Source organism: Phyllobacterium sp. CCNWLW109 (genome assembly GCF_037203905.1).
GTDB lineage: Bacteria > Pseudomonadota > Alphaproteobacteria > Rhizobiales > Rhizobiaceae > Phyllobacterium > Phyllobacterium ifriqiyense.
The window spans coordinates 229572-1083153 of record NZ_JBBCBK010000001.1 but is presented as its reverse complement, the minus strand read 5'-3'; the positions used below and the strand labels follow the sequence as shown (position 1 = coordinate 1083153).

The 853582-nt window shown below is 54.3% G+C and carries 802 protein-coding genes, 34 pseudogenes and 1 riboswitch (1 of these 837 running past the window's edge); of the genes and pseudogenes, 357 read left to right on the top strand and 479 right to left on the bottom strand.

Annotated features, from left to right (window positions below; all coding sequences use genetic code 11):
- Nucleotides 1–261: 261 nt before the first annotated feature.
- The 3 genes from mmsB to chvE form a co-directional block, all read right to left on the bottom strand.
- On the bottom strand, nt 262–1449 hold the full coding sequence (gene mmsB, locus V9K92_RS05285) for a multiple monosaccharide ABC transporter permease (protein WP_337353466.1): 1188 nt from the start codon (nt 1447–1449) through the stop codon (nt 262–264).
- A 2-nt stretch (nt 1450–1451) separates the two neighbouring features.
- Nucleotides 1452–2975 carry a multiple monosaccharide ABC transporter ATP-binding protein gene (mmsA, locus tag V9K92_RS05280; RefSeq protein WP_337353465.1) on the bottom strand — a complete coding sequence of 508 codons (1524 nt, stop codon included), beginning with the start codon at nt 2973–2975 and terminating at the stop codon, nt 1452–1454.
- A gap of 77 nt (nt 2976–3052) precedes the next feature.
- Complete coding sequence (gene chvE, locus V9K92_RS05275) at nt 3053–4066, bottom strand: multiple monosaccharide ABC transporter substrate-binding protein (RefSeq protein WP_115055132.1); 1014 nt, start codon at nt 4064–4066, stop codon at nt 3053–3055.
- 345 nt (nt 4067–4411) lie between these two features.
- Between chvE and araD1 the strand changes: the two genes are divergently transcribed.
- Complete coding sequence (gene araD1, locus V9K92_RS05270; RefSeq protein WP_115055099.1) at nt 4412–5404, top strand: AraD1 family protein; 993 nt, start codon at nt 4412–4414, stop codon at nt 5402–5404.
- A 97-nt stretch (nt 5405–5501) separates the two neighbouring features.
- On the opposite strand, the gene V9K92_RS05265 is transcribed toward araD1, so the two are convergent.
- From V9K92_RS05265 to tam, 3 genes are all read right to left on the bottom strand, one after another.
- Nucleotides 5502–6251: a FadR/GntR family transcriptional regulator gene (locus V9K92_RS05265; RefSeq protein ID WP_336441522.1), complete on the bottom strand. Its 750-nt coding sequence runs from the start codon at nt 6249–6251 to the stop codon at nt 5502–5504.
- A 223-nt stretch (nt 6252–6474) separates the two neighbouring features.
- Entirely contained in the window at nt 6475–7767 is a 1293-nt protein-coding gene (locus tag V9K92_RS05260; RefSeq protein WP_337353464.1) for an NCS2 family permease, read from the bottom strand.
- A gap of 28 nt (nt 7768–7795) precedes the next feature.
- Nucleotides 7796–8632, bottom strand: a complete 837-nt coding sequence (gene tam, locus V9K92_RS05255) for a trans-aconitate 2-methyltransferase (protein ID WP_337353463.1) — start codon at nt 8630–8632, stop codon at nt 7796–7798.
- A gap of 35 nt (nt 8633–8667) precedes the next feature.
- Between tam and V9K92_RS05250 the strand changes: the two genes are divergently transcribed.
- The 4 genes from V9K92_RS05250 to V9K92_RS05235 all read left to right on the top strand — a co-directional run bounded on the left by V9K92_RS05250 (nt 8668) and on the right by V9K92_RS05235 (nt 11311).
- Nucleotides 8668–9042 carry a YciI family protein gene (locus V9K92_RS05250; RefSeq protein WP_307277582.1) on the top strand — a complete coding sequence of 125 codons (375 nt, stop codon included), beginning with the start codon at nt 8668–8670 and terminating at the stop codon, nt 9040–9042.
- Nucleotides 9039–10280 (top strand): RNA polymerase sigma factor, encoded by a 1242-nt coding sequence (locus tag V9K92_RS05245; RefSeq protein WP_337353462.1) that lies wholly within the window; start codon nt 9039–9041, stop codon nt 10278–10280. The genes V9K92_RS05250 and V9K92_RS05245 overlap by 4 nt, the downstream gene beginning before the upstream one ends.
- A gap of 84 nt (nt 10281–10364) precedes the next feature.
- Nucleotides 10365–10835 carry an SRPBCC family protein gene (locus tag V9K92_RS05240; protein ID WP_337353461.1) on the top strand — a complete coding sequence of 157 codons (471 nt, stop codon included), beginning with the start codon at nt 10365–10367 and terminating at the stop codon, nt 10833–10835.
- A gap of 53 nt (nt 10836–10888) precedes the next feature.
- Nucleotides 10889–11311 (top strand): nuclear transport factor 2 family protein, encoded by a 423-nt coding sequence (locus V9K92_RS05235; RefSeq protein WP_443094443.1) that lies wholly within the window; start codon nt 10889–10891, stop codon nt 11309–11311.
- A gap of 3 nt (nt 11312–11314) precedes the next feature.
- Here V9K92_RS05235 and V9K92_RS05230 read toward each other — a convergent pair whose 3' ends face one another.
- Entirely contained in the window at nt 11315–12943 is a 1629-nt protein-coding gene (locus V9K92_RS05230) for an MFS transporter (RefSeq protein WP_337353459.1), read from the bottom strand.
- Nucleotides 12944–13645: 702 nt separating this feature from the next.
- Nucleotides 13646–14749: a (5-formylfuran-3-yl)methyl phosphate synthase gene (locus V9K92_RS05225; RefSeq protein ID WP_337353458.1), complete on the bottom strand. Its 1104-nt coding sequence runs from the start codon at nt 14747–14749 to the stop codon at nt 13646–13648.
- 222 nt (nt 14750–14971) lie between these two features.
- Between V9K92_RS05225 and V9K92_RS05220 the strand changes: the two genes are divergently transcribed.
- The 3 genes from V9K92_RS05220 to V9K92_RS05210 all read left to right on the top strand — a co-directional run bounded on the left by V9K92_RS05220 (nt 14972) and on the right by V9K92_RS05210 (nt 16226).
- Nucleotides 14972–15325, top strand: a complete 354-nt coding sequence (locus V9K92_RS05220) for a DUF1428 family protein (protein ID WP_115055091.1) — start codon at nt 14972–14974, stop codon at nt 15323–15325.
- A 150-nt stretch (nt 15326–15475) separates the two neighbouring features.
- Entirely contained in the window at nt 15476–15808 is a 333-nt protein-coding gene (locus tag V9K92_RS05215; RefSeq protein WP_115055129.1) for an ArsR/SmtB family transcription factor, read from the top strand.
- The gene (locus V9K92_RS05210) at nt 15801–16226 is read left to right on the top strand and encodes an SRPBCC family protein (protein ID WP_115055090.1); all 426 of its coding nucleotides are present in this window, start codon (nt 15801–15803) and stop codon (nt 16224–16226) included. The genes V9K92_RS05215 and V9K92_RS05210 overlap by 8 nt, the downstream gene beginning before the upstream one ends.
- A 210-nt stretch (nt 16227–16436) precedes the next feature.
- On the opposite strand, the gene V9K92_RS05205 is transcribed toward V9K92_RS05210, so the two are convergent.
- A complete protein-coding gene (locus tag V9K92_RS05205; RefSeq protein WP_440809795.1) occupies nt 16437–17030 on the bottom strand; it encodes a transglycosylase SLT domain-containing protein in 594 nt (197 codons plus the stop codon).
- 166 nt (nt 17031–17196) lie between these two features.
- Nucleotides 17197–17328, bottom strand: a complete 132-nt coding sequence (locus tag V9K92_RS05200) for a hypothetical protein (RefSeq protein WP_337353457.1) — start codon at nt 17326–17328, stop codon at nt 17197–17199.
- A gap of 380 nt (nt 17329–17708) precedes the next feature.
- Between V9K92_RS05200 and V9K92_RS05195 the strand changes: the two genes are divergently transcribed.
- A complete protein-coding gene (locus tag V9K92_RS05195; protein ID WP_115055088.1) occupies nt 17709–18269 on the top strand; it encodes a winged helix DNA-binding protein in 561 nt (186 codons plus the stop codon).
- 56 nt (nt 18270–18325) lie between these two features.
- Here V9K92_RS05195 and V9K92_RS05190 read toward each other — a convergent pair whose 3' ends face one another.
- Genes V9K92_RS05190 through V9K92_RS05180 form a run of 3 tightly spaced genes read right to left on the bottom strand, consistent with a single transcriptional unit; the run spans nt 18326 to nt 20368 of the window.
- A complete protein-coding gene (locus tag V9K92_RS05190; protein ID WP_337353456.1) occupies nt 18326–19042 on the bottom strand; it encodes a Bax inhibitor-1/YccA family protein in 717 nt (238 codons plus the stop codon).
- A gap of 23 nt (nt 19043–19065) precedes the next feature.
- Nucleotides 19066–19839 carry an anti-sigma factor gene (locus tag V9K92_RS05185; protein WP_115055086.1) on the bottom strand — a complete coding sequence of 258 codons (774 nt, stop codon included), beginning with the start codon at nt 19837–19839 and terminating at the stop codon, nt 19066–19068.
- On the bottom strand, nt 19832–20368 hold the full coding sequence (locus V9K92_RS05180) for a sigma-70 family RNA polymerase sigma factor (protein WP_115055085.1): 537 nt from the start codon (nt 20366–20368) through the stop codon (nt 19832–19834). Before V9K92_RS05180 ends, V9K92_RS05185 begins: the two co-directional genes overlap by 8 nt.
- 151 nt (nt 20369–20519) lie before the next feature.
- Between V9K92_RS05180 and V9K92_RS05175 the strand changes: the two genes are divergently transcribed.
- From V9K92_RS05175 to V9K92_RS05165, 3 genes are read left to right on the top strand one after another with little or no spacing between them, the layout of a single operon-like run.
- Nucleotides 20520–21233, top strand: coding sequence for a TetR/AcrR family transcriptional regulator (locus V9K92_RS05175; protein ID WP_337353455.1), 714 nt, complete (start codon nt 20520–20522; stop codon nt 21231–21233).
- A gap of 21 nt (nt 21234–21254) precedes the next feature.
- Nucleotides 21255–22472, top strand: coding sequence for an efflux RND transporter periplasmic adaptor subunit (locus V9K92_RS05170; RefSeq protein WP_337353454.1), 1218 nt, complete (start codon nt 21255–21257; stop codon nt 22470–22472).
- Nucleotides 22469–25618 carry an efflux RND transporter permease subunit gene (locus V9K92_RS05165; protein ID WP_337353453.1) on the top strand — a complete coding sequence of 1050 codons (3150 nt, stop codon included), beginning with the start codon at nt 22469–22471 and terminating at the stop codon, nt 25616–25618. The genes V9K92_RS05170 and V9K92_RS05165 overlap by 4 nt, the downstream gene beginning before the upstream one ends.
- A 47-nt stretch (nt 25619–25665) precedes the next feature.
- Here V9K92_RS05165 and V9K92_RS05160 read toward each other — a convergent pair whose 3' ends face one another.
- From V9K92_RS05160 to V9K92_RS05150, 3 genes are all read right to left on the bottom strand, one after another.
- Nucleotides 25666–26262: a general stress protein gene (locus V9K92_RS05160; protein ID WP_115055081.1), complete on the bottom strand. Its 597-nt coding sequence runs from the start codon at nt 26260–26262 to the stop codon at nt 25666–25668.
- A gap of 29 nt (nt 26263–26291) precedes the next feature.
- Nucleotides 26292–26612: a PepSY domain-containing protein gene (locus V9K92_RS05155; protein WP_307277539.1), complete on the bottom strand. Its 321-nt coding sequence runs from the start codon at nt 26610–26612 to the stop codon at nt 26292–26294.
- Nucleotides 26613–26790: 178 nt separating this feature from the next.
- On the bottom strand, nt 26791–27531 hold the full coding sequence (locus tag V9K92_RS05150; RefSeq protein ID WP_337353452.1) for a hypothetical protein: 741 nt from the start codon (nt 27529–27531) through the stop codon (nt 26791–26793).
- Between the two features lie 225 nt (nt 27532–27756).
- Here V9K92_RS05150 and V9K92_RS05145 point away from each other — a divergent pair, with 225 nt between their 5' ends.
- On the top strand, nt 27757–28854 hold the full coding sequence (locus tag V9K92_RS05145) for an HPP family protein (RefSeq protein ID WP_336441511.1): 1098 nt from the start codon (nt 27757–27759) through the stop codon (nt 28852–28854).
- A 116-nt stretch (nt 28855–28970) separates the two neighbouring features.
- Nucleotides 28971–29321 (top strand): DMT family protein, encoded by a 351-nt coding sequence (locus tag V9K92_RS05140; RefSeq protein ID WP_115055076.1) that lies wholly within the window; start codon nt 28971–28973, stop codon nt 29319–29321.
- Nucleotides 29322–29533: 212 nt separating this feature from the next.
- Here the strand turns inward: V9K92_RS05140 and V9K92_RS05135 are convergent, their stop codons facing one another.
- Nucleotides 29534–29704, bottom strand: coding sequence for a hypothetical protein (locus tag V9K92_RS05135; RefSeq protein ID WP_162802623.1), 171 nt, complete (start codon nt 29702–29704; stop codon nt 29534–29536).
- 250 nt (nt 29705–29954) lie between these two features.
- On the opposite strand from V9K92_RS05135, the gene V9K92_RS05130 reads away from it, so the two are divergent.
- From V9K92_RS05130 to V9K92_RS05080, 11 genes are all read left to right on the top strand, one after another.
- Nucleotides 29955–30227, top strand: a complete 273-nt coding sequence (locus V9K92_RS05130) for a hypothetical protein (RefSeq protein ID WP_115055075.1) — start codon at nt 29955–29957, stop codon at nt 30225–30227.
- A gap of 465 nt (nt 30228–30692) precedes the next feature.
- On the top strand, nt 30693–31682 hold the full coding sequence (locus V9K92_RS05125) for a helix-turn-helix domain-containing protein (RefSeq protein ID WP_115055074.1): 990 nt from the start codon (nt 30693–30695) through the stop codon (nt 31680–31682).
- A gap of 87 nt (nt 31683–31769) precedes the next feature.
- The gene (locus tag V9K92_RS05120) at nt 31770–32915 is read left to right on the top strand and encodes a polysaccharide biosynthesis/export family protein (RefSeq protein WP_337353451.1); all 1146 of its coding nucleotides are present in this window, start codon (nt 31770–31772) and stop codon (nt 32913–32915) included.
- Nucleotides 32916–32957: 42 nt separating this feature from the next.
- On the top strand, nt 32958–33824 hold the full coding sequence (locus V9K92_RS05115; RefSeq protein ID WP_337353450.1) for an FkbM family methyltransferase: 867 nt from the start codon (nt 32958–32960) through the stop codon (nt 33822–33824).
- Nucleotides 33825–33867: 43 nt separating this feature from the next.
- Nucleotides 33868–35190: a glycosyltransferase family 4 protein gene (locus V9K92_RS05110; protein WP_337353511.1), complete on the top strand. Its 1323-nt coding sequence runs from the start codon at nt 33868–33870 to the stop codon at nt 35188–35190.
- A gap of 7 nt (nt 35191–35197) precedes the next feature.
- Nucleotides 35198–36364 (top strand): hypothetical protein, encoded by a 1167-nt coding sequence (locus tag V9K92_RS05105; RefSeq protein WP_337353449.1) that lies wholly within the window; start codon nt 35198–35200, stop codon nt 36362–36364.
- Nucleotides 36365–36509: 145 nt separating this feature from the next.
- Nucleotides 36510–37211, top strand: a complete 702-nt coding sequence (locus V9K92_RS05100; RefSeq protein ID WP_337353448.1) for an outer membrane protein — start codon at nt 36510–36512, stop codon at nt 37209–37211.
- A gap of 57 nt (nt 37212–37268) precedes the next feature.
- A complete protein-coding gene (locus tag V9K92_RS05095; protein WP_337353447.1) occupies nt 37269–38453 on the top strand; it encodes a Hint domain-containing protein in 1185 nt (394 codons plus the stop codon).
- Between the two features lie 155 nt (nt 38454–38608).
- A complete protein-coding gene (locus V9K92_RS05090) occupies nt 38609–40927 on the top strand; it encodes a glycosyltransferase family 4 protein (RefSeq protein WP_337353446.1) in 2319 nt (772 codons plus the stop codon).
- A complete protein-coding gene (locus V9K92_RS05085; protein WP_337353445.1) occupies nt 40905–41903 on the top strand; it encodes a hypothetical protein in 999 nt (332 codons plus the stop codon). The genes V9K92_RS05090 and V9K92_RS05085 overlap by 23 nt, the downstream gene beginning before the upstream one ends.
- Nucleotides 41900–42745 carry a tetratricopeptide repeat protein gene (locus tag V9K92_RS05080; RefSeq protein WP_337353444.1) on the top strand — a complete coding sequence of 282 codons (846 nt, stop codon included), beginning with the start codon at nt 41900–41902 and terminating at the stop codon, nt 42743–42745. Before V9K92_RS05085 ends, V9K92_RS05080 begins: the two co-directional genes overlap by 4 nt.
- Before the next feature lie 16 nt (nt 42746–42761).
- On the opposite strand, the gene V9K92_RS05075 is transcribed toward V9K92_RS05080, so the two are convergent.
- Nucleotides 42762–43841, bottom strand: a complete 1080-nt coding sequence (locus V9K92_RS05075) for a capsule biosynthesis protein (protein ID WP_307277498.1) — start codon at nt 43839–43841, stop codon at nt 42762–42764.
- A 244-nt stretch (nt 43842–44085) separates the two neighbouring features.
- On the opposite strand from V9K92_RS05075, the gene V9K92_RS05070 reads away from it, so the two are divergent.
- Nucleotides 44086–44895, top strand: coding sequence for an ABC transporter permease (locus tag V9K92_RS05070; protein WP_115055065.1), 810 nt, complete (start codon nt 44086–44088; stop codon nt 44893–44895).
- A 44-nt stretch (nt 44896–44939) separates the two neighbouring features.
- On the opposite strand, the gene V9K92_RS05065 is transcribed toward V9K92_RS05070, so the two are convergent.
- Both V9K92_RS05065 and V9K92_RS05060 read right to left on the bottom strand, forming a co-directional pair.
- On the bottom strand, nt 44940–45674 hold the full coding sequence (locus V9K92_RS05065) for an ATP-binding cassette domain-containing protein (protein ID WP_115055064.1): 735 nt from the start codon (nt 45672–45674) through the stop codon (nt 44940–44942).
- Nucleotides 45671–46870, bottom strand: coding sequence for a capsule biosynthesis protein (locus V9K92_RS05060; protein ID WP_115055063.1), 1200 nt, complete (start codon nt 46868–46870; stop codon nt 45671–45673). Before V9K92_RS05060 ends, V9K92_RS05065 begins: the two co-directional genes overlap by 4 nt.
- A gap of 350 nt (nt 46871–47220) precedes the next feature.
- Between V9K92_RS05060 and V9K92_RS05055 the strand changes: the two genes are divergently transcribed.
- The 4 genes from V9K92_RS05055 to V9K92_RS05040 are packed head-to-tail and all read left to right on the top strand — an operon-like array spanning nt 47221 to nt 53090.
- Entirely contained in the window at nt 47221–48651 is a 1431-nt protein-coding gene (locus V9K92_RS05055; RefSeq protein WP_336441495.1) for a capsular biosynthesis protein, read from the top strand.
- A gap of 4 nt (nt 48652–48655) precedes the next feature.
- Entirely contained in the window at nt 48656–50770 is a 2115-nt protein-coding gene (locus V9K92_RS05050) for a capsular polysaccharide biosynthesis protein (RefSeq protein WP_337353443.1), read from the top strand.
- Nucleotides 50767–52071 (top strand): glycosyltransferase family 4 protein, encoded by a 1305-nt coding sequence (locus V9K92_RS05045; protein WP_307277483.1) that lies wholly within the window; start codon nt 50767–50769, stop codon nt 52069–52071. Before V9K92_RS05050 ends, V9K92_RS05045 begins: the two co-directional genes overlap by 4 nt.
- 11 nt (nt 52072–52082) lie before the next feature.
- Nucleotides 52083–53090 carry an FkbM family methyltransferase gene (locus tag V9K92_RS05040; RefSeq protein ID WP_337353442.1) on the top strand — a complete coding sequence of 336 codons (1008 nt, stop codon included), beginning with the start codon at nt 52083–52085 and terminating at the stop codon, nt 53088–53090.
- A 34-nt stretch (nt 53091–53124) separates the two neighbouring features.
- Here V9K92_RS05040 and V9K92_RS05035 read toward each other — a convergent pair whose 3' ends face one another.
- From V9K92_RS05035 to V9K92_RS04980, 12 genes are all read right to left on the bottom strand, one after another.
- Nucleotides 53125–56640: a hypothetical protein gene (locus V9K92_RS05035; protein ID WP_337353441.1), complete on the bottom strand. Its 3516-nt coding sequence runs from the start codon at nt 56638–56640 to the stop codon at nt 53125–53127.
- 63 nt (nt 56641–56703) lie between these two features.
- The gene (locus V9K92_RS05030; protein WP_336441491.1) at nt 56704–57507 is read right to left on the bottom strand and encodes a hypothetical protein; all 804 of its coding nucleotides are present in this window, start codon (nt 57505–57507) and stop codon (nt 56704–56706) included.
- Nucleotides 57508–57519: 12 nt separating this feature from the next.
- On the bottom strand, nt 57520–58188 hold the full coding sequence (locus tag V9K92_RS05025) for a L,D-transpeptidase (RefSeq protein WP_337353440.1): 669 nt from the start codon (nt 58186–58188) through the stop codon (nt 57520–57522).
- Nucleotides 58189–58247: 59 nt separating this feature from the next.
- Nucleotides 58248–59288 carry an EscU/YscU/HrcU family type III secretion system export apparatus switch protein gene (locus V9K92_RS05020; RefSeq protein ID WP_307277472.1) on the bottom strand — a complete coding sequence of 347 codons (1041 nt, stop codon included), beginning with the start codon at nt 59286–59288 and terminating at the stop codon, nt 58248–58250.
- A gap of 15 nt (nt 59289–59303) precedes the next feature.
- A complete protein-coding gene (locus V9K92_RS05015; protein WP_337353439.1) occupies nt 59304–60116 on the bottom strand; it encodes a tetratricopeptide repeat protein in 813 nt (270 codons plus the stop codon).
- A gap of 40 nt (nt 60117–60156) precedes the next feature.
- Nucleotides 60157–60600, bottom strand: coding sequence for a hypothetical protein (locus V9K92_RS05010; protein ID WP_337353438.1), 444 nt, complete (start codon nt 60598–60600; stop codon nt 60157–60159).
- A complete protein-coding gene (locus tag V9K92_RS05005; protein WP_337353437.1) occupies nt 60590–61999 on the bottom strand; it encodes a type II and III secretion system protein family protein in 1410 nt (469 codons plus the stop codon). Before V9K92_RS05005 ends, V9K92_RS05010 begins: the two co-directional genes overlap by 11 nt.
- Nucleotides 61992–64127 (bottom strand): type III secretion system export apparatus subunit SctV, encoded by a 2136-nt coding sequence (gene sctV / locus V9K92_RS05000; protein ID WP_337353436.1) that lies wholly within the window; start codon nt 64125–64127, stop codon nt 61992–61994. Before sctV ends, V9K92_RS05005 begins: the two co-directional genes overlap by 8 nt.
- Entirely contained in the window at nt 64124–64459 is a 336-nt protein-coding gene (locus tag V9K92_RS04995) for a type III secretion protein (protein WP_336441485.1), read from the bottom strand. Before V9K92_RS04995 ends, sctV begins: the two co-directional genes overlap by 4 nt.
- On the bottom strand, nt 64456–64848 hold the full coding sequence (locus V9K92_RS04990; RefSeq protein WP_307277453.1) for a hypothetical protein: 393 nt from the start codon (nt 64846–64848) through the stop codon (nt 64456–64458). The genes V9K92_RS04995 and V9K92_RS04990 overlap by 4 nt, the downstream gene beginning before the upstream one ends.
- A 123-nt stretch (nt 64849–64971) precedes the next feature.
- Nucleotides 64972–65883 (bottom strand): SctD/MshK family protein, encoded by a 912-nt coding sequence (locus V9K92_RS04985; protein WP_337353435.1) that lies wholly within the window; start codon nt 65881–65883, stop codon nt 64972–64974.
- Nucleotides 65884–66019: 136 nt separating this feature from the next.
- Nucleotides 66020–66181 (bottom strand): hypothetical protein, encoded by a 162-nt coding sequence (locus tag V9K92_RS04980; protein ID WP_307277448.1) that lies wholly within the window; start codon nt 66179–66181, stop codon nt 66020–66022.
- A gap of 377 nt (nt 66182–66558) precedes the next feature.
- Here V9K92_RS04980 and V9K92_RS04975 point away from each other — a divergent pair, with 377 nt between their 5' ends.
- From V9K92_RS04975 to sctT, 12 genes are read left to right on the top strand one after another with little or no spacing between them, the layout of a single operon-like run.
- The gene (locus V9K92_RS04975) at nt 66559–67251 is read left to right on the top strand and encodes a type III secretion protein (RefSeq protein ID WP_115055049.1); all 693 of its coding nucleotides are present in this window, start codon (nt 66559–66561) and stop codon (nt 67249–67251) included.
- Nucleotides 67251–67439: a hypothetical protein gene (locus V9K92_RS04970; RefSeq protein WP_115055048.1), complete on the top strand. Its 189-nt coding sequence runs from the start codon at nt 67251–67253 to the stop codon at nt 67437–67439. The genes V9K92_RS04975 and V9K92_RS04970 overlap by 1 nt, the downstream gene beginning before the upstream one ends.
- Nucleotides 67440–67479: 40 nt before the next feature.
- Entirely contained in the window at nt 67480–67893 is a 414-nt protein-coding gene (locus tag V9K92_RS04965) for a hypothetical protein (protein WP_115055047.1), read from the top strand.
- A complete protein-coding gene (sctJ, locus tag V9K92_RS04960) occupies nt 67877–68683 on the top strand; it encodes a type III secretion system inner membrane ring lipoprotein SctJ (protein ID WP_337353434.1) in 807 nt (268 codons plus the stop codon). The genes V9K92_RS04965 and sctJ overlap by 17 nt, the downstream gene beginning before the upstream one ends.
- Nucleotides 68680–69357, top strand: a complete 678-nt coding sequence (locus V9K92_RS04955) for a type III secretion protein (RefSeq protein ID WP_337353433.1) — start codon at nt 68680–68682, stop codon at nt 69355–69357. The genes sctJ and V9K92_RS04955 overlap by 4 nt, the downstream gene beginning before the upstream one ends.
- Nucleotides 69357–69959 (top strand): FliH/SctL family protein, encoded by a 603-nt coding sequence (locus V9K92_RS04950; protein WP_115055044.1) that lies wholly within the window; start codon nt 69357–69359, stop codon nt 69957–69959. Before V9K92_RS04955 ends, V9K92_RS04950 begins: the two co-directional genes overlap by 1 nt.
- Nucleotides 69956–71302 carry a FliI/YscN family ATPase gene (locus V9K92_RS04945; RefSeq protein WP_115055043.1) on the top strand — a complete coding sequence of 449 codons (1347 nt, stop codon included), beginning with the start codon at nt 69956–69958 and terminating at the stop codon, nt 71300–71302. Before V9K92_RS04950 ends, V9K92_RS04945 begins: the two co-directional genes overlap by 4 nt.
- Entirely contained in the window at nt 71299–71790 is a 492-nt protein-coding gene (sctO, locus tag V9K92_RS04940) for a type III secretion system stalk subunit SctO (protein ID WP_336441480.1), read from the top strand. Before V9K92_RS04945 ends, sctO begins: the two co-directional genes overlap by 4 nt.
- 2 nt (nt 71791–71792) lie before the next feature.
- A complete protein-coding gene (gene sctQ, locus V9K92_RS04935) occupies nt 71793–72851 on the top strand; it encodes a type III secretion system cytoplasmic ring protein SctQ (RefSeq protein WP_337353432.1) in 1059 nt (352 codons plus the stop codon).
- Complete coding sequence (sctR, locus tag V9K92_RS04930) at nt 72844–73503, top strand: type III secretion system export apparatus subunit SctR (RefSeq protein WP_115055040.1); 660 nt, start codon at nt 72844–72846, stop codon at nt 73501–73503. Before sctQ ends, sctR begins: the two co-directional genes overlap by 8 nt.
- 2 nt (nt 73504–73505) lie before the next feature.
- Nucleotides 73506–73775, top strand: a complete 270-nt coding sequence (locus V9K92_RS04925; protein ID WP_115055039.1) for an EscS/YscS/HrcS family type III secretion system export apparatus protein — start codon at nt 73506–73508, stop codon at nt 73773–73775.
- Between the two features lie 6 nt (nt 73776–73781).
- The gene (gene sctT, locus V9K92_RS04920; RefSeq protein ID WP_115055038.1) at nt 73782–74612 is read left to right on the top strand and encodes a type III secretion system export apparatus subunit SctT; all 831 of its coding nucleotides are present in this window, start codon (nt 73782–73784) and stop codon (nt 74610–74612) included.
- Between the two features lie 11 nt (nt 74613–74623).
- Here the strand turns inward: sctT and V9K92_RS04915 are convergent, their stop codons facing one another.
- Nucleotides 74624–77743 (bottom strand): LysM peptidoglycan-binding domain-containing protein, encoded by a 3120-nt coding sequence (locus tag V9K92_RS04915; protein WP_337353431.1) that lies wholly within the window; start codon nt 77741–77743, stop codon nt 74624–74626.
- Nucleotides 77744–77977: 234 nt separating this feature from the next.
- Here V9K92_RS04915 and V9K92_RS04910 point away from each other — a divergent pair, with 234 nt between their 5' ends.
- Nucleotides 77978–78361 (top strand): hypothetical protein, encoded by a 384-nt coding sequence (locus V9K92_RS04910; RefSeq protein WP_337353430.1) that lies wholly within the window; start codon nt 77978–77980, stop codon nt 78359–78361.
- Between the two features lie 10 nt (nt 78362–78371).
- Here the strand turns inward: V9K92_RS04910 and V9K92_RS04905 are convergent, their stop codons facing one another.
- The 8 genes from V9K92_RS04905 to V9K92_RS04870 all read right to left on the bottom strand — a co-directional run bounded on the left by V9K92_RS04905 (nt 78372) and on the right by V9K92_RS04870 (nt 87098).
- Entirely contained in the window at nt 78372–79124 is a 753-nt protein-coding gene (locus tag V9K92_RS04905) for an amino acid ABC transporter ATP-binding protein (protein ID WP_337353429.1), read from the bottom strand.
- Between the two features lie 23 nt (nt 79125–79147).
- A complete protein-coding gene (locus V9K92_RS04900; protein ID WP_115055035.1) occupies nt 79148–80119 on the bottom strand; it encodes an ABC transporter permease subunit in 972 nt (323 codons plus the stop codon).
- A gap of 30 nt (nt 80120–80149) precedes the next feature.
- The gene (locus V9K92_RS04895; protein WP_337353428.1) at nt 80150–81430 is read right to left on the bottom strand and encodes an NAD(P)/FAD-dependent oxidoreductase; all 1281 of its coding nucleotides are present in this window, start codon (nt 81428–81430) and stop codon (nt 80150–80152) included.
- A 68-nt stretch (nt 81431–81498) separates the two neighbouring features.
- Nucleotides 81499–82305 (bottom strand): transporter substrate-binding domain-containing protein, encoded by an 807-nt coding sequence (locus tag V9K92_RS04890; RefSeq protein ID WP_115055033.1) that lies wholly within the window; start codon nt 82303–82305, stop codon nt 81499–81501.
- 189 nt (nt 82306–82494) lie between these two features.
- Nucleotides 82495–83367: a PCC domain-containing protein gene (locus V9K92_RS04885; protein WP_337353427.1), complete on the bottom strand. Its 873-nt coding sequence runs from the start codon at nt 83365–83367 to the stop codon at nt 82495–82497.
- Complete coding sequence (locus tag V9K92_RS04880) at nt 83360–84163, bottom strand: SDR family NAD(P)-dependent oxidoreductase (protein ID WP_307277404.1); 804 nt, start codon at nt 84161–84163, stop codon at nt 83360–83362. Before V9K92_RS04880 ends, V9K92_RS04885 begins: the two co-directional genes overlap by 8 nt.
- On the bottom strand, nt 84163–86064 hold the full coding sequence (locus tag V9K92_RS04875) for a TRAP transporter large permease subunit (RefSeq protein ID WP_115055030.1): 1902 nt from the start codon (nt 86062–86064) through the stop codon (nt 84163–84165). Before V9K92_RS04875 ends, V9K92_RS04880 begins: the two co-directional genes overlap by 1 nt.
- 17 nt (nt 86065–86081) lie before the next feature.
- On the bottom strand, nt 86082–87098 hold the full coding sequence (locus tag V9K92_RS04870; protein WP_337353426.1) for a TRAP transporter substrate-binding protein: 1017 nt from the start codon (nt 87096–87098) through the stop codon (nt 86082–86084).
- Nucleotides 87099–87314: 216 nt separating this feature from the next.
- Here V9K92_RS04870 and V9K92_RS04865 point away from each other — a divergent pair, with 216 nt between their 5' ends.
- The 3 genes from V9K92_RS04865 to V9K92_RS04855 are packed head-to-tail and all read left to right on the top strand — an operon-like array spanning nt 87315 to nt 91020.
- A complete protein-coding gene (locus tag V9K92_RS04865) occupies nt 87315–88178 on the top strand; it encodes an IclR family transcriptional regulator (RefSeq protein ID WP_337353425.1) in 864 nt (287 codons plus the stop codon).
- Nucleotides 88178–89785, top strand: coding sequence for an acyl-CoA synthetase (locus V9K92_RS04860; RefSeq protein WP_337353424.1), 1608 nt, complete (start codon nt 88178–88180; stop codon nt 89783–89785). The genes V9K92_RS04865 and V9K92_RS04860 overlap by 1 nt, the downstream gene beginning before the upstream one ends.
- A gap of 26 nt (nt 89786–89811) precedes the next feature.
- Complete coding sequence (locus V9K92_RS04855) at nt 89812–91020, top strand: TIGR03862 family flavoprotein (RefSeq protein WP_337353423.1); 1209 nt, start codon at nt 89812–89814, stop codon at nt 91018–91020.
- Here the strand turns inward: V9K92_RS04855 and V9K92_RS04850 are convergent.
- The 4 genes from V9K92_RS04850 to V9K92_RS04835 form a co-directional block, all read right to left on the bottom strand.
- Nucleotides 91009–92589 carry an ABC-F family ATP-binding cassette domain-containing protein gene (locus V9K92_RS04850; RefSeq protein ID WP_337353422.1) on the bottom strand — a complete coding sequence of 527 codons (1581 nt, stop codon included), beginning with the start codon at nt 92587–92589 and terminating at the stop codon, nt 91009–91011. The genes V9K92_RS04855 and V9K92_RS04850 overlap by 12 nt on opposite strands.
- Nucleotides 92590–92725: 136 nt before the next feature.
- Nucleotides 92726–94444, bottom strand: a complete 1719-nt coding sequence (locus tag V9K92_RS04845; RefSeq protein ID WP_307277395.1) for a cation:proton antiporter domain-containing protein — start codon at nt 94442–94444, stop codon at nt 92726–92728.
- A 178-nt stretch (nt 94445–94622) separates the two neighbouring features.
- The gene (locus V9K92_RS04840; protein ID WP_115055024.1) at nt 94623–95558 is read right to left on the bottom strand and encodes a dimethylarginine dimethylaminohydrolase family protein; all 936 of its coding nucleotides are present in this window, start codon (nt 95556–95558) and stop codon (nt 94623–94625) included.
- A 13-nt stretch (nt 95559–95571) separates the two neighbouring features.
- Nucleotides 95572–97158: an amidohydrolase gene (locus V9K92_RS04835; RefSeq protein ID WP_443094429.1), complete on the bottom strand. Its 1587-nt coding sequence runs from the start codon at nt 97156–97158 to the stop codon at nt 95572–95574.
- Nucleotides 97159–97264: 106 nt separating this feature from the next.
- Between V9K92_RS04835 and V9K92_RS04830 the strand changes: the two genes are divergently transcribed.
- The 6 genes from V9K92_RS04830 to V9K92_RS04805 all read left to right on the top strand — a co-directional run bounded on the left by V9K92_RS04830 (nt 97265) and on the right by V9K92_RS04805 (nt 103626).
- Nucleotides 97265–98155 (top strand): LysR substrate-binding domain-containing protein, encoded by an 891-nt coding sequence (locus V9K92_RS04830; RefSeq protein ID WP_115055122.1) that lies wholly within the window; start codon nt 97265–97267, stop codon nt 98153–98155.
- Between the two features lie 128 nt (nt 98156–98283).
- On the top strand, nt 98284–99390 hold the full coding sequence (locus V9K92_RS04825) for an ABC transporter ATP-binding protein (RefSeq protein WP_115055022.1): 1107 nt from the start codon (nt 98284–98286) through the stop codon (nt 99388–99390).
- 44 nt (nt 99391–99434) lie between these two features.
- Nucleotides 99435–100550 (top strand): ABC transporter substrate-binding protein, encoded by a 1116-nt coding sequence (locus V9K92_RS04820; protein ID WP_115055021.1) that lies wholly within the window; start codon nt 99435–99437, stop codon nt 100548–100550.
- Nucleotides 100551–100614: 64 nt separating this feature from the next.
- Nucleotides 100615–101442 carry an ABC transporter permease gene (locus V9K92_RS04815; RefSeq protein WP_115055020.1) on the top strand — a complete coding sequence of 276 codons (828 nt, stop codon included), beginning with the start codon at nt 100615–100617 and terminating at the stop codon, nt 101440–101442.
- 4 nt (nt 101443–101446) lie between these two features.
- Nucleotides 101447–102259 carry an ABC transporter permease gene (locus V9K92_RS04810; RefSeq protein WP_337353421.1) on the top strand — a complete coding sequence of 271 codons (813 nt, stop codon included), beginning with the start codon at nt 101447–101449 and terminating at the stop codon, nt 102257–102259.
- Entirely contained in the window at nt 102256–103626 is a 1371-nt protein-coding gene (locus V9K92_RS04805) for an FAD-binding oxidoreductase (RefSeq protein WP_337353420.1), read from the top strand. Before V9K92_RS04810 ends, V9K92_RS04805 begins: the two co-directional genes overlap by 4 nt.
- Nucleotides 103627–103826: 200 nt before the next feature.
- On the opposite strand, the gene nrdF is transcribed toward V9K92_RS04805, so the two are convergent.
- The 5 genes from nrdF to V9K92_RS04780 form a co-directional block, all read right to left on the bottom strand.
- Nucleotides 103827–104816 (bottom strand): class 1b ribonucleoside-diphosphate reductase subunit beta, encoded by a 990-nt coding sequence (nrdF, locus tag V9K92_RS04800; protein ID WP_115055017.1) that lies wholly within the window; start codon nt 104814–104816, stop codon nt 103827–103829.
- A 14-nt stretch (nt 104817–104830) separates the two neighbouring features.
- On the bottom strand, nt 104831–106984 hold the full coding sequence (gene nrdE, locus V9K92_RS04795; RefSeq protein ID WP_337353419.1) for a class 1b ribonucleoside-diphosphate reductase subunit alpha: 2154 nt from the start codon (nt 106982–106984) through the stop codon (nt 104831–104833).
- Complete coding sequence (gene nrdI, locus V9K92_RS04790; RefSeq protein WP_337353418.1) at nt 106954–107367, bottom strand: class Ib ribonucleoside-diphosphate reductase assembly flavoprotein NrdI; 414 nt, start codon at nt 107365–107367, stop codon at nt 106954–106956. Before nrdI ends, nrdE begins: the two co-directional genes overlap by 31 nt.
- A 14-nt stretch (nt 107368–107381) precedes the next feature.
- Nucleotides 107382–107603: a glutaredoxin-like protein NrdH gene (gene nrdH / locus V9K92_RS04785; RefSeq protein ID WP_307277369.1), complete on the bottom strand. Its 222-nt coding sequence runs from the start codon at nt 107601–107603 to the stop codon at nt 107382–107384.
- 244 nt (nt 107604–107847) lie between these two features.
- Nucleotides 107848–108070, bottom strand: a riboswitch (cobalamin riboswitch).
- Between the two features lie 109 nt (nt 108071–108179).
- The gene (locus V9K92_RS04780; protein ID WP_337353417.1) at nt 108180–109511 is read right to left on the bottom strand and encodes an MFS transporter; all 1332 of its coding nucleotides are present in this window, start codon (nt 109509–109511) and stop codon (nt 108180–108182) included.
- A gap of 186 nt (nt 109512–109697) precedes the next feature.
- Between V9K92_RS04780 and cyoA the strand changes: the two genes are divergently transcribed.
- From cyoA to V9K92_RS04735, 9 genes are all read left to right on the top strand, one after another.
- Nucleotides 109698–110849 (top strand): ubiquinol oxidase subunit II, encoded by a 1152-nt coding sequence (gene cyoA / locus V9K92_RS04775; RefSeq protein WP_337353416.1) that lies wholly within the window; start codon nt 109698–109700, stop codon nt 110847–110849.
- Between the two features lie 16 nt (nt 110850–110865).
- Nucleotides 110866–112875 carry a cytochrome o ubiquinol oxidase subunit I gene (gene cyoB / locus V9K92_RS04770; protein ID WP_337353415.1) on the top strand — a complete coding sequence of 670 codons (2010 nt, stop codon included), beginning with the start codon at nt 110866–110868 and terminating at the stop codon, nt 112873–112875.
- Nucleotides 112872–113501: a cytochrome o ubiquinol oxidase subunit III gene (cyoC, locus tag V9K92_RS04765; protein ID WP_115055011.1), complete on the top strand. Its 630-nt coding sequence runs from the start codon at nt 112872–112874 to the stop codon at nt 113499–113501. The genes cyoB and cyoC overlap by 4 nt, the downstream gene beginning before the upstream one ends.
- Nucleotides 113498–113875: a cytochrome o ubiquinol oxidase subunit IV gene (gene cyoD, locus V9K92_RS04760; RefSeq protein WP_307277354.1), complete on the top strand. Its 378-nt coding sequence runs from the start codon at nt 113498–113500 to the stop codon at nt 113873–113875. Before cyoC ends, cyoD begins: the two co-directional genes overlap by 4 nt.
- Nucleotides 113872–114690, top strand: a complete 819-nt coding sequence (locus V9K92_RS04755; protein ID WP_337353414.1) for an SURF1 family protein — start codon at nt 113872–113874, stop codon at nt 114688–114690. The genes cyoD and V9K92_RS04755 overlap by 4 nt, the downstream gene beginning before the upstream one ends.
- Nucleotides 114691–114694: 4 nt before the next feature.
- A complete protein-coding gene (locus tag V9K92_RS04750) occupies nt 114695–116047 on the top strand; it encodes an ATP-binding protein (RefSeq protein WP_337353413.1) in 1353 nt (450 codons plus the stop codon).
- Entirely contained in the window at nt 116037–116570 is a 534-nt protein-coding gene (locus V9K92_RS04745) for a response regulator transcription factor (protein ID WP_307277347.1), read from the top strand. Before V9K92_RS04750 ends, V9K92_RS04745 begins: the two co-directional genes overlap by 11 nt.
- 116 nt (nt 116571–116686) lie before the next feature.
- The gene (locus V9K92_RS04740) at nt 116687–117052 is read left to right on the top strand and encodes a YciI family protein (RefSeq protein ID WP_307277344.1); all 366 of its coding nucleotides are present in this window, start codon (nt 116687–116689) and stop codon (nt 117050–117052) included.
- Nucleotides 117049–118287, top strand: coding sequence for an RNA polymerase sigma factor (locus V9K92_RS04735; RefSeq protein ID WP_337353412.1), 1239 nt, complete (start codon nt 117049–117051; stop codon nt 118285–118287). The genes V9K92_RS04740 and V9K92_RS04735 overlap by 4 nt, the downstream gene beginning before the upstream one ends.
- A 4-nt stretch (nt 118288–118291) precedes the next feature.
- On the opposite strand, the gene V9K92_RS04730 is transcribed toward V9K92_RS04735, so the two are convergent.
- The 3 genes from V9K92_RS04730 to V9K92_RS04720 form a co-directional block, all read right to left on the bottom strand.
- Nucleotides 118292–118855: a methylated-DNA--[protein]-cysteine S-methyltransferase gene (locus tag V9K92_RS04730; RefSeq protein ID WP_337353411.1), complete on the bottom strand. Its 564-nt coding sequence runs from the start codon at nt 118853–118855 to the stop codon at nt 118292–118294.
- A 92-nt stretch (nt 118856–118947) separates the two neighbouring features.
- A complete protein-coding gene (locus V9K92_RS04725) occupies nt 118948–119403 on the bottom strand; it encodes a hypothetical protein (RefSeq protein ID WP_443094428.1) in 456 nt (151 codons plus the stop codon).
- Nucleotides 119404–119545: 142 nt separating this feature from the next.
- On the bottom strand, nt 119546–120253 hold the full coding sequence (locus V9K92_RS04720) for a glutathione binding-like protein (RefSeq protein WP_115055119.1): 708 nt from the start codon (nt 120251–120253) through the stop codon (nt 119546–119548).
- A 124-nt stretch (nt 120254–120377) separates the two neighbouring features.
- Here V9K92_RS04720 and V9K92_RS04715 point away from each other — a divergent pair, with 124 nt between their 5' ends.
- Together V9K92_RS04715 and V9K92_RS04710 are read left to right on the top strand one after the other, a co-directional pair.
- Nucleotides 120378–121280 carry a LysR substrate-binding domain-containing protein gene (locus V9K92_RS04715; RefSeq protein ID WP_337353410.1) on the top strand — a complete coding sequence of 301 codons (903 nt, stop codon included), beginning with the start codon at nt 120378–120380 and terminating at the stop codon, nt 121278–121280.
- Nucleotides 121281–121419: 139 nt separating this feature from the next.
- Nucleotides 121420–121755, top strand: a complete 336-nt coding sequence (locus V9K92_RS04710; protein ID WP_115055003.1) for a PilZ domain-containing protein — start codon at nt 121420–121422, stop codon at nt 121753–121755.
- A gap of 7 nt (nt 121756–121762) precedes the next feature.
- Here V9K92_RS04710 and V9K92_RS04705 read toward each other — a convergent pair whose 3' ends face one another.
- From V9K92_RS04705 to V9K92_RS04540, 34 genes are all read right to left on the bottom strand, one after another.
- A complete protein-coding gene (locus tag V9K92_RS04705; protein ID WP_336441454.1) occupies nt 121763–122233 on the bottom strand; it encodes a hypothetical protein in 471 nt (156 codons plus the stop codon).
- A complete protein-coding gene (locus tag V9K92_RS04700; protein ID WP_337353409.1) occupies nt 122230–122637 on the bottom strand; it encodes a flagellar protein FlgN in 408 nt (135 codons plus the stop codon). Before V9K92_RS04700 ends, V9K92_RS04705 begins: the two co-directional genes overlap by 4 nt.
- A 56-nt stretch (nt 122638–122693) precedes the next feature.
- Complete coding sequence (locus tag V9K92_RS04695) at nt 122694–123167, bottom strand: rod-binding protein (protein ID WP_115055000.1); 474 nt, start codon at nt 123165–123167, stop codon at nt 122694–122696.
- An 85-nt stretch (nt 123168–123252) separates the two neighbouring features.
- Nucleotides 123253–123651, bottom strand: coding sequence for a hypothetical protein (locus V9K92_RS04690; protein ID WP_336441452.1), 399 nt, complete (start codon nt 123649–123651; stop codon nt 123253–123255).
- Nucleotides 123651–124400, bottom strand: a complete 750-nt coding sequence (gene fliR / locus V9K92_RS04685) for a flagellar biosynthetic protein FliR (protein WP_307277319.1) — start codon at nt 124398–124400, stop codon at nt 123651–123653. The genes V9K92_RS04690 and fliR overlap by 1 nt, the downstream gene beginning before the upstream one ends.
- Nucleotides 124401–124406: 6 nt before the next feature.
- Entirely contained in the window at nt 124407–126497 is a 2091-nt protein-coding gene (gene flhA, locus V9K92_RS04680; RefSeq protein ID WP_115054997.1) for a flagellar biosynthesis protein FlhA, read from the bottom strand.
- 71 nt (nt 126498–126568) lie between these two features.
- Nucleotides 126569–126835, bottom strand: coding sequence for a flagellar biosynthetic protein FliQ (locus tag V9K92_RS04675; protein ID WP_115054996.1), 267 nt, complete (start codon nt 126833–126835; stop codon nt 126569–126571).
- A 2-nt stretch (nt 126836–126837) separates the two neighbouring features.
- Complete coding sequence (gene flgD / locus V9K92_RS04670) at nt 126838–127233, bottom strand: flagellar hook assembly protein FlgD (RefSeq protein WP_337353408.1); 396 nt, start codon at nt 127231–127233, stop codon at nt 126838–126840.
- Complete coding sequence (flbT, locus tag V9K92_RS04665) at nt 127230–127667, bottom strand: flagellar biosynthesis repressor FlbT (RefSeq protein WP_115054994.1); 438 nt, start codon at nt 127665–127667, stop codon at nt 127230–127232. Before flbT ends, flgD begins: the two co-directional genes overlap by 4 nt.
- A gap of 5 nt (nt 127668–127672) precedes the next feature.
- Complete coding sequence (gene flaF / locus V9K92_RS04660) at nt 127673–128017, bottom strand: flagellar biosynthesis regulator FlaF (RefSeq protein ID WP_337353407.1); 345 nt, start codon at nt 128015–128017, stop codon at nt 127673–127675.
- A 47-nt stretch (nt 128018–128064) separates the two neighbouring features.
- On the bottom strand, nt 128065–129114 hold the full coding sequence (locus tag V9K92_RS04655) for a flagellar hook-associated family protein (RefSeq protein ID WP_115054992.1): 1050 nt from the start codon (nt 129112–129114) through the stop codon (nt 128065–128067).
- 2 nt (nt 129115–129116) lie between these two features.
- Complete coding sequence (gene flgK / locus V9K92_RS04650) at nt 129117–130571, bottom strand: flagellar hook-associated protein FlgK (RefSeq protein WP_337353406.1); 1455 nt, start codon at nt 130569–130571, stop codon at nt 129117–129119.
- 31 nt (nt 130572–130602) lie between these two features.
- On the bottom strand, nt 130603–131865 hold the full coding sequence (locus V9K92_RS04645) for a flagellar hook protein FlgE (protein WP_115054990.1): 1263 nt from the start codon (nt 131863–131865) through the stop codon (nt 130603–130605).
- A 130-nt stretch (nt 131866–131995) separates the two neighbouring features.
- Nucleotides 131996–132667, bottom strand: coding sequence for a flagellar transcriptional regulator FtcR (ftcR, locus tag V9K92_RS04640; protein ID WP_115054989.1), 672 nt, complete (start codon nt 132665–132667; stop codon nt 131996–131998).
- Nucleotides 132668–133126: 459 nt separating this feature from the next.
- Nucleotides 133127–134404, bottom strand: coding sequence for a flagellar hook-length control protein FliK (fliK, locus tag V9K92_RS04635; protein ID WP_337353405.1), 1278 nt, complete (start codon nt 134402–134404; stop codon nt 133127–133129).
- The gene (locus V9K92_RS04630; RefSeq protein WP_337353404.1) at nt 134401–135606 is read right to left on the bottom strand and encodes a chemotaxis protein MotC; all 1206 of its coding nucleotides are present in this window, start codon (nt 135604–135606) and stop codon (nt 134401–134403) included. The genes fliK and V9K92_RS04630 overlap by 4 nt, the downstream gene beginning before the upstream one ends.
- Nucleotides 135603–136838 carry a MotB family protein gene (locus V9K92_RS04625; RefSeq protein WP_115054987.1) on the bottom strand — a complete coding sequence of 412 codons (1236 nt, stop codon included), beginning with the start codon at nt 136836–136838 and terminating at the stop codon, nt 135603–135605. The genes V9K92_RS04630 and V9K92_RS04625 overlap by 4 nt, the downstream gene beginning before the upstream one ends.
- Nucleotides 136835–137500: a hypothetical protein gene (locus tag V9K92_RS04620; RefSeq protein ID WP_337353403.1), complete on the bottom strand. Its 666-nt coding sequence runs from the start codon at nt 137498–137500 to the stop codon at nt 136835–136837. The genes V9K92_RS04625 and V9K92_RS04620 overlap by 4 nt, the downstream gene beginning before the upstream one ends.
- Nucleotides 137497–139143 (bottom strand): flagellar basal-body MS-ring/collar protein FliF, encoded by a 1647-nt coding sequence (fliF, locus tag V9K92_RS04615; protein ID WP_336441445.1) that lies wholly within the window; start codon nt 139141–139143, stop codon nt 137497–137499. Before fliF ends, V9K92_RS04620 begins: the two co-directional genes overlap by 4 nt.
- Nucleotides 139144–139285: 142 nt before the next feature.
- The gene (locus tag V9K92_RS04610) at nt 139286–140068 is read right to left on the bottom strand and encodes a flagellin N-terminal helical domain-containing protein (RefSeq protein ID WP_115055116.1); all 783 of its coding nucleotides are present in this window, start codon (nt 140066–140068) and stop codon (nt 139286–139288) included.
- A 183-nt stretch (nt 140069–140251) separates the two neighbouring features.
- Nucleotides 140252–141001: a flagellar type III secretion system pore protein FliP gene (gene fliP / locus V9K92_RS04605; protein ID WP_115054984.1), complete on the bottom strand. Its 750-nt coding sequence runs from the start codon at nt 140999–141001 to the stop codon at nt 140252–140254.
- Nucleotides 140998–141483: a flagellar basal body-associated FliL family protein gene (locus V9K92_RS04600; RefSeq protein WP_337353402.1), complete on the bottom strand. Its 486-nt coding sequence runs from the start codon at nt 141481–141483 to the stop codon at nt 140998–141000. Before V9K92_RS04600 ends, fliP begins: the two co-directional genes overlap by 4 nt.
- Nucleotides 141484–141492: 9 nt before the next feature.
- Nucleotides 141493–142206 (bottom strand): flagellar basal body L-ring protein FlgH, encoded by a 714-nt coding sequence (gene flgH, locus V9K92_RS04595; RefSeq protein ID WP_115054982.1) that lies wholly within the window; start codon nt 142204–142206, stop codon nt 141493–141495.
- Nucleotides 142203–142727 (bottom strand): MotE family protein, encoded by a 525-nt coding sequence (locus V9K92_RS04590; RefSeq protein WP_307277272.1) that lies wholly within the window; start codon nt 142725–142727, stop codon nt 142203–142205. The genes flgH and V9K92_RS04590 overlap by 4 nt, the downstream gene beginning before the upstream one ends.
- Nucleotides 142724–143950, bottom strand: a complete 1227-nt coding sequence (locus V9K92_RS04585) for a flagellar basal body P-ring protein FlgI (protein WP_337353401.1) — start codon at nt 143948–143950, stop codon at nt 142724–142726. Before V9K92_RS04585 ends, V9K92_RS04590 begins: the two co-directional genes overlap by 4 nt.
- Complete coding sequence (gene flgA, locus V9K92_RS04580) at nt 143947–144423, bottom strand: flagellar basal body P-ring formation chaperone FlgA (RefSeq protein ID WP_336441442.1); 477 nt, start codon at nt 144421–144423, stop codon at nt 143947–143949. Before flgA ends, V9K92_RS04585 begins: the two co-directional genes overlap by 4 nt.
- Before the next feature lie 8 nt (nt 144424–144431).
- Nucleotides 144432–145220: a flagellar basal-body rod protein FlgG gene (gene flgG / locus V9K92_RS04575; protein ID WP_115054979.1), complete on the bottom strand. Its 789-nt coding sequence runs from the start codon at nt 145218–145220 to the stop codon at nt 144432–144434.
- A 17-nt stretch (nt 145221–145237) separates the two neighbouring features.
- On the bottom strand, nt 145238–145564 hold the full coding sequence (locus tag V9K92_RS04570) for a flagellar hook-basal body complex protein FliE (RefSeq protein ID WP_115054978.1): 327 nt from the start codon (nt 145562–145564) through the stop codon (nt 145238–145240).
- A complete protein-coding gene (flgC, locus tag V9K92_RS04565; protein WP_115054977.1) occupies nt 145564–145983 on the bottom strand; it encodes a flagellar basal body rod protein FlgC in 420 nt (139 codons plus the stop codon). The genes V9K92_RS04570 and flgC overlap by 1 nt, the downstream gene beginning before the upstream one ends.
- A 4-nt stretch (nt 145984–145987) precedes the next feature.
- Nucleotides 145988–146368, bottom strand: a complete 381-nt coding sequence (flgB, locus tag V9K92_RS04560) for a flagellar basal body rod protein FlgB (RefSeq protein ID WP_115054976.1) — start codon at nt 146366–146368, stop codon at nt 145988–145990.
- A gap of 94 nt (nt 146369–146462) precedes the next feature.
- Nucleotides 146463–147038 carry a hypothetical protein gene (locus tag V9K92_RS04555; RefSeq protein ID WP_307277253.1) on the bottom strand — a complete coding sequence of 192 codons (576 nt, stop codon included), beginning with the start codon at nt 147036–147038 and terminating at the stop codon, nt 146463–146465.
- Nucleotides 147035–148411, bottom strand: a complete 1377-nt coding sequence (fliI, locus tag V9K92_RS04550; protein ID WP_337353400.1) for a flagellar protein export ATPase FliI — start codon at nt 148409–148411, stop codon at nt 147035–147037. The genes V9K92_RS04555 and fliI overlap by 4 nt, the downstream gene beginning before the upstream one ends.
- 13 nt (nt 148412–148424) lie before the next feature.
- Nucleotides 148425–149150, bottom strand: a complete 726-nt coding sequence (flgF, locus tag V9K92_RS04545; RefSeq protein WP_336441536.1) for a flagellar basal-body rod protein FlgF — start codon at nt 149148–149150, stop codon at nt 148425–148427.
- Nucleotides 149147–149929: a DUF1217 domain-containing protein gene (locus tag V9K92_RS04540; RefSeq protein WP_307277246.1), complete on the bottom strand. Its 783-nt coding sequence runs from the start codon at nt 149927–149929 to the stop codon at nt 149147–149149. The genes flgF and V9K92_RS04540 overlap by 4 nt, the downstream gene beginning before the upstream one ends.
- 378 nt (nt 149930–150307) lie before the next feature.
- On the opposite strand from V9K92_RS04540, the gene motA reads away from it, so the two are divergent.
- From motA to V9K92_RS04505, 7 genes are read left to right on the top strand one after another with little or no spacing between them, the layout of a single operon-like run.
- Nucleotides 150308–151180 (top strand): flagellar motor stator protein MotA, encoded by an 873-nt coding sequence (gene motA / locus V9K92_RS04535; RefSeq protein WP_115055114.1) that lies wholly within the window; start codon nt 150308–150310, stop codon nt 151178–151180.
- Between the two features lie 9 nt (nt 151181–151189).
- Entirely contained in the window at nt 151190–152125 is a 936-nt protein-coding gene (locus V9K92_RS04530; protein ID WP_337353508.1) for a FliM/FliN family flagellar motor switch protein, read from the top strand.
- Nucleotides 152106–152618: a BAB2_0123 family type IV secretion system effector gene (locus tag V9K92_RS04525; protein WP_307277239.1), complete on the top strand. Its 513-nt coding sequence runs from the start codon at nt 152106–152108 to the stop codon at nt 152616–152618. Before V9K92_RS04530 ends, V9K92_RS04525 begins: the two co-directional genes overlap by 20 nt.
- A gap of 30 nt (nt 152619–152648) precedes the next feature.
- Nucleotides 152649–153002 carry a flagellar motor switch protein FliN gene (fliN, locus tag V9K92_RS04520; protein ID WP_337353399.1) on the top strand — a complete coding sequence of 118 codons (354 nt, stop codon included), beginning with the start codon at nt 152649–152651 and terminating at the stop codon, nt 153000–153002.
- Nucleotides 153003–153012: 10 nt separating this feature from the next.
- Entirely contained in the window at nt 153013–154041 is a 1029-nt protein-coding gene (locus V9K92_RS04515) for a flagellar motor switch protein FliG (protein ID WP_115054969.1), read from the top strand.
- Nucleotides 154042–154058: 17 nt separating this feature from the next.
- Nucleotides 154059–155123 (top strand): flagellar biosynthesis protein FlhB, encoded by a 1065-nt coding sequence (gene flhB / locus V9K92_RS04510; protein WP_336441435.1) that lies wholly within the window; start codon nt 154059–154061, stop codon nt 155121–155123.
- Between the two features lie 27 nt (nt 155124–155150).
- Complete coding sequence (locus V9K92_RS04505; RefSeq protein ID WP_115054967.1) at nt 155151–155591, top strand: hypothetical protein; 441 nt, start codon at nt 155151–155153, stop codon at nt 155589–155591.
- Here V9K92_RS04505 and V9K92_RS04500 read toward each other — a convergent pair.
- Nucleotides 155588–156379, bottom strand: a complete 792-nt coding sequence (locus tag V9K92_RS04500) for a helix-turn-helix transcriptional regulator (RefSeq protein WP_337353398.1) — start codon at nt 156377–156379, stop codon at nt 155588–155590. The two genes, V9K92_RS04505 and V9K92_RS04500, sit on opposite strands and share 4 nt — an antisense overlap.
- A 253-nt stretch (nt 156380–156632) precedes the next feature.
- Here V9K92_RS04500 and V9K92_RS04495 point away from each other — a divergent pair, with 253 nt between their 5' ends.
- On the top strand, nt 156633–157787 hold the full coding sequence (locus tag V9K92_RS04495) for a DUF3095 domain-containing protein (protein WP_337353397.1): 1155 nt from the start codon (nt 156633–156635) through the stop codon (nt 157785–157787).
- A 36-nt stretch (nt 157788–157823) separates the two neighbouring features.
- Here the strand turns inward: V9K92_RS04495 and V9K92_RS04490 are convergent, their stop codons facing one another.
- Complete coding sequence (locus tag V9K92_RS04490) at nt 157824–159161, bottom strand: nucleotide sugar dehydrogenase (protein ID WP_115054964.1); 1338 nt, start codon at nt 159159–159161, stop codon at nt 157824–157826.
- Nucleotides 159162–159527: 366 nt separating this feature from the next.
- Between V9K92_RS04490 and V9K92_RS04485 the strand changes: the two genes are divergently transcribed.
- The 11 genes from V9K92_RS04485 to V9K92_RS04435 all read left to right on the top strand — a co-directional run bounded on the left by V9K92_RS04485 (nt 159528) and on the right by V9K92_RS04435 (nt 174983).
- Nucleotides 159528–160874: an adenylate/guanylate cyclase domain-containing protein gene (locus V9K92_RS04485; protein ID WP_115054963.1), complete on the top strand. Its 1347-nt coding sequence runs from the start codon at nt 159528–159530 to the stop codon at nt 160872–160874.
- Nucleotides 160871–161830, top strand: coding sequence for a polysaccharide lyase (locus V9K92_RS04480; protein WP_435530243.1), 960 nt, complete (start codon nt 160871–160873; stop codon nt 161828–161830). Before V9K92_RS04485 ends, V9K92_RS04480 begins: the two co-directional genes overlap by 4 nt.
- Nucleotides 161831–161954: 124 nt before the next feature.
- Nucleotides 161955–163841, top strand: a complete 1887-nt coding sequence (locus tag V9K92_RS04475; protein ID WP_337353396.1) for an ABC transporter ATP-binding protein — start codon at nt 161955–161957, stop codon at nt 163839–163841.
- A 26-nt stretch (nt 163842–163867) separates the two neighbouring features.
- On the top strand, nt 163868–165763 hold the full coding sequence (locus tag V9K92_RS04470; protein ID WP_443094442.1) for an ABC transporter substrate-binding protein: 1896 nt from the start codon (nt 163868–163870) through the stop codon (nt 165761–165763).
- Between the two features lie 2 nt (nt 165764–165765).
- Nucleotides 165766–166764 carry an ABC transporter permease gene (locus tag V9K92_RS04465; protein ID WP_115054959.1) on the top strand — a complete coding sequence of 333 codons (999 nt, stop codon included), beginning with the start codon at nt 165766–165768 and terminating at the stop codon, nt 166762–166764.
- Entirely contained in the window at nt 166761–167936 is a 1176-nt protein-coding gene (locus V9K92_RS04460; protein ID WP_337353395.1) for an ABC transporter permease, read from the top strand. The genes V9K92_RS04465 and V9K92_RS04460 overlap by 4 nt, the downstream gene beginning before the upstream one ends.
- A gap of 77 nt (nt 167937–168013) precedes the next feature.
- Nucleotides 168014–169228 carry a glycosyltransferase family protein gene (locus V9K92_RS04455; RefSeq protein WP_337353394.1) on the top strand — a complete coding sequence of 405 codons (1215 nt, stop codon included), beginning with the start codon at nt 168014–168016 and terminating at the stop codon, nt 169226–169228.
- A gap of 11 nt (nt 169229–169239) precedes the next feature.
- Complete coding sequence (locus V9K92_RS04450; protein WP_337353393.1) at nt 169240–170484, top strand: glycosyltransferase family 4 protein; 1245 nt, start codon at nt 169240–169242, stop codon at nt 170482–170484.
- Nucleotides 170481–171611, top strand: coding sequence for a glycosyltransferase family protein (locus V9K92_RS04445; protein WP_336441430.1), 1131 nt, complete (start codon nt 170481–170483; stop codon nt 171609–171611). The genes V9K92_RS04450 and V9K92_RS04445 overlap by 4 nt, the downstream gene beginning before the upstream one ends.
- Nucleotides 171612–171767: 156 nt before the next feature.
- Nucleotides 171768–174482 (top strand): ABC transporter ATP-binding protein, encoded by a 2715-nt coding sequence (locus V9K92_RS04440; protein ID WP_337353392.1) that lies wholly within the window; start codon nt 171768–171770, stop codon nt 174480–174482.
- A gap of 33 nt (nt 174483–174515) precedes the next feature.
- Entirely contained in the window at nt 174516–174983 is a 468-nt protein-coding gene (locus V9K92_RS04435; protein ID WP_115055113.1) for a cyclic nucleotide-binding domain-containing protein, read from the top strand.
- Nucleotides 174984–174992: 9 nt separating this feature from the next.
- On the opposite strand, the gene V9K92_RS04430 is transcribed toward V9K92_RS04435, so the two are convergent.
- The gene (locus V9K92_RS04430) at nt 174993–176729 is read right to left on the bottom strand and encodes a metallophosphoesterase family protein (RefSeq protein ID WP_337353391.1); all 1737 of its coding nucleotides are present in this window, start codon (nt 176727–176729) and stop codon (nt 174993–174995) included.
- Between the two features lie 205 nt (nt 176730–176934).
- On the opposite strand from V9K92_RS04430, the gene V9K92_RS04425 reads away from it, so the two are divergent.
- A complete protein-coding gene (locus V9K92_RS04425; protein WP_307277192.1) occupies nt 176935–177765 on the top strand; it encodes an MBL fold metallo-hydrolase in 831 nt (276 codons plus the stop codon).
- A 27-nt stretch (nt 177766–177792) separates the two neighbouring features.
- Here V9K92_RS04425 and V9K92_RS04420 read toward each other — a convergent pair whose 3' ends face one another.
- Complete coding sequence (locus tag V9K92_RS04420) at nt 177793–178542, bottom strand: polysaccharide deacetylase family protein (RefSeq protein WP_337353390.1); 750 nt, start codon at nt 178540–178542, stop codon at nt 177793–177795.
- Nucleotides 178539–179633, bottom strand: coding sequence for a glycosyltransferase family 4 protein (locus V9K92_RS04415; RefSeq protein ID WP_337353389.1), 1095 nt, complete (start codon nt 179631–179633; stop codon nt 178539–178541). Before V9K92_RS04415 ends, V9K92_RS04420 begins: the two co-directional genes overlap by 4 nt.
- A 226-nt stretch (nt 179634–179859) precedes the next feature.
- Between V9K92_RS04415 and V9K92_RS04410 the strand changes: the two genes are divergently transcribed.
- Both V9K92_RS04410 and V9K92_RS04405 read left to right on the top strand, forming a co-directional pair.
- Entirely contained in the window at nt 179860–181566 is a 1707-nt protein-coding gene (locus V9K92_RS04410) for an adenylate/guanylate cyclase domain-containing protein (RefSeq protein ID WP_337353388.1), read from the top strand.
- Complete coding sequence (locus V9K92_RS04405; protein ID WP_336441424.1) at nt 181563–182429, top strand: FkbM family methyltransferase; 867 nt, start codon at nt 181563–181565, stop codon at nt 182427–182429. The genes V9K92_RS04410 and V9K92_RS04405 overlap by 4 nt, the downstream gene beginning before the upstream one ends.
- Here V9K92_RS04405 and V9K92_RS04400 read toward each other — a convergent pair.
- The 18 genes from V9K92_RS04400 to urtA all read right to left on the bottom strand — a co-directional run bounded on the left by V9K92_RS04400 (nt 182409) and on the right by urtA (nt 198471).
- Nucleotides 182409–182891, bottom strand: a complete 483-nt coding sequence (locus V9K92_RS04400; RefSeq protein ID WP_115054948.1) for a class I SAM-dependent methyltransferase — start codon at nt 182889–182891, stop codon at nt 182409–182411. The two genes, V9K92_RS04405 and V9K92_RS04400, sit on opposite strands and share 21 nt — an antisense overlap.
- Before the next feature lie 95 nt (nt 182892–182986).
- Complete coding sequence (repC, locus tag V9K92_RS04395; RefSeq protein WP_337353387.1) at nt 182987–184243, bottom strand: plasmid replication protein RepC; 1257 nt, start codon at nt 184241–184243, stop codon at nt 182987–182989.
- Nucleotides 184244–184414: 171 nt separating this feature from the next.
- The gene (gene repB / locus V9K92_RS04390; RefSeq protein WP_337353386.1) at nt 184415–185419 is read right to left on the bottom strand and encodes a plasmid partitioning protein RepB; all 1005 of its coding nucleotides are present in this window, start codon (nt 185417–185419) and stop codon (nt 184415–184417) included.
- Nucleotides 185416–186639 (bottom strand): plasmid partitioning protein RepA, encoded by a 1224-nt coding sequence (repA, locus tag V9K92_RS04385; RefSeq protein WP_115054945.1) that lies wholly within the window; start codon nt 186637–186639, stop codon nt 185416–185418. The genes repB and repA overlap by 4 nt, the downstream gene beginning before the upstream one ends.
- Nucleotides 186640–186775: 136 nt before the next feature.
- Nucleotides 186776–187396, bottom strand: a complete 621-nt coding sequence (ureG, locus tag V9K92_RS04380; RefSeq protein ID WP_115054944.1) for an urease accessory protein UreG — start codon at nt 187394–187396, stop codon at nt 186776–186778.
- Nucleotides 187393–188055 carry an urease accessory UreF family protein gene (locus V9K92_RS04375; protein ID WP_115054943.1) on the bottom strand — a complete coding sequence of 221 codons (663 nt, stop codon included), beginning with the start codon at nt 188053–188055 and terminating at the stop codon, nt 187393–187395. The genes ureG and V9K92_RS04375 overlap by 4 nt, the downstream gene beginning before the upstream one ends.
- Nucleotides 188048–188527, bottom strand: a complete 480-nt coding sequence (gene ureE, locus V9K92_RS04370; RefSeq protein WP_337353385.1) for an urease accessory protein UreE — start codon at nt 188525–188527, stop codon at nt 188048–188050. The genes V9K92_RS04375 and ureE overlap by 8 nt, the downstream gene beginning before the upstream one ends.
- Nucleotides 188524–189036: a DinB family protein gene (locus tag V9K92_RS04365; RefSeq protein ID WP_337353384.1), complete on the bottom strand. Its 513-nt coding sequence runs from the start codon at nt 189034–189036 to the stop codon at nt 188524–188526. Before V9K92_RS04365 ends, ureE begins: the two co-directional genes overlap by 4 nt.
- Before the next feature lie 8 nt (nt 189037–189044).
- Nucleotides 189045–190757, bottom strand: a complete 1713-nt coding sequence (gene ureC / locus V9K92_RS04360) for an urease subunit alpha (protein ID WP_115054940.1) — start codon at nt 190755–190757, stop codon at nt 189045–189047.
- Between the two features lies 1 nt (nt 190758).
- Nucleotides 190759–191064, bottom strand: coding sequence for an urease subunit beta (locus V9K92_RS04355; RefSeq protein WP_115054939.1), 306 nt, complete (start codon nt 191062–191064; stop codon nt 190759–190761).
- 2 nt (nt 191065–191066) lie between these two features.
- Nucleotides 191067–191645, bottom strand: coding sequence for a HupE/UreJ family protein (locus V9K92_RS04350; RefSeq protein WP_337353383.1), 579 nt, complete (start codon nt 191643–191645; stop codon nt 191067–191069).
- A gap of 21 nt (nt 191646–191666) precedes the next feature.
- A complete protein-coding gene (locus V9K92_RS04345) occupies nt 191667–191969 on the bottom strand; it encodes an urease subunit gamma (protein WP_008121015.1) in 303 nt (100 codons plus the stop codon).
- Nucleotides 191970–191984: 15 nt separating this feature from the next.
- Nucleotides 191985–192644: an urease accessory protein UreD gene (locus V9K92_RS04340; protein ID WP_337353382.1), complete on the bottom strand. Its 660-nt coding sequence runs from the start codon at nt 192642–192644 to the stop codon at nt 191985–191987.
- A gap of 192 nt (nt 192645–192836) precedes the next feature.
- Nucleotides 192837–193532 (bottom strand): urea ABC transporter ATP-binding subunit UrtE, encoded by a 696-nt coding sequence (gene urtE, locus V9K92_RS04335; protein ID WP_337353381.1) that lies wholly within the window; start codon nt 193530–193532, stop codon nt 192837–192839.
- Nucleotides 193533–193535: 3 nt separating this feature from the next.
- On the bottom strand, nt 193536–194291 hold the full coding sequence (gene urtD / locus V9K92_RS04330; RefSeq protein ID WP_337353506.1) for an urea ABC transporter ATP-binding protein UrtD: 756 nt from the start codon (nt 194289–194291) through the stop codon (nt 193536–193538).
- Nucleotides 194292–195479: an urea ABC transporter permease subunit UrtC gene (gene urtC / locus V9K92_RS04325; RefSeq protein ID WP_337353380.1), complete on the bottom strand. Its 1188-nt coding sequence runs from the start codon at nt 195477–195479 to the stop codon at nt 194292–194294.
- Nucleotides 195476–197092, bottom strand: coding sequence for an urea ABC transporter permease subunit UrtB (gene urtB, locus V9K92_RS04320; protein WP_337353379.1), 1617 nt, complete (start codon nt 197090–197092; stop codon nt 195476–195478). The genes urtC and urtB overlap by 4 nt, the downstream gene beginning before the upstream one ends.
- Nucleotides 197093–197178: 86 nt before the next feature.
- Nucleotides 197179–198471: an urea ABC transporter substrate-binding protein gene (gene urtA, locus V9K92_RS04315; protein WP_307278912.1), complete on the bottom strand. Its 1293-nt coding sequence runs from the start codon at nt 198469–198471 to the stop codon at nt 197179–197181.
- Between the two features lie 255 nt (nt 198472–198726).
- Here urtA and V9K92_RS04310 point away from each other — a divergent pair, with 255 nt between their 5' ends.
- From V9K92_RS04310 to V9K92_RS04295, 5 genes are all read left to right on the top strand, one after another.
- Nucleotides 198727–202110, top strand: coding sequence for a hybrid sensor histidine kinase/response regulator (locus V9K92_RS04310; protein ID WP_337353378.1), 3384 nt, complete (start codon nt 198727–198729; stop codon nt 202108–202110).
- Nucleotides 202103–203020: a response regulator gene (locus V9K92_RS04305; RefSeq protein ID WP_115054930.1), complete on the top strand. Its 918-nt coding sequence runs from the start codon at nt 202103–202105 to the stop codon at nt 203018–203020. The genes V9K92_RS04310 and V9K92_RS04305 overlap by 8 nt, the downstream gene beginning before the upstream one ends.
- Nucleotides 203021–203140: 120 nt before the next feature.
- The gene (locus V9K92_RS04300) at nt 203141–203431 is read left to right on the top strand and encodes a DUF1236 domain-containing protein (RefSeq protein ID WP_337353377.1); all 291 of its coding nucleotides are present in this window, start codon (nt 203141–203143) and stop codon (nt 203429–203431) included.
- A 71-nt stretch (nt 203432–203502) separates the two neighbouring features.
- Nucleotides 203503–203826 (top strand): GFA family protein, encoded by a 324-nt coding sequence (locus V9K92_RS22835; protein ID WP_443094441.1) that lies wholly within the window; start codon nt 203503–203505, stop codon nt 203824–203826.
- Nucleotides 203827–204007: 181 nt separating this feature from the next.
- Nucleotides 204008–204316, top strand: a complete 309-nt coding sequence (locus V9K92_RS04295) for a hypothetical protein (protein ID WP_337353376.1) — start codon at nt 204008–204010, stop codon at nt 204314–204316.
- A 5-nt stretch (nt 204317–204321) separates the two neighbouring features.
- Here V9K92_RS04295 and V9K92_RS04290 read toward each other — a convergent pair whose 3' ends face one another.
- The gene (locus V9K92_RS04290) at nt 204322–205386 is read right to left on the bottom strand and encodes an ROK family protein (RefSeq protein WP_337353375.1); all 1065 of its coding nucleotides are present in this window, start codon (nt 205384–205386) and stop codon (nt 204322–204324) included.
- 158 nt (nt 205387–205544) lie between these two features.
- On the bottom strand, nt 205545–206201 hold the full coding sequence (locus V9K92_RS04285; protein ID WP_337353374.1) for a protein-L-isoaspartate(D-aspartate) O-methyltransferase: 657 nt from the start codon (nt 206199–206201) through the stop codon (nt 205545–205547).
- 830 nt (nt 206202–207031) lie between these two features.
- On the opposite strand from V9K92_RS04285, the gene V9K92_RS04280 reads away from it, so the two are divergent.
- The 4 genes from V9K92_RS04280 (at nt 207032) to V9K92_RS04265 (ending at nt 213245) form a co-directional block, all read left to right on the top strand.
- The gene (locus V9K92_RS04280; protein ID WP_337353373.1) at nt 207032–207874 is read left to right on the top strand and encodes a MipA/OmpV family protein; all 843 of its coding nucleotides are present in this window, start codon (nt 207032–207034) and stop codon (nt 207872–207874) included.
- A 166-nt stretch (nt 207875–208040) separates the two neighbouring features.
- On the top strand, nt 208041–208781 hold the full coding sequence (locus V9K92_RS04275) for a response regulator (protein ID WP_115054922.1): 741 nt from the start codon (nt 208041–208043) through the stop codon (nt 208779–208781).
- Nucleotides 208778–210178, top strand: a complete 1401-nt coding sequence (locus V9K92_RS04270) for an ATP-binding protein (RefSeq protein ID WP_337353372.1) — start codon at nt 208778–208780, stop codon at nt 210176–210178. Before V9K92_RS04275 ends, V9K92_RS04270 begins: the two co-directional genes overlap by 4 nt.
- Nucleotides 210179–210617: 439 nt before the next feature.
- Nucleotides 210618–213245 (top strand): glycosyltransferase family 39 protein, encoded by a 2628-nt coding sequence (locus V9K92_RS04265; protein WP_337353371.1) that lies wholly within the window; start codon nt 210618–210620, stop codon nt 213243–213245.
- 21 nt (nt 213246–213266) lie between these two features.
- On the opposite strand, the gene V9K92_RS04260 is transcribed toward V9K92_RS04265, so the two are convergent.
- From V9K92_RS04260 to msuE, 3 genes are all read right to left on the bottom strand, one after another.
- On the bottom strand, nt 213267–214127 hold the full coding sequence (locus V9K92_RS04260; protein ID WP_337353370.1) for an NmrA family NAD(P)-binding protein: 861 nt from the start codon (nt 214125–214127) through the stop codon (nt 213267–213269).
- A 326-nt stretch (nt 214128–214453) separates the two neighbouring features.
- Complete coding sequence (locus V9K92_RS04255; protein WP_307277094.1) at nt 214454–214810, bottom strand: hypothetical protein; 357 nt, start codon at nt 214808–214810, stop codon at nt 214454–214456.
- A 235-nt stretch (nt 214811–215045) separates the two neighbouring features.
- Nucleotides 215046–215612: an FMN reductase gene (gene msuE / locus V9K92_RS04250; RefSeq protein ID WP_337353369.1), complete on the bottom strand. Its 567-nt coding sequence runs from the start codon at nt 215610–215612 to the stop codon at nt 215046–215048.
- 380 nt (nt 215613–215992) lie between these two features.
- On the opposite strand from msuE, the gene V9K92_RS04245 reads away from it, so the two are divergent.
- The 3 genes from V9K92_RS04245 to V9K92_RS04235 are packed head-to-tail and all read left to right on the top strand — an operon-like array spanning nt 215993 to nt 217606.
- Entirely contained in the window at nt 215993–216421 is a 429-nt protein-coding gene (locus V9K92_RS04245; protein WP_337353368.1) for a MerR family transcriptional regulator, read from the top strand.
- Entirely contained in the window at nt 216357–216776 is a 420-nt protein-coding gene (locus tag V9K92_RS04240; RefSeq protein ID WP_337353367.1) for a carboxymuconolactone decarboxylase family protein, read from the top strand. The genes V9K92_RS04245 and V9K92_RS04240 overlap by 65 nt, the downstream gene beginning before the upstream one ends.
- The gene (locus V9K92_RS04235; protein ID WP_337353366.1) at nt 216773–217606 is read left to right on the top strand and encodes an NHL repeat-containing protein; all 834 of its coding nucleotides are present in this window, start codon (nt 216773–216775) and stop codon (nt 217604–217606) included. The genes V9K92_RS04240 and V9K92_RS04235 overlap by 4 nt, the downstream gene beginning before the upstream one ends.
- Nucleotides 217607–217780: 174 nt before the next feature.
- Here the strand turns inward: V9K92_RS04235 and V9K92_RS04230 are convergent, their stop codons facing one another.
- The 5 genes from V9K92_RS04230 to V9K92_RS04210 all read right to left on the bottom strand — a co-directional run bounded on the left by V9K92_RS04230 (nt 217781) and on the right by V9K92_RS04210 (nt 223162).
- Entirely contained in the window at nt 217781–218695 is a 915-nt protein-coding gene (locus tag V9K92_RS04230) for an SMP-30/gluconolactonase/LRE family protein (RefSeq protein WP_337353365.1), read from the bottom strand.
- Nucleotides 218696–218711: 16 nt separating this feature from the next.
- On the bottom strand, nt 218712–219662 hold the full coding sequence (locus V9K92_RS04225) for an ABC transporter permease (protein WP_337353364.1): 951 nt from the start codon (nt 219660–219662) through the stop codon (nt 218712–218714).
- Nucleotides 219659–220606, bottom strand: a complete 948-nt coding sequence (locus V9K92_RS04220; RefSeq protein WP_337353363.1) for an ABC transporter permease — start codon at nt 220604–220606, stop codon at nt 219659–219661. Before V9K92_RS04220 ends, V9K92_RS04225 begins: the two co-directional genes overlap by 4 nt.
- Complete coding sequence (locus V9K92_RS04215) at nt 220603–222066, bottom strand: sugar ABC transporter ATP-binding protein (RefSeq protein WP_337353362.1); 1464 nt, start codon at nt 222064–222066, stop codon at nt 220603–220605. Before V9K92_RS04215 ends, V9K92_RS04220 begins: the two co-directional genes overlap by 4 nt.
- Before the next feature lie 79 nt (nt 222067–222145).
- Nucleotides 222146–223162: a substrate-binding domain-containing protein gene (locus V9K92_RS04210; RefSeq protein WP_115054912.1), complete on the bottom strand. Its 1017-nt coding sequence runs from the start codon at nt 223160–223162 to the stop codon at nt 222146–222148.
- Between the two features lie 283 nt (nt 223163–223445).
- On the opposite strand from V9K92_RS04210, the gene V9K92_RS04205 reads away from it, so the two are divergent.
- On the top strand, nt 223446–224675 hold the full coding sequence (locus tag V9K92_RS04205) for a GAF domain-containing sensor histidine kinase (protein WP_337353361.1): 1230 nt from the start codon (nt 223446–223448) through the stop codon (nt 224673–224675).
- A 10-nt stretch (nt 224676–224685) separates the two neighbouring features.
- Complete coding sequence (locus V9K92_RS04200; RefSeq protein WP_337353360.1) at nt 224686–225405, top strand: response regulator transcription factor; 720 nt, start codon at nt 224686–224688, stop codon at nt 225403–225405.
- A 27-nt stretch (nt 225406–225432) separates the two neighbouring features.
- Here V9K92_RS04200 and V9K92_RS04195 read toward each other — a convergent pair whose 3' ends face one another.
- The 15 genes from V9K92_RS04195 to V9K92_RS04125 form a co-directional block, all read right to left on the bottom strand.
- Complete coding sequence (locus V9K92_RS04195) at nt 225433–225900, bottom strand: DUF4189 domain-containing protein (protein WP_337353359.1); 468 nt, start codon at nt 225898–225900, stop codon at nt 225433–225435.
- Nucleotides 225897–226583, bottom strand: a complete 687-nt coding sequence (locus V9K92_RS04190; protein ID WP_337353358.1) for a hypothetical protein — start codon at nt 226581–226583, stop codon at nt 225897–225899. Before V9K92_RS04190 ends, V9K92_RS04195 begins: the two co-directional genes overlap by 4 nt.
- Nucleotides 226584–226596: 13 nt before the next feature.
- Entirely contained in the window at nt 226597–227169 is a 573-nt protein-coding gene (locus V9K92_RS04185; protein ID WP_337353505.1) for an invasion associated locus B family protein, read from the bottom strand.
- A 7-nt stretch (nt 227170–227176) separates the two neighbouring features.
- Nucleotides 227177–231628, bottom strand: coding sequence for a YadA-like family protein (locus V9K92_RS04180; protein WP_443094427.1), 4452 nt, complete (start codon nt 231626–231628; stop codon nt 227177–227179).
- 101 nt (nt 231629–231729) lie between these two features.
- Nucleotides 231730–232143, bottom strand: coding sequence for a hypothetical protein (locus V9K92_RS04175; RefSeq protein WP_337353357.1), 414 nt, complete (start codon nt 232141–232143; stop codon nt 231730–231732).
- A 231-nt stretch (nt 232144–232374) separates the two neighbouring features.
- Nucleotides 232375–233127, bottom strand: coding sequence for an AraC family transcriptional regulator (locus V9K92_RS04170; RefSeq protein ID WP_337353356.1), 753 nt, complete (start codon nt 233125–233127; stop codon nt 232375–232377).
- Between the two features lie 646 nt (nt 233128–233773).
- A complete protein-coding gene (locus tag V9K92_RS04165) occupies nt 233774–234211 on the bottom strand; it encodes a hypothetical protein (RefSeq protein WP_337353355.1) in 438 nt (145 codons plus the stop codon).
- Between the two features lie 577 nt (nt 234212–234788).
- Nucleotides 234789–236786 (bottom strand): Fe(3+)-hydroxamate ABC transporter permease FhuB, encoded by a 1998-nt coding sequence (fhuB, locus tag V9K92_RS04160; RefSeq protein WP_337353354.1) that lies wholly within the window; start codon nt 236784–236786, stop codon nt 234789–234791.
- 5 nt (nt 236787–236791) lie between these two features.
- The gene (locus V9K92_RS04155) at nt 236792–237610 is read right to left on the bottom strand and encodes an ABC transporter substrate-binding protein (RefSeq protein ID WP_337353353.1); all 819 of its coding nucleotides are present in this window, start codon (nt 237608–237610) and stop codon (nt 236792–236794) included.
- Between the two features lie 80 nt (nt 237611–237690).
- Nucleotides 237691–239928 (bottom strand): TonB-dependent siderophore receptor, encoded by a 2238-nt coding sequence (locus V9K92_RS04150; RefSeq protein WP_337353352.1) that lies wholly within the window; start codon nt 239926–239928, stop codon nt 237691–237693.
- Between the two features lie 654 nt (nt 239929–240582).
- Nucleotides 240583–241647 carry an ABC transporter ATP-binding protein gene (locus V9K92_RS04145; protein ID WP_337353351.1) on the bottom strand — a complete coding sequence of 355 codons (1065 nt, stop codon included), beginning with the start codon at nt 241645–241647 and terminating at the stop codon, nt 240583–240585.
- Nucleotides 241647–242693, bottom strand: a complete 1047-nt coding sequence (locus V9K92_RS04140; protein WP_337353350.1) for an NAD(P)-dependent alcohol dehydrogenase — start codon at nt 242691–242693, stop codon at nt 241647–241649. The genes V9K92_RS04145 and V9K92_RS04140 overlap by 1 nt, the downstream gene beginning before the upstream one ends.
- 5 nt (nt 242694–242698) lie before the next feature.
- Nucleotides 242699–243517: a carbohydrate ABC transporter permease gene (locus V9K92_RS04135; protein ID WP_337353349.1), complete on the bottom strand. Its 819-nt coding sequence runs from the start codon at nt 243515–243517 to the stop codon at nt 242699–242701.
- The gene (locus V9K92_RS04130) at nt 243514–244377 is read right to left on the bottom strand and encodes a carbohydrate ABC transporter permease (RefSeq protein ID WP_115054904.1); all 864 of its coding nucleotides are present in this window, start codon (nt 244375–244377) and stop codon (nt 243514–243516) included. The genes V9K92_RS04135 and V9K92_RS04130 overlap by 4 nt, the downstream gene beginning before the upstream one ends.
- Nucleotides 244378–244447: 70 nt before the next feature.
- Nucleotides 244448–245698 (bottom strand): ABC transporter substrate-binding protein, encoded by a 1251-nt coding sequence (locus tag V9K92_RS04125; protein WP_307277029.1) that lies wholly within the window; start codon nt 245696–245698, stop codon nt 244448–244450.
- A 139-nt stretch (nt 245699–245837) separates the two neighbouring features.
- Between V9K92_RS04125 and V9K92_RS04120 the strand changes: the two genes are divergently transcribed.
- Nucleotides 245838–246761 (top strand): AraC family transcriptional regulator, encoded by a 924-nt coding sequence (locus tag V9K92_RS04120; RefSeq protein ID WP_337353348.1) that lies wholly within the window; start codon nt 245838–245840, stop codon nt 246759–246761.
- Nucleotides 246762–246878: 117 nt separating this feature from the next.
- Here the strand turns inward: V9K92_RS04120 and V9K92_RS04115 are convergent.
- The 5 genes and pseudogenes from V9K92_RS04115 to V9K92_RS04095 all read right to left on the bottom strand — a co-directional run bounded on the left by V9K92_RS04115 (nt 246879) and on the right by V9K92_RS04095 (nt 252301).
- Nucleotides 246879–247360, bottom strand: a pseudogene (locus V9K92_RS04115) (inositol monophosphatase family protein).
- A gap of 147 nt (nt 247361–247507) precedes the next feature.
- Nucleotides 247508–248554: an aldose epimerase family protein gene (locus tag V9K92_RS04110; RefSeq protein WP_337353347.1), complete on the bottom strand. Its 1047-nt coding sequence runs from the start codon at nt 248552–248554 to the stop codon at nt 247508–247510.
- Between the two features lie 69 nt (nt 248555–248623).
- Nucleotides 248624–248839: a hypothetical protein gene (locus tag V9K92_RS04105; RefSeq protein WP_337353346.1), complete on the bottom strand. Its 216-nt coding sequence runs from the start codon at nt 248837–248839 to the stop codon at nt 248624–248626.
- A 112-nt stretch (nt 248840–248951) separates the two neighbouring features.
- Entirely contained in the window at nt 248952–250388 is a 1437-nt protein-coding gene (locus V9K92_RS04100) for an L-fucose/L-arabinose isomerase family protein (protein ID WP_337353345.1), read from the bottom strand.
- Nucleotides 250389–251275: 887 nt separating this feature from the next.
- The gene (locus V9K92_RS04095) at nt 251276–252301 is read right to left on the bottom strand and encodes a substrate-binding domain-containing protein (protein WP_115054898.1); all 1026 of its coding nucleotides are present in this window, start codon (nt 252299–252301) and stop codon (nt 251276–251278) included.
- Between the two features lie 320 nt (nt 252302–252621).
- Between V9K92_RS04095 and V9K92_RS04090 the strand changes: the two genes are divergently transcribed.
- From V9K92_RS04090 to V9K92_RS04080, 3 genes are all read left to right on the top strand, one after another.
- The gene (locus V9K92_RS04090) at nt 252622–253503 is read left to right on the top strand and encodes an alpha/beta fold hydrolase (protein WP_337353344.1); all 882 of its coding nucleotides are present in this window, start codon (nt 252622–252624) and stop codon (nt 253501–253503) included.
- Between the two features lie 110 nt (nt 253504–253613).
- On the top strand, nt 253614–254603 hold the full coding sequence (locus tag V9K92_RS04085) for an AraC family transcriptional regulator (protein ID WP_337353343.1): 990 nt from the start codon (nt 253614–253616) through the stop codon (nt 254601–254603).
- A 59-nt stretch (nt 254604–254662) separates the two neighbouring features.
- Nucleotides 254663–255871 carry an MFS transporter gene (locus V9K92_RS04080; RefSeq protein ID WP_337353342.1) on the top strand — a complete coding sequence of 403 codons (1209 nt, stop codon included), beginning with the start codon at nt 254663–254665 and terminating at the stop codon, nt 255869–255871.
- Nucleotides 255872–256019: 148 nt separating this feature from the next.
- Here the strand turns inward: V9K92_RS04080 and V9K92_RS04075 are convergent, their stop codons facing one another.
- Nucleotides 256020–256454, bottom strand: coding sequence for a winged helix-turn-helix transcriptional regulator (locus V9K92_RS04075; RefSeq protein ID WP_337353341.1), 435 nt, complete (start codon nt 256452–256454; stop codon nt 256020–256022).
- A gap of 89 nt (nt 256455–256543) precedes the next feature.
- Between V9K92_RS04075 and V9K92_RS04070 the strand changes: the two genes are divergently transcribed.
- From V9K92_RS04070 to V9K92_RS04040, 7 genes are all read left to right on the top strand, one after another.
- Nucleotides 256544–257359, top strand: a complete 816-nt coding sequence (locus V9K92_RS04070; RefSeq protein ID WP_337353340.1) for an oxidoreductase — start codon at nt 256544–256546, stop codon at nt 257357–257359.
- A gap of 31 nt (nt 257360–257390) precedes the next feature.
- Nucleotides 257391–258392, top strand: a complete 1002-nt coding sequence (locus tag V9K92_RS04065) for an NADP-dependent oxidoreductase (RefSeq protein ID WP_337353339.1) — start codon at nt 257391–257393, stop codon at nt 258390–258392.
- Nucleotides 258393–258682: 290 nt separating this feature from the next.
- The gene (locus V9K92_RS04060; protein WP_337353338.1) at nt 258683–259723 is read left to right on the top strand and encodes an ABC transporter substrate-binding protein; all 1041 of its coding nucleotides are present in this window, start codon (nt 258683–258685) and stop codon (nt 259721–259723) included.
- 78 nt (nt 259724–259801) lie between these two features.
- Complete coding sequence (locus V9K92_RS04055; protein ID WP_115054890.1) at nt 259802–260632, top strand: ATP-binding cassette domain-containing protein; 831 nt, start codon at nt 259802–259804, stop codon at nt 260630–260632.
- Entirely contained in the window at nt 260625–261527 is a 903-nt protein-coding gene (locus V9K92_RS04050) for an ABC transporter permease (RefSeq protein WP_337353503.1), read from the top strand. Before V9K92_RS04055 ends, V9K92_RS04050 begins: the two co-directional genes overlap by 8 nt.
- Before the next feature lie 15 nt (nt 261528–261542).
- Nucleotides 261543–262553: a C-terminal binding protein gene (locus tag V9K92_RS04045; RefSeq protein WP_337353337.1), complete on the top strand. Its 1011-nt coding sequence runs from the start codon at nt 261543–261545 to the stop codon at nt 262551–262553.
- Complete coding sequence (locus tag V9K92_RS04040) at nt 262550–263620, top strand: LLM class flavin-dependent oxidoreductase (protein WP_337353336.1); 1071 nt, start codon at nt 262550–262552, stop codon at nt 263618–263620. Before V9K92_RS04045 ends, V9K92_RS04040 begins: the two co-directional genes overlap by 4 nt.
- A 157-nt stretch (nt 263621–263777) precedes the next feature.
- Here the strand turns inward: V9K92_RS04040 and V9K92_RS04035 are convergent, their stop codons facing one another.
- The 8 genes from V9K92_RS04035 to V9K92_RS04000 form a co-directional block, all read right to left on the bottom strand.
- Nucleotides 263778–264713 carry a transporter substrate-binding domain-containing protein gene (locus V9K92_RS04035; protein WP_115054886.1) on the bottom strand — a complete coding sequence of 312 codons (936 nt, stop codon included), beginning with the start codon at nt 264711–264713 and terminating at the stop codon, nt 263778–263780.
- Entirely contained in the window at nt 264710–265771 is a 1062-nt protein-coding gene (locus V9K92_RS04030) for an LLM class flavin-dependent oxidoreductase (RefSeq protein ID WP_337353335.1), read from the bottom strand. The genes V9K92_RS04035 and V9K92_RS04030 overlap by 4 nt, the downstream gene beginning before the upstream one ends.
- A gap of 20 nt (nt 265772–265791) precedes the next feature.
- Nucleotides 265792–266724: an ABC transporter substrate-binding protein gene (locus tag V9K92_RS04025; protein WP_337353334.1), complete on the bottom strand. Its 933-nt coding sequence runs from the start codon at nt 266722–266724 to the stop codon at nt 265792–265794.
- A 14-nt stretch (nt 266725–266738) separates the two neighbouring features.
- Nucleotides 266739–268538 carry an amino acid ABC transporter permease/ATP-binding protein gene (locus V9K92_RS04020; protein ID WP_337353333.1) on the bottom strand — a complete coding sequence of 600 codons (1800 nt, stop codon included), beginning with the start codon at nt 268536–268538 and terminating at the stop codon, nt 266739–266741.
- Between the two features lie 228 nt (nt 268539–268766).
- Nucleotides 268767–269309, bottom strand: coding sequence for a GNAT family N-acetyltransferase (locus tag V9K92_RS04015; protein WP_115054882.1), 543 nt, complete (start codon nt 269307–269309; stop codon nt 268767–268769).
- Between the two features lie 19 nt (nt 269310–269328).
- A complete protein-coding gene (locus V9K92_RS04010) occupies nt 269329–270510 on the bottom strand; it encodes a M20 aminoacylase family protein (protein WP_337353332.1) in 1182 nt (393 codons plus the stop codon).
- Nucleotides 270511–271866, bottom strand: a complete 1356-nt coding sequence (locus V9K92_RS04005; protein WP_337353331.1) for an LLM class flavin-dependent oxidoreductase — start codon at nt 271864–271866, stop codon at nt 270511–270513. It lies immediately after the preceding gene.
- A gap of 15 nt (nt 271867–271881) precedes the next feature.
- On the bottom strand, nt 271882–272886 hold the full coding sequence (locus V9K92_RS04000; RefSeq protein WP_336441373.1) for an LLM class flavin-dependent oxidoreductase: 1005 nt from the start codon (nt 272884–272886) through the stop codon (nt 271882–271884).
- Nucleotides 272887–273398: 512 nt separating this feature from the next.
- Between V9K92_RS04000 and V9K92_RS03995 the strand changes: the two genes are divergently transcribed.
- From V9K92_RS03995 to V9K92_RS03985, 3 genes are read left to right on the top strand one after another with little or no spacing between them, the layout of a single operon-like run.
- Nucleotides 273399–274775, top strand: coding sequence for a hypothetical protein (locus V9K92_RS03995; RefSeq protein WP_337353330.1), 1377 nt, complete (start codon nt 273399–273401; stop codon nt 274773–274775).
- On the top strand, nt 274772–276043 hold the full coding sequence (locus V9K92_RS03990) for a glycosyltransferase (RefSeq protein WP_337353329.1): 1272 nt from the start codon (nt 274772–274774) through the stop codon (nt 276041–276043). Before V9K92_RS03995 ends, V9K92_RS03990 begins: the two co-directional genes overlap by 4 nt.
- 9 nt (nt 276044–276052) lie before the next feature.
- A complete protein-coding gene (locus V9K92_RS03985) occupies nt 276053–277063 on the top strand; it encodes an HlyD family secretion protein (RefSeq protein WP_337353328.1) in 1011 nt (336 codons plus the stop codon).
- Nucleotides 277064–277216: 153 nt separating this feature from the next.
- Here the strand turns inward: V9K92_RS03985 and V9K92_RS03980 are convergent, their stop codons facing one another.
- Both V9K92_RS03980 and V9K92_RS03975 read right to left on the bottom strand, forming a co-directional pair.
- On the bottom strand, nt 277217–277468 hold the full coding sequence (locus V9K92_RS03980) for a DUF982 domain-containing protein (protein WP_115054876.1): 252 nt from the start codon (nt 277466–277468) through the stop codon (nt 277217–277219).
- A gap of 147 nt (nt 277469–277615) precedes the next feature.
- Nucleotides 277616–278440: an alpha/beta fold hydrolase gene (locus tag V9K92_RS03975; RefSeq protein WP_337353327.1), complete on the bottom strand. Its 825-nt coding sequence runs from the start codon at nt 278438–278440 to the stop codon at nt 277616–277618.
- A gap of 205 nt (nt 278441–278645) precedes the next feature.
- Here V9K92_RS03975 and V9K92_RS03970 point away from each other — a divergent pair, with 205 nt between their 5' ends.
- A complete protein-coding gene (locus V9K92_RS03970; RefSeq protein ID WP_337353326.1) occupies nt 278646–278960 on the top strand; it encodes a hypothetical protein in 315 nt (104 codons plus the stop codon).
- Between the two features lie 95 nt (nt 278961–279055).
- On the opposite strand, the gene V9K92_RS03965 is transcribed toward V9K92_RS03970, so the two are convergent.
- From V9K92_RS03965 to V9K92_RS03935, 7 genes are all read right to left on the bottom strand, one after another.
- Nucleotides 279056–279571 carry a DUF995 domain-containing protein gene (locus V9K92_RS03965; RefSeq protein ID WP_115054874.1) on the bottom strand — a complete coding sequence of 172 codons (516 nt, stop codon included), beginning with the start codon at nt 279569–279571 and terminating at the stop codon, nt 279056–279058.
- 131 nt (nt 279572–279702) lie between these two features.
- Entirely contained in the window at nt 279703–280647 is a 945-nt protein-coding gene (locus V9K92_RS03960; RefSeq protein ID WP_307276944.1) for a glycoside hydrolase family 26 protein, read from the bottom strand.
- A 15-nt stretch (nt 280648–280662) separates the two neighbouring features.
- Entirely contained in the window at nt 280663–281202 is a 540-nt protein-coding gene (locus V9K92_RS03955; RefSeq protein ID WP_115054872.1) for a DUF995 domain-containing protein, read from the bottom strand.
- Nucleotides 281189–282598 carry a UDP-glucose dehydrogenase family protein gene (locus tag V9K92_RS03950; protein ID WP_337353325.1) on the bottom strand — a complete coding sequence of 470 codons (1410 nt, stop codon included), beginning with the start codon at nt 282596–282598 and terminating at the stop codon, nt 281189–281191. The genes V9K92_RS03955 and V9K92_RS03950 overlap by 14 nt, the downstream gene beginning before the upstream one ends.
- A gap of 13 nt (nt 282599–282611) precedes the next feature.
- Nucleotides 282612–284459: a glycosyltransferase family 2 protein gene (locus V9K92_RS03945; RefSeq protein WP_337353324.1), complete on the bottom strand. Its 1848-nt coding sequence runs from the start codon at nt 284457–284459 to the stop codon at nt 282612–282614.
- Complete coding sequence (gene galE / locus V9K92_RS03940; RefSeq protein WP_337353502.1) at nt 284456–285442, bottom strand: UDP-glucose 4-epimerase GalE; 987 nt, start codon at nt 285440–285442, stop codon at nt 284456–284458. The genes V9K92_RS03945 and galE overlap by 4 nt, the downstream gene beginning before the upstream one ends.
- Nucleotides 285442–286455 (bottom strand): NAD-dependent epimerase/dehydratase family protein, encoded by a 1014-nt coding sequence (locus V9K92_RS03935; RefSeq protein WP_115054869.1) that lies wholly within the window; start codon nt 286453–286455, stop codon nt 285442–285444. Before V9K92_RS03935 ends, galE begins: the two co-directional genes overlap by 1 nt.
- A gap of 559 nt (nt 286456–287014) precedes the next feature.
- On the opposite strand from V9K92_RS03935, the gene V9K92_RS03930 reads away from it, so the two are divergent.
- The 4 genes from V9K92_RS03930 to V9K92_RS03915 all read left to right on the top strand — a co-directional run bounded on the left by V9K92_RS03930 (nt 287015) and on the right by V9K92_RS03915 (nt 289683).
- The gene (locus V9K92_RS03930) at nt 287015–288151 is read left to right on the top strand and encodes a helix-turn-helix domain-containing protein (RefSeq protein ID WP_337353323.1); all 1137 of its coding nucleotides are present in this window, start codon (nt 287015–287017) and stop codon (nt 288149–288151) included.
- 148 nt (nt 288152–288299) lie between these two features.
- Nucleotides 288300–288599: a hypothetical protein gene (locus V9K92_RS03925; protein ID WP_337353322.1), complete on the top strand. Its 300-nt coding sequence runs from the start codon at nt 288300–288302 to the stop codon at nt 288597–288599.
- 16 nt (nt 288600–288615) lie between these two features.
- Entirely contained in the window at nt 288616–288957 is a 342-nt protein-coding gene (locus V9K92_RS03920) for a hypothetical protein (protein WP_337353321.1), read from the top strand.
- A gap of 36 nt (nt 288958–288993) precedes the next feature.
- Nucleotides 288994–289683 (top strand): hypothetical protein, encoded by a 690-nt coding sequence (locus tag V9K92_RS03915; protein WP_337353320.1) that lies wholly within the window; start codon nt 288994–288996, stop codon nt 289681–289683.
- A gap of 57 nt (nt 289684–289740) precedes the next feature.
- Here the strand turns inward: V9K92_RS03915 and V9K92_RS03910 are convergent, their stop codons facing one another.
- A complete protein-coding gene (locus tag V9K92_RS03910; protein ID WP_337353319.1) occupies nt 289741–290562 on the bottom strand; it encodes a class I SAM-dependent methyltransferase in 822 nt (273 codons plus the stop codon).
- Nucleotides 290563–290671: 109 nt separating this feature from the next.
- Between V9K92_RS03910 and V9K92_RS03905 the strand changes: the two genes are divergently transcribed.
- From V9K92_RS03905 to V9K92_RS03895, 3 genes are read left to right on the top strand one after another with little or no spacing between them, the layout of a single operon-like run.
- Nucleotides 290672–291805 carry an ABC transporter substrate-binding protein gene (locus V9K92_RS03905; RefSeq protein ID WP_337353318.1) on the top strand — a complete coding sequence of 378 codons (1134 nt, stop codon included), beginning with the start codon at nt 290672–290674 and terminating at the stop codon, nt 291803–291805.
- A 5-nt stretch (nt 291806–291810) separates the two neighbouring features.
- On the top strand, nt 291811–292878 hold the full coding sequence (locus tag V9K92_RS03900; RefSeq protein ID WP_115054864.1) for an iron chelate uptake ABC transporter family permease subunit: 1068 nt from the start codon (nt 291811–291813) through the stop codon (nt 292876–292878).
- Nucleotides 292872–293627, top strand: a complete 756-nt coding sequence (locus V9K92_RS03895; RefSeq protein WP_336441356.1) for an ABC transporter ATP-binding protein — start codon at nt 292872–292874, stop codon at nt 293625–293627. Before V9K92_RS03900 ends, V9K92_RS03895 begins: the two co-directional genes overlap by 7 nt.
- An 83-nt stretch (nt 293628–293710) precedes the next feature.
- Here V9K92_RS03895 and V9K92_RS03890 read toward each other — a convergent pair whose 3' ends face one another.
- The 8 genes from V9K92_RS03890 to V9K92_RS03855 form a co-directional block, all read right to left on the bottom strand.
- Entirely contained in the window at nt 293711–294601 is an 891-nt protein-coding gene (locus V9K92_RS03890; RefSeq protein ID WP_115055104.1) for a LysR substrate-binding domain-containing protein, read from the bottom strand.
- 124 nt (nt 294602–294725) lie between these two features.
- On the bottom strand, nt 294726–296810 hold the full coding sequence (locus tag V9K92_RS03885; RefSeq protein WP_337353317.1) for a 2Fe-2S iron-sulfur cluster-binding protein: 2085 nt from the start codon (nt 296808–296810) through the stop codon (nt 294726–294728).
- Nucleotides 296811–296827: 17 nt separating this feature from the next.
- A complete protein-coding gene (locus tag V9K92_RS03880; protein WP_337353316.1) occupies nt 296828–297439 on the bottom strand; it encodes a glutathione S-transferase family protein in 612 nt (203 codons plus the stop codon).
- Between the two features lie 295 nt (nt 297440–297734).
- Nucleotides 297735–298349 carry a DJ-1/PfpI family protein gene (locus tag V9K92_RS03875; protein ID WP_115054859.1) on the bottom strand — a complete coding sequence of 205 codons (615 nt, stop codon included), beginning with the start codon at nt 298347–298349 and terminating at the stop codon, nt 297735–297737.
- A gap of 61 nt (nt 298350–298410) precedes the next feature.
- Nucleotides 298411–299361 (bottom strand): substrate-binding domain-containing protein, encoded by a 951-nt coding sequence (locus tag V9K92_RS03870; protein WP_115054858.1) that lies wholly within the window; start codon nt 299359–299361, stop codon nt 298411–298413.
- A gap of 55 nt (nt 299362–299416) precedes the next feature.
- Nucleotides 299417–300409, bottom strand: coding sequence for an ABC transporter permease (locus tag V9K92_RS03865; protein WP_336441352.1), 993 nt, complete (start codon nt 300407–300409; stop codon nt 299417–299419).
- A 1-nt stretch (nt 300410) separates the two neighbouring features.
- Complete coding sequence (locus V9K92_RS03860; RefSeq protein ID WP_337353501.1) at nt 300411–301892, bottom strand: sugar ABC transporter ATP-binding protein; 1482 nt, start codon at nt 301890–301892, stop codon at nt 300411–300413.
- Nucleotides 301893–301985: 93 nt separating this feature from the next.
- A complete protein-coding gene (locus tag V9K92_RS03855; RefSeq protein WP_162802627.1) occupies nt 301986–302669 on the bottom strand; it encodes an FCD domain-containing protein in 684 nt (227 codons plus the stop codon).
- 129 nt (nt 302670–302798) lie between these two features.
- Between V9K92_RS03855 and V9K92_RS03850 the strand changes: the two genes are divergently transcribed.
- From V9K92_RS03850 to V9K92_RS03840, 3 genes are read left to right on the top strand one after another with little or no spacing between them, the layout of a single operon-like run.
- Nucleotides 302799–304022, top strand: coding sequence for an iron-containing alcohol dehydrogenase (locus V9K92_RS03850; RefSeq protein ID WP_336441351.1), 1224 nt, complete (start codon nt 302799–302801; stop codon nt 304020–304022).
- 17 nt (nt 304023–304039) lie between these two features.
- Nucleotides 304040–305527: an NAD-dependent succinate-semialdehyde dehydrogenase gene (locus V9K92_RS03845; RefSeq protein ID WP_337353315.1), complete on the top strand. Its 1488-nt coding sequence runs from the start codon at nt 304040–304042 to the stop codon at nt 305525–305527.
- 15 nt (nt 305528–305542) lie between these two features.
- Nucleotides 305543–306364 (top strand): alpha/beta hydrolase, encoded by an 822-nt coding sequence (locus V9K92_RS03840; RefSeq protein WP_336441349.1) that lies wholly within the window; start codon nt 305543–305545, stop codon nt 306362–306364.
- 165 nt (nt 306365–306529) lie between these two features.
- Here the strand turns inward: V9K92_RS03840 and V9K92_RS03835 are convergent, their stop codons facing one another.
- The 3 genes from V9K92_RS03835 to V9K92_RS03825 are packed head-to-tail and all read right to left on the bottom strand — an operon-like array spanning nt 306530 to nt 307563.
- Nucleotides 306530–306763, bottom strand: a complete 234-nt coding sequence (locus V9K92_RS03835) for a hypothetical protein (protein WP_115054851.1) — start codon at nt 306761–306763, stop codon at nt 306530–306532.
- Between the two features lie 54 nt (nt 306764–306817).
- Nucleotides 306818–307228, bottom strand: a complete 411-nt coding sequence (locus V9K92_RS03830; RefSeq protein WP_307276880.1) for an SRPBCC family protein — start codon at nt 307226–307228, stop codon at nt 306818–306820.
- A complete protein-coding gene (locus V9K92_RS03825; RefSeq protein ID WP_307278875.1) occupies nt 307228–307563 on the bottom strand; it encodes an ArsR/SmtB family transcription factor in 336 nt (111 codons plus the stop codon). The genes V9K92_RS03830 and V9K92_RS03825 overlap by 1 nt, the downstream gene beginning before the upstream one ends.
- Nucleotides 307564–307739: 176 nt before the next feature.
- On the opposite strand from V9K92_RS03825, the gene V9K92_RS03820 reads away from it, so the two are divergent.
- A complete protein-coding gene (locus V9K92_RS03820) occupies nt 307740–308537 on the top strand; it encodes a MerR family transcriptional regulator (protein ID WP_337353314.1) in 798 nt (265 codons plus the stop codon).
- A gap of 15 nt (nt 308538–308552) precedes the next feature.
- The gene (locus V9K92_RS03815; RefSeq protein ID WP_336441347.1) at nt 308553–309467 is read left to right on the top strand and encodes a hypothetical protein; all 915 of its coding nucleotides are present in this window, start codon (nt 308553–308555) and stop codon (nt 309465–309467) included.
- A gap of 86 nt (nt 309468–309553) precedes the next feature.
- Here the strand turns inward: V9K92_RS03815 and V9K92_RS03810 are convergent, their stop codons facing one another.
- The 3 genes from V9K92_RS03810 to V9K92_RS03800 form a co-directional block, all read right to left on the bottom strand.
- On the bottom strand, nt 309554–310417 hold the full coding sequence (locus V9K92_RS03810; RefSeq protein WP_337353500.1) for an alpha/beta fold hydrolase: 864 nt from the start codon (nt 310415–310417) through the stop codon (nt 309554–309556).
- A 774-nt stretch (nt 310418–311191) separates the two neighbouring features.
- Nucleotides 311192–312247 carry a sensor histidine kinase gene (locus V9K92_RS03805; RefSeq protein ID WP_337353313.1) on the bottom strand — a complete coding sequence of 352 codons (1056 nt, stop codon included), beginning with the start codon at nt 312245–312247 and terminating at the stop codon, nt 311192–311194.
- On the bottom strand, nt 312247–313689 hold the full coding sequence (locus tag V9K92_RS03800; RefSeq protein WP_336441345.1) for an ATPase domain-containing protein: 1443 nt from the start codon (nt 313687–313689) through the stop codon (nt 312247–312249). Before V9K92_RS03800 ends, V9K92_RS03805 begins: the two co-directional genes overlap by 1 nt.
- 521 nt (nt 313690–314210) lie before the next feature.
- Between V9K92_RS03800 and V9K92_RS03795 the strand changes: the two genes are divergently transcribed.
- The 3 genes and pseudogenes from V9K92_RS03795 to V9K92_RS03785 all read left to right on the top strand — a co-directional run bounded on the left by V9K92_RS03795 (nt 314211) and on the right by V9K92_RS03785 (nt 316597).
- The gene (locus V9K92_RS03795) at nt 314211–314354 is read left to right on the top strand and encodes a hypothetical protein (RefSeq protein WP_336441344.1); all 144 of its coding nucleotides are present in this window, start codon (nt 314211–314213) and stop codon (nt 314352–314354) included.
- A pseudogene (locus V9K92_RS22830) lies at nt 314354–314704 on the top strand (PAS domain-containing protein); the annotation flags it as partial. The gene V9K92_RS03795 and the pseudogene V9K92_RS22830, both read left to right, overlap by 1 nt.
- Before the next feature lie 99 nt (nt 314705–314803).
- Nucleotides 314804–316597 (top strand): putative bifunctional diguanylate cyclase/phosphodiesterase, encoded by a 1794-nt coding sequence (locus tag V9K92_RS03785; protein ID WP_337353311.1) that lies wholly within the window; start codon nt 314804–314806, stop codon nt 316595–316597.
- Between the two features lie 197 nt (nt 316598–316794).
- Here V9K92_RS03785 and V9K92_RS03780 read toward each other — a convergent pair whose 3' ends face one another.
- Nucleotides 316795–317052, bottom strand: coding sequence for a DUF6894 family protein (locus V9K92_RS03780; RefSeq protein WP_337353310.1), 258 nt, complete (start codon nt 317050–317052; stop codon nt 316795–316797).
- Nucleotides 317053–317145: 93 nt separating this feature from the next.
- Here V9K92_RS03780 and V9K92_RS03775 point away from each other — a divergent pair, with 93 nt between their 5' ends.
- Nucleotides 317146–317865: a Crp/Fnr family transcriptional regulator gene (locus V9K92_RS03775; protein ID WP_336441342.1), complete on the top strand. Its 720-nt coding sequence runs from the start codon at nt 317146–317148 to the stop codon at nt 317863–317865.
- 142 nt (nt 317866–318007) lie between these two features.
- On the opposite strand, the gene V9K92_RS03770 is transcribed toward V9K92_RS03775, so the two are convergent.
- Together V9K92_RS03770 and V9K92_RS03765 are read right to left on the bottom strand one after the other, a co-directional pair.
- Nucleotides 318008–318466, bottom strand: a complete 459-nt coding sequence (locus tag V9K92_RS03770; protein WP_336441341.1) for a hypothetical protein — start codon at nt 318464–318466, stop codon at nt 318008–318010.
- 64 nt (nt 318467–318530) lie between these two features.
- Complete coding sequence (locus V9K92_RS03765) at nt 318531–319025, bottom strand: Lrp/AsnC family transcriptional regulator (RefSeq protein WP_336441526.1); 495 nt, start codon at nt 319023–319025, stop codon at nt 318531–318533.
- A 108-nt stretch (nt 319026–319133) separates the two neighbouring features.
- On the opposite strand from V9K92_RS03765, the gene V9K92_RS03760 reads away from it, so the two are divergent.
- Complete coding sequence (locus V9K92_RS03760) at nt 319134–320324, top strand: MFS transporter (protein ID WP_337353309.1); 1191 nt, start codon at nt 319134–319136, stop codon at nt 320322–320324.
- A gap of 112 nt (nt 320325–320436) precedes the next feature.
- Nucleotides 320437–322506, top strand: coding sequence for an ATP-dependent helicase (locus V9K92_RS03755; protein ID WP_337353308.1), 2070 nt, complete (start codon nt 320437–320439; stop codon nt 322504–322506).
- A gap of 36 nt (nt 322507–322542) precedes the next feature.
- Here V9K92_RS03755 and V9K92_RS03750 read toward each other — a convergent pair whose 3' ends face one another.
- The 6 genes from V9K92_RS03750 to V9K92_RS03725 form a co-directional block, all read right to left on the bottom strand.
- On the bottom strand, nt 322543–323442 hold the full coding sequence (locus tag V9K92_RS03750) for a sugar phosphate isomerase/epimerase family protein (protein WP_307276843.1): 900 nt from the start codon (nt 323440–323442) through the stop codon (nt 322543–322545).
- Between the two features lie 79 nt (nt 323443–323521).
- Nucleotides 323522–324460, bottom strand: coding sequence for an ABC transporter substrate-binding protein (locus tag V9K92_RS03745; protein WP_337353307.1), 939 nt, complete (start codon nt 324458–324460; stop codon nt 323522–323524).
- A gap of 67 nt (nt 324461–324527) precedes the next feature.
- Nucleotides 324528–325508, bottom strand: a complete 981-nt coding sequence (locus tag V9K92_RS03740; protein ID WP_336441337.1) for an ABC transporter permease subunit — start codon at nt 325506–325508, stop codon at nt 324528–324530.
- 30 nt (nt 325509–325538) lie between these two features.
- Nucleotides 325539–327083: a sugar ABC transporter ATP-binding protein gene (locus V9K92_RS03735; protein ID WP_337353306.1), complete on the bottom strand. Its 1545-nt coding sequence runs from the start codon at nt 327081–327083 to the stop codon at nt 325539–325541.
- The gene (locus V9K92_RS03730) at nt 327080–328489 is read right to left on the bottom strand and encodes an FGGY-family carbohydrate kinase (RefSeq protein ID WP_337353305.1); all 1410 of its coding nucleotides are present in this window, start codon (nt 328487–328489) and stop codon (nt 327080–327082) included. Before V9K92_RS03730 ends, V9K92_RS03735 begins: the two co-directional genes overlap by 4 nt.
- Nucleotides 328486–329265, bottom strand: a complete 780-nt coding sequence (locus V9K92_RS03725; RefSeq protein ID WP_336441334.1) for a DeoR/GlpR family DNA-binding transcription regulator — start codon at nt 329263–329265, stop codon at nt 328486–328488. The genes V9K92_RS03730 and V9K92_RS03725 overlap by 4 nt, the downstream gene beginning before the upstream one ends.
- Before the next feature lie 195 nt (nt 329266–329460).
- Here V9K92_RS03725 and V9K92_RS03720 point away from each other — a divergent pair, with 195 nt between their 5' ends.
- Nucleotides 329461–330552, top strand: coding sequence for a class II aldolase/adducin family protein (locus tag V9K92_RS03720; RefSeq protein WP_337353304.1), 1092 nt, complete (start codon nt 329461–329463; stop codon nt 330550–330552).
- A 115-nt stretch (nt 330553–330667) separates the two neighbouring features.
- Here the strand turns inward: V9K92_RS03720 and groL are convergent, their stop codons facing one another.
- Both groL and V9K92_RS03710 read right to left on the bottom strand, forming a co-directional pair.
- A complete protein-coding gene (gene groL, locus V9K92_RS03715) occupies nt 330668–332296 on the bottom strand; it encodes a chaperonin GroEL (protein ID WP_337353303.1) in 1629 nt (542 codons plus the stop codon).
- A gap of 47 nt (nt 332297–332343) precedes the next feature.
- A complete protein-coding gene (locus V9K92_RS03710; RefSeq protein WP_337353302.1) occupies nt 332344–332658 on the bottom strand; it encodes a co-chaperone GroES in 315 nt (104 codons plus the stop codon).
- A 279-nt stretch (nt 332659–332937) separates the two neighbouring features.
- Here V9K92_RS03710 and V9K92_RS03705 point away from each other — a divergent pair, with 279 nt between their 5' ends.
- Nucleotides 332938–333210 carry an usg protein gene (locus V9K92_RS03705; protein WP_336441330.1) on the top strand — a complete coding sequence of 91 codons (273 nt, stop codon included), beginning with the start codon at nt 332938–332940 and terminating at the stop codon, nt 333208–333210.
- A gap of 447 nt (nt 333211–333657) precedes the next feature.
- Here V9K92_RS03705 and V9K92_RS03700 read toward each other — a convergent pair whose 3' ends face one another.
- On the bottom strand, nt 333658–334362 hold the full coding sequence (locus tag V9K92_RS03700; protein WP_336441525.1) for a transcriptional regulator NanR: 705 nt from the start codon (nt 334360–334362) through the stop codon (nt 333658–333660).
- Nucleotides 334363–334540: 178 nt separating this feature from the next.
- On the opposite strand from V9K92_RS03700, the gene oiaX reads away from it, so the two are divergent.
- The 11 genes from oiaX to apnL all read left to right on the top strand — a co-directional run bounded on the left by oiaX (nt 334541) and on the right by apnL (nt 346601).
- Nucleotides 334541–335800 carry a 3-oxo-isoapionate-4-phosphate decarboxylase OiaX gene (gene oiaX / locus V9K92_RS03695; RefSeq protein ID WP_337353301.1) on the top strand — a complete coding sequence of 420 codons (1260 nt, stop codon included), beginning with the start codon at nt 334541–334543 and terminating at the stop codon, nt 335798–335800.
- 10 nt (nt 335801–335810) lie between these two features.
- Nucleotides 335811–337142 (top strand): four-carbon acid sugar kinase family protein, encoded by a 1332-nt coding sequence (locus V9K92_RS03690; protein WP_337353499.1) that lies wholly within the window; start codon nt 335811–335813, stop codon nt 337140–337142.
- Nucleotides 337143–337145: 3 nt separating this feature from the next.
- Complete coding sequence (locus tag V9K92_RS03685; RefSeq protein WP_337353300.1) at nt 337146–337943, top strand: triose-phosphate isomerase; 798 nt, start codon at nt 337146–337148, stop codon at nt 337941–337943.
- Nucleotides 337944–337969: 26 nt separating this feature from the next.
- Entirely contained in the window at nt 337970–338407 is a 438-nt protein-coding gene (derI, locus tag V9K92_RS03680; protein ID WP_337353299.1) for a D-erythrulose-4-phosphate isomerase, read from the top strand.
- Nucleotides 338408–338486: 79 nt separating this feature from the next.
- Complete coding sequence (locus V9K92_RS03675) at nt 338487–339314, top strand: phosphogluconate dehydrogenase C-terminal domain-containing protein (RefSeq protein WP_307276802.1); 828 nt, start codon at nt 338487–338489, stop codon at nt 339312–339314.
- An 80-nt stretch (nt 339315–339394) separates the two neighbouring features.
- Nucleotides 339395–340333, top strand: a complete 939-nt coding sequence (locus V9K92_RS03670; RefSeq protein WP_115055601.1) for a D-ribose ABC transporter substrate-binding protein — start codon at nt 339395–339397, stop codon at nt 340331–340333.
- 73 nt (nt 340334–340406) lie between these two features.
- A complete protein-coding gene (locus V9K92_RS03665) occupies nt 340407–341051 on the top strand; it encodes a DUF2291 family protein (protein WP_307276798.1) in 645 nt (214 codons plus the stop codon).
- Nucleotide 341052: 1 nt separating this feature from the next.
- Nucleotides 341053–342612, top strand: coding sequence for a sugar ABC transporter ATP-binding protein (locus V9K92_RS03660; RefSeq protein ID WP_307276795.1), 1560 nt, complete (start codon nt 341053–341055; stop codon nt 342610–342612).
- Nucleotides 342612–343676 carry an ABC transporter permease gene (locus V9K92_RS03655; RefSeq protein WP_337353298.1) on the top strand — a complete coding sequence of 355 codons (1065 nt, stop codon included), beginning with the start codon at nt 342612–342614 and terminating at the stop codon, nt 343674–343676. The genes V9K92_RS03660 and V9K92_RS03655 overlap by 1 nt, the downstream gene beginning before the upstream one ends.
- Nucleotides 343677–343680: 4 nt before the next feature.
- Entirely contained in the window at nt 343681–344715 is a 1035-nt protein-coding gene (locus V9K92_RS03650; protein ID WP_337353297.1) for a Gfo/Idh/MocA family protein, read from the top strand.
- Nucleotides 344712–346601 (top strand): D-apionate lactonase, encoded by a 1890-nt coding sequence (apnL, locus tag V9K92_RS03645; RefSeq protein ID WP_337353296.1) that lies wholly within the window; start codon nt 344712–344714, stop codon nt 346599–346601. The genes V9K92_RS03650 and apnL overlap by 4 nt, the downstream gene beginning before the upstream one ends.
- A gap of 198 nt (nt 346602–346799) precedes the next feature.
- Here apnL and V9K92_RS03640 read toward each other — a convergent pair whose 3' ends face one another.
- Nucleotides 346800–348695 (bottom strand): tetratricopeptide repeat protein, encoded by a 1896-nt coding sequence (locus V9K92_RS03640; RefSeq protein ID WP_337353295.1) that lies wholly within the window; start codon nt 348693–348695, stop codon nt 346800–346802.
- Between the two features lie 404 nt (nt 348696–349099).
- On the opposite strand from V9K92_RS03640, the gene V9K92_RS03635 reads away from it, so the two are divergent.
- A complete protein-coding gene (locus tag V9K92_RS03635) occupies nt 349100–349396 on the top strand; it encodes a hypothetical protein (RefSeq protein WP_336441794.1) in 297 nt (98 codons plus the stop codon).
- Between the two features lie 217 nt (nt 349397–349613).
- Here the strand turns inward: V9K92_RS03635 and V9K92_RS03630 are convergent, their stop codons facing one another.
- The 14 genes from V9K92_RS03630 to V9K92_RS03565 form a co-directional block, all read right to left on the bottom strand.
- Entirely contained in the window at nt 349614–351083 is a 1470-nt protein-coding gene (locus V9K92_RS03630; protein ID WP_337353294.1) for an HAL/PAL/TAL family ammonia-lyase, read from the bottom strand.
- Nucleotides 351080–352081, bottom strand: coding sequence for an ornithine cyclodeaminase family protein (locus V9K92_RS03625; RefSeq protein ID WP_337353498.1), 1002 nt, complete (start codon nt 352079–352081; stop codon nt 351080–351082). Before V9K92_RS03625 ends, V9K92_RS03630 begins: the two co-directional genes overlap by 4 nt.
- Nucleotides 352082–352095: 14 nt before the next feature.
- Complete coding sequence (locus V9K92_RS03620; protein ID WP_337353293.1) at nt 352096–353421, bottom strand: LLM class flavin-dependent oxidoreductase; 1326 nt, start codon at nt 353419–353421, stop codon at nt 352096–352098.
- The gene (locus V9K92_RS03615; RefSeq protein WP_336441791.1) at nt 353418–354491 is read right to left on the bottom strand and encodes an LLM class flavin-dependent oxidoreductase; all 1074 of its coding nucleotides are present in this window, start codon (nt 354489–354491) and stop codon (nt 353418–353420) included. The genes V9K92_RS03620 and V9K92_RS03615 overlap by 4 nt, the downstream gene beginning before the upstream one ends.
- 19 nt (nt 354492–354510) lie before the next feature.
- Nucleotides 354511–355443 (bottom strand): ABC transporter ATP-binding protein, encoded by a 933-nt coding sequence (locus tag V9K92_RS03610; protein WP_115055621.1) that lies wholly within the window; start codon nt 355441–355443, stop codon nt 354511–354513.
- Nucleotides 355440–356081, bottom strand: a complete 642-nt coding sequence (locus V9K92_RS03605) for an ABC transporter permease (protein ID WP_307276764.1) — start codon at nt 356079–356081, stop codon at nt 355440–355442. Before V9K92_RS03605 ends, V9K92_RS03610 begins: the two co-directional genes overlap by 4 nt.
- A gap of 4 nt (nt 356082–356085) precedes the next feature.
- Entirely contained in the window at nt 356086–356703 is a 618-nt protein-coding gene (locus V9K92_RS03600; RefSeq protein ID WP_115055778.1) for an ABC transporter permease subunit, read from the bottom strand.
- A gap of 106 nt (nt 356704–356809) precedes the next feature.
- Nucleotides 356810–357691 carry a glycine betaine ABC transporter substrate-binding protein gene (locus V9K92_RS03595; RefSeq protein ID WP_337353292.1) on the bottom strand — a complete coding sequence of 294 codons (882 nt, stop codon included), beginning with the start codon at nt 357689–357691 and terminating at the stop codon, nt 356810–356812.
- A 207-nt stretch (nt 357692–357898) separates the two neighbouring features.
- The gene (locus tag V9K92_RS03590; RefSeq protein ID WP_336441788.1) at nt 357899–358765 is read right to left on the bottom strand and encodes a carbohydrate ABC transporter permease; all 867 of its coding nucleotides are present in this window, start codon (nt 358763–358765) and stop codon (nt 357899–357901) included.
- Nucleotides 358766–358768: 3 nt separating this feature from the next.
- The gene (locus V9K92_RS03585; RefSeq protein ID WP_337353291.1) at nt 358769–359644 is read right to left on the bottom strand and encodes a carbohydrate ABC transporter permease; all 876 of its coding nucleotides are present in this window, start codon (nt 359642–359644) and stop codon (nt 358769–358771) included.
- Entirely contained in the window at nt 359641–360744 is a 1104-nt protein-coding gene (locus V9K92_RS03580; protein WP_337353290.1) for an ABC transporter ATP-binding protein, read from the bottom strand. The genes V9K92_RS03585 and V9K92_RS03580 overlap by 4 nt, the downstream gene beginning before the upstream one ends.
- Before the next feature lie 92 nt (nt 360745–360836).
- On the bottom strand, nt 360837–362099 hold the full coding sequence (locus V9K92_RS03575; protein ID WP_337353289.1) for an ABC transporter substrate-binding protein: 1263 nt from the start codon (nt 362097–362099) through the stop codon (nt 360837–360839).
- A gap of 35 nt (nt 362100–362134) precedes the next feature.
- A complete protein-coding gene (locus tag V9K92_RS03570) occupies nt 362135–363061 on the bottom strand; it encodes a carbohydrate kinase family protein (RefSeq protein ID WP_337353288.1) in 927 nt (308 codons plus the stop codon).
- Entirely contained in the window at nt 363058–364443 is a 1386-nt protein-coding gene (locus tag V9K92_RS03565; protein WP_337353287.1) for a family 4 glycosyl hydrolase, read from the bottom strand. Before V9K92_RS03565 ends, V9K92_RS03570 begins: the two co-directional genes overlap by 4 nt.
- Nucleotides 364444–364592: 149 nt before the next feature.
- Between V9K92_RS03565 and V9K92_RS03560 the strand changes: the two genes are divergently transcribed.
- Nucleotides 364593–365366, top strand: a complete 774-nt coding sequence (locus V9K92_RS03560; protein WP_337353286.1) for a GntR family transcriptional regulator — start codon at nt 364593–364595, stop codon at nt 365364–365366.
- Between the two features lie 34 nt (nt 365367–365400).
- A complete protein-coding gene (locus tag V9K92_RS03555; protein WP_337353285.1) occupies nt 365401–365937 on the top strand; it encodes an SIS domain-containing protein in 537 nt (178 codons plus the stop codon).
- Between the two features lie 392 nt (nt 365938–366329).
- Here the strand turns inward: V9K92_RS03555 and V9K92_RS03545 are convergent, their stop codons facing one another.
- Together V9K92_RS03545 and V9K92_RS03540 are read right to left on the bottom strand one after the other, a co-directional pair.
- A complete protein-coding gene (locus V9K92_RS03545; protein WP_337353284.1) occupies nt 366330–369416 on the bottom strand; it encodes an efflux RND transporter permease subunit in 3087 nt (1028 codons plus the stop codon).
- Nucleotides 369413–370528 (bottom strand): efflux RND transporter periplasmic adaptor subunit, encoded by a 1116-nt coding sequence (locus V9K92_RS03540; protein WP_337353283.1) that lies wholly within the window; start codon nt 370526–370528, stop codon nt 369413–369415. The genes V9K92_RS03545 and V9K92_RS03540 overlap by 4 nt, the downstream gene beginning before the upstream one ends.
- Nucleotides 370529–370626: 98 nt before the next feature.
- Between V9K92_RS03540 and V9K92_RS03535 the strand changes: the two genes are divergently transcribed.
- Nucleotides 370627–371214, top strand: a complete 588-nt coding sequence (locus V9K92_RS03535) for a TetR/AcrR family transcriptional regulator (protein ID WP_307276696.1) — start codon at nt 370627–370629, stop codon at nt 371212–371214.
- A gap of 133 nt (nt 371215–371347) precedes the next feature.
- Here the strand turns inward: V9K92_RS03535 and V9K92_RS03530 are convergent, their stop codons facing one another.
- Nucleotides 371348–371551 (bottom strand): KTSC domain-containing protein, encoded by a 204-nt coding sequence (locus tag V9K92_RS03530; protein WP_307276693.1) that lies wholly within the window; start codon nt 371549–371551, stop codon nt 371348–371350.
- Nucleotides 371552–371898: 347 nt separating this feature from the next.
- Complete coding sequence (locus V9K92_RS03525) at nt 371899–372558, bottom strand: hydrolase (RefSeq protein ID WP_115055651.1); 660 nt, start codon at nt 372556–372558, stop codon at nt 371899–371901.
- A gap of 148 nt (nt 372559–372706) precedes the next feature.
- Here V9K92_RS03525 and V9K92_RS03520 point away from each other — a divergent pair, with 148 nt between their 5' ends.
- From V9K92_RS03520 to V9K92_RS03505, 4 genes are all read left to right on the top strand, one after another.
- On the top strand, nt 372707–373612 hold the full coding sequence (locus V9K92_RS03520; protein ID WP_307276686.1) for a LysR family transcriptional regulator: 906 nt from the start codon (nt 372707–372709) through the stop codon (nt 373610–373612).
- A gap of 75 nt (nt 373613–373687) precedes the next feature.
- Complete coding sequence (locus V9K92_RS03515; RefSeq protein ID WP_307276683.1) at nt 373688–373840, top strand: helix-turn-helix domain-containing protein; 153 nt, start codon at nt 373688–373690, stop codon at nt 373838–373840.
- A 142-nt stretch (nt 373841–373982) separates the two neighbouring features.
- Complete coding sequence (locus tag V9K92_RS03510) at nt 373983–374276, top strand: LysR substrate-binding domain-containing protein (protein ID WP_307276679.1); 294 nt, start codon at nt 373983–373985, stop codon at nt 374274–374276.
- On the top strand, nt 374273–374590 hold the full coding sequence (locus V9K92_RS03505) for a LysR substrate-binding domain-containing protein (RefSeq protein ID WP_337353497.1): 318 nt from the start codon (nt 374273–374275) through the stop codon (nt 374588–374590). Before V9K92_RS03510 ends, V9K92_RS03505 begins: the two co-directional genes overlap by 4 nt.
- 348 nt (nt 374591–374938) lie before the next feature.
- On the opposite strand, the gene V9K92_RS03500 is transcribed toward V9K92_RS03505, so the two are convergent.
- The 6 genes from V9K92_RS03500 to V9K92_RS03475 all read right to left on the bottom strand — a co-directional run bounded on the left by V9K92_RS03500 (nt 374939) and on the right by V9K92_RS03475 (nt 381709).
- Nucleotides 374939–375769 carry a carbohydrate ABC transporter permease gene (locus V9K92_RS03500; RefSeq protein WP_307276673.1) on the bottom strand — a complete coding sequence of 277 codons (831 nt, stop codon included), beginning with the start codon at nt 375767–375769 and terminating at the stop codon, nt 374939–374941.
- The gene (locus V9K92_RS03495; protein ID WP_307278857.1) at nt 375766–376644 is read right to left on the bottom strand and encodes a carbohydrate ABC transporter permease; all 879 of its coding nucleotides are present in this window, start codon (nt 376642–376644) and stop codon (nt 375766–375768) included. Before V9K92_RS03495 ends, V9K92_RS03500 begins: the two co-directional genes overlap by 4 nt.
- Before the next feature lie 67 nt (nt 376645–376711).
- Nucleotides 376712–377980 carry an extracellular solute-binding protein gene (locus V9K92_RS03490; protein ID WP_307276670.1) on the bottom strand — a complete coding sequence of 423 codons (1269 nt, stop codon included), beginning with the start codon at nt 377978–377980 and terminating at the stop codon, nt 376712–376714.
- Nucleotides 377981–378048: 68 nt separating this feature from the next.
- Nucleotides 378049–379119 (bottom strand): ABC transporter ATP-binding protein, encoded by a 1071-nt coding sequence (locus tag V9K92_RS03485; RefSeq protein ID WP_307276667.1) that lies wholly within the window; start codon nt 379117–379119, stop codon nt 378049–378051.
- Between the two features lie 9 nt (nt 379120–379128).
- Complete coding sequence (arfA, locus tag V9K92_RS03480; protein WP_307276664.1) at nt 379129–380640, bottom strand: arabinosylfuranosidase ArfA; 1512 nt, start codon at nt 380638–380640, stop codon at nt 379129–379131.
- A 139-nt stretch (nt 380641–380779) separates the two neighbouring features.
- Entirely contained in the window at nt 380780–381709 is a 930-nt protein-coding gene (locus V9K92_RS03475; protein ID WP_307276661.1) for an ArsR/SmtB family transcription factor, read from the bottom strand.
- Between the two features lie 505 nt (nt 381710–382214).
- On the opposite strand from V9K92_RS03475, the gene V9K92_RS03470 reads away from it, so the two are divergent.
- From V9K92_RS03470 to V9K92_RS03460, 3 genes are all read left to right on the top strand, one after another.
- Nucleotides 382215–382841, top strand: a complete 627-nt coding sequence (locus V9K92_RS03470; protein ID WP_307276656.1) for a hypothetical protein — start codon at nt 382215–382217, stop codon at nt 382839–382841.
- 552 nt (nt 382842–383393) lie between these two features.
- Nucleotides 383394–383705, top strand: a complete 312-nt coding sequence (locus V9K92_RS03465; protein WP_337353282.1) for a SemiSWEET family sugar transporter — start codon at nt 383394–383396, stop codon at nt 383703–383705.
- Between the two features lie 241 nt (nt 383706–383946).
- The gene (locus V9K92_RS03460) at nt 383947–384240 is read left to right on the top strand and encodes a hypothetical protein (protein ID WP_307276649.1); all 294 of its coding nucleotides are present in this window, start codon (nt 383947–383949) and stop codon (nt 384238–384240) included.
- Nucleotides 384241–385335: 1095 nt separating this feature from the next.
- Here V9K92_RS03460 and V9K92_RS03455 read toward each other — a convergent pair.
- The 3 genes from V9K92_RS03455 to V9K92_RS03445 all read right to left on the bottom strand — a co-directional run bounded on the left by V9K92_RS03455 (nt 385336) and on the right by V9K92_RS03445 (nt 388988).
- Nucleotides 385336–386460, bottom strand: a complete 1125-nt coding sequence (locus V9K92_RS03455; protein WP_307276646.1) for an NAD(P)/FAD-dependent oxidoreductase — start codon at nt 386458–386460, stop codon at nt 385336–385338.
- A 56-nt stretch (nt 386461–386516) separates the two neighbouring features.
- Nucleotides 386517–388067, bottom strand: a complete 1551-nt coding sequence (locus V9K92_RS03450; RefSeq protein ID WP_337353281.1) for an amino acid ABC transporter permease/ATP-binding protein — start codon at nt 388065–388067, stop codon at nt 386517–386519.
- A gap of 78 nt (nt 388068–388145) precedes the next feature.
- Nucleotides 388146–388988: an ABC transporter substrate-binding protein gene (locus tag V9K92_RS03445; RefSeq protein ID WP_443094426.1), complete on the bottom strand. Its 843-nt coding sequence runs from the start codon at nt 388986–388988 to the stop codon at nt 388146–388148.
- A 209-nt stretch (nt 388989–389197) separates the two neighbouring features.
- On the opposite strand from V9K92_RS03445, the gene V9K92_RS03440 reads away from it, so the two are divergent.
- The 3 genes from V9K92_RS03440 (at nt 389198) to catE (ending at nt 393430) form a co-directional block, all read left to right on the top strand.
- Nucleotides 389198–390286: a LacI family DNA-binding transcriptional regulator gene (locus V9K92_RS03440; protein WP_337353279.1), complete on the top strand. Its 1089-nt coding sequence runs from the start codon at nt 389198–389200 to the stop codon at nt 390284–390286.
- A gap of 390 nt (nt 390287–390676) precedes the next feature.
- Nucleotides 390677–391171 (top strand): YciE/YciF ferroxidase family protein, encoded by a 495-nt coding sequence (locus V9K92_RS03435; protein ID WP_337353278.1) that lies wholly within the window; start codon nt 390677–390679, stop codon nt 391169–391171.
- Nucleotides 391172–391240: 69 nt separating this feature from the next.
- Entirely contained in the window at nt 391241–393430 is a 2190-nt protein-coding gene (gene catE / locus V9K92_RS03430) for a catalase C (protein ID WP_337353277.1), read from the top strand.
- A gap of 348 nt (nt 393431–393778) precedes the next feature.
- On the opposite strand, the gene V9K92_RS03425 is transcribed toward catE, so the two are convergent.
- Nucleotides 393779–398191, bottom strand: a complete 4413-nt coding sequence (locus V9K92_RS03425) for a putative Ig domain-containing protein (protein WP_337353276.1) — start codon at nt 398189–398191, stop codon at nt 393779–393781.
- 598 nt (nt 398192–398789) lie between these two features.
- Between V9K92_RS03425 and V9K92_RS03420 the strand changes: the two are divergent.
- Nucleotides 398790–399089 (top strand): annotated as a pseudogene (locus V9K92_RS03420) (hypothetical protein).
- 146 nt (nt 399090–399235) lie between these two features.
- On the opposite strand, the gene V9K92_RS03415 reads toward V9K92_RS03420, so the two are convergent.
- The 6 genes from V9K92_RS03415 to V9K92_RS03390 all read right to left on the bottom strand — a co-directional run bounded on the left by V9K92_RS03415 (nt 399236) and on the right by V9K92_RS03390 (nt 404480).
- On the bottom strand, nt 399236–399592 hold the full coding sequence (locus V9K92_RS03415) for a hypothetical protein (protein WP_337353275.1): 357 nt from the start codon (nt 399590–399592) through the stop codon (nt 399236–399238).
- Between the two features lie 678 nt (nt 399593–400270).
- Nucleotides 400271–400882 (bottom strand): LysE family translocator, encoded by a 612-nt coding sequence (locus V9K92_RS03410; protein ID WP_337353274.1) that lies wholly within the window; start codon nt 400880–400882, stop codon nt 400271–400273.
- Between the two features lie 167 nt (nt 400883–401049).
- Nucleotides 401050–401472 (bottom strand): prolyl oligopeptidase family serine peptidase, encoded by a 423-nt coding sequence (locus V9K92_RS03405; RefSeq protein WP_337353273.1) that lies wholly within the window; start codon nt 401470–401472, stop codon nt 401050–401052.
- Nucleotides 401473–401487: 15 nt separating this feature from the next.
- Nucleotides 401488–402129 (bottom strand): ThuA domain-containing protein, encoded by a 642-nt coding sequence (locus tag V9K92_RS03400; protein WP_307276545.1) that lies wholly within the window; start codon nt 402127–402129, stop codon nt 401488–401490.
- Between the two features lie 16 nt (nt 402130–402145).
- Nucleotides 402146–403246: a Gfo/Idh/MocA family protein gene (locus tag V9K92_RS03395; protein WP_337353272.1), complete on the bottom strand. Its 1101-nt coding sequence runs from the start codon at nt 403244–403246 to the stop codon at nt 402146–402148.
- 34 nt (nt 403247–403280) lie between these two features.
- On the bottom strand, nt 403281–404480 hold the full coding sequence (locus V9K92_RS03390) for an ROK family transcriptional regulator (protein WP_336441673.1): 1200 nt from the start codon (nt 404478–404480) through the stop codon (nt 403281–403283).
- 211 nt (nt 404481–404691) lie between these two features.
- Between V9K92_RS03390 and V9K92_RS03385 the strand changes: the two genes are divergently transcribed.
- From V9K92_RS03385 to V9K92_RS03370, 4 genes are all read left to right on the top strand, one after another.
- Nucleotides 404692–405993: an ABC transporter substrate-binding protein gene (locus V9K92_RS03385; protein WP_307276536.1), complete on the top strand. Its 1302-nt coding sequence runs from the start codon at nt 404692–404694 to the stop codon at nt 405991–405993.
- A gap of 82 nt (nt 405994–406075) precedes the next feature.
- A complete protein-coding gene (locus V9K92_RS03380; RefSeq protein ID WP_307276532.1) occupies nt 406076–407017 on the top strand; it encodes a carbohydrate ABC transporter permease in 942 nt (313 codons plus the stop codon).
- Nucleotides 407010–407858 (top strand): carbohydrate ABC transporter permease, encoded by an 849-nt coding sequence (locus V9K92_RS03375; RefSeq protein WP_307276529.1) that lies wholly within the window; start codon nt 407010–407012, stop codon nt 407856–407858. The genes V9K92_RS03380 and V9K92_RS03375 overlap by 8 nt, the downstream gene beginning before the upstream one ends.
- 15 nt (nt 407859–407873) lie before the next feature.
- Complete coding sequence (locus V9K92_RS03370) at nt 407874–408947, top strand: ABC transporter ATP-binding protein (protein ID WP_337353271.1); 1074 nt, start codon at nt 407874–407876, stop codon at nt 408945–408947.
- A 158-nt stretch (nt 408948–409105) separates the two neighbouring features.
- Here the strand turns inward: V9K92_RS03370 and V9K92_RS03365 are convergent, their stop codons facing one another.
- Together V9K92_RS03365 and V9K92_RS03360 are read right to left on the bottom strand one after the other, a co-directional pair.
- The gene (locus V9K92_RS03365; RefSeq protein ID WP_337353496.1) at nt 409106–409339 is read right to left on the bottom strand and encodes a type II toxin-antitoxin system RelE/ParE family toxin; all 234 of its coding nucleotides are present in this window, start codon (nt 409337–409339) and stop codon (nt 409106–409108) included.
- A 59-nt stretch (nt 409340–409398) separates the two neighbouring features.
- Nucleotides 409399–409653: a type II toxin-antitoxin system ParD family antitoxin gene (locus V9K92_RS03360; protein WP_337353270.1), complete on the bottom strand. Its 255-nt coding sequence runs from the start codon at nt 409651–409653 to the stop codon at nt 409399–409401.
- 320 nt (nt 409654–409973) lie between these two features.
- Here V9K92_RS03360 and V9K92_RS03355 point away from each other — a divergent pair, with 320 nt between their 5' ends.
- Nucleotides 409974–411473: a phospholipase D-like domain-containing protein gene (locus V9K92_RS03355; RefSeq protein WP_337353269.1), complete on the top strand. Its 1500-nt coding sequence runs from the start codon at nt 409974–409976 to the stop codon at nt 411471–411473.
- Here V9K92_RS03355 and V9K92_RS03350 read toward each other — a convergent pair.
- On the bottom strand, nt 411424–412386 hold the full coding sequence (locus tag V9K92_RS03350) for a lysylphosphatidylglycerol synthase domain-containing protein (protein WP_337353268.1): 963 nt from the start codon (nt 412384–412386) through the stop codon (nt 411424–411426). The two genes, V9K92_RS03355 and V9K92_RS03350, sit on opposite strands and share 50 nt — an antisense overlap.
- Nucleotides 412387–412424: 38 nt before the next feature.
- On the opposite strand from V9K92_RS03350, the gene V9K92_RS03345 reads away from it, so the two are divergent.
- Nucleotides 412425–413192 (top strand): endonuclease/exonuclease/phosphatase family protein, encoded by a 768-nt coding sequence (locus V9K92_RS03345; protein ID WP_337353267.1) that lies wholly within the window; start codon nt 412425–412427, stop codon nt 413190–413192.
- Between the two features lie 366 nt (nt 413193–413558).
- On the opposite strand, the gene V9K92_RS03340 is transcribed toward V9K92_RS03345, so the two are convergent.
- Nucleotides 413559–413819 carry a hypothetical protein gene (locus tag V9K92_RS03340; RefSeq protein WP_307276515.1) on the bottom strand — a complete coding sequence of 87 codons (261 nt, stop codon included), beginning with the start codon at nt 413817–413819 and terminating at the stop codon, nt 413559–413561.
- A gap of 210 nt (nt 413820–414029) precedes the next feature.
- On the opposite strand from V9K92_RS03340, the gene V9K92_RS03335 reads away from it, so the two are divergent.
- From V9K92_RS03335 to V9K92_RS03325, 3 genes are read left to right on the top strand one after another with little or no spacing between them, the layout of a single operon-like run.
- Nucleotides 414030–414887, top strand: coding sequence for an SDR family oxidoreductase (locus tag V9K92_RS03335; RefSeq protein ID WP_337353266.1), 858 nt, complete (start codon nt 414030–414032; stop codon nt 414885–414887).
- A gap of 12 nt (nt 414888–414899) precedes the next feature.
- Nucleotides 414900–416531 carry an alpha-amylase family protein gene (locus tag V9K92_RS03330; RefSeq protein WP_337353265.1) on the top strand — a complete coding sequence of 544 codons (1632 nt, stop codon included), beginning with the start codon at nt 414900–414902 and terminating at the stop codon, nt 416529–416531.
- Nucleotides 416531–417499, top strand: a complete 969-nt coding sequence (locus V9K92_RS03325) for a TIGR03885 family FMN-dependent LLM class oxidoreductase (protein ID WP_337353264.1) — start codon at nt 416531–416533, stop codon at nt 417497–417499. The genes V9K92_RS03330 and V9K92_RS03325 overlap by 1 nt, the downstream gene beginning before the upstream one ends.
- A gap of 47 nt (nt 417500–417546) precedes the next feature.
- Here the strand turns inward: V9K92_RS03325 and V9K92_RS03320 are convergent, their stop codons facing one another.
- On the bottom strand, nt 417547–417786 hold the full coding sequence (locus V9K92_RS03320) for a DUF982 domain-containing protein (protein WP_307276500.1): 240 nt from the start codon (nt 417784–417786) through the stop codon (nt 417547–417549).
- Between the two features lie 220 nt (nt 417787–418006).
- Between V9K92_RS03320 and V9K92_RS03315 the strand changes: the two genes are divergently transcribed.
- The 4 genes from V9K92_RS03315 to V9K92_RS03300 all read left to right on the top strand — a co-directional run bounded on the left by V9K92_RS03315 (nt 418007) and on the right by V9K92_RS03300 (nt 422291).
- The gene (locus V9K92_RS03315; protein ID WP_307276497.1) at nt 418007–418324 is read left to right on the top strand and encodes a hypothetical protein; all 318 of its coding nucleotides are present in this window, start codon (nt 418007–418009) and stop codon (nt 418322–418324) included.
- A gap of 172 nt (nt 418325–418496) precedes the next feature.
- Nucleotides 418497–418640: a hypothetical protein gene (locus V9K92_RS03310; RefSeq protein WP_337353263.1), complete on the top strand. Its 144-nt coding sequence runs from the start codon at nt 418497–418499 to the stop codon at nt 418638–418640.
- A 281-nt stretch (nt 418641–418921) separates the two neighbouring features.
- On the top strand, nt 418922–420712 hold the full coding sequence (locus V9K92_RS03305; protein ID WP_337353262.1) for a YbhB/YbcL family Raf kinase inhibitor-like protein: 1791 nt from the start codon (nt 418922–418924) through the stop codon (nt 420710–420712).
- Between the two features lie 613 nt (nt 420713–421325).
- A complete protein-coding gene (locus tag V9K92_RS03300; RefSeq protein ID WP_337353261.1) occupies nt 421326–422291 on the top strand; it encodes a magnesium and cobalt transport protein CorA in 966 nt (321 codons plus the stop codon).
- A 6-nt stretch (nt 422292–422297) separates the two neighbouring features.
- Here V9K92_RS03300 and V9K92_RS03295 read toward each other — a convergent pair whose 3' ends face one another.
- From V9K92_RS03295 to pstS, 3 genes are all read right to left on the bottom strand, one after another.
- Complete coding sequence (locus tag V9K92_RS03295; RefSeq protein WP_337353260.1) at nt 422298–423320, bottom strand: DUF808 domain-containing protein; 1023 nt, start codon at nt 423318–423320, stop codon at nt 422298–422300.
- Nucleotides 423321–423434: 114 nt separating this feature from the next.
- Nucleotides 423435–425162 (bottom strand): Na/Pi cotransporter family protein, encoded by a 1728-nt coding sequence (locus V9K92_RS03290; protein WP_307276399.1) that lies wholly within the window; start codon nt 425160–425162, stop codon nt 423435–423437.
- Between the two features lie 74 nt (nt 425163–425236).
- Nucleotides 425237–426316: a phosphate ABC transporter substrate-binding protein PstS gene (gene pstS / locus V9K92_RS03285; protein WP_337353259.1), complete on the bottom strand. Its 1080-nt coding sequence runs from the start codon at nt 426314–426316 to the stop codon at nt 425237–425239.
- Nucleotides 426317–426596: 280 nt separating this feature from the next.
- On the opposite strand from pstS, the gene V9K92_RS03280 reads away from it, so the two are divergent.
- The 7 genes from V9K92_RS03280 to V9K92_RS03250 all read left to right on the top strand — a co-directional run bounded on the left by V9K92_RS03280 (nt 426597) and on the right by V9K92_RS03250 (nt 434470).
- On the top strand, nt 426597–427403 hold the full coding sequence (locus V9K92_RS03280) for a 3-hydroxybutyrate dehydrogenase (protein WP_337353258.1): 807 nt from the start codon (nt 426597–426599) through the stop codon (nt 427401–427403).
- A 35-nt stretch (nt 427404–427438) separates the two neighbouring features.
- Entirely contained in the window at nt 427439–428182 is a 744-nt protein-coding gene (locus V9K92_RS03275; RefSeq protein WP_307276395.1) for an acetoacetate decarboxylase, read from the top strand.
- A gap of 29 nt (nt 428183–428211) precedes the next feature.
- Nucleotides 428212–429375, top strand: a complete 1164-nt coding sequence (locus tag V9K92_RS03270; RefSeq protein ID WP_337353257.1) for a patatin-like phospholipase family protein — start codon at nt 428212–428214, stop codon at nt 429373–429375.
- A gap of 828 nt (nt 429376–430203) precedes the next feature.
- Entirely contained in the window at nt 430204–430722 is a 519-nt protein-coding gene (locus V9K92_RS03265) for a hypothetical protein (RefSeq protein WP_337353256.1), read from the top strand.
- A 467-nt stretch (nt 430723–431189) separates the two neighbouring features.
- Nucleotides 431190–431648, top strand: coding sequence for a (2Fe-2S)-binding protein (locus V9K92_RS03260; RefSeq protein ID WP_307276386.1), 459 nt, complete (start codon nt 431190–431192; stop codon nt 431646–431648).
- 3 nt (nt 431649–431651) lie between these two features.
- The gene (locus V9K92_RS03255) at nt 431652–433808 is read left to right on the top strand and encodes a xanthine dehydrogenase family protein molybdopterin-binding subunit (RefSeq protein WP_337353255.1); all 2157 of its coding nucleotides are present in this window, start codon (nt 431652–431654) and stop codon (nt 433806–433808) included.
- A gap of 11 nt (nt 433809–433819) precedes the next feature.
- Nucleotides 433820–434470: an Isoquinoline 1-oxidoreductase subunit gene (locus V9K92_RS03250; RefSeq protein WP_337353254.1), complete on the top strand. Its 651-nt coding sequence runs from the start codon at nt 433820–433822 to the stop codon at nt 434468–434470.
- 309 nt (nt 434471–434779) lie between these two features.
- Here the strand turns inward: V9K92_RS03250 and V9K92_RS03245 are convergent, their stop codons facing one another.
- The 7 genes and pseudogenes from V9K92_RS03245 to V9K92_RS03215 form a co-directional block, all read right to left on the bottom strand.
- Complete coding sequence (locus tag V9K92_RS03245; protein WP_337353253.1) at nt 434780–435418, bottom strand: nucleotidyltransferase family protein; 639 nt, start codon at nt 435416–435418, stop codon at nt 434780–434782.
- A 545-nt stretch (nt 435419–435963) separates the two neighbouring features.
- Nucleotides 435964–436212: a hypothetical protein gene (locus tag V9K92_RS03240; protein ID WP_307276375.1), complete on the bottom strand. Its 249-nt coding sequence runs from the start codon at nt 436210–436212 to the stop codon at nt 435964–435966.
- A gap of 27 nt (nt 436213–436239) precedes the next feature.
- Nucleotides 436240–437055 (bottom strand): formylmethanofuran dehydrogenase subunit C, encoded by an 816-nt coding sequence (locus V9K92_RS03235; protein ID WP_115053884.1) that lies wholly within the window; start codon nt 437053–437055, stop codon nt 436240–436242.
- Nucleotides 437052–437961 (bottom strand): annotated as a pseudogene (gene fhcD, locus V9K92_RS03230) (formylmethanofuran--tetrahydromethanopterin N-formyltransferase). Before fhcD ends, V9K92_RS03235 begins: the two are co-directional and overlap by 4 nt.
- Complete coding sequence (locus V9K92_RS03225) at nt 437949–439583, bottom strand: formylmethanofuran dehydrogenase subunit A (RefSeq protein ID WP_337353252.1); 1635 nt, start codon at nt 439581–439583, stop codon at nt 437949–437951. Before V9K92_RS03225 ends, fhcD begins: the two are co-directional and overlap by 13 nt.
- Nucleotides 439577–440665 carry a tungsten formylmethanofuran dehydrogenase gene (locus tag V9K92_RS03220; RefSeq protein ID WP_337353251.1) on the bottom strand — a complete coding sequence of 363 codons (1089 nt, stop codon included), beginning with the start codon at nt 440663–440665 and terminating at the stop codon, nt 439577–439579. The genes V9K92_RS03225 and V9K92_RS03220 overlap by 7 nt, the downstream gene beginning before the upstream one ends.
- 83 nt (nt 440666–440748) lie before the next feature.
- Nucleotides 440749–441144 carry a 4a-hydroxytetrahydrobiopterin dehydratase gene (locus tag V9K92_RS03215; RefSeq protein ID WP_115053888.1) on the bottom strand — a complete coding sequence of 132 codons (396 nt, stop codon included), beginning with the start codon at nt 441142–441144 and terminating at the stop codon, nt 440749–440751.
- Nucleotides 441145–441245: 101 nt separating this feature from the next.
- On the opposite strand from V9K92_RS03215, the gene V9K92_RS03210 reads away from it, so the two are divergent.
- From V9K92_RS03210 to fae, 7 genes are all read left to right on the top strand, one after another.
- Nucleotides 441246–442208 carry a beta-ribofuranosylaminobenzene 5'-phosphate synthase family protein gene (locus V9K92_RS03210; protein WP_337353250.1) on the top strand — a complete coding sequence of 321 codons (963 nt, stop codon included), beginning with the start codon at nt 441246–441248 and terminating at the stop codon, nt 442206–442208.
- Nucleotides 442209–442260: 52 nt separating this feature from the next.
- Nucleotides 442261–443157 (top strand): NAD(P)-dependent methylenetetrahydromethanopterin dehydrogenase, encoded by an 897-nt coding sequence (locus V9K92_RS03205; RefSeq protein WP_336441658.1) that lies wholly within the window; start codon nt 442261–442263, stop codon nt 443155–443157.
- The gene (locus tag V9K92_RS03200) at nt 443123–444256 is read left to right on the top strand and encodes an ATP-grasp domain-containing protein (RefSeq protein ID WP_336441657.1); all 1134 of its coding nucleotides are present in this window, start codon (nt 443123–443125) and stop codon (nt 444254–444256) included. Before V9K92_RS03205 ends, V9K92_RS03200 begins: the two co-directional genes overlap by 35 nt.
- Nucleotides 444253–445206, top strand: a complete 954-nt coding sequence (gene mch, locus V9K92_RS03195) for a methenyltetrahydromethanopterin cyclohydrolase (protein ID WP_337353249.1) — start codon at nt 444253–444255, stop codon at nt 445204–445206. The genes V9K92_RS03200 and mch overlap by 4 nt, the downstream gene beginning before the upstream one ends.
- A gap of 11 nt (nt 445207–445217) precedes the next feature.
- Nucleotides 445218–446132 carry an ATP-grasp domain-containing protein gene (locus tag V9K92_RS03190; protein WP_336441655.1) on the top strand — a complete coding sequence of 305 codons (915 nt, stop codon included), beginning with the start codon at nt 445218–445220 and terminating at the stop codon, nt 446130–446132.
- The gene (locus V9K92_RS03185) at nt 446129–446992 is read left to right on the top strand and encodes a triphosphoribosyl-dephospho-CoA synthase (RefSeq protein ID WP_336441654.1); all 864 of its coding nucleotides are present in this window, start codon (nt 446129–446131) and stop codon (nt 446990–446992) included. Before V9K92_RS03190 ends, V9K92_RS03185 begins: the two co-directional genes overlap by 4 nt.
- A 153-nt stretch (nt 446993–447145) precedes the next feature.
- On the top strand, nt 447146–447652 hold the full coding sequence (gene fae, locus V9K92_RS03180; protein WP_115054086.1) for a formaldehyde-activating enzyme: 507 nt from the start codon (nt 447146–447148) through the stop codon (nt 447650–447652).
- Between the two features lie 137 nt (nt 447653–447789).
- Here fae and V9K92_RS03175 read toward each other — a convergent pair whose 3' ends face one another.
- On the bottom strand, nt 447790–448488 hold the full coding sequence (locus V9K92_RS03175) for a HisA/HisF-related TIM barrel protein (protein WP_336441653.1): 699 nt from the start codon (nt 448486–448488) through the stop codon (nt 447790–447792).
- A gap of 27 nt (nt 448489–448515) precedes the next feature.
- Between V9K92_RS03175 and V9K92_RS03170 the strand changes: the two genes are divergently transcribed.
- Nucleotides 448516–449580, top strand: a complete 1065-nt coding sequence (locus V9K92_RS03170) for a hydantoinase/oxoprolinase family protein (protein WP_336441652.1) — start codon at nt 448516–448518, stop codon at nt 449578–449580.
- Between the two features lie 13 nt (nt 449581–449593).
- Here V9K92_RS03170 and V9K92_RS03165 read toward each other — a convergent pair whose 3' ends face one another.
- The 5 genes from V9K92_RS03165 to V9K92_RS03145 are packed head-to-tail and all read right to left on the bottom strand — an operon-like array spanning nt 449594 to nt 453899.
- Complete coding sequence (locus V9K92_RS03165) at nt 449594–450157, bottom strand: DUF447 domain-containing protein (protein WP_336441651.1); 564 nt, start codon at nt 450155–450157, stop codon at nt 449594–449596.
- Complete coding sequence (locus tag V9K92_RS03160) at nt 450154–451554, bottom strand: DUF6513 domain-containing protein (RefSeq protein ID WP_337353248.1); 1401 nt, start codon at nt 451552–451554, stop codon at nt 450154–450156. The genes V9K92_RS03165 and V9K92_RS03160 overlap by 4 nt, the downstream gene beginning before the upstream one ends.
- On the bottom strand, nt 451547–452098 hold the full coding sequence (locus V9K92_RS03155) for a flavoprotein (protein ID WP_336441649.1): 552 nt from the start codon (nt 452096–452098) through the stop codon (nt 451547–451549). Before V9K92_RS03155 ends, V9K92_RS03160 begins: the two co-directional genes overlap by 8 nt.
- Nucleotides 452095–452730, bottom strand: a complete 636-nt coding sequence (locus tag V9K92_RS03150) for an amino acid kinase family protein (RefSeq protein WP_337353247.1) — start codon at nt 452728–452730, stop codon at nt 452095–452097. The genes V9K92_RS03155 and V9K92_RS03150 overlap by 4 nt, the downstream gene beginning before the upstream one ends.
- The gene (locus V9K92_RS03145) at nt 452727–453899 is read right to left on the bottom strand and encodes a (5-formylfuran-3-yl)methyl phosphate synthase (RefSeq protein WP_337353246.1); all 1173 of its coding nucleotides are present in this window, start codon (nt 453897–453899) and stop codon (nt 452727–452729) included. The genes V9K92_RS03150 and V9K92_RS03145 overlap by 4 nt, the downstream gene beginning before the upstream one ends.
- Nucleotides 453900–454058: 159 nt before the next feature.
- Here V9K92_RS03145 and V9K92_RS03140 point away from each other — a divergent pair, with 159 nt between their 5' ends.
- From V9K92_RS03140 to V9K92_RS03115, 6 genes are read left to right on the top strand one after another with little or no spacing between them, the layout of a single operon-like run.
- On the top strand, nt 454059–455288 hold the full coding sequence (locus tag V9K92_RS03140) for an ABC transporter substrate-binding protein (RefSeq protein WP_442958588.1): 1230 nt from the start codon (nt 454059–454061) through the stop codon (nt 455286–455288).
- A gap of 29 nt (nt 455289–455317) precedes the next feature.
- Nucleotides 455318–456295 carry a YVTN family beta-propeller repeat protein gene (locus V9K92_RS03135; protein WP_442958583.1) on the top strand — a complete coding sequence of 326 codons (978 nt, stop codon included), beginning with the start codon at nt 455318–455320 and terminating at the stop codon, nt 456293–456295.
- A 27-nt stretch (nt 456296–456322) separates the two neighbouring features.
- Nucleotides 456323–456820 carry a hypothetical protein gene (locus V9K92_RS03130; protein WP_115053901.1) on the top strand — a complete coding sequence of 166 codons (498 nt, stop codon included), beginning with the start codon at nt 456323–456325 and terminating at the stop codon, nt 456818–456820.
- A 41-nt stretch (nt 456821–456861) separates the two neighbouring features.
- Entirely contained in the window at nt 456862–457668 is an 807-nt protein-coding gene (locus tag V9K92_RS03125) for an ABC transporter ATP-binding protein (RefSeq protein WP_336441646.1), read from the top strand.
- Nucleotides 457665–458516, top strand: coding sequence for an ABC transporter permease (locus V9K92_RS03120; RefSeq protein ID WP_336441645.1), 852 nt, complete (start codon nt 457665–457667; stop codon nt 458514–458516). The genes V9K92_RS03125 and V9K92_RS03120 overlap by 4 nt, the downstream gene beginning before the upstream one ends.
- A complete protein-coding gene (locus V9K92_RS03115) occupies nt 458513–459142 on the top strand; it encodes a hypothetical protein (protein WP_336441644.1) in 630 nt (209 codons plus the stop codon). Before V9K92_RS03120 ends, V9K92_RS03115 begins: the two co-directional genes overlap by 4 nt.
- Here V9K92_RS03115 and pqqE read toward each other — a convergent pair.
- From pqqE to xoxF5, 9 genes are all read right to left on the bottom strand, one after another.
- A complete protein-coding gene (gene pqqE, locus V9K92_RS03110; RefSeq protein ID WP_336441643.1) occupies nt 459132–460244 on the bottom strand; it encodes a pyrroloquinoline quinone biosynthesis protein PqqE in 1113 nt (370 codons plus the stop codon). The genes V9K92_RS03115 and pqqE overlap by 11 nt on opposite strands.
- A complete protein-coding gene (gene pqqD, locus V9K92_RS03105) occupies nt 460244–460540 on the bottom strand; it encodes a pyrroloquinoline quinone biosynthesis peptide chaperone PqqD (RefSeq protein ID WP_336441642.1) in 297 nt (98 codons plus the stop codon). The genes pqqE and pqqD overlap by 1 nt, the downstream gene beginning before the upstream one ends.
- Nucleotides 460537–461292 (bottom strand): pyrroloquinoline-quinone synthase PqqC, encoded by a 756-nt coding sequence (pqqC, locus tag V9K92_RS03100; protein WP_337353245.1) that lies wholly within the window; start codon nt 461290–461292, stop codon nt 460537–460539. Before pqqC ends, pqqD begins: the two co-directional genes overlap by 4 nt.
- A complete protein-coding gene (gene pqqB / locus V9K92_RS03095; RefSeq protein WP_336441640.1) occupies nt 461289–462224 on the bottom strand; it encodes a pyrroloquinoline quinone biosynthesis protein PqqB in 936 nt (311 codons plus the stop codon). Before pqqB ends, pqqC begins: the two co-directional genes overlap by 4 nt.
- Before the next feature lie 95 nt (nt 462225–462319).
- On the bottom strand, nt 462320–462415 hold the full coding sequence (locus V9K92_RS03090) for a pyrroloquinoline quinone precursor peptide PqqA (protein WP_115053909.1): 96 nt from the start codon (nt 462413–462415) through the stop codon (nt 462320–462322).
- 76 nt (nt 462416–462491) lie between these two features.
- Entirely contained in the window at nt 462492–463001 is a 510-nt protein-coding gene (locus V9K92_RS03085) for a PQQ-dependent catabolism-associated CXXCW motif protein (RefSeq protein ID WP_336441639.1), read from the bottom strand.
- 61 nt (nt 463002–463062) lie between these two features.
- Nucleotides 463063–463926 carry a quinoprotein dehydrogenase-associated putative ABC transporter substrate-binding protein gene (locus tag V9K92_RS03080; RefSeq protein WP_442958582.1) on the bottom strand — a complete coding sequence of 288 codons (864 nt, stop codon included), beginning with the start codon at nt 463924–463926 and terminating at the stop codon, nt 463063–463065.
- A gap of 1 nt (nt 463927) precedes the next feature.
- On the bottom strand, nt 463928–464467 hold the full coding sequence (locus V9K92_RS03075; RefSeq protein WP_162802555.1) for a c-type cytochrome, methanol metabolism-related: 540 nt from the start codon (nt 464465–464467) through the stop codon (nt 463928–463930).
- Nucleotides 464468–464614: 147 nt separating this feature from the next.
- Entirely contained in the window at nt 464615–466396 is a 1782-nt protein-coding gene (xoxF5, locus tag V9K92_RS03070; protein WP_162802572.1) for a lanthanide-dependent methanol dehydrogenase XoxF5, read from the bottom strand.
- Nucleotides 466397–466891: 495 nt separating this feature from the next.
- Here xoxF5 and V9K92_RS03065 point away from each other — a divergent pair, with 495 nt between their 5' ends.
- On the top strand, nt 466892–467248 hold the full coding sequence (locus tag V9K92_RS03065; RefSeq protein WP_115053912.1) for a hypothetical protein: 357 nt from the start codon (nt 466892–466894) through the stop codon (nt 467246–467248).
- Between the two features lie 10 nt (nt 467249–467258).
- On the opposite strand, the gene V9K92_RS03060 is transcribed toward V9K92_RS03065, so the two are convergent.
- The 5 genes from V9K92_RS03060 to V9K92_RS03040 form a co-directional block, all read right to left on the bottom strand.
- Nucleotides 467259–468110, bottom strand: a complete 852-nt coding sequence (locus V9K92_RS03060; RefSeq protein ID WP_337353244.1) for a quinoprotein dehydrogenase-associated SoxYZ-like carrier — start codon at nt 468108–468110, stop codon at nt 467259–467261.
- An 88-nt stretch (nt 468111–468198) separates the two neighbouring features.
- Nucleotides 468199–469158, bottom strand: coding sequence for a quinoprotein relay system zinc metallohydrolase 2 (locus V9K92_RS03055; RefSeq protein ID WP_336441637.1), 960 nt, complete (start codon nt 469156–469158; stop codon nt 468199–468201).
- Nucleotide 469159: 1 nt separating this feature from the next.
- A complete protein-coding gene (locus V9K92_RS03050; RefSeq protein ID WP_337353243.1) occupies nt 469160–469912 on the bottom strand; it encodes an ABC transporter ATP-binding protein in 753 nt (250 codons plus the stop codon).
- Nucleotides 469872–470606, bottom strand: a complete 735-nt coding sequence (locus V9K92_RS03045; RefSeq protein ID WP_336441811.1) for an ABC transporter permease — start codon at nt 470604–470606, stop codon at nt 469872–469874. Before V9K92_RS03045 ends, V9K92_RS03050 begins: the two co-directional genes overlap by 41 nt.
- 74 nt (nt 470607–470680) lie before the next feature.
- Nucleotides 470681–471661: an ABC transporter substrate-binding protein gene (locus V9K92_RS03040; protein ID WP_336441635.1), complete on the bottom strand. Its 981-nt coding sequence runs from the start codon at nt 471659–471661 to the stop codon at nt 470681–470683.
- Nucleotides 471662–472246: 585 nt separating this feature from the next.
- On the opposite strand from V9K92_RS03040, the gene V9K92_RS03035 reads away from it, so the two are divergent.
- Complete coding sequence (locus tag V9K92_RS03035) at nt 472247–472633, top strand: c-type cytochrome (protein ID WP_337353242.1); 387 nt, start codon at nt 472247–472249, stop codon at nt 472631–472633.
- An 81-nt stretch (nt 472634–472714) separates the two neighbouring features.
- On the opposite strand, the gene V9K92_RS03030 is transcribed toward V9K92_RS03035, so the two are convergent.
- The 9 genes from V9K92_RS03030 to V9K92_RS02990 are packed head-to-tail and all read right to left on the bottom strand — an operon-like array spanning nt 472715 to nt 481869.
- Entirely contained in the window at nt 472715–473269 is a 555-nt protein-coding gene (locus tag V9K92_RS03030) for a thioredoxin family protein (protein WP_337353241.1), read from the bottom strand.
- Nucleotides 473270–473281: 12 nt separating this feature from the next.
- Nucleotides 473282–473971, bottom strand: a complete 690-nt coding sequence (gene rpe / locus V9K92_RS03025; RefSeq protein ID WP_115053921.1) for a ribulose-phosphate 3-epimerase — start codon at nt 473969–473971, stop codon at nt 473282–473284.
- Nucleotides 473968–474891, bottom strand: coding sequence for a CbbX protein (cbbX, locus tag V9K92_RS03020; protein WP_442958587.1), 924 nt, complete (start codon nt 474889–474891; stop codon nt 473968–473970). Before cbbX ends, rpe begins: the two co-directional genes overlap by 4 nt.
- Nucleotides 474892–474898: 7 nt before the next feature.
- On the bottom strand, nt 474899–475318 hold the full coding sequence (locus V9K92_RS03015) for a ribulose bisphosphate carboxylase small subunit (protein WP_115053922.1): 420 nt from the start codon (nt 475316–475318) through the stop codon (nt 474899–474901).
- A gap of 10 nt (nt 475319–475328) precedes the next feature.
- Nucleotides 475329–476789, bottom strand: coding sequence for a form I ribulose bisphosphate carboxylase large subunit (locus V9K92_RS03010; protein ID WP_115053923.1), 1461 nt, complete (start codon nt 476787–476789; stop codon nt 475329–475331).
- Nucleotides 476790–476819: 30 nt separating this feature from the next.
- Nucleotides 476820–477899, bottom strand: a complete 1080-nt coding sequence (gene fba, locus V9K92_RS03005; RefSeq protein WP_336441632.1) for a class II fructose-bisphosphate aldolase — start codon at nt 477897–477899, stop codon at nt 476820–476822.
- A 14-nt stretch (nt 477900–477913) separates the two neighbouring features.
- Nucleotides 477914–479926: a transketolase gene (gene tkt, locus V9K92_RS03000; protein WP_337353240.1), complete on the bottom strand. Its 2013-nt coding sequence runs from the start codon at nt 479924–479926 to the stop codon at nt 477914–477916.
- Between the two features lie 11 nt (nt 479927–479937).
- Nucleotides 479938–480810, bottom strand: coding sequence for a phosphoribulokinase (locus V9K92_RS02995; RefSeq protein ID WP_307276253.1), 873 nt, complete (start codon nt 480808–480810; stop codon nt 479938–479940).
- A 9-nt stretch (nt 480811–480819) separates the two neighbouring features.
- Complete coding sequence (locus V9K92_RS02990; protein ID WP_307278827.1) at nt 480820–481869, bottom strand: class 1 fructose-bisphosphatase; 1050 nt, start codon at nt 481867–481869, stop codon at nt 480820–480822.
- 114 nt (nt 481870–481983) lie between these two features.
- On the opposite strand from V9K92_RS02990, the gene V9K92_RS02985 reads away from it, so the two are divergent.
- Entirely contained in the window at nt 481984–482940 is a 957-nt protein-coding gene (locus V9K92_RS02985; RefSeq protein ID WP_307276252.1) for a LysR family transcriptional regulator, read from the top strand.
- Between the two features lie 375 nt (nt 482941–483315).
- Here V9K92_RS02985 and V9K92_RS02980 read toward each other — a convergent pair whose 3' ends face one another.
- The 8 genes and pseudogenes from V9K92_RS02980 to V9K92_RS02945 all read right to left on the bottom strand — a co-directional run bounded on the left by V9K92_RS02980 (nt 483316) and on the right by V9K92_RS02945 (nt 492092).
- Entirely contained in the window at nt 483316–484185 is an 870-nt protein-coding gene (locus V9K92_RS02980; protein WP_337353239.1) for an NADPH-dependent oxidoreductase, read from the bottom strand.
- 34 nt (nt 484186–484219) lie between these two features.
- Nucleotides 484220–484723, bottom strand: a pseudogene (locus V9K92_RS02975) (ABC transporter permease); the annotation flags it as partial.
- A 61-nt stretch (nt 484724–484784) separates the two neighbouring features.
- Entirely contained in the window at nt 484785–485633 is an 849-nt protein-coding gene (locus V9K92_RS02970; protein WP_337353238.1) for an ABC transporter permease, read from the bottom strand.
- Nucleotides 485634–485660: 27 nt separating this feature from the next.
- Nucleotides 485661–486737, bottom strand: coding sequence for an ABC transporter substrate-binding protein (locus V9K92_RS02965; protein WP_337353237.1), 1077 nt, complete (start codon nt 486735–486737; stop codon nt 485661–485663).
- Nucleotide 486738: 1 nt separating this feature from the next.
- Nucleotides 486739–487629 (bottom strand): ABC transporter ATP-binding protein, encoded by an 891-nt coding sequence (locus V9K92_RS02960; protein ID WP_337353236.1) that lies wholly within the window; start codon nt 487627–487629, stop codon nt 486739–486741.
- Nucleotides 487630–487647: 18 nt separating this feature from the next.
- Nucleotides 487648–489001: pseudogene (locus V9K92_RS02955) on the bottom strand (LLM class flavin-dependent oxidoreductase).
- Nucleotides 489002–489494: 493 nt separating this feature from the next.
- Nucleotides 489495–491102 carry a GMC family oxidoreductase gene (locus V9K92_RS02950; RefSeq protein ID WP_337353235.1) on the bottom strand — a complete coding sequence of 536 codons (1608 nt, stop codon included), beginning with the start codon at nt 491100–491102 and terminating at the stop codon, nt 489495–489497.
- Nucleotides 491103–491294: 192 nt separating this feature from the next.
- Nucleotides 491295–492092 carry an alpha/beta fold hydrolase gene (locus V9K92_RS02945; protein ID WP_337353234.1) on the bottom strand — a complete coding sequence of 266 codons (798 nt, stop codon included), beginning with the start codon at nt 492090–492092 and terminating at the stop codon, nt 491295–491297.
- A gap of 144 nt (nt 492093–492236) precedes the next feature.
- On the opposite strand from V9K92_RS02945, the gene V9K92_RS02940 reads away from it, so the two are divergent.
- Complete coding sequence (locus tag V9K92_RS02940) at nt 492237–492704, top strand: MarR family winged helix-turn-helix transcriptional regulator (RefSeq protein WP_307276228.1); 468 nt, start codon at nt 492237–492239, stop codon at nt 492702–492704.
- A 28-nt stretch (nt 492705–492732) separates the two neighbouring features.
- On the opposite strand, the gene V9K92_RS02935 is transcribed toward V9K92_RS02940, so the two are convergent.
- Both V9K92_RS02935 and V9K92_RS02930 read right to left on the bottom strand, forming a co-directional pair.
- Entirely contained in the window at nt 492733–493512 is a 780-nt protein-coding gene (locus V9K92_RS02935; RefSeq protein ID WP_337353233.1) for an SDR family oxidoreductase, read from the bottom strand.
- Nucleotides 493509–493838, bottom strand: coding sequence for a nuclear transport factor 2 family protein (locus V9K92_RS02930; RefSeq protein ID WP_337353232.1), 330 nt, complete (start codon nt 493836–493838; stop codon nt 493509–493511). The genes V9K92_RS02935 and V9K92_RS02930 overlap by 4 nt, the downstream gene beginning before the upstream one ends.
- Before the next feature lie 139 nt (nt 493839–493977).
- Here V9K92_RS02930 and V9K92_RS02925 point away from each other — a divergent pair, with 139 nt between their 5' ends.
- The 3 genes and pseudogenes from V9K92_RS02925 to V9K92_RS02915 form a co-directional block, all read left to right on the top strand.
- The gene (locus V9K92_RS02925) at nt 493978–494778 is read left to right on the top strand and encodes a LysR family transcriptional regulator (protein WP_337353231.1); all 801 of its coding nucleotides are present in this window, start codon (nt 493978–493980) and stop codon (nt 494776–494778) included.
- A 45-nt stretch (nt 494779–494823) separates the two neighbouring features.
- Nucleotides 494824–495587 (top strand): IS5 family transposase gene (locus V9K92_RS02920; RefSeq protein ID WP_337353230.1). Its coding sequence is split into 2 segments (ribosomal slippage): nt 494824–495145 and nt 495145–495587, totalling 765 coding nucleotides; the frame shifts between segments, so codons are not numbered across the junction.
- A gap of 9 nt (nt 495588–495596) precedes the next feature.
- A pseudogene (locus V9K92_RS02915) lies at nt 495597–495725 on the top strand (LysR family transcriptional regulator); the annotation flags it as partial.
- Between the two features lie 844 nt (nt 495726–496569).
- Here V9K92_RS02915 and V9K92_RS02910 read toward each other — a convergent pair.
- From V9K92_RS02910 to V9K92_RS02885, 6 genes are read right to left on the bottom strand one after another with little or no spacing between them, the layout of a single operon-like run.
- Nucleotides 496570–497043 (bottom strand): DUF2721 domain-containing protein, encoded by a 474-nt coding sequence (locus tag V9K92_RS02910; RefSeq protein WP_337353229.1) that lies wholly within the window; start codon nt 497041–497043, stop codon nt 496570–496572.
- Entirely contained in the window at nt 497036–498091 is a 1056-nt protein-coding gene (locus V9K92_RS02905; protein WP_337353228.1) for a DUF2955 domain-containing protein, read from the bottom strand. Before V9K92_RS02905 ends, V9K92_RS02910 begins: the two co-directional genes overlap by 8 nt.
- Nucleotides 498081–499181, bottom strand: a complete 1101-nt coding sequence (locus tag V9K92_RS02900; RefSeq protein WP_337353227.1) for an HlyD family secretion protein — start codon at nt 499179–499181, stop codon at nt 498081–498083. The genes V9K92_RS02905 and V9K92_RS02900 overlap by 11 nt, the downstream gene beginning before the upstream one ends.
- 50 nt (nt 499182–499231) lie before the next feature.
- Entirely contained in the window at nt 499232–499753 is a 522-nt protein-coding gene (locus V9K92_RS02895) for a transporter suffix domain-containing protein (protein ID WP_337353226.1), read from the bottom strand.
- Nucleotides 499754–499771: 18 nt separating this feature from the next.
- The gene (locus tag V9K92_RS02890) at nt 499772–500152 is read right to left on the bottom strand and encodes a hypothetical protein (protein ID WP_337353225.1); all 381 of its coding nucleotides are present in this window, start codon (nt 500150–500152) and stop codon (nt 499772–499774) included.
- Nucleotides 500139–501449 carry an alpha/beta hydrolase gene (locus V9K92_RS02885; RefSeq protein WP_337353224.1) on the bottom strand — a complete coding sequence of 437 codons (1311 nt, stop codon included), beginning with the start codon at nt 501447–501449 and terminating at the stop codon, nt 500139–500141. Before V9K92_RS02885 ends, V9K92_RS02890 begins: the two co-directional genes overlap by 14 nt.
- Nucleotides 501450–501779: 330 nt before the next feature.
- Between V9K92_RS02885 and V9K92_RS02880 the strand changes: the two genes are divergently transcribed.
- Both V9K92_RS02880 and V9K92_RS02875 read left to right on the top strand, forming a co-directional pair.
- Complete coding sequence (locus tag V9K92_RS02880) at nt 501780–503909, top strand: mechanosensitive ion channel family protein (protein WP_337353223.1); 2130 nt, start codon at nt 501780–501782, stop codon at nt 503907–503909.
- Nucleotides 503909–504247, top strand: coding sequence for a hypothetical protein (locus V9K92_RS02875; RefSeq protein WP_337353222.1), 339 nt, complete (start codon nt 503909–503911; stop codon nt 504245–504247). Before V9K92_RS02880 ends, V9K92_RS02875 begins: the two co-directional genes overlap by 1 nt.
- Nucleotides 504248–505196: 949 nt before the next feature.
- Here the strand turns inward: V9K92_RS02875 and V9K92_RS02870 are convergent.
- The 5 genes from V9K92_RS02870 to V9K92_RS02850 all read right to left on the bottom strand — a co-directional run bounded on the left by V9K92_RS02870 (nt 505197) and on the right by V9K92_RS02850 (nt 508940).
- Nucleotides 505197–506264: a Fic family protein gene (locus V9K92_RS02870; RefSeq protein ID WP_337353221.1), complete on the bottom strand. Its 1068-nt coding sequence runs from the start codon at nt 506262–506264 to the stop codon at nt 505197–505199.
- Nucleotides 506265–506638: 374 nt separating this feature from the next.
- Nucleotides 506639–507367 carry a 3-keto-5-aminohexanoate cleavage protein gene (locus tag V9K92_RS02865; protein WP_337353220.1) on the bottom strand — a complete coding sequence of 243 codons (729 nt, stop codon included), beginning with the start codon at nt 507365–507367 and terminating at the stop codon, nt 506639–506641.
- A gap of 108 nt (nt 507368–507475) precedes the next feature.
- Nucleotides 507476–507880 (bottom strand): periplasmic heavy metal sensor, encoded by a 405-nt coding sequence (locus tag V9K92_RS02860; RefSeq protein WP_337353219.1) that lies wholly within the window; start codon nt 507878–507880, stop codon nt 507476–507478.
- Nucleotides 507877–508323, bottom strand: a complete 447-nt coding sequence (locus V9K92_RS02855; RefSeq protein WP_337353218.1) for a hypothetical protein — start codon at nt 508321–508323, stop codon at nt 507877–507879. Before V9K92_RS02855 ends, V9K92_RS02860 begins: the two co-directional genes overlap by 4 nt.
- A complete protein-coding gene (locus V9K92_RS02850) occupies nt 508320–508940 on the bottom strand; it encodes an RNA polymerase sigma factor (RefSeq protein ID WP_337353217.1) in 621 nt (206 codons plus the stop codon). Before V9K92_RS02850 ends, V9K92_RS02855 begins: the two co-directional genes overlap by 4 nt.
- Nucleotides 508941–509181: 241 nt before the next feature.
- On the opposite strand from V9K92_RS02850, the gene V9K92_RS02845 reads away from it, so the two are divergent.
- A complete protein-coding gene (locus V9K92_RS02845) occupies nt 509182–509385 on the top strand; it encodes a hypothetical protein (protein WP_337353216.1) in 204 nt (67 codons plus the stop codon).
- On the opposite strand, the gene V9K92_RS22825 is transcribed toward V9K92_RS02845, so the two are convergent.
- The gene (locus V9K92_RS22825; protein WP_443094425.1) at nt 509375–510502 is read right to left on the bottom strand and encodes an EF-hand domain-containing protein; all 1128 of its coding nucleotides are present in this window, start codon (nt 510500–510502) and stop codon (nt 509375–509377) included. The genes V9K92_RS02845 and V9K92_RS22825 overlap by 11 nt on opposite strands.
- A 136-nt stretch (nt 510503–510638) precedes the next feature.
- Between V9K92_RS22825 and V9K92_RS02830 the strand changes: the two genes are divergently transcribed.
- A complete protein-coding gene (locus V9K92_RS02830) occupies nt 510639–511544 on the top strand; it encodes a rhomboid family intramembrane serine protease (protein ID WP_337353214.1) in 906 nt (301 codons plus the stop codon).
- Nucleotides 511545–512172: 628 nt separating this feature from the next.
- Here the strand turns inward: V9K92_RS02830 and V9K92_RS02825 are convergent.
- Together V9K92_RS02825 and V9K92_RS02820 are read right to left on the bottom strand one after the other, a co-directional pair.
- Nucleotides 512173–512574 (bottom strand): SH3 domain-containing protein, encoded by a 402-nt coding sequence (locus V9K92_RS02825; RefSeq protein ID WP_337353213.1) that lies wholly within the window; start codon nt 512572–512574, stop codon nt 512173–512175.
- A 314-nt stretch (nt 512575–512888) separates the two neighbouring features.
- Nucleotides 512889–513527 (bottom strand): annotated as a pseudogene (locus tag V9K92_RS02820) (branched-chain amino acid ABC transporter substrate-binding protein); the annotation flags it as partial.
- Between the two features lie 103 nt (nt 513528–513630).
- Between V9K92_RS02820 and V9K92_RS02815 the strand changes: the two are divergent.
- Nucleotides 513631–513879, top strand: coding sequence for a hypothetical protein (locus V9K92_RS02815; protein ID WP_337353212.1), 249 nt, complete (start codon nt 513631–513633; stop codon nt 513877–513879).
- A 118-nt stretch (nt 513880–513997) separates the two neighbouring features.
- Here the strand turns inward: V9K92_RS02815 and V9K92_RS02810 are convergent, their stop codons facing one another.
- Nucleotides 513998–514414, bottom strand: a complete 417-nt coding sequence (locus V9K92_RS02810) for a hypothetical protein (RefSeq protein ID WP_337353211.1) — start codon at nt 514412–514414, stop codon at nt 513998–514000.
- Between the two features lie 681 nt (nt 514415–515095).
- Here V9K92_RS02810 and V9K92_RS02805 point away from each other — a divergent pair.
- From V9K92_RS02805 to V9K92_RS02785, 5 genes are all read left to right on the top strand, one after another.
- The gene (locus tag V9K92_RS02805; RefSeq protein ID WP_337353210.1) at nt 515096–516067 is read left to right on the top strand and encodes an alpha/beta fold hydrolase; all 972 of its coding nucleotides are present in this window, start codon (nt 515096–515098) and stop codon (nt 516065–516067) included.
- Nucleotides 516068–516131: 64 nt separating this feature from the next.
- Nucleotides 516132–516878, top strand: coding sequence for an alpha/beta hydrolase (locus V9K92_RS02800; RefSeq protein WP_337353209.1), 747 nt, complete (start codon nt 516132–516134; stop codon nt 516876–516878).
- 165 nt (nt 516879–517043) lie between these two features.
- On the top strand, nt 517044–517748 hold the full coding sequence (locus V9K92_RS02795) for an alpha/beta fold hydrolase (RefSeq protein WP_337353208.1): 705 nt from the start codon (nt 517044–517046) through the stop codon (nt 517746–517748).
- 26 nt (nt 517749–517774) lie between these two features.
- Entirely contained in the window at nt 517775–518452 is a 678-nt protein-coding gene (locus V9K92_RS02790; RefSeq protein ID WP_307276191.1) for an isochorismatase family protein, read from the top strand.
- A gap of 53 nt (nt 518453–518505) precedes the next feature.
- Nucleotides 518506–519135: a pyridoxamine 5'-phosphate oxidase family protein gene (locus tag V9K92_RS02785; protein ID WP_307276188.1), complete on the top strand. Its 630-nt coding sequence runs from the start codon at nt 518506–518508 to the stop codon at nt 519133–519135.
- 28 nt (nt 519136–519163) lie between these two features.
- On the opposite strand, the gene V9K92_RS02780 is transcribed toward V9K92_RS02785, so the two are convergent.
- A complete protein-coding gene (locus V9K92_RS02780; RefSeq protein WP_337353207.1) occupies nt 519164–521902 on the bottom strand; it encodes an ATP-binding protein in 2739 nt (912 codons plus the stop codon).
- 309 nt (nt 521903–522211) lie between these two features.
- Here V9K92_RS02780 and V9K92_RS02775 point away from each other — a divergent pair, with 309 nt between their 5' ends.
- On the top strand, nt 522212–523018 hold the full coding sequence (locus tag V9K92_RS02775; RefSeq protein WP_337353206.1) for a GNAT family N-acetyltransferase: 807 nt from the start codon (nt 522212–522214) through the stop codon (nt 523016–523018).
- Between the two features lie 400 nt (nt 523019–523418).
- Here V9K92_RS02775 and V9K92_RS02770 read toward each other — a convergent pair whose 3' ends face one another.
- Nucleotides 523419–524183 carry an SDR family oxidoreductase gene (locus V9K92_RS02770; RefSeq protein WP_337353205.1) on the bottom strand — a complete coding sequence of 255 codons (765 nt, stop codon included), beginning with the start codon at nt 524181–524183 and terminating at the stop codon, nt 523419–523421.
- A gap of 216 nt (nt 524184–524399) precedes the next feature.
- Nucleotides 524400–524609 (bottom strand): WYL domain-containing protein, encoded by a 210-nt coding sequence (locus V9K92_RS02765; RefSeq protein WP_337353494.1) that lies wholly within the window; start codon nt 524607–524609, stop codon nt 524400–524402.
- Between the two features lie 212 nt (nt 524610–524821).
- Here V9K92_RS02765 and V9K92_RS02760 point away from each other — a divergent pair.
- A pseudogene (locus V9K92_RS02760) lies at nt 524822–525343 on the top strand (cupin domain-containing protein).
- Nucleotides 525344–525717: 374 nt separating this feature from the next.
- Here V9K92_RS02760 and V9K92_RS02755 read toward each other — a convergent pair.
- Genes V9K92_RS02755 through V9K92_RS02745 form a run of 3 tightly spaced genes read right to left on the bottom strand, consistent with a single transcriptional unit; the run spans nt 525718 to nt 528411 of the window.
- Nucleotides 525718–526620, bottom strand: coding sequence for an NAD-dependent epimerase/dehydratase family protein (locus V9K92_RS02755; protein ID WP_337353204.1), 903 nt, complete (start codon nt 526618–526620; stop codon nt 525718–525720).
- A 12-nt stretch (nt 526621–526632) separates the two neighbouring features.
- Complete coding sequence (locus V9K92_RS02750) at nt 526633–527631, bottom strand: ABC transporter permease (RefSeq protein WP_307276169.1); 999 nt, start codon at nt 527629–527631, stop codon at nt 526633–526635.
- Between the two features lie 36 nt (nt 527632–527667).
- Nucleotides 527668–528411, bottom strand: coding sequence for an ATP-binding cassette domain-containing protein (locus tag V9K92_RS02745; protein ID WP_337353203.1), 744 nt, complete (start codon nt 528409–528411; stop codon nt 527668–527670).
- Between the two features lie 424 nt (nt 528412–528835).
- On the opposite strand from V9K92_RS02745, the gene V9K92_RS02740 reads away from it, so the two are divergent.
- On the top strand, nt 528836–529825 hold the full coding sequence (locus V9K92_RS02740; protein ID WP_307276163.1) for a substrate-binding domain-containing protein: 990 nt from the start codon (nt 528836–528838) through the stop codon (nt 529823–529825).
- Nucleotides 529826–530103: 278 nt separating this feature from the next.
- On the opposite strand, the pseudogene V9K92_RS02735 reads toward V9K92_RS02740, so the two are convergent.
- The 7 genes and pseudogenes from V9K92_RS02735 to V9K92_RS02705 all read right to left on the bottom strand — a co-directional run.
- Nucleotides 530104–530172: pseudogene (locus tag V9K92_RS02735) on the bottom strand (type II toxin-antitoxin system ParD family antitoxin); the annotation flags it as partial.
- A 198-nt stretch (nt 530173–530370) separates the two neighbouring features.
- Complete coding sequence (locus V9K92_RS02730; protein WP_337353202.1) at nt 530371–530889, bottom strand: hypothetical protein; 519 nt, start codon at nt 530887–530889, stop codon at nt 530371–530373.
- A 137-nt stretch (nt 530890–531026) separates the two neighbouring features.
- Complete coding sequence (fhuB, locus tag V9K92_RS02725) at nt 531027–532994, bottom strand: Fe(3+)-hydroxamate ABC transporter permease FhuB (RefSeq protein WP_337353201.1); 1968 nt, start codon at nt 532992–532994, stop codon at nt 531027–531029.
- Nucleotides 532991–533902, bottom strand: a complete 912-nt coding sequence (locus tag V9K92_RS02720) for an ABC transporter substrate-binding protein (RefSeq protein WP_337353200.1) — start codon at nt 533900–533902, stop codon at nt 532991–532993. The genes fhuB (V9K92_RS02725) and V9K92_RS02720 overlap by 4 nt, the downstream gene beginning before the upstream one ends.
- A gap of 6 nt (nt 533903–533908) precedes the next feature.
- Nucleotides 533909–536107, bottom strand: coding sequence for a TonB-dependent siderophore receptor (locus tag V9K92_RS02715; protein ID WP_337353199.1), 2199 nt, complete (start codon nt 536105–536107; stop codon nt 533909–533911).
- A 370-nt stretch (nt 536108–536477) separates the two neighbouring features.
- Nucleotides 536478–537413, bottom strand: coding sequence for a FecR family protein (locus V9K92_RS02710; RefSeq protein WP_337353198.1), 936 nt, complete (start codon nt 537411–537413; stop codon nt 536478–536480).
- A 12-nt stretch (nt 537414–537425) separates the two neighbouring features.
- On the bottom strand, nt 537426–537923 hold the full coding sequence (locus tag V9K92_RS02705; RefSeq protein ID WP_337353197.1) for an RNA polymerase sigma factor: 498 nt from the start codon (nt 537921–537923) through the stop codon (nt 537426–537428).
- 389 nt (nt 537924–538312) lie between these two features.
- Between V9K92_RS02705 and V9K92_RS02700 the strand changes: the two genes are divergently transcribed.
- Both V9K92_RS02700 and V9K92_RS02695 read left to right on the top strand, forming a co-directional pair.
- Nucleotides 538313–538477 carry a hypothetical protein gene (locus tag V9K92_RS02700; protein ID WP_337353196.1) on the top strand — a complete coding sequence of 55 codons (165 nt, stop codon included), beginning with the start codon at nt 538313–538315 and terminating at the stop codon, nt 538475–538477.
- 170 nt (nt 538478–538647) lie between these two features.
- Nucleotides 538648–539822 (top strand): annotated as a pseudogene (locus V9K92_RS02695) (ISL3 family transposase); the annotation flags it as partial.
- Nucleotides 539823–540452: 630 nt separating this feature from the next.
- On the opposite strand, the gene chrA reads toward V9K92_RS02695, so the two are convergent.
- The 7 genes and pseudogenes from chrA to V9K92_RS02660 form a co-directional block, all read right to left on the bottom strand.
- A complete protein-coding gene (gene chrA, locus V9K92_RS02690; protein WP_337353195.1) occupies nt 540453–541862 on the bottom strand; it encodes a chromate efflux transporter in 1410 nt (469 codons plus the stop codon).
- A gap of 1 nt (nt 541863) precedes the next feature.
- Nucleotides 541864–542682 carry a sulfurtransferase/chromate resistance protein gene (locus V9K92_RS02685; RefSeq protein ID WP_337353194.1) on the bottom strand — a complete coding sequence of 273 codons (819 nt, stop codon included), beginning with the start codon at nt 542680–542682 and terminating at the stop codon, nt 541864–541866.
- Nucleotides 542683–542873: 191 nt separating this feature from the next.
- On the bottom strand, nt 542874–543593 hold the full coding sequence (locus V9K92_RS02680; RefSeq protein WP_337353193.1) for a nickel/cobalt transporter: 720 nt from the start codon (nt 543591–543593) through the stop codon (nt 542874–542876).
- Complete coding sequence (locus V9K92_RS02675) at nt 543590–544036, bottom strand: YqaA family protein (protein ID WP_337353192.1); 447 nt, start codon at nt 544034–544036, stop codon at nt 543590–543592. The genes V9K92_RS02680 and V9K92_RS02675 overlap by 4 nt, the downstream gene beginning before the upstream one ends.
- A gap of 242 nt (nt 544037–544278) precedes the next feature.
- Nucleotides 544279–545070 (bottom strand): annotated as a pseudogene (locus tag V9K92_RS02670) (protein-L-isoaspartate(D-aspartate) O-methyltransferase); the annotation flags it as partial.
- Between the two features lie 2 nt (nt 545071–545072).
- The gene (locus V9K92_RS02665; RefSeq protein WP_337353191.1) at nt 545073–545318 is read right to left on the bottom strand and encodes a hypothetical protein; all 246 of its coding nucleotides are present in this window, start codon (nt 545316–545318) and stop codon (nt 545073–545075) included.
- A 12-nt stretch (nt 545319–545330) separates the two neighbouring features.
- The gene (locus V9K92_RS02660) at nt 545331–545546 is read right to left on the bottom strand and encodes a hypothetical protein (RefSeq protein WP_003555073.1); all 216 of its coding nucleotides are present in this window, start codon (nt 545544–545546) and stop codon (nt 545331–545333) included.
- A 326-nt stretch (nt 545547–545872) separates the two neighbouring features.
- On the opposite strand from V9K92_RS02660, the gene V9K92_RS02655 reads away from it, so the two are divergent.
- The 3 genes and pseudogenes from V9K92_RS02655 to V9K92_RS02645 form a co-directional block, all read left to right on the top strand.
- The gene (locus V9K92_RS02655; protein ID WP_337353190.1) at nt 545873–546082 is read left to right on the top strand and encodes a hypothetical protein; all 210 of its coding nucleotides are present in this window, start codon (nt 545873–545875) and stop codon (nt 546080–546082) included.
- A 12-nt stretch (nt 546083–546094) separates the two neighbouring features.
- Entirely contained in the window at nt 546095–546427 is a 333-nt protein-coding gene (locus tag V9K92_RS02650; protein WP_337353189.1) for a four-helix bundle copper-binding protein, read from the top strand.
- 471 nt (nt 546428–546898) lie between these two features.
- Nucleotides 546899–547015: pseudogene (locus V9K92_RS02645) on the top strand (IS6 family transposase); the annotation flags it as partial.
- An 87-nt stretch (nt 547016–547102) separates the two neighbouring features.
- Here V9K92_RS02645 and V9K92_RS22820 read toward each other — a convergent pair.
- From V9K92_RS22820 to V9K92_RS02605, 7 genes and pseudogenes are all read right to left on the bottom strand, one after another.
- Nucleotides 547103–548973, bottom strand: a pseudogene (locus V9K92_RS22820) (ABC transporter ATP-binding protein).
- 248 nt (nt 548974–549221) lie between these two features.
- A complete protein-coding gene (locus V9K92_RS02630) occupies nt 549222–550157 on the bottom strand; it encodes a LysR family transcriptional regulator (RefSeq protein WP_337353493.1) in 936 nt (311 codons plus the stop codon).
- Nucleotides 550156–550332 (bottom strand): annotated as a pseudogene (locus V9K92_RS02625) (GNAT family N-acetyltransferase); the annotation flags it as partial. The gene V9K92_RS02630 and the pseudogene V9K92_RS02625, both read right to left, overlap by 2 nt.
- A 103-nt stretch (nt 550333–550435) precedes the next feature.
- A complete protein-coding gene (locus V9K92_RS02620; RefSeq protein WP_337353186.1) occupies nt 550436–550591 on the bottom strand; it encodes a hypothetical protein in 156 nt (51 codons plus the stop codon).
- A gap of 170 nt (nt 550592–550761) precedes the next feature.
- Nucleotides 550762–551925 (bottom strand): patatin-like phospholipase family protein, encoded by a 1164-nt coding sequence (locus tag V9K92_RS02615; protein WP_443094440.1) that lies wholly within the window; start codon nt 551923–551925, stop codon nt 550762–550764.
- A 193-nt stretch (nt 551926–552118) separates the two neighbouring features.
- Nucleotides 552119–553390 carry an MFS transporter gene (locus V9K92_RS02610; protein WP_337353184.1) on the bottom strand — a complete coding sequence of 424 codons (1272 nt, stop codon included), beginning with the start codon at nt 553388–553390 and terminating at the stop codon, nt 552119–552121.
- Nucleotides 553391–553898: 508 nt separating this feature from the next.
- Nucleotides 553899–554411, bottom strand: coding sequence for a MarR family winged helix-turn-helix transcriptional regulator (locus tag V9K92_RS02605; protein ID WP_337353183.1), 513 nt, complete (start codon nt 554409–554411; stop codon nt 553899–553901).
- A 20-nt stretch (nt 554412–554431) separates the two neighbouring features.
- Here V9K92_RS02605 and V9K92_RS02600 point away from each other — a divergent pair, with 20 nt between their 5' ends.
- Nucleotides 554432–555946 carry an FAD-dependent oxidoreductase gene (locus V9K92_RS02600; protein ID WP_337353182.1) on the top strand — a complete coding sequence of 505 codons (1515 nt, stop codon included), beginning with the start codon at nt 554432–554434 and terminating at the stop codon, nt 555944–555946.
- A gap of 116 nt (nt 555947–556062) precedes the next feature.
- Here the strand turns inward: V9K92_RS02600 and V9K92_RS02595 are convergent, their stop codons facing one another.
- The 4 genes from V9K92_RS02595 to V9K92_RS02580 all read right to left on the bottom strand — a co-directional run bounded on the left by V9K92_RS02595 (nt 556063) and on the right by V9K92_RS02580 (nt 560092).
- A complete protein-coding gene (locus V9K92_RS02595; protein WP_337353181.1) occupies nt 556063–556998 on the bottom strand; it encodes a LysR family transcriptional regulator in 936 nt (311 codons plus the stop codon).
- A 273-nt stretch (nt 556999–557271) separates the two neighbouring features.
- The gene (locus V9K92_RS02590; RefSeq protein ID WP_337353180.1) at nt 557272–558264 is read right to left on the bottom strand and encodes an alpha/beta hydrolase; all 993 of its coding nucleotides are present in this window, start codon (nt 558262–558264) and stop codon (nt 557272–557274) included.
- 12 nt (nt 558265–558276) lie between these two features.
- On the bottom strand, nt 558277–559170 hold the full coding sequence (locus tag V9K92_RS02585; protein WP_337353179.1) for an MBL fold metallo-hydrolase: 894 nt from the start codon (nt 559168–559170) through the stop codon (nt 558277–558279).
- A 478-nt stretch (nt 559171–559648) separates the two neighbouring features.
- Nucleotides 559649–560092, bottom strand: a complete 444-nt coding sequence (locus V9K92_RS02580) for an Lrp/AsnC family transcriptional regulator (RefSeq protein WP_337353492.1) — start codon at nt 560090–560092, stop codon at nt 559649–559651.
- 141 nt (nt 560093–560233) lie between these two features.
- Between V9K92_RS02580 and V9K92_RS02575 the strand changes: the two genes are divergently transcribed.
- Nucleotides 560234–561262: a Leu/Phe/Val dehydrogenase gene (locus V9K92_RS02575; RefSeq protein ID WP_337353178.1), complete on the top strand. Its 1029-nt coding sequence runs from the start codon at nt 560234–560236 to the stop codon at nt 561260–561262.
- Between the two features lie 688 nt (nt 561263–561950).
- Here the strand turns inward: V9K92_RS02575 and V9K92_RS02570 are convergent.
- A complete protein-coding gene (locus V9K92_RS02570; RefSeq protein ID WP_337353177.1) occupies nt 561951–562868 on the bottom strand; it encodes an NmrA/HSCARG family protein in 918 nt (305 codons plus the stop codon).
- Between the two features lie 102 nt (nt 562869–562970).
- Here V9K92_RS02570 and V9K92_RS02565 point away from each other — a divergent pair, with 102 nt between their 5' ends.
- Nucleotides 562971–563381, top strand: coding sequence for a winged helix-turn-helix transcriptional regulator (locus tag V9K92_RS02565; RefSeq protein ID WP_307278812.1), 411 nt, complete (start codon nt 562971–562973; stop codon nt 563379–563381).
- A 767-nt stretch (nt 563382–564148) separates the two neighbouring features.
- On the opposite strand, the gene V9K92_RS02560 is transcribed toward V9K92_RS02565, so the two are convergent.
- Nucleotides 564149–565084, bottom strand: a complete 936-nt coding sequence (locus V9K92_RS02560) for an NmrA family NAD(P)-binding protein (RefSeq protein ID WP_337353176.1) — start codon at nt 565082–565084, stop codon at nt 564149–564151.
- A gap of 73 nt (nt 565085–565157) precedes the next feature.
- On the opposite strand from V9K92_RS02560, the gene V9K92_RS02555 reads away from it, so the two are divergent.
- A complete protein-coding gene (locus V9K92_RS02555; protein ID WP_337353175.1) occupies nt 565158–565982 on the top strand; it encodes an AraC family transcriptional regulator in 825 nt (274 codons plus the stop codon).
- 710 nt (nt 565983–566692) lie between these two features.
- Here V9K92_RS02555 and V9K92_RS02550 read toward each other — a convergent pair.
- A complete protein-coding gene (locus tag V9K92_RS02550) occupies nt 566693–567613 on the bottom strand; it encodes an NADP-dependent oxidoreductase (protein ID WP_337353174.1) in 921 nt (306 codons plus the stop codon).
- Nucleotides 567613–568074: an ester cyclase gene (locus tag V9K92_RS02545; RefSeq protein ID WP_337353173.1), complete on the bottom strand. Its 462-nt coding sequence runs from the start codon at nt 568072–568074 to the stop codon at nt 567613–567615. Before V9K92_RS02545 ends, V9K92_RS02550 begins: the two co-directional genes overlap by 1 nt.
- A 95-nt stretch (nt 568075–568169) precedes the next feature.
- On the opposite strand from V9K92_RS02545, the gene V9K92_RS02540 reads away from it, so the two are divergent.
- Complete coding sequence (locus V9K92_RS02540) at nt 568170–569075, top strand: LysR family transcriptional regulator (protein WP_337353172.1); 906 nt, start codon at nt 568170–568172, stop codon at nt 569073–569075.
- A gap of 529 nt (nt 569076–569604) precedes the next feature.
- Nucleotides 569605–570432: an MBL fold metallo-hydrolase gene (locus V9K92_RS02535; RefSeq protein ID WP_337353171.1), complete on the top strand. Its 828-nt coding sequence runs from the start codon at nt 569605–569607 to the stop codon at nt 570430–570432.
- Between the two features lie 382 nt (nt 570433–570814).
- Here the strand turns inward: V9K92_RS02535 and V9K92_RS02530 are convergent, their stop codons facing one another.
- From V9K92_RS02530 to V9K92_RS02500, 7 genes are all read right to left on the bottom strand, one after another.
- Nucleotides 570815–571159 (bottom strand): cupin domain-containing protein, encoded by a 345-nt coding sequence (locus V9K92_RS02530; protein WP_307278794.1) that lies wholly within the window; start codon nt 571157–571159, stop codon nt 570815–570817.
- The gene (locus V9K92_RS02525; protein ID WP_337353170.1) at nt 571152–571274 is read right to left on the bottom strand and encodes a hypothetical protein; all 123 of its coding nucleotides are present in this window, start codon (nt 571272–571274) and stop codon (nt 571152–571154) included. Before V9K92_RS02525 ends, V9K92_RS02530 begins: the two co-directional genes overlap by 8 nt.
- A complete protein-coding gene (gene kduI / locus V9K92_RS02520) occupies nt 571271–572113 on the bottom strand; it encodes a 5-dehydro-4-deoxy-D-glucuronate isomerase (protein ID WP_337353169.1) in 843 nt (280 codons plus the stop codon). The genes V9K92_RS02525 and kduI overlap by 4 nt, the downstream gene beginning before the upstream one ends.
- 29 nt (nt 572114–572142) lie before the next feature.
- Nucleotides 572143–572880, bottom strand: a complete 738-nt coding sequence (locus V9K92_RS02515) for an ATP-binding cassette domain-containing protein (protein WP_337353491.1) — start codon at nt 572878–572880, stop codon at nt 572143–572145.
- Nucleotides 572880–573887, bottom strand: a complete 1008-nt coding sequence (locus tag V9K92_RS02510; RefSeq protein ID WP_443094439.1) for an ABC transporter permease — start codon at nt 573885–573887, stop codon at nt 572880–572882. Before V9K92_RS02510 ends, V9K92_RS02515 begins: the two co-directional genes overlap by 1 nt.
- 83 nt (nt 573888–573970) lie before the next feature.
- Nucleotides 573971–574921 carry a sugar ABC transporter substrate-binding protein gene (locus V9K92_RS02505; protein ID WP_337353167.1) on the bottom strand — a complete coding sequence of 317 codons (951 nt, stop codon included), beginning with the start codon at nt 574919–574921 and terminating at the stop codon, nt 573971–573973.
- A 120-nt stretch (nt 574922–575041) separates the two neighbouring features.
- Nucleotides 575042–576562, bottom strand: a complete 1521-nt coding sequence (locus V9K92_RS02500) for an aldehyde dehydrogenase family protein (RefSeq protein ID WP_337353166.1) — start codon at nt 576560–576562, stop codon at nt 575042–575044.
- Between the two features lie 134 nt (nt 576563–576696).
- Here V9K92_RS02500 and V9K92_RS02495 point away from each other — a divergent pair, with 134 nt between their 5' ends.
- Nucleotides 576697–577380: a GntR family transcriptional regulator gene (locus V9K92_RS02495; protein ID WP_307278778.1), complete on the top strand. Its 684-nt coding sequence runs from the start codon at nt 576697–576699 to the stop codon at nt 577378–577380.
- Nucleotides 577381–577896: 516 nt separating this feature from the next.
- Here the strand turns inward: V9K92_RS02495 and V9K92_RS02490 are convergent.
- Nucleotides 577897–578661 (bottom strand): FadR/GntR family transcriptional regulator, encoded by a 765-nt coding sequence (locus tag V9K92_RS02490; protein ID WP_336441067.1) that lies wholly within the window; start codon nt 578659–578661, stop codon nt 577897–577899.
- A 35-nt stretch (nt 578662–578696) separates the two neighbouring features.
- On the bottom strand, nt 578697–579467 hold the full coding sequence (locus V9K92_RS02485; RefSeq protein WP_337353165.1) for an SDR family oxidoreductase: 771 nt from the start codon (nt 579465–579467) through the stop codon (nt 578697–578699).
- Nucleotides 579468–579712: 245 nt separating this feature from the next.
- Here V9K92_RS02485 and V9K92_RS02480 point away from each other — a divergent pair, with 245 nt between their 5' ends.
- From V9K92_RS02480 to V9K92_RS02455, 6 genes are read left to right on the top strand one after another with little or no spacing between them, the layout of a single operon-like run.
- Nucleotides 579713–580693, top strand: coding sequence for a substrate-binding domain-containing protein (locus V9K92_RS02480; protein ID WP_337353164.1), 981 nt, complete (start codon nt 579713–579715; stop codon nt 580691–580693).
- 45 nt (nt 580694–580738) lie between these two features.
- Nucleotides 580739–582268, top strand: a complete 1530-nt coding sequence (locus V9K92_RS02475; protein ID WP_337353163.1) for a sugar ABC transporter ATP-binding protein — start codon at nt 580739–580741, stop codon at nt 582266–582268.
- An 11-nt stretch (nt 582269–582279) separates the two neighbouring features.
- The gene (locus V9K92_RS02470; RefSeq protein ID WP_337353162.1) at nt 582280–583269 is read left to right on the top strand and encodes an ABC transporter permease; all 990 of its coding nucleotides are present in this window, start codon (nt 582280–582282) and stop codon (nt 583267–583269) included.
- Between the two features lie 10 nt (nt 583270–583279).
- Nucleotides 583280–584173 (top strand): aldose 1-epimerase, encoded by an 894-nt coding sequence (locus V9K92_RS02465; RefSeq protein WP_337353161.1) that lies wholly within the window; start codon nt 583280–583282, stop codon nt 584171–584173.
- A 16-nt stretch (nt 584174–584189) separates the two neighbouring features.
- Complete coding sequence (gene dgoD, locus V9K92_RS02460; RefSeq protein WP_307278759.1) at nt 584190–585416, top strand: galactonate dehydratase; 1227 nt, start codon at nt 584190–584192, stop codon at nt 585414–585416.
- 25 nt (nt 585417–585441) lie between these two features.
- On the top strand, nt 585442–587067 hold the full coding sequence (locus V9K92_RS02455) for a GMC family oxidoreductase (RefSeq protein WP_337353160.1): 1626 nt from the start codon (nt 585442–585444) through the stop codon (nt 587065–587067).
- Nucleotides 587068–587629: 562 nt separating this feature from the next.
- Here the strand turns inward: V9K92_RS02455 and V9K92_RS02450 are convergent.
- The 7 genes from V9K92_RS02450 to V9K92_RS02420 all read right to left on the bottom strand — a co-directional run bounded on the left by V9K92_RS02450 (nt 587630) and on the right by V9K92_RS02420 (nt 596231).
- On the bottom strand, nt 587630–589108 hold the full coding sequence (locus tag V9K92_RS02450; RefSeq protein WP_337353159.1) for an aspartate ammonia-lyase: 1479 nt from the start codon (nt 589106–589108) through the stop codon (nt 587630–587632).
- Nucleotides 589109–589110: 2 nt separating this feature from the next.
- The gene (locus tag V9K92_RS02445) at nt 589111–590508 is read right to left on the bottom strand and encodes a M20/M25/M40 family metallo-hydrolase (RefSeq protein ID WP_337353158.1); all 1398 of its coding nucleotides are present in this window, start codon (nt 590506–590508) and stop codon (nt 589111–589113) included.
- Between the two features lie 40 nt (nt 590509–590548).
- On the bottom strand, nt 590549–591763 hold the full coding sequence (locus V9K92_RS02440) for a trans-sulfuration enzyme family protein (protein WP_337353157.1): 1215 nt from the start codon (nt 591761–591763) through the stop codon (nt 590549–590551).
- Between the two features lie 157 nt (nt 591764–591920).
- The gene (locus V9K92_RS02435) at nt 591921–592697 is read right to left on the bottom strand and encodes an amino acid ABC transporter ATP-binding protein (protein WP_337353156.1); all 777 of its coding nucleotides are present in this window, start codon (nt 592695–592697) and stop codon (nt 591921–591923) included.
- Nucleotides 592698–592700: 3 nt separating this feature from the next.
- Complete coding sequence (locus V9K92_RS02430) at nt 592701–593612, bottom strand: amino acid ABC transporter permease (protein ID WP_307278742.1); 912 nt, start codon at nt 593610–593612, stop codon at nt 592701–592703.
- A gap of 4 nt (nt 593613–593616) precedes the next feature.
- Nucleotides 593617–594513, bottom strand: a complete 897-nt coding sequence (locus V9K92_RS02425) for an ABC transporter substrate-binding protein (RefSeq protein WP_337353155.1) — start codon at nt 594511–594513, stop codon at nt 593617–593619.
- A gap of 842 nt (nt 594514–595355) precedes the next feature.
- The gene (locus V9K92_RS02420; RefSeq protein WP_337353154.1) at nt 595356–596231 is read right to left on the bottom strand and encodes a LysR substrate-binding domain-containing protein; all 876 of its coding nucleotides are present in this window, start codon (nt 596229–596231) and stop codon (nt 595356–595358) included.
- Nucleotides 596232–596496: 265 nt separating this feature from the next.
- Between V9K92_RS02420 and V9K92_RS02415 the strand changes: the two genes are divergently transcribed.
- Nucleotides 596497–597474 carry an asparaginase gene (locus tag V9K92_RS02415; RefSeq protein WP_337353153.1) on the top strand — a complete coding sequence of 326 codons (978 nt, stop codon included), beginning with the start codon at nt 596497–596499 and terminating at the stop codon, nt 597472–597474.
- A gap of 292 nt (nt 597475–597766) precedes the next feature.
- Here the strand turns inward: V9K92_RS02415 and V9K92_RS02410 are convergent, their stop codons facing one another.
- The 5 genes from V9K92_RS02410 to V9K92_RS02390 all read right to left on the bottom strand — a co-directional run bounded on the left by V9K92_RS02410 (nt 597767) and on the right by V9K92_RS02390 (nt 602354).
- Nucleotides 597767–598030: a hypothetical protein gene (locus tag V9K92_RS02410; protein WP_337353152.1), complete on the bottom strand. Its 264-nt coding sequence runs from the start codon at nt 598028–598030 to the stop codon at nt 597767–597769.
- A 54-nt stretch (nt 598031–598084) separates the two neighbouring features.
- On the bottom strand, nt 598085–599122 hold the full coding sequence (locus V9K92_RS02405; protein WP_337353151.1) for an SMP-30/gluconolactonase/LRE family protein: 1038 nt from the start codon (nt 599120–599122) through the stop codon (nt 598085–598087).
- Between the two features lie 36 nt (nt 599123–599158).
- Complete coding sequence (locus V9K92_RS02400; protein WP_337353150.1) at nt 599159–600541, bottom strand: tripartite tricarboxylate transporter permease; 1383 nt, start codon at nt 600539–600541, stop codon at nt 599159–599161.
- Nucleotide 600542: 1 nt separating this feature from the next.
- A complete protein-coding gene (locus tag V9K92_RS02395) occupies nt 600543–601001 on the bottom strand; it encodes a hypothetical protein (protein WP_337353149.1) in 459 nt (152 codons plus the stop codon).
- Nucleotides 601002–601064: 63 nt separating this feature from the next.
- Nucleotides 601065–602354, bottom strand: a complete 1290-nt coding sequence (locus V9K92_RS02390; RefSeq protein ID WP_443094438.1) for a hydroxymethylglutaryl-CoA reductase, degradative — start codon at nt 602352–602354, stop codon at nt 601065–601067.
- A 134-nt stretch (nt 602355–602488) separates the two neighbouring features.
- Here V9K92_RS02390 and V9K92_RS02385 point away from each other — a divergent pair, with 134 nt between their 5' ends.
- Together V9K92_RS02385 and V9K92_RS02380 are read left to right on the top strand one after the other, a co-directional pair.
- Nucleotides 602489–603886: an aminotransferase-like domain-containing protein gene (locus V9K92_RS02385; RefSeq protein WP_337353147.1), complete on the top strand. Its 1398-nt coding sequence runs from the start codon at nt 602489–602491 to the stop codon at nt 603884–603886.
- A complete protein-coding gene (locus V9K92_RS02380; protein WP_337353146.1) occupies nt 603879–604787 on the top strand; it encodes a hydroxymethylglutaryl-CoA lyase in 909 nt (302 codons plus the stop codon). The genes V9K92_RS02385 and V9K92_RS02380 overlap by 8 nt, the downstream gene beginning before the upstream one ends.
- A 64-nt stretch (nt 604788–604851) precedes the next feature.
- On the opposite strand, the gene V9K92_RS02375 is transcribed toward V9K92_RS02380, so the two are convergent.
- Nucleotides 604852–605094, bottom strand: coding sequence for a transposase (locus tag V9K92_RS02375; protein WP_337353145.1), 243 nt, complete (start codon nt 605092–605094; stop codon nt 604852–604854).
- 747 nt (nt 605095–605841) lie between these two features.
- Here V9K92_RS02375 and V9K92_RS02370 point away from each other — a divergent pair.
- The gene (locus V9K92_RS02370) at nt 605842–606786 is read left to right on the top strand and encodes an aromatic alcohol reductase (protein WP_337353144.1); all 945 of its coding nucleotides are present in this window, start codon (nt 605842–605844) and stop codon (nt 606784–606786) included.
- A 125-nt stretch (nt 606787–606911) separates the two neighbouring features.
- Here V9K92_RS02370 and V9K92_RS02365 read toward each other — a convergent pair whose 3' ends face one another.
- The 6 genes from V9K92_RS02365 to V9K92_RS02335 all read right to left on the bottom strand — a co-directional run bounded on the left by V9K92_RS02365 (nt 606912) and on the right by V9K92_RS02335 (nt 611514).
- Nucleotides 606912–607346: a winged helix-turn-helix transcriptional regulator gene (locus V9K92_RS02365; protein ID WP_095445346.1), complete on the bottom strand. Its 435-nt coding sequence runs from the start codon at nt 607344–607346 to the stop codon at nt 606912–606914.
- 69 nt (nt 607347–607415) lie between these two features.
- Nucleotides 607416–608954 (bottom strand): IS66 family transposase, encoded by a 1539-nt coding sequence (gene tnpC, locus V9K92_RS02360; protein ID WP_337353143.1) that lies wholly within the window; start codon nt 608952–608954, stop codon nt 607416–607418.
- Nucleotides 608955–609025: 71 nt separating this feature from the next.
- Entirely contained in the window at nt 609026–609376 is a 351-nt protein-coding gene (tnpB, locus tag V9K92_RS02355) for an IS66 family insertion sequence element accessory protein TnpB (protein ID WP_148094265.1), read from the bottom strand.
- Nucleotides 609373–609504, bottom strand: a complete 132-nt coding sequence (locus tag V9K92_RS02350) for a hypothetical protein (protein ID WP_337353142.1) — start codon at nt 609502–609504, stop codon at nt 609373–609375. The genes tnpB and V9K92_RS02350 overlap by 4 nt, the downstream gene beginning before the upstream one ends.
- A complete protein-coding gene (locus tag V9K92_RS02345) occupies nt 609501–609755 on the bottom strand; it encodes a transposase (RefSeq protein ID WP_337353141.1) in 255 nt (84 codons plus the stop codon). The genes V9K92_RS02350 and V9K92_RS02345 overlap by 4 nt, the downstream gene beginning before the upstream one ends.
- An 847-nt stretch (nt 609756–610602) precedes the next feature.
- The gene (locus V9K92_RS02335; protein WP_337353140.1) at nt 610603–611514 is read right to left on the bottom strand and encodes a LysR family transcriptional regulator; all 912 of its coding nucleotides are present in this window, start codon (nt 611512–611514) and stop codon (nt 610603–610605) included.
- A gap of 148 nt (nt 611515–611662) precedes the next feature.
- Here V9K92_RS02335 and V9K92_RS02330 point away from each other — a divergent pair, with 148 nt between their 5' ends.
- The 4 genes from V9K92_RS02330 to V9K92_RS02315 all read left to right on the top strand — a co-directional run bounded on the left by V9K92_RS02330 (nt 611663) and on the right by V9K92_RS02315 (nt 614079).
- Nucleotides 611663–612445 (top strand): SDR family oxidoreductase, encoded by a 783-nt coding sequence (locus tag V9K92_RS02330; RefSeq protein ID WP_443094424.1) that lies wholly within the window; start codon nt 611663–611665, stop codon nt 612443–612445.
- Nucleotides 612446–612498: 53 nt separating this feature from the next.
- A complete protein-coding gene (locus V9K92_RS02325; RefSeq protein WP_337353138.1) occupies nt 612499–612996 on the top strand; it encodes a lipocalin-like domain-containing protein in 498 nt (165 codons plus the stop codon).
- A 71-nt stretch (nt 612997–613067) separates the two neighbouring features.
- Nucleotides 613068–613208, top strand: coding sequence for a hypothetical protein (locus V9K92_RS02320; protein ID WP_337353137.1), 141 nt, complete (start codon nt 613068–613070; stop codon nt 613206–613208).
- Nucleotides 613209–613464: 256 nt separating this feature from the next.
- The gene (locus tag V9K92_RS02315; protein ID WP_337353490.1) at nt 613465–614079 is read left to right on the top strand and encodes an MBL fold metallo-hydrolase; all 615 of its coding nucleotides are present in this window, start codon (nt 613465–613467) and stop codon (nt 614077–614079) included.
- Between the two features lie 522 nt (nt 614080–614601).
- On the opposite strand, the gene V9K92_RS02305 is transcribed toward V9K92_RS02315, so the two are convergent.
- Both V9K92_RS02305 and V9K92_RS02300 read right to left on the bottom strand, forming a co-directional pair.
- Nucleotides 614602–615330, bottom strand: coding sequence for a glycosyltransferase family 25 protein (locus tag V9K92_RS02305; protein WP_337353136.1), 729 nt, complete (start codon nt 615328–615330; stop codon nt 614602–614604).
- Between the two features lie 179 nt (nt 615331–615509).
- On the bottom strand, nt 615510–615980 hold the full coding sequence (locus V9K92_RS02300; protein WP_337353135.1) for a DUF2147 domain-containing protein: 471 nt from the start codon (nt 615978–615980) through the stop codon (nt 615510–615512).
- Between the two features lie 405 nt (nt 615981–616385).
- Here V9K92_RS02300 and V9K92_RS02295 point away from each other — a divergent pair, with 405 nt between their 5' ends.
- Nucleotides 616386–616847, top strand: a complete 462-nt coding sequence (locus V9K92_RS02295) for a MarR family winged helix-turn-helix transcriptional regulator (protein WP_337353134.1) — start codon at nt 616386–616388, stop codon at nt 616845–616847.
- Nucleotides 616844–617659, top strand: coding sequence for an NAD-dependent epimerase/dehydratase family protein (locus V9K92_RS02290; protein WP_337353133.1), 816 nt, complete (start codon nt 616844–616846; stop codon nt 617657–617659). The genes V9K92_RS02295 and V9K92_RS02290 overlap by 4 nt, the downstream gene beginning before the upstream one ends.
- A 126-nt stretch (nt 617660–617785) precedes the next feature.
- Here the strand turns inward: V9K92_RS02290 and V9K92_RS02285 are convergent, their stop codons facing one another.
- Nucleotides 617786–618709, bottom strand: a complete 924-nt coding sequence (locus tag V9K92_RS02285) for an AraC family transcriptional regulator (RefSeq protein ID WP_337353489.1) — start codon at nt 618707–618709, stop codon at nt 617786–617788.
- Nucleotides 618710–618873: 164 nt separating this feature from the next.
- Between V9K92_RS02285 and V9K92_RS02280 the strand changes: the two genes are divergently transcribed.
- From V9K92_RS02280 to V9K92_RS02270, 3 genes and pseudogenes are all read left to right on the top strand, one after another.
- Nucleotides 618874–620199, top strand: coding sequence for an MFS transporter (locus V9K92_RS02280; RefSeq protein ID WP_337353132.1), 1326 nt, complete (start codon nt 618874–618876; stop codon nt 620197–620199).
- 30 nt (nt 620200–620229) lie between these two features.
- Nucleotides 620230–621339, top strand: a pseudogene (locus tag V9K92_RS02275) (SDR family oxidoreductase); the annotation flags it as partial.
- A gap of 209 nt (nt 621340–621548) precedes the next feature.
- Nucleotides 621549–622088, top strand: coding sequence for a DedA family protein (locus V9K92_RS02270; RefSeq protein WP_337353131.1), 540 nt, complete (start codon nt 621549–621551; stop codon nt 622086–622088).
- Nucleotides 622089–622301: 213 nt separating this feature from the next.
- Here V9K92_RS02270 and V9K92_RS02265 read toward each other — a convergent pair whose 3' ends face one another.
- A complete protein-coding gene (locus V9K92_RS02265) occupies nt 622302–622637 on the bottom strand; it encodes an EthD domain-containing protein (RefSeq protein ID WP_337353130.1) in 336 nt (111 codons plus the stop codon).
- An 83-nt stretch (nt 622638–622720) separates the two neighbouring features.
- Between V9K92_RS02265 and V9K92_RS02260 the strand changes: the two genes are divergently transcribed.
- Together V9K92_RS02260 and V9K92_RS02255 are read left to right on the top strand one after the other, a co-directional pair.
- Entirely contained in the window at nt 622721–623068 is a 348-nt protein-coding gene (locus V9K92_RS02260; RefSeq protein ID WP_337353129.1) for a cupin domain-containing protein, read from the top strand.
- Complete coding sequence (locus tag V9K92_RS02255; protein WP_443094423.1) at nt 623065–623625, top strand: AraC family transcriptional regulator; 561 nt, start codon at nt 623065–623067, stop codon at nt 623623–623625. The genes V9K92_RS02260 and V9K92_RS02255 overlap by 4 nt, the downstream gene beginning before the upstream one ends.
- A gap of 248 nt (nt 623626–623873) precedes the next feature.
- Here the strand turns inward: V9K92_RS02255 and V9K92_RS02250 are convergent.
- From V9K92_RS02250 to V9K92_RS02235, 4 genes and pseudogenes are all read right to left on the bottom strand, one after another.
- Nucleotides 623874–624029, bottom strand: a pseudogene (locus V9K92_RS02250) (SDR family oxidoreductase); the annotation flags it as partial.
- A 256-nt stretch (nt 624030–624285) separates the two neighbouring features.
- Complete coding sequence (locus V9K92_RS02245; RefSeq protein WP_337353128.1) at nt 624286–625233, bottom strand: oxidoreductase; 948 nt, start codon at nt 625231–625233, stop codon at nt 624286–624288.
- Nucleotides 625234–625708: 475 nt separating this feature from the next.
- Nucleotides 625709–626179, bottom strand: coding sequence for a DUF2147 domain-containing protein (locus tag V9K92_RS02240; RefSeq protein ID WP_337353127.1), 471 nt, complete (start codon nt 626177–626179; stop codon nt 625709–625711).
- Nucleotides 626180–626325: 146 nt separating this feature from the next.
- On the bottom strand, nt 626326–626517 hold the full coding sequence (locus V9K92_RS02235) for a hypothetical protein (protein WP_337353126.1): 192 nt from the start codon (nt 626515–626517) through the stop codon (nt 626326–626328).
- Between the two features lie 110 nt (nt 626518–626627).
- On the opposite strand from V9K92_RS02235, the gene V9K92_RS02230 reads away from it, so the two are divergent.
- A complete protein-coding gene (locus tag V9K92_RS02230) occupies nt 626628–626978 on the top strand; it encodes an NAD-dependent epimerase/dehydratase family protein (RefSeq protein ID WP_337353125.1) in 351 nt (116 codons plus the stop codon).
- Between the two features lie 536 nt (nt 626979–627514).
- Nucleotides 627515–628132 (top strand): class I SAM-dependent methyltransferase, encoded by a 618-nt coding sequence (locus V9K92_RS02225; protein ID WP_337353124.1) that lies wholly within the window; start codon nt 627515–627517, stop codon nt 628130–628132.
- 106 nt (nt 628133–628238) lie between these two features.
- Here the strand turns inward: V9K92_RS02225 and V9K92_RS02220 are convergent, their stop codons facing one another.
- Both V9K92_RS02220 and V9K92_RS02215 read right to left on the bottom strand, forming a co-directional pair.
- Nucleotides 628239–628460 carry a hypothetical protein gene (locus V9K92_RS02220; RefSeq protein WP_337353123.1) on the bottom strand — a complete coding sequence of 74 codons (222 nt, stop codon included), beginning with the start codon at nt 628458–628460 and terminating at the stop codon, nt 628239–628241.
- Between the two features lie 223 nt (nt 628461–628683).
- Nucleotides 628684–629586, bottom strand: coding sequence for a LysR family transcriptional regulator (locus tag V9K92_RS02215; RefSeq protein ID WP_337353122.1), 903 nt, complete (start codon nt 629584–629586; stop codon nt 628684–628686).
- A 112-nt stretch (nt 629587–629698) separates the two neighbouring features.
- On the opposite strand from V9K92_RS02215, the gene V9K92_RS02210 reads away from it, so the two are divergent.
- Genes V9K92_RS02210 through V9K92_RS02195 form a run of 4 tightly spaced genes read left to right on the top strand, consistent with a single transcriptional unit; the run spans nt 629699 to nt 632195 of the window.
- A complete protein-coding gene (locus tag V9K92_RS02210; protein WP_337353121.1) occupies nt 629699–630436 on the top strand; it encodes an SDR family oxidoreductase in 738 nt (245 codons plus the stop codon).
- Nucleotides 630437–630488: 52 nt separating this feature from the next.
- Nucleotides 630489–631019 carry a DUF1097 domain-containing protein gene (locus tag V9K92_RS02205; RefSeq protein WP_337353120.1) on the top strand — a complete coding sequence of 177 codons (531 nt, stop codon included), beginning with the start codon at nt 630489–630491 and terminating at the stop codon, nt 631017–631019.
- Between the two features lie 38 nt (nt 631020–631057).
- On the top strand, nt 631058–631969 hold the full coding sequence (locus V9K92_RS02200) for an SDR family oxidoreductase (protein WP_337353119.1): 912 nt from the start codon (nt 631058–631060) through the stop codon (nt 631967–631969).
- 4 nt (nt 631970–631973) lie between these two features.
- On the top strand, nt 631974–632195 hold the full coding sequence (locus V9K92_RS02195) for a nuclear transport factor 2 family protein (RefSeq protein WP_337353118.1): 222 nt from the start codon (nt 631974–631976) through the stop codon (nt 632193–632195).
- A gap of 372 nt (nt 632196–632567) precedes the next feature.
- Here the strand turns inward: V9K92_RS02195 and V9K92_RS02190 are convergent.
- The 12 genes and pseudogenes from V9K92_RS02190 to V9K92_RS02140 form a co-directional block, all read right to left on the bottom strand.
- A pseudogene (locus V9K92_RS02190) lies at nt 632568–632933 on the bottom strand (NTP transferase domain-containing protein); the annotation flags it as partial.
- 55 nt (nt 632934–632988) lie between these two features.
- Nucleotides 632989–633219: pseudogene (locus tag V9K92_RS22815) on the bottom strand (NTP transferase domain-containing protein); the annotation flags it as partial.
- Nucleotides 633174–634070, bottom strand: coding sequence for an XdhC family protein (locus V9K92_RS02185; protein ID WP_337353487.1), 897 nt, complete (start codon nt 634068–634070; stop codon nt 633174–633176). The pseudogene V9K92_RS22815 and the gene V9K92_RS02185, both read right to left, overlap by 46 nt.
- Before the next feature lie 44 nt (nt 634071–634114).
- Complete coding sequence (locus V9K92_RS02180; protein ID WP_337353117.1) at nt 634115–634336, bottom strand: hypothetical protein; 222 nt, start codon at nt 634334–634336, stop codon at nt 634115–634117.
- Nucleotides 634333–634806: a hypothetical protein gene (locus V9K92_RS02175; protein WP_337353116.1), complete on the bottom strand. Its 474-nt coding sequence runs from the start codon at nt 634804–634806 to the stop codon at nt 634333–634335. Before V9K92_RS02175 ends, V9K92_RS02180 begins: the two co-directional genes overlap by 4 nt.
- Nucleotides 634797–635267 (bottom strand): hypothetical protein, encoded by a 471-nt coding sequence (locus V9K92_RS02170; RefSeq protein ID WP_337353115.1) that lies wholly within the window; start codon nt 635265–635267, stop codon nt 634797–634799. The genes V9K92_RS02175 and V9K92_RS02170 overlap by 10 nt, the downstream gene beginning before the upstream one ends.
- 678 nt (nt 635268–635945) lie before the next feature.
- Entirely contained in the window at nt 635946–636083 is a 138-nt protein-coding gene (locus tag V9K92_RS02165; RefSeq protein WP_307278392.1) for a hypothetical protein, read from the bottom strand.
- Between the two features lie 329 nt (nt 636084–636412).
- Nucleotides 636413–637912 (bottom strand): ATP-binding protein, encoded by a 1500-nt coding sequence (locus V9K92_RS02160; protein ID WP_337353114.1) that lies wholly within the window; start codon nt 637910–637912, stop codon nt 636413–636415.
- An 11-nt stretch (nt 637913–637923) separates the two neighbouring features.
- Nucleotides 637924–638643 (bottom strand): response regulator, encoded by a 720-nt coding sequence (locus V9K92_RS02155; RefSeq protein ID WP_337353113.1) that lies wholly within the window; start codon nt 638641–638643, stop codon nt 637924–637926.
- A gap of 146 nt (nt 638644–638789) precedes the next feature.
- Nucleotides 638790–641936, bottom strand: coding sequence for an efflux RND transporter permease subunit (locus V9K92_RS02150; RefSeq protein ID WP_337353112.1), 3147 nt, complete (start codon nt 641934–641936; stop codon nt 638790–638792).
- Between the two features lie 12 nt (nt 641937–641948).
- Nucleotides 641949–643202 (bottom strand): efflux RND transporter periplasmic adaptor subunit, encoded by a 1254-nt coding sequence (locus tag V9K92_RS02145; protein ID WP_337353111.1) that lies wholly within the window; start codon nt 643200–643202, stop codon nt 641949–641951.
- A gap of 135 nt (nt 643203–643337) precedes the next feature.
- Nucleotides 643338–643595 (bottom strand): hypothetical protein, encoded by a 258-nt coding sequence (locus tag V9K92_RS02140; protein WP_337353110.1) that lies wholly within the window; start codon nt 643593–643595, stop codon nt 643338–643340.
- Between the two features lie 478 nt (nt 643596–644073).
- On the opposite strand from V9K92_RS02140, the gene V9K92_RS02135 reads away from it, so the two are divergent.
- The 6 genes from V9K92_RS02135 (at nt 644074) to V9K92_RS02110 (ending at nt 651059) form a co-directional block, all read left to right on the top strand.
- Nucleotides 644074–644505 carry a c-type cytochrome gene (locus tag V9K92_RS02135; protein WP_337353109.1) on the top strand — a complete coding sequence of 144 codons (432 nt, stop codon included), beginning with the start codon at nt 644074–644076 and terminating at the stop codon, nt 644503–644505.
- Between the two features lie 12 nt (nt 644506–644517).
- Nucleotides 644518–644970, top strand: a complete 453-nt coding sequence (locus tag V9K92_RS02130) for a (2Fe-2S)-binding protein (RefSeq protein ID WP_307278375.1) — start codon at nt 644518–644520, stop codon at nt 644968–644970.
- Nucleotides 644971–644973: 3 nt separating this feature from the next.
- Nucleotides 644974–647193: a xanthine dehydrogenase family protein molybdopterin-binding subunit gene (locus tag V9K92_RS02125; RefSeq protein ID WP_337353108.1), complete on the top strand. Its 2220-nt coding sequence runs from the start codon at nt 644974–644976 to the stop codon at nt 647191–647193.
- 479 nt (nt 647194–647672) lie between these two features.
- A complete protein-coding gene (locus V9K92_RS02120; RefSeq protein ID WP_337353107.1) occupies nt 647673–648140 on the top strand; it encodes a (2Fe-2S)-binding protein in 468 nt (155 codons plus the stop codon).
- Entirely contained in the window at nt 648137–648829 is a 693-nt protein-coding gene (locus V9K92_RS02115; RefSeq protein WP_337353106.1) for an Isoquinoline 1-oxidoreductase subunit, read from the top strand. Before V9K92_RS02120 ends, V9K92_RS02115 begins: the two co-directional genes overlap by 4 nt.
- A 28-nt stretch (nt 648830–648857) precedes the next feature.
- Complete coding sequence (locus V9K92_RS02110; RefSeq protein ID WP_337353105.1) at nt 648858–651059, top strand: xanthine dehydrogenase family protein molybdopterin-binding subunit; 2202 nt, start codon at nt 648858–648860, stop codon at nt 651057–651059.
- A gap of 274 nt (nt 651060–651333) precedes the next feature.
- Here V9K92_RS02110 and V9K92_RS02105 read toward each other — a convergent pair whose 3' ends face one another.
- The 6 genes from V9K92_RS02105 to V9K92_RS02080 all read right to left on the bottom strand — a co-directional run bounded on the left by V9K92_RS02105 (nt 651334) and on the right by V9K92_RS02080 (nt 658709).
- Nucleotides 651334–652752, bottom strand: coding sequence for an HlyD family type I secretion periplasmic adaptor subunit (locus tag V9K92_RS02105; RefSeq protein WP_337353104.1), 1419 nt, complete (start codon nt 652750–652752; stop codon nt 651334–651336).
- Nucleotides 652753–652836: 84 nt separating this feature from the next.
- Nucleotides 652837–653475 (bottom strand): DedA family protein, encoded by a 639-nt coding sequence (locus V9K92_RS02100; RefSeq protein ID WP_337353103.1) that lies wholly within the window; start codon nt 653473–653475, stop codon nt 652837–652839.
- 2 nt (nt 653476–653477) lie between these two features.
- Complete coding sequence (locus tag V9K92_RS02095; RefSeq protein WP_337353102.1) at nt 653478–653744, bottom strand: hypothetical protein; 267 nt, start codon at nt 653742–653744, stop codon at nt 653478–653480.
- A gap of 453 nt (nt 653745–654197) precedes the next feature.
- Nucleotides 654198–655271, bottom strand: a complete 1074-nt coding sequence (locus V9K92_RS02090) for a porin (protein ID WP_337353101.1) — start codon at nt 655269–655271, stop codon at nt 654198–654200.
- A 629-nt stretch (nt 655272–655900) separates the two neighbouring features.
- Complete coding sequence (locus tag V9K92_RS02085) at nt 655901–657508, bottom strand: class I SAM-dependent methyltransferase (protein WP_337353100.1); 1608 nt, start codon at nt 657506–657508, stop codon at nt 655901–655903.
- Nucleotides 657509–657788: 280 nt separating this feature from the next.
- Entirely contained in the window at nt 657789–658709 is a 921-nt protein-coding gene (locus tag V9K92_RS02080; protein WP_337353099.1) for an SDR family oxidoreductase, read from the bottom strand.
- A 249-nt stretch (nt 658710–658958) separates the two neighbouring features.
- Between V9K92_RS02080 and V9K92_RS02075 the strand changes: the two genes are divergently transcribed.
- Nucleotides 658959–659246 (top strand): hypothetical protein, encoded by a 288-nt coding sequence (locus tag V9K92_RS02075; protein WP_337353098.1) that lies wholly within the window; start codon nt 658959–658961, stop codon nt 659244–659246.
- Between the two features lie 306 nt (nt 659247–659552).
- Here the strand turns inward: V9K92_RS02075 and V9K92_RS02070 are convergent, their stop codons facing one another.
- The gene (locus V9K92_RS02070) at nt 659553–660476 is read right to left on the bottom strand and encodes an AraC family transcriptional regulator (RefSeq protein WP_337353097.1); all 924 of its coding nucleotides are present in this window, start codon (nt 660474–660476) and stop codon (nt 659553–659555) included.
- A 402-nt stretch (nt 660477–660878) separates the two neighbouring features.
- Here V9K92_RS02070 and V9K92_RS22810 point away from each other — a divergent pair.
- Nucleotides 660879–661733, top strand: a pseudogene (locus V9K92_RS22810) (SDR family oxidoreductase).
- A 20-nt stretch (nt 661734–661753) separates the two neighbouring features.
- On the opposite strand, the pseudogene V9K92_RS02050 reads toward V9K92_RS22810, so the two are convergent.
- Together V9K92_RS02050 and V9K92_RS02045 are read right to left on the bottom strand one after the other, a co-directional pair.
- Nucleotides 661754–662106, bottom strand: a pseudogene (locus V9K92_RS02050) (IS6 family transposase); the annotation flags it as partial.
- 131 nt (nt 662107–662237) lie between these two features.
- Nucleotides 662238–663272 carry an AraC family transcriptional regulator gene (locus tag V9K92_RS02045; RefSeq protein ID WP_337353094.1) on the bottom strand — a complete coding sequence of 345 codons (1035 nt, stop codon included), beginning with the start codon at nt 663270–663272 and terminating at the stop codon, nt 662238–662240.
- Nucleotides 663273–663428: 156 nt separating this feature from the next.
- Here V9K92_RS02045 and V9K92_RS02040 point away from each other — a divergent pair, with 156 nt between their 5' ends.
- Nucleotides 663429–664313 carry an NmrA family NAD(P)-binding protein gene (locus tag V9K92_RS02040; RefSeq protein ID WP_337353093.1) on the top strand — a complete coding sequence of 295 codons (885 nt, stop codon included), beginning with the start codon at nt 663429–663431 and terminating at the stop codon, nt 664311–664313.
- Nucleotides 664314–664773: 460 nt separating this feature from the next.
- Here the strand turns inward: V9K92_RS02040 and V9K92_RS02035 are convergent, their stop codons facing one another.
- On the bottom strand, nt 664774–665871 hold the full coding sequence (locus V9K92_RS02035; RefSeq protein ID WP_337353092.1) for an aldo/keto reductase: 1098 nt from the start codon (nt 665869–665871) through the stop codon (nt 664774–664776).
- An 82-nt stretch (nt 665872–665953) separates the two neighbouring features.
- Between V9K92_RS02035 and V9K92_RS02030 the strand changes: the two genes are divergently transcribed.
- Nucleotides 665954–666247 (top strand): hypothetical protein, encoded by a 294-nt coding sequence (locus tag V9K92_RS02030; protein WP_337353091.1) that lies wholly within the window; start codon nt 665954–665956, stop codon nt 666245–666247.
- Between the two features lies 1 nt (nt 666248).
- Here V9K92_RS02030 and V9K92_RS02025 read toward each other — a convergent pair whose 3' ends face one another.
- On the bottom strand, nt 666249–666833 hold the full coding sequence (locus V9K92_RS02025) for a dioxygenase family protein (protein ID WP_337353090.1): 585 nt from the start codon (nt 666831–666833) through the stop codon (nt 666249–666251).
- A 25-nt stretch (nt 666834–666858) separates the two neighbouring features.
- The gene (locus V9K92_RS02020) at nt 666859–667821 is read right to left on the bottom strand and encodes an MBL fold metallo-hydrolase (protein WP_337353486.1); all 963 of its coding nucleotides are present in this window, start codon (nt 667819–667821) and stop codon (nt 666859–666861) included.
- Nucleotides 667822–667942: 121 nt separating this feature from the next.
- On the opposite strand from V9K92_RS02020, the gene V9K92_RS02015 reads away from it, so the two are divergent.
- Nucleotides 667943–668917: a LysR family transcriptional regulator gene (locus tag V9K92_RS02015; protein ID WP_337353089.1), complete on the top strand. Its 975-nt coding sequence runs from the start codon at nt 667943–667945 to the stop codon at nt 668915–668917.
- 259 nt (nt 668918–669176) lie between these two features.
- Nucleotides 669177–669328: pseudogene (locus tag V9K92_RS22805) on the top strand (GMC oxidoreductase); the annotation flags it as partial.
- Between the two features lie 166 nt (nt 669329–669494).
- Here the strand turns inward: V9K92_RS22805 and V9K92_RS02010 are convergent.
- Both V9K92_RS02010 and V9K92_RS02005 read right to left on the bottom strand, forming a co-directional pair.
- Nucleotides 669495–669701, bottom strand: coding sequence for a hypothetical protein (locus V9K92_RS02010; protein WP_337353088.1), 207 nt, complete (start codon nt 669699–669701; stop codon nt 669495–669497).
- A 712-nt stretch (nt 669702–670413) separates the two neighbouring features.
- Entirely contained in the window at nt 670414–671145 is a 732-nt protein-coding gene (locus V9K92_RS02005; RefSeq protein WP_337353087.1) for an SDR family NAD(P)-dependent oxidoreductase, read from the bottom strand.
- Nucleotides 671146–671226: 81 nt separating this feature from the next.
- Here V9K92_RS02005 and V9K92_RS02000 point away from each other — a divergent pair, with 81 nt between their 5' ends.
- The 3 genes and pseudogenes from V9K92_RS02000 (at nt 671227) to V9K92_RS01995 (ending at nt 671895) form a co-directional block, all read left to right on the top strand.
- Entirely contained in the window at nt 671227–671619 is a 393-nt protein-coding gene (locus V9K92_RS02000; RefSeq protein ID WP_337353086.1) for a winged helix-turn-helix transcriptional regulator, read from the top strand.
- 37 nt (nt 671620–671656) lie between these two features.
- Nucleotides 671657–671773 (top strand): annotated as a pseudogene (locus V9K92_RS22800) (class D beta-lactamase); the annotation flags it as partial.
- Nucleotides 671761–671895, top strand: coding sequence for a hypothetical protein (locus V9K92_RS01995; RefSeq protein ID WP_307278320.1), 135 nt, complete (start codon nt 671761–671763; stop codon nt 671893–671895). The pseudogene V9K92_RS22800 and the gene V9K92_RS01995, both read left to right, overlap by 13 nt.
- Before the next feature lie 428 nt (nt 671896–672323).
- Here V9K92_RS01995 and V9K92_RS22795 read toward each other — a convergent pair whose 3' ends face one another.
- From V9K92_RS22795 to V9K92_RS01925, 16 genes and pseudogenes are all read right to left on the bottom strand, one after another.
- Nucleotides 672324–672428 carry a lipase family protein gene (locus V9K92_RS22795; protein ID WP_443094437.1) on the bottom strand — a complete coding sequence of 35 codons (105 nt, stop codon included), beginning with the start codon at nt 672426–672428 and terminating at the stop codon, nt 672324–672326.
- Nucleotides 672408–672541 (bottom strand): annotated as a pseudogene (locus V9K92_RS22790) (IS6 family transposase); the annotation flags it as partial. The pseudogene V9K92_RS22790 and the gene V9K92_RS22795, both read right to left, overlap by 21 nt.
- Before the next feature lie 74 nt (nt 672542–672615).
- Nucleotides 672616–673905: a hypothetical protein gene (locus V9K92_RS01990; protein ID WP_337353085.1), complete on the bottom strand. Its 1290-nt coding sequence runs from the start codon at nt 673903–673905 to the stop codon at nt 672616–672618.
- Nucleotides 673899–674741 (bottom strand): hypothetical protein, encoded by an 843-nt coding sequence (locus V9K92_RS01985; protein WP_337353084.1) that lies wholly within the window; start codon nt 674739–674741, stop codon nt 673899–673901. Before V9K92_RS01985 ends, V9K92_RS01990 begins: the two co-directional genes overlap by 7 nt.
- Complete coding sequence (locus V9K92_RS01980) at nt 674738–675667, bottom strand: VWA domain-containing protein (RefSeq protein ID WP_337353083.1); 930 nt, start codon at nt 675665–675667, stop codon at nt 674738–674740. The genes V9K92_RS01985 and V9K92_RS01980 overlap by 4 nt, the downstream gene beginning before the upstream one ends.
- On the bottom strand, nt 675664–676641 hold the full coding sequence (locus V9K92_RS01975; RefSeq protein ID WP_337353082.1) for a VWA domain-containing protein: 978 nt from the start codon (nt 676639–676641) through the stop codon (nt 675664–675666). Before V9K92_RS01975 ends, V9K92_RS01980 begins: the two co-directional genes overlap by 4 nt.
- Nucleotides 676638–677102: a DUF4381 family protein gene (locus tag V9K92_RS01970; protein ID WP_337353081.1), complete on the bottom strand. Its 465-nt coding sequence runs from the start codon at nt 677100–677102 to the stop codon at nt 676638–676640. The genes V9K92_RS01975 and V9K92_RS01970 overlap by 4 nt, the downstream gene beginning before the upstream one ends.
- A complete protein-coding gene (locus V9K92_RS01965; RefSeq protein ID WP_337353080.1) occupies nt 677086–677988 on the bottom strand; it encodes a DUF58 domain-containing protein in 903 nt (300 codons plus the stop codon). Before V9K92_RS01965 ends, V9K92_RS01970 begins: the two co-directional genes overlap by 17 nt.
- A gap of 13 nt (nt 677989–678001) precedes the next feature.
- On the bottom strand, nt 678002–678970 hold the full coding sequence (locus tag V9K92_RS01960) for an AAA family ATPase (protein WP_337353485.1): 969 nt from the start codon (nt 678968–678970) through the stop codon (nt 678002–678004).
- A gap of 475 nt (nt 678971–679445) precedes the next feature.
- Nucleotides 679446–680513 (bottom strand): Fic family protein, encoded by a 1068-nt coding sequence (locus V9K92_RS01955; RefSeq protein WP_337353079.1) that lies wholly within the window; start codon nt 680511–680513, stop codon nt 679446–679448.
- A gap of 689 nt (nt 680514–681202) precedes the next feature.
- On the bottom strand, nt 681203–681436 hold the full coding sequence (locus V9K92_RS01950) for a hypothetical protein (protein WP_337353078.1): 234 nt from the start codon (nt 681434–681436) through the stop codon (nt 681203–681205).
- A 504-nt stretch (nt 681437–681940) separates the two neighbouring features.
- Nucleotides 681941–683019 (bottom strand): annotated as a pseudogene (locus V9K92_RS01945) (ABC transporter ATP-binding protein).
- 14 nt (nt 683020–683033) lie between these two features.
- Complete coding sequence (locus V9K92_RS01940) at nt 683034–683879, bottom strand: carbohydrate ABC transporter permease (protein WP_337353077.1); 846 nt, start codon at nt 683877–683879, stop codon at nt 683034–683036.
- Nucleotides 683880–684017: 138 nt separating this feature from the next.
- Nucleotides 684018–684734 carry a carbohydrate ABC transporter permease gene (locus V9K92_RS01935; protein WP_337353076.1) on the bottom strand — a complete coding sequence of 239 codons (717 nt, stop codon included), beginning with the start codon at nt 684732–684734 and terminating at the stop codon, nt 684018–684020.
- 135 nt (nt 684735–684869) lie between these two features.
- A complete protein-coding gene (locus tag V9K92_RS01930) occupies nt 684870–686108 on the bottom strand; it encodes an ABC transporter substrate-binding protein (protein WP_337353075.1) in 1239 nt (412 codons plus the stop codon).
- A gap of 111 nt (nt 686109–686219) precedes the next feature.
- Nucleotides 686220–686918, bottom strand: a complete 699-nt coding sequence (locus V9K92_RS01925; RefSeq protein ID WP_337353074.1) for a GntR family transcriptional regulator — start codon at nt 686916–686918, stop codon at nt 686220–686222.
- A 63-nt stretch (nt 686919–686981) separates the two neighbouring features.
- Here V9K92_RS01925 and V9K92_RS01920 point away from each other — a divergent pair, with 63 nt between their 5' ends.
- Complete coding sequence (locus V9K92_RS01920) at nt 686982–688130, top strand: mandelate racemase/muconate lactonizing enzyme family protein (protein WP_337353073.1); 1149 nt, start codon at nt 686982–686984, stop codon at nt 688128–688130.
- 162 nt (nt 688131–688292) lie between these two features.
- Here V9K92_RS01920 and V9K92_RS01915 read toward each other — a convergent pair.
- From V9K92_RS01915 to V9K92_RS22785, 3 genes and pseudogenes are all read right to left on the bottom strand, one after another.
- Nucleotides 688293–688779 (bottom strand): annotated as a pseudogene (locus V9K92_RS01915) (ABC transporter ATP-binding protein); the annotation flags it as partial.
- A gap of 309 nt (nt 688780–689088) precedes the next feature.
- A complete protein-coding gene (locus V9K92_RS01910; protein WP_337353072.1) occupies nt 689089–689448 on the bottom strand; it encodes a VOC family protein in 360 nt (119 codons plus the stop codon).
- A 417-nt stretch (nt 689449–689865) separates the two neighbouring features.
- Nucleotides 689866–689978, bottom strand: a pseudogene (locus V9K92_RS22785) (GMC oxidoreductase); the annotation flags it as partial.
- On the opposite strand from V9K92_RS22785, the gene V9K92_RS01905 reads away from it, so the two are divergent.
- Nucleotides 689969–690250, top strand: a complete 282-nt coding sequence (locus tag V9K92_RS01905) for a hypothetical protein (protein ID WP_337353071.1) — start codon at nt 689969–689971, stop codon at nt 690248–690250. The pseudogene V9K92_RS22785 and the gene V9K92_RS01905 overlap by 10 nt on opposite strands.
- 428 nt (nt 690251–690678) lie before the next feature.
- Here the strand turns inward: V9K92_RS01905 and V9K92_RS01900 are convergent, their stop codons facing one another.
- Entirely contained in the window at nt 690679–691446 is a 768-nt protein-coding gene (locus V9K92_RS01900; RefSeq protein WP_337353070.1) for an alpha/beta fold hydrolase, read from the bottom strand.
- Between the two features lie 359 nt (nt 691447–691805).
- Here V9K92_RS01900 and V9K92_RS01895 point away from each other — a divergent pair, with 359 nt between their 5' ends.
- From V9K92_RS01895 to V9K92_RS01855, 9 genes and pseudogenes are all read left to right on the top strand, one after another.
- A complete protein-coding gene (locus V9K92_RS01895) occupies nt 691806–693566 on the top strand; it encodes a monovalent cation:proton antiporter-2 (CPA2) family protein (protein WP_337353069.1) in 1761 nt (586 codons plus the stop codon).
- 29 nt (nt 693567–693595) lie between these two features.
- Entirely contained in the window at nt 693596–694642 is a 1047-nt protein-coding gene (locus tag V9K92_RS01890) for a homoserine dehydrogenase (RefSeq protein WP_337353068.1), read from the top strand.
- Between the two features lie 358 nt (nt 694643–695000).
- Entirely contained in the window at nt 695001–695432 is a 432-nt protein-coding gene (locus V9K92_RS01885; RefSeq protein ID WP_337353067.1) for a hypothetical protein, read from the top strand.
- A gap of 188 nt (nt 695433–695620) precedes the next feature.
- Nucleotides 695621–696670, top strand: a complete 1050-nt coding sequence (locus V9K92_RS01880) for an LLM class flavin-dependent oxidoreductase (protein WP_337353484.1) — start codon at nt 695621–695623, stop codon at nt 696668–696670.
- 21 nt (nt 696671–696691) lie between these two features.
- Nucleotides 696692–697561, top strand: a pseudogene (locus tag V9K92_RS01875) (LysR family transcriptional regulator); the annotation flags it as partial.
- A 181-nt stretch (nt 697562–697742) separates the two neighbouring features.
- Entirely contained in the window at nt 697743–698678 is a 936-nt protein-coding gene (locus V9K92_RS01870) for a pirin family protein (protein WP_337353065.1), read from the top strand.
- A gap of 97 nt (nt 698679–698775) precedes the next feature.
- Complete coding sequence (locus tag V9K92_RS01865; protein WP_337353064.1) at nt 698776–699207, top strand: DUF5996 family protein; 432 nt, start codon at nt 698776–698778, stop codon at nt 699205–699207.
- Nucleotides 699207–699317, top strand: coding sequence for a DUF5996 family protein (locus V9K92_RS01860; protein WP_337353063.1), 111 nt, complete (start codon nt 699207–699209; stop codon nt 699315–699317). Before V9K92_RS01865 ends, V9K92_RS01860 begins: the two co-directional genes overlap by 1 nt.
- Nucleotides 699265–699567, top strand: coding sequence for an amidohydrolase family protein (locus tag V9K92_RS01855; RefSeq protein ID WP_443094422.1), 303 nt, complete (start codon nt 699265–699267; stop codon nt 699565–699567). Before V9K92_RS01860 ends, V9K92_RS01855 begins: the two co-directional genes overlap by 53 nt.
- Here V9K92_RS01855 and V9K92_RS01850 read toward each other — a convergent pair.
- Nucleotides 699524–700258, bottom strand: a complete 735-nt coding sequence (locus V9K92_RS01850; protein ID WP_337353062.1) for a nuclear transport factor 2 family protein — start codon at nt 700256–700258, stop codon at nt 699524–699526. The two genes, V9K92_RS01855 and V9K92_RS01850, sit on opposite strands and share 44 nt — an antisense overlap.
- A gap of 100 nt (nt 700259–700358) precedes the next feature.
- Nucleotides 700359–701009, bottom strand: a complete 651-nt coding sequence (locus V9K92_RS01845; RefSeq protein WP_337353061.1) for a hydrolase — start codon at nt 701007–701009, stop codon at nt 700359–700361.
- A gap of 155 nt (nt 701010–701164) precedes the next feature.
- Between V9K92_RS01845 and V9K92_RS01840 the strand changes: the two genes are divergently transcribed.
- Entirely contained in the window at nt 701165–702049 is an 885-nt protein-coding gene (locus V9K92_RS01840; RefSeq protein ID WP_337353060.1) for a LysR family transcriptional regulator, read from the top strand.
- Between the two features lie 266 nt (nt 702050–702315).
- Here V9K92_RS01840 and V9K92_RS01835 read toward each other — a convergent pair whose 3' ends face one another.
- A complete protein-coding gene (locus tag V9K92_RS01835; RefSeq protein WP_337353059.1) occupies nt 702316–702657 on the bottom strand; it encodes a nuclear transport factor 2 family protein in 342 nt (113 codons plus the stop codon).
- A gap of 515 nt (nt 702658–703172) precedes the next feature.
- Between V9K92_RS01835 and V9K92_RS01830 the strand changes: the two genes are divergently transcribed.
- A complete protein-coding gene (locus V9K92_RS01830) occupies nt 703173–704363 on the top strand; it encodes an amino acid ABC transporter substrate-binding protein (RefSeq protein ID WP_337353058.1) in 1191 nt (396 codons plus the stop codon).
- Between the two features lie 270 nt (nt 704364–704633).
- Here the strand turns inward: V9K92_RS01830 and V9K92_RS01825 are convergent, their stop codons facing one another.
- The gene (locus V9K92_RS01825; protein WP_337353057.1) at nt 704634–705545 is read right to left on the bottom strand and encodes a LysR family transcriptional regulator; all 912 of its coding nucleotides are present in this window, start codon (nt 705543–705545) and stop codon (nt 704634–704636) included.
- A 181-nt stretch (nt 705546–705726) separates the two neighbouring features.
- On the opposite strand from V9K92_RS01825, the gene V9K92_RS01820 reads away from it, so the two are divergent.
- The 3 genes from V9K92_RS01820 to V9K92_RS01810 are packed head-to-tail and all read left to right on the top strand — an operon-like array spanning nt 705727 to nt 708074.
- Complete coding sequence (locus V9K92_RS01820; protein ID WP_337353056.1) at nt 705727–705999, top strand: hypothetical protein; 273 nt, start codon at nt 705727–705729, stop codon at nt 705997–705999.
- 47 nt (nt 706000–706046) lie between these two features.
- Nucleotides 706047–707525, top strand: coding sequence for an aldehyde dehydrogenase family protein (locus tag V9K92_RS01815; RefSeq protein WP_337353055.1), 1479 nt, complete (start codon nt 706047–706049; stop codon nt 707523–707525).
- 39 nt (nt 707526–707564) lie between these two features.
- A complete protein-coding gene (locus V9K92_RS01810; RefSeq protein WP_337353054.1) occupies nt 707565–708074 on the top strand; it encodes a nuclear transport factor 2 family protein in 510 nt (169 codons plus the stop codon).
- Between the two features lie 131 nt (nt 708075–708205).
- Here the strand turns inward: V9K92_RS01810 and V9K92_RS01805 are convergent, their stop codons facing one another.
- Nucleotides 708206–708766 (bottom strand): TetR/AcrR family transcriptional regulator, encoded by a 561-nt coding sequence (locus V9K92_RS01805; RefSeq protein ID WP_307278508.1) that lies wholly within the window; start codon nt 708764–708766, stop codon nt 708206–708208.
- A 132-nt stretch (nt 708767–708898) separates the two neighbouring features.
- Between V9K92_RS01805 and V9K92_RS01800 the strand changes: the two genes are divergently transcribed.
- From V9K92_RS01800 to V9K92_RS01770, 7 genes are all read left to right on the top strand, one after another.
- Nucleotides 708899–709756 (top strand): alpha/beta fold hydrolase, encoded by an 858-nt coding sequence (locus V9K92_RS01800; protein WP_337353053.1) that lies wholly within the window; start codon nt 708899–708901, stop codon nt 709754–709756.
- A gap of 258 nt (nt 709757–710014) precedes the next feature.
- On the top strand, nt 710015–710755 hold the full coding sequence (locus V9K92_RS01795; RefSeq protein ID WP_337353052.1) for an SDR family NAD(P)-dependent oxidoreductase: 741 nt from the start codon (nt 710015–710017) through the stop codon (nt 710753–710755).
- 117 nt (nt 710756–710872) lie between these two features.
- The gene (locus V9K92_RS01790) at nt 710873–711274 is read left to right on the top strand and encodes a RidA family protein (protein WP_337353051.1); all 402 of its coding nucleotides are present in this window, start codon (nt 710873–710875) and stop codon (nt 711272–711274) included.
- 123 nt (nt 711275–711397) lie between these two features.
- Entirely contained in the window at nt 711398–711742 is a 345-nt protein-coding gene (locus V9K92_RS01785) for a hypothetical protein (protein ID WP_307278497.1), read from the top strand.
- Nucleotides 711743–712147: 405 nt separating this feature from the next.
- Entirely contained in the window at nt 712148–713104 is a 957-nt protein-coding gene (locus V9K92_RS01780; RefSeq protein WP_337353050.1) for a quinone oxidoreductase family protein, read from the top strand.
- Between the two features lie 161 nt (nt 713105–713265).
- A complete protein-coding gene (locus V9K92_RS01775; RefSeq protein WP_337353049.1) occupies nt 713266–713430 on the top strand; it encodes a hypothetical protein in 165 nt (54 codons plus the stop codon).
- 30 nt (nt 713431–713460) lie between these two features.
- Nucleotides 713461–714087 (top strand): alpha/beta hydrolase, encoded by a 627-nt coding sequence (locus V9K92_RS01770; RefSeq protein WP_337353048.1) that lies wholly within the window; start codon nt 713461–713463, stop codon nt 714085–714087.
- 276 nt (nt 714088–714363) lie between these two features.
- Here the strand turns inward: V9K92_RS01770 and V9K92_RS01765 are convergent, their stop codons facing one another.
- Entirely contained in the window at nt 714364–714786 is a 423-nt protein-coding gene (locus V9K92_RS01765; protein ID WP_307278486.1) for a winged helix-turn-helix transcriptional regulator, read from the bottom strand.
- A 132-nt stretch (nt 714787–714918) separates the two neighbouring features.
- On the opposite strand from V9K92_RS01765, the gene V9K92_RS01760 reads away from it, so the two are divergent.
- Together V9K92_RS01760 and V9K92_RS01755 are read left to right on the top strand one after the other, a co-directional pair.
- Complete coding sequence (locus V9K92_RS01760) at nt 714919–715872, top strand: NmrA/HSCARG family protein (RefSeq protein WP_337353047.1); 954 nt, start codon at nt 714919–714921, stop codon at nt 715870–715872.
- Nucleotides 715873–716012: 140 nt separating this feature from the next.
- The gene (locus V9K92_RS01755) at nt 716013–716411 is read left to right on the top strand and encodes a nuclear transport factor 2 family protein (RefSeq protein WP_337353046.1); all 399 of its coding nucleotides are present in this window, start codon (nt 716013–716015) and stop codon (nt 716409–716411) included.
- Nucleotides 716412–716808: 397 nt separating this feature from the next.
- On the opposite strand, the gene V9K92_RS01750 is transcribed toward V9K92_RS01755, so the two are convergent.
- The 7 genes from V9K92_RS01750 to V9K92_RS01720 form a co-directional block, all read right to left on the bottom strand.
- The gene (locus V9K92_RS01750; protein ID WP_337353045.1) at nt 716809–717489 is read right to left on the bottom strand and encodes a DUF2161 domain-containing phosphodiesterase; all 681 of its coding nucleotides are present in this window, start codon (nt 717487–717489) and stop codon (nt 716809–716811) included.
- A 499-nt stretch (nt 717490–717988) separates the two neighbouring features.
- Nucleotides 717989–718615, bottom strand: coding sequence for a class I SAM-dependent DNA methyltransferase (locus tag V9K92_RS01745; protein WP_336441119.1), 627 nt, complete (start codon nt 718613–718615; stop codon nt 717989–717991).
- A gap of 331 nt (nt 718616–718946) precedes the next feature.
- Entirely contained in the window at nt 718947–719417 is a 471-nt protein-coding gene (locus V9K92_RS01740) for a nuclear transport factor 2 family protein (RefSeq protein WP_336441120.1), read from the bottom strand.
- 106 nt (nt 719418–719523) lie between these two features.
- A complete protein-coding gene (locus tag V9K92_RS01735; protein WP_336441121.1) occupies nt 719524–719850 on the bottom strand; it encodes a nuclear transport factor 2 family protein in 327 nt (108 codons plus the stop codon).
- An 8-nt stretch (nt 719851–719858) separates the two neighbouring features.
- Nucleotides 719859–720842, bottom strand: a complete 984-nt coding sequence (locus V9K92_RS01730; RefSeq protein WP_336441122.1) for a saccharopine dehydrogenase family protein — start codon at nt 720840–720842, stop codon at nt 719859–719861.
- Nucleotide 720843: 1 nt separating this feature from the next.
- On the bottom strand, nt 720844–721239 hold the full coding sequence (locus V9K92_RS01725) for a VOC family protein (protein WP_337353044.1): 396 nt from the start codon (nt 721237–721239) through the stop codon (nt 720844–720846).
- A gap of 15 nt (nt 721240–721254) precedes the next feature.
- Entirely contained in the window at nt 721255–721998 is a 744-nt protein-coding gene (locus V9K92_RS01720; protein ID WP_337353043.1) for an SDR family NAD(P)-dependent oxidoreductase, read from the bottom strand.
- Nucleotides 721999–722133: 135 nt separating this feature from the next.
- Between V9K92_RS01720 and V9K92_RS01715 the strand changes: the two genes are divergently transcribed.
- Complete coding sequence (locus V9K92_RS01715; protein WP_337353042.1) at nt 722134–723015, top strand: AraC family transcriptional regulator; 882 nt, start codon at nt 722134–722136, stop codon at nt 723013–723015.
- A gap of 27 nt (nt 723016–723042) precedes the next feature.
- On the opposite strand, the gene V9K92_RS01710 is transcribed toward V9K92_RS01715, so the two are convergent.
- From V9K92_RS01710 to V9K92_RS01605, 22 genes and pseudogenes are all read right to left on the bottom strand, one after another.
- Nucleotides 723043–723810, bottom strand: coding sequence for a class I SAM-dependent methyltransferase (locus tag V9K92_RS01710; protein WP_337353041.1), 768 nt, complete (start codon nt 723808–723810; stop codon nt 723043–723045).
- A 112-nt stretch (nt 723811–723922) separates the two neighbouring features.
- Nucleotides 723923–724063: a hypothetical protein gene (locus V9K92_RS01705; protein ID WP_337353040.1), complete on the bottom strand. Its 141-nt coding sequence runs from the start codon at nt 724061–724063 to the stop codon at nt 723923–723925.
- A pseudogene (locus tag V9K92_RS01700) lies at nt 724064–724462 on the bottom strand (cupin domain-containing protein); the annotation flags it as partial.
- A gap of 33 nt (nt 724463–724495) precedes the next feature.
- Nucleotides 724496–724729: pseudogene (locus V9K92_RS01695) on the bottom strand (aldehyde dehydrogenase family protein); the annotation flags it as partial.
- A gap of 598 nt (nt 724730–725327) precedes the next feature.
- On the bottom strand, nt 725328–730871 hold the full coding sequence (locus tag V9K92_RS01690; protein ID WP_337353039.1) for an autotransporter domain-containing protein: 5544 nt from the start codon (nt 730869–730871) through the stop codon (nt 725328–725330).
- A 21-nt stretch (nt 730872–730892) separates the two neighbouring features.
- Nucleotides 730893–731510 carry an outer membrane protein gene (locus V9K92_RS01685; protein WP_443094421.1) on the bottom strand — a complete coding sequence of 206 codons (618 nt, stop codon included), beginning with the start codon at nt 731508–731510 and terminating at the stop codon, nt 730893–730895.
- Nucleotides 731511–731712: 202 nt separating this feature from the next.
- Entirely contained in the window at nt 731713–732753 is a 1041-nt protein-coding gene (locus V9K92_RS01680) for a helix-turn-helix domain-containing protein (protein WP_337353038.1), read from the bottom strand.
- A gap of 518 nt (nt 732754–733271) precedes the next feature.
- A complete protein-coding gene (locus tag V9K92_RS01675) occupies nt 733272–734288 on the bottom strand; it encodes a LacI family DNA-binding transcriptional regulator (RefSeq protein ID WP_337353037.1) in 1017 nt (338 codons plus the stop codon).
- A 103-nt stretch (nt 734289–734391) separates the two neighbouring features.
- Entirely contained in the window at nt 734392–735672 is a 1281-nt protein-coding gene (locus V9K92_RS01670; protein ID WP_337353036.1) for a D-tagatose-bisphosphate aldolase, class II, non-catalytic subunit, read from the bottom strand.
- A gap of 1 nt (nt 735673) precedes the next feature.
- The gene (locus tag V9K92_RS01665; protein WP_337353035.1) at nt 735674–736618 is read right to left on the bottom strand and encodes a tagatose kinase; all 945 of its coding nucleotides are present in this window, start codon (nt 736616–736618) and stop codon (nt 735674–735676) included.
- 21 nt (nt 736619–736639) lie between these two features.
- Entirely contained in the window at nt 736640–737602 is a 963-nt protein-coding gene (locus tag V9K92_RS01660) for an ABC transporter permease (protein ID WP_337353034.1), read from the bottom strand.
- A complete protein-coding gene (locus V9K92_RS01655) occupies nt 737599–739116 on the bottom strand; it encodes a sugar ABC transporter ATP-binding protein (protein ID WP_337353033.1) in 1518 nt (505 codons plus the stop codon). The genes V9K92_RS01660 and V9K92_RS01655 overlap by 4 nt, the downstream gene beginning before the upstream one ends.
- 111 nt (nt 739117–739227) lie before the next feature.
- A complete protein-coding gene (locus V9K92_RS01650; protein WP_443094436.1) occupies nt 739228–740112 on the bottom strand; it encodes a substrate-binding domain-containing protein in 885 nt (294 codons plus the stop codon).
- A gap of 175 nt (nt 740113–740287) precedes the next feature.
- The gene (locus V9K92_RS01645; RefSeq protein ID WP_337353031.1) at nt 740288–741358 is read right to left on the bottom strand and encodes an ABC transporter ATP-binding protein; all 1071 of its coding nucleotides are present in this window, start codon (nt 741356–741358) and stop codon (nt 740288–740290) included.
- A gap of 56 nt (nt 741359–741414) precedes the next feature.
- Nucleotides 741415–742713, bottom strand: a complete 1299-nt coding sequence (locus V9K92_RS01640) for a D-tagatose-bisphosphate aldolase, class II, non-catalytic subunit (protein ID WP_337353030.1) — start codon at nt 742711–742713, stop codon at nt 741415–741417.
- The gene (locus V9K92_RS01635) at nt 742710–743663 is read right to left on the bottom strand and encodes an SIS domain-containing protein (RefSeq protein WP_337353029.1); all 954 of its coding nucleotides are present in this window, start codon (nt 743661–743663) and stop codon (nt 742710–742712) included. The genes V9K92_RS01640 and V9K92_RS01635 overlap by 4 nt, the downstream gene beginning before the upstream one ends.
- 11 nt (nt 743664–743674) lie before the next feature.
- Nucleotides 743675–744508 (bottom strand): carbohydrate ABC transporter permease, encoded by an 834-nt coding sequence (locus tag V9K92_RS01630; RefSeq protein WP_443094435.1) that lies wholly within the window; start codon nt 744506–744508, stop codon nt 743675–743677.
- 23 nt (nt 744509–744531) lie between these two features.
- Nucleotides 744532–745449 carry a carbohydrate ABC transporter permease gene (locus V9K92_RS01625; RefSeq protein ID WP_337353027.1) on the bottom strand — a complete coding sequence of 306 codons (918 nt, stop codon included), beginning with the start codon at nt 745447–745449 and terminating at the stop codon, nt 744532–744534.
- Nucleotides 745446–746702, bottom strand: coding sequence for an ABC transporter substrate-binding protein (locus V9K92_RS01620; protein WP_337353026.1), 1257 nt, complete (start codon nt 746700–746702; stop codon nt 745446–745448). The genes V9K92_RS01625 and V9K92_RS01620 overlap by 4 nt, the downstream gene beginning before the upstream one ends.
- Nucleotides 746703–746729: 27 nt before the next feature.
- Nucleotides 746730–747692 carry an N-acetylglucosamine kinase gene (locus tag V9K92_RS01615; RefSeq protein ID WP_337353025.1) on the bottom strand — a complete coding sequence of 321 codons (963 nt, stop codon included), beginning with the start codon at nt 747690–747692 and terminating at the stop codon, nt 746730–746732.
- Entirely contained in the window at nt 747689–748483 is a 795-nt protein-coding gene (locus tag V9K92_RS01610; RefSeq protein WP_337353024.1) for a DeoR/GlpR family DNA-binding transcription regulator, read from the bottom strand. The genes V9K92_RS01615 and V9K92_RS01610 overlap by 4 nt, the downstream gene beginning before the upstream one ends.
- 185 nt (nt 748484–748668) lie before the next feature.
- Entirely contained in the window at nt 748669–749985 is a 1317-nt protein-coding gene (locus tag V9K92_RS01605; RefSeq protein WP_337353023.1) for an alpha-glucosidase/alpha-galactosidase, read from the bottom strand.
- Nucleotides 749986–750083: 98 nt separating this feature from the next.
- Here V9K92_RS01605 and V9K92_RS01600 point away from each other — a divergent pair, with 98 nt between their 5' ends.
- From V9K92_RS01600 to V9K92_RS01590, 3 genes and pseudogenes are all read left to right on the top strand, one after another.
- Nucleotides 750084–750953, top strand: coding sequence for a helix-turn-helix domain-containing protein (locus tag V9K92_RS01600; protein ID WP_337353022.1), 870 nt, complete (start codon nt 750084–750086; stop codon nt 750951–750953).
- A gap of 731 nt (nt 750954–751684) precedes the next feature.
- Complete coding sequence (locus V9K92_RS01595) at nt 751685–752050, top strand: hypothetical protein (protein ID WP_337353021.1); 366 nt, start codon at nt 751685–751687, stop codon at nt 752048–752050.
- Nucleotides 752047–752989: pseudogene (locus V9K92_RS01590) on the top strand (alpha/beta hydrolase family protein). The gene V9K92_RS01595 and the pseudogene V9K92_RS01590 overlap by 4 nt, the downstream one beginning before the upstream one ends.
- Before the next feature lie 47 nt (nt 752990–753036).
- Here the strand turns inward: V9K92_RS01590 and V9K92_RS01585 are convergent.
- The 8 genes from V9K92_RS01585 to V9K92_RS01550 form a co-directional block, all read right to left on the bottom strand.
- A complete protein-coding gene (locus V9K92_RS01585) occupies nt 753037–753273 on the bottom strand; it encodes a zinc-binding dehydrogenase (RefSeq protein ID WP_337353020.1) in 237 nt (78 codons plus the stop codon).
- Between the two features lie 68 nt (nt 753274–753341).
- Entirely contained in the window at nt 753342–754460 is a 1119-nt protein-coding gene (locus V9K92_RS01580) for a branched-chain amino acid ABC transporter substrate-binding protein (protein WP_337353019.1), read from the bottom strand.
- A gap of 113 nt (nt 754461–754573) precedes the next feature.
- A complete protein-coding gene (locus V9K92_RS01575; RefSeq protein ID WP_337353018.1) occupies nt 754574–756208 on the bottom strand; it encodes an AMP-binding protein in 1635 nt (544 codons plus the stop codon).
- Nucleotides 756209–756210: 2 nt separating this feature from the next.
- Nucleotides 756211–756960 carry an enoyl-CoA hydratase/isomerase family protein gene (locus V9K92_RS01570; protein ID WP_337353017.1) on the bottom strand — a complete coding sequence of 250 codons (750 nt, stop codon included), beginning with the start codon at nt 756958–756960 and terminating at the stop codon, nt 756211–756213.
- 10 nt (nt 756961–756970) lie between these two features.
- Nucleotides 756971–758662, bottom strand: a complete 1692-nt coding sequence (locus tag V9K92_RS01565; protein WP_443094434.1) for a methylmalonyl-CoA mutase family protein — start codon at nt 758660–758662, stop codon at nt 756971–756973.
- A gap of 5 nt (nt 758663–758667) precedes the next feature.
- Nucleotides 758668–759657 (bottom strand): methylmalonyl Co-A mutase-associated GTPase MeaB, encoded by a 990-nt coding sequence (gene meaB / locus V9K92_RS01560; protein ID WP_337353015.1) that lies wholly within the window; start codon nt 759655–759657, stop codon nt 758668–758670.
- A complete protein-coding gene (locus V9K92_RS01555; RefSeq protein WP_337353014.1) occupies nt 759654–760115 on the bottom strand; it encodes a cobalamin B12-binding domain-containing protein in 462 nt (153 codons plus the stop codon). Before V9K92_RS01555 ends, meaB begins: the two co-directional genes overlap by 4 nt.
- A gap of 16 nt (nt 760116–760131) precedes the next feature.
- The gene (locus V9K92_RS01550) at nt 760132–761469 is read right to left on the bottom strand and encodes an aspartate aminotransferase family protein (protein WP_337353013.1); all 1338 of its coding nucleotides are present in this window, start codon (nt 761467–761469) and stop codon (nt 760132–760134) included.
- Between the two features lie 93 nt (nt 761470–761562).
- On the opposite strand from V9K92_RS01550, the gene V9K92_RS01545 reads away from it, so the two are divergent.
- From V9K92_RS01545 to V9K92_RS01520, 6 genes are all read left to right on the top strand, one after another.
- Nucleotides 761563–762420 carry a LysR family transcriptional regulator gene (locus V9K92_RS01545; protein WP_337353012.1) on the top strand — a complete coding sequence of 286 codons (858 nt, stop codon included), beginning with the start codon at nt 761563–761565 and terminating at the stop codon, nt 762418–762420.
- Nucleotides 762421–763155: 735 nt separating this feature from the next.
- Nucleotides 763156–763440: a YMGG-like glycine zipper-containing protein gene (locus V9K92_RS01540; RefSeq protein ID WP_337353011.1), complete on the top strand. Its 285-nt coding sequence runs from the start codon at nt 763156–763158 to the stop codon at nt 763438–763440.
- Between the two features lie 197 nt (nt 763441–763637).
- Entirely contained in the window at nt 763638–764312 is a 675-nt protein-coding gene (locus tag V9K92_RS01535; RefSeq protein ID WP_337353010.1) for a response regulator transcription factor, read from the top strand.
- A gap of 1 nt (nt 764313) precedes the next feature.
- On the top strand, nt 764314–765633 hold the full coding sequence (locus tag V9K92_RS01530) for a sensor histidine kinase (RefSeq protein ID WP_337353009.1): 1320 nt from the start codon (nt 764314–764316) through the stop codon (nt 765631–765633).
- 333 nt (nt 765634–765966) lie between these two features.
- Complete coding sequence (locus V9K92_RS01525) at nt 765967–767160, top strand: efflux RND transporter periplasmic adaptor subunit (protein ID WP_337353008.1); 1194 nt, start codon at nt 765967–765969, stop codon at nt 767158–767160.
- A gap of 8 nt (nt 767161–767168) precedes the next feature.
- Nucleotides 767169–769118, top strand: coding sequence for a MacB family efflux pump subunit (locus tag V9K92_RS01520; protein WP_337353007.1), 1950 nt, complete (start codon nt 767169–767171; stop codon nt 769116–769118).
- Nucleotides 769119–769606: 488 nt separating this feature from the next.
- Here the strand turns inward: V9K92_RS01520 and V9K92_RS01515 are convergent, their stop codons facing one another.
- Nucleotides 769607–770497 (bottom strand): NmrA/HSCARG family protein, encoded by an 891-nt coding sequence (locus tag V9K92_RS01515; protein ID WP_337353006.1) that lies wholly within the window; start codon nt 770495–770497, stop codon nt 769607–769609.
- Nucleotides 770498–770586: 89 nt separating this feature from the next.
- Between V9K92_RS01515 and V9K92_RS01510 the strand changes: the two genes are divergently transcribed.
- A complete protein-coding gene (locus tag V9K92_RS01510; protein ID WP_337353005.1) occupies nt 770587–771000 on the top strand; it encodes a winged helix-turn-helix transcriptional regulator in 414 nt (137 codons plus the stop codon).
- A gap of 33 nt (nt 771001–771033) precedes the next feature.
- Nucleotides 771034–771303, top strand: coding sequence for a hypothetical protein (locus tag V9K92_RS01505; RefSeq protein ID WP_337353004.1), 270 nt, complete (start codon nt 771034–771036; stop codon nt 771301–771303).
- Nucleotides 771304–771866: 563 nt separating this feature from the next.
- On the opposite strand, the gene V9K92_RS01500 is transcribed toward V9K92_RS01505, so the two are convergent.
- A complete protein-coding gene (locus V9K92_RS01500) occupies nt 771867–772442 on the bottom strand; it encodes an NADPH-dependent FMN reductase (RefSeq protein ID WP_337353003.1) in 576 nt (191 codons plus the stop codon).
- A gap of 259 nt (nt 772443–772701) precedes the next feature.
- On the opposite strand from V9K92_RS01500, the gene V9K92_RS01495 reads away from it, so the two are divergent.
- The 3 genes and pseudogenes from V9K92_RS01495 to V9K92_RS01480 all read left to right on the top strand — a co-directional run bounded on the left by V9K92_RS01495 (nt 772702) and on the right by V9K92_RS01480 (nt 774670).
- Nucleotides 772702–773139 (top strand): hypothetical protein, encoded by a 438-nt coding sequence (locus tag V9K92_RS01495; RefSeq protein WP_337353002.1) that lies wholly within the window; start codon nt 772702–772704, stop codon nt 773137–773139.
- Nucleotides 773140–773369: 230 nt separating this feature from the next.
- Nucleotides 773370–773735, top strand: a pseudogene (locus V9K92_RS01490) (aminoacyl--tRNA ligase-related protein); the annotation flags it as partial.
- Nucleotides 773736–773893: 158 nt separating this feature from the next.
- Nucleotides 773894–774670 carry a dienelactone hydrolase family protein gene (locus V9K92_RS01480; protein ID WP_337353001.1) on the top strand — a complete coding sequence of 259 codons (777 nt, stop codon included), beginning with the start codon at nt 773894–773896 and terminating at the stop codon, nt 774668–774670.
- Nucleotides 774671–774724: 54 nt separating this feature from the next.
- Here the strand turns inward: V9K92_RS01480 and V9K92_RS01475 are convergent.
- Nucleotides 774725–774886, bottom strand: a pseudogene (locus tag V9K92_RS01475) (4-hydroxybenzoate octaprenyltransferase); the annotation flags it as partial.
- Between the two features lie 189 nt (nt 774887–775075).
- Here V9K92_RS01475 and blaOXA point away from each other — a divergent pair.
- The 6 genes and pseudogenes from blaOXA to V9K92_RS01445 all read left to right on the top strand — a co-directional run bounded on the left by blaOXA (nt 775076) and on the right by V9K92_RS01445 (nt 780007).
- Complete coding sequence (blaOXA, locus tag V9K92_RS01470) at nt 775076–775873, top strand: class D beta-lactamase (RefSeq protein ID WP_337353000.1); 798 nt, start codon at nt 775076–775078, stop codon at nt 775871–775873.
- A 435-nt stretch (nt 775874–776308) separates the two neighbouring features.
- A complete protein-coding gene (locus V9K92_RS01465) occupies nt 776309–776599 on the top strand; it encodes a DUF1236 domain-containing protein (RefSeq protein ID WP_337352999.1) in 291 nt (96 codons plus the stop codon).
- A gap of 104 nt (nt 776600–776703) precedes the next feature.
- Nucleotides 776704–776872 (top strand): annotated as a pseudogene (locus V9K92_RS01460) (alpha/beta fold hydrolase); the annotation flags it as partial.
- 510 nt (nt 776873–777382) lie between these two features.
- Nucleotides 777383–778828, top strand: a complete 1446-nt coding sequence (locus tag V9K92_RS01455) for an amidase family protein (protein ID WP_337352998.1) — start codon at nt 777383–777385, stop codon at nt 778826–778828.
- A 55-nt stretch (nt 778829–778883) separates the two neighbouring features.
- The gene (locus V9K92_RS01450) at nt 778884–779369 is read left to right on the top strand and encodes a DUF302 domain-containing protein (RefSeq protein WP_337352997.1); all 486 of its coding nucleotides are present in this window, start codon (nt 778884–778886) and stop codon (nt 779367–779369) included.
- 65 nt (nt 779370–779434) lie between these two features.
- Nucleotides 779435–780007: a TetR/AcrR family transcriptional regulator gene (locus V9K92_RS01445; RefSeq protein WP_337352996.1), complete on the top strand. Its 573-nt coding sequence runs from the start codon at nt 779435–779437 to the stop codon at nt 780005–780007.
- A 616-nt stretch (nt 780008–780623) separates the two neighbouring features.
- Here the strand turns inward: V9K92_RS01445 and V9K92_RS01440 are convergent.
- On the bottom strand, nt 780624–781520 hold the full coding sequence (locus V9K92_RS01440) for an AraC family transcriptional regulator (protein ID WP_337352995.1): 897 nt from the start codon (nt 781518–781520) through the stop codon (nt 780624–780626).
- A 95-nt stretch (nt 781521–781615) separates the two neighbouring features.
- Between V9K92_RS01440 and V9K92_RS01435 the strand changes: the two genes are divergently transcribed.
- A complete protein-coding gene (locus V9K92_RS01435; RefSeq protein WP_337352994.1) occupies nt 781616–782389 on the top strand; it encodes an SDR family oxidoreductase in 774 nt (257 codons plus the stop codon).
- Nucleotides 782390–782815: 426 nt separating this feature from the next.
- Here the strand turns inward: V9K92_RS01435 and V9K92_RS01430 are convergent, their stop codons facing one another.
- On the bottom strand, nt 782816–783604 hold the full coding sequence (locus tag V9K92_RS01430) for a DeoR/GlpR family DNA-binding transcription regulator (RefSeq protein WP_337352993.1): 789 nt from the start codon (nt 783602–783604) through the stop codon (nt 782816–782818).
- Nucleotides 783605–783773: 169 nt separating this feature from the next.
- On the opposite strand from V9K92_RS01430, the gene V9K92_RS01425 reads away from it, so the two are divergent.
- Complete coding sequence (locus V9K92_RS01425) at nt 783774–787775, top strand: autotransporter domain-containing protein (RefSeq protein WP_337352992.1); 4002 nt, start codon at nt 783774–783776, stop codon at nt 787773–787775.
- 44 nt (nt 787776–787819) lie between these two features.
- Here the strand turns inward: V9K92_RS01425 and V9K92_RS01420 are convergent, their stop codons facing one another.
- Nucleotides 787820–788254 (bottom strand): winged helix-turn-helix transcriptional regulator, encoded by a 435-nt coding sequence (locus V9K92_RS01420; protein WP_337352991.1) that lies wholly within the window; start codon nt 788252–788254, stop codon nt 787820–787822.
- A gap of 118 nt (nt 788255–788372) precedes the next feature.
- Between V9K92_RS01420 and V9K92_RS01415 the strand changes: the two genes are divergently transcribed.
- From V9K92_RS01415 to V9K92_RS01405, 3 genes are read left to right on the top strand one after another with little or no spacing between them, the layout of a single operon-like run.
- A complete protein-coding gene (locus tag V9K92_RS01415) occupies nt 788373–788999 on the top strand; it encodes a glutathione S-transferase C-terminal domain-containing protein (RefSeq protein ID WP_337352990.1) in 627 nt (208 codons plus the stop codon).
- Entirely contained in the window at nt 788999–789376 is a 378-nt protein-coding gene (locus tag V9K92_RS01410) for a nuclear transport factor 2 family protein (protein ID WP_337352989.1), read from the top strand. The genes V9K92_RS01415 and V9K92_RS01410 overlap by 1 nt, the downstream gene beginning before the upstream one ends.
- 15 nt (nt 789377–789391) lie before the next feature.
- The gene (locus V9K92_RS01405; RefSeq protein WP_337352988.1) at nt 789392–789604 is read left to right on the top strand and encodes a tautomerase family protein; all 213 of its coding nucleotides are present in this window, start codon (nt 789392–789394) and stop codon (nt 789602–789604) included.
- Nucleotides 789605–790007: 403 nt separating this feature from the next.
- On the opposite strand, the gene V9K92_RS01400 is transcribed toward V9K92_RS01405, so the two are convergent.
- A complete protein-coding gene (locus V9K92_RS01400; RefSeq protein WP_337352987.1) occupies nt 790008–790943 on the bottom strand; it encodes an AraC family transcriptional regulator in 936 nt (311 codons plus the stop codon).
- Nucleotides 790944–791046: 103 nt separating this feature from the next.
- Complete coding sequence (locus tag V9K92_RS01395) at nt 791047–791475, bottom strand: hypothetical protein (RefSeq protein WP_337352986.1); 429 nt, start codon at nt 791473–791475, stop codon at nt 791047–791049.
- 638 nt (nt 791476–792113) lie between these two features.
- Here V9K92_RS01395 and V9K92_RS22780 point away from each other — a divergent pair.
- The 3 genes from V9K92_RS22780 to V9K92_RS01385 all read left to right on the top strand — a co-directional run bounded on the left by V9K92_RS22780 (nt 792114) and on the right by V9K92_RS01385 (nt 793719).
- Nucleotides 792114–792422 carry an alpha/beta fold hydrolase gene (locus tag V9K92_RS22780; protein ID WP_443094420.1) on the top strand — a complete coding sequence of 103 codons (309 nt, stop codon included), beginning with the start codon at nt 792114–792116 and terminating at the stop codon, nt 792420–792422.
- 12 nt (nt 792423–792434) lie between these two features.
- Nucleotides 792435–792851: an alpha/beta fold hydrolase gene (locus tag V9K92_RS01390; RefSeq protein WP_337352985.1), complete on the top strand. Its 417-nt coding sequence runs from the start codon at nt 792435–792437 to the stop codon at nt 792849–792851.
- A gap of 187 nt (nt 792852–793038) precedes the next feature.
- The gene (locus V9K92_RS01385; protein ID WP_337352984.1) at nt 793039–793719 is read left to right on the top strand and encodes a DJ-1/PfpI family protein; all 681 of its coding nucleotides are present in this window, start codon (nt 793039–793041) and stop codon (nt 793717–793719) included.
- A 74-nt stretch (nt 793720–793793) separates the two neighbouring features.
- Here V9K92_RS01385 and V9K92_RS01380 read toward each other — a convergent pair whose 3' ends face one another.
- Nucleotides 793794–795488: a thiamine pyrophosphate-binding protein gene (locus V9K92_RS01380; protein WP_337352983.1), complete on the bottom strand. Its 1695-nt coding sequence runs from the start codon at nt 795486–795488 to the stop codon at nt 793794–793796.
- 103 nt (nt 795489–795591) lie between these two features.
- Here V9K92_RS01380 and V9K92_RS01375 point away from each other — a divergent pair, with 103 nt between their 5' ends.
- Complete coding sequence (locus V9K92_RS01375) at nt 795592–796056, top strand: Lrp/AsnC family transcriptional regulator (protein ID WP_337352982.1); 465 nt, start codon at nt 795592–795594, stop codon at nt 796054–796056.
- Between the two features lie 52 nt (nt 796057–796108).
- Here V9K92_RS01375 and V9K92_RS01370 read toward each other — a convergent pair whose 3' ends face one another.
- Nucleotides 796109–797077: an AraC family transcriptional regulator gene (locus V9K92_RS01370; protein WP_337352981.1), complete on the bottom strand. Its 969-nt coding sequence runs from the start codon at nt 797075–797077 to the stop codon at nt 796109–796111.
- Between the two features lie 88 nt (nt 797078–797165).
- On the opposite strand from V9K92_RS01370, the gene V9K92_RS01365 reads away from it, so the two are divergent.
- The 3 genes from V9K92_RS01365 to V9K92_RS01355 all read left to right on the top strand — a co-directional run bounded on the left by V9K92_RS01365 (nt 797166) and on the right by V9K92_RS01355 (nt 798854).
- Nucleotides 797166–797519: a DUF1330 domain-containing protein gene (locus tag V9K92_RS01365; protein WP_337352980.1), complete on the top strand. Its 354-nt coding sequence runs from the start codon at nt 797166–797168 to the stop codon at nt 797517–797519.
- A gap of 194 nt (nt 797520–797713) precedes the next feature.
- A complete protein-coding gene (locus V9K92_RS01360) occupies nt 797714–798439 on the top strand; it encodes an alpha/beta fold hydrolase (protein ID WP_337353482.1) in 726 nt (241 codons plus the stop codon).
- 88 nt (nt 798440–798527) lie between these two features.
- Complete coding sequence (locus tag V9K92_RS01355) at nt 798528–798854, top strand: putative quinol monooxygenase (RefSeq protein WP_337352979.1); 327 nt, start codon at nt 798528–798530, stop codon at nt 798852–798854.
- Nucleotides 798855–799017: 163 nt separating this feature from the next.
- Here V9K92_RS01355 and V9K92_RS01350 read toward each other — a convergent pair whose 3' ends face one another.
- Nucleotides 799018–799374: a winged helix-turn-helix transcriptional regulator gene (locus tag V9K92_RS01350; RefSeq protein ID WP_337352978.1), complete on the bottom strand. Its 357-nt coding sequence runs from the start codon at nt 799372–799374 to the stop codon at nt 799018–799020.
- A gap of 198 nt (nt 799375–799572) precedes the next feature.
- On the opposite strand from V9K92_RS01350, the gene V9K92_RS01345 reads away from it, so the two are divergent.
- Nucleotides 799573–800538 (top strand): SDR family NAD(P)-dependent oxidoreductase, encoded by a 966-nt coding sequence (locus V9K92_RS01345; RefSeq protein ID WP_337352977.1) that lies wholly within the window; start codon nt 799573–799575, stop codon nt 800536–800538.
- A 114-nt stretch (nt 800539–800652) separates the two neighbouring features.
- Here V9K92_RS01345 and V9K92_RS01340 read toward each other — a convergent pair whose 3' ends face one another.
- Nucleotides 800653–801549 (bottom strand): AraC family transcriptional regulator, encoded by an 897-nt coding sequence (locus V9K92_RS01340; protein ID WP_337352976.1) that lies wholly within the window; start codon nt 801547–801549, stop codon nt 800653–800655.
- A 181-nt stretch (nt 801550–801730) separates the two neighbouring features.
- On the opposite strand from V9K92_RS01340, the gene V9K92_RS01335 reads away from it, so the two are divergent.
- The 7 genes from V9K92_RS01335 to V9K92_RS01305 all read left to right on the top strand — a co-directional run bounded on the left by V9K92_RS01335 (nt 801731) and on the right by V9K92_RS01305 (nt 808040).
- Nucleotides 801731–802288, top strand: coding sequence for a type 1 glutamine amidotransferase domain-containing protein (locus V9K92_RS01335; protein WP_337352975.1), 558 nt, complete (start codon nt 801731–801733; stop codon nt 802286–802288).
- 45 nt (nt 802289–802333) lie between these two features.
- A complete protein-coding gene (locus V9K92_RS01330; protein ID WP_337352974.1) occupies nt 802334–803761 on the top strand; it encodes an NAD-dependent succinate-semialdehyde dehydrogenase in 1428 nt (475 codons plus the stop codon).
- A 62-nt stretch (nt 803762–803823) separates the two neighbouring features.
- Nucleotides 803824–804327, top strand: a complete 504-nt coding sequence (locus V9K92_RS01325) for a DUF2721 domain-containing protein (RefSeq protein ID WP_337352973.1) — start codon at nt 803824–803826, stop codon at nt 804325–804327.
- Nucleotides 804324–805685: a class-II fumarase/aspartase family protein gene (locus V9K92_RS01320; protein ID WP_337352972.1), complete on the top strand. Its 1362-nt coding sequence runs from the start codon at nt 804324–804326 to the stop codon at nt 805683–805685. Before V9K92_RS01325 ends, V9K92_RS01320 begins: the two co-directional genes overlap by 4 nt.
- 96 nt (nt 805686–805781) lie before the next feature.
- Entirely contained in the window at nt 805782–806537 is a 756-nt protein-coding gene (locus V9K92_RS01315; RefSeq protein WP_337352971.1) for an SDR family NAD(P)-dependent oxidoreductase, read from the top strand.
- 141 nt (nt 806538–806678) lie between these two features.
- On the top strand, nt 806679–807107 hold the full coding sequence (locus V9K92_RS01310) for a tautomerase family protein (protein WP_337352970.1): 429 nt from the start codon (nt 806679–806681) through the stop codon (nt 807105–807107).
- A gap of 48 nt (nt 807108–807155) precedes the next feature.
- On the top strand, nt 807156–808040 hold the full coding sequence (locus V9K92_RS01305; protein WP_337352969.1) for an NAD(P)-dependent oxidoreductase: 885 nt from the start codon (nt 807156–807158) through the stop codon (nt 808038–808040).
- 96 nt (nt 808041–808136) lie between these two features.
- Here V9K92_RS01305 and V9K92_RS01300 read toward each other — a convergent pair whose 3' ends face one another.
- The 3 genes from V9K92_RS01300 to V9K92_RS01290 all read right to left on the bottom strand — a co-directional run bounded on the left by V9K92_RS01300 (nt 808137) and on the right by V9K92_RS01290 (nt 811593).
- The gene (locus V9K92_RS01300) at nt 808137–809051 is read right to left on the bottom strand and encodes an AraC family transcriptional regulator (protein WP_337352968.1); all 915 of its coding nucleotides are present in this window, start codon (nt 809049–809051) and stop codon (nt 808137–808139) included.
- A 197-nt stretch (nt 809052–809248) separates the two neighbouring features.
- On the bottom strand, nt 809249–810169 hold the full coding sequence (locus V9K92_RS01295) for an MBL fold metallo-hydrolase (protein ID WP_337352967.1): 921 nt from the start codon (nt 810167–810169) through the stop codon (nt 809249–809251).
- A gap of 536 nt (nt 810170–810705) precedes the next feature.
- Nucleotides 810706–811593: a LysR family transcriptional regulator gene (locus V9K92_RS01290; protein ID WP_337352966.1), complete on the bottom strand. Its 888-nt coding sequence runs from the start codon at nt 811591–811593 to the stop codon at nt 810706–810708.
- 157 nt (nt 811594–811750) lie between these two features.
- Between V9K92_RS01290 and V9K92_RS01285 the strand changes: the two genes are divergently transcribed.
- Complete coding sequence (locus tag V9K92_RS01285; protein ID WP_337352965.1) at nt 811751–812647, top strand: DMT family transporter; 897 nt, start codon at nt 811751–811753, stop codon at nt 812645–812647.
- Nucleotides 812648–812985: 338 nt separating this feature from the next.
- Here V9K92_RS01285 and V9K92_RS01280 read toward each other — a convergent pair whose 3' ends face one another.
- A complete protein-coding gene (locus V9K92_RS01280) occupies nt 812986–813360 on the bottom strand; it encodes a hypothetical protein (protein WP_337352964.1) in 375 nt (124 codons plus the stop codon).
- Between the two features lie 147 nt (nt 813361–813507).
- On the opposite strand from V9K92_RS01280, the gene V9K92_RS01275 reads away from it, so the two are divergent.
- The 3 genes from V9K92_RS01275 (at nt 813508) to V9K92_RS01270 (ending at nt 815006) form a co-directional block, all read left to right on the top strand.
- Entirely contained in the window at nt 813508–814152 is a 645-nt protein-coding gene (locus V9K92_RS01275; RefSeq protein ID WP_337352963.1) for a hypothetical protein, read from the top strand.
- The gene (locus V9K92_RS22775) at nt 814047–814460 is read left to right on the top strand and encodes an HNH endonuclease family protein (protein WP_443094419.1); all 414 of its coding nucleotides are present in this window, start codon (nt 814047–814049) and stop codon (nt 814458–814460) included. The genes V9K92_RS01275 and V9K92_RS22775 overlap by 106 nt, the downstream gene beginning before the upstream one ends.
- Before the next feature lie 420 nt (nt 814461–814880).
- Nucleotides 814881–815006: a transposase gene (locus tag V9K92_RS01270; RefSeq protein WP_443094433.1), complete on the top strand. Its 126-nt coding sequence runs from the start codon at nt 814881–814883 to the stop codon at nt 815004–815006.
- On the opposite strand, the gene V9K92_RS01265 is transcribed toward V9K92_RS01270, so the two are convergent.
- The 4 genes from V9K92_RS01265 to V9K92_RS01250 all read right to left on the bottom strand — a co-directional run bounded on the left by V9K92_RS01265 (nt 815003) and on the right by V9K92_RS01250 (nt 816794).
- Nucleotides 815003–815311 carry a hypothetical protein gene (locus tag V9K92_RS01265; protein ID WP_337352961.1) on the bottom strand — a complete coding sequence of 103 codons (309 nt, stop codon included), beginning with the start codon at nt 815309–815311 and terminating at the stop codon, nt 815003–815005. The genes V9K92_RS01270 and V9K92_RS01265 overlap by 4 nt on opposite strands.
- 31 nt (nt 815312–815342) lie before the next feature.
- Nucleotides 815343–815483, bottom strand: coding sequence for a hypothetical protein (locus tag V9K92_RS01260; protein ID WP_337352960.1), 141 nt, complete (start codon nt 815481–815483; stop codon nt 815343–815345).
- Between the two features lie 78 nt (nt 815484–815561).
- Nucleotides 815562–816203, bottom strand: a complete 642-nt coding sequence (locus V9K92_RS01255; protein ID WP_337352959.1) for a hydrolase — start codon at nt 816201–816203, stop codon at nt 815562–815564.
- 180 nt (nt 816204–816383) lie between these two features.
- Nucleotides 816384–816794: a hypothetical protein gene (locus V9K92_RS01250; RefSeq protein ID WP_337352958.1), complete on the bottom strand. Its 411-nt coding sequence runs from the start codon at nt 816792–816794 to the stop codon at nt 816384–816386.
- A 273-nt stretch (nt 816795–817067) separates the two neighbouring features.
- Between V9K92_RS01250 and V9K92_RS01245 the strand changes: the two genes are divergently transcribed.
- Nucleotides 817068–818036 carry a LysR family transcriptional regulator gene (locus tag V9K92_RS01245; protein WP_337352957.1) on the top strand — a complete coding sequence of 323 codons (969 nt, stop codon included), beginning with the start codon at nt 817068–817070 and terminating at the stop codon, nt 818034–818036.
- A 135-nt stretch (nt 818037–818171) separates the two neighbouring features.
- Here V9K92_RS01245 and V9K92_RS01240 read toward each other — a convergent pair whose 3' ends face one another.
- Entirely contained in the window at nt 818172–818579 is a 408-nt protein-coding gene (locus V9K92_RS01240) for a glutathione binding-like protein (RefSeq protein WP_337352956.1), read from the bottom strand.
- Between the two features lie 1695 nt (nt 818580–820274).
- On the opposite strand from V9K92_RS01240, the gene V9K92_RS01235 reads away from it, so the two are divergent.
- The 5 genes from V9K92_RS01235 to V9K92_RS01215 all read left to right on the top strand — a co-directional run bounded on the left by V9K92_RS01235 (nt 820275) and on the right by V9K92_RS01215 (nt 825536).
- The gene (locus V9K92_RS01235; RefSeq protein ID WP_337352955.1) at nt 820275–820445 is read left to right on the top strand and encodes a hypothetical protein; all 171 of its coding nucleotides are present in this window, start codon (nt 820275–820277) and stop codon (nt 820443–820445) included.
- Between the two features lie 39 nt (nt 820446–820484).
- A complete protein-coding gene (locus V9K92_RS01230; protein WP_337352954.1) occupies nt 820485–821009 on the top strand; it encodes a hypothetical protein in 525 nt (174 codons plus the stop codon).
- Between the two features lie 539 nt (nt 821010–821548).
- The gene (locus tag V9K92_RS01225) at nt 821549–822496 is read left to right on the top strand and encodes a HamA C-terminal domain-containing protein (protein ID WP_337352953.1); all 948 of its coding nucleotides are present in this window, start codon (nt 821549–821551) and stop codon (nt 822494–822496) included.
- Nucleotides 822493–825129 carry a DEAD/DEAH box helicase gene (locus V9K92_RS01220; protein ID WP_337352952.1) on the top strand — a complete coding sequence of 879 codons (2637 nt, stop codon included), beginning with the start codon at nt 822493–822495 and terminating at the stop codon, nt 825127–825129. Before V9K92_RS01225 ends, V9K92_RS01220 begins: the two co-directional genes overlap by 4 nt.
- Nucleotides 825130–825212: 83 nt before the next feature.
- Nucleotides 825213–825536, top strand: coding sequence for a DCL family protein (locus V9K92_RS01215; protein ID WP_337352951.1), 324 nt, complete (start codon nt 825213–825215; stop codon nt 825534–825536).
- 319 nt (nt 825537–825855) lie between these two features.
- Here V9K92_RS01215 and mauJ read toward each other — a convergent pair whose 3' ends face one another.
- Nucleotides 825856–827295, bottom strand: a complete 1440-nt coding sequence (gene mauJ, locus V9K92_RS01210; RefSeq protein ID WP_337352950.1) for a methylamine utilization protein MauJ — start codon at nt 827293–827295, stop codon at nt 825856–825858.
- Nucleotides 827296–827451: 156 nt separating this feature from the next.
- Nucleotides 827452–828561, bottom strand: coding sequence for an AlbA family DNA-binding domain-containing protein (locus V9K92_RS01205; protein ID WP_337352949.1), 1110 nt, complete (start codon nt 828559–828561; stop codon nt 827452–827454).
- A 381-nt stretch (nt 828562–828942) separates the two neighbouring features.
- Between V9K92_RS01205 and V9K92_RS01200 the strand changes: the two genes are divergently transcribed.
- Both V9K92_RS01200 and V9K92_RS01195 read left to right on the top strand, forming a co-directional pair.
- The gene (locus V9K92_RS01200; RefSeq protein WP_337352948.1) at nt 828943–830211 is read left to right on the top strand and encodes a metallophosphoesterase family protein; all 1269 of its coding nucleotides are present in this window, start codon (nt 828943–828945) and stop codon (nt 830209–830211) included.
- Nucleotides 830211–833699, top strand: a complete 3489-nt coding sequence (locus tag V9K92_RS01195; RefSeq protein WP_337353481.1) for an ATP-binding protein — start codon at nt 830211–830213, stop codon at nt 833697–833699. Before V9K92_RS01200 ends, V9K92_RS01195 begins: the two co-directional genes overlap by 1 nt.
- A gap of 35 nt (nt 833700–833734) precedes the next feature.
- On the opposite strand, the gene V9K92_RS01190 is transcribed toward V9K92_RS01195, so the two are convergent.
- Nucleotides 833735–834622 carry a LysR family transcriptional regulator gene (locus V9K92_RS01190; protein ID WP_337352947.1) on the bottom strand — a complete coding sequence of 296 codons (888 nt, stop codon included), beginning with the start codon at nt 834620–834622 and terminating at the stop codon, nt 833735–833737.
- A gap of 126 nt (nt 834623–834748) precedes the next feature.
- On the opposite strand from V9K92_RS01190, the gene V9K92_RS01185 reads away from it, so the two are divergent.
- Entirely contained in the window at nt 834749–835105 is a 357-nt protein-coding gene (locus V9K92_RS01185) for an antibiotic biosynthesis monooxygenase (RefSeq protein ID WP_337352946.1), read from the top strand.
- A gap of 5 nt (nt 835106–835110) precedes the next feature.
- Nucleotides 835111–836322 (top strand): MFS transporter, encoded by a 1212-nt coding sequence (locus tag V9K92_RS01180; protein ID WP_337352945.1) that lies wholly within the window; start codon nt 835111–835113, stop codon nt 836320–836322.
- A 168-nt stretch (nt 836323–836490) separates the two neighbouring features.
- Here V9K92_RS01180 and V9K92_RS01175 read toward each other — a convergent pair whose 3' ends face one another.
- From V9K92_RS01175 to V9K92_RS01160, 4 genes are all read right to left on the bottom strand, one after another.
- The gene (locus tag V9K92_RS01175) at nt 836491–837609 is read right to left on the bottom strand and encodes an SEL1-like repeat protein (RefSeq protein ID WP_337352944.1); all 1119 of its coding nucleotides are present in this window, start codon (nt 837607–837609) and stop codon (nt 836491–836493) included.
- 784 nt (nt 837610–838393) lie between these two features.
- Nucleotides 838394–839275: a hypothetical protein gene (locus tag V9K92_RS01170; RefSeq protein WP_337352943.1), complete on the bottom strand. Its 882-nt coding sequence runs from the start codon at nt 839273–839275 to the stop codon at nt 838394–838396.
- A 252-nt stretch (nt 839276–839527) separates the two neighbouring features.
- A complete protein-coding gene (locus V9K92_RS01165; protein WP_337352942.1) occupies nt 839528–841780 on the bottom strand; it encodes an Hsp70 family protein in 2253 nt (750 codons plus the stop codon).
- Nucleotides 841781–842196: 416 nt separating this feature from the next.
- A complete protein-coding gene (locus V9K92_RS01160; RefSeq protein ID WP_337352941.1) occupies nt 842197–842559 on the bottom strand; it encodes an HTH domain-containing protein in 363 nt (120 codons plus the stop codon).
- Between the two features lie 394 nt (nt 842560–842953).
- Here V9K92_RS01160 and V9K92_RS01155 point away from each other — a divergent pair, with 394 nt between their 5' ends.
- The 9 genes from V9K92_RS01155 to V9K92_RS01115 form a co-directional block, all read left to right on the top strand.
- Complete coding sequence (locus tag V9K92_RS01155; protein ID WP_337352940.1) at nt 842954–844057, top strand: PP2C family protein-serine/threonine phosphatase; 1104 nt, start codon at nt 842954–842956, stop codon at nt 844055–844057.
- A 50-nt stretch (nt 844058–844107) separates the two neighbouring features.
- Nucleotides 844108–845121 (top strand): protein kinase domain-containing protein, encoded by a 1014-nt coding sequence (locus tag V9K92_RS01150; protein WP_337352939.1) that lies wholly within the window; start codon nt 844108–844110, stop codon nt 845119–845121.
- Entirely contained in the window at nt 845118–846215 is a 1098-nt protein-coding gene (locus tag V9K92_RS01145; protein WP_337352938.1) for a serine/threonine-protein kinase, read from the top strand. Before V9K92_RS01150 ends, V9K92_RS01145 begins: the two co-directional genes overlap by 4 nt.
- Nucleotides 846216–846374: 159 nt before the next feature.
- The gene (locus V9K92_RS01140; RefSeq protein ID WP_337352937.1) at nt 846375–847544 is read left to right on the top strand and encodes an ABC-three component system protein; all 1170 of its coding nucleotides are present in this window, start codon (nt 846375–846377) and stop codon (nt 847542–847544) included.
- Complete coding sequence (locus V9K92_RS01135) at nt 847544–848035, top strand: three component ABC system middle component (protein WP_337352936.1); 492 nt, start codon at nt 847544–847546, stop codon at nt 848033–848035. The genes V9K92_RS01140 and V9K92_RS01135 overlap by 1 nt, the downstream gene beginning before the upstream one ends.
- A gap of 1 nt (nt 848036) precedes the next feature.
- A complete protein-coding gene (locus V9K92_RS01130) occupies nt 848037–850037 on the top strand; it encodes a DUF3732 domain-containing protein (RefSeq protein WP_337352935.1) in 2001 nt (666 codons plus the stop codon).
- A gap of 839 nt (nt 850038–850876) precedes the next feature.
- Nucleotides 850877–851386, top strand: a complete 510-nt coding sequence (locus V9K92_RS01125; protein ID WP_337352934.1) for a hypothetical protein — start codon at nt 850877–850879, stop codon at nt 851384–851386.
- A 416-nt stretch (nt 851387–851802) separates the two neighbouring features.
- Nucleotides 851803–852324, top strand: a complete 522-nt coding sequence (locus tag V9K92_RS01120; protein WP_337352933.1) for a hypothetical protein — start codon at nt 851803–851805, stop codon at nt 852322–852324.
- On the top strand, nt 852314–853582 hold the 5' portion of the coding sequence (locus V9K92_RS01115; protein WP_337352932.1) for a hypothetical protein. Its footprint extends 78 nt past the window's final position; 1269 of the gene's 1347 nt are visible here — the first part of the coding sequence; the start codon lies at nt 852314–852316; its stop codon lies off the right edge, out of view. Before V9K92_RS01120 ends, V9K92_RS01115 begins: the two co-directional genes overlap by 11 nt.

Here is an 853582-nt window from a genome sequence, read left to right as displayed (position 1 = left end):
GCATTCGGCAACCGCCAGCGGCGCCCCGCCCTCGTTGTGTCGGTATATAGACCCCACTCCACAAAACTGTCAACAACACTTTCTCAAAAAAATCCCCAAAATCTAACTTTTATAAAACAAATCCCAATCCCTGGGGATAACTCAACAAAATGTAGATTTTTCTTTCGTCGATTTACGATTTCTTCACAAAAAAACCGGGGCTGCCATCATGGCCAGCCCCGGTTTTTGAATGACGAGAGAACAAGCTGTCAGCTGAACGGCTCAAGCCTTGTTCTTATTGTAAACGTCAAAGACCACTGCAGCCAGAAGCACCAGCCCCTTGATCACCTGTTGCCAATCAATATTAACGCCCATAATCGACATGCCATTATTCATGACGCCCATGATGAAGGCGCCAATAACTGCGCCCATCACCTGGCCGACGCCCCCCATTGCCGATGCGCCGCCAATAAACACAGCCGCAATGACGTCAAGCTCAAAGCCAAGACCGGCTTTCGGCGTTGCCGTGTTCAATCGCGCAGCGAAAATCAATCCAGCAAGCGCGGCCAATACACCCATGTTGACGAAGGTGAAGAAGGTTAGCCGCTCGGTCTTTATGCCAGAGAGCTTTGCCGCTTTTTCATTACCGCCCATGGCGTAAATACGTCGGCCAATTGTCATGCGCTTGGTCACGAAGACGAAAAGCGCAATCAGCAGTGACATGACGACGAGAACGTTGGGCAGCCCCTTATAAGAAGACAGCAGGTAAACAAGGAATAGAATAATACCGCCGATGATAAGGTTCTTGGCTACAAAGAGCGCAAAGGGCTCACCGTGATAGCCATGCTTCTCGCGCTTTGCCCGGCCACGGACACTTGAATAGATCATTAAGGCAACCAGAACGACACCGATCAGCATGGAAGTTACGTTGAAGCCAACGACGCCAAAGAAATCAGGAATGAAACCAGAGCTCAAAAGCTGGAACTGAGGCGGGAACGGGCCAACCGATTGTCCACCGAGCAACCAAAGGGCCAGCCCTTTGAAAACCAGCATGCCAGCCAGCGTGACAATAAAGGATGGTATTTTGTGGTAGGCGACCCAATAGCCCTGTGCCGCGCCGATTACACCACCCATTATGAGGCAGAGTATCGTTGCCGGCACATAGTGAATTTGCCATTTCACCATCATGACAGCAGCCAATCCGCCCACAAAGCCCGACACCGAACCGACAGACAGATCGATATGTCCGGCAACAATGACCAGAAGCATGCCGAGAGCCATGATAATAATGTAACTGTTCTGCAAAACGAGATTGGTGAGGTTCACCGGGCGGAACAGCGTGCCATTGGTGGTGAACTGAAAGAACAGCATGATCAGAATCAGCGCCGCAACCAGCCCGTATTCACGCAAATTGCCTTTTGTCGCCGAACCGTCGGTCTGAATTTTTGCCGGTGCAGTTTCAATACTCATGATTATTTCCCTTCAGCGCGGATAATGGCGCGCATGATCTTTTCTTGGCTGGCTTCGCTGGCAGCCATTTCGCCAACGAGCTTGCCCTGATTCATAACGTAAATCCGGTCGCATATGCCGAGAAGTTCCGGCATTTCCGACGAGATCACCAAAACGCTTTTACCCATAGCCACAAGCTGATTGATGATCGAATAGATTTCATATTTGGCACCGACATCAATGCCACGCGTTGGCTCATCCAGAATCAATAAGTCCGGATTGGCAAAAAGCCACTTCGAAAGAACGACCTTCTGCTGATTGCCGCCGGAAAGATTTCCGGTTTTCTGATAGATGCTGGATGAACGGATATTGGTTTTGGTGCGATATTCATTCGCAACCTTCAATTCGGTCATATCATCTAGAACGCCATTACTGGAAACACCTTCCAGATTAACGATCGTGGTATTGTGCTTGATGTGATCAATCAGATTGAGGCCATAGGTCTTGCGGTCCTCCGTGACATAGGCAATGCCATTATCGATGGCCCGTCCAATGGTTGAAACATCGGCCTTCTTGCCCTTGATGAAAACTTCGCCGCTGATCTTGCTGCCATAGGCCTTGCCAAAGACACTCATGGCGAATTCAGTTCGTCCGGCCCCCATCAGCCCTGCGATGCCAACGACTTCGCCCTTGCGGACATTCATGCCGATCCCGTTGACCACGGTGCGGTCGCTATGGAGATGATGGTGGACCACCCAGTCCTTCACCTCGAAGACAACTTCGCCAATATTTGGCACACGCTGCGGATAGCGGTCTGCCAATTGGCGGCCGACCATCAAAGTTACGATCTTGTCTTCCGAAATATCCTGCTTATCCAGCGTCTCGATGGTTGCACCATCGCGCAAGACTGTAATGCGATCCGCGACTTTACCGACTTCATTGAGCTTGTGGGAGATCAGGATCGACGAGATACCCTGTGCCTTGAATTCCAGCAGCAATTCAAGCAAGGCATCGCTATCCTTTTCATTAAGACTGGCCGTGGGCTCGTCAAGAATGAGAAGTTCAACTTCCTTGGATAAGGCTTTGGCAATTTCCACCAATTGCTGCTTGCCCACACCCAGATTGGTCACGAGCGTCAGCGGGTCTTCTTTCAAACCAACCTTGGCAAGCAATTCGCGCGTGCGGGTTTCCGCTACGTGCCAATCAATAATGCCAAACTTTGCAGGTTCATTACCAAGAAAGATGTTTTCAGCAATTGACAGCAGCGGCACCAAAGCCAGCTCCTGATGTATAATAATAATGCCTTTTTTCTCACTGTCGCTAATATCGCGGAAGCGTTGCTCCTCGCCCTTGTAGAAAATTTCTCCCTCATAACTGCCATGCGGATAAACTCCGCTTAGCACCTTCATCAGGGTTGACTTTCCGGCACCATTCTCGCCCACCAGAGCGTGAATTTCACCTTTGCGAACATTAAGATTGACATTATTCAGCGCTTTGACACCAGGAAAGGTCTTGGTGATATTGCGCATTTCGAGGATTGTATCCATCGAGATCCTCATCGACGTCACTGCAATAGGAAAAGAACCCTGCATCGCAAGACGCAGGGTTCATGCGATCTGTCAGCTTATTTCAGCTGATCTTCGGTGTAGTAGCCACCACCAATCAGAATCTCTTTCCAGTTGGTCTTGTCGACTTCAACAGGCTTGAGAAGATAGGCTGGAACAACTTTCACACCATTATTATAGGTCTTTGTGTCGTTGATTTCCGGCTCTTCGCCTTTCAGCACCTTGTCGATAAGGTTGGCCGTAACCTTGGCCAGTTCGCGTGTATCCTTGTAGACCGTTGAATACTGCTCGCCTGCGATAATGGATTTGACGGAAGGCACTTCAGCATCCTGTCCGGAAACGAACGGGAATGGCTGATCTTTCGTGCCATAGCCTACGCCACGTAGCGACGAGAGGATGCCAATGGACAGACCATCATATGGCGACAGCACTGCGTCCACCTTCTTGTCTGTGTAGTAGGCTGAAAGGAGATTATCCATGCGGGCTTGAGCAACAGCTCCGTCCCAGCGCAGTGTTCCGACCTTATCCATGCCTGTCTGGCCGGACTGGACAACAAGTTTGCCGCTATCGATCAAAGGCTGAAGCACCGACATTGCGCCATCATAGAAGAAAAAGGCGTTATTGTCGTCTGGTGAGCCGCCGAATAGCTCGATGTTGAACGGGCCCTTCGCATCAGGAAGTCCAAGCGCCTTGACCAGCGAACTCGCCTGTAGAACGCCAACCTGGAAGTTGTCGAATGTTGTATAATAGTCAACATTACCGGAATCACGGATGAGGCGATCATAGGCGATAACCTTGATACCGGCATCATGTGCCTGCTGCAACACATTCGAAAGCGTGGTGCCGTCGATGGCACCAATCACAAGAACCTTGACGCCCTTGGTGACCATGTTCTCGATCTGGGCCAGCTGGTTGGGAATGTCATCTTCCGCATATTGCAGATCGGTACCATAGCCACGTTCTTTCAACGCCTTGACCATGTTATCGCCGTCAGCAATCCAGCGGGCGGAGGCTTTGGTAGGCATGGAAATGCCAACGGTGCCTTTGTCTTGTGCAAAAGTTTGCGTGCTCATCGCGCCCAGCGCGATCAGTCCCGCAGCAACCAAATTAAGTATTTTCACGTCTATCCTCCCAATTTCCAATCAAATTACGCGCTTTTGTTGACCGCAGCCAGCTTTGCCAAGATTGAACCAGTCCTCCCAAGGCAGGGCCCGTCTGCACATTTATCTGAAAAGTATGACTTTTGGAATAGGCCTTCTTTCACGATTGTGAAATTCCGCTGCACAAGCATTTTCAGTTGCGCATCAGGCTACCCAACGCTGGCTTAATGCCATATAATCCTATTATAATATTTTTTGGAAGACATATCCGTCGATCCCCTTATATAAATATTTGCAAATGAACACCGGGAGGAAATTGTGAATCTGGTTCAACTACTCAATACCAAGGGCAAGCGTCAGGTTGCTGCACGTATCGGCGAAGAGTTTCGTCTGGTAAAACGGACCCGTTCTGTATTGGAACTGGCCCATGCGGCAATCGAAGCTGGGACTGGTATTGCTGCAATTATTGAAATTCGCGGACTTGGAAAGACCGTCGATATCGCTGCTGCCTATAGTGAAGGCAGACTGCTGCCGCCCATCGATACCCATGATCCAGCTCATATCCATCTGACAGGAACCGGGCTGACACATCTTGGATCTGCTGCAACTCGCGATGCCATGCACCGCAAGATTGGCGATGCCAAAGAAGAAACACTCACCGATTCTATGAAAATGTTCCGTATGGGTCTTGAAGACGGCAAACCCAAAAAGGGAAAGACCGGAGTTCAACCGGAATGGTTCTACAAAGGCAACGGATCAATGCTGACTGGCCCAGGCCAAGCCCTGCTTTCTCCAGCTTTTGCCGATGATGCAGGGGAAGAACCAGAAATCGCTGGCATTTACGTGATAGGCCCGGATGGATCACCTTTCCGGCTGGGCTTCGCGCTGGCCAACGAATTCTCCGATCATGTCATGGAGCGCGTAAACTATCTTTATCTTGCTCATTCCAAGCTTCGCCCCTGCTCGGTCGGCCCAGAATTGATCCTTGGCGATTTGCCAGCAGATATTCGCGGCACATCCCGCATTACGCGAAAAAACAAGACTATATGGGAAAAGCCATTTCTTTCCGGCGAAGATAACATGTCCCATACGATTGAAAATCTGGAATATCATCACTTCAAATATTCGGTTTTCCGCCAGCCAGGTGACATTCATATTCACATGTTCGGAACAGCAACATTGTCATTTGCGGATGGTATAAAGCCCGAGAATGGCGACGTATTCGAAATCGAGGCACCAGCTTTCGGCCTTCCCTTGCGCAACCCGCTCAAGGTGGAAAAGCCTTCCAAAGTGAAGATCACAGCACTTTAAGTATCTTCTATATGACCAAAGCGTGTTCTTCCGTTATCGGTATTGACGGAAGAACAGCCTCGACATGTGATAATACCGGCTGGTTATAGTGCGAGTTCTATGACGATGCGCGCCCTGCGACCAGGACACGCTCGGCGCCTTCGGCAATGACAACGCGCATCGCAGCCTTGGCAGCCTCCACATCTCCGTCACGAATTGCCGCAGCAATTGCTGCATGGCGGGCTACTGAACGGATATGACTTTCTGAATTAGGAATCGGCGAGCTGATGGTAAATGTCGTCACCAGAGCTACCTCTATCAGTGCACTGATAGAGCGCATGAAGGGATTCCCGGAAGCCTCTGCAACGGCAATATGGAACTGCAAATCGCTGTAGACAAAGTCCGTTGCGGACTCTTTTGCCTCTCCCATCCGCTCGACCCAGCGAAACAATGTTTCCAATTGTTTGTCCGTACGTCGCAATGCTGCAAGACCCGCCGCCTCAGGCTCCAATGCCAGACGCATCTCGACAATACTCGCCAGAAAATCGGCTGTTGCGCCGGCTTCGAAATGCCAAACCAATATATCAGGATCGAACAGGTTCCAATGCGATCGTTCCAAGACCCTTGTGCCGATCTTGGCTTTCGGTTGGATCAGACCTTTCGCCGCCAGCGTTTTCAGCGCTTCGCGCAAAACGGTTCGCGATACTCCAAAACGTTGCAGAAGTTCGGTATCTCCTGGAAGTATGCTTTTTTCAGGATAGGCGCCGCTGATGATCTTCAGACCAAGATCACGCATAACATGACCATGATGCGTTCGCGACTGGCCCGTCGTGCGAAAGTCGTAATCGGTGAGTTCCCTGCCTGCCAAGTGCTTGCCTGTAAATTCATGGGGTGACTTTACACAGGAGATTGCAAAACATGCCACGCAACGGTTTCTGAACCGTGCAGCCTCTGCCTCCCTCTCTCCCTGATACCTATTTATAATATTATAATATCATTCACAATCGGCAATATTGCTATTCCGCAGGTCCCCTCCTCCTATGGAGCGCGAACAGCGCGAATAGAGCACATTCGCGCTGTTCGCCGGTCAATTAATGCGGAAAAAACGCAAACCGGATCACGAATAAAGCCGCCACAAGCAATGTTGCCAAATGAATATCTCTGAATTTTCCGGTTACCGCCTTCAAAATTACATAGCTGATGAACCCGAAGGCAAGACCGTTTGCAATTGAATAAGTGAACGGCATTACCAATGCAGTCAATGCAGCTGGCGTGGCCTCCGTAATGTCATCCCATTCGATTTCCACCAGTTCATGCATCATCAGACCCGCGACATAAAGCAATGCAGGCGCGGTCGCATAGCTGGGAACCGACGCAGCCAATGGCGCTATGAACAAAGCTGCAAGAAACAACAGCGCAACAACCAGAGCCGTCAAACCAGTGCGTCCGCCTGCCTGCACTCCTGATGCACTTTCAACATAGGCCGTGGTGCTGCTGGTTCCTAGAACCGACCCGGCTACAATGGCGGTGCTGTCGGCAAAAAGCGCACGGCCCAAGCGATTGGGCTTACCTTCCTCGATAAGGCCCGCACGTTTGCTGACACCGATGAGGGTGCCGGTGGCATCAAATACCTCAACCAGTACAAACACCAAAATGACTTGCAGAAAACCGGTATGCAACGCTCCCGCTATATCGAGCTGAAAGAATGTTGGGGCCAAGCTTGGAGGCATTGAAAAGACGCCTTTGAACTCGCTGACACCAAGAGCCATCGACAGCACAGTCACAACAAGTATTCCAATGAGAATCGCGCCGCGAATCTTGAGTGCATCGAGAGCTGCAATGACAAAGAAACCCAATATAGCAAGCAGAACGCCGGTATCGCCAAGATTTCCAAGCCCAACCAGCGTCGCGGGATTGTCCACGACAATGCCCGACGTCTTCAATGCGATCAGCGCAAGGAAGAGACCAATACCGGCGGCGATAGCGCTGCGAATGGATTTTGGGATGCCTGAAACAAGCCAGCTTCGGATGCCTGTTACCGTAAGCAACAGGAATATACAGCCTGAAATGAAGACTGCGCCGAGCGCTTGCTGCCAGGTAAAACCAAGTGCCGCAACCACTGTAAAGGCAAAGAACGCGTTCAATCCCATGCCGGGGGCCATGCCGATTGGCCAATTGGCGACAAGGGCCATGATGGCCGAACCCAGCGCCGCTGCGAGACAAGTCGCAACAAAGACAGCGTTGCGGTCCATACCAGTCGAAGACAAGATGTCTGGATTGACAAATATAATGTACGACATGGTCAGGAATGTTGTCAGGCCCGCCAAAACCTCCGTCCTTACGGATGTCTGGTGGTCGCTAAGCTTGAAAAGCTTTTCGAACATGATGGTCCCCCTAAGCTAAGACGAATATTCAGATTGTTGCTATGATGAACAGACGCGGAAATGGCAAGAGCACAATGCCATTGTCCATTGGCTTATATGATTGAGCGAGTAATTCCTGATATTTTTCAATAAATTGCGGCTTCTGTTCTTCGCTCAACGCAGCAAGATACGGCCTTAACGCGGAGCCCAGAAACCACTGAACAATACCCTCGAGCCCTTTTAGCGGATGATGGTAGATGGTGCGCCAGATATCCACACGCCGAGCGTGAGGTTTAAGTAAATCATAGTAAAATGAAGCCTCGCCTAAACTGCTTCTGGCTGCATTGGCTCCGGAAAGCTTTTCGGCCCAACGTTTGTCGGCCGCAACCTCCCGCATGGCAATATGGGTCGGCTGCTCCAGATTGTCCGGCATCTGCACTGCCAAGGAACCATTAATATTGAGAAACTGCGTGAGTTGCGGAAACAGTGTGTCGTGCCCAGACAGCCATTGCATTGAAGCATTGGCGTAAAGGAGGTCAGCTTTCTTTTCCGGACGCCAAGTATCGAGATTCCCCTGTTCAAACCTGCAATTCGGCACTCTTTCACGAGCCTGCGCAATCATCTCTGCAGATGAGTCTATTCCCAGAATCTCTGCTGAGATATAGCGTTTGAGCAAGAGTTCTGTAGAATTTCCCGGGCCGCAGCCGAGATCTACTGCAAATTCTACTTCCGCCGTCGGCACCGCCGATAAAAGATCGTTGGCTGGGCGCGTGCGCTCGTCCTCGAACTTCAGATATTGTTCCGGTGACCAACCTGTTTTTCTCACGATGATACCTTTCAGATACGAATCGCAATAAATTTTTGACCCGTTGTCGGCATAAGTCATACTGGTTCGTCATCCTATGAAGAAGAGGAAATAAAATGCTCTACGCCATTCTTTGCTACAATTCCGAAGACATCGTTGGTGCCTGGTCCAAAGACGAGGACGATGCTGTCATGGCGCGGCTCGCAATTGTTCAGGAACGACTGACCAAGGAAGGAAAGCTCGGTCCGGTAGCACGGCTGCTGCCGACGACAGCTGCAACAACCTTACGCAAGAGCGGCAATGATCCCGTCATTATTGATGGTCCCTTTGCCGAAACCAAGGAACAGTTCCTCGGCTTCTATGTCGTCGATTGCGCCTCTTTGGACGAAGCACTTGATATTGCCAAGGAACTTTCGATCGCTAATCCCGGAACGGGATCCTACGAAATTCGGCCTATTTCAATATTCAGACCCGGACAAACCAAACCATGACAGATGCACGTTGGATCGATGCGGCACTTATAGCGGCCCGCCCGCAGGCTGTAGGCGCGCTGCTGCGTTACTTTCGCAATCTTGATGTAGCGGAAGAAGCGTTTCAGGAGGCCTGCGTCAAAGCGCTGAAAAACTGGACCAAGAACGGTCCGCCACGCGATCCAACGGCCTGGCTGATTTTCGTCGGGCGCAACAGCGCAATTGATGTGGTTCGCCGTCAGGCAAAGCAGCAGCCATTGCCGCCTGAAGAAGTGCTGTCTGATCTGGAGGATAATGAAACGACGATTGCAGAGAACATCGACGGAGCGGATTATCGTGATGATATCCTTCGTCTTTTGTTCATCTGCTGCCATCCTGACCTTCCGGCAACGCAACAAATTCCATTGGCGTTGAGAATCGTTTCGGGCCTTTCGGTAAAACAAATTGCCAAAGCCTTTCTGGTCGGCGAAAGCGCCATGGAACAGCGCATAACACGTGCAAAAAGCCGGATTGGCGCAGGCGAAATCCCGTTTGAAACGCCCGATCCCATCGAACGTGCTGAGCGGCTAGCGGCGGTCGCGGCAATGATCTATCTGATTTTCAACGAAGGATATTCCGCTGCCGCCAGCGAACAAAAAGCCCGCATTCCGCTGTGCGACGAAGCAATCCGTCTGGTCAGGCTTCTATTGCGCATGTATCCGACCGAACCCGAAATAATGGGCCTGGCGGCATTATTGTTACTACAGAATGCGCGATCGGCTGCACGTTTCGATGCAAATGGCGAAGTCATTCTTTTGGAGGAACAGGACCGCAAACTCTGGAACCGTGAAATGATCAATGAGGGCCTGGCCCTGATCGATAAAGCGATGCGGCACAGGCAGCCTGGTCCCTACCAAATTCAGTCGGCAATAGCAGCGCTGCATGCGCGCGCGCCCACCGCAGAAGAGACTGATTGGAACGAAATTGACGTGCTTTATCGCGCGCTGGAGCGCATGATGCCCTCACCTGTGATCACGCTTAACCGCGCAGTTGCCGTCGCCAAAGTGCGCGGGCCCGCAGCGGCACTGACGCTCATCGAACCATTGGAAGAGCGGCTCTCAGGTTATTTTCACTATTTCGGGGTCAAGGGCGGATTGCTGATGAAAATCGGCCGGAATGGAGAAGCGCGCGAAGCATTCAACCGCGCAATCGCTCTTGCCAATACTGCCGCTGAAGCAGCCCATATCCGCACCCACCTTGATAGTCTCTCAAAAAAATAAACGTCAATTTTTTTCGCGGTAAATGTCGGATTTCACGCGTGCCGTTCGTCCTTAGTTCAGACCATCGAAACAAGGAGAACTGCAATGGATACAATGGCAAATACAGATCGTGATCTGGTTCTGACACGCCTCATCAAGGCCCCCAGGGAAAAGGTTTTTAAAGCCTGGACCAATGCGGAATTATTGAAACAATGGTTCGCGCCCCTGCCCTATACAACACCGCATGCGGAACTGGATGTGCGCGTTGGCGGATCCAACTTCATCACCATGCGCGGACCGGACGGGAATGAATTCCCCAATCGAGGTGTGTATCTTGAAGTCATTGAGAATGAGCGGATTGTGGTCACTGATGCTTTCACCAGTGCTTGGGTTCCATCAGAAAAACCTTTCATGACACTGATTCTTACTTTCGAGGAGCAGGAAGGCAAAACGAAATACACGGCGCTTGTCCGTCACTGGTCCGTGGCTGATCGCGAAGCACATGAGAAGATGGGATTTCATGAAGGTTGGGGTCAATGCACCGATCAACTTGAGGCGCTCGTCGCAAAACTTTGAAACTCGCTTCACACTCCGCAATTAACACTGGAAGGGAAGTAAAAGTGACAAGTATTAATCAAAATACCGCCATTGAGGACACCCTCAAGAACTGGTCGGATGCAATTTCCAACAAGAATGCGCAGAGCACGCTTTCTTATCTGACGGAAGACATTGTCGAGTTCAGTCTTGCCCCACCATTACAGTATCGTGGCAAGGATGCCGAAGGCATTCAAAGCTGGTTCGATAGCTGGACCGGGCCTATCGGAAATGAGTCGCAGGAGTTGGATATTACGGCAAGCGACGACGTTGCTTTTGCGCGCTGTCTGGTCAGAATGACCGGCACGAAAACCACGGGTGATAAGGCCGACCTGTGGTTTCGGCAGACGCTGGGTCTAATCAAACAGGGCGGCATCTGGAAAATCGCTCATGTGCATGCTTCTGTTCCATTTTATATGGATGGAAGCTTTCAAGCAGCAATAGACTTAAAGCCTTGATAATCAAGACATATCTATGGGCATTTTATGAGCGGCAATATCGTGAGGCAGCGTCGTCTGCCGCTCGATCATGCGGTGGACACGCGGCTCAGTATCGCCCTTGTGAAGGGCTCTGATCCGCGTTCCGACAATGGCATCGGCCTTTGTGCGGCGTTGATTATGGCGCACATATTCCACCCAGGTCGGCGTATGGTAGCTTTCCGTCCAAATCTCCGGGTTCTCCAGATCGCGCATCAGGGCCCAATGGCCTGCACCATCGCGAATTCGGATGCGCCGCCGCGCCGCCATTACCTGAAGAAAGTCGTTCACGTCCTCTTCCTTGATGACATAATCAATCATGATAACAATGGGCCCGCTGCGCGGTTTAAGATCAAGCGCCAGCAATGGTTCACTGAAATGATTGAGCGGATCCAGATTGAGTGTTTTGAATTCCGGCAAAGCATAACGAAGACCAATCGCGCCGCCTATAAGCATTACCACGCTCGATGCAAGCAACGCCATTTCCGCACCATGTTCTGCAGCGGCCTGACCCCATATCCAGCTTCCTCCGGCTATGCCACCAAAAGTTGTCGTTTGGTAGAGCGACAGCGCCCTGCCCACAACCCAGCGTGGTGTCGATAGCTGTACGGTGACGTTGAACAGCGACAGGGCCAGCACCCAACACGCGCCGGATACAAGAAGCGCAGCACTGGTCAGCCAGGTATTGGTGCTGACAGCAGTTACGACAGCACTAAGCGCGAACCCGATAAACGCTGATTTTACAATGGCTTCACTTGACATGAACTCCCGCACGCGGGCACTTAAAAGCGCTCCGCCAATGGCCCCTATGCCAAAGGCGCCAAGCAGGATGCCGTAAACCAGCGGGCCACCTTTCACCAGATCGCGTGCAACCAATGGCAGCAAAGCGAGAACAGCACTGGCAGAAAGCCCAAAAACAAAACTGCGGAATATGACTTTTGCAATGTTCGGAGACATCGCAACATAACGCAAACCTGCAGAAATGGCTCTCCCGAGAGTTTCTCTCGGCAAAGGATTAGCATCATATTTTGGTTGCCAGCGAAACAAGGCAAGTATCAAGGGCAAGTAACTAAGAGTATTGACTGCAAATGCAGCTGCGGCTCCCGCGAAAGCAACAATAGCGCCACCAATAGCGGGGCCGACACTGCGCGTTATATTAAAACCCATACTGTTGAGCGCCACAGCACCCGGAAGGTCATCGCGCGGAACCATGTCGCCTACAGAAGCTTGCCATGACGGGTTGTTCAATGCCGTCCCGCATCCCAGCAGAAAGGTAAAGGTGAGAAGCAACCAAGGCGTAATGAGCCCGAAATAGGCAAATGCCGACAAAGAAACGGACACAGCCAACATAAAACTTTGCGCCACAAGCATCACCCGGCGGCGATTGAAATTATCCGCGAGCGCGCCAGACACCAATGAAAACAACATGATAGGCAATGCGGTCGAGGCCTGAACCAAGGCCACCATGCCCACAGAACTGGAAATGGTCGTCATCATCCAGGCTGCGCCAACGGACTGGATCAAAGATCCAAAATTCGAGGATAGACTTGCAATCCAGATGTTACGGAACGTGTCGTTTTTGAACGGCGCCAAGGGCGATTTTCGGTCTGTCACCGCATCAACTTTCTTGTTCGGGCAAGGTTGTTTCGGGCTCACATCTTACAGGCAATAATTCCGGCAATGCCAGTCGCGGACGGCATTTATCGCAACGAAACATGCGCTTCGCACAACTTTAGACAACTAAAATGCACTTAAAAGTTGGATTTTTTCGGGAAAATTTGGCGATTCTTCGGGAAGTTTTCCGCAAATGTGCAGCGAGGTTGTGCGATTTTCAGCGCAGCGTGTTTATAAAGCCTGTTTTTAGCCTCCAAATATTGCCGATTTCTGGAAATCCGGTCGAAATTAATTGAACGATCGTTTCTTTAGTTTCGACCCGGGAATTTTGTGTTCTGTCGCGCAGCTAATTTCAATCTCGGCTGGTGGAATGACAGGTCTTCAATCTTGCCTTTCAGACATCATATTTTACGAAGGCATAACGCGGGTCATCCTGCGGCGTTCCCTCTAGCGGGCCCTCTTCTTTGCCGGGCTGCCACTGCTCAACCTTCTCGATCATTGCAGCGAGCGCGAAATCCTTATCGCTGATGCCCGGGAACCAATAGTGCGTGGTTCGACAAGCTCACCATGAGTAATGTGGATTGATTGCAGTTCATCGCAGTATTGCAGGAAGGTTTCCGCAAATAACAACCTCCCTCATGGTCAGCTCCTGAGCGTGTCAAAGGACGAACCACGCACCAAAAACCGCACGGCCAGACAAACCTAGTGAAAAGCGCCCCAGCCTCCGGTTTCACCGCGGCGGCGCTCAATCTCAACGCCGACGCCGCCCGGCCCCAATTCCAGCTTCTCGGCCCTGACCACAACTTTCAGCACACGCGGATTTTCCAGAATGAAAGCCGCAATCTGCTCGGCCAATGTTTCAGACAGCTCGACATGGCCCCGGGCGATAATGGCTCTTATGCCGTCCATGATGAGATCATAGGAAACAACATGACGCAATTGTTCTGCATTGCGGGCAACGCGAACAACTTCGGCAGTAACATCGAAGCGCATCTTCTGGGTCTTGCCATGCTCGAAACTATAGGCACCGATCTCGACCGGCAAAACAAAATCGCGCACGAAAATCTTGTCCGTACCCAACCCTGGTTCGCTGCCGTCCGCCAATGGTGCAACGGACCGCACTGCGCCTTTCGGAATCAGCCCTCTTATCTTTGCTGCCCCAGGACCATCCATTGGCGCCGCCCAATAAAGGTCAGTGCGCAATGCGGCGCAAAAACCAAGCATATCCGGCCTGTAGGAAAGCAGTCGTGGAATATCGGGCGCTTCGAGCGAACCGGCGGCACCCGCCAGCAAGCCTTTCGACTGAACGAGCTTGAAGAACTGACCGATCTGGTCAGGCGACAAATGGTTGAGCAAGCGTTCGCCAAGCGTGTTTTCCGTGTCAATCATGGCGGCGTGAAAACCGGCCGCAACCAGGTCATCTAAAAATGATTTGGGATATCGGCTCTGTTCTTCAGCAAACATGACGGCGACAAGCTTCACTTTGGAGGTGAACGGCTTGATCGCCTCGATCACTGCCAGCAGGTTCTCGCCCGGACGCAAGCCCACCCGTATATATTCCACACCCGCAGCGACAAACTCTCCAACCTTGCGGCGCATCACATCTGCCTGCATCGGCAAATGGCTGGCATCGGCACAAACGGGCCTGCGGCCAGCCACGAAATTGATGATTTCCGGCAAAGGCCCGGATTCGACCGAGCCTGACATGGCTATGGCCGGACCGCCGACATCAATAATGTCCGCACCATTTTCGAAGACGATTTCCGCCTCAGGCAGATTCTGTACGCTGGCAAGCAGTTTTGTCATTCCTGAGCGAACCCATGTTGGATGAAGCGGCAAATAAAGATGATATAGCTCGTAACGATCGCCCGCCCAACATGTTGGCACAGTTATTCCGATATTTCTGCTCAACCCACGACACGTTCGGGCACATATTGCTCAAACCTCGCCGGCAAAAACTTAACAGCGATGTAGGATTTGGATTTCCTCAAACGTTCCTTTGGGAGTGAACCATGAGAGGAAATCAAAATGACCTATGTTGATGGCTTTATACTTGCAGTTCCGAAGGACAAGATCGACGCTTATAGGGCGCTTGCCCAACTGGGAGGCGAGGTTTGGATGGAGCATGGCGCGCTAAGCTATGTTGAATGCACGGGCGATGATGTGCCCTTTGGCGAACTGACGTCGTTTCCCCGCTCCGTACAGGCAAAGGACGACGAGATCGTGATTTTTTCCTGGATCACCTACGAATCCCGTGAGCAACGCGACAAGATAAACAAGCTGGTCATGGACGACCCGCGACTATCAAAGCAGATGGACCAAATGCCATTTGACGGAAAGCGCATGATCTATGGCGGGTTCAACGTCCTGCTGCAAATGTAGAGCCCTCGCCCATAGGCAGCAGAATCAACGGGACATTGTTTCCGGTTTTTCTGTGCGAAACCGGACATTCAGATTGCACGGGAAATAATATTCACCCATATGGTTGACTAATATGCGCAGATGCGATATTCAACCATATGGATGAATGAAATGGACGACGATGCCCTGTCACGAATTCTGAAGGCCGCTGGCGATACGACACGGCGACAGATTTTGACGCTCCTTGTTCAGGAGGGTGCGTTGAGGGTGACCTCGCTTGCTGCCCATTTCGACATGTCCCTGAATTCCGTTTCCAAACACATCAAGGTGCTGGAGGAAGCAGGACTTGTCACCCGGCAGACTTCGGGCCGCGAGCACTTTATCGCTGCCGAGCTTGCCCCGCTCAGACTTACCGAAGATTGGTTCGGTCAGTTGAAGTCGATTTGGGAATTGCGCCTGACAGCGCTTGAGAACATGCTTTTGGAGGATGACGAAAATGAGTGAGCTAGAACTGACGATCAACCGCACAATCGCCGCACCACGCGAGAAGGTTTTCAATGCCTGGATCAGCCCTAACGCCATGGCAAAATTTATGCGTCCGCCGGGTTGCATCGCGGACTCCAAGGTGAAGAATGACCCGACCAAAGGCGGCCGCTTCGAGATCATCATGGTGACGAGCGAACGGGAAATCCCGCATTATGGGACTTATCTTGAAATCGATCCGCATTCGCGGCTCTCTTTCACATGGGGTTCTCCGCACTCACTCGATGACAGCGTGGTCACGATTGATTTTGTGGAAGCGGGTCAGGGCAAGACGGATGTTACCCTGCGGCATGTGAAATTCCGCAATGAAGAATCGCGCGATGGCCATAACAAAGGCTGGACAGCAATCCTTGATTCCATGGATGAGGCTCTCGCCTGAAGGGCGTGGCAACAGCGTTATGCAGGGTTCGACGAGGCTCACCATGAGGAAGGTTAAAGTGCTGCAATGACAGTTGCCAGCGTTGCAAATCCTGACTCCCTGCAACCGCCAGCTTTCCTCACGGTGAGCCTCGTCGAACCACGCAAGATATTGGTGCGGCAAACTGAAACTCGAGCAGAATTCGCGCCGACAATGACAAGTCCAACAGAGTTATTGATTGCAGTTTCGCATTTGCGCGGCGTAATCCTCGGCCATCTTGGTGGTGGCGCGGGCGACCTGCTGCATGCTGGCATTGCTTTTCCACTCACCCCGTGAAAAAGCGCCGTGACCGAAATAATAGGCCAGATAGAGATGATAGGCATCATTCAACTCGATGCCGTTCGTCTTGTTGCTCTTGGAGTGATACCAGCCAACGAAATGGACCGCATCGGCAAACTTGCTGCGGCTTGCGCCATAGCGCCCGGTTTCGCGCTGATATTGTTTCCACGTTCCATCCAGCGCTTGCGAAAAACCATAGGCGGAGGATGGCCGCTTCCATGGAATGAAGCCAAGCAGCTTTGTACGCGGCGGCTTTACACGGGGACTGAACCCGGATTCCTTGCGGATGGTCGCCATGAGAATTGGTACTGGTACGCCATATTCGCGTTCGGTCTGTTTGGCAGCAACATACCAATTATCAAACCAACCATCGCGTTGCTCGAAAACAGCGCAGACATTATTAATCCGGCTGGGCGCAGATGCGCACCCGCCCAGAGCCAGAATGACGGCGATTACTGCCATTTTCAGAGACAATTTTCGTAACATTGTTCCTGATATAGACAGGAAAAGTTAATAGTTTTTTGCCATGCGATTCGCCGGTTTTCAACAATTGTTGCGGCGAGTCATCCTCCGCAGCCTCTTCCCTGCGGAGATGCGGCCCCGGTACTTGGCAAGAGGATTGGAATGAACAGGGCGTTTGTGTCAGCAATTGCTATCGAGCCGAGTTGCCGGCGGGCATATCGGCAACGCCCTTGTTCATTTCGTCGAGAATATTAGGATTTCCGTAATACCTCTGCCAACCGGCTACCCGTGTCGCCACGTCTGCCACAGTTTTCTTGTGCACTTTTATAGGCCTCGAATGAACGCGTGAAACCTTTGCCCTGCAGGGTCAATTGTTGCTTCGCAGGCGTCAGCAAGAATAACTGCCTAATATTTATCCATCATCAGATATAAGCTTACGCATTGTGCATATTATTTAATATATGTCGGCATAATAACGGAATATGGCGCTGCTTGGCACTTTTTGTCCCAATCTGCGCCAAGAGAAGCCATCGTGAAAAAAAGCAGCACGATCGTAAATGAATGCTTTTCTCTAATACTTTATGCTTATATACCGATGGCTTCTGATTGATTGTCTTGTTAATTGCTTTGATGTGCGGCGCACCATTAAGCGCTGGTAAGTTTTCTCGTAAACTGGCGGTGGGCACCGTTACGGAGACTTCGATGGTACCGAATTATCTGCAACATATGATTGATAACGAAGCGGCACCGGATGACGTGTCGAAGCCATTTGGTGGCCGCAAGCCCGCCAATATTCCGGCACCGAACATCACACATTTTGAACTTGCGCGCACGCTGGAGCGGGTGAACAGACGATTTGCAGCCTTTATGCAATCGGAAATGACCCGTCGCGGCGTTGAAGAAATCGGCCACGCCCATCTGATGCTGCTTCTGGCAATTGGCGATGACGAAATTTCTGTCACGCAGTTGATGGAACGCGGTCCCTATGCGGGCACCAACCTTTCCTACTACCTCAAGCAGCTGGGTGAGTCCGGTTATATTGAGCGTAACGCCCTGCAGCGTGATCGCCGCGCAGCGCGAATCAAGCTTTCGGAAAAGGGCAAGGAGCTTTGCGCCGACATGACGGCCATCGCCGCCAACTGCCATAAAATCGTTGCCGACAGCCCCGACAATATTCGTAACCTCGAAATCACTTTCAAAACGCTTGATCGTATTGAGCAGACTTGGGCAAGCGCAGCCATTTTCGGCCCCCGCGGCGAATAATAACCAACAAAAAAGGCCGGATTTCTCCGGCCCTTTCGTCAACTCTTCAGGCGTTGCTATTCGCGCTCGCCTGTAAAGTTCAGCAGAAGCTGAAAAATATTGATGAAGTTGAGATAGAGCGAGAACGCACCGAATACGGCCATTTTCTGCTGTGTCTCTGAATCAATATTCTCGCCATACTGTTCCTTGATCGTCTGTGTGTCCCAGGCGGTCAAACCGACGAAGACGAGAATGCCGGCAACTGACACCACAAACTGGATCATTGTCGAACCAAGGAAGATGTTGACCACGCTGGCAACGACAACACCGATCAGACCCATGATCAGGAACGAGCCGAACTGCGAAAGGTCACGCTTGGTGGTGTAGCCGTAAAGACTGGTTGCACCGAACATTGTTGCGGCAATGAAGAATGTGCGCGCAATGCTGTTGCCGGTAAAGACCAGGAAGATGGAAGCCATGGACAGGCCCATGACGGCGCAGAACGCCCAGAACAGCATTTGAGCGGAAGCTGCCGACATTGTCTGCATCTTGAACGAGAAGAACATCACGAAAGCCAGCGGCGCCAGCATCACCACCCATTTAAGCGGTGTCGAGAAGATTGGTACATAAAGTGCTGGCGTTGAAGCGACGACGAAAGCGACAACACCGGTGAGAACAAGGCCAAGGCCCATATAGTTGTAGATGCGCAGCATATGCTGGCGCAGGCCCTCGTCGAACGCAGCGGCTGTCTGGCCGCCTGCCCGGTCGATGCCATAACGAAGTGGTGTATTCATCAGAACGTTCCTTCTGTTGTTGATCAGTAAAGTGTGTTGGCAAGTTGTGTAGCGGCTTTGCCCAGCTCATCGGAACCACCATCGGCAACGAGCGCATAGGCGACGTCGCCTATCTGGAAATAGGCTGCTTTCATGTCTTCAATCTCGACAATGCGTGGTTTAACGACATCAAAGGACCCGGGGCGAACCGCAAAAAGAGACAAGGCACCCGTGACAGACGATCCGATCTCAAGTTCAATGCTTGGTCCGAATGTGGACGGGAACAATTGCACGTCCTTCACTTTCCATTCGGTTGGAAGCTTGGGCATAATGATTGCCGTGGCGGCACGTATTTCAGCCGGGTCATAATTTCGGGTGCCGGGCTGCGATGTCATTGCAGCGCGGACCAGCGACGTGCGATGTGCCATCACCGCATCCTGGACATAGGCAGGAGCCGGCTGTGAAGCGACAACCTCCGAGACGATCAACGGACCAAAACCGGCATGGGCCATCCAACCGAGGCCAACAAGCAATGCCACCGCCGCAACGCGTTGCAGCCGATTGAAAATCTGCCTGCGTCCAAGGCTGCGCTGGAGCCGCTCGGCAGCCTGTGCAGAAGCAAGGCCGGAAACCGAAGCGGGCGCTGAAAGCGCGAGACGCAATTCATCACGGCCACGCAGATCTGCCATGACGCGGGCAGCATCTTCGGGATGCTCGGAAAGATATCCAGCCACCTCGATACGGCGCGCGCCATCCAGTTGGTCGTCCACATAGGCATCAAAATCGGCCTGCACGATAGGGTCTCTTGTCTTAATCATCACGACCTCCGACAATTCGCAGTTGGGCAGCGCGGGAAGAAGGCTCTTCGCCTTCGCTGGCGCGCATGAAAGCCCGTGCCCGGCTGACCCTCGACATCAATGTGCCGATAGGTATGTCCAGAATTCCGGCAGCTTCCTCATAGGAAAGCCCCTCAATAGCCACCAGATGCAGCGCGCTTCGCTGCTCTTCGGGCAAGGTTTCAAACATCTGGCGTATCTGTTCCAGCCGCACTGCATGTTCCTGCGATGGCTGCTGGACGGTTTCCGCCGTCTCTGCCGTCTGGGCTATTCTGCGCGCATCAGCCTGGCGCGAGCGGAAGCCATCAATGAACGTGTTGTGCAACACGGAAAACAGCCATGTCCGCAAATTACCGTTCGGGCGAAAACTCGCCTGCTTTTCATAGGCCCGCACCAGCGCATCATGCACGAGATCCTCGGCATCCTGCTCATTACGAGCCAGCGAGCGCGCATAACGGCGCAGCGATCCAAGCTGGCCAATCACGTCGAAGCGGGTTTTTTCATTGCTCATGACCGATATACGTAGCCTATCGCGGGTTTATTCCCATGCAGTACGGATTTTTTTGTCAGCAGTAAAAACAAGAATGATCATTCTCATATTGACGCTATTGTGCAGCTGATATAAATGAGAGAGAACGTTCTCTCTTTTTTAATGGTGACTGATGACCGATCAAGCAATGCCGAGACAGACACCCGCCGCATCAAGTGATGATACGGAGGAATCGTGCTGTTTTGTCACCAAGCTGTTCGGCAAGCGGGCGCGCAATCGCGAGGCGCAGGAAGAGCGCATCCTTGCCGCTGCAACCACCTGTTTCATCCGCTCCGGCTTTCGCGGAGCCTCCATGAATGACATTTGTTCCGAGGCTGGCATGAGCCCCGGCGCGCTTTATCGTTATTTCTCCTCAAAAGAGGCGATCATTGAACATATTTGTGCGCAACATCGGCGTGAAAGCGCAGAGATCCTTGATCGCATGTCCAGTAGCAATGACATTATTGAGGCCGTTGTCAAAGTGGGCATAGAGCATGTGCGCCACATGTCGATGGATATGAGCAATAATGGCCCAGCCGATGCCAGTGCACGCCTTTTCATTGAAGTACGCGCCGAGGCGACACGCAATGATGCGGTTGCTGCCATTTGCGAACTGCATGAAGGCATGATGCGTGAAAGGCTGATTGCTGCATTTACCGCAGCAAAAGAGGCCGGCCTTATCGACCCGGTGGTCGAACTTGAGCTTGCCGTCGCCACGCTCGCAGCCATGGGCGAAGGCATTATCCTTCGCAATTTTCCCGCACAAGGCGTGCCGCTGGAAGCATTGGAACCCGTGTTCCGTGCGCTGGCAACCGCCGTTTTGCGACCAACGAACAAGCAACTATAGCTCTCACCCCCAGGCTCCAAGATGAACCGCCACCCTCACCGCAATCTTAGAAAAGTTCTCTTCTCCTCCATTGTGGCGATTGGTTTCGCCTTGTCCTTGCCCGGAATTGCCGCGGCCGAAGACACACCAGCGGTTGCAGGCGAACCCAAGGCTCCCTCGATCAATGTGGTCGCTGCCGGAAAGCAGGAAATGGTGGCGACACTGACCGTAACGGGAACCATTGTTCCCCGGCAGGAGGTTGCCGTCGGCACGGATGTTGCCGGACTGCTTGTACTCGAGCTCAATGCTGATCAGGGCGATGTTGTCAAGGAAGGCGACATCCTGGCAAGGCTCGACAAGTCTTCGCTTGAAATCCAGCTTGCGCAAATCGAAGCGCAAGGGGCTCAGGCCGCCGCGTCCATCGCACAGTCCGAAGCACAGATTGTCGATGCTCAGATTGCCGTGCGGCAAGCATTGGAAGCGCTGGAGCGTGCCCGCTCCTTGAGTGCCAAGGGCTTCACTTCCAAAGCTGAATTTGACAATGCAACCAATGCCCATGACAGCGCCAATGCCAAGTTGAACACGGCTCGTCACGCGCTGGTGGCAACGCAAACGCAGTTGCAACTTGTCGCCGCCCAAAAACGCGATGTCATGCTGCGTCTGGAGAAAGCCGATGTAAGAGCACCGGCAAGCGGCGTTATTTTGAGCCGCGACGCACTTCTTGGCGCGATCGTCTCCGCCAATGCGGGACCATTGTTCCGCATTGCCCGCGATAATGATTTTGAGCTCGCAGGCAATATTCCGGAAGTCGATTTGCCGCTGTTAAAGGCGGGCATGCCGGTCTCTGTCCGCGTTTCGGGCATGGAAGAACCGGTCGCAGGCAAAATCCGCCTGATCTCTCCGGAGATTTCAGCAAGCTCGCGTCTGGGCGCGGTAAAAGTGTCGCTTGAGAAGAACCCTTCAATCCGCCCGGGCAATTTTGCCCGCGCTGTCATTGAACTTGCCCGTCGTGGCGGCATTAGCGTTCCACTTTCCTCTATTGTCTATAATGGGCCGGCGACGCTCATTCAGGTCGTCAAGAACGGTGTTGTCGAAAGCCGCAAGGTGAAAGTCGGCATTCGCAACGGCCATTCCGCCGAAGTGCTTGAGGGTCTTGCCGAGGGCGAAGAAATCGTCGCCCGCGCCGGAACATTCGTAGCCGATGGCGACCGCGTTACCCCGGTTCGTGTCTCAGCCGAGCAGACCGGAGCGGTCAAATGAACTGGAACATCAGCGCCTGGTCCATCCGCAACCCGGTTCCGGCAATTCTCCTCTTTGTCGTTTTGACCGTGCTGGGGCTGATGGCCTTTTCCAAACTGCCCATCACCCGCTTCCCCAATATCGACGTGCCGTTGATATCGGTCTCGATTACCGATCCGGGCGTTGCGCCGACAGAGCTGGAAACCCAGATTGCCAAGCGGGTTGAGGATTCTGTCGCCAATATTACCGGCGTCAAGAATGTCATCAGCAATCTGACTGAAGGCAATTCGACAACGCTTGTCGAGTTCCGGCTGGAGGTTGATACGCAAAAAGCGCTGAACGACGTCAAGGATGCCGTATCGCGCATCCGCGATGATCTTCCAGCGACCATCAAGGAACCGCTGATCAATTCGGTGGATGTCGAAGGTTCGGCAATTCTGACCTACGGCATTTCCGCTCCGGCAATGACGGCGGAACAGCTTTCCTGGTTTGTCGATGACACGATCATCCGCGACATTCAGGGGCTCAAGGGCGTTGGCAAGGTAGAGCGGTATGGCGGGGTGAAGCGCGAAATCCGTGTCTCGCTCGACCCCGATCGATTGACCGCACTCGGGGTTACCGCTGCCGATGTCAATCGTGCCCTGAAATCCATGAGCGCCGACTTGACCGGCGGACGCGGCGATCTGGGCGATACGCAACAGACGATCCGAACCTTGGGCGGCTCCCGTTCATTGGAAGATTTGCGTGCCGTGGAAATTCCGCTCGCCGGTGGACGCTCTGTCCGGCTCGATGCAATCGGAACTGTCAGCGACGCTTTTGAAGAGCCAAAATCCTTTGCGCGTGTCGATAATCAGACGGTTGTTTCGCTGGGTGTGTTCCGCGCAAAGGGAGCCAGCGATACAGAAGTCTTTGCGGCCGTGCAGGCGCGCATCGATCAGTTGCAGCAGAAATACCCCGATACACGCTTCAGCATGATCGATAATTCGGTCAATTATACCTATGGCAATTACGAATCCGCGATGAGTTCGCTGATTGAAGGTGCCGTGCTTTCCATCATTGTCGTGTTCCTGTTCCTGCGCAATATGCGGGCGACATTGATCGCGGCTGTTGCCCTGCCCTTGTCGGCGATCCCTACTTTCTGGGCCATCGACATGCTGGGTTTCTCGCTCAATCTGATCAGTCTGCTTGGTATTACTCTGGTGACCGGTATTCTGGTCGATGATGCTATCGTCGAAATCGAAAACATTGTCCGGCATATGCGATCCGGCAAATCACCCTATCGGGCTTCACTGGAAGCTGCCGACGAAATCGGGCTTGCTGTTATCGCCATCTCGGCCACAATCATTGCCGTGTTCGCACCGGTCAGCTTCATGAGCGGCATTGCCGGTCAATATTTCAAGCAATTCGGTCTGACGGTTGCGGTCGCGGTCTTTTTCTCGCTGCTTGTTGCACGGCTTATTACGCCGATGATGACCGCCTATCTGTTGCGCGACGGAAAAAGCCTGCACCACGGCTCGGAAGAAACCGGCTGGATCAAGGCCTATACCCGCTTCCTGACCGTCACTTTGCGTTTCCGCTGGCTGACGCTGGGCAGCGGCGTGGCTCTTTTTGCTGTTGCAATCTGGGCCATGGGCTTTCTGCCATCGGGCTTTGTCCCGCCACAGGATGAAGCCCGGGTTGTCGTGAGCCTTGAACTGCCTCCTGGTGCACCTATCGAGGAAACACGCCGCGTTAGTGACGAGGCGGCATCACTTGTTCGCCAGATACCAGAAGTCAAGCAGACCTATGTGACGGGCGGTGCGTCGCCAACGGGTTCGCTGGATACAAGGCGCGCAACGATGGTCGTTAAGCTCAGCCATAAATCCGAAAGGGACCGCACCCAGAAACAGGTGGAGACCGACATTTTCAACAAATTGTCCGAGGTTTCCGATCTGCGCGCCAATTTCGTCAATGATCGCGGCGAACGCGAATTTGCTGTTGGCGTCATCGGCAATGATGGTGAGAAAGTAACCCAGCAGGCAAGACAATTGCAAAGCGCCATGACTGCAACCGGCGACTTTCAGGCTGTGTCATCCACGGCGGCGCTTGATCGCCCCGAGATCATCGTGACACCGCGCATGGATAAGCTGGCGGAGCTGGGCCTGTCGACATCAGCGCTGTCGGAGGCTTTGCGTGTTGCGACCTTGGGTGATCTTGATGCCAATCTGGCAAAATATACGGTTGATGGAAGGCAGGTCCCGATCCGCGTTCAATTGACCGAGGATTCGCGCCGTGACCTTTCTGTGCTCCAGACCCTGACCGTAACAACACCTGCCGGTGTAGTCGTTCCGTTGGAATCAATTGCGCAGATCAGCTTTGGACAGGGTCCCTCCTCCATTGAGCGCTTCAACCGCGAACGCCGGGTCGTCGTTGGCGCAAACATGGCCAAGGGCAAGGAAATTGGCGAGGGCCTCTCCATTGTCAAAAACCTGCCGCAGACCAAATCCATGCCGGAAGGCGTCAGGATTCAGGAAACCGGCGATGCCGAGGTGATGGGTGAAGTCTTTACCGGATTCCGCGATGCAATGATCATGGGCCTGATGCTGGTCTTCGTGGTGCTGATCCTGCTCTTTGGCAGTGTGTTCCACGCCTTCACCATCCTCATGTCACTGCCTCTTTCGATTGCAGGTGTCGCGGTGGCTCTGCTTTTGACCAATAATTCCGTCTCCATGGCCGTGGTCATCGGTATTTTGATGCTGATGGGCATTGTCACCAAGAATGCGATCATGCTTGTCGATTTTGCCATAGAAGAAGTGAAGCATGGGATACCGCGCAATGAGGCAATTATTGATGCCGGGCGCAAACGCATCCGGCCAATCGTGATGACGACGATTGCCATGTCGGCAGGCATGCTGCCCGCAGCAATGGCTTTTGGCGATGGCGGTGAATTCCGGGCCCCGATGGCGATTGCGGTGATTGGCGGTCTGCTGGTTTCAACAGTTCTGTCGCTGGTGTTTGTACCATCCTTCTACACAATCATGGATGATGTGAGCCATTGGATGGGCAGAATATTCCATTGGTCCATGCGTCCGAACAAACCGGATGAACCGCATACGGAGCAGGTCTATGCCAGCAGTCCGGTGCCACTCATCCACCCGGCGCGGGTCATGACCGAAGCGGCTGAATAAACGCAAAAGAGCGCCCAAGGGCGCTCTTTCTGTTTCTGCTGCTGCTATTATAGCGGATGATAATTGCGAACCCTGTCCCGTTCCCGCGCGAGCTCTTCTTCGGTAAATGCCGGGCTTGACTCATCAAAGCGATCCCAGCCTTCTTCACGATACATGGATCGCCTCGTGTCGAGATCTACCGGCGTATTATTGTTGATGATCGAGCGGGCAATATCGGCCTGGTCATCGCTGACCCTGGCAGATACGAGCGTGCTGCCGCGGCGGACGCCCTCCGCATAGACATGCGCATCATCTTCATCAACGCCGGAACTCGTAAGCCCGCCAATCAATCCGCCAGCGGCGCCGCCAGCCACTGCACCGGCCGCCGCACCAGCAGCTGTAGCTGCGAGCCAGCCTGCCGCCACGACAGGGCCGACACCAGGAATTGCCAGCATGCCAAGACCGGCAAGCAGCCCGCCCGTACCACCGACAACAGCGCCAATACCGGCGCCGGCAGCAGCCCCCTCGCCCGCATAGGTTTCGCCGCTATCGCCATCGCGTCCCGCGATTGTGATATCGGAAGAGGAAACCCCGGCGTCTTCGAGCTGCTCGACCACCTGTCTTGCATCGCGGTGATTGTCATATAGTCCTGTTACGGTTTGCATATCTGATCTCCTTAAGCTGGTTTACGCCCTTATTTTGCGGTCTCTGTTATGTTGCCCTGATAGTCGAGCTTGACCTCGAAAGACTTGCCGTCCTTGGTGCCCGTACCCGTCCAGATGCCGTCTTCGCCTTTTACAAGGCCCGTTACGGCAGTGTAGCCTTTGGCTTCAATGCGCTCTTGGGCCTGGGCTTCTGTAAAGCTATTTTCTCCGGCGACAGGCGCAGCAGGATTGGTAGAATCCGGCGTTGTCACTGCCGGTGTTTCAGACTCTGTAGTCGGCTTAGGAGCCTCCTGTGCATAAGCCAGTGAGGCAATCGAAAGCGCGCCAAGTGCGAGTGCAATTCGTCTCATATGAACCTCCATCTTTCGCGACCATTTTGTCAGCCGCCTGAGAGACTAACCCGCATAGGCAGATGAGGTTCCTGATTTTCAGATGATGGAGAGCAGGTTTATTTTTTCTAATTGACGGAACTTCCTGGAAGGAGCGTCATGACAAAAACCAAAAACAATCGCGAGGAACGGCGCGGGCTTATTGCGCACCCACCGGCCGCGGAGGATAGACTGCCTGTGCAGGTGCACGGTATATTGCGCCGGTTGTCATGCTTGATATGTTGGGAGCCTGCCTTCCCTTTATCAACATGTCCTCATGCACCCAGCCAATCATGCCAGTTGTCGGCACTGCAATATGATGCCATTTGCCCGCTTTGCTGTAGGAGCGCATTTCACGCCCTTTTTCGACAGAGCCTATCGAGGCGGAAGCTTGCGATGCGCTACGCCGTAATACCAGCCTGTCACGAGCATAGACTACCGATGGCGCCATGCCCGGCACATTGGTGCCGCGCGGTGGCTCGCCAATTGCTTTGCCAATGGGCCCCTGCGGACGCTGCAATGATGCTTGCTGCGTCGGCTTGGTTGCAGCAGGATTTTGTTGCGGCACGCCCACGGGAACGGAGGGTCGCGGCACAGGCGCTCGTGCTATCTCTGTCCGTACGCTATCCTCGCGAAGCGCTGTTTTTGCCGGCGACCTCACCTCTTTCTCGGGTCTGGGCACCGCAGACGGCGCTCTGGAAGCTGTAGCCACGGGGGATCTGGTATTTGTTGCAGATGGGTTTTTCGCCTGTTCCTTTGTCCAGAATGCCAACAACCCGACACCACCCAATACCGCCACTGCAAGCAGCAACCCGACGGGAGACCAACGCTGCGACGACCGCGAGGACGATCGCTTCGGAGAGCGCGAAGTTGAACGAGTGCGGCGCTTTTTCTGAGCCATTGAGTCCTGCCGTTTTCAGTCCATCATGGGGTGACTGGATAAAAGTCGGAAATATCGAGTCGCGATATTCCTAATTTGACAGGGCTTCCTTGGTATTTCGTTACCATGGCAAAGGGAAAAAGTTTTTACGGATAATCGCCGATTTAGAGAATTATTTCCCTTTTCATTGGCTCCCGTCCGCCGTAGATGCGGGTATTATATCGAAAGTCGCCCGGAATTTTCCAAATGCGCCAGTTTTTCTATTCAAAAGGCCCGGATGGGACGGAGCGGTTTCGTCTCTTCGTGCCGATCCTCGCCGGGGCGACATTGCGCGAGAGAATTATCGGCTGCATTGGGGCATTGATCGGCATTGGCCTGACCGGTTGGATTTGCGGCATCATGTTCGGTGCTGGCCCCGCCGTGCCGCTCATCGTCGCGCCTGTTGGCGCATCTGCGGTCCTGCTGTTTGCCGTTCCGGCCAGCCCTCTGGCACAGCCTTGGCCAATCATCGGCGGCAATACAATTTCCGCCTTGGTCGGCGTGACAGTGGCTCATTTCGTACATCAGCCGGAACTGGCTGTTGCTCTGGCTGTTGCATGTGCAATCGCAGTGATGTCGGTGGCACGGTGTCTGCATCCGCCAGGTGGCGCTGCCGCTTTGACAGCTGTTATCGGCGGGCCAGCGGTTCTTTCGGCGGGTTTTCTCTTCCCATTCGTGCCGGTTGCGCTGAATTCCGTGCTGCTCGTTGTGCTGGGTATCCTGTTTCACAGGCTGGCTGGCAGAACCTATCCACACAAGGCAGCCGCGCCTGTTGCCAATATACATGGGACGCAGGACCCGCCAGCCCCATTGCGTTCGGGCTTTCAAAGCGAAGATGTCGATAACGCGCTGGAAGCACTTGATGAGACATTCGATATTGAACGAAGCGATATCGATATTCTGCTGCGGGAAGTGCAGGTTCAGGCCGCTATACGGCGGCACCGGGCACTGCTGTGCAGCGATATCATGTCACGTGACGTGATCAAGGTTTCTGAGGATGCCAGTGCGGATACCGCGCGGACCCTGCTGCTTGAACACAATGTGCGTGCCCTGCCCGTTCTTGACCTTTCAGGATGCCTGCTTGGCACGATCGGCTTGCGCGAATTGGCAAATGCCGGGGCGGCAATCAAAGGGTCAATCACCGCTGCTGTCACTGCCAAGCCTGACGACCATGCCATGAAGCTTTTGCCCATGCTGACTGACGGCAAGACCCATGCGGTGATCATCATTGACGATTCCCGCCATGTTCTCGGGCTGGTCACCCAGACCGATCTGCTCGGCGTCGCCTTCAATTCCTATCTCTGATCCGTTGCGCAAAAGATGCAGTGCCGGAAAAACCGGGAGCGGGCGCTTATCGCCCGTCGTCCGGCGACCCGTACTCTGATATCACCGTTAAATCCCGCAAACCAAAGAGACCCTCCATGCCGTCTTTCGATTATATCCGTCCTATCCTCCTGCTCCTCGGATCAAATGTATTCATGACATTCGCGTGGTACGGGCATCTCAAATTTGGCAATAAATCCTTGATGCTGGTCATTCTTGTCAGCTGGATGATCGCCTTCTTCGAATATTGCCTTGCCGTTCCGGCCAATCGCTACGGGCATGAGGTTTATTCCGCAGCCCAGCTGAAAACGATCCAGGAAGTCATCACGCTTCTGGTCTTCGCGGGCTTTTCGGTGGCTTATCTCGGCGAAAAAATCACAATCAACCACGCTGTCGGTTTTGCCATGATTTGTGGCGGCGCATTCTTCGTATTCAAAGGGCCACTATAATTGAATTTCGGAATTTGTCCTGAACTGTCGCAAATCTGCGACAGTTCATCCTTCTATTTTTCAAATCGGGGATGACAGACCGCAAAAATGCGGGCTAACTTTGTACAATTGATTTGTGCGTGAATACTTCAGAAAAGCAGATAAGAACAATAAATGGGGAGAGCGCTTTCATTGCCCAATACTGTAAAGCTTGGCGCGCCAGATTGCTGGACTCATGCCTTTTTCATGGCCGGCGTCTCGTCGGCAACCACATCGCGCCAGAAGCACATTAAGGCACCGCATTCGGAACAATGCACGGGCGCCTCGTCCTCTTCTTCAATCGGAACCGTCATATGACTGGTTTTGCACTCGTGACATATAATCTCTTGGCCGAGCTTCTGCATAATTGCACTCCACAAGGAGTAAGCTTTAAATGAATAAAGAATGCAGGCATCGCTCGTGGAAGAACGTCTTGAAGCGACACCATCTAAACCAGTCAACAATAACCATATTATGCGTTAATTGGCAAAGACAAGCTTGCCTATATTGAAAATAGATAAACGATTCCCACTATAATTAATCGATTGCGGACTAAATTAATCTGAGGAGTGACCATTTCGGTGGTGGGGTATGGTCGAAAATGAGAATTGAACCATGACGGGACACGAAAAACTTATTGAAGCAGTAGCCCAGGCTATTCATGCTTACCGCAGCACCGGTAGCCAGGAGTGGGACAAAATCCCCGACTTCATCCGTCAAACCTATCGTGATTATGCCAATGTTGCGCTCCCCATCGTCTATGATGTTCTTCGTAACCCGACGAATGAAATGATCGATGCGGCTAACCGTGCGCGCCCCTCTGTGACCTCGCGAACGATACAGGCGGCGATAGAGGCCTCCCCTCTCAATCCTGAGAATCAGGCGTGAAGGCGTAAAACCGTTTTTCTGACGAGACATCCCACTCAGGACAGATTGCGTCGGACGTAAAGCGCCGAAGCAATATAGGCTGCGATTCTTTTGGCCAATATCCGCCCGAAGTTTCAAACTTGAATATTACATTCTTATATCCACGCGGTTTTTGACCGGATCACAAACATACATTTTGCGACAATAAAGTATTATAAGCGCCAAAAAGTAATGTCTCGTCAAACATCTTGGATTAAAATCACTTTGTCTGCGTATTATTCAAAAAAAAATATTGCCATATGTAAGGCGATGAAGCAGTGTCTAAGAGAGAAAGTTGTAAATCGGATTGTTTACGAGTTTTGAATAAAGCTATTCTTATATAGCTTTATAATATTGTTAAAATTGCAAATAAATCCTTTTAATTCGATAACTGAACATTGGTTTCATATGAAACTGGTTAACACGGTTTAGGTAATTGGGGGACACATGTACGACAATTCTCTAGGTAAATCTGATTACAGGTCTTTGACCGTAGCAGATGATACTGATCGGGATGCAGAGGCTCCGGATGAGAAGTGGCGTTGGTCTTCTTATAGCGATGATAAGGGCAATATTGGCTACAGTCGCAACCTTTATAAACTGCAACAAACCACGATTATGTACGGCGATACCCATGGCCGACTAGAAATGATCTCCAAAGGAGCTTCATCCACTCTCAGTTTTCTCTTTGTCATCAAGGGAACTATTGACCTGGTCGACATGAAAAAGAGAAAAATACAGACATTGGTAGCCGGCAATGCAACCAGCATCATCGACCGGGCAGATGTGAAAGCCAAAATCCACCCCGGGAGCTCTTGGGTAGCCTATCGGGTGCCGGTCACCACGCTGCGGGAATATTTCGAACGCCTGATGCACCGGCCCTATTTTCAGGAGCAGGCTTTCGCGCCTCTCCATGATTTTCGCTCCGGTAGTGCGGCAGCTCTGTATCAAACGCTGTGTTACGTCAGTGAAGATCTCGCCAATGCGACCAATTCGACACGAGACGTTCTGACCAACGTCTATGAACGCTTACTGCTGGCGAAACTGTTCATGACAAAACCTGACAATGTAAACACGCTCAACAATTTGGCAGGTCGCCGGATATCGCCGCGCTATCTGCAGCGCGCCGAGGCATTCATGCGCGAAAATATCCATAATGCTGTGACACTCGATAACATAGCAGATGCAGCAGGGTGCAGTGCGCGGGCGCTGCAGAGAATGTTCAAGGAATATCGGGATACAAGCCCGATGCATGTTTTGTGCGAGTACAGATTATCTGCGGCACATGAGGCTATCCTGAGTGGCAGTGCTCGCAATGTCACGGATCTTGCCATCCACCTGCAATTTTCCAATCCCGGACGCTTCTCGTCACTGTACCGCAATGCCTATGGAATGAGCCCGTCGGCAATGATGCGCTTTCATGAAAAGAATACCTGACACATGTTGCGAATGCCAGTTTGTACCTTGCGTAGCCTGCCTTCCTCAAAACCACTCACCCTGGCCAGGATAAGCGTTTTACCACTTATGCTGGCAATAGCGGTTTCGGTTTCCGGTTGCCTTCCCCGCTCGGGGCCAACAACGGGTGACGTTCTCAATCAGCGGAAGACGTCAACCAACCTGAATTACGCGCTCGTCGACATAGGCAAGGATATATTGACCTATGCCGGGACCCGTCCGCGGGCAAGCCTTGCCGCCAAATTTGGCGCCGGGCCGCGTTCCAGTGATCTGCGCATCGCTGTGGGTGATGTTGTGGCCGTCAACATTTGGGAAGCGCCTCCCGGCAGTCTCTTTGGCGGAAACATCACCATGGCCGGGTTTCAGCAGCCAACAGGAAGCTCAGCCACCATTCCGCCCCAGACGGTTTCCGGCAACGGAACGATCGCCGTACCCTATGCGGGCCGCATAAAGGTCATTGGCAATACGCCGACACAGGTGGAACAACAGATAACCAAGGCGCTTGAAGGCAAGGCAGTTCAGCCGCAGGCACTGGTCACCATCCAGCGCAGCACGGCCAATGCAGTGACCGTAACCGGCGAAGTGGCTGCAGGCGCCAGAGTATCGCTGACAGGTGCCGGCGAACGGGTCCTTGATGCCATCGCAAGCGCTGGCGGCCTTCGTGCGACAGCAAGCGACAGCATAGTTGGGCTAACGCGCAACGGCGTCGTCGCACGCGTACCCTTCGACGTCATGCTGGAAAACCCAGAAGAAAATGTCCGTTTGCGCTCCGGTGATCTGATAACAGTGGTGCGCGAACCACGTACATTTCTGGTATTCGGCGCCACTGGCCGCAATGCAGAAGTTCCATTCGACGCGTCCCGCATAACAATGGCTGATGCCTTGGCAAAATCCGCAGGTCTGAATGACCAGCGGGCGGATGCGAGCGGCGTATTCGTTTTGCGATACGAACTGGCGTCTATCGCGCGACACTTCATTCCGGCAGGCAGTCCACTCCTCAGCAGAGGCGAATACATTCCCGTGGTTTATCGCTTCAATATGCGTGACACGAATGTGATGCTTTCCATGCAGCGTTTCGAAATCCAACCGCGCGACGTGATTTATGTTGCCAATGCGGCGGGTGCAGATCTGCAGAAAGTCATGGCAATTTTCCAAGGTGTAAGTTCCCCTGCAATGAGTGCAACCTCGCTTGGTCTTAGTGCCAGCCGTCTGTGAAACTGTTTTTGTCTGCTACCGGGTACTGGAATGAGATAGCGCATGCCATCATTGCTTCACTTGCACGAAATAGCGAAATTGAAGCGGCTTGATCTTGAGGCTGCGATATTGGCACTCGCAAACAGTGCCTATTTGGGAGACCACACTGCGATTGCCCGCGTACTTGGCCGATACAAGCTCTATATCGACACACGCGATCGCGGCTTCGGCTCGCATATTCTGCTCGATGGTTTTTGGGAGATTTGGCTGACACAGTTTTGCGCCCGAAATGTCCGGGCCGGCATGACAGCCATCGATGTCGGTGCCAATTTCGGCTATTATTCAGTACTACTTGCCGAACTCGTTGGGGAGAAAGGAAAGCTGATCGCTGTCGAGCCCAATCCGCACGCGGCAGACTTCCTCAAAAGAAGCCTCGACCTGAACGGGTTTACTCCGCGCAGCCAGGTTATAGAAAAGGTGCTTGGCGGCACAGGATCCAGTAGCGCGAAGCTGTTCGTCCGCGATCACGAACCGAAAAATGCGACTGTTGTGCCTGCCGCTTTCAATGCCGAAAATGCCCGGCAACATGGCGGTTACCTTATCGAAATTTCGGCCGCTACCATGGATGCATTATGCATGCCGCTTGAACGCGTGGATTTCATCAAGATCGATGCAGAAGGAGCAGAAGAGGATATTTTTTCTGCCATGGGCGAGACGATAGAACGTCACCGGCCAATGATTGTTGTCGAGTTCAACGCTGCCCGTTCGGAGAACAGCGCTCAGTTCGTCGAAAAGCTCACGAAAATTTACGGAAAGATCCGGCGTCTTGATTTTGAAGGCTTTGCCCGGCCCGTTACGGCCAGTGATTTGATGACGCAGAATTATGGCCAGGACTGGCTGCTTGTGCTTTCGGATAACGAACCTGCATGAGGTCATAGGGCCTTGAAATATCGCTTGAAAGGATGCCGCCTTGGTGAAAACCATCCTCTACGATGGACTTAATCTATCCCTGCAAAAGGGGACCGGCGTTGCCACTTATACACGCGGTTTGATTCAGACAGTGCGGAGCCTTGGTTATCAGACAGGAATTGTACACAGTGTCCAAAGCAAGTTGCCCCGCAATCCGGCTTTGCGTGAAGTGGTGCTCTTTGACGATAATTCGAACAGGAAGCTGGGGCCCCTAGCTCTGGGTAAACGCTGGGCGCGGCGGCGCGTTGGGGCACCATTCGGCCTAACACCAACCCATGTTGAACTGACCGGGACAGTTATCCTGAAATCACTGCAGGGCAACGTTTTGGACTCGGATTATCTTTACGCAAACAACGATCTGTTTGCCACGGCACGGCATCACTTCAAGAATTTCGGCAAGAGCCTGCCGCTTTCATTTGCGCACAAGCCCGATCTTCTCCATTGCACCTATCCCATACCGATGCGAGCCAGAAAAGCACTGAATGTATGCACCATTCACGATCTGGTGCCGCTACGCCTGCCCTACCTTACCGAGGACAACAAACGCTACCACTACAAGATGCTAAAGCATCTGGTTAAATCCGTTGACCATATCGTCACGGTGTCCGAAACATCGCGGCAGGACATTATCCGGTTTCTCGGCGTCGAAGAAAGCCGGGTAACCAATACCTATCAGGCTGTTCACGTGCCGCTGGAGCTGCGCGAAAAAACGCAAGATGTTGCTGCCGACGAAATTGCCGGAATATTCAATCTGGACTGGAAAAAATACTTTCTCTTTTTCGGCGCATTTGAACCCAAAAAGAACCTCTCCCGTCTGGTTGAAGCCTACCTTTCGGCCAAGGTCGATTACCCATTGATCATCGTTGGCGCGCCGGGGTGGAAGGGCGATCAGACGCAGCTTTTGATTGAAGACGACCGCTTTCGCTTCTTCCTTCAGCAGGATAATCGCATCACCCCCGGCAGGCGTATCCACCGGTTCGATTTTGTCTCTTATAATCTGCTTGTCAGTCTGATCCGCGGAGCTCGCTCTGTCCTGTTTCCCTCGCTTTACGAAGGATTCGGCCTGCCTGTTCTGGAATCGATGCAACTCGGTACGCCGGTGCTGACATCCACTGAAGGCTCCGTTCCGGAAATTGCGGGCGACGCTGCCCTCTTGATTGATCCTTACAACACTGAATCCCTGCGTAATGCGGTGCGCGCACTTGCCAATGATCAAGACCTTTGCGACCATCTTGCGGAACTTGGCCCGGCTCAGGCCGCTAAATTCTCGCCTGAGCGCTATCAGCAAAAGATCGCCACACTGTATGACGATCTGTTGGGGAGCTAAGAGGTAGATGACACTCTTCGTCGCCTTTGGATTGCCCGGCACGATGTTTTCTTGGGGCATTGCTGCGCTCAAGGCCATTGCCGGTGAAGTCTATGGCGATTGCAACACTGTGAAAGTAGAGACCCTGCCGCAATTGCAGGATGCCTGGCGAAACCGCACCAGCGAAGCAATGATTATTACCTCCCATTATCCGGATCAGGAGCTCTGCGCTTTCCTTATGCGGTCAAAAGCGCCCTATCTCGTATTCACCGAAAACGTGATGGACGCTTTAAACTGGTTGGCCAAAACGACGGGTACAACTGATATCCCGCTGGTACGGGCCATGTCGGCGAGTCTTGCCTGCATCTCTCAAATACGCACGCATCCATCGATCCTTGCCGTGCAGCGGCAGAAAATGGGCCCGGTGCAAATACATAGAATACTTGGCCATTTTTGCCGGACACTTGGAATTAATCTCTCCAAGGAAGGGATTATCCGTTGTCTTGAAAAACTTGGCACCGACTTTTCAGGACCAGCGCCGGACCTTTCGCGTATTCCCACATTCGAAGCATCCGCCAAAAAGCTTGACCCTCATTATTTGACGCCCGGCACCGAGCTCAAAGCTATTTCGCCTGAGATACGCGCCATCGCACTTGATGTACTCAAACCGCTGGACGGTTCGATCATGCGAACCCCCATTACCAACGTGACCTGGCCATTGCAGACCTTTTTGCTCGCCGATAAGGCAGGGGCCAATATTGTCAGCGAAATTGAGTTGGTGGGGCGGGCACGCTGTGTCGTTTATGGTCCCTATTTTCACCTGCCTCCGGGGGAATGGACTGCTCGTTTTTCCATGCGCATCGACAATGAAATCTACGGCCAGATATTCACCATCGAAATTCACAATTCAGAGCTGCTGAGTAAAATCAGAATCCGCCCCTCGCAAACCGGATCATTTGTTGCTCAAGCTCAATTTCAGATCGAACGGGCCAAGGAACCGATAGAGGTGCGCCTGTTTACAGAAAGCGGTGCCATAGAAGGTTCAATCGCCCACTGGTCGGTTGAATTGATTCCAGAAGAATCTCTCCCGGCACAACGCTTTGGCGATACGGGAAATTACTCTGAAAACGAGCGAGCATTGCCGCCATCAGAACGTTCCAAATCAAAAGAAAATCAGCCCGCGAACGCTCATTAGCCCAACGCAGTTCTGTTCAATACAAATTACGTCAATTAAGCACATTTAACGAATATCTTTAGCATTACTGGCCTAACTATATTGTATTCCCACGGTTTATTCTGTGCAAGTATAAGTTGAAGTTGCACATTCAAAGGTGAATCTCATGCGGAAATCCAACGTTATCGGTCTATTCTTGTCAGCATTGGTTGTTTCGGGGGGCGCGCATGCCGCCGATGCTGTCATTGAAGCTGCTCCCGAAGCTGTGATGGCTGATCCGGGCTTTGTCTGGACAGGTTTTTATGCGGGTGTGAATGCCGGTTACGGCTTTGGTGGCGATGACCGCGTTGGCGTCCGGGTCGGCGATACTTTTCTTGGAAATATCGGTAAGATCGAGCAGAATGGTTTCATTGGCGGTGCCCAGATCGGCTATAACTACCAGATGAACAATTTTGTTCTCGGTATTGAAGCCGACTTCCAGGGGGCTGGCCTTGATGACTCTACATCAGGAACACTATCGGGCGTTGATTTCCATGCCAAATCCAGCATCGACTGGTACGGTACATTGCGTCCCCGTCTCGGCTATGCCTGGGATCGCACGATGGTTTACGGCACGGGCGGTTTGGCCTATGGCCGCATCAATTACAAGATGTCTGTCGATGGTGATCAGTTCATGGACGAGGACAAGACCCGCGCGGGCTGGGTTGCCGGTGCAGGTGTTGAACATGCGTTCACAGACCATTTAACCGCCAAACTCGAATATCAATATGTCAGCTTCGGCGATTATACTGTCGAAAGCGAAGGTATTTCGACACGGGCATCACCTGACTTTCATAGCATTCGTGTGGGTCTGAACTACAAGTTCTGATCCGAATTAGACAGCATTACTATGATAAATTAACTCTTAACAGGAGCGGGGATAACTATGGCTGTTATTAACCTCAATCTGATCAGTAACTCCACGCAGACAATTGATGCCGGCAGTGGTGCACAGGACGGCGATACACTTGAACTGGGTCTGGTCTCGAATGGTACGCTGATCATCGATGGAGTCGATCTTACATTGACCAACCTCATCGGCGGCGGCGTTCTTACAAGCACCACCATCATCTTGCAAAATGGTGCTGATCTTGTTGTCGACACGGCTCTGGCCGGTGTGACGGCAGGCTCGACATTCCACTATATGATCGGTGACGGCACAAGTCTGGAAATACAGGCCGCGGCCATCAATGCTTCCATACTTGACGGCACAACCGTTGACTTCCTGAATGCCAATGGCAATGGACAATTCATCTTTGATCCTGGAGCTGTGAATCTTAATCTGAGCAGCCCGCCAGACATTGTGAACGTGGACAATGGCGACGAAGTTACAGTGATCGGATCGGCCAGTGTTCAGCAAACGGGCAATACCGTTACCTTTTTCGGCGGCTTGGGGGGGCTTATCCCGCTCGCTGCCTATGACATTCCTGCTGGCGCCACCTATACTTACAACAACGCCACAGACACGCTGACCTTCCTTACACCTTGCTTCGTTCGCGGCACATTGATCGCTACTCCGGATGGCGAAATCGCGGTTGAACGCCTTAAGGCAGGGACCATCATCTCCAGCCTGAACAATGGCGCGGTTGCCGTGAAATGGGTTGGCAATCGATCCATTGATCCAAAGACACTGGACAAGCCACGCAATGATCTGCCAATCCGCATCCTTGCCGGTGCGATTGCGGAAGACATGCCCTCGCGCGATCTCTATGTCTCGCCGGACCATTGCATGTTCGTCAATGGATCTCTTGTGCCGGCAAAACTATTGATCAACGGGACAACCATCAGCCAGCCGATCACACTCAATCCAGTCGATTACTATCATATCGAACTTGAGCAGCATGACGTGATCTGGGCAAACGGTGCCATGGCTGAGACCTATCTTGATCTCGGCAACCGTCATGTATTCCTCGAGCCAGGTGTACTGCAATTCACCTCGCCCAAGGCATATGACGCGAAAGCATGCTACCCGCTTGCCTATTCGGGTCCGGCTGTGGATGCAGCGCGCGCAATTATTACCGAGCGCGAAGTAGAGCTTGGCTACGAAACCGACGAAGCCAAGGTTTCCTGATAATTGTGGGGCGCGTTTACTCCAGTCAACGCGCCTCACATACTTCTTTAATCTAGAATCGACCTTTACTGTGCAAGGTAGAGGTCGATTTACGCATTAGAAGTTTTTCACATTCAGTATGACATCTGGCCAGCAGATGTTCTGGAGAAAAGTGTATGCGCAGTGCGCCAATCGTGTCGCCTTATACTATTGATCTTGATGATAAAAATTTGAAGTTCGCACGCGAGGCATTTGCCGGTAAGCGTGTTTTCTTCGACGGTGTGTTCAAAGGCGATTACAGCCTTGCCATCGTTAATCGGCTTCTGGCAAAAGCGCTTGTTGAGGCCGGTATCGATCTTCACTGTTATACGCCCGAATCCGATTGGCAGAGCGATGCAAGGCTCAACGCCGCTCCCGAGGTGAAACGCCTGCTGCTGCCCGGCTATCCGACCGAGAAATACGACATCCATTTGCGTAACACATGGCCGCCAGCCACGCATGACATGATTGGGCGCTTCAACGCCTATGTGAACTTCGCCTGGGAAGAACTGGAAGTTCCCCAATATATGATCGAGCGTTTTAACCGCGACCTTGATCTGGTCATGGTAACGGCCAATTTTGTGAAACAGGCTTTCGTGCAATCCGGCCTGACGGTCCCTGTTGAAGTTGTCGGCAATGGCACGGACCATGTTGCGCTTGATGCGGGCCTCAACACGCCCTCGCCCCTGCCCGCCACCGGCAAGAAACGCATTCTGCATGTCTCATCCTGTTTTCCGCGCAAGGGAATTGATGTGCTTGTGGATGCCTTTACACAGACATTCAAGCAAAACGAACAGGTTGAACTTGTCATCAAGACCTTTTCAAACCCGGATAATATTCTGTCCTCGGTCATGGAAAAGTTCAGTGATCGGCTCGCCACTGCTGCACCGATAACAATCATCAATGATCTTTACACTTCCGAGCAGCTGCTGGCGCTTTATCGCACAGCCTCGCTTGTTGCCGCGCCAAGCAGAGGCGAAGGTTTTGGCCTGCCTCTGGCTGAGGCGATGCGCCTTGATATACCGGTTGTCACCACGGCCTATAGCGGGCAGGTGGATTTTTGTACGCCCGAGACCGCATGGATGGTGGACTATCAAATGGCCCCCTCACAAACCCATGTTTCCGGGCCTTTGAGCATTTGGGCTGATCCTTCTGTTGAACATCTTGGCGCGCAGATGCGGGCGGCCCTGACGAACCACGAAGACGCTCGCTTGCGAAGTAAAAACGCCCAAAGACTTCTGGCCGATCACCTGAGCTGGGGTGCTGTAGCAGGGCGCGTGCTTGCATCAATCGCCAAGGTCAAGAAAAGCGCAGCCACAGCGCGCAAACCCTGGAGCCTGGACCTGGTTTCGTCCTGGCATCAGCAATGCGGCATCGCTACCTATTCGGAACATCTCTATTCCACCCCGGCATTTGCCGACAGATTTTCGCACATCTATGCAAGACGCCTGCTCAATGATGAGTTGCCGCCTTCCGCACAGGCAAAACATGCTCCCGCGCAGGATCTCGTTTCCCGCTCCTGGGGATATGATCTGACATCACTGACAAGATTCATTTCGGAAATCGAAAATGCCCGGGGAGACGTGCTGTGGATACAGCATCATCCGGGACATTTCTCGACACCCGATATGGAACTTGTCAACAATACGCTGGCAAATACCCGGCATAAATTGCGCGCTATTACGATGCACAGTGTGAAGGAAGTTCTTCGTCACGGTCATCTCGAATGGACGAAGTTGTTCGACATTGTGTTCGTGCATTCTGCCGAAGATGCGGGCCTTTTGGCAAAGGCCGGGCATCCCAATCCCGTTGTCATGCCTCATGGCGTCATTCCGATACCGGAAGACGATATCCGCCCCGATCCATCGGTTTTCACCATAGGATCATTCGGATTTCTGACGCGGCACAAGAATATCGACCTTCTGGTGCAGGCCTTTGCACGGGCGCGGGTCTTTGAACCACGTTTGCGCTTGAAGCTTCTCAATTGCATGCTTCCCAATGATGAATCGCGGGAAGTCAGGGTTGTCATTGAAAACCTGTTCTCCCATTTCAATCTGCACGATGTAGCCTCTGCACGATTTGATTTCGTGGAACAGGATGAACTTGCCCGCGAACTGGCACAGTCCGATCTTCTGGCCTTTCTCTATGGTCCCTCGAACGAAACGGCGACGGGAGCGGCTCGCATCGCAATGAGTGCCGACCGACCGCTTCTGTGCTCACGCTCAACCGTCCTGCGCGACATGTGGCCGATCAGCCATGTGGTTCGTTCCGTGGATATAGATTGCGTTGCCGAAGCCATAATCAGTCTTGCACAAAATCCTGTCCTGCTTGGGCTGCGAGATCCCGACCGGCGTCAGGCGGTGCAATGGAATTCCTATCCGCGCGTCGCTGCAAGACATGCCGCCCTTATCGAACAGATGCTGGATCAAAAACATGACAATCGCCGAGCTGCATAAAATCCCGCTTCAAGCTGTGCCCAAGGATGTTTTTTCCCTGTCCGGTGAGGCCTTTGTGGATGCCTGGGCCAATGCTTTCAATTTGTCTGCTGATGAGCTCAACGATGAAGAAAGGCAAAATCTCGTGAAAGCCATCCGCAACGGTACGAACCGCCTCAAGATCATTGACGCCTTGCGCGCCATATCGTCCGACGGCGGCGAGAAACCAGTCGACTATGAGGCACAGGTGTTGCGTCGTACTCCGGATCAATATGCCATTATCGAGAGTTTCACACGTTTTGCACCGGATAATAATGTCGCCTTTCTGCGTTACACATTTGACAAGATTTGTGGCCGCGACCCCACTGAAAAAGAACGCCTCACCATGGAGTTCGACCTGCGGCGGAATGTGACCACGCGTGAAGATATAGTCAAACGCGTCGTCTCTATTGCACGCCGCGACGGTCAAATTTCGCTCTGGGATACGTTGGAACAACCGGTGACCCAGCACTCGGGTAACAAGCCGGTTGATCCCAGTTCCGCCCGCACCCTGCCGGCAGGCCTTTCCTATGATATTGATGGCAACCAGACACTGATTTTTGTTCGCGAAGTGCCAGGCGAAGGCTGGATGATCGGCCCGGATCTGCTGCACCAGCCGGTCAATGTTGTCGATGGCGGATGGAGTGTTTCGCCTGGCTGGTTGATTACCGGACCAAAACGCAGTCTGGAAGCCGGCACGTGGATGGTCCGGCTGGATCTCGTGCAGGATCCGGCAGCCAGAATTGCCGTACAGGTCAGCGCCAATTCCGGACTCGACACCTTGCAGGAATTGATCATTGCCGGTTCGTTCGTCGGAAGCCTGTGCGTGAATATCCGCAATGAGCATAGATTTGTGGAACTCCGGCTTAAAATACTCGAAACGCCCGACACAACGCCCTGGATCAAACTGCGCGATGTCTCCATGATCCGGAGCAAGCAGGGGCTGGAAAACTCATGATCAAACTGCCTTTCTCGGACCGGACGCGGCGTATTGCAGTGCAGCTTGCTGCGGTGGCCGACAGCTCGGCCAGCCCCAGAAACCTTTCCCAGCAGGCCGATGCCGCTCGCGACAAAGGCAATTGGGAAGAGGCCGCAGCGCTCTACACCAAGGCTATTGCCGCCGATCCTGCACGCACGGGTTTGCTTGTGCAGCTGGGTCACGCGGAAAAGGAACTCGGCAATTATGATCGGGCCGAAACGGCATATCGGAAGTTTGTCGGTATGAACCCTGAGAATGCGGATGTGTATCTACAGCTGGGACACCTCTTCAGCCGGGCGGGTGAGTCACAAAAAGCCCTTGAATGGTACGAGAAGGGTTTAAAACTGGCGCCTGCGGACGAGGAATTGATCCGCCACACAAATATCGCACGCAGCCGGTCCGGCAAACCCGGTGTTCAGCTCAAGCGCCTCGAAGCAATGAAATATGTCGAGGAGCAGGACTGGTCTCGCGCACGCCAACTGCTGCGCGAACTTGTTACTGAGGATAATGAGCGGGACATGATTGCCGTCTACGCCAATATAACCAAAGAAGACGGGGATTTTGACGAAGCGAAGAAGCTTTATGGCGAGTACCGCGCCTATGCGGAAGCTTTTGACCAAAACAGTCTGGAAGACGTAGAGGTCCAGCTTGGGCATTTACACAAATTGACCGGCGACTATAAAACAGCACTGTCGCACTATATTCTGGCGCGCAATGTGAGAGCGCAACGATCCGGATATATTGACCAGGCAGGTTCTATAGAGAACGAAATTCAAGCGTGCATCAGCGAGATTTACACCTGTTTTGCACCACCCGCCTGAGCGCTCCTGTCTAAACTCAACTGTCGTGATCGCGGATCGCGGTAAGCAGTAGCCAGCCAAGCAGATATCCGATCGATGTGACCAGAAATACGATCGCAATATTCTTCAAGGCCAGAGGAAGTTCGGCCTGGTCTGGCAAATTGGGCGAGACGACCACTTCCAGATAAAGCTGCTGCCGGCGTGCATCGGCGCGCGCCGTTTTCAGCGAGTCCAATGCCGACAGGAGCGCCTTGTTGGAAAATTCCCTTTGCAGCATCAAGGCTTCATAGTCTGCTATTCGCGGCGCAATCGAACCGTCCTCTCCCGCGACTTTGCTCCGCTCCATGACCAATTGCTTTTCGAGTGCATCAATGCGGCTCGTCATAAAGGGGATCGAGCTTGAATCGGGAGCCGTGGATCTGGTTTCTGCAAGATTTGCGCGGGAAACAGCCAGCTCCGAACTGATCCGGCTCATGAGTTCGACCATGGACACGGAGTTGAGCTTGGGATCGATCATAAGCTCCTTGTTGCGAAAGAGCGTTATGTTCTTCTGCGCTTCGATCATCCGTTGCTCCGCACTTTCAACTTCCGCAGTAGCAAAACGTACCGCATCCCCCCTCGCCCGTTCATTCATCTTGATCAGACGCGCATTGCCGATATCCAGAAGTGTCTTGTTCAGGGCCAGAGCGTCCTGCGGCAGAAATGCCGAGGTCCGCAGGAGGGTTATGCCTGTCGTGTCATTATGCACAATCTGGACACGCTTGCCGTAATAGCGGAACAACTCCTCGAAAAGCCCGCTTTCCCACGGAGCTGGAAACCGTGCCAGCACATCTCCATGGCTGCTATCAAAATAGGTTCGCAGGGGCAGAGTATCCTGCACAACAGTCAGAGCATCCCGGGAACGTATATATTCCTGAACGGAAAAAGTGTCGTCCTGCGATCTCGTGATGCCGCTGTTCTGCAACATGGAGCCAAGGTTTGATGAGGATGGCGGCGTGGCCATTCGCACGACAAAGGCCGACTCCGACACAAACATGGGTGATGCAATGAAAATATAATAGAGGCTCACCAGCAAAGTCGGCAGGCCAATGAACAGGATAGCTAGCAGGCGCGGCACAAATTTTGCGCGTGCATATATGGGCCGAGGCGCGGGTGCCGGTGTAAACAGACCTGGAGCAAGACTATTAATGGCAATTCCCCTTTATACACATGTAGAAGCGCAGTAAATATACTGAGCATCATTACCTATTTAAACTTTATCTATTTAACATAGGCAAAGTTTATTCTTATTTCTATTGCAGAATACTACTGTATGTATATATTCGTCAATGAACTCCTCTTGTTAATACCAAGGCGATAGAATGGAAGCTGCTCCGGCAAAACCCACATTGAAAACGACGATGCTCACGGGCATACGTACCCAGCTGCGCGTCCTTGGTGCGCTTGTCATGCGTGAGATGATCACACGCTATGGTCGCGAGAATGTCGGGTTTCTGTGGCTCATTCTTGAACCCATGATCCTGACGCTTGGCGTCATGGCTATGTGGACTTTGTTGAAACACGAGTCGCATGGCCTTGGCATTATTGCGTTTGTGTTGAGCGGGTATATGCCACTGACCCTTTGGCGCCACGTCTCGTCCCAGCTGGTTTCCTGCCTGAAGCACAATCTGCCCCTGATGTATCATCGCCAAATCCGTATGGCGGATACGCTGATGGCACGTGCCTTGCTGGAGGTTGGCGGCACCACACTTGCTCTGATTATTGTTTACACCGGGACACGTCTGGCTGGTCTCATGGAGCCCTATCACGATCTTGGACTGGTGATGGCCGGCTGGTTCTTCATGGCCTGGTTTGCCTTCGGGGTCGGCATGATATTGGCGGCTCTGGCGGAGTTCTTCGAATTTGTCGAGAAACTCATTGCGCCATTGCAATATCTGACCTTGCCCATCTCGGGCATGTTCTTCATGGTTTCGTGGCTGCCTTCCGACATTCAGAAACTGGCGCTTTATGTGCCGCTCGTACACTGCTTCGAAATGTTTAGGTCCGGAACATTCGGCGATACAATCGTCGCCCATTACGACATCTCGTATATTTTCTCCTGCTGCCTGATCACCACCGCCATAGGCTTTTTCCTGATCGAACGGGTGCGCGATCACATCAAGTTCGAGTAGTGGTGCCTGATGAGGCTTTGGGGCTTTGCTTTGCATGGCCCCTCCTACAGCGACGCGTAGATGTCGAAGGCAAATTTTACATCATTGAACACCTTGCCCCGCCCATTCTTGAGCACAAGCGCTGATGAACAATGTTCGGCGATGACATCCAGGCTGTGACCGACAATGATCATTGCCCGATCGCGTCGCTTCACAAACAGTTCTTCAAAAGATTTACGCTGGAACCGTTGATCGCCAACCGCAACGACCTCATCGATCAGATAGCAATCGAAATCAATCGCAAGGGAAAGTCCGAACGCCAGTCGCGCACGCATGCCCGAGGAATAGGTTTTGATCGGCATGCGCAGATATTTGCCAAGGTCACTGAACGTCTCCACACAATCGCGGATTTCGTCGACAGGCCTGTTATAAACGCGCGACAGAAACCGCATGCAGTCTATGCCGGTCATCGACCCGCCAAACCCGCCGCTCAATGCAATGGGCCAGGATAGCGACATGGTTCTGGTAATCTCACCCGAGGTCGGCGGCTCCATCCCCGCAATAAGCCTGACAAGCGTTGATTTACCCGCACCATTGTGACCAAGAACAGCAATTTTCTCGCCGGCCTTCACCTCAAAACTTATGTCATCAAGCACACGGCGTGTGCCCCCATTCATGGGATATTCCTTGATGATATTGCGAACAGAAACGGCACCGGTCTTGGCGGGTCGGCTAGCGGCCAACGAGGGCGGGAGACCGTCCTTGCCACCATGGAACGTGATTGTGCCTTCTGTGCTCATGTCTCTGAATGATCGTAAATCTGGTTGCGGAAAAAGCGAACAATCCAGAAAGCGGCAAAGCACAGGGCCAATACCATGAGAATGGATTTTATACGCTTTGGGTACATGGCGTAATCGGGGCGATTGGGACTAACGATGCGCTCGAGATAAAGCTGCTGCCTCTGCGCCTCCAGTTTGGCATTCTCAAGCGATGTCGCCGACGATTCCAGCATCCGCATGCCAAGCTCGCGCTGAAGCAGCAATTGCTCGTACTCGGCGATCAGCGGCGCCATTGAAGCGTCATCGCCAACGATCCTGGCACGCTCTTCGATAATCTGTTGTTCCTTGGCATCAATGGAGCTGCGCATCGCCTGTATCTGAGGGCTTTGCGGTGTCTGCTGCATCAGGGAAGCGAGCTGTGCCTTGCTTTGCGCAACGTCATCCGACAATTTTGCAATCATCTCAAACATGGCGGTGGATTGCTTGCTCGGATCAATCATCGCAACCTTGTTGCGGAAATCCGTCAGGGATTTCTGCAGGTCACCGAGCCGTTTTTCGCTGTCTGTAACCTCAATACGCGCAAAGCGAACCGCATCCTGACGCGCGCGATCATTAAGCCGATTAATAAGCATTTCAGCGCGATCCAACAGTGCTTGCGCCAGCATTTGCGCATCTTCCGGACGGAACGCACGCACCCGCAATGTAGTAACCCCGCCCCCGGAATCGGTCTCGATTGTCACAAAATCAAGATAGTGCTCAAACAGCGCCTCTTCGGTGGGCTTACTCCAGAGCGAGGGGAAGCGGGCAAGAAAGTCTGCCTCCGGACGGGACAATACTTCGCGCAAATTGCTGTGTTCCGCCAGATCGCCTGAGGCTGCACGCGATTCGATAAATTCCATGACGACATAGCTGTCGTCCTGAGCCCGGACAAAGCCTGTGCTTTGAAGGAAACCGCTGAGCAGCCCGGCGGCGTTTCTATTGGGACTGCGCACGACGAACCGCGTTTCGGAAACATACTGGTCCGATGCGATTGCAATATAATAAATGGTGGCCAGGCTGGTCGGCAATGCAACCATGATCAAGACGAGAATGTGGTTTCGAATCCAGGAAAGCGCCCGATCAGTGACAGATTTCGTTTCGGGAGGGACATCTCCGGCATGAATATCCACCAACGTCAGATAGTCGGTAAACTCATCATTTGTACTAACGCGCGTCATGCTGCGTAGAACCGGTGTCTAGAGGATATCCAAGCCAAATTACGCTCCAATATGTGCACTAAAAACGTGCGTTATCGGCACTAATTAAAGTGAAGCATATAATGAAAAAACATTAGTCGCAATTATAAACCACTGTAAACATTTATATAAACGCAACTAAGTAAATAGATTTTAGAATAGAAACCATAATAGATAATTTTAATGGGTAATTGGCGTTTTTTTACTTGTTCTGGCGTAATTAGTATGGCGCCCAATGGTTGCGGATGAAATAACTCTCTGAAAAGCATCAATTTTATGCTCTGAGTAGAGTTTTGACCCAGAGTAAGCGTTGTAAAGGGGCTTGAAGACCTGTGGGGCATAAAATCGGACGCCATGAATCCGACCAATTGGGCCTGATCGTTTCATTTCCGGAGCGTACAGGCCATACGCAGCCCACACAAAAACCTCTCATTCTTCTCCTGCAAGGTCCTGTCGGTCCGTTTTTCCGTGTTCTATCCGCAGAACTCGAAGCCGAGGGCTATGACGTTCTCAAAGTCAATTTCAACGGCGGAGACTGGTCCTATTTTCGCGGATCGAAAACGTTGCATTTTTCCGGAACGACAGAGGCATGGAGCGATTGGCTGAGCGATTTTATCCGCGGCCGCAAACCGGAGACCATTGTTCTTTTCGGCGACAGCCGGCCCTATCACCGCCAGGCCATTCGAGTGGCGCAGCAGGCCGGTATTCCTGTCGCTTCATTCGAAGAGGGCTATGTTCGGCCAAACTTCATTACGCTCGAATGGGGTGGCAATAATGCCATGTCTCCCTTGCGCACACACACGCCGCGTCTTGTTGCCCGTGGCCCCGCTTTGCCTCCGGAACAGGTAAAAGGCAATCTCTTCCGCGCCATGACCTTCCTTGCCATCCGTTATTATCTGGCAAAAACGGCGGGGACCGTGTTCTTTCGCGGCAATGCGCATCATCGCAGCCGCGGCATCATTTCCGAATCCATTCTATGGACGCGCAACTTCTACCGGAAGCTTCGCTATTATCCGGCAAATAATGAACTGATGCTCAATCTGATCGAGAATCTCGAGGGTCAGTATTTTGTCGTCGCGCTTCAGGTGCATGATGACCAGCAATTGCTTCGCCACGGTCGTGGGTGGACGATGGAGAGGTTGATCACCGAAAGCCTGCGCTCATTCGAACGGCATGCGGCGAGCAATCATCACCTTGTCATCAAGATTCATCCAATGGACCGCGGCCACAAGAGCTACCGTCCCTTTGCCATGGCATTGGCCCGCATTGCCGGCTGCGAAGACCGGGTTCACATTGTTGATGACGGCTCAATCGGCCTGCTGATCCGCCATTCGCTTGGGCTGGTGACAGTCAACAGCACATCGGGCCTGCTGGCGCTAAACCACGGCAAACCGCTATTGGCATTGGGGGATGCCTTGTATAGCGGTCAGGGACTGTCGTTTGCACACGACCCTCAAAAAGGTGCTGTTGCCAGCAATATGGATGCATTCTGGGCCTCGCCGGAGGCACCGGATAAAACGGCGGTAAATGCATTCAACGCAAGAATGCACGACGAAAGCCTCGTCAATGGCAGTTTCTATCTTCGAAATCTGCTCGAGGCGACTGCCAAAAGAGTCGTGAAACGAATTCAGCTGGAGCTGAAGATTGTCCCGATTGATGAAGCTTCGTCTTTGGTGACAATGCCTTCCGCACAAGACAAAACCACCGCGACAACAGAAGCAGCAACCGTCGGTGCTTCTGTTTCAGCAGATGCGGTGAATTGATGCCATGAGCGTAATCCCGCCACCTCCCATTGCACATTCTGCTCCGGTGGTTCTGGATGATTTTCGAGTGCGTGAAGCAGCGCCGAACTGGCTGCCAGAGAAGAATGCGCGGCTATTGGCTTTCACGCCAACGCGCCTGCGGTTTCCTTTGATCGGGGCTGCCTTGAATACATCGCGCATATGCAGTGCCGAATTGGCGGCCAGACCGGCAGACGGCATTGTCGGCTGGGGCGAAAAACCGCTGGCACGCATGGCCCGCCGGTTGGCAAAGTTGCGCGGGCTACCCTACTGGGCATTGGAAGACGGTTTCCTGCGGTCTGTTGGACTTGGCAAAGCTGGCGCGCCGGGGGTTGCAATCGTTGCCGACGACACCGGCATTTACTTCAACGCAGCAAAACCATCCCGGCTGGAGCTTCTTGTACAAGGCGGCTTTGGCGAGCAGGATCTTTGCAGAAGCCGCGCCCTGCAGCAGCAAATCATTGAACACAGACTGACCAAATATAACCATCTGCCGGACTATCCATTTTCTCTCGCGCCAACCTCCGGCCGCAGGATTCTTTTGATCGACCAGGTCATGGGGGACTATTCGGTCAGCGGTGCGGGTGCCAATGAGCACAGTTTCCACCAGATGTTGCAGGAAGCACAGGCTGTGCCGGGCGCCACTGTTCTCGTTAAAAGCCACCCGGATATTGTTGCAGGATTTGCCAGGGGCTATCTCACACACCTTGCCGGTGAGGCCAATCTTCACGTTATAAGCGATAATGTTTCTCCCCACGCCTTGCTTGATGTCGTGGACGAGGTGTGGACTGTTTCAAGTCAGTTCGGCTTCGATGCTTTGATCCGGTCTGTGCCCGTCAAGACATTTGGCGTCCCGTTTTATGCAGGCTGGGGGCTTACCACTGATTGGGCTGACGGTCCGGTTGCACGCGCTGCCTTTTCGCGCCGGACTAGCCGACCGGACCTGGATAGTTTTGTTGCAGCCGCATTGCTGCATTATTCCCGCTATGTCGACCCGGTCAGCGGGAAAGCAATCACAGCCGAGAAGGCAATCGAACGCCTCATTGCCTGGCGGCATCATGCGTTGGCGCGGCGCGGTAATTATCTGTGCATCGGCTTTTCCAAGCACAAGCACCGCAGCGTCAAACGCTTTCTTTCCGGTCCATGGTCGACGGTCCGGTTCATCAATTCCAAGCCAGATGCCAAAGCGCTTGCACAGGCAGATTATCTCGTCCGCTGGGGTCGGCAGGAAGAGGCTGCCGTCACTGACAGGAGTGCCCGTTCCGTCCCCACCCTGCGAATGGAAGATGGTTTTATTCGCTCGGTCGGGCTTGGCTCACATCTGGTTCCGGCTTCATCGCTTTGCCTTGACCGGGATGGCATATATTTCGATGCGACACGCGAGAGCGATCTTGAACGATTGCTGCTCAATACCAACTTCACGCCTGCTTTGCTGAGCCGTGCTGCCCGCCTGCGCCAGAACATAGTCCAGCACAACATTACCAAATATAATCTTCAGGGCGCGATCACTCCAGACTACCGTCATCTGGCAGCTGGAAAACCTGTCATCCTTGTTGCGGGACAGGTGCCGGGCGATGCATCGCTACGGTTTGGCTTGACCAACAGCGTTTCAAACATGGATCTGCTGAAAGCTGTCCGCGCGCAACGTCCGCAAGCCTTCATCATATTCAAGGAACATCCCGACATGCTTGCGGCAAAGCGCGGCATGGCTTCAGACCCAGCCCAGCTTGCGCAGTTTGCGGATCTGGTCGTCGGCAATGTGTCGGTAGACAGCTTGCTGCGCGCCTGTGACGAGATCCACGTTGCGACATCCCTGATCGGGTTCGAAGCATTGATGCGGGGCCGTCCAGTCTGGTGTCACGGCCTACCCTTCTATGCAGGCTGGGGGCTGACGCATGATTGTGTATCCCCGCTGCGCCCACGCAAATATCTGACACTGGATGCTTTGGTTGCCGGAGCGCTGATCCTTTACCCGCTCTATTTTTCCGCCCGCACAAACCTTCTTTGCGAGGTGGAAGACGTGATCGAAGAACTGCATGGTGAGACGCCAGCAGAGCCATCCTTATTGAAGACGGCTCTGCGCATGATGGGATGGTCATGATGAATGCAATTGCGATGGATATTTCCCGGCTGATTGACAGGTCGCATTTCTCGACACCCACCGGGATTGATCGCTTCGAGCTTCAATATGCCAATTGGGCAAAGGCGCGCAGCTCCTATTTCATTGAAATGGGACGGACAAAGCCAATCGAGATAAACCGTGGCCGCGCCAATGGATTGATCAGTGAATTGGAACAGAGATGGTCGACGGCTGCTTTGACCCAATCGCAATCGACAGAACTGGAACAGATCTATGCGGCAATAGACGGCCGTCTCTCCTGGTCACAGTTAAAGAGCATCGTGCCGACGAAGAATAAATCCAAGCTTCAACAATGGGGCATGAATGCCGGCAAGGTGCTGCGCACCATATTACCAATGAGCCGCTTGGCCACCAGCGCACCCTTTGTGCATGTGTCACACACCAATCTGCATCGTCCTGCCGCCTTTTCCTGGCTGGATGCTCAACGCAGCAACGGCATATTCTACGTTCACGACCTCATCCCGCTCACCCATCCGGAGTTTGTCCGCAAGAACGAGCCGCAGCGACACCTACAACGCATGGAAACCGTGCTGAAACATGCCGGGCTGGTTCTTTGCAACTCGCAAACCACCGCTCGTTCATTTGAAACCTTTGCCGAAGAGCAAGGCCGTGCGGTTCCCCCAATTGCCGTTCTCCCGCCCGGCGTCGAACATAGTTTCAACGTTGCCAGCAGAGCCGCGCGCCGTTCAAAGCGACCCTATTTCTTGATGGTCGGAACCATTGAGCCGCGCAAAAACCATGCGATGATCCTACAACTTTGGCGCGCATTGGTTGACGAGCACGGTAAGGATACACCGCGCCTCGTCATCGCCGGAAAGCGCGGCTGGGAGAACGCGCAGGTCTTTGCCACCCTCGAACGTTGCCCTCAATTGCGCGATATTGTCATCGAAGCTCCAGATCTTGGAGATGCAGCACTCGCCGATCTCATGGCAGGCGCGACCGCCCTGCTCGCCCCCTCATTTGCAGAAGGCTATGGCATGCCCTTGGCCGAGGCCATGGCAACCGGCACGACCATTATTGCTTCCAATATTCCCTCGCATAAGGAAATAGCCGGAGAGCATGCAATCTTTCTTGATCCGCTCGATGGTCTTGGATGGCGCGAAGCAATCGAAACCCACGCCGCGGAGCATCGCCGTCGCGCGCCCCTGACACTGCAAAAGTGGGAAAAGCACTTTGATCAACTCGACGAGTTGCTGGACGCGGCAGCACGTCAAAAAAGCAATGCAGACAGACAAACCAGTGCCAACCATTCCGGGAAATGAGTGAAAGCGTAATGACGAGCTATAACGACATTCTCAATTCGTATAAGTACATCCTCGGGCGTGATGTGAACGTTGAAGAAACCCGTATCATTTCCGAGAACCTGTTCAGCATTTCAGAATTGCCCCTGACGGAGCATCGAAGAAGGTTCATGAGTTCGGTCGAATTTCACCAGAGGCACGCCGAACTGCTGTTCAATAATTTCGTGCCCAAGAGCATTGAAGTCATGTACGAAACCAAGGACGGGTTCAAAATCTATCTCGACCTGCGCCAATATCACATGACCTTCGGCATTTTTAGCGGCGGCTATGAGAAGTTCGACATTGATATTATCAAGGCGATCACACCGGACAATGGGACCTTCTTCGATGTCGGCGGCAATGTGGGCTATTATTCGCTTTCAGTTGCCACAAAGCCCGGTTTTTCAGGCAAGGTGGTGGCCTTCGAGCCTCTCCCCCATTTATGGACGCTTTTCAGCAAGTCGATCAAAGAAAACAAGCTTTCAAAAACAATCACGGTTCATCAGATCGCTCTTGCAGATGTTCCAGGCACCATGGAACTCAACAGAGCGGACGAAACCGTCAATGCCGGTGCGACCAGTCTCGTTGCTGGTTCGCAAAACCGCCATTCAGATCGCAGTGTAAGAGTCGAAACGCTCGATGCCATCGCCAAACGCATCAGTCCGGATACGATCAAAGTGGATATTGAGGGCGCCGAAGGCATGTTCTTCATGGGCGCTGCCCATACGATCCAATCATCGCATCCAACCATGCTCGTCGAGATAAACCGGGATGTGCTGTGGAACCTGTCCCGCGTGACGCCGGGTAAAATTTGCGACATTCTGACAAGCTGGGGATATGGGGTATGGGAGGTCGATATCGATTCAATCGCACCTCTTAAAAACGCCGCGGAAGTCGATGCTGCGTTTCCATCAGGCAGGGTTGCCAATATTCTGGCGGTTCATCCGGATCGCAAGAAAGACGTGCAGAAAAGATTGAGCACGCTCGGCCTCTCACTCTAGAAAAAAGCCGGCGCTGAGCGCCGGCCTTTTGTGATCAATCAAGATAGCCTTTGTTTTTCAACCAGGCCTTGAGCCCTTCCGTGCTGTCGGGTTTAACCTCACGGGCGAAGCCATCATTACGCATTGTGTGGCCCGCTGCAGGATCGTACCATAATATGTGGTACGTCATCGGAGCGTTGGGATCGACCTTCTTCGGAGGAGCCCACCATTTGTTTCCGTCCCAATACATGGAAGTCTGCGAGTCTTCGTACCGTTTTTCCTGAGCGTCATATTTGATATTCGGATACTTAGCCAAATCTGCCTTGGCCGGATCGAAAGGCAATTGCAGATATTGAAGATCGTCCTGCGTATCCTTCAGCTTGTGGTCGTCATTGGTTGTCATGTTGCGAATTGTCTCGGACACTTCCTTGGCCTCTTCCGGTGTCCAACTGTTGAAAAGCTTGCCGAGCCGCGCCCGATTGTAATCAAGATCGGCATAGGTGCCGGTCAGAACATTATTTGCACTGCGCGTGCCTTCATCGCCGCCCATCAGATACTTATCACCCGGAAGCACGGTCTGGAGTATGCCCATAAGACCCTCATCCAGAAGATCATTATGTTCGGCAAGCATTTCCGCAGTCTTGCGATCATTGACACCATACAGAACCTGGATGGCATCAGCATCCGCCTTGTCATAGGTATGAGCAGCGTTATAAGCGCCTCGGCCGCCAACGATACCGGCACCGGCGACTTGCAGTACTGCTGCAACGCCTGTGACCCTGAGAAATCCAAGGCGCGTCATTAATCTAGCCGCTCCGCTTTCTTTGACCAAAGCAGCCTCTGCGGCACCTGTCGTTACCTTCCCCGTTGAGGCGGCAACCGCAAACATCGCATCGCTAACCGTAGCAATGCCATAGCCCCAGGCCTTGACTGTATCCTGCTTGACGGAGTCAGTCCCCACTGTATTCAAAATCATGTTTGTCATGTCGGCGGCGACATAAAGAGTATCGACGCCACCCGCCCTCGTGAGCATATGAGAGGTCTTGTTCCACCTCTCCTTTTGTTTTGAATCAAGCGTCGGATCGTTGTTAACATGCCCATTGATCTCGGCCACGTCAGGCGGATTTCCGGTAGCAGACGGAGTCGACAAGATTGACTTGGCATTGGGATTCAAAGCCGTCTGTGCCGCGGTCAACATCATGATCGTATGCGGCACGTAGTATACCAAATCGTCTGGAGTACCCGTCAGGCCGTCTATGTTCTTGCCAAACAGGCCTGCACTTAACCCGGAGGAGAAGCGTGTAACTCTGCCAAATCCGTGATCCAGGCGCTGTACGCTCGCAATTTGCCTGCGCTCCTCATCAGTGGGAACGACTTTTCCGGACACGATATCATGGACCTTCGACTCGCCCAGGATTGATTTAACATCCTTCAAGAAGGCAGCATCGGCAGGCCTCAGCTTGTCAGCTTTGAGAATTGCCTGCGCTTCGGCCATTGTGGGCAGGGTGTTTCCTTTCAATATCTCCTGGAAACGATTCTCTCCCATTGCAGCAGTGATATCTCCGACTCGGCCTTTAAGGGTTTGGGTGATGGCTTCTGTCGCCAAAGCACGGGTCGCACGTTGCACCCAGACGGTGCCTGGGGTTTTTTGTTCGGTGGTGGTCATTTCCTTCGGACGCTCCGGCAGGTCCGCCAGTGCTTCCTTGGTCGACTTGGATTTGGTCATCATGATGCCGGTACCGAACAACATCGGGATGGGCGCTTCTGTATCCTGTCCATCGACCTTCTTGTTGTCATTGCTGTACAATTTGACACCAAGCTCGATACTGTCCTGAATCTCCCATTGCTTCTGTTTGGTTTCACCCAGATCAACCAGCTCCTCGGACTTCTTCTTGTTCTCCGGCGACATATTGTCGATTGCCTTCATATCCTCGGCAAGCTGGGCTTCCGGAGGAATCCCGTTATCGGCTTTGACATTGGAACCCCAGCCAGAGAGCCCGTGATAAAGCTCGTTGTACTTGGTGTTTATTTCCTCATTGAGCGATTTGGCCGCCGAGCCGAAGTTTTCGATGCTGCGACGGGTCGCCCATTGCGCATTGGAATTGATCCCCTGAAAGCTATTATCGTAGTCTTCGAGTGATATAGTCTTATCCTTCTGCTTGTCAGCTTCAACTGCGGTATAGGCCGAAGTCGCCGAAAGCAGGGATGTGCCACGCCCCTGCAAATCCTCGCGGCTGGCAATGCTGAAGAACTTATTCTGGCTGAAGACATTCAGATGATCGCCCGGTAACTCCGTGCGCATCTTGTCGATCACATATTTCGCAACATGATCAACGAAGTCCTTGCCCTTGCCGGGTTTGTCGCCATCATTGTAAAGAATGTTCTGGCTGGCCTCGGCCAGATCGACAACCGCCTGGGTTTTCGCTTTCATGTCACCATCACGCGGGCCGGCACCGGCGATCGCATCAATTGACTTATCGAGCATTGACATGACCCGGGGATCCGAAGCCAGAAGCGAGCCGCTTCCCGGAAGCGTGTCCTTCGTACCGGTTTGCTCGCGCAGTTTGGCCATGAATGCCTGAGCACCACCAAGATCGCCCTTGCCAAAGGCGTTGGTCAGTTCCCCAACCTTACGGTCAACGCGAATTTCCTTGATCGCCTGTTCAGCACCGGTTTGAAGCGCTGCCTGATATTTTTCAGGATCGCCTGCACTGAAGTTCATGTAAATATCGGCGCGGTTGCTCAACGCTGTTATCTGCTGGGCCTCGGTGGGGCCCGCTGCGAGTGCGAGGTCAACCAATTGCTTCTTGGTTTCGCTGGTTACCTTGTCATAATCCTTGGCGTCGCCTGCCTTGGCAATCACACCAATCTGATCGTCCGTGCGGCCATCGGCCTTCCACGCGGATTCTTTCAGTTCTTTCGCCTGATTGAAGGCATCAACAAACACAGGATCATTTGGCGCGCGTTCAAGGATGGGCTTTGTAACATCGCTTGCTTCATTGACGTCGACTTTCTTGTCGCCATTCTTGTCAGTGCCAAGCTTCGGCACGCCCTGTCCTACCGTGGCCAATTCAATCTCATTGCCGATGGCGACAATCAGATCGTCTTTTGCCCTGTCTCTTTCAACTTGGGTCTTTGAGCTATCACTTACCGTCGCCAATGCGGTGCGCTGTTCTTCAAGCAATGCAAGTCGCTCAGGACTGAGAACATTGATCGTATCGCAGTTCTCCAAAGCCTTGTCGGCATCCGCTGGCGCAGCTGGCCTATTGCCAAAGGCTTTGGGATCCAGTTGCGGCGTGGCAACGAGCTGATCGTGCAATGCCTTATTATCCGTCGGGTCTATTCCCGCCTTGTCATAGATGCGGAAAGGCCAAAGACCGGGTTCCGTGCGGTGCTGTGAAATACCGGCAGGGCCTTCATTCCACCCGTGCGGTGCCACAGGCGGTTTTGGCGGGGTCGCCGGTGGCGGTGCTGCCTTGGCACTTTGCGTGAGGGCAGTATCGAATTTATTGTCTACATTCGCAGGCTGGGCCCGCCAGCGCTGAAAGATATTATTTGCACCAAAAGACATCTTATTTCCTTCCGAAATCGGACATCGCAGTCCGTTGTTTCAAAGAAAAGCCAGGGCCAGACCTCAGCGATTCCACTTCACCGGATCACAATCGATATTGTATTTGTTCTTGGCGTGCTCGCCGATCAGCTTGTCCATGCTCTTGTCGTCAAATCTCTTCGAAACCCAATTGTGTTCCAGCAGGCTGTCAAAGACGTTTTTCTTGGCGTCATTGTCCTTGGATGGCTCCACGAGAACATCCAGGATCTCCTGACGTTTGGCCGTCCTCACTTTTTCTTCGCCATAATCCTGATTGGGATCCAGCAGCTCAATCGCCGCCTTGGTACGGTCCTCTACGCTGCCACTATGCCCATCGAGATAGGTCGCAATGGCAGTCTTGCGCTGTTCTGAGGTAGCACTGGGATTCTTCAGCGTATCGATCGCACTCTGCTTCTTGACACCATCCGTTTGCCCCGTTGGCTCGTCTGATGAGGGAACTGGTCCATCCGGGTTTTTATTTGAAATGGGCTTATCCGCCTCGGGCTGTACCGGAACCGTAACAAAATCAGGATTGAGATCGCCCTCATGATAGGTATGGATCAGATCAGGATTGGCAAATTGCACATTGCCCTCCACCATCGCCTGCGCCCCTTCGGGCCCTATTCCAAACTGATCGGCGATCTTATACTGGGAGTCACCGGCGTTTGGCACCGTCACCACAAAGGTGTCGAGCAACTCGGTTGTACTTTTAAAGCCCTGCATCTTGGCCTGCTTTTCCAGCGCCGCTTGCCAGGATTGCGATTGTGCAGGGCTGACATTGTAGGTCTGAGCGCCATCTGCACTCTTCAGACTGAAGCTTTTTCCATCAAATTTCACGACAAATGCCATTGTATTGCCTCCTTACAAAACAACTACTTTTGTTCCGATTTTTACGCGGCGATAGAGATCGACGACGTCTTCGTTCGTCATGCGAAAACATCCTGATGAGGATGATTGCCCCACGCTTTCAGGCTCGTTCGAGCCGTGAATCCTGTAAAGTGTGTCTCCCAGATAAAGCGCGCGTGCACCAAGCGGATTTTCCGGTCCGCCAGCCATGCGTTGTGGCAGGTCAGGCCGCCGGGCAAGCATGTCGGAGGGAGGCCGCCAATCGGGCCACTCCTTCTTGCTCGACACACGCTCGGTCCCACGCCAGCCATAGCCTTCCCGGCCGACACCAACAGGGTAACGCAGTGCACGGCCATTGCCCTGCACGAGATAAAGCGAGCGGTTTTCCGTCTCTATAATGATCGTGCCCGGCTTTTCATGGGTCTCGTAGCTCACGACGCTGCGCGGGGCGACAGGCTGGAGCCTGTCCACTGCCACAGCGCCATGACGCGCATGGCGAGGCGGATAGCTTTCCGGCTCCATCAGGAAATCGAGATAGCCTTGCTGAATCCAGACCTTGTGGTTCTTTTGGTCGAGGATGGGCGGTGATGGCTCGGTCGGGAGCACTTTCTCACCCGCGCCGACGCTGCCAAGACAAGCCAGAATAATCGTCAATGCTCCGAAGCCGGACTTCAGGGTCATCATGAAAAATATACCTCCATTGAGAGCATTGCGTGCTTTGGCCGTGCAAAATCCTGAAACATTCAAATCAACCCCGCTGCGACAAGAGCATTTGCGACGGGCTGGAAGGCGCGTTCGGGAACCGGATTGCCTATGCTGGCAGTCTTGGCGATCTGACGGGCAAGGTCGCCATCCAATGATACGGGAATCCCGAGATCGCCCGCCTGCCGGCTCATCTGCATGGCACCGGCACCGGACGAGCGGCAAACGACGATGGGAACCGGCGTTTCACCGCGCACGTAGCGGATTCCGACAATTGTATCGGCTGGGTCGCCAATGATTAGAACTGCACTTTTCAGCCCGGTCTTGCCACCGGTCATGGCCTGACGCTGGCGATTGCGTTCCTGCTTGATCAGCGGGTCACCCTCCATATCCTTGTGCTCGCGCTTGCTCTCCGTCTTCGTCATTCGCATTTCGCGCAGGAACAGCCAGCGTTGCAGGAAAATGTCGCAAAAACCGAGGATCAGGAATGCGCCGACGGCTATCGCAGCCAATGGCTTCAACATGGCAAAGAATGTCGCCTGCATGCACAGCCCGCCACAGGATGGCGACTCGAACAGGGCCTTCAGCCCGGCCTGAAAGACGAAGACAAAAGCGGTTGTCACGGCAATGATCTTGAACAGGGCCTTGCAGAACTCAACGACGCTTTTGAGCGAGAATATGCGCTTCAACCCCGTCGCCGGATTAATACGGTCAAAGTCGGGCTCAATGGGCTTGGCGGAAAAGACAAAGCCGCGCGTCACCGCGACGTTGGTAATCAGAATTGCGAAGATGGTGATAAGGAGTATGGGTATGGTGGCCGTGAGCAGGCTCTGGACCGAAATTGTGATCAACCGGTACCAGACTTCGGCAAAAGGACGGTCGTAAATATGCGAAGCTTCCTCAAGCAAAGCACCAACTTTCACACGCAGAACCGGAGCGATGTAGATGAGGAACATGGTGCAGGAGAGAATGATCACGCCGGAAACCATGTCAGGGCTATGCAGCACCTGACCCTTCTTGCGTGCGTCCTCGATCTTCTTGTCTGACGCTGGAAGTGTTTTTTCTTCGCTGGTCTGGCTCACATCTTTCGTCCTTGATTACGCCGAAGCGAGCAGGCCAATGGCCTGTGCCCGCTTCGCCGGATCCTGAATCGAGCGTAATTTTGCAGCTTTCGCCAAAATCTGATTCTTCTGGTTCACCGCCATGTCAGGCACGTCGATTGCACGTGCTCCTGCCGAATCTCCCGACATGCTGAGAATGATCATGTAATTGATGAAATGACGCTTCTCGGCGAGTGGCGATGTCACGACACTGTTCATGCTTGTCGATGCGTCGGGCAGTTTGTTCGACAGGGCCTGCGCCAATGCCAGATTGGTTTTGGTATCAAGATTTCCCGGTTGCAGCGCAAGCGCCTTGGCAAAGGCTCCTTCCGCTCCCGCGCCATCGCCGCTCAGAACCATGGCGGTTCCCAGTTTGTTATAGGCCGATACGGTGTTTACCGCTGGCGCAGCCGACGCCAGAATTCGGGCGGCAGCGCTCGCATCGCCGCGCTGCAACTGCACTGTTCCAAGCCCAAGCATGGCATTGGCGTCTTGCGGATTGATCTGCAATGCAGAACGGTAGGCCTGTTCCGCCCCGTCCGGATCACCGTCTTTAATCCTGGCATTTCCAAGCCTGACATGGACGGTCGAATCATTTTCGGACATTTCGGCAGCGCGTTCATATAGCGCCAAAGCTGTGCCGCTCTCGCCCTTTGCATCAATATCCCTGGCAATCTTCATCAATCTGGATTGCTCGCTGACAGGCTTCTTGGCTGCTGTTTGCTCCGCTGTGCCGGACATGCAGCCCGTTACTGCCAGCCCCAAGGTCAGGACGGGCAAGATACCGCCAACAAGATGTTTCATGATCATATTGATGCTCCCCGATATAATTTGATCATGCCGATAATCCTCATTGGGTTGACCGGTTTGCCTCATCCGCCGGAAGGCGGCGGCGTCTGGTTTCAGGGTCGGTTCCTTCAATGTAATTCTGTGCGGCGCGGGCGACAGGCGCAGCCATAGCTGGCCCCATCTCCCGGCCACGCATCAAGTCCTGCTTCTTGGCCGCCATGTGCTGCAAATTGAGATTGTTTGCGCAGCCCGACGGCAGATACATCGGGTATTCACCCGTATCGGGCGTGATACAGGCATCGGGAACGAGCATGGCGGCCCGTTCACTGTCATACCCTTTTCTGACCACGCCCGGCCGCGAAGTGCCGCCAGCGTCGATATAGCTGTAGTTTGGCGAATAGGGCTGGATCTTGGTACCCATGCAGCCGGAAAGAGCCACCACACCGGTCAGAACCAACAGTTTGAGGCCAAAGCAATTGGGGGACATTGGTCGATTATTCAACATAGAAACCATACCCCTGATTGACGACCTTCCTGGACTTTTTGCGCGGCGACGAGATTGCACCCGACGGGCTGTCCAGCGGTGTTTTTAGATTGCGGGAGGATGTGGGCTCGACGAGATAGGGCGTGATCAAAATGACCAACTCCGTCTCGTTGCGCTGGAAACGCTTCGACTTGAACAATTCTCCGAGGATCGGCACATCACCGACGACCGGTGTCTTGTTGATCGATTGCGTTTCCTGGCGCTGGAACAGACCGGCAATGGCAAATGTCTGGCCGCTTCCGACTTCCACGGTGGTATCGGCACGCCTGATGCGCAGGGATGGCACAACCAGTCCGCCGATGGACACCACGCTATCCTGCGAAACGCTGCTGACTTCCGGCCTCACCTGCAAGGCAATGCGATCATTTGGCAGAAGTGTCGGTGTGAATTGCAAGGACACGCCGAACTGCTTGTACTCGATGCCGATCTGGTCGTTTCCTACCGGAATCGGAACCGGGATTTCACCACCGGCAAGAAAGCTTGCCGTTTGTCCCGTGACGGCGGTGATATTGGGTTCTGCAAGGATCGTCAGGACGCCATTGTCCTTCAATGCATCCAGAAGGACGCCGACATTGACGTTGCGGCTATTCACACCAATTGCAGTTGCACCATCCCGGCTGGCAACATTACCGCTTCTGACAAGACCAAAGGAGAACGAGCCGCTATTGACGACCGCACTCCAATCGACACCGTAGCGCGCAAGCTCATTGCGTGCCACTTCGGCAAACCGCACGCGGATATTGACCTGATTTGGACCCGAAATTGTTGTATTGTTGAGCGCGGGCTTGTCAGGTTTGGAATAGCTTTGAAGCACATTGTCCGTGTCCAGCGCCTCGCCCACATTGTTCGTCTGGCCTTTGCCGACATATTGCTCACCGAACAGGGTAATATCCACCGTGGAGGTCGGTTGCAGCACCTTGGCCGACTGCTGCGCTTCTTTTGGATTGCCGACAACACGTATCTGGACAGTCCCGCGCGTGCCCTGATCGGGGCTGAGCGCGATCAGATTGGTGTTGCCGATTTTCGTTCCATAAATATAGACCGCTCCAGGCGAGACGACCCGAACATCGGCAATGGTCGTATCGGCCAGAAATACCGATTCAACCGGCTGGTCGAAACGCAATATCTGTCCCTGTCCCATGCTGAGCTTGAGCACCTGTCCCGCAGTGGCATCCACTTTGACCTGAGCGGAAGCTGGATGCAGACAGGCAAGAAACGAAAAGAGCACAGCGAGCATAAATATGGGCGCTGGCAAACGTGCCGGCCGGATCCTTTTAAAGGAATTCAGTATGAGCATAGGGTAATTGTCCACCACATTCTGATGTTGCTGGTTACGGAAACTGACTGAACGCTTACTCATTTGCCCCTGCCCCGATCTGCCGCATCTGGCCGGAGGCCGGTAGCGAGATATAGCCAAGAGACTGCACACTGAATTCCGGCGAGATTTCCTGGTAGGAAAGAACCGGCAGATTGATATCGTTTCGTATCAGGAGATTTCTGATAGGACGGCGAATATCCATTGTTGTCAGCACTGTTCTGACGATATCCGTATCCCTGCCATTGAACCGGCTTTTCAGCTGCTCGATGATGGGACGGGATATATCTTCGGGAATATTGATCGAAGGGTTGCCCGGCCCCTGATTCACGCTGGCACGGACTGCATCTTCGGTTTCCCGCGTCAGCAGATAGGCAGAAACGATCCGGTTCATTTCCGAATGCCGGTGGCAAATCTGCCTTGCCAATCCGATACGCGCATACTCGGCCAGCACATAGGGGCTTTGGATCTGCGGCCCCCATTCGACGATGGCCTGCAGAATAACACGCAGATTGGTGATCGGGATATCCTCTTCAACCAGCCTGCGAAGAACCTCGGAGATTTTCTGCAGAGATGAAACGCCTACGGCTTCCTTGACCAGATCGCCGTAATCCTCCTCAACCTGCGACAGGAGAAAACGAACCTCCTGCACATCAATGAAGTCGGATGCATAACGGCGCACAGAGCGGGTCAGAACCTCCATCAAAACCGCAACGGGCTCATGGAATGTTATGCCGGCATCTTCCAATGTCTGCCTGTGGTTTTGCATAACCCATACGGAATCGTTCCGTCCAATAAGAACGGGGCGCACCTGATAGGGGATGGACATGAGTTCGAGATGAACTGTTTCATCCGTCACCAGAATCTGATCGATAAAGATTATTCCGTCCGTCACCGGAACGCCTTCAAGATCGATGCGGAACTGGTCAGGTTCCAGCGTCGGATCGGTGCGAATGCCGATCTGCGGAACACGCACACCGATATCGGTAAGGACGTTGGCGCGGACCTGTTCAATGTTCTCTTGCAATACCGGAAGCGCCGCAGTCTCCGCCAGATGCGAACCAAGGCAAAGGACCAGGCGCTGCGAACCGGGCAGAAGTCCTGTTTGCCCGTCTGCCAGTGTCAGTAGCGGCCTGGTTATATTGCCGATCTGAACGACATTGCCGGCATTGTCGTCATCGCTATCCTGGCCGCCAGCCCTCTTGTGCACGACATAGGCAAGTCCGCCTGCCAGTGCCGAGAGTGTCCAGAACACGAAGGTCGGGAACCCCGGAACGACGCCAAAGCCGAAAAGAATAACCGCCGCCAGGGCAAGAGCACGATGGTTTGCACCCAGCTGGCCAATGATCTCGCTGCCCAGATCCTCGTCCCGGTCAGAGGTTACCCGGGTCACCACCATGCCTGCGGCGACCGCCATCATCAGCGCCGGTATTTGCGAAATCAAACCATCGCCGACAGTCAGCAGCGAATAGGTATGCGCTGCCTCGCCGAACGGCAGGCCATGTTGCAATGTACCGATGGCAAGGCCGCCGATGAGATTGATCGCAATGATGATCAACCCGGCAACTGCGTCGCCTTTGACGAATTTCATGGCGCCGTCCATGGAGCCATAGAACTGGCTCTCGCGCTCGAGACCCTGACGCCTGCGCTTTGCCTCGGCCTGATCTATATCGCCGCTGCGCGCCTCGCTATCAATGCTCATCTGTTTGCCGGGCATGGCATCAAGAGCAAAGCGCGCACCGACTTCGGCCACGCGCTCGGCGCCTTTTGTAATCACGACAAACTGGGCAATGGTGATGATCAGGAAGACAACAAGACCGATCACGACCTCGCCGCCCACAACGAAATCACCAAAGGCGGCAACGATCTGGCCGGCATCGGCCTGAAGCAGAATCAAACGCGTCGTGGTAATCGAAAGCGAAAGACGAAAAAGCGTGCCAAGCAGGATAATTGACGGCAAAGCCGAAAACTGCACGGGCTTCGAGATATAGAAGGCCACAACAAAGATAAGCAGGCTGAAAGCGATGTTCATACCAATCAACATGTCGACAAGAAATGTCGGCAGCGGAATGATCATCATGATGATGGCAATCAGCATGAAAGCCGCAATGACAATGTCCGAGCGCCTGGAGGCCACCCGCGCAAAGCGATTGAGCGAGGCGAGAATATTCATGCCGACCGCCTTCGTTCTACATAATCCTGAAACGTCTCGCGGGCCCGGTCATGTTCGCCGCGAAGCCACTGCGCCCTGCTTTTGAGAAGGGAAAGACCAGGGGCAACTGTACCTTCAATATCTTCGATTCGATCAATGGCAGTCAGCGCGCGCGTGGCGGATTCGGTTTCGACAAAGACCGCCGCCAGGGATTTGAGGATTGACGTTTCATGCGGGGCAATCTTTGCGGCCAGCAGCAGAAACACCAATCCGCGTTCGGGCTGCCCCGCCCTGCAATAGAGATAACCGAGCCCATGAAGAAATTCGACACTGTCCCGGCGCTGCTGAGTCACTGGCCCAATGCCTGATTTTGCGCAAGACTGAGCCGTTCCTGCAATTCACGCCTGCTCTCTATCTCTTCCGTCAGCATTGATGCGGTGATGGCAGCGATTTCCTCGTCAATATCCAGCTCCGGCAGCAGATCATTGATGAGATAGTCCAGAATCTCCTGCGATCGCGCCAGATCGAACACGCCGGGATTTGCCAGTTTCGGCTTTCGCAGCCGTCCTATCTGGCCGATGAATGGTTCTTTGGCGCGCCGCGCTGCCTGCTCGGAGCGAGCCAGGGATGCGTCGAATGCTTTGGATTGTGCCTGCTCGACCCTCGTGGCATCGGGACGTGCGGAAACTGACCCGAGCTGCGCCCGAATCCGATCTTCCTGCCGACGAACGTCAAGTGCCATTCGCATCCCCCATCACTGCGTTTTGTCTCCACATACAAAAGACGCAGCAATTATTTATCCGGCGCATAAGTCCTTCCAAAAATCATTTACAATTCCTGGGGTTATGCGCATTCAGGCAGAACTCTAGAACGTCAGGACAAACTCTTCGCCCTGACGGGCCGCGGTCAGGCGTCCGTCACGAATGTCCTTGATGATCCAGCCATCTTCGAGCGCAGCTCCCTTATAGAGCCGCGTTCCATCTGAACTGATGGCGTAGGGCGCATCCCCGAACCACACAGCCTGCAAATTGAATTTGGGTTGCACTTTGGGCGCCATAGCCCCGACCATGCTGGTCAGCACATAGGTTCCGCCGTAGGTGCGATCGAACCAGTTCTGGATATTGGCCCAGGCCTTGTTCTCGTCTGCGGTCAACTCGCCCGACACTGTCAAACGCGTCCCGTCCGCATCAACTTTGAGACCGGAAAGGCCATTTTCTGCAAGTCTGGTCTTGAGCGACGCCGCCACCGGCTCATCAGCAGCAGGAGCATGAACGCTCTCGATAACTTGACCATGTTTGGCCGAAAGATGGGCAACAGCAGCATTGTTCGAACCAAGGAAATCACCGACCCCTGCCTGGACGGCAGCAATCGTCAAAAGCGTCAGCGCGCCGCCGCCAATGGCGATCCAGCTGGCTCTTGGCATTTTCCGCAATGCATCGCCTTCAGGCACGGGTGAGGACAGTTCGATCGTTGCGCCACCGATCTGAAATTCGAAAGGCAAGGGAGAACGCACGCCATGGCCAGCCGGCACAAGCGTGTCATCATCAATGACGACATCGCCGTCAATGGCCTCGATCAGTACATTCGAACCTTGAAGCTGGAGCGTCATGTGATGAGCACCGACATCGCGGTCGCTAAGCGTCAGGTCACAATCTGCCGCTGATCCCAGGCGATAGGCATTGCCTTCCAGCGGGAGCAGTACGCCATCATGAACACCCGCCGTTACCCGGAGTAACAATGCTGGTTTTGGTTCTTGAAATCGAACAATGGAGCCCATGACGTTTGCCTCGTTTGTAAAGTATTTGAAGTATTCGCATGCGTCTTTACATCGGGCTCAAACTGGCAAAAGGCGCCCGACCGGCAATAGAAATTTGCGCAGATGACACATTTGCCACCTGCGCAAATTTTAAAAATCAGTTGTTTGGACGCTGCTTGGCAGCATCAAGTGCGACCTTCTTTTCAGTCGTGATTTCGGTGATTTTTGCGGACTTTTCGATCGCCTTGTCAAAAGCTGCTTCCATCTTTCCGATTGAAGCATCCGAGCCCGTCGCTCCACCAACACCTTGAACAGCCATGCTATTTCTCCTTGAGATTGACACTCATCTATAGAAATCCAAACCGAATTATACTGTCTCGGCGCCAGCCGGGGCATAAGACTAAGCGAACTGGCTAGTAATCGGTGATAGTATGAAAAAATAGAGAAGGCAATTTAACAAAGTTCAGTTCATATTACAAAACGTAACGATAGTTGATCTCGGAATCGTATCAGTACAATTTTTTGCACCGCAAGATCAAAACTAATTCAAAATTTGAACTATTTGCAATACATGGTGTTACTACTGACAAAAAATGTCAGTAGGGTCAAACTACATTTAGTTTATAGTTGCGTTGCATCTGATTCATTGCTGTTATAGAGGTAAATGTGACACTTCGCATTAGAGGGTGCTTTCGCATGACTTTTCCGATGACCGTTGGGCATATGCGAAGGCTCGTTGTGTCGATTGCCACAGCAGGCCTCGTTTTTACGTCCTGCGGTTTGGCATTTGCAGCGGCACCCGAATGGTTCGGCAAGCGATATTCCTATGTACTGATCAATCAGGATATTCGCGACGCGCTGAAAGAATTTGGCCGCAACCTCGGTGTTCCCGTTGCGCTTTCGGACAAGATACGCGGTCAGGTGCGAGGTGAAGTGCGCGCCGATACAGCCGGCGCTTTCCTGACACGCCTGGCCGAAGCAAACGGATTGATCTGGTACTATGACGGATCAATACTTCACATGAATTCCAACGAAGAATTCGCCACCCAGATTATCGACCTTGGCCGGGCAAATGGCGGGATGGTTGTTGATGAGGTTCAGCGTCTTGATCTCATGGATGATCGCTTCTCCATCAAGTCCACCCCGAACGCCCCGGCGCTGCGCGTTTCCGGCCCTCCCGCTTTTATCGCCATGGTTCAGCAGGTCGTTTCGACAGTTCAGCCACCACCCCAAGCCACAGCGGACGATCCTCGCGTACGCGTGTTCCGCGGCGGACAGAAAAACGAAGTCGTAGAAGAAGTTGCCCAATCCGAACCGCGAAATACAGGACAGAACAGCGCGCGCCGACAAATATCAGCGGGTGCCGAACAGCAGACAGGAGAGCAGTAATGGCTACCCCACAGATTTCCAATGTTACGCAGCAGCCAGCCAATCAGCCGACACCTTCGGAACAACAGCAGCAATTTGAAGAAGCGCTGAATCAAGCTGTGATGAGTGGCGGCACCTCGCTGATCGGCCAGGAAATGATGAAAATCGCCAATGAAATGTTGAATGAAGCCATGTCCGAGGACGAATGAGCCCTATCGCTGAAAGTCCGGATCAGATGGAGAATTTGTTATGACAGCAGTCTCGGCAGCCGTAGCCGCAACAGTGCCGGCAGATGCGACAGCGACCCAATCTGTCGCTTCGCAAAATCTTTTCGAGCATATGTCCCGCAATATCCAGACGCTGCCACAGGGTGCAAGTCCGGCCGACCTCGGGCGCTCACTGGTTGAGGACCTGAAAGGGTTTGTCGAGCGCAGCGGGAAATTCGTCAATCGCACAAATGAAACGGATAAGGGCACCTCGCTGCAATCCTTCACCAGCACGGGAAGCAATGGCGAAAAATCCGCCAAGGTGGAAGGCGATGCCATTGCCCGTGTCGTACAGGAATTGGGCACTGTGTTCGATCATTCGATTGAAACACAGATGGTCGTGCGTGGAACAACGCAAATAACAGGCGCAGCAAATACACTTGTCAAAGGTCAGTAAGCTTCGCATGGAGATTAGCCCGGTACAACGATGCCTGATCGTGGCGATGACTTGTCTCGCCCTGCAGGCATGTAAAGAGGATCTTTATACCAATCTCGAAGAGCGGGAGGCTAATGCCATGGTTGCCGCCCTGCTCCAGAAGGGCATCCCCGCAGGCCGCGTTCTGCAAAAGAATGGCAAGCTTTCTGTGACGGTCGATGAAGACCAGTTCGCGCAGGCAGTTTCAGTTCTCAACGAGGCCGGTCTCCCCAAAACGCAATTTGCGACGATGGGCAGCGTCTTTAAACAGGAAGGACTCGTCGCCTCTCCTGTCCAGGAAAGAGCGCAGATGATCTTTGCGCTGAGCGAGGAACTATCCCGCACTGTGTCGGAGATTGATGGAGTTGTTTCCGCCCGGGTCCATGTGGTTCTGCCGGATAATGATCCGCTGCAACGCAATGCAGTTCCCGCTTCAGCCTCGGTTTTTATCCGGCACGAACCCAATCTGGATATCAATACGCTGATACCGCAGATCAAAACCCTTGTGGCAAATGGTATTGCCGGACTTACCTATGAAAAAGTGTCCGTCATACCTGTGGTCGCAATGACAAGTCCCACTATAGGCACCAATACTGAACTCACATCATTCCTCGGCATATGGATGCTCCCGGCCAGCGCCGCGAAAGCCAAATGGCTTTTCGGTCTCTTGCTCATCGCGGTCCTCGGTCTTGGCGGAGCGCTCGGCTACCTGTTCTGGCAAAAGAAGCGCAGACGGGTCTATCCGCTTGTACCTGTGGGACCCGCCAAGTGAGCGAGGGTCTGGGTTCGGCCAACGAAGCAGCAAGCGCTCCATCCGGACAGCCGGATTGGAACAGTCTTATTTCAACTCCCGCGAAGCTCGTCCACCCAGAGCGTATTGTCGCCTGCTATGACGGTGTGATTTCATCAGACGTAGCGGCGCAACTTCAGGCATCGAGAAGGGTACAGAGGCAGCTGACATCACTGCTGATGGATCGTTTCGCATTGCCGGAATTGCCAGCGCCGATGAGCATTGACCCGGCTGACGTTCATCTGATTTCTATCCGGGCCGATCAAATTGCGGCTTTGATCCCTCTTGCCGGTGCAGTCTTATGGGCACAATTTCTGGCCAGCGAAATCCGCACCAATGAGGTAACCGAGATAAAGCGGCGCATCGGTGAGGTCGCGTTTCAGGCAGCGCTTGCCAACCGCGATCTGGCAGGCAACCTGCCTTCCCCGGACAGCCTCGATGCTTTGGAAGCCAATCTTGAGGCCGATGGTTATCGATGCCTTGCGAGCTGGCATGCAGCACTGCCGGCGGCGATCGGCGCATGGGCCCGCCTGAAACATGCCAATGACCGTTCTCTCATCCCATTTCCGGACGCAAAACAGCGTGCCCTTGGCGCAGCGATCATGCGAAGGCTTGCGGTAAATCCAGACTCTTCACCCGCACAAGAGGCAGTGTGATGAGCCAGTTGCCGACGATGCCCGGATCAAAGATTATTCGCGAGCAGGATGTTAAGCACTGGATCGACGGCTTTGCTTTTGTCGAAGCGACCAGAGCCGAAGCTATTGCCCAGATGGAAAAGATCCATGGGATTCAAGAGACAAGCCGCAAGGAGGGTTATCAGGCGGGATTCCAGCAAGGGGCGCTTGAGGCTTCGGCCTTGCTGACGACAACAACTGCCCGCGTCAATGATTATGTTGCCGGGCTTGACCGGCAGCTTGTTGACCTCAGCCTTTCCATCATCTCAAGGATTTTCGGCAAGTTCGACGATGCGGAACTGGTTGCAAAACTTGCACAACATGCATTGCAGGGATTTCAACGTGAGCGGGACATCACGATAACTGTCGCTCCGGACATTGCCGAAGACGTAGCCCGGCGGATCGCCTCTGACTATGTCAATCCTTCGCTGAACATCACGGTTCTTCCCGACCCCCGTTTGAGCGGCACCAAATGTGTGCTTTCAAATGCGATAGCAGTTGTTGATGCGGGACTGGAAACGCAACTTGCCGCCATTCGTGAGGCCCTTGTCGCACCCCGGCGACAGGAGGGAGCGGCGGAATGAAACGAGAGTTCAATCCGCCCGATCTCAGCCAACTCATGGGCCGGCTGCAGGACAGCGCGGCCAAGGCTGATACGCGCCCTGTCCGGGGCCGTATTCGCAAGATTACCGGCATTATCGTGCATGCAACGGTTTCGATGGTGCGCATTGGTGAATATTGCCATCTGCGTGACCCCGTGTCGGGAAAAATCGTCCCCGCCGAAGTGGTTGGCTTTCATGACGAGGAGGCCGTTCTCACGCCAATCGGCGATCTCGACGGCATGTCGACACGGGCGGAGGTGATACCCACCGGCCATACATTGCAGATTCCGGTAGGACCGGAATTGCTGGGCTGCGTTCTCAATCCGCTTGGTGAAGTTCTCAGCCGCACGGGCCTGCCCACAGCCCTGCATACCGGCACTTATTATCCCACGCACAATGTTCCTCTCCAGCCATTGCAACGCGACCTAATCCAATATCCGCTGCAGCTGGGTGTGAAGGCTATTGATGGTCTTCTTACAGTGGCACGCGGGCAGCGCATCGGCATATTCGGTGAAGCTGGCGTCGGTAAATCATCGCTGCTTTCCAGCATTGTACGCGGCACACAGGCAGACGTTATCGTGATCGCGCTGATCGGCGAACGCGGACGCGAGGTGCGGGAATTTATCGATATTCAGCTCGGCGAAGAAGGCCGGAAACGTTCCGTTGTTGTTGTTGCAACCTCTGATCGTCCTGCCATCGAGCGGGTCAAAGCAGCCTATGGCGCCACGGCAATCGCTGAATATTTCAGAGATCAGGGCCAGCATGTGTTGCTGCTGATGGACAGCGTGACCCGCTTTGCCCGTGCGCAGCGCGAGATCGGCCTTGCGGCAGGCGAGCCACCGACGCGGCGAGGTTTTCCGCCTTCCCTGTTTGCAGCATTACCGCGCTTGCTTGAGCGCGCCGGGCCGGGCCTTGGTGGATCCATTACCGGCCTTTATACGGTGCTCACCGAAGGCGACGGAACACTTGATCCTGTGGCCGAAGAAACAAAGGCTATTCTTGACGGACATATTGTTCTGAGCAGTGAACTTGCCCAACGCAATCATTTTCCTGCCATTGATGTTTTGCGAAGCCGCAGCCGCCTGATGGATGCGGTTGCCAGTAAAACCCACCGTGCCAACGCAGCACAAGTCCGCGATCTCATGGCGCGCTATGAAGATATAGAACTGCTGTTGCGCGTCGGGGAATATAAGCGCGGAGCAGACCCGCGCTCGGACGCAGCGCTGGACCGCCATGCGCAGATCGAGCAATTTCTCCGGCAAGGCAGCGACGAACATTTCGGACTTGCCGAGACTGAACTGCAATTGCAGGGACTTCTCGCATGAGCCAGGAAAAGAACCTGAAAAAGCTCATGGAGCTGCGCAAATTGCGCACAAGACTTGCCGAAGAGGCCTCCATTCGTCAGCAAAATGCCGAGAGAACTGCATCAATGGCCGTGGACGCGGCAGCAGAGCGCATCATCCAGAATGATGAAAGTCGCCTCAGCCGCGAAACGGCAATGTATGACCAAATGTCCGGCGGTTTGCTCGGCCGTCAGGCACTTGATGATTATCAGGACGCTCTGTCCGCATTGACCTATCAGGCTGCCCATCTCCAGCAGATGGAGGCGCAGGCAAAGGTCAAACTGGTTGAAGAAGCAGATAAAGCCCGCGAAAAAGCCGCCGAACATCTTTCCAGGCTCCGGCAGCATGACAAGCTCGAGCTTCTTCTCGAGAAACAGGGCGTCAAAAAGGACAAACGGGCCGGTTTGATGACGGAACTGGAGGATGAGGACCAGCAGAGGCCCGCATCATCAGTTCACAAGGGACTTTGAGGATGAACATGCTCGCAGAGACGCAAACATTCTCAAAAACCCGGCCCCTGGACGCAAAGGAGCCCCTTGACTGGCTACCTTCAGTCAACCCGGATCATATTGCCATTTTGAATATGTTTCCGAGGAAGCCCATTTCCGTACAGTTGACCAGGAGCGGGCCTGAAATCGGCATGTATCTGGCCGACAATGCTTCGCTCCTTCTCAATCCAGTTACGGTGCCGGTCGCCATAGGGCCATGGGCCTGTAAACTGGTATTGTCGGCAGGCACGCTTGAGCGTCTTGTTCAGGGATTCGGCATCACCAAAATGATCGCCGGTCTTGAGCCACGCCAGCGTACCATCCTGATCGAACATGTTCTTTCGGAACAATTGGACCGGCTTGAGGAGATTATCGGATATCCCATTCGTTTCGGCGATCAGGAGGAGGTCGCGGATTACGACATCATCTTGCCGTGGGTTCTCGATTTCGACGATTACCCGCGTAATGCTGAATTGCACCTGACGCGTGATTCCGCAAAGCTTCTTGGCAGTGCGATCAAGCAAACTCATGCTCCCGAGGCGACGGAACTGCTGTCGCGTATCGAATTTCCGGTGCAGCTTTGCGCCGGAACGCAGGTCCTGACGATGGCAGAATTGCGCGGTCTTAAAGCCGGTGATGTGATCCTGCGCAGGGAATCATCGGAGGCCGATCCCATCGCCATTCTTTCGGGACGGTTCACTGCTTCAATTACACCGGACGGACAGACACACAGACTTACCAGCGGGTGGAGCCTGCCCGCAAAGAATGGGGAGACTTCCACCATGTCGCAATCTTATACCAACCCTTCCGGATCGGCAGGATTCGAACAAGTTGACGACCTCCCGGTAGAGCTGGCCTTTGAAATCGGTCGCTGCGAACTGCCTTTGAGTGAAATTCGCAAGCTCGGTGAAGGCAGTGTCCTGCCCGCTGCCGCCAGCACTTCAAATGCCGTGAACATATTGGCCAATGGCCGTCTGGTTGGCAGCGGCGAACTGGTGAAGATCGGCGCTGGACTGGGCGTAAGGGTCGTCCGGCTTGGGTGAGTATCAGACCAATCTCATACCGATCATCATTGTTGTCTCGGTTATCGGGCTGATCCCGCTTGCCGTGGTGACAATGACGGGGTTTCTCAAGATCTCCATCGTGCTGTTTCTCATTCGCAACGCCTTGGGTATCCAGCAATCGCCACCCAATCTGGTCCTGTACGGCATTGCGCTGATCCTGACCGTATATGTAACGACGCCGCTCGTGGGCGAGATGTATCGCATTCTGGAAGCCCAGCAGGTCGACACGCAATCAATGGATAGTATGAGGGCCGCCGCAGAAGCCCTGCGACCGCCCTTGCAAGCTCATCTTTCCAAGTTCACCAATGAAAACGAGCGTCAGTTCTTCCTGCAGGCAACCGAGAATGTGTGGTCGCCTGAAGCGCGCGCTGACCTCAAGCCGGACAGTCTGCTTGTGCTCATTCCGGCGTTCGTAAGCTCGGAACTCACTCGCGCATTCGAGATCGGCTTCCTGCTTTATCTGCCGTTTCTGGTCATCGATCTGATCGTCTCGAACGTGTTGATGGCGATGGGCATGATGATGGTGTCGCCGACCCTGATCTCGATACCTTTGAAGATCTTTCTCTTTGTGGCAGTCGATGGCTGGTCCCGCCTGATGCATGGTCTCATACTAAGTTATGGAGGCACGTAGCTGTGGGTCAGACCGCTTTTCTTGCACAGATGCAGAATGCGCTTTTGACGGTTCTGCTTGCTTCGGCACCAGCATTGGGGATCGCCATTATCATTGGCATCAGTGTGGGCCTGATACAGGCGCTGACACAGATTCAGGATCAGACATTGCCACAGGCGGTGAAACTTGTTGCCGTCATGCTTACCCTCATTGTGCTTGGGCCGACACTTGCCGTGCAGGTCGCCAATCTGGCAAGTCATGTGCTTGACAGTTTTCCGGCAATGACGCGTTAGCGGAATATGGACGCTATCTCCAGCACATCGTCCTTCCTTGCCCTCGCCTATCCCTTGCTCGTTGCAATGGCCATAAGCGTTGCCCGCGCGCTGGGCATGATCATGGTCACGCCCGCCTTCATCCGGCTGGGACTGACTGGAATGATCCGCTCCAGCGTTGCGGTGGCGATCTGTATTCCGGCTGTCCCCGGGGTGCTGAATGGAATTCTTGCCGAAGGGCAGCTCGGCAGCCTGCTTATTACCGGTCTGCTCGTTAAAGAACTGATTGTCGGCATGATCATCGGCATCGCCTTCGGCATCCCGTTCTGGGGCGCAGAGGTTGCAGGCGATCTGGTCGATTTGCAACGTGGCTCGACATCGGCACAGTTGATCGACCCTTTGCAAGTGAGCGAAACCAGCATTGCCGGAACCCTTCTTGTCTTTGCCCTGCTCGCGCTGTTCTTTATGTCAGGCGGGTTTCTGCTGCTCGTCGATGGCTTCTATAAAAGCTATGAATTGTGGCCCGCGGTCAAATTCGCCCCGGTGATCAACGTGAATGCCATTCCCGCCCTGCTCGGGGTTCTGGACCGCATCATGCAAATCGCTGTCATTTTGATTGCACCTATCGTTCTTGCCCTGCTCTTGACTGATTTGATGCTGGCCTATCTTTCGCGCATGTCGCCGCAGCTGCATGTTTTCGATCTGTCGCTTGCCATCAAGAACCTGCTTTTTGCCGTGCTGATGGTGCTCTACATTTCCTATCTGGTGCCCTACATGATGTCAGAGTTAAAGGACCTCCGGGGAACCTCGGACATCATGCGTTCGCTCGTGGATGGCGTACCCCAAAAAGCACCCTGAGGCTCATAGCCTCAGGCCACGGATATGCCAAGCTGCCGGAGGGTGGCATCAATCTGCGCTACGGATTGAGGGCTCGCATCACCGTCATTGATCTTGTCGGCAAGACTTGGAAGCGTCACCGCTGCTTTGCCTGAGGCGCTTTGTGTGCGGTGATTGAGCTTTTGCGGATCAGTGTAGTTTGCATCCCCTTCCGCGGTGGCGGGAAAGCGGGAAACGTCCCCATTCAGACCATCAAGCGTATGATGCAGATTATCACGCAGTGTAGCGAGCTTGTCTTGCGGTATGGCATTGAGCCAGTTGACGAAGCTTTGAAGGTCTGCGGGCTGATCAAGCTTGTAGCCCTTCAGCTCTGCATATTTCACAAGCAATGGAACAGGACTGAACCCTTCGCCGCTCTGATCAACCAGTGTCTTCGCGGTTTCTTGCGATAATTGGGCGTGCTGCAAAAACCGCATGGAGGTGTCTGTCATATAGATATTCGACTGGCGGGTATTCGTAAGAAGCATCTGGCCAATGACCGCAGCTCCTACAATGACCAGACCAACCGGGCCTGCCATAGATCCAGTCCCGAAAGCGGCGAGTATACCACCTGCACCAGCAGCGGCCTGCAGCGTACCCATCTGCCAGTCACCACCCATATAGGAGCGCGTCGCCAGCACCAGATCGAAGCTTGCACCAACCGACCCCAACCACTTTGCGGCGGTCGTGCTGCTGCTGCCGAAATGCTTCACGGCCATTGAATCCGGGTTGATCTGCTGAAAGCCATTGAGCAATTCGATCGTGCGCTGCCCCACACCGGCAGCATCGATGAAGACCTTGAACTTCATCAATGGGTCCTCACCCGTTCGACTCAATGTCGAGGCCAACCCCACGCCCACGGCGGCCAGTCCAATCAAGCGCAACATCTGGCCGGGAACTGTCGTATTCTTGAACGACTTCATGCCATCATTTGTGTCAGTCAACCTGGCGTCGAGGTTTTTCAACTTCTGGACCATTTGGGCTTCAGTATCACCCGCTGCCGGAAGTGCTTCCTCGACTGCGCTCAGTGCTTTCTTGAATTCATCGTCGGGTATGCCAAGCAATTTAGCAGCAGGAGAATTGTGCAAAGAGGCTATGCCAGCCTTGGCTCGCTCAATGCTGGCAGGGTCGTTCGGATTGAGATTCCCGAATGACGGCAAGACCGTCCGGCGCACGATCTGCGTCATTGCTTCTTCTGCAAGTTTCCGGCCACGATCCGTCAAGCGTGCCTGATGGGATAACAGGGAAACAACAGCAGGTTTATCCAGTAGCGCCGGATCATTCTTCAGCGCGACCTGCATAGCCATGACTGATTTGTCGTCGGAAAGGATTTCCTTGATTTTTTCATCGGCAGCGCCCTGTTGAGCAGACAGCTCCGGCGGCAGATTTCCCAATTGGCTTATCTGATTGAGAAGTTGATTGCCCTTTGCGGCAACATCATTTTCCAGCGCCAGCTTCTGATCTGTCCAGCGCTGACCCTTCTCCGCTTCATAATCCGTAATAGCTTTCTCAAGCTGTTCCGGCGTCATTATGGCGCCGTGATTTGCGATCAGCCATTGGAGCTCCTGCATATGGGCGGAGTATTTGTCGACACTGCCATTCACAGAACCTTTGGAGAATTCAACGACACTCGGGAGGATCGTGTTCTCCAGATAGGCACTTGAGGGAGACGTCGCAGCTCGTTCAATCGGAAAATCAAGGCCTGAGCCTGAAATGATCGCCATACGCATCGATGTGGGGTTTCCAACATCCATGTCTATAAAGTGGTCGATGACGATCTGGCCTTTTGGCGTGTCACCGATTCGACCAAGAATCATATTGAGATTTTGCTGCCCCTCCAGGCCAATGAGGTCACCACCAATCTTCTCCTGCTTGCGTGCGTTTGCAGCCTCTATCGTCGGCAAAGCATCAAGCATCAATTGCGCTGCCAGCTGTGGATCCGCATTTTTGGTCAAGGCTTCCAGTTTGCGCATGGATTCCGCGCTATCGCCTTGATCGCTGATCGCCTTTTCAGGATCATAATCCTTGAGCCTCTCTGTCGCCCAAGTCGCAGCATTGCTTATGAGCCCTTTGGCATCGGCATTGCCGTCAATTGCAGCCTGCACTTCTGCCGGCGCTTTGCCATAGGCGGCATTTAACGCATTGAACGCTTCATCCGGTTTGCCCGCAGCCTTCGCATCGTCAATAATCCGCCGTGCCTGGGACTCGATTTCGGGTCCATTATGGGTCGAAGGACGCAGTGTTATGCCAAGCTCTTTGGCCGTGTTTTCCAGCGCGACTTGCGACGGTCCCGCATCGGTCCAGTCGTGATCGTAAAGCGCCTGAAGGGATTTGGTGCGCTCGCCTTCCGGAATGTCTTGAAGATAGTCCTTTACATCCGCTGCAATATTTGCGGTTCCGGCCTTATAGTCAGTGTTTGGATTATCGGAATATTGCAGCTTGTTGCCTGTCGCATAGATTTCCTTTGCAAAGGCTTCCTGAGGATCGGCGATCAACTGCCTCTCTGTGGCAGCGGCTTCTATCGCGCTCAGCGCCGGACTTGCATCCTGCCAATCGCTTTTGTTTCCAATGAGCCTGGAAACGGCGGCCTGCCGTTCAGCTGCCGGAAGCCCATCGAGATAGGCCCCTACATCCTGCTGTATGCCTTTGGTTTCACCAGGAAAATCGGTCTTGGATGGATCATCTGCATATTGAAGATTATTTCCGCGCTCATAAAGCTCGTTCTTGAAAGCAGCCTCGCCCGCCGGTACGCCCTTGCTGTCCTTGACAGTGTCCGCAGCCAGATCCGGCGCAATATGAGGAATAATGATGATGTCATTCGGATTGACCAAATCGACTTGATTGTCGTGAAGTCCCTTGTTTGCCTCAACTACGTCGCCAAACCGCACATTGTTATCCTTGGCGATTTCCCAAAGACTATCACCCGGCTGAACCACGATCAGCTTTTCTTTATCGGGGTCGAATGAGCTTGGCCCGCCTGCCTGCGCACGTTCGCGCACAGCCTGCCTGATTTGCTCCACGAAGAGTTGCTGTTGTTGCGTAGAGGTCAGCGGTATCTTGTTGCCATTGGCATCAAAGCGGTTCTTACCATCTACATCTATACGAAAAGACATCGCGTTCTCCTGCCTGATCGGGAAATCGGAATGTTGCTGCTACGCGAAAGAACGCGTGGGACTCACCGGCAACGGCAGGAGAAACATGGAAGATGTGCCTCACAGTTTTATGACATAGGGCAAATTAGAATTGACGGCCTGACAAAATATATTTGCCAATCAGACAGGTTCTCGTCATCATTCCAACAGCAGAGGTAAGACGTTCAGCCATAACTATCCAGAAAGGACGGTTTCTTGGTTCAGTCCATCAACAATGCGGGATCGCAGCAGGCGCTCGAAAGCAATTGGAATGATGAAAATGCCATGCGAAAATTCGAACGCGCGGCGGACGGTGCCACACGCCAACGCAAACACGAAATTCTCGACGACAAGCAAAGGCCAAATTCGGTAGAGCTGGGTGCCAGTTCGAAATCAATCGATCAGAAACCTCTTGCCGCTCCACCCCAGACTTCGTTGCGGCCTGACAAATCTTCATCGGTGGACATCCGTTCCAACATAGCACCCGCCATACAGAACGCGGAAGCCAAACCGGCCCCATCCGCCAAGTCGCGATACGTCGCAGCGGCCGTCTTAACGGCGCTCATTGCCATCATCGCCTGCGTGATTTATCTCGCGTAAGAATTCGACCTCAATGCAATATCTGGCTCAAGAATAATTTGCTTCGCTCGTTTTGAGGATTGTCGAAGAATTCGAGCGGTTTGCCCTCTTCAACGATCCGTCCGCGATCCATGAATATGACACGGTCTGCGACCTGTTTGGCAAATCCCATCTCATGGGTGACGCAGACCATCGTCATTCCTTCTTTTGCAAGAGAGACCATTGTATCGAGCACTTCCTTGACCATCTCCGGATCGAGCGCCGATGTTGGCTCGTCGAAGAGCATGACCTTCGGCGTCATGCAGAGCGCGCGGGCAATCGCAACTCGCTGCTGTTGTCCACCTGAAAGCTGTGCCGGAAACTTGCCTGCCTGTTCAGGGATACGCACCCGATCCAGAAAATGCATCGCGGTTTCGATGGCCTGTTTCTTTGGAATTTTACGCACCCACATGGGAGCAAGGATGCAGTTTTGCAGGATCGTCAAATGCGGGAAAAGATTGAAATGCTGGAAGACCATGCCGACTTCGCGGCGGACTTCGTCAATCTGGTCCTCATCTTCAGTCAGCTCTATTCCGCCAACAACAATCTTTCCTTGCTCATGCGATTCAAGACGGTTGATGCAGCGGATAAGCGTCGACTTGCCTGAGCCGGAAGGGCCGCAGATCACGACTTTCTCCTGTGGCGCTATGACGAGATTTATATCGTCCAGCGCATGGAAACTGCCGAACCATTTGTGGACGCCATTCAGTTCAATTTCACCGGCGGAAACTATGGGTGGTGTCATGGCATTTCCTTCAAAAGAGGACATCAGCGTTTCAGTGACCTGCCGAAGCGCTCTTCGATACGGGCTTGGATAATCTCCAGGCCAATGGACAGGAGCCAATAGATCATCGACGCTGTGATCAGCATCTCAATGTGACGGAACTCTTTCTGACCCATTGTGCGAGCGAGATACATGATCTCCCAAACACCGACGACCGATACAAGCGAGGAGTCTTTCAACATTGCGATAAACTGGTTGCCCGTTGGTGGAATGATTACGCGCATGGCTTGCGGTAGAATGACCAGAAACATCGTGTGGTTGGGTCGCAGTCCGAGCGCTGTTGCGCCTTCGCTTTGTCCGCGTGGGATACTCTCGATACCGGCGCGGAAAATCTCTGTCATATAGGCACCATAACACAGCGACAACGCCAGAATGCCCGCCGGAATAGCGCCGATGACATAGCCGACCTGGGGCAGACCCAGATAGATAATGTAAATCTGCATCAACAGCGGCAAACCGCGAAACAGAGAGGTGTAGAAACTGGCAAGGCCATAGACGACGCCGTTTTTCGAAAGTTTGGCGATCGCTCCGATAAGTGCAATCACGGTGGCGATGAATATTGAAATGACCGAGATATAGAGCGTCGTCACGACACCTTGCGTGATGAGAAAGCCGATCTTTTTGGCAATGAAAGAGAAACTCAGATTAAAGGAGTAGAAAAATAAAAGCAGCAAACAAAACAACTCTGCCCAAACGGCACCGATTTGATAGGTGCGCGGCAAAAGTCCAAGGAGCTTCCAGTTAACGGCTATCAGCAACGCGAAAATGATTGCGGCAACGGCACGCGTGGTTTGGGGTGACGCTTCCATGCCCGGAAGAAGCGAGGGGAATATGCTGCCAACCCAAGCTCCACCGACGCCCATCCAGTAGAGCAGCACGGCAACCACCAGAATGGCGAGGGCAGCGCCGACACGTTTCACGGCTTTCGGGTGTGACAGGATGAGCGTGGCAATCATATCAATTCCCCCAATTCAAAAACAGTAATTTTACGCGTGACGTTCCCGCCACCAATCCTGTGCCTGCAGTTTCCAATAGGTCAGCTGCGCAACGGAAAGCCCTGCCAGTCCACCGGCCCAAACAAGGCCAAATGGCTGGAAAAGCCTGTAACGCTCCGATTGTCCAAGCACTGCTTCCGCAATCACCTTGCCGCCCATGGCAGTGGTATTCAGCCCATGGCCGCCAAAGGCGGTGCAGTACCAGACGCCCTGTTGCAACTGACCGATCTGGGGCATCAAATGACGTGCATATGACATCAGGCCCGACCAGGATATTTCGGTTTTCAGTTCGGCAAGTTGCGGATAGGTGCCGACCATTTCCCTACGGAGCTCCGCAGCAACGGCGGCAGAGGATGCCGCTCTGGTCGTGATGCGCCCACCCCAGAGCAGGCGTTTGCCGCCTTCGACAACGCGGTAATAGTCCCCTGCTCTGCGATTATCGCCAACTGCATCTGTCGTCTGGATAGCTGTCCGGATCAGGTCCGGTGCCTCTTCGGACAGCATGACATAGGTAGCAATGGGAAGATAACTGCGCTTGAGCTTGCCGATCAGCCCGGATGTATAGCCGCCGGTCGTGATGACGACATTTCGCGCTTTAACCTTACCCATATCAGTGCTGACAACCTTCTCCGGCTTGGAAAATTCAGTTGAGCTTGCAGTACTGGATTCAAAGATTCTGCCTCCCAGGCGCTCGATTTCCCGTGCCAGGGCGCGCAGGTAATTGAGGGGATGCATATGGAAGGCCTGCGGGTCCCGCAATGCCTGAAAATATCGCTCCGAGCGGAGTTTCGCCTGCACCTGTTCTCGGCTCATATATTCAACTGGATAGTCGAAGGTCCGGTGGAGATATTCGACTCGCTGCTTCATCGCCTGTTCGTCGCTATAGCGCAGGACACTCATGATCCCATTAACGGGCGCAGCGGATGCAATATTCAATTCGTTTATGGTGTCGCGAACAAACCGCACACCTTCAATGGAAAGCCCATGCAATTTCTTTGCATTTTCGGCTCCTGCCGCCCGTGCGATCGCTTCCCCGTCATTGGCAAAACCGGGACTGACGAAGCCGCCGTTCCGGCCCGATGCACCCCACCCGATACGTTGTGCTTCAAGAACGACAACGGCCTGCCCCGCGCGGGCGAGTTGCAGCGCGGTCGTCAGACCAGCCAGCCCCCCGCCGATAATGCAGGTGTCGCACTCGACAGTTCCGGACAAGGCAGAAAAGGATTTATCATCGGCGATGGTGCGTCGATAAAAAGTATCGATATAGTTCATTGGATTCTCATTGCTCGAAGAAGCAGAGGGGCAACGCCGCCTTTCGGCGGCGCGCAGCTTACGCAGCCTTAGTTGGCGCTATAATCCTTGCCGTACCATTTGGTCGTCAGGGTCGCGAGCGTACCGTCAGCACGCATGGCAGTGATGATTTCGCCAACCTTTGCTGTCCATTCCGGATCACCTTTTTCTGCAATAACCACGAGTGGTTCGCGGAAAGCATAGCCACCTTCAAGAATCCGGACGGGATAGCCGTTCTTCACTGCGTTCTGCGCTGTCTGTTCCGGCGCAATGACAGCATCAAGACGCACGCCGTCACCGAGGCGCAAATCGTCAAATGGCAGCATGGAATCGGCAAAGGTGCGAATTTCGCCCGGTTCGATCTTGTATTCGACAGGTGGCAATCCTGGCGCGTCAATCTCCAGCTGGCGGCGGATAAAATCTTCGGAGGTCGTCGCGGTCTCAACGCCGATTACCTTGCCGTTCAGATCATCGACGGACTTCGCCTTGCTGTCCTTGTGCACCACATAGACATAGGGGCTGTAATAATAGACCGATGCGAAATCGATAACCTGCGCACGCGCTTTGGTTGGCGTCACTGAACCCACGCCGACATCATAGCGTCCCTGCCAGCGTCCGCCGGTCAAAGTTGCCCAATCCGGCGTCTGAAACGAGACTTCCACACCAAGACGCTTGCCGATTTCTTTGGCCATATCGATATCGAAACCGACCATTTCATTGTTATCGTCAAGATAGCTCTGTGGCGGCCAGCTGCTGTTGGTAGCGACGACCATAGCCTTCTTTTCCATAACGCGGTCAAGCGTTGTGCCAGCCTGAGCGGCGGTGGATGTTGCCAGAACCAAGGCTCCAAAGATCATGCTTTTAAGAACGTTGTTCACACTATTCCTCCTTAGGTAATCGAGCTGTCCTGTCCCCGTATTTATTATTATGTAAGACAGCGGGAGGGAGAATGTGCGCCCCTTATCCAGCGTAAGCAATAGGTGTTGCCCAGCCAGTTGCCGGTGCAGCATCGAAACTTATTGCAATTTCGTTATAGGGTCATGCCCTCACCACATCGGGCGGGCAATTTCTTCCAAGCATAGCTCAAATGTGATGCAGACAGGGTTATCACCACGCTCCAGAAAGCCGCGCGTAATGGTTCCATGGGTATCAACCATTGCGATTTCCAGCCGGGTCGCAGCGGCGCCCTCGCTCACAATTCCCTCAAGAACAAACACTTCCGTGGCAATGTCATCGACAATGCTCCCACCCAGATAGCGGGCACCGATCAGACTTCCAACGCTGCCACGAACCAATGCATGTTCGATGCCATGCTTGCGGCATATGGCTTCCAAGGATTCAATAATGTCCTCATTAGGAGCAATACGGGCAAACACCATGCGCGGCCCCTGTTGGTCCGTTTTCAGTTCATCCAACGGTACGGGATGAAACAGCGTAAAGCCGGTTTCTTCGTCAGGCTCGGACACCATTGCGATACTATCAACAGCCCAAGCCGTGGCACGGATCGGCTGACTGACAATTGTCTCGTGCGGAAGGATGTGGCCCGCATTGCGACTGCCATCCGCCTCGTTCCAGATCGCGTGACAATGAATGAATGGTGCGCCATCGCGTTCGCCAAAGGTGACATTGCCGCGCTCGAGTTGCGTTTCACCCATCGGCGAATATTGACCGCTATACCATGCCGCATGAACACCATCGGTCGATAGAGCCGGCATCAGATAGTGAAGCGGGGCAAATGAGCCATCCTCAATGACCAGCGCCGCTGCCCGGATATTTTCTGCAAGCAATGGACGCGCAATCGCGTCGTTGATGCTGAGGCCAGGGGCAAGAGTGAACTCTAACTTATGGCCCTTGCCCTCGAAGCTTTCGAACCGCTGCGCTGCAACCGGACCCGGTTGTATCAGACTGCGATCAGACACCCGCAACCGCCGAACAGCTTTGCCCGCCATCAACGGGGAGGCAGACGCCGGTGATAAACCGTGCTTCGTCGGATGCGAGAAAGACCGCCGCATTGGCCACGTCAAAAGCCGTTCCCATATGGCCCATGGGCACAAGCCGGTTTCTCTCATTGACCATATCTTCAACGGAAGCGTAATTGCCTGAAATCTGTTTATAGATCAGGGGCGTATCTATCAGTCCCGGCATTATGCAGTTGGCCCGAATTCCATGTTTTGCATATTGCATGGCGAGTGCCACTGTAGCCTGATTGACTGCGCCCTTGGCCGTATAATAGGCGAAATAGGGATATCCAGTCCAACGTATCCCGGCCAATGACGAGATATTGATGATCGCGCCGGATTTCCTCGCCATCATATGGGGCAGGACAGCCTTTGCCGTACGGAAAACCGAGCCGACATTAATATCGAGTGATGCCCGGAAAGCCTCTTCGCCGAGCTCTTCCGGACCGCCTGCCGTCACCACGCCGACATTGTTATGAAGGATATCAATCCTGCCATATTGCCGAATGGCTGTATCGACGACTGCGTTTATAGAACTGGTATCTGTGACATCAACCGCAATTGCGATGCCCGCCAGCCCTTCGCCCGAAATGATTTCGGCCGTTTCCTTCGCAGAATCAAAGCTCAAATCGGCACATAAAACCGTGGCGCCCTCGCGGGCATAGGCCAGAGCCGTGGCTTTGCCATTGCTCCAACCCTCGCCTGATGAACCCGCGCCAAAAACAATCGCGATCTTGTCTTTCAGTCTGTCTGCCATCAAAGAAATCCAATCGAAATCCAAGGTATGGCTGCAACCAGAATAGTCCCGATCACAAGCGCGGCAAGGTAACCCCAGATCGGTCTCATGCCCTCATCCGGATTGACGCGGCCAATGGCGCAAGCGGCATAATAGCCAACACCAAATGGCGGCGCGAAAAGGCCAATGCCCATGGCGAGAATAACCACCATTGCATAATGGACCTCGTGCACGCCAACCTGTTGCGCAATGGGAAACAGCAGCGGGCCGAAAAGGACGATTGCAGGAATACCTTCAAGCACACTGCCAAGGATGATGAAGGCGACAATCGAAACCGCCAGAAATGTTATGGGACCGCCGGGCAATGCGCTCATGACTGCAGCGAGGTCACGCGAGAAACCTGACTGCGTCAAGGCCCAGGCCATGGCCGTTGCCGCGCCGATGATAAGAAGGATCGCGCCTGACAATGACGCCGTATCGACGAGCATCGGCTTCAGGCGCTTCCAGTCGAACTGCCGGTAAATCAGCAGGCCCGCCAGAACAGCATAGACAATGCCGATGGTGGATACTTCTGTCGCCGTCGCCACGCCCTCCACGACAGCCGCGCGGATGATGAATGGCAAGGCCAGAGCCGGCAACGCAATCAGGAACGCGCGGCCAATCTGGCTGCCCGTTGCCTTGGTTACGTGGGAAAGGTCCTCATTGCGGTAGCGATGCCGGACGACAAAGCACAGCATGATGGCAAGCACCACCCCGGGCAGCAATCCCCCAGTAAACAATGCGGCAATTGAAACGCCAGTCACTGAGCCAATTGTGATCAGCACAAGACTTGGCGGTACGGTTTCGGTTTGAGCTCCCGTTGCAGAAAGAAGCGCAACAAGCTCACCCGGTTTTGCGCCGCGTGCTTTCATTTCCGGGAACAGAACGGGCGCAACAGCAGCCATATCAGCCGCCTTCGCACCGGAAATGCCGGAGACGAGATACATGGCACCGATGAGCACATAGGATAATCCACCCCGCACGTGCCCAAGCAGGCTGGCGAGAAACTGCACCATTGCCCGCGCCATGCCGGTCATTTCGATGAGCACGCCCAAAAAAACGAAGAGCGGAACCGCGAGCAAAATGAGATGCGACATGCCTTCGTCCATGCGCCCTACGACAACCAGCATCGGGACACTTGTCGTCAAAGACAGATAGCCAAATGTCGCCAAACCAAAGGAGAAGGCAATCGGCACACCGCTTAATACAAGCGCAGCGACAATCCCGACGAAGAATATCAGCAGATTGAGATTACCAAGGGTCTTCAAGGATGGACCAAGCAGCCACAAGACCAAAGCAATAGCACCGATGAGAACCACGGCGGTAAAGACATTGCGCAGATTGGAAACCTGAAAAAGCTTGATCAGTGATGAAACAATCATAAGGGCTGCACCAACCGGCAGTGCAGCCGCCCGCCATGCATTGGCAATCTCCAGCGCAGGCGTGGTTATATAGGTTTCTTCATGGGCATAATCATAGGCCGGGTAAATGATCAACAGAAGGAACGCCAGCGCACCGACCACCGCAACCACGTCGAAAAATGCGCGCCTTGCCGGGTTCATCATGCCAACCAGCGCAGTCATGCGCATATGCTCGCCGCGCCGGAAAGCTACCACTGCACCGAGCATGGCAAGCCAAAGAAACAGGATCGACGCCAGCTCGTCTGACCAGATCAAAGGGCGATGCAAAACATAACGCGCGACGATGCCTGCGAAGAGAATGACCACTTCGGCAACCACCAGGACAGCCACCGGATATTCGACCAGATGGCCGAGAAGCCGGTCACATTTTGAGAGAAAAGATTGGTCGCCGCGTTGTGCAGGAGATAGAATACTCTCCTCGCCTGCAGCGACCGCGCCTTCGGTTATTTTGATTCCGGCCATCGTCTGCGGCTCTTCAATCAGGCCAGCTGTCCGACGACTTTTTCCAGAAGCCCCCAAGCCTCATCGCCATATTTGCCCTTCCACTCGGAATAGAATCCGGCGCTACGCAATGCCTCACGGAATGGAGCAGGATCGGGCGTATTGAATTCGAGGTTTTTGGACCTGAGATCCGCCTGCAAGGTCTCAGTCAATTTGGCAACATCGTCGCGTTCGGCCAGACCGGCGGCATTGATGTTTTTGGAAACAATTTCCTTGATATCATCCGGAAGCGCTTCCCAGGCACGGCGGTTCGACAGAAACCAGAACCCATCCCACATATGGCTGGTCAAGGAGCAGTATTTCTGGACCTCATAAAGCTTCGCAGTCGAAATAATGGCGAGCGGATTTTCCTGCCCGTCCACCACCTTTGTCTGCAGCGATGAGTAGACTTCATTGAAGTTAATGCTGGCTGGCGATGACTGGAAAGCCGTGAACATAGATGTCCATAAGGGGCTGACCGGTACGCGAATCTTGAAGTTCTTGAGATCGTCGGGCGTTACAATTGGCTTTGTGCTTGATGTGATATGGCGGAAACCATTGTCCCAGATTTTGTCCATGGCAAAGAGATTGGACTTCTCGATCTGCGTACGCACATAGGCGCCAAGTTCACCGTCCATGGCCTTCCAGACCGTTGCACTATCAGGAAAGGCAAAACCGATACCGTTGATTGACGCGGCGGGCACGAGGGTCGAAAGAATAAGTCCAGACAGGGTGAAGAACTCGACCGCACCGGAACGCAATTGGCTCAATGTATCCGTGTCAGAACCGAGCTGGCTTGAGGGAAAGATCGACAGTTCAAACCGGCCGCCTGTCTCTTCCCTGATCCTGTCAGCGGCTTCTTTGGCTCGAATGTTCATTGGATGGGAAACAGGCAGGTTATTGGCATATTTATAAGAGAACTCAGCAGCCATGGCCGGGCGTCTCATAATAAATGGACTGGCAACCAGTGTTGAGCCAGCAGCCAGCAAGATCTGGCGACGTGAAAAATTGTTCATTGAAGTTCCTCCCGGGTATCTCTTGCAGTTCTGCGAACCTGCCGGATAGGGCAACCTCCATTGCCATATCGACACTGCGATCCATATTATAGAATGCGCTCTCTCCTCGTTCCTGGAAAATCATAAACAAACAAAGCGGTCTTGCAATCCTTTTTATGGCATTGTCTTATAAGATTGAATCTTGATCCACATTATGGACCTTTTGGGAAACGGAAGATGGAACAGCGTGTCGCGTCGACATCCGGCCTTAGCGGTGCACAAAGCGTAGACAGGGCGCTTAGTCTGCTAAGCCTCGTCAGCTATTTTGGAGACCAGGGCTCGACCCTTAGCGAGCTTGTTGAACAAGGCGGCTTGAACAAGCCGACGACGCGCCGCCTGCTGCTTGCATTGATGCGTTCGGGCATGCTGGAGCAGGACGAGATGACCCGGCGTTATTTTCTCGGTGAGGAGGCTTACATTCTTGGCACACTGGCTTCGCGCCGCTATGGCCTGCTCCAAATTTCCCGCGACAGCCTGACAACGCTCTCCGCCAAGAGCGAAGACACAAGCTTCCTTTCAATTCAGCGGGAAACGTCCTCCGTATGCCTGCACCGCGAGGAAGGCACATACCAAATTCGCACCCATGCCTTGCAAGCGGGCTATCGCCATCCGCTTGGCGTAGGCGCCGGTTCTTTGGCCATTTTATCAGCTTTGCCAGACGAGGAAATCGAAGCCATACTCGAAGCAAACGATCCGGTATTGCAAGCGGAATACCCCAATCTGGGACCCGCTCAAATCCGGGATGATGTTGCGACAACCAGGGAAGCTGGCTTTGCGCTCAATCCGGGCCGAATCCTTGCAAACTCCTGGGCAATCGGGCTTGCGATACACCATCCTGATGGGCGTCCTGCGGGCGCTTTAAGCATTGCCGCCATCGATAGCCGTATGCAGCCCGCCAGGCAGATCGAGCTTGTCGCGCTTATGCAGGTGGAGGCAAGGAAGATTGAGGCGCGGCTCGCCCATCTTCAACCTTTGAATGGACGGATAAAACGTCCTGTCAATCCAGCAAGGCTGGGAACAAAGGTCGAGGGAGCAAATTAATGGCGCAGGCTGAGGGGCTGGCTATTTTGCCTATGAGCAAGCGGGTGATGAACCTTGCCAATTTCCTGAGTGAGGCCGCGCGGCGGTTTCCCAAAGAAATCGGGTTTGTCTGGGGAAATAAAAGCTGGACCTGGTCGCAGATTGACCAGCGCGTCAATGCGATGGCTACAGCCTTGCAAAGCAAATTTGGCGTTGTGCGGGGCGATCGCATTCTCATCCAGTCGCAAAACTGTAACCAGATGTTTGAATCGATGTTTGCCTGTTTCAGGCTTGGGGCCGTATGGGTACCGGCAAACTTCCGGCAAACACCGGAGGAAGTAGCCTATCTTGCCAGTGCCAGCGGGGCAAAGGGCATGATATGCGCTAACGCCTTTCCCGACCATGCCGCTGCATGCCACGCCTCAAGCAACGAACTGGAATTCATCGTCAGTATTGGCACGAGCAAGTTCGGCGATGAGTATGATGATCTGGTTGACGCATTTTCCGGCCAGACAACGCAAATGGCTTTGGTTAATCACGACGACCCCTGCTGGTTTTTCTTCACCTCCGGCACAACCGGCAGACCGAAGGCCGCCATTTTAACCCATGGGCAAATGGCTTTTGTCATCACAAATCACCTTTGCGACCTGATGCCGGGAACAACACATAAGGACGCTTCGCTCGTCGTTGCTCCTCTGTCTCATGGTGCCGGTATCCATCAGCTCACGCAGGTGGCGCGAGGCTCGAAAACCATTTTGCTGCCTACGGAAAAGTTCGATGCGGCGGAAGCTTGGCGACTGGTGGAAGAATGGAAGGTGAGCAACATGTTCACCGTTCCGACGATCCTCAAGATTCTGACCGAAAACCAGTCAGTCGCAACCTATGATCATTCATCGTTGCGTTATGTGATTTATGCTGGCGCTCCAATGTATCGCACCGACCAGATCCACGCACTCAAGACGCTGGGGCCGGTCCTTGTCCAATATTTCGGCCTCGGGGAAGTAACGGGAAACATCACCGTCCTGCCGCCCGCATATCATTTTGCAGAAGACAACGCGCAGGCAAAAATCGGTACTTGCGGATTTGCCCGCACCGGAATGCAGATATCCATTCAGGATGATAATGGCAACGAAGTCAGCGCCGGAGCAACGGGCGAAATCTGCGTCATAGGCCCTGCGGTATTTGCGGGCTATTACAACAATCCCGAAGCCAATGAGAAAGCATTTCGTAATGGCTGGTTCCGGACTGGCGACCTCGGTCATCTGGACGAGGAAGGCTTTCTTTTCATCACTGGCCGCGCCTCTGACATGTATATTTCGGGCGGTTCCAATGTTTATCCCCGTGAGATCGAAGAAAAAATCCTCACCCATCCGGACATAAGCGAAGCAGCGGTGATTGGTATTCCCGATCCCGTATGGGGCGAGGTCGGGCTTGCGATCTGCGTGGCAAAAGCTGGCGCGGCGCCCGACGGCGCGGCCATTATCGATTGGCTTGGAAACAAGATGGCGCGGTACAAACTGCCCAAGCGTCTTGTTTTCTGGCCTGAAATGCCAAAGTCCGCATATGGAAAAATTGCCAAGAAGCTGATACGGGACGAGCTCATCAGGCGAAAGGAACTCGACGCCTGATTTCTCCAAACTCGAGCAGGCTGCGTGTGAAACCAAAAGAGATCGCGATTATCGGGGGTGGCCCCGCCGGTCTGGCAGCAGCAGAGGAACTGTCTTTTTCCGGTCATTCGATAACTGTCTATGACAGCATGCCAACGCTCAGCCGGAAGTTTCTGCTGGCCGGAAAGTCAGGGCTGAATCTCACCCATGCGGAAGACTATAGGCAATTTGTGATGCGCTTTGGTTCGGCGTCAGATCGTTTGCGCCCGGCGCTTGACGCTTTTGGTCCGCAGGCCGTTCGAGCATGGGCAGAAGAGCTCGGTGTTGAAACCTTCATTGGCACATCCGGCCGTGTATTTCCAACAGCGATGAAGGCTTCCCCTCTCCTGCGAGCGTGGTTAAAACGGCTGGAAACATACGGTGTAAAAATTCGTACACGCCACCGCTGGACCGGGTTTTCTGGGAGAGACTATCTGTTTGATACGCCGGATGGTCAAAAAATGATGCAGCCGGATGCAGCTTTGCTTGCACTTGGTGGTGCAAGCTGGCCGCGTCTTGGCTCCGATGCCAGCTGGCTGCCATGGCTGCAAAATGCCGGTGTGAATGTTGCTAGCTTTCAACCGGCCAATTGCGGCTTTGAGGTCGCTTGGGATGACATGTTCCGGGAACGTTTTGCCGGTGCGCCCGTCAAATCCGTGACAGCCACTTCCGATGCCGGTATAATTCCCGGCGAATTCGTGATTACACGCCACGGCATCGAGGGCAGTCTCGTCTACGCGCATGCAGCGAACCTGCGCGAGCGACTGGCATCCCAGGGCGAAGCCGCGCTTCTGGTGGACCTTGTGCCGGGCCGAACGCTGGAACGCTTGGTCAAAGATCTGGCGCGGCAAGGCGGCAAATCAAGCTTTTCGAACCGCCTGAGAAAGGGCGCGGGAATTGATGGCGTGAAGTTGGCTTTGTTGCGTCATTTCGCTGACGACACCGATCTGACAAACCCTGAAAGTACCGCACGGCTCATCAAGCATTTGCCTATCTCTGTTTCAAGACCCCGCCCGATAGCAGAGGCAATATCCTCCGCAGGCGGTATTCGTTGGGACAGTGTTGGCGAAAACTACATGCTCAAAGCAATCCCCGGTCTCTTCGCTGCCGGAGAAATGCTTGATTGGGAAGCGCCGACAGGGGGATATCTGCTCACGGCCTGCCTGGCTACGGGCCGTGCAGCAGGGCGCGGCATTGCCGAATGGCTAAAGTGCTAGCCATTTTTCAATGCCAATTGCCTCCAGAAAGTCTTCATCATGACTAACGACAAGCAATGCACCGTCATAAGCATTCAGTGCCGCTTCGATTGCTTCAACAGACATAAGGTCAAGATGATTTGTAGGCTCATCGAGAATCAGCAGATCAGGAGGTGCGTTACTGCCCAACACACAAGCCAGCCCGGCGCGAAGTGTCTCTCCCCCGCTTAAGGAGGAGGCCAGCCGTAGCGCACTATCGGCCCGGAAGAGAAACCGTGCCAATGCAGCACGGCAATCATTGTCCGTACTGTCGGGATTCAGGCGTTTGAAGTTTTCCAAAATCGTGCTTGCAGGATCAAGCAGGCTGACACTCTGGTCCAGCATGGCGAATGGCCCGGAGCGCTGAATTCCTCCGCTTGTGGGAAGAAGCTCGCCCATTGCGAGACGAAGGAGTGTGGTTTTGCCTGAACCATTGGGCCCCGTAACTGCCATGCGTTCGGAGCCGGTTATTGTAAAGGAGAGCTCGTTGATTATCGGAGCCTGCATGTCCGGCCCACCGAATACCTCATCAAACGCAAGTACAATTTTTCCAGCCGGTGTGCGGGATGCCCCGATCTCGAAGGAGAGTGACTTTAGGCGCTCAATGTTCGAGACGGCCGATTGCAGTTTCTGTTCAGCCTTTTGACGCTGCCTGTCTGCCAATTGCTTGCCACGTCCGGAGCTTTGCTCCGCGCGATCTTCACGTGCGTCCAAAATGAGCTTGCTGAGGCCCGCTTTGCCGCGTGAACGTTTTCCCGCAGAATCCTTTTTGGCCTTGCGCTCTGCAGCAATCTGTATCTTGCGGGAGAGCAGCGCGGCATCGCGTTCGGCAACGATCAATTCGCGTTCTGCTGCTTCTACCTCCCGGCCTTTCTGTTCTTTATAATCGTCCCAATTGCCGCCATATGTTTTTACGCCAAGGCCGGATAATTCGACGATCCGGTCCATCTGGCGAAGTATCTGCCTGTCGTGGCTGACAACCAATGCCCCTCCTTTCCAATGGAGGAGAAAGTCCGTCACGGCCTCCCTGCCCTCACGATCAAGATTGTTGGTAGGCTCATCAAGCAGAATAAGATCAGGCTTGCTGAAGATCAGGGCGGCAAGTGCAATTCTGGTTCTTTGTCCGCCACTTAATGTCGACAGATCGCGTAGCGGGTCACATTCCTGCATTCCCACTTGTGCCAATGCCTCGATCAACCGTGATTGGAGAGTCCAGTCCGCCTTCTCAAAGTCGGCGGGCGTGCCATTGCCAGCCATAATCCGCCATATCGTTTGATAGGCTTCGGCAACGCCCATCGCGTCGACAACCGTTCTGAAATCTGAGTTTTGAACAGATTGTTCAAGAAGGCCAAGAGAGCCTGTTCGACTGACCGTGCCGGATTGCGGGGCAAAGTCACCCGCAACGAGTTTTAAAAGAGTGGATTTGCCCACACCATTGCGCCCGACAAGGCCGGTACAACCACGCTCAAGACTGAGGTCCAGGGATTTGAAGAGTTCGCGGCCTTCAGCCGTGGTGTGGGAAACATTCTGCAGAATGAGAAGAGCTGACATGACCAACCGATAATTCAATTGCGGATAAGGCGAATGAAGTTTCGGTTGTAATTTTCATTGTCGTAAGCTCCTGCGTATGTCCCCCAAAACTAGGTGCGGAATGTTGTAATATCAAGGCAGCCAGAACGACGCTGTGTCAGTCATCTGCTTTTTGGCGTGAAACATTCATCTCCGTACGCTCTCTTGCCATGGTGGTAACGGCGGAGCGAAGTCCCGGATATCGCGAGGCGAAAATATTGAAATCCCGGCGGTCAAGGACCAGAAACTGACAGAAATCGATCGCCACGACATCCGCAGTGCGACGTCCGCCGCTCAAGAGCGCCATTTCGCCGAAAAATGCACCGGCATTCAACGGAACATCACCGCTGTCCAGCCGGACTTCCACAGCACCAGCAACGATGAAATACATGCCGTCACCACGATCGCCGACGCGAATGACGCGCTCGCCGGGAGATGCTGATTTGGGTCTGAACAGCAGGAACAGCTCTTCGCGCGATGTCTTGTCGAGCTGCGAGAAAAGTGGAAACGTTTCAATAAGCTGCTTAAGCTCCTGCTGGTGCTTCTTGTCGCGCTCTTCACCCGCGACCCTTATAATGGCCAGTTCGCGCTCCAGCTTCTCATGCTTCATTTTCCCATGCCGGTCGCACCAGATGGGCCACTTGATCAGGGCGGTCTTCTTAAGCCTTTCGGCGGCAGCAAAAATCAGCGGGTTGAGAGTAATCGAAAGGATTGCTCCAGCCAGAATAAGGTCTTGCCCCTCCTTGGGAAGAAGCTTCAGCGAAACGCCAAGCCCTGCAAGAATGAAGGAAAATTCGCCGATCTGGGCAAGTCCTGCTGCAACTGTCAGGCCAAGGCCGATCGGATAACGAAGAGCCAGCACAATCCCCAAAGCGATAACGGATTTTCCAAGGATAATGATCAGCAGAGTTCCGATGACCGCCAATGGTTCGCGCAACAGAATGGAAGGATCAAAGAACATCCCGACTGATATGAAAAACAGAACCGAAAAAGCATTCTGGAGCGGCAGTGAATCGGCAGCAGCCCTGTGGCTCAGATTCGACTCACTCATGACGACGCCCGCAAAGAAGGCGCCCAGCGCAAATGACACGCCAAAAACTTCGGCAGAACCGAACGCAATTCCCAAGGCGATTGCCAGCACGGAAAGGGTGAACAATTCGCGCGAACCCGTACGTGCGATCAGCGTAAGAAGCCACGGCACGACCTTGGGGCCAAGATAGGCCGCCATTATCGCAAAGGCTGCAACTTTCAGCAGCGTAATTGCAAGGTTAAGCGCAAGCTGTGTTCCACTAATGCCCGTGCCGGTTGCACCGAGAACTTCAGCCAATGCAGGAAGCAGAACCAGGGCCAGAACCATGGCCAAATCTTCAACAATCAGCCAACCAACTGCAACGCGCCCGCTCGCGCTATTAACGAGATTGCGCTCTTCCAGCGCTTTGAGAAGCACGACCGTGCTCGCGACGGACAGGCTAAGCCCGAAAACAACCCCGGCACCAATACCCCATCCGAAAAAAGAACTAAGGCCAATCCCCAACAAACTGGCAAGGAGTATCTGGATGATCGCGCCCGGCACAGCAATATTGCGGACGGCCAGAAGCTCCGATGCGGAGAAGTGCAACCCCACGCCGAACATGAGCAGTATGACGCCCATTTCGGAAAGTTGGCCCGCAAGTCCGCTATCGGCAATAAAGCCGGGCGTAAAAGGCCCCAGAAGAATGCCTGCGAAAAGATAGCCCACCAGCGGCGGCAACCATAATCTGTCAGCCAGATAGCCGCAAATAGCTGCGGCCACGAAGCTGACGGCAACTGTCGAGATCAAAGCTACTTCGCTGTGCACATCAACCCTTGGCGTTCCAGATTGCATTGATAAGTGAAACTATGAAGCGCGAGCCCCCAGGCTATTTCAGCCCAAAGTTTCGATAAGAACGCTTACCACTAAATGCAACCAGAATCTCAATGCCGGATTGAATGCCGTGCCGTGTGCACCTCAATATCAGATCAGCTGACCTCTCTTGTTACGCTGGGGACCGCAGCAGTGCCTGCGCCATGCAGTGGATTCCGCCGCCGGTTTTGGAAATCTCGCTCATATCGACTGCCGCAACTTCAAATCCTGTCGCCCTCAGCTTTTCGATCAACGTCTTGCTTGATGTCGGTGCGATGATGCGATCCTTGCCGAGCGACATAAAATTGCATCCAAGATTCATCGTATCCTGAAAAGGCACATCGATTATTTCATGTCCCTTTGCTTTGAGCCAATCGACAATGCCAGGTTCCGTACAGGCAAGGCAAACGGCAGTGAGCTTTGGCGCAATCGGCACGACCATCAGATCAATGTGGACATAATATTCGTCGATAAAGGCAAGCCGTGTTTCCCAACCTTCTTTGCGGAACCACTCCTCGACTTGGCGTGCCCCCTCTTCCTGCGTCCGCGCACCGCCGCATCCGATCAGGACGCAGCCTTCTTCAATGACGTTAAAATCGCCACCCTCAAAGGTTCCGGCTGTGACCATATCGTAGATCGGAATACCCAGCCGTTCATAGGTGCGGATCGCCGCGTAGTTTTCTCCGCGTCGCCACCAGTTCGCCATGGCGGTGATGATTGCGCCATAGGGCGTCATGACGCTGGAGTCCCTTGAATAGACCTGCATGGGCAATTCAGGTTCCGGCTCGTGCCAGTGAATATTCACGCCGAAATGTTCGTAGGCGGCCACCAGCTCCTTATGCTGCGCCTGCGCGGTTTGAATATTGCAGGGAGCTTCACGCAAGTGTTTTCGGGAAAGTGAACTGGTCGCCATATGGCGTAGAAATGCCGGCGATCCCAGCAACACATCAGTCAGCGGATCGGTCTCGTTGCGAAACCCCCAATTGACAAGCGGCTTTGTAGCGCCATTGGGGTTTCGCCGCTTCAATGTGAAAGCATCGGCATCAAAACCATTCTCGTGACGTGTCATTGCTTTCTCCTCATTATGCGGCGTTTGGTATCCACCACTCAGTTCCGCGCGCGGTTGTTATGTATTCGGGCCAACGGAAATGAATTGGCGGTTCGTAATCGCATAGCGGCGCGATCCATTTGGAACCGCCGACACCGCCGCCCGTCCGTTCAATAAACTCATCTTTTGCCCCACGACGGGCCTCGCCATCTTCAAGCAAGCGCAATGCCGTCAGGGCCACTGTCTTTGCGGCGCAAACAATCATCGGATCAATCGTTTCCGATATTCCGCCAAGGGCATTCATGACCCAACCCGGATAGGCTTTACCCTTTGGCGCCTTCAACGCCGGACGAGCCACGTAGAAGCGCACTGTCGGCGCATGCCAGGTCATGTCGGTGTAGTCATCGGAGGTCGAATTCAACTGCGAGGGGGGCAAGTCACGCCGTAATATGGCTTCTGCATCCTGCGGTGAAATCAAACGCTCGCACTCATCCAGAAAGGGGTCGTCCATGGCGTCAATACCGGCATTGACTTGAATCTCTCGCGCGATTGCTTTTGCAGCCTCGTCCCATTGCGGAGCACCAACATATTTGAGCGCTTCCCAGGTAATATTTGCCATTGCGTGGTTGGCAAGACCGGGCCGAGACTTACAGACCCAATGCCGCTCAACCCTGCAACCGGACATTGCCGCAGCATGCTCGGCGTTTCGATCCAACGCGGCGGTGATCTTCTCAGCCATGGCGATAGTCGGAACGCGCATCATATACTGAATTTCAGCAAGCCCAGCGGGCAGATTGTCAGCTGTTGCCTGCCCTGCAGTCAGAATTGCCTCGCTGATCGACCAGCCGCCCTGATGCGGCAACATGGAATCGCGCAAGGCTTTTGATGCCATATACATCATCATCAGCGCGTCATTGGCTCCCGGCGCACGCACAGCGGAATGTGATTGCGGAATGGGAGCGCCATCGCTCAACCCCCAAAGTTCAGGCTGATCGCAGATGAATCGATAGATCATCGAATAAGCAGCGCCACAATGCGTATCCCACCGGACAGTGTTGCACAGAGGCAGCATATAGAACGGATGGAACGAGATCATGCCATCCAATCCGTCATAATAACCTTTGGCTGCGTGGATGGGCTTGGAGCCGCGCACTTTCTCTGCCGGCTCTCCGGTAAATCGCAGGGTTCCGGCAATACCGTGTTTTTCCATTGCCGCCTTTGTGGCCAAGAGACCTCCAAGAGCAGATATTCCGAGTCCCGAATGCGGGTCAGTATGACCACCAGCATGCTCACTCAGTCCGGAGCGCGGTTGCCGCGACGTGGTAGCGGCCTGGCAATTGCCGGGCACCGCATCGTACTCTGCATACATGCCAATGGTTGGCGGCTGTCCCGACATTCCTGCTTTATTGGTCCAATGCGCACAAAATGCAGTCGGCATGCCAGCAGAACCGGCCTCTACATCAAAGCCTTCCTGCCGCAAGCGATGAACATACCAATCTGCAGATCGGTACTCGCGCCAGGCGGTTTCTCCGAAATCAAAAATAGTGCGTGCCGATGCCGAGAGATCAGCCTTGTGATCATCAATGAAATTGAGTGCTGAGACCGATGCTTCCGTGACCACAATTATCTCCCGTCAGACGGCAGATAATCATCTGGATGCAGGGAGAAAAAGTGATATGTTTTCTCAAAACGTGCAAATTCTATTCACCTCTTATCGAAGGCATCGCATGAGAATACCCTCAACTCAGGCGCTTCGCGCACTTGAAAGCTTTGCCAGACATGGCAGCGTTTGGCGGTCTGCGGAAGAACTGCACCTGACCAGAAGCGCGGTCAGCCACCAGCTTCGTCTGTTGGAACGCGACCTTGGATTCGAGCTTTTGCAGCGGGATGGCAAGGGTGTTACCCTTACGCCGAGGGGACGAAAATATGCCAATGATGTGCGCAAGGCGCTCATCGTCATCGACGATGCTGGCGGGCGACATAGCCCTGCAAGCACTGGCGGGACATTAACTGTCAGTTGCACGTCCGGCTTCGCATCGCTTTGGCTCTGCACACATATCGCGGAGTTTCAGGAGAAATATCCCGATATCGCCCTGCGGATTGTCACTCCGCGCAAACTTGATGACGTAACTGCGCCGGGCGTTGACCTCTTTATCGCTTTTGGTGATGGCAATTGGCCCAACAGGGCCGTAGATCTGCTTTGCGAGATCGAGTTTACTCCGCTGTGCAGCCCTGTTCTGCTCAACAAATTGGGTGGGTTGGCCGAACCGAAGGATATATTGCGGGCACCTTTGCTGCATCTGGTCGATTTCGAGGATTGGACGCTCTGGCTGGCCTTGGCAAATGTCGACAACCCTGACTCAGAGCGCGGAATTGTGTTTTCCGATATGAACCTTGTGTTTTCGGCAGCGATCACGGCGCAGGGGATTGCAATCGGCGACAAGCTGACATGCCGGAAGGCAATGAGAGGCGGCCAGCTCATTCAGCCGTTCGATCTCGCTATCAAATCACCAAAGTCGTATTTTCTTGTTACCGATTATGCGAGAATGGATCATCCGGCGCAGCTCGCCTTTACTGAATGGCTGAAGTCCCGGCTTTCTCAAACCCGCAACGCCTAAAACGCATCGTGGGACAGATTCGGCGGTGGCGTGAATTATTTTCACGTGTCAGGGTAATATAATTCAATTGTCGTTATTGCAGATTGTGCCTAGGCTTCATTAAAAAGAAGGGGAAAGAGGTTCAATCAATGCCTCAAAGCATGCAGCCGGGCGACGCGAAAGCCGCCGAGATCAAGGCTATATCTATTGGCAAAACATTTGGCGCATTTCATGCGCTCAAAGACCTGTCGCTCGACATCAAGCGCGGCGAATTTTTGACTCTCCTGGGGCCTTCAGGTTCAGGCAAAACCACCTTCCTGATGATACTGGCGGGTTTCCTTGCCCCAACATCCGGCAAACTGGTGATGGACGGCAAAGACATTACCAATATCCCCGCTGAAGATCGCTCCTACGGTATGGTTTTTCAGGGATACGCCCTCTTCCCACATCTGACTGTCGAGCAGAACATCGCTTTCCCGCTCAAGGTACGCCGCCAATCTGCTGCCGATATCAAGCGTAGGGTCGGTGAAATGGTTGAGCGTGTCGGCCTAGTTGGCCATGAGAAGAAGCTGCCAGCCAAACTTTCCGGCGGCCAGCAGCAACGCGTTGCCCTTGCCCGTGCTTTGGCGTTTGAGCCTTCCGTACTGCTGCTGGACGAGCCATTTTCGGCCCTTGACAAAAATCTGCGTGAAATGATGCAGGAAGAAGCCAAGAGGCTGCATCAGGAAACCGGCACAACCTTTGTCTTCGTTACGCATGATCAATCCGAAGCGCTTGCTTTGTCATCCCGCGTTGCCATCTTCAATCATGGCGAACTGCTGCAGGCAGGCAAACCGCAGGAGGTCTATGAGCGACCGGCAAACCGTTTTGTTGCCGAATTCCTTGGCGAGATCAACCTTCTGCCGCTCGATACTGTTCAACTGGATGGCGAGCGTGCCGCCGGCAGATTTGAAGACCAGACGATCACTGTAAATAAATCATCGGCACTTGCAGGCAGGGCAGCGCTGGCGGCCATACGGCCTGAGCACATGGTCATTTCTGTGGAGCACCGGAAAGACAATTGCAACGCCATCACCTGCCGGGTCGAAGGAGCAACATATTTCGGCGCTTCGACCAAGTATCATTTACGAACACGCACCGGAACGAGCCTGGCGGTTTCAATGCCGACAGCGACGACCTCGCCCATAGAACCCAACACGAATGTGTGGGTGTCATGGCCGGAGCATCAGGGCTTTTTGCTGCCGAATGGGAGTTAGGCTGCATTCAGGAATGTGACAACAACAATCCAGAGGGAAACAAAATGGATCACGCATTTCAAAAAGACTGCCTCGAAATACTGGCCAGCAAAGTCGAGCGGGGCGAGATTAGCCGCAGGCGCTTTACGCAGATGGCTGCGATATTTCTGGCGGGTGCACCAGCGCTTCTCCGGTCCACCGGTTCTTATGCTCAGGCCAAGGAGCTTGTGCTGGTCAATTGGGGCGGTGATGCCATGACTGCCTATGACAAGGCCTATGGCCAGCCTTTCACCAAGGAAAGCGGTGTTACCGTCAAGATGGACGGTTCAGGCCCCACGGAAGGAGCGGTCACAGCACAGTTCAAGAGCGGCAAACCGAGCTGGGACCTCCTTGATATCGATCCTTTCTCCGGTATTTCGCTCGGCAAGCAGGGAATGCTTGAGCCAATCGATTACGCTATTGTAGACAAGAACAAGATGCGCCCCGGCTTTGGCTGGGACACAGCGGCATCAACCTATTTCTTCTCATACATCATTGCCTATGACTCTTCGAAATTTGGCGATCAGGTACCCACCGGCATGGCAGATTTCTTCGACGTGAAGAAGTTTCCCGGCAAACGCTCCATGTACAAATGGGGTGCGGCCATGTGGGAAGCGGCTTTGATGGCTGATGGGGTTGCACCGGAAAAACTTTACCCGCTTGATCTCAAACGTGCCCACGACAAGATTGCGGCCTTCAAGGAAAATGTTGTGGCCTATTGGGGCGGCGGCGCAGAAAGCCAGTCCGTTTTGATCGACGGTGAAGCCTCCATGGCATTGATCTGGTCGACGCGCGCGCAGCTTATCGAGCAGGATTCAGGCGGCACGATCAAATTCGTCTGGGATCAGGGCCTGATCTCACCCGGTGCTTTGGCCGTTATGAAAAACAACCCCGGCGGCAAGGACAATGCGATGAAATTCATCGCCAGCGCGCAGACCCCTGAGCGGCAACTTGAAATGTTCAATCTCCTGGGCCAAGGCCCAGCAAATCCGGCAACCGATGCGCTGATACCGGACGAGAAGAAGCGGATAAACTGCGTTGATCCAGCCAACATGGCCAAGCAGGTCCCGCTGGACATGGAATGGTATGCCGAAAATTATGGCAAGGCATTCGACGAATATACAAAAGTCATTTCAGCCTGAGGAAAAATGGCGCGTGATCAATGATCCCGCGCCATTTTCCACACACTGCAACAAGGGACGTTGAATGGGCTCGGCAACATCCAGAAAATTCCTGCTATTGGGACCATTGCTCCTGTTTCTGGGGCTCGCCTATGTCGTGCCTTTTCTGGGTGTGGTTCGTTGGAGCTTTACCTTGCCCGAGACCGGTTTTGGTCAGTATATAGCCGTGTTTACCGATCCGCTCGTCCAGTCTGTTTTCGTTCGCACACTGCGCATCTGCCTGATTGTAACCGCCGCCTCGCTCATCACAGCTTACGCAATCGCCTATGTCTGGGTGCGCGGCAGCTCAGTCCAACGCGCGCTCGCTGAATTTTGTATTCTTGTGCCCTTCTGGATTTCCGTGCTTACCCGTGCCTTTGGCTGGCTGGCGATGCTGTCCAATCGCGGGCTGATCAATACATGGCTGCAATCGGCCGGTATCATCAGTGAACCGCTTGCACTCGCCCGCAATGAGTTTGGCGTCATTGTCGGTATGACGCATTTCCTCATTCCCTTTGCTGTATTTCCCATCGCATCCGCCATGCGCAGCATCGATGAGCGTGTATTGCTGGCGGCGCGGGGCATGGGCTCATCCAGGAGCCGCACGTTCTGGACAGTTTTCCTGCCTTTGACCTATGGCGGATTGATCGGTGCCGCGCTCATCGTCTTCGTGTTTGCACTTGGGTTTTTCGTCACACCGGCGATCCTCGGCGGCGGTCGAAGCGTTATGGTGGCGGAGCTGGTTTATCTTCGCATCTTCCAGAGCCCTGACTGGGGACTTGGCGCCGCAATCAGCGTGGTACTGGTGCTGTTTATCGCGATTTTGCTGGCACTGCTGCGGCGCTTTATCAAACCCGCGCATATGGTGGGGTAGAGTCATGCAATCCTCACGCCCCGGTCCCGTACTTCTTATTCTTGCTACAGCCGTCGCACTCTTCCTGCTGATGCCGCTTGTCGCGGTGATACCGGTTTCATTCACCCCTGCCCGATTTCTTTCTATGCCATCCGGCAATCTCTCGCTTCGCCATTATCAGGCTCTTCTCGATAATCCGGCCTGGCTCCAGAGCATTCTGCTCAGTCTGCGCATCGGCATTGTGTCGAGCATTTTAGCAACAGCATTGGCGACTATGTTCGGACTTGGAATCTGGATGTTCCAGCCACGTTTTTCAGCCTTGCTGATCGGCTTCGTGCTGTTGCCGCTCATTGTTCCGCCAGTTGTTTCAGCCATGACGCTTTATTTCCTGATGACCACCCTGTCGAGCTTTAACAACTGGATCGGATATGACACCTGGCTCGGCGTTGCCCTCGCCCATGCTGTGATGATAACGCCCTTTGCGGTCGTCCTCATTCTTGTTTCCCTGTTTCAGGTTGACCGGCGCATAGATCTTGCGGCGCGCGGTCTCGGCGCCAATCTGGCCACCCGCGCATTCAAGGTCATCATCCCCAATATTAAACTTGGCATAGCGACTGCGGCGCTTCTTTCCTTTGTCCTTTCCTGGGAGGAAATCGGTGTCACCCTCTTCATTACCAGCGTCAATGCAATCACCCTTCCCCGGCTCATGTGGATGGGTCTGCGCGACAATATTGATCCATCCATTGCCGCAATTTCGGTTCTTCTGATCCTTGTCACTGCCGCCATACTTGCCTTGAGAATTATCATTGACCGGCGCAAAGCTACGGACCCTCAATGATACCCGAAAATATCCTTGCCAAACTTGAACTCATCGTTGGTGCCAGCGGGCTAAAGACCGGAGAAGCCCTCGCCATGATCCATCCGGGTTCCGACGAGCGTAATCTCGATGCCACCATAATGGTGACACCCCGAACCACCGGGGAAGTTTCTGCTGTCCTTCGTTTGTGCAACGAACAGCGGATTGCAGTTATTCCCCATGGCGGGCGGACAGGATTAGTGGGTGGAGCCGTATCCCTGGTTGGACAAATCATCCTCTCTTTATCATCAATGCACACTATCGAAATGGTGTCTGCATCCGCTGGCACAGCAATCGTTCAAGGTGGTGTCACCTTGTTTGCGCTACAGGAAGCGGCGGCACATCATCATCTTTCCACAGGCATAGACATTGCATCACGCGGCACTGCCACGATAGGCGGAATGATCTCGACCAATGCCGGTGGCATGGAGGCTTTCCGGCACGGTGTCATGCGCCAGCGCGTACTCGGTCTTGAAGTGGTTCTCCCCGACGGGCGCGTCATGAGCGATATGGCGCAGGTGCCGAAATCAAATGAGGGATATGACCTAAAACAATTATTCATTGGCGCGGAGGGCACGCTCGGCATCGTAACGCGTGCGGTGATTAAACTTGCGCCTCCCGACGCATTAACCGCAACTGCGCTCGTCGCCTGCCAATCGGCGGCTGCCGCGGTTTTACTGTTCCATCAATTGCAGGCGAATCATGATGTGCATTTGCTGCGGGCCGAATTCATGGCGCACGACTATTTCGTAGTGGCAGTCGATCATCTTGGACCGCCCTCGCTCGCTTCTATCGCGCAGGCTCCCATTTACCTGATCATCGAAACCGATGCTGCCGATCAGGCATCGGCGCAATCTGCTCTGGAAAATGCTCTGGCGCTGACCATAGAAGACGGCTTGGTTCTTGATGCAATTCTTGCGCAGAGCGAGAAGGAACGCCGTGAGATCTGGAACATACGCGAAGACAGCAGTGTCATTGATCGCGTCCACCCGAACGGTCACTGGTTTGATATTTCCGTCCCACTACAGCATCTGGAATCCTGGCTGAAACAATTCCACGAAGGAATTGCGATGCTCGGGCCAAATGTTCACGGTTTTGCCTTTGGCCATCTGGGAGACGGAAATCTGCATATTGGCGTCGCCGGAATATCCGACAGGAAAGCAGTAAAGTCGCTGATCTATGCTACCCTGCGGGAAATGGGCGGATCGTTTTCTGCGGAACACGGAATTGGACTGGACAAGAAAACGGAGTTGGCGAGGCTTGCTGATCCGGTCAAGCTCGATCTGATGCTTTCGCTCAAATCTCTGCTCGATCCCAACGGCATCATGAATCCCGGCAAGGTGATCTGAATCAGCGGGGCTTATTAGCTTCACATTCCAGGCTGTTGGGCAATTAAGCTTCGCTCGGCGGGCTCCTGCGGCACGCTGACCAACGCAAAGATCATCAAAACAATCCCCTATAACCAATTATTTTATTTATCTTTTTCTGCAAATTACGATCCTCCAGTTTAAGTCGCTCATCATCTACTTTAACTAAAAAGCCTAACCGATCAGAAATCCCAGTCCTCATCTTCCGTGGCGATCGCTTTGCCTATGACATAGGAAGAGCCGGAACCGGAAAAGAAGTCATGGTTTTCATCAGCATTCGGGGATAGCGCTGAAAGAATTGCCGGGTTGACCTTGCAGGCCTCTGCAGGAAAGAGAGCCTCGTAGCCGAGGTTCATCAGTGCTTTATTGGCATTATAATGAAGGAATTTCTTCACGTCCTCGGTCAGGCCGACACCGTCATAGAGTGTCTCGGTGTATTTTGCCTCATTGTCGTAGAGTTCAAGCAGAAGGTCGAAAGCGAAATCCTTGATTTCCGAACGGCGCTCCTCACCAAGACGTTCCAGTCCGCGTTGAAACTTATATCCGATGTAATAGCCATGCACTGCTTCATCCCGGATGATGAGGCGGATCATGTCGGCGGTATTGGTCAGCTTGGCGCGGCTCGACCAGAACATCGGTAGATAGAATCCGGAATAAAACAGGAAGCTCTCCAGGAACACACTGGCAATCTTGCGCTTGAGAGGATCGGGATTGCGGTAATGTTCGAGGATCAGCGCGGACTTCCTCTGCAAATGTTCATTTTCCTCGGACCAGCGATAGGCATCATCAACGTCAGGTGTCGAGCACAATGTGGAGAAAATGGACGAGTAGGAACGGGCATGCACGGCCTCCATGAAGGAGATGTTGGAATAGACTGCTTCCTCATGGGGAGTGATCGAATCTTCCATGAGTTTTGGCGCGCCAATGCTGGTCTGGATTGTATCGAGCAGGGTCAGCCCCGTGAACACACGAATGGTAAGCTGCTGTTCCTCGGGTTTGAGTGCAGCCCAGGACGGAATATCATTCGACAGCGGCACCTTTTCCGGCAGCCAGAAATTTCCGGTAAGCCTGTTCCAGACCTCAAGGTCCTTGTCATCCTCAAGGCGGTTCCAGTTGATGGCGCGAACGGCTGCAGGAAGCTTTACAGCTTTATTCTTGATTTGAATGTTCATTGTTTCCCCGGAAATCAAAGCGTGCAGGATACGCAGCCCTGCACTTCCGTGCCGGACAGAGCCATTTGACGAAGACGGATATAGTAGATTGTCTTGATGCCTTTCTTCCAGGCATAGATCTGCGCCTTGTTGATATCGCGCGTGGTCGCGGTATCGCGGAAGAAGAGCGTCAGCGACAAGCCCTGATCGACATGCTGCGTTGCTGCAGCATAGGTATCGATGATCTTTTCCGGGCCAATCTCATAGGCGTCCTGATAGTAATCAAGATTATCATTGGTCAGAAACGCGGCCGGGTAGTAGACGCGGCCGATCTTGCCCTCCTTACGGATTTCGATCTTCGACACGATCGGATGGATCGAGGAGGTTGAGTGATTGATATAGGAAATGGAGCCCGTGGGCGGCACAGCCTGCAGGTTCTGATTGTAAAGACCGGAGGTCATCACCGCCTGCTTCAGCGCCAGCCAATCTTCCTGTGTGGGAATTGCAGTGCCCGCGGCTTCGAATAACTCTCTTACGCGCTCGGTTGCTGGCAACCATTCCCGCTCGGTGTACTTGTCGAAATACTCACCGGAAGCATATTTCGAGTTCTCGAAGCCCTTGAAGCTTTGGCCGCGTTCAACCGCTAGGCGATTGGATGCGCGAACGGCATGATAGGTCACGGTGTAGAAATAGATATTGGTGAAATCGATACCTTCGTCTGAGCCGTAATAAATGCGTTCGCGGGCCAGGTAACCATGCAGGTTCATCTGCCCAAGGCCGATGGCATGGCTGTCATCATTACCCTTTTCGATAGAAGGCACCGACGAGATATGGCTCATGTCCGAGACGGCGCTCAGCGCCCTGATGGCCGTTTCGATGGTTTTGCCAAAATCCATTGAATCCATTGCGGCGGCAATATTCAGCGAGCCGAGATTACAGGAGATATCCTTGCCCATATGGCTATAGGACAGATCGGCATTGTATTCGCTCGCCTCGCTGACCTGAAGGATTTCCGAGCACAGATTGCTCATGGTGATGCGCCCTGCAATCGGGTTGGCGCGGTTCACTGTGTCCTCGAACATGATGTAGGGATAGCCGCTTTCGAACTGGATTTCGGCCAAGACCTGAAAGAAGTCGCGAGCCTTGATTTTCTTTTTGCGGATACGCGAATCTGCGACCATTTCACGGTACTTTTCTGTCACCGAAATTTCCGTAAAGGCCACGCCGTAGACCCGCTCTACGTCATAGGGAGAGAACAGATACATATCCTCATTGTTCTTCGCCAATTCGAAAGTAATATCCGGCACGACAACGCCGAGCGACAGCGTCTTGATACGGATTTTCTCATCCGCATTTTCGCGCTTGGTATCGAGGAAACGCATTATGTCGGGATGATGTGCGTTCAGATAGACCGCACCTGCCCCCTGTCTTGCACCAAGCTGGTTGGCATAGGAAAAACTATCCTCCAAAAGCTTCATGACTGGAATGATGCCGGATGACTGATTTTCAATCTGCTTTATCGGCGCGCCCGCTTCACGGATATTGGTGAGCGACAACGCAACGCCTCCCCCGCGCTTGGAGAGCTGCAGGGCCGAGTTGATACCCCTCGCGATTGATTCCATATTGTCTTCAATTCGGAGCAGAAAGCAGGACACCAGCTCGCCGCGCTGTTTCTTTCCCGCATTGAGAAAAGTGGGAGTTGCAGGCTGGAAACGCCCGGAAATGATCTCGTCAACCATATCCCGCGCCAGGGTTTCATTTCCTTGCGCCAGCGTCAGCGCCACCATGCAGATGCGGTCCTCGTAACGCTCAAGATAGCGTTTTCCGTCAAAGGTCTTCAGCGTGTAGCTGGTGTAATATTTGAATGCGCCAAGAAATGTTGGAAACCTGAATTTCTTGGCATAGGCATGGTCAAACAGATCGCGCATGAAATTGAAGGAATATTGATCAAGCACCGCGCGCTCATAATAGCCTTCGGTTACCAGGTAATCGAGCTTCTCGCGCAAATTGTGAAAGAACACCGTATTCTGGTTCACATGCTGCAGAAAATACTGCTTCGCCGCCATACGATCCTGATCGAACTGGATGTTGCCCTCCTCATCATAAAGGTTCAGCATCGCGTTCAGCGCGTGGTAATCCAGCACTGGTTCGTTGGCTGTCACTGGTCGTTCGAGCGTGAGCGTGTCCAAAATCGTTCCAATCCATGTTTGACGTTTACGACATCCTGCTCCGTGCCGATCAGCTCGAACCTGTAAAGGTAAGGCACCTGGCATTTGGCAGAGATGATGTCGCCCGCAATCCCGAAGGTCGCGCCGAAGTTACTGTTACCCGCGGCAATCACGCCGCGGAGATTTAAACGGTTTTCCGCCTGGTTGAGGAAGCGGATCACCTGTTTTGGAACGGCACCCTTGCCGCCATCGCCGCTATATGTTGGCACGATCAAAATATAGGGTGCGTTGATCTTCAGCTCCTCACGAGAGCCGATCGGTATCCGTTGTGAGGTGAAGCCCAGCTTGGAAACAAAACGGTGGGTATTCTCCGACCTGCTCGAAAAATAGACGATCCCACTCATGACACCCATCCCTCTCAGGCAAGGGTGCTGATCATATCCGGGCGGAAACCGGCCCAGTGTTTTTCGCCGGCGACAACCACAGGTACCTGGCGGTAGCCGAGGCTCTGAACCAGTTCGAGAGCATCCTGATCGTTGGAAATATCAATAACGTCATACTCCATACCCTGCCGGTCAAGAGCTCGGGTCGTGGCGGTGCACTGGACACAGGCCGGCTTGCTGTAAACGACAATATTCATGACTTCCTCATTTGATTTTGGTCGTGAGAACATGGTCTGGCAGCTCTGATTGCTGCCAGCTAGTTTGGTTTAAAACTGTATGACTTACTCAAGTGCCGCCCGATTTACGGCGGGTCGCCCACAATCAATGCGCTGGATAGGTTTCTCATGCACTTCACCCTGTAGCTCGCTCGTGGAGGGGCAGGGAAGCGTTTTACACGGAAAATCCCCGTGCATTGGCGCGACCGCTCCGGCACCCCGCCGGTGGACTCATCAGATCAAGGCAGGTCTCCTGGCTCGCAGATCAACGCACTTATTCTTGCCTTCCCGGGGCCTAGAGCCCCAGTGACAGTATCGAACACGTGCTAGCCGCTTACAGTTGCGGGGGCAGCTCCGGCATCACAGTACCTTATTGGCACCACTCACCGTATTCCCGTCTTAGCTTCCCACTCTCGCGAATCGGAAGAACCTTGAACACTATATATAGTAGTGGATGTTAAAAATCCGTCAACAGCTAGATCAAACCAAAATTGAAACTATGCACAGCTGCCAATCAATTTGGCGCTGCGCACGAAAATGGAATGAGTGAGGAAGGGACTACACGTCCTGATTGTCGGTCTGACGATTCAAGCTGAGGGCTATAAGCGTGCACACAGCACCGGAGAGCAGATAGCCGCCCGCAGCTATCAGGCCGAAATGGCTGGATAGCAGCAGCGCGACCAGCGGTGCGAAACCCGCCCCGAACAACCATGCCATATCGCTGGTCAATGCCGAGCCGGTATAGCGGAACTTCTTTGAGAAGCGCGAGGCCACTGAGCCGGATGACTGGCCGAAGGACAGACCAAGCAAAATAAATCCGAGGATCATGAAGATCAGTTCGCCGATGTCGCCGCCATCAAGCAATTGAGGAGCAAATCCACTGAACACGGCAATGGCTATGGCGGTGCCGCCCAGCAGATTCCGGCGTCCGACGCGGTCGGCAATCGTGCCCGACGCAAACACGGTAATGACGCCCACAGCCGCTCCGAATGCTTCAATCAAAAGAAAGCGGGCCGGGCCCTGATCCGTAAACAGGAAGACCCAAGACAGTGGAAATACCGTTACCATATGAAAGAGCGCAAAACTCGCAAGCGGTGCAAAAGCACCAATGACCACGTGGCGACCTTCATGCTGTAATGTGTTGGCCACCGTCGTTGGCTGCAGTTCTCTGCTTTCATATAATTTTGCATATTGCGGCGTAACAACCATTCGCAACCGTGCAAACAGCGCCACCACATTAATAGCGAAAGCAACGAAAAACGGATAGCGCCAGCCCCAGCCCAGGAAGTCTTCTGCGGAAAGATTGGCAACGAAAAATGCGAACAGCCCCGCCGCAACCATAAGCCCCAAGGGAGCACCGAGTTGCGGTATCATCGCATACCAGCCACGGCGTTGCTTGGGTGCATTGAGCGCCAGAAGCGATGCGAGGCCATCCCACTCACCGCCCAGCGCAAGTCCCTGTCCTATCCGGAACAGTGCCAAAAGCGCTGCAGATGCCCAACCGACCTGGGCATAACCGGGGAGGAACGCCACCGCAACGGTCGAGCTACCAAGCAGGAACAGGGCAATCGTCAATTTCACGCCACGGCCATAAGTGCGATCGATCTGCATGAAGATAACCGTGCCGATCGGCCGCGCAAGAAAGGCCAGCGCAAAAATACCGAACGAATAGATCGTGCCCGTCAGAGCATCAACATAGGGGAACACCAGTTTCGGAAAGACCAGCACGGAGGCAATAGCATAGACGAAGAAGTCAAAGAATTCGGACGTTCTGCCGATAATCACGCCGATGGCAATCTCGCCAACGTTAACGTCGTCATGTCGCGAGTGAAGGCGCGTTGCGTCCTGCTCAAGCGTTGTCGAAGATGCCGCTCCTGTTTTCGCGCTCATTGCCCGGTGCGCTCCTCGATCAAATATTGAAACCGTTCAGGTCTGCTCGTTTGCGGTCACTGCTAGCGTATCCTTTATCATTGTGACACACTACGGGAGGATTGGGCAAATTGTCCAATGTCGCTCTGACTATGGTGCAGCTAGTGATGGCGCAACTAGGCGCTGTTTCCATTGACAGGAAGTCTCTTGAACCGTTTTTTTGCCATCGCCCTGCTTCCACTGCTTGCATTGCTTAGCGCGTGCAATGCTGTTGTCATGAGCCCGTCAGGCGACGTAGCCGTGCAACAGCGCGACCTGATCATTATTTCTACCGTCCTCATGCTTGTCATTATCATTCCCGTGATGGTGCTCACCGTGTTCTTTGCCTGGAAATACAGGCAGTCAAACACAGATGCGCCTTATGACCCGGAATGGGATCACTCCACCCAGCTGGAATTGATCATCTGGGCGGCGCCGCTGCTGATCATCATCTGCCTTGGCGCGGTCACCTGGATGGCGACACATTTGCTCGATCCCTATCGTCCGCTTGGACGCATTTCCCCCGGCAAAGCAGTTTCCGAAACGGTCAAGCCATTGCAGGTCGAAGTAGTCGCGCTGGATTGGAAGTGGCTCTTTATCTATCCGGAATATGGTATCGCCAGCGTCAATGAAATGGCCGCTCCCGTCGATCGCCCCATCGCTTTCCGGCTGACCTCCTCGGCGGTGATGAACTCGTTTTATATTCCTGCGCTAGCCGGGCAGATATACACTATGCCGGGCATGCAGACGAAGCTGAGCGCCGTCATCAATCACCCCGGCGAATATGAGGGCTTTTCGGCCAATTACAGTGGCGCCGGTTTTTCTGGTATGCGCTTCGCTTTTCATGGCCTGCCGGATGAGGGTTTTGAAAAGTGGATTGCCGACGTCAAGTCAAAAGGCACCACTCTTGATCGGATGACCTATCTGCAACTGGAACAGCCCAGCGAAAAAGTACCGGTACAGCATTATGCAAGTGTTGATCCGGAACTGTTCAGCGCAGTTCTCAACCGATGTGTGGAACGCGGCAAGATGTGCATGAGCGAGATGGATGAAATCGATGCCAAGGGTGGCCTTGGCATGGCCGGCATCTATAATACTCGTTCACTGGAATACGATAAGTACACAAGGCGTGGCGGCGCTGTCTTTGGCCCTGATCCTGCATTTGTTGTCGGCATCTGCACCACGGAAGAAGCCCTGCAGGCCAGCATGAATATACAGACGCTGCCGCCCCTCAATACCTCTCCGTTTGTTGGTGCGGGTCTTCCCCGCCCCTCACCAACCCAACTGTTCGGTCTACAGCGCCGACCGTCTAATAGCTGAACGAAACGAGCCCGATATGTTTGATAATCCCGAACTTATAAAGCTGGTTTTCGGTAGGCTCACGCTGGAATCCTTCCCGCTGCATGAACCTATCCTTGTTGTGACCTTTATCGTAGTCGCACTCGGAGGCATCGCCGTAGTGGGCGCACTTACCTATTTCCGTCTTTGGGGATATCTTTGGCATGAGTGGTTCACAACAGTTGACCACAAGCGCATCGGCATAATGTACATGATCCTCGGCATCATCATGTTGCTGAGAGGCTTTGCCGACGCCATCATGATCCGATTGCAACAGGCAATGGCGTTTAATGGGTCCGAAGGATATCTCAACGCCCATCATTTCGATCAGATATTCACCGCGCATGGCGTGATCATGATCTTCTTCGTGGCAATGCCTCTTGTTACCGGCTTGATGAACTTTGTTGTCCCATTGCAGATCGGTGCCCGGGACGTATCTTTTCCATTCCTCAACAATTTCAGCTTCTGGATGACTGCCGCTGGCGCGGCACTTGTAATGATGTCGCTGTTTGTGGGCGAGTTTGCCAGGACCGGCTGGCTGGCCTATCCGCCGCTTTCGGGTATCGGATACAGTCCGGACGCCGGTATGGACTACTACATATGGGCGCTGCAAATAGCGGGCATAGGTACGCTGCTGTCGGGCGTCAATCTGCTCGCAACCATCGTCAAGATGCGCGCGCCGGGCATGACCATGATGAAGCTTCCGATCTTTACGTGGACCGCTCTTTGCACCAACGTTCTGATTGTGGCCGCCTTCCCTGTCCTGACGGCAGTGCTGGCTTTGCTCACTCTCGATCGCTATGTCGGCACGAACTTCTTCACCAACGACTTTGGCGGCAATCCGATGATGTATGTCAACCTCATCTGGATTTGGGGTCATCCGGAAGTCTATATTCTCATTCTGCCCGCTTTCGGCATATTCTCCGAAGTGACATCGACCTTCGCCAGCAAACGTCTGTTTGGCTATACCTCGATGGTTTATGCCACCATCGTTATTACCATTCTTGCCTATCTGGTCTGGCTTCACCACTTCTTCACCATGGGTTCGGGCGCGAGCGTGAATTCGTTCTTCGGCATCACCACGATGATTATTTCGATTCCAACCGGGGCGAAGATATTCAACTGGCTCTTTACGATGTATCGCGGGCGGATTCGATTTGAACTGCCCATGATGTGGACGATCGCCTTTATGCTGACCTTTGTCATTGGTGGCATGACAGGCGTTCTGCTCGCCGTGCCTCCGGCTGACTTTGTGCTGCACAACAGCCTGTTTCTTGTTGCGCATTTCCATAATGTGATCATCGGCGGTGTTCTATTCGGGCTTTTTGCCGGTATCTATTACTGGTTCCCGAAAGCTTTTGGTTTCAGGCTCGATCCATTTTGGGGCAAGATGTCCTTCTGGTTCTGGGTCGTGGGATTCTACTTCGCCTTCATGCCGCTTTATATACTGGGCCTGATGGGCGTGACACGACGCCTGCGCACATTCGAAGATCCGTCCTTGCAGATCTGGTTCATGATCGCCGGTTTTGGTGCATTTCTCGTTGCTATCGGCATTCTGTCATTCCTCATCCAAATCTTTGTCAGCATTCGTAATCGCGAAGCGTTGCGCGATTTGACTGGCGATCCTTGGGACGGTCGCACCCTGGAATGGTCCACGGCCTCACCCCCTCCAGCCTATAATTTCGCTTTCACGCCAGTGATTCACGATCTCGACAGCTGGTACGACATGAAAAAACGCGGTTACAAGCGCCCTGAAAACGGTTTCCGAGCCATCCATATGCCAAGCAATACGGGCACCGGAATAATCCTGGCCGGAATAAGCATCGTTTTTGGATTTGCGATGATCTGGTACATCTGGTGGCTCGCGGCAGTAACGGCTATCGCATTGGTGGCGGTATCGATTGGGCATACATTCAACTACAAGCGCGATTTCCACATATCGGCAGATGAGGTTGTATCGAGTGAAAATGCCCGTACCGAACTTCTTGCTGCAGGGCTGAAATCATGAGCAGAGCAGCCGCGCATGTGACCACTGAAGATCCTGTGTTTTATCTGACTGACGAACATGACCATGCCGAAGGCGGCAGCACCATGTTCGGCTTTTGGATTTACCTGATGAGTGATTGTCTCATCTTTGCTGTGCTGTTTGCGACCTACGGCGTATTAGGCGGAAACTATGCCGCCGGTCCTGCGCCCAAAGATTTGTTTGATTTGCCACTGGTCGCGGTCAATACGTCGATGCTGCTCTTTTCATCGATTACTTATGGTTTCGCCATGCTCGCCATGGCAAAAGGCCGGGTGGGCTCCACACAAGCGTGGCTCGCCCTTACGGGTCTGTTTGGTGCGGCATTCCTTTGCATCGAACTTTACGAATTTGCCCATATGATTCATGAAGGTGCCACGCCCCAGCGCAGCGCCTTTCTCTCTTCCTTTTTCACATTGGTCGGAACGCATGGGCTTCACGTCACCATTGGCTTGATTTGGCTTGTTACCTTGATGGTACAGGTTGCCCGCTATGGGCTGATCCAAGCCAACATGCGGCGCCTGATGTGTCTTAGCATGTTCTGGCACTTTCTTGATGTCATCTGGATTGGTGTCTTTACGTTCGTTTACCTGATGGGAATGCTACGATGAGCATAAAGGCAAAGGCCCACCACGACAGCCACAATCATGATGAAGCCCATTCTCACGGCTCGCTCAAATCCTATTTGATCGGGTTTGGCTTATCCGTGATCCTGACTGCCGTACCCTTCTGGCTTGTCATGAGCGGTGCGTTGGATTCCAAGCAAACCACCGGCCTCGTCATTATGGCATTCGCCGTGGTGCAGATTGTCGTTCACATGATTTTCTTCCTTCATATGAATGTCCGCTCCGAGAATGGATGGACAATGATGGCACTCATCTTCACGCTTGTGCTGGTCATTATCACGCTCACCGGTTCGCTTTGGGTTATGTATCATCTGGATACGAACATGATGCCCAGCATGGATATGAGACAGATGCCATGAAAAAAGCCCTGACCGCGCGCGGGCTTGCCGCAAGCGGCGAGCGGGTCGGGGAGACAGACAATTCGCGCGAAGACGATAGGCGCCTGCCCTCAATCAAACTGGTATTGATCGGTGGCCTTGTCCTTTTCTGCATTATCGTGCTTACCAGCCTTGGTATCTGGCAACTGCAACGCCGTGTCTGGAAGCTTGATCTGATCAACCAGGTTGAGCAAAGAGTGAATGCTCCGGCTACGGCGGCCCCCGGCCCCGATATATGGGCCGGGATCAATGCCAAGGATTTTGCATATCGCCACGTCACGACCAGCGGAAAATTTCTCGACAAGCCGGCTGCGCTTGTGCAGGCGGTAACAGCGCGCGGCAGCGGATTTTGGGTGCTGAGCCCTTTTCAAAGTACAGATGGATTTACCGTTTTCATCAATCGTGGCTTCGTTCCAACGGATAAAGCGCGTGATGAATGGCGGGCGGACCATCTGCCGCCAATCACCATAACCGGACTGTTGCGCTTAACGGAGCCCAAGGGCGGATTTCTGCGCAACAATGACCCGGTCGGAGACCGTTGGTATTCGCGTGATGTCATGGCTATGGCAGCAGCTCACAATATCGGCCCTGTTGCTCCATATTTTATCGATGCCGATGCAAATCCTGATCCAAACGCGCTTCCGATTGGGGGGCTTACTGTCATTTCCTTTGCCAACAACCATCTGGTCTATGCCCTGACCTGGTTTGGCATGGCGCTTTTGCTGGGCGCTGCCTCGACTATTATCGGGCGAAATGAATGGCGAGCCCGGCAGCGCCCAGAATACAGATCGGGTTGAAACCATGAGCGAGACCAAGACGACTCCTATCGCTACACTGCCGGATCAATCCGACATCAGTGCTTCTATTTTTCCTCCCGCCGATCACACAGCAAACTGGAAAAACATGACGCTGCTGGTGCAGCTGCGCTGGATCGCTGTCATTGGCCAGATCGTCACCATTACCGTGGTGCATTCGGCTATGAAAATAACCCTGCCCATTGTCGCGATGGGTGTCGTCCTGTGCGCTTTGGTCGTTCTCAATCTTGCAAGCATATTGTGGCTGCGTCGGCGTCGGAGCGTTACAGCGGCAGCCTTGTTCATTGCTTTAGTCCTGGACGTTGCCGCCCTCACCGTGCAGCTTTACCTGAGCGGCGGGGCAACCAATCCATTCATCTTCCTCTATCTTCTTCAGGTGACGCTCGGCGCAGTGTTGCTTGATGCAAGATTGACATCCGCCATCGTCGCCATCGCCAGCGTAAGCTTTGCCGGGCTGATAATATTCTACAGGCCATTGCTCTTGCCGGGTCATGCGCCTGATGAACTGTTCCGGCTCCATATATTCGGAATGCTTTTATGTTTCATACTTGATGCCGCGCTTCTTGTTGTCTTCATTGCCCAGATCAGTCGCAATTTGCGTGAACGGGACGCCAATCTTGCGGCGCTCAAACAACATGCTGCGGAGGAAGACCATATCGTCCGCATGGGCCTTCTCGCATCGGGTGCAGCGCACGAGCTGGGTACACCATTGTCTTCGCTATCGGTGATATTGGGTGACTGGAGACGTATGCCTGCTTTGTCCCGCGACCCTTCAATGTTGCAGGAGATAGACGAGATGCAGGCTGAGGTTCAGCGCTGCAAGGCAATTGTGACCGGTATCCTGCTATCTGCCGGAGAGGCGCGGGGCGAGTCTCCCAAAATCACGACGGTAAATACTTTTCTCGATGAACTTGTCAGTGAGTGGCGAGCAGCCAGATCCGGCGCGAGGCTGTCTTATGGCAACGCATTTGGGCTTGATATTGCCATTGTGTCCGACTCCGCATTGAAACAGGTCATCTATAACATTCTTGACAATGCCTTCGACGCCTCCCCCAATTGGATAGGTTTTATGGCAGAACGCGATGGCGATACCCTTGTGCTGCGTATCAGCGATGCCGGACCTGGATTTGCCGCCGAGATGCTGGCACAGTTTGGCAAGCCCTATCAATCAAGCAAGGGCAGGCTTGGCGGCGGGCTTGGTCTTTTCCTCGTGGTCAATGCGGTGAGGAAACTTGGAGGTGTCGTGTCCGCCAGAAATCTGCCGCAAGGTGGGGCCGCAGTAACAATGAGTCTGCCACTCGCCTCGCTTGCAATTGGAGCACGTTCCCATGTCCGATAAGCGTCGGTTGATTATCGTCGAAGATGACATCGCTTTCGCCAAGACGTTGAAACGTTCCTTCGAACGACGCGACTATGATGTCCTGCTGGCGTCCAGTCTGGAGGAGCTCACCGAGATCCTGAAAGAGAATTCACCCGGTTATGCGGTCGTCGATCTGAAGCTGGCGGGCGCATCTGGTCTGGCATGTGTCGAGGCATTGCACAGCCATAACGCATCGATGCTGATCGTTGTCTTGACCGGGTTCGCAAGTATTGCGACCGCTGTCGAGGCCATTAAGCTTGGCGCCTGTCACTATCTCGCCAAGCCATCCAATACGGATGATATTGAGGAGGCGTTCAGCAAGGCGTCGGGCAATGCCGATATAGCACTGACTGCTCGCCCCACCTCAATCAAGACGCTGGAATGGGAACGTATTCATCAAATGCTTGTTGAAACGGACTTCAACATTTCCGAAACAGCCAGGCGGCTGGGCATGCACCGGCGTACCTTGGCCCGGAAGCTGGAAAAACGGCGCGTGACCTGAACGGCGTCAGCAACATTTTTTGCGCTATCGTGAAAATAATTTTGTAGCTTTGTCGAATCGGACCTTCCCCCAAACGATTATGGGTGTTCAACAAGCTAACTGAAGGAAATCAGATTATGCGTTACGCCTGTCTCATCTATTACAATGCAAAAACACTCTTTGGCGGAAGTCCTGAAGCCAATGCCGCACTTTCCGAATGCGCCAACTATGATGAAAAACTGAAGGAAAGTGGCCATTTCGTCATGGGTGAAGCCCTTGAACTGCCTGAAAACGCCATGACCTTACAGGTCCGCGATGGCAAAATGTCAGCAGTCGATGGGCCTTTCATGGAAACCAGAGAAATGCTGGGCGGGATTATCCTGATTGAAGCCAACGATCTCAATGACGCGGTGCGTGCCGCATCGGGACATCCCTTGGCAAAGATCGGTTCCATCGAAGTCCGCCCGGTTGTCGACTTCAGCACGCCGCCGCCGGAACTGTGAACCGGCCGGGTGCAAACGCCGCCTTTGAAACCATCTATCGTTCCGAAAAGCGCCGCGTCCTTGCAACATTGATCCGTCTTCTCGGCGGATTTGAAGCGGCGGAGGAGGCCTTGCAAGAGGCCTTCACCGCCGCCGCAGAGCGTTGGCCGCGCGATGGTATTCCGCAAAATCCCTATGCCTGGCTCGTCTCTACGGGACGATTCAAGGCCATTGATCGCTGGCGCAAACAGGCGCGGCTCGCTGCTGCCATGCCCGAGCTTACTGCCCTTTCCGATGAACTCTATGAACCTGCAGTGCCAGAAGATATCAGCGATGATGAACTACGGCTGATCTTCACCTGTTGTCATCCGGCACTTCCTGCCGACGCACGTATCGCCCTCACCTTGCGCGAGGTTGCGGGATTGACGACTGAGGAGATTGCGCGGGCCTATATCGCTCCTGCCCCAACCATCGCCCAGCGTATTGTCAGGGCAAAGAGTAAAATTCGTGAAGATGCTATTCCCTATGAAGTGCCAAGCCATGCCCAACTTCCAGAACGCCTCGAAAGCGTTTTGCGGGTTATTTATCTCATCTTCAACGAGGGCTATGCCGCTACTGAAGGACCGGGGCTGACACGGGCCGACCTTTGCGCCGAAGCAATTCGGCTCGGTCGGCTTATGGTTGATTTACTGCCAGACCCGGAAGCTATGGGCCTGTTGGCATTGATGCTTTTGCATGAAGCACGACATCACACCCGTATCGACCAAGCAGGAGATATCATATTGCTGGAGGACCAGGACCGGTCGCTCTGGGATCGTCGCCTGATCAACGAAGCTGGAGCACTGGTGGAGCAGGCATTTGCCGCCCGCAAGATAGGTCCCTACGTCCTTCAAGCTGCCATTGCTACCGTCCACGCCAACGCATCGACAACCGAGGGCACGGACTGGGCGCAGATCGTTACGCTATATGATGTCCTGCTGCGTGTGGACCCATCCCCTATAGCAGCCTTAAACCGTGCTGCAGCACTTTCAAAACGTGATGGACCTGAAGCGGGCCTTGCTGCCATCGAAGCAATTATTCAGCAAGGACAACTCCAGAATTATCCATTGGCCTATGCAGCCCGTGCCGATATGCAACGACAGCTGGGGATGGTGGAAGCCGCCGTCGATTCTTATCAGCGCGCCATAGCGCTGACGCGTCAACCTGCAGAGTTGCGCTTTCTCAAGTCGCGCCTCGCAGCCTTGTCATCAGGATAAATTCTCAAAACCCAAATGACTGCTGGGCTGCAGGTGGAACACCAAGATGGACGCCCTCCAATTCAAGCATATGTGCCTTCGCGACCGAACCGCCAGGCGCTGAAAAGCCACCGACCTTACCTCCGGCGGCCAAAACCCGATGGCATGGGATAATCAGAGGAATCGGGTTTTTCGCCATGGCCTGACCAACGTCTCTTGCGGCTTCCGGGCCTGCTCCAAGTTCTTTTGCGATTGTGCCGTATGTGGTGGTATTGCCCCAGCCAAGCCGTCTCGTTTCCGTATAGACCTGCTCGAAAAACGGCTCCTGATCACCAACGTCTACTGCAACACCGGAGAAATCTGTTTCTTCTCCCTTAAAGTATCGCTTTACAGCAGCAATTACTTTCGCAACCTGCGCTGTCGGTTCGCTGGATAGTGCTTGGGGCAAGCGACGAAGCAGAATGCGCTCTGTCGCCTCGGCGCTTTTCGTCGGCAACTGAAACCGCGTAATACCAATATCGTTCCAGGCGATACCGCAGAATCCGCCTGCGGTATCAAAAACACAATAGTGATGTATCGTCTCGTTCATGGAGGCAGCCTCAAACTTCGTTCTGCCTAAAGAATCGTGGACTTCGACAAGAAATTCAATCCGATTCTTGCATGCGCTGTCAGCAGACTTAGTCAGTCGGCAGCGGACATAACAATATCGCAGAGTCCTTTGCGCACGATTTTTTCCGACGTTACCTGCCCCTGCTGGATGTTGAACATGGCATCGACCCGTGTACCCGCGCCCTTCTTGCGAGCCACTATCCGCAAGGTTTGCTCGCGACCGGAGCCCGTGGTCTCTTGGTAAGCGTCAATTGCTCCCAAGGACTTGTCGACCTGTATTCCCAAAAAACCTTCCGCAGCCACCGCCTGAGCAAGTGTTTTCAAAACCTGATCTGCTTTGACCTTTGGAAAAACATATGAGGTTTTGTAATTCATTGCCGTTATTAAGGGAACTCCTGTCACCTTAAAGTTACTTTCGCAAGTTTGCGCATGACTTGCCGAAACACCGACTACCGCAAACAGTAAAGCCAGAACAACTTGTTTTTTCAATGGTAGGACTCCCCCGAGTATGATGAAAAAGCTTGCCAATCTCAATCTGAGAATTTTGCCCTAAAGTAAAGAAGCTTTTTCATCATTATACCAGGAAAGCAAAAACGGGATCGCTTCCCTGGTAACTCTATGGAACTGACGACACGTCAACAGCGTGGAGAAATGCCGCTTTTCCGGTTGCTTATGCTGCTTTGCGAGTAGCTCTCAGGGCATCGTCAAAACTTACATGTCCTGCAAAGCCACCAGCGGAGACTGCCTGTTCTTCATGCTCGATCGCATGGGCGAACCTTACGCCTGCATCAGCTTCCAATCTTTGGTGAAGCGCGCTCAGACCGGGATAGTTAGCGTAGCTTGCTGTCTTGTGAAAATCGCTCCAACGGGCGATTCCCATAAAGTATGCATCTGCCAATGTCCGGTTATCACCCAGCAGCCATGGCCGGTTTCCAAGCAGGAGTTCCAAGTCCTCATGAGCCTTGGCTACCTTTGTCTTACCATAAGCAACCAGCACCTCCCTTTCGTTTTCATCGCTTGCATGTTCAAGTGCATACCAAAGCGATGCATATGCGTTGAAAAAGGTGGTGTTCAAAAACGCCAGCATCTGGTTCAGGCGATCAAAGTCTTTCGTGCCCTGCCTGAAGGCTATTCCCTGTTCAACAGCTCCGGCTCCGATATGGTTGAGGATTGCCATGCTTTCGCTGATAAACTCGCCGCTTGCCGTACGCAGAGTCGGTGTCTCCCCAATAGGATTGATCTGCCGGTAAGCCTCGCTGGTAACGGTTTCCGGCATTGCAATGCGCGAGAGTTGATAGGGTTGCCCAGACCATTCCAGCGCGACAATCGAACCGAAAGAACAGCCCTCGGGTACCCCGTAAAAAAGTATTTGTGTCATGATTGTTTCCTGTTTTTCCATTCAAGGCTCTTCCGCCTTCACGCCTATTAGTTATTATTATTGGACGATCTTTCGGTAGGCTGCAATTTTGCAACCTATCGTCTACATATGTGGACTATGGGTGATGCGGATGATGAATCTCAATGATCTTTATCTTTTTGTTCAGGCCGTTGAAGGCGGGAGCTTTTCGGAAGCCGGGCGACGTCTCGGTATTCCCAAATCGACAATCAGCAAGCGTATAGCCGAGCTTGAAACGGAGCTGGGTGCGCGCCTTATCCACCGCACATCGCGCAGTTTTTCATTGTCAGACGCTGGCCGTGACTTTTTTAATCATGCCCGTGGTGCGTTGATTGAAGCGGAAGCGGCAGAGAATATCGTTCGAAGCCGCATGGCCGAACCGAGCGGCACGGTGAGGCTGACGGCTTCCATTCCTGCGACACAGTTTTATCTGGCGGACTTCCTTCCGGTAATCGCCGGCACGTACCCCAAGATAAATCTGGAAATGCATGCGAGCGACCGGTTCGTCGATCTTGTCCAGGAAGGCTACGATTTGGCAATTCGCAGTCACTTTGCACCCTTGCCGGATTCGGACCTCATCCAGAAACAGTTGATGCTCGAACCGATATTTGTCGTTGCGTCTCCCGGATATATTTCCGCACAAGGTGCTCCCGCCACCCCGCACGACTTGATCAATCACTTTGGTTTGCTAACTGCTCCCGGAGCAGAAAACTGGCACCTTGTTTCTGACACTGGCGTGGCGGTAACGGCAAAACCGATCCGGAGAATGATGGCCAATGAATCGATAGCCTTGATCAAGGCGGCTATTGCCGGACTGGGGCTGACCTGTCTGCCCTCGTCAATTTGCGCCAGCGCAATCCGAAGCGGAGATTTGGTCCGCGTTTTACCCGACTGGTCAGCCGGAACTGTGACAACCACACTGCTGATGCCCCATCGTCGCGGTCAATTGCCCAGCGTCCGGGCCGTCGTGGAGTTTTTGTCAGATCAACTGCCGAGAAGCGTCAACTGACCAATCGCGAGCCGGCATTAGATACATAAACTCGTGAGCGCTCCAGTTCATAACGGATTTGCAATTGTTTCAGAGTACACAATGCCAGATTGCAGACTTCGGTTTGAAACCGGCTTTATGATTGCGTTGAGTAGTGTCCATGTCCGTGTCCGGCAAATCAGAACAAAGAGAACTGGAACGCAAACGGACAAGATTGCGCTCGGGTAAACTTGTGAGCTTGGATGGACAATTCCTCACCGAGTGCCATTTTCAGGATCTGGCCAAAGGCGGAGCCCGCATAAGGATCATCGGCCAGTGCGACATACCTGAGCGTTTCTGGTTATTTGACGATCAATATTGCGGCGCGCTCATCACACACATTGTCTGGCGCAAGAATCTGGATATTGGGGTGCGGTTTGCGCCCGATTCAACCGTCGCTCCATTGAGCGAAAGCGTGCTTCATGCATTGTCGGGCAAATATTATTCACTCGGCTAAAACGGGATCAACCGCGGCTGATACCTTTGGTGTTTTGATCGCGGATTTCCTTGGATGAAATATAATTGAATTGCTGAACCAGGAGATCTTTAACAAGCGGTTCGGGGAAACGCGCATTGACCCCATCGATAATGGCCTGTTTTACGTCCTCGAACTTGACCGCCTCCACCTCCTTCACATCGGAGTAGTGACCGTAAAACTGCCGGAATATCTCATCATTGATGAAAAACGATACCGGTGTTTTGACGGAGGCTTTTACAGCGCTGTCGATCGTATAAATAAGCTGAGTCACAACATAGCCTTGAACGGCACCGTCGATAATAATTGGAACACTGAAAACTTCCGTTTTTCCGTCATCAAGCGGCTGAGCATCATGCGAAGTCACTGCGGCAGTGGCTGAGTTTTGCTGGACAGCAAAATAAAGCGAGCCGAGAGCAACAGCGCATATCCACAATCCGATGATGACGATGCGTATCATGCGCCCATGCCGTCCCGCATTTGCCGCGCCGTATAAGTGCCGTCAGCTTCATGTGTTTCCAGCGCGTCGCGGATTATTCCCGTCAGTTCGCTGACAGCCCGCAGATGCAATTTCAACGCTTCACAATTACGCTCCAGCTTGAGCCTCAGACTGTCAAGAACCGGCTGAAGTGTCTTGAGCGCTGGGTTATCGACCGATTTCACAGCCTTTCCCAGGGCCTTGTTAAAATCCCGCAATCCACGGCTTTTGCTTGCATTGATATCGGCAAGATCAACAGCCCCGCCTTCCATGAGCAGATCTGTCTCATACTCAATAACATCTTCCAATCGCTGGATGGCGATGAGAACAGGACCAAGCGATGGATTAAGACCTATATGCTGCTTGTTGTCGTTGACGGTTTCCATATTCATTCCTTCCAATCTTTCGGCCGCAGCCGTTCGATCTGGTAAAATACCGGGTTTCAACCCTGCTCTTTCGTAGAAATTGGCGAAGTGGTGCCAAGAGGCTGAGCCACTTCGTTTTTAATTCGTTTGGCACTTTGCTCTTCCAGCATGCGTGCAATTCCAATTCCGCCTGCGTCTGCCATCTGATTGGCAAGGGCTTCGGACATCATCGACTTCCAATATCCCCCTGCGATGCCTTCGCCATAGACCGCTTGATTCTCGCCGGTGAACATTGATTCAATGAAGGATTGCAGCATGACGGCTTCAAACTTTTTGAAGGCCGGATTTGAAACAGGTGTGTTTGATTGCACACCCTCGGAACTGACCCTCCCTGCCTGCAAATGGGCAAAACTCTCGCCGGACAGCGGGGTTTGTGCCGCAGCCCGATCAGCAGCCACGCTTCGCAATCTTTCCATCGCTGCCCGCATGGCCTGCGGATCAGCGGCCTTCGTCGCATCCAACACCAAATCAGAAGGCGAATTAATAGACATAAAAGACAGACCCAAACTGTTTCATGTTTATGACACTAGCTGTTCAAACTTGACTGAGGCTTGAGCCTTCATTTGGGGCCTGTCTTTAATTTGCGGCTTTTCCGAGCAACTGGCTGATATATTCATCGATTTCGACAGTGGCATGGTGGCGTTGTTGTTCGCTTTCATGGGATCGCAACCGGTCGTTCAGGACATCCAGCGTTCTTGAAATCTTCAACAGGTTCTTGCGTTGAACGGCCATCTGATCCGTCAGATGAATTGCTCTCATTCTGTTCGTTTCCAGTCGTCGTATGATGAGGTCTGGAGGAACCAGATCAGCGCCGGGTTTGAATCGGTCATCCTGCATTTTGAATAGCGCCTCGCTCTCATCCCCAATCGCCACTAATTGCGCAGTGAGACCGGCAATGGTCAGTTCGGACCGGGCCTTTGCCAGTTTCTGCAATCGGATCAAGGCAAGATATGAAGCACGCTTGCTGGTTGCCATCAAAATGTCCTCAGATAAGAGCCGGCTTCGCTTGTGAACAATCTGAGCAGGTCCGGCATGGCGAAGTAGAGCAGCATGAGACCGCCAGCCAGAACGAATGGCATTGAGATAAAGTAGACAGGAATGGCAGGCGTCAGCTTGTTGATCAGTCCAACGGCAACATTCACGACAACTGCAAAAACAATGAACGGTGCAGCTATGCGGATGGTGCTCATGAACGCCTTTGAAAGCGTGTCTGTCAGATTGACCATGGCTGTGCCCGGCTGGAAAATGCCGTCTACCGGGATCGCGGTATAGGATGACAGGAGCGCGCGAAACACCTCCAGATGTAAATCAGTGATGAAGAAAAGACAGAGCGCCGATAGCGTAACAAAGCTTGCGATTGCTGCTTGCGGCTCCTCACCTTCAATCGACCCGGCCGGTGCCCCGGAATAGCCGACAGTCATTGCGATCGTATTGGCCATGAACTGCAAGGCCCAGAAATACATGCGGGCCAGCACACCGATCAGCCCGCCGACAATAATTTCCACCACAATGATCCGCATCAAAACGAGAGGAGCGGCCTTTGCTGCTGGAGCCACTTGGGTCAGCACCAATGGAACCACCATGAGCGAACATGCCAGGGCCAGAAAAAGTCGTATCTGAACGGGGATGCGCGGGCTGGAAATGCCCGGCATGATCAGCAGGCAAGCACCAACGCGCGCGAACACCAGAAATCCGGCAAGTGCCGTATCACTGAGCGGAAGCATTAGAGCTCACGAGATCGTTCCAAGGGAGCGGACCTCAACACCCCTGGCTATTTCCACATGGGAAAGAACCGATAGGGTTGTGAACAAGCGCTCGATGATCATGCGGATATAGGGCCGCGCTTCCGGCGAAGCGACCAGAACAAAACGCTCCCCCGCATCGAGATGTTTGCGAATTGCGGTGGTCGCTTCCGTTCCAAACTGTTCAAGCAAACGCGGGTCAATGTCGAATTCCGTGACCTCCCCCTTGGCATCCCGCTTGAGGCTTTGATGGAAAACCAGATCCCAGCGATTGCCCAGGCGCAACACGGAAAGCACGCTATTGTCGGCAAGATCGCCGCAAATCTGCTGTGCCATGCGCATACGCACATGCTCGACGATCATCTCCGACCGCCGGACATGCGGCGCCACTTCAGCGATAGCCTCAAGGATTAGATTGAGATTGCGGATCGAGACCCGTTCCGAGAGCAAAAGCTTCAAAACCGCCTGCAAGCCGGAATAAGTGAGATTGGCAGGGCAGATATCATCAAGCAGCTTCTTGTATTCCGGGCCAAGCCGGTCGAGCAGCGCCCGCATATCTTTGTAGGACAGCAATTGCGAGAGATTATTGCGCACGATCTCGCTCAGATGCGTGAGCAGGACCGAAAGATTATCGACAGTCATATAGTTGTCGCGCTTGAGTTCTGCCGCGAATGTTTCGGGAACTGAGTAAGCCTTCATACCGAAAGCCGGTTCGCGCACTTCTTCGCCGGGAACGTGTGGCGGTGGCCGATCTCCGGGAATGACAAGGATTTCGCCGACGCGTAGCTCATGCGACGCCACTACGGTTCCGTGAATTTTGATACGATAGGTTTTCGGCGGCAGCAGAAAATCGTCCGTAACCTTTATTTCAGGCACGACAAAGCCGTATTCGACCGCGAATTTCTTGCGCATTTTGTTGACACGATGCGCCAGTTCCAATTGCGAGGACATCAGCCGCGAAGAAAGTTGCTTGCCAAGGCAAAGTTCGATTTGTGCTGTTTCCAGCGATGCCTTGACAGAATTGCGGTCTTCGTCCTCGGCGGTCTTCTGCTTGATCGCCAGTTCAGCCTGCGCTGCGGCGGCAACCCTGGCCAGCTTGCGGGGTACAGAAATGCCAATTGCGGTCAAACCGATGGCAAGGATAAAGAATGGAAATGCTGGCAGACCCGGCAATATACCGAGCACAAAGAGCAGAAGAGCAGCTACGAAAAGAGCTTTTGGATAGGCGCCCAACTGTCCGAACACAGCCTTGTCCGTCGATCCCCGGGTGCCCCCCTTGGAGACAAGCAGACCCGCTGCCAGCGATACGATCAATGCCGGTATTTGCGTAACCAGACCATCGCCGACAGACAGTTTGGTGAATACGTCAGCAGCTTCGCCGACTTCCATACCGTGCCGGGTCACACCGATAATGATGCCACCAAAAATATTGACTGCGGTTATGATCAAGCCGGCAATCGCATCGCCGCGTACGAATTTGGAGGCGCCGTCCATCGACCCGAAGAAGGCACTTTCCTCTTCCAATTCGCGGCGGCGGTGCTGTGCTTCCTTCTCATCAATAAGTCCGGAGGATAGATCCGCGTCAATCGCCATCTGTTTGCCCGGTATGGCATCGAGCGTAAAGCGTGCTCCTACTTCGGCAATACGCGTTGCACCCTTGGTGATGACGAGAAAATTCACGATGATCAAAATTGCAAAGACCACCAGACCGATAACGAAATCACCGCCCATGACGAATTGCGAAAAGCCATGGATGACCTGTCCCGCCGCGGCATAACCTTCGTCGCCGTGGGTTAGAATAACGCGGGTTGTTGCGATATTGAGCGAAAGACGCATCATCGTCGCGATCAGCAGTACAGTGGGGAATGCAGAGAAATCAAGCGGACGCTGTATCCACAGCGAAACCATCAGGATCAACACGGACAGGGCGATAGAAAAGGCAAGTCCGATATCAAGAACCATCGGGGAAACCGGCAGGAATAGTACCGTCAGAATAATGACGATGCCGAGCGCAAGACCGACATCACTGCCGGTCAGGTAGCCCTTATCACCCAGTCGTTTTACTGCTGCCTGCTGCACGGCATTCTCCTATTGTCGGATGGACCATAGGAGACGAAGCTTACGCGAAGCCCGCGCGTTAGAGCTTTGGATCAAAAACCCTTTTCAATCCGCGAATAGGTTAGCAGCGTCAGCGTATTGATCTGCGAGCCGACAAAAGGTGCGGTCAGAGCAAGCACTGCCAGAATAACCAGTATCTTCGGCACGAATGTCAGGGTGACTTCCTGAATCTGCGTCAGGGCCTGAAACAGGGCAATGCCGACACCTGCAAGCATCGCTGCACCGACCGCCGGGCCGGCGGCTACGATAACCGTCCAGATCGCCTGATTGACAATATCCAGTGCATCAGCTTCGTTCATGGTCAGCTGATGACGATACCGGCCGTAATGATCAGCTCCGCCCCGCCCTTGAGCTTTGCTACCATGCCATCGCTATAGATGCGCACGGATTCAACCACGCCCGAGACTTTGCCATCGAGGCTGGTCACGGTCCGTCCGATGATACCATCCGCTTGAGAGAGTGACGAACTTGCCAGTAGCTGTTCAAGCTTGGCGTTCATCTGAACAGCTTGTTCAACACTGGAGAATTGCGCCAGCTGCGTCACCTGCTGCGTTGCGTCCATGGGCTTGGTCGGGTCCTGATTTTTCATCTGGGCCACGAGCAGCTTCAAAAAGGTCTGATAATCAGCGCCCGCAACAGCTTTTGGTGTGTTGGTCTGATTTGTTTGTTCCGTGCCTACGGGCGTAATAGTGGTCATGCTGTCGCCTCCGGCCTTACCTGGCCCGTTTGTGCAGGAATGGCAGCGCCTGAACCACCCGACATGATTTGTGCTTCCAGCGCGTAAAGCCCACGGATCGATTTTAACGCTTCGAAGATGCGGTCATTACAGACCACCTCATCGATGAGCTTCAGCTCTTTCAGCATTTGCTGGTTGGAAAACGTGCCGAGAAGCGCCGTCAGCATGCGCTTGAAAGCCAGGTTCGCCTCGTCCTTTGCCGATGGGTTGATCAGCATGATCTGCGCCGCGAAATAGAGCTGCCGCAGCGGCGTCGTTGTTTCGTCAGCCTGAAGCACATGGCTTCCCAGAAGGAAGCTCACATCATTCATGAATTCGAGCGCGACTTTGCGGTCAGCGCGCAGAACAGCCCCGTTCACATATATTTTTTCGCCAGCGCGCAAGGACACTTTCATGGCATTCAAATTCCGTCGCGAATGGTTTTTGTGATGTCGATTATGCTGTCATAATTGACCGACCTTTCCTGTCGGATGGCTTCCAGTTCCTTCAGAATGAATATGCCTATGGATATCAGCGATGCGCGCAATTCCTGCGGTAACTGGTTTGCCGGATCGCCAAGGTCTTCCATTACAATCATCCACAGACGGGACGTGAACTGTACGGCTTCAATTCCCTTGAACGAATAGCCGTCCTCGTCACGCGCTGCCTCAAGCATCATGATCGATTGATCGAATAATGACCGCTCACGCTCTTTGGCGCTCGTTGCACCGTCATTGATGATATCGTCGTATCGAGCCTGGTACATTGTCTTCTCAAAGTTTCGATGCATGCGGATTGCACGCAAGGTCAGGTCTATTTCAGGTAATTCAGCAAGCTCAGACTTTGCATCTTCACAGTCAGCGCATAGGAAGCATCAATCTGGGTTCGCAGTGCCTCCACCCTGTTGGCGGCTTCATAGGGGTCGACGCCCTCAAGGCCGATCACTGAGCTGTTGAGCACTTTCAACTGCACTTCCAAACGATCCGTTGCGTCTTTCGTTCGCGCCTGAGCTGTTCCGAGAACAGATTGCACGCCGGGCAGCGTTGAATTGGCCTCTGTGGTGGTCTCGATCGCCTTTGTGATCACGGCATCGAAAGCACCCTGGTTCAAACCAATATTGGCGAACTCGGCAACCATCGTGTAGCTCATCATCATCTTGCGAAACCCGGCATTGTTTGCACTGACCGAGGTTTCGGCCAATTCGGTTGGCGCGATGCGGCTTTTCATGAGCGTATCGGAGGCAGATGACCAATTATCGGACCATGAGGCGGCATCAAACTCTGACGAGAATGGACCGTCCAGAAAGGCCTTCATATCGTTCGCGCTGATTGTTGAAACCTGAGGATCAGTAACTGGAAAGCCGAAATGGTCTTCAAAGGACTGCAGGACTGCCGCGCGTGCCGGATTGCCTGCTGCATCATAATCGCCAAGCGGCTTTACGTCAGTGTTGACGCCGGCAAAGACATATTCGCCGTTAAAACTGGTGTTGATCAAAGATGTCGCCGTCTGCATCAGCCCTTTTGCGGCATTAGCTGCAACCTCATGGCCCTGTCCGCTACCGCGCATGGCGATAATCGTTCCTAAAAAGCCCTGAGAACCCTTCATGGCATTGCTCAGCGCATTTTGCGATGTCGTCATACGCTCGGCCAGCAATTTATTGGAATCCGTAAGGACTGACAGCCGATCATGTTCCTTTCGCAACGAAAGCGATTGCCCGGTGCGGCTGCCCAGCGCCAGACCGGTATCAAATACAAAGCCCGTCGTTGCTTCCTGTTGCGCCTTGACCAGATCAGCCTGCGCCTTTGAAATGATGCTCCGGGTTGCGTTTGCAAGGACGTATGAAGAGACCGATTGTGTTTTCATGTTTATGACGCCGCCCGGAAGAGTTCTTGGAACATGGAGTCTACTGTCGACAATATGCGGGCCGACGCCTGATAGGAGTGCTCCAGGTCCAACAGCGATTGCATCTCGGTATCGATGTTCACGCCGCTGACATTGGAAATCGCATCACTCGCTCTGGACGAGAGAATTTTGTTGTAATCGTTCGTATCCGTCACGGATTTGCGCTTTTCCTCAAGCGAGCTGATCGATGCGGCGGCGAAATCAAGCAGGCTTTTATTGTTGCCTGCTGCCGCATCAACGTCAAAAGTTCGCGGTGCGCCGATCGCCCCAATCAGACTTTGCAGCCGATCAGAATAGCCTGCAGAACCATCCGGATTCTGAACATAAGGTGTTCCTGCCGGGCCGCCATCGCGCAATAGCGCAGGATTGCCTCCTTCCGACAAAATATAGGCAGATGATACTTTAAGTGACCCCGCGATTCCCGGAAGGATCGTGGCATCGGCCGGCATCGCCGGTGCGCCCGAATAGGTAAACAGGCCAGGGACTGTCGGTACGCCTGTGCCTTTTTCAGCAAACATGCTGACGAGGCTGCGGGCAATTTCATCCAGTTGCTTTTGATAGGCCGGCGCAGTCTGGTCCCGCAATTGCAAGAGACCGCTCAGCCGTCCGGTGCCATAGGGTTGATCAAATGTGCCATGCGACAGCGGTACGCCGTCCACATAGACCTCATTGCCGCCCGTTGAAGCGCTAAACGCACTTGTCGGTGTAAACGTCACAGTTCGTGCAGATTTTTCAAAAAGCGTGACGCCTGACTCGGCGAAAATGACCATATCATTGTCATCACGCTTTAAGGTTGTGATACCGATTTCACCGGATATCTGCTTTAGCAGGCCGTCCCGTTCATCAAGGTCATCCGAGACATCAGACCCAGCCCTTGTGCCACTGACCACCCGATTGTTGACCGCCTCGAACTTTGCCAGGAGGTCGTTGATGTTGTTGACCGAGTCCGCAATATCATTGTCGGCATCCTGGCGAAGCTTCTGCGTTTCCTGCGTTCCCCGGTTAAGGCTATTGGCAAGCGACACGGCTTTGGCAACGGCGGATTCCCCCACCGAGCTATTGCCAGGCTGAGAGGCATAAAGCTGGAGTGAATCCCGTAAATCGCCAAGAAGGGCTCGCGGTGAATCAGACGCATTACTGGCTGAATAAATGCCCGAAAGGCGATCAAGACCGCCTTTCAAAGTGTCGGATGCTCCCAGAAAGCTGTTGGCTTCCACGAATTTGGAAAGAAGGGCCTCATCTGCCGAGCGTTTCACCGACATATAGGTCAAGCCACCGGCGCCGCTTACCACTGACCCTATGCGCCGCGTGAAATTTGGATCGTTGGCACCTGCAATATTGCGGGAGACGACCGCGGTCTGCTTTGACACGGTATTGAGAGCACTCTGAGCAGTAAGGAGCGCTGAAGTTAGTGACATGCCCTTTGTCCAATTCCCATTATAAGTTCAGCTATCGTTTCAGATTGACCAGCACGTCCATCAAGTCCGCACCGGTCTGAAAGACTTTGGAGTTTGCCGTATAGTTTCTCTGCGCTTCGATCATTTCCGTAAGATCCTGCGCAATATCCGCATTGGATTCCTCAAGGGCTTCTGACGTGATGCTGCCAAAGCTTCCCTTGCCGGCAAAGCCCACCTGAACTTCACCGGAATCGGCACTGGTCGAGAACACATTGCCTGACAGAACCTGAAGGTTGTCGGGGCTGGGCACATCCGCGAGCGCGATCTGGTAGATCGGACGGGTCGTGCCGTTCTTGTAGTTGGCCACCACGATACCATCGGCGCCGATCGTCACGTCTTCAATCGGACTGGGCGAATTGCCATCGATCTTGACCTGAATGGGATTGTAGTCGCCAGCCAGTTGCTTCGTGCCGGAAAAGTCGATTTCGAGCGGCTGGCCATTTGGAACGACAACGGAAATCGACTTGTCCGCCGATGTGAGCTTACCTGTCAGGGCATCAAAGTTGAATGTCTCGGTTGTTAGCGGAGCCGCTGGCGTATAAGGGAACCCGCCCGTTGCCGATGCATTGGCCTTGTTATAAACGGCGGCCTCCCATTGGTTGTCCGCCGTCTTGGTGTAGTAAATATCCAGAACAACGACATTGCCCAGATTGTCATAGGTTTGAACCGACGATTTGGCGGTAAATTTTGCCGTAGCCGTTGTATTTGCAGGTGGCCGGTCGGCAGCGGGTATAATCTCAGCGCCTGCCGGCAAATTCGCCGTAAAGACGCCTTTGCGGCTCGGGTCAGCGATCAGATCGTTTTGCGAGAGATTGATCTTCTCCAGACCCTGGTAGCCATTGGCTACCGGATTTACGTTGCCGTTGGTAATGGGATACCCCATCAGGTAAAATCCGGCAGTATTGACCAGATTTCCGGCAGCATCAGGAACGAACGAACCGGCACGTGTCAGGTAAGGTGTTCCATTGGCATTGCTGACGATGAAGAAGCCCCTGCCTTTCAAGGCAAGATCAGTAGAGGATGTCGTGAAACGCAGCGGGCCATCATCAGAAATATGGTGGCGAACGGTAGTTTCGACCCCACCGGAATTGTAGGAGCCGCCGGAACTGGGAAGAACAAGCGAAGAAAACTCGGTGCTCGCGCGCTTATAGCCGGTCGTGCTCGAGTTGGCGATATTCTCGGATACCGTGGACAGCCGGTTGGCTTGACCGTTCATACCCGACACGCCGGTTCGCATCATTCCGTAAAGGCTCATTTCCGTCTCCTAAAGCGCGATTCAGTCCAGAATCGTTATGCCTCGATACTTGCGCGAAGCTGACGTGGGGAATCACTGAGAGAAGCTAACAAATTTTCGATTGATCAAGATCGGCGGCACGCGCCGGTCTTCAGTCGAGATTTATGCAATAGCCAAGGAAGCGTTTTGAATCGATCGGATCATATCCAAGCTGCTCACGCAGTTTCTTGCGCAGCTTGCTGATATGGCTCTCGACAACGCTTTCTTCGACTTCACTATCGAAGATTCCATAGATCGCATTGAATATCTGGGCCTTGTTCAACCGCCGTCCGCGGTTGGCAATCAGATATTCAAGGATACGGCGTTCGCGGCGCGGCAAGGAAAAATCAACCCCATTGACCTGCGGATCGCGCCCGTCGGAGAAAATCTTGATCGGCCCGATCTGGGTTCCACTGCTGCCATTGCCGTAACGTCTACGAATTGCATTGATCCGGGCCAAAATCTCGCGAACATGCATGGGCTTGCGCACAACATCATCGACGCCAGCCTGGAAAAGCTCCAGCGTGTTTTCCAGCGATTGGGTGTCGTTGACAGCGATCACGGGAGCCGAGCAACGTTCACGAATTTTATGTGGAAACTGGCTGCGGTTCGCGCACTCCCCTATCAGAAATGCTTCCACTGCCATAATATCTTGCTCCTGAACGGTGGCGACCCACTCACCAAAATCGTTCGGAGAAAACCCGGTTGTCGTTATGCCCTCTCGGGCGAACCATGCAGAATACCCACTCGTCACCAGACTTCGTTCGTCGACGACTACAATCACAACCCCACCTTCCGAATCAGTAACTTAACCCCAAGCACGACACACGTAGCGGTGGTAAGGAGTTGTCGACAATCCCCAACTAATTGTTCCTAATTAATTGGGAGTCGGAATGAGTGGTATAATAGCTGGACTTGGGGGAAAAGCCGACACGGCGGCTGTAGCAAAGCTGACGCAATAAGTTTAACAAATTGCCAACGGGAAATAAAATTCACGTTTTATTACCGTGTATTAACGTGGTCCCTTATTGCAAAAGATGCGCATGCCAGGAGTCCAGTTTTTGCGCTCGCTTGCGTCATATGTTCCATTACCCGGCAAACATAATTTTTCTGCATGATGTTCATTGCCCGCCCCGCAATGCCTCGCTGCCAACTTCGTTTTGGTGCAATCATGGCGTGCGCGCACGCGGCCTGGTCCCCACGGACTGGTGACGGCATAGGCAAACCGACAGTCAGGTGCGAATTAAACGACGAGCCCGCGCAAAGGACGAATTTGAGCGCCTGGCTTTGCCGGTAATTCGACATGGTCCGGTGCAACGTCTGCGGAAAAACTTTGATGGGTCGTTCGATCTTCCGGCGTATTCTGGAAACCCGATTGGCCCTGATTATTGCCGCGCGCGCCGAGCTGTTGCGGATCTTGCCCATTGAGATTTTGCTGCCCCGCTTGAGGGTTTCCTGCACCTGCCTGCGAGCGGTCTATAATGGATATTGTGACATTAGATGCATCATCCGTAACGCCAGCGCGGTGCAGCGCTTTGCCCAAGGCCTCACGATCATTCGATAGGTGCTCGGCCATTGCAGTGCTCGCCGCCGCAATCTGGATATGCATTCCCTCGGATGTCAGGCGCAGTCTGGCCGTTACAGTGCCGAGTTCAACGGGCTGCAATTGAATGACCAGCGTCCTTGCAGCACCCGTGGTGCGATCAGAAACCACTTCTATGCCGGTGACAGCCGGTGAATTGGCCGGTACCGTAACCATCGCGATATTTCCCATCAAGGGTTTTGCCGTGGCTTGTGGCAATGAAGGAGCAGCCTGCTGGGATGTGTTCGTGTTAGACGCCCCAATCACGTCCTGCAATGTCTCCGTCACCGGATTGGGATCCTGTTTCTCCGGTTTTACCGCCTTTGACGCTATGGCAGAACTGGCGCCATTGATCTCCTGCTGCTTTGCGGAGACAAGAGTTGGCAATGCGGGCTCGAATAGGGCTTGCTCGGATACAGGAGGCGCGGATGAGACGGAAAGTCTGCCTGAGCGCTCTGGCACTTGCTTCGGCGCTTGTTCTTTGTCTGCAAGAACATCTGCAGCATCTGTCTGTGGCGGGATGTCATCGTTTCCCAGCGTCAATTCAGCAGCATCCGAATCTGTCACGGACACTGCTCCTTGCAAGCCCTGCTGGTCAATCAAGGTATCGGGGGCAAAAGCGGTTTTATCACCTTGCCGCCTATCCAGCATTTGCTCCAACGCAATAATTGGTTGCGTGAAAGCACTCTGTGCAAGCGACATGGATTCCTCATCCCTGTGATCGGGCGGGCTGTCTGGCCCAGCGCTTTTTTCGTCACCAGGAATGTGGTTTAAAACGCTTTTCCGGTGTGGCTTGACGGCCTCCAAAAGCGATCCAAAATTAGGTTGCAGCTCTTTGGCTCCAGGCATTTCCTGGAAGTTGCCTTGCGTCTCTTCCTTTGTAGCCCGCACCGGCGTCTGCAACTTCAGCTTGAAAGGCATATTGGATCCGATCGTCATTTCCCGGCCTTTCCAAGAATTGCATCGATTGCATCGAGCTTCTTGCGCGTTTCTGTAATCATTGCATCTTCCGTATCGACGGCGGGCGGCTGGCGCGTCTTTTGCGGCGTCTGCGTGGCGATCTCTGGCGTGGGGATAGTTTGGGGCTCCATGGCAGCTGACGTCACACGCGGTTGTTCGGTTATTTTCCCCGCCATGGCCATAGCCGCTTCAAGTAGGTTTACGTCGCGGCCATGCAGACGATCCTTTGGCAGGCTGGACAATATTCTGCCCGCTTCTCCGGTCTCATCGGAACCGACATTGCTCACAGCAAGGTAAAGCCTTGCCTGTGTGTTGTCGGCTTTGAGCGCAGTGGCCAGTTCTTCCGCTTCCCGCGCGGCAAACCGGGCACGGACCAGATCACCATTAACAATAGAGCTACGGGCGAGGCGCAAGTAAAATGGCATCCGGGCGCCCGGCCAAGCCAGCACTGCCAGATCCTTGATTTCCTCCTCGCTGATTTTGTCTTTCAGCTTCAGTAAGGCGTCGACAAGCTGGCGATAGAAATCTTCCGAATATGGTGATCGTTCAAAGCGTTGCAGGTAGTTTCTGGACAGATATAGCAGCTTGTCTTTCTCGCCAAGACCAGCGGCGATGCTGAGACCGCGGCGCAGTGCGGCCTCCTCCAGCAGCGTTCCCGGCGCATTCAGCCGTATATAGTCGAGGCGCTTGAGAGCTGTAATCGCATCAATCGAAGCGAGTTGAGATGCCGTTACCAAATAGATCGAAGCGTTGAGTTCTGCTGGCAGATTTGGCGGCAGTTCCTGAAAGTTCTCGACAATGCGAAGCGCATCGCCATCTGCATAAGCCAATGATCCGGCGATAAGTTTAGGATTGATCTGATCAGGCTTCAGCGTGGCAATGATGCCGCGTACAACATCAGGATTGCCACCATTCAGCAGATAGATGAAAAGCGCATAGGCATTGGCCGGCTTGTCCCAAGCCTCCGGTTTGGCCTCTTTAAACTGACGCGAAACATGCGCAAGAACCCGGTTGAGCATCGGCAACGCTTCCGGCTTTCCAGATGCTACCTGGTCCTGCAACATGCGCATTGACCGCACCAGAAGATATGGCTCTGGTGCAAGCATATCCGCTCGCGCCTGTGCCTGCATCAAACCGAGCAAACCCAGTATCAACACAAGATGATAGTGCCTCACTCTCATCTGCCAACCGTTTTAAGAAAAATATCGATCCGGCGATTTTGAGCTGCATAGGGATCCGACGCAATCTTTGGGTCGCGATCCGCATAACCGTCAATTCGAAGAATACGCTTTGCATCGAGACCGCCCCGCGTCAGCATATAATAAGCCATATGGGCACGCGCCGAGGACAAACGCCAATTGTCATAGCTATCGCTCTTGAACGGTCGCGCATCGGTATGACCGCTGATGACAACATCACCCTTGCGGGAGGCGATGATCTTGCCGATCTCATCCAGCACCTGCACGACGCGCTTGTCAGGCTTTGCCGAGCCAATGGCAAACATGCCATAGTCAACTTTGTCAGTCAGCTGAATCATAACGCCTTCATTGGTGGGGACCACTGTCACCTCCGGCGCATTTTTCTCATCTGCAATGCCGGTCTTTGCGATTTCCGCAGCAAGCTTTTGGGCAATCTCAGCTGGACTCATCTCCCGCTTGCCTTCCGTGCCCGTCTGACCAGCAGCTTTCTTGCCCTCGACAGACTTGGCGGCGGGATCGGGTTTTATATCGCCAGCGCTCAACCGTTGTGCCAGCGATGCCTGTTCAATCGTTGCCGACTCCTGTTTGGAGGCGTCCTTTTTGACGCTAGCGCTTTTTTCATAGGATGGGGGTGGCACGGGCGGGCTATCCGTCAGAGGGAAAATTTCATCATCCGCCCGGTTAGTCCAATAGTTGGGATTGAAGGGATCCCGATAGGCCTCACCGCCTTCCGCACCGGTCATTGGACCAGCACGATTAATGCCACCGGCACCCGCGACGGACCGGTTCTGGAGGACACCAGAATCCGTGGCGATCTCCGCAAGAACCGCATAGGGATCTTTGAATATCTGCCGCTCTTCGCGTTCTGGCTGCGTCTCAGTATCACGGTCGTTGCGAGAACTCTTTGTTTCCGCATCGGTGGAATCGGGACGTTCGAAGCGGACCTTGCCCTTTTCCTCGTCAGAGTCCTGAATACCCTTTGGTCTGGCGTTACGGTCCATCAATTTTACGGGATTGAAATAGCTGGCAACAGCCGCTTTGGTTTCCTCGTTAGCAGCATTGATGAGCCACATGACGAGGAAGAATGCCATCATTGCCGTCATGAAGTCAGCATAGGCAATCTTCCAGACACCGCCGTGATGACTGTCTTCGCCATCGCCTCGGCCACGACGCACGATAACAATTTCGCGATGCGTTTCGGGATCAATGTTCATCGGATGTGATCTCTCAAACTATCGATCAGACGGCCAAGCCGTGTCTCGATAACCGTATCGTCAAGCCGCAGGGACAGCTCTGCCTGGTTTGCCTCTGACAGAGAAAAACGCGTAAGATCAAAGCCGGGCCGGTTGCGAAGCACGTCCAGAAGATGCGATGGGCCGCTGATCTTCGCGGTAATCCCTTCATATCCCATGGTCAGTCGCTCTATTTCGCTTGCGAACGCACTTACCGCACGTTCCCGCATATTGACTTCAATCAGTGGAACAAGCACCGCAGCAAGCGAGCCGGAAAGATCAGACGCAATCGTCTTCAGCCCTTCATCCAATTGCGCTGAAATGCGCGCTCCCGTCTGCTCCAGAAACGTCACTTCAGCTCCGGCAAGCTGTTCTTGAAACTCCCGCTCCAGCCTGACCTTTTCAGCCTCGAACAGAACCGAAGCTTCAACCTGCCCCGACTCCCTGCCCGCAGCAAATGCCTCCTTGATCTTGAGTTCGTAGTCGATGAGTTCGACTACCTCTTCAGGAGTATCGTCAATATCGGTTTTGATCGTTATCCGCTCGCCAGGTGCGGTAAATACCGTCACGCGATCGGCAGGCACACGCTGCGGCGTGAAATCCGTCAGCATGCTGGCAATGGATCTGGGTTGGGGTGCCGTCATGCCGCTTCATGCACCCATTGTTTGAGGATCGCGGCGACACGCTCCTCATCCATGTCGATCATCTGCTCCAGCCTGTTCTGGGCCGGAACGCGCATGCGGCGTCTTAACTCGCTGAGATCGTCATAGGGCGCACTTTGCTCGGCATTTGCAGCAGCAACAGCAGGAAGATTGTTTGCCGGTGCAAGCCCCGGCACCGCGAAACCCGGCTCATCCGCCAGCTGCAAAGCATTCTGCTGATTGCTCATTTCACGCATCAATGGACGCACGCCAAACCAGAGTACCAAACCGACCGCCGCAATCAGCGCCGCAGCATTGATGAGCGTACCTGTCTGCCGGAAGATCAATTCCGATATGGGTGTTGAAGCCGGTTGCAGCTGCTCGTCGGCCGCTTCCAGGAAGTTCACAGCTGTAACATTGATCACATCACCGCGCTTGGTATCAAGACCGGCGGCGGTTGCGACCAATTGCGTAATCTTGGCAATCTGCTGATCCACGAAGTTGGCCGGCGGCGGAGTCTCACCGGCAGTCGCCAGCAATCGCGCCTGATCAACCACCACCGCAATCGAAAGACGCTTGATCTGATAGCTGTCGCTCGTGGTCGAAACCGTCTTCGAGTTCAACTCGTAATTGGTCAGCTCTTCGCGCTTGTCGGTCTTTTCCGTGGCACTATCGCCATTTCTGCTGGCAATCTCTTCCTGTGGAATGTTCTGTTCCACACCTGTCGCATTGTCACTGGTGGAATTTTTCGAATCGCCACTTTCGCGCACCACGCGAACCGAGCGTTCGACGCGCGATTCAGGGTCGAACACTGTCTCATTTGTCTGACGCCGATCCGTATCCAGTGCCACCTGGACGCTCGTCTGGAAATGCCCAACGCCCAGATAGGGAGCAAGCGCCTTGCGGATATTCTCGTCAACAGATGACGAGACATTCTGCTCCAGCGTGGCGGACATGACTGCACCGGCATTGGTGCCGTCATCCTTGGAAGCCAGCAGCCTGCCATTCGTATCGAGGATCGTGACTTCCGAGGCAGTCAATTGCGGAACGGCCGCTGCCACAAGCTGGCGTATGGATTGCGCGGATTCAATTGCGAAGTCGCCTTCGGTGCGGATGACAACCGACGCGGAAGGAGCTTGATCGCCGCGACGGAAACTGCCTTTCTCCGGCAAGACAATGTGCACTCGCGATGCCTTGATCCCGCGTATGGCCTGAATGGTCCGTGATATCTCGCCTTCAAGCGCGCGCACCCGCGTGATTTCCTGCATGAAGGATGTGAGGCCCAGCGAGCCCATATTGTCGAAAAGTTCGTAACCGGCATTGTTGCTTGTCGGCAGGCCCTTTTCTGCAAGGTACATACGCGCCTGATCGGCCTTGCCGAATGGCACCAGAACCGATGTTCCGTCTGACTTGACATCGAACGGTATGCCCGCTTCGCCCAAGGCCATACCCATGCGATTAACGTCATCGCGGCTCAGCCCGACATAGAGTGTCTCATATTGCGGCCGGTTAAGATAAAAACTAGAGGCAAGAATAGTGGCAAAAAGCGTCACACCGATGATGCCCAGCGCAATAAGCCGCCGGGCTCCAAGCTTTTTCAACGCTGCGCCCAGCTGCTCAAAAGTCTGTCTTAGGTTCTTTTCCATCAATTCCCACCGCAACACCTTGGGCCGACCATAGATGCTGAAGCTTGCGCGAAGTTAGAGTGGCATTGCTCAAAGCCATTGCCAGAAAACAAAAAGGCCACGCGCGAAGCGTGGCCAATTTAGTTTTGCAGAACTGTTCTTATTAGCCGCGGAAGAGCGACAGGATGCTCTGGTTGCCGGAATTGGCAATCGAGAGTGCCTGAATGCCGAGCTGCTGCTGAACCTGCAAAGCAGACAGACGAGCTGATTCTGCGTTCATGTCAGCATCAACGAGCTGGCCTACGCCGCGATCAATCGCGTCCATCAGCGAGCTGGTGAAGCTTACCTGCGTGTCGATACGGGTCTTTGCGGAGCCGAGACCCGCAGCAGCAGCTTTCATCGTGTCGATGGCTGTACCGACGGTTGCCGATGTAGTAGCGGCTGTGAGAGCAGCTTCGAGATCGAATGCAGCAACAGCAATGGTTGTTACGCCAGTGCCAGCCTCGTAACCGGTAACGATGTTCTGGGCTGTGCCACCTGTCTTGAGCAGGTTAACGCCCTGGAATGTCGCGCCCTTTGCCATTTCAACGATCTGAGCCTTGAACTGGGCAATGTCGGCATCAATGATGGCGCCGTCTGTGCCTGGAGTTTCCTTGGCAACATATTTCGCCTGAATCTTCTGAGCGAGGTCGATAGCTTTCGTCAATGAAGTATAGGCAGTGTCGACGATGGAAGCACCAAGACCAAGACCGTCCTTAACAGCAGAAAGAGCCGAGTTCTGCGTGCGCATGCCGGTTGCGATTGACCAGTATGCAGCATTGTCGGAAGCTGTCGAAACGCGCTGACCGGTAGCAATACGGTCCTGCGTTGTTGCAAGGTTCTTGTTTGTTGCGGAAAGTGTCTGCAGCGCAGTCATTGCTGACGCGTTTGTAAGAATGCTAGCCATAGGATGAAGTCCCTGATGAGATATTATTTGGGACATACCGGACTGACCGGTATAACGGAGCGGCATCATGCCTATTGTCATTGCGACAACCCGTTATGTGCGTGATGAGTATGCCAAAAATGTTACGGTTTCAATAACGTTCATGATTAATTTTTCAAAGTTGGTTAGCGCACCTGTATCCGGCTAAGAATAGGAACGGATAAGACTGCCAACAAGGATGTTCCAGCCATCGATGAGGACGAAGAAAAGTATCTTGAACGGCAGCGACAGCACGGTTGGCGGCAGCATCATCATACCCATCGACATTGTAAGCGTTGCAACGATCAGATCAATCACCAGGAATGGCAGAACGATCAAAAAGCCGATTTCAAATCCGCGACGCAGCTCGGAGATCATGAATGCGGGTACGAGGATACGCAGGTCAACAACTTGATTCGCCTGTGTGCGAAATGATTCGTCGGCCAGGTCTTCGAACAATCGCAAATCCTTGTCGCGGACCTGCCGCAGCATGAATTCGCGAAACGGCGTGGTGATTTCATTGATCGCCACATCCTGAGTGATCTGGTTGTTGACCAGCGGCTGCACACCATTTTGCCATGCTCTGTCAAAGACAGGTGCCATCACATAGAATGTCATGAACAAGGCAAGGCTGATCATTACCAGATTGGCGGGCGTAGTCTGCAATCCAAGCCCGGCCCGCAACATCGAAAATGCAATGGCAAACCGGGTAAAGCTCGTGACCATGATGAGAATGCCCGGTGCAATCGACAGGACGGTCAATGCCGCCAGCATCTGGATGATCTGGCCGCTGGATGATGCACTGCCTTGCGGTATCAATCCTTCAAGCAAAGACGCTTGTTGAGCCATGGCCGTTCCACCAAGACCAAATAATAACCCGGCCAGAAGCACCGGCGTCAGATAACGTCTTTTCATTCCATCACCAGCGCCCAGATGTAAACTTTATCGACTTTGCCTTCAGTCCGCATGCGCGCACGTTCCTGCAGATCAGTTCTCAAATATTCCAGTCCGGCTGGTCCCCGCAGCTGCATCAGGTTTACCGTGCGAAGGAAGGCCATGAAGTCGGCGGAAACGGCGGTTGTCAGCTCGTCGGAAATTGCTTCTCCCGGCCGGACAATCAATCCTGCCTCCAGCCTGATCCAGACATCCTGAGGGATTTTGACATTGGTGAGGATCGGCTTCAGTACGACAACACTGCCGTCGGGCATTGCCTCCACCGACGGAGTTTTTTTCTCCGCCGCACCGGAGGCAGCCACAGGTACTGCCAGACCCAGTTGACCACCAAGAAACCAGCCTCCCGCACCGGCAATGAGTGTCAACACGATGACGACAACTGCCAGGGCAGCTATTGAAGGCGCCTTGCGTGTCTGAACGGTATCTTCGGTGGCAGCGCTCATTGTGGGGCTCTAAATCGGCGAGACCGCATCAAGGACCTGCTGGCCCCATGGCGGCTGTTGCACTTCGCTTTGGCGACCACGGCCACCATAGGAAATGCGCGCTTCTGCAATCTTCTCGTAGGAAATCGTATTATATCCTGAAATGTCACGCGGCCTTACAACACCCGCCACATTGAGTACGCGAAGCTCGTTGTTGACGCGGATTTCCTGCGATCCGCGAATGATGAGATTTCCGTTCGGCAAAATGTCGGTCACGATTGCAGCAACCGACAGATCGATTTTCTCCGATCGTTCAATCTTGCCCTCGCCCTTGGTGCGGCTATCTGAATCATAATCGAAATTGCCGCCAATATTGCTTACCGAGATTCCGCTCCCGCCCAGATCCGCCTTGGCGCCATAAATGCCCGAAGCGACGCGTGAGCGGTCAGACTTATTGTCAAGCTTCGCCCGGTCATCAATCGAGATAACGACTGTCAGCACATCACCCGGATTGGTGGCGCGCGGATCGCGGAAAAAACTGGCCTGTCTGTCCTGCCACAGCGAGTATTTCTGCGGACGAGGCTGTACCGGGTAGTTTGATGGGTCGCTCACCGTAAAATTGTGTCCCACGCCCGTGCCGACCGGCGTCATCTCCGGCGGTCGATTAAAATCACGCGGATTCATTGCACAGCCTGAAACCAGAAGTACGCTTGCCAAAGCCATCGGCATTGCCGCTTTTTTCATTGTGCGGTTCTTTCTTTTGTCGTCACAACCCGCGAACCGACAATCACCCGCGCCAGCTTGGATGATTTCTCCGGGGGCATCTCGTTGAGAATAACGCTGGAAACCCGTGGGTTGAGTTTCAGCAGGAGCGCCGCGGCGGCTTCATCGCCCAGCAGTGCCATTTGCGCTGCGGCAGCGTCGGGCCGCATCTTGGATATGATGCCGACAAGTGAGTCTTCAGCCTTATCGATAAATTCGTCACGGCGTTTCAGCCAGACTTCATATTCCTGACGCTTGGCGTCGAGAAGTTCGATACGGCTATCTATATCCTCACGCAATTGCTGAAGCTCGCGTGTTTGCATCGCATAACGAGCATCGGCGGCCTTGTCGGTGATATTGGAGCAATACCGGTCAATCTCCTGTCCGGTATCATCCTGCGTTCTGGCTGTTTCCTGGGAAAAGCCGTAAGCCGCCGGCAAAAGCAGCGCCAAGCTGAAAGCAAGAGCTGCAACAGATGCTTTGAGAAAGCCCGACACGTTCATTGGACCACCAGTTCGGCATGGAGGGCGCCGGCGGTCTTGATGCCTTGCAGAATCGCGATGATACCCTGTGGTTTCACTCCAATCTGGTTCAGCCCCTTGACAAGGCTTTCCAAATCAGTGCCCCCAAGCACCCCGATTTTCGATGTCTGGTTTACATCAATTTCGGTATTTGGCTCTACCGCAGTTTCGCCGTCCGAAAATGGTTCGGGCTGCACAATCGTCGGACGTTCAGTCACGCGCACTGACAGGCTGCCATGGCTGATCGCAACACGGGAGATGCGCACTTTTTCGCCAATGACAACTGTCCCTGTCCGCTCGTCAACGACTACACGGGCGACTTCATCTGTGACGACCGGAAGCCCCTCAATTTCGGCTAGAAAACGCGTTGCTGAAATGCTGGCTGGCTTACGCAGGCGGATCGATTTGGAATCCCGCTCTTTGGCAACAGCCTGCTTGTAGCGGCGTTTTGCAAAGGCATTGATCGTATCGGTAATGCGTACCGCGGTGGTAAAATCGGGTTCACGCAGCTCGACAATCAGCTCATCATGACCAAAATTACCGGTGACTTCCTTTTCCACCAGCGCGCCATTGGGAATGCGGCCGCTTGTCGGCACTCCCTGTGTTATGGTTTCCGCTTGGCCCGAGGCCGTAAAGCCGGAAACGATCATATTGCCTTGCGCAACCGCATAGGTCTGGCCATCGGCTGCGGCCAAGGGAGTCATGACCAGCGTACCGCCAGCCAAAGAAGTCGCATCGCCCAATGACGAGACTGTGATATCGATCCGCGAACCACGCCCAGCGAAAGGCGGCAGATTGGCCGTTACGATCACGGCGGCAATGTTTTTGGTACGGGAGGCACCGGCTGGTGGGCTAATGCCCAGATTATCCAGCATGGCGCGCATGGACTGTTCGGTAAAGGGCGCACTGCGCAAGCTGTCACCCGTGCCGTTCAGACCGATGACAAGACCATAGCCGACAAGCTGGTTTTCGCGCACACCCTGAATATTGGCGATATCCTTCAAGCGGGCGATCGCCCCACCCTCGCCAAGCTGTGATGAGGCACCTCCCCAGCGGCCATCATCAAGCTCTTTTTGAAAGGCTGCCCGCGCTTGCCCAGGCGTTTTGTAGTCCTTGGCATTGGCCGACGACTCAGCTGCATAGCCAGCGGGTGATGCTGCAAGCATCAAGCCGACAAATGCCATGAGGACACGCAGCAGCTTCATTGCATACCAACCTGGATGCTTCCATTGGCAAGCACGGTTCCAGTTACAATAATGCCGCTATCAATGTTGCGGACCTTTACGAAATCACCGGAACGGCCGGCCTCCATTGGTATGCCTTTGGCAGTGATAACCAGAGCGCCCGTATCGTAGACGATTGGAACAGAAACTCCGCGCTGAACAAGATCCGGCTCGTTCACGGCTGTAACCAGAATGGGTTTTCCCGGAAGGAGGGTCTTGCGCGCAACCTTGCCGATCAGCTGATCGGCGGACAGGATATAACTTCCCGCCGCACTGGACTTGATCGTGAACATCTTTTCTTGCAGCTCGTTGCCGCCGATGGCCTGTCCGGGATAGATGATCTGCGATGGGACGATAAAAGTTATGCGGTCGGCCAGGGCCGACGACACAACAAAGAAGGCCGTGGCAAAAGCACTGGCCCGCAACAGATTCTTTATCGCTCCAATGGCTGTCATCATCACCCTCAACGCAGATTCTTCGAAACTACCGAAGCCATTTCGTCGGCGGCCTGAATGACTTTCGAGTTCATCTCATAGGCCCGCTGCGCCGTGATAAGATCCGTGATCTCCTTCACCGGATCGACGTTTGAGCTTTCAAGATAATTCTGCTTCAACGTTGCAAAGCCCGGATCACCCGGAACACCCACAACGGGATCACCGGAGGCATCCGTTTGCCGGAAAAGATTGTTGCCTAGCGGCTCCAGCCCGGCTTCATTGGCAAAGTTTGCGATTTGCAGCTGCCCCAGATTAACCAGCTGGGTCTGGTCCGCCATTTTAGCGAACACTTGTCCACTCTCAGTGATCTTGACCTCAATCGCATCGGTAGGAACAACGATATTCGGTTCAACGAGATTGCCATCAAGGGTCACAAGCTGACCCGTCCCGTTGACGTTGAACGCTCCGGCGCGGCTGTATAAGGTGTCGCCTGCAGGGTTCTGTATCTGGAACCATCCACGGCCTACCAGCGCGACATCATAAGGATTTCCGGTCTGGTTGAGCGGCCCCTGTATATGCAGATTGCGCACCGCAGCTGTCTGCACACCAAGACCAACCATGGCTCCTTCGGGAACAATGCTTTGGTTGGCAGCATTGGGAACGCCGGCTGTCCGCTCTGCCTGATACAAGAGATCAGAAAATTCAGCCTTGGCGCGCTTGTATCCGGTCGTATTGATATTGGCGATATTGTTCGCAATGACTTCCAGATTAAGCTGTTGGGCATTCATGCCGGTGGCTGCGATAGTAAGCGCTTTCATTGGGATTCCTTATCCAGCTAAATCGGCATGCGGCTGATTTCGAGATAGGCCTGCACGATCTTGTCGCGAATGGCGATCGCGGTTTGCAGCGATTGTTCCGCGTCCATGACCGCATTGACCACGTCGCGGGTCGGCACGTCGCCCGTCATGCTTTTCATGGACACAGCTTCTGCGGTTTGCAGCTTGCCGCTCACGGAGCTGGCGAGTTCTGAAAGCACATTATCGAAGGATGGCTGACCGGGTGCGGCAACTTGCGATGCAGCAGAGGCGGCCCCCTGATTGACAGTCTCGGTCAGTTTGGAAAGGGCGTTACGGGTAGAAACGCTGAGAAGCTGGTCTATCATCAGGAATTCCTCAAAAGATCGACGGTCATGGCAATCAGCTCGCGCGCTTGCTTGACGACTTGGAGATTGGCTTCATAAGAGCGATTGGCTTCTCTCATATCCGCCATTTCAACGACCATGCTGACATTGGGATATTTGACATAGCCGCGACTGTCTGCCGCCGGGTGACTTGGCTCATATTCTTCGACAAAGGCGGAAGTATCCTTGCCGACCTCGGCAATTTTAACCGTTTCGACGCCGGTCGTACGATCAAGCTCGGTCGCGAAGGAAACCGTCTTGCGCCGATAGGGATCGCTGCCGGCTGTCTTGCCGGTCGATTGCGCATTGGCAAGATTTTCCGAAACGATGCGTAAACGTGTTGACTGGGCGGAAAGGCCGGATGCTGCGACTTTAAGGGCGGCCTGTAGCGGATCACTCATGCGCTTAAGCCTTCACAGATGACATCATCATGCGGTGAAACGCCTTGACGATGCTGGTGTTGAGCGCGAATTCGCGATTGATCTCGCCGGATTTCACCATTTCCATTTCGAGGTTAACGGTGTTCTTGGAGTGGTTTTGTTCGGTCACTGCGTCCTTGCGCAGGGCGGTTGCCGCAATGCCTGAGGCATCGATTTCCAGATGCTTCGGATTGGTGGCCGCCATTGTCAGTTGCGACTGGGCAAGGACGTCATGGAATGGTTCGACATCGCGAGCCTTGAACCCTGGAGTATTTGCATTCGCAACATTTCCTGAAACCGCTGCCTGCCTTACTGACAGCCACTCGGCCTGACGTGACGCCAGATCGAACAGATGAATTCCTTGCATGTGCTTCCCCGCAGCCGAACCGATTAACCCGCTCTTAATATATGTGGTCAGGCTTGCGTGAGACTTGCGGCAGCGTCAGCTTCAGTCGATCTGGCTAGAACGTCCTGTCGATCACAGTCCCGTCGGAGGTCTTGATATTCCAGCTTCCGGGCGCTGCTCCGCGCTGTATAGCCACCAATGTGCTGCCATCCGGCAGTGGTGAGCCCTTCTCGACGAACCAATATCCTGTTTCGTCCTCAATCATCACCAGTCCGCCTACAACTTCGCGGACAAGGAATTGCGGCTTACCCGGAAAAGGCTGTTTGCTGGCGTCCTCCATCTTCGCAAACCTGTCAGCTGTCAGCTCCGACGTTGTAGCTGTCGTCATCGGATCAAGCTCTTCGCTGGAATTGGGTGATGTTGAAGCAATCTTGCCCCGTGTCTCGCGTACAACCTTCTGGTTGGCACGGTTGAGAGGATCGCGCACCTGAATACCGGAAGCCTCGGGCTTTGGGCGCGCATCCAGAATATCGTAATACATGACGAATGGCAGCACGAAGGAGACCACGGCCAACCCGAAGCCTGCCGTTTTAAGATAGCCGTCAAAACGCTTGTCGCGTTGTTTGGGCGCTAGGGCTGTCTCGATATCGACCGATCCGGGTTTTGCCGCGTTTGCTTGTTGTTTTGTCATGATGGCTCCGTTGGCCGCAAGGCGGTGGCAAGGTCGCTATAAGGGTCCTGAGATAGTGGGGAGGCTGGCGTCTGCTGCATTGTCCCGTATATCAGCGGTACGAGATGGACGGCCTGATCAATCTGCGGATCGCTGCCGGTCTGATAAGCGCCGATCATCCGAAGATCGCGCGTTTCCTCGAACCTTGAAATCAGGCTGCGCAGACCCGTCGCAAGTTTTGCCTGATCCGGAGACCAATTATGGTGTGCCAGACGTGATATCGATCCCAGAATATCGACAGCCGGAAACCGCCCCTGAGCCGCTATGGTTCGATCGAGAACGATATGACCGTCAAGAGTACCGCGAATGGCATCCGAAATGGGATCATTGTGATCATCGCCATCGACGAGAACAGCATAAAGCCCGGTAATTGTGCCTTGGCCTTCAAGACCTGGCCCTGCCCGTTCAAGCAGGCGCGGCAGCTGGCTGAAAACGCTCGGCGGATAGCCGCGTGATACCGGCGGTTCACCGGCGGCAATGGCTATTTCGCGTGCGGCATGGGCAAAGCGCGTAATCGAATCCACGATCAAAAGTACATTGTCGCCGCGATCACGGAAATACTCGGCAATCGCAGTGGCCGTATTGGGAGCAAGCCGTCGCATCATCGGGCTTTCATCACCCGTGGCAATAACGGCAATGGTCTTATCCAGTTTGCCAGCCATTGTGTCTTCAAGCATGTCGCGCACTTCGCGGCCGCGCTCGCCTGTCAGTGCGAGAACGACTGTGTCGAAGTCAGCCGCTTTGGTCATCATGGCAAGCAGCGTGGATTTGCCGACGCCGGAACCGGCAAAAATGCCCATACGCTGGCCGAAACACATGGGCACGAAGACGTCGACGACATTGACGCCGCTGCGCAGACCTTTTTCCACCCGGTTCCTGTTCATCGCAGAAGGTGCTGCACAGTCCACAGGTACTGGTTCGGCTCCGGCGGTCATCAATCCCTTGCCGTCGAGCGGCTCGCCCAGCGCATTGATAACCCTGCCCTTCCAGTCTGGTGATGGTGCAATACGAAACTGGCCTTCGGGAAACACCGGGCTGTCGAGCGATGGCGTAATCCGGTCGTCAAATGGTTTGATCAATGTTTGAGTTTGTTCAAGCCGCACTACTTCCGCGGGATGAAGATGCTGATCACATCGGATCATCACGAGATCCCCAAGCTGCACCTTGTCCGAGATACCCCTTACACCGATTGCCGACCGCGATACTTCATTGACGTATCCGCCGACAGCAACAGACCCACATTCCCGGTTGGCCTGTGACAACAGGCGCGCCAGGCTGTCGAGCCTCACCGTTCCGGTGTTCATGGTCTGTAGGGCACTGTCCAGCGCGGTCATGAATCGCAGGACATCAAGAGGACGAACCGAGGGTCTTGATGGCGCTCGTGAATGTCGCTTCACTGCCGCTGAGCAAGGCATTGACGCGTTCAAAGGCGCGCGTAACATTCATGAGCCGAGTCATTTCGCTGATCGCATCAACGTTTGATCCCTCAATTGCACCCTGAATGACACCTGCGTCCGGATTGTCGATTACTGGTTGGGCAGCAACGCTCGGTATGATTGCAGAATTATCGAAATAACTGAGTTTTGCACCAGGATCGATCGTGAACAATCCAATGGCACCGAGCTGACGACCATTTTGATAAACCGCACCATCCGAAGATATCTCCGGCGGGCCCCCATTCGGGTCGATTGTCAACGGCTGGCCTCCGGCGTCGAGGATTGGGTATCCCTTGACCGATAGCAGTTCTCCCGTGGTCGACATTTTCATTCTGCCATCACGGGTAAACACCTGACCTGCTGGCGTCTGCAATGAAAACCAGACATTCCCCTTGGCGGCAACATCAAGCGGATTGCCAGTCTGATTGATCGGTCCGGCCTCCGTCTTGATAAAGCTTTCGCCAGCACTGACGAAGCTCGAGTTCTCGGCGGCCTTCGAGACCATCGCATCGAATTTCATGCCTGTTGCCCTGAATCCGGGCGTCGACATATTCGCCACATTATGCGCCAGCACATCAAGCCGGCGTTCCAGCGATATTTGTGACGAAAGCCCCACATAAATGGAATTTTCCATCAGCGCCCTCCAAGTTTGAATGATTGCAGGGTTGCAAGAATGCTGGGCGATATGCCGATTTCCGCTGCCCCGCCAAACAACTGCACTGACGGCGCCATATTCGTGCTGGGATTGGCCATGTCGTACATGGCTGTAAAGCGGACAAGAAGTTTCTCGACCTTCGCCGGATCCTGCAAATCCTTGAGATCAAGTTTCTCTTCAACCATCTTGGCCTGACGATCAATGTCGAGTGCGGATGTCTGTTTGGGAATATTGAAGGTTGTCTGGAAGACTGCAAGCAGGCGCTTATCGCCAAGGATCTCATAAGCATTGGTAATGGACGAAGCCTTGCGGGAAAAATAAAGCGCCAGACGCGCGCCGTCGCTTTGTTTACCGGTTTCCTGTTCAAGCGTCATCTGAACATAGCTGTCGACGACAGGCTTTAATACGGCCGGGCTTTCGGTCGTCTTGTCGCCCAGTTTGGCGAAGTTGAAAGCCGTAGCAAATTCCTTGTAGCGGGTATCAGTCAGCTTATTGGCAAAACTGTCCCTGTTCTCGACCCCTTCGGTCAAAACTTTTTTGATGAATGCCTTGGCATAGGCCATGTCTTCAAGCCCGAAGGCTTTCAACGCATAATTATATAGCTTGGTATCCTTCATCAGATCATCGATGGTTTTCACCTTGCCAATGTTCTTCAGATAATAGTCGCTGTCGCGCTGTACCATTGGTTCCTTGGCAATGCGCGCAAGCGAGCGCGGCAGATCCGCAGCAATCAAACGGTAGCTCGTCATCGTACTGGTCATGATGCGCCTTTCAGAAGCTTTTGCGTATCTGTCGCAAATCAAGCTTGCCTGAAGCTGATGGAGAAACGCCAGTTGACAGTGTGCGCGGGTTTGTCCTTCGCTCAGGAAGGCTCACCATGAGGAAAAGAATTGACTGTAAGGAACTGGCCCTTGCAGCACCGGCGACTGTCATTGCAACCCACTCTCTTTCATTTTAAGCGGTGCAAGCTGCGCATGGCATGTAGCAAATGGCGTTCGGTGGCTAGCTGAGCCTTCTTGTCTTACTACAAAAGGAAGACATGCAGCTGCTCTTCGAAATCAAACTCCGTTCCGGCTGCAAGGTTCACGCAAGCCGACCTTGATAGCTCTGGAACACTGGCGAACATGCAGGAGCAGGTTTTGGGTATTCTGATCGGACTGGTCGTAACAATGGGTTGTCTGCTTGGTGGCTTTATCGCCATGGGCGGGCACGTTGGCGTTCTGATGCAGCCATGGGAATTTGTGATTATCGGCGGTTCCGCACTCGGCACTTTCCTGGTGGCCAATCCCTTCTCGGCAGTCAAAGATTCCGGTCGCGCCTGCATGGAGGCATTCACCAACAAGGTGCCAAAGCAGCGTGACTATCTCGATGTGCTCGGTGTTCTTTATGCCCTGATGCGCGAATTGCGCGCAAAATCGCGTAATGAGGTGGAAGTTCATATCGATAACCCGAATGAATCGACAATTTTCCAAGCATTTCCGAGCGTTCTCAAGAACCATGACCTGACGCATTTCATCTGCGACTATTGCCGCCTGATCATCATCGGCAATGCGCGTTCGCATGAAATCGAAGCTCTGATGGATGAAGAAATTCACACCATTTCACGCGACAAGCTCAAGCCTTATCATGCAATGGTCAGCGTGTCGGAGGGACTGCCCGCCCTTGGCATCGTCGCCGCTGTTCTTGGCGTCATCAAAGCCATGGGCGCGCTCAATGAGTCGCCTGAAATTCTTGGACATCTCATCGGCGCAGCACTTGTCGGGACCTTCGCGGGCATCTTCCTGTCCTACGGTGTCGTGGGGCCGATCGCCACCAAGATCAAGACAACGCGCGAGAAGCAAAACAGGCTTTACATCATCGTAAAGCAGACATTGCTGGCATATATGAATGGTGCTCTGCCCCAAATCGCGCTCGAATATGGCCGCAAGACTATTTCCGCCTATGATCGTCCATCCATTGACGTTGTGGAGCAGGAAACTCTCTCCCCAACGCCCCTGCAGCAAGCGGCTTAAGGTTCTGTGATGGAGGTCGAGGCCGAGCAAAAAAAACCTGACGCGCTGGCGGATAGTATCCTGCGGGCGGCGGGGCTTTCTGTCGATGATCTGAAATCATTCGAAACGGTATTCCGCGATTTGGCTTCGACATTTGGCGCAAGGATTTCCGCGCAAACCGATGCAGCCGTCACCGCTGAGTTCCTTAATATTCGTTCCCTCGAGAAAGAAGTCGTGACCGATGCAGTCCAGGGTTCGGCCTTGGTGGGAACGGTTTCCGTGCCCAAATGGGGCTCAAGAATCCTGCTGGCCGCCGACCGGAGCTTTGTCGACTGTGGAATTGAGGCTCTCTTCGGTTCTGGCGGAAGTTCCGAGATGGCGACGACGATTAGGCCTTTCACATCAGTGGACATGGGAATCGCACGGCAGACTTTCAGCGATATCACATCCTCGCTCGATCATATGTTCTCCGGCGGCGATCCGCTTTTCCAGATGGGCGAACTTAGCGAAGCTGCGCACCTTGCGCCGGGCACCGTTTCCGAGGCCCGAATGATTGCCTGCACTATCGGCTTGAATGTAACGGGCCGCTCCGGTCACGTCTCCATTCTGTTGCCGCGCTCCGCTTTCCGGCCGATGCAGGACGCAATCGCCCGCTTGTTGCGGCAGCCCGCACATCATCTTGATCCCAGCTGGGCAAAGAAGCTGCGATTGGAAGTCAGCCGCGCGCATATCGAGGTCGAGGCCTATTTGCAGCAAGGTTCAATGACTCTTGAGCAACTCGCTTTACTGCGCCCGGGACAAATTCTGCACTTACCCAAGGACGCAATTGATCAAGTCCGTCTGCGCAGTGGCGATCAGGCCCTTTACAAATGCCGTCTCGGCAAGGCGGGAAGCGTATTCACCGTTCGCATCACCGATCCCGTCAACGAAGAAGAGGACCTCCTTGATGAGCTTGCTGCTGGTTAATCTGATCTCACTGGGTTTGAGTGCCATTTCCTTGATCGTATTTTTTGCGGCGCTGCGCAAAGCGAGCAGACTGACAGCAATGAGCCGGCTGATGGCAAATCAGGTAGCAAGCTCTGCAAACAATCTTCAAAAAGCCTTGGCAATCCTTCAGGCAGAGCGGGAGATCTGCCGGGACGAAAGCATACGGCTTGAAGCGCGCCTGAAAGATTCTGATCGTGTGCGCTCTGAAATGGCCCGCGCAATGGAGCTTATAAAGCGAGCGCGGCTGGATCTGAATGAAGATGCACTTGTTGCCGCTGCCATGCAGCAACCGGCAGCTGCGTCACACGTAGCTCCACCGGAGGTCAAAATCAGTTCCATCAATCACTTTATGACGGATCAGCTCAAATCTGTAACGCCAACGCAAGTTGCTCCGTTCGAACCAGCGCGCCCCTTGCCAGTTTTTGTCAATCGTATCGTTCGTGCCAGCGACGTTGCTGGCGCTGTTCTTTAAACCTACTCCGCACTCGGGATCATTCGCATCATGGCCATATCCGACAAGAACTCGATCGAAGACGAACTGAACGAGGCCATCGAAGACCTCAAGCGCGACGAGCCGCAACCGACCCGGAAACCAGCCGGGTCCAAGCCCAATATCGACCTGATCATGGGTATCCCAGTTGACGTGCAGGTTGTTCTGGGAAGTACGTCCATGCCGGTCGCGAATCTGATGAAGCTCGGACGCGGTTCCGTAGTAACACTAGACAAGCAAATCGGCGATCCGGTCGATATTGTCGTCAATGGCCGCGTTATCGCTCGTGGTGAAGTGATCGTCCTTGAAGATGACAGTTCAAGGTTCGGCGTCAGCCTGACCGAAGTCATCGGCAGCGGCAATTAAGCGTGGCGAGATGAGCGATCACGCAACCGAAGAGGCATCAAGCGCCATTCAGGATCTGTCAGGACCTGAAAAAGTGGCGGCATTGCTCGTCGCCATCGGACGGCCATCCGCGTCCCGCCTCCTCAAGCATTTCACAGCGGATGATTTGCGTTCACTGGCGGTACACGCTCGCAAGCTCGAACCCATCACGCCCAGCGACTTCGAAGAACTGGTAAAGCAGTTCGAGAATGCATTTGCCGACGGTGCGCCGGTATCCGAAGCCGGGATGCGCTTTGAGGGCCTGCTGCGCGAATCCCTCACCGCCGATGAAGCAAGTGCCGTTATCGAAAACCGCCGGCCCGAACTTTTGGCTCAGGAGTCCGTTTGGGATCAATTACCGCGAATTCCCGCCGAGATCTTGCACGCCTATCTTGTTAATCAGCATCCGCAGGTCACAGCCTATGTGATTTCCCGCCTGCCATCCGATATCGCAGCAAAGTTGCTTATCCGTTTTTCACCAACGACGCGCAGCGCCTTGATCCAGCGCACGTTGCATATCCGCAAAGTTGCCCCAGCTGTCTCCGCCATGCTCGAAGCCATTCTTCAACGTGAGGTAACAGGAAAAGACAATACGGCTTCCGAAAAGAGCCATCACGGCACGATCGCGAATATTATCAATCAGCTGGAAAAATCCGAGATCGACGAACTGCTTGGAGATCTGACGGATCTCGGTGCGGACGACCTTGCAAAGATCAAGGCGAAACTGTTCACCTTCGAGGATATTGCCCGTCTGTCGCAGCGCTCGAGACTTGTTCTGTTCGATGACATTCAGACCGATGTTGTTACCACAGCCTTGCATGGTTGCGAGCCGCAGCTCCAGGAACTCATTCTTCAGTCGCTATCGACACGCGGGCGCCGCATGGTTGAGACAGAACTCTCCAGCCCGAACAATATCAATGCCAATGCTGTAACGGAGGCCAGGCGCTCTATCGCACGTACCGCAATTGCTTTGGCTGAACGCGGCGATCTTCGCCTTGAGCCCGAGCAGGTCGGACCTTAACGGAGCAGTCCTGCTAGATGTCAGACGAGACCGACAAAGAGAGCAAAACCGAGGAGGCGACTGAAAAGAAAATCAGCGATGCAATGGAGAAAGGCAACCTGCCCTTCTCTCGCGAAGCACCCATCCTTGCCTCGATCATCGCGCTTATCATCATTCTGGTGTTTGTAGCGATACCAAGCGGCGCAAAACTCTCATCCTTCCTTTCTGAACTCTTTGACAAATCAGACGACTGGCATTTGAACAGCGCAGATGATGCGCGGCAGTTGTTCGGAATAATTGGAGCAGCCGTCGGTCTTGCGCTGCTTCCCATTATGATCCTGATACCCGGTGCAGGCATCCTTGCATCGGTTCTGCAAAACGCTCCGCGAATTGTTTTCAACCGTATCGAGCCACAAGCGTCGAGGGTGTCGCCCGCCAAAGGCTGGTCGCGTATTTTCGGGTCTGCCGGACGCGTTGAGTTTCTAAAATCAACCTTCAAATTTGCCGCGGCCAGCATCATTGTTTTCATGATTTTTTTTCGCGACAGCCATTTTTTTGTTGATGCCATAATCACTGAACCCGGGCAGCTTCCGGAGCTTATTAGGGCCCATATAACCCGCCTGCTTTCTTCGATAGCGATCGCAGTAACTGTGCTGGCAGCATTCGACATTGCCTGGTCGCGCATTCACTGGCGCAATGAACTGCGCATGACACGACAGGAGATCAAGGACGAACACAAGCAGGCTGAAGGCGATCCTTTGCTCAAGTCACGGTTGAGATCCCTCAGCCGCGATCGCGCGCGGCAGCGGATGATTGCGTCAGTTCCGACCGCCACTCTCATCGTCGCAAATCCGACACACTTCTCGGTTGCTCTTCGCTATAATCCGGCAAAGGATCCCGCTCCCGTCGTTGTCGCCAAGGGTCAGGACATAATCGCACTAAAGATAAGAGAAGTTGCAGAGGCAAATGATGTGCCGATTTTCGAGAATGTCCTGTTGGCACGTTCACTCTACAAACAGGTGCAGGTTAATAATGTAATCGCGCCGGAATTCTACAAGGCTGTCGCCGAACTTATTCAATTTGTTAATACCCGCCGAAAATAGTATAATTATTGATAGTCGGATGAATATATGAAAAAAACCCAGTATTCCGCGACACGCGTCGAGATTCTAGAACGGCATCTGACGGAGGTTATCAAAGACCTTCTGCTCGTTGACGTGGCCGACTATATTGCCTTCATCCGCTGTGAGCTTTTCGGCAATATTGCCGATATCGTAAACTCGGCCACCGAGTTGACCTTTTATCCCAATACGCTGACTTTCGGGCACGGAGGTGAGTATCACCTCGACTGGAACTCGACGCCCACCGTGACACTTGATCTGGAATTCAGCAACATGGGCGTCAATGCATATTTTCGCTTGATCCTCTCAGCCCATTCCACTGAAATTGACCTTCATCATTTGCGTTTTGCTGAAACGGGCCGAAGCCCGGCGGAAAACACGGCTTTGCTTGAAGCAGCTTTTGCAGATGCCCATTTGCCTCAATTCACAGCTTCCGAGAGCACCGACTAGAACCTGTTTGCGATAACAGGCATTTCGATAACGCCCAATGCCAAAGCAGTTGCTACGGTTGAGGTGCGATTGGCGCAACCAAGCTTGTTTTTTGCGTTTTGCAAGTACGTCACTACCGTCCAGCGCGCGATGTCAAGAATTTCGCCGATTTCGCCGTCCGTCTTTCCATTGGCAGCCCAATAGAGGCAATCCAGTTCTCGTTTTGTCAGAAGCTTGGCAACAACGGCAGCAAGGACCGGATTGCGATTTCCGTGGAGCGCGGTGTGCAGACGCGATGAACATGCAACAAGGCGTTGGCGCATCCGCTCGATGAAGCCTGCCTGTTCAGATTTGCCGACGTTGAACGTAAATTCTGTAATCCCTTTGAAGCCGTGGGGATTGGAAGCACCTACTGCAAGAAACAGGCTACCAGTGTTTCGCATCTCGCGGTCCCAAAAGTATTTTTCTACCTCGGATGACAAGGCGACTTCATCTGCCAGATTTCGTATGCTTCCTGCTGCCTGGGCAGGGCGCCGAGGCATAACCACGGCATCAAGCAGCGGATCCAACTTGTAATAACCTTTTGCCGAATAGCGCATCGCCCAGCTGAAAGGCAGAGTTGTGGTAACAGAAACGTCTGGAGTTGAGCCCTTGTTGGGAGCGGTCTGGCTGGAGTAGCCGATATGGGTTATGTGGAGACAATCCAACTGCTCCCGGATATCAATCAGCATCTCGAGCACATCTCTCTTGGCAGAGATACCGAAAAATCCTTCCTGAAAATCCGGGAAATGGGCTAAATCAAAATGCATCGGATAACAAACTAGTCCCCCTGCGGGCACGATATGCCGGCATGTTATTAGCACTCTCAAGGAATGGCTCGATTTGATGGGCAAGAATCGGCAGCAGTTATATCGTTGCATACCGTTCACGGGACACACAAGCCGCGAACAATTGTATTTTCAAGTTTTCACATATTTAACAGGCACTGCCGTTATTGTGCATTGAGCAGCCCGATGGATAAGTGTGCATCGCCTGCACAATCGGCCTGTGTTACTGTCGCTTATGACGACTGAAAAGAACGACAATTTTTTTGAGACATTGCCTGTTTTCGAGCAATTTGAAGGCGTTGCGGACAACGCCAATTACAAGGCGCTTCCCGCTGACTGGGTGTTGGCCACTGCAGACATAGTGGGTTCAACCGAAGCCATAAAACAGGGACGCTACAAGGCCGTCAACGTGGCGGGCGCAAGCGTCATATCGGCTCTCCTCAACGCATTGGGGAAGCAAAACCATCCATTTATATTCGGAGGCGATGGAGCTTTGGTTGCTCTTCCTGCTTCAGAGGAGCTGGAGGCTCGCAAAGCACTTGCGGCAGTACAAGCCTGGGTGGCGGATGAATTGCAGTTGAACCTGAGAGCGGCCATTGTTCCAATGGCGGCGGTGCGCGCTCAAGGTCTGGATGTACGCGTGGCCAGATTTAAAGTCAGCTCGGAGCTCTCTTATGCGATGTTCGCCGGCGGAGGAGCAAGTTGGGCTGAAGCTCAAATGAAAGCGGGTAAATTTCTGATCAAACCAGCGCCCTCGGGCTCGCGTCCTGATCTGACTGGCCTGTCCTGCCGTTGGAATCCGGTCCGCGCCCACAACGGTGAGATTGTTTCCATTATTGCAGTGCCCGGGGCATCGGGAGCAGACGCCCGCTTCCAGCAATTGGTGGCTGATGTTGTTGCCATAGCTGCCGAGCAAGCGCGCGGCGCCCACCCAATTCCGGAAGAAGGACCACAGATTGAATTCACATTGCAGGGCATCAGTACCGAGGCAAGGGCAACTGCTCCGGCTGGGAAAAGGCTCTATAAAAAGTTTGCCATTTTCGCTCAGATCGGACTGACGATAATGCTGGAAAAACTGGGTCTCACAGCCGGTGGATTTGATCCCAAAGCGTATAAGCGCGAACTGGTTCAAAATTCTGATTTCCGCAAGTTCGATGATGGACTCAAGATGACCATCGACATTGATGCTGCGCGGTTGACACGTATTGAAGAGCGGCTGGAAGAAGCAGCCAAAGAGGGAATCTGTCAGTACGGTTTACACAGGCAAAGCTCGGCTTTGATAACCTGTCTGGTTCCCACGCCGCTGGCGCATGACCATATCCACTTCATCGACGGTGCCTCTGGCGGTTATGCAATGGCTGCAAGCAACCTTAAAGCCAAACTCGCCTGAGGGTGACGCGGCTTGGCTGTTGGGCCACGGCAGCACTTATGATTTTATTATATGGTCTGCCATGAGCCCACGTTTCGTGAAAATATTGCGGGTATCAACGATTAACGGTGACCATGCGGCTATTGATGCATAATCAATGCAATCATGATCTGTCGAAATCAAAACCGCATCGTAAGACTGGACAGTTTCCTTTGTAAGATCGATTGATTGTCGCCCTTTCAAAGCCATATATTCCCTCGTCGTGGGAATTTCAGCGACATATGGATCGTGATAATCGGCAGTGCCGCCACGCTCGTGGATAATTTCCATCAGTCGTAATGAGGGGCTTTCGCGGATATCGGGAACATTTTTCTTGTACGCCAAACCAATGATCAGGATGCGCGAACGGCTGAGGGCTTTCCCCTCACGGATATCCAGTGCTTCCGACAATTTGCTGATCACATAACGCGGCATAGCCGAGTTTATTTCGCCTGCAAGCTCAATGAATCGCGTCGGTAATTCATATTCCCGCGATTTCCAGGTCAGGTAAAAAGGGTCGATGGGAATACAATGACCCCCAAGGCCGGGCCCAGGGTAAAATGGCATATAGCCAAAGGGCTTTGTCTTTGCGGCTTCGATTACTTCCCAGATATCGATCCCCATTGCAGCGTAAACTGTCTTGAGTTCATTGACCAACGCTATATTCACGGCCCGGAAAATGTTCTCTGTGAGTTTTACTGCTTCAGCCGTCGCATTGGATGAGACGGGCACAACAGTCTTGACGGCTTGCCCATAGAAGGCCTGCATCAACTCACTGGCTTCAGCACCATCGCCAGCAACGATCTTTGGAATGCTGGACGTATCAAAGTCGCGATTGCCCGGATCTTCCCTTTCTGGCGAAAACCCTAGAAAAAAGTCCTGACCTGACTTCAACCCGGTCTTTTCCAGAATGGTTTTGACAATATCGTCCGTTGTACCGGGATAAGTCGTCGACTCCAACACTATAAGCTGACCCCTTCGAAGCGTGGCTGCAATTGAACGACTCGTTGCCTCAACATAAGAAAGATCAGGGTCCCGATGTTTTGTCAGGGGCGTCGGAACGCAGATGACAATCACGTCACATGACGCGAGTTGCCCGAAATCATCCGAAGAACGGAATCTTCCCGCTGAAGTCTCTTTGGCTAGATCGGCATTGCTAACCGCTTCGATATAGGAATTTCCGGCGTCCAACGCGATAATTTTTGCCGGGTCGACATCAAACCCAGTTACGTGGAATCCGCTGCGTGCAAGCGTAATCGCCAGGGGGAGTCCAACATATCCAAGTCCGATTACTCCGGCTTTTGCCTGTTGTGTCAGGAGTTTTTGCGAAAGGTCGGTAAAAGCAGTATTGGTCACGTGATATTCCAGTCTTATCTGGCCTGCGCCTTCGTTCGTAGATGGCTGCTATACGGATAGCTGTCAAGCGACCGCAACCTCACCACTTACGTCACAATCAAGTGACAACGCCCTATTGTTTCAGATTGGGGAAATGCCCATCTAACCAATGTCAATGTAATTAATTAGAGGGCGCCTGTCTGTTTACCTGCGAAAGTCCAGCGTAATTGGCGGATCGACCCCACAGGTGGATTGTTTGCCAGCGTTGACACTGCATCCGGATTCACTCATCCTGTTGTTATTATTCTCCTGTTCGAGCGTAGTTGACACGTTCGACAAATGGCATACGCGGAAAATGGACGTAGCTCGAATTTGTAAGGACGAGGGATGAGCGCGACCCAAGCGGATATTTCCACAATTCTTCTCGACAAGGTGGCAGACTGGGTTACAGAGTCAGCATTGGCTGGAGACAGCCTTGAAGTAATCGTGCGCGGATTTTGCGAGCGCATTGCAGCGGCGGGCCTACCAATAGCCCGCGTCAATCTTTCCTTTTCAATGCTTCACCCCCTTTACGACGCTCTCGGTTTTACCTGGAAGCGTTCAAGCGGCATGACTGTGGAAGGTTACCGCCACAATCCTGGTGAAAAACCCGAACGGTTTCTTCTCAGCCCTTATTTCTATTTGCTCAGCAACAATCTTGAGCATCTGCGGCGGCGCATCGATCTTGATGGGCCATCGGAGTTCCCGGTTCTGGATGAACTCAGACTTGAAGGCATGACTGACTATCTTGCGTTTTTGCAGTCCTTTGGCGGCCAATCGACCCAAGGCATGATGGGATCGTGGGCAACTGATTCCAGTGAAGGCTTCAGCGACCCAATGATTGCCAAACTCTTGCGTTTGCAGAACCATCTTGCTGTTGCGGCAAAAATGGCCGTTCTGGGAAAACTCGCCGACAATATGTTGACCACTTACCTTGGTGGTAATGCTGGCAAGCGCGTTCTCAATGGCCAGATTCGCCGGGGTGATGGCGAGACTATTCGCGCCGCCTTGGTCATGGGCGACATGCGTCAATCAACAGTGCTCGCAGAAAAAGAAGGGCGGCAGGCCTATATTGATACCCTCAACCATTTCTTTGATGCGATCGCCGCGCCCTTCAACCGTGGTGGCGGCGAAATTTTGAGCTTTATGGGCGATGGATTTCTTGCCGTCTATCCTTGCGGCAGGCACAAGGACCCTTCCAAAGTCGCGTGTCAGTCCGCCCTTTCTGCTGTTTCCAAGGCTCAAGCACGCGTTGCCGAACTCAACATCATGCGGCAGCAAGAAGGCCTCAGCGCCATCAAATATGGAATTGGACTGCATGTCGGCAATGTCATGTTCGGGAATGTCGGATTGAAGGACAGGCTGACATTTTCGGCTTTCGGATCGGCCGTAAATGAGGTGCAAAGACTTCAAAGCCTAACAAAGAAATATGATCGTGAAGTCGTCGCCAGCCAGGCATTTGCCACATATTGTGGAGGCGATTGGACCACTCTTGGCGAGGAAAAATTGCGTGGTGTGGGTCAGAAGGTAACGGTTCTATTGCCAAAACCTGCAGGACAGACCGCGCAGCTTGACGATGCCTATGACGAAATAACTTATGATGGACTTTCGGAAGCCGAACAGGTCATGCTACTTCACAGAGATGCCAAGTCTACTCCGCCCAAACGTCCCCTCTTAGAGAAATTCATGCAATGACAGGAAGATACGTCGCTATGGCTTTTCTTGCGGCAGCTTTGAGTGCAACGGGTGCGGCAGCAGAACCCATAGGCGACGTTCTGATTGATGGTTTCGACGGGAAAGATTTCTCCCCCGCAGGTGGGCTTTATTACCGCCAGAACTTTGAACAGCAGGCTGGTAAAGTCGAGTTTCAATCCGAGATAAAGCAGACCGGTGCTGGGGCACTGAAGTTAAGCGTAAAGCCGTTTTGCCCCAAGGTGCGAAAAAACTGCAGCGAGCGTGCTGAAGTCTGGGAGAAAACCCAGCATCGCGTCCCCTATGACCAAGGCGTCTGGTATGGGTTCGCGGTAAAATTTGCCGATCCGATCCCGAAAGATGATCATCGCTATCTGATCGCGCAGTGGAAAAGGGAAATTGGGCCGGAAGCCGTGGGTGATTTCAGCCCATTTTTGGCATTACGTCTCAATCATGGAAAACTTTTTGCGACGATTGAAACCAATTATATCGCGCCAACAAAGGCAGCAGGCCCAAGCACTGTAAAGGCTTGCAGCGACAAACAGACGCCGGTTTGGTATCGACCTGATACCAATCAGATGCGTGCGCTTATCGCCACTGATGATAAATGGACCCCGCAAGACGGCAAGCAGTTCAACAGTTGCACTGATGCCATTGTTGTAACCGACAGGGGCAACAAGCTGCCTACGCCGGATTCGGGCTGGATTGATTTTGCCATATATACAAAACCAGGTCCGGACGGATCCGGCCATGTTGAGATTTTTGCCAATAATAAATGGATCGTGACCGTCAAAGGAAACATAGGCCATGGAGACAAAGGGCTAGGCGATAATCAATATTTCAAGTTTGGCCCGTATCGCGCGGCCGACAAAACTGAATGGGCGCTTTATTTCGACAATTTCCGCCGCTCCCCGCGCTGTTCCGATGTTCTTGATGCTTCCGTCTGTCCTGTACCGTAAACAAGAGTATGTATTTGATCTACATGGGCAATCGCCATTCAACCAACTGGACTCGGACAAGAGCGTAAGCTAGTCTCGTTCCAGTTGACAGAAAACGACAGCCTTTAAGGATTAAGTCGCTCGCATGGTGTCGGGAACGGATTTATTACGCATTGAGAACCTTGGCATCTCTTTTGCGATGCTTGGTGGACGAATGAATGTGGTAAAGGGCGTCAATCTTCGCGTCCTGCCAGGTAAAGTGACTGCTCTCGTGGGCGAGTCTGGCTCCGGCAAATCCGTTATAAGTCAGTCGGTTATGGGCATTTTGCCCAATACGGCCAGCGTCACAGGTAAAATTCTTTTCACCGATCCTCTAAACGGCAGAGCAAGCGACATATTGCAAATGCGCCCTGACGGTGCTGAGCTGCGAGATCTGCGTGGCAAGCGAATGGCTAAGATCTTTCAGGAGCCAATGACATCCCTGTCGCCATTGCATACTGTCGGCAACCAAATCAGCGAAGTCCTGCAAATCCATACACAGGCGACCAAAGAAGAACGCAGGGCACAGACTGAGGAGATGCTGGGGCTGGTAGGGTTTCACAATCCTGCACGCACTTATGACATGTACCCGTTCGAGTTATCCGGAGGCATGCGCCAGCGGGCAATGATAGCGATGGCTTTGATCTGCCGCCCTGCCCTTTTGATTGCAGATGAGCCGACGACTGCCCTCGATGTTACCATACAGGCTCAAATACTTGAATTGTTGAAGGACCTTCAGCAAAAGTTGAACATGGCGATGCTGTTGATCACGCATGATCTCGGTGTCGTGGCCAATATGGCCGATGAGGTTGTGGTCATCTATCATGGCGAGATCATGGAAGCGGGTCACGTCGATGCTATCTTTCGCAATCCGCAGCATCCGTATTTAAAAGGGCTGATGGCTGCCGTACCGCACTTCGACATGAAGCCAGGAGAACGATTGAAGGCTTTGCGTGAAGTTCCGGTCAATTCGGACACGCTTTGGGCAAAAAAGCCGAAGCCCGAAAACACGCCGGAGATTTTGCTGAGCGTGAAAAACCTGACAAAGACCTATGCCATTCGCAAATCCGGCATGTTTGGCAAGCAGGACAAGACACGCATAAAGGCCGTCAATGATGTCAGTTTCGACATTCGCCGGGGCGAGTGCCTTGGTCTTGTTGGGGAAAGCGGGTGCGGCAAAACCACATTGAGCAAAATTTTAATGCGTGCCATTACGCCCGACAGCGGGAGCGTGACTTTCAACGAAGGCAAGGGAGAGGTTGACGTTCTAGCGGCGCAAGGCGAAGCTCTGATGGAGCTGCGAACCCATATTCAAATGGTTTTTCAGGATCCAGTTTCTTCCCTGTCTCCGCGCATGACAGTCCAGAACATTCTGAGTGAGCCGCTGGAAATACATGGGCGCGGGGATAGAGCCTATCGCATGGAAAAAGTACGAGCCTTGATACAGGCAATCGGGCTTGATCAACGCTTTCTCAATCGCTATCCGCACAGTTTTTCGGGTGGGCAGCGTCAGCGCATAGGAATTGCACGCTCATTGGCGCTTGGACCGCAATTGTTGATTTGCGATGAACCCGTCTCCGCCTTGGATGTCTCCGTGCAAGCGCAGATTTTGAACCTGCTTAAGGATCTACAAAAGAAATTGGGCCTAACCTACCTGTTTATTTCACATAACCTTGCTGTGGTCGACTATATGGCTGATCGGATAGCAGTCATGTGTGCTGGTCGAATTGTCGAGTTAGCACCTTCCGCAATCATTCTGCGCAATCCGATACATCCCTATACCCGCTCCCTTCTCGCGGCTGTCCCTTTTCCCGATTTGGACCGCCCTCTTGATTTTAAAACCCTCAAGGCGAGTGGTGCCTCGGACAAACGAGCCTGGGGACCGCAGTTTTTTGACGAAACCGATTCAAACGATCTTGCCCAGGCTGATCTGGGTGGCGGACACCTTGTTTTGGCCAGACGCAATGTTGACGCCAGGGAGTTACGAGCGTGATAACGCGGCGCGAAGTGCTTGGTACAATCGGGCTTGGCGGACTGGGATGTCTGCTATCTCCGAATTTCGCGTCAGCGGCGGATCGCGATCTGGAGCCCGAATTCCTGTCTGATCAGTTGAGAGCGCGCAGCTTGCCGCCACTTGTCAAGCGATTGCCCACGCGCCCTCGCATTATTGGTCTCAAGGAAATGGGCCGCGTACCTGGCCGTTACGGCGGTACAATCCGCACTATAATCGGTAGCGCCAAAGACATTCGTTTCATGACGATCTACGGATATGCCCGGCTCGTCGGATATGATGAAAAGCTGACGCTGCAACCGGATATTCTCGAGGCATTTCAAGAAGAAAACGACACTGTTTTCACGTTTACCATTCGCGAAGGTCATCGTTGGTCCGACGGTTCGCCTTTGACGGTAGATGACTTCCGGTATTGGTGGGAAGACGTACTTCTCAACAAAGATCTAACCCCCGGCGGTGGATCACTTGATCTGCGTGTCAATGGCAAGTTGCCGCGATTTGAAGTCGTCGACAACCTGACCGTGCGCTATTCTTGGGATGCCCCGAACCCAAATTTTCTGCCGAGTCTGGCAGCACCACAACCGCTCGCTATTCATGGCCCCTCGGCCTATCTCAAGCAGTTTCATAAAAAGTATCAGGACCAGTTCAGGCTTTCTGCGTTGATGCAGGAAAACCGGGTGAAAAAATGGGCCGACCTGCATATCAAGATGGCGCGTGAATATCGTCCAGAAAATCCCAATTTGCCAACGCTGTACCCTTGGCGGAACACGACAGCCCCACCTTCCGAACAGTTTGTTTTCGAACGAAATCCTTATTTCCACCGCGTTGATGAGAATGGCAGACAATTACCTTATATCGACCGTGTCATTCTGAATGTCAGTTCCTCTTCCATTATCCCGGCAAAAACTGGTGCGGGAGAGAGCGACCTTCAGGCAGCAGGCATTGATTTTAATGATTATACTTTCCTGAAAGATGCCGAGAAGCGCTATCCTGTAAAGGTCAATCTGTGGAAGATGACACGAGGGTCGCGCGTGGCAATTCTGCCCAATCTGAACTGCAAAGATGAAGTATGGCGCGGTTTGTTCCGTGATGTGCGCGTACGCCGGGCACTGTCACTGGCTATTGATAGACACGAAATCAATATGGCGGTTTTTTACGGCCTTGGAACGGCGAGCGCCGATACGGTGCTTCCAGAAAGCCCCCTGTACAAACCAGAATATGCCAATGCCTGGATTAACCATGACCCGGATCAGGCGAATGCTCTGCTCGACGAGGCGGGCCTGCAAAAACGCAATGGAGACAATATCCGTCTGCTGCCGGACGGTCGCCTTGCTGAAATTACCATTGAAACGCCGGGCGAAAGTACACTGGACACCGATGTACTGGAACTCGTGACCGATCATTGGCGAAAAATCGGCATTGCACTTTATACTCGCACATCGCAGCGCGATATTTTCCGCAGCCGTGCACAGGCCGGCAGAATTATGATGTCGATCTGGTACGGCATCGAGAATGGCGTTGCCACTGCAGATATGAATCCGCAGCAATTGGCACCAACCTCAGATGACCAGCTCCAATGGCCCTTATGGGGCATGTATCACCTTTCGCTCGGCCAGAATGGTCAGGCCCCGGATTTGCCTGAAGCGCAAGAGTTGATACGCCTGCAAACAGGCTGGCGGGAGTCGAGAAGCATGGATGAGCGAACCGCCATTTGGCATCAAATGCTTTCAATTTTTACGAGCCAGGTTTTCTCGATCGGGCTTATAAATGGCACGTTGCAACCCGTGCTTCATTCGAACAAGTTGCAAAACCTGCCGGAACGGGGTCTCTATGGTTTTGATCCCACATGCTTTTTGGGTATTTATATGCCCGATACATTCTGGCTTGAGACGGAGCAAGTTTAGAGATGCTCCGTTATATACTCTGGCGCATTGCCGCCATGATCCCCACTCTGCTGATCATATCCGCGCTCGTTTTCGTAATCATTGAGCTGCCTCCAGGCAACTTCATCGATAGCCAAATTGCAGAAATGCAGGCTCAAGGTGAGACGGTGAACATACAGGATCTGGAAGAACTGCGCAGTCAATACGGCTTGGACAAACCTCCGGTGCTGCGCTATTTTTATTGGGTTGGGGGCATGTTGCAAGGCGATTTTGGTTACTCGTTCGAGTATCAATTGCCCGTTAGCGAAGTCATTGGCGATCGCATGTGGCTGACCATCCTTGTGTCCTTCGTCACTATTCTTTTCACCTGGCTGATTGCTTTTCCTATCGGCATGTATTCGGCGACACACCAATATAGCTGGAGCGACTACGGCTTGACGTTTCTAGGCCTGCTTGGCATTGCCATTCCCAATTTCATGCTCGCGCTGATCTTGATGTATTTCGCCAATGTATGGTTCGGCACGTCCATAGGGCATTTGATGGACCAGCAATACCTCAATGAACCAATGAGTTGGGAGAAAGCGCGGTCCATTCTTTCACACTTGTGGATACCGGTTATTATCGTTGGAACGGCTGGAACTGCAGGAATGATCCGCCGTCTGCGCGCCAACCTTTTGGACGAACTGCAAAAGCAATACGTCATGACGGCAAGGGCGAAAGGGCTTCATCCATTCAAAACACTGATTAAATACCCACTTCGCATGGCTCTCAACTTTTTCGTCTCCGATATCGGATCCATTCTGCCAGCAATCATCTCCGGTGCGGAAATTACGGCGATCGTTCTATCACTTGAAACGACAGGCCCCATGCTCATAAAAGCGCTTCAAAGCCAGGATATGTATCTTGCTGGCTCATTTCTTATGTTTCTCGCATTCCTGACCGTTATTGGTGTCCTTATCTCCGATATCGCTCTTGCTTTTCTTGACCCCCGTATCCGGCTTGCTGGCAGGAGCACTAAGTGACGGATCAAATACCTCTCCCCGGCGCGCCCCTGCAGCATTTTGTATCGTCGGCACCGTTCGATCCGATGTCGATCGAGGAGATGACCGAAGCCCAGGCGAAGGTTCATCTCGCCTCTCAACTCAAATTGATGTGGTGGAAATTCAAGCGCCACAGAATTGCCCTGGCATCGGGCATATTCCTGCTGTTGCTCTATGGAATGATCATCATTGCCGAGTTTCTGGCTCCATATAATCTGCACACACGCAATGTCGATTTTATTCATTCGCCTCCCCAACGCGTCCATCTTTTCCAGGATGGCAATTTCGTTGGACCTTTTGTCTATGGCCGTGAAATGAGTCTGGACATGCAGTCGCTGAAACGCGTCTATACGAGCAAAATGGACGATGTGCAGCCGCTCCGTTTTTTCTGCAGGGGCGATGATTATCGGTTCTGGGGACTAATACAGTCCAATATCCATTTCGTGTGTCCTGCCAAGGGCGGCCAGATGTTTCTTCTTGGTACCGACCGTCTGGGACGAGATGTTCTATCGCGCATCATCTACGGTGCGCGGATATCTTTGACCATCGGGCTGATCGGCATCACCATAAGCTTTGTTCTCGGCATCATTATTGGTGGGCTTGCAGGCTACCATGGCGGTGTCTTTGATCTGCTGGTTCAACGTGTTATCGAAGTTTTACAATCATTGCCTAGCTTGCCGCTGTGGATGGCTCTTGCAGCCATCATGCCGGTGACCTGGAGCCCCATACTGATCTATTTCGGCATAACCATAATTCTTGGCATGCTCGACTGGACGGGTCTTGCTCGATCGGTACGCTCCAAGCTGCTTGCTCTGCGCGAAGAAGATTACGTATTGGCGGCACAGCTTATGGGAGCCAAGAGCAGCCGCATCATCGGACGGCATCTCGTTCCAGGCTTTATGTCGCACCTCATTGCAACTGCCACAATTTCCATTCCCGGAATGATCCTTGGCGAAACGGCCCTGAGCTTTCTCGGACTGGGCTTGAGACCACCTATAACCAGCTGGGGCATACTACTCACGGAGGCAAGAAGCGTCAGCGTTATAGCGTTCTACCCTTGGCTCCTTTTCCCGATGGTTCCAGTCATTCTTGTTATCCTGGCGTTCAATTTCTTGGGAGATGGGTTGCGCGACGCCGCTGATCCATACAGATAAGAGGCTGGTAGTTTGCAATTGATCGCCTATTTGAATGATATCGCGCGGGCCTGTCCGCAAAAAAGAAAGTTCCGACAATGATGCGTCGTTTCGAGGATGCACGGATCCTGATGTATAGTCACGATACGTTCGGCTTGGGTCATTTGCGGCGGTGCAGAACTATTGCACATTCGCTTGTTGAAGATTACCGGGGATTGAACATCCTGATCATATCGGGTGCGACCATTGCGGGTGCGTTTGATTATCGCGCGCGGGTGGACTTTGTTAAGGTGCCAAGCGTCATCAAATTGCGAAACGGAGAATATACATCTCTGGCTCGGCATATTGATCTGCACGAAACGCTGAAGATGCGGCAATCCATCATAAGACATACCGCAGAAACGTTTCAGCCTGACATTTTTATCGTCGACAAGGAGCCCATGGGCCTCAAGGGGGAAGTTGAAGAAACTCTAACCTATCTCAAGTCGCGAGGAACCACGCTCGTCCTTGGTTTGCGGGAAGTGATGGATGCTCCGCACCTTCTGGAAGCAGAATGGAAGCAAAATCAGGTTATCAACAAGATCGATCAGCTCTATGACACTGTATGGGTCTATGGTCCGCCGGATTTTTATGACCCTTTAGTTGACCTTGAAGTACCGGAGACTATCCGGGACAAGATGAAGTTTGTTGGCTTTTTGCAACGCAGCGTATCGCATGAAGCTGCTTCCGTGCATGTTCCTGACGGCGATTATATTCTGGTCACCACGGGCGGTGGCGGCGATGGTGCAGACCTCGTTCACAATGTCATTCATGCCTACCAGCAAGATCCCTCATTACAACATAAAGCGTTCATCGTTCTGGGACCTTATATGCCTGCCAAACAACGGGCGAAGCTGGTAAAGAAAGGCAGTAAAATTCCATACATACAGGTTATCGAGTTTGACAACCGCATGGAGGAATTGATTGCAGGAGCGAAGGCAGTAGTCGCCATGGGCGGCTACAATACCTATTGCGAGATATTGTCATTCGATAAGCCCGCCTTGATCGTGCCGCGTATTGCTCCTCGTGAAGAGCAATTGATCCGGGCCAAACGAGCCGCTGAGCTTGGTTTGATTGAGATGCTGCTGCCTGAAGAAGCTGGGGATCCGTTAAGACTTGCAGAAGTGCTCAAGCGTCTTCCTGAACGGGCACCTCCCTCCCAAAGCGGCAAAGGTGAAGGCATGCGTCTCGAAGGGCTGGTGCACATCTCCGAAATAGTTGGAGAATGGCTGGAGGACCGAGAAAATCAACCGCTTCCTGCGGTCGCCGAGTAAGAGCAAGCATTTTGACTATACGCCGTAAAACACTGGTTGTTCTGAAGGGCTATCCGCGTCTTTCAGAAACCTTCATCGCGCAGGAACTGCTTGGGCTTGAACGTGCAGGATTTGACCTCACCCTTATATCCATGCGCAAGCCTACTGATAAGAAACGCCATCCAATACATGATGAGATCAAGGCTCGGGTCGTCTATTTGCCGGAATATCTTCATAACGAGCCGCTGCGGGTATTACGCGGCCTGATTGGTAGTTGGAAGCGCCCCGGATTTCGACCGTTGCTTCGTCAATTCTGGACTGATCTCCTGCGTGATAAAACCCGCAATCGTTTTCGCCGGTTCGGACAAGCATTGGTACTGGCCCATGAATGGCCAGACGCCGGCGAATGGTTGCATGCACATTTTATCCATACGCCAGCATCAGTGACTGCCTATACAAGCATTTTGACCGGCGTTCCGTGGACCTGTTCCGCCCACGCTAAAGATATCTGGACTTCACCAGACTGGGAGCTAACCGAAAAACTGGCAAAGGCACGCTGGAGTGTTACCTGCACCCGTTCCGGTTTCGAGCATATGCGCCAACTTACTGATCGAAAAGATGAGGTACATTTAAGCTATCATGGGCTCGACTTGACCCGTTTTGGGCATTTCGACCAACGAAGATCCGACCGCGACGGCACCGATAAGTCTGATCCGGTGCGGATACTTAGCGTCGGCCGTGCGGTGCCGAAAAAGGGTTATGATATCCTTTTACAGGCGCTGGCTCAATTATCGCCTGATATCAATTGGCAGTTCACTCACATCGGTGGCGGTGATGAACTGTCGAAGCTCAAACCGCTCGCTGAATCACTTGGCATATCAGATCGCATCTTTTGGAAAGGTGCCCTCGCTCAAGAAGAGGTGCTGAGCCACTACCGGCAGTCAGATATTTTTGCGTTGGCATGTCGCGTAGCTGCAGACGGTGATCGCGATGGACTGCCCAATGTACTCGTCGAGGCGTCAAGTCAAAATCTCGTCTGCATCTCTACCAATATTTCGGGAATTCCAGAGCTGTTGACCGGCGGAGAAAACGGCTTTGTCGTGCCACCTGAGAACCCCCGTCTTTTGGCCGTCGCCATTGAGCGGGCCATCCGCGAGCCAGATTTGAGACATCGACTTGGTCTGGCTGCAGGGCGCCGCGTTCGAGAGCATTTCGACCATACTTCCAGTATCCGGCAACTTACCCGGCTCTTTGAAGATGAGTGGCAGAAATCATGAAATCACCACGCGTCTTCTTTTACGTCCAGCATCTGCTTGGAATAGGACATCTGGCAAGGGCGAGTCATATTTCGCGCGCGCTTGTCGATGACGGCTTTGATGTAAGCATGGTTACCGGTGGATCAAATGTGCGAGGATTTCCTGGACCCGGCGTAAAGCAGATCGCTTTGCCGCCCTTGCTCGCGGGAAATGCTGGTTTCAACGGACTTGTCGACGGGAATGGCAAGCCTGCCGACGACGATTATCTCAACAATCGTCGCAAGCTTCTGCTTGAAGCTTTCCACGAAGTGCAACCCGATATCGTGATAGTTGAAGCCTTCCCTTTTGGCCGAAGACAAATGCGCTTTGAGCTTATGCCGCTGTTGGAAGCTATCAAGACCGCTTCTCCAAGGCCAATATTGTTGGCATCAGTACGCGATATACTTCAGGAGCGGACAAAGCCGGGACGCGATGAAGAAACCGTCTCGCTGATCAAGTCGCATTTTGATCACGTCCTGGTCCATGGCGATCCCAATTTTATAGCTCTGCCCGACACTTTTCCATTGGCAGAGCTGATTGCTGACAAGGTTCTTTATACAGGGCTTGTAACCGGACCGGCTCCCTCTCCTGCCGATGACAATTTTGATATTGTCGTCTCGGCAGGCGGAGGTGCTGTCGGTGCGGAACTTCTTCGATCCGCATATCAGTGCGCCGTCCAATCCGGTTTTAAGGGCAGCTGGTGCCTTATCGCTGGCCCCAATCTTCCCGAGCCTGATTTTGCAGCTCTATCCGCTGAAGCACCTGACAACGTCACTGTTGTGAGATTTCGTCAGGACTTTCCTGGTCTGCTTCAAAACGCACGACTTTCAATTTCCCAAGCCGGTTACAATACGGTTTGCGATATACTTCGCGCCAAATGCCGTTCGATTCTCGTTCCGTTCACCGCAGGGGGTGAAACAGAGCAAAGTGTTCGCGCTACGCGCCTTGAATCTCTCGGCTTGGCAATTGCACTACCGGAAGGCGGCTTGAACAGCGATATTCTTACAAGCGCCATTGCATCTGCCGTCAACGAGGCGCATTGGCCAAAACACAACTTGGACTTGAATGGTGCTCAGCAGACCGCAGCATTATTGCGGCGCATGCTCTGAGACTGATTTGTCAGAATAAGCACCTACAGTGCCGTGTTATATGGCGTCATTGGCTTTGATGATGTAAGTTCAGGTGATTCAGCCCAAAGGTCATCTCCACCGCGCCGCCTGTTTCACGATCTAAATTACTGCTGACGTCACAGCTTACGGTTGTTCATGGAAAAAAGTTTAACTCGGTATATCTGGTCGAATACACGACTACAGCAGATATGGATTTTGATCGTTGTAGCCGTTTCAATGATCCCGTATTTCCTATCGTTCGATTTGCCAAAGCAGATTGTGAACGGTCCCATACAAGGTACCGGCTTTGAATCGCCTGGAGCGACGCAGACCTTTATGCGTATCCGGTACGATATTCCTTATGTGGGCGAAGTTACATTCTTTAACGGTCTCGAACTGACCCGCTTCGAGACATTGATGGCGCTCAGCCTGGTTTTCCTCCTTCTCGTCATCGTGAATGGGCTCTTCAAGCTTTATATCAATACCTATAAAGGCCGCCTTGGTGAGCGAATGCTGCGGCGTATCCGCTTTGAACTGATCGATCGTGTACTCCGGTTTCCCCCGTCTCAATTCAAGCGGGTAAAGTCGGCAGAAATTGCCACCATGATCAAGGATGAAGTTGAGCCGATGGGTGGCTTCACCGGCGACGCATTTGTGCAGCCTGCCTTGCTTGGGGGGCAGGCTTTAACTGCTCTTGTCTTCATTATCATGCAGAACTTCTGGCTTGGAATGATCGCGGCCGGGATTGTAGCCATACAGGGCGTCGTTATCCCGCGCATGCGCAAGCGATTGCTGGAGCTTGGACGGCAGCGACAGCTGACGGCTCGCGAGTTATCAGGTCGTGTGGGTGAAATTGTCGATGGCATTGGCACCATTCACGGCAATGATACCTCTAACTACGAACGCGCCGATATAGCGGCGCGTCTGGGACTTATATTCTCGATCCGGTACGATCTTTATCAATGGAAATTTTTAGTCAAGTTCATCAATAATTTTCTGGCGCAAGTCACACCGTTTTTGTTCTACTCCATCGGTGGTGTTTTGGCTTTGCAGGGCAGGCTGGATATTGGCCAGCTCGTTGCCGTGATCAATGCATACAAGGATTTACCTGGGCCATTGAAAGAGTTGATCGATTGGGATCAGGCGCGTCAGGATGTTCAGGTTAAGTACGCTCAGGTCGTCGAGCAGTTTAATGTGGACCGACTGGTTGATCCCAAGATTCAAGCTCTTGCGCCTACCCCGGCAGGTCGCCTTGAACATTCTTTGCATGCAGTCAATCTAACTGTTCTGGACGATAGCGGCGCACCCCTGCTCAACCATATCTCGGTTGAGATAAATCCTTCTGAAACCGTTGCCGTCGTTGGCAACAGCGCCAGTGGAGCTGAAGCCCTCGCGGAAGCGTTTGCCCGGTTGGTCTGGCCAGATCAGGGACGTATTACGATTGACGGAACCGATTTGCTTGAACTGCCCGAGTCAGTCACGGGCCGCAGGATCGCTTATGCCGCATCTGATACTTATTTCTTCCATGGAACACTTCGCGACAATCTTCTCTACGGGCTTAAACACGCCCCTTTGACGAAGGTCGAATATGAAGGAAAGCAGGCGATCAACTATAAATGGAACATCAATGAGGCACGTCGCGCTGGCAACCCAGAACTCGATCTCAACAGCGACTGGGTGGATTATACCTCTGCGGGTGTGACCGGTCCTCACGACCTTTTCAAAGTAGTGCGACCCGTTCTCGATGCGGTCATGATTTCGCAGGATATTCAGGATATGGCGCTGCGATCATTGGTCAATACCGCCACGCATAGCGATCTTACCGATAGAATCGTCGAACTGCGTGAAGCCCTTCGCAAACGGCTAAAGAAAGAGGGCCTCGAAGATCTGGTCGTTCCGTTCAAGCTGAAAGAGTACAACCCACAAGCGACTATCGGGGAAAATCTTCTGTTCGGCACGATGAAACGCCCCATGATGACCAACCGGAAACTTGCGGCTCATCCTTACTTCCGCTCGGTTCTGCGAGAGAACGACCTTTATATTGATCTGTATTTCATGGGTCTGGAAATCGCTTCGAACGCCGTGGAGCTGTTCCAGGATTTGCCGCCAGATCACCCGTTCTTCCAACAGCTGACATTCATGACGGCTGACGACATTCCAGCCTACCAGATTCTTCTGCAGAAATTGCAGGGCCGTGGATTCGAAGCGGCCTCCCCAGAAGAACGCTCAAACATTATCCGGTTGAGCTTTTCTTATATCGAGCCAAGGCACCGCTTTGGTTTGCTGAATGATGAACTAATGGCCAAGATTGTAGATGCGCGGGCCCGCTTCCATGAAAACTTACCTGCGGACCTCAAGGAAGTCATCGAACGCTATGACCCAAAGAAGTTTATCTCATCCGCAACACTCTTGGACAATGTCCTTTTCGGACGAGTTGGATTTGCGCAAGCGGATGGTACCGACAAACTGCGCGATATAATGCGTGACATCTTCAATAAGCTCGGTCTTTTCGAGAGCGTTCTTTCCATTGGCCTTGATTTCGACGTAGGGTCAGGCGGCAAGCGCCTGACAAATGTTCAGCGTCAGAAATTAAATGTGGCGCGTGCCCTGCTTAAACGATCCGACTATTTGATTTTTAATCGCCCGCTTCCAGCACTCGACCAACGGATTCAGGATAAGATCACTCACAACATTATGGAGAATCTTCACGAAGAGGGCCATTCACCGTCGATCATTTGGGTGCTTTCCAATACGAGCCTGGCCAAGCTGTTCGACAGAGTCATAGTATTTGACAATGGGGCACTGGTGGAAGACGGAACGCATGCTACTCTTCTGGAGAAAAACGGTGTATTTAAACAATTGGCTTCATAAAATCCGATGACTGTCACAGGGGATGCTACGCATATGCTGCTCAAAGACGAAGTGGAAATGTTGCGGCGGGTGCCACTGTTTTCGGGCGTTGCTCCCGCAAAACTGAAACTTCTCGCATTTACATCGGAGCGCGTAAGCTACAAGTCTGGCCAAGTACTGTTCAATCAAGGTGATCCAGCTGATGCCGCCTATGTGATATTGTCAGGCGCAGCTGACATTCTCGCCGACAGCCCGAGCGGCGAGATAAAGGTCGCCGAGATCGAACATGATTCAATCGTTGGCGAGATTGCGATCCTTTGCGATGTCTCCCGCACCGCTACGGTCAGGGCAAACTCGCCGCTGGAGGCCCTGCGAATAAGCAAAGACCACTTTATCAAGCTCCTGAGCGATTATCCGGAAATGACGATCGAAATCATGCGCGTTCTTGCAGACCGTCTAAGCCATACAACAACCGAACTCAGTGAAGCTCGCAGCAAACAAAAGCAGCACGCTTCCAAGTAATTATTACCGCTATTGACGCATTACTTGGCCCGTTTGAAGCGAAACAGAGAAATTGCGGGACGGTAGCCCCGATATATATGCTGCCATCATTCGAAACATTGTGGCAAACATGCGTTTGGGTTCCCCATCCTTACTGGTGTCGGATTTGTAGGCTTCGATCAACAATCGATACATCGCCATTCTGTCTGCTGATATCCAGTCTAAAGCCATCTCGCTGCCCATTCGCAAGCGATACCAGTCGCCAATCATATCGAGAGCTGGCACGGAATCCATTTTTCCCAGGGTTTCCGGCACCAAATTTGAGCAGGAACGTTCAGCCTTCAATGTCGGAATGATTTCGTCCCAATCCATGATCTTCTCGGACCGAGCCAGCAGAAACAGATCACCAAGATTCAACTGCCTAGCCAATTGTGCAAGTTTTGGCGACCATTCCCGCTTCAAATAGCGATGTATGACCAATTGATCCACGTGAGCCGATAGAAACTCGCCATAGTCACTGGCATCCAGCATAGAGCCGACATTCTTTTTTGTGACAGCGATTTCAGTTCGGTACTGACGGTTGATCCTGTTATCTATTGGCACATCGCACAATGATACTGTCTCGACATTCATCATTTCATCTTCAATCGTTAGAATCTTAAACGCTGGAGGAAATGCAACAAGGGAAGGTACACCTATATTCGTTAAAGTGCCTTTGATGTTCGAAACTCTGGCCGTGTCATTCACATGGAGATGGCCACTGAAATGTATGGACACTCCAGCTTCTATAACTGTGTCAGCGACCTTTCCGGACGGTGTTCGCCTGACAGAACTTGTCATACCAAACAATGTCTTTTCGTCTGCCGCAGTATTATCCATCATGTCGATCATTGGATAATGGGAGAAAGCCAGAAGTGTTTTCCCCTCAAGTCCGGCCCTTGCTGAAACATCTTTCATCCAATCCACGATGAAAGGTTTATGAACAAGCATAGCATTCCAGCCCGCATTTGTGCTGTCTATGAATGCAGCAGAACCTGCATTTGAAAGATCGCCATTATTAGGTTCAAACACATTGGCATCTATCATAAGCAGCCAAAGATTTGGTACCGGTTCAACCAGATAGGATGCATCCATCAGTTGATATTCATTTTTCCCATCAGCGGAACAGGCATTATAAAGGCGGCGCTCCCAGTCGGTATCTCTTCCAAAAGGCGTTTCCCAATGGATGGCATCTGTTTTTGAAAAAAAGCCTAGATCGGGAAGCTCTTGCAAGCCTGCAGGGTATCCCAAACAGTACATTTTATCGCTGAACACCATCGCCTCGGCGTCTTCATCGATAAATTCACTGTCGCTGGCGACGGTCGTATAGGTGCCATTCGCGTTGAGAAATCGCTTGGCATGATGACGGCCGTTTTGGCCAAAAATGTCGTGATTTCCTGCCGTTCCGACGAAAACGAGGCCATGATCTTTGCTGTAACTGTCGAGCAATTTTTTAAGTGCTGAAATTGTACTGATTTGACCATCGTCGGAATAGTCGCCGAGTAAAACGACGAGGTTGATACCTCGGGCCACGATTTTATCAAGCGCACTCCTTAGTGCCTGATAACTCTCATTGAAAACGCGGGTAGAGCGCATCGTATCAGTTAGCCTGCGGGCTATCATCCGACGGCCCTCGACCTCTATCCCCTCAAAATCATAATCGCCATAGAGATCGTGGAAATGAGCATCTGCAATAACGGCGATACGAGCAAATTTGGATGAAGTCATGAGCGAGCCGTTCAAGTGATAAACTATTCTATTTGTATTGGTTAATTGTCATAAACCTTAAAAAGCAAGTTGCTATCGCCTACATATCAACAGAAGCGAATTTTTAATGCGTAGCCTGTCAATAAAAAGGAATACAAGCCTCGCATAACGATCACAGTTTGACTACGATATCCCCCAAAATGGGGAACTAGGTGTAAAGAGCAGAATGAACGACCAAGTATTTCGGGTGAAATTCTGGGGAACGCGAGGCAGTGTTTCGGTTTCGGGGCCGGAGTTCGTAAGGTATGGTGGAAATACTGCCTGCATTGAAGTTCAGTGTGGAAACCGCCGATTAATTTTTGATACCGGCTCGGGTGTGCGGCAGGCTGGCGAAGCTTTGTCACGGGAAGGCGTCGAACAGCTCGATATCATTTATACCCATAGTCATTACGACCATATTATTGGCCTGCCCTATTTCACGCCTCTTTATAATCCCATGATGAGCGTCCGTCTCTGGTCCGGCCATCTGGCAGGGCAAATGACGACAGGACAAATGATCAAGCAGTTCATGCGTCCGCCTTGGTTTCCGATAGAATCCGATATTTGCCAAGCCTGTATCAACTTCCAGGATTTTCGTACCGGGGACACTCTCACTCCGTTTGAAAAGGTTGTCATACGCACAGATAAACTCAACCATCCGGGTGGCTGTGTCGGTTACAGGATCGAATGGGCGGGGCGTGTCCTCGCGCTGATATTCGATACTGAGCATGTTGATGGCGAATTGGATCCCGCCGTTCTCGGGCTCATCCAGGATGCTGACCTCGTTGTTTATGACTGTACGTATACCGAAGACGAGATGCCGCGGCGCTTTGGTTACGGCCACTCAACATGGCAACACGGCGTCAAGCTGGCGGAAGCTGCAAAAATCGGCAAACTGGCCTTGTTCCATCACGCGCCTTCCCGGACGGATGACGAGATTGACGAATTTGAACGACTTGCAAAGTTGCGTTTCGAACAAACATTTGCGGCACGTGATTTTCAGGTCATTGATCTTTAGGGCCTATGCATCTGAAGCAGGAAGGCTTTAAATCAGTTCCGCTGCCGAGACCCAGCGGCAACCTCCTGTCTCAGTCGTAATTTCGAACAGCCGCTTCAAGAAAATCCAGGCGGATTCGTCGTGGACGAGGTGATGACCCAAAATACCAATGGTACTGTCATCACCTTCAAAACGTCCACGCATTTCCATGACTATTTCGGCGACCAGCTCATTATGATCCCGACAGCCGCGAGTGCCATGCCAATCAATCAAATCAATGTGGGTGTTCACGGCCGGAATATGCCCTTGGTCAGCGCTTCCCTTCCCAAAAACTGAAAGCGCCGCAAATCCCACACTGTTTAAGTGCGGTAGCAATGAAGAATCAATACGATTCCATGGCGGCACAAGTATCGGCAAAGCTTGTTTGGTGAACAACTTAGCGATGCGACGCCTTCCCTCATCAAGTTCGTGGAGCACTACTTTCAAAAGTCGATGATCACCCAGCTCCTGTTTCTTTTCGCCTTTCCCAGCATGGTTTTCGTGCGACCAGCCGTGTGTCGCAACGGCGGCAAAACGCTCGGGCTTTAACATGTCCGCGAGCGGTGCACCAGCCAAAGACGGTATCACCGCCAATAGCACGGGGACCTCATATTCATTGCTCAGCATCAGCAAACGGTTCAGAGCATCGCTAGGCTCCACGGCATCATCATCGCGTAACCAAAATTGCACGCTCCGACTAGCATTTATCCAGCGAGACAGCTCGTCTCGCAACGGTTGCCAAACGGCATCTTTAATCATCGGTCTTGTTCCGTATAAGATCTCAACAAGAGATTTAATTGCGCTGATGCCAGTTCAAGCGAACGCTCTTTGAAAACAAATTGTCTTGCTGCATTTCCCATAACCAGGCGCTGCTCATTGTTAAGAAATAAATGCTCAATTGCTCTGCTAAAGGCAGCCACATCGTTTTCCGGCGTAAGAATTCCTGTTACTCCGTTTTTTACAACTTCTGGAACACCTGCCACTGCTTGAGCTATAACCGGCAGGCCAGCTGCCTGTGCTTCAAGATAAGCAATTCCATAGGCTTCGCCAAAACCCGGCCAGACATATATGTCCGATTCATAGAGGATTTTCGTGACTTCCCGGGATTGTTGTTGCCCGAGCCATTCTATGCGATCTTCTCTTATACCGGCGAAACAAGCCTTCACCATGGCGCTGGCAGGGCCGTCGCCAATAATCCTCAATCTCCAGGGCATATCACCCAGAAGCGCCAGAGACGCTGCCAGCATCCGGTAGCTTTCCAGTTTGTCACCCGACCTCATCATGGCAACGGTAACAAGTTGATTGGTAGTAACCGCAGTTGGCTCATCGGAAAAAGCCGCAATGTCGATAAATGGCGGCAATCTTTTCAAGCGCTTTTTAGATACGATCTGCTCAAGTCCGACCTCATCTCTTCGCGTGAAACAGATGTTTACTGCGGCCTGCCGAACGCCATTGACAACATATGATTGCTGTTCTGCCCACTCCTCATCATCGCGGCGTTTGGAATATGAGGCCTCGGCGGTAATGTAAGGCAGTTCAAACATAGTCGCCAAACTCGGCCCCACCAGATCCGGTGCTTTATAATAGGGATGGTACGTAAACCATAGATCGGGCTTGTTTCCCAATTGCCATAGATCTGCGAGCCGACCGCGCTCCTGTTCTGCACCGCCGCGGATCGTGGATAGAAGAGTCTGATCAGGCGTTTTGGTAAAGCTTCTTAGTTCCGAGGCGATCTCTACGCGGTGGCCCGCCCTTTGCATTGCCTGGATTAAAAGCCGTGCCATGGCACGGTCCCCCGAAGGAACAGGATGATTAGGAGATTTCAACGGAGCATAAAAAGCAATGTGCATGTGCGAAGCAATATAACCTTCTCAACAAACCTGCCGCACCATGCGGGAAGATAAACTGCTTCACAAGGGCTCGGCCCCGAGGCTGACGTTTGCAGTCGCTGCAAAATATCGTCAACGATTAAGGCTTTGTCTTGCCATTTTTAACGGGCAGAGCGAGTGCATCGCCCTACTCGCCAAACCACATCGGGTCAACTAAGCTAACCAGACAGAAATTGCTACGGATTTCATGACAGCTTTTGCCACCAATACAATCAGTTCCGAACGATCATTGCGCAGAATACGCTTGATCTCGGGGCTGATTATGCTCGCTTTTGTCATGCTTCATCTAGCCAACCATTCGCTCAATCTGATCTCTCTTAAAGCTGCGGAAGAGGGACGTCACTGGTTTCTCGCAATTTGGAGAAATCCGGTAGGCACAATCCTGTTTTACGGAGCTGCAGTCACTCACGTAGCGCTTGTCATGAGATCAATTTATCTGCGTCGCACATTGGTCATGCCATTGCGAGAAGCCAGCCAAATCATACTCGGGCTATTAATTCCCGCTCTGTTGATTGAACATGTCGTCAGTACACGCATCCGATATGAGATCGTCGGTCTGCATGACACATATGAATTTGTCATCAGAAGTCTATGGGTTGAATCCTCCGGCAACGCTTTAAGACAATCCTTGGCGCTTCTGGTTGTATGGGCGCATGGATGCATTGGCGTACACTTTTGGTTGCGGTATCGCGACTGGTATTCCCGAGCAGCTCCATTCTTTTTGACGCTAGCAATTCTGCTGCCGGTTCTTGGCCTTTTGGGTTTTGCCTATACGGGGAGAATTCTTGCCAGCGAACCTGTCCAGTCGAGCTACGGCAGCGGTTATTCTCCAATTGGCTCTCACGGCGGCGGTATTGTCAGCCCAGCAGCAGCGCAGCAGCTGATGGTAATAAAGTTCATGCTCTATGGGCTTTTTGCTGCGAGTCTGTTGAGCGTGTTAACCCTGCGCCTTATCCGCAGTTGGCGCGAACGTTTCGATCAAATCGAGATACGCTACCCTGAGGGCCAAACAGTTCGCGTTCCCCGCGGCTTTAGTGTTCTTGAAGCAAGCCGGATCGGCGGTATCCCTCACTATGCAGTGTGTGGTGGAAAGGGGCGCTGCTCCACATGCCGAGTCCAAATAATCGAAGGTGGCGATACGCTGTTGAAACCGGACGCGACTGAACAGGCAACCTTGAACCGCATCAATGCCGACCCTGATGTTCGGCTCGCTTGTCAGCTGCGTCCCTTGAATAACATCAGCATTGTTCCATTGTTGGTGCCAACTCTGGAGAGCAACTTGCCTGCCAATAGCCAGCAAGTTAATCCTGGCCGCGAGCAAGAAATCGTCATTCTTTTTTGTGATATTCGTAACTTCACCACTCTTACCGAAGCGCAGCTACCCTACGATGTAGTTTTCCTGCTTAACCGCTATTTTGCTATCATAGGCCAAGCAGTGGAACAGGCTGGCGGCCGTTTAGACAAGTTTATCGGCGACGGCGCCATGGCTTTGTTTGGACTGCAAGGGCGACCGGAAGATGCATGTCGGCAAGCGCTCAAGGCCTGCGCAATTATCATTCGTGAGATAGACCGGCTGAGCGATGAACTTTCGACAGGTCTAGCTATCCCTCTGCGCGTCGCAATCGGCGTTCACTCGGGACCTGCAATTGTGGGCGCCATGGGCTACAGCAATGTGAAGAGCTTAACCGCAATAGGTGATACTGTGAACGTTGCAAGCCGACTTGAAACAATTGCCAAAGAGCTCAATGTAACGCTTGTTGTGTCAGAACCGACAATCGAGAAAGCCGGCTCTGATACCAGTCAGCTCGAAGGCCGTGAAATAACGGTGAGAGGACGAGCCGAACCACTCAGAATCTACGTTGTTACTCAACAGATGAGCGCCTCTTTCCTATGAAAAACCGGTGGGTCCGACGCTTTAATAAGTGGAAATTCGATCTTGTCGCCCGCTTCTTCGATACCAGGTATGGCCGCGAGCTCTTGATCAATACAATTGGTCCACGGGTCGTTAATTTGACCGTTAATTGTGGCGATCATCTCATGACAGTGTCTCCACACGACTACATTGGGAAGAAAGTTTTTCGCAAAGGCAATTTTGAGCGAGATCACGTTGACCGGTTACTTTCAACTCTCCGGGAAAAGAAGCTTTTGAGCGGTGAAAGTACTTTGCTTGAGATTGGCGGGAACATCGGAACCCAAACGATCTATTTTGCACTGAGCCAGGTATTTTCACGGATCATCAGCATAGAAGCCGATCCTCGCAACTTCGAACTGTTGCAACACAATATTTCTCAGAACCATCTGCAGGCTAAAATACTTCCAATACAATGCGCTGCTGGCGACGTTGAAGGCGAGATTGATTTTTTCCAACATCAGAACAATCACGGGAAAAGCAGTACTTCCAGGAAAAGCAAGCACGATCATAAAATCACCGTGCCTGTAAAACCCGTAGACACAATTCTCTCCGAAGCAAATATATTGCCGCAAGAAATCGGCCTTATATGGATGGATATTGAAGGATACGAACCGGTTGCTTGTAACTCCATGCAGACGCTATTAAAGAGAAAAATACCGCTCTATATGGAGTTTTCACCGATATTTTACGGCCGGGAACAATCCATCGCTTTCACGCAGTATCTGGGCCGCTTTTACGAGGATTGCCTCATTTTTCGCGAAGATCACGTCGAGGCAATCAAAGTTTCTGCTCTCCCGCTTACCGAACCTCAGTTTGACATTCTGCTACTCAACGCGCCGATATAGGAAATAACGACCTGGCTTTACGCTTGCAGGAAGCGGCAATTGTTCGAGTGCTGGATGACGCAGCTCAAGCCCGCTAGCCACAATTCCCTGCGGCGCTAAAAGCGCGACCGCCAATTGCGGCAGCCATGTCAGTGTCACAGCATCCTTCTCGTCATATCCGGTACCAATATCAGCATGAACAAGTGCCGCATCCACGCCGACGAATGTTTGTGCCGTGTCACGTATCTCGCCAATAATCAGGTTATCTGGCTGAGGCGTAGAACTCTTGTGTGATCCGACAGCACGATCAAAAGCAATAATTCTTCGGTCCGGAAATCTTTCACGGAGATGGTCATAGGTTCGACCATTTCCGAGACCCAACTCGATCACAGGCCCGTCCAAATACTTCACACCATCACAAATATGATTGAGGATATCGCGCTGTGCTGTCATCCGGCGGATAAAACTGTCGAGTCTGCTCATATTCTGTTCCGTCATTCCATTGAAGAGTGGCTTATCATGCCAATTGCAAATCCGTCGATCACCAAGCGATCATAAAAAATTGCTCGTACCCATCTTTATCCAGCCTCCGCCTCATGTTTGATTGTACTCGCCCGGAGTAAGCCCATCAGCAATGGACCTGACGAGAAGGAGCCGGCCCGGGCCTTATCTGTCAGCGCGCGCAGATATCCGCCCGGACTTAAAATACTTTCACCCTTTTGAAGGATCGCCGAAACAACAATTGCCGCTTCATTGGGACCGAATATCTCCATGGCCTGGTTCCAGGCATCAGGGCTAATCCCGAGGGTTACCCGAACAAGATTTGCGGTTTGTATGAGATCAGACCAACTATTTATCCCGCCGAGTGCGTAATCGATTATGTCAGGGCAAGCTTTTAGGACCAGTCCCAGCGGAAAGGCTTTTGGCGGCTTTAAACCACTGCGCACCGGTTGATGTGAACTGAGCAGTTCTTTGGTATCAGCTTCATCATTCCAATCCGGATGATCACCACGATCTGCCCCTTGGTCTTTTCTAAAGCCAGGTTCAAAGTCAAATTTAGAGTCTGAGTTTTGATTCTGTATGTGCCGTTCATTTTGAACGTCACTGGCGGTTGATTTAGCTGAATTATTATTGAATTCCAATAACTTCTCAACATCTGCGCGCAAATCGGCCAGACTCACTGCCAATGCCTCGAGACCTACCCTGTCCAAACCCCTTAGGAGCGGTCGCGCAAGGGGCATAAATCTCTCACTGAGGGCATCCCAAGGGCCTTCAAAAGCCTGTTCCTCAGCAAAGATAATCATCTTGGCAATGTCTCTACGATGAAGACTTACCTGCTCTCGCAAGATGCGTCTTGCCAGATCCTCAGCGCGAATAGTTGCAGCAAGTTGCTCGTACTCGATTGCCTTTACCACCAAAGGCAGCAGGTCAAAGCCGAATGCGGTCTTCAATTCACCTTCCTGATCGCGGCGAACATAGCGCTTTCCATTCGGGCTATCGCGCCGAATGATCATTCCGGCCTCCACCAAGGAGGCAAGATGCCTGCGCAATGTAACTGGTGCCATCCCGTGGCAACGCAAGGATAGTTCCCTATTTGACGGAAAAACGATGAGATTCGCTGTGCTATCCAACTCATTCGGTTTGTGAAAACTGAGCAATGCGTGAAGCACCGCCAACGCTCGATCTGAAATGCCCAGCAGTGGTCGAGCTTCTGTAATCATGCGGAAAAGTTTCCATTTGTCCGCGACTACATTGACGTCACAATTCTTGACCTCCGTTTGCGCATCCAGCATGGCATACGACATTGGTCGGCGCCCAAAGGGCGTCGTTGTCATTTCCCTGTTCATTGCTTTCACCCTCAATCAGGCAAAAGAAATCTGCTCGCCGAAACGGCGTTAAACGCTTGACAGTGATTCTCGGAAATGCGATTCTCAAGTTGCTTAGACTTTGAGAGGGCTTCCGTGACGTCAGTTTCGGGGGCCTTTTCTTTTGCGATTTCTCTCCAGTTAGAGTTCTCTAATACGCGGTTCACTTTTTTCGCCGCGAAGAAAAGCGGCATAGATCTCAGGCAGATGTGTTATTAAATAATTCCCGAATTCAGGGGCCAGGGTTTCATCGATAGTCAGCTTCGTTTTGCCGTTGGCTTGTTCAATCTGCGCATAGGACAGGCCTTCTTTGGACTTCAATGGATGGATTGAAGGACCGGATTTTCGCGGCAACAGGCTTTTGAGAACCAAAGCGAAGCGGGCATCGCTATCAAGGCGAAGCAACCGCTCCACATCAACTCTGTCTCTCCAGGGAGTATTGTCTTTCTGCAGCAGCTGGGAGAGTTGTTCCCAACGAGGCCGCCCTACTTTCGGAGCAGGGCCGATTATTTGAATGAGATCTTCCGGCAGAGAATTTGCTACAGCGATCATTGTTGACAAATTGCCTTTGTGAACTGCAAGGGCAGCCATAAGGGCGTTGCGGTCAATGCCATGCGCTTCCAGTTTTGCTGCAAACAGTGCACGCTCAATGAAGGAAAGGTCTTTTCTCTCCAGATTTTCCTTGCCTTGCGCGACAATCAATTCTTCATCGGAAAGATTGCGAACAATTGCTTTAACAGGCCTGCCTATGGCACGAAGCGCGGCAAGGCGCCTGTGCCCATAGGCTACCTGGTAACGACGTTCATCGAGTGGATTTGGGCGTACCAGAATTGGAACTTGCTGGCCGTGTTCTTCAATGCTGGCTTTAAACTCATTGAAGTCACCCGCATCGACATCATCAAGTCGATCACGAACAAACGAACCGTCGATCAGACTCGCCTCGATTTGGACGATATGCTCACCAGAAGCAATTTGATCACGCAATGCCTGCGCCTCATCAGCATCCTCCGACAGGCTTTGCAACGACAATCCCATGGCCTTCAGTGAGCCAGACTTTTGGGTAGGCTTGGCATGACGATGTTCGGTATGTGACGCATCATTGATGGGCGTCATCATAGCTTTAAGAGCGTCTCTACGTTTATTCACAGAGCCCTCCCCCATGCATCGCGCACCAGTTCTTCTATCTCAAGATTCACTGCATCGAGCGCTTCAATTGCCCTGTCATAGGTTGCACGCGTGAAGTACTCCCGGCCAACCTCGTACAATGTCTGTTTCGTCAGGCCGGCATCCGAGATCGCAGTAGATTTCAAGAGTGCGTTCGTTAGAACCCGCTCGCCAAAAAGGCTTTTCAACAAACCAACAATCTGGCCTTGCGGACCATCGCTCGGTTCATATCGTGTAACCACATAGCGGAAAAAATCGTAGTCGGCATCACCGCCAGCCTGCTCAACAACCTCAAGCAAACCTGCTGTCATGTGCAGAAACTGCGACATCGAAGCGACATCGAGCATTTGCGGATGAATTGTTACAAGCACACTTCGCGCCGCGCACAGAGCAGATAGCGTAAGGAAGCCAAGCGAAGGCGGGCAATCCAAAACAACAACATCGTAGCGATCGTCTACCGTTGCCAAAGCATTGGCTATGCGGGAAAAGAAAAGTCTTTCCGTTCCCCGGCGCCGCTCCGCAAGAATACGTGGCGTATCGTGCTCGAACTCCTGTAGCTCTAAATTGCCAGGAATGATGTCGAGCCCAGCGAAATAAGTTTTGCGGATAATGTCCGCAATCGGCCGCTGCTGATCATCATAGCGAATAGCACCATAGATCGTATCGTTGTCTTCCAAATCGAATTCAGGCTGAATGCCGAATAAAGCAGACAACGAGGCCTGTGGATCAAGGTCGATAGCCAGCGTTCGATAGCCTCGCATTGCAAAATATTGCGCAACATGAGCCGCGGTCGTCGTCTTGCCCGAGCCACCTTTAAAGTTCGTCACGGCAATGACCTGCATATGTTCGTTGCCTTGGCGAGACGGCAGATAACTCTTTTTTGACTTAGCCAAGTAGCGCCGTATCTCATGAACCTGTTCAAGAGAATATAAACGGCGACCGCCAGAGGTTTTTTCAGCCTCAGGTCCTTCGCCAGCCAATGACAGATGCCGGATATAGGCGTCGGTAATACCGATCAGGCGAGCAGCTTCACCTGACGTAAACTTTCTTAATTCTTTTTCTGCAGTTGGCGGGAAAGCACGCGACCGCAACTCCCGTAGCTGCGCGCTAAGAAGATCTGCGTCCGCCTCGACCAATCGCGTAAGCGAGCGAACTTTCTTGCCGGTACGGTGGCTCTGGTCTTTTTCAGTTGGAGACAACATACACGCTTAAAATCCAATTTCTGATATCAAAGCGTAAATTCAACTGAGTCTGACTGAGTCGTCAAGTGATTTCAGATTGAGTCACAAGTTACTGGTTTTTATCGGATCTCCATCAGCCAAGAATTAAAGCGGTTTATCACGCGTGCTGCAGTCCGCCTGCACTCTCGATAAATCGGATAACTTCATCCAGCCCGTCTCTGCGCAACATGTCGGTGAAGACAAAAGGTTTCGGCCCGCGCTGGGTTTTTGTATCACTGGCCATGACGTCGAGATCGGCGCCAACATAAGGTGCCAGGTCTTTTTTGTTGACGATCAGGAGATCTGAACGTGTGATTCCCGGGCCTCCTTTGCGCGGTATCTTTTCGCCCTGGCAAACAGATATGACATAAAGGGTTATATCGGCGAGATCGGGGGAAAAAGTTGCAGCAAGATTGTCGCCGCCCGACTCAATAAACACAATATCGAGATCGGGATGTAGCTGGTTCATTGCCGCGATGGCCTGAAGGTTGATAGTTGCATCTTCGCGGATCGCCGTATGGGGGCAGCCACCAGTTTCGACGCCCATGATCCTGTCTTCCGGCAGTGCCTGCAATCTGTTGAGGATCAACGCATCTTCCTTGGTATAAATGTCGTTGGTGACTACAGCCAGCGAATAGCGATCACGCATGGCTTTACACAGCATTTCAGTGACAGTTGTCTTGCCTGATCCTACGGGACCGCCAATACCAACGCGAAGTGGACCATTCTTTGAAATCATGACCTGAAAACCCGGGAATATTGCGTTTCATGGCGCATCGCCATGATGTCGGAAATCACGGCACAGGTGCCAAGATTATCCAGTGTGGATTTTGCTGCCTTGCTTGAACAAGACTGTATTTCTTCTTCCAGTCCTGCCAGTATCGCGACGCCATCGCGCTGCCCCAAGGGGACGAGCCGCACCGCTCCTTGAATCAGATTGGATATAAAGCCGTGTAAGAAAGCACAAAGTGCTGCTTCAATCTCAATACCATGAGCTCCGGCTATCGCGCCTACGGCAACAGGACTGGCAACTCGGGAGGGCAACCTTTCCGACACTGGATTTGGCCATGCTTGCGCTGCACTCAAAAATGCTTCGCCCTGCAGCATTGTTTCCATGTGCCGCTCGCGGGAGCCAGCGAGTGCTTCCGCCAAATCCGCGATCTCTGAAAAATCGGAGCCGCTTTTGGCAATCTGATGGCTTTGAGCGAAAAGCACCGCATCATTCCATCCCGAGCCTTCATTTAAAATATCGATGAGCCAATCTTCAAGGCTCTGCCTGTCATGAACCAGCCCGTGATGAATTGCCTGTTCAATACCGTGGCTGTATGAAAATGCGCCCACCGGGAAAGCGGGGGAAAGCCAAGTCATCAAACGAAGCAGTGCCCCATTGTCAATCATGATGGTGATGTGATCCGTGGGAGTGATGATCGTGGCTGTGTCCACTATGATAGGCACCCCGTAGGGGCTGAAAAGGAGCCGTAATCTCGCCTATGCGCGCACCAAGCCCTTCCAGCATCGCCTTGATCACATGATCCTGAAGAATGAGAATTCGAGATTCCTCAAACTGGGCAGCCAGATGGCGATTGCCCAAATGCCAGGCAAGTTCCGTCAAGTGCTTTTGATCGCGCGGCAATACTTCGTAGAGCGCTTCTTCCGCGGCGACAATCTCCGCAAGACTTCCATCTTCAAGGACCAGGACATCTCCGTGGGCAAACAAAACAGGCTCCGGCAGATCAACCAAAATCTGTTCGCCCTGCTGCAGCGTCAAAACCTTCCGGCGTAGATGTCGCTCATCATGCGCAAGAACAATCGTGTCGAAAGGTATCCCCTCAAAATGACCTGAATGGTCATGCCCTGTGACACGTCTCATATTTCGAACTCCTCAATAAAATCATCATTCATACGGATAAAGAAATCCAGCGGTGACGCAGCGCCTGTGAGTTGCGACAGAAGCGTATGAGCCTGACCCCGATGATGCGTCTGATGATTGAAAATTTGTGTCAGGCACCGGTCGAGCGTCGAAGTAAAGGGCGCTCCATTCAGCATAACCCAGTGAAAAGGTGCGGAAATGTCAGCTTCTTCCATAGCTTGGATAACGTCAATAATATGCTCGTCAAATGCGATACGCGCGGTGCGCAGTTCGTCGAAGGTATCGTGTAAAATGACGTCATATGACGGCAATGCGTAGAGATTGCCGGTAAATCTGCCAAACCACAATTTGTCGACCGCAAGCAGGTGGTTCAAGGTGCCGTGCATTGATTTGAAGTAAGCCCGGCGATCTGCAAAGTAATCTTCCTTGTCTAACAGAGCGGCGGCCTCATAGATCTGCTTATTTGCCCATTGGTTATAGTGAGCAAGCCTTGTAAAATGATCTTTCATTGACGCGCTCAGAACAGAAAATAACGCTGCGTCATAGGCAGCGTGACGGCGGCTTCGCACGTCAACAATTCACCGTCAGCCCGAACTTCATAGGTTTCGGGGTCAACTTCCACATGCGGCGTTGCCGAATTATGCACCATCGACGACTTGGAAATGCCTCCGCGCGTATTCTCGACCGCAACGAGCTCCTTTTCAACTTCCAAGGTCGATCGAAGACCATTTTCAACCGCTGCCTTACTGACAAAGGTCACAGATGAAGAAGTAACAGTCTTGCCGAAGGCCCCGAACATAGGGCGATAATGCACCGGTTGCGGCGTCGGGATCGAAGCGTTCGGGTCACCCATCGGAGCGGCAGCAATGGAACCGCCAAGCAGCACAAGGTCAGGTTTGACCCCAAAGAACGCCGGATTCCATAAAACAAGGTCGGCACGCTTGCCAACTTCGATTGAACCAATATGACGGGAAATACCCTGCGCAATAGCCGGATTAATCGTATATTTGGCTATGTATCGCTTCACGCGGAAATTATCATTATCCCCCTGTTCCTGTGGCAAACTTCCGCGTTGGCGTTTCATTTTGTCCGCTGTCTGCCAGGTGCGGATCAGAACTTCGCCGACACGGCCCATGGCTTGACTGTCCGAAGAGATGATCGAGAACGCACCGATATCGTGCAGAATATCCTCTGCCGCAATCGTTTCCTTACGGATACGGCTTTCTGCAAACGCCACATCTTCGGGAATAGATGGAGAAAGGTGGTGGCAGACCATCAGCATGTCGAGATGTTCTGCAATGGTATTTCTCGTGTAGGGGCGTGTCGGATTGGTCGATGAGGGGATCACATTGGGAAGCCCACAAATCTTGATGATGTCGGGCGCGTGTCCACCGCCCGCCCCTTCAGTATGAAAGGCATGAATGGTGCGCCCTTTGAAGGCAGCAACCGTATCCTCGACAAATCCGCTTTCGTTCAGTGTGTCGGTATGGATCATCACCTGCACGTCATACTGGTCAGCAACAGTGAGGCAATTGTCTATCGCAGCAGGCGTTGTTCCCCAGTCTTCGTGCAGCTTCAAAGAGCACGCGCCTCCGAGGATCATCTCTTCCAGCGCTGCTGGACGTGATGCGTTGCCTTTGCCGGACAGACCAATGTTCATCGGTATCGCATCAAAGGAACGGATCATGCGCGCCATATGCCATGGTCCGGGTGTACATGTCGTAGCCAAGGTTCCGTGAGCCGGACCCGTACCACCACCGAACATGGTGGTTACTCCCGACATCAAAGCCTCATCAATCTGTTGCGGACAGATGAAGTGAATATGCGCGTCCATTCCACCTGCAGTGAGAATTTTTCCTTCGCCTGCAATAACTTCGGTTCCCGGCCCAACAATGATCGTTACACCTGGTTGCGTGTCCGGATTGCCAGCCTTGCCGATGCCGGCAATCTGTCCATCGCGCAAACCAATATCGGCCTTGAATATTCCCGTCACGTCGACCACCAGAGCATTGGTAATCACCGTGTCTACGGCGCCATCTGCTCGCGTGACCTGACTTTGGCCCATGCCATCCCGAATGACCTTACCGCCGCCAAATTTTACTTCTTCGCCATAGATTGTGAAATCATTCTCGACCTCGATAAAGAGTTCGGTGTCGGCCAGCCTAATTTTGTCTCCAACTGTTGGGCCAAACATCTGGGCATAGGCAGATCGTGTTATTCTGGCTGGCATCTCAGAGCTTCCCCATGATTTTCTGTTGGAATCCATAAACCACGCGGTCGCCGCCAAACGGTATCAATGTCACATCGCGTTCCTGACCTGGCTCGAAACGCACAGCCGTGCCGGCAGCAATATCCAGCCGCATGCCCCGGGTCAGTTGCCGATCAAAAACCAATGCCTCATTGGTCTCATAAAAATGATAGTGCGATCCGACCTGGATTGGACGGTCACCTGTGTTGGCGACTTTCAAGACAGTGACGGGGGCTCCGACATTCAGTTCGATGTCCCCTGCCACCGTTATAATTTGACCGGGAATCATATTCATGCTCCAAGCGCCAACCAAAGACCAATGAATGCTGTGCTTGCACCCGCTACGCGGATGATGGTGCGCCCGATGCCGGCACCCAATAAAGCACCAGCAGCCAGCCCCGCAACGTGAAGCAAAGTTGTCGCAAGCGCAAAGCCAAGAAGATAGCTGCCAGCGGTGGCCGTGCCCATTTCACTACCGTGGGCATAACCATGAAACAGTGCGAAAAAACCAACGAGAGCCATTGCCAACGACGTTGGAACCTTGAGTGCCATGGCAGCAAACAATCCGATAGCGACAACTGAAGCAAGAATTGCAGGCTCGGCAAATGGTAGCTTTACGCCGGCCATAGCCAACAAGAACCCTGCAATCATTGTGCCAACGAATGCAGCCGGAACCAGCCACATGGCGCGTCCCCCAAGCAGTAAGGCCCATAGCCCAACAGCTACCATCGCCAGCATGTGGTCCGCGCCAGAGATTGGATGGGAAAAACCTGCACCGAACGAGCCGTGTTCCGCAGGGTTGATATGAGCAAGGGCAGGAGTGGTCGCTGCCAAGGCCAGAGGCAAAGTCAATAACAATATTTTCTTCATGAGTTTCTCTCTAAATACCAACTACCGGATCGGTTCGTGAACTGTGACAAGCTTGGTGCCATCGGGGAAGGTTGCTTCGACTTGAACGTCGTGAATCATCTCGGCAATACCCTCCATCACCTGACTACGTGTGATCACATGCGCGCCGGCTTCCATGAGATCCGCGACAGATCGGCCATCACGCGCACCCTCAACGACAAAGTCGGTGATCAAAGCGATAGCTTCGGGATGATTGAGTTTCACACCACGCTCCAGACGGCGCCTCGCCACCATGGCTGCCATGGAAATCAGCAGCTTGTCCTTCTCGCGCGGCAGTAAATTCATCGTTTGATTTTCCTTTTATGTTGTCCATATTCGCGGCAGATCTTCGCCGCCATTCAGCAGGCCGAGCAGCGGGATGAGGCGCTTGCGCAGGTGGTAAGCGTCAAAATCTACCAAGCGAGCCACAAGCTTGCCCATCCATACTGATGCGCCTCCTTGATCACCTATGATTAGGCGCGCCGGATCAAGTAACCGCTCGCAATCCGGAGAAACTAAAAGTACCGTTGCTACAGCATGATAGCTTCCAAGCAGGGCTGGCCGTTTCAATGATGACCCAGCCTGAGGACCGATGGAAAAATTCTCGGCGTGGAGTAGTCTGCCGTCTTGCCGGATACGCCACTGATCAGAAAACTGCGCAGTTTCGATTGTCTCGCCAAAGGCCTTTCGCCCGAATATGGTGGATTCAACCAGCAAAGCCCGCGCACGCGCAGCAAGATTTACATTTAGCGTTCGCTTGAGATCGGCTTTTTCGAACAGGATGGTTTCTTGCGGTAGCCATGCAACATAGGAATCAGGTCCAACGTCAATTTGAGTCGAGACGGTGGCGACTGTCCCTGAAACAGCTTTATAGATTTTCTCGCAAGCTTGGGTCGTTATTTGAGCCGCGCAATGATCGCCGAGGGCAAAACTCCACTGCATCGCATCGCCGCCTGTAAGACCACCTGCACTGTTGATCATGACTGCTTCCAGATGGTTTCCAGAACTGACTGGAAAGCGTAGTTTCGCACACCCCTCCTGAAACAATGTGGAAATCCGCGTTTTTCCCTCTACCCGCCGTGCCGATAATCGTCCTGCCCCGGATGCGCGCTGCGCCCGGTTTTGAACAATCGTCGGCTGGCCGAGCATATCCAAAAATTGTAACCCCAATGGTCAGACCGTCAGATGCCGGCGCGCTTCAGTCGTGTCGAGAATTTCCGCAGCGCCCTCGGCGACCATCTCACCTCGATCCATGATGTAAACATGGTCCGCGAGTTCGCGACAAAAGTCGAGATACTGTTCGACAAGAAGTATCGTCATTCCGAAAGAATCTCGCAGGTAAACGATGGCGCGACCGATATCCTTGATTATCGACGGCTGGATTCCTTCAGTGGGCTCATCAAGAACCAGAATTTTGGGGCGCATGACCAATGCGCGCCCGATGGCGAGTTGCTGTTGCTGACCACCGGAAAGATCACCGCCACGACGCGACAACATGGATTTCAGGACGGGAAACAGGTTGTAAACATCCGAGGGGATATTTCGTTCGGAGCGGGGAAGCTGCGCATAACCGGTTTCAAGGTTCTCCTTAACGCTCAAAAGCGGAAAAATTTCACGGCCTTGCGGTACATAACCAATGCCATATTTCGCCCGCGTGTATGGGGCCATACCATTGAGTTCAACACCATCGAACATCACTTTACCCGCGCTGATATTGTGCTGACCAGTAATCGCTCTCAATAAGCTTGTTTTACCAACACCGTTTCTACCGAGCACGCAGGTGATCTTTCCAGCGTTGGCGTCCAGCGTAATCCCCCGCAAGGCTTGCGCCGCGCCATAATGCAAATTGACTTGTTCAACAGACAGCATGGCTCACCTCCCCAAATAGTTTTCTATGACTCGGGGATCATTACTGACGAAATCAAGTGACCCTTCAGCAAGTACCGAGCCTTCAGCGAGGCATGTGACCCGCACGCCAAGATCGCGGATGAAGCCCATATCGTGTTCAACAACGATGACCGCCCGGGTTTTCGCAATCTCTTTGAGCAGAGCGGCGGTTTCAGAAGTTTCCGCATCGGTCATTCCCGCGACCGGCTCATCAACAAGCAAGAGTTTGGGCTCTTGCGCCAGGAGCATACCGATTTCCAGCCATTGTTTTTGCCCATGGCTAAGATTAGCCGCCAGTTCCTCCTTGCGTGCGGTCAGTCGCACGGTTTCAAGAATTTCATTGATACGAGCGCTATCCTCTGGCGATAGATTGTAGAATAAGGTCGCAAAGGTTCCCCGCTTACGATTAAGCGCTAGCTCGAGATTATCCCAGACAGTGTGGCTTTCGAACACTGTGGGCTTCTGGAATTTGCGGCCGATGCCAAGCTGAGCGATATCAGCCTCGTCTCTGGTCGTAAGATCAATGTTATCTTCGAAGAATACCTCACCCTCGTCCGGCCGGGTCTTTCCAGTGATAATATCCATCATTGTCGTTTTACCGGCACCGTTCGGGCCAATAATTGCCCTTAACTCACCGGGAGCAATCACAAAAGACAAGGCGTTCAGTGCTCTAAAGCCGTCGAATGATACGGATACATTGTCTAGATACAACAGGCTCTTTGGTTTGATGTCAGACATGATCTACTCCGCAGCCAGTGGTTCAGCAGGGATATCAGCGTTCTTTTCGGCATTCTTGGCTTTAGGCAGGCGGTTAAAGGAAATCGCTCTGTTTTTATCGTTTCTGGATTTCAATATTTGCTGAATGGTCCCAACGATGCCTTTGGGCAAGAACAACGTGGTTGCAACGAAAAGTGCCCCCAGCGCAAAAAGCCAAATTTCCGGAAACTGTGCAGTGAAAATACTCTTGCCGAAATTCACAAGTGTAGCCCCAATGATAGGGCCAATGAGTGTTCCACGTCCTCCAACGGCGGTCCAGATGACGACTTCGATCGAATTGGCTGGTGCAAATTCACCGGGATTGATAATCCCGACCTGCGGAACGTAAAGCGCACCAGCAACACCCGCCATCATTGCTGAAATGGTAAAGGTAACGAGCTTGTAATTTTCTGGCCGGTAACCGAGAAAGCGCGTCCTGCTCTCAGCATCGCGCAGACCAACCAGAACCTTCCCAAATTTTGATCGAACGATAGCTGAACTGATAAGAAGCGCGATTGCCAGCGCGAACGCAGACGCGGCGAACAAGGATGCCCTCATGCCTTGCGATTGAATGTTGAAGCCAAGCAAGTCTTTAAAATCGGTAAGGCCATTATTACCGCCAAATCCCATTTCATTGCGAAAAAAGGCGAGCAGTAAGGCATAGGTCATCGCCTGCGTGATAATGGACAGATAGACGCCTGTTACACGCGAGCGGAATGCCAGCCAGCCGAACACAAAAGCAAGAATACCAGGAACGGCGAATATCATAATGGCGGCGAACCAGAAGTGGTCAAAGCCATACCAATACCAAGGCATTTCCTTCCAATTCAAAAACACCATGAAATCCGGCAGATTTGGGTTTCCATAGACGCCACGTGCGCCGATCTGGCGAACCAGATACATTCCCATGACATAGCCGCCAAGGGCGAAAAATGCGGCATGTCCAAGAGACAATATCCCGCAAAAACCCCAGACAAGATCAAGCGCCAGGGCTAGCAATGCATAGGTGAGATATTTTCCAAATAGCGACATCGCGTAGGTTGGAATATGAAATAGATTGTCGGCTGGCACTAAAAGATTAAGTGCGGGTACCAAGCATGCAATGGCCAGAAGGATTGCAATGCAGAGGGAGACATTCCTGTCGAGCGATTTAAAAACGAACGCGCTGATCATGCTTCCACCGCCCTTCCCTTGAGTGCAAAGAGCCCGCGTGGCCGCCTCTGAATAAAAAGAATGATGAGAACCAGGATAAGAATTTTGCCAAGAACGGCACCGGTATATGGTTCAAGGAGCTTATTGACGACGCCAAGCGAAAGTGCCCCCACAAGCGTGCCCCAGAGATTTCCAACGCCGCCGAAAACTACAACCATGAAACTATCAATAATGTAGCTTTGACCAAGATTGGGTGAGACGTTATCAATTTGCGAAAGGGCAACGCCGGCAATCCCAGCAATGCCTGAACCAAGGGCAAAGGTAAAAGCATCGACCCAAGGGGTCTTGATACCCATTGATGATGCCATCCTTCGGTTTTGCGTAACAGCACGCATTTGCAACCCAAATCTCGAGCGCTTAAGCACGAACAGCAACGTCAGGAATACGCCTGCAGCAAACACCACAATCCACATGCGGTTATAGGTCAGCGTCATACCACCAAGTTCGAAACCGCCTGACATCCACGACGGGTTTCCGACTTCACGATTGCTGGGACCGAAGATGGAACGAACGCCCTGCTGCAGAATAAGCGATACGCCCCACGTTGCCAGCAATGTCTCCAACGGTCGCCCATAGAGAAAACGAATAATTCCACGTTCAATTATAAGACCAATGACACCCGTAATAGCGAACGCAACCGGGAGTGCAATTATCAATGACCAGTCAAAAAGATGCGGATAGGACGACCTGATTATCTCTTGGACCATGAACGTAGTGTAGGCGCCAAGCATCACCATTTCACCATGGGCCATATTGATGATGCCCATCACACCAAAAGTAATGGCAAGGCCGATAGCAGCCAGCAAAAGGACGGATCCAAGAGACAAGCCGTACCAGACATTCTGACCGACATCCCAAAGCGCCTGAGCTGACTGTAACGCAGTTATGGTATTGTCTATGTCTGTTCGAAGCTCGCCATCAGCGTTTGCCTGAACGGCACTCAAGATGCCAAGAGCATCTCTGTCACCACGCTCTCCGATTGTTTTTACAGCGGCGCGCTTGTCATCAAGCGAGCGATCTGACTTTAAAATAGCAGCAGCCCTCGCCTGCTCCATGACAGATTTGATATAGGTGTCTTTCTCGTTTGTTATTGCCGTCTCTATGAGCTCAAGCGCGTCTGTGCTCGGCGAGGCAAAAACTGAACTGGCCGCCCGAAGTCTTATCTCCCTATCCGGGCTGAGCAGCGTGAGCGCTCCAATAGCGGTTTTGACAGCGCGACGCAGACTATTATTAACCTTGATACGCTCGAAATCGGCTTTCGCCCCTTGTCCCGCTGACGCTCCGGTTACAGCATCAGACAGGTTCAGTTCACTACCATTTTCCTTGACTACAAAGACAGTCTTATCGGCTTTTCTCACATAAAGATCACCTGCTGCCAGCGCTTCAAACACTGGGACAAGCGCAATATCGCCAGTACGGGATAGTTCGGCGATCTTATCGGCAACCTGTGAAAAGTTACCCTGACCCAAGGCATTTATACCCAAGCGGTTATTCTGATCGGCCCAACTTTCCGATACCGGAACAAGCATGATCAGACAGATGATGAGCATAAGTATTTTGATTGCGCGATGCATGAATTTTGAAAGAGCTCTGTGGCCCTCTCCTCTAGTCGAGCAAATGGAAAGTCACGGGCTGGAGCGCCCGTGACTCAATTCAATCATTAGGAGCCTTTGCCGCCACATTTGCCGGTTGCGACATTAAAATTGCCGCATGACATTGGCTTGCGCCAATCAGAGATAAGATCTTTGGAATCCGGCAGATAGTCGGACCATTCATCCCCTACCAGCAATCCGGGTGTTTCGAACACGGTTTCAAACTGGCCGTCCGATTGAATTTCGCCAATGAGGACAGGCTTTGTGATGTGATGGTTTGGCATCATCGTTGAGTAGCCGCCGGAGAGATTGGGCACCGACACGCCGACAATGGAATCAATGACCTTATCCGGATCTGTGGTTCCGGCGGCTTCGACAGCTTTCACCCACATATTGAAACCAATATAATGGGCCTCCATTGGATCGTTTGTTACGCGCTTGTCGTCCTTGGTATAGGCTTTCCAAGTCTTGATGAATTCGGCGTTGGCCGGTGTGTTGACCGATTGGAAGTAGTTCCAGGCCGCCAAGTGACCGACGAGCGGTGTCGTATCAAGTCCGGCAAGCTCTTCCTCGCCGACAGAAAATGCTACAACCGGAATATCTTCAGCCTTGATGCCTTGATTACCGAGCTCTTTATAAAACGGAACGTTTGCGTCGCCGTTGATGGTTGAGACAACGGCCGTCTTCTTACCCGCGGAACCGAACTTCTTAATGTCTGAAACGATGGTCTGCCAGTCTTTATGTCCGAAAGGTGTGTAGCTCACCATGATGTCTTCAGCCGCAACGCCCTTGGCCTTCAAATAGGCCTCGAGTATCTTGTTGGTTGTGCGCGGGTAGACATAATCGGTGCCAGCAAGGACCCAGCGTTCGACACCTTCATTTTCAGCAAGATAGTCGACAGCAGGAATTGCCTGCTGGTTGGGTGCAGCGCCAGTATAAAACACATTGCGCTCGCTCTCTTCACCTTCATACTGGACAGGATAGAAGAGCAAATTGTCCAACTCTTTGAAAACGGGCAGCACCGATTTGCGTGATACGGAAGTCCAGCAGCCGAAGACGGCAGCAACCTTGTCCTTTTCGATGAGGTCGCGGGCTTTCTCAGCAAAAAGCGGCCAATCTGAAGCCGGATCAACAACAACAGCCTCAATTTTCTTGCCAAGAATCCCGCCTTTTTTGTTTTGCTCATCAATGAGCATCAACATTGCGTCCTTAAGCGTGGTTTCAGAGATGGCCATTGTTCCCGAAAGGGAATGAAGTATGCCGACTTTGATCGTATCTTCTGCGGCAAACGCGCCCTGAAGCGCTGTTGCAGAAAGCATGGCGGCTAACAGAGCGCCTTTAACGTGTGCTTTAATATTCATCATTATGTCCCCACTGTTTTGAACGACGCTGATTGCGCCTTGTTATCCATGTGCGGCAGAACAAATCCGCTGCGTTTAGGGACTATCTGCTAGCCAACAACGATCCCACATACGTTAAACGACGTAGAGACGATGACCTAAGTTGGCAGATCAGTGCTTTCTTCCGTATCGCATCCGGTGTTTAAGTAAGAAAAACACCATCCGGTCGGCGCTAGGATTTACACGTCGGACCATTGCACGGGGAAAACAGGGCGAATGGTTGCGCGCCAACGCATCGTTCCTATCAGACGCGACTATAATCGCTGGGTAGCGGATCAGACCTTGGAAGATTACGCCCTTCGCTTTACTGCGAAGAGCGCTCGCCGTTATTCATCGCAACGCATTGCCCAAACAGCAATTGGCGCGATTTCATTTCTCGCGCTGGAGGCTATCGGCGGCGCCGTCACGTTATCCTACGGCACCACCAATGCTGTAGCTGCGATCGCTGTTGCCTGCCTCGTCATGCTTTGTGTGGGGCTGCCAATAAGCCGTTACGCCATCCGCCACGGTGTCGATATCGACCTTCTGACCCGTGGGGCAAGCTTTGGTTACATCGGATCAACAATCACCTCTTTGATATATGCAACGTTCACCTTCCTGCTCTTTGCTATCGAAGCGTCGATCATGTCCGGTGCTCTGGAGTTGGCTTTCGGAATTCCTTTGTGGATTGGGTATATTATCAGCGCCGTGGTTGTGGTTCCTCTGGTCACCTACGGCGTTCGGATGATCAGCAAATTTCAGCTGATTACACAACCTTTCTGGATCATATTGAACATCCTCCCTTTCGTCGTAATTGCTTTCGTGGATTGGGAAAAATTTGATCTTTGGCGGGCTTTTTCAGGTGTCGACGTGCCGGTCGCAATTCCTGGAACAAGCGCCCCTTTTGTGCTGGCGCAGTTCGGTGCAGCCAGTGCAGTAATCTTGGCTCTGATGGCTCAAATCGGCGAGCAAGTTGACTTTCTGCGCTTTTTGCCGCCCAAAGGGCAACGAAAACTGCGACATCGCATTGCGGTATTTCTTGCCGGTCCGGGCTGGGTCCTAGTCGGTGCCCCGAAACTTCTCGCCGGATCGTTTCTCGTGGTGCTCACACTTAGCAGCGGCGTGTCGGTCGATCGCGCGTCAGACCCTTCACAAATGTATCTGACTGCATTCGGTTACGTCACGCATTCCGATACTTTAGCGTTGATGCTGATGGTTGGTTTTGTGGTGGTATCGCAGCTTAAAATCAACGTGATGAACGCCTATGCGGGTTCATTGGCCTGGTCGAATTTCTTTTCCCGGCTCACGCATAGTCATCCCGGTCGCGTGGTTTGGTTGCTGTTCAATGTTGCAATTGCGCTTTTGCTGATGGAACTTGGCATCTACAGATTGCTCGAAGAAACCTTAGGTATTTTTTCGCTTATTGCCATGGCTTGGCTTTGCGCCATATCTGCTGACCTTTTTGTCAATAAAAGACTAGGACTGGCCCCGCCCGGCATAGAATTCAAGCGTGCTCATCTTTACGATATTAACCCGGTGGGCCTCGGAACGATGGCTGCGGCGACAATGATATCGCTGATCGCGCATTTCGGTTTCTTCGGTGAGATGGCCTCCGCGCTCGCACCATTCATAGCGCTTGTTGTAGCTTTCATTGTCTCGCCACTGCTCGCGTGGCAGACCAAGGGAAAATACTATCTAGTGCGGAAGCCTCGGCGGGCTTGGAAAACACTGCAGACACTCAGATGCTCGATTTGCGAGCACGATTTTGAACCCGAGGACATGGCTTGGTGTCCCGCCTATAGCGCTCCGATCTGCTCGCTTTGCTGCTCCCTCGACAGCCGCTGCCACGACATGTGCAAACCTAACGCAAATTTCAACGCACAGGTCGCTATCGTGGCTCGCTCTTTCTTGCCGCAACGCATCATCCAGGCACTTGCATCGCGACTGGGACGGTACGGAATCTCTGTTATCATCGCTCTAACGGCAATCGGCATAATTCTAACCATGATAGCCCATCAGGCGGGAGGGCCATCTGAAACGTCGGGCGTTGTAGACCGAACGCTGTTGATCGTATTTTTTGTATTTGCAGTCGTAACAGGAATTGCCTGTTGGTTCTATGTGCTGGCACATGACAGCCGTGTTGTTGCTGAGGAAGAGTCTTCGCGTCAGAATACCCTTCTGTTAAAGGAAATAGCCGCTCATAAGAAAACGGACGCCGCTCTTCAGGACGCAAAGGACGCGGCCGAGGCCGCCAATCGCGCAAAAAGCAGGTATGTGATCGGTCTGAGTCACGAACTGCGCACCCCCTTGAACGCCGTGCTTGGCTACGCACAAATACTGGAACGAGACGAAACAATCCCTGCTCCACGCCAGTCCGCAATTCGCGTTATCAAGCGAAGCGCCGATCATTTGTCAGGCCTCATTGACGGACTACTCGACATCTCACGCATCGAAGCCGGCCGGTTGCAGGTCTTTTCCAACGAGATCAATCTTAGCGACTTTCTGGACCAGATCGTGCAGATGTTTCAACCACAGGCCGATGCCAAACAACTCATCTTCAAGCATAAACGTTCAAGCAATTTGCCGCCCTATGTCCGGACGGACGAAAAACGCCTTCGGCAAATCCTCGTTAATCTCTTGTCCAATGCGATCAAATTTACGACAAGCGGCAGTGTCCTATTCGATGTGACCTACCGCAGTCAGGTCGCAACATTTACGATTTTGGATACCGGTCGAGGAATTTCAGATTCAGATCTTCCGCGTATCTTCGAGCCTTTTCAGCGAGGAGAAGCCGAGAACATTCAACCTATGCCAGGCCTCGGCCTTGGGCTCACAATCACCCGTCTGTTAACCGAAACGTTGGGCGGCGAGATTTTGGTTTCCAGTACCTATGGGCAAGGATCTACGTTCAAGATCAGGCTAATGCTTTCTGCCATAACACCCTCGCATCAACAGCAGCCCTTGCCGCGAAAAATTCGCAGCTACGCCGGGCAGCGGCGCACCATCGTTGTTGTCGACGATAATGAAGATCATCGCGAATTGGTGCGAGAGATTCTCGTTCCCCTCGATTTCATCGTGTTAACTGCCGCCAGCGGACCAGAATGCCTTACCCTTATCGAGGGGGTCGTTCCTGACCTGTTCCTGATTGATATTTCCATGCCGCAAATGGATGGTTGGCAATTGGTAAGACGACTGCGTGAAGCTGGCGAGCTTTCGCCAATTATTATGCTTTCAGCCAATATAGGCGATGCAGCGCCCACAGGCGGGCCAACTGGCCACAATGACACACTCGCAAAACCTTTTGACCTTCGGCAGCTTCAAAACAAGATCGCACAGCTTCTGGGCCTGGAGTGGGTTTACGTTGATGCGACGTCGCCCTCATCTCTCATACCTCGTAAACTGGTCAGTCCTGGTGAAACGCATGTACGTGAATTGATCAATCTTGGCGAGATTGGGTACATCCGCGGCATTGAGACAAAGATTGCCGAGTTGGCGAAAATCGAAGACAACCGGGCGTTTACCGAGGCACTGGGGCAATTCGTTCAGATGTTCGATCTGGCAGGATATGACCGTTTCCTTCGCACATTCGAAAATCAGGAAGAGGCGATCAGAGGTGAGTGAGCCAACCAATCCGCGCGATATTGTTCTGATTGTCGACGACTCGCCGCAAACCCTTGGGTTTCTGACGGACGCGCTGGAGCAATCGGGTTTTTCTGTTTTGATTGCAACGTCGGGCCACGCCGCACTCAATGTTGTCGAACGTATAACACCCGATATCATCTTGATGGATGCGATAATGCCGGAGATGGACGGGTTTGAAACCTGCACCCGAATCAAAACCACAGCTTCGGTTACCCAGGTGCCGGTTATTTTCATGACAGGTCTTTCCGAGACCCAGCACATCGTCCATGCACTTGAGTCCGGTGGCGTGGACTATCTGACAAAGCCGATCAATATTGATGAACTACAGGCAAGGATCAGAGTTCACCTTGCCAATGCTCGCGCCGCCCAAAATGCGCGCATAGCGCTGGATGCCGCCGGTCGCCACCTTCTTGCAATTGGAAAAGATGGCCAACTGCGCTGGTCCACTCCGCAGGCAAACCACCTGATAGAGCTGACCATGGGCAGCACACAAGCCGGTTATAAGGCACTTTCGGTGAGCGTCGCGGCATGGCTGACCAGGCAACAAAGTCACAAAGACGGCAACCCCATTACAATCCCCGGAGAGCAAGGGGGACTGCAGTTGAGCTATCTTGGTGCCCTCACCTCTGATGAATATTTGTTCCGACTAACCCTCGCCAATCAGGCCAGCCCAGAGGAACTGCTGCGCCAGCACTTCGGATTGACTGCACGGGAAGCTGAGGTTCTTTTATGGATTGCAAAGGGCAAATCAAATCGAGACATTGGTGATATTCTCGGATTGAGCGCCAGGACTGTCAACAAACACCTGGAACAAGTCTATATCAAGATGGGTGTCGAAAACCGTGCCACTGCTGCCGTCAAAGCCGCCCGAATATTGCACAGCACCTAACGGCTCTTACTGAACTTTCATAGTCGTACGATGTCAACCTCCTGCCGCGTTCCGACAGGTGGAACCTTCCCTCACGTGGGTTGTTTTCCAATTCGAAGGGAGAGCAAAAGGAGGAAGACCATGAAACGCATAATTATAGTAACGATTTCTGCCCTGCTGTTGAGTACCAGTCCGCTATTTGCGCAAGATACGGTTATTGTGGAAGTGCCCCAGACTGCGCGTGATTATGTGATCGCACATCCGACCGACCCCATCGTGGTTGAAGAAGACCTGACTATGGGCGCCGCTATTCCAGAGGATGTCGAGCTTGTACCCATTCCGGATGCCCCAGACTATAGTTACGTCTATGTCGATAAACGGCCGATAATCGTATCGACCAAAGACCGCAAAGTTGTGTACATGTCGCAGTAAAAATCAAAGGCGCCCATGCAACTGCATGGACGCCTCTTGATGGGATAGGCATATGACCGGCCAAGCGGAAAATTTACACGGCGGCCGCCTCGGCGGGATATCGCGTTGTTGCAATCGAACGCACCCACTGCCACATGTGCCGTCGTACAACCGGAAGTGCACTCGCTGTTCTCAGTTGGGTTAAAGCAGACAATCTCCATTGGGTGTCAGCGCAACCCAAACAGCGCCGATCCTCCCCTTTTCGCAACGAGAGGCTTGTGTTTTCCCGCGGCACGCCGCTGGTACTGATTTGCGATAAGTCCGATGAAGCTACTCTATATGGAAGGCTCTGGATGAATCAGAACTCGCAGTTCCCACATATAATCGCCCGAATCCAAACCGGTTTCAGCAAGTGATACTGACACAGTAGCGTGACGGGCTTTCAGCCATAGACACAGCGGGATAACATCTACGAGGCTGAAGCATCAACGCCCGTAAACGACCACTACGATAGATCGGACTTACCACTGCAATAGCCAGCGACAGCGAGTATGGAACATTAGAATGTCTTGTTCGTTGGATGAAGTGGAGGACTTCATGCCTGTATTGAATTTGGACCAAGCGCAGTACGTCTTGCTCAAAAGATTATATACTGAAGCAGTACAACGGCTCGCCAGCAGCGACGATCCTCGACATATTCGAGCGCTTAAGCTGCTGCCCATAATCGGTGACGGCACTGCTGAGCGCTCCATCCCACTCAGTCGCTCCGATCTCGAGAGCATGGCGATGATGGTCGACCTGGCACTAGGTTGGCATCTTGCTGCAACACCGGCAGCCTTATCTTCCGAAGAGCTCTCCCTTGGGCATGAAATCCAGGCCAAGCTTCTGCAGGCAAACCGAACTTGAATTGATCATGGGTTGGGCGTGAATTTTGCATTGCCAAGCCCCGTTCCAATCGTCAGGATTCCCCAATGGCGGACATCCTTCATGAACGGTATCTGGGAAAGCCCCTGAACGACTGCATCATTATGGATTACCACGAACGTGTCCTTGCCCTGGATTGCTGGAATCGAACTGGTAATTTCCCGCGCCAAGTTGAAAGATTCTCCCTCCCAGTTACCCGGCAGATTTTGACCGCCCGAGGTGATGGACCCATCGCTTTCGATGAGTCCAGGGCAAGCAATTCCAATAATGGGAGCGACAATAATTTTCTCTTTTTCAGCATCCTCCAGTAAAGCCTTTATCATTTTAACCAAACGCTTTAGTGCTTTGCCACGGGATGGTTCTTCGTCACCATGCCGCCAGAGGTCCATCTTCCAAACCTCTGCTTTCGCGATGTTCGGGCTTTTCTTTCGCGTCTCCCATGTGACTATTCCTGCTCTGATATTTGTACCTCCTATGTCGACACCAACCATGGCATCGTGACCCTTCAGCATCCACGCAGGCACGAGATGGACGGCACCAATCAGGCCCGCCTCGTCAGGCAGATGTTCGATCGGTCTCAATTCGATTTTCCTACCCAAGGAATTTAGTCGCAGCATCGCTTCGGCAATGGCAAATTGTCCGGCTGCACTTTCGCTAAGCCCCCCTCCAACGGCAATCCGTTCGGTTTTTTCCCATTTTTTCTCCTTGAGAAACCGGTTGATTACATCGGACAAGTCGATTGCGAAATCATGAATGGCCGACCAGATGATCGCCTGAGCTAATTTGTCGTCACCGGCGAGTATCTTATCGATACCGGTTTTGGAGATGTCCGACATTTTGAGCCGCTTTGCGGCTGCATGACCGTCAACCTGTTTGCGCCAGTAATCAACTTTCTCCAGAAACGCCGCCTTGTTTGCTTTGTCGCCAATAAATCCGTCTTTATCGCGGATGCGAAGATTGTAACTGTCGATTTTTACTGAGGGTAATATACTCGCGCCATGTTTGAGGGGCATATGGGATTGTTTAAGGGGACTATCATCAGGTTTCGACATTCGGCGCTCGCATACAATGGAAGTGATATGTGAACGTTGACCGGTTATAACAAGTTCCGCGACGCGTTCGATTCAGCATTCCCGGTATTCCTAATTCGGGCCGTTCACTCGCATTATAGAATTCCCAAGGATGCGCGCATGCACGGGTCTGCTTCACGTCACGGTGCTTTCGGTCTATCCTGCTCTCCCAATAGCGGCACGAACCTGACAGCCCCAAGAGACTCTTCTTCGAATTGATCGAAGCTGATACGGGTCATCCTAACAAGCTCCTGAGACTGAAATTCGCCGCCGAGCGGAATGATGAGTCTGCCGCCTATCTTCAATTGTTCTTTCAAGGCTTGTGGCGCTCTCTGTCCGCTGGCTGCAACAATTATCGCATCGAACGGCCTAGCTTCTGGCCACCCTTTCGTCCCATCATCAATTCTGAGCTGAATATTGCTATAGCCAAGTTTTTCGAAGCACTTTCGGGCTGCCTCTCCCAACACCACATGCCGTTCGATTGTGTAGACCTGTTCTGCAATTCTACTCATAACTGCGGCAGCATATCCTGAGCCGGCGCCAATCTCGAGCACGCGGCTTTCCGGCTTGATGTCTGCAGCCTCAAGCATCAAAGCAACGATGTATGGCTGCGAGATGGTTTGTCCCTCCGCGATCGGTAACGGCCTATCTTCATAGGCGCTTTCCTTAAGCCAAGCATCTACGAATTCCTCGCGTGGGACTTTTTGCATGGCCTGCAATACATGATGTGAACTTATATCTCGGCCCGCGATATCCGCATCGACCATCCGCTTACGGGCACGTACAAAATCAAACATGACTGCCTCACGGGGTTTCCGTTCTTTCCAATGATTCAAGCGGTGACCAGTTCCGTGATCAAACTTTCGCTTGTCTAATGAAGGAACTGAACAATTCTCTGAATATCTTCAATACAACTACGCCTTAACTGCTCCTTTTCGACCCGATCTATGTAGCCGCATGGCTGAGTACCCCATAACAGTAGCCACACGTCGGAGCATCGCCTAGTAAACATTCGCCGACACATCTTGTCAGCATTAGCCAAAACCTCGCTAACAAGTTTGCCTCCCAGGAGCCTGAGAGGTTCAAGCTTGCCTTCCAACCTTGAAGTCGGGACTCGACTACAAACAAATCTATTGTTATGCGGGATCGCGGCAGCGGGCCGATCGGGAGACAATTATGAGAAAACTAATTACAGCCACAGCGATTTTAGGTGCGTTGATCGCTGCGGGATGCGGAACTTACAATTCCTGGACTCCCAGGAAGGTTAATCTCGACCCCGCCGCCAAATCATGCGCATCGGGATATTACCAGTGCAAGTCAGGCAGTATGGATCACGATAAATCCGGGCTCTCACAGTAATATAACCGGCCATTGCGATAATCACCAGTTCCGCAATGGCTGCACTGATGAAGGCGACTGTCGCACGCGCTTTACCGTTTGTGCTACCGTCGCATTTCACCAAGATGGCTTCAAGAGCTGCAAAAGTTGCCACATGAAGCCTATATTTGCGCAACATTTCTTAACATTACAAAATCCCTGAAAATACCAAATGGGGTATTCCTGATGAATGAGGGCAGACGGCCGCGAGTTGGGCAATACCCCTCTGAAATCTCAGGAGCAGTTTTGTATGCCAATCACCAAAGAAGTTTATTCTGACATTCGACTGACACTCTCGGTCGCCGTGATGGGTATTATCAGCTTGTGTCCGTTGCAGGCAGCAGCCGAAACCTTCGACGAAGTCAGCCCGGAACGTATCAATCCAAGTCGCTTCGAGAAAGTCAAGGATCGCCTTAACAAATGGAATGTTGTAATCGGCGCAGGTGGTATCTATGCGCCGAAATTTGAAGGGTCGGATGAGTTTGAAGTTCAGCCCTTTCCAATGTTTTCAGCAACCTTTGGCGAGCATGTGACCGTTGATCCCCGCGGAATTTCCATCGACGTTTACCGCTATCAAAACTTTAACTTCACGGCAAAGATCGGATATGAGGCAGGCCGACAGGAAGATGACAGCGATCATCTGAAAGGGCTGGGCGACGTCGATGCCGGAGCCGTAATTGGCGGAAAGTTGGCATACGAGCTAGGGCCTGTTGAACTGTTTACATCTTTCGATAAAACAATCGGAGGTAGCGATGGTCTGGTAGGAACAGTTGGCGCAAGTGTCTCGCACTCCTACAAGCAATTCCTTTTCTCGGCTGGCGCCTCAGCGACCTGGGCTGATGCCAATCATATGGAATCATATTTCGGGGTGACCTCAGCGCAGTCAGCCCGATCGGGTCTTGCCGCATATGATGCAGGCGCAGGTTTCAAACGTGTCGACTTTGAAGCCTCCGTTACTTATGTCACGGAGAAAAGTTGGCTCATCCAAGGGCAGATAGGCGTGGGTTATCTAGTCGGTGACGCGGCAGACAGTCCAATCGTACAAGAAGCATTCCAACCGTCAGCGATGCTGATGCTTGGCTATAAATTCTAGTCCAGAGATGACAAAATTATTCAATGTCACGGTTCCGAGGCTCGCGCGTCGACAGATTTCCATCCTAATTTTCAACGCAACCAAATGTGGCTCCGAATGACACCATAACGCCATTCATGGGACATTATTTACCCTCACACCGAATTATGGTTTTGGGGGCTGGGGAATGAATATTCACATGCGTGTGACAGTCTTGGATCAGTCTGCAAGAGTGCTTCTCGTGGAAGATGACCCCGAGATCGCGAACATGGTCATAGAAACCTTGTTGGACAATGGCTTTAACGCTGTTGCCACGGGTTCTGCGGCGGAAATGGAAGTTTTGCTTCGCGAGCAATCATTCGATCTTATTATTCTGGATGTTATGCTCCCCGGTGAGGACGGTTTCAGTATTTGTCGCAGACTGCGTGCACAGGCGACAACTCCCATCATAATGCTAACGGCCCTCAGTGATGATATTGATCGTATCGTTGGCCTTGAATTGGGCGCTGACGACTATATTACCAAACCATTCAACTCGCGCGAACTTCTGGCGCGGATTAAAAGCCTGCTTCGACGCTCGTCGTACACTTCTGCAAGCCCCCAAACACAGGACCCCTTGCAATTTGAAGGATGGCGGATTGACCCGATATTGCGGCGGGTACGTGATCCCAATGGGGTCCACATCTCAATGACAACGGCAGAATTTGACGTGCTGCTCGCATTTTGCCGGAATCCCGGCAAGGTGCTTACCCGCGAACAACTCTTGAGTTTGACGCATGCCGGTGCCGCAGGCCCTGTCGAGCGCAGTATCGACGTTCATGTCAGCAGGGTGAGGCAAAAAATAGAGCCAAATGTTCGAGAGCCTACTCTCATAAAAACGGTCCGGCTTGCCGGTTATCTTTTCACGCCAAAAGTGGAGCGTGTATGATGCTGCAATCGTCCAATCTCGACACCATTCGCGGACAGATCATCGCGCTGGCAATTGCACCTATTTTGATTGCTTGCGCGATGGGGGTCGTTACAGAGCCCCTGGTGTTTGACGATTCAGTTCCTTATCACCGTTCAACCGCTATCAGAATCGAAACTGTGGTAAATCAGTTTCTGGCAGCAAAAACTCCCGAGAACCGCAATATAGTTTTGCAGGTGACAGCCAACAGCGACATACCGGTCGAAAAAGTTAGCAATGCTGAGTTTGAAAAAGCAGCCTCAAACATGGATCAGACAACCGGTCTTGGCACGCGAGTCCGCGACGCGCTGACAGGCAAGTTCCCCACGGCGCTGAGATCGTCAGACGTGGACAATGTCCTGCTGGTCAAAATAACTCCCACTGAATCCTTAGCCTTTGCAATCCGCCCGGAACCAAAAGAATTCTGGTCGCTGGAAACGCGTTTCAATTCTGTTTTGAAAGTTTTGGCAATTGTGGTGCCGGTAATCCTTCTGGCTTTTTATGCCGGATGTATGATCGTCGCTCCCTTGTCGCGTTTTTCCGCAGCCGCTTTGGTATTAAGCGCAGAAGAGGGTCCTGATCGACCTTTCGAAGAGCGCGGTGCACAAGAAGTTGTTGCACTGGCCCGTGCTCTGAACGACATGCGTAGCCGGTTGCGCAGCATGATGAATGACCGAACCCGGATGCTGCGCGCCATTGGCCATGACCTCAGAACCCCGCTCACTCGGTTGCGGCTTCGCGTCGAGCGCTCAAAAGACGGCGCTTTGCGTGAATTGATGTTAAATGATATCGCTACGATCAATGGGATGATGAGGGAAACCCTCACCTATCTGAGCAAGGAAGTATCTTCCGAAGCGCCGTTGCGCTCAGACTTGCCCAGCCTTCTCAGTACCGTCTGTTCTGATTTCGCAGATGTGGGCTTCAATGTAAGCTATTCAGGCCCAGACCGTCTGGCCTATCTCTGCAAGCCTCGCGCTTTAAGCCGCGCCATTACCAACCTGGTAGACAATGGGACCAAGTTTGGCACGCATGTTGTTGTGTCACTTGTGTCATCAGGAGATGGTGCTTTGGCAATCGAGGTTTCGGATGATGGTCCTGGGCTACCGGTGGAGCTTCAAACCACAGTGTTCGAACCATTCTTCAAAGTCAGTCCCGCTCGTTCTACGAGTGGGTTTGGTCTCGGCCTTTCAATTGTGCAGGATATTGTCAAAGGTCATGGCGGTTCCATTTTTCTGAAGAACAAGAGTACGTCTGGCTTGGTCGCTCACATAAGTCTGCCATGTGATCCGGGAAAACTTGAAAAGAACCATGTTTTCGATTCAAAACAACGTCGCCTGCGTGCGATGTATCAGACAGTATCAGACACAAGCTTCTCGTAGCTTCCAGCAACTTGTCGCCACTTGCTGCTAAAATAATATTGGTATCACACAATTGTTTTCGGCGCCTCCTGATTGGCGACTACGAAACTACTGTTCGGCTATAAAACCTGTCTGCGGGCCGAAACAAATCCCTACATCATGAAATATATCTAAATAAAATCTCGCGAAAGAAGCCTGCTTCCAGCCGGATACTCATCAAAAGGCCACCCTGTGGCGACTAAAAATGGTGAGTAGAAATGACAAATCCCAGACAGCCACTTCGCAGCAGATATCAGCGCTTCACGCGGCAATCTCGATCTAGCGCAGATCCAGCGCCACCGCTCGGATCAAAATAGCGCGCCGCGTCAAATCATTCTCATCGCCAAGTTTCGCATCGCTCCCGTGACGGAGTCGAAGATCAACGAAGCATGTCTGCCGTCCTTTACTGAGTCCAAACAACATGAAGCATATTCAACCTGTCTCTATTATCATTCCCACACTCAATGAAGTCGACAATATTGACTTGATATTGTCGGCGATTACCTCCCAGCCTGCCGCGGATACAATATATGAAATTCTTGTCGCCGATGGCGGGTCAACAGACGGGACATTGGAGCACATTCGCGCTTGGGAGCCCGACTATCCGGTCAAGCTTATCTGCGGAGATGGTATGCGAGGATTGGCGGGGGACGTATTGGCAGCATCACGCCAGGCCAATGGTAGTATCATTGTGGTAATGGATGCTGATCTCAGTCACCCGCCAGATCAGATTGCCAATATGATCGGTCCAATTATAGCAGGCACGAGCGATATGGTTGTCGGCAGCCGTTATGTGTCCGGCGGAGCCACGCCGGGCTGGCCCGGATCACGTCGGCTTTTATCACGTCTTGGCGGCGCATTAGCTTGGCCGATTACCGAATTAAGCGATCCAATGTCCGGATTTTTCGCGGTTCGAAAGGAACATCTTTTAGCGGTAGATCCTGACGCTACGGGTTTCAAAATCGGACTGGAAGTCATCGCAGCTGGCGGGCATACTTTGCGCGTTAGCGAGATACCCATTATTTTCCATGACCGAACTTTAGGGCAATCGAAGATCGGCCTTAATCATTTGATCAGCTATATGCGCCGTCTGCTGGTTTTGGGTGGCGGTAATATTTCGTTTGGCACCGCCGGGCGTTTTGCAGGCGTAGGGCTGATCGGGTTCGCAGCAGATATCTTGCTGTTCCAAGTTTTGATTGCCTACGGCTTTAGTCTTGGCCAGTCTCACGCGATCAGTTTCGCTGCCGCTGCAATTATCAACTATAATCTCAATTCCCGTTGGGCCTTTTCTCCAAGCGTGAAGCAGGATTGGACCCGCTTTGCCCGGTTCGCGGCTATCTGCCTGCTGGCTTTCTCGCTACGAGGCGGCATCATCGCCTGCGCCGTTCACCTCCTCGATTGGCCTCCTTTAGCCGGTTTAATCCTCGCTATCGGAGTTGCTGCAATCGTAAACTATCTCGGCAATGCTTTCTTTGTTTACCCATCCCCTACATCCCGTTTGGCGCCGGATATCTCATGGCGCGTAGCCGCCATTGGCATTGTGGGATACGCCCTTATGCTTCGACTGACGTTCCTCGGAGTTGTGGATCTCATCCCGGAAGAAGCTTATTATTGGAATTATGCGCAACACCTAGATATTGGATATCTCGATCATCCTCCAATGGTCGCCTGGTTGATCTGGTTGGGCATGAGTCTATTTGGCAACACCGAATTTGGTGTACGCATCGGCGCTTATGTTGCGTGGATCGCAACAGCTACCTTTGTCTTTCTATTGACACGAAATCTGTTTGGAAAATCTGCCGCGCTCGTCAGCTTACTTCTCATATCAACGCTACCGTTTTTCTTTTCAACCGGCATCATGATGATGCCCGACGCACCTCTTACGGCCGCCTGGGCTGGAGCGCTTTATTTCTTGGAGCGATCTTTTTTGGGTAACAAACGTGGCGCATGGTTTGGCGTAGGTGCCTGTGTTGGTCTTGGAATGCTCTCCAAATACACGATTGTTCTGCTCGGACCTGCCACCCTCGCCTTCCTGTGCCTGGACGTTGTCTCTCGGCATTGGATGCGACGACCAGAGCCCTACATCGCGGCAGCTATTGCTGTGCTACTCTTCTCACCCGTGATCATTTGGAACGCGACAAATGAATGGGTTTCCTTCGCTTTCCAGAGCACGCGGCGGCTGGAGAGCCCGTATATTTTTTCATTTCCCGCCTTGATAGGCAGCGTCGCAATCCTGCTCACTCCGTTCGGGCTGGTTGCGACAATTTCCACCCTCATAAATCTTGAATTTCGATTTAAAAGCAAGGGTTTGATAAATATCCGCAGGTCTTTCTTCGTTTTAGCATATACGCTGGTTCCGCTTTCAGTCTTCATTGCATTCAGCCTCTTTCACAGCGTCAAGTTAAACTGGACAGGGCCAGTCTGGCTCGCGATCGTGCCGGCAATCTCTGCTGCAATCGTCAAACCATCTACTGACGGATCTCGGTTTGCAGTGACGCTACGGCGATTGTGGGCTCCCACGGTAGCTTCGACATTCGTCATCTATGGGTTGGGCCTGCATTACCTGGCTATCGGATTGCCCATGACCCATTCCATCGGGACAATTCGTACCCTTCCCGTAGCGTGGCAGGAGTTGGGGCATGAAGTTGGACTGATTCAAAACGCGGTTGAATATCAGAGCGGCAAACCCGTGCTCCTTATTGGCATGGACAGATACTTTCTTGCCAGCCAACTCGCCTTCTATAATCGCCTGTCAAAAGACCCGATAAAAAGTTCGGTTGGCAGCGGCGTCCTGGGTAAAAATAGCCTGATGTACAATTATTGGTTTCGGCCGAAAGATTTCCAGGGAAATAATGCGATCCTCATCAGCTTGAAACGGCATGAACTGGAGCAAGATTCTCTGAGCAAGCGATTTTACAAACTGACTGAAATCCAGCAACAAAACCTAGTCAAACAGGGTGTTTCTGTTGGCAGCTTTTATTACAGGGTAGGTTATGCGTTGCGCGATTGCACCCCGATCACAAAATGTAATGGCCGTTCGGTCCGTTGACGAACCCATCGTGTCTTTCAGTCATAACACTTCTACACGGCTGCGAATGTAGGTTTCCAACGATGTTCGACCGCGCCACGAATCATCCGGCATATCAAAGCCTTTATCAATGCTCAATTCTGTCATACGCGTGTAGGATTCTGCGGCACGGTCAGAAAAGCCCAGCTCCAGAAAAGACTGCTTCCAATCCTTTCGCGGTATGATTGCGAGTTCAACAGGCCGACCCAGCGCATTCGCAAACGCTTCTGCTAGGTTTTCAGGCGAATAACGTTTTGGCCCCTCAATATAACGAACATCAACGTCATCGACGCCGGAAAGAAGTCTTTGCGCGGCTGCTTTGCCCAAATCGCTCGGAGCAACCACGGGAATCATTGTATGGGGGGGAAACAGGATGGGAAGCGTTCCACTTGTCCGCACACTATCCAGCAACCCGTCCCAATTACTCATGTAGTAAGCAGCGCGATTGATCGCCGCGGGGATAGGTTGGTGACGCAATCCTTCTTCGAGCTCCCAAAGCACATTGAGATCGCCAATGCGATCGCCAGGTTGTGCGCCGCCCGTAGATTCTGCAACCACCTTCTCCAATCCCGCGCCATCAAGCGCGGCAAGAATATTGGCCACCGTACGTCGTTCGATGACGTCCGTATCTCGTGCCGTATCGGCTGGCGGATTGAGTAAAAACGCTCGTTTACCGCGGCGGAATGCTGCTCGCAACGATGCTACGTCTTCGACATCCGCCTCAACAAGCTCGGCTCCTCTCGCGCGCCATCCTGCGGCCTGATCGGCATTTCGAGTGACGATTGTTACGGCGTGACCTAAATTCAATAGTTCAGTTGCTGTGGCAGAACCGACATGGCCAGTACCACCCATGATAACGTACATTTGACCTCTCCTACTTCTTATAAAGCCGTCACGCTCACTCTCAGTTGCTCACAACTCGGCCATCGTCCGAGTTTGGTTCTCTTTGTTCCAACGCTGATCTAGGGAGATTGTTCGAATTGGCTTACGTACGGCCGTGCTTTTGCGGGATTCAGGCACTGCTTGCGCGCATACCTGTTTCAACTATCATCAAACAAATGGGCCATGGGAAGGACTATAATGTCTAAAGGTTTGTTCGAGACGCTTGCAACATACAATCGGGCATCCAAGATGATCGCAGGAGCATCACCTGCCGCCACTACGAACACGCGTCATGGATCATTCGAGGTTTATCGCGAGCGGTCCATCAATGTCTCAAACCGCAGTTGCACGGCGAGTGGTTGGGTTTCAAAACGCACACTGTTGAGCGCATAACGCATTGGTTCTTTGAATGGCACCCAGCATTCCAGAATATCAAGCAAGGATTCTGACATCATACTTTCCAGCGGTCCAACACCCAGTTGAGCGAGCGCTTGTTCATGGTCCGGCAGCCGGGCTTGATCAATCAAACTCAGGACGCGTTTTAGTACGGTCCCGCATTCTTCCACTGTATAGCTGTTCGTTGACCACCACCAGAAAACGGGGTCAGACAAATAAGCCCTTGCATACAGTTCCGGGTTGGCCGGAGCGCTGGCAATTTCTGGCATATTTAACCACGAGCAATCCGATGCAATTGCTTTGCGGGTAAATGCTTTGTTGGGTTTTATCTGCTTGTGAAAGTGCGATTTCAATCGACTGGGCCCACTTGATCGCGTTATCTGCCGTAAATGATTGAAAAACTACATGGGTTACATCCAAAATGAAAGCGCACTGATCGCACTCGAACAGGCCATTGATCGACGTTCGTCATGCAGTGTTCCATTCAAACGGGAAAGCTCAGAACTACCCCGTCGCACTGAGAGTTCTTACGGCGACTGACTGGCCGATAAATGGCCGTGCTTCTTCAACCGCTTGGTCGATCCGCGCGTGGATATGTTCTGAAATGATCTCATGATTGAGGAAGTCGCGATCGACAGCAAAGACGCCAGTCGGAAGCGTATGAGCCATAAAGAAACCAAACAAGGGTCGCAGCTGGTGTTCGACGATTAGCGCATGCCGATCGCTACCACCAGTGGCCGTAAGCACTACTGGCTTGCCTTTTAGGGCAAGCGGCTCGAGTAAATCGACGAAATGTTTAAAGAGCCCGGCATAGCTGCCCTTATAGGTCGGTGTGCCTACCACAAGGATATCAGCCGCTATAATTCTGTCGAGAATTTTTCCGGCTTCAGAACTGAGCTCGCTGACATGGCGGGCGGACCCAAGAGAGTCTCCCAGGTCGATCAGGTCGTAAATCTCAGCCACCAGGCCATATTGCCGACTGATCCGATTGACCGTGTTTGTGACGAGCAATCTTGTTTTGGAAGGGCGGTTGAAGTTGCCGGAGAGACCAACAACAATTGGATTGGGCATGAGCGATATCCTTGATATGTACGCGCCGCAAGAATGGCTGATGACTCCAAGACTACCAAAAGCATTGCGATTAAAAAGAACGTAGAGGCTGAACTGAACGCCGATACTGGTAAATCTTTCTCAATCGCTGCCGGAAGATAGTATGTGCGTGGTCGCCCCTCCTCAAGGGACGACGCCTACGACCGGCGCGCTCAGGTCTGCTCTCAGCCAAAGATATCTCTCCGGTGCAAAGACAAACCCCGGACTCGGGGGCGGAGACTAGGCTCACATCGCGCTGGAATCATTGTTTGAACGCAATATTTAAAATCGTCATTTCGTCGCTTGACTTAGAGTATACTCTAACCCCTACCCTCCAATGCGTCGTGGTGAAGAAGGTAATAATGAAGATTGGCGAACTGGCGAAGCGTTCGGGACTATCGGCCCACACTATCCGTTACTATGAGCGGATTGGGCTGCTTCCGTATGCGGATAGAGACCAATCGAAGCAACGAGACTACGACGCAACAATCCTGATCTGGATTCAGTTTCTTGGTCGCTTGAAAATGACTGGAATGACGATCCGGGACATGCTGCATTACGCAGCTTTGCGGGAGCGGGGTGTCGAAACAGAAGCGGAGCGTTGCAAGCTGTTGGAACAGCATCGCGATCGCGTTCGCGCCCACGTTACCGATCTCCAAGCCTGCCTTCTTATCCTTGACACCAAGATTGCCGGATATGCCGGCAAGGAACAGAGGATGAAGGAACATGATACAGCACTCCCAGAACGCCGGCGAAAGCCGACTGGAACGCGGACAGCGCGCACTCGCTGAGATCGACGGTGAAGCCGGAAACAATGTCATCGCTGCCTTGGCGGATATAGCCCCCGATTTTGCGCGCTATATTCTCGAATTTCCTTTCGGGGACATATATAGCCGCCCTGGCCTTGATCTGCGCGCTCGCGAAATTGCCACCATTGGCGCGTTAACGGCGCTGGGCAATGCCAGTCCACAATTGAAGGTTCACGTCGAGGCCGGATTAAATGTCGGACTGAGCCGAGATGAAATTACCGAAATCATCATGCAAATGGCCGTCTATGCCGGTTTCCCGGCAGCACTTAACGGGTTGTTCGCCGCCAAGGAAGTATTCGCCCGACGCTTCCCCAAAACGCAGGAGCGCACAGCATGATGAAGCTCATTCGCCCTTCTGTAATTGGCTATTTGGCGCCTCTCGCCATAGTTGTTTTGCTTTTGCAGATAACGGCAACTTCCGCCTATGCAAACAAAGCTGCACCTGTGGAGCTCTGGAAAGGGTTCAGTTCGCCAGTCGGCATGGCTTTTGATGATACAGGAAACCTGTTCGTGGCAGAATGGGGAGCAGGACGCGTCTCCCGGGTCGACCCGGCCGGCAATCGTACAATCTTCGCTGATGGAATTTCCGGTCCATCCGGGCTGACGATCGCACCCGACGGATTTATCTATGTTGCATCCTATTCCGGCAACGAGATCTATCGTTTCACGCCAGCGGGAGAACGAAGCACATATGTAACAGGCCTTGCGACACCAGCCGGAATCGGCTTCGACAGATCAGGACAGCTTCTAATTGCCAATCGCCGTACCAATCAAATACTCGCGGTGAATGACGACGGTCAACTGGAGCCGATCATCGAGGGCTTGCGAACGCCGGTGGGGGCGGTTCAAACACCGGACGGCGGCTATGTTGTTTCCAACATCGACGGTGACATCACGCTCGTGCGCCCGGACGGTTCCCGCATTCAAACAGGTAAGGCTTTGGGCGCACCCGGCCCTGGCGTCGCAATGACGAAGACCGGCCGTGTCTTTGTGGTCGACTATGGAGGAACAACCGTTCAGGAAATATCGCCCGAAGGGAAATTACGCGTCGTTGCCGATGGACTGAGAAATCCGGTCGGGTTGGTCGTGGCACCTGACGGTACATCCTTGCTCACGGCCACGTGGGGTGATGGAGCGATCTATCGTATCCCCATTCTGAATCAATAGCAGAATTTTCTATATCTACCGGCGATAGTTACTCCTGTAATAGGAGTTACGCGGCAAGTAGGAATCCATACGTCAGGTGTGGTTGATCGGTAAAATTGATCCACCGCTCCTGCTAATTTGGAGTAACGAAATCCGGCTCAGAGCGCCGTTTGAATATCTTCAATTTCAATCGTGCTATGGCTGTTGCGCGCCTGTCGTTGTCACATAGATTGAGTAGAGCGACTGCGTTGCAGTTATAAACAAACGATTACGCCTCGTCCCGCCGAAAGTGAGGTTTGAAACTGTCTGTGGGACCTTTATTTTGCCGAGCAGCGTCCCGTCACTACTAAAGCAGTGAACACCATCAGCAGCGCTTGACCAAAGATTCCCATTCAAATCAACGCGGAGGCCATCGGGAATGCCGTTATCGATATGAGCAAAGACGCGACCGTTGCTCAAGGTCTTCCCGTCCACAACATCGAAGACGCGGATATGCCTTGGGGCGCCATCTGTATGGCTTGCACCGGAATCCGCCACATAGAGCAAGCTTTCGTCGGGCGAAAAAACAAGACCGTTAGGTTGGAGGAAATCTGTAACCACGGCAGATAGGTCACCACTCGCAGGATCGAGCCGATAAACATTGCGTGACGATTGTTCGGGTTCAGATTTGTAACCCTCATAATCTGAGAGTATTCCGTAAGTCGGGTCGCTGAACCATATAGAGCCATTCGAATGAACAACGACATCATTGGGAGAATTAAGGCACTTGCCGAGATAGCGGTCGGCCAAAACGGTAATTGTTCCGTTCACTTCCGTGCGCGTGACACGGCGCGTGCCGTGCTCGCACGATATGAGGCGGCCTTCCCGGTCCCGTGTATTGCCATTGGTAAAATTGGACGGTGACCGGAAAACCGAAACGCCACCGTCAGGAATCCACCGCAACATTTGTTGGTTCGGGATGTCGCTCCATAAAAGGCTGTTGCTATCATTGAACCAGACTGGCCCTTCAGCCCAACGGCAAGATGAGTACAGTTCCTCAAGCACCGCACTACCTACAATAAGGCTGGTAAAGCGTTGATCATGAACTTCATAAAGCGCTGTATTGATCATTCCAGGTACACCAGTTTTAACGTTGTTCAGAGTTGTGGCCACCGGCAAGAACGATAACGCCGATGATGATAATACCGGTCATGATCAGGCGAATGCCGGCGTCAAACCCGTAGGTGTTGAGCATCGAAACAACGAGAAACATGAAAAGTGAGGCACCCCATATGCCCGGAACGTTGGAGTTTCCGCCAGCAACTGCTGTTCCACCAATAACGACGACGGCGATGGACATCAGCAGATATTCCGACCCCATATTGAGCGCGGCTCCACCCGAAAAATTTGCTAGCAGGAAGCCACATACTGAGGCCAGAACCGCGCACAGAACATAGGTAACAATGCGCACGCCGTCGACCGGGATCCCGGTCATGCGGGCCGCCAGTATATTCTGTCCGATGGCAGAAACCCACCGACCGTAAATCAACTTCTGCAAAAGCCAATAGGCAACGATGGAAAGACCGAGCGCAATCCAGGCAACGTTAGGAACACCCAGCGTCATGGATGTGGTAAAATCAGCAAGAATCGCCGGTGGTTTGATCCGCAGTCCGCGATTGGTCCAGATTGCCGTCGACTGCACAATAAAACTCATCGACAGCGTAGCAATGATTGGTGGAATACGCAGTAATTTGATCAGACCATAATTGCCCACGCCAACAGCGACACCGATTGCAACGGCGACGAGCAAACCCGGCACCACCATGGAATCCGCGCCGCCCATGAGCTTTAATGCAATCGTACCTGAAAGTGTCATCGTTGCCGGGACGCTGAGATCAATATTGCCTGGTCCGAGCGTGATGACAAACATCTGGCCGATGCCGACGATAATTGAAAATGCCGCAAAGGTAAGCGCGGCTTGCGAGAGCCCATATGCGCTTGCTCCACCAGTGAACATGATAGTGACAAACCAGACGATTGCCGCTGCGACGAAGGACCATATCCATGGCTTTTCCAGCAAGAGCTTAATCGAAATCATGCGGATTTTCCTCGCCGTTCAAGCCGGTTGAACAACAATCGAAGGGCCAGAACAATAATCAGGATCATGCCTTGCGCGCCAATCTGCCAGTCCGGCGATATTCTGAGAAAAGACAGGAATGAACCGGCCAGAGTTAATGTCAGCGCGCCAATAACGGCCCCGATTGGAGAGACCCTGCCACCGACGAACTCGCCTCCGCCCAAAATAACGCCAGCGATTGAGAGCAATGTATATCGTAGGGCAATATTGGCGTCGGCTGAGGTTGTAAGACCCACGAGCGCCGAGCCGGCAAGAATGGCAAAGAAGGCTGCAAGCGCATAGATAATGGCGCGAGCGCGTACAATGGACCAACCTGCCCTTTCAACGGAACGAAAATTGCCGCCCACCCCGCGCAAGACCACACCGAGTGAGGAGCGCATAATGAGAAAATGGGCGCAAACAGCAACGAGAATACTGGCGATAATTGCCAAGGGCACCAAAGGCGGTTTGGAAACCATCAATGCCCGCAACCAAACCGGTGACTGTCCACCAGGCGCAGGCAGAATTAGAACTGCTAACCCACCCCAAACAAAGCTCATGCCAAGCGTAACCACGATAGAAGGAAGGTTTCTCACATGAATGAGAACACCAAGAGCGGCATAGGCAAGAATCGCTGCGGCCAGGAGGGCAATACCGAGAAAAGGGTTTGTATTGAGAAACGTAGCCACAACGCACGCCACAAAACTGACAAAGGCGCCCATGGAAAGATCGAGGTCGTTGACTGTCATGATAAGCATCTGAGCAATCGTGGCTAGCGCGATCGGCACAGCAAGATTGAACAACAGATTTAATCCATTGTAACTCATTGCACGTGGCTGCAGGTAAAAGATGACAAGCAGAAGAAGGGTAAGCGACAGCGCGGGAATCAGCAGTCTAATGGCGTCGCGTGTGAACCAATTTGTCATGCTGCCGCGCTCCTGAATGACGCAGCAAGAATATTCTTCTCCGTTACCTGATCTCCGGTCAATTCTGCAACAATCACACCACTGTTGAACACGTAAACACGGTCACACAGACAGATTTCATCCATCTCAGTGGAATACCATATGAAGGTACGTCCCTTGTCCGCTTCCGATCGCAAGATTGAATAGACTTCCTGCTTGGTCCCGATATCGACACCGCGAGTCGGATCATCCATCAACACAGCGTCCGCCCGTGTCGCAAGAGCACGGGCAAACAGCACCTTTTGCTGGTTACCTCCCGATAGCGACAGGATGCCGTTTTCCACATTTTTGGTGCGTATTTCGATCTTGGATTTCCAATTTTCGACGAGCTTCGCTTCGTCCTGCCGTCGGATCAAACCCTTTGTTGAAAGGTCTGACAGATGACCGATCGACATATTCTTGATGATGCTCCATAAAGGAAATACACCGTTGAGGCGGCGGTCCCCAGCGATAAAAGCGACCTTTGGTGCTCGCTCACGCACCCAATTGCCGCTCTTCTTGAGATAGATATCGATTAGAGTTTCGGTCTGGCCGTGGCCGCCAAGGCCCGCCAATCCGATGATTTCGCCCCTATGCGCCTTGAGTGGCAATCCTTTGCCTGCGTGCCTTGCCGCTGAAAGGACGGGTTCGCCGATGTTGATGTCTCGAATGGACCTTGCGGACGGTCCTTTGACCACGCTACCCATGGATTCGACCAGACTATGTTCCGTGCATCCTTCTGACGGTCTGGCTGCAACCACCTTGCCATCCTTCATAACGACGATCCGGTCGCAGGTTGAAAGTATTTCGCCAAGGATATGCGATATGAAAATGACCGAACCACCGGTTTTGACAAATGCGCGCACGAATGCCAACAATTGCGCGGCAAGCCCTGCGTCAAGAGATGACGTAGGTTCATCCAGTATAATAAGTCTTACCTTTTGAATCACTTCGGAAAAAGCCGTAGCGATTTCCACCATCTGTCTTTCCGCAATGGTTAAATCGCCAACAAGCGCCCCAACGGGAATGCGGTGGCCGGGGAAAATCTCATCAAGCTTTGCGCGAACGACAGTACTTGCTTTTTTCCGCCAGCCCCAACCTGCAAGGCTCCGATGCATGATGCGGGTATTTTCGGTAACTGTTAAGTTGGGGCAAAGCGACAGTTCCTGAAAGACGCAACGTACCCCGTGGTCTCGGGCCACCTTGACATTATATTTTTCAATCAACTTACCGCCAAGCGCAACGCGTCCTTCATGCGGTGTGAGACCGCCATTAATGACATTGACGATGGTGGATTTTCCCGCGCCGTTATGGCCGACCAGCCCAACGCATTCACCGGGCTGAATTGCAAGCGTTACACCATCAAGGGCTTTGACTGCACCAAAGCTTACTCTGGCATCCCTCACTTCTATCACAGCGTCTTGCGGTCTAGTATTCGTCACGCGGCAAAATCCTCAATACTGCGAAAGGCTCGGCCTGATATAAAAATCAGGCAGAGCCGGTTTTATCGTATGACGAAATCTATTTGGTTGACGCAATTACCTTTTGCGCGTCCTCAAGCGAATACTCCACATTGGCGACACCGCCCTCTTGGGTCGTTTTCAAGCTGGCTTCCAGATCGTCTTGATCTATCTGGAGGAACGGTACGGTCAATTCCTTCTTGACTTCTTTACCATCGAGTATCTGCTGCGCGACCCAGAATGCCAATGTCGACACACCGGGCGCAATCGACACCGACATGGTTTCATAATTGCCAGCATCCTTTTGTTTTTTCCACCAGACAAGCTCATCCTGGCGATTGCCCATGACAATCACAGGCGTAGGGCGTTTAGCGGCCTCGAATGCCTGTGCCGCTCCATAACCGTCGCCACCTTGTGTGACAACACCGACGATCTCAGGCAGGCTTGGAAGAATACCGGCAACAGCACGCTGGGCTACATCCTGCGCCCAGTCTCCATGCACCGATCCAACGATTTTGAATTGCGGGAATTGTTTGACACCCTCGTGAATCCCGGCTGAAATTTCATCATCGACAGAAACCCCGGCGAGACCACGAATTTCCAGGAGATTGCCGCCATTGGGTATTTTACTGGCAAGATACTCGACCTGCTTGCGACCCATTTCCTTGAAGTCTACCGCAATGCGCCAGGCGCACGGCTCCGTTACGATACCATCAAAGGAAACCACCGTGATGCCAGCATCACATGCCTCCTTGACGGCACCATTTAGTGCCGTGGGCGATGCTGCATTGATGACGATGGCATCGTAGCCCTGCAAAATCATGTTTTGAATTTGTGCTGCTTGCTCCGTCGCCTGATTTTCGGCAGTCGTGAATGGATCAGCTGCAGCAACAACACCGCTTTTGGCCGCGTCACCAGCAACTTTCGCCCAGCTCGTCAGCATGGCCTGCCGCCAGGAATTGCCGGCATAATTGTTTGACAAGGCAATTTTCTTGGCCGAGGTATCTGCAATTGCCAGATTTGGCACTGCAGTACATACGAGCGCTATCGTCGCCAAAAGAACATTGGTAGTTTTCATTTCTCTCTCCCCAGATTAAGCTAGTTCTTCGAACAGATCCCGATCAGCGTTTCTTCTGATCGAAACTCCTCCTGTCGAATTCTTCTCCCTTTGATCCTGCAAGATGAGTTACGTTGTCGGGCTTGTATAGGCGTTTTACGGCAGGCATTTTGCGGGATATGCCGAAAAAGATGCGGGATCACGCAAGACGAGTTCATATGACTTGGCGCTTTATGTAAGTGAATATGGTGTTCACTATAGCCGGTGGGCCACGGAGGAATACATTTTCGGGAGGGAATGCAGAATGTTGAAGATGGCACCAGCGGCACTGCTTGATCACTATATCGGAATTTCGCGGTTGCTGGCGGGTCAGCTGGAGTTTCATTCCGCGATTCGCGCGGTGGCAGTAGAGATCGCTCATATCATCCCGCACGATCATCTTGATGTCTGCATTATTATGCATGGAGGGAAATACCACACAGCCTATGAGACCGGACTGGAAACGGCATGGGGAACTCATCCGCCTGCACTTGTCTCCCAAAGCCCTATCCGCGCCCTCTTGTGGGGTGAGGTGCCCTTTATGCTGACCGACGACGCACTGACGGATGCACGATTTAATTTCAAGGGCGCATTCATTCAACCCGCCTTCGAACAGGGGTTGCGAAGTCGCATCCACCTCCCTCTCAAAGTTGAAGGGGATATTATCGGAGCGTTGAGCTGTTCTTCCCATCAAAAACACTTCTATACAATGGAAGACGTCGATAATGCGCGATCCATCGCCGATCTTTTATCTGCCTATTTCTTTGCGTTGCGTGCTGCCGATCAAGCGCAAAAATCAGCGATCGTGGAGGCTGAAGCAAGGGTCCGGGAAGAGGCACTGCGTCTCGGCGCTCTGAACCTTACGGAGGCATTGGAGCGCGAGCGCCAACGCATTGGCATGGACTTGCATGATCAGACATTGGCCGATCTCACCCGCTTGGCGCGCTGGTTAGAGCGTCTGGCTGGCGAACAGGTCGTGTCCGGTGACGAACTTGAATCGGTTGCGCGAAGTTTGCAGCACAGCATGCAGGATCTGCGGCAAATTATAGAAGAGGCAAAACCCTCGGTTCTTCAGCTTTTTGGTTTCAGCCAAGCTATAGAAAATCATCTGGACCGCTCCATCCGTGACAGTGGCTCCAGGCTTCGGCAGCAACTGGTCGACGAGACGAATGGTGTTATCGATCAGTTGGATCAGACCGTTTCTATCGCTCTCTTCCGCATCACCCAGGAAGCGATCAACAATGTTATTCGCCACGCTCGTGCGAATAACATTGTCGTACGCTTGCTGGAACAGGTCGACGGCGTCTCAATAGAAGTCGTGGATGACGGCTGCGGTCTAAAAACGCGCCGTCGCGCGGGCGGTGGTATCAACAACATGAAGACGAGAGCCCGGCTGATTTCTGCAAAGTTCTCGATCGGACCCAACCAGGACAATGCGGGAACGCGAGTCGTCGTTCATCTGCCAACCGCCGCTGTACCTGATCGCGAATTTTAAGGAGAATGGGATGCAAATACTAATCGTTGAGGATGACTCACTTCATCGATCTTATCTGCGAGATGCGGTCAATGCTGCCCTTCCGGAATGCAAAGCCATCTTTGAGGCTGACAACGGCATGATCGGCGAGAGAATGGCACGCGACCATAAGTCAGCTCATATTGTCATGGATCTTCAAATGCAGACGAGAAACGGCATCGAAGCAGCCCGCACTATTTGGAAAGAGCGGCCCGACACGCGGATTCTTTTCTGGTCCAATTATTCAGATGAAGCCTATGTGCGCGGTGTTGCTCGCATAGTTCCGGACGGCGCTGCCTTTGGCTATGTGCTCAAATCTGCATCGGAGGAACGCCTGAAGCTGGCACTTCGCAGCATTTTTATCGAGGCCCAATGTGTCATTGATCGCGAGGTGCGCGGAATGCAGCAAAAAAGCCTTGGTCAGGCTAAAGGCGTAAATGATATCGAGTACGAAATTCTCATTGATGTCGCCTTAGGACTGACTGACCGGGCAATATCCGCTCGTCGCAATATTTCACTGCGTAGCGTGCAAAACCGACTTCAGCAACTTTACGAGAAGCTTGGGGTTTATCAAACATCCGGAGACGGCCGTGATGGGCGATTCAATCTGCGTGCGCGCGCAGTTGCCGTTGCCCTTATGCGAAAGCTGATCAATTACAATGGACTGGAGCGTTCGGAGGTTGAATTGAACGAATGGCTCGATGCTGATTGACCGGTAATACCGAACGATGGCGCCGGCTCATGTACAAACCCATTCGCGAATTTTGCATATAGCGCCATCGGCTTCGCAAATACGCATTGCGGCATCCACGGCTTCATCGCGGGTTACAGCGGATTTCGCCCCCCAAACCGTAGTCAGTTTTTTCTCCTTGGCCACCGCGAGCGCGCCGCAATGATTGTAGGGAAAGCCGGTATTGTCGTCATCATCCCAATGGCGATGGTTGCGGAAAACCTCGACGACAACGCAATCTTTGCCGCCATCGTTCTCGCAATGTTCGAGCGCAATGTCCGAAGCCTCTTGGCGCTTGTCCGCGCCCCAGAAGAAGCCATGGACCCCATCGGCCTCGGAATAGGCGATTGCCGCCCAAATGCCGCGCTCCTCGACATCCGGAACCGGCACCTCGGGCACGATCAGGTCCGCCGCGACCAGATGGGCCGTCGACAGCAGCAGCGATCCAATGACGCCGATGGCAATACGAAATCTCATTGCTTGCCTCCATTTGTTCCGGCCGCAGAGGCGACGGAAATTACAACGCAGCTATTTCCGCTCGGCAGCAGCATCGCATTGCCGCCATTGTTCGGCAGCTCATAGACACTGACCTGAGCGAGATTGTTGGTGAGCTTGCTGCCCTGCGGCAGCCGGGCCGGCATGTCCGCGCATGGCACGGGGAAAGGCGCTACCCGCACCATCGAGCCTTCGCAATCCGAACCGGTCGGCGCCGCGACGACGACACCCGCCGCGATGCCGGTATATCCTTCGGTGGCGTAGTTCATGCCGACAAGCGCCTGGACTGCATGATGGTCCGGGGTCTCGTTGTTCCAGATCGACTGGACGCCATATTGTGATCCGCCTGTCAGCAGCGCTCCAAGGCCGGGAAAGACATTCGAGCAGGCAAGCAGGCCCGCCTGTTTGGCATGTTGTCGGAACGGTGACTCTACAGTATTGGCGCCTGGCTGCGGCGTATCGGCGACGGCAGGGGGTGAAAGGACGATGTCTAAAATGCCGTAGCGCGTCGCACCATAGCCCGCGGCTCCGAGCGCCGCGATGCCGAGCAGCGAAAGCGTAACCTTCTTCCACCAGTTGTGCGATGGTACAGCGGCGACGGTGGCCGGCGCCTCGGCATTTGTGTTTCGCGACATTATCCTGTCATGGATCGATTGCTGGGTCATTCCTGATACCTTTTCAATTGATCGCCTCGACGGCTGCGGAAAGGCCGCTTAAGGGCGCAACCAAACTGATTGTTTTGCCTGTTCTGGTCGCATAGGAAATCGTCGGGGAAGACTTCTTCGATATCTGGTCGCGCATGATCGGGCCAACCGGCAGCATGCCGACGCAGACGGCCTGGTTGCAGCCGTCGAGCCGTATCTTGACCGGTTCCTTACGGCCCTCAAAGGCCAGCGCCAATGGCGCATCCGCATCCGCGATCGGCGCAGTGCGCACGATCATGTATGGGTTGCCTTCCTTCGTTGCGGCGAGCGACCAGCTGAAGGCGACCTGCCCCAGCTGGTTTTCGATGGTCTGTGTGACGTTGCAGACCCTTTGGCGAGCCTTGACCTTTTCGTCGCAGATCAATGTCCAGTTTTCGAAGGGCCGTATGGTCCGCTGATAGTCGCCCAGCTTGACATCGGCTGGCGGCACCACGTCTGAAGGCTTGATCCGGAAGCCTGCCTTAGCCTCCTGCCCTGCCGCAACCGGACAGGACAGGCTGGAGAGCGCCAGCGAAACGAGGAGCCAGAATGAGCTACGTCGCAGCATCATTGCCTCAGTTCAACGTGAAACTGAGACCGGCTCCCACACCCCAATGGCCGCCGGCCGTAGTACCTGAGAGATTTGCACGTACCCGGCCGTTTTCGCTTGTGTACCCTGTGCCAAAGGCGAGAGCACCGGCATCGCGCCAGTAACCGCCGCCCACCGCCACACTGACCTTTCCGGGCCTATCATCATAACGCAATGAAGCAGCGGCGAGGCCGATGGCTGCGGCTTGGCGAGCTTCGTCGCGGATCGAGTCGAACTCCTGATTGAGCTGCCCGAATTTCTGATCCGTGTAGCTATTGGCCTCATTCAAAGTTGTTGTTGCGACGCTATCTGTATAGTCGTTCGATGTCTTAATGGCGTAGGTCACATTTTCCTTCAGCTGCGAGACATTGACGGCATCATTGTCGGCAACGCCTTTTCCAACATTGGAAATGACAACCGGTGCATTAACATCACCTCCTTGGAGGGTGATATTATTTGTTTTTTTGCCGTCTTTGATATCGTAAAAGACGGCATTGTTGTTGATACTACCAATTCCGCCTTCCAAATCCTCGATCGCGGAGTTGGTAGCATGCAATTGCGATCCATTGATCGCATCTGTACTGTCCGCAGCAATGCGTCCCGCTGCTACGTTTGTGATTGTCCGTTCCGCTCCGTCAGCGCCGACACTGACGGTCCCCACAGGCGTCGTTCCGGCAAAATCATACTGTTTGCCGCGAATGGTGGTGCCGGCGGTTCCGACAGCCGTCTCCGTGACAGATCCAGAGCCGAGGGCGACATCATTGGCATTGTTCGCCTGAGCGCCTTCGCCGAGCGCCACGGAGCCCACGCCGGTTGCTGCCGCGCCATGGCCGGCCGCGAGGCTGTCGGTGCCGGTAGCGATGCTTTCCGGACCAATCGCCACGCTGTCCGTACCCGTTGCCGATGAATCGGCCAGTGTGGAATTGGCGTGGAAATATTTGATGCCGCCGCCATTGTTGATCTGGTTGTTGAGATTGGTGATGCTTGCATCGACGGCGGTGAACCCATCATAGACGGTCGTATAGCTGCCGCCCTGGATATTATAGGTCGGGCCAGTGATCGTGCCGTCGGGATTGACGACGGCACCGCCACCGAGATTGTTGGTGATCTGCGTGCCCAGACCGCGCAGCTGGCTGACATTGACCGCATCCGTTTCGGCGGAACCGGCCGCGAGATTGGTCAGTTTGCGTTCCGTGCCCACCCCGCCGATGGAGACTTCGCCGAAGGAAGTCTGCGGAGCCGCAAGCGCAAAAGCCGTATAGCCGGTCTGCGCTCCGACAGTCGTCACCGACTGCGCGCCGAGGGCGACGCTGTTGATGTGACTGCTGTCGGCACCGGCTCCGAGGGCAACCGACTGGATACCGGCTGCCGTGGCCTGGGTGCCGAGCGCAATGCCGTCGGCGAGGAGCACATGCGCGCCCTGGCCGATGGCCGTTCCACCCGGTGCCGTTTGATCGACGATCGCGCCATTGCCGATGCCGACGCCATTATCGCCATTGACGACGGTGGTCGGGCCGACGGCGATCGATTCCGCACCGACGGCGAGAGAGTCGCCGGCGACCGAATTGGCGTGGAAATATTTGGATGGCGTTGCAGCAACCGAAGCGATGGCGCCTTGGAGCTGGCGTATTGTCACGGCGTCCTGCGAGTCCGTACCATCAGCGACATTGGTGATCTGGCGGTAGGATGTGGCCGTGCCGACCGAAACCGCGCCGAGCAGCGACTTGTCGGTAGTGTTGTATTCGATGAAGTTCGTCGGACCCGCCGCGATCTGGCCCGTTGCAGGCGCCAGCACACGGTCCGAGACCGACCCGGAGCCGAGGGCCACACCGCCGAGGATGGTGGACTGGCTCTCCCGTCCAAGTGCCAGCGAACTTTCGGCAATCGCCGTGGCATTGTAGCCGACGGCGGTCGAACCAACCCCCTGGGCCGACGAGTCGCTCACCGCCAGCGTCCGGTCATTGGTGCGGACATAGCGGATGCCGTCGCCATTGGCGTCGGTATAGGCAGTGGAGGTATCGCCCGCGATATTGTTGATCGTATCGCCGATGTCGCCGATGGAGTCGCCGAGATTGGCGATGTCGGTCGTATTGGTCGTTACCTGCTGGTTGGTCGCGAAGAGCTGCGAACCGTTGACGGCATCCGTGGAGGCGCCGGAGAGCTGGCCCGCCGCGACGTTCTGCACCTGGCGTTCCGCGCCTGCGGAACCGACGGAGAGCGCACCGGCCGGCGCGCCTCCGGCAAATGCATAGTTCACGCCGCCGATAGTGGTGCCGCCAACTGCCGTCGTCACGCCGCTTACCGAATTGAGGCCTATCGCCACGTCACCGGCATTATTAGCCACGGCATTTGGACCTATCGCGACGGAATCCGTGCCGATTGCCTGCGAGTCGGGCAGCGTCGAATTGGCATGGAAATATTTGATGCCGCCGCCGTTGTTGATGTTGGTGATCGTCGTGGCAACACTTTCGACTGCCTGGTTAGTCGCAAATAGCTGCGAGCCGTTGATGCCGTCGGTGGAAGCAGCACTAATGCGACCGGCAGCCACATTGGTGAGTGTGCGCTCTGCGCCAGCAGCGCCGATGCTTACGGTGGAGGAAGGAGTTGCAGTTCCGGCAAAGTTATATGTGGTGCCTGCGATCACGGTACTGGCGGTCCCCACCGCCACGTCGGTGACTGAGCCCGATCCCAATGCAACATCGTCTGCATTGTTAGCGACGGCTGTATCACCAAGTGCGACAGCACCAGCCGCACCTGCACGGCTCGTATTACCCAGTGCAACCGAACCCTGGCCAATCGCCACGTTACTGTTGCCGATTGCTACCGCGCCATTGGCCATATTGGCTGCTGTAGCGCTTGCCGTGCCATCCGCATTAGCGATGTTGTTTGCGCCGCCGGTGAAGGCGCCGGTGCCGCTGGCATAGCTCGGATCGCCGATTGACACAGCGCCGTCGCCATAAGCGACATTGTCCGCGCCGATAGCCACCGACTTGCCCCCGCCTGCATTGGCTCTGGTGCCGATTGCGACGGCGTCGTCAGAGCTTGCTATTGCAGTATTGCCCATGGCGATCGCGCTGGCTGCCGTCGCCTGGCTTGCACGTCCCATCGCGATTGCGTCATTCTGCGATGCGGTCACGTCCGTGCCGATGCCGATGGCACTCGCCCCGCTGGCGCCTGCTCCAACAGTGCGCGCGCCGAGATAAACAGAGTTTAATCCTGATGCGGATGCGGCGATGCCGAGCGCCACGGCATTCTGGCCATTGGCAACCGCGCTGACGCCGAGAGCCGCGCTATTGATTCCGCTGGCGGCTGCGCCCAGTCCCAGCGCGATCGAATTCAAGGCAGTCGCTGTGGCATTGTTGCCGAGCGCCGTGGTGGAGGTGGCGGTAGCCTGCGCTCCCGAACCCGCCGCAAGAGCGCCGACACCACTTGCGAGGGCCTGATTGCCGAGCGCTGTGCCGAAATCGGCCGTTGCATTTGCGGCAGTGCCGATTGCGGTACCGGCGGTGCCGGATGAAACGGCATTGGTGCCGATCGCAATGCTGTTGGGCAGAGCCGTGTTGGCCTGAACGCCTGCGATTGCACCAAGGCCGAGCGCGATGGACTGATTACCCCAAGCGCTGGCGTTCCGCCCCATTGCTGTGGCACTTGTACCCGTCGCCCGGCTTTGGCGGCCAATCGCAGTGGCATCGACCTGAGATGCCAATACGTCCGTGCCTATGGCAATGGCGCTCTCCTGAAGGGCGCCCCCTCCTGCAACAGTTCGGTTGCCGAGATTGACAGCGTTGATTGCGGTGGCGGTCGCCTGGAAACCAATGGCGATGGCGTTCTGATTGCTTGCGACAGCGGAATTGCCTTGGGCAATGGCATCCAGTCCGGAAGCGGTTGCCCCAAACCCAAGCGCGGTGGCGCGCAGTCCGGTTGCCCTGCTGACATAACCGACCGCCGTTGAGTTCACGCCGTCCGCCCGGGCGTTGAGGCCCAAGGCGGCTGCACCGGCGCGCGCAACGGAGTTGACGCCGATGGAGGTTGCTCCATCCGCTGTGGCCTGGGCGTTGCCGCCGATGGCGAGAGCGTTGACGCCGTTCGCGCCCGCGAAGACACCTATGCCGATCGAATTGAGGCCATTGACAGTCATCGAATAGCCGATAGCAATTGTCGCATCACCAGTTGCGGAATTCGCGGTGCCGAGCGCCACGCTGTTATTGCCATTCGCTGTGGCAGTGTTACCGATGGCGACGGCGTTGCCGCCTGTCGCCGAACCGCCGCCAGCTTGGTACTGCGCATGGGCAGCTCCGGAAAAGCCAAGTGCGATGATCGTCGTCAGCGCGCCGAGCGCCGTGGTCGAACGCAGATTGCCGCCTACACCCAACGTCCCAAGGCCTAGACCCTTGCGCTGAACGCCAAGAACGCGATGCGCCAGGCGAAGTACTGCCATTAACCGGCGACGATGCGACCGATCCCCGGATCTGACCCAGTTTTGGTCTTCAGCTTGTATGAGTTGAGACATAGGCTTAATAGAACGATTCATGCATTCAATCATGGCTTTTCCTCGCTGTTGACCAGGCGTTCCGGGGGACTGGAATTCGCATTTTCGCCTGCAGTTTCCTCAGTTTTTTGCGCGCGATCCAGCAACGCACTTCCTATTGTTGCGCCTTTGCTCTCGATGAGTTGCCGGGCACTTTCCACCCATGGCTGTGAAGCCTGTGGTACAGCATGAAGCGCAGCCTCGGTGCGCTCCGGCGGAAGCTTGATCGAAATCAGCGACTGGCAGATTTGATAATGGGAAGCAGGTTCGGTCTCACCAAACCGGGGTGTGGTGAGACCCAGCACAAAACATGCGAAGAGATGATCAAGCTCTGCTGAGCTCATACGGCCCGCATACTGCTTATCAATCACGGACCAAACCGCTTCGATTTTGGGAGCAAAAACCTCGATGTCAGGAGACTGCATCTGACTCATCTTTGGCAAAGCCAATTGGAATCATGATTGCAGAAATCTGTCATACGCCCCCCATCGCAAAGCGAAATTCCTCGCGGTCCATTATGGCCGCCAAGAGCTATTGACAGGTCAATTTTTGAACAAAGTCATTACACAGAAAAGCCGCAATTGCAGAATCGTGCGCAAATAAGCCTTTCGAATGAGATATTTCTAACTAATTCGATGTATCTGGTAACAAATATCTCACTCGGTGAACCCGGTATTACCGGCGGCCCGAATCTGGCCGGGCGTGAGATTTTTAAGCCGTTTCATGGTATTCGTGAGATGACTCTGGCTTGAAAATCCTGATCGATGTGCAATTTCAAAGATTGGAAGATTGGTTTGCGTCAGCAACGTTTCCGCTTCCTCAAGACGAACCTTTGTAAGATATTGATGTGGAGGCATACCGAGAGTGAGCGTAAAAGCACGAATGAAGTGACTGGGTGAAGACTGAACAACCCTGGCCATCGAAAGTATCGTGAGATTTTCTGCCATATTTTGATGAATATATTCGCGAATGCGCTTCACATGATGTCCGGCTAGCCGCGCCTGCGTCATTGGCTTTGTAATTTTATGTGCAGAGTAAGTTCGGATGATATGAACGGCCAGCACCGTCATTAAAGCGTCTAGATACACCGGATTGACGGCGGTGCTGGATAATTCCTTTGCCATCGCAGTGCCAATGCGAAGTGCTCTAAGATCAACGTGACCAAATTTGGGAGGGCGGAGATCCCAACTATTGCCGTCAAGTTCGGTGGCTGCCAAGGCTGCATAGGCAGCCCGTCCAAATGCCACTGCAACATTCTTTTTTATGCCTGACCAGCGAAGGGTTCGGTCAATCTCCGCAGGATTAATGACTACAGCCCCCGCAGGCGCATTAAATTGATATGTCCTGTCACTTGCAAACGCAGCTTCCATGCCAGGCGACGGTGAAAGCATAATACTGGCAAAATCCACGTTGGTATGAAAACTCATCGAGCCGGCTGATCTGGTAGCTTTGATAACTGCGCCAATGGCTGTCTCAAATCTGGGTCCGACGCTCTCTGGAATTGCGGTTAATATTCCAGAAGAATTCGAAAGGTCGAGCTGTACAAGCGAATGAGAAATTATCGGCGTATTCATGTAATACTATGCACCGGAGTTTGTATTCAATGATATGCGAAACCCTTGCCGGAAAGGACAAGAGATACGCAACTCTTCATTGAGCAACGTTGATTTGTAATGTCTTGGTTAAATGCATCGTAAAGTTCGCCAACTTGTCAGCGTTCGGACGCTTCAGGCCGGTGACACTCTCCATGCCAACTTCAAGCCGAAAAAATCATATAAACCATAAGTTGTAAATGTCGGAAATTGTTAGCGCTGAGTTGAAATGATTAAGAAAAGCTGCGTCAAAGATTTTGCGGCCATCATAAACATCTATAAAACATATAATTACTTATGAACATTGAGAGAGGCTGACATTCCCTTCGCTAACGTCATTTTCGAGATTTTATAGCAATAACTTGCAACAAAAATAGTTTTCTGCAACATCTCGAGCAGCGGTAAAGGATACATTTAAAACTTGGCATCATTATTTTGCTACCGCCGTCGCATCAGCGGCAAACTATAAGCTCTTGATAGTCATTGGCGAATTAAAGGACCTCTCTTCCTGTGACGCAGACCTACTCAAGAGATGTTCCAGAATTTCTTTCACAATTTTCGGGTCGAACGGTTTAGCCAATACTCTCACGCTCGGTGGCAAACCTGCCGGAATGATAGCTTCTTCAACGGTAACAATGAGAGCCAGCTGCGGAAACTGCGCAGCTATCATTGTTATGTAGTTTTCGTCTGTGGTTTTTCCTGTTGATTCATACTCCGCAATAACGACACTTATCTCCGCGCGCGCTTTCAGTAGGACCATGGCTTCTTCCATGGTGGCCACATCAAAAACTTTGAGACCGGACGCTTCTAGGTATTCGCAAATGAAGAAATTCAAGATGACGTCTGGCTGTATAAGAAGTACTGTAATGGGCTGCCTCAGTTCCGATTTAAACTCGTTCATTTAGCCCTACTGCCTACAAAAGAGTGAATGCTGAACGCGCACCCGGCAAAATTCAAATTAAATTCATAGTATCGTCCACTGCCGTTAAAATATAGTCTCGTTATTCAAACAAGTACTCTGGCACCGATGGCACCGATGGCACCGTATAGTGCTTTCCTGTGGAACGACAGAACCGATGAAAATGTGCAAATCTGCCGCGGGCATGCAGATTATTTAACGCTACGAGCCGCTTCCTGTGCCGTGGAAAAAGCCCTGCCGCTAATATCCGATGTTTCGTAGTCGGAGCCGGCCAAATAGCCAAATCCTATCAAAACAGCGATGCAAGCAGCCAATAGTAATTTATGCCAGTTATACACCTCACCCCCCACGATCATGTCACAACAAGAACGATAAAAACCGCCCCAGTGTTGTCGAAGATATTCGCGGATGCATATCGATCTATATGTCATCGATCGGGGCTGTTAAAGCCCCGTGCCACCATCAGCGACTTCGCTCAATAATATACCGCTGTAAAATGTAACGATATCCAATTGTAAGTCATTGGCTAAACATTTTCAGTCGGGGCCGTGCAATATCACTAACGACGCGTTCTCATTAGCACAACAAAATAGGGACCACCCACAAGTGCAGCTAGAAGCCCGGCAGGAATCTGCCACGGGAAGATAAGCATTCGGCCGGCCCAGTCCGCAAGCATCAGCATGATTCCGCCAAGGAGCCCCGCTGCGGCAAGCTGAGGCAAGGCCCTTTGAAACCCGAGGACGCGTGCCATGTGCGGTGCCATCAAACCAACGAAGCTCAGCGGTCCAATAATCAATGTCGACGCCGCTGTTGATGTTGCGATCAAAACGAGCAGGATGATTCGTACACGGTTAGCCCCAAGACCTACTCCTCGCGCAGCGGCTATGCCTAGCGGCAATATCTCCAGCCAGCGCGCGGTCAGCGGTGCAATCCCCACAAGAATAGCCGTGATGATCCCAGCGATGATGGCATCATCTGCTGTCGCCGTGTAGGTCGAACCGGATAACCAGGCTAACAATATACCCAGTCGCGGATCTCCGCTAGCCAAAACGATCGCCGATGCCGCCGATGCCATTGTTGCCACGGCAACACCGCTGAGTAGCAGTCGCTCGGGGGCTAAGGCCTTTCGATAATCCATCGGTGCAATCAGCAGCAGGCTAACAAGCGCCCCCGCCAATCCAGCCAGGAACATTGCCGGACGACTAAAACTCGACATTGAAACAAACAGCAAAAGCACGCCGAGGGCGGCGCCGCCCGAAATGCCCAGCACCTCAGGTGCCGCGATTGGATTACCAGTCATGCGCTGGATTAGTACACCTGCAAACGCCAACATAATACCCGCCGACAGTGCCACAACAACCCGTGGCGCCCTGAGGGGCAAGAGATAGCCAAGTTCATCGGATGTAGCCCAATACCAGCCATTAATATCACGCCCAGCGGCAAGGGTCAGACAGAGGAAAAAACCGAGTACTAAAAGGCCGGCCAACAACCAGGGCAAAGCATTGCGCCGGCGGAACACTGATGACGCATCTCCGTTTTTATGTGGTGCGATGCGCAACTTCGGTAGCAGCAGCAACAGCAACGGCGCACCAAGAAACGCTGTTGCAGTACCGGCAGGAATTTCCGACAAAAATGGCAATATCTGCACAACCCGATCAGTCAGCCAAAGCAGGGAAGCGCCTAAAAGCGGTGCCCAGATCATGCGTTGATGCAGCGTTCGCGCACCGGCAAGCCGAGTCAGAACCGGCGCTGCCAAGGCCACAAAGCTGATGACACCAACAGCCGCTGTGGCGATAGCGCTAAGAATCACTGCAACCACCAATCCCGTCATCCGCGTCAAAGTCGGGTTGTTGCCCAGGCTCGACGCTCCCTCGTCAGCCAGATCAAGGATTTGTAATGGGCGTACCAGCAGGAAGGCCGCTGCCGCGCCCGCCAACAACCAAGGTGTCAGCGCAAAAGCCGTGGCATCGCCATTCTGTATAAGTGATCCACTCTGCCAAATGTACAATTCCTGGGAATATTCACGATTGGCAGCCATCAAGAAGGCACTTGCAGAACTGAAGGTGAGGCTGACGATCAGCCCCCCGATAATGATCCTTATTGGAGAAAAACCGCGTCCCGACGCCAAGGCGAAAACGATCAGTGTACTTATTGTGCCACCGGCGATAGCCACCCACTCCCGTCCATGTTCCAACATCCACGGCGCATAGAGGGTCGCAAGAGTTAAAGCGACACTGGCACCTGCATTGGTGCCAATTGTTGTCGGTTCGGCAAGAGGATTGCGCAGGATTTGCTGGAACAGCGTGCCAGCAAGCCCGAGTGCAGCCCCAACCAACAGGCTGATTGCAAGACGTGGCAGGAAAGCATGGCGGTAAAGCAGCTGCCGGGGATCAGTAAAGTCGGCATTGCTGATCGCACGCCACCAGAACTCGGTGGGCAGCAGTCGCAGAAGGTCGGATATGGTGAGGGATGCGGCGATGAACGCGGGAATGCCAACGAGCAAAGGAAGAAGCCATATTCCAGTGTTCCGCCGCGTTGTCGTTTTTGTCAGTTGCATGACCGTCATGTTTGCGCAAGCAGCGTGGCGAAACGGGCGGCCGCAGCCAGCCCGCCGAACGGCCAGACAGGGGGAATTGTTGTAACGTTGCCTGCCCTGACGCAAGGGAGGCTCTTCCAAAGCGTACTTTGTTCAATTCTGATCTTCACATGCGGCGGAATCGGGTCGAGCGAGATCAGCCGCGCGTTACCGATCGCCACAAGTTCCTCGATACCCATCGTCGAAAACCCCCAACTTCCGGTTTCTGCGGTCCACGCATTGATAAGCCCAAGCCTATCCAGCACGTCCTGGAAAAGACTCGACCTGCCATAGACACGCACATGCCGATCGTCGAACATGCTGACCACAGCGAGGGGACTACCGCCTTGGTCCGCGAGCATCTTTTTGGTCCTGGAAATCGTAGCCGCCGTGCTTTCAATCACCTCATGCGCTTGCGTTTCCCGGCCAAGCCTCTCGGCCAATCTCAGCGTCTCACTCTCGGCCTGACCATATGGTGTCCCGCCGGTGCCGTCGTAAAGTGCTACCGTATGCAGCGGTGCAATCTTCGCAAATGGACCTCCCTCGAGTCCGTAGCCATGAGCGCTGACGATCATATCAGGATTGAGCTTGAGCAAGACCTCAAGATTGGGCTCACCACGGGAGCCTAAATCAAGACAGTCATCAGACAGCCGGGGTGCCACAACCCAGTCACGGTAACCTTTAAGATCGGCTACCGCTACAGGCTGGATACCCAGCGAGACGACAAGTTCGGCCGAGGCCCATTCAAGACAAGCCACTCGCGGCATATTTGCTGCACGCGCGACCGGAATTTGGGCAACCAACATTGTCGCAAGCCCTCCGATACATTGCCGCCGTGTTGGGTATTTGAGGCAAATGGATCGTTTGTTATATGTTCGTGTCCCGTTCACCAGCGATACTTCACCGAGCCCGTAATCTTGCGGCCCTCTCCATAGAAGCAACCGGAGGTGCGATTGAAGCAGGAGGCAACATATTGCTTATCGAAAAGGTTGCTGGCATTGAGCTGGAATTTCATGTTCTTCCAGTCATAGTGGATGGCGGCATCGACCAGTGTTGCCGACGGCACCTTGAAAGAATTGTCATCATCGCCAAAGCTTGATCCGATATAGCGGGCGCCAACACCGGCGCCGAAACCTTCGAGCACGCCAGTTTTGAACGTATAGTCGCCCCACAGCGACATTCGGTGGCGCGGCACGCCGGAAGGCATATTGCCACCTGTGCCTTCGCCATCATCGCGAATCTCCATATCTGTATAGGCGTAGGCAAGTTTTATATCCCAACCGGAATCGAGGCTGGCAACGCCTTCGACCTCAATACCCCGCGAGCGAATTTCTCCTGTCTGGAAACGCTCATTGCCAATAGTGCGAGAGACATTCTCACGGGTAAGATCAAAGGCAGCAACGGTTACGAAGCTGTTCCAGCCTTTTGGCTGATATTTGATACCGACCTCGTACTGCTCACCGGTCCCTGGTTTGAAGGTTTCACCGCCGCTTCTCGTGCCCAATGTCGGATAAAATGATGTTGAATAACTGACATAGGGCGCAAGGCCGGTGTCGGAGAGATAAACGAGGCCAACCCGGCCCGTGAATGCACTATCAGACTGCTCGCTTTCGCTGTGCGAAAGCTTGTCGAGTATTGTGCTTTTTGTCCAATCCTGTCGACCGCCGAATGTAAGGGCCCAATTATCATACTTGATCTGATCTTGCGCGTAGAGACCGGCCTGCCACTGGCGAGTGTTGGTATCCTTGTAAGAAATGATATCGGACACCGGGGCGCCGTAGACGGGATTAAAGATATCATCAAGCGGTGCAACTGTTCCCGAGCCACCCCAATCCTTGTAATCAGTGTACTGGTAGTCGAATCCCATCAGCAGCGTGTGTGCAAGCGGCCCCGTGTCGAACTCGGCCTGAGCCTGATTGTCGACCGAAAAATTGCCGAGCGTTGAGCTCCCGGCGTCGACATAGCGGTGGTAGGTATGGCCGTCCGGATCAAGGCCAGGAGAAAGATCAGGATTGGGATTGGCCCCGCCGCCAAACACGCCAAGCTGCTTGTCATTGCTGAGATAAGAATAGCGAAGGTTCTGCCGAACGAGCCATGTGTCGTTCATTCGATGCTCGAATTCATAACCCGCCATGGCAAGTGTTGGAGAAAACTCATCGAAACCCGGTTCGCCAACAAAGCGGCTGTTCGGCAGACGCTTGCCGTTCAGCCCCGGAAAGACAGTGCCATCGGCTGGTAGAAATTGGATACCCCAGCCTGTTTTGTCACGTTGGTAGGTGGCAAGCAGCGTCAGGCTGGTGTCGGCATCGGGCTGCCACTTCAGCGAGGGCGCTATAAAGATGCGGTCGTCGTTGACAAAATCTACACCGGTTTCACCATCACGAAACAAGCCTGTCACCCGATAACTCAGCACGCCGTCCTTGTCGAAGACACCTCCCATATCAAACTGGGTCTGATAGCGGTTGAAGCTACCGGCACTGACTTCGATTTCCCGGAACGTTTCGCCAGTTGGGCGCTTGCTTACATAGTTGATAATGCCGCCGGGACTGTTCTGGCCATAAAGGACAGAGGCCGGGCCATGCAGTATTTCCAGGCGTTCGGCACCATAGGGATCAAGTGACAGGAAGGTGGCAAAATCCGTTCCCTTCAGCCGCAAGCCATCCTTATAAAAAGCCTCGTCCGATACACCGAATCCACGAATTTGCAGACCATAACCACGCGTGTCATTACCCCACAATTCTCCTGCGACACCGGCAGTGTAACGGAGCGCATTGCCCAGGCTCTCCACCCGCTGTGCCTTCATCTGATCCGCCGTAACGATCGAGATCGACTGCGGGTTTTCGATCAGCGGCGTATCGCTTTTGGAACCAGTCGCACTGCGGTTAGCAACATAACCGTCGACGGGCCCCCAGGCATTTTCGACGCGCAGCGTGATAGGGTCAAGGAGAATGGTATCACTTTCTTGCGCCTGTGCAGAGGAGATGGCAACAATCCCCGATCCCAACATCGCCCGGGATAGGTATAGTAACCGTCGTTTAATCGGACTTAGATGAGAAACAGAAAAGGTTACGCATGCGCGCCGATCCTTGCGACGATCAGCATCGAAACTCGCGAAAACATCCACGTGAAAAATCCCCAGCCTTTGACACTACGCGTCTGCCAGCGAATCCCCCGCCGACTTTTCTTGACTAAGATACTCATCTTTCCTAGTCAACCTTAGTTCGACTAGGATTCTGGGCAAAGTTGCGTCGTTTTGAAAGCTTTGGGTAAAGGTGGTTGGGAATGATATTACTCAGACGCTAAAGCGTAGCCTTGCGGCATCGCGCTTAAAAACGTGGAGATCAAGCAAAGCCAAAGCGGCTTGTGGCACGGATAAGTACGTTAATAGGATGCAAAAAAGTGCTCGAAGACTAAAAATCCATCAAAAACATTTCGCCCGCATACCATAGCCAGACTAGCAGACATGTTGTGCCCGCGAGGACGTTGCCTATTCTTAAACCGCCTGTGGCATGCCATGCCAATGCATAATTAAGAATGACAATAATCGGAAGGAGCACCAGAACAGGCATAAACTTTCTTTCATTCTTGCGTTGCGTTTTTTCCACCGCACAACACCAATGGCTCAGAGCCAAATATTATGGCAAATGCGATAGCTGCGATTATTGTGGCCGTCGGCCTGCATTGGCTTCTATAATATTATTGAAGATACGAACCACCGAAGCTTGTCGACGGGAAATTATTAGCTGTCAGGCCAAAGCGTCAAACGTTAGTCTTTTCATCACGCAACTTTGTGCACTGCAAATCGTTTTTCTGTTTCGGGGTCAAATAGGTGCAGTTCGTGAGCAGCAACATCTATGCCCACAACATCACCTTCCTTGATGGCGGTAGCCGCGGGTACAGCAATGCTGATCTCATGGCTATTGTTGCGCAATGTCACAAGTCTCGTCTCTCCGTGAAACTCGTTACGCTCGACTCGGCCGCGTAACCCACCCCCTTCATCAGTCAGTTGAAATGCGCCTGGTCGGATCCCTACGGTAACAGGGCCAGGCCTGATCGCAAAAGGAGCCTTGAACCTGGCACCAGAATCGCCAATCTCACCATTAAGCGCCTGTAATTGCATGAAGTTCATGTTTGGCGTTCCGATGAAGCCGGCGGCAAACAGGGTGGCTGGAGATTGGTAGATTTCTTCAGGCGTGCCCATCTGCTCTATACGCCCGTCCTTCATCAAAACGATCTTGTCAGCAAGTGTCATCGCTTCGAGCTGGTCATGCGTAACGTAAATGCTCGTCGTCTCAAGGTCCCGGTGCAGGCGCGCAATCTCGACACGCAAGCTACCGCGAAGTTTTGCGTCCAGATTAGACAACGGCTCGTCGAAGAGGAAAACCTCCGGAGTTTTGATCATAGCGCGCGCGATCGCCACGCGTTGCTGCTGGCCGCCCGACAGTTCCGTTGGTTTGCGGGACAGGTAGATGCCAAGACCAAGTGCCTCGACAACCGGAGCAAGGCGTTCGTTGATCGCGCCTTTTGCAATGCCGGCACGTTCCAGACCGAATACAATATTTTCCCGTACGCTCATATGTGGATAGAGCGCGTAATTTTGAAAAACCATAGCGATACCGCGATCTCCAGGATCGCGGTCGTTCATGCGTTCACCGCCGATGAGAAGGTCACCGCTCGATATTTCTTCGAGACCGGCGATCATGCGCAGCATCGTTGACTTGCCACAACCTGAGGGCCCGAGAAAGACGACGAATTCATGGTCATCTATCTTAAGGTTGAAATCGTGCATGACTTCTACCGAACCATAAACTTTGCGGATTCCACGGCATTCAACGGTCGCCATCAGTTTCCCTCCCCGTCCAGGATGATTTGCAGCTTCACATCTTCCGGACGTCCTTCGGCAGCGCGCTTGAAGGCCGCAATAGAGTCCTCAAATGCGAACGTGCCCGAGACGAGCGGCTTCAAATCGACCTTTCCGGCGGCGATGAGAGCCAAGGCGCGATCAAAGACGTTAGCATAGCGAAACACGGTTTCTATCCGACACTCGCGTGAGCATGCAGCAGCAATATCCATCGGGACGGGCTCAACTGGCAAGCCCACGAGGACCACGGTTCCACCAGGTCTCACGATTTTGAAAAGATCGGCGATAGCGGCTGATGCACCGGAGCATTCGAATACTATATCGGCACCCCAGCCACCTGTGGCAGCGTCAACTGCATCGACGAGGTTCGTTTCTCGCACGTTGATCCCACTGATGCCGTCATAAGTTTCCGCAAGTTTCAATTTGATCGGGGAAACATCCGAAATCAGCACCCGCGAGCAGCCGCCGGCCAATGCTGCCAATGCAACCATGATCCCGATTGTACCACAACCTGTTACAACTGCCGTGTCGCCAGGGGTAATGCGGGCGCGTGCTGCGGCTTGCATACCGACGGCGAAGGGCTCGACCATCGCCCCTTCAGCAAAAGAGACGTTGTCTGGCAGTTTGTAGGTAAATCCGGCTGGATGAATGGTTTCCGGGCAAAGCACACCATGCACCGGCGGTGTTGCCCAGAAAGTTACGGCGGGATCGACATTGTAGAGCCCGAGACGCGAAGCACGCGATGAGGGATCGGGAATTCCCGGCTCCATGCACACCCGGTCACCGGCCTTAAGATGCGTGACGTTGGCACCGACTTCAGTCACGGTACCTGCGGCCTCGTGGCCCAGAACCATAGGCTCATTGAGCACGAAATTACCGATGCGGCCGTGGGTGTAATAATGTACGTCGCTGCCGCAAACTCCGACGGTATGGAGACGGACGCGTACATCATCTGGTCCCATCGTTCGGGCCAGATCGATATCGCGCAGCGTAAGTTCACCAACGCGCTCCAGGACAAGTGCTTTCATGAGATTCAACCTTGATCAGTTTTTTTGGAAAATGCAGCATTAAGTCCGCTCGCCATTACCCCAAGCAAAATGAGAGGTGGCAAGGACAAGAGAACGACGGCCGCGTTGAGAATGCCCCAAGGTACATTCATGCCGAGCTGTGACATTTCAGATGCAATGATTGGTAGGGTCTTTGCCTTGGATGTAGTGAGCATCATGGCGAGAAGAAACTCGTTCCAAACAAGCACAAAGGAAAAGGCAACGGCACCGAAAACCTGAAAGCGGACAATCGGAAGAGCGATGCGGAAGAAAGTGGCGTAGGGGCCTAATCCATCGACTCTGGCGGCCTCTTCGACATGCAGGCTGACACCTTCAAAAGCCGGAATCGACAACCAGATAGTGATTGAAGTCGTGACAATCAAATAGGTGACGATCAGGGACAGGCGGGTATCGTAGAGATCGAGGCCCAGCCAGATAACCAGCATTGGAATTGCAATCGCCACCGGCGGCAGAAAACGCAGCGACAGAACAAAAAACTGCGCCTCAGCTGTCAGGCGGTTTTTGAATCTTGCAATAACATAGGCGGCAGGAATGCCAAGGACGGCTCCAAGCATGACAGCGCTCGTGCAGATGATGAGTGAATTGGTGAGCGCGCGAGCGACCGAGCGCCGGTTCAGCACGTAGCTCATATTATCCCAGACCGGCTGGAAGAAGAGTTTCGGCGTGCTGACCAGCAGGTCGGCATTGGTTTTAAAAGCGTTGAGCAAAGTCCATAGTAACGGCAGGACCACGAAGGCAGCCGCTAATATCAGCATCAGCCTGAGGAGCAATGTGGACAGTTTCATCGGTTCAGCCTCTTCCAGGTAAAGGTGAAGGTGACGATGGTCAGTACCATCATGATGACTGCCATTGATGAGGCATATGAGATTTTGCCGGATTCAATGAAACCCTGGGAATAGGCATACATGTCGAGTGTTTCCGTCGAGATGCCTGGGCCGCCCCGTGTCATGACATAAACCAGATCGAAGGAGCGCAGACTTTCGATCGCCTTGACCAGAAGCAGGCTGATAAGCGGAGCCTTCAGCATCGGAAGTGTGACGTAGCGATGGACTTCCCAGCGCGTCGCGCGATCGATGCGTGCGGCTTCCAGAGGCTGCGGAGGAAGCGATTCCAGAAGCTTGAGAATAATTACCGCAAAGAAAAGCCCCCATTGCCAGACGTCGACGAATGCAACGGCAAACAGTGCCCCGAGCGGCGTGGAAAGGATATCTGGTGTACTGCCCGTGAGTTCGCGTACAGGCCAGGTCAAAGCGCCATACAAAGGATGAAAAGAGAATTTCCAAACAAAGGCAGCGCAGACGCGTGGCAAGAGGACCGGAATTATAAACAAGACACACAATATATTCCGCACCCGCGGACCAGTCGCCTCAAACATGGCGATACTGAGCGCGATGCCCGTCAACATAGTTGCTGTGACGCTTACAACTTCCCATTTGAGCGATACCCACAAAGCATTGAGAAAACGGGCATCGGAAAACAAGGCTATATAATTGGCGAACCAAACGTAATCGGCCTGCGGCTGTGCCAGGGTTCTGTTCTGCAATGAAATATTGATTGCATAGATCGTCGGCACGAGCGCCAGAACAATCAGTATGACCAACGTTGGGCCGAGAAAAACGTAAGGCAGCGAACGCCTGCGGCGCATGGCAAAAATCCTCAACTGACAGGGTCGGGCGCGTCGTCTACGGCGCGCCCTTGGTAAAGGCTGACGGGTATCAAAGCTTGGTGGCGAAAGCCTCAAGCTCGTTGAGGGTTGCCTTGATATCCTTGCGGCTACCGGTAATGAGCTCTTCGAGCATGATCCCCCATTGATTACCCAGTTCTTGCCAGCGCGGATCTTGCCAGAAGGTTACCTGTGTTCGGCTTCCCGTTTGAGCCATCGCGTCAGCAAGATTCTGACCAAAGGTCGCGGCATATTCCGGACTCTGGTAGGTGCTGGTGCGCGTCAACTCACCCGGTTGCCCCGCCGCCAGACGGCGCGCTTCCTGCTCTTTGGAGGTCGCCCAAGCAATGAACAGACCGGCGCAGGCTTTTTTCTCCTCGGTTGCATTGGCTTTTGCGGCGATGGCAAAGCCATGGGCATAACCGCCACCTGGTAGCGGCGTTGGGGGCACAGAGAAGGCTACTTTATCAGCCACCTGACTTTGCGCCTTGTCTACCGACATGCCGCCAAGGGGGGCGGATTCAATGATAATGGCGACCTTGCCAGCGCGGAATGCACCAGTCGATTCGTCCCAGGATCCGGTCTGCGTTCCGGGAGCGGAATATTTGAAAAGGTCCAAATAAGCCTGTGTAGCTTTCAGTGCGGCCTCTGAGTTAAATGCCGGCTTTCCATCTTTGAACCACTCCCCGCCATATGCCTTAAACAATGGCATCCAGCGCCAGACATTGGCACCCGAGCCCCGCTGTCCCCGCAGAGCCGTTCCGTACACGCCATTGTCGGGGTCGTGCAGTTTTTTGACGGCAGCCAGATACTCTTCCCACGTTTTTGGTGGCGCGATACCAGCTTTTTCCAGAAGATCCGTCCGATAGACCATCAGATCGCCACCGCCCTGTATGGGTGCGAACCATTGCTTTCCTTCATAGGTCGCGGCTGCTCGCATACCCGCATCGAAATCGGCATAGTCGTAGTCGGCGGGATAATAGCCATCGAGCGGCACGATCCAGCCAGAAGATGCGAATAGGGCGAGGTTTGCCTCATCGACATAGTAGACGTCAAAGCTACCGACGGTGGATGCGTCAGCCTGCGACTTTGCGCGACGGTCGTTTTCGTTAAGGTAGCTGATTTCAAATCCTGCGCCGGACAATTTCTCGAATTCGTCCACATGCTCTTCCAGCAGGGTTAGTCCATCGCGTGGCTGGGCGAGGACGCGCACATCGTCGCTGCACTGAGCAGCGGCAAAGGCGTTGGACGCCGTAAAGATTGCAATTGCCGCGCAGCCAGCGCGGAGCCTGTTGAATGTCATGGTATCCTCCCTCGAACGGCAAAACTCCCTCGCCGTCTACGGGACCCATTGTGACTGGACTTGTCATCGGAACTAGTTTGCTTTTTGACTGAGAACTAATACTATTTTGACATTCTTCGCATATAAGGTGACTTGATGAATGCCAATTGCATCAGATTTCCCACATTCCGTTTCGGATACGTTCACTGCCACCCGAGAGCAAATCACTCTGCCTGGTGGCATGTCCTACCTCATCCGCCGGGATGACTATCCAAATCCGATCTGCATTTGGAATTATCATCCTGAATGGGAAATCCACTATATCCCTGACGCTTCGGGCTTTGCCTATGTCGGTGACTATATCGGTCCTTTTAAACCCGGGCACCTGATGCTGACTGGTACGAACCTTCCGCACAACTGGATCACACCAGGCGCGCCGCATCTGCCGGGACGCGATCTGGTGCTGCAATTCGATGCAGAAGCGCTAATGAACATACGCGCGGTCTGTCCGGAGTTTGATGTTCTCCACCGTCTGAAACCACTTGCCGCACGCGGTATCGAAATCATGGGGCCGGCAGCTCTGGAAATCGGTAGAAGAATACTTGACCTTCACGAACATGAAAATGCAGGAGGGCTCGGACTCTTCATCGAGATACTGAACAGCATTGAGACCGCCCCACAAAAGCGGCTTCTTGCCAGTGAGCATTTTATCTCATTTTATAACCAATTGTCGGACAGGCGTCATCGCAGGATCGATCAAGCCATCCAGATCATGCAATCCAGTCCTAGCGCGAAGATGCACGAGGTAGCCGAGCGTGTAGGTCTCGAGCCTTCCGCTTTTTCCCGCGCTTTCGGTCGGCTGACAGGTATGAACTTCTCCACCTATAGCCGCTCGGTGCGCGTTTGGCGCGCCCGCACATTGCTGGCGGAAACTGGAATGTCGATCACGGATATCTGCTTCGAAGCGGGCTTCAATAATCTGTCGAATTTCAACCGATATTTCAGAATGGAAACCGGCCTCACTCCACGATCCTATCGAAAGGCAGCAAGGATCAGAGCCAGGTCCATGATCACACGGCCATAACCATGGGGATACGCAATCAGTAGAGCCGAAAGCGCTTCACCTATTAACAGTCAGAAAATCACAACAGAATTCTAGTCTGACAAGCGGCCAGTCTACCATCGGCGACATGAGCAAGCATCATGGCTGAAGGGCCAAAGCGACGGTCCTCACAGCCATGATCCAGAATATGGCTGATCTGCTGGGCAGGCGCTGTTCCGCTCTTGCCGATGTGAAGCCCACGCAGAACGCTGATTTGTTGAGGGTCGCATCTTTGAGGGTCGCATCTTTGTTGACTGCTATCGGATCACCGTTACGAGTCGCGCCTCGACCCACGGCCGCGCTATATGACTCATCTTTAACAGGGTCGAAGATGACGCCAAGCATTGGCTTACCCTCTATGGTAGCACCGACCGACACACACCAGCTCGGACGATCGCGCATGAAGTTCGAAGTACCGTCGATGAGGTCCAGAACCCAAACTACAAAATGGCGTGATGGGGAAATGCCTGATGCAACCTGTTCCGGATCAGCAATTCGACTGATTTATCAACCGCTATCACAAAGTCTTGCGGTCCCTTGGTTTCAATTTCCAAGGGTCTATTCTGCGTCAAATATGACATGACCAGCCGTCCAGCCGCCGGTGCCGTCGCTTCGGCTACAGCCTGTATCATCACCAAGTTATCGTCTTCGTTTGCCACTGTTCCGTCCTTCATTCGCTTTCACAACCTAGCGTCTCATGGCTTGGTCGAACGTCAGTTCTTCGGCGGTTAAAATGTCCGAAATCTGTACTCGGTTACCTGTCGATAAGTTTCATTCGGCCGCAACACCGCACCGACCAAATGACTTCGATTAGGGCTATCCGGGTAACGCTGCGGTTCCAGGCAGATACCGCAATGCCTTCCATAGCGAGCTCCATCGAGACCCACGGCCGGGCCATTGAACGCTCCGCCATCATATAATTGCAGGTGTGGCTCGGTCGTATAAACATCCATGGCCATGCGTGTCTTGGGCCCGGACAACGTTCCTGCATGTATCAGTTTTTTATCTGCGGAGACCGTCTCTCTTAGAACGAACCCCAGGTCGTAGTTGACCTTCTGTTGGTTTCGTAAAGGTCTTGGCTTGTGAAAATCAAAAGGCGTTCCATAAACCGAGCGTATCTCGCCGGTTGGAATTAGATCGTGATCAACTGGAGTGTAAAAGTCGGCTTCTGCTAAAAACTCATGATCAATTGCGCTTGGTACGAGAGCGTTTTTGAATCCAACTGGCAACTCAAGATTGAAGTAACCATGGCTGGCAAGATTACAGAGCGTTGGTGCGTCAGTTGTGGCGGTCAACTCGACCTCCAAGGTCGCGGGGTCCAACAATCGATAAACGCACTGAACATCCAGGTTGCCGGGGAAACCGGCATCACCATCCGGAGATTGAAGTGACATCGTTACCGATGACGCGTCGTATGCCTCGAGCCTCCAAGGTCTCCGGCTAAAGCCTTGACCGTCGCCACCGCCGTGTAGCGTATGCTTTCCATCTTGATTAAGTGGCAGTTGATAATCTTTGCCATCCAGTTCAAAACGGCCTTGGGCAATCCTGTTGGCAAAACGACCAGCGATTGTGCCGGCATGAGCAGTATCGGCGGTATAGTCGTCAATTGTATCAAAGCCGATGACAACCCGTTGTTTTCCCAGAGGCGTGGGGATGAGCAAATCGCGCACCGCAGCCCCCCATGTCAGGATCTTTGCCTCCACACCCCCATCCGAGCGTAGAGTGACCTCATGGATATCGACACCGTTGACTTGCCCAAAAATACGATCTTGCATTTGTTCTACCATCTAATTTGTGTTCGAAGAGTTCGCCGAACCGCAGGAAACGCTGATTTGAACATGGGCTCAGCTCAAATATTTATTGGTGTCTGCATCGCTTTTCGGTAGCAAGCTACCATCGATCGAAGTTGCTTCCGATTCATGCAGCACCAAAGCTTGAATCGAGGCTGCGGCAATCGCATCGGCATCGTCAATGAACTCGTCCCATACGCCCGGATCTGCAACACCAACGTGCAAAAACCATCTTGCCGACTCCGTCGGCTTGTGGATCGTTGCTGTCATGCTACCCTCCATTATCAAGAACATTCCGATATTGGCGCTCAACACTTTTAAGAAGAAACCGGACGGGTGGACTGGCGCCGTCTCCCAACCACCTGCGTGGTTTTCAATTTTTTCATTCGTGGAGATGGAAATCCCAACCCAGATACTGACGTGAAGCGTCGATTATGGCCTCACTGACGGAAGAAAAATTCGCCGCCACATGATGCTCAAAGCCGTTTTCGCAAATATAACGCAGCAACTTTTGCATGTTGGGAATTTCAACAACGCCCGCGCCACCAAACGTTTCCAGCGGATCGTCGGTGAACTTTCCTTCTCCGACGTAACCACAAATGCGCCCGGATGTGTCATCCGTGCTCACACGAATATAGGTCATGTGCCCCGACTTTATTGAACCATCCACCGTTCCATAAGTATTGTCTTTGCCAACCGTCCCGGCAATGATTTCCTGAAAGTCCATTTTGTAGTTTTTAAAGAATTCTTTCGGCAGGTTGCTGCAATGGAAACACACGGCTTTATTAGCGTTCGTTCCATAGTTGTTGTTCCAATCGAGAAGCGCGCTCGGCGTTCCAGAGGCAAGTGCCAACATATGCATGCCTATGAGCCCACAGACGTCGACTTCACAAGCACTGGACATCAATTTGGAACTCATCATGCTCATCATTGTGCAAGGTACGACACCATAGTTTTCTTCCAATGACGTCCAACATTGAATTGCGCTGATCGAAACATCGACTTCCCGCATCCATTCCTCCGTCACCGCCGCAAGCTTGGCTTGTCTGAGGATGGCCGGATGAGGCACACCTTCAACTGTAATATAATTTTTGATCGCCTTGACCTTGTCTGTGACGATCGAAGCGCCATCATCGAGGCGGGAAACCCGCCCTAAAATCTCTGAAAGATCGAGCGTGATGACCGAAATTCCGGCCGCCTCAAGAAGTTTTTCACTGTAACGAACTGTATTGAAGGCTTGTGGCCGTGCGCCGATTGCGCCTATTCGCAAGCCCCGCAAACCACCAACAATGCGGCAGGTCGCCGAAAAACGCGCAAGATCATCTTGAAACTCATCGCTGAGCGGGTCAACACAGTGGGATTTGGTGAGAGAATAGCGAATGCCGTACTGTCGCAGATTATTACAGGCCGACATCTTTCCGCAAAAGCTGTCGCGGCGCCACTGGATCGACATTTTTTGCGGATCATCTGGGGTGGCCTGGATTAAGGTAGGAACCTTCAGTCCCGACAGGCGGATGGTGTCGGCGATTGGCCGCTCTTCCCCGAAGTTCGGAAGCGTGACGATTATTCCATCAATATCATCACCATGCTTCTTGAACAAAGCTGCGCATTTTCTAGCATCTTCAAATGACTGCACGGCACCATGCTGGGTGTCTTCGAGGCCAAGGACGATGCTCTTATGGCCAGCCTTTTCAACAGCACTGATCATATGATCACGACCTGTAGCCGCAAGGTGACCTGGGAAAAATCCCCGGCTTCCAACTACAATACCAAACGTCATTGACATTACTTCTGCTACCTTCCTGGTTTTCATGCGCATCAGCAATTCATATTGGGTACTGGTGCGCAGTTCGAATGGCTGTCAGCGGCATGTGAGTGCGGGAGAATCCGTCACTCACCTCGCTCGGTGACCGCCTTTAAACATTTAAGATTGTCTCCGGCTCACATCCCAGGACGGCGTCCGAACGTTTCCCTAGCGTTTTCAACAGTCAGATTGTTGTTCGTCAGCATTGCAATTATCTTAACCATCACTTCCTCCCACGATATACAAATTGCATGATTTTAGAGAGCTGGTGCGACAATCACTGAACGCAAACAAAGCTTACTTTCGAACCCACACTGGACGTTGCCCGCTCATCACCAAGACGAGCAAGTGGAAAACCTGATTGCGCCGGTCCGTTGTTTTTTCAATCCACAAAATGATAATTTCGCTAACCGCACCAACCGCCGGCCCTCCTACAGCCCGGTACGGATTTCAGAGACACGGCTTTGTGCATCTGACTCCCAAGAAGCCTGATCGATTATCTCACAGCAGCAACATGCCGGAAGTCACATTCTCTCCTCAGAATGCGCTCTATCCTCCCTGACACGTCCAGCAAAATCAACCGAACGGCACCATATTGAGGTACGTACCTCTTTATATTTAACGCGTCAATCCCTTAGAGGCAGAAAGTCGTTTTATGTAAATGCCTCGCACGGCTGACGATTGCATTGTTTTTTAATATCTATTTACTCAACCTGGGGATTATTTGCGTGGGGCAATGAAAATACCCTCAACTGATCGTAGGCTGCGGAAGATAAGACCGGCGCTATTTGAGGTACGCTAGTCTTAGCTTTAGAGGACACATGACGTAATACGCCCATCGCTGTTCGAAGAATGCGAGCTTCGTTCGGCTACTTCCTCAAGCGGTTTCTTGGCGATACCGTTCAGGACAAATTTTCATTTAGGTAAATTTCAATTCGAATGGTTTCCTGGCCGGCAAGCAAAGGTGTTTTATCAATTCGTGCTTTCAATATACGTAGAGCGCTGCGCACCTCATGACCGGCATCTTGATGAATGATGGCATCGACAATGCCAGCATTAAGAGCACGTCGTGTGTGCTCCGTCAATTCATGGGCAACAACCACGCGCTCCTTGCTAGCCCCGTTCTTTGACAAAACCTCAATGAGACCGCGATTGCCCGCGCCCATATTATATACGCCGACGACATCACTATGCATCCTCAGGCATTCACTAAGATATTTTTGGACCAGTTGGCTGTCATCCTTGCCCTCGATTACCGGCAAGCATTCCAAACGCGTATAATCGCTACGAATGACCTGCTCAAATCCCATGCGGCGTTCCACGTGATCCCGAACCAGCATTGACCCCGCAACCAGCGCAATCTTTCCCGACTTTTCACCTAAAAAATTGCCCATGAGTCTGGCAGCAGTGCGTCCAGCTGCAACATTGTCAATGCCAACATACGCATCACACTGGAAAGAAGGTACATCTGAAACAAGTGTAACGACTGGAACGTTGTTCCGGCGCAACCGGGCCAGCGCATCTCTTACAGCCACAGCTTCCGTTGCAACAACCGCCACGCCCGAGTAACGAGCGGGGTCCAGGCCATCCAGCGTAGCCGCCAGTGCCCGCCCATCAAAAGGGGGGACTTTATAAATCGAAATCTCCGTACGATCATTTGCTGAATGTTGCTTTACTGCTTCGATTTCGGCCTCCAATCCCCGCATGAAGCTGTTAGCTCCCTCTGGTATTACAAACGCGAAGCGATAAATCTGCCGCTTTGCCAAGTTCGCAGCAGAGACGTCTCTGATATAACCGAGCTTCGAAATCGCAGCTTCAACTTTCGCAATCGTTTTCTCGCGCACCCCAGGGCGTTGATTAAGCACTCTATCAACTGAAGCAAGGCTGACACCGGCTTGTCTCGCCACATCCTGCACTGTAGGTCGCACGTTTAACCATCCCGTTCCGAAAACAAATTTAAGCTAACTCAATAGCGCCGACGAACGATATCCGGAAGGCCAAAGAAGCGCTTTGCCTTACTCTTTTGCTGGCACCATCGATCATCGGTTTGTGGGTGGAAAAGTTGGTCTGGTCCCGTTTACATTGCGGTGGCAATTTTACTGGGCACATTGAGCTTAATGTCTCATAAACAGCTCCCGTGGATGCCAACTATACGGGTATTAAATCAGCGATCTGACGTGTTGCACGGCACTTAACGGAACCCCAACCATTTATTGACGTTTAAATGGTCCAGGTTTGGGAAATTGATATGCAGCATAACGCAGTTATACACCGATATGCCGAAATTGGCGGGCACAGAATTTTCTTGCGTGAGGCGGGACCGGCAGATGCTCCAGCCTTGCTGCTTCCGCACGGTTATCCTTGTTCATCCTATCAGTTTCGACGACTGATGCCAGCCCTGTCCGATCAGTGGCGAACGATAGCTTTCGACTGGCCCGGATTCGGTTATAGCCATACACCGGAACCTTCTTCATTTGGGTATGATTTCGATGCATATGCCGAGGTTCTTGAACAGGTAGCCGATGCTCTTAACCTGCGCCGCTATATCTTGTGGCTTCACGATTACGGATCGCAGATCGGCCTACGGCACGCGATCGCGCATCCCGAAAGGATAGCAGCCCTTATCATTCAAAACGGCGACATTTACGAAGACGTTTTGGGACCAAAATACTCGACAATAAAAGCCTGGTGGAATGACAAATCTGCCGAAAACCACCGCGCACTCGAAGAAGCCGTCAGCGAAGAAGGCTTTCAAAAAGAGTTTATTGGCGAAGTGCCAAAGGAGGTAGGCGCGAAAGTGCCGCCGGACCTTTGGAAACTGCACTGGCCGTTAATGGACACGCCCGTTCGCAGGGCTGTGTCGGTTGTGCTTATGGAGAAGCTGGAGCATAATCTGGAGTGGTTTCCACGTTACCAAGCTTATCTGCGTGAATACCAACCCCCTACCCTGATTGTCTGGGGACCACAGGACGGATACATGCCCAAGGAGTCTTGCCTGGCCTATCAACGCGATTTACCGAATGCTGAACTGCATCTCATCGACAACGCCGGTCACTGGCTGCTCGAGACACATCTGGATGAAGCGATTCCACTTGTCCGTGACTTTCTTTCGCGCGTATCTCTACAATAGGCGGATTAGACAAATTAAGTTGGTCCACAGCACTTAATGGCGAAGTGGGTCAACGGAGTGTGCTCGCAAACCCACTTGTCTTCCGGACGTTCGGCATATATATCAATTGAATGCTTGATTATCCGTCCCGACCACCTTCACCATCGCATATCCCCATGGATGCGCTGAGCGAAGTTTTGCAGGATTTCCGCTTGAGTGGCGTAAACTACGGTCGCTGTGAACTACGGCACCCATGGAGCATCGCTTTTCCGCAGCAGCCCCTGCTCCGCTTTCACTTTGTCAGCCAAGGTCCGTGCTGGATCCACACGGAAGAGCAAGGCTGGCAGGAGTTGCACGATGGCGATCTGGTGCTGCTGCCACAAGGCATCGCCCATCGGCTGGCCAGCGCGCCAAATGTGATGGGTGACTCGCTTAAGGGTTGTCAGGTAACCAAGTTGGGCAGCAATGTCTGCGAAGTGGTGCGGGAAGGAACAGGCGCGACGAGTACCCTTTTTTGCGGGTCCATGACTTTGGGCGCCTGTGCGCTTAGTCCCTTGATCAGTTTGATGCCACCAATCATCAAGGGGTGCGACGTGGCCGGCAATGACCCTATTGTCGGTCCTTTACTCGCAGCTATGACAGTGGAGGCCACACAACCACAGATGGGTAGCGCCACCATCTTATCGCGCATGGCAGACTTGTTAACTGCCAGACTTATTCGCTGCTGGGTCAACTGTACGGGTGCATCGACAACGGGTTGGCTTGCCGCCATTCGCGACCCCCACATTGGCCGCGTTCTGGCGGCGATGCACAGAAACCCCGGTCATAACTGGACGTTGGAGAGTCTCGCAGGCTTGGCGGGGCAATCACGTTCAATATTCGCTGAGCGCTTCAGCGCTGTCTTGGGCGAAGGCGCCGCGCATTATCTCACTCGCCTGCGCATGCAGCTTGCCGGCGAATTACTGGCGCAAAATGGTATGTCGGTTGCCGAGGTCGCTACTCGCTTGGGCTACGAATCAGAAGCCTCCTTTGCCCGCGCGTTCAAGCGCATCACCAATGTCTCACCCGGCATTGTGCGTCGCACAATTTCCGGACGAATGGACATGGATTTCGGATTTTAGGATACATATCATCCGAAAGAAATTGGCTATTAGTATCTCCAAACATTGGAGATACTTTAATGACAGACACAACATTACAGTTTGAACGCTCAGCGATAGATATTGATAGCGCTGCGCCAACTGCCTGGACCCCAGCAACTTGGTTTGCGGTTCTTTCCATGGCGGCAACCAGCTTTGCATTGGTGTCAGCTGAGTTTCTGCCAGCGGGTCTTTTGACGCCGATGGCGCGCGATCTTGGCATCAGTGAGGGGACTGCCGGTCAGGTCGTTACAGCAACTGCTTCCGTTGGCGCTGTGACTGCCTTGTTGAGCAATGTTCTCATTGGACGCCTGAATCGCAAGACCGTCTTGGTGGGCCTTAGCGCCCTTGCAATTGGCTCCAATATCCTTGCAGCGGCAGCAACCGATTTTTGGCTCCTATTGCTCGGCAGAGCTGGCCTAGGCATCGCCCTTAGCGCGTTCTGGGCGCTTTCAGTTGCTGTTGTTGCCAGATTGGTGGGGGCCAATGCAACAGGTCGAGGTATGGCTATTGTCACCCTCGGCGTGTCGCTCGCTACGATTGCCGCACCGTCAATGGGGGCGATAATCAGCGATTGGATAGGCTGGCGCAGCGCCATGGCCATGACAGCGGGGCTTGCCGCGATTGCCATGTTGATGCAGTTTCTAAGCCTGCCAACCCTGCCTGCCAGCACAAGCAACAGTCTTGCGGATGTCTTTCGGTTGACACGGCGACGCGGCATTCAACTCGGCATGCTTGCTATCCTGCTGCTCATGACAGGACATTTTGCTGGCTCGGTCTATGTGCGCCCCTTCCTTGAGCAGGTAACCCTCCTTGCAACCGGTCCGATCGCCCTGGCACTATTTGGATTTGGCATCGCCGCTGTTGTCGGGAACATTGTTGGCGGTCGCCTGGCAGATACCAATATCCGCATGGCGCTCGTCGTCACTGCCGCATTAATGGCGTTTGCGGCACTCGCTTTGGTGCTTTGGGGTGTGCATACCGGTGTTGCCTTTGGCTTTGCTACGCTTTGGGGCTTGGCCTTCGGCATGGCGCCAGTGGTGTTGCCAACCAATCTATCTCGCGCAGCACCCGACGCGTTGGAGGCAGCAGGCAGTCTGATGGTTACCTCGTTCCAGGTCGCCATCACTATTGGCGCTGTTGCCGGCGGCTATGTCGTGGACACCTATGGCGCAACCGGCCCGTTGACCCTTACCGCCATTCTAGCCGCTTCGACCGTTCTGCTGGCGCTATTGCAGCCCCGCGACTGATCCTTGCACCGGGGTGGCAGGAACAAACTGATATAATTACAAGGCAGCAGACGAATGCTGCCTTGTATTACTATTTGCAGTCCACGGACGCATACAGCCACTCCATGCAAACTGGACGATGTCTGGAGACTGCTTTATCCGCCTACAATCATTTCCCCGGAAGCTCGATCCGGATAGGGCGTGTACCGAGCGGAGCACCTGTTCCTCGATCAATAGTGAGGGGATCAATTTCTGTCCCAGTCGCCGCATCGAAGAAGCGGGTCACCTCGCCCCCGCCGCGGTATTTGCGGCCCCATGCACCAATTGCGAACAGCACCGGAAGAAAGTCACGCCCGGCTTCCGTCAGCACATATTCGTCTCGTGGCGGTCGTTCCAGGTAGCGGCGTTTTTCTAGCAATCCTTCGTCGGTGAGGGTTGAAAGCCGTGCAGTCAGCATCGTTGGAGCGATGCCAAGACTCTTGCGAAACTCGTCGAAGCGCGTGAGGCCAATATGAGCATCCCGCAGGATGAGCATACTCCAGGCATCCCCCACAAGGGCGAGGCTGCGAGCTATAAGACATGGCTGGTCCGAAAGTTTTTTCATGTTAGTATCTTTTTGATAGTGACTTACTACTAAATTCATAGTAACTGAATGCTCATTGATGTTCCATAGCAAAATGAAGGCTGAAGAAAATGAGCAAAATAGAGCACCGGGTTGCCCTTGTTACAGGTGCTTCCTCCGGCATTGGCCTGGTGACAGCCCAAGCGCTACGGCGCGATGGCTATCACGTGTTCGGGACCAGTCGAAAACCCATGCCGAACACGCCGGATGGCATTACAATGCTGATTTGCGATGTAACGGATGATGGATCGGTGCAGACACTTGTAGACGAGGTTCTCAGTCGCACTGGTCAGATTGACCTCCTGGTCAACAATGCCGGGATCGGATTGCTCGGTGGTGCTGAAGAATCTTCTGTCACTCAGGCAAAGTCTGTGTTCGATGTGAACGTGTTCGGCGTGCTACGTATGACAAATGCCGTTCTGCCCATTATGCGACGCCAGGGCAAAGGGCGGATTATCAATCTGAGCTCTATACTTGGACTTATTCCAGCGCCCTATAATGCTCTTTATTCATCCACCAAACACGCTATTGAGGGCTATTCGGAATCGCTCGATCACGAAATTCGAACACAAGGTATCCGCGTTGTTCTTGTGGAGCCGGGGGTCACTCGCACGTCTTTCGAAGAAAACCTTACCCGGCCAGACCAGCCACTTCCCGTTTATGATACTATCCGTGCTTACGCCGAAAAATTGATGCGCGAAATCATCGAGAAGGGTGATGCACCAGAGAGCGTCGCAGCAGCAGTTGTGAGCGCCGCCAATGCCGTATCGCCCAAAAGACGCTATACTGTTGGTAAGGCTGCGCGACAGGTTCGCTTTATACGCCGCTTCCTGCCGGAGTCGTTCGTTGACAAAAACTTGCGGAAATTCAATCGACTTCCGGCTTGAATTTCAGCCGCACTGAAGAAAGCTATTTTCTATGAAATCGTTTGTTGTCGATCAATACGCAAAGGGCGGCGCCCTACGGTTAACTGATAGTCCGATGCCGGAACTACGGGACAATGATGTGATGGTGGAAATCCATGCCGCCAGTGTGAATGTTCTGGATAGTAAAATTCGTGATGGCGAGTTCAAGCTTATTTTGCCATATCGCCTCCCGCTGATCTTAGGCAACGATGTGGCGGGCGTGGTAACCCGAGTGGGGCCGAAAGTTCGCCACTTCAAGCCTGGAGATGAGGTCTATGCACGACCAGCACAGGATCGCATCGGAACATTTGCGCAATATATTGCCGTCAATGAGTTAGATTTGGCAATAAAGCCGAATAATCTGACAATGGAGGAGGCTGCGTCCGTTCCACTCGTCGCCTTGACGGCATGGCAGGTGCTTGTCGAGCGCGCTAATTTACAAAAGGGTCAGAAAGTCCTGATCCATGCAGGCTCCGGCGGCGTAGGTACGATCGCCATTCAACTTGCCAAACATCTCGGAGCATATGTGGCAACAACCACAAGCACGATAAACATTGATCTCGTCAAAAGTCTCGGCGCGGATGCCGTGGTCGATTATAAGAAGGATAAATTCGAGGAAGTGTTGCACGGATTTGACGTCGTCCTAAACAGTCTTGGTAAAGACACGCTGGAAAACTCCCTCCGCGTATTGAAACCAGGAGGAAAACTGATCTCGATTTCGGGTCCGCCTGATCCAAATTTCGCAAAACAAAATGGGCTCAGCTGGCCGCTTCAACAAATCACGCGCCTCCTGAGTTTCGGCATTCGCAGGAAAGCGAAACGTCGAAACATAAGCTATTCTTTCCTTTTCATGACCGCCAATGGCGAGCAACTCAGTCAGATTACCGCATTGATTGAGGCAAATGTCATTCGCCCTGTTGTGGATCAAGTCTTCCCGTTTGAGAAAACCAACGAGGCACTGGCTTATGTCGAGACAGGCCGGGCAAAGGGCAAGGTAATTATTGCTATGAAGTGACCGTTAGAAGGCGGTGGGTCCAATATAAGATGTAGAGCCACCGTAGCGCTCCTAAACGGTGCTCAATAGCATGACCACATGAAGGTTGCAGTGGTCATCAATGTGCCTTTGTACGGCGCAGCAAGTACATTCTTCGAATTTTCGACGGTGCCGAGCGATTCTGATCTCTTTTTGCGCGCCAGAATAGAACACAGTTGTGTTGATCGGTTTGGTGGTTGTCCTTAGCCTGTCCCCATCATGCAAGAGAAGCAGAACGCTTCACCGCAGTCATTTCGCTCGATGGAGAATTCATGAAGGCCCTTAGCTTTGCGACATTGAGCAACCAATTTAAGCGTCAAAGAGCTCTCGGTGCGGCATTCGGTATTGTTGCCATGCTGTTGGCGGGGCAGGCTGCTGCCGAAGGCTCCATCAGGATCGCCCAGCAGTTCGGAATAGCCTATCTGATCCTGGATGTCGTTCGCGACCAGGCTTTGATTGAAAAGCACGGAAAGCAAGCTGGTGTTGATATCAAGGTTGAATGGGCAAGCATTTCTGGTGCAACCGCAATGAATGAGGCACTGCTCGCCAACAATCTGGATATTGTGTCAGCAGGAGTTCCACCGGCATTGACAATGTGGGATCGGACCAAGGGTAAGCAGGACGTCAAACTGGTCGCCGCGCTCGGCTCATTACCGAACTACTTGCTAACGACTAACCCGGATGTCCACGAACTCAAGGATTTCAGCGATAAGGATAGGATAGCCGTGCCTGCTGCCGGCACGGGTTTTCAGTCGCGAACGCTACAAATCGAGGCAGCCAAGATCTTCGGCGCCGACAATTTCCAAAAGCTTGATGAAATTTCCGTCAGCTTGCCGCACCCCGACGCGACCGCAGCGCTAATCTCGGGCGGCACCGAAGTGAATTCTCATTTTTCCTCTGCACCGTTTTATTATCAAGCCTTGCAGGCAAATAAAGCGGTACATAAGGTCATTAGTTCCTACGACATTTTAGGCGGATCAGCGACCTTCAACGTGCTTTATGCCAGTTCAGCATTCCATAACGACAATCCCAAAACCTATGCTGCCTTCTATGCCGCTCTGCGCGAAGCGTCGGACTGGATCAATGCAAACAAGCAAGAGGCTGCACAGACGTTTATCCGTCAACAGGGTTCCAAGCTCTCCCCTGAATTGATTTTAGAAATCATCAACGATCCTGAAAATGATTTCACCATCGTCCCCCAGAACACCTTCGTTTATGCGACGGAGCTTCATAAGCTTGGTGTCCTGAAAAACAAAGCTAATTCCTGGCAAGATTATTTCTTCCCAGAGGCCTCTGGTGAGAACGGCAGTTGAGTGAGCTTAACATCCCAGCGCAAAAAGCAGATCGCTTGAGCGATCTGCTTTTGAGTCGTGAATCAGATGGAATTGAGAATGGACGGCATGACTGAATTTGCTCCGGAGAATTTCGGGCCGCCCGCTCCGCCCCTTCTTTCGGTCGAGAACGTCACCCTCGAGTATAAGACGCCGGGTCGTGTGGTGCGTGCAACGCAAAATGTCAGCTTCGACGTGTGGGAAGCAGACCGTTTTATCCTGCTTGGAGCCTCCGGTTGTGGAAAATCCACCCTTTTAAAGGCTGTTGGCGGGTTCATTGCGCCGCGCAAGGGTCGGATAGTGTTGGATGGACGCACGATCCAGGGTCCGGGCCCAGACCGTGTTGTTGTTTTCCAGGAGTTTGATCAATTGCCTCCATGGAAAACCGTCCGCGAGAACGTTGCGTTCCCGATGCGAGCGTCGGGGCGGGTCGGTCGCAAGGAAGCTGCCGAGCGCGCCGAGCACTATATCGAAAAAGTAGGCCTGAGCCGTTTCGCTGATGCCTATCCCAATACACTTTCGGGTGGCATGAAACAGCGAGTAGCCATTGCCCGCGCGCTAGCCATGGAGCCGCGTGTCCTACTGATGGACGAACCATTCGCAGCACTGGATGCGCTCACCCGGCGAAAGATGCAGGAGGAACTTCTGGCGTTATGGGAAGAAGTTCGCTTCACACTGCTCTTTGTGACGCATTCCATCGAAGAAGCCTTGGTGGTTGGAAATCGGATCGCGCTTTTGTCGCCACATCCTGGGCGGATGAGAGCCGAGATCAACAGCCATGAATGGGATCTCAGCAGCGGTGGAAGCTCGCAATTTCAGGCAGCCGCAAATCATATTCACCGACTTCTTTTCGAAGAGGCAGTCGCCGTCGATGGAGCAAATGATGAGTAAAATCCTGAGCTCCGGCAGCAAAACAAACCCGCGCATAACCCCGCCGGTTCGACCGGAATACGAGCTCCCGCTCGAGCCCCTTGCCCATGCCACGAGCGGGGAAGGGTTGCCCGTATATAACCGCCTTTGGCAACACACCTGGATAAGGAAAGGCCTGATCCTGTTTTGTCTTGCCTTGCTATGGGAAATCGCTGCCAGCCTTCAGGGCAACGAGTTGCTGCTGCCGCCGTTCTCCGCGGCGGTCAAGGCGCTCGCCGATGACGTTGCCAGCGGCGTCATTCCAAGCCGGGCTTTTAATTCACTGGATGTTCTGGTCAAGGGCTATGCTATCGGTGTCGTTCTGGCTTTCGTGCTCACCTCGCTTGCCGTTTCCACCCAGATCGGACGTGACCTGCTGTCTACCCTCACCTCCATGCTCAATCCATTACCACCGATAGCCTTGCTGCCATTGGCACTGCTGTGGTTCGGACTGGGCCAAGGAAGCCTCGTCTTTGTGTTGATCCATTCGGTGCTCTGGCCGCTGGCGCTTAACATGTATACCGGCTTCACCGGCGTGCCGGAAACCTTGCGGATGACCGGCCGCAATTATGGGCTGCGTGGCTTGCGATATGTGCTTTTGATCCTCGTACCAGCAGCTCTTCCATCCATCATTGCAGGACTCAAAATCGGCTGGGCTTTCGCTTGGCGCACCCTTATCGCAGCGGAGTTGGTCTTTGGTGCATCCTCCGGTAAGGGCGGGCTGGGCTGGTATATTTTCCAGAACCGCAACGAACTTTACACCGACCGTGTCTTTGCCGGACTGATTACGGTTATTCTTTTTGGCCTTCTGGTCGAAAACGTCCTGTTTCGTCAGCTCGAGCAACGTACGGTGACAAAATGGGGAATGGCGCGCTAGTGCCAACGGGACAAAATGGCAGATCGCAAGAAATACGTGGTTGGAATAACCGACCACATGATCGGCATGCCCGATCTTGAAGCGGAAGTGCTTGGCGATGATGTCGAGATAGACTTTTTCGCCAGCACAGATGAGACGGCATTCGCTCCTGATCGCCTAAAAAGACTCGACGCGCTCATGGTTTGGGGTGCCCGGATCGGACCAAAAACCATAGTTCATCTGTCCAGCTGTAAGGGCGTGGTACGCTATGGCGTCGGCTATGAGAAGATCGACCTTGCCACTCTGTCCGGCGCTGGCATTCCATTTGCCAACAATCCAGACTATGGCACAGAAGAAGTGGCCGATCATGCACTGGCGATGATTTTATCGCTGCACCGCCGGCTTTGGCAACATGATGCTCTCGCTCGCGGATATAGGTCTGGATGGCAGATTCATAGCCTGAAGCCACTTTCCCGTTCGAACCAGTCAACGGTCGGTGTCGTCGGCGTGGGCAGGATCGGCACGGCAGTGATCAACCGCTTAAAACCCTTCGGCTTTCGGATTCTCGGCTATGATCCTATCCAGCCGCCAGGGCATGAAAAAGCAATAGGCTATGAGCGCACAGAAGAATTAAACGAGCTTCTTGCCCGATCGGATATTGTCACTTTGCATTGTCCAGCAAACAAAGAGACGCGCGGCATGATGAACGCCGATGGACTGGCGAAGCTGAAGCCCGGAGCTATTATCGTCAATACTGCGCGCGGTGAGCTGATCGAAGATCTTGATGCGCTTGAGGCTGCTCTGCGGAGCGGGCACCTCGCCGCCGCCGGAATCGATACGCTGGTCAAGGAGCCCCCCGGCGACCATCCGTTGCTGGCCGCATGGCGTAATCGCGAGGACTGGCTTGCGGGACGGCTGGTGATCACCCCGCACAATGCCTTTTATTCCGATCATGCAGCCGCTGAGATGCGCCGCAATGCAGCCAGAACGGTTAGAATACTCCTCGATGAGGGCAAACTTCGAAATCAGGTAGCAGACAAATCATGAGCAGCCATTCCGAATTTCTCTGGTACATTCCAAACGACATCAAAGCTGGTCACCGCGGCGACGCCGCTGGCGAAAATCACAATAGTCTGGACACACTCACGACACAGGCGAAAGCTCTGGAAGAGCATGGCTGGAAAGGGGCGCTGATCGGCACTGGTTGGGGCCGCCCCGATACTTTTACCATCGCGACCGCGCTTGTCGCCCGCACGACTTCCTTTGAACCACTGATTGCGGTTCGGCCTGGCTACTGGAAACCTGCAAATTTCGCCTCCGCTGCAGCCACGCTCGATCACTTGAGCGGTGGGCGCCTACGCGTCAATGTCGTTTCCGGACCAGATCAGCTTGCTGCCTATGGCGATCAGGAAGGTAATCAGGTGCAGCGTTATGCCCGAACCAAAGAATTCATGCGGCTGATCCGCAGACTGTGGACAGAAGAAGACGTCACCTTCAGTGGCGAGCATTTCCAGGTCGCAAATTCAACTGTTGCGCCGCGGCTCGTGCCGGTCGGTGATCGCCTTCACCCCAAGCTCTATTTTGGAGGCGCTTCAGAGGCGGCTGAACGCGTCGCGGCAACCGAAGCCGATGTGCAACTTTTCTGGGGTGAACCATTGGATGGCGTACGGCAACGGATCGAGCGCCTGAAGGCCCTGAGTAAAACCCTTGATCGCGACTTACAGCCATTGGAATTCGGACTGAGGATCACGACCCTTGTCCGTGATACAACTGAACAGGCTTGGGCGGACGCCGAAGCGAAGGTCGCTAAAATGGCTGAAGGAGCCGCAGGAAGCTGGCAGGATCACAGACATGGGGTTGCTGTCGGCCAACAACGCCTTCTGGATCTGGCAAGGCAAGGTGATGTGCTGGATGACAATCTCTATACAGCGCCAGGAAAATTTGGTGGCGGTGGTGCGGGAACTACATGGCTGGTTGGATCAGCCGCGGATGTTGCGCGCTCACTGCGCAGGTATGAAGAGCTTGGCATCACTCACTTCGTGCTTTCAGACACGCCTTATCTCACGGAAATACAACGACAGGGGAGTCAGCTACTGCCTCTTCTTCTACCGTAAAAACTTTCCAGAAGCAGAACTATGCTTTCGGACCACGGCTGCGCGCGCAATAGACCTTCCGTGTTCGCTAAGCAGAGCTCTCAAGGGACTTGATACAATGCGTCGAAGGAACATCCCGTGCCTTCAACGCAAAGGGTATTGGGTTTAAATTTTTCGTTCAGCTATTAGGCAGTCCGGGAGGATTTGTTGCCGCTTTATCGATGGCTTCTGAACCGAGATTCCAGCGATCAAGAACTTGTTTATATTTGCCGTTCGCAATCAAGTCATTTAGCGCCTGTGTGATACCTTCAGCTGCCCCGCTTCCTTTGCGCGTTGTTACGGCAACTTCAGCGGTAATTGGCCAGCCTCCGCTTACAGTACCCACAAGTTTGGTTTTTCCATTGACCTTGGCCTTATAAGCCTGAGTTGCATTCACGCTGAATACAGCATCAGCCCGTCCCGATTCAATGGCGAGATATTTTACCGCCTCGTCATCGTAATACTGAACCTCGATAGGCTTCAACCCGTTATCGACATTCTGCTTATCCCAAGCCAACAGGATTTTCTCCTGATTGGTGCCCGGATCGGTTATAATTTTTAGACCGGCAATGTCCTTCGGCTCCTTGATCGAAGTGATTAATCCGGATGATTTTACGTAAAACCCGAGTTCATCCTTGCGATAGGTGGAGAAATCAAACTTCTCCTTGCGCTGTTCCGTCACCGTCACATTGGAAATGACTGCATCGAACTTTCCAGATTGAAGACCAAGCGGCCAATCGGCCCAAGCGACGGGAACAAGCACGAGCTGGCGTCCAAGACTGTCGGCAACCAGTTGTGCGAGGTCAACGTCATATCCGACAACAGTCTTTGCATCAGTTGCATAGGTGCTGAGCGGAGGATTGCCCGGCGCAAGACCGATCGTTAGCTTTCCATCATCAATAAATTTGAAACTCTTCGATATTGCCTCAATGGCAGGGGCGCTTTTTTCGGCTCGCACCCGGTCCTTTTGTTCCGGACTAAGATCGAACCCGCCATCGGCTGCGTGCCCGGCTCCTGCAAGTACAGTGAGAAATATGCCTGCAAACGCAGCTGAAAAACCCGTTTTCCGTATCATGCCTGACTCCTTTGTACGTGCGTTGAATAATGATCGTTGTTGGATATCTTTTTCCAGCCGAGCTCCGGAGCAATGCGTGTTACGAAGTCGGAGAGAATTTGCTCATATTCATGCGTCTTGAATTCGTAGGGTAGTTCAAGGCGCAGTTCTTGAACGCCCGCGAGCACGGGGTCTTTGAAAAGCTGTTCCAAGATCTGGTCTGAAGTTCCGACCAGATCTCGAGGGAAAAGCGTTCGCCGTTCGCCTTGCGGCTTCAGAGTTCTCTGATGACGGCCAGCGGCATAAACCCTGTACTTCTCTCTTGTTTTGGTTTCGGCACTGTCGGTAGGGACGATGACGCGACCCACAGAGATCCGTTGCTTGCCGGGACGTATCGCGCTGATTTTAAAAGTGTCCAGCTGGCGTGACTGAGCCTCGAAAAAGTTATCCGTGCCCTCCCCTGCCACCACATTGCTTAGCATGAGATTGAACCCGTTCTCGCCTGCCCAACCACTGGAGCGCAGCGACCCGCCGCCGTACCAGAGCCGGTCGATCAATCCCTTTGCATAGGGTTGGAGCCGCGGGCGCTGACGCCCGAACGGCGTCGCAATATATGTATCTGCTGGACCGAGAAATTCACCCCGAAGATGATTTGCAAAGCGTTTTACTCGCTCGTGGGACAGGTCGTAATCTTTCCAGTCACCATCAAATACCAAGGGAGCAAGCAGATCGGCATGGGCCGGTGCGCCAGCGCTTACGCCGATATTGAGGCGTCCGCGCGAAAGAACATCGACGGTCGAAAGGTCTTCCGCCAACCGGTATGGGCTTTCATATCCAATCTGGATGACGGCCGTTCCTATCTGAATCCGCTGTGTTCGCTGGCTTGCAGCTGCAAGAAATACGCCTGCAGAGGAAATCCCGTGTTCAAGATGGCGCTGGCGTACCCATGCACTGTCGAAACCCAGGCCTTCACCGGATGCAAGAAGCTTGAGCGTGTTCTCCAAACCCGGATAGGGATTGTTATCGTCATAATTTCCGGGCGTAAGAAAACCGATATGATTTATTGTGATATTGGACATGACGTGCTCCCGGCTGCGGTTCAGATTTTCGGCAAGCCTGGGGGATTGGTACGCGATCGTTCAAGCGCTTCAGGCGTCAATTGCCAGCGCTTCAGCAGCTGCGCATATTTTCCGTTATCAATCAGTTCATTGATAGCCGCGGTCAGGCTTTCAGCTATCCCACTTCCCTTGCGTGTCGTGATGGCGACATCCGCAACCAGTGGCCATCCTGCGTTCACCGTACCGACGAGCTTGATCTTCCCCTCACTCGCTGCACGATAAGCCTGTGTTGCATTGGGATTGAATTCTACATCGGCACGGCCAGACTGAATGGCAAGCGCACTGACAGCTTCGTCATCGTAATATTGCAATTGCGACGGTTTCAGTCCTTTGGCGAGGTTTTGCTTGTCCCACTCGAGAAGGATTTTCTCCTGGATTGTGCCGGAACTTGTAATGATTCTAAGGCCCGCAATATCTTTCGGTTCTTTGATGGACGTTATGGAACTATCGGACTTGACATAGAATCCATGCAGGCCCTGCCGATAGGTTGAAAAATCGAACTTCTCCTTGCGCTGTTCAGTTACGCCCACATTCGAGATTACAGCGTCGAACTTGCCTGACTGCAGGCCAAGTGGCCAATCGGCCCACGCAACGGGAACGAGCTCTAATTTTTTGCCAAGCGTGTCCGAAACCAGAAGCGCAAGATCAGGGTCATAGCCGACGACAGTCTTCGCATCAGTTGCGTAGGTAGCAAGCGGTGGATTATCCACCGCAATGCCCACGGTGAAGGTGCCGTCCTCAACGAATTTAAAGCTTGCGGGTATCGCCGCAACGACCTTTTCACTCTTCTCGCCTCGTAATCGCCCTGGTTGTTCAGGACTGAGATCGAGTGCCCTTGCATTGGTCGACAATCCGATTGCCACGATAAGAGCGGGCAAAAGGAGGCGTGGCAGAAGGTTGGAGTACTGCTTCATATCGAAATCCCTGATTATAAAACTTTTGCAAGAAATTCGGCTGTCCGCGGGTTTGCGGGCCGATTGAGCACCTGATCAGGTGCTCCGGATTCGACGATTTTCCCGGCATCCATGAAAATCACTGTGTCTGCAACTTCACGAGCAAAACCGATCTCATGGGTAACAATGACCAAAGTCGTTCCTGAGAGCGCCAGTTCCTTGATCACATCAAGAACCTCGCCAACAAGTTCAGGATCGAGCGCTGATGTGGGCTCGTCGAACAGCAGCACTTTAGGGCGTAGGGCAAGTGCCCGCGCAATGGCCACACGCTGCTGCTGGCCCCCAGACAACTGCCTTGGATATGCATTGATCTTGTCGCTGAGACCAACACGGACAAGCAACTCGCGCGCGAGGTTGATCGCTTCGGGTCGGCTCAGGCGATTGAGGGATACCGGCGCTTCGATGATGTTTTCAAGGACGGTGAGGTGCGGAAAGAGATTGAAGCTCTGGAACACCATGCCGATATCGGCGCGGCGCTTGAGAATTTCCTTCTCCTTTAGCTCATAAAGTGTCCGGCCACTTTTGCGATAACCGACAAGTTCATCGTCCACGGTGATGAAGCCGTCATCCACACGCTCAAGGTGGTTGATCGTGCGTAGGAGCGTGGACTTGCCAGAGCCGGAAGGCCCTAGAATGGCGGTTACGCTTCCAGCCTTGATGTCCAACCGGACATTGTCCAGCACTTTCAACAGTCCGAAACTTTTGGACACACCATGTATCCTGATCGCTCCGGGCGCTCGCCACTGGGTAAACGATGATTTCGATGTACCAGCCTTCGGGACGGAAGTGCCGCTGAAAACTGCCGGGAACGAAGGGCGTGCGAGGATTGGCGCACCGAAAAGTCGGCGGAGCAGCGGTCCGAACAAAGGTGCAGGTGCGTTACGCAACGCGCCTTTGGAGAAATGACGCTCGATGTAATACTGCGCGATTGAGAGAACCGTCATGATGATCAGGTACCAGACAGTCGCAACCATCAGCAGCGGTACAACCTCTAGGTTACGGCGGTATATTACCTGTACGGTATAAAACAGTTCCGGCAGCGCGAGAACGTAGACCATGGACGTTCCTTTCGCCAAGCCGATGATCTCGTTGAAACCCGTAGGCAGAATTGTACGCATCGCCTGCGGAAGCACGATGCGGAAAGCTTGCCGTCGACGCGAGAGCCCGAGGGCAGCAGCGGCTTCCAATTGTCCCTGATCGACAGAAAGGATACCCCCACGGATGATCTCCGACGAGAACGCCGCCTGATTGAGACTGAGCCCTATGAGGGCCGCGGCAAATGGACTTAAGATTGAGACCATTGGATATTGGGCAAAGCTGATATCCGTGTAAGGGACACCAATTCTTACGGTTTCGTAGAGGTAACCGAGATTATTGAGGATCAGCAGCAGCACGATGAGAGGGATGGACCGCAACAACCAGATATATGCCCAGGAAAGACCGGATAGCAGGGGCGATTTTGATACACGCGCTAACGCCAGTGCAGTACCAAGAGCAAAGCCGAGAACAGATGCCAAACCAGTGAGCAGCAATGTTCTCACTAAACCCGCAAGCACTGGTTCCGCAAAGAACCATTCGGCAAAGACATCCCACCCCCATTTCGAGTTGGTCAGTATTGATTGCAGCATCGCGATAATCACGAATGCTGCAAAAAGTGTTCCAAAGAAACGGGTCGGATATTTCGCCTTTACAATTTTATAGTGATTGTAATCTTCGCCAGAGCTTGGAGTTAATTTCAAGGAATTAGCGCTAGAATAGTCTGTCGCGATCGCCATATGGTTGCGTTCCTCTTAAAACCACTTTTGCCGAGAATCCAACACGATAAGAATATTTCGATCGGATTATTTTTTACTCGACTGATTTAGTAGTTTTTAGAGATTATAGTCAAAGATGGATGCTGCGTATGAGGTGGATAATGGGAAGCTTTGTTGCAAAGTTTGTCGTTTCTTGAGTATGAAATCCCATTATCGCGGTAAGCGCGGGATGAGCTCCAAATCCCGCTCTCAGGCAGCTTGTGTTGTGGTTTTGGAAAGCTTGTCGACGATTGGCAACCCGCCAATCCCCAGATGACTGATGTCTTTCTCGAAAGCCAAGTGACCGTAGATTTCGGGATCGACATCAACATCAAATAGCGCCGTGTAGCCGGATCTCAGATAGAGCTGAGTGGCCTCTGGTTGTCGAAACCCGGTGGTAAGATAAATGCGCGAATAACCTTGACGTGATGCCTGCGCCTCAAGTTCATAAACGACTTTTCGGGCCAAGCCCTGCTTGCGCAGATCGGCATGAGTCCAGATGCGCTTTAACTCGGCGGTACGTTCGTCATAGCGCTTGAAGGCACCCCCGCCAATGGTTTTGCCATCGCGCAGGAGCAAGAGAAATGCACCATCCGGTTGTGCGAAATATGATGCTGGATAGCGGCTGAGTTCGTTGCGGGCGGGCTCGCCGAAATAGTTTCCATACCGGCCTTCATATTCCTCAATAAGGGCTTCGATAAGTGGCTGTGAACGCTCGTCGTCTGGGGTGGTGTAAACAAACACGTCAGTCATGGCTGGCGCCTTTCGCAGTTCAAGTTGGCTTCTTGCTGAGGTAGTCTTCAGTCAGCTTGACCCAGTAGCGGGCAGCCGGAAGGATGATGTCGTCATTGAAGTTGTAGTGGGAGCTATGGAGTGGCGCACTGTCGCCGTTACCGATAAAAAGATAGCTACCGGGCCGCGCTTCAAGCATGAACGCAAAATCTTCGCTTGCCGATATCGGGCGGAAATTGCTTTCGATCCGGTCCACGCCGAAATGGTTGATTGCTGTCTGGCGCGCAAATTCCGTCTCGGCGGGGTGATTGACAAGAACCGGATAGCCGCGGGGGTAATCTACTTCGGCGGAGGCGCCATAGCTTTCGGCCTGTGACCGAGCCAATACCGTAATACGTTTCTTGATGTGCTCTCGCACGTCGGCTCGGAAAGTCCGTACGGTCAGCTCGAGCTCGACGCTATCCGGGATGACGTTTGGCGCTATGCCAGCATGAATGGTCCCAACTGTGACAACAGCAGCATCCAGCGGATCAATGTTGCGCGAAACGATGCTCTGCAGCGCAAGAATAAATGACGCACTAGCCACGACTGGATCTATCGTTTCCTGCGGTCGTGCTCCATGACCGCCTTTGCCAACGATACGGACTTTGACCAGATCGACGGAGGCCATGGCAGGTCCAGTGAGAAAGCCAAATTGGCCTATAGGGATTCCAGGCCAATTGTGCAGGCCGAAGACAGCATCACACGGGAACCTTTCAAAGAGCCCTTCCTTGATCATACGGCGAGCACCTGCACCACCCTCTTCCGCTGGTTGAAAAATAAGATTCAATGTGCCTGAAAAATTGCGTGTTTCCGCAAGATAACGAGCGCTATGAAGAAGAATGGTCGTGTGACCATCATGGCCGCAAGCATGCATTTTTCTCTTGAAGGAGCTGGCATAGGGAAGGCCTGTTGCTTCCTCTATCGGCAATGCATCCATATCAGCGCGTATGCCTAAAGTTTTCGGTCCATTGCCATTTTGCAACTTTCCCACAACGCCAGTACCACCAATGCCGGTTGTGACGTCGTAGCCCCACGCACGAAGTTTACCCGCGACAAGTTCGCTAGTGCGATGCTCCTCATAGGCCAGTTCGGGATGACGATGGAGGTCATGGCGCAGCTCGATTGCTTCACCAAGCGCGTGCTCCAATGCCTCCTGAACGCTATCGGGAGCCGAAGCCATTTAGACAGATTCCTTCACAGCTGGACTTGTCGTTACGGCAACAGTTTGTTTGGCGTAACGACTTCGACGGAACGGCAAACCGAGATGGTCACGCAAGGTACTGCCCACCAGGCTTGAACGATGATAGCCTCGAGCTTCCAGGATCGGCAGAACTTCGCGAGCAAAATCATCAAGCCCGGTGGCAAGAATCTGGAAACCCAGAATGAAACCGTCGGCGGCACCATTCTCTATCCAGCGGATCAGTTCGTCCGCCACTTTTTCTGGTGTTCCCGTGAAACCGTTGCGCGGAGTGGTAACTTCGAGAGCAACCTCGCGCAGGGTTTGAGCTTTTGCCTTGGCGTCACGCTTTATCCGGTCCGTGGTCGAGCGGAAATTATTCTTGCCAATATCGCCAAGTTCGGGAAACGGTTCATCAAGGGAATAGACGCTGAAATCATGATGATCGAAGAAGCGACCCAGATAGGCGAGCGCCTCATCTATCGTAACTAGATCTCGAATTTCCCGATATTTGGCTTCGGCCTCTTCTTCTGTCGATCCAACGATCGGCGCAATACCCGGGAAAATGAGGATTTCATCGGGGTTGCGGCCACTGGCGACAGCGCTTTCCTTCAACTGTCGGTAAAGAACCTGCGCGTCTTCAATAGGCACAAGATTTGTGAAAACACCGTCCGCATGCTTTCCAGCCAGCTTGATGCCATCGTCAGAGGCGCCCGCCTGAAAGACGACCGGCTGCCCCTGCTTTGAACGTCCAATATTCAAAGGTCCTTCCGAGTTGAAGAAGCGGCCATGATGATCCAGCTTGTGCAACTTGGTGCGATCGAAAAACTGCCCGGTTGTTCGATCGCGCGTAAAGGCATCATCGTCCCATGAATCCCAAAGCCCCTTTACGACATCAAGATGCTCTTCGGCTATTTCGTAGCGCAGCGCATGATCGGGGTGATCTCGCCCATAATTCTTGCCGGATCCCTCAAGCGGAGATGTCACCGCGTTCCAACCCGCACGGCCATTGCTGATCTTGTCAATCGAGCCGAACTGCCGAGCTACTGTAAATGGATCGCTATAGGACGTCGATAATGTTCCAACGAGTCCGAGCTTTGTCGTAGTGGCTGCCAGCGCTGACAGGATGGCAATGGGTTCGAAACGATTGAGAAAATGCGGGATGGATTTTTCGTTGATGTAAAGTCCATCCGCGATGAACGCAAAGGCAATACCCACACTTTCCGCCTTGCGTGCCTGTTCGAGATAGAACGGAAAATTCACGCTTGCATCCGGCGGCGAACTTGGATGTTTCCAGGAATTCATATGGCCACCCGGACCTTGCAGCATGATGCCGAAATGGATTGGCTTCTTACTCATTGCAACTCTCCAGGATCACGCAGCAAGCGCATATTGTGCTTGAGCCAAAATTTTTATTGACGAAAGGCGCTTGGCGGCATCGCGTATGGGCGTGTCTATGATAAATTCGCCGATACCGAAGCGTTCGTGCAGGCGATCGAGCTCTCCAAGCACCTTATGCGCAGAGCCGCGAATGACATTTGGCGTTTTCTTCTCGATGCGATAATTGCTCACGCCAGCTTGTCGTGCATATTCCTCAGCTTGTTCGACACTTCCGACAGTTACGCTTTGGCCACCGTCCACATGCACCTTAAAGTGCTTGATATCACCTACAAGCCGTTCCGCTTCTCTATCGGTTTCAGCGGCAACAACACCAATGGCCAGCAGCGGTTTTTGCCCCCGCGCCTTTTCCACATAAGTATCCAAAGTCCGCTTCAACACTTCTTCGTCGCCGTTCAAATGGCTGGCGAAGACGAAGTCCCAGCCTTGTTTGGCCGCCAGCGCAGCACTGTCGGGGCTTGCTCCCAGCAGAAACCGTTCAGCTGCATGTGCCGGGATAGGCGTTGCTCTGACGCTTGCCAAAGGATCGTTTTCCGGCAAACCTTCCTTGAGGAACGCACTCAATTGTTCAAGTTGCGCCGCAAAATCCTGCTTTTCTGTGCGTGGGTTCAAACCTTGTAAAGCTCGGGTCGAAAACGGAAGACCTCCCGGGGCTTTTCCGACTCCAAGATCAATGCGGCCCGGCGCAAGATTCGCCAACACATTGAAATTCTCGGCAATCTTGTATGGGCTGTAATGCTGCAGCATGACACCACCCGAACCAATACGAATCCGGGACGTGTGTGCAGCAATGAAAGCGATTAGTATTTCAGGCGATGAACTGGCGACGTCCGGTGTATCATGATGCTCGGCGACCCAAAAACGACGAAAGCCCCACTCTTCTGCCTGCCGGGCCAAAGCGACAGTCCTTTTCAGAGCAGCACTGGATGGCTCACCGTTAAAAACCGGACTTTTATCGAGTAAACTGAGTGCATAGCCCATTTTGAGAAAGTGCCTCCATTGCAAAAAGACGACCTTCGACACACGGAAGACCATCTAGTTTCAGAGCCACCCAGATTTTCCCTTAACTGTTGAACCGTCAAAGAACGGCTTGCTAAAAATTCGGCGAACTACAGAAATAACTGTCAGTGTTCCATCTCTGTGGAAAATGACAGGCATTGATGTGCTCGCGGTGTGTGTTTTAACGAGGATGCTTGCTGATTGATAATGAGCGGCATGATCTGACCTTGAGTTACAAACCGCCCGCCCTTGGACACGGCGCTTCATTTATGCGGACAAGACAATCAATCGCAGTATTAAGCTAAATATTAGGTACTAACTACCCGTGCACAAATATATTGATCCCATAACAAGTTACTTGACACTGATTTTTACGAAGAGTTTACTAAAATTCCAAACAATATCATAATATATGATACCGCAGCTTTAATTTATACTTGTGTCCGGCTCAACAGAGTCCGAAAAGGTGTACCGTGTCAAACAGCAACATATCCTTGCTTGAAAGTACTGCTCCACATGAAAACCGGGCTTTCATCGACCGACATCCCGTGGTGGATCAGTGCCGATCCGTATGGCAAGAATTTAACCTGCGCATCCCTCAAATAGCATTCTATCCTGACACGGTCATTCCACATTCCCGCTACTTTCGCGAAGTATTTTCCGTCGTCGATAATAATGACATTGATGCAGTTTTACTTACGAACGAAAGACAATCATTCGGTCTGGAAAGATTTCGAAGCGCAAGAGATCTGTTTCTTGTTCCGGTGGTGAACATTTCCGGCAAACCAAGCGTAGTTGCTGACGTGGATTTTAGCCTGAAGGATCCCAAATCATGGGTTGAGACTGCAAGCTGCATTAGAAAATTTCGCGACCGCCGCGCGCGCTTATCAAGCAGATTTCTGTCGCCCACCGCACCCGCCGTAAGAATGATGGCTTATTTGTTCGTTTCCGGAGAAGATCTAACCCCGGTCAGACAGCCCAATTCGCCGTACTATTACGCATATAAGGGTTTTTCTAATACAGCTTCTGCAACCATGGTCGCGGAGGCACTCGCCAACAAAGGATGGCTTGAGCGCAGTTTTTTCGAGAGATACTATAAATGCGCCGGTTGCCAATCCCACCGATTGACTGTCAGGGAAGAATGCCCTGCCTGTCGATCGCCACAACTAGCAGAAGCAGATCTGATCCACCACTATAGCTGCGCCCAACTAAGTCCTGAGGCAGAATTCCGCCGCGGAACGGCGCTTATATGTCCCAAATGTAGCAAGCAATTACGCCACTATGGCAAGGATTATGACAAGCCGGGACAGATTCAGGTGTGCGCCCGGTGCAAGAACACGACTTCCGAGCCCGTCATTGGTTTTCTGTGCCAGGATTGCGGGATGCATGTCACCGGCGATGCGGTCAGCGTAGCGGATGTATTTTCCTATTCTTTGTCCAACCAATCCACTGCCCTGCTTTCCAACGATGGCGAAGACATCAATCGATTTCCGATTGCTCAACTTCGTTATCTTCCGGAAGAGCTGCAAAAGAAGATTGCGCAGCTTTCTTCCTTAACCGGCGCAGCATCGGATTTCACGCTGGCTGAGGTTCACTACGATTGCCGTGACCATGTGCTCAAAACACGAGGTGAAAGCGACTTCATTGCGATGCGGAAACTACTTGCAGATAATCTTCAAGGCATTCTTGGCGAAGTGGGATCTGTATATTCGTCTCGTGAGCGGGAGTATGTCCTCTTTTTCGGATGCGACGAATCCGGTTTTACAGCCTATTTGAAAGAGGCGCTTGACCATGCCGAGTCTGTTCTTTCCGATAAACTGAACCCCACCCTGCTCGTTTTGTGGGGCACACGCGAAAAAGCACTGTCGTGACCGACCTTGAAATCGGCGTGTCATTTCTCCTGGCCCAAACTGGCTCGAGTTTGGTTACCGTCTTCTGGTACACGCTCATATTCGACGTTCCCCGATATGTCGTGCCCTTTGCAATAGCTGCCATGAGCTTGCGGCATCAGGAGAGTGATAACAGAGACAGGTCTCTATCCCGATCGACCAGCGTCAGCGTCGTCCTTATTGGCCACAACGAAGCTGACTCAATCGGCGCCTGCGTCAATTCCTTGATGGAGCAGTCATTTCTTGATTTCGACATCATTATAGTCAGCGACGGTTCAACAGACGGAATGAACAAAGTCGCCAGTAAAATGGTTCAAAAGGGTTTGGGATCTTGTATTCTTTCTACCGGAATTCGCGGGGGTAAAGCAAGCGGGACCAATTTGGCATGCTCCATAGCCCATGGGGACATTATTATTAACATCGATTGCGATTGTTCATTTGACCGTTTTGCAATTGAGCGCCTGTTGGAGCCGTTTGCCGACGAACGGATCGGAGCAGCGTGCGGAGACATTGCGCCACGTAACGGCGGTGTCAGTCTTGTTTCACAGTTTCAGGAAATAGAATATCTGGAGTCAATTTCGGTTGGAAAGCGGTTCAGCGCAGCAATTGGTCAAATAACCTGCGCATCCGGCGCTTTCAGCGCTTTTCGCAGAACAGCTCTTGATGAAATCGGCGGCCTAGACGTTGGCGGCGGCGAAGATCTCGATGTCACGCTGCGGCTCCGTCGGGCTGGATGGCACATCGGATATGTGCCAAATGCCGTGTGCTATACAGATGTGCCGGCAACTTTTTACGCCTACATCAGGCAGCGGCTGCGTTGGGAGCGTGACGCAGTATGGATCCGGTTTAGAAAGCACCGTCGGCTGCTTAATCCGTTTGACCGCAAGTTCAAATGGGCCGAAGCGTTTCATCAATGGGATTTTCTGGTATTCGGCGTGGCTGGCACGGTCATTTTCCCGATCTATTTATCGTGGCTGGCAATCAACTTCGGTGCACTTGCCATTCCGATTCTCGTCGCGATGCAAATCGCCTTGCTTGTTCTGGACGCCTTCATGCTTGCTCTGGCGTGCTGGACAACGGGGCGCGCAAGCTTCTGGCGCAATCTTCTGTTCCTTCCTGGTTACTCCATCTTCATGTCCTACGGCATGCGTTCGGTGCGCTTGCTGGCTTATATCGATGAGTGGTTTTTTCGAGGTTCACATCGCGATAACTACACGCCGGAAAAAGTGCGCCATGAGCGTGCGTGGTAAGGTGACACAATGAAGTACATTCGCAAACGCCCGCGCATTGACAACCTCGATCGGCAACAACGAAAGGGATCCGGCCGCCTGAGCAGATTTGTCTATCTCTTGATGTTGGCAGCACTGGTGCTAACGCTCGCGAACTACCTTGTCGGCGGCATGTTTATCTTGTCGGCCGACGGCATCGTACTGGCAGAGCGCTACATTGTATCTGCCAGCTATCCTGCCACAGTGGACAAGGTGTTGGTGAGTGAGGGCGATAGTGTGACGCAGGGAACCCCTCTTCTTCAGCTCACCTCATTCGACATGGTGAAAGAGATCGCAGAGCTCTCGGTACGCACAAGTGAACTCGCAGTGCGAGAGGGAGAACTTCGAGGGAAGGCAGCCAAGAACAAATCACTATTGCCCCTGGCAGAGCGGTCAGCACATGAAAGCAACGACGCAATCTTGCGGCTCGATCGGGTATCGACGCGAGGACTTGTGCTTGCAAATCGAAGGGATGAAGCCTTGACGGCCAACTACAACGCCGCAGAACGCTATGCTCAACTTCAAGCGGAGTTACAGGTCACTGCAAACGAACTCCAAGTGGTTGGAGAGTCACGACAGGTTGCGTCCAACGCAGTTCACAAGATGAAAACAATCTATGGAGACGGCAAGGTAACGGCAGCAGTTTCGGGTGTAGTGGGCTCAAAAGTTCCTGTTCCGGGCCAGGTCGTTCGTCTGGGCGATGAAATGCTGCAAATCAATGGCGGGAAGGCTTACCTGTTTGCTTACTTGCCAGATGAGTATCTCTTTCCTGTCACCAAGGGCATGAGGCTTCAGGTAAGTGGCGGCAGCGAGCGGTCGATAGGAACTGTTGAAAAAGTATTGCCGATTGCCGATGCTCTGCCTGCTGAGTTTCAAAATTTATTGCGCCCACGCGATCGATCCCGGCTGATCCGGATTGCGCTACCTGAAAACCATCCCTTTGCGGTCACCCAGAAGGTCGTCATCAAAGGATGCATGTTCGGTTGGTGTTGGGTTCGCTAATTGCAGATATGCATAAGCCCATTTGTTTCTCGAACAATGAGACAATCCACGCCGAAGACAGCAACATGAATGTTATCATTCAGACGAAGCTGTCCAACAAAGCGGTTTGGTTGCCATTCACAAACAGAATGGGCGCTATAAAACAAATTTGCTCTAGCGGACTTCCTTAACGTAGATGTCGGCTTCAATCGCCGCCTCTACAAAGATAAGTCTCGCTGCTTCCACCGAAGCAATCCCCGTTTGGGCTTCGTAGCATAGGACACGGGCCTCCATATAAAGAGAGGCTTTCTTCTTCGGCCACCCGGACAGTAAAAACGATGCAGCATCACGTATGGATGCAATCGTCTCATTTCTGCCAAAGTGATTACTTTCCACAATTACCGGCTGAAAGGTAAGATTTGTCATTATGCCCCTGCCAATGCTATGCGCGCTATCGTCGAACGACGCGGCTCATGATTTTTATTTAATAATTAATTAATATCTTGGTCCCCGTGACTCCGGCGTGACATTGTCAAATGCGCACTTGCGTTGACGGAACTGGCAATTCTCAAATCAAGCTGCTTTCCAAAATTGCAGCGTCTTCCCGACGATCGCTTCTGGTGCATCCTCCTGCACCAGGTGCTTTGCATTCGGCACTGGCGTTAATGATACATTCATGCGGCGCGCCAGCTCATGTCCGTCGGCAATCGGAATCCATTCATCTTCCTCGCCCCATATTATTATTGCCGGACAGCGCATTTCTGCGAAGCGCCATTCTATTTCCTCGCTGTATTTATCATCCATCTGGGCGACCTGCCGCCAGAATGCTTTCTGGCCATTGTCCCCAAGCCATGGCGCCAGATAGAGCTGCATCTCGTCCTCACGCAAAGTATTGACGACAGCGGTGCCGATATAGGCTCGCAGCATTGCTTCGTGCAGATATGCTGGCAGTCCGGCAAATATCTGCTCATGCGCCTTGGCAGCCTGCACCAGGGGCGAGCCCTGAGGGCTTATCGCAACTGGATCGATCAGAACGAGCGATCGATAGTTTAATCCATTCAATAGCTGCGCGCGCAAGGCCGTCGAGCCACCGAAGTCATGGGCAACGATATCGGGTAAATCAATGCCCCAATGATGAACAAGAGCGGCAAACAACTCATTTTGCACGCCGCGTGATACGTCGGCATCAGGTTTGTCGGAATGGCCGTAGCCGAGCATGTCGAAGTAAAATATACGCCGTTCATTGGCGAGCCATGGTACGATGCGACGCCACACAACCGAAGAAAACGGTGTGCCGTGAAGGACTACCGCTGGAGGACCGTTTCCGAGCACACCCCAAGCAATGGAATGTCCATAAAAGTTAAATCGTTCTGGTAATCGCCAATCACTGACAGACATTTTCTAATCCCGTATTCGGACTGCGTTTTCATAAACGTAGCGGGCAACAGCAAGTTCCGTGTATAGTCCGTTCCGGTGTCTAATGAGCCCTCGCGCATAGATGTAAAAGCAAGAATTTGCATAAAATTGACACGATAGTTCGAGCGGAACATTAAATCCTGTTGATTAGAGTAGGCTCCAGAATAAGAACATTGGAGGCTACCTAATGATATTTTCCATGACTCGCCAGAATACTCTAAAATGGGTAGTGGCAACAGCAATCGGGCTGACAGTTTCTGTTCTCAGCCTAAATGCACAAGCCGGAGAAATCCGCAAACCAAAAGAAGAAACCCGGACAGTTTATCTCGTCAAATATCGGGTTAACAACGAAGTACGTTATGCGAAGAAGCCTATTGGCAAAATCATAAAGGTATCTGCTTCGCGATATATAAACAGCAATCCGTATGTGTGTACACCAAGCGGCTTTGGACAAAAGTCGCGTTGCTACAATCCAGGTGTTTTCAAGCGACCAGACGCATAAGCGGACTTTGCAACAGGGCAGTCGCGCCTAGAGCCTTTCTTGTTTAAATAGAAGCAACAAAGGCTCTAAGCATGCGCGCAGCAAGATATTTATTGTCAGCGAATGCCCTTGAGACGAGACACTTCCTTGCTCACCCGATCGCCTTCGACCAGTTTGAGCGCTTCATCGCCTTCTTGAGCGGGATTGTGCCGGAATACATACCAACTGCCGCCCAGATTTGGCTTTTGATAGATGACGCCATCCTTTTCCCGATGCAGGAAACATGTGACAGCACCACTTCCTCCCTCTTTACTGGACCACAGAGCCCGCAGGCAGAGTTTTCCTCCGTTGGTAGTATACCAACGTCCCTCGCCATAGGACCATGCTGCGCCCTTACGCGACCATGCAGCAAACTTCTTTTGATCATTGGAAAAGAAACCGCCACCGGTTTTCCATTTCCACGTATGCCCGGCATAAAGCTTTTCGAGCGCCGTGGCCTTCATCGGCGACGCTGCAGTGGCAAGTTTTGCCGTCGCGTCGTCAGTTTCTGCTTTGGATGCAGCGCCGGCATTGCCTGCCAGCAATAGAACGGAAAACGCCGAACTTACGATAATTGAACGGATCGGATACATTTTATTTTCCTGACTAACAGATCGGATCCCGCGAGAGTCTTAAGGCTCCCTCATAGGAATCGCATGAACACAAAGGTGGAAGCGGATCGCCGACAGATAAAATCGTCGAACCGCCATGTGACCGTCGGCGATCAATCCAACGGATGGTTGGCGACGCGCCAATCAGGCCGACCAACATTTCTCGGCCAATTGTAGACTTCACGATCATTGAAGTAGACAACTGCTGTCATGGCAGGAAACTCAGCATGCGGCTTGTTTGCTTCCGCAGCCCAATTGCGAACATACTCGTCATCGCCTTCATAGCCTAACTCCGCGATAGCGATTGGTTTGCCAAATGCTGCCACACGAGCATATCCAGGGCCTGTACGCTCAACAAATGTTGTATCGTGACCGACTTCCAGTTTGTCATAGGGCTGATATCCAAAGACGGACAGACCAATAATGTCGACATATTCATCGCCCGGATAGTAGGCTTCCAAACCTTCCTCTCCTTTCGGCGACCACATATATTTGGCTGACGGGAGTTCTTTTCGGCATACATTGTTTACATGTCTGTATGCCTTTACATAACCATCAGGCTTCCAGAAGGCCCAAGTAAACTGTCCGTCATTATCCTCCATTTCCTGCGCCCAACGAATGGTAACAGGGCTTTTCAATTTCGCTGCAGCTGAGCAGACCGCAGACATGTTTGAGTCATACCGTCCAGCGAGAATCCCGCTAAGCAAATCCTCCGGGCTGACGCGCCAGTCGCGTGCCCACGACCAAGGCTCGACAGTGATCAGCAGCGACCTTCCCCGCTCACGCGCATAAGTGTCTGCGGCACTGAGCGTCGCAAGATCCACGTCCTCCCAAGGAAGAAACAGGTGTTCGATCTTGGAGTTGGTATCATTGGTAAAGTCTCCATGAGGATCATACGCACCTGGCGTCACAGCATCAGCCGCGATGACGGGCCGTTTGTCGTGAAACGGATTGCGGCTATCGATACTTGCTCCTGAGACCCCGCTGGCAGCATAAACGCCACCGGAAACGCACGCACCGCACAACAAAGCTGCGGTTAATTTAAAGAGATGTTTCATCTCCCCCTCCTTTTCTTATTGTTTGGATAATTGTTCCGCGCCAAGCGCGGTTTTAATGCTGTCACGTTTTTGAGAAACGAGATCGGCGGAAATCAGCTTACTCGCTTCATCGTTTTCGCGGGCTTCGGTGTGCCTGAATACATACCATTCACCATCTGGCTCGCGCTTCTGGTAGATTGTTCCATTGCCGACACGATGTGAAAAACAGGACTTGGCCGGAAACGAACCCTGTTTGGAATGCCATGTTGCGTTGAAACACAACAGGCCTGTCTCAGAGATGACCCAACGCCCTTCAGCCCAGGATTCGCCTTTTTCACCATCGGCCCATGCACTGAATTGCCGTCCTGCATCAGTCATATGACCGGCGCCGTCGTCCCACTGCCAGCTCTTGTTTTTATAAAGATTGTAGATTTCGAAAGCCATCATGGGGCGAGTTCCCGGCTGTTCAGACGCTCGCGCTGCAGTCGCTGGCGTGGAAACCCAAGTCAAGGCGCAGACAATTGCTGTTATTGTGCGAAAGCCTGTCCGAATCTTTCCAGTTCTAGCGATTGTCATTGGAAACTCCTGCTATCTCGAGATGAGGCTTTTCCGCTTTGCGTCCTTTATGAATCGCGGCGGAAGTATTTTTATCAAATCGAGCTGTCGTCGATTGACCGATGGCTGATACACGAAACCCAATTCCCTCAGCGACGCCCTGTTCAAAAGCATTTCTGAGGTCGATCAATACTGCCTGACGCATGGTCTGCTTCAGACGTGCAAGATCAATTTTGCGGATGCTATCCCATTCCGTAATGACGACGACCGCATCGGCGTTGTGCGCGCATTCATAGGCATCGTCAAAAAACTCGACATCTGAGAGGATGCGACTGGCATTTTCCATACCCACAGGATCATGGGCGCGAATAACAGCGCCAAAACGTTGCAGGGTTTCGATAAGTGGAACCGAAGGTGCGTCACGCATGTCATCGGTATCGGGTTTGAAAGTAAGACCTAGAACCGCTATCGTTCGGCCTTCGATATCACCGTCCAGAGCATCAACAACCTTCAAGGCCATGCGACGTTTGCGCGCCTCATTGGCGGTGACCGTTTCTTCAACAATGCGGACAGCCACACCATAGTCTTGGGCTGTACGTAAAAGCGCCATTGTATCTTTTGGAAAACAAGAACCGCCATAGCCAGGCCCTGCATTGAGGAAGCTTGTTCCAATGCGCTTATCGAGGCCCATGCCTAGCGCCAATTCACTGACATTACTGCCAACCTGCTCGCAAAGATCAGCAAGTTCATTGATAAAGGTGATTTTTGTCGCAAGAAACGCGTTGGCGGCATATTTGATCAGTTCCGAAGTCCGGCGCTGGGTGACCACGATGGGCGTCTTGCGTGCTTCGAGCGGCGCACTATAAAGTTCCATGAGGACCTTGCGGCCACGCTCATCTTCGACTCCGATCACGACACGGTCTGGCTCGAGAAAGTCACGGATAGCGACGCCCTCACGCAAGAATTCAGGATTGGACGCAACTGAGAAAGTGCCGGTTTTGCGCACCGACTCAATGATCTTTTGCACAACATCTCCGGTTCCCACCGGGACCGTTGATTTGATGACCACGACAGCATCGTCATCAATGAGTGGCGCCAGTTCCCGAGCGGCCATGTAAACGAAGGACAGATCGGCATCCCCGTGGCCAGCGCGCGGCGGTGTGCCCACTGCAATGAAAATAATCGATGCCCCCGCCAACGCTTCCGCTAGATTACATGTAAATCTTAACCGGCCCGCCGCTGAATTGCGTTCCACCAACTCGTCCAGACCCGGCTCGTAAATCGGTACGATTCCGCGTTCCAAATTGTTTATTTTCTGTGCGTTCTTATCGACGCATACCACCTCGTGGCCCCAGGCGGCGAAGCAAGTCCCGCTGACCAATCCAACGTAGCCTGTTCCTATGACTGCGATTTTCATGTGTTGACTGCCTTTACTGTTGTTTCAAGTTGTTGCGGTCGTTGGTGCGCCAACGCGGATTGAATATGGTCTTGTGAACATCGCGTCCGCCGACACCTGCGCCGGCAACGGCAAAGCGGTCATCAAATAGAGAGAAGCTTTGGGTTCCCCATGCGAGCGCCTCAACGCCATCGCGGCCCCGTTCAATGGTTGCAAAGCTTGGCAGAGCCAGAAGAGCAAGAAGGCTTGCCGCAACCGCCGGGCGATAAACTCGCGTACGGTAACGGACGGTGTTCTCCCGCGCATGCTGCAAAACGATAACAAACAGGAGCAACGCATAAATCACGGCGTTGATGATGGCGAACACATAGAAGCCACGGCTGCTGTCACTTGCATCTGGGATGAGTATTACTGGCAGGATGGAGAGAACCGCCAAGAACCCATAAGGAGCCAGAACACGGAATGGCAGTGGATCGACTTCGGAAGCTCCCTTCGGCGTGACGCGGAAATCCACGAATGAGCCGGTTGACCAATCCCGAAGTGCCGCCAGGGTTCCAGCGAGCGCCCATGGCCAGCGCGCAAACAAGAACAAGGTCATTTCCATGCTCAGTATTTTTGCATCATACGAGCGGAACGTGCCAGACGCGCGCCAGCGATAAGCCAGAACAATCAGCATGATCGCCTGAGGCAGAAAATGGTCCAGGAAGGCAGGATAGGTGACTGCAACGAAGCTGTCTCCTACCATCAGCGCAATGATCGGCAAGACAAACATTAACGCCATGAAAAGGGAAAATAGCGGATACCAGAACTGCGAGAACAAAAACTGGAACTTCAATCGCGGCGGTAACTTGCCAACCAATTTTGGTGAATACTGGAGCAGAATCATCATGAGACTGCGCGACCACTGAAACTCCTGCGTGATGAGATCGGCAAAGGTGCGCGGCCCGTCACCATGTGCAATAGCGTCAAGTGCATGCACGCCGCGCCAGCCATAGGCATTCATCATCAGTGTGGTCGAGTGATCCTCTGCCAATTCCGGTCCAAGACCGCCAATTTCTTTAAGTGCCGCCGTGCGCACCGCATAGTGCGAACCGATGCAAAGCGGAGCCAAACCATTATTGTAACCAGCCTGCAATGATCCGTGCATGCTGGCTTCAGCATAAAGTCGGCCGCGCGCTGACCAGCTCTCACGCGCATTGCGATCGCAAATGCTGGGCGCTGAAACATAGCCTACAGCCTCATCGGCAAAGGGGCGCAGCATGTGGAACAGATAGTCTGCCTCGGGTACGTGATCCGCATCGAGTTGCACTACGAAATCGTAAAAATCATAACCGTAATGGTCGTAAAAGAAAGCGAGATTACCTTCTTTGCAGCGCGTGCGTCGCGGCCAAGTTTGGCGATGGTAGTCCTCGCGTCCCTTACGTGTGGAAACAAAAACACCATGTTTTTCGCACCAAGCGAGCGTTGCAGGAGATGGATCCTCATCGGCAAGCCATGTGTCATGCGGAACATCTTGAGCCAGCATGGCGCACAAAGTCTCGGCCACAATTTCAAAGGGTTCCGACGGCGCCTTGGTCACCACCATAGCGATGCGGCTTAGCGCCGGTAGCTTCAACGGACCATTAGGGCGACGTGCCCGAAAAAACAGAACGATGAAGTAAGCAGGCAATAATGTTACCCAGGCCAGAATGGCCGTAACCAGAATTGAGCCCGCAAGATTTACATGATTGGCAGGATCAAACCACCAGTACCAAAAGTAACAAAGCGCTGCAGCCCACAACAGTGCCCCGAACAAATACTCCGCCCGCCGCCAGCCGGTAAAAACGGGAACCATCAAAGGCTCATCTGGGGCCGCCTCAAATATTGTCCGATGGGCTTTCATGCCAGCACCTTCAAGCCGAAGAAGGGCGCAGCGGTGCGGATGATCGTATCAAGATCGGAGTAAAACGTCTGAAAACCTAGCTTTTCTGCTGCAAGTGCTGGATCAGCATAAAGCGCCGGAGGATCGCCAGCACGACGAGCACGCATTTCAACGGGTACGTTGCGTCCCGTCAGACGCTTGATCGCGTCGAGAATGTCCTTGATTGACGTTCCGTGTCCAGTGCCGAGATTGATTGCGAGATTGCTACCGCCGTTGACCAGATGTTCGACTGCCAGCACGTGCGCGCGCGCTAGGTCGGCGACATGGATGTAATCACGAATGCAGGTGCCGTCAGGCGTGTCATAATCACTGCCAAAGACTTCTAAAAAGTCGATACTGCCCGCTGCAGCCATCATGGCTCGCGGAATGAGATGCGTTTCCGGATCATGTTTCTCGCCGATTTCGCCGTCGATGTCCGCCCCGGAGGCATTGAAATAACGCAGCGCCACATATTGCAGGTCATAGGCAGCCGAATAATCGGCGAGCATTTGCTCCGCAATCAGCTTGGTTCGGCCATAGGGATTTATGGGGTGTTGCACCTCGGCTTCACGAATGGGCAATTGATCGGGGATACCATAGGTTGCACAGCTCGACGAAAAGATGACATTGCGTGCACCTGCGAGACGGCAAGCATCCAGAAGCGACTGCGTCCCGCTAACATTATTGCGATAATATTTAGCCGGGTTCTCGACGGATTCACCGACATAGGCAGAGGCGGCGAAATGAATTACGGCGATCGGGTCGTGATCTTCGATAACGTCGGTAAGCCGCTGCGTGTCGAGAATGTCACCTTCTATGAAGGTGCCCCAACGTATGGATGCAAGATGCCCTGTCGAGAGATTGTCATAAACCACAGGGCTGTAACCCTGCCTCGACAGCAGCTTGGCGGTGTGACTTCCAATAAAGCCTGCTCCGCCAACGACGATGACGTTCTTTGCGTTCATCATGCCACCTCCGCAAGTTCCCCATTGGGTCTGACGAGCTGGCGTTCGAAATAGGTTATTGTCGATTTCAGACCTTCCGTCAGCGCAATTTTCGGCGCCCACCCGAGGTCCCGCTCCGCCAACGTAATATCAGGACGGCGTTGGCGAGGATCGTCTGTAGGAAGAGGGTGATAGACGATTTTGGATGAGGAGCCTGTCATCGCGACAATCTGCTCGGCCAATTCACGCACGGTGAATTCACCAGGATTACCAATATTAACCGGCGTATGAATGGCGCGAGGGCTATACATCAACCGGCTAAAGCCATCAATGAGATCGTCAACGTAACAGAAGGAACGGGTCTGAGATCCGTCACCATACACGGTTATATCTTTACCCCGAAGCGCCTGTGTGATGAAATTTGATACGACTCGCCCATCATCGGGACGCATGCGTGGTCCGTAGGTATTGAAAATGCGCACGATACGGATGTCGACACCATGTTGTTTATGGAAGTCGTAAAAAAGGGTTTCGGCACAACGCTTGCCTTCATCATAACAGGAGCGCGGGCCGAAAGAATTGACATTGCCCCAATAGCTCTCTGGCTGTGGGTGCACATGCGGGTCGCCATACACTTCCGAGGTAGAAGCTTGAAAAATCCGGGCCTGATAACGAGCGGCGAGTTGGAGAAGATTCAGTGAACCAATCACATTGGTCTTCATCGTATGGATTGGATCTGCTTGATAGTGCGGCGGTGACGCCGGACAAGCGAGATTGTATATTTCGTCGACCGGAAGATCGATCGGATCAATGATGTCGTGGCGCACATAGCTGAACGTGTCAAAGCGCAGCAGATGACGGATGTTTTCCAGTCGTCCTGTAGAGAAATTATCGACACAGACTACCGTCCGGCCTTCCCTCAGCAAAAGATCACAAAGGTGAGATCCCAGAAACCCAGCACCGCCAGCGACAAGAACCCGCGCTTTTGAGGCACGATCAGAAGGAAAGTTTGATGAATTGAACACGATACCCACAGAGCTCTCCCAACATTTGCGGCGGATAGCTTTAATTATCGTGTAGGCCCCCTCCTATCGATATCGAGGAATCCGGAAACTATTCAATACGTCCATATTTGCATGTGCTGCGGGCATTAAGCATGAATTAGATGGCCAACGGATGTGGCGACGCGCGCGCATACAAAGGCTGCCAAGCCTTGCGGGAATACTTGTTCATTCCTGGTTCAGGATCTGGCGGGCATCAAAAAGGCAATCGATTGACTTGGTGCGGAGGAATTCACATGTGCTACATGAAAGAGAAAGTTCTCTATGTAAAATTCCTAAAGCGGCAACTTAAATCTATGAACAACTCAAAGTAAAATGACAGCGGAACATGCGACAACTAGATTTCCTGATCCTTTCACTTGGTGTTTTTGAGTTTGTTTACTGTCTGCGTGATAGGGATGGCGTGTGAAGCGATCTTTCAAGATGACGAACCCTGCAGATTTGGCAGACGAGCTGAGACACCTACGCAATATCTACCATCGTAGTGATAGGTGGCGGCGTTCGAACTTCGCGTCTCGGCTGGGAGGCAGTAATGTCTGACAATGGTGATAATTCCCAACCAAAGCAGACGTCGATGGAACGACGTCGTTGGCCACGCGTGACGGAATATCCCGTCGGCGAAGATGACTTGAAAACGCCTGCGTTGCTTCCATTGCGTTTTGAGACGGAAAAATTAACGGCACGCGAGCAATTTCCTGCCTGGCAGGAATATATGGCCCCACTGGCCGATACGCGTCTGCCGGATGATGTTGATCTAGCAGACGGGTTTGTCGCTCGACAAATTGTGTGGAATTTGGGCGGCATGTTGTTCCTGCAGCAAACTGCACCAGCTTTCAGTTATGAACGCTCGCCGGATACGGTACGATTCAGTTCAATTGACCATTGGCAGATCACACTCCTTCGTGCCGGTCGCACCTGGACCGGCGTTAATGGACGGGTTGCACAAAATGAACCGGGAATGATTGAAATACGGTCACTCGGCCATCCGTTCAGCGGGCGTGCGTTGGCATCGGATTCGCTAAGCCTGATTATTCCGGTCGACGTGTTTGCCGTTCGAGGCGGCCTGACGACGGCAAGGAACAACATCGTTTTAGGGGGACATCGAGCCAGACTTTTAATTGACCATATGTCGAGTGTCGAAGCCAATCTTGATCGTTTCACTTATGATGATCTTCCGAGTGTCAAGGAACGCCTTCAAGAGATGGTGTTTGATGCAATCACTCCTTTGGTAGACCATGATGGCGCCACCGATCAGATTTCGCAAATTGGATTGATAACGCGAGCAAGACGCTTCATTTTGAACAATCTTGCCTCGCCTGAATTGACGCCGGATGCTCTTGGACGGGAACTGGCGATCTCGAGAACACGGCTTTACGAACTTTTCGAAATGTCCGGCGGCGTTGCGAACTATATTCGGCGGCGACGCCTGTCTGCAGCACATGCCATGTTGGCGGATCCCACAGATACAAGAAAAATCGCCGAAGTTGGTTTGGCAATCGGCTTTGATTCAGCTGCGAACTTCAGTCGCGCCTTTACGCAGCAATTTGGCTATAGCCCTAGCAATATACACAAGCGAGCGTCAATGGACCCCACGCGCCCGGTTTGGCAACCGGACAAGCAGCCAGAGATCACATTCGAAAGTCTGTTGCGAACACTCGGGCTGTCATGAACGGGACCGGCTGACCTGCAGCACGACAGCAACCTTATACATCTGCAATTGCTGGAGATTGCCGATCCAATGATTCCTCACCGACCATAATGGAACCATGCTCGCGTTCACCACTTCTATATTCTAGCGAATATTTTTGGAGCGTAGGATGGACACCGGCAATCTTCAAATACAGGGCATATGCCTTGCTATAGCTTCCCTGAATAAGCTGCTTATCGCCAAGGGCGTACTTTCAGACGGTGAAATTGACACCGCTCTCCAGGCTGCAGAAGTTGCAGCCTCCAGCGACGAGCGTTTTTTTGAGAGCCTCACGCCTCCCCAGCGCGATGCAGTCACTTTCCCAATCAGGTTTCTTCAAGAAGCCAATCAACGCGGTGACGATCTGTCTTTCAGCGCCCTTGCCAAAGCAGTGGGCGAAAACAAGAAGCCGTATAACGATCAAATCTAATTTCCAAGAGGAAGCGATGCAAAACGACCCAACAGTACCGATACCAAATCTCGTCGACATTACCGCCCGCTCGGAGACGCCTCTCACCGACGAAGTACTTGGCAAAGTCGATGAGCCTCTCACTGATCGCCGCGGCGCAGATACTGAACTTGGGTTTCGCCTGACAGCTCTGAAACATGAGATAGAGCGCTTAAAGGAATCGGCAATGCTTTTATCGTCCGGCGCCAGAGATATTGTGGTTGATTCACCGTCATTGGCACAGGAAGAACTCAGGAGCCGTATTCGAGCTAACCCTCTGCCATACATGGCTTATGCTGCAGGCGCGGCTTTTCTTTTAGGCAGGTACTTATCACGCTGATGGAATCGTCTTGAGCAAAACCACAGGGGAATATGCATGGCAAAGATTATGGAAACTATCGTCAGGCAAAGCGCGGAGCACCGTAATCAAAGGACGGTGGGATTTATCACCGATGATGCAAATCACGTCGAGGTAGGTTTGGAACACCCCAGCGATCTGGTCGATAGCGAGATTATCGCACGAGCAAGACAGTTGCTGGTGCAGTACTCACGCCTGATGACAGCAGCACCGTCGCATACTGGAGAAGCCGAACAACCAGCAGGTCCAGTCCCACCCGCGGATCCTCTCCTGAAAGACTATCGGCCAGATGGTGAACTGGTTCCTGTTCCGCTGGAAGGAATGATCGAGCCGGGTTCACGTGATAACGACAATGAGGAGGCCGAAATGCAAATTCTAGGTACATTGGTAACGCCAGATGCAACGGAAGGGCTTACACGGATAGAATTCCTTGGCGAAGGCAGAGAATCTGTCGTTGTTACAGTTAAGGGCACGCAGGGCGATGATGGTGATGCACTCATCGCAAGGGCCAAGGCGATGCTGGTACAAATCGCAGCATTCGGAGAAGCCGCCGAACCCGCACCACAAGGCAGACGTACAGCTGGACGGGCAGAGGATGCCGACACGCTGAATGAACAGTTGGATGAGGGACTGGAGCAAAGTTTTCCCGGGAGCGATCCGATCTCTGTCACCAATACATCCATTCCGGGGCAACCCAAGCCCGCGTGAAAGCTGGAATGCAAGCCGTCAGTGCTGTCACCCGTCGCTGTCGGCGAACCGGACTGTCTATCGCGAACTGGTGCCGCCCTTCGTTGCCACGATGGCGTAGCGATGTTGCGTGACACGCGCCACGCCTTTCCAGAAGCCAAGATGCTTGGCCTGGGCGCGAAATATCCGGCGCAGATTGCTGTCAATCTGAACCGATTCGAAGCCAGCTTCGACCAATAGCTCGGCAACTGCGCCAGCCCGTGCACCCTTTGAGAAATGAACGCGCGAAAGAATGTTCCGGTGAGTTTCTAAAAGCTGGGGTGACATTTTCGCAGTTTCTGCAGAAGCAATGCCCAGTCGCTGGAAGAATGTGGAGAGTTTCGTCACGATCTGTTCCTTGAGGCTGACGTTTACGAAATCGCCATCAACGATTAGGAGCTGACCGCCCGGTTTGAGAATTCGGTACCATTCTGCAAACGCAGCTGTCGGATCAACCAATGTCCAAACCAGATGACGATTTGTGATGACGTCATAGTGGCTGTCTGGCTCCATGGTATTTTCTGCATCGCCCAGTCTGAACGTTATGTTCCGTCCCCTGGTCGCTACTTTCTCGCGAGCCCGCTTTAGCATCGGCTCGGCCCAATCCATACCGGTTACCGAGAAGCCGAGGTCGTCAAGCAGATGGCATACCACTGCCGTTCCGCATGCAAGGTCCAAAGCCGCTCGACCTTCACCGCGCCCCAGATGCCGGGAAATCAAATCATGCCATGCCGTCCGCTCTTTTTCCGAAAATATCTCGTGACCGGGCGACAAATCGAAGGTTGATGCACGCTCCGACCAGTATGCTTTGATTTCGTCCCGCAGATTATAGTTTGTTCCATCGACAAGGCCGTTTGCCATCTGTGTCCCGTACCGCATCAAGTGCTAATGTTTCGAATGGCATATCTTATATGTTGACTTGCGAAGTCATAAAATAATAGAACGCCTGAGTTTTCATGGAGTACGGGCGATGCGTTTGTTTGGCAAGGTGGCTTTTGCCGCCATGGGTTGGTCTGTGATTTTGTCGAGCGCGGCGCTCGCAGACAAAATATCGATTAAAGACATTACCGGTCGTAATGTGGAGGTCAATGTTCCTGTCGAGCACGTCATTTTAGGTGAAGGTCGACAGGTATATTTCACGGCAATCCTGGATCGTGACAATCCATTCAAGCGTGTCGTAGGCTGGCGCGACGATTTACCCAAAGCCGATCCCGAGAGTTATTCGGCCTACCTGGAAAAAGATCCTTCAATTGCCAAGATTCCGACTTTCGGCGGCATGAAAGACGGGACATTTGACGTCGAGCAGGCTGTCTCCTTGAAGCCTGACGTCATCATCATGAATGTTGATGCCAAGACCGCCACCGAAGAGGCCGGATATATTGAAAAGCTTGGCAAGGTAGGTATCCCGATCGTCTATATCGATTTCCGCGAAAAGCCGATGGAAAATACCGAAGCAAGCATCCGTATTATCGGCAAGCTTTTCGGTAAAGAAGATAAGGCCGAAGAGTTCGTCAAATTCCGGGCTGACAACATCGCAAAGGTTACGGATGTGCTGGCAAAGGCCAATGCCCCGAAGCCCTTGGTATTTATAGAGCGCGCTGGCGGCTATTCGGATGATTGTTGCATGTCGTTCGGCAATGAGAACTTCGGCAAGATGGTTGAAACGGCTGGCGGCATTAACATGGCGAAGGATATTATCCCGGGCACTTTCGGAAACGTCCACCCTGAACAGATTATCGCGTCCAATCCCGATCAGATCATTATTACGGGCGGCAATTGGGAGGGTTACGTGCCTGGCGGTAACTGGGTCGGCGTAGGCTACGGTGCCGACGAAAAGGAAGCACGGCGCAAGCTTGATGCCCTGACAAAACGCCCTGCATTCACGGGTGTCAAGGCTGTCAAAGAGGGCAATGTTCACGCCATCTGGCATCAATTCTACAATAATCCCTATCAGTTCGTCGCGATTCAGGAAATTGCGAAATGGCTGCATCCAGATCTTTTCGCAGACCTCGACCCAACGGCGACATTCAAGGAGCTGCACACGCGCTTTTTGCCGCTTGATTATAAGTCCGGTTATTTTGTTTCGCTTAAAGACGGGCAATAGATCGGATGGTTGCTATTATCGCCGAGAACCCCGCGCATACGGGGCAGGCAGCATATCGAATGTTGGTTCTACGCCGCACAGTGCTTATTGCTCTGTTGGTCGCAGGCCTATTTCTGAGCGTGTCCGTTGATATGGCTCTTGGGCCTGCGAATTATTCGCTTTCGGAGGTATTGGCGACCCTTTTTAGTCCCTTCGCCGCTACCGACCAGCTTCGTGTGGTTATATGGGACATACGCATGCCGATTGCGCTCATGGCGCTGACGGTGGGTGCCTCGCTTTCCGTGGCTGGCGCACAAATGCAAACAATCCTTGCCAACCCACTTGCCAGCCCCTTTACCTTAGGCATCTCGGCCGCAGCTGGCTTTGGTGCGGCGCTCGCACTAGTCGGAGGGGTCGCCGTGTTTCCGCTGGCGACGCAATTCATGGTGCCGATCAACGCTTTCTTGATGGCTATGCTCGCAGCCTTGTTTATCCATTTTGCCTCTACAATGCGCGGCGTTGCCGTGGAAACAATTGTGCTGCTCGGGATCGCGTTGGTCTTCACATTCAACGCGCTTCTATCACTGCTCGAATATCTTGCCTCCGAACAAGCATTGGCGGCTGTGGTGTTCTGGACGATGGGTAGCCTGACCAAAGCAACCTGGCCCAAAGTCGCGATAACCGCTGCCATCGTAATTGTCGTCATGCCCCTCTTTGCAAGACGTGCCTGGGCGCTGACGGCATTGCGTCTGGGAGAAGACAAGGCAGCAAGCCTTGGCATCAATGTGCGTCGCTTGCGTCTGGAAACCATGATGACAGTCAGCCTTCTGGCAGCCATTCCCGTTTCGTTCGTCGGTACCATCGGTTTTATTGGCCTGGTGGGACCTCATATTGCGCGTATGCTGGTCGGTGAAGATCAACGCTTCTTTCTTCCCGCTTCCGCCCTCTGCGGGGCACTTCTCTTGTCGGCAACGTCAGTTGTAAGCAAGACATTGATACCTGGCGCCATGCTGCCGATTGGGGTCATGACAGCTTTGGTCGGCGTGCCGTTTTTCTTCGTGCTCATTTTCACACATCGGAAGAAGTCATGGTAAGCATTGCGCTGGAACAGCTGGGTGCGCAATATGGCAAGCATAAAGTACTTGCCGATGTCACCACCGATGTTTTGAAGGCTGGCAGTATGACCGCTGTTATCGGGCCGAATGCCGCGGGCAAGTCAACGCTATTCAAACGCATTGCCGGTCTTATCTCCGGAGCAGGTCTGGTTCACTTGTCTGATACAGAAAAAGGTTCGGAAACGATCTGCTACATGCCTCAGGATACCGGAGCCAATGCGGTTTTAACTGTCTATGAGTCCATACTACTGGCCGCCAAGCAGGGTTCCGGCTGGAAAGTCCACGACAGGGAACTTCGCGAGATCGACCATATCCTAGCGGCGCTCAAGATCGAAGCGCTCGCCTTCAAGGGTCTTGGCGAACTATCAGGTGGACAGCGTCAGCTTGTTTCGATTGCACAGGCCTTGATCCGCAAACCCGAGGTGTTGCTGATGGATGAGCCCACTTCAGCGCTTGACCTTTTCAGACAGGTCGAAGTTCTTGGTTTCATGAAGAACCTTGCTGCGCAATCGGGGCTCACAGTCATGATCGCGTTACACGATCTCAACCATGCTCTGCGCTATTGCGACCAGACGATCGTGATTGCTGATGGCTCAATGATTGCAAGCGGGCCGACTCATGACGTGATATCGGAAGTACTTCTTCGTGATATCTATCGCGTCGAGGCGCGCATTGAGAACTGTTCCAAGGGAAGGCCTATGGTTATTGTCGATGGGGCCGTGGTTTGACTGCGGAGTAATTTCTGGCCTGTGACGAACTCCAAACTGCGCACAATCGCGCGCAGAACCACGGATGCGAGAGCGGTAGGAGCTTAATTCAGCAGTCTGCTTTCACGAAGTCGCGTTACTGCCAGCTCCACGAAGGCCCTTACCTTTGCTGGAGCCTGGCGCCCCTCGGGATGAAGAACGTGAATGGGCAGCGGCGCTTCCTCATAATCGGCAAGCACAATTTGCAATTTTTCTTCCAATAAGGCTGGGCCAATCTGATAATGGAGCACGCGCGTAAGGCCGAAACCGGCCGCTGCGGTTGTGATGGCCGCCTCGTTTGTATTGGATTGTAACCATGTCTGTATGGTTACCCGTTGATCATTGGCGAAGCGCCACTCCGGCGATGCCCAGGCGCCTGTCGAAGCAATAATGCGATGATCCTTGAGGTCGGCAGGCGTCGACGGAATACCACGCTCCCTGAAATACGCTGGAGCTCCACAAACGACCCGCCGCACCAAACCGACTTTGGTTGCCGAAAAGCCTGAGTCTGGAAGATGGCCAATGCGAACCGCAACGTCGATCCCCTCTTCAACGATGTTGACCGGACGATCGACAAAAAGAATGCGGCCGTTGACCGCCGGATAGCTGCCGAGATACTCGTGCATTATTGGAAGGACATACATCTGACCGAACAGCATTGATGCGGTAACAGCGAGTGTCCCCGACGGTTTCGCATAGGAACCCGCAGCTGCGGCCTCTGCCTCGACTATGTCAGACAAAATTCGGCGGCAATCTTCCAGATAGCGATTTCCCGGCTCTGTCAGCTTTACTGAACGTGTGGTGCGAACAAAGAGCCTTGCACCAATTATATCTTCTAGAGCAGCCACTGCACGCGTTACGGCCGGTGGACTCATGTGCAATTGACGTGCTGATTCAGCAAAACTTTCGGTCTCTGCCACTTTTACAAATATTCGCATTGCCTGCCAACGGTCCACCATCTACCTCGTCCTTCGAGTAATCACGAAGGATCGTGCAAGAACTAACGGTTGGGTACAAGTGTGCGAGGCAGCACATCACTGAAATAATGAAAATGCCACCCGTATGGGCCACCGAGGAGTCTTAAAGCGCGATCTGTAATCCACCAGCGCCTTCATTTCCGACAGATGCCGGATAGGCACTGCATATCAGGACCTCGCCATCGCCTATCGCAGCTTCCGGAGGCTTTTTGTATGCCACGTTTCCTTTGACAAGTTTAGTCACGCAAGTTCCGCAAGTTCCGCTCCGGCAGCTAAATTCGGGAGTCAGACCCCGTGCTTCGGCAAGTTCCAGCAGCGTTCCGCTTTCAGGGAGCCATCGGGTTTCCTTGGCAGATTCAGTAAAAATGACCGGTACGGAGACCGTCGAGGGAGCCAGACTTTCATTTCCGTCTACCCTATATGCATCCGCTTGTCTGGAGATTGATCCGGGACCGAAGCTCTCGGCAAAAATGCGTTTGTCAGGCACATTCAAGGATCGCAAAGCAGAGTAGGTGTCCTGCATGAAAGCGGACGGCCCGCACAGATAGAAATCGAAATCGTCGAAGGGCAAAACTTTTTTAATCAGCTCTATATTGATGCGCCCCGCTTCATCGAAGTCGACGCCGTGCGTCGCATCTTCGGTCGCTGAAAGGACTTTTACGAGACGAACTGCTCCATTGGCTTCGAACACCAAATCCGCAAGCTCGGCGCCAAACCCTTGCTCGGCCTTTGTGCGAGCGGAATAAATCATCCAGGTTTTGCGCATTCTCTGTTTTCTCCGACCCTCATAAACAAGGTGCCGAAGCATTGCCAACATTGGCGTGATGCCAATACCAGCTGCCAACAACACAACTGGTCGTGGCTCCAGTGGATCAATGGTAAAGCCGCCCGCAGGTGTGCGAGCCTCTATGATAGATCCAACTTTCAATTGATGCAGAACCCCGGATATCCGGCCATCCTTTTTCACACTGATCCGGTACACTCCGTCCGATGGTGCAACCGAAAGCGTATATGTCCTGATAAGAGGGGCGCTTTCTTTATCGATGGAAATGCGTACAGGAAGATGCTGGCCCGCGGCGTGAGGAATCAACCCTGCCCCGTCGTTCGGCGAAAGATAAATGGACTTTATAACCGAACTTTCATCGACGATCCGATCTACTCTAAAAGGCCGCCAGGCCTTCGCAAGTTCGGTGGCCCTCTGGCGATTGGCTGCTTGGTGCCAATCACCTGTCATCGTTGAAAAGGGGCTTTCACCATTTCGTCGGGTTGCCCAGCGCAGTGGCAGCGCCTCGCGTCTTCTCACAATGCGTTCGGGGCGAAAATTCCATAATCGTTCAGCGCCCTGAAAGGCGGCAATTTCGGGAGAATCGAGAATGACCTCGGCTCGCCCACTCATCTGCAAAACTTCCCCTCTATCAAAGCTTGCAAACACCAGTCCGGCGCGACCATTCAAGGCAATGTTGCCCAGCGTGTTGAAGAACAGATTGCCATTAAAATCGGGAATCGTGAGAAGACCATCTGGTCCGATACGAACGAAACCAGGTTTTCCGCCCCGATGCGATACGTCGACCTGGCGATTGCCTTCGACCTGTGCATAAGAGGCAACAAAAAACGTATCCGCCTTCAAGATCAGATCTCTGGCTTCCTCATCAAGCCCGTCAAGCACTTCCGCAGTGGTGTGGAATTCAACGGCTGGATCACGAACGAACTCATAATCCCGATACTGGATATACCGGGGGCAATTCCCGAAACTATGCACAACTTGAAGATCGATTTGCGCGTCAGTGCAGTTGGCGACGATACCGTTCAGCCGGTTTCGGCGTCGCGTATGAAGTTCTATGCCCAGAATACCAATGGAATCCCCATCATTCATACCGAAAACGGCCGGATCACCGGGATCGCGGAGGGCAGCAATTTTAAGACTGTGCTCATTTGTGGCGCTCATGAACCCGGGCTTACCTGCCAAAAACGTAGCCCATGGATCACCATTGCCATCTACGGCACCGACAACCACAAAAGGCAGTTGTGGATAAAAATTCCGGTGCTGTTCGATCAAGCGGTCCCGGATGAATCGCCGCCCAATATCTTCCATTTTATCCAAAACACCGACAGCGTTCTGGAGTTTCTTTTCGCCTTGGTGCCATGGCGATACCGCCAGCTCATATACAACTTGGCCGTTGACCGACATGGCTCTCTCCTTTTCCCTCAGGCGGCAAAACCGACGGGCGTTTTGGCAAAATCAACAAAACCGGGAAGCGCTTCAATACGCTGTAGCCAAGCGCGCAAGTTTGGGTATGCAGAAAGGTCAACATTTCCTTCAGGCGCACGGGCAGTGTAGCTGTAGATAGCAACGTCCGCGACCGTAATATGATCGGCAGCCAACCATTTCCTGACAGTTAGTTCCCCTTCGAGAACCTTGTAGAGTGCGTGCGCGCGTCCGATGACTTCTTCAGCATTGAACTTTGCTCCGAATACTGTGATCAGTCGGGCCGCCGCAGGACCGAAGGCAAGTTGCCCAGCTGCAACAGAGAGCCAGCGCTGAACTCTGGCACCGCCAACCGCATCTTCTGGAAACCAGTCGGTTTTGCCAAGCTTCCTGGCGACATAGACCAGAATTGCGTTGGAGTCCGAAATGACCGTTTCACCGTCTACAAGGACAGGGACCTGTCCGAAGCTGTTGAGCTCGAGAAATTCCGGCTTTTTATGTTCGCCTTTTGCCAGGTCAACCTCAATCAACTCAAAGGATTGGCCAAGGAGAGATAGAAAAAGTCGGGCCCGGTGCGCATGGCCGGAAAGGGGATAGAAATAAAGCTTCATGACGATGTCTCCGTTTGTAAAGCGATTCCATACCGACCGCCTTCAACGGGAAAAATGCACGAGCTGTTCAATCAGGAGAAGACGGTTTTAAGGAAAGGCAGTGTTCCACAAAATGGTAGCAATCGGCGAGGTCGTTTTGCCCGGTTGCAAGCCGTGATGACTGTGCTCGATGCAAGCGTCAGCCAAAGAAACCTAGCAATTAGCGATAACACAGCGCCGGAAGTCCTGCCCGCTTGCCGTTGCGTAGGTTTAATAAAATGGCCGCTCGTTAAGCGGCCATTTGGGATTTTTTGACCTAGGCAGCTTTAGCCACGTCGTTGCTGTGCCTGATCTCCGTGCCAAGCACTTTAAGACATTCTCTGATGAAGGCCGCAAGCGCAGTCCATCCTTTAGCGGATACCATTGTACCATCGACATAGGCTTCTGTGGGCGAAAGATCGATATAGGTGCCGCCCGCTAAAGTGACTTCAGGTTCGCAAGCTCCAAGTGCTGCAACCTTCTTGCCACGAACAACGCCATCCACGGCGATTAGTATTTGAACGCCGTGACAGATTGTGAAGATCGGTTTTTGTTTCTCGTGAAAGTGCCGGACAATAGCCTGGACGCGCTTGTCTGTACGGATGTATTCCGGGCCGCGACCGCCAGCGGCGTATACTGCGTGGTATTGGTCAAGCTGCGTTTCGGCCTCTGAAAACGTCTTGTTGATCGTAAAGAAATGTCCAAGCTTTTCGGTGTAAGTCTGGTCGCCCTCGAAATCGTGCAGCGACGTTTTGATGAGGTCGCCTGCCTTCTTGTCTGGACATATGACGTGAACCGTATGCCCGACCGCTTCCATCGCCTGCTGATAAACGAATATTTCGTATTCCTCGGTAAACTCGCCTGTCAGCATAAGTATTTTCTTGCCTGCCATGTCTTGCTCCTCTTATCTCATGCATTGGGACGGCACATGCCGCCCGGTTCATCGTTGTTGGTTAAAACGGAGAATCGGGGAAGTAGTATTCCTTTGCATTCTCTTGTGTGATCAGTGGTGCATCGAGCTTGACGGTCCCGCGAACGGGCGCCTGACCAACGAGATTGGCTATTGTCATATAAATTGCGGTCTTGATCATTGCGGGCGGGTATGGTGTTTCGACCGGAGTCATCGCGTCACCATCCATAACCTTCTTTACAATATCCTTCATGCCATTCCCGCCGAGTGCAAGTTTGATGTCCTTGCGCCCGGATTCCTTCACCGCCTCAAGCACGCCGAGCAGCATGTCGTCATCGTTTGCCCAGACTGCGTCGATTTGAGGATATTTGGCGAGGTAGTCCTGCATCAGCTTGAACGCTTCATCGCTATTCCAGTTTGCATACTGAATATCCAGAACTTTCAGCTCTGTGTCTTTAATGGCGTCATTGAAGCCCTGGATCCGTTCGTCATCAATAACTGTTGGAATTCCGCGAAGAACAACGAGGTTGCCCTTGCCCCCTAGTTTTTCAATCATGTACTTTGCCGTGTTTCGACCAACCGCGATATTGTCACCAGCAAGATATAGATCCTGTATAGAGGCATCGCTCAAACCCCGATCAACGACGGTAATAAACGTTCCGGCATCTTTGACCGCCTTGACCGGTGTGGTCAGTTCTTCCGAAGAATACGGCAGGATTACAAGCGCATCGAGCTTTCGACCGGCGGACAGATCCTCCAGGGCACTAACTTGAGCCGCGGCCGAGGGCGACGTTTTGACAACGACTTCCACGTCCGGAAATGCGGTGTTAACTTCCTTTGCGGCAGCTTGGGCATGGTAGACAACACCGGCAGTCCAGCCGTGGTCAGCCGCCGGTATTGAGACCGCGATCACTTTCTTATCGGCAGCCAGCGCCTGACTTGCGATCAGAATGACGCCTATGGCTACAGGGGCAATCCATCTACTCTTAAACATACATTCCTCCCAGAATTGGACCTGAAGTTAATGATCCGCGTGGTCCCGACGCGGATTATTTTGAGAACCTTTGAATGAGCATAGCGATGATAATGATTACGCCTTGAACGCCTGCCACCAGATATTCAGAGACGAAATCCGACAGCACCATCAAATTAGCTATGAGTTCGAGGATTACAGCACCTGCGACCGTGCCCCATACGTGGCCTTTACCACCACGCAGGGCCGTTCCACCGATGACGACGGCAGTGATAACCTGAAGTTCCCACAGGACACCCGTTGTTGGTGTTGCAGCGCCAAGGCGCGGAACGTAGCATATCGCTGCAATTGCTACGCAAGCGCCTTGCATTGCGTAGGCGATCGTGCGTGTTTTGACTATTGAGATACCGGAGTAGCGCGCGACGTCTTCATTTGCCCCAACCGCAGCGCACTTGCGCCCATACTTCATCTTGTAGAGAATGAAGGACGCCACAGCGGCCACCGCAATTGAGATCAGGATTGGCAGCGGTATCCCCCCTACCGTACCGAAGTAAACAGGGCGGTAGGCCTCACGCAGGCTCCGATCAATCGGGATCGTCCCGCCGTCGGACATGTAAGTAATCAATGCCCTGAAGATACCCATTGTGCCGAGCGTGGCGATGAATGGCTCGATTCTCCCTACCGTAACGATCAGACCGTTCATCAGACCACAGCCGGTTCCCACGATCACGGCCACGGCCATCCCGGCGGGAATTGCCCAAACTCCCCACTCTGGTGCCATACTATTCATGAACATTATAGTGATGCCCGTGATGAACGCCGCCATCGCACCCACGGAAAGGTCCAATCCCCCTGAGGAAATTACAAATGTTGCGCCGACCGCTATAATGGCAATGAAAGCACTACGCGTGATGACATTCCCCAGGTTCGTAGCGGAAAGAAAGTCGGGGTTGACGAGGAAGCCGACCACCAGGAGTGCCAGGAGTGCCAAAAATGGCCCAAAATCGGTCCAGCCGATATTCCAGTCCCGCTCCTGCCGAAGTGCTGCTGAGCCTGTAATAACACTCATGTCATTCCTCCCTGCTCGCCGCTGTCGTCACATCACTGGTTGCCAGCAGCGCAATTTCATGTTCCGTCATCTTCTCGCCTGTCACCTCGCCGGTAATGCGTCCCTCCCGCATCACGAGAACTCGATCACAGATGCCAATTAGTTCCTGCATTTCGGAAGAAATGACGATGCAAGTTTTGCCCTCTTCCGCCAGGCGCTGGATGAATGCGTAAATCTGCGCCTTGTTTGCAATATCTATGCCCCGCGTGGGCTCATCGATAACAATGATTGACGGATTGGTGAGGAGTACTTTTGCAAGCAGCAATTTCTGCTGATTGCCTCCGGAAAGTTGCCCCGCCTTTACGCCAAGGCTCTTGAGCCGGATATCGTAATCTTCCACGGCTTTAACGAGGGCGGCTTGCTCACGAGCTTTGCGCATCATCAGGCCTGGATGAAAGCGTGTGAGTGCGGAAAGTGTCAGATTTGGCGCGAGCTTTTCGTTGAGCAAAAGTCCCTTACCTTTGCGGTCTTCGGTAAGGTATCCAATACCTCCATCCATGGCAGCGCGCGAATGACGGATATCGATGATACGGCCATTCAGCACGACAGATCCATGTGCCGGTCGCAAACCCATGATGCCTTCAAATACTTCCGTCCGCCCAGCACCGATCATGCCTGCAAAACCCAGGATTTCTCCCTTGTGTGCAGTGAAGAAAATGTCCTTGGCGTAGCCCGACACGACCAGATCCCGGACTTCCAGTGACGGCACGTTCGAAGCTTTGATGCGTTTGACTGGATAAAGCGCCGCCAGATCGCGCCCGACCATAAGGCGGGCCATGTCCATTTGCGTCAGACCTTGAGCAGGATAGGTTCCAACCATCTTGCCGTCCCGCAACACGCTTACCTGATCAGCGATCCGCTGCACTTCATCGAGACGATGGCTAATATATAGAACTGCGGCACCCTGCTCTTTTATCTTCAGGATAATTCCCAGGAGTCGCTCTACCTCATCTCCGGTCAAAACCGCAGTAGGTTCGTCAAATATAACAAGTTTATAGTCATCAAGAAGTGCACGCGCGATCTGAACAAGCTGCCGATCGGCAAGCGCGATGTCACGAACCAGCGCATTAGGCGATACCCGGCATCCCAATTCCGAAAGTTTTTCGGCAGCTATGCGGCGCATGGATTGATCGTCGACCATTCCATTCCACATAAGCTCACGTCCGAGGAACAGATTCTCGGCAACAGTTAGTCCTTCTGCAAGCAGGATTTCCTGGTGAACGAGAACAATTCCTGCCTGCTGTGCATGTTCGGGCCTTGAGAACCTGACGTCGTAACCGGCTATAGAGAGCGTTCCTGCAGTTGGCTCCGCATATCCTGCAAGCAATCGCATAAAGGTTGATTTTCCTGCGCCATTTTCTCCGATGATGGCATGAATTCTGCCGGGTAGCACATCAAGCCAGACATCGGACAAGACCGTGACTGGACCATAATCTTTTGACATCCCTTTGGCTTGCAGAACCGGTCCACAAGTATCGCCACCGGCTGCCTCATCGCTCTCCTGTTGAAATCTTGAAGCAGCGAACATTGGCCGGCCTCAGTCGAATGCCGGGAGCAGACGATCACGCGAATGCTGGAGGTGCATACGCATTGCCTGTTTTGCAGCAGAAACGTCACCTGCTGCAAAGGCTGCGAGCAACGCTTCGTGCTCATCCAAAGCTTCTTCGGTTACGCGGGAGTGGAACATCAGACGGAAAATATGAAAATGTGCGTGCTGGTGATTGAGTGTCTCGCGGATAAGCTCGTTCCCAGCAAACTCCATGATCTTGTCATGAAATACTGAGTCCTGACGGGCGAATGTCGAGTAACGGATGCGCTCGTCCGTGCCGTCTCCGCGCCCCATGACACCCGCCGCTTCCTGAAGTGCTGCAAGCTTCGTCTCATCCATCACGGCGGCAGATTTCGCCGCACCATCCGGCTCAAGCAGCAGGCGCAGTTCGTACAGTTCGTCAAATCTGCGGCGGGTGATCTGCGGTGCAGCGCTATAGCCGATCAAGTGGGTCTTCACCACGAGCCCCTCTCCTTCGAGCCTGCCGAGCGCTTCCCTGATCGGCGTCTGCGAAACGTTCAACTCACGCACCAAATTATCGACGGTTATGCGGGCTCCCGGCGCGATTTTCAGTGACATTAACTGTGCAAAAATGGCGTCATAAACGCTTCCCGCCAAGCTGTTGCTTCTTTGGATGAAACCACTTTGATCAGGTGCTTCGGTTAGGATCATAGAATTTTTCTTCTGCATAAGTTGCCTCTTGACATAGACCCTCACTAGCATGATGGTTCCGTATATGCAATCCCATATCCTATACGATTTTATATCCCCTTTATGTAAATGCCTCCAAGGAAATGGACGATGACCCTTTTTGCTGCACTTCGGCTCCCCAGTGAAATTCTCTTTGGCAAAGGACAGCGCCATGCTTTGCCGATGGTTGCCGCAAGACTTGGAAAGCGAGCGCTGATCTGCACCGATGAGCGGTTCGCAGCGACGGCGATATTTGCGCAAATCCACGAGGCGCTAAACGCAGCCTCTATAGAGGTCTTGATCTACGACGCGGTTCAGCCGGACGTGCCAAGTGAGACGGTGTCGCTTTGCGTCGATGATGCGCGGGAGTTTGGTCCTGACATGGTAATCGGCATTGGCGGCGGAAGCTGTCTGGACATGGCAAAGTGCGCGGCTCTCCTGCTCAGCCATGGCGGGGAACTGGAGGATTATTATGGCGAGTACAAGGTTCCCGGCCCTGTTCTTCCAGTCATTGCCGTTCCAACGACGGCTGGAACGGGATCTGAAGTAACGCCGGTTGCAGTCATCTCCGACTCTGGGCGGACCCTTAAGGTTGGAATATCCAGTCCCTACCTGGTCGCAACAACGGCCATTTGTGATCCGGAACTAACAATGACCTGCCCGCCCGGTTTGACAGCAGTTGCTGGCGCGGACGCCCTCACCCATGCCATCGAGGCTTTTACAGCAGTTCCCCGCTGCGCGGATCACACATTGGCGCAGAACCACGTCTTCATCGGCAAAAGCGCACTGACCGATCATTTTGCATTACTGGCAATCAAGCTGCTGGGCCGCAGTTTGGAAAAGGCCTGCAAGGATGGGTCGAATGAAGATGCAAGAGCAGATGTGATGATGGGCGCACTGGCAGCTGGCTGCGCGTTCGGCACAGCAGGAACTGCCGCAGCCCATGCAATCCAGTATCCCGCCGGAGCACTCACGCACACGGCTCATGGCCTCGGGGTGGCAACCATGATGCCTTACGTCATGAATTATAACAAACGTGTCTGCGCCGCTGAAATGGCCGAGATCACCACAGCTCTCGGCCTCGCCAGTGGCTCGGATATTGAAGAGAATGCAAAAATTGCAATCGAAGAAATCCGCAGGCTTTTCGCATCGATCGGCATAACACCCACGCTGGCTGACCTTGGTCTGCCTTTAGACAAGCTCGATTGGACTGCCGAGCAGGCGTTCGGTATCGACAGATTAATCAAAAACAATCCCCGAACCTTCGATCTGGACGCGATGAAACGTCTTGTAAGAGCAGCCTATGACGGCGACTTCGCCGCTTCTGCCATTTAATCACCGAGGAACAACACATGACCGTTGCACAGAAAACGCTGACGCCTGACGTCAATGGACCCGATATCGGCGCCACCACTCGTGGTCTGTATATTAACGGAAGCTGGTGGCCGGCTTGCAGCAACCAACAGATTGATGTCATCGATCCGTCAACAGGCAAACGAATTGCGGCTGTGGCCGACGCGACGGTAGAGGATGCGCGCGCATGCATCGATGCTGCCGCGGCGGCAGGCCCCGCATGGCGTGCAACTCCCCCTCGCAAGCGATCCGAAATCTTGCGACGTTGCTTTGAGTTGATGATTGAACGTTCTGAGATGCTGGCCACACTCATATCGATGGAGAACGGCAAGGCATTGCGCGATGCTCGCGGTGAAGTGGTCTACGCTGCGGAATTCTTCCGTTGGAACGCAGAAGAGGCCGTACGCATCTCAGGAGAATTTGGGATAGCGCCATCGGGTACCAATCGGATCATTGTTGACTATCAGCCCATAGGGATTTGCCTGCTAATAACGCCTTGGAACTTTCCGGCGGCTATGGCTACTCGCAAAATCGCACCTGCCTTGGCCGCAGGTTGTACGGTGATCTTGAAACCAGCAAGTGAAACGCCACTGACCGCCTACGCCCTGGCCTCCATCTATGAAGAAGCCGGCTTACCATCAGGCACCGTCAACGTTCTGACAACAAGTAATCCTGGCCCCATCACCGCTACAATACTGGCGGACCCGCGCGTGAGAAAGCTCTCATTTACGGGTTCGACCGGAGTCGGTCGACTTCTGTTGGGCGAAGCAGCCAAGCACGTTATTTCCTCCTCCATGGAACTCGGCGGCAATGCCCCATTTGTGGTATTTGATGACGCCGATCTTGAAGCCGCACTCGACGGAGCCATGATCGCCAAGATGCGTAACGCGGGAGAAGCATGCACCGCTGCCAACCGCTTCTACGTACAGTCTGGAATATATGATTCATTTGCCGAAGGTCTTACGCGGCGGATGGCGGCTCTGAAGGTTGGGCGAGGCGTTGATGAACAGACGGAATGCGGCCCGATGATAACGCGAAAAGCTGTTGAAAAGATTGATCGATTGGTCCAAGATTCGATAAGCAAGGGTGCCCGCGCTCTATGCGGTGGCGAAATATCCGCTGGGTCCGGTTTCTTCTACCCACCAACGGTTTTGGTTGATGTTCCAGACACTTGCGAGATAGCGCACGAAGAAATCTTCGGCCCCGTCGCGCCGCTTTACCGTTTTGAAACGGAAGAAGAGGCAGTCAGCTGGGCCAACAACACGGAGTATGGACTGGCCGCCTATGTCTATACGCGTGACCTCGCCCGCGGGCTTCGTGTTTCTTCCGGCATAGAAGCTGGAATGATCGCGTTAAACCGGGGGCTGGTTTCCGACCCGGCCGCTCCCTTCGGCGGAGTCAAGCAGAGCGGACTCGGGCGCGAAGGCGGTCAACATCATGGCATTGCCGAGTTTATGGAAGCAAAGTATATCGCAACAAGCTTCTGAACCGGGAGACTGATCTTGGAAACTGATCCCTTCCGCATCCGCGCTCATGTCGCAGATTTCGATATTATCGTGGAGGACATTATTGCAGCCAGTGCCAGAACCCGCGATAGGCTCAACGCCAAATTGGACGTCCCATATGGGACTGGCACCAATGAAACGCTGGACATCTTCCTCCCCGAGGGCGCACGCGAACGCCGTCCGGTGCACATATTCATTCATGGAGGCTACTGGCGGATGTTCTCCAAACGAGATTACTCCTATATTGCCGACACAGTGACTAGCGCCGGAGCGATCGCCATTATTATCGATTATGCGCTTATGCCCGGCTTCAGGATGGCCGTGCTCGTGGATCAGGTGCGACGCGCGAAGCAATGGGTGATCCAACACATCGCCGATTATGGTGGTGATCCGTCTCGGATTACTGTGAGTGGGCATTCTGCTGGCGCCCACCTTGCAACATTCCTGTTTCACAAACCGGACGGCACTTCGAATATTGCCGCAGGGCTTTTGCTGGGTGGGATCTACGATCTGAAGCCTTTGCAAAAATCTTTTCTCGCTTCCGAAATTGGCATCACCGATGCAGAAGTCGAGGCATTCTCGCCCATTTCACATCACTATGACAAAGGCTGCGAAGTGCTTATCGCCGTCGGAGCCAACGAAACACCTCCGTTCCACCAGCAAGCGGCGGACTTCGCCACTCTCTTGGCTGCCGGGGGGCAGAAAGTGGCAACCAGAAACATCGCTCAAGCTGATCATATGAGCAGTGTTCGCGATCTCGGACGTGAAGATCGTCCCTCAGCGACCCTTCTGAAGGACCTTATTTTAAGACATCGGTAAAAGAAACTCACGAATGCCTGTGGTGGTCGACGTAACGTCTGTGACAACTGCCCGCTCAGGAATAATCGCACCGGCATAGGTCCGGGTGCAATCATTCCTTGAAGACGTGACGAGTAAATCCTGAAATTATTGCGGGAAACAGTTACTCGAACATCGCAGGCCGGCTCACTCTCCGGCGCTGACACGTCGCCGACTGCGCCACCTTGCAGCATAAGGCAGTGCAAACATGTACAGGCCACTGAACAGCATCAAGAAAAGTGGGATCAAAGGAGAGTAGACTACCCACATGGGACGATCACTGTCATCCATTCCTAAGAGAGCGAAATTTGCAATGACGGTTACCGTAAAGACGATAGACAGCCATCGGTGAGCCAGCCGAATCCAAACATTTATATTCAATGGAATCCCCTTATGTTGCGCCTGATGACATCCGATTATTTGCGCCGGTCGGCTTCACTCTATCGATGCCAAGACCTTTTCAAGGGCATCGAAAAATTTCGGCCATCCATCCCTGGCACCATGGTAGGCCTGCTCCTGATCCGGTCGGAATCCCGACTGTTCCATGCGCAGCCTCGTCCCCGTACTCGTCGGAATGAGTGTCCATGTGACGACACTCTCAAGACCATACGCAGCCCATGTATATGACAGCCTCCTGTCCTGCTCGATTGCCGTTACCTGGCAGTTAACCGAGCCCCAATCTGCGTTAAGACTGAACCGGTGATCGACAACAGGCTTGAAGTCATTTTTCATAAGCCATTCCTCTATGAGGTATGGTTGCGTCAGAGCGCGCCAGATCTTTTCCGCTGGATAAGAGATTTCACGCTCGACAACTACGGAGCGTGTTTGCGTAGAGGCTTCGGTCATTAGTCCATCCTTTTGAGCAGGTTTTCGAGGTCATCAAATCGGTCTTGCCAGAAGCCGGTCATTTGGCTTGTCCAGTCTATCAGCGGTGCCAGAGCAAAGAGCTGAGCACTATAGTGCGTCTGGCGACCTTCCTGCCGATCGCGCACCAGCCCTGCCCGCTTCAATACTGCAAGGTGCTTTGAGACCGCGGGTTGCGATATTCCGGCCTGGGCCGTCAGCGCCCCAACCGTCTGCTCTCCTTCTCGGCACATGCGCTCGAAGAGAGCCCGCCTGGTCGGATCGGCGAGCGTTTTGAACAATATGGTGTGGCTCGGCAGCAAAACATATATCTCCATGGTTATGATTAAACGTATAACCATTGAGCTATGCGTTAGTCAAGCGAGCTTCTCCGAAACACCCTACGCAAGCGTCTCCGTCATGATAAATTGAACGCTTCCTTCAAGTGACATTATGAAATGCGTAACCCAATGCCACTTGACCTCGCCCTTAGGGCAGGCCTTAGACAGGTGACATGACTCATTCTCATCTGCTTGCCGGTCGTTTCCGCGCGGCCACCCGTCTTTCTGCCAAGGCACTGCGGCTCTATGCTGAGCAGGGCCTGCTTGTCCCGGCCTATGTCGATCCACAGACCGGCTATCGGTATTATTCGGCGCAACAGGCACCTCGTGCCCGGCTGATTGCCAGATTGCGACAGCTTGGACTGTCGATGGCCCGCATCGCTGTCTTGCTGGAACTGCCAGCAGAAGCGCGTGCAATCGAATTGCGCACGTGGCTGGAGGCGCAAAATGCCCGTCTCGCCGTCCATACCGAATTTGTTGAGGCAATGGCCTTCCAAGCCGACCTCACACATCCTGCTCTGTCGATTGCGTTGCGCAAGGTTGATGCCACCAAAATCGTCAGCCGTCAGCGAGCGGTGACAGTGACCGGCCTTAATGGCTTTATGGCGGAAGCCGAAGCGGATATTCGCAAACATCTTGCCGCTTCAGGTCTTGCCCATAATGGCAGGATGAGTGTGCATCATCACAACCTCACCACACGTGACGCTGATGGTCCTGTCGAGGTTGCGATAACCTGCGATGGCCCCGTTGAGCCAGCCAGCGACTTGATAATCCGTCTGCTGCCTGCTCGGCGTGAGGTCTTCACGCCGATACCCGCAGACCAACAGAATTTCCCCTTGGTGCTGTCCGTCTACGACGCAATTGAAACCTGGATCGACCGACAAGGCCTTACCATCATCGACAGTCCTTATGAAATCTATCCCGGTAGCGACAACGCGCCTTTCGACATCGTCTATCCAGTCAATCCCTGAAGAAAGTGCCTAAATATGAATATCCCCTATGTCGGCTCCGGACCTTATTGCTACGCCAATGCCTTTGCCATGATGTTTGGTGCCGCTGCGCCCTCGACGGCCGTGATCGAATTCTCCACGGCAAGCCCGTTCGGCATGCAGCTGATTGGCGGCAGATTGCCCTTCTTTGACCCTTATGGCTGGGATCCGGAACGAGGTTTTGACGACGCGCTTGCTGCTCTCGGCTGGTCATCTGATGTCGCAAGAGGCGGAACGGCTGAGGAGGCGCTTTCACGCTTAAAGTCGGCGCTGGCCCATGGGCCCGTCTGGGTGGGTCCGGTCGAAATGGGATATCTGACCCACCAACCTGGCATGAAAGAACCCATAGAGGCTGACCATTATGTTGTCGTGCTGGAGGTCGATGAGGAGCGCGTGCTGATGCATGATCCCCAAGGCTACCCCTTTGCATTGCTCCCTCTGACCGATTTTATGGCTGCTTGGGCTGCGAAGACAGTAGCTTACGGAACGCCCTACACCATGCGCACCAGATTCGTACGGCAACGAAATGTAACGGAGGTCGATATCATTAAGGCTGCGATCCCGGCAGCAAAACAGTGGCTGTCGATGGAACACGCGCCTGTTATGCCCGCAGGCAGTTTGGGCAATAGCAGAGCGGCCGAAGCACTGGCAGAACTGGTCGCCGACAACTGCGATGATGCCTTGCGCGGACACCTGATCCATTTTGCGGTTCGGGTAGGTGCCCGCAGGACCAGCGATGCCGCCGCTTGTCTCGCCCGTATCGGCAGTGTAGATGCCGCTGTCATCGTTGCTGAACAGGCCCGTCTGATAGGCAGTTTGCAACATCCCCTTGTCGTTGGGGACGACAGGAGAGCCGCAGCCGCGCTTATGAACCTCGCACCTACCTATGACCGGCTACGTGCGGTTTTGTAGTTTGAATTCACAGTTTGGCCGCCACGCTGCAAGACCAAGACAGTTTTGATGCTCGTTGCTTACGGTGTCCCAATGACTTTGGCCTATCACTCGGACGAGGAAAAAAAAGCCAACAATGCTTCAGCAAGCCGTTCAGGCGCTTCTTCGGCGACGTGATGTCCACTGTCGATGCCGTGGCCACGCAAGTCTGGCGCCCAGGGTCGCCACACGCCAAGCACATCGCCATAAAGTAGCTCGAGATCATCCCTGAGCGACCACAGAACAAGGGTAGGACAGACTACTGTGCGACCGCTGTCCCGGTCGATGCGGTCATGATGGGCGTCGATCGCCAAGCCGGCTCTATAGTCGCCGAGCATCCCCTTCACCGTCTCTGGGTTGGTGATCGCCGCCAGAAAATCCGCGTGGTTCTCGCTTCCCATTGCTTCCTCAGACCCGCCATACCATGCAATCGGATCAGCGAGAATAGCCTGCTCAGGCTTACCTGCCTGGGCGAAGAAAAACCAGTGCCACCATTTTTCCGCAAATAGCGCATCACAGCGTTCCAAAGCCTCCAAGATCGGCACCCCGTCTAGAATCGCCAAACGTTCAACCCGTCTGGGGTGGTCCATCGCGCAGCGGAATGCGGTGTAACTTCCTCGGTCGTGACCCGCTATCATAAACCGCTGGTGGCCAAGCGCTTCCATCAACCGAACGCAATCATCGGCCTTTGCTCGCTTGGATGCCTGCGAATGACTCGCCATGTCCGGCGGCGACGAGGACTGCCCGAAGCCGCGCAAGTCAGGGCACACCACGGTAAATTTTGCTGCAAGGATTGGCGCAACGCGGTGCCATGTCGTGTGTGTACGTGGGTGCCCGTGCAGGAGAAGAAGGGGCGGACCTGAGCCGCCGTGCCGCACTCGCAACACGGCATCGCCGACGTCGATCCGATCCAGTGCGAAGCCTTCGAACATTTCCCTCACTCTATCATCAGCGAGGGCATAGTAAAGTTTTTCCCTCGCAGCTGCACAAAGGATCTTGGTCGTTCTGACAAGACTATCAGGGGGAGCCTGCCTCCAACGAGCCACGACGGCCTTTGGTTGTCCAGATTTTTATATTTCATTGCAAAGTATCAAAGGCAACACCAGAACCCGAGCGCGCAATAGAAAGTTTGCCGATACTGGAGCCTAGATGACACTACCACCGCGGGCTTTTGATCACCAGGAACTGCTTTCCTGCTAAAAGTGTTAAATCTACTGTCCCATGGTAAGTGATTGGGAATAGCATACGAGACGCGAGGCACAAGGTGCCAATCAAGCACGGTGTGAAAACAACTTTTGGGGACATCATATGGGACGAGCCACTCAGCCAGGTCTATGAGACTGTGGGACAATGCACTCCTGAGATCGAGTATAGTGTCTCTCAGTTCGATAACTATGAACACGAGGTGTCGCTCGACAGATGGTGCGCCTGAAAATCCGATAATCTTGACGCATACCACTACTGGTGGGTGACAGTTGCGGAGAGGCCAACAAGAGATAGGGATGGGCACGGTTAATCCGATTGCCAATCAATGGCACAGAACCCCACGGCCCCCAATCTTCTGTAAAATACCGGCCACGGCTAGCGTTCCTTGAAGGTATAAAAAGATCATTTGGCATTCGGATTGCTGCCCTGCTGATACAAGACCTGCATCATGGCAATGAATTTTTTATAAACACTCAAATGATGGAAGGAGCCTCTACCGTTTATTTAAACGGCGGACGGAGATCGGTTAAAACAACATTTGCAAGCAATCCGCGAGCCACACAGCGCAATCCCGTAGGTTCAAACAGAACTATAGGTTTCTCGCCGAATATGGCTGACAAGGCTGAACGGATATATCGTGTGCCATACCCTGCCCTCGTCGGTTCCTTCACAGGCGGCCCCCCACTTTCAATCCATTCCAGCGTCAAAATCGGCTGGGCGTCATCGGATATCTTCCAGATTACACTTATACGTCCTTCATCCGTGGACAAAGCGCCATATTTGATGGCATTTGTGACCAGTTCATGCAGACATAGTGCAAGTGTGGTGCCAGCGTCGCGGTTGAGCAGAAGCTCCGGGCCATCGATTTTCAGCCGCTTTGCTCTGTCCGCATAAGGTTTTAAGGTCAGATCAACGATTTCTCGCAGGTCGACCGTGTCGCCACCTTGTTCGAAGACAGCCGAATGAACATTAGCCAAGGCTCCCAGGCGCCCCTCAAAGTCCGCCACCAGCGTGTCAATCGTATCTGCTGCGCGACGGGTCATTCTGAAGATAGAGCTTACGCTCGCCAGAATATTCTTGACCCTGTGATTGAGTTCGAAGCGGAGGTCGCGCTCACGCTCGATCGAATCTCTGACTTCACGCTGCCGTAAACGCACCAAAAATGCAGATTGAACAGCGGTTACCAGTTCGAGAGATATGACGGGTCTTTGAAAATATATTTGCCTTGCTTGCGGCCATAGTCTTTCCAATTCCGCACGGATACGGGCATGCGGGGCCTTTCGGTCCAGAAGAACGAAAATGGGCAGGTCTGACCAATTCGGCTGTGCCGACAAATGTACCGAAATGGCTTCTATCGTCCTGGGTGTCAACGACTCGTGGGTTACGAGAATAACGCCGGGAGATTGCGCCAGCATCTCAGCCAAATCCTCTGTGCTGGCGCATACCCTGACGTTCATACCATTTTCAACGAGCAAAATCTCGATAAACGCGGCGTCCTTGCGGTATGGAGCAAGGACGAGCGCCCAATCAAGTTCGCTCTGGTTCTCGTCGTGCATCAGAGTTCAGGAAGGGGATTATAAGGAACAACTGACACGCCCGAACTCTGGATCAAAAGTTCCCTAACGTCCAGGTCATGAGGACCATGGCGTTTTTTTACCACCGTTATACTGCGCCTGAGTTTTCCCTCATGTTCTGAAATTCTCAAAAGCAACACTGTATCGCCGAGAAAACTGACGTCGACATCAATTCCAACATTTTGGCCCAGCAGCCCGTGTTGAGCCACGATCAACATCGTCAGGACGCCCGACCGGGCAAGGTATTTCAGCAGCGACTGAATATCTCGCACGGCCTTTTCACGATGCGGGAGGGAATTCAGGTATCCGGTGAAGCTGTCGATCACAACCACGCGGGATTTTTCGCGGGTGACGACTTCCTGAGCGATTTTGCCAAACTCCCCCGGCGATATTTCGTTGGGATTGAAATCACGGATGATCAGCTGACCCTCTTTGTGGAACTGGCGCAAATCCATCCCCAGTCCCTCTGAGCGCCTGAAGAAAGTTTCCAGACGTTCTTCAAAAAGGAACAGCGCAACGCTTTCACCGCGTTTCAGGGCGGCAGTAGCATATAAGGAGGACATGGTGGATTTACCCGTGCCGGATTGGCCGATCACGAGCGTCGTGGTACCGGATTCCTGACCGCCCCCAAACATCTCATCAAGCGCGGTGACGCCCGATTTGATCAGTTGCGGTTTGACGGTCTCGGATGCGGTACCCGGAATGATCCTCGGATAGACGATGACGCCCTCTCCCTCACGTATCGCCATGTCGTGATATCCGTCGGCAACGGGTACGCCGCGCATTTTGCTGACTTCTATACGGCGACGAACCCCGCCATATTCTTCAAGAGACTTGTCGAAGCGGATTACACCATGCGCGATACCCTCGACCTCTTCACCATTGCGCTCGGAGGACCCACTGGTCTGCGTATCCAGCAATAATGCAATGACACCATGTTTGGCCAGAAACGCCTTGAAGCCAAGCAGCTCCCGGCGGAACCGTGGCGAATCGCCCGTGATCAGCCGGATTTCCAAAAGCGAGTCGTAGACAAGCCGACTGGGCTTATGATCCTCAATGGCTTGCTCAACCGCTTTACGGGTTTCGTCCAGCCGAAGCTCCGTCGTCTGGAAAATCGACTGATCAGACGCGCCATTCACAGCGTCTGATGCCGACAGCTCCTCGATCCTGATACCGTCGAGTTTCCAACCGTGAGAGACAGCAATGGATTTCAGTTCCGCCGTCGTTTGGGACAGGCTGACGTAGAGACAGCGTTCGCCATTTTGAGCACCTGCAAGCAGGAATTGCAGTGCGGCCGTGGTTTTGCCAGATCCGGGCGCTCCCTGGAGAATGTAAAAATTGGAGGCGGGCAGCCCTCCCCTCAGGATTTCGTCCAATCCGGTGATACCTGTTTTGACAACCGGCGGTTTTTTTGGCGTAGCCATGCAAGGAGTTCCATTCTTGGAATACAGGAGCGGCGGGTACGCCGACCGCTTAAAGCCGAACAAGCCTCAGGCTTATATTTCATGGCTGTGATCGTCAACATGGCGCCCTGTTGAGGATTGCGATTTTGCCCGGCATCAATCAGCCGCGATTCACTATTTGCCTCTGTACAGTTCGTGGCCGCCTTGATGATATGGTCGGGTGGGATTGCTTGTGATAAATCGACCCTCGATCGGAAGGGTTTTGTTGGTTGTCTGTCGGTGCCTGAGGCCGGCATAAAGTTGATAGGGTCAATACGCGAACGGCGGCAGCCAGTTTGTGACCTTCCCAGATCTGCATTATGATCAGGGGGCTGCCACAAGGTTCCATATTTTCTCATGGTGGACAACAAAGTCCTTGTTGAACAATGCGCGTCACGTCCCCAAAATTCTATTGACCTCCATTGGATGGAACGAGACATTCGAAAGGATGTGGGAACGGAAGCGCGCTTGGGTAGTTTACTGAGATGAGGGAAGCAATTCTAATGACCGAACTGCGCAACAATCCAATTGAAAAAACAATACAATCTTCTCGTCGCGATGACCCTGGCATTTTCTCGATTTTGACGACGCGATCGGTTTCGAATGTTTCCAGTGGGCTACATCTGGCCAACAAAGGCCAGGTGTGATGTCGATTGTGAAGAACGACCTTGCTGACAAGAGTTTAAACGACCCACACAGACTGCTTCGTAATATGATTGATCAGGTGCCGGACTACCTGTTTGTCAAGGATCTGGATTGTCGCTTCATCGTGGCAAATGAGGCAGTTGCCCGTATTCACGGATTTGAAAGTCCGGATGATCTGACCGGAAAGAACGACTTCGACTTGCATGATGCATCCTCCGCAGCAAGATTCTCCCAAATCGAACGTCAGGTCATTCGTACTGGTGTTGCAATGATAGGGATGGAGGAATGCGTCGTTGATGCTGCTTCTGGCAAGGAGAGGTGGTTATCCACTTCGAAGGTCCCGCTAAGATCAACAAATGACACTGTCGTAGGGCTGGTTGGAATCTCGCGTGACATTTCTGCTCGCAAAAGAGATGACTTTCTCAGGGATGAGCAGACAGCGATACTTGAGATGATTGTTGTAAATTCACCTCTGCATGCAGTTCTTGATCGCCTGGTTAGACTTATGGAAAGACAGCTGGTCGGTGTATACGGTTCAATTTTGTTACTTGACGACGGTGGTACTCACCTCAAGCATGGAGCCGCGCCTACGCTATCGCAAGAGTATTGCCGGGCGATCGACGGTCTCCCCATTGGACCTGGTGCCGGATCGTGCGGGACTGCTGCCTGGCTTGGCGAAAGTGTGATCGTTGCTGACATCGCCAGTAATCCACTTTGGAAGAATTACCGCGATCTGGCTTCCCGTCATGGTCTGAAATCCTGCTGGTCGGCTCCAGTATTGTCTCACGATGGCATCGTCCTTGGCACGTTCGCACTTTACTCGGCCGGAGTACGCCATCCGGAGCCGGCAGAGATCAACCTGACACAAATCGCGACCAGAATCGCAGCAATTGCGATCGAACGGAAACATGCCGAGGATAAGATCCGCCATATGGCTTACCACGATATGCTGACTGGTTTGCCAAATCGTATTCTCCTGACGGATCGCCTCACGCAGGCAATGTTACAGACGAAACGGCACAACCCATGGGTCTCGGTCCTTTTCGTCGATTTGGATAATTTCAAGTTCGTCAACGATAGCCTCGGCCACACTGCAGGCGATGAACTTTTAAAGACGGTTGCCCGACGTATGGAGAATTGTATACGGCCGACGGACGCGGCAGTGCGTATGGGCGGCGACGAATTTGTTATCCTGTTGACAGATCTACCGGAAAACACCGACGCGATTGCTGCCGCAATGCACAAAATTCGAGCAGCGATCCTGGAGCCAATGATTATCAGAGGCCGAGAGTTCCACATCACTTGCAGCATAGGTATCGCCACCTATCCCCAAGATGGAACAGATGCTGAAACCTTGATCGCAAATGCGGATATTGCCATGTATAAGGCAAAGGAAGCAGGGCGGGACGGATTTCGCTTTTTCACGCCGGAACTTAATATAAAAGCCCATGAAAGGTTAGCCCTCCACGACGGAATTCGCCGAGGCATTGCTCAATCCGAGTTTCACCTTTTGTATCAACCTCAAGTGGAACTGGAATTCGGACGCATATTCGCTGTGGAAGCCTTGGTCCGGTGGAATCATCCGCAATTGGGACTGATAAATCCCAACGAATTTATTCCGTTGGCAGAAGAAACGGGGCTTATTGTGCCGCTCGGCGAGTGGGTTCTTTACGAAGCGTGCAAGCAGAACAAAAGATGGCAGGACGCCGGGTTTGAACCAATTACCATGTGCGTCAATGTCTCGGCTCGTCAGTTTCACGATCAGAATTGGACGAGCCGTGTCATGCACGCATTGGGCGAAACAGAATTAGATGCCAAGTGCCTTGAACTTGAGCTTACTGAGAGTTTGGTAATGCGGGACGTCAACGAAGTAATTGCCACAATGGAGGAACTGCGCAAAGTCGGTGTCAGTTTTGCCATTGACGATTTTGGTACGGGATATTCAAACTTAAGTGCCTTAAAAAGCCTCCCAGTTTCACGGTTGAAAATAGATAGGTCGTTTTTACGAAATTTGGTTGAGGATGACGATGACAAAACGATTACCGCAGCCGTCATATCGCTTGCGCAAAAGCTCAACATGAAAGTGATCGCAGAAGGGGTTGAGACCCACGAGCAGCTGACATTTCTGCGTGAAAATCATTGTGACGAAGTGCAAGGTCATCTATTCAGTGAAGCAGTATCTTCCACCGAAATAGGCAAACTGCTCCAGAACCAACAATCGAAATCAGGGCTGGCGCCGGCATGAGGTGCTGCTGCAATAAAACCCTCCGCACAGGCAAGCCAGCCGGGAGGCTGTCGGTAACTCTACCGCTTTGAAATCCACAGATCGGATGTCCGGCGAGCTGTCTCCCCGGTCTGACGGTGTCGCGAAAGAATCACTCAGGTGAAGCCGAGGCTTTATTGGATGACCTGGGTGCATTCAGCGATGGAGTTGAGTACTGCTCAGCTTTCACTAGCTGGCTGAAATTCGATAAATTTCGTGTCGAATAGCAGGCTGGCCACCGCCAGCACATTGCCATCCGATTTTCTGATTGTAAGCCAAATTCTACCATTGCCGCATTCCACCAGTTCGTCACGTGCCAGGTCGGTTACAATCCTTGAAGCTTCTTTAATGGCGCCGGCATTGTCAGGAAGTTCCACCCCTTCATCATCGCGGGTCCTGCCGTCGCCATTGTCCAAATCGAAGTAATATCGGCTCATGCTTTTTCCTCTTCTGGAACATAAGCCTCTTTGAAGGATTAGGTTCCTACAGGTGCCGATAAAATTTCAACACGCCCTCTGGAGTACGTTTCTTTGATTGAATCCTTGCTACTGAAACTTGAGAGTCACGATGTCGTATCAGTTGCGGAAAAGTCATTGCTGCAATCAATGATAACCCAGGACAAGAATTTTTCCGCGGATGAGGATCTTGTCGTCGAAGGAAGCCGTCCGAGGTATAGTACACTTCTGGTGGAGGGCTTTGCTGCTCGCTACAAGGTACTTGAAAATGGGAGTAGGCAAATTACATCTCTGCATGTTCCCGGCGATTTTGTGGACCTTCATGCCTTTCCTTTGAAGGTTATGGATCATGGCATTGTTGCACTCACACCTTGCCGCATAGCTCTTTTCGATCACAACGATATCATCATGGTTACCGAGAGGTTTCCCCATCTCACGCGTTTGCTGTGGCTGCAAACCCTTATCGATGGCTCTATTCACCGGGAGTGGATCGTGGGAATGGGACGGCGACCCAAGAAAATACATCTCGCCCATTTGATTTGCGAGCTTTTCATCCGTCTGCAAGTGGTGGGCCAGACACGGGATAATTCGTTTAGCTTTCCTCTCACACAAGCCGAGCTGTCAGATGTGATGGGCATATCAGTGGTCCATCTGAACAAAAGCCTGCAAATGTTACGGCGGGAAAATCTCTTCAAATGGGCGGGTAAGATCGTGACTATTCTCGATTGGGAACGTCTTAAAGAGTATGCCGATTTCAGTCCTCTTTATCTCAACTTAAGTGTCGAACCACGCTAGTTCCAGAGGGGGTCTGCCTTCAAACAGGATCATTCAAGTACGCTGGCACATAGAGGAAGCCCCTTCTTGGTCCCCGCATCTCTTTAATGAACACGCGCGATGTGCCGCAGGTGAGCGCAGAAAACCGACTATAAACCACCGATCAGTCTAAGGACCGCATAGGCCGGATATTATCAACGCTGATATCGCCAACAATGACCCCTCGCGTCAGATCGGTTCTACCGCTTTCAATCTCGATGACCGTATAGAGCTTGTCATCGCGGAAGGCACTTGCATTGAAAGTGGTAACATCATCGGCAGGTGCCGCATCGACTTCCATAAAATCAAGCTCGCGGCCCGCGGCTACAATTCTTGCATCGCCACTGGTCCGTGCAGCCACCACGACCTCTCCTTGAAACGGCGAGTTCTCCCATCGGGGATCGTCAGGTGAGGCGGTCGGCACAACCCTATAGACGTGAAGTCTTTCGCCTTGGCCAACAAGGCCGGACGAGCGGCTCGCAGCATCGGCAATCTGCGCTTCACTTTCTACGGATTGTCCGAAGGATGTCGGGCTGCTCTTATCGAAAGCAGGATTGCCTCCGGATCCATCTTCATTTGACATTGGGAACCTCCCTGAGTTGTCGTTGGAACGAGCTGGCAGAGTTTTCGTTCCCCAAGCTTCCAGCCTAAAGAAGATTTTTGGCGTCAGCCTGTTCCCGCGTGAAGTCGATCACCGGCCACTCCTGCGTTGTTTCGGCTTGTACGGGCCGCTCGAGATAGGTCGACAGCACGACATAGCTTCGCGTCGCCTTCACACCTGGCGTTGCGTACAGTTGCGCCAGCAAATGTTCAAGAGCTTGAGTCCCGTTCGTGCGAACCTTGAGTAGCATGCACGCGTCGCCCGCTACCGAATGGATTTCCTCCACTTCCGGGTACTGGCTTATTGCCAGCAAGGTCGGTGTTTTCCCCCAGCCTGTTGTGTCCACATGGACAAACGCCAGAAGCGATTTTTCTACACTTGCGGGGTCTATCAGTGTTGAGACGCTTTTGATCGCTCCCCGCTGCCGCAAGCGTTTGACACGCTCATGTGCCGCCGGGGCCGAAAGGCCAACTCTCTGTCCAAGTTCAGCATAGCTGAGGGTCGCATCCCCCACCAGTTGACCTAACAATTTTCTGTCCATTGGGTCTGCCCTATGCGCCTCCCCTTTATGGTGCAGAATACCATCTGTTTTTTTCACGACCGTAAACTCCCTGGTTGCCGCCGAATAACATTCGAATATTGTGAGCTTATGCAGAATGATAATCACGTAACAAGCGAAATTTCATCACTGTCGGTTCCCGCAATAGTCTGGGCCCTGACGGGATGCATTGGTCTGATCGGCTCAAATTCACTTGCACTGGGTCCGATTGCGCCGGCAATTGCCGATGGGTTCGACGTAGAAGTTCAGGACATTATGCTGGCATCGGCTGCCTTTGGGCTTGGAACCGCGTTGGGGGCCATCGCTCTGGGGCAACTGATAGATCGGGCGGGCCCTCGTAGAACGCTTGCCTATGTCATGTTGATAATGGCGATCGGTTTTATCAGCAGTGGTGTGGCTCAAGGCGCAGTCGTCCTGACGATTTCTCAGTTTCTCGTCGGCATATCGGCCGGTGTCGCCCTGCCCGCAATTTATACTCTTGCTGCCGTCGTTGCTTCGCCCGGACATGAAGGGCGCACGATTGGTATCGTACTCACGGGTTGGACGATCAGCATGGTGGCGGGTGTACCCCTTTCGACGTTGATCGCTGACGGTCTTGGCTGGCGTGCATTTTACATCGCAATCGCCGCAGCGGCTCTCATTGCTGGAGCGGGATTATCGGTGAACGGGCAGCATGAAACACAGCGCAAGGGTGTTGCATCAAGAACGCCAATCACCGCTTTGACGATCAAAGGCGTACTGCCGCTTCTGGCAGCCTGTGGGTGTTTCATGGCGGCTTTTTACGGCGTCTATGCTTATGTCGGCGATCACTTGCATGTGAACCTGGAATATCCTGTGCGAGCCACCGGGCTTGCGGCGATCTTCTACGGGATCGGTTTTGGAAGCGCCGTATTTCTGGACCGTTATGTTGACGCCTATAGTGGCCGTCGCGTTTTGCTCCCCTTAATCTTTCTGATGGTCGCTGTGGTTTACGCCGTGATGTCGCTCGTATCAGGCACCTACACCGGGGTTCTTGCCGTCATGGCAATCTGGGGGCTCGCAAATCACTTCGGCCTGAACGTGCTGATTATGCGACTAACGGCCCTGGAACCTTCACAACGTGGGGCAATAATGGGTCTCAATAGCGCGGTAACCTACCTTGCACTGTTCGCTGGGACTATCGTCATGGGTAAAGTCTACGCGGCCGAGGGGTTTGTTTACATTACTCTATGCGGGGGCTTGCTCAGCTTGCTCGCAAGCGTTTTTTCGCTCTGCGCGGCCTATATGCAGAGCCCGAACTAATTGCAGCGGGAACGGCTGGCGTATGTCTCTGCACCGCCTTGAGTATTGAGCAAACGAGTGTTATGTTCTATCTTTGTTCCAAGCAGAATCAGAAATAGGAACCAGTTTTTCGATGAGTGTTGCGCATCTTGATAAGTTGAACGTTGCACAACGCAAGGCCGTAGAATTTGGTATCGGACTACCCGATGGTCAGACTGGCGGACCGCTTCTTATCATTGCGGGAGCGGGATCGGGAAAAACCAATACGCTGGCACACAGGGTTGCACACCTCATTGTAAATGGTGCCGATCCTCGCCGTATCCTTATGATGACATTCTCGAGACGTGCGTCCGCTGAGATGTCCAAACGGGTCGGCCGTATCTGTACGCAGGTGCTTGGGCAAAAGTCCTCGATCATGACTGACGCCTTGGATTGGGCGGGAACATTTCACGGGATAGGCGCACGGCTTTTACGTGACTATGCCGAACAGATTGGGCTTGACCCGAACTTTACTATCCACGACCGGGAAGATTCGGCCGATCTCATAAATCTGGTCCGGCACGAACTTGGTTTCTCCAAAACCGAAACCCGCTTTCCGACCAAAGGAACTTGCCTTGCGATCTATTCTCGCGTCGTCAATTCTGAACGCCCACTCAACGAGGTTCTAAAGGATGTTTTCCCTTGGTGCGCCATGTGGGAGACAGAACTTCGCCAGCTTTTTGCCGGTTATGTCGAAGCCAAGCAAGCACAGAACATTCTCGACTATGACGATCTACTCCTCTATTGGGCGCAGACCGTTTGCGATCCGCTGCTTGCAGAAGATATTGGTGGCCGCTTTGATCACGTCCTCGTCGACGAATATCAAGATACCAATCGCCTACAATCAACCATTCTGTTGGCCTTGAAGCCCGGAGGACGCGGTCTGACGGTAGTCGGTGATGACGCGCAATCTATTTATTCGTTCCGCGCTGCTACCATTCGCAATATCCTCGACTTTCCAAGCTCATTCACTCCACCGGCGGATGTCATCACACTTGACCGCAATTACCGCTCCACACAGCCGATCCTGAGTGCGGCAAACGGCGTGATTGATCTGGCATCCGAACGCTTCACAAAAAATCTCTGGACGGAGCGACAGTCTGCGGAAAGGCCGAGACTCGTCTCTGTGCGCGATGAAAACGAGCAGGCAAATTACATCGTCGAGCAGATATTGGAGACCCGGGAAACCGGAACAACTTTGAAACAGCAAGCGGTGTTGTTCCGTACTTCACATCACAGCGGACCCTTGGAAGTTGAACTGACCCGGCGCAACATTCCTTTCGTCAAATTTGGTGGATTGAAGTTTCTCGACAGCGCCCATGTTAAAGACGTATTGGCCATGCTTCGCTTTGCGCAAAACCCGCGTGATCGTGTTGCCGGATTCCGCCTCATGCAGATACTTCCAGGCGTTGGTCCTGCTTCGGCACAGCGCGCACTTGAAGACATGGCGATAGATGCGGACCCATTAAGTGCCCTCACCCAGCATCCGGCACCTCCGCGCGCCGGTGACAATTGGTCGGACTTCGTTTCGACCGTTCAACAACTCAGCGCCAGAAGGATGGGCTGGCCTGCCGAGATTGAGTTGGTCCGGCGTTGGTACGAACCGCATCTGGAGCGTATTCACGAAGATGCGCAAATGCGCCAGGCTGATATTCTTCAGCTTGAGCAAATTGCCAGCGGCTATCCTTCGCGAGAGAGATTTCTGACTGAACTCACTCTTGATCCGCCGGACGCGACAAGCGATCAATCTGGCGTCCCATTGCTGGATGAGGATTATCTCATCCTATCGACGATCCATTCAGCCAAGGGACAAGAATGGAAATCGGTTTATCTGCTCAATGTGGTAGACGGCTGCGTGCCGTCCGACCTTGGTACCGGCTCAACTGCAGAGATCGAGGAAGAGAGGCGCCTGCTCTACGTCGCCATGACAAGAGCAAAGGATAGCTTGCACCTTGTCACCCCTCAGCGGTTTTTCACGCATGGCCAGAACGCCAAAGGCGATCGGCATGTTTACGCTTCCCGCACACGGTTCATTCCAGCCACTCTACTGCAATATTTCGAGTGCTGTTCATGGCCGATTGCACGCCCTGAGAACGCGAGGGAAACTGAGGCCCGTGGCGTTCGGGTTGATGTAGGTTCACGCATGCGTGCTATGTGGAGTTAGTTCCCTCACCGAGCCTTTGGCCACACAGTCAGGCTGTCACTCAATCGGCAAATGTGCTTGTCTTACCAAATCTGCCTTGAGTCGCGCGGTTTCCATTCCAAGTTCAATGAATTGGCGAGCATGTTTTGCAAGGGCCAAATTATCATCCCAAAGGTTACGCCAGATTGCGGTCTTAAGTGACAGATTTTCATCAACTATCGTCGTGGAAAAGGACTCAAAAGTTAGGTAATCGTCCCAGCCAATTGCGATCAATGAATCAAAGATAGCGCCGAAATCGATGCTGCCGGTGCCAAGATAGCCGCGATGACTTTCACCAATATGAATGTATCCAATTTTCTCGGCAGCATGCCGGATAGCTAATCCGACATCAGCTTCCTCAATGTTCATGTGGAATGTATCCAAATGCAACAAGACATTCGATGCACCGGTGTCGTGAATATAAGCCAGACCTTGAGCTGCTGTATTAAGCATATTGCTCTCGAAACGATTTACGATCTCGAGATTGAGCGTCACGCCTGCTGCTTTCGCATGGTCGGCGACTTTTGAAAGCGCCGTAACGCTGTTATCCCAGCCCCGCTTTGTCAAAGCATGTTCTTGCTTCCCATGCGCTGAAGTCAATATTCCCGCAAGCTTCGATCCGCCCAAGTCGCGGACAAGAGCAATCGCCTTGTCCAGAATATCCGTTCCATTGCCAACGATGGCCATATCGGAACTTGATATATCGCCATCAGGCGGCAAACCCATACTGATCGCTACATCGAGCCCAAGGTCTTGAATGCGCCCGGCCAGCCACTTTACATCGACCTGTCTTGGATCAAGATATGAAAATTCGATCAGCTTATAGCCCAGTTCATGCGTTCGGTTGAGCGCGTTTTCCAGATCGCCTTTAGATGAGCCTGCGCTCCAAACGAATGAGTGAACACCGATTTTTGACATGGAAGACTTTCTGGCAATTGAGAAGGGTTAAAAAAGACCTGCCCGCATCATTATCGCGGACAGGTCTTCACGAAAAACTCTACCGAGCGGCAGTCCAACCTTTGTATTCCTTTATATTATCGGCAGTAATCAACTTGGGATCGAGAAGAACTGTCGTTTCGGCAGGTTTGTTTCCGTTCATCAAATCAACCGCCATCTTGAGGGAATCGCCGGCCATAACATAAGGATCCTGGGAGGCCGAAGCCTTGATCATCGACTTTCCACTGGCGAGAGACTTCTCAATATCCGGCGCACCGTCGACGGCGGTGAGGAAGAATTCGCTGCGATTCAGCTGCTTTGCAGCCAATTCTGCGCCGATTGCCGTCGGATCATTGATTGCAAAAACGGCATCGATCTTGTCAAATCGTGTAAGAAGTCCCTGCATGACGGCAAGGCCACCATCGCGGGAACCCTGGGCATTTTGATCGTCCGACAGGATTTTAATTTCCGGGTTCTTTGCCAAAACACTCTTACAGCCTTGAACCCGATCTATGATTGAAGACGAAGCCGGACCGTTGATGATCACGACATCGCCCTTTCCTTTGAGCTGATCTACAATGTACTGACAGGCTTCCTCGCCGGCTTTTATATTATTGGTCATGACAGTAACATCGGCGCCGGGAGCCGACACATCGAATGCAGCAACAATGACTCCTGCTGCCTGAGCCTTTTTCACCGCTGGTGCAATTGCCTTGGCATCCACTGCATTCAGCATGATGATGTCCACGCCAGCGGCAACAAAGCTGTCCATCTGCGAGACCTGCTTGTTAAGATCATAATCCGCCGAAACAGACGTTACCTGTACGCTTGGGTTGATCTGTTTGGCGCGATCTTCAATGCCCTTGATCGTCGCTACAAAGAATGGATTTCCTAGAAGGCCGACCGAAATACCGATCTTTTGCAAGTCCTTGGCCGCAGCAGGCATGACAAGCGAAGCAGCAAGCGCTGTTCCCATAAGCAATTTCGAGATAATTTTCATTTTTTCCTCCATTTATGACGCTCCCAGCGTCTTGTTGCCCGGCCAGCCGGGTTTGGTGGACCACACGTCAGGTGCGGCTCAATCCTTTCAGTCGGTACCGGTCGAGACCGACCGCGACAATGATGACAAGGCCTTTTATGATGTACTGCCAAATGTCCGAGACGCCTACCAAGATCAGCCCGTTAGAAAGGACCGCGATAATGAGAGCGCCTACGAGAGTTCCCCAGATCGAGCCGACCCCTCCAACGAAGCTGGTCCCCCCCAGAATGACTGCCGCGATTGCATCGAGTTCGTACGACTGACCAAGCTGAAGGCCATTGGCAGCATAAAGACGTGCCGCAGACATGACGCCTCCAAGGCCCGAGAGCAGCCCGGAGACGCTGTAAACAAAAAGCAACACTAATGGTACTTTTATGCCTGTCAGGCGTGCCGCCTCAATGTTTCCCCCCACCGCGTATATCCATGTGCCAAGGACTGTGCGTTTAAGCACAAACCACGAAATCAGGATCGTCGCCAATGCTATGATTGCCAGCCAAGGGACGCCAAGAAAATTTCCATTTCCTATGAAATCAAAAGGCAGGTCAGCATTGAATATCGTTGTGTCGTTGCCAAGCAACCGCGCGATACCGCGCATAGCAGTCAGCGATCCAAGGGTCACGATGAAAGGTGGAAGATTTAAAAAGGCAATGATGCTCCCATTCACCAGACCACAGGCAAGTCCAACCGCGATCGCAGCTGGAATACCCAGCATTCCAATATCCGGAAAAAGCGAAACGATTACGCCGACCATTGCAGAAGCGGCCAGGATTGAACCGACTGACAGATCAATTCCGCCTGTCAGAATGACAAAAGTCATCCCCGCAGCGAGTACGGTGTTAATTGACGCCTGTTGCATCACGATCGAAAGATTATTGACGCTCAGGAACCGTCCGCTCAACAGGTGAAAGCCGATCGCAAGGATTATCAGAACCGGCAGCATCCCCAAGGCAGTGAGCGTCGATCGAAATCTGGCCTTGTCCTGTTCTTTATCTGTCAATGTCGCGGTCATTGTTTCATCCGTTTCCGTTCTTCGGCACAGTCAAGCTCGACCGGCAGAAGAGCCGGTCGAGAGGGCCATTATTGCTTCCTGATCTATAGGTTTGTCTGGCGTAGCTCTGACTTCGCCCGCAATTTGCCCGTCCCGCATGACGAGCACGCGATCGGCAATCCCGATGATCTCTGGCAGATCACTGGAGATCACCACAATAGCGATGCCGGTTAGGGCAAGTTCATCGATGATGCGGTAAATTTCGGATTTTGCGCCAACGTCGACGCCACGTGTAGGCTCGTCAAGGATAAGCACGCGCGGTTTGGCTTCCAGCAACCTTGCGATCAACGCTTTTTGCTGGTTGCCTCCTGACAAGGCTCCGACATTTATATTGGCGCTTCGCGTCCTGATTGACAGCGAGGATATGGCGCGATCTGCGCGCGATCTTGCGGCGGCAAAATTAATGACCCCGCCCCTCGCCGCGTCAGCGGCCATCACACCCATATTAATGTTCTCGCTAATTGTCATGTCGAGGAAGAGACCCAGCCCCTTACGATCTTCTGTCAGATAGGCGATGCCTGCAGCGAGCGCATCGCTCGGATTTGAGATGGAAAGCTCCTTGCCAGCCAGTCTTACAACGCCGGCCGTTTTCACATCGGCTCCAAAAATCAGCCTAGCAAGTTCCGTCCGTCCAGATCCGACCAACCCAGCAATACCCAGAACTTCACCCGCGCAGGCATCAAAAGAGCAATCATGCACGCGGCGCGCATCACCAATATTCTGCACCGAAAGCACCGTCTCCATCTTGCCGTCAGATGCGTGATGTTCCTTCTTGTAAAATGATGACAGATCGCGGCCAACCATCATTGATACCAGTCTGGAAGCTGACAATTCCTCTCGCTCGAGGGTTCCAACGTACGCACTGTCACGCAGAACACTCACCCGATCGGCAAGCTGGTAAATCTCTTCCATCCGATGACTGATATAGATGATTGCAATACCATGTGCCTTTAGACTTGCTATAACTTCAAACAGGCGATCAGTTTCCCGCGAAGTCAGCGAAGTTGTTGGTTCATCCATGACAATTATGCGTGCATTGGTGGTCAATGCTCTCGCAATCTCGACCATCTGCCGCTCGCCAAGGGACAGTTCGCCGACCCGTCGCGAAGCAGAAAAATCAATTCCCAGGCGCCTGAGTATCGGTTCTGTTCGCTCGCGTATCTGGACTTTGTCTACCACACCAAACCGCGAAGGTTCCGCACCAAGGAACATGTTTTGGGCTACCGTCAGATTTGGGGCGAGAGATAGTTCCTGATAAATTACTGAGATGCCACTGGCCTTTGCCTTAACTGGGTCGCCCGCCACAACAGGAAGACCATCAATGTGAATACTCCCGCCAGGGTCAGCCCTATAGGCTCCCGACAGAACCTTCATCAGCGTTGATTTCCCCGCACCATTTTCGCCCATAAGCGCATGCACTTCACCTGCATGAACGGTCAGCGACACGTTGGACAACGCGCGTATGTTGCCGAACGTCTTGCTGATGTTGCGCATCTCCAGCACAGGAGCGGAGACTGCGAGAGACGAAACGGTCATACCAGCAATTCCTTGTGATCTACTTGCCGACCTGACGGGTCCCCGCTTTCGACCATGGCGCGCCACGCGTCGCGATAATCCGTCAAACCGGCAATTACAGATGGCAAAGCTTCTCGGGTGTCATTGGAGAAGGGGTTTGAGCCAACTTGACCGTATACGAGTGCTGCTGCACCAAATGCGCTGCCCTCCGGATTTTCGCTTGAATAGATTCGCTGGTCTTGCCGCAAGCTGGCCAGCAAGTTTGCGTACAGTCCAGTTTTGACCAAACCGCCATCAACCACAATTGCGTTGGTTGACTGGATGAGATCAAGTGACAGATCTGTCATCAGTGCAACGTATAGCAGAGCCGCACCAGCGCGCTCCTCGCCGTCGACAGACGGCCCTGTGAACCGACCCGTTTGATTTTGAGCGGGCCCGCCCGGCGCAAAGGAGGGAAGAACAAATATGCCCTTGGCTATGACCGATATTAGTGCGTCAACGGATATGGCGTTATTCCAGCCGCCACTTGCAACATCATATTCACGCCCTCCCATAAATCGGATGGTTGCGGTCGGTTGGTGATCTACAGTTACGTTGGCCAACATATCACGCCGCGAATCGAGCACCTCGAGCGGGCAAGACGAATTAAAAATGATGATCCAAGTGCCGGTAGAAACCAGGGTGAAGTCTTCAAAGCCAAGCGATCGATAATAATAAAGTGCAGCATTACTGTCATGGACGCCATTGTGAACCGCAACTTCAGCCGATGTCCCATTTTCCAGCTCAACGACATATTTTCCAATCCAATCACCTGCCCTTGCCAGCTCCGGCATTTTTTCCCGCCATCCCTGAGACGTCACCAAGCTGCTAAAGTCATCTGCGAGCGGTGCCCAAAGATGGGAGTGACAGCCAAGATAGGAAACTTCTGAAACCTTGTGGCCGGAAAATTTCCATGACCAAAATTGAGGATATGAAAGGATTGCATCCGCCTCGTGGATTAAGTCGGGATTGCGCTCCTTCAACCAGAGGATATGGCGTCCATAATTAAAGCCGAGTGGCAACGCTGGAGAAAATGTCTCGGAGTATTTTGGTATCAGTGTGTCGATTTTTCCAGCAATATCCGTGGGCGGTTCCTGCTCATAGTCCAGTATGGGGTGGATTAGCTTCTCTCCGCGAACTAATGCAAAGGTACAGCCATGTCCTGAAAACATAATGCTGTTGACGCCATGGTCGCAAACTGCTGCCCTCAACGAAAGCTTTACCCACTCAAAAAGGGCCGCATCGTCGAGAACACGGAGATCGCCGACATCATTCCAAACGGGTCTGGTGCGGGCTTGTGCCACTACTTTTCCCATGGCCGTCAAAACAAACAGCTTGGAATTTGTTTTGCCTAAATCAAAGACTGCGATGACGGGGTGATCTGTCAATTCTGCGACCCCATTCTTGCAATCAGGATCGTGATTCCGTGATCCTCCAACATCTTTGCACCCGCATCCGACAATCCGTCATCGATCACGATGGTCCCTATTCGCGAAAGCGGCAGCACGATATTGCGGGGTGCGATGGAAAGTTTTCGGCTATCGGCCAACAGGACAATTTCATCAGCACAGCGGCTTAGCTCACTTATCGCCTTGGCGAGCAGTGGATGAGACTCGAGCAAGCCATCATTGTTAATTCCCTGAGTTCCAACAAAGAAGCGCGAGGCAAAAAAATCAGGCACGCTGGCAGAGGCATCATGAATTATACCGGGCTCGCGGTATAATACGCCACCTGCAAGCGTCAAGTTGCATGTACCATGCTCGCCCAAATAGGCGGCTAGAGGCATCGAGTTTGTGTAAAGACGTACATTTCGCCGCGCCAGCTGGATCCCCAGCTGGAAGCAAGTTGATCCGGCATGTACGATGATTGAATCTCCATCGCGCACGAGGCTTGCGGCCTTTTCGGCAATGGCCCGTTTTGCCTCTACTGCAATGTCGCGGTTTTCATCGTAAGGACGAGCTGAAAGACGCGCACCGGTGCTCACCTCATTTGCGGAAATTCCGCCGTAGACCTTCCGGGCACTTCCAATTTCATGAAGCTTGTCAATATCGCGACGAATGGTGGCGGGCGATACGCCCAAGCGCTCCTGCAGGTCGCGGACCGAAGCAAACGGCGTCTCCTGCAACAAATCAATAATCTGCTTATGGCGCTCAGAATCGTTCATTCAACCTCCCGGCGTCTCCCAACACCAATGACGCAAGATAATCATACAACCGGGTAGCCTGCAAGTTTGATAGATGGAAAAACCTCATCATTGACGATTTACAATCAAAACTCTAAGTTTCGATAGAAACTTTGATCACCATGGCTTGATGCCTTCCAAGTCAAAACGTAAGTGAAGCGCGCAACGGTGGTATTGATGTATTCGAGCAAGACCCTGACGAACACCTTTGAGCAGTTCCTTGATCTCTCAAGCCAGATCGGCAATGACATCCTCAAAACGCAAGGAGCTGGCGGCAACACTTCGTTGAAAGCAGAGGGGGTCATGTGGATCAAAGCATCCGGGACGTGGCTCGCCCATGCGAAGGAGCGGGACATTATGGTACCTGTGCTGGCGGCACCCTTAGTGGATGCCTTGCGTTCTGGCGACTCTCGTGCCGATAAAGCGACCGATTTTATAGTCGGCAGCATGAACACCAGCAGCCTTCGGCCTTCCATAGAAACGAGCTTTCATGCCGCCCTTCCCAGCCGGGTTGTTGCGCATTATCATTGCGTCAATACGATCGCGCTTGCAGTCCTTGAGCAACGTGAGAAGGTGCTCGCGGCACGCATGGCTAAAATACCGGATCTGAAGTGGGAGATGGTCCCTTATCGCCGACCGGGAACGCCGCTTGCACGGCAAATCGAAAAGATCGCGCACAGGACGCCCGATGTCCTTATTTTGTTTAATCATGGCATAATCGTCACGGGCGACACGGCAGAAGACGTTGCCGGAAAAATTGGACGTGTCAGCGCTGCTCTTGCCACCGATCCACGCAGTACAGGTGCGCCCGACATTGCAGCTCTGTCGGCTATTGCAAAGGACTCTGCGTTCCGCCCGGCCCCCGATATGGAAAGCCATAAGACAGCTCTTTCGCCATTAAGCATGGCTTACGCACTTGGTGGGTCCCTATATCCGGACCACGTCATTTTTCTGGGCACGGAGCTTGGCGTTGTCGATCCCGAGGGCTCGATTGAGGCAGTACTCAATGAATACAGAAACCGCAACAAAGCTGCACCGAAGCTGCTCCTGGTCCCCGGAAAAGGTATTCTACTTTCAAATGAACTTGCCCAAGGCGGAGAAGTTATGGCCCGTTGCCTTGCAGAAGTTACTGCACGGATCCCCGAGGGAGAAAAAATTGCCTACCTGAGTGAAGATGATGAACACCAATTGAACCATTGGGAGGCAGAACAATACCGCCAGACGCTGGACCGGAGAGCGCCAGCTGTGTTTCCAACCATCGCGCCTTAAATTGGTGGCGCTCCTGCGAGTTCATCAATCGCGCGCGTTCGATCTCAACAATCTTGTCAATGCCCACCAACGAATGGTGGTGACCCGCCCCTGTGAGGCGGGTCGGGTTCGCGATTTAAAAATCCATCCCAGCACCTGCTGGTAGTGCAGGAGATGTTTCCTTCTTCGCCTTTTCAGCGATCATAGCTTCCGTTGTCACCAATAAACCGGCAACGGAAGCTGCATCCTGAAGCGCCGTGCGTACAACCTTTGCCGGATCGATGACGCCCTGGGCGTAAAGGTCGCCATATTCACCCGTTTGGGCATTCCACCCGAACGAGAACTCAGATTTTTCACGCAGTTTGCCCACAATAATCGATCCTTCGGCACCCGCATTCTCTGCAATCTGGCGCGCTGGCGCTTCGATCGCACGGCGAACAATTTCGACACCGACTTGCTGGTCTGAATTGGCCATATAGATGTTGTCCAACGCGTTGACAGCACGCAGCAGGGCTACACCACCACCCGGCAGAATGCCTTCTTCAACGGCTGCTCGCGTAGCATGCAGCGCGTCGTCGACCCGGTCTTTCTTTTCCTTAACCTCGATTTCCGTGGAGCCACCAACGCGAATAACGGCAACGCCGCCTGCCAGCTTTGCCAAACGTTCCTGCAGCTTTTCACGATCATAGTCAGACGTGGTCTCTTCAATCTGCGTGCGAATTTGGCTGACGCGACCCTCGATCTCGGCTTTTGAACCGACCCCATCGATGACGGTGGTGTTTTCTTTTTCGATCACAACCTTCTTGGCTCGGCCCAGCATATTGAGCGTCACGTTCTCGAGTTTTATACCCATGTCCTCGGAAACCACCGTTCCGCCAGTCAATATGGCAATATCTTCGAGCATAGCTTTGCGGCGATCGCCGAAACCGGGCGCCTTGACAGCGGCTATTTTCAGGCCGCCGCGCAACTTGTTGACGACCAACGTTGCCAACGCCTCGCCTTCGACATCCTCGGCGATAATCAAAAGGGGTTTACCAGATTGCACGACTGCTTCCAGAACCGGGAGCATGGCCTGCAAATTGGAAAGCTTTTTCTCGTGGATAAGAATATAGGGATCTTCCAGTTCGGCCCGCATTTTGTCCTGGTTGGTGACGAAATACGGCGACAGGTAGCCTCGGTCAAACTGCATGCCCTCAACCACCTCCAATTCGGTCTCGGCGGTCTTGGCTTCTTCAACGGTAATGACACCTTCGTTGCCCACTTTTTCCATTGCTTCTGCCAGGTATCGGCCGATCTCCTCATCGCCATTTGCAGAAATCGTGCCCACTTGGGCAATTTCCGCGTTTTTGGAAATCTTGCGAGCATTGTTTTTCAGTTCGCCGATAACGGCATCAACCGCAATATCAATCCCGCGTTTCAGGTCCATCGGATTAAGGCCCGAAGCAACGGCCTTTGCGCCTTCCCTGACGATAGCCTGAGCCAGCACGGTTGCCGTTGTTGTGCCGTCTCCGGCAAGATCATTGGTCTTGGATGCTACCTCGCGCAGCATCTGAGCGCCCATATTCTCGAACTTGTCCTCAAGTTCTATTTCCTTGGCGACAGAAACACCGTCTTTTGTGATGCGCGGTGCACCGAAGGACTTGTCAATCACAACGTTGCGCCCCTTGGGACCCAAGGTCACTTTTACAGCATTTGCAAGAATATCGACACCGCGCAGCATACGCTCACGCGCGTCCGTGTTGAATTTTACTTCCTTGACAGCCATTTAATTGCTCCTGTTTTCACGCAGCAGTTTATAATGATACGTCCCGCTCACGCAGCCTTCCTCTCGATCGTCTGAGCCTCTACAATGCCCATTACATCACTTTCCTTCATGATCAGCAGTTCTTCGCCGTTGATCTTGATTTCGGTACCTGACCATTTGCCAAACAAGATACGGTCTCCGGTCTTAAGCTCGAGGGGCTGAATTTGGCCGGCTTCGTTTCGCGTGCCAGGACCGACGGCCAATACCTCGCCTTCCTGCGGTTTTTCCTTGGCTGTGTCAGGAATGATGATGCCGCCGCTTGTCTTTTCTTCAAACTCGACGCGGCGGACTAGAATACGATCGTGTAGCGGTCGAAATGTCATGTTTTCCTCCATGGACAAACAAATCATGTTCAATTTCACTCCCGGACCGAAAGGCCAATCCGGAGTGGGCGCTATCCTTGTTCAAGCGATAGCGGCTATCGATCTGGTTTCAGCAAGACACAGTTTCAATATCTCAAATCAAAAAAATTAGCACTCTCTAACGCCCGATGCTAACACTATGTAAAGAAACAATAATTTTACCATCAGCGCCCTGTTTTCTGTTGATTTCTGCACGGTTGTGGACCAAACTTGGTTATCGTTACGCAATGGAGATGAAGCATGCAGTATTCATCGCAATTGGAGCGCCAGCTTGACGGTTACGGCCTGACAACAGCTCATATTCTTTATCGCATTCCCGATTTTGAATCCGTCCTGCAGACTTTCGTCTGGCAGGACTATGATGTAGCGCCGGAATTTCCGGTCATGAGGAAGTTTCTTGATTTCTGGCAAGACAAACTCGACGGCCCCCTGCATTCCATCCGCTATACCCACAGGCGTCTCATCGGGGCTAATGAGTGGCGGCTTGTCAGCGGCGAGATCAACATTCACTGATCCCGGTAATAAGAGAGCTCTGGGCTCGGATTTGCCAGCTGCTCGACAGTGTTGCGATGCTGGAGTTTTGCATGCGTAACTCAATGCCGCCAAGCGCGGCGGCTCCATTTGCTCCCAGCGCCAGCAAGGGGCATTCGCTTCCCGTGTTAGACACGGCCGGGCGCATCGTTCCACGCCAGGCAAGATTGAAAATCCCGACATCCTGCACAGGAAGACCGACGAATAGCGACGAGTCATCACCGTCTCGGAGGAGGCGCGGGGCGTGCGCAATCGCGATCGTTCTGCCGGGGCAGATCCCCGGCATGGATAAAAAGTCAAATATCATTAGCCATGGATGGATCTGGACAGCACCTGCAATCATCTCATCCCAGTTAAACCGGATGCAGCAATGATGGGCGGCTCGTTGAACCCTTGCCTATGATCGGACCAGGGTTGTTATCAACACCATTACCGAGTGTAAAGAGCTCTTGACCGCTCGAGATGTTTAAGAACAGCGGCTTCGGCTCCGTCTGCATCTTTCGCTGCCAAGCGATCGAGAATTTCTTCATGTTCGACCAGCGTAAACTTTTCCTTCCCGGTCCAGATGAGCATGTCGGTGTGATAAGCCTTCAACCAAGCAAGCATCGCCTCACTTACCGCGACAAAGATCGGATTTCCCGAAATCTGGGCAATGCGGCTATGAAACCGCATGTCGGCTGAAATGAACTCTTCTGCTTGACCCAGCGATTGGCGTTGGCGCTCGATGATGGCCTCGAGATCGGCGATGTCTTGTGGCTCTATGCGCAAGGCAGCCTCTCGCGCCATCCCCCGCTCGAAGAAGATACGGCTGCTCTTGAGATGTTCCAGCGTGTCCGATGATTGTGACAGCATGATTTTTGCGGTCAGGTCAACTTGACGGAAGATTGACTTCGCCGTCAACTGCAGGACCTTGGCGCGCTCGCCATGTGAAATATTGACCAGCCCCATATTTGCAAGCGCTTGCATCGCTTCGCGGATCGCGGGACGCCCAACGCCGAACCGCTCCATGAGGACCCGCTCGGAGGGCATATCGTCTCCCGGCTTCAACTCGCCCGACGTGATCATCCGTTCCAGACGGTCGAAGACTTCATCAGACAGTTTCCGACGGACGATCTGTTCAACAGGCTGATTCATGGGGTCTCGCTGGTTCAAAACTGCACTCCTTATACAAGCTAACAGGACATCGAGAATAGGGGGCGCGCCGAAATCGCGCTGCATGCCAAAATTCTTCTTCACAGCCGTTGGAATACTCATTATACCACATCATGAGTTGACGCCACGAATATTCGGCGGCATTGGGAGCAGCAATTCCATGATGATCCACTTGACGTACCGCATTGAGACACCTGGCAATATTGAGGCCATGGCTCAGAAGATCGCCAGCGACCAATCAACTGGAACCTTCGTCCCGGTCCCGGGCGAAACTGAGGAGCTGAAGGCTAGAGTTGCCGCGCATGTAGTCTCGATCAAGCCGCTGGAAAATGCTGTGATACCGACTTGGCCCGAGCTTGAAAAAGGCCATGCCAGGCTGCGCCGCGCCGATGTCGAAATTGCTTTTCCCCTTGATGCCGTCGGTACGGATCTATCTGCATTGATGACAATTGCGATAGGCGGAGTCTACTCGATTAAGGGCATGACCGGCATACGCGTCGTCGACATGAGACTCCCCGATGCTTTTCGTTCTGCTCATCCGGGTCCACAATTTGGAATCGCTGAGAGTCGTCGCCTGACCAATGTGTACAACCGTCCGATCATCGGCACCATCGTCAAGCCGGCACTTGGACTGCGTCCGGGAGAAACGGCAGCTCTGGTAGAAGAGCTGGTACGGTCAGGGGTGGATTTCATCAAGGACGACGAGAAGCTGATGAGTCCGTCCTATTCTCCGCTCAGGGAACGCGTCGCAGCAATCATGCCACTCATTCTTGATCATGAGCAAAGGACCGGAAAAAAGGTCATGTATGCATTCGGAATCTCGCACGCTGATCCCGATGAGCTGATGCGCAATCACGATCTAGTGCTGAAAGCCGGCGGTAATTGTGCCGTCGTCAACATCAATTCAATCGGGATGGGCGGAATGACCTTCCTGCGCAAGCGCTCTGGTCTTGTGCTGCATGCCCATCGCAATGGTTGGGATCTCCTGACACGAAGTCCGGGCGCAGGCATGGATTTTAAAGTTTGGCAGCAATTCTGGCGTCTGATCGGCGTTGACCAGTTCCAGATCAATGGCATCCGTGTCAAATATTGGGAACCGGATGAGAGTTTCATCTCCTCCTTCAAGGCTCTGAGCACGCCGCTCTTTGATAAATCCGATTGCCCGCTACCTGTGGCCGGTTCCGGTCAGTGGGGTGGTCAAGCACCCGACACCTATAATCGGACCGGCCGGTCAACAGACCTTCTCTATCTATGTGGAGGCGGCATTGTCAGCCATCCGCAGGGCCCAGCCGCTGGTGTCAGAGCTGTACAGCAGGCCTGGGAAGCGGCCGTCGCCGACATTCCACTTGGCCTTTATGCCAAAAACCACCCGGAACTTGCGGCATCTATCGACAAGTTTGCCAATGGCAAAGGCGCTTGAGGTGCCAATGATGGCGTGCCCGCTTATCAGCTACTATGGAGATGATCTTACCGGTTCTACCGATGTCATGGAAGCACTGGCGCTCAACGGCATTTCCACGGTGTTGTTCCTGGGCATTCCAAGCATTGATCTGCTCGAGCGATTCAAAGATTGCCAAGCGATCGGGATTGCCGGCACGAGCCGTAGTCAGACGCCAGAGTGGATGGAAGACCATCTTGCTCCTGCCATTGAATGGCTGCATGGACTTAAGGCTGAAATTTGTCACTATAAGGTCTGTTCCACCTTTGATTCCAGTCCGCGCATTGGGAATATTGGCAAAGCAATCGAGATTGGAAAGAGGATTTTTGCGCAATCATGTGTGCCTGTGATTGTCGGCGCGCCGCAACTCAGACGCTATACCGCATTTGGTCATCTCTTTGCCGCTTATCAGGGTACGGTCTTTCGCATCGACCGCCATCCGGTCATGAGCAGGCACCCGGTGACACCGATGGATGAAGCCGATCTTACCGTGCATCTGAGCAGGCAAACCAGCCTGCCGGTACGACTTGTGGACCTTGTAACACTGCTTGGTGACGACGCAGACAGTCTGATTGCGGCACATGAAACCACCTCGGGGGTGTCGCTTATCGACGTTGACGGCGATCTGTCCCAGAGGGCCGCAGGCAGGCATCTGTGGCAGCTAAGAAGAAATGGCGGCCTGTTTGTCGCTGGCTCCTCCGGCGTGGAATACGCTCTTATCAGCGCGTGGCGCTCCGAGGGTGTCCTGGGCGCACCGCCCAATTTTGCCTTTCCTGGTAAAGTGGACCGTCTTGCAGTGGTTTCTGGCAGCGTTTCACCGACAACGGAACGGCAAATACGCCGCGCAAGCGCCGGCGGCTTCAACACTGTTGATCTTGATCCATTACAACTGATAGGCGAAAACACCAATCAGGCTGTGGACGACGCAGTCAAAGCAGGATGTGTAAGCCTGAATGCCGGGCGTAGTGTCATCCTCCATACGGCACTTGGTCCGTCAGCCGATCGCGGTGCAGACATCGACCATATCGCCGGCGCGCGACACCGTCTCGGACAGGTCCTTGGCACTATTCTGCGCCGTCTCGTCGAAGAACAAAAACTCGAGCGTGTAGTTATTGCGGGCGGCGATACCTCCAGTCACGCTCTCCAGGAGTTACATACGGAAGCCTTGACGACATTGCTTCCACTGCCACAAACGCCCGGATCACCACTCTGCATTGCTCATGGGCCATACGGACCCACAAACGGTCTTCAGATTGCCCTTAAAGGAGGACAGATTGGGGCCGATGATTATTTTGCTCAAATCCAAGATGGAAGAGGGGCATAAATCATGACGTTCTGGATTGGCACGAGTTTCAAGATGAACAAGACGCTGGCGGAGGCTTTGGCCTTTGCCGAAGCTCTTGCTGCCGGTGATGAAACCCGCGATCAGCGGTTTCAGCGCTTTGTCATTCCGCCGTTCACAGCGGTGCGTGAAGTCAAAGCCGCGTTGAAAGACACAAGCGTCAAGGTCGGTGCCCAGAACATGCACTGGGATGATGCAGGTGCATGGACCGGTGAAATATCGCCGCTGATGCTGAAGGACTGCAATCTCGATCTGGTCGAGCTTGGACATTCCGAGCGCCGCGAGTTTTTTGGTGAAACGGACAGAACTGTTGGCCTCAAGGTCGCGGCAGCCGTGCGTCACGGCTTGACCCCGTTGATCTGCATTGGTGAAAGTCTGGCACAACGCGAGGCCGGAGAGGCCGACGCCGTGCTTGCTGCGCAAGTGCAAGCTGCCCTCGCTTTGCTTGAGGGTGAAGCGAAGCGGCATCCGATCCTTCTCGCCTACGAACCTATATGGGCAATCGGCGTCAACGGCATTCCGGCCACATCCGACTATGCAGATGAACGCCATGCGAAGATCGCGGCTGTGGCCAGGTCGGTGCTCGGCACTGCTGTACCTGTCCTTTATGGCGGCAGCGTCAATCCTGAAAACTGCGCCGAACTGATCGCCTGCCCGAATATTGATGGCCTTTTCATTGGCCGTTCTGCTTGGGCAGCAGAAGGCTATCTCGATATTTTACAGCGGGTCGCAAAAGCAATTCCAGGAAAAGTGGGAACCGGTTTTCCGTCCGGAATTGCATAAAGAACAGATCTAGAAAGGAAAAACTCATGAAAATAGCAATTGGAGCCGATAGTGCGGGTAAGCCTTTGCTTGATGTCATTGCTGCGCATCTTGCGACAAAGCCGGAACATGTCGTTGCAGATCTGAGCCAGTCCGGCTTTTATGCCGATCTTTCGCAAAAATTGGCGCAGACAATTGTCGATGGAACCAATGAGCGCGGCATTCTCATCTGCGGTACAGGCATTGGCGTCAGTATTTCAGCAAACAAGGTGCCGGGCATTCGCGCTGCGCTGACCCATGATACCTATTCCGCCGAGCGCGCTGCCAAATCCAACAATGCGCAGATCATCACCATGGGCGCGAGGGTTATCGGCCCGGAACTTGCCAAGGCTATCGTGGATAAATGGCTGGAATCCGAATTCGATCCGAATGGCGCTTCAGCAGGAAATGTAGAGGCAATCGATAAGTTGGATCGAGCGAAATAAGCGTCGAATATGATGGAGCGATCATTGACTCATCATACCAGTTAATGTACCAAAACATATATTCATGAGGTGAGGAAACATGACTGCAATCGCTCTACTCGGTGCCGGCGGGAAAATGGGCTACCGCTTGGCCAAAAATCTGATGGGCTCACGCTTTGAGGTGCGCCATGTAGAAGTAAGCGATGCCGGCAAGTCTCGCCTTGAAGAAGAGCTTGGCCTGTCATGTGTAGATATTAACACGGCACTTGCGGGTGTTGATGTTGTCATTCTTGCGGTTCCAGATACAGTCATTGGCAAGGTCGCCGCCAGTATTGTTGATAGGCTGGTTGCGGGAACCATGGTCATTGCGCTCGACGCCGCAGCGCCTTTTGCGGGACACCTACCCGTTCGACCCGACCTGACGTATTTCGTCACCCACCCGTGCCATCCACCGATTTTCAACGACGAAACCGATATGCAGGCGAAGAAGGATCACTTTGGAGGTCTCTATGCCAAGCAGCATATCGTCTCCGCGCTGATGCAGGGTCCCGAAACGGCTTATACTCTGGGTGAGGAAATTGCCAAAGTGATCTGGGCGCCGGTCATGCGGTCTCATCGTGTCACCGTTGAACAGCTCGCCATTCTCGAGCCGGGCTTATCGGAAACGGTAGCGGCTTCTCTGCTCATGGTCATGAAGCAGGCGATGGATGAATGCGTGACGCGAGGGGTGCCAGAACAGGCCGCACGCGACTTTCTGCTCGGCCACATGAACGTCCTCGGCGCGGTGATCTTCGGTGAAGTTCAGGGGGTGTTCTCCGACGCGTGTAACAAAGCCATCGAATTTGGTATTCCAGCGCTTATGCGCGACGATTGGAGAAAGGTGTTTGAGCCTTCCGAAATCGCTGAAAGCATCCGGCGCATCACCTGACCGGCATGGGGCCTTAAATCCCACAATCACTATCGGCTTCGCCGGGAACGGAGCCGTTCATTTTATCTGGGAGGAACGACATGAAATTCACACGCAGACTATTGCTTGCCACAGCTGCGATACTGGCAATTGGCACAGCAATGCCGGCCTATGCGGCAGACCTTATCGCAATTATCACACCGTCACACGACAACCCTTTCTTTAAGGCGGAAGCAGTGGGCGCCGAGGCAAAAGCCAAATCACTTGGTTACGAGACCTTGATCCTTGTTCACGATGATGACGCGAACAAACAATCGCAGCTTATCGATACTGCCATTGGTCGTGGCGCCAAGGCGATCATTCTCGATAATGCCGGCTCAGAGGCGTCCATTGCTGCCGTCAAGAAGGCCAAGGACGCGGGAATACCATCATTTCTGATCGACCGTGAGATCAATGCCACCGGTATTGCCGTTTCCCAGATCGTTTCCAACAATTATCAGGGTGCGCAACTTGGAGCTGAGGAGTTCGTCAAGTTGATGGGCGAAAAAGGCAACTATGTCGAGTTGCTTGGCCGTGAAGCTGATCTGAATGCGGGAATTCGTTCGAAGGGTTACCATGACGTCATCGACGAATATCCCGAGATGAAAATGGTTGCACAGCAATCTGCAAATTGGAGCCAAACGGAAGGCTACTCCAAAATGGAGACCATTTTGCAAGCCAATCCCGATATTAAAGGGGTGATTTCCGGCAACGATACCATGGCAATGGGAGCGATTGCAGCACTGCAAGCGGCTGGACGAAAGGACGTTATCGTTGTCGGGTTCGACGGGTCCAATGATGTTCGCGATTCCATTAAATCCGGCGGTATAAAAGCGACGGTCCTGCAGCCTGCCTTTGCTCAGGCACAGATGGCTGTTGAACAGGCCGATGTCTTCATCAAGACGGGCAAGGGACCTGCGGAAGAAAAGCAGCTGATGGATTGTGTGCTGATCAATGCCGACAATGCCGCAGCGCTTGAAACTTTCGCCCTGAAAGATTGATACTCCAGAGAATAAGTGCGGTGTGGATGATTTCCGCACCGCACGATTATTCCTTTGGAAGGGAGCAGTATTCATGCCGAACCCTCGCAAAGCTGCCGCGGCCTGCCTCGCCATTGCGCTGATTTTGACCGGCTGCAAAATTATCAAGACGCCGACGGCTGAAGAGGCCACGGCGGCGGCAAACGGCGGGTTTAACCCGGATCAACAGGTTGCCGGGATTTGGGACACGAAAGTCATCTCGTTTCTTGAAAAGCGCGCCGGCACATTCCAAGAGGTGTATGCTCTTTCCGCAACTGATCTGAATGCGGCCGCCGCTGCCTATGGGCACAAGGAAAAGGAGGGAAGCGCACCCTGGACTTTTGCCGCCAAGGTTTCCGGTACCATCATTAAAGCCGAAACGAAATCCCGCGCGGCCTATCTCGACACCGATGTCAATGGAGACGGCAAGGCGGATGTCCGCATTCAAATCGGTCCGGTCATCAAAGGGACAGCACTGCGTGACAGCCTCGATTTTGTCAATTTCAATGAGTTCAAGAACCAGATCCAATGGGCAGAATTTGGCAAAGCATTTAACACGCACGTTAATAAATTAACGCTTGAAAAGCTGCCGCGCGAAGGACTGGAAGGCAAGAAGATCGAAGCACTCGGCGCCTATCCCTTACCGTCAACCGGCCAGCCGGCATTATTTACGCCAGCCACCATCGCGATCGGCGGCTGAGATGACGGTCACCGACAAACTCCACACAATCCTCAAGCTCGACGATGTCACCAAGGTCTATTCGGGTATCGTTGCAGTCAAGCGCGCCACCCTTGAATTGTATCGCGGCGCGGTCAACGTGCTCGTCGGCGAAAACGGCGCCGGCAAGTCAACGCTGATGCGCATGATTGCAGGCGTCGAGAGGCCAACCCTCGGCCGCATTCTCCTGGACGGCACAGAAGTCGAATTCAATTCGCCAGCCGATGCGCAGAAGCATGGCATCGGAATGGTGTTTCAGGAGCTCAATCTCTTCGGCAATCTTTCCGTGGCCGAGAACATCTTCCTGACCCGGGAGATTACCCGTGGCATGCGTGGCATCGATCACAAGGCGCAGGTGGAAAAAGCCAACCATTTCCTGGATAAACTTGATGCTGGCATCAATGCCGAGACCATGGTCGAAGACTTGCCGATTGGCCAGCAGCAGCTTGTTGAAATCGCCAAGGCAATCTCGCTTCATACCCGTATATTGATCCTCGATGAACCAACTTCAGCCTTGTCAGCGGCTGAAGTCGATATTCTCTTCAAGGTGATCGGCGAACTGAAGGCGCAAGGTGTCGCGATTGTTTATATCTCGCACCGTCTCGAAGAACTGATGCGCATCGGTGATTATATCACGGTGCTGCGCGATGGCCGGATCACCGGTCAGGCCATGATGAGGGACATCGACACAAGGTGGATCGTGCGCTCGATGATCGGCTCTGATGCCAAGGATTTCGCCAAGTCTGTTGACCACAAGCTCGGGCCGGAAGCCTTCCGCGCGGAGGATATCTGCTTGCCGCGCAAAACCGGAGGCCTCTCTGTCGATCATCTCTCCGTTTCGGTTCGCGCTGGAGAGGTGCTCGGCATATACGGCCTGATGGGCGCGGGTCGCAGCGAATTTTTTGAGTGCGTCATCGGACAGCATGCACACTCGACCGGAAAGATTTTTGTGGCAGGCGAGGAGGTCATTGCCCGGGATACGTCCACGCGGATCCGCAAAGGCCTCGCACTGATCCCTGAAGACCGGCAGCGTGAGGGTCTCGTACAGGTGCTTTCCATCGCCTCGAACCTGACCCTCGCCAGCCTTGAGAAATTTGTCAAATTTGGCTTCCACATCGTCGGCGAACGGGAAAAATCTGCCATCAAAGACTCGATCCAGAACCTTTCTATCAAGGCACCCAATCCGGATTTCGATGTTACCTCCATGTCCGGCGGCAATCAGCAAAAAGTCGTCATCGGCAAGGCACTGATGACCAATCCGAAAGTGCTCCTCATGGACGAGCCGAGCCGCGGGATTGACGTGGGTGCAAAGGCAGACGTGTTTCGTACCATGAGACGGTTGGCTGGCGAAGGTCTCGCCATTCTGTTTTCGACCTCTGACCTCGAAGAGGTTATGGCATTGTCCGACCGTATCGCCGTGATGAGCAACGGCAGGATCACGGCTATCCTTGACCGGGCTGACGCGAGCGAAGAACTCATTATCAAGGCCGCGTCTGAAGGACACAAATCCGCCGGGCATAATGTTATTGGGGAAATTGCGTGATGGCTACGGCAACTGCGAGTGAAAAAACATCCGGAGCATACAGCGGCTCCATTCTGCTGACACTGATGAAACTGCGAACGTTCATCGCACTTTTTGCCGTCATTGTCTTCTTTTCGATCTTCGCACCCAACTTTTTGTCGGCGGCAAATATCATTCTGATGTCAAAGCATGTCGCGCTTAATGCATTTCTCGCTATGGGCATGACGTTCGTTATCATCACCGGCGGCATTGACCTTTCCGTGGGCTCGATTGTTGGCCTTTGCGGCATGGTGGCAGGCGGCCTCATCTTGCATGGCATCGATCTGCAGTTCGGCTATACGATATATTTCAACATCGTTGAAGTTTGCCTGATCACGCTCGCCGTTGGCGTCGCCATCGGCGCAATCAACGGACTTTTGATAACTAGGCTTAATGTAGCCCCCTTCATCGCCACACTCGGCACGCTCTATGTCGCCCGCGGTTTCGCCCTGCTTTCCTCCGATGGTCAAACCTTTCCGAATCTCGTTGGCAAACCCGAACTGGCAACCACGGGATTCAGTTTCCTCGGGTCCGGCCGTGTTTTTGGTCTTCCGGTTTCCATCTGGATACTCATTGTTGTGGCACTTGGCGCCGCCTATCTGGCAAGATACACGCCCATCGGTCGCCAAATATTTGCCGTTGGTGGCAATGAGCGTGCTGCCCGCATGTCCGGCATCCGTGTCAATCGCGTCAAAATGTTCGTCTATATGTTCTCCGGCTTTTGCGCAGCGATCGTTGGCATCGTTATTTCCTCCGAGTTGATGGCCTCGCACCCGGCGACCGGTAATTCCTTCGAACTCAACGCAATCGCTGCAGCCGTATTGGGCGGCACCTCCATGTCCGGGGGGCGCGGCACAATCGGCGGTACCATTATCGGTGCCTTTGTCATCGGCATTTTATCCGACGGCCTGGTGATGATGGGCGTCTCTTCCTTCTGGCAAATGGTCATCAAAGGTATCGTCATCATCGTCGCAGTGGTGATAGATCAGGCACAACGCCGCTTGCAGCAACAGGTCGCCCTGATGCAGTTAGCCAAGAAAGGTTGAGTCAATGTCGAATCTGCGTGGAGCTCTCATCGGTTGCGGTTTTTTTGCCGTCAACCAGATGCATGCGTGGAGAGATGTTGCGGGCGCGATGATCACAGCCATATGCGATCGCGATCCGGAGCGCTTGAAAAGCGTCGGCGATCAGTTTGGGATCGAGCGCCGTTATGACGATGCCTCAGATTTATTCAAGGATGGCGGTTTCGACTTCGTCGATATTGCGACGACGGTAGCAAGTCATCGTACGCTGGTTGAAATGGCGGCCAAACACACGATTCCAGTCATTTGCCAAAAACCTTTCGCGCCGACACTGGCTGATGCCAAAGCCATGGTTTCCATCTGTCAGGACGCTCACATACCGCTCATGATCCATGAGAATTTTCGCTGGCAAACGCCAATCCAAGCCGTGCGCAAGATTTTGGACACGGGGACAATCGGTGAGCCTTTCTGGGGCAGATTCTCGTTTCGCTCCGGTTATGACGTGTTTTCCGGTCAGCCTTATCTGGCTGAGGGAAGGCGCTTTATCATTGAGGATCTCGGCATCCATACGCTTGACATCGCCCGCTATATCCTTGGCGACGTGAGGAGCCTGTCTGCGCGCACAAAGCGCGTCAATGGAGCCATCCAGGGAGAGGATGTAGCAACCATACTACTCGATCACGAAAATGGCGTGACCTCCGTCGTCGATGTAAGCTACGCCACCAAGCTCCGAACAGATCCATTCCCCGAAACTCTGATTGAACTTGATGCGACAGAGGGTTCGTTACGCCTGTCTCAAGGCTACCGGCTTCAGATCAATGGTCCGCTTGGAAGCGAGGTTCTCGATGTGTCGCCGAGGCTCCTGTCCTGGGCATCACACCCCTGGCACAATATCCAGGAAAGTGTGCTTGCGATCCAGCAGCATTGGACAGATCATCTTCTGGTCGGCACGGAGCCCTCCACCTCCGGTGCGGATAATCTGAAGACATTTGCATTGGTGGAGGCTGCCTATCAAAGCGCCGAATGCGGTCAGACAATCGACATAAGAGCGCTATTGAAATGATCGCTGATCTGGATCATTTCAGGCTTTTTGGCACTCATCAGCGCCAAGCTCGGCCGATCCTTCTGACAGCGGGGAGACTATCGGCGGAATTCACCGATAGCGGCTTGAGGACGGTTTGCTATGACGGCGTGGAGGTATTGCGTGCAGTCTCATATCTGATACGCGACCGAGATTGGGGCACATATCTACCCCTCATCGAGAATCTTCGTATCAACGAGAACGATGATGGATTTCTGATCGCTTTTTTGGCCCGGTACAAAGGCAATGCAGAAACAGAATTGGAGGTCTCTGTCGCAATTTCCGCGACCATTTCTGGCGTTCTTACATTCGAAACCGAAGCGCTCTCGCATACGGGATTTGAAACCAACCGCTGTGGATTTTGCGTTCTTCATCCGATCATCGGCCTTGCAGGCACCACTGTCACTGTCGAACACGTCGACGGCGTGGTAGAACAGACGCAGTTACCATTTTTGATTGAACCCTGGCAGCCTTTCAAGAATATGCGAGCGATAACGCATAATGTTATGACCGGGGTCAAGGCTGAATGTCGCATGGAAGGCGACACGTTCGAGATGGAAGACCAGCGAAATTGGTCAGACGCCTCCTACAAGACCTATGTCCGTCCGCTGGCTCTGCCTTGGCCTTACGAGATTCCTGTAGCAAAACCGGTCAAGCAGCGGATCGCGCTGACCATAACTGATACGCGCATTGCGCCCAAGTCGGCGCCGTTTTCTTCCCGGCCCAATCCGGCAGTCGTCGTAACCCATGGCGTCAAGTCCGGGACAATACCGCACATTGGCCTTGTCGTAACTCCGGAAGAAGCCAAGGCAACGCTCGCTGCACGCCAGCATCTTGCCGATGTTGCTCCACAGGAATTGCTGTTCCATTTTGATCCATTGGCCGGGCACGGAAAAGAAGCTTTTGAGGATTTTTCCGCAATCGCCGGAATCCATCGCGGCAGTTCCACCCTGGAAATTGTGCTTCCATGCCAACAAACGGCGGCAACGGAACTTACCCTAATCGCAGCACAAATGAGTGCTTCCGGTTTCCATCCCCGGGCCATTGTCGTATCCCCTGCCGTTGACAGACAATCAACACCGCCCGGCAGTATCTGGCCGCAATGCCCACCCCTTGAGGAAGTCTATGACGCTGCGCGCGCTGTCTTTCCGCACGCGCGGCTTGGAGGCGGCATGCTCAGCTATTTCACGGAACTTAACCGCAAGCGTGTACCGGCCCGTGCGCTCGATTTCATAACTCATTGTACAAATCCCATTGTGCATGCGAGCGATGATCTGAGCGTCATGCAAACCCTGGAAGCCTTGCCCTTCATTACCCGGTCAACACGCGCGATTTACGGCGATAAAGCCTATCGCATCGGACCATCGACCATAGCAATGCGCCAAAATCCGTATGGCAGCCGCACGATGGAAAACCCCGCGGGCGCACGCATTACAATGGCAAAAACCGACCCGCGACATAACAGCGTATTCGCTGAAGCGTTTGCAATGGCCTACGCGATTCAGGTTCTCGACGCCGAGCTTGAATGCCTCACTCTTTCAGCATTGACCGGTTCCTTCGGGCTTATCGCCGGACAGGGAGAGCCGGTTATCGAGGGTGGTAAAAGACCACTGTACAACACAATCAAATGGCTGGCCGGCGTTGCGCAAAGCAAATGGCAGGAATGCATCTCGTCAGATCCTACCCACGTCGTCGCTTTTATCGTAGAAGGTGCAAAGGGATCATATCTGCGGCTTGTGAATGTGACTTCGGAAACGAAAAACGTCGACGTAGAAGCCTTCAATATTAAAGCGGATGACGCGCAACCAATGGTCGCTCTCGGGCCGCTGGCGACCATATCGCTGAATTTGAAAGACAATCCTCTCTAACCCTCGGCAATGAGTACGCATTCCCATGTCTGCGCACGAAACTTAGGTCACAGGTAGTTCCGTTCGGTCGAACCTACCCTGGCGACCGAGGAGCGTATTTGGCGACCTGAATGTCGTTAGCGGAACAAACGCCCTTGATAAACGTCTGGACGAAAGGTATTCAGTCGAATCTGCGTCCAGGTCCGTTTGTTCCATCCGTCAGTCACCATTTGCCCTGGCCTTGATAACCTCGTCGTGTTTTTCTTCGATAAGCCTGAACATGTCCGTAAACCGGCTATCGTATCTTATGGCGTTTAAATCGGAATCGTTCTTGAACCACATTGTTTGGTAGTAGGAGCTTCTAGGCAAAACACACTGCAGAAGCTGGATGGCTTGCTCAGCGTCGCCGATCAACGAGTATACGCACGCAACGTTGTATTGTGCTACAACATCATCGGGATCAATCGCCAACGCCCGGTCGGCCCATTCACGGGCACGTTGATCATCGCCAAGATGGGCCCAGGCAAGAGCTCCTCGGTGGGCTGGTCCGGAATTCTCCGGGTTTTGTTTCAATGCCTGTTCGGCCCGCCATAACCCCACGCGAGCCCAACTTTCGATCTCTGTTGAGTTGCCAAGCGATGCGTAAGCGCTCATCAAGTGAACGGGCGACAGATAATCATCAGGTTTGAGCTCGGCTGCCCGTTTAAAGAACTGTACTGCTGCCTCGAAATTTCCTCGCATGTAATGGAAGCGAGCATAGTGAAAATTTGCCTCGTGCAGACCCTGATCAATCGCCAGCGCGTGATGAAAAGAGGCAGCTGCTTCCTCATCTCGACCAGCCTGATGCAGCGCCAATCCACGGGAAGCATATGCTTCGGCCAAATTTGGGTCCAGCTCAAGGGCCTTGGCCGCCATTGCCGAAATTCGTTCCAACGGAAAATCTTCCGGCTGCCAGTCCCGCAAGGCTGCCTCGCAATCTGCAATACCAGCATAGGCACGGGCGTAATCGGGGTCCAGTTCCACTGCCTTGCAGAACATGCGCCGTGCCAGGTGAAGATAGGATTTCGTCCAGGCATGAGAGAATTGCCGCCCACGCAGATAATAAGTGTACGCTTTTACATTCCCTGTTGGCTCGGTCTCGATCGCCTTGCGCTCGTCCGGCAACAGTTTGATTTTCAATTGACTGACAATTGCGTAGGTTATTTCATCCTGTATCGCAAAAATATCTGTGAGCTCCCGATCATATCGTTCCGCCCAGACATGACCGCCATACATGGCATCAATAAGCTGCCCTGTTATGCGGACGCGTCCTTCAACTTTGCGAACACTGCCTTCCAAAACATAGCGCACACCAAGTTCCTGTGCGACCTGTTTGACTTTTATGGATTTGCCTTTGTAGGTGAACACGGTATTGCGCGCCACGACATGAAGGCTCGAAACCTTTGACAGATCGGTAATTATGTCTTCGGTAATCCCGTCGGAAAAATACTCCTGTTCTGGATCGCAGCTCATATTGGTGAATGGCAAGACGGCTATGAATTTCTGAGAATGATCAGGCACGTCAAGCGTTGCGGGTAAATCGGAACCTCTTGTGCTCGCCTCGCCAAAACCAACCGTGTAGACTCTGATGTTTTGCTTGATATTTTTAAGGGATTGCTCACCCCGGTCCATGAAACCCAAATTAAGCCGGGAGCCAATCTGATCGCGAACGGATGCGGCCACGGCAATGCCGCCCGGTTGCGCAATGCTTTCAAGACGCGCGGCGATATTGACGCCGTCGCCAAATATATCGCCATCCTCAACAATTATATCGCCGATATTAATCCCAATGCGCAGTTCAATCCGGCTGTTCTCGTCTACATCGCGATTGCGTTCCGCCATGCCCCTTTGGATATCAGCTGCACACGCAACAGCGTTGACCACACTGGAAAATTCCACCAGCATTCCGTCACCGGTCAGCTTGAAGATCCTGCCGGAATGGTCGCTGATCAACGGATCGATAAGTTCGCGGCGATGACGCTTGAAACTGTCGAGCGTTCCCGCCTCGTCAACGCCCATCAAACGGCTGTAGCCGACAACGTCAGCGGCGAATATAGCGCTCAGTCGACGTTCCAAATGGCCTCCAGATATCAATTGGCATGTGCAAACGTTTACCATAGCCGCTTGCTTGTGTGATGTCGCGTCCATCATTCGATTGAACAGCACCAGGAGAAGCCAGGGCTCCCGCCACCAAGCGGACTTTTTTACGACGGCGATGGTTGCCCATTTGCCCGGAACCGAATTCAAGTGCTGGTTAGATCGTGCAGGGCCCAGCAAGGCAAAGCTGTAACGATCAGCTGAACTGCATCATTCGCGCCTTGGCATTCATTCTGACATCCGTAGTCGATATCGCGAGCAACCCTTCATACCTTTCCTGTTTCGGCTTAAACGAATTGCGTGGAGATCATTGACCTTGCCTCCACACAGTGAGTTAACCGGTAGATAATTGCCTACGATTCTTGCGTCAAAGAAGGTACATCATGCGCGTACTTCTCATTTTCAGCTCTCTCATCGCTGGTACCATTGCCGGAATATACCTATTCGGAATGATTTGGCGAACAACAGCTCCGGAAGGAACAACGGCAATGGTTGTTGGCGCTGGCATGCCGGTTGTCGTCGGAGCTCTGACTTTTCTTGGTACAAAGGCGGCAGATGGCAGGCGGCCAAGCCTGCGCAATCTGCAGACATGGCTCGTTCTTTTGGGAATAGCTGCCTCCGCTGTTGGCCTTTTCGTGCTGTTGATCGTAGCTGCCTTCCTGGTGGTTCAGCGCGGTTAGAAGCCAGGCAGAAACGCCACACCCCGAAAGAAACAGCTCCGCATATTACCTTTGTGTTGCAGCAAGCTGTGCCTGAGCGAGCTAATATTTAGTGAGCTCCTGCCGCAACCGAATGCGGACCGGAGATTCAAAGCCCCGTACTCGTTCCGCCGTTTGTGAAGGCTTCGGCCAATGTCGGGGCCGATCGAGTGGAAGGCTGCCAGAGTTGGTGTCAAGTTCAGCTATGGATTAAGGAAGAGACGAGTCGGGAGAGATCATCGCTGAGTGCTCGGTCTTCAACAAGCTGGGCTGACGAGTTGCGCACGAAACGATGTATCTGCAAGGTTTTTTCGCCGCAAATCTGTTCGGGTTTGAGGTCAACGGCTTGTGCGGCGGCGAGGAATTCACAAGCTACAATCTGCCGCCAGAGATCAATCATGTCGGCGCATTTTGAAACGGCCAGTACCGATTGGGTAGCGTGATCCTCCACACCCTCCGAAACCGGCAGGAAATCGAGCATGACCGGGTTGGCTTTATGGCGAATGGCGGCCAATAATGCGACGACAGTTTTTTGCAGCGGCACGAAACCGGCTGAAGCTCCGCCCACAGCGCTGAGATATTTTGGAAGTCCGTTGCGCGATGAGCCAGTCAATTGAATAAACCGTGCAGCGCTGGCAGCGGCGACTTGTGCTATTGCAAGGCCCAAAGTCTCGAAAGCCAGTGCCAATGCGGGTGTGTGAAAATTGCCGGTTGAAAGCACCCGCTCTTCATCGATGACCACGAGCGGATTATCTGCCGCTGCATTCAGTTCGATTTCAACTGAGTGCTTTGCTCCTTCCAGCGCCGTCGACAATGCTCCATGGATTGAAGGAATGCAGCGCAGGCTTAAGGGATCCTGTATGGCAGGGCTGGTCGTATGTAATGCCGAACCATCAAGCAAGGCCGTCAGTTGTTCTGCTTCTTCGATTTGACCGCAGGCAGCCCGTGCACGTTGCAACGCCGGTGCGAGAATAAGTGGATTGCCACCCAAGCCTTCAAAACTCAAGGCAGCTGCCTGACGCTGAAAATCAAAAAGCGCCAATGCATCAAAGACAACAAGTGCGCCCTGCCCGACCGATACGGCTGAAGCATTAAGGAGCGAAAGCCCATCTTTTGGACCAAGCTGCGACGGGAGGAGACCGGCCAATTCAAGTGCAGACGCAGATGGGTAAACCTGCCCCTGATACTCTGCGTTTCCCTCACCTATCATGCCCTGGGCAAGTGCTGATAACAGCACCAGATCCCCTGCGCCAATCGATCCAATTGAGGGCATTACGGGGTGAACCTGTTTATTCAGCAGAGCGAGCAGATCTGTAAATACGGCAGGCGAAATGCCTGAACCTCCCGCGGCCAGCATGGAAAGTCGTGTGGCCATAACCGCCCGCGTTAGTTCGCGGGACAAGGGCGTGCCCGCTCCCATACCGCGACCACGCACCAATTGCTGTTGAAATCCGGTTATATCGCTGCTGACGGGTGTTCTGAGATTAGCGCCGAGACCGGTGTTCAATCCATAAATCTGCTGCCCGGATGCGGCTGCCATATCGAGTATAGCGCGCGCTTTTTCCAGCCGTTCATATACCTCCGATGCAATTTCCACGAACGCATCGTTGCGGGCTATAGCTGCAATATCTGTAATGTTGACGGGGCCGTTACCAAAGACGATATTCATGCAAACCGCAATCGCTGGCCAATATTGGCTGTCTTGGCCTTTTCCAACATGGCATGGCCGAGTGCGATATCGCTAAGTGACAAGCCTCGGTGCCAGAACAGAATCGTTTCTCCATCGTCTTCCCGGCCGGATTTATGCCCGGCAACGATCTGTCCAAGTTCAGCGTGCAGAGTTTTTTCAGAAAGTTTTCCAGCTTCAACATGAGCCCGCAGCGAGCCGAATTTGCCGGCTTTGCACTGACCCCAATCATCAACGACCAGCTTATCCATTATATCTGTCAACGACAGTTCGACGGCACTCATCGTGCCATAGGGCACTACAAACGCTCCTGGCTTGACCCATTCGGTTTTCAGCATCGGCTCGGGAGATGGCAGACGCGAAGCTTCGACAATGATATCGGCGCCCTCAACACAGCTGCGCCAGTCATCGGTCACCACGATTTTCTTCCCGAGATCGTTCGACAACTTTTCCGCAAAAGTTTCCCGGCTTTCCGGGCGGCGCGAATGGACCCTGATCTCATCAAAATCATAGAGATGATTGAGCAGACGCACATTCCAGTAGGCCGTGCCGCGTGCGCCAATGTGCCCGAGAATTTTCGAGTTCTTTCGCGCCAGATGCTTGGCACCCAGTGCCGTAATTGCACCTGTTCGCATGTCGGTAATTGCCGTGGCATCGATAATGGCAAGCGGAACGCCGGTGCGAGGATCGAACAGATTAAGCACACCGAATTCCGAAGGATAGTTCCGCTTATAATTATCAACAAAGTCGCCAACGATCTTGACGCCGGCTAAATTCAAAGGTGCAACATACCCCCGTAACACATTGAAGTGACCATTAAAACTCGCATCCGGCTCGAGATGGACGCGCGGTTCGATAACAGTCTGATTGTTGCCTTGAGCAGTGAGAGATTTCTCGATGGCGCCCAGAATTTCAGCATCGGTAAGTGCCAGTGAGTCGATATCAAACGCGTTCAGATAATCGATGTAGACTGGTTTCATGTTTGTTTTTTTGGTCACACTGCACGCTCCGGAATACTGAGCCCGAGATTCTCACGTAGTGTCTTTCCTTCATATTCTGTACGAAAGAGACCACGTCGGCGAAGCTCGGGTAAAACCAAATCAATAAAATCCTTCAGCGCACCAGGGAAGTATGCGCCCATGATATTAAAGCCATCGGCAGCCTTGGCACGAAAGCGCTCCTCCAACCTATCAGCGATCTGCATGGGCGTCCCAATCAACTGCCAATGACCGCGTGCGCCCGCGAATTTGCGGGCTGATTGCCGGATATTGAGGTTCTCCCGCCTTGCCTGATCGACAATCAACTGCTGACGACTCTGTATTCCGTCGGTCGCAGGCATTTCTGGCAAAGGTCCGTCGAGTGGGTATTGCGACAAATCTTTAATGCTCAGATAGCTGGCCAGCAGTGCGACGCCGACCTCATCTGGAATGAGGTCCTGCAGGGCCTCATATTTCGCCCTCGCCTCGCTCTCCGAATTCGCGACTATTGGAGAAACACCGGGAAGGATTTTGAGGTCGTCGGGCTTTCGACCGAACGCCGGCATCCGGGATTTAAGATCAGCGTAATAGGCCTGCGCTTCTTCGATCGTTTGCGCGGCAGTGAATACCACATCTGCTGTGCGCGCTGCCAGATTCTTACCCGCCTCCGATGCGCCAGCCTGTACCATAACCGGGCGTCCCTGCGGTGAGCGCTGGCTGTCCAAAATACCAGTTAGGGTGAAATGTTTGCCGTGATGGTCCACCGGATGAAGTTTAGCTGGATCGGCATAAACTCCGTCGCTGATGGTGTGTGCATCACTATCCACACCGTCCCACAACGCTGCTGCAGCACCGGCAAATTCTTCTGCCCTTTCATAGCGCTGCGCATGGGGCCTCAATCCGCTGGAAACAAAGTTTTCAGCTTCAAGTTCACTGGCAGACGTGACTAGGTTCCAGCCTGAGCGCCCGCCACTCAATTGATCTAGCGAAGCGAAGGCGCGTGCCAGACCGTAAGGCTCATTGTAGGTTGTCGATGCGGTGGCAACCAGCCCGACATGGGATGTATTGACCGCCAATGCAGCCAAAAGCGACAGCGGTTCGAACATTGTCGAGCGTGCCGCCTGACTTGCGAGATTAGGATCTCGCTCACGTATTGCCGCTGCATCCTCTACGAATACCATGTCAAATTTTGCAGCCTCTGCCATGCGCGCCAATTCGATGAAGTGGTCGATATTGACTCCCGCATTGGCGATTGCATCCGGATGCCGCCAGGCTGCGATGTGATGCCCTCCCGCCATCAGAAAGGCACCAAGTTTCATCTGTCCTGAATTCGTACCAGTCATGATGCTTGCTCCGTCATAGCAGTTGCCGGATGGGCAGGTCTTGGCAAACTCAGATGCTCGCGCAAAGTTTGTCCAGCATATTCTGAACGAAAAATGCGGCGTTTCTGGAGTTCGGGCACGACACTTTCAATGAATGGATCGCGGCCATTGGGCAGAAAGGGGGAAAGGCTGATGAAGCCATCGACCAGTTCGCTCCACTTTTCCAATTGGTCAGCAATTGCCTGTGCAGTTCCGACCAATTCGATGCCGGAAGTTTGTTCGTTGACCTCGATCAAACCACAGAGCTCCTGCCGAAGCTTGTTTGCCTCATTCTCGGTCTCGCCAATATAGGGGACGATATTGACAAGGATTTTGATGTCGCTTCGTTTGCGTCCGGTTCGATCAAGGGCTTCGTGAAAGTTGGTGAGCGTCGATTTCAACTCTTCCGGACTACTTACATCCAGGAAAATCACTTCTGCCTTTTGCGCGGCAAGCTCTAGTGTCTGCGACCGTAACAGCGTAGCGACTACCGGTTTTGCCTGCGGTGATCGATTGACGTTGAGCGGGCCGCGAACCGTGAAATTTTCACCGACGTGGTTCAACACATGCATTTTCTGGGGCAGGAAAAACCGCCCCTTGTTCTTATCATAGACAAAAGCGTCGTCTTCCCAACTGTCCCACAATCTGCTTACGACGTCGATGTACTCGGCAGCTTTTGCCGAAGCTGATGCTGCGATATAATTCCACCCGGTGCGACCGTGACTGATCGTATCAAGTGAAGCAAATCGTCGCGCCAGATTATATGGCTCATGCTGATCCATAGCTGCACTGGCTATCAACCCGATTTTGCCTGCCATGGTCGCCAAAGCCGCAATCAGTGTCGTGGGTTCAAACGGAACGGTTTGGGCTGACAGGTTTTTAACTGGCCTATGGCCAAAATTGTCTGCAAAAAGAACAAAATCCAGTTTTGCATCCTGCGCCCGCTTCACCTGTTCCGAAATTCGATCGAACCGAAGCGCATTTACCGATCCATTTTTTTGCCATGCAGCAAGATGATGGCCGAACGGCGTAATGGAGGTTCCAAGATGCATCTTCGCGCTCCCTGCGCCGTCAAACTGAAAAGATGGCGTCGCGGCTAAGTTTACCCGTCACGGTGCCATGTTCGTCTATCACTGCAAGAACGTCGCTATTGGCGGCAACCATCAGTGCCAGCGCATCGCGTAGATTACTTGTTTGCCTGACGCTCCTTGCATTGTTTGACGGTGCGTCGCCATTCATGGCATCTGCGACAGTAAACAGGCTAAGCCGCTTGATCGCTCTGTCTATACCGACGAAATTTTCGACAAAAGCGTCTGCTGGATGTGACAGCACAGCGTCTGGCGTATCATATTGAACGATCTTGCCATCTTTCATGATGGCGATGCGATCGCCTAGCCGGATCGCTTCGTCAAGATCATGCGTCACAAGTACGACCGTCTTTTTCACCCGCTGCAATATCTGGCGAAACTCGGCTTGCAGCCTTGTGCGAGCAATCGGGTCAATCGCCCCGAAAGGTTCGTCCATCAGCAGGACGGGAGGATCGGCAGCTAGAGCGCGCGCCACACCGATACGCTGACGTTGTCCGCCGGAAAGTTGGCGTGGATAGCGCTTTAGCATTTCGTTAGGATCGAGACCGACCAGATGAAGCAGTTCTTCTGTGCGGCTTTTGATCCTAGCGTCTTCCCAGCCAAGCAATTTGGGCACCGCCGCAATATTTTGCGCTATGGTCATGTGCGGAAACAGGCCGACCTGCTGAATCACATATCCAATATGCCTGCGCAGTTGTACGGGATCAACCTTGGTCACATCCTCGCCGTTGACGATGATCTTGCCTTCGGTCGGATCAATGAGGCGATTGATCATCCGCATTGTCGTCGTCTTGCCGCAACCTGATGGTCCGATAAGCGCAGTGGTTGTGCCCTCGGGCACAGCAATTGATAGATCGTCAACCGAGGCAGGCCCGCCATCGGTGTAGCGTTTGGTGACGTGTTCCATGTTAATCATGCGGCCGATCTTTCTGAAAAGAAAACTTTCTCGGCAAGGCCAAGGATGAACTCGGTGCCAAGTGCCAAAAGTGCGATTGGAATCGCTCCGACGAGCAGCCGCGACATATCCATCATGCTGATACCAACAGCGATAAAATCGCCAAGGCCACCTCCGCCAATGAATGGCGCGAGTGTTGCTCCTGCCAGCACCTGAACGGCAGCAGTACGTGCTCCAGCAAACATGGCTGGCGCCGCAAGCGGAATACGGATTTTCCGCAGAACCTGCCCGCGGCTCATGCCCATCCCGATTGCAGCTTCGATCGCATCCGGATCGACATCCCGTAATCCGATAAAGGCATTGAGCAGAATTGGCGGAAGGGCAAGTACCGTCAGTGCGACAATGGAAGGCAAAAGCCCGATACCCAGCAAAGGCATCATGATCGCAAGAATGGCAAGGCTCGGCACCGTGCGCAGAGCGTTGACGATATTGATTACGCTGAAGGCGAGATTACTGCGGTTGATAATCAGGATCGCCAACGGAAGCCCAATAGCGAGCGCAATTGCAAGAGAAACACCCGACATAACGAGGTGGCGACCCAGCGCCTGATAAAACTCAGGCTGATGTTCGATTATCCAGGTAAAGGCAGTGCTTAACATGCTGTCACCGCCCTCTTGCCATCAGTTTTTCGGCCTGGCTGAGGACTACATCGAAAAACGTAGCCATCAGAGCGGTCAGTATGCCACCAACGAGAATTTTCTCGGTGTATTCCTGATCTATTCCCGTGAGAATGATAGTGCCGAGACCTCCGCCATCAATGAATGCGGCAACAGTCGCGATTCCTATCACTGTTACAAGCGCAATACGAATGCCGGAAATTATAAGCGGCATTGCAAGGGGCAACTCGATCTGAACCAACCGCTGCCACGCGCTGTATCCCATACCATCTGCGGCATCCAGTACGTCGGCGGGAACACCACGTAAGCCCGTCACGACATTGCGCAACAGGATGAGCAAACAATAAGATGATAGACCGACCAGTGCCGGTTTTGTGCCAAGCCCCAACCACGGTATGAGCAAGGCAAACAGGGCAAGGCTCGGAATGACAAAGATAATACCGGTAATCGTCAGCACGACCGCATAAAGTTTTTGCCGGCGCGCGCAGATGACGCCGAGTACCAGCGCGATTATCAGTCCGATGAGAACCGCAGAAACGGACAGGAACAGATGCTGCCAGGTTGCGGTCAGTATTTCAGGAATGTTTTTAGGAGCCCAATTCAAAGGTGTTTCCTGTATTGCCGGTTCTGCAATGAACCAGCGGAGATGCAATCATCTCCGCTGGTTCCTATCGCATGGTCGCTGCAGCTTTTGGTTCCTTTTAGGCCAATCAGATACCTTTTTCCTTCAGGAATTCGGCTGCTACTTCCTTCGGTTCCTTTTTGTCACGCTCTACCGCTGCGTTCAGTGCGCGCATGTTTTCATTGTTAAGGAGCGGGCTGATCTTGTTCAGCACTTCAGCAATCTTTGGATTCTTGGCCAAAGTATCCTGCCGAACGACCGGCACCAGATAGTAGGGAGGGAAAAGATGTTTGTCGTCATCGAGCACGACAAGCTTGCTGTCGGCGATCTGCCAGTCGGTGCTGAATCCATAGGAAACATCGATATCACCGCTCGTAAGTGCGCTGTAGCGGATACCGAGCTTGGCGAAGATGCGGAAGTCCTTGAACTGAATGCCGTAAGTTTGCTTCAGGCCTGGCAATCCATCCTTGCGCTCGCCGAAACCACCCTCTGCGCCGAATGACAAATCTTTGGACGCCGGACCGAGATCAGTCAGCGTCTTGAGCTTGTATTTCTCGGCAGTTTCAGGAAGCGTGATAATCGCATAGCCATTGTTGATCTGCGTGGGATCGAGAAGCGTCAGCTGCAGGTTTTTCTCGTAGTAGTCTTTGACTTCCTTGTAGATTTTATCGGCGGTCCCCGACAAATCCCCTTTAACAACTGAAGCCAGAGCCGTGCCGGTATATTCCGGATATAGATCGATTTCACCGCTGGTCAGCGCTGAATGAGCAATCAACGTAGCGCCGAGGTTCAACCTGCGCTCCACCGTGAGCCCCGCCTTTTCCAAAGCCTGCGCGTAGATTTCGGCAACGACGAATTGTTCCGTGAAATTTTTGCTGCCAATCTTAACCGTTTGGGCAAAACCAGAAGTCGCTCCAGCGAGCGTTATAAGAGCGCCCAGACCAAGCGCAGCGATGCTTTTCAAGATCATGATTTTTCCCAAGAGCTTCGTAAGATCTCGACGTATCTTACTGGTTTAACTGATTATTTTTCATGCTATCAATCTTATCGACTAGTTTCGTAGAATGGTTTCCCATTTTCGCCCCTATAAGTAGAAATTATTTACTAGTGGATTGCAACCGTCGTTCAGACCATTGCTGTCATGTTGCGGCAACAGGATCGACCTGCCGATCTCGCGTTAACCCTTCACTGCGCCGGCGGTCAGACCCGATACAATTTTGCGTTGGAAAATCAGAACCAGAATGAGAAGCGGAAGCGTAACCGTTACAGAAGCCGCCATTATCTGACCGAACGGATATTCGTAACGGCTGCTACCGGTAAGCAGACCCATAGCGACAGGGACCGTGCGGTTCTCATCGGTGAGAATGAACGTCAAGGCAAACAGAAACTCATTCCACGAAAGAATAAAGGCAAGCAAGCCTGTGCTGGCAATGGCCGGCCCCATAAGTGGTAGGAGGACATGGGTGAGTATCCTCAGACGGGAGCATCCGTCAATTAGCGCAGCCTCCTCAAGTTCTTGCGGCAGATCTCGAATGAAACTTGTCAGAACCCACGTCGTAAATGGCAACACCAACAAGAGATAGGAGAAGACAAGTGCCGTCGGTCGATTGTAAAGACCGAGCCATCCGATAACCTCGAACATTCCGGACAAGACAACAACCTGCGGGAAAACTGAAATCATCAGCACGCAGATCAGAATGATACGGGAAAACCGAAAACTCATCCGCCCCAATGCATATGCCGCCAGGATACTGATGGCTAGAGAGATCACGCTGCTGGTAAAGGCGACAAAAGCTGAGTTGACGATTGCACCAATAAAGATCGGGTTGTGATAAAGGGTGATGTAGTTACTGAAATCCAGCGAGGGCAGCAAACTGAAAGAATAAAGATCTTCGCGCGATTTTGTAGAGGAAATAATAGCCCAATAATAAGGGAATAACATGTAAACGAGCACCAGCGCCACACCCGCATAAAGCCCGGCACGTTTGGCAATGCGTAATTTTCGATAGGTGCTGTTGGAATAATGTCTTAAACCTTCCGTCATCGGTCAACCCGTATTCCGGTCGAGTCTGAGAATGCTCACCATAGCGATCGCAATCAGCCCTATTATAAGAAACACCCAAGTTGAAGCGGCGGAACCTACACCCAGGTCCTGAAAGCTGATCAGTTGATCCCGCGCATAGATTGACATTGTCATCGCCTTCTCATTGTTGGCGGCAAGGACATAACTCAGATCAAACATCCGCAGCGCATCGAGTGTCCGGAAAAGAACGGCTACTCCAATGGCGGGTGTCGCCAACGGCAAGGTGATCGACCACAGACGCTTCCATGCAGGCACTCCGGAAACCTCAGCCGCCTCGTAGATTTCTTCCGGTATCAACTGTAAACCAGCAAGAATAAGCAGAACCATGAAGGGCGTCGTAACCCATACGTCGATGAAGATAACCGTGCCGAGGATAAGGGACGGATCAGCTGTCCATGCGACGCCCTTTTCAAGGAAGCCTAGCCAGATCAAGCCCTTGTTGACAAGGCCAAATTGATCATTGAACATCCACTCCCAAATCTTCGCGGATACGACCATCGGCATGGCCCATGGAACCAATATAGCGGCCCGCACCAGCCCGCGCCCGACGAAGGCGCGATGCAACAGCAAGGCGATCGCAAAACCAAGCAGGGTCTCCAACGCCACGGAGACAAAAGTGAAAACAAGCGTATTGCGTACGGCACCCCAGAAAATGGAGTCTTCCCAAACGGTAATAAAGTTCTGAAAGCCGACAAAGCTATAATCTGCAGGATTATCGAGAAAGGCATCGGTGAAAGAGAAATACATGTTCCGTGCCAGCGGCCATGCGGCAACAGCTGTAAGTACCAACAGAAGTGGCAGGAGAAAAAACCAGGCTGTGGTTGTTTCCCTGTTTTTCATTGGCTTATTCCAACTGCTGGCTTCAGAACTAGGCCAACGTCGAGACACCGGTCTTTATCATCGAAAAGATAGATATCCTCGGGGTTCCATCTCAAGCCAACCTTCGACCCTGAAGCATATACCGGAATTGCCCCTCCGGAGCGTACGGTCCAGATCGTGTCATCGCTCAAGCGGATATAAGCGATCTGCTCATAACCAAGGTCTTCGACACGTTCAAAGACACCCTTTATGCAAAGGCCTGCGTCTGCGGAGATTATTTCCAATGATTCGGGGCGAAGTCCTAGTGTCACTGGTTTTTTTGCATCTAACAGATCCAGTTTCAGCTCGAAGCCGTCAGGGCCGGTGATCACGCCCTGCGTTTCACTTTTGACAGACGCAAAGTTCATGCGAGGGCTACCAAGGAAACCTGCAACGAACTTGTTTGCCGGATGATCATAGAGCTGACGGGGCGTTCCTACCTGTTCAATGCGCCCATGATTGAGGATGACGATCCGATCGGCGAGCGTCATGGCCTCAGTCTGATCATGTGTAACATAAATCATCGTGGCACTGACTTCGGCATGCAACTTGGCGATTTCGAAACGCATCTCCATTCGCAAGTCAGCATCAAGATTGGAAAGGGGCTCATCAAAGAGGAATAGTTTCGGCTGACTGACCAGAGCCCGCCCTATCGCAACGCGCTGGCGCTGCCCGCCCGAAAGCTGCTTTGGCTTACGGTCGAGCAGATGGTCGATTTTCAACATATCGGCGACCTTGGCCAACCGCCGACCAATCTCGACCTTGGTCATTCGCGCTGTTTCCAGGGCGAAACTGATGTTACGGGCCACATTCATGTGAGGATAGAGGGCATAGGACTGAAAAACGAACGCAACGCCGCGTTTTGACGCCGGTACGTCCGTAACTTCTTCTCCATCGATAGAGACAGTCCCTTGTGAGACAGGAACCAACCCGGCAATGACACGCAGCAAAGTTGATTTGCCGCAGCCTGATGGCCCCACGAAGACCACGAATTCTCCATCTTCAATGTCGAGGTCGATCGACCGGAGCACATCAAAAGCTCCAAAGCTCTTGCTGACTTCTTTCAGTGTGACGGAGGCCATTACGTTGCCCTTGCCTTAACCTGTGACTTGCAATGCGTGAGCTTTGGTGAAGGAGAAGCCGCCTGCGGGCGTTATCCGCAGGCGGTTGTGCTTCAGTTGGCTTTTACGTCGCGCTTCAGCTTCTTTTCAAGCTGCACAACTTCCTCTGCCACATCGCCGGTCCCGGAGATTATGTCATGGACCGCGCGATAGAAGGTGCGCGAAACCCGATTATAATTCTTCCCGGTCGCCGCAGATGGCCGAGCAACGGATTCTTCGAAAGCCGCTTTCGCCATGGGCAGGAACGGTATTTTCGCGAGGACGTCAGCGTCGGTGTAGAGTGCTTCAACCGTAGGGTTGTATCCGCCCTTTATTGCTCGCATTTTCTGGTCCTCAAGACCGACCATATACCTCAAGAGTTCTGCAGCTTTTTCTTGCTTGGCCGAATATTTCGACACGGCCAGATAGGCTGTACCAAGAGCACCGCTTGATTTTTGCCCATTTGCACCGATTGGCAATGCTGAGACGCCAACCTTATCAACCAGCTTGCCGCCCTGCGCCTGAGATGTCCCCCAGACATAAGGCCAATTGCGGTGGAAGACGGCATTGCCACTTTCGAAAAGCGCGCGGGAGCTCTCTTCATCATAGTTCAAGACACCCTTTGGGGAGATCGTATCAATCCAGCCCCGAGCCCGAGTGAGTGCGGCAACGGTTGCTGGATTGTTGATTGTCACCTCTCCTTTGTCGGAAAGAATGGTACCGCCACCGCCTGCAGCGATCCATTCGACGGCGTCACAGGTAAGCCCCTCATAGCTGCGGCCCTGCCAGGCGTAACCCCACATATCGGCATTGCCAGCCTTGCGCTCACTGTCCTGAATTTCCTTGGCGGTTGCTGTTAGCTCATCCCAAGTCTTCGGTGCCTGCTTGCCATATTTTTCCAGCAGATCCTTTCGATAGAACATCAGTCCGGTATCAATGTAGAAGGGCATTGCGACAAGCTTGTTGTCGATACGGGCCGCATCTGTCGCCGATGCAAAATGGGCCTTTACCTCTGCCTCGGGAACAAGCGAGACAAGGTCCGAGAAGTGATCCTTCATCATGCCCAACCAAATCACATCCACATAGAGCAGATCGACATCAGACGATTTGGAAGCGAATAATTGCTGATAGATAGGAATGGCGTCATCGAGATTTTGCGGTGTGCGATTGATCTTGACCTCATTACCCGAGGATTTTGCCCATTTTTGAGCCCCTTCTTCGCAAAGCTCATAATCCGTGGCCGAGCAGAACATCGATATTGTTTCTGCCTTAGCTGGCAGCGCCACCGCAACTGTCATAAAAGCGAGGCTTGCAAGCAGTTTATGTTTGTATCCCATGATCGTTCCCTATTTTTCTTGATTGATTGGAGTCATCAGCCGGTGGCGCTGCGCCGCCGGTATCGGCCAAGATCGGAAAGATAAGGCAGGTTCCTGCCACCATATCCGGTTACTGCTAGAGAGCCGCAAATCACCGCCACTTCCAGCGCCGAGATAAAGTCCGGCTCGTGCAGCAGACCGTGAACAAACCCTGCGTTGAAAGAGTCCCCGGCTCCAGTCGTGTCGAAAACATCGACCGACAAAGCAGGAAGTCGGTAGACACGACCATTATCGCTGGCGATAACACCTTCCGCTCCACGCTTGATCACGACGGTGCTGCAGTATCGGGTAAGAACGCCGAGCGCGATTTCGACGTCGGTTTCGCCGGTCAGCGCCTTGGCTTCTGTTTCGTTGGGCAGGAACACATCGATCTGTCGCAAAGCGTCAGTCAGGCCAGGCTCCGACAAATCCATATCTATGTGCTGGCAGTCCGAACAGATTCTTATGCCGAGATTACGAGCCGCATTGATAAGTGCCTTGCGCTCATTATCAAGCGAGAAGCCCTGCAGCAGAAGTACGTTTGGCCGGATTCGTTCAAGATCAGCCGGTGTCGGGCTGGGATCACGGTCTTCGCTGTAACTGATGAATCCGCGATCATCGGTAAACGAAAAAGCCGAACTCAGCCGCCGCCAAGGCTTGTCCAGTTGGATAAATAAGCCATCGTCAATACTCTCTTTTCGAGCCTCTTCCATGATCATACGACTGAAGATGTCATTACCGAAAGCACACCACCATCCGGCATTTGTCCCAAGACGCGTCAGTGCCAAGGCTGTTGAAAATGCTGCACCCGGCACCCAATCAAATTCCTGAGCCCAAAGATCCGCACCCATTCGAGGGATATCCGGCAGGCCACGGAAAACAAGATCGAAATAATATTCGCCAACGACCATCACTTCGTAGCTTGATCGTGTGGTTTTCGTCATTTCCATACTCCTGCATATGGCGCATGAGCGGCAAGGTATTCGTCGACCAATGGAACTGCACGCGAATAGGACAGCACAAGCGGATGGGCCATCAAAGCTTCAACGGCAACATCGCGGCTTCGCTCGCGAATTGCCTTTACAGCCAGACGTTCATAGTGCTTGACGCTTTGAACAAGCTGAAATTGTGAATCCGGCATCTTGCCGATATGCAAAGGGCGAATTCCCTCCTTGTCAACGACGCAGCTTACTTCGACAACATCGTCGGAGCGCAGACCGTCTATTGATCCCTCATTGCGGACGTTGAGGCCGCTGTAGCAAGGCTTTCCTGTTTGCAGCGCATCCACAAGATTAAGCGCAACTCCAGCGTAACCCTCGCCTTCTTCCGAATTGCCCTCATGGCTGCCGGTATCGATCAGGCTATCAGCTTCTTCCATGGTTGGAGCATCTTCGAGCGCATAATGCATATAGGTTGAGCTACGACGGCGCTCATAGGCGTAATAGCGGTTCAGTGCCTCCAGCGCATTCTTCTCAAGGTCGATTGAGCCAAGCGTCTCGATCAACGTCCGGTTAAGGTCTTTGACTTCCTCGCCGCGGGTACGGACATCGGATTTCAACGCCGCCACGGCTTTTTCGGCGTAGTAATAGTAGTAGAGATATTCATTGATCCAGTTTCGCTGCCGGCGGATAATCTTTGGATCAAACATCCGCTGCGACGTCGCCTTTAAAAACCGCTCGTCATCCAGCAAGGCCTGCAGAACCTCTTGCCCGTTAATGGTTGCGCTTCGCGTAAACGAGAGATGATTGAGGCCTGCCACTTCTGCGTGCACATCGTTTTGTGGAACCTTGAACCACTTCGCCAAGGCTTCCTGCGCGCCGTTGGCGCCATCACAAATGCCGACCGTGCGATGAAAGCCTTCATCCTGAAGTGCTTGCGCAACAAGACCAGCCGGATTTGTGAAATTAAAGAGCCAGGCATCCGGACTGACTTTCTTTAAAAGCCTCGCATATTCCAAAATTACCGGAATGCTGCGCAGAGCCATGGCGAATCCGCCTGGCCCGGTTGTTTCCTGTCCCAGTACGCCGTGTGAGAGGGCAATCCGCTCATCCTTGATCCGGCCTTCTTCGTCGCCAGGGCGAACGGTCGTAACAACATAATCTGCACCCTCCAGCGCTTTTTCAGCACTGGTGGTCAGGGAGATTTTCACGGGGGATTGGTTCCGACGACCCAATTCCTGACTGATACGCCCGAACAGTTCGAGCTTCTTCTCGTTGATATCCAGCAGGCAAATTTCCTTCAGCCCGCTCTGTTCTGCCCGGCGAAGCGCCGACCCAACAAACAATGGCGCTCTCACTCCGCCGCCGCCAACCAAAGTCAACTTCATGAATTGCTCCAATGCTCATGCTGTGCTATTGCTACTGGTCATAACCAGTTATGTCAACACAGTCGAAACATCTTGTATTCAATACCTCGACAACAGGCGTAGCAATCTGCCAGATAGCTCAGACACCAAAAAGCAGGTGAAGATTCGAGATGAGTGAAACACACCGGAGTGGCCGAATAAATCCGGTCGATCGAAACCACCCCGACCCACTCTACGTCCAACTACGGACTGTCCTCAAAAATATGATCGACAGCGGAAAACTCTCGGTCAACGACAAACTGCCGTCCGAGCGCGAACTTGTGGCATTGTACGGAGTGAGCAGGATTACCGTTCGGCAAGCAGTCAAGGATCTCGAGAACCTCGGCTTTCTGCAAACTCGCGCAGGCAAGGGTATTTACGTCACCGAGCCCCGACCGACTTATGAAATTGAGATCGTACGGAGCTTCACCGAAACGGCCGAGGCTAATAATCGTAAGCCTGGCATGAAATTGCTCGCCGCAGACATTATTCGAGCCGACGCAGATATTACGCGTCCGCTTGGGCTTCCTTCAGGTTCAAATGTTGTTTTCATCGAGCGGCTGCGCTTCCTTGATGATTTGCCGGTTGTCGTTCAGCGCGACTGGTTTGCTGAGGTACTGACACCAGGCATTCTGGATATAGACTGGAACACCGGAAACAGGTCGCTCTATGCCGAGTTCAAAGAACGCTATGGTGTCATTCCCGCCCGTGGCCAATCAACGCTGAGTGCCCGGCTTGCGACAGAATCAGAGGCCGGGTTTCTGCAACTTGATCTTCCTGCGGCTGTGCTTACTCTCGATCAAATTGCCTATGATAGCGAATATCGCCCGGTGAATGTCAGTTCGATGGCATATCACCCTGTCCGTTACCCGTTGTCATTGACGCAATCTCGCAGGCGCAGCTGATGCCCAACCGCGCGCTTCTACCAAGGTATTGCCGATGACTGTTTCTCAAGGACCCTGGCTGATTGTTGGTCAGGAATTAACAGAAGCCTTATCGAAGATAGACGCAAACGCCTTTGACCGCCTGGCACAGGTTTTCGCAAATTCCGAACGCCGCTGGTTCTTTGCCGGACAAGGTCGCTCCGGTTTGTCTGCGCAAATGGCTGCAATGCGCTTCATGCATATCGGGCGCAAGGTTCACTTTGTGGGTGAAGCAACCGCGCCCTCAATCCGAAAAACTGACGGACTTCTGATTCTATCGGCGTCAGGCGAGACACCCGTCGGTTTGAGTTTTGCCCGGATAGCCAAGTCCGAGGGAGCAACCGTTGTTGCACTCACGGGGAAAATGGGCAGTCCACTAGCTGAGATTGCTGATGTCATATTGCACGTACCTGTAGACGTGACTGCGCAGTTTGGCGGAAGCCTTTTCGAACAATGCAGCCTGATCATTCTCGATGGCCTAATATTGGGCATGACAGTTGGAATACCGGACGCGCATAAAGCCATGCAGTACCGCCATACAAATCTGCAATAGAGCATCCCTTCAGAAGGTACGGATTATTCACCTAACGTCCGGCAGATAATTAATTGCAGTCAGTCCCGGCTGACAAATTTGTTGAACCGGCTCTGAGCGCCATCGTCGGTCTCTTCCGGATGAAGAAATGCCAATTTGCTATTATCAAAAATCTCGAAAAATTCCGCCCTTTCCCTGGGTCCAGACAATGGAGAGCCCGCCATTGCGCGCTTCTGCCCACTTGCGAATTTTATCGTGATTGGTTGTGGTGTTCGAATTGGCCATCGAAATCTTCTGTCTCCGTGACCATGCTGAATAAAGCGAAATGCCACAGACCGAGGTGGTTCCAAAAAACGATAAATCTCCTCACTAAGTGATAAGCCAGAATACGAAAGCCTTATTCCATCCTGATATTATACAGGAACTACCGACGCCGAGCTCTGGCGGCTATCTTTCGTTGGCTCTATCCGAAACCATACTGCGTATAGAGCTGGAAGGAAGAGGAGGATCATCACGGTTCCCGCTGCCGTTCCGCCAATCAACGTGTACGCCATCGATCCCCAGAACACAGAATGAGTTAAGGGTATGAAGGCGAGAATGGCAGCCAGTGCAGTGAGGATGACCGGACGTGTCCGTTGTACTGTCGCTTCAATGACCGCTTTATAATCGTTGAGACCGGCTGCCTGATTTTCCTTGATTTGTTCTGTCAGGATCAACGTGTTGCGCATGAGGATGCCTGCCAATCCTATCAACCCGAGAATGGCGTTGAAGCCGAAAGGCTGATTGAAGACGAGCAGCGTCGGGACCACCCCGGCAAGTCCGAGGGGTGCGGTCAACATGACCATCGTCATCGTTGACAAACTGCGAACCTGGAGAATGATGACGATCAACATGGCTGCAATCATAACCGGAAAGATCTTGACGAGTGCGACATTGGCCTTGAGGGATTCTTCTATATTGCCGCCCATCTCAATCCTGTACCCAAGGGGAAGCGATGCAATGAGCGGCTGTAGTGCCGTCATGACCTGTTGGGAGACCTCCGGGGGTTGTGTGGCCTCGTTGATGTCTGAGCGTATCGTGATCACAGGGGTGCGGTCGCGTCGTTTCAGGATCGGCTCCTCAAACCGGATTTCAGAACGGCCGATCTGATCAAGGGGGACCTGACGGCCATCCCTGCTCATCAGCGAAAAGTCGGAAAGCCGTGATGGATCAAGACGGTTCTCGCCTGCGCTTCGGGCTACGACCGGCACGTTGCGGATATTGTCGCGCACCTGTGTGACAGGGATGCCGCTGAGCAGCAACTGCATCTGCTGGGCTGCCTCGGAGGGTGAGAGACCGATCAGATTGAGTCGATCCTGGTCGGGAACGAACCGCAGCACCGGCGTGCGGTTGCCCCAATCCCGATTGGCCTGGCGGACATCTGGAACACTTTTCATGATAGCAAGAGCCTGCTGGGAGATTTTGTAAAGTTCATCCGGATCCGATCCCATGATCCGAAACTCGACCGGAAATGGCGTGTAGGGCCCAAAGACAAGTTGCGTCACGCGCACAGATGCCTCTGGGACAAGTCCCTCGGAAATGGCGAGGCGCAAGCGATGCTTCAAATCCTCACGCGCATGCGCATCGGGCGTCAGCACAACGATCTTGGCGAAGGCAGGATCGGGCAATTCCGGCGCCATGGCAAAGAAGAAGCGCGGCGCTCCCTGCCCTACATAGCTGGTGACGATTTTTGTTTCCGGCTGCGTTTGCAGCCAGCCTTCGACTTTCTCCACTGCGGCTGTCGTGGTCTCGATGCTTGTACCCTCGGGCATACGAACTTCGACCAGCACTTCGGGTCGATCCGATGTCGGGAAGAACTGCTGTTTCACGCCTCCCATCCCGACGACGGAGATAGCCATTGTGATGCCGACCACGGCGCAGGTCATGAATTTATGGCGAACCGCAAACTCGATGAGGGAGCGCAGGCGACGGTAGTTTGGCGTGTCATAGATTGCGTGCGGTCCGCCTTCTACAGGCTTGATGTCGGGCAGCATCTTGACGCCGAGATAGGGCGTAAAGATCACTGCTACAAACCATGAAACGATCAGCGCAAAGCCCACGACCCAGAATATGTTACCGGCATATTCTCCTGCAGTCGATCTTGCAAAGCCTACTGGCATCAGCCCGATGATTGTGACGAGTGTGCCGGAAAGCATCGGCGCTGCCGTATGGCTCCAGGCATAAGCGGCCGCCTTGATACGGTCCATGCCCTCCTCCATCTTCACCACCATCACTTCAATGGCAATGATGGCGTCGTCCACGAGGAGGCCCAGCGCAAGGATCAATGCGCCGAGCGTGATACGATCGAAGAACCGGCCGGTTTCCAGCATGATGAGAAAAACGACGGCGAGCGTCAGCGGCACGGCAAGTGCGACAACGATGCCGACGCGCCAGCCGAGGGCAACCAGGCTCACAAACAGCACGACGCCAAGCGCCATTGCGAACTTGAGCATGAATTCGCCAACCGCCTCTTCGATATTGACAGCCTGATCGCTGACTTTGGTAAGCGTCATGCCCAGCGGCAGTGTCTGCGCAATCGCGGCGGATCGCGCTTCAAGCGCCTTGCCGAGATCAAGACCATTCCAGCCCTGTTGCATCACGGCGCCCAGCATGATTGTCGGCTCGCCCTCATGGCGGATGATGTAGGTCGCCGGATCCTCATACCCGCGCCGAATATCCGCCAAGTCGGAAAGTTTTAGAGTGCGCCCAGCCGCTACGATCGGCGTATCAGCAATCGCCTGCACGCTGTTATAGGCTCCGTCGAAACGGATGAACACCTGCGGCCCACGCGTGTCGATGGAGCCAGCTGGCGTGACCGTATTCTGTCTTTGCAAAGCTGCGGCGATATCGGTTGCCGATATTCCAAGTGTCGCGAGCTTGGCATAAGAAAATTCGACGAATATCTGTTCGGGGCGCTCCCCGATGATGTTGATTTTCTTGACGCCCGGAACGTGCAGGAGATCTTGACGGATGACCTCAGCCTGTCGCACGAGGTCCCGCATAGGCATCCCCTTCGCCTTCAATGCATAAAGACCGAAGCTCACGTCGGAATATTCATCATTGACGAACGGGCCCATCACGCCCGGAGGCAGATTGCGGGCTTCGTCGCTGAGCTTCTTGCGCGCCTGATAGAACTCTTCTTCGACGGCGGCCGGCGGCATGCTATCCTTCAAGGTCACGGTGAGGAAGGCGTAGCCAGGCCGTGTCGTCGTCTCGACACGGTCATACCAGGTCAGTTCCTGGATGCGCTTTTCCAGTGGTTCAGCGACAAGATCCTGCATCTCGCGCGCCGTCGCGCCCGGCCAGACGGAAGTGACCGTCAGGGTCTTGATGGTAAAGGAAGGATCCTCGGCGCGTCCCAGCTTGACAAAGGCGTACGCCCCCGCCGCAGCCAATAGAACGATAAAGAATAAGGTGATGGCACGTTCGCGAACGGCAAGAGCTGACAGGTTGAAGCTCATTGTTTTGTCACCTCTTGCTGCGGGGCAATTCTAACGGCTGCGCCATTTTCCAGGAGATGCGCGCCAAGAGCGACAACCCTCTGGCCAATGTTGACACCGGTGATAAATGCTATCTCCTCACTGATCCGTTTAATTTCGACTGGTGTAAACGTCACAGTGGACGTAGCACCGCTGACAACCCAAACACCTGTCCGGCTACCGTCGTCCAGGATGGCGCCTACCGGAACAGCGACCTCCAACTGCCTGTGCGCGTCCAGGATTTTAATCGTCACCGTCGAGCCGAGCGGGGCAGAGGCGGCGGCACCATCGAGGACGTAACGCGCCTCGTAGGTACGGGTCTGCGGATCGGCAGCATCGGAGATCTGTCGCAAGCGCGCCTTTCCGCTGATACCGTCGGCTCCATAGACACTGGCCTCAGCTTGGGATCCTATGTCGGGCCGCAGCGTCTCAGGTAGCCAGACAACGGCTTCACGCGGGCCAGCCTGCGCGAGTTGAACGACCGTCTGGCCCGCGGCCACGACCTGTCCTGGATCTCCAAGCGTCTCGACGACAGTGCCATCTGCATCTGCAAGTAGAACGCTATAGGTGGCTGCATTTTCTGCGACACTGGCGTCAGCTTCAGCGGCCGCAAGCTGCGCCGAGGCCGTGTCGAGCGCTGCTTTCGCTTGTTCATAACGTTGTGGGGTGGCAGCCAGTCCATTTTTCACCAACGCCGCATAGCGTTTCTCATCTGCTTGTACTTGGATCAGGACAGCCCGCGCCGCGATGACCGTATTGCGCTTGGCCGTAAGGGCGAGTTGGAGATCTGTTTCATCTATGCGCATCAGAGCCTGACCTGCCCGAACCTGCTGACCCACATCAACCATCCGCTGGACGATCTTGCCCGGCACCCGGAAACCAAGATTGCTTTGCACCCGTGACGCGACTGTGCCGGTAAACGACCGCTCTGCCGATGCAGTCTTCTTCGCCTCTGTCACCCTTACGAGCGGTGCAACCGTCCTCGGATCCGCGGCATCGGCTTTCCGTTCAGTGGTTTCGGACATTAAGATAAAAGCAGCGACCGCCACCGTTCCCAGAAGACCTACAGATATCAGGACATATTTGCGTTTCATTTTACATTCTCGGTTTGGCGAGCGATCCGTACAATTTAGATTGCGACCTAAATCTAAATATGCCATAGATGTCAAACGAAATCTAATCGGAGGCGAATATGAGAGTGAGCCGCGCACAGGCAGAGGAAAACCGAGAAACGGTGATCAACGTTGCCAGCCGCCTCTTTCGAGAGCGTGGCTTTGATGGAATCGGCTTGAAGGATCTGATGAAGGGCGCCGGTCTGACGCAAGGTGGATTCTATAAGCAATTCTCGTCCAAGGAACACCTTGCTGCTCTGGCATCCAGCCGCGCCATGGAAAGTGCGACGCGCAGATGGTCGACAGCTGCCGCGACAAGCTCCGATCCCCTGGAGGCGGTGATGTCGTTCTATCTTTCAATGGGGCATCGCGGGGAAATGGCAGATGGCTGCCCATTGGTGGCGCTGGGATCTGATGCGGTGCGCCAGAGTGACGAAGTGAGACACCCATTTGAAGAGGGAGTAGCGGCTCACTTTGAGGTGCTGGATGAACTGATGAACGAAGCCAAGAGCTCCAACCCCAGCGCCAAGGCGATGACAATACTTTCGCTTATGGTTGGTGCCGTCACGCTTTCCCGTATCATGGGGGACAAGAGTTTGGCAGAAGGTATTCTTGATGCAGCGGCTGAGGAAGTCAGGCGCATTGCGCACCGTGAAGATGTCGTCTGACAGATGCCGCTGGCTTGTTAAGCTCGCCATTGATAAGATTCAAACCAGCAAACAGCACTATCGCTCATCAATGCTTTCGGAGCCCTTGACCACTCCAGTGGATTGATCGAGGTGGTTTCGCCGGAAATATCATTCAAGATCGGTAGATGCGATAGCGATACACGTCGCGAATGTGCTGGTTGAAGAAACGTCCTTTGGAAAAGGCATGGCGAAAATCGTCATATATTCCAGGCGGCACATCCATATAGTCGTACCGATTTCTGCTTGTCACAAACCATATTGACAATATCCGTGCCGCTTCATCATAGCTGGTATTTCGGATCAACGTAGAAGGCATTTTATCCCTCACCAACCTCCACTACCGGAGCTCTCTGACGGCCCGAACCATAACCTGTCGGTAGGGAAATGGTTCCCGCATCCGAGCCTGTAAAGCCGGTCGCGATGCAGCGACGGAACAAAGACGGCTGTCACATGCTGAAGCCACAACAATTGCGGCCTATTGCGCAACCGATGTTGCGGGGCACAGGAAAAAGTCTGCCATTCACGTCCGACTGGTTGGGCGTCTCGGCAACGGAGCTTCAACGATTCTACAATTGCTGAGACCGATTGAAGATGACGAGGATCGACAGATCGCCCAGCTAGTCGCGGGGCAACCGTCGATGTCCCCATCACCCCAGGAAGGATTTAATGGCCGCCTTTGGTTGTCGGGACGGGGGTATTGAGCAACTGCTGCTCCCACAGATAGGCAATGCCGCTGCCGGCCATGTGCGAGATGAGCACTTCGGTCAGCTCTTCGACGTGCTCGGTGCGAGCCCAGTCACGCTGCCACTCGCCAGCAAGAGCCATCCAAGTCATCATGTTAACGCCTGCCGCAATCATCCGCTGGATGGCGACCTGATGAGATTCGGTTGAGCTTCCGCCCGATGCGTCAGTGATTACAGTCACATCCCAGCCTTCGCCAGCTGCCTGAATCGCTGGCATCGCTACGCAAACTTCGGTCCACAGACCTGCGATGATTAGTTGCTTGCGACCGGTCGCCTTCACCAGGTCCACCACCTTCTTGTCCTCCCACGTATTCACCCAGGTCCGGTCGATTACTTCCTGCCCTGGGAAAACGTCTGTGATTTGCTTGAAGAGCTTGCCGCCGCGGTCCGCAATCACGCTGGTGAGGATGGTCGGAACATTGAAGGCTTTTGCCAGCTTTGCTAGCGCAGTCGTGTTGTTGACGACGGCCTGAGGATCATGGCTATTGAGGTTAGTTAGCTGGTAAGGCTGATGATCAATCAGAACGAGGACGGAATCTTCGGGACGAAGGAGAGAATTGAGGCCGTTACGAAAGGTCATTGAATATAGATCCTATATTGGCGGTTCGTTAAGAGATGTTGCGAGGATACCCTCATCGGAGAGCCATCCGCAGCCAACTTGTCATTGTCTTCTGCGAGCCGGTAGACCTAAATCGTGTGACGCTGTGTTGCAGGAAAAGGAACGCGATGTGCAACTTGAGGATCTGAGAATATTCATCGAGGTCGCTGATGCCGGCGGGATATCGTCAGCGGCGCTGCGGCTGGGCATTTCCAAGTCGATGGTCAGCCGGAGAATCACCCAGCTCGAGGCGGAACTTGGCGCACAGTTACTTGCGAGGACGACCCGTGGTATAGCGCTGACAGAAGCAGGTGTTACATTCAGGGAGCATGCAGCCCGGATTTCCACCGAACTGGATGTCGCAAAGGAAACGATGTTGCCGGCCGGTGAGCTTCGAGGCCGCCTGCGCATAGCCGTACCACTGTCATTTGGTCCAACGCATTTTGCTCCTGTCCTTTCGCAGATGGCGCGCCGACACCCCCAACTGCATATCAGTTCTTCCTATACTGATCGCTTCGTAGATCTCGTTGGAGAAGGTTTTGACTGCGCAATCCGTGTAGGCCACCTTCAGGATTCCAACCTCGTCGCAAGACGTGTGGGACCACTCTTTGGCAAACTTGTCGCAAGTCCTGCCTACGTCGAGGCTCACGGCGCTCCCGTAACACCGGATGAGATTGTGAATCACCAGGTGGTCATGCGGGAAGCTGAAACGTGGCAATTTATGGATGGCGACAAGATTGTCCTGGTGCGCCCCCAAGGGCGTTTCGTAGCTGACAACGGAGTATCGCTCGTGGCGGCCGCTTTGGAGGGGATAGGGGTCGCCTATCTACCCGAACCGCTCGTCGCCGATCATATCTCGTCGGGCGCATTGGTGCCAATCATGACAGGTTATCCGGTTCCACCCGCCGCCATCTTCGTCGTGAGACCGCCCGGTCGGTATCCCACGAGAAAAGTGAGAATCCTCACCGAGATGCTTATCGAATGTTTTGGAAACCTGGCCGAGGGCGAGGAGAGCATCGGTAAAGGAGATGCTTGATTGGGCCATGAGCAGCATCCCCGTGATTGCAGTCGGTCGCCGGCTGTAATCACCCGGCACCGCTTGACCGGCTTGATGGCCTTCGTGCGTACGGTCGATCTCGGCAGTTTCGTCGCCTCTGGACGAGTCCTGGGCCTGTCTCCATCTGCTGTCGGAAAGGCCGTGACGAGACTCGAAAGCCAGCTGGGCGTGGGCTCTTTCAGCGTTCGACCCGCAGCCTGCGACTGACAGAGGAAGGCCGCGTGTTTCACGAACGATGCCGCCACATTCTTGACGATCTTGACGATGCCCAGAAGACTCTACTTCGAACGGGGAAACGCCGCGCGGACGTGTCAAGGTCAGTGCACCTGTCGTCGCTTACCACCTGCTCTTGCCGGTGCTTGGGGAATTCCTGTCACTCTATCCGGAAATCGAACTTGACCTGGATTTCACTGACCGCATCGTCGATCTTATCGATGAAGGCGTTGATGTCGCCATCGGCAACGGGCAGCTGCCCGACAGCCGCATCATGGTCCGCACGCTTCGGCCCTTCCAGCTGCTGCTGTGTGCATCTCCCGCCTATCTGGGGAAACGGGGAATGCCAACTTGCCCGCCTGACCTGTCGAGTCATGTCGGAATCGGCTTCCGCTATCCCAATAGCGGCAAGATTAGGACTGGCCCCTGATACGTTCGGCGGGAGAGCCTGAGGTCAGGGTCCTTCACGTCCTGACATACAACTATATGGAGGCGTTGCACGGTGCCGTCCTGCGCAGGCTCGGCATCGGCTGCATGCCGGATTTCCTGGTGACTAACTCACTCCGGACCGGGGAACTTATGTCGCTGCTGGTCGATCACCTCGATGCACCCGGCCAGTTCAATCTGATCTGGCCTTCAAGCCGGCACCTTTCACCCAAAGTGTGGGTCTTCGTTGATTTTATCAGCGAGAAACTGTTTTCCACCCAATGTCAGTTGCCCCCACGGATTAATGAAGGCTCTTGATTTGAGTTGAACGCATGACCTACAGATTACTACTGCGTTCAACCAGGGAAGTTATGAGTTTTCCTTTAAAAATGCCGACAATAGAATAATTTTCACCAATTTCGATTGTAGTGTTGATCTCTCCAATCTCGTTTTGATCGTAGTGGCAGCACTTGATCGAGTTCCGGAAGGCGAATCAGAAAAGAGCGCAATCCGCTCTGAGTTTGAAGATCATTCAGGGTTCTCACTAAACGACCGAGAATCGTCTAATGATGGTGCGCCCGAGAAGCTCTTGCGCTTCCATTCAGCTGTTGCAACAAAGTCTGACTATATGAACGTCTTGGGATAGGTACCCTGAGCTGGGGAGTTTTATCCTTTAACACCAGACGAGATCATAACTGCCTCGGTAACTTTTCTTTGAAAGATCAGATAGGCAACAGCGACAGGCATTGCTCCGAGAAGCGCAACCGACATCAACCTTGCATAGAACACCCCAAACGCGTCCTTGACCTGGGTTATTCCGACAGGGATCGTCATCATGTCCTCGGTCGTCACGGCAAGGAAGGGCCAAAGAAACTGATTCCAGGCCATGATAAAGGTGATGATGGCCAATGCTGTCGTGATGCCCCAATTTAATGGCAGGTATATCTTGAACAGCAGCGTATAGTCACCGCCGCCGTCGAGCACCACGGCCTCGCGCAGTTCCTTAGGCACGGCGTCGAAAAACTGTTTGTAGACGATAATGACGACCGGAACGATCAGCTGCGGTAGAATGATACCCGCCCATGTATTGATGAGCCCCATATCGTTGATCAGGATAAACTGGGTCACGACCAGAGCCTGCGAGGGCACCATGAAACTCGCAAGTACTACGCTATAAAGTATGCGTCTGCCGGGAAAACGCATCTGTGAAATGGCATAGGCGCACATCATGCCGGACACGATCACTACTACCGTGATGATGACGGCAGTACCGATTGAGTTTATGTACCAACTGACGAGGTTGGTATTCCAGAGGATATCGGCATACGAGGCCAGATTGATTTCGTCCGGGACGACACCGGCTCCATCCGACACCACGCGCTCCTCTGAGCGAAGCGAGGTTATGAAGGCCCAATAAAGCGGGAAAATCCACAATGCCGCAGCGAGAAAAGTGCAGACCGTCAAAACCCAGCCTTCGATTTTCCGGACCGATTTCATCGACGTCCTCCTGCACGAAAGAGTTGGAACTGGAGAACCGAGAGCATTGCAATAATAATGAACAGGACAAGCGCTATCGCTGATGCATAGCCGCCGTGATTTAGTTGGAACGCCTCGCGGTAAACCATCAAGAGCAGCACGTAGGACGAATTGAATGGTCCTCCGCTGCTGAGCAGATAAACCTGATCAAAGATCTTCAACTGCAATATCAGCTGAAGGGTCAATACCAAGCCAGTGACAGGCCAGAGAAGAGGCCAAGTCACTCTTGTGAACAACTGCCGACGTGTTGCGCCGTCGAGTTGTGCGGCTTCATAATAGTCTTTCGAGATATTACGCAGACCAGCAATGAACAGCAGTACATTGAACCCATTGGTCCACCAAATCGTCACGGCAGCGACAGTCGGCATGACCCAATAAGGGTTTTTGAAAACGGGAACAGGCTTTCCCGTGAAAAACTCTATTACCGGCTGCAGCACACCGAACTGAAAGTCCAGCATCCATGTCCATATCTGCGTCACGACAGACACCGGCAGTATGTAAGGCAGAAAGAAAATTGCGAGAGCCAACGCCTGCAAAGAGCCACGCAGGCGTGTAATCATCAATGCAAAGCCCAGCGCCAGAGCCGTGGTAGGCACGACCGTCAAAAGCACGAAGTATCCGTTGTTTTTCAACGACGTTAGAAACAACTTGTCGGACAAAAGCCGTGTGAAGTTATCAAATCCTATCCATTCTCCTGAACCGATGAGGGGAGAATTGGTGAAGCTCAATTGCACGAGCCGGATCGTCGGATAAAGAAAGACTACCACGAACGTCAGTACGAATGGTGCAACGAGCGAAGCGGCTACAACCATCTCCTTGCGCCGGTTTGTCAGCATGGCCACGTCAGCAACCTCCCAGAATCATTGTTGACCGCGCCCTAACACGCGGTCATCGGCACGACCGTTATTGCAGTTTGTCCTGAAGGTCCTGTTTGATCTGTTCAGCAGCTTGCATTGGCTCAGCATAACCATGGATGGCAGGCGAGATAATGTTGATGGCCGCATCGTAGGCAGGCGATGCCACACCAGCGATTGGCGACCGTGGATCGTAAGAGGCAGTGTTTGCGAGCGCCGCATAGGTGGCGTTCGGCTCCAGCTTTTTGAACGCCTCGCCATCGGCCACTTCCTTGTATGCAGGAATATGTCCTGCCTCGGCCCAGGCCAGAGAATTTTTCTCCATCCAACCGATTACCGTCATGACGGCCTTGCGTTTTTCAGGCGACATCTTGTTATTGGCCGGTATCGCAAAAGAATGGGAGTCCGCCCAAGTTGTCTGAGTTCCCATCAGATTGGGCACCTGAACGGCGCCCCACTGATAACCAAGCGTTCCCTTTTTCTCCAGATCGATCATGGTGGGGACTTCCCAAACGCCATTCAACGAAAACGCAGACTTTCCGGAAGTGAACAGCGCAACTGAGGCTTCATACTCCGCCTGTTCCGGCTGCCAGCCATTCTTGGCCCAATTGGTCATGACCTCAATTGCTTTGGCAGCCTTTGCAAGATTGTCTCCCGCCAGCACTTCCTTGCCTGTGATCAATTCACCGCCCTGCTGACGCAACAATGTATAGAATACGCGATAGGTACCGCCATCATCACCGGTTGCATAGGATACCGGCGCCACTGCACCTTTGTCCTTTGCCAGAGTCAGGGCTTCTTCAAAGTCCTTGAGACTGTTGATCCCTGTCAGCCTGCCATCGGCGTCGAGGAATTTCGACCCTTCCAGATATGACTTGTTATAATAAAGAACGATGGAATGGATATCGAACGGCACAGCGTGAAGTTTGCCATCATCGGAACTCGCAGCCTTTATCGACGCCGGAAAGAAGCTATCCTTCGTGACGCCAGCGTTCTTGAGATCGTCATCGGTGATTTCGTCAAGTACGCCCTCTTCCAGTCCTAACGGCATACGGGAAAGGTGGTAGGTCATAATGTCGGGCCCCTGCCCCACGGCTACTGCGGTACGAACCTTGGTATAGAAGGGAATACCCCACTCGAGGGTGGTGCCGGTGACCTTGATGTCTGGGTGTTCCTGATTAAAGCGCGTGATCAACGCCTTCATGCGGACACCATCACCGCCACTCAGAAAATCCCACCATGTAACATTTTCCTGAGCCATGGCGGGTAGCGCCATAAGGGCCACCGCCGTGGCGGCAAGCAGAGCTTTAAATCGCATAAGAATTCCTCCCTAATCTGATGCCACCCTTCTCCCGTTGGTGGCGGTTGAATCTCACTCAAAGGCGTTCAGCGCAACCGGCGCCCGTCTTCTGCAAAAACAAGGACATCTTCCGCTGACGCTCCAAGGTATATGGTTTGCCCGTCGAGGCTTTTGCGACGTTCGCGGGTCTCGACAACGATTGCCTGCCCTCCGGCTAAACGGGCATGCAAATAGGATACGCCGCCGAGATCTTCTTCCAACTCGACTGTCGCCGGAATACCATTGGTGACCGGCTGTAAGTGTTCTGGCCGGACCCCGATCCTGACACTGGTTCCATCGCTCAAATTTGCCGACACCTTTGCCAACAATTCCTTTCCTGCCCCATCGACAGCAACCCGAAGGGTTTCCTCTTGCCGTCCGAGAACCCGCCCCGGCAAAAAGTTCATGGCGGGCGAACCGATGAACCCACCGACGAACTGATTGTCGGGATTATCGTAAAGCTCCAGGGGCTTGCCGGCTTGCTGGACGACACCGCCCTTCAACACGAATATGCGGTCGGCCAGCGTCATCGCTTCAACCTGATCATGGGTGACATAAATCATGGTAGCGCCGATCTGCTTATGCAGCTTGGCCAACTCAAGACGCATCTGCACGCGCAATTCGGCATCAAGATTGGACAACGGCTCATCGAAGAGAAACACTTTTGGTTGCCGGACAATAGCGCGGCCAATGGCAACGCGCTGGCGCTGGCCGCCTGACAACTCAGAAGGCCGCTTTTGCAGATGGTCCTCAAGGTGAAGAATGCGCGCAGCCCCATGCACCATTTCATTGATATGTGATTTTGCGGTCTTTTTCAGCCTCAGCGAAAAGGCCATGTTTTCGAAGACTGTAAGGTGTGGATAGAGCGCGTACGACTGAAAGACCATCGCGACCTCACGCTGCGCTGGCTCGACATTGGTCACATCTCGACCTTCAATAAAGATCGTACCGCTGGTCGTATCCTCAAGTCCGGCAATCATTCGCAAAAGCGTTGACTTGCCGCACCCGGATGGACCGACAAAAACCGCAAAATCTCCGGTTGGAATCTCCATGCTTACATCATGGATAACGCCGACCGGCCCAAAACTTTTCCTGACATTGTGTAAACTGATCCCCATCTCGATGTCTCAATTCGTCGTGAGGCGGAATACATGATAGGAAAGCGGTGCAACAGATCCCTTCAAATTACCATCCTCGATACCCACTCCTGCGCCTAATTTCGGAACGACGTGATCCGGGCGATCTGGACCATTCGTTTCATGAAGTCCGTAACCTTCCATCGCATGGTGCTCGAAAAGCGCCGGCCTGGCGAAACCAGTGAGGCTGACGTCCAACTCAGCTCTTTCGGTTAAATGCCTGTTCACAACAAACAAGGTCAGAACACCTGCACTTCGGTCGTAAACTGCTGCAACGTCGAGATAAGAAACATCATCGGCGACATGGCAATTATACCTCGGAGCGTCCACCGCTACATTGAGCGCTTCACCGCGTCCGTAAACCGACGCAAACCGGTATGGATAATAAATCGTCTGCCTCCAGGCAGGCCCGTTCTTTTCGGCGCGGATCGGTGCAATGACATTCACCAACTGTGCGATGCAAGCAATGCGCACACGGTCAGAGCGGCGGATGAATTCATTCAGCAGGCCCGCAACGAACAAAGCATCTTCGAAGTTGTAGGTTTCTTCGAGCAATGCCGGCGCTTCCGGCCAATCCCAGGTTCTCCAGCGATGGCTGTCTTCCTCACGGATGTGGTACCAAACGTTCCATTCATCAAAGCAGATGTGCACATCGTTTTTGGCGCGCTTTTTAGACTTCACATAGTCAATCGTGCCGGCAATAGTCTGGATATAACGGCCGGTTTCTTCAATCTTGCCAAAATAGTTGAGCGTGTCCCTGCTCTTGTTGCCAAAATACTTATGCAGCGAGATATAATCGACATTCTCGTAGCATTCTTCCAAGACCTCCCGCTCCCATTCGGGATAGGTCGCCATGCCGTCATTGGAACTGCCGCAGACGATTGCCTCAATGTCTCGATCAAAGGCTTTGAAGGCTTTGGCCGTTTCATTGGCAAGGCGGCCATATTCCGTAGCGACCTTGTGCCCGATCTGCCAAGGACCATCCATCTCGTTGCCAAGGCACCACATCTTGACCTGATAGGGATCGGTCTTGCCATGCGACTGGCGCAAATCGCTCCAGGAAGTTCCGGACGGAAAGTTGGTATATTCCAGAAAGTTGCGCGCCTCCTCGAGCCCACGAGAGCCAAGATTGACTGCCAACATCATTTCAATACCGGCCAACTTCGCCCAATCGGCAAACTCGTTGATTCCGACTTGATTCGTCTCCTTCGAGCGCCAGGCAAGATCCAGCCGAACCGGGCGCTGTTCCTTTGGCCCTATGCCGTCTTCCCAGCGATAGGCGGAAACGAAATTACCGCCCGGATAGCGGATGGCGGGTATCTTCAAATCCTGTACAAACTTGAGCACATCCTTGCGAAAACCTTGCGCATCCGCCTGCGGGTGACCCGGTTCGTAGATTCCGCCATAGATTGCGCGACCCATATGCTCAATGAAGGCTGAATAAAGCCGCTCATCAATGTTACTGATTTTAAAGTCTACATGGACGGCTGCGCGTGCCTTCATTCCGTGTCGCTCCCTGACGACCCAATAAAACGATACTCATCGTATTTTTAGATATAGTCGGAGGAGTGCACCGGGCTTGTCAATGGCCAGAATGTGCTGCAGTGCAAAAGGTAAAGAAGATTTCGTTGTCAAAACACGGCTATTGCTTTGTTTTCAAACGCATAATGATGTCTTGATCATAATTGCCAAAACCCCGCCCGAAAATGTTGATACCACCCGGATGACGCCCTTGAGCTTTTACCTCGATTCGCAGCCGTATGGATCGGTGGGCGTCCAGAGCAAGATCACCGATATTGACATCCGAGATCTTATGACCATCCACAAATGAACCTCCCGCTCCCACGGACCAGGTCTTCAACATACCGTATTGGGACCCCTTGAGCTTCCACCAGTCGGGAGTAAAGGTTCCCCGGCGATCGCCATAGTCGCCGGGCGACGTCCATACTCCGATTTCCGTACCGTTTACTGATAGTACAATGTCCGACGGCCAATTGGACAAGGTACCGGGAACTTCCGAGCTAACTTCCATAACAATTTCGATGGCCTCTATGTTGCTACCACGAAGTTTTGCATTATTGGGAAACTGGTATTCGACAAAGCCGCTGGTAAACCAGAGCAGGCTCGTCTTCATTCGCTCCGGATCAATAAATGTCTCGGGTACATCCAAAAGACCAATGATTCCGTGTACTGAGCAGATACCACAAGGACCGGTCACCGCGTTGTTCGTATAAAGACCGAGAGGCATCGACACCTCGATAAGATCGGAAGACAGAGCAGGTCTGGCCGAAATAAACGTAACGACGAGTTCATCGTAGACGGCAAAACAAATTTTCTGGTTTCCCTTGCGTGCTTTTTGCATTTCGGTGCGGACCAGTCCCGCTTTTTCAAGCACCTGGAGATGGGCTGATACCGACGACTGCGGCAGCCCGGAAAACCGCGCGAGCTCATTCACATTCATACCGGTCTGTTTTGACAGCTCTTTCAATAGCTTAATCCGAGGTAGCGAGGATAACGCTTTGATGGCGACCAAGTCTTTTTCCGGATCTATGACGAGAAAGTTCGAATTCATGTGCCTTACCGATGAGCCAATATCTGGTTCATATCGGAATTATCGATTTAAATAAACGCAAAATGTGATTTTTCGCATTTCAGGCTATGCGACTAACGCCTCCTTTGCTGACTTTATCAAGCTTCGAAGGAAGCGGATGAACGACAAACACAGGCTTCCGCTTGGTGATGCCCATAAGGTGAGTTGTCGCACCAAGGGTAACGCGATGACCAAGAAGATCGATGGTCGCGACAAAAGCTTGCTCGGTCTTCAAACCCTGGGACCAGCACGATGTCAACGAACGTGTGCGCTCTTGGGCAGGTTTGCCAATCTTATGGACGAAGGACCAAAAACCGATTGGAATGTCGAACTCATCCAACAAATACGGCGCGCCGGACAGGAGCCCGGAGCCATGTGGTTTCTTTAAGCATGACCGGGTTCACGTCAGGACGCTTCGTTGGCTGACAGCCGCCTGCCCGGCTTATATTGGCTTGACCTCATCTGACAGGGAACCCATCTATGCTCTATGTCGAAGCAAGACAACGATATCGAGCTCCTCAGAACCTGGAAACTTCCACCGGAAGCCACACTGGGGTCCTCCGTGCGCACAAAGGGAGTACTTCTCGAAATGCGGGCAAGGCTACCCATATCGTCGAAGAAATCGCTCGTACTCGACGCGGGGGAACTGGTGCTGTCGATGTCGGCCAATTCAAAGACACAATTCCAAACCGCAGCGGCTATTGTGTCTTCAGCAATGAACGATATCGAAAAACTTCCCGTGATCCCTCGTGAAATTGAGGACATCCTGACCATCAAGCCAGCCGAGAGATACCGCTGGCTGGCCGATGGCCGCCTACCCAGTGCGGGCACGCGGACTGTGAGACTACGGGGGCGTGCCAAGCAGATCACGTTTCATGTCTTCGATCCCAAGGTTGTCGAAGACCTGCTTGACAACGGACTGGTGGATCAGTGGCGCGAGGAAGATGTGGCGGCTGCAGCAGAAAACCGACGGCGGGCCGCCTACAAGGCGAAGCTGCAACGCTCATTGAAGAAGGGGGCGGGTTTTGACTCTCCGCCAGAAGCGGAGCCCATGGAGGCGAGCGGGAAACTGGTTGGCTGGGATGAATTTAGACGTAACGGGTTTTTGCGGTGAGCTGCGTATCTAGGAACCTGCTGCGGATTTAAAGCTGCGGGCGAGATAATCCACCTGTCAAAGATTGGCCATGGAACGCAGTTGTGAATATCATTGCGACCAAGGTCTCCAATGGAATGTCGCGGTTGCGGAGAAACAGATTGCAATCGAGACGTTCGTCAATGAGGTAACCACCGGTCTTTTGTAGTTACGCCCGCTTGCGGCATCAGCGGCACGCAACTGCTTAGCCGGACACGCGCTCGACCCTTGATATGAGGCGCCGAGTTTCTTCATCAACCCATGACTGCATTGCGCAAGGCAAAAGAAGAATCCGTTGTTCCGGTCCTGCTGGTTCTATCGTTGAAATTCGTTACGGACGAGTGATCGCGCGCCAGGGAATTGACGACCGTCAATCCGGCCGGTTCATCTCCGGCAACAACGCAGTCTGTTTTGCGAAGTCGAAGTCCATATCATAATCCATTGTCGTTAGCCGCAGCGCAGACTGGGAACAACAGCGGGGAGCGATAGTTCCCCGATCACTTTGAATGATGCACTCAGAAGGAGGTCGCCATTTTGGATACAGCGCTCATCGTTGGATATCTCGCCTCCCTCTGTTCCGTTTGCAGCTTCTTGCCGCAGGTCCGGAAGGTCATTCGCACCGGAGACACCGAAGCAATCTCCACGAAAATGTATTGTCTTACCGTTACCGGCTTCATACTCTGGACCGCTTATGCGGTCCGAGTGGCCAATCATTGTCACGAATGCTGCCTGCTTTGTGCTGTCGGCGCTTATCCTTGTAAAGAAGCTCAGAAGCTAGTGCGAAACAGGTTACTGGAACCGGCGCTCCCCGTTTTAAGCCGGCTTTCCGGAACCAGGGCGCCTTGAGCGTGTTGATGAGACAGTATTGCCGCAACCGTCACCTTGATATCGAGCCAGGAGGAAGGCGCTCCTCGGGAAAAGTCCCCGACGCGAAGTTGGAGCAGGAGCAGGAGCCGACTGCAAGCTGGGCGTAAGGAGGGAAGATATGCATGAAAATGCCCGTATTTGGATCCAGGTATGGCCCAGAGCATCAGCATGGGCCGTGCCGGCTGGATTTTTGCCTGGCGCAGCTTGCTGAGAGGGTATTGTGGCTGCCCTCGTCGAAATTCTGCTTCCTGTTATCCCCGGCAAGGAAACAGCTTACCGGGACGTCCGCATTCAGCTCTCGGAAAAATTCGGGGGCGTCACGCTTCACGCAAACGCGCCGGCCGAAGGCCTCTGGAAGAATGGCGTGGTGACCGAAAAAGACCAAATAATCATCGTCGAAGTCATGGTCGATGAAATCGATCGGGTTTGGTGGCGTCACTATCGGAAAGATCTGGAAGTGGCGTTCCAGCAGGAAGCGATCGTCATCCGGACAACGTCAATCGAGAGGTTGTGAAGTCTGACCCACTTTCTATCCTTTTGTAGTGGTTGAAGCTGCCTTTGGCCTGGAGCAATTCGTTCAAACCAGAGATGCGCAAGAACTGGTGGCGGGTGAAGGTTGCGCTGTACAACGCAGCTCCGTCTACTGCGAAAGGAGACCGCTTGGATTGAACGCGTAGGTCAAGCAAATCGGCAAGTAGTTTGCAGTATATCCTTGCAGTATTGACCCGAATTCCGGTTAACCGAACTCAAGGTCGAATTCGTCGGTCGGCAAAGTGCCGGCCACTGGCAGCTCAGCCTGCTGCAAAAGCTTCCTAAAGCTCTCGATGGTCTTATGCGGGCTGCTGTCCAGCTGGAGAGGAAAATGAAAGGCAGCATCAGGTTCAGATCCTGATTAGACATAGCAAGACGGGAACACGGTCAGGTATCCAGGCTCGGGACATCGGTTGCGTTGGAACTGGCAAAGGATACCAAGATTTGAAAATGTTCCGCCCGGCGCGGGCCCGGCCGTGCATGTCGGCACGAGCAGCAATGCGGTGGCAAAGGCCGTTTACGTCGCGCAGGGCCGAGGAGAAAGATGACGCTTGCCGACCGGATCTTCGAATAGATCGGCCGCCCTCTCGACCTTGCCGGAAACCGGCAAGCCTGTTCACAGAAGTCCGACGATGAACACTCTCGCCTGCGGGTGTCGTTCAACCAACCAAAACAGCTGATTGAGCAGTTTCCCGCAGGTCAAGCGGCAGTTCACATCCAGGTCTGCTCACAACCGACAAACACCTACCTATGGCATCCGGCCGCGAGAAACCTGGCACGGTGCGATAACCACCAGATATGGTTCCGCAGTGAATTTGCCATGATTGACGGCTTGGCAGCCAGACATTCGGGTACTCGGCACCGGCACGCAAAACCCCATTACTATCGAATTTCCAGGAGCGTCTGAAGTTCGGGTTGGCGATCATAATTTCCTCAAGCACGACAGCGCCAACGGACAGACGGCGATTCCAGGAGTTCGCGCTGAGGGCGGCGTCGGCACTTCTCGCAAAACGCTATCTTTACTAATCGACTGTGTTTGGCTCATGGCTTATGTTTTAAAGAGAAACCGGAGGAACCATCAGTCAAATCGGCTAGGTCGAAAGGCTGTCAAAAGTGGATTAAGCTCTCCAGTTGCAATTTCTCCGGCCAACAGTTCACCGGCGATCAGGCCGAGTGTGGCACCGCTGTGACTGAACGCAATGTAGTATCCTGCTATGTCATCGAGCTGCCCAAAGACCGGCTCCCCGTCCCCAGGGATTGGTTTCGGTCCGACGAAATAAGTATCGAGTTCCAGCCTTGGGTTGCCATTCAGTACTTTTGAAGCTTCTTCGAGAAGCCTTGCCACCGTCGAATCGTTTACCGTATATGTGCCACCGGGCTGCGCGATGACCTCTTCCTCCGACCAAGCAGAATCCAGTACGAGTGCACCTGTGGGCGTTGGCCTGATTGCTACGCGAGGCGTATTCAGCACAGCCCGAAGAGGCAGGTGCATCGGCTGCGTCCTGACCAGCAAGGCAATCGGTGTACTATCTGGAACAAAACGCCCAAACTCGGCGATCGTCGACGGAACGCTCGCCCCGGTAGCCAACAGAACGGCATCGGCCTTAACGGAGACTCCGCTTGCCATGGTAACCCCGGTTGCGCGGCCATCTGCAACGGTGACCTTGGCCAAGCCGGCATTTGTTACCAATCTGCCACCGCGTTGCACAAATTCCTGACTCAAAATCTCTATCAAACTCGGCAGATCAACCCAACCCTCACCGGGATTGAAGATAGCGCCTTGCGGTGTGACAGAATGTTCATCGACGCCAGGCGCGACGGCCGCGATGTCACCTGGAGAAAGAAGTTGCGCATCATATCCGATGTTGCGTTCATACCTGAAAACCGCTGCGATCTCGTTGGCAGTATCATCTGAGTCCCACGTCAGCCCTCCATCGAAACGCAGCCACGCGGCATCGGGATGCTTTGCTGCCAGAGTGCGATAGCGATCTATGCCGGCCATCCGCAAACGATGATATTCGTCCGAGCGTTGCCGCGAGGAATTGAGCCAGGCCAGTGAGCGCCCCGATGCACCGTTTGCCAGAGGGCCGTCGTTGATAAGGATCGTTTGAACACCCAGTCGAGCAAGATGAACGGCGGACGAGACGCCGAAAATACCGCCGCCAACGACAATGACCTTCGACACCAAGGAAGATGAATTCATGATAGAGACTTTCATTAGTATGATGGATTCAGATTGAACTTGCACTCAATAGGCGGTCACAGAACTTCGGCAAGAAAGCGTTTCAGCCGGGAACTTTGCGGATGGTCAAAAATGGAACTTGGCGGGCCGGCCTCAACAACGCGGCCCTCGTCCATGAAGACAACCTGATCGGCCACCTTGCGGGCGAAACCCATCTCATGGGTGACGACAACCATGGTCATGCCCCGTTGCCCCAAATCGGCCAAAAGGTTGAGAACCCCTTTTACCAGTTCCGGATCAAGCGCACTCGTTACCTCATCGAAGAGGATAACCTCCGGATCCATGGCCAGAGCCCGGGCGATCGCCACCCGTTGCTGTTGTCCTCCGGAAAGACGGCTGGGGCGATGATGACTGCGGGCTGCCAGCCCAACATCAGCAAGGCGCGCTTGTGCAATACGCTCCGCTTCTTCGTTGGGCAGGCCCTTTATCTCGGTCAATGCAAGCATAACGTTCTCAAGCGCTGTATGATCCGGAAACAGGTTAAAATGCTGAAAAACCATCCCGACGCGTCTGCGCAGTTTCTCGGGCTTCATTGCTAGAATGCTCTCACCATCTATGCGCACATCGCCGCCCTTCGGTTCGACAAGCCGATTGATGCAACGCAGTAATGTTGACTTCCCCGAACCAGACGGCCCGATAATACATGTGACAGTACCCGGTTTTACCGCCAGGGTTACCTGCTTGAGCACATCAAGATCGCCGTATGACATATCCAGATTGCTGACCGCGAGACTGCCGCCTTTGAAACGCGGCTTACCGGCATCACTCCGGGCAGTCGACTGTCTATTGCGAGCACCGTTGCTACTGCCGGTGCCCTCCAGTTCGCTGACCTCGGCAAGTCCGCTCGTAACAGCACCGCTCTTGTGCTTGCCAAGGCGCAGGCCGTTATCAATGTAATTCACCACGTGGGTCAGCGGGACGGTAACAAGGAGATAAAAGATTCCGGCGAGCAGAAGGGGTGACAGGTTTCCGGTAACAACCGCCTGATCCTGCCCAACGCGGAATATCTCGCGTTCTGAAGCCAGCAAACCAAGAAAATATACGAGACTTGAGTCTTTGACGTTTCCAATGAACTGATTGACAAGCGCCGGCAATACACGCCGAATTCCTTGCGGGATCACAATCAAGCGCATTCCCTGCCCGTAACTCATGCTCAAGGCGCGGCATGCTTCCATCTGCCCGCGCTCAACGCTTTGAATACCTGAGCGGATGATTTCTCCGATATAGGCACCGGCAATCAGGCTAAGCGCGAGAATCCCCAAAGGGTAAGGCGAAGGACCGAAAATCTCCCGCCCAATACGGGCAAATCCCTGTCCAATAAGAAGAATGGTCACGATTGCGGGCAGTCCGCGGAAGACATCAGTGTAGATACGCGCGGGAAGCCTCAACCATCTTGAGCGGGATATGCCCATGACGGCCAGCAACAGACCGATAAGAAGTCCGAGCACGGTTGAGGCCGCTGCAAGGATCAGGGTATTTTTCAGTCCGACTGTGATCATGGCGGGCAAAACAGCCGCCATAGCGTCCCAATCGAGAAAACTTCGACGCAGATTTTCGAGCCAGTTCATCCCATTCCCCCTGTGTTGTGACCATAAAGATCAACGGCAGGACCGCTGCTTTGAGGCATCAGAGCAGCGGCCACGACGTTATTTCTTGGGAAGGTACGCGTCGGGCATGGGTGAGCCTGGAAACCACTTTTCATAAAGCGTCTTCCAGGTCCCATCTTGCATTGCCGCATGGAGGGCCGTGTTCAACGCTTCACGAAATGCATCGTTGCCTTTGCGGATAACAAAACCAGCCGGAGCATCAAAGGACGGTATATTTACTGCGATCTTGAGTTCTGGATAACGTTCGCCATATTGCTTTGCGGCCTCATAATCCAGGAAATGGGCATCAACCGTTCCGTTGTTGAGGCCTGAAACTGCCGAATTGTTATCGGGAAATTTGACAAGGTCCGTGTCAGTGAAATTTTTGGCGGCGTAGATTTCCTGAAGCGTCCCCTGCACCACCCCCAACCGCTTGCCTTTCAATCCTTCAGCAGATGTAATTGCCTCGTCCGCTGTCAGCACGGAGAGATAGCCGGCAAGATAGCCGTCGGAAAAGTCTATGGTCTTCTTGCGTGCTTCCGTCGTTCCAATAGCTGCGACGGCCACATCAAAACGTTCATTGGCAACTGACGGCATGAGTGCCGAGAACTCCTGCCCTGTGAAAACCACTTGACCCTTCCCAAAACCAAGTCTGCTTGCAACATTCAGAAAAAGTTCAATGTCGAAACCGGTGAACTGGCCATCTGCGGTTGTAAATGTGTAGGGCTTCGCGTCGCCCATCGTGCCAACGCTTATGACTTTCTCATCAATCAAACCGTAAGGATTATCTTCGGCCGCTGCCATACTGGAAACGGCCCCAAAACCGGCAAGCGCGATGGTCAAGGTTATCATTCCAACCCGGGCAGACTTCATTGTCCTCCTGAAGAGTATTAAAATGCTCATGTCCCTGTTCTCCACTCTGAAATTATTGTTCTAAATTGGCATGCTCAAACTGGCGGGCTGCCCTTCACTGTCACGGCTCTTGGTTGCCTGGATCACTGAGAAGAGATCTTTGCCCATGAGACCGGTCTCTTATTGATTGAGACCGGTCTCAATGCTAATTGATATATTCACATTGACCTTCCGTCAACAACCCTTGTAGTGCTTGAAATATGAAAAACGCTGCTCAAAAATCCCGATCCGTCACCGTCAGCGATGTGGCGCGAGAGGCGAATGTGTCGAAAGCAACCGCGGCTCGCGTTCTGGGCGGATACGGCGTTGTCAGCGAAAAAATCCGCGCAGATGTACTGGCTGCTGCCAAGGCACTGGATTACCGGCCGAACGAGCTGGCCCGAAGCATGACCACCGGAAAATCGGGAATTATCGGCGTGGTCGTCGGCGACATAGAGAACTCTTTCTTCAGTTTTGCTGTCCGCGGCATAAGCGATGTAGCGAGAGCTGCTGGATTCAACGTTATCCTTGCGAATTCCAGTGAACAGATCGAGGTTGAGAAAGCTGCCGTTCGTGTCTTGATCGGCAAACGCGTGGACGGTCTGATCGTCACCCCATCAGAATCCCGGGACGTGTCGCATTTGCGGGAAATTCACCGATCGGGCAGACCGTTGGCCCTCCTCGATCGCGCTCTACCTGACTTCGACGTTGATACAGTGACCGTCGATGACCGCGACGCCGCGATGCGGGCAACGAAGATTTTGTCGGATGCCGGGCATCGCAATATTGCCTATGTCACGGCAGTCGATTTCGCCGGACGCGAATATCGAGAGCTTAAGCAGATCTACACATCCTCAGTGCGCGAGCGCATCGAGGGTTTTCTCGCAACGTGTCGGGCCAGTGGCATAGAAAACCCCGAGAAATTTGTGCAACTCGGCGCAACGAATGCACAAGAGACACGGACACTCACCAAGAATCTCCTGGCCAGACCTGATCGACCAACGGCGATCCTTGCGTCTGACAGCCTGATAGCAATTGAAATTTTTAAAATCATTCGCGAACGCGGGCTGCGCATTCCTGAGGATATATCATTGATTACCTTCCATGACGCAGATTGGACCAGCGTGACGAGTCCACCCATTACAGTCATTGATCAGCCAGCCTACACACTAGGGAAAACCATCGCAGAGCTTCTCATTCGGCGACTTAAAGGAGAGAATCATCCACCCAAAAGAGTTGTGATAGGTACGTCACTCATCGAACGTGGCTCTGTCGGGCCGCCGCGCGCGATTAAAGGCGGCCAGAAATGACTATCTGTCGCATGTCGCGCCCTCTAGGTCACGGACAGCTGATTGAGAGGTTCGAGGCGGCTGTCTGCAGCGCCAAAGATTGGTCAAAAAGCAGGTTACGGACCAAAGGTAGCCGCGCAAGCCGGTGACAATAATGGCAAGCGGTTTCCTTTATCGAAACGTGTACTGCGCAATCGGCTGGACGTGACTGTTGGCGTCATTGGCTCCAGCCTTGAACCAAACCAATAGTGCGGGATGGTAATGTGAACCGCGTGGCAAACGCAGTATCCTGCGCAAGTTGCCCCTGCGCAGTGCGATGTTGGGCTGAACTGGAACGCTGCCATTCTTCGATCGGGAACATTTTATTGCAGGAGGCGTTGAGTCGCCGCAATGGTTCCCAGGGAGGACACAATGGCCGAGAAGACCTTGAACGACCTTTTCCTAGACACGCTGAAAGACATTTACTTTGCCGAGAAGCAGATTCTGAAGGCGCTGCCAAAAATGGCCCGGGCGGCTCAGTCAGAAGAAGGCAAGTCAGGTTTCCTGCAGCATCGCGACGAGACGCAGGGCCAAATCGAACGTCTTCAACAGGTGTTCGAACTAATGGGAAAACCTGCTCGCGGCAAGACCTGTGAAGCCATCCAGGGTATTATCGCCGAGGGCGAAGAAATCATGGAGGAATACAAGGGTTCGGCTGCTCTCGATGCCGGCCTCTTTTCCTCGGCGCAGGCGGTTGAACATTATGAAATGGCCCGCTACGGCACCCTGATTGCCTGGGCCAAGCAGGTCGGCCTTGAGGACGCGATCCCTCTTTTTCAAGCGAACCTGGCTGAAGAAGTAGCCACCGACGAAAAGCTCACGCATCTTGCAGAGGCCTTTGCGAAAGCAAAGGGTAAAGCTGCCTGATCATTCCGTCGTCTTCAAACGCGCATCGCGCGCCCCTTTCGCATGCACCCTGCCAATGAGGAGAGACCGATGGCCAAGAAGCCTTCCCCAGCGAAAAAACCAGCACCAAAAACGCCCGCATTGAAGAAAACCGCCGCGACCGGAAAACTCCCAAACACTGTCACGATCCATGACCAGCAACTCCATCGTGGAAAAGGTGGCGAGCTTCACCAGTTCGCCGAAGACGGACACGAGGTTCTGACAACCGCCCAAGGCGGCCCCGTTGCCGATGACCAGAATACACTTCGGGTTGGTGCCCGCGGCCCCGCTGTCATCGATGATTTTCATTTTCGAGAGAAAATCTTCCATTTTGACCACGAACGAATCCCCGAACGCGTGGTTCACGCTCGCGGATACGGTGCGCATGGCTTCTTCGAGACTTACGAGTCCCTAGCGGCCTATACACGCGCGGATCTCTTTCAGCGTCCAGGCGAAAAGACGCCGGCTTTCGTCCGGTTCTCAACTGTTGCGGGCAACAAGGGTTCAGCCGATCTTGCTCGTGACGTCCGAGGCTTTGCGGTGAAGCTCTACACGCAAGAAGGCAACTGGGATTTGGTCGGAAACAACATTCCGGTTTTTTTCATCCAGGATGCAATCAAGTTCCCGGATATTATTCATGCAGCAAAGCAGGAGCCTGACCGCGCCTTTCCCCAGGCGCAGACTGCGCATGACAATTTTTGGGATTTCATCAGCCTCACTCCCGAGAGCATGCACATGGTCATGTGGATCATGTCTGACCGTGCCATTCCCCGCTCCTTCCGCTTCATGGAGGGTTTTGGTGTCCACACTTTTCGGTTTGTCAACGACAAGGACGAGTCAACCTTCGTAAAATTCCATTGGAAACCAAAGCTGGGTTTGCAATCGGTGGTCTGGAACGAGGCCGTCAAGATCAATGGTGCGGATCCTGATTTCCATCGCCGTGATCTCTGGCAGTCGATACAATCGGGTAACTTTCCGGAATGGGAGCTTTGCGTTCAGCTGTTTGATCAGGAATTCGCCGACAATTTCGACTTCGATATCCTTGATCCTACGAAGATCATCCCCGAGGAGATCTTGCCGGTTCGGCCAATAGGCCGTTTGGTACTTGACAGGATGCCCGACAATTTCTTCGCCGAGACGGAGCAGGTTGCCTTCATGACCCAGAACGTGCCCCCCGGTATCGACTTCAGCAATGATCCACTTCTCCAGGGTCGGAACTTCTCGTACCTGGACACCCAATTGAAGCGTCTGGGCGGCCCAAATTTCACCCATCTGCCCATCAATGCACCCAAATGTCCGTTTCATAACTTCCAACAAGACGGCCACATGGCAATGCGAAACCCGGTCGGGCGGACAAACTATCAGCCAAACTCGCGCAACGAAGGACCGAGAGCGTCCCCGGTCCGCGGCTTTCGCCATTTTCCATCAGACGAAGAGGGCTCGAAGATTCGGCTCCGCCCAGAGAGTTTCGCCGACCATTACAGTCAGGCGCGCCAATTCTATATTAGCCAGACACCACCCGAACAGCGGCACATCGCCATGGCCTTAACTTTCGAGCTTAGCAAGGTCGAAGAGCCGGTCATACGTGAGCGCATGGTGTCCCATCTGCTCAATATCGATGATACCTTGGCATCAACGGTGGCCAGGAAGCTCGGTTTTCAATCGCTGCCGAAACCGGCTGATGCGGCCATGCCGACGCGCCAGGATCTGGAACCATCACCGGCGCTCAGCATCGTGGAACGTGGACCCAAGCGCTTCGAAGGGCGCAAACTTGGTATTCTCGTAACCGATGGTGTTGATGCCGGGCTTCTGAAGGGCCTTGCCACGGCTGTTACGAAGGATGGGGCGGTCTTCGAACTGATAGCACCGAAGGTGGGGGGCGTTACCGCGTCCGACGGGAGTTGGGTCGCAGCACATCACATGATTGATGGCGGCCCTTCCGTCCTGTTCGATGCAGTGGCCCTGCTGACCTCTGCCGCAGCCATTGATGACCTGGTGGAGGAGGCAACGGCTCGTGACTTTGTTGCTGACGCGTTCCAGCACTGCAAGTTCATCGGGTACGATCAGTCCGCATTGCCGCTACTCAAAAAAGCCGGGATTGCAAACGACCTCGACGAGGGCATTCTGGAGCTGCCTGGAGAGGAAGGCCCTGCCGCCTTTGTCTCCAGGTTGGGTAAACTTCGGGTTTGGGCGCGCGAGCCCGCCGTGAAGCTTGGGAAAGCCTCTGCGCCAATAAGGTAGACCCTTTGGGGCGCGGCGGCGACTGGTTGCCGCCGCCTCCCTGTTACAGCCGACTGCTCGCCTGGATATCGGAGGCACTCTCGCCAGCGGCTAAATTACGCGGCCTCTCGACCATTGCCCGGAGATGCCGCTGGTCTCGCACCGACCGGAAATCAGCTGGATGGTGTGGTGGCTCACTCGGCTGTGTCAACGCGCATGGTCTCACGGCGATTGCCGTCAACAGTGTCAGGCCCTGCTATCGCCAAACTGGCATTCGCTGTTGGCGAGGCAATCGGGCATGAGCGGGGCTGGCACGTCCCTGGCGAACAGCGCCTTGAGGCCCTGTACAACCAAATAACATCTGCCCTTCTAGAACTCTATGCCAAGCCTTGTTGCGAACGTATGGTCTTGGCTGTCGCCGTCGGTTCCAAATGCGGTACGATAATCAAAGCCCACATTCCAACCTTCTCCTATCTGTGCATCGAACCCCATTCCGACCGTAAAGTGATCTTGAGAGAACGCGTCAACATCAAGCGCGTAGGGTAACGTACCAAGGTCGGCATATCCCACACTGGCGCGGCTCGATCCTTCAAAGTCGTGGGTGTATTCCAACCGGGCACGAGGCGTGAGCAAACCCCATTTGGTACGTATAGCGTGTTCGACGCGAAGCCCGAAGGTTCCTGACAATGTGTCAATATCCTGATCGCCATAAGTAAGGTTGTAAATATCCGCCCCCTTTTCAGTGAATGCGTCGAGTGTTGAACGTGATCCTGACAACTGGCCATAGGGGGACATCAGCAGACCTTTTTTGCGATATTCATAACCAGCGGTCAGCGATGCGAAAAACTGGTCTCCATTCCGCTTTCCCGAAGCGAAGTCTCCAGTCGACGTCACATATCTCTCGCTGTCAAAACTCATGGTGCTGTAGCCAGCAAGCCCGTCAAGGAAGAAACCTGGGACGGGTCGATAGCTGCCATAAGCTGCAATTGAAAACGCTTCTGCACGACTTTCAGTGCCATTATCGCCAATGTCTGTACTATCGCGTCCAAAGCCTACACCGATACCGGCCGTCAGATTCGGATTGAAGCGATAGTCAACGCCGGCACTCACGCCCACCAATGTATTATCCAGCTTGATTGCCCCATCATCATTGGTGCCGAAGTTGACATAGCCACCGCTCCAGAGGGCGAACTCGCCCAACGCGTGTTCATTTGCGACCGGGGGAGGAGCTTCAACAGCATTGGTTGCCGGTGACGACACTTTCCCTATCGCCTCAAGCGCAGGATCACGGGCAGGATTATTCGACGCTTGATCCGAACTATAGGCTATCAAACCGGCTTGCGGACATGCAGCGGATGGACGGAGCCTGGTCCCCGTCGCGCTTTGCCCGGTTGTGATGGAAGTCGACTCAGACGATGGATCCTTCTGCGCGCTCAGACTGCTCTGAGTACCGTCGATACATGCGGCATTAGAGCCAATGCTAACCGCTCCCGAGCCTTGGCGGGTAACGTTGAGTGACGGGTCCTGCTGAGAATAATCCTGTGCTTCATAAGGTTCCGATTGCGTTGAATCGGTCAAAACGCTGACACTGAGCCCTACAGAATTGCTGCGCTGCTCACCCTCATTGTGGAGTTGTTCCAGCCTGTGGCTGAAATTGCGGATTTGCGTGTTGGCGAAACGCTTGGCGCTCTCCGTCTGGGCCCGGATTAATCCAATAACTTCGGGATCGCGTGACGGGTCGGGACGCGCAATTACTTCAATCGTAACCGTTGCGGGCGCAGACCTGCGAGCTCCGTTTGATAGTGTATAGGTCAGACTGGTTGTGCCAGCAAATGTCCCGGCTGCCGCAAACTGAAGGATATGGGTGCCATCTTCCCTCGTGATGCGTGCCTCGCCTGCTTCACCTGGAGGAGAGGTTACGATTGCCGAGGCGGAGAATGGGCCACCCGTCGCGCGTTGAGTAAGATCGACTGTGCCAGTTGTACCCGCCAAAACGCTGAGCGTTTGATTCTGTGCTATCGGCGGCGGCAAGTCCTGGATGGCGATTTTATACTGCCGGGTACCTGTAAAGCCGTTCGTATCTGTTGCGGTGACACTGAAACTGAAGGAACCAGCTGCCGTGGGTGTTCCGGATATGCTGGCATTGGTTAGATTCAACCCGGCAGGCAATGCTCCCGCAGAAACCTGAAAACTGTAAGGTGCTGCTCCGCCGTCAACGGTGAGCGCTATCGGACCATATTGCTCTTGAATTTTTCCACCTGGAATAACATCGGGCGTGACTGTAATCGTGGGGGCTTCAATGGACAGGCTGTACTGATGTTGACCAGTAAAACCGCTAGCATCGGTTGCGGTAATCGTGAAGTTGAAGGTGCCTGCGACCTTAGGTGTGCCGGAAATTTCGGCACCAGCTAAGGCAAGCCCGGCGGGCAGTGCTCCGGCACTCAACTGATATGTATAAGGTGCAGTGCCGCCGTCTGCCGAGAACGTAACCGAAGCATAAAGGTTAGAGGCTTGTCCCCCCGGCACGGCATCCGGACCAATCGTGATCCCCGGCGCTGCGACGGCGATTGTATATTGCCGCTCGCCGCTGAAACCATTGGCATCCGTGGCTCTCACTGTGAATGTGAACGAACCAGCAGCGGTTGGCTTGCCCGAAATATTGGCATTCGACAGGCTCAATCCAGCTGGTAATGCGCCGGCGTTTATCTGAAATGTATAGGGCGCCGCTCCGCCATTAGCCGTCAGCGTTACCGGAGCATAATCGTTCGGGATCACCACGTCCGGTAGCGCGTCCGGTGCAATATTGATTCCCGGTGCCACTATCGCGATCGTAAACTGCCGTTCGCCGGTAGCTCCGTTTGCATCGGTAGCAGTTACAGTGAAAGTGAATGAGCCTGCAATGGTTGGCGCACCGGAAATCACGGCTCCGGCCAGGTTCAGCCCTGTAGGTAAAGCACCGGCACTTACCTGAAACGTATAAGGGCCTGTTCCGCCATCTGCTGCCAGCGTCACCGAACCGTAATCGTTCGAAGCGTTACCTCCGGGCAGATTATCAGGGCTTACAATAATCGTCGGCGGTTCGATTGCCAACGTATATTGGCGCTCGCCTGTAAACCCGTTGGCGTCGGTTGCTCTAACAGTGAAGGTGAACGAGCCCGCTGCAGTTGGCGTACCCGAAATCCGGTCACCGGCCAGACTCAGCCCAGCGGGCAGAGCTCCGGTAGTCACCTGAAATGAGTAAGGCGCTGCACCACCTGTTGCTGAGAGAGTTGCCGGAACATAGGCGTTCGAGGCCTTTCCATCAGGCAGGTCGGCAGGTGCAACGGCAATGACCGGCACAGGAATCGCGACTGTATATTGCCGCTCGCCGATAAAGCCGTCTGCATCTGTCGCTCGAATAGCGAAGGTAAAACTTCCCGTAGCGTTGGGCGTGCCGGACAACAGTCCGCCAGACGATAGAATAAGACCACCGGGAATACTTCCGGAAGCAAGGCTGAAGCTGTAAGGCGCCGTACCACCATTTGAGCTGCTTGCTGTTATTGTCTGGCTGTAGGCTTCCCCGAATACACCATCAGGCAACGTCTGGGGCGTGAGGTCTACCTGCACAGTCGTACAGGTAAGAGCCAGATTGGACACATCAGCGTTGGATATGGTGCCGGACGAAGGCACAAGCGTGCAGAGTTGCCCGTCCGGGGCTGTCAATACCCTCGCGCTCCAGTTTGCTCCGTCAGGCACCCTGTTGGGAAAGGAAAAACTGCCGCCGCCGATATTAACGGTTTGGACACTTACGGGGCTTGTTGTTGCAAGCTCAAGACTTGCTGTGCCATTCAAGCCGTTTGCGATGCCACTGACCAAAAACGTCGGCGTTGCAAAGCAAATCAATGCGGAGCCGTCACCGGAGTTCGCATCGTTCAGGATCGACGCCGATTGCAAAGCACCCGGACTTGAAGTGCCCCCGGCTCCTCCGCCGCCACCCCCGTTCCAGTTCTGCTGACAGCCGGTTGTGCCGACACCTGCACCGCCGCCTCCACCGCCAACGGTGCTACCGCCACCGCCGCCGCCGCCAAATCCGGCCCCGATGAAAGATCCAGAAAAATTATTTGAGCTTCCCCCCTGCCCGTTCGCTTGACCGGGCGTCGCGGGGAAACTGCCACACCCGGCTCCGCCAGAGCCGCCCGCACCGGGTGAACCGCCGCCGCCGCCGAACGGACCTGTCCCGCCCGGCACAGTCGCTCCTGCCCAGCCCAGACCACCTCCGATACCGCCATTACCACCACTAATTACATTGGCAGTACTCCAACCACCATTGCCGCCACCCCCGCCGCCAGCGGCGATCGCAATCCGGCTGCCACCCAAGCTCAGATCGGTTCCGCCGCCGCCATTTCCACCATCGTTGGTGCCGCTTGCCCCCCCGGGATTGACTGCAAAAGACGCTCTGCCACCGACGCCAATCGATAGAATATCGCCTGGCGAAACGCTCAATCTACCACTAACGCGACTTCCAAGGCCACCTGTACCGCCAGGGCTGAATGGACTACCGCCTATTGAACCAGCGCCACCTTTGCCGTCGCCACCTTGTGCACCGAAAAGATGAACGGTGATCGAACTCACCCCACTTGGTACAACCGTGGATTGCGTACCACCTGTGAAATTAAAGGAACGGCTTGTCTCATTGGGGGCGCAAGTCTGTGCAAACGCCAAATCTGACCATGCCAGGCCACCAGGAAACAACATAATTGCTATCGCAAGAGTACGCACACGTGAAAATACTTTTGAATACATAACGCCCCCCAGCGTATTCTTGATATTTTTTACCTAGCGTTGTGAGGAAGCGACTGCAATCACAAATTGCGACCCTATTCATTATTTTCTTAAACAAAGAATCTTCGCGAAAAAATAAGACGGAAAGCGACATTTCATAAACTCAATAGATGTACTGAATGCTATTGGTGCCTTACTTAAATTAATCTAGGAGAAAATCATTCATTTACCACGATGGCAATGATTAATAGCGGCCGCCCTGCTTGGGTTGTGCATAATATCGAGCAAGCCCCTATCACCCAACGCGCATTCTGCTCAGTGATTATGTCACCGGAAGAAGAGCCACCAATCACGCAGGACAGGTCTGAGGAACAAAACCGCCTTGTCTGCAATAATGAATTTTCGGACTATTCACGCGGGTCTCGCCGCGGGATGCTGGAAACTGTTGGGGAAAGAGGCGCTGGCACTTCGCCACAGGAGATTTTGAAACTGCAGTATGTGGCGACATCGCAAGGTCCGTAAAAACTCTCAGTTTGAGCGCTCTCAATGGTGAAGCGACGCATACAATACGTAAGATCAACGAGGCAAGACGAGGGATGAGGCAAGCCGCTGACGTAACATGACGAGCGTGCCCAAAGATGGCAGTCGAATCCTTGTTACAATCCGCCCCTTCGAACCAAGTCCGGCAGAAGTTGATCTCGCATATTGGTCGACTGGCGACCATTACGGGGCCCGTAGCCGGCGAGCTTCTGATTCCTCGCCCGCCCGCATCGTGGAATAGACGGAGCCGGAGTTAAAATGCCGAATGCCGACGCCCTTGGTCAATCTGGATCCTGCTTCGATGCCATTACCCTGGAAAGGCGAGGATAGCAAGCATCTCGACAGATCGGGAATCGAGGAACGGGCATGCATGCGATGACTGCCAGGTACTGCCAATTCGGACGCCCGATCCCACTGTTGCTTAAAAAGCGGGTGCTCCTCCTGCGACAGTAATCTGACAACATCTCAAGCCCCTTGGAGGTGCTCGCCGGAAGATCGGTGGAGCGACTTTGCAACGCAATTAGTTTAAACCGGTGAGTGCTGATGAAAGGTCAGTTTCCAGCCGGTCGACCGCCGGATATAAGCCGAGCTGACCAGCGCGGAATAAGGCTCGCCGTCGTTACGGGACACATCGGCCCGATAACTGACGATGGCGACGTCGTCGGCAGGCATGAGCAGGTACCTGCTGGTCATTTTGAGGTTGCGCCACCGGTTCGTCAGGGTGGCGGTCTCTGCCACGTCTTCGCGTGGGTGGATGCCGTGCATCTCTCCCGCTTGCGGGAAGGCGAGAATTGCGTTCTCATCCACATGTGCGAGGAAATGGTCTTTACCGGAGAGCCAGAAGCCCTGTTCGATGCGGAATAATTTATCCTTTGTCTCCATGGGGACTCCTCCCAAGCGAGTTGAACGTGAAGAGGCGCGCATAGTTCCGCCCCGCGAGTTTTGATATAGCATCCCGGCGGCACTTCCCGCCAACGGCGGAGAATAGACTGCAAGGATTGCCACTCTGCGTTCCGAACCAACGACTTTGAAGCGGTGATCAAACACCTCGCGGCACTCGGTTTCCGGGAAATTTACCTGAAGACGATCCAAAATATCTGCTGATCCTCCGAACTGGTTTGGCCGGCTTCCCGCAGCTCTATCTTTACGACCCCGATTCAAACATCGTAGAGAGTAATGAGGCATCATAAATGTGCCACCGGAGCCGCCGACAGCACAGATATCTAAGGACGCGCGTCGATGCTATGGTAGCTTCGCGCCCATTTCGGTCGCTCTGCGAAACTCCTTTGAACAAATGGCCATGCGGCCAAATTAATTCTTAGTCCCATAACTTGCTTGCCGCTATTTCGAGTTCTTTAATAAACGTCAGATTATCCTTTGATCACAAACTCCGTTGATCGTTCATTCACTCACCTCTTGCTTCTCATAATATCAGAAGCAATAACAACCAACCTTATCGGCAGAATAATCCGCAACACGGCCTGTTATTCTATGGACCGGTCTCTCCTTAAAGTTATTGAACCCAATCGCCAATCGGTTTCTCGAAGCACGCATGGCTTGTCATCGCACTGCCACGGCAACTGCAGCCCCAGCCATCATTCCGGCACTGGTGCGGTTTGCTATCTTCATAGACTTGCGGCTCGTGAAAAAGCGCCGAGCACGCGAAGCCGCCAACGTCCAACATAAGTCGATGGCTATGACGACACAGAACATCGCGAAGGTGAGCTCCAGCCAGCCAAATATTGAAATCTTGTGCAGGTCCACGATGGTTGGCAGCAAGGCAACATAGAACATCATGGTTTTTGGGTTTCCCATCGTCACTACGAAACCCGCTAGCGCAAGTCGCCATCTGGATCCTGAGCACGCAAAATGCTCCGCCAAGGTCTCCACAGGTGCGTGCCACATCTTCCACGCCAGGAAAAGCAGATAGCCCACCCCGAACCACTTGATGGCAAGAAATAGGGGTTGAAAGGTTTGGGCCAGCAGCGACAGCCCCAGCACCGCCAATGCCAGCCAGATGGCTTCGCCTATCCACATTGCAATCCAGAATGGGAAAACGTCCCGATGGCCTTTGGAAAGCACTCGTGCGACAAGGGCCGCAACGCTCGGTCCCGGCGACGCAGAAGCAACAGCCAAGGCTACAGCAAAAACAACGAGAGATGTAATGTCCATGCGCTAACCGCCAGTTTGTATGCACCGGCATCCATATCAAATTTGTCTTGCTTCTGCTCGTGCAATACCAATCCCTCCTCAGTAAATAGCTCGTCCATGCGCTTGCGCAGGTGAATTTAAATTATAGTGATGACGCCAGTTGGGCACAGGTGCGGATTGGCGCTTATTCATGGCAGTTTCAACCCCGTCCAACGGGCGGCAAAAGCCAACATGTCGGCCGCTTCCTCGATCAATTTAGCGGTCGGCTTGCCTGTGCCATGGCCCGCACGGGTATCGACCCGGAGCAGCCGCGGCCGGGGGCCTGGATCGGCAGCCTGTAGTGCAGCGATATATTTAAAGCTGTGCGCCGGCACGACTCGATTGTCCGCGTCGGCTGTCGTCACCAGGATCGCTGGATACGGCTTGCCTGCCCTGACATTATGATAGGGAGAATAGGACAGCAGGTTGCGGAAATCGGCCTCACTGAGTGGACCGAAGCCTCTTGCTCTGATGCTGATTCGTGAAAAATCCGCCGGCACTGAATTTTCAGCAAAATTTCTGTCGCAAAAGTTGCGAACTCGCTCCGCGGTAAAATGCCAACGATCCGGCAAGGGCCTTACATATCCTCATCGCGCTGCCCAGAGAGCACCACGCCGAAAAATCGTCTGCATTTGCGGAACAGCAAATTCTTTAGCCTGATGTCCAAGAGCGGAATAGAAAACCTTACCCTCGCCGTACTTGCGCTTCCAAGCCACCGGCATCACCACACCGTCAATCCACCAGGCATGGTCTCCCGTGAAAGTAGTTGTTGCCAGCACCTCATTGGACGGATCAACATGCATGTAGTATTGCTCCGAGCTGTACGGAAAATCCTCGATGCCCTTCATGATAGGATCGTCGGGCCTTGTGATGTTTACTTTGTAGTCGATGATGTTGCCCGGATGGGCTACCCACTGACCGCCAACCATGAACTGGTAATCTACGCTGTCGCGAAAACTATCGCCAGCCCCGCCATGATAGCCAGCAAGCCCCACACCGCTTTCAACCGCCGCCGTGAGGTTTTTCACTTCTTCCTTCTCGATCTTCGACATGGTCATAATCGGAACAATCAGGCTCAGATCATGAATGGACGGGTCCGCAAAGGCTTCGGTGCCATGTTCGACATAGACCTTGAAACCCTCCTGCTCCAGAATGTCCTTGACGATAACCGAACATTCTTCCGGTTCGTGCCCACTCCAGCCACCCCAGACAATCAGTGCTTCACGCATAGTTTTTCTCCTCGCATTACCTTGCCAACTGGCCATCGACCAGAGATTCCGAAAGCGCTGCCGGACGCGCCGTCCGTGTGGTGATCGCGACAGTCTGACCACTACCGGCTGCAGCCTGGAATGCCTCCATGACTTCTAGAACATGCAACGCCAGATCACCATTTGCGCGGTGGGGGCGTTTTGAACGAATGGCATGCGCCAGATCGGCGACGCCTATCGAACGGTAATTGCCATCGGCATAGGGCGATGACAGATCCTGCACTTCAAAAGCACCACCCTTTTTGAGCAGTTGCACCTCACCGCCAAAATGATTGGGGTCCGGCACGATCAACGTGCCTTCAGTACCATAGACCTCAAGTGGCAGGTGTTTATGCCCCGCCACATCGAAACTCATCCCGACCTGCACGACAGCACCGTTTTCAAATGCCATCACACCTGCAACGTGGGTTGCTACTTCAACGGGAATAAACTCGCCGTTCCTTGGTTCACTCGTGATCAGACGTTTCTTGCGTGGCGCTATTGCAAAACCCGCAACCTGCGCCACGGGACCAAGGAGATCGACAAGACCAGTGAGGTAATAAGGTCCCATGTCCAGCATCGGCCCACCACCCACCTCATAATAGAAGTCCGGGTTTGGGTGCCAACGTTCATGACCGGGGCACATGAAGGTTGCCGTGCCGCCAACCGGTTGCCCCAGAACACCCTGATCAACCAAGGTGCGCGCCGTTTGATGACCGCCACCCAGGAACGTGTCCGGTGCAGCCCCGACCCTCAAGCCTTTTGCCTTTGCGGCATCGGCAAGCTTTTTTCCCTCGGCGAAGTTGATTCCGAGAGGTTTTTCTGAATAGGCGTGCTTGCCAGCGTCCAGTATGCGAAGGCCGACCTCCACATGAGCCTTGGGGATGGTCAGGTTGACGATAATCTCGATATCTGGATCCGCTAGTAGATCAGTGATGCTGCGTGCAGAAACTCCAAATTCTGACGCCTTGGCCTCGGCAAGTGCATGGTTAAGGTCGGCAATCCCGCGAATATCAAGGATTGGGAAGGATGCCATCGCTTTGAGATAAGCTCCCGAAATATTGCCGCAACCGATGATCCCTATACCGACCTTGTCCATTCTTTCCTCCCTTGAATTGTTCTAACTTTGCATGTCAGAGCGCCGGGCCCGTGGTGCTCCATGGCGACTCGTAAAGCTCGTGAAGTGCGACTGCCGCAGCCCCCTGCGCCCACAGTTCATCACTCGAATTATGAAAAACCAATTCAGCAACGCCCTTGAGCGATGGCGGAACGGCCGTTTCATAGGCGTCCTGAAGTGCATTGATGAAAGGCGCGCCCAACTCCAGACTGGAGCCAACAATGATAACGAGCGGCGGTGCAAACAAAGTAACTATGTTGGCAAGCGTCACGCCAACAGCGCTTCCTGCACGGATGGCAGCGTTGATCAGTTCATTGTCTTCCGCCTTCACTAGCGTCTGCGCATGTTGCATGCCGCGCCCAAGACGGATCGCTTCCGCGAAGCGTCCATCGGCAGATCTTGCCCCGAGAATGGCATTTTCCCCCGCCTGACTTGCCAGCCGCACCGTGCCCGCCGATCCCGCGCTCAGCACAAGATCACCCAAATTGTGGCTGAGGCCTCCCGCTCCGCGAAACAACTGGTTGTCATGCAGCACACCGAGGCCAAGCGTTTGTTCGAGCGAGATCAGAACCATGTCGTTAAGATCACGAGCGCTTCCAAACCAGTGATGCGCCAACGTAACAGCATGGGCATCGCTTTCGATGATCGTCGGAGCGCCAAGGCGGCGGGTCATCTCGTCGGCAAAATCGACATTTATCTCGCGAAAAATTGGACTGCTGCGAATCCGCCCGGTGCGGTGTTCGATCACGCCCGGCAAACCGAGGCAGACCATATCAACGTCTTCCAACGAAAGCCCGGCATCCACAACGCAGCGCCTGACGCCATCCTCCACCAGATCGGCAATCACCCCGATTGGCTGGCGGTCCACCCTGATGGGCAATGACAGCGTGGAAAGAACGTCGCCGCAAAAATCGGTGACAACAAACATCATCCGGCTGGCCGCGATCTTTGCACCAACCACCCGCGCCGCTTCCGGGTTGAGTTTGAGCATCACCCGAGGGCGACCACGCACACCCTCGGTGCGAATGTCCCCCTCGTGGCGGGTGAGGATGAGTCCATCATCAAGCAGTGACGCCGTGATGGCGGAGACTGTCGTTGTTGAAAGCTGAGTTCGCCCACTGATCTCGATCCGTGAGATCGGGCCATGACGACGCACGGTATCGAGCACGCTGAAGCGGTTGATTGCCCGCATGAGTTCTGGGTCGGCGGTTTTCATAAGATCCTGCTGCAATGACACCAATATTGACGTTGAACACGGCGTATTTTTATCGGGTAACGGATTAAATAACAGGCGCTGCCTAGGGTATGTCAAGCCAATATGCCAATATATCTCCTGTTTTAGCTTGACATTGAGCCAAGGCTCAGCTGAATTAATCCGTATAGGGGAATAATTTGTGAGGAATTTCCCCCATGGGAGGAATATGATCATGACTTATATGCACGAAGGCGCAAGCCTTCGCGACAAGCTGATTACTTTTGCCGCCACAACAAGCATGACGCTTATGCTCGGCGCAACCAGCTCCGCAGCAGCAGTTGTAAAGTGGATGCACGTTGAACTGGACCCGAAAGCCGTGGCCGTCTGGGAGGAGATCGCCACCGCATATGAAGCGCAGCATCCTGATGTGGATATTCAACTGCAGTTCCTCGAAAACGAGGCGTTCAAGGCGAAGCTGCCAACCCTTCTGCAGTCTGATGACGTACCCGATTTATTTTACAGTTGGGGTGGTGGAGTTTTGCAGGAACAGTCCAAGACCGGCTCCCTGCAGGATATAACGGCAGCCTTTGACGCGGATGACGGCAAGCTGCGCAACGCTTATAATTCGGCTGCCATCACCGGCCTGAGCTTTGATGGCAAGCTCTGGGCCGTGCCTTACAGGGTCAGCCTCGTTAGCTTCTTCTACAATAAGGAGCTGTTCGCTAAGGCTGGCGTGAAGGCAGAAGACATCAAAAACTGGTCCGATCTCGGCAGCGCTGTGACAAAGATCAAGAGCGCTGGTGTGGTGCCTATCGCCGGTGGTGGTGGCGAGAAGTGGCCTATCCACTTCTATTGGAGCTATCTTGTAATGCGCAACGGCGGACAGAAGGTGTTCGAAGCTGCACGCACTGGCGAGGGCGAAGGTTTCATGGACCCGGCTATCATCAAGGCTGGCGAACAGCTTGCAGAATTCGGCAAGCTGGAGCCTTTTCAGCCGGGTTATCTTGGCGCTTCCTGGCCACAAGCACTTGGTGTATTTGGCGATGGCAAAGCAGCGATGATCCTTGGTTTCGACAATACCGAAGCCAACCAGCGCAAGAATGCCGGTGACGGCAAAGGTCTTGCGCCGGACAATATTGGCCGTTTTGCCTTTCCGGCCGTTGAAGGCGGTGCGGGTGCTGCAACCGATACACTCGGCGGCCTGAACGGCTGGGCCTTGACCAAGAATGCCTCAAAAGAGGCGATCGACTTCGCCACCTTCCTGACAAATACCGACAACGAGAAGAAAATGGCACAGGCTGGCATGATCCTGCCAGTGGCAGTGGGTGCGGAAGCTGGTGTGACCAATCCTTTGCTGGCAGATTCGGCAAAACAGCTTGCGGCCTCCACCTGGCACCAGAACTTTTTCGACCAGACCCTGGGCGCGGCCATCGGTCGTGTGGTCAATGATGTCTCGGTGGAAATTGTTTCCGGCCAGATGACTTCGGAGGAAGGCGCTCAACAGATCCAGGACGCTTTCGAGCTGGAACAATAAGCTTGATGAGCAAGTCTCCCGCGCAATGGCTTGTGCGACCGCTTCGGGAGACTTGACTGGCCCGAACCGCAAGGCGGATCACATGACCAATACATCTATAACTACGGCGGCAGCGCCAACCATCATGAAAGCAGCAAGAAGCAGGAGAAAGCAAAGCTCGGTTGCACACGACCGAAAGTTGACCCTCCTGATTTTCCTGCCTCCGGCCCTTCTGCTGTTTACAATCTTCGTCATCCTGCCCATGGGCGAAGCCGCTTGGTACAGCCTTTATAAATGGAACGGTTACGGTACTCCTACAGAATTTGTCGGACTGCGTAATTTCCAGATTCTGTTTGGCAACGCTGCCTTTTCACAGGCGCTGATCAACAACGGCTTGATCATTATTGTATCGATCTGCATCCAAGTTCCATTGGCTATCTGGCTGGCGATGATGCTGGCGCACCGTATTCCGGGCGTCGTGGCCTTCCGCCTGATCTTCTTTCTTCCCTACGTACTGGCGGACGTCGCTGCTGGTCTGATCTGGCGCTTCGTTTATGACGGCGACTACGGCCTGTTCGCCGCTATATCCAACTTCTTCGGCTTTGCCACGCCCTATGTGTTGGCCGACCGAGATTTGGCAATCTATGCCGTGCTGGCAGTCGTCGTGTGGAAATATTTCGGCTTCCATATGATGTTGTTTATTGCTGGCCTGCAGTCGGTCGACAAGAACGTGCTGGAAGCTGCTGAAATCGACGGCGCAACGGGGTGGCAGAAGTTCCGCTACGTCACATTGCCCATGCTGGGCTCGACTTTGCGCTTGTCGATCTTCTTTGCGGTCGTCGGCTCCATCCAGCTGTTCGACATGATCATGCCCCTGACCGGTGGCGGACCTTCAAACTCCACCCAGACGATGGTGACCTTCCTCTATACTTATGGCGTCATGCGCATGCAGGTCGGCCTTGGAAGTGCTGTCGGTGTGGTGCTGTTCGTCATATGCGTCACGCTCGCATTCGGGTATAAAAGGATTTTCATGCGCCATGACTGATGCAAGCACCTCCGTCCGAATATCCATCCAGACGCGCATCTATCTTTATGCGTCGCTGACTCTGATTGCCGCTATCGTGCTGGTCCCATTGCTGACAACGGCTTTGGGCGGCTTCAAGACTCTTGGTGATCTTCGCGTCAATCCTTTCGGCCTGCCGTCGGAATGGCAATGGTCGAACTATACCGGCATTCTGCTCGGCCAGAGATACTGGTTGCAGATTTTCAACTCGCTCGTCATTGCCGCTTTGACTGTATTCCTGACCGTCGTAGCCTCGTCGATGGCGGCCTTTACGTTTGCACATGTGAAGTTTTTCGGCTCATCCTTCCTGTTGAACTACTTCCTGCTCGGATTGATGTTTCCTGCAGCGACGGCAATTCTGCCGTTGTTCATTCGGATCCGGGATCTGGGTCTGCTCGATACCTATTGGGGGGTTGTGCTGCCACAGGTGGCCTTTGGCCTCGGCATGAGCATACTTCTTTTCCGCAATTACTTCCGTAACCTGCCGGAAGAACTGTTCCAGGCCGCCTTTGTTGATGGCTGCGGTTATCTGAAATTTTTTTGGTATATCTCTGTGCCGCTTTCCCGGCCGATCATTGCTACGGTGAGCATTGTGTCTTTTGTCGGCAGCTGGAACAGCTATATCCTGCCATTGATCATGCTCAACTCGGAGTCAAAATATCCCTGGCCGCTCGGCATCATGGTTTATCGGGGCGAATTCGGCACTGAATGGCAGCTTGTACTGGCATTCATCACGATGACGATACTGCCAACGATTATCGTCTTCTTCCTCGCCCAGAAACACATCATCGCTGGCCTGACGGCTGGTGCGGTCAAATCCTGATAATTGAAGGTCGAAATGGCATCTGTCGAACTGAGAAATTTGCGCAAGACCTATGGTTCACTCGACGTGATCCACGATGTCTCCCTGGCCGTCAACGATGGTGAATTCATAGCCCTCGTTGGCCCTTCAGGCTGTGGCAAATCTACATTGCTGCGCATGATTGCCGGCCTGGAGGAGATCACCGGCGGTGATGTGATGATCGGCGGTAATGTCGTCAACGACATGACGCCACGAGAGCGCAACATCGCCATGGTGTTCCAGTCTTATGCACTTTACCCGCATATGACTGTCGCTGAAAATATGGGTTTCAATCTTAAGCTGGCAGGTGAAACCAAACCGGCCATACAGGCGCGCGTTACCGAAGCAGCCCGGATGCTTGACCTGACGGCATTTCTCGATCGCAAACCCTCGCAACTCTCCGGCGGTCAGCGTCAGCGCGTTGCCATGGGCCGCGCGGTCGTCCGTAATCCCGCCGTATTCCTGTTCGACGAGCCTTTATCGAACCTGGACGCAAAACTGCGCGTGCAAATGCGCTCCGAGATCAAGACGCTACACCAGAATGTTGGCACTACGTCCATCTATGTTACCCATGACCAGATCGAAGCCATGACGCTCGCCGACCGTATCGTCGTTCTCAATCATGGCAAGATCGAGCAGGAGGGCACACCGCTGGAACTGTACAAAACCCCAGCCAATATCTTCGTTGCGGCTTTCATCGGTTCGCCGGCCATGAACCTCGTGGAAGGCGTGATCGACAGCGACAATGGGAAACCGGCTGCACGTCTGAGCGATGGAACGGCGGTCGTCTTGTCGCAAGATCGTCGCATCAAGCAAGGTCAGCCGGTAACCATAGGCATTCGTCCTGAACATTTCAGCACAACGTTGGCCGGAGAAACGACCTTTGCCGGAAACACGCTGCTGGTGGAACCGACCGGAGCCTACATCCATGTTGTTTTTGATCTCGCAGGCAAGCCGGTCACAGCCATTGTGGATGGAGAGCACCCGGTCAAACAGAACACGGTCTTTTCAACCGGCATCAGTCGCGAGCGCGTGCATGTCTTCGACAGAACGACAGGCCTGTCGCTATAACGCGTTCCTCACCCTTTATGAGAACTGAACCATCGATCCTAACAAAATGCGGAGATGATTCAGCGGCATAATAGCAGCTTAAGAATGTCAGGCCGTCTGTCACATTCCCAGGGTGATTACTCTAAAAGTTACTGCGCTCGTCTGTTCAATCGGCGATCCTAAGCAGATTCGCTGGCCCAGTCTTCGTGTCCATGGCGTATTCGGATCACGAAAATGGTTTCGCTCTCTTCGACGCGGTAGACAATCAGATGGGCTTTGAACGGATAGATTCTAACCGGAGGCGAAATCTCTTCTCGCTCACGCGCCATTCGGGGATTGGCGGCGATCAGTTCAAGTACCGCGAACAAGTCGTCATGGTACCGCCTAGCCTGTAGAGTTCCGAACATGCGGATACCTTGCTAGGTGAAGGCAATGATGTCCTCTTCCGCTTCGACAGAAAGGCTAAAAGGCATTAGCTGCTGCCGCGCGCCGTTTCCGTGCGCGCGACAGCCGCAGCGAACAGCTCGTCCTTCGACCGGCCGCCAACACCACTGTTGAGACCGTCATCAACGAAGCGTTGCATGGCAACGATCTTATCACTACGCGTTTGGTCCCTTCGAATCAGATCGCGCACATAGTCACTAGCATTGGAGTATCGCCCGGTCCCTGCCTGGGCTTCGACCCAATCTTTCATTGGGTCCGGTAGAGACACGTTCATAGTAGCCATTCAAACCTCCGTTGGCGCCCGGATTAACTGAGTTTGGCAAAGTTTGTCGAACTTGATCCTTTTAAGACACGACGCTTCAGGCGGGCAGAGTTCATTCTAACCCCATGGCCGCGATATAGGCCTCTTCCGGATCGACGTTGGCTTCCATGGAATAAGGAAGCGGAACGATATGGGGCGAAGCTGGCGCCGGCACGATCGATTGCGGTGAGCAAGCGCGATTTGAAGGGGCGCGCGCAGGCTCGGTTCGTCTATTGGGCTTTGGAACCAATGGGCGAAGCCGGAGTTTGAGGAATGGAAGAAATCAGAATGAAAGTATTAGTTTGACATTCTCGGTTGAACTCGGACCTTCCTACGAAAAAACACTTCTACCACCCGTTCGCTCCGTTATAACGCTTGGAGGCAACGCGTGGCGCCAAGTTCGTGCGCAGCGCGTTGCAATGCTGGTCGACGCTGCAAATTACTACCGCCATTTAGAAAACGCTTTTCTAAACGCACAACAATCGATCCTGATCGCGGGATGGGATTTCAATGGGCAGATTATTTTGTGTCCTGATCGATGCGATGCGGAACAGCTCGGCAACTTCCTGCGCCGCCTCGTTGATAAGAGACCGGAACTTGTCATTCACATCCTGGTATGGGCGAGCGGACCCATTTATTCCGCAAGGCAAATGCGGTTTTTTCCGCAAGAACCGTGGTCGGATCATCCTCGCATCAAGCTTTGTTACGACAGCCGTCACCCATGGCGGGGCAGTCACCATCAAAAGATCGTTTGCATCGACGATTCTCTGGCCTTCTCGGGTGGCATTGACCTAACCATCCATCGCTGGGACACATCCGACCATTTGGTCAATGACCCTCGTCGCAAACATGGTGACGGCAAATATGATCCTGTTCATGATGTTCAAATTGCAGTTGATCACGACGCAGCCAAATCATTGGCTGATCTCGTACGAGAGAGATGGTTGGCGTGCAATGGGTCCAGTATCCCGGCGCTCGGCACGATCGTAGACCGATGGCCAGAGAAACTGGTGCCGGATCTGCGTGACATCGACGTCTCAATCGCGCGCACGATGCCGGGATCTTTACTGAAACGCGGAATTCGCGAAATTGAGCGGTTGAACGAAGAAGCATTAAAATCGGCGCGTCGTTTCATCTATATCGAAACGCAGTACCTTACATGCCGTAGAACTGGGGAATTGCTTGCGCGCAGGTTGGGCGAACCTGAAGGACCCGAGGTCACGATTGTCGTTCCTAAAGAAAGTCACGGAGGATTGGAAAGCATTTTCATGGGAGGCAATCGCAAGCGACTCCTTCGTCGCCTGCGACGCGCCGATGCATACAACCGGCTACGCGTTGTTTATCCGTCAATACGAGCCCCCGATACCTTCGAGGACGTCCCTATTTTTGTCCACTCCAAAGTTATGGTTATCGACGACGTCTTCCTCCGGGTTGGGTCATCCAATTTTAACAATCGCTCCCGAGGCATGGACAGCGAGTGCGACCTGGCCCTGGAAGCATCGTCTCAAACTGAACGCGCAGCTATAATAAGGATGCGCGACTCGCTCATCGGAGAACACCTTGGCCTGAAGTCCGGTGCCGTGGGCGACCACATCCGGAAATCGGGATCCATCACCTCGCTAATTGATCTTAAGCATGAGAGGCAGCGCCGTTTGTTGCCAGTCTCCGTGGGACGGGAAAGCGGGTCTGAAAAAACGGTCCCGCTTACAGTCCTTTTCGACCCTAAAGAGCCCTTGCAACCTCTTCAATCAATCATGAAGCTTGCGCGCGGGCTGTGGTCGCGGCTGTGGGCTTGGTCTTGAGCGGGTGAGTTCGGAAAAAGCGCTCTGAAATACCAAACAATAAGAGCCCGAGCGGTAATGGCATGAAGAAATAGACGGCCCGGAAAGCGATGACTGCTCCGATCGTTGCTGCTTGTGGTAACAAAAACTGCGTTGTAGCCTCCAGGACGCCGAGACCGCCGGGGACGTGACTGGCCACCGCCGCTCCGTTGGCAATTGCATAGACCGTCGACACATCCCAATAACTGACATCCTGATAAGCCAGAATAAGTTCATGAAGACCGGCGGCGATGAACGAGAAATTTAGTGTGCCCAAAAGAATTTGAGCGATAGCTAAACGGGCTGTCGGCAACTTGAAAGTCCAGTGCCAGACGTTGAGGGGTCGTCGAAGTTGCCAACACAGAGTAACGAATATCATCAAGATCAACAGAATTGACAATCCGACCGTCACTACCCAACCACGACTCAGTCCAGTAATTTTGGCAGCTGAATCCGAGCTGACCAGCATGGAAACCCCACACAAGGTAAGAAGGCCAAGGGCAACTGTCAGTCCTGAGAACAAAACTACCTTGGCGACGTCTTCTGTCCCAAGTCCCCACCTTGAATAAAAGCGATAGCGGATTGCTCCGCTGCTCAGCGCCGATAACCCGACATTGTGGCCGATTGAGAGGCTGACAAAAGACGTCAGCGCGACGCGACGATAAGGCAAGGGCTTGCCGGCATATATCAACCCAAGTGCGTCGAAGCCCGTAAGGCATGCGTAATTTAACGCTGTAAAGACAATGGCCATCGCCAAATGCTGGAAGGGGATGACGCCGAGCGATCGTGCAATTTCATCTGCGCTGTAGCGACTGACGCTGCGATAGATAAGCCACAAGGACAAGGCGATCGCCACCGCAACCAACAGATTCACAACTGCTTTACGCCACATCATAGTTTCCCGCTCTGCTGAAAGTTTGACTTTTCGTTGATGTGAATGGAACGGAAGGCGGGCAAGTAGGTTCCTCATCTGGACAGTGCGGGAGCAAGCCAATCAGGATACTAACTTACAATGTACACAGTTGTGTTGGCGGTGATGGACAGCCCTCGCCCACACGCATTGCCGAGGTAATCGCGGCATATAATCCCGATGTGGTGGCGCTTCAGGAACTGGATGTCGGTCGAAGCCGCACCGGATTAGTGGATCAAGCGCAAGCAATTGCCATGCATTTAGGTATGAGGCTTTTTTTCAATCCGACAGTTACGATCGCCGAGGAACAATACGGCGACGCGATCCTGACAACGCTGGACATGCGCCTCATAAAGGCAGATGCACTGCCATCCATTGGTGAAAGACGTGGTGCACTCTGGGTTGAGATCCAACACAGGGGAAAACGCATCAATGTAATCAATACCCATTTGGGACTGTCACGGCGCGATCGATCCGCGCAAGTCGCCGCACTCCTAGGTCCGAGATGGATGGGAAACGTCGACCGAAAATCCCCCAGAATCCTGCTTGGCGATTTCAACGCTCTGCCCTCTTCCATGGCTTACAAGCAAATTACCAGAGAGTTCGCAGATGTTTGGGCTTATTTCGCAGCTCGCCCGAAAAAGACGTTTCCATCACGCCTACCTTTACTGCGCATCGATCATATTTTTTCAGATCGTCAGCTCGAGGTTGGAGGAGTCGGTGTCGGGGACACGTGGTTGGCGAAAATGGCATCCGATCACCTTCCTCTTTTTGCCGAATTTCAAATTTAGCTTCCAACACACAGTCGCAGAGGATCGGCTTTCTGGATTTCCAAACCAGACCCATTGGATGTAACCGCCACCCCACAGTGAAGCCCAACAATATTACCCTACCAGATACACAAAGCTAATTACTAAAACTATGAAAAGCGGGGCGACTCGATCCGAAAGACGTCCGGATAACGGTTATGAAAGAAATTTCGCAAAAATCACTGCGGGAAAGCCACCCTCACTTGGGAAGAGCAGAGCAGCTTATCACGGCGTTCACGCGAGCGCCTTTCGTTCTAAGACGAGGCGCCGTCCCAACACTTGTACTCCAACATGTTGTTGGGCGGTCTACCTATCCGTAGGACCATTGTTTTCTTAGCAACAGACCACTCATTCGAAGTTTATAAATTTAATTTTTCCCTCCGTCCCTGAACCCGCCAATTGGCCTTTTAATTCCTGACCGTCAGCTAGACGCAACACAACTTCATCCGAGGGGTAGAGAGATTTTAACTTCCCAATGTCGTCTAACATCAACGTCGCAACCGTGTCGGACTGCAGCGCGTCTTTGCCCTTTTTGATTGTATATGTAACAGGCAGTTCCGTTTGTCCGCTTCGCAGTATTCCCGATCCTTTAGCTCCATCCAAAGTCATATTCCAATCTCCATTTTATCAATTGCGTCGCACTAAAAAAGCGCGATCGCTTTAACTAGAACCTCTCCATTTCGCTGAAGTTCCCTGCAAATCACGAATTGTGGAACCTTATCGGCATTAAGGGATTGGACATCACTCCAGCTCGTCAGAAGCGGAGCTTGTTTTGTTTCCGTTGAGCTGTAGTCAACCGAGATATTCTGCGAGGCCACTATGTTAAATTATCCCAAGCCACCATTTGACACGCCCAAACAGTCAATGCCCGGGTTAAGCAAAGAGATGAATCCCGTGCCGGACCACGGTGAAACTTCGTACAAAGGCTCGGGAAAATTGACGGGAAAGCGAGCGATTATCACAGGGGGCGATAGCGGGATCGGCCGGGCCGTGGCGATTGCATTTGCCCGCGAAGGTGCTGACGTCTTAATTTCGTATCTGGAAGAAGATGGGGACGCTGAGCAGACTTCGAAACTCGTTGAAGAAGCAGGTAGAAAGGCAGTGCTCGTTCGTGGTGACATCCAGAATGCGGATCATTGCCGACATATTATTGATGTCGCCGTCGAGGAGTTTCAAGGTATCGATATTCTGGTCAACAATGCTGCCCACCAGGCAACCTTCAAGCATATTGAGGATATCCCCGATGAGGAATGGGAACTCACATTCCGGGTGAATATCCATGCGATGTTCTACCTGACGAAGGCAGCTGTTCCGCATATGCCGTCAGGTAGTTCCATCATAAACACTGCATCCATAAACTCCGACAACCCCAACCCTAGCTTGCTGGCATACGCCACGACAAAGGGTGCGATACAAAACTTTACGGCGGGCCTCGCGCAGTTGCTCGCCGAGAAAAACATTCGAGCTAATGCAGTTGCGCCCGGCCCCGTCTGGACCCCGCTAATACCTTCAACCCTACCCGAAGACAGCGTGCGAACGTTTGGCGAGCAGGTCCCGATGAAACGGCCGGGTCAGCCAGCGGAATTGGCGACGACTTACGTCATGCTTGCCGATCCGCTGTCGAGTTATGTTTCGGGAGCAACAATCGCTGTCACGGGCGGTAAACCCATTATCTAATGGTGACAGCTCATGACCAAGCACTGGTATCAGGAAGCTGTTTTCTATGGGATCGACGTGCAAAGATTTGCGGACGGCAATGGTGATGGGATAGGCGACTTTATCGGGCTGTCGCAAAAGCTCGAATACATACGGGAACTTGGAGTCACCTGTATCTGGCTACTGCCATTTTTCGGCTCGCCCGACCGGGACAACGGCTATGATGTGAGCAACTTCATGGCCATCAACCCCAAAGTTGGAACTTGGAACGACTTTCTAGCTTTCCTTCATCGCGCCGGTGAGTTTGGCATCCGCGTTATAATCGATCTGGTTATCAATCATACCTCAGACGAACATCCGTGGTTTCAAGCAGCCCGCCGTGATGAAAAATGCCGTTACCGCAACTATTATGTATGGAGCGGAGATCCTCCCCCCATCGCTCCTGACACTGTATCCATTTTCCCCGGAGAGGAAGCTACAGTATGGACCTATGACGAGGTCGCCCGATCCTACTATTTCCATAAGTTTTATCACTTCCAGCCAGAATTGAATATCGCCAACCCGCAAGTCCGCGAAGAAATACTGCGTATCATTGATTTCTGGCTCGCATTCGGGGTTAGCGGTTTCCGGGTGGATGCAGCGCCGCTATTGATAGGTGACAATGGATTAAAACACGCCAATCCACATGACCCGCATGGGGTACTTCGTGATTTGGCCAGCTATGTCGCAGAGCGACGACCAAGCGCCGTGCTTTTGGGCGAAGTCAACATGCCTTTGGATCAAACCAAGGCCTATTTTGGCGATAGCGACCAACTGCATCTCATGTTTAACTTCCAGTTAGCCTGTCACATATTTGCAGGACTTGCCTTGGAATCTGCGGAACCTATCAATAAAGCGATAGGCGTTATTCCAGATCCGCCACCGGGCTGCGGCTGGACAAACTTTTTACGCAATCTCGATGAACTTGATTTCTCGCAGGTATCAAGTGACCTGAAGAAACAGGTCTTTGAAGCTTTCGCTCCATCAAAATCAATGCAGGTTTACGGCAGGGGAATCCGACGAAGGATTGCCCCGATGTTCGATGGTAATCCTCGGCGAATATTACTCGCTTTCAGTCTTATTCTCTCCATGCGCGGGCCTCCACTATTTGTTTATGGCGACGAGATTGGGCTTGGTGAAAACCTGGAAAATGAGGGTCGCAATGCCGTGAGAGTGCCGATGCAATGGACAGCGGGTCGCAACGGAGGTTTTTCTGAAGCAAAAGGAGCAGATTTGATCCTCCGGCCCAAGCGGGAGGGTGCGTTTGGCTATCGCAAGGTCAACGTCGCTAATCAGCAAGGAGACCCAAACTCTGTTTTGGGTGGAATAAAGAAGCTCATAAAAATTCGGCGTAAAAGTACTGTGTTAAGCGAGGGGCGTATGACTGTGTGCCATACCAGTGAACGGTCAGTGTTCGCGCATGCTTTTGAGGACGGGCAGTCTCAACTTCTTATCACCCATAATCTATCAAGTGCTCCTGTGAACACGACGATAGAGCTCAATGATCTCAAAGTGGAATCGACCGTAAACCTCATGACCGGAAACAAGGTTGCCTGGGAACATCCACTGAAGGTCAAACTGCCCCCTTATGGCTATTGTTGGTTGCAGTTCGAAAGAAAATTATAATGGCCTTTATCGGATATCATGCTTCTCATGAGCAGTTTGCCCCAGGCGAGCTTCTCGAACTGGTGCAAAAAGCCGAGAGTGCAGGGTTTTCAGGTGTGATGTCATCTGATCATTTTGCTCCGTGGAGCAAGCGCCAAGGACAGTCGGGTTTTGCATGGGCGTGGTTGGGTGCAGCCATGCAAGCTACCCACATACCTTTCGGACTGATTACTGTTCCTGGCGGGTGGCGTTACCATCCCGCGATATCCGCCCAAGCAGCGGCAACGCTGGCTCAAATGTATCCCGGAAGATTTCCATGGCTTGCCGTTGGAAGTGGAGAAGCTCTTAATGAGCACGTCATTGGCAGTGGTTGGCCCAATAAAACCACGCGCAACAATCGACTGGTCAGCGCCTCGGAAATACTAAAAAAACTGTGGCTGGGAGAGACTGTGAGCTCGACCAATCCCATACCAATAGACCAAGCAAAACTCTACACCCAGCCCGACTCGCCTCCGCTAATTATCGCAGCGGCACTTTCGGAAGAAACGGCTGCTTGGGCCGGTGATTGGGCAGACGGCCTTATTACGGTCAATCAGGATATGTCGACCCTGCGTGCAATAATTTCAGCATTTCGCGGCGCCGGCAATCAGGGGCCGATCTTTCTCCAGCTACATGTATCTTACGCCAGCAACGACGAACTGGCACGAGCACATGCTTTCGATCAATGGCGAAGTAACTCAATCTCTTCCGAGGAAGCCGAAGAGATAAAACTTACCGAAGAGTTCGATAGACTATCCGAAACTGTTACTCCGGGCGATCTTGATAAGAACGTACGAATTTCATCTGAACCAGAACTGCATATCAGTTGGCTACGCGAATATTTGAGTTTGGGATTTGAACAAATCTACGTTCATAGTGTCGGCCGAAATCAAACCGAATTCATTGAAGCTTATGGAAAACACGTTCTTCCGCTGCTCAAGGACAGCTGAGCCCGCTTTTGGCCAAGGCAAACTGCCTCCCGCCTCTGTCATTTGATTTAGTTTTCCGCCAAAATGCCCGCATCCTCAGCGGCATCGTAAAAAATCTGACGCGCAGTGGCTGGCGTTATTTTACCGGCCAAGGCTTCCACGCAGGCCTGTTCTGCCAAGGCTCGCTTTGGGGTCTCGCCGGGCCAGAGGCTGTATAAAAAGCCCAGTGCGTCGGCAACTGTATCGATCACATGGATTTCACTAGGGCTTGGACCTTCGACACGGACAGGCGCAAATTCTTCGGACATAAGCTTTCTCCTTCAAAATGACGAACCTCGACCTTGCGAGTAAGTTCCCGTCCACTGGCGGACAGAAGTCGGTGATTGCGGAACATCCGGCGACAGGATCGCATTTCACTTGTGTTGTCGGTGTTGTGGATACTCCACCGCCAGCATGGGCTCGGTGCCTTCTCCCACAACGATGACGGGCACCGAGCCTTTCCACAAGCGTATTCACAGGAGAGGACTGGTGTCTTTCTCAAACTTTCGAGAACTAGGATATACCGACATCCATGAGCAGATATTGTCAGAAGCGTATCGCCTCGCTTCTCACAGTTTGAATCGTCACCCCCAAAACCACGAACACGGTGAGCGGATGGCTCAGACAATCATCGACTTCTATTATCGGGGAATTCGGGATCCCGGCGTGCTGAGCACACTGGCGGCGAACAGGGAAAAAGCGCTCGAGATTAAAGCCGCCAAACTGGCGCGGCGAACGGAAAGGTTGGCAAGGATCGGACGCAGAAAAGGAAGATCGCGGAAGCAGCAAGAACATCGGGCCGAGTAAGCGTCTGCTGCATTCTCAGCCCACAGCCTTAGCTTTTGTCCACTTCTGGACTAAGGGTAGATTGTTTTAAATCGAAGCGTACACTCAATGCGGCACCGACACTAAGCACTGAACTGGCGGTTGATGCTTGAGAGATGTTACGTGCTCTTCGCCTAGTGGGAGGAGCACGATCATGCCTTTTCGCAGACAGGTCTACACCAATAAATATTCATCCCTCGACTGGGATATAATGGCGAAAGCCTATGAACTCGCCATACAACAAATTGGGAAAAATCCATCCTTGCAACGCGACCGGCTGGCGCGGTGCATCAAATGAAGCGATCTTGGGGCCAGATAGGTTGGCACAGACCAGTCCTTCTTGGTTCGCCCCCCACTTGATAGCGTATTCTTCCACACAGGCAGCCACCTTCGCGAACTCGCTCCACTTGGTCTGCTCTCCATTGATTGAAGAAATCTCTTCGAGAGGGTTCCTCAGCCCGGGTTGATGAAAAGATCACTTGGGAACTAAACGGCTGCCGCATGGTTAGACCGATCAGCCATGATCAACATTCCAAGGCTTTCACTTTCTTTCGCCAATGAAAAGGCCGGGAGGTTTCCATGAAGTATTACACACACACAGCCGGCCTTCTTTTGGCGGCAACGACGCTTGCCGGATCAGGCGTCGCTTGGGCGGAGGTCAAGGGAGTAGTGGGAAGAGCGTCTGACGTTGTTATTCAAGGCTCGATTCTGGAACCGGAAAAACTGCAGGTCTCTGATGACGCAGAACTAACGAAACTCATCAACGTACCAGATGGATTCAAGGTAGAGGTTTTTGCACGTGATCTGATAAATCCACGTATGCTCGCGGTTTCGAAAGCAGGCCATCTCTACGCTACACGCCGTTCCATAGGTGATGTCATCCTGCTCAAGGATGGTGACGGCGATGGCAAGTCAGACAAGCCGATAACAGTGGCAAGTCGGCCTGGGATACACGGCGTTGCCTTCGACGATGACAAGGTTTTTCTGGTAACAATCCATGACGTCTACACCGCTGGTGTAAATGCGGACGGCTCGTTTGGGCCATTGAAACGCATTATCAGCGACCTGCCTGATGCGGGCCAGCATGCGAACAGAACGATCGCAGTCGGTCCTGATGATATGCTCTACATCTCGGTAGGAAGTACCTGCAATGAATGTCAGGAAGACAATCCCGAAAATGCAACGATCCTGCGAGCAAGCAAGGACGGAACGAAAAGATCCATTTTCGCGAGCGGTTTGCGAAACACGATCGGTTTCGATTGGGAGCCCGGTTCAGGCCATCTTTACGGAATGGACCACGGCATTGATTGGCTCGGCGATGAAGTGCAAATCGAGGAATTCAATGCGCTCGAAGAAGGAAAGCGATACGGGTGGCCCTACGTGTACGGGATGAGCGGCCTCAATCCTCACATTGATCCGCCAGAAGGTATCACGCTGGAGCAATGGGCAAAAATGTCGGCTGAACCGACTTTAGGATACACCGCTCACAGCGCTCCCATGCAAATGACCTTTTATAACGGCAAATCCTTCCCGGCGGAGTTGAGGGGCGATGCTTTTGTCGCGATGCGGGGGTCGTGGAACCGTAGACCACCAAGCGGCTACGAAGTAGTTCGCGTCAATTTTCAGAATGGAAAACCGGTTGGCTTCGAGAAATTCCTCGATGGCTTCCTACTGCAACAGGCAAATGGCAAGTATGGATATCTTGGACGATTGTCTGGTTTGGCCGTTGGCAAGGATGGTTCGCTCTTTGTAGCGGATGACAGCAATGGCATTGTTTACCGGGTCTCGCACGAGGGAGCGGTAGATAGCGCTGACAGCGCCGTTTCGGTCCCCGATATCGCGAAGAAAAAACCTGAATCCAAAGTCGCTTTTGATCTGATAAACAGCGCGAAGAATGACGCTATCATGGTCAAATCAGCGTTCAACGATGGCCAACCAATTCCTCTCGCGTACGCTTTTGATGGGGAAAATGCCTCACCCCCGCTAGAATGGGACAGTGCGCCCGCGGGAACGAAATCGTTTGTCCTGATAGTCGATGATCCGGATGCGATGGAACCCAGGCCCTTTACGCATTGGGTTGCGTATGACATTCCTGCAAAAACCAAAAAGTTACGTGAGGGCGTTCCCGGAAGTCCTGTTCTCGCTGAGCCTAAGGCGATGAAACAGGGAGCCAACAGCTCGGGCTCGATAGGCTATACAGGGCCGAAACCGCCTGTGGACGATCCGGCCCATCACTACCACTTTCAAGTGTTCGCTTTGGACGTCGAAAGCCTTGGTATCGATCCTGGCGCCAACCGCGAAAAGGTCATGGATGCGATGGAGGATCATGTGCTGGCAGCGGGCAGGATCGTGGGGACATTTGAACGTTAGGATGGTTCGCCGACTTGCTTGTTCCGGAATCAGCGGAGAACCCCGGCACCTCTAATGAAATGAGCCCCCTCCCTTCACGGGAGTTCACCCAACAATATCCGTTGGAGATTTGACCTGCACGATTATCCGACAACGCCATTTCGGACCAGGACCAACCGAGGTCCGGGAAAACTGGCGCTCAATGGAAGGATGGACAATTTTGTGCCCTTGATCGGCTTCTTGGTCGATACGGGTAATGCATTGCAGGCGATCTCGCCAACAAAGCTGACATTCGCGCACGCTACCAAGAGATAGACCTATGGTTCGCGGATGCTCTGGTCAGTAACGCTAGAATTTACCTTGGAAAGAGTTGGAGCGGCATCAGGATCGGCCCGTTCATCAGTAGAAATTCGCCCGCTTCGGCCACCAACGCAATGCCCGCAACACGCTCCTTGACGAAGCCCTTCGTCGCTGCACTTTATCGTTTACAGGGAACGGCTGTATCTTAAGACCCCGCCCGAAATACAGCCGAGGCGAAATTGGTTCACACGCTTGTCACTCAACAGTGGCTATCAAGTCATGATGATCGTTTCTGCGGAGTACTTCTCGTGATCCTAATCCTAAAGGGACGCGCATGAGCGTCGCCGCATGTTACCTTTATCGCGATGGGAAACGGTTGGAAGCTGTACCGTTTTATGACGCGTCCATGCCGGAAACAGAGAGTGACTTCATCTGGATCGGGTTGCACAAGCCCACGTCCGAAGAGCTTTCACTGCTCAAAGATCGCTTTGGTCTTCATGAGCTTTCGATAGCAGATGCCCTCAGCTCTTTGCAGATGCCGAAGCTCAGCGCCTATGATGATCAGCTTTTTGTCGTCGCAAAAACCGCGCAGCTTGCGGGTGACCGAATCACTTATGGCGAAACCGCGATTTTCGTCGGAAAGCGCTACATAATCACGGTGCGCCATGGTTCGGATCGGGGCCATGGCGAATTGCGCGGCAGACTGGAAACCTCACCTCAGACCCTTCGCCATGGAACCGATTATATATTGCATGCCATACTCGACTTCATCATCGACGGTTATCTTCCTATCGTGCGCACGATCGAGGACACAGTTCTCGACATGGAACGCAAAATGCTCGACGCGTTCCTTGATCGTGACCAGATCACTCGCATTTTCAGGCTGCGAAGGGAGATTATTCTCTTTCAACGGGTTTTGGACGCGATGCTGGACCTTTGCGGCAAGCTTGTACATCTCGACCTGCCGTGCCTGGACAAGGAGGCAAAGCCCTATTTCCGCGATGCACTTCAACACATGCACCGCGTCGAGACGATGGTAGGCAGCTTGAGGGATGTGATTACCTCTGTTTTCGAGGCGAGCAATCTGCTGGAACAACAGCGGCAGGGAACGATAACCCGGCAATTGGCGGCCTGGGCGGCCATTCTGGCCGTCCCGACGGCAATCGCTGGCATCTACGGTATGAACTTCGATAACATGCCGGAACTGAAAACGAGCTACGGTTATTTCGTTGTTCTCGGGATAATTGCCGTCTTGTGCATCGGGCTTTACGTTCGCTTCAAACGCGCCCGCTGGATATGATAATCTTCATTTCTTCACATCTACCAGCGGTTCTTTTCGCCGGCGCTGCGGCAGCCATGCTTTTACATTTTTCCACATCGGCGAGACCACATATCCGGCTACCGGTATAGCTATCAAACCGACGATAATGCCGATGACGCCCGATCCGGCGGCTTCGACGATCCATGCGACAACGGATCCGACAGAAGGCAAGGCATGGCTTGCCGCCTCACCTGCACCTTCGATCGCATGAGCAATGGCCCCGGCACCGTAACCCTCAAGTCCATGCACAAGGATACCGCCACCCACCCAGATCATTGCGGCGGTTCCGACGATACCGAGCCCTTTCAGAAAATAGGGCATGCCTATAACCAGTCCGCGGCCACCTGCCCGCAAAAGCGTGCCGACGGGAGCGACCGTTTGCGAGCGCGCCAGCACCAGGCCAAGGTCGTCAGTCTTAACGATCAGGGCTACACCGCCATAAACAACCAGTGTGATGCCTATGCCCACAACTGCAAGTATAAGGGCCTGCGTCAGTACATTCCCCGACGGAAGCGACGCAAGCGTGATGGCCATGATTTCAGCCGACAAAATGAAATCGGTCTTGATCGCGCTGGCAACCTTCTCGTCTTCAAGAGATTTGGAATCGATGCTGGTCGTTTCAAGTGCAGCCTCATGGGAATGGGCGGCATGCGGCAGCAGGAGCGCATAGATTTTCTCCACGCCCTCATAACACAGATATACGCCGCCGATCATGAGGAGAGGCGTAATCGCCTGGGGTGCAAGCAGGCTCAGGATCAGCGCTGCGGGGAGCAAAATCACAAGTTTGTTCTTCAGCGACCCCAGGGCGATCTTGCCGATAATCGGCAGCTCTCGCGCGGCTGAAAATCCGGTGACATAGCGCGGTGTGACTGCTGCATCGTCGATCACGACACCGGCTGCTTTCGCCCCGGCCTTCGCAGCCTGGCCAGCGATGTCGTCGAGAGACGCCGCCGCAACCTTCGCCAATGCCGCAATGTCGTCGAGAAGGGCGATCAGTCCAATGCTCATGAAGCCTCCACCAGGAAACCGGATTTATAAAGCGGACTAGCATCCGCAGATATCAATGCAACGTGGCATCTTTCAAAAGAAGATGCCACGCGCAAGCTATTACGGCAATGCGCGTTACTCTGCAGGCATTGGGCTCAGTCCGCCTTCGTTCATTGGGCGAACTTTTTCGCGTTTCTGCGCAGCTCTCGAAAGCACGCTCTGGCGATTGACTGACTTCCGCTCACTTTCGATACGCTCAATGAGAATTTCGGCACGTTCAATAGAGCCGAGAAGTGCCAGAATTGTTCCACGCTCGGCAGCACCGGCATTCGGTCCCAGCGCCAAAGTTCTCGCGCGCAATTCCTCCACATCCGGAATGCTTATGTGGCCCGCCGGCATGGGTGGGTTGGCAACACCGTAGTCCGGCATAATACCCTGCAACGACGCATCAAGCTTGTCGAGAGCAACATCAACGATGGCGCGCGCTGCTGAACTGAATTCTTCACGTTTCACGCGGCGGGCGACTTGATGCAGCGACTCCGTCAATGCAGCGGTGAAATCCGCCTCTTCAATCAGGCTGGCGACAAGATCCAGCTGTTCGTAAGGCAAGTCTTCTTTCATCAGCGAAGCCGTATATTCACGTATATCGCGACTGAGAATATCGGTAGCAAGATAATGCTCGCCCGGATCGGACGGTGCGGATTTTGCAGAGCGTGCAATATCCAGAAACATGGCGCCAGCCTGAAGATGACGAGCAGTTTCCTGCTGAACTGCCGGGATTGCTTTTGCAAAATCCCCGGCAAGTTTGCGGTCGAGAAATTTGGGTGTCGAATAATCTTCCGCGTCCTCAGCATCAGTACGACCGATCCGCGCCAATACGCTCTCAAACACGCCGACGAAAGGAAAGAGCAACGCCGTATTGAATACGTTGAAGAATGTGGAATAAAGACCAACGGCAACCGGAACAAGCGGGAAAGTTTCCTTGCCCTCCACGACCACAGGAACGCCCGGATCGCCCCCAAACCACTGCATCGCCCAAGCAAGAACTTCGATCGAGACGAAGAACAGTGGCACGGTGATACACACGCCGATAATATTGAATGACATATGCGCATAAGCGGCGCGTTTAGCATTCTTGGACAAGTTCAGGGATGCTATCCAGGAGGTAATTGTGGTTCCGAGATCTGCGCCCAGAGAAAAGGCGACCGCAGTGGTCCAGTCAAGCACACCGGCAGCGCCCAACCCCATGACAATACCGATTGTAGCCGATGATGAGTGGATCATCGCGGTCACACCAGCTGCGATAAGAACGCACTTGATCAGGTTGAAATAAGAGTCTGCCTGGAGGGTGGAAAGAACCGACATCACTTCCGGGATATTTCGGAGCGGTCTTAGACCACCGGTCATCAGGTTCAACCCGTAGAAAATCAGGGCAAAGCCCATGCAGGCAAGCGCGATGTTACGCACCTTGTCGTTTTTCGAAAAACAATAGACCAACGAAAAAAGGCCGGCAAAGATCAGACCGAGCGGCCCAAGAGGGAGCGCAATCAGGCCATTGCCAAGGGTGGTACCGATATTCGCTCCCATGATGACGCTGATGGCAGGCCTCAATCCAACCACCCCGGCGTTCACCAGGCCCACCACCATAACAGTCATTGCCGTTGATGACTGGATGACACCTGTTATGAGTGTACCGGCCACAACACCTTTTATCGGCGTTCCTGCGGCTTTGGCCAGAAATGCCCGCATCTTGTTGACGGAAAGTGCCTGGATGCCATTCGACATGAATTCCAGACCAAGCATGAATATTCCGAGCCCGCCGATCACCGGCACGAGAATATCCTTGAAAATATCTATATCCATTGCGTCTTATCCCCATAGCGCCAAGGCGCGGTCCATTGATCTGCCTGCATTCCCCTTGCAGGCATGCTTAACTTTCATTGCGTTGAGGAGCCGATCAGCCAATATTGCTTTATCCGGCTCACCAGAGGTTCCGATAAAGGCACATAACGCAGGGCCTGCGCATCGCGGCCGCCGCTCTCAAATGCCAGGCGGAAATAGTCATGGACACGGCGATAGCGACTAGGTGAACGACCCTCTATTGGCACGACTGCATAAGTGGCTCCACAGATGGGGTATGTGGCTTCGCCGGGTTGGTCAGTAAGGGATAAGGCAAAGTCCTCCGCCTTCGTCCAGTCGACTGCCGCTTGAGCTGCCCTGACGCCCTCCGGACCGGGCAGAACGAATTTGCCCGACTTGTTCTTGATGGCGGCAACCGTCAGATCGGCCCGTTCGACCTGCCCATATTCCGCATAGGCAATAGCGCCCTTTGTGGCTTTCACGGCAAGGATGAGGTCTTGCGTTCCTTCGACACCGGTTCCCCACGGCCAGGCTATCAGCGTGTCCGCCCCGTATTTCGCTTTCCACTCATCATTGGCGGTGGAAAGATAGTTCGTAAACATATAGGTAGTGCCGGATCCATCCTTGCGATGGATCGGAGTGATCTTGACGTCCGGGAGATTCAGTTCCGGATTTAGCTGCTTTATCGCCGGGTCAGACCATGATTGTACTTTGCCAAGATAGATGTCTGCGAGAAGCGGACCCGATAGATTCAACCGGCCAATGCCTTCCAGATTGATTGCGATGGCAACGCTGCCCAACACAATCGGAAATTGCTGGCGGCCATGTTTGACAAGTTCCGCATGCGATAAAGGAACGTCCGTTGCCGCAAAATCCATTTCCGGCTGGCTGAGTCGCATGACACCTGCAAGTGATCCTACCAATTCATAGTCTACCGTCCAGTCCGGCGAGGTGAAATCTCCGCCATCCGTGCGGGATGCTTTGTAGTTTTCAGCCCATTTCGCAATAATCGGAGCCGCAAATGTCGAGCCAGCGCCGCGGATAGGTTCCGCTTGGGCTGGTGAGCACAACAAAAGACTTATGACCAAAAGTGCCGACCCGACAAAGTCAAAGGTGGCTGGTCTTGTTGGGCAGATACACAATAACAGACGTTCCATTGTCAAGACCTCACGATCACTGTCACTGTAAGATCGACGCGTGTCCCGAACCACCGGTAGACGATGGATGCAGAGACGTCCGACTGACGCTCCGAAAAAATAATCGTACTTTTTCAGTATCTCCGTTTCTTAAAACATTAATGACATCTCCCTTTCTTCTCGAAGAATCGGATTCTTGTTGGGAACATCATCAGGATTGGCAGCCGCCTGTCATTCAACTGACACGTCGAGGAGATTTACATTGCTCGACTACGAAGGTCACATTCCGCAGGAGATTTAGATGTCCGACAGCGCAGGCGATACCGCTCCCAAGAACAAGGTCGCGATCGTGACAGGATCAACAAGTGGCATAGGCATGGGCATAGCGCGCCGCTTGGCAGCGCAAGGGGTGAACATCGTGATCAATGGCCTCGGTGATGCGTCTGTTATCGAGGCAGAAAGGGCGGCCATTGAAACCGAGTTCTCGGTGCGGTGTCTGTACTCGCCAGCAAACATGCTATCCGGCTCCGAGATTTCCGGCATGGTACAGCTTGCAGTCGAAGTGCTTGGTTCATGCGATATCCTGATCAACAATGCAGGTATTCAGCATGTGGCACCGATCGACGAGTTTCCGGACGAGAAGTGGGACGCGATCCTGCAGATAAATCTTGTCGCTGCTTTCCATGCCATCAAGGCGGTCATTCCCCCGATGAAGGCGCGCGGATGGGGCCGGATCATCAACATTGCGTCTGCACATGCCCTGGTCGCATCCCCCTACAAATCCGCTTACGTGGCCGCCAAGCACGGCATTGCCGGTCTGACGAAGACCGCAGCCCTGGAGGTTGCAGCAAACCGGATAACAGTGAACGCGATCTGCCCCGGATATGTCTGGACACCCTTGGTCGAAGCGCAGATCCCGGGCACCATGGCCGCTCGCGGCATGACCAAGGAACAGGTGATCCACGATGTGCTTTTGGAAGCGCAGCCTACGAAGGAGTTCATAACAATCGATCAGGTAGCCGCGCTTGCGGCATTTCTGTGTTCGCCCGAGACCGCTTCGATCACTGGTGCGATCATTCCCATCGACGGTGGATGGACGGCACATTGAACAATGCTTTCGTAGCTATTCAAGGGACAGACCAAATGAAAACTGAAGATGTTCGCCACGCCTACGCAATGCCCTTGACCAACCCGGCTTATCCGCCCGGACCCTATCGGTTCACAGACCGGGAATATGTCATCATCACCTACCGAACCGATATTGACGCCTTGCGACAGGTTGTTCCCGAACCACTAGAAATCGTCGAGCCGATCGTGAAATATGAATTTATCAAGATGCCGGATTCAACGGGCTTTGGCGATTACGTCGAGTCCGGACAGGTTATCCCGGTGCGATTTGATGGGAAGGACGGCGTCTATGTCCACGCCATGTACCTTGATGATGATGCCCCGATCGCCGGTGGACGTGAAATCTGGGGCTTCCCCAAAAAGCTTGCCTATCCGAAGCTTGTCCATGAAGGCGAAGTGATCGTCGGGACCCTTCATTACGGTTCGGTGCTTTGCGCAACGGCGACCATGGGCTACAAACATCATGCAGTCGATAAAGCCGCAATTGCCAGGTCTCTCAAGCAGCCTAATTTTCTCGTCAAAATCATACCGCATGTCGACGCCACCCCGCGCATATGCGAACTGGTTCAGTATCACCTTGAGGACATTACCGTGAAAGGTGCATGGTCAGGCCCAGCCGAACTCGAGCTTCATCGCCATGTCATTGCCGATGTCGCCCGGCTACCGGTTCTGGAAGTCATCGGCGCGGTGCATTTCCTTGCCGATCTAACCTTGGGCATGGGCAAAGTCGTTCATGATTATTTGAGCGATCCGGTTTGAATCGCCCGGTCACAAAGGAACGTATCAACATGGACCAGTTAGCCGGCACTCCCAAGAACAAGGCTGTCAGTATCAAGGAGGTGCTTGATCCCTATCAGTCCGTCGCGCTTGTCTTTCAGGGCGGCGGCGCACTCGGTGCCTATCAAGCCGGGGTTTTTCAGGCATTAAGCGAGGCAGGCGTGGCCGCCAACTGGTTATCAGGTGTTTCGATCGGAGCGATAAACGCGGCGATCATTGCGGGCAATAAACCGGGAGTCCAGGTGGATCGGCTAAGGAATTTCTGGGAGACGGTATCCAGCAGAAAGGTCTGGCATTTCACACCGGAGGGCGACTACTTTCGCAAGCTGCGCAATCAGGCCAGCGCCATGATGACCATGACTTCGGGGCTACCGGGCTTTTTTGCGCCGCGGGAAATGAATCCCTGGCAACAGTTTGCCGGGGCATCAGGCGCGACCAGTTTCTATGATACCAGCGAACTGGAAACCACGCTGAACCGGCTGATCGATTGGAAGGTTCTGAACGACAGACAGCAACGGCTGAGCGTCGGTGCCGTAAATGTGAGAACAGGCAACTTCCGCTATTTCGACAGTGAAATCGAAACTATCTCAGCCCAACATATTATGGCGTCTGGCGCACTTCCCCCGGCATTTCCGGCGATCCATATCGAAAACGAATACTACTGGGATGGCGGCATTGTATCCAACACACCACTGCAGTATCTGCTCGAACAGGAAGACGTTCATGATACGCTTGTTTTCCAGGTCGATCTATTCAGCGCACGGGGCACCCTGCCCCGCGAAATGCCGGATGTGCTCGCCCGACACAAGGATATTATGTATTCGAGCCGGACACGCAACAACACGGATACATTCCGCCGGCTGCATAATCTCAAACTGAAGCTGCATCAGGCCTTGCTGCGCGTGCCAGCCGAAGCGCTCACCGTTGAGGATAGGGAATTTCTTTCCTCCATGCAGGATGTGCCACAGATCAACATTGTTCACCTCATCTACCAGCAAAAACTTTATGAAGGCCATGCCAAGGATTACGAATTCTCCGGAACTTCGATGCGCGAACATTGGGATTCTGGCTATGAAGATACGCGAAAGACCCTGCGCCACCATACCTGGCTGGAAAAGCCGCCAGAGTCTGTCGGCATGACAGTGCACGATGTCCATCGTGATGATCCAAGTTAACTAATATGCTGTGGTTTGGATTTTTACTGTAGGCGAGGAGCGTGGCCTGCATATTCTAAACGGGTACCGTGTAGCAACGCACGAGTCCCATTACACTTGGAAAAATGGCACTCATAGTTCGATCCGATCCGAGAACATTTCGAGATTGGCATTCTAAGATTTGCCGATTTCGTTTACTCGCGTCTGCACGCTCAACCGATCAAGCGACGCTAAGGGCAAATTAGTGAATATTTTAAGCCTGCGGTCGAGTTCCATCAATGCACGAGAGAAGGCTTGTTTCCGCTCCCATGGCTCCCCTTCAGCTAAGACTGGATCAGACGATTCCCAGTGGGCAGTCACTGGAAGATCCGGCCATTCAGGCATAGGCTCTCCCGCCTGTTCATCGTTGAGGGTGAAGACGAAATCAAGATCATGTGCGCCTTCGGTGCCAAAATCTTTGAAATGCTTGGGGCGTAGTCCATCGAGGATGCGCTGTTAAAGATATTGGGAGATGCGAACACATTGGGCTGGACGAAAGCCGAGGTTTTAACCGCTATAATTGCCGTGGCTGACAATACTGCGCTCGCCCTTGACGCAACCGTGGCCGAGTCCGTGAGAATACATATGTCGAAATTAATGAAGAAACCTGATGTCTGAAACGCCAGCGCCTGAATATCCGTCACACATGGAAACGCAACAGAAGATTCAGGCCAATCGCTGTATGCACGTCGGCTGCAATGCTGGGGCAAGCGGGGGCTTCCATATTCGTCTGGTGCGAATGGTTCTGTTTTGAGCATAGGGACGATGGAAGGATTTAGCGGAACCATGGCTTTTGGAAAGCTGAGTTACATGAGCAATCGTCTGATAACCATCAAACATACTGCTGTTAGTTTAATAGGTACCAGTTTAATTGTTGCCTTCAACTCCATAGCCTTCGGTGAAAACCTTCCCACTGATCCGCTTGGATACGGCAATCCGTGCACCGACGATGCCTCACGCAAACTTCGTGAGCAACTGAAAACAGAAGTTGCAGAACCTGAGCAGCTGTATGACCTGATTGCATCCATGCTATGCGAATTCTCAATCTCAACTGAGCGCGAAGACACGGTCTACCGTCATATCCCACCATTTATCACCCACACGATTGAGGAAATCGGTGAATTGCCATCGACCAGTAGAGTACCCCGTAGCCAAGACTTGGTAAGTGAAATGATACTGGCCTCAAAAGTTGAGTCTGCACATCAGACAATCCAGCGACGGAGCTTGGTAAAGGTGGATTACTCGAGCGACATTTGCTCAAGACAAGTTACGACGGAGTTCAGCCGCGGAAGTTGGCTGATAACGAATTACATCTCAAATTGTGACTAACTGGCTAATGATGCAGCTCTGAGTTTCAGGGCGCTAAGGCACAGAGTGGTTCTGCTTTGAGCATAAGGGCGAAGGAAAGGTCTGATCGTGGCAAAACCAATAGTATATCAAGGTAACGGCCCTTAAGGAGGGCCGCGGCGCACGCGTGATCAAATTTCTAAAGACTAGGCAGGGCAACCCACAATCGTCCACATGGCGGACGGCAGTGATTGGTGGGAGCATGCGACGACCAACATCTCCGAAGAACCCACCATCAATTTCTGGTCACGTATCAAACCGGCGCATGCCACTGACGGACCAAAGAGAAGAGTGCGTCCGAGAGAATGGCTTTCGTTGGTGCCGCATAAAACCAGTTATTTACATCCCTGTTGATTGGAAGATCGGCTTTTTGTGTTATCCTTAAAAAAGGATAACGACCAACTCAAGCCAGCACCAGTTGTGTGCACAGCCAGATGCGGGATATCAAAATGATCACTTTCAAGCTGAACGGTCAGGAACGAACTTTCGACGGAGATCCCGATACTCCGTTGCTCTGGGTCCTGCGCGATTTCGAAAAACTCACCGGCACCAAATATGGTTGCGGCATAGCCCAGTGCGGCGCCTGCACCGTTCATCTGGACGGCACGACGCGCCGCAGCTGCATTACGCCGATTGCAACTGTTGAGGGATCAGAGGTTGTTACCATCGAGGGCATCGAAGGCAAGGAGGCTGAAGCCATTCAGAAAGCCTGGGTCGCGATCGACGTGCCGCAATGCGGCTATTGCCAGTCCGGGCAGATCATGTCTGCCGTGTCGCTGCTGCAGATGACGCCAAAGCCGACTGACGATGATATCGACGGGGCGATGGCGGGCAATATCTGCCGCTGCGCCACCTACCACCGCATCCGGCAGGCGATTCACAATGCTGCCGATACGATGGAGGGTTGAGCTATGACCTTGCACACGATCACAAGCACACGCCGCTCGTTTCTGTCAGGCGCTGGCCTTGTCATAGGTTTCACCCTCGCGCCCCGAATGTTCTCGGCGGGGGCGTCGCAAGGTGTCCAGGCGGGCGGCGACAGCGCATTGTCGCAGATGAATGCCTTCGTAAAGATCGGCGCCGATGACACGGTGACGGTTTTGTCCAAACATATCGAATTTGGTCAGGGCCCGTTTACCGGCCTTGCCACCATCGTGGCGGAAGAGCTTGACGCCGACTGGAGCCAGATGCGGGCCGTTCACTCCCCAGCGGATGACAAGGTCTATGCCAATCTCATGTTTGGCTTGCAGGGCACTGGCGGCTCCACATCGATTGCCAATTCCTACGAGCAGCTTCGCAAGGCTGGCGCCACGGCACGGGCCATGCTGGTCGCTGCCGCCGCAGAGGAGTGGAAGGTCCCGGCCAGCGAGATCACGGTCGAGAAAGGCCGCATCAAACACGCGGCGTCGTCTAAGGAAAGCGGTTTTGGCGCATTCGCCGGCAAAGCCGCGGCCCACACGCCGCCTCCCGAACCCAAGCTGAAGGATCCCAAGGATTTCGTCCTCATCGGACAGGAGCTTCCGAAGCTCGATACGGTCAGCAAGACCAATGGCAAGGCCGTTTTCACGCTCGATGTGAGCGCGGACAATATGCTGTATGCGACGGTCGCCCACCCGGAACATTTCGGAGCAACAGTAAAATCCTTTGACGATGCGGAAACCCGGAAAGTGCGGGGAGTCGTTGACATCAAACAAATCCCTCAGGGTGTCGCCATCTATGCGGAAAACACCTTTGCAGCACTCAAGGGCCGTGCTGCGCTCACAATCGAATGGGACCTTGCCGAGGCAGAGACCCGCTCAAGCGAGCAGCTTACGGCGGATTATGAAAAACTCTTCGCCGAGAAGGGTCTTCAGGCGACCAATAATGGCGATGTCGACAAGGCCTTCACCGGCCAGGGCGTGCAGAGTCTGGAAGCCGTGCTTGCATTCCCCTTCCTCGCCCATGCCCCGATGGAACCGCTCGATGCCGTTTTCATCAGGGCTGCCGACGGCTCTGTCGATATCTATACCGGCGCGCAATTCCCGGGAATGGACAAAAGCACCGCTGCCAAGGTTCTCGGGCTGGACCCGGAAAAAGTACGGGTGAACACCCAGATTACCGGCGGCAGTTTCGGTCGGAAAGCCCAGTTCGGCTCGCCCTATATGCAGGAAGCTGCGGCGGTTTTCGCAGCCACCGACGGCAGCCGCCCCCTCAAGCACATGTGGACGCGCGAAGACGACATTCGCGGCGGGTATTACCGGCCCATGTATGTCCACAAGATGCGCGGCGCAATGGATGCTGACGGCAAGATCGTCGGCTGGGATCAGACCATCGTCGGTCAATCCATCATGGCCAAGGCTGATCTCGACGAGACTTCGGTCGAAGGGGCTTCCAACCTGCCCTATGACATACCCAATTTGCGTGTCATGTCGCATAACACCACGCTTGTGGTGCCACCGCTCTGGTGGCGCTCGGTCGGCCATACCCATACGGGATTCGCCGTTGAAACATTCGTTGACGAACTGCTCGAAAAGGTGGGCAAAGACCCCGTCGAAGGGCGATTGGCCCTCCTGGCCAAGGAGCCCCGGCATATGGCGACATTGAAGAAGGTTGCCGAGATGGCCGCCTGGGGTTCCCCTTCCCCGGAAGGACGCCAGCGCGGTGTTGCCGTCGTCAAGAGCTTCGGCAGCTATGTGGCCCAAATCGTCGAAGTGTCGATCGGCGAAGATGGTTCTCCCCGGGTGCATAAAGTGTGGTGCGCCGTCGATTGCGGTATCGCGATCAATCCCAATGTCATCAAGGCCCAGATGGAGGGCGGCATTGGATACGGCCTTGGCGCTGTCCTGTTCGATGCCATAACGCTTGCTCAGGGCGGAAAGATCATCCAGTCGAACTTTCACGACTATCGCTCGTTGCGCATCAATGAGATGCCGGTTGTCGACGTCGCGATCATCCCATCAGCCGAACCGCCGACCGGTGTCGGCGAGCCCGGTGTTCCCCCCGTGGGTCCGGCGGTCGCCAATGCCTGGCGGCGGTTGACCAACAGCCCGGTACGGCGTTTGCCGATCGTCAATGTTCTTTCCGCTTAAGGGGACGCAGGATGATACGAAACATTACGTTCACCTCGATATCCGTGTGCCTTGTCCTCAATGCGGTCATTGCTGTTTCCAACATTTCGTTCGCGCAGGACAAGGTTGCTCCTGTGTCTGCCGATTTGAAACCGGCATCGTCCTTTCAATCAATCTCTGACGAAAAGCAGCGCTCCGTTGCCCTCTTTGAAGAGGCCGGCAAGGTCATCCAGCACCCCCGCTGCGTCAATTGCCACCCGGCAACCGACAGGCCGCTGCAGAACATCTCCATGCATCCGCATCAGCCTCCGGTTACCCGCGGTGAAGGAGGTATGGGTGTTCCGGGAATGATGTGCACCACCTGCCATAGCTCGGAGAATGTTACGGTCATCGGGCAAGCGGAAACACTTAAAAGCATCCCCGGCAATCCAAACTGGCATCTGGCGCCGATCGAAATGGCCTGGGAAGGCAAGTCTTTGGGCGCCATCTGCACGCAGATAAAAGATCCGCAGCGCAATGGCGGCAAATCGCTCGACGAAATCGTCGAACATATGGCCCATGACGATCTGGTCGGCTGGGGCTGGAAGCCTGGCGAAGGCCGTGAACCGGTCCCGGGAACTCAGGAAGCATTCGGAGAATTGATTAAGGCATGGGTCCAGACCGGCGCAGCGTGTCCGCTGTAGTATCCAATTGCGAGGAGGGATTTGGGTTTTGCAGCCGATTCATCAGACAGTGGCTTAAAGTTCTGGCGAAGCAGCACCGTCGCAAGGTGCTTAAACGGCCGTCCGGAATGATGCTATTTTTGTGGCTATGTTTCAGCGGTTGTACGAAACTGAAATTGCTGCAGAGGCTGTCGCAGCCATTGCTAATGGTTTTGATCGCTATTTGCGCCCAGGGGAAAGTCTCCATTTTCGACATCGGCTTTCTTGCGGAGGTAGGGAGCTGGTCTCAATTTATCAGATGCTGACGAGCAATCATCTGGAACATACCACTTATGGCCCAGTTTGGTTGGCCTCTCCATCAAGCAACCCGCCCGCTGCGATGATTGCTTCCGGTGTGTCTACGTCGTGAATGGCTGCATTTCCGATCTCCACCTCAATTACATCAGGCTCGAAGGCATCCAATATTTGTCGGGCGCCGAAATCGCCTTTCAATGTGGTCAGCCTTTCGTAGAACGTTGAGGGCAGGATGATCGGGTGACCTGGCACCCTTCCCGACACGGCCCGAACAATGAAGTTGCCCTTGTTCTCTCGAAATATCGTGATCAGTCTATTCAAATGTTCAGTTTCCACTTTCGGCATATCGGCAAGTAAAACTATTGCGCCGGCGGCGGAGCTTACGCGTTCTTCGGAAATTCCAGCCACAATAGAGCTGGCTATACCTACCGAAAAGTCCGGGTTATGGACAACATGGGCGCCCATGCCATCAATGCAACTCTCTATATCTTCCCGCCTATAGCCCGTGACAATCGTAACGGACGACGACCTGCTTGCCATTGCGATTGCAACCGTTCGTCTAATTAATGGAATGCCATCAAACTTTGCCAGCAATTTATGACTGTGATTACGCATTCTGGTTGCCTGACCGGCTGCCAGTATAACTGCCGCGATGGTAATCTCGGGTAACTCCATAGCTCAGTGTACCTGAAAAAATCTCCGCATTGAATGGAATTGAACGCACGACCTACGACTGTGTGTAAACGGGGAAGTTGTCAGCAATCCTTTCTTGAAAATGCTGATAATATGCGATTTTCGACCGTTTTTGATCGGTTCCTCAAAGTCTACATGGCCTTAAAGTTCGCATGCGGCCAAGTATCTTACGCCAGCAATGCCTGGCAGCGCCGCACGTGCAATCTTCTTGATCTAACTTTTACGCAGCAGTTTGGCGGGCATTTGAGTTTTAATCTGTGATTGTTCATCGCCGTGACGGATCTTGATTGGACCACCCGTCAGGCACCGTTAACCCTGTGCTATGGGTTGCCGCACCTTGGGAGGGGATGATGAATGCAAATAGAACGCCACGATCTATGATCTTAAAGAGCTCAAGAGTTCGTTCGTCAGATATCAGAGCGAATTCTAGCAAGGGTATCTTCGGTGAGGTCAAAATTCGTATGGAAAGCACGGGCCACAACTGTCTATATGGCAACGCAACGAAACAATGATGCCCAGCCATTGTGCTAGTATAAGGAATTTGCTTCCCCATCAGGACCAACAGGAATGGGCATCCAATGGGTAATTTTACCGTGCCCTTTCGAGCCCATATGGAGCTCCTCACCCAACTTTTGATTGTCGTACATAGGTATCACCCATATATCGCAAAATATTGAATCTGTTGCGCGGAATCCTGTGCCATCATCACGCATGATCCAGAGATCGACGGCAGTTCCATCAGTCGGCGCCGTCTCGATGGGTCTCCATTCGCTCATATCTCCATCCTTCGCTCCTGTGCAGCCCTAAAATTTCCGACGGAACAGAATCTCGCCTTTGCCCAAGACCGCATTGTCGCCGCCATATCTGCCCGGTCTATCCCCCAGCAATGGCCGGTTCATAATTTTCTCACGCATGAGAAACCGGTCAAATAGGCTGGAGAAGGCGATATCCGGTTCTCCGCATGGCACGAAGGTTGGCGAAAGTTCGGTGGGGTGGCGGTCAAACAGAATCGAACCACGTTTCATCAAATAGCCGGGAACAGCCCCGACACGTCCGGCAATGGCAATTGTTCCGGCAATCATGCGGTATCCAGCATAGCCACCGCAGCCTTTACCTATTGCGATGATACCGCGCCGCAGACGGTCACCCGCATAATCCGACGCCTTGCCGCGTACGATCAGCAATCCGCCGCTCATTCCGACCATTTCGCCTGCAAGTGGCCCACCCAGATAGCTTCCCGTATTGCCCTTGATCTCTATGCGACCATCAATCATGCCTGAACCTGCATGATCGTCGGCACTACCCTGGATAGTCAGGGAGCCTCCCGACATTTTCCTGCCTGCCTCCCTGCCGACATCGCCATCCACACGAATCGATCCTGCTGTCAGCCCGGCACCAACTCTATCGAAACGTTTGGTACTCCCTTCAAAAACGATCGAATGTAAATCGGTGCCTGAAACATTGAATACATCGCCGACCATAACCGGGTGAGAACTGGTTCCAATTCGCAGCTTCGCAATTTGAACCTGAGAGAGTCCGGCAAGCCTCGAAGGTGTCAGCGGTGAAAGGTCAAGGCGCTCTTCCGGCTCGGAGAGAATTGCGAAGGTAAGCGCTTTCATGGGAGCAAATCCTTCAGATGATAATGAAATTTCCCAAGCTTGCCGCCGTAATTTCCCGCACTGATCCGCAAAGCGCCCTTTTTCGGACCAAGCGAAATGGCGGCTTTTATGCCGGCCCGCATGGCGGCCGCAACAGTCTCCTCTGTTTCACCATCGATAACGACTTCCAGAACCGAATTGATTTCAGGCGTAAGTGCACTGTCGACTACACCGCGCAATGTCGGGGCGAAGGCTTCGTTGGTCGAAGCCATCACACCCTTATATTTAGCGCCAATCTTGGAGCCCGATCGGACAACGCCGCCTGGAAATGGCATGATCGCCCCGGGGATTCTCGCGATGGCTGCGACGGCATGTTCCGCTGCATTCAGCGCCTTGTCGCTGTCGGCAGCCAGAAACAGCAAATTGCCCCCCCCCGACTGCAAGCTTGCTGAGACCTGTGGTGGCTTCGCAAAGAAACTCTCCATCCATGACCGGGACACGCCAATAGTGTTTTCCGCCGAATTTCTTCGATATCTGCCAACCGTCGCCGAAATACCGCAACGCATTGCCGAGATTGAGGGACGCCGTGCCTTCAAGGTCGGCGAAACAGGCGCTGCCAGGCGAGGTCAGCACGCATTGGCCGAGACGGTTTTTCAACTGTTTTTGCAATTCATCCGTACCCATCGCGAAAATCATCACCCGGCAGCCGGGGCGGCCGTCAGGCGTTTGCGACGCTGGCAACTCCACATCGATCGCTGCCTCGCAACCGCACCCGATTACCGAAGTTGCAAAGCCGGTCATGGTGATGGCCGCCTGCCGTGCCCATTTCAGCGAGGGCGCGGTAATGATGATGGCGGTCGCACGCATGCCAAAGGCTTCGGCAAATGTATCGTCTATCACAACACCATTGCGGATCAGCTGTTGCATGGAACCTCTCCGAATGGTTCGTCCCTCTGGATGGAGGAGTCAGGGAAAGTGAACCAATCAAGCGGCAGGCCATAGCGCTCCTCGTGGTATGCCTTCATGCGTTTCACGATTGCCTTATCGGCCGGGGGATTGAGCCGCAGGGTCTTGCCCCAACGATAATTGGTTACTTTTCCGTTCTTGACCACAAGGTCGCCGTTCTTGAACACCAGTGCTGCTTCCCGGAACATTTTGGCCACGTCCCTGCCCTTGCGGTAGACGGCGATATCTGCGATCGCGCCGGCGCCAAGATGACCTCGATCTTTCAGGCCCAGCAGTTTGGCTGGTGCAGCGCGTGTCATTATGGCAATCTCGTCGAATGTGTATTCCCGCCGGATTGATGCGAGTGTCGTTAATTCCAGCGCGCTTGCATTCAGCTTGGAGGATTGCTCATCACGGGCTGCACTGCTCATCAGTAGCTCGAACAATTCCGGATAGGCTGTGAAGGGAGCACCGTTTGGATGGTCCGTGGTAAAGAATACCCGCCAAGGATCATTGATCAGCAGAAAAAGTTCAAGACCGATGGCCCATTGCAATGAGCCATAATAATCCTGCTTATAGCGATAGGGAACAATTCCACCACCGCCATTGCCATCCCCATCGAAAATGACGAACTTCTTCGGGCTCGCATTGCCTATGGCTGAAAACTGCCGCATGACATCGGACGATATGGTGACGGTCTGCCCGAACATGACCTGACCAATGTCAATTGTCACGTCGCGATTGCCATTGACGGCCGCGGCCAGGCGTGACGCTTCCGATGAAAATTTCCGCTTCCCTTCGGTCCCGTAGCTGTAGAACTGCAAATGGGCCAGATGAAGCGGTATGCCTTCACTGGCTTCGATGGTCGCCGCAGCCGTATCGGCACTCCCCGCAATGCCCAAATTATTGGCGTGCACATGCAGTGGATGGGGAATGCCCAGGCGCGTTACCGAAGCTTGAAGCGATTTGACGATCTTGCGTGAAGTCACACCATATTCGGGGACCTCATCGTCCAGGGAAAACGATCTGACATTCTCCTTGAAGGCCGCTGCTGCTCCAGCATTTATGACCTTTACCCCTAGAGCGCGGCTGGAGCCGACAATCCATGCCACATAATCATCCAGCATTGCTGACGATGTGTTGTCCCGGAGCAGTGAAAGACTGAAATCATCATTTCCGAGTATTGCCAGTGTTGCCTTGTCTATGATGGGAATATCGGCGAGCTCAAGATGCGTATGCAGCGCTGAAGAAGGTGCCATTGCAGGCTCAACGACCGTCGTAAATCCCATCTGCGCATAAAGGCATCCAGTTCGAAACGTCGACCATCCGGCATTGGAAAGCGGCGTAGCTGCCGGCCGCCTCTGGTGTGCGGCGTGATGCTCTGGCAAAAGCAGCCGGGCAGTATTCACATTGCCGCCACCGATATGCGAATGAATGTCTATGGCTCCCGCCATGACAATGCACTGCGAGACATCATGCGTTTGATCTGCAGTTTCACCCGGTGGCGCATTGATCAACAGCCCATCCCTGATCCAGATATCCCGAGTGCGGGTTTTTCCGTTTGCGGGATCGATAACTTCCCCACCTGTCAGTTTAATCAGCATACAAGAGCCTTTCGTCCTGGCAGAGCCACAGCCAATTGTCTGACAACACTGGACAGGCTGGGCAATTGCGACGGCTCAACGGCTTGCACCGCGCGGAACGTGCCGGTCCTGCTGGAATAACAAACTCCGTCATGATCGAGCCCGGCCTGGCCGACAGCGATTGTCACCGCTGTCCCCTGCACCGGGACCGCCGTTCTCTCCAGTGCAATCAAAGACAATCGCGTGCCCTTGGAAGGCGGCTGGCCGCCTCTCGTGGACATCCAGACATGAAGATCGGGCTCCTTGTCCCGGATCATGCGCTGAATGTCCCATCTTACTGGGTCATAGCTTGGGAGGCTATCGGTGAATCCTGTTCTGGGTGGAAATCCCGTCATCCATAATGATGTCAACGCCATTCCCCAGGCAGCTTCATCAGCGGGCAGAAACACACTGCTGGCACGGCCCTTCTTGTTCAGGTCCGCAACCATTTCCTGTAGCATGATCAGGTCAGGCATCTGCCCGGATGCACCAGAGAAAACGAAAACCGGGAACCGGGCCGCCGAAAGGCTTTTCAGCAGCCGATCAATGTTCGTCAAGGAGGAGAGTCTCTGCCGTCCCTGCAGGGTCGCGCGCACAACAGCAAGGACATTACCCAGAGAAAGGTCGTCTCCGCCGACCTGCACTGCCCTCACCGCCAGTTTCGGGGCGCCGGAATATTCACTGCCGCGAATGTGAAACCAGCTGCGTTTTTTGAGTTTATCCGAACGGGGTTGCGTACTTGCCCAGTCCAGCAAAAGTCCGCCATGGTGCGGAGGAATATCGCCCACGAGCACGATAACGTCCGAACGGTTACGTGCTTCACCCGCCGTGGTAAACATGCCACCATGATCGGTGAACAGAGCAACTTCCCTTGACAGGGTCTGACCCAGAGGATGGTCATAAGGAGCGCCGACACGCTCGGCCAGCGCAATGGCGCTGCGTGTGCCGTGTACATCAGCATCAATGGTAAAAACCGGACAGCGGCTGGCTTTCAGGAGGCCGCTAGCCTTCCGAACAGCATCCATCAATGATACCGGCTGGCTGCCAATCCATGCAACCGACATGTTCCGCTACTTTCTGGTGCCTGGCTAAAACCTTATCTGGTTTTTTGCGAATGTGAACCCTGCCTGTACAGAAAATCTGCGAATTAGTCGTACTTGACATAGGCAAAGCGCTGATCGGCAGGAGGCGTGCCTTCAAGGGCTCCCCCTTCTTTGCCTGGTTGCCATTGCACAACCGCCTCGATCTTCATCGCAAGTTCAAAATCCTTGTCGGTGATGCCCTTGGCCTCGTGATTTTGCAAAAGTACTTCAACCCAGGCATAGGATGCCTTCAGATCGGGGTGATGCCAGGCGGCTTCTGCAAGATGACCAACTGTATTGATCACCATGAGCGTGGATTTCCAGCTATGAGTCTTATACTTTCTGCGTATCCAACCATTCTCGTAACGCCAACGCGGCAGATCCCTTGCAAGACGCGCCATAATCTCGCTTTCAGAATAAACTGTTTCCTTGGGGCCTAAACTGTCTGTTTCTTTCGTCATCGTCGATCCTCCCGATTGTTCGTTCAACACACTTGCACCTTGTTGGAAAGACGATATCATATATTGCAGGGCCCGATTTTGAGATTGTGTAAATTAAGCAAATGTCGGAATCCGTCACGATCAAAGTCCCTGCCCGTCTTCATCTCGGCTTCCTCGATATTCCGCGCGCGAGCGGTGACCGCTTTGGCAGTGTTGGCTTGCCTATAGAGGATATCGCCACCGTTGTGACCATTGCGCGGGCGTCAAAGCCGGAAATTCACGGTGCCGAGGCGATCCGGGTGGCACAGCACATGACAACATTTTGCAATCATCTTGGCATAGCGGCTCATCATCATGTAATAGTCCATCGTACCATCCCCAGTCATATCGGATTGGGGTCTGGCACCCAAATTGCGCTTGCCATTTCGGCTGCACTGCGCACGTTGCACCATTTCGAACCCGATATCGTGAACGATGCAATACTGCTCGGGCGCGGTTCACGTTCGGGAATAGGAATTGCAGCTTTCAATGAAGGGGGCGTCATCATCGACGCAGGCAGGGGACATGGAAGCGCAGCGCCAACAGTCATCTCCCGCATTGCCCTCCCCGAAACATGGCGGGTCATTCTCGTATTCGACACCTCGACGCAGGGTATTCACGGCCAGGAGGAAATCGAAGCATTCAAGGCGCTCCCTCCGTTTCCCGTGGAGATATCAGCTTTGATCTGTCGCCATGTCGTCATGAGCTTAATGCCCGCGCTGATGGAAAGGAACCTTCCACTTTTCGGACAGGCCGTTCAGGCCATTCAGGATGAAATCGGAAGATATTTCGCTCCTGCGCAGGGTGGCATCTTTACCAGCAGAAGTGTTGAAGCCACAATTCGCCGGCTGGCACAGGCTGGTGCAACCGGGATTGGTCAAAGCTCGTGGGGGCCGACAGGTTTTGCCTTTGCCGCTTCGCAGAAGCAAGCAGAGCATATCGTAAACAGCATCACTCCCGACGCCGGGGCAAAAATCCAGATCGTGGCGGGCAGAAATGCGGGCGCCGAGATAACCCATACGCTCTTGAACCTCGCCAGAGCCTAAGATGTAAACTGACCCTGAACCATGGGCACCACCATTGTTAAGGAACGGAAAATTGAGCCGCAAAACCATCCTCCACATGCTGACACCTCTCCGGCAAATGAGCCCATTTGACGTCAATATGGCGCTCGACGCAGGTTATGACTCAGTGATGGCCTATACCGATGTTACTCTTGCTGATGTCGGAAATCTTGTTCAGGACGCTATCTTCTCCCGTCCTCCCGATGCCGGCGTCGCGACAGGCATATTTTTAGCCGGCAAAGATGCGCCGGTGGCGCTCGACATGCTCAACGCGGCAAGAAAAGCAATGGTTCCGCCCTTTGCCATCTCGGTGTTTGCCGATCCAGCTGGGTCCTTTACCACCGCAGCAGCTATGGTTGCCAAGGTTGAAAAAGCGCTGGCGAAATATCATGACCGCAAATTGAAAGACACAAGAATTGCGATCTTTGGTGCAACTGGCGTTGTCGGATACTGTACAGCCGTTATCGCGGCGGAACACGGTGCAAAGGTCACGATCGTTGGGCACGATGGAATGGAACGCGTGAAGACGCTCGCCGCCTCCATGAAAGCTAGGTTCAATGTCACAGTGGATCCAGTCGACGGTTCGACGGAGCCCCATAAGAAATCAATCCTGCAGGAGGCGCAAGTCGTCTTGGCGGCGGCAAAGGCTGGTGTGCAAGTCCTATCAATGACGCAGTTGAAGGCAGCAACTGCGCTTCTTGTGGCGGCAGATGTAAATGCTGTCCCTCCGGCAGGCATTGAAGGCCTGAAGGTCAACGCAAATGGCGAGCCACTCAATGCGACCAATGCCGTCGGCATTGGTGCACTCTCGATCGGCAACATCAAATACAAGACTCAAGCTGGTTTGTTCGAACAGATGATCAGGGCGAAGAAACCTGTCATCTATGATTTCCGGGATGCGTTCACCCTTGCTCGCGATCTTGCCAAATAGCGCGGTTCTGATTGCCGCTGTTTCGGGACGTGCTCTGGCTGCAGCAGCGCGGCGAGCGGGGCTGCGGCCTTTGGTGGCCGATCTCTTCAACGACAGCGATACTCTGGCTCTTGCCGAGCGGGCGATCAAGCTTTCTGGAAGCTTGCAGGATGGAATCGGGGAAGTGGCGCTTCTTGAAGCGTTGAAAGAACTGGCGGGCGACGAAATGCCGGTTGCACTCATCTACGGTTCCGGATTCGAGGCTAACCCGGGCGTGATCGAAGCGATATCGCGCAGATTTGCCGTTGCCGGAAACAGTGCGCAGACCATCCGAGCGGTAAAAGATCCGGTCAATCTGCAACGGTTATGCCGCCAAATCGGCATTCCGCATCCGGCAATTGCTTTTGAAGCTCCCAACGATCTAAAAAATTGGCTGGTAAAGCGCTCAGGCGCCGCAGGCGGCTCTCATGTCAGGCAGGCGTGCGACAGCTCCATCGGTCGGCAGCATTACTATCAGCGATTTATATCCGGCAGAAACCTTTCGGCATTGTTTCTGGCTGATCGCAAAAGAGCCAACATGATCGGGTTCAGCCGCCAATGGGTCTCTCCAACCAGTCAAACTCCCTTTCGGTATGGTGGGGCGGTCCGGCTCGGCCGTTACGACAGAAAAAAAGCGGCTCTGATTGAAACCTGGCTCAATGCCCTGGTTGAGATAACCGGTCTCGTTGGATTGTGCAGCGCCGACTTCATCGATGATCGGGATTTGCATCTCATTGAAATCAATCCGCGCCCGGGAGCAACGCTTGATATTTTCGACTGTGAAGAGACGCCGCTCCTTTTGGAGCATATGCGCGCGACGATTGGATCGGATATTCAGATTCCGTCCTATGCAGGTTCCAGTGCATCGGGGATCGCCTATGCCGACAAGGCGTTAGGATCGTTTCCCGATGTCAACTGGCCAGTTTTCACGGCCGATCATCAGATATCGGGGACAGCACTGCAGGCGGGCGATCCCATTTGTACAGTCTTTGCCACGGCTCCCTCCGCTTCTGCAGCGATGAAAGCCGTGAAGGACCGCATCAAACAGATTGCGGTTAACTGGAGGGAGGAATATCGATGAAAAATGGCCATGCCTATTTGAATCACAGCGCGCAACAGCTGACCATCAGGATGATTGAGGACGCTTCTAGGCTGGGTATTTTATATAGCCGCGGCAGTCTCGGCGAGCAGCTGATAGATGCGGGGGCGAACTGCCAAGGTGGCATTGAGGCCGGGTTGCGTATTATTGAAATCTGTTTGGGCGGGCTCGGCACGGTATCAACGGTGATGAACAATGACCCGTGGCCCTACGCCCTGACAGTGCGCTCGTCACAACCCGTCCTTGCATGCCTTGCAAGCCAGTATGCGGGGTGGAATCTCTCGCATGAAGAATATTTCGCCATGGGTTCTGGTCCGGCGCGTGCACTGGCGCGTGTCGAGCCACTATTCCGGGAAATCGATTATCGCGAACCCGATGCAAAAGCTTCGGTTGTCATCCTGGAGACGGCAAAACCCCCACCCCCTGCTGTTGTCGACAAGGTTTCCAAGGCAACGGGCATTGCCCCCGATGGGCTGACGTTCATCTATGCTCCAACGCAAAGCCTTACGGGGGCTGTGCAGATCGTTGGCCGTGTGCTCGAAGTTGCCATGCACAAAGCGCATGATCTGGGGTTTGCCTTGAATGATATTGTCGATGGTATTGGTACAGCCCCCATTCCCGCCCCGCATCCGGATTTTCTGACGGCCATGGGTAGGACGAATGATGCGATCATCTATGGCGGAACCGTGCAATTGTTCGTGAAAGGTGATGCGAACGCTGCCCGTCAACTGGCCGAACAGCTGCCCAGCCATACCTCGCACGATCACGGCGAGCCATTCGCCGATACATTCAAGAAGTTCAAAGGAGACTTTTATGCCATAGACCCGCGTCTTTTCAGTCCTGCCCGGGTCATTGTCACGGCGATTGAAACGGGCGATACCTTCCGTAACGGCAGCATCCACCAAAAAATGCTCGAGCGGTCACTGGGTTAGGGCAGAAGATCATGGCAGAAACGATACTCATTCTTTCCGACCGGATCGACCGGCAAGTCAGGGAACTCCGGACGGCACTGCGTAAGCGTGGCATAACCGTTTTGACCTATCCGCTTTCGGATATCGGCTTTGACAGCCGCTACCCCTCCGGCATTGCGATCCCTGGCATGAATGGCGTTCTGCCGGATGCTTCTATTGTGCGTTCGATTTCTTCAGGAACATTTGAAGCAATCACCCGCAGGCTTGGCGTTTTGCATGCGCTCGCTCATCTCGGCGTGCCCGTGTGGAATTCGGCAAAAGCCGTCGAGCGATGCGTCGACAAATCCACGACCACATTCTTTCTCACACAGGCTGGCTTGCCAACTCCCGAAACCTTTGCCGTGGAAAGCCTCGCCAATGCCAGGGCCGTGGCAGTGCGCGAGCTGACCAAGGGACCACTGGTGCTCAAACCGCTTTTCGGCTCGCAGGGGCGCGGAATCCGGCTTATTCAAAACATTGACGATCTGCCCGATCCGGAAGAAATTGACGATGTCTATTATCTGCAGCGTTTCGTGGCACGATCGGGTGCACCTTACTGCGATTACCGGGTTTTCACTTGTGCCGGCAAGGTGCTCGGCATGATGGAACGCCGCGCCGAAGGCTGGATAACCAATATCGCCAAGGGTGGGAAAGGACAGACTGTCGTCGGGCCATTGCGGGCGGAGTTGGAAAAGCTGGCTCTTGCCGCCTCTGCCGCCATCGGGACCGACTTTGCCGGAGTTGACATTATTCCGGCATCGGATGGCAGGCTTCTCATTCTCGAGGTGAACAGCATGCCCGCCTGGACCGGATTGCAGTCTGTCGTTCCTATACGGATCGCGGAAAGCATTGCGGATGCCCTTGTCTCCATGATTGCGCCAGGTTTATCCGAAAGACCTGCGGCGTGACTTTGACGAGGCAACAGGTCAGGCGAGCCTACATCTATGCGTGCTATCAGGAAATCGAGGCTCTGAAGCCAGGCAATGTGCATCGTTTTGCCGATGGCCACCGTATGACTGCCCAGCAATTCCTGGCCAGTGCACAAGTGTCTGCAGCCCCGATATCCAATCGCGCCCTTTCCGTTGGAAAGCGGATTCTGGATGCCGTCAAGGCGACGTCGCTCAAGGTCGGTACGAACACCAATCTTGGAATTCTTCTCCTTTGTGCGCCTTTGGCGAAAACTGCTGAAATGTCGGCAGGCGACCTTGAAACCGGGATAAAGGCGACCCTGCAAAGCCTGGGTACAGAGGACGCCCGCAATATATTTGCCGCCATTGTGCATGCGCGCCCGGGCGGGCTTGGTTCAGCGCCCGAGCACGATGTCAACGATGCGCCCGACGTATCACTGCTGGAAGCAATGGGAGCTGCTGCGGACCGCGACATGATCGCTCGGCAATATGTGACCGATTTTTCCGACATTCTTGATGGAGGGCTTCGGGCACATATGGCTGCAATGGACTGTGGTGAGCAGCACATGTGGCCGACCGTTTTTGTCTACCTTCATTTCCTTTCAAACTTTGTGGACAGTCACATCGTTCGCAAGCACAGTGTCGCAATCGCTGAACAGACGAGAAATGAAGCGCGGCAAATCCTGGATAAAGTACGGGGCATTCGAGATGGCAGGGAGCGTGAAAAACTGCTCCTTTCCTTTGATGCCAGGCTAAAGGCTGCAAACGTCAATCCTGGAACATCGGCAGACCTGACCGTGGCATGCCTTTTTGCATTCAAACTCAACTGGCTCTTGCATAATGGCCATGTTAATGCTTGAATTTAAGCAGCGGATTTCATCCGCTGCTATCTGGCCAACCGACCCCATCCAAGGGTGCTGTGAACAAGGATAGCTGTCCATCGAGAGTCGTGTCTCGAGTGTACGGCGTCTGTGGACATACCTTTTGGAAACGGTTTAGGGAGGAATTTGGCCGTGGCAAAAATCAATAAAGTTATGGTTGGCGAATCGCTGATTGGCGATGGGAATGAAGTTGCGCATATCGATCTGTTGATCGGGCCGCGTGGCAGCGCAGTTGAAACAGCATTCTGCAATGCTCTGACCAACAACAAGGACGGGTTTACGTCTCTTCTTGCGGTCATAGCGCCCAATATGGCCTGCAAACCGAACACGATCCTGTTCAACAAGGTGACCATTAAAGGAGCAAAGCAGGCTGTCCAGATGTTCGGTCCCGCACAGCATGCTGTGGCGAAGGCTGTTCAGGACAGTGTTGCCGATGGCACAATCCCGGCTGACGAAGCCGATGATGTCTTTATCTGCGTTGGCGTCTTCATTCACTGGGAAGCAGAGGATGATGCCAAAATCCAGGACTTTAACTATCGCGCGACCAAGGAAGCCATCGAAAGGGCGGTGACCGGCAAGCCTACAGCGGCGGAAGCAACTGCAGCCCGCGATTCAGTCAAGCATCCATTCAGCGCTTAGACACGAGACAACCCCGCACAGAGTTCGCCCTCTGTCGAAACCGATGGCCTGTTGCGCCGGTTGGCAAAACGTCTGGGTTTTTGAACTGAAGATTGGGGGGAAATGGCAATTTCTTCCCAATCCTTGTCTGACTATAATCACTGGAGGAGACTGGCAATCGCCTGCCGGTTCAATGTTCCATCGTGCAGTGATGTCGCTACGAGCGCGCCGGAAATGCCGATCTCCTCCAGGCGCTCGAGATCGTGGATATTTCGGATACCACCTGCAGCCATGACAATGCGCCCGTCGGCTCGTTGTTTGATTGCTTTTAGCCGGTCGAAATCCGGCCCGATACCGGCTCCAATGCGCCGAAGGGTCATAACGATAATGCGCTCGGGCCAGTCTAAATTGCTTTCAAGAATAGATGAAGGTCCGATAAACTCATCACCGCGAAAATCCAGCGACAGAACCAATTGTGCGTGGTTGCGCAAAGCTCGAAGCACGGATGCATCTTGCTGAGATTCAGACCCAAGAACGGGGCAGATACCCCTCTTGGCCAAAATTGTCTCAAACTGATGCAACTGCGAAAAACCGGCATCGAGCCATATTTTGTAGCTGTCGAGGAGAGGCTCAATCCTGGCCAAGACGGTCTCTGTTGAGTCACGGTGCAAAATTGCGTCGAGGTCGGCAATATAAAATGCTTCGAATGGATGGACTGTCCGCAAGCCGTTGGCGACATCCGGCAGCCGGGCCGTTTGACTCAAGGGTGTCTCAATCGGGCGATAGCATTCGCGCTCACCCATGCGAGCACGAACAACAAACCCATCTTTAATGTCGAGTACTGGAATGATATGCACGTTAAGAATCCAAGGAACAGTCTGTCCATGAAATCCCGATTTGCCAACGAAAGAAAGCCCCTGATCAATGGTTGGGATATTGGCGGTGCGCATCTCAAGATGGCGCGGTGCGAAAACGGCATGATCGTTTCGGCTGAAATTTTCAAAACACCTCTGTGGCTGGGATTGGATCAAACGCGCAATGCCCTGCGTGCAATCCAACCTGTACCGCAAAAAGATGTGTTCAACATCTTTACTATGACTGGTGAACTTTCCGATACGTTCGCTTCGCGGGATGCGGGCATCGCAGCCTTGCTTGATTTTATCGAAGAAGAGTTTGGTAGCAACAACACACTGATTTACGCTGGCCGCGCGAACTTCTGCTCAATCAGCGCCGCGCGCAAACTGGGCGGCGACATTGCTTCAGCCAACTGGCACGCCACATCCTCGCTCACCGCAAAGTTGGCCGGTAATGGCCTGTTTGTTGATATGGGCTCAACGACAACGGATATTCTGGCATTTAAAAATTCTGAACTGGCCAATATTGGCTATACGGATGCCGAGAGACTGCTCAGCGGCGAGCTGGTCTACACTGGATTTTCCCGTTCGGCACTCATCGGCATAGCAGCGCTGGTTCCCGTGCGCGGTGCCATGACACCCCTGATGAATGAATATTTCGCCAACACCGCCGACATTGGCCGCATTCTGGGCACTCTTGAAGAGACGGATGACAAATATCCGTCTGCCGATCGTCGACCGAAAACCCTGGCGGACTCCATGGAGCGCATAGCCAGAATGGTTGGACGGGATCGAAGCGATCTCGATGATCAAGAATGGATGGAGATTGCACGTTGGTTCAGCGAGCACCAGCTACGCATGATCCACGACGGTGCTTTTCGTGTTGCACAAATACTTGGACCTGATGGCTCCGCCCCCGTGGTGGGTGCAGGGATCGGCCGTCCGCAGGTCGCTGCATTGGCCAACCGATTAAACCGGCCCTATCTTGATTTTGGCACATTGATACCGGCGAGCGACAATGTCCGTGAAGCAGCCGCCAAGGCGGCGCCGGCCGCGGCAGTCGCCGTTCTCGGCTCAATTCATCTGCAATCGTGACCCTACCTTGCCATTAACTTGCCGGTTGCTGATCCGTGACTTTTTGCATGAGCCATGACCATGCCTCAAGCTCGTCCGGACCCGCGGTTTTTTCGATAGCGATTTTCAGATAGTCTATCTCTGCGGCAACCTTTTCGGGCGGTAGCATTTGCAGGCGGCTGACCAGAATGGCAAGCTCCAGAACCGCCGCCTTGGCACGGTTCAGCCCCGTATAGGGAGCATGTATCGCCTCTGATATAACCTTGCAGATATGCCGGGGCCGCAATTCATCATTTTCAACGGAAACCACTTCGAGGACAGAGTGGCTTAGGGCTGACTTAAGTCTGGGAACGGGACAATCATCTATCGGGACCGTCGGCCAATCCTTGCGGCCGGTAAGACAACCGGCGAAAATTCTCATGTCATCGGTGTAGTTGGCTATGGCAAAAGGCACGGCCGCCAGGTTTTCCAGGGTTTTTGAGGGTCGGAACGGTGCTATTATCCAGCCTTGACCATGCTGGATAATGCCCAGCGGCGCAATGTGGATAATGCCGTCGCCACTCATGGTTGTGACGATTGTTTCCCTGATATAGGTCAAGTCGTCTTGTCCTTTTTTCCACGAAGCGTATGTCCCGCTTCCGCCAGCCTGAGGCGATCTTTTGGTTTGACCGGTGTGCCGACACCCCATTCAAGTGGTTCGTCCTGACTATAGCGCTTGCCAAGTTTCCATGCGATCTCGGCCTTTGTTAATTCCGCTCCCAGATAAAACGCATGCGCGCCATCTGCCTCAACGCCCAGAGCGGGGAAAAACTCGAATGCATCCTGTTCCACGCTGTGCCCCTTGGAATTGAACACATGCACACCATCAGGCGCCGTCATGATCCGGAAATTGGCATCGCGCACATCAGCAGCCAGGGTGGCAATATCCTGTACACTGCTGGGATAGGGTTTGCGGTCATGCACCTGCAGCAGCCCGGCATCATAACCGCGAGGCAGGGAATGATCCTGTTTGGCCGCGAACATGATACGGCGGGCGCGATCATGCTCCTCGACGGTACGGACGGTATGCGGGCTGACATTGACCACCAGTACATTGCCGATCGAAAGCTCCGAACAGATTCCTGCAAGCAGAGCGGTGACACCGGATGAATCGGCATCGGTAAGTTCGGTAAGATTGCCTGTACCCATCATCATGGGAATGGTGGGCCAGCGGCGGCGCGCCTCCAAAAACCGCCCGATCGACTGGCTGAAACCGAAGTGAATTGGGTCGAGCACGGGATCAGCAATGAAGCTGATCTTTGCGGCTTGCGCAGCCGTGATTGCCCTGCCAAGAGAGTCAAGATCGCCAGCATCGGCGGGAACGAGAACCGGCGTAACGGGATATCTGGTTGCCAGTTGCAGGGTATGTTCGTTCAAGCTGAGAAGAAAATCAGCCCCGGCCGCCGCGCCCGTCTCCAATTCTTCAACATTGGCTGAATCAATACTGACGGACAGGCCTTTTTTCTTCAGGCTGCGCACGGCACCGGCAAGATGCGGAAAGGGTGTTTCAGGCAGGCAGCCCAGATCAATCACATCGGCACCGGCATCGGCCAACTGTATTGCCCGCCGCATAAGTTCATCCAGGGAAAGCGATGATGCATCGACTATTTCGGCAAATATCCGCATGTCGTGGCCGGATAAATCCACCGGTTTTCCTGCCCGCCCGAGAAAGGCCGGCAGATCGGCGACTTCATCGGGACCGCGCATGAACGCGATGCCGTAGTGCTGGCTCAAACTGTCAAGCTTGCCGCGATAGCGGCCCGGAAGAATAATGCGGTCGGCTTTGATCGGCATTTTCAGGCGCCGCACGATGATATCTTCGGTCATCAGGGCGGCAACCTTGACCCCTATATCTACGATCTCATAAGTGAAGGCAGACGTATCGATGCCCGCAAGAATGCGCTCCAGTCTTGCATGAGCCAGATGCCCGGTAACGAAAATCAGGTGTTCACTCATCACCACCAAGCTCGCTTTGACGGCGTTCGATCACCTCCACCAGCTCGGCCAGGGATTCCACAACCAGCGTCCGTTCGTAGTGCTTGAGTTTTCCCGTATTCTCAAGATCGATGGGTCTGGGATAGACCTTTACCATGCCGCCGGGGGCCATCGTTTCAAGTTCAGGCGCAGTATCACAGGCGAAAACGATACTGGGTATCCGGCATTTTCCCGCTTGCGCGTATACGTTGGTCGGCAGCGAATCCGATATCCCGGCCACGCACTTTGCCACAGTGTTCGAGGTTGCCGGGGCAATGACCGCCGTATGATACACACCCGAATAAAAGCCGCCGACGGGTACGGAACTTGCAGTCTTGTCGTGGAGAACGCGCGTCGTGGCGGGAAAGTCCAGTTCAAGTTTATACATGCGCAACACTTCATTGGCCGCCTTTGAGACAAAGACATCGCAATGTCTGAGGGTGCGGATCAGTTCGAAACTCTCGATGAAGAAATGTCCTGAGCCTGTCAGCGCCCAAGCCCAGCGCGGTGTATGCAGTCGGGTCATCGCAGGCTCATCGCTTCAATTTGTCTGTCCTGCAGGATTAAACTGCCCGGTATCTTCGTCAACGGCAAATCGAGCCAATTCATGATTTGCGGGCCCACAATATGAACGCGGATATCGCCGGTGAGCATGGCCGTCAACATGCCATCGACAATACCGGCCGCCGCAAGCTCCTCGAGCGTTGAAAAATGCTGATACTCATCCGTCTGCTTGATGAGAAGCATATCGTCAGCGCTCAAGAGGCCAGCCAGCCAGGCAGATAGACTATCCGAGGTGATATCCCATGAACAGGGAATATCGGCAGCGCCGATCGTCATCGTCGAGGGAAGCCACACCGGCGTGTGCCCCATATAGAGGAATGCCTCGATTTCGTGAACTGTGCGCGCCATACGCAGGCTGGGATGACGTTCCGCAATGGCAATACCAAATTGGTCCATGGCAAGGATCGCCATGGCATGGGCCGCCTGATCGGAGTAATCGAGCCGGCGCTGCGATATCCGCACCTGGTCGGCAAATGGTCCGCCACCCGGCACGATAACGACCGGAAATGCCGCATTTACGATGGCATCGATCCAATGCTGCATCTGCGTTTCGCCGGCCGTGCTCCCCCCAAGTTTCACGATGGCAGGTTTCATGGCAATTTGTGCCCGATCTGGACAGGAGCGCCCCTCGGCTTGACCAACGAGGCTTTTATTTCATTTTTGCGCTCGATTTCCACGCCGACGCCCCCGGCGCCCAGTTCAAGTTTTTCCGCACGCACCGTGACCTGGGTAACCCGCGGATTTTCAAGAATGAAGGAAGCGATCTGCTCTGCAAGCGTTTCCACCAATTCCACATGTCCACGGCCCACAATAGCGCGAATCCCGTCCATGATCAGGTCGTAGGATACAACATGACGCATATCTTCGGGGTTTCGGGTTACACGCAAAACATCAGCCGTGACATCAAAACTGACATTTTGGGATTTCCCGTGCTCGAAGCTGTATGCCCCGATCTGCACAGGCAGGACAAAGGCACGAACGAATATCTTGTCGGTGCCAAGTCCAGCCTGTGCGGGATCGGGATAATATCCCCGGGCAGCCAGCAGCTTGTAGTCGACCCTGGCCGGCGGCCCGTTCTCCTGCACGGCGGGAATGAGGCCGCGTATTTTTATTGCGGCACGAAGATCGATGGCCGCAGTGCGGTCACGCCCCGAACACAGCGCGCCGCGAAAACCGAGATAGTCCGGACTATAAGCCAGAAGCCTGGGAACGTCCGGAGCTTCGAGCGATCCCGCCACTCCGACCATCAATCCGCGCGCCTGGCCTTCCGTGATAAAATTGCCGATCTGGTCGGGCGCCATATGAGCGAGCAAACGTCCCTTGGACTTGTCTGCGGTATCAATCATTACACCGTGGAAGCCATTTGCCTTTAGCCGGTCAAACAGGTCACTGCCATATTTGTCCTTGTAGTCGGCAAACAATACGCCGATCAATTTATTGTGTGTAGCAAGAGATCTCAGTGCCTCCATGCAACTACTCAAATTCGGAGACGGAAAAAAGCCGATCTTGATATAGTCGGCACCCGTGGCAGCAAAACGCTCGGCCGTCGCCCTGATGATTTCAGGGTCCATCGGAAGGTCGCCGCAGGCGGCGCTCACTGCGCACCTCCCATCAACAAAATCAATAACTTCCAATACTTTGGCGGGATCAACGGCACCAAGCGCCCCCTTTGCCGGATTCTTCAGGTCGATGATATCCGCCCCGCTCTGGAAGACGAGTTCGGCTTCCTCGCGGTTCTGAACACTGGCCAACATTCTTGCCATCACAGCACACCCCGGGCACGACGAAATCCGTCTGTTTTGAAAGAAAAGCTGACATCAAGGGTTGAGATTATAGCGGGGTTGTTTACAACCATTTTTGGGCACCTCTGTTCTTGATCAACCGCCATCACATGAATGGCGGCATGTATGAATGGTATGGTTATGAAGAGTACGGTGCCAATCACTCTCACGTTTTTATTCGGCTTTTTTTTGCAGTTCGTCAACGTCTGTGAGCCATACGCTCAAAGTTCCTTGACAAACAAGGCAGCAAAGCCCGTCATGGAAACCCGGATTGGCTATCTGCGCGCTTATGAGCCGCAACTGGCGCTTTCGGTCCTGAATGTTCCACCCCATGACGAAGGGGTTGCCGGTGCGAATGTCGCTGTCAACGACAACAACACGACGGGGAAATTTCTTGGCCAAAGCTTTGTGCTGGACGTCTTGGAAACAAAGTTCGATGCCGATGTGGTCCCCGCATTCAGGCAGATGGTGAGCCGGGGTGACCGTTTCATCCTGACCGACATTTCCGCAAAGCAACTATTGTCCGTTGCGGACATTGCAAAAGAAGCGGGTGTCGTCCTGTTCAATGTTGGCGCAACGGACGATATCCTGCGCGAGGAGGAATGCCGCGCCGATATTTTTCACACAGCGCCCACACGGACAATGTTGGCCGATGGACTGGCGCAATATCTGGTGTGGAAACAATGGCGCAAATGGGTTCTGCTTTATGGCTCCCATGAACGGGACGGGCTTTATGCGCAAGCAGTACGACGGGCAGCCACACGATTTGGCGCAACCATCGTTGAAGAGCGCATATACGAAGATAAGGGGACTGCCCGCAGAACCGACAGTGGTATCGTGCAGGTGCAAAAGCAGATGCCGGTCTTCACCCAGAACCTACCGGAGCATGATGTTGTCATCGTCGCAGACGAAAGCGAAGTTTTCGGCAGCTATGTTCCCTATCGCACATGGACACCCCGACCCGTCGCCGGAACGGCCGGTCTGATCGCGTCCAGCTGGCATCCGGCCAGCGAACAATGGGGCGGAACCCAGATCCAGAACCGCTTCAACAAAACGATCGGCCGCCGGATGCTTTCCAAAGACATGCAGGCCTGGACCGCTGTACGCATTCTTGGCGAGGCAACAACGCGCGTCAAATCCAACGACCCAAAACAGGTTGAGGATTACCTTAAATCGCAGGATTTTTCGATTGCAGCCTTCAAGGGACAAAAGCTCAGCTTCCGCGACTGGAACTGGCAGCTGAGGCAGCCAATCCTGATTGGCGACGCTGACGGAGTTGTCTCGACATCGCCCCAGGAAGGGTTTCTGCATCAGTTTTCGGAACTCGACACGCTGGGAGTGGATCGGCCAGAGACAAAGTGCCGGCTTTGATCACAACGCAATTTCAAGGGGAGGACAAAATGCACCGACACATGTGCCTGCTTGCTGCGGCCGCAGCAGCAATGCCGTTTCTTATACAGCCCGCCTGGGCAAACATGGTCTACGTGTCTAACGAAAAGGACAATACGGTCACCGTCGTTGACTCCAAAACCATGGAGGTGGTCAAGACGATCAATGTCGGACAAAGGCCGCGCGGCATTACAATATCTCACGACGGAAAACTCATTTACGTGTGTGCCAGCGACGACGATACAGTCGAGATCATAGATGCTGCCACCAACGAGATTGTTGGTTCGTTGCCGTCAGGGCCGGATCCTGAACTTTTCGTCCTGTCACCAGATGGCAAGACGCTTTACGTTGCCAATGAGGATGACAATCTGGTGACCGCGATCGACATTGAAGGAAAAACCGTTATCGCCGAGATCCCGGTGGGGGTAGAACCTGAAGGAATGGGGGTCAGTCCCGACGGAAAAACCATTGTCAACACCTCTGAAACCACCAACATGGCTCATTTCATCGATACCTCGACGCATGAAATCACCGATAATGTCCTGGTGGATTCCCGCCCGCGCTTTGCCGAATTCAAACCGGACGGATCTGAGGTCTGGGTCTCGGCGGAAATCGGCGGCACCGTCTCGGTGATCGATAACAACACGCGTGAAGTCAAACACAAGATCACCTTTGAAGTGCAGGGCCTGCGCTCCGAGCAAATCCAGCCCGTAGGCATACGCATCGCCGCGGATGGCAAAAAAGCCTATGTGGCACTGGGCCCTGCCAATCGTGTTGCCGTGATCAACACGCAAACCTACGAGGTGGAAAAATATATACTGGTGGGCCAGCGTGTATGGCAGCTCGCCTTCCTGCCTGATGGCAAAACGATCATCAGCACAAATGGCCTATCGAATGACATTACCTTCATCGACACTGCGACCGACGAACCGATCAAATCCGTCACGGTCGGACAATTGCCGTGGGGCGTTGCCGTATCGCCGAACTGACATGAGCTTTCAAGGGAGGATAGACAAATGACCAACTACAAGACACTGGCATTGGCGGCACTTTTTGGTGTTCTGATCGCTCAATCGCCGGCATTCGCACAGGCCGATGACGATGATGACGATGACGCACAGGCTGCCCCGAAGACGGAGACGCAGGCCAAGGCGCCGGCCGTGACCCGCGCCAGCAAAAACGTGCCGGAGCTCATCCTTGGCTCAAAAGATGATGAGTTTACCGTAAACCAGAAGGATTTCGAGCTGGTGGCAGGACAGGGATACCGTTGGAAGATCACGTCCGCGGCAGGGTTGGAATATAAGTTTGCAACCGATCTGTTCAGGAATGTCTGGATGAACCAGATCGTCATCAATGATCTTGAAGTCCATATGAACGGCGCCCCGGCCTGGCTGGAATTTGATGCGCCCGGCACCATCAATGTCCAGTTTACCGCCGTGCGTCCGGGCAAGTATACATGGTCGGTGCCCGACCTTGCTGACAAAGGCATGAAGGGTACAATAACTATCAAATAGCAGCCGTGACAGGCAATTGCACACGACCAGGGGGAATTTTGATGGTTACGAATGCCGGACTGAAACACACTCCCGGCACACCCTTGCCTGAAACCGATGTCCCGGCGCTCGAGCTGGTTTCGGTGAGTTATTCCTATGGTAAACGCCAGGCGCTTGACGATGTCACGTTTTCGATAGCGCCTGGTACTTTTGCCGTGCTTTTGGGATTGAACGGCGCCGGCAAGACCACACTTTTCTCCCTTATCAGCCACCTTTACGCAACGCGTCATGGTCACATCCACGTGTTCGGCCACGATATAGACCGCAGACCCGGCAATGCATTACGGCGCTTGGGTATTGTGTTTCAGGCGCGCACGCTTGATCTTGATCTTTCCATATACCAGAACCTGTCGTACCACGCTTCGCTTCATGGGATAGGAAAGCGGGATGCAGACCGGCGCATCCACGAGTTCATGCAGTCCATCGATATGAGCGACAGGCTGCATGAAAAGACCCGCAGTCTTTCGGGTGGGCAGATAAGGCGAGTGGAAATCATTCGTGCATTGATCCACCGACCTTCCCTGCTTCTCCTCGATGAAGCAACAGTGGGCCTGGATATCAAATCCCGCGCAACGATCCTTGCCGACATTCGCAAGCTCGTCCAGGAAAAGAACATAAGCGTGCTGTGGGCTACGCATCTCATCGATGAGGTTGCCTACGCCGATCAGATCATCGTGCTCAACCAGGGCAGGCTCGTCGCGAACGGACCAGTGGGCGAAGTGGTAAAGGATGCGGGAGCGCAGACGATCAATGAGGCCTTTTCCCGGCTGACAGGCGTTCTGGCGCTCGATACGGGGAGGCAATTATGAGTCAGGCCACAGCAGGCAATGTTCCGCACAATCGTTTTGGCACCGTGCAATATCTAACATGCCTGAAAGGCATTCTTGTCCGCGAGGGCTTGCGCTATCTCAATCAGCGCGAGCGATTTGTTTCCTCTCTGGTGCGGCCCTTGTTGTGGTTGTTCATATTTGCGGCCGGGTTTCGTCAAGTGCTGGGTGTCTCAATCATCCCACCCTATCAGACCTACGTACTTTATGAGGTTTATATCACACCGGGATTATGCGGGATGATCCTGTTGTTCAGCGGAATGCAGTCATCGCTGTCCATGGTTTATGACCGTGAAATGGGCAATATGCGTACCCTGCTCGTCAGCCCGTTTCCGCGCTGGTTCCTTCTGGTTTCCAAATTGCTTGCTGGCGTCGCGGTTTCAATCATCCAGGTTTACGCTTTCCTTTTTGTGGCCTGGCTGTGGGATGTGAAAGCGCCGGTACAGGGTTACTTTCTGATCTTGCCTGCCTTGTTCCTCTCGGGAATGATGCTGGGTGCTCTCGGCATGCTGCTTTCCTCCCTGGTCAAGCAGTTGGAAAACTTTGCGGGTATCATGAATTTCGTGATCTTCCCGATGTATTTCGCTTCATCCGCACTTTACCCGCTCTGGCGCGTACAGGAATCGAGCCCCCTTCTTTACAAGATATGCCTGCTTAACCCTTTCTCCTACGCTGTAGAATTAATCCGCTTTGCATTTTACGGGCAGATCGAATGGCTGTCTCTGGCTGTCGTTTGCTGTTTTATAGTTCTCTTCATCGCTGGAGCAATTATTGCCTACGACCCCTCAAGAGGCATTGTTGTCAAAAAACAAGAAGGAGGCAACACATGACCCGGACTGCCTTGGGAGCCATGATCGTCCTGTGCGCCAGTGCGGCGTCCATATTTCCAGCTTTTGCTGCAGCCAATAACGATCCAAGCTGGCCCTGCATTCAACGCAAGGTTCCTGCTCTTTCGATTGGTCAGGTCTGGGATGGTCCGGATATCCCCGAAGCGGCGGCAAAATGGAATACAGATTCGCAAATCCAGGAACTGGTCAGCGAGCTTGCAGCACGGCGTTTACCGCTCGAGGATGCGCAGAAACGGATCACTGAACTTGCCGACAGTCTCCCGCAGGAGGAGGTCAACAGCAAGATGTTTCTGCTGTTCCAGGGATTGTTCGATACGCTTAACGGTGAGCGCGTCCAAGTTATGGCGGGGATTTCCCGTTATGCGGCAAAGCAGAGGGATATGGCGGTTGATCTGCGCCGGGAAGCCTCCAAGGTTGATGCGCTGCGCGCCAAGCCCGGTACGGACCCAGAAGAACTTGATCGACTCGATCAACGATTGACATGGGAAACACGCATCTATGACGAGCGGGTGCATTCGCTGACTTATGTCTGCGAAGTGCCCATCATCATCGAACAGCGTCTTTATGGACTATCGAAGACGATTACCCGAGCCCTGATCAGACCATAGGCTCACTCATACGCCCTATTCGGCGATAGGCAAATGTGCCGTCAGATGATTTCTTACCGGTGGCCTGGTCGATCAACGCTCCCATCCGATCATGGAACGGCGACTTGATGCATGCGGGATCGCTCGCAGCAGCATCACCGGCAATGGCCATAGCTTGGCAGCGGCACCCTCCCCAATCGATCTCCTTGCGCTCACAGCTTCTGCAGGGTTCCTGCATCCAGTCTGTACCGCGAAACGCTTTGAACGCTGCAGAATCGTGCCATATCTCACTCAATGGCCTGTCTCCAAAGCGCTCGAACTGCAAGGTCTTGATTGTAGCGGCAGCATGGCATGGCAAGACGGTTCCATCCGGAGCAACCATGAAAGCATCCCGTGCCCAGCCGCCCATGCAGGGTTTGGGGTAGATGGCGAAGTAATCGGGTGTGACAAAATCAATGGTCATTATGCCACGCAACCGCTCTTGTGCTTCTTCAACGATCAGCACCTGGCGCTCTACCGCAGCCCGCTGCGGCATGAGAGCATCGCGATTAAGGAGCGCCCAGCCTGCATATTGCACATTGGCGATCTCCAGCCGTTCGGCTCCAAGATCAAGCGCAAGATCAATAAAATCCGGCACCTCGTTCATGTTATGACGGTGGATGGGGGCGTTTATTGTCAACGGCAACCCTGTTGCCCTTACGCGCCGGGCAGTTTCAATTTTCTTCTCGTGAGCCCCGCGAGCGTTTCCGATTTTCTCCGTCGTGGTGGCAAACGCGCCCTGAAAGCTGAGCTGTATATGATCGAGCCCGGCTTCGGCCAGCGCCTCAATGCGCCCTTCGGAGATTCCAACACCGGCGGTAATGAGGTTGGTGTATACACCCCGCCGGGCAAGGCAACGGACAAGTTCCACAAGATCGGTCCGCAATGTCGGCTCCCCGCCCGAAAGGTGCACCTGCAGCACACCGAGATCCGCGGCCTGCTCGAAGAGTGAAATCCAGCCGCCGGTATCCATTTCGCGGTTAGCCTTGAGAAGCTCAACAGGATTGGAGCAATATGCACATTGCAACGGACACCGATGGGTAAGCTCTGCCAGCATACCTATGGGGGGAAGTACAGGTTCCATTACAACTCCACCAAAAATTTGTCGGACCATTCCTGCAGGAAGCCCGTTACATCCAAAGTGATCTCTGTTTCATCCGCTCCGTATTGGTCTGCAAGGATGGCAATCATTTGCGTAACCTCATTGCGCCCGTTGCAAAGCCGCAAAATGTCAAGGCTGACTTCGTTGGGCCAGAATATCCGTTCTGGTGACAGCAAAGCCCATGCACCGCGCACCTTATCGTACTGCAGCCTCGCATGCTTTTTCAGGGCTGGACGCGACTTCGGTGATACGATCGCACGGATGCGGGCCTCACTCATGATACCTCCGGAACGAAAGCGCCGGGGGGAATATTGCCCTTTTGTCCGTAGGCATGGGACAGGGCATCAAGCATGGCCCATAATACATCACACTTGAATACAAGAGCATTGATCACTGCCTGCTGCTTTTCGGGAGTATTGGCATGCTCCATCACGTAAGCCAGCGCGAAATCCGAATCGCGGGAGGCGAGCGCCGGACGCTTGTCGAAATAGGCCAGGATGTCCTTTGTTATATAGTCATACTTTGCCAGCATTGCGGGCACGCGTTCGGTTATGATGACGGGTGAAAACAATTCGGTGAGCGATGAGGCGACCGCCTCCAGCATCGTTTTGTTGCTGCAGTAGGAAAGATATGCGCCAACGGCAAATCGTGTAGCCGGCAAAACTTTCCTCTCACTCTTGACCATGTCTGCATCCAGGCCCAGTCCCGTTGCCAGCTTGAGCCAGCGCGCAATTCCGCCATTCCAACCGTCATCACCGTCATGATCTTCGATACGCTTGCGCCATTGCGCCCGGAATTCCGGGTCTTCGGAGCGCATGAGGATTGCTGCATCCTTGCGCGGAATAACCGACTGATAGGAGTAACGGTTGAGCGCCCACGCCTGCATCTGCCCCTTGGTGAGGGCCCCGCCTGTCATCTGATGGTGAAACGGGTGCTTGTTGTGATAACGGGCAGCGCCAACCTCCCGGAGAACGGCTTCCAGTTCGCGGGGTGACAAGCCATTGCGTGCCGCATCATCAAATTCGCTCACAGCTGGATCTCCATACCGTCGAATGCAACCTTCCAACCGGCCCGCACCACAGCGGCATGTTCGGGCGAAGTGGCATCCAGAATCGGGTTTGTATTGTTGATGTGCACATATATCCGCTTCCTGATCCCAAGCGCACCGATCGCAGCCATGGAACCATCGTCTCCAGCGATGTGGATATGCCCCATACGTGCTCCGGTTTTTACACCGACACCTGCACGGATCATCTCGTCATCCGTAAAGACCGTTCCATCGAACAACAGACATTGCGCATTGGTCAGCCTCGCTTTCAGACACTCTTCTATGCGGGCACAGCCGGGAATGTAAAACGCCGCAGCGCCGTCGGGCGATGAGATCTTCAGACCGACCGCGTCGCCGTCCTGTGTGCCGAAATTATTGTCGCCCAATGCCGGATCTTCAAGAAACAATGCTACTTTCCCGGGCACCGGAAAGGTCTCGACAGTGATTCCCGTCGTCATTGCATCAGTGCCGACAATCGTTGTTTGCCTGTTCAGCACAAGCTCCCGCCGCTCCACTATCGACCGGTCAAGAACTTTGAAAATCGAATTACTGTCGAGAACATCAAGAACGCGGCGCGAAGCATAAAGCACAAACGGCTCACGCTCGCGCATGCTCAGCAGCCCGGCAATATGATCGACATCAGCATTTGTCAGTACGACAGCCCTGATGGGTGTCGAGCGCAGCGGGCCGTCAGGCTTGGGTTGCAGTTCCGGCGTTGCAGCAATTTGCTGGCGAATATCCGGAGAAGCATTGAACAATATCCAATCATTTCCGTTCGCACTTGCGGCAAGACTCGATTGGGTCCGAGCGCGAACATTGGCTTGGCCATTCCATGCAGCACGGCTCAATCGGTAATTGCAATTCCATTGGGGAAAACCGCCACCTGCTGCGGAACCAATGATCTTTAATCGCATCAGGCTGTATTTCCTCATTGCCAGAATTCATCCGGCCTTGCATTCAATCAGAAGTCGTCGCCCCGCGCGAGCATCTTGCGCGGGGCGGCCGGCTGCTACTTCTTTGCCTTTAATTCTGCGGGCAAATAGCGTGTCAATTCCATGCCGGCAGCAACCTGGCACATTTCAGGTTTTTTCCATGTCTTCTTCATGCTTTCCTCCTTCTACACAAAGACCAAAGATTGATCTTTCTCCGTTACCATACGCCTTCTTGGCGCAGGATTGAAATTAATAGGGTTCATTTTTCCGTGTCGGCTGCTTTGCTGCAACCCAGCCATCCGTACCCAACGGATACCAGAGAACCGCCTCATATCCCCACTCCACCGCCCGCTTGGCTGCATTCCATGACATCCAGCAATTCTCCATGCAGTAAAACAAGATCTTTCGCCGCTTGTCGTCTCCAAGCCGGGATATCAGCCCCTTACGGAAATAGGCTTCGGTCTCGCTGTTAATCACGCCATAACCCACATTCGCGAGCCAGATGCTGCCGGGAATATCCTCCCTTACCTTTTCCCTCCACACCGTACCCTGCGGAAGAGCTGCCGGCTTTGGATCGTGAGGCAGTACATCGACAAAGACAGCTGCTTTGCTCTTCCACAATGCGATGGCCTCCTCAGTCGTGACAACCTGCGCGCCCTTCAATGTTGCAGGCACTGGTGCCTTATAGTTTTCCAGCCTATAGCCTGCGGGCTCGGAAACGGTATCGTCCGCAAGGGCAGCCGTTTGAGACAACCCCAACAAAACCGCCCAAAAACCGAACCATGTCCACACCGTATTTTGCCCTCCTGACAAATGGTGGTTACTGCGTAATTGGCCTGTCTTTTTCATCGATCAGCGGCACCTGGAAATCCAATAATATCTTGTTGATCTCCTGCTGGTTTTCCCTGATCATCTTATTCAAGGTGCGTTTCCACTCCTGATCGGAAGGACGAACGCCCATGGTAATGCGATACGCCATATGCCGTGATTTCTCCTTCACCAAGGGGATCACCACCAGATCAGGATCAATTTCCTTTGCATAATAACCCGCCATCGGACCCCACAGCACTGCGGCCTCAATCAAGCCTTTTTTCAAGTCCTTGATCATCGTCTCTGCCATTGACGGCGCCAGACGCGTATCGACCATTAGCGGATAAGGCTGCACATTGCGCATGTAACCAGCCTTGGCAAGATTGGCTGCCGGGGGTGTGCCGGCAACAACGCCAATCCTCCTGCCGGCAAGCTTCTGGTCTTCAATGGTTTCCACACCATCAAGACCGGTATTTTTCTTGTAGATCAGCACATAAGTCGATCGGTAATAAGCATTGGTGTTCTGCACCAGCTCATCACCTTGAGCGTAACCGATGATGATGTCGCAACGATTGGCACGCAGCGTATTTCTGACAAAACCGGTTGCCATTGGATACCATGTATAGGCAACTGATTTCCGCCCGGTCTTGGCTGCAACGAGCTCAGCAAGTTTGTTCTCGAAACCTTTGCCTTTATCGTCGGAAAATGGCAGGTTTGAAGGATCAGAACAAACCCGCAAAACATCGGGGTCCACCAGTTCACCTGCCGAACCGAGGCCGGATTCTTGGGCAGACGCATTGAAGGACAGGCCTATCGCTGCACATGTAGCGAAAGCCATGACGATTTTTGCAATTTGTGCCCGGTTCATCAGCATTCTAACCACCCATACAGGAGGTTTCGGCCTCTTTTGCGGCCTCCGGCTTATCTTCTTTTTTTGCCGGACGGCCGCGCGGGAGATCGCCGACTGCGCGTGCGCGCAAATAGACATAAAGATCATCCATATAGCAGTAAACGTTCTTGTTCTCGCCGAATGCGGGCATGACTTTTTCGTTCCCGGCGCTCAGGTTCTTTCGGCCCTCCGCCACGATCGACAGAAAATCGGCATAGGTCATTGTTTTCAGAGAATTTGCCAGGGCGGGAGCGAAAGAGGAGCCTGCGCCATCTGCACCATGGCACACGTTGCATTCGGAATTGAAGCGACGATATCCACTATAGGTGTACCAATCGACCGTTCCGTCTTCTTGTATCTTGAATGTAGGGTTTCCTTCCTTGTCGGCATATTTACCATTGTCCTGTGAGGCGACCGCAGCGGCGGCTTTGTCGTCGGCATGGGTACTGACCAAGCTTGCCAAGAGAGCAAAGCTGGCAGTTACGGCAAGAATCGTTAATCGGATCGGCATCAAGAAACCTCTCATTGCAACCTCGCCAGCGCTCTGGGAAGCCCGGTCAGCAGTTGCGATTGATCATTTGTTTGTCGGAGCCGCAAAAAACCCGGCCGGCATGGCCGGGTTCTTCTTTAGCGACCGCCTCAACGTGGCTAACGATATACAAGTCCGTCCTTGTCACTCAGGAACGGCAAAGACCGTCAATTGGCCACCAAGAGCCGTATAGTCCGAGAGGCCGGCATATCCACCGACAGCGCCCAGACCATCCGTGCCCTTGGTCAGACCGGCAGCAAGGCCGATACCTGCCCAACCGCCAACGCCTGACAGAACGGCAACATATTGTTTGCCCTTATGTTCGTAGGTGGTGACATTGCCGATAATGCCGGAGGGTGTTTTGAACTTGTAGAGTTCTTTGCCGTCCTTATCGACCGCCTTGAGGTAGCCTTCGAGCGTTCCGTAAAAGACCACGTCACCATCAGTTGCTAGTGCACCGGACCAAACCGAGAATTGTTCGGATTTAGACCAGACGATCTCGCCCTTTGCAGCATCCCAGGCAATAAAGTTACCCATGCCACCATGGCTGTTGGGAGCCGGGTACATGGAAAGCGTCGCACCAATATAAGGTTGACCGGCAGTGTAACTGACCTTGTAGGGCTCATAGTCCATGCAGACATGATTTGTCGGCACGTAGAAGAGCTTGGTCTTTGGCGAATACGATGCTGGCTGCTGATCCTTTGTGCCAAGAGCCGCAGGACAGATGCCGGTTGTATTGACATCTTCACCCTGGGCCTGTGTCGAATACTTGTCGACAACCTTCGGACGGCCATAGGTCTTGCTGTCCTTGTCCATGTCGACTTCAGTAGCCCAGTTGACCGCGGGGTCGTATTTTTTAGCGACGAGAAGCTCGCCGTTGGCACGATCCATCGTGTAAGCAAAGCCATTTCTGTCAAAATGTACGAGGACGTCACGTGGCTTTCCGTCAACCTCGATGCCGTCAGCAAGGATCATTTCATTGACGCCATCATAATCCCACTCGTCATGTGGGGTCATCTGATAAAGCCATTTGGCCATGCCGGTGTCGGCATCACGAGCCATGATTGTCATTGACCACCGATTGTCGCCTGGCCGCTGACTTGGATTCCACGTCGACGGATTGCCGGTACCATAATAGATGAGATTCAGCTTGGGATCGTATGAATACCAACCCCAAGTTGTACCGCCACCGACTTTCCATTGATCGCCTTCCCAGGTGTTCGTACCAGAATCGGCACCCACAGGTTTGCCAAGTTGGGTTGTCTTTTCGGGATCGATCAGTGTTTCTTTGTCCGATCCCATTGACCAAGCCCGCCAAGCCTGCTTGCCATCCTTGATGTTGTAGGCAGTGAGCGCTCCACGCACACCGAATTCGCCACCGGATATGCCAACAATCACTTTGTCTTTCACCACCATTGGTGCGGACGTGCCGGATTCGCCTTTGCTACCGTCCGCCGCTTCACCATTTTTCACCGACCAGGCGACTTCACCTGTCTTGGCATCAAGTGCAACGAGCGTTGTATCGGCCTGATACAGGAATATCTTGCCATCGCCGTATGCGACGCCGCGATTGACCGTATCGCAGCACATGATCGGAATAACATTGGAATCCTGTTTGGGCTCATATTTCCAAAGGATCTTACCATCATTGTTTAAATCAAGTGCAAAGACCGTGTTCGGGTAAGGCGCATGCACATACATCACGTCGCCGATAATGAGCGGACCACCTTCATGGCCACGCAGCACGCCCGTTGAAAATGTCCAGGCAACCTGGAGGTTCTTGACATTATCCTTGGTAATCTGGTTGAGTTTTGAGTAACGAGTATTGGCATAGTCGCCAGTCTGGATAGCCCAGTTCTTGGAATCCGAGATCAAGCCTTGAAGATCGTCATTGGCCAGAGCTCCACCCGCCAACGAGAACGTCATGGCTGTCGTAGCCAATGCAATTCCTATTAAATTTCTGTGTACACGCATTTAGTCCTCCCAAAGTTCACATTTATGAACTATCGGCGAAAACCGAGTAAACATACGGGTCCGCACCACTAGCTCAGGCAAATGGGGAAGTATTTCCGGCAGCGTGTCACGACAAAGCCAGGCGCGCAGAGGGCACCGTTACTGCCCACCTCGCTTGGCCTACGAAGACTGTCACCACTCCCTTGACGGCAACGTCCTTGAAGCCGGAAACAAGATGACGATAGGAGAAAGAATTTCATTAGGCAAGCATGATTATCGAATTTATATTTGCTGCATTGCAATATAATTCTTCCGCATTGCATAAGAAAACAAAGGATTTCTGATTTATTCTAACTATTTGACCCATGGCGGACTTTGATACTTTCATCTAAATTATATTTGCGTCCATATATTCTCTTTTATTAACAGCCCGGAAAATGTATATTTAGCATTGCCGAATGCTGGAGTATGAAAATGCCTGGAGTGAAAACCATCAAGCCGATTTTGTTAGCAAGCGCAGCAATCGCATTTCCAATGCTGGCACATGCTGCGTCAGATTATCCGACGCCGGCGGTTGCAGAGTATGTTTACGGTTGCATGAAAGCGAACGGAGAAAATCGTGACACCCTCCAGCGATGCTCCTGTTCAATCGATGTTATCGCCTCGGTTGTGACCTATGAGCGCTATGAAGCAGCAGAAACCTATAAGCAAATGGGGCTGGTTCCGGGTGAGAACGGTGTTCTTTTTCGCGAAAGCGCACCGGCAAAAGCTGCTATCAGCGAACTCAAGCGGGCTCAGGCAGAGGCAGACATCCGCTGTTTTTAAAGTTTACGGCTCAAAGGCTTGAGGATTCGAGCGGCCATTCATCCTGGAATTTTTTGCCTTCGGTATCCAGGGCTTCAACCTTGAGCTCCTCTCCGGTCCTCGCGTCGAAGGCGAACCGAAAATTGGGATCTTCTGAGATCGATATACCACCTTGCATCGACAGGATCAGCTGATTGCCCTGGGAGACGGTGAGCCCCTGGATAAAATGGGCCGGGATATAATATCGTGTCAACTGATCCATCTGTAACCCGGAATTGTTCGGATGGCGGATCATCAGCTGCATCTCCGTGGCCCGGGTCAAGGGCACCAAGCCAGGCGCCTTGGAGGGAAACACCCGCAGCTTCATTTTACCGAGCGATGCCATTGCTTCGTCCTGATTCTTCATCGCGGGTGCCGAGCACCCCCCGGAAGCCTTCACAAAGACTTCCGTCATGTGCAGCTTATCATCTTCCGTTTCAGCAATAGCCCGCACATAGGAATAGGCATTAACCCGCAGGCGCGTTGCCAGATGGGTGACGCCAGCGTTCTGCCCGAAGGTAAAGACCGCGGCGACAGGCGCCGGGTTCTCGTCGACGATCAAGGTCACGGTCTTGATGCGTCCCGTCTTGCTGTCTGTCTTGAAGTGCATATCGACAGGAACGACAGCTGCGTCTTCGGCGCGCTTGGGCGCTTCAATTCTGACGATCCCCTCGCCCTGTTCTATTGGCCGGCTCCCGAAAACATCGCTCTTCAGGCTCTTCCACGTTGCCGCCTCTGGCGCGCTGGCATTCTGGCTTTCCGCTGTTGCCGGACTGACGGCCCAAAGCAATCCCGCCGCGATCACAGCAGCACAACCCTTGGTTCGCTTCATATTCCAAGTCATGTTCGCCTCCACCAAATTTCGTTGGCGGTGCCCGGCCAGTCGTTATCATACCACTTGGCACGATGGTCTGGCAAACACCAACAAGTAGCTACTCCCACTCAAGTTCGGCATAGGCAGCAGTTGCATTGCGCTCATTGTACTGGTTGAAAAGATGCCATTTGTCGCGTTCACTTTGGGCGGCGGTCCGGTTTGCATCCGTCATGGAGCGGCCATCGGCAAGCGCCATGCGAATGTCCCTGGCGAGCGCGTCGAAATAACGACTTTCATCGTCAAGTGCCTGTGGCCACGGTGCCGGAACAGTCCCGTGCCCGGGAACGGCCAATTCGGCATGAATCTCCCTTAAATCCTTCAGCTGCCTGATCCAGCCAAGCAGCGACCCGTCGATTGTGGGGATATGCTGCGTAAAGCACAGGTCGCCAGTGAACAGAATCCGTGTCTGTTGATCGAATACAGACAGATCATTGTCGGTATGTGCCGGTTTCCAAGCTCTCAACGTCACCTTGCGGTTGCCCAGGTCCAGCTCCTGCTCGCCGGCAACGGTTATCGCAGGCGGAATTATTCTGATGCTGGACATGAGTTCGGGACCGAGGATCGCACGATAACTTTGCAAATAATAATCGCCGCGATTGGCCAATGCCCGTCTCAGATTGTAGTGACCCACTATAACGGCTCCCGTGCCTTCAAAAGCCGAGTTTCCAAAAATGTGGTCGGGATGCATATGAGTGTTGATGAGATACCGAATCGGCTTGTCCGTTTTGGCTCGAATTGCCGCCACGAGCCTTCTGCCCTCTGCCGCACTGCCGCCACTGTCGATAGCGGCAACGCCCTCATTGCCGATGATGAAGCCAATGTTGCATATTTCGCCTTCATTGGCGGTACTCATCATCTCCGGCGCTCCGGTAAATGCGAAGATGCCTTTTGCTATTTCCTTGACGGGAAGCGCCTCGGTTCCGGCCGGCTCTGCGCTGGCAAACCGTGCATGGGGCATACAGCAGCCGGCAAGCAGCAATCCGGTGCCCAAAAAGGTACGTCGCGAAGGTCCGGCCATATCAGGCTCCTCCATCCGGAAATCTGTCGAGGAATGATCTGAGAATATCCCGCTTTGCCTGTTCGGTTCTGCTCTGGCGGGGCAATTTGATGTCGAAGGTTCCGATAACATGTGCAGGACGATCCGACAGAACGATGATCCGATCGGACAACAGGATGGCTTCCCTGATATTGTGCGTGACCATGAGTGCCGTTGTCGGTCGCTCCGCCCATACGCCCATCAGCAGGTGACGAAGCTGCTGGGCCGTGGGTTCGTCTAGAGAAACAAAAGGCTCATCGAGCACCAGAATATCCGGTTCAATGGCCAGAGCCCGCGCAATTGCCGCTCTGCGTGCCAGCCCGAGCGAAAGCTCCCCCGGGTAGAACGTTCTCATCCGGGACAAGCCCAATGTGCTGAAAAGCGCATCGAGATTCGTGTCCTTGAGGTGATCCGGCAGCGCGAGACGGACATTTTGCTCAACGGAGCGCCATGGAAGCAGGAGCGGCTCCTGAAATACCGCTCCGATGCGGGGATGCGTCAGCCCGGAGAGCTGCATTGTACCGCAATAATCGGTGTCGAGCCCCAGCAATATGCGCAGTGTCGTCGTCTTGCCGCATCCGGACGGCCCCACAATGCAAGCAAACTCGTTCTGCGCCACCTCAAAATGCAAATTCTGAAGCACGGTGATAGCTTCGCCATTCGATGACCGGAACGACTTCTCATCTATGTCGACCTTAAGCTTCGTGGCGGCGCCAACGTGTGGATGTTTGTTCAAGAGGCTGCACCAATACAAGTTCAATAAATAGCATCACCGCAACGAATGCCAATGTGTAGGCAAGGATTGCAGCGACATCGAAGAGTTGGAAAAACAGATTGATCTGGAAGCCGACACCGTTGGCTCTGCCCAGCAGCTCCACGACAAGCACTATTTTCCAGATGAGGGAAATACCGGATCTGGACGCCGCGGCTATAAAGGGCTGCAATTGCGGCAGCAGGATATGACGCAGCCGGTCCATTCGGCCAAAGCGGTAAATTTTCGCCATCTCGCCATAGCGCTCATCCAAAGCCCGTGCGCCCTCGCGCATTGTGACAACAACATTGGGAATCTTGTTAAGCGCAACTGCTCCGACAGCCGCTGCCTCGTTGAGGCCAAACCAGATATAGGCGAGCACAATGATCACCAGAGCGGGTATGTTCAGGAACAGTATAACCCAGGGATTGAAAAACCGATCAGCACCTCTGTGCCTTCCGAGCGCAACGCCGATAGCAGAGCCAATCAGCATCGCCAGAAAGAACGAGGCTGCGACCCGCCAAAGCGTCATGCCCAGATGATAGCCCATGTCGCCGCTGGCTGTCTCACGCAGGAAAGCCTGCAAGACGAGAAGAGGCGCGGGAAAGGACCGGCTTGGCCAAAGCAAAGCTCCGATGTGCCATGCGACGAGCAAAACTGCAAAGGAAATGCATCCCATCGTGACCGACGACCAATATTGTCGTGAACCTCCGCCTTTCCCTGTCTGGAAGTTGGAGATCAGGGCCGGGTCCGTCACTGCGTCCTCCAAAACGTTCCGGGAGCCAATGTTTTGCCAGGTCCGACCAGTCGCTCACCTCCAAGTTCGGCAAGAATTGCATAGAGTTTTGCGGCATCCTCCTCTTCTTCTTCGACGGAACGGCGGGGAATGCCTTCGCGATAGCGGTCTCGCAGCACCTGCAGCTCGCGCCCCTCCGCCTTGATGACTGGAGAGAGCCGCTGCCATTCTTCATCGGAACTGGCGAGCAGTTTCTTCGCATCACGGCTGGCTTTGAGAAAAGCTTCAATAAGCTCAGGGTGGTCACGGGCCCATTTCTCGCGGAATATAAATCCGATCGCCGAGACGGCACCTGTGGCGCCCAGATCTCTTGCAGCATCGCTCGTGCTGATCAGGCGATGAAAGCCCCGCGCTTCGAGCCGTGCACAAAAGTTCCAGAAATTTAAAATGGCATCCAGTTCGCCCTGTTCCGCCTTTTCCGCAAGCAGTGGTGGTGCGCCGAAAACAATCTCGTTTTGTGCAGGCAGATCAAGCGCTTGTTTTTTTGCAAGCGCTTGTATGAGCAGCCAGCTCTTATCAAGCGGACCGCCGGCAACACCAATCTTCTTGCCGTTCAGATCGGCAAGTTTTTTTATAGGCGAGCCATCGCGTACCATCAAAGCTCCAACAGAGCTGGAATACGCTGCAAAGCTTATGTCCTCGCCGGATGTGCGTTGACGTGACACCCACAGCCAATCGGCAACGATGATATCGACATCACCGGCCATCATTGCCACATTGGTAGCATCTTCGCTGGCAAAAAAACGCACATCAAGATCAATATTGTATTTGTTGTCGATCCCATGATGCCTGATGGTGTCCAGCTCCCAGTTCACAGTCCCGAACCGCAATACGCCCACGCGAACCTTCTCAACGGCTTCAGCTATTTGACTGAAGAACAGGCCAAGCAGCAACGCCAGCAGGAAGGTGGCACGGCCCAGTCGTCGATATGATATCACAATGTCCTCCCAGACCGATTTGCTGTCCCGCCGTCTACAATCCTATAACGTCGTCTCGCCGGTGGGATATACGCATTTCCATCGGACAACACGAAGCTTGGGATGCTCCTCACTCCATTTAGCAATTTCGGTAGGTGCCAAAAACAGGCAATTGGTGATCCCGCCCCTGTCTTCAAAATGCAGTCGCTCTTCCCGGCAGCTTGAGGGGTCCGACACGAGGCAAATGGTTAAAACGAGATCGATAACGTCCATTCAGCACCCTCAATCCTACCCTTGCCCGCAAACGTCCCAATAAGGGGCAATGCAAAGCAAGATGACAGCCGGAATTCTCAAGGTGCCCGATGAGAAATATCTAGGCCAAGTTACGGTTCCTGCAAGCCGGCGTCAATCATGCAGCCACATAAAACCTGGAATGTGAGATTGCGGCGTTATTACTTGCCCGAGGCGATTGACTTATGCCAAGCCACAGGTAACGTTTTGGAATGGCTGGGGTCAATTGGACCAGCTGAAAATGGTGGTGACAGTGCATGGAAACTGGCACCAGTACTCGTCTAAGGGCACCCTTGGCGAATATGAGGAAATGCCATGCGATATCTTGTTATGCTGACAGCTATGTCAGCTAGTATTGTTTATGCTGGAGGAGCCACGGCTCAGGAGGGGGATGCAACGGCCGGAGCAACGGTTTTCAAAAAATGTACGGCCTGTCACGTGGCCGACAGCGACAAGAACAAGGTCGGACCTTCGCTGAACGGCCTGTTTGGAAGGACAGCAGGCACACATCCAGGCTTTAATTATTCGCCAGCGATGAAGGCTGCAGGCGCTGCGGGTCTGGTATGGGATAGTGCCAGCTTACGCGAATATCTGCATGATCCCAAGGCGAAGGTCAAAGGCACCAAAATGGCCTTTGCGGGTCTCAAGGATGAAACCGACATTACAAATCTTGAGGCATATCTCAAACAATATTCCAAATAAGCCCGCCGGTCCTCGATACCGGCGGCATTTCCACCACCCGAGCCTTACACGCTCCAATGGACGTAAAGGCTCGGGTGTATTTTATTTATCACGCCATTTGATGGAGCAGCCAACCGAGGCGAATTGTTCGCGCGGCCCGGACCCCGTTTCGGCAATTTCCACCATGGCCTCAAACAGGTCACGGCGCAGATTGGCACTGGCCTCCTGTTTACGCGATCCATCCAGACGCCCGCGATATTGCAGTTTTCCTGCCGCGTTGAATCCAAAAAAATCGGGCGTGCAGACTGCATTGTAGAGACGCGCAATACTTTGATCCGCATCATGCAAATAAGGAAAAGGCAGGCCATTCTTTCGACTGAATGTGCACATTCCTTCGTAGGAGTCGGATGGGTAGGCGATGGGGTCATTGGCGTTGATGGCAACGAACCCGATGCCAAGCTGTTTCAGATCGCGGGCATCGCGGACAATGCGCTGAATGACCGCCTTCACATAAGGACAATGATTGCAGATGAATGCAACGACCAGGCCTGTGTTTTTCGCCTGTGACAGGATCGAATACCGCCTTCCGTCCACACCAAGGAGTGTTGCATCCACGCCCTGCCAGCCAAAATCGCATAGAGGTGCTATTGCAGCCATACTTTTCTCCGTTCAGGCAGCCCGGTGTTGAATTGCCTGTTTGGCAGCCTCGCGAATGGCGGAAATGTTACTCGCATAGACAAGCTTTCCGCCGGCCGTGAAGATTGCCGAACCTGCTACAAGGACATTTGCGCCCGCAGCAGTGACAAGGGGCGCTGTCAGCGGCGTAACACCGCCGTCGATTTCAATCCGGATCGGCCGTTTGCCGATGAGCGCCTTCAAACGTTTGATCTTTTCAACGACCGCCGGAATAAACGCCTGTCCGCCAAAACCGGGATTGACCGTCATCAGCAGCACCAGGTCCAGCCGGTCCAGCACATACTCGATAGCGCTCTCGGGCGTAGAGGGATTGAGAGACACACCAGCCTTTTTCCCAAGGCCGCGAATGGCCTGCAGGGAACGGTCAAGGTGCGGCCCAGCTTCGGCATGGACAGTTATAAAATCGCAACCGGCATCGGCAAAGGCAGCCAGATAGTTGTCGGCCGGCGCAATCATGAGGTGACAGTCAAATATGGCCTTGGTCCTGTTGCGGATGGATTTTATGACCTGCGGACCGAAGGTGATGTTCGGCACGAAATGCCCGTCCATGACATCAAGATGCACCCAGTCCGCGCCGGCAGCCATCACGTCTTCCACCTCTTCGCCAAGACGGGAAAAATCCGCTGACAGGACAGATGGTGCAATTAATACCTCGTGGCTCATGGCACTTTTTCCTTCCCGGTTGATCGAGCAAAAACACGGCTGCCCCTGATATCTTCTGCCGTAATTGTGGACAGGGCCGTTGAATCCGTTGGACCGTTCGATGCCTCGAACAACCGATTGGCATGTCTGAGGCGCGCCCTGTCTAGTGCATTGCGGATCGAGCGGGCATTGGCAAAATGTGGTTGCCGTCGGCGGTGTTCGATATAATCGGCCATGATCGTGCGGCCTGGCTCGTCAAAATTATAGTTCTGCCTGGCCAGCATGGTTTCAGCAATCCTGAGCAGCTCATCGGAACTGTAGTCGGGAAAGTCGATGTGATGGGCTATGCGCGAGCGGAACCCCGGATTGCTCTCAAAAAACTTATCCATGCGGTCGCCATAGCCCGCGAGAATAACGACGAGATCGTCACGCTGGTTTTCCATGACTTGCAGCAGAATCTCGATGGCCTCCTGCCCATAATCCCGCTCGTTCTCCTGCCTGTGCAGATAATAGGCTTCGTCTATGAACAGGACACCGCCCATGGCTTTCTTGAGTATCTCCTTGGTTTTAGGTGCGGTATGACCGATATACTGGCCAACCAAATCATCACGGGTGACCGACACGAGATGCCCTTTGCGAATATACCCCAGACGGTGCAGAAGGTTTGCCATACGCAGCGCCACAGTCGTCTTGCCAGTGCCCGGATTGCCACTGAAACTCATGTGCAGCGTCGGCGTCTCGTGCGCAAGTCCGAGGCTGCGGCGCGCGCGTTCCACCAACAGCAAGGCCGCCGTTTCCCGTATGCGCTGCTTCACCGGTTTCAAGCCGATCAATTCGCGATCAAGTTCGTCAAGCACTTCCTTGACCCCGGACTCAACATATTGCGCGCGCAGGTCGACCGCTCCAGAGGCCCCGCTCGCGGTGTCGGCGGACAGCGTCATGGTTGCATCAGCCATAGCGCTGCCCAGCCGGTCTGTCGGTTGCATAAGCGCTGGTCGTGTAGCGAACCACGCGGCCTTCTCCTTCCTGACGAGCCAAGTGAAAGCCAGGTTCTTCGGCAGGTCGGTTGACAAGGAATGAAAGCTTCACCGATTCCCATCCATGGGAATTATCGAATGCCACCAACCGAATATACCTGTCGCCATAGACCTTACGGCATTCCCGCAATTCCATCATCAATGCTGCAGCGTCCGGATTGTCGAACATCGGATGCGCCCACATGTCCCAATAGGTATTGCGGGGGTGCGGATCGTCCGTAAATTCGAGACTGACCGCCCAGCCATTGTCGATGCAATACTGTACCTGCCTGGTAATCTGATCGTCCGTGAGATCGGGCAGGAATGAAAATGCTCCTTGAGTGATCCGCATCTGTGTTCTCCTATTCGGCTGCTGTTGCGGTTGGAACGAAGTCCGGGGAATCGGTCGAGGTGTAATTGAAGGACACGTCCTTCCAGACCTCGAGCGCCTGCTGCAGCGGCTGGCAGTTGCGCGCCGCCATCCGCAAAATATCAGGACCTTCGCGCAGGATATCGCGTCCTTCATTGCGGGCGAGCACCATGCATTCGAGCGCGACCCGATTGGCAGTTGCCCCGGCAGCGATGCCGAGCGGATGACCGATGGTGCCTCCGCCGAACTGCAGAACGACATCCTCGCCCAGAAGATCGAGGAGTTGGTGCATCTGGCCCGCATGTATCCCGCCCGAAGCCACGGGCATCATCTTGTTAAGTGAAGCCCAGTGCTGGTCGAAGAAGACACCGTTCTCCAATTGCATAGGATTGAAGTCCTCGCGGCAGATATCGTAGTATCCGCGTGTGGTTGCCGGGTCGCCTTCAAGCTTGCCGACGACTGTTCCGGCATGGATGTGATCGACACCCGCTAGCCGCATCCACTTGGCAATCACGCGGAAGGAAACGCCGTGCGACTTTTGCCTTGTATAGGTCGAATGGCCAGCGCGGTGCAGATGCAGGATCATATCATTGCGCCGTGCCCATTTCGCCATGGACTGGATGGCCGTGTAGCCGATCACGAGATCAATCATGACGATATTCGAACCCAGCTCCTTGGCAAAATCGGCTCGTTCATACATATCCTCCATGGTTGCAGCGGTGACATTGAGGTAGCTGCCCTTGATCTCGCCCGTTGTAGCCTGAGCCTTGTTGACCGCTTCCATGCAATAGAGGAAGCGCTCGCGCCAATGCATGAATGGTTGCGAATTGATGTTCTCGTCGTCCTTGGTGAAATCCAGCCCGCCTTTAAGCGCCTCGTAGACCACACGGCCATAATTGCGGCCGGAAAGGCCAAGCTTTGGCTTGACCGTTGCGCCAAGCAATGGACGTCCGAACTTGTCGAGACGCTCGCGCTCGACGACGATTCCCGTTGGCGGTCCCTGGAATGTTTTGACATAGGCGACCGGCAGCCGCATGTCTTCGAGGCGCAGCGCCTTGAGTGGCTTAAACCCGAAAACATTGCCAATGATGGATGCTGTCAGGTTCGAAATCGACCCCGGTTCGAACAGGTCCAAATCATAGGCAATATACGCGAAATACTGACCTTCTCCATTGGGGACAGGATCGACGCGATAAGCCTTGGCGCGGTATTTTTCCGTTGCCGTCAGCCGGTCCGTCCAAACCACTGTCCAGGTGGCGGTGGAAGATTCCCCAGCAACAGCGGCCGCAGCTTCTATCGGATCGACCCCGTCCTGCGGGGTAATGCGAAAGAGTGCGATTATGTCCGTATCCTTCGGCTCATAATCGGGCTCCCAGTAGCCCATCTTCTTGTATTCCATAACGCCCGACCTGTAGCGCTCTTTCCCGGTGACCGTTTCCGAATTGCTCGACATGATGTGGTCCTTTCCTTGAATATTTTTGCTTTATGCAGCTCTGGCGGAAGCGATTTGGGGATCGAGCAGGCCCGCTGCATAACGTCTGGCCATTTCGTCAAGCTCAGTCACCTTGATTTTCGATGCGTGGCCCGCCGTTCCAAACCGCTCGAAACGGTCGCGGCAAAGATCGCGCATGGCATCCATGGCGGGTTTGAGAAATTTGCGCGGATCGAACTCGGATGGGCTTTCCGTGGCGATCCTGCGGAACTGCCCGCTCATTGCCATTCGGCAGTCCGTGTCTATATTGACCTTACGCACGCCGTGCTTGATGCCCCGTTCGATCTCCTCGACCGGTACTCCATAGGTTTGCGGCATTTCTCCCCCGAAGCGGTTGATGACGTCCTGCAGGGATTGAGGCACGGAGGACGAGCCGTGCATGACAAGATGCGTGTTGGGGAGTTTCCGGTGAATCTGCTCGATAACATCCATTGCCAGGATGTCGCCATCCGGAGCCCGTGTAAACTTGTAGGCGCCGTGCGACGTGCCACAGGCGATGGCCAGCGCATCAACCTTGGTGCGCAGTACGAAATCGACGGCCTGATCCGGATCGGTCAGAAGCTGGCTGTGGCTGAGCACACCGGTTGCACCATGCCCATCCTCGGCTTCGGCTTCACCGCTCTCCAGCGAACCGAGCACGCCAAGCTCACCCTCGACGGAAACCCCCAGCCAGTGAGCGATTGCGGTGACGCGTCGGGTGATACTCACATTGTACTCATAGGAGGCAGGCGTTGCAGCATCTGCTTCAAGCGACCCGTCCATCATTACGGAAGTGAAACCATGGCGGATTGCTGTCATGCATGTGGCTTCATCATTGCCGTGATCCTGATGCAGGCAGATGGGAATGTCGGGGTACAGCTCCACAAGCGCGTCGATCATCCGGGCCAGCATCACGTCCTTCGCATAGGACCGTGCGCCGCGAGATGCTTGAAGGATGACAGGCGCCTTGCAGGCCGCAGCGGCTTCCATGACGGCAAGCCCCTGCTCCATATTGTTTATGTTGAAGGCAGGGACGCCGTAGCCATGTTCGGCAGCATGATCAAGCAATTGTCGCAAGGTAATTCGGGCCATAGTCGATACTCCTCCTAGCTTATGAGCTTGCGTGTGGTGGCAATGATGCTCTCTGGTGTGATGCCGAAATGCCTGTAGAGATCGGAGGCAGGGGCGCTGGCACCAAAGCCCTGCATGCCGATGAATGCACCCTTTTCACCGATCCACCGGTCCCAGCCCAATCTGGCTGCCGCTTCGACGGCGATGCGCGGAGCTGCGGCAAGGACAGACCGGCGATAGGCCGGGGTCTGCATCTCAAATAATTCCCACGAAGGCATTGAAACGACTGCGGCAGGGATTTGGTACTGGCCCCACAGCATGTCGGCGGCGGTGCAGGCAATCTCTACTTCCGAGCCGCTTGCAAGAAGCGTGATGGCGCGCGGCTCCGCCGGCTCCCGCAGGACATAGGCACCGCGGCTTGAACGGATTTCCGTGTTGTCGGCCTGGCGGAGCATCGACAGGTTCTGGCGGGAGAGGACGATAACACTGGGACGGTCCTTGTGTCGAAGTGCAAGTTCCCAGCACTCGGCCGTTTCGATGATGTCGGCCGGGCGGAAGACATTCAGGCCCGGCGTGGCCCTCAGCATTGCCAGATGTTCGATCGGCTGATGGGTCGGCCCATCCTCGCCAAGACCTATCGAGTCGTGCGTCATGACATAAATAACCTGCTGACCCATCAATGCCGAGAGGCGCATGGCGCCGCGCGCATAGTCTGAAAATGCGAGGAACGTACCGCCATAGGGAACAAACCCGCCATGCAGTGCCAGGCCATTCATGGCGGCTGCCATTCCATGTTCGCGAATGCCGTAATGAATATAGCGTCCGGAAAAATCATTCGCCGAAATGTGCTTCATGCCAGGTGTAATCGTCAGATTCGAATGGGTTAGGTCGGCAGAACCGCCTATGGTCAGATCGGTGGCATTGTTGATGATGCCCAGAACCATTTCAGACGCTTTGCGGGTGGCAACTTTGGTGGCTTTTTCCAGATGCAGGCGACGAAAAGCCCGCAAATCCTTGAAAACCGTTTCAGGTATTTCTTTCTTCACCGCTTGCCTAAGCTCATCGCCAAAGGGCGACGCCGCTGTTTTCACACACCACTGACGCCGTTCATCTGCGCCCCTGCGTGCGACTTCGCGCCATGCTTCCAGTATGTCTTCAGGCACATGGAAAGGCGCATGCGCCCAGCCCATGGCCTGGCGTGCTGCTGCGATTTCCGCCTCTCCTAAAGGAGCACCATGGGTTTTTTCGGTTCCCTGCAGATTCGGCGCCCCTTTGCCGATCAATGTGCGGCAGGAAATCAGCGATGGCTGCTTGGAAAGCTTCGCCTGAGCAATCGCCTGCGCGATCGCTTCATGATCGTGGCCGTCTATGTCTTGTACGTAAAATCCTGCAGCCCTGAACCGCGCAAGTTGATCCAAAGATGTCGATAATGATGTCGGCCCGTCGATTGAAATGGAGTTGTTGTCCCAAAACACGATCAGCTTTGACAGCTTCAGATGACCGGCGAGATCTATTGCCTCGTGACTTATGCCTTCCTGCAGGCACCCGTCCCCGGCAATTACATAGGTATGGTGATCAACGATATCCTCACCGAAACGTACCGCGAGCATACGCTCGGCCAGCGCCATCCCCACGGCGGTAGCAATACCCTGACCCAGCGGGCCTGTTGTTAGCTCGATACCTTGCGCATGGCCATACTCCGGGTGTCCTGCCGTCTTTGCGCCGAGTTGGCGAAAACGCTGCAATTCCTCTATGGGCATATCCGGATATCCGATGAGATAATGCAAGGCGTATTGCAGCATCGAGCCATGCCCAGCTGACAGGACAAACCGATCACGATCCGGCCATAGCGGATGCAGAGGGTCGAGTTTGATGAAGCGGTTGAACAGAACCGTGGCCACATCGGCCATGCCCATCGGCATGCCAGGATGGCCAGAATTGGCTTTTTGCACACTGTCCATGACCAAAGCGCGTATTGCGTTGGTCATATCCCGTTCACGGACATTGGCAGCTTCACGATTTTCTTGCCTCAAAGTATAGGTACTCATCGGTGTCTCCCTCACGATGCCCGGTTTTTACGTTCGATCAATTGCATGATCAGCGGTGTCAGGATGAGTTGCATGGCCAGATCAAGTTTGTTGCCGGGGACGACAATTGAATTGGCCCTCGACATGAAAGAATTGTTGATCATCGAAAGCAGATAGGGGAAATCGATACCCCGCGGTTTGGCAAAGCGGATAACGAGCATCGATTCATCGGGCGTGGGTATCCACCGCGCAATGAACGGGTTTGAGGTATCGACAATCGGCACCCGCTGGAAATTGATGTCAGTCAGGGTAAACTGTGGAGTAATGTACCGGACATAATCGGGCATGCGCCGCAGGATGACATCCATGACCGCTTCCGTGGAATAACCGCGGGTGGCGCGGTCCCGATGGATCTTCTGGATCCATTCAAGATTGATGACGGGAACGACTCCAATCTTCAGATCCGCATGCCGGGCCAGATTAATGCCTTCGGTTACCGCGCAACCGTGCAGCCCTTCATAAAAAAGCAGATCGCTGGGATCGAAGCCGCGCCATTCGGTAAAGGTTCCTGCCGGTGTGCTATAGAGCTCTGCTTCCGCATCGTCATGGATGTAGGTGCGGGTTTTGCCGGTTCCCTTGCGCGCATATTCTTCGAATGTCTCATCGAGTTTTTGCAGTTCATTGGCATCGGCATTGAAATGGGTGAAGTTTGGATTGCCCTTCATTTCCTCTTCCGCGACCTTGGCCTTCATCGCGTTGCGGTCGTACTTGTGGAAGGCATCGCCTTCGATGAAAGCGGCCTCAATGTTCTCACGGCGGAATATCTGCTCGAAAATCCGCTTGACGGAGGTGGTTCCGGCGCCTGACGATCCGGTAATTGAGATGATGGGATGCTTTGCAGACATGTTTCCTCCTCAGACCCGGAAAAGGCCGCGCTTGCTGAACAGCGGCGCGCGTTCGCCGATATTGCTTGGTTCCGAATGATATCGACTGATGCGAGCCACTTCTCTGGATGAGCCGAAGACAAAGGGGACGCGTTGATGCATGAATTTGGGGACCAGATCGAGAATGCGTGTCGCCGTATCGGTTGCTGATCCACCGGCTTGCTCAACCAGAAAGGCGATGGGATTTGCCTCATAAATCAGCCTGATGCGGCCTTCCCCGTAGCCTTTGCGATTGTCGCCGGGATAAAGGAAGACGCCGCTGCGCATGAGAATGCGATAGGTTTCAGCGACCAGCGATGCAATCCAGCGCATGTTGAAATCTCTTTCGCGCGGACCTTCCGTTCCCTTGAGACAATCGTCAATATAGAGCCGCACAGCTTCATTCCAATAACGATAGTTGGCGGCATTGATCGCAAATTCATGCGACCTGTCGGCAATGACAACACTGTCATAAGCCTGGACAAAAGTACCCAGGCGCGAGGAGAATACGAAGATGTGCGTCCCGCTTCCCAGTGTCAGAACCAGTGCGAGTTGCGGCCCGTAAATGAAGAAACCGGCAGCGAGCTGACGTTCGCCTTTCTGGAAGAACGAAGCGCCAGGCTCGCTGTCGGGCTGGCCAACCACCGGGAGGATGGAAAAGATAGTCCCTATCGAGATATTGGTATCGATATTGGAAGACCCGTCGAGCGGATCAATGGCAAGTGCCAGAGGCGCGTCGGGATCGAGCAGTGCCGGATGGGCCAGCTCTTCCGAGCCATAAAGGGCAACCGGCGCCTGCCGCATGGACTCCAAAAACATGTCATCGGCCAGAATATCGAGCGCGCTTTGAGCATCGCCATCGGCATTCTTGCTGCCACTATTGTGTGAAAACGCCTTGCCAAGCACGCCTTGATTGATCGTATTTCTTATTTCCACAGCAGTTATCGACAAACGGCGAACCACTTTAGAAACCGCAATGTGAACGGTGTCGTCTCCACCGGCAAAGGTCGCGAGAAAGGCCTCCAGTGTCGCTGTCATGATATTCCTCCCCGGCTTGATCATCGTGTTGTCAGGCTTGGGCTATCGAAACAGGGAACCCTCGCTAAGTAAAATTTATTATATTTACTATCTCAGTAAAATAAATTAAGTACGGGGATGCGCAACCTGACCTTGAAGCAACTACGGGCCATCCAGGCAATCAGACGACACGGCACAATTGTCGGTGCCGCGAACGCACTTGGCCTGACGCCTCCTGCGGTCACGATTCAGCTCAAGCTTGTTGAGGAAGAAGCGGCACTTATTTTGTTTGACCGGACCAATGACGGGCTTCGTCCGACGCTGGCCGGTCTAGCCTTTCTTGACGCAGCGCAGATGCTCGAAGAGCGTCTACGACTGCTTGAGGACGAAATCGATGCAATCAAGGGCTTGCGCGTTGGCAGCCTGATACTGGGTGTGGTTTCAACTGCAAAATATTTCGCACCACAGCTAATGGCGATTTTTCGCAAACAGCACCCGGATATCGCCATAAAACTGGCCATCGGAAATCGCGCCGAGACGATTGCTGCCCTTAAAAGCCATGCGGTCGACATGGCCCTGATGGGGCGCCCGCCCAAGGATATTCCGCTTCGCTCAACCGTGTTCGGGGATCATCCGCTCGTTATGATCGCCGCACCGGATCATCCGCTTGCCAAATTTCGCGATATCACCAAGGAGCGTATCGCCCAGGAGCACTTTCTCGTGCGTGAACCGGGATCCGGAACACGGATATCTTTGGAAATTTTCTTAAGTGAACTGCCCGGTCGGCTGGATGATCTTGGCACTGAGATGTCATCCAATGAAACAATCAAGCAGGCTGCAATGGCGGGATTGGGTATAGGCTTCATCTCGGCGCACACGATTGCACTCGAACTGGAATTCGGCAAGCTGGCAATCCTTGACGTCATTGGCATGCCCATACGCCGACAATGGTTTTCAGTTGTAAGAACGGACCGTACATTGTCGCCCGCCATGAAAGCTTTTCAAGACTTTCTGACCCGCAAAGGCGCTCAATTTCTCCCATCGATCGACCGGCTTTATCCTGCTTCGAGTGCTCTTAGACCATCCTTAGAATGACCTTGCAATCCTAGCTGCCGTAACGGATGGTGGAACGGGTTCAGCAAGGTGTCTGCGTCCTGCGATAGTGCCCCGGCTTATCCTGGTATCAAAGTTATGCAAGACTCGTTTGGTCTAAAAATAGCAACCCAGGCAAGGTACGTGCAGGGAAGCAGGTCTCATTCAGAAGTTGTCAGGAAACGTTCCTTTGAAAATGCCGATAACAAGCGATTTTCGGGAGTTTTTAATTGTAGCCTGAGGGTCTACAATCCCTATTGAAAGCCTGTAGTGCCGCTTTCAATCAGGTCATTCTGGCGGGCAAACGCCCCAAAAAATTCCGCTCTCGTGCTTGAAGCATCCCCGCCAAATCGAACATCTCAAAAAAAGCGGACAATCCTATTTGATCCGAAACCCGAGCAATTTGACTGCACTTGACAGTACATCGCGGTTTTTCAGCGCTTCTTTCGTGCCAATTCGCCTGCTCATTTGCTCAGTCCAATCGATTGCCGGCATAAGTTGCAATTTTTGAAAGGCACGCAGTATCTTATTATAGTCGCCGAAATCCGCACTATCTGCGTTGGCTCCGTATTGTTCGCGGTGGAAGACCATTGATCGTGGCAGGCGCGGTTTGATGTCCGTCCTGATTCCTGGGTTCGGATACCCGACAGTCAAACCAAAAACCGGAAAGACCTCCTTTGGAAGCGCCAGCTCCCTTGCAATAGCCTCCGGGTTGTTTCGCAGTGCACCTATATAGCAAGTTCCCAGCCCAAGGGATTCAAAGGCCATGACTGCATTTTGCGCGGCAAGTGTGGCATCGATAATGGCGAGAAGAAAGCTCTCCAAATAGTCCAGTCCTTCGGCTGGGGACCCTTGCGTCTTGGTTATATTTCTTAAGCGAGATAGGTCAGCCAACCAGACCAGAAGCAACGGAGCCTGATCAATTTGCTTTTGATTTCCCGCAACAGCGTTGATCCGCGCTTTGCGGTCGTCGTCTTCAACTACCAATACGCTCCACGCCTGCAGATTGGACGAGCTCGGCGCGGACTGTGCCGCAGAGATCGCAAGCTCCACCGCTGTCGCCGGAACCGATTGCGGCAGATAAAACCGTATGCTCCGGTGTGCGAGGAGTGTTTCAATGACCGTTGTCACCGAGAGCTGGCCGGCCAAATCCTGTTGCGTCCCATAACGTTGCTGCAACAACGTACTGATCCGGTCAGCATTTGGTGGTTGTGGCGTGTCGGTGCCGTCGTTGGCGAGTGTAGACATCAATCGAATTTCCTGTTTGCGGCCAAGCCGGCTGTTAATGCGCACTGACGCGCCAGCGAAGAAGATGAGCTTCGGCAGCCGCAGCAAGTCTGTTGAGCGTAAAGCCCACCAGACCAAGAATGATTACCCCTACCATGACCAGCGCCATGTCGAAATGCTCCCGGCCCGCAATGATCAAGCCACCGACGCCTCTGCCCACGGCTAGAAAATATTCCGCCCCAACGGTTGCCAGCCAGGAATAGATCAGCCCGAGATGCACCCCAGTCGCAATCGAAGGTAAGGCGGCGGGAAGAAAAATGCGGGTGATGCGTTGCAGCGGTGTGAACCTCAACGCCTGCCCGACTTCGATAAGGTCACGCGGTGTGTTGCGCATACCCTCATAGGTATTGAGCACCACCGGGATGAACGCCGCGAGAGCAACGAAAACGATCTTCGCCTGTTCGCCGAAACCGAACCAGATCGATATAAGAGGAATCCAGGCCAGCAATGATATCTGCTTGAGGCTGTTGAAGGTTGGAGTGACCAACGCGTCCGCTACGTGGTCAGACCGCGCCGGATCTTGACAGCTCGCCTTGTTTGGAAGTTCGCGATAAATGACATCAACTGCCCTCCTCGTGCTTCCAGCGCTGGACAGAGATCTCCGAGATATCGAGAGCCTTGTCCATCACGAAGCCAAGAATACCGATAGCGATCATCGCCACCATGACAACGTCGAGCCAGAACATCTGTCTGCCCCAAACCAACAGATAGCCAAGTCCCTCCGAGGACGCGAGCAACTCGACGCCGACGAGCGCGGTCCAGGAGTGCGTGAGACCATAGCGGATACCGGTAAAAATAGAGGGTGCCGCTCCGGGTAGCACAATGAGACGCAAGGTCTGCCAACGGCCGAAACGCAGGGCATGGCCGACTTCAACCAAATTGGCGGGAACCGAACGGATGCCAGCAGCGGTATTTATTGCCATAGGAACGAGTGCTCCCTTGGCGATGACGATGATCTTCAAGGTTTCGCCAATGCCGAAGATCAGCATGAGCAAGGGAATCCAGCCAAGCGTCGGTATCTGCGCAAAGGCGAGAAACAGCGGCCTGACATAGTCATCGGCCCGTTGTGACAGGCCCATTGCCATGCCGAGTGCCAGACCGGCAATCGCACCGAACAGAAATCCGATCGCCACGCGGCCCAGGCTGACGCCTGCATGATAGAAGATTTCACCGGAACTGATCATGTCTACTGCGGTAGAGTAGACATAGGCCGGAGACGGCAATATCTGCTCCGGCAGCCAGCCCCTCCCCGAGGCAATCCACCACGCAATAAGCAGACCAACCGGCAGGACTAGCGCGATCGCAAAACGGTGCAGTCCCCATCTTCTTCCAAACGTCTGTGTTTGTGCCTTGTCCACCTGTTGCGCAGAGGCAGGTTTGATGGTGATGCTGTTAGATCCGATACTCATGTGATGGTCTGCCAGGTTTGTTTCGTACTACGAGCCCAGCGGCTTGCCGTTTGCCCCATAGGCCTGCCAGAAATTCTGCAGCCCAAGCTTCTGCAGCGAAGTATTGAGATATTTAGGTTCAAACCAGCCGTCGGTGCTGACCTCGCGACGGATCAAACCGAATTCCTTGGCCTTGACGCCCTGCTCCCGATACTGCGAGACGAGCAGATCATCAATGAGAGGCGAGTTGCGATAGGCCAGTTTGTCGTTCTTGAAATATTCTTCGAGGATCGGGATGGACGTGCCAGATTTGTGCCACAGGTCGAATAGGGCCGCCCGATTTGGCTCGTCGGAGGACCACTGCGCCGCTTTGACAAAGGCATCAACGATGCGCTGGGTGATTTTCGGGTGCTTTTCGATAAAGTCTTCGCGCGCAACGATACCAGCATTGCGGCCATAGCGCGGATCGTCTCCTTTTGTGGTGTAGATCACCTTGGCATTGCCCTTTTCGGCGAGATTGATCAGTGCTGTATCGCCAAATGCCGCATCGATGTCCTGGCTTGTGAGCGCTGCGACCGTCCCTGCGCTATCGAGATTGATGACTTGCAGATCTTTCTCGGTGAGGCCATTGGCCTCTAGGATCTTGATCGCCGCAAGATGTCCATTGGTGCCACGCTGATAGGCGACTTTCTTGCCTTTCAGATCCGCGACCGATTTTATCGCGGCATCCTTGGCGACTGCCAGATACAGGGGCTTGCGTGCACCGCTGGCCAGAAGATATTTGGTCTTCAATCCATTGGCGCGGCCGATCAGGGAGGGTAGATCGCCTTGGTAAGCAAAGTCGAGCTGGTTGTTGGCAAAGGCTTCGTTGACGGCCGGACCGGCGCCCTTGAAGAAGAACCATTCGATCTTAATATTCGGATCGCCGGCGAATTCTTTCTCAAGATACTCGCCCGCTCTCGCTGTTGCTGCGGAAGTGCCTTCCGAATAAGGCCGGCTGTCGAGGCCGATGGCGGCATAACCGACGTTGATCGTCAGTGGTTCCTCGGCAATAGCCGGAAACACAAAGGAAGAAAAGGCGAATGCGGCAATGACCGCTCTTCGGGTGAAGTGGGATAGGTTCATGTCAAATCTCCGTCGATGAATAGAGGGGCCGGCTGGCAGGTTTTGGGCGTAAGGCGGCATGGATCAGGTTTGCCTTGGGAGCCGGCTGTTCTTTTGCAGCAGGCTGTTTGATCGGGAACTTCGGCTTGTCGTCACTCGTCGTGCTGTTGAGAATATCGAGTACGTGGTTGCGAATACTGGCGAGCTGCGCGGAGGTTCGCTCGCGCGGATGCGGCAAATCCACAGTGACGGTTTCCCTGATCCGGCCCGGGCTCGGCGACATGATCACCACGCGGTCACCAAGATAGACAGCCTCATCGACATCGTGCGTGACGAGCACCATTGTAATCTGCTCCTGGGCCCAGATATCCTGCAACTCCCCCTGAAGGCGAGCCTTGGTGATGGCATCCAAAGCGCCGAAAGGTTCGTCGAGGAAGAGGACATCAGGGCGATTGACCAGACCGCGCGCAATTCCGGCGCGTTGTGCCATGCCGCCTGATAGTTGGTGCGGGTAGGCTTTCTCAAAGCCGGTCAAGCCCACCAACGCGATCTGTTTTGCAACGAGTTCGCGTTTTTCCGCCTTCGAGAAGTGTGCGTTTTCGAGGCCAAGCGCAACGTTGTGCTCGACTGTCAACCATGGAAACAAGCGCGGCTCCTGAAACACGATACCGCGATCAAGGCTGGGACCGATGACCCGTGCCCCATCGTGTTCGATAGTGCCGTCGTGTTGCACATCGAGACCCGCGCCAAGGCGCAGCAGTGTCGACTTGCCGCAACCGCTGGCTCCGACAATGGTGACAAATTCGCCTGCCGCAATATCGAGGCTCACATTATCAAGTGCCGTGATCGTATTTCCATTGACCTGGAAACGCCGGCTGACATTGTTGATTTTCACGCGCGCAACGCTCGACATAATTGCTCCTTTGTTGGTTTATTCGGCCGCAACAGCTGATTGAGCCGGATGGTGCGGCTCACGCAAACCTAGATGGCTGCGTAATGTGCGCCCCTCATACTCGGTGCGAAAAAGTCCGCGGCGTCGGAGTTCCGGCACAATATGCTCGACAAAATCTGTAAGCCCGACAGGCAGATGCGGCGGCATGATGTTAAAGCCATCGGCAGCACCGGTTGTGAACCAGTCTTCCATCTGATCGACGATTTGCGTCGGGGTACCCACGATCTGCCAATGGCCTCGCGCACCGGCGACACGCAGGTAAAGCTGGCGGATCGTCAGATTCTCGCGGCGGGCCAGATCGACCATCAGTTTCTGGCGGCTCTTGCTGCCATTGGTTTCGGTGACGTCAGGCAGAGGTCCGTCCAGAGGATATTTCGACAGGTCGACATCGCCGCCTATGCCATTGAGCAGGGACAGTCCGACGGCCGGATGAATGAGCTCCTGAATCTGCTCAAATTTTTCCTGGGCCTCCGCCAGGGTCTTGCCAATAACGGGGAAAATGCCGGGCATTATCTTCAGATCCTCCGGCGAACGCCCAAAGCGGGCAAGCCTGCCCTTCACGTCGCGGTAGAATGCACGGGCGTCCTCGATATTCTGGTGCGCTGTGAAAATGACTTCGGCGCTTCGCGCTGCGAGATCCTTGCCCGGCTCCGATGAGCCGGCTTGCGATCACCGGATGACCTTGGGGTGATCGCGATACGTTGAGCGGACCTTTCACCTTGAAATGCTTGCCGCGATGATTGAGAAGATGCTGTTTGGACGGATCATAGTAGATGCCGCTGGGCTTATCGCGCAGGAACGCATCGTCTTCCCAGGTGTCCCATAGTCCGCGAACGACATCGGCGAATTCTTCGGCACGTTCGTAACGCTCCGCATGGGCAACGTGATGATCCCGGTTGAAATTATGCGCCTCGTCTTCACTGGCTGACGTCACCAGGTTCCAGCCGGCGCGCCCTCCGCTTATATGATCGAGCGAAGCGAACTTGCGAGCGATGTGATAGGGTTCGTTGTAGGTCGTCGACGCCGTAGCGACAAAGCCCACGCGCTCGGTCAGGGCAGAAAGGGCCGAAAGAAGCGTCAGCGGTTCAAACTGCGCCACGTAACGGATAGCAGTGCGACTAAGCGCTTCGGTATCGGTGCCACGCGTACCAACGCCATCGGCCATGAAGATCAGATCGAATTTCGCTGCTTCGGCAATGCGCGCCAGCTCAGCGTAATGAGCAAAATTCGATCCTGCGTCTGCTTGAGCCTGCGGATGGCGCCATGCCGCAATATGATGCCCCGTGGGGTACAGGAATGCGCCTAGTTTCAACTGGCCGATGCGCTTGCTCATAATCAGGTTCCCGAGTGCTATTTCGGAAAGCCTAAGCGCCAAATTTTAATCTCGACAGGAATGGTATTCTTTAAATTCCATCGATTCAGGTTTTCTTGTTTAAGCCGGGCCGCGCCTACATAGGAACTTGAACTGTGCGGCGGGGATCTCATGTGCCGGTCTTCAAGATTCCGCCCGACATTCCGCTCATCAAGGAACTCTAACAGCCGGAATGGTGAACCATTCGCCCCGATCCCGTTGGCGAGCGTGATAGCATAACCACGTACATTATTGCGAGCACCGGCAAATGTTCCTCATGGCATTCCATAGGAGCCATCTGGCAAAGGCCATGCACGACGTGAAAGCGGCGTAGCTGCTGGGATCACCCTTATACGATGGGCTTTGAGCTCTCATCCAATTTGAACGATCGCTTTGCCGATCGGCAATCACTCGGTGGCCGACGCAGTCAGGCCGCCGAGTTTTCGATCGGTGATGCGAGATAGATTGCGCAAACCTAGTAATTTCCTAGGAAATGCATCTTTCGGATCAAATCGGATGCCCTCTCTCCAATAACCACGCACGGCGCCATCGTGTTGCCGGTGGTAATCCGCGGCATGATCGAGGAGTCCGCGATGCGAAGGCTTTCGATGCCGTAGACCTTGAGCTCGTTGTCGACCACCGACATGGCGTCGCGTCCCATCTTGGCGGTGCAGGATTGATGCCAATAGGTGACGGCCGAGCGACGGATAAAATCGATCATGCCTGATCTGTTTCGCTGACCGGGAGCGGTTTCGCCTGTCACCAAAGGTCTGAAGCCATCGCTGTTTCCGAGTTCGCGGCACAACTCGACTGCGGCCAACGCTGCTACCATGTCTTCCGGCTCACTGAGTGAGTTCGGTTCGATCAGGACGGGATCGTTTATGTCGGGGCCAGAGAGCCTCAAACGGCCGCGGCTCTTCGGCTGTGCGAGACCATTGAACATCGTCCAGCCGTGCTCCGGTGTTTCAAGACCGGCCTCAAGAGGCGACGGAACGGCGAACTCCAACTGGCACTGGAGGATATCAGGCTGGGACAGACCTGCGTCACTCTTCCAGTAGAGATTTGCCTCGCAACCGCTCCCGCCGATGGCTTCCGGTTTTCGGTAGGCCCAGGTGCAGCCGAAGGCGAGATGATCCTGATGATTGCGGCCAACCCCCGGCAGGTGTTGCACGACTGGAATGCCGTGGGAATGCAGTTCGTCTTCCGGGCCGATACCGGACTGCATAAGGACTTTCGGCGTGTTGATCGCTCCAAGCGACAATACCGTTTCGCAATGCGCCATGAACTGGCGTCGCCGACCATCGATCAGAGCTTCAACTCCTCTCACCCGCTTACCATCGAAGATGAGACGCGTAACCAGTGCCTCCGTTATCACCGTCAAATTTGAACGCGACAGCAGCGGACGAACGTATGATTCAAACACCGATTCCCGCTTGCCCTCCCTGATACGCAGTTCAGCAATCGATGCGCCGCCAGCGGCCTCCATCATTTCGCCGTTTGTTGAACCGAAGACCGGAATGCCGATCGCTGACGCAGCGCTCAAAAGCGCTTGCGCCACTGGCTGCGGCGACGCAGGCTGCGATACATGGGCGGGCCCGCCGGTTCCGCGACGAGATGGGTCCGGCACGCCTTGCCAATTTTCTATCCGGCGATAGTAGCCAAGGATCGATTGATAACCCCAGGCGTCATCCCGGGCCTCGGCCGCAAAGTGGTTCCAGTCTTCCTTGTGTCCCCTGGCCCATACCATGACGTTGATACTCGAACCGCCGCCAAGCCCTTTGCCCATGCTCAGAGGGAGTCGGCGGCCATCCAGGCCAGCCGCTGGCTGTCCGACAAAGCCCCAGTCCCGGTTTGATCCAAGATTGAGTGGCCATTGCGCAGGGTTCGATACGGTCTCGGATTCATCATCTCCGCCCGCTTCAATCAGCAGAACGGTCGCGTCTCCATCCTCCGCCAGCCGCGCTGCAACAACCGAGCCGCTAGAGCCGGCGCCGCAGACGATGAAGTCGTAGACGTCACCGACCGCGCCATGTGGGTGAAATGTGGTATCGGGTGCATTTTTGTCATGGGTATGCCGTTTCACGTGAGATCCTCCGTGAATTGATTCAGGTAAATTTGGTGGAGTCCTGGACGCTAAGACAAGGAAATGTTTACGGATCTCGGTCAGAGATCCGACGTCCTACCGTTATTTCGCATCGGGCCTGCCGTTCTGTTTAACGGGATTGTCTCGACGCCATCGGGAGGGTCTCGACCGTCCCGGAGGGCGCGAAGTCGATCACTGCTTTTTCGCCGAGGCGGCCTTGGCCGCCTGGTCAATGGTCTCGGCGATGACCGCAGGCTGCGTCATGAACAGGGCGTGGCTTGCCGATACCTTGGTGATCTTGGCATTGATGCGCTCAGCCATGTGGATCAGCATCGCCTGATCGAAGGCCTTGTCTTCAGTAGCAATGACGGCCCAGCTGGGCTTGGTACGCCAAGCGGCATTTTCGAGCTTGGTGCCGAACGCCGACATGTTGATCGGAACCTGCGCGTCTCTCATGAAGGCGACATCGGCGTCGCTAACGTCATGTGCGAACCCCGCTTTGAACTTTTCTGGGCTGACATAGCCAAAACCATCCTTTGTAGTCTCGATGACGAATTCAGAAGCGGGCGCAAATCCTTCGTATTGCTGAGCCGTCGTCTCGCCGGCATCGGGGGAGAGAGCGGAGACGTAGACGAGGCCCGCAACCTTCTCACCAATGCCAGTTTCCGTGATGACCGTGCCTCCCCAAGAATGACCAACGAGAATGACCGGACCATCTTGTCGCTCGAGCGCCCGCTTGGTTGCAGCGACATCGTCTGCAAGGGACGTCAACGGGTTCTGCACGATGGTGACGCGATAGCCGCGTTTGGTCAGGTTGTCGTAAACACCCTTCCAGCCGGAACCGTCCGCAAACGCGCCGTGAACCAGAACGACGTTTCTTACGGATTGATCTTTTGGAATGATGTCGGAAGCATTCGCTGGCGGTATCGCAACCGACAGTAAAGCTGCCGTTGCGATTGCCGAAATGGTGGTGATGGACTTGCGTGTCATGGCTTTCTCCTCTTGGTAATTACGATAACTCTTATCGCGATATCTATTAAGTTTCACATCTCGATCTGCACGTCAACATAATTCTTATCGCAATATTGGTTTTCGTGATAAGTTCGATTATATGGACGTCTTCAGGAGTTCAAAATGACCAAACGCCATAACGATCCCCCGCCTCTGCGCGACCAACTTTGCTATGCGATCTACACCGCCGGCATCGCCGTTCAGCGCGCTTACAAGCCGCTTCTCGACGAGCTTGGGCTGACATATCCGCAGTATCTCGTCCTGAACGTTCTCTGGGCGGAAGACGAACAAACCGTGGTTTCTATCGCCGATAGACTAGCTCTTGAGTCCAGCACGTTGACACCGCTTCTGAAACGCCTGGAAGCCGCCGGGCTCGTGCGTCGGACGCGCAACGCTAGCAACGAGCGTCAGGTTCTGGTGGCGCTGACAGATCAGGGTCGTGCCTTGCAGCATAAGGCAGGCTGCCTCAGCGATACCTTGCTTGCAGCCTCGACGCAGACACCACCGGAACTCGCTGCGTTGAACCGCGACGTGCGGCATTTGCGTGACGCGATCTACTCCCAGATCGGCGGGTGGGACGCACCCGCCTGACCTGAAATGGCGTGAGGTGGCCAAATGCTCAAGCGGTCGGCACGGTCCCGCCGTCAATCACGTGCTCGGTTCCGGTAATCGACGCTGCTCGATCCGATGCAAGGAATGCAATCAGATCGGCGACCTCTTCCGGCGCGGCTGGTCGTCCGAGCGGTATGCCACCGAGCGAGTTCATGATGACCTGCACCGCGTCGTCGTAGCTGATACCGGCTTGCTCGGCTATGCGCAGAGCCAGGCCATTGGATCCCGGGCTTGCGATCCAGCCGGGAGAAACCCGCACCACCCGTACACCCTTCGGAGAAACTTCCTTGGAAAGGCTTTTGCTGTAGGTGTTGAGTGCCCCCTTGGCCGAAGCATAGGCGGTCGTCGCCTCGGGTAGCGGAAGGCTTCTCTGGATCGAGGTGACGTGGATGACGACACCGCTTCCCTGAGCGATCATCCCGGGAATGAGAGCGCGATCCAGTCTGACTGCCGGGAAGAAGTTGAGGTTGAACTCTTGATCCCATTCGACGTCGGTGAGCACGGCAAAGCCGCCTGACGGGGCCGAAGAGCCGCCCAGCACGTTCACGAGGATGTCGAGGCCGCCGAGTTCTCGCTGCACCGCGTCGACGACGGCTTTAACCCCCGGCTTGGTGGTCAGATCGGCTTCGACAAACGCCGCTCCGGAGAAGTCAGCGGGCTTCTTGCGAGCTGTGGTCAGTACGTTGGCGCCGAGCTCCTTGAACAGCGCCACGGTTGCAGCGCCGGCGCCCGAGGTCCCGCCGGTGATCAGGGCACGACGGCCCTGCAAGGTTAGAAACTGTGTCATACGGTGATCTCCAGTTCGGCGACCTTGTCGTTCGCGAGGACGAAGAAGAAGCGCAGATCGATCGGGCTGCCCGGGAAGTCGCCGACGGCATGGGCCGTCACCTGGATTTTCCCGTTTTCGGTGGCAATGAAGAACGGTTCCACCGTATAGCTGTATTGCTGAGCTTCATCAGCCATCCATGCGCGGATGGCATCCCGGCCTCGGTGCGTGAGGCCTTTATCTTTCACGATGCCGTTCTCGGTGAATGTAGAAGCGATCACATCCGGGCTGCCTGTCCGGTCGGCCTCGAAATATGCTTCGATGGCCTTGGGAAGTTTGATTGTCATTGGTTCCTCCAATTTTAACTCCAGCCTCTGCCAGCTGAGGGCGCCGCCCCCCTAGGAGGTCGATAGGTGTAATCTAGGATGAGCTGGTTGACACGATAACTGGGACAAAGCAGGATGAGGAATTTCGAAAAGAGGGACAATGGCGCGATCTGTTCTTACCGACCTGGATGCCGTTCTCAGCATCGCGCGCCTCGGCTCGTTCAGGGCTGCCGCGCTCGAGCTCGGCATGTCCACCACAGCATTAAGCAATGCCGTTGCGAAGCTTGAGCAGCGTCTCGGCGTTCGCCTGTTCAACCGTACAACGCGTAGCGTCTCGCTCACCGACGCGGGGAAAACCTTTGCCGAGCGGGTTGGACCGGCAATGATTGAGATCCACGATGCTATGCTCACGGTCCAATCGCTCCAGGAAACTCCGACGGGCACATTGCGCATTAATGCCTTCGCGACAGCAGCACGCGAGGTGATGGAACCGCTCATATTGTCGTTCATGCAGCGCTACCCTAAGGTGCATATCGATCTGGTCACGGAGGGACGGATCGTTGACATTGTTGCGGCGGGGTTCGACCTGGGCTTGAGGCCGGCCGATCTGGTGCCGACCGACATGATCGCTGTGCCACTCGGTACCAAGCGCAGTAATGCCGTTGTCGCATCACCAGACTTCCTGCGCACTCATGGCAGTCCAACGGTGCCAGCCGACCTATATCGGTTTCAGTGCATACGCGCGCGCTTGCCCAACAACGCCTTGTTTCGGTGGAAATTTGAAAAGGATGGGAACGCTGTCCAGATCGATGTGCAAGGCTCAATAACTCTCGACGAGTCAAGCCTTGTCAGGATAGCGGCGCAAAATGGAGTGGGCCTGGGATACGTTATGGAGGCAGATGTGCGCGATGACATTGCGGCCGGGCGACTAGGCCGCAAACTCATAAACGGGGTTTCCTGAACGAAGAGATGATGATTCACTGAGGCTTTGATTTGGAGGCCTTTTGTGACACGTCGACGTTTCGATCTAAGCGATTTTGAGTGGGCGATTATTCAGCCTTTATTGCCGAACAAGCCGCGTGGCGTGCCGCGTGTTGATGATCGGCGGGTGATCAATGGCATTCTGTGGCGCTTCCGTACCGGCTCCCCCTGGGCAGATGTGCCGGAGCGATATGGACCTTACACGACGTGCTACAATCGTTTCGTGCGATGGCGAAAGGCTGGCGTCTGGGATCATGTCTTGCGCGATATCGCCAAGGCATTCGACGGTGACATCGTCATGATCGACAGTTCCTGTGTTCGCGTTCATCAGCATGCGGCCACAGGAAAAAGGGGGATCGAGACGATGGTTGCATGGGACGTTCCCGTGGCGGCCTGACGACGAAAATCCACGCGGTCGTCGACGCAGACGGCAGACCGATCAGTCTCGACCTGACAGCAGGGCAAGCTCACGATATCCGGATGGCAGAGCCGATGCTGCAGGCCATGCGCAAAGGCACCATCCTGCTCGCCGACCGCGCTTACGACACCAATGCTCTGCGCGACTTGGCCAAGGAAAAGCAAGCCTGGGCCAATATTCCAGCCAAGCGAACCCGCAAGGAGAGTTTTCCATTCAGCTCCTGGGTTTACCGACAGCGCAATCTGGTGGAGCGGTTCTTCAATAAACTCAAACAGTTCCGAGGGATTGCGACCAGATATGACAAAGACCCACGCAACTTTCTCGCCGCAGTCAAGCTCGTCGCAATACGCATCTGGATTAGGTCGTTATGAGTCTATGCCCTAGTGCGCGTTCTCGAGGACTGGACTCCCCCACTGGCGCCATTAGCCCTATACTATCCGGGCAGGAAGAATCCGCCGGCTGCGTTCAGCGCATTCATTCAAGCTGCCCGCGATTTTGCGAAGGGGTAATCGACCGGTGCTTAAATCAATGTCTTCTCGACATCGAAAATACGCACCCAACATACTTTCACGTCATCCGTCTTGCTGGGAAGAACAGCCCGGAAAATGACTGTTATCCGGACAGGGACCTGCATCCCGCGTACGGGGCCGCTCGCTGAGATTTTAGATGCTCGGAAAATCAAATGGCAGGAAATGGTCCAATCAAGAGGCGCAATTTCCATCTTGAATGGAACTGAATCGCAGCCCTATAGATTACTGCTGCGTTCAAACAAGGAATTTATCAGGAACCCTTCCTTTGAAAATGCCGATAACAGACAAGTTTCGGGCATTTTCGATTGTAGCGATACCGTCTACAATCCAATTAAGAGCCTGTTTTGTCTTGCCTATTCAATAGTCGAACTGTGGACTACAGACCCCTTAGCTATCCCCTCGTTCCGGATGAACGACGGCTGCTTCGCGTCCGCTTTGCTTGCTGCAACGTCTTTGATGCGGTAGACAGCGCGCGTGAAATCTCACCGCTTCTGCTGAAGAAGGTTGCATGTTGTCCAAAGCGGGGCAACTTCTACGCGGGTGCGCTTTGGCTTTACCGTGGATCAAACAAGGTTCGTAGCTTGGAAAGACACCTCCCTGTGGTCAAGGACGATGAGGTCATCGCTTCCGCATAGGCGCCTACTCTTCGCTCTGAGGTCAAGGACAAGCCGGAAGAGGACTGGATCGCTATCGTCATGCGATAACTCCACGTCCGAAATTTACCGGAGCTTCAGGCTTCGGTTCAGGGCCAATTACTACTCGGACGAGATCAAGGCTCTGGCAAACCTATGCGATCACACGCTGCTTGATTACAGTGCGTTGATCAGCGTTGTTTTACGCGCTGATCCCGTGCAATTTGCCGGAGCATGCTTTGACTGGCGGATAACATTTCAAACAGGAATGCGATGAGCGCTCCCACCAGACAAAAGACCGCGCTGCCAAACAACCAATAAAGGACGTGGGCGCGAAATCCGGAACGGCCAATCGCGCCGGCAAGCAATGAGATAATCGAAAGGCAAGTCAAGACCCCCGCACAGGTAACGAACACAATGGCGATCTGCAAAGCCAAGGTTCTGATGCGAAGATACTTCAGCTGAATTCGGCGTTCAGCGTTAAGCTCGTGGTCTACATCGATGAGCTGCGAAATTTCATTAACGCGATCGGAAATGCGGGCAAGCCGCGCCACAAACGCATTGAGAAAGCCCGCCGTCCCGGCCAGCAAGAACACGGGAGTAAGCGCCGTTTCCAGTGTGTTCACAATTGATACGATCACGGGGGACGATGTCGCATCAACCACGATGACGTCCCTCCAAATCGATAATTGTCTGTCGTTGCCGCGTCCACAACAGAGATGTCGTCAGGAAAACATAGGAAATGGCGCCAGCGACATAGATTATACGGGTCGAGAAAGACTCTGCCGCGCTCCCTGGCAGCGGCGATACGCCCAGCCCAAAAAGAACAAGGAAAATAGTCAGAGCCCCCTCGAACATTCTTGCCTCCGCTGACCGGCTTGCTGCACGCCCGCCGATGAAAAGCGTAACGACGAGGACTATCACAAACATGAACAAGAGATTCGGGCGCAGGTTGAGTATTCCAAATGCAATAGACGCCGATATTCCTCCAAACAAGTTGACAACTGCAAGCCCCGTTGCTGCTCGCATGCTCGCGGTGGAATCGATCTGCCCAAGTAAGGACGCCACGGTGATTGGGATAACAAGTGCTGCTGCCAGCTTGTCATTTGTGAGACAGACTGCCACCGCAAACAGCAATATCACGGTGTTGGCAAATGCGCGCAACCACGGGTTCGGCTGCACGACCGTTGGAATAGCTTGAGCTGTCACGGTAACTGGTTCAGGGACGCAGGCATAGGCAAGCCACATCAGACCGGCGCCGGTTAGGACACCAATCACCAAAATAGAAAGAATGGAGTTGGCCAACTCACGGTTCAGGATACCCAGCAATGGTACCATGATCCCGACCACCAGAATGAGAAATATAGCGGGACCGCCCTTGCCGCTGGCCTGAATGAAAAAACATATAAAATAGGCAAGCCCCAATATCATGAGAAAGCTTATGGGCTTTTCACCCAACAGTGATGTCAGGCCCATACAAAAGGCCCCAGCTGCCAGGATGATGATAGCCATGCCGACCGTTTTGGCCATCGGCAATGGACGAGAACTGGCCAGTAGAAACTGTGCAGCGAAAAGCGGGCCGAGAAACGGTACGATCGAGCCGCATGCCACTGATAATGTAAAGCCGATCGATACTGCAATTGCGACACGCAATCCCTTGCGCTTTTGGGCTTCGGCCGCTTCGCTCGTCGTGGCGATCGAATTACCCGACATAGGTTAAAACCGACATTATTCTGATCCACAATGTACCCCATGCATTGGTCACAGGATTATCGCCAGTGTATATGACGACGGTGGCTTGCGATCCGTACCGCACGCCCTTGGGCCGTTCGCCTTCCAGAATGAGTCTCACCGGAAAAAGCTGAGCCTCTCTGACCCATCCACTGTCACTGCGTATGGTTGGCAATCCGGAACTTGGCTCGGTCCCACCTTGAGACACTCCAAGCCCGACACTTTCTACCCGGGCGGCGAAGAGACGGCCTGGCAAGGCATCAAAAAGCACTTCGGCCTGATTGCCGACTGCAACGTTTTCGAGGCTGTTTTCCTTGAAGGCTGCTGCAATCCAGACTGTCCCGATGTCGATGAATGTCATGGCGGGTTGCGCTACACTGACGACCTTACCAACCGAAAGCTGGAGATTGGTGACAACGCCCTCTGACGGCGCCCGTACATTGGTGTGAAGAAGATCCAGTTGCGCACGCTCGAGCGCTGCCATCGCCTCCTTGAGTTGTGGGTTGTCAGCGCCGGCGGGCCCAAGATCCTCCTGGGCCTTGACCAACTCTGCCTCCGCTGCCTTTACAGAGGCCTCGGACTGATCGAGCGCAGATTTCGCTTCATCGAATTTTGCCTTGGCATATACGCCGCGCTTGACCAGTTCCATCGACCGCGTCACTTGTTCACGAACATTATCCCTGCTGGCTCGCGCTTCCACCAGCCTGGCCTGTACGGCATCGACAGTCGCTGTTGACGCACCGATAGTCTGGCCCACGCGGGCAAGGCTTGCTTCCGCTTCGGCGACTGCAATCAGGTAACGGGCGGGATCAATGCGAAACAGCACTTGCTCAGGCTCTACCCGCGCATTGTCGGTAACGCTGACATCGACAACGCGTCCTGTGACCTCTGGAGCGATGCCGACGACATAGGCCTGAACCTGTGCCTGCGATGATGATGGTGTTCGCCTTTCCATAAACACGGAAAGGATAAAAGCGACGGTAGCCAGAACCAGGATGATCAAGGCTACCCTGCGCAGTGGATTGCCAGCTGGCTTTACGACATCTGGTTTATTCGTTGCTTCTTCTGCCACGCTGTTGTCCTTTGCAGGAGTTCATCCTTCACTCGGGTGACCGAAGACGGTTATGTCGCGTCTTCGGTCCCGTACGAGATACGACCACCACGAATGAAGAGAGACCGGATTTTCTCCCAGAAATTGCCACCAAGAACGAAGAAACTTGCCAGGAACATCAAATCCCCGAGAAGCTGCAACTGCCACATGTTCGGTCGAAGGTCCGGGGCCACAGCATCAATGTAAGGTTCAAGCCATCCACTGATCAGTGGCAAACAGAACATGACAAGTCCCAGATTGTACCGTGCCGGTCCAATGCCGGTTTCAGGCGCCAGACGGAAATAGCCAAATATAGTTGCCTTGAGCTGTTGAAACCCGGCCTTTCCCATAACCGCTATAACCAGCAAAAGCAGAACTTTGTTGACGATAAAAATCAAACCCGTCATGGCGGCGACTTTCGTGCTCGAAAGCCCTGTGGCGGCGGCCAGTGGCACGATGATCCACAGCCCGACGGCTATGCAGATCAGCAAAATTCCAAGTTTGAAACGCCAATTTCCTGATTGTGGTTCAACATTTTCTATTCGCGCAGACATGCTTTTTCTCCTCGCCCATCAACGGGGACATATGTCCCAGAATCCAGTTGTTTTGCTGCTGTTGGTGTAGAACCAGCAATATCCTGCCTGCGGCGGTGGCCCAGCGACGGAAGCTGCTGCAGCTCCGGCAATAAAGCCGATGGCCGCTCCAGCAGCTATTGCACCACCCGGACGCCAGTATCGTCTTGGATTGACGACCACGACACCCCGTCTCATGGCGGGGCGGGCCATTGGTACTCTGCGTGTAGAAACAGCGGCACATCCTCGCGCTCCACATCGAGCAGCTACGCCACGACGTGCCGCTTCTGCCGGCGTGACAGCTGTCAATATCGTCGCGGCCACCATGCCCAAAACTGCCACGGCCATTGGCACTGCTAAAATAAGTTTAATGCGCTTCATTTACCTTTTCCTCGCGGTCGATGGTGCACGAATTGCTTCCCGGCATGGTCCTACACGCGTTCTTGGCCGAAATGTTTTGAAATCCCGGATTGAGTGCCTCAACGCCGCTCGCATAGTTTTCCCGTGTGGTTTGATCTACTGCCGCTGCCGGAGCGGCAAGTATGAGACCAGCGGCAGTTCCGGTTGTCGCCGCGACACTGGTCGTGGCTGCCACAATCCGGTCCCCGACGCCGAGTCGGCTGTCCGTCAGTTCCTGTCCATTTGACAGGCGCGAACCGATCAACTGTACGATCTCCGGCGCTTCGGCAAACTTGCTGTGGCGAAGCCTGTCACCGCCCTTGATTTTGGTAAGGTCAATGACGGAAACATCATTGGCCGCCAGTTCAGTTTTATAGGGAGCTTCCTCGGGATCGATTGAACCAAGTCGCGGGACATTTCCCCATACACGCCGTGAAAAAGCCAAGGCGCGATCATCACGGGAAACGAACAGGGTGAACTTCGGGTGCTGTTTCCCCATGTCGGCGATTTGCGAGCGAAAGACATCCACGTCGACATCCGGCGCAGCCAACATGACATTCTTGAATTTGGCGGGAAGATGCCCGTTTCGGATTGCCATCTGGCGTAACGATTCCAGGGCAAGCCAATTGCCCATCGAATGCGCCAAGATCGACACTTCTTTTACCTCCGGATCCTTTGCCATATACTGCAACAGATTTTCCAGGGCGTTTCGGGTATAATTGGTGCTTTCGCGGTCATAGCCATAGGCCAGAAGACTGCCTCTTGAGGGCCATGTCACCAGAACAGGAACGCTTTTTGCACCTGCGTCGTGGACGATCTGGGCAAAACGGAACACAGAGTCTTCAAAGCGGTTGTTGAAACCATGAATGAAGATCAACACGCCGCGGTCGGCGCTCTTGCGTACTGATTTGCTGAGCCATGCTTCCGCTTGTGGGCGAGAGACCTCATCTGCCTTGAGAGTGGCAAAATCGGTAAGAGGGTTCGCAGGCAAGCGCTTTGGCCATTCGACCTCTCCTACTTTGCGGTGTTTTGCGGACGGTATGGATACCGTGATTTCGGCAAAGGATGGCGTAAGGCCTCGCTCCCCGCTAAACATCTCGCCTCGCGTGTCAGCGCGGCTTCTGGTTGTTGCCACGATCATTTCAACCCGGCTCGACATGGGTGATGCCTTAGCGATCGGCACGAGCACACCACGCGGCCGCCCAGCGCAGCCCGAAAGCAGCAATCCTAGCACTATGATCAGGCAGTAGAACAAACCCGTTCGCCCCTCGCTGTCCATCAAGCCCCCCCAGACCCGGCAATCGCGGCCTTATCTCATACAAAGACAATTGACCGCGCGGCATTTCACAGTTGGTAATTTGTCTTGGCGATATCAAAGTAAAAATCGAACGTTTTCTCGGTGCATTCCCTGCTATTGTTAAAACTCTCCATGAAGAACAACACTTCCAAATTAAATGCGATTGTAAACTAAAATTATTTACTCGTCTTTCGGAAAATATGTCGTAAAATGTCTATTAATAGTGAATTACCCTAGTACAAATCTCTTATATCGTCTTTTCACTTGCGAGGAATTCAGTAAATACAAGGCCACGTCCCATAAGGAAAAGAAATGGTACCCGGATCTAGTCGCATCAACATTGCAGCGGTTCATATTCTTTTGATCCTGGTCCTCGCCATGCTTCCCCAGACTGTGAGGTTGGCGAATGCCCAAACGAACAGTCCGGCACAACAGGGCGAAAAAATTGACCAGTTGCTGAAGTTGCTGGAGGATCCGGACGTCAAATCATGGATTGCGGCAAAACCAAATGTGATGCCGCAGGATGATGGCAAAGAGCTGTCTACGAGCGCAGTCATGACCTGGGCACACGGAATTCGTTCACACCTGCGCGATATGGTGCACGCCATACCCGCCGCTCCGGGCGAGCTCGCCAGAGCCGACGACAAGATAAACACTATTCTCAACGGCTATGGTTTTGGATCCGTCCTCGCACTGTTCGCCGGCTTTGCAGGACTGGGGTATGGAGTTGAAACCGCATTCCGACGTTTTGCATTGGGAAGAAGCGGTCCAACGTTTTCCGCTGGGGATCTGCCAGCACCTGCGGAAACGATCGCTGCGTCGGCGTTCTTCGGTCTGGCACCGCTGGTTATCTTTGCAATTGTAAGTGTCGGTGGTTTCCTTTTCTTCAACTGGCCGCCGCTTCTTGCCGCCCTGGTGGTACCAATGCTTGCGGCACTTATTGTCTGGCGCTTTATCCTGAAAATAGCGGGCGCACTGCTCGCCCCTGGCAACGAAACCAGACGTTTGATCGCCACGGACGGGCGCCGTGCCCGGTTTTGGTATAAGCGGGTAGCATGGTTTGCCGGCATTTTCTTTACCGGCTGGGCAGCGGCAGCGGCGATGAAGGCGTTGGCCTTTGCACCCGAGGTCCAAAGCCTGCTTGTTTATACGATTGGCCTCGGCCTCCTGGTGATTGCATTGGAAACAATCTGGCATCGGCCAGACCGCAGCACCGGACCTGAAGCACATCGTATCAAGGAATGGGGACTGACATTTTACGTCTGCCTGCTTTGGGTCTTGTGGGTTGCCGGTTTGAGCCTGACAATGTGGATTGGAATTTACATTCTGATTTTGCCGCCACTGCTGCGGACCACCACAAATCTCGTGCAACAACTGTTCACCCGGCCGCTCGATCGGGCAAATCAAAAGAACACACTATTTGAAGTGTTGGTTGAACGGGGAGCACGACTTGTGGTTATCGTATTGGCCGTTGCCTGGCTTGGTGTCGTCGCTCGTGCGCGTGCCATCGGGCTCATGGAGGACGAGACTGCCAAACAGGTTGTTCGTGGCGTCGTTGGCGGAGCGGTGATTGTGCTCGCAGCAGATCTTGTCTGGCATGTTGTAAAGGGCCTCATCAATCGCCGGATCGAAAAAGCGCGCCTGGAGGCCGGCGATGAAGCAGAGTTGGCACGCAGCGGACGGTTGATGACGCTCCTGCCTATTCTTCGAAACTTTCTGGCTGCGTTCATAATTGCGGTTGCTCTCATGATGATACTGTCGGGGCTTGGCATCGAGATTGGTCCGCTGATTGCCGGTGCGGGCATCTTTGGCGTGGCAATCGGCTTCGGTTCGCAAACTCTGGTCAAGGACGTGATCAGCGGTGTCTTCTACATGACCGATGATGCCTTTCGGGTTGGCGAGTATATTCAAAGCGGAAGCTACAAGGGGACGGTTGAATCATTCAGTATCCGGTCGGTTAAACTGCGTCACCATCGCGGTCCGGTTTTCACTGTTCCGTTCGGTTCCCTTGGAGCAGTCCAGAACATGAGCCGCGACTGGGTCATCGACAAATTCCTGATCTCCGTCAATTACGACACTGATATCGCCAAGGTTAAAAAGGTGGTGAAGGGCGTTGGCGCCACGCTGCTCGAAGAGCCGGAACTGGGGCCGCATATTATTGAAACCGTCAAGATGAAGGGCGTCGAGACTTTTGGCGATTACGGCATAAACCTAAGTTTTGCGATGATGACAAAGCCTGGTCATCAATCGACCATTCGGCGCCGGGCCTATGCGATGATCCGTGAAGCGTTTGCGGCAAACGGCATTGGCTTTGCCTCACCCACGGTGCAGGTCGCAGGTCAGGAAGACCAATCAACAGGTGCGTTGGCTGCTGCGACGCAAAACACATTGGCCCGGAAGAAGGCAGCGGATACGTTGAAATTGGTGGAGGATGAAGGATAATGCAAAAGCAACCGAAAGGACCGGCAACAAAGCGGCCACTGAGCCGTATGAAACTGTGGACGATAATTCTTGTTGTGGTCCTGATTGCTCTGGGGAATCCCGTCAGTCTCGCTGTCGGCCAGACTGAATCGCGAATCCTCAAGCGCCAAACAGCTCGGGCAATACGAAATGCTGGATTCTGGTGTGACCGAATGACCGATGCAAGGATCGACAAGGTAAAATCGCTAAGCGGCACGACGATTGTCAAAGTGACGTGTGATGATAAAATCAACTTTGCACAATACATGTTGACGATGTCGCCAGCAAACAAGATAACCAAGGTTGAAATCTGGAAATAGGCGCGATCCCGGTTTAGTGCGCGTCACGCTCAGCCTTAACCAAATTGATGTGCGCCTTGAGCAAATCGATCCGGGAATCCAACCACTTAGAGTGTCGTTCACTGAACAATCTTCCGCTTCTCTTCCATACACCAGTCAGTGTAAGTTGATCGGCCGAAACTGCCAACCTTTGCGCGATGATCGAAGCCTTGGCCGCTTCCATTTTGACATATGCACTTGCAGTCGGCTGGCGAAGGTCATCGCAACGGATGTCGGCTCCAATACAGCGCTGAGAAACTGTTTCCTTGCCTTGTGAACCTGACCGGCGGTACGCCCGCAACTATAGATCGGTATCGTCGTGAACTAGATTCCAGCGGTCACGCAGTCGTGGTGTCATTGCCGACTGGCTGATATTCAATTATCACCAGATCCGAGAAGCGGAAAACATCGTCACCTTGCCTCTCCAAGGCGGTGCCACGCGTTGAGCCCCTCGGTCAACTCGCGGTCTGATCCGGGAGTGTAGTAACGACGATCAAACCAGAAACGCCGCTCATGTTCGGCTTTACCTGATCGGGTATACTCGCACGCCTCGACGGCGACCGCGTGCCCAACCCCTATGAGGTAGACTACTCGCTTGTCATCCGCCAATCGACGGCGCCGCCAGCCCTTTTGCCTTGAAGAAAATTGAACCAATAGATCCTGATTCAAGATTAGGCTTTTGTTCAATTACCGAACGTACCAGAAACCCTTCCTCTGAAAATGCCGATAATAGGCGACTTTCCGGCGAATCCGATTGGTTCTTTAAATTCTACAACCACTCTTTTGAGCATATCTGGATTGGTGACTCCATTGACCACCGCGGCGGAATCGGACTCATGGCTGTCCACTTGGGAGTTTTTCTCCCATCCTCGTGACGCATTTACCGTCTGCACCGATATAGTTAGCGGATATCCGCCGGTCATTTTGCCGTTCAGCTCAGGCCGTACCAGGTACCTCGACCAGCGCCATGCAGGGTCAGGCTTCCTTGCTCGGTCAACGCCCGCAGATGATCCTTCACCGTATTCCGGCTTGCGCCCGTGGCATTGGCCGCCTCCAACACGGTCACACGACCACGCTCACGTGCAAGTTCGAGGATCGCAACGGAAAGCTCCGGCAGGTCGCCCAGCAGGATGCGTTCGCGCTCGATCTTGCGCTCCAGCCGTTGTTTCTGTTTCTGCAGGCTTCTCAGGAAGAACTCAACCCAGGGGTTCCAATCCTGCTGATCGGTGCGGATCGTCCCTTGCGTACGGCGCAGTGCCAGGTAGTAGGCCTCCTTGTTCTGCTCGATGACGCTTTCGAGAGAGCTGTAGGGCACATAAGCATAGCCCGCCCGCAGGAGCAGCAACGTGGTCAGGGCCCGTGAAAGGCGACCATTGCCATCCTGAAATGGGTGGATTTCCAGAAAAACAAGGATGAAAACCGCGATGACGAGAAGAGGATGAAAAATACCGTCCTTCTCCTGAGCCTGATGCCAGGCTACGAGATCGGCCATTCGGCCGGGTGTTTCGAAGGGAGAGGAGGTTTCAAAAACGATGCCCAGGCTCCGACCGTCTTCATCGAAAGCCTCCACATTGTTGGAGAGTGCCTTCCAGCTGCCCCGATGACGCTCATCCTTGGTCGAGTGAGCCAGAAGGTCTCGATGGAGCTGGCGGATGTGATTTTCATCAAGCGGGATTGTGTCGAAGGCCGAAAAGATGGTCTCCATCACCTCCGCATAGCCTGCAACCTCCTGCTCATCGCGGCTTGTAAATGAACCAATGCGCAGGTTCGAAAGGAGTCTTTCGACTTCCCGGTCGGTCAGTCTTGCGCCTTCGATACGGGTTGACGAACCGATGCTCTCGATCGTGGCGACCCGCCGCAAACTGGAGAGACGGTCAGGAGCGATGCGACCCAAGGCACGCCACGCTCCCTTGAATTCGTCAATCTGGGCGATCAGCGAGAGAACCTCGGGGGTGATCCGCAATTTCGAGAGATCGTGCGCTGGCATCCAATAACCCATCCGTTTCCATCCAAAAACAGATATGGCACGGCAGCATCCATTAATCCATCCATTCCCATCCAATAAAGGCATTTTTGCAATTCTGATCAGAAAGAGTGGCAGTATCACTCGCGCAGCGTTGGCGGCCCGCACAATGCCCAGTTTTCGGGGATCATTCCTGCTATAAGAATGACATAGGCGGCCGATCTGTTTGAGAGGTCCTTGTCTCAGCGGTCACCGCTTTTCTGGACCGATGCCTGACATGGCATGTCGTCGGACATCCGGCCGCGCCTTCCCGCCGATTTCGTGATTGACACCTTTGGGTGCTTTCCGAACAAGATTTTTCATCGTTCATGACTAATCGACGCAAGACAATACACTCCATCTATTGAGGATTATCCGCTCTCATAGTGCCGGAAGATCTCCACTGCCGCCGAGACAAGTTCGGCATTGCCACGCGCTACCGCACCGTTTGGAAGGTGCTTTCCGTCCTCTAAGCCCACGCGCGTCGAAAGATGTTCCGCGCCCGCGCGCCGCACAAAGGGCCAGACCGTTTGATCATAACCGTGCAACAGGATCGGCCGCTTGACGGCGGCTCGTCGCAGGACGGACATGATGTCATCGCAGCTCCGCATGGCCGCCTCAACGTCGCTTTCATGATCGAGTTCTACGAGAATACGCAAGACCCTGCGATGCTCTTCGGCTTCGATGAACCGGTGCGCATCCGCGACCGTTGCCAGACCCGCTTCCACACCGACCCCTTTCCGGTGAAGCAGCTCTATGACGCCAGGCGCGTCGATTTCAGCCAAGTTCACTGAAGCGTAATCCGGAAGGACACACCACCGGGAAATTGCCTCTCTGGTGCGTTCCTCATCGCCCTCGATCCATGCACCAGTCGAAACCCCGATGAGTGTGCCGGGACAGGTCTGGCGAATAGCGGCAACCGTTTCGTCAACAGCAACCAGGCTTTCACGCCCCTCGCTATCGCGAGGATGCACATGCAGTTCCGCAGCACCAGCCTCGAGGACGGCAACAGCATCCCGAACCATGTCCTCAATGGTGGAAGGGAAAAGCGGATGGAAATCCGGCTTTCGGCTGCCATTGATGCACGCTTGGACGATCATGTCGTAGCCTCTCCTCCGATCCTTGCTGCACCAAACGTCCCAAATGTTGCGAAGGTTGGCGCCAGCATCAATTCGATTTATCCCCGTAGACCCTTACTGCACTCTGCCTTACTTGTAATCGCCTGCCCGCTCTCGCTCTGTCGCCCGAAGAGCCTCGAGAAGCAAATCCTGCATGAGACGCTGGAGGGCGTCGGTGGCGACACGGACATCGGCCATCGCCTTCCTCACCTCCACCTCCTTAAGCGGCCCAGCACTCACTGATGCCAGCTCACGACGCGCATCTCTCAACTGTCGAAGCGACTGAACTGTCTCTGCTCTGTTTTCTCGCAAAAGGCGGCGGAACTGTGTGCGGACGTCATCTGGATAGGCTGAGAACGCCCCTTCCGCGAGAATGGACATCGCAGGCGCATCAGATTCGCGTTTAAACACATAGCCCAGAGAGAAGAAGTTTCCGAGCAACGACGCCATAAAGACGGCCAACAGAACCAAACGCAGCCAAGTGAACCTTTTCACGGGTGCCCTCCCTCTTCTTGCGTGCCGATCGACGTCTCTGCCAACCCTGCAGGGGGGACTCCTACGGCAAAGGCCAGAAGGGCATCGTCGGAAGTGTCGTTTTGCGTCCTCGCGGCCCAGTAGCCACTGGCCGCAGATAGGGTGACGACAAATGCCATGCTTGCCGCTGTCGCCGGGATTGACCACAATCGAGGATCAATTTTCGGCCGAGTCCTGCGTCTGGGCATTGCAATTCTTGTCATCACATGACGAACGAGCACGCTCTCGTCGACCGGCGTTTTCGCCGCTTCAAGTACAAGATAGTCGAGCGTTTTATCGTCGCTGAGGGCAGCAAGCCTGTGTCCGGTCAGAAACAGCAACGCCTCCTGCCGAAAAGGGGGCGGCCATGCTGTGATGTCAGGCCCAAACCTGACCTTCAAGTTCTCGAACTCGTCTCTGTTCATTTTGATAACCTTTCGACTTCCGGTACGGATTCACCAACCTTCGTGAGCCGGGCGCGCAGCGTTCGCCTTGCCCGCACGAGCAGCTGCTCTACCGAACCTGCACTGGTTCCCATAGCTTCCGCAATCGAGGGGACGTCAAGGTCAGCAAGTGCGCGCAGGAGCAGCGCCATGCGTTGCCGTTCCGGTAACTTATCGAGACCGGCGCGGACGATGGCCAGCTCCTGACGTGCACCGATCAGCGCATCCGTTGGGGGATCTTCAGAGGCTAACACATCACCCGTGTCTTCGAATCCGAGAAATACCCGAAATCGGCGCCACCGCTTCACGTCGATGCATCGATTGACAGCGATCCGGTAGATCCAGGTGGTCGCGCGTCCCTTTGCGGGATCGAAACGCTTTGCGTTATTCCAGACGGAAAAGAAGACATCTTGAACGACATCTTCTGCCTCGTGGGCACCGCCGAGATAGCGCGAAGCGAATAGCTTCAGACCGCGCCCGTGTCTGTCTACCAGCTCCCGGAGGGCATGCTGTTCGCCAGCAGCAATATGGGCGAGCAGCGCCTCGTCATTGAGACGCTCTTGTGGTCTTGCTGGCTCCGGGACGCGCGCTTGACTCACGCGGATTTACCTCCAATTGCGGCGGATGATGCCGACTGTTCCGCCCGGGCCATTGTGAACGCCGATAGATCGGACCCGATAGGGCCCTCGCGCTGTTGCAGTACAGCCTGAGTAAGTCCGACCATTTCCTCCCGTGGCTGAGTAACTGCGGCGGCAGCGATCGATCAAACCATTACGGCAGGTCGAACTCGAGGTGTAGGTCGCACCGTTCGGTCCAACGCGCGTCGTTTGTCCCGAATAGATGTTCCCGTCCTTCGTCACGCTGCGGGTGATCGTGCCGCCGCTTCGCGTGTCTCGCGTCAACTCGGCCGACATCGCCGGCATCGCAATCAGCATTACGACAACACCAAATGCGGAAAAGATTTTCTTCCAGCAAGACACCATTGTCATGTCCTTATTACTCATGGAGTTATTGGTTGTCACCATGGTCAATCTCAGCGGTTGAACAGAATTCTGCGAATAACGAGAAATTCGCCATCCGACATCTTCTCATCCCCGTCACGGTCAGCGAGATCGAAAAGGGGTGCGCGCGCTCGAAACTCGTCTGCGGACACCTTGCCATCGCTACCAGTGTCCAGACGAAGCATCTGGTTTGCGACAAATGCCTGCATCGCTATGGCGTGATCCATTATCGATTCACGGATCCGTTCCGTTTCGTCTTGATCGATTGCGCCGTCTCCGTTGGCGTCGAGGCGAGCGAACAGTTTCCCGCGGGCCTCCTGGATCTCGTCGCGCGTAACAGCGCTGTCCTTGTTCTGGTCGAGCCGCTGCAGAACAGGCAGACCTGTCTGCGACTCTACCGAGAACGCTGGCCCTGAAAGGGCGGCCATCAGTGACGCGATCAGTACATAGAGTTTCTGTTTCATTGCTTGTGGTCCTTTGTTGCGTTGTTTCAGGCTGCCATTGGCAAACGACACGGACTGATACGAGGCGGCTGCATGCCTCCTACGCAATCGCCTAACGTTTTTGGACTGCGGAGCATGCAACGGTGATCGTTGCCTTCTCAAACAGAAAAACGCGAGGCGCGCGTAGGAGCCGCGGTCAATGCACGTAGAAGACGGCATTGATGCCAATTCCATCTGAGAAAAGAGGTAAATTGAATGAATGCGAAACTTTTTGCCGGCGTGATACTTGTCCTCTCGACTGGTAGCGCTTGTGCGGCGGAGGGACAAAAGCTCCGTCAGGTCTTCCGCCAAATGGATCAAAATGGTGACCGAGCGCTTCAGTTCAGCGAGTTGCAGGCGGCGCGCGCCACTTTGTTCGATCGCGTGGACACAAATCGAAATGGTGTGCTCGACAAAGCTGAGGCACAGGCCGTCTTTGAGCGTGCGAGAGAGGGCGGCAGGCTTCAAATGGCAACCGCTGACGGCTTGGAAACTCGCGCGCACCGCATAGACGCGAATAGCGATGGTCGAATTGCAAGGACCGAATTTGCTCAGTTCGTTCCTAATCGTCTTCTGCAGGCAGACATCAATGGCGACCGCACCCTTTCCCTCTCTGAGCTCAGGGCTTTGCGCAAACGTTAATCCGCCCTGTCCTCTCGGATCCAATGACGTGAGCAAGACAGTCGCCGCATTGGGCGCAGCTCCCTTCCTCCTTTTCGACCTATCCCGCTCGCGCCTCAGCGGTTTCTCTAAAATCCGGAGATGATGTGACCAATGGCGGTATCAGCCACGAAATAAAGGGCCGCGACGGGAGTTGTCGTGGTTCGCGGCGTTTCACGATACAACGGCTTCCGTGGCGCGTCCTGGTTCCCGCTTTTACAAGGGATTTTGTTTCCCCGCAGCCTTTGCTGCCGGTGTCATCACCAATCGGACTCTCGCCCTTCCGGTACCGACCGCCGGGCGTTTGTCGTCAACGCATGTAATTGGTGTTTTGCCCAATATCGATCTTACCGTGCATATGGCAACACCTACGGCCCTATATCGGCTCGCGGGAACAGTGATGCGGTCCGTTCCGTTGCGAGTGAAGGAAGCCATGCTGCAATCAATGAAGCAGAACATCACCAGCTTGAGTCCCTGGCTGAGCCTTTCGACCGGCTTGGCCCTGTTGACAGTGGCGGTTTCATTCTCCGTGGCCTACGCCGCCACCGGTTCACCCTTCAGCACAGTCCCGGTGTATGTCTTGAAAACTTACGGTGGTGTGACGACAGACGTTCTTGCCAGGCTCGAAATCTGGCGCCTCGCAACCGCGCAGCTTATCCATGCAAAGCAGGGGCATATGTTGCTCAATGCCATCACCCTTTTGCTCCTGGGAAATCTGCTTGAGGGGCGCGTTGGGCGTACTGTCATGCTGCTTTTATGGCTTTTGGCTGGCGGCGCGGCAACAGCAATCAGCCCCCTTCTCTTGGCATGGCCGTTTAATGTCGGAACGGGTGCTTCTCAGGCAAACTTCGCCTTCGCGGGCTCTGCATTGGTCCTTACGCTTGCTGGCCAACTGCGGGGAAACGTTGCGTGGCCACTGATAGCGCTTGCGCTGTTGCCAGGCTTAGCACTAGACCTGTGGTATGTTGCGTATCCCAAGCCTGGCCACGTTGCGGGTCTGATATTTGGCGTAGTCAGCGGCGGCCTGTTGATGCGGTTGGAAAGACGATGGCCGGGTTGAACTCTGGATACAGGACGAGAATGAGTGCAGGTGTTCGATTTGAAACTCAGGAATCCAAGATAAGAGGTGCCACCTTTCCTCGGGATTGAAACCTTCCTGACCGGTCGCTTGGCAACTGGACAAGCCTGTCGCGTTGATCAACCATTCCCATGGGTTTCGCGTGCCGGGAGGCGGTCTTCCAGTAAAACTCCGCATGCCCCGCCGTCGGCCCGGCAATGGAGGCCACCCCGCTTCGCCCTTTGCCAATCTTTTTTACTACAACCCAAGCTTGATACGATCTTGGATAGCAAATTTCCTTCGGCCGCACGTCAACGTCCCCAGAGTATGTTCGGACTGGAATCGATGCGTCGGCCAGCGAAAATCCGTCGGGGAACATATTGGAGCTTTTGATGCGGTTAACCATCGTGCCTCTGTCGTCTCGGTTTCACTGAGCTGCGGAACTGAGAGCACTAAAAGGAGCTTGCCCACTCGGGCAAGCTCCCCAGAAACAACCTCCAGACACACTATACCAAGGTCGTTGAGCATACAGCGCCTGAACGAATAGCATCACCGGCACTCTCTCGGGGTAAGCATAGAAGTCTACAGCGTTGGGGGCCTGCGCTTAGGGTTTCACCCGGCAGAGCGTTGCTCAATCAGTCCAGCGCTCCCAACGACGATCCATTCTCCGGTGCACCCTGTATTCGATCCTTGCATCGCGTCGTGCTGCCGCTCTCGGATTGTAAGAGGGCTGATAATAGCGCTCGTAGACGACAGGGTCATAGGTGATCATGGGAAGCCGAACGTGAACTGCTCCAAGGTAAGTGCCACTGAGCCAGCCGCGATAGCCATTCCAGCCGACGTCGCACCAACGTCCCCGGTCGAGGCAACCGACCACGGCGACAGTTCGGCCGGCCGGAATTGTTGCGATTGGTTGATACCCGATTCCCGGCCCTGTCCGCAAATTGAGGTCTGTCTGTGTGACCGCTGATGCGGCCAATGCCGAATTGGCAGTCAAAAGGCCAATAAAGAAAAACAGTGATTTCTTGAGCATAATTGTCTCCAGCATCTCAGTTTAAAGGATTGTCTCACCGTGATACGGCTGGCTGGCTACAGTCCTACGCGGACATGAACATTTGTTGCTGCGATTCCGGTGACGTTAGCAACAAGTGCGCGCTAGAGGGAGGCTATGGTGCGGGATATAGCAAGCAAGATCAGCGGCTTGAGCATCGCCTCGGCGTTTTTGATTTTCTTGTTATCCAGAGCACGAGGTCTACCGCCCCTTGCGATCGCGTTTGTTGGCTGCGGCGATGCCCTAAGACGAACTGGGATTATTGTTCAGCATAGCTCGATTTACCGTTGTGCCATTCATAGACAACGAATCCTGGAGCTTTGTTGTCGCCTTTGTCGTCGAATGTGACGTTCCCCTAGGACTGTAGAAAACGTCCGGCTGTGCAGTGCCGAAAGGACAGCGGCGCTGTCAGTTGATCCTGCCGCGCTGATCGCCTCGGCAAAGACCTGAATCGTTCCATATGAATAAAGCGCCCAGCCGTCCGGTTGGAGGTTTTTCTCATGCATAGCGCTCATGATTGGCGCTGCTTGCGGATTTTTGCTCGGGTCGGGGCCAAAGGTGAAGTTTGCCCCTTCTGCTGCAGGTCCCGCAATGGTAACGAATTCTTTGGAAGCAAGAGGGTCGCCTCCCACCATGTTAAGGTTCAGCCCGATGTCGACCGCCTGCCGCATCAGCAAACCGGCCTCAGTATGATATCCCTCGAAAAACACCACTTCGATATTCTCTGCCTTTAGGCGGCTGACAACTGCATTGTAGTCTTTGTCGTCCGGATTGATGCCCACTTCAAATACCACAGCCATCTGTTCCGCAGTGAGCCGTTGCCTGACCTGATCGGCAAGACCCGCACCGAACGGGCTCTTGTCATTGAGAATTGCGATTCGTCGTCCTTTGAATTTCCTGAGGATGAAATCTGCGGCTGCGGGCCCTTGCTGGCCAAAGTCTTCCGCAGGTTTGTGGCGAGGGAGTGCACTACCTAAAGCTTGACGCCGATATTTGGTTTAAGATCGTGAGATTCTAACCCTTTCCGTTCCTGAGCTAATGGGTACGGTCTGGTGGAAAATATCGGTAGAAGGCGGTCCGTCCTATCTGAAGCTGATCAATGATGTCACCAATGAACGGATAATTTTCAGCGTCTTTGAGCATCGCCTCGGCATTTTTGATTTTCTTGTCATCCAGTGCACGCGGTCAACCGCCCCTGAGACTGCGTTTGTTGCTGCGGCGAGTCCAGCCCTGGTATTTTCGACAATGAGTTCCCGCTGGAAATCGTCAAAAGCTGCTGTCATGTGAACGCATCGTGACTGCTTTCTCTCACTCAATTATGCGCACCGATGATGACATAGCTCAGCAGAAGTGAAATTTTTGCGACAGAACCGTTATGGGTCGAGCGTTGTTTTCTTTGTATGACTTAATTGTCGACGTTCGAATTTTTACAGCGATACGTAAACTTCCATTCGCCTTCTGGTATCCCCGGATTCCGATCATCTTTTTCGTTATGATAACATGCTCCCCACTTGATTTCAGAGCGATTGCCAATGTTCAAAATCTGCAATATGGAATTCGCTTCGACTACCGTCGCTGGATACAGTCGGTCACTATTATTTTGAGCGACACTCGAACAGTTAACAGCTGAATCGATTGTCTTCTCGAAGCAGAGCTCTAAAACCAAGTCGCGGTTACAGTTGTTTACAAAAAGCCAATCACTTTCTGTTTCCGTTTTAAGTATGCATCCGTTTGCATCTGCCGCAAAATTTTGATTGATCTGACTGAATGACATCAGGAAGGCTGCAATTGTAAGGTTCCCGTATTTCGCCTTAAGGCTCATGTCTTCACACACCTCCAACAATCTTCTGCAAGGTTCGCTCGCAGCCTACGATAGCCATCTTAGCTTGGCTATACATCAACTAGCTTACCGAAAGTCCGTACGAACAGTATCCTGAACACGCATTTCTACTTCTACCGAGACAACGTCCGGCAGATCGTCGCTGCTGACCAGATAAGCTTCCTTAAGACCCAGCTGTTGGGGTTCGCCACGTTCTACAGACTACTGCTGCGTACAAACAGGGAAGTTGTCAGCAACCCTTCCTTTGAAAATGCCGATAATAGACGATTTTCCACCAAATCCGATTGGTGCCCTGAGGTCTACAATCCCGCTTTAGAGCATATCGGGAGTGATTTCCAATGAGAGCCTTGACAGGAATCGAACCCAGCACCGGCAAACCGAAGAACCTATCACGCCGATTCTACCGCAAAAACACTCTCTCTGATCGTCATAGCTATCGGTCGTTCAAAGAACCGCAGACGTGGAGAGCTTCCCATGAGGCTGCTTCAACGGATCGGCTTTCGTTTGGATCGAGCCATTCACGCTGCTTATTGTGAGTCCTTCGACGGCCAACTGTTCAACTTTTTACCCTTATTTATCCCAGGTCCGAAGACCGGCGATGCTAGTCCTCTTTCCAGAGGCGCTGATGTGGATCGGCACCCAATTTGGAAAAAGGAAAGCATCATGAAAAAGCATCTGCTCGCCACTGTCGCACTTCTCATGGCCATCTCTCCCGTTGCGGCTGAAGCCCGCTGCATACCGAACACCCCAGTCATAGCCGCGAAAGCCGTTCCCGTTATTCAGTACAAAAACACGACGATCGATGGCGTAAAAATCTTTTATCGTGAAGCCGGCCCCAAGGACGCACCGGTGCTACTGCTTCTGCACGGATTCCCGACCTCGTCCCATATGTTCCGCAACCTCATTCCACTGCTTGCAGACCGTTACCGCGTGATCGCGCCTGACTATCCCGGCTATGGCCAGAGTGACGCACCCGACCACACCCAGTTTTCCTACACGTTCGAGAACCTGACCAACATCGTAGAAAAACTGACCGAAAAGGTCGGCGCCGATCGCTACAGCATGTATGTGATGGATTACGGCGCACCGATCGGATACCGGCTCGCGCTCAAACATCCCGAGCGGGTTGAAACCCTGATCGTGCAGAATGGCAACGCCTATACCGAAGGCCTCGCCGCGTTCTGGGATCCGATCAAGGCCTATTGGGCCGAGAAAACGCCGGAACGCCGGGAAGCGCTCGCCGGTCTGGTCACGCTCGAAACCACGAAATTCCAGTATACCGACGGAATGGGCGATGTCTCACATATCAGCCCCGACAACTGGGTCGTCGATCAGGCCTTGCTCGATCGGCCGGGCAACAAGGACATCCAGCTCGATCTCCTGGGCGACTACGGCAGCAATGTACCGCTTTACCCGCGATTCCAGGCCTTCTTCCGCGACAACCAACCGCCAACGCTGATCGTCTGGGGCAAGAACGACAAGATCTTTCCGGAACCTGGCGCGCACCCCTATCTTCGCGATCTCCCGAATGCCGAGATGCACATTCTCAACAGCGGCCATTTCGCCCTCGAAGACAAGCTCGATGTGATGGCGCCGCTCATCCGGGATTTCCTCGACCGCAAGGTCTGCAACTGATCGATAGCCAAACCGTTCTGCGGGGCCAGCGGCCCCGCAACTCCCCCAATCAAAGGAAAAGATCATGACCAATCCCGTTTCGGGCACCCAGACAGCTGGTGCCCCGTTCCTCTCGATCGTCCTCGTGCACGGCGCGTTTGTCGATGGCTCCGGATGGCAACAGGTCCATGGCGAACTTGTCGACCGAGGGTTTGAAGTTCTCGTCGCTCAACACCCGACGACCTCGCTTGAAGGCGACGTTGCCGTGACCGAGAGCCTGATTGCCGCGGCTCGCCACCCGGTTCTCCTGGTGGGCCACAGCTACGGTGGAGCCGTCATCACCGAGGCTGGCGTCAACCCAAAAGTCCAGGCTTTGGCCTACATCGCGGCTTTTGTGCCGGATGCCGGCGAATCCGTCGCGGCCCTGAACGAACCTCCTGAAGAGCCCGGCGAAACGAAGGCACCGTTGCTGCCGCCGCAGGACGGCTACCTCGTTGTCGACCCGGCCCGCTTTCCGGAAGCATTTGCCGCCGATGTCGACCTTGCGACCACACGCTTCATGGCGGCGGCGCAACTGCCCTGGGGCCTTGCAGCGGTCATAGCACCCCTCACCCATGCAGCCTGGAAGACCAAACCCAGCTACTATCTCGTGGCGTCCGCCGACAGGATGGTGCCGCCTAGCGCGCAGCGCCGGATGGCCAAGCGTGCGAGTGCTGCGATCACCGAGATCGACAGCAGTCACGCCGCGATGCTGTCGCACCCGCAGGACGTCGCGGCGTTCATCGCAGCCGCCGCCTCGGCCGCAACGCCGACCGAAGGTGCCGGACAATGACCCGGCCCGTCACCCATCACCGAACCACCAGCGTTGAAGGCGTGGAAATTTTCTACCGCGAGGCTGGAGAGAAAGGCGCCCCTGTCGTGGTGTTGCTGCACGGTTTTCCAAGCTCTTCGCACATGTACCGCAAACCTCATCCCAGCGCTTTCCGACCACTATCATGTGATCGCGCCCGACCTTCCGGGGTTCGGTCTGTCGGCAATGCCGTCTTCCAGCGAATTCGAATACAGCTTTGCCACTTTCTCGGATGTCATCGCCGGTCTCCTCGAACAGCTGGGCGCCGAACGCTACGCGCTCTATGTCATGGATTATGGCGCGCCAACCGGGTTTCGTCTGGCGGTCGCGCATCCGGATCGAGTGACCGCCCTGATCGTCCAGAACGGCAATGCCTATGAAGACGGCATGGGGGATTTCTGGGGATCGACGCGGGCCTATTGGGCCGACAACGGCCCGGTAAACCGCGACGCGCTGCGGCCTTTTCTATCGCTTGACGGGACACGTTTCCAATATCTCGCCGGCACGAAAGATGAGACGCGGATCGATCCGGCAGCATGGTTATACGATCAGCTCTTCCTCGACCGCCCGGGCAGCACGGACATCCAGCTGGGCATCATGTACGACTATAGGACCAATGTCGCGCTCTACCCCGACTTCCACGCCTATTTCCGCGCGCATAGGCCGCCGGCCCTGATCCTGTGGGGCGAAAATGATCCCATCTTCCTGCCGGAAGGCGCACGCGCCTTCCTCCGGGACCTGCCCAAAGCCGAGCTTTATTTTTTCGATACCGGACATTTCGCCCTTGAGGACAAGGCGGACGAAATGATCCCGGTCATGCGCGACTTCCTCGCCCGAAACCTGACCCGCTAACTGAAACCCAAAAGAGGATAATGACCATGTACAACAGCAAATCCAAGCCGAGCGTCCTTCCGACCGGCGGCGGCGCAGCCCTCATCGATCCCTCCGACGCGCTGATCCTGCTTCTCGATCATCAGTCGGGATTGTTCCAGACGGTCAAGGACATATCCGTGTCTGATCTGCGCCGGAATGTGGAGATGATCGCCAGGCTCACCACTCTCCTGAACATCCCGGTGATCACCACCGCTTCGGAACCTGCCGGCACCAATGGTCCGCTGATGCCCGAAATCCATGAATTGGCTCCGCACGCCGTCTATGTGCCACGCAAGGGGGAAGTAAACGCGTGGGACAATGACGATTTCGTCGCAACAGTTCGGGCAACCGGCCGCAAAACTCTCATCATGGCAGGCGTCTGGACCAGTGTCTGCGTGATGTTTCCGGCACTCGACGCCCGCGCTGCCGGCTACGACGTCTATGCGGTGCTCGATGCCTCGGGGGATCCGAGCGAAATGGCCTCGCGGATTTCACTCGCCCGCTTCGTGCAGGGCGGCGTCAAGCCGACATCGACCAATGCATTGCTGTCTGAACTTCACCGCACCTGGGCGCGTCCCGAGGCTGCCGAGCTTGGCAAGCTCTACGGACTTGCCGCACCAAACTATGCCGCCGTGGCTGAGAGCTATGCCCGCGCGCAGCAGGCCGCTAGAGAGGCAATCTAGTACCTTGTGCATCCAACGCCCTGCGAACTGACCACACTTTAGGGAGATACGATATGAGTTACGGTTTTATGGATATCGCGATCACGCCTTCAGTTCGCAGGGCGCAAGCGGAAATGGGAGCGGATCATTTCTGGTCCGACTTCAAGGGACACCGCGAATTCGACCGGTTCACGGCACAGGAGACCGCGTTCATCGCAAAGCGCGACAGCTTCTACATGGCCTCCGTTTCGGAAACCGGCTGGCCTTACGTTCAGCATCGCGGCGGGCCTGCCGGCTTTCTCAAGGTCCTCGACGATCGCACTCTCGCCTTCGTCGATTACCGCGGCAATCGTCAATATATCACCACCGGCAATCTGGCAGAGAACGATCGGACATGCCTGTTTCTGATCGACTACCCCGCGCGCGCCCGCCTGAAGATCTATGCCCGTGCCGAGAAGCTGGCCCTTGACGCCGATCCGGTACTTACCGAGGCCATCACCGATAGTGCTTATGGAGCCAAGGCTGAACGTATTTTCAGGTTGAAGCTCGAGGCGTTCGACTGGAACTGTCCGCAGCATATCGTGCCGCGTTACACCGAAGCCGAGTTTTTGGCAGCCTCGCGACATCTTCTGGACAAGGTCGCTCAGCTTGAGCAGGAAAATGCGTCACTGCGGGAGCGCCTCGATTTGCGACGAAAAGATTGAGCACGAACCCAGGATGAATGCAGCAAGGTCAACCAAAGTCCGTGGCATCGATGGCAAGCTGGGTCCGTTTGGTAGCGGCACCTGCACCCATTGCGCGGGCGCAATCCAATGACGTCTGGAAATAGCGCATCGCCTTGTCGGTCCGCCTGTTTCCGGCTGCAATCATTCCCGCAACGCGCCAAAGATCCGGATGCCACCAACGCTCTTCTCGTATGCCAGTTTCTGCAAGCACGGCGCGCAGACTATCCTCAGCAAGCTGCAGTTCGCTTGCGGCAAGATATGCCTCCGCCAACAGGCTCCGGTAGAAGGGCACGCGAGCACGCCAGTTCCCCCGAAGCAATCCGCTGATACTGTCTTGCATCAGGGTAAAACCTGCCTGCTCACCTCGAGAGGACTGGATAGCACCCGCAAAAAACTTGGCTGTCCCCTCGTAAATGCCGACGCTTTCTCGCCGGCTGACGTCGGCCAGTTGATGCTGAAGCCGCGAAGCAGTTTCGAGATCACCCTCCACGAAAGCGATCGGAAGGGCCGCAAGCGAGATCGCATTGCCCAAGGAGATCATGTGATCGAGATCGGCGGCACGATCGATCGCCTGACCGGCCAGCCGGGAGGCACGATCAGAATCACCCTGCAGCCAAGACAGAAATGCCTGAGAGAAACGAATACCGGCAGGCAAATCGACCTGGAACCTGGACAAGCCATGCCCCTCCTCCAGGTGCCCCCAATCATCCATCAGCGCCTCCAGGTGGGTCGATGCCGAATTGAACTCGCCTGCATAGATCTTGATATGCGCTAATAATCGTTTGCCGTCGGGCGCCGTCGTCCAGTCCAGAGCCTTTGCTGCCGCAAACTCGTTCATGCTGCGCAATGCCGTGCGGGGCCGGCCGGAATAGGCCAGAAAAACGGCCTGTCCGCACACCGATCGTATTTGAAATTCCGCGTCGCGCGACCCGTTCGCATGAAAGATGCTTTCGCGCCAAACATCATCGGTTTGCGGGTGCATGTGGCGCGCCAGTGTCATGGCCCAGGCCCGCGCCGTCGAGAGCTTGGCTCGGCCCAGTGGCGCGAGCGCCATGAGGGCAGCACTGTTTGACCCGGCAAGGTCGATGGCCTCCAGCATTTCCCTAAATGCCGATAGTTCTTGCCACAGCGGCAAGGCAGCGACCACCAGTTCGACACCCAAAGCCGCATCGCCTGCGGGATCAAACGCCCAGCCGATGGCCGCGCGAACGTCGTCGATCTGCCTCCGATATTTGCCGAGCCATTCGCGAGACGTCTGCGACGACCATTCCCGTTCGGCGATCTGCAGCTTGTCCTTTGTTCGAACGGCGAAATGCCGTCTTGCCTTCTCTCTGTAGAGGGAACCTGACAGACGACGCGCGGCATAGGCACCCGTACTTTCGGCAAGTCTGTAATGCACAGTCCCGCCGTCGTATTCCGCTGATACCAGCGACTTTGCCACGAGCTGCGACAGTGCGTCCCGCCCGGTAATCGGCTCCAGGGCGCCGGCGGAATACATCGCCTCCACGTCGTCGGCGTTGAAACGGCCGGAAAATACCGAGAGCAGACCGAGCAAGACCGCCTCACGGTCAGGAAGAAGTCGATAGCTCCAGTCGAGCGTCGCTTCTAAGGATTGGTGGCGCAAGGGTGCATCCCTTGCTCCCCGGTTCATCGTATGAAAGCCATCCCTGAAGAGGTCATCGAGCGCCGAGGGTGCAAGAACGCTGGCCGTACCGGCGGCCAGTTCGATGGCGAGTGCCAAGCCGTCCAGCCGTGAGCAGATCGAAACAACACTGCGGACATATTCATCAGTAGGCTTTGTATCGCCTGAACCGTACGCCTTTGAAATGAACAGCTGGATTGCCGGAAACTGTAGCGCGTCGCTGATGGACAGTGTCGTCGTCTGGTGCGGATAAGCCAATCCTGAGAGAAAATGGATCTGCTCGTGCCGCGTCCGTAACGGCTCGCGGCTGGTCGCAATGATCCGCGCCGAAGGAACGTCCGCGGATATCCGCTCAACGATCGTCGCGGCCATCGCGATAACGTGCTCGCAATTGTCGATGATGAGAAGCAGCCGGTTGTGGCGAAGGACGTCGATCACGCCTGCGATGGGATCGTCAAACCCCAGCGACACGCCGAGGGCAGACGCGATCGCTGGCACCACAAATCGCGGGTCGCTCAGCGTCGAGAGATCCGCAAAGGCGATGGCTTCGTTTGCCCCGCAGGATTGCTCAGCAACCGTGACCGCAAGAGAGGTTTTTCCCGCGCCGCCTGGCCCGACGATGGTGACGTAACCCGCTTGATCGAGCTTTTCCGAGATCTGCCGGGTCGCGTCGTCGCGGCCGAGGAGCGGCCTAACCTGGGGTGCCGCGATATGATGGCTTGCACTGGCAACCACTTGCCGGGCTAGCGCCGGGCGATCGCTTTCCAAGGCGGCGACGAACTTGTAACCTCGCCCAGCAATGGTTACGATGTACTCCATGGAAGGATCAAGTTCGGCCAGCGAGCGTCGAAGGTTGCCGACATTGACCTTCAGGTTATGGTCGTGGACGATATAATCTGGCCATACATGCGCAAACAGATCAGCTTTGCTGACAACCTCGCCCGCCCGCGCCACGAGCAGGGTCAGAATGTCGAAACCTCGCCCACCGAGGCCGACGGGTTGCCCCTTGTACAGGAGGGATTGAGCTTCTGGGAGAAAACGGAAATCTCCAAACTGGAAAGCGGTCTGTTTCGACAATGTCTGGAACCCGAGATGGTGTGACATCCTGCTCTCACAATTCATAATAAATTGAACGATATACCGCACTGGCCAGTTTTCAAGGCATATGGAGACATGTTGCACCGCGGGCTGGCTCAAGATGAAGGTTGCCAGGCTTCTTCGCAGATCTTCGATGGTATTGGAAGATCGTCTAGCTCGCTTAAAATCACTCAACGCCAAAGCCGGCGCAAATCCTCGTCAACGGCATTTCTCGCCCAGACGGGCGTGCAGGATTCGCCGATGGAATTGTTCTATTTTTAATCCGACAGTTCTGTTATCTGCTTTCGACGAAGTGTCTGCCTTTGGAGTACTCTCTTGGATTCTTGTTCTTCTGATCAGCCCTGCCTTACGCAGGAGGACGCCATTGAGGCCAAGGCTTTCATTGATCTGCATAAGGCCGCCCGCGGCCGATTGGCGGACGAGGAGCGATTCGCATGCGTTTCCATGAATGGCGGATGTACGATCTCACTACCGAGCGCGCCTGCGATCGGCCTCAACCGTATCCTTGGCCTCACCAAACATGAAGATTTCGACGGAGCCTACAACTGGATGAGGGAAAGGACGGGGAACCGGTTCTTACAGGTCAATACCGACACTGCATCGGACAAGCTGACACGGTGGATCGAGACGAAAGGGTTGGTTGCCTATGGTCCTGGGTGGGCGAAGCTGCGGCGATCCACGGACGCGGTCTCTCTTCCATCGTCAGGCGCCGTGAACACACGAAAAGTTCAGCCCGACGAAGCCGAGGTATTCGGCGCCATGATGTGTGCCGGTTTTGGCTTTCCGGAAAGCCTCACCGCTCTATGGGCAGCGATCGTTGGGCGCGACGGATGGTCTTGTTTCTACGCGTTGGATGGAGACACGCCCGTGGGAACAGGAGCAATGTTCGCTTCAGGATCCTTTGCGTGGCTCGGCGGTGGAACGACCGTGCCGAGCTTTCGAAACCGGGGTGCGCAGAAAGCCTTGATTCAAGCTCGCCTAGAAGAAGGCGCAGACCGTGGCGTGTCGACTTTCGTGGTCGAGACCGAAGTGCCATCGGCCGAAAAGGCCAACATCTCGAACGCCAATTTAGCGAAAATGGGTTTCGTGCATATCTATAATCGCAGCAACTTCATTTTATGACGGATTTTCTGTCAAGTGAGAGCCAAGGTCCTGCATTAGCAATATGATTTGGTTCGGCAGCTTAGTGTGACTGACTGTAAGGATATTTATGGGGCCAGTACACTGTAAGGTTACGCCTTGGTCTTGAGCGGAATCGAACTTCTAATGCCGTATTCAACTGTTTAATGCTTTTAAAGCTTAGGGTGTCTGTTCACACTCCTGAACACCGAGGGCTGCGACGAAGCGCAGGGCTATTATCTCGGACGTCCTGCGCCTCTTAAGCAGATCGTTACGGGGTCAGATCACGCTGACTGGTTCGCAATATCGGAACGATACTTTGGTGCGGGCATGTTCCCAAGACCTAACGTTCGACTTAGCTCGAACAGTTCGTGTGGCCACCGGACGTTCGCTCTGCGCGCGGCTACCAACACATAAAACCGCCATCCACGACGAGATCGATGCCAGTTACGAATGAAGAAGCCCGGCTTGAAAGGAATACGGCAGGACCGACCATTTCCTCGGGAGCTGCCAGGCGGCCCATGGGAGTGTCCCGTTCGAATATTTTCACCTGATCAGCGACTTCAGCCCGCCGATTCATCGGTGTCAGCGTGTAGCCAGGGCTAATCGAATTGACCCGGACACCTCGATCAATCCATTCCATTGCCAGGCTCTTTGACAGGTGGATAACCGCAGCCTTGGATGAGTTGTAGTCGGCTTGTTTCAAGTCACGATTGACTATCGAGCCTGACATTGAAGCAATGTTAATGATGGAGCCCCTCTTTCGGGGAAGCATTACGCGAGCTTGCGCCTGGCAGGACAAAAAAACACCCGTTACATTTACATCATAGACCCGTTGCCAGTTCTCCAGTGGAAGCGTCTCGGCATCTCCGCCAGCACCGATACCCGCATTGTTGACGGCAACCGTCAAACACCCAAGTTCGTTCTCTATCAGATCGACCGCCCCCTCCAGGTCCGCGGCAGAGGTTACGGTGCCTTCGAGCGTTAACGCTCGGCGGCCAAAAGCGCGAATTTTATCCGCCGTTCCATCCAAACCGCCGTTTGAGAGATGGCCAAAGCATGCTATGTCGGCCCCAGCCTCGGCCAAACCAATCGCGATAGCCTGGCCGATGCCACTGCCCGAACCCGTCACCATCGCAACTTGTCCTTTAAGGTCAAACAATTCCATCGATCTCTTCCCTTCATCAGAATCCCGCCTTCGGCGATAGCTCGCCTGAAAATAACTATAACCTACATGGAAAAAAGTCGTGTCGGTGATCTAAGGTGCCCTGTCTCAAGAAGTCCGATTCATGCTCGAAGAACAGAGGATGGCCCCTGAACATCAAAGGGGCACAGATCTACGGTAGATGACTGTGATGCGTGCGATGATGAAACTCGATTGAAGTCAGGGTAATATTTTTAGATAGCCCTCAAAACGCATACCTGCTTCCGGCCGAAAACGCCGTCCGATAGGCTCGGCTTTCTCAATGCGATCGACACGTAGATTGCGGAAATCTGTTTTGGTTTCGCACCATATCGTCAGAAGCCATACATCGTCGAACACAGTCAGTCCCAGATGGCTTGCAACGCGAGATCTGATCTCACGCATGTCCAGGTAAGCGAACCGGTTTTACGGCGGTCAGAAATTGCGGTTGCGAAAGGTGAACCCCCTGCGTTAGAATTTCATGCTAATATAAGCTACCGGGCAGGTTCGGTCCGCCTTGCCAGTTTCGGTCAAGTCTGGCTTGTCCGGACTAGCCTGAAGACATCAAAACCGTGGACCTACTTTGCGTATCTGCTGCCGCTTAAACCATCTTGATCGAGAAAATGACATTGTCAAAGGACCACAATCACTCCCAGCATCATGACCATGCGCACGGTCACAAACACCCCCATCAAGAGGTTGACTGGCGCGACAACGGTGTCAAGGTCATTCCTGGCAACTAGTTGGACCCCAATACGGCCCAGACGCCCGGCATGAACCGCGCGACGGCCATCAACAACGCGCGGGCTGGTGCGGAGAAAATCTGGGCTGGAACGGTAACAATCCATGCCAATGCCAAAACCGGCGCCCATCACCACGGCGATCTTGAAAGCATCATTTATGTCGTCAAGGGCAAGGCTCGCATGCGCTGGGGTAACCATCTCGAGTTTACCGCGGAAGCCGGGCCTGGCGATTTCATCTATGTTCCGCCCTTTGTGCCGCACCAGGAAATCAATGCGAGTGAAGACGAGACACTCGAATGCGTGCTCGTGCGCTCCGGCCAGGATCCCGTTGTCGTCAATCTTGATATTGAAACGGTGGAAAAACCGGAAGGCATCCTGTGGAAGGACCCCATTCATCGATAGGCACGGCGTTCGTGCGGAGCGGCGCAGCCGATTCCGTGCAAAAGACATTCAGACACTCTCAAGCATGTTGGTCGCCTCAAGATTTGATCCAGCAGCATCAACGATCCTGACCATCCCGGCCTAAAACTGTCACGGCAACCGTTAGCGGTTGCCGTGAAAGAACCGTCGCCGCTACGGGTTATTGTATGAGGCAAGGGTCGGAAAAAAATAAGGGTTCGACAGTTCGAAATAATTTTGAATGTGTCAACGGCCCTCGGTAATTTTTTTGCCCTGCGGCGCTCCACCCAGTTTATTGCTTGGGTGAATCAATGCGACCCGGCCGCACAAAACGTGCGGTAATCTTAATCGCACAAAAGACGACCAGGCGTCCCAAGCTACAGTTCCGATTCAGGCACTAGGTCTCGCCAGTTAAAATTCTCTTTGAAACCCAGGACTTCCCGCGTTTTCCGGTTGGATAAAGGCGCCTCAAACTCACCCAGTTCACGGCGCAGCGTTGTGCCAGGGCAATACCGCTGAAGAAACTCACGCGTTGGAAGCAAAGCCGTGATCGTGTCATTTACGGCATTAAAAACCTGAAAGCCCAAACCATCTTTGCGTATCGCCAAATCCACAATCTGGCCAAGATCGCGAGCGTCAATATAACTCCACGCGTTTCGTTTGCGCGACATTGGCCTGGCCAGGAAATCCGGGAACAATTTATACTCGTGAGGTTCGATAACGTTGCCTATCCGGAGTGCATAAATATCGGCACCGTATCGTGCGGCGAATGCTCGTGCCGTGTTTTCATTAACGAGTTTTGACAGGCCATAACTGTCCATGGGATCAACATCGTAATCTTCCTCAAGGGGAAAATGATGAAAATCCTTGTCACCTTCGGCGAAGCATACACCATAGGTTGTCTCGCTCGACGCAATAACGATCTTTCGTATGCCAAGCTTAACAGCCGCTTCGATAACGTTATAGGTTCCCATAGTGTTGATCTGAAAGGTCTCGTTATCGGGTCTGATCAGGACCCGCGGAACAGCGGCAAAGTGAACCACGGCATCCACTGGTGCCGGACCTTTGCCACTTTCAAAGCCATTAAATCCGAAATGGCTGGACAAGGCATTGAACATTTGCCCGCTGTCAGTAATGTTCGCCACCAGTGTGTTCACGCTGGGATGGTCTAACGGCGTCAGATCCACGTTCAAGATGTCGTAGCCCTTGTCAGCCAAATATTGTACGACGTGACGACCGGCCTTTCCTGTACCGCCTGTGAAAACAATCCGTTTACTCATACTTTGACTTCCTTATTGATTTTGCCGGAACTTACGCAGCCGGTCGAACAGCACTGCCACCAAGATTGCCCCCCCTATAAAACAACCCTGCCAAAAAGCGTTGATACCGAGCAAGCCGAGACTGTTGCGAATGATTTCAATCAAAGCTGCCCCCACCAATGCGCCGAAGGCAGTGCCAACGCCTCCGGCCAGGGCTGCACCACCGATCACTGCCGCTGCAATAACCTGCAACTCCAGGCCTGAACCAATGTTTGTCGTTATCGCGCCGAGCCATCCAGTTTGAATAATACCTGCAATGCCGGCTGACAGTGATGATATCATGTAAACCGCAACCTTGATCGGGCGGACGGGAACGCCAGTCAATGTAGCGGCATGCTCATTTCCACCAATGGCATAGATATGCCGGCCGAACCGGGTCCATCGCAAAATAAAACCAGTCAGCAATGCCAGTACAATCATGTACAAGACCGGATTTGCAATGCCGAAAAACCATGCCCCACCGCCAAGGGAAAGGAGTTTTGCCTGATCCGGTCCGAATTCAAATACCACCGTATTGCCTGAAGCAACCATCGCCAGACTGCGGGCGATCGATAACATGCCGAGCGTAACAACAAACGGCGGCATCCCTAGGTACGCAATCAGAACACCATGGAAAGCACCAATGACGAGCGCGGTTGCAATTGACGCAATGATGCCCACTTCAATGCTATAGCCAGCATGCATAACCACGCCCAGCACCATGCTGCAAAGGCAAAGGACAGATCCAACAGATAGATCAATGCCGCCTGTGATAATAACGAGCGTCATCCCGAGTGCGATGATTGCCACAAACGTCACGTTTCGCGTGATATTGTAGAGGTTCTTTGATGTTGCAAAGGAATCTGTAGCAAATGAAAGAAAAATGCAGGCTAACACTACTGCTGCGAGAACCCAGAAGGTCTGGCTGCCCAGTTTCGCGGAAAGCCAACTTTCCTGTTTTTGTTCAATCGTTTGGTCAAGCGTGGTAGCCATGATGACGTCCGTTCCTTCAGCTACATGAACATCGCTTTACGCAGCTTGTTCAATTGCCCCGGTGATGAGCCCCGTTACTTCTTCAGGCGAACTCGCCTTTATTGCTTTGTCCGCAACTTTTCGACCACGCCGCATAACGATTACGCGGTCGGCAACGGTGAATACATCGGGCATGCGATGGCTGATGAGAACCACGGCTATGCCCTGATCTCGTAAATGCCTGATCAAGTTGAGTACTTCAGCGACCTGTCGAACTGAAATCGCGGCCGTTGGCTCATCCATGAGAACGAGCCTGGCATCGGATAGTCGTGTTCGAGCAATTGCTACCGCCTGCCTTTGTCCTCCGGACATCTGTTTGACCAGATCCCGCGGCCGCGTTTCCGACTTCAGTTCAGCAAATATTTGTCCGGCACGCCGGTACATCGCGGCATAGTCCAGTATACGCAAAGGCCATACGCCCCGGCGCAACTCGCGACCAAGGAATACATTGGCAGCAGCTGTAAGGTTGTCACAAAGCGCCAGGTCCTGATGGACAATTTCAATACCATGCCGACGCGCATCTACCGGGCGGTTCAGAATGAGCTCCTGCCCATCCATTCGCATCACTCCTTCGCTCGGTCGAAAATTGCCCGCAATCATTTTCACCAAAGTCGATTTGCCCGCCCCATTGTCGCCCATGAGACCGACGACCTCACCCGGTTCAATGGTAAGAGATACATCGTTGACGGCTTGAATAGCGCCGAAATGTCGTGAGACGTTTGCAAGTTCGAGAACTGCCACTGCTCCACCTCCCCTTTCCTATCGACCGCTGGCCCGATTAAACGGATCGTTTTCGCAAGTCGCAGGTGTTCCGGCTGGTCTCCTCCCGAGAACAGCCAACAACGACATCTATGCAAACCACGAGATAAGCGTCAATCTACGAATGGCTCAAAAGTCATTTTATACGATAAATAAAGATTGACGGCCCACTCAGATCGTTATTAGCTGGCTGAGGGAGGAGAATTTGGCAGGCCGAGTGGGAGTTCGCGCCGGCCTTGGACAAGCGCAGGCAATTTCTCGCATATAAAAAACACTCTGCTTTATCTTCTGACACAGACGTATCTGGTTTGATCGAGACCAGAAAATATCGTGCGAACACATGCCCCGCTCGCCCACTCCGACACAGAGTATCGTGGATCATTCAACGTACTAAAGGGAGGAACTAATGAAAAAATCGCTATTACTTATTGCTGCGGCTGCACTGGCCCTTAACGTCGTGCCCGCTTTGGCAAAAAAACAACTGGTGATCGTCGTAAAAGGTTTGGACAACCCATTTTTCGAGGCAATCAATCAGGGCTGCCAGAAATGGAATAGTGAAAATGCCAATTCAGAATACGAGTGTTTTTACACGGGGCCAGCGTCTACCTCTGATGAGGCGGGGGAAGCCCAGATTGTACAGGATATGCTTGGCAAATCTGACACCGTGGCGATGGCAATTTCGCCTTCAAATGCCAAGCTGATCGCACAGACTCTGAAAACGGCAAGCCCCACAATACCCATAATGACCCTGGATGCAGATCTTGCTGCTGAAGACTCCGCTTTGAGAAAGACATATCTTGGTACAGACAACTACCTTATGGGATTTAAGATCGGTGAGTACATAAAGAAGGCGAAGCCAAACGGGGGAAAAATATGCCTGATCGAGGGTAATCCTGGCGCTGACAACATTTTGCGCCGTGCCCAGGGTACCCGCGATGCTCTAACCGGGGAAAAAGGCGCGAAAGAGTTGAAGGGGCAAGGCGGCTGGACTGAAGTCGCTGGCTGCCCGGTATTTACCAACGATGATGGAGCTAAAGGTGTTCAGGCAATGACGGACATCCTTGCCGCAAATCCGGATCTGGATGCTTTTGCGATTGAAGGTGGCTGGCCGTTGTTCGGCGCGCCGCAACCTTACCGGGACCTGGTTCGGCCATTGAAAGACAGGATTGCGAGTAACGACTTCGTCATATCGGCTGCAGATACTATCGGAGATGAGGTTGCTATTGCGGGTGAGGGCTTGGTAACCGCTTTGGTTGGTCAGCGTCCATTCGAGATGGGCTACAAAGCACCATCCGTAATGATTGATCTTATAGAAGGAAAACCCGTTGAAGATCCGGTCTTCACGGGCCTCGACGAGTGTACAAAAGACACCGTCTCAACATGTATTCAAAAATGACGGTTTAATTCCTAGTCTTTATCGTTGCTGAATGAACGAGGGAGGTGCTCCTGGAGTGCCCCCCTTATTCCGACCGTTATAGCTGACGCACGTCAGAACCAAGTGGTTCCAGTCTGAAGAGGGAGCTTTCGGTCTTTGCATTCACCGATCTATAGAAAATTGAACTTCCGATAGTCTTTATAATCACCGCTGGTTCGGCACCTGTTCCTGCGGAAAGTACGGACGTGGCAAATCAATCGTCTAATAATTCAGAACAGGCGGTTGTCGCGGTTAGCGTGCCCGGTCTTTGCCCGGGCTTCGACCCAATCTTTCGTTGGGTCCGGTAGCGACACATTCATAGTAGCCATTCATTCTGCACCCTTACGCCCCGCCGGTCTCCATTATTAAAACGGTAAACCAGGTGATAGGCCCAAACGGGATCGAACCCACCTCCCAACAGGTAGAACTTGACTATCCTTACTGAGGATTCGGCATTTGTACAGTTACAAAACCTGTCAGGAAACCTTCCTTTGAAAATGCCGATAATACGCGATTTTCGAGGATTTTTAATTGTAGCCCAAATGTCTACAATTCCAATTAAAAGCGTGTTTTATCTCGCCTATCCGCTTGGCCTGTAGAGATTCGAACAGGCGGATACCTTGATCGGTGAATGCAATGATGTCCCCTTCCGCTTCGACAGACAGGTCGTGTTTTCCCGATATGAACATCGACGACGCGAATTTCGAGTCCGCGACGAGATCGCCCGTTGCCCCGATCGCATACGTCTCGAGATCGAGCCGCAAAGGATTCTCTGCATTGAAAAGCGCCGCAAGGCTGCGGAGTGAGGCAGTCTCCGTCTCGATTTGATCAAGTCGCCTCAGTTCGCCAGCAACGTCGAGGAGGAGCACCTCGAGACGCCCCCACCGGACTTCGGCTCGAGTGCAGGCTGTCTTTGCACGATCAAGCTCATCGCTGGCCTCTGCTTCCAGAAGATCGATTGCGGGCCCTATAGAGCGACCCTGTTCGCCCCGACAGGGAAGAAAAGCACTTTGATGTTTGATCCTGATTTTGTTCGGGCGGCTCATTAATCTCCGTCGATCGGAATCTCTACGTCCCGCGCAAACCACGAGAGCCGGGCGGGCAACCAGAAACACCTTTTACGATCTATTGCTGGCGTAGCCTGAACTGGAACGTCTGGAGATGAAAACTATTCCCCCAGCCGTCAGCGGTTTTTCCAAAGAAGCCAAATCATGATGGGGCCGCCGACAAAGGTCGAAACCAACCCGACAGGCATCTGATAGGGAAACATGGCATTTCGCCCGATCCAGTCAGCCAGTATCATGATTAGCATTCCTGTGAGTGACGATGCCACAAGATGCATGGATGTCGTCCGGAATCCGAGCAGCCGCGCTATATGCGGAGCCATCAGCCCGATGAAGCTGATCGGCCCCACGAGCAAGGTCGCTCCCGCCACCATAATAGACGAGAGCAACAGCAGCACCAACCGCCCTTTTGCTACGCCTACGCCCAGTGCTGACGCTGTCATGGGGCCAAGCAGAAGAATGTCCAGCAAGCGCCTGGACATAAAAACGCCCAGCACACAGGGCAGCGCAACAATCGCTGCTATCGAGACTTGATCCCAGCCAACTCCATAGGTTGACCCCGCCAGCAATCCCATCATGCCTAACAGGCGCGGATCACCAGCCGCCAGAAGCGCTGTGAACAGCGCTCCGCAAAAGGTCGTGACGGCAACACCTGTGAGCAGTAGGCGTTCGGGAGAAAAACTGGTGCGCCTGCCGAGCCAGAGCATGGATGCCAATGTCGAAAACGCGCCGCCTGCTGCCCCGGCGAGCTGCCATTGGTGGCCGGTGATGGGCAAAAACATCATGGTCAGCATCAATCCAAGCATGGCGCCGGACGAGACGCCCAATACTTCCGGGCCTGCCATCGGATTGTTCAGAATGCGCTGCAGGATTACACCTCCCTGCGCCAGCATGGAGCCCGCAAGAATGGCGGCCAATATGCGTGGTCCGCGCCATTCGAAAAATGCGCCAAAGACGGGATCGAAGGCGAGTTGCAGCTCCTCGCCCGTCCGGCTTGCGGACAAGCTGAAAGCGGTAGCGGACAAGACCACCGCCATCGAACCGGCAATCCACAGCCAGGACCGGTCCGGCCCGTCCGTATCGATTGTTCCCTTAGCCTGCACGGATTGGGTGCGCAGCCGCCGCAAGAGGAGGAGCAGTACTGGCGCTCCGATCGCTGCGGTAACAATCCCGGTCGGCACCTCATAGAAACCGCCACCGGCGATCTGGGCGAGCTCATCTGCGATCCACAACAACACGGCGCCGATCGGCGGCGACCAGATCACTTGCGTGGAGGCCGTTCGTGCGCCGCAGAGACGCGCTAGCCATGGTGCGACCAGCCCGACAAAGCCGATTTCACCGACGCTGCTGACGACAAGTGCGCTCAAAATGACCGCTGCAAGCAAGGCTATCAACCTTATTTGCACGGTCAGCAGGCCCAGGCTTTGCGCTTGGTCGTCGCCAAGGGAGATCAGCGCCAATGATCGGATCAGGAAGACCATACAGACGCCGGTGAGGCACAACGCAGGCGCCAAGATGATAACTCCCGACCAATTGTTCTGGAGCAGTGAACCCGCGCTCCAGATGAAAACACTCGCCAGTTGCTCCTGATAAAACAGGCTAATGCCATATTGGGCCGCGCCGCAATAGAGGCTCATCAGAAGACCGGCCAGAACGAGCACAACGGGCGAGAAATGGCGGCGCATGGCTATGGCAAAGACGAGCATGGTCGCCGCAGCAGCCCCGGCAAATGCGATCAGCTCACGGCTATATGACAGCGCGGCTGGCGCAACTGCGATAGAGATGGTCAGGGAAAGTTGCGCGCCTGCAGCTGTTCCCAGCGTCGTAGGAGACGCCAGAGGGTTGCGCAGCACGAGTTGGAAAATCGCACCCGCCAAGGCAAGACAAGCACCGGCAAGCAGGCTGACTGCGAGACGGGGCAGGTCGCTGTAGACGAACAGAACGTGCTCGGTGGTGCCTTCAGCTGCAATCAGCGCCGGCCAGCGCGACAGTGCCGGAAGAGTTATGCTGGTGAGCCCCACCGCAAACCCGCCCAATAGGAGGAGGAAGATGGCCGGCCCCGCGAAATTACCGCGCTTAGCCTTCATAGTTCGATAGTCCGGATGATTTCGGTCAACTCCGTTGTAAAGCGCAGCGCAGACGGCAACCCGCCAAATGTCCACAGCGCCGGAATCTCACGGAACCGCCCGGTCCTGACAAACGGAAGGCTGTTCCACAATTGGCTGTCGGTGAGACCCTGCTGTACCCGCGGCGGAATGGGCCCGAGATTGATGACCAGTGCTTCTGCTTCACCAGTCACGCCATCGAACCCAACATTGGAATACCCCCAAAGGTTGCCGGGCCAATTCCAGGCGTTTCGCAAGCCTGCCGCTTGCAGTGGATGCTGGAAAAGACTGTTCGAACCGTGGACCATGATATGCCGTTCGTCGATGATCGTGACGAGATAGATTGGCCTGCCCTGCAGATTACCGGAAACGGCAGCGAGGCCCTTCAGCGTTATCTCCACCTGTCGGAGATAAGCCTTTGCCTCCGCTTCCCGGCCCGTCGCCAGCCCAAGCTCGGTCAGCACCCGGCCGGCGTTGGAGAAGGGTGTGCCGTGTACGTCGAAGACGGCATAGCTTTTCACCGGAGCGACGCGCCCAAGTTTTTCAGCAAAGGCGACATAGCCGGGATTGACCACGATAAGGTCCGGGGCAGATCTCTGGATCGCTTCGAAATTGGGTTCGATACGAAGCCCGATATCAAGCACCGCCTGCGGCAGGTTCGCATCGACGAGCCGACGATAATTATACACTTCCGGCAAGGCAACAGGCGTCACGCCCAGCGCAACAAGCGATTCCGCAAGGCCCCAGTCCAGCGCTGCGACCCTTGGTGCAGAGCCTGAATTTGCCGCGATGGCTCCGCGCTGGCCCGCCAAAAGGTACGGAGCAGCGATCAGCCCCGTCAGCGCGGCACGGCGGCTAATCTTTTTAGCTCCGGACGTATATCGACGCACTGGACTTTACCAGCGCTTGGTCAGCGTGCCCATGATGGTGCGGCCTTGTTGCCAATAGCAGCTGCCGAACGAACACGTCGCCACTTCCTTATCGAACAGATTGGTTGCATTGATCGCCATCCGTGTTCCATCCCGCTCAAAGTGAATCGAGGCATCGATGAAAGTGGACGAGTCATTTTTCTTGATGTTCAGATCATCTGCAAAAGTCGAGCCAGTGAACCGGACCCCCGCGCCAAATCCGAGACCGTCAAGCACCCCTTCCCTGATCGTATAGTCGCCCCAGATCGATGCCTGATGCTCGGGCAGACTGATGGGCCGCTTGCCAACATTGCCGCTATTGCTCTTGGTCACTTCCATATCCTGATAGGTATAGGAAGCGGTGAGCTTCAGATTGTCCGTCAAATCGGCCGTACCTTCAAGCTCAAGGCCGCGCGAACGGACTTCACCTGTCTGGATGTTGCTTTGGGGATTGTCCGGGTCCGTCGTCAGCATGTTGGTCTGCGTCAGGTCGAATATCGACAGTGTCACAAGGCTGTTTGCCGTTGGCTCATATTTGACACCCACTTCGTATTGCTCGCCTTCGGTCGGCTTGAACGGCTCACTGCCTCTGGCGGCGGAGGTCGTGCCTGATGTCGGCAGGAATGACGTCGAATAGCTGACATAAGGCGCAAGGCCGATATCAGAAAGATAGGTCAGCCCGATGCGACCGGTAAAGGCGGAATCGTCCGTATCGGTCGTCGTACCCGCGAGCAGATTACGGGTTTCCATATTTGCCCAGTCGTAACGCCCGCCCAGCGTCAGCAGCCAGCGATCATTATATTTGATCTGATCCTGAATATAAATGCCGGTCTGATCGACCTTCTGGACGGTATTCGCCGATTCCAGGAACATCCCCATGTCGACTGGCTGGCCATAGGTAGGGTTCTCCAGATCCAGCGACGGCGCGAAGCCGTTGGTGACATGGGTTTTGGCTTCTATATGCTGATAGTCGAGGCCGAATAGAACCTTGTGTTCCGTCTCGCCTGCGTCGAATTCAGCAATTGCCTGATTATCGACGGTGAAGGAGTCTAGCCTGTCGTCGCGGCCCTCCCACACACGATTCAAGGTGCGCCCGTCAGTCACCGGTCCATACTGGTAGACATATTCCGCATCCAGATCGAGGCTCGCCCAGCGCAGTTTCTGCTTGGCCTGCCAGACCTCGTTGAAGCGATGTTCAAGCTCGTAGCCGATGGAATATTGCTTCTGATTGTAGCGGTCGTAGGAGGGTTCACCCGTAAAGATATGCGTTGGAGTTCCGTCGGGCTTTGTGTAGAAGAAATTCCAGCCGACCTCCTCTTCAAGAAAATCGCCGAGGATTGTCAACTTGGTATCTTCGTTCGGCTGCCAGGTCAGCGACGGCGCGATAAAACGACGGTCATCCGGCATGTCGTTGTGCTGATAATTGTCAGCATCGCGCACCACACCGGTCAACCGGTAGAGGAACTCCTTGTTCGCATCGAGCGGGCCGCTGAAATCGAAGGCCCCCTGAAAGCGGCGGTCGTTTCCGACTTGCCCCTGCACTTCGCGGATCAGTTCCTCGGTCGGCTTTTTGGTGACACGATCGACGACACCGCCCGGTGTTCCCTGTCCATAGAGCACGGAGGACGGCCCTTTCAGGACGTCTATCCGCTCCAGCCCATAGGATTCCGACTTGAACAGGGCGTAGACGTTGGTCGGCTGGCGAAGACCATTCTTGTAGTCGCCATAAAAATGTGAATTGAAACCGCGCACCGTCAACTGATCATAGCGCGGGTCTGCCCCGAAAATGCCCGTCGTGACACCTGCGGTATAGCGCAGGGCTTCAGCGACGTTCTGCGCGCCCTGATCGCGGATCTGGTCCTTGGTGACGACGGAAATCGCCTGTGGTATTTCGATGAGCGGCGCGTCGGTCTTGCTGCCGGTCGAGCTGTTGGTTGCAGTATAGCCCGAGCTATCCTGCTGCCCGCTGATTATGATCGGATTTAGCACGATCGAGTTATCAGGTTCGGTGGCGCTGGTGGTGATGTTGGAACTTGTGTCACCCAGGGTGACCGTATTGCCGCTCAACCGGTAATTCAGCCCGGAGCCTGCAAAAAGCCGGGCCAAAGCTTCGTTGCGAGTAAGGCTACCACGCACGCCGTGCGACCCCCTGCCACGCACAAGATCGGCATTGAAAAGCAGCTGCACGCCTGTCTTCCGCGAAAATTGCAGGAGCGCATCCGACAAAGACTGCGGGCCGATATCGAACGCGATGCGACCATCATTGTCTGGGAGCGTGGATTGCGCATTGGCGGCTGGAGACAACGCCGTTGTCAGAACCACAGCGGCCAAACCGGCCAGGAGCACATGCCGCGTTCTGGAAAGTATAAAAACCTTTCGCGTTACCGTGAATAACTGTCCGACCCGCATGATAGACACCGCCCCCTAGAGCGCCCTTCAAGCGAAAGGACGCGTTACAAATCCGGGATCCGTTTGATACGTCCCTGTAATACTAGACACCTGAGCGGCGCGAGCTAATGATCGGGCGCAGCATGTTTTAAGAAAATTCTGAAATAGCTCAACGCGAATAAACCAAAGCGATATAGCCACCCGGATTAACGACGCGGACCGGAAGGATATCAGCGATAATCTGCAGCGCATCGCCTGCCCGCCTGCTGTCGAAGACCGCCGTCACCGGTATATCGCCCGCGGCGGCGTCCAGTAGCAATATCCGTCCGCGCCGGTAACGCTCAAGGTCGGTCAATACCCGGCGCAAGGGAACATCCCTAAAGATGATGCGATCCTGCCGCCAAGCTTCGACAGGACCAGGATCAACTTTTTTAAGAGGCTCTACACCGCCCGGCCCGTAGCTGGCCTGCCAGTCCTTCTCAATGATGATGGGGCTGGAGTTGCCATCGTCAACGCGCAGTTCCACGGCATGTTCGAGAACGGAAACGAGCACGGTGTCGGATTCGATCTTCATATCGAATTTCGTTCCCAGCGCCCGGATATCACCTTGCGCTGCCGTTACGACGAACGGACGCGTGGCGTCAGATGCCACGCTAAAAAACGCCTGACCGCGATGGAGCCGCACACCGCGCATTTCCGGACGGAAATCCAACGACATGGCTGTATGGCTGCCGAGTTCCACCATGCTGCCATCCGGAAGAGTGAAACTACGCCGCTCGGCAATATCCGTCCTGTAATCGGCAGACATTCCCGGTCGGCCAAGCATGTAAAGCGACGGCACGGTGACGGCCGCCGCCAGACCACCAAGGACGACATTGCGCCGGCTGGTACGCCTGGCGCCCCGGAACTGATCATAGCTTGGCTGCACGACGTCAAAGCGGCTCCATAAATGCTCGGCACGTTGATACGCCGCTTCGTGCAGCTCACTCGCCGCAAGCCAGTGCTCAAACGCGATACGATCACCAGCGGTGGCCTTTTCATCGTTTAAAAGAACGAACCATTCCAGTGCTTGCGTAAAAATTGGATCGGTATCGCCGTCGACCATGGTTCCCCGTTACTATTGAGTTAGCTTCCTGTCCAGCGCGAGCATTGCCGCCACGATGTGCGAGATCACGGTATTACGCGAGACACCCATCCGCCCGGCGATCTCGTCATAGGATAAATCTTCGAATTTGTTGAGCATGAATGCCTCGCGCCGACGCGGTGGCAATTCAGCCACTGCCCGCAAAAGCCTTTGCAGTTCCGACCGATACAATGCCGCCATCTCTGGTGAAGGCCGCCCATCGGCAATCGTGTCTACTTCAAGCCCGGTCAGTTCCGTTTCACCACGGTGCCTCGTATCACGCAGATGATTGAGTGCCAGATTGCGCACCGTCTGCCTGACATAGCCAAAATTAGCCCCCGTCCCGTCCGTTCTTGCCAGAATATTGGCGAAAGCCTGTTGAACGACATCTTCCGCAATCGTCGGATTGCCGATTAGCCGACGCACGATCAATCGAAGACGCGTGTGCTCGGTTTCATATAATCTAGCCACGTCCGCTGTTCGGGTATCCATGGAAAATGTCGCAATCCGGAAAGGTATAACGCTGAGCCATTTTGCTTAGCTGCGGCAACGGTCACACGCAATCCTTCAAAATACTCAATGTTTTCCGGAGTTTCGGCAAACAAGAAATACCTTCCTGAAAAAATCAGGTTTTCCGTTGCAATATCATGGAATTAGAAAAAAGACGGCTATGACGGTTCGATTTGGCGTGATGACCCCGGCTATAAATTATCAACTTATGTTACTAATATGCCACGCAGCAACAGACCATTTTTCATATTCAGGGTGCCGTTTGATATGAGGACTCCCCATTGAAGATTGAATAATTTTCCCATCATATCGATGCGTCCGAGCCTGATGACACTCTTCAAGGCGGCACGATATTTTGTGCGGCCTACCGGATGAATCCAATTGCACGTCGTTTGAGGGACGCGCCCAAGCTGGCAAGAACCCACCGTCCCGACGTGGCGATGCTGAACACAGGTTATGCAATGGTCGTGGGAATAGAGGGCGGCATCATCACGGGAACGCAAGACGTCCTTCCGTCCACAAAGCCTTACCTGTAAGGTGACGAAGGACGACAACACCGCTCTGGTGGCGAAACTGCGCGACGAGGTCAAGGTTCTGACGGTGCACCGCGCCGGCGTAGCGGCCGGTGTCGCTTTGCATTTAATTCGGTTCTTCCTCACTTTGTGTGGTTAATAGATCCTTAACGTCGCAGTTGCTATCCACGGTGATGCGCACGAAATCAAAATGGTCACCCGGCCCAAGCGTCAACGTTCTGGGCATCTCTCTCGAAAGCGAAGCAAGTTGGGTTGTTTCCGCGGTTGCGAAACCAATCGGAATTTGCCCAGATTGCAGAACGCGAAGCCGTTATCGGCACGGTTGGTGCAAGCGCACTCTTCAAGACTTGCCGGATCAGGGCCAAGTTGTGAAAGTTCAGCTCGCACTGAATCGGTGGCAATGTAGAGACTTGGGATGTCAGCGTCGAACGTTCACCGATCGGCTTCCCGAGATTGCTTCACCTCGTTCGCGGCGAACCGCACGGATGGCGGCGGTTGTAGACATGATCGGCCACAGCATGGGCGGCCGCCCCGCTGAATATCTGATGGGCCGGCTTGGAATGCCCATTAGCGATGACACGATCCTTCGCCAGATTAAACGAAGGGCTTCCACCTCAAACCAGGATGCCAACTTAAGGGTCGTTGGCATCGATGATTGGAGCTGGCGGCGCTCCACACGATACGGCACAATCATGGTCGATCTTGAGCGTCGAGCAGTTGTCGATGTCCTGGACGATCGCAAGGTTGAGAGTGCGAAAGCGTGGTTAAAAGAACGCCCTTCTATTGAGGTCGTCAGCCGAGATCGCTGTGGTCTCTACGCACAGGCTGCCAGAGAGGGTGCGCCGCAGGCCAGACAGGTAGCTGATCGCTTTCATCTGGTTCAAAATCTCAGGACGGCGATCAAAGAGCAGATGAGCCTTTGCGGTCATGCCAACGTCAGACCAATATTGTCGGAAGACGCCATTACCAGCACCACTGTTCAACACCGCCGTGCCCGCCTGGCCCACAGACAGTCGCGCCAGGAGATATTCGAAATGTTCCACGATTTACGCCAGCAGGGCCTCACCTACAGCGAGATCGCGAGGCGCACTGGCTATGAGCGCCGGAGCGCAACAAATTGGCTGACTTCAAACGCACCCAAGGACAGGAACCGGGCCGCATTGAACCCGACATCGCCATTGTATTTGAAGTATTCCTAGCTGAATGCTGGAAAGATGGAAACCGCATTGGACGCCATCTGTTCCACGACGTCAAGAACCATGGCTACACTGGCAGCCGGTCCAATCTGGAGCGACTTTTGAAGGTATGGCGCAAGGCAGAAAACTTCCGATCCAATGAGGTGCCGCCCGAGGTGAATGTTCGAGGGTTGGGCACCGCGTTTTCCCGGTTTTTACCTCTACTATCCAAGCAGGCGCCAGGCGTCGCCAGCATTGCGTGCACTGATCGAACTCGTGCAACGGCGAAAAGCCTCACGTTGAAGTGAAGTATGGGCCGCGTCCCGACAAGCAAAGCGATAGGTATGTCATCCGGAATAAAATATCTTGTCTCGGTCGCTAAGCCCCATTGACTCCGATAGCCAATAGGACCGCGGCGCTTCGAAAGTGACGACTTGCCTGGGGATGCGTTTAGGTTCGACTGGTCCGAGGACTGGGCGATTATCGGCAATTAGCGACGGGCAACTCCACATTATGCAATGTGCCAACATGGATGCTCGGCCTTCGGCGGAAGGCATGCACTGTTACTGGTGTGATCGCACCCAATAAATTGAATTTAGCGTTTGTCCAAAGCGTCACTCATCAGCAAACCTTCCTTTGAAAATGCCGATAATAGGCGATTTCCAGGCATTTTTCATTGTAGCGTAGACGTCTACAATTCCGATTAGGAGCTGATTATCGCAAGTCGTTTCGGGCGGGTCCTGTCTCCCGCCATTCAAGACGCGTGCACTATCGGTGGCGATCAATTGGAGCTAGCTTCTCATTCAAACCGATCCGGCGGCCAGACGGTACAGAATACCCGCGACAGATGCCGCCAGTAAGGTGGGGATCATACCTACCTTGAACCGAAAGATGGCAATCAGCGCGAGGATGGCCAGGCTGGCTGATGCGACATTGATCGACGCCAAGATGGGCACATCCAGCGTCATCCCATATCCATGCCAGCGATCGACGTCGGCGAAAACGACGTGAAGGGAGAACCAGACCGCCAGGTTCACGATGACCCCAACCACAGCAGCAGTGATCGCCGACATGGCTCCTGTCAAAGCGCGATTGTTGCGCAGGCCTTCTATGAAGGGCGCACCGAGAAATATCCAGAGAAAGCAGGGCATGAAGGTGACCCAGGTCGTCAGGATGGACGCGAGAGTCGCAGCCATTAAAGGAGAAAGCGTGCCGGGATCGCGCAAGGCTCCCATGAAACCGACGAACTGAACGACCTGAATCAATGGTCCCGGTGTCGTTTCCGCCATGCCTAGACCATCAAGCATCTCGCCGGGTTGGAGCCATCCGTAGTTTTGCACGGCTTCCTGAGCCACATATGAAAGGACCGCATACGCTCCACCAAAAGTAACCATCGCCATTTTGCTGAAGAAGATGCCGATGTGGCTGAAGACGCTGTCTGGCCCCATTATCAGTAGAATTGCAGCAACGGGTGCCAGCCACAGGACAAGAAACACTGCCGATATTTTCAACGACCAGTTCAGATTGGGACGGGCGTGCGCTGGAGTCAGTTCACCAACCAGGGAATCCTCATCGGCCAACCCAGGGCCTGACGCTCCATGACCGCCACCAATCTGGAACCGAGATGATCCTGCTCTTCCCCCGACATAGCCAACAACACCGGCCGTCAGGATGATCAGCGGGAACGGCACCCGGAAAGCAAAAATGGCAAGGAACGCGACGACGGCGATCAATACCATCAGCCGGTTTTTCAGCGCTCGTTTGCCGATCCTGACCACGGCTTGCAGGACAACCGCCAAAACGGCCGCCTTCAGGCCAAAGAACAGGCCTTCCACCACCCCGACATTGCCAAAGATCACATAGATGTAGCTCAGCGCCAGGATCGACAAAAACCCGGGCAGCACGAACAGGATTCCTGCGACAAGACCGCCCTTGGTCTTGTGCAAAAGCCAGCCAATATAGATGGCGAGTTGTTGTGCTTCGGGGCCCGGCAAGAGCATGCAGTAGTTCAAGGCGTGCAGGAACCTGCCCTCTCCGATCCATCGCTTCTCGTCGACGAGGATGCGGTGCATAACCGCAATTTGGCCCGCCGGGCCACCAAAGCTCAGCGCGGCAATGCGGGCCCAGACACGGACAGCCTCGCCAAAGGAGATGCCGTGCCCCCCATGGGCCTCGGTCGGCACCGATACAGTTTTGCCTGTAATATCCGACATCTCACGCACCAGGCTTTCGGTTGGGCCAGTTGTGTGTCTCGTCCGTGGCATCCCGGCACCATCGGTAAAAGGCATCGTAAAGCAGCATGCCTGCTTCCAGTTGCTCCAGATCGTCGGAGAACATCCGCGATAGGCCAAGGGAGACCGCCAGCAAGCCTGGAGCCTCCGGAGCGAGACCAGGCCTTGCGGTGTCGGCTCCTCTTACGATCGTAGCGAGCCTCGACAGAGCTTCCGACTTAAGGCCGAATTCCTCGATCATTACGTCGAAGGTGCAAAGTTCAGCCCTGTGACTCCAGAACGCGTCCTCAATGTCGAACGGCGCGGCGTCAAACCGATCCGCAACGGCTGCAACTTCAGAAGGGGTCACAAAAAGGAACACGGCGTCAGGATCGACGAAACGACGGATCAGCCATGGGCAGGCTATCCGGTCGACCTTGGGACGGGCACGCGTCACCCATACGGTTTTTCCCTTTTGGTCAAGGGGCGGCAGCTTCGATACAGGGACTACAGGCAGTCCCGCACCGATCCATGCCTCGCACCCGCCGCCAAGGCTCTCGGCGAGGATGCCGTTATGACGCAGCAGCGCCGCAGTTCCTTCGCTGAGCTTCTTGCCTTGCTGGCAAATGATGATGGCGCTTTTGCCTGTCAGTTCACGTGCCCAGTCGCCAACGTTTTTGTGAGACCGCCTGCGTGAGCTTGGTATCAATCGCGGATCCAGCGCAAAATCATCATCAATGCGCACATCAATGAGTACAGGGCTGAGCGGAGTGCCGATCAACCGGGTTAGCTTGTCATGTGAAATAGTCGTCGTAGAAGACATGTCGCGTCCTTCCGTCAAGTCGGTTTGTTGGACGCGATACTTGGGCTGTCGCCTCGTGGGGAGATCGCAATCCCCATGCACACTAAATTGCCAGCTATCGAAATTATGTCAAGCCATCTATTCGACTAGGGCCCTCTGGAGCCCGCCGCCGTGACCGATAAAAACTGGCAACGACGCAAGCAGTTCCGTGATCATCGAACCAGAACTTCGCGAACCGCGACCAGCACCAGAATTAGTCCGGCAATTGCTTCTATTGATCTGGAGGTGTTTGCAATCAGTCGCGGTCTGGTTTTAAACAGCCGGATCAATTGGCGGCTGAAGAATACCGACATCAAGGCTACCGTTGAAAGGGTCAATGTCACGCCCATCATCATCATGGCCGCGAAGGCAACGCCGACTTGCGGCACGCCGCGGGTCATGGCGAAAGTCATGACGAACAAGGTAAGCGGGCACGGGATCAGCCCGGCCATGAAACCAAATGCCGCCCCCTCTCCGGTATCATGATGATGACCTGTACGCCTCAAAGCGCGCCAGAGCATCCACAGGCCGATCAGCCCGAGAAGTCCGCGACTGATGCCTTCAAGCAAAGGGGCACGCCCCACGCTGCCAAGAGCAACCGATACGAGTGGCAGCGATAGCACAGCAATCAATACCGCCAAGGTGACATGTGTGAATGACAAGGCAAGAGAGGTCAGAAGTGCCCGGGCCATACTGGCGGATGATCCCGCGAGATATGTCGCAAGGATTGTCTTGCTGTGACCTGGCGTCATGGCATGCAACGCACCGAACAAAATACCCATTGGGAGGAAGGCTCCATAGGCAGCCCAGCTTCTGTCGCCTGCAAAAGCATTGATGTGCTCGGCAAAGGCGAGATAGATTTCTCGCTGGAAGTCGATCACCCATTGGATCATGACAAACCCATCCATCCGGTCGTCAGGGCAAGTACGGCCAGATAGCGGCCAATCTTTGCAACTGCGACAAGCAGGAGAAAACTCCAGAACGGCTCTCGCAGCACGCCGGCAACGACGGTCAGTGGATCGCCGACGATGGGCATCCAGCTCAGCAGCAATGTCCATTTACCATAGCGGCTATACCATCCGGCTGCACGGTCCAAAGATTTCCCGCTGACGGGAAACCAGTATCGGTTCCGAAACCGTTCAATGCCAGCGCCGAGTAGCCAATTTATGGCCGATCCCAGGATGTTACCCGCGCTCGCCACCGTGATGAGGATCACGGTGGAATGGGTTCCGTCAAGCAATAGCCCAGCCAGAAGTGCCTCGGATTGCATGGGCAGGATGGTAGCGGCGATCAAGGCACTTGCAAACAGCCCGGCATAGACGGCAACATCACCCATATTGTTGCTCTACGGCTGGTATGGCTTTTCTAACCCACATGCGGCCATTCATGGTGGTGGCGATCGATGACGAAAGGATGGGAATGCCGCTTTCCTTCAGTGGACCGCCCCTCCTGCCAATGCGGGTGATCGGGCGCGAGCCCGTCGTGGCCGTGCTCGATGGTGTCAGGATCAGCGGAAGGCCACAGCCACGTTGCGAGTAGAAGCGATAGCCAGGCGATGGCGGCCAGAACGAGGAAGGTCAGTGTTATAACCCGCCGGTCGCCGAAGCGATCGAACGGAGCTCCGAAACCCGAAGCGTCGATCGCGGGAAGCTCTTCGGCTGCCTCGCCGATCAGCTCCTGAAGAGATTTACGGACCGGGCCAGGCGAACGCCCGTTGTCTTGCTCGATCCAGCCTTCCGCGCCAACAAGCGGCACGAACATCACGCCGCCGAGATCCTCTTCCTCGAACTTCGTGGCAGACATCCGTGTGACGCGCAGCAACCGCTGTTCTTCCGGATGTTCGCCAACCGGGATCACCAGCCGTCCACCAATGTCCAGTTGCTCCTGTAAAGTTACCGGGACGGAGGGTCCGCCGGCCGCGACCACGATTGCATCGAATGGAGCCCTCTCGGTCCAGCCCAAGGTGCCGTCGCCGACCTTCACCGTCACATTGCTATAGCCGGACCGGTGGAGACGCCGCTCGGCTTCACTTGCGAGTTCGCCATGGCGCTCCATGGTGAAGACCTCGGAGGCCAGCTCGGCCAGAATCGCTGCCGCGTAGCCGGAGCCCGTACCGATCTCCAGGACACGATCCGATGGTTCGATCTCGGCTGCTTCCGCCATTCTCGCGACGATAAACGGTTGGGAAATCGTCTGGCCACTGCCGATAGGCAGCGGACTGTCTTCATAGGCGAATTCTTCGAACCCTTCGTCCACAAAGGACTCACGGGCGACCCGACGCAAAGCTGCAAGAACCCGCTCGTCGCGCACCCCTCTGCGAGCGATGTGCGTTTCAACCATGCGATGTCTGGCGAACGCGAAATCCAACACCGTCAGCCGTCCGCGCGCGGCTTGTGATGCGCGCTTTCCTGGTTTTCGCCGCGGATAATCTGCCGGTCGTCCTTGTCCGTTAGCTCGACCCGCTTGTCGTGAAGGCCTTCGCCGCCGACATGGGCATCCCGCGCCTGTTTTGATCGCTTCAGCTCTTCGTCGACCTTGAAGTCGTCGCCGGCATTGCTGGTGTTTTCGCGCTTCTCGATAATGCGCCGCTGTTGCTCGTGGGTTTTCGGGCCAGCCATATCGGCCTCCTGTTATTTATTGGTGCGTCCAGTGCGATTGGGATCGACGCCACCTTGCGCGGTGACATCATTCTCGACGTCACCCTTGAACGTGTTGTCTCCGTCAAGGCTTTCGTCCGCGTCAAGGATGTCTCCACCCTTGATAGTGCCCCTGGAAGTGCCGATCCCAGGGTTTTGTCGCAAATCCTTGTCTGACGGCGTTTGAGTCTTTGGATGCTGATTGGCCATTCGAATCTCTCCTCACTCTGGTTAGGCGCGCTTCAGTTGCGTCAGGAAATGGAGTTTTGGCTGTCGCGGTATCTCTTGGGGAGTGCCCGCCAGACCTTCGCCACCTGACCATCATCGACATGCTCTGCCAGCACGAAACACATGACCTGACCGCTTCTTTGGTGTTAACGGGCCGGCTGGATTCTCATCGAGGCCTCCTCGCCTTAATGGCCCCTTACGTGTACGAACTCATGAAGAGCGCGCAGGTTCCGGAACAAATTTCGTCGCCCCGGGTTTCTTGAAAATCATCAATTTTTGGCTCGCCGACGAAAGCGGAGGACTTTGAGATGGCCCACAGCAACAAGAAGCATTTCGGTAAGGGAACACAGGGAAAAGGAGCCGGCGCCGGCGCAATGACCGAGATCGATGGAGACACGGTCGGAGACAACGAGGTTCTTTCGAACCGCGACAAGAAACAGCATTCGAAGGAGCGCGGCCAGGACGGCAACGCAATCAAGACAGAGCAGCAGGATCATTCCGCGAATCGCCGGCCATAGGAGAGCATAACCGTGACCCATATAAGCCCCCAAATGCAGGCCTGCGTCGAAGAATGCCTGCGCTGCTATTCAGTCTGCCTGTCGACCGCGATGAACCATTGCCTTGAAATGGGTGGCGCGCATGTCGAGAAACAACACTTCACCCTCATGATGGCTTGTGCCGAAATGTGCCGGACCTCAGCACATTTCATGCTATCGGCTTCGCCACACCACAGGCATACTTGCTCTCAATGCGCCGAAATCTGTACCGAGTGCGCGGATGACTGCGAGCGGATCGGAGATATGCAGGCGTGTGTGGACGCCTGCCGGCGCTGCGCCGAAAGTTGCCGCATCATGTCCTCCTGACGCGCCGGAGCGCCAGGCCCAGTCTGGACGAAATAGCGGCCGACGGCCGATGACTTTGCCGGAAACCATAAACACGCCGTCATCCTCCGAGAAAGCCCGAGCCGCCGAACACGATGACGAACCTGGGGTCTGGTCAAGCGGTACCTGGCTGTCTTTGTTGATCGTCCATCGTCCCAAATGGTGATGTCGACGAAACGTTCAGAAATAACCACATCCAAAAACCGTCTTCACGTTGTGGTTCATCACTGAAAGAGAGGCAGATGGCCTCAGGTCTTGAATGGAACTGAACCGCTGACCTATAGATTACTGCTGCGTACAAACAGGAAAGTGATCAGCAACCCTTCCTTTGAAAATGCCGATAATGCGCGATTTTCAAGCATTTTTAATTGTAGCTCAATGTCTACAATGCCGCTTGAGGGACTGTTTTGTTTCGCCTATTCAGTGGTACGTACCGAAACCGAGTTGACTATAGCCCCGATCACCCTGTCTGGCATCGAGATAGTCCACATGATGCGCAAGCGACAGGAGATATATGCCTTCAATCTGGATCCCCCCTTGGTAGAACAGTTCGAAATACTTGCCGCATAACTGGCCGCAGGCACCGGCTCGTGGCGCTTCCCTGCGCCGTTGCGACAAAACCCATGCCGAAGAACGGCGCACTCGGCAGTCTATCGCTCAGTACGCGATGGACTGTCGGACGGAATGCGTTGGTGAAACTTTGATCATCGGCAGTTCGACTGGCACGAAATCCAGAGGGCGTACTGCGCTCGGTATCTCGTCAACCATGGGTTCTCTGAACTCGCTACGTTGCGTTGGATCAGCAATCGGAACAGTAGACAGTAACTTGCGTGTATAAGGGTGTTGCGGATTATTGAAAACCGAACGGCGATCACCAACTTCGACGATCTCCCCAAGATACATGACCGCCACTCTATGCGCGATGCGTTCCACGACAGCCATATCGTGACTGATGAACAGAAGCGTAAGGTGAAACTCCCTTTGCAGATCCATCAATAGATTGATGACCTGCGCTTGAATTGTAACATCGAGAGACGCAACAGCCTCGTCTGCGATAATCAATTTCGGATCAAGAGCTAGAGCACGCGCAATGCAAATTCTTTGTCGTTGTCCTCCGGAGAATGCGTGAGGGTAACGGTCAAGGTATTCCGCGGATAGCTCGACTTTTGCCAACAATTCTGCCGCGCGCGCAAGTAATTGTTTTGACGAACCCATACGATGCACCTTCATAGGATCCATCAGTGCTTGAGCAATCGTCATACGAGGATTGAGCGATGAAAAAGGATCCTGAAAGATCATCTGCGCTTCGCGCCTGAAACGGGCCATCGTCTTCCTCGACGCACCAATCATTTCGCTACCATCGAACCGGACCGAACCGGACACAGGCCGGTCCAATTGCATGATACTGCGTGCCACCGTCGACTTGCCGCAACCGGACTCTCCCACCAGCGCCAGGGTCTCGCCCGGAAATATATCCAGCGAAACGTTTTCCACCGCATGCACACGTCCGGAGGAACGACCTAGAACTCCCCCCTTCAGATCGAATCTCGTCACGAGATTCCGCACCTCAACTAAGGGCTTGCGTTCCGCATCAATGCCAATTCCCTTCATCGGTTTTCTTCCAACAATTTTTGCGCGGGCTCGAAGATCACCAGCGGGAACTTCTCCGGAACGTCGGTCTCTGCCATGCTTCCCAGACGCGGTACTGCGGAAATTAAGGCTTGCGTATAAGGGTGTTTCGGTGACTCAAAAATCTCGTAAACGGAGCCTGTCTCGACAATTTTACCTTTGAACATGACGCAAATGCGATCAGCCACTTCTGCAACTACACCCATGTCGTGGGTGATGAATAGAACAGACATACCTATTTCTTTTTGCAAAGCGCGGACAAGATCGAGAATTTGCGCCTGTATTGTCACATCCAGCGCTGTCGTGGGTTCGTCCAGAATCATCAAGGATGGTCTGCACGCCAAAGCGATGGCGATCATCACACGCTGCCTCATGCCTCCCGAAAGCTGATGTGGATACTGGTCCAACCGGTTGGCGGCATCAGGGACGCGCACCAGCTTCAGAACTTGAAGTGCAATCTCGCGTGCTTGCCTCGCAGATTTCTTCTGGTGGCGAATGACTGCTTCGGCAATTTGATCGCCTACTGTGAAAACTGGATTCAAGCTCGACATCGGATCCTGAAATACAATTGATATCTCAAACCCACGTAGATCTTCTATTCGTCGACTATTGAGCTTTGCCAGATCGGCAACCTGACCGTCTTTGAGCCGCATTAGCACCCGACCGCCCGTAATTTTGGCACCATCATGTTCGGTCAACCGCATGACGGTCATCGCTGTAACAGATTTGCCGGAACCCGACTCTCCCACCAGCGCCAAGGTTTCTCCTCGTGAAATTGTAAATGAAACCCCGTTTACGACGGGTATGGGTTTTGGAAGTTTCGAGGCAAAGCAGACTTCAAGATTTTCGACGGCCAAAATGACATCGTCAGGAAGGATCGTAGATGCAGCGTTCACCATGGGTAGAGCGATACTCTCGTGGAAAGGAACAGATTGCGAGTGCTATCGAACCTAACAAGCGGTCATCTTGTCAATAGTGGTAAATCGAAATGCGGGTTAAGAGACTTACGTAACATTAGGACGATACTGTTGGGAAACACGATCGGGCAACTAACGCGAAGCCGTACCACCCGCCAACCAAGCGTTCTTAGAACATTATGCGAATTTCGCATGACCCCATCGGATTTTGCATAGGCGTGGGATTTGCATTACCGTGTGATTGCTGCGTCCCGTGAAATGCGTTTTTCAGCGCTCTGCGCCATCAGTTTCCACAACGCATCATTTTCACGTTGCATGGAACCGGCTCGCCGGAAGACTCTCACTTCCATTTCCAGCGTCATTTGCTGTCCCCCTATTTGCACCAGTTCGCCTTGCAGGATTGATTTGCGAACGCAACTCTGCGGCAACCAAGCAACCCCTCTGCCGGCTACTGCCATATGCTTAATGCTTTCGGCAAGCGAGGACTGATAGACTGTCGTCAGGTTCAATGGACGGCGCCAACGGGCTCGTATCAGTGAGATGAGTTTTCCCAGATACCCATCGCTCCAGGAGTAAGCAAGGTAGGGAATTTCGGCGTCGCTGGTTCCGTCCACATCGAATATGGGTTTGCCGGTTTCATCAGTGCCGGACACTAGTATCAGCCTGTCACTGCCAACCTGCAACGATTCAAATGGCCCGGTTTTGAGAACCGGCGGTCCGTCGGGGTGATCATAAGTAAGCGTGAAATCACACCGACTTGACGACAGGTTCTCGATGCATTCGAGAAAATCTGCCGCATCCATGCTACTTCGTAGCGGAAGTCTGGGCACCTGAATCGTACTGATCCAAGTCGGGAAAAAATAGATGGCAAGTGTATGCAGGGCGGAAAATGTAATCAACTGAGAACTTGCTCCCGCGACATTGCGGCAATCAGTACGCAACCTGTAGGCATCACGAATAAGCTCTTGGCATCTTGGCAAGAACATATTACCCGCGTCAGTCAAATGGACAGGGTAGGTACTCCGGTCAACAAGATCAGCACCAATCCAGTTTTCCAGCGATTTTATCCGGCGACTGAATGCCGGTTGTGAGATGTTGCGGGCAGTCGCCGCTGTAGAAAAATTTCGCGTTGCGACAATCTCTAGGAAATCTTCGAGCCATTCCAATCGGGACGAGCGTCGGCGACGAACCGACCCGGATCGCGCCGAGCGGTTCAGAGCCGTAGCGTCGGTAGAAGGGAATGTTGCGCGGGTTCGAGGATTCAAGATAGGCTGGCGCGTGATCAAGATCGCACCGTGCAAGTGCGTACGCCATCAAGGCGTCACCGTGACCGTCTGACTGACCAAAAGCAACCGCTCGCGTCCCAATCTGTCAGAGGCGTTTCCCAGGATCGGCCCAGCGAAAAACTCGCAGATGGCAAAGCTTGCGAATAGAAAGCCGATCGTCAAGCGGCGTGGCGCCAAAATGCCGGGCGTAAAATGGTAGAAGAGGCAGGAATAAGACCTGCGCCGGCAGTATCCACGACAACGATCGCGAAAATCGGAAGGAGGCCGTTTCCACGCGCCTCTTCCGAGCGCGACTTATCAACTACATCTGTCATCCCGAGCCTACCTGCATGTGCGTTATACACATATTAGGAGAGGCTGCCTCGTGTCAGTAAAAAAGTGTATCATACACATTTTACGGTTGCCACTTTAATCGACGGTCGATTGATGAGGCGCTATATGAGAGATTGACAAAGGATAGCTCCGCATGTCTCGATGACGGAAATCACCGCGCAACGGGCTGCAAGAGTTTGAGCGGAAAGACTGGCATATGCTTCCACATTGCGCCGGAGATCGTCTGTTCGTAGCCATGTCTGTACACGGCATGCATGTAATTGCTGTCGAGTGGATTAAGCATCGAATAGGGAATTTGGACCTCGATCGATGCAACATGGAAACTTGCACCCGTGCGGCGGGCATGGTTGTAAAGCGCGGTCAATTCACTCTGAGCCTGAGACTTAAGGAAGGTCGAGTATGCCCGACCGAGGGATGACACTGTCCTGTTTGGCGTGACATTGAACTCGGGAATGAGCGCGTTGTTGACGATCACGTACAGATGAACTTTTTGCTGAACGGGTCTCTTGGAAAAAAGCGCGTTTTCAACGAGAAGAGGTGGTGTCAGGATCTGAGACGTTGATCCTCCGTCTGAGTGCAGTTCCTGAAACTGCCGCCCGTTTGACGTTGCCTGGATCATGACGGGGGGAAAGATGCCTGGGACACTTGCCGAGGCGACGACAACGTCTCGAAACAGCTTCAGGGCATCCGGATTCCCGCTTGCAGCAATGGCACCCATGTTCCAGATCACGCCGCGCTGGGTATCGAGGTTTGTCGTGAGAACAAGCAGCCGTCGCCCCTTGCGGTGTTCGGCAGCAATCTGGTTGAGGACATGGGGTGTGATGAAACGTTCGACATGACCTTTGAGCGGCCCGGGTTTGAGCAGGCTTGAGCCGAACACCCCGAAGGGACCGTTGAACGCGACAAGTTCCTGGGCGGCACCGCCCGTAAACAGATGTACCAGCGTCTTGTCGTAAGCACTGCCCAGGAAGGCGTATGGCGCAATCAAGGCGCCTGTGCTGACGCCGGTTACGACGTCGAAACGCGGGCGCTTGTTCGTGGCAGTCCACCCCGCGAGTACGCCGACACCGAAAGCGCCGCTGCCGCCGCCACCGGAGATCATCAGTATATTTTTGTTTTCGGACTGGGTCTTGACCATCCAGTCGCGATGTCTTGCAAGCGCTTCGTTGCGCGTGGAATAGCGGTAAGTGCGGATTTCACCATATCCCGCGATCAAGGCATTATCCGCCTCAAGGGCGTCGAAAGCGCGCTCTTGACCGTGTGTGCATCCAGACAAAACCAACGCGATGGGCAAAATCGATATTAATGTCCGCATCGATCGCGTGATCACGAAGCGAACAGCCAGCGCCCTTGCATGGAAGCGAAAGAGGGCATCCTCCATGGCGGAACCCATTGCTGTGTCTCCCGCCGGCCGCATATCGTTTCTGTTTTCCGATATATTTTGGCTTGTCATTTGGGTGGTTCTCTCGAGCCGAGTTAGGTTAGGAGCGCGGCTGTTGTAGCGGCGATCATATCTTTACAGGTTCGCCTTGCCCCTCCGCCTCCGGATCAGTGAGGGGAAGTCTTTTCCAGGCGATTGCTGCGGCAATCGCAACGAAGGCGATGATCGTGCCGGTCCAAACACCATAAAGTGCCTGGCCAATGAGGAAGCCGGCGATTACGGGAGAGACGGCCTCCGTAGCAGAAAGCAGCGACTGGGTCGTTCCCAGCACGATACCTTGACGTTCGCGCGGGGCATGAACAGAAAGCGCCGAGATGAAGGTAGGGCGCGCCAAGGCGTCACCGACACTCACGCAAAGGAGGGCGAAGACAATGACCGGAAGCGTCATCGCAAAGCCAACAGTGATGTAGCCGACGGCCACAATGGCACATATAAGAACGATCAGCCGACGCTCCGTGAAGTATCGCCCGAGCCATTGCAGCAGGAACAACTGGACAAGAATGTTAATCGCACCGTCGGCAGCCATTATGTAGCCGAGTTCGCGTGGCCCGAACGAATTGCCTTCACTGGTGAAGGTCGCCTGAAGATAGTTGGCGATCTGGGAGCCATACATACCATAAGCAAAGAAGTAGCAAAGCAGCACGATCACAAGCACACGGATCAAAGGAGAGCTGACGATCGACCTGAAAGAGACCTTGTCGATGGAGGCTTCATTTTTAGCCGGCTCATCGGAGCCATGGGATGCGGTCTGGCTGCCCTTGATCCAGATAGCAGTTACCAGCAGGCTGGCCGCCGAAAGCGCCATGGCGGCGTATATCGGAACGGCCAGCGAGATGCCGGACAAATAACCTGACAGGCCTGCTCCCACGATACCACCAAGTCCGACAGCGGCATTCAAAACGCCAATGGCCTGGCGCCGATTGGCTGCAGAACTGTGGTCTGCGGCATAGGCGGCGGCAGCGGTGAATGTCCCTCCCGTAAAGCCGAACAGCATGCGCGCCAACAGAACGGGAAACACCGCCGTGGCCAGCGCGAGCAAAAGGAAGCTGGCAAAAGCAGCGCCTTGCGTTGCGAGCAGGATTTTTTTGCGTCCCAAGCGATCGGAAAGCTGACCGATAAGTGGCGCGGCCACAAATTGGGTGAGAGCTTCGGTCGCGATCACCAGGCCGAAAATAAGCGGCGTTCCGCCCATTTCCTTTAGGTAGAATGGTAAAATTGGTAAAGCAGCAGCAGCACTTGCTGCATAGAAGCTGACGCTGAGGAAGACCGGCAGCATCATGCGCCAATCAAGTTTTGGCGTTGTTTTATCATTCGCTACTTTAGATGCGTTGGCGTTCATCTCGCGATTCCCTGCTGTTGACCGCACATGCGTCGCGGATGATCAATTCGCCGCACAGGGCTTTGTCGCCATCTGTTGAATGTGTATTATGCACATAATATGAATTGCGGTGGCACGCAACATAAAAGTGTATAATACACATTTATTTTATATTTATTCGTTCAGAATTTTGGGAACCTTCCGATCCATCGTGAGGCGAGGTACGGATCGCCCTGAAGGCTGCGGCAATGAGCCAGGGCGGAGCACCCGATGGCAATTATAACTTTTAGGGTCTGCTACAACGTTTGAATAAGCCGCTGGAAGTGGCAGAGCCTGGAACTAGCAGAGTTCAAGCCAGTTGCGCTTCGCTACGGCAATTGCCCTGAGGTCGACCACAAGAACCGCATCGTGTTCACCGTATGATGTTCGGATATTGATGGCCGCGGGACCTGGCGTCCGCACCAAGTGTATTCATAGGTTGGCTGCCTGATGTGACGGCAGAGTGCCTCGGGCACTATACGTCAGTCGCCTATTTGTCGGCAGCTGGCTGCCTGCTCATGCCGTCGGCGAACATCCGCATAAGCCGGATCAACTCATCGAAGTCCTCGCGAGGCCAATTCCGGAACAGAGCCAGGGCCATTTTTTCCCGCGCCACATCCACGGCCTCTGCCGCTTCCTTTCCCCGCGGAGTGATCACCGCCTCACGCACCCGCTTGTCAGTCGAACCTGCGCGACGCTCGACGAGTTCAAGCGCTTCAAGACGTGCGACCTGGCGGCTGACGGTCGTGTAGTCGCGCCCGACACCCTCGGCGAGTTCGACAACGCCGATCGGTCCCCGCCGCTCGATGGTGACGAGAAGTGGAAAAAGCGCTCGCTCGAGTGTGAGGCCAGCCAGCTCCAGCAACTGCGCATCACGCTCGGGCCGGTTCATAAGGCTGGCGATGTCGATGAGTGAGCGGTGCAATTCGGGCAACTTTTTCTTGATATGTGTATTATACACTTTTTTTGTTGACACGTCCACGTCTCCTGATGATATGTGCATTATACACATTGGAGGTGACAATGGAAGACGAATACACTCTCGCAGTTCTGATCTGCGGTGCCGGCGCAGCCGGCCTTACACTTGCTATCGAGCTCGCACGGCGCGGTGTTCCGTTTCGCCTGATCGAGAAGATGGATCAACCTTTCTCCGGCTCGCGCGGGAAGGGCATCCAACCGCGGACTCAGGAAGTATTCGAGGATCTGGGTATCATAGACCGAGTTGTGGCAGCAGGCGGCACCTATCCCCGGATGCGCGAGTACCAGGGTGATGGTACCTATGCCGAAAGGGACATGGCCGAGAAGGACGATCCGACGCCGGCGGAGCCTTATCACATCGCGCTGATGATCCCGCAGTTCCAGACGGAGCGGCTAATGCGCGAGCGGCTCGTGGAGCTCGGCCATCAGGTGGAATTTGGATACGAACTTGCGGGCTTCGAGCAGGATGAGCATAGTGTAACCGCACGTCTGATCGGCTCTGCCGGTGAGGAAGTCGTGCACTGCCGCTACCTCATAGGTGCTGACGGCGGCCGCAGCTTTGTTCGCGGTACCCTCGGCGTCGATTTCCCGGGCAAGACGCTCGACGTCCGGGCAATGGTGGCGGATGCCGCATTGACCGGCTTCGACCGCGAGATCTGGCACCAGTTCAACAACGGCAACATGGAGCGTATGCTCTCGATTTGCCCGCTTGCCGGAACCGATCTTTTCCAGATCCAGGCAGCCATGCCGCGGGACGGCGAGGTCGATCTGTCTATTGAGGGGATTGAAGCAATGATCCTCGAAAGGACCGCGCGTAATGACGTGAAGCTCCAGTCAGTGGCCTGGGCTTCTGCTTACTCCATGAATGCGCGGCTTGCCGATCGTTACAAAATTGGTCGCGTACTCCTTGTCGGCGACGCTGCCCATATCCATCCGCCGACCGGCGGCCAGGGCCTAAACACGAGCATTCAGGACGCCTATAATTTGGGATGGAAGCTGGCGGCGGTGCTCACCGGCGCTCCGGATCGCCTGCTCGACAGCTACGAAAGCGAGCGGCGCCCGGTCGCGGAATCGATGCTCGGGCTTGCCGCTGGCCTTCTCGATGCCGCTAAGCGAGGGGAGATGCGGCGCGGCCGCGAAGTGCACCAGCTCGACATCGGATATCCGGGCTCGCCGCTTACACTCAGCACATCCGGATGCGTGAGAGCTCTGCTTGCCGGAGATCGCGCTCCCGACGCTCCGCTTCGTGGTGCGGCCGGATGTTCTCGGCGCCTGTTTGACTTGTTTACCGGTCCGCACTGGTCGCTCATCGGTTTTGAGACCGAGCGCGATATCATCAAGGGGCGAAAAGACCTGCACATTCACCGGATCGGAGTGGGCTGCGAGCTAAAGGATGTGGATGGTCACTTCCGCGATGCCTACGAACTGATACCCGGCGAATGGGTGCTCGTCCGGCCTGATGGCTATGTCGCTACGATCGTAACCCCAGACGAGGCCTCCGCGCTCCAGGCATTCTTCGCGGAGGTGGGGCTGACGGGTATCGAACGATTATACCACTGAGTGTGTCGGAAGACCGTGGCGAACTTCGGGCCGACGAGAGCTGACAGATGCTTTCGAGTGGATTCGATCGTTTGTTGGGATTTACCATCAGGAATTTACGGCTGATAAGCTGTGCTTCAGCCGAAGTTTTCGACCAGCGGTCCAATTTGATCGCGAAGCCATTTGGCAGCGGGCTCCCGATCGGAATGAGCAGACCAGACCATGGCGATCGGGCTGACCTCCAGATCCAAAGGCACGGGACTTTCCGTTAGGCCAAAAATCTTTGCATAGCGCTGTATGATGCGGGTCGGCAGCGTAGCCACGAGCGGGGTCTTTGTTACTGCACTCAGAACTGTCAAGAATTCTGGCGCGGCCATCGCGACGTTTAACTTCACCTCGAGCTTCTCGAGGGCAGTGTCAAGGCATCCCTCGATAGCATCTTTTTGCGAAACAAGCGCATGTTGAAGGCGAAGATAGGTAGCCCTATCCAGCGGACCCTCAAGAGGCAGAAGATCTTTATTGTAGCAGCACATTAATGACTGCTCAAAAAGCAACCGGCGTCGATGCCGGCTGCCGCCCTCGTCATAGCATCCTACCCCCAAATCAATTATACCGTCGTCGAGCATTCGATGGATCTGATCTGGATTGGCCGGACGAGCGAGAAGCTTAATACCCGGCGCCGTTTCTCTCAAGACTGCGACCAAGTCCGGCATCAAAATAACTTCAAGCTCACTGGAGAAGCCAATCCTGAATGTGCGCGTTTCACTCAAGGGATCAAACTCGTCCTTTGAGATGAGTGCCTGGTGCGCCTGCGAGAGAATTTGCTGAATGGGAACGGAAAGTGTGTGCGCCCTAGGTGTCGGCTGCATAACTTGTCCGACCCTGACGAACAACTCGTCCTGAAACAGAAGCCGCAGGGTAGCCAAATTATGGCTCATGGCAGGCTGCTGTAACTTCAGCCGCGAGGCCGCCTGCGTCACGTTTCGGTCTCGCATGAGGGCATCGAACGCGATTAACAGGTTGAGATCGAATGACCACAAATTGAAATGATCAATAGTTGCCGTGTTGCTCATCGATCTAATCATTGCACAATTGCCACATAAAATCCACCTGGAGTTGTTCGTTTATTCCAGCGAGACACCCCAACAAGCATGCCGACGTCTGCGCATCTTCGCCCGCCTGAAGAATCTGGAGGGTCGCGCACGTCTTGCCTTTGGACATCAACCAGTCACAGATGAAAGGTCTCTTGAACAAGAGAGGCCTTTCCTTTTCTATGCAGTTGATCTCAGCGCCATCCCTCAATGGGGCTGCATCCACGTGCCGGATGGTTGGCGGCTGTTGGCATTTTATCCGGGCGAAAATTCTTGACCGTAGAAATCGCGGATTGATTTGAAGGCCAAGAGCCGGTTCTTTTCCATCAGCACGAGATGGGTGGATTCACCGATTTCGACCCACAGGCGGTATTGCGCTGAACGAAGTTCTTTGAAGTAGGCGAGTGCGAGATCAATCGTAACATCGATATCCCACTCGCCATGCAAGAGCAATGTCGGAGCTGTAATGTCCGAAGGTTGATAGTACGGTTTTCCCGCTCGCCAGTAGTCGCGGATATCCTGAATTGGTCCGTTTGTCGCACGAAGTTTATTGGGTGCCCTTTCCGCGCTCCACCGATCTTCGGCGAGCGAGAACTGTGCCCACTGCTCAAACCAGCCTTCCGGCACCAAGCCGTCCCGAGCGTGCTCCGGTGCCGTGCTCAGCCAGCGCGCCTTGCTGTCCAAGACCGGAACAAGTCGGTAGGAATCCAGATGGCCGCCACCATCAATTGGTATCGGTTTATCGCTGAGCCATTGCGGAGCCAATAACGCTAACTTAACGACCTTGTCTTGGTTGCGGGCAGCGAAAGCGCCAGCGACTGTTCCGCCCCATGACATTCCGAATATATTCACCTTGGTCAACCCGCGGTGTCTGAGAACGAAGTTCACAGCCGCAGTAAAGTCGGCCACGCCCGTGTCAGTATTGACGAGAGGAGGGTTCAGATTAGCCTCCACTTCCATTGCTTCCGGTTTCGTGGACAAACCGTAGCCCCTTACGTCAACGGCGAAAACATCATATCCGGCAGTGGCAAGATAGTCCATGAATGAGAGCCCACCCAGCGGAACGTCGTATAGGCTTCCTGACGAGAAAGTTGCGCCGTGCACCATCACGATTGTTTTCTCGGCCGTGAAAACCTCATGGCCATGAAGGCGCTTATTGCGTAGGTACAGATCTATTCCAGGAGTATCGCTGGGGATGCGATGTTCGCTGAAAACAATTACGCTGTTATTGATTGAGGTAGAACTCATGTCTTTCTCCGCTTATTCGTAGGTCCACTGGAAGGCTTCACCGTTGCGTTGCACGCGGCCGGCAGAGCTACCTGGAAAATGGGTTGCAAAATAAAGGACGTTGTTGTCGGCAACATATTCGAGGACACGTCTCCGCGCTTTCCTTGCGTCATCGGGAAATTCGCAGAACACAGTGTTCCATTCCGGCCGCAAAACCTGGGCCGGATGGTGCATGACGTCACCGGCAAAGATAGCTACTTCGCCGTTTGATGACATTTTAATCGACATGTGGCCGATGCTGTGACCGGTCGTGGGGATAAACTCAAAAATATCCAGGAACTTACCGCCCTCCGGCGCAATCCGGTCGACTAATCCCGCTTCGATGACTGGCAGCACACTGTCTTCATAGACGCCACGGCTAGGAATATTGGCCTCGTTATGGCTCGCCGTACTAGAATAGTACTGCTCTTCGGCCAACGGAAACACGTATAGCGCGTTCGGAAAAGTAGGTACCCACCTGCCATTGCGCCAAACGGTGTTCCAGCCTGCGTGATCGACATGGAGGTGTGTATTGAAAACATAGTCAACGTCCTCCGGCGCGATGCCCGCCGCCTGTAGGCGATCGATGTATTCTATGGACTGGCGATGGAACATCGGATTGAGTGGCCGTTCCTTGTCATTGCCGGAACCTGTGTCTACAAGAATGACGTGTTCGGGAGTCCTAATAAGCCAGGTGTGAATGCTCAGCGGAACTTCGGATCCGGAGTCTTCTAGATCCGCAGCGTCCAGAAACGCCGCGATGTCGTCAAATTGACCTGGCGCGGCTGTTGGATAGAGAAAAGCAGGAGCAACGTTTCGCAGCAGCTGCTCTGTTATTTTCACAATCGTGCTATCGCCAACGCGATATTCTTTCACATGATCGCTCATCGAACTGGATCCTCTTGGAATTATTGCAGAGGCCCTTACCGAGTGGGCCGATATGCTGAAACTCTACGATCAGTACATGAAACGATCAAATCGATGGATGGCATAGCTGCTATCGATAATTTCAATTCACCGTCACGGCCATGAAATCTTTGGTGTGGTCCGTGCGATATCACAAAAGCAATAAAGGTGTTTATTGGAGGCACCATCGCCAGCGGAGCCGGTATCAAACATCATTGGAAATACAGCAATGCGACGGCCAACGCCGTCCTCAAAGAACGGCAAATGTCCTCGTCGCCCGGGAGCTCGTGTATGATATCATCGGAAATTGCCCGAGCCCTGGTCAGAGCCGGTAAGCGCCAACGGCCCGCTGCAGATGGATCTGCATGGGTCCGTTCTCCACAGGAGGAGCGTGACGTCAATGAACCTGTGCGCCTTATGCGCAAGCTGGACGTCGCGATAAACGAAGAACGAAAGTCACTTAGCAGTCGCGATCGGTCATCAGCGGACCACGCTCCAGATAGGTACCCAGAGCCACGTAGGTTTTAACGCTTTTAAACCCTTCAAGGCGGTGGAACATCCCAAGAAGGTTTTCAAGTGTCGAGGGGCTTTCCGTTCTTACCTTCAGAATCATTGCTGTGTCGCCCGCGACGGTATGGATTTCTTCGATCTCGCTGAAAGTTCTCATTTCCAGTACTTTGCGTGTTGTATCCCAGTTGCTGGTCTCCAGATGCACGAAAGCGAGAAGATTCCTGCCGATTTTCGGTCCGTCAAGCAAGGCAACTGTTGCACGGATAAAACCATCTCTTTTGAGGCGTTTCACCCGCTCATGAACGGCGGGCGGCGATAAATGAATCTCATCGCCCAGCTCCGCGTAGCTTAACTCCGCGTTTTGAGCCAGAAGACCTAACAATTTTCGGTCCATTGCGTCCAATCCGTCCTCAGGTTGCCGCTTTCGCCGAACGTTTTTCGTATCTTTACCCAATTCCTTGCTCCCTCGAGATCTACCGAATAATATTACGTTAAGATCCCACATTATCAAATTTTGTACTGCAAAGGAGCAAGTATGGACATCGCAGCACACCCGGATTTCGATGATCATGAGATGGTTGTGTTTTGCACAGATAAAGCCACACGTCTTCGCGCATTTATCGCTGTCCACAACACGAGTCTCGGTCCCGGTATGGGTGGATGTCGGATGAGAGCCTATGAGAACGACGCGGAAGCCTTAAGCGACGTCCTTCGACTCTCGCGGGGAATGAGCTATAAATATGCTGCGAGCGGACTTAGCCACGGCGGAGCTAAGGCTGTTATCATAGATGACTGCGACACTGGGACTCGTGCGGAACGTCTCGTCGCGTTCGCGGGCTTTATCGAGCGGCTAGGCGGCCTCTACACCACCGCTGAAGACGCGGGCATTTCCACAGCTGATGTTCGCTCGATGAGCACTGTGACCCGGTTCATTCGCAACCTTCCATTGGAAGAGACAGGCGACGGAGCACTGTGTACGGCATGGGGTGTATTCCATGGAATTCGGGCCGGACTGGAGTTCCGCGGCATCTCGGACATGTGTGGCTGCACAGTGGCGGTGGAAGGATTGGGCAAGGTGGGGATGGCACTTTGCGAACTACTTCAGAACGCAGGTGCTGATTTGATCGTCTATGATATCGACGACGAGAAAATGCAAGTTACCCAGCAAAAGTACGGCGCAAAGGCGGTTGCTGCAGGACAAATCCATCGGTCCGATGCCGACGTTTATTCGCCGTGCGCGCTCGGAGCAACGCTTAATCAGAAGACCATTCCAGAAATTCGCGCCAGAGTAGTCGCCGGTGCCGCGAACAATCAGCTGAGTGACGCTTCGCAGGATCAACTCCTTAGCGGCTATGGTATCACCTATTGCCCGGACTATATAGTGAACGCCGGTGGCGTATTGTCGGTGGCGCCTAAAGGGGCGAGGTTCAATCTTCCAGAGGCGCTAGCTCGGGTAGCGACGATTCATGAGACGACGCACAACGTCTTGGCATTGGCCAAAACTGATGGAATACCGACTGGCTTCGCTGCTGATCGCCTGGCACGCCAGCGCCTTCAAACGTGACGCGGATCCCCATCATCAGTTCAGGATGCGCAAGTGAGTAAAGCTGGAGGGAGCCATGGAAGAAGCTTTACGCCTTCATCCTTCGACGATAACGCCCTTCGCTTCATCAAGTTTTTGCATCATCATAACAGGGGCCAGAGCCGATACTAAATCAATGTCGGTCGCGTCTCTCAGAAGCCATTATGGACGCTCAGAACACTGTTTCCAGCCGGAAACAAAAGAAGGCTCGGAAAAGAGCCGCGTCATACACCTGCCCGCAAGATCGGGAAACTAACTCTCGGTTGTAAAGTTTAGTTCAAGTTCACTGATCTTGGATATCGTGTAGCGCCCTATTTTCCCGAAGTTCGATGGCGGAGGGTTAGGCAGATTGCCAAAACGGGCTTTGGGAGAGCCCGAGCTCCCTTTTGTTGTAGTGCGTCGACGGGCCCGGCGAATGAAACGCGTATTCCGGCGGTGAATTGAGTGCGACGGCAATCCGCCCGTCGGCAAATTGCCGCCGTTGGACGGATGTTCGAGAGGCGCGGCGCCGAGCAAAACCATGGTATAAACGATGTCTTGTCGAATCGAAAAACTCATCCCGCGCCCCGATGACGATGCGTCCGATATAACGAGCGCAACCAGAAAGGTCTTCGGCGGCGATCACGACGGACGGCGATATGGAAGAGCTTGCATGCTCACGGCCTTGAATTCAGCGAAGAGCCACCGCTGCAGCTGGCGCCCGTAGGGCTGCGCGAAGAAGCGGCTTACCCGCGCCAGCAAGCCATTGCTCAACAGTCATCAGGCAGCCAAACTCGCTCCGCAAAGCATTGATATCTGCCGCGCCCGCGCATCTACCATCGTCAACGAGCTCCGCAAGGCAGCCAAGCAATGCGTTTTGTTGGAGAAGACTGTCAGGGAAACGTTGGTAAGTGATCGTTTTTCGCCCGGCGCGGCTGAATGCTTCCTGTAGTCCGTTGCCGGTGATCTCATCTCCCGCAATTTCAATGGTTCGGCCAGAGAACCGCTCGGGATATGCAAAAACCGACGCGACGATCTTCCCGATGTCATCGACGGCGATGAACTGCATTTTCTGGTCCGGTCGCATGAAGAATCTGAACGTCCCCTGCTCAAGGCCCATCCCTGGAAGCAAGAGCATTTCCATGAATGTGACCGGCCGCACGATCGTACTGTTGATGCCAAGCCTCCGGATGTGGTCTTCAATTTGCGTCTTGCTGTCAAAGTGTCCCAGGCCAGTTTTGCCTTTCCCGGCGGCGGCAACGGATGTGTAGACGAGATGCTGAACGCCTTGCGCTGTGGCAATGTCGGCGATGGCCTTCCCATACCGAAGTTCCTGTTCGTCCGAAATACCATGGGCCCCTTGCCCCGAACTCGGTTGCACGCTGAAGACGCCGTAGGCGCCGGACATCGCTTTCTCGATCGAGGAAAAGTCGGAGAAAGTACCTTGATGCAGTCCAACACCGATGGCTTCAAGCGCCTTTGCCTTTGCTCCACCGAGCTGGCGGACAAATGCCCTTACCGACCATCCATTGGTTCTCAGCGCCTTTGCGACCGCTCCACCTTGCTGCCCCGTGGAACCGAACACAAGGACGGTCTTGTTCTGATTCATTTAAAGTTCCTTTTCGTAACTATTGATACTTACGAAATGGCACTGATATAACCAGTGCACAAGACGGCACATTTATGTTCGTCGGTCACACGGAGATAACTATTGGAAAAGATCATCCACGGTCGACCATATAAAAACACCGCCAAAGGTCCTATCCTCGTGCCCTGCGCGCCGCACGGCGTGTTAGCGAGGCTTGGGGACAAGTGGACCATCCTGATAATGTCCATACTCGCGATGACACCCACAACGCCGCTCCGGTTTTCGGAAATCAAGAATGGGATTCCGGAGATCTCGCAGCGCATGCTGACGGTTACCCTTCGAAATCTTCAACGGGACGGCCTGGTTCTGCGACACTATTTTTGCGAGGTCCCGCCACGAGTCGAGTACGAATTGACGCTGATGGGGAAGACGATGCTACCAGCGCTTGAAGGTTTCACCGGATGGATTAGGGAAAATTGGCAAGCGATCGAACGATCGCGTCAAGCCTTCGATGACTCCAACGGGGACTTGTAGAGTTCGAGCGACCTGTGATGTGAATTCAGTAGAAGCTCTACCAACACCACATGTTCCAAGTAACGGTTAATCGCCAGCTTTCATTTAGCGAGCGCGCTTCGATTGTCCAAAGCACAATCATTCAGTGCGAAGAGGCGCTTGCAGTTTACTTAATCAGGTGCCAGCTACAGCTCTGAAACTGAGCCGTTTCAGCCGGATCGCGACAGACAGACGCACGTGGGTTGCTGTCACCGGATCGACGCCGGGCGCTCTCATAACTGTGCCAAACTTTCAAATCGTCAATGCATCGCTTGCGTAAAACGGGATATAAACCGTTCAAGCATGTATGGTGGCCAACTCCGGACGCAGTGATTTTAGATCGAAGATGTCGCGGACGAGATGCTGGACCTGTTAACTCCCTCGCTCGCAACGCATCCGGAAAATCTGGCACCTTATCCGTCGATTCCGGCTATCCGATGCAGGTGACGCTTTCGGGACTTTCAGTCACAGCGCGGTCACGCTCGCTCGTGGTCAGAAGCCGGTCGCCCCCGAAGGGCAGCTACCGTGTGACGCGAAACGGTGGCGTTGCCATCGAAACGCAAAGCACGGAATACTCTGCGCCGATGTCATGTGGATCGCATCTAACGCTTCGTGCCCACGTCTGACGGCAGCAATGACCTTTCAGGGATCGGCGGTCACGAAGCGCGGATGGATCGAGCCGGGCTCGGAGATTGGGTTGCTTGTGGCTGCCATATGAGGTTCTGACGTAGATTACGCTAACTTAGCAATTATCCTTTTGAGCTCCACGTTAGGAAGGTTTCTGGTTTGACGCCATCCGTCCGCGCCTTCTCGATCAGCGGCCTGAGGGTGTCCCTCACGAATTCTTCAATTGTCGTGCGCAGCGCAGGACGATCCTCGTAAAACGTTATACGCCCATCGTTAAGAGCAGCCAAGGTGTCGTTATCGTAGACCCACCGTCCGAGAGTTCCGAATCTCTCCCGGAATATCTTCTCGACCTCGCGATCGCTCCTATCGATGAAACGATAGTCCACGTCTTTACCGAGTGCCCGGCCGATAATCGCGGCGATCTCGGTCATCGTGTAATCGATGCCCAGTTGCTTTACGGATCGGTGCTGGTCAGTCGGCGTGTCGAACTCTTTCGCTGCGAGATCCGCGATGTCCTGAATGGCAACCCAAGGAGTTTTGACGTTGGGGTCAAGCGACCAACCGATCCTATCGTGCTGCGCGATCGAGTCGATCCACCCGAACAGGTTCTCCATGAACCAGCCACCCTGCAGATGCACCAAATTGATGTCTCGTAGTCGGTTGAGTATCTGATCCAGGACATAGAAGGGCTGGAAATGGCCGGTGTTTCCGCTTACATCGGATCCCATTCCGGTCAGGCTCACGGCAAATTTCACAGGGGAATCCCGAAGTGCGTCGAAAAAGCGAAGCGCTACCGTAGGATAGTGCCCATGGAAGTCCTCCGACCCCCAAATGGTTTTGACCATTAGGAACGCAGCGTCAGCGTCTCCGAAAAATGTGTTAAGCTCACCAGCACCCGTGTCGAAGCTGCCAATATATGGCTCTGCTCCTTTCGCGACGAGTGCATCGAGGGCGGGCCCTCCTCTCGAGAGAGCTTTGACTGAATGGCCTTTGGCTAAAAGGATTTCGGTAAGTTTGGCACCGATCCTGCCGGTCGCGCCAACTACGGCAATACGCATGGCTAATCTCCTGGAGTTGCTGAACCGTGAACGTAAAGGATTGCGTCGCAAGCAGAAGTGGAGATAATGCCATATGATCTCGAAAATGGGCCAACCTTCGAATAAGCCACCCTGCAGTACCGCCATCGATCTGAGCCACCTGCAGGGGCCGGCAATGGCGATCAGGATGGACTTCGCCGACTATGAAGCCGAGGGGCATCAGCACCAGCACCGGCAGGGTCAACTGGTCCTGGCGTTGCATGGTGCGGTCACTTGCAGAGCGGAAAGCGGGGTCTGGATCGTTCCGCCAAACTCCGGAGTTTGGATACCCGGTGGAGTTCTCCATAGCAATCAGGTCACGTCCAATGCGCGTCTGACATATCTGTTTGTCGAGCCGGGTGCGGCCATGCTTCCGGCTGAATGCTGCACGCTTGCGGTATCGCCGATGCTTCGGGAGATGATACTCCAGGTAGCGGAATTATCGAAGAATGCCGGGCGTGACGCTCATGTCGATCGCCTCGTGCGGGTGATGCTCGATGAACTGGCGCTGATGCCGCGGGAGAGGCTGGAGCTACCCGTATCTGGCCATCCAAAGATCGCCTTGATCGCTGCAACTCTTTTGGCAGACCCGAAAGATCGGCGGACCCTCGGTCAGTGGGCTGAGCATGTTGCCGTCAGTGAGCGAACGTTAAAGAGGCTTATGGTCCAAGAGACGGGATTGAGTTTCGGCCGGTGGCGGCGTCAGCTACATCTCGTCATCGCGCTGCGGGAACTTGCCGGCGGTGCGACAGTCCAGCGGGTAGCCGGCGATTTGGGGTACGAATCCACGACGGCCTTCATCGTCATGTTCAAAAAGGCGCTTGGGACCACACCATCGCGTTACTTTGCCGTTCGCTTATTGAGCACGGAGCACGCGTGAGACACTGCCTGTCCAAATTTCCAGCAGCGATAGACCTACGTCGATTCTCTGCCTGGGCCGAGAAAACCAGCGCAAAACGTATAGCAGTGCTGTTTGCGCTGGACCAAACGTACAGCAGGGCCGAAAAGCTTGCCTCGTTTAGATGCGTTCCCAGATAGATTCCTTGCCCTCCACCGATGCACATCGTCGTCAGCCCTAACGGCCGCCAGAATGCCGCAGTTCGTACATCAACCTGGTCGTTATAACGGCACACCGGTCGCGTCGATGGCCGAGTGAAATGCCGCTCCCGTTTGGGTTCACTCGTTCGGAAACGAGCTGCATTTCGCGGGCGACGGCGCACCACTGTGCGATAGGGCCTCGCTGGACTTGCTCACGTCAATATCCGCGATGCCCAAGCCGGCCCGATCCCCATGAAAGCGGGATCGACACCGGCGTGACCATAGGCGACAGGTCGCGCCAACGGCCGCAAATTATGCTGGCGAACCGACGCCTCGCTCGCGAGCACGACGGCGGCTGCGCCGTCGTTGAGCTGGTACGCGTGGCGCGATCATCTTCTGAATTCGATCTCCGGCGTTCCACCGCCGAGCGCGCAACAAGCAGACAAACGCGTCAAACGTTGGCACCAATTCTAAAAGAGGTATTTCGCCAGCTGTAAACCCAAAGTTTCGAAGTTGATGAGGCCGGCAACACTGATGCTGCCGACCGGACCGTCATATCGAGACGATGATCTTACCTTTCGCGCGCCCCGATCCCTGGTGTTCGAATGCTTTGACTGCACCCGCCAATGGGACCTGGCTGTCCACGAGGATTTTCAGCGCCCCCTCATCGACCCTTTTGACAATCTTGGCGAGGCGGCTAGCATCGGAGGAGTGGAAGACAAAGGTTGCCGTCACGTTATGCGCTTTTGCGAGAGCCCCGTCCGGCGGCGAAGCGGTTGCGAGCAGCCGGCCGCCTGTTCGAAGGACACCGTAGGATGCCTGCTGGGTCTCGCCGCCAATCGGGTCGAGGACGACGTCGACGTCTGACACTTTTTCTGCAAAGTTTTCATTGCGATAGTCGATGACTTGATCAGCGCCGAGCCGTCGGACCATATCGAGGCCTGCGCCTGATGCTGTTGCAATAACCCGGGCTCCTGCCGAACGGGCGAGTTGGATGGCGAAACTGCCGACGCCACCGGCGCCAGCATGAACAAGCACGGTCTGACCCGGTCGCAGGTCTGCCATCTCATGCAATGCTTGCCAAGCGGTGCCAGCACCGGTGGCAAGACCAGCGGCATCAGTCAGCGAAATAGAAGACGGCGCCCTGACAAGATAGTCCGACGGTACAATGACGAATTCAGCAAGCGCGCCCCCGCTGCCCGGGTCGACCCGAGCGATGACCTCGTCACCCGAGCGCCAGTGGGTCGCCCGAGATCCGGTTCGTTCGATGGTTCCAGCAAGGTCCGTACCTAGAATGTACGGAAAACTCACGGGAAAGAACGCGTCCATGTAGCCAAGCTGCATCTTGACGTCGAGAGGGTTGAGACTGGCGGCGGTGACCCGAACCAGTACCTCGCTCGGTCCGATCTCGGGAATATCTACATCTTCGATGACAGGCGCCGCATTGTATCCGCGAATTCGAAGGGCCTTCATCACGCCGCCTCCCCGGTATTCACCGGCCAGGCGCCCACCTGAAACAGCCAGCCGAACCAGTCTTCAAGGTGCCAGGTGTGCGTCACCTTTCCGTCCGCGATATAGTGGAATTCGTGAATGGCCATCTGGAACGACTTGCCAGTCGGAGCAATGCCGAACCAGGAGCCAGTATGCGTGCCCGATATCAGCGCTCGTACAGCGGCTTTTCCCGGCGTGCCGATCATTTCCAAAAGGGTGATCTTCAAATCCGGGAAGGCGGCATTGAACTCGCGGATCAGCGGCTTCATGCCATCGCGGCCAGGTTGCTGATGTGGCGAAAGTGGTATGTCCTGCCAATCAGGGACGACAGCCTCGTCCAACAGATCGGGATTGCCATGAAAAGCTTCGTACAGCGTTTCAAGCGCGTGTCGTTCTTCAGGCGTAGGACCTGAAACTTTTGGCTCATTAACATTGTTTGTCATTAGGGTTCCTATCTTGGAATGCAGCGACCCCCAAAGATTATAGCGTCCAATTGTATGCTTGAAATCGATTGATGGTATGTGATTATATCCATACTATGGATTTACACGGAATTGATCTCAACCTACTTGTCGCCTTCGATGCGCTCATGGCAGAACGCAGCGTGACCCGCGCCGGAACGCGGATCGGCAGGACTCAGCCGGCGATGAGTGCAGCGCTCTCCCGACTGCGCGGCCTGTTGAATGACGAGCTTTTCGTGCGCGGACCGAACGGACTTCAGCCGACACCTCGGGCTCTTGATCTCTCCGAGCCTTTGTCTCACGCCCTGCAGGAGATACAGCGGACGCTGGAGTTCACCCAGGCATTCGATGCATCGACATCGTCCGCAACATTTTCCCTCGGTCTTTCGGATCATCCGACTTTCGTCGTTCTTCCGAGGCTTCTCCAGACCTTACGAGAGCAGGCATCCGGCATAACGCTGCGAATTCGCAACTTCACCGCGCGCGACGATGCGATTTCAATGCTCGATGCTGGCGAAGTAGATTTAACGATTGGGGTCCCCCCGACGTCTTCAGGCCGCATCCTGACAAGACCGCTCTTTGTGGAACGGTTCGTGTGCATCGTTAGGAAAAATCATCCGGCAACTGAAACACCTTTAGATCTCAACAGGTTCCTTGAACTGTCGCATCTCCTGGTCTCACCGGAAAATGATCGTTTTGGACGCGTGGATGCGGAACTTGCGCAACGCGGCCTCAAGCGGCGTCTTGCCCTCACCTTGCCTCATATGTATGCGGCGCCGCTGCTGGTCGCGAGCTCGGATCTGATTGCGACCCTCATGAGCGGCGTGGTCGATGCGTCGCAATATGCAGAACAATTGATCATCTTGCAGCCTCCAATCCAACTGGACCCTGTCCAGTTCAGCTTGTCCTGGCATCGGCGCAACGATGTACATCCTGCACAGCGGTGGTTCAGAGATTGTATCGCGGCTCTTTACGGCTGCTGAACCCAATGCGGCCGCAGGCTTGAAAGCCAAATGACTACCGACCTTTCTTGGGACATGTAGTTAGGCCCTCGAACTTTCTCGAACAAATAAATCGAGATCGTCGCAAACGCGTGGAGCCGAGAATTCTCGAGCGTTTCACCCGCGAGGATGTTGCAAATGGGACTAATGTACGAAGGTGCGACCACGACAACATATAGCCACCAACGTGAGCCTGCTGATCACTCGGACTCCGTAGTCGATGGCGAACATTGGGCCGGTTGATGCGGTCACATACAGATTATCAAGCGCGCCTCGCCACCTTTAAAACGGACTAAGGTCGACGCTGCCGCGTGAATGCTCGTGGCATCGTGTGTAAATCTCAAAAGGTGGATGTAATGACTAGCAACCAAACTTCTTCCGGCCGCCCTATTTATCGCCGCCAGATGCTCAAGCTTGCCGGGTTGGGTGCCTTGGCTGTAGCCGCGTCCAGTGAGACTGCAATTGCCCAGGAACTGAAGGCGCCATCGTCGATGCGCGTTTTCCCGTCGAAGTGGCATCTGGGGTTTTTATTCTTCTCGACAAACGCATCCCGCTGGTGCCCAACATCGGCATTGTTGTTGGCCGAGATATTGTACTCGTCATCGACTGCGGCCTCGGTATAGAGAGTGCTGAAGATGTATTGGCGTTGGCCAGGCGGCTGGCGCCCGGCCGGCAGGTCGTGCTCACCGTCACGCATGACCATCCCGAGCACGGTTTTGGCGCGCAGGTGTTCAAGTCCGCCGGCCGAATCTATTACAACGCTCTGCAGAAGGACTACTTCGCCCAAACGGGCCAGAAGCTTCTGGAAGGTTTCAGGTCAAGCGTCCTGCCTGCCGATCACAAATACCTGCTTGATAACATTGTTTTGACGCCGCCTGATCAAACCTATGATCAGCAACGTGTCATGCTTGACCTGGGCGGACGACAGGTGGAATTCCGGACATGGGGTAGAGCACATACGCCCGGCGACCAGATTGTATTCGTCCCTGGCGAACGCATCGTTTTCACAGGTGACCTCGCTGAAGAGCGCATGTTTCCAATCGTACCGCTGTTTCCGCCCATGATCACCGCAAATGACATGGATATCGCGCGATGGGAACTGGGGCTAAGAGATATCCTTCTGCTTGAGCCAAACCTTGTCGTACCGGGGCACGGCAGCCTTGGAGGACCAGAAATCATTTCGCAAGTGTCTGGATATTTTCAGGACGTTCGACAACTAGTCAGGACGGCCAATGGACCCGACCAACGACTGTTAGAAGAGATCCGCGCCAAATATCCGACTTGGGAAAACAGCGAATTCATTGAACCCGCGGTTCGTTACTTTTCGCAGGAGACGTAGAACGGACGTCTCGTGCCGGTGGTCGAATGTTGGCCTGCCAAATCACGTCAAAATCCCGACTGCAGATTCTCGCGGACCTTTCCATCTGGCCCGACAATAAGGGATGGCACGCGAAGGTCGAGATTCCTCAATTCCTTCGTTTGGTTGATTATCCGTCTTGACCGTCCACATCATGTATGGCAACTGCGCCCCGGCGCCTTCGACAACAGCAGGGCGCGAAGCGACTTTGCTTCGGCAGATTCGCAGACCACCCTGGCGTAGCAATTGCCGGTAAGCAAATATTCGGCCTCGATCGCGGAAGAGAGATTTCGCGCCGTACCCCTGGTAGCACTGGATCTGTGGATACAATCCACCGTTAGATCGAGGGGTGCGAAAGGGCTCTTCATCCCGGCCCCTCCAGAAATTCGTCGCGTCTTGGCGTGAACGTGTCGATCAGCAACCCTTCTTGAAGTGCCACTACTCCGTGAATGAGATTGGGGGCGACGATAAAACTGCTGCCAGACGCCAGCTTAGTAGTGACACCCTCGATTGTAACTTCAAACACACCTTTGGCCACATAACTAACCTGCGTATGGGGGTGCGAATGAAGTGCGCCAATCGCGCCCTTGTCAAAGCTGAAGGCGACAAGCATCAACTCGGGGCGATGCGAAAGAACGGCGCGGCGATTTCCGGGCGCTGTTACCGTCCAGCTTAAATCATCAGGCAGTGTGTAGCAGCAGTCAGACACCTGTCGCTTCCTTTTTATACTGGTCTTCTGCTACTGACAGGAAAGACCATGTTGCAAACACGCGAACGGGCGAAACTGACAATGCCCGCGCACGGCTGGAATTGGTTGAGTTCATCTCAAGCTTTCCATCGGCACCTTATCCATGTCGGCAAAGCTCATATTGTCTCCAGCCATTGCCCAAATGAAAGAGTATCGCCCAGTGCCAGCGCCGGAATGGATTGACCAGCCCGGGGACAGAACCGCATCATGGCTTTTGAGCACAAGATGCCGGGTTTCATGCGGCTCTCCCATAAAATGAAAGATACGCGTCGCTTCTGCCATCCCGAAATAGAGATAGACCTCCATTCGTCTATCATGCAGATGCGCCGGCATGGTGTTCCACATAGAGCCAGCCTCGAACATTGTCAGTCCCACCAATAGCTGGCAGCTTTCACAGACCTCCGGGTGTACATACTGGTTGATCGTTCGGGCATTGGCTTCCTCGGCCGAGCCCATACGCACCTTTTTGGCCATATCAAGCGTAATAAGGACTGTCGGACAATTACGATGTGCGGGTGAGCTTAAAAGATAAAACTCGGCTGGATTGTCTGGGTCGTCACTCAGGAAAGACATTGCACCCTGCCCCATACCGACATAGAGCGCATCACGAAATGCCAGCGGATATTCAGCATTTGCAACGATGACTTTACCGCCGCCTCCAATGTTGACAATAGCTGCTTCTCGTCGCTCCAGGAACTGGCTGGTGCCCGTTTCCTTGACGTGATCAATCACAAGGGTTTTGCTCGTTGGAACGATACCGCAGACGATCATCCGATCGAGATGGCTGTAAGTAAGATTGATGCGGCCTTCGGAAAAAAGGCCTTCCACGAGAAATCCGTCGCGCAACCCTTGTGTATTCCGCCTTGCGGCATCCTCAGGGCCAACTATCTGGCGCACATTTACTGAAATTGTCACGGCACTTGCCTCTTAATGTTGGAATGTCGTCAAGTAAGCACGACGTATTCTGTTAGCTGACTAATTGTAGTGTCTGCCTTCTTCATGTCGAACACCTTGGTCCCATGGCTCATGATGACAAAACGGTCGCAGACCTGGTAAGCGTGATAAAGATTATGGGTCACCAGTACGCTCGACACATTCTCTGCTTTGAGCTTCAGCACCTGTGCGAGTAGCGCTTCCGTTTCGCGCACGGACAAAGCCGAAGTCGGTTCGTCGAGCAACAGAACGCGGCGCTTGAAGAATACGGCGCGAGCGATGGCAACTGCCTGCTTTTGACCACCGGAAAGGTCACCGACCAGTTTATCGGGTGAATCGATCCCGGAAATGTGGACGGCCTTCTCCAGCACCTCCATGGCAATTTCGCGCATCTCGGTCTGTTTCAGGAATCCAAATGCATTCACGCGCTCACGACCCATAAAAATATTGCGCGTGATTGACAAAGAATCCACGAGCGCAGTGTTCTGATAGATCGTTTCAATACCTGCATCGGCGGAGTCGGAACGGCAGGAAAATGTGGTCTTTTCACCGTCGATACTGAGGTGACCAGTGGTCGGCTTCTGTATCCCTGAAATAAGATTGACCGTCGTCGATTTGCCTGCGCCGTTATCGCCCAAGAGACCGACAACCTCGCTGTGGCCAACATGGAAACTCAGGTCCCTGAGCGCAGTCAGGGCGCCGTAACTCTTCGAGATGTTATGCAGTTCAAGCAAGTGCGGTGAGGACATCATGCCGCCCCCCGACGTTCGATGAGATGATTGAAGGCAGCGGCGACAACGATGAGCGTTGCTATGAACATGTCGAGATAGAAGCCTGGCGCTCTCAGAAGAAGAAGCACATCCGTGATGGTGTGGATCAGCATGACACCAAGAAAGATCCCGATGATCGAGCCGCGTCCGCCGCTCAAGGAAAGTCCGCCAATAACGCAGGCTGCAATCGCCTGTAGCTCGAGGCCTGCACCCTGTCCCGGCTGAACACTGCCGACACGCGCGGTCGCTATGATTCCCGCCACCGCCGCCATACCGCCAGCTATGGCAAAGGCAATGAGTTTAACGCGATCGGTGTTGATGCCGATAGCTGTCGCAGCGGCACGATTGCCACCGGTAGCGAAAACGTGGTTGCCAAACTTGTGGCGATGCAGGAGCAGGTAGAAGCCCACCACAAATAGTATTATCCAGATGAAAGCGGCATTCACACCAAGGATCGTTCCGGCAAAAAGGCTGGTGAAGATGGGCTCCGGATCAAACCGCACCTGAACTGCGCCATTGTACAGCAGGACGGCACCCCGCCAGAACAGCAAGCCTCCAAGTGTGACGATGAACGACGGCAGGCCGAAGCGAAGCGTGATCGTCCCGTTGAGAAGGCCGATCAAAACGCCCGTGAGAATGCCAAGAGGTGCGGCAATGAATGCGCTCACTCCGGCATCGATCAATGTCGCCATCAAGATGGCCGTGAACGTATAGACAGAACCGATTGAGAGATCGAATTCGCCTGCAATCATCAGGATACCAGCGCCAAGCGCAAGACAGCCCAGCACAGGTATAGCCTTCATAAGGATCGTCAGATTCTGCGGCGATAGATAGCGAAAGTCGTCCGGATAGGCGAGTGCGCCAATGATGCAGACGATCTGAAGGGTGATGAAAACCAACAGGATAGCGCCCGCAGGCATAGTCATGATCTGCTTCAGCAGCGATTGTTTTCGGGTGCGCGATTTCGGCACGGCACTGTCGGTCATGGTGATGGTCACTGTCTTATCTCTATTGCAGGGGGATGGCGGTGACCTTTCGGCTCGGCCGAAAGGTCTTCCATGCGTACGCCTTAGCGATAGCTGCCGATCAGCGGCTTGACCGAACTGATCCGTGATTTATCGAGAAAGGCACCTTGACCCGTATCGACATCTGTCGGTGTCAGACCGTACTTCTTCGCAAGTGCAATCTGGGCAATAGGATAATAACCCTGCAAGTAGGGTTGCTGGTCCATTGTTGCGAACATGGCACCAGATTCCACGGCGTTGACAATTTCCACCGCGAGATCAAAACCACCAAAAGGAATATTCACGCCTGCATCCTTGATAGCCCCCGCCCCGACAGTCGAAGTGACGGAGCCGGTACCAAAGAGCGCCTTGACACCGGGATTCGCGATCAGAAACTGGGCAATGATGTTTTGTGCTTCTGCCGGATCAAGGCCTGAACGAACCGTCTCAACCGTGATGCCTTTTTCTTTCATCGCCTTCTCAATACCACCGCCGCGGGCAACCGCGAAGCTTGCTTCCGGAATTTCACGCGGATTGAATATGACATCACCCTGCTTGAGACCGAATTGCTCGATCATGCGATTGCCGAGCTCATATCCGGAAGCAAATTCGTCCATTCCTACATATGCCTGACGGCAGTTGCCCTTGCCGCCTTCAAGATCGTCATTGTTGAAGCCAATGACAATGATGCCCGCCTTGACGGCAGCACATATGCTGGAATCAAAAGCGTCGGAACTGGAAATTGCTACGGCGATGCCATCGACACCACTAACGGTGGCGCTTTCAATCAGGTCATTCTGGCGGACCGGATCATTGTTGGCATATTGGACGTCCAGATCGACGCCGAACTGCGCGGCGGCATCCTGCGCGCCTTTAACAACCGGATTGAAAAACTGGACGCTCGGATCGAGATAGATGATCATCGTTGCCTTGACATCGGCCGCTGCTGCGGTAGATGTGAGGGCCATAGCTGCGCAAGCTGCAAGTATTGCGGTTTTCACTTTGGTCAATTTCATTTGCGTATCCTCCCTTTGGATGTGCAATCGGGTCGAAAGACCCATGTCTTGACTGGCGAGCTCCGACCAAAGATCGCGCCAGTCAAGATGTTCTCCTCCACCTCAGTTTGATAATCGGTGTTATCCGAACCAAGGATCCGGTTTGCCCAAGGTCACGTGAATCCCCTTGAACTGCGAATATTCATCAAAACCATAACGGCCAAGCTCGCGGCCCAAGCCGCTTTTTTTATAACCGCCGATGGGCAATTCCGGTGCGCCGTCTATGACACTGTTAATCCAGCAGCGCCCTGCCCGGATGCGGCGGATGCTTTGCAGTGCATTCTCCAGATTGGTTGACCAAACGCTGGCTGAAAGACCATATTCCGAGGCATTTGCCATGGCGACTGCCTCGTCGGCCGTCTTGAATGTCAGCGTCGACAGGACAGGTCCGAAAATTTCTTCCCGCGCAATCGACATGTCGGCGGTGACACCGGAAAACACCGTGGGCGCATAGTAGAGACCGGAATCTTCGCCGACACGCACCCCGCCCAGTAACAGTTTTGCGCCCTCCGCCTGCCCTGCTTCCACATAGGAATGCACTTTTGCAGCATGCGCCTCAGAGATCATCGCGCCAATTTTGGTCTGCTCGTTCAGGGGATCGCCGAAGGTCACCTTGCGGGATATATCGAGAAGGCGCTCCAGAAGCTCATCCCTGACACTTTCCTGCACAAGCAGCCTGCTTCCGGAAATGCAGCATTGGCCGGCATTGTGATAAACGCCGTAGGCGATGCCGTCGGCTGCAGCTTCCAGATCAGCATCGGCAAAAACGATCTGCGGTCCCTTGCCGCCAAGTTCGAGACCAACGCGCTTAACGCTTCGCGCCGCAATTTCACCAAGCTTCGTGCCAACCCGGACTGACCCTGTAAAAGCGATCATATCGGTGCCCGGATCCTCAGCCAAAACCTGACCTGCCGGATCTCCATAGCCTGTAACAACGTTGAAAACGCCGTCTGGAATACCGGCCTCGCGGGCCAGTTCCGCCATTCGGATTGAAGTACCGGAGGTGAATTCGGATGGTTTAAGCACCACCGTGCAACCGCCGCCAATAGCCCATGGCACCCGCTCGGACGCAATGATGAACGGGAAATTCCAAGGTGTAATGACACCGACGACGCCGACGGGCTCCCTCAGCACGAGACCGAGCCGGTTATCACCTATATTGTTGTGCGTCTGCCCTTCCAGCGCCCGAGCCTGCCCCGCCGCATAGGACCAGAGGTCCGCGCAGAAAGTGATTTCGCCCCTTGCCTGTGCGATTGGCTTGCCAACCTCAAGGCTTTCGATCAACGCGATTTCTTCCACGTGGGCAAGAATGAGTTCCGATGTCCTGAACATCAAACGTGAACGCTCGGCACCAGACATGCGCGGCCAAGGTCCCGTGTCATAGGCACGCCGGGCTGCATTTATCGCCGACCGGACGTCGTCAGCGGAAGCATCGGGCCAAGTGCCGACAACAACACCGGCGTGGCCCGGACTGATCCGGTCAATGGTTTTTCCAGAGGCTGCATCTACGGACTTGCCATCAACAAGCATCTGGTAACGCGATTTATTCTGCAATCGCGGATCACTGGAATCAGGGCGTATGAAATTGGGCTGTACCGTCATCAATAAACCGGGATTTTGCCCCGGCCCTTCCATTTTGCCCGGCGCAATTGCGCCGCGCTTGTGTTCCCCTTTAATTGTATGGTACTGTATGGTGGTTATTCGGGATTGTCAACGAGACAGCTACGGCAAAGAGCATGAACCTAGAAACCTTGAAGATTGACACTGGTGAAACGACTGCAGCGCAGGTGGAACGCGATCTGCGCGAGGCAATCATTTGCCTTGAGCTCTCACCGGGTTCGCGGCTTTCCGAACAGGAGATTGCTACCCGCATGGGGGTATCCCGCCAACCTGTAAGGGAGGCGTTGATTGCACTTGGCAAGTCCAAACTTGTCGAAATCAGACCTAACCGGGGAACCGTCGTCGTCAAGATTTCGGCGCGGCAGATGATGGAAGCCCGTTTTGTGCGAGAAGCGATCGAGGTTGCCGTCGCGCGCCGCGCCAGTGAAAGCTTCGACACGTGGACCCGCCGAAAACTTGACGGTATTCTTGACCGGCAGAGAGCTGCCATGGAAGCGCGAGATCACAACTCCTTCCGGAGGGAAGATGAGCAGTTTCACATGGCGATTGCCGAGGGTGCCGGCTGCGGACTGGCCTGGAATGCAATCGCAGATATCAAGGCGCATATGGACCGTGTCTGCAACCTGCAGCTGCGCAATCCCACTTCAATGAGCAATTTGATAATGCAGCATGAGAAGATCGTCACCGCCATCGACTTGAAGGATGCCGATACAGCAGGAAATGCGATGTACACACATCTGAACGGTATTTTGAGTGATTTGCCACAAATCGAGGCTGATAACCCAGGGCTTTTTGAATAGGAATCTCGCTGTTGCGTTCCGCCTGTTCTGATCCATGGATATGTCTCTGTGAGTTGGACAAAAATAGGGATGTGGCGGAGAGCGACAATCATCAGGAAGTGCAATGACTTCCAAAAGAAGGTCGAGCAGTCGTCTCATACTTGACAGCGCTAACGAGCCTACTGACCGTCAGGAGTGATGTGTCATCCGATAATAGGGAAAGGAGGGCTGTCCGGTTATGAAGCACGAATTGTCATTCTCACTTCACAGAGACCGTTTTAGCTGCTTGTCAACGGTGTCCGCGATCACGAGTGGCTGAGTTATAAACAGCGCGTGGCTAGCGGAAACCTTCGTAACCTCGAATCCTATCGTCGGTACAAACTCAGAGAGCATTGGCAATCCTTCGTTTGAAAATGCCGATAAAAGCCGATTTCCCACCCACTCCTGTTGATTCCTGGAAATTACAATCACTCTTTAGAGCGTACGGAGATGATGGTTCTCCGACCACCTTACCGTCCTGGGTCGAGCCGCCGCATCTCACATATCGTGATTGCGATGCAGGGCGTGTGTGATCTCACTTCTGGCGGTGCCAATCAGGCGTTCCATGGCGTCACGAGCAGCGTCGGGTCGGCGCATACGGATGGCTTCCAAGACATCGCGATGCATCATGATAGCATGGTCATGAGATTGGCTGGCGCGATTGGTGAGACGAAAACTGGCTAATAGTGCGGCTCGAATTGCGGTTGCGAACTGGCGATAGACCCAATTGCCACTTGCGTTGATAATCGCCGTATGGAAATCGAGATCTGCCCTGCTCCACTCTTCCGTGTCGCGCGCATTGGCGCTAACCATGTCATCGAAAGCCTCGGCGATCGCTGTCAATTGCCGCGTGCTCGCATTTGCGGCCGCTTGAGCCGCAGCTGCAGGCTCCAACAACTGCCTTGCATCCACCAATGACAGGTAAAAGCGATCATCCGCACTGTACCGCAATGCCGCGTCCAGGATCAGAGGATCGAGATAGTTCCAGTTTTCGCGTGGCAGTACGATTGTACCTGCACGTGTACGGGACCGGACCATACCTTGCGCAAGCAAGTGCTGCATAGCTTCCCGGATAGACGTCCGGCTGACATTGTATTCCTCTGTTAATTCGCTTTCGTTAGGAAGTTTCGAACCTTCCGAGATTTCACCAGATACAATCTGATTGACCAACTTTTGCAGAAGAACTTCCTGGACGCGCCGTTTTCCGCCGCCTCCGGAAGTGCCTCCTGCTGCAACGCCATCTTTCGTATCTCTGAATTGCATCAATCCCTCTTAATTCTTCCGCCTTCGATGGCGAGCTAGTCGTGATAAACAATGCTTCGGCCGCCGTCGATCGGTATGGTTGCTCCATTAATGAACGGCGCATCATCAGAGGCCAGAAACAAGGCTGTCTTGGCTACCTCGACTGGTGAACAAATGCGTTTGGGCGGATGAAGATCATACGTCTTCTGCCGCGCCGCCTCAGGATCATCGAACGTCTTCCACCATTCAACTGCCTTTTGCGTTTCAACATAACCAGGGGCAATAGCATTACAGCGAACACCTTTATCGGCGTACTCGATCGCTATGGCACGCGTTAAGCCGATGAGCCCATGCTTTGCAACGGGATAGGGAAAACAGCCTTTGATAATAGTAAAAGAGTGACTGGAAGCGATGTTGACGATTGCGCCACCACCATCAATCAATGACGGCAGAGCGGCGCGTGTCAGGTTCCACGCCCCTTTCAAGTCGACCGCCATGCAAGTTTCCCAATCTTCATCCGTCATGTTGAGCGGATCCCGAAAGACATTAATCCCTGCATTGTTTATAACAGTATCGATCCGGCCGTGGTTCGCAGCTTTATCGACGATGGACTGAAGCCGCCTGCTGTCGGTAATGTCTGCAACAGCGGACGTTGCGGACGCACCGCTATCAAGGAGCGCGCTCAAAATCTGATCAAGACCAAGCTTGTCAACATCGACAAGGGTCAGCCGGGCACCTTCTGAGGCAAATACTTCAGCAATGGCTTTTCCGATGCCCTGTGCCGCACCGGTAATGATCGCATGTTTTCCCGCAAGCCGCCCAACCATTTGCCATCCTATTTAATCATATTTATTGAGATTTATCATATGATATAAAAATCCCCCCGCTTATGCAACCGCGCTCTATCGAACGATATTAACGCAAATCAACTGCTCTTTTATCTAGATCTGCCAAATAAATCATATTTATATTGACAATAAATATGATCAACAGATAGAAGAAGGTTGCTCTGGAGGAGCTGCGCCGATCACATCACAGATGTCGGCCGATATTTTTGAACCGGGAGGTTTCCATGTTACCGAAAAATAGCGCCAAGCTCGCACTTTCAGCTATTCTCGCCTTGGGCGGGCTAGTATCTGCATCTGCACAAGAAAAAGAGCTGAAAGTCGGCGCAATCTATATGGATGCACAGGGCTTCTATGCTGGTGTTCGCAAAGGCATTCAGACGGGAGCAAGTGAGGCTGGGCGAAAACTCAATATTATCGAGACCAATGCGCAAGGCGACGTCAGCAAGGAATCATCCTTCATTGACTCGCTCATCTCTGCTGGCGTTCAGGCCATCATCGTCTCACCCGTTTCTGCTGACGGTTCTTATCGCTCGATCCGTCGTGCGCACGACGCGGGTATCCCGGTCATCTGCTACAATACATGTCTGAATGACAAGGACATGGCTGAGTACGTTTCCGCTTATGCAGTAGGCGACCCGTTCCAGTTTGGTTACAAGCTCGGGGATGCGGCAGGTGACTATTTTATAGCAGCAAAGATGACTGAGCCAAAAATTGCGGTACTGAACTGCGAGTTTGTCGAGGTTTGCGTTACGCGCCGCAAGGGGTTTGAAGAAGCTCTGATGGCGAAAGTTCCGGGAGCGAAAATTGTTGCCAACCAGGAAGGTGCCACCCTGGACAAAGCCGTTTCGGTCGCCAGCACAATGCTTTCCTCCAACCCTGATCTTGATGCCTTCTTTGGTGAGGCAGGCGGCGCAACGCTTGGTGCTGCGCGTGCAGTTAAAAGTCAGGGCCGGACGGGAAAGACAGTGGTCTTTGGTGGCGATATGACCACAGAAATAGCCCAGGAACTTGCCGACAATACGGTGATCAAAGCTGTGGTGGATATTTCCGGCCAAGGTCTAGGTAAACTTGCGCTGACGCAGGCTATAAACGCCATCGACGGCAAAAAAACAGCTGATATTCGCGTACCCTACGATATTGATCTCTACGCCAGTGCCGATGCCGGGAAGGAGTGGCTGACAGCCCATTCCGATGGCGTCCCATAAAGATTGGGATTCAGTTTTTCATTAGTAAGATCGCATGGGTTCATTATGCCTGCAGAAATCAACCATACAGCAGCCGACGCTCAATATCCCATCGCTTCGATCGTCGGTGTGACAAAGCGATACCCAGGTGTTCTTGCACTCGATAATGCCGATTTTTCTGTTCGCGCCGGGGAGGTCCGGGCTCTCCTCGGCAAAAATGGCGCAGGGAAGTCAACATTGATACGCATGCTGACCGGAGCCGAGACACCGGATACAGGAACGGTCGCCATCAGCAGCCAGCCGCTCACCCACAGCGGTGCGCTTCGTGCGGCCGAAGCCTTCGGCCACGGCGTGCGCGTGGTTTACCAGGAGCTCAGCCTTGTTCCCGGCATGACGCTCGCTGAGAATTTATTTCTCGGCCGCTGGCCAAAACAAAACGGCATAATCCAATACAAAGCTATGGAGGCAGAGGCTGCGGAAGCTATGGCCCGCCTTGGCCTTTCGCTTTCACCGAGCCAGCTCGTTATGAGCCTTTCCCCGGCCGAGCGTCAACTGGTTGAGATCGCGCGCGTTCTGCTGGGCAAGCCGCGTCTTGTCATTCTCGATGAACCAACAAGCTCCCTCGCTTCAGCGGAAGCTGAGAAAGTTATGAACGCAGTAAAAAACATCGCGTCCGAAGGAATTGCCGTCATCTATGTCAGCCATCGCATGAACGAAATTCGGCAGATTGCGCAAACGGCAACGATTATGCGTGACGGACGGATCATCGAAACGGTGGACGTGCGCAAGGCGGACACCAAAGAGATCGTCCGGCTCATGCTCGGATCGGAGTCTGCCGCGACCCAGGCACCCGCCTCCGTCGCCAGGGACAAGATCGTTCTCGAGGTGAAAAACGTCTCGCTCTTGCCGAAACTGAAGTCCGTTTCATTCGCCCTCAGGCAGGGGGAGGTACTCGGAATAGCAGGGCTGCTTGGAGCAGGACGCACAGAACTGCTTCAGGCGATCACAGGCATCCGCAGCCTGGACAATGGAGAAATCCATGTCGACGGACGCAATGTCGGCGCTCCTCACTACAGAAAGATGCTTGATCTTGGCGTTGGTTATACCCCGGAAAACCGCAAGGATGAGGGTATTGTTCCGCTCCTTGGCGTTGATGAGAATACACTTGCAACCAATTTTTCCGCTGTCAGCCGACTGGGTGTCCTGTCCGCCCGGATGATGATGGATGCCACCCGTCAGATAATGGAGCGCCTTCATATAAAAGCGGCGCAGACCAATACTCCGGTTGGCACCCTTTCAGGCGGCAACCAGCAAAAAGTAGTTATAGGGCGCTGGGTCTATGCCAACAGCCGTATTCTACTTCTCGACGAGCCCACCAGGGGCGTCGATGTCGAGGCAAAGGGTCAGATATATGCAATCATGCGGCAACTCGCTGCCGATGGTTGCAGTATCATCTTTGTGTCAAGCGAGATCGAGGAACTGCCGCTTGTTTGTGACCGCGCGCTCGTTCTGCGCGATGGCGTTCTGAATGAAGAATTTAAGGCCCCTAACATTGATCAGGATGCCTTGATGGCAGCCTGCATCGCAGGCCATTGACGGAGCAAACCATGGCAATCCAGACAACAAAAGCCGCAGCAGGCAGCGCTTGGCGCATCTCAAATCATATGAACGAGATCAGTCTTTTCGTGGCGATCCTCGTGCTCTATGTGGTGTTTGGCAGCTTGGCCAATGGCTTCCTGTCATTTAACAATCAGATCAACATTTTGCGTGATGCCGCAACAATCGGTATCGCTGCCTGGGCAGCAACACTGATCATCATATCCGGCGAGATCGATGTCAGCGTCGGGCCTATGGTGGCATTCATCTCCGTTGTACTGGCTTATCTCTTACAGTGGGGGATACCCACACCGCTGGCCTTCCCGCTTGCCATCGCGATCGGTGCGGCACTCGGTTCGATCGCCGGCATATTACGAGCTTATTTCGATGTGCCGTCTTTTGTTGCCACGCTTGGCCTGTGGAGTGCACTGCGCGGAACAGCGCTTTTTTTGACCGACGCGCTCCCCGTATCAATTGGACGCAATGATATTGTCGACCTTCTGGATCAGCCGATCTTCGGAATACCGCCAGCAGCTGTGATCATGCTTTTCTTCTTCGCAGTATTTGCCTTCGTCAGCCGCAAGACCGCGTTTGGCCGCTCCGTGTTTGCCATCGGCGGCAATGATCATGCCGCATTCCTTAGCGGCATCAATGTCGCGCGAATCCGCGTTGGCTTGTTTGCCATCGCCGGCGCAATGGCCGCCATCTCCGGCATTCTGCTTGTCTCCCGCCTCGGCTCGGGGAACGCCACCGCAGCCAATGGTTTGGAATTTGACGTCATTGCCGCCGTTGTTGTGGGCGGCACCGCGCTGTCGGGTGGACGAGGCTCGATGCTGGGAACACTTCTGGGAGTCCTGGTTATCACCCTGATCGGCAATGGCCTCGTGCTGCTGGGCATCAATCCATTCTTCCAGCAGGTCGTAAGAGGATTGATTATCGTCATTGCTGTGCTCGCCAATATCCAGGCAATCAAGCGTAGTCTCGCGCGCAACAAGGGTTGACGGTATCAAAATGCCTATCCTCACCCTTTCAGAAGGCAATCTGGAAGCCCGCATTTCCACCAGCGGTGGAACTGTTCTTGGTTTTTGGTTGCTGCAAAACGAAAAGCGGACCGCCCTTCTACGTGAAGCGAAGGACGACACCGCTACAGCGTTGCAGTCCGGATGCTACCCGCTTGTTCCCTTTGGCAACCGCGTCAAAGGTAACAAATTCACGTTCGTAGGCGAGGAATTCAAGCTGGAACCGAACACTGATTGGGATCCACATTATCTGCACGGCGAAGGGTGGCTGTCGACCTGGAACATTGTCGACACATCGCCAAGGGCGGTGACGCTGCGGTTCTCGCATCGGAGCAATGACACTCCTTATGTTTATGAAGCGGAGCAAAAGTTCTGCCTGGAAAAGGGTGGGCTTACCCTCAGTATGTCGGTTACCAACAAGGGAGAACACGCCTTGCCATTTGGCCTTGGCTGGCACCCCTATTTTCCAATGACGCCCGAAACCACATTGTTAGCCCCGGCCGAGCGCTTCTGGACGGAACTCGATGGTTGGCTCCCGGGTGAAGCCGCGGAGATACCCGGTGACCTCGACTTTCGCCAACCACGCAAACTGCCGCATCGCTGGGTCAACAATGGATTCGAAAATTGGAGCGGGTATGCACAAATTACTTGGCCGGAGCGAAATATCCGACTGACATTGAAGGCGGACAGCCTTTTCAGACATGCTTTCATTTTCGTCTCCGACACCACCTTCGATCCGGATTTCCAACGCGATTATTTCTGCTTTGAGCCGATGAGCCATCTCGCTGACGGCCATCACCAGAAGTCGCTGGGTGATTTACAGGTGCTGCACCCAGGAGAGACACTGTCAGGCGAAATCGGTTTGCGCCCGGAATTGATTGGCTAAGCGGAGAAAAATGGAAATGATACAGACAAGCGAAAAGCCAATACCGGCCATAACCGAGCTAAGCGATACAATCCGTATTACTTCGGTCACCACCCAAGTGGTCAACGCGGGATTGCGCAATTGGATTTTTGTCCGCGTTGAAACGAATGTAGACGGTTTGATCGGTTGGGGCGAAGCTACACTGGAATGGAAGACACGCGCTGTTGTCGGTGCAATCGACGATCTTGCACCATTGTTGATCGGACAGGACCCAAGGAATATCGAGGGGATCTATCGTCGTTTTATCAAACAGGGATTCTGGCGTCTCGGCGTCATCGGCATGACGGCCGTATCAGGCATCGAGATGGCCTTATGGGATATCTTTGGGAAATCGGTGGACCTTCCGGTCTGGCGTCTTTTGGGTGGCCAGGTGCGCGACAGGGTCAAGGTCTACACGCATCTCGGACTTGGGCAACAGGATGCGGTCTATGGTTCTTTTGAGCCGGCCGAAGTTGTGGATCGCGCGCTCGAGGTTATCGAAAAGGGATACAGGGCGATCAAAGTCGTCTTCATCCCTTATGTGCATATGACGGCCGATGGTCAATCACTGCGCCAGGTCGACAATTCCATGAAGGCACTGCGGGAAGCTGTTGGTGACGATATCGAGATCATGGTGGACTTCCATGGGCGTTGTGGTTCATGGGGTGCGGCATTGCAATTCGCCAAAGTCTTGCAACCATATCGGCCCATGTTCATCGAAGAACCCCTGCCCCCTCAAGATATCAAGGGACTGATCAAACTGTCACAGCATTGTCCCGTTCCTCTTGCGACAGGGGAACGTTTGATCGGCCGGGAAGAATTCGAGCTGCTTGTCGCGGAACGAGCAATCCAGATAGCGCAACCCGACATCTGCCACACGGGCGGACTGTTGGAGACAAAGAAGATAGCCTCCATGTGCGAAATGGCAGGGATCGGCATGGCTCCGCACAATCCTCTCGGCCCGATTGCGGGCGCGGCAGCACTCCACTTCGCGGTCTCGACTCCGAATTTCACCATTCAGGAAGAAATGTCAGGTGCCGTGTCATGGTACTCTGAAGTTGTCCGGGGGCCCATCAAGCTGGTCGATGGTTACTGGTCAATTCCACAAGCTCCAGGGCTTGGGGTAGAAGTCGACGAAGCGATAGCCGATGCGCATCCCTACAAACAAGAACCCTTCATCACACAGTCGGCGCTGATAGATGATGGCACAGTCGTTGACTGGTAACGAAGCGCGATTGCGGGGAGAAACCATGTCTGAGAATAGGCAATTTGACTACGTCATCGTCGGGGGCGGGAGTTCGGCCTGTGTTGTTGCAGCCCGTCTGGTCACAGAACAGAAGGCGCGTGTGCTGATCCTTGAACAGGGACCACGCAATGCCAGTCAGATTATGCACTACCCGGCAGGCTACATGAAGTTTCTCGCCCGGGACACTTACCTGACCATGCACAAGACCAAGGACCAGCCACAGTTAGGCGGACGCGGCCCGATCGTTCCACAGGCGAAAGTCCTGGGTGGCGGGAGCACTGTCAATGCTATGGTCTATATGCGTGGTCAGGCCGCGGACTATGATCGCTGGAATGAAGCGGTCGCAGAACCGGGAGGCAATGACGGTCAGTGGTCCTACAGGGACATGCTTCCGTATTTCCGTCAGCAAGAAGACAACGATCATTTAGCCGGCGAATATCACGGTGTTGGCGGACCTTTGAAAGTCTCTGACCTTGGCCATACAAGCCCCATGACCCGAACCTACATGAAGACACTGCAAGGCATGGGCATTCCTTACAATCCCGATTTCAACGGCCTGCGCCAGTTCGGCGTTGGTTTCATGCAGCATACGATGGATTGGGAGAAACGACGTCGATGCAGTGCCGTAGATGCGTTCCTGGCACCTGTCATGGGCAATCCTCTTTTGACAATCGAGACGAGCGCGACTGTCACCCGCCTTTGCATGGAAAAGAACAGGGTAACCAGCATCGAATATGTCCAGGGCGGCAATTCGAAAACAGCGACTGCGGACGTCGAAGTTCTGCTGGCCGCCGGGGCATATCAGACGCCGAAACTGCTCATGCTCTCAGGCATAGGCCCTGAAGAAGAGTTGGCGCGTCATGGCCTCAAGACTCTGGTGAATCTCCCCGGCGTAGGCAAGAACTTACAAGATCACTACGAAGTTCCAGTCGTCGCGACAACGCGCGGTGCATTCGGGTATTTTGGTCAGGACAGAGGTTTGGCCATGCTTAGAGCGGGTTTGCAGTATCTTCTGTTCAAATCGGGTCCGGTTACAACAACTGGCGTTGAAACCTGTGCGTTCTTTGATCCGGACGGAAACAATGAAATACCAACGATTCAGATGTTTTGCGTCCCAACAGTCTATCTCGACCGCGACGTTCTGGGAACTGAGCCGGGAGACGGCGTGACCATCAACGCTCTGCTGCTTCGACCAAAAGCGCGCGGCAGCGTGACCCTTGCGTCAGCGGATCCATTCGCAAACCCTGTGGTTGACACGCAGATTTTTGGTCATCCTGATGACCTGCGACTATCTATGGCCGGGTTTCGGTTTGCCCGTTCCGTTCTTTCTGCCTCACCCATGCGCGAACTGATCGAGCGAGAGATCTTTCCGGGACCAGACGTAACCAGTGACGAGGCGATTGCTGCGCACTGCAGGCGGACGGTCAAGACAGGATATCACCCGGTTGGAACCTGCAAGATGGGATGCGATAATGATCCGGAGGCTGTTTTAACCTCGGATCTAAAGGTGCGTGGTTTGGACAACTTGCGTGTAATCGACGCGTCGTTGATGCCCACAATTGTGAGCGGAAACACCAATGCCGCTGTTCTTGCTGCGGCTGCCAAAGCGGCCGACCTCATATCGAATTAATCCACCAGCTGGGCATTGTATTGAGAGTGTCTTGACACCGATCCTACCAGCTTCCTCGCTTATCAACCCGGTACGGCCTGTCTCTGGAACGGCAGGTAGTTCTGGCACCCGACAGCTGCCAGTCCGCTTCCGGTCCTATCGTGTCATTTGGTGGCGTCTGTTCAGCTACCGCGCCATGCCTGGCTCACCCACCAATTCCAGATAGCCCGTCTACCGGCGGACCCCCGCTCATTGGATAGATCTGACTTCAAAGGCCCGCCTTGTAGGGGTCTGGATCAGCGACGCGGTACCCAGATGAGTTAAGCGCTTCATAAATCCAGCTTTGGGGCATATGCATATTTTATGGAAGCACTTTCCGCTATGGCACGTCACTGTGCGGCGGCAGCAGGATCGCGCCTTTCCGTAGCAAATCGCAGACGGGCGCTAACGATAAGCCCCACGTGGCGAGGCCCGAATCCCTACTCCCAACCCAAAGCCACACAAAAGGCGTCGATGTGATGCTGTTCATTCTTTCGTCCGCGGGAGAAAATCAGACATCGTTCCACCGTCACACCGTCGGAAGCTACACATGAGGGATCGATCGTGTTAATGGCTCATGTAGCTGAGCTTTGAAGTCGGCAATCAAGCGCTCGGAGCGTTCAGCATTAGTGAAGACGGAAGGGTCAGCAAAAAGGCGGCCTGAGTCCTGCTTGCTTATGAGCCCATACTCGACGGCGGCTTGCCCTATCGGCAGATCGTGTTGCGCGGCATGCTTGGCAACTGCGGATGCCGCTGGGTAACCGAAGATTGCCGCGAGAATAGTAGAAAGGGCGAGTGAACCGGAGGCATCTGACAATCCGCGTTTGCTGTTCACCTCGATCCCCGACACGCAGCCGGAGACAAATAGCGGAATGGCTCTCCGCATGAGCCGTAAGGATTCGCTGAGGGCATCCAGTATAACGGACTCCCAGACGTTGAGATCGAGCTCTCCTTCAACAGCTCGCGTCACCGTGGCATCGTTTCCGATCACACGGAACGCGACCTGCATCATCATTTCGGGCATCACGGGATTGATCTTGCCCGGCATGATTGTCGACCCCGGCTGAACTGCCGGCAGCGTGATTTCAGCGAGGCCGGAACGGGGGCCGGAAGACATGAGCCTGAGATCCGAGGACAGCTTCGAAAGCGTGATGGCGATTGCCTTCAACGAACCCGAAACCTGGATCCAGTGATCCGCATTCTGCAACCCGTCGAACAAATTTTCTTCTGGATAATAACCTTTGCCGGTCAGTATCCGCAATTCTTCGTAAACGAACCGTCGATAGGCAGCCGAAGAAGCGAAACCTGTTCCGACCGCCGTGGCGCCGAGCGGTAAGCTCAGGCAGGACTTTTCCAAAACCGCAATGTCGTGTGCTTGTCGCTGAAAGGCAGCCCGATAGCCCGAAAACTGCTGACCAAAAGTGATTGGAAGCGCGTCCTGAAGGCATGTCCGAGCCAGCTTGAGAACGTCTCCGAATGCTCTCTCTTTTTCGAGCAGAGCCTCTACAAGAACGGCCAGACCACCCCGAAGTGATCCAAGTTCGTTACCGATTGCGATCTTCATCGCCGACGGGATAACGTCGTTTGTAGACTGCGCCATATTCACGTGAGTATTAGGATGCACAGGGTGAGACCCTTTGCGCCCGACCAGGATCTCGCTTGCATGGTTTGCCAGGACTTCGTTGATATTCATGTTAGCGGCAGTACCCCCGCCGCCATGATAAATATCCACGGGGAAATCTCCGCGTTTTATGCCATGCAGTTGCTCCGTTGCTGCCCTCTCGATTGCCTCGGCAATCGACGTTTCCAGTTCGCCTGCTTGATGGTTTGCTCTGGCTGCCGCTTGCTTGATCAGTAAGATCGCCGGCACAAATCCCTCGATGTCAGCGATGGTTCGACCAGAAATCGAAAAATTGTCAACTGCCCGGGCGGTCTGTATCCCGTAGGCGGTATCGTAGGGCATCAGGCGGGTCCCAAGAGCATCTTCTTCAACGCGGGAGGGGGCTAGTGGAGGAGTGGTCACGGTCAGATCGCCATATCGAGCTGGACCTGTTCCAAAATGCGCACCCAGCTGCGAGCACCTTTTTTCAGTCGCTCGGTGTCATATCGTTCGTCCGGCGCGTGGATTGCATCGCCCGGGAGGATGAAACCGACAACAACGCACTCGGCTCCAAGCCCATTGCTGAATTGCTCAACGAGAGGAATAGCGCCCCCGGTACCGCGAAGAACGGTCGGCCTGCCCCACTCCTCCTCGAGACCACGTGCGGTCGCTGTCAGAAACGGGCTCTCCTGTCGCAACACCACTGCTGAGCTACCCTGGATACCATCGAACACGACACTGCAGCCCTCAGGAAGGCGAGCATCAACATGGCGGCGAAAACGGCGTCTGATCTCTTCGGGTTGCTGTCCCTCCACCAGCCGGAAGGAAAGGCGTGCAGTCGCTGATCGCGGTAAGACCGAGCGCTCGCCGGGGCCCTGATTTCCGCCAGTGATGCCGTTGATATCGACCGTCGGCCTCCCCCACATCGCCTCGAGTGGAGAATATCCCTCCTCGGTTACCCCACCTGTCAGGTCCACCTCTCCCAACAAGCTAGGTTCGTTTGCAAGTTCATGCCATTGCTCACGTACTTTGTTGGGAAGATCCTTCACGCCATCATAAAACCCCTCGATCGTTACCCGCCCCTTGTCATCGTGAAGGCCTGCGAGAATCGAACTCAGGATGCGTATGGGATTTGCTGCGACCGCACCATAATGGCCTGAATGAAGGTCTTGATTTGGAGCGGAAATGGTCACCTTCTCGTGAACCAGACCCTTGAGTTGTGTCGTGATCGCTGGCTGGGTCTGCGACCACATCTCTGCGTCGCAGATGAAGGCAACGTCGCATTCAAGCTCTTGCCTATGCGCCTTGATGAAGTCCGGAAGGCTTGGTGAGCCGCATTCTTCCTCTCCTTCCAGCAGGACAATAATGTCGGCCGGGAAGTCACCGTAAATGGTCCTCCATGCACGCAGCGCTTCGATAAAGGTCCAGAGCTGGCTCTTGCTATCGGAGGCGCCCCGCCCGTAGAAGCGGTGGACACCATGCTCTTCCACAATGCGAGGTTCGAATGGCGCGTGTTTCCATTGCGTCTGGTCACCGACAGGTTGGACATCGTAGTGACCGTAAAACAGAAGGCATGGGCGCTTCGGACCAGAAGTTCGTGCCGACCGCGCCAACACGACAGGGTGACCCTTCGTCGGCACAACCTTCGCCGCAAGCCCCATAGTATCCAGCTCCGCCTTGAGCCATGCCGCCGCCTTGGCAATGGCGGCTTCACCCGCCGGCTCACTGGAGATAGACGGTATGGAAATCAGCTCTAGCAGTTTGCCGACCGCGACGTCGAAATTCCGGTCTATATTCTGCAGCACGTCTTCTCTATTTGGCACGTCATATCCTTTATGTTGTCGAGCGCAACCGCAGCCGATATCAGCCGTTGCTAGCGGCCTTCGTCTGTCGTCCGGATGAAGCGGCTATTGTTTGCGCCACAAGCGTGTCGAGAAACCGCTCTATATCCGCCCAAAGTTCGTTCTCATCTTCAAGGCCAATGCTCAGGCGCAAAATGACATCTGGCCCATCCCAGGATGTTGCGGTCCGAAAACCATCAATGGTCATGGGAGCGGCCAGGCTTCGGGTCCCACCCCAAGAAGCCCCGATCGCAAAAACCTCCAACGTGTCGAGCGCAGCGGCAACATGAGCGGCGGCTTCCTGCTTGAAGACAACGCTGAAGACACCGCTTGACCCGAGGAAATCTCTTTTCCAGAGGGTGTGACCGGGAAAAGTTCGAAGTGCCGGGTGCAGCACCTGATCGACGACGGGATGCCCCTCGATTTTACCGGCAAAATCCAGGGCGACCTTCTCCGAATGGCGCAGTCGCACGCCCAACGTCTCAAATCCACGCAGTACCAGCGATGCATCGTCCGGGGAAACGCCGATACCCATCCGGCCGATCAATGAACGGATTGGTTTGAGGAGGGCCGTGTCCTTAATGGTAATTGATCCCATAAGCACGTCCGAATGGCCCGACACGAATTTGGTCAGCGCCTCTGTGACGATATCAGCGCCATGTTCAAGCGGCTTGAAGTTGAGCGGCGTTGCCCAGGTGTTGTCGACACCGACAAGCGCTCCACGTTCATGCGCGAGCGCAGCGATGTCCGGCAGATCTACAATTTCCATCGTTGTGGAACCCGGGCTTTCGCACCAGACAATTTTGGTGTTCTGGTTGATCTTTGCGGCGACGTCATCCAATGACTGCGGATCGAAAAACTCGACCTTTACGCCATGTCGTTTCAAATCCGTTTCGGCGAAGTCGCGCATTGGCGGGTAAACCGTGTCGGCAATCAGAATATGATCGCCCGCTGTCAGAAAGGGTAGAACCGCAAGCGCGTTTGCCGCTTGCCCTGAGGGCGTCAGGAAGGTCCAGGCTCCGCCTTCCAGTTTTGTCAGCTTCGCTTCGAGCGTCCGGGTCGTTGGCGTTCCATAGAGGCCGTACGAATAACCCTCATGGCCGCGATCACCACGGGATGCATAGGCCCCGGCATCCTTGAACACAATCGTCGAGGCGCGATGAACGCCAACACCAAGTGGATCAAAGCCTTCCGTCGAGATTTTAGGTGTGAGGACACATTGGGTGAGATCGTTCATGAACGAACCTTTCTGAAGCTCTTTTGATCGCCTGGAAGCGATTGGAGGCGCGATCCTGCACGCGTGCTCTTGGCGGGACCTGGATGACGTCGTTTGAAACGATGACGAGGCGTAGTCGAAATTCGTCAACGTTTTTGCGGGAAAACATTGCACCCTCTCACAGTACCTTCGACAGAAAGGCCGCTGTGCGTGGGTTCTTTGGGCTGGCAAGCATGGTACGGGGGTGCCCCTCTTCAATGACCTGACCTTGATCCATGAACACAAGGTGGTTGCCCACTTCTCGCGCGAATCCGATCTCGTGCGTGACGACGACCATGGTGATCCCGCTCTGTGCGAGATCCTTGATGACGTCCAGGACTTCGCCCACCAGTTCGGGATCAAGCGCTGAAGTCGGCTCGTCAAAAAGCATCACTTCGGGTTCCATCGCGAGCGCGCGTGCTATAGCGACACGCTGCTGCTGGCCCCCGGAGAGCTGGCCTGGATAGCGATTACCGAGCCCATCCAATCCAACACGTTTCATCAGCTCGTTCGCCTTGGCGCGCGCCCGTTCCTTTGGCCACCCTTTGACGTGCAGTGGCCCTTCCATGACATTATCCAAGGCGGTCATATGCGGAAACAACTGAAACCGCTGGAAGACCATGCCAGTCAGGCGTCGTTGGGCAGAGATCTGGCTTAATGACAGTTGATGGAACCGGCCATCGTGTTCCGTGAAGCCCTGCAATTCGCCCTTCAGGAACACGCGGCCCGCCGAAATGCTTTCCAACTGGTTGATGCACCGCAGAAGTGTCGATTTCCCAGAGCCGGACGGCCCGATCGCAACACAGACTTCGCCCCGCTTCACGCGGAGATCAACGCCCTTGAGGGCATGCACGTTGCCGTAGAACTTGTGGATGTTCTGCATTTCGACGTAAAATTCAGAGACAATCGCATTCATGGCTTACTCCGCCCTGGCTGGATGAACGGAAACGCCCTTACCGAAATGGCGCTCTAGGAAATGCTGGCCAACCATCAGCAGGCTGGTTATCGCGAGATACCAGGTGCCTGCGACGAGCAACAGCGGGATCGGTAGATACAGGCGATTTGAAATCGCGTTGGTTGCGAAGGTCAGATCCAGGGTGAATGGGATCGCCAGCACAAGAGAGGTCATCTTCAACATGCCGATGGCTTCATTTCCAGTCGGCGGGATGATCACTCGCATCGCCTGCGGCATCAGGATCCGCCACCAGATTTTCGGCGGCTTCATTCCAAGAGCCTGAGCCGCCTCAGCCTGACCGCGATCGATCGAGTTGAAGCCTGCCCTGAAAATCTCCGTCAGATAGGCCGACTCGTTGAATCCAAGGCCAAGGATCGCGGCGATCGCCGGCGTTACGATATACTTCGTTTCTACACTGATGACCTCGGGCCCGAACGGAATCGCGATGCTCAGGTTCGGGAACAGCACGGCGAAGAGGCCCCAGAACAGCAGTTGTGTATAGATTGGCGTGCCGCGGAAGAACCACACCCACGAATAGGCAAGGCCGCGCAGGACCGGGTTGTCACTGTCACGCATAATGACGAGCAGGCCTGCGACAACAATCGCTACCGCCATGGCAATCACGGTCAGAAGGAGCGTCCAGCCAACGCCACGCACCACCTGAGGCGCGAACAGATATTTGAGGTAAACATCCCAATGAAAGTTTGGATTGGTCGAGATCGCCTGACCAATCTGGAGGACGAGAATCGCCAGGACTGCAATGGCAAGCCAGCGTCCGGGATGGCGACGTGGAGCAACAACATTGTGCGTGACGTCTCTTGGTCTTGTGGAGACCGGCGGTGAGCTGGCCTCCATGCTTTCGACATTTGAAGCCATGGTTTCAGATCTTGACTTCTGGATTGACCAGAGCTTTTTCGACAATGACAGAACCGATACCCCAAGTGTCGAGGAGTGTTTTATAGGTTCCATCCGCAATCAGCGAGTTGATTGTATCCGCGATAAGCTCCGTCAGAGCCATATCGGACTTGGCAACAGCAATGCCATTCGGGCCGTGTTTACTCAATGGACCAGACTTCGGCTCCATGGTTTCGAGAACACCATTTGACTGTTTGGCTGCGTAGCCAATGCCAGCCTCGCCGGAAACCGTAGCATCTGCACCACCTGCAGCCACACGCGTTAGTGTCTCAGGCTGCTTCGAGAAAGGCAGAACTTCGATTTCGGTCTTGCCTTCCGATTTGCATTTATCGTTTTCCTGGTTGATCGACCGCTCGAAGTACGTGCCGGACTGGATGGCAATCTTACGACCGCAGAGATTTTCTGGATCGAATTTGGCTGGGTTACCAGCCTTGATGGCCCACAGTGCGCCAGTGTCAGCATAACTTACAAAATTGACCGCGTTCATTCGTTCATTTGTGATAGAAAATGCTGAGACCCCGATATCAAATTTCGAACCCAAGGCAGGAAGAATTGCTTCGAACGCCGAGGTCTGGAAATCGATCTTGACGCCGAGCTTCTTACCGATCGCGTTCGCGATATCGACGTCTATCCCCTCCGGTGTCTGGCCATCCTTTTCGCTTAGGAATTCCCAAGGCGCATATGACGTGTCAGAGCCGATTGTCAGCACTCCTGCCGACTTAATTTTTGCCGGGAGGCGACCCGCAAGACCTTCATCGACTTTGATCGACGAGGTGTCGAAATTCTGCGCGAATCCTGTGGTGCTTATGGCGGACATAGCCAGCGCCGCAATGAGTGGCAGGCGATTGATATTTTTGAACATTGATGTTCCCCATCTAGTTATTGGAACGGCCCATCAGATATCTGGGAGCCAGACGATGTAATCCGTTGAAGACAATATGGTACTCAAACCCACTTGCCGTCCAACAATAAAATTCGGGTAATCAATTCCTGTAGGTTATAGGTGAACGTCAAGCCGATGGCGTTTTTCAGTGCAATGCGCTTAAGGGAAATAGGCTGGTACCTAGAACTATGGCATGGGTCGACCAGATAGTATCAACCTTATGAAACGAGAGCGCGACCGGTGACGAACTTAATAATAGACGCACGCACCTAGCCTATGGGTGCGGGCCGCGACCCGGTCGACCCAGAACAACGGACCCTACAGCGTGTGCATCGCTGATCCGCACCCGGGCAATTTGTAGACAGTCGTAGGTCATCGAACCCGGAGGATTTGTATAGCTTATGCCATAGCCCTCTCCATTTGCAGGCAAACTGCGGAGCAATTCGATCGAAGCCGCTCGGTGTTTTACGACCAGGTTGGAGCTAATTGTTTGGGATAGGCCCAGAATGTGACGATAGACAGACCCTGGTCCGACAAATACTCGGGCGATCCGCGATATATCGCTTTGGCTCGCTATCTCGTTCCCAGGAGCAGTCCACACCTGGGGGCTATGTTGAAGGTCCGGGCCCACATCGCCATCCTTTCGGGCAACGGCATGAAAACGGGGGACCGGCTCGGGGAAATTGGTTCCCGGTCCTCTGGCGCCGCCCTGGCTAGCAAAAGACGCGAGCGGACCTTTAGCGATAGTGCAGGTTCGCTTGTCGATCTGGAGAGAAAGTGTCGGCAGAACCTTGGTGCCCGCTATAGCCAGCGCGTAGTGACTAGATGGCCTGCTTCAGATCATTGACGAACTCTTCAAGGTGTCGTGAGGCAATCCGGTTCGGCGGAGTGATCAGAAGCGTGCGGAAGTACAAGCCCGTTTCAAACGGAATCAGTGTCAGACCGCGACCGACATAGGGTTGGGCCGTCAGGGGATCAACAAGTCCGACGCCGATGCCTGCCGCAACCATGGCGCATATCGTTGTCGAGTAGGGTGTCTCCATCACCACTCTTACCTTTACGCCGAGCCCTTCGAAAACGGCGTCAGCTTCTTCTCGGGTGGTATCTTCTGGCGCGAGAGCGATAAATGGGACGCCATCGAGATCCTGTGGGCGTATCATTTTCAGCTTCGCCAGCGGATGGCCGTCTGGTACCCCAACTGCAACTCGAAACTGGGAAAATTCAGCGACCGTGACGCCCGTCTGGTCGATTTCATCGGCAACAATACCAAGATCAAATTGGCCGGATGCAACAAGATCACGGACAGTCGATGACATTCGAGCCTGAAATGTGATGGCAACATTGGGATTACGGGACATAAATGCGCTTAAAGCCCGTGGTAGAACATTTGTGGACAGAGCCGAAAGGCAAGCGATTCTCAACTCGCCGGATCCAAAATCGCGAATACGCGCCGCAGCTCCTCGAAGGTGGCTTAAGCCTAGATAGGCATGTTCCACCTCACGGTAAAAAAGTTGACCTTCAGGCGTGGGATGAAGCCTGCCCTTTATCCGGCTGAACAGGTCAAAGCCAAGAGACCGTTCGAGATCCTTGATCATCTTGCTGACCGCCGGCTGAGACACATGCAAGACTTCGGCCGCTCGTGCCGTAGTGCCGTTCGTCATGACAACTCGGAAAATCTCCACCTGCCGCAAGTTCATCGCATACTTCCAAAAGTTCGTAATTGAGCTCGGTCCCGACACGCTACCCAAGTTCATTTGCGCCGAAGTTGGAGGCTTCAAATCTGTGCAGATTGAATTGCCTCTTCCACGCGTGGCAAGGTCGAAGCAACCGGCTTGCCGCAGCCTATAGACTGAGCTATCCCGTTCACCGCGCACAAGCAATCCTACCTCTACTATCTTTTCAAATCTTTGTCGGGCACTGATCAACCAGACAAAGACCGCATTCTGCCAGATTGGAACACTCATGCTCTCGAAGGTCGCATTCATTGGAACCGGCGGAACGATCGCCTCATTGGGCAAAGATCAATTCGATCTCCTGGATTACAACGCCGGGAACAAAAGGGTCGACGCGACTTCTTTGATTGAGCATATCGGCATTCAAGGCAAAATAGCCGAGATCATTCCGATCAACTTTCGGGAAATTGATAGTACAGCTTTGACCAATGAGGATTGGGCCGAACTCGCAGAAGTCTGCTCTGGACTAATGGACGACCCTGAACTGGCGGGGATTGTGATCGGACATGGCACCGCAAGTCTCGAAGAAACAGCCTGGGTTCTTTCCTTAGTGCTTGAAGCGAAGAAACCAGTGATACTGACGGGGTCCATGCGGCCGTTGAGTGGTATCTCGACAGATGCTCACGCCAATCTCGCCGCGGCAGTTCGCGTTGCGTCGACCCCTGGCCTTTCTGGAGTTCTGGTCGTTGTGAATGATGAGATTCACTCGCCGAGGTCAGTGACCAAGACACATACATTGAGACTTGGAGCTTTTCAGTCTCCTTGGACGGGACCGATCGGATACGTAGATGGGCCGCTTGTGAGGATGTCTCGGGCCGATAAAGCACCGCAACCTGTATTTTCCTATGAGCTACTTCGGGAGCTCCCGCGTGTCGATATCACTTACAGTCACATCGGCGCAGATGGAACTGCTGCTCGCGCATTTGCCGCGGCCGGTGCGCGGGGTATTGTTTCCGCGGGCTTCGGCCCGGGCATGGGAACGCCGACTGAAACGGCTATCCTGCAGGATCTGATACGAGCCGGACTGACGGTTGTCCAGTCATCAAGAACGGGCTCTGGCTTGGTGGTAGATAGCGCCCAGCACAAACGGCTGGAGATCATAGCGGGCGGTGATATCGGACCTCACAAGGCAAGAATCCTACTCGCGCTGTGCCTCGCGCGAGGCGATAACCGGGATGACATTGAACGGTTGTTCCTTTCGCTTTAGCCTTGGTTTTCGGATCAGGTGAAGGCAGCAACGCGGTGGAGCAGTTGTAGCTAGACCTCTGATTTTCTCCCTTAATGATGTAACTTAACAAAAAACCCGGTTGCGAAGACGCAGCCGGGCCATAACGCGCAGGCTCAGAGGCAACCGCGCCATCTACTGGCTGACCCAATATGAAGGATGGATACATGCTGTCCAATAATGATGGCCCTGGCGCTCGAAGGCTGCTGGTTGAAAAGCATAATTCCTGATGGAGAGTCGGACTAGACCTACGAGAAGGTCGAGATCGTCCGGTTCATTGGTAGTTGCCCCGTAATGGTGCCCTACGCCGGATACTAACCGTGAGCGCATCAAGAAACTCGCGAGCGCCTTGGCAGAACAGCAGGGCCGGCAATTGCAGATCGTCAAGCGGCCTCAGCGTGCCTTCAAGATCACTGGCTTGACCTGGAGATCGTGGAACTTCGCTTGGCACAGGGTGCAATCGTCGACTCAGCAAGGATGTTGAATATCGGGTCCAGACATCCGAGACGATGATCGACATCGCAGCCATGCGGCCCATGCTCAACCACCTTGCGAAACGTTAATTCCCCAAACACCCTCTAAGAGGCTGAGGTTATCGCACTCCATTGTTCTGCACGGCTGCCTTTGCGAGTGCACGCGCGGCGAATATTGTAGAACCTTGTCCCTTGTCCCAGTCGTTCGTAAAGATCAGCAGTTCGTCTGTGCCGGGTCGGATCACCATAGATGTAGAACGCAAATTGTGGCCTTGGTCACGTTCCGGCAGTAAGTACTGCCCGACAGGAAAACCTAGGGGGTTAAACACCATAATGCGACCCTGACCATATATTGCAACATAGACGTTTCCGTCAGCGTCGATACGAAGCGAATCCGGACCGCCACCAACGAAATTGTAGACAACCGACGAACCGAACGGCGCTATGGTCGTTGGGTCCGATAATGAGATGCGGTGAAGCAAGCCGCCTGCAAGCTCGCTCACCCAGAGGGTTTTTCCATCTGGGCTAAGGGCGACCCCGTTTGCGATCCTGAGATTAGGAACAACCAGGACAGGCTTTCCCCCATTTGGTCCAATGTAGTAAACGCCGCCCGTGGCTACACTTGAACCACCTTTGAAATCGGTAAAGTAAAAGCCTCCATTGCGATCAAACACAAGGTCATCGGGCAAAAAGCCTTTATCTCGAGATAATACCGTTTGAACGTCAGTTCCATCTGCGGCCATGTTAATGACCGAGCCTCTCGAAGCAAAATCCCCGAGCTCGGCCATGTAGATGCGGCCATCGGGATGAACGGCAAGCCCCGCTGGACGCAGTTCCGGATCAGGTACAAAGCTTGAGAGTTTTTTTTCTGGCGTCAGGCGAAAGACGGTTCCGCCGAAAACCTCGCAAAACACCAGATCGCCTCTCGCATCGAAGGTAGGACATTCCAGTTGCAGGCCTTTGTCGGAAACCTTGAAGAATTTCGTCGCCTCGACCGATGGCAGATCTGCCTCTGCCATCGGCAGCGGAACGACGCTTTTCAAAGACTGAGGTATTTCTAAGGAAGGAAGCACTTTATCGTCTTCCGTTCCGTAAGAAATGCCACTCGTGAAAACCAGCCCCGAAGTCAAGATCAGGGTAGACACTAGCCGGTGCATTTTCTCCTCCCAGTTCTACATTCAGATTGCGCTCGGTCAGCCAATGAGCTTCATGATTGCGGGCACACTGAGGATCGCAGCGTAGTAACCCATGAACTGCACACCGGTATTCATGCCAAGCACCCGGTAGAGCAGGCCACCCAGAAGTCCCACAGTCATGATGACCAAAAGTGCGAGCAAGCCACCTTCCCAAAGACCAATCACGAGGATGAGGCCAAGGAAAGTGGCTATGATGGCTTCGTGGCTAATATATTTGGCCACAAACGCCGCTGCGCTCCGTGCGTGGTTCATCGCGAACGGATAGGCGATGGCAGCGGCGATCACTACGGAGATCATGCCCCAGATCAGGAACTCAGAAACCGACATCATCGTGTGGAGGTTGTTGACCACTCCGGTTGCTGTGTCGACAGTGAAGCGCGGCGGTGCATTGAACAGCGGTGCAGCCGGACCCGCAGCGACAGGGCTAAGCGGCAGGCCGAACGCTATGAGCGGAATCAAGGCTTCAGCGATATAGGTGGATTCTGTAACGCCGTTTCGCACCGCCAGTACGGAAGTCAGCCGGTGATAAGCCTGCTTGATGCGCGCTCCAACGATCTCACCGGCAATAACGGTAACGGCCACGGGGCTGAACACGAATGTAGCACTGGTGATCGCAGCGGCGGCTGCCGTCGTGGTCACCTGGCTCCTGTCAAGCACCCGGAATGGGTTTGGAAAATATCCACCCCAACTCTTTACATCGGGCGCAAGCGTCGTCTGGCGCAGCTCGTTGCGGTTCATTCGTTTTTGCTCAAGCGGTGATATCGCCGAAAACAGTTCCGCAACAAGTGGACCGACTGCAATCCCAAGGAAATAACTGACACCAAGCTTGACGTCATGCGCAGCTGTGAAACCTTGCAACGCGATAATCAGCAGCGTGAAGGGGATCAATGCAACGACTGAGGCCCAGCGGCCTGCAGAGAAATAGGCAATGATGATTGCGGCACCGATGAACAACCATGGAGCAGACGCAGTAATGTAAGTTCCGAAGGGTGCCAGAATAACAGCGAACAGCACTGCGAGAGGCACCGCTATGAAGGCAGATATGACAGAGCCAGCCAGCATTTTTCGTAGTGCTACGTGTGGTGCGCCGAGATTACGCAATGCAGTGGCCTGCTGAAGCAGCGGCAGTGCCATTGTATCCCCCGGAATTCCGAGCAATGCCGTTGGTACCGCATGCGTCATATGTTTGGATACGGCCGCGCACATCCAGAAAGTGAAGACACCAGCCGGCGGCGCTCCCAACAGAACGACAAGAAGCGTCACCGGAGCAATGGTAGTGGTCTCGTCGGTGCCCGAAATCAGGCCGATGGCCGAAAACAAAACTGCACCCAACAGGCCGAGGGAAAGAGCGATAATTATTTCGTAAAGTAGCCCGTCCATATCAGTCCCCCTTCCTTCCTGCGTTGTGGCGATCTTCATAATTTTTGAAGAGGTCATAGAGTCCGACTTCGCGCATTTCCTGTGCGACGACGGGCGGAAGGTCTTCTACCCGGCCAATGGGGCCACCCTCCAGCTCGAGTTGTTCCAGAATCTCGGTTTGCCAGGCGATTCCTGTCTGAGCCTGCTCGACCACTGTTCGTTTCGGGGCAAACAGGCGCGCACATATTGCTCCGCTGATGACGGACCCTAAAATTCCCGCCAGCATGGCAAGTGCCTTGCCGACAGCGGGAGTGGAAGCCGACGGGGCAATCGTCTGAAGAGCAAGAAAATATACGGCGACGCTTACCAAGGCGCCGATGAGCATTGCTTTTGCGAGCTGGGGACGCGAGACAACGTCTCCCCAGATTTCGGCAAGCTGGCCATGCGCGCTCACGCCACGCGCTGCGTTTGAATCCGTCATGTTGTCCTCCCAATACATTCAGAAACCGGAAAAATCTCCTCGTTGACCGGTCCCAAATTTTGTTTATTTGCGCATTTCCGCCAATATCTCCTCGGCGCGGGCAGATCGTACATCGTGATCGTTTGCGAGCCTTCTGGCGACCTCATCGATCTCTTCGCCCGAAGCGCCGGCGCCGATTGCAATGTTACGCGCATGAAGCGCCATGTGGCCGCGCTGGATGCCCTCTGTTGCAAGTGCCCGAAGGGCAGCCATATTCTGAGCGAGTCCGACAGCGACGGTAACTTCCGCAAGTTCGACCGCCGTTTCGACGTTCAAGATTTGAAGAGCAGCCTGTGCTGCAGGGTGTGTTTTGGTCGCACCACCAACCAGACCAAGCGCCATCGGCATTTCGATGGTTCCGACAAGGGTTCCCTTATTGCTGATCTCCCAGGTTGAAAGAGATGTGTAGCGTCCTGAACGCGCGGCGTAGGCGTGAGCGCCCGCTTCGATTGCCCGCCAATCGTTCCCGGTGGCTACCACGACCGGGTCGACGCCGTTCATAATCCCTTTGTTATGTGTGGCAGCACGGTAGGGATCGATCGCTGCGAATTCATAGGCATCGACAATGCCTTCCATCATTCGGCGTCCCGAGAATTCCTTCGTGGCGAGGGCTTCTTCAGTTATTTCGATCCGGGCCCTTGCCAATCGCAGATCCGCGAGGTTGGAGAGAATTCGCAACCGGACTTCACCGCCGGTTATCCGCTCGATAATTGGTGAGACCGCCTCTGCCATCGTGTTTACAGTGTTGGCACCCATTGCGTCTCGCACATCAACCAGAAGATGAAGGACGACCATCGGGCCCCGGGACGTCGAAGGAAAAACGTGAACTTCGATATCGCGGCATCCGCCGCCGAACTTCACCAGAACTGCGTCCTGGGAATTGGCGGCTGATATGATCTCGTCACGCGCCGCCAGGATGGCCAGCCTTGCACCGTAAGGATCGGACGTTGCAAGCACCTGCACTTGTGCACGCATGATCGGTGCTGTCGACGAAGTATGAAAACCGCCGCAGCCTCGCACGATGCGAGCCATATAGGAGGCCGCGGCAACGACCGACGGTTCCTCTACCGCCATAGGCACCAGATAGTCCTGGCCATTGATCAGAAAATTCGTGGCTACACCGAGCGGAAGCTGAAAGGTGCCGATGACATTCTCGATCATACCGTTGGCGCGCCCGACAGGAAGGGCGTCAGGGGCCGCAAGGACTGAACTGGTTTTGTCGTCCAGCTGCGCGGCTAGCGCGACCTGTTCCAAGCGCTCGGCAGGAGACAGATTGCGCATATTCTCGATACGCGACGAGGCGGTCCTTCTAATCAATGGCTCACTCCCAAACCAAACATTTCTAAGCTTGCGTTCATCGCAAAGTGTCCTAGAATATAACCGCTATGCAAGGGACAGTTGTCCGGTTTGTTGTGGACACTGTCCCAACGTTGGAGTGGGACGATTGTATGAAGGTGATTGACAACATCGTCGCTCAGATCAGTGGACAAATCGCATCCGGCCTGTACCGGCCCGGGCAAAGACTGCCGTCTGTCAGAGGAGGGGCCAGTCAGTTCGCCGTCTCAAAAAATACGATGGCGGAGGCTTATGACCGACTGGTCGCACGCGGGCTTCTTATCGCGCGGCAGGGTTCAGGTTACTACGTTTCTGAAAACCGTCAGGCGCCAGTGCAGCAGGTAAAACCAGATGTCATGGAAGCCACAAGCATCATGTCGTTACTCCGCGAGCAGCTTGATCAGAACTATCTGACACGACCGGGGGATGGTCGCCCGCCAGCAAGCTGGACTGAAGACGCGGACATGCGCCGCATCTTGCGTACGAGCCGCAGTGCAGCGGCAGAAGTCGATTTCGGATATGGGAGTTCCTGGGGCCTGAGTGGACTGCGAGAGTGGCTCCGGGTTTCGCTTGCTGAACGCTCGATCACCACCGAGCCAGATGGAGTGATGCTGACGAGCGGCGTCAATCACGGCTTAGACCTGATCATTCGCCATTTTCTGGAGCCCGGCGATACGGTCTTCGTCGACAGCCCGGGATACTATCCCCTTTATGCCAAGCTTCGACTGGCGAAGGCAAACGTCGTTCCTATCCCCCGGTTACAGGATGGCCCTAATCTCGACGAACTACGCCGCAAGCTCATTCTTGATCGTCCGAAGCTGTTTTTTACGCAAAGCCAGGCACACAACCCGACCGGAGGCACCTTGTCTCCCGCCCACGCATTTACGCTTCTGCAGATGGCGGAGGTTCATGATTTTCGTTTAGTCGAAGATGACATTTTCGCGGATCTGATTGCTCCAAGCCTGCCGCGGCTCGCAGCTTTCGGCCAACAGCAACGCGTTCTCTATGTCGGGTCGTTCTCCAAAACGCTCTCTGCGAGCCTGCGGTGTGGCTACATTGCCGGGGCACCCGACACGATCCGGAGTCTCGTCGATTTGAAGATGATAACGATGGTTGCCACGTCGCTTCATGTTGAGCGCGTTGTTCTCGAGATGATCGAAAGCGGACAGTATCTCAAGAACCTGAGACGCCTGCGTGGTTGGATCGAAGACGGCACCAAGGCGACCGTGCAAGCGCTTTCGGATGTGGGGCTGGACGTAAAACTTCCCAAAGTGCAGGGTTTTTATATTTGGGTCCCGCTTCCGCCCAATCTGGATGAAACCGCGTTCTGCCGCCGGGCAGCTCAGAATAATATTTTCATCGCGCCTGGAAGTGTTTTTTACGTTGATCGGGAAGCCTCTGTCCAACCGGCGATGAGAGTAAATGTAGCCTACGGTGCCGACCCTCGCTTTTGCGCCTTTCTGCGCGAGGAAATAAGGGACAACAATATTGGTGGAGGACCCAATGGATGATATTCGGCTCGTTGAGGTCGGACCGCGTGACGGCTTGCAAAATGAAGCTTATCCGCTCAGCGTCGTTAATCGCGTACAGATGATCGAAGGTTTGATCGACGCTGGCCTTCGAACGATCGAAGCGGGGAGCTTTGTCTCGCCGAAATGGGTTCCCCAGATGGCGGGGTCTGCGGAAGTGTTAAAGCTGATCGGACGGCGCGAGGGCATCAGTTTCCCCATGCTCGTCCCTAATATGAAAGGGTTCGAAATTGCCCGTGAGGCTGGCGCGGAGGAGATCGCGATCTTTGCTTCGGCATCGGAAAGCTTTTCGCAGAGAAACATCAATTGCTCGATCGATGAAAGCTTTGAGCGCTTTCTGCCGGTTTTGGAGGGTGCTCGCGACATCGGCATGCGGGTACGAGGCTACGTATCCTGCGTTCTAGGCTGCCCCTATGAAGGAAACGTCCCGCTTTCCTCGGCCGTTGGTGTCGCCCGTCGTCTGTACAATATGGGATGTTACGAAATCTCATTCGGCGATACAATTGGCATTGGTACCCCGAGAGCTGCTGCAGCCATGGTAAGGGCGATTGCCACGGAGATGCCGATGGCCGCGATCGCACTTCACGAGCATAATACTTATGGCCAGGCGCTGGCGAACATTCTTGCCTGTTTGGAAGAGGGGGTGACGGTATTTGATGCTTCAGTGGGCGGGCTCGGAGGCTGTCCATATGCGAAGGGAGCAACCGGAAACGTTGCGACGGAGGAGGTAGTGTTCATGCTCGAAGGCATGGGCGTCCGCACCGGTGTCGATTTGCCGAAGCTCTGCAACGTAGCTGTCCGGACCGCTACGCAGCTCGGCCGGGATCCTGCTTCTCCGATCTCGAAGATTCTGGCTGATCCGACGGAGGCAGCGGTGTCCTGAGGCTCCACGATGAGCGATTACACGCCTATGGCTCCGGCCAAGCCTCTAAGAGGAGGTTTGGGAATTAACGTTTTGCAAAACGGTTCATCGTCTCGGATGTCTGGACCCGATATTCATAATCCTCGCTGAGCCGACGATTGCGTCCGAGCCAAGCGAAGCTGCGTTCCACGGTCCAGGTCGAGCCCGTGATCTTGAAGGCACGCTGAAGCCGCTTGACGATCTGCATTTGCCAGCCCTGCTGTTCTGCCAAGGCGCTCGCGAGTTTCTTGCTCTCGTGGCCTACATCGGCGATCACTGTTGTGATCATCGGGAATATCGCTGTCGGAAGCAGACCATGCTCTCGTGATATTGTAGACCACGAGGAACTCGCGCCTGCACCTTTGTCGAGTGACCTATACGAGCTGGCGTGGAAACCACGCTAGTCGTCCAGATCAGGCATCCACCCAATCTAAGATCTCGTAATAGGCATTCAGGTCGAGCCACTCTATGCCGGACACGACCTTTCCGCCCTCCATCGACATGATATACATGTAGCCGTTGGCTTAAGGCTTGCCGTCTTTTGCAGTTGTGGCGCTTTCGATCTGCGCAAACACCTTCTCCCCGTCTGCCCAGACGCCGCGTGTAGTTATCCTCAGCCGTTCGGCGAAGCGCGCGAAAAGCGCCTCGTCAGCGTTGGTAAAAAGATCTTCTATTCCGTGATGAGTGCGTGCGACGGGGCCATGACCAGCGATGGTCCACTCGGCATCGGTGCAAATATCGCTTCAAAGAATTTTGTGAAATCATCCGCCGGAGCCGCCAATGCGTCTTTGACGGTCGTTAGGTTCGTTGAAAGCGGTGTTTCCCTATCACATTAACTAAGCGCGACAGGCTGTTCCGATAACTGCCACCGTGAGTTTGATCGCTTGAATGCGCCAACAGCGGACATCACATCCGCCGAGCCGTTTCGTCCTTACCCGCCCTCAGTTTGCTGCAGTATCATCCGTGTGCCTTCTTTTCTTCGTGCTCGCACCTTGCCAAGTAGTGGCGACATTGAATTTTTGAAGGATTGAAAACTATGAATCAAACAGCTTCCAACGTGAAGTCCCGGAATATCCTCGTGCTGGGCGCTGGAGAACTCGGCATGCCGCTCCTGCGCAATCTGGCCCGTCGCGCAAAGGACATTGACGGCGCAACGATAAGTGTCTTGTTGCGCGCCAGCGCCGTAGAGTCTGACTCACCAGCCAAGCAGCGCGACATCGCTGAAATTCGCGATTTGGGGATTGAGATAGTCGTGGGCGATTTGGTGAAGAGCTCGGTTGACGAGTTGGCATCTCTGTTCTCGCAGTATGACACCGTAATTGGCTGCACGGGTTATGCGGCTGGGATCAACACCCCGATGAAGCTGGCAAGGGCCGCTTTGCAGTCAGGAATTCCGCGCTATTTTCCGTGGCAGTTCGGTGTTGATTTCGAAGCAATCGGTCGAGGTGGCCCACAGGACATTTTCGACGCGCAACTTGATGTCCGTGAACTCTTACGCTCGCAGGACAATACCGAATGGGTCATTATCTCCACCGGCATGTTCATGAGCTATCTGTTCGAGCCGGAGTTCGGTGTCGTTGATCTGGAAAAGAGCGCGGTCAAAGCCCTCGGCAGCTTTGACACCGCCGTTACATTGACGACACCTGACGACATCGGCGTGCTCACTGCTGAAGTCGTGTTCTACGAGCCAACCATCAGCAACGAGATCGTCTTCCTGGCGGGCGATACCGTCACCTATGGCGAGCTTGCTGACAAGCTGGAGGCGGGATTAAACCGGCCCTTCAACCGGTCCGAATGGACTGTTCCGGTCCTTATGGAAGAACTGGCAAACGATCCCCAAAACATGATGCGCAAGTATCGTGCAGCCTTTGGCATCGGTCGTGGCATGGCATGGGACAAGGCCGACACTTTCAACGTGCGTGAAGGCATCAAAGTTACTGATGTTTCCGATTGGATCAACGCGAACCTGACGGCCAAGTAACGGGGCTTAAAGATGCGATGGGGGAGCGCTATAATCTCGCTTTCCCCCGTCAAGCGTTGTCAGAGACTCCATCTTCAGCAGGGCGTACCAATTTCTATGGCAATCACGGAGCGGCGGCGTCTGTGTCAGGATTTCCAAGGCGTCTGCCAGGACGGCTTTTCTGGCAGACGGGAATCAAAGCCCTCGCGGGACTTTCGAAACTCCTCCGAGTTTTCGACGACCCATGTCCACAGCGGAATCATACGAACGAGAAGACCCATTCCCAATTCTGTTAGTTCGTATTCTACCCGCGGCGGCATCTCTACGAGATCGTAGCGCGTGACGAGGCCGTCTCTTTCGAGTTGGCGCAGAGTGCGAGTTAGCATCCGTTGGGTGACGCCATGCATTCGTCTTCCAATATCTGCGTGCCGAAGCCTGCCGTAAACGCCCAGGGTGTGAATGACGCCAAGCGACCACCTATTTCCTGCGTGGGTCAGAACCTCACGTCTCACCCCGTCTTCATCCTCGCGAAGCCCATCGCAAACTGCTTGAGAGTAGCTAAGGATTTCTTCTCTGGTCATTACTTTTGCCTCTGGTATGTCCTTCGTTTCGTTTTACCAGCCATCCCGGTATATTGTGCGGTATTGCAATCACACCTTGTCGAGATAATTCCATGGCAACAGTTGGTCGATGCGGCTCTGCTTGTGGCTATTGGCGATTGCTGTGAGTGTGATGGTCAGCCACTTTTGCGGATCAACTGAATTAAGTTTGCAGGTTTCGATTAGTGACGCGATGATACCCCAGTTACGGGCACCCGCTTCATGACCTGCAAATAATGCATTTTTTCTGCTCAATGCAATTGGCCGGATCGTTCTTTCGACACTGTTGTTATCTAACTCGACACGGCCATCAGACAGGAACAGGCAGAGGCCATTCCAGTATTTGGCGATGTATTTCAACGCTTCGCCTAATGGCGCCTTTGCCGACACGTGTGCGCGGTGATGAGCAAGCCATGTTTCCATATCGAGGATCAGTGGTCTTGACTGGGCCTCGCGTACTGCGAGCCGATCTTCTGGGGTGAGACCGCGAAGCTCAGTTTCGATCTTATAGAGTTCACCAATCCGTTTTACCCCTTCTTCGGCAACTGGGGACGAGACCGTGCGGGTAATCTCAATAAGCTTGCGACGCGCATGAGCCCAGCAGTAAGCCAGTCGTATATCTGGACCGATGCGATCTGGCGCGATAAGCCGATTGTAGCCTGCATAGCCATCCACTTGCAGGATGCCGGTGAAGCCTTGCAATATTTGTTCCGCATATTGGCCAGACCGCCCCGGCGTATAAGTGAAAGCAACGCCAGGCGGGGCATTGCCGCCCCATGGTCGGTCATCACGCGCCAAAGCCCAGAAGTAACCTGTTTTGGTTTTTCCTGATCCCGGATCAAGCACAGGGGCACGTGTCTCATCCATGAAGAGTTTGTGAGAACGTTTGAGGTCAGCAATCAGCGCATAAAAGACAGGGCGCAATTCAAAGGCCGCCCGTCCCACCCAGTCTGCGAGCGTGGAGCGATCTATGTCGATGCCCTGACGGCCCATAATCTGGGCCTGGCGATAAAGCGGCAGATGGTCGGCATATTTGGAAACCAGCACATGCGCGACTGTGGCTTCTGTCGGCAAACCTGCTGGTATCAATCGGGCTGGAGCTGGCGCTTGCACAACACCATCAGTGCAGGCGCGACATGCATATTTAGGACGATGGGTAACAATGACACGGAACTGCGCAGGGATTATATCCAGTCGTTCAGAAACATCTTCGCCAATACAATGCAGGCAACCACCGCAGGCGCAGATCAGGCTTTCCGGCTCAATCACTTCGTCAATACGCGGCAGGTGTTTTGGAAGAGAACCTCGATTAACGACACGTGGCTTTGATGCAGGCTTGTCTGGAGCTGTATCCGCTTCATCTTCTGCATGGATCGCCGCTATAGCTGTTTCCAGATCTTCCAGGGCCAGATCAAACTGCTCAGGATTAATCTTCTCTGACTTGCGCCCAAAAGCGGCCTGTTTGAAGGCTGCAACCAGTTTCTCTAGCCGCGCAATCCGATCATCTTTACGAAGACCGAGCGCTGTTGCTGCGATCAGCATCGCTTTAAGTTCAGCAATATCGTCAGGCAGATCGGCAGCATCCAACATGGACAAAACTTACCAAACCCCGCCTTGATTTGTCTGATGAATATGGCGGCAGAGTCACCGTGTCGCAGCATTTAAACAGTCATAGGCGCTCGTGCTTCCACTGCACGGACACGTCGCCAGTCGAGCCCTGCAAACAACGCCTCAAACTGCGCATGGTTCAATGACATCAGCCCATCCCGGACATCCGGCCAACTGAATGTATGGGCTTCCAAACGCTTATAAGCCAGCACCATACCCGTCCCATCCCAATAGATCAGTTTTAACCGATCCGCTTTTCGCGAGCGGAACACGAATACAGTTCCAGTGAACGGGTCCTTTCGTAGTTCATTCTTAACGATGGCGGCAAGGCCGTCATGGCCTTTACGGAAATCGACAGGCTTTGTTGCCACCATGATCCGCACCCGATTGGAAGGAAAGATCATGATGGAGCCGCCAACCCACGCGCCACTGCAACAATACGGGCAACCGATGCACCCGCTTCAAGACGAACCGTCACTGGCCCGACGCATATCTCGGTGCGCCCCTGATCAGAGCAAGGTTGTTCCGTCACTGGCTGATCACCAATCCTGCGAATTCTATTCCATCTTCAGGCGCGGGCAAAACCAGTCGGCCGCGCTTGGCCAAGGTTCGCCACATAGATAAACGGTTTGCCCGAACACCATAACGCTGCGCAACATCAACAACTCGAGCACCGGGTCGCAGAGTTTCCGAAACAAGCCGGGCCTTGAATTCCGGCGTCCATTTATTGCTGCCCCCGCTGTTACTCTTCTCGGGGGTGAGAAACTCCACCGTAGGCAACATGGGGAAACTCCTTCATCCATCCATGGAAAGCCCTTCGCAGTTCAAACTGCGGAGTACAACGTGGTTCTAAAACACCGGTTACCGCTGAGGCTCGTAGCGGTTCATATTATGGCCCGGATAAATTGGGCGAGACGCGGGGTCCCCCAACTTTAGCGAAGATTCCCCGCAAGCCTTGGAGAACCATGTCGCACATCGTCTGTGGCAAACGCCCGAAAAGCTCACTGGCGTTGCCTTCGACACGCAGATCTTACCGCCAGTGATCGCTGACAACGAACCGGCAACCAGGCGGGAGATTTAGACGTGGATCCTCTTGGGAACCTCGTTGATTGGATTGCGCTCTATGGGATATTCGGCTTGATAGCGATGGGAATGGCGGAGCGTTTCGTCCCTGCCATACCATCCTATGGCGTCCTAGTCACCATATGCATCGCGGCTGATGTAGGAACAGCCATGCGATTTCCCAAGGCCAGAACAATCCAGATGGATGCCGCGCAACCTCACAAACTGGCACCTGAGCCACAAGCGCAGGTTGGCGCAGTTGTGAGCGGCCTTCCGCTCCTTTCGATGCCGGCACGGAAAGTCATCGCTATACTTGACGGTGCGTTTTCGCACTTAAGTGAAAACGGGGCCTTCTTCAATTCACTTATGGTCCAAAATGTCCGGTACCAAGACCATTACTCGATCGTTTGGGCAAGAAAGCAACGTATGTCGGGCGCACGCTCGCAAACATCCCTCCCGGAGCAGTCTATCGTATTAGCGGCCGGGCTCCGCAGCAGCTCGTCAATCAGGTGAGGTGAACAAACTGACGAAAATATACCCTTCATTCACTATGGCCTGAATGGGGGAGCTACTTCCTGTTGCCCTCATCCTGGAAGACTTCCTTCATGGTATCGATGAACGCTCGCAATGTCGCCGGGACATGGCGGTTGCGAGGATAATAGAGGACCAACCCGGGAAATGGCGGACACCACTCGTCCAGGAGCGTGACAAGTTGCCCTGTGGCCACGAACGGCTGCGCAAAGCTATCCGGAACGTAGGCAATGCCTTGTCCGTCCACTGCAGCTTGAACGAGAAGGTCGTTGTCGTCCAATGTGAGCACACCTGGCACGTCGATCGCAACCTCTGCCCCTCTTCTCGAAAACTCCCACCGATACCGCTTTCCGCTGGGCAGGCGCTGCCGGATACAGGCGTGGGCTTGGAGGTCATCCGGAGTGCCAGGGGGCACTCTGTCCTTGAGATAGCGCGGCGCCGCGACCGTTATGAATCGGACTGTCCCCCCGAACTTCACGGCAACCATGTCCTGCGGCACGGCTTCGGCCAGCCGTACACCGGCGTCAAATCCCTGATCGACAATGTCGACGAGGCGCCCTTCCGAAACGAGATCGATTTCGACTTCCGGGTAGCAATCGAGAAAATGGGGAATGACGCTGCGAAGAAGAATGCGAGCCCCGCTCTTGTTGGCGTTGATCCGCAACATTCCACTTGGCGTTCCGCGCGTTTCGGCGAGCGTGTCGAGCGCTTTGTCCAGATCCTGAAGAACGGGGTCGAGACGCGCGAGCAACTGCGCTCCTGCCTGCGTAAGTGACACGCTGCGTGTGGTACGATTGAAAAGTCGGATACCGAGCTTGCTCTCGAGAGCGATGATGGCATGGCTAAGAGCCGACCGCGAGATGCCGAGCGTCTCTGCGGCAGCGCGAAAATTGCGGTGGCTGGCCACCGCAGCAAATGAAGCAAGGTCATTCAGGGTCGGTCGTACCATTCGTGAATTCTTTGCACTTGATCATCCTGAATTGGATGCCTTATGGCACCAATCGGTCTTCGCTACATTAAACTGAGTTCTTATGAAAGGGTTTATGACGATGAAGACTTGGTTAATCACAGGAGTATCCTCTGGCTTGGGTCAGGAGATGACCCAACAGCTGCTCGCCCGTGGCGACAGGGTTGTCGGCACGGTGCGCAAAAAAGATATGCTGTTGGACCTCAAGCAACGATACGGCGCAAACTTTCATGCCGCCCTTCTCGATCTGGACGATGTTACCAGCATCCAAATCGCAGTCGGTAAGGCGTTCGAGGAGATGGGGCGGATTGATGTTGTCGTAAGCAATGCGGGTTACGGCTTGTTCGGCGCGGCGGAAGAGTTGACGAACGATCAGATTGATCAACAAATCGCGACGAATCTGACAGGCTCGATACAACTCATACGGACTGTCTTGCCACGGTTTCGTCATCAGGGTCGTGGACGGATCATCCAGATTTCGTCGGAAGGTGGCCAGATCGCCTATCCGTGCTTCAGCCTCTACCATGCCACCAAATGGGGCATCGAAGGTTTTGTCGAATCGGTCGCTCAGGAGGTTGCGTCCTTCGGCATAGACTTCATCATCGTCGAACCGGGTCCGACCGGGACCAATTTCGGTGCTGGACTGGTGCGCGCCACGCCCATGGACGTTTATGAAAACACACCGGCAGGCGCAGTGCGATGCGCCATCAGTGACGGCAGCTTCGTCCTGAAGGGTGATGCCGCTCGAACAGTCACGGCGATCATCTCGGCCGCCGACAGCGCCAAACCCAGCTTGCGTCTCGCGCTCGGCAGCACTGCCTACAATTCCATTTCGACAGCCTTGGCCGCGCGTCTTGAGGCGATCCAAGGGCAGCAGCAGATTGCACGATCCGCTGACCGGCAGAACCTTTGATCCTCAGATCAAGCTCATTCGAACCCCACAACGTTATAGCAAAGGAATTCAACATGAAACTTCGCTCAGCACTTCTCTGCACATTCATCGCCATTTCGCCCGTCGCTGCCACCGCGCAGTCGGCCCCGGTCAATCAGATCGTTGGAACCTGGCGCGTAATCTCGGCGCAGATCGACCCGGAGGGAGCGAATACCCCGGCTTACGGCCAGCGCCCACATGGCTTGCTTGTATTCACGCCGGATATGCATTTTGTCGAAGTCCTGACGGACGCCGATACGCCTCGCTTCGCGTCAAATGCCCGAGGCGGCGGTACCGATGCGGAGAATCGCGAAGCGATGGCGCGCAATATTGGTTTCTTTGGCACATATACGGTCGACGAAAGCGGTGCATTCAGCGGTAACCGCGTGGAAGCTTCGACATTTCCGAACTGGGTCGGCGGAACACGTACAACAAAGGACCTCACTCTTACCGTTGTAGGCGATCGCATGTACGAGAGTTTTCAACGTCCTGAAGGCACAAAGATCGTCATCGAATTTGAACGCGTCAAATAAGCTCGCCTTCGATAGCAGCGCCGGGCGCTGAAGTCAGTTAACCGCGAAAATCCAACCAGAGGAGACACCATATGACTGTAAATCGTCGTTCGCTGTTCAAAATCGGTGCGCTCGCCGGCGCAGCTCTGAGTACACCGCGGATTATGACGCGCGTTGCGTTTGCCGCCCCACCGAGGCCAGCTGTTCCCAATGCAGGGTTTCATCGTTTTTAGATGGGCGAGTTCGAGATCACGACTTTCCTTGATGGTGCGCGCGTTTTTGACGGCCCATATCCCACCTTCGGTTCAAACCAAGAGACCGCTGTGGTCGAAGATCTGATGGAGGCGAATTTCCTGCCGACCAAGCGGATGCTTGGTCAGTTCAATCCGGTTCTGGTGAATAGCGGGACAGATTTTGTGCTATTCGATACCGGCAATGGGCCGGAGCGGCGCAATGCAGGGCTGGGTCGGTTGGCGCAACGCATAATGGATTCCGGTTGTTCGCCCGCAGACATTACGGTCATCGTCCTACACATTTGCATGCCGATCAGGTCAACGGTCTCATGGAGGATGGTCAGCCGGCTTTTGCCAGTGCGCCCACATTCTCGGCCAGACCGAATGGGACTTTTGGACATCGGCCGACCACACAGGCACGTCTGCCGCCCATCACATACAGGCCGCGAGGTCCAAAGTCGTTCCGCTTGAAAACAAAATCACCTTCATTGGTAACAATGGAAAAGTGGCAAGGGGGATTACTGGCATGCTGGCCGCCGGGCATACGCCCGGCCACATGGCTTTTACGCTGGAGGCCGCGGGTCGCAATCTGCTGATTACCGGGGACACTGCCAATCATTATGTCGCTTCTTTGCAAAGGCCAGACTGGGAGGTGGCCTTTGACATGGATAAAACGGGCGCAGCCGAAACTCGCAAGAGAATCTTCGGGATGCTGGCCGCAGATCGGCTGCCGTTTATCGGCTACCATATGCCCCATCCGTCTGTGGCTACGTCGAACCGCTCGGCACGGGCTTCCGCTTGTCCCCGCGACGTACCAATTCGCAATTCGACACCAACTAAGTGCCCCCAATTAGTGCTTTGGCGTCACTAGGCGCGCTTAGCTGACGCCGCTTTCGTGCTTCGCAACGATCCCATACTGGCGAAAAGCATCTCGAAAGCAGCGTCTCAGCAGCTTCGTAACATGGTGACCGTTGGCGGCAACCTACCGCAACGGACACGCTGTCCTTACTCCCGAAACAGCGCGAACGGTCTTTACCCGTCTAACAAGCGAGAGCCAGGCTCCGGCTGCGCGGCTATCGCCGGGCTTGATCGTGGCCAGGGCTGTGTTCGGCAGGCGCGGCATCGGAGGACTTGAGGTATGGCGGAGACCCATTTGTACCGGCAAAGGGTCAAGGACGCGCCTTGTCGCTAAATAGCCACCTAGCTTGTCATCACCTACTAAAGTGATGTGGCTTACCATGCTACTCAGCTTTTTTTGGTGGCATACCCATAAGCAATGTGACCTTTCAAAACAGAAGATAAACTGGTGATCTCAGCTTTCGAAAACTATGCACGGAGATATGCAGTTGCCATACTCGTTAAGCAAAGCCGATTGCCTCTCCGTAAGAAAAAGCTAAGAACCGACCGCTCGACGGGAGTAGATCAGAACGCGCAACCGATAGATTGGCCGTGAAATTTCTCTTTTTATTTTCTCGAGGAAAGGTCTTTTGCGTTGTATCGTACTTCCACCCAATTGAGCGGAATTCTCCGCGACGCCACCCGGCACGACAACGAGAGGTGACAGTGTCGTTACCCAGTTCATTTGAAGAGTTGTATCCACCGGCCGGTCAAACATTTGGGTGACCGCTAACAATTGTTTAGCTGCAGCCTGTCCAATGAGCTGAGCATGCATACCCAGTCCAACCGGCATAGCTTTCAGAATGCGAACTCCGTCCACAACTAAAAGCTCCAATCCCTTTTCTTTGTTTGGCCGGACCGGAAACCGGATGAAATTATTGGGTGTCATGTATTGTTCAACCGTTGCGAATACTCTGGCAAAATCTGGTGTTAAGACCACATCATCTTCTAGAACCAAACCTGCAAGGAGATTTTGATCGATAATCGCCTGCCATACCTTTCTATGTGAAAGGAAGCAGGCAATTTCCTGTATGTTCAAGCCGAATGGATAACCAGGACTGTGCAGTCTAGATTTGTATACTCGCTGAACATCCGCATCGCTCAAATTTGAAGCATCCACAGCCTCTACTATTTCGGTCGGCATACTCAATTCTTTTCTAAGTCGATCGACCTGATCCACCCTCTCCGTTGACTTCGACAAATGAATGATGAAGGCTTTGATCATTGTTCCGTTTCCATAATTAACATCAATCCGCTCGACTGGCGGGGACGGAGCAACAGGTCGGCCTCTGCTGGGCAACACCTTACGAAAGCCAATATCGCCCGTTCCGGTTATCGGCCACAGCAAAATTGCTCGTTTGGCGGCCTGTTGCGACACTCCCGCATTGGCAGCGATTTTTTGCTTTATTGCATGCGGCGAAGCACCATGGTCCGACCAAGTATGGTGGTACCCCTATAGGCGCGAAGTTCCAGTTTTCCGCTCACAAGCGCAGCTTGGGCGGAATGGGTTTGACCGGTAGCTCCGCTGTAGAAATTTCCGCCTTCCCAGCGACCGTCGGCTCCGTCCCACTTTAGGTTGCTCACGAGAACTGCGCGCTCCAAAGAGCGGCTTCTGAGGTTCGGATCCGGATTGAGAGTGTCCTTCTTGAAGGTCTTGCCGTCAGCCTCGACCAGAAGCTTGCCGTAAAGGACCCGGGCCGCATAGGTTTCTCCGGCATCGAACATTTCAAGTTTGATGTTGCCGTCTTCGGACTCCCATACCCCGGCAATCTGATCTGGCGAAGAGGCCTGTGCGACTGCCTCTCCAACCAGGAAACCTATCAATCCTGCCGTGAGCACTGCGGCCGGCAAGGGTCCTTTTACTGATTTCACCAATTCCACGTTTCCTTTTTGTCTGTTTACGCCTGACTGTCGACATGCGAGGTCGCTGCCTGCAACTGCTACGGATACCAATAATCCCGGGCTCTCCTTAAAAGAAGCGTGGCTTGGAACCGGCCGGCAACTGCCAGGCATTGCACTTTGCAAGGTACACGCTGGCTGCGGAGTGACGAATGCCAAGAACCGCAAATTTCCTGCCTGATCCTGCAGTTGACTAGGGAGATGGTGCCACACCGAGCGCACGCCGCAATTGGTAAGGAGGCCACAAAACTGCCTGCAGTCCGTCCGTCAATGCCGACCCCTTCCCGCCCGATGGTGGTCTAGGTCAAGCTGATTCCCCTTGACATTTGTTTGGTACCTCACATATTTGCTAGGTAGCTAACGAGCTGGGAGCCTGTGTCAGTGATTGATGAGCGAAAAGAGACAGATCGCAACCTTGTCGGAGCCTGGACGAAGCGATGCTACTTCGCCGGCCGGGCGGTCATGGATTCTCGCCTGCGTCCTTACGATCTTGGGTCCGTGCAGTGGTACGTGCTCTACCAGCTGGCAACTGCCGGGCCGACCATGCAGCGTGATCTCGCGCGGTTGCTGTCGATCGAACGCGCCACAATGACCGGCATCGTCGCAACGCTCGTGCGCAAGGCTCTCATCGAGCAAGAGCCCGACCGGGTTGATCAGCGCCAGAAGCTTCTGCGCATCACCGCCACTGGCGCGAAGTTGTGGGGCGAGTTGCCCGATTTCTCTTTCATTCGCTCGGTCGCGTTCGACGGCATCGACGAGGCGGACATCGCGATCGCGGTCCGGGTGCTTCAGACCGCAACGGAACGTCTCGAAAACCTGCTGCAGAAAGGAAACTATCCATGACAGTCTTGCTAACTGGTGCTACCGGTCTCGTTGGAGCCCGTCTTCTTCCGCGCCTTGTGGATGAGGGGTTTCGTTGCCGCGCGCTGCTACGACCGGGCAAAGAAGTATCCTCCGGGATGGTTTGGGCCGAGGGCAACCTGCTTGATACCGCCTCGCTTGCATCGGCCGTGGAGGGGATTTCTGCGGTCGTTCATCTCGCTGCGGTTTTTCGCACGCCCGACACCGATCTGATCTGGAGGAGCAATCTCGAAGGTACACGCAACCTCATCGCCGCAGTGAAGGCGCACGCGCCTGAGGCGCGTTTCATCCTGGCGAGCACGTCCAATATCTATGATGCGGACAGCCCGCGCCCTGGCCGCGAGGACGATGCAGCCGACCCGCAACAAGCCTATCCGGCCAGCAAACTTGCTGCCGAGCACGCGCTGCGCGAAAGTGGGCTGAACTGGTCGATCCAGCGGTTCGGCTTCGTCTATGGCGAAAAGGACGGACATCTGGAAGAGTTGCCCCGTCTTGTTGCCAATTTCAACATGCATCCCGCCCAAAGGATGAGCATAATTCATCATCGCGATATCGCCACCGCCATGACCCTCGCTCTGACCGGCGCTATGGATGGGCGCATCGTCAACATCGCCGACGAGGCGCCGACTTCGATCTACGAGCTTGTCGCCCTGGTCGGCGGAACAATGGAACCGTCTTCAGCGCCGCTCGACAATCCCTGGCGCCTCCACATGGATGTCTCGCTCGCGCGTCGCCTCGGCTTCCAGCCGGTCGTCAGAACCGTCTATCAGGCCGCGCAGGAAAACCTGATGTGATCCGCGCCGGCGGCAGCCGGAAGACCAGCATATCGTTAACCCCTTGGTCACCCTGGAACCTATTCGCGGCATAGCAGAAGGCCGCTCCGAGCCGAGCAGCAAGGAGTGGCCTCCTGAAGAACGAGTTTAGGCAGTTCGCGCCTTGCGGCTGGCGTACTGGCTATACATACGCTGATGGTTCAGCGCGTCCTGTTTTGGAGCGACGCCGAACATACGGGAGTATTCGCGGCTGAACTGCGACGCGCTTTCGTAGCCGACCTTGTAGGCGGCTTCCTCGACGCTTGCAGCGTCCGCCACCATCAGGCGCCGCGACTCAAGGAGGCGCAATTGCTTCTGGAACTGAAGCGGCGTCACCGAGGTAAGTTGCTTGAAGTGCTGATGAAACGATGACGGGCTCATATGCGCCACCTCGGCCATTTGCTCCACACGCAGGGTCTGGGCGAAATTGGCACGCAGAAAATAGATGGCCTTGGCGACCCGCATGAAATTCGATTCCGGAACGGCCAGGCTGCACAGTTCGGCGCCATGCGGGCCGGTGAGAAGCCAGTAGCAGACCTCGCGCATGACCGAGGGGTAGAGGATCGGTATCGCCTTCGGCGTCTGGGACATGCGGATCAGACGCAGTACGCATTCAGCCAGCGATTCATCGACCTTTCCAACGAACACGCACGGACCGGGTGCGGCGGGCAAGACAGGCAGTGTCTCCAACTGCTCGAGCACCTCGCGCAACATGGTGACATCAAGGTCTATGGTGACGCCGATATAGGGCACCTGCAAACTTGCGTCGACGACCCGCCCGCTGGCCGGCATCTCCATGCTAACCACCAGACATTCCATGGCGCCATAGCGAAGTGTCTCGTCGCCGAAGAGGATTTCCTTCGCACCCTGGACCACGACGCAGAGCGACGGCCGGTAGATCTGCCGCATCGGCATACGCTGCTGGTAGGAACGAACGATGTTGACGCTCTCGATCTGCGTCGGAAAAAGCCCCTCACCGCCGCCCTGGCTTGCGATGTAGGCGGTGATCCCACCAAGGAGCGATGACGACACGCGGACCTCCGATTGGTTCCGAGGCCAGCGCAGCACTCGCCCTTCAGCCGGCAACATATCGCCGCCTGCAGGAATAGGCAAGTTTATTGAGGTATTCGGCATTCTTGTCATGAGAGACTTCCTCTAGCTTGATGACGTCACTCACAGCCAGGGAAGCATCAATTATGACAGAAACGGCCGCTTCGTCAATAGATAACCAAGCTGGTCTACCCATCATATCTAATGCGAGCGGCGATGAATACGTTCGTGGATGGCGCGTCCCGGTGCTACTTACGACGCTGTTTTTAGTGAGCGCCACCTCCCAGATCGACCGGATGCTTCCATTCGTCCTGACGGAGTTAATCAAGCGAGACCTTGATCTGAGTGATACCGAAATGGGTTTGCTCACCGGCATCGCCTTTGCAGCCTGTTACGCTCTTTTATCTATGCCGCTCGCCCGCGCCGCTGATCGAGGATCGCCGCGGTTCGTTCTGGTTTTGTGTATCCTGCTCTGGAGCGCGATGACATTGCTTGGCGGTCTCGCCATGAGTTTCCTGTTCCTCGCCTTCACCCGCTTCGGCGTCGCCTTCGGCGAGGCCGGTGGCACGCCAGCCAGCCACGGGATCATCGCCCGCAAGATCCCGCACGAGCGCCGCGGACTAGCGCTCGGTATTTTCTCGATGGGCATTCCGCTCGGCACCATGGTGGGTTTCGGCGTCGGTGGCGCCATTGGTGATACGCTTGGCTGGCGTACGGCCCTGGTAGGTGCAGGCGCCATGGGCGTGTTGATCGGTCTGATAACGCTCCTTGTCATCGGTCCGACCCCGCCCCTCCAGCGCACGCGCGCCAATAACGAGCCGTTCTTGAATGCAAGCCTGCGATTGCTTTCGTCCCCGGCATTCCGTTGGCTGTTCATTGGCTCGGTCGCGCTGGGTTTCGCTGCAGCGCCGTTCTACGCATTCGCAGTTCCCTTCCTGATCCGCACCCACGGCCTCAGCGCCAGCGAGGCTGGATTGGCGTTCGGCCTGTTGCAAGGGGTGATGGGGATTTTCGGAACGCTTGTGGGCGGCCGCCTGTTCGACCGTGCCGTTCGCTCCGGCACCGGACGGGTCCTCGGACCGCCGGCGATCCTCTTCATGATCGCAAGCCTGACGACGACTGCAGCCTTGTTCGCGCCGGTCGGGTGGCTTTCCATCCTCCTCTTCGTCCCCGGCATGTTGTCTTTCGCATTTCTGCTGCCGTGGTGCTTCGGCGCCGCCCATCTGGTGGCAGGCAAGGGCAAGGAGGCAATGGCGACCAGCCTCGCGATGATCGGCTCCGGCCTTCTGGGGCCGGCCCTTGGCCCTCTCATGGTCGGGATGATCAGCGACGCAGCGACAGCGGCACAGCTTCCCAATGGCCTGGGGCTCGGTCTCCTAACAGTCCCGCTAGCAAGTATCCTGACCGGCACCGCCATGCTGATCGCAAACAGGCGCATCGCCACGGCTATTCGCAACAATGACATTGCCTAACCAAAATTCCATCACGGAAAGATTCCTAAAATGACAGATACACCGGGAGAGAATGGGCCTATCAACGCCAAAGCATCCGGATTGTCGCGGCGTTCGTTTGTTCGATACGGTGCGGCGGGTCTTGGTCTCGCGGCAGTGGGCGGTGGCGGCACCGTTTTTGCGAACAGGCCGCCCGTTTCTCCGCGTCAGCAGGGATTGCCGAGAATCCCCCGTTGGACAGCCGCCCATATCCCCTCGCTGCAAGGACGCTCGGCGATCGTCACGGGCGGCAACGGCTATCCCGAAGGCGACCGAAGTGGCCTGGGTTATCATGACGCTCTTCAACTCGCCCGCGCCGGGGCGGACGTGACGATTGCCTCGCGAAACCTGGGAAGAGGCGAGGAAGCCGTCCGACGCATCGAGGACGCCGTCCCTGGCGCTTCGATTCGCTTCGAAGCGCTCGATCTCTCGGATCTCGCTTCGGTTGCTAGCTTTTCGGAGCGGATGAGTGCTTCTAGAAATAGTCTTGACATCCTCGTCAACAATGCCGGGGTTATGGGGCGGAAAGGCCGCGAAGTGAGCGCCGACGGGTTCGAGCGGGTTTTCGCCACGAACACGCTTGGTCATTTTGCGTTGACCGCCCGGCTGCTGCCGCTGCTGCGCGAAGGCAATTCCCCGCGTGTCATATGGGTGTCCAGCAGTCGCGCCTTCATGGGCGCAATCAACTTCGCCGACCTGCAACTGGCTCAGGATTACGACTATGGGGCGGCTTACGACAACAGCAAGCTCGCCAACCTCATGCTCGCCTTTGAGATGCAGAGTCGCAGCGCAGCTGAAGGCTGGGGCATCTCGGCCATAGCTGCCCATCCCGGCATCGCCCGCACCAACCTGGTCCCGGACGGCCCCGGCCCGGACAGCCTGGAGGGGCGCAATCATAGGTATATGCCTTTCCTGTTCCAGCCACCCGCTCAAGGTGCTTTGCCAACCCTGTATGCCGCAACGTCGCCGCAAGCGGCAGCTGGTGGATACTACGGCCCCAACGGTTTTCTGGGGCTAGGCGGTTTACCCGGCTGGGCCGGGATTCCTGAAAAGGCCGACGACCGGCAAGTTGCTGCAAGACTGTGGGCCACTCTTGAGCGACTTGGCGACGTGACACTTGGCGGGCGGGCTGATGCTTTAAATCTCGCTCGATGCCCGATCCACCAGCGCCTTAATATTCAGAGGCCCCCTCAGGACGGCCCAGTCAATCACGGCCACAGCCAGCTAGTTCGCCTGTCGCCCTTTCTTACGTCTCACACGGCGGAGCAGATGGTGGCAGCGGCCATCACCGGCGAACGCGGGCAAATCCGCTAATTGAAAAGAGTCTACCCATGGATTTTGACCCAGTCGGAGCGATCATGGCGTGGATCGGCGTTTATGGCCTCGTAGGTCTCTTCACGGTCGCTCTTGCCGAGCGCTTCATGTCAGTAATCCCTTCCTACGGGCTACTACTCTCGGTCGGCATCGGCGCCGCGGATGGGGACTGGTCGCTGTCGGCAGCCTTCCTTTCGACGGTTGCTGGCAGCATGTTCGGCTGCGCCGCTTGGTTCTACGCGGTCCGAGGGCTGGGCGATGCGCGATCCTCCCGCCGCCTCAAGAGAGCTGGCCAAATCTTCGGGATGCCCATCGGTCGGGTTGAGCGTGAAATCGCTTCCGTCCGCCGGAACCAAGTCGCGCTGGCCTTCGCACTCCAGCTCATGCCGACAGTAAGGCTCGTCGCTCCGGCCCTCGCCGCCCTTTCCCGCGGCAACTCCGGCAAAGTCCCGATTGCCTCGGCGGCCGGCATCGCGGTCTGGAATGGCCTCTTCGTCGGCATTGGGTTTTACGCTTCGCGCTCGATTGGATCGGCGAACACGACGGTCTCGCCGTGACTGCTCTCGGTTGTCTGCTCGTGGCGAAAGCATTCCTTCTCTGGATCGCGCGGCGGGTTAGCGCCAATGCGCGAACCGAGCGAGGTCGGAACTCCCCACTGACGGTCAACCATCGGTGCTGAATGTAATGGCCGCCGCATTCGTCACGTCCGAATGTGGATGAAGGATTCAGATTGGCGTAGAGGTCCAGATACCAGCTTTTCAATGTCGTCTTCATCCAACGACGACAATCTCTTCCACGACAACCCTCCCGACAGAAGACAGATCAATGAAGTTGACATGATCGGGATCAACTTTCGTCACAAAGTTTTCGCAGGAATAAAGCTCGTTCATATCTTCCAAATTGTCGAACCATGCCTCGACAACAGCGTCATAGGTGGGCTCGGGGAAATCCGGTACGGCAACGGAATAGTTGACTACAAACCGACGAATTTTCTTCGCTTCGGGTATAGCAAAAAGCAGGGGAGCATGAATCTCACGGCGATAGTCCTTGAATTCCTGAAATCCCATTCCCTGTCGACGCCTAAATCCTAAAATAATCTTAATCATGGAGAGCTCCTTGTTGCGGGTGAATGCTGTCCGTCAAGGGCGGATGCATTTGGTGATAGCAACTCCCCAAGAGACGGACTATATTGGATCGTCCCAAATTCCTTTGCGATTATCCCAAAATGCCTGCTGATCCGCTTTCCGATGTTCTGTCACTACTCAAGCCTGAAACCTTTGTCGCTGGCAGATACGATCTCGGCGGAAAATGGTCTATCCGGTTCAGTGTCCACAGCGGCGTTAAATACTTTGCTCTGGTGTCGGGAACAGCCTGGATCGCGATTGAAGGTGAGGCCGATCCACTTCCGCTCGATGCCGGCGACTGCGTTCTGGTGCCGATGGAAAGCGGTTCGTTATTGCCAAGGACCTTTCCTTCCAACCCATTGCGTTCGAGGAACTGCGGGATTCCGATTGGAGTGGTGGCATTGCCAGTGTGAACGGCGGCGGCGAGGCAATGTTGCTCGGGGGCCACTTCGCGTTCTCCGATACCCATACCGAAATGCTGCTGGGGACTATGCCGCCGATTGTCCGTCTGCGAGACGAGAGTGACAAGGTAGGTTTGCGCTGGGCTCTCGATCGAATGAGGCACGAACTCACTGGAACGCAGCCAGGGAGCGTCCTCGTTGTGCAGCAGCTCGCCCATCTGCTGCTGGTGCAGGCATTGAGGCTGTTTCTTTCTCGTGGGGCGGGACAGGGTATTGGATGGTTGTTCCCGCTCGGCGATCCGCGAATTGCCGCAGACGTCGGTGCGATACATGACCATCCGGGCGTTCGCTGGACCTTGCCGGCGCTGGCAGAAAAAGCGGGACGGTCCCGGTCCAAATTCGCGCTGAGGTTCAAGACGATCGCGGGTTCTTCGCTGATCGATTACCTGACCCGCTGGCGTATGCTGCTGGCCAAAGAGCGTTTGGCGAAAGGGCGCGAGCCGGTCGCTGCCATCGCTATTTCATTGGGCTACGAGTCGGAGGCCGCAGGACAGCCTTCAAACGCGTGATGGGAACCTCGCCGGGGCGCTACAGGTGAGTGTCCCATCAATCCATGACCGGGCCGTTTTGCCGTAGCGAGCGCGCCGCTGATTTTTCCGGCGCACAATTGCACGATCGCACTGCGCACCGTTTCCTCCATCATCTTGATCTCAATGTTGGGATGATTTTCGTGATACGACGCGAGGGGAATGCGCGACCTTAGCGAGGTCGGCACCCCCCATTGACGATCAACCATTGGCGCTGAATATCACGGCGGTCACTGCGCAAGGCGATGGATGCGATCGCCATCGAGATACAGCTCGACGCCGTGAACATAGCTTGCCGCATCGCTGGCGAAGAAGGCGACGACGTTTGCAATCTCCTCGGGCGTCCCGATCCGCCCGAGCGGACCGTGCTCCGCTAGCGCCTCAGTACTGCTCTCATCGGCGGGCTGAAGGTGTAAATCGGGCGGCGATCGATCCTAGCTGTCACGCTCGGGCATAGCATCTCTTGAGCGCGCATTCGTGGAAGTCACACGTCGAACCCCAAGAGCAGACGCATCTTTTCCAGGGCGCGATTGTCGGCCGGATGGCCACGACTTCAAACTACCATGCCCAAACCGGCAAAAAACGTGCCTATTCCTACATTTGAGGCGTATCTGACGGGAGTGGATGCCGAACTTGGTGCGCCTATGTTGGCGCGATCAAAGCCTGCGGGCGTCCTGCATCCATGCCCACGTGGGTCAGTTCCAGCGAAGTCTCCCACAGGCGAACCGCGACCGCTATATCCAGCGCCTGGCTGGGAGGTTTCTCCAGGGTCGGATAGCCCCGGGTTCCAGCCAGTCGGTCAGGGCCGTAATAGAGGCCGCCCCGCGCTGCCGAATCTGTCGCCGCAAAGAGTGTGGGCAAGGCGCCCTGCCACGCGGGTTGGTAGAGAAACCATAGATTGCGCCGCGCGAACCCCGGTAAACTCAACCAGCCCGGTCCGTTCGGAATCAGGTCGGTGCGTGAGATGCCGGGATGCGCCGCCAGGCTCTGGACGCCCCAACCAGCGGCCTCGCTACGCCGGTCCAGCTCGAAGGCGAATAGGATGCAGGCCAGCTTCGATTGGCTGTAAACCTGCATCGGCTTGTAACCGCGTTCGGCTTGCAGGTCGTCGAAGTTAATCGCTCCCCACCGCGCTGCCACGCTGCCCACGGTCACGACACGCGGCTTCTGCCCTCTCTTCAGGAGTGGCAGCAAATGCGCGGTGAGAGCGAAATGGCCAAGATAATTGGTACCCAATTGCAACTCGAAGCCGTCGCTGGTCTCGCGACGCTCCGGCGTTCTCATGACGCCAGCGTTGTTCACCAGGAGGTCGATACTGTCTTGCTCCTGCCCGAGCTGCGCGGCGAATTGCGCGATCGAAGCGAGGTTTGCGAGATCGACCTTGCTGAACCGAACCTGCGCGCCGGGGGCCGTTTCTCTGATCGCCTCGACCGCTTTAGCGCCCTTGTCGGGATTACGCCCGGCGATCACAACATCAGCGCCGGCTCGCGCCAGTGCCAGCGCGGTCTCTAAACCCAGCCCACCGGTGCCGGTAACGACTGCTGAGCGGCCGCGCTGTGATGGAATGTTCCGGAATGTCCACTTTGACATTAATCGTCCTGCCTTCTCTTTCACTGGGCGGGGCCTTCGACCAATTATGGTCTCCAAGCCCACCTTTCTTCTTCATTGCCAGCATGCCGGGGCACTGCAGACCTCCATGCCTCAACCCGGAAAAATCCTGTCTGATCCTGCATTGGTGCGGTTCATGACGGGATGTCGGAGGCAAGCCATCGCCGAGCTTCTGCCGTTCTAGGATTCGCACGAGGCCGATCACCGGCACCGCTCAAGGCCGTTCCTCCGAAGAAGGCGATGATATAGGTGGCGAAGATGGCGCCGCTGATCCAACTCGCGGCCACGAGCAGCCGAGCGCTCCAGCGCAATCCAACACCATGAGAGCCTCCGCTCTGCCTGGTGAGTTGCCGAGCTAGGGTCGGGGAACTGCCCGCTATGGTGATTGTTAGATCGCACACCCATTGCGCGCTCCTCTTCGAAGGCATGGCTGTCCCCTTGGTACCTTCGCCCGGTTTCATTGCGCGCGGCGAAGCACCATGGTCCGGCCGAATATGGCGGTGCCCATATAGGCGCGAAGCTCCAGTTTTCCGCTCACGAGCGTTGCTTGTGCGGAATGGGTCCGACCGGTCGCTCCGCTGTAGAAATTTCCGCCTTCCCAGCGATCGTCAGCTGGATCCCACTTGAGGTTGGTCACAAGGACGGCTCGTTCCAGCGAACGGCTTCTGAGCTTTGGATCCGGATTGAGGGTATCCTTCTTGAAGGTCTTACCGTCAGCCTCCATCAAAAGCTTTCCGTGGAGAACCCGGGCCGCATAGCTTCCTCCGGCGTCAAACATCTCGAGTTTGAGGTTGCCGTCATCGGATTCCCAGACGCCGACAATCTGATCCTGCGAAGAGGTCTGTGCGAAAGCATCTCCAGCCGGAAGGCCTATCATTCCTGCAACGAGCGCTGCGGCCAGCATTGGCCCTGTTACCGATTTCAACATTCTATGTTCCTTTTGACGAGTAGTGGACGTCGAGTTGAGAGTCGTACCGCCCTAAGTTCGATGGCTTCCCAATAATCCGGCGCCTTCTACAATTAGCGCGGCCTTGGAACGGGCCCGGAAAATCGCCGAGCATTGCGCTGCGGAAATTACACGCCGGCTGCGGCGTGACGAATGCCAAGAACCGCAAATTTCCTGCCTGATCCTGCAGTTGAGTAGGAAGGCGGTGCCTCACCCAGCTCGCGCCGCAATTGGTAAGGAGGCCACAAAACTGCCTGCAGTCCGTTGATCACCGCCACCGGCGCGAAGCTGTAGGGCGAGCTGCCGGATCTCTCTTTCATTCGCTCAGTCGTGTTCGACGGCATCGATGAGGGCGACATCGCGGTCGCGGTCCGGGTGCTTCAGACCGCAACGGAACGTCTTGAAAATCTGGTAGAGAAGGAACAGCGTCATGACAGTATTGATAACCGGCGCAACCGGGCTCGTCGGCGTTCGTCTTCTTCCGCGCCTTGTCGAAGCGGGGCTGAATTGCCGCGCGTTGATGCGCGGCGGAAAGGAGGCGCCCGCAGGCGTGACGGCGGTGGAGGCCGACCTTCTCGATCCTGCTTCACTCATGCGAGCGGTGGAGGGCGTATCGGCGATTATCCATCTCGCCGATACGCCCGACACCGACCTGATCTGGAAGAGCAACCTCGAGGGCACACGCAACCTCATCGCCGCGGTGAAGGCGCAGCCGATCCGCAACAAGCCTATCCGGCCAGCAAACTCGCTGCCGAGAACGCGCTGCGCGAAAGTGGGCTGAACTGGTCGATCCAGCGGTTCGGCTTCGTCTATAGGCGGTGATCCCACCAAGGAGCGATGACGACACGCGGACCTCCGATTGGTTCCGAGGCCAGCGCAGCACTCGCCCTTCAGCCGGCAACATATCGCCGCCTGCAGGAATAGGCAAATTTATTGAGGTATTCGGCATTCTTGTCATGAGAGACTTCCTCTAGCTTGATGACGTCACTCACAGCCAGGGAAGCACCAAGCATGACAGAAACCACCGCTTCGTCAATAGATAACCAAGCTGGTCTACCCATCATATCTAATGCGAGCAGCGATGAATACGTCGAGGATCACACTCGCTCGGGACAGAGAATATGACGGCCCTCGCCTTGGCTGCTGCCTGCTCGTCGCGGAGGCGGCCCTGTTCTGGACCGCGCGACAAGCTCGAGCCCGTCGCAAAACGGGCGCCGCGCTGATGTGGGTCCCGATGACACCTCGTGCAGCGCGCCGTCGACCGCTCCGCACGTCAACGAAACCTGTCCGAGGTCATTTCCAATGAAACAACAATGTATGGCCGAAACGTTCGGTTTCTTTCAAGCCTGGCTTAAAAATCCGCTGCGCGTTGCGGCAATTGCGCCGTCAGGTCGCGCACTAGCAGCCTTGATCACCTCCGAAATCTCACGGGATATCGGTCCGGTGATCGAATTAGGGCCCGGGACCGGCGCGTTCACACGCGCTCTGGTCGCGCGCGGCGTTAGACAGGAAGACCTCGCCCTGATCGAGTTCGGGTCGGAGTTCGCCGCCGCGCTCCATTTCCACTATCCCAGAGCACACACGGTCTGGATGGATGCCGCTCGCCTGCATACGGTCGAACTTTTCGACGGAAGGTCGGCCGGCGCTGTGGTCAGCGGGTTGCCCCTGTTGTCGATGCCGCCCCGCAAGGTGATTGCGATCCTCATAGGTGCGTTCCGCAAGATGGAGCCGGACGGCGCGTTCTATCAGTTCACCTATGGCCTCCGTTGCCCAGTTCCGCAGAGATTGCTGGAGCATCTTGGTCTCGAGGCAGTGCGAATCGGCGGCACGCTGGCCAACCTCCCTCCCGCGGCGGTCTACAGGATCAGGCGCACCCATGCAGTCCCTTTCGACCGCGTCCGCTTCTCGTCGCGGCAGCATGTGCTCGTCGAGTAAGATGGCGGAGGCACGACACGCCCACTACCAATCCAGCAGCGGCAGGAGTTTTGCTGCGTGGGAGAAGCATGCCTGACCTCAATCTCGATTTACGCTTCCCCACGATTCATAGTCGGCCCGTCGCGTGCAGCGCCGCGGCCGAGCACGCCTCACCGCCGACGGCGAACACTTTTTCAAGGAAGCAGCCGCCAGCGTCGTCGTGCATGGAGTGGGGCGAGAAACCTGATGGGCCTTCCGGGTTTACATTGACTACCGAAGCCAGCCTTGGCGCAATCTGCACCGGCGTTACCTTTCGGGCCCTTCCCGGGGGTATCGGACACGTTGTCATGTCCGGCATCCGGAGTTCAAGCAACGAGAACCCGGCGCTTAAGCGCGCTATCGAGCTTTGCGCGCACCGCCAATGATCGCGTCGAAAGGTGTACCCCAGATTAATCTAATCAGAGGTTCTGATCGAACTATCGTATGCGGATAGTTTGTCACACTGGAGCATCTGGCTTGGTTACCAGCAGGTATATAGTCGCACCGACCGCAGTGCCCGATCCCATGTCCAGCTATGACGCCAGGGCCCGAACGAAATCGAGGAAGGCTTGCACCTTGGCCGAAACCAGATTGGAGCGATGATGGAACGCATAGAGGGGAAAGGTTTCGTCGGTCCAGTCCGGCAGCAGATGAATAAGCCTGTTCTGTGCGATCAGGTCTTTTGCATAGATTTCCAGTAACTGCGCAACCCCGGTGCCGCCTAGGCACGCGCCGAGGAGCGAGCCGGTATCGGTGACCATAAGACGGCCAGATGCGGCAAGCGGGACGACCTCCTTGCCGCATTGGAATTCCCATTCGAACGGACGGCCAGTCGCCGGATTGCGGATCAAAAGGCACTGGTGGTCCTGGCCGAGCTGTTCGGGACGCGCCGGCGCGCCATGCCTGGCAACATAGGCCGGAGCAGCGCATGTCAGGACGCGCGTCTCCAACAACAAGCGGGCCCTAAGCGAGGAAGGCTCAGGCTCACCGAACCGGACGGCCACGTCAACGCCCTCGGCGACGAGATCGCCCATGCTGTCTCTGACACTGATTTCGACGGAAAGGGCGGGATGGCGATCCAGAAACTCCCCTAGCCGCGGCGCAAGAACGTAATGTCCGAAGGTCCCGTCGACGTTCACACGCAATCGTCCGCGTACTAACGTTTTGCTGTTTCCCGCACTCACTGCCGCTTCCTCGATGCCAGCAAGCAACGGTGCCACTGTTTCGTAAAAGCGGCGTCCTTCGTCGGTGAGCGAAATCGCCCGTGCGGTGCGATTGAAGATGCGAATGCCCACGCGCTCTTCCAAGCGGGCAACGGCGCGGCTCACCGCGGGCTGGGTCAACCCCATCGCTTCACCAGCGCGCGCAAAGCTACCGGCCTCAACGACGGCGGCCAGGGCCCCTATTCCGCTCAGCATTCGGCTATCGAAGCGCATAACACATACTTTCAGTCATCCTTGCGATGATAAGTATGCATTATTTTTATCATGATGGAACCGCTAAATTCCTGATCAGCCGCGCTGCGGCCAATCAGGAAAGGCAGAAGACATGAGCGAACATAACAAGGTGGCTCTGATTACGGGTTCGTCCCGCGGGATTGGCGCTTGTATTGCCAAGCGTCTAGCCAGCGACGGCTTCAAGATCGTCGTGAATTATGCGCGTGGCGCCGTATCCGCGCAGGAGCTTGTCGACAGGATCGCAGCCGTAGGCGGCCAAGCGATTGCGGTTCAGGCAGATATTTCCGACCCTGCGGCAGTTACGGCGATGTTCGACATAGCCGAGGGGTCCTTCGGCGGCATCGATGTCGCAGTGAACAATGCCGGCATCATGCGGCTCGCGCCGATCGTCGAATGCGCCGACGATACCTTCGATCAGACCGTCGCGATCAATCTTAAAGGTACATTCAATGTCGCTCGCGAGGCAGGCAGGCGGCTCCGCGAGGGCGGGCGCATCATCAACCTGTCCAGCAGCGTAATCGGCATGCGTCTCCCGTCCTATGGCGTCTACATCGCGACCAAGGCCGCGGTGGAAGGGCTGACGCAGGTGCTCGCGCAGGAAATGCGTGGCCGAGGAATCACGGTGAATGCCGTTGCGCCCGGCCCAACCGCCACGGACCTCTTCCTCGACGGGAAGAGCCCCGAGCTCATCGACCGGATGGCCAAGATGAACCCGCTCGAGCGGCTCGGTCAACCCGAAGATATCGCCCGCGTTGTCTCGTTTTTGGCAGGGCCGGAAGGCGCCTGGGTGAACGGCCAAATGCTGCGGGCGAACGGTGGAATGTGCTGACTCCACCCCGCAAGCCATTACGACCATCAAAAAAGATTGAGGAGATAACGAGATGTCACATGAAACCAACACGCCCGCGTCTGCCGGACACGGTTCCAGCAATACAGGCACCAGTCTTTATATCATACTGACCGTCACGGCGGCGCTGACAGCCGCGACCGCTGCCCAGACGAGTCTGCTCCTGACACTCCCACCGTGGGCGATGTTCATGGGCTGGGTTGCCTATTTTACACGCCGTCCCTCTGCCGCTGAGGGCTTCCAGACCTGGGTCTGCACCATATTCGGACTGTGCGTCGGCGCAGCTGCCACACTAGCGGTGCCATTGCTCGCACCAACCCTTGGCAGCGTGGCGTTCCCTTTGGTCGTATTGTGCGTGGCGCTCTTGGTGATCTCTATGCGCGGCCTTCCGGTCCTCAGCAATCTGCTCGGCTACTTCATTGGGATGATCACTTTCTTCGCCGCGCATATCGAGCCGGAGCTCTCATCAATTGCGAAGCTCGGAAGCGCCACTGCAATCGGCTCAATCGCGGGGTGGCTTGTCCAAACGGTAGAAAAGAAGGTCCGGAGTATCCTGCCGGCCTAGTTTGGCCGACGCGCCGAACGCAACACACGGAGAAGACCATGACCAAGGTCGTCATTATCACGGGAGCCGGCACTGGCATGGGCCGGCTCATAGCAAGAAGCCTCGCTCAGGCAGGGCACACCGTCTACGCCACCATGCGGTTCGTTGAAGGTCGTAACAGGGACAAGGCTGACGAGGCCCGGGCATTCGCATCCGACCATAAGGTCAATCTGCGGCCGCTAGAACTCGATGTGAACTCCGACGCCTCCATCACGCAGGCAGTCCAGACCGTCTTGGAGAATGAGGGCCGCATCGACGTCCTGGTGCACAACGCGGCGCATTTGTATTTCGGGATCACTGAAGCCTTTACGCCGGAGCAGATCCTGGCAAGCCTGAACACGAATACGGTCGGAACCCTGCGGGTGAACCGTGGCGTGTTGCCGGTGATGCGCCGGCAAGGCCTAGGTCTTCTCCTCTGGATTGGCAGCGGCACATCCCGCGTCGTTCCACCATTCCTTGCTCCGTATACAGCGGCGAAAGCAGCAATGGACTCGTTTGCAGACAGTATCTCCTACGAGGTCGCCCGATTTGGCATCGAGAGCTCAATTCTGATGCCTGGCCCATTCATGGAAGGCACCGCTCATTTTCCGAATGCCGAATTTCCGGCGGACGAGACAGTCCAGAAGGAATATCTGGCGCGTTACGAAGATGCCATTGCCCGAAACGAACAGGCGACAAGGGCGCTTTTTGCAGAGGACGTGACCGCAGATGTGCAGGCCATCGCCGACGAAGCTCTCAGGATCATTGATCTTCCACACGGATCACGACCTTACCGGTCTGAGGTGGACTTTAGCGATTTTGGGGATGCGCCGGTCAATGCGGTCGCCTCGGTGATGCGCGAACGGCTACTTCAGCGCTTCGGGCTCTCCGATCTGCTCCACCCGACGAACATCAGATCACAGGGGGAGTGAAATCTTGCAGACAGGCCATACAACCGAGATGTCGAAAAACATCCCCGCCGATTTGCCGGACGCCATCCGGGACTTCGTGCTGTGCACCAATGCCGGAGATTCAAACGGTGTCCTGGAATGTTTCACCTTAGATGCCATCCTGAGCGATGGCGATCAGAAATATCAAGGTCGGGCGGAGCTAGCGGCGTGGGATCAAAATGACAATGTGGGGTCCAATCGCAACTGACCATTATAACATGGGCAGTATTCTTTCGAGGTTTTCGCGTCACGGTCAAAGTCGCCGGAAAGGGTTTCACCGGGACGGGCGAAATGAATTTTCAGCTCCTTGACGGAAAAATCGCTCTTCTCAGTATTTTGGAAGCGAAGGCCAACTAGCGACAGCGTGCAGGTATGTCTTGATACGTGGCTGCTTCATCCGGCGACCGAGGACGAGACTGCCTGCTTCGCAGTTCTTGTCGGGGGAAAATAAAGTTTGGCGGTGCCTTGCGAATAATCCGGCATCGTTGCGTTGGATCGAGGCTTGCCTGACCTTGTGAGCCAGCGGAGACTTGTTGCGGCGATATATTTCGGGGCTGCTGCATTCCGGCAGCCGACGGTTTCATCGCGGCCACTGAAACCCATCCTGCAGATCGTCAATATGCCGGGCCTGCGCCCGTTCGAGATCTGCAACCGTGTCGATATCCATCGCTTCATAAGGATCGATCTCAATCGCGCCAGCCCCGGCCAGTGTGGCGAAGAGCCCGCGCGCTCCTTTGTCTCCTCGCAATTTTGTGAGCCGATCAAATACGTCCCGCGCAAAGGCTGCGGGCGGAGTAAGCGTCTTGCCATTGCGGGAGAAGACCGCTGAGCGGCCAGCTGTAATCGCCTGGCGCAAGGCGCGCAAATGACGTTGGGAGACCTCGGGCATATCGGCAAGAATGATCAGCGCAGCACCTACTTGATGCTCCTCTGCGCAGCGTATGCCTTCCGAGAGCCGAAGTTGCCAACGCTGGAACTTCCGTCTGGCAGATGGCCAACGACCAGCCCGTTGCCCTCAAGATTTCGCTACGGGCGCGATGGTGTTGTCCAACGACGGCGATGCGGACAGCGACGGCTTCGTCTTTTAAAAGTCGCGCGCTCTGTTCTATGAGCGGGGCTCCCCTGTACATAGCCATAAGCTTGTCGCCAGCGTCGAAGCGGCTTGATCGACCGGCGGCAAGAAGGATTATGGCCGTGTCTGAAAAGGGTCGTTCGCAACATGTTTCCAGCAACTGAGTATCTCCGCCAAGATTGACACGGCAAGGAACGAGGCATCCCGCATTGAAGCGACAAGGCCGACCGGCCCCCGGATGCGTGCGATTTGTTGTTGGCTGACTCCCAGCGCGCGCAGCCGATTGCATCGCCTTTCGTGCGTTTTGTGGCTGCCGACCGCGCCGATAAAGAACGCCGGACCTTCCAATGCCTGAAGGAGCAAAGGGTCCTCCCAGTCGGCGTCGTGAAAGGCCAGTACAACTGCTGTCCATTGATCATCGTCAACAGTCGGCAATGCTGCTGGTATCTGCATCCGCAGTCCCCTTGACAGGTCGAGCGCTGGATCCGCGTTATCAAACTCCTGCTCCGGCATCTGAAGAAGAGCCGGCAGACCGGCTGCGACGGCGACCCTTTGCAGCGCAATGGCATCGCCGCTGCGTCCAGCTATCCGGATCCGCAGCCTCGGCAAATAGATAAAAACATGATCGGCTTCCTCCTTGGGAGCGAGGATGATCTCACCACTGGCGCGAAAGCCGAGACGCAGGGGAATGCGGGCCGCAAGCAAATCACTGCAGAGGTGCACGACCAGCGGATCGGCATCTGGTATGATCAACACTTCGATCGCACCGCCACAAGGAAGCGGCAGGTCCAGGAATGGCGAGCCGGAGCCATAACGCAATTTCCTGACCTTACCATCTGACAACGCCTCAACCGCATGCCTTCCAATATCGGCATCAAGGCAGCCGCCTGACACATAGCCGACGCGCTGACCTGTTTGCGACACCGACATCACCGTGCCTGGCGCCCTGGCGCCGCCGCCTTCTGTCACAGTGATTACAACAAGGGCTGCTCCGCCTGCGCTGCGGTGCACAAGCCAGGCCGCCAGTACGTCCTCGAAGTGCTCAGCATATTGGATCACGGCACGGCCCTACGGGTTTTCGGCCCTGTCGCCGGTACATCTGGTGTAAAGTTCCAACTGGTCGTGTCCCCAGCTGTTGCGCGGTCTCCAACACTGACACCCGCGACGCCGGAGACAAACAGCCGCCAGCCCCAGAAAACGGCGTCGTTTGAAATCAACGTCAATTGCATCTGGCTGAACGTGAAATCCGTCAAGCTTCGGGTTTCCTCAATCTTCATAGGAAGGCAATCCAACGGCCTGAAAAGACGGCGCTGGTCCACAGCACCAGAGACACACCGGCCGCGATACGACCGCGAAAAGTTTCCAGTACAAGCCTCACATCGGCCGAACCGGCAGCCTGGCGCAGAAGCAATGCGTTCGTCGCAGCCATAATCAGGATTGCAATCTTTGTTAAAAAAGCCGGGTTGTTGACGTAATGTCCAATCCGTACCGAAACTAGGAGCAGCCCTGTGGTGACGGCGATTGCGAACCCGCATAGCGCCATACGGATAAGGCCCGGAAGCGCCTCGTCCATCTTTATGCTGAAAATGCCAAGAAGACGAAGATCGACGGTTGCGATACAGCCTACAAGGAGTGCGATACCCAGAATGTGCAGCGCCGAGACGGCTGGATAGAGACCAGGGATTGTCACAATCATCCGAACGAGCGGCATCGCCTCGATCCATTGGAAGGCTGCACTCAGTTGCATCCGTCTACTCCCGGTGCCCAGTCCCCAGTATAGGACACGACCTCGCCGTCCGATAACCGTAACCAGGTGCTGCGCAATTGATGGGGAGGCAGGCAGTTGCGAAGGGCGATGATGGTAACCTGATCTCCGACGCGTAGCCTGTCGGCGAGATCGTAAAAAAGGCGCACGGGAGAAAGCTCGACGTCGCGTTCAGCGCCAACATCTTCCGGACGGGTACTGAGCGGCCCGAAATACTCCTCCGGTCTGCCGAGATCCTGCGCAGGAATCTGTCTGGATTCTACCCGGACCGTGAAGACCGGATGAGGAGGCGTAAACGTGGCCGCAGTTACAGTTCCATGCAAAACGATCGGTGCGGAGGCGTCATATCTGCCCGTGACGCCATGATGCGCAGACACTATGCCGGTGAGCGCCACAAAGCCAAACACAGTTCCAAACAACGTGCGACTAATCCATGTAATCATGCTGTTGCCTTTCAGCGTTGTGATCGTAAGCCCAGGTTTTGCCCTTCAAACTACAGTCTCATCCTTGCCATCGTCCGCAAGCCATATGTCCGATGTCTGCCTCTGCCCCATCAATTGGACAGTCCGGGAGGCATCACGTCCCTGGGTGGCGAGTTCCCCACCATTGATGGGGGCCCTTGCACTGTTACGGATCATGATTTGGCCCTATCATGCTGGCCCGTGTCCTTGCGACCCGTCCGTAAAACCGGGAAATGCCGGTTCATGCAGCCGCACCTTTCTGGCTGGTGCGGGTTCGCAATCCAGATCAGGGCGCGCACTTTCAAGCTAACTGCGCGCGCCGGTCAGCCGAATGCCCGAACCTGTGGATTTTGTGCCGGATCCTCCAATCTTCGACACTTGAATGACAAGATGCAGAATGAAGATCGTCAAACAGGTCCTTTTCCACCTCGCCTTTGACCGGAACATCCGGCCGAGCTGATAGAGAAGACTATGTCCTTGGCCGGAAGAACAAACCCAGAAAAATGTGCATACTGCCGCCGCTCAACGGACAGAAAATTCCGTCATAAGCGACGTCAAAGGACTTGGGCCTGAACCTGATACGCGAACTTCTTTGTTGACCGGTCACTCCTTCTCACCGCGATCCATACCGGATGCCGCGAGAAGGAGAGCGCCGGTCAATCAGGCCACCAGGGAATTCATCGCCGTGCCAAACCCGATAATCAAGACCAGGAGCAGGACATCAGCGAGCAATCTGCGAACGACGCCGTAAGTCCTGCCATGCAAACGGCTCAAATAATATTCGCGGTAATTTTCCATGACTATACCTCTTATCTTCGTGGATCTCCATCGAAGCGATGGCCGGGTCAACCATGAGGTATCAGGCCCGTTTCGACTTGAGGCAGCTTATCGAGACGCTGTCGCAGGAATATCCCGGCAGCGTTTCGAACTGTAATGAAGTGTAACGAGATGTCGCGGTTGCGGCGAAATCGGCACCGCAAGACGTCGAGGCCGGCGGACGACTTGCCGGCGCCAGATGACAAGTGCCCCCGGCATGTGGCTGCGTTCTGGAAGCGGCTCACAATGATACAGGGACAGACGAATGCTCTCGCATTTGATTCTCTAACGGCTTCGTTACAAAAACCGCATCAAGAAGAGGCCGGGCTTGCCTGTCGTCTGCGGCGCGACAGTTTTATCGCAGATGCGAAACTCCAACGCTTTGAGGTGATGGCCGGCCCGCTTTCGCCTTCGTCATGACGCGGCAGGGAAATAATCGTGCGCATTCCGATGTCCCTGGAAACAAATGTGATGTCACCGCCATGCTGCCGAGCGACAGCCCGCGCAATGGCAAGGCCAAGCCCGATTCCGCCAGTTTGCTTGTTCCGGGATGTCTCCAACCGGAAGAAGGGAGCGAAGACCTTTTCCCTCATCTCTTCCGGGATACCTGGCCCACGATCCTCCACGACAATATCGATGCTGTGTACCGTTTGAAGAGTAAGGACCGTAGCTTCGTCACCGTACCGGACCGCATTTTCGATGATGTTGCGTACTGCACGTCTAAGCCCGTCCGGCCGGCACCGATACGTTATCTTGTCGGCAGAAATCAGGGTTACCGCATGACCCAAATCCTCCTGATCATCGCATATGCTGCCGACCAGCGCCTCGAGCTGGATCGGGCGGGTTTCTTCCTCTGTCGACTCGCCCCGGGCGAACGCGATTGCAGCCTCGGTCATGCTCTGAAGCTCTTCGATCGTCATCAGCATTTTTTGCTGGATGTCCTTGTCCTTGACGAACTCCGTCCTCAGCCGGAGAGTGGTCAGTGGAGTGCGCAGGTCGTGACCAATCGCAGCGAGCATCTTCGTTCTGTCATCAATGAAGCGATGCAAACGCGCTTGCATCTGGTTGAAGGCGGACGCCGTTCGCCGGATTTCCTCCGGTCCCTTCTCTTCCAAAGGAGGCAAGTTCTCCCCGCGCCCAAGTGCCTCGGCAGCTCGGGCCAGACTTTTAAGGGGATGGGCAATGCGGTTTCCTATCAAAACGCCGATTACCGCGAGCACGGCAGCGGTCAGAACAAGTGAGCTGAGGGACGTCGACGTCCACCAGCTATCTTGTTTTACGTAAAAGGCAGAGTTCAAATACCGCCCATCATCCAGTTTTACCACCATGCCATATCCGCGAGCTCCCTCGAAATACGTATATTTCACGGGCTGGGGCAGCGCCCATAACTCTTGAAATGGGGTTTTCCAGTCTTCGTCGTGATTGGAGGACGCAACCTTCTTGGCGCTCGGTATTTGTGCTACTGCTGTGCCACCTTCAAAAACCCGGACAAGATCAACATAATTCTCGAGCGGGCGGGTAAATTGCCTGACGGCCTCCAGTCGCCACGAGGGCGTGTCCGCAGCGTCGCGATCGCTGATCCAAAATCGCGAATCTCCCGTTTCACTGGCGGTAAGGACCTGCTGCCGAAATTGGGGGACAGCCGCATTGACGAGACGGGTCATCGTGCGCGCACGACTGAAAAATTCGCTTTTCGCGGCCGCATCCAGCGCCTTCGAATGCTCATTCCACGATATTACAAAAGTCATGGCCTGGGCTATAAGCAACGCCGCAAGCGTGAACCCGAGGAACTGCGCAGCAAGACTTCTCATCCAAATTCTTATCACTCTAACGACACCTCCGCCGAAAGACTGTATCCCCCACCCCAATGCGTCTTGATGATCGTCGGATTTTTGGGATTGTTCTCAATTTTCTTTCTCAGACGACTGACCTGATTATCGATGCTACGATCAAAGATATCGGCGGTTCGACCAACTGTCAGATCAAGAAGCTGCTCGCGGCTCAAGACGAGTCCCGGTCGCCCGATGAAAACTTTTAGCAGGCGGAATTCAGCTGAGCTAAGAGGAATCCCAACGCCGTCATCACCGGAAATCTCTTGCCGTCCCAAATTGACGCGCCAGGGTCCGACACGGACATTCTTCGGATTTGCGCCGGCGAATTGCAAAGGCGTATTGCCGGATCTGCGCAATACGGCTCGAATGCGAGCCAACAACTCCCTGGGATTGAAAGGCTTCACAAGATAATCGTCCGCACCAAGTTCCAGTCCAATGATCCGGTCTGTATCGTCCGCCATCGCGGTCAGAAAAATGATGGGGGTTCCAGTTGATGCACGCAGATGGCGACAGATGGAGAGCCCGTCTTCACCAGGCATCATCACATCAAGGATGATCAGGTCAATAACCTGCTTTTCGAGCAGACGGCGCAGCGCAGCGCCGCCCTCTGCAGCGCTGACTTTGTACCCCTGCTGTTCAAGATATTGTTGAACGAGATCTCGAATATCGCCGTGATCATCAACAACCACTATATGCGCGGCATCGTCCATATTGGCACCTCATTTCCCGAACGATACATTAAACAGCAGGATATCGCAGCCGAAAAAGTGTATCAAAGTTTCACAGCTCCTAGCCTTTCAGTTGCGCATGGCGACAGGACTGGCAAGACGTCGTTCCTGGCGTTTCGGCCTTTATGCTACTTTGCCGGCGCATCGGCTGCCGGCTGAGAACGAGGCGATCTCGACGCTTCCATCCTGGTCAACATTCGTGTTGCGACATACACCGCCGGGATCAGGAATATGCCGAGAAGTGTCGCGGAAATCATTCCGCCCATCACTCCGACGCCGATGGAATTTTGACTGCCAGCGCCGGCGCCCGAGGCGGTCGCCAGCGGCAAGACCCCCAAGATAAAGGCAAAGGAGGTCATGAGAATGGGACGCAGGCGCTGACGCGCAGCCTCTATTGTCGCTTCGATAAGTGTCTTTCCTTTCGACTCCTCCACCGTCGCAAACTCGACGATCAGGATCGCGTTCTTCGCCGTGAGCCCGATCGTCGTGAGCAGCCCGACTTTGAAGTAGACGTCGTTCAATTGACCAAAATAGCTTGCCGCGGCCAAGGCTCCCAAAATGCCCACGGGAACCGAAAGCATCACGGAGAAGGGTATCGTCCAGCTTTCGTAGAGTGCCGCCAGAGCCAGGAAAACGACGATCACCGAGATGATGTAGAGCTGGAGAGCCTGGTTGCCTGCAAGACGTTCCTCCGCCGACAATCCGGTCCATTGGTGTGAAAAGCCCTCCGGCAGATCTTCGACCATGCGGTCGATCTCTTCCATCGATTGCCCAGAACTCACGCCCGCCGCGGGCGAACCCTGCAATTGCACGGCAGAGACACCATTATACCGCTCCAGCCGGGGCGACCCGAAACTCCAATCCCCGGTCGAGAACGAGGAAAGCGGGACCATCTCACCCGCATTGTTTCGGATGTGCCAGCGCTCGAAGTCCTCGGGTTGCATGCGAAACTCCGCGCCGGACTGCACATATACGCGCTTCACGCGGCCACGGTCCAGGAAATCGTTGACGTATGTGCCGCCCCACGCGGTGGACAGCGTCGCGTCGATATCCGACAGCTCGATGCCCAACGCGCTTGCGCGGTCACGATCGATAGATATGAAAAACTGCGGCGTATCATCCTGTCCGTTCGGACGGGTGCCGGTCAATTTCTCACTTTGTGTGGCGGCGCCCAGGAGCTGGTTGCGTGCGGCCATGAGGGCCTCGTGCCCGGCATTGCCCGTGTCGCGGAGAAAGAAATCGAAGCCGCTATTGTTTCCGAAGCCGGGGATCGCCGGGGGAGCAAGCGCGACCACGCGGCCATCCGATATACTCCGGAAAGCGGCCATGGCGCGTTGCGCAATCGCCGCCGCGCTGGACTCAGGGGTTCGTCTTTGCTCGAAGTCCTTGAGAGCTACGAATACGGTTGCTACGTTCTGCCCTTGCCCCCCAAAACTAAAGCCAACCGAGCCGAAAATTCCCTCAACGTAATCACGCTCATTGGTCATATAATGCTCGATCACCTGATCAAGGACCCGCCGCGTTCGGTCAGCCGTTGCGCCGGGTGGCAGCTGCACCGCCGTCACAAGACGCCCTTGGTCCTCTTCAGGAAGAAAGGCGGAAGGCAGGCTAGTGAAGAGAGCGCCAACTCCAGCGGCAATTGCGATAAACAGGACGACGCTGATGGCAATGCGGCGAAGAAGGGCATGGGTCGTCCGCTGGTAGATGTTCGTGAAGCCAGAAAACCCGGCATTGAACCATCGAAACGGCGTGGCCTTGGCGACCCCATGTTTCGGTTTTCTGAGGAGCGCTACGCAAAGAGCTGGCGTGAGCACCAACGCGACAAGAACCGACAGGATCATCGCCGTGACGATGGTAACTGAAAATTGCCGGTAGATGATGCCGACGGAGCCTGAGAAAAACGCCATCGGAATAAACACCGCGGCCAGAACGGTTGTTATCCCGACCAGGGCGCTGCTGATCTCGCCCATTGACTTGATAGTCGCCTCGCGTGGACCGAGGCCCTCTTCCTCCATGACCCGCTCGACATTCTCGACAACGACGATGGCATCGTCCACCAGGAGACCGATAGCGAGCACCATGCCAAACATTGTGAGCGTGTTGATGGAATAACCAAACAGCCCCAGGACGGCGAACGTTCCGAGCAACACGACCGGAATGGCCAATGTCGGAATGATCGTGGCCCGGATGTTTTGCAGAAACAGATACATGACCAGGAAGACGAGGACGATGGCCTCGATGAGGGTCACCACCACACCTTCAATGGACAATCGGACGAAAGGCGATGTGTCGAAGGGATAATGGACGTCCACGCTCGTCGGAAAATTCACGCGTTGCCGCTCGATCTCGGCGCGTATGCCCTCGGCCGTCTCCAACGCGTTGGCGCCGGCCGTCAGCCTGAAACCGATCCCGGCAGCCGGCGTGCCGCTATATGTACTCGAATTGTTGTAACTCTCGGCCCCGAGCTCAACCTTTGCAACGTCGTTGAGGCGGATAACAGAGCCATCGGCGGCGCTATCCAATATGATCGCCTCGAACTGTTCTACCGTCTGCAGGCGGCTCCCGGCCGTGACCGTCGCATTGAGTTGCTGGCCACTTCGTTGCGGCAGGGCACCGAGCTGCCCTGCGGAGACCTGGGTATTTTGTGCGCGCACAGCCTGCGTCACATCGCTGGCCATCAAGCCATGCTGTGCCAGTTTGTCGGGATCGAGCCAGATTCGCATTGCGTAGCGGTCAGAACCTAGAAGCCGCGCCTCACCGATCCCTGGCACCCTTCGCAACGAGTCCATCAGAGACGTATCGATGAAGTCGGCAATATCGTTTCCGCTGAGACTCCGGTCGGAAGATGCCAGAGCGGCAATCAAGAAGAAGCTCGCCGTTGATTTCGAGACCGTCAATCCGCTGTCGAGCACGGCCTGCGGCAACCGCGCCTCAACGAGTTGGAGGTTGTTTTGAACCTGCATTTGCGCCACGTCTGGATCGGCTTGACTGGTGAAAGTAAGCGTGATCGAAGCTTCGCCAGTCGCTGCGGAGTTCGATGAGATGTAATCGACGTTGTCAATCCCGGTCATGCCTTGCTCGATCACCTTGGTAACCGAATCCTCCACCGTTTTTGCGTCGGCTCCGGGATAGTTCGCGGTAATCCGGACGGCAGGCGGTGCGATTTGCGGATATTGGGATATCGATAGCGCTGGGATCGACAAAGCGCCCGCCATCATGATTGCAATGGCGAGGACGAAGGCAAAGATCGGTCGTTCGATGAAGAAGCGGGACATGAATGTAGAATCCTATTGAAGCGACGGGGTGGGCGATCTCGCGAGATCTTGGGCATCGCGTCGTGGCTCGCGCGACGGTGCAGAGGCTTGCTGCACATCTCTCAGTTCCCCCGTCTGATCTTCAACAATCACATCCTTTATCCGGACCTGCCGCCCCACTCCCGCTCGCTGGAATCCCTCGACAATGACGCGGTCGCCCTCGGTGACGCCGGCGGTGACGAGCCAGCTGTTGCCGATGATGCGATCGACGGTGAGAATACGCTCCTCGATCTTCATCTCCCCGTTGACGAATCTTGCAGTTGCCTGGCCGCGGGGGTTGCGGGAAACGGCACGCTGCGGTACGAGGAAACTGTTCTCCACAGAGCCCTCTTCGATCAGCGCACGCACATACATCCCCGGCATCAGGGTGCCGTCGGGATTTGGAAACTCGGCGCGCAACGAGACCATTCCCGTCGATTGCGAGACGGAAGATCCAACGAACTGCAGCTTGCCGGGAATCGGGTAGCGCGAACCGTCCTCAAGCTTGAGCTCGACCGTTACAAATTTTTCACTTGATTTGGCGCTGTTGGATGTGAGCGCCTTCAGCGCCAGAAGGCTGGCGCTCGACCGTACAAGATCCACATTGATGATGTCGTGCTGACGAATTGTCGTCAGAGGCTGCGCCTGGTTCTGGGTGACCAAAGCGCCTTGCGTGACAGCCGAACCATCGACGCGACCACTGATCGGCGCCACGATCTTTGTGTAGGCGAGCTCGATCCGAGCCGTTTCCACCGCTGCTGTCGCCGCTGCAACGTCCGCCTCCAACTGCAGCAACTGGGTTCGCGCCTCGTCAAGCTCCTGCTGGCTGACCACATTGGCGGTGCTCAGCCTCTGGTAGCGATCGAACCGCGCTCGAGCACTTGGAACCGCGCTCTCCGCCCGCTGAAGGGCAGCTTGCGCGTTTCGATAAGCGGCCTCGAAGGGCGTCGGATCGAGTTCGTACAACACGTCGCCGGCCTCAACGAGACTGCCCTCCCTGAAAACCCGCCGCAGGATGGTACCCGTTACCCGAGGCCGGACCTCAGAGACCAGATGGGCGCTCGCCCTTCCTGGCAATTCGCGCGTAAGCGTCACGTCTCTTTGCTGCAATGTCTGAACGCTTACTTCCGGAACTTCCGTCTTGCCTGACTGCTGGGCCGCGACATTGGGGTTGGATCCGTACAAGGCAAGGGACCAGCAAGTCACCATGATCATTTGGAACAGGACGCGTCGGAAAGGTCGGATCATTCGAAACACCATGGAAAAGTTGTTCGGTGGCACACCCCACGCAACCGTTGCGCCATGGCGGTTACCGGAACGTAATGGGGAGTTGTCGCGTGGGTGTGCCGCAGGCCCCCCAAAGTGTATCAATGTGTCACTCAGCTATCGCGGAGGAGGATGAGCATCCTTGTTTTGGCGCACAGCTGGCTCGCTGCGGCCGAACTTCTGGGGCGGACGCACGTCTTGAGAGCGTAGCTGACGGAGCAACTGATCGGAGCTCTGCGCTCCCTGCTGGGCAAATTGGAGCAGCTGTTGCGCCGCCTTGAGCGCGGTTTCATCCGTCAATTCGAGTTTATTATCGTCGCAGAAAGTAGCGAGCGCTCGTTTGAGCTCGCGCAGTTCCCAAAGTCCGATCTGCATTTGCCTTCTCCCAATTGCTTCACTAACGGTATGTTGCCATTGGGATGTCCCCTGGTTGTGCCGAAGATGTAACGATTGGTGCCGGTCACATGATCCGGATGACAACTGAGATGTCGGCAGGCATTTAGAAAACAGACGAATTGCCGTGTACGCGGTTTCTTTGGACAAGGTGAAATCCCCGACGAGCGCGACGTTGCGACCGGAACCGAGCTCCGTCCGGGGCGACGAGAAGCCTCTCAGTTATTTGCCAATCCCGGCCAAGTGCACATCATGCTCATTGTTGGTTGGCAGGGCAGATACATGTTTGTCTCCTGCAACAGCGGTGGCTACGATGGTGTCGCTCGAAGAAACAGACACACCCTTATTGCAGAGGTCTCCAGCACCAAACTCGGACGATTGAAAAGGTATGACGGATTTCCAAGCATAGATCGTTCTTACGGGCATAACTATCGTATCGCCTGAATATGGAGGCGATACGATGATTTCCAACACGATCCATGCCGCAGCCGCACCGACAACCGGCCGCATCAAGCGACCGGCGGGCGCTCTGCTCGCAGCCCTCTTGCCTTTTGCTGCCTTGGTTTATCCTTTTTTGGCCACCGCTCAGGAGGCCGATGGACAGCGCTTGTTTCGGCAACGTTGCGCCACCTGTCACAACATCGAGCCGGGACAAAACAAAATGGGTCCCCAACTCCTTGGCATCATCGGTCGCGTTGCCGGCAGCGTCGAAGGCGCGAACTATTCCGGCGCAATGCAGTCTTCGGGCATCACCTGGGGCCGCCAGTCACTTGACACCTTCCTGGCCGCCCCGCGGCAGATGGTGCGCGGGACACGGATGACTGTCAGCGTCCCCGATGCGGCGCAACGAGCCGCAATCATCGATTACCTCGAAAGCCAATCACCAGATTAAGGAGAAGCACTCATGACAGCCTTCACGATTAATGGGAATGCGGTTGATGTCGCCGCCGAACCGGATACGCCGCTCCTGTGGGTGATCCGCGAGCATCTGAAGCTCACCGGTACCAAATTCGGTTGCGGGATTGCGCAATGCGGCGCCTGCACTGTCCATATCGATGGAGAGCCGGCGCGTTCCTGCCAGACTTTCCTTGAGGACGTTGCGGGGCGGAAGGTGACTACCATTGAGGGCCTATCGCCAGATTCCAGCCACCCGCTGCAGAAGGCCTGGATTATCGAGCAGGTGCCGCAATGTGGCTACTGCCAGTCCGGCCAGATCATGCAGGCGGCAGCGCTCCTCGAGCATACTCCCGGCCCCACGCGCGAACAGATTATCGCTCACATGGACGGCAATATTTGTCGTTGCGGGACCTATGTCCGCATCATTAGTGCCATTGAGCGAGCAGCGAGAGAGGGCTAAGCGATGAATCAGATATTGAAGGCTCAATCCCGCGTACTTTCGCGGCGCAGCTTCCTGATGACAGTTGGCGGCCTCGGCATCGCGGTCTCATTCGGAACGCTGGTCGACCTTGCCTACGGCGCGACCATGGCCGCCGTCGCCGAAGGAGAGTTCCGTCCCAACGCCTGGATCACGATCGGCGGGGACGGAACGGTCAGCATCATCGCCCCAGCCGTTGAGATGGGTCAGGGCATCACAACAACACTGCCACTGCTCGTCGCCGAGGAACTGGATGCCGACTGGAACCGTGTGCGGGTCGTGCAGGCTCCCTCCGATGCCGAGACCTACGGCAATCCCGGATTCTATGGCGTTCAGCTCACTGGCGGCAGCGAATCGACACGCGGCTACCATGCACTGCTCCGCCTGACCGGTGCCCAGACACGCTTGATCCTGCTAGCCGGCGCGGCTGGCATGCTGAATGTGCCAGTGAGGGAGCTCAAGACCGAGCCCCATAGGGTCTTGCATCCATCTTCAGGCCGCTCGCTGGACTACGGTGAGATCGCTGCCAAGGCCGTGCTTCCGGACCCGCTGCCGCAAGCGGCAGAGACTGATCTAAAGCCAAGCGACCGCTGGCGCTATATCGGAAGCCGAACAATCGGGCGTATCGACGTACCCTCGAAGGTCAATGGCACCGCGATCTTCGGTATCGACGTCCAGCTTCCGGGGATGCTCTACGGAGCGGTCCTACGGGCACCGGTTCAGGACGAAGGACCCCAGACCATCGACGACGCTGAAGCGCGCAAGGTGCCGGGCGTCACTCATATTGTTCCGCTGCCCTACGGCGTCGGCATCATTGGCGAGACGGTTGAAGCGACCAAGCGTGCAAAAGACCTACTAAACGTGACCTGGAGCACGACATCACGCGTCCGAAGCTACACGAGCCAGCGGCTGCTGGACGAATACCGCGCCGTCGGCCGCGACCTCGAGCAGCAAGGCGTTTCAGCGCACGCCAATGGTGACGCTGAGGCGGCGATCACCGGGGCCGCGAGGGTGATAGAAGTCGACTATATGAGCGACCACGTCGCCCACGCGACCATGGAGCCGATGAATGCCACGGCACTTGTCACCGGCGACAGGGTCGAGATCTGGGCGCCCACCCAGGGCCCGACTGGCACACAGGGCTTTGCCGCCGAGGTGGTGGGCACCACGCCTGACAAGGTCAAGGTGAATACAACCTTCGTCGGCGGCGGCTTCGGGCGCAAGGCGGAGGCAGATTTCATCGTTGACGCGGTGTCGCTGGCCAAGGCGGTGCAGGGTCGACCGGTCAAGGTCATCTGGAGTCGCGAGGACGACGTCCGCTACGACAAGTTCCGGCCCTTGGAGGCACAGCACGTCAGGGTCGGGCTCGATGCCGAGGGCAACATCATCGGATGGCGGCATCGTATCGTAGCGGACTCGATCTTTGCACGCACACTGCCGCCGGTCTTCGAGCAAGCCGGCGGACACGACGACGTGGTGACCGAGGGAGCAAAATTCAACTACGCCGTGCCAGCCCATCAGATCGAATACCTGCGTCAAGACAACGGTCTCGCTATCGGATTCTGGTTCGCGGTGGGGGTCGGTTATACAAGGTTTGCGATTGAATGTGTCATCGACGAGATTGCTGCCGCCAGAGACATGGATCCCTTAGCGCTGCGGTTGGAGTTGCTCAAGGACCAGCCGCGCGCGCGCAAGGTGATCGAGACTGTTGCCCAGATGGCTGATTGGGATCGGGCGCGGAACGGCCAGGCGCTCGGCTTGGCCTATTCCGATGCCTTCGGTTCCCATTGCGCGCAGGTGGCCGAGGTCTCACTCAACCGGGAGACCGGCGTCATCCGGGTGCATAAGGTCTGGTGCGCGATCGATCCTGGTGTAGCGATCCAGCCCCTCCATATCGAGGCCATGATGATGACCGGCATCACCAACGGGACCGGTCATGCGCTGTTCGAGCAAATCAACGTTATCGATGGCGAGGTTCAGGAGTCGAACTTCGACACGTATCGGGTGATCCGCATGTCCGAGGCGCCTGAAATCGAGGTGGCTGTCGTGCCGACGCCGGGGAGTCCCTTTGGCGGCATTGGTCAGGCAGGTCTGCCCCCTACCGGTCCGGCAATCGCCAATGCTGTTGCGCGGCTCACCGGCGGTGTGCGGCTTCGTCACTATCCCTTCACTCCAGAACGGGTAAAGGCGGCGCTGGACAGCTAGAGCTTCTTCGGGCGGCAAAGCCTTCACAGGTTTTGCCGCATGCGTCTTTCCATAGCCGCGACCGTCGCGGTTATGGGCTTTCCCATCGCTGCCGACCCGCCCCGTTGGTATGGCCATCTGGGTCAATGTCTCCACGGCTGGAATGTACCGAGCATTCGAGAGATGAAGACTAGCCGACCAAATGTAGTAACAGCTCTCCTGCACTGATGACTGGCCCTCAGCGAGGGAGCACCTGTTCTCAAATCAATCGGGTTTCACCAATTAGTACTTCGATCGAACTATTCCTAAATTTCTGATCTTGAACGCTTCGCTCGTCCTCATAGCTGGCCCCATTTTCCCGGATCCTGCCCTCATTCGTCACGAAAGGGCCATGCAGGCATTTGTAGGAATGGGCAGTTTTTCTGAAGGATCGCGCGTGTTCGTCAGGACGGGAAAAGAATAGTCTCTCGGCAAATTCGTTGAAACCCGAAGAGTTGTTCATGCTTTACACGCTTTCCGTCAATGGCCAGGTTCACCGCGTCGAAGATGACGGGGAGACTCCACTCCTCTGGGTGCTCCGCGACACGCTGAAGCTGACCGGCACCAAATATGGCTGTGGAATAGCGCAGTGCGGCGCATGCACCGTGCACATCAACGATGTTCCGACGCGCTCATGCACGCTCTCACTTGAGGCGGCTTCGTCCGCAAGGATCACTACAATCGAGGCTGTAGAAGGCGCTGACGTGAGGGCGCTCCAGGAGGCGTGGGTTGCGCTCGACGTCCCGCAATGCGGCTTTTGTCAGTCCGGGCAGCTCATGAGCGCGATCGCGCTGCTTCGCACCGTCGAAAGCCCCACCGACCGCGATATCGATCTGGCCATGAGCGGTAACATCTGTCGCTGCGCGACTTACAACCGGATTCGCGCTGCGATCCATGAAGCGGCATTGAAGTTGGGTACACCAACATGAGTTGGCGTGCATCCGCTTTCGGAAACTTGCGTCGTCGACTTAAAGTAGGGCTCTTGTCCATATTTGGACTGATCTTGGTGGCGGGTGCGGGCGGCCTTGCTTACGCGCTGTACCCTGGAACCATGCCACAGACACAGCCCATCGAAACCAAGCTGCAGCCTGCCGAGGTCGAACGCCTGCGCCGGGCCGCTGACTTCGCTGCGATAGCCGATCTGAACGAACGTTCGGTTGCGCTGTTCGAGGAGGCTGGACGCGTCATCCAGCATCCACGCTGTATGAATTGTCATCCGCAAACCGATCGGCCGACGCAGACTGATGCCATGCGCGCCCATGTGCCATGGGTCACACGTGGTCTGGATGGAGGCGGTGCTGCGACGCTGCGCTGCTCGACCTGCCATGGCGAGACGAATTTCGAGCCATCCGGCGTGCCCGGCAATTCAGCATGGATGCTCGCGCCGATCGAAATGGCCTGGCAGGGCAAGCGGCTTGGCGATATCTGTCGGCAGCTTCTGGACCCCGCACGGTCGCATATGACGCGCGAAGAACTGCTCCATCACATGACGGAGGACGGACTGGTCGGCTGGGCCTGGCATCCAGGCGCAGACCGCACACCTGCACCCGGCACTCAGGCGCAGTTCGGGGCGTTGATCAAAGCTTGGCTCGAAACCGGTGCAGGGTGCCCTCAGTGAGCCGGTTAAGCCCGATAGGAGAATGTCCATGACCGATACACCAGCCAAGAAACGGCGCTTTCGGATGTCTCGCCGCCGGTTTATCCTTGGCGGATCGCTGGTCGGCGGCGCGCTGGTCGTTGGCTATGTCGCCACCAACCCGATGCAGGTCGTCGGCTCCATCCTGCAAGCTGGCGGTAGCGATCCGGAGCCGAGTGCTTTCGGGCCCTTCATTCGCATCGCCGACGACGGTTGGGTAACGGTCGTTAGCAGGCAGCAGGAACTGGGTCAGGGCATCCATGCCGGCTTGGCTGCGATCGTTGCAGAGGAGCTCGACGCGGATTGGGACAGAGTGCGCGTGATCGATTCACGTAGCAATTTTCGCGCCTATGGTCCACAAATGACAGGAGCGTCAAACGGCATTGCATCCAATTGGGACTTGATGCGCAATGCCGGTGCTGCGGCGCGTGCCATGTTTGTCAAAGCGGCTGCGGTCCGCTGGGACGTTCCGAGCGGCGAGATCAACGTACGCGGCGGCATCGTATCCCATCTAGGCTCAAACCGCACCGCCACCTTCGTTGATCTCCTTACCGACGCTTCGCGCCAGAGGCCGCCGGAATCGCCGGTGCTTAAACAGCCAGCGGACTATCGGCTGATCGGCTCCGGCAAGGTGCGGCGCAAGGATAGCCTTCCGAAGAGCACGGGCGCCCAGGTCTACACGCAGGACATCCAGCGCCCGGACATGCTGGTTGCGATGGTCGCGCATAGCCCCCGCTTCGGCGGCAAGCTGGCGCGGTTCGATGCATCCGACGCGCGCAAGATAAAGGGCGTCGTCGATGTCTTTGCGATCGAAACCGGCGTTGCCGTGGTCGCCGAAGCGACCTTTGCCGCATGGCAGGGACGCGATGCGCTTCGCATCGAATGGGATGACAGCGAAGCCGAAACGCGCTCCACGCACGAACTCGTCGGCTACTATCACGCTATCGCGGCAGGACGCAGCAATTTGGAACCGGGAGAATTCGATTCCAAGGGCGACGATCCTGAGGTCCCGTTCGGTGGTGACGTCGCGGAGTTCGCCTTCGACTTTCCCTATCTCGCGCATGCGCCAATGGAGACACTCGATTGTGTTGCCCAGGTGAATGGCTGGGACGTCTCGATCACATCGGGCGCGCATCTGGCGACGGTTGACCAAGTCTATGCAGCGTTTGCCGCCCGCACCATTCCTGGCAAGGTCGACATCGAAGTGGTGCCGGCAGGGGGGTCATTCGGCCGGCGCGGCGTCCTGAGCTCCGACTATCTCGTCGAATGTGTGCGGATCGCGAAGCGGACCGATGGCCGCCCGGTCAAGCTGATGTGGAGCCGCGAGGACGAGATCGCATCCGGCTGTTTCCGGCCCATGTCGCATCACCGTGTGTGGGTTCAATTGGGTCCGGACGGGTTTCCGACGCGCTGGCGCATCCACAGCGTCTGCCAATCGCTTCTTCCCGTTGGGCCGAACTCTCTGGCTACCGAAGGGATCACCCACTCCCCGTATTTTTCGACCGCTTCGACCGTCGATGGCAAGATCTTCACCCCAACTTTTCCGGTCGTGGTCGGCTTATGGCGCTCGGTCGGCCACTCCTATACCGCCCTGGTGATGGAGCATATCGTCGATCAACTTGCCCGGCGGGCCGGCCTCGACCCGGCAGCGTACCGACGTGTGTTCTACGAGAAGGTTGGGGATAGGCGACGGCTGGCAGTCCTTGACGAGCTTTGCCTGAAGGCAGGATGGGGCACGGCGCTGGAAACCGGCTGGGCGCGGGGCCTCGCCATTCACGAAGCGTTCGGCACAATCGTCGGCCAGGTCGCCGAGGTGCGATTGGTCGACGGCCGGCCTATCGTCCGCCGCGTTGTTGCTGTCGTCGATTGCGGTATCGCCATCGCGCACGGCCAGATCGCAGCGCAAATGGAGGGAAGCATAGGCTTCGGTCTGTCTGCTGCTCTCTATGGCGCGATCACGCTAAAGGACGGTATCGTTCAGGAAACCAATTTCGATCAGTACCTGGTTTTGCGTATGAACGAGATGCCGGTCGTCGAAACCCACATTATCGCCTCCACAAACAGGCCGACCGGAATGGGCGAGCCTGGGGTAGCGCCCATCGCACCGGCGGTGGCGAACGCGATCTTGGCATTGACTGGTCAGCCAACGTTACACCTGCCGTTCCTCGACGGAACCGCTCGCAGCAATATGGACGTGTCCGCGCAATCTTAGCTGTTGTGCACGAATGTGGAAACGCAAGGATCGAACAGGCTGGCAGCCGTGGTGTGCCGTGGGCCTGATGGAAAAGAAAGGGGTGATTACGCTAATTGACGGTCCTCAACGACCTAGACAACTTCGATCCATCCCGGACCGGACATCTCTTACTGGACCAAACGGCCTGGAAAGTCATAAAACACTGGTGCTTGAGCTTTTTATCCTGACGGAAACCAGGGGTAGTACACTTGCCAGCAAGGCCACGATCAGATGCGTTGAAAAGTTTTTCTCACTAATCTTCCCTGAACGCCCGATTGAAGCTGTCAGTAATTGGGCCAGCAAGATAGTCGATGGCGCGGCGTGATTTATGAACGATAAGAATTTCTGCTGGCATGCCGGGATAGAGTTTGATGGATGGATTGGCGGCCAATGATTGGGCCGATATCTCGGCACGTGCCACAAAGTAAGCCGTCTCGTCTGTTTCATCTATGAGCTGATCAGCGGCAACATAGGTGACTTTGCCGTTGAGGGGTGACAAGGAACGCTGATTGAATGCAGTTAATCGGACCTGAACCACAGAATTGACTGCCACGCCATCAATATCGCGCGGACTGATCCTCATCTCGACGACCATCGGTTCGTTTTCAGGAACAATATCAAGTATTTCTTCTCCAGCCGCAATAACACCGCCAGGTGTACGCAATCGAATATTGTCAACGATACCTGCTTGCGGTGAACCTATCTCAACTCGGCGCAGAACATCCTTCGCAGCAATAATCCGCTCTTCAGTATCGGCAAGATCGTTCTGGCTTGTCGTAATCTCGCCGGCAATTTCCGACTGTAAGTCGCTTTCAATGCCATGGAGAGCAAATTCTGCACCAGCCTTCGCCTGTTCTGCTATTGCCTTGTCGCCAGCATATTCACCACGACTTCCGGCAAGTGCGCTCAATCGTGCATCGATCTCTGTCAGTCTGGATCTCTCCGCAAACCCTTTTTTGACCAAGCCGGCGATAGCATCGCGTTGTTCTGTAATCAGGGCGATCTGCCGGTCAGTCGCTGCTATTTGCACCTGTGAGGCTCTGGCCTGCTCGGTATATTGTTCGATGGTTTTTAGCTGCACATCGACACGACCCATCTTCTGGGACGAGCGCTTCTCGAAGAATATCTGCTCTGCCTTCATGGCGTTCCGAGCGGCAACGTCATCCCCAGCACTGAAATCCTCCGGAAATTCGACCCTGGCCGCGGTGGCTTGTTCCGCTCGCAGGCGCGCAAGCTTGGCAATCAAACCGACCCGCCGGCTCTGTAAGGCCCGCAGTTCCGAGCGGGCCCTCGTGTTATCCAGCCTAACGAGCGGTTGACCGACCTTTACAACATCGCCTTCGCGCACCAGCAGGCGATCCAAAATGCCGCCTTCGAAATGGCTGATGGTTTTGCGCTTCGAGTCGATGATCACGGTTCCAACTGCAACCGCCGCGCTTCCCAGTTCGGCTGAGTAGGCCCAGGTGAAAAATCCGCCAAACGCAATGGCGATTGTGGTGATTCCGGCGATGACCAGCCTGCGTAATGGGGACTTTTCGTCTTCCTGGTCAAGGTCTTTCACCCACTCGGGAGGGACGGTGCCAAACTTCGTCGGCAGATGAACCTCCGTTGCAGCGGCAGGCCGAGCAAGCAATTGCGTGACATGTTCGGGACGATTGATTCTATCGGTCATGATTGGATTGCCACCTTTGGGTCGGCCGGCATAGTCGAAGCAACACCTTGCATGCGGCACTTATCAAAGCAGCAGTCGCGTTTGTCATGATCGGTTTTCTCGCAGGGTTGCGCGCCGTGGGCGACGGACGGCAAATCGCCATGCAAGCGCCAGCAGCACTTCAATTGCGATGAGGAAAACCAGCACCTTGATCGCCAGGACCAACGCGTTCATCCCGGGAACTGCTATCACGGCAAAGTATCCGACGACGATGAACAGGCTATTCCAAAGAGCGATGCCCAGTATCGTCCCTCCGGCAAATCGCCCGAAGTTCGCGGGAATAAGCCCGGCAACCAATGGCGCGATCAGGCGCACCGCGGGGATGAGCTGGGAAATGACGATCAGGGTTCGCTCACGCGCCCGGAACGACGATAAGGTTCTATCGATGCGCGCCGGTGATAAGCCGAGCAACCTGCCAAACCAGTACAGGAGCTTGATAGACCGGCCCTGCCCCACAGCTCGCACCAGCAGATAGAGGACCAGTCCCCCGCTGAAGCTTCCGGCCGTCGTAAAGATAATGGCATCCGGGAGTGACCAAGCGCTGTCCACAGACGCAATGCCGATGGCGACCAGAACGCCGTAGGACGGAAGAATGGGCACGAAACGCTCGGCCAGTCCGATCGCAAAGAGGCCAAACATGCCATAAACAGCGATCCAATCAATGAGACTTCCAAGCGGGTCCATGCTTATACCCTGCCTTTGCCCGCTTGCGCATCCCAATTTCGAGTAGTTGGCAACGCATTTTGCTCATTGAATCGCATGGCTATCAGGGTCTCGGACAGGTCCAAAAGCCAGCGGGCGATATAAACGTGGTTCACCGCCGCCGCAAGCGCGGCGCGTGTTAGGCCCTTGGCGCTCGCTTTGTTCCCGCGCGGGGGGCTGGCGATGCCCACTTTTCGGTGCACAGCGGTGAGTGTCGGCAAGCTGCAACAGGAGGTATCGGGATTGGACATTTTTCATGCCCCTTTTTCTTGGAGTGAATTACGAAGTTTCGGGTTGCGTCGGCCACCGTGGCCAATGTGAGACCGCGATGCGCCGGATTGCGGGTTAGCACAGCAAGACCAGTCAGGATGCGGATGGCCAGAACAATCAGCATGCCTGACCAAGACCGTTGGGGATCTGCCCTGCTGTTCCCATCAAGCTAGAGGAAGAGTCCAATGACTAGAATGCCCTAACCTGCAATGAATTTGCCTATTCCTACAAGCCGACGTCAGAGCGGGTTCGTCAGTAAAAAAACGGTGGGCCGGACGAAGCCCACCGTTTCATGAACAATGACCTGACTGGAGATCGGATCATTATTTTCTCAGGCCGCAGTCCTTCTACGGCATGAGGATGGGCCATTTCCCAATACGGGAACTGTCCCAATGTTCCGGGGCGTGTGTCCCGGAATCGTGTTTCGCTTGTACTTAGAAGTTCCTTTGGAAGCGGATAATGCCCTCGAAGGCATCATCTTCGTTGCCGTCGATGTTGTTCCGGTCCTGGCGTTCGCCGCCGAAAGACGTATAGCTGATTTCTGGCGTGATCACGAAGCCGGCAACCAGTTCGTAGGCTACGTTGGCGGCAGCAGCGAATGTACCGTCCTCTTCATAGGCGCCTTGCAGGTTAAAGGTTGCCTTCTCGGAAAGTTTGGCTGCAAGCCCGCCCCACACGGCATAGTCGCCGTGCCATGCGCCGAAGTAGTTGTTCTCGAACTCGTCGCCATTGGACTTGTAGCCACCCATTACCCAAGCCGAGATCGTGTCGCTGAGGCTCACATCCAAGCGGACCTTGCCAGCCCATTCTTCGGAAACCGAATCATACCCGACGACACCGGAGACTTTGCCCCAGTCCTGCTCATATCGCGCACCGGCAACAATGTGGGGCATGTAATCATCGATGGTGTAGTCGACATCACCGTAGCCCTGGTCGGTTTCCATGCCCTGTTCAGCGCCGATCATGGCGGAGAGACCGTTGCCACCAGCCCAAGTATAACTGATCTGGTTGGTGACATACTGACCTGCCAGGATCACGTCATCGTTTATAATATCGCCCATATAGCCAGTCCAGGTCATGAACTGTGAGTCTGTCGCACCGACACGGAAACCACCGAGTTCGATGAAGCCGTTGTTCAACTCGACGGAATCGGCATCGTTGCCGTCGACGAAGTTGAAACGCAACTCGGCATAGGAACGCAATGTGCCGAGTTCCGTTTCATCGCGTGCATCAACGCGAAGGGAAAAACGCGAACGCTGGGAATAAGTGTCACGGTCTTCGCCATTATATGCATTGCCACCGGCACGGGCGTCATAGCGCATGTAACCGCTGATCTTCAGGCAGGTTTCGGTGCCTGGGATGTAGAAGAAGCCAGCGCCGTATGTGTCACAAACGCGGACATACTCCACCGGCTCCGGGTCGGCAACAACAACTGCATCTGCGGCACGAGCACCCGATACCACGACAAGTGCGGCAGCGGATCCCAATAGCAAGCTCTTAATGTTCATCATAAATCTCCATAAGTGTTCTATTTACGTCGCGACTAAGCTCGAAATATTTTAAGGTGTCAAAGCTATTTTTTGCGTCCGCGATCCATCTTTTTTTCGCGTTGCAGTTGAGCAACAGCCAATCGATCCCCATTCGCGTTTATCAATAACATGTTGTTTTCCTTATATATATTTAACAGATATGTAGACATGGCTTCGCAATTCGGTAAAGATCAGTTCGAGAAACACTTAGCCGGCTGCGTAAAATGGCAAACGACTTCTTTAAGGGTTTCTGCGAACTATCCTGACCGATTATATTCTAATTACGACATTACCTCTCAAGCCGTCGCAACGGTGTGCTGCGGTTTCGAACTATTGCAAACTTGCTCCTCATCTCTCGCCGCATCCCATGCGACTGAAACATCAGAAACGGTTGGAACCAACTTAAACGAAGGGTGTCCCACGATTGTCCCAACGAACGATCAAATTGTAGCCAAATGTACAAGAATGGGGTGCAGGTCATACCTTGTTACGCCCGTCTGTCGTTGCAGTCTGAATTGCGATATCGGATGGGCGCTCGTTCCAAATTCACGCGCCGCCGCTTGCCACTAAATAAGGCTGCACGGCCGCCGGAACACTTTTTGGGAAATTCAAGGGCTTCCTGCGCCGCTAGCCATGACTTTTTGACCACGCATCGAGGATGCGGCATTCACACAAGGTTCAATGATCTGAAGGGCTTCCAGCAGCGGTCGATCGAACTTTAGGAACTTGCTTATTGAAATCCCAATTTGCTTGAGGTTTTCATTCTTGGATTCAATCCTATTGCCGTCTTTCAACAGGCGTTCACCAATGCTGTCCAAAAAGTCCCACACATAGTTAGCCACCGCATCAGGACTGCGTTTGCCCTCGCTCAAAGCGCGAATGAATAGTTGCGTCATGTGCGATACCGCGATTCCACCTGCGGTCACAGGCGACGCCATATGATGCATATCCATGCTGACGAGGGCGCGATCCAAAATATGCCTGTTCAACGCCCTGCATTGCTCTATTGCTTTGCCGGAGGGTTGCTGTGCTGGACTCATGAATCCTGCTCCGGTGAGAACCGTCAGCACTTCAACGACGTCTTTGGGTTCAAAATCCTGAAGTTTGGGATGCCTCAAAAGTTCGTCAACGCGTTTTAGCCTGTATCCGTCATCAGACATGGCCTCAATGACAGGATCATACTTTTCAGCTGGCAGTTCCACTTCTCCCGGGCCGCATGGGATCTTTTTCGGAATATCGGCTGACGGCTTCAGCAGCACAAAGGCCTGCGCGTGCCATGCATCGCGATGTTCTGAGTCAGTCAGTTTTCGGGGGCCCTTGATGAAAATGTCGCTTCTAAACCGTCTGTTCAGAAGATAATCGCGCACCGTCTCTCGCATGACCGGATGACCGACTTGGGAGAGCAGCTTGCGGCCCTCCTCGCTGAGCCTGAGAGCATCGATGCCGCCCAAAAGACTGGCTGATCCGACGAATGAAAGCTTGGTATCCTCAAGGCTGCGGACCATGTCGGAAAAATGCCCGAGATGCCAGTCCGCGTTCAAATATTCATGGGCAAGATAGTTGGGTCCCTGCTTCATCAAATGTTTGAGATGATGTCCGGCGATCGGGTTCTCCTGGAAATAGATCGAACCGGCCTTTGCGACATCTCCTACAAATTGCAAAGCGCCTTCAATCATTCCAGTGGGTCCCGTGTTTTTCCCCTCGCCACAATCCTGATAGAGGGACATCAACTCGCGGATTGGAATGACCGGGGCCCAGCCTGGCAGGCAGTTATAGCTTATATAGGCAATCCCACCGGGGCGGAGCTTCCGCCTGATGATATCCGTTATAATCTTTCGGTTCCTTTCCGATATCCAGCTCCAAACACCGTGAAGTGCGATGATATCAAAATCGGGAAGATCCTTCCTGCTGGCGAGTTCTTCGAAGGAATCGTCGAACAGATGCAGGTCGGCACCGGAAGCTGCGGCGAGCTTGCGGGCCTCCACCGTTTGCGCGGGGTTGAAGTCCGTTCCCCAATACGATCCAGCGGATCCCGCCGCATGTATGTTGATCGAGACCCCTTGTCCGAAACCGAGCTCGAGATAGGTCGGCTCGTCGCGCAGTTGCGACTCTATCGCCTGGCCAAGACAAGCTAAGCGCAGCATGGCCGGGTTCATTTCTGAATAATAGCCATGGGAATAATTCAGATCAGTAAAGTAACCGTACGACCATGCCATCAGTGAGACTCCAGGACACGTTCAGGAATTGGGCCTGCGGTCCATTGTTGTTGAATTGAAAGGAGAGGAACGGCCGGGATGGGCAGGAGGCGCAACGGGCCGGAAAACGGTTGGTGGCTTGGACCATTCCCGTGAAGGACACGCTCGTGATGCGGATGCGATATGGGACGTCAAACGGACCGTTAGAGAGAAATTGGCTAACTATCACGGGATTGGACTCTCCTTGCAAAACCGCCGGGTCATCATCATCGCCTGGCGCAGAACTGGGCCCGGTGACACTTCAGGCGAATATCACGTTTGTCAGTTCTTCAGATATATCCCAAAGGAGAGCGGCAGCGACGGCGTCGAGCGCCTGCTTGGCCGGCTTCTCCTCTGCCGGATAGCCGCGTATCCTGCCCAGACCGTTAGGCCCATAATAAGCGCCGCCTCGCGCTGACGGGTCGGTTGCCGCATAGAGCGTGGGCAGGGCGCCTTGCCACACGGGCTGAAACAGGAATGGCAGGAAGCGGCGCATTCTGGCGGCTGTGCTCCGTGGACCTGATCCGTTTGGAAGGAGTTCAGTGCGCGAGACCCCGGGATGCGCCGCCAAGCTTTCCACACCCCATCCAGCTGATTTGCTGCGCCGGTCCAGTTCGAAGGCAAACATGATGCAGGCGAGCTTCGATTGGCTGTAGACGGGCATCGGCTTGTAGTCATGCTCGGCCTGCAGGTCGTCGAAGTTGATCGCGCCGGTGCCATCCCGGACAGCGATGCTGCCGAGACTCACGACACGGGGTTTGTGCCCTTTCCTGAGCAGCGGCAGCAGATGCGCGGTAAGCGCGAAATGGCCAAGGTAGTTCGTGCCGAATTGCAATTCGAAGCCATCGCTGGTCTCGCGGCGCTCCGGTGGCGCCATGACCCCGGCATTATTGATCAAAAGATCGAGATTGTCTTGGTCCTGCGCAAGCTGCGCGGCGAACCCAGCGATCGAGGCGAGGTCGGCAAGATCGACCCTGCCAAACCGCACTTGCGCTCCAGGAACGGCTTGCTTGATCGCTGCCACGGCCTCAGTGCCCTTCTGAGCATTACGCCCGGCAATTAGAACGCTGGCACCGGCACGAGCCAAGGCAAGAGCGTCCTCAAAACCCAGCCCGCCGGTGCCGGTCACGACTGCGGAGCGGCCGCGTTGTGGAGGGATGTTTTTGCTCGTCCATTTCGTCATAACAATTCTTGCCTTCTAGGTAGTTTCGCGAGATTTCGATTGTCTCAACACACCCGCTATTCACTTGATTGCTAAGTTGCCCAAGGCGCGGCAAACCTCTATGCCCAAACTCGCAAAAAACCTGCCTATTCCTACACCGTGCGATCGAATATTCGTCGGAACAAGACCTGAACGGCCGAGGTTCCAACAGAGCCCCAGGGTTGCGCGAGAGCGGCTTGCTCTGCCGGCCCGGAACTGTCGGCGGCTCATATGATGCTGCTGACCATCCTCGGTTCCCTGGCGTTAGCAGTGAAAATCCAGGTCACGGCGATGACAAAGGCGCTTGCAACCAATAGCAGAGCAACTGCCCCAAAATTAGCAACCGCCTTGGCCTTTTCGACCCGCGCGGATGAACATTTCGGCGACGATGAGATTGGGGACGTAGAAAAAGAATACCATGATTTCGACGAACCAGCCGTTAAAGCCCGCCGCGCGACCAATGTTTCCGAACAGAAGAGGCCAAAGGCCGCATTCCATCCGATAGAGCCAAAAGCCTAAGCCAAAAGCCTATTGTCAGCGAAAAAAGCCGGAGTGCCTAGGCGCGGTGCCGCTCGTAGCGGCCAGACCGGGCAAGGACGTAAGCCAGGGTTGCGCACAGAATCATCAGCGTACCGTACAGGCCAAAGCCGACATCCATTAACGGGCCGCCGATCGTGCCTTGACTGATGATAAGGCAAGTCCGCCAAGGCCCGCCGCCCCGGCCGACATGATGTAGACCAGCCCCAGCCAGCGATGAAGCCCGGAACGAGCGAAACGAAGGCCGCCGATCAACTGGATCAACCCAGAAGGAGCAGCATTTACAAGCTACGCGCTCTGCACCTTCCTGCTGGCGTACTTGCTGTACAGGCGCTGCTGGTTCATGACGTCCTGCTTTGGCGCAGCCCCAAACGTGCGTGAATATTCGCGGCTGAATTGCGAAGTGCTTTCGTAGCCCACCTGGTAGGCAGCCTTCGCCACGTTTGCAGCTTCTGCGAACATCAAGCGCCGCGCCTCGAGAAGGCGCAATTGCTTCTGAAACTGAAGCGGGGACATCGAGGTCAGCGCCTTGAAGTGCTGGTGGAAGGACGACGGGCTCATCCGAGCAATCTCTGCCAATTGTTCGATCCGCAGCGTCTGCGCGAAATTCACGTGAAGCATGGATATGGCTTTGACCACGCGCTCGATATTCGAATCTGGGAGCGTCAGCTTGCATAATTCAGCGCCATGCGGTCCACTCAGCAACCAGTAGCAAATCTCGCGCATCACCGATGGATATAGGATCGGGATTGCCTTCGGTGTCTTTGTCATCCGGATCAGACGCAGGAGGCAGTCTGCCAATGCTTCATCGACCTTGCCCACAAAAACACAAGGTCCAGGATCTGAGGCCGGAATTGGCGGGGCGTCCAGTTGCTCCAGGACCTCGCGCATTGTCGCCACATCGAAGTCTACGGTGACCCCGATATATGGCGCCTCGGGAGAGGCCTGTACGATCCGACCCTTTGCCGGGAGCTCGACGGTAACCACCAGGCATTCCAACGCTCCGTAGTCCAGCCTGTCTTCTCCGAAGTGGATTTCCTTCGCGCCCTGGAGCACGACACAGAGTGACGGCCGGTAAAGCGCCCGCATCGGCATCATCGTCTGGAAAGACCGGATGATGTTGAAGCCTTCTATCGGCGTCGGAAACAGGCCCTGCCCCCCACCCTGTTCTTCGATATAGGCGCTGACCGCCACAAGTAGCGATGACGACACGCGAACCTCCGGTTGGTTGTGAGGCCATGTCAAAACGCGGCCGTCTCGCGACAGTGTAGCGTCGCCTGTAGGAATAGGCAAGTTTCTTGATAGTTCGGGCATTTTGATCATCTGACACTCCATATAGCTTATAAGGTGCCAACCAAGCGAGGAGTGCGTTTAGCATGACAGAAACAGCAGCGCGGTCAATAGATATTCAATGAAAGCAAACTCTACCGGTAGCAGTGTCTGTCACTTCGGACGGAACGAATACGGCTGAAATAAAAATGGCTTCGGCTCTGGGCTGCTGCTTGTCTTAGCAAACCAAGTGCATTGCTCTTTAGCTTCGGGGGCAGCGACGACTGAACGCGGCCTCGGCCGTATCCGCGAGCTTTCGCAATTCTCGAAAAGGAGATGTTCTCGATGTCCGATACTGATAACTTCCGCCGAATCTTCATGGCGCTTGCTGCCGCCGCACCGGCTGCCCTTGCTCTCAGAGGAACGGCTTCGGCCCAAACTTCCGCAGCAAACCCTCGAAACGTTCCCGGCGCCGGCCGGGCTGCCCTTTTGTCACTGGCTCGTCGCGCGGCATCGGCGCGGCCACTGCCCGCCTTCTGGCGCACGACGGTTATGCCGTCACGGTGAACTACCTCACCAATCGGGGACTGGCCGATCAAGTCGTATCTGACATCAAGGTGGCTGGGGGGCGTGCGATGGCGCGTCAGGCGGACGTCGCAGGTCCAGCTGCTGTCAAGGCCTTGTTCGATGCCCATGACGAGGCTTATTGCGGCGTTGATGTGGTGGTCAACAATGCCGGGATCATGAATGTTGGTCCCTTTGCCCAAATGACCGACGATGCTTTCAATCGAATGATCGCAACCAATATGACGGGTAGTTTCAATGTTCTGCGCGAGGCGACACGGCGCACCCGCGACGGCGGCAGGATCGTCAGTCAGAGCTCGAGCATCATTCTCCAGAAGCCCGCATATACGGGTGCTTACGCAGCCACTAAGGCGGCGCAGGAAATTTACTCGAGCGTTCTCGCCAAGAAGCTGGCGGGCCGCAATATCTCGGTGAACGCCGTGTCACCAGGCGCCGTGGATACCCAGCTGCTGCGCCAGCATGGCGAGGAAGCACTCCGAGGCATACCTGAAGCGACACCTCTGCAGCGTCTGGGCCAACCCCCAGGACATCGCAAACGTCATCGCGCTTCTCTGCTCCCACGACGGCGCATGGATCAACGGTCAAAACATCTTCGCGAACGGCGGCCTCGGTTGAGAATGAAGGCTAGGGGGGTATGCCCGTCGAACAAAGCGCTTGGCGGCGGTCAAATCGCGGTCGCTTGATGAAATCAAACTCAACCCTATCGCCGTTGTTGTCAATCGCGTGATACAGGTACATTCAGTGGCCTTTGACCTTGATGTGGGTGTCATCAAGGTTCCCTTTACGTGCGACCTGACGCTTCCTTCGATTGACGCGCTCAAGCAATTTCGGATTATTGCGATACCAGGCGATGAACAGTAGAGTGATCCAGGGTCGATGCCCCGCTCTGCCATCATTTCCTTCAGAGTGCGCGGCTGAGATTGTGAGTCAGATACCATCGTAGACATAAAAGGATCACAGACTGGTCAAAATGGCGGCCTTTGAATATTGAATTCCTGGCTCACTTCAAGCCAGAAGAGTACGTTTGCAACACATCGCAATCGCGCCAAAGCCGGACAAACGGTATTATTTCCGATCGTCGTGGTAAGCCCATGGGAAATACGGTTCAGTTCCAAGTTCTCACCGCAAGGAGTCCGCCGCCGTCATAACACCGTTGTGCTCAATATGACGGGCCCCGTTGATGGAACCGGGGTGCATCCGATTGGCAGGCAAGTCCATAGCAACCGAACCGGTCTCCGATTCAACCTTGCGCCAACGCCCATATTGTCGAGGCGAGCATCCCATGACGCGTTTGAAGGCCGTGCTGAACGCACTTTCCGATTCATAGCCGAGCGAGGCGGCAATCGCCGAGACAGGATCTCTTGTATTCTCCAGCCTGTCGCAAGCAAGCAGCATTCGCCACCTCGCCACATACTGCATCGGCGGCTCGCCCACGCGTTCCTTGAACCGGAGCGCAAATGTTGAGCGCGACATGCCGGCAATCTCGCCAAGCTCTTGCAGGGTCCATTGATATGCGGGTCCCGCATGGATTGCCTTGATCGCGGCACCGAGATGTCTATCCGCCAGAGAGAAGAACCAGCCGAAACGGTCCCCGCCACCCGTGTCCAGATGCACACGTAGTGCCTGCACCAGCATCAGATGAGCCAAATGCTGCGCGACAAGGGCGTTGCCGGGCTGCTCATCACGCAGTTCCTTCATCATTTGCTCGACGGACCAGCGCAAGGCTGCTTGCCCCGGTTGCTCGTGAATGTGGACGATCGCAGGAAGCAGGCCCAGCAGCATATCGGCGTGATTACCCTTCACGCCGAAGCGGCTTCCAATGAGAAACAATCCGCCACCGCCGTTGAGTGTGACGACACCGCCCCTTCGCGCTGCGGGGAATATCTCTCCAGCCCCGACCGCTGGCCCATCAATGCTGCTGCCAAGCCGGAAGGGGCGACCCGTTGGCAGCACGAAGCAATTGCCGGCCTCCAGACGCACCGCATCACGCACTCCCTCAACAGTGAGCCAGCAGCCACCCGAGATGACAGCATAACATTTGATGAGCTTGTGCTGATCGCCGAATTGGACAGCCCATTCGCCACCAGCATCGAAGCCGGAAGACACATAGGCATGAGGTTTTAGCAGCGAAAGAACGTCTGATAGGGGATCCATGGACTACTCTCGGACGATTGCGAAGATAACACAGATTATGCAGCATAGACCGTCCAGATACAACCACCTACCTTAAGCTCGAACAAAAGACTGGCTGCGGCAGGTCTGCTCGGCCAGACAACGGCCGCGCTATCGCCCTCAAAACTGGAATAAACCATGATCGTTGTAACCGCCCCCACCGGCAACATTAGCCGTCAAGTCGTTCAGAACCTTCTCCAATCGGGCGCACCAATCCGGTTGATCGCGCGCGATCCATCACATCTTGCCGAAGAGGTGCGAGACAGTGTCGAGATCATCAAAGGTTCTCATGGAGACGCAAGCGTCGTGAACGAAGCGTTCAGCGGCGCCGACGCGGTATTCTGGCTCGTGCCTCCCGACCCGAAGGCTGTTTCGGTCATGGCTGCCTATGTCGCTTTCACCCGTCCTGCGGTAGCAGCTTTGAAAGAGCAAAATATCAAGCGCGTTGTTTCGATCACGGCACTCGGGCGCGGTTCGCCGCTCGCCAACCGAGCGGGCCACGTCACCGGCTCGCTGGCGATGGACGATTTGATCGCCGGCACAGGCGTCGCATTTCGCGGTCTGGCCAATCCGTCCTTCATGGACAACATCGCCCGGCAGGCGGCAGTGATCAGGGATCAGGGCAGGTTCTTCATGCCGATCTCCGGCGACCTCAAACTTCCAAGTGTCGCGACGCGCGACGTCGCCGCCGTCGCAGCACGCTGGCTGCTCGATGACAGTTGGACAGGCCAGAGCGAGGTGCCGGTCCTTGGACCCGAGGACATTTCGTTCAACGACATGGCCGAGATCATCTCCGATGTGCTCGGCAAGACGGCCACCTACCAGCAGATCAGTTTCGACGCCTACAAAGAGCGCTTTGTGCAGTACGGCATGTGCACCGCTATGGCGCAGGGCATGACCAACATGGCTTGGGCCAAGGATCAGGGCCTGGACCTGACGGTGTCGAGGTCGCCGGAAAACACGACGCCGACAACCTTTCGCCAATGGTGCGAGGACACGCTCAAGCCCGCCATGCTCGGCTGAAACGACCTTCCTGATACGCCATTCATAAGAGTATCAAGCCATGCATTTGACTGGCCACACAATTGGGAATTTTGCGACAAGGAAGGCAGTCAGTTTTGATCGCCGCATTGATGGTGTCCTGGTTTGTGGTCGCCCTTCAGACGGTAGACCTTGGGCATCCACCATCGAGGATGATCTCGGCTTTTCAGTCGCGGACCTACAGTGAGAGTTCTTCACCCCTCACTGGGGCGCGATCGCTATCGGGCGGTGCTGCTTGGCCGATCATCTAAAGCCTGCATTGACAAAGACGGCTCCGCATCTGTCTTACGATGACTTAATCACCTACTGGTTCGAAAACGACGCATGGCTGAACATCGAGCTTCTTGAAGAACTTTGTCAGCAGCGCAATGCTGGAAAAGAGTCCATCTTGCGATCATCCGCGCACGCCGGTCGTGAGATCGTCTGCTTTTCGGTCGAAATCTCATTGGCTCGCACGAGCACGAGCTCTTGCTTGTGCCGCGCGGATCAGTCCTTGATACTGGGCGTCCTTGCCCGGATACCAGGCCATCCTTTCTATATCGGCGAAGCCTGGAATCGTCTCCATATGCTGCACCATGCGCCGGCGCATCGCCTCGTCCGGCAAGGGCCCGTACATGGCTTGGACATTATCCTCGGCATGCTCCGGATTTGATGTGCCACAGAGCACTGTCGTCACCGCCGGATGCGCCATAACCCACTTGAGAAAAAACTGCGCCCAGGTCCCCGCTTCGAATTCGCGAGCGAAGTCAGGCAGAGGGCGACCTTCCACCACCTTCATAAGACGCGCTTTTTCGAGTGGAAGGTTAATGAAGACGCCGACCCCACGGGCTGCGGCGACCGGCAACAGTCGTCGCTCGGCGCTACGATTGAAGATCGAGTAGTTCGTCTGGATGAAATCGACACCGCCGCGCTCGACCAGTTCGGCGAGCTGATCCTGCGCGCCGGTTTCATGGTGGGTGACGCCAACGTGTCGGATGCGTCCTTCTTTCTTCCAGGCCTGCATCAACGGGACAATGACTGGTGCGTTGACGATGCTGTGGCACTGCATGAGGTCAATCGTGTCGCGCCAGATGCGCAGCCTCGACTGCTCGAAGCTTGCCGCCGCATGGCTCTCGTCGCCGAGATATTCGCCGGTCGACCAGATTTTATTGGCGACGAAGATCTCCGATGCCTCCGGTGTGCCAGCAAGGAATGCGCCGACGGAGACCTCTGCCGATCCGTAGAGAGGCGACGTATCGACGACCCGACCACCGCCCGCAACGTAGCGCCGGAACACCTCGGCTAGATTGTTGCGGTCATCGCCGGGGCGGGCATCAAAGGTCAGGAAGGTGCCGAGACCGAGTGTGGTGAGGGTCTGCTGCGTTCCCGGAATCGTTCGTGTTCGTGCAGATGTCGTGGACGTCGTCGTCGCCAAGCTTGGTTGGCGTTGGGCGTGGGCCTTCCCTGCAAAGAGAGGTGTTGATGCCAGTATGGTGGCTCCCGTGCCAAGAGCACCTATGAAGCCGCGTCGGCTGACGCCGGAATGTTGCTGTTCGCTCATGCGATAGTCTCCTTTTTATGTTTGCCTTATGGACGGACGGCGCGCCGCCGACAGGCGATCGGGCTTCTAGAAGAGATGCTCAATGCGGATCGGCAGTTCTCGAAGCCGCCGCCCCGTGGCATCGAAAATCGCGTTGCCGATCGCTGCGGCGACGCCCACCATGGCGACCTCGCCAAGCCCTTTCACGCCAGCCTCGTTGAGCAGCGGAACCGGTTTCGTCGCGGCAGTCGCATCGCCGATTCCAGCAAGTGTGGCGCCGGGCCACGCCGGTCAGCATCACGTCGCGTCGGCTGATCGACAGGTCGTTACCCCGGGTCATGAGGCGATGGTTCAAGTTCATTCATGGACTTTCTCCTACCGAATAGTGCTGTCATGACTTAGACTACGAAGTCGTAGCGGGCGAACTGACCGTCGCCCGTCTGGCTGATCGTCATGAGCAGCGCTTCATCGAAAATCCGATCTCCTGCATTGCTCGGCTCGCCCGGGAAGAAGAGCTGCGTCGTCAGTACATCTCCGTCCGGTCGTTGAACCCTGAAATGGAAGTGCCGCGTGCGTCCCGGATACAGAGCCGGCACGACGGTGTTGAACCACCAGCGTCCCTGCTCGTCGGCGAACTGATGTCCCCGCAAGCGGAAGCCCGATCGATCGTACTCGCCGTTGTCGTCGGCTTGCCAGATTTCAACGAGGCTCCGCGGCATTGGGCGACAGCGGTCGTCGAGGACAAAGCCGGCAATGGTGATGCGCTCGCCGTGCGGCGCATCCGGATAGAGATCCTGCTTCAACGGTGAATTCGGCTTGAAGAACGGTCCGGCTTCACGAGCGGGCGTCGGTTCATCTCCGTCGGCGCAGATGCGCGTCAGCGGCAGCAAGGGCGCCTCCTGTACGGAAGCGATTGCTGAAGCCAGCGGCACAAGCGGCATTGTGAGAAAACCCGATAGGAATGCGCGCCTTGATGTCGTCATTGCGGGATCTTTATGCATCAGCGAATTAGAACTGCCAATTGACCGGGACCCAGGCATAGCCGACATCCGTCTTGAGCATTCGGCCAAGGCCCGGGAACGGATAGTGGAAGCCGAGAACGAGAAGCCGGTCTGCCGCCGCCATGTCGAAGATGCGGCGGCGGGATGCGAGGGCAGTGTCCTTGTCGCGATCTGGCCCAGGCACCCATGGACGGTTGATATTGACGATCGGGTGGTAGGCGAGATCAGCCGTGAGCAGGAGCTGATCACTGCCGGATTGAACAAGGAAGTTCGCCATGCCGGGGGTGTGGCCGAATGCCGGAAGGGTGGTCAGCCCGGGTACAATCTCCGCGCCCGCTTCGTACAACTCGATCCCATTCATCACGGGCTCGACGCTCCGCTTGATGGCGGCAGCGAAATTGCGGCGGAAATCCTCCGGCACCGGCATATAGGACAGGTCCGGATCGTTACGGACAAAGAAGTCCCAATCGGCCCGAGGCGCAAAGATTGCCGCCCGTGGAAATGCCTTGCCGCCATCCGCGGTTCGAAGATTGCCGACATGGTCCGGGTGCGTGTGGGAGACGACCACAACGTCGACGTCTTCTGGCTGTAGACCGATGGCGGCCAGATTCTCGAAGATGCGCCCGCCTTGCGGACCCATGGTCTGCCCGGCGCCCGCTTCGATGAGTATCCGCCTGCCATTCGTCTCGATAAGAAGCGTGTTGAGATTGAGCGTCAGGCGATCGGCCGGAAGGAAGGCGTGCCTCAGAACCTCCTGCAGTTCCGCCTCCGACGCATTGCTGGCATAGACCCGCGGAGGGCCGCCGATCAGACCGTCGCTCAACACGGTCGCCGAGACGTCGCCGACACGAAAGTGGTAATGGCCGGCATTTCCAGCTGCGGCCAAGGTCGACGCGGCCGGAGCCGTCTGCGCAATCGCCATGCCGGTCGGCAAGGCCAGTCCGGTCGTCACCGAGGCGGCTGTTAGCATGATCTTCCTGCGATTCAGCGTGACTTCACCCATGCTTTGATCCTCCACGTATCAGTCCCGGTTCAACGGTTGACGGCGAAGCCCCTATCCGCCGTGCCGCTTTGCGACATGTTTTCGAAGGATGACACGGATCAAGCGTACAGATAAGCTAATCAAAACCGATCAGCTTATTAAGCAGGACTTTGCAATGCGACCACTGCGCCTTGACAACTTAGAGATCTTTGAAGACGTCGTGCGCTGTGGTGGCTTTAGAGCCGCCGCTCTTGGCAGGGGCGTTTCATCGTCCGCCATCAGCCAATCGATCAGCGCGCTCGAAGACGCGCTGGCCATCCGGCTGCTAAACCGAACGACACGCAGCGTTGCCCCTACCGAAGCGGGCGAGCGCCTTCTCGAGCGGCTAGGGCCCGCTCTTCATGACATCAGAACAGCAATCGACGATCTCAATCAGCTTCGCGAACGTCCGTCTGGCACCGTACGGATAAATGCACCGGGTCCGGCTGCCGACCACATTCTGTGCCCTTTGACCTTTGAGTTCATGAAAATTTATCCAGATGTCAATGTAGAGATCATCAGCGATGCTGCGATCATCGACATCGTGGAGCAGGGTTTTGACGCTGGCGTACGCTTCGGCAACCAACTTGCCCAGGACATGATTGCCGTGCCGCTCGGGCCCGCCTTACGATATGCAATCGTGGCCTCGCCCGATTATCTTTGCAATCGCGGTCGACCTGACTCGCCGCATGACCTCTTGCAGCACGACTGTATTCGTCGCCGTTTCCCCGGTGGAACCATGGTGACGTGGAAATTCGAAAGGAATGGTGAGGAATTGGAGATCACCCCGAACGGCCGGTTGACACTGAGTTCGGCCCATCAAGAGCTCCAAGCCGCGCTCGCGGGATCCGGAATCGCCCACCTGCTTGAGGATTACGTCCGTGATGATGTAAAACAGGGCAAAGTTATTGAATTGCTGAGCGACTGGAAGCAGGAGCTGCCAAGTTGGTATCTGTATTATCCGAGCCGGCGGCATACGAGCGCGGCCGTGCGGGCTTTCCTCGAATACGTCCGAAACCAGAGATGGTGCCCAACCCCCGAGTAGCGCCAGCGCGCCGCCTGGGCCAAGGATGACTGGGGGGATAAACCACTTTTGCTGGCAAGTTGACGTAATCGTTAGGAATCGCAAAGGATGTGACGGCCGGTCAGGCTCTGGTGTTCCCAGCCACAACCTCGTCGTTAAAGTTCGCCACTCGCCGGTTTGGCGATACTGTCCGGATCAAGATCAGCCCAGAAACACAGGAAGGCGCCACAGTCCCGCCAATGAACGGGTGATTGGTCTGAGTCCTCAAGGGGAACCGCAGCGTGAAGGTAAGGACCCTGACGCCGTCGTCGACGCAAATCTACGACTCAAGGCGCTCGACAATCTTTTTTAGTGGACGCGTCAATTATGCCCAACCTCACCGCAGGGCCGATTCATACTGCGGTGCTCGCGGTCGCCGAGACCTTCGCTCGTTGGCACCGGAAATGGATCCGGAAAGAATTCCGATGCGATCAACGGCATCGTCGAGGGCTCCGCAGCAAGGCTGCGCGGCACGGAAGCCGGCGCGAAGCAACTGCCAGACCTTGACGACGGCGCGCGCGATTGGCCATCATGACAGCCTCTCTCGTTACACATCTTTTTATTCCGCCTCCGATTGTGAGGAAACAGCCAGCAATGAGGCCACCGCTGCTGCGCCGATCAACGCAATTTGCGCAAACTTCTCAGCGACTGCTCGTTGGCCTGCGTTATGCCGGGTATCACCAAATAAAACGATGCATGTTGCTGCCAAGCCGCTAGCCGCCGTTAGCGAAATAGTGGCGAAGAAAACCAGATTTAGAGAAATCATTGTAGCCTCCAGTTGAACTGCGAACATTATCGCGCGGTTTCTGGAGGGGAGGATAAGTTTCGACGGCTGGAATTTTGTTCCCGTAGTAACCATCGTGGTCGCCCTTGTCTCGATTGCTATAGTCTATCGAGAGCAAACATCCGGCAGTCTAGCAAACTGATCTAATTTACAACGCTGATGCGAAGGACGCCTCGCCATGTCAAACTTTCGTATTCGGCAAGCTGCGACATGTCTTTGCCATCAATTGCGAAGCTACCGAGCTTACGAATATTCTATTTCGCACAGGGGTAGCCCTTTGGGCGGGACTGTCGGGCCAAAAAGCACACCGGATGCATCCTCAGACAGCCGCTGATAGGATGGAATTGGAACCCCGGACAACTGATTTCCGGCATTGGTCGTCAGTGTTCATTAACAGCTCTCGCTCCGGCGGCACACAAAGCGAACCCAACTTTCTCAGAAGTCGAGCCAGATCCGAACTATGATGGAATTCAGCTGACTTCAGGTCTTGTCCAGAACGCCAATTATGCGAAATATGCGGGGCTTGCGGCATCAAATTTGCTGCCTGGCAGCGCCTATCAGTGAGTCGCGGGTATCTCTATCGACGCTCTAGGACTGCCACAATCTACCGGCAAGCTGGAGACGTGGGGCAAGGGCAAGATGCGCAGGGCGTACCCGACCTACTCGAGATCGGGTACGCCATTTCGGCGGCTTCCTAGACCTGCCGCAAGCCGCCGTCGACGCACAGCTCGGCACCGGCGATGTAGCTCGCGTCATCGCTCAACAAGAACAAGGCGGCCGCAGCCACTTCTGAAGCCCGCGCCATACGGCCCATCGGAATCGGAGCGACAATTGCCGCGCGAGTGTCCTCCGCAACAGCAGCCATCATGTCCGTATCCGTGGGGCCGGGTGCAACGACGTTGACCCGAATACCTTTGCGTGCGAGTTCTGCCGTCCAGGTTCGGGCATAGGAACGAACGGCCGCTTTGGTTGCGCAGTAGGTACCGTAGGCCGAGTAGCCCGCATTCCCGGCTATGGAGCCGACGAGGACGACCGAGCCGCCTTCTGTCATTGCGGGAAGAGCTGCCTGGAGGCCGAACACCATCCCTCGGACGTTGACGTCAAAGTGGCGGTCGAAGTGGCCCGGCGTTATTTCGGCGATCTGCGAAGGCTCGGAAAGACCCGCATTCAGAACAAGCGCGTCAATACGACCGCATGCTTTGCGCACTTTTTCGACAGCCTCCACCATGTCTTCCGGAGAGCTTGCGTCAGCGGTAATACCGACCGCGCCATTGCCGATGGCTTTGGCCGCCTTTTCAGCATCTTCACCTCTGCGACTGGTGATGAAGACATTTGCGCCTTCGGCAGAAAGCCGCTCTGCAATCGCCAGGCCGATACCCTTCGCGCCGCCGACGACCAAAGCCACCTTGTTATTCATGCGATCCATCGTAAATCCTTTCACTGAATGGTCTCGCTATGATATACGTTGGATATCTGATATCAATTACGCACTTGGAATAGCCTAGATATGGACGAGTATACCGACCTTGAAGCCCTTTCTCATCGCGCGCTTTGCGACATGGCGCAGGTTCGTCCGGTGCTCGACAAGATCGCTGACAAATGGACGATCCTGATACTGACAGTGATCTGTCCGAAACCTGCGCGGTTCAACGAACTCAAGCGGCGTCTCGATGGGATCACGCACAAGGCTCTGGCCGATGCTTTGAAGAGACTTGAGCGGAACGGCCTTGTGACAAGAACCGTACTCCCAACGCAACCTATTGGCGTAGAATATGCAATTACTCCGCTAGGCCATTCCCTGCGGGAGCCGTTTGAAGCATTGTGCTTGTGGGCAGCGGCCAACGGCGACAAGGTCGAGGCAGCCACGCTGAACTATGACACCACGGCAAGTCGTCGTTGACGGCGTCCCTGTGTCCGCTTCTGGCGCATTGTTGCCGCAAGCAGCCTTCATTCAGCGATTGTTGGCACAGCAATTGCCGGTGTCAGCTGGAGCACATACGCAGACAATGGCAATCATCCCTACCTTTAAAACGAAATCCGGTTGGACGGTTCGTCGGATGGGCAGAGCGGCCAAGACCGTATTGTTGTATTTGCAAGGCTTGGGGTCGGCACTATTGATGGCCGGCAGGGGCTGGTTGAACGCGACAATTTGCTGGCCGCTTTCGAAGCTCTCTGAAGAGACAACCCACATTCGCTCTTGGGAACTGTCCTACAGAATCGGGCTGCTTTTAAGCGTTGTACAAAAGCGCGTCCACCAGCAAACCTTCCTTTGAAAATGCCGATAATACGCGAATTTCCAGCACTTTTGATTGTAGCTTAAACGTCTACAATGCGTTCTTAAATGATACCAGGAGCAGTAGGAACCGATAGACTGTCAAGTTGGTTTCCTGGAGAAAGCCAGGCAAGGATTTGGCCAGCGACTTCCGTAGCACTAATGAGTGATCCGTCCGGTTGCTGCGGTACGTCGGTGCCGTAATAGGTTGCTAAATTGACGATTAGGGCTAATGACTGCTTCTTCACCCTCAACTTCAATGAACGGATACGTAGCATTATAGAAAGAGCGAATGGCATGCTGTCAAAAACAATAGGACCTTTATCGTAAAGTTATGCCATTAAACCAGCTAGTCCACCTCCTAGGGAATGGCCAGTGAAGGTTACATGATCTCCTTGCAACTTTGGATCATCACGAATCCCGCGTTCGAGCAGCATTTCCTCAACAAGGCGCAGGCTGAGCGGAAATCGGTAATACAACACGCATGGGACTTAGTCTGCGGTGGGAAACGGTGGCGTTTGTAGCTGACAACGAACTGGTTCGTTCCAATCACTTAGCCCAAAGTCGCTGCGCCAAAGCCGCGGAAATCAACGCCTGACACGTTTATCAAATTGCAAAGACGCCTCAATGAATGACAATCTTTTTGTCAATCAGGTGCTTGACAATGCAGGTAAGCGAGGCCTTGTCTGCTTGCTGTTTGCCAAACACCATGGACTCCAGATTTTCAATTGCAAACCGCGAATGTCTGCCGACCTGCCGCTGCAACTGCCAGACCAGCACGGCATCGCCAACGTTTGCCGCGCGTTTCATCCGAAGACCGGTCCTATAGGCTCGCCAGCGTAGGGCAATTTTCGCGATTTGTGCCCGGAATTGCTCTGAACACAACAGTAAAGTCACGATCAAAGCGGTAACAAAGGCAATCGCAATCAAAGCACGATCGATAGAAACTATCCCCCGCTCGCCAGATCGCTCGACGATCCCAAGCGACTGCTCCATGTCTGCAAGTGTTGGACCAGTATCTTTCAGTGCAACGGTGCGTCCGGGAATAATGATGCGCTGCATAGCATTTAGGTCTGTATTGTACCAAGGGATTTCGATAGCCGGCAGTGCTGCAGGGGCGCCGCTAACCGGGCGGATTGTCCATGAATAGGTTACTGATGAAATCGAACCTTCTCTACCCTCGACAATCCTGTAAGGGCCTGGTTTTTTTAGTTTCGGCATTTGTTTCAGCGGTTTGCCCAGGCCAATTTCAGTTTTTCGCGCCGGGGCCGCCGGAACAATAATCAATCCCGGCACCTTGATTTCCGGGCGAGGAGGCAGTTGGTCGTCGGTTACACCCACTCCGGTTATGGTGATAGACATTTTGACCGATTGGCCAATGTCGATGCCATCAGGATCGCGGCTCCACTCTTCCTTTGCAGTGATACTGCGGGCAGCAAGCCACCACGAATTGGCCCCCGTCAATTCCGGCGCAACCTGAATGGTTACCGGTTCGGTTTGAATGACCGTCATTACCCGAGCACCGCCCCTGTCGATGTAAGTCAGGTTCTGAACGAATGGTGGTATAACGAGATTGCCGCTGCGCTGAGCAAAGACGGCGATGACCTGCTCGAAGCCCCGCACTTGCGGGCCGTTTTCGACGGCATCGGACCACTCATCCGTACCAATGAGCATCCAGCGAAAACCAGGAAGCGCAGGTTGCTCCGTTTTGACGAGTGCGACAGGCCTCGTATAGGTGCCTCGCAGCCGCAGCAGGATCATCTCCTGCACGAAGGGCAGTCGGTTTGTTCGATCGACATCCACCCAGATGCGTCCGACTGGCTGGGGTTGTTCCTGAGCGTTCGCCATCGTTCCTGTCACTAAGAATATTACAGCCAACAGGATCATGCGTGCCATTGCAACCAAACTCACCATAGGGAATCCTTTGACTGAATGGCGATTCCTTTCTCCTGGCGCTGCTTGTGCTCGGCCGCAATTCGCAACCGCAGGAACCTGACCGGATCGTCAGGGATTTGTGCCAGCCATTGCAATGTGGCCTGTTCGGTTTCAAGCTTTGATTCCAAAGCTGCCTGCACGGGTATGGTATCGTCGACACTGGCTCGGGTGGTTTGGCCGCCATTTTTGCCGGCACTGCCGCCGCTATCCGTCGCCGCGCCCTTGGAGGACCCCATCCCGGCCTGCAGTTCACTGTTGCGCGCGTCGCCGCGGCGGTCGACTTTACTGCTACCTGCAATCTGCGCATTGCCTGCGGCTTCGCGCTGTCCGGCCATTCCATCGCCGGATGTGGACTTCGTTCCCGCATCATCGTCGGAAGCTTCGTTTTCGCCGCCTTGTTTTTCCTTGGCGGCCGTCGAACTCGCAACGCCGGCTGCAGTATCCCCCGCTTCCTTCTGGGTTTGCATCAAAGATTGAACGAGCTGGCGATTGGCGTATGCCGCATTGTCACCGGGGTTGCGCTTCAGAGCGATGTCATAAGCCCTTGCGGCCAAGGGTAGTTTGCCGTCGTGCGCGAAGGCGTTACCGAGATTATAGGCGGCTTCGGCACTACGAGTTGCTTGCAAAGCTGCGATGGCGGACTTGTAGTCGCCGGCCCGATAATAGGCGACACCACGCCAGGCGGGATCGGCAAGCATGTGTGTCGCGAGATCTGGATAGCCCGCCCAAAGCATCAGGCGGCCGGCCCGATCATTGGACATAAGCAAAAGGATCGGTACTATTAACAACAGGAGCGCGAGGAATGACTTTTTCATGCCCGCCTCCCGAACAGGCCGAGGAAAGGTATAGCAGCCAGGATCAGCATGTAACGCCCGAGATCCAGCCACGCCAGTGCGGTATAGCCGTTTTTCTCGAGCTTCTGCCCAAGCGGTAAATCCAGCGCCGAGAGCAGCGGCGATAGATTGGCCGTGTCCGTTAAAATTCCTCCGCCTTCGGCCGCCAGCCGTACAGCTCCGGCCTTATCTGGCACCGGCATATTGGGATCGCTCTGCGCCGAAGAGACAAAGAGAATGTTCACCCTGCGCCCTGCCTTGCGCAGCGCCCTCGCCGCCTCGACTGCGGCAGGATCTACGCCCCCACCGTCCGTAACCAGAACGAGATCACCGCCGATCATGTCGGCGTCGGAAAACACGGTCTGTGCCAGCGCCATCGCTCGCGCCGGGGCACTACCCTGCTCCGCAACGATATTGGAAAGATCGCCACCCAATAGTGGATGCAGCATTTGCCGGTCAGCGCTGAAGGGGCTGCCGAGGTAGGCGTCTCCCGCGAAAAGAATGAAACCGACCTGCTGGCTCGCGGCGCTGTTGTCTATCAACTGCGTGGCAGCGATCTGTCCCTCGGTCACTGCGCCACTATCGACCATGGATTTTGATGTATCGAGGGCGATGATTACGCCGTCGAGGTTGCGAAAGCTGCTACTGGCCTGGTTGCGGATCGCCGGACCGGCCAGCGCCACGGCGATAATAGCGGCCACTATCGACCAGATCAAAAACCGTGGACGACCTTTGCCGCGTCTTTTGAAGGCGCTGCGCTTTTCCAACGTTCGTAGAAGCGATGGATCGATCGCGCGCACCCAGTCCCCGCCGTTACCGCTCTGCCGCAAAACAACGCCTAAAACCAGCAGCAGGGGTGGAATAACCAGCCACCATGGACGGAGAAAAATCAATTCGGACAGGTTCATGTGGCCCTCCGCGCCGCGAAAAAACCTGCAAGGCACAGAAGCAAAGCAAGGACCGCTGGATAGGGCCAAAGGTTTTGCTCAACGAGGACCGATGGAGAGGCTACGCTGCTCGCCTCCAGCTTATCCAGGGATGCTACCAGTTTGCGAAGATCATCATTGGTCTTGATCAGAAAGCTTTCGCCGCCACTCGTCTTGGCAATATCGGCAAGCGTGACCGTATCTCTCTTGGGCGCAATAGTGGCCGAACTTACGTTCTCCTTCATATCCGTGCCGAGCATGATCGTATGCACCTTGATCCCAAGAGTCTTGGCAAGTCGGGCTGCCGACTCGGCACTGGTCGCTCCCGCGGTATTCGCCCCGTCGGAGAGCAGGATCACCACTCGGGAGCGGGCCGGAGATCGACGAAGAATTTTCAACGATAGTCCCAATCCATCGCCGATGGCAGTGGATCGCCCTACAATCCCGATCTCGACATTCCTTAATGCCGTTTCTACGGCGGAAAGATCAAATGTCGGGGCGGCCGCAAGAAATGGCTCATCTGCAAACATGACGAGTCCTACCCTGTCGCCGGAGCGACCGCGTAGAAATCCCGCTCCGATTTCCTTGACGACATCGATACGCCTGGTGGAGCTTCCGTCAAACGAAAAATCCTTGCGTTCCATGCTGCCAGAGAGATCGAGCGCCAGGATGATGTCGCGGCCCGAAACCGGCAATGCGACGACGGGCTGTATGATCTGCGGTCCTGCGAGGGCCAGCACGCCCAACAACCAGACCGTCCAGAGGATCGCTGTAAAGCTGCGTATAGCGCCCAAGTTGCCGTTCTGCACACCGTCGATGTTGTCAAAAACCACAGACGAAGGGACCGTCAGCGTTCTGGCGTAATGCCGCTGGGCTTTCAACAGCCGCGCCGCAATCAGCGGTAGGGGTACCGCAAGAAACGCCCAAGGTGATGCAAAGGAAAAGCCCTCGATCATGACCTTCTGCCTTGCAACAGTTCGCAGAGCGCGTATCCTAGTTCGGAGCTCTTGAACGGCGGCTGTCTCGAATAGAGGCCATCGAGTAAGACACGACCGCCGCCCTTGCGAAAAAATTCCGTCTTGAAGAGATTATCGAGTTCCTCCAGCCAGTCTTCTCCCTGTTTGCGTGCAGCGCCATCGCCAACAACAACATGCACGTAGCGCCGGATCAACGAGGCCTGGGCTGCCAAACGCTCATCATCAGGAAGGTTTTCCATATCATTGATTGCGACGATGAAACTCTGCTCCAGAGCTTCAGCTTTTTTCCTGTTTCGAAAAGCGAGTGCTAGCTGGATGACAATCGCCGTTATCACGCCGGCAAGCAGTGCGACAGCCATCTGCTCCCAAAGCGAAGATGCGGGGACCGCGGGCAGGCGAATTGCTAGCAAAGCATTGAGCGGATCAGTTGTATCGGCCATGAAGTCTGCCCAAAGAGTTGATCTGATCTTCCGGTTCGATTTCGCTGTGAAACTCTACGACGCGAGCACCCAAACTTTCGATCTGACGGAGCATTGCCTCACGCTTTTTTCGGACCGGACTTTGGTTCGAAACAATTCGCACGCCTCTAACCGCCTCGCGGGTCTCGAATGGAAATATCCCGACTGGCGCACTCCGTTCGAAAGCATCGCTGATGCAAGCAATCTTCAAGTCGCAGCGATGCAAAACCAGCTGCACGGCATCTTCGAACTGATCACCCCGGTCATCGAGATTACTTGCTAGCACGATAGTTCCACCTCTGGGCAATGCCTTGGCTGCAATTCGCAATGACGCGTCCAATGGGAGGACTGGCTTCGCTGATCGCAGATCGAGCGATTGAGCGTGCGCCTTCAGCAGGCCGGAAATCACTGCGAGCATGCCTCGGTCCGATGGAGCGGCCCTTATCAACAGCGGTTCGATCCCGCCGACGGCAAGTAAACCGACCCGACCACCGAGTTCTGTGGCACGCCAGCCTGATAGCGCCAAGATTTCGGCAGCAGCGACGGACATGAAGACGCGCCTCGTCCCGAACTGCATGGCAGGTCTGAAATCGGCAAGCAGCAACGTCGTGTGTTCTCTTTCTTCTCTAAAGGTCTTTACATGCGGCACACCGGTGCGTGCCGTGGAGTTGCGGTCGATGGTGCGAATGTCGTCGCCATAGGTCCACAACCTGATATCATCGATCTCGCTGCCACGGCCCCGCCGCTTGATTGCAACGGGACCCGGCATGGACTGGGTTCTGATGTTCCGTTTTTGCCTGGTGTTTGTCGCGGCGTGCTTCAACATGATCAGCGCCGTTGTATCAATGTAGGTGCCCTCATCGTTCATTTGTCATGTCGACCTATAAGGGCGCGATACGGTCGAGGATTGTCGCAATCACGCCGCGAGGCGTCTCGCCCTCCGCTATCGCTTTCCAGGTCAGGCCGAGACGATGTGCCAGAACATCTTCGGCCAGAACCTGAACATCTTCCGGCGTGCCATAATCGCGACCGCCGAGAAATGCGCGCGCCTTCACGGCTGCCGCCAGTGAAAGGGAACCGCGCGGAGACACCGAGTATTCGATCTTGGCTCTCGTATCGGAACCTCCTGTTTCATCCCGGGTCGCCATTACCAACCGGACAATGTAGTCCTTCAATGCTGGCGCCAAATAAACCGCGTTAACCTGCAGCCTTGCCTGCTGAATTTCGACAATGCTGATCTTGTCCCTGACACTAGGACGACTGCCGCCTCGCTCCTGTTCGACAAGATCGAGAATCTCGCGCTCGGACGTGGCATCCGGAAAATCGACGGTCACGTGAAAAAGAAAGCGGTCAAGCTGGGCTTCGGGCAGCGGAAAAGTGCCTTCATGTTCAATTGGATTCTGCGTGGCGACGACCATAAAGGGATCTGGCAAAGGATAAGTCTTCCCCGCTGCTGTTACCTGTTGTTCGGCCATGGCCTCCAAAAGCGCCGATTGTACCTTAGGCGGAGCACGATTGATCTCGTCCACCAGAATCAGTGAATGGAATACCGGACCCGCGACGAATTCGAATGTGCTTTGATCCGGCCTCCATATGGGCGTCCCGGTCAGATCCGCTGGCATCAGATCCGGCGTGCACTGTATTCTTGCAAAGGTTGTATCGACGTGATTTGAAAGCTGCTTGACGGCTCTGGTCTTGGCGAGCCCCGGTGCGCCTTCGATCAGTACATGACCGCCGACGAGCAGGGCCATGAGCAACCTGTCGACAAGAGCAAGCCTCCCTATCAAACCGGCTTCGAGGTTTTGGGTAAGCTGATTAAACCTTGGCCCGAGACCTGTCTCGTCGCCCATAGAAGAATGCTGGTTTACGCCGTCCATAAAACTTTCCCGGTCTTATGGTGCCCATAGCGGATAATAGCCAAATAATACAAATGTTCAAGAAGAGATGCTCGATAGCACGTATATTGATGAGGCTGCACTAAAAGGATTGCGCAACAGCGCTTGGCACAACGATATCGGACGCAATGCTTAAAGTGTTTGACGGTCTTGTTGCTGAATACGATTGGCGGGTTATTCGAGCAAGGCGCCCATTGATCGAGACGAAAGGAATGAACGCACGACATCCAGTCCGACCGCTACGGCGGGAAGCGTCTTCATTCGATTCTCCGCCGTCTTTCAGACTTATGCGGCCCGGATGACAATCTGTGGCGAATACATGTCGATAACGATCGCGCGGTTCTCCATCTGGGAGTTTTCTCCCATCCTCGTGACGCATTTACCGTCTGCACGATATAGTTTAGCGGCTATCCGCCGGTCACTCTGCCGTTCAGCTCAGGCCGTACCAAGTACCACGACCAGCGCCATGCAGGGTCAGGCTTCCCTGCTCGGTCAACGCCCGCAGATGATCCTTCACTGTATTCCGGCTTGCCCCCGTGGCATTGGCCGCCTCCAACACGGTCACACGACCACGCTCACGTGCAAGTTCGAGGATCGCAACGGAAAGCTCCGGCAAGTCGCCCAGCAGGATGCGTTCGCGCTCGATCTTGCGCTCCAGCCGTTGTTTCTGTTTCTGCAGACTTCTCAGGAAGAACTCAACCCAGGGGTTCCAATCCTGCTGATCGGTGCGGATCGTCCCCTGCGTACGGCGCAGGGCCAGGTAGTAGGCCTCCTTGTTCTGCTCGATGACGCTTTCGAGAGAGCTGTAGGGCACATAAGCATAGCCAGCCCGAAGGAGCAGCAATGTGGTCAGGGCCCTTGAAAGGCGGCCATTGCCATCCTGAAATGGATGGATTTCCAGAAAAACGACGACGAAAACCGCGATAACGAGAAGAGGATGAAAAATACCGTTTTTCTCCTGAGCCTGATGCCAGGCTACGAGATCGGCCATCCGGCCGGGTGTTTCGAAAGGAGAGGTAGTTTCAAATACGATGCCCAGGCTCCGTCCGTCTTCATCGAAAGCCTCCACATTGTTGGAGAGTGTCTTCCAGCTGCCGCGATGACGCTCATCCTTGGTCGAGTGAGCCAGAAGGTCTCGATGGAACTGGCGGATGTGATTTTCATTAAGCGGGATTGTGTCGTAGGCCGAGAAGATGGTCTCCATCACCTCCGCATAGCCTGCGACCTCCTGCTCATCGCGGCTTGTGAATGAACCAATGCGCAGGTTCGAAAGAAGTTTCTCGACTTCGCGGTCGGTCAGCCTTGCGCCTTCAATACGGGTTGACGAACCGATGCTCTCAATCGTGGCGACCCGCCGCAAACTGGAGAGACGGTCAGGAGCAATGCGACCCAAGGCACGCCACGCCCCCTTGAACTCGTCGATCTGGGCGATCAGCGAGAGGATTTCGGGGGTGATCCGCAATTTCGAGAGATCGTGCGCTGGCATCCAATAACCCATCCATTTCCATCCAAAAACAGATATGGCACGTCGGCATCCATTAATCCATCCATTCCCATCCAATAAAAGGACTTTGTGATTCTGATCAAAAAGAGAATAGGTCCCGCCGGTAACGACCTCAATTGCGTTGGAGTCGGCCGAGATCAGTTGGTGCCATCTCCGCTTTGACCTCAGAGAGCTCGCGTAGATCGGAGCCGGGAAGCTCGGGCATCCAGCTTGACCGAGGACGTTGTCAACCTTTTGCTGGTGTCACACAGGTGCTTAATTGGGTTTTCTTCTACGAGGCCGGCGTGAAGGCTGCTTAAAGTTGGCTACCATGCCGAAACTGCGCTTCCCCAAATTACGCTCGACACATGCCTGCCCGCTTTCGGTGGAGACGAACGCACGACGTACAGATTATGATGCTTACAATGAGGAAAGTTGTCAGGAAACCTTCCTTTGAAAACGCCGATAAAAGCCGATTTTCGGCCGTTTTTGATTGGCTCCTCAAAGTCTACAATATCTCTAAGCGGGCCAACAAGGCTTCCTTGACGAGCGAAGTTGCCTTGCGACATGAAAGGATTGCCATGATTGCACCATTCTATGTCATCACCGGCGCGATGGCCCCTGGCAAGTCCACCATAGCCAAGCCCTGGTTCAGCGATTCGATAAGTCGGCGCATGTTGGCGGTGACGCGTTCCTGCGCATGATCACCAAGGGCGGAGCGGTGATGGGGCAGCTCCACCCTCGGCAAGACATGTGCGGTCCGACGGTTCATCGGCGCCGGATTCACGGTATATCAGGACATCCTGATCGGTGCGGATTTTGTCCGCCCCAAGCAGGCGCTTGCCGATATCGACCCATGTATAGTTGTGCTCAACCCCGACATGGCGACGCTCGCCCGACGTAACGCCGAGCGGCACAAGACGGGCTATGGAGAACACTTCCCCCTAACGTGCTTGCTGAGGCTCTTCAGAACGATACGCCCCGTGAAGGGCTGTGGTTGGATACCTCCGCGATGAGTATCGAGGCCGTGATTGAGCAGATCCTCAGGAACGTTCGCGCGCAGCCACTCGGGCGTGGAAGAATTCCACATGTTAAGACTAGATGTCGTCCCGACGTTCCACGGCCCCTGAAACTAACTAGAATCGCCTTGGGGCCAGTTTTCGTACTTGTCATCATCAGATAGCGTTCAAGGGGGTCCGGCCATTCATCCAGGATGCCGTCACGGAAAAGTCCTCGCTTTTAAGGTATGATAAAGCTGCCTACCCTAATTTAAGTCCAGCGTGTACAGCTCCACCTCAGCTGTTGCCCTCGATGGTACATTTGAAGGCCTAGACTTAGATGTCGATGGGCGCCCATTTTTTCTGTAAGTGTTTTAAATTGGCCGCTACCGCTTCAACGTCTAACACAAAGGGTTGCAGGGCATATCCGATTGACCACCACCTTCACCAGGGCACCCTTAATTGCGTCTGCGGGTCAAAAAGGTTGACGCTGGTCGGATCGACGGTGAAGGAGACATCGTCTCCGCGTCTACCCGCAAAACGCGGTTCCAATCGGGCGATTACGCTTTGGCCTCCGATGAGACTGGTGAGCATGGTGTCGGGGCCGGTGGGCTCGACAACATCAATTTTGCCATGGAAAGCAGCCGCTATGTCGTGATAGACAACTTTGAATTCTTCTGGGCGGATGCCGAGGATCACCTCCTGCTCTTCCAGTTTTGCGTCGCTCCGCCTCAGATCCAGGCAAATATCCTTTGCCATAAATTGCCAGCCAGACTTGCCGCGTCCCAAGCGCCCGTTCAGAAATTCATTGCAGGCGAACCGATAAAACCGGCGACGAACATGTTGGCTGGGCGTTCATAGATGGTGCGTGGATCGGCCAACTGTTGGATATGCCCACCTTTCATGACAGCCACTTTCGTGGCAAGTGTCATGGCTTCGATCTGGTCGTGGGTGACGTAAACAATGCTCGTGCCCAAACGCTCATGGAGACGCTTGATCTCAGTCCTCATCTCCACTCTGAGTTTGGCGTCCAGATTGGAGAGCGGTTCATCGAACAAAAACAGATCCGGATCACGAACGATGGCGCGACCCATCGCGACACGCTGGCGCTGGCCACCTGAAAGGTTTGCAGGTTTGCGATCAAGCAGATGGGTAACCTGCAGCATATCCGCCGCACAGGCTACGGCTTCGCGCCGCTGATCGACGGATGTACCGCGCATTTCAAGACCGAAACCGATGTTTCGCTCCACCGACATTGTCGGGTAGAGCGCATAGGACTGAAACACCATTGCGATGTTACGATCCTTCGGCGGCAGGTTGGAAACCGAGCGTCCGCCAATGAGGATATCACCACTCGAGGTCTCATCGAGACCGGCGATGATGTTGAGCAAGGTGGACTTGCCACAACCCGAAGGCCCGAGGAGCACGAGAAAACCACCGTCTTCAAGCTCGATGTCGATACCGTGCAAAACTTGAACTGCACCATAAGACTTGCGGACGTCTTTGAGTGAAAGGGTAGCCATGTTATATTTTTCCTTTAGCCTTTGATGGCTCCGGCGGTGAGCCCCTGGACCATGGCCCGCTGGACGATCGCAAACAGAAGCATGACGGGTAGAATGCTGAGAATGCCGCCTGCGGCCAGAACACCCCAGGGAAGCTGGAACTCTCCAACCATCAACTGAAGCCCGACGGGCCATGTGCGTGAGCCCTGCCCTGTGGTCAGCATGAGAGCGAAGATGAACTCGTTCCACGCGGCAATGGCGATGAAGACGGAGCTTGCGACGAGACCGTTTCTTGCCAAAGGAAGGACAATGCGCACCATGGCGCCGAGACGCGTTGATCCGTCGATGCGCGCCGCACTTTCAAGTTCCTTCGGCGCGGCATCGAAAAAGCCTTTCAGCATCCAGACAAAAAGCGGCAGCAGGAAACTGGTATAGGCGAGAGCCAGACCAAACCTGCTATCGACCAGGCCCACGGTTCTCATCATGACGTAAAGCGGGATAATCATCATCACGGCGGGGAACATGCGTATCAGGAGATATCCCAGCATGATGGTGTTGCGGCCACGAAACACCAGGCGCGAAAAGGCGTAAGCGGCAGGCGTGCCCGTGACGACGCAGATCGCGACCGTAACGGTGGTGACGATGAGGCTGTTGGTAATCAGCACCGGAAAGTTCGACTGGGTCCAAATCGCGACATAGTTTTCGAACGTGATGTGCGTCGGGATATACTGCATCTGGGAGGTGACGATATCGGCCTCTGGCTTCAGCGATGTCAAAAACATCCAGACCATGGGGCCAAGACAAAACGCTGCCAAGGTGCAAAGAACGAAGTAAGTCAGGATATCGGCTGCCATTCGCCTGCTGCGATTGCTTTTAAACATGGCTCATTCTTTCGTTATGCGCGACAGGCGGATGTAGATCGTTGCGAAGACCATCAGGATGAAGAACATCACGACCGAAAGAGCGCCTGCGTAACCGAAATTGAAGTCGCGATAGGCGGTCTGGAACGCGTAGAGCGACTAGACCTGTGTGGAATTGCCGGGGCCGCCGCCGGTGAGTACCAGCAAAAGATCAGGCGAATTGACGAGACTGATGACCCGCAGGATGACCGCAGCGGTGATGACCGTCTTCAGCATCGGCAAAGTGATCAATCTGAACTTGGTAAAGGAGCCCGCGCCATCGACGGCGGCAGCCTTATAAAGGTCCTCTGGTATGCCTTTGAGACCGGCCAGAAACAGAAGCGCGAAAAACGGGAAGCCGTGCCATGCCTCGACAAGAATGGTTGCAGCAAGAGCCGTGTTGGGATCGGCGAACCAGGCCTTGTAGGAACTGAGCAGGCCAAGCTGAACGAGAATGTCGTTGATGACGCCGAGGCGCGGGTCGAGAAGAAGCGCCCACATATGGCCAGCGACGACATTGGGCAGGAAGTACGGAAGCAGGATAAGCACGCCGAAAAGTTTCGTACCCGGCAAATTCCGATTGAGTGCCACGGCAGCGATGAAACCGAGCGTCATTTCTATCGTCACTGCCGCGGCAACCCAGATCGCCGTATTCTTCAGCGAAATCCAGAAAACGCGATCAGACATCATTGCAACGTAATGCTTGATCCCAACCCAGCCATTGAGGCCCGGCCGCGTTAGGCGCATTTCGCGTACGCTGATAACGAAACCATAGATGGTCGGGTAGGCAACAACCAGAAACAGCAGCAGAAGACTGGGCAGGAGAAGAAGATACACCCAATAACGCGTTTCCGAGATTTCTCCCAAACTGCTGAAAGGATGGCGTCGTGAGTTTGAAGTCATTGAAACGCGGCGCAGACGCCGTCCCTGCTTGGGGCGCGATACGATGAGGCGTACCGCGCCTGATCGTGCTTAGCGAAGGGCAGCTTCAAGTCCCTCGATCATGCGATCAACGGCTTGCTCGGGCGTCAGCTGACTCGTGAGAACGGACTGGAAGGTCGGATTGACGACATTTTCCGACCAACCCGCCGCGCCGACGAAGCTGTTCGGCAGGCGTCCGAATTCGAGCGTCTGCGTTGCCGCGGCGTAAATTGGATTTCCTGTGATCCGCGGATCTTTCAGCGCGGCGGTGGATGCCGGGAAATAGCCGGTTGCCTCGAGAAGCGCGATGGCCGCATCAGTCTCACCCCAAAAGCTGATCCACTTCCACGCAGCCTCGATATTGTCTTCCTTGAAGATCCCGTTACCAGCATAGGCGACGCGAGCGATATGTGCTTTAGGGCCGGCGGGCATGGGAGCCGTTGCGAATTGTTCGCCCGGCTTAAGGGCAGCCGATATTTCGATCAGCGAGCCGGTGTGGTGCCAGATCATCGCCGTCTGGCCGGTTCTGAAACCTTCCATGATCTGGCAATAGCTATCGTTAGGCGTACTCGGTGGAGCAACTTTCTCCTTGCGGAAGAGATCCGCGTAGAAGGTGATCGCCTCGACTGCCGCCGGTTTGTCGATGGCCGCCTGCCCGTCCTTGACGAGGGGCGAGCCGAAAGCCTCCATGACGTCGATCACGTATTTGAATCCGCCCGCGCCACCACGCATGCCGAACGCGTAACGGTTCTTGGATGGATCGGTCAGCTTGCGGCAGACTGACAGGAATTCCTCAAATGTTTTGGGAGGCGCGGAAATTCCAGCTTCGTCGAAATAATCCTTCCTGTAATACATCCAGTCAACGAAGGCATAGGCGGGTACCGCATAGATCGCGCCCTCGTTCGACATTCCAGTCCAGCGGTTGTCCGGAAGGTTGGCCTTGCCTTGCCATGCGTTGACACGCTCGCTGATGTCGACAAGTGCGCCCATTGCGGTCAAGTCTGCAAAGCGCTCGGCAATCACCATACCTGTGTCGGGGCGGCCGCCCGCGACAACAGCGGAAGAGACCTTCGCCATATATTCCGAATTCGGAATACTTTCCTGCGTCACCGAAATATCCGGATTTGCTGCTGCAAACAGCTGGATGATTTTTGCCAGACCCGCCATCTCCGACTGGCTGGCGAAATGGTGCCAGTAATTGATCGCCGTCGCTGCGTTGGCGCTGCGCAGACCCGCCGCCAGGGCCAATACTGCACTTGCTGCCAGAAATTCGCGTTTGCTCAGATGCATTGCAACCTCCCAAGTGATCAGACTCCCCATCTGATCGATCAGTGAAAGGTAGCACCATTTTTTTATCTCTGCAACAATGCCGGTAAAGTCTCTTCGAACAGTGACGCTGATTTAGACCAGTCCGAGGTTGCGCTGCATCGCTGCCTGAAAATGCGCCTGCAATGCTTTTTCAGCGGCATCCGCATTTCTCGTGGCGCATGCTTCAAGAATATCGAGATGCTCCTTTAACGTCCGCATGATGATTGGGGCGGTCACCTTCCGCTCCAATCGAAGCAACCGCAGGTAATTGTGCATGCGTCGGTAGGCGCTATCTATCAAAGGGTTACGCAGAGCCTGGATGATGTGGCCGTGCAAATCGAGCTCCAGCGCATCCATTTCAAGAAGCTGTTCCGGCCCAATGCCATCGCGTTCAATGCGCCGTAAAAGGCGGGAATGCCTGACTTCCAGAGCATTGGTGATGTTCTCATCTGCCTCTTCTGCAAACACCCGCACCGCCGCGCGCTCGACAATGGAGCGAAACTGATAGGTAGAGCGTGTAAGTTCCAGGCCGGGCCGGATAAACTGAATTCCGGACCGTGGATGAATGGTCAGGATGCCCTCGGCTTCCAGTACCCGCAACGCATCCCGCAATGGGGCGACGGGCACGTCAACGATTGCTGAGAGCTCGTTTTGTGAAATAAACGCCCCGACGGGGACCTTTCGCTCGAACAAGCTTTCGAGAATACGCTCGTAAGCGATGTCGCTGAGACGCGGTGCCCCTGCGTTATGGGGGCCTGGGTTTACATTTTGCCGGTCCGACAATTTTTTCATGATGACAGAAATTTCCCCTTCTGATAGATCAGTAAACCTATTTAAGCGATCAGAGAGCCCGCTATGACAATTTCACAGTTCCGTATAACCCGATTTCAGTTCGCCCGCGACCGCGTAATTGGCGACAGTCAAGTTCGCGCCGATGACGCCAACGTTGCGGCCCTCGAACTTATCTCTGAAACCGGTGAAGTCGGACTGGGATTCATCCAGACGCTCTTCCATCCTCTGCCCGATCAGGCCGAGATAGAAGCGGTCTTCGAAAATGAAGTCTGGCCAATGATCAAGGGCAACAAGGCGATAGGCCTCGTGCACCGTGTCAACCGGCCACGTGGCGGAAACCAACGGGCATTTTCGCTGCCGTTTCATGAAGCACTGCAGGTTGCCCTTTGGGACCTCGCCGCAAAGCAGGCTGGCATGGCGCTGCACCAACTGCTGGGAAGCAGACGGGATCGTGTCCGCGCCTATGCCAGCGGCCTCGATTTCCACCTGAGTGATGAGGCATTCTGTGCATTGTTTTCCTATGCCTCAAGCATCGGATACACGGCGTTCAAAATCAAAGTCGGCCACCCCAACTTCAAGCGTGATCTAAAGCGGCTCGACCTGCTTCGGCAATCGGTGCCAGAGGGGTCACTGATCATGATCGACCCCAATGAGGCGTGGAGCTCGAAGGAGGCGTTGGTCAAACTCATGGCGATCCGCGACGCCGGTCATGATCTCCTCTGGGTCGAAGATCCAATTCTGCGCCACGATTTCGAGGGACTGCGCACGCTGCGTCACGCCGCCAACTGGACCCAGATCAATAGCGGCGAATATCTCGACCTGTCCGGCAAGCGCATGCTTCTGGAAAACCACGGCACGGATATTCTCAATGTCCACGGACAGGTAACCGATGTCATGCGCATCGGCTGGCTGGCCGCAGAAATGGGCATTCCAGTGAGCCTCGGCAACACTTTCCTTGAAGTTGGTGTACATATGGCGACTGCCCTGCCAGAGGTCGAATGGTTGGAATACTCCTTCCAGAATTTCGACCATTTGGTGGAAACCCCGATCGAAATTCGTGACGGATATGCCTATGCTCCGGACAGGCCAGGCCATGGGCTTGTGCTCTCTGAAGAAGCAAGGCATGAATGGACCAGACCTACACGGCTGGATCGATCACAACTTGGTCCAGCTCCGAAGAACGATCGTCTTCCAATCAAAGACCTGCTTTAATCACTAAAAATGCAGGAACGACGATGTTCATCATCCACACCAGACATATCCTGTCCATATTTTGTTGTGTGTCTCGGATGGTTCAAATTGAACGCGGTGCCTTCAAGCAAGCGGATTATTCTTCCCTATATTAAAGCCACATTCAAATTTTCTGGGCGAGTGCACATTGAACGTGATCCAGATAAAATACAGGAAGGGCTAGCTGCCAGGATAGCGCGCTGAGCAGGATCATCGACCCGAGTATTTGCAGCAGGAGCGCGGTGTCGACTGGAATGCCACAATGATCTGTTGTTGGATGGCCGATGCGACCTGCGACAGGCCCGAAGCAACCTGTCGGGCAAAGAGATCACAGAAGGCGACGTCCCAGGAAAAGAAGCCGACCAAGAAATGTCAGAAGCGGCCATGCCTCTCGCAGAAAGGCTGAAGCGCCATGTTTGGCCACGCCGTCGACGATAACTGAAAGCCTGCAGGCGATACTAAGATTTATAACCTCGATCGCCATGGAGCAAAGCGCCAGTGCAACGAGAACGCCGCGAAACATCGAAATGAAGTGCAGAAGGAGGGTTATGGGCCCATTGAAGGGCAAGGCCGGTAGGGGATACCCAGAGGCGGGATCGAATGGAGGGTAGATCGCATCTGAGATCGACATCGTTGCTCGAGCTCTGAGGACTCAACGGCTGGAATAGGAGCACCTTCAGGCCGCAACCCCAATAAGAACAACTCAACACGCGGCAAATTCTATCACGGGTGACTACTATACGGAATCCTATGGGTGGAGTTCGGACCCTCTGCGGGCCATGTGACATATGAGCTGGCATATAAAATCGTTTAATTACAACCGATCCGCTTCGGTATGAGCGTCGCGGAGGTCGGAGCCATTCTCGCACTCCTGAGAGGGTGAGGAAAGGTCTGAGAGCGGGAAGCCTGACTGAGTTCGAGAAAGCTGGCTGCAGCGCTATTATGCCGACGGAAAGCGGCCGCGGGGCGGCGTCGCCAGCGTGATGAGGTTGCCGTCGGGGTCGCGCACCTGCGCGAGCGTCGAATAGTCGCCCTCATTGTCCTTCCCGAGCACGATTCCCAGGCCCTGCAGCCGGCGACGCTCGGCCGTGAGATCATCCACGTAAATGAAGATCACACCCCGCCCAGCGATCTCTGCGCTACTTGAGAGCATGAGCCCGCCCTGGTCGAACAACTCCCAGTGCAACAGCGTATCCATCGGCCGGTAATCTGGTCCACGGCCAAGCAGCTTCGTATACCAGCCTTCGGCTGCCACAAGGTTGGTAGTGAGCAATGCGGAGTAGATCTTCTGCAGGTTCATTTATTCTTCTCCAGCCAGACTTGGCAGGAATGCAGCTCGACTAGAAAGGTTCCCGTGAGCATGATTCACGGCAAGTTTGTCGATTTAGCGTTTCGCAGCGGACTGTTAGGAATCCCTTGACCACGACATTAGTTCGGGCACATAAGTTTCCTCAATGACCGAGGATTGTGTGCGCACGACATCGTCCATACACCTCCACAGCTCGCGGTGCATGGACTTAATGTCTCCTAAAATTGCTTGTGCTCCTCTTTTGTTCCCTCTTTCTAAAGAGTCAAGCCAGCCAAAGGAAGGCTCTTTATAATCCACTAAAGAGTTGCCGGTCAAATGATGAGGCCAATCAGGTAGGTTTCGCTAAGTAACTCCGCAGACTCATTTCTTTACAATTCCCCGGTTTCATGCGAACCGACACGGGGCACCGACCTTGAGTTGGTTGTCGACCACCGACATGCTGTCGCGTCCCATTTTGCCTGTGCAGGATTGATGCCAAAGGTCGCGGCCGAACGCCGGATAAAGTCGATCAATGCCCTACGCTACGTCGCCGCAGTTCGTTGAACAAAATCCAGAAAAGCCCGCACCTTGGCAGGCGGCATGTGGCGTGACGGCAGCGGGGGGATCGTCCATGACCAACCGCCCCGCTGCCTTGATCTCGATGGCAAGTCTGTTCTACCAAATTCGAGACGATGGTATTGTTATAAGCTCGGAACCACTTGATGAGAATGTGGAAGGCTGGATCGAGGTTTCACCCAACACAGCGATCGCGACAGATGGGCAAACAATGGAGCAACGAGATTTCAGGCCTTGAGTTCTTTAGGGTAACATCCGCATACCACTCAGGAACCGTTTCCTTCAGCGCCGCTTACCGCGATAATGGCTGCGTAAATCGGCACCTGGAACGTCATGAGGGCAGCGGTGGCCCAGAATAGCCGCGACAGCTTCGTCGGCCCGGCATGCAGCACGAACCATCACGCCGAATGCCATAAGGCCGCGCAACAAGCATCTTAAGAACTGCTCCCAGCAACCGGGCATGAAGACCTGCTCCCATGTCATTCCCGCGATCATCCGCTCGTGATTGCACCTGTTGTCGTGAAGAACAGAAGAAGCGCCAGTGTGTCGGCAATAAATGATCCTCGGCTGCCTGATTTTTCCTCCGGAGGGACAACCATAACCTTGATTTATCCTGTCTCGCACACCTCCCGACGGTGCACAGACCAGAAGCCAGACCGGCGCAAATTATTTTGCGGCTTCCTCGATCAGATCCGCCACGACCTCCGGTTTTGAAACCATGACCACGTGCGACGCTCCTTCAACGACAATCGTACGCTTCGAGCCCGCTCGATCGGCCATGAACCCGAGTGCCTTTGCGGGTATGTTCTTATCGGCGTCACCATAGACAAAATAGGACGGGAGTGTTTTCCAGGCCGGTTCACCGGATTTCTCCGTAAGTGCGGCTTCAGTGATCGGCCTTTGGCCCGCTGCCATCAGTGCAGCAGCCTCGGATGGAACGTCGTGAGCAAACTGGTCATGGAATTTTGCCTGGTCAATATAGAGATCAACTCCACCCCCAGACAGCTTGACCGGTGGCGCCAGCGCTTCCCCGAGCGTACCACCTGGAAACTTGCCCGCCAGGTCAGCTGCCGCTTCTCCAGCGTCCGGTGCGAAAGCCGCCACGTAGACGAGCGACTTGACGTTTTCAAGTCCTTTCGCGGCATTTGAAATTACCTGACCACCATAGGAATGTCCGACGAGAACCACCGGTCCGTCGATGTCGTCGACCACATCCGAAACAAGCTGGGCGTCGACCGAGACGCTGCGCAGCGGATTGGCAACTGCAACTGCTTTGTATCCGCCTTGCTGAAGCCGAGTGATCACTCCGTTCCAGCTTGACGAATCGGCGAACGCCCCATGCACGAGAACAATCGTTGGCTTTGCTTGTTGCGCAACCGCAGTTCCAGATAGAAAGGCGCTTGCGACGACGGCTATGACGGCGAGATTAGGCATGAAAATCTCCAAGTACGTTCGTTGTACATATGCGATGAAAACGAATGCTGAAGCACGACTTGAGAGCAGCCCACCAGTCTTCGGTTCTGTACGTTGACAGAAAATCAGCAAAGCAGCTAGGGTTTTGGCGTTCCTCTATTCGCGACAGACTTTTGCAGTCCACGCGACTATTCAGGCAGTCTCCGCAACGCTACCAATAACGTTCACGAAACGAGCGATCAACGAAGCGAAAACAGTACTTTGACTCGCATGACGCTCGCGATTTCGCTGTCGGCGATTATAGACTCGTGCAACGCGAGATCAGAACGGTGCCGTCTGCTGTGCCGGTTGGTCACACCGTCAAATCGAAAGGCGAATGCATGGCTGAAGCGAGCTTGGGGCAGATGATCGGACCTGCGATCGTCCTGATGGGAGCGGCTGTTGTCGCGGTACCGTTGTTTGAGCGGCTCGGCCTCGGGTCGGTGCTGGGCTATTTTGCAGCCGGTGTGCTTGTCGGGCCCTCAGTACTCGGCCTGTTTACGGACGCCCTGTCCATACTGCATTTTTCCGAACTCGGAGTGGTAATGTTCCTGTTCGTGATCGGACTGGAGTTGCGCCCGTTAAAGCTGTGGGCTATGCGTGGCCAAATATTCGGTCTGGGGCTCGTGCAGGTCGCCCTAGCGATCGCTTCACTTGCACTGACTGGTATGTTCGTCTTCGCTCTGTCCGGCCCGGTAGCCTTCGTCGCCGGGTCAGGTTTTGTCCTCTCCTCGACAGCCGTCATCATGTCGGTGCTTCAGAATCGCGGTGAGATTTCGAGTGTCGAGGGCCAAAAATCGGTTTCGATCCTCCTCTTCGAGGATCTGATGATCGTCCCGCTTCTGGCAGTTGTCGCTTTCTTGTCGCCCCTAACCCAGGGCCAGTCGGGCTGGATGGAAATCCTGTGGGCGCTCGGCGCTTTGCTCATACTTCTGGGTGCGTCTAGATGGGGGCTGAACCCATTCTTCGCCTTGCTGGCACGGACGCGAACGCGCGAGGTGATGTCGGCCGGCGCGCTGCTCGTGGTTCTGGGGGCCGCAATGCTGATGGATGTGGTTGGCCTGTCCATGGCGATGGGCGCTTTCGTCGCCGGGGTGATGCTGTCGAGTTCCAGCTACCGCCACCAGATCGAGAGTGATATCGAGCCGTTCCGGGGCCTTCTTATGGGCCTGTTCTTCCTGGCCGTCGGGATGTCGCTAGATCTTGTCGTCGTTGTCGCCGAATGGCGGCTTCTGCTGTCCATGCTGGTCGCATTCACGATCGCAAAAGGCGCCGTCGTTTATGCGGTTGCGCGCCTGTTCCACAGTTCCAATCGCCAGGCATTGCACCGGACATCGATGTTCCTTCAAGGCGGCGAATTCGCCTTCGTGCTCTATGCTGCCGCTACAACAGGCGGCATAATTGATGTGCGTGAAAACGCGCTGTTTACCACCGTGGTGATATTTTCCATGGCTCTGACGCCGTTGATCATGGTTGCGACAGACCGTCTGCAGCGAAAGCAAGCGTCCATGGACGGTGTCGATGTCGCCCAAGATCTGAACGGGCGAGTGCTAATGATCGGTTTCGGCCGGTTCGGTCAGGTCGCTTCTCAACTTCTGCTGTCCAAAGGGGTCAGCCTGTCGGTAATCGATACGAGTCCGGCAAGTATCCAGGATGCGGCGCGGTTTGGCTTTAAAGTGTTCTTCGGGGACGGCACCCGGCTCGACACCCTGCGCCACTCCGGTGCGCAGTACGCCGACGCGGTGATGATATGTATTGATGATCCGAAAGACACCATGCAGATTGTGGAATTGGTGCAGCACGAGTTTCCACAGGCGAAGGTTCTCGTGCGAAGCTATGATCGCGTTCATGCCGTTGAACTGATCAGGGCCGGCGTGGACTTGCAGATCCGCGAGACAGTAGAGTCAGCCTATCTTATGGGAGCGGAAGGGCTGAAGGCACTAGGGTTCATTGAAAGTGATATTTCGGAAACGGCGACAGATATCCGTAGAAGAGACCAAGCTCGCCTAACAGAACAAGTGCAGGGAGACCATATGTCGGGACGCGATCGCCTTCATATTGAACCAGTTCCGCAACCCTGCAACGCGTCGGCCTCGCAGTAGACATCGAGTGCTCGTACCGGTCGCGCGGCATGTCGACAGAGCTCAGAACCAAGGAACGGCCCTTGCAGACATATAGAGTCGCCATTGCGGGCTTGGGGAACGTAGGACGCGCGACAGCAAACCTGCTTCTGTCCCGTCGGGAGCGTTATCGCCAGGTCTATGGGGCGGATGTCCGTCTGGTTGCAGCCTGTGGGTCGCGTTCCGGTCTTAGAGATGAAAACGGTCTCGAGGCAAATAGCCTGGGTAGTCTTGAGGAAGGCTTGTCTGGTCCTGACTTTATTGCAGCGAGCAGCGCCGATATCCTGATCGAGGCGGGGCCGAGCGATTTTCGCACGGGCGGGCCGGGGCTCGCATATATCAGCTTGTCCCTGTCGGCCGGACGCGACACAATCGTGATATCGAAAGGCGCGCTGGTTCATAGCGGACGGCAACTGCGCGAGCTTGCCCAAAATTCGGGCGCGATGCTGAAGCTCAGCGGCGCCGCGGCGGCGGCCCTGCCGACGATCGACCTCGTGGATCACAGCCTCAAGGGCTGCAAGGTGCTTAGGGTCGAAGGCATTCTAAATGCCACGACCAACTACCTGCTCGACGCTATGATGGCGCGTGGGATCGGCTTCGATGTTGCTTTGCGCGAGGCTCAGCTCGGCGGCTTTGCCGAAGCCGATCCGCGAAACGACACGCAAGGGTGGGACACAGCCTGCAAGCTGCTGATCCTCGCCAATTTCGGCCTCGGCGCCAATCTGACGATGGACGACCTGACCGTCGAGGGCATGCAGTCGGTCACCGGGGACCGTATCGAGGCGTGGCGCAGCGAGGGGCTCGTTCCGAAACTCGTGGGAAGTCTTACGCGTGTGGACGGCACATTCCATGCGGGTGTAGGCATCCGAATATATCCGCTCGCGGACCCGTTCGCGAACATCCGCGGTAAGGACAAGGCTATCCGCATCGTCACCGACGCGATGGGAGAAACGATCGCGATAGGATCCGGCAAAGAGCCTCTGGCTACAGCCGCCGCTGCGCTGAAGGATCTTGAGCACATTCTGACGGCGCGGGCCGCCGAACACGTATCGAAGTAAAGGCCTCACCATGATAAAATTCAGCTTGCGGGCCATTGTCATGTAGGGTTCGAGGATCTTGGCAGCTTCGAAGCTCCTTTGCGGAGAAAGAAATGCGGTGAAACCGCCGCGGTCATGCGCGCCCCTGCGTGCCAGTCGTGTGGCTAGGCGGCGTCGTAGAGCTAGGGCGATGATCTTTCTGACCATCCAGAGAATGGCATGCTTGAGCAGCTGTATGAGTGCCCGGCAGGCATGAAGGTCCTCCGGGCAAGGCGTTCCCCATTTTGCGACACAGCTTCGCAAGAATAGGCACTACCGCAGGACCTGCCGAGATGACAGTCTCTCGGGTAGATGGCCGTGGATCCGCGGGGAGAGGACCTTGAACAACAGAAAAGTGCTCGCTGGCCCGGGTTGGTCGGAAATCATTGTCGCGCTTGCCTGCCTCTCTGTTTTGGCTATTGCCTGTGGGCTTCTCTCTGGCATCGGTGGGCTGGGACGCTTTATCGCGGCGTTATCCTTTTGTCTGCGCTCGTGGAGGGCTTTCGGCGTGCGCCGTACGACGAAGTGTTGGTTATCGATAGCAGTTGGTCTGGTGTTCATTACATTCTTAATGAAAAGCCTCGCAATCCTCGCTTGCATCATGCTGACCGGAAACAACCGGACGCCACAGGATGTTTACGCAACGGGAACAAGTGCAAATGCGGTTGCAGCAACTGTCTTTCTCAGTGTCCTGACACCTCTGGGTAAAGAATTTCTGTTCTGCGGAGTGATCACCGCTGCGCTGCTCCGCTTTGGACCCTTGCGGGCGTGAGCGGCGGTGCAATCTTTTATGGTCTCAACATAGTGTTTCCTGCAGCACTCGCTACCGATGGTCCTTGCAAATGGGATCCGGTGAGAACCCAACGCCACGGGATCGGCGGAGATGCCGTGGCGACCCGCATCACATGAGCCGGCAACATCATTTCCGACTGCCGCCACACAACTTTCAAAGGACCCATGATGGAAATCGGTATCGACAGTTTCGCAGCCATTCTCCCCGAACCGGCAACAGGTAAGGTTCCGTCGGCCACCGTTCGTATGGCGGAACTGATCGAGGAAGTCGAGGTGGCGGACCGAGTGGGATTGGACGTCTTTGGCATCGGAGAACATCACCGCGGCGAGTTTCTTGATTCAGCGCCCACAATCATACTGGCTGCGGCAGCGGCACGGACAAGCCAGATCCGGTTGACGAGCGCGGTAACAATCTTGAGTGCCGCCGATCCTGTGCGGGTTTTTCAGGAGTTTGCAACTCTCGACCTGATATCCAGGGGCCGTGCGGAAATCGTTGTCGGTCGCGGGTCCTTCGTGGAGGCTTACCCGCTTTTCGGCCTGGACACGCGTGACTACGATGAGCTTTTTGCGGAAAAGCTTGGCCTGTTACTTGCGCTGCGAGCCTCGACGAATGTCATCTGGGAAGGGCGATTTCGCCCGCCGCTCAGCGGACAAGGCGTCTACCCGCGTCCCCATCAACCGCAACTTCCGATTTGGATCGGTGTCGGCGGCACGCCACAGTCCTTTGTCCGCGCCGGTGCGCTCGGGCTTCCACTGATGATCGCTATCATAGGCGGAAGCTTCGAGCGCTTTCGTCCGCTTGTCGATCTCTACCGGGAAGCTGGCAAGCGCGCAGGGCACAGCCCCGAGGCTCTCAAGATCGGGGTTCATGCGATGGGGTTTGTCGGCGAAAGCGGTGCGGCAGCCAAGGACTCCTTTTTCCCTGGCTGGGCGCATTTGACATCGAATATCGGTCGCGAGCGCGGCTGGTCGCCGCCCACGCGTCAGCAGTTCGAGACCATGGCGGGGCCTGAAGGCGCATTCCTGGTTGGTGATCCGGCGACGGTTGCAGCCAAGATGCTGCAGGCGAGCGAAACACTGGGCGGCGTATCACGCATCACCTTCCAGATGAGCACAGCCGCTCTCGAGACTGCAGCGATGAAACGATCAATAGAACTGCTGGGCACTGAAGTGGCGCCGGTGGTCAGAGCAGCACAAGAACTTGATATCAGGGCTTGATCGCAAAAGGGGGACTGCGGAATGGACATAGAAGATCTGCGGACCTTTGTCGAAGTTGCCGATTCCGGTGGTGTATCGCCCGCAGCGCGCCGACTGGGAATTTCCAAGTCGATGGTCAGCCGGCGGCTCGCCCGGCTTGAGGTCGAACTCGGTGTTCAGCTTCTTGCGCGCACTACCCGTGGCGCCGGACTCACCGAGGCGGGTGTCACGTTTCGCGATTTCGCGGCAAAAACCTGCACCGAAATAGACATTGCACGCGAAACGATTTTGCCCGAAGGCGACCTTCGTGGACGCTTGAGGGTTTCCGTTCCGCTGACATCGGGCCCAGTGCACTTCGCCTCCGTGCTTACAGAAATGGCGCGCCGACACCCGCAGCTTCAGATCCACGCCGAATATAGCGACCACTGCGTCGATCTGGTTGCAGAAGGCTTCGACTGCGCGATCCTGGTCGGCGCGTTGCGTGACTCCAATGTGATCGCCAAGCGCGTGGGCGAGATTTATTTTAAGCTCGTTGCCAGCGCCGACTATATCCGGGTTCATGGCTCACCTGAAACGCCAGTCGAAATCGCGACCCACCAAGCCTTGCTGGGGATCGAGGCCTGGCGGTTCCTGGAAGGTGACAGGATACTTACCGTGCAGCCACAGGGTCGCTTCAGCTCCAACAACAGTGCGGCGATTGCCAAAGCCGCGGCGGAGGGGCTTGGCATCGCATGGCTTCCAGACTGCGTCACACATTCTTATCTTGCCTCCGGTGCGCTCGTCCCGATCATGACGCGCTTTCCACTGCCCGTCGGGGATGTTCATGTTGTGAGGCCGTCCAGTCCCCATCCACCGCGCAAGGTGCGTATCCTTTCCGAATTCCTGATCGCATCTTTCGAAAGACTTTGGGGGGAGTCGGGCGCTGAAAACCGATCCAACCTCGATCTCTCGCCCACCTCTCTCAACAGGTCGTCGGGTGCGAAACTCCGACTGACGATAAATAACTCCGTTTCAGATGATGCCGTCAGAGAACTGCGGCAGCCAATTCACTCCGCGATGTAAATCGCCCACCAGATAAGAAAGGTGTCCGCACATGAGCTGGAACCCCGCAAGAGAACCAGGTTGCCCAGACGACGTTGGCATGGACGCGATCGAGACCCTCATCATTCCCCGCGCTCGCGACCTTGGCGGCTTTGAGGTCCGGCGCGCCCTACCCGCCCCGAACCGACAGATGGTCGGCCCCTTCATCTTCTTCGATCAGGCAGGGCCGGCTGAGCTCCTGACAGGCCAGGGCATCGATGTTCGTCCTCACCCGCATATCGGGCTTGGCACGGTCACATATCTCTATCGCGGCGACTTCCACCACCGCGACAGCACCGGAGCAGACCAGATCATCCGTCCCGGTGCGCTGAACTGGATGGTCGCAGGCCGTGGTGTTTCCCATTCGGAGCGAACATCCGCCACCGCCCGAACCGGGCCGAACAGCCTGTTCGGGATCCAGACCTGGCTCGCCCTACCGGAAAAGAACGAGGACATGGCGCCGACGTTTAACCACTACGGCGAGGAGATGCTGCCGGTCATCGAGGATCATGGGGTGTCGGTTCGGCTCATTCTCGGCAACGCCTACGGCAAGGCCGCTCCCGCAACCATGTTTTCTGAGACATTCTATGCCGATGTCACGCTGGAGGCAGGAGCTCGCCTGCCGATGCCGGACAACCACGAAGACAGGGGCATCTATATCGTCGAAGGCTCGATCTCTATCGCTGGCCAGGAGTTTGAGGCACAACAGATGATGGTCTTTCGCCCCGGCGACAGGATCACGGTTGCGGCGGGGCAAAAAGGCGCTCGCTTGATGATCTTAGGCGGGGCAACACTGTCTGGACCGCGCTACATCTGGTGGAACTTCGTCGCTTCTTCGAAAGAGCGCATCGAGGAAGCCAAGGCCGAATGGCAGGCACAGAAATGGGGCGAAGGCCTGTTCGACCTGCCGATCGATGATCGCGACGAGCATATACCGCTCCCCGAATGACGACAGTAGCCATCGACTGCGCGCGGCCGATCAAACCGGGACAGCATTGACGACATCGTGTTTCGGCAGAAAATGGATGAAGCAAAATGAGCAATACATGACCACACCTAGACTACCTCAGCTGGCTCGAGACGTGTTCCGCACTGCATCTCTATTTGCAGGTCGTCGGCAAATACCGCTGGCTCACACACCGTGGCTCAACCACTCCTGGAACGCGACTTTCTACGTAAGCCCTTCCGGTCTTGCATCCTCGCCGATACCTGATGGCCCTGGCATCGAGATTATCTCCGGCTTTCATGAACATGCGGTGATCGGTTCGAATGGAGACGGACTTCGATCCTCGTTTGCATTGAGCACATCTACTGTCGCTGATTTCCATGCAAATTTCGCCCGTCTGATCGCCGAACTCGACGGCAGGCCCGATTTTCATGGTCAGCCAAATGAAGTCGCAGACCCGTGCCCTTTGATGAGGACCATCGGGAACGCCCGTAGGATCGCGAGGCTATTGGGAATTCTCATCAGGCTCTGATGGCTATAAACAGGGTATTCAAAACATTCAGGACATTCTTCATCGGGAAATCCAGCCTTGTACATCTTTTCTGGGGCAGCTTCGATCTGGCCGTCACGCGGTTTTCGTGACGGCAGGCGTCAATCCATTGCAGCGTGGTTGATGAACACGGAATCCGAAATGGGCCTGATCGCCCCCGGTAATCTCGCAGATTTTTCCGTTCTCGACAGGGATTACTTTTCTGTGCCGGAGGATCAGATCAAATCCGTTTCCTCGGTTCTGACCGTCATGGGCGGCAGGGTCGTGTTCGGGGCGCAGGACTATATCTGTATACGTATTACGCCCTGTCGGTGCGGATCTCTGCTTTCGGGTCGAACATAGCGGTGCGGCCGAGGCCTGCCGCGTCCGGCACTTCATTCTGGAGTACATCCCAGTGCTCGACGAGCTTGCCATTCTCTATACGGAACAGATCGACCACGATTTGTGTGCTTTCGGCCCAACCGCGGATGCGGCCATGGATGGCGACGAAATTCCCCTCGGCCAGCGTGAGGCCGGGTTCATAGTACACGTCCTTGGGCAGGTTGCTGACAAGCGCCTGCAAGGCGTCGCGACCTTGTGGGATACTGGGATTGTGCTGGACGTAATCGGGCGCATAAAGCCGCTCGACCGCCGCCACCTCGTGACGCTGGAACGGCGACGTCATTGCCTCGCGCACGAGAGCTTTGTTGCGCTGAGGACGTTCGTCGATAACACGATCGCTGGCACGCGTGATGGTAATCGACCCGGTCATTCGCAAGAACTGGCCGTTCGCTAACGTCGCATGCGAGTGGATCCGGCCGCGGTCGTAATCCTGGACGTTGGTCACCGTGGCACCGTCCTTCTCCTGCCAGCTAACCGCGAACATGCTGTTACCAAGCGGCACGACGTGTATATCGACGACTTCCATATGTGCAAGCGGCCCCCCCTTGATCTCGAATTTCAGTTGCGTCGTTGACAGAAGTGAAAGGGTGGCGGTGAAGTTCGGATAGGAAACATCAAACTCTAGCCCGACGGGGAAGTGATCAATAGACAAAAGCATGGTCCTTATTCAATTGCGTCAGACTAGGGTAGCGAGGTCCGATGAGAGCTTTTGTCAATCCGACATCGAGCCTCGCCATCCCCGGGTTACTTCATCAAGCCGTTTTGGGGACAGGGGTATTGAGCAGTTGTTGTTCCCAGAGATAGGCGATGCCGCTGCCACCAGCATGCTGGATGATGACATCTGTGACCTTCCCAGCAGTTTCCGCTCGCGCCCAGTCACGCTGCCATTCTGCCGCCAGCGCGAGCCAAGTCATCATGTTGGCACCCGCCGCAATCATGCGCTGTATGGCGACTTGGTGAGCTTCGACCGAGACACCGCCGGAAGCATCGGTGATGACCGTTACGTCCCAACCTTCCCCAAGCGCCTGGATCGCAGGCATCGCGACGCATACCTCTGTCCACAGGCCGGCCATGATCAGCTGCTTGCGTCCCGTCGCCTTGACAACGTCCACGACCTTCTGGTCCTGCCAAGTATTAATGAATGTCCGGTCGATGATTTCCTGGCCCGGGAATACGTCTGCAATCTGAGGAAAAAGGTTGCCGCCGCGCCCGGCAACGACGGTAGTCAGGATTGTCGGCACACCAAACGCCTTTGCGACCTTGGCCAAGCCCACAGTGTTGTTGACCACCATCTGAGGCTCGTGGCTATTCAGGTTCGCAAGCTGATAGGGCTGGTGGTCGATCAGAACCAGTACCGAATCCTCGGGACGAAGGAGTGACGAAAGGCCGTTACGAAGGGTCATGAAAATTCCTCTGCTGTCATTTTGAGGGTGTGTTGAACTGTTTAGGCAGCATGCGCTGTCAGGAGCGCTGCCGTTGACGCGGACACTGTCATTCCACAAAGTGATGCGGTAGTGTTCAATCTTGCAAAGCTGTGTCGCTAAACGGGGAACACTAATTGGACATCGAAGACCTGAGGACGTTTGTTGAGGTTGCTGATGCTGGTGGTGTGACGGCCGCCGCGTTGCGGCTTGGTGTCTCGAAATCGATGGTCAGCCGGAGTTTGGTCCGGCTTGAAGAGGAACTCGGCGCGCAGCTACTTGCGAGAAGTACGCGTGGCGCCGCGCTCACAGAGGCCGGCAGCACCTTCCGGGACTATGCAGCAAGGGTCTGTGCGGAAATCGACGTGGCGAAGGAAACGATCTTGCCTGCCGGTGAGCTTCGCGGGCGCTTGCGGATCGCTGCACCTTTATCGTTCGGGCCAACGCACTTGGCCAGCGTCATTGCGGAGATGGCGCGCCGCCATCCGCTCTTACAAATACAGACCTCTTACAGTGACCAGGTCGTCGATCTTATTACAGAAGGCTACGACTGTGCCATAAGGCTCGGCTATCTTCAGGATTCCAATCTGATCGCGAGACGCGTCGGGCCCATCTACGGGAAGCTTGTTGCGAGTCCCGACTATATCGAGAAACACGGATCTCCCGAGACACCGCAGGATCTTGCCAGCCATCAGGCTTTGATGCAGGGAACGGAAGCTTGGCATTTTCTGGGTGCCGAGAAGACCATCACGGTCAACCCGCGAGGCCGCTTCAAGGCTGACAACGCCGTCGCTCTTACGGCCGCTGCGGTAGCGGGTATCGGCATAGCCTATCTCCCCGAAGGGCTGATCAAAGAGTATGTTGCCTCCGGTGCACTTGTCCCCGTGATGACAAAGTATCCTCTACCGCCGGCTGGGATTTATGTTGTGCGGCCTCCAGCGCAATATCCAGCCAGGAAAGTGCGCGTTCTGACCGATATGCTGATCGAATGCTTTGATGACGACGAGCCCCCGGATGCCTAGCCTCATTTCGTGAGTATCGCAGCTAACTGGCGTTGGTACTCTTCGGCACCAGATGGTCAAAAGTCGCATGTCGAACGTGCTAGCCAGGCGACCGCTTGGTCCAATAAGCCCGGCTTGTGATCATACTCATAATGGCCAACCCCACCAACTACACCAATATCAAAGAGCAGGGCTTGGATAATATTTGACGACAGCTTTGATGTCAGTGCTGTTCGGGCACAACGGGCTTCAAGGATCTCTAAGACAATGCCCGTGAGCAAACGCCCTTAGGTGCCGGGTTTGATAAAAACATACAGCGAATGTATCCGACCATCTTGGAAATGAGCGATATCCATACCCGTTACCGCTGAGGGACCATCAGGAGGGCCTGCCTGCCATCGCAAACGGCCAATATCGTGGTGGCCCAGGGCTGGCCCAAGTGCCGAGAAGACGAAGTCGGCGGGGAAACTCGTAAGAAGGGCTGTGACTGCATCGGAAATCGACGCATGGCCCGTGACTGAAGTTTCTGGTTCATTAAGTGTAGCGTCCGCGGCGTAGAGTTCGCCGATCGCGATCAGGCGCCGTTCTGGATCGCGCTCGCTAAATACGCTGGACAAGTTCGCTTGCATGAGTCGATCATAGTCTAAAGGTTGCACGGCTCTACTCCTCGGATTGATCTTATGATACGCGAGCGGCAGCTCGGATTTGGCGCCAACAAACGCCAACCATTTAGCGTGACAATTATCGCTAAGGCGCACGAGTGGGCTAGTTACCGATATCGGAAAGCTGTGTCGCAAAAACTGGAACGACGTGATACTCCGCAGCTTCGATCGCGTTGCCGCAAGAATGCATTGTCACCTTACTATTCGTCAGGCCGCCTGCCGCAGGAAAGAATCTAATCCGCAGGACAACCGGTGGGGTGCTGATTTAACGACCTCACAACGGAACGACGCGTTCCGTGTTCCGCGACACAGCTTCACCGATTTTGAGGCTAGTCATGATTAGCCGACGCCCGCTACACGATTGTAGCAACAGTATCAACTGAACGGTTCGAAGGATCGAACCACGCCGAACAACCTGTCAAAGCTCCCTCCAAAGATGATGGTGCCGAGGCTGTTCCTGGTTCTTCCGTTAGCAAAGGCGCATGATCATCTCGTTTACAACACCTCCGATCCGAATAGGCTACTGCCTGTCATTGACAGGCCCGCTTGCGGGCAACAGTCAGTCAGCTCGGCTTGCGCACGAAATTTGGCGAAGCGAAATCAACGACTCGGGTGGCCTGCTCGGCCGAGCCGTCGAATTCGTCTGCTACGACGACGAAGGCGATGCGTCCCGCGTATCTGGTCTATATGAACGGTTGCTCGACGAGGATAAAGTTGATCTGGTCATCGGCGGCTACGGCACCAATACCATATTGCCGACCATGCCGTTAATCATCGAACGCCAGCGATATTTCGTTGGATTGATGGGTCTTGGCGTCAACAATGCGCTCTCCTACACGAACTATTTTGCAATGATACCGACAGGTCCGGACCCTAACGCGGCTCTGACGGAGGGTTTCTTCGAGATTGCCGCACAGCAGACGCCACGGCCTATGACCGTCGCACTCCTTTCCGCGGATGCCGTGTTCGCTGAAAACCCCATTCTTGGCGCGAGGGCCAACGCAAAAAAGCACGGTTTCAAGATCATCCATGAGGCTGAGTATTCGCTTGCGACCACTGACTTCGCGCCAATCTTGGATGCGGTCGCTGCGAGCAATTGCGACCTGCTTTTCCTATGCTCCTACATTCAGGATTCGATCGATCTCATCCGCGCCATTCGCAAGCATTCCTTCCGCCCGAAAATGGTGGGAGCGGGTATGATCGGGCCCCAGAATACGTCCGTAAAGACGGCACTGGGTCCCCTGCTCAACGGCTTGGTGAACTACGAGTATTGGGTTCCGGTTTCGACTATGATGTACCCGGGCGTCACAGCCTTCCTAAACACCTATCGGGAGCGCGCCAGGGTCGAAGGCGTCGATCTTCTCGGGCACTACATGGCTCCGCTGGCCTACGCTCAGATGCAAGTCGTCGCGAAAGCAATTACCTCGACCGGCGGGCTCGACGACCGGGCTTTGTCGAATTTCTCCCGTAATGCGGTATTCGATACGGTCATGGGTGAAATCCGGTTCGGCAAGAACGGCGAGTGGGAGAATCCCCGGGTGGTGCAAGTGCAATTCCAAGGGATTGATAGCCACGACACCGGTCAGTTCAGAGATGGCTCGAAGCAGGTTGTCGTCAGCCCGGGCGGACTAGCGTCGGGACAACTCATTTTTCCTTACGCTTCAGCGTTGTGATCACTTAGCAGCGCGATTGAGAGCAGACTTTCAATGGCCGGTGTGACGAATGCTGTTACAAGCTTTTTTGCTAAACGATAATTTCGTGTATTTGGCTTGAAAAGAAGTAGCCTGCCTACCTGGGCGCCGGACCGATGGTCTTGAACGGATACGGACCTTCGGCTCCTGCGCTTCTGCTGTTAGTGGCTTGAATTAAAGAGCATTTCCCATGAGACCGATCCTAAACAGCAAACTGTCCCATAGCAGTGAACAGAAATCTTGGGTGCCGACTCAATAAAGCTTTTGGGAAACGCGCTCGGCCATGAAATCAATGAAGGCGCGAACTTTGGGCGCTCGTGCCGACATAGGGGGCCAGACGAGCGAAACGCTGCCACGTTCGTCCGTGTAATCTGCGAGGACGGCTTGGAGACGTCCCGCCGCAATGTCTTCACTTACGAGATAGCTTGGCGCCTGAATAATCCCCAATCCACCCAGTGCGGCGGATGCAAGTGACTCGCCGTCGTTCAAAACGACAGAGGGCTTGCTTGGCGTTGCATGGTGTGAATTCTTGAACGCCCAAACCTCCTGCCGACCGGTGGTGGGGAAACGATAATAAACACAACAATGATCATGGAGATCTGCTGGACTTTGCGGAATTCCGCGGCGGGCAAGATATTCGGGTGAGGCGCACGTTATGAATGTGTGTGGTCCGATTCTTCGCGCGCGTAAGGTCGAGTCCTCCAGCTCCCCAAGTCTCAGCACCACGTCATATCCATCCTCGATAATATCGACCTTCACATCATCCAGGCTGATATCGGTCGTCACCTCTGGGAAGAGGGTCCGAAAATCGAGGAGCGCCGGCATGATAATCTTGCGTCCTAAGACTGTGGGCACGCTTACCTTGAGTCGACCTCGGGGTGTCTTCTGGACCAGATGAAGCTCTTGCTCAGCATCTTTCAGTTCTTTCAAGATGCGTGCGACGTATCGGTATAGAATGTCACCTTCGCCGGTCACGGCTAGCGATCTGGTCGTACGGTTCAACAACCGTAAACCTATACGCGCTTCAAGTCGCTCTACCGCCTTTCCAACGGCGGATGCGGATAGGCCAAGCTTCCTTCCCGCAGCGGCGAAACTTCCGGTTTCGACGGCAACTGAGAACGCGACGAGACCGCTGAGGGACTCGATTGAGACGATTGACGACATTATGTCCGGTATGATGCGACGAATACCACCATTCCGTCAATAGCCGCGATTCTCCAATATCAACACAGCAACTATTCGTGCAGACCGCTACTAGAACGTCGAGCAAAGCTTTGGGAAGAAATAATCATGTCATTCACTCACGCACATATCCTCCATCGTTGTTCATTCAACGCGACGGATAATGGATCAAGCAAGCAATGACCCCATGCGGCAGGTGATACTCGAACGCTTGAAAACGACCGTGATGGTTTGGCTCGCCGTCTACCCGATCGTCCTTCTGATTATTTGGCTTGTGGGCGACCGTACGCAAAACTGGCCACTGCCACTGCGTGTATTGGCCACAACGCTCATGATCGTGCCGATTGTCACCAACGTTAGCCAGCCCGCAGTGAGGACAATTGTCGCGAAAATCGAAATGGCAATTCTGCGGTGGCAATCGAGACGCCGGCTCTAATCTCGTCCTTCTTGGACGATCACGCAAACGTTTGAGGATCCAGAGATATGATAATGACTCCCGACGGCGCAACGAGCCGCAAAGCCTTCAATTGGATCAACGGATCCCAGTGCCAAGAAGGTCAGTTGCAACAGTCAATCGACCCAGCGACCTATAACGTAATCGGCCATTACCCCGACTATGGCCTGGAGGCAGCGAAATTTGCGGTGGCAGCAGCCTCTAAGGCATTTCGTGAAACCATGTGGGCCCACGATCACGAATTACGGGCGCGCGTGCTCGATCAACTAGCCTGCGCCTTTGAACGAAACCGCGACAGACTGCTTGAAATTCTGTCGTTGGAGAATGGCAAGGTGAAGGCAGAAGCCGCGTTCGAATTGGACATGGTTGCGAGCAAACTTCGCTACTCGGCAGCGACTGCGCTGGTCGAAGGTGGACGGGCACTGACACCCAAGCCCGGGAGCATCTCCCTGATCCTTCGGCAACCGATGGGGGTCGCGGCAGTCATCGCCCCTTGGAACTCTCCGGTTATTCTGACGATCCGCTCGCTGGCTCCAGCGCTGGCTGCTGGTTGCACCACCGTCATCAAACTCCCGGCGCAAGTCGCACAGACGGCAAGCGTCATGGCCGAAATTATGGCCGAAGCAGAAGACCTGCCGAATGGCGTGATCAATCTGTTTTTTGAGAGCGGGCCTGAGGGTTCTGCCTATCTCGTAGACTCGCCGGAGGTTCCGGTCGTTAGTTTCACCGGATCGACCCGTACGGGACGAGCCATTAGCAGCACCGGCGCAAAGTATCTCAAGCGCTTCGGAATGGAGCTCGGCGGCAAGACGCCGATGATCGTCTTTGACGATGCAGACCTTGATGCCGCCTTGCCGGTTCTGGAAAAGGCGTTGACGGTCTTTAGCGGCCAATTCTGCATGACGGGCTCCCGCTTGCTCGTGGAGAATGGCAAATACGAGGCCGTTCGCGACGGCTTGGCTGAGCGGTTGCGCAACGTCAAAGTCGGCCCCGCCGCCGACCCCTCCAGCGACATGGGGCCTTTGATCGACCGCGCTAACGTCGAGCGGGTTGATGGTGTTGTCGAGGCCGCTATCGCAGCCGGCGCGAAGGTTGTCGAGCGTGGCGGCCCCATCAATGTGGGTCCCCTTGCAAACGGCGCTTTCTTTCGCCCGGCCCTTCTGGAGGTCTCCGACAACAGTCTTGCTATCGTACAGGAGGAGACTTTTGGTCCAGTGCTGACGATTCAGCGGTTCTCTGACGAGGCGGAAGCGATCCGCCTTGCCAACGACAATGAGTACGGACTGTCGGCCAGCATCTGGACACGCGATGTAGATCGATCCTTGCGCGTCGCGCAGGCGCTCGAAGCGGGCTCGGTATGGATCAATGACTGGGCGAAGGTCTACGACGGTACCGAGGAGGGCGGATTCAAGCAGTCTGGCGTTGGCCGCTTGAACGGTCTGGCCGCGCTGGACGATTTCATCGAACACAAGCACATCGCGCTCAAGCCGGGCTTAGCGCAACGCTGACACCTCAATTCCCAAAGTCATTTAAAAGGAGAAATAACGATGTCTATCAATGCGCACGCTAAGAAGTTGTCTAAAGCCGAGCCTGCATCTCCGACGTCACCGTTAGTGGTATTGCAGTCGATCCTGTCGAACCCGACTGACCTGGATTTCGTAAAACAATTCACGACGGACGATTTCATTTATGTTTCGCTGAACTATGAGCACCCGGAGCTGAAGAGGATCATGCCCTGGGCCGGTACCAACGAAGGTACCGAAGGGCTAGTTCAGACTTTTATCAATGTCGGCCGTTACTGGACGACAGACAACTTCGAAATCCAGGACAGTTTCGAAAATAAGGACGGCGCAGCGATCTTCGGCACGTTCACCTACACGTCAAATGTGTTGGGTAAAAAGGTGACGTCGCCTTTCTCGGTTCTGGCACGCGGTGAAAACGGCAAACTGTCTTATGTGCAGTTTATGGAAGATACTTTCGCAACTGTCCGCAGTTTCAGATATAGCGGCGAGTATTCCATCAAAGCGAACCCGGACGGGTCCGAAATTACCATATGAGGAATATGGCCCTCGTACTCAAGGTGGCAGGTCGGAGTTTCCGAGCTGCGATGACTTCCGTGCCCGCCACCCCGTCACTCCACTTTGACGCGGTAGCGTTCCCGCCAATACCACTGATCAATAACCAGCGGTCAGACCAAGCTTTCGGTTTCGGCCGCCTTTTGGGCTTCTTCAATGGAAAGTCGAACCGCTCGCTTCATGGCATCCTTCTCGCCGAATATCGCAACAAAAGCTGTGGCACCTTCCAATCGGGCTAACGTGTCGGTTGCGATGTCTCGAGCCACATCAACAGGCATGACGCGGGACAAGATGCTCGACAGATGATCGCGGTGCGCTTGGAAAAAGGCTCGAACAGCATCCTTCGCAATCGGGGTATCGTCACTTGTGCCGTAAGCAAGATGCAGGCCTACGCATCGCCCGCGATCAATGAGAGTGGCTGCAATTAGTTCTATGACCTCGATGAATTCTACGTCCCATTGCCGGGAGCCGAGGTCTCTTTGACCGAATGTCTCTTGCAAGGTGAGATCGAGGACCGCCGGAACGAGAGCTTCTTTGTTGGGAAAGCGGACGTATAGCGATGATTTCTTCAGGCCCACGGCATCCGCGAGGTCGTTCATCGACGCCCCGGAATACCCTTTCGATCGAAACAATTCCCTCGCAGTTGATACGATCGTTTCTCTCAAGACTTTCATACGTTTTCTCCGAGCCGAGTTCTACGACACTTGATACAACAACCTTGAAGGGTTGACAACCGACCGTTCGGTCGTATTTTACGTCCATCCGTTACTGTTGGTTTGCCGAGACCTTTGAGAAGGAGTTCCAAAATGGCCGTGAGCTACAAAACGCAAAAGGTTAAAGACATCGAGGTTTTCTACAGAGAGGCTGGTTCGAAGGAAGCGCCGGTCCTTCTTCTCCTTCACGGCTTTCCGTCATCCAGCCACATGTTCCGTGATCTGATCCCGCTGTTGGCAGATCGGTACCGGGTCATCGCACCAGATCTTCCCGGGTTTGGTCGAACGATCTCTCCTCCACGTGGGGAGTTTGCTTACACATTCGATAACCTCGCCGCCATCATGACAGGCTTTACAGAGGCGCTCGGCCTCAGCCGCTATGCACTTTACGTGTTCGACTACGGCGCACCGGTGGGCTTCAGGATGGCGACGGCCAATCCGGAGCGGATCACTGCCATAATCAGCCAGAATGGTAACGCCTACATCGACGGGTTCAGTGAAGAATGGATCGCTTGGGAGACCTATTGGCGGGACCCCTCCGCCGAAAACAGAGAGGCATGTCGAGCGTCCCTGTCTCCTGAGGTGATCGAGAATTGGCAATACCGCACCGGGACATCAAAGGAGCGACTTTCGCCCGATGGCTACCAGCTTGATATCGCGTTCATGTCGCGGCCGGGTGCGGAAGATATTCAGCTCGATCTTATCCTCGACTACAGAACAAACATCGACCGGTATGAAGAGTTTCAGGCATATTTCCGGGATCATCAACCACCGTTCCTGGCGGTCTGGGGCAGACATGATCCAGCATTCGTACCGGCGGGTGCCGAGGCCTACAAGCGTGACCTGCCCGCCGCAGAGGTCCATCTGGTCGATACGGGGCATTTTGCCTTGGAAACACACGCGGATGAGATTGCTCAGTTCATCCGGAGCTTCCTGATCAGACATGTCTGAGCTCGATACGACAGTCTCGCGGCCAAGTTGAGCTTCAGGGTCATAGAAAAGGAGACAATGATGAAGCTACGCGGGAGACAGGTACAGGTTTATTAGCCAGTCCCAGCGTTCCAGCTCACGCGACAGAGTTTTGCGCGTCGCGCACCTACAGCATGCCAGCAGGCTCCACAAAATATTGTTCGCTAGTTCGGTTCGCAGCTTCGGTATTTCGCAAATGGTCTGGAACACATCAACTTATCTAGGAGAAGGAACAGAAATATGATCAATCTCGAAGGCAAACGTGCATTGGTAACCGGCGGGTCGCGAGGAATTGGTGCTGCGATTGCATTGGCGTTGGCGGAAAACGGCGCGGATGTTGCGTTCACCTACCAACGCTCCACCGAAAAGGCTTCAAAGGTAGCGGAAGCGATCGAAAAGTTGGGACGCCGTGTGGCTGCGATCCAGGCCGACAGTGCCGACCCAGAGGCAATTGCTAGCTCAGTAAGCGAGGCCGTCTCCGTTTTGGGCGGGCTGGACATCCTTGTGAACAGCGCCGCGATTGGCCACAACGGAATGGTCGCGGACCTTGATCTCTCAGCGTATCAGACGTTGATGGATGTCAATGTACGGGCTCCGGTCCTGTTCGCGAAAGCCGTCATCCCGCATCTCGGCAAAGGCGGCCGCATCGTCACAATCGGCTCGGCTCTGGGTGAGCGGGTACCGTTTCCCGGCATTACACCATACGCAATGTCCAAGGCAGCACTCACATCCTTCACACGCGGTCTTTCGCGTGAACTTGGTCCGAGTGGCATCACGGTCAATCTCGTGCAACCCGGAGCAACCGACACGGAGAGCAACCCGGCGGATGGACCAGCTGCAGACTTGCAGAAGAGCTTGACGTCCTTGGGGCGCTACGGCGAACCGCGCGAAATCGCGAACGCTGTCGTATTTCTCGCAAGTCCGGCTGCGAGTGTCATCACGGGCGCCATTCTTACGGCGGACGGCGGTGCGATCGCCTGATTTTCTCGTACCGAATAGGAGAATGGTACCCACCGTTGATCGGCTGTGCATGCCGGCCATTGATCACTTCGGTGGGCGCCTTCTCCATGTTTCTACTTTTGACAATAGGAGACCTTGATGGCCAAGCCTGAACTTTTCGTCACACCCGGATACGGGCAGAAATTCCACGAGCTTTTGCACTTTTCACAAGCGCTCAAGATCGGTGATCGCGTCGAGATATCCGGCCAAGGCGGATGGAACGATGAACTCGAAATCCCCGATTCGATCGTGAGCGAGATCGAGCGAGCGTTTGAGAATGTCCAGCGAACCTTGGCCGCGGCTGGCGCGGAGTGGAGGGATGTCGTCCATGTTAATTCTTACCACGTTGGAGGCTTTCCGCCGATTGTGAACGACACAATTGCCGGTTTCTTCCGTAGGTACATGCCCGATCGCGCTCCGATTTGGACGCAAACCGGTGTAGAAGCCCTTGGGCTCCCTGCCATGCGAATTGAGATTCGTGTCACTGCCATCCTGGAATGACACCCTGCCACGGCCGCATTAGTGCACAATGACTAGTCGCGCTGAGCAATGGGCGAACCATGGCTGCAGCCAGCTGATCGCGCACCGCGATCAGAACCTCAGCCTTCCAGCAACGAGAACGTGATGAAGACCCACAGCTGCCCCATTCCCACACCCCAGGAGCGCTCCTTCCTAGATATCCAGCAAGCAGCCGAACAGAAGATGCTTGAGAAGGTGGCTCGCGCCATCTCCGATGCAGCAATCGAAGTTGCAGCGAGCGTCCGGGACGCCGGTTTGAGCTTCGAACCGACCAGTGAAGGCTATTTTACGTTTGCGGTTCAACAGGCAACGTTCGTGCGCCTTTGCGGAGGCAATCCGGATACGCTACGGGGAGGAAACCCGGAGGTTGGCGATCATGTCGTTCAGAACTGTCGCAACATCATCGACACCTATTGGAAGACCCAGTCTGCGCACACCACGACGCCCTGACAAACTCCTTCACCTGTCGCAAGCAATCGGTAACAGCAATAAACGAGGTCCATCATGAAATGGGAATACCTGACAGTCGACAAAACGCTCGATAATCATCAGATGAACGAACTCGGTGACGCTGGGTGGGAATTGGTTGCGGTCGTTTCCCCAGCGCATTTCGTCTTTCATTATTATTTCAAAAGAAAAGCTCAGCCGCTGTAGCAGCTCTCAAACGACTGGGAGGCTTCAGGCGTCTGGCCCTTTAGCAACCCAAATGGTGCCCGGTAGTACGGGAGACGACCACGATCCGGCCCCTCAAGCACTGCGCAACCCTTACCAGTCAGCTTCAGCAGAGTGGCTGAGCGCTACAAGTTGGGGTCGATGAATAACAGTGGGCCCGCCGTTACGGAAAAGGAGAAATAGATGAAAGCTGCAGTATATGACAACCCTGGTATTCCAGCCGTTCTCGAGTATGTCGATATGCCGGATCCAGCCTGTGGACCGGGTGATGTGCTCATTGCCGTCGAGGCTGTCTCCATTGAGGGAGGCGACCTAGTCAATCGCCGTTCGACGAAACAGCAATCCCGGTGGATTGTCGGTTACGCCGCCGCGGGAACGATTGTTGCCGTCGGCGAAAACGTGAAGCACCGAACCGTCGGACAGCAGGTGGCGGCTTTCGACATGCAGGGATCCCATGCCGAACTCTGGGCGGTGCCGGAAACCCGCACATGGCTGGTCCCCGACGGCTTGAGCATGGCCGAGGGCGCGGTACTGCCGATCTCATTCGGTACGGCCTATCACTGCGTAAGCACCAAGGGACAGTTACAGGCTGAAGAGACGGTGCTGATCCATGGGGCAGCAGGTGGTGTCGGACTTGCTGCAGTTCAGCTGGCACGTCAGGCTGGGGCGCAGGTAATCGCCGTTGCCAGTGGCAATGAGAGGCAGGCGCGCCTGCGCGCGCTCGGTGCGACACATCTCATCGACCGCCACAACCAGGATGTGGTCGAAGAGGTTCGGCGGCTGACGGGTTGCAAGGGTGCAGATCTCGTCATCGATCCGGTCGGCTCGACCTTGCAGGGTTCGCTGTCGGCGCTCGCCCCCGAAGGACGCTTGGTTTTCGTCGGCAATGCAGGCGGAGGCGGTCTAGCCGTCGAACTATGGCAACCGATGCAGAATAACCAAACGCTACACGGCGTGTTCATGGGAGCCCTGTTCGAAAGGCCCGCGGTACACGAAACGGTCGACGCCCTCCTGAAAGCCGCGACCGACCGGCGCTTGGAGGTCGTTATTGATCGGACGTTCTCACTCAAGGATGCAGCCTCCGCGCATGAGCACGCAGAGACGGCAAAGCCTCTGGGGCGGGTCGTAATGAAGGTCTGAACTCCTGAGTATGAGAAATTCAAGATCGATAGGTAGTCCAACATGAAACGCATCTCATTCAAAACGGAAACATTGAAGTTGCCGGCAATGTACATCTGCCTCCCGGGTTCGATGGCAGCCTGTCGTATCCGGCGATTGTTCTGGCAACGCCCGGAAGCAGCGTGAAGGAACAGATCGGTGCGATATATGCGGAAAAGTTGGCGAAGAAAGGTTTTATAGCTCTTGCCTTCGATCCGTCCCATCAGGGCGAAAGTGGTGGCGAACCACGGGACCTTGAAGCCCCGCTGCCCGTATCGAAGATCTTCGTTGCGCGATCGATTATTTAACAACGTTGGCTTACGTGGATGCTGATCGCATTGGTCTTCTTGGCATCTGCGCCGGTGGAGGCTACGCGATCAGCGCTGCCTTGTCAGAATGCCGGTTCAGAGCGGTTGGAACGGTCGTTGCCAACGACATCGGCGAAGCGCTTCGCCGCCTGCTGCCAGACTATCGCCAAACGCTGGTGGACGTGGCGAACCAGCGGACCGGCCGAAGCGCTTGGTGGCGAGCAGCGTCGGGATCCTTGGATCCCTGATAGTCTGAAGGAGGCCGAAAATGTGGGCATAACGGACCCGGATGTGCTCGAAGCCGTCAGGTTTTACCGGGAGTCCCAGTATCGTCACCCGAATTCCACGAACCGCCTGCTATTCGTCAGCTATGGCTCCATGCTGAGTTTCGACGCTTCTAGCCTTGTCCCGGAACTATTGACCCAACCTCTGCAGGTCATTGTTGGAGGTCGGCGGGGGACCACTGGTCAGTACGAGTCAGGCCAACGTCTGTTTGACCTTTCGTCTTCCAGCGAGAAAGATTTCATGGTCGTAGAAGGTGCCGGTCACTACGACATGTACTACAAGCCGGAGTACGTGGGTAAAGCGATTGATCGGCTGGCCGCATTTTACGCGCGCAACTTGAACCCTAATCTGCCCGATATATCGCTGCACTAATTCGTCTAGAGGTGTCAGTTCGTTGCCCAACGTTCGAGTCATTTTTCAAGTTGCGGAGAAGGAGTATAGCGGTCAGTCCCTTTCCGCTTGCTGGTCACACGCACAGGAGTATCGCTTATCGAAAATCTTCATTACCAGATGATCAGGTGGGTCGGACACCGCATCCGCATCACCGTTCTTGACCTGTCGCGTGACAATCTTCTTTCGCGCTAAGGTTCTTAGCCGGACAGTCTTACTGTCTTTAAAGGATAACACCTAGGATGCTTTAGACGGCAGCTAAGCGATCTTTTCTTGAAGAACTGCCTCCTGCCTCAGCGTGCTTCTACATGCCCCCGTATCGACTGGGAGCCCGCTGAGTTCCTGCAGTTTCTCCCCCCACTCGCACATACTGACAAGTACCGGAGCCAGTGATTGCCCCAACTGGGTGAGCTCATATTCCACCTTTGGTGGCACCTCGGGGTAAATGATCCGGCTGATGATGCCATCGGCCTCCAATTCTCTGAGTTGAAGCGTGATCATTCTTGGCGTTGCCGCCGGTGTAAGGCGGCAAATAGCATTGAAGCGCAATTTGCCGTCGAGCAGATGGAAGAGGATCACCGGTTTCCACACTCCGCCGATGACAGAGATTGTCGCTTCCACAGCGCAGCCGGTACGATGAGCCGTCCGGCGTTTGCGTTTTAAAGGGGTACTATCATTCATGATACTACATGCTCTATTTGTACGTACTTCACCAACAGTCATCATATCCTTACTTGGGTTGCATGGAAAGAAGGGGCGCTACCTGATGCGCCGCGTTTCCAGCCACGCATCAAAAGTAGGGAACCAATTTCAATGTCTACCGAACAAATGCCGCTAATCGCGGTTGTTGGCGCCACCAGCAAGCAGGGTCGAAGTGTCGCCACTGCCCTGCTCAAGAGCAAACAGTATCGGGTGCGGGCGCTCACCCGCAATCGTTACTCTGTCGGGGCCCGCAGCTTGGCGGATCTCGGCGCCGAAGTCGTAGTCGCGCCGCTTGGCCTCGGCCACGAGAAGGACCTTGTGACGGCCTTCAGGGGCGCCGACGGCGCGTATCTTATGACGCCGCAGCTCCTGCCGCAGGATAATGCCGAGTTCGTGCTCGGCAAACAGCTGGCAGATGCAGCGGTCGAGGCCGGCGTCGGTCACATCGTCTTCTCGACCCTCGAAAATGTCGACAAAATCTCCGGCGGCAGAAAGTTCACCCCGCACTTCACCGACAAGGCCCTTGTCGCCGACTACATTCGCACGCTGCCGATAACGCATTCGTTCGTATCGCTGGCCTTCTTCTACACTAACCTCCTGGAATATTATGTACCTCAGATGGACGGCGACACTCTTCTCATGCCGATCTACCTGCCGGAGGATTTCCGTGCACCCTTCGTCGATCCGGTCACTGCGACCGGCCCGGCAGTGCTTTCCGTGCTCTCCGACCCTCACACCTTCAAGGGCAAGACGATCCCGATCGTCGGCGACATCCTGTCTCCTCGCGAGATGGTCGATACATTCCAGCGCGTCACCGGCGTCAAAGCCGAGTACCGCAGCGCTTTTGAGCGCGAAGAGCTTCTGAAATTCTTCCCGGGTTTCGCCGCCAATGAGCTGCTTGTCGACGAGTTGATCGGCATGGTCGAGTTTGCCGTCGAGTATGGCTACTTCGGTAAGGAACACGACCTGGAATGGAGCCGTCGCTTGAATCCGGAGACGCTCTCGTGGGAGCAGTTCCTGAAGTCGACTGGATGGCGCGGCGACAAAGCACAGTTCGGTCTGTGAGCCTTCACACCGGCGTCAGCAGGCGTGGGACGATCGTCCCGTGGACGCCGACGCCGGACAGCACGGGTCAGGCCCTTGGCTGCATTCGAAGCCCGCGCGGCGCCCAATTTCCCCTCAGCCTCAACATTGGAAAAACAACCATGAGCACAGAAGACAACAAGCAAATCGTACGAGAATTCTGCGACCATTTCAGAACGTCGAACGTGGACGGATTGATTGATGCCATGACTGAGGACGCCACATGGTGGGTTAACGGCAAGCCGAACCTGTTTTCGTCCGCAGGAACGAAGACCAAAGCAGAGGCCGCATCCATGTTCCGTAACATGTTTTCGGCCTACACGACTGGTCTCGATATGAAAATCATCAACATGGTCGGTGAGGGTGACAGTGTCGCCGCAGAAGTTCGATCGCGAGCGACCACAAAGTTGGGCAAAATCTATGAGAACGAGTATTTCTTTCTCTTCAAGATCCGAGACGGAAAAATCGCGATCGTGAGGGAATATACTGACCTCATGTATGTGCAGGAGACATTTGGTTGATCTTTGGTTTTGTTGGGACGCCGATAGCGCCGCCTCAGAGCGGCAGGCGGGAGTGTCAAACGCCAACCTCTCCTCCTCGCCAACAATCGAAGGGGACTTAACAGCGTAGCGGCGTGCGGCGGGTTGCACATGGCCGATTCTGATGCAGAAGCACCGGAAAAGTTTTTCGCTGTCACCTCGCGAAACTCCGCGATCCATCCTGTCCAGTTTTGGGAATGCCGAAGCCTCGGTCTTGAGCGGAATCGAACCGCAGAACCACTCAACGCGGTTTTCTAAGGTCCTGTTCCGGATGAGCCATTATGCGATTTTTCGCAGTACAGAACGGCTGCAGGCCCGGCATAAACGATGTATAGGACGCAATCTTCTCTGACGCACATTCGGAATGAATAACCAACACTCAAGTGTCGTGGCTACTGGCTCCCTGCACATCCGGCTGCGGCCATCGCTGCAGCGCGATGCGGCCAGCTTCTGTCAACGCATAGATGCCCCTATCGAGGCGCTCAAACCAGCCATAAACATTCGAAAGCAATATCTTGCCCGCGTCCGGTACGTTGGTTCTAATATCACGCACTCGCAGCGGTCCTGCCGTCAGCGTTGCCGCACAGGCAAGCGCCTGCTGCCGATATGCCGTCATAATTGGCGTGCGGGTACTACCACCAAGCACCGGATCTCCGCGTCGTTTCTGATGTTCGCGCATAAGCCTCGAACGCCGCTTTAGATCGGTCCGCGGCATTGGTGATACGGAACCAACGATAACGCTGACCTCGCCGGCATCGGAAATGCCCAGCATGCCAACGCCAAGCCTGCGGCATAGGTTGCGGTAGCGTTTGTCGGATTCACGACCTCTACCGCTGGACGATATCCGGGCAGCGATCCAGACCTCGTTTGAAATGGTCGCCCGGTCGACCGCCTGCAAAATGAGCTCCAGATTGAAACTCAATTTTAGCTCGGCGACCACGACAACAGGCGGATCGTCATTACTTAGGCCGACAAGATCGCAGCCGCCAACCTCGCCCTTGACGACGTAACCTGCCTCTTCGAGAAAGCTTTTGACCGGCAGATAAAGCGAAGTTTCCATGTATATAGATCAAATCGGAGAATCGTTTGACAAAGAAATACACCGATATGGCAGTTAGGGACACCGCATTCGCCTCGCATTGAGAAGTATCTAACCCACGACCCCACTGAAATCTTTTCCCAATTCAAAATCGGCCTGTTCAATTGCGGAACCTGCCAAAAACCCTTCCTTTGAAAATGCCGATAATAGGCGAATTTGGAGCGTTTTCGATTGTAGCGTGAATGTCTACAATCCCGATTAAAAGCCTGTTGTGTAGTGCCTATTCAATGATCGCCTTGAAAAAAGATAGGGACTGCAACCCCCTAGTTGTCCCCCCTCGTTCCGAATAATTATGGGATTCGGCAAAACAGGAATGAAAACCACCAAAGAACGACGACTGCTTTGCGCCTTCATATCGGCCATAGAGGCAATCTTTGCCTCGCCTGGAAGCAGCCATTTCGGCAGCCACCTAAAGTTCATAGTCGTGCCACAACTGGCCATTCGCGCAAGTCTTTGTGCGTTACACTCGACTCGCCCGAACGCTCAGCCACCGATCAGGGGGCTTTCCGACGCACCGACGTACCTCGCTGACTATCCAGCCGGCGTCAGAGAGTGCGGACCGCAAGGCAGACTCGCGCCAGTACGTCTCGAAGTAGCGCCGCGGCGCAGCAGCACTGCCGTGTGTGGACACATCCTCGCCGTCGCCCTCTCTAACCGAGACGTACAGTCGGCCACCGGTCCGGGTCGCCTCGGCCAGCCGTCCAAGCACCGTGGCGAAATCCTCGCGCGCGACGTGAATCAGGCTGGCACAGGCCCAGATCCCGTCGTACGGCGTGCCGGGACGCTGCGGGTCGGCCAACTCATCGGTCAGCGGGTCCAACAGGTCAGCCTCGAAGCCACGTTCGCAAAGCAGGTCGACGAAACCCTTCGAGATGTCGGTGCGCCGGACGCTAATTCCCCGTTTCTCAAGCTCAAGAGCATCTCGCCCGCCACCGCTTCCGATCTCCAGCACCCTGCCCGAGCCACCCAGCGCGGTCACGAACACATCGATCTCTGTCGCGACCCATTCGGGCATCGCCGCGGCCTCTGAAGCGTACTCCGCCGCGACCGTATCATAGGACCGCACGGTATCCCGGTCGGTGCTCATCTTAGCGCTCCTCCTTCAAGACAAGAGGCTCGATGAGCGAGAGGCCATCAGCCCATTGCGCCTTTCTCACTTCGGCAGTTGTGACATCGCGGGCGATTTTCTTCCCAGCTTACGCCGAAATGCGGTCTGAGACACCGCCGACCGATTGTCAATATGCCGGGCGGCAATGCACCCGCATCTCGGTCATACGTTCACCCGGCGATGGCGCTGAACCGGACATGGAGCGGACTGAGATGGCTGCATGTTTGTATCAACAGCGGTCCTTCCGCGTGAGAATGGAGGCGGGAACAGAATCCGCCGCCATTTCATTGGCGTCACCTGTATGGGAAGCTTAGATATCAGAGAGAACAGTCAGGTCACCCGTCCGCCAGACATTGTCGACCGTGTTTCGAGTAATGAGCCATTTGTCCCCGCTTCTCGCCAGTTCGACATCGTAGCGGTTCTTCATGAGGTAGTGACGCGAGGAATCGTGACGAGGAACGTGCTGGGCTTCCACGAGCACGTCCATGCGTGCCGTGTCACCATTGATGGTCACACGTGGATTGCTGACGGAGTGGGTGGTGTCCAGTGTACCAAGCGACGTCAACAGGGCCGTGGCAATGAAATCCCGGCCTTCGATGACTGGATATTCGAACCCGGCCTTGGCGGCGGCCGGTCGGAAGTCCGAGATCGCGTTTTCTGCGAGCGACGACGAGAGAAGCTCCTTGTCTCGGAGGTCGATACCTGCTGCGAAGCGATACAGCGTTTCGACGACAGCCAACTTGTCGGCAGCCTCCTGAGTGGGAGATGGCGAAATTGTCATGAACGTACTCCTTATTGTGCCGGAGACTTGCGAATACAAGCCTCCCCCGGCATCCGCGCCTCAGGCGCAGATGTTCATTGTCTTGATGTGACTGTAAGGTGGGCGGCTACTCGAGATCGGCATCGATGCGCTCGATCAGACCGTCCGAATTGATAGCGATCTTGAGGATGCCCACCTCGTGACCGAAATCTCCGGCTAAATCGACACGGACATTCGAATTGAAGCCGTCCAGCGTCTCAATAGACAGCACCCTGCTTGCGGTGTTGTAACCAACGAAGAACCGCTCCAGATAGATCCGGACGCCGTCCCAGCCGACGAAGGCATTGCCGACCGAAACATCTTCGATGACCGCATCGGGAGCAAACAGGGACAGCGCGCGCTCGACGTCGAAGACGTTTGCGGATGCGATGAATGATTCGACGAGCTTCTGCATGGCGTTCCTCAGATGTCGACGATTGTGGTGTCGGCGATAGTCTGAGCAAAGCCGCTTCCGAACACAACGGCGGGCGTCTGGAAGCCAGGTCGGAATTCTCCTCCCAGCACGCGGCGGCCGGCTTCGGCCGCTGCCATCGCGGTGAAGGTATAGCCGTTGACCGTGTCGAGACGCGAGCTGGTCACCTGGCCTTCCGCGTTGGTGACTTCAATGGCCGCCTGGTATCGGTTCGCGAGGCGCTCGTCTTCGCTCGGCCCATCCGGAAGCAGCGAAACATCGCCCTGCGGGAAGCCATCGCCTGTCACATGCACAAAGGTCTCGACATCAGGGACGCCCGTCGACCGCCAGATCGTGATGAGATCGGGAAGCGTCACCGGAAAACAGTCGACCCCACCCTTGCCGAAGTCGAATTTTCGAATTCCCTCAGCAGGAGCGCTTACGAGCTTGCCATCGATACGAGCCAGAGTCTGGGTCGTGACATTCTCCATGGCGCTGATTGCCGACCCGCGCGAGAGGCCACCTGCGACATGCAGCGCGATCCTGATTTTTCGGGGGTCGTGGACTCTCCCGACAGCGTGTCCGGCGAGGCTGCCGAGCATTGCGACGCTGCCACCACCGCCCGGCATCAGCATGATCCCCGCTGCCTTCGCCTCATCATCCAGGTCTTCGGCCAGGCAGTAGCTGTCGAGTTCGGCTGCAGTGTCGAGATAGTGTACGCCGTTGCGGAGCGACGCCCGCATCAAAGCTCCGGCGGTTCGCAGGAAAGGACCGGCGCAGTTCAGCAGGACCGAAATATAGGCAAGGCCTTTGTCAATCGCCGCAGCCTCGTCGAGGCCGAACACCCGGTATTCAACGCCGAGCTCTGCAGCAAGCCTGGAGAGAGATTCCTCGGTACGGCCTGCGAGAACGACAGGCGTGCCTGCCGCTTTCGCATATTTCGCTGCCATGCGGCCGGTATAGCCGGTCGCGCCATAGATCATCAGTTTTGTCATGTCAGTGCTGCCAATCCTTGTAGACAAATTCGAGGCTGTAACCATCGGGGTCGCGAACCTGTGCGGCGTAATAGCGTGGGTCGTAGTGAAGCTGCGGGCCGGGCGGATGTATCTCGGTTGCACCCGCGATGATCGCCGCGCCGAAAGCGGCATCCACTTGGTCGGTGCCCCTGGCGACGAAACCGACATGCGCTGCGCGGCCGTCCACGACCCCTTCGCGTAGCCAGAAGAACACCCTGCCGTTCGCGCCAAAACCTTTCAGGTCCGGATGGCCGCAAGGTCCGTCCTTTCCTTCGTAGTCATGTGCGTGGGCAATTCCGAGTGGTGCCAGTGCCGCCTCGTAAAAGGCGATCGAGCGGGCGATATCGCTGACGGAGATGAAGATGTGGTCGAGCATGCTGCTCTCCTTTGGTCAGATGATGTAGCCGCCCGCGACTTCGATGTTCTGGGCGTTGATCCAGCGGTTCTCACTCGACAGAAGGCTGGCGACAACGCCACCGATCTCTTCGGGTTCGCCGACGCGGGCGAGCGCGGTCTGGCCCGCGAGTATCGCCTCGAACTCGTCGTTCATGCCACCACCCAGTTCGGTGCGGATTGCCCCGGGTGCGATCGAGTTCGCCCTGATTCCCCGCTCGCCGAACTCCTTGGCCATGTACCGGGTGAGGACCTCGAGACCGCCTTTGAACGAGGCATAGGGCGCGACCCCGGCAGTGGCCACGCGCGAGGTGGCGCTCGTGATGTTGATGATCTGGCCGCCATCCGCCATCATCGGCAGCAGGATCTGGGTCAGGAAGAACGGTCCCTTGAGATGGACGTTGAACAGCCCGTCGAACTGTTCTTCCGTCACTGTTGCAATCGGATTGAATAGGCCGTAGCCCGCGTTGTTGACGAGACAGTCGAAGTCGCCACGGCCCCAGACGGTTTTTAGTTGGGCGGCTACGGCGTCACGGAACGCTGGAAAGCCGCTGACGTTTCCGACGTCAAGCTTGAGAGCCACGGCCCTGCCGCCGCTCTGCACGATCGTCTTCACGACCTCCTCTGCCTTTTCGAGATTGCTGTTGTAGGTAACGACAACGCCCATGCCGTTTCGGGCGCACTCAACGGCGGCGCTCGCTCCGAGGCCCCGGCTGCTTCCGGTGATGACGACGATCTTCATGAGTCTTTCCTTCTGTGTTGGTATGACCTGAAGCTAAGCCTGCACCGTCTCTCGCGCTCACCCATTTCTCTCTAAAACTTGCCTATTTCTGCTTCTCGCTTGCGGAGCCGATCTCAGTCTGTCACCTTCGCTCCCATGAAAAAGCAACTCCAGGAACTGCGCAGTTTGGCTTCGTCGGCCGAAAACCGCCGGACGGAGACGGGCATCCCCCGTGTTGCCATGGTGCAGGGCGAGATACCGGGACATCGGCTCTCAGCCGTCTACGAGCCGATGATCAACCTGATCCTGACGGGCTCGAAGACGATGACGGTTGGCGAGCGAACTTTTGCCTACGATCCGGCCACCTATTTCGTCATGTCTGTCGATCTTCCGGCCGTGGGGGCGGTGCATCCGTCGGCCACAGGGGAGCCGTATCTCGCGGTCAGCCTGACGCTTCATCCTCCCACTGTCGCGGCGCTGATCAGTGACCTTCCCATCCAGGTCTGCAGCAAGCTATTCGGATCAGGCTTCTCGGTTGCCCCGGTCAACGACGAGTTTCTCGATGCCTGGGTTCGAATGCTCCGGCTGATGGACAGGCCGGACGAGGTCGCTGTGCTGGCCCCCGCTTACGAAAAGGAGATCCTGTTCCGCGTGCTGCAGGGGCCGCTCGGCTGGATGCTTCGGGATATCGCAGCACCAGATGCGGCGCTTTCACGGATCAGCGTGGCAATCCAATGGATTCGACAGAATTTTGCAAAGCCCCTGAGGGTGGAAGTGCTCGCCGAGATGGCAGCCCTGAGTGTTTCGGCATTCCACCGCCACTTCAAGGCTGTCACGGCGCTGAGCCCGATCCAGTACCAGAAGCAAGTCCGGCTGTTGCATGCGCGCACGCTACTTATGGCCGGAAAAGGAAATGCCACTTCAGTGGCGTTCGGTGTCGGCTACGAAAGCCCGAACCAGTTCAGCCGGGAATATGCCCGGCAGTTCGGGCTGCCGCCATCCAGGGACGTAGTACGTCTTCGAAGCGAGGCCGCGTAACTGCGCCTATGCGGGAGAATTCCATCCTTACTTTTGCACGCTGATTGACAGCTCTAATCGGCGCGTCTTGACTGCCCATACCCGCGCGAAAAGGCGAATCGCGCCATCCGTTCCCAGTGTCTTGGCGAGCCTCGCCTTCAGCTTTGCCCGATGATCCTCGGGGAGGCTGACGCAATAGCCCGGCGCAGGTCCTGCTCCCAACGTGAACGGCAGCCAGAACGCTTCAAAATCCGGGAACACGGTTTCGATCTCGATCGGTGCGATGGCGGGCGAACGCAACCCTGCCGCGTTGCAAATTTCCGCCAGCCCCTCGCGCGTGCAGAACGGGAACCGCTTGCTCTCGTCCAGTGCGGCGGCTTGAGGATCAACTTCGGTGGCGGCCTTCCAGAAACTGTCGATGAAGCCGATACCGCCAGCGGGATAATCCCAGACGTAGAAGGACAACAATCCGTTCGGCTTTAGAACGCGCTGCATTTCGTCTAGTGCCGACGGCCGATCCGGGACGAAGTTCAGCACAAGTGCCGAGACGACGACGTCCATGCTGGCATTTTCGGCCGGAAGGTCTTGGGCGCTTGCTACCTGGAAGCGAACACGATGATCCTCGATCCCCGAGCGGGCATGCGCCAGGAAGGCTTCCGACGGGTCGGTTGACAGAATCGAACGCGGCGCGCATTCACCAAGTATGGTCGCAGTCAGTGCGCCGGTGCCGCAACCGACCTTGAGCCAGGCGGCATTCTGCTGTGGTGCTAGCCATTCGACAAATTTCGCGGCAACCCGCCGGCTCCAACGGCCCATATAGTTTTCGTAATTCTGACTTCGCTTTCGAGAGAGATGCCCAGAACGTTGACGCTTGGGCCGGGTGACCATTTTGATTTCGTGCGTATCACCGTGGATAGCAACTGCGACGTTAAGGATCTATTAACCACACAAAGTGAGGAAGAACCCCTTTAAGGGCAAAGCGACACAGCGGAACGGCCTTGGAGACACCGTCTTCAAAAAGCAACGCCTTGCCTTCCAGGACGGTAGTTTCGGCAACCTCAGTAAACATTTAGCCTGATGCTCCTGCGGTTGCATGTTCAGCGTCAATGGCCCGCTCCTCTCCCGTTGCAATCATCGTCCGCGTCGCATCTATGGAAGCGTAAATCCAAAAAATGCGCATCGGTTCACTATTCGACGCATTGATGAACCGATGTGGAATGTTAGTGGGAATCCAAGTCGTATCGTTCGCGCCCAATCGATGCTGAACACCGTCGATTTCCGCAATAGCTTCACCGTCCAGCACCATCACGCTTTCCTCGCAGTTGTGACGATGAAGACCGATCGAGGCCCCGGGATCGAAGACGGTAATGCCGTTAATCATGCTGGTCGACCCGCATTTGCGGGTCACCAGTGGCGTTGTCCTGGCTCCGCCGCCACGGTCGTTGGTCTTGAGCTCCCTTGGACGTAGGTATCGCTGCGCCTACCATTTCCGGTTCCTCCTCTATACTTTAACTGGACCGACCCAGACGGTCTTGATGTTGACGAATTCACGAATGCCATAGACACCAAGCTCGCGACCATAGCCCGACCGCTTGATGCCGCCGAACGGGTAGCGGGGATCTGAAGCGACCATGCCGTTTATGAAGACAGCCCCCGAGTTGATCCTGCGTGCTAGGGATTTTGCCTTCGCGATATCGCGTGACCAAATTGCGGAGCCGAGTCCGAACTCAGTGCGAGTGATAAAGTATGCCGTGGTCCATCTCTCTGGGACAGACAGCCCTCCACAAGCTTGCCGACTATAATGGAATTGAGCCCCCAACGAAGGATCAGGACGCACTCGATGATGCGTTTTCAATATCCTACACCTTGTAGCATCTTATGAAGTCCGGAAAGTTGCAGCCTGACGTCTTTCGACCGTAAGTAGTAGTGTTTGGGGGATTTTGCGACAAGGAGGGCAATCAGTTTTGTCGCCGCATTGATGATCGACGTGGATGGTGTCCTGGTTTGTGGTCGCCCTTCAGACGGTAGACCTTGGGCGTCCACCATCGAGGATGATCTCGGGTTTTTGGAGGACGGTCCCCGGCCACTGTGATGCGTTTTGAGCTACGTTCCGCTCAGTATCGAATTTGCATTCAGGCACAGGAGGATACGGCAGAGCGGACAAGGAGAGTATTTTCCGATTTCGATCTTGGTACAGTAAATGACGGGCGAGCGCGTGCCACCTAAGGTCCGGCAGTGTTCACTCGAGCTATTGCTTCGTCGCGAGCCGATAAGCGTGGCATGAGGACAAGTGGAGGATCCTGAACATGGGGCTGCCGTTCCGTCTGCTCATGCTAAAATCTCACGCTCAGAGTCCCCTTGAACCCATGATCAGCGGCGTCTGAGGCGAGCCGGCCAGTGTAGGAGAGACCCAAGGCTGCCTCGGTCGTCAGGTCAAGATCGAGGCCGACTTCGACAATGGCGGCATCTTTTGCGACCGGCGCACCGGCGACGGTAAAGACGTCGCCAGCCGAGAAAGCATGAGTGCTTTCGGGAGTGATGTCGCCAGAGGCGTGCCGCCACCCGAGTGTGCCCTTCAGCGTTGTATCCATGGTGCCGAGCTTGAGATTGTGCTCGCCCCTCAGCCCAAGTGTTGTGAAGGTCATACCGATGGTCTCGCTCGCCCCGCTCAGTGCCGCTGCCCCGCCCCGTTCGGCAAAGCTGCCGCGGTGCAGGTTGACATGGGCGAGATTGGCGAACGGCTCCAGCCGCGTCCCGAAATCAAGCTCCAGGCAATAGGCCAGTTCCCCGAACGCCTGGAACGTGCCGGCGCTGTAATCGGATGAGAGGCCATCAGTAAGTCCCGCGATGGCGACGGAGCGCCTGGTATCGATATTGTGCCAGGTGTAAGCAGCACCAGTGCGCAAGCCCAGCGCGCCCCACCCGGTTCCACCATACAGGCCAAGATGGTAATTGGGGCTAGAGCCCGATGACGCCCGGTCCTTTGCGTCAAAGATAGACTGGCTGTAGCCTGCCAGCAGGCCCATCCGCCAATCACCGATGGATGTGTCCGCACCAACCAGCAAACCGCCTGTCGAGCGGTCAAGCGAAGCTGCATTGCCATCGCTATCGGTCGAGCCCCATGAGCCAAAGCCGTGGCTCCACAATACCGGTCCGGCATGATCGGGGGCGACCTGTACGGGCACCTCCCCCGGACCATAAGCGAGAACCGGCATGATAGCTGCGCCCGTGCCACCAAAAGCTGCACGAAGCCGGTCATTGGCGGCGCTGCGGATAAACCGGCTGTCCTCGATCAGTGCTGTCATGACCGATCCGTGGATCTCGCCCGAGAGCGTATCGAAGCTGGCCCGGACCAGGTGGGCATCATTGGCGAGCTGAGCGATTGCATCATAAACCGCATGGCCGACATCAAGACCGATGCTTTCGATCCCTTGTGCAGTGGCGATCTGGTTCGACGTCAGGGCGACGGAAGCGAAGTCGCGATCATTACGGACAAGCTCCAGATCGACGGTGCCCGCACCATAGTCATAGAGCAGGACCGGGGTCAGAAAGGCAAAGTCCGACGTCACGTCGTCGAATGCTCCTGACAGGGAGCCATCCGCCGAGATGATCGTATAAGCTGAGCGCAGTTCGTATTCCCCGGTCGCGCCGATATGGGCAACAGCACCGCCATTGAGTGTGGCATTGCCGGTCACATGCAAGAAATCGCTGTTCGTACCTTGGGGATTTACATCCGCCTCGTAGCGCGATCCGGCCGCGAAGCTGAGATCGCCATCGACAGTTAGCGTGCCGATCGAGTTTCCTGGCGCGAGCGTGCCGCCGGAAGCAACCGTCGTTGCGCCAACCGTGCCGGTCCCGTCCAGGCGACCGCCGTCAAGGATGAAGAGGGATCCGCCAAGTGTCTTATTGACCACGAGGGTCATATCGGAAAGCGCAGTGGTTCCTACAAATCCGGAATTGTCGCCTGTGAGCGCGACCGTGCCGCCACCGGTCAGCAGGAACGCACCCGCGCCGCTGATTGTACCTGCATAACTGCCGGCATAGGCTTGGTCGAACGAAAAGCCGCCGTCCCCACCGATCGCAAGGTCGCCGGCGAAGCGATTGGTGGCTGAAACCAGGACACCTTCACCGACCGTCCAGTCAAGGCTTGAACTGCCGGCAAGCATCAGTTTGCCAGCGCCGCGCTTGATCATGTGGCCGCGGGTGCCGTCCAGGCTGGTAATATCGCCAGCAAAGCTTCCGTCACCGGCTTGATCGAATATAAAGGCGCCGGCATTGCCGATTGAACCGCCAATTGCGTTTGTATCTGCCACCAGAGTTCCAGCCCGCACGAGTGTGTTACCCAGGTAGTTGTTTTTTCCCGACAGTGTCAGGGTGCCGTGGCCAAGCTTTTCAATATCGCCCGGTCCGGAAATCGCGCCTGACAGGCTAAGCGTGCGGTCGCGGAAAACATCGAATCGTCCGGCGTTTTCAAGGGTGACTGCACGACCGGAGCTGAAGCCAGTCGTTGTGGCGAGCGTTCCACCGTCGAAAACCAATCCCCCCGAAGACGCGCCGAGATTGGCATCCGACGATAGCCATAATGTTCCGGACGCAATCCGGGTACCGCCGGTGTAGGTGTTGTTGCCGGTGAGTACCAAAGATCCGGCACCCGTCTTCACCACGCCGGAAGCGCCGCTCAATGTTGCCGATATTCCGGCCGCCATTTCGCTGTCTGAGGCTCCGCCATCGCCAACCCTGATGATGGTTTCGCCATTCAGGCCAAGCAGCTGGACAGGATCGCCCGCGATGCGATATCCGTCGGTGGCAAATTGCATACCAGTGACGCCGATCGTGCCTGCGGTATCGTCTACCGTGACTGCCCCAGGATTTCCCTGAAAGATCGCAAAGGTCGGATTCGGTTTGAAGGATCCGTTGACCGAACCATTGTCGGAGGACCAGTTACGCCCGTCCGCCGTCCAGGTGCCGGAGCCTCCATCCACGGCACTATTGTCATGTAACGCAGCATTGCCGCCGTCCCAGAAGCCGAGCTCTGCTCCTGCGGCAGAGACCAGATTGACCTGACCATCGACCGCGGTCTGGATGGACAGATCCTCCGCGACGATGCCCGCCGGCATCGAACCGATGGCAAGGCCATTGTCCGTTAACCCTCCGGCGTAGCCGAACAGCCTGTAGACCCCGGCACCGAATCCGCCCTGGTCGGTAATCTCAAGCGTGCCGTCGAGTGTGAGATTGCCACCGACCTCGAAGAGTGCCTGCGCCCGAACACCTCCCAGAGCAACATCAAGGGTACTGCCCGCATTGAGCCCCAGGTTTCCGGTCACAGCGAGTGAGTGTCCCTGCTGACCCGACAGAATACCGCCATTGGAGAGCGAGAGGCTTCCCTCAATCGTGCCGGTCCCGATAACCCGCCCGGTGGTAGAGGCGTCAACATTGCCGCCGAAGAGGCCATTCACCCGCAAGCCGCCGCCGTGGACCGAAGCTGAGCCTCCGAGGCGGTCTGCGATCATCAACTCTCCCCCTGTTACCTCCGTCTCACCTGTGAAGCGGGAATTGTCGCCATTCAGGACCGTACTGCCATTCTCGTGAAGGATTGTTCCTCGACCCGCGATTTCAGGAGTAAAATTCAGGGCGGAACCGTCTGGAAGCCCAGTATGATTGAACACAAGTGAGCCAGAGCCTCTGCCAAACAGCAACACTGCAGATTCGAGCGTGCCGGCTGCCGCAGCGCGCTCGCCTGCTGCCGCACCGATATTGATCGTACCGGTCGAACCAGAGATGCTGCCAATATCAGTGCTTCCTACCCCGCTCCCCGCCTTAACAGCGGCGCCGTCGGCAATCGTCAGGGTGCCGGTCCCAGCGTGTCCGATATTGAGATTGCCTTTGCTGGTCCAACTTGAACCTCGGCCGGTGATTAGGACATCTCCCTGTCCACCAGACGAATATCCTACAAAGCCGGCAGCCTCATTCGATACCGCACCGCCGTTCATTACCGTCAACGAGCCCTTTCCGTCTGTACCGACATAGAGGATCTCGTTGTCCCAGGTGGAGCCGCTACCTACAACGGTGGCTATGCCCTCAGCACCATCTGCACGACCGATGAAACCGGTGGCGTTGGAGACATGGCCGCCATCCTCAATTGCCAGCGTCGCTGTTCCGTAAAAGCCCACATAAAGTGTGTCGCTGTTAGTCCATGTTGAATCATTGCCGGTGACGGTCGCTTCGCTTGCTGAGCTAGCTTCTTTTCCTATGAAACCGAATGTATTCGAAACCTGGCCGCCGTCTTCGACAGACAATGTGCCTGCGCCATTGTTACCAATAATGATGTCGGAAGTGTTTATCCAGGAGGACCCCGCACCGCTGATCGTGGCCGAGCCATTCGAACCGGCAAAATCGCCGATGGTCCCACCGGAGCCGGACACCCTGCCGCCCTCCTTGATCGAAAGTTCACCGGTACCGAAAACGCCCACGGAAAGTCCGAGAGAATCCCATGATGATCCTTCTCCCAAGATGGTAACAGCGCCAGAGGCGTCGGCGCCGTAGCCGACATAACCGACCCTGCCGGTAATCACCGAACCTCCCTCTTCGATAGTCAGCTTACCGGTGCCTGAATTGCCAAGATTGAGGTCGCCCATATTCGACCACCTGGAATTTTTGCCAGTCACAACAACCGCGCCATTGGTACCAGTGCCGGTGCCACTGCCGATAACCCCGTAGCCATTGGTGACTGTCCCGCCATCCTCGATCAGAAGCGTGCCACTGCCTCCGGCATCCCCGACAAAAAGACTATGGGCGTTGGTCCATTGCGAACCAGCGCCAGTTACAGTGACGTGACCTTCGGCACCACTGCCTGTACCAACGTATCCGAACCCGTTATTGACTGCACCACCGGCCTCTACAGACAGAACGCCATTGCCGCCCATACCAATTATGAGATCGTCCACCATGGTCCAGGCCGACCCGGCATTCCTCACTGTCGCCATGCCGGTAGAGCCAGCCTGAACGCCAATGCCGCCATCCTTACTGCTGACTGTACCGCCCTGTGTTACGGTCAGTGTGCCAGTACCGTAATTGCCGACAACAAGAGTATTATGGTTCGTCCACACCGAGCCGTCGCCCGTCACCGTTACCTTGCCAATAGAGCTCGGGCTGAAACCAATATGGCCCGTCGTGTTGTTGACAACGCCGCCGCTTTCAATGGCCAACGTGCCGTCGCCAAGCTGGCCAACAATCAGATCGGCGCTGTTGTCCCAGCTCGAACCCCTACCAGATACGGAAACCGTTCCAATGGAGCCGAGGTTCGCGCCTATGTAGCTAAAATTGTTTGTGACCCTGCCGCCATCAGCAATGGTGAGCGCACCATTTCCCATATATCCGACAGACAGATAATTATCATTGACCCAGCTTGATCCGCCGCCGGTCACCGTCACAACGCCAGTGGATCCTGGATCATTCCCGATATAACCGCTTTGAGCGTTGCTGACGACGCCCCCATCCTCGATACTAAGTGTGCCTGTCCCGAAGTAGCCTACATATATGCTGCTGTTGCTCAACCAGCCCGAGCCAGAGCCGCTCACGGTTACCTTGCCGTCGCCACCGGCCTGGACGCCGATCTGGCCGTACGTGCTGGTGACAATGCCCCCGCCATCCACAGTCAGCGTTCCGGCGCCGGCATCGCCGACATTGAGAACGCCCCCGACATTCCAGATTGGTGATGTCGCTGGCAACGGATTTACATCGCCCGACGTGGTGACGCTTTGTGCCCGTGCGGAAACCGTCGCCGCCACCCCAACAAGGCAGGAAATTAGAGCGGTGGTGGCCAGCAGGAACCGATATCGCCGCCCGGCAGATGTCCATTGGAATGTTTGGTTGATCATTTTGCCTTAGCCGGTGGGAAACTAGAATTTGACGCCGAGGCCAATCTTGACCGCATGTTGGTCGACATCGACGTTGATGCCTTGGAGATCTTTGTCTCCGTAGTCGTTATAGCGGTAATCAACACGGCCAAAGATCTGGTTGCTAAACACATAGTCGAGGCCTGCACCGACCGTATAGCCGTTGAAGGCCTTTTCGTCCTTGCCAAGCCCCGGCACCTCCACATAACCACGTGTTGTTGCCCATCCGGCCGCGGCATAGACCAGCGCCTGATCGAAGGCATAACCGATACGGCCACGCACCGAACCCGCCCAGTCGGTACCGAAATCAGCGCCGAAAACCTGCTGCTCATTCCAATTGTATTCCAGGTCGCCTTCGATGCCGAACACCAGATGATTATCGAACTGATGATTATAACCAGCGAAGCCGCCGAGAGTGCCTCCATTGGCGTCCTCGGATCCATTAATGCCAAACCCGGAGAACTCACCACTGGCCCAGCCACCTCCGCCCTGAACGCCGATATAGGCGCCGGACCAGGTAAAGGACCCTTCTGAAACCGGGGGCGGCGAGTTGGAAACATCGGCGGCCATTGCCCCGGACGAGCCGAACAGAATGAACGAGCAAAACAGAATTCTTTTCAAGGTGCCACACTCCAATGAACATTGAGCAGCCACTCTTGAACTCTGACAACGCCAGAAGATCGTTAGCCCCAACCGCCCGAGCGAAATAAATCATGGAAGCGCTTGGAATTTAATGGGTTAGCGGGAGCAGATTTCGGATTTATCCGAGCGCGCAAAAGTCCTTTGCTCAAATGATCTCAGCGCGCAACTGACCAATTGCCGACTACAGACCCCACCGAGAGGCTCGATAAAACCAGCTTGGTGATTCGCGTTCCCCGGCGGACCCGGTCCTGCGAGCCACGGCGCGCGTTTCGCGCGGAGTCATCCCGTACGTTTGCTGAAAGGCACGTGTAAAATTAGGCGCGTAGATAAAGCCATGTTCCAGACCGATATCAGCGATAGACTTGTGGGCTTGCCGCTGATCCCGTAGGCAACGACGCGCGAAATGAAGCCGCCGTTTCTGGATATAGGAAGCGACCCCGCCTTCCGGGGAAAAAAGATAGGCCAGCTTGCGGAGCGAAATACCAAACGTAACTGCAAGCTGCTCGGCGCCGAGGCTGCGATCCAGAACATGCTCGTCGACGTAGCGCCGTATCTCACTGAACTGGGCTGCCGCAACACCGCGCGAGTTATCCTCTCTCGGAGTACCATTGAGCGTCGCGGCGATCAACTCGACTGTGGGTAAAACCATTGAGGCGGCTTGCACGCTATCAAGCGAGGGAAGAGCGTGGAAAAGGCCGCTTACATGACTGCGCAACAGACCCATGAGCGGGTTATGAGAACTGATAACACGCATATTATGTTCGTCTGGCCGGTTGAGTAACGGCGCGAGCAAGAATCGCGGGACGAACAGAGTGATGTTGGTGAAATCCGATGCGGAACCCGCATGAGCCTGTGCCGTATCATGGACGATCAAATCGCCGGGACCTGCCTGTGCTTCGAGTTTTCCGTCGCCACGACGCCAAATCCCGTCCAGAAAGAACTGCACCTCGTAGTGATCGAAGCCATCCATTCCGATACGATAGCTTGAGCGGCTAAGCTTCTGCTCGACACTCACGCAGTAATTCAGAAGTACTTCCCCGAAACACAGCGTGCGGCCATGAGTATAAAATGATTCCGGTCTGACGATGTGGAAATCGTAAAGAGAGCCCGCCGACTCTTCCCAAAACTCCAAGGCTTTTTTCAGCGAAAGGGTGCGTGTGTCGGTATCGAAAAGAACCGTTGTTCGATCCGGCTGCAATAGCTTTCCATTTGCCTCGTTCATTGCACTGTGTCCACCTAGATTTCGGTCGCGAGCCTAAAAACTTTATGAGCATTCTTGAGAACGCTAATATTGATTGCAAGAGCAGTTACTTCCTTTGCTGGGATTATTTTGTGAGCGCACAGCGGCCGTGTGTTGTTCTTCCCAACGGATAGTTGCGGAAAGCCTCAGTCAGAAGGTTAAAATCACCACCATGATGGTTCCCGAACCTGTGAACCTCAATTCCCGACCCAAGGAACAGATTAGGCTTATTAAATGGCGGGCTCTACATGTAGTATTCGCACAGCGACTCTGTATTTCGCAAAGGGATTAGTGATTTGGACACTTCGTCTGTACAATTGTCCTGTGGCAAGAAACCCTTCCTTTGAAAATGCCGATAACAGGCGATTTTCCGACACTTTTAATTGCAGCCAAAATGTCTGCAATCTCGATTAAAAACCGGTTCTATCTCGCCGGTTCAAGAGGTCGTCTCGAATAGAGCAAAGTGAGCAGATGATCAGATCGAAAGCCAAATGCTCACGTTAAGCTGAATGTCGCAAGATGATTTCAGCGTTAAGGAGAACCCGCTCGGGTAAGCTGTCCGAGGCATTGTCGGTCACACCATCATCTAGCTTATGCAATAGAAGTTCCATTGCGATGCGTCCAATCTCGTTGTAGCTCTGCGCCACTGTTGTAATTGGGGGGCAGGCATAACGCGAAAGCGGATGATCATCGTGGCCGGCAATCCGCAGGCTGCAATCGGCGGTCCGACCGACCTTCACTCCCAAATTATACGCGGCCGAAATCGCACCAAAAGCCACACGATCATTGGCACAAAGTACGGTCGTCGTGGGAAAGCCGCCATTTTGAATAATTCGTGTCGTTTCATTATAGCCGAATTTTTCGAAATCCCAGCTCGCTGCCTTGTTGAACGCAAGCACAATGGGCTCCATACCAAGGAACGACATTGCTTCTACATAAGCAGTTTCTCTCGTTGCGGCATTGGTATTTACTGGCGGCATGCCGAGATAGCATGGCGGCGTTCCAGAACGACACAGATAGTCGACCATCAACTTGAAGCTTTGGCGATTGTTCGTGCCTACAAAAGGTGAGAAATCATCCAGCGGCGAGTCTACAAAAACCAGCGGCATTGATGTGGACAGCAACCGCAACGTCTCCTGCTGAGACTGCACACCGAGGGGCGCGATTATGGCCCCGGCGACATTCATCGACTTCAGCGTCTCAATGGCTCGCGTCTCCATCTCCGCATTGCCGTGAGACGACAACACGAAAGCAAGGAAGCCTGCAGAATTTGCAATCAATTCCACCCGCCGAGTGAGTGCCATATAAAACGGATCAGTCGAATTCGGGATGATGATTCCGATGATATTGCTACGGCGGCGATTGAGATTAACGGCAAACAGGTTTGGCCTGAAGCCACTCTGCTTCAAAGCCGCTTCAATAATATCACGCGTTTTACGGCGAACGGAATTCGGGTCGTTGAAGTATTTCGAAACCGTCGGACGTGATAACCCGACAAATTCCGAAAAATCGTCCATGGTCTTAATCGGTTTGTCTGACAATCCCCATTACCCTTTTCTCAATCAATTTAAGCGATTCGAACAGTCGATTAAAGCCTTTGCTTAGCCCATACACGACAGATCAGGCGCGGCATGCCGTGAAGTAATCGTCCAGAACTCGGTCTACCGCGGCAATAGCTAGAGCATTTGCCTCCGGCTTCACGCGTCCATCTCGGACAGCAGGATAGATGCCCTGCAAATACTGGCTGATCAAAGTTTCAGGTATGTCGACCCCTTCAAGCGTAGCGAAGAGCTCCAGGACAGCAGCAGCAATCTCGGGATGATTCCAATAATAGCGGATACGGTCGCTATAGCTGAAGTGGCGCTGGAGGTGTTGCTGTTCCACCGAGCCATGATAGTATTTTTCCCAATTCTTTGGATCCTGTATCAACACTCTCTCGACAGTTGTTACGAGCATTTCTCTGCGTCTCCCGGCAAAAAGAAACTCCGCAATCTGGTCGAGTCCGTAATAGGCTTCGCGCAGGGTGAATGTCAGGCCGGGGCCGACCTTCAAGATCGCAAATCCATCAAGCACCAACTGGCGCAGTGCATCCTGTGTTTGATAGTCTGTGGAGTGAGCTTCGAATACCATGCCGGGCATATGAGATAACGAAGCACTCAAGGCACGAGCTTTGTCCGGCTCGTATGCAATAATATTCCCGTTGCCGAACTCGACACCCGGCTGCACGACCGCCCCAATGACACGGGGAAAAGCAGCCAATACGCCAGCCTTTTCAAAAGCCTTCCGGTGAACAGCAATAGTTTCGCGCGCTGCATCCGGCTTGGTCACATCGAGAACCTCAAGTTCTTCCATTGCACCGCCTGGAATCGGTACTTCCGTACCAATTATATATACTGGCTTGATACCTGCAGAGCCTTCCAGTGTAGCTTCGGCAACCGCAGCCAGGGCAGCCGCGCGCTCTGCTGTCAACGTGTCAGGAAGAGCGACCGGCTCACCGGCGCAGCCCATGCTGGTATCCAGATGCAACTTGGTAAAACCCGCCTCTGCAAACGCTTTGATCATGATCTTGGCTTTTGCCATGGCTTCCTCGGCCGAGAGGCTCTTCCAAGGGTTCGGCCCCAGATGATCCCCCCCCAGGACCAGCTTTTCCAGCGGAAAGCCAGTCTCCGCGGCGATTTTCTCGACAAATCCGCGAAAATCCGCTGGTGTCATGCCCGTATAGCCACCGTCCTGGTTGACCTGATTGCAGGTAGCCTCGACAAGAAGATACTCATTCCTGTTCAGGGCATGCAGCATGGAAGCCTTGATGACAACAGGATGTGCCGAGCAGATTGAAGGAATACCCTTGGACCCGGAGCGTTGACTCCACGTGGCGATATCCTGAAGATGGTTCTGTTGCATGTCAGGCTTTACCTTGCATTTTGATTAGAGTGTCGAGTTCGAACTTGGTGGAAGCACCTTCCATTGGTCCGGCCCTTGTTACGGCACGAGCGCCCGAGGCGTTCGCGTAACGAAGCGCGTCTACGGGGCTTGCCCCTTGCAGCCAAAAGGTGACAAAGGTCGCGCCGAAACAGTCACCGGCACCTGTCGGGTCTATTTCCTCAACCTTGAAGCCCTTGAGGTTCAGTGTTGTCTGACCGTCGAAATAGCTCGCGCCTTTGGCACCGCGCTTGACGACAATCGCCTTGATGCCCTTATCAAGCAGTTCGGCAATGGCATCCGCTTCATTTTTTGCCTCGGCAAACAGGAACAATTCTTCACCGCTCGGCATGAAAAGATCGGTCTTGGAGAGGACGGTCTGCAAAGCTTCGCGCATACCAGGTGTATCAAGAATTTCTGGCCGCAGGTTTGGGTCGAAGGAGACGGTACCGCCAGATCCCTTGATACGCTCGACTGCCGTTAGAATGCTGGCGACCACAGTTGGGGCATATAATGCGGTGCCCATAACATGCACATGCGTGCAGCTATCAATTAGTCCGAGCATATCAGTTGAAAGCTCAATGTTTCCGCAAGCGCTGTGGAGGATATTATATACGAACGCACGGCTCCCATCTTCGCGATATCGCACAAAGGCGCTGCCCGTGGTCCCTTGGGGGACCACCTCAATGCCGGACACGTCGACACCATCGCCAGCCAAGCGGTTTATGTTGACCCATCCGAAGTCATCATCGCCGACACGCGAGATGATGGCGCACTCCTGCCCCAGCTTCCCAACCTGATCAATGAAGATCGCAGGAGCGCCGGACGGAAAGGGACCGATCAACGGAACAGCTTCACGGAAGCCATCACCGCGGTCGGTGGCTATAATTTCGACGAGAATCTCGCCGATCGTTAGAATTTTCGACATAAGGATTCCGCCTGGTTTGAACTACTGCTTGGCCCGCTTGGCGCGAACGTCCAGCCAGACGGCAATGAGGATCACGAGGCCCTTGACAATAAGCTGGTAAAAATACGGCACGGACAGCATGTTCATGCCGTTGTTCAGCACACCGATTATAAGGGCCCCAATAAGGGTTCCGATCATCGTGCCGACGCCGCCGGCAAGACTGGTGCCGCCGAGAACTGCTGCCGCGATAGCATCCAATTCGTAGCTCATACCCGCATTGGTCTGCGCAGAAAACAGACGCGACGACAGGAGCACGCCGCTGATCGCCGCCATGATACCCGAAATCATGAAGATGATTATCTTCAGGCGATCGACCTTAATGCCGGAGTAAAGAGCAGCCTCACGATTACCACCGGTCAGATAGGCGCGGCGTCCGAAAGTCGTCTTGCTGAGAAGTATGTGGTTGAAGAGGAAAAGCACGACAACAAACCAGATGACAATTGGAATGCCGACAAAGCTCTGCGTGCCGATGGCAGTCCAGGTCGGATCAGTGATCATTGCGGGTGCGCCGTTAGTCGGCAGGCTGACGAGGCCGCGATAAATGCCCATTGTAGCGACGGTGACAATAAAGGACGGCAACAGAAATTTAGCCGTCAAAACACCATTAGCAAGACCGAGGATGGAGCCAGCGATCAGTGTCAAAACGATAGTTGGCAAGAAACCCAGCCCGAAGGCAAAACATTGCGCAGCAACCATGCCAGCAAGCGCAATGATCGAACCGATAGACAAATCGATTTCACCCAGCAGGATGACCCAAGTCATGCCGAAAGCGGCAATCGCGATGACCGCCACCTGCTGCAACACATTAAGGAAATTGGCGACTGACATGAACCGCGGGTTCACGATGGAGAAGATAACGCACAGAATGATAAGCGACAGGAAGATGCCGCCATACTGTTTCATTATCTTGATAAAGGCAGCATTGGCTGCGGTCTTGTCATTCATGTTGCTAATCCTGTCGCAAAGCTCATGATGGCCTCTGGAGAAATCTTGTCGCGTGACATGGTTGCCGTCATCCGGCCCTCGCTCATGACGACTACGCGGTCGCTCATGCCCATGATCTCAGGAAGTTCGGAGGAAACGAGCACAATCGCCGTACCCTGCGCCGCCAACTGGCGGATTATCTTGTAGATTTCAAATTTTGCCCCAACATCGACGCCGCGTGTCGGCTCATCGAGAAGCAGGATTTTCGGGTTGGTTAGCAACCACTTGGCCAAAACGATTTTCTGCTGGTTGCCGCCCGACAAGGACCCGGCGATGGTTTCAAGAGAGGCCGTCCTTATTGACAGACGCTTGACCTCATCAATCGCGGCGTTGCGCTCGCTTCGGCGTTTGAGAAAGCCGAGCGGTCCCGCATAGCGCTTCAGCGCCACCATTGAAATATTGGATTCGACGCTATGGCTGAGGACCAGCCCTTCTTCCTTGCGGTTTTCCGTCACGAAACCGATACCGAGGTTAATGGCGTCAACCGGCGAAGCAATTGAAACATCGGCGCCGTCAATGGCAATCGAACCATCGGAGATATGCTTGATACCAAATAATGTATTCATGACTTCCGAACGGCCTGATCCGATCAGACCGAAAAAGCCAACAATCTCACCAGCTCTGATCTCAAAGGAAATATCCGCAAATTTCCCCTCGCGTGACAATTTCTTGACTGCGAGAACAGATGGCATGTGCAACGGAGGCGCTGGGACATCGCGAGGAGGATAAATTTCGTCCATATCGCGGCCAACCATCATCGCGATCAATGCCTCGATTGTTGCGTCCTTCTTCTCACGCGTGGTGATATAGCTGCCATCGCGCATGACAGTGATATCGTCGCTCAGGCGCATGATCTCCTCCATGCGGTGAGAAATATAGATAACCGCCACGCCCTTGGCCTTCAGCCGTCCGATAATATCGATAAGTATCTCAGCCTCACTGTCGCTGAGTGATGAAGTCGGCTCGTCGAGGATCACGACCTTCGCATCCACACTGAGACCCTTGGCAATTTCCACGAGCTGCCGTTGTGCAATTGAAAGATCGCCAACCTTGTCATTGATCGAGACCGGCAACTTCAGGTCGGCAACAATGGCGGCCGCTTTGCGGGCCAGCGCCTTGTCGTTGATGAAGCCAACCTTCGATGGTTCCCGTGTAGCCAAAATGTTTTCAGCGACCGTCAGGTTGTTGCAGAGACTAAGCTCCTGAAACACAATTGTAAGACCGGCTTTTGCAGCATCTTGCGGATTAGCGGGCGCGTAAGGCTTACCATTCAGCCGGATATTTCCCGACGTCGGTTGATACACACCGGCCAAAATCTTCATCAACGTTGATTTTCCAGCGCCATTTTCACCGAGAATAGTGTGAACGCGGCCTGCACGGACTGTCAGCTGCATATTATTCAATGCTGTTACCGTGCCAAAAACCTTCGTGACATCCTTGATTTCCAGAATGGCGTCAATGCCGGAACTATCCATGACATCACCTTTCACCTGCATTTCCGGCGGCCCGCATAAGCGAAACCGCCGGGACTGGCCAATCCTTGCCTTAAGGCAAGGCGCCTTGGGAGGCGTTTTCAAACGACGGATTTACTTCTTGGTGTAGACGCCAGGAAGGATCGGCTGTTCCGTTGGGACTGTCTCGCCTGCAGCAATCTTGACTGCGCTGTCCACAGCCAGCTTACCCATTTGATCCGGAAACTGCTGAATAACGCCAACCATGTCCGGATCATTGTCCACAGCCGCAAGCGCTTCCGGCATGCCATCGAATCCGATGATCTTGACCTTTCCGCTTAGGCCAGCAGACTTCACCGCAACGGCCGCAGCAAGAGCTGCATCATCGCCAAATCCAAAGATACCAGTGATGTCTGGATTGGCCTGGAGCATATTTTGCGCGACGGCAAGTGCTTCAGCGCGGGTAATGCCTGTCTGGATCGAAACGATTTTCATGTCTGGGTACTTGGCGATGGCTTCCTTGAAGCCGTTGACGCGGTTGACGACGGACTGAACCAGCGGATAATCGATGATCGCAACATTACCCTTGTTGCCAAGCTGTTCGGCCATCAGTTCACCGGCCTTAACACCACCAGCATAATTGTCTGTACCGATGTAGGACGCGACAGTAGCCCCTTCGACAGGCACATCAACAGTAATGACCTTGATACCAGCGGCCTGTGCACGCATGACAGCCGCGCGTGCCCCCTTGCTGTCGACAGGTGACATAACAATAACATCAACGCCCTTGACGATGAAGTCCTCGATGTCGGCCAACTGCTTGTTGAGATCCTGATTGGCGATCGAAATTTCCAGCGAAACGCTCTTTGCTTTAGCTTCAGCCGTCATGGCCTTGGCCAGCTCATTATAGAAGGGGTGTTGCTGGGTCAGAAGCGATGCGCCGATACCGTCTGCATATGCAGTAGCTGCGGCCAGAGTGAATGTGGCAGAAATCAAAAGCGATTTTGTGAGTTGACGAATAGACAAGATATCCTCCCGGAAAATTTGAGGCACGTTTGCGAACCGTCAGAGCTGGCCGCCTCCTCAGCCAATCGACGACGCCTATTCACCATTAAACTTTTCGCACGTCAACTTTAAAATATGTATGCGCGAACTTTTGAGGTTTCTCGGATGGTCTCTCTCGTTCGGAAGCAATCTAGTCTGTGGGCAGGCGCTGTTCCGTCTTCGCATCAAAAATATGCAACCTAGTCAAGTCAGGGGTCATGATAAGATTGTCGCCAGCGCGCACATCCAATCGTTCCCTTACGGTTGCCACAAGTTGATGTGATCCAAGCATAGTCGTCACTTGAGTTTCGGCGCCGGTAGGCTCTATGAGGAAGATTTCAGCAGTGATTGGCCCCTGCCCGATCGTAATGTGCTCCGGCCGAATGCCGTAGACAATCTCGGTCCCCGGTTTCAAGGATGCGCCATCTGGCAATGGCAATTCGCCTCCGCCATCGGCGATGAATACAAGCGGTGTGGTTGTACTGACCTTGCCTTGAATGAGATTCATTCCGGGAGAACCAATGAATCCGGCTACGAACAGGTTCGCTGGGCGATCATATAGTTCAAGCGGCGAGCCTATCTGTTCCACGTATCCGTCTTTCATAACGACGATTCGATCGGCCATCGTCATAGCCTCTATTTGATCATGGGTGACGTAAACCGTGGTCGTCTTGAGTCGCTGGTGCAATTGTTTAATTTCCGAGCGCATCTGAACGCGCAGCTTTGCATCAAGGTTTGACAGAGGCTCGTCAAACAAAAAAACCTGCGGGTTTCTGACAATTGCACGGCCCATCGCCACACGTTGGCGCTGCCCTCCCGATAGGTTTCGGGGATAACGGTCGAGAAGATGCTCAAGGCCAAGTATCTGGGCAGCATCGCGAACCCGCTGTTTCGTCTGCTCTTTCGGTGCTTTCGCCAATTTCAGCGAAAAACCCATATTCGCCTCTACCGTCAAATGCGGGTAAAGTGCGTAGGACTGAAAGACCATCGCGATATCGCGCTCTTTGGGTGCGACATCGTTTACGACTTTGCTACCAATCGAAATTTTGCCATCGGAAATTTCTTCCAGCCCGGCGATCATGCGCAACAAGGTTGATTTACCGCAACCGGACGGACCGACAAGGATTACAAACTCCCCGTCCTTAATATCGATATCAACGCCGTGCAGAACTTCGAAGTGACCATAGCTTTTGCGGGCATTTTCTACACTAACTGACGCCATAATTTTCTCCGGCTCTAAGTTTTATATGCCTCGGCCGTCTTGGACGACCGCTGATCTTATTTTTTTGCTGTGGCAATTGAGTAAGGAGCCAATGCCGTATCAATTGCAGCGAGACAGAGTTCTCGTGCTCTGGGAGCAATTCGCTTCGATACGACCGCGGGATACACCCGGCTCAGATATTGGCTGATCAGAGTTTCCGGAATATCACGCTGTAACCGGTCGAACAATTTATCAACTTCAGCGGATGCCCGGGCGTCGGGCCAGTAGTAGCGAATGCGATCGCTGTAACTGAAATGCCTTTGCAGCCGTTCTTCCTCAGCACTGCCGCTGTAGTGGCCCGCCCAGTTTTCCGGGTGCTCAATCATGACTTTTTCCATCGTGACGGCAAGTCCGGCATACCGCGGTTCACCGGACATCACATCAGCGATTTTATCGAGGCCATATAGGGCTTCACGCATCGCAAAGGTCAGGCCTGGACCAACCTTCAGGATAGCAAAGCCACCATCAATAAGGGCGGATAGCGCTTCAGTTGGTTGATAGTCCGTTGAATGCGCTTCAAAAAGCGTACCCGGCATTTCGCCCAACGCGGCGATGAGATCCTTGGCCCGATCAGGCCTGTACAAAGCAACATTGGCATTGCCGAATTCCACGCCGGGCTGAACCACGATGCCTATAACTCGTTCCATTGCGGAACCCACACCCGCCTTGGCAAATGATGCCTGATGAACCGCCAATGTTTTCAGGGCGGCGGCGGCCGTTGTAAGTTCGAGTTCTTCCAGCGCATGGGTCGCGCCGCCCGGCGGCGGAACCTCCGTTCCAATGACGTAGACCGGGGGCCGCAAGCCAGAACGATGCGCTGCTTCTTCAGCAGTTTTAGTAAGGCGGGCGGCGCGGGAGGCGGTTAATTCGTCCGTCAGCGCCAGTGGCTCTCCTGCACAACCCATCGAGGTGTCCAAATGAATTTTCTCGAACCCCGCCTCAACGTAGGCCGCGACCATGGCCTCTGCACGTATCATCGCTTCTTCAGCCGGAAGCTTTTTCCATGGATTAGGACCGAGATGGTCTCCTCCGAGAATGATGTTCTCTACCGGAAAGCCGGTCTTGGCTGCGATGCTGTGGATGAACCGCCGGAATTGGACTGGTGTCATCCCTGTGTAGCCACCCTCCTGATTGACCTGATTACAGGTAGCTTCGATGAGTACCGCCCGCTCTTCTACAACAGCGCGCTTCAACGTGGCTTCAATAACCAACGGATGAGCCGAGCAAACGGACGTGATGCCACGGGGTAAGAGCAAATTTCTTGCACCGAAAAGTTTTCGAAGTGCGGTCTCGCGGTTCTCATCAATTGATGTCATGCGAGTTTCACAACCTTGGTAAGGTGACGCGGTGAAACGGTATCAATCTGCCGGGCTTGTGCAGCGCGTTCACCAAGTATCTGCAATGCCGGAAGAACAACGAGACCGGCAAGAGAGAGATCGACATCAATGGGGAGTTCAACATCTCCCGGCCCGCCGAAGCCGATGACTATTGCCCCTTTCTCTCTCAACTCATCCACCAGCTTCGCCTCCGCATCCTTCTGATCGGAGCTATAAAGCATCACCACAGCCGTATTGATATCGACCAAGCTTATAGGGCCGTGGCGATATTCAAGGGGGTGGAAAGCCTGTGTCATGATCTGGCTCATTTCCATGAGCTTGAGTGCGCCTTCCAAAGCAACGCCGAACAGGGGACCCCCGCCAAGAAATACAAAATGGGAACGGCCCGCAATGACTTCAGGAAGTATCGCATCGAGAGCGCCCACAAGCCGACCAGCATGATCTACAGTCGAAGAGGGTATCTCCTGTCCGATCATCTGCAAGCCGAGGAGTACCATCAGACTTGCCGAAACCGTCATCACGATTCCTTCGTCCGGGTGGGTCTCAGCCGAGATCAATTGATCACAGTTTTTTGCCAGCGAACTTTCGGGCTCTACGGTTATGGCGGTCACGAATGCGCCAGACGCACGACTTGCTTTAGCCGCTGCTACTGTTTCGGTTGTCTCACCGCTACGGGAGAGCGCGACGACATGCGTATTGGGCCAGTCCGGCCAAAAAGCATGTGGCCGATTTTGCCATTCGGCACCCGGGACGGCAATCGCCTTGTGTCCGGCCATATTGGAATAAGCCGCCAAGGAGAGTGCGAGATTGAAGGATGTACCGCATCCTACAAAAACCAATAGCTCTGCTTTATCGGTTGCTGAATTCGAGCCGAATGCTCGTTCCCAGTACGGGAATTGTTCAAAAATAACCTTTTCGGTCGTGTTCATGTGGTCTCCGATTACTTGACAGAACCAGCCAGCAGACCGCTGACGAGATAACGATTGAGGAAAATGACGACGAGTGCCGGAATGACGATCGCGATCGAGCCGCTTGCTGTGATGAGGCCGTAGTCGATGAAATTCTTGGTAACGAACTCCGGGATCAGAACCGTGAGGGGCTTTGTCGCTTGTGGTGAGAAAATGAGCGGCACAAGATATTGTCCCCATGCGCCAAGAAATGTCAGGATCGCTGCGGCGGTCAGGCCGGGTCCTGCCAGCGGAAGCACGATATTGAAGAAAATGTAGAGGCGGCCCGCTCCGTCGAGTTGCGCTGCTTCTTCCAATGCAATTGGTAGAGCTTCGAAAACGCTTCTGAGCAGCCATAGTGACAGAGGAAGGAATGCCGAGACATAAATCAACGCGACGCCTACATATGTATCGACGAGGTGCAGCTTGATCATGATCTGGTAAAGCGGAATTAGGACGGCGTAAGCAGGTATGGCCAATGTCGCGACAACAGCAATGAAAAGTGCTTTGCGGCCCGGAAACTGGAGTCTGGTAAAGGCGTACGCGCCAAGAGCCGACACAGCGACGCAAAGAAATGTGGCGGCAAGTGACGTCACGACACTGTTCAGCAGTGCTGCCCGAAACTGCTTGAAAACCTCCACACCACCAATCCGCGCGATATTAATGCCGAGCAGCCGTGAGTAGTGATCCAGTGTGAAATGCTTCGGAAAGAAGTGGATCGGCCGGACCGAGAAATCTTCCGTCGGCGTTACCGAACTGGCAATTGTCCAGTAGATCGGCCCCAATGACCAGATCAAAAGGACACCAACGCCGGTCCAAATCATAATTCTATAGGGAATGGTGGGTTTCATCAGTCGAACCGTGTGTTGCGATAAACGCGAAGGACATAGACAAGCGAAATGAGCAGAGACACGAGTGTGATTACCACCGAGAGGGCCATGCCATATGAGAAGCGAAGGTTCTGGAACGTCTCGAGGTAAATCTGAACGAGGACCGGTCGTGTTTCTAGACTCGCACCCGCAAGTACCCAAGCTTCATCAAAGAGGTTGAAGGCGTTGACGGTAGCGTTCGTCATGGCGACAGCGATTGCACTGCGAACGAGCGGTAGAGTGACCAGTCCGAACATCTGGACACGTGTGGCGCCATCAATTCGTGCGGCTTCATAAAGATGCGCGGGTATGCTTTGCATTGCCGCCAGAACAATGACGATCGTCAAAGGCATCATGCGCCAGACATGAACGACAGTAACGGCTATGATGGCGCTTGTCCGGTCGTTGAACCAGACGTGGTTCTCAAAGGGAAGTCCGATTGCCATGAGGATTCCATTCAGGAGACCTGCACCGGGTTGATAAATCCAAAGCCAGATAACCGAATTCACAACGCCGGGCAGCGCCCACGGTAAAATAACAGCAGCAAGCACCCATTGCCGGCCTACCTTGATCTGATTGATCAACGCTGCTGCAAGTACGCCAAACACAGTTTCGGCAACGACCGCCAACACGACATACATCAGCGTGTTGGTCCACGTCATTCCGAGTTGGCCATCGGACAGCATGCGGCTGTAATTCTCCAGCCCGACGAATGGTGCGCCGGCCTGCATTGGGTTGACCCTGTGAAGGCTATCCCAAACCGTTCTTCCCATTGGATAGAAGACCAGCGCGGCCATGGTTATCACAATCGGCGATACCAGCAGCAAGCCGAGCGTAGTGTCGGCATTGAAGCCGACTCCACGTTTTCTCGCAGAACCATTGGTCGCAAATGCGGTCATTGCGACATCGCCTGCTTGGCTGCATCAGCGATTGCTTGCATGGCTTGGTCAACAGTCATCTCCCCTTTGGCGGCACTGTTTATCGCCGTGTTAACGCCACTGGAAAACTGCGGATACCAAGGTGGCGTGCCTTGCGGAAACAGTGGCTCAACGGTTTTTGACTGGGCCACGAGTGCATCGCCGCTATTCAGTTTTCCGGACTCGTTGAGTTCAGATAAAGCCGACGTACGCGTCGGCAGGAAACCGTTCACCGCATTCTTCTTCTGGAATTCCTTGCTTGTAAACCACTTGACGAAGGCGATTGCAGCTTCCTTGTTTTGCGAAACATTTGGAACTGCCAAGGCTTCAGGGAGCCCAAAGCTGCGCGTTTCCCCACTTGCTGTTGGAACGAGAATGGCTTCAACGAGCCCGGCGACTTTCGACTGCTTGGGGTCATTCATCTGACCGAGGCGGCCAGGTTCACCGGAAATCATAATACTGGTGATGCCCTGAGAGAACATGCTCTCATTGATCTGGCTGTCCTTCAGGCCAGTAGAAGCAGGATCGACAAGCCCTTCCCTGAGCAGCATCAACTCGAAGGCCAAAGCCTTATAGCCAGCAGAATCGGGTGATGTGAAAAGCGGATTGAAGTCTTTATCGAATAGTTCGCCGCCAAATGCCTTGGTCAATAGATACCAGCTTGTCGATGCACCTTCCGTTGCCGAAAGCGGTAAGCCGATTGGATATTTGGCAATCCCTTTCTCCTTGATCTTCTTCGCTGCAGCGACGAGATCCTCCAGTTTCTTTGGCGTTTCCGTAACACCCGCATCAGCGAAATGCTTCTTGTTGACCAGCATGACCCGGAAGTCATTGGTGTAAGGGACACCAAGCAACTTTCCATCAACAGTGAAGATCTTCGTGACACCGATATCCTTCATGGTGTCTGCGTCAATGACGTCGTTCAGTGGCAAAAACCAACCTGCGGCGCTGAATTGGCCGGTCCATGACCAGTCAAACTCGGTAACGTCAGCCGGAGCAGTCCCGGCGACAAGGGCCGTCACCAGTTTTGGGCGTATATCATCCCAGGAGAGCGTTTGCAGATCGACGTGAATACCGGTCTCCGCTTCGAAATCGGCGGCGATATTGGGCCCTTGTGGCGACGGCATCAAAACCGTAATCGACTGACCCGCAAGCGGCTTGGCGTCTTGGGCAGCAGCGGGTATGGCAATCGCCAAGGCTACTGAAGTAAGTAATGGCAAGATAAACTTATGCATGTTCCCATCCTTTGTTGTTTTTGATGCTCAGTTATTATCCAGGTGCGCAGCAGCGTTTTCAGCCGTGGCAGCAATTTGTCCGAACCAGCCCTCGTCAAGAGGCCAATTAAGAAGTTTGGCGGCGACAAGCAGAGCACCACCAATCGGAGGAAGCTTGGGTATTGTCGGGGGTGTACCAATTCGCCGCTCGAGTGCTTCCAACAGTAACCGGCTCGAAAAAGTGCCGCCCGCGTAGGTCCAGCGAGCGGCACTACAATGGCTAGCAATCGCGCGATGATGCTTTGCCAGTTCATCTGCGGCCTGTTCTATTAGTCTGATCGCGCCCTCATCGCCGCCTTGTGCAACCTGATCCACCAGAGTCGAAATCGCTGCTATATCGGCCCGTGGGTTCGAGAGGCAACTGACCCAGCCTCCGAGGCCATTCATGGGATCGGCGGTGTCAATGCCAAGATGAACAAGTAGCGCCTTAGCCAGCGTCGTCGCGGAGGTGCGCCCGTCCAGACTTTGGCTGACTAGATTTAACGCCCCTTGACCGATCCAATGGCTACTGCCTTCGTCGCCAATCATATGCCCCCAGCCACCAGTGCGTGCGGACTGACCTTTATCATCACGCGCCCATGCCATTGAGCCGGTGCCAGAAAGAATGAGTATCCCCGGTGCTCCGGCGAACGCGCCAAGATGCGCAGCGTCGACGTCATTGAGGACTTGCTGACGAACGTTTGGAAATACACTCTCTATGGCACTGCGCTGCAACTGCGAGAAATGTGCAACCTCGCCATATGCGGGTAGAGCGGCAGCTATCGCCATCAATCCCGTTTGATTGCGAAAAGGCAGCAGCTGCTGTTCCAGTTCCCGATGCCAATCCGGATTGTCCATGGGGTTAATCCCACGACCACGGGAGCTCCGGACTATCCGGCCACTCTTATTGGCAAGGGCAATTAGAACCTTGCTCCCACCACCATCGATGCCAAGGATAAGTTCTTCACTCACTCTTTTGTCCCCAGATCGGCGGTTGAGAAATCAACACCAAGGCCGGCAAGTTCTCCGCGCCACTGGTCCGAGAGCCCGGAATCAGTGATGACTTTTGCAGTATTCAAGGGGGCCACCTTGTAGGTCGCCGTAGTTCCGAATTTTGAAGAATCGGCGAGAACGAAGCGATTGGCGGATCGAGTGAGCATGCGCCGGTTAAGGCTCGCCTCCGCGCTGTCGACACTGTAAATTGTGCCGTCCGGGCTAACAGCGCTCACGCCGAGAAAGAGCTGGTCAAACCATATTGTTTCGAGCATCGCTTCAGCTTGCGGTCCAACTATGGAAGCGTTTTCGCTCCGAAGCTGTCCACCAAGCAACACCACTTCCAAGTTCGGAATATTCAGGAACTCTTGTGCCACGGTCAAACCATTGGTGAAGATTCTGAGTGGTATCGGATTAATACGAATAAGGCGCGCAAGCTGCAGAACGGTAGTTCCTGCATCGAGAAAGATTGCGCTGCGGGGATGGAGCAGATCATAGGCAGCAGTAGCAATAGCTCGCTTAGCCGACAGATGGCGCTTTTCGCGCTCCTGAAACGCAACTTCCACCGACGAACCATCGGCGATACGTGCGCCACCATGCACCCGGTCAATTGCGCCTTCTTGCTCAAGAATCTGCAAATCTCTGCGTACGGTGGCAAGAGATGCACCGAGAGCATCGGCAAGTGCCTGAATCGTGGAAAAGCCATTCGCGTAAAGGTGGCTGCGGATAGCGTCAAGACGATCGACTTTTACTCCTACTGCCTGAGACAACCGCAACTCCCATGATTTATATCCAATATAAATCATGTATGCATCGTAAAAAATCATAGTCAATCATATTTTTGAAGTTTTATGATCTTTTTGTATGGACGAAATAAAAACACGCCGTCACATTGACGGCGCGTTTTGTAGAAAGTCATGATCTCAAGTAGCAAAGCGCTTCGGCGTGTGAAGCCTCATCTATATTCTGGCAAAAGATCACCATGTTGTTCGATCAAATCGTCAACGAGGCTCCAAATCTGATCGGGCGATAATTCAGCCGACGTATGGGGATCCAGCAATGCTGCCTGGTAAACACGCTCACGGTTCCTTGTTAAAGCCGCTTCAACTGTTAGCTGTTGTACCGAAACGCTCAAGTTCATTACCGCGGATAGCTGCGAGGGTATGCGCCCAATGCGGATTGGTTGAATCCCGTTTCTATCGACATGGCAGGGTACCTCAACAATACATTCGGCAGGTAAATTCTCGATCAGACCATTATTCGGCACGTTGCCGTAAATCAGGGCAGGATTGCCGGTTATTGCTGCCTGAATAATGCCAGCCGCATATTCATTGCTACGGCACACCTCGATCGGCTTGTCACCCTCAAGCTCTTTGCGCAATGCATGCCACTCAGTAATTTGATCTTCACAGCGCCGTATGTATTCGTCCAAGGGGATGTTCAACTGGTCGATGAGATCAGCTCTGCCTTCTTTGATGTACCAAGAGGTGTACTCGGAAAAGTGCTCGCTGGATTCCGTAACAAAGTGCCCGAGCCTCTTAAGGACATCGAACCGCACGCGGTCGTCTGGAGGAACGCGGCCCTCGGCAGCTAGAGCCTTTAGTCGGGGGTAAAGGTCTTCCCGTCCCCCATCGCTATGGATTTTCTCATATTTCAGAAAGAACGCCACATGATTAATTCCAGCGGAAACGTAGTTCACATCAGCTATATTCTCGCCGAGGACGCTCGCAAGGTGACCTGCAGTATGCTGCACACTATGACACAATCCTACGGTCTGAATTTCCGGGGCGAATTGGCTGATCGCCCAGCAATTGATGGCCATTGGGTTCACATACTGCATAAGAATGGCCTGCGGGCAGACATCCTGCATATCGCGGCAGATCGCCTCAAGGACAGGTATCGTCCGCAGACCACGGAAAATACCACCAATTCCAAGCGTATCGGCAATTGTTTGCCTCAACCCGTATTGCTTTGGAATTTCAAAATCAGTGACTGTGGCGGGTTTGTAGCCCCCCACCTGCATCATGAGGATTACGAAGTCAGAACCTTGCAGCGCGTCACGACGATTGAGTGTGGCTTCTACTCTTACATTTGCAAGCTGAAGCGACTCGCAAATCCGCCGGGCTACAATTTCCGAGGTTTTCAATCGCTCGGCGTCAATGTCGAAAAGACTTATGAAATAGTCACCCCGGCTCTGGGAAGACAAGACGTCTCCAAGAATGTTCTGGGCAAAAACGGTACTACCGGCGCCCACCAGACAAATCTTCGGCATTGCAATCTCCTTTCAGATCGTGCTTCTTCATGACTCTTCCAATCGAGAATTTCTTCCTGATATCAGGCCATTTATTCCGGAATTCGAGCGCACATACGATGAAACACTCCCAAAAACGCGATGAATGGGCATTCTCACGAGGGAAATTTCTGATTGAAAGTCACACAGCAGATACGATGGCTACCGCACACTGGCACGATCATATTGAACTGAATCTGCTGTTGGACGGCCAGATGACGTATCTCTTCAACGGAAGACAAGAGCAGGTTCAGGCTGGACGGCTTGTTCTGTTCTGGGCCGCTATTCCTCATCAGACGATTGCGGTCAGTGCAAATGCTCCTCTGGTTTGCATATACATCCCCTTGGTCGATTTTCTTGCGCTATCCATCGATAAGGATGCGCGGCAAGCAATTATGCAGGGACGATTTTTGACCGGAAGGAGCGGCGTCACTAGCGACGCCGAAGCCTTGCCACAATGGGAGGTCGAATGGCGTCTGGGGAGCGCTGCGAGGCAAAGACTGGTGTCAGATGAAGTGAAGGTTCGGATAAGGCGTTTAATCTTGGATTATTTCGAGGTTGAAAAATCTCCCGCATATGCGCCCGCTGCACCACTGACCAGCCACGCGGTCCGGCACGTGGAACTTCTCACCGATCTCATCAACTCGCGATACTCAGATCCAATAAGTGTCCCGGATATAGCCAAACTCGCGGGCATACATGCAAGCACAGCCAATAAGGCCTTCGGTGACGTTCTTGGTATCTCGGTCAACGAATATCTTACGCGCTATCGGCTTGCCAGAGCAATGCAACGGCTCTCTGACACCGAAGACCCGGTTTTGCAAATCGCCTTCGATTGTGGTTTCGGTTCAAGCAGTCGATTCTACGACGTTTTCAAGGAACGAACGGGGACAACACCGCGTCATTTCCGGGAATCAATGATTTCAAATAATCCGTCAGCGTTGAGATAAGGTTGTCTGCAAATCGTACTCATGTTCGATTTATGATTTGCACTTTTGCTCGAGCGCAAGGGTGATAAGGCTTCATTCCGAAAACTTGAGAAGTAGCAGACGCAGGTTGCGAATAACCCTTCGTTTGAAAATGCCGATAATAGGGTAAATTTCGACGATTTGTCATTGTAGCGTAGATGTCTACAATAGGGCAGTCTGATCGGACGGTCAAACGTTGCCCCAATTCTCAGGGCCAAGGAACACCCGACTTCGGTTTATTCGATCGTAGAATTAACATTGAACGGGTATCGACCGGAGTTTCAGCCCTATGTGTCACATCAAGCCCTCTTGCTGAGCCTGATAAACGGTCCGAATGCTGGGGCGAAAGCCCAGGCTGCGGGCTAGACAACTGTCGACGTGCTGGTGCCACGGGTTCGAAAGAGGCTCAGCGTTCGATTCCATCCGAGCACCGAGCATGTCTGAAAGCTCGTAGATGGACGCTGGCGCTTGGTCCGCAACGTTTACGACGCGCCGATCGAATGTGCCGTCCAGCGCCGGCTTTCATCGCCGTGGCAATGTCACGATGGTGGATTGTGCTCATGCGTTGCGCCGGATGCCAGGAGCCGACATACTTGATGAGCTCTTGTAGCGGTATGACACTATCCGATGAGCAGCCAAATCTCCTGGAACAATAGGGACCGGGTACTTCTCAAAAATAAGATGCAGACCCTGCAATCACGACTGGGGTCGATTTGGTCAGTGGGAGTGCGACCAATATTTTTATTCATGAGCGTTCCAAAGCGGATCCCACCATCGTCGAGAGCTTCGGAGATCGCGAAATTAGCGTGTCGGGCCGTCTTCATCTGGAGCTAGGCTTTGATGGTGGAATAGCGTTTCAAGCTGTTCACCAAGACATTGAGAACAAAGAAAGATTTTGCGCAATCTGGCTTGAAATCCTCATGCCGCACTCCTACACAACCCCGGAAAACGTGGCTGAAGTTGTCTGGCGTATCGTTACGGAACCGGACGCGCCGATGAAAACTCCAGCTGGCGCGGATGCGCAGAGATGGTTTCGCGAAGCAGACCAATCCGCGACGCAGAAGGACATCCAATCATGAACAATCTGACTGATCTTTCGCGACACATCCCCACGCCGGAGGCCGCGCTTACCGTCGCTTACACGCCGATTCGTCTGCCGATGGAGGGCCGTCAACCGCTTGAACTGGGGCTAAGCGCGCCGGCGGTCGGAAGCAATCTGCCGATCGTGCTGTTGTCGCACGGATTTGGCCGTCCAACTATATCCCCTCGAAGGATGGCTATGCGCCGCTGGCGCAGTTCTGGGCGGAGCGTGGTTTCGCGGTGATCCAGCCCACTCACGCCAGTTCCCGTGTCGGCGGCCTGTCCCCAAACGCACCCGGTGCGCCATCTTCTGGCGCGAGCGGGTCAAGGAGCTGAAGGCAATCATCGACCAGTTGCAGGAAGTGGAACGCCAGGCGCCTGCCGTTGCGAGACGGCTGGATCATTCGCGCATCGCGGCAGCCGGCCATTCCTTTGGCGGTCACACCGTCGGGCTGTTGCTGGGTGCACAGTTGAACGAGGAGGATTTCTCCGATCCCCGCATCTCGGCAGGCATTCTATTGGCCGCTCCTGGGCGCGGTGTAAAAGACATGACCGAGGAAAACGCCGCTCGCTTCCCGTTCTTCGACGTCGATTTCTCGGCCCTGACCACACGCAGTCTTGTTGTCTGCGGTGATGCCGACGATCCGCATTTCACTAGGCGAGGCCCCGAGTGGCATGCGGATGCGTTTCACGATGCGCCGGGCGCAGAGGCACTTCTGATGCTGCACGGCGTTGGGCACGCGCTTGGCGGTATCGCAGGTCTTGATGCCAAGGAAACCGAAACGGAGGCGCCAGACGTGCTGGAAGCCACGAAACGTCTGACACTTGCTTGGCTCCGGACGGCGCTCGGTGTGGATCGTTCTGCATGGGCTAAAGCCCGTGACGCGATTGACGGTCCGTCGTCTGTTCTCGCGGAGATCGCCGTTCGGGAGAGTTGAATGCTGATTGGGATAAGCCGGGCGCAAACGCCGCCCGGCTCGTAGGGTCAAAAGCTCAGGATGATCTTGCCGTGCGCCCTGTCGGATGCCTGACAGTCGAAGGCTTCTTCAAACGAGGTGATCGGGAAGACACTGTCGATCAGGACCGAGTGACCCTTTACGCGGATCGTCTTGACCAGATCCGCGAGCCGCCCGGCGTTCGATGTGTGAAATACGAACGCACCTTCGACCTTATAGGCAGTCGCGAGCGCGTCATTGGGCGCAGACACGGTCGAAAGAAGCATGCCGCCGTTGCGCGGCAGGAACATGCCCGCAAACAGCGGGCATGTTCCCAGTAGATTATTTTAGTATTTTATTTCTCAAAATAGGTAGGCTTCCCGTCTTCACCTTTTTTCCACTCGTAGATGATGTAGTCAGGTCGCGTGACGTCGCCCTTTGAATTGAAACGGATGTCGCCAATTACAGTTGACAGGGATTCGCCTGTTTTAATGCTGTTGGCAACCTTTTGTGCGTCATCAGGTGAGCCCGCCTTTGAGATACCGGCAGCGATGATCTGGACAGCCGCATACGAGTAAAGCGTATAGGCTTCAGGTTCGAAGCCGCTCTTACGAAATTTTTCAACGACGTCCTTTGCGGCCGGGTTCTTGCGCGGATCCGGTGCAAACGTGTTGAGCGTCCCTATCACGGCGTCTCCGGCAATCGAAGAAAGCTCGTTTGATACCATCCCATCCCCTGAGAAAAGCGTGGCCTTCAAACCTTGGTCGGCAGACTGACGCATGATCAGGCCTGCTTCGGTATGCAATCCTCCAAAATAGATCAAGCTGACATCGGCTTGTTTCAGCTTGGCTATGAGAGCCGAGAAATCCTTGTCGCCGACGTTTATGCCTTCGTAAATAACCGCTTTAATGCCCTTTTGATTGAGCACGTTTTTCGCCACGTCAACGAGCCCTTGCCCATACGGGCTCTTGTCATGCACTATTGCGATCTTGGCGCCCTTGAAGTTGGCTGCGATATAGTCACCAGCGACCTTTCCCTGCTGATCGTCGCGTCCGCAGGTGCGGAAAGTATTCCACAGTCCACGCTCGGTGTACTGCGGATTGGTGGATGCTGGAGTGATCTCCAAGATACCGTTTTCGGCATAGACCTCAGAAGCCGGGATTGAGACGCCCGAGTTGAAATGGCCGACCACGAACTTTACCCCATCACTGACGAATTTGTTGGCTACCGATATGCCCTGCTTCGGGTCGGAGACATCGTCTCCAATTCTTATACTTATTTGCTGGCCAAGCACCCCTCCGGCAGCATTGATATCGGCGGCGGCGCGTTCAGCGCCCTTCTGGAATTGCGCACCGAATGCGGCATTGGGACCCGTAATCGGACCGGCCACCCCGATTAGGATATCTGCTCTGGCGTTGGCGCCGAACACGGCTAACAGGGTAAGGGAAAAGACTGACACAAGTGACTTTTTCATTTTAACGTTCCCATTTTTTACTGTGGGCGTTTAGTAATACTTTCATGCGGTGCCCACTTATCCGCTGAAAGCAAAAGGACCAATTCTTTGCATTGCTGCTTTGGATATCCGTATTATCTGTGCCCCCGATCAAACGTTGCCTTGGTCACTCCCCGCTGCTGCAGGGCGCTCCTCGCGATCTTTTCAGTGGGGGTCCTGGGGAGCGGAGAGTCGATGAGTTCGATATAGCGCGGGAGCATATGACGAGGCGCGCACCGCCTGAAATGATCCAGCAGGTCTGATGGCTGAATGGAAGCTCCGTCCGTGCGTGTGGCGACGAGCATGATGTCTTCTTCCGTAAACTCGGACGGAATACCGAAAGCAACGCTTTCCATGATATCGGGATGTTGGTCGGCGACGGTTTCCACTTCATAGGCGGAAATATTCTCACCGCGGCGGCGTATGACTTCATTCAGCCGATGCTTGAAATACAACCATCCGTCTTCATCCATGAAGCCGGCATCGCCTGAGTGGTACCATAGGTTCCTGAGCGTATTCACTGTCTTTGAATCGGAACCGTAATAGCCGGAAAACATGCTCCAGCTTTTGTTTGGGCGTGACACGATCTCGCCCACTGTACCCGGCGGGAGAGGTCTGTCTTGTTCGTCGACGATTGTCACTTGCCAATCCGGATGCGGACGACCGCAGGATCCCGTCCTGGTTTCGTCGACCGTATCGTAGGCGACAAAACTGGTTTCCGTCTGTCCGTAGCCAGTAACAAGTTTCATACCAAAACGGCGTTCAACCACTTCCTTGTCAGGAACCATGGGAATGCACTGGCATACCCTGACAGGATTGTTGGTGTCGTCCACAGACGGAGCCGCTCTCATGAGAATGACGGCCATCGCGCCCAACAGGTTGGTTGCGGTGGCTCCGCTATCCCGGACTTGATCCCAAAACCGTGTGGCGCTGAACCGGTCCACGAGTGTCGTTTGCGTGCCGTAGATCAACGGCAGGTAAACGCCAAACATCTGGGCATCGGTGTGAAACAGTGGCAACGCCGAGAAGTAATTATCGTTGACCGTATATCCCAAATTGCAAGCCATCGCGGCGGCCCAGGAGTAGCAATGATGGTGGGACATCAAAGCGCCTTTGGCGGGGCCGGTTGTTCCGGAGGTGTATAGAATGGCCATCGGATCGGAGTAATGAATGTCGACGGAATCGAAATTCAACTGCGGCGCGAGGCATTCGTCAAACGCGATTATTCGATCAATCCTGATGCCGGCGGCGCGTGCTTCTTTTGGATCAGCCCCGACAAGAACGAGTGTCAGGATTTCTGGCAGTTTTTCCTGAACCCTGGCAATCTCGGCCAGTGCTGCTGTGTTGGCTACGAGTACCTCGGCTCTGCAACTGTTCAGATTGTGACACAGCAAATCCCCTTTTAACTCCGGGTTGATGGGCACTTCTATCGCGCCCAGAGTTGACGCCGCAAACCATGTCGCAACGAGCTCAAAGCAATTCGGCAATAGCATCGCGACACGGTCTGAGCGCTTCACTCCCAGCTTGCGAAAGCCATGGGCAAGCTGGTGTGAAACTGTAAGCATCTCCTCAAAACTGGCCGAACGCCCGCATATATCGATAAACTTGTTGCTGCCGAACCGTTCGGCCTGCTTCAGGAGAATTTTGGGGAGGACTCGCCTTTCGATGTCATCCTCATCCTTACCCGGTATATAAAATCGGGTGGCAACTTCCTTTGCTATTGCAAACACGGTCAAGTCCTTCTTGCTCGCGCTTGCGCTTCGGCAGAGAGAAAGCCCCGGACCGTGGCTGCGGTCTCGATGGCCATCGCATCATGAAGAGATGAATGAAATCCGTCGTTGATGGCATGCTTTATGCTGGCAACCGAGTTCGCCGGACGTTCTGCGACCATCAAAGCCAGCCGTTCCGCCTCGCCCAGCAAGTCTTTCTCCGGGACAAGTTTCCAGGCAATCCCGACCTCAAGCGCTTTGTCCGCGTTGTGGCGTTCGCCAAACATGATCAGTTCTTTTGCGATCTGGGGACCGACTTGTTTGGTCAAAAGTGCTGTGACACCGCCAGTGACGAAGAAGCCAAAACTTACTTCGGGAAAGAACCACCGGGTGTTATCGGCAAACAGTCTGAAGTCGCAATTGATTGCCCATTCGAGAGCACCGCCCACACACCAGCCGTGTACGGCAGCAATCACGATTTTACTCGATTGCATGATCTGCAAGGTGATGTTTTGAATGGCCTCGACCCAAGCCTGTGTCGCTATCTCAGACTCTGTCTGGACATCAAGATCTTTCAGGTCATCTCCCGAACAGAATGCCCGGCCTTCACCGTGAAGGATGACGACACGGATACTGTCCTCGGCGTCGGCGCTCAAAAGTGCTGCGGCAAGCTCATCAACGAGCTGCCTGTTCATGGCATTGAGCCGTTCCGGCCGGTTCAGCTTGACCCAGGCAATCGGCCCGTCATGCGTGGAAATAACGGCAGCCGCCATGGCGTCCTCCTCATACAATCATTGGTTCGGTGTAAGAGCCCCATACGTCTTGCAGTGCACTGCAAATCTCGCCCAGCGTCGCTCTTGCTTTCACGAGCTCTATCGTTTTCGGCAGCAAGTTGACGTCGTCGCTACGGGCTTGTTCCACCAGCTCTTTCAAAAGATGCTGCACACGGTTCCCGTCCCGGTTCGCACGTACGCTCTTCAAGCGTTCAATTTGCAGCTGCGTGCAGTGTTCGTCATAAGGGTGGATGGCCACCTCGGCCGCGCGGCTTTCCTCATCGACATATCTGTTCACGCCGACCGAGATCTTCTCACCGGTATCGATTTTCCTGAAGGTCGCATATGCCGAGTCGGCCAGCTTCTGTTGGAACCACCCTTCCTCCACCAGCTTGATTGCACCTCCACGCTCGTTGACTTCTTCCAGCACCTTCCAGATTTCATTTTCCATGTCCTTGGTCAGGCGTTCGATAAAGTATGAGCCTCCGAGAGGGTCGATCACCGAAGTCACGTTGATTTCATCGCGGATGATTTGCTGTGTACGGATGGCCAGTTTCATGGCCTCTTCAGTCGGGATAGCGAAAGCCTCGTCCAGACCGTTAGTGTGCATGCTCTGACAGCCAGCCAGCACCGCACCAAGTGCCTGGATGGTTGTTCGCATGAGATTGTTTTGGTGTTCGACCTTTGTCAGACTCATGGCGGCGGTCTGCACGTGCACCCTCAGCCGCATCGACTCCGGTTTTTTGGCGTTGAACCGCTCGGACATGATCTTGGCGTAGACGCGACGAGCCGCCCTGAACTTGCAAATCTGCTCGAAGAAATCTTGCTGGCTGATAAAAAAGAACGACAGTCTGGGTGCAAAGTCATCGATATCCATGCCGGCATCAACGACTTCCTCGCAATATGCGATTGTAAAGGCCATGATGAAAGCGATCTCCTGGAGCGCATTTCCTCCTACGTCCGACAGGTGATATCCGCTGAGGCTGATCGGATTAATTTTTGGGGTCGCCTTTGCACTGTGCATGATCAGATCGCGCATGAGCCGGACAGCGGGCCGCACCGGATAGATCCATTCCTTCTGGGCGACATACTCCTTAAGCGGATCTGCCTGCAGCGTTCCGGTTAGCTTGTGCAGGTCGCAACCGCGCTCTTCGGCAACGGCGACGAACATTGAATAGATTACCCAAGCCGAAGGATTAATGGTCAGGGAAACAGATATTTTTTCAAGATCGATGCCATCAAAGAGGCGGTCAACATCATCCATCGTATCGATCGCCACGCCAACGCGACCCACCTCGCCGTATGCCATTGGATCGTCCGAATCCAAGCCAAGCAAAGTTGGGAGATCGAAATCGGTGGAGAGCCCCGTCTGCCCCGTCTGGATCATATATTTGTAGCGTTGGTTGGTAGCTTCGGGATTGCCAAAGCCGGCAACTTGGCGAATGGTCCACGGTCGCCCGCGATACATCGTAGGATACGCGCCCCGTGTAAAAGGATAGGACCCGGGAAAGCCCAAGTCGCTGGCCGGGATATCTGCGATGTCGGCGGCGGTATAAATTCGCTTTAGCGGAATGCCGCATTCAGTTTCATAGACCGACTTTTCCTCAGGTCTGCTCTTCAGTGCAGCTGCAAGTTCTTTCTCTTCCCACTTGGCTTGCCTTTCCCGGACGTCCTTGATCGCCTGTGCTGAAAACAGATCTATCTCGTTCACGCCTCATCCTCCCAGCCCAGCAGCATGTGAGCAGCCAGGGTCGGGTCCATATCCCTGCTCACCACTGCCTGAATGTGTTTTTCGAGGACTTCGGCTTCCTCATTAAACTTATGCTGAAAAAGATGCTTTGCGGTGCCGAGTATCCGAGTTTTGCAAATGCTGTGCTGACGCTGGGCCAATTCGCCACTTTGCTTCAAATGCACCCAGTGTCTGGCGATGGCATCTTTCAGATCAAGGATACGCTCGCCGGAAACCGAACTGACTGGCAGGACCGGCGGATCCCAGCTTGTCCTGGTCTTTATACTCCCAAGCGCCATCATGCCTTGCAAAGCCGACACCATCGCTGATGCCTCCGGTTTGTCGCATTTGCTTACAACGTGTATGTCCGCGATTTCCAGGATGCCTGCTTTGATCGCCTGTATGTCGTCGCCGAGCCCGGGAGCGGAAAGCACGACGACTGTATGCGCGGCTGTCACGACCTCAACCTCGTCCTGACCTACTCCGACCGTTTCGATGATGATGGGCGAATATCCCGCAGCATCAAGAATATCGACGGCCTGAAGGGTCGAACGAGCCAGGCCACCAAGGTTACCGCGGGTTGCCATACTGCGGACAAAGGCACGACAAGATTCGGCGGCGTCGCTCATGCGGACCCGGTCGCCCAAAATTGCGCCACCAGAAAACGGGCTGCTGGGGTCGACCGCGATGACGCCCACCTTATGTCCCTCTGATGCGAAGGCTTTGATAAGGGAAGAAACAAGGGTCGACTTGCCCGCGCCTGGCACGCCGGTAATGCCCACAATGTGTGCTTTCCCCGTGTTTCTGTAGATTTCTGCCAAGGCTCCTGAGGCCTCGGCGTAGCTGCCCTCGGCGCGGGAAATCATCCGGGCAATGGCCAGGATGTGTCCAGCAAGTATCTCGGGCACAAGCTCAGTCGAGGGCCTGTAGACGCCCCGCTTTGCCTGTTTGGTCGGCAATGCCTTCATATGCGACCACGAGCGGCGATAAGATTCTTGATCGTCGTGACAATCAGGTCCGCCCGCGCCTCCTGCGGAACGATCGCATCAACACCGCCATCCAGCAAAGCGGTATAGTCGTGCTCGGGGATCACGCCGCCGGCAACAACGAAAATATGTTCAGCGTTTTGCTCTCGAAGACAACGCCCCAATTCGCGAAAAAGTGGAACGTGAGAGCCGGATAAAAGACTGACTCCGATTACGTCCACGTCTTCCTGGATCGCCGCGCTGACGACTTCATTTGGGGACTTGTAAAGGCCGGTATACACGACTTCCATGCCAGCATCTCGCAAGATCCGCGCCACCACTTTCGCTCCCCGGTCATGACCATCCAGTCCGAGCTTGGCGACAAGTACCCGGATACTGTCAGGCGAATGGGTTTCAGCATTGGCTATGGAGTCCTGGGTTGTTATGCTCGTCTCAATCATGAGTTCTCTGCGCCCTTCACTGTGCAGCCACGCTGGTAATGCCTGCAGTCGCGGCCAGTCCTGCTTCGATTGAAGCGCACATTATCCGCAGGCCGAGGTCTATCTCCCCCTCGGAAATCGTCAGTGGCGGTGCTATGCGAAACACACCGCCCATGCCCGGCAGCTTGACAATGTTCATGCTCAGACCGCGGCTCAACGCTTCTCTGGCGATAGTGGATCCGAGCTCGTGGTCCGAACTGTTGCCCTGTCCAACTTTGACAATCTCGACGCCGAGCAAGAGGCCGCGTCCGCGCACATCGCCCACGCATTCGTATCGGTGCCGAAGCCGTGATAATCCGTCGAACAGCTTTTCACCCAAATATCTCGCCCGTTCGACTAGGTGCTCTTCTTCCACTACGTCGAGAACCGCGAGACCCACGGCTGCCGGCAAAGGATCGGAAACATGTGTCGTATAAAAAAGGAAACCTCGTTCATGCGCGGCTTCTTCGATTTCCCGTGTTGTCATGACGGCTGACAGGGGAAGGCCCGCACCGATGGTTTTGGACAACGTAAGGATGTCCGGCGTGACATCATCTCTTTGAAACGCGAACATATCGCCCGTACGACCGATACCGGTCTGTGCCTCGTCGAGAATGAGCAACATGCCGCGTTCATGACATTTCTGTTTCAGAGCGGCGAGGTAACCCGGTGGTAGCTCGAGCATGCCGCCGCTTGACAGGATCGGCTCGGCAATAAACGCCGCAAGGCTTCCGGTCGACTGGCTGTCGATCAAGTTAAATGCGTCATCCAGTTCGGTAAGCCAGTCCAAAGAGCCGTCCGCATTCTTGAAGCGTGGACGGAAACTGTTGGGAGCGGGAATGGAAAGAGAGCCAACCGTTGCGGGTCCATATCCTTTGCGGCCAGCACTGTAGGTTGCCGATGCCGCGGCTCCGGTCATGCCATGCCAGCTTTTGGAGAAGGCAACGATCTCATGCTTGCCCGTTACCAGCTTCGCCATTCGAATGGCAGCCTCGTTCGATTCCGCTCCGGTGGAGAGTAGCAAGATCCTGTCCAGGCCTGGCACCAATGCAGCAAGGCGTTCGGCCAGTTCAACCACGGGACGAGACAGCATGCCGCTGAAAAGATGTGCCACTTTCCCAATTTGCCTTTGAACCGCCGAAACAATTCTAGGATGGGAGTGGCCGAGCAGCGCGCTCATCTGCCCCGAAGTGAAATCGAGGATCGGCCGATTGTCCGCGTCATAGAGGAAGGATCCCTCGGCGCGCTCGATAATGACCGGGTCAAATGTTCCACCATAACGGATCAGATGCTTCTCTGCAGAAGCCCAGAACGCACGTTCATCGTTTTTTGACATCGGTCCGCTCCATTCATTCAAAAGAACAATTAGCGGCTGGTGCAACTCCAGTAAAATTGATAATACTGGGATTCAGATATAAGCGGAATTGATATGAGACCACAGCTGGATCTTCGATTGCTTTTAACGTTCGTGCATGCTGCACATTCGGGGTCCCTCAGTGCGACGGCGGCGCAGGTTGGGCGAACCCAGTCGGCGGTGACTATGCAGATGCAACGGTTGGAGGACGTTTTGGGGCAAAGTCTGCTGCATCGAAGCGGCAGCGGGGTTCGGCTTACGGGGAGTGGCGAACGGTTTTTGGCTTATGCCGAGCGCATACTCCAAGTGCATGATGAAGCTGTATCGGCGTTCTCAGACAAGGGACTGCACGGCTCCATAATTTTCGGCTGCCCGGAAGACTATCTGATCGCTTTCTTTTCGACGCTGTTAAAAAGCTTCGGGACCCTATATCCAGCCGTAGAAATCAAGGTCGTTTCCGCGCCGACGGTTGAATTGCAGACGCTTTTGCACGCGCACAAGGTCGATCTTGCCCTCGTTTCCACGCCTGATCTAAGCGCCACAAAAGAGATTGTACGGACCGAACCGCTGGTTTGGGTGGGCAGCAAACCGACCCTTGAGCTTCATGAATTTGGCGACACCGTGCCTCTGGCTCTTCCGGCATCGAATGCCATGGACCATAGAGCTGCGTGCACCGCCATGGCCAATGCCAAATTGCGTTACAAAATATCATATGCGAGCAACAGTCTTGCCGGGCTGATTGCTGTTGCACGATCCGGGCTGGCAATAAGCGTTATGACCCAGGAAGCCGTCCCGAATGATCTTTATATTCTGGATACGCCACTTCCCGGGTTACCGCGTCTCGGTATCGTGATCGCTTTTGCGGAAACCGAGCATACCCTATTGGTAAGAGCGTTCGCCGATCACATCCGACATGTTCTACCTACACTCTAGTCCCGGGGGATATAATTACACTCCAGCGCCACCTTTATATGCCAGCAGAATGTAAGCTGAAAACGCTCCGGCCAAGGTCGGATTTGGCAGTAAGCAAAGACTGTTTCAACCGACTACGCCCTTGATCTCGATGCGATACTTGAAGTGTTTGACGGTCTCGTGCCGAGGTTCTGCGTTTGTTCAATTGCAGCACTTGCCAGAAACACTTCCTTTGAAAATGCCGATAAGAGACAAATTTTGGGCATTTTTGATTTTAGCTTAAATATCTACAATCCATGTCAACGCTTCATTTAACAGAAAAAGGGTGCCAAACAAACGATGACCGCTTCGCGCCCCCTATTCGGCCGCTAAACCAGGCTATTACATCTAACCCAAGGTTGCCGCTCTACGTACGGGATATGGGTTTTCAGTTCGGGGTGGGAAGCGGTCCTGAAGCGCCATCAATCCTCATATGAGAACGTCGGCAAGGGTCTATTCTAGTCAATTCGACCCACCATCCTCAAAACGCAGTGATGAACAGGGCGACGTCGGAGCCTATCGATTAGGCAGGCGGAATTACCTGAGAATGACTTATCGCGAAGACGCGCATCCTACACGAATTTGCGCTTTCGACCGGGGTCGATGCCGACGGTTCTGCGTAACTTCCACGTAATTTTCGGTGGTCATACGTCTCCGCCTTGGTGCGTCTCAGCGGTCGAGGGGCGGCCGTAGCGGCGATGGATCGAAAGGACACACATGAAAAAGATAATCTCAGGCGTACTCGTTTGTTTGACGCTGACAGCGTGCAGCCAGACGGAAAAGGGCGCCGGCATTGGTGCGGCGAGCGGCGCTATCATCGGTGGGTTGGCAAGCGGCACTTGGGAAGGTGCTGCAGTAGGAGCCGCCGCAGGCGGCGCGGGAGGGGCTGTGATAGGCAACATCAGCGAACGTAACGACAGGAACCGCCGCGACCGCTGGGAACAACGGGACCGCCGCGACTACGGCTGCAGATACCGGGATCATTACGGTCGCTGCCGATAAAGATTGCGGCCTGGCTGGCGCACTGGATACCGGACGAACTTCGGTTTCTCCGGTCTCCGGCTCCGCTGCAGTTTCATGATGTCCCGTAACCTGACGGTCAGGACGTCACGACTGTCGAGTTTATCTGAACAAGAGCCGTAGTTTTGCTGTAAAGACTATCGGGAATGATAGTCCGAGACTTGACTGAGTAGGCGACTATGAAGCTTCTGCTTATCGAAGACGATCCGGAAATGACGGATGCCTTGAGGACGGCCCTCTCGCAGCATGGCATCGTGCTTGACGCTGTTGGAGATCTGGCAACGGCGCGGGAAGCAGTCGCTATGGCGGATTACGATATCGTCCTTATCGATCGGCAACTGCCGGATGGTGATGGCAGTACGTTCCTCGCCGATTTGCGTCGCGCGGGTTCGAATACGCGATCGATCATCATCTCCGCTCTGAGGTCGACCGACGAACGCATTTCCGGCCTCAATGACGGCGCCGATGACTATTTGCCGAAGCCGTTCGAAACTCCCGAGCTGATTGCCAGAATGAGCGCTGTGCTGAGGCGCGTGCCGACAACCGGCCCGTCCGTCTTGTCGGCGGGAAATGTTACCTATGATCGTGTTTCATGCGATGTGCATGTCAACGGTGTCCGGGTTGCGCTCACCCGCCGGGAATTGCTCATAATGGAAACGCTTCTAAGAAACCGCGGTCGTACCGTGTTGCGCTCTTCCCTTGAGGGTTACGTCTATTCCTTTGACGATGAGATCCAGTCGAACTCGCTGGAGGCCAATATGTCTCGCCTGCGTCGGAAACTCAGCGATGCTGAGGCTGACATTGTTATCAAGAACATTCGTGGCATAGGCTACTATCTTCATGAGCAGAAATAAGATGACCAGCACATCCCTTCGCTGGCGATTCACTCTTGGTTTTATTGTCCTGCAGCTCTGCGCGGTCATCGCTTCGCTCGGCCTGGTGTTCTATCTCCTTTCCGGCATAAAGCCCGATGTGGCGATTACATCCATCTGGCTGTCTCAGGAAATAGCCGATTCGATTGATCTTGGGCCGGATGGCCGGGCCCGCCTAGAGCCGACAGCCAAACTGACAGAAATGATGAAGGACGCGCCTGACTTGTGGTTCGTGGTAGACTTGGGCAATGGTAGTGTTCTCTCACACGGCGCAACTCCTAAGAGCATTACCAGCAATACACCATTTCTGAAGACATTTAGAAGTGTCGAGCTTCATGGCAATCTCGATGATCCGCTGAGCGTTGCCCGAATGGAGCGTTTCGAAACCCAGGCCGGTGAGGCAACGATTTTTGCTGGCGGTGTTTCGATGTCCCAATACGGTGTGACCGTGCTGTTGGGGAACCTTGCTATCGGCGTGCCGGCGGTGATCCTCGTCGCCATTTCTCTGATTGGCGTCCCGTTTGTCACACGCTGGGCTTTGCGGTCCTTCAGCGATCTGACGAGGCGTCTCGACAGGATCGATCTCGACACACGTGGCGCCTTGGTGGAAGAGCGTGGCTTGCCCAATGAGGTGCTTCGCCTGGTGCGTGACATCAACAGGGTGCTGCGTCGTCTCGATAGTGGCTTCGAGGCGACGGAGCGCTTCTTCGTTAACGCTGCGCATGAACTTCGAACGCCGATCGCTATTCTGCAGGTGAGAATCGATACCCTTTCACCAAGTGTAGACAAGACGCACCTGCAGACGGCTATCAAGCGACTTACAGCGATCGCGAACCAGCTTCTCGACACCGAGAAGTACCGGCAGAAGCCTCAGCAGAATGCACCTGTCGATCTCAACAGCGTGGTGTCGAAGGTGGTCGCCGACCTTGCTCCCTTGGCCATCGCCGAAGGCTACGAGATTTCGTTCGACAGCGAGGCGGAAGACCTGTTCGTTCGTGGTGATGCTGAAGCTTTGGAGCGCGCATTCATCAATCTGGTGCGCAATGCGATCCAGTACGGACGAGGAATGGGACTGATATCGGTCGGCATTGAGGCTGACGGCAGCGTGACGGTAGCCGATCAGGGCTGCGGAATTGCCGGCGATAAGCAATCGCGCATATTCGAACCGTTCTACCGGGTTAGCCCTCACGGCTCAGGTGCAGGCCTGGGGCTCAGCATGGTCAACGAGATCGTGACCCGTCACGGCGGCTACGTTGAGCTTTCGTCCGCTCCAGGCAAGGGCAGCACATTTGCCGTGCGTTAGCGCGAGAGGCGCGTTTTCCAGCAGCCGTAGGGAGCCCGTCCGTTGCGCCGGCTGGTCAAGAAGGCGTTTTCATTCGTCGATATTGGCTGAACATTGCCGTGATCGCCCTTAATACCTCGCGAGCAATCTCTGGCACGCTATCCACATTGCAAGGACTCTTTGTCGATCGGTGACTTTCCAGTGCGCGCCAAACAGACCAGGTGCGACAACCGACGAGTAATTAATGTCAGATAGCTGACCAACTGCCAGCCCTGACGACCGCTGCCCGTAATTTTGGGGTAATTTTCGTGACGGAGAAAGCCTGCAATTTCCAATAGTGTGGGCAAAGACTGAATGACACGACACATTACCCGCAAGCGTCTGATCCTGGCGGCAGCGACCCTCTTTGGTCTGCTGGTCGTCTGGCACCTGTTTATGCGTCCGCCGGCGAAGCCTGAACTGGTGACAGCGCAGGCGCAAACCGGCGACATTGAGGAGGTCGTGCTGGCGACCGGGGTTCTCGAACCGCTGGAGCTGGTACGCGTCGGCGCCCAGGCTTCGGGTCGCATTGAGCATCTGGCTGTCAAGATCGGTGACATCGTCGAGGCTGGCCAATTGGTGGCCGAGATCGATTCCCAGACCCGGCGCAACACCTTGCGGGACCGGGAGGCCGCCTTGGCCAATATCCGCGCCGTCCACGCCGTGCGAATGGCCGGTCTGGTCAGAGCCGAGAAGGATTTCGAGCGCCAGCGTGAACTGCTGGCAGGCGGTTCGACGCCGCGTGCCCAGCATGACGCGGCTGTCGCAACGCTAGACAGTGCGCGGGGGGAGGTCCAGGCGCTGGAAGCTCAGGTCGCCCAAGCGCAGGTCGCGCTCGAGTCTGCGGGTATAGAGCTGGACTATACCCGCATCACCGCGCCAATCGCCGGTACTGTGGTTGCGATCGTCACTGACGAAGGTCAAACTGTGAATGCCCTGCAGACCGCGCCGACCATCGTCATGATCGCGCGATTGGACACAATGACGGTGCGCGCGGATATCTCCGAGGCTGACGTCGTGCGTGTACGGCGGGGCCTGCCGGTCTGGTTCAGCATTCTTGGCGATCCGAAGCGTCGTTTCGATGGGGAGTTGCGACAGGTGGAACCGGCCCCAGCCTCCATCGCCAACGAGAGCAACGCCGCGGCGAGCCGGATTGGCTCAACCAACGGCGCGGTCTATTACACCGGGCTGATCGACGTGGCGAATGCAGACGGGGTCCTACGACCCTCCATGACGGCGCAGGTGTCCATAGTTCTCAGCCGCGTCAGCGGTGCCGTGCTGGTTCCGCTCAGCGCAGTGGAAGGGGCGCCCCGGGCCGGCGATACGGCGCGTGTGCGCATACTGGACGCGATAGGCGAGGTCCAGATCCGGCAGGTCCAGGTCGGCATCGATAACGGCGCGGACATCCAGATCCTTAACGGTCTCCAGGCAGGCGAGACCATCGTCCTGGGAGCATCCACGGACGAACGCACAGATGGCCAGGCTCAACTGGCCGCGGCGAAGCGGTAGGGCGCGCCATGACGGAGCCACTGATCCGCGTACGTGGGGTATCCCGCGCTTTCCCCGCAGGCGACGAGATGGTGCGGGTACTGAAAGACGTCGACCTCGACATCGAGGCCGGCGAGATGATGGCCATCATCGGCGCCTCGGGCTCTGGAAAATCGACCCTGATGAATATTCTCGGTTGCCTAGATCGTCCGACGACCGGCAGCTACTGGATCGAAGGGCACGAGACGTCGAAGATGGCCGTGGACGAACTGGCTGCGCTACGCCGTGAGCGGTTTGGTTTCATCTTCCAGCGCTATCATCTGCTTGGCGATCTCAGCGCGGCCAGTAACGTCGAGGTGCCAGCCATCTATGCCGGACGCAGCCGATCCGACCGGCACAAGCGAGCGATCTCCTTGTTGACCCGGCTGGGCCTGGCCGAGCGGACAGGCAATATCCCGGGCAAGCTTTCGGGCGGCCAGCAGCAGCGGGTGTCGATCGCCCGCGCCCTGATGAATGGCGGCGAGATAATTCTGGCCGACGAACCGACCGGAGCGCTGGATACGCACAGTGGCGCCGAAGTCATGAAGATCCTGCGCGAGCTTCACGCCGAGGGGCACACCATCATCCTCGTCACTCACGACAAGAAGATCGCCGAACACGCGGATCGGGTTGTAGAGATCAGCGACGGCGTTATCATTTCCGACGAACGCAATATATCCAAATCCGCCGCGACGGCCCGTCCCATCCGCGAACACGCGTCGGGCGCTGGCTGGCGCGGCGCAATTGACCGGATGACTGAGGCCTTTCGTATGGCGGGCGCGGCAATCTGGGCACACAAGATGCGATCGCTTCTGACCATGCTCGGCATCATCATCGGTATCGCCTCGGTGGCGGCGATCTCGGCACTGGGAGCCGGCTCGCAGCACCAAATCCTGAGCAGTATCAGTTCGCTCGGCACCAACACCATCGAGGTGCGGGCCGGGAGAGGTTTTGGCGATCTGGAAGCGGGCAAGATACGGACCCTGCTTCCCGCCGATGCCGAAGCGCTCGCGAACCAGCCCTATGTCGACAGCGTGACACCAACGGTCACGACGAGCGTAACCATCAAGCGCGCCGCCGTGGCCGTCAATGCGTCAGTAACCGGTGTCGGCGCGGACTTCTTTCGCGTACGGGGCCTTGAGCTGGCGCATGGACGACTGTTCGACGCCCAGGACGTTACCGCCTACAGCCAGAATGTGGTGATCGATGCAAACGCTGCGCGAGACCTGTTTCCAGACGGGGTTAACCCGGTGGGGCAGGTCATCCTTCTGGCCACAATGCCGGCGAGGGTTGTAGGTGTGACGAAACGGGAAAACTCCTTCGGCCCGGCGGTTGATACGTTGACCGTTTATGCGCCTTACACAACCGTCATGGGCCGCATGCTGGGTCGCCCGAACGTTGATGGCATCACCGTTCGCATTAGCGACGATGTCGACCCGGGCAATGTCGAGGCTGCGATTTCCCGCCTTATCGAGCGTCGGCACGGCGCGAAGGACTTCTTCCTCACCAATTCGGCGACCATCCGCGAGACCATCGAGACGACTACACAAACCCTGACGCTGCTGATTTCGTCAGTCGCCGTGATCTCGCTGATTGTCGGCGGCATCGGCGTGATGAATATCATGCTGGTGTCCGTGACCGAACGCACCAAGGAGATCGGGGTGCGTGTGGCCGTCGGCGCGCGCCGCAGTGACGTCCTCTCCCAGTTCCTGATCGAGGCCGTCATGGTCTGCCTTGTTGGCGGCTTCATGGGCGTCATGCTCGCCCTTGGGATCGGCGCCGTCTTCGATTTGCTGAGCCCCGACTTCAAAATGATCTTCTCCTCCGGATCCATCATAATGGCCTTCACCTGTTCGACCCTGATCGGCGTCGTCTTCGGCTTCCTTCCGGCGCGCACAGCGGCGAAGCTAGACCCGATCGAAGCCTTGGCACGCGACTGACGACCCGTCTGCTCGGTAGCGATGCAACGATATCCGTGTCCAACGTAGACAGGTCTAATCCTTGAGGGGATGCGCTGACAGCCAAGGTCCTCTTCATCTAGGGCATGACAGTCACAAAGCCTCCTGCATACGCTTGTTGCGGCGGGGAAGATCAACTCCATTATCGCGAATAACACTCGCGCTCGAACAGGCAGACCTGGAGTATGACTTGATCGCAAAGGGCGGACTGCACGGCAAGATCGTACTTGTGCCCCGACCAAGCCTAGCACGGCAATCCGTCGTTGAGCGCTTTTCTCAAGGGCGCTGCATTCGCGATCCTTATGAGCCGCCTTATCTTCAGACAAGCTGACTTAATTGGCGCAACCATGTTTGTCATGTCAGCTCTAAGGCATCCCGCTACGGAGGTAACGACGGCAATGAGGTCGAAAGATGCTTGGCAATCCTGTCCCCGTTGCGTCCCGCTTGTTATTATTGAAGCTGGCGTAGTGTCACGAGACTGATGATGCCGACAAGGCTTGATCTAGCGACCTGCGCCCATTGCCAGCAAGCCAGGACGCGAAAGTCAGCAGGTCGGGGTTGATTTCGCGCATGAGTTTCAGATCGACCTGCTCGGCGAGCGGCCCGTCTTCCAGGCTCTTTGCCATATGCGCGAGATCAGCTTTTGCAGCGAGTACGTCGTCGGGAAACCGTTCATAGGTTATCGGGCGACCAGCTGCTTCGCTAAGTGCGACCTCAAGCTCGCGCCCGGTCAGACGGTCGCTCGCGATCTTAAGCGTTCTGCCACCAAACCGGGGTTTGTCGGCAAACACGGCGGCAATGAACCGGCCGATGTCTTCCACGGCGGTAAGCTGAATAGAGTGATCCAGCCTGATGAGGGAAACCAAACGGCCTTTATCCAGACCGAAACCGGGGCACACAAGCATCTCCATGAAAATCATCGGCCGGATGATGGTGGTAGTCATGTCGAGTTGTCGAACATGAGCTTCGATACGAGGTTTGGCGTCGAAACGCGGAACGCCTGTCAGTTCATTCCCCACGCTAGCACCCGACGAATAAACAAAATGACTGATGCCGATTTCAGCAGCGATATCCGCAATCGATATACCATAACGAACTTCGTCCTCGGCGGCCAAGTTTGCTGGCAGCACGCTAAAGACGCCATAGGCGTCTTTCATCGCTGAGCGGATAACTTCGGCCTCTTCAAATGAACCCTGCACTAATTCGACCCCTGCATTCCGCAATTGCAGAGATGCAGCTTTGCTGGAATCCTGAACGAGCGCGCGAACGGGCCATCCCGCCTTCAACAAGGCTTTGGCGACAGATCCTCCCTGTCTCCCGGTAACGCCGAAAACCAGAATGGGGTGATTGCTATTGGTCACTTGAAACCCTCGCGTTAAACAAGAACAGTCTATATATACGAATGTAGATTTGCCGGAAGACGGCACATTTTTCAGCGTCAGGCACAAGGATGATACCCTTGGATGAACAGATCGATGCCGGCCCATCGCGCGGATCAGAAAACGGCAGAGACTTCAGACCCATCCCGTCAAACGGGGTCTGCAGCCTGCTGAGTGACAAATGGACTGTGCCGGTTCTTTGGCGTCTTTCTCTCGCGGAAGATCATCGGCTCCGCTTTTCGACATTGAGAAAAGAGGTCGGTGAGATCACCCAGCGCATGTTGACGCTCACGCTGCGTAATCTCGAGCGCGAAGGATTTATTGTGCGTCACTATTTCCCCGAAGTGCCGCCGCGTGTCGAGTACGAGCTGACAGAGATCGGCCACGGAGCTTTGCGCGCCCTTGAGGGATTTAACTTCTGGGTCCACGACAATCTGGACACCATCAGAGCGCGCCGGCGCGCTTACGACCAAGCGGAGTTATAAATCCAAGTGACCGAAATTGGCTGAAAAGGTCAGATGTCGGTCCAGCTTTGCAATGCTCGGCTACGCCCGCTTTCAGCATCATCGATAGTTGCCCTGGACAGCCGCTTTGAGGTCGGATGCGGTCAGTCAGCAAAGCGCCGCAATCCGGTCATTGCAAAGCTGGATGACGGTTTTGGTGGGATAGTCTTCGGAGAGGAAGGCCAACGATGGGAAGTCATGATGATCGATGGTTTTCTGGCGCATTCAGAGATCGTTGACCACCTGAAAATTCGGCTGAGACATTACCTTTCAGACAACAGTTGATTCAGCCATTTCCACTCAATCATCTCAAGCTTCGGAGATTGCGCAGGCAATTTGCCCGGTCGTCGTGATCTGGTACCACAGCTTTCAGCGTGAAACAGCGGCCCACGTTGTTCACCAAGACATCGAGAATAAAGAAAGATTTTGCGCAATCTGGCTTGAAACCCTCAAACAGCATTCCTACATCGCAATCAGTCGACGCGGTCCTCCTCCCAATTTTCCGCGTTGGCTGTTCCCCCTCTGGAGGTTTTTAACCTTCACAACTAAAGCCGGGCTTTTCAGTCCGGCTCTTTTTATCTTAACTTTGCATAAGGGTGGCCAGCAAGCGCAGTTCGATAAGCTCCGCCAGAGAGCTTAGATCGGAGGGACGTCTCCTTAATATGGGGATCGGCGTCTTTGTTTTGGCGGATCGCTCCCGCCCTCTCCCACCACATGGCGTCCAATCAATAAACGATCAGAGTAGTGCACGTTGACGTGGGCTCCGCTTCTCGTCTGGAATTCAAATTATCCACGTGCCTAAATCAACATACGGCGGTCGGAAACAATGGCTGTTTGCGACATTAACATCAGATCTCCCAGCCAGATGAATAGCGTCGTTGCTTGAGAGCTTCCGATAGTTCGATTTTGACTTCCACGGTCTTCTTCAGTCGGTTCCTCAGCTGCTCAGAAAGCTCCCTCTCACCGACCCAATCCCGGTCGGTCGAATATACGACATAAGGGTTCACGATACACTTGAAGTCGAGCATCAACGCTTGAGCCAGGCTACTGTATGCCATGTAGCCATGAGGAAGGCCTCCCGAACAGAGAAAGGTAACGATCTGGTCAAACCACGCTGACCGTCGTCCGTTCTCGCCTGTTGAACCCGTTGCTTCAATGATGTTTTTGACCACACCGCCCAGCGACCAGTTGTAAACCGGCGCTGCTATGAAAACCCCATTGGCGCTCTTGATGGCGTTATAAAGAAGCTCGAAATTTTCATCCTGATATACGTTCAGGTCATCGAAAGACCGAAGCGGATTCTTTCTGGCGTCAATAATAGTCGATTGGTGTCCGCGATCACGGAGCAACTGGTCAGCGTGCACCGCGAGCAAATGGGTATGGTTATTTTCTCTCAGACTGCAAGAAAGGATGGTGAACTTCACACACGGGCTCCTGACACTATTCTCGCGCGACAGCTTCGAGCAACAAGACCGCCGTATCCGTCGGTGCCGTGGGCGAAGTGAACATTATCACATCAAGAGGTCAACTTATTATTGGTGATGAGGTTCCGATGACCCGAGACTTGGCGGCGTTTATGGCAATAAGCGTCGACCAACCTGATAGTGTCGCTCTAATTCAGTTTTTGCATGAAATGGGGTATCGACCTTGTACACTTTGAGGCCTGGCATAAAGAACGACCCCGTGCGACGCTGGGCTCTGCCTGACCGCATCTTCTTTGGAAATGGCGCATGTGCCATTCTCGCTGGGGTTTTCTTGAGGGAGGCAACCCTTCCCGGATTTTATGCCGAGAGGATCATTCCCGGCGAAGGGTTTGCAGGAAACCATATCTTCGTGACCGACGGCGTGATTGCGTTCGATCACCATGGCTATTCGCTGCGCAACCGGCTGCTGATTTACCATACAAATGGATGGGCAAACCGATCACCGGAAGGATGGAATTGCCGTCTTGAACGTGTCAGTTTCAATCTACTCGATAGACGCGACCTCAACGATCACAAGATGCTCGGACCGGACCAGTATCTTCACGACCCGATAGCCCGTGCCAACACATACCTGAATCGTATTGCTCACGTTAAGGCGAGCCAGCGGGTTCGTGAAAAATACACGCCAACAAGTTAAGCTCGTCCGAATGTTTGACATGAATATGTCGGATAAGTAGAGATATCCGTATGAGCATCGAAAGCGCACATATCTCCCTTTTCAACAACGCCTGTTCCCGGGCAGTCGTTGTGCGCGCTTTTGCGGGACGAGGTCTCCACGTCCAGTTGTGACGTTCGGATGCGCCAGCGCGTCCGGCAACCGCTGGACGTAAAGCCCTCAAACTCAAGGTTGCCAAGGAGACAGGCACCGTGCTCAATCTTTATAATGTAAATTCGCTCGTCCACTGGGAGGAGCGGGAAATTTCCATGCGCGACCATATGGTCCGCTTCTTCTCAGACGAAGTCCGTCATTTTCTCAAGTCCATTAATTCGGCGTGGGATTTTCGCAGGATCGAAGCTCCCGCACTGATGCCCCGTTCACTTGTATCGGAGGCTTATGTGAATACGGACATATGGGTGCAGGAGAAACTATCGTCGACGGAAACCGAACTCGTCCTCAGGCCGGAGACTACCCCGTCCACGTATGTCTACATGCAGCACCTTCTTGGGAATCACTCCAGAACACGGCTGCCACTGTGCTCAGAAGAGGTCAGCAAGCAGGTGCGTCTCGCCCAGGCCGCCAAGGCCCAGCGCGATACATCCGTTTCCGATCTATGCAAGGAACTCGACATCGAGCGCGTCACCCTCTATCGCTATGTCGGCCCCAAGGGGCGAGCTCAGGGATCATGGAAAACGCCTTTTAGGCCTACAGCTACGGCAATCGAGGCAAGTGAATGACGAAAATTCTTAGATTCACCTCTGTATCCAAACTCACCATTGTTGCCCTTGCCATCTCACTTCTTACGCTGGATGCCAACGCTCAATCATCTCGACAGCACTTCACCGTGCCGACGCCGGGAGGCGGGATTTTGGTCGAGAGCTTTGGAAGTTGCTCGAACACAACCTGCCCGACGGTTCTGATCTTGAGCGGCAGCAAGGGCTTTGGAGCGCCCGTCTATGATGAGATCGGTCAGACATTTCGGGCGGCTGGTTTGAATGCTTATCTCGTTCACGTCCTCTCGGTGGCCGACCTCGACGCTATCGGCGCGGCGAGCGGCGCGACGGCGCGCATCGCCTACTATAGGCAGCGGTTGCCGGATTGGACTTCCGACGTTCGAGCTGTGGCCGCCTATATCGAAGGGCAACCGCGTCACGGCGGAAGAGTCGGGGTCCTCGGAATTTCTCTTGGTGCGCAGATCGCTTCCGCGGCTTCGGTCGGGAGGTCAGACATTGACGCCCTGGTGCTGGTCGATGGTGGTTTCCCGAACGGCTATTCGCAGCCTGTCCGCTCGTTGCCACCCCTGCTGTTGATCTGGGGCAGCGCCGATCGAACTTTTCCCTCATCGATCGGTCGGGAGCTACGACAGACGGCCCGGCAGCTTGGTGGGACTGCTACCCTGGACATTTATGAGGGGGGTGCACACGACTTCTTCTTGAAATCGGGGACGCGGAACTCTGGGGCAGCGCACCAGAGTGCCGCTGAGTTTCTGGCAACACATTTGTCTCGGTAGTCCTACAAGCCCAAGCCTTAGCGTAGGATTCCGCCCCCTCCCGCAAACGACCCCTTGAATCAGCGCGGCCCAACAGGGAAACAGCGTCAGCCATATTCCGACAGGGCGATCCAGACTTGCCAGTCGGGTATATGGCCGCCATGCGGTCGGCAGCCGCCGATCAACCCAATCGCCCGGGTAAATGTCACTCAAGTCTGGATGGCTTGAACTCTTCATAGGATGATCCACCTTCCTGTCATAAGTACGCGAGTTAACAAAACCGATGTGTTGTAGTTGCTATTGTTGGGAAGGACAGAATAAGAGCCATCCGTCGGATTTGGTAAAGTGGACAAAGATACGTTCGTGAACGATTTTCTAACGCCGGACCGCCTATAAACAAAGGCTAAGGTTCCATGTAGAGGCGTTATGACTCCAGCAATCACAAAGACGTCCGGTTTTTCGGCACTGATCTTCTCATGTCTGATCGGTACTTCTGGCGTCGCTCACGCGCAGGAATGCACCCTGATCATGGACGCCAAAACGGGCGGCACAATCAAGGAGCAAGGAAACTGCGATACTCGCGTCACTGCCGCCTCGACTTTCAAGATTCCGTTGGCGCTCATGGCGTATGATGCCGGTATTCTCTCGAACAGCCATGCTCCACTATGGGATTGGAAGCCCGGCATGCGAGCGCCTGTGCGCGATCAGAAGCCGGTTGATCCGACGATCTGGCAGGCCGATTCTGTTCTTTGGTACTCGCGCGAAATCACCCGTCTGTTGGGAGCCGAACGCTTCTCGTCCTATGTGACCCGCCTTGGCTATGGCAACATGGATGTTTCGGGCGATCCAGGGGCCAAGAACGGGCTTTCGCAAGCATGGATAACCTCCTCACTCAAGATTTCGCCCCGCGAGCAAGCAGTCTTCATTCAGCGATTGCTAACACAGCAATTGCCGGTGGCAGCTGGCGCCCATACGCAGACAATGGCAATCATCCCTACCTTCAAAACGAAATCCGATTGGCTGGTACACGGCAAAACTGGAAGCGGGTGGCATCGCAGCTCGAATGGCAAAGTTCAGAAAAACAAGCCCGTTGGATGGTTCGTCGGTTGGGCAGAGCACCAAGGTCGCACGATTATTTTTGCAAGATTTGGAATCGGCACTGTTGATGGCCGGCAGGGGCTGGTTGAACGCGACAATTTGCTGGCCGCTTTCGAAGCTCTGTAACGCAGACAACTCGGCTGCCCTCTGGGGAACTGTCTGCAGGAATTGGGTTGCTTTTAAGCGTTTGTACAAAAGCGCTTCCACCAGCAACCCTTCCTTTGAAAATCTTGATAATGTACGATTTTCGTGCACCTTCAATTGTACCCCACATGTCTACAATCGAGCAGATCTCCATGCGATATCGCTTGCGTCGTGATCGCGGAAAGCGAGTGAGCTGCGAAAAAGGCAAGTTTGCGCTACTGCCTGCGCCAAACAGTCGATATCCCGACAGTTTCCGACGCTTACTGAACGGGCTGCCTGTTTTCCCTGATGTCCGAACTGTAACCTCGACGCGCCCTTGTCAGTATCGAGCCCTATGCAGGCAATAGGTTCAATGGGAACCTTAATGCGTGGCTGTGATCCACCGGGTTCTTACCGGAACCACAGAGAGGCACGACAATGAAAAAGTTATTTGCAATGGCTGCAACGTTGATGATCACAAGCTCAAGTGTCGCATTTGCGCAGGACGCAGTGATCATGGAAGTCCCCCAGCAAACCCGCGATTACGTAATCGCCAACCCCTCCGATCCTGTCGTTATCGACGGCGATCTGACTCAAGGCTATGTCATTCCGCAAGATGTCGAACTTAGGCCCATTCCTGATAGCACTCAATATGGCTACGTCTATGTAAATGGTCAGCCAGTTATTGTCTCTTTGGAGAACAGGAAAGTCATTTACCTGTCAAAATAGTGAAGACGGTCCATAAAACGGGCGTGAAGCACAAATTTTGATGGGTCAGGGCGAACGGTCGTGCTGATCCATTTTTAAAGACAGAACGGTTCGCAAAGAAATCCATGTTCGACGGCTTCAAACTTGAAACAATAGAATTGAACAACGCAATATTGCGGGTTCGGCACTGGGGCTTTGGCCCAGCGGTAGTGCTCTTGCACGGGCACCCGCGAACTCATCCAACATGGCACAAGGTTGCGCCCCTCTTTTACTGTGGTTTGCCCGGATCTACGGCAAGCACCGCTACCGAAATTCACCTGCCTCATACCCACGCCAAGTTACCCAGCGGGAGCAATACTGCGTCGGATCCATGCAAGCCGGCTTGAACCGAACTAGCTTCGCCCAGGCAGCCTCGCGGTTCACCTTCAGCTGACCGGGATCGGCAAGAGACTCGTTCATTCGTGCGACACACATCCAACGCCGTCTTGGCTGTGCAAGGTTAGGCTCTTGCGAGCGGTCGCAACCCCTCACGATGCAAACTTGTCGCCCGTTCACCGTACCTCAGCCGCCACGGAAAGTAACGTGAACGTCCAAGACACTGCGCTCGCTGTCGCTAGGCGACAGATCGACGCAATCGCTGGATCGAAGCCGGCGAAGTCCTCGACGTTCACCGGAAGAAGGCGCCAGAGAAAAATTCCACGCCCTATTGTATTACGTTCATAATTCTATATTATGGTCGTAATATCGCCGGTGAGACGCTCATCCGGTGATCGACGAGAATAGAAACCCAACAGAGGATTTCTCATGCAAAAAGAAACAAAGTCAGACCGGTCCAGCGAAGGGTGCGGTTTCGCGGAAATCGGCGTCGCACAGGCTGCTCGCGCATTGAGTGATGGCGCCTTCTCGGCGGAAACCTATGCCGAGGCGCTCTTGCAGCAGGCTCGGGAGCAATCGGAACTCAAAGCGTTCATTACGGTGGACGAGGAGGCGGTCATCGCCTCGGCGCGCGCAGCCGATAAAGCGCGGTCCGCCGGCGCTTCCGACCCTTTGCTTGGTGTTCCTCTTGGGGTGAAGGACAGTTATCTGACGAGCGGGTTGCGTACGACGCTCGGCGTCAGCAATCTGACGGGCTTTGTACCCGCACACGATGCGGGCGTGGTCAGTGCCGTCAAAGACGCCGGCGCGATTGTTTTCGGCAAGAATAACCTCGTCGAAATGTCATTTGGTTTGACCGGAGACAATGGCCCCTACGGGCAGGTAAAAAATCCTCACGCGCATAACCGGGTCAGTGGCGGCTCGTCGAGCGGCTCCGCCGCCGCTGTAGCCGCAGGAATTGTCCCTGCGGCTTTCGGGGGAGACACCATCGGTTCGATCCGTGTTCCGGCGTCACTCTGTGGTGTGGTGGGATTCAAGCCGACGACGGGGCGTTGGCCACGAGACGGTGTCGCTCCAATTTCGCATGTTCTCGACACGACTGGTGTCTTCGCTCGCTCAGTCGAAGATTGCGAATTGATTGATGAGGTCGTGACCAAAACGTCTCCATCGACAACATCCGAGCCCGCCGATCTCAAGGGCGTGAGATTTGCATATGCTCCAAAGCAGTATCTTGATGTCGTCGACATCGAAGTCGAGGTGCGATTCAACGAGGTTATCCGCAGACTGCGTGATGGCGGTGCTGAGGTTGTTGAAATCGATCTTGGTGATGAGTTTTCGGCCCTCGCCAACACCACGACCTGGGATCTATTCTTCCGTGAAACGAGAGAAGCAATCGTCGGATTTTTGCGGGATAACGGAGTACCGACCTCGTTCGACGAGATCTACACAGATCTGAAGCCAGGGCTAAAAGATGTTTGGCAGCATCTGGTGCTGCCGACGGGAGCCAAGTGGCTGACACCGAAGGCATATGAGAAGGCGCTAAAGGTTGACCGACCCCAGATCCAGCGCCTGTTCGCTGACGGGTTTGCGAAAAGTGGCGCTGAGGCACTTATCTTGCCAACAACTCCCTGCACGGCGCCGGAGATTGGCAAGGAAAACGAGTTCCTGATCGCGGGCAAGCAAGTGACCTTCGCGGCACTGGCGAACAACACCATACCGGCGAGCGCAGCAGGCCTCCCCGGCATCAGCATACCGATGGGCAAATTGAGCGACAACCTTCCGATCGGCCTTGAGATTGATGCTCCCAGTGGTAGCGATCGTCGCTTGCTGACACTCGCGCGTCGGGTGGAAGCGCTCAGTATCTCGTCTCTTTGAAACGTAACCTCGGTTGAGGCAGCTCGCCTCAACCGACCACAAGAAGGTATGTAAAATGACCAAGGTCACAGACATCAAAACGATCAATGTCGAACATGTCACGATCCACTCCAGCAAAGATTTCAGTGCTGTCAAATCAAAGCTGGAAGGCACCATCCCTCGGATAGATGATGGGATTTTCACGCTCTTGCGTTACGGGGAATCGGCTCGCGCACTTCAAGAATTGGAGGCTCTACCGGCACTCTCTATTTTTGGATTCAGGGATCACGGCGCGGTCCTTCAGGTGGCTGGTCTACAACGTCAGGCAATCCAGTACGACATCGGAAATCCATTGACCGCATCGAAGATGACCCGACATGCCTTGTCGGCGGGTCTTTACGCACCTATTCGGGTACTCCTGCGCGAAGACTCGGATGGTGTCGCATTTGAATATGATCGGCCGGTCACCACCTTCGGCCAGTTCGCTAATCCGCAGGTTGACGAAGTTGCCCAAAAGCTCGATCAGGACTTGCTAACGGCTCTTGAGAATGCCGCATCCTAAGGTACGAGAACAGTATATGCTTATTGACGTAAATCGCATCAGTCAGGCATCGCAGGAGGAAACAGATGCGGTTTGAAAAAGGTCATAAAGAAAATACGCGGCGTCGGATCGTCGACGTCGCGTCCAAACGCTTCCGCGCCGATGGAGCTGCCGCATCAGGGCTCGCGGGGATCATGACGGAGGCTGGGCTAACAAACGGTGCATTCTACGCTCATTTCGATTCGAAAGAAGCACTCGTGAAAGAGGCCATGGTGACCGCCCTAGCGCATCGGCGGGAAAATCTAGAGCAGGACCGGAAAGAGGAGCACGATTTTGAGAGCGTCATCCGCAACTATCTGAACGTAGATCATATGCTGGCACGCGAAACCGGCTGTCCATCTGCTGCACTTTTGCCCGAGATCGGCAGACAGCCTAAGATGACCCGTGCGGCATATGAGGATGAATTAAGCAAGTTCACAGAGGTTCTATCTTCGAAACTTCCCGCTTCGGTAGTTGCCTCGCGGAAAGAGAGATCAACAGCGATCTTCGGTTTGATGGTGGGAACCCTCCAGATTGCCCGAGCAGTGTCCACCCCTGAAACGGCTTCGAGCATTCTGGAGGGCGGTGTTCAAGCGGCATTGTTACTTGCAAGGTCGTAGCAAAGACTGAATTGCATCGCACGATCAGGCAACCGGAGCAGCCGGAGCCTGCCTTCCGACCGCTTGAACGGAACAACACGCGAAAGTCGATCGTTTATCTTTGTCTCGGGTGGGACAGCCCGGTGGACTGTGCTCCATTTGACTGAGCGCCTTGATTAAAATTGAACGCACGGTCCACGAATTACTGCTGCGTTCAATCACGGAAGTTGTTAGGAAACCTTCCTTTGAAAATGCCGATAATAGGCTAATTTCGCGCATTTTTGATTGTTGCATAAAGATCTACAATCTCGATTAAAAACCTGGTTTGTCTACGATATCGAGCATGGCAGGTATTTTCGATACTCTGTGGACAAGGACCATCAGTTGTTCTGGCAGATAGAAGAGTCTTCCAAGGGCGGATCGCTGGAAAGAGTCGATATGGCTCTCGAACGGTTGCGCAGGAGCCGCTTATAGGCTGACATTGTTTCCGGGGCCGGCCACTTTTGCGCCCGATAACCCCGTTTGGGTTTCGGGTCGACTGGCACGATTTTCAGCCGACATAGCTGAGGGAATGCCAGACGCCGATGTAAATCGCTACGCGGCGCTGGCGAGCACATTATTGATGCTCACAGAATGTCTATCGTGCAGCTTCTTTTGCATAGGCACCGGGCGACTTGCCAACGTGGCGGGTAAACGCAACGCTGAACGCGCTCGCCGAGCCGTAGCCGACCCGTTGTGCGATCTCGGCTGTCGCTACATCCTTGCCAAGAAGCTCCTTCGCAAGCGCCATTCGCCAGCCGGTTGCGTATTCCATCGGAGCAACGCCAATCTCACGGCGGAAACGATCGAAGAACGTCGACCGCGACATTGCCGCATCCTGCGCCAATGCTTCAACCGTCATGCTGCGTCCCGGATCCGCGTGGATCCGGCGCAAGGTCGGTGCCAGCAGCGGATCGGCCATGCCGCGCAACAACCCGGGAGGCGCCGCCGCCCCGCCCGCCGATCGAAGCGCTTCGATCAGCAGCACTTCCAACAAGCGGCGCAGTACCATCTCGCGTGCCGTTCTGTCGGCCCGGGTCTCGTCGTTGATCATCCGGACGAGTAGCATCAGGCGTTCCTCGCCATGCACATGGATGACTTCCGGCAATAGCGAGACGAGGAGTGACTTGTCGTCCGAGCCAAAAGCACAATGGCCGACCATCGCCACGAGCTCGGGCGGCGCTTCAGGATCTCCCAGACGAAAGACCCCCGGACTGGTTTCGAGACGCTGGGCAGGCGCTCCACGAGGCGGCGGCTCCAGACTGCTCATCATGAACGAGAATATCTCCGGAACCAGCACGAAGTCGCCCGTTGTCAGCACTATCGGCTCGCGACCGATGATCGTCATCAGGCAGCGCCCTTCCGCAATGGCGCAATAAAATGGGCTTCCAAGCTCCTTACGCTCGACAAGCCACTGACCTCCACCCGTCACCAGCTTGGAGATCGACGGGGTCGGCTTGAGCAAAGAGACGACTTCGGCCACTGGGTCGGTCATTTTCGGACTTCTGCTAATAGAACTCGGACAAATGAGAATAGCAAGTCCAGGCATGATAGTCCATTTAGACAGGAACATTTATCCAGGAGACAATCATGCCAAAGATCCTCATCACCGGCTGCTCTTCCGGCTTCGGTCTTGCCATCGCCAAGACGTTTCATTCCGAAGGTTGGAGTGTCATTGCCACCATGCGCACGCCGCGCAACGACCCGCTCCCCTCACATGACAGGCTTAAAGTTCTGGCGCTGGATGTGACCGACGCGCAGAGCATCGCGAATGCGGTCGAAGCGGCGGGCCCTATCGATGCTCTGGTCAACAATGCTGGCGTCGGTATGCTCAGCGTGCTGGAAGGCACCGAGATGTCGAAGATCCGCGAACTGTTCGAGACAAACGTTTTTGGCGCGATGGCCATGACCAAGGCCGTTCTGCCGCAAATGCGAGACCGCCGGTCGGGCGTCATCGCCAATGTCAGTTCCAGCGTCACCATCAAGCCGCTTCCGGCGCTGTCGGTCTATAGCGCCAGCAAGGCGGCCTTGAATGCCCTTACAGAGAGCCTCGCGCTCGAGGCTGGCCTGTTTGGTGTGCGGGCTAAACTGGTCCTGCCAGGCTCTGCGCCGACAACAGGCTTCGGGAAGAATGCCGTTGCCCGGATGGGAATGAATATCCCCGAACCCTACGCCGCATTCGTTCAGGATTATCTGACGACGCTGCGCTCCGGCACTGAATTCACAACCCCGGAAGACGTGGCTGAAGTCGTCTGGCGTGTCGTTACGGAACCGGACGCGCCGATGAAAACTCCAGCTGGCGCAGATGCGCAGCGATGGTTTCGCGAAGCCGGCCAATCCGTGACGCAGAAGGACATCCAATAATGAACAATCTGATCTTTCGCGACACATCCCCACGCCCGAGGCCGCGCTTATCGTCGCTTACACGCCGATCCGTCTGCCGATGGAGGGCCGTCAACCGCTATGAGCGAGCGGTCCTCCTTTGATAAGTCCGGAGCACGGCGATTCTGGCGAAGTCATCGATACCAGTGACTAACAACGCCGCTCTTGGCGCGGCTTCAGCACCAATCACCACGGCGTGGTCCACTTCCCTATCCATAGCAGCCGACCGCACGCCCCTGTGAACACTGTCTCACTTTTACGGGCAAGAATCTCGATTTTAAAGGCAAAATATCATGTTCAATGGCAAAGCATCGCCATTGATTTTGTTGAGTTGCTCATCTCGCCTTTAAGGGCAAAGCGACAGTTGGATCCCTCGGTGTCGTGCGACCGAATGCTGAGGAACATCCTTCATACATGAATCTCGATACTACTTTGTCTGATCTTATCTCCCAGCGGCCCGTCCGGGACCGAATCCGTCACGAGGATATCGACATCCCGCAGTGAGCCAAGCTTGACAAGAGCGCGTTTGCCAAATTTGCTGCTATCGACCGCCAGCAACGTTCGGTCCGATTGTGCAAGGGCCGCCGAAACGGCGGAGACCTCGCCATGATCGTCATCGCAAATATCACCATCATCATCAATGCCGCTGACTGAAATGACCGCATAGTCGAACTTGAACTTGCGGATGAATTCGGCTGTGTCCTCGCGAAAGACCCCGCCATCCACTGGCCGCACGAAACCACCGGGAATGGCCAGCACGAAGTTTGAATTCTCGCTGAGGATGGTGGCAACACGCAGACTATACGTTACCACGCGCAGATTGCACCGCCTTACAAGCGCATGGGCGATTGCCTCGCAGGTTGTGCCCGAATCGAGGAAGACTGCCGCGCCATCGGGAACGATATCGGCGACCATTGCGCCGATTCTCTCCTTTTCGGGCGCGTTATCAACGCGTCTCTGGCGGTAGATTACCGGATCGACCGGCGTTGCTATCGCCGCTCCACCATGCAGCCGCCGCACTTTGCCCAATTGTTCGAGAGCCATGATATCGCGGCGCGCTGTCTGCGTCGTCACCGAAAAAAGCCGCGTGATCTCGTCAATCGAAATGTAATGGTTTCGTTCGATATAGCGCAGGAGAAAAGCCTGTCGATGTTCTTTCTGGCCGCCCTCGCCGGCTACGGCTTCCCCGCTCGTCATGCCATTTCCTGTAATTTTCTGAATCTGCGCCCACAGCTATTTGCTGCCTAATTTTGGTGAATGCAAGGTTCTCCCCATCAATGTTGTCAAACTGACATAGATGATCACTAATGTTGCCAAAACAACATCATTACTACGTCTTCCACAACTCTTAGCGCAGGGCCGCCTTATGTCGAAAAAGCCAAAAAACAACCGGATGATGTCAGCCGCCAGGATCGGCGTTCTTGCCAGCGCTGTCATGGTTCTGGAAGCAGGAACCGCGATGACGGCGCTTGCCGCTGATGCAGGCGATAATACGCTCCGGATCATTTCTCTCAACACCTGGGGGGCAAGGAATCTCAACCCAACGGCCTGGGATCTCTTCACCAACGGCCAGTATGATGTGATCACGATCCAGGAGTACAACGGCGCCTACGGCAGTGACCTTGTGGCCAAGCTTCCATCCTATTTGTTGCATAGCAATAGCGACACCGGGCTGGCGTCGACATTGCCAATGACGACCGGACTAGGTGGCGTGCAGAAAACACCCTTTATCAAAATAGACGCCGATGGCGGGCGTCCGGTGACTATCGTTGCCACCGAGCACCTGAATTATTGGGATGATCCATTCGATCACCGCGTCAGGGAGGCGAAGGAACTCAATGACTGGGCCAGAAGCGAGGTCAACCCCATCCTCATGACGGGTGATTTCAACGCAGGCGATATTTCAGAACGCGGCCTCCTGGAGGAGCCTCAGCAGGAACTGATGCTGGATCAAGCAAGATCAACGGGGAATGCGGATTATAAAGCATGGGCGTTGCAGTATGTCGCGCGCAACCATCCCATCGGCTCTGCGGAATATCAAGCCGCCGAAGCTTACATTAACAAGACTTCCCAGACGCGTCCCATCGGTCTTTTTACTGACGAGATGTATCCTGTTGCCGGAAATACGCCCAACACGATGAACATCCTTAAAAAGGACTACCAAATTCTTCAAAACCCGGAGGACCGGGAAAAATTCGCGCCGCACGAACTGGCAGATGGAAGCACGACGTGGCCCAGCATCGGCGAGGACGACGAAGCGTTCAAATGGCCCTCGTGGGGGCGTACCCAGATCGATCATTTCGTAGCGTCTCGTCCTTATGGCAAATGGTGGAAGCTGGAGGACAAGCCCAATGACCAATATGTCGGCGGCGTTCTTGGCGAATCGGTAAGCGTCGCTCCCAATGGAATTCCCCTCTCCGACCATGAGGCGGTAGCCCATGAACTGCGCTGGAACGGTCCCCGTGTGCAAGAAATCCCTGATGCGGATGGCAAGGTGCAACTGATTTTCGACAGCGGCGCCAGCGGCTTCGATGGCGCTGGCGAGTTCAGGCTTTCGCGCAATAACAACCGCAGCGACGTTTATCTCGGACAATTGGCGGATGCCAACGGCACACCAATTTATCGTCTGCCGGAAACAGTCCCGCAAGAAGCCATCACACAGGATCAGCTGGCATATCTGGTTTCCAATGCAATCTACGACCGAGACGGAACCGCCCCCGGGTTTCTCGAACAGTTGAAGCCCTTTATTCCCGAAGACAAGATGGAAATCTTCAACCAACGCCACACTGAACTGCTCGATTCAACAGGCGAGGGCTATTATCGCACCGTCATCAAGAGCTATTTCGAGGCGCATCGCGGTCAGTATCCCGGCAAAGCTGCTTACACCGACCTGAGCTGGGAGGATTGGGGATATATCCTCATGGACCACGTGAAGGCGGATGTGACGTTCCAGACCGTAACGAGCGACTTCACCAAGGTCCAGAAAAACTGGGAGGAACTGCGAACCGCCCTCAACCTCGATGACCCGGCAGCGCGGGCTGAGCTCAGGCGGCTGACGGGTATTGATTTTGAAAATGATCCTTACGCACCGCTGAAACTCCAACTCGCCTGCGGCGATGTCAAGCATCTTTCCCTGCAGGGCGCACGCGATATGTGCGTGGATGATCACAGCCGCTTCAAGGATATCGTCATCGCCAACGGCAAATCCGTGGTGATCGATGAAAGCGAGGCGCTGGGCTCAGCCGACGGAACCATCACACTCGCCAATGGCGGTATCCGCACAGCGGGGCCGGACGACAAATGGGCCAGTTGGACCGCTCCTGTCACCAGGATCGACAAAGCGGTCCGACTAGAAGGGATGGGTTGGATTGATGTTTCGCATCCAGTGGTGCCGGTCGCCATGGTTCAGGCGATTTCTGGTCCGGGAATTCTGGAGAAGCGCGGCGTGGGCGCACTCGACCTTATGGCCGTCAACACCTACACCGGCGGCACCGTGGTTGCGGCTGGTACCTTGCGCGCCGGTATGGCCAAAGCATTCGTCGACAATACATCCTATACGGTCAACGCGGGTGTGCTCGATCTCAACAATTTCCATCTCGTGGCTTCCTCGCTGTCCGGCAAAGGCGGCACGGTAAAGCTCGGCAGCGCCACCCTTGACCTCAATCAGACACTCAATACCCGCTTTGATGGCACGATCGAGGGTACAGGCGGACTGACGAAGAGCGGCGAAGGTTGGATTATTTTGAATGGCGCGAACAGCTATACCGGCGCGACGGCGGTCAATGGCGGCGGGCTTGTCGTCGGCGACAAGGATCATTCGGGGGCGCGTCTTGCAGGCCAGGTAAACGTGGCGACGGGCGGGACGCTCGGCGGTGCGGGCACTATAGGCGGCGTGACAGTTGCGAGTGGTGGGACGCTCGCTCCCGGCAACAGTATCGGCACGCTTTCGATTTCGGGTGATCTGGTGCTGAAAAACGGTTCGACCTATCTTGTCGATATCGCCCCGGGCGGATCCAGCGACAAGGTTGCGGCAGGCGGAAAGGTTACACTTGAAGGCGGCGATATCTACATTGCCAAGCTCGCCGGCACCTATATGCCAGGACAGCGCTACGCGATCCTTTCAGCCGGTGACAGCATTACCGGCAGGTTCGGCGATCTGAGCCAGAACATGCCGTTCGTTGATATGGACCTCGCTTACGACCCGCGCAATGTTTATCTCGACATTGCCCGCAACGATGTTGCCTTTTCAACTATCGGCCTTACGCGCAATGAGAAAGCAACCGCCGCAGCCATTGAAGCTCTCGGCGCCGGCAACAAAGTCTTCGACGCCGTTGTCATGCAGGACAGTGAAACGAATGCGCGCGTGGCGTTCAGTGAGCTCTCGGGGGAGATGCACGCATCGGCAAAAACCGCACTCATCAATGACAGTAACCTTATCCGAGACGGAATAAACGATCGGATCAGAGCGGCCTTCAACGATGTGGCAGCGGCGCATGTCCCGGTGATGGGCTTCGGGCCAGACGCCAAGCCGCTTGGCGTGCCGGACGACTCGCCAACTATGGCAGCGTGGGCGAGTGCTTTCGGCAACTGGAGCGAGACGAATGGCGACGGAAATGCTTCCGATCTCGATCAAGTAACGGGCGGATTTATCACCGGCTTTGATGCGGCGGTCGCAACAAACTGGCGCCTGGGCGCATTGGCCGGATATAGCCGCTCCACCTTCGATGCGAAAGGCTCCGGCGAGAGCGACAATTATCATGTCGGTGTCTACGGCGGGGGGCGTTTCGATGCTCTCTCTTTCCGCACCGGCCTTGCCTACAGCTGGCATTCGATTGAAACGTCCCGCTCTGTAGCCTTTCCCGGTTTTGAGGATCGCCTCAAGGCCGACTATGACGCCGGAACGTTCCAGGCCCTCGGAGAACTGGGCTACCGCATCGACACACAACGCGTCTCATTCGAGCCTTTCGCTAATCTTGCTCATGTGCGGGTAAAGACAGAGGACTTCAGCGAGAGTGGAGGCTCGGCGGCGCTGGCGGCGGAAAGCGAGACGACCAGCACGACCTTCACCACGTTGGGACTGCGGGCCGCTGCGCCCTTTACACTCGCTACCGTAGAGGCGGAAGCGCGCGCCACGATCGGCTGGCAGCACGCCTATGGCGACACCACCCCCCTCTCCACGCTCGCCTTCAACGGCGGAAGCGCCTTCACTGTCGCCGGCGCGCCGATTGCAAAGGACACAGGCCTTATTGAAGCAGGCGTGGATGTGAAACTTGGCAACAGGACCACATTCGGGGTCTCATATAGCGGCCAGTTCGGCTCGGATGTGAGGCAAAATGGTGTAGATGCACGGTTCAGTGTGAAATTCTGACGAACTGAAATTTGCATGGTCGGGCAGTTTGAAAACGAAACTGGTTAAGGGCTGGATCCGGTATAGGACCCAGCCCTTTGTGTGTCATTTTGATCCTGCAAAAAAGGGATGTGTTCTTCGATGCCTTCCTTGATGCTTGTGGTCATCTTAAGTTTGTACCCCACCTCTACGATTGCACTGAGGGCTGGCACCAATTCTTCACCCAGCGCCGTCAATGCATATTCCACAGATGGAGGCGTGGTCGGTTGAATGGTGCGGTTTACAACGCCGCGTGCTTCCAGTTCCTTCAGACGCTGCGAAAGCACCTTGGCGGATACCGGCGGAATATCAAGTCGAAGTTCGCTGAAGCGGCGTGGCCCGGCGCGCAGATGCCAGATCACATTTGGCGCCCAGGCGCCGGCAATGATTGCCATGCACTCGGTTAACACACACGGTTCGGGTGGGGCAACGCTTCTGTTTTTCCGGATCTTGAGGCTCATTTGAATCACCAGTTACCGCAGGGAAACTCGAATATGAAGTAACTGATAGAAACCAAGTTGGCAATGGTAACGCAAGTCCCTAGGTTCGAGGCCTTAACCAACCAAACGAGGTTTATCAATGCTCCTTTATTTCAAGCCGGGCGCCTGTTCGCTGTCGATCCGTATCGTGCTCATGGAACTCGATCTACCGTTCGAAAGTGTTGAAGTCGATACGCTGGCTGGCCTGACGATCAATGGCGCTGACTACGGCACGATCAACCCGAAGGGCTATGTTCCAGCGCTGCAGATCGAACCGGGTATCGTTCTGACCGAAAACCCGGCGGTTCTTCAGTACCTGGCCGATCTGCGGCCGCAATCCGGCCTTGCCCCGACGGCCGGGACGCTTGACCGTGTGCGCCTGCAGGAATGGCTGAACTTCACGTCCTCGGAACTGCACAAGGCGTTCGCCCCCTGGTTCAGCGGACGTGCCTTCGAGGAAGGAGAACAGTCCCGCGCCGAAATCAACCTCTCCCGCCGGATCAATGATGTCGAGCGCGGGTTGTCCGACGGACGACCGCTCGTACTCGGTCAAACCTTCACCGTGGCGGATGCCTATCTGTTCGTCGTCCTCAACTGGACGGGCTTTATCGGGTTTGATCTCGGACGATGGCCAAAGGTTGCGGCCTATGTCGCGCGCATCGCTCAGCGTCCTGTTGTCCGTGCAGCACTCATCGCCGAAGGCCTGCTTCAGGAGGAGGCCGCGTAATGAGCAACGCCCTTGAAGACATCCGCGAAACTCTGGGCGCATATTTCGACGCTCTCTATTTTTGCGACGTCGATAGACTCGAAAGCGTCTTTCACCCGGCAGCTGTCTACGCGACGCCTGACGAGACCCCCTTCCTTCATCGCACGATGACGGAATATTTTCCGATTGTCGGAGCCAGACAGCCCGGTGCCTCTCGCAACGAAGTTCGCCGCGATCACATCGAAGCAATCGACATCGCAGCCGACAACATCGCGCTTGCCCGAGTACGGTGCACGATTGGAACGCGGGACTTCATCGACTTCCTGACACTCGTTAGCGTCGATGGGAAATGGCGGATCATCGCAAAGGTTTTCAAAATCATCGAACAGAAGCAGTGAAGGGAGGTATCCGAGATGCCCTATGTGAACATCAAGATAACAAATGAAGGCGCCACCAAGGAACAGAAGGCGGAACTCATCGGCGGGGTAACCGATCTGCTGGTGCGCATCCTGAACAAGAGCCCGGCCACCACCTTTGTAGTCATCGATGAGGTTGCCCTTGAGGACTGGGGCGTCGGGGGCCTTCCTGTCGCGGATTATCGCAAGACGCTTTTCAAGCCCTCGTGAGGTGACCGATGCGCGATCGATGCTGGAAAACAAAAACCACAAGACAGCAGGGACATCTTGGGATCGAGCGTCAGCAAAAACACCTGCTGCGGATAAGGGCATCGGTGCTACGACCGCCGAAGGTGATCCCAATACCCTCGCTGGCGCCAAGGAGGCATCTACAGTTATCGATGTCCTTGGAGACGGCATGCAGCAATCAGTCCAATGGCAAGACGGAGGCCATACAAATCCTGCTCGCCTGCGGTGTCGCGTTAAAAGGCAAGCCGCTTTCTGGCGGATATACAGTTTGGAAGATGAAGGATGGATCGCCGACACCAATCCATGTTTCAACCCTGGAGGATGCAGTAGCTGAGTGCCTACGTTAGGTGAGGCAATCTCGGGCAACCGTAGGTATTGTTTTTCCCTACTTCCTGCTGGCTTTGCGAAGTGCGGTCGGGGTCGCGCCGTACCTTTCCGAAAAGGCGCGGGTAAAGTGGGAAGTTGAGGTGAACCCGCAGGCTCTTGCGATCTGTGAAACTGAGCTTTCCGATGATAAGAGCAGCGTGTGGGCGGCTTTTATTCGCGTTTCTGACAGAATCCGAAGCGGTGTTTCGCCAACTTTTTGCTTGAAAAGCCGCGTGAAGTGGAACTTGCTTACACAGGCCTCCGATGCCAATTGGTCGAGCGTAATTTCGTCAGCGTAGTGCTCCGACATGTAGTCAAGAACTCGTTCGATACGCGCGTCTGTTATAGCTCCTGGCGATCGTTCGTCTTCTTGAAACGGATGGCTCCCATAGCGAGACAAGATATGCGTCGCCATCCAGGCGGCCGTTGTTGACGCGTATAGCTCGCCGCCATGACCTTGCATCGTATCCATCAACGTTTTTCCGAGCGCTGCGATCGCGAGGTCTCTACGAACGAATGAACTGAACGTGGGCATTTTCGATTGCTCTCCGATTCGTCGCATCTGATCGAGACAGGCTTCAACCAGCCCCTTTGGCAGATAGATTAATGCCAATTGGAACTGGTCATCGGGCTTGGGGAAGCGATAGTTGGTGGGTTCTTCCGTGAAATGGAGCATGATCGAGCCCGGCGCGTAGTCGTTGATCCGCCACCTGCTTTTGTTGTAGTGATCGCATGCGAATTTTCCAGATAGGGTAATACCAATACGCAGGTCCGCCGTTCCGATTGACTCGTAGATTTCTTGCGATGACACGCCACTGTGTAAATCGAGAAGAAGGGATGACCAGCCAATATCCCTGCTCGACCTGCGTCTGCTGGATGGAATGTTATCCCAACTTCGATAGCTTTCAGAAGACACGACATGTGAGGTGTTAGAGGCAACGTCCGCACCGCCCATCAAAAAAACCCTCGAAGTTCTTGGACTGAATGAGGGCCTTTCGGAATAGGCAAAATCGCCGCTACGACGAAAGGTACTGGTTTAGCGCTGGTATAATGGTTTGTCATTCGCGCGTTCCTGCTGGTTCTCTCGGAATTTCTTGCAATCCGGCGTCACGGTCGCGCAGTATACGGACCACTGATCCAGCCATCGCAGAGGCTATACGGTGAAGATCCAGCTCGGGATCCACAACCCACAGAGAGATCGCCCCTCGTACCCAGCCCAAGATAAGCGTCCCGAAGGTGTCTGGATCAATGAGTGGCTCTATCTCTCCGGCACGCTGGCCGCTTCGAATGAGTTGGCTAAGGTTTGAAGCGCCGACGCGGGTGAGTTCTGCGATACTCTTCTGCAAAGAGGGAGAGACTGCCGCCTCGCTGGTGATCATGAAAAATGCGCGGCGCTTTCCGGGGGCAGCAAGCGCATAGCGAAAGTAGGTGTGAATGAATCGGATTATGGCGTCGAGTCCACTGGTTTCCGCCAACTCTTTTTGCATAACCTCATCATAGTCCGCGAGGATGCGTCGCGCCGTGTGTAGGATTAAAGCTTCCTTGGACTTATAGTAGTGCAATGGAAGCGTGGCACTGTAGCCCGCGCGCGGCAACGTCGCCGAGGATCAGGCCGCCAAGTCCTTTTTCCGCAATGATGTCGATTGCAGCATTCACCATTCTGAGGTCCGCCTGGAAGCGTCTGTCAGCTTGTGTTCGACGCGATGGCCGCTTCGTTTGGACTTCAGTATTGACCAGTGTCTCAGTCTCCAGCCCGCTACTCTCAGTCTCTGGTAGTCCTTATCCGCAACTTAGTTAGCCTGTTTATCGCAAGATATTATGTTCCCAGTCAATAGAAATCACTTGGTTGGTCGAGTGAATGGTCAGCTCTGAAAGGCCGCTCCATCCAGTAACACATCTAAGTAGAACTGACAAATGCGTCTTCCTGAGGCTCATTCAAACCATCAGTTATTGAGTCAAGTTTAAATATCTGTTGCTAACTCCAACCTGTCGGGGATAAGTTGCTAAAGTGGGAGCCCCGAAGCTGTCAGCGTCGCGGGCTCTGCGACGGCCTGCCCGGCGCATCCCACGTCATACGCGGTCAACCTCTTGTAAGAGCTGCGATCTCAGATCAGAGGAGCGAAGCATGCCAGCTTTTTTTGTTCATGGGGCGCCCGACACTCATCACGTTTGGGACGCAATAAGAAGGCACCTGCCTCCTGAAGACAGTATAGCTGTTGACTTGCCGGGATTTGGCGGTGCGCCTCCTTTTGATTTCGCCGCAACGAAGGAAGCGTATGTTGATTGGCTACTCACGCAGATCGAATCCGTTGGTGAACCAGTTGACATTGTCGGGCATGACTGGGGGTGCATTTTGTCGCTCCGAGTTGCCTCACTGCGGCCAGACCTTATCCGAAGCTGGGCTGGCGGGAGCGGACCAATCAACGCGAGCTAGGAATGGCATCCCTTGGCGAAAATACTGCAGACAGTTGGTGCTGGTGAAGAATACCTGCGAAACTTTGATCCCTTGCAATTTGAACAGGTCCTTCTCGAAGACGGTGTACCTGCAGAGTATGCAGGCGAAGCACCCGCAAGAGTCAACGGCTTGATGGGAGAGTGCCTGCTCAAACTCTATCGCTCAGCGGCGACCGTTGGTGCCGACTGGCAAGAGGGATTGGCGAATGTAACAGCGCCAGGATTGGTGATCTGGGGTAAACGTGACAAATCGGTTCCAATTGAAAACGCAGACATTCTCGCAAAGGACACCTGCGCGCATAGGTTACTCAAACTGGACGCAGGCCATTGGTGGCCGACGCAGCAGCCCTCGCAAGTTGCCTCTGCCCTCGTCGCGCACTGGGAAAGCAATAGTAAAAAAGCGGAATAAACGCCACGTTCATCGAGCTTTTTGGATAGAACATTGTGACCGAGTGGAGAGCGCGCAAGTCGATTGGACGAGCTACCCGGTAGAGTTTTCGCCTGAGGCGAATAAAAGTCCCACCGAAGAGGTCTCGGCAAAGACTCTGCCATAGGCGTGTTTTCCACTCTCCAAACCCTAACCCGAGGATAGTGACATGCGAATAGGTCTAATCCTGTTTCCCAATTTGACGCAGCTCGATCTGACCGGTCCAGCTGAGGTCTTCTATCGTATTCCGGGCGCGGAGGTGTTTCTGTTGTGGAAAAGTCTGGACCCTGTTTCTTCAGATCGTGGTATGTCTATTTTGCCGAATATGCGTTTTGCTGATTGCGATGCGCTCGACCTGATCTGCGTGCCAGGGGGTCCGGGCCAAGTTGAATTGATGAGCGACGAAGAGACCCTAGATTTCCTCAAACGGATCGCGCCTACTTGTAAGCTGATCACATCCGTGTGCCCCGGCTCGCTTGTGCTGGCTGCTGCCGGTTTACTAGAAGGATATCGAGCGACGAGCCACTGGTCGTCAATCGACCAGTTGGAACTGTTGGGTGCGATCCCAGTTGCAGATCGCGTTGTCAAAGATCGGAACCGTGTGACCGGTGCTGGTGTGACCTCTGGCATTGATTTCGCTATTTCAGTCGTAAGCGACCTGCTTGGCGAGGAGGTTGCGAAAGAAATCCAACTTCAAATGGAGTACGATCCAGAGCCACCTTTTGCTTCTGGATCGCCGCGGTCAGCGTCAGAGGAGCTGGTGATGAACGTAAAGCGAAAAATCGCGCCGTTTATCGAGCGACGGAGAGAGGCAACAGCGGCTGCGGCAAGGCGGCTGAAACATCTCTAGATGCAAGCAACCAGATCTGAACAGGCGGATAGTTTTGCAGCAGCGATGCGGCTTTCACTCCAAAACCGAACAAGCTACTCGGTCCCGATGACGATCTCGACTAGATTTGGCTCCCCAGACATCACCCCTGCTTTGATAAGTGGTTCGATCTCATCGACGCGCGTTGCGCGCCGTGCGGGCATGCCCATTGCTGTAGCTAATGCAAGAAAATCAATCGGTGGGTTGGTCAGTTCCATGCCGGGAATGCTGGAATTTCCATGCTGTTCATATCCTTGTGCAACCGAGTATCGCTTCAAGATGTTATATTCTGCATTATTCATGATCACGAAAGTGACCGGGACTTTCAGTTTTGCTGCCGTCCATAATGCCTGTGGTGAATAAAGTGCAGATCCGTCGCCAAGTAACGCGACGACAGGAGATCTATCAAGACCGAGGGAAACGCCAACTGCCGCAGGCAATCCCCACCCCAAGATGGCGCTTCGCATGAAGAAATAGCGACGAACGGAAGCTCTCTCCATGAAGCTGCGGACATGGTACATGGTTGCCGGCGCCTCGTCGACCACCGCCACGTCCCTGCCCAAAGCTCGGAGGGCCTCCCCGGCAGCGACGAACGAGGTGATGGGGTAGCTCAACCTCTGGGCAGCAAAACGGTTCTCTACCTCATCCAGTCGTGAGGAGCGGGCGATCTTCGCTAACTGATGGACCGCGGCAACCTTTTCTCGCTGCGCAGACATACCATGGGAAATACGCGGGTTGAGCGCCACGAGGGATGCCTTTATATCCCCTACACAAGCGATGTGCGTGACGTGGCTGCGGGCAGCCTGCGTGGCATCCTGGGTCAGTTGGTAAAGTTTGCATCCTGCCGGTACAGCATCGCCCTCACTGTAGAGATAGGAGATGAACGGGTTGTCCCCTATGACGAAAACCCCGTCGAAGTCCGACAGAACGGATCTCATATCCATCGCGCGAGAAGGCAAATTGCCCGCCCATAGCGGGTGGATCGTTGGAAAGGGCATCGTCCCGGGCCACGAAGGGCCATATACTTTTGCGCCGAGCATATCCGCGACATCAACCAGTTCTGCGGAGGCGCCGCTCGCTTCAACCTCATCTCCTGCAATGATCGCCAGCCTGCCCACCTCGATTTGAGACAGAGCCGATGCCAGGCGATCCAGACCTTCCGCTACCGGACGCATGAAGATGCTCGAGCTTTCGCCGGCGACGACAGTTGCCGTTTGCGTGAGAACATCGATTGGGAGAGACAACACGACAGGCCCGCGCGGAGGAGCCTGGGTCTCCTGCAAGCCGCGTCTTACCAGCGCAGGAATGTGGTTGGGATGCAAAATTTCACGGGACCATTTTGCTGCCGGCTCAGCCATACGTTGGATATCACCATAAAGCAGGGGATCGGAGAAACTATGGCGCGTATCTTGCTGACCTGCTGTGACAAGTAGGGGGGTTCGGGCGATCTGGGAGTGTAGAAGCGCTCCCATCGCGTGACCAAGTCCGCCCGCTGTATGAAGATTTACAACGCCGGGCTTGCCGCTCGCCTTTGCATAGCCATCAGCCATCGCGACGACAGAAGTCTCCTGCAGGCCTAGCACATATTCTATATCGGTCTGATTGCGAAGAGAGTGCAAAATCGGCATTTCTGTGGTGCCCGGATTTCCAAAAACATATTGCACCCCTTCTTGGTGGAGGACATCCAGCAGAAGGTCGGAGCCAGATTTCATCATCTCGTGCAAAGTCATCTCCCGGCGTTCAATTTCCATATCCTAACTTACCGCAGGACATGCGGTGACGGATTGCGAAGATTGCTGTTTAATACCTGATTGTGATACGGGGTTGCGCCTAAACCGTTATTGGGGGCCGCTGATGCTAAGTTCACTGGATCAGATCGATCGTGCCATTCTGACTCATATTCAGGCAGATGGTCGAATTCAAAATCTAGAACTCGCCAATCGAGTTGGTCTTTCCCCCTCACCATGTTTGCGTCGGGTTAAACGGCTGGAGGACATTGGTGTCATACGGCGTTACACCGCGCTCCTTGATGCGAGTAAAATTGGCTTGGGTCTCACTGTCTTTTCGCGAATCTCGCTTGTGGCGCAGGATGCCGAGACTGTCGAGAACTTTGCTCAGGCGATGAATGCCCTCCCTCAGGTTGTTGAATGCCACATCATGGCGGGAGAATGTGATGCACTACTTCGTGTAGTCGCATCGGATCTCGACGGATACCGGCAGTTCCAGATGGCGCATCTGACGCGAAAAAATGGTGTGCAGACTGTAAAAACCGACATTCCCATGCAGACTGTCAAGCTTCTGACCGAGCTCCCACTGTGATTGAATAAGACGTGCATGTGAACTTGGACATCGGATCTGAAAAAATGATTGTTTAGTTTCCGCTGGTCGTCTCGTCATCAATCAAAGCACCCATTCGTCTTGAGTTGAGAAATTCCCGGGGGGAGCAACCTTGGGAACGTGTGAATGCGGTGCTGAAGGCGCTCGCCGAGCGGAAACCGACCTTGAACGCGACCTCTTCGACCCTACGACCATTCTTGGTCAATTCGTCCTTGGCAACAGCCATCCGCCAATTGAGTAGATATTCAATTGGGCTGGTGCCAAGGACGTTGCGAAACCTGTATGCAAAAGCAGAACGCGAGACCCCGCACAATTTTGCAAGCATCGCCACCGTCCAGTCTGCCTGTATGTTGGCATGCATGGCCTTCATCGCTCGCGCAGTCACCGGGTCACTGAGGCCGGCAACCATTCCCGTCGGCTTCCCGCCCGCGCTGCCCGAACTTGACCTCAAAATTTCGATGAGAACCAGTTCCATGAGACGTAGGGTTACGAAGCTACTCGCAAGCTCCGGCTGTCGCGTTTCTTGCTCGGCCATCGCCAACAAGGTTTGTACGCGCCGACCCGAGGGTACATCGGAGCGGACGTGAACAACTGCCGGAAGAAGTTCGAGGATTAGGGCCTCGTTGGCGCGCTGAAATAAAAACTTTCCTGCATGAAGCGTCACAGGATTACGCGAACCGGACCCCATTTTTAGACGCTCGCCTCGTTTTCCGGCAACTGCGGCGACGCTATCCACGGGTTCAGTATATGGATCTGATGTCAGAATGATTGGAGAGCTTGTACGAAACAAGACGAAATCTCCGGAGCGGAGATGAGTGTTTCCTTCGTCGGCAGCGATCAAACTGCACTCTCCTCTCTCAATCAGACAGAACAGAAGATCGTTTTTCGCCGGAAACTTGATGCCCCACTCTCCTGCAGCATCAAGTCCTCGTCCCAGGAGCACGGCTCGAGGTCGTAGTAGTTGGACAAGATCAAGCAGCGGATCAGTTTCTTTGGACGACATGTAAACTGTTTTGGACCTTTAATTATCGACAGTACGGTTCTAAAGCCGCAACTGTGTGACCACAACCATTTTCCAGAAGGTTAAAGTCATGAAGTCCATTCCTACCGCCAATCTCGCACGATTTCTTGAGGAAGATGATCAAAAACCCGTGGTCATGCTAAACCTCCTTCGTTTCAACAAGACGGACGGTCGCACGCGCTATTACGAATATATCTCGAGAGCTGCCCCCATTGCTCAAAGCTACGGCGCAGAGATTATTTATTCCGGCGAAGGCTTGACCGCGCTTGCTGCTGAAGCGGGGCAGACTTGGGATGCTGCGGTTCTCGTTAGATATCCTGGGCGTCAAGCCTTTGCGGCCATGATTGCCGATCCGCGTTATTCGGAAATTGATTCAATCAGGATCGCTGCACTAGACGAAGCGGTTCTGCAGCCCCTTTCTTGATTACACTCCGTAAGTTCTTCGTTAGATTCGGATAATCGCGCAAGGATTCAAGACAAGTTGACTACCTGTGTCGTGATCGCTTGAAGCACAGTTAACACGGCGCAGAGACGTCCGGTTTTTGCGACTGGATAACAAATTTCTTGAAGGAGACAGATGTGAAGAAAATTGCTGCTGCCGCAATTATTGGTTTTCTTATGTCCACTGCTGCCAACGCTCAAAACACGAAACCAACGATCGTGCTGGTGCATGGTGCCTTTGCTGACGCGTCGAGCTGGAGTAAAGTTATCAACCTTTTGGAAAAGGATGGCTATCCCGTTGTAGCCGTTGCCAATCCGCTGCGCGGCGTAATGCGGGACGCCGCTTATGTCTCGGACATTGTCGAAAGCACTGACGGCCCCGTAGTCTTGGTAGGCCATTCCTATGGCGGTCTGGTTATTTCAAATGCAGCCCGCGACAATAATAAAGTTAAATCGTTGGTTTTTGTCGCGGCCTTCGCTCCCGACGAAGGTGAATCTGCCGGCGAGTTGGTTGGTAGGTTCCCCGGAGGCACCCTTAGTCAGGCACTCGCCTCTCCCGTGAAGCTGGCTGATGGCGGCGTCGATCTTTACATCGACCAGAAAAAGTTCCGCGAACAATTCGCTCACGATGTCCCAGCTGAATTCACCGTATCAATGGCTGCCGGTCAACGACCCATCACTGAGGCAGCTTTACACGAGAAGTCCGGAACGCCTGCGTGGAAGTCACTGCCGTCCTATTTCATTTACGGAAGCGGCGACAAAAGCATTCCGGCCCAAGCACTTGGCTTTATGGCGGAACGCGCGGCATCCAAGCAGACGATCGTTGTAGAGGGCGGTTCGCACGTTGTCATGGTCTCACAGCCGCAGGCTGTCACAGACATTATCGAAGAAGCAGCCCGGTAAAACAGTTCGGAAACAGCTTTTTAAGTTTATCACTCGAGCTATTCACGGAGCGCTCGAGCACCAAACGTAAACGCTGAGGAGAAACAGAATGTCGCGTACCCCATTCAACTTCATCGCAAATTTCAAAGCTGTCGGGGGCAGAGAAAAGGAACTTGAGGAGATTTTGAAGACGATGGTTGCGCCAACACGCGCTGAGGACGGCTGTATAAACTATGACCTGCATGTTCATGCCGACGATCCAACTCGCTTCGTCCTCTATGAGGGGTGGAAAAGTCCGGAGGCTCTCGATCTCCATATGAAGATGCCGCATTTTCTAGAAATGTTAAAAGGCCTTGATGGCGTTGTCGCTGAGAAAGATGAGAACGGCCGTCCTTTTCGCGCCACGGCGCTGGCAATGATTAGCGATCGTTCGTAGTGACCTGCGTCGGGACTCTGACGAGCCTCATGGGCGAGGCTCGTCAGTGCATCGTGAACCTCTTCGGCCCGTCGCTATTTTAGAGGGCCGTGCCAGGAACATGGCTTCCCGGATAGAGTTTCTAATTCTGCGGGAATGGAAATTACAGTCTCCCCACGCGAAATCAGCGATCTCGCGCGTTGACGACAGAGACAACAGCCGCGACGTTTTCGGATCCCCAATTGCAGAGTGGCACAAGCGCTTGTGCAAGGCTGACACCCAGTGGTGAGAGTGAATAATCAACTCTTGGCGGCACTTCCTTGTAGTCCATTCGCAAAATAACCCCGTCGGCCTCAAGCTCTTTTAAGTGCTGTATCAACACCTTATCGCTGACGTCCCGCACGGCCCGCTTCAATTCACCGTAGCGCTTAGGGCCAACCAATAGGAAGTAGAGAATAATTGGCTTCCATTTGCCGGAGATCAAACGGAGAGACGTGTCAAGGCCACATGTGAAGCCTATGGAGGGGTCATTTTCTGCCATAAAGTAATACTTACCAAAAGGTGCATACTTGTCAATAGGTAGGCTTACCCCGATGTTAGTGTCGAAGCAGTCGCGAGACAATATGGGCCGTGCGATATGCTTCGGGCGACAAGAGCACAAAGATCGAGAATGAGATTTTCGCGATTGCTCTGTCGCTCAGTTCTAATCAACTGAACTCTTTGCATCGAGTGGGAAAACATGACTGAATCCTTTGGATCGAAATCAACAGCTGACGACGTACTGTCGGGCGTCAATCTCTCGGGAAGACGATTTCTCGTTACCGGTGCATCTTCCGGTATCGGATTGGAAACGGCGCGCACGTTGGCCGGTCACGGCGCGAGCGTCGTGGGTACAGTTCGGAACCTTACAAAGGCGGAGCTTGCAACTCAATCAGTCCGCGACGCCGCGCAGCGCGGTGGGGGAACCTTGCAGTTAATCGAGTTGGATCTTGCATCTTTGAAAAGCGTTTATTCCGCAGCCAATAAACTCATTGCCGAAGACCAGCCTTTTGATGTTGTCATTGCCAACGCTGGGGTTATGGCTCCACCGTTAAGCCGAACCGCCGATGGGTTCGAACTGCAGTTTGGAACCAACCACCTTGGCCACTTTGCTTTGGTGAACACCATTGAATCGCTTTTCGTCGACGATGGACGGTTGGTGGTCCTTTCATCTCAGGCGCATCGTGTCGCCAACGTTGACTTAAACGACATCAATTTCGAGCATCAAGCTTACGATCCGTTTATCGCGTATGGTCGGTCTAAGACCGCAAACTCACTGTTCGCAGTGGCGTTCGACGAGCGGCATCGCGATCGTGGCATCCGAGCGGCGTCAGTGATGCCAGGCAACAGCTTGACCGACCTTCCACGCCATTTCTCGGCAGAAGCGCTGGAAGGCCTCTTCAAAACCGTTGGTAACGCTCGCGCTGAAGCAGGACTTCCGCCAGCAGAACTCAAGACCATTGCACAAGCGGCAGCAACGACGGTCTGGGCGGCAGTCGTTGCCGACAAGAATGAAATTGGCGGTCGTTACCTTGAGGACTGCGCAATTGCGCCAGTCGAGGATACGCCAAATCCATTTCTGGACGGTGTCAGATCATACGCGCTCGATCCCGGGCACGCCGAACAGCTTTGGGACAAAAGCGAACACTTGGTAGGATTCAAGTGACATAGATTCAGAAACGGCAAGTCTCCTCGTCACTTAAGATGACGATACAAACAGGAGCCTTATCGTTGACCAAGCGAGATGGTTTTAACGTGTAAGCCAACTTGCAGTGCTGTTTTAGGCAGCAACTTGAGTTTTACTACTGCTCTCCCTAACATCTTTGGCCGGAGGCGAACCGAACATCCGACCATATTCGCGTGTGAATTGCGGAATGCTTTCATAGCCGACCGCATAGGCCGCATTACTGATTGCTGCGCCCTCTGAGATCATCATCCGCCGGGCCTCGATGAGGCGTAGCTGCTTTTGGAACTGCAAAGGTGAAAGCGAGGTCACTGCGCGGAAATGCTCGTGGAAAGATGAAATGCTCATCCGGGCTGCTTCAGCCAAACGTTCCACCGGCAGGGTCTCAGCATACCCGGTTCTTATGACAGCCACGGCACGTGCAATTCGGTTGGCATGACTGTCAGCAAAACCCAGCGCTCGGATGCCAGCTCCATGACGACCGCTCAGCAACCAGTAATGCAATTCACGAACCAACTGGTCTTTGAGGATAGGAAGGGAAGCAGGGCGATCCAGGAGACGCATCAGCCGTAGCGCTGCGTCGGCAACTTCGGCCTCAGTCGGATCTACGCGAATGAAAGGGCCTTTCTCGGTCTGCGCAACACCTATTTCCAGTACAAGTGATTGTATGACCGCTGGATCAATGTCGAGTACCAGCGAATAATAGGGCACGCCTGCGTTCGCGCGGGTAATCTGACTGACGTTTGGAACATCGGCCGCAATGAGAAGAGAGTCGCCAGCGCCGAAATCAAACGTCAAGTTGCCCATGGTCACGCGCTTGCTGCCCTGTAGAACCAATGCCACGAGCGGCTTCGAGATCGCATATTGCAATTCGCTCGGAACCGTCGCGCGCATAGCAAATACACCAGGAATTGGCGTTTGCGCCACACCGAACCTGTCGGCATTTGCATCGGCGAAGCGGCGTACGCATTCCAGAAGTGTACTGCTGCTCATGTTGCTATCCTCAAGAATTGTCGATGAAACAATAGATCGCGCTCGTATCACTGAGCAAGCCTCTTTGGAATATTAGGCAAGAATTCCGGATTCGACGGCAACGCAGGGCGCGGAGGTTTGGGATAATTTACTCGTCAACGGGGAGCAAGAAGCTATCCCCGTGTAAGCGAGGAGCATTTCCATGACAAACCTGCAGAATCGAAAAATCCTTATTCTAGCGGCCGACGGCTTTGAAGATGAAGAGCTTTACGGCCCAAGAACCGCGCTGCTCAACGCTGGCGCGACGGTAATCCTCGCTTCTCCCCACGAGGGGCCGATCCGCGGCTGCGTGTACAATCTGGAAACCGGAAACTCCGATCTTTCAGACGAAACGATCACGCCCGACCGACTGATCGCAGATGTCGAAGCCGATCAGTTCGACGCGCTAGTTCTACCAGGCGGGGTCGTGAACCCCGACAAGTTGCGCCTCGATCAGAAAGCTATCGCTTTGGTCAGGGAGTTCGTGGCCGCAGATAAACTGGTCGCCTCCGTTTGTCATGGCCCGTGGCTGCTGGTTGAAGCAGATGTTCTGCGCGGCCGTCGGACTACAGCATGGTACTCGATCCGTACCGATCTGAAAAATGCTGGTGCCACCGTTGTCGATGAGGAAGTCGTGGTGGATGGAAACATCATCACCAGCCGCATGCCGTCCGATATTCCCGCTTTCAACAGAGCCATTGTTGCCGCTCTTCAAGGCTGAACAGCGACACTTCATCTCGGTTGATAACTTACAGGAGAACCTGTCATGGGCAGCAAATTCCAACTTCTGATAGGCGGCAAGAGCCACGAAGGCTCAGAAGGCGTCGCAGTTGACGTCGTCAACCCCGCAACTGGCGACAGCATTGGCAGGGTGGCTTATGGTTCACCCTCCGACATTGAAAATGCCATCGAAACCGCCCGTCGCGGGTTTCAATCGTGGCAGACGGTGTCGCCGTGGGAACGCGGTCGTATCCTGAAAGATGCGGCCGGGATTATCCGGCGCGACACCGACCGTATCGCCAGGGTTTTGACCCTTGAACAGGGCAAGATCCTCGCCCAGGCGCGTGACGAAGTTCATCGCGCCGCGGACTTCATCGAATGGGGTGGAGAACAGGCGCGCAGAATTGCAGGCCGTATCGTGCCGGGCCGGCAGCCAGGCCAGCGCATCGAGGTCCAGCCACATCCGATTGGTGTCGTTGCGGCCCTGACACCGTGGAATTTTCCAATGGCGCTTGCCGCGAAGAAGTTCGCAGGCGCGCTTGCCGCCGGATGCGCGATCATCTGCAAGCCATCTCAGGAAACCCCGGGCTGCGTGTTGGCCATGGGCGAGGCTTTACTCGAAGCGGGCGTTCATCCCGCAGCGCTAGCCGTTGTTTTCGGGGACGCAAACCAGGTGTCCAGCCAGTTGATCGAGTCGCCCGTGATCAGGAAAGTTACATTCACCGGCTCGATCCCGATTGGCAAGCGGCTAGCCGCCGCCGCCGGCCTCCAGATGAAGCCGGTAACTATGGAACTCGGCGGTCATGCTCCGGTCGTTGTCTGCGGCGATGTGGATCCGGAAGCCACGGCGGAGTTGCTGGCTCGCGCCAAGTTCACCAATGCAGGCCAAATCTGCCTCTGCCCGTCCCGCTTTTTTGTCGAAGAGAGCATTGCCGACAGATTTACGGTACGCTTTGCCGAAGTTGCGGCAGGTCTCAAAGTGGGTGACGGCATGGATCCGGCCACCGAGGTCGGTCCACTGGCAAATGATCGTCGTGTCGAGGCAATCGTTCGCTTGGTTGACGACGCTCGCGACCGGGGCGCGCGGATTGTTGCTGGCGGCAATCGTGTCGGGAACCGCGGCTACTTCTATGCACCGACCGTTCTGACGGACGTCCCTGACAACGCAGTCGTCCTTAGCGAGGAGCCGTTTGGCCCGGTTGCGCCGATCCTACGGTTCAGAGACGAGGAGGCGATGCTGCAAGCTGCTAATGGCCTGGAGTTTGGACTGTCTGCCTACGTATTTACCCATGACGGACTGCGCCAGCGCCGTCTGGTCGATGCGCTTCAATATGGGGCGGTGTCCGTGAATGGAAGCCTAACTCACCTGCCCGAAGCGCCGCTTGGAGGCTGGAAGGATAGCGGCATCGGCACGGAAGGCGGGATCGAGATCCTTGAGCCGTATACGATCACAAAGCACGTAAATCTTGCCTAGAAAGCACTGGCAGAAGGAATAGCGGGCAAGCGCCGCGCCTCGCTCGATCGGAGCATGGAAAAATGAATCTCTTCGACTATCCTGCAATTCCACTCTCTTTCGTCGCTGGACCGGCTATCCTGGCAAATGTCTGTGCCATTCTCCAGAACGGCGTGAACATACGCCATGCCCATGCGGTTGATCAGTGGCGGAACCTCCAGTCCATGGCGGTCGGTCAAAGCGACAAGCTTGTCGGGCTCTACGCAGATCCTGCCTTGGCCATTTCACTCTCTGGCCGCCGTGTCCGCTTACAATTGCGGGCGATCGAATTGCTCACGGTCGGAACTTGCAGTTTTGGCGTGACTAGCCTGCTGTCTCTCGGTTGGTCGATGCTTGCCCAAGCTGAAACCGGCACGAGCATAGCCGTGGCCTCTGCCGCAACGCTTGCCTGCGCGGCGATCGGGCTCCTCTTGCTGATGACGGTCGCGCTCACCGTCGTAAAAGAGAGCGCCTGCGCTAGAGCCTTGATGCGATTGCACGCTGGGGCCGCTCCACCAACGACATCACTTCCCGGAGATCGGTCATGAACAGCCTTACCCTTCTCGACTCGCCACTTTTCGGCGGCAGCTTTGTCGACGCGAAGATGCGCGCCCTGTTCGACAGCGACGCCTTCGTCAGCCGCTGCGTCGAAACCGAAGTTGCCCTCGCAGAAGCCGAGGCGCGTCTGGGTGTTATTCCTCGGGCTGCAGCCGACGCAATAGCCGCTGCAGCACGGACGATTCGCTTCGACCAGGCCCGCCTCACGCGCGAGACAGAACTCGTCGGGTATCCGATTCTCCCTATCGTCGAGCAACTCGCCGACGCCTGCGGAGAGGCGGGCCGCTATCTCCACTGGGGAGCGACGACGCAGGATATCATGGACACGGCGACAGTTCTCCAGATCCGGGCGGCTTTGAAACTCATCGAGGCACGGCTAGTCGAAACGATGGATGCGCTACGCAGCCTTGCGGCGGAGCATCGCGATACGCCGATGGCCGGACGGACCCACTTGCAACACGCGCTGCCCATCACCTTCGGCTACAAGGCAGCTGTTTGGCTGAGCGCTCTTGAAAGACATCAAGAACGTTTGGCGCAGTTGCGGATGCGCGTCCTTGTCGTGGAGTTCTCTGGCGCGTCGGGCACCCTTGCCTCGCTTGGGCCGCAAGGACTTGCTGTCCAAGAAGAACTGGCGAACGTACTTGGCCTTGGGACCCCGGTTATAACCTGGCACTCGGCACGTGACGGGATGGCCGAAGTTGTGCAAGTGTTGGCACTTGTCTGCGGCAGCCTTGCCAAGGTCGCCTTTGATGTCTCGGTCATGATGACCACGGAGCTGGGTGAGGTGTCGGAGCCGTTCGTCCGCCATCGCGGTGCCTCCAGCACCATGCCGCAGAAGCGAAACCCGATTTCCTGCGAGTTGATTATCGCCGCTTCAAAGATGGTGAGGCAGCATTCAGGGCTGATGCTGGATGCGATGGTCCATGATTTCGAGCGCGCCACCGGCCCGTGGCACCTCGAATGGGCGGCCGTCCCCGAAAGCTTCGCATTAACATCCGGGGCGCTAGTCCAGTCCAGCTTTATGCTCTCGGGACTCGTCGTCCATCCGGAAAGGATGCTGACGAACCTCGGGATATCGAGAGGACTGATTGTGGCCGAGGCGGTGATGATGGCACTCGCTCCCCTTACCGGCCGCCAAAGCGCCCATGACTTCGTCTACGCCGCCTGCCGGCGGGCCGTAGAAACGGGAAGGTCGCTTTTCGATGTGCTTGCCGAAACGCAAGACGTCGCAGTTCCGCTTGGTCTCGAGCGTCTCCAATCACTCACAAGTCCGGAAAACTATTTGGGCTCTGCATCGACAATGGTCGATCTGGTTCTCAGCGGCTCTCGGAGACACGTGGAGCAATAGGCAAAGATGGCCGAGGATCCGGCAAAAGACGGGCCATCCGCTCTGCCATAACAATCTCATCACCACTCAAACCCTCAGATCATAGGAGATTCAGACATGAGCACAGTATCTATCATCACGGGCGGCAGCCGCGGGCTCGGCCGCAACACCGCAATCAGCATCGCTCGTCATGGCGGCGACGTCATCCTGACCTACCGAAGCGGCGCTGCGGATGCCCAGGCGGTTGTCGGCGAAATCGAGGCCCTTGGCCGCAAGGCGATTGCTCTACAGCTTGACGTCAATGATGTGTCTTCGTTCAAGACGTTTGCCGACGCTGTCCGGCAGGCGCTTTCGACAACCTGGAGCCGCGATACCTTCGATCATCTTGTGAACAACGCGGGTCAAGGCGAAATGGCCAGCTTCGCGGAAACAACTGAAGCGCAGTTCGACGCACTTTTCAATACGCACGTGAAGGGCGTTTTCTTCCTGACCCAAGCCCTCCTCCCGCTGCTTGCTGATGGCGGGCGTATCGTCAACTTCTCATCCGGCCTCACGCGCGTTTCTGCACCAGGCTTCTCGGCATATTCCTCAGCCAAGGGGGCAGTCGAGATATTGACCCTCTACATGGCCAAGGAACTGGCAGCGCGTGGCATAACCGCCAATACCGTGGCGCCTGGTGCCATTGAAACTGACTTCCTTGGTGGTGCCGTACGCGACATGCCAGACCTCAACAAGCAATTCGCTGGCATGATTGCTTTGGGCCGCGTCGGTGTTCCCGATGATATCGGGCCGATGGTCGCCAGCCTGCTTGGCCCCGACAATCGCTGGATCACGGCGCAGCGCATCGAAGTATCAGGTGGCCAGGTCATCTAAATTTGAGCTGGAGGCCGTTTCACCCGGAGCGGTCTCCTGATTTCCCCTGAGACCTCTCGGAAGACCCGACATGCCCGCTCAGTGTCGTGCTGTGCTTGGCTTGTTGCGGCAATACCAAATTTTACGAGTGGAGAAACAGAAATGCCGAAGATTATCATACATGCTCCCGAAGCCGCCTTCGATGGACATTCACGTCAAGGCATAGCCAATGAGTTGACGGAGTTCGCCCTCGAATGCGAACGCCTACCGAAATCACCTTTCGTGAAGAGCACGGTGTGGATCTATTTTAATACATATGATGCTGACTGCGTCTTCATGGGAGAAGAAAGGGCGACGACCGCGATCATTAGCGCGCAGATCTACGTCATCAAAGGCGGCCTCGACGCTGAGGCAAAGAAAACCTTGATCAACGGTGCCACTGCAATCTTCGGCAAGTACCTGAAAGTGGAAGCCCGCATTCCAGTTTATATTGTCATTCACGAGATCGAGGAAAGCAACTGGGGAATTTTCGGCAATAATGCCAACTTGGCTGCGCTGCGCGCCTCGGCGGCCGGCGCACCGGCGATCTGACAATTCTTGATCGCTTCAACAATGATCCCATCGAAAGGAGAACTTTCAATGAGAATTGGTATCGCCGGGATAGGTAAGATGGGAGCAGCTATCGCTGCGCGCCTTCACGATTGTGGCCAGGATTTGATTGTCTGGAACAGGTCATCTGAAAGAGCGGCGGCGACGGGACTACCGACCGCGGACAGTCCCCGCCGATTGGCTCAAGAAAGCGATGTCATCATTTCCTCCTTGTTCGACGAGGCAGCGTTGACGGACGTATATCTTGGTGAGCATGGCCTGACAGGCATGGCGCGTAACAAGCTGTTCATCGAAATGAGCACCGTCCGACCAGCGGCGCAGCAGTCCTTGGCGGCTTCCGTTATCGAGGCTGAGGGTGCCTTCATTGAATGCCCCATCGGCGGCACAACGGGTCCCGCCCGGGCTGGTCAACTGCTTGGTCTTGCTGGCGGAGAAGCTGCCGATGTCGAGAGGGCGCGCCCGATCCTAGAGATGCTGTGCCGGCGGCTCGAACATATGGGACCGGTCGGAAATGGTGCCCTAGCAAAACTGGCGATCAATCTGCCCCTACTCGTCTTTTGGCAGAGTTTTGGCGAAGCCATGGCCCTGATGAAGGGCCTCGAGAAGGAACCTGAATGGCTCATTCAGCTGTTCTCCGAAACCGCAGGCGGGGCGAATGTTCTTAACCTTAAAGCGCAGGCCGTCGCTGCGGCCCTTGGCGGCGACGATGATGTACCTGCAACATTCGAGATCGACGCTATGCGCAAAGACCTCGGTCTGATGCTCGCAGAAGCGCGGGAGAAGGGGATTCCGCTTCGGGTCGCAGAACAAACACTACTCGCGTTCGATGAAGCAAGTTATGCGGGGTTGGGCGGTCACGACTGCGTCTATATACCCACGTTCTTAACCCGGATACAAAACAGCGTACGTCAATAATCCACCGTCTAGCGCAGTGGCGATGCTGCTATTACTTCCTGGTTGCGCAACTCGCCATACACTGGATCGGTGCCTGACTTCCAGCATATCAGCGGGTCATGTGGGCACGGCCGATCCCAGCGAGAAATGGGGGATATCGATATAGCGCTGCTCGTTCCTGTGCTTTGACGGCGGCATACCGAATACCCGGCGATACTCGCGCGAGAACTGTGACGGACTTGCATAACCCACCTCAAAACCCGCGCTGGCTGCGTCGAAATTCTCAGTCAACATCAGGCGTCTGGCTTCTTGGAGCCGCAAGTGCGTTCTAAACTCGAGGGGGCTCATCAGCGTTATCGACTTAAAGTGCACGTGAAATGTCGACCTGCTCATATTTGCGACTTCTGCCGCATCTTCTACAGGGCAATTCTGCCGAAAGTGCTGTCGCATCCAGACGATGGCGCGGGCGATCTGCTTCAACTTACCCCCGGTATTAAGCAGTCCCCGGACCGGACCGCTGCTGGGTCCGCTCAATAATCGGTAAAGAATTTCGCGGGTCGCAAGTGGCGAGAGCGCTTGAATATCTTTTGGCGAGTCAAGTAATTTAAGAAGACGCCAGGCGGCGTTGAGGATGGCGGGATCTGTTTCGTGAAGAAGCAAGCCTGAAGACGAGTTGTCGAATTCCTCCTTCGGATACTGCGCAGCAAGTTCAGCAAGCTCCCCCATGTCGAGATCAAGTTGCATGCATAGATAAGGTTCGGTGACGCTCGCCTCGATTACGGCCCCCATCACAGGAAGATCAACAGTAGCAATCAAATAACGCGATTTGTCGTAAACATAAGTCCGAGAGCCAAGCATTGCTTGCTTGCGTCCTTGAGCAACAAAACACATGGTTGGCTTATAGACCACTGGCATTGGCAGAAAGGGCTCGGACCACCGGATCAAGGTGACACCAGGCAGTCCGCATTCATGAGTTCCATCGGATGGAGCATGTCGGTTTATGGCTTCAACAATAAGTGTGCGTTCGTACATTGTGCCTCCAAATAAGAATGCAGACCGCCGAAGGGACGGCCCGCGAAACGTTGGCAGCCCCTCAGTGGCAAAACATCCACTGTCGACATACCAATAGATTCAGATCTTCACCCTACTTCCCCACCATCAATCTTCACGAAGAGCGACGTACGAGCTGGGGACGGCCGATGAAAAGTACGTTTGTGCCAAAGACCTTGTCATTCCAGAGGACCGAAATGAAAGGAGTTCCCGCGTTTCTGAACACGTCCGACGCCAGGAAAATCAAGATGAGCCCCAGCCACATAGAAGTTTGGCTTAGATACACGATCCAGTATTCGCAGTCGGGTCTCCATGGCATTTCCTTGGTCACCATCGAGTTCCCAGGTTAACTCGGGCCGTGAGAATTGAGCCGAGGGGACATGGATGATATCTCCCCAAACCAGAAGCCTCTCCTCCCCTGCCTCTACCTCAAAAGCTGTATGGGCGATCGAGTGTCCGGCGGCCCGGACTGCAGTGATCCTGTCGCTGATCGGGAAATTATTGTCGATCGGTACGAGCCGCTCGCGAAACCGTGCAAGTCGATTGCTGGTATCAAATATTGGCGCTTCCTCTAGCCCAACGAAAATCCTTTCGGCCTTTGGGAACGCCCCGGAACCGTCGGGCGCCACCAAGCCGTTAACATGATCGGTATGAGTATGCGTCAACGCAATATTGGTAATTTTATCTCGCGACACATCCGCCGCGGCAAGCGCGTCGAGGAGCCTCCCCATGCTAGGTTCCCATGAATTGGATGCGCCCGTGTCTATAAGGAAATGAAGGTCCTGCTCAATAATGAGGTAGGCGTTGACTGAAAGTCTCAGCATACCATCCACCAATGGCACGGCGCTTGGCGGATGGTCGTATGCTTGCCCTCCACCCTGCCGCAACCGAGTAGGCGGCATGTCGACGTATCCGTCACGCAGGGCGATTAAGGTTAGGTCGCCAAATTTGTAGCGTACAAAATTGCGCCCCTTCGCCTCAACCTTGATTGCCTGACCTGTCCGGTCTTGGGTAAAGCCGGTGCGCGCCGCAGTGAGCGTGACTGCTGCTGCACCCACTCCTTTTAGGACTGATCGGCGAGCATATTTCGACACCATCATATTCATGAATCCCTCAGATCTAGTATTTGGCCTTTAGCGGGTCCTCACAACGCGCCTCTCAATCATCTCGCTCTCTTGAAATACGCGTGCTTTTCTGCTGCGCTTTCAAACATGTACGCAAAATGTTCAATTCAGGAAGACGGGGTAGGCAGAACAGCAAGCTCACTCAAATATTCCGCAATTGGCGACGTGAGTGACCGCTGATAAACTGTAGTTAGGACGACTTGCCAGTTTTCAGACTATCGTAATCATAGATCGTGATATTCGAATGCTCTAACAAGAATCCGAACTGAAAGACATTGAACGAGGGCCGTGTGCCGATTGGCCGCCTGCCACCTAAACCTGGAGCAGCATTTGGTCGCGTCAGTTCATGCTAACCGCTGCCCCTGCACAGCCCCTACAGGCGTGTCGAACGAGACTCATTCATTCAAAGTTGCGGAAAATCGAACCGCTCGTCGCTCCGACCTCGAACGGTCTTTATCGTCAGGGATTTTAGTTTCGGAGGAAGCGCCAACCTAATTGTAAGAGCGCCCATATCAGCCAGTCAATGCCAATCCGCCCCGACGCCCAATGCCGCTCTCGATTTCCGCGACCAGGCTGTCGAGAGCCGGATTTCTCGCCTTACGTGCTCGCCGGACCACGTAGGCCAAGGATGGCGGGACGGGCAAACGATCGGTGATTATTTGCATCTCCCCGCGGATATGGCGGTCACTCAACAACGCCACACCCATTGTCGCGTTCACGGCGGACACAATTCCGGCGGCACTTGAACACTCGAAGACGGTTTCGAGAACTGAATCTTCCTGGCCAATGTCAAGCGCCCATTGTCGATAGAAACATTCGTCATGGAATGACAAAAACGGGATCGGTTCACCCTGTCGCATCATCAGTTCGGGATGCTTCACCCAGTGAAGGCCTTCTCTGTAAAGTACCAGGTCGTTCGGCCGCACTTCGTGGCTAAAGACCTGTACGATGGCGGCATCAAGTTCGCCGCGTTCCAGCATGGCGCGGAGGACAAGACTCATACGGACTTTGGCTCGGACCACAACGTTTGGGTAAAGCCGTTTGAAGCGGCCAAAGATACGAGCGAGATCGGTGCAAGCGGTATCTTCTGTGAGCCCGAGCAGAAGTCTTCCGGCGAGGGGCGTTTTAGATAGGCTTAACAGTGCCTCGTCGTGCAGGCCCAAAATGCGCCCGGCGTAGTCCAGCAGATCCTCGCCGGCAGCCGTAAACATTGGTCCTTCCGATTTGCGTCCGAGCAGTTCACAATCGAGGCTGACTTCGAGCCGTTTGATTTTATGGCTAACGGCGGATTGGGAGAGCCCGAGTGCAGCGGCTGCTCGGGTAATGCCGCCATGTTGGCGGATCGCGGAAAGGGCCCGCAAAGCGTCGATTTCGAGGCGACGACTGTTTATCTCGTTCATGGTCATACCGTCTCATTGTCGTTAGTACGAGTCTACCACGGACCACCTCTATTATGACAACAATTTAACGAATGTCATGTTCTCATCGATATTTGTCATGTGTGATCCGTGCGCTTTGGCTTTACCCGTAGAGCCCGTGCCGCGTCACAGAGCTCAAATGACAGAACCGTTTCGTACTTCCACGATTGCCAAACGCCACCCTCTGCTGTGGCCATTTCTTGCCACGCTCCTCATCCTCGGATGGAGTTCAGGCTTTGTCGGCATCCGGTATGCCAACCAGGAGGCGAGCGTCATGCTTTTGCTCTTCTGGCGAACGTTGCTTTCAGGTCTGATTCTCCTCCCGTTTGCATTGGCATTCGGACCAAGGATATCGATGCGCGCCGTCAGAGATCAGGCGCTGTTCGGCGTCATGGCTGTCTTCCTCTACTTGGGCGGCTTCGCGCTCGCCATCGAGCAAAAAGTGCCAACAGGGCTTGTCGCCCTTATCTCTGACCTTCTTCCGCTTGCCATTGCTGCTCTTTCGCAACCCTTCCTTGGCGAGCGGCTGACGGCACGACAGTGGACAGGCACCGCGATTGCCGTTGCCGGTGTCTTGATCGTCTCCTTCGACAGTCTCAGCTTTGGCCCTGCTCCCGTCTGGGCATATGGTTTGACGGTCGGATCGATGCTGGTTTTCGCCGTCGCTTCGGTCCTCCACAGGAGACGAAAAACACAACATATGCCCGTTCATCAGAGCCTTTGCATCCAGACGCTAATGGGTTCGGTTTTGTTCGGACTGTGTGCTATGACACAGGGCAGCCTTGCTCCACCGATGACCCGAGATTTCGCAATCGGGATGGTCTGGCTCGTCCTGTTCGCGACGTTCCTCGCCTATGCGGTCTATTATACCAGTCTGCGACTGTTCCCTGTTGCCAAGGTCAGCGCAGCCATTTACCTCAGCCCACCTGTGACAATGCTGTGGGCATGGATTCTGTTTTCGGAGCCCCTGACTTACGTCATGTTCGCCGGACTGGCTGTGACCTTGGTCGGTGTATGGTTGACCTCACGGGGCTAACCAGTCCGCAATTGACTGCAAGCATGCAAAGTAAGGAGTCGTGTGGTGTCACCGCTGTCCCTTATAACGGTAGCGGCCGGAAATTTTAAAGGAAGCACCATACTGGGTGACTCTGTAAGGTGCCTGAAGACGAGTGAAAGCCGAGCGTAAAAAGCTGCGGGTCGCCGCCAATCGGTTCGTAACAATTGTACGACAGCTGCTCAGTTCGCGGAGCGGAGTTGCTGTCGGCTTCGAACTTCTCTAGATCCACATAATATCCAAGCAGTGACGTATTGTGGGCACATATAAGGTCTCGCCGAGAGAAGTTTTGCCACGACGGCTGCACTTTGATGGACGGATCATGCCCGGATGTTACGATCTGTATTTGCTGACCGTTGTTGCTCTCCTTCGCAAATATTCTTTTTGTGAGAATCGCTGCGACAGGGTGAGCCTGCCTTCGCGCAGTGCTCTAAACTTTCGACTTCCGTGACATGAAAGCCCAATACGATGAGCAAATGTCGAACGATCGTGCATGTTTTTAAGACAACAAGATTATCGCAGCCTTCCAGTATCGACTTCTCAATCAGGCGCTCGTTGTGCGGCTCGATGTGAGTGCTGCGAAGGATACCTTCAAACTTTTCGAGACGATCAACAACCGAGGACTTCGACTGAGCCCCACAGATTTGATTAAGAATTTCGTTCTCGGAAACGCGGCTCGTTTCGACAACATCCACCTCGATGATGCTAAGGCCGCTTGGTCAAAGCTGATGAATTATTTGGATGGAGCAGACTAAGATGCGTTCTTCCGGTACTTCTTGATCTCTCGCCTCGCCACGAGGCTGACAAAGAGCGACGTCGTTCGCGAGTTCCAGATGTACTTCATGAATACCGTCACTGAAGCCGAGAAACTGCCTGACCGGCACTGGTACGCCTATGAAGAAGAGATGGATGACGAGGATGCTGTCGCTGATGGAAGCAGTGTAGAAGAAGTTGGGGTAGAAACCGACCAGGCGATCGATACAAAAAACAGCTTTGAACGCTTTCTTTCCAGCATAGTCGATTCCGCGAAGGTTTACGGCGAGCTTGTGGCGCAGCGCACAGGCGACGCGAGGATTGATCGACACCTGCGAAACCTTCGGATGATCAAAGCGACTCAGGCCTACGGTTTTCTAATGCATCTTCGCACTAACGGTACCAAGCCAAAGGTGTTCATCGAAGTCCTTCAACTAACGGAGAATTTCATCCTCGTCGCCATGTTTGCCGAGAAAGGTCCAACGACACGGATCGTCTCTTTGCCAATCTGTGTGAAACGGACCCAAAAAATCCAATTCCAAATATCCTCGAAGCGTATCGCGAAGAGTGCCCGTCAGATGACAAGTTTCGAGAGGAATTCGCCACCGCAGCATTTACGCCAAACATCATGGATCGGGCAAGATATTGCTTGGAGCAACTTGAAATTGCAAAGCACGGCGAACACGCAGAACTGGGTGTACTCGGAACGGATTCTGTCCATGTCGAACACATAATTCCAAGGCGGATCAATACAAAGAAAAGCAGAGAAGAATTTGGTGACTGGCCGATCTATCTCGGGGAGAAAGCGAGAACGCAGCATCCAAAGCTGGTGCAGCGGATTGGAGATCTCACACTCTTTGCGGGTACCTTGAACATTGTCGCCTCGAACAATGCGCTTGGCATGAAAAAGGAAGGGTACAAGGCATCTTCGATATTGCTAACAAAAGAGCTTGCTCAAATGAGGGACTTCAAGTTTAGCCATCTCGAAGCCAGATCGAGGACTCTTGCCAGTCTCGCTGTCGAGCAATGGCCAGCTCCCTAAAATAGACCTTTTGCCACTACGGCCGAACGAAGCGGACAATTCTTATGAAACACCGGCCATTGGACGACTGGAACTTCAATCCGACTACGCGTACCTGACAAGCTCGTCACCATCATTCTCAGCGGTCGGAAGCAGAGCCCGATTGAGGGTCTCCCACCGTGGAATTGGGCGGCCTAATGTTATGTACTCAGGGTTTCTGTCGATCCAGACCAGACTTCCGTCGACCATGTTCAGCCGTCAGCGTCGCTTCATGGTAACCGGTGTTTTTACCCCCACGTTCTGTTTGATTTCCTGATCTGTCATTGAGAGGCATGAATGGATAGAACGGAGTTTCTCCATGGAGCCTCGAATGGAGTTTCTCACAACGGGTCAGAGTAAGCGTGCCGGTCATCGCCACTGGCCCTCTGATTTAAAAGCCGGATTGTCTCGGAGAGTTTACGGCCAGGTGTGACGGTCCAGGAAGTCGCAGATCGTTATGGGGTTCGGGCGAATTACCTGTCATCGTGGCGCACGCTGGCACGACAGGGCAAGCTTGTGTTGCCCTAGCCAGAGGACGAGACGGAATTTGCTGCAATCGTTGTCGGGACACCTGCCGTCAAGCCGTCAGCAGCGCCAGCCTCTCGTCGCTGCTCGGGAACAACATAGATCATATCCATGTAAGGGATTTTTCCCCAGAACCAACTGTACCGAAGAAAGCCAACCGGACCGTCGGCGCCCAAAGCGATGATGTACTCGCTATGGAAAATCCAGCGATCGATCCAAGTCGTATTAACGTGAGGATCATTCTCAACGAGCCACGCTTTATGCGTGCCGTCGGCAGTCGTTCCATAGACACGGCAACGTCGCGGCAATCAGCAACTTCCCCACCAAACGTTAAGAATTTTAAGCATCCTCAAGCAGGTTAAAACGGAATTTGCCGTCCTGATCGCGGCAAGGCTCGACAAGCGCCGACAGATCGCGGCGGAGCACGCCTGCCACCCTGCTTTGGCTTTGAGACCGACGCCGATGGGCAAGTTTGCTCATTCGTTTTCTCTTGGCTTGTGGTTGCGGCGGCGACACACGTCGCCACCGCAATCGTCTCGTCCAAAGGATTCGACCAAGCTAGGCGGCTGCGGCAGCTGCGGCTTTCTCAGGGTTGAACCCGTCGGCGCTTTCAAACACGTCCATGAAGCCGGGAATGGTTGCTTCGCGAGCCCAGTCACGCTGGAATTCGCAATACAACTGGACGCGGCTCGTCATTCTGCCGCCACCCTGCTCAATACGACGGAGCCCAGCTTCGTGAGCCGCGACAGACGTGCCGCCAACGGCGTCCACGGGAACATAAACCTCATACCCTTCAAGAAGGGCGTCGAGTGCGGGGAAGGCCAGGCAAACTTCAGTCCACAAAGCGGTAATGATGAGCTTGCGGCGCCCGAGCGCCTTGACCGCCTGCTTGAATTCGATGTCTTCCCAAGCGTTGACCGTAGTCCGGTCATAGGTCGGGAGGTGACCGAGGATGTCCTGAAGCTGCTGGATGGGCGGCTTGTTGAGGCCGGTTGAGACGTTCACCGTCGAGTGGATGATCGGGACGCCATAGTTGAGCGCTGCCTTGGCAACGCCCGTGATATTAAAGACGAGTTCATCACGCGGCATCGACCGAATCGAAGAGACCTGGACCGGCTGGTAGTCGATGATGAGAAGAGCTGAGTTCTCGGGCGTGATGAGATGGTCAGTCTGAGGGTTACGGATCGTCTCGCTTGTCATTGGTTGGTATCTTTCTTGGTTGGAATGGAAATCAAATCAGGCGGGCAGACTTCAGACGAAGTCGGTCCAACTCGAAATCAGGTATCGCGCGCCGCGCCGCACATTTGCTCGGTGAAGCCTCTGATCGCCGCGGGAATCGGGGGGTGCGCGGATCAAGTTCCAGCAGCGAGGCAAAGGCTGTCATGCCGCGTCCGCCGCACGGCGCAGCGCCAGGCTCGACAGGACGAGCCCCAAAACCCAGAACAGTGGGCCCGCGACGCCAGCCCACATCGGAACATGGCCCGGCATCAAGACGTAGAAGATGAAACCCAAGTCGGTCACGCTGACGACGACGAGGTTGATCCACCAGCCGCGAACGTCATTTCGCCAGTTCATCCCGACTGCGGCGACAAGGGCGATAATCGAGAACCACAGCAAGTTCCAGGCGTCCTGTAGAACGCGCCCTTGCGCCATGCCTTCGGGCATCGACTGACCGAACCGATAAACGGACCAGGATGCCTTAAAGTGCAGCAGCGCCCAGATAACGTAAGCCACAGCCCCCGCTTGGGCGAGCCGAGACGCGGGGCTAGCGACGACATTCGAATCTAGCATTCCGTCTTCCTTATGTGATCCTGAAATGCACTGAGGCGAACTTTTTGAGCGCCTCTAGGTATTTGGCCGGCGTGGTACGAACCTTCGGCTCGATCATACCGCCGGTTGGGATCGCGGCGTGGTTGGTTCGTCATCAGGTACATCTCCGTCGCAAGAATTCCGCCAAAATAGGCCGTTTATCGTTCTCGAAAAGCCACCATATGGAGCACATATTGTTCTTCTGGAGTGTACTTAGCTGTTGATTTTGGATCTACCTGCGTTCACAATGAAGACATGGCCGACCGGTTTGAAGATTTGCGAGTATTGGTTGCTGTCGTCTCGGCCGGCGGCTTTGCTCTGGGGGCGGAGCGCCTCGGCGTGGCCAAATCCGCGGTCAGCCGCCGCATCCGCGAGCTAGAGGATAGGCTGGGCGCAAGGCTTTTCGACCGTACGACGCGCCGTGTCCAACTCACTGAAGCTGGTCGTGGGTTCCATGATCGGGCGGTTGAGCTTCTAGCGGGGCTCGAAGAAGCGGAGGAAGCGGCTTCAAGCGCAAGCGGGGAACTAAAAGGGCGTATCCGTGTTGCCGCGCCGGTATCATTCACCACACACTGCTTGGCGCCGGCGGTAAGCCGGTTTCTAGAACGCCATCCTGCCGTCTCGTTGTCGATCGACACCGACGACCGTATGGTGGATCTTATACGCGATGGTTTTGATCTCGCTATCCGCATCGCGGATCTGCCTGATTCGTCACTCGTAGCGCGTCGGCTCGTTACCATTCGGCACGCGTGTGTTGCAAGTCCCGCGCTGCTTGAACGCTTCGGGACGCCGCAACGGCCTAGCGATCTTTTGCGCTTTCCCGGTGTTGTTTACTCGAACCGTGAGGAAGCCTCTTATTGGCGATTCGCACACAATGTCGTGCCGACCGTGACCAGCCAACTCGACTTCGCGAACGGCGATGCCGTGCGAGAAGCGGCAATTGCTGGCCTCGGCGTGGCGATGCTTCCGACATTCCTTGTCCACGATGCGGTCAGGCGCGGAGCGCTTTCGATCGTGCTTGCAGAGCACATGCGACCGCCCATCGCGATGTATGCGCTGCATCCATCGATGCGCAACCAAACCGCGCGCGCTCGCGCCTTCATTGACTTTCTGGTCGATACTTTCGGGGGAGAGCCTTTCTGGGATCGAGGGCTTCTCAGCGGCCGAGCTGCGGACCAGCCGCCGCAAATGCGCCAAGCGCCGTCGCTAAAATCGTCGGGTTAGCGCACGTCCAAGTTGCCCCCACTGTCTGCATCGCAATCCCGACGCTCGAAACGGTACTCGCGACCCAGAGCGCGGCACACGTCCGGTTCGCGAGTGGGGGCCGGAGACTAGTCTGCGCGCTCGCGGCGCGCCACTTCAGATCTCGACAAGCCCCTCGTCGCGCATCGCCCGCTCGACTCCGGCATCTGCGAGCATGCGCTCATGATGCGCCTTCACAGCAGGCCAATCGGCAAGTCCGCCTGGGAGCATAGAGGACGCCCAGCGGATCATCGGAACGGAGTAGACGTCGACATCGGTCCGGGTGTCGCCGACAATGTACGTACGGCCAATAAGGTGCGCTTCGAGCAAGTCAAGCCGCTTGCGAACAAGGGCGGTCCCCGCTGCGCGTACCTGCGCGAGAGAGCTCTCATCGTCTGCTGTCGTGTAGCGTTGGGGCATGAACACGGGGAAGAACGCAGGATGGACGTCGCCTGTAAAGAATGCCGACCAACGCCCGAGATGGGCCTTGTCCGAGCGGTGTCTCGTCGCCAGCCAGTGCTGCACTGGGGTTGGTGTGTGCCAGATAGGCGAGAATTGCCGAGCATTGCGTCAGCAAAGCGCCGTCACCTATATCGAACGCTGGCACCTGACTGGCTGGGTTAAGCGAGACCCAGCAGGTTATGGAAAATATGGTCACCGCAGACCGACGATGTTCGCAGAGGGACGTTGCAGCCTGTTGTTGAACTTCTTTAAGAATAGCGCTGGGGCTCCATATGGGACGCGCAGTGGCGTCCCTCGCGGGGACCCGCGTAAACGACATAAAACAGGAGAAGATTGCGGTAACATTGTTTGCGCCGAAAAACTCAGGGAACAGCCCGGGAGGCAGCGCGCGCCTGCATGTCATAGCTTGACGCTATGTTCTATCACGATTGAACGACTGCCTGCAGTCATCGCCTTGATTAGAGTCGAACCCAAAACCTACAGATTACTGCTGCGTACAAACAGGGAAGTTGTCAGCAACCCTTCCTTTGAAAATGCCGATAATAGACGAATTTCAAGCGTTTTCGATTGTAGCGCATGTGTCTACAATTCCCATTAAAGCCTTGTACTGAAATGATTATCCAATAACCGCGTGGTACTCAGTGCTGTACTGTGCTGCAGAACATTTGGCGCAATTCGCGTGGTATCTCAGCATTTTACAAACTGCCAAGCAGACTAAGGTTCAAGAATCTAAGCACGCGTGCTGATGCGGTGGCTGCTTTGCGCAACCCATCGACCGACGATCTAGGACGCCGTCGTTCGTTCACTCTACTCGGCAAAGCGTTCGACGAAGTTTCAGAAAGGATCAGGCTTATTGGCGACCGCCGGCTTCTCGCCGACGATGCGGTGCATCTTGCTGCCCACTTTCATCGCGAGGATTTGATAGAAGAAGACAATCTCCGACAAGTCGGTCTAGGAGAGCACGATGCGATCCCCTTTCGCGCAGTCATGCTCCCGGACCACTTCCTCGAAGCTGAGCTGCGATCCAAATCTTCCTCGTGCACATGGTGCTCGCGGTCTCGCCGAAGCACCATGCGGGCACCGTCGAGTTACTATCGACCATTCGCCGTTTGGTGACGATGCCGCTATCATGCGCCAGACAGTTTCGCGTGTTGCCCAGGCTACGTAGGTAGCAGGATTCATCGACATGTTCGGGCGATTACTGGCCGAGCATTGCGTAAAATTTCTCGTCGATCTTCATGTGTTTGCTAGGTTCGGCTTTCGTGGGCCGGGCAGGCTCCGAATCATCAGAAAATCATCAGTATCGGCGGGTGTTGAGCGCCGATACCACGTAGCGATGGTAGCTGGTCGATTTCTATCAGTCCTTGGCCGATTGCCCATTGCGTGAATTCAATTTGATACGCCTTTCGGTCGGCAGACGGTATCGGATCCGGCACTCCGACCCCAGAACGATAGGGTTCTTGAGGCTGATGGACTTGGGAGGGGGGATCTCCGAGGAATAAAACGGTATATAGTCTATTGTTTTCTTGATGATCACGTTCTAATTGCGAAGACCGCGGCTTGTGATTTGCGTTTGCGCGCATTCTGGTTGCGTTGAGATATTTAAGTTAAAACAAATAAACATTGCGCAGATAATCGCTTTCCTTTATTTAGATAATCCTGAGTAAATTGCATACGGTCCTGTTTGAAATGGGAACGTGTCGCGGAACAGATCCTTAATTGTTCGCGTTTACTCTTTTAGATACACAGGAGGCCAACATGGTTGCGCTTTTAAAAGATAACGGTGAATTTACGCCAATGCCGGTCGTTTGCGACACGGCAAAGTATGAGCAGTTGAAAGCTGAGATGGAAATCCCGGCTAAGCCTGTTGTTGCGTTGTTGAACCTTATCCAAGAAAATCGTGCGCGTTTCGTGACGGTTTACAAATAACCATTCGTGTCGCTTCTTTAAGTAAGTCGAATTAATTGCATGGAAGAACTTACAATTGAGCCCCTCGGTGATCATCCTCGAGGGGCTTTTTGCTGCGATCTCGACAAGATCGATAACTTTTTCAAAAATAATGCGCTTAAGAGCCATAACGCATATGGGCAGAGAATTTTCGTTGCCTGCAAAGCGGGCGATAAAACGCCCCTTGGCTTCTACGCTTTAACTTCGATGACCTTTCGTCCAGGCATGAATAAAGAAGCCGATAAAAAGTTTGGCCGATTTGATGCAATCCCCTCGGTATATCTCACGATGATTGCTCGTCACAAGGATGCTACAAAAGGAATTGGCACGCACTTGATGCTTGATGCGTTCAGACGCGCATTGCAAGTGCGCGAGCATATAGGCGTCTACGCGCTGACCCTTCATGCTTATAATGCGAAAGTTCAGGAACACTACGAAAAGCTAGGGTTTCAGGTTTTCGCTGATCCCGGCCAAGATCAAGAAGAATACAAGGCTATGTTCATACCACTTTCAGCAGTCGCCGCAACCTTTGCACAAGCAGGCTAGCAGCGATAATTATTGCCGGTATGTAGTCCACTTTCCGGCCCCGTTTCGGTCATTCAATTTTCGTCACTACAATCGCTCGAAAGACCATTTTAATCCCTCGCCCTGAACGGACCCGAACCTGCCACCCTGCAGTTAATTAGCTTTGCAGCGTTTTTCCTTTAGTTGGGCGACGCTTAGATCCCAAATGGCTCGAATGGGGCCGTCAGCAGTTGGGCCGCGTTTGGCACCGAATAAAGGAAAGCAAGCGTTCGGCGTGCCGCCCACCCTAAGCATCACCTAGGGCTTGAGCAGTCTGCCTGCTCTTACCGCCAAATTTCGACGAGCTTAAATCCATACTGGTGCCAAACTATAGCTCGTGCCTGCACCGCAGATTGCCTAGATGGATTTTATTCGTCTGTCCAATGATCGTTACAGTTGAACTGGATTGTTGCCCGAGGCATTGCTAAATGTCGAGAAGGCTAGTTATCGCGGTTATTCGCACGTAATAGTAACGCTGAACACTTGTTGAACAGAGGAATAGGCTGATCGAAACGAACGCATTGGCACCGCTGTCCTTAGCAGACTTTAAGCAGGCGATCGAGTTAAAGCCCAACACTCTCGAGGTTCACCTCGACTTAGTGGAGCGTAATGTCGAGATCGCGGGCTGCAAGGTTCGCATCCACTGCCATTGCCTCAAGGTTGACGCCGACGGTCGCGTGAGCGTCGCCCGGCTGGCGGAGTTCATCCGAACGGCGGTCATCGACTATGCAATCCCGCATGAAGCCCGTCAGCGCGCGAAGGAGCGGGACGATCGAGAAGGTGGCTTCGCAGCCACGATTGAACTCTATCATCGCGCGGTTGGTACGTTCACCGATCTGAAAACGTCCGGCGAGGGAGGCGAGCTTCTTCTTTACCTGCTTGCCGAGCGCTTCCTAGGCCTGCCGCAGATCCTTTGCAAGATGTCGCTCAAGACCAGTGCGCAAGTGCATTACCATGGCGCCGACGGCGTATACGCAAACGTCGACGAGGATGGCATACTTAATATGTACTGGGGCGAGTCGAAGATCCATTCGGATCCGACTAGGGCGATCCGCGAATGCCTTAGCTCGTTGAAGCCGTTTCTCGACGAGGAAGAGGGAGAGGCGGCAAGCCGGGAACGTGATCTCGTGTTGCTCAGTGAGCGAGCCGATCTCGGAAAACCCGAACTCAACGCTTCGTTGCGCCGGTTCTTCGATCAGACGGACCCACTCGTGAAGAGGAAGCGATATCGCGCGGTCGCCCTGGTCGGCTTCGACAGCGATGATTATCCCACCGCTGGCGGGAAGTGTGGCGCGAACGATATCGTGGACGCGTCGAGGAAGGCGCTCAACAAGTGGTCCAAAAATGTTGGGAACCGTCTAGCCATCGAAAAGCTGACCGACTGCCAGATAGAATTCCTCTGTCTGCCGCTTCCTGACGCTGAGGCGTTCCGCACCGCCGTACTAGCATCTTTGGGATTGGCTAAGTGACCGAGGAAGAACTCATAGACTGGCTATTGGCCGAAGGTGTGGCCGCCGATCTTGGCCTCTTGTCGCGGGTCAATGCGTTACAAGAGCTCGCAAACGTGGAACCGCTGGAGTCCATCAGCAAAACGTTGACAGCCATAGATTGGAACCGACTACTGCTCGCCGGAAGTATTCTCGCCCGCTCGGAAAGTCGGCGTCCGTGCGAGGCAGCGCTTCTGATCGCGACCTCCGCGATGACGCTGGCGGAGCGAGGTCCGATGAGGGATGCGGCAGCATTACTGTTCGAGCAATTGTCGAACAGACAGGCGGTTTTGCTTGCGCAGCGGCGGAATGAGGTCGGGTTAGGTCTGGATGCACGCCTAGGTGTCGGTGCCCGGCTGGAGTTGACGCGGAACCGCCTCAAGAACTCCGTGGTACTTGAGACAAACGGGCGGCTGATGGAGGTCAACGCATTCCAGCGCTCCTTCTGGACCGGTGCGGGTGACGATGGGAGCTGGGTGTCAGCCTCGGCACCGACCGCATGCGGGAAGACATATCTTGTGCTTCAATGGTTGTTGGACCAGGTGCGAGCGAACCGAGCTCGAATGGTGGTATACCTCGCTCCGACTCGAGCGCTGGTGAGCGAGACCGAAACGAATCTCCGCAGCATGATGGGAAGTGTAGGCATCGGCGCGGATGAAATGCGAGTCAGCTCACTGCCACTGACAGACGAGTATTTAGCTATGCGGGACGGCGGTCCCCCGCTGATCACTGTATTCACCCAAGAGCGACTACACCTCTTTGCCAATGCGCTAACCGACGAGATGGAAATAGACCTGATGGTGGTCGACGAAGCCCACAAGATTGGTGACAGCAAACGAGGCGTGATCTTGCAGGACGCGATCGAGCGCGTGGTGCGGGCAAGCCCTAAGGTCCGGGCAGTCTTCATTAGTCCAGCGACGCAGAACCCGCAGACCTTACTGGAAGACGCTCCGGAGTCCGCCACTCGCCGCGTTGTCGAAAGCGATGCCCCGACAGTGTTGCAGAACGTTCTGTTCGCTCGGCAAGTCAAGCGCCAAACGACAAAGTACCAACTGGCGGTCCGGCGCGGCGACGAGCCTGACGACGTGGGCATCCTTAACCTGCCGGACCGTCCGATAGGCCTTCGGAAGAGGGTGGCATTCATTGCCGAGGCTCTTACAGGTCAGCGGTCAGGCACCTTGATCTACGCCAACGGTGCAGACGAGGCGGAGAAGATAGCGTTTTTGCTTAACCAGGGTTCGCGCTGGGGCGCTGTCGACCCGGAGTTAGCGGCCCTCGCCGATCTCTCAAGAAAGGGGGTGCATCAAGACTACCTGCTCGCTCCGCTAGTTGAGCGTGGTGTCGCATTTCACTATGGCAACATGCCGTCCCTGTTGCGTTCGGAGATCGAGCGGCTCTTCAAGTCCGGTAAAATCCGCTTCCTGGTGTGCACATCGACCCTCATCGAGGGTGTCAATCTCTCGTGCCGAATGATCGTGCTCCGCGGCCCAAGGAAGGGAAGTGGCAAGCATATGTTGGCGCATGACTTCTGGAATTTGGCCGGTCGTGCGGGTCGGTGGGGGGACGAATTCCAGGGCAAAATCGTTTGCATAGACCCCCACGACGAAGAAGCATGGCCGATAGGAGTACCAAAGCGTGCGCGTTACGAAATCAAGCGCGAGACAGACGCGGTGATGGAGGCGCCGGAAGAGATTCTTGGCTTTTTGAGAGAGCGTGCAAACCTGTCTATAGATGATGTAGGCCGTGATTCCAAGCTCGAACAGGTCTCTTCGTATCTCATTTCGACATTTCTGCGTTCTGGCTCCGTCTCCGACGCCGCGTTCGCAAAGCGACACGATCCGATATTTGTTGCGGAACTGGAGGTAGTGCTCGCTAAACTGTGTGAGGCCATTAAATTGCCTCCGACACTGGTCGCACGGCATCCAGGCGTCAGTGCAATCGGAATGCAATCACTTCTGGAGTTTTTCGGTCGGCATCCGGGCGAGCCTGAGGACTTGATCCTCGCGGCCACCGAGGACGACGAGGCTGTTGCTTCCATGATGTTCGTCATGAAGGCGATCAACGACCACCTCTACCCAGGCTTCAAGCCGGATGGGCTGATTTACGGTCATGCGGTGACCGTTCAGCGATGGCTCCGCGGTTGGTCTCTCGCCCGTATGATCAAGGCACGCATCGACAACCTCAAGCGAAACGGGAACGCTGTCGTCGTCCAGCAGGTATGCCGCCAGACGATGGAGATGGTCGAGCAGACCGCGCGCTTTGCCGCTCCGAAGTACATCGCCGCATACATGGATGTCTTGAAGGTCCACTTGAATAGCGTGGGACGATCCGATCTCCTGCGGGACAGCTTCGACATTGGACTAGCTCTAGAGTTCGGCATCTCGACTAAGACGCTGCTCTCGCTGATGGAGTTGGGCCTTTCGAGGATGAGCGCCGTCGCGTTGTACGAGGTGGTAGCGGTGGACGATTTGGACCAAGACGCGTGTCGCGATTGGATGCGTGCCAACGCAGACGCTTTGGACGGTGCCGGGATCCCTTCCATCATAGTGCGGGAGTTGCGCGAGAAGTTACTCGGCGAGACACCCTTAGTTCGCCCGCCGGAACAAACTGCGTAGCAGTTGGCCCTTATGAAAACCGAACCGACGGCGTGTAGGTTTGGACAAAGAGTGTGGTACTCTCACGGAAATGGAGGTCGGCTATGGGCAAAGCACGGCGGATTTCGCTCGCCACGCGGTCGTTTGATAAGGTTGGAGACGCTACGGCGTTCTTCACAGCCATTCTAAACCGCTATGAAATCGGCGAACGAGTCAGCGTCAAAGACGCAGCTGATTTGTCTGCACTACTTGATCGCCACGATGAGATTGAAGAAAAGCTTGGAACTGGCATTGCGGGCTTCGAGGTAGACACCCCGCCAAAAGACGTCCCACAATTTTCAAAGAGATGCTTTTGGGTAGTCAGAAGCGATGGCAGCAAAATCGACTTTTCGATCGGCCATTGCCTCGAGGCAAAACCATATGACTGATGGGGCGGCGCAGGGTATAACGGGTCAGGAAATAAACAACGACGATTTCAGCAACTGATGCCGGCGGCCTTAACCGGCCGCAATTTCAGAATGCGTCCGTCGTCAGTCGCCCAAACCAAACTTTAGCCTCCCTGCTGCGCTTTGCGTCGAAGCGAATGATGTGCGCAGTGGGTTTCTTGGTATTGCCCCAAGGTGACAAAAGTTGGCTGTCACTGATCGTTGCTAGGCTTGCCTGTACGTGCGCAGCTTTTATAAGCGTTATAAAGCGCCGGATTTCCGAACTTGAGCCAGCTGGTGGCCCCACGTGCGACCGATCAGATCAAGAATTATTCCCCTCCCGGCCCGGTTCGTCCGTCAAATAGGAACTCGAAAACTTGAACTCCTGTTTTATGAAATAGCGAGCAAGATGCTGCATAATTTTTGAAGCATTCAACAGGCGACGGGATTCTTCCGCTCCATCAGGATCGGAAGGCACGTCTCTAGCCGCATGCGCAGTTGCCACACGGCAGTTTCGGTAAACATAGGTTCCTACATCGACATTTTCCTGCACCCGGTCCGCCTCAAAGGCTTGTAGCGCACTTTCCAAAATGAATGGCTTGACGCTGGGAAATACACTATTGACCCAGTCCGTCACCGGTTTCCTGGTGTCGTAGCGGGTCTCAAACACCCGAAAAAAGCTAAGCACCGCGTGACTGGCCAGCCCGACCGAGTAAGCATTCAAGCCATCCCGGTAATAGGCCAGGCAGCGCATTAAATCTTCATCATTTGAGAGTGTCCGATAAAAAAGCCACTCGTGCATGGTCATGAGTGCCAAATCCTGCCTGGGCACGGGCACAGGAATAGAGTTGCCGGACCAGCCTTCATGCAGAGAGGCAGGCTGGTTATCGCACCAGCTCATTACACTCAACATGCGGTTTATAAGCGTTCGCGCGGTGTCTGCCGATATTCGTTCACGAGCAAGATCGATGCTGATGGAATGCGAATGCTCTTTGGTTTTCGGGAACAGAACGAAATGGTGTCCGCCGAATTCCATTCTGGTTGGTTCCTTTGGCCACGTGACTTGCGCGTCGACACGCAAGTTCAGGAAGTGTGACGATTGGCCAGCCCCCAGTCTCCGGTGAAATTCAGCCTTCTCCTCTTCCGTCTCATATTCGCGCCAATCGGTTTTCAGTGGCCGGTCTAGCTGTCTCGAGACCGAAACCGTTCGTGACAGGTCCCGAAAGAAGTTTGGCCCCAACGACCGTTCGATGGCCGTTAGCCGGTCGAGTTTATCGTGATCATAGCCTTTTTCCGCGCCGGGTTGGAAGAGGCTGACCGCGTACTTTGAGACGAACGAAACCGTCTTCGTCTCATTGTTTTCCCTAAAACGAAGCACCGCTACGTATTCATCGTCGCCGAAATCGCGCTCGACGGATAGCGTAAGACGTTGGAGACTAGACCTGTCACCCGCTGGCCCGACGAGTACGGCGATGGTATCGTTCAGCGTCGCGGCGCTTTTAAATGACGCATTTACACCCCCAACCGTGTGCAGGTTTCCCAAGATCAGTGAGGCATGGCCAGCATAACCTGGTGCAGGATGGGCGAAACCAAGTACCGCGCTTGCGATCTGTTCATTTGAGAGTCTAACAGCCGCATTCTGTCTTCCCCTAGGGAGCAGATTATGTCCCCTGAGGCTCTCAAAACGTTTTCGCGTCTGATCGAGCGAGCCGCGTTCAGCGAGCCTCTCGTGAAGCCAAATCATTAGTTCGCGCGCATACATTTGTGCAGGATACCTTAATCGAATCGAAGCCGTCCATTCTACATCGCAGCAGCTTCAAATACCTGCAAAGAGTCAGATGGAGGTGGATGCCCCTTGAAAGGAGCCGAAATGTGGACCTCGTTAACAGCGGAAATCAGTCACCGCCGCATAGGACCACTAGCCGTAAAGCACACTCCGCACTTGGGCTACGAAATCATCGATTAGCCGCGGGTCAGCTAGACTCTCCATCACCGACGGTCGACTGTCTCCAACCTCGTTAGCCATGCCAGGCCGTGGCCACTCCTCCATTTCGTCTAGATTCTCGATCGCGAGCGTGATCGCAAAAGGCCCTACGACTCGTGCCTCCAAAAGAAAATCTGAAATTGAAGCGATAAAACGCCCGAGGTTTTCGCGGAAAGCCGCCATGTCCGGCCGCTCTCTCGTAAAATCGAATGGGTGTTTGACCCAGCCGAGAATGTGCCAATCGGTGGCGACGAACAGGCGCTCATGTGTCGATGCGGCCTCGAACCCTCCTCCGCACCCCCTGAGCCGTGGGTACCAGCCGCCGTTGAACGCAGCGACGGCTGGCTGCGATAGTTTCGAAGGGTCGTAGCGTGGACGAGATCTATCGTAGTGTTGCCGCGGCAGGATTCCGAACAATAAACGAGGTCCTGCATCTTCGTTGTCAGATCGGAATGACAGGCTGCCCATTGGACCGGGAGAAAGCAGCTTCACGCTACTGAGATTGTCTTCTGCCAGTAAGTCGCGCCGGAAAACGTCGAATAACCGGGTAAGATCGGTCTCCATCCTCTCGAAGTCTGCGAAATGCTCTCTGATCTCGGGTACGGTCAGAACCCTGTTTCGTGCGCCAGCCCGCACGTAGAAAGCGCCCGACATTGCATTCTGGTAGGGCTTGCGCCAATGCGGGGGCACTTGGACGTCCAAGACAAAGCCGCCCGGAACGTCGATCGGGACAATGTTAACCTTCGTGGGGAGCGGAACAATAGTTGACTGGATAACCTGAAGGTAGCGGTTACAAATCTTCTCCCGATCACCGCTCATTGGCACAAACTTATCCCAAACACCATCCGCTTCCTCAACTCCGATGATCAAGTGACCGCCTTCGCCATTGAGAAAGGCGACGACATCGTCGATGAAGCGCTCTTTGGCGGACTTCGCACCCCCTGGGTATTTCTTGTCGAGGTCGACCTCTCGTTTAAAATCGTAGAATGTCCCTTCGGCTATTCTCCTGCTCTCTATCGTGTCTCTGGTTGGCGCCTCTGTCATTGTATCAGTCTCCTCCACGATACGTCCCGCATGTGCAAATTACGTTGTGCCAAAGGCAGCACACGGCGCTCGGAATTTAATGAGGTTATCCCGAAAATATAAGTAACCCTATCACACGAATATATCCAAGTGACGTACAGAGGACGGCAAGCTTCTGAACTTGGGCAAGAAAACGGCGAACAAACCTGGCGGATGGCGGCGGTGCCTGGTTTAGAACTGGATGATCGCATTATCACGTGAAAGCCCATTGGTGAATACTTCGCTGGACGATTGGCAATGATCCACTGATAATTCCAGCGACTTGCCATCTTACCCGTGACGCATTGCTTGGGACGTGCGAGTGTCGCGTTCAGTCCGCTCTCGCTTCCACCCCTAGGTTTCATGCCTTTTCGTTTCATCCACACCGCTGACATTCATCTGGATTCGCCATTGCGTTCATTGTCGCTGCGCAATCCGGATTTGGCCGGCTTGATCGGCGACGCCACGCGCCAGGCGTTGGTGGCGATCGTCGATCTGTGCCTCGAAGAACAGGTCGACGCGCTGATTATTGCGGGTGATCTTTACGACGGCGATCAGACGTCCATGAAAACCGCGCGGTTTCTGGCAACGCAAATGCAGCGGCTGCATGAGGCCGGCATCAGCGTTTATAAGATCCGCGGCAATCACGATGCGCTGTCGAGAATAACGCAGGAACTGGTTCTGCCGCCGTCGGTGAAAATCTTTGGTGCCCGCGCCGAGGCGATTGAGCTGCGGCACAATGGTTCTGATATTGCCATCCATGGTCTGAGCTTTGCCAAACCGCAGGCCCCGGACAGCCTTCTGCCGAAATACAAACCACCTCTCCCCGACGCTGTAAATATCGGGATCATGCACACCAGTCTTGCCGGTGCTCCCGGTCATGACCTGTATGGTCCGTGTAACGTTGCTGATCTGCACAGCTCAGGCTTCGATTATTGGGCGCTCGGCCACATCCATCAACGTTCGCAGCATACCGGAGAGCGGACCGTCATAATGCCGGGCATGCCGCAGGGTCGTGACATCAACGAAGCGGGCGAAAAGACCGTTTCCTTGGTGACGATCGGCGATGATCGCTCGATTTCCATCGAAGAGCGATTGACGAGCATTGCCCAATTCGAACGCCTGACCATTGATGTATCAAACGCAACCGAGTGGCGAGACATCGTCGGCGCGATAGAAACTGCTCTGGTTGAGAAGCGTCACGGCACGCGGTCGGAGCACCTGGTCGGGCGCCTCAAACTTGTCGGCAATACACCGCTCGCCTGGCAATTGCGCCGCGATGCCGATTTGCTTCTTGCCGAAGCCGAACAGCGGGCACAGGGGATTGGCCGGACTTGGGTAGAGAAAATCGATCTAGCCGTTCAACCAACGGATAGTACGCAAAGCGCGTCCATCGCCGATCCCTTGGTTGAACTTGGCGAGTTGATGCAGTCGGAGGTTATGACCTCCCATGGTTTTCGCGAAGAGATCCGGCAGATGGTCAAGGATCTGCTCGATGACTTGCCGCCGGACAGCCGCAAGTTTGTCGGCAGCAGCGAGGCTGAATTCGAACATTTCGTCGACGATCTCATGACGCAAAGCGGCGATGAGATCATTGCCCGCCTCAAAGCTCCGGCAAGAGAGGCTCAGTGATGCGGCTTCGGAAGCTTGATCTGACACGCTATGGCAAGTTCACTGACCACTCACTTGATTTCGGCGCGGCTGTGGCTGGTTCACCGGATCTGCATGTTGTCTATGGTTTGAACGAGGCCGGCAAATCGACGGCATTTGCCGCCTATCTTGATTTCCTCTTCGGCATTGAGGAGCGCAGCCGCTTTAATTTTCTGCATCCCTACCCTGCGATGCAAATTGGTGCTTCCGTTGAATTTGATGGAACCGAACACAAATTCGTCCGGGTCAAGCAAAGGACAAATTCACTGCTCGATGAGCATGGGCAACTGGTCAATGACGCGGTCCTCAGCGCACCGCTTGCCGGCCTCAGCCGCGATGCATATCGCACCATGTTCTCGCTCGATGAAAAATCCCTGGAAGAAGGTGGCAATGCCATCATTCAAAGCAAGGGCGATCTTGGCGAAATGCTTTTTTCGGCAAGCGCTGGGCTGGCAGGCCTCAGCCAAACGTTGACGGCCACGACGGAAGCAGCAAACCTTATTTACAAGAAGCGAGGACGCACGACACAGCTTGCGGAATCGAAACAAGCGCTTGCTGATCTAAAAGCCCAAAGGGATGAGGTCGACACGCTGGCTTCCGCATATTCAAACCTCGTTGCCACCAGCAAGCAGGCTCAATCTGCCTATGATGAAGCGACGAGCGATCTTGCAACCAGCCGCACAAGACACAATGAGCTTTCGCGGATCATGCGCGCCCTCCCCCTTGCCGGCGAGCATGCCCAGGTGAAGAGCAAGCTTGCCGGTTTTGCACAACTGCCTCATCCGCCAAAAGAATGGGTTTCAGAACTCCCGCAACTGACAAGAGATCAAACCAGGATTCAGACGCAGATCGACGGTGTCGAAAAAGAACTCTCGCGGTTACAGGGAGAGATCGATCTTATCATTGTTGACGAGCAGCTCAGACATCTTGCCGATCGCATTGTTGCATCGGAGGACGGTCGTGCACGTTTTCGCACGGCAGAAAACGATCTGCCGCGGCGGCGGGCGGCTTTGGCAGAACAGGAAGCCGCGCTGTCCGCTGTCCTCATTGCACTTGAGCAGCGTGGCAACCCGAACCCGGAAGGGCTTCTCTTGCCTGCAACGGTGGTTGGAAGCCTACGCGAGCTGATCGAAACCCGCTCGGGCATCGACGCGATGCTGCAAACCACAACGCGCGAGTTGGCAAAAGCCCGACAGCTTCTTGAGCGGGCAGAAGAAGAAAATACCAAATTTACCGCTTCTGCCGGTGTCATCGATGAAGCGGCAACAACAGCCATTGAAACGGCTCTGACTAGGTTGCAGCGCAGTGATCATCAGGCGCGATTGCGCGTGGCCGAACGCAATCGCGGTCCCCTGTCCCTGAACTACGACAATCTTTTAAGCAGCCTGCAGCCATGGTCCGGCGATGCATCAGATCTTCGATCGATTGTTACGCCCGAACCAAGACAGATCGAATCCTGGCATAGTGAAGCGTTGCAAATTGACAAGCGGCTCAATGCCCATAAGGACCGTCTACGCGATCTGGTAACCAGCCAAAGAGATGCCCGGGCGCGTATCGAGGCGATACGGACCTCCGCTGGCATTACCGATGACACTGAGGTTCGCCAAACCCGAATGGCGAGGACCGAGGCTTGGGAGGAACATCGCAAACATCTTTCCGTCGCAACGGCTGAAGTCTTCGAGCAGAAAATGCGAGCGGATGATGAGATCAACGAAACGCGTCTTGCGCACTCGCGCGACGTGGCCGAGCTGCGGCAGTTGACACAGACGCTTTCAATAAACTACGCAGCCAACGTGCGCGAGGAAGAGCTTTTGGCGGAGGCCGAGGCGGACCGTGCACACCTTTCCAGCCGTATTCGCGCAGCGGTGCCGCCGGCCATCCATGTCTCTGTCGACGACACGGTGGAAGACCTGCTCGCGCGTCTCGATCGTTGGAGCAATGGCCGAACGGCAACGCTTCTTGCATGGGATGTCCTGCAGCAAGTGGAAAGCGATATCAGACAGTCAAAGGCTGAACTCGATAGTGAGGTCGCTGCACTCGTTGAAGCAATGCGTATGGCGAGTATAGAAGATGTTGAGGCGAAGTCTTCGGACGCACTGATGCAGGCAGCGAGCACGCTCCTTTCGCAAGCCCACGATCTTCGCTCCGGGATAGCCGCCGCGGCAACCAATCTGGCTGCCCGCCAAAACGAGTTGGCCGAGCGTCAGCGCGATTTCAATGATGCTGACACAGCTGCGAAGGTCTGGGACAGCAGCTGGGAGGATGCTCTTGCGAAAACATGGTTCGGAGCATCTCATCTAAGCGTCGCGCAAGTGCGCGAGATCCTCAAAGTTCTCGCCGACCTGCCAGCTGCTTTGCGGGAGCGCGATCAGATGGCGCAGCGTATCTTCACTATGGAGGAAGATCAAAATGCATTTCGTGCCGAGGTTGGTGAGATTCTAAGTGAGCTCGGACAGGCTTTTGATCCGGCACAGTGCCTTTCAGCAGCGGAAGCCCTGACGAAAAAGGTGGAAGCTGCGCAGCAGGCACAGCAGATCCATTCCTTAAAAACTGAAGAGAAGACGCGCCTTTCTGACAATCTGCGCAAGCTTGAACAGGAACTGGCGATTCATGATGCTCGCAAATCCGAACTCACCGGGTTCTTTGGTGTCGAAACTCTATCCGATGTCAGCATTCATCTGGAACAGGTGGCTGAAAAGCAAAGACTTGAGCGCCGCCTTACGGATCTGGCCGACCAGATCGTTCGCGAACTACGGGTGTCAACCTTTGAAGAGGCTGAAGCTCTTCTCGGCGGTGTCGATATCTCCGCGGTCGAGACTGAGGCGGGAGAACGCTCTGCCAGAATGGACGATCTGGAAGAGAGAACCAAGCTGCTCTTTGCCGATCTGACCCGGGCCAAAGACAAGCTTGAGCAGGTGGGAGGGGATGATACAGCTGCGAGGATCGAAGCTCAGCGACGGACCATCTTTCTGGAAATCGAGGATCTGGCGCAAAAGTACCTGCGCCTGAAAACCGGAACCATGGCGGCTGAGAGCGCTTTGCATCTCTACCGGGACAAGCATCGCAGCTCAATGATGAACCGGGCCTCGAAAGCGTTCAGCCTGATCACCCGCGGTGAATATTCAGGTCTTTCCGCCAAACCGGAAAAAGACAAGGAAATTCTTATCGGCGTCCCGAAATCCGGCGGCTCAAAAATGTCCGATGCTATGTCGACAGGAACGCAATTCCAACTCTATCTTGCGCTGCGTCTTGCGGGATATCAGGAGTTTGCACAGGTCCGCCCATCGGTTCCGTTCGTTGCCGATGATATTATGGAAACCTTCGATGAGCCGAGATCTGAGGAAGTTTTCCGCCTTTTGTCCGAGATGGCGAAAATTGGCCAAGTGATCTATCTCACCCACCACAGGCATCTTTGCGACATTGCGCAAAAAGTGGTGCCTTCGGTACGGATTCATGAAATAGGGACTTAATTGCAATTGCCAGAAATAGGAACTGCCGACAACTCTTAACCAGCGAACAAATTGTCAGCCATAAAATCCACGAAAACCCGGATTTTCGGCGACAAATAACGGCTCGTTGGCCAAAGCACACGGAATATGCCTGCCTCTGCTGTAAAGTCATCGAGGACCGCAGTCAGCTTGCCATCGGCTATCTGAGTGTCAACTGCGAAACTCGGAAGGCAGGTAATGCCAAAGCCGCGCTCCGCAAGATGGATCAGGGGTTCCAAAGTGCTGGCGACAGTTGTTGTCGGCAGTGAAATACGCAGCTCTTTACCCTGTCTCGTCAACGGCCATGGTTCAAGCTTGCCTGAATTGGCGTATCGGTGATGCATGCAGTGATGAAGCAGCAGGTCTTCCGGGATTTGGGGAGTGCCTCGTTCGTTCAGATAGTCGGGCGAAGCCACGATGCGGTGACGAAATACACCAAGCTTGCGGCTCATCAAGCGAGTGTCACGAACGTCACCCGTGCGAACAACCGCATCAAAGCCTTCCTCAATCACATCAACAAGGCGATCCGTGAAATCGAGATCCAGCTTGATGTCAGGGAAAGTCCGCATGAACGCGGATATTGCCGGCATCAGCAACATTCCCGTCAGCGGAAAGCTCACTCTTAGAACGCCGCGAGGTATGTTGTGAGACTTCGAAAGCTGCGCCTGCGCTGCATCCAGGTCAGACAATATTTTACGACAAGTATCGAGAAAGAAACTCCCTTCCTCTGTCAAAGTCATGCTTCGCGTCGAGCGATGGAATAGGCGCACGCCCAACTCACGCTCGAGACGTCCGATTGCTTTGCCAACTGCGGAACCTGACAGACCCAGCCGATGCGATGCGGCGATAAAACTACCTGCTTCTGCCGTTTGCACGAAAATACCAAGCGTCCCGAGCTTATCCATAGTGTCTCTCTATTGCGGAATTTTTTTCCGTTCACATCCGAATACGCGCCTGTTTATCTCCTATCGCGGCGCGGATATCCAGTGAGGCGCGGCCATTTTCGCCAATTGTCACACAAAGGATTTCACATGGATATCAAGCTGCTTGCCGGATTCGCCAATGCGCCGGAGCCTACTACGTTTATTGTCAACGTCATTCACGCCCATCCGGGCAAACAGGATGAAGCGTTCCGGATTATCCAGGATGTCGTGCATTATGTTGCACAGAGAAAGGCCGGATTTCTGTGGAGCAATCTTGCCAAGAGCACAGACGGGCTGACCGTCGTCAATATCGAAGCTATCCAAGGTGCCGGAAATGTTGACGAATTTTTCTCCGACCCGGTCTTCGTTGAAAAGTTCCGCAAGCTTGACGATGTTTCGACAAGCGAGTTCCATACCTACACGGTGGGTGATCTGGTTCTTCCAAAGCTTGGAGAGGCAGGCTGATCACCATGCCTCATTCCTTTTCGGACGACCAAACAGTGAACGCCCGGCCGAGTTCGTCTGGCTTTCCCACGGCAGCTCTGCTGGCACTTGCCATGGCCGGCTTCATCACCATACTGACGGAAGCACTACCGGCAGGACTTCTGCCGCAGATGGGTTCCGATCTGGACGTTAGTTCTTCCGCTGTCGGTCAGCTCGTTACAATATATGCCATCGGCTCGCTTGTAGCGGCAATCCCGCTCACGGCGGCAACCCAACGTTTTCGGCGCAAGCCGCTTCTCCTTTACGCCATCGCCGGTTTTGCTCTGGTCAACACAGTGACGGCAATCACCGCAAGCTACGGTATCATGCTGGCAGCACGTTTCTTCGCAGGTGTTTCGGCTGGCCTGCTGTGGGCCTTGATCGCCGGATATGCAGCCAGCATGGTCCCGGACCAGTTAAAGGGCCGTGCCATTGCAGTTGCTATGGTGGGCACGCCACTCGCATTGTCACTCGGCATTCCCGCCGGAACCCTCATAGGGACAACCATTGGCTGGCGAAGTACATTCGCAATCATGACTGGGCTGACCATTGTCCTCATCGGATGGGTTTGGGCTAAAGTACCCGATTTTCCAGGTACCTCGGCCAATGAGCGGGCATCGATTGCGGGGACATTGGCAATTATTGGTATCAAGCCGATTTTGATTGTGACACTACTCTTCGTTCTAGCGCACAACATCCTTTATACCTATATCGCTCCGCTTGTCCTTCCTTCTGGACTAAATCAGAAACTCGATATTGTTCTCTTGCTTTTTGGAACATCAGCAATCGCGGGAATAGTGATCGTCGGATATCTGGTTAGTCAGTGGCTGCGGGTGCTTGTTCTTGCCAGCATAGTGCTCTTCGCCGTAGCTGCGTTCATATTTGGCAGCTGGGGCAACCTGGCGCAGATGTTCTGGTTGGCTACGGCCCTATGGGGCCTGGCTTTCGGCGGGGCCGCGACGCTGTTCCAGACAGCAGCGGCCACGACCTCTGGACAGGCTTCGGCGGTCGCGCAATCCATGATCGTGACAGCCTGGAATCTGGCAATCGCTTGTGGTGGTTTTTTTGGCGGCCTCCTGCTCGACAACTCTGGGGTAACCTGGTTGCCATGGTCTGTTTTGGTTCTGTTGATACTGGCTTTCATCGTGGCGTTCCTGGCGAGAACTGCAGGATTCCCGCCTCGCCGGGAAGACTCGTGACCCTATCTTTGGTCCAGATGGAGTGGCCCTTCTGAACGCGCGGCCCACACGCTTTTACCAATCACTAAAACAGCATGCGGTGATAAATGCATTCGCGTCGGATCCCCTGCCGTCCCCCATAATAGTTCTCCATGTTTTTTGTTATATTCTGCATGTCATTGAACTGAGTTACTTAGATATATACCTACATTCTGACTGCCCAGCACCATCTTCTGCTGTAATTTCTTCTTTTTGTAATAATTCCGTTAGATAGTTCTGTGCTGCTCCATTACCTTGCGCTGCGGCTGTACAATACCACTTCGCCGCCGCTAGATAGTCGACGGTGACACCATCCCCGCTGGCGTAAGCATTTCCCAAATTTGCTTGCGCTTCCACGTCGCCTTTGGCCGCTGCGTTCAACCACCAATCAACTGCCTTTTGTTTATCGACCTGTATTCCTTCACCTGTACTATACATAACGCCCAGAACGGATTGAGCATATGCGTTACCATTCTGAGCAGCCTTGTTGAGCCACACAAACGCCTTGGACTTATCAACCAAAACACCGTCACCTTTGCGATACATAATCCCCAATGCTGTTTGTGCATTGGGTTCTGCAGATGCAGCTGCCATCTCAAACCAATGTAATGCAGTTACTTTATCGACCGCGACGCCCTCGCCATCTCGGTACATGAAACCCAGTGCTGATTGCGCGAGCACAACCTGTTTTTCAGCAGCCCTTGTCAGCAACTCAACCGCCCGGACCTTGCTTTGCTGGACTCCATCGCCTTCACGATACATCAGACCCAAAGAGGCCTCAGCGGCGGGATCTCCCTGATCAGCAGCCCTGTGCAGCCACATCGCGGCAGTTGATTTGTTTAGGGTGACACCTTCACCTGCGTAGTACATCAATCCTAGGGCTCGCTGTATTGATGGCTCCCCCTGCTCGGCAGCCATTGAATACCATTTTACTGCCTGACGCTTGTCAACCGCGACCACCTCTCCATTCCGAAAGGCCGTACCTATGACCCCTTGAGCATAGGCGTTGCCGGCTTCGGCTGCTCGCAAGTACCATTTGAACGCCTGGGTTTTATCTGCGATCGTGCCCTGTCCATTATAATACATACCGCCAATTTTAATTTGTGATTCAATATCTCCAGACTCAGCAAGCGGTAGAAGAATATTTAAAGCTTCGACAAAAGCGCCCCTATCAATTGCATCTTGTGCTTTGTATGCATTCGAGGCAAAGCTGCACAAAGGCCACAAAGCGACAAATCCAACAAACAAAAAACATCTCAGACTACGCATATCCCGTACCTCGACCGTGCATTGGAACTTAATCTTCAGAAAATCGAAAAAGTAATGTACTTTCGGTAATCGGATGGCGCCGTTACTGTCGAATGAAGACTTTACGTTGCTTTGACAGAAGATATAACTTGATTTTGATTTTGGCGAATGCAATTTTCTTGTTCCGCAATGATAGTCATTACGGTATTAGATAGTATTCATGTGAATGTTAAATTGCCGAACTCTCAACGAAATAGCATGCATCCATAAGTTGGAAGGCAATAGCCTTTTGGCTTGTTGCGTTTCTCGCGAGTTTCCTGCGGGTAGTTTTTTGCATTCGAACGATAAGGCTTATATCCTAAATCGTCAGCCTAGTTCGGCCACTCTGGGTGAATACGTGGGCTAAACAAGTACGCTGTATAGGCCCTTACAAATGAGGCAAACTAGTCTTCCCTAACGTCGAGAGCGGCAAACAGATCCAGGGTGCCGTGACAGTTGGTTTGGATTCTTTTATAGAGAATTTCGAATTGGTGAGAAGATCGACATCGTTGCCCGTCCCCATAGTTGCACGCGTCTTTTTCCGGATCACTTTAATAAATGAAGCCTTCTTAGAGTGTCTGTACAAAACCGGTAGTTATAAGAAAATGTTCCTTTGAAAATGTCGATAAGAGCCGATTTTCAATGGAATTCGATTGGTTCCAAAACATCTACAATCGTCAAAATTTGTGGTGGAAATTTTCCATGCACAAGTCCTAGTACTGCTTGTGAAATCCCTGAGAGCACACTCATTGAACTCACGTGTTGTTCAATCCTTATCAGATCTCTTGTTAGCAAGGCCCGGATGCGCCTTGAGAAAATCGGCAATGCTATTCTGAACCAGGTGAACCGAGACCTGCAGTCCCTCAAGTGACCAAGCCAATGCCCATAACGCTGAGTAAAGTATGGGGGGGGCGTTAATACCGTTGGCGTGGGCTATAATTCGAATCTCATCTCCTTCACATGGCCCCTTGCGCACTTCGGCAAGATAGATAGATCGACCGAGAAAATTGGGGTGAGCAAGTTCGCATAGGACTTCATAATGATACCTGATCGGGTCGTTTTTACTGGCTTTCGCAATCCTCTCAATTGAGGTCAGTATATTTCTCGATCTATAAATATCATCCGACGATGACATCCTAGAACCATAAACGGATTTTAGGAGCAGTGTCTCTAAGCTTTCACTTTCCACAAGTTGCGTCTCGAAATCGATCTGTTTGAGGCTGTCCAGTGTTGGCGCAAAGGTTCTTGCATCGTCAACGAATTGAATGGCACTTTCAAACGCGGATCGTACCAATATGCTCATTGGAATGTAGTTATCTTGCTCTAGAGCTCGGAAGGCTGACTGAGCAATCTCTATCATTCGCCACAGAGACATCACAGTGTGGGCTTCAATGATGGCGAGTGAGTCGCGCCAGTACAGCGCATTTAAATCAATAGTGGTCGCGTTCCGGCGGTGCAGTTCCTCGGCTTCTGCGCGGAAAGCTTCGGCAGTCTTGAATCGCCAATGATATTGATCCGGAAAAGCATCCGCAAGAGCGTTCACGCCATCAATAGCCGCGGGAATTCGCTCAATCCTCTTGTCACCGATTTGGGAAAGTTGGTCTTTGAGTTCTTGAGCTAATTCGATCCTTGATTGTCCAGATTTCAATCCAATGACTCCATAGGAACTTTCGCAAGATGCCTAGTCAGATCTGGCGATACATTATGACGCGACTGTTTAGGCTGTAGAACATAATCGAAGTCACTGACACTCCTTAGTATAAACCACAAAGCCAAGTTTTGAGCCTGTAGAAACAACACGCTGTCATGAAAACTGCGAACACGTGTATCGGCCTTGTAGCCTTGCAGGCGACACAACGTGCCTGAAAGCAGAGCGGCGTAGCCCAATCATGCCCTACCCCTAGTTGCGGGACTTGTTCGGCGCTCTAGCAAACTGACGGATCCATCCATCTGCTTCATCAACTGCGCTCTTGTTCTCTTTGGAAAGGGCGAAAGCAAGGCAAGATTTGTAATCAGCGTTGCCCTCGGTCATAGGATCGCGTTCGGTCCGACCGGGAACTGATCGACCGCTAAGCGTATTCACAGCCGTAACTTTGAGCGCCCCATCTACGTCCAGGTCGGCTGTGATTTCTAGCACTGCAGTGCCCGTAAGCGTTTCTGAGACCAAATCGAGGTCAATCACACAAAGCAGGTTGCAGTCTCTGGCGTACTCTCCTTCGCCCTGGAAGAAATGCAATGAGGTTTTAGCCGAATTGTGCTGCGTTAATGCGAAGCGTCTGGTGACCCTGTAGGGCAGAGTAAGGTGTCGATCAAAGAGCTTGTGAATTCGGCCATCCGACATCGCGATTCCAATTGAAAACGGTATCGTGTCGAGGAGCAATCCCCGGCGAAGTTCTCCGCTAAGCAGCCCGCCATGGAGAGCGCAGCCCAGCGCGACGGCGTCTTCTCTCCTTGGACCACTTATCGGCTTGCGGGCAAAAAATTCCTCAACACGCCGTTCGATAAACGGTAAATGTGTAGAGCCGCCGACTAAAAATACATTGCCGACATCTTGAAGAGGGAGGCGAGACCAGCTTCCGCCGGGACCATCGCGTCCCGCATGTGCTAGCGCCCGGTCGCATAGATCGAGGGTACGTTGCACGATGTCTTCGCAGATTTCCTCAAGCAGCCCGCGGTTCATGGTGAATGAGGTAGGCGCGCCCAATGCGACCATCTCCGGCGGGATGGCGATCTCGGCCACGTGTTGGCCGCAAAGCTCAATTTTGGCCAATTCACAGGAATCCTTTAGATTGCGCAATGTTGCCCCGGAAAGGCCCTGCGAGGATAACTTGAGCGCTTCGAGCACATACGCCTGAATGCGCAGGTCAATGTCCTCTCCACCTAGGAATGTGTCGCCATCGGTAGATAAAACTTCAAAGACCTCGTCAGAGTAGTCGACGATCGACACGTCAAAAGTCCCTCCTCCGAAGTCGTAGATGACCAGTTTTTGATCTTTTACCGTATCGCCGTGAAACACTGCCGCAGCTGTAGGTTCCGCGATCATGCGCATCACCTCCCAGCCCCCAATCTTCGCAGCCGTTCTGATTGCTGCTCGCTGGGTCTCATTGTAATATGCGGGGATCGCTACCAAGCCCTTGCGAACATCGAAACAGAGGTTTCTTCGTGCGGTTTCGCGAAGTTTCTTGAATATGGCAGCGCATATGTCGATTGGAGAATGAGCCTTACCGTGCACCTCGATCCACGCATCCCCAGCCTCCGACCGAACTATTTTAAACGCTAGGCTGTCTTTAAGATGCTGGATCACAGGATCAGAGTAGGCGCGACCGATCAGCCGCTTGGTCGCGAACACGACACTGCCTTGTTCTCGAACCGCGATCCGTTGCCCCCCTTCTCCAACGACAACACGACCATCAGGGGAAAACGCAACATTACTTGGCATCGTGCCGCGTCCGTGGGCGTCTTCAAGGATAATTGGACGGCCTGCCATCAAGCAGGCGACCCTAGATCCTGTTGTCCCAAAGTCAATACCGACGATTTTTCGATCCGGGGCCAGGGCAAGCTCCTCGGTAATTGTTTCTTCTGAGATATCGGGGCCGTGCCGCTCTGTGTTGGAAAGTGGCAAGCGAACAGCGTCGATTAATTGGCGAATTTTCTCGGGCAGCGCTTGGAGGTCATGCAATATCCTAGCGTTGTCAACGAACCCGTAATGCTTAAAGATGAGGCCGCTGTTGTCTTCAAGACGTCGCCGGATTTCATCCCATCCCCAGACGCGCACCTCAAAAAGGCCGTCTTGCGTGTGCTGTCGGTTCAACTCGGTGACAAAATCCTGAATCGCCGTATCGTTATCGTCCGTGGTGAGAATTGTGTAACATCCTAGAGGTGGCTGAAATCTCTTTGCCTTAGCTACTTCCAAGGCAACGTCTGAAACGGTAAGCCTTTTGGGCGGCCATCTTCTCTTGCCCTTGCACTGGGCGCCCACGATCTTGTTCAGTGACTGGCCAAGGATATCGACACCACGTTGGCTTTGACCATGCCGTCCATAGGCCTGGACGTTGTCGTCTTTCCAAACGAAGGACATGAGGTCCGTGCAAAGAAGCTGGAACTCTTCCCAACTAGAAGGCGGCGGCAGTTGAGACCCGGAAATCGTTGGCATACTTGCATCCATTACGGCCCACGACATTCCGTCATGGCGACAAGGACAATCTTTACAGTCAGAAGGATGGGTGCACTAGTACCTCTCCATCGCCAATCAGACAGATTTTTGACCACCGATATACAAAAACACCATTCTTCTTGGCAGCTAGTCGTAAAACCTTAATTCCACGCGTCTTCCCGACTATAATAAAGCGTTCCGACGGTACCATGATCCGCACTGCCAAAAGGGTGGATGGCGGTGAAGATTTGGGTCGTTGATATCATCAAAGCGAACGTTGTCACCGAAGACAGTTTGATCCTTGGAGACGGCACCCAGATGCCATTGGGTTAGATAGTGGTGCCTGACCAGTACGTTCGCCGTGTTTCACAACATATCCCGGCATGATTATACAAAATATTGCAGGTTCAATCGAGCTATCCGTTACGGATCTGAATGAGCACTCGTGCAGCGCTATTGCGGTTCGCTCGTTGAAAGTCGTGCCCATGAGTCCACGTACTGGCTACAAGCGTGCAAATCGCAAGCGGCGTAGACCATTGTTTCCTACGGATTTGGAGCCCGTCGAGCATCGAGTCGGCGACACGCCAACTCAGTCGACGGTCCGGGCCATCAATCGCTTCGACATTGGTGAATAACGTCTTCAACGCATCTGTCATACGTTGCGCTGTTCGATGCGAAACGGCGAACTGTTCGCAGATTTCATCAAGGCTGATCCCGGTCCGACGCGTGGCGCCCAGCTGGGCCAATCTGATCAAGTCCTGAGACTTGGAGAACGACATGATACAGTTCCTGAACCGCTGAATATGCCAGTTATTGACACCCATACGCATTATGGCCGAACTTGCGATCGGTTGAGATGCAATCCTTGCCGCGGATGTCGTTCGACAAAAGGGGGTGAGAATGCGAATTGAGCATCAGAATACTATATCCGCATCTCTGATGCGGTTCATGGGCTGTACATCTCATCGCGTGAACCGTACGGTTCATCGATCGTTTCCAAATCGGGAGAGCCGGTGGATCCGAATGTTGTACTCTGAGGAGCCAGGTCTGTTAACAAACGAACGCCTGGAAAGTGATGCAATCAAAATTGGCTAGATGGAACACACAGGCTGATCGTTTGTGCAATCTGAGAATACCACTGGGTAGACGTTAAAATATCGCGGGAAATAAATTTTGAACGACGTTCTCTATAACAGGATCTACAACATCTTATCCGGGCGGCAGAGCCGATCGGTGGAGGCAAACGAACTTTACGCGGTGGGCTCTATAATAGGGTCTGTAAGAAACCGTAATGAAGACGTCGGTGCCTTGGTAAAGATACGTCATGGAAGGGCTTCTTCAAACGATTTCACAGTCGCCCTTGTTTGCGACGGGATGGGAGGGATGAGTGACGGGAGAGTAGCAGCGCTCATCGCAGCTAGTAGCTTCCTCTCCGCAATCCTCCGCGTCGATCGCAGTTCAGGAGTTAAGCGTGCAATTAACTTCGCGCTGAATGCTGCGCAGCGCGCCGTTTACGACGAGCTCAGAGGAAATGGTGGCACGACGCTGTCCGCCGTATACTTAGATGCTTCTTCCGAAGCTTGGTTTGTTCATGTCGGAGATTCGCGCATTTATGAGATTCGCGCCGGCATTGAACTTCGCCAGATATCCCGAGACGACACGATCGGCGCTGCTCTTCAAAGGCACCACCAAGAAAACAGGCCGGACAATAATCGCCTGATCCAGTTCGTCGGCCTAGACGGCGAATTGGATCCCCAGCTTCTTCCAATTGAAAAAGCCTCTGTTAACGGCTTCCTACTAACGTCCGATGGCGCGCACAGTCCGTCGTCTGAGATCCTGGCCACAATTGTAAAACATTCAAAGAGTGGTCCCGAGCTAGTCCGCAAATTGCTCAATGTGGCCGATGCCTTGGGCGGCCTTGATAATGCGACCGCGGTCCATATTCCCGTTGCAACGGAGATTAAAAATAGGGACCAATTCGAGCGTTCAGCTCACGATGACCTAGTGGCTTCGATCCTTTGTAGCTCAGGACAGCATGATATTTGGTTTGCACAGCCCCCCTTTAGAGACGCAGTATCTCGTTCGCCCAGTTCGGAGATCCATCGCGAGCGGAATGTGAAACCGTTTGTCGACCTTCCTGAAAAGAACAAATCGCCGAAAAAACCGAAACAATCGAAAGCGAACAAGAAGGACCAGCGATCTGACGAGTTGCCGCTCGGAGTAGATAAGCCGATAGCAAAACTAGACTTTTCGGATGGTGGAGATGGCACACCGTGATCACAATTCCACCTCGATATCAGCCGCACAGCCAGCGAGCGAGCGGTGGCATGTCACATGCCACTGTATGCCTTGATACTCATCTTGACCGAGATGTTCTAATAAAAGAACTTCAGCAAGGCGTGGACCAGCGGAGAATTTTAGATGAGGTGGCGGCCCTCACTTCGATCCGCTCGAAACATGTTGTTCAAATCTATGACGTCATCAAAGATTCGACCGGGGCAGTCATCGGACTGGTCGAAGAGTACATACCAGGTAACGACCTAGTCGATTTTATCCCCATTACCGATGCAAATTTGTTTTTGCGCATAGCCTACGCCATCGCATGCGGTATTTCGGATATCCATACGGCGGGCCGAGTTCATCGCGACATCAAACCGAACAATATAAAGTTCGATCGCGAAGGGTGCCTGAAGATCTTCGACTTCGGGCTTGCTCGGGAGGGTCAGGTTGATGCTGCAACGCAGGGGGCTGTAGGAACACCAGGTTTCATGGCTCCGGAACTTTGGGTCGATGACGATGAAGTAATTGAATTCACCGAAGCAATCGATGTGTATGCTTTTGGCGCGACAATGCTAGCGCTCGCGCTACGGAGATTGCCTCGACCGCTCCGGCAGGTTCCTCCCCAGTTACCCTCTACCGAAGCTGACTTCGCAGCAACCAGTCTTTCCTTGCCCATTGAAATTTCTTCGTCAATGAACGTCTGCATCGCGCAAGACCCGACAAATCGCCCAAGGATGTCAGCAGTCCGCGACGTTATCGGCGAATACCTTCTTCGTGACCAACATCGTGCGACGCTAGTTGTGAACGGCAACGTACACGTTCTTGATTCAGGGCGCCGGGGTGTAACTATCACCCTTCCACATGGAGTGGCCCAACTTCGCTATGATGGTTTGCGGTTCTCGCTTACAACGCAATCCGGAGACGTGTTTGTGAACAATGTACCAGTCGCAGGAACCCTGCGATTGCCGAAGTCATGCGTCGTTACTTTCGGTCAGCCCCATTTGGGAATGAACAGAATCCATGTACCTGTTGACGTCTCTCACCCTGAGGTTGTTCTATGACTATCCATAGCCCGCAGGATCTGATTGGAAATAGATACGAGATCATCGAATACATATCTGAAGGTGGGATGCAGGAAGTCTATGCTGCAACGGACACACTCCTCTCGCGTACCGTCGCTTTGAAAACACCTAAGACCAACTCTGCCCGGAAACGATTTCACCGAAGCGCTGCTACCAGCGCGAGCATCAACCACTCCAATGTGGCTAAAACACTCGACTACATAGAAGAAAACGGCCGATATTATCTGATCGAGGAGCTGATTGAAGGGCTTGATCTTGGACAAGCTCTTCGCGACCATTTGCACCGCTTGGATCCCTATCTTTGTGCGCACGTCCTGCACCATTTAGCAAAAGGGCTGGCGGCTTCGCACCATGCAAACGTCGTACATCGGGATCTTAAACCCAGTAACATTATGATTGCTGGAGGCATGAGCTTTCATGGAGTAAAAATCACTGATTTTGGTATCGCGAAGATGGCGGAGGTGGAACTTGCAGTGGTTGACGGCGGGGACGAAGAGGCCCTGACACAATCCGCGACCGCGCTTGGCGCCCTGCCGTACATGGCACCAGAAATGATCGACTCTTTTACAAACGCGACACGGTCAGCTGATGTATGGTCTATTGGCGCCCTCGCCTTCGAGTTGCTGACAGGTACGAAGCCGTTTGGAACGGGCTACAGAGCGGTTCCTGCTATTCAAGCGGCTATCACTCCTCCACTTCCTCCGGAATTACTTTCTAAACCACAGTTTGCGGAACTGACCCGGAATATTTACGCCATTATTCAGCAATGCCTCCTTAAAGATCCGACAGCACGGCCCACCGCTGATCAGCTGATAAGGCTTTGTGAAGATCTTTGTTATTCCGTAAAAGAACGCCGGATTGGTGTAGTTGGCCACATGCCTTACCAAACTAATGGGTTCATCGGTTCATCTGGTGGACAGGATGTCTTCTTTCACAACGACTCTGTGCCAGTTGGCCGTGTGTCGTCGGGAGACCGGGTGTGGTTTAGCACATTCCCAGGCGTTCCAAGGGAGCGAGCATTCCCTGTCGTTCCTCTGAAGACCGTTAGGCCCCCCAGGCGACCATCAAATTGATTTGGATCTCTCGATCAAGAGAACCGGGCACATACGACGGCAAGTTACATAGGTTTGTTGTGAACTGCAGCGAAATATCACTCTAATTATTACACAACTCTTTGAACTGCCGCGTTTTTTAGTCATACTACCTAAGCGCTAATTTGTGCTGGGGGGAAATTGGGAGCGCCTCAAGAACAAAATCACACTGCTGGACCACAGGCATCAGGATACATCCTGCAGCTTGAGCGCGCCCTATACCATCTGAGCCGTGCCGAACACGACGTAACGGTCGCAGTCGAGCACTTTGATGACGTAACTCAATTAAAAAATGGGCTCCCCGTTATTCAGGAGCAAGACAAGAACAGCGTCCGGATAAACGCGGATCTGCTGGGAGATAGAAGTTCTGCACTCTGGCGAACGCTTCAGATCTGGTTGCATCAATACCGTAATACCGGTTTGTTCTGCGAACGATATCTAATTGTGACGAACAGTTCAGTAAATTCCGGCGTTGCCAAATTGCTAAAGTCATCAAGGGAGGTGGACAGCCCTTCAGTCCAAGACATCGTAGTGATGTTAAAATCTATAGGGAAGCAGCGATCAAAAGCCAAAATCGTTGCTACGATGAATGACGTGCTTTCCGCGAGCGACGCGATCCTTACTGAGCTACTCAGCCGAATTGAGGTAATTGATGGCTTTGTATTGGCCGAGGCTCGCGATGAGATGGTCAATGGGTTCGCAATCCATCCAGGCCTAGACCAGCAGCAGATTTTAGATTTTTTGCTGGGATGGCTAACTCGAATTCTTAAAGAGGCGTGGGACGCGGGCCTACCGGGAATGGTTTCTCGTCAGGCTTGTATTCGACAGTGCCGAGAAATCGAAACCTCGCTTGCACGACAGAGGTTTTTGCCTCGTGCGGCCCGGGATATTGGAATTGCGGAACGTGACCGCAGTCGAGCTCTTGCCCGACCGTTCGCCGAACATCTACGCCGAATTGACGCCGATGACGACGACCTCCTTCAGGCCGTAGAGCATTTCATACAATTTAATGTCGAAAAACATAGATTGAGTGCAGATGGCGATGTGGCGGACCGCGAGTGGCAAGACCGTGGCGACCGCTTGGTTGCACGATGGCGCAACATCATGCGGGTTGAGAAACGAGCCCATCGTGACCTGATGCCAGCAGAAATAGGCCAACGGGTGCTATCAGCCACAACATACTTCCACTGCGAACTGCTCGGAGGCCAAAGCTGCAGCGAACTTTACATGACTTCCGGGCATTATCACCGGCTTGCTGATGACGATGAGGTTTGGTGGCATCCAAACTTTCGAGTGGCTGGAGAACCATAATGCGGTCAAACCATGAGGAATTGGTTCTCAGGAATCCTATGCTGGGCGCCTGCATATTTTGGCAGTTTGCCAAGACTTTCGTTGAGTACGCCGAAGACGAGCCTCCTATTCTCCCGCTCTTCTTTGTTGTGTCCGCGATGATATTTCACCGCCCAACGGTCGACAAGACGTATCGTATGAACTTTGATAGCGGGATCTTGAAGGCTGTCGCAGAACGACCGGATATTATCGCTGGCTTGCAATCTCGGATTGAGGACTTTTCCATTTCGACTCTCCAAGCGCTCCAGCTTGCAACTAGCACAAACCTGATGTCTCGCGAGGTCGGCGCGAAGTTCCCCGCGTTTCGTGCAATTCAGTTCGAGTTACCGAAGCCACTGCGGCGATCAGAAAGCCCGGTGACTGAGATGATTGCAGCCTCAAAGCGGCTCGGCGCATGGTTTGCTACCGAACCGCTGCTGACCATTCAGCGCCACCTCATGATCGAGTTCTGAAATGAAACTATTTATCAAGCAGTTAATAATCTGGCCGTTGGATCCAAATCAGGCTCCAAGGGTTGTAAAATTTGATATCGAGAAGATCAGTGTCGTTAGCGGATGGAGCTCCACGGGTAAGTCATCAACTATCGCGATAATTGACTATGTGCTTGGCGCTAAGCATTGCACGATCCCGGTCGGTGAAATTAGAGACTACGCTTCTTGGTACGGTCTTCTGATCGAGACTGGTGCAGGACTAATGCGTCTCGCTCGAAAGAAGCCTGACGGACGGCAGGTGGACAACGCTTTTTGGCTCCAAGAAGGGCCAGAGGCCACGGGGCCACTGCCAGTATCGCCCGTCGCAACTACGAATGCCGACCGAGTTCGCGCAATGATGGACACGTTGTCCGGCCTGTCTGATTTGCGCCTTGATCCGGAGCAATCGCGTGGCTTTAACGAGCGGGCTTCTTTTAGGGATATGGCTGCATTCAATTTTCTACCGCAGCATATCGTGGCAAATCCGTACACGCTGTTCTTCAAGGCAGACTCTAGTGAACATCGGGAAAAGCTTCGAAACGTGCTGCCCCTTGCCCTAGGAATAATCACCAATGAAGACATTGAACGATCACACAGAATGCAAATTCTCCGCGAAGAGTTGCGCAAGCTCGAGGGCGACTTGAGAGTGCGCCGCAATGGCATCGAGAGCTGGCGAGCGAATGCCACCGGTGCTTTCTTCCGCGCCCAAGAGCTGAGTCTTTTACCACCGGGTGACCCCCCGACCGATTTAAGGGAGATTCTAGAAATACTCCAGAAGATGGTTGGGAATGCCGGCGCGGTGGTGCCTTCTCCTGGCCGCGTTGCGGTATCTGTCGAACGACTTGAGGAAATCCGTAGCCAAGAAAAAGCCTTGGACTCCACGATCTCATCGCAACGCCGGCGGCTTCGTCGCCTTAAAAGCCTACGGCGCTCGGTCACCGACTATGCCGCCGTACTTGAGGACCAGCAGGCCCGCGTCAAAGGTTCAGGATGGTTTTTAGAACACGTCGAGTCTGACGAATGTGTACTGTGTGGTTCGCAAACGCATGGTGCATTAACTCACCTCCAACAGTTGGCAGTGCCGATACGAGAATTGACAGAGTTGTCGGCAGGAACAAAGTCCACATCACCAATGGTGGACAGCGAAATTATTGGAATCCAGCGGAGCCTTCTTGTCGATGAACGAAACATGCTCCAGCTTCGCAGAACACGCGAAGCCTTTGAGGCAACCATCGAAGCAGAGCAAGGTCATGCGCAGAGCTTGGAGGGTGTTTATCGGTTTCTAGGAAACACAGAACAAGCGCTTAAAATTTTGGGCCACGTCGAGGGCGAGGAAGGAATTGTCAAGAAGATTGCAGATATCGAGGCCGAACTTGATGATCTCAAACGGCGCTCTGATGAGAGGGCGCGAAGAGAGAAAGAGGCATCCGTTCGCGGTGTGATCTCTGATTACATTGCGCGGTTCGTAAAGGCGCTCGCCGTCACGGGGGCGACTGGCACACCTCTTCTCGATGAGAAAGAGCTTAATGTTAAGTTCATCCGAGATGGTGCCAACCGGCCAGACTTCCTTTGGGAAATTGGAAGTGGCGAAAATTGGATGGCTTACCATCTTGCCGCTTTGCTTGCTATCCATGGAACCTTCCTGCGGCGGAAAGGGGATAACCCAGTTCCAACGTTCTTGGTGATAGATCAGCCAAGCCAAGTCTATTTTCCGAGCGACACCTTCGAGCAGGTAGTGGAAGGAAAGACGGACACCACGACGGCCGCACAGCGCCGTCCACGCCGCCACCTTGATGATCTTGAAAGTACACGGCGAATCTTTAGTGCCCTATCTCGAGCGCACCGAGCTTTCAAAGGTCGACTCCAAATTATTGTTCTTGATCACGCAGACAAGAAGGCTTGGGGGCAGCACGACAACGTATTCGAAGCCGGAAACTGGCGAGGCGACGAAGATTTTCTAATACCTAAGTCTTGGCTAACATAGCGGCTAAGGATGTTTTTCACGAAAATTTCGACCGATTATAGGTTTGGGGTTTCAGCAGGCTTTAATCTATTTTTTCATTTCACGTTGGGCAATAAATTCCGCTTAGCAGATTGCATTAGCACGTCTGACGTGTGCACTGCGAGTTGCAAAATGAGGTACGCCGAGAATCAAGGGGCGGTTCCGGCTGAGGGCGAAATGACACTCTAAACGCTTTTGTGGGATGATAATCGACGTCCAAAAAATCCCGACTGCGCTCCATATTTGCCCACTCCCGCCACTCACTGTTAACGTCTTTCATCATCTGCCAAACCGAAACCGATTGTCCTTACGATCTCTTCGATCAGGTTCCCAAGCTGGTCGCGTTCCAGGGTTTCGATCATCCCACTTCGCACGTTGATTTCCATTCATACCGAGAACAAGATCCTTGACGGCGGTAAGAATACCCGCCGCGTTCGTGGCTTCTCCCTGCGCCTTCACAAAGCCAGCCCATTAAACAGTGGTGGTCGATGATATATGCACCCAAGGATTTTCAATGGAATCTGCGCGATGGCTTATTGAACAAACGGGTGCAGGGGTTATAAATTTTGGTTGGCTAAAAACACCGGGGGGCAACGATTATCAGCAACATATAAATGTTCGACTTGAAATTACCGATCCATATGTTGCAATTTCGCCTTTAGCCTTCTCGGTGAAAGCACATAGTAATTCAGGCAAGTGTTGAACAGGCATGCAGTTGACCAACTTGCATATGCCTTCACGCACTTTCACGCTTGGCCGGCATAGATTTGCTTTGGACGCACGAAGTTCAGGGACCGAACTTCGACAGGAGGAACTAGACCATGGATGCTCGCTCAGCACAGATAGCCACAATATGCGAGTGTATCGATCATTGCTTTGTTTTCGATGTTTGGTGCAATGATTTTGCACAAGCTATCGATCCAGATGACTTGGTAAATGGCCTGGATAGGGGATTTGATCTGGTTTCTGATGCAACCCGTCTGCAGAGCTTTCTTGCACTACGCAAATTGGACGAGTTCTTTGGAGGAGTAAAAGCTCAAGCAGACGATCTCGTTGCGGTGGAGTTTGATATCGATGTGCCAAGTGTGTTGGAGGGAGCCAACAGTTTCCTATCAAGTGAGGAGCGCACTACTATAAATAAGGGTGTTACTCATTTGACCAATCGCCTTTCTCCTGATCCGGACAGTGAGGTTGATTTAGCCGCAATTGTTAAACGTTCCATCCCTGTGTTTTCCCGTTTGACGTCTGCACTGCGAGCTCAAGATACTGGCAACGAGGCTAGTCAATGGCTGGGCAGCACCGATACCCTAATTAAACGTTACGCCCGATAGGCCCGATGGCATTACTCCGTGATCTTGGACAATCTCGGAAGTATTCAGGAAACGGCCTTGGTAGGCCAACGGTGTACGTCCTATGGTACCTCTCTCACGGACAATTTGTGATACATATCCGGTTGCTATCAATTTGAACGGCGCTCAATGGATCCTTTTAAAGTCCCCACACTTTCTGATTACCTAAGCACGCGAAAGACAAACTTCGCTACACGCCTGCCTCTCGTACATTCCTCAGAGGCTTGGAAAATATGGGGTATACTCCAGGATAAGAAAATAGCGGTCACCAATTGCGACACCTTCACTTCAGAACAGCTCGCATATTTTTTTTGGGTCGCCCTTCCTACCGCAAGGCTTATGCAAGACCTCAGGATTGGCAACTTCCGATTGTGCTCATTTTTAAAAGCACATGCCTTTTGAACGAGAAACGCATTTACCCATTCGACACGGGTGCGTTTCTTCGAGGTTTATATCCAAATTACATTTCAGAATTTGGTCATGAGGGATACAATATCGCGTCGGTATCAAACGCGGCTGATTTGCTGATTGAGACGTTTTTTGGCGACGACACGAGCTATTTCCACGGAGAAGCATACAACGGCGAACAGATTAAACGGCGTGCAAATTTAGACGCCAGACACCATGAAATCCTCGCGCTTTGCGCCCTTTATACTGGACAGGATTGTAACGCTGACGACCGGTCACGCGCCATCGAGTTCCAAACCGAAACGGACGTGCCAATAGATGATCAACTGTTGGGTTGCGTATTGCCTAGGCCGCTGTTCGATGACAGCACGATAAAAGCTGAACTGAAGTCTCGTGGGGTCATCGTAAAGCACTACGACATCTATCCCCTTTCAACCGAAAGCTACATGGCGCTTATCTACAGCGAAGTTAAGGCAATTTATCAGAAAATGGGGGTACTCGATGGACGATGAGTATGAACTCGTTGGTTGCGTGGATTTTGAAACTACCACGTACGCCATCTCGGTTCCGGTCCTGCAAAAGCGAAACTCAAACTACAGTTTTATTCCGAAAACGGACGGCCATTTCATCGTTTTGGATTTCTACGTTCTGGAAGAATCCGGCTACAAGATCCGATATCTACATTCCAAACTGAAGCGACATGTGCGGATCGGCAGTAAAACTCCTGTTCCGATCATCGATGGCGATAACACATTCATATTGGATCCCGAGATCCCTGAACAGGAAATTCGCATAGAGAATCCACTGCTCGGTGAAGCCCCATTGAAAGCATTTATTTCTCTCCGTCAGCGCATGGCTGACGCAGCAATAAACAGGACATCAGCCTTTAACCCGTTTACCACAGAGATAAGTGAGCCCGTCCGTTCCCGCTACTGGGTATCTAAATTCGCAGCGTTGTTGACCTCAGTCCACCAAGATGGCGATCCGGATGCAATCATTTCGAGCACAGCTGACGAGATCCGCAAACAGTGGTTTGAGCGATTTGCCTCGAAGGCAACTTTTCAAATGGTAGACGGACTGCTCAATACCCCGTTTCGCCCGCTGCCACATGATGAGCAGATTCAAATCCTGCTCAACCGTTTTGATGCAATCTTCCAGTTAAAAGGCCTCTACATATCAGGCCAAGATCTTGCCGGATACGAGAAACGCTTTCCAGAAGGCATCATTTCGAAAACCAAACAAATGGAAGATGGACCAGCCTACCGCGCCTGGCGTATGGACGATCAATACTCAAACATTATTCGATCTCAGCTAACTCGTCGATGGCATGCAGAGAACAGCCATCAGAATGGGGACGCGCTTGCAGTCTGGCCAAAACAGGACGTTATGCGGACGTTTCGAGTCATAAGGGTTGTGGCGGCAGACGAAGCTTACCTTAATTCCGCCATTCAACCGCTGGTGGAAATGGTGGACATGGCTGCAGACAAACTGAACGACATCGCGGGATGCATCGATGATCTGAGTATGATGCGTCTCAATGGAAGATCTCAACTGCTGAAAGCACTTGAAAACATTTTTGGCGCAGGGGTAATCAATGCCTTTACCTCTAGTTGGGATGAAGACAAATACAATAACATTATTGACCGCGTTTTGGACTATTACGACAAGGCTTTAATCCTGACACAAGCCACTTCACCTGATTTGCGGAAAATCGAAACCGCTGAAATCGGCGTTAATGGAGTAAATCCAGCCGTCTTCGAGACCATCCGA

Excerpts from the sequence above, each read along its gene's own strand:
- V9K92_RS03800 (WP_336441345.1), bottom strand. The coding sequence starts at position 313,689 with ATGGCTACGCCAAAAAAACCGCCGGTTGTCAAAACAGGTATCACCGGA.
- V9K92_RS02125 (WP_337353108.1), top strand. The coding sequence starts at position 644,974 with ATGAATCAGATATTGAAGGCTCAATCCCGCGTACTTTCGCGGCGCAGC.
- V9K92_RS01505 (WP_337353004.1), top strand. The coding sequence starts at position 771,034 with ATGTCGGTCCAGCTTTGCAATGCTCGGCTACGCCCGCTTTCAGCATCA.
- nrdF (WP_115055017.1), bottom strand. The coding sequence starts at position 104,816 with ATGAACATTCAAATCAAGAATAAAGCTGTAAAGCTTCCTGCAGCCGTT.
- V9K92_RS04295 (WP_337353376.1), top strand. The coding sequence starts at position 204,008 with ATGCCTGTATTGAATTTGGACCAAGCGCAGTACGTCTTGCTCAAAAGA.
- V9K92_RS04165 (WP_337353355.1), bottom strand. The coding sequence starts at position 234,211 with ATGAACGAGTTTAAATCGGAACTGAGGCAGCCCATTACAGTACTTCTT.
- V9K92_RS03805 (WP_337353313.1), bottom strand. The coding sequence starts at position 312,247 with ATGCACGACGAGAACCAGAGCGAACTTGATTGGGCGCTCGTCCTTGCT.
- V9K92_RS01890 (WP_337353068.1), top strand. The coding sequence starts at position 693,596 with ATGTCGACAGAGCTCAGAACCAAGGAACGGCCCTTGCAGACATATAGA.
- V9K92_RS03975 (WP_337353327.1), bottom strand. The coding sequence starts at position 278,440 with ATGTCTGTCAGTGATTGGCGATTACCAGAACGATTTAACTTTTATGGA.
- V9K92_RS04180 (WP_443094427.1), bottom strand. The coding sequence starts at position 231,628 with ATGGCAGTACTTCGCCTGGCGCATCGCGTTCTTGGCGTTCAGCGCAAG.
- V9K92_RS04875 (WP_115055030.1), bottom strand. The coding sequence starts at position 86,064 with ATGGCCGGAATCAAAATAACCGAAGGCGCGGTCGCTGCAGGCGAGGAG.
- V9K92_RS01360 (WP_337353482.1), top strand. The coding sequence starts at position 797,714 with ATGTCCACTGCTGCCAACGCTCAAAACACGAAACCAACGATCGTGCTG.
- V9K92_RS04945 (WP_115055043.1), top strand. The coding sequence starts at position 69,956 with ATGAAACGAGAGTTCAATCCGCCCGATCTCAGCCAACTCATGGGCCGG.
- V9K92_RS04415 (WP_337353389.1), bottom strand. The coding sequence starts at position 179,633 with ATGCACATTGCTTTTTATGCTCCGTTGAAATCTCCTAATCATCCTGTT.
- V9K92_RS02090 (WP_337353101.1), bottom strand. The coding sequence starts at position 655,271 with ATGAACATTAAGAGCTTGCTATTGGGATCCGCTGCCGCACTTGTCGTG.
- V9K92_RS01735 (WP_336441121.1), bottom strand. The coding sequence starts at position 719,850 with ATGCAGAAGCTCGTCGAATCATTCATCGCATCCGCAAACGTCTTCGAC.
- V9K92_RS01860 (WP_337353063.1), top strand. The coding sequence starts at position 699,207 with ATGGCTATAAACAGGGTATTCAAAACATTCAGGACATTCTTCATCGGG.
- V9K92_RS05195 (WP_115055088.1), top strand. The coding sequence starts at position 17,709 with ATGGTACCGAATTATCTGCAACATATGATTGATAACGAAGCGGCACCG.
- V9K92_RS01690 (WP_337353039.1), bottom strand. The coding sequence starts at position 730,871 with ATGATCAACCAAACATTCCAATGGACATCTGCCGGGCGGCGATATCGG.
- V9K92_RS03825 (WP_307278875.1), bottom strand. The coding sequence starts at position 307,563 with ATGGAGATATATGTTTTGCTGCCGAGCCACACCATATTGTTCAAAACG.
- V9K92_RS04055 (WP_115054890.1), top strand. The coding sequence starts at position 259,802 with ATGGACGGCATGACTGAATTTGCTCCGGAGAATTTCGGGCCGCCCGCT.
- V9K92_RS05095 (WP_337353447.1), top strand. The coding sequence starts at position 37,269 with ATGGCTGTTATTAACCTCAATCTGATCAGTAACTCCACGCAGACAATT.
- V9K92_RS02575 (WP_337353178.1), top strand. The coding sequence starts at position 560,234 with ATGGACATCGCAGCACACCCGGATTTCGATGATCATGAGATGGTTGTG.
- V9K92_RS04120 (WP_337353348.1), top strand. The coding sequence starts at position 245,838 with ATGCCAATTGCATCAGATTTCCCACATTCCGTTTCGGATACGTTCACT.
- fliK (WP_337353405.1), bottom strand. The coding sequence starts at position 134,404 with ATGACGATCGGATCCAATATGCCTTTCAAGCTGAAGTTGCAGACGCCG.
- msuE (WP_337353369.1), bottom strand. The coding sequence starts at position 215,612 with ATGCCCAATCCAATTGTTGTTGGTCTCTCCGGCAACTTCAACCGCCCT.
- V9K92_RS03700 (WP_336441525.1), bottom strand. The coding sequence starts at position 334,362 with ATGAATCAGCCTGTTGAACAGATCGTCCGTCGGAAACTGTCTGATGAA.
- urtA (WP_307278912.1), bottom strand. The coding sequence starts at position 198,471 with ATGAATATTAAAGCACACGTTAAAGGCGCTCTGTTAGCCGCCATGCTT.
- V9K92_RS02515 (WP_337353491.1), bottom strand. The coding sequence starts at position 572,880 with ATGTCCTCACCGCACTTGCTTGAACTGCATAACATCTCGAAGAGTTAC.
- V9K92_RS02205 (WP_337353120.1), top strand. The coding sequence starts at position 630,489 with ATGTCACATGAAACCAACACGCCCGCGTCTGCCGGACACGGTTCCAGC.
- V9K92_RS01865 (WP_337353064.1), top strand. The coding sequence starts at position 698,776 with ATGACCACACCTAGACTACCTCAGCTGGCTCGAGACGTGTTCCGCACT.
- V9K92_RS04100 (WP_337353345.1), bottom strand. The coding sequence starts at position 250,388 with ATGCGCATGAAAACCAGGAAGGTAGCAGAAGTAATGTCAATGACGTTT.
- V9K92_RS03150 (WP_337353247.1), bottom strand. The coding sequence starts at position 452,730 with ATGAAACCTGCCATCGTGAAACTTGGGGGGAGCACGGCCGGCGAAACG.
- V9K92_RS02880 (WP_337353223.1), top strand. The coding sequence starts at position 501,780 with ATGGTACCCGGATCTAGTCGCATCAACATTGCAGCGGTTCATATTCTT.
- V9K92_RS01655 (WP_337353033.1), bottom strand. The coding sequence starts at position 739,116 with ATGGATAGTTCCGGCATTGACGCCATTCTGGAAATCAAGGATGTCACG.
- V9K92_RS02780 (WP_337353207.1), bottom strand. The coding sequence starts at position 521,902 with ATGTCACACCATCTCGGGTTCCAGACATTGTCGAAACAGACCGCTTTC.
- V9K92_RS03755 (WP_337353308.1), top strand. The coding sequence starts at position 320,437 with ATGAGTGTTGCGCATCTTGATAAGTTGAACGTTGCACAACGCAAGGCC.
- V9K92_RS01330 (WP_337352974.1), top strand. The coding sequence starts at position 802,334 with ATGGGCAGCAAATTCCAACTTCTGATAGGCGGCAAGAGCCACGAAGGC.
- V9K92_RS02030 (WP_337353091.1), top strand. The coding sequence starts at position 665,954 with ATGCGGATCGGCAGTTCTCGAAGCCGCCGCCCCGTGGCATCGAAAATC.
- V9K92_RS04530 (WP_337353508.1), top strand. The coding sequence starts at position 151,190 with ATGGAGGTCGAGGCCGAGCAAAAAAAACCTGACGCGCTGGCGGATAGT.
- V9K92_RS03795 (WP_336441344.1), top strand. The coding sequence starts at position 314,211 with ATGACCGAACTGCGCAACAATCCAATTGAAAAAACAATACAATCTTCT.
- V9K92_RS03215 (WP_115053888.1), bottom strand. The coding sequence starts at position 441,144 with ATGACGAAAGAAACAGACAGTTTAGGCCCCAAGGAAACAGTTTATTCT.
- V9K92_RS05150 (WP_337353452.1), bottom strand. The coding sequence starts at position 27,531 with ATGGCTCAGAAAAAGCGCCGCACTCGTTCAACTTCGCGCTCTCCGAAG.
- V9K92_RS01815 (WP_337353055.1), top strand. The coding sequence starts at position 706,047 with ATGATAATGACTCCCGACGGCGCAACGAGCCGCAAAGCCTTCAATTGG.
- mch (WP_337353249.1), top strand. The coding sequence starts at position 444,253 with ATGAAAAATGGCCATGCCTATTTGAATCACAGCGCGCAACAGCTGACC.
- V9K92_RS01215 (WP_337352951.1), top strand. The coding sequence starts at position 825,213 with ATGGGCAAAGCACGGCGGATTTCGCTCGCCACGCGGTCGTTTGATAAG.
- V9K92_RS03575 (WP_337353289.1), bottom strand. The coding sequence starts at position 362,099 with ATGGGATACAAACATAAACTGCTTGCAAGCCTCGCTTTTATGACAGTT.
- V9K92_RS02485 (WP_337353165.1), bottom strand. The coding sequence starts at position 579,467 with ATGGTTGGGCGGCTTGCGGGAAAACATGCGATCATTACCGGTGCGGCA.
- V9K92_RS04755 (WP_337353414.1), top strand. The coding sequence starts at position 113,872 with ATGAAAAAAGCCCTGACCGCGCGCGGGCTTGCCGCAAGCGGCGAGCGG.
- V9K92_RS01510 (WP_337353005.1), top strand. The coding sequence starts at position 770,587 with ATGATACCCTTGGATGAACAGATCGATGCCGGCCCATCGCGCGGATCA.
- V9K92_RS02655 (WP_337353190.1), top strand. The coding sequence starts at position 545,873 with ATGGCCCACAGCAACAAGAAGCATTTCGGTAAGGGAACACAGGGAAAA.
- V9K92_RS04290 (WP_337353375.1), bottom strand. The coding sequence starts at position 205,386 with ATGTCGAAACCTGATGATAGTCCCCTTAAACAATCCCATATGCCCCTC.
- V9K92_RS01445 (WP_337352996.1), top strand. The coding sequence starts at position 779,435 with ATGCGGTTTGAAAAAGGTCATAAAGAAAATACGCGGCGTCGGATCGTC.
- V9K92_RS03475 (WP_307276661.1), bottom strand. The coding sequence starts at position 381,709 with ATGAATTCGAACTTTCTCGTCATAGATCCGGAAAAAGACTTGGTCGCC.
- V9K92_RS04980 (WP_307277448.1), bottom strand. The coding sequence starts at position 66,181 with ATGGCTGTTCAAGGTGTTGGTGGAGCGACGGGCTCGGATGCTTCAATC.
- V9K92_RS03630 (WP_337353294.1), bottom strand. The coding sequence starts at position 351,083 with ATGAATATCGTCTTTGGTAACGGCCCCGTCAACATTACAGATATTGCA.
- mauJ (WP_337352950.1), bottom strand. The coding sequence starts at position 827,295 with ATGTATGCGCGCGAACTAATGATTTGGCTTCACGAGAGGCTCGCTGAA.
- V9K92_RS01230 (WP_337352954.1), top strand. The coding sequence starts at position 820,485 with ATGGAAGAACTTACAATTGAGCCCCTCGGTGATCATCCTCGAGGGGCT.
- V9K92_RS04140 (WP_337353350.1), bottom strand. The coding sequence starts at position 242,693 with ATGAAAGCACTTGTCCTGGAGCGCGTTGGTGAACTTACGCTGCGCGAT.
- V9K92_RS04255 (WP_307277094.1), bottom strand. The coding sequence starts at position 214,810 with ATGCCAGAAATTGCCAGCGCTCCGGCCAACCCGGAACTGTATGCAAGG.
- V9K92_RS05155 (WP_307277539.1), bottom strand. The coding sequence starts at position 26,612 with ATGAGACGAATTGCACTCGCACTTGGCGCGCTTTCGATTGCCTCACTG.
- V9K92_RS02320 (WP_337353137.1), top strand. The coding sequence starts at position 613,068 with ATGACTGTAAATCGTCGTTCGCTGTTCAAAATCGGTGCGCTCGCCGGC.
- nrdH (WP_307277369.1), bottom strand. The coding sequence starts at position 107,603 with ATGAATATTGTCGTTTACAGCAAGCCGGCCTGTGTCCAGTGCACCGCC.
- V9K92_RS02045 (WP_337353094.1), bottom strand. The coding sequence starts at position 663,272 with ATGGATCCCCTATCAGACGTTCTTTCGCTGCTAAAACCTCATGCCTAT.
- V9K92_RS01985 (WP_337353084.1), bottom strand. The coding sequence starts at position 674,741 with ATGAAAAAGTCATTCCTCGCGCTCCTGTTGTTAATAGTACCGATCCTT.
- V9K92_RS03650 (WP_337353297.1), top strand. The coding sequence starts at position 343,681 with ATGTCGAATCTGCGTGGAGCTCTCATCGGTTGCGGTTTTTTTGCCGTC.
- V9K92_RS03320 (WP_307276500.1), bottom strand. The coding sequence starts at position 417,786 with ATGTCCGAAGAATTTGCGCCTGTCCGTGTCGAAGGTCCAAGCCCTAGT.
- V9K92_RS02210 (WP_337353121.1), top strand. The coding sequence starts at position 629,699 with ATGAGCGAACATAACAAGGTGGCTCTGATTACGGGTTCGTCCCGCGGG.
- V9K92_RS03980 (WP_115054876.1), bottom strand. The coding sequence starts at position 277,468 with ATGACAAATCTTACCTTTCAGCCGGTAATTGTGGAAAGTAATCACTTT.
- V9K92_RS05010 (WP_337353438.1), bottom strand. The coding sequence starts at position 60,600 with ATGTTGAATAATCGACCAATGTCCCCCAATTGCTTTGGCCTCAAACTG.
- V9K92_RS01830 (WP_337353058.1), top strand. The coding sequence starts at position 703,173 with ATGATCATCTCGTTTACAACACCTCCGATCCGAATAGGCTACTGCCTG.
- V9K92_RS02855 (WP_337353218.1), bottom strand. The coding sequence starts at position 508,323 with ATGAACAGAGACGAGTTCGAGAACTTGAAGGTCAGGTTTGGGCCTGAC.
- V9K92_RS04375 (WP_115054943.1), bottom strand. The coding sequence starts at position 188,055 with ATGATTGACAATGGGGCACTGCTTCGTTTGATGACTTGGCTTTCCCCC.
- V9K92_RS02335 (WP_337353140.1), bottom strand. The coding sequence starts at position 611,514 with ATGGTACGACCGACCCTGAATGACCTTGCTTCATTTGCTGCGGTGGCC.
- V9K92_RS01480 (WP_337353001.1), top strand. The coding sequence starts at position 773,894 with ATGACGAAAATTCTTAGATTCACCTCTGTATCCAAACTCACCATTGTT.
- V9K92_RS03055 (WP_336441637.1), bottom strand. The coding sequence starts at position 469,158 with ATGGCCGGACCTTCGCGACGTACCTTTTTGGGCACCGGATTGCTGCTT.
- V9K92_RS04495 (WP_337353397.1), top strand. The coding sequence starts at position 156,633 with ATGACGACTGAAAAGAACGACAATTTTTTTGAGACATTGCCTGTTTTC.
- V9K92_RS05030 (WP_336441491.1), bottom strand. The coding sequence starts at position 57,507 with ATGGCATTTGTCGTGAAATTTGATGGAAAAAGCTTCAGTCTGAAGAGT.
- V9K92_RS01395 (WP_337352986.1), bottom strand. The coding sequence starts at position 791,475 with ATGCAAAAAGAGTTGGCGGAAACCAGTGGACTCGACGCCATAATCCGA.
- V9K92_RS03925 (WP_337353322.1), top strand. The coding sequence starts at position 288,300 with ATGGACACCGGCAATCTTCAAATACAGGGCATATGCCTTGCTATAGCT.
- V9K92_RS01555 (WP_337353014.1), bottom strand. The coding sequence starts at position 760,115 with ATGATTGAGACGAGCATAACAACCCAGGACTCCATAGCCAATGCTGAA.
- V9K92_RS01530 (WP_337353009.1), top strand. The coding sequence starts at position 764,314 with ATGACCAGCACATCCCTTCGCTGGCGATTCACTCTTGGTTTTATTGTC.
- sctT (WP_115055038.1), top strand. The coding sequence starts at position 73,782 with ATGGACGCTATCTCCAGCACATCGTCCTTCCTTGCCCTCGCCTATCCC.
- V9K92_RS03125 (WP_336441646.1), top strand. The coding sequence starts at position 456,862 with ATGGTTACGAATGCCGGACTGAAACACACTCCCGGCACACCCTTGCCT.
- V9K92_RS03335 (WP_337353266.1), top strand. The coding sequence starts at position 414,030 with ATGTTAAATTATCCCAAGCCACCATTTGACACGCCCAAACAGTCAATG.
- V9K92_RS04485 (WP_115054963.1), top strand. The coding sequence starts at position 159,528 with ATGAGCGCGACCCAAGCGGATATTTCCACAATTCTTCTCGACAAGGTG.
- V9K92_RS03735 (WP_337353306.1), bottom strand. The coding sequence starts at position 327,083 with ATGACCGTTTCGTCTCTCGCAGTCTCCGCTCCTGTGCTGGAGATGCGC.
- V9K92_RS02130 (WP_307278375.1), top strand. The coding sequence starts at position 644,518 with ATGACAGCCTTCACGATTAATGGGAATGCGGTTGATGTCGCCGCCGAA.
- flgH (WP_115054982.1), bottom strand. The coding sequence starts at position 142,206 with ATGAAAAAAGCGGCAATGCCGATGGCTTTGGCAAGCGTACTTCTGGTT.
- V9K92_RS01825 (WP_337353057.1), bottom strand. The coding sequence starts at position 705,545 with ATGTCGTCAATCGTCTCAATCGAGTCCCTCAGCGGTCTCGTCGCGTTC.
- V9K92_RS02140 (WP_337353110.1), bottom strand. The coding sequence starts at position 643,595 with ATGCAGATCGGACTTTGGGAACTGCGCGAGCTCAAACGAGCGCTCGCT.
- V9K92_RS01125 (WP_337352934.1), top strand. The coding sequence starts at position 850,877 with ATGGATGCTCGCTCAGCACAGATAGCCACAATATGCGAGTGTATCGAT.
- V9K92_RS03385 (WP_307276536.1), top strand. The coding sequence starts at position 404,692 with ATGACTTATATGCACGAAGGCGCAAGCCTTCGCGACAAGCTGATTACT.
- V9K92_RS04085 (WP_337353343.1), top strand. The coding sequence starts at position 253,614 with ATGCTTGATTATCCGTCCCGACCACCTTCACCATCGCATATCCCCATG.
- V9K92_RS03290 (WP_307276399.1), bottom strand. The coding sequence starts at position 425,162 with ATGGATATAGATATTTTCAAGGATATTCTCGTGCCGGTGATCGGCGGG.
- V9K92_RS03615 (WP_336441791.1), bottom strand. The coding sequence starts at position 354,491 with ATGCATCTTGGAACCTCCATTACGCCGTTCGGCCATCATCTTGCTGCA.
- V9K92_RS01930 (WP_337353075.1), bottom strand. The coding sequence starts at position 686,108 with ATGCATCTGAGCAAACGCGAATTTCTGGCAGCAAGTGCAGTATTGGCC.
- V9K92_RS03820 (WP_337353314.1), top strand. The coding sequence starts at position 307,740 with ATGACTCATTCTCATCTGCTTGCCGGTCGTTTCCGCGCGGCCACCCGT.
- V9K92_RS02560 (WP_337353176.1), bottom strand. The coding sequence starts at position 565,084 with ATGCGTATTGCCGTAGTTGGCGCGACCGGCAGGATCGGTGCCAAACTT.
- V9K92_RS03250 (WP_337353254.1), top strand. The coding sequence starts at position 433,820 with ATGATACGAAACATTACGTTCACCTCGATATCCGTGTGCCTTGTCCTC.
- V9K92_RS04030 (WP_337353335.1), bottom strand. The coding sequence starts at position 265,771 with ATGTCCAATATCACAATAAATCATATCGGTTTTCTTACGCCCGGAAAT.
- V9K92_RS05175 (WP_337353455.1), top strand. The coding sequence starts at position 20,520 with ATGACCGATCAAGCAATGCCGAGACAGACACCCGCCGCATCAAGTGAT.
- V9K92_RS02810 (WP_337353211.1), bottom strand. The coding sequence starts at position 514,414 with ATGAGCCTTAAGGCGAAATACGGGAACCTTACAATTGCAGCCTTCCTG.
- V9K92_RS04880 (WP_307277404.1), bottom strand. The coding sequence starts at position 84,163 with ATGGCAGACAGACTGAAAGACAAGATCGCGATTGTTTTTGGCGCGGGT.
- V9K92_RS01135 (WP_337352936.1), top strand. The coding sequence starts at position 847,544 with ATGCGGTCAAACCATGAGGAATTGGTTCTCAGGAATCCTATGCTGGGC.
- V9K92_RS01145 (WP_337352938.1), top strand. The coding sequence starts at position 845,118 with ATGACTATCCATAGCCCGCAGGATCTGATTGGAAATAGATACGAGATC.
- V9K92_RS01740 (WP_336441120.1), bottom strand. The coding sequence starts at position 719,417 with ATGACAATTTCGCCATCTCCCACTCAGGAGGCTGCCGACAAGTTGGCT.
- V9K92_RS04015 (WP_115054882.1), bottom strand. The coding sequence starts at position 269,309 with ATGACTGACGTGTTTGTTTACACCACCCCAGACGACGAGCGTTCACAG.
- V9K92_RS04300 (WP_337353377.1), top strand. The coding sequence starts at position 203,141 with ATGAAACGCATAATTATAGTAACGATTTCTGCCCTGCTGTTGAGTACC.
- V9K92_RS01335 (WP_337352975.1), top strand. The coding sequence starts at position 801,731 with ATGACAAACCTGCAGAATCGAAAAATCCTTATTCTAGCGGCCGACGGC.
- V9K92_RS02270 (WP_337353131.1), top strand. The coding sequence starts at position 621,549 with ATGGATTTTGACCCAGTCGGAGCGATCATGGCGTGGATCGGCGTTTAT.
- V9K92_RS01960 (WP_337353485.1), bottom strand. The coding sequence starts at position 678,970 with ATGGGCGACGAGACAGGTCTCGGGCCAAGGTTTAATCAGCTTACCCAA.
- V9K92_RS02935 (WP_337353233.1), bottom strand. The coding sequence starts at position 493,512 with ATGACACAGTTTCTAACCTTGCAGGGCCGTCGTGCCCTGATCACCGGC.
- V9K92_RS05085 (WP_337353445.1), top strand. The coding sequence starts at position 40,905 with ATGACAATCGCCGAGCTGCATAAAATCCCGCTTCAAGCTGTGCCCAAG.
- V9K92_RS05080 (WP_337353444.1), top strand. The coding sequence starts at position 41,900 with ATGATCAAACTGCCTTTCTCGGACCGGACGCGGCGTATTGCAGTGCAG.
- V9K92_RS02545 (WP_337353173.1), bottom strand. The coding sequence starts at position 568,074 with ATGACAAACAATGTTAATGAGCCAAAAGTTTCAGGTCCTACGCCTGAA.
- V9K92_RS04410 (WP_337353388.1), top strand. The coding sequence starts at position 179,860 with ATGACAGCTTTTGCCACCAATACAATCAGTTCCGAACGATCATTGCGC.
- V9K92_RS04895 (WP_337353428.1), bottom strand. The coding sequence starts at position 81,430 with ATGAACTATATCGATACTTTTTATCGACGCACCATCGCCGATGATAAA.
- V9K92_RS03065 (WP_115053912.1), top strand. The coding sequence starts at position 466,892 with ATGAAAATGCCTGGAGTGAAAACCATCAAGCCGATTTTGTTAGCAAGC.
- V9K92_RS04200 (WP_337353360.1), top strand. The coding sequence starts at position 224,686 with ATGCAAATACTAATCGTTGAGGATGACTCACTTCATCGATCTTATCTG.
- V9K92_RS02845 (WP_337353216.1), top strand. The coding sequence starts at position 509,182 with ATGTTCCCGTCCTTCGTCACGCTGCGGGTGATCGTGCCGCCGCTTCGC.
- V9K92_RS04155 (WP_337353353.1), bottom strand. The coding sequence starts at position 237,610 with ATGTTGGTTGCCCAAATTCCGGTCGCGCGTGCAGCAAATATGCCGCGA.
- V9K92_RS03570 (WP_337353288.1), bottom strand. The coding sequence starts at position 363,061 with ATGACGAAAACCACACGATCAAGCTACGAAGTGATGGTCGTTGGCGAA.
- V9K92_RS01355 (WP_337352979.1), top strand. The coding sequence starts at position 798,528 with ATGTCGCGTACCCCATTCAACTTCATCGCAAATTTCAAAGCTGTCGGG.
- V9K92_RS03895 (WP_336441356.1), top strand. The coding sequence starts at position 292,872 with ATGGTAAGCATTGCGCTGGAACAGCTGGGTGCGCAATATGGCAAGCAT.
- V9K92_RS05115 (WP_337353450.1), top strand. The coding sequence starts at position 32,958 with ATGCCATCATTGCTTCACTTGCACGAAATAGCGAAATTGAAGCGGCTT.
- V9K92_RS01440 (WP_337352995.1), bottom strand. The coding sequence starts at position 781,520 with ATGACCGACCCAGTGGCCGAAGTCGTCTCTTTGCTCAAGCCGACCCCG.
- V9K92_RS02505 (WP_337353167.1), bottom strand. The coding sequence starts at position 574,921 with ATGAAATTGACCAAAGTGAAAACCGCAATACTTGCAGCTTGCGCAGCT.
- V9K92_RS02665 (WP_337353191.1), bottom strand. The coding sequence starts at position 545,318 with ATGGCTGGCCCGAAAACCCACGAGCAACAGCGGCGCATTATCGAGAAG.
- V9K92_RS03555 (WP_337353285.1), top strand. The coding sequence starts at position 365,401 with ATGACTGTTTCTCAAGGACCCTGGCTGATTGTTGGTCAGGAATTAACA.
- V9K92_RS01415 (WP_337352990.1), top strand. The coding sequence starts at position 788,373 with ATGCTCCTTTATTTCAAGCCGGGCGCCTGTTCGCTGTCGATCCGTATC.
- V9K92_RS04025 (WP_337353334.1), bottom strand. The coding sequence starts at position 266,724 with ATGAAGCAGTACTCCAACCTTCTGCCACGCCTCCTTTTGCCCGCTCTT.
- V9K92_RS04020 (WP_337353333.1), bottom strand. The coding sequence starts at position 268,538 with ATGGCGATCGCGACAGACTATTCTAGCGCTAATTCCTTGAAATTAACT.
- V9K92_RS04210 (WP_115054912.1), bottom strand. The coding sequence starts at position 223,162 with ATGAAAACTACCAATGTTCTTTTGGCGACGATAGCGCTCGTATGTACT.
- V9K92_RS02370 (WP_337353144.1), top strand. The coding sequence starts at position 605,842 with ATGAATCAAACAGCTTCCAACGTGAAGTCCCGGAATATCCTCGTGCTG.
- V9K92_RS02480 (WP_337353164.1), top strand. The coding sequence starts at position 579,713 with ATGTTACCGAAAAATAGCGCCAAGCTCGCACTTTCAGCTATTCTCGCC.
- V9K92_RS01300 (WP_337352968.1), bottom strand. The coding sequence starts at position 809,051 with ATGTACGAACGCACACTTATTGTTGAAGCCATAAACCGACATGCTCCA.
- V9K92_RS01680 (WP_337353038.1), bottom strand. The coding sequence starts at position 732,753 with ATGAACGAGGCAAATGGAAAGCTATTGCAGCCGGATCGAACAACGGTT.
- V9K92_RS03140 (WP_442958588.1), top strand. The coding sequence starts at position 454,059 with ATGAAGAGTACGGTGCCAATCACTCTCACGTTTTTATTCGGCTTTTTT.
- V9K92_RS01585 (WP_337353020.1), bottom strand. The coding sequence starts at position 753,273 with ATGCTTCTTTCGACCGTGTCTGCGCCCAATGACGCGCTCGCGACTGCC.
- V9K92_RS04435 (WP_115055113.1), top strand. The coding sequence starts at position 174,516 with ATGCTGCTCAAAGACGAAGTGGAAATGTTGCGGCGGGTGCCACTGTTT.
- V9K92_RS02930 (WP_337353232.1), bottom strand. The coding sequence starts at position 493,838 with ATGACAATCAAACTTCCCAAGGCCATCGAAGCATATTTCGAGGCCGAC.
- V9K92_RS02785 (WP_307276188.1), top strand. The coding sequence starts at position 518,506 with ATGAGTTACGGTTTTATGGATATCGCGATCACGCCTTCAGTTCGCAGG.
- chvE (WP_115055132.1), bottom strand. The coding sequence starts at position 4,066 with ATGAGCACGCAAACTTTTGCACAAGACAAAGGCACCGTTGGCATTTCC.
- V9K92_RS04475 (WP_337353396.1), top strand. The coding sequence starts at position 161,955 with ATGGTGTCGGGAACGGATTTATTACGCATTGAGAACCTTGGCATCTCT.
- V9K92_RS01705 (WP_337353040.1), bottom strand. The coding sequence starts at position 724,063 with ATGTTTACTGAGGTTGCCGAAACTACCGTCCTGGAAGGCAAGGCGTTG.
- V9K92_RS04075 (WP_337353341.1), bottom strand. The coding sequence starts at position 256,454 with ATGAAAAAACTTTCGGACCAGCCATGTCTTATAGCTCGCAGCCTCGCC.
- V9K92_RS01375 (WP_337352982.1), top strand. The coding sequence starts at position 795,592 with ATGCTAAGTTCACTGGATCAGATCGATCGTGCCATTCTGACTCATATT.
- V9K92_RS03580 (WP_337353290.1), bottom strand. The coding sequence starts at position 360,744 with ATGGCCTCCGTCACACTGAAAGAAGTCAGCAAGAGCTTTGGAGCTTTT.
- V9K92_RS04970 (WP_115055048.1), top strand. The coding sequence starts at position 67,251 with ATGGCTACCCCACAGATTTCCAATGTTACGCAGCAGCCAGCCAATCAG.
- V9K92_RS01245 (WP_337352957.1), top strand. The coding sequence starts at position 817,068 with ATGGCCGACCGGTTTGAAGATTTGCGAGTATTGGTTGCTGTCGTCTCG.
- V9K92_RS04590 (WP_307277272.1), bottom strand. The coding sequence starts at position 142,727 with ATGAACGTGTCGGGCTTTCTCAAAGCATCTGTTGCAGCTCTTGCTTTC.
- V9K92_RS05220 (WP_115055091.1), top strand. The coding sequence starts at position 14,972 with ATGACCTATGTTGATGGCTTTATACTTGCAGTTCCGAAGGACAAGATC.
- V9K92_RS03740 (WP_336441337.1), bottom strand. The coding sequence starts at position 325,508 with ATGACCGCGACATTGACAGATAAAGAACAGGACAAGGCCAGATTTCGA.
- V9K92_RS03665 (WP_307276798.1), top strand. The coding sequence starts at position 340,407 with ATGCCGAACCCTCGCAAAGCTGCCGCGGCCTGCCTCGCCATTGCGCTG.
- ureC (WP_115054940.1), bottom strand. The coding sequence starts at position 190,757 with ATGCCAGCCAGAATAACACGATCTGCCTATGCCCAGATGTTTGGCCCA.
- V9K92_RS03660 (WP_307276795.1), top strand. The coding sequence starts at position 341,053 with ATGACGGTCACCGACAAACTCCACACAATCCTCAAGCTCGACGATGTC.
- V9K92_RS02155 (WP_337353113.1), bottom strand. The coding sequence starts at position 638,643 with ATGGACGATGCCGCGCATATAGTGGTTGTTGATGATCACGGCGATATT.
- V9K92_RS04990 (WP_307277453.1), bottom strand. The coding sequence starts at position 64,848 with ATGGCACTTGACGTTCGTCGGCAGGAAGATCGGATTCGGGCGCAGCTC.
- V9K92_RS04080 (WP_337353342.1), top strand. The coding sequence starts at position 254,663 with ATGACAGACACAACATTACAGTTTGAACGCTCAGCGATAGATATTGAT.
- V9K92_RS03850 (WP_336441351.1), top strand. The coding sequence starts at position 302,799 with ATGACCCTTTTTGCTGCACTTCGGCTCCCCAGTGAAATTCTCTTTGGC.
- groL (WP_337353303.1), bottom strand. The coding sequence starts at position 332,296 with ATGGCTGTCAAGGAAGTAAAATTCAACACGGACGCGCGTGAGCGTATG.
- V9K92_RS03960 (WP_307276944.1), bottom strand. The coding sequence starts at position 280,647 with ATGAAACATCTCTTTAAATTAACCGCAGCTTTGTTGTGCGGTGCGTGC.
- V9K92_RS02710 (WP_337353198.1), bottom strand. The coding sequence starts at position 537,413 with ATGGTCGACGGCGATACCGATCCAATTTTTACGCAAGCACTGGAATGG.
- V9K92_RS02960 (WP_337353236.1), bottom strand. The coding sequence starts at position 487,629 with ATGTCGAGCGTTGCGCGCGTGAAAATCAACAATGTCAGCCGGCGTTTC.
- V9K92_RS03470 (WP_307276656.1), top strand. The coding sequence starts at position 382,215 with ATGTCGAAGCAAGACAACGATATCGAGCTCCTCAGAACCTGGAAACTT.
- V9K92_RS03535 (WP_307276696.1), top strand. The coding sequence starts at position 370,627 with ATGAGAGTGAGCCGCGCACAGGCAGAGGAAAACCGAGAAACGGTGATC.
- V9K92_RS03900 (WP_115054864.1), top strand. The coding sequence starts at position 291,811 with ATGGTTGCTATTATCGCCGAGAACCCCGCGCATACGGGGCAGGCAGCA.
- V9K92_RS04900 (WP_115055035.1), bottom strand. The coding sequence starts at position 80,119 with ATGATTGCCACGCTCATCCTGTCACACCCGAAAGCCGTGAAACGTGTC.
- V9K92_RS04610 (WP_115055116.1), bottom strand. The coding sequence starts at position 140,068 with ATGGCTAGCATTCTTACAAACGCGTCAGCAATGACTGCGCTGCAGACA.
- V9K92_RS02010 (WP_337353088.1), bottom strand. The coding sequence starts at position 669,701 with ATGATTTCTCTAAATCTGGTTTTCTTCGCCACTATTTCGCTAACGGCG.
- V9K92_RS02345 (WP_337353141.1), bottom strand. The coding sequence starts at position 609,755 with ATGTTGCCTACGGTGGAGTTTCTCACCCCCGAGAAGAGTAACAGCGGG.
- V9K92_RS01845 (WP_337353061.1), bottom strand. The coding sequence starts at position 701,009 with ATGACCCTTCGTAACGGCCTTTCGTCACTCCTTCGTCCCGAGGATTCG.
- V9K92_RS03455 (WP_307276646.1), bottom strand. The coding sequence starts at position 386,460 with ATGAATTCATCTTCCTTGGTGTCGAAGGTCATTGTCGTTGGCGGCGGT.
- V9K92_RS03565 (WP_337353287.1), bottom strand. The coding sequence starts at position 364,443 with ATGAAGTTGACTTTGGTTGGCGGCGGCGGAGTGAGAGCGCCATTGTTT.
- V9K92_RS04730 (WP_337353411.1), bottom strand. The coding sequence starts at position 118,855 with ATGAACGAGACGATACATCACTATTGTGTTTTTGATACCGCAGGCGGA.
- V9K92_RS05050 (WP_337353443.1), top strand. The coding sequence starts at position 48,656 with ATGAGCGTAATCCCGCCACCTCCCATTGCACATTCTGCTCCGGTGGTT.
- V9K92_RS03635 (WP_336441794.1), top strand. The coding sequence starts at position 349,100 with ATGCGCGTACTTCTCATTTTCAGCTCTCTCATCGCTGGTACCATTGCC.
- V9K92_RS03530 (WP_307276693.1), bottom strand. The coding sequence starts at position 371,551 with ATGCCTTCTACGTTGATCCGAAATACCAGCTATGATGAAGCGGCACGG.
- V9K92_RS04135 (WP_337353349.1), bottom strand. The coding sequence starts at position 243,517 with ATGAAACTGTCCACATTGCTCCTCAGGCTGATGCTGATATTAGCGGCT.
- V9K92_RS01130 (WP_337352935.1), top strand. The coding sequence starts at position 848,037 with ATGAAACTATTTATCAAGCAGTTAATAATCTGGCCGTTGGATCCAAAT.
- V9K92_RS02885 (WP_337353224.1), bottom strand. The coding sequence starts at position 501,449 with ATGGACAGCGAGGGGCGAACGGGTTTGTTCTACTGCCTGATCATAGTG.
- V9K92_RS04235 (WP_337353366.1), top strand. The coding sequence starts at position 216,773 with ATGATGAAGCTCATTCGCCCTTCTGTAATTGGCTATTTGGCGCCTCTC.
- V9K92_RS04225 (WP_337353364.1), bottom strand. The coding sequence starts at position 219,662 with ATGATTTCGATTAAGCTCTTGCTGGAAAAGCCATGGATATGGTCCTTC.
- V9K92_RS02675 (WP_337353192.1), bottom strand. The coding sequence starts at position 544,036 with ATGGGTGATGTTGCCGTCTATGCCGGGCTGTTTGCAAGTGCCTTGATC.
- V9K92_RS01780 (WP_337353050.1), top strand. The coding sequence starts at position 712,148 with ATGAAAGCTGCAGTATATGACAACCCTGGTATTCCAGCCGTTCTCGAG.
- V9K92_RS03885 (WP_337353317.1), bottom strand. The coding sequence starts at position 296,810 with ATGTCGGTCAACGGCCAAGTTGTATATGAGCTGGCGGTATCGCCATGG.
- cyoD (WP_307277354.1), top strand. The coding sequence starts at position 113,498 with ATGAGCATAAAGGCAAAGGCCCACCACGACAGCCACAATCATGATGAA.
- V9K92_RS03760 (WP_337353309.1), top strand. The coding sequence starts at position 319,134 with ATGCAGAATGATAATCACGTAACAAGCGAAATTTCATCACTGTCGGTT.
- V9K92_RS03450 (WP_337353281.1), bottom strand. The coding sequence starts at position 388,067 with ATGAACTGGCTCGAAAATCTGCGTCGAAGTTTTCTCGATTGGGACGCT.
- V9K92_RS04405 (WP_336441424.1), top strand. The coding sequence starts at position 181,563 with ATGAAAAACCGGTGGGTCCGACGCTTTAATAAGTGGAAATTCGATCTT.
- V9K92_RS03905 (WP_337353318.1), top strand. The coding sequence starts at position 290,672 with ATGCGTTTGTTTGGCAAGGTGGCTTTTGCCGCCATGGGTTGGTCTGTG.
- V9K92_RS02500 (WP_337353166.1), bottom strand. The coding sequence starts at position 576,562 with ATGACGGTACAGCCCAATTTCATACGCCCTGATTCCAGTGATCCGCGA.
- V9K92_RS01795 (WP_337353052.1), top strand. The coding sequence starts at position 710,015 with ATGATCAATCTCGAAGGCAAACGTGCATTGGTAACCGGCGGGTCGCGA.
- V9K92_RS03445 (WP_443094426.1), bottom strand. The coding sequence starts at position 388,988 with ATGAGCATTTTAATACTCTTCAGGAGGACAATGAAGTCTGCCCGGGTT.
- V9K92_RS02730 (WP_337353202.1), bottom strand. The coding sequence starts at position 530,889 with ATGAGCCGCCCGAACAAAATCAGGATCAAACATCAAAGTGCTTTTCTT.
- fliN (WP_337353399.1), top strand. The coding sequence starts at position 152,649 with ATGGCCATATCCGACAAGAACTCGATCGAAGACGAACTGAACGAGGCC.
- V9K92_RS02610 (WP_337353184.1), bottom strand. The coding sequence starts at position 553,390 with ATGAACGCCAACGCATCTAAAGTAGCGAATGATAAAACAACGCCAAAA.
- V9K92_RS05090 (WP_337353446.1), top strand. The coding sequence starts at position 38,609 with ATGCGCAGTGCGCCAATCGTGTCGCCTTATACTATTGATCTTGATGAT.
- V9K92_RS01715 (WP_337353042.1), top strand. The coding sequence starts at position 722,134 with ATGAAAAAGCAACTCCAGGAACTGCGCAGTTTGGCTTCGTCGGCCGAA.
- V9K92_RS01710 (WP_337353041.1), bottom strand. The coding sequence starts at position 723,810 with ATGGGCCGTTGGAGCCGGCGGGTTGCCGCGAAATTTGTCGAATGGCTA.
- V9K92_RS02800 (WP_337353209.1), top strand. The coding sequence starts at position 516,132 with ATGACCAATCCCGTTTCGGGCACCCAGACAGCTGGTGCCCCGTTCCTC.
- V9K92_RS03625 (WP_337353498.1), bottom strand. The coding sequence starts at position 352,081 with ATGAAACCAGTCTACATCGATTATCTGAACGCGTTTGATATCGACTCA.
- V9K92_RS03515 (WP_307276683.1), top strand. The coding sequence starts at position 373,688 with ATGGCCTTCGTGCGTACGGTCGATCTCGGCAGTTTCGTCGCCTCTGGA.
- V9K92_RS03745 (WP_337353307.1), bottom strand. The coding sequence starts at position 324,460 with ATGAAAATTATCTCGAAATTGCTTATGGGAACAGCGCTTGCTGCTTCG.
- V9K92_RS04045 (WP_337353337.1), top strand. The coding sequence starts at position 261,543 with ATGGCAGATCGCAAGAAATACGTGGTTGGAATAACCGACCACATGATC.
- V9K92_RS04705 (WP_336441454.1), bottom strand. The coding sequence starts at position 122,233 with ATGATACGCATCGTCATCATCGGATTGTGGATATGCGCTGTTGCTCTC.
- V9K92_RS05140 (WP_115055076.1), top strand. The coding sequence starts at position 28,971 with ATGCCGTCTTTCGATTATATCCGTCCTATCCTCCTGCTCCTCGGATCA.
- V9K92_RS03545 (WP_337353284.1), bottom strand. The coding sequence starts at position 369,416 with ATGAGCTTCAACCTGTCAGCTCTTGCCGTTCGCGAACGTGCCATCACC.
- V9K92_RS03410 (WP_337353274.1), bottom strand. The coding sequence starts at position 400,882 with ATGGACATTACATCTCTCGTTGTTTTTGCTGTAGCCTTGGCTGTTGCT.
- V9K92_RS04600 (WP_337353402.1), bottom strand. The coding sequence starts at position 141,483 with ATGAGCGCTGCCACCGAAGATACCGTTCAGACACGCAAGGCGCCTTCA.
- V9K92_RS04805 (WP_337353420.1), top strand. The coding sequence starts at position 102,256 with ATGATACCCGAAAATATCCTTGCCAAACTTGAACTCATCGTTGGTGCC.
- flgC (WP_115054977.1), bottom strand. The coding sequence starts at position 145,983 with ATGAGTGATCCGCTACAGGCCGCCCTTAAAGTCGCAGCATCCGGCCTT.
- V9K92_RS02005 (WP_337353087.1), bottom strand. The coding sequence starts at position 671,145 with ATGGATCGCATGAATAACAAGGTGGCTTTGGTCGTCGGCGGCGCGAAG.
- V9K92_RS03675 (WP_307276802.1), top strand. The coding sequence starts at position 338,487 with ATGACTGCAATCGCTCTACTCGGTGCCGGCGGGAAAATGGGCTACCGC.
- V9K92_RS03265 (WP_337353256.1), top strand. The coding sequence starts at position 430,204 with ATGAGCAATCGTCTGATAACCATCAAACATACTGCTGTTAGTTTAATA.
- V9K92_RS03360 (WP_337353270.1), bottom strand. The coding sequence starts at position 409,653 with ATGGCTACTATGAACGTGTCTCTACCGGACCCAATGAAAGATTGGGTC.
- V9K92_RS04205 (WP_337353361.1), top strand. The coding sequence starts at position 223,446 with ATGTTGAAGATGGCACCAGCGGCACTGCTTGATCACTATATCGGAATT.
- V9K92_RS01290 (WP_337352966.1), bottom strand. The coding sequence starts at position 811,593 with ATGAACGAGATAAACAGTCGTCGCCTCGAAATCGACGCTTTGCGGGCC.
- V9K92_RS03705 (WP_336441330.1), top strand. The coding sequence starts at position 332,938 with ATGCAGTATTCATCGCAATTGGAGCGCCAGCTTGACGGTTACGGCCTG.
- chrA (WP_337353195.1), bottom strand. The coding sequence starts at position 541,862 with ATGTCGGATATTACAGGCAAAACTGTATCGGTGCCGACCGAGGCCCAT.
- V9K92_RS04260 (WP_337353370.1), bottom strand. The coding sequence starts at position 214,127 with ATGTACGTTATCATGGGTGGTACTGGCCATGTCGGTTCTGCCACAGCA.
- V9K92_RS03310 (WP_337353263.1), top strand. The coding sequence starts at position 418,497 with ATGCCTTTTCGCAGACAGGTCTACACCAATAAATATTCATCCCTCGAC.
- V9K92_RS04780 (WP_337353417.1), bottom strand. The coding sequence starts at position 109,511 with ATGAGCGCGAAAACAGGAGCGGCATCTTCGACAACGCTTGAGCAGGAC.
- V9K92_RS03045 (WP_336441811.1), bottom strand. The coding sequence starts at position 470,606 with ATGGGATGCATTTCCTTTGCAGTTTTGCTCGTCGCATGGCACATCGGA.
- V9K92_RS05215 (WP_115055129.1), top strand. The coding sequence starts at position 15,476 with ATGGACGACGATGCCCTGTCACGAATTCTGAAGGCCGCTGGCGATACG.
- V9K92_RS04750 (WP_337353413.1), top strand. The coding sequence starts at position 114,695 with ATGAGCGAGACCAAGACGACTCCTATCGCTACACTGCCGGATCAATCC.
- V9K92_RS02180 (WP_337353117.1), bottom strand. The coding sequence starts at position 634,336 with ATGAAGATTGAGGAAACCCGAAGCTTGACGGATTTCACGTTCAGCCAG.
- V9K92_RS04715 (WP_337353410.1), top strand. The coding sequence starts at position 120,378 with ATGCGGATGATGAATCTCAATGATCTTTATCTTTTTGTTCAGGCCGTT.
- V9K92_RS02405 (WP_337353151.1), bottom strand. The coding sequence starts at position 599,122 with ATGCACCGGCTAGTGTCTACCCTGATCTTGACTTCGGGGCTGGTTTTC.
- V9K92_RS01605 (WP_337353023.1), bottom strand. The coding sequence starts at position 749,985 with ATGCCGAAGATTTGTCTGGTGGGCGCCGGTAGTACCGTTTTTGCCCAG.
- V9K92_RS01970 (WP_337353081.1), bottom strand. The coding sequence starts at position 677,102 with ATGGCCGATACAACTGATCCGCTCAATGCTTTGCTAGCAATTCGCCTG.
- V9K92_RS02750 (WP_307276169.1), bottom strand. The coding sequence starts at position 527,631 with ATGGCTACCACGCTTGACCAAACGATTGAACAAAAACAGGAAAGTTGG.
- V9K92_RS03295 (WP_337353260.1), bottom strand. The coding sequence starts at position 423,320 with ATGAGCATTGGACTGATCGCCCTTCTCGACGACATTGCGGCATTGGCG.
- V9K92_RS01325 (WP_337352973.1), top strand. The coding sequence starts at position 803,824 with ATGAATCTCTTCGACTATCCTGCAATTCCACTCTCTTTCGTCGCTGGA.
- fliF (WP_336441445.1), bottom strand. The coding sequence starts at position 139,143 with ATGGAAAAGAACCTAAGACAGACTTTTGAGCAGCTGGGCGCAGCGTTG.
- mmsA (WP_337353465.1), bottom strand. The coding sequence starts at position 2,975 with ATGGATACAATCCTCGAAATGCGCAATATCACCAAGACCTTTCCTGGT.
- V9K92_RS05145 (WP_336441511.1), top strand. The coding sequence starts at position 27,757 with ATGCGCCAGTTTTTCTATTCAAAAGGCCCGGATGGGACGGAGCGGTTT.
- blaOXA (WP_337353000.1), top strand. The coding sequence starts at position 775,076 with ATGACTCCAGCAATCACAAAGACGTCCGGTTTTTCGGCACTGATCTTC.
- V9K92_RS04270 (WP_337353372.1), top strand. The coding sequence starts at position 208,778 with ATGATGCTGCAATCGTCCAATCTCGACACCATTCGCGGACAGATCATC.
- V9K92_RS02395 (WP_337353149.1), bottom strand. The coding sequence starts at position 601,001 with ATGACGGATTCAAACGCAGCGCGTGGCGTGAGCGCGCATGGCCAGCTT.
- V9K92_RS01980 (WP_337353083.1), bottom strand. The coding sequence starts at position 675,667 with ATGAACCTGTCCGAATTGATTTTTCTCCGTCCATGGTGGCTGGTTATT.
- V9K92_RS02105 (WP_337353104.1), bottom strand. The coding sequence starts at position 652,752 with ATGACCGATAGAATCAATCGTCCCGAACATGTCACGCAATTGCTTGCT.
- V9K92_RS03370 (WP_337353271.1), top strand. The coding sequence starts at position 407,874 with ATGGCATCTGTCGAACTGAGAAATTTGCGCAAGACCTATGGTTCACTC.
- V9K92_RS03915 (WP_337353320.1), top strand. The coding sequence starts at position 288,994 with ATGGCAAAGATTATGGAAACTATCGTCAGGCAAAGCGCGGAGCACCGT.
- V9K92_RS02525 (WP_337353170.1), bottom strand. The coding sequence starts at position 571,274 with ATGAACTCAACCAATTCCAGCCGTGCGCGGGCATTGTCAGTTTCGCCC.
- V9K92_RS03970 (WP_337353326.1), top strand. The coding sequence starts at position 278,646 with ATGATATTTTCCATGACTCGCCAGAATACTCTAAAATGGGTAGTGGCA.
- V9K92_RS04425 (WP_307277192.1), top strand. The coding sequence starts at position 176,935 with ATGAACGACCAAGTATTTCGGGTGAAATTCTGGGGAACGCGAGGCAGT.
- V9K92_RS02115 (WP_337353106.1), top strand. The coding sequence starts at position 648,137 with ATGAGTTGGCGTGCATCCGCTTTCGGAAACTTGCGTCGTCGACTTAAA.
- V9K92_RS03770 (WP_336441341.1), bottom strand. The coding sequence starts at position 318,466 with ATGTCAAATGAAGATGGATCCGGAGGCAATCCTGCTTTCGATAAGAGC.
- V9K92_RS01160 (WP_337352941.1), bottom strand. The coding sequence starts at position 842,559 with ATGTCGTTCTCCAAGTCTCAGGACTTGATCAGATTGGCCCAGCTGGGC.
- V9K92_RS03010 (WP_115053923.1), bottom strand. The coding sequence starts at position 476,789 with ATGTCGAGCAATTCGGAAACGGTCACCGGGAAAGAGCGCTACAGGTCG.
- V9K92_RS04175 (WP_337353357.1), bottom strand. The coding sequence starts at position 232,143 with ATGCAGTCTCCTGACATCGAGGTTTTTGCTCCCAAAATCGAAGCGGTT.
- V9K92_RS03275 (WP_307276395.1), top strand. The coding sequence starts at position 427,439 with ATGAAAACTGAAGATGTTCGCCACGCCTACGCAATGCCCTTGACCAAC.
- V9K92_RS05040 (WP_337353442.1), top strand. The coding sequence starts at position 52,083 with ATGACGAGCTATAACGACATTCTCAATTCGTATAAGTACATCCTCGGG.
- V9K92_RS01645 (WP_337353031.1), bottom strand. The coding sequence starts at position 741,358 with ATGGCGTCAGTTAGTGTAGAAAATGCCCGCAAAAGCTATGGTCACTTC.
- V9K92_RS01255 (WP_337352959.1), bottom strand. The coding sequence starts at position 816,203 with ATGACAAGCGAGACGATCCGTAACCCTCAGACTGACCATCTCATCACG.
- V9K92_RS05180 (WP_115055085.1), bottom strand. The coding sequence starts at position 20,368 with ATGAGCAATGAAAAAACCCGCTTCGACGTGATTGGCCAGCTTGGATCG.
- V9K92_RS01520 (WP_337353007.1), top strand. The coding sequence starts at position 767,169 with ATGACGGAGCCACTGATCCGCGTACGTGGGGTATCCCGCGCTTTCCCC.
- V9K92_RS01905 (WP_337353071.1), top strand. The coding sequence starts at position 689,969 with ATGCCCTACGCTACGTCGCCGCAGTTCGTTGAACAAAATCCAGAAAAG.
- V9K92_RS02330 (WP_443094424.1), top strand. The coding sequence starts at position 611,663 with ATGACCCAACAGCTGCTCGCCCGTGGCGACAGGGTTGTCGGCACGGTG.
- V9K92_RS02165 (WP_307278392.1), bottom strand. The coding sequence starts at position 636,083 with ATGGAAAATTACCGCGAATATTATTTGAGCCGTTTGCATGGCAGGACT.
- V9K92_RS04740 (WP_307277344.1), top strand. The coding sequence starts at position 116,687 with ATGCGTTACGCCTGTCTCATCTATTACAATGCAAAAACACTCTTTGGC.
- apnL (WP_337353296.1), top strand. The coding sequence starts at position 344,712 with ATGATCGCTGATCTGGATCATTTCAGGCTTTTTGGCACTCATCAGCGC.
- V9K92_RS02440 (WP_337353157.1), bottom strand. The coding sequence starts at position 591,763 with ATGAACGATCTCACCCAATGTGTCCTCACACCTAAAATCTCGACGGAA.
- V9K92_RS03985 (WP_337353328.1), top strand. The coding sequence starts at position 276,053 with ATGAAGTACATTCGCAAACGCCCGCGCATTGACAACCTCGATCGGCAA.
- mmsB (WP_337353466.1), bottom strand. The coding sequence starts at position 1,449 with ATGAGTATTGAAACTGCACCGGCAAAAATTCAGACCGACGGTTCGGCG.
- ureG (WP_115054944.1), bottom strand. The coding sequence starts at position 187,396 with ATGATTTCAAAGAATGGTCCACTTCGCGTTGGTATTGGCGGTCCCGTA.
- V9K92_RS02120 (WP_337353107.1), top strand. The coding sequence starts at position 647,673 with ATGCTTTACACGCTTTCCGTCAATGGCCAGGTTCACCGCGTCGAAGAT.
- V9K92_RS05190 (WP_337353456.1), bottom strand. The coding sequence starts at position 19,042 with ATGAATACACCACTTCGTTATGGCATCGACCGGGCAGGCGGCCAGACA.
- V9K92_RS04810 (WP_337353421.1), top strand. The coding sequence starts at position 101,447 with ATGCAATCCTCACGCCCCGGTCCCGTACTTCTTATTCTTGCTACAGCC.
- V9K92_RS02305 (WP_337353136.1), bottom strand. The coding sequence starts at position 615,330 with ATGATCAAAGCCTTCATCATTCATTTGTCGAAGTCAACGGAGAGGGTG.
- V9K92_RS04690 (WP_336441452.1), bottom strand. The coding sequence starts at position 123,651 with ATGGCAACCAGCAAGCGTGCTTCATATCTTGCCTTGATCCGATTGCAG.
- flhB (WP_336441435.1), top strand. The coding sequence starts at position 154,059 with ATGTCAGACGAGACCGACAAAGAGAGCAAAACCGAGGAGGCGACTGAA.
- V9K92_RS02150 (WP_337353112.1), bottom strand. The coding sequence starts at position 641,936 with ATGTCCCGCTTCTTCATCGAACGACCGATCTTTGCCTTCGTCCTCGCC.
- V9K92_RS03350 (WP_337353268.1), bottom strand. The coding sequence starts at position 412,386 with ATGATGTGGCGTAAAGCAGTTGTGAATCTGTTGGTTGCGGTGGCGATC.
- V9K92_RS01805 (WP_307278508.1), bottom strand. The coding sequence starts at position 708,766 with ATGAAAGTCTTGAGAGAAACGATCGTATCAACTGCGAGGGAATTGTTT.
- V9K92_RS01455 (WP_337352998.1), top strand. The coding sequence starts at position 777,383 with ATGCAAAAAGAAACAAAGTCAGACCGGTCCAGCGAAGGGTGCGGTTTC.
- pqqB (WP_336441640.1), bottom strand. The coding sequence starts at position 462,224 with ATGCGATTAAAGATCATTGGTTCCGCAGCAGGTGGCGGTTTTCCCCAA.
- urtE (WP_337353381.1), bottom strand. The coding sequence starts at position 193,532 with ATGCTGTCTGTTGAACAAGTCAATTTGCATTATGGCGCGGCGCAAGCC.
- tnpB (WP_148094265.1), bottom strand. The coding sequence starts at position 609,376 with ATGATCTTTCCTTCCAATCGGGTGCGGATCATGGTGGCAACAAAGCCT.
- V9K92_RS04865 (WP_337353425.1), top strand. The coding sequence starts at position 87,315 with ATGGAACAGCGTGTCGCGTCGACATCCGGCCTTAGCGGTGCACAAAGC.
- V9K92_RS02895 (WP_337353226.1), bottom strand. The coding sequence starts at position 499,753 with ATGTCTGCGCGAATAGAAAATGTTGAACCACAATCAGGAAATTGGCGT.
- V9K92_RS03785 (WP_337353311.1), top strand. The coding sequence starts at position 314,804 with ATGATTGTTGTAAATTCACCTCTGCATGCAGTTCTTGATCGCCTGGTT.
- V9K92_RS02945 (WP_337353234.1), bottom strand. The coding sequence starts at position 492,092 with ATGACACGCAAGTCCATCACCACCATTTCGGCAATCGCAACGGCAGCT.
- V9K92_RS02890 (WP_337353225.1), bottom strand. The coding sequence starts at position 500,152 with ATGAAGCGCATTAAACTTATTTTAGCAGTGCCAATGGCCGTGGCAGTT.
- V9K92_RS05210 (WP_115055090.1), top strand. The coding sequence starts at position 15,801 with ATGAGTGAGCTAGAACTGACGATCAACCGCACAATCGCCGCACCACGC.
- V9K92_RS04570 (WP_115054978.1), bottom strand. The coding sequence starts at position 145,564 with ATGATAGACCAGCTTCTCAGCGTTTCTACCCGTAACGCCCTTTCCAAA.
- dgoD (WP_307278759.1), top strand. The coding sequence starts at position 584,190 with ATGATACAGACAAGCGAAAAGCCAATACCGGCCATAACCGAGCTAAGC.
- V9K92_RS04965 (WP_115055047.1), top strand. The coding sequence starts at position 67,480 with ATGACAGCAGTCTCGGCAGCCGTAGCCGCAACAGTGCCGGCAGATGCG.
- flaF (WP_337353407.1), bottom strand. The coding sequence starts at position 128,017 with ATGTACCAGGCTCGATACGACGATATCATCAATGACGGTGCAACGAGC.
- V9K92_RS01965 (WP_337353080.1), bottom strand. The coding sequence starts at position 677,988 with ATGAACGATGAGGGCACCTACATTGATACAACGGCGCTGATCATGTTG.
- V9K92_RS05165 (WP_337353453.1), top strand. The coding sequence starts at position 22,469 with ATGAACTGGAACATCAGCGCCTGGTCCATCCGCAACCCGGTTCCGGCA.
- V9K92_RS03240 (WP_307276375.1), bottom strand. The coding sequence starts at position 436,212 with ATGAGCGAATGGAGACCCATCGAGACGGCGCCGACTGATGGAACTGCC.
- V9K92_RS05005 (WP_337353437.1), bottom strand. The coding sequence starts at position 61,999 with ATGAGTAAGCGTTCAGTCAGTTTCCGTAACCAGCAACATCAGAATGTG.
- V9K92_RS01435 (WP_337352994.1), top strand. The coding sequence starts at position 781,616 with ATGCCAAAGATCCTCATCACCGGCTGCTCTTCCGGCTTCGGTCTTGCC.
- pstS (WP_337353259.1), bottom strand. The coding sequence starts at position 426,316 with ATGGAACGTCTGTTATTGTGTATCTGCCCAACAAGACCAGCCACCTTT.
- flgB (WP_115054976.1), bottom strand. The coding sequence starts at position 146,368 with ATGCAAGGAATTCATCTGTTCGATCTGGCGTCACGTCAGGCCGAGTGG.
- V9K92_RS05225 (WP_337353458.1), bottom strand. The coding sequence starts at position 14,749 with ATGACAAAACTGCTTGCCAGCGTACAGAATCTGCCTGAGGCGGAAATC.
- V9K92_RS04275 (WP_115054922.1), top strand. The coding sequence starts at position 208,041 with ATGAATATTCACATGCGTGTGACAGTCTTGGATCAGTCTGCAAGAGTG.
- V9K92_RS02020 (WP_337353486.1), bottom strand. The coding sequence starts at position 667,821 with ATGCTAACAGCCGCCTCGGTGACGACCGGACTGGCCTTGCCGACCGGC.
- fba (WP_336441632.1), bottom strand. The coding sequence starts at position 477,899 with ATGGCCCGAATTACCTTGCGACAATTGCTTGATCATGCTGCCGAACAT.
- V9K92_RS01800 (WP_337353053.1), top strand. The coding sequence starts at position 708,899 with ATGGCCGTGAGCTACAAAACGCAAAAGGTTAAAGACATCGAGGTTTTC.
- repC (WP_337353387.1), bottom strand. The coding sequence starts at position 184,243 with ATGACAACGACGCCCTTTGGGCGCCGACCAATGTCGTATGCCATGCTG.
- V9K92_RS04890 (WP_115055033.1), bottom strand. The coding sequence starts at position 82,305 with ATGATCTTTGGAGCCTTGGTTCTGGCAACATCCACCGCCGCTCAGGCT.
- V9K92_RS04720 (WP_115055119.1), bottom strand. The coding sequence starts at position 120,253 with ATGACACAAATACTTTTTTACGGGGTACCCGAGGGCTGTTCTTTCGGT.
- V9K92_RS03305 (WP_337353262.1), top strand. The coding sequence starts at position 418,922 with ATGAAGTATTACACACACACAGCCGGCCTTCTTTTGGCGGCAACGACG.
- V9K92_RS03245 (WP_337353253.1), bottom strand. The coding sequence starts at position 435,418 with ATGGAGTTACCCGAGATTACCATCGCGGCAGTTATACTGGCAGCCGGT.
- V9K92_RS02825 (WP_337353213.1), bottom strand. The coding sequence starts at position 512,574 with ATGCTCAAGAAATCACTGTTTTTCTTTATTGGCCTTTTGACTGCCAAT.
- V9K92_RS04840 (WP_115055024.1), bottom strand. The coding sequence starts at position 95,558 with ATGACACGTCACGAGAATGGTTTTGATGCCGATGCTTTCACATTGAAG.
- V9K92_RS04815 (WP_115055020.1), top strand. The coding sequence starts at position 100,615 with ATGGGCTCGGCAACATCCAGAAAATTCCTGCTATTGGGACCATTGCTC.
- repA (WP_115054945.1), bottom strand. The coding sequence starts at position 186,639 with ATGTTGTCTCCAACTGAAAAAGACCAGAGCCACCGTACCGGCAAGAAA.
- V9K92_RS02075 (WP_337353098.1), top strand. The coding sequence starts at position 658,959 with ATGATGCTGCTGACCATCCTCGGTTCCCTGGCGTTAGCAGTGAAAATC.
- V9K92_RS03075 (WP_162802555.1), bottom strand. The coding sequence starts at position 464,467 with ATGAGAGGTTTCTTGATGCCGATCCGATTAACGATTCTTGCCGTAACT.
- V9K92_RS01425 (WP_337352992.1), top strand. The coding sequence starts at position 783,774 with ATGTCGAAAAAGCCAAAAAACAACCGGATGATGTCAGCCGCCAGGATC.
- V9K92_RS05130 (WP_115055075.1), top strand. The coding sequence starts at position 29,955 with ATGACGGGACACGAAAAACTTATTGAAGCAGTAGCCCAGGCTATTCAT.
- V9K92_RS04455 (WP_337353394.1), top strand. The coding sequence starts at position 168,014 with ATGATGCGTCGTTTCGAGGATGCACGGATCCTGATGTATAGTCACGAT.
- flgD (WP_337353408.1), bottom strand. The coding sequence starts at position 127,233 with ATGACCACTATTACGCCCGTAGGCACGGAACAAACAAATCAGACCAAC.
- V9K92_RS02705 (WP_337353197.1), bottom strand. The coding sequence starts at position 537,923 with ATGGATACCCGAACAGCGGACGTGGCTAGATTATATGAAACCGAGCAC.
- V9K92_RS02455 (WP_337353160.1), top strand. The coding sequence starts at position 585,442 with ATGTCTGAGAATAGGCAATTTGACTACGTCATCGTCGGGGGCGGGAGT.
- V9K92_RS03415 (WP_337353275.1), bottom strand. The coding sequence starts at position 399,592 with ATGGAGACAAAGGATAAATTATTCCGCATCGAACAGGGCTTCTGGCTC.
- V9K92_RS01175 (WP_337352944.1), bottom strand. The coding sequence starts at position 837,609 with ATGCGTAGTCTGAGATGTTTTTTGTTTGTTGGATTTGTCGCTTTGTGG.
- V9K92_RS05160 (WP_115055081.1), bottom strand. The coding sequence starts at position 26,262 with ATGCAAACCGTAACAGGACTATATGACAATCACCGCGATGCAAGACAG.
- V9K92_RS01525 (WP_337353008.1), top strand. The coding sequence starts at position 765,967 with ATGACACGACACATTACCCGCAAGCGTCTGATCCTGGCGGCAGCGACC.
- V9K92_RS03080 (WP_442958582.1), bottom strand. The coding sequence starts at position 463,926 with ATGCTGATGAACCGGGCACAAATTGCAAAAATCGTCATGGCTTTCGCT.
- V9K92_RS02200 (WP_337353119.1), top strand. The coding sequence starts at position 631,058 with ATGACCAAGGTCGTCATTATCACGGGAGCCGGCACTGGCATGGGCCGG.
- V9K92_RS22780 (WP_443094420.1), top strand. The coding sequence starts at position 792,114 with ATGCCAGCTTTTTTTGTTCATGGGGCGCCCGACACTCATCACGTTTGG.
- V9K92_RS03485 (WP_307276667.1), bottom strand. The coding sequence starts at position 379,119 with ATGGGGATCAGTTTACACAATGTCAGGAAAAGTTTTGGGCCGGTCGGC.
- V9K92_RS04515 (WP_115054969.1), top strand. The coding sequence starts at position 153,013 with ATGAGCGATCACGCAACCGAAGAGGCATCAAGCGCCATTCAGGATCTG.
- V9K92_RS05045 (WP_307277483.1), top strand. The coding sequence starts at position 50,767 with ATGATGAATGCAATTGCGATGGATATTTCCCGGCTGATTGACAGGTCG.
- V9K92_RS04540 (WP_307277246.1), bottom strand. The coding sequence starts at position 149,929 with ATGACCAGTACGATGACGAGCTACCGTTTGATTGCTGCGGATCTGCCG.
- V9K92_RS01810 (WP_337353054.1), top strand. The coding sequence starts at position 707,565 with ATGTCTATCAATGCGCACGCTAAGAAGTTGTCTAAAGCCGAGCCTGCA.
- V9K92_RS04860 (WP_337353424.1), top strand. The coding sequence starts at position 88,178 with ATGGCGCAGGCTGAGGGGCTGGCTATTTTGCCTATGAGCAAGCGGGTG.
- V9K92_RS03710 (WP_337353302.1), bottom strand. The coding sequence starts at position 332,658 with ATGACATTTCGACCGCTACACGATCGTATTCTAGTCCGCCGCGTCGAG.
- V9K92_RS02870 (WP_337353221.1), bottom strand. The coding sequence starts at position 506,264 with ATGGGTTATTGGATGCCAGCGCACGATCTCTCGAAATTGCGGATCACC.
- V9K92_RS02385 (WP_337353147.1), top strand. The coding sequence starts at position 602,489 with ATGAAGGTGATTGACAACATCGTCGCTCAGATCAGTGGACAAATCGCA.
- V9K92_RS01190 (WP_337352947.1), bottom strand. The coding sequence starts at position 834,622 with ATGGATAAGCTCGGGACGCTTGGTATTTTCGTGCAAACGGCAGAAGCA.
- V9K92_RS01720 (WP_337353043.1), bottom strand. The coding sequence starts at position 721,998 with ATGAAGATCGTCGTCATCACCGGAAGCAGCCGGGGCCTCGGAGCGAGC.
- V9K92_RS02400 (WP_337353150.1), bottom strand. The coding sequence starts at position 600,541 with ATGGACGGGCTACTTTACGAAATAATTATCGCTCTTTCCCTCGGCCTG.
- V9K92_RS04915 (WP_337353431.1), bottom strand. The coding sequence starts at position 77,743 with ATGTCTTTTCGTATAGATGTAGATGGTAAGAACCGCTTTGATGCCAAT.
- V9K92_RS03725 (WP_336441334.1), bottom strand. The coding sequence starts at position 329,265 with ATGAACGATTCTGAGCGCCATAAGCAGATTATTGATTTGTTGCAGGAG.
- V9K92_RS01745 (WP_336441119.1), bottom strand. The coding sequence starts at position 718,615 with ATGAGCACCGACCGGGATACCGTGCGGTCCTATGATACGGTCGCGGCG.
- V9K92_RS02585 (WP_337353179.1), bottom strand. The coding sequence starts at position 559,170 with ATGAGCGATCATGTGAAAGAATATCGCGTTGGCGATAGCACGATTGTG.
- V9K92_RS01580 (WP_337353019.1), bottom strand. The coding sequence starts at position 754,460 with ATGAAAAAGTCACTTGTGTCAGTCTTTTCCCTTACCCTGTTAGCCGTG.
- V9K92_RS01310 (WP_337352970.1), top strand. The coding sequence starts at position 806,679 with ATGCCGAAGATTATCATACATGCTCCCGAAGCCGCCTTCGATGGACAT.
- V9K92_RS04185 (WP_337353505.1), bottom strand. The coding sequence starts at position 227,169 with ATGCTGCGACGTAGCTCATTCTGGCTCCTCGTTTCGCTGGCGCTCTCC.
- V9K92_RS03685 (WP_337353300.1), top strand. The coding sequence starts at position 337,146 with ATGACGTTCTGGATTGGCACGAGTTTCAAGATGAACAAGACGCTGGCG.
- V9K92_RS04985 (WP_337353435.1), bottom strand. The coding sequence starts at position 65,883 with ATGGGCTCCATTGTTCGATTTCAAGAACCAAAACCAGCATTGTTACTC.
- V9K92_RS02805 (WP_337353210.1), top strand. The coding sequence starts at position 515,096 with ATGAAAAAGCATCTGCTCGCCACTGTCGCACTTCTCATGGCCATCTCT.
- catE (WP_337353277.1), top strand. The coding sequence starts at position 391,241 with ATGGCCAAGAAGCCTTCCCCAGCGAAAAAACCAGCACCAAAAACGCCC.
- V9K92_RS03135 (WP_442958583.1), top strand. The coding sequence starts at position 455,318 with ATGCACCGACACATGTGCCTGCTTGCTGCGGCCGCAGCAGCAATGCCG.
- V9K92_RS01820 (WP_337353056.1), top strand. The coding sequence starts at position 705,727 with ATGGATCAAGCAAGCAATGACCCCATGCGGCAGGTGATACTCGAACGC.
- V9K92_RS02700 (WP_337353196.1), top strand. The coding sequence starts at position 538,313 with ATGAATCCAATTGCACGTCGTTTGAGGGACGCGCCCAAGCTGGCAAGA.
- V9K92_RS01765 (WP_307278486.1), bottom strand. The coding sequence starts at position 714,786 with ATGAATGATAGTACCCCTTTAAAACGCAAACGCCGGACGGCTCATCGT.
- V9K92_RS03115 (WP_336441644.1), top strand. The coding sequence starts at position 458,513 with ATGACCCGGACTGCCTTGGGAGCCATGATCGTCCTGTGCGCCAGTGCG.
- V9K92_RS03060 (WP_337353244.1), bottom strand. The coding sequence starts at position 468,110 with ATGACTTGGAATATGAAGCGAACCAAGGGTTGTGCTGCTGTGATCGCG.
- V9K92_RS03655 (WP_337353298.1), top strand. The coding sequence starts at position 342,612 with ATGGCTACGGCAACTGCGAGTGAAAAAACATCCGGAGCATACAGCGGC.
- V9K92_RS03945 (WP_337353324.1), bottom strand. The coding sequence starts at position 284,459 with ATGAAAGCCCATCGGACAATATTTGAGGCGGCCCCAGATGAGCCTTTG.
- V9K92_RS01870 (WP_337353065.1), top strand. The coding sequence starts at position 697,743 with ATGAGCTGGAACCCCGCAAGAGAACCAGGTTGCCCAGACGACGTTGGC.
- V9K92_RS04905 (WP_337353429.1), bottom strand. The coding sequence starts at position 79,124 with ATGACACCACCCATAGTTTCCGCCGGTGAAATTGAACTGAATGGCGTC.
- V9K92_RS03865 (WP_336441352.1), bottom strand. The coding sequence starts at position 300,409 with ATGAGTGTTATTACAGGCTCAGCAGCACTTCGGCAGGAGCGGGACTGG.
- V9K92_RS01545 (WP_337353012.1), top strand. The coding sequence starts at position 761,563 with ATGAGACCACAGCTGGATCTTCGATTGCTTTTAACGTTCGTGCATGCT.
- fhuB (WP_337353354.1), bottom strand. The coding sequence starts at position 236,786 with ATGCAACTGACAAAAACGACAACGCGGCGGAACACTGGAATATGGCTT.
- V9K92_RS04145 (WP_337353351.1), bottom strand. The coding sequence starts at position 241,647 with ATGGCGACCGTTGAATGCCGTGGAATCCGCAAAGTTTATGGTTCGGTA.
- V9K92_RS03400 (WP_307276545.1), bottom strand. The coding sequence starts at position 402,129 with ATGCGTGAAGCACTGATTGTCTGGGGTGGCTGGAGTGGGCACGAACCG.
- V9K92_RS04850 (WP_337353422.1), bottom strand. The coding sequence starts at position 92,589 with ATGTCAGCTCTTCTCATTCTGCAGAATGTTTCCCACACCACGGCTGAA.
- V9K92_RS03910 (WP_337353319.1), bottom strand. The coding sequence starts at position 290,562 with ATGGCAAACGGCCTTGTCGATGGAACAAACTATAATCTGCGGGACGAA.
- V9K92_RS04050 (WP_337353503.1), top strand. The coding sequence starts at position 260,625 with ATGAGTAAAATCCTGAGCTCCGGCAGCAAAACAAACCCGCGCATAACC.
- V9K92_RS01895 (WP_337353069.1), top strand. The coding sequence starts at position 691,806 with ATGGCTGAAGCGAGCTTGGGGCAGATGATCGGACCTGCGATCGTCCTG.
- V9K92_RS02325 (WP_337353138.1), top strand. The coding sequence starts at position 612,499 with ATGAAACTTCGCTCAGCACTTCTCTGCACATTCATCGCCATTTCGCCC.
- V9K92_RS03440 (WP_337353279.1), top strand. The coding sequence starts at position 389,198 with ATGAAAAACGCTGCTCAAAAATCCCGATCCGTCACCGTCAGCGATGTG.
- V9K92_RS02145 (WP_337353111.1), bottom strand. The coding sequence starts at position 643,202 with ATGATCCGACCTTTCCGACGCGTCCTGTTCCAAATGATCATGGTGACT.
- V9K92_RS04820 (WP_115055021.1), top strand. The coding sequence starts at position 99,435 with ATGGATCACGCATTTCAAAAAGACTGCCTCGAAATACTGGCCAGCAAA.
- V9K92_RS03030 (WP_337353241.1), bottom strand. The coding sequence starts at position 473,269 with ATGGCTGCAATAGCACCTCTATGCGATTTTGGCTGGCAGGGCGTGGAT.
- V9K92_RS02110 (WP_337353105.1), top strand. The coding sequence starts at position 648,858 with ATGACCGATACACCAGCCAAGAAACGGCGCTTTCGGATGTCTCGCCGC.
- V9K92_RS05135 (WP_162802623.1), bottom strand. The coding sequence starts at position 29,704 with ATGCAGAAGCTCGGCCAAGAGATTATATGTCACGAGTGCAAAACCAGT.
- V9K92_RS03270 (WP_337353257.1), top strand. The coding sequence starts at position 428,212 with ATGGACCAGTTAGCCGGCACTCCCAAGAACAAGGCTGTCAGTATCAAG.
- V9K92_RS01675 (WP_337353037.1), bottom strand. The coding sequence starts at position 734,288 with ATGGACGATTTTTCGGAATTTGTCGGGTTATCACGTCCGACGGTTTCG.
- V9K92_RS02980 (WP_337353239.1), bottom strand. The coding sequence starts at position 484,185 with ATGTCTACACTCGCCAACGACGGCACCGACACGCCACAACCACCAAAT.
- flgK (WP_337353406.1), bottom strand. The coding sequence starts at position 130,571 with ATGTCACTAACTTCAGCGCTCCTTACTGCTCAGAGTGCTCTCAATACC.
- V9K92_RS02240 (WP_337353127.1), bottom strand. The coding sequence starts at position 626,179 with ATGTTGAAATCGGTAACAGGGCCAATGCTGGCCGCAGCGCTCGTTGCA.
- V9K92_RS05260 (WP_337353464.1), bottom strand. The coding sequence starts at position 7,767 with ATGTTCGAAAAGCTTTTCAAGCTTAGCGACCACCAGACATCCGTAAGG.
- V9K92_RS02995 (WP_307276253.1), bottom strand. The coding sequence starts at position 480,810 with ATGTCTGCAAAGCATCCCATCATCTCAATTACCGGATCGTCAGGCGCC.
- V9K92_RS02495 (WP_307278778.1), top strand. The coding sequence starts at position 576,697 with ATGAACCTAGAAACCTTGAAGATTGACACTGGTGAAACGACTGCAGCG.
- V9K92_RS04500 (WP_337353398.1), bottom strand. The coding sequence starts at position 156,379 with ATGCATTTTGATTTAGCCCATTTCCCGGATTTTCAGGAAGGATTTTTC.
- V9K92_RS03145 (WP_337353246.1), bottom strand. The coding sequence starts at position 453,899 with ATGGCAAGAATGTTGGCCAGTGTTCAGAACCGCGAGGAAGCCGAACTC.
- V9K92_RS02215 (WP_337353122.1), bottom strand. The coding sequence starts at position 629,586 with ATGCGCTTCGATAGCCGAATGCTGAGCGGAATAGGGGCCCTGGCCGCC.
- V9K92_RS02680 (WP_337353193.1), bottom strand. The coding sequence starts at position 543,593 with ATGATCCAATGGGTGATCGACTTCCAGCGAGAAATCTATCTCGCCTTT.
- tnpC (WP_337353143.1), bottom strand. The coding sequence starts at position 608,954 with ATGTTGGATGCTGCCGATCTGCCTGACGATATTGCTGAACTTAAAGCG.
- V9K92_RS03260 (WP_307276386.1), top strand. The coding sequence starts at position 431,190 with ATGATCACTTTCAAGCTGAACGGTCAGGAACGAACTTTCGACGGAGAT.
- V9K92_RS03325 (WP_337353264.1), top strand. The coding sequence starts at position 416,531 with ATGGCCTTTATCGGATATCATGCTTCTCATGAGCAGTTTGCCCCAGGC.
- V9K92_RS01660 (WP_337353034.1), bottom strand. The coding sequence starts at position 737,602 with ATGAATGACAAGACCGCAGCCAATGCTGCCTTTATCAAGATAATGAAA.
- V9K92_RS01420 (WP_337352991.1), bottom strand. The coding sequence starts at position 788,254 with ATGAGCCTCAAGATCCGGAAAAACAGAAGCGTTGCCCCACCCGAACCG.
- V9K92_RS04430 (WP_337353391.1), bottom strand. The coding sequence starts at position 176,729 with ATGACTTCATCCAAATTTGCTCGTATCGCCGTTATTGCAGATGCTCAT.
- V9K92_RS04645 (WP_115054990.1), bottom strand. The coding sequence starts at position 131,865 with ATGAGCCTTTACGGAATGATGCGAACCGGCGTGTCGGGTATGAACGGT.
- V9K92_RS02160 (WP_337353114.1), bottom strand. The coding sequence starts at position 637,912 with ATGAGAAGTCTTGCTGCGCAGTTCCTCGGGTTCACGCTTGCGGCGTTG.
- V9K92_RS03765 (WP_336441526.1), bottom strand. The coding sequence starts at position 319,025 with ATGGACAGAAAATTGTTAGGTCAACTGGTGGGGGATGCGACCCTCAGC.
- V9K92_RS04070 (WP_337353340.1), top strand. The coding sequence starts at position 256,544 with ATGAGCAAAATAGAGCACCGGGTTGCCCTTGTTACAGGTGCTTCCTCC.
- V9K92_RS03690 (WP_337353499.1), top strand. The coding sequence starts at position 335,811 with ATGGCGTGCCCGCTTATCAGCTACTATGGAGATGATCTTACCGGTTCT.
- V9K92_RS03955 (WP_115054872.1), bottom strand. The coding sequence starts at position 281,202 with ATGACAATCGCTAGAACTGGAAAGATTCGGACAGGCTTTCGCACAATA.
- V9K92_RS03220 (WP_337353251.1), bottom strand. The coding sequence starts at position 440,665 with ATGTCGGTTGCATGGATTGGCAGCCAGCCGGTATCATTGATGGATGCT.
- V9K92_RS04620 (WP_337353403.1), bottom strand. The coding sequence starts at position 137,500 with ATGACGGCACCCCAACCCAGATCCATTGCCAGCATGCTGACGGATTTC.
- V9K92_RS01975 (WP_337353082.1), bottom strand. The coding sequence starts at position 676,641 with ATGATCGAGGGCTTTTCCTTTGCATCACCTTGGGCGTTTCTTGCGGTA.
- V9K92_RS04700 (WP_337353409.1), bottom strand. The coding sequence starts at position 122,637 with ATGGAAACCGTCAACGACAACAAGCAGCATATAGGTCTTAATCCATCG.
- V9K92_RS02755 (WP_337353204.1), bottom strand. The coding sequence starts at position 526,620 with ATGAGTAAACGGATTGTTTTCACAGGCGGTACAGGAAAGGCCGGTCGT.
- sctO (WP_336441480.1), top strand. The coding sequence starts at position 71,299 with ATGAGCCAGGAAAAGAACCTGAAAAAGCTCATGGAGCTGCGCAAATTG.
- V9K92_RS02420 (WP_337353154.1), bottom strand. The coding sequence starts at position 596,231 with ATGAACTTGCGGCAGGTGGAGATTTTCCGAGTTGTCATGACGAACGGC.
- flgG (WP_115054979.1), bottom strand. The coding sequence starts at position 145,220 with ATGAAAGCGCTTACTATCGCAGCCACCGGCATGAATGCCCAACAGCTT.
- V9K92_RS03855 (WP_162802627.1), bottom strand. The coding sequence starts at position 302,669 with ATGATCCTAACCGAAGCACCTGATCAAAGTGGTTTCATCCAAAGAAGC.
- V9K92_RS22775 (WP_443094419.1), top strand. The coding sequence starts at position 814,047 with ATGGATCGGGCAAGATATTGCTTGGAGCAACTTGAAATTGCAAAGCAC.
- V9K92_RS03190 (WP_336441655.1), top strand. The coding sequence starts at position 445,218 with ATGGCAGAAACGATACTCATTCTTTCCGACCGGATCGACCGGCAAGTC.
- V9K92_RS01785 (WP_307278497.1), top strand. The coding sequence starts at position 711,398 with ATGAAGACCCACAGCTGCCCCATTCCCACACCCCAGGAGCGCTCCTTC.
- V9K92_RS01295 (WP_337352967.1), bottom strand. The coding sequence starts at position 810,169 with ATGATGGTGTCGAAATATGCTCGCCGATCAGTCCTAAAAGGAGTGGGT.
- V9K92_RS03610 (WP_115055621.1), bottom strand. The coding sequence starts at position 355,443 with ATGATTAACATGGAACACGTCACCAAACGCTACACCGATGGCGGGCCT.
- V9K92_RS01620 (WP_337353026.1), bottom strand. The coding sequence starts at position 746,702 with ATGCATAAGTTTATCTTGCCATTACTTACTTCAGTAGCCTTGGCGATT.
- V9K92_RS04010 (WP_337353332.1), bottom strand. The coding sequence starts at position 270,510 with ATGGCTTCGGCTCCCGATAGCGTTCAGGAGGCATTGGAGCACGCGCTT.
- oiaX (WP_337353301.1), top strand. The coding sequence starts at position 334,541 with ATGATGATCCACTTGACGTACCGCATTGAGACACCTGGCAATATTGAG.
- V9K92_RS02570 (WP_337353177.1), bottom strand. The coding sequence starts at position 562,868 with ATGAATCAGAACAAGACCGTCCTTGTGTTCGGTTCCACGGGGCAGCAA.
- V9K92_RS05185 (WP_115055086.1), bottom strand. The coding sequence starts at position 19,839 with ATGATTAAGACAAGAGACCCTATCGTGCAGGCCGATTTTGATGCCTAT.
- V9K92_RS03200 (WP_336441657.1), top strand. The coding sequence starts at position 443,123 with ATGCGTTCACCCTTGCTCGCGATCTTGCCAAATAGCGCGGTTCTGATT.
- V9K92_RS02605 (WP_337353183.1), bottom strand. The coding sequence starts at position 554,411 with ATGCACATATCATCAGGAGACGTGGACGTGTCAACAAAAAAAGTGTAT.
- V9K92_RS01900 (WP_337353070.1), bottom strand. The coding sequence starts at position 691,446 with ATGCCTAATCTCGCCGTCATAGCCGTCGTCGCAAGCGCCTTTCTATCT.
- V9K92_RS05100 (WP_337353448.1), top strand. The coding sequence starts at position 36,510 with ATGCGGAAATCCAACGTTATCGGTCTATTCTTGTCAGCATTGGTTGTT.
- V9K92_RS01940 (WP_337353077.1), bottom strand. The coding sequence starts at position 683,879 with ATGTTTAAAAGCAATCGCAGCAGGCGAATGGCAGCCGATATCCTGACT.
- V9K92_RS03950 (WP_337353325.1), bottom strand. The coding sequence starts at position 282,598 with ATGAAAATCGCAGTCATAGGAACAGGCTACGTTGGATTGGTCAGCGGG.
- V9K92_RS01185 (WP_337352946.1), top strand. The coding sequence starts at position 834,749 with ATGGATATCAAGCTGCTTGCCGGATTCGCCAATGCGCCGGAGCCTACT.
- V9K92_RS04350 (WP_337353383.1), bottom strand. The coding sequence starts at position 191,645 with ATGAAGAAAATATTGTTATTGACTTTGCCTCTGGCCTTGGCAGCGACC.
- V9K92_RS03780 (WP_337353310.1), bottom strand. The coding sequence starts at position 317,052 with ATGAGCCGATATTACTTCGATTTGGACAATGGCGACGGCAGGACCCGC.
- V9K92_RS03210 (WP_337353250.1), top strand. The coding sequence starts at position 441,246 with ATGTCGGAATCCGTCACGATCAAAGTCCCTGCCCGTCTTCATCTCGGC.
- V9K92_RS03120 (WP_336441645.1), top strand. The coding sequence starts at position 457,665 with ATGAGTCAGGCCACAGCAGGCAATGTTCCGCACAATCGTTTTGGCACC.
- V9K92_RS03670 (WP_115055601.1), top strand. The coding sequence starts at position 339,395 with ATGAAATTCACACGCAGACTATTGCTTGCCACAGCTGCGATACTGGCA.
- V9K92_RS04365 (WP_337353384.1), bottom strand. The coding sequence starts at position 189,036 with ATGAAAGATCATTTTACAAGGCTTGCTCACTATAACCAATGGGCAAAT.
- V9K92_RS03525 (WP_115055651.1), bottom strand. The coding sequence starts at position 372,558 with ATGACCTTTCGTAACGGCCTCAATTCTCTCCTTCGTCCCGAAGATTCC.
- fliI (WP_337353400.1), bottom strand. The coding sequence starts at position 148,411 with ATGACCGCGCTGGACAGTGCCCTACAGACCATGAACACCGGAACGGTG.
- V9K92_RS02280 (WP_337353132.1), top strand. The coding sequence starts at position 618,874 with ATGACAGAAACGGCCGCTTCGTCAATAGATAACCAAGCTGGTCTACCC.
- V9K92_RS02265 (WP_337353130.1), bottom strand. The coding sequence starts at position 622,637 with ATGATTAAGATTATTTTAGGATTTAGGCGTCGACAGGGAATGGGATTT.
- V9K92_RS01200 (WP_337352948.1), top strand. The coding sequence starts at position 828,943 with ATGCCTTTTCGTTTCATCCACACCGCTGACATTCATCTGGATTCGCCA.
- V9K92_RS02015 (WP_337353089.1), top strand. The coding sequence starts at position 667,943 with ATGACACGGATCAAGCGTACAGATAAGCTAATCAAAACCGATCAGCTT.
- V9K92_RS04825 (WP_115055022.1), top strand. The coding sequence starts at position 98,284 with ATGCCTCAAAGCATGCAGCCGGGCGACGCGAAAGCCGCCGAGATCAAG.
- V9K92_RS03605 (WP_307276764.1), bottom strand. The coding sequence starts at position 356,081 with ATGTTAAGCACTGCCTTTACCTGGATAATCGAACATCAGCCTGAGTTT.
- V9K92_RS05240 (WP_337353461.1), top strand. The coding sequence starts at position 10,365 with ATGGATACAATGGCAAATACAGATCGTGATCTGGTTCTGACACGCCTC.
- V9K92_RS02230 (WP_337353125.1), top strand. The coding sequence starts at position 626,628 with ATGACAGTATTGATAACCGGCGCAACCGGGCTCGTCGGCGTTCGTCTT.
- V9K92_RS04655 (WP_115054992.1), bottom strand. The coding sequence starts at position 129,114 with ATGAAAACACAATCGGTCTCTTCATACGTCCTTGCAAACGCAACCCGG.
- V9K92_RS03495 (WP_307278857.1), bottom strand. The coding sequence starts at position 376,644 with ATGCTGACAAACCGGCGCAAGGAGATGGTTGTAGCCGCTTCGCTCGTT.
- V9K92_RS01380 (WP_337352983.1), bottom strand. The coding sequence starts at position 795,488 with ATGGAAATTGAACGCCGGGAGATGACTTTGCACGAGATGATGAAATCT.
- V9K92_RS01535 (WP_337353010.1), top strand. The coding sequence starts at position 763,638 with ATGAAGCTTCTGCTTATCGAAGACGATCCGGAAATGACGGATGCCTTG.
- V9K92_RS04555 (WP_307277253.1), bottom strand. The coding sequence starts at position 147,038 with ATGACAAAACAACAAGCAAACGCGGCAAAACCCGGATCGGTCGATATC.
- V9K92_RS01370 (WP_337352981.1), bottom strand. The coding sequence starts at position 797,077 with ATGTCGTCCAAAGAAACTGATCCGCTGCTTGATCTTGTCCAACTACTA.
- V9K92_RS02940 (WP_307276228.1), top strand. The coding sequence starts at position 492,237 with ATGACCAAACGCCATAACGATCCCCCGCCTCTGCGCGACCAACTTTGC.
- sctV (WP_337353436.1), bottom strand. The coding sequence starts at position 64,127 with ATGAATATTCTCGCCTCGCTCAATCGCTTTGCGCGGGTGGCCTCCAGG.
- V9K92_RS02550 (WP_337353174.1), bottom strand. The coding sequence starts at position 567,613 with ATGAAGGCCCTTCGAATTCGCGGATACAATGCGGCGCCTGTCATCGAA.
- rpe (WP_115053921.1), bottom strand. The coding sequence starts at position 473,971 with ATGAGCCACGAGGTATTAATTGCACCATCTGTCCTGTCAGCGGATTTT.
- V9K92_RS02175 (WP_337353116.1), bottom strand. The coding sequence starts at position 634,806 with ATGCAACTGAGTGCAGCCTTCCAATGGATCGAGGCGATGCCGCTCGTT.
- V9K92_RS04040 (WP_337353336.1), top strand. The coding sequence starts at position 262,550 with ATGAGCAGCCATTCCGAATTTCTCTGGTACATTCCAAACGACATCAAA.
- V9K92_RS04065 (WP_337353339.1), top strand. The coding sequence starts at position 257,391 with ATGAAATCGTTTGTTGTCGATCAATACGCAAAGGGCGGCGCCCTACGG.
- V9K92_RS04280 (WP_337353373.1), top strand. The coding sequence starts at position 207,032 with ATGCCAATCACCAAAGAAGTTTATTCTGACATTCGACTGACACTCTCG.
- V9K92_RS02430 (WP_307278742.1), bottom strand. The coding sequence starts at position 593,612 with ATGGCTTCAAATGTCGAAAGCATGGAGGCCAGCTCACCGCCGGTCTCC.
- urtB (WP_337353379.1), bottom strand. The coding sequence starts at position 197,092 with ATGCATCGCGCAATCAAAATACTTATGCTCATCATCTGTCTGATCATG.
- V9K92_RS01400 (WP_337352987.1), bottom strand. The coding sequence starts at position 790,943 with ATGGGCGGTGCGGACGTTGCCTCTAACACCTCACATGTCGTGTCTTCT.
- arfA (WP_307276664.1), bottom strand. The coding sequence starts at position 380,640 with ATGAAGGCACGCGCAGCCGTCCATGTAGACTTTAAAATCAGTAACATT.
- V9K92_RS04625 (WP_115054987.1), bottom strand. The coding sequence starts at position 136,838 with ATGAACATTGATCCCGAAACGCATCGCGAAATTGTTATCGTGCGTCGT.
- V9K92_RS02595 (WP_337353181.1), bottom strand. The coding sequence starts at position 556,998 with ATGAGCAACACGGCAACTATTGATCATTTCAATTTGTGGTCATTCGAT.
- V9K92_RS02475 (WP_337353163.1), top strand. The coding sequence starts at position 580,739 with ATGCCTGCAGAAATCAACCATACAGCAGCCGACGCTCAATATCCCATC.
- V9K92_RS04240 (WP_337353367.1), top strand. The coding sequence starts at position 216,357 with ATGATACAGCACTCCCAGAACGCCGGCGAAAGCCGACTGGAACGCGGA.
- V9K92_RS03860 (WP_337353501.1), bottom strand. The coding sequence starts at position 301,892 with ATGTCAAAAGATTATGGTCCAGTCACGGTCTTGTCCGATGTCTGGCTT.
- V9K92_RS01365 (WP_337352980.1), top strand. The coding sequence starts at position 797,166 with ATGAAGTCCATTCCTACCGCCAATCTCGCACGATTTCTTGAGGAAGAT.
- V9K92_RS04710 (WP_115055003.1), top strand. The coding sequence starts at position 121,420 with ATGTCCGTGTCCGGCAAATCAGAACAAAGAGAACTGGAACGCAAACGG.
- V9K92_RS01410 (WP_337352989.1), top strand. The coding sequence starts at position 788,999 with ATGAGCAACGCCCTTGAAGACATCCGCGAAACTCTGGGCGCATATTTC.
- V9K92_RS02740 (WP_307276163.1), top strand. The coding sequence starts at position 528,836 with ATGAAAAAATCGCTATTACTTATTGCTGCGGCTGCACTGGCCCTTAAC.
- V9K92_RS04480 (WP_435530243.1), top strand. The coding sequence starts at position 160,871 with ATGACAGGAAGATACGTCGCTATGGCTTTTCTTGCGGCAGCTTTGAGT.
- V9K92_RS02425 (WP_337353155.1), bottom strand. The coding sequence starts at position 594,513 with ATGTTCAAAAATATCAATCGCCTGCCACTCATTGCGGCGCTGGCTATG.
- V9K92_RS03340 (WP_307276515.1), bottom strand. The coding sequence starts at position 413,819 with ATGACTTTGGATGGAGCTAAAGGATCGGGAATACTGCGAAGCGGACAA.
- V9K92_RS04355 (WP_115054939.1), bottom strand. The coding sequence starts at position 191,064 with ATGATTCCCGGTCAAATTATAACGGTGGCAGGGGACATCGAACTGAAT.
- V9K92_RS04630 (WP_337353404.1), bottom strand. The coding sequence starts at position 135,606 with ATGAGAGTGAGGCACTATCATCTTGTGTTGATACTGGGTTTGCTCGGT.
- V9K92_RS02435 (WP_337353156.1), bottom strand. The coding sequence starts at position 592,697 with ATGAATGCGATTGTCTCTGAATTTTACGTCGAAATGCAGAACATCCAC.
- V9K92_RS05070 (WP_115055065.1), top strand. The coding sequence starts at position 44,086 with ATGGAAGCTGCTCCGGCAAAACCCACATTGAAAACGACGATGCTCACG.
- V9K92_RS03815 (WP_336441347.1), top strand. The coding sequence starts at position 308,553 with ATGAATATCCCCTATGTCGGCTCCGGACCTTATTGCTACGCCAATGCC.
- V9K92_RS01665 (WP_337353035.1), bottom strand. The coding sequence starts at position 736,618 with ATGTCGAAAATTCTAACGATCGGCGAGATTCTCGTCGAAATTATAGCC.
- V9K92_RS02685 (WP_337353194.1), bottom strand. The coding sequence starts at position 542,682 with ATGTCTTCTACGACGACTATTTCACATGACAAGCTAACCCGGTTGATC.
- V9K92_RS05245 (WP_337353462.1), top strand. The coding sequence starts at position 9,039 with ATGACAGATGCACGTTGGATCGATGCGGCACTTATAGCGGCCCGCCCG.
- V9K92_RS05060 (WP_115055063.1), bottom strand. The coding sequence starts at position 46,870 with ATGACGCGCGTTAGTACAAATGATGAGTTTACCGACTATCTGACGTTG.
- V9K92_RS03490 (WP_307276670.1), bottom strand. The coding sequence starts at position 377,980 with ATGCGATTTAAAGCTCTGCTTGCCGCCACGGCGGTGGCCCTTATGGCG.
- V9K92_RS02080 (WP_337353099.1), bottom strand. The coding sequence starts at position 658,709 with ATGACGAAATGGACGAGCAAAAACATCCCTCCACAACGCGGCCGCTCC.
- V9K92_RS01625 (WP_337353027.1), bottom strand. The coding sequence starts at position 745,449 with ATGACCGCATTTGCGACCAATGGTTCTGCGAGAAAACGTGGAGTCGGC.
- V9K92_RS04265 (WP_337353371.1), top strand. The coding sequence starts at position 210,618 with ATGAAGCATATTCAACCTGTCTCTATTATCATTCCCACACTCAATGAA.
- V9K92_RS04695 (WP_115055000.1), bottom strand. The coding sequence starts at position 123,167 with ATGTCTATTAATTCGCCTTCTGATTTGGTGTTGGATGCGACGAAGGCC.
- V9K92_RS01755 (WP_337353046.1), top strand. The coding sequence starts at position 716,013 with ATGAGCACAGAAGACAACAAGCAAATCGTACGAGAATTCTGCGACCAT.
- V9K92_RS04830 (WP_115055122.1), top strand. The coding sequence starts at position 97,265 with ATGAGAATACCCTCAACTCAGGCGCTTCGCGCACTTGAAAGCTTTGCC.
- V9K92_RS04035 (WP_115054886.1), bottom strand. The coding sequence starts at position 264,713 with ATGATACGGAAAACGGGTTTTTCAGCTGCGTTTGCAGGCATATTTCTC.
- V9K92_RS02555 (WP_337353175.1), top strand. The coding sequence starts at position 565,158 with ATGATCTCGAAAATGGGCCAACCTTCGAATAAGCCACCCTGCAGTACC.
- V9K92_RS04420 (WP_337353390.1), bottom strand. The coding sequence starts at position 178,542 with ATGATTAAAGATGCCGTTTGGCAACCGTTGCGAGACGAGCTGTCTCGC.
- V9K92_RS04445 (WP_336441430.1), top strand. The coding sequence starts at position 170,481 with ATGAAATCACCACGCGTCTTCTTTTACGTCCAGCATCTGCTTGGAATA.
- V9K92_RS01235 (WP_337352955.1), top strand. The coding sequence starts at position 820,275 with ATGGTTGCGCTTTTAAAAGATAACGGTGAATTTACGCCAATGCCGGTC.
- V9K92_RS03875 (WP_115054859.1), bottom strand. The coding sequence starts at position 298,349 with ATGGCAGGCAAGAAAATACTTATGCTGACAGGCGAGTTTACCGAGGAA.
- V9K92_RS01345 (WP_337352977.1), top strand. The coding sequence starts at position 799,573 with ATGACTGAATCCTTTGGATCGAAATCAACAGCTGACGACGTACTGTCG.
- V9K92_RS03500 (WP_307276673.1), bottom strand. The coding sequence starts at position 375,769 with ATGAAATCGGTCCGGAAAATCGAAGGCTGGGTTTTGACGGTCTGCACT.
- V9K92_RS03160 (WP_337353248.1), bottom strand. The coding sequence starts at position 451,554 with ATGAGTGAACACCTGATTTTCGTTACCGGGCATCTGGCTCATGCAAGA.
- V9K92_RS04090 (WP_337353344.1), top strand. The coding sequence starts at position 252,622 with ATGCAGCATAACGCAGTTATACACCGATATGCCGAAATTGGCGGGCAC.
- V9K92_RS04195 (WP_337353359.1), bottom strand. The coding sequence starts at position 225,900 with ATGAGATTTCGTATTGCCATCGGCGTCATTGGATCGCTGCTGCTGTCG.
- V9K92_RS01640 (WP_337353030.1), bottom strand. The coding sequence starts at position 742,713 with ATGACATCAATTGATGAGAACCGCGAGACCGCACTTCGAAAACTTTTC.
- fhuB (WP_337353201.1), bottom strand. The coding sequence starts at position 532,994 with ATGAAGGCTAAGCGCGGTAATTTCGCGGGGCCGGCCATCTTCCTCCTC.
- V9K92_RS02620 (WP_337353186.1), bottom strand. The coding sequence starts at position 550,591 with ATGACAGATGTAGTTGATAAGTCGCGCTCGGAAGAGGCGCGTGGAAAC.
- V9K92_RS03170 (WP_336441652.1), top strand. The coding sequence starts at position 448,516 with ATGAAATCCCGATTTGCCAACGAAAGAAAGCCCCTGATCAATGGTTGG.
- V9K92_RS01550 (WP_337353013.1), bottom strand. The coding sequence starts at position 761,469 with ATGTCAAAAAACGATGAACGTGCGTTCTGGGCTTCTGCAGAGAAGCAT.
- V9K92_RS04285 (WP_337353374.1), bottom strand. The coding sequence starts at position 206,201 with ATGTTTGATTTTGTACGTGCCCGTAAGCGGATGGTCGATGCGGATATC.
- V9K92_RS01340 (WP_337352976.1), bottom strand. The coding sequence starts at position 801,549 with ATGAGCAGCAGTACACTTCTGGAATGCGTACGCCGCTTCGCCGATGCA.
- urtC (WP_337353380.1), bottom strand. The coding sequence starts at position 195,479 with ATGATCAGCGCGTTCGTTTTTAAATCGCTCGACAGGAATGTCTCCCTC.
- V9K92_RS03590 (WP_336441788.1), bottom strand. The coding sequence starts at position 358,765 with ATGACGGAAGGTTTAAGACATTATTCCAACAGCACCTATCGAAAATTA.
- V9K92_RS02000 (WP_337353086.1), top strand. The coding sequence starts at position 671,227 with ATGGACGAGTATACCGACCTTGAAGCCCTTTCTCATCGCGCGCTTTGC.
- V9K92_RS01195 (WP_337353481.1), top strand. The coding sequence starts at position 830,211 with ATGCGGCTTCGGAAGCTTGATCTGACACGCTATGGCAAGTTCACTGAC.
- V9K92_RS03235 (WP_115053884.1), bottom strand. The coding sequence starts at position 437,055 with ATGAAAGCGCTTACCTTCGCAATTCTCTCCGAGCCGGAAGAGCGCCTT.
- V9K92_RS04125 (WP_307277029.1), bottom strand. The coding sequence starts at position 245,698 with ATGACATTCAACAGGCTCCGCGCTGGCTGCGCGGCAATTGCAATCTTT.
- V9K92_RS04190 (WP_337353358.1), bottom strand. The coding sequence starts at position 226,583 with ATGACCCAGCAATCGATCCATGACAGGATAATGTCGCGAAACACAAAT.
- V9K92_RS02040 (WP_337353093.1), top strand. The coding sequence starts at position 663,429 with ATGATCGTTGTAACCGCCCCCACCGGCAACATTAGCCGTCAAGTCGTT.
- V9K92_RS02470 (WP_337353162.1), top strand. The coding sequence starts at position 582,280 with ATGGCAATCCAGACAACAAAAGCCGCAGCAGGCAGCGCTTGGCGCATC.
- V9K92_RS01730 (WP_336441122.1), bottom strand. The coding sequence starts at position 720,842 with ATGACAAAACTGATGATCTATGGCGCGACCGGCTATACCGGCCGCATG.
- V9K92_RS03595 (WP_337353292.1), bottom strand. The coding sequence starts at position 357,691 with ATGATCTTGAAAAGCATCGCTGCGCTTGGTCTGGGCGCTCTTATAACG.
- V9K92_RS01600 (WP_337353022.1), top strand. The coding sequence starts at position 750,084 with ATGAAACACTCCCAAAAACGCGATGAATGGGCATTCTCACGAGGGAAA.
- V9K92_RS02815 (WP_337353212.1), top strand. The coding sequence starts at position 513,631 with ATGGGTACGGTCTGGTGGAAAATATCGGTAGAAGGCGGTCCGTCCTAT.
- V9K92_RS03845 (WP_337353315.1), top strand. The coding sequence starts at position 304,040 with ATGACCGTTGCACAGAAAACGCTGACGCCTGACGTCAATGGACCCGAT.
- V9K92_RS01165 (WP_337352942.1), bottom strand. The coding sequence starts at position 841,780 with ATGCCAACGATTTCCGGGTCTCAACTGCCGCCGCCTTCTAGTTGGGAA.
- V9K92_RS01260 (WP_337352960.1), bottom strand. The coding sequence starts at position 815,483 with ATGAGCAAACTTGCCCATCGGCGTCGGTCTCAAAGCCAAAGCAGGGTG.
- V9K92_RS04400 (WP_115054948.1), bottom strand. The coding sequence starts at position 182,891 with ATGAGCAGACTCGACAGTTTTATCCGCCGGATGACAGCACAGCGCGAT.
- V9K92_RS02925 (WP_337353231.1), top strand. The coding sequence starts at position 493,978 with ATGGCGCGATCTGTTCTTACCGACCTGGATGCCGTTCTCAGCATCGCG.
- V9K92_RS02490 (WP_336441067.1), bottom strand. The coding sequence starts at position 578,661 with ATGCAATTCAGAGATACGAAAGATGGCGTTGCAGCAGGAGGCACTTCC.
- V9K92_RS04950 (WP_115055044.1), top strand. The coding sequence starts at position 69,357 with ATGAGCCAGTTGCCGACGATGCCCGGATCAAAGATTATTCGCGAGCAG.
- V9K92_RS02985 (WP_307276252.1), top strand. The coding sequence starts at position 481,984 with ATGCGCAACCTGACCTTGAAGCAACTACGGGCCATCCAGGCAATCAGA.
- V9K92_RS05015 (WP_337353439.1), bottom strand. The coding sequence starts at position 60,116 with ATGATCATGAAACATCTTGTTGGCGGTATCTTGCCCGTCCTGACCTTG.
- fliP (WP_115054984.1), bottom strand. The coding sequence starts at position 141,001 with ATGAAAAGACGTTATCTGACGCCGGTGCTTCTGGCCGGGTTATTATTT.
- V9K92_RS03930 (WP_337353323.1), top strand. The coding sequence starts at position 287,015 with ATGTCTGACAATGGTGATAATTCCCAACCAAAGCAGACGTCGATGGAA.
- V9K92_RS02510 (WP_443094439.1), bottom strand. The coding sequence starts at position 573,887 with ATGACCGACAGTGCCGTGCCGAAATCGCGCACCCGAAAACAATCGCTG.
- V9K92_RS05025 (WP_337353440.1), bottom strand. The coding sequence starts at position 58,188 with ATGATGACCCTGAAGTCCGGCTTCGGAGCATTGACGATTATTCTGGCT.
- V9K92_RS03965 (WP_115054874.1), bottom strand. The coding sequence starts at position 279,571 with ATGTATCCGATCCGTTCAATTATCGTAAGTTCGGCGTTTTCCGTTCTA.
- V9K92_RS02965 (WP_337353237.1), bottom strand. The coding sequence starts at position 486,737 with ATGAACCTATCCCACTTCACCCGAAGAGCGGTCATTGCCGCATTCGCC.
- V9K92_RS01990 (WP_337353085.1), bottom strand. The coding sequence starts at position 673,905 with ATGGTGAGTTTGGTTGCAATGGCACGCATGATCCTGTTGGCTGTAATA.
- V9K92_RS01835 (WP_337353059.1), bottom strand. The coding sequence starts at position 702,657 with ATGCAAGCGAACTTGTCCAGCGTATTTAGCGAGCGCGATCCAGAACGG.
- V9K92_RS01540 (WP_337353011.1), top strand. The coding sequence starts at position 763,156 with ATGAAAAAGATAATCTCAGGCGTACTCGTTTGTTTGACGCTGACAGCG.
- V9K92_RS04110 (WP_337353347.1), bottom strand. The coding sequence starts at position 248,554 with ATGCAAGATCGTATTTTTGGGCAAGTCAACGGTGTCGATATCCATGAG.
- V9K92_RS01305 (WP_337352969.1), top strand. The coding sequence starts at position 807,156 with ATGAGAATTGGTATCGCCGGGATAGGTAAGATGGGAGCAGCTATCGCT.
- V9K92_RS02970 (WP_337353238.1), bottom strand. The coding sequence starts at position 485,633 with ATGAGTATCGGATCTAACAGCATCACCATCAAACCTGCCTCTGCGCAA.
- V9K92_RS04245 (WP_337353368.1), top strand. The coding sequence starts at position 215,993 with ATGAAGATTGGCGAACTGGCGAAGCGTTCGGGACTATCGGCCCACACT.
- V9K92_RS01910 (WP_337353072.1), bottom strand. The coding sequence starts at position 689,448 with ATGAACCTGCAGAAGATCTACTCCGCATTGCTCACTACCAACCTTGTG.
- V9K92_RS02095 (WP_337353102.1), bottom strand. The coding sequence starts at position 653,744 with ATGTCCAATCCCGATACCTCCTGTTGCAGCTTGCCGACACTCACCGCT.
- V9K92_RS03880 (WP_337353316.1), bottom strand. The coding sequence starts at position 297,439 with ATGAAGCTTTATTTCTATCCCCTTTCCGGCCATGCGCACCGGGCCCGA.
- V9K92_RS04130 (WP_115054904.1), bottom strand. The coding sequence starts at position 244,377 with ATGCGCCGCAGGCGTTCGCTGCCTTACGTTTTTCTCGGCCCAACGTTG.
- V9K92_RS03540 (WP_337353283.1), bottom strand. The coding sequence starts at position 370,528 with ATGAAACGCAAATATGTCCTGATATCTGTAGGTCTTCTGGGAACGGTG.
- cbbX (WP_442958587.1), bottom strand. The coding sequence starts at position 474,891 with ATGACGCTGTCCGCCGACACCGCGAGCGGGGCCTCTGGAGCGGTCGAC.
- V9K92_RS02380 (WP_337353146.1), top strand. The coding sequence starts at position 603,879 with ATGGATGATATTCGGCTCGTTGAGGTCGGACCGCGTGACGGCTTGCAA.
- V9K92_RS01275 (WP_337352963.1), top strand. The coding sequence starts at position 813,508 with ATGAATACCGTCACTGAAGCCGAGAAACTGCCTGACCGGCACTGGTAC.
- V9K92_RS04000 (WP_336441373.1), bottom strand. The coding sequence starts at position 272,886 with ATGGGCTATGCACTCAGTTTACTCGATAAAAGTCCGGTTTTTAACGGT.
- V9K92_RS01315 (WP_337352971.1), top strand. The coding sequence starts at position 805,782 with ATGAGCACAGTATCTATCATCACGGGCGGCAGCCGCGGGCTCGGCCGC.
- V9K92_RS03015 (WP_115053922.1), bottom strand. The coding sequence starts at position 475,318 with ATGCGGATCACTCAAGGAGCATTTTCATTCCTGCCCGATCTCACGGAC.
- flgA (WP_336441442.1), bottom strand. The coding sequence starts at position 144,423 with ATGACAGCCATTGGAGCGATAAAGAATCTGTTGCGGGCCAGTGCTTTT.
- V9K92_RS02235 (WP_337353126.1), bottom strand. The coding sequence starts at position 626,517 with ATGAAAGAGAGATCCGGCAGCTCGCCCTACAGCTTCGCGCCGGTGGCG.
- V9K92_RS02375 (WP_337353145.1), bottom strand. The coding sequence starts at position 605,094 with ATGATCACAACAGTGATCGCCGATGTAGGCCACGAGAGCAAGAAACTC.
- V9K92_RS03395 (WP_337353272.1), bottom strand. The coding sequence starts at position 403,246 with ATGGACAAGGTCGGTATAGGGATCATCGGTTGCGGCAATATTTCGGGA.
- pqqE (WP_336441643.1), bottom strand. The coding sequence starts at position 460,244 with ATGGAACCTGTACTTCCCCCCATAGGTATGCTGGCAGAGCTTACCCAT.
- V9K92_RS03225 (WP_337353252.1), bottom strand. The coding sequence starts at position 439,583 with ATGCTGATTAAACTGACAGGTGGGGAAGTTATCGATCCCGCAAACGGA.
- V9K92_RS04505 (WP_115054967.1), top strand. The coding sequence starts at position 155,151 with ATGAAAAAAACCCAGTATTCCGCGACACGCGTCGAGATTCTAGAACGG.
- V9K92_RS03720 (WP_337353304.1), top strand. The coding sequence starts at position 329,461 with ATGTATTCGAGCAAGACCCTGACGAACACCTTTGAGCAGTTCCTTGAT.
- V9K92_RS02465 (WP_337353161.1), top strand. The coding sequence starts at position 583,280 with ATGCCTATCCTCACCCTTTCAGAAGGCAATCTGGAAGCCCGCATTTCC.
- V9K92_RS04585 (WP_337353401.1), bottom strand. The coding sequence starts at position 143,950 with ATGAAGCTGCTGCGTGTCCTCATGGCATTTGTCGGCTTGATGCTTGCA.
- V9K92_RS04525 (WP_307277239.1), top strand. The coding sequence starts at position 152,106 with ATGAGCTTGCTGCTGGTTAATCTGATCTCACTGGGTTTGAGTGCCATT.
- V9K92_RS02415 (WP_337353153.1), top strand. The coding sequence starts at position 596,497 with ATGCTCTCGAAGGTCGCATTCATTGGAACCGGCGGAACGATCGCCTCA.
- ureE (WP_337353385.1), bottom strand. The coding sequence starts at position 188,527 with ATGAGACGTGTCACAGGGCATGACCATTCAGGTCATTTTGAGGGGATA.
- V9K92_RS01250 (WP_337352958.1), bottom strand. The coding sequence starts at position 816,794 with ATGCTAGATTCGAATGTCGTCGCTAGCCCCGCGTCTCGGCTCGCCCAA.
- V9K92_RS02660 (WP_003555073.1), bottom strand. The coding sequence starts at position 545,546 with ATGGCCAATCAGCATCCAAAGACTCAAACGCCGTCAGACAAGGATTTG.
- V9K92_RS01350 (WP_337352978.1), bottom strand. The coding sequence starts at position 799,374 with ATGGCAGAAAATGACCCCTCCATAGGCTTCACATGTGGCCTTGACACG.
- V9K92_RS05105 (WP_337353449.1), top strand. The coding sequence starts at position 35,198 with ATGACACTCTTCGTCGCCTTTGGATTGCCCGGCACGATGTTTTCTTGG.
- V9K92_RS02035 (WP_337353092.1), bottom strand. The coding sequence starts at position 665,871 with ATGAGCGAACAGCAACATTCCGGCGTCAGCCGACGCGGCTTCATAGGT.
- V9K92_RS01920 (WP_337353073.1), top strand. The coding sequence starts at position 686,982 with ATGACAATTTCACAGTTCCGTATAACCCGATTTCAGTTCGCCCGCGAC.
- V9K92_RS04005 (WP_337353331.1), bottom strand. The coding sequence starts at position 271,866 with ATGAGTAAGAAGCCAATCCATTTCGGCATCATGCTGCAAGGTCCGGGT.
- meaB (WP_337353015.1), bottom strand. The coding sequence starts at position 759,657 with ATGAAGGCATTGCCGACCAAACAGGCAAAGCGGGGCGTCTACAGGCCC.
- V9K92_RS02590 (WP_337353180.1), bottom strand. The coding sequence starts at position 558,264 with ATGAGTTCTACCTCAATCAATAACAGCGTAATTGTTTTCAGCGAACAT.
- V9K92_RS03810 (WP_337353500.1), bottom strand. The coding sequence starts at position 310,417 with ATGTTCGAAGGCTTCGCACTGGATCGGATCGACGTCGGCGATGCCGTG.
- V9K92_RS02220 (WP_337353123.1), bottom strand. The coding sequence starts at position 628,460 with ATGACAACGTGTCCGATACCCCCGGGAAGGGCCCGAAAGGTAACGCCG.
- V9K92_RS03585 (WP_337353291.1), bottom strand. The coding sequence starts at position 359,644 with ATGAAAAACAGGGAAACAACCACAGCCTGGTTTTTTCTCCTGCCACTT.
- V9K92_RS04745 (WP_307277347.1), top strand. The coding sequence starts at position 116,037 with ATGTCCGATAAGCGTCGGTTGATTATCGTCGAAGATGACATCGCTTTC.
- V9K92_RS02580 (WP_337353492.1), bottom strand. The coding sequence starts at position 560,092 with ATGGACCGAAAATTGTTAGGTCTTCTGGCTCAAAACGCGGAGTTAAGC.
- V9K92_RS04440 (WP_337353392.1), top strand. The coding sequence starts at position 171,768 with ATGGAAAAAAGTTTAACTCGGTATATCTGGTCGAATACACGACTACAG.
- V9K92_RS02600 (WP_337353182.1), top strand. The coding sequence starts at position 554,432 with ATGGAAGACGAATACACTCTCGCAGTTCTGATCTGCGGTGCCGGCGCA.
- V9K92_RS01385 (WP_337352984.1), top strand. The coding sequence starts at position 793,039 with ATGCGAATAGGTCTAATCCTGTTTCCCAATTTGACGCAGCTCGATCTG.
- V9K92_RS03155 (WP_336441649.1), bottom strand. The coding sequence starts at position 452,098 with ATGACCCGACTGCATACACCGCGCTGGGCTTGGGCGCTGACAGGCTCA.
- V9K92_RS03830 (WP_307276880.1), bottom strand. The coding sequence starts at position 307,228 with ATGACCGAAGCCTCTACGCAAACACGCTCCGTAGTTGTCGAGCGTGAA.
- V9K92_RS04230 (WP_337353365.1), bottom strand. The coding sequence starts at position 218,695 with ATGATCAATACAGCGCTTTATGAAGTTCATGATCAACGCTTTACCAGC.
- V9K92_RS04345 (WP_008121015.1), bottom strand. The coding sequence starts at position 191,969 with ATGAATTTACTGCCGCGCGAGAAGGACAAGCTGCTGATTTCCATGGCA.
- V9K92_RS02615 (WP_443094440.1), bottom strand. The coding sequence starts at position 551,925 with ATGCGGACATTAATATCGATTTTGCCCATCGCGTTGGTTTTGTCTGGA.
- flbT (WP_115054994.1), bottom strand. The coding sequence starts at position 127,667 with ATGAAAGTGTCCTTGCGCGCTGGCGAAAAAATATATGTGAACGGGGCT.
- V9K92_RS02245 (WP_337353128.1), bottom strand. The coding sequence starts at position 625,233 with ATGTCAAAGTGGACATTCCGGAACATTCCATCACAGCGCGGCCGCTCA.
- V9K92_RS01320 (WP_337352972.1), top strand. The coding sequence starts at position 804,324 with ATGAACAGCCTTACCCTTCTCGACTCGCCACTTTTCGGCGGCAGCTTT.
- V9K92_RS01285 (WP_337352965.1), top strand. The coding sequence starts at position 811,751 with ATGACAGAACCGTTTCGTACTTCCACGATTGCCAAACGCCACCCTCTG.
- V9K92_RS04060 (WP_337353338.1), top strand. The coding sequence starts at position 258,683 with ATGAAGGCCCTTAGCTTTGCGACATTGAGCAACCAATTTAAGCGTCAA.
- V9K92_RS02865 (WP_337353220.1), bottom strand. The coding sequence starts at position 507,367 with ATGATCGTCCAAGCGTGCATCAATGGCAGCCGAAAGCCGGATTTCCAT.
- V9K92_RS03870 (WP_115054858.1), bottom strand. The coding sequence starts at position 299,361 with ATGTTTAAGAGTAGATGGATTGCCCCTGTAGCCATAGGCGTCATTCTG.
- pqqD (WP_336441642.1), bottom strand. The coding sequence starts at position 460,540 with ATGAGTGAGGCCCGCATCCGTGCGATCGTATCACCGAAGTCGCGTCCA.
- V9K92_RS05205 (WP_440809795.1), bottom strand. The coding sequence starts at position 17,030 with ATGTTACGAAAATTGTCTCTGAAAATGGCAGTAATCGCCGTCATTCTG.
- tkt (WP_337353240.1), bottom strand. The coding sequence starts at position 479,926 with ATGAGTACCTATACTTTGAGGCAAGAAAATCGTGAAGCTGCCAATGTC.
- V9K92_RS02770 (WP_337353205.1), bottom strand. The coding sequence starts at position 524,183 with ATGGAATTGTTTGACCTTAAAGGACAAGTTGCGATGGTGACGGGTTCG.
- V9K92_RS03620 (WP_337353293.1), bottom strand. The coding sequence starts at position 353,421 with ATGACTGGTACGAATTCAGGACAGATGAAACTTGGTGCCTTTCTGATG.
- fliR (WP_307277319.1), bottom strand. The coding sequence starts at position 124,400 with ATGCTTCCGCTCAGTGATACGGCACTTGCCGGATTTCTGGTGTTCGCG.
- V9K92_RS03090 (WP_115053909.1), bottom strand. The coding sequence starts at position 462,415 with ATGAAGAAGACATGGAAAAAACCTGAAATGTGCCAGGTTGCTGCCGGC.
- V9K92_RS01760 (WP_337353047.1), top strand. The coding sequence starts at position 714,919 with ATGTCTACCGAACAAATGCCGCTAATCGCGGTTGTTGGCGCCACCAGC.
- V9K92_RS02410 (WP_337353152.1), bottom strand. The coding sequence starts at position 598,030 with ATGGGCCGCATGGCTGCGATGTCGATCATCGTCTCGGATGTCTGGACC.
- cyoC (WP_115055011.1), top strand. The coding sequence starts at position 112,872 with ATGAGCAGAGCAGCCGCGCATGTGACCACTGAAGATCCTGTGTTTTAT.
- V9K92_RS01180 (WP_337352945.1), top strand. The coding sequence starts at position 835,111 with ATGCCTCATTCCTTTTCGGACGACCAAACAGTGAACGCCCGGCCGAGT.
- V9K92_RS01925 (WP_337353074.1), bottom strand. The coding sequence starts at position 686,918 with ATGAAAAAATTGTCGGACCGGCAAAATGTAAACCCAGGCCCCCATAAC.
- V9K92_RS05125 (WP_115055074.1), top strand. The coding sequence starts at position 30,693 with ATGTACGACAATTCTCTAGGTAAATCTGATTACAGGTCTTTGACCGTA.
- V9K92_RS01635 (WP_337353029.1), bottom strand. The coding sequence starts at position 743,663 with ATGAACACGACCGAAAAGGTTATTTTTGAACAATTCCCGTACTGGGAA.
- V9K92_RS03375 (WP_307276529.1), top strand. The coding sequence starts at position 407,010 with ATGACTGATGCAAGCACCTCCGTCCGAATATCCATCCAGACGCGCATC.
- V9K92_RS03425 (WP_337353276.1), bottom strand. The coding sequence starts at position 398,191 with ATGTATTCAAAAGTATTTTCACGTGTGCGTACTCTTGCGATAGCAATT.
- cyoB (WP_337353415.1), top strand. The coding sequence starts at position 110,866 with ATGTTTGATAATCCCGAACTTATAAAGCTGGTTTTCGGTAGGCTCACG.
- V9K92_RS05035 (WP_337353441.1), bottom strand. The coding sequence starts at position 56,640 with ATGTCTTTTGGTGCAAATAATATCTTTCAGCGCTGGCGGGCCCAGCCT.
- V9K92_RS04465 (WP_115054959.1), top strand. The coding sequence starts at position 165,766 with ATGCTCCGTTATATACTCTGGCGCATTGCCGCCATGATCCCCACTCTG.
- V9K92_RS03560 (WP_337353286.1), top strand. The coding sequence starts at position 364,593 with ATGAGTGAAACACACCGGAGTGGCCGAATAAATCCGGTCGATCGAAAC.
- V9K92_RS02170 (WP_337353115.1), bottom strand. The coding sequence starts at position 635,267 with ATGATTACATGGATTAGTCGCACGTTGTTTGGAACTGTGTTTGGCTTT.
- V9K92_RS05170 (WP_337353454.1), top strand. The coding sequence starts at position 21,255 with ATGAACCGCCACCCTCACCGCAATCTTAGAAAAGTTCTCTTCTCCTCC.
- V9K92_RS02875 (WP_337353222.1), top strand. The coding sequence starts at position 503,909 with ATGCAAAAGCAACCGAAAGGACCGGCAACAAAGCGGCCACTGAGCCGT.
- V9K92_RS02790 (WP_307276191.1), top strand. The coding sequence starts at position 517,775 with ATGTACAACAGCAAATCCAAGCCGAGCGTCCTTCCGACCGGCGGCGGC.
- V9K92_RS03280 (WP_337353258.1), top strand. The coding sequence starts at position 426,597 with ATGTCCGACAGCGCAGGCGATACCGCTCCCAAGAACAAGGTCGCGATC.
- V9K92_RS01465 (WP_337352999.1), top strand. The coding sequence starts at position 776,309 with ATGAAAAAGTTATTTGCAATGGCTGCAACGTTGATGATCACAAGCTCA.
- V9K92_RS04870 (WP_337353426.1), bottom strand. The coding sequence starts at position 87,098 with ATGAACAATTTTTCACGTCGCCAGATCTTGCTGGCTGCTGGCTCAACA.
- V9K92_RS01205 (WP_337352949.1), bottom strand. The coding sequence starts at position 828,561 with ATGACAGAGGCGCCAACCAGAGACACGATAGAGAGCAGGAGAATAGCC.
- V9K92_RS01405 (WP_337352988.1), top strand. The coding sequence starts at position 789,392 with ATGCCCTATGTGAACATCAAGATAACAAATGAAGGCGCCACCAAGGAA.
- V9K92_RS03435 (WP_337353278.1), top strand. The coding sequence starts at position 390,677 with ATGGCCGAGAAGACCTTGAACGACCTTTTCCTAGACACGCTGAAAGAC.
- V9K92_RS01570 (WP_337353017.1), bottom strand. The coding sequence starts at position 756,960 with ATGGCGGCTGCCGTTATTTCCACGCATGACGGGCCGATTGCCTGGGTC.
- V9K92_RS03380 (WP_307276532.1), top strand. The coding sequence starts at position 406,076 with ATGACCAATACATCTATAACTACGGCGGCAGCGCCAACCATCATGAAA.
- V9K92_RS02135 (WP_337353109.1), top strand. The coding sequence starts at position 644,074 with ATGATTTCCAACACGATCCATGCCGCAGCCGCACCGACAACCGGCCGC.
- tam (WP_337353463.1), bottom strand. The coding sequence starts at position 8,632 with ATGACTTATGCCGACAACGGGTCAAAAATTTATTGCGATTCGTATCTG.
- V9K92_RS01150 (WP_337352939.1), top strand. The coding sequence starts at position 844,108 with ATGTCACATGCCACTGTATGCCTTGATACTCATCTTGACCGAGATGTT.
- V9K92_RS01880 (WP_337353484.1), top strand. The coding sequence starts at position 695,621 with ATGGAAATCGGTATCGACAGTTTCGCAGCCATTCTCCCCGAACCGGCA.
- V9K92_RS03750 (WP_307276843.1), bottom strand. The coding sequence starts at position 323,442 with ATGTCAAAAATCGGTGTTCACTCATTCGTTTGGAGCGCAGGCTCATCT.
- sctQ (WP_337353432.1), top strand. The coding sequence starts at position 71,793 with ATGAACATGCTCGCAGAGACGCAAACATTCTCAAAAACCCGGCCCCTG.
- V9K92_RS01725 (WP_337353044.1), bottom strand. The coding sequence starts at position 721,239 with ATGCTCGACCACATCTTCATCTCCGTCAGCGATATCGCCCGCTCGATC.
- V9K92_RS02100 (WP_337353103.1), bottom strand. The coding sequence starts at position 653,475 with ATGGACCCGCTTGGAAGTCTCATTGATTGGATCGCTGTTTATGGCATG.
- V9K92_RS04220 (WP_337353363.1), bottom strand. The coding sequence starts at position 220,606 with ATGACAAATTGGTTCACACGCGACGCCATTAGACTGCTGATTCCCGCG.
- V9K92_RS03130 (WP_115053901.1), top strand. The coding sequence starts at position 456,323 with ATGACCAACTACAAGACACTGGCATTGGCGGCACTTTTTGGTGTTCTG.
- V9K92_RS04340 (WP_337353382.1), bottom strand. The coding sequence starts at position 192,644 with ATGATCAACAGTGCAGGTGGTCTTACAGGCGGCGATGCGATGCAGTGG.
- V9K92_RS03255 (WP_337353255.1), top strand. The coding sequence starts at position 431,652 with ATGACCTTGCACACGATCACAAGCACACGCCGCTCGTTTCTGTCAGGC.
- V9K92_RS02905 (WP_337353228.1), bottom strand. The coding sequence starts at position 498,091 with ATGTCGGGTAATTCGATCGCCACGACGAGCGAAGCGGCCGAAGCCCAA.
- V9K92_RS03390 (WP_336441673.1), bottom strand. The coding sequence starts at position 404,480 with ATGAAAACCGCCGACCCAGAACTCATGCGGGCAATCAACCGCTTCAGC.
- xoxF5 (WP_162802572.1), bottom strand. The coding sequence starts at position 466,396 with ATGACGTTCTCGTTGGCGGGTGGAGCTCTGGCCAATGACGATCTTCAA.
- V9K92_RS05065 (WP_115055064.1), bottom strand. The coding sequence starts at position 45,674 with ATGAGCACAGAAGGCACAATCACGTTCCATGGTGGCAAGGACGGTCTC.
- V9K92_RS04105 (WP_337353346.1), bottom strand. The coding sequence starts at position 248,839 with ATGACAGCAACGATCCACAAGCCGACGGAGTCGGCAAGATGGTTTTTG.
- V9K92_RS04975 (WP_115055049.1), top strand. The coding sequence starts at position 66,559 with ATGACTTTTCCGATGACCGTTGGGCATATGCGAAGGCTCGTTGTGTCG.
- V9K92_RS02290 (WP_337353133.1), top strand. The coding sequence starts at position 616,844 with ATGACAGTCTTGCTAACTGGTGCTACCGGTCTCGTTGGAGCCCGTCTT.
- V9K92_RS01430 (WP_337352993.1), bottom strand. The coding sequence starts at position 783,604 with ATGACGAGCGGGGAAGCCGTAGCCGGCGAGGGCGGCCAGAAAGAACAT.
- V9K92_RS02085 (WP_337353100.1), bottom strand. The coding sequence starts at position 657,508 with ATGGCATGGTCGTACGGTTACTTTACTGATCTGAATTATTCCCATGGC.
- V9K92_RS02365 (WP_095445346.1), bottom strand. The coding sequence starts at position 607,346 with ATGACCAGAGAAGAAATCCTTAGCTACTCTCAAGCAGTTTGCGATGGG.
- V9K92_RS02025 (WP_337353090.1), bottom strand. The coding sequence starts at position 666,833 with ATGACGACATCAAGGCGCGCATTCCTATCGGGTTTTCTCACAATGCCG.
- derI (WP_337353299.1), top strand. The coding sequence starts at position 337,970 with ATGAAAATAGCAATTGGAGCCGATAGTGCGGGTAAGCCTTTGCTTGAT.
- V9K92_RS01790 (WP_337353051.1), top strand. The coding sequence starts at position 710,873 with ATGGCCAAGCCTGAACTTTTCGTCACACCCGGATACGGGCAGAAATTC.
- V9K92_RS01750 (WP_337353045.1), bottom strand. The coding sequence starts at position 717,489 with ATGGAAACTTCGCTTTATCTGCCGGTCAAAAGCTTTCTCGAAGAGGCA.
- V9K92_RS22795 (WP_443094437.1), bottom strand. The coding sequence starts at position 672,428 with ATGCTGCTCGAACGCGGGATTCGTGATGATCCAAAGTTGCAAGGAGAT.
- V9K92_RS04675 (WP_115054996.1), bottom strand. The coding sequence starts at position 126,835 with ATGAACGAAGCTGATGCACTGGATATTGTCAATCAGGCGATCTGGACG.
- V9K92_RS03330 (WP_337353265.1), top strand. The coding sequence starts at position 414,900 with ATGACCAAGCACTGGTATCAGGAAGCTGTTTTCTATGGGATCGACGTG.
- V9K92_RS03035 (WP_337353242.1), top strand. The coding sequence starts at position 472,247 with ATGCGATATCTTGTTATGCTGACAGCTATGTCAGCTAGTATTGTTTAT.
- V9K92_RS03300 (WP_337353261.1), top strand. The coding sequence starts at position 421,326 with ATGAGCGTCGCCGCATGTTACCTTTATCGCGATGGGAAACGGTTGGAA.
- V9K92_RS02540 (WP_337353172.1), top strand. The coding sequence starts at position 568,170 with ATGGATTTACACGGAATTGATCTCAACCTACTTGTCGCCTTCGATGCG.
- V9K92_RS01955 (WP_337353079.1), bottom strand. The coding sequence starts at position 680,513 with ATGGGTTATTGGATGCCAGCGCACGATCTCTCGAAATTGCGGATCACC.
- V9K92_RS05250 (WP_307277582.1), top strand. The coding sequence starts at position 8,668 with ATGCTCTACGCCATTCTTTGCTACAATTCCGAAGACATCGTTGGTGCC.
- V9K92_RS04310 (WP_337353378.1), top strand. The coding sequence starts at position 198,727 with ATGGTTGCGCGCCAACGCATCGTTCCTATCAGACGCGACTATAATCGC.
- V9K92_RS03920 (WP_337353321.1), top strand. The coding sequence starts at position 288,616 with ATGCAAAACGACCCAACAGTACCGATACCAAATCTCGTCGACATTACC.
- galE (WP_337353502.1), bottom strand. The coding sequence starts at position 285,442 with ATGAACGCAAAGAACGTCATCGTCGTTGGCGGAGCAGGCTTTATTGGA.
- V9K92_RS05120 (WP_337353451.1), top strand. The coding sequence starts at position 31,770 with ATGCTGGCAATAGCGGTTTCGGTTTCCGGTTGCCTTCCCCGCTCGGGG.
- V9K92_RS01670 (WP_337353036.1), bottom strand. The coding sequence starts at position 735,672 with ATGCAACAGAACCATCTTCAGGATATCGCCACGTGGAGTCAACGCTCC.
- nrdI (WP_337353418.1), bottom strand. The coding sequence starts at position 107,367 with ATGAGTGGGATCGTCTATTTTTCGAGCAGGTCGGAGAATACCCACCGT.
- V9K92_RS02225 (WP_337353124.1), top strand. The coding sequence starts at position 627,515 with ATGGCCGAAACGTTCGGTTTCTTTCAAGCCTGGCTTAAAAATCCGCTG.
- V9K92_RS01450 (WP_337352997.1), top strand. The coding sequence starts at position 778,884 with ATGACCAAGGTCACAGACATCAAAACGATCAATGTCGAACATGTCACG.